Annotated in this window: 848 protein-coding genes, 19 tRNA genes, 2 other RNA genes and 38 pseudogenes (2 of these 907 running past the window's edge); 467 read left to right on the top strand and 440 right to left on the bottom strand. The window is 62.1% G+C overall.

Annotation, left to right across the window (positions count from 1 at the left end; genetic code table 11):
- The 9 genes from G6N82_RS04730 to G6N82_RS04690 form a co-directional block, all read left to right on the top strand.
- On the top strand, positions 1-476 hold the final stretch of the coding sequence (locus G6N82_RS04730) for a phenylacetate--CoA ligase family protein (RefSeq protein ID WP_165194222.1). The gene continues 892 nt to the left of window position 1, outside the view; 476 of the gene's 1,368 nt are visible here — the last part of the coding sequence; its start codon lies beyond the left edge, outside the window; it ends in the stop codon at positions 474-476.
- 7 nt (positions 477-483) lie between these two features.
- Complete coding sequence (locus G6N82_RS04725) at positions 484-1,635, top strand: amidase (RefSeq protein ID WP_165194220.1); 1,152 nt, start codon at positions 484-486, stop codon at positions 1,633-1,635.
- Positions 1,632-1,943 (top strand): REDY-like protein HapK, encoded by a 312-nt coding sequence (locus tag G6N82_RS04720; protein WP_241255195.1) that lies wholly within the window; start codon positions 1,632-1,634, stop codon positions 1,941-1,943. The genes G6N82_RS04725 and G6N82_RS04720 overlap by 4 nt, the downstream gene beginning before the upstream one ends.
- Positions 1,943-2,746: an SDR family NAD(P)-dependent oxidoreductase gene (locus G6N82_RS04715; protein ID WP_165194218.1), complete on the top strand. Its 804-nt coding sequence runs from the start codon at positions 1,943-1,945 to the stop codon at positions 2,744-2,746. The genes G6N82_RS04720 and G6N82_RS04715 overlap by 1 nt, the downstream gene beginning before the upstream one ends.
- A 131-nt stretch (positions 2,747-2,877) precedes the next feature.
- Positions 2,878-3,702 carry a polysaccharide deacetylase family protein gene (locus tag G6N82_RS04710; RefSeq protein ID WP_241255194.1) on the top strand — a complete coding sequence of 275 codons (825 nt, stop codon included), beginning with the start codon at positions 2,878-2,880 and terminating at the stop codon, positions 3,700-3,702.
- Entirely contained in the window at positions 3,699-4,469 is a 771-nt protein-coding gene (locus G6N82_RS04705) for an enoyl-CoA hydratase-related protein (protein ID WP_165194214.1), read from the top strand. Before G6N82_RS04710 ends, G6N82_RS04705 begins: the two co-directional genes overlap by 4 nt.
- Positions 4,466-5,365 (top strand): VOC family protein, encoded by a 900-nt coding sequence (locus G6N82_RS04700; protein ID WP_165194212.1) that lies wholly within the window; start codon positions 4,466-4,468, stop codon positions 5,363-5,365. The genes G6N82_RS04705 and G6N82_RS04700 overlap by 4 nt, the downstream gene beginning before the upstream one ends.
- Positions 5,362-5,673, top strand: a complete 312-nt coding sequence (locus tag G6N82_RS04695) for a YciI family protein (RefSeq protein WP_165194210.1) — start codon at positions 5,362-5,364, stop codon at positions 5,671-5,673. The genes G6N82_RS04700 and G6N82_RS04695 overlap by 4 nt, the downstream gene beginning before the upstream one ends.
- Positions 5,666-6,142, top strand: a complete 477-nt coding sequence (locus tag G6N82_RS04690) for a hypothetical protein (RefSeq protein WP_165194208.1) — start codon at positions 5,666-5,668, stop codon at positions 6,140-6,142. The genes G6N82_RS04695 and G6N82_RS04690 overlap by 8 nt, the downstream gene beginning before the upstream one ends.
- A gap of 13 nt (positions 6,143-6,155) precedes the next feature.
- On the opposite strand, the gene G6N82_RS04685 is transcribed toward G6N82_RS04690, so the two are convergent.
- Positions 6,156-6,566 (bottom strand): DUF4440 domain-containing protein, encoded by a 411-nt coding sequence (locus tag G6N82_RS04685; protein WP_165194206.1) that lies wholly within the window; start codon positions 6,564-6,566, stop codon positions 6,156-6,158.
- A complete protein-coding gene (locus tag G6N82_RS04680; protein WP_165194204.1) occupies positions 6,553-7,242 on the bottom strand; it encodes a hypothetical protein in 690 nt (229 codons plus the stop codon). The genes G6N82_RS04685 and G6N82_RS04680 overlap by 14 nt, the downstream gene beginning before the upstream one ends.
- Before the next feature lie 231 nt (positions 7,243-7,473).
- Here G6N82_RS04680 and G6N82_RS15160 point away from each other — a divergent pair, with 231 nt between their 5' ends.
- The 12 genes from G6N82_RS15160 to G6N82_RS04625 all read left to right on the top strand — a co-directional run bounded on the left by G6N82_RS15160 (position 7,474) and on the right by G6N82_RS04625 (position 24,054).
- The gene (locus tag G6N82_RS15160) at positions 7,474-7,599 is read left to right on the top strand and encodes a hypothetical protein (protein WP_277601979.1); all 126 of its coding nucleotides are present in this window, start codon (positions 7,474-7,476) and stop codon (positions 7,597-7,599) included.
- A gap of 13 nt (positions 7,600-7,612) precedes the next feature.
- On the top strand, positions 7,613-10,567 hold the full coding sequence (locus G6N82_RS04675; RefSeq protein WP_277601971.1) for a TonB-dependent receptor: 2,955 nt from the start codon (positions 7,613-7,615) through the stop codon (positions 10,565-10,567).
- Between the two features lie 52 nt (positions 10,568-10,619).
- Positions 10,620-11,507 carry a glycoside hydrolase family 16 protein gene (locus G6N82_RS04670; RefSeq protein WP_165194200.1) on the top strand — a complete coding sequence of 296 codons (888 nt, stop codon included), beginning with the start codon at positions 10,620-10,622 and terminating at the stop codon, positions 11,505-11,507.
- On the top strand, positions 11,507-14,122 hold the full coding sequence (locus G6N82_RS04665; RefSeq protein WP_165194198.1) for a glycoside hydrolase family 2 TIM barrel-domain containing protein: 2,616 nt from the start codon (positions 11,507-11,509) through the stop codon (positions 14,120-14,122). Before G6N82_RS04670 ends, G6N82_RS04665 begins: the two co-directional genes overlap by 1 nt.
- A complete protein-coding gene (locus tag G6N82_RS15155; RefSeq protein WP_165194196.1) occupies positions 14,073-14,678 on the top strand; it encodes a beta-galactosidase small subunit in 606 nt (201 codons plus the stop codon). Before G6N82_RS04665 ends, G6N82_RS15155 begins: the two co-directional genes overlap by 50 nt.
- A complete protein-coding gene (locus tag G6N82_RS04655) occupies positions 14,675-16,144 on the top strand; it encodes a sulfatase-like hydrolase/transferase (RefSeq protein ID WP_165194194.1) in 1,470 nt (489 codons plus the stop codon). Before G6N82_RS15155 ends, G6N82_RS04655 begins: the two co-directional genes overlap by 4 nt.
- Positions 16,141-17,706, top strand: coding sequence for an arylsulfatase (locus G6N82_RS04650; protein ID WP_165194192.1), 1,566 nt, complete (start codon positions 16,141-16,143; stop codon positions 17,704-17,706). The genes G6N82_RS04655 and G6N82_RS04650 overlap by 4 nt, the downstream gene beginning before the upstream one ends.
- Positions 17,703-19,121, top strand: coding sequence for a sulfatase-like hydrolase/transferase (locus tag G6N82_RS04645; RefSeq protein ID WP_165194190.1), 1,419 nt, complete (start codon positions 17,703-17,705; stop codon positions 19,119-19,121). The genes G6N82_RS04650 and G6N82_RS04645 overlap by 4 nt, the downstream gene beginning before the upstream one ends.
- A 131-nt stretch (positions 19,122-19,252) precedes the next feature.
- Positions 19,253-20,977 (top strand): IlvD/Edd family dehydratase, encoded by a 1,725-nt coding sequence (locus G6N82_RS04640; RefSeq protein WP_165194188.1) that lies wholly within the window; start codon positions 19,253-19,255, stop codon positions 20,975-20,977.
- Positions 20,977-21,747, top strand: a complete 771-nt coding sequence (locus G6N82_RS04635; RefSeq protein ID WP_165194186.1) for an SDR family NAD(P)-dependent oxidoreductase — start codon at positions 20,977-20,979, stop codon at positions 21,745-21,747. The genes G6N82_RS04640 and G6N82_RS04635 overlap by 1 nt, the downstream gene beginning before the upstream one ends.
- Complete coding sequence (locus tag G6N82_RS04630; protein WP_165194184.1) at positions 21,747-22,448, top strand: FadR/GntR family transcriptional regulator; 702 nt, start codon at positions 21,747-21,749, stop codon at positions 22,446-22,448. Before G6N82_RS04635 ends, G6N82_RS04630 begins: the two co-directional genes overlap by 1 nt.
- Positions 22,441-24,054 carry a right-handed parallel beta-helix repeat-containing protein gene (locus G6N82_RS04625; RefSeq protein ID WP_165194182.1) on the top strand — a complete coding sequence of 538 codons (1,614 nt, stop codon included), beginning with the start codon at positions 22,441-22,443 and terminating at the stop codon, positions 24,052-24,054. Before G6N82_RS04630 ends, G6N82_RS04625 begins: the two co-directional genes overlap by 8 nt.
- 72 nt (positions 24,055-24,126) lie before the next feature.
- Here G6N82_RS04625 and G6N82_RS04620 read toward each other — a convergent pair whose 3' ends face one another.
- Positions 24,127-24,750 (bottom strand): 2-dehydro-3-deoxy-6-phosphogalactonate aldolase, encoded by a 624-nt coding sequence (locus G6N82_RS04620; protein WP_165194179.1) that lies wholly within the window; start codon positions 24,748-24,750, stop codon positions 24,127-24,129.
- A gap of 116 nt (positions 24,751-24,866) precedes the next feature.
- Here G6N82_RS04620 and G6N82_RS04615 point away from each other — a divergent pair.
- From G6N82_RS04615 to G6N82_RS04595, 5 genes and pseudogenes are all read left to right on the top strand, one after another.
- Positions 24,867-26,487 (top strand): annotated as a pseudogene (locus tag G6N82_RS04615) (sodium/sugar symporter).
- Between the two features lie 4 nt (positions 26,488-26,491).
- Positions 26,492-27,388 carry an SMP-30/gluconolactonase/LRE family protein gene (locus G6N82_RS04610; protein WP_165194177.1) on the top strand — a complete coding sequence of 299 codons (897 nt, stop codon included), beginning with the start codon at positions 26,492-26,494 and terminating at the stop codon, positions 27,386-27,388.
- Positions 27,389-27,392: 4 nt separating this feature from the next.
- On the top strand, positions 27,393-28,928 hold the full coding sequence (locus G6N82_RS04605) for a sialate O-acetylesterase (protein ID WP_165194174.1): 1,536 nt from the start codon (positions 27,393-27,395) through the stop codon (positions 28,926-28,928).
- Positions 28,925-29,959, top strand: a complete 1,035-nt coding sequence (locus G6N82_RS04600) for a sugar kinase (protein ID WP_165194171.1) — start codon at positions 28,925-28,927, stop codon at positions 29,957-29,959. The genes G6N82_RS04605 and G6N82_RS04600 overlap by 4 nt, the downstream gene beginning before the upstream one ends.
- On the top strand, positions 29,956-30,969 hold the full coding sequence (locus G6N82_RS04595) for a formylglycine-generating enzyme family protein (protein WP_165194168.1): 1,014 nt from the start codon (positions 29,956-29,958) through the stop codon (positions 30,967-30,969). Before G6N82_RS04600 ends, G6N82_RS04595 begins: the two co-directional genes overlap by 4 nt.
- 27 nt (positions 30,970-30,996) lie before the next feature.
- Here the strand turns inward: G6N82_RS04595 and G6N82_RS04590 are convergent, their stop codons facing one another.
- Positions 30,997-31,473 carry an Lrp/AsnC family transcriptional regulator gene (locus G6N82_RS04590; RefSeq protein ID WP_165194166.1) on the bottom strand — a complete coding sequence of 159 codons (477 nt, stop codon included), beginning with the start codon at positions 31,471-31,473 and terminating at the stop codon, positions 30,997-30,999.
- A gap of 106 nt (positions 31,474-31,579) precedes the next feature.
- Here G6N82_RS04590 and G6N82_RS04585 point away from each other — a divergent pair, with 106 nt between their 5' ends.
- Positions 31,580-31,828 carry a DUF6356 family protein gene (locus G6N82_RS04585; protein WP_241255192.1) on the top strand — a complete coding sequence of 83 codons (249 nt, stop codon included), beginning with the start codon at positions 31,580-31,582 and terminating at the stop codon, positions 31,826-31,828.
- Between the two features lie 28 nt (positions 31,829-31,856).
- Here the strand turns inward: G6N82_RS04585 and G6N82_RS04580 are convergent, their stop codons facing one another.
- The 7 genes and pseudogenes from G6N82_RS04580 to G6N82_RS04550 form a co-directional block, all read right to left on the bottom strand.
- Positions 31,857-32,447, bottom strand: a complete 591-nt coding sequence (locus tag G6N82_RS04580; RefSeq protein ID WP_165194163.1) for a 3,4-dihydroxy-2-butanone-4-phosphate synthase — start codon at positions 32,445-32,447, stop codon at positions 31,857-31,859.
- A complete protein-coding gene (locus tag G6N82_RS04575; protein WP_165194161.1) occupies positions 32,447-33,022 on the bottom strand; it encodes an NAD(P)H-dependent oxidoreductase in 576 nt (191 codons plus the stop codon). Before G6N82_RS04575 ends, G6N82_RS04580 begins: the two co-directional genes overlap by 1 nt.
- Positions 33,019-34,515, bottom strand: coding sequence for a glycerol-3-phosphate dehydrogenase (locus G6N82_RS04570; protein WP_165194158.1), 1,497 nt, complete (start codon positions 34,513-34,515; stop codon positions 33,019-33,021). The genes G6N82_RS04575 and G6N82_RS04570 overlap by 4 nt, the downstream gene beginning before the upstream one ends.
- Before the next feature lie 10 nt (positions 34,516-34,525).
- Positions 34,526-35,617, bottom strand: a complete 1,092-nt coding sequence (locus tag G6N82_RS04565) for an LLM class flavin-dependent oxidoreductase (RefSeq protein ID WP_165194155.1) — start codon at positions 35,615-35,617, stop codon at positions 34,526-34,528.
- Entirely contained in the window at positions 35,617-36,531 is a 915-nt protein-coding gene (locus tag G6N82_RS04560; protein ID WP_165194152.1) for an aldo/keto reductase, read from the bottom strand. The genes G6N82_RS04565 and G6N82_RS04560 overlap by 1 nt, the downstream gene beginning before the upstream one ends.
- Positions 36,528-37,541, bottom strand: coding sequence for a LacI family DNA-binding transcriptional regulator (locus G6N82_RS04555; RefSeq protein WP_165194149.1), 1,014 nt, complete (start codon positions 37,539-37,541; stop codon positions 36,528-36,530). The genes G6N82_RS04560 and G6N82_RS04555 overlap by 4 nt, the downstream gene beginning before the upstream one ends.
- Positions 37,538-39,425: pseudogene (locus G6N82_RS04550) on the bottom strand (alpha-glucosidase). Before G6N82_RS04550 ends, G6N82_RS04555 begins: the two are co-directional and overlap by 4 nt.
- A 357-nt stretch (positions 39,426-39,782) precedes the next feature.
- On the opposite strand from G6N82_RS04550, the pseudogene G6N82_RS04545 reads away from it, so the two are divergent.
- The 3 genes and pseudogenes from G6N82_RS04545 (at position 39,783) to G6N82_RS04535 (ending at position 44,519) form a co-directional block, all read left to right on the top strand.
- Positions 39,783-42,063, top strand: a pseudogene (locus G6N82_RS04545) (TonB-dependent receptor).
- Positions 42,064-42,175: 112 nt separating this feature from the next.
- Positions 42,176-43,414 carry an MFS transporter gene (locus tag G6N82_RS04540; RefSeq protein ID WP_165194147.1) on the top strand — a complete coding sequence of 413 codons (1,239 nt, stop codon included), beginning with the start codon at positions 42,176-42,178 and terminating at the stop codon, positions 43,412-43,414.
- Between the two features lie 13 nt (positions 43,415-43,427).
- Positions 43,428-44,519, top strand: coding sequence for a putative sulfate exporter family transporter (locus G6N82_RS04535; RefSeq protein ID WP_165194145.1), 1,092 nt, complete (start codon positions 43,428-43,430; stop codon positions 44,517-44,519).
- A gap of 7 nt (positions 44,520-44,526) precedes the next feature.
- On the opposite strand, the gene G6N82_RS04530 is transcribed toward G6N82_RS04535, so the two are convergent.
- From G6N82_RS04530 to G6N82_RS04515, 4 genes are read right to left on the bottom strand one after another with little or no spacing between them, the layout of a single operon-like run.
- The gene (locus G6N82_RS04530) at positions 44,527-45,261 is read right to left on the bottom strand and encodes a proteasome-type protease (protein WP_165194143.1); all 735 of its coding nucleotides are present in this window, start codon (positions 45,259-45,261) and stop codon (positions 44,527-44,529) included.
- 27 nt (positions 45,262-45,288) lie between these two features.
- Complete coding sequence (locus G6N82_RS04525) at positions 45,289-46,104, bottom strand: transglutaminase family protein (protein WP_165194141.1); 816 nt, start codon at positions 46,102-46,104, stop codon at positions 45,289-45,291.
- The gene (locus G6N82_RS04520) at positions 46,104-47,048 is read right to left on the bottom strand and encodes an alpha-E domain-containing protein (protein ID WP_165194139.1); all 945 of its coding nucleotides are present in this window, start codon (positions 47,046-47,048) and stop codon (positions 46,104-46,106) included. The genes G6N82_RS04525 and G6N82_RS04520 overlap by 1 nt, the downstream gene beginning before the upstream one ends.
- 7 nt (positions 47,049-47,055) lie before the next feature.
- Positions 47,056-48,489, bottom strand: coding sequence for a circularly permuted type 2 ATP-grasp protein (locus G6N82_RS04515; protein ID WP_165194137.1), 1,434 nt, complete (start codon positions 48,487-48,489; stop codon positions 47,056-47,058).
- 149 nt (positions 48,490-48,638) lie between these two features.
- On the opposite strand from G6N82_RS04515, the gene G6N82_RS04510 reads away from it, so the two are divergent.
- Positions 48,639-48,956: a YciI family protein gene (locus G6N82_RS04510; RefSeq protein WP_165194135.1), complete on the top strand. Its 318-nt coding sequence runs from the start codon at positions 48,639-48,641 to the stop codon at positions 48,954-48,956.
- Here the strand turns inward: G6N82_RS04510 and G6N82_RS04505 are convergent.
- Together G6N82_RS04505 and G6N82_RS04500 are read right to left on the bottom strand one after the other, a co-directional pair.
- Positions 48,953-50,464, bottom strand: a complete 1,512-nt coding sequence (locus G6N82_RS04505; RefSeq protein ID WP_165194133.1) for a tryptophan halogenase family protein — start codon at positions 50,462-50,464, stop codon at positions 48,953-48,955. The two genes, G6N82_RS04510 and G6N82_RS04505, sit on opposite strands and share 4 nt — an antisense overlap.
- Positions 50,454-51,170 (bottom strand): DUF6445 family protein, encoded by a 717-nt coding sequence (locus G6N82_RS04500; RefSeq protein ID WP_277601959.1) that lies wholly within the window; start codon positions 51,168-51,170, stop codon positions 50,454-50,456. Before G6N82_RS04500 ends, G6N82_RS04505 begins: the two co-directional genes overlap by 11 nt.
- Positions 51,171-51,574: 404 nt before the next feature.
- Here G6N82_RS04500 and G6N82_RS04495 point away from each other — a divergent pair, with 404 nt between their 5' ends.
- Entirely contained in the window at positions 51,575-54,337 is a 2,763-nt protein-coding gene (locus G6N82_RS04495; RefSeq protein WP_165194131.1) for a TonB-dependent receptor, read from the top strand.
- Between the two features lie 92 nt (positions 54,338-54,429).
- Here G6N82_RS04495 and G6N82_RS04490 read toward each other — a convergent pair whose 3' ends face one another.
- The 5 genes and pseudogenes from G6N82_RS04490 to G6N82_RS04475 all read right to left on the bottom strand — a co-directional run bounded on the left by G6N82_RS04490 (position 54,430) and on the right by G6N82_RS04475 (position 60,501).
- A complete protein-coding gene (locus G6N82_RS04490) occupies positions 54,430-55,950 on the bottom strand; it encodes a tryptophan halogenase family protein (RefSeq protein WP_165194129.1) in 1,521 nt (506 codons plus the stop codon).
- Positions 55,951-55,958: 8 nt separating this feature from the next.
- Positions 55,959-56,534, bottom strand: coding sequence for a substrate-binding domain-containing protein (locus G6N82_RS14935; RefSeq protein ID WP_241255191.1), 576 nt, complete (start codon positions 56,532-56,534; stop codon positions 55,959-55,961).
- Between the two features lie 349 nt (positions 56,535-56,883).
- Positions 56,884-56,988 (bottom strand): annotated as a pseudogene (locus tag G6N82_RS14930) (LacI family DNA-binding transcriptional regulator); the annotation flags it as partial.
- A complete protein-coding gene (locus G6N82_RS04480; protein WP_241255190.1) occupies positions 56,988-58,652 on the bottom strand; it encodes an alpha-glucosidase in 1,665 nt (554 codons plus the stop codon). The pseudogene G6N82_RS14930 and the gene G6N82_RS04480, both read right to left, overlap by 1 nt.
- Before the next feature lie 4 nt (positions 58,653-58,656).
- Positions 58,657-60,501, bottom strand: a complete 1,845-nt coding sequence (locus tag G6N82_RS04475) for an alpha-amylase family glycosyl hydrolase (RefSeq protein WP_165194127.1) — start codon at positions 60,499-60,501, stop codon at positions 58,657-58,659.
- A gap of 299 nt (positions 60,502-60,800) precedes the next feature.
- Between G6N82_RS04475 and G6N82_RS04470 the strand changes: the two are divergent.
- Together G6N82_RS04470 and G6N82_RS15295 are read left to right on the top strand one after the other, a co-directional pair.
- Positions 60,801-62,684, top strand: a pseudogene (locus G6N82_RS04470) (glycoside hydrolase family 97 catalytic domain-containing protein); the annotation flags it as partial.
- 113 nt (positions 62,685-62,797) lie between these two features.
- Positions 62,798-62,905 (top strand): annotated as a pseudogene (locus G6N82_RS15295) (hypothetical protein); the annotation flags it as partial.
- Positions 62,906-62,920: 15 nt separating this feature from the next.
- Here G6N82_RS15295 and G6N82_RS04465 read toward each other — a convergent pair.
- Positions 62,921-63,157, bottom strand: a complete 237-nt coding sequence (locus tag G6N82_RS04465; RefSeq protein WP_165194125.1) for a hypothetical protein — start codon at positions 63,155-63,157, stop codon at positions 62,921-62,923.
- A gap of 194 nt (positions 63,158-63,351) precedes the next feature.
- Here G6N82_RS04465 and G6N82_RS04460 point away from each other — a divergent pair, with 194 nt between their 5' ends.
- The 6 genes and pseudogenes from G6N82_RS04460 to G6N82_RS04435 all read left to right on the top strand — a co-directional run bounded on the left by G6N82_RS04460 (position 63,352) and on the right by G6N82_RS04435 (position 70,135).
- Positions 63,352-64,494 (top strand): acyl-CoA dehydrogenase family protein, encoded by a 1,143-nt coding sequence (locus G6N82_RS04460; RefSeq protein ID WP_165194123.1) that lies wholly within the window; start codon positions 63,352-63,354, stop codon positions 64,492-64,494.
- Positions 64,495-64,753: 259 nt separating this feature from the next.
- Positions 64,754-66,238 carry a hypothetical protein gene (locus G6N82_RS04455; RefSeq protein ID WP_165194121.1) on the top strand — a complete coding sequence of 495 codons (1,485 nt, stop codon included), beginning with the start codon at positions 64,754-64,756 and terminating at the stop codon, positions 66,236-66,238.
- Positions 66,239-66,398: 160 nt separating this feature from the next.
- Positions 66,399-67,139 (top strand): SDR family oxidoreductase, encoded by a 741-nt coding sequence (locus G6N82_RS04450; RefSeq protein ID WP_165194119.1) that lies wholly within the window; start codon positions 66,399-66,401, stop codon positions 67,137-67,139.
- Positions 67,140-67,498: 359 nt separating this feature from the next.
- A complete protein-coding gene (locus G6N82_RS15150) occupies positions 67,499-67,963 on the top strand; it encodes an aldo/keto reductase (protein ID WP_277601958.1) in 465 nt (154 codons plus the stop codon).
- A 359-nt stretch (positions 67,964-68,322) separates the two neighbouring features.
- Positions 68,323-68,949, top strand: a pseudogene (locus G6N82_RS15290) (aldo/keto reductase); the annotation flags it as partial.
- Between the two features lie 546 nt (positions 68,950-69,495).
- Positions 69,496-70,135, top strand: a pseudogene (locus tag G6N82_RS04435) (response regulator transcription factor).
- An 81-nt stretch (positions 70,136-70,216) separates the two neighbouring features.
- Here G6N82_RS04435 and G6N82_RS04430 read toward each other — a convergent pair.
- Both G6N82_RS04430 and G6N82_RS04425 read right to left on the bottom strand, forming a co-directional pair.
- Complete coding sequence (locus G6N82_RS04430; protein WP_165194116.1) at positions 70,217-72,910, bottom strand: TonB-dependent receptor; 2,694 nt, start codon at positions 72,908-72,910, stop codon at positions 70,217-70,219.
- Positions 72,911-73,026: 116 nt separating this feature from the next.
- Positions 73,027-74,631 carry a hypothetical protein gene (locus G6N82_RS04425; RefSeq protein ID WP_165194114.1) on the bottom strand — a complete coding sequence of 535 codons (1,605 nt, stop codon included), beginning with the start codon at positions 74,629-74,631 and terminating at the stop codon, positions 73,027-73,029.
- A gap of 319 nt (positions 74,632-74,950) precedes the next feature.
- Between G6N82_RS04425 and G6N82_RS04420 the strand changes: the two genes are divergently transcribed.
- From G6N82_RS04420 to G6N82_RS04370, 11 genes are all read left to right on the top strand, one after another.
- Positions 74,951-75,349 carry a hypothetical protein gene (locus G6N82_RS04420; RefSeq protein ID WP_165194112.1) on the top strand — a complete coding sequence of 133 codons (399 nt, stop codon included), beginning with the start codon at positions 74,951-74,953 and terminating at the stop codon, positions 75,347-75,349.
- A 192-nt stretch (positions 75,350-75,541) separates the two neighbouring features.
- Complete coding sequence (locus G6N82_RS04415; protein WP_165194110.1) at positions 75,542-76,192, top strand: lytic transglycosylase domain-containing protein; 651 nt, start codon at positions 75,542-75,544, stop codon at positions 76,190-76,192.
- Positions 76,192-76,491 (top strand): TrbC/VirB2 family protein, encoded by a 300-nt coding sequence (locus G6N82_RS04410; protein ID WP_165194108.1) that lies wholly within the window; start codon positions 76,192-76,194, stop codon positions 76,489-76,491. Before G6N82_RS04415 ends, G6N82_RS04410 begins: the two co-directional genes overlap by 1 nt.
- A 6-nt stretch (positions 76,492-76,497) precedes the next feature.
- Positions 76,498-76,782: a VirB3 family type IV secretion system protein gene (locus tag G6N82_RS04405; protein ID WP_165194106.1), complete on the top strand. Its 285-nt coding sequence runs from the start codon at positions 76,498-76,500 to the stop codon at positions 76,780-76,782.
- Between the two features lie 18 nt (positions 76,783-76,800).
- Entirely contained in the window at positions 76,801-79,224 is a 2,424-nt protein-coding gene (locus G6N82_RS04400) for a VirB4 family type IV secretion/conjugal transfer ATPase (RefSeq protein ID WP_165194104.1), read from the top strand.
- Positions 79,221-80,387 carry a type IV secretion system protein gene (locus tag G6N82_RS04395; RefSeq protein ID WP_165194102.1) on the top strand — a complete coding sequence of 389 codons (1,167 nt, stop codon included), beginning with the start codon at positions 79,221-79,223 and terminating at the stop codon, positions 80,385-80,387. The genes G6N82_RS04400 and G6N82_RS04395 overlap by 4 nt, the downstream gene beginning before the upstream one ends.
- Positions 80,384-81,178, top strand: a complete 795-nt coding sequence (locus tag G6N82_RS04390) for a TrbG/VirB9 family P-type conjugative transfer protein (protein ID WP_165194100.1) — start codon at positions 80,384-80,386, stop codon at positions 81,176-81,178. Before G6N82_RS04395 ends, G6N82_RS04390 begins: the two co-directional genes overlap by 4 nt.
- The gene (locus G6N82_RS04385; protein ID WP_165194098.1) at positions 81,178-82,281 is read left to right on the top strand and encodes a TrbI/VirB10 family protein; all 1,104 of its coding nucleotides are present in this window, start codon (positions 81,178-81,180) and stop codon (positions 82,279-82,281) included. The genes G6N82_RS04390 and G6N82_RS04385 overlap by 1 nt, the downstream gene beginning before the upstream one ends.
- Positions 82,278-83,276: a P-type DNA transfer ATPase VirB11 gene (gene virB11, locus G6N82_RS04380; RefSeq protein WP_165194096.1), complete on the top strand. Its 999-nt coding sequence runs from the start codon at positions 82,278-82,280 to the stop codon at positions 83,274-83,276. Before G6N82_RS04385 ends, virB11 begins: the two co-directional genes overlap by 4 nt.
- A gap of 57 nt (positions 83,277-83,333) precedes the next feature.
- Entirely contained in the window at positions 83,334-85,487 is a 2,154-nt protein-coding gene (locus tag G6N82_RS04375; protein WP_165194094.1) for an RNA degradosome polyphosphate kinase, read from the top strand.
- Entirely contained in the window at positions 85,484-87,046 is a 1,563-nt protein-coding gene (locus G6N82_RS04370) for a Ppx/GppA family phosphatase (protein ID WP_165194092.1), read from the top strand. The genes G6N82_RS04375 and G6N82_RS04370 overlap by 4 nt, the downstream gene beginning before the upstream one ends.
- A gap of 9 nt (positions 87,047-87,055) precedes the next feature.
- On the opposite strand, the gene G6N82_RS04365 is transcribed toward G6N82_RS04370, so the two are convergent.
- Positions 87,056-87,799 (bottom strand): queuosine precursor transporter, encoded by a 744-nt coding sequence (locus G6N82_RS04365; RefSeq protein WP_165194090.1) that lies wholly within the window; start codon positions 87,797-87,799, stop codon positions 87,056-87,058.
- Positions 87,800-87,860: 61 nt separating this feature from the next.
- On the opposite strand from G6N82_RS04365, the gene G6N82_RS04360 reads away from it, so the two are divergent.
- A tRNA-Arg gene (locus tag G6N82_RS04360) sits at positions 87,861-87,937 on the top strand.
- Positions 87,938-88,017: 80 nt separating this feature from the next.
- On the opposite strand, the gene G6N82_RS04355 is transcribed toward G6N82_RS04360, so the two are convergent.
- The 8 genes from G6N82_RS04355 to leuC all read right to left on the bottom strand — a co-directional run bounded on the left by G6N82_RS04355 (position 88,018) and on the right by leuC (position 93,329).
- Entirely contained in the window at positions 88,018-88,800 is a 783-nt protein-coding gene (locus tag G6N82_RS04355; protein ID WP_165194087.1) for an NUDIX domain-containing protein, read from the bottom strand.
- Between the two features lie 311 nt (positions 88,801-89,111).
- Positions 89,112-89,441: a Grx4 family monothiol glutaredoxin gene (gene grxD, locus G6N82_RS04350; RefSeq protein ID WP_165194085.1), complete on the bottom strand. Its 330-nt coding sequence runs from the start codon at positions 89,439-89,441 to the stop codon at positions 89,112-89,114.
- Between the two features lie 29 nt (positions 89,442-89,470).
- Positions 89,471-89,710 carry a BolA family transcriptional regulator gene (locus G6N82_RS04345; RefSeq protein WP_165194081.1) on the bottom strand — a complete coding sequence of 80 codons (240 nt, stop codon included), beginning with the start codon at positions 89,708-89,710 and terminating at the stop codon, positions 89,471-89,473.
- A gap of 4 nt (positions 89,711-89,714) precedes the next feature.
- Positions 89,715-90,038, bottom strand: a complete 324-nt coding sequence (locus G6N82_RS04340) for a DUF1476 domain-containing protein (protein ID WP_165194078.1) — start codon at positions 90,036-90,038, stop codon at positions 89,715-89,717.
- Between the two features lie 68 nt (positions 90,039-90,106).
- On the bottom strand, positions 90,107-91,105 hold the full coding sequence (locus G6N82_RS04335; RefSeq protein ID WP_165194076.1) for an NADPH:quinone oxidoreductase family protein: 999 nt from the start codon (positions 91,103-91,105) through the stop codon (positions 90,107-90,109).
- On the bottom strand, positions 91,102-91,704 hold the full coding sequence (gene leuD / locus G6N82_RS04330) for a 3-isopropylmalate dehydratase small subunit (RefSeq protein WP_165194073.1): 603 nt from the start codon (positions 91,702-91,704) through the stop codon (positions 91,102-91,104). The genes G6N82_RS04335 and leuD overlap by 4 nt, the downstream gene beginning before the upstream one ends.
- Positions 91,704-91,856, bottom strand: a complete 153-nt coding sequence (locus tag G6N82_RS04325; RefSeq protein WP_165194071.1) for an isopropylmalate isomerase — start codon at positions 91,854-91,856, stop codon at positions 91,704-91,706. The genes leuD and G6N82_RS04325 overlap by 1 nt, the downstream gene beginning before the upstream one ends.
- Before the next feature lie 42 nt (positions 91,857-91,898).
- Positions 91,899-93,329 (bottom strand): 3-isopropylmalate dehydratase large subunit, encoded by a 1,431-nt coding sequence (gene leuC / locus G6N82_RS04320; RefSeq protein WP_165194068.1) that lies wholly within the window; start codon positions 93,327-93,329, stop codon positions 91,899-91,901.
- Between the two features lie 120 nt (positions 93,330-93,449).
- Between leuC and G6N82_RS04315 the strand changes: the two genes are divergently transcribed.
- Positions 93,450-93,848 (top strand): thioesterase family protein, encoded by a 399-nt coding sequence (locus G6N82_RS04315; protein WP_165194066.1) that lies wholly within the window; start codon positions 93,450-93,452, stop codon positions 93,846-93,848.
- 20 nt (positions 93,849-93,868) lie between these two features.
- The gene (locus G6N82_RS04310) at positions 93,869-94,387 is read left to right on the top strand and encodes a sterol desaturase family protein (protein ID WP_165194064.1); all 519 of its coding nucleotides are present in this window, start codon (positions 93,869-93,871) and stop codon (positions 94,385-94,387) included.
- 6 nt (positions 94,388-94,393) lie between these two features.
- Here G6N82_RS04310 and G6N82_RS04305 read toward each other — a convergent pair whose 3' ends face one another.
- The 12 genes from G6N82_RS04305 to G6N82_RS04250 form a co-directional block, all read right to left on the bottom strand.
- Positions 94,394-95,332 (bottom strand): NAD(P)H-binding protein, encoded by a 939-nt coding sequence (locus G6N82_RS04305; RefSeq protein ID WP_206520290.1) that lies wholly within the window; start codon positions 95,330-95,332, stop codon positions 94,394-94,396.
- Positions 95,325-95,672, bottom strand: coding sequence for a YbaN family protein (locus tag G6N82_RS04300; RefSeq protein WP_165194061.1), 348 nt, complete (start codon positions 95,670-95,672; stop codon positions 95,325-95,327). Before G6N82_RS04300 ends, G6N82_RS04305 begins: the two co-directional genes overlap by 8 nt.
- Before the next feature lie 14 nt (positions 95,673-95,686).
- Entirely contained in the window at positions 95,687-96,094 is a 408-nt protein-coding gene (locus tag G6N82_RS04295; protein WP_165194057.1) for a SufE family protein, read from the bottom strand.
- A gap of 25 nt (positions 96,095-96,119) precedes the next feature.
- Positions 96,120-96,353, bottom strand: a complete 234-nt coding sequence (locus G6N82_RS04290; RefSeq protein ID WP_165194055.1) for a hypothetical protein — start codon at positions 96,351-96,353, stop codon at positions 96,120-96,122.
- 29 nt (positions 96,354-96,382) lie between these two features.
- Positions 96,383-96,673, bottom strand: coding sequence for a hypothetical protein (locus tag G6N82_RS04285; RefSeq protein WP_165194053.1), 291 nt, complete (start codon positions 96,671-96,673; stop codon positions 96,383-96,385).
- A complete protein-coding gene (locus G6N82_RS04280; RefSeq protein ID WP_165194051.1) occupies positions 96,670-96,984 on the bottom strand; it encodes a hypothetical protein in 315 nt (104 codons plus the stop codon). Before G6N82_RS04280 ends, G6N82_RS04285 begins: the two co-directional genes overlap by 4 nt.
- A complete protein-coding gene (locus G6N82_RS04275; RefSeq protein WP_165194049.1) occupies positions 96,984-97,307 on the bottom strand; it encodes a hypothetical protein in 324 nt (107 codons plus the stop codon). The genes G6N82_RS04280 and G6N82_RS04275 overlap by 1 nt, the downstream gene beginning before the upstream one ends.
- Complete coding sequence (locus tag G6N82_RS04270; protein WP_165197955.1) at positions 97,307-97,588, bottom strand: hypothetical protein; 282 nt, start codon at positions 97,586-97,588, stop codon at positions 97,307-97,309. The genes G6N82_RS04275 and G6N82_RS04270 overlap by 1 nt, the downstream gene beginning before the upstream one ends.
- Positions 97,589-97,643: 55 nt before the next feature.
- A complete protein-coding gene (gene pspC / locus G6N82_RS04265; protein WP_165194047.1) occupies positions 97,644-98,021 on the bottom strand; it encodes an envelope stress response membrane protein PspC in 378 nt (125 codons plus the stop codon).
- The gene (gene pspB, locus G6N82_RS04260) at positions 98,018-98,317 is read right to left on the bottom strand and encodes an envelope stress response membrane protein PspB (protein WP_165194045.1); all 300 of its coding nucleotides are present in this window, start codon (positions 98,315-98,317) and stop codon (positions 98,018-98,020) included. The genes pspC and pspB overlap by 4 nt, the downstream gene beginning before the upstream one ends.
- A gap of 4 nt (positions 98,318-98,321) precedes the next feature.
- Positions 98,322-99,200 (bottom strand): phage shock protein PspA, encoded by an 879-nt coding sequence (pspA, locus tag G6N82_RS04255; protein WP_346773751.1) that lies wholly within the window; start codon positions 99,198-99,200, stop codon positions 98,322-98,324.
- 65 nt (positions 99,201-99,265) lie between these two features.
- On the bottom strand, positions 99,266-99,424 hold the full coding sequence (locus G6N82_RS04250) for a hypothetical protein (protein WP_165194043.1): 159 nt from the start codon (positions 99,422-99,424) through the stop codon (positions 99,266-99,268).
- A 149-nt stretch (positions 99,425-99,573) separates the two neighbouring features.
- On the opposite strand from G6N82_RS04250, the gene pspF reads away from it, so the two are divergent.
- The 7 genes from pspF (at position 99,574) to rbfA (ending at position 107,042) form a co-directional block, all read left to right on the top strand.
- Positions 99,574-100,629 carry a phage shock protein operon transcriptional activator gene (gene pspF / locus G6N82_RS04245; RefSeq protein ID WP_165194041.1) on the top strand — a complete coding sequence of 352 codons (1,056 nt, stop codon included), beginning with the start codon at positions 99,574-99,576 and terminating at the stop codon, positions 100,627-100,629.
- Between the two features lie 163 nt (positions 100,630-100,792).
- The gene (gene rimP, locus G6N82_RS04240) at positions 100,793-101,353 is read left to right on the top strand and encodes a ribosome maturation protein RimP (protein WP_165197951.1); all 561 of its coding nucleotides are present in this window, start codon (positions 100,793-100,795) and stop codon (positions 101,351-101,353) included.
- Positions 101,353-102,987, top strand: a complete 1,635-nt coding sequence (gene nusA / locus G6N82_RS04235) for a transcription termination factor NusA (protein WP_165194039.1) — start codon at positions 101,353-101,355, stop codon at positions 102,985-102,987. Before rimP ends, nusA begins: the two co-directional genes overlap by 1 nt.
- Positions 102,968-103,705 (top strand): DUF448 domain-containing protein, encoded by a 738-nt coding sequence (locus G6N82_RS04230; protein ID WP_165194037.1) that lies wholly within the window; start codon positions 102,968-102,970, stop codon positions 103,703-103,705. The genes nusA and G6N82_RS04230 overlap by 20 nt, the downstream gene beginning before the upstream one ends.
- 15 nt (positions 103,706-103,720) lie before the next feature.
- Positions 103,721-106,204, top strand: a complete 2,484-nt coding sequence (gene infB / locus G6N82_RS04225; RefSeq protein WP_165194035.1) for a translation initiation factor IF-2 — start codon at positions 103,721-103,723, stop codon at positions 106,202-106,204.
- Positions 106,204-106,641: a PaaI family thioesterase gene (locus tag G6N82_RS04220; protein WP_165197949.1), complete on the top strand. Its 438-nt coding sequence runs from the start codon at positions 106,204-106,206 to the stop codon at positions 106,639-106,641. Before infB ends, G6N82_RS04220 begins: the two co-directional genes overlap by 1 nt.
- On the top strand, positions 106,641-107,042 hold the full coding sequence (gene rbfA / locus G6N82_RS04215) for a 30S ribosome-binding factor RbfA (RefSeq protein ID WP_165194032.1): 402 nt from the start codon (positions 106,641-106,643) through the stop codon (positions 107,040-107,042). Before G6N82_RS04220 ends, rbfA begins: the two co-directional genes overlap by 1 nt.
- An 8-nt stretch (positions 107,043-107,050) precedes the next feature.
- Here rbfA and G6N82_RS04210 read toward each other — a convergent pair whose 3' ends face one another.
- Complete coding sequence (locus G6N82_RS04210; RefSeq protein WP_165194030.1) at positions 107,051-107,626, bottom strand: YceI family protein; 576 nt, start codon at positions 107,624-107,626, stop codon at positions 107,051-107,053.
- 36 nt (positions 107,627-107,662) lie between these two features.
- Entirely contained in the window at positions 107,663-109,264 is a 1,602-nt protein-coding gene (locus G6N82_RS04205) for an AbgT family transporter (RefSeq protein ID WP_165194028.1), read from the bottom strand.
- A gap of 122 nt (positions 109,265-109,386) precedes the next feature.
- On the opposite strand from G6N82_RS04205, the gene G6N82_RS04200 reads away from it, so the two are divergent.
- Genes G6N82_RS04200 through G6N82_RS04190 form a run of 3 tightly spaced genes read left to right on the top strand, consistent with a single transcriptional unit; the run spans position 109,387 to position 111,229 of the window.
- Positions 109,387-109,962: a thymidine kinase gene (locus G6N82_RS04200; RefSeq protein ID WP_165194026.1), complete on the top strand. Its 576-nt coding sequence runs from the start codon at positions 109,387-109,389 to the stop codon at positions 109,960-109,962.
- Complete coding sequence (locus tag G6N82_RS04195) at positions 109,959-110,516, top strand: GNAT family protein (protein WP_165194024.1); 558 nt, start codon at positions 109,959-109,961, stop codon at positions 110,514-110,516. Before G6N82_RS04200 ends, G6N82_RS04195 begins: the two co-directional genes overlap by 4 nt.
- Positions 110,513-111,229, top strand: a complete 717-nt coding sequence (locus G6N82_RS04190; RefSeq protein ID WP_165194022.1) for a site-2 protease family protein — start codon at positions 110,513-110,515, stop codon at positions 111,227-111,229. The genes G6N82_RS04195 and G6N82_RS04190 overlap by 4 nt, the downstream gene beginning before the upstream one ends.
- A 3-nt stretch (positions 111,230-111,232) precedes the next feature.
- Here G6N82_RS04190 and G6N82_RS04185 read toward each other — a convergent pair whose 3' ends face one another.
- The gene (locus G6N82_RS04185) at positions 111,233-113,335 is read right to left on the bottom strand and encodes an alpha-galactosidase (protein WP_165194020.1); all 2,103 of its coding nucleotides are present in this window, start codon (positions 113,333-113,335) and stop codon (positions 111,233-111,235) included.
- 86 nt (positions 113,336-113,421) lie between these two features.
- Between G6N82_RS04185 and G6N82_RS04180 the strand changes: the two genes are divergently transcribed.
- From G6N82_RS04180 to G6N82_RS04160, 5 genes are all read left to right on the top strand, one after another.
- Positions 113,422-114,924, top strand: coding sequence for an SLC5 family protein (locus G6N82_RS04180; protein WP_165194018.1), 1,503 nt, complete (start codon positions 113,422-113,424; stop codon positions 114,922-114,924).
- Positions 114,921-115,919 (top strand): tRNA pseudouridine(55) synthase TruB, encoded by a 999-nt coding sequence (gene truB, locus G6N82_RS04175; protein ID WP_165194016.1) that lies wholly within the window; start codon positions 114,921-114,923, stop codon positions 115,917-115,919. The genes G6N82_RS04180 and truB overlap by 4 nt, the downstream gene beginning before the upstream one ends.
- A gap of 12 nt (positions 115,920-115,931) precedes the next feature.
- Positions 115,932-116,201, top strand: coding sequence for a 30S ribosomal protein S15 (gene rpsO, locus G6N82_RS04170; protein ID WP_165194014.1), 270 nt, complete (start codon positions 115,932-115,934; stop codon positions 116,199-116,201).
- Positions 116,202-116,400: 199 nt separating this feature from the next.
- On the top strand, positions 116,401-118,707 hold the full coding sequence (pnp, locus tag G6N82_RS04165) for a polyribonucleotide nucleotidyltransferase (RefSeq protein ID WP_165194012.1): 2,307 nt from the start codon (positions 116,401-116,403) through the stop codon (positions 118,705-118,707).
- Between the two features lie 68 nt (positions 118,708-118,775).
- A complete protein-coding gene (locus tag G6N82_RS04160) occupies positions 118,776-119,456 on the top strand; it encodes a spermidine synthase (RefSeq protein ID WP_165194010.1) in 681 nt (226 codons plus the stop codon).
- A 4-nt stretch (positions 119,457-119,460) separates the two neighbouring features.
- Here the strand turns inward: G6N82_RS04160 and G6N82_RS04155 are convergent, their stop codons facing one another.
- Together G6N82_RS04155 and G6N82_RS04150 are read right to left on the bottom strand one after the other, a co-directional pair.
- A complete protein-coding gene (locus G6N82_RS04155) occupies positions 119,461-120,408 on the bottom strand; it encodes a DUF481 domain-containing protein (RefSeq protein ID WP_165194008.1) in 948 nt (315 codons plus the stop codon).
- Between the two features lie 64 nt (positions 120,409-120,472).
- Entirely contained in the window at positions 120,473-121,150 is a 678-nt protein-coding gene (locus G6N82_RS04150) for a GcrA family cell cycle regulator (RefSeq protein ID WP_165194006.1), read from the bottom strand.
- A gap of 101 nt (positions 121,151-121,251) precedes the next feature.
- On the opposite strand from G6N82_RS04150, the gene G6N82_RS04145 reads away from it, so the two are divergent.
- Entirely contained in the window at positions 121,252-122,145 is an 894-nt protein-coding gene (locus tag G6N82_RS04145) for an ABC transporter permease (RefSeq protein WP_165194003.1), read from the top strand.
- 18 nt (positions 122,146-122,163) lie between these two features.
- On the opposite strand, the gene hspQ is transcribed toward G6N82_RS04145, so the two are convergent.
- Positions 122,164-122,544, bottom strand: coding sequence for a heat shock protein HspQ (gene hspQ / locus G6N82_RS04140; RefSeq protein WP_165194000.1), 381 nt, complete (start codon positions 122,542-122,544; stop codon positions 122,164-122,166).
- Positions 122,545-122,705: 161 nt separating this feature from the next.
- Between hspQ and G6N82_RS04135 the strand changes: the two genes are divergently transcribed.
- A tRNA-Ser gene (locus tag G6N82_RS04135) sits at positions 122,706-122,795 on the top strand.
- Between the two features lie 541 nt (positions 122,796-123,336).
- Here G6N82_RS04135 and G6N82_RS04130 read toward each other — a convergent pair.
- From G6N82_RS04130 to gloA, 7 genes are all read right to left on the bottom strand, one after another.
- Entirely contained in the window at positions 123,337-125,244 is a 1,908-nt protein-coding gene (locus G6N82_RS04130; RefSeq protein WP_165193997.1) for a prolyl oligopeptidase family serine peptidase, read from the bottom strand.
- 261 nt (positions 125,245-125,505) lie between these two features.
- The gene (locus G6N82_RS04125; protein WP_165193994.1) at positions 125,506-126,459 is read right to left on the bottom strand and encodes a TonB-dependent receptor; all 954 of its coding nucleotides are present in this window, start codon (positions 126,457-126,459) and stop codon (positions 125,506-125,508) included.
- A complete protein-coding gene (locus G6N82_RS04120) occupies positions 126,365-127,750 on the bottom strand; it encodes a TonB-dependent receptor plug domain-containing protein (RefSeq protein ID WP_165193991.1) in 1,386 nt (461 codons plus the stop codon). The genes G6N82_RS04125 and G6N82_RS04120 overlap by 95 nt, the downstream gene beginning before the upstream one ends.
- 111 nt (positions 127,751-127,861) lie before the next feature.
- Positions 127,862-128,821 carry a helix-turn-helix domain-containing protein gene (locus tag G6N82_RS04115; RefSeq protein WP_165193988.1) on the bottom strand — a complete coding sequence of 320 codons (960 nt, stop codon included), beginning with the start codon at positions 128,819-128,821 and terminating at the stop codon, positions 127,862-127,864.
- A gap of 130 nt (positions 128,822-128,951) precedes the next feature.
- The gene (gene dld / locus G6N82_RS04110) at positions 128,952-130,652 is read right to left on the bottom strand and encodes a D-lactate dehydrogenase (protein WP_165193986.1); all 1,701 of its coding nucleotides are present in this window, start codon (positions 130,650-130,652) and stop codon (positions 128,952-128,954) included.
- Entirely contained in the window at positions 130,633-131,088 is a 456-nt protein-coding gene (locus G6N82_RS04105; RefSeq protein WP_165193984.1) for an acetylacetone-cleaving protein, read from the bottom strand. The genes dld and G6N82_RS04105 overlap by 20 nt, the downstream gene beginning before the upstream one ends.
- A 4-nt stretch (positions 131,089-131,092) precedes the next feature.
- Positions 131,093-131,665 carry a lactoylglutathione lyase gene (gene gloA, locus G6N82_RS04100; RefSeq protein ID WP_165193981.1) on the bottom strand — a complete coding sequence of 191 codons (573 nt, stop codon included), beginning with the start codon at positions 131,663-131,665 and terminating at the stop codon, positions 131,093-131,095.
- A 707-nt stretch (positions 131,666-132,372) separates the two neighbouring features.
- Between gloA and G6N82_RS04095 the strand changes: the two genes are divergently transcribed.
- Positions 132,373-133,215 (top strand): hypothetical protein, encoded by an 843-nt coding sequence (locus tag G6N82_RS04095; RefSeq protein WP_165193979.1) that lies wholly within the window; start codon positions 132,373-132,375, stop codon positions 133,213-133,215.
- A 291-nt stretch (positions 133,216-133,506) separates the two neighbouring features.
- Here the strand turns inward: G6N82_RS04095 and G6N82_RS04090 are convergent.
- Positions 133,507-133,582: transfer RNA gene (locus G6N82_RS04090), tRNA-Val, on the bottom strand.
- Positions 133,583-133,671: 89 nt separating this feature from the next.
- On the opposite strand from G6N82_RS04090, the gene G6N82_RS04085 reads away from it, so the two are divergent.
- Positions 133,672-134,649, top strand: a complete 978-nt coding sequence (locus tag G6N82_RS04085) for an asparaginase (RefSeq protein WP_165193977.1) — start codon at positions 133,672-133,674, stop codon at positions 134,647-134,649.
- A gap of 3 nt (positions 134,650-134,652) precedes the next feature.
- Here the strand turns inward: G6N82_RS04085 and G6N82_RS04080 are convergent, their stop codons facing one another.
- The 3 genes from G6N82_RS04080 to fmt form a co-directional block, all read right to left on the bottom strand.
- On the bottom strand, positions 134,653-135,762 hold the full coding sequence (locus tag G6N82_RS04080) for a zinc-binding dehydrogenase (protein ID WP_165193975.1): 1,110 nt from the start codon (positions 135,760-135,762) through the stop codon (positions 134,653-134,655).
- A gap of 129 nt (positions 135,763-135,891) precedes the next feature.
- Complete coding sequence (gene truA / locus G6N82_RS04075) at positions 135,892-136,641, bottom strand: tRNA pseudouridine(38-40) synthase TruA (RefSeq protein ID WP_165193972.1); 750 nt, start codon at positions 136,639-136,641, stop codon at positions 135,892-135,894.
- Positions 136,638-137,543, bottom strand: coding sequence for a methionyl-tRNA formyltransferase (fmt, locus tag G6N82_RS04070; protein ID WP_165193969.1), 906 nt, complete (start codon positions 137,541-137,543; stop codon positions 136,638-136,640). Before fmt ends, truA begins: the two co-directional genes overlap by 4 nt.
- Positions 137,544-137,596: 53 nt before the next feature.
- On the opposite strand from fmt, the gene recR reads away from it, so the two are divergent.
- The 5 genes from recR (at position 137,597) to G6N82_RS04045 (ending at position 143,065) form a co-directional block, all read left to right on the top strand.
- Positions 137,597-138,193, top strand: a complete 597-nt coding sequence (gene recR / locus G6N82_RS04065) for a recombination mediator RecR (RefSeq protein ID WP_165193967.1) — start codon at positions 137,597-137,599, stop codon at positions 138,191-138,193.
- Between the two features lie 35 nt (positions 138,194-138,228).
- Positions 138,229-138,801, top strand: a complete 573-nt coding sequence (gene def, locus G6N82_RS04060; protein WP_165197947.1) for a peptide deformylase — start codon at positions 138,229-138,231, stop codon at positions 138,799-138,801.
- A gap of 60 nt (positions 138,802-138,861) precedes the next feature.
- Positions 138,862-140,205: a DNA recombination protein RmuC gene (gene rmuC / locus G6N82_RS04055; protein WP_165193965.1), complete on the top strand. Its 1,344-nt coding sequence runs from the start codon at positions 138,862-138,864 to the stop codon at positions 140,203-140,205.
- Positions 140,202-140,825 (top strand): hypothetical protein, encoded by a 624-nt coding sequence (locus G6N82_RS04050; protein ID WP_165193962.1) that lies wholly within the window; start codon positions 140,202-140,204, stop codon positions 140,823-140,825. Before rmuC ends, G6N82_RS04050 begins: the two co-directional genes overlap by 4 nt.
- A gap of 134 nt (positions 140,826-140,959) precedes the next feature.
- Positions 140,960-143,065 carry a hypothetical protein gene (locus G6N82_RS04045; RefSeq protein ID WP_165193960.1) on the top strand — a complete coding sequence of 702 codons (2,106 nt, stop codon included), beginning with the start codon at positions 140,960-140,962 and terminating at the stop codon, positions 143,063-143,065.
- On the opposite strand, the gene G6N82_RS04040 is transcribed toward G6N82_RS04045, so the two are convergent.
- The 7 genes from G6N82_RS04040 to G6N82_RS04010 form a co-directional block, all read right to left on the bottom strand.
- Positions 143,062-143,931, bottom strand: coding sequence for an RNA methyltransferase (locus tag G6N82_RS04040; RefSeq protein WP_165193958.1), 870 nt, complete (start codon positions 143,929-143,931; stop codon positions 143,062-143,064). The genes G6N82_RS04045 and G6N82_RS04040 overlap by 4 nt on opposite strands.
- A complete protein-coding gene (locus tag G6N82_RS04035) occupies positions 143,895-144,173 on the bottom strand; it encodes an HPr family phosphocarrier protein (protein WP_165193956.1) in 279 nt (92 codons plus the stop codon). The genes G6N82_RS04040 and G6N82_RS04035 overlap by 37 nt, the downstream gene beginning before the upstream one ends.
- On the bottom strand, positions 144,170-144,595 hold the full coding sequence (locus G6N82_RS04030) for a PTS sugar transporter subunit IIA (RefSeq protein ID WP_165193954.1): 426 nt from the start codon (positions 144,593-144,595) through the stop codon (positions 144,170-144,172). Before G6N82_RS04030 ends, G6N82_RS04035 begins: the two co-directional genes overlap by 4 nt.
- A gap of 61 nt (positions 144,596-144,656) precedes the next feature.
- A complete protein-coding gene (gene rapZ / locus G6N82_RS04025) occupies positions 144,657-145,571 on the bottom strand; it encodes an RNase adapter RapZ (protein ID WP_165193952.1) in 915 nt (304 codons plus the stop codon).
- Positions 145,572-145,582: 11 nt separating this feature from the next.
- Positions 145,583-146,011, bottom strand: a complete 429-nt coding sequence (locus G6N82_RS04020; protein ID WP_165193950.1) for an HPr kinase/phosphatase C-terminal domain-containing protein — start codon at positions 146,009-146,011, stop codon at positions 145,583-145,585.
- Positions 146,008-147,576 carry an ATP-binding protein gene (locus G6N82_RS04015; RefSeq protein ID WP_241255189.1) on the bottom strand — a complete coding sequence of 523 codons (1,569 nt, stop codon included), beginning with the start codon at positions 147,574-147,576 and terminating at the stop codon, positions 146,008-146,010. Before G6N82_RS04015 ends, G6N82_RS04020 begins: the two co-directional genes overlap by 4 nt.
- Complete coding sequence (locus tag G6N82_RS04010) at positions 147,569-148,318, bottom strand: response regulator transcription factor (protein WP_277601970.1); 750 nt, start codon at positions 148,316-148,318, stop codon at positions 147,569-147,571. Before G6N82_RS04010 ends, G6N82_RS04015 begins: the two co-directional genes overlap by 8 nt.
- Positions 148,319-148,554: 236 nt before the next feature.
- On the opposite strand from G6N82_RS04010, the gene G6N82_RS04005 reads away from it, so the two are divergent.
- Together G6N82_RS04005 and G6N82_RS04000 are read left to right on the top strand one after the other, a co-directional pair.
- Positions 148,555-150,159 (top strand): phosphoenolpyruvate carboxykinase, encoded by a 1,605-nt coding sequence (locus tag G6N82_RS04005; RefSeq protein ID WP_165193946.1) that lies wholly within the window; start codon positions 148,555-148,557, stop codon positions 150,157-150,159.
- A gap of 110 nt (positions 150,160-150,269) precedes the next feature.
- Positions 150,270-150,632 carry a hypothetical protein gene (locus G6N82_RS04000; protein ID WP_165193944.1) on the top strand — a complete coding sequence of 121 codons (363 nt, stop codon included), beginning with the start codon at positions 150,270-150,272 and terminating at the stop codon, positions 150,630-150,632.
- A 30-nt stretch (positions 150,633-150,662) separates the two neighbouring features.
- Here G6N82_RS04000 and G6N82_RS03995 read toward each other — a convergent pair whose 3' ends face one another.
- Positions 150,663-152,486 carry a DUF885 domain-containing protein gene (locus G6N82_RS03995; protein WP_165193942.1) on the bottom strand — a complete coding sequence of 608 codons (1,824 nt, stop codon included), beginning with the start codon at positions 152,484-152,486 and terminating at the stop codon, positions 150,663-150,665.
- A 117-nt stretch (positions 152,487-152,603) separates the two neighbouring features.
- Between G6N82_RS03995 and G6N82_RS03990 the strand changes: the two genes are divergently transcribed.
- Entirely contained in the window at positions 152,604-152,804 is a 201-nt protein-coding gene (locus tag G6N82_RS03990; protein WP_165193940.1) for a hypothetical protein, read from the top strand.
- Here G6N82_RS03990 and G6N82_RS03985 read toward each other — a convergent pair.
- Together G6N82_RS03985 and G6N82_RS03980 are read right to left on the bottom strand one after the other, a co-directional pair.
- Positions 152,801-153,430 (bottom strand): energy transducer TonB, encoded by a 630-nt coding sequence (locus G6N82_RS03985; RefSeq protein WP_165193938.1) that lies wholly within the window; start codon positions 153,428-153,430, stop codon positions 152,801-152,803. The two genes, G6N82_RS03990 and G6N82_RS03985, sit on opposite strands and share 4 nt — an antisense overlap.
- A gap of 220 nt (positions 153,431-153,650) precedes the next feature.
- Positions 153,651-154,307, bottom strand: coding sequence for an alpha/beta hydrolase (locus G6N82_RS03980; RefSeq protein WP_165193936.1), 657 nt, complete (start codon positions 154,305-154,307; stop codon positions 153,651-153,653).
- 121 nt (positions 154,308-154,428) lie between these two features.
- Here G6N82_RS03980 and G6N82_RS03975 point away from each other — a divergent pair, with 121 nt between their 5' ends.
- Genes G6N82_RS03975 through parC form a run of 5 tightly spaced genes read left to right on the top strand, consistent with a single transcriptional unit; the run spans position 154,429 to position 160,028 of the window.
- A complete protein-coding gene (locus G6N82_RS03975) occupies positions 154,429-155,406 on the top strand; it encodes an aminotransferase class V-fold PLP-dependent enzyme (protein WP_277601969.1) in 978 nt (325 codons plus the stop codon).
- A complete protein-coding gene (locus tag G6N82_RS03970) occupies positions 155,403-156,479 on the top strand; it encodes a cysteine desulfurase family protein (RefSeq protein ID WP_165193934.1) in 1,077 nt (358 codons plus the stop codon). Before G6N82_RS03975 ends, G6N82_RS03970 begins: the two co-directional genes overlap by 4 nt.
- Positions 156,480-156,502: 23 nt before the next feature.
- Positions 156,503-156,811 (top strand): 2Fe-2S iron-sulfur cluster-binding protein, encoded by a 309-nt coding sequence (locus G6N82_RS03965; RefSeq protein WP_165197943.1) that lies wholly within the window; start codon positions 156,503-156,505, stop codon positions 156,809-156,811.
- 43 nt (positions 156,812-156,854) lie between these two features.
- On the top strand, positions 156,855-157,637 hold the full coding sequence (locus G6N82_RS03960; protein ID WP_206520289.1) for an ion transporter: 783 nt from the start codon (positions 156,855-156,857) through the stop codon (positions 157,635-157,637).
- 60 nt (positions 157,638-157,697) lie between these two features.
- Positions 157,698-160,028: a DNA topoisomerase IV subunit A gene (parC, locus tag G6N82_RS03955; protein ID WP_165193932.1), complete on the top strand. Its 2,331-nt coding sequence runs from the start codon at positions 157,698-157,700 to the stop codon at positions 160,026-160,028.
- A 57-nt stretch (positions 160,029-160,085) separates the two neighbouring features.
- Here parC and G6N82_RS03950 read toward each other — a convergent pair whose 3' ends face one another.
- The 6 genes from G6N82_RS03950 to G6N82_RS03925 form a co-directional block, all read right to left on the bottom strand.
- Positions 160,086-160,634: a hypothetical protein gene (locus G6N82_RS03950; protein WP_165193930.1), complete on the bottom strand. Its 549-nt coding sequence runs from the start codon at positions 160,632-160,634 to the stop codon at positions 160,086-160,088.
- Positions 160,635-160,847: 213 nt separating this feature from the next.
- Entirely contained in the window at positions 160,848-162,038 is a 1,191-nt protein-coding gene (locus G6N82_RS03945) for a CCA tRNA nucleotidyltransferase (RefSeq protein ID WP_165193928.1), read from the bottom strand.
- Positions 162,028-162,636: a CoA pyrophosphatase gene (locus tag G6N82_RS03940; protein ID WP_165193926.1), complete on the bottom strand. Its 609-nt coding sequence runs from the start codon at positions 162,634-162,636 to the stop codon at positions 162,028-162,030. The genes G6N82_RS03945 and G6N82_RS03940 overlap by 11 nt, the downstream gene beginning before the upstream one ends.
- Positions 162,633-163,181, bottom strand: a complete 549-nt coding sequence (locus G6N82_RS03935) for a DUF1285 domain-containing protein (RefSeq protein WP_165193924.1) — start codon at positions 163,179-163,181, stop codon at positions 162,633-162,635. The genes G6N82_RS03940 and G6N82_RS03935 overlap by 4 nt, the downstream gene beginning before the upstream one ends.
- A 162-nt stretch (positions 163,182-163,343) precedes the next feature.
- The gene (locus G6N82_RS03930; RefSeq protein WP_165193922.1) at positions 163,344-163,850 is read right to left on the bottom strand and encodes an N-acetyltransferase; all 507 of its coding nucleotides are present in this window, start codon (positions 163,848-163,850) and stop codon (positions 163,344-163,346) included.
- A 66-nt stretch (positions 163,851-163,916) separates the two neighbouring features.
- Positions 163,917-165,074 (bottom strand): PQQ-dependent sugar dehydrogenase, encoded by a 1,158-nt coding sequence (locus G6N82_RS03925; protein ID WP_165193920.1) that lies wholly within the window; start codon positions 165,072-165,074, stop codon positions 163,917-163,919.
- Here G6N82_RS03925 and G6N82_RS03920 point away from each other — a divergent pair.
- The 5 genes and pseudogenes from G6N82_RS03920 to folP all read left to right on the top strand — a co-directional run bounded on the left by G6N82_RS03920 (position 165,073) and on the right by folP (position 172,054).
- A pseudogene (locus G6N82_RS03920) lies at positions 165,073-165,698 on the top strand (ribonuclease HII). The gene G6N82_RS03925 and the pseudogene G6N82_RS03920 overlap by 2 nt on opposite strands.
- Before the next feature lie 27 nt (positions 165,699-165,725).
- On the top strand, positions 165,726-166,652 hold the full coding sequence (locus G6N82_RS03915; RefSeq protein WP_165193918.1) for a calcium/sodium antiporter: 927 nt from the start codon (positions 165,726-165,728) through the stop codon (positions 166,650-166,652).
- A 213-nt stretch (positions 166,653-166,865) separates the two neighbouring features.
- Complete coding sequence (locus tag G6N82_RS03910; RefSeq protein WP_277601957.1) at positions 166,866-168,005, top strand: site-specific DNA-methyltransferase; 1,140 nt, start codon at positions 166,866-166,868, stop codon at positions 168,003-168,005.
- 131 nt (positions 168,006-168,136) lie between these two features.
- Positions 168,137-170,719 (top strand): zinc-dependent metalloprotease, encoded by a 2,583-nt coding sequence (locus G6N82_RS03905; protein WP_165193914.1) that lies wholly within the window; start codon positions 168,137-168,139, stop codon positions 170,717-170,719.
- 222 nt (positions 170,720-170,941) lie between these two features.
- A complete protein-coding gene (gene folP / locus G6N82_RS03900) occupies positions 170,942-172,054 on the top strand; it encodes a dihydropteroate synthase (RefSeq protein ID WP_165193912.1) in 1,113 nt (370 codons plus the stop codon).
- A gap of 7 nt (positions 172,055-172,061) precedes the next feature.
- Here the strand turns inward: folP and G6N82_RS03895 are convergent, their stop codons facing one another.
- Both G6N82_RS03895 and G6N82_RS03890 read right to left on the bottom strand, forming a co-directional pair.
- Positions 172,062-172,844 (bottom strand): SDR family oxidoreductase, encoded by a 783-nt coding sequence (locus G6N82_RS03895; RefSeq protein ID WP_165193910.1) that lies wholly within the window; start codon positions 172,842-172,844, stop codon positions 172,062-172,064.
- Between the two features lie 19 nt (positions 172,845-172,863).
- The gene (locus tag G6N82_RS03890) at positions 172,864-174,285 is read right to left on the bottom strand and encodes a sigma-54 dependent transcriptional regulator (RefSeq protein WP_165193908.1); all 1,422 of its coding nucleotides are present in this window, start codon (positions 174,283-174,285) and stop codon (positions 172,864-172,866) included.
- 157 nt (positions 174,286-174,442) lie between these two features.
- On the opposite strand from G6N82_RS03890, the gene G6N82_RS03885 reads away from it, so the two are divergent.
- The 5 genes from G6N82_RS03885 (at position 174,443) to G6N82_RS03865 (ending at position 177,895) form a co-directional block, all read left to right on the top strand.
- Entirely contained in the window at positions 174,443-174,565 is a 123-nt protein-coding gene (locus G6N82_RS03885; RefSeq protein ID WP_165193905.1) for an aa3-type cytochrome c oxidase subunit IV, read from the top strand.
- Positions 174,566-174,569: 4 nt separating this feature from the next.
- Positions 174,570-175,697, top strand: a complete 1,128-nt coding sequence (locus G6N82_RS03880; RefSeq protein ID WP_165193903.1) for an NAD(P) transhydrogenase subunit alpha — start codon at positions 174,570-174,572, stop codon at positions 175,695-175,697.
- Positions 175,698-175,824: 127 nt separating this feature from the next.
- On the top strand, positions 175,825-176,109 hold the full coding sequence (locus G6N82_RS03875; protein ID WP_165193900.1) for an NAD(P) transhydrogenase subunit alpha: 285 nt from the start codon (positions 175,825-175,827) through the stop codon (positions 176,107-176,109).
- Positions 176,109-177,554 (top strand): NAD(P)(+) transhydrogenase (Re/Si-specific) subunit beta, encoded by a 1,446-nt coding sequence (locus G6N82_RS03870; protein ID WP_165193897.1) that lies wholly within the window; start codon positions 176,109-176,111, stop codon positions 177,552-177,554. The genes G6N82_RS03875 and G6N82_RS03870 overlap by 1 nt, the downstream gene beginning before the upstream one ends.
- Positions 177,554-177,895 carry a hypothetical protein gene (locus tag G6N82_RS03865; RefSeq protein ID WP_165193894.1) on the top strand — a complete coding sequence of 114 codons (342 nt, stop codon included), beginning with the start codon at positions 177,554-177,556 and terminating at the stop codon, positions 177,893-177,895. The genes G6N82_RS03870 and G6N82_RS03865 overlap by 1 nt, the downstream gene beginning before the upstream one ends.
- A gap of 89 nt (positions 177,896-177,984) precedes the next feature.
- Here G6N82_RS03865 and G6N82_RS15145 read toward each other — a convergent pair whose 3' ends face one another.
- Complete coding sequence (locus G6N82_RS15145; protein ID WP_277601956.1) at positions 177,985-178,377, bottom strand: hypothetical protein; 393 nt, start codon at positions 178,375-178,377, stop codon at positions 177,985-177,987.
- Between the two features lie 46 nt (positions 178,378-178,423).
- On the opposite strand from G6N82_RS15145, the gene G6N82_RS15140 reads away from it, so the two are divergent.
- From G6N82_RS15140 to G6N82_RS03820, 9 genes are all read left to right on the top strand, one after another.
- Complete coding sequence (locus tag G6N82_RS15140; protein ID WP_277601955.1) at positions 178,424-179,170, top strand: parallel beta-helix domain-containing protein; 747 nt, start codon at positions 178,424-178,426, stop codon at positions 179,168-179,170.
- Positions 179,167-180,198 (top strand): SO2930 family diheme c-type cytochrome, encoded by a 1,032-nt coding sequence (locus G6N82_RS03855; protein WP_346773750.1) that lies wholly within the window; start codon positions 179,167-179,169, stop codon positions 180,196-180,198. Before G6N82_RS15140 ends, G6N82_RS03855 begins: the two co-directional genes overlap by 4 nt.
- On the top strand, positions 180,195-181,154 hold the full coding sequence (locus tag G6N82_RS03850; RefSeq protein ID WP_165193892.1) for an alpha/beta hydrolase: 960 nt from the start codon (positions 180,195-180,197) through the stop codon (positions 181,152-181,154). Before G6N82_RS03855 ends, G6N82_RS03850 begins: the two co-directional genes overlap by 4 nt.
- A 75-nt stretch (positions 181,155-181,229) precedes the next feature.
- Positions 181,230-181,928: an amino acid racemase gene (locus tag G6N82_RS03845; RefSeq protein ID WP_165193889.1), complete on the top strand. Its 699-nt coding sequence runs from the start codon at positions 181,230-181,232 to the stop codon at positions 181,926-181,928.
- 100 nt (positions 181,929-182,028) lie between these two features.
- On the top strand, positions 182,029-183,189 hold the full coding sequence (locus tag G6N82_RS03840) for a deoxyguanosinetriphosphate triphosphohydrolase (RefSeq protein WP_165193887.1): 1,161 nt from the start codon (positions 182,029-182,031) through the stop codon (positions 183,187-183,189).
- Positions 183,182-183,874, top strand: a complete 693-nt coding sequence (locus G6N82_RS03835; RefSeq protein WP_165193884.1) for an NAD(P)H-binding protein — start codon at positions 183,182-183,184, stop codon at positions 183,872-183,874. Before G6N82_RS03840 ends, G6N82_RS03835 begins: the two co-directional genes overlap by 8 nt.
- Before the next feature lie 59 nt (positions 183,875-183,933).
- The gene (locus G6N82_RS03830) at positions 183,934-184,911 is read left to right on the top strand and encodes a bile acid:sodium symporter family protein (protein ID WP_165193882.1); all 978 of its coding nucleotides are present in this window, start codon (positions 183,934-183,936) and stop codon (positions 184,909-184,911) included.
- A complete protein-coding gene (locus G6N82_RS03825) occupies positions 184,908-185,360 on the top strand; it encodes an ABA4-like family protein (protein WP_165193879.1) in 453 nt (150 codons plus the stop codon). The genes G6N82_RS03830 and G6N82_RS03825 overlap by 4 nt, the downstream gene beginning before the upstream one ends.
- A 77-nt stretch (positions 185,361-185,437) precedes the next feature.
- Positions 185,438-186,991: a fatty acid--CoA ligase gene (locus tag G6N82_RS03820; RefSeq protein ID WP_165193876.1), complete on the top strand. Its 1,554-nt coding sequence runs from the start codon at positions 185,438-185,440 to the stop codon at positions 186,989-186,991.
- Between the two features lie 84 nt (positions 186,992-187,075).
- Here G6N82_RS03820 and G6N82_RS15135 read toward each other — a convergent pair whose 3' ends face one another.
- Positions 187,076-187,204 (bottom strand): hypothetical protein, encoded by a 129-nt coding sequence (locus G6N82_RS15135; RefSeq protein WP_277601954.1) that lies wholly within the window; start codon positions 187,202-187,204, stop codon positions 187,076-187,078.
- Positions 187,205-187,271: 67 nt separating this feature from the next.
- Positions 187,272-188,180, bottom strand: a complete 909-nt coding sequence (locus G6N82_RS03815) for a DMT family transporter (protein WP_241255187.1) — start codon at positions 188,178-188,180, stop codon at positions 187,272-187,274.
- Between the two features lie 81 nt (positions 188,181-188,261).
- Between G6N82_RS03815 and G6N82_RS03810 the strand changes: the two genes are divergently transcribed.
- Positions 188,262-188,501 carry a hypothetical protein gene (locus G6N82_RS03810; protein WP_165193874.1) on the top strand — a complete coding sequence of 80 codons (240 nt, stop codon included), beginning with the start codon at positions 188,262-188,264 and terminating at the stop codon, positions 188,499-188,501.
- Positions 188,502-188,514: 13 nt separating this feature from the next.
- Here the strand turns inward: G6N82_RS03810 and G6N82_RS03805 are convergent, their stop codons facing one another.
- The gene (locus G6N82_RS03805; RefSeq protein WP_165193871.1) at positions 188,515-190,056 is read right to left on the bottom strand and encodes a CpaF family protein; all 1,542 of its coding nucleotides are present in this window, start codon (positions 190,054-190,056) and stop codon (positions 188,515-188,517) included.
- A gap of 228 nt (positions 190,057-190,284) precedes the next feature.
- Between G6N82_RS03805 and G6N82_RS03800 the strand changes: the two genes are divergently transcribed.
- The 5 genes from G6N82_RS03800 to G6N82_RS03780 all read left to right on the top strand — a co-directional run bounded on the left by G6N82_RS03800 (position 190,285) and on the right by G6N82_RS03780 (position 196,743).
- Positions 190,285-191,169 (top strand): DMT family transporter, encoded by an 885-nt coding sequence (locus G6N82_RS03800; RefSeq protein ID WP_165193869.1) that lies wholly within the window; start codon positions 190,285-190,287, stop codon positions 191,167-191,169.
- A gap of 103 nt (positions 191,170-191,272) precedes the next feature.
- On the top strand, positions 191,273-193,108 hold the full coding sequence (gene glmS, locus G6N82_RS03795) for a glutamine--fructose-6-phosphate transaminase (isomerizing) (RefSeq protein WP_165193866.1): 1,836 nt from the start codon (positions 191,273-191,275) through the stop codon (positions 193,106-193,108).
- Between the two features lie 74 nt (positions 193,109-193,182).
- Complete coding sequence (locus G6N82_RS03790; protein WP_165193864.1) at positions 193,183-193,896, top strand: hypothetical protein; 714 nt, start codon at positions 193,183-193,185, stop codon at positions 193,894-193,896.
- Positions 193,897-193,937: 41 nt separating this feature from the next.
- Positions 193,938-194,312, top strand: coding sequence for a GFA family protein (locus tag G6N82_RS03785; RefSeq protein WP_165193862.1), 375 nt, complete (start codon positions 193,938-193,940; stop codon positions 194,310-194,312).
- A gap of 79 nt (positions 194,313-194,391) precedes the next feature.
- Positions 194,392-196,743, top strand: a complete 2,352-nt coding sequence (locus G6N82_RS03780) for an EAL domain-containing protein (protein ID WP_165193860.1) — start codon at positions 194,392-194,394, stop codon at positions 196,741-196,743.
- A gap of 18 nt (positions 196,744-196,761) precedes the next feature.
- Here the strand turns inward: G6N82_RS03780 and purQ are convergent, their stop codons facing one another.
- The 10 genes and pseudogenes from purQ to infA all read right to left on the bottom strand — a co-directional run bounded on the left by purQ (position 196,762) and on the right by infA (position 203,816).
- Complete coding sequence (purQ, locus tag G6N82_RS03775; protein WP_165193858.1) at positions 196,762-197,439, bottom strand: phosphoribosylformylglycinamidine synthase subunit PurQ; 678 nt, start codon at positions 197,437-197,439, stop codon at positions 196,762-196,764.
- Complete coding sequence (gene purS / locus G6N82_RS03770) at positions 197,439-197,687, bottom strand: phosphoribosylformylglycinamidine synthase subunit PurS (RefSeq protein ID WP_165193856.1); 249 nt, start codon at positions 197,685-197,687, stop codon at positions 197,439-197,441. Before purS ends, purQ begins: the two co-directional genes overlap by 1 nt.
- Before the next feature lie 116 nt (positions 197,688-197,803).
- Positions 197,804-200,485: a M16 family metallopeptidase gene (locus G6N82_RS03765; RefSeq protein WP_165193854.1), complete on the bottom strand. Its 2,682-nt coding sequence runs from the start codon at positions 200,483-200,485 to the stop codon at positions 197,804-197,806.
- Entirely contained in the window at positions 200,451-200,639 is a 189-nt protein-coding gene (locus G6N82_RS03760; RefSeq protein WP_165193852.1) for a hypothetical protein, read from the bottom strand. The genes G6N82_RS03765 and G6N82_RS03760 overlap by 35 nt, the downstream gene beginning before the upstream one ends.
- A gap of 53 nt (positions 200,640-200,692) precedes the next feature.
- Positions 200,693-201,501: pseudogene (gene purC / locus G6N82_RS03755) on the bottom strand (phosphoribosylaminoimidazolesuccinocarboxamide synthase).
- A gap of 153 nt (positions 201,502-201,654) precedes the next feature.
- Positions 201,655-201,730: transfer RNA gene (locus G6N82_RS03750), tRNA-Phe, on the bottom strand.
- Positions 201,731-201,830: 100 nt separating this feature from the next.
- Positions 201,831-202,016, bottom strand: coding sequence for a DNA gyrase inhibitor YacG (gene yacG / locus G6N82_RS03745; protein WP_165193850.1), 186 nt, complete (start codon positions 202,014-202,016; stop codon positions 201,831-201,833).
- A complete protein-coding gene (locus tag G6N82_RS03740) occupies positions 202,013-202,990 on the bottom strand; it encodes a ribonuclease E/G (RefSeq protein ID WP_165193848.1) in 978 nt (325 codons plus the stop codon). Before G6N82_RS03740 ends, yacG begins: the two co-directional genes overlap by 4 nt.
- The gene (locus tag G6N82_RS03735) at positions 202,983-203,555 is read right to left on the bottom strand and encodes a nucleoside triphosphate pyrophosphatase (RefSeq protein WP_165193846.1); all 573 of its coding nucleotides are present in this window, start codon (positions 203,553-203,555) and stop codon (positions 202,983-202,985) included. Before G6N82_RS03735 ends, G6N82_RS03740 begins: the two co-directional genes overlap by 8 nt.
- A gap of 15 nt (positions 203,556-203,570) precedes the next feature.
- Positions 203,571-203,816 (bottom strand): translation initiation factor IF-1, encoded by a 246-nt coding sequence (infA, locus tag G6N82_RS03730; RefSeq protein WP_047806247.1) that lies wholly within the window; start codon positions 203,814-203,816, stop codon positions 203,571-203,573.
- A gap of 196 nt (positions 203,817-204,012) precedes the next feature.
- On the opposite strand from infA, the gene G6N82_RS03725 reads away from it, so the two are divergent.
- On the top strand, positions 204,013-206,835 hold the full coding sequence (locus tag G6N82_RS03725; protein ID WP_165193844.1) for a hypothetical protein: 2,823 nt from the start codon (positions 204,013-204,015) through the stop codon (positions 206,833-206,835).
- 24 nt (positions 206,836-206,859) lie between these two features.
- On the opposite strand, the gene G6N82_RS03720 is transcribed toward G6N82_RS03725, so the two are convergent.
- The 4 genes from G6N82_RS03720 to G6N82_RS03705 form a co-directional block, all read right to left on the bottom strand.
- Positions 206,860-207,657, bottom strand: coding sequence for an alpha/beta fold hydrolase (locus G6N82_RS03720; protein WP_165193842.1), 798 nt, complete (start codon positions 207,655-207,657; stop codon positions 206,860-206,862).
- Between the two features lie 35 nt (positions 207,658-207,692).
- The gene (locus tag G6N82_RS03715) at positions 207,693-209,327 is read right to left on the bottom strand and encodes a wax ester/triacylglycerol synthase family O-acyltransferase (RefSeq protein WP_241255186.1); all 1,635 of its coding nucleotides are present in this window, start codon (positions 209,325-209,327) and stop codon (positions 207,693-207,695) included.
- Positions 209,328-209,446: 119 nt separating this feature from the next.
- Complete coding sequence (locus G6N82_RS03710) at positions 209,447-210,622, bottom strand: NAD(P)/FAD-dependent oxidoreductase (protein ID WP_165193840.1); 1,176 nt, start codon at positions 210,620-210,622, stop codon at positions 209,447-209,449.
- A gap of 3 nt (positions 210,623-210,625) precedes the next feature.
- The gene (locus tag G6N82_RS03705) at positions 210,626-211,903 is read right to left on the bottom strand and encodes an APC family permease (RefSeq protein ID WP_165193838.1); all 1,278 of its coding nucleotides are present in this window, start codon (positions 211,901-211,903) and stop codon (positions 210,626-210,628) included.
- Between the two features lie 88 nt (positions 211,904-211,991).
- On the opposite strand from G6N82_RS03705, the gene uvrC reads away from it, so the two are divergent.
- Positions 211,992-213,932: an excinuclease ABC subunit UvrC gene (gene uvrC / locus G6N82_RS03700; RefSeq protein WP_165193836.1), complete on the top strand. Its 1,941-nt coding sequence runs from the start codon at positions 211,992-211,994 to the stop codon at positions 213,930-213,932.
- A 6-nt stretch (positions 213,933-213,938) separates the two neighbouring features.
- Here uvrC and G6N82_RS03695 read toward each other — a convergent pair whose 3' ends face one another.
- Both G6N82_RS03695 and G6N82_RS03690 read right to left on the bottom strand, forming a co-directional pair.
- The gene (locus tag G6N82_RS03695; RefSeq protein ID WP_165193833.1) at positions 213,939-215,795 is read right to left on the bottom strand and encodes a DEAD/DEAH box helicase; all 1,857 of its coding nucleotides are present in this window, start codon (positions 215,793-215,795) and stop codon (positions 213,939-213,941) included.
- Between the two features lie 184 nt (positions 215,796-215,979).
- Complete coding sequence (locus tag G6N82_RS03690; RefSeq protein ID WP_165193831.1) at positions 215,980-217,440, bottom strand: carotenoid oxygenase family protein; 1,461 nt, start codon at positions 217,438-217,440, stop codon at positions 215,980-215,982.
- Positions 217,441-217,615: 175 nt separating this feature from the next.
- Between G6N82_RS03690 and G6N82_RS03685 the strand changes: the two genes are divergently transcribed.
- From G6N82_RS03685 to G6N82_RS03675, 3 genes are all read left to right on the top strand, one after another.
- Complete coding sequence (locus tag G6N82_RS03685; protein WP_241255185.1) at positions 217,616-218,461, top strand: universal stress protein; 846 nt, start codon at positions 217,616-217,618, stop codon at positions 218,459-218,461.
- 280 nt (positions 218,462-218,741) lie between these two features.
- Entirely contained in the window at positions 218,742-220,886 is a 2,145-nt protein-coding gene (locus G6N82_RS03680; protein WP_165193828.1) for a TonB-dependent receptor, read from the top strand.
- 91 nt (positions 220,887-220,977) lie between these two features.
- On the top strand, positions 220,978-222,135 hold the full coding sequence (locus G6N82_RS03675; protein WP_206520288.1) for a PepSY-associated TM helix domain-containing protein: 1,158 nt from the start codon (positions 220,978-220,980) through the stop codon (positions 222,133-222,135).
- A 170-nt stretch (positions 222,136-222,305) separates the two neighbouring features.
- Here G6N82_RS03675 and G6N82_RS03670 read toward each other — a convergent pair whose 3' ends face one another.
- The 8 genes from G6N82_RS03670 to G6N82_RS03635 all read right to left on the bottom strand — a co-directional run bounded on the left by G6N82_RS03670 (position 222,306) and on the right by G6N82_RS03635 (position 230,726).
- Positions 222,306-223,700 (bottom strand): arginine deiminase family protein, encoded by a 1,395-nt coding sequence (locus G6N82_RS03670; protein WP_165193824.1) that lies wholly within the window; start codon positions 223,698-223,700, stop codon positions 222,306-222,308.
- A gap of 196 nt (positions 223,701-223,896) precedes the next feature.
- Entirely contained in the window at positions 223,897-224,637 is a 741-nt protein-coding gene (locus G6N82_RS03665) for a hypothetical protein (protein ID WP_165193822.1), read from the bottom strand.
- Positions 224,638-225,253: 616 nt separating this feature from the next.
- On the bottom strand, positions 225,254-225,763 hold the full coding sequence (locus G6N82_RS03660; RefSeq protein ID WP_165193820.1) for a cell envelope integrity protein TolA: 510 nt from the start codon (positions 225,761-225,763) through the stop codon (positions 225,254-225,256).
- Positions 225,764-226,188: 425 nt separating this feature from the next.
- Positions 226,189-226,635 carry a PaaI family thioesterase gene (locus tag G6N82_RS03655; RefSeq protein WP_165193818.1) on the bottom strand — a complete coding sequence of 149 codons (447 nt, stop codon included), beginning with the start codon at positions 226,633-226,635 and terminating at the stop codon, positions 226,189-226,191.
- A gap of 47 nt (positions 226,636-226,682) precedes the next feature.
- Complete coding sequence (locus tag G6N82_RS03650) at positions 226,683-227,054, bottom strand: GFA family protein (RefSeq protein WP_241255242.1); 372 nt, start codon at positions 227,052-227,054, stop codon at positions 226,683-226,685.
- 324 nt (positions 227,055-227,378) lie between these two features.
- Positions 227,379-228,473: an oxidoreductase family protein gene (locus G6N82_RS03645; protein WP_165193814.1), complete on the bottom strand. Its 1,095-nt coding sequence runs from the start codon at positions 228,471-228,473 to the stop codon at positions 227,379-227,381.
- A gap of 240 nt (positions 228,474-228,713) precedes the next feature.
- A complete protein-coding gene (locus tag G6N82_RS03640; protein ID WP_165193812.1) occupies positions 228,714-229,058 on the bottom strand; it encodes a hypothetical protein in 345 nt (114 codons plus the stop codon).
- Between the two features lie 399 nt (positions 229,059-229,457).
- Entirely contained in the window at positions 229,458-230,726 is a 1,269-nt protein-coding gene (locus G6N82_RS03635) for a TetR family transcriptional regulator (RefSeq protein ID WP_165193810.1), read from the bottom strand.
- Positions 230,727-230,934: 208 nt separating this feature from the next.
- On the opposite strand from G6N82_RS03635, the gene G6N82_RS03630 reads away from it, so the two are divergent.
- From G6N82_RS03630 to G6N82_RS03615, 5 genes and pseudogenes are all read left to right on the top strand, one after another.
- On the top strand, positions 230,935-233,127 hold the full coding sequence (locus G6N82_RS03630) for a TonB-dependent receptor (protein ID WP_241255184.1): 2,193 nt from the start codon (positions 230,935-230,937) through the stop codon (positions 233,125-233,127).
- On the top strand, positions 233,127-233,471 hold the full coding sequence (locus G6N82_RS14925) for a beta-lactamase family protein (protein WP_241255183.1): 345 nt from the start codon (positions 233,127-233,129) through the stop codon (positions 233,469-233,471). Before G6N82_RS03630 ends, G6N82_RS14925 begins: the two co-directional genes overlap by 1 nt.
- Positions 233,458-234,249, top strand: a complete 792-nt coding sequence (locus G6N82_RS03625; RefSeq protein WP_241255182.1) for a beta-lactamase family protein — start codon at positions 233,458-233,460, stop codon at positions 234,247-234,249. The genes G6N82_RS14925 and G6N82_RS03625 overlap by 14 nt, the downstream gene beginning before the upstream one ends.
- Before the next feature lie 114 nt (positions 234,250-234,363).
- A pseudogene (locus G6N82_RS03620) lies at positions 234,364-235,157 on the top strand (IS5 family transposase).
- A gap of 372 nt (positions 235,158-235,529) precedes the next feature.
- Positions 235,530-236,876, top strand: a complete 1,347-nt coding sequence (locus tag G6N82_RS03615) for an amino acid permease (protein WP_165197933.1) — start codon at positions 235,530-235,532, stop codon at positions 236,874-236,876.
- A gap of 82 nt (positions 236,877-236,958) precedes the next feature.
- Here G6N82_RS03615 and G6N82_RS03610 read toward each other — a convergent pair whose 3' ends face one another.
- From G6N82_RS03610 to thiL, 4 genes are all read right to left on the bottom strand, one after another.
- Positions 236,959-237,267 carry a GIY-YIG nuclease family protein gene (locus tag G6N82_RS03610; RefSeq protein WP_165193805.1) on the bottom strand — a complete coding sequence of 103 codons (309 nt, stop codon included), beginning with the start codon at positions 237,265-237,267 and terminating at the stop codon, positions 236,959-236,961.
- A 424-nt stretch (positions 237,268-237,691) separates the two neighbouring features.
- Positions 237,692-238,621 (bottom strand): acyl-CoA thioesterase domain-containing protein, encoded by a 930-nt coding sequence (locus tag G6N82_RS03605; RefSeq protein ID WP_165193802.1) that lies wholly within the window; start codon positions 238,619-238,621, stop codon positions 237,692-237,694.
- A gap of 123 nt (positions 238,622-238,744) precedes the next feature.
- Positions 238,745-240,862 (bottom strand): sodium-translocating pyrophosphatase, encoded by a 2,118-nt coding sequence (locus tag G6N82_RS03600; RefSeq protein ID WP_165193800.1) that lies wholly within the window; start codon positions 240,860-240,862, stop codon positions 238,745-238,747.
- Positions 240,863-240,995: 133 nt separating this feature from the next.
- Entirely contained in the window at positions 240,996-241,850 is an 855-nt protein-coding gene (gene thiL, locus G6N82_RS03595) for a thiamine-phosphate kinase (protein WP_165193797.1), read from the bottom strand.
- Between the two features lie 59 nt (positions 241,851-241,909).
- On the opposite strand from thiL, the gene G6N82_RS03590 reads away from it, so the two are divergent.
- Positions 241,910-242,887 carry an alpha/beta hydrolase-fold protein gene (locus tag G6N82_RS03590; RefSeq protein WP_165193794.1) on the top strand — a complete coding sequence of 326 codons (978 nt, stop codon included), beginning with the start codon at positions 241,910-241,912 and terminating at the stop codon, positions 242,885-242,887.
- On the opposite strand, the gene nusB is transcribed toward G6N82_RS03590, so the two are convergent.
- Genes nusB through hisG form a run of 3 tightly spaced genes read right to left on the bottom strand, consistent with a single transcriptional unit; the run spans position 242,884 to position 245,287 of the window.
- A complete protein-coding gene (gene nusB / locus G6N82_RS03585; protein ID WP_165193792.1) occupies positions 242,884-243,333 on the bottom strand; it encodes a transcription antitermination factor NusB in 450 nt (149 codons plus the stop codon). The genes G6N82_RS03590 and nusB overlap by 4 nt on opposite strands.
- The gene (gene hisD / locus G6N82_RS03580; protein ID WP_165193789.1) at positions 243,330-244,619 is read right to left on the bottom strand and encodes a histidinol dehydrogenase; all 1,290 of its coding nucleotides are present in this window, start codon (positions 244,617-244,619) and stop codon (positions 243,330-243,332) included. Before hisD ends, nusB begins: the two co-directional genes overlap by 4 nt.
- Complete coding sequence (gene hisG, locus G6N82_RS03575) at positions 244,619-245,287, bottom strand: ATP phosphoribosyltransferase (protein WP_165193786.1); 669 nt, start codon at positions 245,285-245,287, stop codon at positions 244,619-244,621. The genes hisD and hisG overlap by 1 nt, the downstream gene beginning before the upstream one ends.
- Positions 245,288-245,331: 44 nt before the next feature.
- Here hisG and G6N82_RS03570 point away from each other — a divergent pair, with 44 nt between their 5' ends.
- Together G6N82_RS03570 and G6N82_RS14920 are read left to right on the top strand one after the other, a co-directional pair.
- Entirely contained in the window at positions 245,332-246,222 is an 891-nt protein-coding gene (locus tag G6N82_RS03570; protein WP_241255181.1) for a DUF2332 domain-containing protein, read from the top strand.
- 28 nt (positions 246,223-246,250) lie between these two features.
- Positions 246,251-246,430: a DUF2332 family protein gene (locus tag G6N82_RS14920; RefSeq protein ID WP_241255180.1), complete on the top strand. Its 180-nt coding sequence runs from the start codon at positions 246,251-246,253 to the stop codon at positions 246,428-246,430.
- Here G6N82_RS14920 and G6N82_RS03565 read toward each other — a convergent pair.
- The 4 genes from G6N82_RS03565 to G6N82_RS03550 are packed head-to-tail and all read right to left on the bottom strand — an operon-like array spanning position 246,427 to position 249,329.
- Complete coding sequence (locus G6N82_RS03565; protein WP_165193783.1) at positions 246,427-247,320, bottom strand: alpha/beta hydrolase; 894 nt, start codon at positions 247,318-247,320, stop codon at positions 246,427-246,429. The genes G6N82_RS14920 and G6N82_RS03565 overlap by 4 nt on opposite strands.
- 2 nt (positions 247,321-247,322) lie before the next feature.
- Positions 247,323-248,135 carry an SDR family NAD(P)-dependent oxidoreductase gene (locus tag G6N82_RS03560; protein ID WP_165193781.1) on the bottom strand — a complete coding sequence of 271 codons (813 nt, stop codon included), beginning with the start codon at positions 248,133-248,135 and terminating at the stop codon, positions 247,323-247,325.
- A 28-nt stretch (positions 248,136-248,163) separates the two neighbouring features.
- Positions 248,164-249,042: a pirin family protein gene (locus G6N82_RS03555; RefSeq protein ID WP_165193778.1), complete on the bottom strand. Its 879-nt coding sequence runs from the start codon at positions 249,040-249,042 to the stop codon at positions 248,164-248,166.
- Positions 249,039-249,329: a BolA family protein gene (locus G6N82_RS03550; protein WP_165193775.1), complete on the bottom strand. Its 291-nt coding sequence runs from the start codon at positions 249,327-249,329 to the stop codon at positions 249,039-249,041. Before G6N82_RS03550 ends, G6N82_RS03555 begins: the two co-directional genes overlap by 4 nt.
- A 52-nt stretch (positions 249,330-249,381) precedes the next feature.
- On the opposite strand from G6N82_RS03550, the gene G6N82_RS03545 reads away from it, so the two are divergent.
- Positions 249,382-249,975 (top strand): J domain-containing protein, encoded by a 594-nt coding sequence (locus tag G6N82_RS03545; RefSeq protein WP_165193773.1) that lies wholly within the window; start codon positions 249,382-249,384, stop codon positions 249,973-249,975.
- On the opposite strand, the gene G6N82_RS03540 is transcribed toward G6N82_RS03545, so the two are convergent.
- Both G6N82_RS03540 and G6N82_RS03535 read right to left on the bottom strand, forming a co-directional pair.
- Entirely contained in the window at positions 249,972-250,595 is a 624-nt protein-coding gene (locus G6N82_RS03540; RefSeq protein ID WP_165193771.1) for a glutathione S-transferase family protein, read from the bottom strand. The genes G6N82_RS03545 and G6N82_RS03540 overlap by 4 nt on opposite strands.
- 27 nt (positions 250,596-250,622) lie before the next feature.
- Positions 250,623-251,468 (bottom strand): oxygenase MpaB family protein, encoded by an 846-nt coding sequence (locus G6N82_RS03535; protein WP_165193769.1) that lies wholly within the window; start codon positions 251,466-251,468, stop codon positions 250,623-250,625.
- A gap of 104 nt (positions 251,469-251,572) precedes the next feature.
- Here G6N82_RS03535 and cobS point away from each other — a divergent pair, with 104 nt between their 5' ends.
- A complete protein-coding gene (gene cobS / locus G6N82_RS03530) occupies positions 251,573-252,553 on the top strand; it encodes a cobaltochelatase subunit CobS (protein ID WP_165197931.1) in 981 nt (326 codons plus the stop codon).
- Between the two features lie 66 nt (positions 252,554-252,619).
- Complete coding sequence (locus G6N82_RS03525) at positions 252,620-254,794, top strand: transglycosylase domain-containing protein (RefSeq protein ID WP_241255179.1); 2,175 nt, start codon at positions 252,620-252,622, stop codon at positions 254,792-254,794.
- On the opposite strand, the gene G6N82_RS03520 is transcribed toward G6N82_RS03525, so the two are convergent.
- Together G6N82_RS03520 and G6N82_RS03515 are read right to left on the bottom strand one after the other, a co-directional pair.
- Positions 254,791-255,207, bottom strand: a complete 417-nt coding sequence (locus tag G6N82_RS03520) for a PaaI family thioesterase (RefSeq protein WP_241255178.1) — start codon at positions 255,205-255,207, stop codon at positions 254,791-254,793. The two genes, G6N82_RS03525 and G6N82_RS03520, sit on opposite strands and share 4 nt — an antisense overlap.
- Positions 255,191-255,649: a PaaI family thioesterase gene (locus G6N82_RS03515; protein ID WP_165193767.1), complete on the bottom strand. Its 459-nt coding sequence runs from the start codon at positions 255,647-255,649 to the stop codon at positions 255,191-255,193. The genes G6N82_RS03520 and G6N82_RS03515 overlap by 17 nt, the downstream gene beginning before the upstream one ends.
- A 127-nt stretch (positions 255,650-255,776) precedes the next feature.
- On the opposite strand from G6N82_RS03515, the gene G6N82_RS03510 reads away from it, so the two are divergent.
- The 3 genes from G6N82_RS03510 to G6N82_RS03500 are packed head-to-tail and all read left to right on the top strand — an operon-like array spanning position 255,777 to position 257,808.
- Positions 255,777-255,923 carry a hypothetical protein gene (locus G6N82_RS03510; RefSeq protein ID WP_165193765.1) on the top strand — a complete coding sequence of 49 codons (147 nt, stop codon included), beginning with the start codon at positions 255,777-255,779 and terminating at the stop codon, positions 255,921-255,923.
- A gap of 23 nt (positions 255,924-255,946) precedes the next feature.
- Positions 255,947-256,918 carry a hypothetical protein gene (locus tag G6N82_RS03505; protein ID WP_165193763.1) on the top strand — a complete coding sequence of 324 codons (972 nt, stop codon included), beginning with the start codon at positions 255,947-255,949 and terminating at the stop codon, positions 256,916-256,918.
- Complete coding sequence (locus G6N82_RS03500) at positions 256,906-257,808, top strand: transposase (RefSeq protein ID WP_165193761.1); 903 nt, start codon at positions 256,906-256,908, stop codon at positions 257,806-257,808. The genes G6N82_RS03505 and G6N82_RS03500 overlap by 13 nt, the downstream gene beginning before the upstream one ends.
- Here the strand turns inward: G6N82_RS03500 and ruvX are convergent.
- From ruvX to pyrE, 7 genes are read right to left on the bottom strand one after another with little or no spacing between them, the layout of a single operon-like run.
- Positions 257,805-258,275 (bottom strand): Holliday junction resolvase RuvX, encoded by a 471-nt coding sequence (gene ruvX, locus G6N82_RS03495; RefSeq protein ID WP_206520287.1) that lies wholly within the window; start codon positions 258,273-258,275, stop codon positions 257,805-257,807. The two genes, G6N82_RS03500 and ruvX, sit on opposite strands and share 4 nt — an antisense overlap.
- Positions 258,272-259,414 carry a DUF3089 domain-containing protein gene (locus tag G6N82_RS03490; protein WP_165193757.1) on the bottom strand — a complete coding sequence of 381 codons (1,143 nt, stop codon included), beginning with the start codon at positions 259,412-259,414 and terminating at the stop codon, positions 258,272-258,274. Before G6N82_RS03490 ends, ruvX begins: the two co-directional genes overlap by 4 nt.
- 7 nt (positions 259,415-259,421) lie before the next feature.
- Positions 259,422-260,324 carry a signal peptidase I gene (gene lepB, locus G6N82_RS03485; protein WP_165193755.1) on the bottom strand — a complete coding sequence of 301 codons (903 nt, stop codon included), beginning with the start codon at positions 260,322-260,324 and terminating at the stop codon, positions 259,422-259,424.
- A gap of 2 nt (positions 260,325-260,326) precedes the next feature.
- Entirely contained in the window at positions 260,327-260,728 is a 402-nt protein-coding gene (gene acpS, locus G6N82_RS03480) for a holo-ACP synthase (protein ID WP_165193753.1), read from the bottom strand.
- Complete coding sequence (locus G6N82_RS03475) at positions 260,725-260,997, bottom strand: pyridoxal phosphate biosynthetic protein (protein WP_165193751.1); 273 nt, start codon at positions 260,995-260,997, stop codon at positions 260,725-260,727. The genes acpS and G6N82_RS03475 overlap by 4 nt, the downstream gene beginning before the upstream one ends.
- Entirely contained in the window at positions 260,994-261,749 is a 756-nt protein-coding gene (locus G6N82_RS03470) for a pyridoxine 5'-phosphate synthase (protein WP_165193749.1), read from the bottom strand. The genes G6N82_RS03475 and G6N82_RS03470 overlap by 4 nt, the downstream gene beginning before the upstream one ends.
- Before the next feature lies 1 nt (position 261,750).
- Positions 261,751-262,329, bottom strand: a complete 579-nt coding sequence (gene pyrE / locus G6N82_RS03465; protein ID WP_165193747.1) for an orotate phosphoribosyltransferase — start codon at positions 262,327-262,329, stop codon at positions 261,751-261,753.
- A gap of 212 nt (positions 262,330-262,541) precedes the next feature.
- Between pyrE and coxB the strand changes: the two genes are divergently transcribed.
- The 11 genes and pseudogenes from coxB (at position 262,542) to G6N82_RS03415 (ending at position 272,079) form a co-directional block, all read left to right on the top strand.
- Entirely contained in the window at positions 262,542-263,504 is a 963-nt protein-coding gene (gene coxB / locus G6N82_RS03460) for a cytochrome c oxidase subunit II (protein WP_165193745.1), read from the top strand.
- Between the two features lie 32 nt (positions 263,505-263,536).
- Positions 263,537-265,243 (top strand): cytochrome c oxidase subunit I, encoded by a 1,707-nt coding sequence (gene ctaD, locus G6N82_RS03455; protein WP_165193743.1) that lies wholly within the window; start codon positions 263,537-263,539, stop codon positions 265,241-265,243.
- A gap of 102 nt (positions 265,244-265,345) precedes the next feature.
- Positions 265,346-266,264: pseudogene (locus G6N82_RS03450) on the top strand (heme o synthase).
- Complete coding sequence (locus G6N82_RS15130) at positions 266,261-266,389, top strand: hypothetical protein (RefSeq protein WP_277601953.1); 129 nt, start codon at positions 266,261-266,263, stop codon at positions 266,387-266,389. The pseudogene G6N82_RS03450 and the gene G6N82_RS15130 overlap by 4 nt, the downstream one beginning before the upstream one ends.
- A complete protein-coding gene (locus tag G6N82_RS03445; protein ID WP_165193741.1) occupies positions 266,390-266,977 on the top strand; it encodes a cytochrome c oxidase assembly protein in 588 nt (195 codons plus the stop codon).
- A 74-nt stretch (positions 266,978-267,051) separates the two neighbouring features.
- Complete coding sequence (locus tag G6N82_RS03440; protein WP_165193739.1) at positions 267,052-267,924, top strand: cytochrome c oxidase subunit 3; 873 nt, start codon at positions 267,052-267,054, stop codon at positions 267,922-267,924.
- Positions 267,924-268,370: a DUF983 domain-containing protein gene (locus G6N82_RS03435; RefSeq protein ID WP_165193737.1), complete on the top strand. Its 447-nt coding sequence runs from the start codon at positions 267,924-267,926 to the stop codon at positions 268,368-268,370. Before G6N82_RS03440 ends, G6N82_RS03435 begins: the two co-directional genes overlap by 1 nt.
- A complete protein-coding gene (locus G6N82_RS03430) occupies positions 268,367-269,131 on the top strand; it encodes a class I SAM-dependent methyltransferase (protein ID WP_165193735.1) in 765 nt (254 codons plus the stop codon). The genes G6N82_RS03435 and G6N82_RS03430 overlap by 4 nt, the downstream gene beginning before the upstream one ends.
- A gap of 3 nt (positions 269,132-269,134) precedes the next feature.
- Positions 269,135-269,725: an SURF1 family protein gene (locus G6N82_RS03425; RefSeq protein WP_165193733.1), complete on the top strand. Its 591-nt coding sequence runs from the start codon at positions 269,135-269,137 to the stop codon at positions 269,723-269,725.
- 60 nt (positions 269,726-269,785) lie between these two features.
- Positions 269,786-271,186, top strand: coding sequence for a threonine synthase (gene thrC / locus G6N82_RS03420; protein WP_165193731.1), 1,401 nt, complete (start codon positions 269,786-269,788; stop codon positions 271,184-271,186).
- A complete protein-coding gene (locus G6N82_RS03415; protein ID WP_165193729.1) occupies positions 271,186-272,079 on the top strand; it encodes a class I SAM-dependent methyltransferase in 894 nt (297 codons plus the stop codon). Before thrC ends, G6N82_RS03415 begins: the two co-directional genes overlap by 1 nt.
- A 30-nt stretch (positions 272,080-272,109) precedes the next feature.
- Here G6N82_RS03415 and G6N82_RS03410 read toward each other — a convergent pair whose 3' ends face one another.
- Complete coding sequence (locus G6N82_RS03410; RefSeq protein ID WP_206520286.1) at positions 272,110-273,267, bottom strand: hypothetical protein; 1,158 nt, start codon at positions 273,265-273,267, stop codon at positions 272,110-272,112.
- Between the two features lie 155 nt (positions 273,268-273,422).
- Here G6N82_RS03410 and G6N82_RS03405 point away from each other — a divergent pair, with 155 nt between their 5' ends.
- From G6N82_RS03405 to G6N82_RS03380, 6 genes are all read left to right on the top strand, one after another.
- Entirely contained in the window at positions 273,423-273,794 is a 372-nt protein-coding gene (locus tag G6N82_RS03405; RefSeq protein ID WP_165193727.1) for a dihydroneopterin aldolase, read from the top strand.
- A 1-nt stretch (position 273,795) separates the two neighbouring features.
- Positions 273,796-274,113, top strand: a complete 318-nt coding sequence (locus tag G6N82_RS03400; protein ID WP_165193725.1) for a Rossmann fold domain-containing protein — start codon at positions 273,796-273,798, stop codon at positions 274,111-274,113.
- The gene (gene moaA / locus G6N82_RS03395; RefSeq protein WP_165193723.1) at positions 274,106-275,140 is read left to right on the top strand and encodes a GTP 3',8-cyclase MoaA; all 1,035 of its coding nucleotides are present in this window, start codon (positions 274,106-274,108) and stop codon (positions 275,138-275,140) included. The genes G6N82_RS03400 and moaA overlap by 8 nt, the downstream gene beginning before the upstream one ends.
- 111 nt (positions 275,141-275,251) lie before the next feature.
- Complete coding sequence (locus G6N82_RS03390; protein WP_165193720.1) at positions 275,252-275,515, top strand: MoaD/ThiS family protein; 264 nt, start codon at positions 275,252-275,254, stop codon at positions 275,513-275,515.
- A 10-nt stretch (positions 275,516-275,525) separates the two neighbouring features.
- Entirely contained in the window at positions 275,526-275,972 is a 447-nt protein-coding gene (locus G6N82_RS03385; RefSeq protein WP_165193717.1) for a molybdenum cofactor biosynthesis protein MoaE, read from the top strand.
- Positions 275,973-276,050: 78 nt separating this feature from the next.
- Positions 276,051-276,476: a hypothetical protein gene (locus G6N82_RS03380; RefSeq protein WP_165193715.1), complete on the top strand. Its 426-nt coding sequence runs from the start codon at positions 276,051-276,053 to the stop codon at positions 276,474-276,476.
- Between the two features lie 81 nt (positions 276,477-276,557).
- On the opposite strand, the gene G6N82_RS03375 is transcribed toward G6N82_RS03380, so the two are convergent.
- Positions 276,558-277,040, bottom strand: a complete 483-nt coding sequence (locus G6N82_RS03375; protein WP_165193712.1) for a hypothetical protein — start codon at positions 277,038-277,040, stop codon at positions 276,558-276,560.
- Positions 277,041-277,287: 247 nt separating this feature from the next.
- Between G6N82_RS03375 and rplU the strand changes: the two genes are divergently transcribed.
- The 3 genes from rplU (at position 277,288) to G6N82_RS03360 (ending at position 278,827) form a co-directional block, all read left to right on the top strand.
- On the top strand, positions 277,288-277,791 hold the full coding sequence (gene rplU / locus G6N82_RS03370) for a 50S ribosomal protein L21 (RefSeq protein ID WP_165193710.1): 504 nt from the start codon (positions 277,288-277,290) through the stop codon (positions 277,789-277,791).
- 12 nt (positions 277,792-277,803) lie between these two features.
- Positions 277,804-278,073 (top strand): 50S ribosomal protein L27, encoded by a 270-nt coding sequence (rpmA, locus tag G6N82_RS03365; protein ID WP_165193708.1) that lies wholly within the window; start codon positions 277,804-277,806, stop codon positions 278,071-278,073.
- A gap of 220 nt (positions 278,074-278,293) precedes the next feature.
- Positions 278,294-278,827, top strand: a complete 534-nt coding sequence (locus G6N82_RS03360; RefSeq protein ID WP_165193706.1) for a GNAT family N-acetyltransferase — start codon at positions 278,294-278,296, stop codon at positions 278,825-278,827.
- Between the two features lie 56 nt (positions 278,828-278,883).
- Here G6N82_RS03360 and G6N82_RS03355 read toward each other — a convergent pair whose 3' ends face one another.
- Positions 278,884-279,768 (bottom strand): metal-dependent hydrolase, encoded by an 885-nt coding sequence (locus tag G6N82_RS03355; RefSeq protein WP_241255177.1) that lies wholly within the window; start codon positions 279,766-279,768, stop codon positions 278,884-278,886.
- A gap of 201 nt (positions 279,769-279,969) precedes the next feature.
- On the opposite strand from G6N82_RS03355, the gene G6N82_RS03350 reads away from it, so the two are divergent.
- Positions 279,970-280,629, top strand: coding sequence for a helix-turn-helix domain-containing protein (locus tag G6N82_RS03350; RefSeq protein ID WP_165193701.1), 660 nt, complete (start codon positions 279,970-279,972; stop codon positions 280,627-280,629).
- Here G6N82_RS03350 and G6N82_RS03345 read toward each other — a convergent pair.
- Both G6N82_RS03345 and G6N82_RS03340 read right to left on the bottom strand, forming a co-directional pair.
- On the bottom strand, positions 280,554-281,291 hold the full coding sequence (locus G6N82_RS03345; protein ID WP_165193698.1) for a folate-binding protein YgfZ: 738 nt from the start codon (positions 281,289-281,291) through the stop codon (positions 280,554-280,556). The genes G6N82_RS03350 and G6N82_RS03345 overlap by 76 nt on opposite strands.
- Positions 281,288-282,175: a hypothetical protein gene (locus G6N82_RS03340; protein ID WP_165193696.1), complete on the bottom strand. Its 888-nt coding sequence runs from the start codon at positions 282,173-282,175 to the stop codon at positions 281,288-281,290. Before G6N82_RS03340 ends, G6N82_RS03345 begins: the two co-directional genes overlap by 4 nt.
- A gap of 67 nt (positions 282,176-282,242) precedes the next feature.
- Here G6N82_RS03340 and pyrC point away from each other — a divergent pair.
- Positions 282,243-283,281: pseudogene (gene pyrC / locus G6N82_RS03335) on the top strand (dihydroorotase).
- On the opposite strand, the gene rarD reads toward pyrC, so the two are convergent.
- Positions 283,278-284,180 carry an EamA family transporter RarD gene (gene rarD / locus G6N82_RS03330; protein ID WP_165193693.1) on the bottom strand — a complete coding sequence of 301 codons (903 nt, stop codon included), beginning with the start codon at positions 284,178-284,180 and terminating at the stop codon, positions 283,278-283,280. The pseudogene pyrC and the gene rarD overlap by 4 nt on opposite strands.
- Positions 284,181-284,371: 191 nt before the next feature.
- On the opposite strand from rarD, the gene G6N82_RS03325 reads away from it, so the two are divergent.
- The gene (locus G6N82_RS03325; protein WP_241255176.1) at positions 284,372-284,839 is read left to right on the top strand and encodes a glycine zipper 2TM domain-containing protein; all 468 of its coding nucleotides are present in this window, start codon (positions 284,372-284,374) and stop codon (positions 284,837-284,839) included.
- A 123-nt stretch (positions 284,840-284,962) separates the two neighbouring features.
- Here the strand turns inward: G6N82_RS03325 and astD are convergent, their stop codons facing one another.
- Both astD and G6N82_RS03315 read right to left on the bottom strand, forming a co-directional pair.
- A complete protein-coding gene (astD, locus tag G6N82_RS03320; RefSeq protein ID WP_165193690.1) occupies positions 284,963-286,378 on the bottom strand; it encodes a succinylglutamate-semialdehyde dehydrogenase in 1,416 nt (471 codons plus the stop codon).
- A 107-nt stretch (positions 286,379-286,485) separates the two neighbouring features.
- Positions 286,486-287,898, bottom strand: a complete 1,413-nt coding sequence (locus G6N82_RS03315) for a protein adenylyltransferase SelO (RefSeq protein WP_165193688.1) — start codon at positions 287,896-287,898, stop codon at positions 286,486-286,488.
- Positions 287,899-287,995: 97 nt separating this feature from the next.
- Between G6N82_RS03315 and G6N82_RS03310 the strand changes: the two genes are divergently transcribed.
- From G6N82_RS03310 to G6N82_RS03295, 4 genes are all read left to right on the top strand, one after another.
- Positions 287,996-288,856 (top strand): alpha/beta hydrolase, encoded by an 861-nt coding sequence (locus G6N82_RS03310; protein WP_165193686.1) that lies wholly within the window; start codon positions 287,996-287,998, stop codon positions 288,854-288,856.
- Entirely contained in the window at positions 288,853-289,983 is a 1,131-nt protein-coding gene (locus G6N82_RS03305; RefSeq protein WP_165193684.1) for a glycosyltransferase, read from the top strand. The genes G6N82_RS03310 and G6N82_RS03305 overlap by 4 nt, the downstream gene beginning before the upstream one ends.
- Positions 289,984-290,107: 124 nt before the next feature.
- Positions 290,108-290,878 (top strand): tetratricopeptide repeat protein, encoded by a 771-nt coding sequence (locus G6N82_RS03300; protein ID WP_165193682.1) that lies wholly within the window; start codon positions 290,108-290,110, stop codon positions 290,876-290,878.
- 31 nt (positions 290,879-290,909) lie between these two features.
- The gene (locus tag G6N82_RS03295) at positions 290,910-292,253 is read left to right on the top strand and encodes a PQQ-binding-like beta-propeller repeat protein (protein ID WP_165193680.1); all 1,344 of its coding nucleotides are present in this window, start codon (positions 290,910-290,912) and stop codon (positions 292,251-292,253) included.
- Positions 292,254-292,293: 40 nt separating this feature from the next.
- Here the strand turns inward: G6N82_RS03295 and G6N82_RS03290 are convergent, their stop codons facing one another.
- Together G6N82_RS03290 and G6N82_RS03285 are read right to left on the bottom strand one after the other, a co-directional pair.
- Positions 292,294-293,664 (bottom strand): glutamate--cysteine ligase, encoded by a 1,371-nt coding sequence (locus G6N82_RS03290; protein ID WP_165193678.1) that lies wholly within the window; start codon positions 293,662-293,664, stop codon positions 292,294-292,296.
- 39 nt (positions 293,665-293,703) lie between these two features.
- Positions 293,704-294,453, bottom strand: coding sequence for a 16S rRNA (uracil(1498)-N(3))-methyltransferase (locus G6N82_RS03285; protein WP_165193676.1), 750 nt, complete (start codon positions 294,451-294,453; stop codon positions 293,704-293,706).
- A 38-nt stretch (positions 294,454-294,491) separates the two neighbouring features.
- On the opposite strand from G6N82_RS03285, the pseudogene ubiA reads away from it, so the two are divergent.
- Both ubiA and G6N82_RS03275 read left to right on the top strand, forming a co-directional pair.
- Positions 294,492-295,401: pseudogene (gene ubiA / locus G6N82_RS03280) on the top strand (4-hydroxybenzoate octaprenyltransferase).
- Between the two features lie 15 nt (positions 295,402-295,416).
- Positions 295,417-296,043: an SOS response-associated peptidase family protein gene (locus G6N82_RS03275; protein ID WP_165193674.1), complete on the top strand. Its 627-nt coding sequence runs from the start codon at positions 295,417-295,419 to the stop codon at positions 296,041-296,043.
- Between the two features lie 12 nt (positions 296,044-296,055).
- Here the strand turns inward: G6N82_RS03275 and G6N82_RS03270 are convergent, their stop codons facing one another.
- Both G6N82_RS03270 and G6N82_RS03265 read right to left on the bottom strand, forming a co-directional pair.
- Complete coding sequence (locus G6N82_RS03270) at positions 296,056-297,333, bottom strand: amidohydrolase family protein (RefSeq protein ID WP_241255175.1); 1,278 nt, start codon at positions 297,331-297,333, stop codon at positions 296,056-296,058.
- A gap of 97 nt (positions 297,334-297,430) precedes the next feature.
- Complete coding sequence (locus tag G6N82_RS03265; protein WP_165193672.1) at positions 297,431-297,814, bottom strand: VOC family protein; 384 nt, start codon at positions 297,812-297,814, stop codon at positions 297,431-297,433.
- Positions 297,815-297,957: 143 nt separating this feature from the next.
- On the opposite strand from G6N82_RS03265, the gene soxR reads away from it, so the two are divergent.
- Complete coding sequence (gene soxR, locus G6N82_RS03260; RefSeq protein ID WP_241255174.1) at positions 297,958-298,416, top strand: redox-sensitive transcriptional activator SoxR; 459 nt, start codon at positions 297,958-297,960, stop codon at positions 298,414-298,416.
- Here the strand turns inward: soxR and G6N82_RS03255 are convergent.
- Both G6N82_RS03255 and G6N82_RS03250 read right to left on the bottom strand, forming a co-directional pair.
- Positions 298,413-298,940 carry a histidine phosphatase family protein gene (locus G6N82_RS03255; RefSeq protein WP_165193670.1) on the bottom strand — a complete coding sequence of 176 codons (528 nt, stop codon included), beginning with the start codon at positions 298,938-298,940 and terminating at the stop codon, positions 298,413-298,415. The genes soxR and G6N82_RS03255 overlap by 4 nt on opposite strands.
- 1 nt (position 298,941) lies before the next feature.
- A pseudogene (locus G6N82_RS03250) lies at positions 298,942-301,690 on the bottom strand (ATP-dependent DNA helicase).
- A 310-nt stretch (positions 301,691-302,000) separates the two neighbouring features.
- Here G6N82_RS03250 and G6N82_RS03245 point away from each other — a divergent pair.
- Both G6N82_RS03245 and G6N82_RS03240 read left to right on the top strand, forming a co-directional pair.
- Positions 302,001-303,632 carry a lysine--tRNA ligase gene (locus tag G6N82_RS03245; protein ID WP_165193668.1) on the top strand — a complete coding sequence of 544 codons (1,632 nt, stop codon included), beginning with the start codon at positions 302,001-302,003 and terminating at the stop codon, positions 303,630-303,632.
- Positions 303,633-303,641: 9 nt separating this feature from the next.
- Positions 303,642-304,178 carry a DUF1003 domain-containing protein gene (locus tag G6N82_RS03240; protein ID WP_165193666.1) on the top strand — a complete coding sequence of 179 codons (537 nt, stop codon included), beginning with the start codon at positions 303,642-303,644 and terminating at the stop codon, positions 304,176-304,178.
- Positions 304,179-304,194: 16 nt separating this feature from the next.
- On the opposite strand, the gene G6N82_RS03235 is transcribed toward G6N82_RS03240, so the two are convergent.
- Positions 304,195-304,863 carry a 2OG-Fe(II) oxygenase gene (locus G6N82_RS03235; protein ID WP_165193664.1) on the bottom strand — a complete coding sequence of 223 codons (669 nt, stop codon included), beginning with the start codon at positions 304,861-304,863 and terminating at the stop codon, positions 304,195-304,197.
- Positions 304,864-304,960: 97 nt separating this feature from the next.
- Here G6N82_RS03235 and G6N82_RS03230 point away from each other — a divergent pair, with 97 nt between their 5' ends.
- Positions 304,961-305,518 carry a cytochrome b gene (locus G6N82_RS03230; protein ID WP_165193661.1) on the top strand — a complete coding sequence of 186 codons (558 nt, stop codon included), beginning with the start codon at positions 304,961-304,963 and terminating at the stop codon, positions 305,516-305,518.
- 85 nt (positions 305,519-305,603) lie between these two features.
- On the opposite strand, the gene G6N82_RS03225 is transcribed toward G6N82_RS03230, so the two are convergent.
- Positions 305,604-306,614 carry an RcnB family protein gene (locus G6N82_RS03225; protein WP_241255173.1) on the bottom strand — a complete coding sequence of 337 codons (1,011 nt, stop codon included), beginning with the start codon at positions 306,612-306,614 and terminating at the stop codon, positions 305,604-305,606.
- Positions 306,615-306,794: 180 nt separating this feature from the next.
- Here G6N82_RS03225 and G6N82_RS03220 point away from each other — a divergent pair, with 180 nt between their 5' ends.
- Positions 306,795-307,376 (top strand): pyridoxamine 5'-phosphate oxidase family protein, encoded by a 582-nt coding sequence (locus G6N82_RS03220; protein ID WP_165193659.1) that lies wholly within the window; start codon positions 306,795-306,797, stop codon positions 307,374-307,376.
- Between the two features lie 12 nt (positions 307,377-307,388).
- A complete protein-coding gene (locus G6N82_RS03215; RefSeq protein ID WP_165193657.1) occupies positions 307,389-307,847 on the top strand; it encodes a hypothetical protein in 459 nt (152 codons plus the stop codon).
- A 549-nt stretch (positions 307,848-308,396) separates the two neighbouring features.
- On the opposite strand, the gene ettA is transcribed toward G6N82_RS03215, so the two are convergent.
- The gene (gene ettA, locus G6N82_RS03210) at positions 308,397-310,070 is read right to left on the bottom strand and encodes an energy-dependent translational throttle protein EttA (RefSeq protein WP_165193655.1); all 1,674 of its coding nucleotides are present in this window, start codon (positions 310,068-310,070) and stop codon (positions 308,397-308,399) included.
- Between the two features lie 115 nt (positions 310,071-310,185).
- On the opposite strand from ettA, the gene G6N82_RS03205 reads away from it, so the two are divergent.
- The gene (locus tag G6N82_RS03205) at positions 310,186-311,631 is read left to right on the top strand and encodes a M28 family peptidase (RefSeq protein ID WP_165193653.1); all 1,446 of its coding nucleotides are present in this window, start codon (positions 310,186-310,188) and stop codon (positions 311,629-311,631) included.
- A gap of 220 nt (positions 311,632-311,851) precedes the next feature.
- The gene (locus G6N82_RS03200) at positions 311,852-314,122 is read left to right on the top strand and encodes a TonB-dependent receptor (protein WP_165193651.1); all 2,271 of its coding nucleotides are present in this window, start codon (positions 311,852-311,854) and stop codon (positions 314,120-314,122) included.
- 71 nt (positions 314,123-314,193) lie between these two features.
- On the opposite strand, the gene G6N82_RS03195 is transcribed toward G6N82_RS03200, so the two are convergent.
- The 6 genes from G6N82_RS03195 to G6N82_RS03170 all read right to left on the bottom strand — a co-directional run bounded on the left by G6N82_RS03195 (position 314,194) and on the right by G6N82_RS03170 (position 320,290).
- Positions 314,194-315,351: a DUF1501 domain-containing protein gene (locus G6N82_RS03195; RefSeq protein ID WP_346773749.1), complete on the bottom strand. Its 1,158-nt coding sequence runs from the start codon at positions 315,349-315,351 to the stop codon at positions 314,194-314,196.
- On the bottom strand, positions 315,348-316,730 hold the full coding sequence (locus tag G6N82_RS03190) for a DUF1800 domain-containing protein (RefSeq protein WP_165193649.1): 1,383 nt from the start codon (positions 316,728-316,730) through the stop codon (positions 315,348-315,350). The genes G6N82_RS03195 and G6N82_RS03190 overlap by 4 nt, the downstream gene beginning before the upstream one ends.
- A 56-nt stretch (positions 316,731-316,786) precedes the next feature.
- Complete coding sequence (locus tag G6N82_RS03185) at positions 316,787-318,061, bottom strand: MATE family efflux transporter (protein WP_165193647.1); 1,275 nt, start codon at positions 318,059-318,061, stop codon at positions 316,787-316,789.
- A 149-nt stretch (positions 318,062-318,210) separates the two neighbouring features.
- Positions 318,211-318,287: transfer RNA gene (locus G6N82_RS03180), tRNA-Pro, on the bottom strand.
- Between the two features lie 42 nt (positions 318,288-318,329).
- Positions 318,330-318,406, bottom strand: a tRNA-Ile gene (locus tag G6N82_RS03175).
- A gap of 78 nt (positions 318,407-318,484) precedes the next feature.
- Complete coding sequence (locus tag G6N82_RS03170) at positions 318,485-320,290, bottom strand: histidine kinase dimerization/phospho-acceptor domain-containing protein (protein ID WP_165193645.1); 1,806 nt, start codon at positions 320,288-320,290, stop codon at positions 318,485-318,487.
- A gap of 227 nt (positions 320,291-320,517) precedes the next feature.
- Between G6N82_RS03170 and G6N82_RS03165 the strand changes: the two genes are divergently transcribed.
- Positions 320,518-320,985, top strand: coding sequence for an Lrp/AsnC family transcriptional regulator (locus tag G6N82_RS03165; RefSeq protein ID WP_165193643.1), 468 nt, complete (start codon positions 320,518-320,520; stop codon positions 320,983-320,985).
- Between the two features lie 577 nt (positions 320,986-321,562).
- Here the strand turns inward: G6N82_RS03165 and accC are convergent.
- The 3 genes from accC to G6N82_RS03150 all read right to left on the bottom strand — a co-directional run bounded on the left by accC (position 321,563) and on the right by G6N82_RS03150 (position 323,955).
- Positions 321,563-322,912, bottom strand: a complete 1,350-nt coding sequence (accC, locus tag G6N82_RS03160; protein WP_165193641.1) for an acetyl-CoA carboxylase biotin carboxylase subunit — start codon at positions 322,910-322,912, stop codon at positions 321,563-321,565.
- A gap of 3 nt (positions 322,913-322,915) precedes the next feature.
- Positions 322,916-323,413, bottom strand: a complete 498-nt coding sequence (accB, locus tag G6N82_RS03155) for an acetyl-CoA carboxylase biotin carboxyl carrier protein (RefSeq protein WP_241255172.1) — start codon at positions 323,411-323,413, stop codon at positions 322,916-322,918.
- A 92-nt stretch (positions 323,414-323,505) separates the two neighbouring features.
- The gene (locus G6N82_RS03150) at positions 323,506-323,955 is read right to left on the bottom strand and encodes a type II 3-dehydroquinate dehydratase (RefSeq protein WP_165193639.1); all 450 of its coding nucleotides are present in this window, start codon (positions 323,953-323,955) and stop codon (positions 323,506-323,508) included.
- A 129-nt stretch (positions 323,956-324,084) separates the two neighbouring features.
- Here G6N82_RS03150 and G6N82_RS03145 point away from each other — a divergent pair, with 129 nt between their 5' ends.
- The gene (locus G6N82_RS03145) at positions 324,085-324,300 is read left to right on the top strand and encodes a hypothetical protein (protein ID WP_165193637.1); all 216 of its coding nucleotides are present in this window, start codon (positions 324,085-324,087) and stop codon (positions 324,298-324,300) included.
- 55 nt (positions 324,301-324,355) lie between these two features.
- Here G6N82_RS03145 and G6N82_RS03140 read toward each other — a convergent pair whose 3' ends face one another.
- The 3 genes from G6N82_RS03140 to G6N82_RS03130 all read right to left on the bottom strand — a co-directional run bounded on the left by G6N82_RS03140 (position 324,356) and on the right by G6N82_RS03130 (position 325,892).
- Positions 324,356-324,772, bottom strand: a complete 417-nt coding sequence (locus G6N82_RS03140; protein ID WP_165193635.1) for a holin family protein — start codon at positions 324,770-324,772, stop codon at positions 324,356-324,358.
- 61 nt (positions 324,773-324,833) lie between these two features.
- A complete protein-coding gene (locus G6N82_RS03135; protein ID WP_165193633.1) occupies positions 324,834-325,739 on the bottom strand; it encodes a CoA ester lyase in 906 nt (301 codons plus the stop codon).
- A gap of 76 nt (positions 325,740-325,815) precedes the next feature.
- Positions 325,816-325,892: transfer RNA gene (locus G6N82_RS03130), tRNA-Pro, on the bottom strand.
- A gap of 223 nt (positions 325,893-326,115) precedes the next feature.
- Between G6N82_RS03130 and yajC the strand changes: the two genes are divergently transcribed.
- The 3 genes from yajC to secF are packed head-to-tail and all read left to right on the top strand — an operon-like array spanning position 326,116 to position 329,060.
- Positions 326,116-326,436: a preprotein translocase subunit YajC gene (yajC, locus tag G6N82_RS03125; protein WP_165193631.1), complete on the top strand. Its 321-nt coding sequence runs from the start codon at positions 326,116-326,118 to the stop codon at positions 326,434-326,436.
- Between the two features lie 29 nt (positions 326,437-326,465).
- The gene (gene secD, locus G6N82_RS03120; protein ID WP_165193629.1) at positions 326,466-328,070 is read left to right on the top strand and encodes a protein translocase subunit SecD; all 1,605 of its coding nucleotides are present in this window, start codon (positions 326,466-326,468) and stop codon (positions 328,068-328,070) included.
- Positions 328,071-328,082: 12 nt separating this feature from the next.
- On the top strand, positions 328,083-329,060 hold the full coding sequence (secF, locus tag G6N82_RS03115) for a protein translocase subunit SecF (RefSeq protein ID WP_165193627.1): 978 nt from the start codon (positions 328,083-328,085) through the stop codon (positions 329,058-329,060).
- Here secF and G6N82_RS03110 read toward each other — a convergent pair.
- Positions 329,057-329,629: a helix-turn-helix transcriptional regulator gene (locus G6N82_RS03110; protein WP_165193625.1), complete on the bottom strand. Its 573-nt coding sequence runs from the start codon at positions 329,627-329,629 to the stop codon at positions 329,057-329,059. The genes secF and G6N82_RS03110 overlap by 4 nt on opposite strands.
- 102 nt (positions 329,630-329,731) lie before the next feature.
- On the opposite strand from G6N82_RS03110, the gene G6N82_RS03105 reads away from it, so the two are divergent.
- A complete protein-coding gene (locus G6N82_RS03105; RefSeq protein WP_165193623.1) occupies positions 329,732-330,205 on the top strand; it encodes a DUF6456 domain-containing protein in 474 nt (157 codons plus the stop codon).
- A 10-nt stretch (positions 330,206-330,215) separates the two neighbouring features.
- On the opposite strand, the gene G6N82_RS03100 is transcribed toward G6N82_RS03105, so the two are convergent.
- Positions 330,216-332,042, bottom strand: coding sequence for an ATP-binding cassette domain-containing protein (locus G6N82_RS03100; RefSeq protein ID WP_165193621.1), 1,827 nt, complete (start codon positions 332,040-332,042; stop codon positions 330,216-330,218).
- Positions 332,043-332,139: 97 nt separating this feature from the next.
- On the opposite strand from G6N82_RS03100, the gene G6N82_RS03095 reads away from it, so the two are divergent.
- The 4 genes from G6N82_RS03095 (at position 332,140) to G6N82_RS03080 (ending at position 335,462) form a co-directional block, all read left to right on the top strand.
- Positions 332,140-332,874, top strand: coding sequence for an SIMPL domain-containing protein (locus G6N82_RS03095; protein ID WP_165193619.1), 735 nt, complete (start codon positions 332,140-332,142; stop codon positions 332,872-332,874).
- 70 nt (positions 332,875-332,944) lie between these two features.
- Positions 332,945-333,253, top strand: a complete 309-nt coding sequence (locus tag G6N82_RS03090; RefSeq protein ID WP_206520334.1) for a PepSY domain-containing protein — start codon at positions 332,945-332,947, stop codon at positions 333,251-333,253.
- 87 nt (positions 333,254-333,340) lie between these two features.
- Entirely contained in the window at positions 333,341-334,018 is a 678-nt protein-coding gene (locus G6N82_RS03085; RefSeq protein ID WP_165193615.1) for a response regulator transcription factor, read from the top strand.
- Positions 334,019-334,124: 106 nt separating this feature from the next.
- Positions 334,125-335,462: a HAMP domain-containing sensor histidine kinase gene (locus G6N82_RS03080; RefSeq protein ID WP_165197911.1), complete on the top strand. Its 1,338-nt coding sequence runs from the start codon at positions 334,125-334,127 to the stop codon at positions 335,460-335,462.
- 2 nt (positions 335,463-335,464) lie between these two features.
- Here the strand turns inward: G6N82_RS03080 and G6N82_RS03075 are convergent, their stop codons facing one another.
- Positions 335,465-335,848 carry a PilZ domain-containing protein gene (locus G6N82_RS03075; protein WP_165193613.1) on the bottom strand — a complete coding sequence of 128 codons (384 nt, stop codon included), beginning with the start codon at positions 335,846-335,848 and terminating at the stop codon, positions 335,465-335,467.
- A gap of 88 nt (positions 335,849-335,936) precedes the next feature.
- Positions 335,937-336,254, bottom strand: a complete 318-nt coding sequence (locus G6N82_RS03070; protein WP_165193611.1) for a chorismate mutase — start codon at positions 336,252-336,254, stop codon at positions 335,937-335,939.
- 66 nt (positions 336,255-336,320) lie between these two features.
- Here G6N82_RS03070 and G6N82_RS03065 point away from each other — a divergent pair, with 66 nt between their 5' ends.
- From G6N82_RS03065 to G6N82_RS03000, 14 genes are all read left to right on the top strand, one after another.
- Complete coding sequence (locus tag G6N82_RS03065; RefSeq protein WP_165193609.1) at positions 336,321-337,331, top strand: polyprenyl synthetase family protein; 1,011 nt, start codon at positions 336,321-336,323, stop codon at positions 337,329-337,331.
- 8 nt (positions 337,332-337,339) lie between these two features.
- Positions 337,340-337,846: a hypothetical protein gene (locus tag G6N82_RS03060; RefSeq protein WP_165193607.1), complete on the top strand. Its 507-nt coding sequence runs from the start codon at positions 337,340-337,342 to the stop codon at positions 337,844-337,846.
- Between the two features lie 49 nt (positions 337,847-337,895).
- Positions 337,896-340,328: an ATP-dependent helicase HrpB gene (gene hrpB / locus G6N82_RS03055; RefSeq protein WP_165193605.1), complete on the top strand. Its 2,433-nt coding sequence runs from the start codon at positions 337,896-337,898 to the stop codon at positions 340,326-340,328.
- Between the two features lie 15 nt (positions 340,329-340,343).
- Positions 340,344-340,622 carry an ETC complex I subunit gene (locus tag G6N82_RS03050; RefSeq protein ID WP_165193603.1) on the top strand — a complete coding sequence of 93 codons (279 nt, stop codon included), beginning with the start codon at positions 340,344-340,346 and terminating at the stop codon, positions 340,620-340,622.
- A 108-nt stretch (positions 340,623-340,730) separates the two neighbouring features.
- Positions 340,731-341,372, top strand: coding sequence for a hypothetical protein (locus tag G6N82_RS03045; RefSeq protein WP_206520285.1), 642 nt, complete (start codon positions 340,731-340,733; stop codon positions 341,370-341,372).
- A complete protein-coding gene (locus G6N82_RS03040; RefSeq protein WP_165193599.1) occupies positions 341,369-342,436 on the top strand; it encodes a hypothetical protein in 1,068 nt (355 codons plus the stop codon). Before G6N82_RS03045 ends, G6N82_RS03040 begins: the two co-directional genes overlap by 4 nt.
- A 55-nt stretch (positions 342,437-342,491) precedes the next feature.
- An RNA gene (gene ffs / locus G6N82_RS03035) (signal recognition particle sRNA small type) lies at positions 342,492-342,586 on the top strand.
- A 51-nt stretch (positions 342,587-342,637) separates the two neighbouring features.
- Positions 342,638-343,273, top strand: coding sequence for a hypothetical protein (locus tag G6N82_RS03030; RefSeq protein ID WP_165193597.1), 636 nt, complete (start codon positions 342,638-342,640; stop codon positions 343,271-343,273).
- A gap of 5 nt (positions 343,274-343,278) precedes the next feature.
- Positions 343,279-345,087: a DNA polymerase III subunit gamma/tau gene (locus G6N82_RS03025; RefSeq protein ID WP_165193595.1), complete on the top strand. Its 1,809-nt coding sequence runs from the start codon at positions 343,279-343,281 to the stop codon at positions 345,085-345,087.
- A 9-nt stretch (positions 345,088-345,096) separates the two neighbouring features.
- Positions 345,097-345,438, top strand: coding sequence for a YbaB/EbfC family nucleoid-associated protein (locus G6N82_RS03020; protein WP_165193593.1), 342 nt, complete (start codon positions 345,097-345,099; stop codon positions 345,436-345,438).
- 46 nt (positions 345,439-345,484) lie between these two features.
- Entirely contained in the window at positions 345,485-346,279 is a 795-nt protein-coding gene (locus tag G6N82_RS03015) for a class II aldolase/adducin family protein (protein WP_241255171.1), read from the top strand.
- Positions 346,280-346,281: 2 nt separating this feature from the next.
- Entirely contained in the window at positions 346,282-347,103 is an 822-nt protein-coding gene (locus G6N82_RS03010) for a hypothetical protein (RefSeq protein WP_241255170.1), read from the top strand.
- Between the two features lie 133 nt (positions 347,104-347,236).
- The gene (gene lon, locus G6N82_RS03005; RefSeq protein ID WP_165193589.1) at positions 347,237-349,633 is read left to right on the top strand and encodes an endopeptidase La; all 2,397 of its coding nucleotides are present in this window, start codon (positions 347,237-347,239) and stop codon (positions 349,631-349,633) included.
- A 146-nt stretch (positions 349,634-349,779) separates the two neighbouring features.
- Entirely contained in the window at positions 349,780-350,166 is a 387-nt protein-coding gene (locus tag G6N82_RS03000) for an HU family DNA-binding protein (protein WP_346773759.1), read from the top strand.
- Positions 350,167-350,264: 98 nt separating this feature from the next.
- Here the strand turns inward: G6N82_RS03000 and G6N82_RS02995 are convergent, their stop codons facing one another.
- The 3 genes from G6N82_RS02995 to G6N82_RS02985 form a co-directional block, all read right to left on the bottom strand.
- Positions 350,265-351,110: a hypothetical protein gene (locus G6N82_RS02995; protein ID WP_165193585.1), complete on the bottom strand. Its 846-nt coding sequence runs from the start codon at positions 351,108-351,110 to the stop codon at positions 350,265-350,267.
- A 13-nt stretch (positions 351,111-351,123) separates the two neighbouring features.
- Complete coding sequence (gene rlmB, locus G6N82_RS02990; protein WP_165193583.1) at positions 351,124-351,912, bottom strand: 23S rRNA (guanosine(2251)-2'-O)-methyltransferase RlmB; 789 nt, start codon at positions 351,910-351,912, stop codon at positions 351,124-351,126.
- 63 nt (positions 351,913-351,975) lie between these two features.
- Positions 351,976-352,061: transfer RNA gene (locus G6N82_RS02985), tRNA-Tyr, on the bottom strand.
- A 159-nt stretch (positions 352,062-352,220) separates the two neighbouring features.
- On the opposite strand from G6N82_RS02985, the gene G6N82_RS02980 reads away from it, so the two are divergent.
- The 3 genes from G6N82_RS02980 to pssA all read left to right on the top strand — a co-directional run bounded on the left by G6N82_RS02980 (position 352,221) and on the right by pssA (position 355,001).
- Positions 352,221-353,366: a beta-ketoacyl-ACP synthase III gene (locus G6N82_RS02980; protein ID WP_165193581.1), complete on the top strand. Its 1,146-nt coding sequence runs from the start codon at positions 352,221-352,223 to the stop codon at positions 353,364-353,366.
- 55 nt (positions 353,367-353,421) lie between these two features.
- Positions 353,422-354,174, top strand: a complete 753-nt coding sequence (locus G6N82_RS02975; protein ID WP_165193579.1) for a phosphatidylserine decarboxylase — start codon at positions 353,422-353,424, stop codon at positions 354,172-354,174.
- Between the two features lie 71 nt (positions 354,175-354,245).
- Positions 354,246-355,001, top strand: a complete 756-nt coding sequence (gene pssA, locus G6N82_RS02970) for a CDP-diacylglycerol--serine O-phosphatidyltransferase (protein WP_241255240.1) — start codon at positions 354,246-354,248, stop codon at positions 354,999-355,001.
- Here the strand turns inward: pssA and G6N82_RS02965 are convergent.
- Positions 354,976-355,200, bottom strand: a complete 225-nt coding sequence (locus G6N82_RS02965) for a hypothetical protein (RefSeq protein WP_165193575.1) — start codon at positions 355,198-355,200, stop codon at positions 354,976-354,978. The genes pssA and G6N82_RS02965 overlap by 26 nt on opposite strands.
- Positions 355,201-355,527: 327 nt before the next feature.
- Between G6N82_RS02965 and rpsB the strand changes: the two genes are divergently transcribed.
- The 16 genes and pseudogenes from rpsB (at position 355,528) to rpmE (ending at position 369,492) form a co-directional block, all read left to right on the top strand.
- Positions 355,528-356,277: a 30S ribosomal protein S2 gene (gene rpsB / locus G6N82_RS02960; protein ID WP_165193573.1), complete on the top strand. Its 750-nt coding sequence runs from the start codon at positions 355,528-355,530 to the stop codon at positions 356,275-356,277.
- Between the two features lie 97 nt (positions 356,278-356,374).
- Positions 356,375-357,301 carry a translation elongation factor Ts gene (gene tsf / locus G6N82_RS02955; RefSeq protein WP_165193571.1) on the top strand — a complete coding sequence of 309 codons (927 nt, stop codon included), beginning with the start codon at positions 356,375-356,377 and terminating at the stop codon, positions 357,299-357,301.
- Positions 357,267-357,851: a MarR family transcriptional regulator gene (locus G6N82_RS02950; RefSeq protein ID WP_165193569.1), complete on the top strand. Its 585-nt coding sequence runs from the start codon at positions 357,267-357,269 to the stop codon at positions 357,849-357,851. The genes tsf and G6N82_RS02950 overlap by 35 nt, the downstream gene beginning before the upstream one ends.
- A gap of 148 nt (positions 357,852-357,999) precedes the next feature.
- Complete coding sequence (locus tag G6N82_RS02945) at positions 358,000-358,428, top strand: hypothetical protein (protein WP_206520284.1); 429 nt, start codon at positions 358,000-358,002, stop codon at positions 358,426-358,428.
- A gap of 134 nt (positions 358,429-358,562) precedes the next feature.
- Entirely contained in the window at positions 358,563-359,480 is a 918-nt protein-coding gene (locus G6N82_RS02940) for an alpha/beta hydrolase-fold protein (RefSeq protein WP_165193567.1), read from the top strand.
- 94 nt (positions 359,481-359,574) lie between these two features.
- Entirely contained in the window at positions 359,575-360,294 is a 720-nt protein-coding gene (gene pyrH / locus G6N82_RS02935) for a UMP kinase (protein WP_165193565.1), read from the top strand.
- Between the two features lie 28 nt (positions 360,295-360,322).
- A complete protein-coding gene (gene frr, locus G6N82_RS02930) occupies positions 360,323-360,880 on the top strand; it encodes a ribosome recycling factor (protein ID WP_165193563.1) in 558 nt (185 codons plus the stop codon).
- Between the two features lie 25 nt (positions 360,881-360,905).
- Positions 360,906-361,601 (top strand): polyprenyl diphosphate synthase, encoded by a 696-nt coding sequence (gene uppS / locus G6N82_RS02925; RefSeq protein WP_165193561.1) that lies wholly within the window; start codon positions 360,906-360,908, stop codon positions 361,599-361,601.
- Positions 361,492-362,229, top strand: a pseudogene (locus tag G6N82_RS14840) (phosphatidate cytidylyltransferase); the annotation flags it as partial. The gene uppS and the pseudogene G6N82_RS14840, both read left to right, overlap by 110 nt.
- A 36-nt stretch (positions 362,230-362,265) precedes the next feature.
- Complete coding sequence (locus tag G6N82_RS14835) at positions 362,266-363,420, top strand: 1-deoxy-D-xylulose-5-phosphate reductoisomerase (RefSeq protein ID WP_206520333.1); 1,155 nt, start codon at positions 362,266-362,268, stop codon at positions 363,418-363,420.
- Between the two features lie 24 nt (positions 363,421-363,444).
- A complete protein-coding gene (rseP, locus tag G6N82_RS02915) occupies positions 363,445-364,521 on the top strand; it encodes an RIP metalloprotease RseP (protein WP_165197905.1) in 1,077 nt (358 codons plus the stop codon).
- Between the two features lie 173 nt (positions 364,522-364,694).
- Positions 364,695-367,374, top strand: a pseudogene (gene bamA, locus G6N82_RS02910) (outer membrane protein assembly factor BamA).
- Positions 367,374-368,063: an OmpH family outer membrane protein gene (locus G6N82_RS02905; RefSeq protein ID WP_165193557.1), complete on the top strand. Its 690-nt coding sequence runs from the start codon at positions 367,374-367,376 to the stop codon at positions 368,061-368,063. Before bamA ends, G6N82_RS02905 begins: the two are co-directional and overlap by 1 nt.
- A gap of 27 nt (positions 368,064-368,090) precedes the next feature.
- Entirely contained in the window at positions 368,091-368,555 is a 465-nt protein-coding gene (gene fabZ, locus G6N82_RS02900; RefSeq protein ID WP_165193555.1) for a 3-hydroxyacyl-ACP dehydratase FabZ, read from the top strand.
- Between the two features lie 26 nt (positions 368,556-368,581).
- A complete protein-coding gene (locus tag G6N82_RS02895) occupies positions 368,582-369,160 on the top strand; it encodes a hypothetical protein (RefSeq protein WP_165193553.1) in 579 nt (192 codons plus the stop codon).
- A 107-nt stretch (positions 369,161-369,267) separates the two neighbouring features.
- Positions 369,268-369,492: a 50S ribosomal protein L31 gene (rpmE, locus tag G6N82_RS02890; RefSeq protein ID WP_165193551.1), complete on the top strand. Its 225-nt coding sequence runs from the start codon at positions 369,268-369,270 to the stop codon at positions 369,490-369,492.
- Positions 369,493-369,579: 87 nt separating this feature from the next.
- Here rpmE and G6N82_RS02885 read toward each other — a convergent pair whose 3' ends face one another.
- Positions 369,580-369,894, bottom strand: coding sequence for a TraR/DksA family transcriptional regulator (locus G6N82_RS02885; RefSeq protein ID WP_165193549.1), 315 nt, complete (start codon positions 369,892-369,894; stop codon positions 369,580-369,582).
- Complete coding sequence (locus tag G6N82_RS02880; protein ID WP_165193547.1) at positions 369,891-370,529, bottom strand: 2OG-Fe(II) oxygenase; 639 nt, start codon at positions 370,527-370,529, stop codon at positions 369,891-369,893. Before G6N82_RS02880 ends, G6N82_RS02885 begins: the two co-directional genes overlap by 4 nt.
- A 205-nt stretch (positions 370,530-370,734) precedes the next feature.
- Between G6N82_RS02880 and G6N82_RS02875 the strand changes: the two genes are divergently transcribed.
- From G6N82_RS02875 to G6N82_RS02825, 11 genes and pseudogenes are all read left to right on the top strand, one after another.
- Positions 370,735-370,811 (top strand) — tRNA-His (locus tag G6N82_RS02875).
- Positions 370,812-370,861: 50 nt separating this feature from the next.
- Positions 370,862-371,894 (top strand): annotated as a pseudogene (locus G6N82_RS02870) (Glu/Leu/Phe/Val dehydrogenase dimerization domain-containing protein).
- Between the two features lie 83 nt (positions 371,895-371,977).
- Positions 371,978-372,700, top strand: a complete 723-nt coding sequence (gene ccmC / locus G6N82_RS02865) for a heme ABC transporter permease CcmC (RefSeq protein ID WP_165193545.1) — start codon at positions 371,978-371,980, stop codon at positions 372,698-372,700.
- Entirely contained in the window at positions 372,697-372,840 is a 144-nt protein-coding gene (locus G6N82_RS02860; RefSeq protein WP_165192546.1) for a hypothetical protein, read from the top strand. The genes ccmC and G6N82_RS02860 overlap by 4 nt, the downstream gene beginning before the upstream one ends.
- Positions 372,837-373,307: a cytochrome c maturation protein CcmE gene (gene ccmE, locus G6N82_RS02855; RefSeq protein WP_165193543.1), complete on the top strand. Its 471-nt coding sequence runs from the start codon at positions 372,837-372,839 to the stop codon at positions 373,305-373,307. The genes G6N82_RS02860 and ccmE overlap by 4 nt, the downstream gene beginning before the upstream one ends.
- On the top strand, positions 373,304-375,292 hold the full coding sequence (locus tag G6N82_RS02850; protein ID WP_165193541.1) for a heme lyase CcmF/NrfE family subunit: 1,989 nt from the start codon (positions 373,304-373,306) through the stop codon (positions 375,290-375,292). The genes ccmE and G6N82_RS02850 overlap by 4 nt, the downstream gene beginning before the upstream one ends.
- Positions 375,292-375,819: a DsbE family thiol:disulfide interchange protein gene (locus G6N82_RS02845; RefSeq protein WP_165193539.1), complete on the top strand. Its 528-nt coding sequence runs from the start codon at positions 375,292-375,294 to the stop codon at positions 375,817-375,819. The genes G6N82_RS02850 and G6N82_RS02845 overlap by 1 nt, the downstream gene beginning before the upstream one ends.
- Positions 375,816-376,259, top strand: a complete 444-nt coding sequence (locus G6N82_RS02840; protein ID WP_165193536.1) for a cytochrome c-type biogenesis protein — start codon at positions 375,816-375,818, stop codon at positions 376,257-376,259. Before G6N82_RS02845 ends, G6N82_RS02840 begins: the two co-directional genes overlap by 4 nt.
- The gene (locus G6N82_RS02835) at positions 376,259-376,951 is read left to right on the top strand and encodes a tetratricopeptide repeat protein (RefSeq protein ID WP_165197903.1); all 693 of its coding nucleotides are present in this window, start codon (positions 376,259-376,261) and stop codon (positions 376,949-376,951) included. The genes G6N82_RS02840 and G6N82_RS02835 overlap by 1 nt, the downstream gene beginning before the upstream one ends.
- 136 nt (positions 376,952-377,087) lie before the next feature.
- Positions 377,088-379,013, top strand: a complete 1,926-nt coding sequence (locus tag G6N82_RS02830) for a potassium transporter Kup (protein ID WP_165193533.1) — start codon at positions 377,088-377,090, stop codon at positions 379,011-379,013.
- A 52-nt stretch (positions 379,014-379,065) separates the two neighbouring features.
- Positions 379,066-379,503 (top strand): hypothetical protein, encoded by a 438-nt coding sequence (locus G6N82_RS02825; protein ID WP_165193531.1) that lies wholly within the window; start codon positions 379,066-379,068, stop codon positions 379,501-379,503.
- A gap of 92 nt (positions 379,504-379,595) precedes the next feature.
- Here G6N82_RS02825 and G6N82_RS02820 read toward each other — a convergent pair whose 3' ends face one another.
- The 6 genes from G6N82_RS02820 to G6N82_RS02795 form a co-directional block, all read right to left on the bottom strand.
- On the bottom strand, positions 379,596-380,168 hold the full coding sequence (locus G6N82_RS02820; protein ID WP_165193528.1) for a urate hydroxylase PuuD: 573 nt from the start codon (positions 380,166-380,168) through the stop codon (positions 379,596-379,598).
- Between the two features lie 102 nt (positions 380,169-380,270).
- Positions 380,271-380,918, bottom strand: a complete 648-nt coding sequence (locus G6N82_RS02815; RefSeq protein ID WP_165193525.1) for an inner membrane-spanning protein YciB — start codon at positions 380,916-380,918, stop codon at positions 380,271-380,273.
- Positions 380,918-381,856: a signal recognition particle-docking protein FtsY gene (gene ftsY, locus G6N82_RS02810; protein ID WP_165193523.1), complete on the bottom strand. Its 939-nt coding sequence runs from the start codon at positions 381,854-381,856 to the stop codon at positions 380,918-380,920. Before ftsY ends, G6N82_RS02815 begins: the two co-directional genes overlap by 1 nt.
- The gene (locus G6N82_RS02805; RefSeq protein ID WP_165193520.1) at positions 381,853-383,028 is read right to left on the bottom strand and encodes a MiaB/RimO family radical SAM methylthiotransferase; all 1,176 of its coding nucleotides are present in this window, start codon (positions 383,026-383,028) and stop codon (positions 381,853-381,855) included. The genes ftsY and G6N82_RS02805 overlap by 4 nt, the downstream gene beginning before the upstream one ends.
- The gene (gene dapF / locus G6N82_RS02800; RefSeq protein WP_165193517.1) at positions 383,028-383,852 is read right to left on the bottom strand and encodes a diaminopimelate epimerase; all 825 of its coding nucleotides are present in this window, start codon (positions 383,850-383,852) and stop codon (positions 383,028-383,030) included. Before dapF ends, G6N82_RS02805 begins: the two co-directional genes overlap by 1 nt.
- 69 nt (positions 383,853-383,921) lie before the next feature.
- Positions 383,922-385,457, bottom strand: a complete 1,536-nt coding sequence (locus tag G6N82_RS02795) for an EAL domain-containing protein (RefSeq protein ID WP_241255169.1) — start codon at positions 385,455-385,457, stop codon at positions 383,922-383,924.
- On the opposite strand from G6N82_RS02795, the gene G6N82_RS14915 reads away from it, so the two are divergent.
- Together G6N82_RS14915 and G6N82_RS02790 are read left to right on the top strand one after the other, a co-directional pair.
- Positions 385,440-385,631, top strand: a complete 192-nt coding sequence (locus G6N82_RS14915) for a hypothetical protein (protein ID WP_241255168.1) — start codon at positions 385,440-385,442, stop codon at positions 385,629-385,631. The genes G6N82_RS02795 and G6N82_RS14915 overlap by 18 nt on opposite strands.
- A gap of 92 nt (positions 385,632-385,723) precedes the next feature.
- Positions 385,724-386,149, top strand: a complete 426-nt coding sequence (locus G6N82_RS02790; RefSeq protein WP_241255167.1) for an EVE domain-containing protein — start codon at positions 385,724-385,726, stop codon at positions 386,147-386,149.
- A gap of 10 nt (positions 386,150-386,159) precedes the next feature.
- On the opposite strand, the gene G6N82_RS02785 is transcribed toward G6N82_RS02790, so the two are convergent.
- Positions 386,160-387,821: a thiamine pyrophosphate-dependent enzyme gene (locus tag G6N82_RS02785; protein ID WP_165193509.1), complete on the bottom strand. Its 1,662-nt coding sequence runs from the start codon at positions 387,819-387,821 to the stop codon at positions 386,160-386,162.
- A 138-nt stretch (positions 387,822-387,959) separates the two neighbouring features.
- On the opposite strand from G6N82_RS02785, the gene G6N82_RS02780 reads away from it, so the two are divergent.
- On the top strand, positions 387,960-388,151 hold the full coding sequence (locus G6N82_RS02780) for a hypothetical protein (protein ID WP_165193506.1): 192 nt from the start codon (positions 387,960-387,962) through the stop codon (positions 388,149-388,151).
- Here G6N82_RS02780 and G6N82_RS02775 read toward each other — a convergent pair.
- Positions 388,148-389,457, bottom strand: a pseudogene (locus G6N82_RS02775) (MFS transporter). The gene G6N82_RS02780 and the pseudogene G6N82_RS02775 overlap by 4 nt on opposite strands.
- A gap of 114 nt (positions 389,458-389,571) precedes the next feature.
- On the opposite strand from G6N82_RS02775, the gene pgsA reads away from it, so the two are divergent.
- Together pgsA and G6N82_RS02765 are read left to right on the top strand one after the other, a co-directional pair.
- Entirely contained in the window at positions 389,572-390,165 is a 594-nt protein-coding gene (pgsA, locus tag G6N82_RS02770) for a CDP-diacylglycerol--glycerol-3-phosphate 3-phosphatidyltransferase (RefSeq protein WP_165193504.1), read from the top strand.
- 206 nt (positions 390,166-390,371) lie between these two features.
- Positions 390,372-390,629, top strand: coding sequence for a hypothetical protein (locus G6N82_RS02765; protein ID WP_165193502.1), 258 nt, complete (start codon positions 390,372-390,374; stop codon positions 390,627-390,629).
- 15 nt (positions 390,630-390,644) lie between these two features.
- Here the strand turns inward: G6N82_RS02765 and G6N82_RS02760 are convergent, their stop codons facing one another.
- Both G6N82_RS02760 and rnd read right to left on the bottom strand, forming a co-directional pair.
- Positions 390,645-391,541: a LysR substrate-binding domain-containing protein gene (locus G6N82_RS02760; protein ID WP_165193500.1), complete on the bottom strand. Its 897-nt coding sequence runs from the start codon at positions 391,539-391,541 to the stop codon at positions 390,645-390,647.
- Between the two features lie 645 nt (positions 391,542-392,186).
- Positions 392,187-393,389 (bottom strand): ribonuclease D, encoded by a 1,203-nt coding sequence (gene rnd / locus G6N82_RS02755; RefSeq protein ID WP_165193498.1) that lies wholly within the window; start codon positions 393,387-393,389, stop codon positions 392,187-392,189.
- A gap of 181 nt (positions 393,390-393,570) precedes the next feature.
- On the opposite strand from rnd, the gene aspS reads away from it, so the two are divergent.
- From aspS to mltG, 5 genes are all read left to right on the top strand, one after another.
- A complete protein-coding gene (gene aspS / locus G6N82_RS02750) occupies positions 393,571-395,361 on the top strand; it encodes an aspartate--tRNA ligase (protein WP_165193496.1) in 1,791 nt (596 codons plus the stop codon).
- 114 nt (positions 395,362-395,475) lie between these two features.
- Positions 395,476-396,522 (top strand): hypothetical protein, encoded by a 1,047-nt coding sequence (locus tag G6N82_RS02745; protein WP_165193494.1) that lies wholly within the window; start codon positions 395,476-395,478, stop codon positions 396,520-396,522.
- Positions 396,523-396,595: 73 nt separating this feature from the next.
- Positions 396,596-396,832, top strand: coding sequence for an acyl carrier protein (locus G6N82_RS02740; protein WP_165193492.1), 237 nt, complete (start codon positions 396,596-396,598; stop codon positions 396,830-396,832).
- A gap of 97 nt (positions 396,833-396,929) precedes the next feature.
- Positions 396,930-398,189 (top strand): beta-ketoacyl-ACP synthase II, encoded by a 1,260-nt coding sequence (fabF, locus tag G6N82_RS02735; RefSeq protein WP_165193490.1) that lies wholly within the window; start codon positions 396,930-396,932, stop codon positions 398,187-398,189.
- A gap of 4 nt (positions 398,190-398,193) precedes the next feature.
- Positions 398,194-399,156, top strand: coding sequence for an endolytic transglycosylase MltG (gene mltG, locus G6N82_RS02730; RefSeq protein WP_165193488.1), 963 nt, complete (start codon positions 398,194-398,196; stop codon positions 399,154-399,156).
- An 8-nt stretch (positions 399,157-399,164) separates the two neighbouring features.
- On the opposite strand, the gene G6N82_RS02725 is transcribed toward mltG, so the two are convergent.
- Complete coding sequence (locus G6N82_RS02725; protein WP_165193486.1) at positions 399,165-401,114, bottom strand: alkyl sulfatase dimerization domain-containing protein; 1,950 nt, start codon at positions 401,112-401,114, stop codon at positions 399,165-399,167.
- Between G6N82_RS02725 and G6N82_RS15285 the strand changes: the two are divergent.
- The 3 genes and pseudogenes from G6N82_RS15285 to G6N82_RS02715 all read left to right on the top strand — a co-directional run.
- Positions 401,025-401,366, top strand: a pseudogene (locus G6N82_RS15285) (hypothetical protein); the annotation flags it as partial. The gene G6N82_RS02725 and the pseudogene G6N82_RS15285 sit on opposite strands and share 90 nt — an antisense overlap.
- Positions 401,367-401,430: 64 nt before the next feature.
- Positions 401,431-401,712: a 2'-5' RNA ligase family protein gene (locus G6N82_RS15280; RefSeq protein ID WP_346773748.1), complete on the top strand. Its 282-nt coding sequence runs from the start codon at positions 401,431-401,433 to the stop codon at positions 401,710-401,712.
- Positions 401,713-401,792: 80 nt separating this feature from the next.
- A tRNA-Met gene (locus tag G6N82_RS02715) sits at positions 401,793-401,869 on the top strand.
- Positions 401,870-401,991: 122 nt separating this feature from the next.
- Here G6N82_RS02715 and G6N82_RS02710 read toward each other — a convergent pair.
- Complete coding sequence (locus tag G6N82_RS02710; protein ID WP_165193484.1) at positions 401,992-402,813, bottom strand: hypothetical protein; 822 nt, start codon at positions 402,811-402,813, stop codon at positions 401,992-401,994.
- A 344-nt stretch (positions 402,814-403,157) separates the two neighbouring features.
- Between G6N82_RS02710 and G6N82_RS02705 the strand changes: the two genes are divergently transcribed.
- The 3 genes from G6N82_RS02705 to galE all read left to right on the top strand — a co-directional run bounded on the left by G6N82_RS02705 (position 403,158) and on the right by galE (position 406,003).
- Positions 403,158-403,922, top strand: coding sequence for a hypothetical protein (locus G6N82_RS02705; protein WP_165193482.1), 765 nt, complete (start codon positions 403,158-403,160; stop codon positions 403,920-403,922).
- 198 nt (positions 403,923-404,120) lie between these two features.
- A complete protein-coding gene (locus G6N82_RS02700) occupies positions 404,121-404,996 on the top strand; it encodes a glycoside hydrolase family 16 protein (protein WP_206520283.1) in 876 nt (291 codons plus the stop codon).
- Complete coding sequence (galE, locus tag G6N82_RS02695; RefSeq protein WP_165193480.1) at positions 404,993-406,003, top strand: UDP-glucose 4-epimerase GalE; 1,011 nt, start codon at positions 404,993-404,995, stop codon at positions 406,001-406,003. The genes G6N82_RS02700 and galE overlap by 4 nt, the downstream gene beginning before the upstream one ends.
- A gap of 65 nt (positions 406,004-406,068) precedes the next feature.
- Here galE and G6N82_RS02690 read toward each other — a convergent pair whose 3' ends face one another.
- Positions 406,069-406,782, bottom strand: a complete 714-nt coding sequence (locus G6N82_RS02690) for a GIY-YIG nuclease family protein (protein WP_165193478.1) — start codon at positions 406,780-406,782, stop codon at positions 406,069-406,071.
- Positions 406,783-407,219: 437 nt separating this feature from the next.
- On the opposite strand from G6N82_RS02690, the gene G6N82_RS02685 reads away from it, so the two are divergent.
- On the top strand, positions 407,220-407,558 hold the full coding sequence (locus G6N82_RS02685; protein ID WP_165193476.1) for a hypothetical protein: 339 nt from the start codon (positions 407,220-407,222) through the stop codon (positions 407,556-407,558).
- A gap of 71 nt (positions 407,559-407,629) precedes the next feature.
- Entirely contained in the window at positions 407,630-407,974 is a 345-nt protein-coding gene (locus G6N82_RS02680; RefSeq protein ID WP_165193474.1) for a hypothetical protein, read from the top strand.
- Between the two features lie 200 nt (positions 407,975-408,174).
- Here the strand turns inward: G6N82_RS02680 and G6N82_RS02675 are convergent, their stop codons facing one another.
- Positions 408,175-409,716 carry an oligosaccharide flippase family protein gene (locus G6N82_RS02675; RefSeq protein WP_165193472.1) on the bottom strand — a complete coding sequence of 514 codons (1,542 nt, stop codon included), beginning with the start codon at positions 409,714-409,716 and terminating at the stop codon, positions 408,175-408,177.
- Positions 409,713-410,054: a hypothetical protein gene (locus G6N82_RS02670; protein ID WP_165193470.1), complete on the bottom strand. Its 342-nt coding sequence runs from the start codon at positions 410,052-410,054 to the stop codon at positions 409,713-409,715. Before G6N82_RS02670 ends, G6N82_RS02675 begins: the two co-directional genes overlap by 4 nt.
- A gap of 190 nt (positions 410,055-410,244) precedes the next feature.
- Between G6N82_RS02670 and G6N82_RS02665 the strand changes: the two genes are divergently transcribed.
- From G6N82_RS02665 to G6N82_RS02635, 7 genes are all read left to right on the top strand, one after another.
- A complete protein-coding gene (locus tag G6N82_RS02665) occupies positions 410,245-411,342 on the top strand; it encodes an NAD(P)/FAD-dependent oxidoreductase (protein ID WP_165193468.1) in 1,098 nt (365 codons plus the stop codon).
- A 152-nt stretch (positions 411,343-411,494) separates the two neighbouring features.
- On the top strand, positions 411,495-412,766 hold the full coding sequence (locus G6N82_RS02660) for a class I SAM-dependent methyltransferase (protein WP_165193466.1): 1,272 nt from the start codon (positions 411,495-411,497) through the stop codon (positions 412,764-412,766).
- Positions 412,705-414,138, top strand: coding sequence for an NAD(P)-binding protein (locus tag G6N82_RS02655; RefSeq protein WP_206520282.1), 1,434 nt, complete (start codon positions 412,705-412,707; stop codon positions 414,136-414,138). Before G6N82_RS02660 ends, G6N82_RS02655 begins: the two co-directional genes overlap by 62 nt.
- Positions 414,135-415,031: a DUF707 domain-containing protein gene (locus G6N82_RS02650; protein WP_165193464.1), complete on the top strand. Its 897-nt coding sequence runs from the start codon at positions 414,135-414,137 to the stop codon at positions 415,029-415,031. Before G6N82_RS02655 ends, G6N82_RS02650 begins: the two co-directional genes overlap by 4 nt.
- A 3-nt stretch (positions 415,032-415,034) precedes the next feature.
- Positions 415,035-415,991, top strand: coding sequence for a hypothetical protein (locus G6N82_RS02645; RefSeq protein ID WP_165193462.1), 957 nt, complete (start codon positions 415,035-415,037; stop codon positions 415,989-415,991).
- 28 nt (positions 415,992-416,019) lie between these two features.
- Positions 416,020-417,474: a GMC family oxidoreductase gene (locus G6N82_RS02640; RefSeq protein ID WP_165193460.1), complete on the top strand. Its 1,455-nt coding sequence runs from the start codon at positions 416,020-416,022 to the stop codon at positions 417,472-417,474.
- 37 nt (positions 417,475-417,511) lie between these two features.
- Entirely contained in the window at positions 417,512-417,907 is a 396-nt protein-coding gene (locus G6N82_RS02635; RefSeq protein ID WP_165193458.1) for a hypothetical protein, read from the top strand.
- 92 nt (positions 417,908-417,999) lie between these two features.
- Here G6N82_RS02635 and rfbF read toward each other — a convergent pair whose 3' ends face one another.
- Positions 418,000-418,860, bottom strand: coding sequence for a glucose-1-phosphate cytidylyltransferase (rfbF, locus tag G6N82_RS02630; protein ID WP_165197897.1), 861 nt, complete (start codon positions 418,858-418,860; stop codon positions 418,000-418,002).
- A 115-nt stretch (positions 418,861-418,975) separates the two neighbouring features.
- Between rfbF and G6N82_RS02625 the strand changes: the two genes are divergently transcribed.
- The 3 genes from G6N82_RS02625 (at position 418,976) to G6N82_RS02615 (ending at position 422,088) form a co-directional block, all read left to right on the top strand.
- A complete protein-coding gene (locus tag G6N82_RS02625) occupies positions 418,976-419,896 on the top strand; it encodes an NAD(P)-dependent oxidoreductase (RefSeq protein ID WP_165193456.1) in 921 nt (306 codons plus the stop codon).
- 277 nt (positions 419,897-420,173) lie between these two features.
- Positions 420,174-421,625 (top strand): GMC family oxidoreductase, encoded by a 1,452-nt coding sequence (locus G6N82_RS02620; RefSeq protein ID WP_165193454.1) that lies wholly within the window; start codon positions 420,174-420,176, stop codon positions 421,623-421,625.
- A complete protein-coding gene (locus tag G6N82_RS02615) occupies positions 421,615-422,088 on the top strand; it encodes a hypothetical protein (RefSeq protein WP_206520281.1) in 474 nt (157 codons plus the stop codon). The genes G6N82_RS02620 and G6N82_RS02615 overlap by 11 nt, the downstream gene beginning before the upstream one ends.
- A 3-nt stretch (positions 422,089-422,091) precedes the next feature.
- Here the strand turns inward: G6N82_RS02615 and G6N82_RS02610 are convergent, their stop codons facing one another.
- The 9 genes from G6N82_RS02610 to G6N82_RS02570 form a co-directional block, all read right to left on the bottom strand.
- Positions 422,092-423,150: an NAD(P)-dependent oxidoreductase gene (locus tag G6N82_RS02610; RefSeq protein WP_165193449.1), complete on the bottom strand. Its 1,059-nt coding sequence runs from the start codon at positions 423,148-423,150 to the stop codon at positions 422,092-422,094.
- 266 nt (positions 423,151-423,416) lie between these two features.
- Entirely contained in the window at positions 423,417-424,637 is a 1,221-nt protein-coding gene (locus G6N82_RS02605) for a glycosyltransferase family 4 protein (protein ID WP_165193447.1), read from the bottom strand.
- Entirely contained in the window at positions 424,625-426,250 is a 1,626-nt protein-coding gene (locus tag G6N82_RS02600) for a hypothetical protein (protein WP_165193444.1), read from the bottom strand. The genes G6N82_RS02605 and G6N82_RS02600 overlap by 13 nt, the downstream gene beginning before the upstream one ends.
- 210 nt (positions 426,251-426,460) lie before the next feature.
- Positions 426,461-427,360: a glycosyltransferase gene (locus G6N82_RS02595; protein WP_241255166.1), complete on the bottom strand. Its 900-nt coding sequence runs from the start codon at positions 427,358-427,360 to the stop codon at positions 426,461-426,463.
- Between the two features lie 187 nt (positions 427,361-427,547).
- Positions 427,548-428,972, bottom strand: a complete 1,425-nt coding sequence (locus G6N82_RS02590; protein WP_165193441.1) for a glycoside hydrolase — start codon at positions 428,970-428,972, stop codon at positions 427,548-427,550.
- Between the two features lie 12 nt (positions 428,973-428,984).
- On the bottom strand, positions 428,985-430,028 hold the full coding sequence (locus tag G6N82_RS02585; protein ID WP_165197893.1) for a glycosyltransferase: 1,044 nt from the start codon (positions 430,026-430,028) through the stop codon (positions 428,985-428,987).
- A 74-nt stretch (positions 430,029-430,102) separates the two neighbouring features.
- Positions 430,103-432,262, bottom strand: a complete 2,160-nt coding sequence (locus G6N82_RS02580; RefSeq protein WP_165193438.1) for a GNVR domain-containing protein — start codon at positions 432,260-432,262, stop codon at positions 430,103-430,105.
- Between the two features lie 69 nt (positions 432,263-432,331).
- Positions 432,332-434,047 carry an outer membrane beta-barrel protein gene (locus G6N82_RS02575; RefSeq protein ID WP_165193435.1) on the bottom strand — a complete coding sequence of 572 codons (1,716 nt, stop codon included), beginning with the start codon at positions 434,045-434,047 and terminating at the stop codon, positions 432,332-432,334.
- Entirely contained in the window at positions 434,041-434,883 is an 843-nt protein-coding gene (locus G6N82_RS02570; protein WP_241255165.1) for a sugar transferase, read from the bottom strand. Before G6N82_RS02570 ends, G6N82_RS02575 begins: the two co-directional genes overlap by 7 nt.
- Before the next feature lie 193 nt (positions 434,884-435,076).
- Here G6N82_RS02570 and G6N82_RS02565 point away from each other — a divergent pair, with 193 nt between their 5' ends.
- A complete protein-coding gene (locus tag G6N82_RS02565) occupies positions 435,077-435,679 on the top strand; it encodes a polysaccharide biosynthesis/export family protein (RefSeq protein ID WP_165193432.1) in 603 nt (200 codons plus the stop codon).
- A gap of 269 nt (positions 435,680-435,948) precedes the next feature.
- A complete protein-coding gene (locus G6N82_RS02560; RefSeq protein WP_165193430.1) occupies positions 435,949-436,638 on the top strand; it encodes a response regulator transcription factor in 690 nt (229 codons plus the stop codon).
- A gap of 30 nt (positions 436,639-436,668) precedes the next feature.
- Here G6N82_RS02560 and G6N82_RS02555 read toward each other — a convergent pair whose 3' ends face one another.
- The 4 genes from G6N82_RS02555 to malQ all read right to left on the bottom strand — a co-directional run bounded on the left by G6N82_RS02555 (position 436,669) and on the right by malQ (position 441,442).
- The gene (locus tag G6N82_RS02555) at positions 436,669-437,871 is read right to left on the bottom strand and encodes a cell wall hydrolase (RefSeq protein WP_165193427.1); all 1,203 of its coding nucleotides are present in this window, start codon (positions 437,869-437,871) and stop codon (positions 436,669-436,671) included.
- A 157-nt stretch (positions 437,872-438,028) separates the two neighbouring features.
- Positions 438,029-438,454 (bottom strand): hypothetical protein, encoded by a 426-nt coding sequence (locus tag G6N82_RS02550; RefSeq protein WP_165193425.1) that lies wholly within the window; start codon positions 438,452-438,454, stop codon positions 438,029-438,031.
- A gap of 268 nt (positions 438,455-438,722) precedes the next feature.
- Complete coding sequence (locus G6N82_RS02545) at positions 438,723-439,232, bottom strand: PilZ domain-containing protein (RefSeq protein ID WP_165193422.1); 510 nt, start codon at positions 439,230-439,232, stop codon at positions 438,723-438,725.
- A gap of 236 nt (positions 439,233-439,468) precedes the next feature.
- Entirely contained in the window at positions 439,469-441,442 is a 1,974-nt protein-coding gene (gene malQ / locus G6N82_RS02540) for a 4-alpha-glucanotransferase (RefSeq protein ID WP_165193419.1), read from the bottom strand.
- A gap of 219 nt (positions 441,443-441,661) precedes the next feature.
- On the opposite strand from malQ, the gene G6N82_RS02535 reads away from it, so the two are divergent.
- The 8 genes and pseudogenes from G6N82_RS02535 to trxB all read left to right on the top strand — a co-directional run bounded on the left by G6N82_RS02535 (position 441,662) and on the right by trxB (position 454,248).
- The gene (locus G6N82_RS02535) at positions 441,662-444,049 is read left to right on the top strand and encodes a glycogen/starch/alpha-glucan phosphorylase (RefSeq protein ID WP_241255238.1); all 2,388 of its coding nucleotides are present in this window, start codon (positions 441,662-441,664) and stop codon (positions 444,047-444,049) included.
- Positions 444,046-446,212: pseudogene (glgB, locus tag G6N82_RS02530) on the top strand (1,4-alpha-glucan branching protein GlgB). The gene G6N82_RS02535 and the pseudogene glgB overlap by 4 nt, the downstream one beginning before the upstream one ends.
- A gap of 42 nt (positions 446,213-446,254) precedes the next feature.
- The gene (gene glgC / locus G6N82_RS02525) at positions 446,255-447,520 is read left to right on the top strand and encodes a glucose-1-phosphate adenylyltransferase (RefSeq protein WP_165193412.1); all 1,266 of its coding nucleotides are present in this window, start codon (positions 446,255-446,257) and stop codon (positions 447,518-447,520) included.
- Positions 447,520-448,977, top strand: coding sequence for a glycogen synthase GlgA (glgA, locus tag G6N82_RS02520; protein ID WP_165193410.1), 1,458 nt, complete (start codon positions 447,520-447,522; stop codon positions 448,975-448,977). The genes glgC and glgA overlap by 1 nt, the downstream gene beginning before the upstream one ends.
- Positions 448,974-450,602 (top strand): alpha-D-glucose phosphate-specific phosphoglucomutase, encoded by a 1,629-nt coding sequence (locus tag G6N82_RS02515; protein ID WP_165193408.1) that lies wholly within the window; start codon positions 448,974-448,976, stop codon positions 450,600-450,602. Before glgA ends, G6N82_RS02515 begins: the two co-directional genes overlap by 4 nt.
- Positions 450,599-452,419: a glycogen debranching protein GlgX gene (gene glgX, locus G6N82_RS02510; protein WP_241255164.1), complete on the top strand. Its 1,821-nt coding sequence runs from the start codon at positions 450,599-450,601 to the stop codon at positions 452,417-452,419. Before G6N82_RS02515 ends, glgX begins: the two co-directional genes overlap by 4 nt.
- Positions 452,416-453,195, top strand: coding sequence for a tyrosine-protein phosphatase (locus G6N82_RS02505; protein WP_165193406.1), 780 nt, complete (start codon positions 452,416-452,418; stop codon positions 453,193-453,195). The genes glgX and G6N82_RS02505 overlap by 4 nt, the downstream gene beginning before the upstream one ends.
- Before the next feature lie 78 nt (positions 453,196-453,273).
- The gene (gene trxB, locus G6N82_RS02500) at positions 453,274-454,248 is read left to right on the top strand and encodes a thioredoxin-disulfide reductase (RefSeq protein ID WP_165193404.1); all 975 of its coding nucleotides are present in this window, start codon (positions 453,274-453,276) and stop codon (positions 454,246-454,248) included.
- Positions 454,249-454,267: 19 nt separating this feature from the next.
- Here trxB and G6N82_RS02495 read toward each other — a convergent pair whose 3' ends face one another.
- Genes G6N82_RS02495 through G6N82_RS02485 form a run of 3 tightly spaced genes read right to left on the bottom strand, consistent with a single transcriptional unit; the run spans position 454,268 to position 456,165 of the window.
- Positions 454,268-454,702: an MAPEG family protein gene (locus tag G6N82_RS02495; RefSeq protein ID WP_165193402.1), complete on the bottom strand. Its 435-nt coding sequence runs from the start codon at positions 454,700-454,702 to the stop codon at positions 454,268-454,270.
- A complete protein-coding gene (locus tag G6N82_RS02490) occupies positions 454,699-455,148 on the bottom strand; it encodes an MAPEG family protein (protein WP_165193400.1) in 450 nt (149 codons plus the stop codon). Before G6N82_RS02490 ends, G6N82_RS02495 begins: the two co-directional genes overlap by 4 nt.
- 60 nt (positions 455,149-455,208) lie before the next feature.
- Positions 455,209-456,165 (bottom strand): pyridoxal-phosphate dependent enzyme, encoded by a 957-nt coding sequence (locus tag G6N82_RS02485; protein WP_165193397.1) that lies wholly within the window; start codon positions 456,163-456,165, stop codon positions 455,209-455,211.
- Positions 456,166-456,389: 224 nt separating this feature from the next.
- On the opposite strand from G6N82_RS02485, the gene G6N82_RS02480 reads away from it, so the two are divergent.
- The 3 genes from G6N82_RS02480 (at position 456,390) to G6N82_RS02470 (ending at position 459,283) form a co-directional block, all read left to right on the top strand.
- Positions 456,390-457,601, top strand: a complete 1,212-nt coding sequence (locus G6N82_RS02480; protein ID WP_165193395.1) for a saccharopine dehydrogenase family protein — start codon at positions 456,390-456,392, stop codon at positions 457,599-457,601.
- A 47-nt stretch (positions 457,602-457,648) separates the two neighbouring features.
- Entirely contained in the window at positions 457,649-458,041 is a 393-nt protein-coding gene (locus G6N82_RS02475; RefSeq protein ID WP_165193393.1) for a GxxExxY protein, read from the top strand.
- A 63-nt stretch (positions 458,042-458,104) separates the two neighbouring features.
- Positions 458,105-459,283 (top strand): carboxynorspermidine decarboxylase, encoded by a 1,179-nt coding sequence (locus G6N82_RS02470; protein ID WP_165193391.1) that lies wholly within the window; start codon positions 458,105-458,107, stop codon positions 459,281-459,283.
- On the opposite strand, the gene G6N82_RS02465 is transcribed toward G6N82_RS02470, so the two are convergent.
- Entirely contained in the window at positions 459,280-459,867 is a 588-nt protein-coding gene (locus G6N82_RS02465) for a hypothetical protein (protein ID WP_165193389.1), read from the bottom strand. The two genes, G6N82_RS02470 and G6N82_RS02465, sit on opposite strands and share 4 nt — an antisense overlap.
- Positions 459,868-460,050: 183 nt before the next feature.
- Between G6N82_RS02465 and G6N82_RS02460 the strand changes: the two genes are divergently transcribed.
- From G6N82_RS02460 to G6N82_RS02450, 3 genes are all read left to right on the top strand, one after another.
- A complete protein-coding gene (locus G6N82_RS02460; protein ID WP_165193387.1) occupies positions 460,051-460,788 on the top strand; it encodes a helix-turn-helix domain-containing protein in 738 nt (245 codons plus the stop codon).
- Complete coding sequence (locus tag G6N82_RS02455) at positions 460,781-460,942, top strand: hypothetical protein (RefSeq protein ID WP_165193385.1); 162 nt, start codon at positions 460,781-460,783, stop codon at positions 460,940-460,942. Before G6N82_RS02460 ends, G6N82_RS02455 begins: the two co-directional genes overlap by 8 nt.
- Before the next feature lie 236 nt (positions 460,943-461,178).
- Entirely contained in the window at positions 461,179-462,384 is a 1,206-nt protein-coding gene (locus G6N82_RS02450; protein WP_165193383.1) for a type III PLP-dependent enzyme, read from the top strand.
- A gap of 34 nt (positions 462,385-462,418) precedes the next feature.
- On the opposite strand, the gene G6N82_RS02445 is transcribed toward G6N82_RS02450, so the two are convergent.
- The 6 genes from G6N82_RS02445 to G6N82_RS02420 all read right to left on the bottom strand — a co-directional run bounded on the left by G6N82_RS02445 (position 462,419) and on the right by G6N82_RS02420 (position 467,571).
- Positions 462,419-463,234, bottom strand: coding sequence for a hypothetical protein (locus G6N82_RS02445; protein ID WP_165193381.1), 816 nt, complete (start codon positions 463,232-463,234; stop codon positions 462,419-462,421).
- Positions 463,235-463,331: 97 nt separating this feature from the next.
- Positions 463,332-463,823, bottom strand: coding sequence for a hypothetical protein (locus tag G6N82_RS02440; RefSeq protein ID WP_165192545.1), 492 nt, complete (start codon positions 463,821-463,823; stop codon positions 463,332-463,334).
- Positions 463,824-463,944: 121 nt separating this feature from the next.
- Positions 463,945-464,646, bottom strand: a complete 702-nt coding sequence (locus tag G6N82_RS02435; RefSeq protein ID WP_165193379.1) for a nitroreductase — start codon at positions 464,644-464,646, stop codon at positions 463,945-463,947.
- Positions 464,647-464,713: 67 nt separating this feature from the next.
- Positions 464,714-465,934 carry a 5-aminolevulinate synthase gene (hemA, locus tag G6N82_RS02430; protein ID WP_165193377.1) on the bottom strand — a complete coding sequence of 407 codons (1,221 nt, stop codon included), beginning with the start codon at positions 465,932-465,934 and terminating at the stop codon, positions 464,714-464,716.
- A 106-nt stretch (positions 465,935-466,040) separates the two neighbouring features.
- Positions 466,041-466,838, bottom strand: a complete 798-nt coding sequence (murI, locus tag G6N82_RS02425; protein WP_165193375.1) for a glutamate racemase — start codon at positions 466,836-466,838, stop codon at positions 466,041-466,043.
- 34 nt (positions 466,839-466,872) lie between these two features.
- On the bottom strand, positions 466,873-467,571 hold the full coding sequence (locus tag G6N82_RS02420) for a LuxR C-terminal-related transcriptional regulator (RefSeq protein WP_165197887.1): 699 nt from the start codon (positions 467,569-467,571) through the stop codon (positions 466,873-466,875).
- Positions 467,572-467,703: 132 nt separating this feature from the next.
- Between G6N82_RS02420 and plsY the strand changes: the two genes are divergently transcribed.
- The 5 genes from plsY (at position 467,704) to G6N82_RS02395 (ending at position 472,965) form a co-directional block, all read left to right on the top strand.
- On the top strand, positions 467,704-468,288 hold the full coding sequence (gene plsY / locus G6N82_RS02415; RefSeq protein WP_165193373.1) for a glycerol-3-phosphate 1-O-acyltransferase PlsY: 585 nt from the start codon (positions 467,704-467,706) through the stop codon (positions 468,286-468,288).
- Between the two features lie 16 nt (positions 468,289-468,304).
- On the top strand, positions 468,305-469,420 hold the full coding sequence (dprA, locus tag G6N82_RS02410) for a DNA-processing protein DprA (RefSeq protein WP_165193371.1): 1,116 nt from the start codon (positions 468,305-468,307) through the stop codon (positions 469,418-469,420).
- A gap of 83 nt (positions 469,421-469,503) precedes the next feature.
- Positions 469,504-472,041: a type I DNA topoisomerase gene (topA, locus tag G6N82_RS02405; protein WP_165193369.1), complete on the top strand. Its 2,538-nt coding sequence runs from the start codon at positions 469,504-469,506 to the stop codon at positions 472,039-472,041.
- A 91-nt stretch (positions 472,042-472,132) separates the two neighbouring features.
- Entirely contained in the window at positions 472,133-472,405 is a 273-nt protein-coding gene (locus G6N82_RS02400) for a hypothetical protein (RefSeq protein ID WP_241255163.1), read from the top strand.
- Positions 472,406-472,425: 20 nt separating this feature from the next.
- Positions 472,426-472,965 (top strand): response regulator, encoded by a 540-nt coding sequence (locus G6N82_RS02395; protein WP_241255162.1) that lies wholly within the window; start codon positions 472,426-472,428, stop codon positions 472,963-472,965.
- Between the two features lie 10 nt (positions 472,966-472,975).
- On the opposite strand, the gene G6N82_RS02390 is transcribed toward G6N82_RS02395, so the two are convergent.
- Genes G6N82_RS02390 through lepB (G6N82_RS02375) form a run of 4 tightly spaced genes read right to left on the bottom strand, consistent with a single transcriptional unit; the run spans position 472,976 to position 476,638 of the window.
- Positions 472,976-474,229: a DUF4010 domain-containing protein gene (locus tag G6N82_RS02390; RefSeq protein ID WP_165193367.1), complete on the bottom strand. Its 1,254-nt coding sequence runs from the start codon at positions 474,227-474,229 to the stop codon at positions 472,976-472,978.
- A gap of 11 nt (positions 474,230-474,240) precedes the next feature.
- On the bottom strand, positions 474,241-475,146 hold the full coding sequence (gene era / locus G6N82_RS02385; RefSeq protein WP_165193364.1) for a GTPase Era: 906 nt from the start codon (positions 475,144-475,146) through the stop codon (positions 474,241-474,243).
- On the bottom strand, positions 475,143-475,862 hold the full coding sequence (rnc, locus tag G6N82_RS02380; RefSeq protein WP_206520280.1) for a ribonuclease III: 720 nt from the start codon (positions 475,860-475,862) through the stop codon (positions 475,143-475,145). Before rnc ends, era begins: the two co-directional genes overlap by 4 nt.
- Entirely contained in the window at positions 475,811-476,638 is an 828-nt protein-coding gene (lepB, locus tag G6N82_RS02375) for a signal peptidase I (RefSeq protein ID WP_165193361.1), read from the bottom strand. Before lepB (G6N82_RS02375) ends, rnc begins: the two co-directional genes overlap by 52 nt.
- A gap of 49 nt (positions 476,639-476,687) precedes the next feature.
- On the opposite strand from lepB (G6N82_RS02375), the gene pgi reads away from it, so the two are divergent.
- Positions 476,688-478,229, top strand: coding sequence for a glucose-6-phosphate isomerase (pgi, locus tag G6N82_RS02370; RefSeq protein WP_165193358.1), 1,542 nt, complete (start codon positions 476,688-476,690; stop codon positions 478,227-478,229).
- On the opposite strand, the gene G6N82_RS02365 is transcribed toward pgi, so the two are convergent.
- On the bottom strand, positions 478,221-479,000 hold the full coding sequence (locus G6N82_RS02365) for a DUF2189 domain-containing protein (protein ID WP_165193355.1): 780 nt from the start codon (positions 478,998-479,000) through the stop codon (positions 478,221-478,223). The genes pgi and G6N82_RS02365 overlap by 9 nt on opposite strands.
- 159 nt (positions 479,001-479,159) lie before the next feature.
- On the opposite strand from G6N82_RS02365, the gene G6N82_RS02360 reads away from it, so the two are divergent.
- Positions 479,160-479,633 carry a TspO/MBR family protein gene (locus tag G6N82_RS02360; RefSeq protein WP_165193352.1) on the top strand — a complete coding sequence of 158 codons (474 nt, stop codon included), beginning with the start codon at positions 479,160-479,162 and terminating at the stop codon, positions 479,631-479,633.
- On the opposite strand, the gene G6N82_RS02355 is transcribed toward G6N82_RS02360, so the two are convergent.
- Positions 479,630-480,871 (bottom strand): hypothetical protein, encoded by a 1,242-nt coding sequence (locus G6N82_RS02355; protein ID WP_165193350.1) that lies wholly within the window; start codon positions 480,869-480,871, stop codon positions 479,630-479,632. The two genes, G6N82_RS02360 and G6N82_RS02355, sit on opposite strands and share 4 nt — an antisense overlap.
- 294 nt (positions 480,872-481,165) lie before the next feature.
- Between G6N82_RS02355 and G6N82_RS02350 the strand changes: the two genes are divergently transcribed.
- Both G6N82_RS02350 and gorA read left to right on the top strand, forming a co-directional pair.
- Positions 481,166-482,554 (top strand): DEAD/DEAH box helicase, encoded by a 1,389-nt coding sequence (locus G6N82_RS02350; protein ID WP_165193347.1) that lies wholly within the window; start codon positions 481,166-481,168, stop codon positions 482,552-482,554.
- 99 nt (positions 482,555-482,653) lie between these two features.
- Positions 482,654-484,000 carry a glutathione-disulfide reductase gene (gorA, locus tag G6N82_RS02345; RefSeq protein WP_165193344.1) on the top strand — a complete coding sequence of 449 codons (1,347 nt, stop codon included), beginning with the start codon at positions 482,654-482,656 and terminating at the stop codon, positions 483,998-484,000.
- Here gorA and G6N82_RS02340 read toward each other — a convergent pair.
- On the bottom strand, positions 483,997-485,100 hold the full coding sequence (locus G6N82_RS02340) for an FAD-binding oxidoreductase (RefSeq protein WP_165193342.1): 1,104 nt from the start codon (positions 485,098-485,100) through the stop codon (positions 483,997-483,999). The two genes, gorA and G6N82_RS02340, sit on opposite strands and share 4 nt — an antisense overlap.
- A gap of 68 nt (positions 485,101-485,168) precedes the next feature.
- Between G6N82_RS02340 and G6N82_RS02335 the strand changes: the two genes are divergently transcribed.
- The 7 genes from G6N82_RS02335 (at position 485,169) to G6N82_RS02305 (ending at position 494,167) form a co-directional block, all read left to right on the top strand.
- Positions 485,169-486,191, top strand: coding sequence for an NAD-dependent epimerase/dehydratase family protein (locus tag G6N82_RS02335; protein WP_165193340.1), 1,023 nt, complete (start codon positions 485,169-485,171; stop codon positions 486,189-486,191).
- Positions 486,191-486,913: an SDR family NAD(P)-dependent oxidoreductase gene (locus tag G6N82_RS02330; protein WP_165193337.1), complete on the top strand. Its 723-nt coding sequence runs from the start codon at positions 486,191-486,193 to the stop codon at positions 486,911-486,913. The genes G6N82_RS02335 and G6N82_RS02330 overlap by 1 nt, the downstream gene beginning before the upstream one ends.
- 68 nt (positions 486,914-486,981) lie before the next feature.
- Positions 486,982-488,514, top strand: a complete 1,533-nt coding sequence (locus G6N82_RS02325; RefSeq protein WP_165193334.1) for an acyl-CoA carboxylase subunit beta — start codon at positions 486,982-486,984, stop codon at positions 488,512-488,514.
- A 9-nt stretch (positions 488,515-488,523) separates the two neighbouring features.
- Positions 488,524-488,961, top strand: coding sequence for a methylmalonyl-CoA epimerase (gene mce / locus G6N82_RS02320; RefSeq protein WP_165193331.1), 438 nt, complete (start codon positions 488,524-488,526; stop codon positions 488,959-488,961).
- Between the two features lie 105 nt (positions 488,962-489,066).
- Positions 489,067-489,852, top strand: a complete 786-nt coding sequence (locus G6N82_RS02315) for an enoyl-CoA hydratase-related protein (RefSeq protein WP_165193329.1) — start codon at positions 489,067-489,069, stop codon at positions 489,850-489,852.
- A 1-nt stretch (position 489,853) separates the two neighbouring features.
- Positions 489,854-492,079 carry a methylmalonyl-CoA mutase gene (gene scpA / locus G6N82_RS02310; protein ID WP_165193327.1) on the top strand — a complete coding sequence of 742 codons (2,226 nt, stop codon included), beginning with the start codon at positions 489,854-489,856 and terminating at the stop codon, positions 492,077-492,079.
- A gap of 3 nt (positions 492,080-492,082) precedes the next feature.
- The gene (locus G6N82_RS02305; protein ID WP_165193325.1) at positions 492,083-494,167 is read left to right on the top strand and encodes an acetyl/propionyl/methylcrotonyl-CoA carboxylase subunit alpha; all 2,085 of its coding nucleotides are present in this window, start codon (positions 492,083-492,085) and stop codon (positions 494,165-494,167) included.
- 3 nt (positions 494,168-494,170) lie between these two features.
- Here the strand turns inward: G6N82_RS02305 and G6N82_RS02300 are convergent, their stop codons facing one another.
- The 5 genes from G6N82_RS02300 to G6N82_RS02280 are packed head-to-tail and all read right to left on the bottom strand — an operon-like array spanning position 494,171 to position 498,518.
- On the bottom strand, positions 494,171-494,632 hold the full coding sequence (locus tag G6N82_RS02300) for a GNAT family N-acetyltransferase (protein WP_206520279.1): 462 nt from the start codon (positions 494,630-494,632) through the stop codon (positions 494,171-494,173).
- A 2-nt stretch (positions 494,633-494,634) separates the two neighbouring features.
- Complete coding sequence (locus G6N82_RS02295; RefSeq protein ID WP_165193323.1) at positions 494,635-495,405, bottom strand: cyclase family protein; 771 nt, start codon at positions 495,403-495,405, stop codon at positions 494,635-494,637.
- On the bottom strand, positions 495,402-496,814 hold the full coding sequence (locus G6N82_RS02290) for a peptide MFS transporter (protein ID WP_165193321.1): 1,413 nt from the start codon (positions 496,812-496,814) through the stop codon (positions 495,402-495,404). Before G6N82_RS02290 ends, G6N82_RS02295 begins: the two co-directional genes overlap by 4 nt.
- A gap of 34 nt (positions 496,815-496,848) precedes the next feature.
- Positions 496,849-497,958: a 3-dehydroquinate synthase gene (gene aroB, locus G6N82_RS02285; protein WP_165193319.1), complete on the bottom strand. Its 1,110-nt coding sequence runs from the start codon at positions 497,956-497,958 to the stop codon at positions 496,849-496,851.
- Complete coding sequence (locus G6N82_RS02280; protein WP_165193317.1) at positions 497,949-498,518, bottom strand: shikimate kinase; 570 nt, start codon at positions 498,516-498,518, stop codon at positions 497,949-497,951. The genes aroB and G6N82_RS02280 overlap by 10 nt, the downstream gene beginning before the upstream one ends.
- A gap of 38 nt (positions 498,519-498,556) precedes the next feature.
- Between G6N82_RS02280 and G6N82_RS02275 the strand changes: the two genes are divergently transcribed.
- The 5 genes from G6N82_RS02275 (at position 498,557) to G6N82_RS02255 (ending at position 504,013) form a co-directional block, all read left to right on the top strand.
- Positions 498,557-498,754 carry a hypothetical protein gene (locus tag G6N82_RS02275; RefSeq protein ID WP_206520278.1) on the top strand — a complete coding sequence of 66 codons (198 nt, stop codon included), beginning with the start codon at positions 498,557-498,559 and terminating at the stop codon, positions 498,752-498,754.
- Positions 498,754-500,580: a hypothetical protein gene (locus tag G6N82_RS02270; RefSeq protein ID WP_165193313.1), complete on the top strand. Its 1,827-nt coding sequence runs from the start codon at positions 498,754-498,756 to the stop codon at positions 500,578-500,580. Before G6N82_RS02275 ends, G6N82_RS02270 begins: the two co-directional genes overlap by 1 nt.
- Positions 500,580-501,464, top strand: a complete 885-nt coding sequence (locus G6N82_RS02265; RefSeq protein ID WP_165193311.1) for a tyrosine recombinase — start codon at positions 500,580-500,582, stop codon at positions 501,462-501,464. Before G6N82_RS02270 ends, G6N82_RS02265 begins: the two co-directional genes overlap by 1 nt.
- A 15-nt stretch (positions 501,465-501,479) precedes the next feature.
- The gene (locus G6N82_RS02260; protein WP_165193309.1) at positions 501,480-502,427 is read left to right on the top strand and encodes an acetyl-CoA carboxylase carboxyltransferase subunit alpha; all 948 of its coding nucleotides are present in this window, start codon (positions 501,480-501,482) and stop codon (positions 502,425-502,427) included.
- 107 nt (positions 502,428-502,534) lie between these two features.
- Positions 502,535-504,013 (top strand): M48 family metalloprotease, encoded by a 1,479-nt coding sequence (locus G6N82_RS02255; RefSeq protein WP_165193306.1) that lies wholly within the window; start codon positions 502,535-502,537, stop codon positions 504,011-504,013.
- A 98-nt stretch (positions 504,014-504,111) separates the two neighbouring features.
- Here G6N82_RS02255 and G6N82_RS02250 read toward each other — a convergent pair whose 3' ends face one another.
- Both G6N82_RS02250 and G6N82_RS02245 read right to left on the bottom strand, forming a co-directional pair.
- Positions 504,112-504,327 carry a Flp family type IVb pilin gene (locus G6N82_RS02250; protein WP_165193304.1) on the bottom strand — a complete coding sequence of 72 codons (216 nt, stop codon included), beginning with the start codon at positions 504,325-504,327 and terminating at the stop codon, positions 504,112-504,114.
- Between the two features lie 120 nt (positions 504,328-504,447).
- Complete coding sequence (locus tag G6N82_RS02245; RefSeq protein ID WP_165193302.1) at positions 504,448-504,639, bottom strand: Flp family type IVb pilin; 192 nt, start codon at positions 504,637-504,639, stop codon at positions 504,448-504,450.
- Positions 504,640-504,720: 81 nt separating this feature from the next.
- Between G6N82_RS02245 and G6N82_RS02240 the strand changes: the two genes are divergently transcribed.
- Together G6N82_RS02240 and G6N82_RS02235 are read left to right on the top strand one after the other, a co-directional pair.
- Entirely contained in the window at positions 504,721-505,173 is a 453-nt protein-coding gene (locus G6N82_RS02240; RefSeq protein ID WP_346773747.1) for a (deoxy)nucleoside triphosphate pyrophosphohydrolase, read from the top strand.
- 17 nt (positions 505,174-505,190) lie between these two features.
- Positions 505,191-505,267: transfer RNA gene (locus tag G6N82_RS02235), tRNA-Arg, on the top strand.
- Between the two features lie 43 nt (positions 505,268-505,310).
- Here the strand turns inward: G6N82_RS02235 and G6N82_RS02230 are convergent.
- Positions 505,311-505,709, bottom strand: a complete 399-nt coding sequence (locus tag G6N82_RS02230; protein WP_165193300.1) for a metallopeptidase family protein — start codon at positions 505,707-505,709, stop codon at positions 505,311-505,313.
- Between the two features lie 191 nt (positions 505,710-505,900).
- Between G6N82_RS02230 and folE the strand changes: the two genes are divergently transcribed.
- A complete protein-coding gene (folE, locus tag G6N82_RS02225) occupies positions 505,901-506,515 on the top strand; it encodes a GTP cyclohydrolase I FolE (protein WP_165197877.1) in 615 nt (204 codons plus the stop codon).
- Here the strand turns inward: folE and G6N82_RS02220 are convergent.
- Positions 506,509-507,480 carry a phosphatase PAP2 family protein gene (locus tag G6N82_RS02220; protein WP_165193298.1) on the bottom strand — a complete coding sequence of 324 codons (972 nt, stop codon included), beginning with the start codon at positions 507,478-507,480 and terminating at the stop codon, positions 506,509-506,511. The two genes, folE and G6N82_RS02220, sit on opposite strands and share 7 nt — an antisense overlap.
- A 156-nt stretch (positions 507,481-507,636) precedes the next feature.
- On the opposite strand from G6N82_RS02220, the gene G6N82_RS02215 reads away from it, so the two are divergent.
- From G6N82_RS02215 to G6N82_RS02200, 4 genes are all read left to right on the top strand, one after another.
- Positions 507,637-507,942 carry an AraC family ligand binding domain-containing protein gene (locus G6N82_RS02215; RefSeq protein WP_165193296.1) on the top strand — a complete coding sequence of 102 codons (306 nt, stop codon included), beginning with the start codon at positions 507,637-507,639 and terminating at the stop codon, positions 507,940-507,942.
- Positions 507,875-508,462, top strand: a complete 588-nt coding sequence (locus G6N82_RS02210; RefSeq protein WP_165193294.1) for an AraC family transcriptional regulator — start codon at positions 507,875-507,877, stop codon at positions 508,460-508,462. The genes G6N82_RS02215 and G6N82_RS02210 overlap by 68 nt, the downstream gene beginning before the upstream one ends.
- 31 nt (positions 508,463-508,493) lie before the next feature.
- The gene (locus G6N82_RS02205; RefSeq protein WP_165193292.1) at positions 508,494-509,414 is read left to right on the top strand and encodes a CPBP family intramembrane glutamic endopeptidase; all 921 of its coding nucleotides are present in this window, start codon (positions 508,494-508,496) and stop codon (positions 509,412-509,414) included.
- Between the two features lie 70 nt (positions 509,415-509,484).
- Positions 509,485-509,952 (top strand): hypothetical protein, encoded by a 468-nt coding sequence (locus tag G6N82_RS02200; protein ID WP_165193290.1) that lies wholly within the window; start codon positions 509,485-509,487, stop codon positions 509,950-509,952.
- 65 nt (positions 509,953-510,017) lie between these two features.
- Here G6N82_RS02200 and G6N82_RS02195 read toward each other — a convergent pair whose 3' ends face one another.
- A complete protein-coding gene (locus G6N82_RS02195) occupies positions 510,018-510,497 on the bottom strand; it encodes a peroxiredoxin (RefSeq protein ID WP_165193288.1) in 480 nt (159 codons plus the stop codon).
- Positions 510,498-510,679: 182 nt separating this feature from the next.
- Here G6N82_RS02195 and ahcY point away from each other — a divergent pair, with 182 nt between their 5' ends.
- From ahcY to trxA, 9 genes are all read left to right on the top strand, one after another.
- Positions 510,680-512,098 carry an adenosylhomocysteinase gene (gene ahcY / locus G6N82_RS02190; RefSeq protein WP_165193286.1) on the top strand — a complete coding sequence of 473 codons (1,419 nt, stop codon included), beginning with the start codon at positions 510,680-510,682 and terminating at the stop codon, positions 512,096-512,098.
- Positions 512,099-512,198: 100 nt separating this feature from the next.
- Positions 512,199-514,538 carry a PAS domain-containing sensor histidine kinase gene (locus G6N82_RS02185; RefSeq protein WP_165193284.1) on the top strand — a complete coding sequence of 780 codons (2,340 nt, stop codon included), beginning with the start codon at positions 512,199-512,201 and terminating at the stop codon, positions 514,536-514,538.
- Complete coding sequence (tsaE, locus tag G6N82_RS02180; protein WP_165193282.1) at positions 514,535-514,978, top strand: tRNA (adenosine(37)-N6)-threonylcarbamoyltransferase complex ATPase subunit type 1 TsaE; 444 nt, start codon at positions 514,535-514,537, stop codon at positions 514,976-514,978. The genes G6N82_RS02185 and tsaE overlap by 4 nt, the downstream gene beginning before the upstream one ends.
- Positions 514,975-515,961 (top strand): phosphotransferase, encoded by a 987-nt coding sequence (locus G6N82_RS02175; RefSeq protein ID WP_165193279.1) that lies wholly within the window; start codon positions 514,975-514,977, stop codon positions 515,959-515,961. Before tsaE ends, G6N82_RS02175 begins: the two co-directional genes overlap by 4 nt.
- Positions 515,958-516,674 carry a nucleotidyltransferase family protein gene (locus G6N82_RS02170; RefSeq protein WP_165193276.1) on the top strand — a complete coding sequence of 239 codons (717 nt, stop codon included), beginning with the start codon at positions 515,958-515,960 and terminating at the stop codon, positions 516,672-516,674. The genes G6N82_RS02175 and G6N82_RS02170 overlap by 4 nt, the downstream gene beginning before the upstream one ends.
- Positions 516,667-518,604 (top strand): hypothetical protein, encoded by a 1,938-nt coding sequence (locus G6N82_RS15275; protein WP_346773746.1) that lies wholly within the window; start codon positions 516,667-516,669, stop codon positions 518,602-518,604. Before G6N82_RS02170 ends, G6N82_RS15275 begins: the two co-directional genes overlap by 8 nt.
- Positions 518,564-519,676 carry a PD-(D/E)XK nuclease family protein gene (locus tag G6N82_RS15270; protein WP_346773758.1) on the top strand — a complete coding sequence of 371 codons (1,113 nt, stop codon included), beginning with the start codon at positions 518,564-518,566 and terminating at the stop codon, positions 519,674-519,676. Before G6N82_RS15275 ends, G6N82_RS15270 begins: the two co-directional genes overlap by 41 nt.
- A complete protein-coding gene (gene addA / locus G6N82_RS02160) occupies positions 519,673-523,176 on the top strand; it encodes a double-strand break repair helicase AddA (RefSeq protein ID WP_165193273.1) in 3,504 nt (1,167 codons plus the stop codon). Before G6N82_RS15270 ends, addA begins: the two co-directional genes overlap by 4 nt.
- 49 nt (positions 523,177-523,225) lie before the next feature.
- A complete protein-coding gene (gene trxA, locus G6N82_RS02155) occupies positions 523,226-523,546 on the top strand; it encodes a thioredoxin (protein WP_165193271.1) in 321 nt (106 codons plus the stop codon).
- A 4-nt stretch (positions 523,547-523,550) separates the two neighbouring features.
- Here the strand turns inward: trxA and G6N82_RS02150 are convergent, their stop codons facing one another.
- A complete protein-coding gene (locus G6N82_RS02150) occupies positions 523,551-524,348 on the bottom strand; it encodes an inositol monophosphatase family protein (RefSeq protein WP_346773745.1) in 798 nt (265 codons plus the stop codon).
- Positions 524,345-525,574 carry a bifunctional glutamate N-acetyltransferase/amino-acid acetyltransferase ArgJ gene (gene argJ / locus G6N82_RS02145; RefSeq protein ID WP_165193267.1) on the bottom strand — a complete coding sequence of 410 codons (1,230 nt, stop codon included), beginning with the start codon at positions 525,572-525,574 and terminating at the stop codon, positions 524,345-524,347. Before argJ ends, G6N82_RS02150 begins: the two co-directional genes overlap by 4 nt.
- Positions 525,575-525,658: 84 nt before the next feature.
- Between argJ and G6N82_RS02140 the strand changes: the two genes are divergently transcribed.
- The 3 genes from G6N82_RS02140 (at position 525,659) to G6N82_RS02130 (ending at position 529,587) form a co-directional block, all read left to right on the top strand.
- Positions 525,659-525,931 (top strand): hypothetical protein, encoded by a 273-nt coding sequence (locus tag G6N82_RS02140; RefSeq protein WP_206520277.1) that lies wholly within the window; start codon positions 525,659-525,661, stop codon positions 525,929-525,931.
- Between the two features lie 95 nt (positions 525,932-526,026).
- Positions 526,027-528,795 (top strand): preprotein translocase subunit SecA, encoded by a 2,769-nt coding sequence (gene secA / locus G6N82_RS02135; RefSeq protein ID WP_165193261.1) that lies wholly within the window; start codon positions 526,027-526,029, stop codon positions 528,793-528,795.
- A 36-nt stretch (positions 528,796-528,831) separates the two neighbouring features.
- Positions 528,832-529,587: a sulfite exporter TauE/SafE family protein gene (locus G6N82_RS02130; protein ID WP_165193259.1), complete on the top strand. Its 756-nt coding sequence runs from the start codon at positions 528,832-528,834 to the stop codon at positions 529,585-529,587.
- A gap of 19 nt (positions 529,588-529,606) precedes the next feature.
- Here the strand turns inward: G6N82_RS02130 and G6N82_RS02125 are convergent.
- Positions 529,607-529,681, bottom strand: a tRNA-Asn gene (locus G6N82_RS02125).
- Between the two features lie 84 nt (positions 529,682-529,765).
- Positions 529,766-530,554: an NAD kinase gene (locus G6N82_RS02120; RefSeq protein ID WP_241255161.1), complete on the bottom strand. Its 789-nt coding sequence runs from the start codon at positions 530,552-530,554 to the stop codon at positions 529,766-529,768.
- A 116-nt stretch (positions 530,555-530,670) separates the two neighbouring features.
- On the opposite strand from G6N82_RS02120, the gene G6N82_RS02115 reads away from it, so the two are divergent.
- Positions 530,671-531,480, top strand: a complete 810-nt coding sequence (locus tag G6N82_RS02115) for an EAL domain-containing protein (protein ID WP_206520276.1) — start codon at positions 530,671-530,673, stop codon at positions 531,478-531,480.
- Here the strand turns inward: G6N82_RS02115 and mfd are convergent.
- On the bottom strand, positions 531,477-534,959 hold the full coding sequence (gene mfd / locus G6N82_RS02110) for a transcription-repair coupling factor (RefSeq protein ID WP_165193253.1): 3,483 nt from the start codon (positions 534,957-534,959) through the stop codon (positions 531,477-531,479). The genes G6N82_RS02115 and mfd overlap by 4 nt on opposite strands.
- Positions 534,960-534,973: 14 nt before the next feature.
- Positions 534,974-535,252, bottom strand: a complete 279-nt coding sequence (locus G6N82_RS02105; RefSeq protein WP_165193250.1) for a succinate dehydrogenase assembly factor 2 — start codon at positions 535,250-535,252, stop codon at positions 534,974-534,976.
- Between the two features lie 52 nt (positions 535,253-535,304).
- Here G6N82_RS02105 and recG point away from each other — a divergent pair, with 52 nt between their 5' ends.
- Complete coding sequence (gene recG, locus G6N82_RS02100) at positions 535,305-537,365, top strand: ATP-dependent DNA helicase RecG (protein WP_165193247.1); 2,061 nt, start codon at positions 535,305-535,307, stop codon at positions 537,363-537,365.
- Here recG and G6N82_RS02095 read toward each other — a convergent pair.
- The 3 genes from G6N82_RS02095 to G6N82_RS02085 form a co-directional block, all read right to left on the bottom strand.
- A complete protein-coding gene (locus tag G6N82_RS02095) occupies positions 537,362-537,829 on the bottom strand; it encodes a low molecular weight protein-tyrosine-phosphatase (protein WP_165193244.1) in 468 nt (155 codons plus the stop codon). The two genes, recG and G6N82_RS02095, sit on opposite strands and share 4 nt — an antisense overlap.
- Positions 537,826-539,163, bottom strand: coding sequence for an AarF/ABC1/UbiB kinase family protein (locus tag G6N82_RS02090; protein WP_165193242.1), 1,338 nt, complete (start codon positions 539,161-539,163; stop codon positions 537,826-537,828). Before G6N82_RS02090 ends, G6N82_RS02095 begins: the two co-directional genes overlap by 4 nt.
- A gap of 74 nt (positions 539,164-539,237) precedes the next feature.
- Positions 539,238-539,996, bottom strand: a complete 759-nt coding sequence (locus G6N82_RS02085; RefSeq protein WP_165193240.1) for an SDR family oxidoreductase — start codon at positions 539,994-539,996, stop codon at positions 539,238-539,240.
- 90 nt (positions 539,997-540,086) lie between these two features.
- On the opposite strand from G6N82_RS02085, the gene G6N82_RS02080 reads away from it, so the two are divergent.
- Positions 540,087-540,539, top strand: coding sequence for a DUF3429 domain-containing protein (locus G6N82_RS02080; protein WP_165193238.1), 453 nt, complete (start codon positions 540,087-540,089; stop codon positions 540,537-540,539).
- Positions 540,540-540,560: 21 nt separating this feature from the next.
- Here the strand turns inward: G6N82_RS02080 and G6N82_RS02075 are convergent.
- Positions 540,561-540,637: transfer RNA gene (locus G6N82_RS02075), tRNA-Pro, on the bottom strand.
- Positions 540,638-540,749: 112 nt separating this feature from the next.
- On the opposite strand from G6N82_RS02075, the gene thyA reads away from it, so the two are divergent.
- The 6 genes and pseudogenes from thyA to G6N82_RS02045 all read left to right on the top strand — a co-directional run bounded on the left by thyA (position 540,750) and on the right by G6N82_RS02045 (position 546,249).
- Positions 540,750-541,718 carry a thymidylate synthase gene (gene thyA, locus G6N82_RS02070; RefSeq protein ID WP_165193235.1) on the top strand — a complete coding sequence of 323 codons (969 nt, stop codon included), beginning with the start codon at positions 540,750-540,752 and terminating at the stop codon, positions 541,716-541,718.
- Positions 541,719-541,822: 104 nt separating this feature from the next.
- Positions 541,823-543,128, top strand: a pseudogene (locus G6N82_RS02065) (3-methyl-2-oxobutanoate dehydrogenase (2-methylpropanoyl-transferring) subunit alpha).
- A complete protein-coding gene (locus tag G6N82_RS02060) occupies positions 543,125-544,183 on the top strand; it encodes an alpha-ketoacid dehydrogenase subunit beta (RefSeq protein WP_165193233.1) in 1,059 nt (352 codons plus the stop codon). The pseudogene G6N82_RS02065 and the gene G6N82_RS02060 overlap by 4 nt, the downstream one beginning before the upstream one ends.
- Positions 544,184-544,188: 5 nt before the next feature.
- Entirely contained in the window at positions 544,189-545,472 is a 1,284-nt protein-coding gene (locus G6N82_RS02055; protein WP_165193231.1) for a dihydrolipoamide acetyltransferase family protein, read from the top strand.
- A gap of 35 nt (positions 545,473-545,507) precedes the next feature.
- Positions 545,508-546,074: a YdeI/OmpD-associated family protein gene (locus G6N82_RS02050; protein WP_165193229.1), complete on the top strand. Its 567-nt coding sequence runs from the start codon at positions 545,508-545,510 to the stop codon at positions 546,072-546,074.
- A gap of 98 nt (positions 546,075-546,172) precedes the next feature.
- A tRNA-Asp gene (locus G6N82_RS02045) sits at positions 546,173-546,249 on the top strand.
- Between the two features lie 12 nt (positions 546,250-546,261).
- Here G6N82_RS02045 and G6N82_RS02040 read toward each other — a convergent pair.
- The 6 genes from G6N82_RS02040 to G6N82_RS02015 form a co-directional block, all read right to left on the bottom strand.
- Complete coding sequence (locus G6N82_RS02040) at positions 546,262-547,341, bottom strand: MBL fold metallo-hydrolase (protein WP_165193227.1); 1,080 nt, start codon at positions 547,339-547,341, stop codon at positions 546,262-546,264.
- A gap of 34 nt (positions 547,342-547,375) precedes the next feature.
- A complete protein-coding gene (locus G6N82_RS02035) occupies positions 547,376-547,591 on the bottom strand; it encodes a DUF2842 domain-containing protein (protein ID WP_165193225.1) in 216 nt (71 codons plus the stop codon).
- Complete coding sequence (locus tag G6N82_RS02030; RefSeq protein WP_241255160.1) at positions 547,591-548,163, bottom strand: 5-formyltetrahydrofolate cyclo-ligase; 573 nt, start codon at positions 548,161-548,163, stop codon at positions 547,591-547,593. The genes G6N82_RS02035 and G6N82_RS02030 overlap by 1 nt, the downstream gene beginning before the upstream one ends.
- Positions 548,164-548,284: 121 nt before the next feature.
- Positions 548,285-548,455, bottom strand: a non-coding RNA gene (gene ssrS / locus G6N82_RS02025) — 6S RNA.
- Positions 548,456-548,465: 10 nt separating this feature from the next.
- The gene (locus tag G6N82_RS02020) at positions 548,466-548,945 is read right to left on the bottom strand and encodes a cell division protein ZapA (protein WP_165193223.1); all 480 of its coding nucleotides are present in this window, start codon (positions 548,943-548,945) and stop codon (positions 548,466-548,468) included.
- Positions 548,942-549,118 (bottom strand): hypothetical protein, encoded by a 177-nt coding sequence (locus tag G6N82_RS02015; protein ID WP_165193221.1) that lies wholly within the window; start codon positions 549,116-549,118, stop codon positions 548,942-548,944. The genes G6N82_RS02020 and G6N82_RS02015 overlap by 4 nt, the downstream gene beginning before the upstream one ends.
- A 244-nt stretch (positions 549,119-549,362) precedes the next feature.
- Here G6N82_RS02015 and tkt point away from each other — a divergent pair, with 244 nt between their 5' ends.
- The 4 genes from tkt (at position 549,363) to G6N82_RS01995 (ending at position 554,556) form a co-directional block, all read left to right on the top strand.
- Positions 549,363-551,342 (top strand): transketolase, encoded by a 1,980-nt coding sequence (tkt, locus tag G6N82_RS02010; RefSeq protein WP_165193219.1) that lies wholly within the window; start codon positions 549,363-549,365, stop codon positions 551,340-551,342.
- Positions 551,343-551,358: 16 nt separating this feature from the next.
- Positions 551,359-552,366, top strand: coding sequence for a type I glyceraldehyde-3-phosphate dehydrogenase (gene gap, locus G6N82_RS02005; RefSeq protein ID WP_165193217.1), 1,008 nt, complete (start codon positions 551,359-551,361; stop codon positions 552,364-552,366).
- A 12-nt stretch (positions 552,367-552,378) separates the two neighbouring features.
- Positions 552,379-553,581: a phosphoglycerate kinase gene (locus tag G6N82_RS02000; protein ID WP_165197871.1), complete on the top strand. Its 1,203-nt coding sequence runs from the start codon at positions 552,379-552,381 to the stop codon at positions 553,579-553,581.
- Between the two features lie 84 nt (positions 553,582-553,665).
- A complete protein-coding gene (locus G6N82_RS01995) occupies positions 553,666-554,556 on the top strand; it encodes a fructose bisphosphate aldolase (RefSeq protein WP_165193215.1) in 891 nt (296 codons plus the stop codon).
- 15 nt (positions 554,557-554,571) lie between these two features.
- On the opposite strand, the gene G6N82_RS01990 is transcribed toward G6N82_RS01995, so the two are convergent.
- A complete protein-coding gene (locus G6N82_RS01990) occupies positions 554,572-554,988 on the bottom strand; it encodes a hypothetical protein (protein WP_165193213.1) in 417 nt (138 codons plus the stop codon).
- A 34-nt stretch (positions 554,989-555,022) separates the two neighbouring features.
- On the opposite strand from G6N82_RS01990, the gene thiE reads away from it, so the two are divergent.
- A complete protein-coding gene (gene thiE / locus G6N82_RS01985; protein ID WP_165193211.1) occupies positions 555,023-555,667 on the top strand; it encodes a thiamine phosphate synthase in 645 nt (214 codons plus the stop codon).
- Here the strand turns inward: thiE and G6N82_RS01980 are convergent.
- A complete protein-coding gene (locus G6N82_RS01980) occupies positions 555,664-556,020 on the bottom strand; it encodes an elongation factor P (RefSeq protein WP_165193209.1) in 357 nt (118 codons plus the stop codon). The genes thiE and G6N82_RS01980 overlap by 4 nt on opposite strands.
- A gap of 128 nt (positions 556,021-556,148) precedes the next feature.
- Between G6N82_RS01980 and efp the strand changes: the two genes are divergently transcribed.
- The 4 genes from efp to G6N82_RS01960 all read left to right on the top strand — a co-directional run bounded on the left by efp (position 556,149) and on the right by G6N82_RS01960 (position 559,548).
- The gene (gene efp / locus G6N82_RS01975) at positions 556,149-556,712 is read left to right on the top strand and encodes an elongation factor P (RefSeq protein ID WP_165193206.1); all 564 of its coding nucleotides are present in this window, start codon (positions 556,149-556,151) and stop codon (positions 556,710-556,712) included.
- Between the two features lie 5 nt (positions 556,713-556,717).
- Positions 556,718-557,539, top strand: coding sequence for an inositol monophosphatase family protein (locus G6N82_RS01970; RefSeq protein WP_165193204.1), 822 nt, complete (start codon positions 556,718-556,720; stop codon positions 557,537-557,539).
- A gap of 41 nt (positions 557,540-557,580) precedes the next feature.
- A tRNA-Leu gene (locus tag G6N82_RS01965) sits at positions 557,581-557,665 on the top strand.
- A gap of 83 nt (positions 557,666-557,748) precedes the next feature.
- A complete protein-coding gene (locus tag G6N82_RS01960; protein ID WP_206520275.1) occupies positions 557,749-559,548 on the top strand; it encodes an SLC13 family permease in 1,800 nt (599 codons plus the stop codon).
- A 101-nt stretch (positions 559,549-559,649) separates the two neighbouring features.
- On the opposite strand, the gene G6N82_RS01955 is transcribed toward G6N82_RS01960, so the two are convergent.
- Both G6N82_RS01955 and G6N82_RS01950 read right to left on the bottom strand, forming a co-directional pair.
- Positions 559,650-559,817, bottom strand: coding sequence for a hypothetical protein (locus G6N82_RS01955; RefSeq protein ID WP_165193202.1), 168 nt, complete (start codon positions 559,815-559,817; stop codon positions 559,650-559,652).
- Between the two features lie 11 nt (positions 559,818-559,828).
- On the bottom strand, positions 559,829-561,427 hold the full coding sequence (locus G6N82_RS01950; RefSeq protein WP_165193200.1) for an isocitrate lyase: 1,599 nt from the start codon (positions 561,425-561,427) through the stop codon (positions 559,829-559,831).
- Positions 561,428-561,577: 150 nt separating this feature from the next.
- On the opposite strand from G6N82_RS01950, the gene G6N82_RS01945 reads away from it, so the two are divergent.
- From G6N82_RS01945 to G6N82_RS01930, 4 genes are all read left to right on the top strand, one after another.
- A complete protein-coding gene (locus G6N82_RS01945; RefSeq protein WP_165193198.1) occupies positions 561,578-562,963 on the top strand; it encodes a helix-turn-helix transcriptional regulator in 1,386 nt (461 codons plus the stop codon).
- Between the two features lie 233 nt (positions 562,964-563,196).
- Complete coding sequence (gene prsK / locus G6N82_RS01940) at positions 563,197-565,317, top strand: XrtA/PEP-CTERM system histidine kinase PrsK (protein WP_165193196.1); 2,121 nt, start codon at positions 563,197-563,199, stop codon at positions 565,315-565,317.
- Positions 565,317-566,681 (top strand): PEP-CTERM-box response regulator transcription factor, encoded by a 1,365-nt coding sequence (gene prsR / locus G6N82_RS01935; protein WP_165193194.1) that lies wholly within the window; start codon positions 565,317-565,319, stop codon positions 566,679-566,681. Before prsK ends, prsR begins: the two co-directional genes overlap by 1 nt.
- A gap of 92 nt (positions 566,682-566,773) precedes the next feature.
- On the top strand, positions 566,774-567,703 hold the full coding sequence (locus tag G6N82_RS01930) for a bile acid:sodium symporter family protein (RefSeq protein ID WP_241255159.1): 930 nt from the start codon (positions 566,774-566,776) through the stop codon (positions 567,701-567,703).
- Here the strand turns inward: G6N82_RS01930 and G6N82_RS01925 are convergent.
- Both G6N82_RS01925 and panB read right to left on the bottom strand, forming a co-directional pair.
- On the bottom strand, positions 567,678-568,760 hold the full coding sequence (locus G6N82_RS01925; RefSeq protein WP_165193190.1) for a DUF475 domain-containing protein: 1,083 nt from the start codon (positions 568,758-568,760) through the stop codon (positions 567,678-567,680). The two genes, G6N82_RS01930 and G6N82_RS01925, sit on opposite strands and share 26 nt — an antisense overlap.
- A gap of 6 nt (positions 568,761-568,766) precedes the next feature.
- Positions 568,767-569,639 (bottom strand): 3-methyl-2-oxobutanoate hydroxymethyltransferase, encoded by an 873-nt coding sequence (gene panB / locus G6N82_RS01920; protein ID WP_165193188.1) that lies wholly within the window; start codon positions 569,637-569,639, stop codon positions 568,767-568,769.
- Between the two features lie 119 nt (positions 569,640-569,758).
- On the opposite strand from panB, the gene G6N82_RS01915 reads away from it, so the two are divergent.
- From G6N82_RS01915 to G6N82_RS01890, 6 genes are all read left to right on the top strand, one after another.
- The gene (locus G6N82_RS01915) at positions 569,759-571,159 is read left to right on the top strand and encodes a sodium-dependent transporter (protein ID WP_165193186.1); all 1,401 of its coding nucleotides are present in this window, start codon (positions 569,759-569,761) and stop codon (positions 571,157-571,159) included.
- 101 nt (positions 571,160-571,260) lie between these two features.
- Positions 571,261-572,838: an amino acid permease gene (locus tag G6N82_RS01910; protein WP_165193184.1), complete on the top strand. Its 1,578-nt coding sequence runs from the start codon at positions 571,261-571,263 to the stop codon at positions 572,836-572,838.
- A gap of 100 nt (positions 572,839-572,938) precedes the next feature.
- Positions 572,939-573,742 (top strand): recA-like protein, encoded by an 804-nt coding sequence (locus tag G6N82_RS01905; protein ID WP_241255158.1) that lies wholly within the window; start codon positions 572,939-572,941, stop codon positions 573,740-573,742.
- On the top strand, positions 573,693-575,228 hold the full coding sequence (locus G6N82_RS01900; RefSeq protein ID WP_165197865.1) for a DUF6504 family protein: 1,536 nt from the start codon (positions 573,693-573,695) through the stop codon (positions 575,226-575,228). Before G6N82_RS01905 ends, G6N82_RS01900 begins: the two co-directional genes overlap by 50 nt.
- Before the next feature lie 87 nt (positions 575,229-575,315).
- A complete protein-coding gene (locus tag G6N82_RS01895) occupies positions 575,316-575,651 on the top strand; it encodes a PilZ domain-containing protein (protein WP_165193182.1) in 336 nt (111 codons plus the stop codon).
- 109 nt (positions 575,652-575,760) lie between these two features.
- The gene (locus G6N82_RS01890; RefSeq protein WP_165193180.1) at positions 575,761-579,234 is read left to right on the top strand and encodes an error-prone DNA polymerase; all 3,474 of its coding nucleotides are present in this window, start codon (positions 575,761-575,763) and stop codon (positions 579,232-579,234) included.
- Between the two features lie 9 nt (positions 579,235-579,243).
- On the opposite strand, the gene phoB is transcribed toward G6N82_RS01890, so the two are convergent.
- From phoB to recJ, 8 genes are all read right to left on the bottom strand, one after another.
- Complete coding sequence (gene phoB / locus G6N82_RS01885; RefSeq protein ID WP_165193178.1) at positions 579,244-579,933, bottom strand: phosphate regulon transcriptional regulator PhoB; 690 nt, start codon at positions 579,931-579,933, stop codon at positions 579,244-579,246.
- Positions 579,934-580,002: 69 nt separating this feature from the next.
- The gene (phoU, locus tag G6N82_RS01880) at positions 580,003-580,671 is read right to left on the bottom strand and encodes a phosphate signaling complex protein PhoU (RefSeq protein WP_206520274.1); all 669 of its coding nucleotides are present in this window, start codon (positions 580,669-580,671) and stop codon (positions 580,003-580,005) included.
- Positions 580,671-581,417, bottom strand: a complete 747-nt coding sequence (gene pstB, locus G6N82_RS01875) for a phosphate ABC transporter ATP-binding protein PstB (RefSeq protein WP_241255280.1) — start codon at positions 581,415-581,417, stop codon at positions 580,671-580,673. The genes phoU and pstB overlap by 1 nt, the downstream gene beginning before the upstream one ends.
- Positions 581,418-581,455: 38 nt before the next feature.
- On the bottom strand, positions 581,456-582,724 hold the full coding sequence (gene pstA, locus G6N82_RS01870) for a phosphate ABC transporter permease PstA (protein WP_241255157.1): 1,269 nt from the start codon (positions 582,722-582,724) through the stop codon (positions 581,456-581,458).
- Entirely contained in the window at positions 582,717-584,102 is a 1,386-nt protein-coding gene (gene pstC, locus G6N82_RS01865; protein WP_165193174.1) for a phosphate ABC transporter permease subunit PstC, read from the bottom strand. Before pstC ends, pstA begins: the two co-directional genes overlap by 8 nt.
- Positions 584,103-584,274: 172 nt before the next feature.
- A complete protein-coding gene (locus G6N82_RS01860; RefSeq protein ID WP_165193172.1) occupies positions 584,275-585,471 on the bottom strand; it encodes an ATP-binding protein in 1,197 nt (398 codons plus the stop codon).
- A 93-nt stretch (positions 585,472-585,564) separates the two neighbouring features.
- A tRNA-Glu gene (locus G6N82_RS01855) sits at positions 585,565-585,639 on the bottom strand.
- A 62-nt stretch (positions 585,640-585,701) separates the two neighbouring features.
- The gene (recJ, locus tag G6N82_RS01850) at positions 585,702-587,489 is read right to left on the bottom strand and encodes a single-stranded-DNA-specific exonuclease RecJ (RefSeq protein WP_165193170.1); all 1,788 of its coding nucleotides are present in this window, start codon (positions 587,487-587,489) and stop codon (positions 585,702-585,704) included.
- A gap of 211 nt (positions 587,490-587,700) precedes the next feature.
- Between recJ and G6N82_RS01845 the strand changes: the two genes are divergently transcribed.
- From G6N82_RS01845 to G6N82_RS01835, 3 genes are all read left to right on the top strand, one after another.
- Complete coding sequence (locus G6N82_RS01845; protein WP_346773744.1) at positions 587,701-588,054, top strand: NAD(P)H-dependent oxidoreductase; 354 nt, start codon at positions 587,701-587,703, stop codon at positions 588,052-588,054.
- A gap of 350 nt (positions 588,055-588,404) precedes the next feature.
- Positions 588,405-589,001 (top strand): hypothetical protein, encoded by a 597-nt coding sequence (locus G6N82_RS01840; RefSeq protein ID WP_206520273.1) that lies wholly within the window; start codon positions 588,405-588,407, stop codon positions 588,999-589,001.
- Positions 589,002-589,006: 5 nt separating this feature from the next.
- The gene (locus G6N82_RS01835; RefSeq protein ID WP_241255156.1) at positions 589,007-589,543 is read left to right on the top strand and encodes an AHH domain-containing protein; all 537 of its coding nucleotides are present in this window, start codon (positions 589,007-589,009) and stop codon (positions 589,541-589,543) included.
- On the opposite strand, the gene G6N82_RS01830 is transcribed toward G6N82_RS01835, so the two are convergent.
- Together G6N82_RS01830 and G6N82_RS01825 are read right to left on the bottom strand one after the other, a co-directional pair.
- Positions 589,540-590,526, bottom strand: coding sequence for a nitronate monooxygenase family protein (locus G6N82_RS01830; protein ID WP_165193164.1), 987 nt, complete (start codon positions 590,524-590,526; stop codon positions 589,540-589,542). The genes G6N82_RS01835 and G6N82_RS01830 overlap by 4 nt on opposite strands.
- 106 nt (positions 590,527-590,632) lie before the next feature.
- A complete protein-coding gene (locus G6N82_RS01825; protein ID WP_165193162.1) occupies positions 590,633-591,697 on the bottom strand; it encodes an amidohydrolase family protein in 1,065 nt (354 codons plus the stop codon).
- A gap of 396 nt (positions 591,698-592,093) precedes the next feature.
- On the opposite strand from G6N82_RS01825, the gene G6N82_RS01820 reads away from it, so the two are divergent.
- Complete coding sequence (locus tag G6N82_RS01820; protein ID WP_165193159.1) at positions 592,094-593,425, top strand: DUF418 domain-containing protein; 1,332 nt, start codon at positions 592,094-592,096, stop codon at positions 593,423-593,425.
- Between the two features lie 16 nt (positions 593,426-593,441).
- Here G6N82_RS01820 and leuA read toward each other — a convergent pair.
- From leuA to miaA, 8 genes and pseudogenes are all read right to left on the bottom strand, one after another.
- A pseudogene (leuA, locus tag G6N82_RS01815) lies at positions 593,442-595,128 on the bottom strand (2-isopropylmalate synthase).
- Positions 595,129-595,330: 202 nt separating this feature from the next.
- A complete protein-coding gene (locus G6N82_RS15265) occupies positions 595,331-595,969 on the bottom strand; it encodes an alpha-hydroxy acid oxidase (protein WP_346773765.1) in 639 nt (212 codons plus the stop codon).
- Positions 595,970-596,051: 82 nt separating this feature from the next.
- A pseudogene (locus G6N82_RS15260) lies at positions 596,052-596,480 on the bottom strand (alpha-hydroxy-acid oxidizing protein); the annotation flags it as partial.
- Positions 596,481-596,522: 42 nt separating this feature from the next.
- A complete protein-coding gene (locus tag G6N82_RS01805) occupies positions 596,523-597,167 on the bottom strand; it encodes a YceI family protein (protein ID WP_165193156.1) in 645 nt (214 codons plus the stop codon).
- A gap of 66 nt (positions 597,168-597,233) precedes the next feature.
- A complete protein-coding gene (ilvC, locus tag G6N82_RS01800; RefSeq protein WP_165193154.1) occupies positions 597,234-598,253 on the bottom strand; it encodes a ketol-acid reductoisomerase in 1,020 nt (339 codons plus the stop codon).
- A gap of 24 nt (positions 598,254-598,277) precedes the next feature.
- Positions 598,278-598,794: pseudogene (gene ilvN / locus G6N82_RS01795) on the bottom strand (acetolactate synthase small subunit).
- 11 nt (positions 598,795-598,805) lie between these two features.
- Positions 598,806-600,551: an acetolactate synthase 3 large subunit gene (locus G6N82_RS01790; protein WP_165193151.1), complete on the bottom strand. Its 1,746-nt coding sequence runs from the start codon at positions 600,549-600,551 to the stop codon at positions 598,806-598,808.
- Between the two features lie 143 nt (positions 600,552-600,694).
- Positions 600,695-601,642 carry a tRNA (adenosine(37)-N6)-dimethylallyltransferase MiaA gene (gene miaA, locus G6N82_RS01785; protein WP_165193149.1) on the bottom strand — a complete coding sequence of 316 codons (948 nt, stop codon included), beginning with the start codon at positions 601,640-601,642 and terminating at the stop codon, positions 600,695-600,697.
- On the opposite strand from miaA, the gene serB reads away from it, so the two are divergent.
- Complete coding sequence (gene serB / locus G6N82_RS01780; protein ID WP_165193147.1) at positions 601,635-602,519, top strand: phosphoserine phosphatase SerB; 885 nt, start codon at positions 601,635-601,637, stop codon at positions 602,517-602,519. The two genes, miaA and serB, sit on opposite strands and share 8 nt — an antisense overlap.
- Here the strand turns inward: serB and G6N82_RS01775 are convergent.
- Both G6N82_RS01775 and G6N82_RS01770 read right to left on the bottom strand, forming a co-directional pair.
- Positions 602,516-603,112, bottom strand: a complete 597-nt coding sequence (locus G6N82_RS01775; RefSeq protein ID WP_165193144.1) for a hypothetical protein — start codon at positions 603,110-603,112, stop codon at positions 602,516-602,518. The two genes, serB and G6N82_RS01775, sit on opposite strands and share 4 nt — an antisense overlap.
- Before the next feature lie 23 nt (positions 603,113-603,135).
- Positions 603,136-603,807 carry a nitroreductase family protein gene (locus tag G6N82_RS01770; RefSeq protein WP_165193142.1) on the bottom strand — a complete coding sequence of 224 codons (672 nt, stop codon included), beginning with the start codon at positions 603,805-603,807 and terminating at the stop codon, positions 603,136-603,138.
- Between the two features lie 117 nt (positions 603,808-603,924).
- Here G6N82_RS01770 and G6N82_RS01765 point away from each other — a divergent pair, with 117 nt between their 5' ends.
- A complete protein-coding gene (locus G6N82_RS01765) occupies positions 603,925-604,710 on the top strand; it encodes a ubiquinone biosynthesis protein COQ4 (RefSeq protein WP_241255155.1) in 786 nt (261 codons plus the stop codon).
- 12 nt (positions 604,711-604,722) lie between these two features.
- Here the strand turns inward: G6N82_RS01765 and G6N82_RS01760 are convergent, their stop codons facing one another.
- Complete coding sequence (locus tag G6N82_RS01760; RefSeq protein WP_165193137.1) at positions 604,723-605,247, bottom strand: TetR/AcrR family transcriptional regulator; 525 nt, start codon at positions 605,245-605,247, stop codon at positions 604,723-604,725.
- A gap of 60 nt (positions 605,248-605,307) precedes the next feature.
- Between G6N82_RS01760 and G6N82_RS01755 the strand changes: the two genes are divergently transcribed.
- The gene (locus G6N82_RS01755) at positions 605,308-605,907 is read left to right on the top strand and encodes a hypothetical protein (RefSeq protein WP_165193135.1); all 600 of its coding nucleotides are present in this window, start codon (positions 605,308-605,310) and stop codon (positions 605,905-605,907) included.
- Here G6N82_RS01755 and G6N82_RS01750 read toward each other — a convergent pair.
- From G6N82_RS01750 to G6N82_RS01725, 6 genes are all read right to left on the bottom strand, one after another.
- Positions 605,904-607,127 carry a TCR/Tet family MFS transporter gene (locus G6N82_RS01750; protein WP_165193133.1) on the bottom strand — a complete coding sequence of 408 codons (1,224 nt, stop codon included), beginning with the start codon at positions 607,125-607,127 and terminating at the stop codon, positions 605,904-605,906. The two genes, G6N82_RS01755 and G6N82_RS01750, sit on opposite strands and share 4 nt — an antisense overlap.
- Entirely contained in the window at positions 607,124-607,531 is a 408-nt protein-coding gene (locus tag G6N82_RS01745) for a DUF3052 family protein (RefSeq protein WP_165193130.1), read from the bottom strand. The genes G6N82_RS01750 and G6N82_RS01745 overlap by 4 nt, the downstream gene beginning before the upstream one ends.
- Position 607,532: 1 nt before the next feature.
- Positions 607,533-607,862: a DUF6122 family protein gene (locus tag G6N82_RS01740; protein WP_165193127.1), complete on the bottom strand. Its 330-nt coding sequence runs from the start codon at positions 607,860-607,862 to the stop codon at positions 607,533-607,535.
- 115 nt (positions 607,863-607,977) lie between these two features.
- Positions 607,978-610,224, bottom strand: a complete 2,247-nt coding sequence (gene purL, locus G6N82_RS01735; protein WP_165193125.1) for a phosphoribosylformylglycinamidine synthase subunit PurL — start codon at positions 610,222-610,224, stop codon at positions 607,978-607,980.
- 27 nt (positions 610,225-610,251) lie between these two features.
- Positions 610,252-610,914: a hypothetical protein gene (locus tag G6N82_RS01730; protein ID WP_165193123.1), complete on the bottom strand. Its 663-nt coding sequence runs from the start codon at positions 610,912-610,914 to the stop codon at positions 610,252-610,254.
- A gap of 3 nt (positions 610,915-610,917) precedes the next feature.
- Complete coding sequence (locus G6N82_RS01725) at positions 610,918-611,322, bottom strand: DUF2177 family protein (protein WP_165193121.1); 405 nt, start codon at positions 611,320-611,322, stop codon at positions 610,918-610,920.
- 60 nt (positions 611,323-611,382) lie between these two features.
- Between G6N82_RS01725 and G6N82_RS01720 the strand changes: the two genes are divergently transcribed.
- The 9 genes from G6N82_RS01720 (at position 611,383) to tgt (ending at position 618,651) form a co-directional block, all read left to right on the top strand.
- Positions 611,383-611,664: an exodeoxyribonuclease VII small subunit gene (locus G6N82_RS01720; RefSeq protein ID WP_165193119.1), complete on the top strand. Its 282-nt coding sequence runs from the start codon at positions 611,383-611,385 to the stop codon at positions 611,662-611,664.
- Positions 611,665-611,668: 4 nt separating this feature from the next.
- Positions 611,669-612,574, top strand: a complete 906-nt coding sequence (locus G6N82_RS01715) for a polyprenyl synthetase family protein (protein ID WP_165193117.1) — start codon at positions 611,669-611,671, stop codon at positions 612,572-612,574.
- Positions 612,571-613,062 (top strand): pantetheine-phosphate adenylyltransferase, encoded by a 492-nt coding sequence (gene coaD / locus G6N82_RS01710; protein ID WP_165193115.1) that lies wholly within the window; start codon positions 612,571-612,573, stop codon positions 613,060-613,062. The genes G6N82_RS01715 and coaD overlap by 4 nt, the downstream gene beginning before the upstream one ends.
- A gap of 97 nt (positions 613,063-613,159) precedes the next feature.
- Positions 613,160-613,852 carry a peptidylprolyl isomerase gene (locus G6N82_RS01705; protein WP_165197857.1) on the top strand — a complete coding sequence of 231 codons (693 nt, stop codon included), beginning with the start codon at positions 613,160-613,162 and terminating at the stop codon, positions 613,850-613,852.
- A 108-nt stretch (positions 613,853-613,960) separates the two neighbouring features.
- Complete coding sequence (queA, locus tag G6N82_RS01700; RefSeq protein ID WP_165197855.1) at positions 613,961-614,995, top strand: tRNA preQ1(34) S-adenosylmethionine ribosyltransferase-isomerase QueA; 1,035 nt, start codon at positions 613,961-613,963, stop codon at positions 614,993-614,995.
- A gap of 10 nt (positions 614,996-615,005) precedes the next feature.
- Positions 615,006-615,950: an ABC transporter ATP-binding protein gene (locus tag G6N82_RS01695; protein ID WP_165193113.1), complete on the top strand. Its 945-nt coding sequence runs from the start codon at positions 615,006-615,008 to the stop codon at positions 615,948-615,950.
- A complete protein-coding gene (locus G6N82_RS01690) occupies positions 615,947-616,711 on the top strand; it encodes an ABC transporter permease (RefSeq protein ID WP_165193111.1) in 765 nt (254 codons plus the stop codon). The genes G6N82_RS01695 and G6N82_RS01690 overlap by 4 nt, the downstream gene beginning before the upstream one ends.
- Before the next feature lie 155 nt (positions 616,712-616,866).
- Positions 616,867-617,406: an outer membrane beta-barrel protein gene (locus G6N82_RS01685; protein WP_165193109.1), complete on the top strand. Its 540-nt coding sequence runs from the start codon at positions 616,867-616,869 to the stop codon at positions 617,404-617,406.
- Between the two features lie 117 nt (positions 617,407-617,523).
- Complete coding sequence (tgt, locus tag G6N82_RS01680; RefSeq protein ID WP_165193107.1) at positions 617,524-618,651, top strand: tRNA guanosine(34) transglycosylase Tgt; 1,128 nt, start codon at positions 617,524-617,526, stop codon at positions 618,649-618,651.
- On the opposite strand, the gene G6N82_RS01675 is transcribed toward tgt, so the two are convergent.
- Positions 618,648-619,274, bottom strand: coding sequence for an NAD(P)H-dependent oxidoreductase (locus tag G6N82_RS01675; protein ID WP_165193105.1), 627 nt, complete (start codon positions 619,272-619,274; stop codon positions 618,648-618,650). The genes tgt and G6N82_RS01675 overlap by 4 nt on opposite strands.
- A 90-nt stretch (positions 619,275-619,364) precedes the next feature.
- Entirely contained in the window at positions 619,365-619,979 is a 615-nt protein-coding gene (rpsD, locus tag G6N82_RS01670) for a 30S ribosomal protein S4 (protein ID WP_165193103.1), read from the bottom strand.
- A gap of 219 nt (positions 619,980-620,198) precedes the next feature.
- Here rpsD and G6N82_RS01665 point away from each other — a divergent pair, with 219 nt between their 5' ends.
- Positions 620,199-620,510 (top strand): chorismate mutase, encoded by a 312-nt coding sequence (locus G6N82_RS01665; RefSeq protein WP_165193101.1) that lies wholly within the window; start codon positions 620,199-620,201, stop codon positions 620,508-620,510.
- On the opposite strand, the gene G6N82_RS01660 is transcribed toward G6N82_RS01665, so the two are convergent.
- From G6N82_RS01660 to G6N82_RS01615, 10 genes are all read right to left on the bottom strand, one after another.
- Entirely contained in the window at positions 620,500-621,228 is a 729-nt protein-coding gene (locus G6N82_RS01660) for an RNA methyltransferase (RefSeq protein ID WP_165193099.1), read from the bottom strand. The two genes, G6N82_RS01665 and G6N82_RS01660, sit on opposite strands and share 11 nt — an antisense overlap.
- Complete coding sequence (nrdR, locus tag G6N82_RS01655) at positions 621,212-621,682, bottom strand: transcriptional regulator NrdR (RefSeq protein ID WP_165193097.1); 471 nt, start codon at positions 621,680-621,682, stop codon at positions 621,212-621,214. The genes G6N82_RS01660 and nrdR overlap by 17 nt, the downstream gene beginning before the upstream one ends.
- A gap of 8 nt (positions 621,683-621,690) precedes the next feature.
- Positions 621,691-621,909 carry a hypothetical protein gene (locus G6N82_RS01650; protein ID WP_165193095.1) on the bottom strand — a complete coding sequence of 73 codons (219 nt, stop codon included), beginning with the start codon at positions 621,907-621,909 and terminating at the stop codon, positions 621,691-621,693.
- 3 nt (positions 621,910-621,912) lie between these two features.
- Positions 621,913-623,223, bottom strand: a complete 1,311-nt coding sequence (gene glyA / locus G6N82_RS01645) for a serine hydroxymethyltransferase (protein ID WP_277601952.1) — start codon at positions 623,221-623,223, stop codon at positions 621,913-621,915.
- Positions 623,220-623,684, bottom strand: coding sequence for a ribose 5-phosphate isomerase B (gene rpiB / locus G6N82_RS01640; protein ID WP_165197851.1), 465 nt, complete (start codon positions 623,682-623,684; stop codon positions 623,220-623,222). The genes glyA and rpiB overlap by 4 nt, the downstream gene beginning before the upstream one ends.
- Positions 623,685-624,496: 812 nt before the next feature.
- Entirely contained in the window at positions 624,497-625,120 is a 624-nt protein-coding gene (locus tag G6N82_RS01635; protein WP_165193093.1) for a ParA family protein, read from the bottom strand.
- Between the two features lie 76 nt (positions 625,121-625,196).
- Positions 625,197-625,700, bottom strand: coding sequence for a hypothetical protein (locus tag G6N82_RS01630; RefSeq protein ID WP_165193091.1), 504 nt, complete (start codon positions 625,698-625,700; stop codon positions 625,197-625,199).
- A 48-nt stretch (positions 625,701-625,748) separates the two neighbouring features.
- Complete coding sequence (gene rpoD, locus G6N82_RS01625; protein WP_165193089.1) at positions 625,749-627,824, bottom strand: RNA polymerase sigma factor RpoD; 2,076 nt, start codon at positions 627,822-627,824, stop codon at positions 625,749-625,751.
- A gap of 9 nt (positions 627,825-627,833) precedes the next feature.
- The gene (dnaG, locus tag G6N82_RS01620) at positions 627,834-629,717 is read right to left on the bottom strand and encodes a DNA primase (protein ID WP_165193087.1); all 1,884 of its coding nucleotides are present in this window, start codon (positions 629,715-629,717) and stop codon (positions 627,834-627,836) included.
- 12 nt (positions 629,718-629,729) lie between these two features.
- Positions 629,730-630,182 carry a GatB/YqeY domain-containing protein gene (locus tag G6N82_RS01615; RefSeq protein ID WP_165193085.1) on the bottom strand — a complete coding sequence of 151 codons (453 nt, stop codon included), beginning with the start codon at positions 630,180-630,182 and terminating at the stop codon, positions 629,730-629,732.
- 156 nt (positions 630,183-630,338) lie between these two features.
- Here G6N82_RS01615 and carA point away from each other — a divergent pair, with 156 nt between their 5' ends.
- From carA to greA, 4 genes are all read left to right on the top strand, one after another.
- Entirely contained in the window at positions 630,339-631,529 is a 1,191-nt protein-coding gene (gene carA, locus G6N82_RS01610) for a glutamine-hydrolyzing carbamoyl-phosphate synthase small subunit (RefSeq protein ID WP_165193083.1), read from the top strand.
- A gap of 53 nt (positions 631,530-631,582) precedes the next feature.
- Positions 631,583-632,062, top strand: a complete 480-nt coding sequence (locus tag G6N82_RS01605) for a hypothetical protein (protein ID WP_165193081.1) — start codon at positions 631,583-631,585, stop codon at positions 632,060-632,062.
- A gap of 16 nt (positions 632,063-632,078) precedes the next feature.
- A complete protein-coding gene (carB, locus tag G6N82_RS01600) occupies positions 632,079-635,402 on the top strand; it encodes a carbamoyl-phosphate synthase large subunit (protein ID WP_165193079.1) in 3,324 nt (1,107 codons plus the stop codon).
- A gap of 113 nt (positions 635,403-635,515) precedes the next feature.
- Complete coding sequence (gene greA, locus G6N82_RS01595; RefSeq protein WP_165193077.1) at positions 635,516-635,992, top strand: transcription elongation factor GreA; 477 nt, start codon at positions 635,516-635,518, stop codon at positions 635,990-635,992.
- A 21-nt stretch (positions 635,993-636,013) separates the two neighbouring features.
- On the opposite strand, the gene G6N82_RS01590 is transcribed toward greA, so the two are convergent.
- From G6N82_RS01590 to G6N82_RS01570, 5 genes are all read right to left on the bottom strand, one after another.
- Complete coding sequence (locus tag G6N82_RS01590; protein WP_165193075.1) at positions 636,014-636,244, bottom strand: DUF4170 domain-containing protein; 231 nt, start codon at positions 636,242-636,244, stop codon at positions 636,014-636,016.
- A gap of 77 nt (positions 636,245-636,321) precedes the next feature.
- On the bottom strand, positions 636,322-636,648 hold the full coding sequence (locus G6N82_RS01585; RefSeq protein WP_165193073.1) for a hypothetical protein: 327 nt from the start codon (positions 636,646-636,648) through the stop codon (positions 636,322-636,324).
- Position 636,649: 1 nt separating this feature from the next.
- Positions 636,650-636,988, bottom strand: a complete 339-nt coding sequence (locus G6N82_RS01580; RefSeq protein ID WP_165193071.1) for a hypothetical protein — start codon at positions 636,986-636,988, stop codon at positions 636,650-636,652.
- Positions 636,985-637,425: a phage holin family protein gene (locus tag G6N82_RS01575; RefSeq protein ID WP_165193069.1), complete on the bottom strand. Its 441-nt coding sequence runs from the start codon at positions 637,423-637,425 to the stop codon at positions 636,985-636,987. The genes G6N82_RS01580 and G6N82_RS01575 overlap by 4 nt, the downstream gene beginning before the upstream one ends.
- A 21-nt stretch (positions 637,426-637,446) precedes the next feature.
- The gene (locus tag G6N82_RS01570; RefSeq protein ID WP_206520271.1) at positions 637,447-638,001 is read right to left on the bottom strand and encodes a hypothetical protein; all 555 of its coding nucleotides are present in this window, start codon (positions 637,999-638,001) and stop codon (positions 637,447-637,449) included.
- A 172-nt stretch (positions 638,002-638,173) separates the two neighbouring features.
- On the opposite strand from G6N82_RS01570, the gene eno reads away from it, so the two are divergent.
- The gene (eno, locus tag G6N82_RS01565) at positions 638,174-639,460 is read left to right on the top strand and encodes a phosphopyruvate hydratase (RefSeq protein ID WP_165193067.1); all 1,287 of its coding nucleotides are present in this window, start codon (positions 638,174-638,176) and stop codon (positions 639,458-639,460) included.
- Here the strand turns inward: eno and ribH are convergent.
- The 8 genes and pseudogenes from ribH to G6N82_RS01525 all read right to left on the bottom strand — a co-directional run bounded on the left by ribH (position 639,457) and on the right by G6N82_RS01525 (position 647,131).
- Positions 639,457-639,879, bottom strand: coding sequence for a 6,7-dimethyl-8-ribityllumazine synthase (ribH, locus tag G6N82_RS01560; RefSeq protein ID WP_165193065.1), 423 nt, complete (start codon positions 639,877-639,879; stop codon positions 639,457-639,459). The genes eno and ribH overlap by 4 nt on opposite strands.
- Before the next feature lie 4 nt (positions 639,880-639,883).
- Positions 639,884-641,128 (bottom strand): 3,4-dihydroxy-2-butanone-4-phosphate synthase, encoded by a 1,245-nt coding sequence (ribB, locus tag G6N82_RS01555; protein WP_165193063.1) that lies wholly within the window; start codon positions 641,126-641,128, stop codon positions 639,884-639,886.
- 116 nt (positions 641,129-641,244) lie between these two features.
- A tRNA-Lys gene (locus tag G6N82_RS01550) sits at positions 641,245-641,320 on the bottom strand.
- A gap of 97 nt (positions 641,321-641,417) precedes the next feature.
- Positions 641,418-642,533 (bottom strand): rod shape-determining protein RodA, encoded by a 1,116-nt coding sequence (rodA, locus tag G6N82_RS01545; RefSeq protein ID WP_165193061.1) that lies wholly within the window; start codon positions 642,531-642,533, stop codon positions 641,418-641,420.
- Positions 642,530-644,610: pseudogene (mrdA, locus tag G6N82_RS01540) on the bottom strand (penicillin-binding protein 2). The gene rodA and the pseudogene mrdA overlap by 4 nt, the downstream one beginning before the upstream one ends.
- Positions 644,610-645,170, bottom strand: a complete 561-nt coding sequence (locus G6N82_RS01535) for a rod shape-determining protein MreD (RefSeq protein WP_241255154.1) — start codon at positions 645,168-645,170, stop codon at positions 644,610-644,612. The pseudogene mrdA and the gene G6N82_RS01535 overlap by 1 nt, the downstream one beginning before the upstream one ends.
- Entirely contained in the window at positions 645,167-646,072 is a 906-nt protein-coding gene (mreC, locus tag G6N82_RS01530) for a rod shape-determining protein MreC (protein ID WP_165193059.1), read from the bottom strand. The genes G6N82_RS01535 and mreC overlap by 4 nt, the downstream gene beginning before the upstream one ends.
- 15 nt (positions 646,073-646,087) lie before the next feature.
- Positions 646,088-647,131, bottom strand: a complete 1,044-nt coding sequence (locus G6N82_RS01525; protein WP_165193057.1) for a rod shape-determining protein — start codon at positions 647,129-647,131, stop codon at positions 646,088-646,090.
- A 190-nt stretch (positions 647,132-647,321) separates the two neighbouring features.
- On the opposite strand from G6N82_RS01525, the gene mutL reads away from it, so the two are divergent.
- Together mutL and G6N82_RS01515 are read left to right on the top strand one after the other, a co-directional pair.
- Positions 647,322-649,139, top strand: coding sequence for a DNA mismatch repair endonuclease MutL (gene mutL, locus G6N82_RS01520; protein WP_165193054.1), 1,818 nt, complete (start codon positions 647,322-647,324; stop codon positions 649,137-649,139).
- 96 nt (positions 649,140-649,235) lie between these two features.
- Positions 649,236-649,637 (top strand): RidA family protein, encoded by a 402-nt coding sequence (locus G6N82_RS01515; RefSeq protein ID WP_346773764.1) that lies wholly within the window; start codon positions 649,236-649,238, stop codon positions 649,635-649,637.
- A 28-nt stretch (positions 649,638-649,665) separates the two neighbouring features.
- Here the strand turns inward: G6N82_RS01515 and G6N82_RS01510 are convergent, their stop codons facing one another.
- Entirely contained in the window at positions 649,666-650,139 is a 474-nt protein-coding gene (locus G6N82_RS01510; RefSeq protein WP_165193052.1) for a MaoC family dehydratase, read from the bottom strand.
- Positions 650,140-650,392: 253 nt separating this feature from the next.
- Here G6N82_RS01510 and G6N82_RS01505 point away from each other — a divergent pair, with 253 nt between their 5' ends.
- Positions 650,393-651,355, top strand: a complete 963-nt coding sequence (locus tag G6N82_RS01505) for a hypothetical protein (RefSeq protein ID WP_206520269.1) — start codon at positions 650,393-650,395, stop codon at positions 651,353-651,355.
- Here G6N82_RS01505 and ychF read toward each other — a convergent pair.
- The 11 genes from ychF to G6N82_RS15125 form a co-directional block, all read right to left on the bottom strand.
- A complete protein-coding gene (gene ychF / locus G6N82_RS01500) occupies positions 651,352-652,452 on the bottom strand; it encodes a redox-regulated ATPase YchF (protein WP_165193048.1) in 1,101 nt (366 codons plus the stop codon). The two genes, G6N82_RS01505 and ychF, sit on opposite strands and share 4 nt — an antisense overlap.
- A gap of 64 nt (positions 652,453-652,516) precedes the next feature.
- Complete coding sequence (locus tag G6N82_RS01495) at positions 652,517-653,512, bottom strand: SDR family oxidoreductase (protein ID WP_165193046.1); 996 nt, start codon at positions 653,510-653,512, stop codon at positions 652,517-652,519.
- A gap of 32 nt (positions 653,513-653,544) precedes the next feature.
- Entirely contained in the window at positions 653,545-654,060 is a 516-nt protein-coding gene (locus G6N82_RS01490; protein ID WP_165193044.1) for a topology modulation protein, read from the bottom strand.
- Positions 654,061-654,117: 57 nt separating this feature from the next.
- Positions 654,118-654,771 carry a hypothetical protein gene (locus G6N82_RS01485; RefSeq protein ID WP_165193042.1) on the bottom strand — a complete coding sequence of 218 codons (654 nt, stop codon included), beginning with the start codon at positions 654,769-654,771 and terminating at the stop codon, positions 654,118-654,120.
- A 49-nt stretch (positions 654,772-654,820) separates the two neighbouring features.
- Positions 654,821-655,390 carry an aminoacyl-tRNA hydrolase gene (gene pth / locus G6N82_RS01480; protein WP_165193040.1) on the bottom strand — a complete coding sequence of 190 codons (570 nt, stop codon included), beginning with the start codon at positions 655,388-655,390 and terminating at the stop codon, positions 654,821-654,823.
- Positions 655,391-655,479: 89 nt separating this feature from the next.
- Positions 655,480-656,157 (bottom strand): 50S ribosomal protein L25/general stress protein Ctc, encoded by a 678-nt coding sequence (locus tag G6N82_RS01475; RefSeq protein ID WP_165193038.1) that lies wholly within the window; start codon positions 656,155-656,157, stop codon positions 655,480-655,482.
- Positions 656,158-656,274: 117 nt separating this feature from the next.
- Positions 656,275-657,156 carry a TraB/GumN family protein gene (locus G6N82_RS01470; protein WP_165193036.1) on the bottom strand — a complete coding sequence of 294 codons (882 nt, stop codon included), beginning with the start codon at positions 657,154-657,156 and terminating at the stop codon, positions 656,275-656,277.
- The gene (locus G6N82_RS01465; protein ID WP_165193034.1) at positions 657,153-658,082 is read right to left on the bottom strand and encodes a TraB/GumN family protein; all 930 of its coding nucleotides are present in this window, start codon (positions 658,080-658,082) and stop codon (positions 657,153-657,155) included. The genes G6N82_RS01470 and G6N82_RS01465 overlap by 4 nt, the downstream gene beginning before the upstream one ends.
- Positions 658,083-658,141: 59 nt before the next feature.
- A complete protein-coding gene (locus G6N82_RS01460; RefSeq protein WP_165193032.1) occupies positions 658,142-658,594 on the bottom strand; it encodes a hypothetical protein in 453 nt (150 codons plus the stop codon).
- Positions 658,578-658,775 carry a helix-turn-helix transcriptional regulator gene (locus G6N82_RS01455; RefSeq protein ID WP_165193030.1) on the bottom strand — a complete coding sequence of 66 codons (198 nt, stop codon included), beginning with the start codon at positions 658,773-658,775 and terminating at the stop codon, positions 658,578-658,580. The genes G6N82_RS01460 and G6N82_RS01455 overlap by 17 nt, the downstream gene beginning before the upstream one ends.
- A 6-nt stretch (positions 658,776-658,781) precedes the next feature.
- Entirely contained in the window at positions 658,782-658,913 is a 132-nt protein-coding gene (locus tag G6N82_RS15125; protein WP_277601951.1) for a hypothetical protein, read from the bottom strand.
- Between the two features lie 172 nt (positions 658,914-659,085).
- Between G6N82_RS15125 and G6N82_RS01450 the strand changes: the two genes are divergently transcribed.
- The 3 genes and pseudogenes from G6N82_RS01450 (at position 659,086) to ppdK (ending at position 664,969) form a co-directional block, all read left to right on the top strand.
- Positions 659,086-660,000 (top strand): glycine--tRNA ligase subunit alpha, encoded by a 915-nt coding sequence (locus tag G6N82_RS01450; RefSeq protein WP_165193028.1) that lies wholly within the window; start codon positions 659,086-659,088, stop codon positions 659,998-660,000.
- Positions 659,997-662,185, top strand: a pseudogene (gene glyS, locus G6N82_RS01445) (glycine--tRNA ligase subunit beta). Before G6N82_RS01450 ends, glyS begins: the two are co-directional and overlap by 4 nt.
- A 120-nt stretch (positions 662,186-662,305) precedes the next feature.
- On the top strand, positions 662,306-664,969 hold the full coding sequence (ppdK, locus tag G6N82_RS01440) for a pyruvate, phosphate dikinase (RefSeq protein ID WP_165193026.1): 2,664 nt from the start codon (positions 662,306-662,308) through the stop codon (positions 664,967-664,969).
- A gap of 3 nt (positions 664,970-664,972) precedes the next feature.
- Here the strand turns inward: ppdK and G6N82_RS01435 are convergent, their stop codons facing one another.
- Positions 664,973-665,707 carry a methyltransferase domain-containing protein gene (locus G6N82_RS01435; protein WP_241255153.1) on the bottom strand — a complete coding sequence of 245 codons (735 nt, stop codon included), beginning with the start codon at positions 665,705-665,707 and terminating at the stop codon, positions 664,973-664,975.
- Between the two features lie 54 nt (positions 665,708-665,761).
- Here G6N82_RS01435 and G6N82_RS01430 point away from each other — a divergent pair, with 54 nt between their 5' ends.
- The 5 genes and pseudogenes from G6N82_RS01430 to G6N82_RS01410 all read left to right on the top strand — a co-directional run bounded on the left by G6N82_RS01430 (position 665,762) and on the right by G6N82_RS01410 (position 671,228).
- Positions 665,762-666,580, top strand: coding sequence for a ComF family protein (locus tag G6N82_RS01430; RefSeq protein WP_165193024.1), 819 nt, complete (start codon positions 665,762-665,764; stop codon positions 666,578-666,580).
- Positions 666,581-666,927: 347 nt separating this feature from the next.
- The gene (gene hisI / locus G6N82_RS01425; protein WP_165197841.1) at positions 666,928-667,293 is read left to right on the top strand and encodes a phosphoribosyl-AMP cyclohydrolase; all 366 of its coding nucleotides are present in this window, start codon (positions 666,928-666,930) and stop codon (positions 667,291-667,293) included.
- A 31-nt stretch (positions 667,294-667,324) separates the two neighbouring features.
- A pseudogene (locus G6N82_RS01420) lies at positions 667,325-667,781 on the top strand (MerR family DNA-binding transcriptional regulator).
- Positions 667,782-667,826: 45 nt separating this feature from the next.
- Positions 667,827-669,632: an acyl-CoA dehydrogenase C-terminal domain-containing protein gene (locus G6N82_RS01415; protein WP_165193022.1), complete on the top strand. Its 1,806-nt coding sequence runs from the start codon at positions 667,827-667,829 to the stop codon at positions 669,630-669,632.
- A gap of 258 nt (positions 669,633-669,890) precedes the next feature.
- Positions 669,891-671,228: a hypothetical protein gene (locus G6N82_RS01410; RefSeq protein ID WP_206520268.1), complete on the top strand. Its 1,338-nt coding sequence runs from the start codon at positions 669,891-669,893 to the stop codon at positions 671,226-671,228.
- Here G6N82_RS01410 and G6N82_RS01405 read toward each other — a convergent pair whose 3' ends face one another.
- From G6N82_RS01405 to G6N82_RS01390, 4 genes are all read right to left on the bottom strand, one after another.
- Complete coding sequence (locus G6N82_RS01405; RefSeq protein WP_165193019.1) at positions 671,229-671,924, bottom strand: dienelactone hydrolase family protein; 696 nt, start codon at positions 671,922-671,924, stop codon at positions 671,229-671,231.
- Positions 671,921-672,841 carry a cysteine synthase A gene (gene cysK, locus G6N82_RS01400; RefSeq protein ID WP_165193017.1) on the bottom strand — a complete coding sequence of 307 codons (921 nt, stop codon included), beginning with the start codon at positions 672,839-672,841 and terminating at the stop codon, positions 671,921-671,923. The genes G6N82_RS01405 and cysK overlap by 4 nt, the downstream gene beginning before the upstream one ends.
- 1 nt (position 672,842) lies before the next feature.
- On the bottom strand, positions 672,843-674,063 hold the full coding sequence (locus tag G6N82_RS01395; RefSeq protein ID WP_346773763.1) for an MFS transporter: 1,221 nt from the start codon (positions 674,061-674,063) through the stop codon (positions 672,843-672,845).
- Between the two features lie 168 nt (positions 674,064-674,231).
- Complete coding sequence (locus G6N82_RS01390; protein ID WP_206520267.1) at positions 674,232-674,570, bottom strand: PilZ domain-containing protein; 339 nt, start codon at positions 674,568-674,570, stop codon at positions 674,232-674,234.
- Between G6N82_RS01390 and G6N82_RS01385 the strand changes: the two genes are divergently transcribed.
- Positions 674,460-674,696, top strand: coding sequence for a hypothetical protein (locus tag G6N82_RS01385; protein ID WP_165192543.1), 237 nt, complete (start codon positions 674,460-674,462; stop codon positions 674,694-674,696). The two genes, G6N82_RS01390 and G6N82_RS01385, sit on opposite strands and share 111 nt — an antisense overlap.
- Positions 674,697-674,721: 25 nt before the next feature.
- On the opposite strand, the gene tyrS is transcribed toward G6N82_RS01385, so the two are convergent.
- Entirely contained in the window at positions 674,722-675,951 is a 1,230-nt protein-coding gene (gene tyrS, locus G6N82_RS01380; RefSeq protein ID WP_165193013.1) for a tyrosine--tRNA ligase, read from the bottom strand.
- Between the two features lie 81 nt (positions 675,952-676,032).
- Here tyrS and G6N82_RS01375 point away from each other — a divergent pair, with 81 nt between their 5' ends.
- Positions 676,033-676,554: a hypothetical protein gene (locus G6N82_RS01375; protein WP_165193011.1), complete on the top strand. Its 522-nt coding sequence runs from the start codon at positions 676,033-676,035 to the stop codon at positions 676,552-676,554.
- 2 nt (positions 676,555-676,556) lie between these two features.
- The gene (locus G6N82_RS01370; protein ID WP_165197837.1) at positions 676,557-677,753 is read left to right on the top strand and encodes a DUF1343 domain-containing protein; all 1,197 of its coding nucleotides are present in this window, start codon (positions 676,557-676,559) and stop codon (positions 677,751-677,753) included.
- Between the two features lie 21 nt (positions 677,754-677,774).
- Here the strand turns inward: G6N82_RS01370 and G6N82_RS01365 are convergent, their stop codons facing one another.
- Both G6N82_RS01365 and G6N82_RS01360 read right to left on the bottom strand, forming a co-directional pair.
- Positions 677,775-678,242, bottom strand: coding sequence for a hypothetical protein (locus G6N82_RS01365; RefSeq protein WP_165193009.1), 468 nt, complete (start codon positions 678,240-678,242; stop codon positions 677,775-677,777).
- 23 nt (positions 678,243-678,265) lie between these two features.
- Entirely contained in the window at positions 678,266-678,754 is a 489-nt protein-coding gene (locus G6N82_RS01360) for a hypothetical protein (protein ID WP_165193007.1), read from the bottom strand.
- Positions 678,755-678,907: 153 nt separating this feature from the next.
- Here G6N82_RS01360 and G6N82_RS01355 point away from each other — a divergent pair, with 153 nt between their 5' ends.
- Positions 678,908-679,624 carry an SDR family oxidoreductase gene (locus tag G6N82_RS01355; RefSeq protein ID WP_165193005.1) on the top strand — a complete coding sequence of 239 codons (717 nt, stop codon included), beginning with the start codon at positions 678,908-678,910 and terminating at the stop codon, positions 679,622-679,624.
- A 10-nt stretch (positions 679,625-679,634) separates the two neighbouring features.
- Here G6N82_RS01355 and G6N82_RS01350 read toward each other — a convergent pair whose 3' ends face one another.
- Both G6N82_RS01350 and G6N82_RS01345 read right to left on the bottom strand, forming a co-directional pair.
- On the bottom strand, positions 679,635-681,131 hold the full coding sequence (locus tag G6N82_RS01350; RefSeq protein WP_165193003.1) for an amidohydrolase family protein: 1,497 nt from the start codon (positions 681,129-681,131) through the stop codon (positions 679,635-679,637).
- 10 nt (positions 681,132-681,141) lie between these two features.
- Entirely contained in the window at positions 681,142-682,326 is a 1,185-nt protein-coding gene (locus G6N82_RS01345) for a VWA domain-containing protein (protein WP_165193001.1), read from the bottom strand.
- A gap of 123 nt (positions 682,327-682,449) precedes the next feature.
- On the opposite strand from G6N82_RS01345, the gene G6N82_RS01340 reads away from it, so the two are divergent.
- Complete coding sequence (locus G6N82_RS01340) at positions 682,450-683,850, top strand: methyl-accepting chemotaxis protein (RefSeq protein WP_165192999.1); 1,401 nt, start codon at positions 682,450-682,452, stop codon at positions 683,848-683,850.
- Here G6N82_RS01340 and G6N82_RS01335 read toward each other — a convergent pair.
- Genes G6N82_RS01335 through G6N82_RS01325 form a run of 3 tightly spaced genes read right to left on the bottom strand, consistent with a single transcriptional unit; the run spans position 683,847 to position 685,420 of the window.
- On the bottom strand, positions 683,847-684,329 hold the full coding sequence (locus G6N82_RS01335) for a hypothetical protein (protein ID WP_165192997.1): 483 nt from the start codon (positions 684,327-684,329) through the stop codon (positions 683,847-683,849). The genes G6N82_RS01340 and G6N82_RS01335 overlap by 4 nt on opposite strands.
- Positions 684,330-684,333: 4 nt before the next feature.
- Positions 684,334-684,549 carry a hypothetical protein gene (locus G6N82_RS01330; protein WP_165192995.1) on the bottom strand — a complete coding sequence of 72 codons (216 nt, stop codon included), beginning with the start codon at positions 684,547-684,549 and terminating at the stop codon, positions 684,334-684,336.
- A 10-nt stretch (positions 684,550-684,559) separates the two neighbouring features.
- Positions 684,560-685,420 (bottom strand): MoxR family ATPase, encoded by an 861-nt coding sequence (locus G6N82_RS01325; protein WP_165192993.1) that lies wholly within the window; start codon positions 685,418-685,420, stop codon positions 684,560-684,562.
- A 340-nt stretch (positions 685,421-685,760) separates the two neighbouring features.
- Here G6N82_RS01325 and G6N82_RS01320 point away from each other — a divergent pair, with 340 nt between their 5' ends.
- Entirely contained in the window at positions 685,761-686,975 is a 1,215-nt protein-coding gene (locus G6N82_RS01320) for a bifunctional alpha/beta hydrolase/OsmC family protein (protein WP_165192991.1), read from the top strand.
- Positions 686,976-687,018: 43 nt separating this feature from the next.
- Here G6N82_RS01320 and parE read toward each other — a convergent pair whose 3' ends face one another.
- Entirely contained in the window at positions 687,019-688,995 is a 1,977-nt protein-coding gene (gene parE, locus G6N82_RS01315; protein ID WP_165192989.1) for a DNA topoisomerase IV subunit B, read from the bottom strand.
- 58 nt (positions 688,996-689,053) lie between these two features.
- Complete coding sequence (locus tag G6N82_RS01310) at positions 689,054-690,217, bottom strand: penicillin-binding protein activator (RefSeq protein WP_165192987.1); 1,164 nt, start codon at positions 690,215-690,217, stop codon at positions 689,054-689,056.
- A gap of 66 nt (positions 690,218-690,283) precedes the next feature.
- Between G6N82_RS01310 and rsmI the strand changes: the two are divergent.
- The 3 genes and pseudogenes from rsmI to gshB all read left to right on the top strand — a co-directional run.
- Positions 690,284-691,105, top strand: a pseudogene (rsmI, locus tag G6N82_RS01305) (16S rRNA (cytidine(1402)-2'-O)-methyltransferase); the annotation flags it as partial.
- Positions 691,106-691,111: 6 nt separating this feature from the next.
- Positions 691,112-691,462: a YraN family protein gene (locus G6N82_RS14910; protein WP_241255279.1), complete on the top strand. Its 351-nt coding sequence runs from the start codon at positions 691,112-691,114 to the stop codon at positions 691,460-691,462.
- A 106-nt stretch (positions 691,463-691,568) separates the two neighbouring features.
- Positions 691,569-692,520, top strand: a pseudogene (gene gshB, locus G6N82_RS01300) (glutathione synthase).
- Positions 692,521-692,594: 74 nt separating this feature from the next.
- Here gshB and arsB read toward each other — a convergent pair.
- From arsB to G6N82_RS01280, 4 genes are read right to left on the bottom strand one after another with little or no spacing between them, the layout of a single operon-like run.
- Positions 692,595-693,665, bottom strand: a complete 1,071-nt coding sequence (arsB, locus tag G6N82_RS01295; RefSeq protein ID WP_165192983.1) for an ACR3 family arsenite efflux transporter — start codon at positions 693,663-693,665, stop codon at positions 692,595-692,597.
- Positions 693,662-694,162, bottom strand: coding sequence for an arsenate reductase ArsC (locus tag G6N82_RS01290; RefSeq protein WP_165192981.1), 501 nt, complete (start codon positions 694,160-694,162; stop codon positions 693,662-693,664). The genes arsB and G6N82_RS01290 overlap by 4 nt, the downstream gene beginning before the upstream one ends.
- Before the next feature lie 8 nt (positions 694,163-694,170).
- Positions 694,171-694,641 carry an ArsI/CadI family heavy metal resistance metalloenzyme gene (locus tag G6N82_RS01285; protein WP_165192979.1) on the bottom strand — a complete coding sequence of 157 codons (471 nt, stop codon included), beginning with the start codon at positions 694,639-694,641 and terminating at the stop codon, positions 694,171-694,173.
- Entirely contained in the window at positions 694,641-694,979 is a 339-nt protein-coding gene (locus G6N82_RS01280) for a metalloregulator ArsR/SmtB family transcription factor (RefSeq protein ID WP_165197835.1), read from the bottom strand. The genes G6N82_RS01285 and G6N82_RS01280 overlap by 1 nt, the downstream gene beginning before the upstream one ends.
- Before the next feature lie 343 nt (positions 694,980-695,322).
- On the opposite strand from G6N82_RS01280, the gene G6N82_RS01270 reads away from it, so the two are divergent.
- The 4 genes from G6N82_RS01270 (at position 695,323) to G6N82_RS01255 (ending at position 702,860) form a co-directional block, all read left to right on the top strand.
- Positions 695,323-698,172, top strand: a complete 2,850-nt coding sequence (locus tag G6N82_RS01270) for a TonB-dependent receptor (RefSeq protein WP_165192975.1) — start codon at positions 695,323-695,325, stop codon at positions 698,170-698,172.
- Positions 698,172-699,203 carry a phytase gene (locus tag G6N82_RS01265; RefSeq protein ID WP_165192973.1) on the top strand — a complete coding sequence of 344 codons (1,032 nt, stop codon included), beginning with the start codon at positions 698,172-698,174 and terminating at the stop codon, positions 699,201-699,203. Before G6N82_RS01270 ends, G6N82_RS01265 begins: the two co-directional genes overlap by 1 nt.
- Positions 699,204-699,339: 136 nt before the next feature.
- Positions 699,340-701,796, top strand: a complete 2,457-nt coding sequence (locus tag G6N82_RS01260; RefSeq protein ID WP_165192971.1) for a PhoX family phosphatase — start codon at positions 699,340-699,342, stop codon at positions 701,794-701,796.
- 395 nt (positions 701,797-702,191) lie between these two features.
- Positions 702,192-702,860, top strand: a complete 669-nt coding sequence (locus G6N82_RS01255; protein ID WP_206520260.1) for a hypothetical protein — start codon at positions 702,192-702,194, stop codon at positions 702,858-702,860.
- Between the two features lie 205 nt (positions 702,861-703,065).
- Here G6N82_RS01255 and G6N82_RS01250 read toward each other — a convergent pair whose 3' ends face one another.
- Positions 703,066-704,418: a DUF1254 domain-containing protein gene (locus G6N82_RS01250; RefSeq protein ID WP_165192967.1), complete on the bottom strand. Its 1,353-nt coding sequence runs from the start codon at positions 704,416-704,418 to the stop codon at positions 703,066-703,068.
- A 136-nt stretch (positions 704,419-704,554) separates the two neighbouring features.
- Here G6N82_RS01250 and G6N82_RS01245 point away from each other — a divergent pair, with 136 nt between their 5' ends.
- The 7 genes from G6N82_RS01245 (at position 704,555) to G6N82_RS01215 (ending at position 710,552) form a co-directional block, all read left to right on the top strand.
- On the top strand, positions 704,555-705,235 hold the full coding sequence (locus G6N82_RS01245; protein WP_165192965.1) for a Crp/Fnr family transcriptional regulator: 681 nt from the start codon (positions 704,555-704,557) through the stop codon (positions 705,233-705,235).
- Entirely contained in the window at positions 705,216-707,996 is a 2,781-nt protein-coding gene (locus G6N82_RS01240) for a TonB-dependent receptor (protein ID WP_165192963.1), read from the top strand. Before G6N82_RS01245 ends, G6N82_RS01240 begins: the two co-directional genes overlap by 20 nt.
- Positions 707,997-708,124: 128 nt before the next feature.
- Positions 708,125-708,481, top strand: coding sequence for a hypothetical protein (locus tag G6N82_RS01235; RefSeq protein WP_206520258.1), 357 nt, complete (start codon positions 708,125-708,127; stop codon positions 708,479-708,481).
- Positions 708,482-708,740: 259 nt separating this feature from the next.
- Positions 708,741-709,157, top strand: coding sequence for a CBS domain-containing protein (locus G6N82_RS01230; protein ID WP_165192961.1), 417 nt, complete (start codon positions 708,741-708,743; stop codon positions 709,155-709,157).
- 9 nt (positions 709,158-709,166) lie between these two features.
- A complete protein-coding gene (locus tag G6N82_RS01225) occupies positions 709,167-709,589 on the top strand; it encodes a PRC-barrel domain-containing protein (protein WP_165192959.1) in 423 nt (140 codons plus the stop codon).
- Positions 709,590-709,649: 60 nt separating this feature from the next.
- Positions 709,650-709,985: an antibiotic biosynthesis monooxygenase gene (locus tag G6N82_RS01220; RefSeq protein WP_165192957.1), complete on the top strand. Its 336-nt coding sequence runs from the start codon at positions 709,650-709,652 to the stop codon at positions 709,983-709,985.
- 84 nt (positions 709,986-710,069) lie between these two features.
- The gene (locus G6N82_RS01215) at positions 710,070-710,552 is read left to right on the top strand and encodes a hypothetical protein (RefSeq protein WP_165192955.1); all 483 of its coding nucleotides are present in this window, start codon (positions 710,070-710,072) and stop codon (positions 710,550-710,552) included.
- A 110-nt stretch (positions 710,553-710,662) separates the two neighbouring features.
- Here the strand turns inward: G6N82_RS01215 and G6N82_RS01210 are convergent, their stop codons facing one another.
- Complete coding sequence (locus G6N82_RS01210) at positions 710,663-710,884, bottom strand: hypothetical protein (protein WP_206520256.1); 222 nt, start codon at positions 710,882-710,884, stop codon at positions 710,663-710,665.
- Positions 710,885-711,187: 303 nt separating this feature from the next.
- Here G6N82_RS01210 and G6N82_RS01205 point away from each other — a divergent pair, with 303 nt between their 5' ends.
- The gene (locus tag G6N82_RS01205; protein ID WP_165192951.1) at positions 711,188-711,370 is read left to right on the top strand and encodes a hypothetical protein; all 183 of its coding nucleotides are present in this window, start codon (positions 711,188-711,190) and stop codon (positions 711,368-711,370) included.
- Here G6N82_RS01205 and G6N82_RS01200 read toward each other — a convergent pair.
- A complete protein-coding gene (locus G6N82_RS01200; RefSeq protein WP_165192949.1) occupies positions 711,367-712,503 on the bottom strand; it encodes a DMT family transporter in 1,137 nt (378 codons plus the stop codon). The genes G6N82_RS01205 and G6N82_RS01200 overlap by 4 nt on opposite strands.
- A 39-nt stretch (positions 712,504-712,542) precedes the next feature.
- Here G6N82_RS01200 and G6N82_RS15255 point away from each other — a divergent pair.
- Positions 712,543-712,632, top strand: a pseudogene (locus G6N82_RS15255) (DUF1328 domain-containing protein); the annotation flags it as partial.
- Positions 712,633-712,910: 278 nt separating this feature from the next.
- Here G6N82_RS15255 and G6N82_RS01195 read toward each other — a convergent pair.
- Positions 712,911-714,212 (bottom strand): DUF2254 domain-containing protein, encoded by a 1,302-nt coding sequence (locus G6N82_RS01195; RefSeq protein WP_165192947.1) that lies wholly within the window; start codon positions 714,210-714,212, stop codon positions 712,911-712,913.
- Between the two features lie 497 nt (positions 714,213-714,709).
- Between G6N82_RS01195 and G6N82_RS01190 the strand changes: the two genes are divergently transcribed.
- The 3 genes from G6N82_RS01190 (at position 714,710) to G6N82_RS01180 (ending at position 716,639) form a co-directional block, all read left to right on the top strand.
- Positions 714,710-715,147, top strand: coding sequence for a PRC-barrel domain-containing protein (locus G6N82_RS01190; protein WP_165192945.1), 438 nt, complete (start codon positions 714,710-714,712; stop codon positions 715,145-715,147).
- 313 nt (positions 715,148-715,460) lie between these two features.
- Positions 715,461-716,129 (top strand): hypothetical protein, encoded by a 669-nt coding sequence (locus tag G6N82_RS14830; RefSeq protein ID WP_206520254.1) that lies wholly within the window; start codon positions 715,461-715,463, stop codon positions 716,127-716,129.
- Between the two features lie 198 nt (positions 716,130-716,327).
- Entirely contained in the window at positions 716,328-716,639 is a 312-nt protein-coding gene (locus tag G6N82_RS01180; protein WP_346773762.1) for a GIY-YIG nuclease family protein, read from the top strand.
- Positions 716,640-716,983: 344 nt separating this feature from the next.
- On the opposite strand, the gene G6N82_RS01175 is transcribed toward G6N82_RS01180, so the two are convergent.
- The 4 genes from G6N82_RS01175 to G6N82_RS01160 all read right to left on the bottom strand — a co-directional run bounded on the left by G6N82_RS01175 (position 716,984) and on the right by G6N82_RS01160 (position 719,949).
- A complete protein-coding gene (locus G6N82_RS01175; RefSeq protein WP_165192941.1) occupies positions 716,984-717,490 on the bottom strand; it encodes a GNAT family N-acetyltransferase in 507 nt (168 codons plus the stop codon).
- Positions 717,491-717,744: 254 nt separating this feature from the next.
- Positions 717,745-718,230 carry a PilZ domain-containing protein gene (locus G6N82_RS01170; RefSeq protein ID WP_165192939.1) on the bottom strand — a complete coding sequence of 162 codons (486 nt, stop codon included), beginning with the start codon at positions 718,228-718,230 and terminating at the stop codon, positions 717,745-717,747.
- A gap of 421 nt (positions 718,231-718,651) precedes the next feature.
- Entirely contained in the window at positions 718,652-719,299 is a 648-nt protein-coding gene (locus G6N82_RS01165; protein WP_165192937.1) for a LuxR C-terminal-related transcriptional regulator, read from the bottom strand.
- Complete coding sequence (locus G6N82_RS01160; RefSeq protein WP_165192935.1) at positions 719,296-719,949, bottom strand: PilZ domain-containing protein; 654 nt, start codon at positions 719,947-719,949, stop codon at positions 719,296-719,298. Before G6N82_RS01160 ends, G6N82_RS01165 begins: the two co-directional genes overlap by 4 nt.
- Positions 719,950-720,421: 472 nt before the next feature.
- Here G6N82_RS01160 and G6N82_RS01155 point away from each other — a divergent pair, with 472 nt between their 5' ends.
- Positions 720,422-722,110, top strand: coding sequence for a hypothetical protein (locus tag G6N82_RS01155; RefSeq protein ID WP_165192933.1), 1,689 nt, complete (start codon positions 720,422-720,424; stop codon positions 722,108-722,110).
- Positions 722,111-722,331: 221 nt separating this feature from the next.
- Here the strand turns inward: G6N82_RS01155 and G6N82_RS01150 are convergent, their stop codons facing one another.
- On the bottom strand, positions 722,332-723,231 hold the full coding sequence (locus G6N82_RS01150) for a tyrosine recombinase XerC (RefSeq protein WP_165192931.1): 900 nt from the start codon (positions 723,229-723,231) through the stop codon (positions 722,332-722,334).
- Complete coding sequence (hemW, locus tag G6N82_RS01145; RefSeq protein WP_165192929.1) at positions 723,228-724,379, bottom strand: radical SAM family heme chaperone HemW; 1,152 nt, start codon at positions 724,377-724,379, stop codon at positions 723,228-723,230. Before hemW ends, G6N82_RS01150 begins: the two co-directional genes overlap by 4 nt.
- A gap of 189 nt (positions 724,380-724,568) precedes the next feature.
- Between hemW and G6N82_RS01140 the strand changes: the two genes are divergently transcribed.
- On the top strand, positions 724,569-725,099 hold the full coding sequence (locus G6N82_RS01140) for a CAP domain-containing protein (RefSeq protein ID WP_241255149.1): 531 nt from the start codon (positions 724,569-724,571) through the stop codon (positions 725,097-725,099).
- Positions 725,099-725,746 carry a CAP domain-containing protein gene (locus G6N82_RS01135; protein ID WP_165192927.1) on the top strand — a complete coding sequence of 216 codons (648 nt, stop codon included), beginning with the start codon at positions 725,099-725,101 and terminating at the stop codon, positions 725,744-725,746. Before G6N82_RS01140 ends, G6N82_RS01135 begins: the two co-directional genes overlap by 1 nt.
- 9 nt (positions 725,747-725,755) lie before the next feature.
- On the opposite strand, the gene rdgB is transcribed toward G6N82_RS01135, so the two are convergent.
- Positions 725,756-726,385: an RdgB/HAM1 family non-canonical purine NTP pyrophosphatase gene (rdgB, locus tag G6N82_RS01130; RefSeq protein WP_165192925.1), complete on the bottom strand. Its 630-nt coding sequence runs from the start codon at positions 726,383-726,385 to the stop codon at positions 725,756-725,758.
- Positions 726,382-727,095, bottom strand: coding sequence for a ribonuclease PH (gene rph / locus G6N82_RS01125; protein ID WP_165192923.1), 714 nt, complete (start codon positions 727,093-727,095; stop codon positions 726,382-726,384). Before rph ends, rdgB begins: the two co-directional genes overlap by 4 nt.
- A 100-nt stretch (positions 727,096-727,195) precedes the next feature.
- Between rph and hrcA the strand changes: the two genes are divergently transcribed.
- The 3 genes from hrcA (at position 727,196) to G6N82_RS01110 (ending at position 729,642) form a co-directional block, all read left to right on the top strand.
- Positions 727,196-728,239, top strand: a complete 1,044-nt coding sequence (gene hrcA, locus G6N82_RS01120; RefSeq protein ID WP_165192921.1) for a heat-inducible transcriptional repressor HrcA — start codon at positions 727,196-727,198, stop codon at positions 728,237-728,239.
- A 17-nt stretch (positions 728,240-728,256) separates the two neighbouring features.
- Positions 728,257-728,844: a nucleotide exchange factor GrpE gene (gene grpE / locus G6N82_RS01115; RefSeq protein ID WP_165192919.1), complete on the top strand. Its 588-nt coding sequence runs from the start codon at positions 728,257-728,259 to the stop codon at positions 728,842-728,844.
- Positions 728,845-728,970: 126 nt separating this feature from the next.
- Positions 728,971-729,642 carry an OmpW family outer membrane protein gene (locus tag G6N82_RS01110; RefSeq protein WP_165192917.1) on the top strand — a complete coding sequence of 224 codons (672 nt, stop codon included), beginning with the start codon at positions 728,971-728,973 and terminating at the stop codon, positions 729,640-729,642.
- Between the two features lie 60 nt (positions 729,643-729,702).
- Here G6N82_RS01110 and G6N82_RS01105 read toward each other — a convergent pair whose 3' ends face one another.
- The 5 genes from G6N82_RS01105 to G6N82_RS01085 form a co-directional block, all read right to left on the bottom strand.
- A complete protein-coding gene (locus tag G6N82_RS01105) occupies positions 729,703-730,860 on the bottom strand; it encodes an indoleamine 2,3-dioxygenase (RefSeq protein WP_165192915.1) in 1,158 nt (385 codons plus the stop codon).
- A gap of 111 nt (positions 730,861-730,971) precedes the next feature.
- The gene (locus G6N82_RS01100) at positions 730,972-731,466 is read right to left on the bottom strand and encodes a GNAT family N-acetyltransferase (protein ID WP_165192914.1); all 495 of its coding nucleotides are present in this window, start codon (positions 731,464-731,466) and stop codon (positions 730,972-730,974) included.
- Positions 731,467-731,488: 22 nt separating this feature from the next.
- Positions 731,489-731,992, bottom strand: coding sequence for a PH domain-containing protein (locus G6N82_RS01095; protein WP_165192913.1), 504 nt, complete (start codon positions 731,990-731,992; stop codon positions 731,489-731,491).
- A gap of 19 nt (positions 731,993-732,011) precedes the next feature.
- A complete protein-coding gene (locus tag G6N82_RS01090; protein ID WP_165192912.1) occupies positions 732,012-732,509 on the bottom strand; it encodes a vgr related protein in 498 nt (165 codons plus the stop codon).
- A 23-nt stretch (positions 732,510-732,532) separates the two neighbouring features.
- Positions 732,533-733,015: a copper chaperone PCu(A)C gene (locus G6N82_RS01085; RefSeq protein WP_165192911.1), complete on the bottom strand. Its 483-nt coding sequence runs from the start codon at positions 733,013-733,015 to the stop codon at positions 732,533-732,535.
- Between the two features lie 177 nt (positions 733,016-733,192).
- Here G6N82_RS01085 and dnaK point away from each other — a divergent pair, with 177 nt between their 5' ends.
- Both dnaK and dnaJ read left to right on the top strand, forming a co-directional pair.
- Positions 733,193-735,115 (top strand): molecular chaperone DnaK, encoded by a 1,923-nt coding sequence (dnaK, locus tag G6N82_RS01080; protein ID WP_165192910.1) that lies wholly within the window; start codon positions 733,193-733,195, stop codon positions 735,113-735,115.
- Positions 735,116-735,191: 76 nt separating this feature from the next.
- Positions 735,192-736,323, top strand: a pseudogene (gene dnaJ / locus G6N82_RS01075) (molecular chaperone DnaJ).
- Here dnaJ and G6N82_RS01070 read toward each other — a convergent pair.
- A complete protein-coding gene (locus tag G6N82_RS01070) occupies positions 736,320-738,635 on the bottom strand; it encodes a patatin-like protein (protein ID WP_165192909.1) in 2,316 nt (771 codons plus the stop codon). The pseudogene dnaJ and the gene G6N82_RS01070 overlap by 4 nt on opposite strands.
- Positions 738,636-738,705: 70 nt before the next feature.
- On the opposite strand from G6N82_RS01070, the gene radA reads away from it, so the two are divergent.
- The 8 genes from radA (at position 738,706) to G6N82_RS01030 (ending at position 748,279) form a co-directional block, all read left to right on the top strand.
- Complete coding sequence (radA, locus tag G6N82_RS01065) at positions 738,706-740,073, top strand: DNA repair protein RadA (protein WP_165192908.1); 1,368 nt, start codon at positions 738,706-738,708, stop codon at positions 740,071-740,073.
- A 12-nt stretch (positions 740,074-740,085) separates the two neighbouring features.
- On the top strand, positions 740,086-740,607 hold the full coding sequence (locus G6N82_RS01060) for a CvpA family protein (protein ID WP_165192907.1): 522 nt from the start codon (positions 740,086-740,088) through the stop codon (positions 740,605-740,607).
- A complete protein-coding gene (locus G6N82_RS01055; protein WP_206520252.1) occupies positions 740,604-741,047 on the top strand; it encodes an iron-sulfur cluster assembly scaffold protein in 444 nt (147 codons plus the stop codon). Before G6N82_RS01060 ends, G6N82_RS01055 begins: the two co-directional genes overlap by 4 nt.
- Before the next feature lie 38 nt (positions 741,048-741,085).
- Positions 741,086-742,723 carry an MFS transporter gene (locus tag G6N82_RS01050; protein ID WP_165192906.1) on the top strand — a complete coding sequence of 546 codons (1,638 nt, stop codon included), beginning with the start codon at positions 741,086-741,088 and terminating at the stop codon, positions 742,721-742,723.
- Positions 742,716-743,759, top strand: a complete 1,044-nt coding sequence (alr, locus tag G6N82_RS01045) for an alanine racemase (protein WP_165192905.1) — start codon at positions 742,716-742,718, stop codon at positions 743,757-743,759. The genes G6N82_RS01050 and alr overlap by 8 nt, the downstream gene beginning before the upstream one ends.
- Before the next feature lie 67 nt (positions 743,760-743,826).
- Complete coding sequence (gene phaR, locus G6N82_RS01040) at positions 743,827-744,384, top strand: polyhydroxyalkanoate synthesis repressor PhaR (protein WP_165192904.1); 558 nt, start codon at positions 743,827-743,829, stop codon at positions 744,382-744,384.
- 54 nt (positions 744,385-744,438) lie between these two features.
- Positions 744,439-745,983: a proline--tRNA ligase gene (gene proS, locus G6N82_RS01035; RefSeq protein ID WP_165192903.1), complete on the top strand. Its 1,545-nt coding sequence runs from the start codon at positions 744,439-744,441 to the stop codon at positions 745,981-745,983.
- 1 nt (position 745,984) lies between these two features.
- On the top strand, positions 745,985-748,279 hold the full coding sequence (locus tag G6N82_RS01030) for a VacB/RNase II family 3'-5' exoribonuclease (protein WP_165192902.1): 2,295 nt from the start codon (positions 745,985-745,987) through the stop codon (positions 748,277-748,279).
- 4 nt (positions 748,280-748,283) lie between these two features.
- Here the strand turns inward: G6N82_RS01030 and G6N82_RS01025 are convergent, their stop codons facing one another.
- The gene (locus tag G6N82_RS01025) at positions 748,284-748,730 is read right to left on the bottom strand and encodes a universal stress protein (protein WP_165192901.1); all 447 of its coding nucleotides are present in this window, start codon (positions 748,728-748,730) and stop codon (positions 748,284-748,286) included.
- A gap of 121 nt (positions 748,731-748,851) precedes the next feature.
- Here G6N82_RS01025 and G6N82_RS01020 point away from each other — a divergent pair, with 121 nt between their 5' ends.
- The 3 genes from G6N82_RS01020 to G6N82_RS01010 all read left to right on the top strand — a co-directional run bounded on the left by G6N82_RS01020 (position 748,852) and on the right by G6N82_RS01010 (position 753,715).
- Positions 748,852-750,249 (top strand): 2-oxo acid dehydrogenase subunit E2, encoded by a 1,398-nt coding sequence (locus G6N82_RS01020; protein ID WP_165192900.1) that lies wholly within the window; start codon positions 748,852-748,854, stop codon positions 750,247-750,249.
- 170 nt (positions 750,250-750,419) lie between these two features.
- The gene (lpdA, locus tag G6N82_RS01015) at positions 750,420-751,832 is read left to right on the top strand and encodes a dihydrolipoyl dehydrogenase (protein ID WP_165192899.1); all 1,413 of its coding nucleotides are present in this window, start codon (positions 750,420-750,422) and stop codon (positions 751,830-751,832) included.
- A 23-nt stretch (positions 751,833-751,855) separates the two neighbouring features.
- A complete protein-coding gene (locus tag G6N82_RS01010; RefSeq protein ID WP_165192898.1) occupies positions 751,856-753,715 on the top strand; it encodes a cation:proton antiporter in 1,860 nt (619 codons plus the stop codon).
- A 9-nt stretch (positions 753,716-753,724) separates the two neighbouring features.
- Here G6N82_RS01010 and G6N82_RS01005 read toward each other — a convergent pair whose 3' ends face one another.
- The 3 genes from G6N82_RS01005 to G6N82_RS00995 form a co-directional block, all read right to left on the bottom strand.
- A complete protein-coding gene (locus G6N82_RS01005) occupies positions 753,725-756,310 on the bottom strand; it encodes an EAL domain-containing protein (protein ID WP_165192896.1) in 2,586 nt (861 codons plus the stop codon).
- A 64-nt stretch (positions 756,311-756,374) separates the two neighbouring features.
- Positions 756,375-759,416, bottom strand: coding sequence for a S8 family serine peptidase (locus G6N82_RS01000; protein WP_165192894.1), 3,042 nt, complete (start codon positions 759,414-759,416; stop codon positions 756,375-756,377).
- A gap of 350 nt (positions 759,417-759,766) precedes the next feature.
- Positions 759,767-759,856: transfer RNA gene (locus tag G6N82_RS00995), tRNA-Ser, on the bottom strand.
- Between the two features lie 103 nt (positions 759,857-759,959).
- Here G6N82_RS00995 and G6N82_RS00990 point away from each other — a divergent pair.
- The 9 genes from G6N82_RS00990 to mazG all read left to right on the top strand — a co-directional run bounded on the left by G6N82_RS00990 (position 759,960) and on the right by mazG (position 767,994).
- Positions 759,960-761,009, top strand: a complete 1,050-nt coding sequence (locus tag G6N82_RS00990; RefSeq protein WP_165192892.1) for a lytic murein transglycosylase — start codon at positions 759,960-759,962, stop codon at positions 761,007-761,009.
- Between the two features lie 69 nt (positions 761,010-761,078).
- On the top strand, positions 761,079-762,269 hold the full coding sequence (locus G6N82_RS00985) for a D-alanyl-D-alanine carboxypeptidase family protein (RefSeq protein WP_165192890.1): 1,191 nt from the start codon (positions 761,079-761,081) through the stop codon (positions 762,267-762,269).
- On the top strand, positions 762,266-762,901 hold the full coding sequence (gene tmk, locus G6N82_RS00980; RefSeq protein ID WP_165192888.1) for a dTMP kinase: 636 nt from the start codon (positions 762,266-762,268) through the stop codon (positions 762,899-762,901). Before G6N82_RS00985 ends, tmk begins: the two co-directional genes overlap by 4 nt.
- Positions 762,898-763,863 carry a DNA polymerase III subunit delta' gene (locus G6N82_RS00975; protein ID WP_165192886.1) on the top strand — a complete coding sequence of 322 codons (966 nt, stop codon included), beginning with the start codon at positions 762,898-762,900 and terminating at the stop codon, positions 763,861-763,863. The genes tmk and G6N82_RS00975 overlap by 4 nt, the downstream gene beginning before the upstream one ends.
- Entirely contained in the window at positions 763,856-765,424 is a 1,569-nt protein-coding gene (gene metG / locus G6N82_RS00970) for a methionine--tRNA ligase (RefSeq protein ID WP_165192884.1), read from the top strand. Before G6N82_RS00975 ends, metG begins: the two co-directional genes overlap by 8 nt.
- A complete protein-coding gene (locus tag G6N82_RS00965; protein ID WP_165192882.1) occupies positions 765,424-766,200 on the top strand; it encodes a TatD family hydrolase in 777 nt (258 codons plus the stop codon). Before metG ends, G6N82_RS00965 begins: the two co-directional genes overlap by 1 nt.
- A complete protein-coding gene (locus G6N82_RS00960; RefSeq protein WP_165192880.1) occupies positions 766,197-766,964 on the top strand; it encodes an MBL fold metallo-hydrolase in 768 nt (255 codons plus the stop codon). Before G6N82_RS00965 ends, G6N82_RS00960 begins: the two co-directional genes overlap by 4 nt.
- The gene (locus G6N82_RS00955) at positions 766,961-767,137 is read left to right on the top strand and encodes a hypothetical protein (protein ID WP_165192878.1); all 177 of its coding nucleotides are present in this window, start codon (positions 766,961-766,963) and stop codon (positions 767,135-767,137) included. Before G6N82_RS00960 ends, G6N82_RS00955 begins: the two co-directional genes overlap by 4 nt.
- 86 nt (positions 767,138-767,223) lie before the next feature.
- Positions 767,224-767,994 (top strand): nucleoside triphosphate pyrophosphohydrolase, encoded by a 771-nt coding sequence (gene mazG, locus G6N82_RS00950; RefSeq protein ID WP_165192876.1) that lies wholly within the window; start codon positions 767,224-767,226, stop codon positions 767,992-767,994.
- On the opposite strand, the gene hflX is transcribed toward mazG, so the two are convergent.
- The 7 genes from hflX to dusB all read right to left on the bottom strand — a co-directional run bounded on the left by hflX (position 767,989) and on the right by dusB (position 777,192).
- Positions 767,989-769,254, bottom strand: coding sequence for a GTPase HflX (hflX, locus tag G6N82_RS00945; RefSeq protein ID WP_241255148.1), 1,266 nt, complete (start codon positions 769,252-769,254; stop codon positions 767,989-767,991). The genes mazG and hflX overlap by 6 nt on opposite strands.
- A 50-nt stretch (positions 769,255-769,304) precedes the next feature.
- The gene (gene hfq / locus G6N82_RS00940; protein ID WP_165192872.1) at positions 769,305-769,856 is read right to left on the bottom strand and encodes an RNA chaperone Hfq; all 552 of its coding nucleotides are present in this window, start codon (positions 769,854-769,856) and stop codon (positions 769,305-769,307) included.
- A 127-nt stretch (positions 769,857-769,983) separates the two neighbouring features.
- Positions 769,984-771,357, bottom strand: a complete 1,374-nt coding sequence (locus G6N82_RS00935) for a sigma-54 dependent transcriptional regulator (protein ID WP_165192855.1) — start codon at positions 771,355-771,357, stop codon at positions 769,984-769,986.
- A 60-nt stretch (positions 771,358-771,417) separates the two neighbouring features.
- Complete coding sequence (locus G6N82_RS00930; RefSeq protein WP_346773743.1) at positions 771,418-773,583, bottom strand: ATP-binding protein; 2,166 nt, start codon at positions 773,581-773,583, stop codon at positions 771,418-771,420.
- Positions 773,584-773,660: 77 nt separating this feature from the next.
- Positions 773,661-775,073 (bottom strand): sigma-54 dependent transcriptional regulator, encoded by a 1,413-nt coding sequence (locus G6N82_RS00925; protein WP_165192854.1) that lies wholly within the window; start codon positions 775,071-775,073, stop codon positions 773,661-773,663.
- The gene (locus G6N82_RS00920; protein ID WP_165192853.1) at positions 775,070-776,143 is read right to left on the bottom strand and encodes an ATP-binding protein; all 1,074 of its coding nucleotides are present in this window, start codon (positions 776,141-776,143) and stop codon (positions 775,070-775,072) included. Before G6N82_RS00920 ends, G6N82_RS00925 begins: the two co-directional genes overlap by 4 nt.
- Before the next feature lie 32 nt (positions 776,144-776,175).
- On the bottom strand, positions 776,176-777,192 hold the full coding sequence (gene dusB, locus G6N82_RS00915) for a tRNA dihydrouridine synthase DusB (protein WP_165192852.1): 1,017 nt from the start codon (positions 777,190-777,192) through the stop codon (positions 776,176-776,178).
- A gap of 96 nt (positions 777,193-777,288) precedes the next feature.
- On the opposite strand from dusB, the pseudogene G6N82_RS15120 reads away from it, so the two are divergent.
- Both G6N82_RS15120 and G6N82_RS00900 read left to right on the top strand, forming a co-directional pair.
- A pseudogene (locus tag G6N82_RS15120) lies at positions 777,289-778,441 on the top strand (bifunctional 2-C-methyl-D-erythritol 4-phosphate cytidylyltransferase/2-C-methyl-D-erythritol 2,4-cyclodiphosphate synthase).
- A complete protein-coding gene (locus G6N82_RS00900; protein WP_165192849.1) occupies positions 778,438-778,959 on the top strand; it encodes a CinA family protein in 522 nt (173 codons plus the stop codon). The pseudogene G6N82_RS15120 and the gene G6N82_RS00900 overlap by 4 nt, the downstream one beginning before the upstream one ends.
- Here G6N82_RS00900 and G6N82_RS00895 read toward each other — a convergent pair.
- The gene (locus tag G6N82_RS00895; RefSeq protein WP_165192848.1) at positions 778,920-779,381 is read right to left on the bottom strand and encodes a type II toxin-antitoxin system RatA family toxin; all 462 of its coding nucleotides are present in this window, start codon (positions 779,379-779,381) and stop codon (positions 778,920-778,922) included. The genes G6N82_RS00900 and G6N82_RS00895 overlap by 40 nt on opposite strands.
- Positions 779,381-780,337, bottom strand: coding sequence for a lipoyl synthase (lipA, locus tag G6N82_RS00890; RefSeq protein ID WP_165192847.1), 957 nt, complete (start codon positions 780,335-780,337; stop codon positions 779,381-779,383). The genes G6N82_RS00895 and lipA overlap by 1 nt, the downstream gene beginning before the upstream one ends.
- Positions 780,338-780,416: 79 nt before the next feature.
- Between lipA and G6N82_RS00885 the strand changes: the two genes are divergently transcribed.
- Genes G6N82_RS00885 through G6N82_RS00870 form a run of 4 tightly spaced genes read left to right on the top strand, consistent with a single transcriptional unit; the run spans position 780,417 to position 783,129 of the window.
- Positions 780,417-781,403, top strand: coding sequence for a sodium-dependent bicarbonate transport family permease (locus tag G6N82_RS00885; RefSeq protein WP_165192845.1), 987 nt, complete (start codon positions 780,417-780,419; stop codon positions 781,401-781,403).
- Positions 781,400-781,708, top strand: coding sequence for a transcriptional regulator (locus G6N82_RS00880; RefSeq protein ID WP_165192843.1), 309 nt, complete (start codon positions 781,400-781,402; stop codon positions 781,706-781,708). The genes G6N82_RS00885 and G6N82_RS00880 overlap by 4 nt, the downstream gene beginning before the upstream one ends.
- A gap of 26 nt (positions 781,709-781,734) precedes the next feature.
- Entirely contained in the window at positions 781,735-782,376 is a 642-nt protein-coding gene (locus G6N82_RS00875) for a carbonic anhydrase (protein WP_165192841.1), read from the top strand.
- 39 nt (positions 782,377-782,415) lie between these two features.
- Positions 782,416-783,129 carry an NYN domain-containing protein gene (locus G6N82_RS00870; RefSeq protein ID WP_165192839.1) on the top strand — a complete coding sequence of 238 codons (714 nt, stop codon included), beginning with the start codon at positions 782,416-782,418 and terminating at the stop codon, positions 783,127-783,129.
- A gap of 74 nt (positions 783,130-783,203) precedes the next feature.
- Here G6N82_RS00870 and G6N82_RS00865 read toward each other — a convergent pair whose 3' ends face one another.
- On the bottom strand, positions 783,204-784,562 hold the full coding sequence (locus G6N82_RS00865; protein WP_165192837.1) for a hypothetical protein: 1,359 nt from the start codon (positions 784,560-784,562) through the stop codon (positions 783,204-783,206).
- A gap of 298 nt (positions 784,563-784,860) precedes the next feature.
- On the opposite strand from G6N82_RS00865, the gene gyrA reads away from it, so the two are divergent.
- Complete coding sequence (gyrA, locus tag G6N82_RS00860; protein ID WP_165192835.1) at positions 784,861-787,689, top strand: DNA gyrase subunit A; 2,829 nt, start codon at positions 784,861-784,863, stop codon at positions 787,687-787,689.
- Between the two features lie 13 nt (positions 787,690-787,702).
- Here the strand turns inward: gyrA and G6N82_RS00855 are convergent, their stop codons facing one another.
- Positions 787,703-788,368: a lysoplasmalogenase gene (locus G6N82_RS00855; RefSeq protein ID WP_165192833.1), complete on the bottom strand. Its 666-nt coding sequence runs from the start codon at positions 788,366-788,368 to the stop codon at positions 787,703-787,705.
- Positions 788,369-788,436: 68 nt separating this feature from the next.
- On the opposite strand from G6N82_RS00855, the gene trmFO reads away from it, so the two are divergent.
- Together trmFO and G6N82_RS00845 are read left to right on the top strand one after the other, a co-directional pair.
- On the top strand, positions 788,437-789,795 hold the full coding sequence (gene trmFO, locus G6N82_RS00850) for a methylenetetrahydrofolate--tRNA-(uracil(54)-C(5))-methyltransferase (FADH(2)-oxidizing) TrmFO (protein ID WP_165192831.1): 1,359 nt from the start codon (positions 788,437-788,439) through the stop codon (positions 789,793-789,795).
- A gap of 100 nt (positions 789,796-789,895) precedes the next feature.
- The gene (locus G6N82_RS00845) at positions 789,896-790,666 is read left to right on the top strand and encodes an outer membrane beta-barrel protein (protein ID WP_165192829.1); all 771 of its coding nucleotides are present in this window, start codon (positions 789,896-789,898) and stop codon (positions 790,664-790,666) included.
- A 58-nt stretch (positions 790,667-790,724) separates the two neighbouring features.
- Here the strand turns inward: G6N82_RS00845 and G6N82_RS00840 are convergent, their stop codons facing one another.
- Entirely contained in the window at positions 790,725-791,189 is a 465-nt protein-coding gene (locus G6N82_RS00840) for an EF-hand domain-containing protein (RefSeq protein ID WP_165192827.1), read from the bottom strand.
- 39 nt (positions 791,190-791,228) lie between these two features.
- A complete protein-coding gene (locus tag G6N82_RS00835; RefSeq protein ID WP_206520248.1) occupies positions 791,229-791,885 on the bottom strand; it encodes a hypothetical protein in 657 nt (218 codons plus the stop codon).
- Between the two features lie 174 nt (positions 791,886-792,059).
- On the opposite strand from G6N82_RS00835, the gene G6N82_RS00830 reads away from it, so the two are divergent.
- On the top strand, positions 792,060-793,640 hold the full coding sequence (locus G6N82_RS00830; RefSeq protein WP_165192823.1) for a pilus assembly protein TadG-related protein: 1,581 nt from the start codon (positions 792,060-792,062) through the stop codon (positions 793,638-793,640).
- Positions 793,640-794,527: a TadE/TadG family type IV pilus assembly protein gene (locus G6N82_RS00825; RefSeq protein ID WP_277601950.1), complete on the top strand. Its 888-nt coding sequence runs from the start codon at positions 793,640-793,642 to the stop codon at positions 794,525-794,527. Before G6N82_RS00830 ends, G6N82_RS00825 begins: the two co-directional genes overlap by 1 nt.
- Positions 794,528-794,579: 52 nt before the next feature.
- Here G6N82_RS00825 and G6N82_RS00820 read toward each other — a convergent pair whose 3' ends face one another.
- From G6N82_RS00820 to G6N82_RS00805, 4 genes are all read right to left on the bottom strand, one after another.
- Positions 794,580-795,950: a pyruvate dehydrogenase complex E1 component subunit beta gene (locus G6N82_RS00820; protein ID WP_165192819.1), complete on the bottom strand. Its 1,371-nt coding sequence runs from the start codon at positions 795,948-795,950 to the stop codon at positions 794,580-794,582.
- A gap of 3 nt (positions 795,951-795,953) precedes the next feature.
- Positions 795,954-797,033, bottom strand: coding sequence for a pyruvate dehydrogenase (acetyl-transferring) E1 component subunit alpha (gene pdhA / locus G6N82_RS00815; protein ID WP_165192817.1), 1,080 nt, complete (start codon positions 797,031-797,033; stop codon positions 795,954-795,956).
- Between the two features lie 131 nt (positions 797,034-797,164).
- Positions 797,165-797,464: a septum formation initiator family protein gene (locus G6N82_RS00810; protein WP_165192815.1), complete on the bottom strand. Its 300-nt coding sequence runs from the start codon at positions 797,462-797,464 to the stop codon at positions 797,165-797,167.
- A 71-nt stretch (positions 797,465-797,535) separates the two neighbouring features.
- Positions 797,536-798,693, bottom strand: a complete 1,158-nt coding sequence (locus tag G6N82_RS00805; RefSeq protein ID WP_165192813.1) for an acyl-CoA dehydrogenase family protein — start codon at positions 798,691-798,693, stop codon at positions 797,536-797,538.
- A gap of 152 nt (positions 798,694-798,845) precedes the next feature.
- Between G6N82_RS00805 and G6N82_RS00800 the strand changes: the two genes are divergently transcribed.
- Together G6N82_RS00800 and G6N82_RS00795 are read left to right on the top strand one after the other, a co-directional pair.
- Positions 798,846-799,691 (top strand): mechanosensitive ion channel family protein, encoded by an 846-nt coding sequence (locus G6N82_RS00800; protein WP_165192811.1) that lies wholly within the window; start codon positions 798,846-798,848, stop codon positions 799,689-799,691.
- A 63-nt stretch (positions 799,692-799,754) separates the two neighbouring features.
- A complete protein-coding gene (locus G6N82_RS00795; RefSeq protein ID WP_165192809.1) occupies positions 799,755-800,672 on the top strand; it encodes a haloalkane dehalogenase in 918 nt (305 codons plus the stop codon).
- Positions 800,673-800,681: 9 nt separating this feature from the next.
- On the opposite strand, the gene G6N82_RS00790 is transcribed toward G6N82_RS00795, so the two are convergent.
- The 4 genes from G6N82_RS00790 to grxC all read right to left on the bottom strand — a co-directional run bounded on the left by G6N82_RS00790 (position 800,682) and on the right by grxC (position 802,351).
- Positions 800,682-800,758: transfer RNA gene (locus G6N82_RS00790), tRNA-Arg, on the bottom strand.
- 37 nt (positions 800,759-800,795) lie between these two features.
- Positions 800,796-801,260 carry a DUF1178 family protein gene (locus G6N82_RS00785; RefSeq protein ID WP_165192807.1) on the bottom strand — a complete coding sequence of 155 codons (465 nt, stop codon included), beginning with the start codon at positions 801,258-801,260 and terminating at the stop codon, positions 800,796-800,798.
- A 9-nt stretch (positions 801,261-801,269) separates the two neighbouring features.
- The gene (locus G6N82_RS00780) at positions 801,270-802,088 is read right to left on the bottom strand and encodes a carbon-nitrogen hydrolase family protein (protein WP_165192805.1); all 819 of its coding nucleotides are present in this window, start codon (positions 802,086-802,088) and stop codon (positions 801,270-801,272) included.
- Positions 802,088-802,351, bottom strand: a complete 264-nt coding sequence (gene grxC / locus G6N82_RS00775; RefSeq protein WP_165192803.1) for a glutaredoxin 3 — start codon at positions 802,349-802,351, stop codon at positions 802,088-802,090. Before grxC ends, G6N82_RS00780 begins: the two co-directional genes overlap by 1 nt.
- 154 nt (positions 802,352-802,505) lie before the next feature.
- On the opposite strand from grxC, the gene G6N82_RS00770 reads away from it, so the two are divergent.
- Entirely contained in the window at positions 802,506-802,982 is a 477-nt protein-coding gene (locus G6N82_RS00770; RefSeq protein WP_206520247.1) for an Hsp20 family protein, read from the top strand.
- Positions 802,983-803,380: 398 nt separating this feature from the next.
- Here G6N82_RS00770 and G6N82_RS00765 read toward each other — a convergent pair whose 3' ends face one another.
- From G6N82_RS00765 to G6N82_RS00750, 4 genes are all read right to left on the bottom strand, one after another.
- Positions 803,381-805,015 (bottom strand): CTP synthase, encoded by a 1,635-nt coding sequence (locus tag G6N82_RS00765; RefSeq protein ID WP_165192801.1) that lies wholly within the window; start codon positions 805,013-805,015, stop codon positions 803,381-803,383.
- Positions 805,016-805,106: 91 nt separating this feature from the next.
- Positions 805,107-805,475, bottom strand: a complete 369-nt coding sequence (gene secG, locus G6N82_RS00760; RefSeq protein WP_165192799.1) for a preprotein translocase subunit SecG — start codon at positions 805,473-805,475, stop codon at positions 805,107-805,109.
- Positions 805,476-805,547: 72 nt separating this feature from the next.
- Complete coding sequence (gene tpiA, locus G6N82_RS00755; RefSeq protein WP_165192797.1) at positions 805,548-806,309, bottom strand: triose-phosphate isomerase; 762 nt, start codon at positions 806,307-806,309, stop codon at positions 805,548-805,550.
- A gap of 62 nt (positions 806,310-806,371) precedes the next feature.
- A complete protein-coding gene (locus G6N82_RS00750) occupies positions 806,372-806,530 on the bottom strand; it encodes a hypothetical protein (RefSeq protein WP_165192795.1) in 159 nt (52 codons plus the stop codon).
- Between G6N82_RS00750 and G6N82_RS00745 the strand changes: the two genes are divergently transcribed.
- The 9 genes and pseudogenes from G6N82_RS00745 (at position 806,529) to lexA (ending at position 815,785) form a co-directional block, all read left to right on the top strand.
- The gene (locus tag G6N82_RS00745; protein WP_165192793.1) at positions 806,529-808,463 is read left to right on the top strand and encodes a peptidylprolyl isomerase; all 1,935 of its coding nucleotides are present in this window, start codon (positions 806,529-806,531) and stop codon (positions 808,461-808,463) included. The two genes, G6N82_RS00750 and G6N82_RS00745, sit on opposite strands and share 2 nt — an antisense overlap.
- Before the next feature lie 68 nt (positions 808,464-808,531).
- Entirely contained in the window at positions 808,532-810,001 is a 1,470-nt protein-coding gene (trpE, locus tag G6N82_RS00740) for an anthranilate synthase component I (protein ID WP_165197823.1), read from the top strand.
- Positions 809,998-810,819, top strand: a complete 822-nt coding sequence (locus G6N82_RS00735) for a phosphodiester glycosidase family protein (RefSeq protein WP_165192791.1) — start codon at positions 809,998-810,000, stop codon at positions 810,817-810,819. Before trpE ends, G6N82_RS00735 begins: the two co-directional genes overlap by 4 nt.
- Positions 810,816-811,400, top strand: a complete 585-nt coding sequence (locus G6N82_RS00730; protein WP_165192789.1) for an aminodeoxychorismate/anthranilate synthase component II — start codon at positions 810,816-810,818, stop codon at positions 811,398-811,400. Before G6N82_RS00735 ends, G6N82_RS00730 begins: the two co-directional genes overlap by 4 nt.
- Positions 811,397-812,389: an anthranilate phosphoribosyltransferase gene (trpD, locus tag G6N82_RS00725; RefSeq protein WP_165192787.1), complete on the top strand. Its 993-nt coding sequence runs from the start codon at positions 811,397-811,399 to the stop codon at positions 812,387-812,389. The genes G6N82_RS00730 and trpD overlap by 4 nt, the downstream gene beginning before the upstream one ends.
- The gene (gene trpC / locus G6N82_RS00720; RefSeq protein WP_165197821.1) at positions 812,386-813,174 is read left to right on the top strand and encodes an indole-3-glycerol phosphate synthase TrpC; all 789 of its coding nucleotides are present in this window, start codon (positions 812,386-812,388) and stop codon (positions 813,172-813,174) included. The genes trpD and trpC overlap by 4 nt, the downstream gene beginning before the upstream one ends.
- Before the next feature lie 170 nt (positions 813,175-813,344).
- Positions 813,345-813,818: a cyclic pyranopterin monophosphate synthase MoaC gene (gene moaC, locus G6N82_RS00715; protein WP_165192785.1), complete on the top strand. Its 474-nt coding sequence runs from the start codon at positions 813,345-813,347 to the stop codon at positions 813,816-813,818.
- A 2-nt stretch (positions 813,819-813,820) separates the two neighbouring features.
- A complete protein-coding gene (glp, locus tag G6N82_RS00710) occupies positions 813,821-815,011 on the top strand; it encodes a gephyrin-like molybdotransferase Glp (RefSeq protein WP_206520245.1) in 1,191 nt (396 codons plus the stop codon).
- Between the two features lie 86 nt (positions 815,012-815,097).
- Positions 815,098-815,785 (top strand): annotated as a pseudogene (gene lexA, locus G6N82_RS00705) (transcriptional repressor LexA).
- Here the strand turns inward: lexA and G6N82_RS00700 are convergent.
- Positions 815,779-818,022 carry a ComEC/Rec2 family competence protein gene (locus G6N82_RS00700; protein ID WP_165192783.1) on the bottom strand — a complete coding sequence of 748 codons (2,244 nt, stop codon included), beginning with the start codon at positions 818,020-818,022 and terminating at the stop codon, positions 815,779-815,781. The pseudogene lexA and the gene G6N82_RS00700 sit on opposite strands and share 7 nt — an antisense overlap.
- A gap of 28 nt (positions 818,023-818,050) precedes the next feature.
- Between G6N82_RS00700 and gltX the strand changes: the two genes are divergently transcribed.
- The 3 genes from gltX to G6N82_RS00685 are packed head-to-tail and all read left to right on the top strand — an operon-like array spanning position 818,051 to position 821,024.
- Entirely contained in the window at positions 818,051-819,484 is a 1,434-nt protein-coding gene (gltX, locus tag G6N82_RS00695) for a glutamate--tRNA ligase (RefSeq protein ID WP_165192781.1), read from the top strand.
- A 28-nt stretch (positions 819,485-819,512) separates the two neighbouring features.
- Entirely contained in the window at positions 819,513-820,799 is a 1,287-nt protein-coding gene (locus G6N82_RS00690; protein WP_165197817.1) for a citrate synthase, read from the top strand.
- Positions 820,800-820,814: 15 nt separating this feature from the next.
- Positions 820,815-821,024 carry a hypothetical protein gene (locus tag G6N82_RS00685; protein WP_165192779.1) on the top strand — a complete coding sequence of 70 codons (210 nt, stop codon included), beginning with the start codon at positions 820,815-820,817 and terminating at the stop codon, positions 821,022-821,024.
- Here G6N82_RS00685 and G6N82_RS00680 read toward each other — a convergent pair.
- The 4 genes from G6N82_RS00680 to G6N82_RS00665 form a co-directional block, all read right to left on the bottom strand.
- Entirely contained in the window at positions 821,021-822,409 is a 1,389-nt protein-coding gene (locus G6N82_RS00680; protein WP_165192777.1) for a HAMP domain-containing sensor histidine kinase, read from the bottom strand. The genes G6N82_RS00685 and G6N82_RS00680 overlap by 4 nt on opposite strands.
- 4 nt (positions 822,410-822,413) lie before the next feature.
- Positions 822,414-823,370 carry a hypothetical protein gene (locus tag G6N82_RS00675; RefSeq protein ID WP_165192775.1) on the bottom strand — a complete coding sequence of 319 codons (957 nt, stop codon included), beginning with the start codon at positions 823,368-823,370 and terminating at the stop codon, positions 822,414-822,416.
- 23 nt (positions 823,371-823,393) lie between these two features.
- The gene (locus tag G6N82_RS00670) at positions 823,394-824,284 is read right to left on the bottom strand and encodes a hypothetical protein (protein ID WP_165192773.1); all 891 of its coding nucleotides are present in this window, start codon (positions 824,282-824,284) and stop codon (positions 823,394-823,396) included.
- Between the two features lie 381 nt (positions 824,285-824,665).
- Entirely contained in the window at positions 824,666-824,989 is a 324-nt protein-coding gene (locus G6N82_RS00665; RefSeq protein ID WP_165192771.1) for an Hpt domain-containing protein, read from the bottom strand.
- 70 nt (positions 824,990-825,059) lie between these two features.
- On the opposite strand from G6N82_RS00665, the gene G6N82_RS00660 reads away from it, so the two are divergent.
- Positions 825,060-827,678: an ATPase gene (locus G6N82_RS00660; protein ID WP_165192769.1), complete on the top strand. Its 2,619-nt coding sequence runs from the start codon at positions 825,060-825,062 to the stop codon at positions 827,676-827,678.
- Position 827,679: 1 nt separating this feature from the next.
- Here G6N82_RS00660 and G6N82_RS00655 read toward each other — a convergent pair whose 3' ends face one another.
- The 20 genes and pseudogenes from G6N82_RS00655 to G6N82_RS00560 form a co-directional block, all read right to left on the bottom strand.
- Positions 827,680-827,970, bottom strand: a complete 291-nt coding sequence (locus G6N82_RS00655) for a DUF1467 family protein (RefSeq protein WP_165197805.1) — start codon at positions 827,968-827,970, stop codon at positions 827,680-827,682.
- Positions 827,970-829,624, bottom strand: a pseudogene (locus G6N82_RS00650) (ribonuclease J). The gene G6N82_RS00655 and the pseudogene G6N82_RS00650 overlap by 1 nt, the downstream one beginning before the upstream one ends.
- A gap of 12 nt (positions 829,625-829,636) precedes the next feature.
- Positions 829,637-830,413: a type III pantothenate kinase gene (locus G6N82_RS00645; protein WP_165192767.1), complete on the bottom strand. Its 777-nt coding sequence runs from the start codon at positions 830,411-830,413 to the stop codon at positions 829,637-829,639.
- A 10-nt stretch (positions 830,414-830,423) separates the two neighbouring features.
- On the bottom strand, positions 830,424-831,134 hold the full coding sequence (locus tag G6N82_RS00640) for a biotin--[acetyl-CoA-carboxylase] ligase (protein WP_165192765.1): 711 nt from the start codon (positions 831,132-831,134) through the stop codon (positions 830,424-830,426).
- Entirely contained in the window at positions 831,131-832,594 is a 1,464-nt protein-coding gene (gene nuoN / locus G6N82_RS00635; protein WP_165192763.1) for an NADH-quinone oxidoreductase subunit NuoN, read from the bottom strand. Before nuoN ends, G6N82_RS00640 begins: the two co-directional genes overlap by 4 nt.
- Complete coding sequence (locus G6N82_RS00630; RefSeq protein WP_165192761.1) at positions 832,594-834,150, bottom strand: NADH-quinone oxidoreductase subunit M; 1,557 nt, start codon at positions 834,148-834,150, stop codon at positions 832,594-832,596. The genes nuoN and G6N82_RS00630 overlap by 1 nt, the downstream gene beginning before the upstream one ends.
- The gene (nuoL, locus tag G6N82_RS00625) at positions 834,150-836,156 is read right to left on the bottom strand and encodes an NADH-quinone oxidoreductase subunit L (RefSeq protein WP_165192759.1); all 2,007 of its coding nucleotides are present in this window, start codon (positions 836,154-836,156) and stop codon (positions 834,150-834,152) included. Before nuoL ends, G6N82_RS00630 begins: the two co-directional genes overlap by 1 nt.
- A 7-nt stretch (positions 836,157-836,163) precedes the next feature.
- Positions 836,164-836,469, bottom strand: a complete 306-nt coding sequence (gene nuoK / locus G6N82_RS00620) for an NADH-quinone oxidoreductase subunit NuoK (protein WP_165192757.1) — start codon at positions 836,467-836,469, stop codon at positions 836,164-836,166.
- A gap of 94 nt (positions 836,470-836,563) precedes the next feature.
- Entirely contained in the window at positions 836,564-837,187 is a 624-nt protein-coding gene (locus G6N82_RS00615; RefSeq protein WP_165192755.1) for an NADH-quinone oxidoreductase subunit J, read from the bottom strand.
- Between the two features lie 27 nt (positions 837,188-837,214).
- Positions 837,215-837,703 carry an NADH-quinone oxidoreductase subunit NuoI gene (nuoI, locus tag G6N82_RS00610; RefSeq protein WP_165192753.1) on the bottom strand — a complete coding sequence of 163 codons (489 nt, stop codon included), beginning with the start codon at positions 837,701-837,703 and terminating at the stop codon, positions 837,215-837,217.
- Positions 837,700-838,731, bottom strand: a complete 1,032-nt coding sequence (gene nuoH / locus G6N82_RS00605; protein ID WP_165197803.1) for an NADH-quinone oxidoreductase subunit NuoH — start codon at positions 838,729-838,731, stop codon at positions 837,700-837,702. Before nuoH ends, nuoI begins: the two co-directional genes overlap by 4 nt.
- Before the next feature lie 65 nt (positions 838,732-838,796).
- Positions 838,797-840,812 carry an NADH-quinone oxidoreductase subunit NuoG gene (nuoG, locus tag G6N82_RS00600; protein ID WP_165192751.1) on the bottom strand — a complete coding sequence of 672 codons (2,016 nt, stop codon included), beginning with the start codon at positions 840,810-840,812 and terminating at the stop codon, positions 838,797-838,799.
- Complete coding sequence (gene nuoF, locus G6N82_RS00595) at positions 840,812-842,104, bottom strand: NADH-quinone oxidoreductase subunit NuoF (protein WP_165192749.1); 1,293 nt, start codon at positions 842,102-842,104, stop codon at positions 840,812-840,814. The genes nuoG and nuoF overlap by 1 nt, the downstream gene beginning before the upstream one ends.
- The gene (locus G6N82_RS00590; RefSeq protein ID WP_165192747.1) at positions 842,094-842,276 is read right to left on the bottom strand and encodes a hypothetical protein; all 183 of its coding nucleotides are present in this window, start codon (positions 842,274-842,276) and stop codon (positions 842,094-842,096) included. The genes nuoF and G6N82_RS00590 overlap by 11 nt, the downstream gene beginning before the upstream one ends.
- Positions 842,277-842,388: 112 nt before the next feature.
- Positions 842,389-843,057 (bottom strand): NADH-quinone oxidoreductase subunit NuoE, encoded by a 669-nt coding sequence (gene nuoE, locus G6N82_RS00585; RefSeq protein ID WP_165192745.1) that lies wholly within the window; start codon positions 843,055-843,057, stop codon positions 842,389-842,391.
- Positions 843,057-844,268 (bottom strand): NADH-quinone oxidoreductase subunit D, encoded by a 1,212-nt coding sequence (locus tag G6N82_RS00580; RefSeq protein ID WP_165192743.1) that lies wholly within the window; start codon positions 844,266-844,268, stop codon positions 843,057-843,059. The genes nuoE and G6N82_RS00580 overlap by 1 nt, the downstream gene beginning before the upstream one ends.
- Before the next feature lie 17 nt (positions 844,269-844,285).
- Positions 844,286-844,897 (bottom strand): annotated as a pseudogene (locus G6N82_RS00575) (NADH-quinone oxidoreductase subunit C); the annotation flags it as partial.
- 1 nt (position 844,898) lies between these two features.
- Positions 844,899-845,432: an NADH-quinone oxidoreductase subunit B gene (locus G6N82_RS00570; RefSeq protein WP_165197801.1), complete on the bottom strand. Its 534-nt coding sequence runs from the start codon at positions 845,430-845,432 to the stop codon at positions 844,899-844,901.
- Between the two features lie 71 nt (positions 845,433-845,503).
- A complete protein-coding gene (locus G6N82_RS00565) occupies positions 845,504-845,878 on the bottom strand; it encodes an NADH-quinone oxidoreductase subunit A (RefSeq protein ID WP_165192739.1) in 375 nt (124 codons plus the stop codon).
- A 173-nt stretch (positions 845,879-846,051) separates the two neighbouring features.
- Positions 846,052-847,482 (bottom strand): coniferyl aldehyde dehydrogenase, encoded by a 1,431-nt coding sequence (locus G6N82_RS00560; protein ID WP_165192737.1) that lies wholly within the window; start codon positions 847,480-847,482, stop codon positions 846,052-846,054.
- Positions 847,483-847,656: 174 nt separating this feature from the next.
- On the opposite strand from G6N82_RS00560, the gene G6N82_RS00555 reads away from it, so the two are divergent.
- The 4 genes from G6N82_RS00555 to G6N82_RS00540 all read left to right on the top strand — a co-directional run bounded on the left by G6N82_RS00555 (position 847,657) and on the right by G6N82_RS00540 (position 850,172).
- Entirely contained in the window at positions 847,657-848,856 is a 1,200-nt protein-coding gene (locus tag G6N82_RS00555; RefSeq protein ID WP_165192735.1) for an acetyl-CoA C-acyltransferase, read from the top strand.
- 72 nt (positions 848,857-848,928) lie between these two features.
- Positions 848,929-849,318, top strand: a complete 390-nt coding sequence (locus G6N82_RS00550) for a hypothetical protein (protein WP_165192733.1) — start codon at positions 848,929-848,931, stop codon at positions 849,316-849,318.
- Positions 849,319-849,349: 31 nt separating this feature from the next.
- On the top strand, positions 849,350-849,748 hold the full coding sequence (locus G6N82_RS00545; RefSeq protein WP_165192731.1) for a hypothetical protein: 399 nt from the start codon (positions 849,350-849,352) through the stop codon (positions 849,746-849,748).
- Between the two features lie 37 nt (positions 849,749-849,785).
- On the top strand, positions 849,786-850,172 hold the full coding sequence (locus tag G6N82_RS00540) for a hypothetical protein (RefSeq protein ID WP_165192729.1): 387 nt from the start codon (positions 849,786-849,788) through the stop codon (positions 850,170-850,172).
- A gap of 63 nt (positions 850,173-850,235) precedes the next feature.
- Here the strand turns inward: G6N82_RS00540 and G6N82_RS00535 are convergent, their stop codons facing one another.
- Positions 850,236-850,706, bottom strand: a complete 471-nt coding sequence (locus G6N82_RS00535) for an SH3 domain-containing protein (RefSeq protein ID WP_165192727.1) — start codon at positions 850,704-850,706, stop codon at positions 850,236-850,238.
- A gap of 104 nt (positions 850,707-850,810) precedes the next feature.
- On the opposite strand from G6N82_RS00535, the gene G6N82_RS00530 reads away from it, so the two are divergent.
- Entirely contained in the window at positions 850,811-851,824 is a 1,014-nt protein-coding gene (locus G6N82_RS00530; protein ID WP_165192725.1) for a D-glycerate dehydrogenase, read from the top strand.
- A 58-nt stretch (positions 851,825-851,882) separates the two neighbouring features.
- Positions 851,883-852,311 (top strand): nuclear transport factor 2 family protein, encoded by a 429-nt coding sequence (locus G6N82_RS00525; protein ID WP_165192723.1) that lies wholly within the window; start codon positions 851,883-851,885, stop codon positions 852,309-852,311.
- A gap of 31 nt (positions 852,312-852,342) precedes the next feature.
- On the opposite strand, the gene G6N82_RS00520 is transcribed toward G6N82_RS00525, so the two are convergent.
- The 8 genes from G6N82_RS00520 to G6N82_RS00485 all read right to left on the bottom strand — a co-directional run bounded on the left by G6N82_RS00520 (position 852,343) and on the right by G6N82_RS00485 (position 861,048).
- A complete protein-coding gene (locus G6N82_RS00520; RefSeq protein ID WP_165192721.1) occupies positions 852,343-853,131 on the bottom strand; it encodes an enoyl-ACP reductase in 789 nt (262 codons plus the stop codon).
- 31 nt (positions 853,132-853,162) lie between these two features.
- Positions 853,163-854,392: a beta-ketoacyl-ACP synthase II gene (locus G6N82_RS00515; RefSeq protein ID WP_165192719.1), complete on the bottom strand. Its 1,230-nt coding sequence runs from the start codon at positions 854,390-854,392 to the stop codon at positions 853,163-853,165.
- Positions 854,393-854,401: 9 nt separating this feature from the next.
- A complete protein-coding gene (fabA, locus tag G6N82_RS00510; protein WP_165192717.1) occupies positions 854,402-854,911 on the bottom strand; it encodes a bifunctional 3-hydroxydecanoyl-ACP dehydratase/trans-2-decenoyl-ACP isomerase in 510 nt (169 codons plus the stop codon).
- Positions 854,912-855,045: 134 nt separating this feature from the next.
- Complete coding sequence (locus G6N82_RS00505; protein WP_165192715.1) at positions 855,046-855,774, bottom strand: class I SAM-dependent methyltransferase; 729 nt, start codon at positions 855,772-855,774, stop codon at positions 855,046-855,048.
- Complete coding sequence (gene prfB, locus G6N82_RS00500) at positions 855,771-856,898, bottom strand: peptide chain release factor 2 (protein ID WP_165192713.1); 1,128 nt, start codon at positions 856,896-856,898, stop codon at positions 855,771-855,773. Before prfB ends, G6N82_RS00505 begins: the two co-directional genes overlap by 4 nt.
- An 80-nt stretch (positions 856,899-856,978) precedes the next feature.
- On the bottom strand, positions 856,979-857,512 hold the full coding sequence (locus G6N82_RS00495) for a peroxiredoxin (RefSeq protein ID WP_165192711.1): 534 nt from the start codon (positions 857,510-857,512) through the stop codon (positions 856,979-856,981).
- A 76-nt stretch (positions 857,513-857,588) separates the two neighbouring features.
- Positions 857,589-860,108, bottom strand: coding sequence for a transglycosylase domain-containing protein (locus G6N82_RS00490; protein ID WP_241255147.1), 2,520 nt, complete (start codon positions 860,106-860,108; stop codon positions 857,589-857,591).
- A gap of 70 nt (positions 860,109-860,178) precedes the next feature.
- A complete protein-coding gene (locus tag G6N82_RS00485; protein ID WP_165192709.1) occupies positions 860,179-861,048 on the bottom strand; it encodes an N-acetylmuramoyl-L-alanine amidase in 870 nt (289 codons plus the stop codon).
- A 449-nt stretch (positions 861,049-861,497) separates the two neighbouring features.
- Between G6N82_RS00485 and G6N82_RS00480 the strand changes: the two genes are divergently transcribed.
- The gene (locus tag G6N82_RS00480; protein WP_165192707.1) at positions 861,498-864,176 is read left to right on the top strand and encodes a ribonuclease E/G; all 2,679 of its coding nucleotides are present in this window, start codon (positions 861,498-861,500) and stop codon (positions 864,174-864,176) included.
- A 59-nt stretch (positions 864,177-864,235) separates the two neighbouring features.
- Here G6N82_RS00480 and G6N82_RS00475 read toward each other — a convergent pair whose 3' ends face one another.
- Positions 864,236-864,871 (bottom strand): class I SAM-dependent methyltransferase, encoded by a 636-nt coding sequence (locus G6N82_RS00475; protein WP_241255146.1) that lies wholly within the window; start codon positions 864,869-864,871, stop codon positions 864,236-864,238.
- 69 nt (positions 864,872-864,940) lie between these two features.
- Entirely contained in the window at positions 864,941-866,377 is a 1,437-nt protein-coding gene (locus G6N82_RS00470; protein WP_165192705.1) for a hypothetical protein, read from the bottom strand.
- Between the two features lie 105 nt (positions 866,378-866,482).
- Between G6N82_RS00470 and G6N82_RS00465 the strand changes: the two genes are divergently transcribed.
- Together G6N82_RS00465 and G6N82_RS00460 are read left to right on the top strand one after the other, a co-directional pair.
- Entirely contained in the window at positions 866,483-867,535 is a 1,053-nt protein-coding gene (locus G6N82_RS00465; protein ID WP_346773742.1) for a phosphoribosylglycinamide synthetase, read from the top strand.
- A gap of 71 nt (positions 867,536-867,606) precedes the next feature.
- A complete protein-coding gene (locus G6N82_RS00460; RefSeq protein WP_165192703.1) occupies positions 867,607-868,605 on the top strand; it encodes an alpha/beta hydrolase fold domain-containing protein in 999 nt (332 codons plus the stop codon).
- Positions 868,606-868,773: 168 nt separating this feature from the next.
- Here the strand turns inward: G6N82_RS00460 and G6N82_RS00455 are convergent, their stop codons facing one another.
- A complete protein-coding gene (locus tag G6N82_RS00455; RefSeq protein ID WP_165192701.1) occupies positions 868,774-869,520 on the bottom strand; it encodes an SDR family NAD(P)-dependent oxidoreductase in 747 nt (248 codons plus the stop codon).
- 242 nt (positions 869,521-869,762) lie between these two features.
- Here G6N82_RS00455 and G6N82_RS00450 point away from each other — a divergent pair, with 242 nt between their 5' ends.
- The 3 genes from G6N82_RS00450 to zapE are packed head-to-tail and all read left to right on the top strand — an operon-like array spanning position 869,763 to position 872,169.
- Positions 869,763-870,569 carry a succinate dehydrogenase iron-sulfur subunit gene (locus G6N82_RS00450; RefSeq protein ID WP_165192700.1) on the top strand — a complete coding sequence of 269 codons (807 nt, stop codon included), beginning with the start codon at positions 869,763-869,765 and terminating at the stop codon, positions 870,567-870,569.
- 20 nt (positions 870,570-870,589) lie between these two features.
- Entirely contained in the window at positions 870,590-871,051 is a 462-nt protein-coding gene (locus G6N82_RS00445; protein WP_165192698.1) for a PaaI family thioesterase, read from the top strand.
- A gap of 2 nt (positions 871,052-871,053) precedes the next feature.
- Positions 871,054-872,169 (top strand): cell division protein ZapE, encoded by a 1,116-nt coding sequence (zapE, locus tag G6N82_RS00440; protein ID WP_165192696.1) that lies wholly within the window; start codon positions 871,054-871,056, stop codon positions 872,167-872,169.
- Here the strand turns inward: zapE and G6N82_RS00435 are convergent.
- The 3 genes from G6N82_RS00435 to G6N82_RS00425 all read right to left on the bottom strand — a co-directional run bounded on the left by G6N82_RS00435 (position 872,166) and on the right by G6N82_RS00425 (position 875,202).
- Positions 872,166-872,375 carry a hypothetical protein gene (locus G6N82_RS00435; RefSeq protein ID WP_165192694.1) on the bottom strand — a complete coding sequence of 70 codons (210 nt, stop codon included), beginning with the start codon at positions 872,373-872,375 and terminating at the stop codon, positions 872,166-872,168. The genes zapE and G6N82_RS00435 overlap by 4 nt on opposite strands.
- A gap of 80 nt (positions 872,376-872,455) precedes the next feature.
- The gene (locus G6N82_RS00430) at positions 872,456-873,682 is read right to left on the bottom strand and encodes a pyridoxal-dependent decarboxylase, exosortase A system-associated (protein WP_165192692.1); all 1,227 of its coding nucleotides are present in this window, start codon (positions 873,680-873,682) and stop codon (positions 872,456-872,458) included.
- Entirely contained in the window at positions 873,679-875,202 is a 1,524-nt protein-coding gene (locus tag G6N82_RS00425; RefSeq protein WP_165192690.1) for an acyl-CoA ligase (AMP-forming), exosortase A system-associated, read from the bottom strand. Before G6N82_RS00425 ends, G6N82_RS00430 begins: the two co-directional genes overlap by 4 nt.
- A 193-nt stretch (positions 875,203-875,395) precedes the next feature.
- On the opposite strand from G6N82_RS00425, the gene G6N82_RS00420 reads away from it, so the two are divergent.
- Complete coding sequence (locus G6N82_RS00420) at positions 875,396-875,647, top strand: acyl carrier protein (protein ID WP_241255278.1); 252 nt, start codon at positions 875,396-875,398, stop codon at positions 875,645-875,647.
- On the opposite strand, the gene G6N82_RS00415 is transcribed toward G6N82_RS00420, so the two are convergent.
- The 6 genes from G6N82_RS00415 to G6N82_RS00390 are packed head-to-tail and all read right to left on the bottom strand — an operon-like array spanning position 875,644 to position 883,234.
- Positions 875,644-876,840, bottom strand: a complete 1,197-nt coding sequence (locus tag G6N82_RS00415; protein ID WP_165192686.1) for a class I SAM-dependent RNA methyltransferase — start codon at positions 876,838-876,840, stop codon at positions 875,644-875,646. The genes G6N82_RS00420 and G6N82_RS00415 overlap by 4 nt on opposite strands.
- Complete coding sequence (locus tag G6N82_RS00410) at positions 876,833-878,239, bottom strand: NAD(P)H-hydrate dehydratase (RefSeq protein ID WP_165192684.1); 1,407 nt, start codon at positions 878,237-878,239, stop codon at positions 876,833-876,835. Before G6N82_RS00410 ends, G6N82_RS00415 begins: the two co-directional genes overlap by 8 nt.
- The gene (gene ilvD / locus G6N82_RS00405; protein ID WP_165192682.1) at positions 878,220-879,941 is read right to left on the bottom strand and encodes a dihydroxy-acid dehydratase; all 1,722 of its coding nucleotides are present in this window, start codon (positions 879,939-879,941) and stop codon (positions 878,220-878,222) included. The genes G6N82_RS00410 and ilvD overlap by 20 nt, the downstream gene beginning before the upstream one ends.
- 42 nt (positions 879,942-879,983) lie before the next feature.
- Positions 879,984-880,709: an N-formylglutamate amidohydrolase gene (locus G6N82_RS00400; protein ID WP_165192680.1), complete on the bottom strand. Its 726-nt coding sequence runs from the start codon at positions 880,707-880,709 to the stop codon at positions 879,984-879,986.
- Entirely contained in the window at positions 880,706-881,515 is an 810-nt protein-coding gene (locus tag G6N82_RS00395) for a 4-(cytidine 5'-diphospho)-2-C-methyl-D-erythritol kinase (RefSeq protein WP_165192678.1), read from the bottom strand. The genes G6N82_RS00400 and G6N82_RS00395 overlap by 4 nt, the downstream gene beginning before the upstream one ends.
- A 57-nt stretch (positions 881,516-881,572) precedes the next feature.
- Positions 881,573-883,234, bottom strand: a complete 1,662-nt coding sequence (locus tag G6N82_RS00390) for an electron transfer flavoprotein-ubiquinone oxidoreductase (protein WP_241255145.1) — start codon at positions 883,232-883,234, stop codon at positions 881,573-881,575.
- A gap of 84 nt (positions 883,235-883,318) precedes the next feature.
- On the opposite strand from G6N82_RS00390, the gene G6N82_RS00385 reads away from it, so the two are divergent.
- Genes G6N82_RS00385 through moaB form a run of 3 tightly spaced genes read left to right on the top strand, consistent with a single transcriptional unit; the run spans position 883,319 to position 886,395 of the window.
- Positions 883,319-884,086 (top strand): uracil-DNA glycosylase family protein, encoded by a 768-nt coding sequence (locus G6N82_RS00385; protein ID WP_241255144.1) that lies wholly within the window; start codon positions 883,319-883,321, stop codon positions 884,084-884,086.
- A complete protein-coding gene (locus G6N82_RS00380; RefSeq protein WP_165192676.1) occupies positions 884,083-885,852 on the top strand; it encodes a transglycosylase SLT domain-containing protein in 1,770 nt (589 codons plus the stop codon). Before G6N82_RS00385 ends, G6N82_RS00380 begins: the two co-directional genes overlap by 4 nt.
- 12 nt (positions 885,853-885,864) lie before the next feature.
- Complete coding sequence (gene moaB / locus G6N82_RS00375) at positions 885,865-886,395, top strand: molybdenum cofactor biosynthesis protein B (RefSeq protein ID WP_165192674.1); 531 nt, start codon at positions 885,865-885,867, stop codon at positions 886,393-886,395.
- On the opposite strand, the gene G6N82_RS00370 is transcribed toward moaB, so the two are convergent.
- Entirely contained in the window at positions 886,392-886,904 is a 513-nt protein-coding gene (locus G6N82_RS00370; RefSeq protein ID WP_165192672.1) for a YcxB family protein, read from the bottom strand. The genes moaB and G6N82_RS00370 overlap by 4 nt on opposite strands.
- Before the next feature lie 77 nt (positions 886,905-886,981).
- On the opposite strand from G6N82_RS00370, the gene G6N82_RS00365 reads away from it, so the two are divergent.
- Positions 886,982-888,094, top strand: coding sequence for a PA0069 family radical SAM protein (locus tag G6N82_RS00365; protein WP_165192670.1), 1,113 nt, complete (start codon positions 886,982-886,984; stop codon positions 888,092-888,094).
- Here the strand turns inward: G6N82_RS00365 and G6N82_RS00360 are convergent.
- The 10 genes from G6N82_RS00360 to G6N82_RS00315 all read right to left on the bottom strand — a co-directional run bounded on the left by G6N82_RS00360 (position 888,091) and on the right by G6N82_RS00315 (position 898,775).
- On the bottom strand, positions 888,091-888,399 hold the full coding sequence (locus G6N82_RS00360; RefSeq protein WP_165192668.1) for a hypothetical protein: 309 nt from the start codon (positions 888,397-888,399) through the stop codon (positions 888,091-888,093). The two genes, G6N82_RS00365 and G6N82_RS00360, sit on opposite strands and share 4 nt — an antisense overlap.
- 227 nt (positions 888,400-888,626) lie before the next feature.
- Positions 888,627-889,064, bottom strand: coding sequence for a DUF1330 domain-containing protein (locus G6N82_RS00355; protein WP_165192666.1), 438 nt, complete (start codon positions 889,062-889,064; stop codon positions 888,627-888,629).
- A complete protein-coding gene (locus tag G6N82_RS00350; RefSeq protein ID WP_206520243.1) occupies positions 889,061-889,576 on the bottom strand; it encodes a GNAT family N-acetyltransferase in 516 nt (171 codons plus the stop codon). The genes G6N82_RS00355 and G6N82_RS00350 overlap by 4 nt, the downstream gene beginning before the upstream one ends.
- Complete coding sequence (locus G6N82_RS00345) at positions 889,569-891,164, bottom strand: long-chain fatty acid--CoA ligase (RefSeq protein WP_165192664.1); 1,596 nt, start codon at positions 891,162-891,164, stop codon at positions 889,569-889,571. Before G6N82_RS00345 ends, G6N82_RS00350 begins: the two co-directional genes overlap by 8 nt.
- A 151-nt stretch (positions 891,165-891,315) precedes the next feature.
- Positions 891,316-892,116 carry a DUF4019 domain-containing protein gene (locus G6N82_RS00340; protein WP_165192662.1) on the bottom strand — a complete coding sequence of 267 codons (801 nt, stop codon included), beginning with the start codon at positions 892,114-892,116 and terminating at the stop codon, positions 891,316-891,318.
- The gene (gene dnaE, locus G6N82_RS00335; RefSeq protein ID WP_165192660.1) at positions 892,116-895,604 is read right to left on the bottom strand and encodes a DNA polymerase III subunit alpha; all 3,489 of its coding nucleotides are present in this window, start codon (positions 895,602-895,604) and stop codon (positions 892,116-892,118) included. The genes G6N82_RS00340 and dnaE overlap by 1 nt, the downstream gene beginning before the upstream one ends.
- A 156-nt stretch (positions 895,605-895,760) precedes the next feature.
- Positions 895,761-896,240: a glutathione peroxidase gene (locus G6N82_RS00330; RefSeq protein WP_165192658.1), complete on the bottom strand. Its 480-nt coding sequence runs from the start codon at positions 896,238-896,240 to the stop codon at positions 895,761-895,763.
- Positions 896,237-896,755: a hypothetical protein gene (locus G6N82_RS00325; RefSeq protein WP_165192656.1), complete on the bottom strand. Its 519-nt coding sequence runs from the start codon at positions 896,753-896,755 to the stop codon at positions 896,237-896,239. The genes G6N82_RS00330 and G6N82_RS00325 overlap by 4 nt, the downstream gene beginning before the upstream one ends.
- Positions 896,756-896,851: 96 nt before the next feature.
- Positions 896,852-897,541 (bottom strand): ABC transporter ATP-binding protein, encoded by a 690-nt coding sequence (locus G6N82_RS00320; protein WP_165192654.1) that lies wholly within the window; start codon positions 897,539-897,541, stop codon positions 896,852-896,854.
- A complete protein-coding gene (locus G6N82_RS00315) occupies positions 897,534-898,775 on the bottom strand; it encodes a lipoprotein-releasing ABC transporter permease subunit (RefSeq protein WP_165192652.1) in 1,242 nt (413 codons plus the stop codon). The genes G6N82_RS00320 and G6N82_RS00315 overlap by 8 nt, the downstream gene beginning before the upstream one ends.
- Before the next feature lie 203 nt (positions 898,776-898,978).
- Between G6N82_RS00315 and purF the strand changes: the two genes are divergently transcribed.
- From purF to G6N82_RS00300, 3 genes and pseudogenes are all read left to right on the top strand, one after another.
- Complete coding sequence (gene purF, locus G6N82_RS00310) at positions 898,979-900,451, top strand: amidophosphoribosyltransferase (protein ID WP_165197789.1); 1,473 nt, start codon at positions 898,979-898,981, stop codon at positions 900,449-900,451.
- Positions 900,452-900,455: 4 nt separating this feature from the next.
- The gene (locus tag G6N82_RS00305) at positions 900,456-901,172 is read left to right on the top strand and encodes an SDR family NAD(P)-dependent oxidoreductase (protein WP_165192650.1); all 717 of its coding nucleotides are present in this window, start codon (positions 900,456-900,458) and stop codon (positions 901,170-901,172) included.
- A gap of 168 nt (positions 901,173-901,340) precedes the next feature.
- A pseudogene (locus tag G6N82_RS00300) lies at positions 901,341-901,689 on the top strand (PilZ domain-containing protein).
- Between the two features lie 14 nt (positions 901,690-901,703).
- On the opposite strand, the gene G6N82_RS00295 reads toward G6N82_RS00300, so the two are convergent.
- The 5 genes and pseudogenes from G6N82_RS00295 to G6N82_RS00275 form a co-directional block, all read right to left on the bottom strand.
- Complete coding sequence (locus G6N82_RS00295; RefSeq protein WP_165192648.1) at positions 901,704-902,891, bottom strand: serine hydrolase domain-containing protein; 1,188 nt, start codon at positions 902,889-902,891, stop codon at positions 901,704-901,706.
- A 61-nt stretch (positions 902,892-902,952) separates the two neighbouring features.
- Complete coding sequence (locus G6N82_RS00290; RefSeq protein WP_165192646.1) at positions 902,953-904,341, bottom strand: deoxyribodipyrimidine photo-lyase; 1,389 nt, start codon at positions 904,339-904,341, stop codon at positions 902,953-902,955.
- A 105-nt stretch (positions 904,342-904,446) separates the two neighbouring features.
- A complete protein-coding gene (locus G6N82_RS00285) occupies positions 904,447-905,397 on the bottom strand; it encodes a metal-dependent hydrolase (RefSeq protein WP_165192644.1) in 951 nt (316 codons plus the stop codon).
- 46 nt (positions 905,398-905,443) lie between these two features.
- Positions 905,444-906,485, bottom strand: a pseudogene (locus tag G6N82_RS00280) (2-oxoacid:ferredoxin oxidoreductase subunit beta).
- Positions 906,482-908,350, bottom strand: coding sequence for a 2-oxoacid:acceptor oxidoreductase subunit alpha (locus G6N82_RS00275; protein WP_165192642.1), 1,869 nt, complete (start codon positions 908,348-908,350; stop codon positions 906,482-906,484). The pseudogene G6N82_RS00280 and the gene G6N82_RS00275 overlap by 4 nt, the downstream one beginning before the upstream one ends.
- Before the next feature lie 166 nt (positions 908,351-908,516).
- On the opposite strand from G6N82_RS00275, the gene G6N82_RS00270 reads away from it, so the two are divergent.
- Positions 908,517-908,589, top strand: partial view of an alpha/beta hydrolase gene (locus G6N82_RS00270; RefSeq protein WP_241255143.1) — the start only. Its footprint extends 887 nt past the window's final position; 73 of the gene's 960 nt are visible here — the first part of the coding sequence; it begins with the start codon at positions 908,517-908,519; the stop codon falls past the right edge of the window.

Raw genomic sequence — 908,589 nt, 5'->3', positions numbered from 1 at the left:
GCGGCGCGCCGGTGGCACATGGCGAAACCGGGGACATGGTCGTTACATGCCTTTACAAGGACGATATCGCGCCCTGCATCCGCTTCAACACGCATGACATTACGCACGAACTCGATGGCCTCGGCGAGATCGTGTTCAAGCGCATCGCCGGCTTCAAGGGCCGTAGCGACAACATGGTCAAACTGCGCGGGATCAACGTGTTCCCGCATGCGATCGGCGCGATTATCGAGAACCGTGCGGACCTCACCGGCGAATATGTCTGCCATCTGCGCCGCGACGCCAGCCAGAAGGATCACATGACGGTGACGCTGGAAAGCCGGGGTGGCAGCGACGCGGGTGAACTGGCCGACACGCTGCGGCGCGGGCTGGGCGTCGAAGTCGAAGTGCGGCTGGTCGGCCCGGGCGAAACCGCCAGCGATACCGAGATCGACACGCGGCAGAAGCCGCTCCGCCTGATCGACCAGCGGGGGGTATAGGCTGAGCATGCTCGACCGCTTCAACGCCTTTCTCTTCCGCGATGATGATGCGCGGGGCGGTGCAGGGCCGCTCGCCGGCATGACCGTGGGCGTAAAGGCGAACATCGCGGTCGCGGGAATGCGGTTCCACGCCGGGCTGGGCGCATGGGAAGGACGACGGGCTGAGCGCGACGCCGAAGTGGTGCGCCGCTTGCGCGATGCGGGCGCCGCAATCACCGGCATTCTCAACATGGAAGAGGCGGCGCTTGGCGCCAAGACCGACAATCCGCATTTCGGGCCGACGCACAACCCGCACCGTGCGGGCTATTCTCCGGGCGGTTCATCGGGCGGCAGTGGCGCAGCGGTGGCAGCGAGGCTGTGCGACGTGGCGCTGGGCACGGACACCATGGGCTCGATCCGCATTCCGGCGGCGCATTGCGGGATTTATGGCTTCAAGCCCGCGACTGATCGCGTCAGCCAGGACGGGCTCGAGCCAGCCGACTATGCGCTTGATGCGGTCGGCCCGTTGGCGCGCGATCTCGACACGCTGGAGCAGGTCGCGCGCGTAATGTCCGATTTCGGCGAAGGCGCGATCGAAGGCGCGGGGGCGACGCTGGCCGACCATGGCGTGGAACTGCATCCCGATGTGGCAAGCGCGTTTGCTGCGGCCTGCGGGGCATTGCCCCGGCCGGTCGCGACGGCGAGCCTTTCCAGCCCGCAAAGCCGCATCCGTTATGCCGGTTTCATCCAGGTCTCGAAGGCGATGGCGGATCATTTGCACGGTGTGCCCACGTCGGATCATCTGGCGAAGCTGCTGGCCTACGGCCCGCGCCGCAGCACCGCGGACTGGACCGAAGACCAGCAGGTGCTCGCCCGCACAGCCGAGGAAATCCACGCGCTGGTCGAACGCAACGGTTTCCTGATCCTGCCGACGGTGCCCAACGCGCCTTTCCCGCACAGCGAGAAAGAGCCTGCCGCGCAGGCCGATTTCACCTGCCTTGCCAATATAGCGGGGCTGCCCGCACTCAGCCTGCCGATGGGGTGGACCGGAGACGGCCTGCCGCTGGGCGTGCAGATTGTGGGCGCTGCCGGACACGAAGCGGGCCTGTTCGCGCTGGCACGCCATCTCGACGACAAATTGCGCGCCTACCGCGCACCACAATTGCAAGGAGAGCCATGATGCGCATCATCTGCCTGTTCAATCTCAAGCCCGGAGTAAGCGTCAGCGAATATGAGGAGTGGGCGAAGACCCGCGACATACCCACGGTCAACGCGCTTGGTTCGGTCACCGGCTTCACCGTGCACAAGGCAACCGGCGTGTTCGGCGACGAGAACGCCAAGCCCGCCTATGAATATTTCGAGATCATCGACATCACCGGGATGGATGCCTTTATCGCCGATATCTCGACCGAGAGCTTCCAGGCTGCCGCCGCGCCGTTCCAGGGCTTTGCCGACGCGCCGCACTTCGTGCTGACGGAGGATTTGTGATGGCCGGAAAATTTGCGGGTAAGATCGTCGTCGTCACCGGATCGGGCAAGCACAAGGGGCTGGGGCAGGGCATATTGCAGGCCTTTGCCGATGAGGGCGCGAATTGCGTCGTTTCCGACCTTTCGATCGATGCCGAGGCGGAGGAAGTGGCGGCCGAGCTGCGCGGGCGCGGGGCTGAAGTGCTGACGGTGGCTTGCGATGTGTCCGATGCCGGGCAGTGCCAGGCACTGGTCGCCGCCGCGGTCGAGCGGTTCGGCGGGATCGACGTACTCGTCAACAACGCCGGGATCGGTTTCAAGATGAAAGCCCTGCTCGAGGTCGAAATCGCCGACGAGTGGGACAAGGTTATTTCGGTGAACCTCTCGGGCGCGTTTTACTGCACGCAGGCCGCCGCGCGGGCGATGGTCGAGAAAGGCAAAGGCGGGCGGATCATCAATATCGCTTCGCAGGCCGCCAAGACCGGCTTTCCGCACCTGGTGGCCTATGTTTCGAGTAAGCACGGCATGGTCGGGCTGACCCGCGCCAGCGCGGTCGAGCTGGGCAAGCACGGCATCACGGTGAATGCGGTGTGCCCCAACCATGTGACCACCGGGCTGGGCGCGCAGCAGAACGAGTATTTTTCCAGGCTGCTCGGCTTCGACAGCGTTGAGGCCTATCTCGCCAATATGAGCGCGAAGAACCCGATGGGCCGCCCGGGACTGCCGAGCGACACCGCTGCGGCCTGCGTGTGGCTGGCCAGCGAAGCGGCGTTTTATGTGACCGGCGAGGCGCTGAACGTTTCGGGCGGAGAGGAGATGCACTAGCCGCCGATACAACGTTCCGTTCGTGTCGAGCGTAGTCGAGACACGCTGGCACGAACGGTTCTCGACTGCGCTCGAACCGAACGGAGATGTTTGTGCAAGAAGAGAGAATAGATTGGCCGAACGGCGCCAAGATGGCCCTATCGGTCGTCGTTAATGTCGAGGAAGGCAGCGAGATGACCATCGCGCGCGGCGATCGCGGGATGGAGCCGGTCGACGAGCTGGGCGTGTTCGTGAAGTCGCAGATGCGCAATTATTCGAATGAGAGCAATTACCTCTACGGGATCAAGGCGGGCGCGCCGCGGATCGTCAAACTGCTCAAGCAATATGACATCACGGCCAGCTGGACCGTCGCGGCCATGAGCCTCGAAAACCATCCCGAGATTGCCGGGGCGATCCGCGAACTTGGCCACGAGCCGGTGAGCCACGGCTATCGCTGGATCCACCAGTTCAAGATGAGCGAGGAGGACGAGCGCGCCTTCATCCGCAAAGCCGTGAGCAGTATCGAGCAGACCTGCGGCGTGCGGCCCTATGGCTGGCTGAGCCGCTATCTCCTGACCGACAATACCCGCCGGTTGCTGCAGGAGGAAGGCTTCACCTATCACATGGACGATTATTCGGGCGACGTGCCGTTCTGGGATGGCGAAACCACCGGCACGCCGATGTGCATCGTGCCCTACCAGCTCGACAATAACGACATGAAGATGTGGACCGATCCGGCGCTGACCCCGCACCAGTGGCTCGACTATGCCAAGGCCAATTTCGACCAGGTGTATCGCGAGGGCGAGGACGGCAATCCGAAGATGATGAGCCTGGGTCTGCATTTGCGCATCATCGGCCGGCCGGGGCGGATCTGGGCGCTGGAGGAATTTTTCCGCCACGTTCGTGCCCATGATGGGGTATGGGTGACGACCCGCAAGGCGATCGCCGATCACTTCATGAAGGAGAACCCGGCATGACTGTAAGGCTGGAAAAAGACGGCGCAGTCGCGCGGCTGCTGATCGACCGGCCCGAAGCGCGCAACGCGATCAACATGGCGATGTGGGAAGCCTTCCCGGCGCTGATCCGCGATGCCGAAAGCGATCCCTCGATCCGCTTGCTCGAACTGCGCGCCGCCGATGGTTCGGGCGCCTTCTGTGCGGGCGCGGATATCAAGGAACTGCTCGCCAATAAGGACAATGCAAGCTGGCGCGAAGCCAACCAGGCGGAAATCAACCGCGTCCAGCATGAACTTGCGCGGATCAACCTGCCCACGGTCGCATTTATCGATGGCGATTGCGTTGGCGGCGGCTGCGGGCTGGCGCTGGCGTGCGATATTCGGGTGGCGACACCGCGCGCGCGGTTCGGGATTACGCCGGGCAAGCTGGGGCTGGTCTACCCGCTGCATGACGTAAAGCTGCTGACTGATCTGGTCGGGCCAGGCCAGGCGAAACGCATCCTTTTCACTGGCGAACTGCTAGGCGCCGACGAAGCGCTAAGGATCGGGCTGGTCGAAATGGTACGCGACAGCAGCGAGGAACTCGTCGAGGCGATCCTGGCCGCGTCGACCTATTCCGCGATCGAGAACAAGCGATTCGTGCGCCGCATCCTTGACGGGCAGGTGGAGGATGACGCGGCCACCCTTGGCATCTTCGCGACTGCTTTCACGCGTGAGGACTTTGCCGAAGGCACACAGGCCTTCGTTGAGAAGCGAAAACCCGTTTTTGGCTCGGGGGTCGACCAATGAGCATCGCGCATGGAACCATCATGGGCGGGCTGTCGACCGTGCCCGATCTCGATCGCGCGATGCGCGCCTATCGCGATGTTCTGCAGCTTGAGCTGGTCGAGCAAGGCGAACTCGATGCCGAACTCGCCGTTAGCTGGGGTTGCCCGGCCAATAAGGGTTCGCGCTATGCCGTGATGCGGCCCGCCAGTGATGCGCCCTGCTGGTTCCGGCTGGTCGAGCAACCCGCGCATCCCGCTTACGTCCCCAACCGCAGCTATGGCTGGGCCGCGTTCGAATGCACGGTGGAGGACGTGTGGCATTGGCCCGAGGCCTTGCCGCAAGACCTGTTCACCATCGTTGGCCCGCCCAAGGTGCTGGAGAATATCGAGCCCGCCTTCATCCCAATGCAGGCTTTGGGCACCGGGCAGGAGATGATCTATCTCAACCAGGTGCTCGGCGATTTGCCTGATACCGACCTGCCCCGCGCGCATGCCCCGGTAGACCGGATCTTCATCGTCGTGCTGGCAACGCCCGATCGCGAGCGCAGCATCGCGTGGTACCAGCAGCGGCTGGGGCTTGGCCGGGGCAGCGACTACACCCTGCCATACAGCATGATCAACGACGCCTTCGGCCTGCCGCCCGAAACGCAGACGACCATCACCATGGTCAACCACGGCCGCCTGCCGATCGTGGAAGTGGATGATTATCCCGATGCCACCACCCAACGCGCACGCCACGCCGGAATGCTGCCTCCGGGCAATGCGCTGGTGACTTTGGCGGTCAAGGATCTGGACGCCTGCTCGGCTGACTGGATCACGCCGCCTGCCGCGCGCGAGGGTGCGCTATACGAAGGGCGCCGCGCTGCTACCGCGATTGGCGTGGGCGACGAGCTTGTCGAATGCGTGGAGGTGGGATGATGCCGCTGTTCGCCTTTCATTGTGTTGACGGCGCACAGGCACCTGCCTTGCGCGAAGAATTGCTGGCGGATCATCTCGCTCATGTCGAAGCGCATATCGACGATTATGCGATTGCTGGCCCGCTCAAGGAGGAGGGCGCAACAATCGGTTCGCTGCTGGTGATCAAGGCAGCTGACAAGGATGCCGCGCGCGCCAAATTCGAAACCGATCCTTATTTCGCTGCTGGCGTGTGGGACAGTGTGCGCATGAGCCAGTTCCTGGGTGTCGCCGGCGACTGGGTTGGCGGGGCGGCGTGGAAACATGGCTGAGGACCTCGCCGCCGAGCTCGACGCCTATGCCGCGGCCTGGGGCCGCATCGCGACCGATGTCATTGCCGATTTCTGGCGGCGCGACCATTTCCGCTTCTACAAAGCGGAGGAGGTAAGCGAGGTCTTTACCGAATTTCCGGCGGTGCTGGCCTATTTGCGCGGAAACGAGCGCTTGCATGAAAGCGTCAGTCTTGCCTTCTCCGGCGTGCTTGACTTGGGCATTCCCGGCCCGGCGCGGCTGGTCAGCGCGCAAATGGAATGGCGGATCGCCTTTCGCCAGGATGCCCGCGACAGCGAAGGCCGGGTGTTTCGCCATGCCGGCAAGGCGATGGGTGGCTGGAACCACGTGTTGAGCCTGTGGGAAGAGGTCGACCGCCGCTGGTACCTGACCGGCTGGTGCGAAGCGCCCGATGCCGCGCCAATATACCTTGCGGACCTGTATTATCGGATGGCGGCGGACAGCGAGTAGGCGGAAGGACGCATCAGTCCGCGAAATCTGCCGCAGTCACGTCAGGCGCAAAATTGTCGATATCGCGCCACAGCTTCCATCCGCCATCCTGCCATTTGTAGACGAGATAGGATCGCCCGGCGACTACCACCGGATCGCGGCCCGGAAAGGCGATATCCATCCGGTATTTGGCCGTGACGAAGCCGAACGGCGGCTTGGCCACGGCTTCCTCCGGCTCAAAACGGAACTCGACCTTCGCTCCGGCTCCCGACAGGCGCTGCAGAAACGCCAGGATATTGTCCGCGCCTTCGATCTTTTCCTGATTGGCGGTCATCAGCACGGCATCATCGGTGTAAAGCTGGCGTAGCGCTGCCCAATCGCCTGCTTCGTACAGCGTTTTCCAATCCTGCCCGGCTTTGACGAGCGCTGCGTCAGTGCCGCCCATCACCGCATAATCGACGCTGCAACTGCCCTGGATCCAGCGCAGATTGATTCCGATCCGTTCCAGAATCCGGCGCTGCCCAGGCATAGGACACCGCGCGATCGGGATCGTCCTGATGGATATAGAGCACCAGTGAAGGGGCGTTGCGGCTCCCTTTGGCCCAGGTCACATTGCGCAGGCGGATCGTCGCTTCGGGCGCGTCACCGCCGCCCACAGCGATGCGCCCGCCCTGATCGAAGGTGCGCAGGCCCGACTGGAAGCTCCAGTCGGCGCTGCCATCGGGCTTGTCCTGCGGCTTTCTGACTGACATCCAGCAGGTGAAGGGCCGTGCCCGGCGCAATTCGCTTGTCCCGATTTGCCAGCCGCCACTCTCCCGGCGCGATACGCCGGGGATCGACCCTTCGGCCCATTCGCCCAGGGGCATGCCGAAGGCGTCGATCTGTCGCCAGCGACCGTCTTCGCCGATCTCGAACCCGGCCCATTCTGGCTGTTGGCGACCTTCTTCCTCGGCGAAATAGGCGTCCTCGGTATTGGTCCAGACCCCAGCGGCGGGAGCATCGCTGGACGCGACTGTGGCGAGACTTGTCACGATAAGGCTGGCGATAAGGAAATTCGGCATCCCGCCTTGGTAGAAGCTCGAAGGTAGCGAGGCAATCCAGTCGTGCTGCGGCGCAGGCATGCCAGCGCGCCAGCGGCAAACTGGGGCGGGGATGTTTGGTGCGCCCGCAGAGCGGATCGACCGGGCGATGGATTTCGTCCCGTTCTTCTTCTGCGTAAAGCATTGATTTGGCTCGGCCAGCCAGTCCCTTTCCGCGTGGACAAGTGGCGCCGGACACGCGCACTTGACTCATGCCTATTAGCCTAATAATCATATTATTTATAACATTTGGCTTATCTGAGGGAGAGGGATATGAGCCGCTATTTCAAGGGATCGGGATCCGTGCTGGCACTGGCCGTGGCATGCGTTGCCGCGAGCGGGGTGCCGGCGATGGCGCAAGACCTCGCAAGAATCGGAAGCCGTACCTGCGGCGAATGAAGCGCCGGAAAACATCATCATCGTCTCGGGTGTGCGCCAGTCGATCGAAAGCTCGATCGATGACAAGCGTCGCGCGACCGAGATCAAGGACTCGATCACCGCTGAAGATATCGGCCAGCTCGCGAACGAAAACATCTCCGAAGCGCTGCAGCGCATCTCTGGTGTGCAGGTTACCAGGAGCGACGACGGTGAGGGCCAGGGCGTGCAGATTCGCGGCCTGTCCGAGAACAACGTGCAACTCAATGGCGAAACCATTTCGGGCACCGCCGCGGAGCGCGGGGTGAACTTCCAGGATCTTCCGGCAGAGCTGTTCGCCGGGGTGGAAATCCTGAAAACACCTACGGCGGATTCGATCGAAGGTTCGCTTGGCGGCACGATCAACCTGCAGACCCGCGCACCGCTGGCGGGCAAAAAGGATTTTGTCCTCAACATCAACGGCACGCACAAGGTCGCCGATGTCGGCAGCCTCAAGAACCAGGACGCTTCGGTATTCCTGCTCAAGCAGTTCCGCGACACCGGGATCGGCGACTTCGGGATCCTGCTCAACGTCGGCTACAAGGAAACCGCCAGCGTCGCGGAAGTCTATGGCGGTGGTGACTTCGACGCTGCGCCGGGTATCTGGATCCGCAAGACCGGAGCGGACATTCCGCAGAACAATCCAAATGCCTCGAACGGCCAATACAACTTCTTCTGCCAGGCCAACGTGACGGCGCAACCAAACCCTTATCGCTATGAATTCAACCCGACCTGTAACGCAGCGGGCGCTGGTGATCCGAATTTCGTTTTCTACATTCCCGGCCAGTTCGGCTTCTTCGAGCGCCAACGCGACGACACCAAGAAATCGCTCAACGGCACGCTCGAATGGCAGCCGTCCGATACGCTCGCAATCCGCTTCGACACGGTCCTGACCGATATCGAGGAAAACCTGACCGGGGCAAACTATTCGATCAATTTCAACGTCCCGCGTTCCGGCCCGCTGGCGAGCCCCAACAATGTTTACACGCTGCTGGCGAACACCCCGACTTTCGGTGACGTGTACATCATGGAAGCTGGGCGCCTTGCGTCCGCTACCAATCGCGTCGGCGCCGCCCCGTCGATCAACACCGTCGAGCGCGAATCCCAGCAATATTCGCTCGAAGCGGACTGGGATGTCACGCCCACGCTGAACTTCTACGCGAAGGGTTCGACTTCACGGGGCAAGGCCAACACCGTCATCCAGGCGCAGCTCAACACCGGGATCGAGCAGCAGGGCGGAAATGCTGCCGCGTTCAACGCGCAGGATTTCTACAACTTCGTCGATTTCAACCTTGGCGACAACAAGATTCCCGATGTCACGTTCTACGAAAATCCCTTCCCATCGGCCCGCTACGGCGTGACTTCGCTGGTTTCGGAAGCGAACCTGGTCGAGCTGAATCCCGGCGATATCAATTACATCCGGCAGCGCTATTTCCAGTATCAGCGCAACGCCAGCGACACGAAGAACAAGGACGACTCATTCCGGTTCGACCTGACCTGGGAGCCGGACGCCAACTTCTTCACAGCTCTCAAGGCTGGTTTCCGCTGGGCCGAGCGCAGCTTCTTCAGGGCCAGCTACCAGAATCCGAACCAGAGCCAGGGCAATGGTGTCTTCACCGAATGGGATGGCGTGCGGCCTCCGGCGCAATTCGTGAACATCCAGCGCGTGCCGGTTGACCCTAATTCGCCTTCGACGACAGACGCCGGGGCGCTGGCAACGTCCGCTTTCCTTGCCTCGTGTCTAACAACGGCTGGCCGCGAAGGCATGCTGGCAAGCTTTGGCGGCAATTTGCCGCGCACTTGGGGCTCTAACGCAGGCTGCGATCTGCAGGCAGTTGAAGACTATTTCAACCTGATCGACATTCGGGCGATCAATCCTGACACCGGCGCTGGCTATTACGAGCAGACCGCGCAACGTTTTGACGTGAGCGAGAAAACCACCGCTTTCTATCTCCGGGCGGATTTCCAGACCGCAGCCATTGGCGGGATCGACATGTACGGCAATGCCGGACTTCGATACGTGAAAACCAAGACCACCTCGGCCGGGTATATTCGCAATGAAGCGAATACCGGCTGGGACACGGTCACGATCCCCGGCAGCTATGAAGACTGGTTGCCGACGCTGAACCTCAACTTCGCGCTGACCAAGGAACTGATCCTGCGGGCGGCCTATTCGCGAACGCTGGGGCGGCCGGGCCTGAACCTGATTTCGCCAGCGCTCAACATCACGCGCAGCGATGTCGATCCGGATTATGCCGGTTTCGGGCAGGCGGGTAACCCCGACCTCAACCCGGTACGCTCGGACAATTTCGATGCTTCGCTTGAATGGTATTATGACAAGGGCAGCTTCCTGTCGGCGGCCGTATTCAAGAAGAACATCGATTCCACGATCTTCCTGAGCCCTGATCCGATCGACTACGAGATCGGTGGTGAAGTCTTTTCGATCAACACCTATGGCAATTTCGCGGGTACCAAGATCAAGGGGCTGGAATTGGGGATGGCGCATGCCTTCAACTACCTGCCCGGGTTCCTGCGCCATCTGGGCGTAACTGCGAACTACACCATCGTCGATGAAGCCAGCGATTTGTTGGATGCGGAAGGCGAAACAGTCGGCCGCCGGGGCTTGTCGGACAAGGCGATGAACCTGGGCGCCTATTATGACGACGGCCGTTTCAGCCTGCGCCTTGCCTATAACAAGCGCTCCGAATTCACCCGTCGCGAAAGCGTGCAGCTTGGTTTTGCGCGGCCAGAGACGCTACCGGAAATCGAATCCGGGCGCGAGCAGCTGGACCTGGCGGCCCGCTTCAAGGTCAACAAGTATCTGCGCCTGACGTTCAACGCGATCAACCTGACCAACGAAGGCACGTTCCGTTACCTGAAATACGAGCCACTGGTGAATTACCTCGCTTTCGCCGGGCGCAAGTACACCTTCGGGGCCTCGCTCAACTTCTGATCAACCTTGCGGGTTTCGGGGATCGCCCCGGAACCCGCCAAAGGGTTCGGCCATGAAACCACTGAATGTCATCGCCGCGAGTGTGCTCGTTTTGAGCACTACCGCTGCAGCCCATTCTGTCGGCGAGGCTGCAGCGCCGGTGCCCTCCGCGCCTGATGGGTTCGTGCTCGTCTGGTCTGACGAATTCGACCAGGACGGTGCGCCAGACCCGGCCAATTGGACCTTCGAGGAAGGCTTCCAGCGCAACCGCGAATTGCAGTGGTACCAGCCCGAAAACGCCTTCGTCGAGAATGGCGTACTGGTGATCGAGGCGCGCAAAGAGCGCAAACGCAACCCGCGCTGGAGGGATCCCAAGGAGAAAGACGAGTTCCGCTGGCGCAAGGACATCGAATTCACCTCGGCCAGCCTGACGACTGCGGGGCTGCGCCAATGGCAATATGGCCGGTTCGAAATCCGGGCTCGGATCACCGCTGAAGAAGGGCTGTGGCCGGCAATCTGGACTCTTGGGGTCGAAGGCAAATGGCCCGCCAAGGGCGAGATCGACATCATGGAATATTACGATGGCTCGATCCTCGCCAATTTCGCCTGGGCAGCGAAAGATGTGCGCAAGCCGGTTTGGAAAGGCGCCAAGGTGCCGCTTGCCCAGATCAGCGACGATCCCGATTGGGATAAGCGCTTTCACACCTGGGTGATGGATTGGGACGAGCAGGAAATCACCCTGTGGCTCGACGACCGACTGATGAACCGGGTTCTGCTCGACAATGTGAAGAACGGCGGCAAGGATTCCCCGCTGCCGCATCCGTTTCGCCAGCCGCACTACCTGCTTTTGAACCTGGCGCTCGGCGGGAATAGCGGTGGATCGGTGGAGAACACGAAATTTCCTTCGCGCTACGAGATCGACTACGTTCGCGTCTACCAACGCCGGAAGGATGGCCGCTAATGCCTGTTCGGACATTCACCGCAGCTTGCCTGATGCTTGCCCTGACCGGTTGTGCGGCCGGCCTGGCGACGAGGGCTGATGAGCCGCCGATCGCGATTGCCGGGGTGCCTTGGGAAGATCCGCAGGTCAACGAAATCAACCGTTTGCCGATGCGCACCAGCTTCTTCGCGTTCGAAGACGAAGCAACGGCCCTTGCCGGTGATCCGGCCATGTCGCAGCGCTATCTTTCGCTCAATGGCCAGTGGTCATTCCGCTGGTCGAAGAACCCGTCTGAACGGCCGGCCGGCTTCCAGGATCCGCAGTTCGATGTATCGGGTTGGGACAGGGTCGCAGTTCCCGGCAACTGGGAGTTGCAGGGATATGATGCGCCGCATTACGTAAATATCGAATATGTTTTCCCGGCTAACCAGCCCTTCGTGCCGGACGATTACAATCCGGTTGGCTCCTATCGCCGGAGCGTCTCCGTGCCGGAGGGTTGGTTAGGCAAGCAGGTGATCCTGCATTTCGGTGCAGTCAATTCGGCCTATTACGTCTGGGTCAATGGCAAACTGGCCGGGTACAGCGAAGACGCCAAACTGCCTGCCGAATTCGACGTGACGCAGCTGGTAAAGCCCGGTGCGGCAAATGACATCGCGGTCGAAATCTACCGCTTTTCCGACGGCAGTTATCTTGAAGACCAGGACATGTGGAGCCTGAGCGGGATCGAGCGCGACGTGTTCATGTTCGCCCGTCCACAGGCGCATATCGCCGACCTCGTGGTGGATGCCGGGCTGGCCCGCGACAATCGCACCGGCACGCTTTCGGTCACACCGACCGTGTCCGGCAAAGGTTCAGTTGACGTCCGCCTGCTGGATGGGGCGCGCGAGGTCTATTCCGCCAGTCGCAAGCTGGCGCAGGCAGGCGACGCCACCTTCGCCGCCACTGTCCCCAATGTCCGGGCGTGGAGTGCCGAAACGCCGAACCTCTACACACTCGAGGCGGTTCTGCGCGATGCAACCGGCAAGGTTTCCGAAGTGGTGCGGCGTGACATCGGCTTCCGCCGGGTCGAGATCGAGGGCGGCCAGCTCAAGGTCAACGGCACGGCGGTGACGATCCGCGGGGTCAATCGGCATGAGCACGATCCCGAGACGGGGCGCGTCGTCAGCCGTGAACGGATGGAACAGGACGTGCGGCTGATGAAGCAGCTCAACGTCAATGCGGTGCGCACCGCGCATTATCCGAACCACCACTATTTCTACGAACTGGCCGATCGGTATGGCCTCTACATTCTCGATGAGGCGAATATCGAGAGCCACGAATACATGCAGATGGGCGACCAGGCGAAGCCGCCCGCAAAGCGCGAGGATTTCCAGCTCGGCTTCAAGCCCGAATGGGAGCTGGCGCATCTGCAGCGGGTCGAACGCATGGTCAGGCGTGACCGCAACCATCCCTCGATCATCCTGTGGTCGCTGGGCAATGAGGCCGGCATTGGTCCCGCCTTTGAAAAGGCAGCTGCCCGCGTGCGCGAACTCGACCCGACACGTCCGGTGACATACGGCGGGCACGGCACGGTCGATGGGCATTCGGTGCTCGAATATTCCGACGTCTACACGCCGATGTACGACAGTGTCGCGGAAATGCTGGACTACGCGAAAAGCGATTATCCGCAGCCGATGATCCAGGCCGAATATGCCCATGCGATGGGCAACAGCCTCGGCGGATTCCGCGAGTATTGGGATGCGATCTACGCGCAAGACAAATTGCAGGGCGGCTTCGTGTGGGACTGGGTCGACCAGACGCTTTACAAAACCGATCCTAGCGGCAAACGATTCTTCGCCTATGGCGGCGACTTTGGTCCGAGCCCGCGCCCGGATTCCGACAACTTCCTCGCCAACGGCATCGTGCAGTCGGACCGCACATTGAACCCGCATGCGTGGGAGCTGAGGAAGGTCTACCAGCCGATCGATTTCGCGCTTGAAGGCGACACGCTCAGCGTGATCAACCGCCAGAACTTCATCGATACGTCCGGCTTCGATTTCCGCTGGCGGTTGGAGGCTGACGGTGTGGCTGTGGGCGAGGGGCCGCTGAACGTTCCTGCGATCGCAGCCGGAACGACCGGCAAGATCACGCTCCCCAAGGCGGCAACGGCGACCCCGAATGTCGCCAATTACTACCTTAAGGTCGAAGCTGTGGCGAAGCCGGGCACCATTCGGCTTGTTGATGCGGGCGCGCTCGTCGCCTGGGAACAGTTCGGTCTCGGCGAAGGGTCGGCAATTGCCTACGTACCCTTTGGCAAGGACCTCGCTTTCAACGATGTTGATGGCAAGCTCGAGATCGCGACAGCGGGCGGCACGCTCAGCTTCGACAAGGCGAGCGGGCAGCTTGCGCATTGGAGGATCGATGGGCGCGAATTGCTGGTTGCAGGCCTCGTCCCCAACCTCTGGCGTGCGCCGACTGACAATGATTCCGGCGGGCGCTGGATGCTGCGCCAGTCAGGCATCTGGAAGGCCGCCAGTGCAGAGCCGAGGCTGCTGACGTTTGCGCACCGGATCGACGAAACCGGCGCGGCTGTGGTGGAGACCCGCTTTGTGCTGGGAGACGGGCTCGCGGGAATTCGGCATCACCTACATTATTGACGAGGAAGGCAGCGTTACGGTCGAAGGATCGTTTACGCCGCGCAAGGACAAGCTGCCGATCCTTCCCCGCGTTGGCATGAACATCGTCTTCAACGGCGATTACGATCGGCTCGAATGGTTCGGTCGCGGACCGCACGAAAACTATTGGGATCGCAAGGACGGGGCCGCCATGGGTCTCTACCGTTCGACTGTGGCCAAGCAGTATCACGATTATTCCCGCCCACAGGAAACCGGCAACAAGACCGATACACGATGGCTGACATTGGGAGACGGCGAAGGGCATCGAGTGCGCATCTGGAGCAACGACGCATTCCAGTTCTCCGCGCTGCCGGTGCTGCAGAGCGATCTCGATCATGACCGGACGCACGAGAACCACAAGCATGGCGGGCTGGTGCCGTTCCGCAACATCGTCAGCGTCAATATCGATCACATGCAGATGGGCGTGGGCGGCGACAACAGCTGGGGCGCGCTGCCGCTGCCGCAATATCGCATCCCGGCCAAGCAATATCGCTGGAGCTTCGTGATGGAGCCAATCGGAGAGGGGAAGGCCAGATGATCGGCCAGTTCAAAATGCGGGCCATCGGGACGGCGATTGCCTTGATCACGGTCGTTTTCGCTTCGGCGTCTGTAAAGTCACCCGCGCTGGCCGGGCAGGAAGCTGTTGCCGACGAGCGTCCCAACATCATCGTGATCATCACCGATGACCAGGGCTATCGCGACGTTGGCTTCAATGGCAGCGAGGAAATTCCCACCCCGAACATCGATCGCATCGCCCACGAGGGTGTTCGCTTTACCAGAGGTTACGTGACCTTCCCGGTCTGCGGTCCCAGCCGTGCAGGACTTCTCACCGGACGCCACCAGTCGCGCTTCGGTTTCGATCGCAACCCCAATGCCGACCCGTCCGATCCGCGCGGCGGCCTGCCGCGTTCGGAAGAAATGATCTCCGAAATGCTCAAGCGTTCGGGCTATTATTCAATGGCCATCGGCAAATGGCACATGGGAACCCATGAGACGCTGCGCCCGCGGGTGAGGGGCTTTGACGAATTCTATGGCTTCCTTGAGGGCGGGCACGACTACTTTCCGGAAAACACGGTGTTCGAGGACATCTCGGATTCGAAGAAGCCCTATGACTGGTATCGCACGAAGCTGGTCGACAATGGCAAGCGCGTGCACTTCAAGCAGTACTTGACCGATGAGTTGAGCGACCGGGCGGTTGAATTCGTCCGCCGCCGCTCCGGGGCAGAACAGCCGTTCTTCCTCTACCTCGCCTACAACGCGCCGCATTCGCCGCTGCAGGCGACCGAGAAGTATCTGAACCGGTTCCCGGATATCGCCGATCCGAAGCGACGCACCTATGCCGCGATGATCAGCGCGGTTGACGATGGCGTGGGGAAATTGCTCGATGAACTCGATCGATCGGGCAAGGCGGAAAATACGCTGATCTTCTTCCTTTCCGACAATGGCGGCGTTGTCACGGCGGAAACCGGCGAACAGCCAATCGCCAACAACGCTCCGCTGCGGGGCGGCAAGAGCCAGCTGTTCGAAGGCGGCGTTCGCGTGCCGTTTGCGATGCGCTGGCCGGCGCGGATCATTGGCGGCAAGGACTACACCCGGCCGGTCAGCTCGATGGACATTGTCGGCACGATTACCAGCCAGCTTGCGATCGAAGTGCGCCCTGATCGCCCGCTCGATGGCGTGGACCTCATGCCCTACCTGCTTGGCGAAAAGACCGGCGATCCGCAGCCGGTGCTGTTCTGGCGCAAGTTCGACCAGGGCCAGCACGCCATGGTGATCGGAGACCTCAAATACATCTTCAATGGCCAGAACGGCGTAATGTTCAACCTGCGCGAGGACGTTGGGGAGAAGAAGAACATCGGCCCGGCCAACAAGGGCAATATGGCGCAGCTCGAAAAGGTCTACCAGGTCTGGAATGGCAAGATGGCGCCGAAGCCGGCCTTCCCGCCACTTGGGACGTGGCCGAAGCCCGGCGGTAAGGCTGGCAAGCAGGGAGGCAGCCAATGAGGCATGCATTCCGCCTTGCGGCAACGCTAATCACGCTGGCAGCTATTGCTGCCTGCGCTCCGGTAGATCAGTCCGCACCGCGTGTGACGGCGCAGGCGGATCGGCCGCCCAACATCATCATCTTCTATGCCGATGACCTCGGCTATGGCGATCTGGGTTCCTATGGGGCCGAAGGCTTGCCCACGCCCAATGTCGACCGGCTGGCGAGGGAGGGTGTACGGTTTACGGACGGGCATGCGGCAGCGGCCACCTGCACCCCTTCGCGCTATGCGCTGCTGACGGGGGAATACGGTTTTCGCAGCAAGGCCGAGATCCTGCCCGGTGATGCGCCGCTGCTGATCAGGCCGGACAAATACACCATCGCCGATATGCTGTCAGAGCGCGGCTATCGCACCGCTGTGATCGGCAAATGGCATCTGGGCCTTGGTGACGGCGCGGTTGACTGGAACGCCGAAGTCAAACCCGGACCGCTGGAGATCGGCTTCGATTATTCGTTTCTCTTGCCTGCGACCGGCGACCGCGTGCCGACCGCCTATCTCGAGAACCACCGCATCGTCGGGCTCGATCCGGCTGACCCGCTGAGCGTCAGCTACAAGGAAAAGATCGGCGACCGGCCAACCGGATACGAAAACCCCGAGCTGCTGCGCTACAAGGCTGACAGGCAGCACTCCGATACGATCATCAACGGGGTCTCGCGGATCGGTCACATGAAGGGCGGGAAATCGGCCGAATGGGTGGATGAGGAATTCCACCAGGTCTTCACCGAAAAGGCAAAGAGCTTCATTCGCGAGAGCAAGGACCAGCCCTTCTTCATCTATTTCGCGTTCCACGATCCGCATGTGCCGCGCCTACCGGCCAAGCGTTTCCAGGGTGCGACGACAATGGGCCCGCGCGGCGACGCCATTGTCCAGATGGACTGGATGACCGGACAGATCATCGCCGAACTCGAACGCCTGGGTCTCGACCAGAATACGCTGGTGATCTTCAGCAGCGACAATGGCCCGGTGCTGAATGACGGTTATGAGGACGGGGCGGTCGAATTGCTCGGCAACCACAAGCCCGCCGGGCCGCTGCGCGGCGGAAAATACTCTGCCTTCGAGGCGGGCGCGCGGGTACCGACGATTGCCTGGTGGCCAGGACGCATCGCACCGGGGACCAGCAATGCCGTGGTGAGCCAGGTTGACCTGTTCGCTTCGCTCGCATCGCTAACCGGCGCGAAACTCAGGCCCGATGTGGCGATCGACAGCCGCAACCAGCTCGGCGCCTGGCTTGGAAGCGATCCCATGGGGCGCGACCTGTTGTTCAAGGAATGGGTCGCGGGGCTCGTCCTGCGCGAGCGCGATCTGAAGTTCATTGCCCCGCTGCGCAATCCGGACCAGGCTGCATTCGTTGCGGGCAAAGGCATCGAAAGCGGCGCCAGCAATACAGCGCAGCTCTACGATCTCAGCCGCGATATCGGCGAAACCCGCAATCTTGCGCGCGATCGCCCTGAGGACGTGTCGCGGATGCGCGCCTTGCTCAACGCCATTGTCTCGCGCACGCGGTTCGAGGGTGAGCGGTGATACTCGCAACCCGCCTTGCGCTGCTTCTGGCACTGACCGGGGCAGTGCTTGGCTGCGCCACGAACCGCGCGCAGGCAGGCGATAAGGCGGCGAGACCCCCGAACATCGTCATCATCCTGGCCGACGATGCAGGATATGCCGACTTCGGGTTTCAGGGCAGCCGCGAATTTGCGACCCCCAACCTCGATGCGCTGGCAAGACAGGGCGTGGTCTATGAAGCGGCCTATGCCACCATGCCGTTTTGCAGCCCTTCAAGGGCCGGGTTGCTGACCGGCCGTTACACCCAGCGGTTCGGCTATGAATTCAACCTCACCCATGAACCGACGCCCGGAGTCGATCCGGCCTACATGGGGCTGGCGGTTGAAGAGCGGACGATCGGTGACCTGTTCCAGGCAGCGGGTTATGCCACGATCGCAATCGGCAAATGGCACGTCGGCAGCTTGCCGCAATTTCACCCGAACGCGCGCGGGTTTGGGCATTTTTACGGCTTTCTCGGCGGTTCCAGCAGCTATTTCCCGCAAGCGGTAAGGCCCGGTTCCTTCGAACGCGACGGCGCGGCGGTGCAGCCTGAAGCCTATCTGTCAGACGACCTCGCGCGCGAAGCAGCAGCGCAGATTGCGGCCAATCGCGACCGCCCCTTCGTGCTCTATCTCGCTTTCAATGCCGTCCACACACCGATGGAGGCGCTGGCGGAAGACGAGGCGCGCTTCAGCGCGATCGCCGATCCGCAAAGGCGGCGGCTCGCGGCGATGACCTGGGGCCTTGATCGGGCAACCGGCACTGTGCTCCAGGCGCTGCGGACGAACGGCCTCGTCGATAACACGCTGGTTGTCTTCACCAATGACAACGGCGGCGACCGGATCGGGCTGGATGCCAGCAATGCACCACTGCGCGGAACAAAGGGAACTTTGCTCGAAGGCGGCATCCGTGTGCCTTTCGTCGTCCGCTATCCCGATGGCCGGGGGGCGGGCGAGCGGCGCAGCGAGCCAGTTTCGCTGATGGATATCCTGCCGACGTCGCTCGATCTGGCCGGGCTGGGTGTGCCCAGCAATCTCGACGGGCGCTCGCTGGTGACAGCGCAGGCAAAGCAGGATCGAGCGCTGTTCTGGCGCTATGACAACATGGCCGCGATGCGCGATGGCGACTGGAAGATGCTCCGCTACCCCGATCGGCCCGCCGAACTTTACGATCTCAGCCGCGATATCGGCGAAACACGCAATCTCGCAGAAACCCAGCCAGAGCGGCTGCGCGCCATGCTGCGCCGCCTGTTCGCCTGGGAAGGCAAAATGTCGCACCCACGTTGGAATACGGGCTCCTTCTGGTCGCAGGAAGATGTCCGCCGCTATTCGGAAGAGCACATCGCCACCGGGATAGCGCGCAGCAAGGCGGAACTGGAGGACCCGCATCCGCAATAAGCGCGAGCTTCAACCCGCTGCTTTATTGCAGAAAAGACCTTGCGTTTAATAATAGTATTATTGAACAAATTTCAATAAGGTGTATGTGGCACATTCGGTCGTGGGACCGCATTGAATGAAAGTCATGTTGGATGGGTGATACGCCTAAAAAACTGCGCAGCGCGCACAGCTATGGCAAGCTGGACCGCGACGGGTTCATTCACCGCTCGTGGATGAAGGCGCAGGGCTATCCGGCCGATGCCTTCGACGGGCGACCGGTGATCGGCATCTGCAACACCTGGTCGGAAATCACGCCGTGCAATTCGCATATGCGCGAGCTGGCAGACTATGTGAAACGCGGCGTGTGGGAAGCGGGCGGGTTGCCGCTCGAATTCCCCGCCATGTCGCTGGGCGAAACACAAATGCGCCCCACAGCGATGCTGTTCCGCAATTTGCTGGCAATGGAGGTCGAAGAATCGATCCGCGGCAATCCCATTGACGGGGTGGTGCTGCTGGGCGGCTGCGACAAGACCACACCGGGGCAGATCATGGGCGCGGCGAGCGTCGACCTGCCGACCATCGTGGTTTCCTCCGGCCCGATGCTCAACGGCAAGTTCCGCGGGCGCGATATCGGCTCGGGCACCGATGTCTGGAAATTCTCCGAAGCGGTGCGCGCGGGCGAAATGACGCAGGACGAATTCATGGCCGCCGAAAGCGGCATGTCGCGTTCACGCGGGACATGTAACACCATGGGTTCGGCCTCCAGTTTCGCGGCGATTTCCGAGGCGCTGGGCGTATCGCTCAAATACAACGCCACGATCCCCGCGGTCGATGCCAATCGCCAGGCGATGTCGCACGCGACCGGGCGGCGGATCGTGGAGTTGGTGCGCCAGGACAAGCGCTTGTCGCACTTCCTCACCCGCGAGGCCTTCGAAAACGCGATCCGCGTGCATGCCGCGATCGGCGGATCGACCAATTCGGTGATCCACCTGCTGGCGCTGGCCGGGAGGGTCGGGGTCGAGCTCACGCTCGACGATTTCGACAGGTTGGCGGGGGACATGCCGCTGCTCGCCAACATCATGCCATCGGGGAAATACCTGATGGAAGATTTGCACTATGCCGGCGGCATGCCGGCGCTGATGTCAGCCATGGCGGAAAAGCTTCACCTGGGCGTTGAGACGGTTTCAGGCATGACGCTGGGCGAGCAGATCGCCGGTGCGGAAATCTACAATCCCGAAGTGATTGCGACTCCGGACCAGCCTTTCAAGGAGCGCTCGGGAATCTGGGTGCTGCGCGGCAATATCGCGCCCGATGGCGCAATCATCAAACCCAGCGCTGCCTCGCCGAACCTGCTCAAGCATCGCGGCAAGGCGGTGGTGTTCGAGACGATCGAGGACTTCAAGGAGCGGATCGACGATCCCGATCTCGAAGTGGACGCAAACTCGATCCTTGTGCTCAAGGGCTGCGGGCCGAAAGGGTACCCGGGCATGCCTGAAGTCGGCAACATGCCGCTGCCGCAAAAGCTGCTGGCGCAGGGCGTGACGGACATGGTGCGCATTTCCGACGCACGGATGAGCGGTACGGCGTTCGGCACGGTTGTGCTGCATACTTCGCCGGAGACATCGATCGGCGGGCCGCTCGGCCTGGTCGAGACAGGCGACGAAATCGAGCTCGATGCGGAGGCGCGCAGCGTCAACCTGCTGGTTTCGGACGAGGAACTGGCGCGCCGCGCCGCTTTGCGTCCACCCGAAGCATTCGACACCACGCGCGGCTATGTCGCGCTCCATCGCCGGCACGTCATGCAGGCACATCTCGGGGCTGACCTCGACTTCCTGGTCGGCAGCAGCGGCGCCGAAGTGAAGCGGGAGAGCCACTGATGAGCCGCTATGCGATCTATCCGAGCCTGAGCGGCGTTCCCGTCTTCATCACCGGCGGTGCGACCGGGATCGGCGCGGCGATGGTCGAGGCCTTTGCCGGGCAAGGCGCGATAGTGGGCCATATCGACCTTGCCGAAGATGCCGCCGCTGAGTTGGGCGAGGCAATTGCAGAGGCAGGCCACGCGCGTCCCTGGTTCCGCAAGGTGGACGTGACCGATGTCGCCGCGCTCAAGGGGGCGATTGCCGACTTTGCCGCGCAGGCTGGCGGGCTGGGCGTGCTGGTCAACAATGTCGCAAACGACACGCGTCATGACCCGCTCGAAACCAGCGAAGAGAGCTGGCGCAAGTGCATGGCGGTCAATCTCGATTGCGCCTTCTTTGCATCTCAGCAGGCGATCGAGCTGATGCGGGTCAGCGGCAAGGGCGGCTCGATCGTCAACTTCTCGTCGATCAATGCGGTGCTCGGCCCGGCCAACATGCCCGGCTATGTCACCGCCAAGGCCGGCCTCTTGGGCATGACCAAGGCGCTGGCGCGCGAATACGGCGTCGACAAAATCCGTGTGAACACCATCCTGCCCGGTTGGGTCGTAACCCAGCGCCAGCTCGATCTGTGGTTGACCCCGGAGGCGGAAGCCGAATGGATGGAGCAAGTCTGCCTGAAAGAACGGATCGAACCGCGCGATTCGGCCAATCTCGCGCTGTTCCTGGCCGCCGATGACAGCCGCATGATCACCAACCAGCATTTCGTAATCGATGGAGGCAGGGTCTGATGGCCAGCCAATATCTCACCCGCGAACTGGTTGAAATGCTCGGCAGCAAGATTGTGCGCGGCGATACGCCGTCTGACGGCAGTCTGCCGATCGAAGCGGACCTGGCCAAGGAATACGAAACCTCGCGCACCGTGATCCGCGAAGCGATCAAGATGCTCACGGCCAAGGGGCTGGTTGGTTCGCGCCCGCGCCGCGGCACCTATGTCGAGCCGGAATCGAAATGGAATATCCTCGACCCCGACGTCCTGCGCTGGATCCTGCAACGCCGCTTCTCGTTCGAGCTGATGCGTGACTTCCTGGTGGTGCGCGAAGGGATCGAGCCGAAGGCGGCGGCGGCGGCGGCGTTGCGTCAGGACAAGGCGGCGATTGCCGAAATCGCGCGCAGGCTCGACGATATGCGCGAGGCCGAAGCCGGACGGATGGATTCGCTGGAAGCCGATATCGCTTTCCACATCGCGATCCTCCATGCCAGCGGCAATCGCTTTTTCGTCCAGTTCAGCCATGTGATCGAGACCGCGCTGCGCTTCTCGATCCGGCTGACCAATTCGGCCAAGGGCGTGCGCACCGCCAGCGTGCCCGACCATGAGAAGATCTACGTCGCCATCGAAAAGGGTGACGCCAAGAGTGCGGACGAGGCCGCCCACGCGCTTCTGAAGGAGGCTATCCGCTTGCTCGACGAGCGTGCCCGGTCCGGTGAATAGCGGGAGTGCGCTCACCAGCGCTTTCTGGGCGGTGCTCTTCGCACTGCTTTCGCTGGCACAATCACCGGGCTTGCGTGGTGAGGAACCCGGCAAACCAGGGACAAGCTATTTCGTAAGCAGCGCCGGTGACGATCAAGCAACTGGCGAGAGCCCCTCCCAGGCGTGGCGAACCCTCGAACGTGTAAGCGAGGCGCGTTTCGATCCAGGCGACCGGGTCTTGTTCAGGGCCGGCGATACCTTCCCCGGCCAGTTGAGGATCCGATCTTCCGGTGCGCCGGGCATGCCATTGGTGTTTGCGCATTATGGCCAAGGGAGCAAGCCTGTCATCGACGGCGGAGCTACGTCTGATGGGCAGTTTGCCTCCGCCATCGCAATCTGGAACCAGCAGTACATCGAGATCAGCGATCTCGAGATTGCCAATGACGTTCGCCGCGCGCTTCCCGGCGAGCCGAAGGAGGCGAGTTTCGGCATAAGCCTGCTGAATTCGAATGGCGGAAAGCTTGAGCATTTTCGCTTCCGCAACCTGACCATCAGGGACATCTTTGCCGAACGGCTCTCGCACGAAGATGAGCAGGCTTTCAACCGGGTACGGATCGCCGGCATCCGCATTTCCACCATTAGTGCCGGAGGCAAGGAAGTGCCCTCCTATTTCCGCGATGTCGTTATCGAGGACAGCCATTTCGAACGCAGCGGACGCTTCGGTGTGATGATCACCCACGATGGGGCGGGGGAGGGATATCGGGATGCGCACACCCGCGATCCCGACACCGAATTCAACCGCGATATCGTGATCCGCAACAACCGCTTTTTCGATATGGGCGGAAGCGCCGTCCTGCTGTCCGGCGCGCGCATGGTACTGGTGGAAAACAATGATTTCACGCGCACCGGATCGTCACTGGTGCCAGCTCGAATGGTAGGCAGGGGCAGTGGAGCCTGGGTGTTCAATTCGGCTGAAGTCGTGGCCCAGCACAATCGATCGAACCATGTCCGCGGCTACAAGGACAGCTACGGTATGCATGTCGATTTTGGTAACCGCGACATCCTCTACCAGTACAATTTCTCGCATGACAGCGAGGGCGGGTTCGTCGAGATTCTCGGCAGGAACCGCAACATTATCTGGCGCTACAACATCAGCGTGAACGACGGCCTGCGCGAGAAGGTCGGAAATACGCTGTGGCTCAGCCCGTTTTCGCGCGGGACCGTCCCCTCCGATGAAATCTATATCTATAACAACACGGTGTTCGTGCGCCCGGGTCTCTATCCCGATCTCGATTTCCGCGCGCGGCGCATATGTTTGGAACAACATCTTCTATGCCTCACGCGAAGCGATGATCGGCGAGACGATGCGGCTCGAGCTGAGCGGCGGCGAGCTCGAGCTGCAGGGCAATCTCTTTTTCGGGCGGGTAAACGAGGCTTTTCGGGCACTCGATCAGCAGGCCGTAGCGATGGATCCGCGCTTCGCCGATCCCGGTTCGAGCGTGGCGGCGGGATATCAACTGCGCGCTGGCAGTCCCGCGCTGGGTGGTGGTGCGATGGTCCGACATCCGCGATTTCCAGCAGCGGGGCGGGGCGTACTAGCCACGGTCAGCGAAGTGCCGGTGGTTGATTTCTTCGGCACGCCGTTTGACCTAAAGACTTCCCCGGGGATCGGCGCCGTGATCACTTTGGCACAAGAATCTCAAACAGCCGCAGCGCGATAGGCTGCCACAATTGCTGCCGCGTCACGCGCGATCTCGCTGGTCGGCTTGCCCGGCTTGAACAATGCGCTGCCCATCCCGAATCCAGCCGCTCCGGCATTGAGGTATTCGCGCATATTGCCGGCATTGATGCCGCCAACGACATAGACCGGCGCTGCAGGTGGCAACACGGCTTTCACCGCCTTCACGGCGCCGGGCGAAAACAGTTCGGCCGGGAAAATCTTGAGCCCGCTTGCACCCGCGCCCAGCGCGGTAAACATCTCGGTCGGGGTCAGGACGCCGGGCAAGGATACCATTCCATGGCTCGCCGTGCGCTCGATCACCGCGGGGTTGCAATTGGGCGAAACCACCAGTCGCGCGCCCACGTCGTTCAACGCATCGACCTGTTGGGTCGTCAGCACGGTCCCTGCGCCAACCAGCGCCCGTTCGCCCAGTGCGTCGGCTATTGAGCCGATACTGCGCAGCGGCTCAGGTGAATTGAGCGGAACTTCGAGGATATCGAATCCGGCCTCGATCAGCGCCTCGGCAACCTCCACCGCGCGGTCCGGTTCCAGCCCGCGCAGAATGGCGACCAGTGGCAACCGCCCGGCAAGCTCATGATGCATAGCGCTTTTCTTCCCCTCCGATGCGTGCCGTTTCTGGCTCTGCGAAAACCCCTCGATTCCCTATTGCTTAATTATACTATTAATGCAATCAATGTCTGGGGAGAGGGAGAGAAAACATGGGTCTCGCGACAATCGATATCGTCGTGATCGTGGTCTACGCGGTCTTCATATTCGGTTTGGCGCAATTCGTCAGCCGGGAAAAGGACGGCAAGGCAAAGGACAGCTCGGATTACTTCCTGGCATCGAAGAGCCTGCCGTGGTGGGCGATCGGTGCTTCGCTGATCGCAGCCAATATCTCCGCCGAGCAAATCATCGGCATGTCGGGCTCGGGCTATGCCATTGGCCTAGCGATCGCCTCCTACGAATGGATGGCCGCGCTGACGCTGCTGATCGTCGGCAAGTACTTCCTGCCGATCTTCCTGAAGAACCGCATCTACACGATGCCGCAGTTCCTGGAGCAGCGGTACGGCACCAATATCCGCACATTGATGGCGCTGTTCTGGCTGGCGCTCTACGTCTTTGTAAACCTGACCTCGGTGCTCTGGCTGGGCTCGCTGGCAGTGACAACTGTCACTGGCATCGACCAGACCACCGCGATGTTTGCGATTGCCGCATTTTCGCTGCTCTACCAGCTCTACGGCGGGCTCAAGGCCGTCGCGCTCACCGATATCGTGCAGGTCACGCTGCTGGTGCTGGGCGGGATCATGATCAGCGTCATTACGCTCAATGAAGTGGGCGGGGACGCCGGTTTCGTTGGTGGCTTCGTGCGCCTGACCGAAGAGCTGCCGGGCAAATTCGACATGATCCTGTCTCCCGACAATCCGTTCTACAGTGACCTTCCGGGCATTTCCGTACTGATCGGCGGAATGTGGATCGCGAACCTCGCCTATTGGGGGTTCAACCAGTACATCATCCAGCGTGCGCTGGCCGCCAAGAGCGTGGCCGAGGCGCAGAAGGGGATTGTGTTTGCAGCCTTCCTGAAACTTCTCGTGCCCTTCATTGTCGTGGTGCCGGGCATCGCGGCGGTGATCCTGGCGCCGGATCTTGAGCGGCCGGACCAGGCCTATCCGATGATGATGAACCTGCTCCCGGCGGGCATTCTCGGCCTCGTTTTCGCGGCGCTGATCGCGGCGGTGGTCGGAACGCTCGCTTCGATGATCAACTTCGATCGGGACGATCTTCACGCTCGACCTTTATGCCAAGTTCACGGGGCGCCACAGCCTGGCGGAAGACAATGAGGCCGATGGCGAAGCAGGGCCGCGATCGACCTCCGAAGGCGAAAAGCATCTGGTACTGGTCGGCCGGATCACAGCGGTGGTGTCGATAACCATAGCGGCGCTGACCGCACGCCCCCTGCTGGGCGGATCGGATCAGGCGTTCCAGTTCATCCAGGAATTCTCCGGCTTCTTCACGCCGGGCATCACGGTCATTTTCCTGCTCGGCATGTTCTGGAAGAAGGCGAGCGAGGCGGGCGCGATCGGCGCGGCGGTGGCATCCGTTGGCCTGTCCTACCTGTTCAAGGCGCTGCTGCCCACGCTGCCCTTCATCGACCGGATGGGCATCGTGTTCCTGACGGCTCTGGCGCTCGCCATCGTGCTGTCGCTGGTTTTCCCGGCAGCGGCGGGCAAGGATCGGGTCTCGACCGAGGGGATTTCCTATCGGACCACGTCGGGCTTCAATATCGCCTCGCTGGCTGTCATCGCCATACTGATCGCGTTCTATACGACCTGGTGGTGACGAGATGGATGCAGAGCAGTACGAACTGGTCGGGACCATCCCAACGCAATGCGTGCTGGGCGAGGGGCCTGTCTGGGACGGGCGGCTCTGCGCGCTGTGGCTGACCGATATCCAGCAGGCGCAATTGCTGCGGATCGACTGGCCTTCGCAGGCGATAACGCGGTTCGACCTGCCTGAACGGCTTGGGTCGCTCGGGCTTACGGCGGATCCCGAGCAACTGGTCTGCGCCTTTGCCAGCGGGTTTGCACTCTGCCGGCCAGCGACCGGGCAGATCGACTGGCTGTTCCGTACCGAGCCCGAATATCGCGGCGTTCGGATGAACGACGGGCGGGTTGACCGGCAGGGCCGTTTCTGGGCGGGCAGCATGGTCGAGCGCGAAGCGGGTTCCCCGCCCGAGCGCGGCTCGCTGTGGCGGCTCGACCGCGCCGATCGCAGCACGCCGCATATCCTGCTGAGCGGGATCACCATCAGCAATTCGACCTGCTTTTCGCCGGCTGGCGACCGGCTCTATTTTACCGACACGCCGAGCCAGGAAATCGCCAGCTATGCGCTCGCGCCTGAAGGTTCGATATCAGACCGGCGCGTGTTTACGCGGCTGGCAGGCGAGGCCTATCCTGACGGGTCTGAAGTCGATGCAAAGGGGCGTTTGTGGAATGCCGAATGGGGTTCAGGCAGGGTTACCGCCTACAATCCTGATGGCAGCCTATTCACGCAAATCAATCTGCCGGTGTCGCAGGCGACCTGCATCGCGTTTGGCGGACCGGAGCTCGACCTCCTGTTCGTGACGACTGCGCGCGAGGGCCTGCCAGACGATCGGCTGGCGCTGGAGCCGCATGCGGGCGATGTGCTGGTCTACCGCCTCGGCGTGAAGGGCCTGCCCGCGCCGGTCTTTCGTGGTTAGCGCGATGACAAGCTGGCTAGGCAAGGCCCTGTTCGTCGCGGCGCTTGTCCTGCCGACGCCGGGCTTAGCGCAATCGCTGACATTTGGACCGGCGTTGTCCGATGGCGCGGTGCTCCAGCGCGGACAGCCGATCGAAGTGACCGGCAGCGCCGCCGCGGGCGCGAAGGTCAGCGTCGAATTCGCGGGGACACAGGCAGATACGACCGCCAGCAAGGATGGCGCCTGGCGTGTGACGCTCCCGGCAATGGCGTCGGGGGAGAACCTGGCGCTTGTCGCGACCAGCGGCGGCGAGCGGCTGGAGCTGGAGGGCATTCGCATCGGCGAGGTCTTCCTCTGTTCAGGCCAGTCGAACATGCAGTTCAGCATGGCCCAGACGGCGCTTGAAGCACGCGAGCGCAAGCTCCCGATCGATCGTAATATCGGCCTCCTCTCGGTTCCGACTGCGACCGCACGGGTCGAGCAGGCGCACTTTTCCGAACCTGCGAAATGGACCACTGCGTATGGCGGATCGGGCGATTTTTCCGCCGTGTGCCTGATTGCCGGGCGCGCGATCGCACAGGCGCAGGCTGTGCCGGTGGGCCTTATCGATGCTTCGATGGGCGGCACGCCGATCGAGGCTTGGCTCCCCTATGAGGGACTGCAGCAAGCGGGTGGAATGGAGGAGGCGCTCGCTATCCTGGATGAATTCCGCGCCGATCCGGCGGCGGCGGAAGCGCGCTTCGGATCGCAGCTCGATGCATTGTGGCAGATGCCACCACCGCCGGGGCAGGAACCGGGGCGGCCGCGCCTGGGCTATGCCAATCTGTTCAATGCCATGATTGCGCCGCTCGGGCGGATGCGGATGGCCGGAGTCATCTGGTACCAGGGCGAGAACAACACACGCCGTCCAAATGCCCGCGCTGCTTACCAGTCGCAGCTCGAGGCGCTGCTCGCAAGTTGGCGCGCGAGGTTCGGTGAGGACCTGCCGTTCGCCATCGTCCAGCTTGCCCCCTTCGGGCCTTTGTCGAGCGAGCCAGCGGAACACAATTGGGCGGAAGTGCGCGAAGCACAGCGCCGCGTCGCCGAAGCCGACCGGCGTGCCGGACTTGTGGTGACCAGCGACGTCGGCGAGCGGCTCGACATCCATCCGCCGCTAAAGAAGCCAGTGGGCTTGCGGGCCGCGGCTGTCCTTTCGCACCTTCTGTATGCCGCGCCGGCGGGGACGCTTGGTCCGCGTCCGATCGATGCCCGGCGCGAGGGTGGCGAGGTTCGCGTGCGGATTGCCGGCGGCAATGCCGGGCTGATGGCCGCCAGCTGGGGCAGGCCAGGGCCTTTCATGCTGTGCCATACCGCTGCAAACCGCGAATGTCGCTTCGCCGACGCTCGCTTGATTGGTGATAGCGTTGCTGTCGAGATTCCAGAGGGTTTCACATTTGATCTGGTGCGCTATTGCTGGGGCGCCGCACCGATCTGCAATGTCTTTGACGGGCAGCAGCGACCCTTGGGGCCGTTCGAACTCCTGGTTGAGCCGAACGATGCGAATGATGGAAAGGCTGGATGACGTCTGATCGATATAATCAAGCGCCGCGGATTGTTTGTTTTGGCGAAATTCTGCTGCGGCTCGCTGCTCCGTCCACGCAATTGCTGTTTCAGGAGCCGGTGCTTGAACCGACCTTTTGCGGGGCGGAGGCGAATGTTGCGGCAAACCTGGCGGGCCTGGGGCATCGTGCCCGCATGGTATCCGCCCTCCCGGACAATCCGGTCGGCGAGGCTGCGGCGCGCGCCATCGCGGGATTTGGTGTCGCGCTGGCGGCGCCACGCGTGGCATCCTCGCGCCTTGGCACCTATTACCTCCAGCCCGGGGCAATGACCCGTTCTCCGCGCGTTACCTATGATCGCGCGGGATCGGCTTTCGCGCAAATCGACCCTGGCAGCTATGACTGGCCAACGCTCCTCGCGGGGGCCGAATGGCTGTTTGTCGGCGGGATCACTGCAGCACTGGGAGACAAGGCGCTTGCCGCACTGCGCGAGGCGATCGCGCAGGCGCAGACGATGGGATTGAAGATCGCCTTTGACACCAATTACCGGCCGGCCTTGTGGCAGGGGCGCGAAGATCAGGCAGCGGGAATCCTGCGCGATCTCTCGCTTGAGGCGGACCTGATCTTTGCCGGACGCCGCGCGACCGCGATGATGGTGGGCGGCAGCTACGATCACGCCGATCCGGACGAAGGTTTCCACGAGGCGGCGCAAGCCATGTTTGCCGCCTCTGCGCGCTTGCAGCACATGGCCGCGACGCGGCGGGTGGTCCATTCGTCTGATCGCCAAGATCTGACCGGGCTGGTGGCCGATCGAAGCGGCAGCTCTGCAAGTGCGACGGTTGCGCTGGAAAATATCGTCGACCGGGTCGGCACGGGTGATGCCTTTGCCGCGGGCGTGATGCACGCCTTGCTGACCCGCATGTCGCGCGATGAGGCTGCGACATTCGCCACGGCCTGCGCCGAATGGGCGCATTCGGTGCGCGGGGATATCATGCTGGCGACGCTGGCGGATGTCGAAGCAATCGCCAGCGGCAGCAGGGATGTGCGGCGTTGAGGCAAGTTACGGCGATCGCATTGTTGCTGGCAATTGCCGCCTGCAGCGGGCCGGAAGAAAGTGCGGAACTTCCCACGTCGGCGCTCGATTTCGCGGCGGCGAAGACCTGCGCAACTCCGCCCGATGCGCCGGTGCGGATCGAAGGCGGAACTTTCACCATGGGCAGCAGCGCGGTCTACGCCGAGGAAGGCCCGGAACGTCAGACAACGGTTGGCGGATTCTGGATCGACCCGCACGAAGTGACCAATCGGCAATTTGCCCAATTCGTTCAGGCTACCGGCTATGTCACAGTCGCGGAGAAACCGGTCGATCCGGAGATGTTCGGCGTGCCGGTGGAACAGATCCCCGCCTTCATGCTTGAACCGGGTTCGGCGGTCTTTACCCCGCCCGACAAGCCTTCGCGCAATTACAATGATTGGTGGGAATACCTGCCCGGAGCGAACTGGAAGAAGCCCTACGGTCCGGAAGGTCCGGATGCGGTGCCCGACCAGCCGGTGGTCCACCTCGCCTGGGATGATATGCAGGCCTATGCGGCTTGGAAAGGCGGCCGGATCCCCACGGAGGCCGAATGGGAATATGCGGCCAGTGCCGGCGAGCAGAAATATACTGAGCAGCCCGCGCCCGAACTCGCCAACAGCTGGCAGGGTGTCTTCCCCGTCGCCAATGAGGCGAGCGACGGGTTCAAGGGCATCGCCCCGGTCGGCTGCTTCAAACCCAATGCATTCGGGCTGTACGACATGGTCGGCAATGTCTGGGAAGTGACCGCGGATTTCTTCCGCGCGGGCCATGACCCGGAAGATCGCGACAATCCGCGCGGGCCAAGCGAGAACGACGCATATGATCCGCTCAATCCGGGCTTCTCAAGCCGGGTGATGAAGGGCGGCAGCTATCTGTGCGCACCTAACTATTGCCAGCGCTATCGTCCTGAAAGCCGCCATGGCCGCGACCCGGGCCTGGGCGCGTCAAATGTCGGGTTCAGATTGGTATACGACGGTTTGCCCGCTTCCTGAACCGCCATTCCACATGACGGAGCGCGATTAACCTGGCCGTGGCAGCGCGGTTGTGCTTTTCATTTCCTCCATCGAAAAGCTGGCAGTCACATCAGCCAGGCCGGGCACGCGGCGGATCAACCGCTGGTAGATCCGGTCATAATCGGCGATGTCGCGGACCCGCAGCTTCAGCATGTAATCGATGTCGCCCGCCATGCGGTGGCATTCGCTGATCTCGTCGATCCCGGCGATTGCCTCGTGAAAGGCAGTGAGCCATTCGGCATCGTGGCGCGCGGTCCGGATTGCGACGAATACGGTGGTCTTGAAGCCGACCCGCGCCGCATCAACCAGTGCGACCCGGCGCGCGATCACGCCCGCATCCTCCATCCGTTTGATCCGCCGCCAGCACGGATTGCTGGACAGCCCGACGCGCTCGGCAATGGCCTGCACCGGCAGCGAGGCGTCCATTTGCAGGATTCCAAGGATTGCCCAGTCCTTGGAATCTAACTCGACTGAATCGCCCATAGACAGTGTGATTAACCCAATTAGACTGTTATTTCCACAAAACTTTGGGATTTTTTTGCGGTTCAGCGGTGCTATTCCTTCGTCTGCAACCATACAGGGAATTTCTGTGGACCGCAGCGCTATCAGCAAGGCATTTATCGAGCATCCGGCATCGGTCGGCGAAACCTATGGCGAGCATCTGGTCCATGCGACCGGCTTTGGGGTGCGGATGGTGCTGGGTGGGCTGGCGTGCATCCTCCACGGTCTGTTGCCGTTCCTGTTCGTCAAGACCGGCAGCAAACAGATCGAAACGCTGCACGGCAAGATGGTGGTCAATCGCAGCAAACTGCCGCAACCGCTCGATTTCGTGATCTAACGCCCGAAAGCCGGCGAACGATCACCGGTCAGCTGCGCATGATTTGCCCGATGTCAGCCACTGCAAGCTGATGTCGCTCGACCAGTTCCTGAAGGTCCTCGATCCGCGCCATCTCGCCATCGTCGCGTATGATCGAACAGATCACCGCAGCATCGCCCGCGCCGGCCATGCGGCACAAGTGGATCGAGGCTTCGGCTGCCGCGGGACGTTCCTTTACACCGCCTTCTGCCGTGATCAGCGGGAAGACATGGCCGGGCGAGACGAGGTCGCTGGCGCTGGCATCGGGCGCCATGGCGACCTTGACCGTATGCGCGCGGTCCGCCGCTGATATGCCGGTGGTGACGCCGGTCGCAGCTTCGATCGAGCGGCCATGCGGGCGGCCCGATTGCTGTTCGCGGCCCGGGTTGATCAGCTCGATCCCCAGCTTCACCGCGCGCGCCGGGGTCAGTGCCAGGCAGATCAGCCCGCGCCCGTGCATCGCCATGAAATTGATCGCTTCCGGCGTTACATGCTGGGCCGCGACGCAGAAATCGATATCGCCGCCGCGCAGCCGGTCACCGGTGATGACGATGATGCGCCCTTTGGCCAGCGCATCGAGTGCGGGTTGCAGGCCTTCCATCACGCACCTGTGTCAAGCGATGCGAGCGCGCGGGCGCCGCGAAATGTCTGGCGCCCGACCAGTTCGAGCTGGAGCCGGGCACGGTCTTCGAGGCATTCGCCATCGGGCGAGAAAAGGCCGTGATAGGTGCGGATCGTCGCGCCCATCGGAGTCGGCCAGCCGCGCAGGGCATGGACGATGCTGCGCATTGTGAGCAGCGTGCTCATGGTCGCCTGATCTCCATAGGCGGTAGCGATCAGGCCAACGGCGCGACCGTCAAGATAGGGGCGCTCGTCCTTGGCCAGGTCTTCGAGATAGTCGAGCGCGTTCTTGACCAGGCCGGAGAGCGTGCCGTGATAGCCGGGAGCAGCCACGATCACGCCATGCGCCTGGCGGACCGCCTCGACCAGTTCGGCGCCGCTGCCGGCCTCGTATCCCGCGCCGCGATAATGCGGGAGGGTTCCAAGATATTCGCCGCCGAAGATCGATACCTCCGCGCCTTCGCTACCCGCCTGTGCCGCGGCGAGCCGCAGCGCCTGTTCGGTGGTGCTGCCCGGATTGACGGTGCCGCCGATGCCGACGATCCTGATGGTCATGCTGGTACCTTTTCCGTTAGATATGCTGACAAGCGTGCCGCTTCTTCAGGCGAGAAGCGCAGGCCCAGCTTGGTCCGGCGCCACAAAATATCCTCTGCCGTCATGGCCCATTCCTGCGCAACGAGGAAGTCCACTTCGACTTGCGTCAGGCCATGGCCGAAATGTTCTCCGCAATCGGCCAGCGATTGTGCTTCGCCCAGAAACGTCCAGGCGCGGGTGCCATAGGCATGGACCAGCCGGTACGCCCAGTCGGCTTCAAGGAAGGGGTAGCGCGCGGCAAGCTCGGCGACCTTCGCATCTGCCGTGCCAACCGCAAAGTCCCCGCCGGGCAGCGGTGCCGCATCGGTCCAGCCCGGCTGGTCGAGTTGCGGCATGCGCGAGGCCAGCTTGTCCATCGCGTCCTGCGCCAAATGGCGATAGGTGGTCAGCTTCCCGCCAAACACAGAAAGCATCGGTGCGCCTTCGTTTTCGTCTGACAATTCGAGCGTGTAGCCGCGTGTTGCCGCTTCGGGCCGTCCGGAACCATCGTCGAGCAGCGGGCGCACGCCCGAATAGGTCCATACGACATCGTCGGGCGAAACATACTTCCTGAAAAACCTGCTTGCGCCTTCGCACAGATATTCGATTTCCTCGGCGCTCGCTTCGACCTTGTCGAGCCCGCCCTTGTGGTCGACATCGGTGGTGCCGATCAGGGTGAAGTCATGCTCATAGGGTATGGCGAAGAAAATCCGCCCGTCGGGCAGCTGGAAGAAATAGGCGAAGCTGTGATCAAACAGCTTCTTCACGACAATGTGCGACCCGCGCACCAGCCGCATCCCGTGCTCGGCGGGCTCATGCGCGAGGCCAAGCAGCTTGAGCACGGCAGGGCCGGCGGCATTGACCACGGCGCGGGCATGGAACGCCTCGCCGCCTGCCTCGATCCGCCACAGATCGCCCTCGCGCGCCAAAGAGGTGACGCGGCAACGGGTGCGGACTTCGGCCCCGCGATCGGCAGCATCGCGGGCGTTGAGCACCACCAGCCGGGCATCATCCACCCAGCAGTCCGAATAGACGAAGGCCTTGGTGAATTCGGGTTTGAGCGGAGCGCCCGCGGGATGCTTTGCCAGCGCAATATTCTCGGTCGCGGGCAACAGCTTGCGCCCGCCGATATGATCGTAAAGAAACAGCCCCAGCCGCACCAGCCAACGCGGTCGCAGGCCCGGCACATGCGGCAGCACGAAACGCAGCGGCCAGGCGATGTGCGGGGCGATCCGCCACAGCCGCTCACGTTCGGACAGGCTCTCGCGCACCAGGCCGAATTCGTAATGCTCGAGATAGCGCAGACCGCCGTGGATCAGCTTGGTCGAAGCCGAGGAGGTGCCCCCGGCCAGGTCGCCCGCCTCGAGCAGCAGCACTTTCGCCCCGCGTCCCGCCGCATCGCGCGCGATGCCGCAACCATTCACCCCGCCGCCAATCACGGCGAGGTCGAATGGTGGGGGAGAGGCGTCAGTCATCGGTTCAGAGTCAGAATTGCAGCGGGCCGTGCTCGATCTGCGGCAGCACATAGCGCGCGAACATGTCACACTCGTTCACATGCGGATAGCCCGAGAGGATGAAGGCCTCGATCCCTTCGGCCTGATAGGCGCGCAGCTTGGCGAGCACCTGGTCGGGCGTGCCGACTATCGCCGCGCCGCAGCCCGAGCGCGCGCGCCCGATGCCGGTCCACAGATTCTCCTCGACGAAGCCGTCGCCATCGGCGGCGCTGCGCAATTCGGCCTGCCGCTGGACGCCGTAATTCTTGGCATCGAGCGACTTTTCGCGGATCGCGCGGCCGGCCTCGTCGTCGAGCTTCGATAGCAAGCGGTCGGCATAGGCGCGCGCTTCGTCTTCGGTCTCGCGCACGATCACATGGACGCGGTAGCCGAACTTGAGCGTACGGCCGTATTTCGCGGCACGTTCCTTTAAGTCGGCGATATTCTCGCGCACCTTGTCCATCGTGTCGGGCCACATCAGGTAGACGTCGCAGCCTTCTGCCGCACATTCGCGTGCTTCATGGCTCAGGCCGCCGAAATAGAACGGCGGGCATTTGCCGGAAATCGTGCTGATCCGCGCCGGATCGAGCTCGAGCTGGTAGTGCTCGCCATGGTGGCTCAAATGCTCGCCATTGAGCAGCGTGCGCACGATCTTCATCACCTCGGTCGCGCGGCCATAGCGCGGGCCGCTGTCCATCTTCTGCCCCGGCATGTCGGAAGAAATGATGTTGACGTTGAGCCGCCCGGTCGTGCCGGTCGCGTCAGGGCCAAGGATGCGGTCAAGCGTCGCGATCCGGCGCGCGAGCTGCGGGGGCCAGTCCTCGCCGATGCGGGTCGCCCACAGCAGCTTCATCCGCTTGACCTGGGTGGCAACGGCAGCAGCGAACACGGTGGTGTCGAGCCCCAGCTCGTAGCCCGAAGGCAGCAGGATATTGTCGAACCCGCCTTCCTCCGCGCGCAGCACGATGTTGCGGCAATGCTCCCAGCTAGACTTGAGATACTGGTCAGTAACGCCGAGGAATTCGTAATCGTCATCACAAAGCGCCGAGAACCAGGCGATTTCGCATTGTTGCTTATCTGTCATTACGGAAGCCTCTCTCCTCGTGCGGCGACGAGCACCGCATACCAATCCTGTCGGGTCCAGCGCATGCCCATAGCAGCCACGCCCTCGGCGATCCGGGCCGGGTTTTGCGAACCGATGATCGGCACGATCCCCGCCGGGTGCGCCATCAGCCAGCCATAGGCCGCGACCGAGCGGCTGACGCCTTGCTCCTTGGCGATCCGGTCAAGCTCGGCCGCCACTGCCTTGTCGCGCGCTGTCTCGGGCGAAAGCAGTCGTCCGCCACCGAGCGGCGACCACGCCAATACCGAAAGGCCCAGCCGCATCGCCTGGTCCAGCTCGCCATTTTCAAAGCAGGTGATGCGCAGCGGGCTGATCTCGGGCTGGGTCGATACCAGCCTGTGACCGAGGAAGTGCTGGAGCGCTTCGACTTGCTGGATCGTGAAGTTCGACACGCCCAGCGTGCGGATCTTGCCGGCTGCCACTGCATCGTCGAGCGTGCGGGAGACTTCCTGCGGGTGCGTGAGGATGTCAGGCCTGTGGACCTGGTAGAGGTCGATCGTGTCGACCTTCATCCGCCGCAGCGAGGCATCGATCGCCGAAGCCAGATATCCAGCCGACTGGTCATAGGGCAGCGGCGGCATGATCCCGCCCTTGCTCGCCAGCACCATCCGGCCGCGCAAGCCGGGCTCGGCGGCGAAGACTTCACCCAGCAGCGCCTCGGCGTCGCCGAAGCCCCCGCTGCCGTCGAAGCCATAGATGTCCGCCGTGTCGAGCAGGGTGATCCCGGCATCGAGCGCTGCGTGCACGAGCCGCGCCGCCTCTGCGGCGTTGCGGTCGTCTTCGGCGAGGCGCCACATGCCCCAGGCGATCGGCGAAATCGCGATATCGCTGGCGCCAAGCGTGCGCGTGGCAGGAATCGGCGGCAACAGGCTCATAGATTGTCCCTTCTTGGCGGCGCGACGGAAGCGCGCTCGATCAACTGGTGCGGCAGGCGGCGATGGGTGATGTCGCCGCCGGTGATAAGGATTTCGGTGGCGGTACGGGCCAGCTCCGCCATCGGCTGGTGGATCGTGGTGAGCGGCGGCCAGACCGTGCGCGAGAGCGTGGTATCATCGAACCCGGTGACCGAAAGATCGCCCGGCACATCGATATCGCGGTCATGCGCAACGGCCAGCACGCCCGCAGCCATATCGTCGTTCGATGCGAATATCGCCGTCGGCGGCTCTGCCATGTCGAGCAACTGGCGTGCGGCGCGTACCCCGCTGTCGAAATCGAATTCGCCGTCGCAAACCAGGCCCGGCTCGAACGGGATCGCCACCCGGTCAAGCGCGCGGCGATAACCGAACAGGCGTTCTTCGCTTGCCATGTGGCTCTTGTGCCCCTTGATAAAGCCGATCCGGCGATGCCCGGCATTGATCAGATGCGTCGTCATGTCGTCAGCGGCCTGGGCATCGTCCATGAACACCGAACTGGTCAGCGCATGGTTGGTGCCGGGCGAAATGCGCACGAAGGGAATGTCGAGCTGGTCGAGCATTTTCAGTACCGGCTCGCAATCGGTGACCGGCGAGGACAGGATGATCCCGTCGACATGGGTTTCCGTCACCAGCCCGCGCACCTGCTCGCCGACATCGGGATCCTCGACATCGACCGGCTGCGCCAGCAGGCGGATCCCGCGCGTATGGCATTCGTCCCAGCAGCCCTTCTGGATCTGGAACATGTAATAGGGGCTGTGATTGTCATAGATCAGCGCGACCTGGTTGGACTTCGCGCCGGAGAGGATGCGCGCTGCCACGCTGGGGCGAAAATCAAGCGCCTTCATCGCCGCTTCCACCCGCTCGCGGGTGTCCGTGCTCACATAGGGGTGGCCGTTGAGGACGCGGCTGACCGTTTTCACCGCCACGCCGGCATGGGCCGCCACATCGCGAATGGTCGCGCGTTCGCTCATCGCGCCAGCTCCTCTTTCAGGCTCGCAAACAGCGCCGCATGCGGGCTGTCCGGGCGATAAAACACTGGCGGTTGGCCGATCGGTGCGGCAATCTCATGCGTACCGGGCGCGACATCCTCGCCGGTCCATAGGTGCCGCCATGGCTCGTCGCCGGGCAAAACGACCTGCCTTGCGGTGGCGCCTTCCGCTATCACCGGGGCCACCAGCAGGTCTGCGCCGTAAAGGAACTGGTCCTGTATCACAAACAGCGCCGGATCGAGCGGATAGTGCAGGAACAGCGGGCGCTGCGTGGGCAGGCCCGTTGCGGCAGCTTCGCGGCATAGCGCGCGGACATAGGGCGCCAGCGCCGCATGCACCCGGCTCCAGCGCGCGAAGCATTGGAGCAGCTCTGGCGTGCTGTCATATTGCAGATTGTCGTCGGGCCGGTTGCCTTCATGGCTGCGCATCACCGGCGCAAACGCCGCCAGCTCGCACCAGCGCTGCAGCAGTTCTTCGCTGCGGACATTGCCGAGGAGGGAGGTGTAGCCGCCGCAATCCGAATGGCTGTAGGCATTGCCGACCAGGCCAGCCGAAAGCGCTCCCGTGATGACTGTACCGATCCCGTCATGCCGGGTGAAGTCGACCGACTGGTCGCCCGCCCACAGCAGCGGGCAATGTGCCCCGACGCCGGAAAAGCCCGCCCGCATGAAGAACAGCGCGTCACCAGTCTTGCCGCGGCTCGCCAGCGCCCGCGCATTCACTTCGGCCCACAGCACCGGCCAGCGGTTGTGCGCTTCCATCGGGTCGCTGCCATCGGCCAGACGGACATCGGTGGGCAGGTACTCGCCGAAATCGGCCATCCACGCGGCAATCCCGTTGTCGAGCATTTCGCAGCCCAGCACGCGCTCGGCGAACCATGCGCGCGTTTCGGCGCGAGTGAAATCGATGACGCCGCAGTCAAACTCGCCGAAATCCACCAGATAGACCTCGTCGCTGTCCGGCTTGAGGCAGAAATGGCCGCCCGCCAGTGCTTCTGCGAAAAGCTCGCCGTCATCGGAGAGATAGGGGTTGGCGTAGGCGAGGAAGCGGATGCCTCTGTCGGCAAGTTCGGCAATCCGCTGTTTCAGGTTGGGGTAGCGGGCGGCGCTGCGCTCGCCCAGGTGCCAGTCCCAGAACAGGCGGCGGCCGAAGCTGGTTTCGCGGATGCCGGCCCAATCCTCGCACCACAGGCCGGAGACTGCAGCGCCTGCCGCGATAAAGCGCTCGAGCCGGTCGAAGCTGCTGGCGCCCGATTTCAGGCCAAGGATCGCGCCGCCAATCGCCCAGTCGGGCAGTTCGGGTTGGCGGCCGAAGCGCTCCGAAAGCTGCGAGACAAGGCCCATCGGCCCTTCGTCGGTGAATACCTCGAACCGTGCTTCGCCCGACCATATTTCGACTCTGTGGCGCGCCGGATCGGTGAAGTCGAGCACGCTGTAACAGCTGGCATTGAGATGCAGCGCCAGCCAGCGCGAGGTGAGGAAGGTCGGCTGCGGATAATTGGTGTTCCAGTAATCGCCGCCGGCCATGCCCTGTTCGTCCATCAGGCGGGTCAGCTCGGTCGACTTGTCGCGGCCGACGCCGGGCTCACTGGTCCAGATCGGGAAACTGCGGCCATTGAGCGCAAGATAGCTCATCTGTTCGCCGCCGCCCCACACGGTTTCACCCGGTTCTGCATGGAAATGAACCCATAGCCGGTCGATCGCGGGATCGAGCGCACGCAGTGTGAAGCTGTCAGCACCAAGCTCCAGCCGGGCCCCTGCAATACCTTCATGGAGGAACTTCGATCGCATCGCCTGACTGCCGCCATTCGCCCAGTGCGAGCGCTCCTTGCGGCGAATCCTCGATCCGGAAATTGCCGCGATACATTTCGATTTGCGGATTGCCACGGGCTATGACCACCGCAGGACAGGATTCGGTGTGACACAGGACGATTTGCTCCCCGAACAGGAGGTCAAATCCCCGATCACTGCCTTGAATCCGCCATTTCACGCGGAAAATCCCCTTCTCCCGGTGTCACTGTGGCGATTGCACCACAATCTCGATTATCAAATGTGACACCGCTTGACATATCGGCGGGACAAGCGCAGATCAAGGGCAATTCGCGGTCGGGCTGTGCGCATCCTCAAGGGGATGCGGCAGAACCGGCCCAATTGCACAGGGAGAGGTTTGATGAAGTTACTCCAATCATCGATGGCGCGTGCGCTGGCTGTTTCTGTCAGCCTGATGGCTTTGTCCGCGACCGCGCCGGCATGGGCGCAGGACGCTGAGGAAGACGAGGGCGGCATCCAGGAAATCCTGGTTACCGCACAGAAGGTCTCCGAAAATGTCCAGGACGTGCCGATTGCGGTTACCGCGCTGTCGGCGGACCGGCTCGAGCAGGCCGGCACCACCAGCCTTGAAGGCATTACCCGGCTCGTTCCGTCGGTCACCTTCCGCAAGGGCACGACCAGCGCCAATAGCGCGATCGTGGATGCGCGGTGTTGGCACCATCACCTTCTCGATCGCAGCCGAGCCGAGCGTTTCGACCGTGGTTGACGGCATCGTGCTGAGCCGTTCGGGCCAGGCCTTCATGGACCTGGTCGATGCCGAGCGGCTGGAAGTGCTGCGCGGCCCGCAAGGCACGCTGTTCGGCAAGAACGCGTCGGCCGGTCTCGTCAACATCGTGTCGAAGGGCGGCACCGATACGTTCGAAGCCGAAGGGCGCGCCGAATGGTTCGAAGGCGATGAATACCGCGTGCGCGGCTCGCTTTCGGGTCCGATCGCCGAAGACCTCAGCGCTCGTGTGACCGGTTTCTATGGCAGCTATGATGGCAACATCACCAATGTCTATGGCGGTGAGAATAACAAGATCAACGGTTATGAGCACTATGGTGCGCGCGGCATCGTTGATTACAATGGTTCGATGGCACGGGTCCGCCTGATCGCGGACCTCTTCAAGGCCGATGACGATTGCTGCGCCGACGTTACGACCGTCAGCCGCGGTGCTGTGCTCGATGCCGAGCTGGGCCTCCCGGGCGGTTCGGCGCAGGGTCTCGACCAGCGTTACGTCAATCACAACCTTGTCACTGAAACCAAGGACAAGCAGTGGAGCCTGACGCTCTCCGGCGATGTCGACCTTAGCGATACGCACACGCTGAGCGTGGTCACCGGCTATCGCAACTGGCGCAACCGCGAAATCCGCGAAGGCGATTTCCTGCCGCGTGCCATTGTCGGCACTGCACAGTTGCATGACGATGGTGTGGTGACGACCGAGCAGATGTCGTTCGAAGCGCGCATTGCGTCCGATCCGACCGCTCCGTTCTTCTACCAGGTTGGTGCTTTCGCATGGCATTCGGACAATACGCAGACCTTCACTCGTGAAGTGATCACCTGCGCCAGCTCGACCCTGCCGATCGATCCTGCCACCGGCGGGCGTCCGTGCAACCTGACCGACACGGTCAACACGATCTTCCCCACCGCAACCTCTGACAGTGACGTCAATTCGTCCAACTTCGCGATCTTCGGCCAGGCAACCTATCGCCTGAATGACATGTTTGCGATCACCGGCGGCTTGCGATACACCTGGGACGAGCTCAGCTACACCCATGTCCGCGCACCGGGCGTGAATGCGGCGACCGGCCTGCCGGCTACCGGCCCCGGCGTTTCGGGTAACCCGGCAGGCGGCACCATCGCAGGCGGCGGTAACGGCACGCCGGTATCGCGCGGGTCGAGCACCAACGGCAATCTGTCAGGCAAGGCGGTGCTGCAGTTCACGCCGGCAGAGGACATCATGTTCTACGGCAGCTATACCCGCGGGTATAAGGGCCCGGCTTTCAACGTCTTCTTCAACCACACTGCGCCCACCAACGCCGTGCCGATTGACGAAGAAACGTCGAACGCGTTTGAACTGGGCGCCAAGACCCAATTCCTCGACAACCGGGTGCAGCTGAACGTTGCGGCCTTCACCGTCGAATATGACGGGTTCCAGGCCAACAACTTCGTGCTGCTCAATGGCGCGACGGTAACGAACCTGACCAATGCCGGTACGGTAAAGAGCGAAGGCTTTGAAGCTGACCTGCTGGTAGTGCCGGTAGACGGTCTGACCTTGCGCGCCAGCGGTGCCTATGCCGATGCGGCGGTGAAGAAGTTCAACCCGAACCCGCTGACCAATGCACCTGACGCGCGCGACGGCACCCAGCTGCCGTTGGCCCCCAAGTTCACCTACACGCTTGGCGGCAGCTATGAAGGCGATCTGGGCGGTTTCCGGTTCTATCTCGACACCGACTATCGTCATGTCAGCAAGCAGTATTCGGACCTTGGCGAGCAGGGCGTGATCGATCCCTATGGTCTCTGGAATGCCTCGATCGGCTTCTCCGACCAGGACGATCGTTATCGCCTGACCTTCCATGCCCGCAACATCACCGACGAAAGCTATGCGCTGCTCAATGTCGGCAATGGCCAGCGCTTGCAGATCCCGCGCGATGCGGATCGCTATTTCGGGGTGAGCCTGCGGGTTCGCAACTGAGCCGCCTGACGCCTCAAAGGTCGCAACACGGTGCAGGCCAGCCAGGAATCCCCTGGTTGGCCTGTGTCCGTACCCGGGGTAGACAGTTGAATCGGGAAGGGGAATTCGCATCATGAAGGTGATCACGCCGCGCCTGCGTTGGGCATTGTTCACGACACTGTGCGTGGCGGGCGTATTCAATGCGATGGACCGCCCGATCATCGCCATCCTCAAACCCGACATGATGGCGGACTTCGGCTGGACTGACAGCGATTTCGGCGATCTGGCCGCGGTCACGCAGTTTTCCGCGGCCTTTGCGTTCCTGTTTACCGGCTGGCTGGTTGACCGGCTGGGTGTCCACCGCTCGATGCAATTGGGCGCATCGGCCTGGAGCTTTGCTGCGATGGCGCATGGCTGGGCCATCACCACCTGGCAGGTGGTCGCCGCGCGCGTCGGGCTGGGTGTCACAGAAGCGGTGCAGACCCCGCTGACGATCAAGACCGTCGCCACATTGTTCGAACCGAACAAGCGTTCCTTTGCTTTCGGCTTCGCGACCCTGCTGGCGGGGGCGGGGACAATCGCCATGCCTTTCGTGATCCCGGCGCTGGCGCTGGCGGTCGGCTGGCGCGGGGCACTGGTCGCAGGCGGTATCGGCGGCTTCATCTCGCTTATCGCCTGGATGTGGCTGGCGCGCGGCCTTTCGCAATTGCGCCAGGCAAGTGCCGAGCCGGAGGGCGTGACGCTGGTCGAAGACGGCGCGGCTTACGGCAATTTCCTGACCAACCGGCAGACCTGGGCGATCGTGATCGCCAAGGCGCTATCGGACATGACCTGGTGGTTCATCAATTTCTGGCTGGCGGATTATTACCGCAAGGAGTTCGGCCTTACGACGCTGGAGCTGGCGATCCCGCTGGCGATCGCCTTTGCCGGTTCGGGCCTGGGCGCGCTGCTTGCCGGTTGGGCCTCGACCCGGCTGCTTGAGCTGGGCTGGTCGGTCAACCGCGTTCGCAAGGGCGTGATGCTGGTTTCCGCGCTGATAGTGGCGCCGCTGCCGCTGGTGCTGGAACTCAATTCCTTCTGGCCGGTCGCGGTGATGATGGGTGTGGTCATGGCCGGGCACCAGGGCTTCTCGCTGTCGATCTTCGCGACGATCACGGACGTGGTTCCCAATGCCAAGGTCGGGCGGGTCACCGCCTTCGGCGCCTTCATGGGCAATATGGGCGGGGTGGCGATCAGCCTGATCACCGGCCGCGTGCTCGATGCAGGGTTCGGCTTCGTGCCGCTGTTCGTTTTCGCCGCCATGTCCTACCTGATCGCGCTGGCGTGGCTGCAGCTGATGATGCCGCAGATCCGCCGCGTGGAAGCGGGCTGAAGGGAGGCAGGGTTTGGCCGCGGGCAATTCTCCCGATGAACGCAATTTCTACGCCGGGGACTTGTACGGCGAGCTGACGCTGTCCGAACAGGAAGCAGCGGGGTCTGAGAAGCGCACCACGCGCCGTTTCCTGCCGGGGCTGATCCTGGTCGGGGTGACCAGTCTCGCCGCCGCCTGGCTCAGCGACCATTACGGCATGCCGATGATCCTGATGGGCTTGCTGCTGGGCCTCGCGCTGAGCTTTGCCGCGGGCGAGGAAGGCACGCATCCCGGACTTGACCTGGTCGCGAGGGAGGGCCTGCGGATCGGGATCGTGCTGCTCGGCTTTCAGATCACTTTCGCGCAGATCGCCGATGTCGGCGCTGTGTCCTTTGCCTTGCTGCTGGGGATCATGGCGACGACCTTTGCTGCCGGGCTGCTGGGCGCGCGGATCTGGGGCCAGTCACGATATGCCGGCATCCTGGCGGGCGGCGCGACCGCCATTTGCGGCGCGAGCGCCTCGCTGGCGCTCTATGCCGTGATCGGGCGCGAACGGCTGCCGCAGGCGCAATTCGCGATGAATTTGGTCGCGGTCGCCTTGGCCAGCGCCTTTGCCATGGCGGTCTATCCGGTGATCGCCGCGCAGATCGGGCTGGATGACCGCGCGGCGGGGTTCCTGATCGGCGCATCCGTGCATGACGTCGCGCAAGCGATCGGCGGCGGCTACTCCTTCTCCGATGCTGCCGGGGCCGAAGCGACCATCGTCAAGCTGGCAAGGGTGACCTTGCTGGCGCCCGCCGTGCTGCTCGTTTCGCTGTGGATCGGCAGCGCCGGGCAGGGCGGGGCGGGGGCAACACCGCTGCGCCGTCTCGCTTTGCCATGGTTCATCCTCGGCTTCCTGGCGCTGGTGACGGTGAATAGCTTCGTCGAATTTCCCGAAGCTTTTGCCGGAGGCGCGCTGACTGTATCAAAAGGGCTGCTGCTGCTGGCGGTAACCGCGACGGCGCTGCGTTCGCGGATGGACCTGATGCGCACGCTGGGCTGGCGCGCCTTCATGCCGGTTGTCTGCGCCACGCTGGCGAGCTTTACCGTTTCGATCCTGGTCGCCAGCATGATGGCCGGCTGAGCCCAGACTACATCTCGTAATCGGGCAGCCCCTCGAAGGCTTTCCGCAGCGCCTCACTCCAGCCTGAGGAAATAGTGCGGAAATAGGGATCGTCCTCGAGGATGCGGCGCTGGTGCAGCGGCTCGAAACTGTCCCGTTCCAGCACCAGCAGGTCCAATGGCATGCCGACCGAGAGATTGGCCTTGAGCGTGGAATCGAAGCTGACCATCAGCAGCTTGATCGCTTCCTCGAAGCTCATGCCCCGGTCGAAGGCGCGGATCAGGATCGGGCGGCCATATTTGGTCTCGCCGATCTGGAAGAAGGGCGTGTCGAGCGAGGCCTCGATGAAATTGCCTTCGGGATAGATCAGGAACAGCCGCGGCTCCATGCCCGAAATCTGTCCGGCGAGGATCAGCGAAGCGGTGAAGGTTCCGCTGGCTTCGGGGCTGTCGGACGGGGTACTCTCGCGGATCGTCTCGCGCAGCAGCTCGCCCACTGTGGTTGCGACCTGGAACATCGTAGGTGCGTCGAACAGCGAATTATGCCGTTCGCTCGGCGCCTTGTTGCGCTCTTCCAGCTTGCTGATCACCGATTGGGTGGTCGCGAGATTGCCGGACGAGAGCAAGGCGATGCTGCGATTGCCGGGCACCGACCAGTGGTGCAGCTTGCGGAAAGACGAGATGTAATCGACCCCGGAATTGGTGCGGGTGTCGCTCATCAGAACCAGGCCGCGATCGATCTGCAGGCCAACGCAATAGGTCACGGCGAAAACTCCTTCGAATGAAGCGCGCTACTGCGCCGCCGTGTGCTGTTCAACCGAAAGCCGCACTTCCAGCGCGCTATCCCCAGTTCCGTAGGATATGCCGGTGATCGGCGCGGCATCGCGATAGTCACAGCCGGTCGCCACGCGGACATAGCGTTCGTCCGGGCTGATCCCGTTGGAGATATCGAACCCGACCCAGCCCAGGTCCGGCACATGCGCCTCGGCCCAGGCATGGCCCGCTTCCTGCTCGATCCGGTCATTCATCATCAGATATCCGCTGACATAGCGCGCCGGGATGCCCAGCTCGCGCGCGGCAGCGATGAAGACATGAGCATGGTCCTGGCACACGCCGTGCCCGGCCTGAAGCGCCTGTTCGGCAGTGGTGCCGGAGTCCGTCCGCCCGATTTCGTAGGTTACCGCCTCAAGCACCCGGCGCGACAGCGCATGCAGCATCCCCAGCGCATCGGGATCGTTGCGATCGAAGGCGCTCGCCAGCTTGCGGATCTGCGCGCCGGGCCGCGTCAGCGCCGTGCGCTTGGCAAAGGCCCACAGTGGCATGTGCCCGGCGTGCTGGCCGATAATGCCCGAGGTATCCGCCGTCTCTACGATCCCGCGACAGGTAACCACCACCGTCTCGGTGCCAGGCTCCACCGATGCCAGCACCACTGCGTTGTTGTGCTGGTCTTCGTAGCGGGTTTCCACTTTCGCCCCGTCAAGCTCCATCGCCCAATCGACGATGTTCTGCCCGTGGGTCGATTTCGGCTTCAGCCGGATGCGCAGCAAGCCGTGCGAGGCGGGCTGCGAATAGTCGTAACGCGAGGTGTGTTCGATCGACAGGCGCATTATTCTGCAAACCTGTAATCTGTGGCGATGGCGTTCGAAATCTCTGCAGCGCTGCGGATCGACGTGGTGATGAATTCGTGCAGGCCCATGTCGATGATCCGGTCGACATCGGTGCTGCGCAGCTTCTGGGCGGCGTCACGCACCAGCGCATGCGAATGGCCATCCTCGCCATATTCCTCGGCGAGATAGCGCAGATTGCTGTCCAGCTTGTCGAGGCAGAAGCGCAGGCTGCGCGGGAAACGGCGGTCAAGGATCAGGAATTCGGTGATCCCGCGCGCGTCCATTCGCCCGGCATTGAGCCAGCGATAGGCGCGGATGCCCGAAAGCGAGCGCAGCACCGCCTCCCATTGCTTGTTGTCCAGTTCGGAACCGACCATGCTGATGCTGGGCAGCAGCACGTAATATTTGACGTCCAGCGTGCGCGCGGTGTTGTCGGCGCGCTCAAGGAAGGTGCCCATCCGTGCGAAATTATAGATCTCGTTGCGCAACATGGTGCCTTCCATCGCGCCGCGGACCAGGGCCGCCTGGCGCCGGGTAAAGGTCAGTACATCGCCGAGGTTCCGTTCGGAGACCGGGCGGGCGAGCATGTCCTTCAGCGACAGCCAGGTTTCATTGGTCGATTCCCATACTTCGCGCGTGATCGCGGTGCGCACCGCGCGGGCATTGGTGCGGGCATTTTCCAGCATGCACAGGATGCTGCCCGGATTGTCGCGCCCGCGCAGCATGAAATCGGGCACGGCCATGCCCGAATAGCTTTCGTGATTCTGGCGGAAGAGGTCATCCTGCCCAGTCGTCACCAGCACCGATCGCCATTCATCGTCGGCCGCCTCGGTGCCGCTGGTCAGCGCCAGCTGGAAGCCCGCATCGATCAGGCGTGCGGTATTCTCCGCCCGTTCAAGATAGCGGAACATCCAGAAGATCCCGTTGGCGTGGCGGCCCAGCATACTCGCGTCAGTCCTCCAGCACCCAGGTGTCCTTGGTCCCGCCGCCCTGCGACGAATTGACCACCAGCGAACCCTTGCGCATCGCCACGCGCGTCAACCCGCCCGGCGTTATGGTGACTTCGCGCGGGGAGACCAGCGCGAAGGGCCGCAGGTCGACATGGCGCGGCACGAGTCCGGACTTGGCGAAGATCGGCACCGTCGACAGCGACAAGGTTGGCTGGGCGATGTAATTGTCAGGCTTGGCGCGCAGTTTTTCGGCGAATTTCGCAGCCTCCGCCTTGGTCGATGTCGGGCCGATCAGCATGCCGTATCCGCCCGAGCCGTGCACTTCCTTGACCACCAGGTCGGCGAGGTTGTCGAGCACGTATTTGAGCGAGTCCGGCTCGCTGCAGCGCCAGGTCTCGACATTGTCGAGGATCGGTTTCTCGCCGGTGTAGAACCGCACGATATCCGGCATGTAGCTATAGATCGCCTTGTCGTCGGAAATGCCGGTGCCCGGCGCATTGGCGATGGTGATGCCGCCCGCGCGATAGACGTCCATGATGCCGGGCACGCCCAGCATGCTGTCCGGATTGAAGGTCAGCGGGTCGAGATAGTCGTCATCGACCCTGCGGTAGAGCACATCGATTGCCTTGTAGCCGCGCGTAGTGCGCATCGCGACGCGCCCGTCAACCACGCGCAGGTCGCTCGCTTCGACCAGTTCGGCGCCCATCTGGTCCGCCAGGAAGGAATGCTCGTAATAGGCCGAATTGAAGATGCCCGGCGTCAGCACGGCAAGCACCGGCTCGCCGCCCGATGCGGCGGGCGGCGCGCATTTGGCAAGGCTCGAAGCCAGCAGGCGCGGATAGTCCTGCACCGGGCGCACCGGAACCTGCGCGAACAGATCCGGGAACATCGCCATCATCGTCTCGCGGTTCTCCAGCATGTAGGAGACGCCTGAGGGGGTACGCGCATTGTCTTCCAGCACGTGGAATTCGTTGGGGCCGGTGCGCACCAGGTCTACCCCGACGATATGCGTGTAGATACCGCCCGGCGGGTTGAAGCCCACCATCTGCTGCAGGAAAGCCTCGTTCTGCGACAGCATCTTCAGCGGCAGCCGCCCGGCACGGATGATTTCCTGCTTGTGATAGATGTCATGCAGGAAGGCGTTGAGCGCCTTTACCCGCTGTTCGATCCCGCGCGAGATCCGCCGCCATTCCGCGCCGGTAATGATGCGCGGCACCATGTCGAAAGGGATCAGCCGCTCTTCGCCGTCAGCCTGGCCATAGACGTTGAAGGTGATCCCGGTGCGGCGAAAGAAGCTTTCCGCGCGAGCATTCTGGCTCCGCAGCCAACGCGGTTCCTGATCGTCATACCATTCGCGATAGGCAGCATAGGCCGGACGAACATTGCCCTGTTCGTCAATCATTTCGTCGAAATTGGTGCCCGGTCTTTCACTCATGCGATGGGTTGCAAGGTGCACGACTGACCGGCGTTTGCCAAGGGCCTATGTTGCGAGTGCGAAAGGAACGAGGCAGGCCTTGATCGATTGATGGGATGCGCGCAAGGTGTCGCCGCGTTCGCAAAGGATCGCAGGTACGGGTTGGATCGATGAAGCTGTTCGCATTCTATTGCCGCGATGGCGAGCATGGCGAGGTGTTCCGCGAACACAGCCATGATGCATTGCTCAAGCATTTTGCCGAACACGGCAAACACTTCGCGGTGGCCGGGCCTTTGGCGAAAGGCGACAAGATTGTTGGCTCGCTGCTGATCATCAAGGCCAGGGACGAGGCCGAGGCGCGCAGTCGGCTAGAGGCGATCCCCTATTTCGAGGTCGGCGTGTGGCATTCGATCCGCGCCGATGAGTTCCAGCCGCTGTTCGGCGATTGGGCGCCGCTGTTCGACGCCGAGGAATCGGTCGAGCCCTAAGCGTTTGTCGCGGCGCAATGCTGCGCGATGTAATCGGCGTGCGATGGCAGGCCGGCGACCGCTTTCTCGATGATCTTGCGCAGGTCGCCCAGGAATTGGCCGAGTTGGGCATTGCTCAACTGGTCGGCCATCGGGTTGTAATCAGCGGGGGTGACGCCCTGGCCCAGCATCACCTGCACCCAGCTCGCTTCGCGGAACAGGTCATCCACGTCGCGACCCAGCCGGCCGCCCGAACCGAACAGCTCGATCTTGTGCGTGAGGCTGTCGGGCACGGACATGTGCTTGCAATAGCGCCAGAACTCGGTGTCTTCGCGGTCGGTCCGGTGGTAATGCAGGATCAGGAAATCGCGGATCTGCTCGAACTCGCGGATCGTGCGGCGATTGTATTCCTCGCGATCGGCTGCATTGATGCGGTCGCGCGGGAACAGCTCGATCAACCGGCTGATGTTGGACTGGATCAGGTGGATGCTGGTCGATTCCAGCGGCTCAAGGAAGCCGCTCGACAGGCCGATCGCTACGCAATTGTGCGCCCAGAACTGCTCGCGCCGCCCGGTGGTGAAGCGGATCGGGCGCGGATCGTCCAGCGCTTCGGTATCAAGGTTCGCCAGCAGCACTTCGGCGGCTTCGTCATCGGAGATGAACTCGCTGCAATAGACATGGCCGTTGCCGGTGCGGTGCTGCAGCGGGATGCGCCATTGCCAGCCCGCCCGTCGGGCGGTGGCCCGGGTGAAGGGGGGCAGGGGATCGATCCTTCTGCTCGGCACCGCCTGCGCGCGGTTGCAGGGCAGCCAGTGCGACCAGTCCTGATAGCCGACCTCCAGTTCATGCCCCAGCAGCAGCGAACGAAACCCGGTGCAGTCGATGAAGAAGTCGCCCGCGATGCGGCGGTCATTGTCGAGCATGATCGCGGCGATGTCGCCGCTTTCGGCAGCGCGTTCGACCGTTTGCACTATCCCCTCGTGGCGCGTGACGCCGCGCGTTTCCGCGTAATTGCGCAGGTAACGGGCATAAAGCGTGGCATCGAAGTGATAGGCATAGGCAAGCCCGGTCATCGACGTGTTGCCGACCCGCTCAAGCTTGGCGAATTTCGCCTGGTCCGCCGCCAGCTGGTGCAGCGAGTAATGCCACAGGCTCTCGCTGCCGCCCTGCATCGCATGCCGCCGCCAGTAATGGTGGAACGCGACATTGCCGAGGTTGAGGCCGGTGTCGCCAAAGGTGTGCAGATAGCGGCTGCCCCGCGCCGACCAGTCGACGAATTCGATCCCCAGCTTGAACGTGCCAAAGGTCTGGCGCAGGAAATCGTGCTCGTCGAAGCCCAGGATGGTGTTGAGCCGGATGATCTGCGGGATCGTCGCTTCGCCAACGCCCACTGTGCCGATCGCATCGGATTCGACCAGCGCGATCTCCAGCCGCTCGCCCAGCAGACGCGCGAACGCGGCCGCCGCGATCCAGCCAGCGGTGCCCCCGCCAACGATTACCAGCCGTTTGATACCCGTTTCACTCGTCATTCGGTCCCTCGCCGCCGGGCGGCCTCAAGAATGCATTGATGGTATAGCGCCCTTCGCGTGGATCGCGCGAGAGCGGCGCGTGATTATCGATCACACCGCTGTGCAGGATATTGCCGCGATAGAAAATCGCATGGTTGAATTCACCCGCGCTGGCATAGGTCCGTTCGAACAGCGGGGCGCCGTCAGTGACATAGGCGGCCGGCGGCAGGCCCGTCTCGCGCACTTCGCGTTCCAGCGCGACGCGGTAGCGCGGGAAATTCTCCTCTGTCAGCGCCTCCAGCCCGGTCGATTTGTGGCGGAAAAAGGCGGTGCCGCCGTGCCCGGTGCGGTGCAGGTAGAGCATCATCGCTACCTGATCGGGGTCAGTCCCGTCGACATGCGGCAGGCGCTGGATCGGCAAGAGGTCCTGCGGACGATGCGACACAATCGAATGCCAGGCCACCATCGACCAGCGCCCTTCGGGAGCATCAAAGGCGCGCGAAAGCAGGGGCGAGAGCGTGTCGAGCCAGTGGTCCGCGATCTCCGAGTCGAGCGCGGCGCGCAGTCCCGGATATTGCGGCGTAATTGCTGCAAATTTTTGCAAAACAGCATTTTCAATCGCGCAATCTGGCTGCTGCAGGAACGATGAAATCGAGACAAGGCTATGATTGTATTCGGAAAAAGATAGAGTCTGCGCACTCGCCGTTGAAATCGACCATTCTTGCATGTCATTTCTTCCGCAGTGCAGCATGAAAAATTCCGATTGGGCAGCCTATCAAACTGGATTGGAGAATCCAAATGCCGGTGAAAATTGGCAATAAAAAACATATATTACAATAAGTTAGATGGAGGTGCGCGTGAGCTCCGTGCGCTCTGATATGCGCTCTGGCAGGGTGAATCCGGGGTTTGACCACCAGCGAGTGTGGCGCAAAGGCCACCAAATCCGTTTGCAAAGAGTTTCCGGACTTCCCGCGGTATCGTCGAGTAATCCACAAGATACGGTAATATAATCATAAAAAATGGAATCTGGCTGCGATTTCGCGGCCAAATTTTTGGACATTTACGTGGCTCAATTTTCCCGCTATGAAAAAACATGCAAACGCAGATTGCATCCTTCATGGGGGAATAAAAATGGGATTGGATCGTTTTTCGGTAAACTCACGTCTGCTGTGTGGCGCGGCGACCGGCCTGGTCATGATCGCAACCGCATCGCCCGCCTTCGCGCAGGACACTGCCGAGGCTGACACTGAAGACAACACGATCGTCGTCACCGGTATCCGGGCCGCGATCGAAACCGCACTTGAGGCCAAGCGCGAAGCGCCCGGCATCGTCGAGGTGATCTCGGCGGAAGACATCGGCAAGCTGCCCGACCTTTCGATCGCCGACTCGCTCGCCCGCCTGCCCGGCGTTACCGCACAGCGCGTGCGCGGCCGCTCGCAGCAGATCTCGATCCGCGGCCTTGGCCCGGACTTCTCGCTCGCGCTGCTCAACGGCCGTGAGGTCGTGTCGGCCGGTAACAACCGCGGCATCGAGTTCGACCAGTTCCCGTCCGAGCTGATCGGGCAGGGCGTGGTCTACAAATCGCCTGACGCGACGCTGGCAGCGACCGGCATCGCCGGCGCGGTTGACCTGCGCACGATCCGCCCGCTCGACTTCAAGGAGCGCAAGATCAACCTGTCGGCGCGTTATGTGATTGCCGATATCGGCAAGCTGAACCCCGATTTCAGCGATCAGGGCTATCGCCTGTTCGGTTCGTACATCGACCAGAATGCCGACGGCACTGTGGGCTGGTACCTGGGCGTGACGCAGCAGTCGAACCCGACGCACTTTATCTCGCGCGAGCTCAAGACCAACCGGAACCAGGTTGGCCGCACGGCAGGTGGCTTGATCTACCCGGCCGATAACCCCCGCCAGGGCGTGGTCAGCCGAGAGTTCGAACGCCTGTCGATTGCAGGGGCGCTGCAGTTCGAACCGAGCGACAGCTTCCAGCTGACGCTCGATGCTTTCTACGGCGATACCAAGGACAGCGGTATCTTCCGCGGCACGGAAACCCCGATCGCATCGTGGAGCGGTGCGACCTTCAGCGGCGCGACCGGCGACGGGCCATTTGCCGACACGGCGACTTTCACCAATGTCGGCCCGATCCTGCGCACCGATACTGAGGGCAATGAATCGCAGATCTTTGCGCTGGGTGCGAATACCTCGTTCAAGGTCACCGATCGCCTCACGCTTGAACTCGATTACGGCTATTCCAAGCTCGACCGTGATGACATCGACTACGAATCCTATGCCGGCACAGGCCGCGCACGGTCCGGTCCGCTCGACACGCTGACCTTCACCATGCCCAGCAATGGCCGCTACAGCATTTCGTCGCAGCTTGATTACACCGATCCCAACCTTGTCCTGCTGACCGATCCGGGCGGCTGGGGCCAGGTCGGCTTCATCAAGGAGCCGAAGATCAATGACGAACTGCACCAGTTGCGTGCCGAGGCCGATTACGAGCTAGACAACGGCTTCCTGAAGAGCGTGACGATTGGTTGGCTTTACACCGACCGCGACAAGGACTTCGATTCGAACGAAGCCTTCATTCGTCCGACAGCAGCGTTTGGGAACGGCCTTCCCATCCCGACAGGCAGCATTATCGGCTCAACCAAGACCGGCAGCCTGGGGATGGACATCATCGCCTATGATCCGTCCGGCTTCTTCGACGATGGCACTTACATCTATGACAAGGCCACCTTCGACACGCAGTGGCGCGTGGCGGAAAAGGTCCACAACATCTACGCCATGGCCAATATCGACGCCAATCTCGGCTCGCTCCCGGTCCGCGGCAATGTTGGCCTGCGCTATGTCAAGACCAAGCAGGAGTCGTTCGGTACGCTCGGTGGCGGGCTGACCAACAACGTCAGCGACTCCTACGAGAACTGGCTGCCGAGTGCGAACCTGGCGTTCGAGGTCGCAGATGGCTTCTTCGTCAAGGTGGCGGCTGCCAAGTCGATCACCCGGGCGCGGCTTGACCAGCTCGCGGCCAATCAGAACGTGACGGTGAACCCGCTCAGCTGTACCGACACCAATGGCGACCAGATCCCGGATACGGTGATCGCCTTCAATCCGCCGCAGCTGGTCTGCTTCAACCTGAGTGGCGGCAACCCGTCGCTCCGGCCATACAAGTCGACCTCGTTCGACATCTCGTTCGAGAAATATATCTCGCGTGGGTCGGCCATAGCGGTGGCGTTGTTCCACAAGGATCTCTCGGACTGGGTGATCCAGTTCAACGATACGATCGACGTTACGCAGCAGATCAACAATGCTGGCTTCGGATCGATCCTGACCACAGCGCCTGAACTGGCGACCGGTTCGTTCAGCGGTCCTGTCAACTTCTCGAGCGGCAAGATCACCGGGATCGAAGGCACCGTGCGCCTCGACTTCGCTGACCTGACTGACGCGCTTGACGGCTTTGGCGGCAGCTTCAGCTTCACCTATGCCGATGCCAAGGTTGACGATCAGAACGGCGACGCGCTGGATATCCCGGGGTATTCGGAAACCGTGTGGTCGAGCGACCTGTTCTACGAAAAGAACGGGTTCCAGGCCAAGCTGAGCGCGCGTCATCGCGCGGGCTTCCTGTCCGAAGTGCAGAACTTCGACGGTAGCCTCAGCGGTGCCCAGGCTCTCGGCGAAACGATCGTCGATGCCCAGATCGGGTACACTTTCGAGGATCGCGAAGGCTTCCTTGATGGCCTCGGCTTCCAGTTCGAAGTGTTCAACCTGACCAACGAGCCCTTCGTGACGCGGAACGACCTGTTCGATGCAGGCGGGAGCCAGATCGGCACCTTCCCGAGCCGCCACGAAACCTATGGCCGCACCTTCAACTTCACGATCAAGAAGGAATTCTGATCGTCTGAGCCCTATCAGGGTCGCAACATAGAGGGGCTCGGCGAGCGATCGCCGGGCCCCTTTTCTTGCGCGCTATGCTGTCATCGTTTGTCTCAGCCGTGCCTGCTGGGGCAGTGGCGGGCCAGGAAGTCGCCATGCGCGGGCATCTCCGCCACCGCGCCGCGCATCGCGTTCGCAATCGCGGCAAAACGATCCGCCACCGGCACATCGGGGCGCATCTGCGTGATTGCCGGCGCGCGCTTGGGCACGATGTTCTGCCCAAGATATACCGCGATCCAGCTGGGATTGTTGAACAGCTCGCGCTCGTCCGCCACCAGCAGGCCATAGTCGCGGAAGTGGTCGATCTTGTATTGCAGGCTATCAGGGATCGCCATCGCCGAACAATAGCGCCACAGCTCGGCATCGTCGCGCTCGGTCGCCTTGTAATGCAGGATCAGGAAGTCCCGGATCCGCTCGTATTCGACGGCGGTCTGGCGGTTGTATTCCTCGGCCAGCAGCGGTGACATCTCGCTGTCCGGGAACAGCGCGAGCAGCCGCAATATACCGTACTGGATCAGGTGCAGGCTAGTCGATTCCAGTGGCTCCATGAAGCCAGCCGAAAGGCCGATCGCGACGCAATTCTTGTCCCAGAACTTCTTGCGCCGCCCGGTGACAAAACGCAGCACGCGCGGATCGGACAGCGGCTGGCTGTTGAGCGAACCCACCAGCGTTGCGGTCGCCTCGTCCTCGCCGATGAATTCGCTGCAATGGACATAGCCATTGCCGATCCGGTGCTGCAGCGGGATGCGCCATTGCCAGCCGGCGCTCTTGGCGGTTGAGCGAGTATAGGGATCGATCGTGGTTTCGCCCGCGCTGGGCGCTGCGACCGCGCGATCGCACGGCAGCCAGTGCTGCCAGTTTTCGTATCCCGCCTGCAGGGCATCTTCGATCAGCAGCCCCCGAAAGCCGCTGCAATCGACAAAGAATTCTGCGGCCAGCTCGCGCCCGTCATCCAGCTTGATGCTCGCGATTGCGCCGCTTTCCGGATCAAGCGCGGTATCGACCACGCGCCCTTCCAGCCGCCTAACCCCGCGCGCTTCGGCATATCGGCGCAAATATTGCGCATAGAGCCCTGCATCGAAGTGATAGGCATAATCGAAGGTCGACTGGATCTGGCGGCGATCAGGCAACGGATGGGCAAACTTGCCCGCCTTCGCCATGGCCCAGCCCATCGAGAAATCGTCGATCGGCGCCTCGACCCGCCCCTCCAGGTGTTCGCGCATCCAGTAATGGTAGAACGGCACCTGGTCGAATTCGGCGCCGTGCTGGCCGAACGGGTGGAAATAGCTTTGCCCGATCCGCGCCCAGTCAACGAACTGGATGCCGAGCTTGTAGGAACCGCTGGTCTCGGCCACGAAAGTCGCTTCGTCGATCCCCAGCCGCTGGTTGAAATAGCGGATCGGCGGGATTGTCGCCTCGCCCACGCCGACCGTACCAATCGCTTCGGATTCGACCAGGGTGATCTCGCACGCGTTGCCCAGCGAATTGGCCAGAGCGGCCGCGGTCATCCATCCGGCACTGCCGCCGCCCACGATCAGGACGTTGCGGATCGGGGCAGGCTGTGGGGCGGACACGGTAATCCTCAGCCTCCGCAGCTTTCGCGGATCAGCAGGCTAGTTTCCGTGCGATCGGACGGCGGGATCTTGCCCTGTGTGTCGATCAGCTTCGAGACCAGCAGGCGCCCGGCCAGGTTGGCGTCCTGGTCGATCGTCGTCAGCCGCGGCGTGACAAGGCGCGATGCGGCGATATTGTCATAGCCTACCACCGAGACATCGCCCGGGATGGACCTGCCCGCGCGGGTAAGCGCGCGCATTGCGCCGATCGCAATCAGGTCGCTCGCGGCGAATACCCCGTCGAATTCCACCCCTTGCTGGATCAGCGAACCGGTTGCAGCCTCTGCGGAGTGAACGTCGAAGGACGCGGAAACGGTCAGTTCCTCGTCGAACTCGCGGCTGGCCAGCTCGAGCGCCTGCTTGTAGCCACGGTGCCGCTGGTCGGCTTCGGGCGCTTCGGTATCGCCCAGGAACAGGATCCGCTCGCGCCCAAGCCGGATTAGGTGCGAGGTGGCGCGCTGCCCGCCCAGCAGATTGTCCGATCCGACCGAGCAATATTCCGCGTCGCGCAGCGCCGCCCCCCCACACAACGAAGCGCGTGTCACGCTTGGCCAGTTCGTTGAAGGTGTGGTGCAGCGAGCTTTGCCCGATGAAGATCACGCCCGTGGCCCGGCTCGTGGTCAGGGCATATTCGAGGTCTTCGGCCGAATTCGGGCTCAAATGGCTGATCAGCAGGTCAGCGGTGCGTTCGCGCGCGGCTTCGGCAATGCCTGCCAGCAGCTCCAGGAAGAAGGGGTCGGCCACCCGCGTTTCGCGCGCTTGCGGGGCCGGGACCACGACCGCGATAGTCGCCTCGGCGCCGATCGGGCCTTTGGGCATCGACTGGCGGAAATCGTAATCATATTCGCGTGCGATCTTCCAGATCGCCTGCTTGGTGCGGCGCTTTACCGCCGGGCTGTCATTGAGCGCGCGCGAAACGGTCGAAATCGAAACCCCGGCCTCGCGCGCGATGTCTTCCAGCCGCGTCGCCTTGCCTTGTGCCGGATCCGATTCCGCCATTATCCGCGCTGCCCCCCGATTGTCGCCCAATATCCGCTCATCGGCGCCATGACGCTCGGGATTTGGCCCGAGGGCCTGACACCCTGTTCGCTTGCTACCAGCGCCGCGTTGGGGAATTTGTCGCTGGCTGTCCAGTCGATTTGCCCGTCGGACAGGTTGAAGGCGCACAGCACGCAGCCGGACGGATCGGTGCGTACGAAGGCCACCACTTCCTCGGGCGCATCGAGAAGCTCGATATCGCCCGCTGCCAGCGCCGGCAATTCGCGGCGCAGATGGAGCAGGCGGCGGGTGAAGTTGAGCATCGATTCCCGGTCGTCGGCCTGCCGGTCGATCGCCCGCTGCGCATGCGCCGGATCGAGCTTCAGCCAGGTGCGATTGGCATCAGAGAACCCTGCATTGGGCGCTTCGGCCCGCCATGGCAACGGGGTGCGCGCGCCGTCACGGCCCAGCGTGTGCGGCCAGTTGGCGATCGCTTCGGGATCGAGCAGGTCCTCGAAGGCGACCTCGCCCTGGGGCAAGCCCAATTCCTCGCCCTGGTAGATAAAGGGATTGCCGCGCAGCGAGGTCAGCAGCAACAGCATCAGGCGGCTGACATGGTCATGGCCAAAGCTGCCATGCCAGCGAGTCACCGCGCGCGGCGCGTCATGGTTCGAAAAGGCCCAGGACGGCCAGCCTTCACCGGCGGAGCCATCCCACTGGCCGAGCGACTTCTTGACCAGCGCTGCGGTGAGCTTCTCCGCATAGAGGAAATCGAAATTATAAGCGGAATCGAGCCGCTTTCCGTCAGCCGTAAAGGCCTTCATTTCTTCCAGCGGATCAGGGCCGCCAACCTCGGCAACGGTAAACCGGCCGGGATATTGATCCAGCGTCGCGCGAATCCGTTCAAGGAATAGCGGGATGTCTGCATGCGACTGGTTATAGCGCTTGATCTGCATGTCGAACGGGCGCGTCACCTGGTCGAGCGGCAAGCTCGAAGGCGGATTGTCGCGCAATTCCGGATCATGCATCGTGAAGTTCAGCGCATCGAGCCGGAAGCCGTCTACACCCCGGTCCAGCCAGAACTTCGTCACTTCCAGCACCGCATCCTGCACTTCGCGATTGTGCAGGTTCAAATCAGGCTGGCTGGTCAGGAAATTGTGCAGGTAATACTGCTTGCGCGGGCCGTCCCACTGCCAGGCCGAACCGCCGAACACCGATTGCCAGTTGGACGGCGGCGAACCGTCAGGCTTGGCATCGGCCCATACGTACCAGTCCGCCTTGGGATTGGTCCGGTCCTGGCGGCTTTCCTGGAACCAGGCATGCTGGTCGGACGTGTGCGAATAGACCTGGTCGATAATGACCTTCAGGCCCAGGCCGTGCGCCTTTTCGATGATCCGGTCAAAATCCTCGAAGGTGCCGAAGCTGGGGTCAATCCCGCAATAGTCCGACACGTCATAGCCGAAATCCTTCATCGGCGACGTGAAGAAGGGGGAAATCCAGATCCCGTCCACGCCCAGCGATGCGACATAGTCGAGTCCTTCGACGATCCCCTTCAGGTCACCGATGCCATCGCCATTGGTGTCGCGGAAACTGCGCGGATAGATCTGGTAAAGCACGGCACCGCGCCACCATTCGTCCTGTGTCGCCGGTACCGCCTGCAAGCTGTTCGGTATTTGCTGGTTCACGCGGTCAAAACTCCGACTTGCAGACGACGAACCCGGTGGCCGGGATAGAGAGGCGATAGGCCCCAGGTGCAGTTGCCTCGACCGGGCATGATCCGATCAGCGATTGCCAGCGGAGCGAACGGCCGTCGACCGCAAAAGCGATGTCTGAAGACGTATTCTTTGCATTAAAAGCGATCACGATTTCGCTGCCATCGGCAGGGTCTATCCGCGAGATGACCAGCATGCCGCCAGCGTTATCTGCGTGGCGGGTAAGCTGCGCGCCGCGCCGCAGCGCGGGCTCTGCCTGGCGGATCGCAGCCATATCGGCAATCGCGCGATAGATCGGGTGTGCGGGATCAAAATTGTTGTCGGCGGGGGTCGCGTCGGTCCCGGCAAGGTCGTTGTCATTGTATACTGCAGTACGCGATGGGAACATGGTCTCGCGCGCGTCCTGGTCATTGCCGTCGGATACGAAACCCTGCTCGTCGCCGTAATAGATCGTCGGCACCCCGCGCATGAACATCATCATCGCATGACCCAGGATGATCCGGCGGGTCAGCTCCTCGTCCGAAATCTCCGGGTTCGCTTGCCGCACAAACATGGCGAAGCGGCCCATGTCATGATTGCCGAGGAAGGTCGGCAATTGCCTGGCCGTCTCGAAACCGTTGGCATAGACCGCGTCGGCTTCGAACAGATAGCTGAGGGACGTTGCAGCCGCGCCATGGGCGATCACGCCGCGCACGCGGCCCTGAAAGGCGAAATCCAGCACGGAGGGCAGCTTGCCGGCCGTGGTGAATTTGGCGAGCTGCGCCGGTTCGAATTCATAGGCTTCGCCGAACATGTGGAAGTGCTCGATGCCCTCGGCCCGGGCATGGTCGAGGATCGCAGGGGCAAACTGCTGCCAGAACTCCATATCGACATGTTTGGCCGTGTCGATCCGGAAGCCATCCACACGGAAGTCGGTGATCCACTGCTTGTAGATGTCGATGAAGCCCTGGACCACGCGCGGGTTCGAGGTCATGACATCGTCGAGACCGGAAAAGTCGCCAGTAATGCGGCTTTCGCCTTCCCAGACACTGTCGCCGCGATTGTTGTAATAGATCGGATCGTTCAGCCAGGCGGGGTTCTTCGCGGACTTCTCCGCATCCGGGACATAGGTCTGATAGGCCCAGTTCGGGTCGGTCAGTTTGGCGAAATTTTCGGCCGTCATGTGCTCGGCATCGGTGCCGAGGAACCCCCCATTGATCGGCGCGCCTTCGGGGCCGCCGCGGGTCGTGTAAGGGTACTCGCCGAGCGAGCGGTAGGGGCAAACTCCCTTGTCGCGATATTCGGCCGGTGCCTCAGGTCCGTGGCATTCGCGATATTTGATCACGTCGGCCGTGTGATTGGTGATGATGTCCATATAGACCTTCATCCCGCGCGCATGGGCGGCTTCCACCAGCGCCTTGAATTCCTCGCGCGTGCCCAGATGCGGGTCGACATTGAGGAAATCGGTGATCCAGTATCCGTGATAGCCCGCGCTTTCGAGCCCGGGCGGCCCTTGCACCGGCTTGTTCTTGAAGATGGGAGTGAGCCAGATCGCGGTCGCGCCCAGACCCTGGATATAATCGAGCCGCTGCATCAGGCCCTTGAAGTCGCCGCCCTGGTAGAAGCCCTTGTGAGTGGGGTCGAACCCGTGATCGAGCCGGCCACCCTTGATGTGCCCGCGATCGTTCGATTGGTCGCCGTTTTCGAAGCGGTCAGGCAGGACGAAGTAGATCACCTCGTCTTCGGGCAGCCGCACCTGCGGCTCTTGCGCGGCGAGTTGCGCCGATAAGGGCAAGACAACAAGCGAAAGCAGGCGTGCGTTGCGATTCTTGACGCGATTCATAACCAAAACCCCCTCCGGGATTTCTATGGCATCAGCGCCGCCGGATTTCAAATCTTTGTTTCGCTCCACATGGGTGGGCTCGGCCTAAAAATCGTTCATTTATAATAGGATCGGATAGAGATTGGATTTCGCCTGCGAACGCATGACCTTGAGATTGTGGAAAAAATTGCAAAGATTTGCAGATTGATCACATCTTGGGCAGGAACTTATAATTTGCAAAAAATTGCATTGATAATGGACTGGATATCCCTCTCGAAAATGTTATTCTGCGGGAGCGCTGGGCACTTCAATGCAAAAAAATGCAAGCCGGCTCGACTTTTTGGGAGATGATCATGCTGGGGTTCTGGTCCAAACTCGTTCTATCGGTGGCGATGCTGGTCGCTGCGATCGCGCCGGCCCGCGCGGAAACACTGCGCGCCACCTCGCCCGACGGGGCAATCGAGCTGAGCATTTCGGATGACGGGGGGCAGGCCAGCTATGCGATTTCGCTGTCCGGCGCTCCGGTTATCGCCCCGTCCAAGCTGGGCCTGCTGTTCGCCGGGCATCACGGGTTCGAGCGTGACCTCAAGATCATCGGCGCCGTCCGCACCGCCAATGACACCACCTGGGAACAGCCCTGGGGCGAACGCCGCCTGGTGCGCGACCAGCATAACGAACTGGCGGTGACTTTTGCCGCACAAAGCGGCCCGGCGCGCCAGATGACCGTGCGCTTCCGCCTGTTCGATAGCGGCGTCGGCTTCCGCTATGAAGTGGGCGAGCAGGAAGCGCTGACAGGGGAGCTGGAGATCGTCGAGGAGCTGACTCAGTTCGGCGTCGGCGAAGACACCATGACCTGGTACACGCCCAGCGAGGAATTCAACCGCTATGAATATATCTATCGCACTGCCCCGGCGGGCAAGGTCAATGACGCGCATACGCCGGTGACCTTTCGCCGCTCCAACGGCATCCATATCGCCATCCACGAAGCGGCGCTGGTCGATTACTCCGCGATGTCGCTCGGCGCGCTGCGTCCCGGCAATTTCCAGGCGCGGCTGCGCGCATGGTCGGACGGGCCGAAGGTGCGGAGCAAGGCGCCGTTCAAGTCGCCGTGGCGCACGATCCAGGTAGCGAAGGACGCAGTCGGGCTGATCAATTCGGACATCATCCTCAACCTCAACGAGCCAAACAAGCTGGGTGACGTCTCCTGGGTCGAGCCCGGCAAATACATCGGCATCTGGTGGGCGATGCATATCCGCGAGCGGACCTGGGGCAATGACGGGATCCATGGCGCGACCACCGAGGAGACCAAGCGTTACATCGATTTCGCCGCCGAGCACGGCTTCAAGGGTGTGCTGGTCGAAGGCTGGAATATCGGCTGGGATGGCGACTGGTTCAACAATGGCGACCTGTTCCGCTTTACCGAGGCCTATCCCGATTTCGATCTGGCTGCGCTGGGCGATTACGGCCTGGCCAAGGGCGTGCGGATCATCGGCCACCATGAAACCTCCGCCAACATCACCAATTACGAAAACCAGATGGGCGCGGCGTTCGACCTCTATCGCGACAACCATGTGCGCCAGGTCAAGACCGGCTATGTCGCCGATGCCGGTGACGCCGTCCGCGTCGATGCGCAGGGTATCCGCCATTACGAATGGCATGACAGCCAGTTCATGGTCGATCACCACCTGCGCGTCGTGAAGGAAGCGGCCAAGCGCCAGATCTCGATCAATGCGCACGAGCCGGTCAAGGATACCGGGCTGCGCCGCACCTATCCCAACTGGATGACGCGCGAGGGCGCGCGCGGCATGGAATTCAACGCCTGGGGCTCACCGCCCAATCCGCCCGAACACGAATCCACACTGGCCTTCACCCGCATGCTGGCCGGGCCGATGGATTTCACCCCCGGCATCTTCAACCTGCATCCCAACGAGAAGCCGCCGGTGCGCGCAGACATGCAGCGCGGCGATCCCGCCAACCGCCCGCAGACCACGCTGGCGAAGCAGCTGGCGCTCTACGTCGTGCTCTATTCGCCGCTGCAGATGGCGGCTGACTTGCCCGAACATTACGAGGAGCGGATGGACGCGTTCCAGTTCATCAAGGATGTGCCGGCGGATTGGGAGGAAAGCATCGCGCTGCAAGGCGAAGTGGGCGAATATGTCGCGATCGCGCGCCAGCGGCGCGGCGGTGATGACTGGTTCCTGGGCGCGGTAACCGACGGGACGGAGCGCAATCTGTCAATCCCGCTGAGCTTCCTTAAAAGGGCAAGCGCTACACCGCGGAAGTCTACCGTGACGGCGAAGGCGCGCATTGGCAAAGCAATCCCTATGCGATTGCGATCGAGAAGGTCACCGTGCGCGGCGGTGACACGCTGCCGCTGTGGCTAGCCTCGTCGGGCGGTGCGGCGATCCGCTTCGTGCCGCAATAGGCCGCGCGGCCTGCGTCACTTGCCGAACAGGCTCTGAAGCAGGCTGCGCCGCTGCGGCTTGGACTGGCCGGTCACTTCGTAGAGGTAATTCGCCAGCAAGACCGCCTGGTTGCGATCGAGCAGCACGGCGCGCTCGCGCAGGTGCTTCTCCTCATCCTCTTCGCGGTGCATGGTTTGCAGGCGCAGCACCATGCGCTGTCCCAGATCGGTGATCTTCCAGCCGACCAATGCCCCGGTATCGAGCGGATCCATTATTCGTAACCCCCCAGGTTGCGCGACCCTGGTCTCACAGCCCATGATAGCCTGCTTGCCCCGTCGCGCCAAGTTTGGGCAAGGCTGTCACAATCGCCAAGCCCATTGTCGCGCCTGTGCTGTCATGGCACTGTTTAGCGAATCCGCAGATTGCGGTCGCCTCCATCAAAACCGGATCAGGGAAAGCCGATCACATGCTCGATACCAGCTATCGCACCGCCTATAACGAAGACCACGAAGCCTTCCGTGACACTGTGCGAAAAGTGCTCGCCGAGCACATGGTGCCTTATCTCGACCAGCATGAGGAAGAAGGCATCGTGCCGCGCAGCGCCTGGAAGGCGCTGGGCGAGGCGGGCATGCTGTGCCCCACGGTCAGCGAAGAGAACGGCGGGCTGGGGCTCGATTTCGGCTTCAACTGCGTGCTCAATGAAGAGCTGGCCTATATCGGCACCTCGGCCGGCTTCACGCTGCAGAACGATATCACCGTCAACTATTTCGAGCGGCTGGGCAGTGATGAACAGCGCGCTAAATACCTGCCGGGCATGATCTCGGGCGATATCATCACCGCCATCGCCATGACCGAGCCGGGCGCGGGCAGCGACCTTCAGGGCGTGCGCACCACCGCGACGCCGGATGGCAACCACCTGGTCGTCAACGGTTCGAAGACCTACATCACCAATGGCCAGAACGCCGATGTCGTGATCGTCGTCGCCAAGACCGATCCTTCGCAGGGCGCAAAGGGCACCAGCCTGGTGCTGGTAGAGGCGGGCACGCCGGGCTTCGAGAAGGGCCGCAACCTCGACAAGATCGGCCAGCATTCGGCGGATACCTCGGAGCTGTTCTTCCAGGACGTGCGCGTGCCCAAGACCAATATCCTGGGCGGGGAAGGGCGCGGCTTCATCCATCTGATGGAAGAGCTGCCGCAGGAACGGCTCAGCATTGCGGTGACCGCGCAGGCCGGGGCGCAGCGCGCGTTCGACGAGGCGGTGAAGTTCACCAAGGAGCGCAAGGCTTTCGGCCGCACCGTGTTCGAATTCCAGAACACCAAGTTCACGCTGGCGGACCTCAAGGCAAAGCTGCAGGTCGGCTGGGCGCATCTCGACTGGGCGATCGCGCGCCATCTGCGCGGCGAGCTGACCACGGATGAGGCCAGCGCGGCCAAGCTGTGGCACACCGACATGCAGTGGGAAATGGTCGATGCCTGCCTGCAGCTGCATGGCGGTGCGGGCTATATGAACGAATATCCGATCGCCCGCCTGTGGCGCGACGCGCGCGTGCAGCGCATCTATGGCGGCACGAACGAGATCATGAAGGAAGTGGTTAGCCGCGCGATTTGAGCGGTTTCGTAGCCACTCGTTGAACGCGACGGGTTTACGAGGGTGCCACCCCGATTGCTGACCAGCCGCTAGCGACCCCGAAGCGGCCGGAACTCAGCCCGTCGCGGCTATCCGATGCATTCTTCATGTGCACCTGCGTGGACGCCAGGCGCTGGTTTTGCACGAAGGGTTTTTCTGGCCCCAACGTTAATGTAGCGTACGCTACACGACTCTAGCGATCGCCATGCTTGAAGCACGGGCCCGACACTTGAGTCGCATCATGGGAGACCGGGATTTGAGGAACCTTTCGATCATCGGCCTGGCAGCCTTGCTTATGGCATGCGGCGGCGGCGGCACTTCCAGTCCTGCTCCCGTGCAGAGCCCCGGCACGCCACCTCCTGCCGCTGAACAGCCGATCGTTCCTGTCGTCGGTGAGGCACGTGTGTTGGCGAGGGACTTCAACAGTTACAACTTCAACGTTCTGCAAGTGGCCAACAACACTGGCGACCCGGCTCTGATCGCCGGGCTGCGCGCGCTCAATGTGGGCAGTCTGCGGGTGCCCGGTGGCACCCTGGGTGAATATTGGGACTGGCAGCGCGGCGGGATCCGAACCGGCCCCTATCCCGGTCTCCCCGATCCTGCCCCGTTCAGTGCCGAGATCCAGGCTCTTTCAGGCCTCACGCCGACCGTGGTCGACAGGCTGCTCGATGACGTCGGCACGCCCGCGCTGTTCACGGCGAATGTGCTGACCGCCTCGGTTGACGAGAACCTCGCCGATATCCGCGCCTTCAGGGCGCTCGGCCAGCCGCTTGCCCGTGTGGCGCTCGGGAATGAGGAGTATTTCCGGCTCCGCAACCCCGCCGCGCGCTTTCCGACAGCCCGCGACTATGGCCTGTATGCCGCCGATCTGGCCGGCCGCATCCGCTCCGAGGTGCCGAACACCCGATTGGCGGTGATCGCGCCCTCGCCCTTGCGCAATACCGGCATCAGCTATGATGACTGGATGGCCGGTCTCGAGGCGAGCGGGGTGTTGCCGGCCGTCGATGCCGTGACGATCCATCCCTATTTCGACACGCGCGCGCTCGCCCCGCTGGCGTCGCCCGCATCGGGCGAAGCGGCCGTGGCCGCGATGATCGCGCACGACAATGATTACCTTGCCCGGATCGAGGCGCGCCTGCCACCGGGCAAGGGGATCTGGATCACCGAATGGAACGTGTTCGAGGATCAGGCTGCGCCGGTGTCGGGCGGCAGCTGGCTAATTGCCGTCGCCAATCTCGCCCGGGCAGTGAACTTTATGGCCAATCCGCGGGTCGAATTGTCGTCGCTGCATGTCGCCGTGGGCAACCGGCAGTGGTCGGCACTGACAGGGGCGGATGGCCTCGCGATCGATTACAGCGGCGCGCAGCCGCGGGTGGTGACAGGCGCGCCCTTCACCCTGACCGCCAACGGCGAGACGCTGGCCCTGCTCGGTGCGGCAACGCGGGGCGGAGGAAGCACGCGCCGGCTGACGCTGGTCGCGGCAGGGTCGACTCGTCCCTTGCTGGGTGCACGCGTGACCGCGGCGGACGGGGTGACGCGCGATCTCTTCGTCAATGCCAGCGCCACGCCGGCCACCATTCGGGCCAGCGGCCGGGCGCTGCTGCTTGGCGGGACTTTCGACCGGGGCACGGTCGGGAACCAGACGTTGCAGCGAACGCAGCTCGACATCACGGACAACCAGTTGACCTTGCCGGCATTCTCGGTCGCTCTGGTCGAACAGCGGTGATCGGATTGGCCGGATGTGAAATAGACGCCCTTCCGCTCCCCACCCAAGAGCTGCCATCGGTCAGGCTCACTCGCCCCTCTGATAGCGGATGCAAGGCTGGAAGGGACAGCTTTACAAATCGGCCTGCGCGCTTCTTTAGTGCCGCAAAGGGAGAGCAGCCATGTCCGATCCACTCGACTTCACCGCGAAACGCGTGCTCGTCATCGGCGGGTCGTCCGGCATCGGCAACGGCATTGCGCACGGGTTCCGGCAGCGGGGCGCCGAGGTCCTTGTCACCGGCACGCGGCCCGATGAAGGCGACTATCTCGAGGCCGAGGACAGCGACTTTACCGGCCTCTCCTATCACCAGCTCGACGTAACCGATCGCGACGCGCCCGATGCGCTGGCGCTTCAGATCGACGCGGTCGATGTGCTGGTGCTGTGCCAGGGCGCGGTGCGCTATGGCAGGCAGGAGTTCGAGCGCGAGGGGTGGGATCTGGTGGTGGGTGTCAACCTCACCTCGGTGATGGATTGCGCGCGCGCCTTCCATCCCGGATTGGCCGAGCAGCACGGCTCGATCATTATCGTCAGCTCGACCGGCGCATTCCACGCGATGATCGGCAATCCGGCCTATGGCGCCAGCAAGGCCGGGGCGGCCAGCCTGGTCGGCAGCCTGGCGCAGGCCTGGGCGAGCGAGGGCATCCGGGTGAACGGGATCGCGCCGGGCTTCGTCCCGACCAAGATGACCAGGATCACAACGGAGAATGAAAAGCGCCGCGAAGGCGCGATCGCGCGCATTCCGCTGCGGCGGATGGGCTCGCCCGAAGACATGGCAGGGGCGGCACTGTTTCTCGCTTCACCGCTCGCCAGCTATGTCACCGGGCAGACCTTAATCGTCGATGGCGGGCTGTCGCTGGGTTGAGCATGAATCGAGAGATGAACCGCCTTTACCACCTCCGCTCATCCTGAGCTTGTCGAAGGATAGGCACGAATGGTTCCATGGCTTGTCAATCGCGGTGGCTGCCCTTCGAAAGGCTCAGGGCGAGCGGTAGGGAACGATTTCCTACGGATGCTCATCACGCTAGGATAGCGGGCATGACTGACGCACTCGCCAGACATTGCCAGATTGTGACGCGGAAGTGTGCGCCGCGCGAAAACCGGAAGTTTACACCAAACAGCCTCGTGATTGCGAATAAACGGTCTAAATTCAGCCTGTTGCATGCTCGCCAAACTTTTCCAAAACACCCGTTTCGCTGTTCCATCTGAAGGAAGGCTATCCCCATGAAATTCACCCGCCTTGGAAATTCCGGCCTGATGGTCTCGCGGCTGTGCCTCGGCTGCATGAGCTATGGCGACACCACCAAGGGCTGGCATGGCGACTGGCTGCTGGGCGAGGAGGACAGCCGCCCGTTCTTCCGCAAGGCGCTGGAGAGCGGGATCAATTTCTTCGACACGGCGAACATCTACGCGGGTGGGACGTCAGAAGAGATCACCGGCAAGCTGCTGAAGGAAATGGCGCTGCGCGACGAGATCGTGGTCGCGACCAAGGCCTATTTCCCGTGGCGCAGCGCGCCCAATGCGGGTGGCAATTCGCGCAAGGCCTTGATGCAGGCGGTGGACGACAGCCTGCTGCGGCTGGGCTCGCCAGCGGACATGGCGGGCGCCGCACTGTTCCTCGCTTCGCCGCTCGCCAGCTATGTCACCGGGCAGACCTTGATCGTCGATGGCGGGCTGTCGCTGGGTTGAGGAGGAATCGAGAGATGAACCGCCTTTACCACCTCCGCTCATCCTGAGCTTGTCGAAGGATAGGCACGAATGGTTCCATGGCTTGTCAATCGCGGTGGCTGCCCTTCGACAGGCTCAGGGCGAGCGGTAGGGAACGATTTCCTACGGATGCCCATCACGCTAGGATGCCACGCATGACTTGCGCACCCGCCAAACCCAGCCAGATTGTGACGCGGAAGTGTGCGCCGCGCGAAAATCGGAAGTTTACACCAAACAGCCCCGCGATTGCTAATAAACGGCGCGAATTCAGCCTCTTGGGCGCCAATCAAACTTTTCCAAAACACCCGTTTCGCTGTTCCATCTGAAGGAAGGCTACCTGCATGAAATTCACCCGCCTTGGAAATTCCGGCCTGATGGTCTCGCGGCTGTGCCTCGGCTGCATGAGCTATGGCGATACGACCAAGGGCTGGCATGGCGACTGGCTGCTGGGCGAGGAGGACAGCCGCCCGTTCTTCCGCAAGGCGCTGGAGAGCGGGATCAATTTCTTCGACACGGCGAACATCTACGCGGGTGGGACCTCGGAAGAGATCACCGGCAAGCTGCTGAAGGAAATGGCGCTGCGCGACGAGATCGTGGTCGCGACCAAGGCCTATTTCCCATGGCGCAGCGCGCCCAATGCGGGTGGCAATTCGCGCAAGGCCTTGATGCAGGCGGTGGACGACAGCCTGCGGCGGCTGGGCATGGACTATGTCGACCTGTTCCAGATCCATCGCTGGGATGCGGAAACCCCGATCGAGGAAACGATGGAGGCGCTGCATGACATCGTGAAGGCGGGCAAGGCGCGCCATATCGGCGCCTCCTCGATGTATGCCTGGCAGTTCGCCAAGGCGCAGGAGGTAGCCCGCGCCAATGGCTGGACCCGCTTCATTGCGATGCAGAACCAGCTTAACCTGCTGTACCGCGAGGAAGAGCGCGAGATGCTGCCGCTGTGCGCCGACCAGGGCGTGGGCGTGATCCCGTGGAGCCCGCTCGCACGCGGGCGGCTGGCGCGCGCGGCGGATGAGGAAACCGTGCGCAGCAAGACCGATGGCGTGGGCAAGGCGCTCTACCAGGTTGACGACGCGGCCGATCGTGGAAGTGATCGACACGGTCGGAAAAATTGCCGAAGCGCGCGAGGCGGCGCGGGCCAGCGTCGCGCTTGCCTGGCACTTCACCAACCCGCAGGTCGCCGCGCCCATTATCGGCGCGACCAAGCCGCACCATATCGATGCCGCGCTGGCCGCGCTCGAGATCGAGCTGACTGCGGAGGAAATCGCCGCGCTGGAGGCGCCCTATCGCCCCAAATGGCCCACGGGCATGGGCATGGCGCTGCCGCCGATGGAGAAAGTTTCGCTGAAGGGCGGCTGAGGCGAATTTTTGCACGCAAAAGCCGGGCAATACGTCACGAATGCGTCACACACCTGCGCCATCTCCGTTGCGGAAACAGGTGGTATCTCGTGGGCGTCATCAACATCCTGCTGACCGGGGAACTGGGCGAAACGCTGGGCGATTTCGTGCATGACAGCCTGCACCTCAAATTCGACCGGATTGGCCCCGATGGCCCGCGCACGCTGATCGAAGGGCCGGTCTGGGCCTTTGTCGACTGGGTGATGGACGATCTTGCCGGGCTGGAGATGTGCCGCCGCCTGCGTGCCGATCCGCGCACCGCCGAAGCGCATATCACCATGGTGCTGGAAGAGGACAATGCCGAGGACCGGCGCCGCGCGCTGCGCGCCGGTGCGGATGATTACATGGTCGGCCCGCTTCGATCGCAAGGCGATGCTCGACCGGATCCTGGCGCTCAAGGCCAGCGAGCTGTTCGGCGATAATGGAAATTTCGCTCGGCGCGCCTTGCCGGTGATCGAGCTTGGCCCGCTGACCATCGACACGCTGGGTCATCAAGCGCGGTGGGGCGGCAAGGTGGTCGATCTCAGCCCCAATGAATTCCGCCTGCTGCGCTATTTCGCCGAAAACCCCGACCGCGTGCTCTCGCGCGAGGAACTGATCCAGGGCCTCGGCAAGCGCGAACCGCCGATCGACGAGCGGACCGTTGATGTGTGGGTCGGGCGGTTGCGGCGCGGACTGAAGAGCGCAGGCGCGGGCAATCCGCTACGCACCGTGCGGGCGCTGGGCTACGTCTTCGACACCTACTAAACCGGCACTGGTGACCCGCAAGAAGAAGGGCCGCCCCGCGCCTGCGGAACGGCCCTTGCGATCTGACCCGGGGAGGGCAGGTCAGAATTCGGCGGAGATACCGAGCGAGAAGCTGGTGCCGACATCGTAGCTGTTGATTTCGATGCGGTTGGCGTCGTTCTCAAGGTATTCGAAATTGCCGCGCCCGAAGATGTTGCGGGCTTCGAACTTCAGCTCGAGTGGCTGGTTGAACAGCTTCAGTTCCTGCCGGGCGACGAAGTCCAGCGTCAGGCCCGGATCTTCGACGATGTCGGGCAGGCCGGCGGTGCCGCGGCGGGTCACGCGCTTGCTGGCGTAATTGATCAGGAAGGTGATCTGCTGGAGCTTGTCCTGGTCCTCGAGGCCGAACTGCAAATTGACCAAATGGTCGGACTGCCCGGTCAGCGGATCGCCATCGTTGAAGAACAGCGCAGCATCGGTTTCGATCGGGCCAACCCCGGCGGTGAAGATCCGTGTGGTGTCACCGGCTGCGACCTTCAGCTTCGACTGGGTGTAGGTGTAATTGGCGACGAAGATCAGCTGCTTGGATTCGAGCCAGCCGGTCGCGCCCCAATCGAACAGCGGCTTGGTCCACTGGAAGTCAGCCTCTGCGCCGAACAGTTCGGCCTTTGGCGCATTGGCAAAGCGGGTGGTGAAGCTGGTGTCGGCACCGATCGAGACATAGGGTTCGATCGGACTGTCGATTTCCTTGTAGAAGCCCGTCAGCGACACCCGGTTGCCGCGTCCGAAATAGTATTCCGCGCGCGCTTCGGCATTGACCAGTTCGGAATTCTGCAATGCGGGGTTACCGATATACTGCCGCTGGTTTTCAGGATCGGTATAGGGCTGGAAGATCAGCTCGCGAAACTGCGGACGGGCGATCGTCTTCGAAGCGTTCAACCGCAATTGCAGGGCATCGGTGATTTCCCAGGTCAGTGTGGCGCCGGGCAGGAAATAGTCGTTGTCGATCTGGGTCGAGGCAAGCGAGACAAACGGGTTCTGGAACCGAGCGACCGTCTCGACCGACTGGCTGGCATCTTCGTAACGCACGCCCAGGTCCAGGCTGACGCCGACGATTGGCGAGATGTTGGCCTTGGCGTATCCCGCCTGGATTTCCAGATCGGCCTGGAATGCAGGGTCGGTCTGGGTCGGTTCGCTCAGGCCGATATTGTAGAAATCGATGATCGCATCGCCCAGCAGCAAGTCCGGGCGCAGCGCGCCGACCGCCGGGACCAGCGATCCGCCGTCGATCAGGAACTGCCGCCGTTCGGACAGGCGGCTGGTGTCGGTGTAGGCGTAGCCCACCGTGGCGCTGAACCAGTCGGCAAGCGGATAGCTGAGGTCGATCCCGCCGTAATAGAGGTCTTCCGTCAGGTCCGAAAAGGCGACCGACGCGCTGCCGCGCTGGCGATCAAGCACATTGATATAGATGTTGCCGGTGTCTTCATTGTCCTGGTTGGTGCGGACATAGACGAACTCGTACTCGAACGGCGCCTCGCGCTGGGTCTGGGCATAGCCGCCGCGCAGGTCCACTTTCAGGTCGGCGAACTTCAACTCTGCCACCAGCTGCGTGTCGAGCAGCTGGCGCTCGTACCAGCCGGTGTTTTGCGTAATCGTGCTGTCGCCTTCGACCAGCAACTCGCTGAAGCCCAGACCCGATTGCTTGATGGTGTCGCGGATGAAGAGGTTGGTCCAGCGCAGCTTGTGCTCGCCCACTTCAAGCCCGAAGCCGAGCATGGCGTTGGCAAGCATGCGGTTGTCGGTCACGAAGTTCCGCGAGTCCCGGTCAAGATTGAGATCGGCATCGAGCGGGTTTTGCGAGGTCACAACCTTTGTACGCAGCTTGTTGCTGAGCGAGGCGGTGCCGATGATGCCAAGGCGTCCGTCGGAACCGACATCGAAAGCGGTCCCGGCGGTGATCCCGCCTGAGAAATTGGGGCGTGTGTTGCCGACTTCCTGCAGCAGGACCAGGTTGGGGTTGCCAAGCTGCTTGACGATTTCCTGCTGGTCGACTTCGGGATCGTTGATGCGCAGGCCGCTGTCGAAAAAGGCCTTGAGCGCCGGGGGCACGTCACGCGTGCCGTCGTCGAAACCGGACCAGTCGCTGTCCGAACCGTAATAGTCGAGCGAATTGCTGAAGGTGGTTTCCGTATCTCCGCTCACGCTGAAGCTGAGTTTGACGAAGGTTTCTTCAGGGACGGCGCGGGTGGTCAGGTTGATCACGCCGCCGCCGAATTCGCCCGGGAAGTTGGCCGAATAGGTCTTCTGCACCAGCGAGGAGGCAATGACATTGGTCGGGAAGATGTCGAGCGGGACCACGCGGCTAAGTGGTTCGGGCGAAGGCAGCGGCAGGCCGTTGAGCAGCGCGAGCGAGTAGCGATCGCCCAAGCCGCGCACGAACACGAAGCCGTTGCCGACCACGGATAGGCCGGTGACGCGGCCCAGCGCGCCGGCGATATCGCCTTCGCCGGTGCGTGCGATTTCCTCGCTGGAAAGGACGGAAATGACCTGCGACGAGCTGCGGGTTGGGTCACGGAACCGGCGGCCGGTCACAATGATCCCGCCGCCCGGGACAGAAATGTCCGGCTGCGCTTCATCGCTGCCCGGCTCGTCGATCGATTGATCGGTCGGCTCTGCTTCGCCCGCGTCCTGCTCGGCAGGTTCGGGCTGACCCTCGTCCTGCGCAATCGCCTGCACCGGGAACGTGAGTGCGGTCGTAAGCAGGAGCAGACCCGCCAACTGCTTGCCAGTTTTCATCCTAGGAGACCCCTTCGTTTAGGCCTTTAAAACATCAAAAAAACCGGGAATTTTTCCCGGATAAGTAAAGGGCAGGCGGCCTCGCGCGATGCGTGGCCGCCCGCCATTCTTGTCGATCAGGAAGTGTAGACCGGCAGCGAGGTACAGGCCCCGCTGTTGCTACCGAATGCGATGGTCGCAGAGTCGCAGGTCCAACCCTGGAAGCGCGTATCACCGGCGCGAGCCGCGCCGACGAAACCGGCATTCTCGAAGAAGCTTGCCTGGCCTGCCGGGTTGGTGAGGCCGCTGACGTTGAAAAACGGAATGCCGTTCTCGTTGGCGCCGTTGATGTAGGTCATCGTCAGCGTGCTGGCGAGATTGGCATTGTTGTTCGAGCCGGTGCCGAACTGCGTCTGCACCTGGTCAGCCGTGGTACCGCTGCCGCTGCGGAACGGCGTGGCGCAGGACAAGCCGACAGATTCGAAGCGAACCGGGCCGGCTTCGTCCAGACCGGCGTTCGCCGCCCGGGTCAGGGCATCAATACCGTCTACGCGCACGCAGGCGGTCCCGTTCGATGAGCCATCGACCACGATCGTGTTGAACAGCGAGTAGTCCGCCTTGCCGCGAATCCGGATCACCTGGTCGCCATTGCGGCGCTGGATGAAGGTGGCATTGGAAATCCACGTGTTCTGGCGCGGCGTGTTTTCTTCGAGAGTGTTCGAAGAGTCCGCTTCGATGATCGTATCGCCAGCACCTGCGCGCTGGACGGCAACGACATATTGCAAGGATGCTTTGACGCCGGTGTCGGTATCGATCGAGTCATCCTCTGCGCCCACGACAACCAGTCCCTTCACGTTTACCCGGCCGCCGAAGAATTCGACGCCATCGTCCGAGCTGTTGAAGGACATGATGTTGTTGAAGGTGGTGCCCGAACCGACGCCGCCGGTAGTCAGCGACTGCAATTCATCGCCATTGGCGAGCACCGAACCGGAATAGCGCAGCTGGACAAAGCTCACGCTGCCCGAGCTGTCAGCAGGATCGTTGCCGCCATAACGCGGCGGTGTGGTGGTGCCTTCGACCTCGCGTTCGCAATTGACCGAGCCGGGGGTGGCGGTGTTGGAAAGGCAGTCCGTCACCGGCGCGCGGCCGTTGAGGATCAGACCGCCCCACTGGCCGGATGATGTATCGTCATTCTCGCCGCGCACGTTCTGCGTGCTGGTGAAAATGATCGGGCGCGAAGCAGTGCCATTGGCCCGGATTTCATTGCCGCGATTGACGTTGAGGTAGGACGCGTCGAGGCCGGCCAGGATGACACCAGGCTGGATCGTGAGCACCACATTCGTGTCGCTCAGGCCGTCAGAAGCGTCTGCTGCCGGGCCGCCATCGGTGCCGACATCCACCTGCCCGTCGATCAGGTAAATAACTGCCGCCGAAGCGGGCGTGAATTGCAACTGCGAGGAGCGATTGAAGCGTGCGGGCAGCTGGCACAGGCGATAGCTGCCAGTCGGGCCCGAGATGGTGCCGCGGTTGGTCAGGCCCTGCGGGTCCGAAATGAAGGGACAGTCGGCCGCTGCCACGGCCTGCGTCGTCGCAGGCGGGGTGGGCGTCGGCGTGGGCGTGGGCGCCGGATTATTGATGATGACGTTGCCGCCCGTGCCGGGCGAAGCGATTTCGTCCGCGCCGCAACCCGCAAGGGCCAGCAGGCTACAGCCGAGGATGAGCGTTTGTTGAATCTTTTTCACAGCGAGCGGTCCCTTCAAGAAAACCGAGAATCGGAAAGGCATGCGCGTTTGAACGCGCTGGCTCGCTAGGCAGGCTGCATGACAGTTTGGGGGCGAAGATTGCGGTTTTGCAACAATCCACAAACTATGACGGAAGTGCGACGAATATGACGTCGCAGGAATGTCGCTGGGAGCGGAATGTTACAGTAGTGGGTAAATATATTACAATTGTAACTCAATGCGTTGACCTGTTTGCATTGCGAAAATATGACAATGTTACGTTTTTGTTGCGCGTGATCGCCGGCAGGTGCATTTTCCCTGCGTCAACGGGAGAAAATACATGATCGCAGCAGCAGTCGCTTGCACAATGATCTGGGTCCAGGTGGTCGCAACGCCAGCCAGCGAATCGTCTGAAATCGAAGTCGTCTCGACCGAAAGCCAGGTCGGCTATGAAGCTCTGATGGCGGGGGACAATGCGCGCGCCATCGCAGAGATTTCGAGCAACGCCAGCCTTGCGCAGGATGACCCGGCGCGGCTGCTCAACCTCGGCATTGCCTATGCGCGCAGCGGCGATGAGGGCCAGGCACGGCAGCTGTTCAAGGCGGCGCTCGCCAGCCGTAACCAGATGGAACTCGAAACATCGCAAGGCGACTGGATCTATTCGCGCGCCTTGGCCCGCGAGGCGCTTCAGATGCTTGATGACGGTTCGATCCGCACCGCTCGCATGGCGATCCGCTAGCTTACAGATATTCGCTATCGGCAGCCCTGACGACAGGGCAGACTATAGGCGCTCCGCTGCTTTGGCAGTGGGGCGCTTTCCTTATGGCGAACGCCATTGCGCTGGCTGTGGACAGGCTGTGCAATAATTCCCACCACACGGTTAACACAGTTTTGTCACCGCATTGTCACTTCCGCTAAGCATGGGGGCGTAATGCAGGTTCGCAAGCCGATTCTCTGTGCCTGGCGCGCTGCCCCTTGGGTGGCGGTGCTGGCGTTGGCGGCATCGCCGGCGTCTGCTGACGTGCTGGAGATCGGCCCGAACGGCGCACAATGGATTGCGGGCGATGCAGTCTCCGCAGGATCCGTGCCCGAGGCGCCGCCGGCAGATATTGTCATACCGGATCGGATCGCGACTCCCGCCTACACCGGTGCCGTCTCCAGTATGGAGGCAAGTGCACGCGGCGTCCCGATCCAGTATGCCGCCAAGGTGGCGGAGCTTTCTGCGCGCTACGATCTCAGCCCGGCACTGATCGAGGCACTGGTATGGCAGGAAAGCCGCTGGCGGCACCAGTCCGTGTCTCCTAAGGGAGCACGCGGCCTGGCCCAGCTGATGCCCGGTACGGCGCGTGACCTGGGTGTCAATCCAGACGATCCCTACGCCAATCTGGAAGGCGGCGCGCGCTACCTGCGTGAACAGCTCAACCGCTTCAACGGCAACCTCGAGAAAGCACTCGCCGCCTACAATGCGGGCCCGGGTCGGGTCGAGCGCGCTGGCGGCATACCGCGCATTCGCGAAACGCAGAACTACGTCGCAGCGATCATGGGTCGCCTCAATTACAACAGTCGCAAGGATAACCGGTAATGCACTTTATTTCCCGCCTGGCTGCGCTGGCCATGCTCGCCGCGCCCTCTGCCGCGATGGCGCAGCAGGCTGCCGACCCGCAGGGTTCGGGCCCCGTCGTCGCTGCGCTCGCGTGGCTGCAAGGGACGCTGCTTGGCACGGTTGCGACCACTGTTGCGGTGATGGCAGTCGCCGCGATCGGCTTCATGATGCTGACCGGCCGGATGAACTGGCGCTTTGGCGTGACCGTGATCATCGGGGTGTTCATCCTGTTCGGCGCAACCACGATCGTCGCCGGCATCCAGGCGGCGGCTGGCTGAGCCGGAATGGCCGATCTCGTCCGCCACCCGGTGCACCGCGCACTCACCCGGCCGCAAATGTTCGCCGGGGTGACGATGAACTTCTTCATCATCAATTTGATGGTGACGACAATCGCCTTCCTGATCCTGAAAAGCTTCTGGATCATCCCTGTGCCGATCGTAACGCATTTGATCGGCTATTTCGTTTCGCTGCGTGAGCCGCGCATTTTCGACCTGTGGATCACCAAGGTGTCGCAATGCCCGCGGGTCAGGAATTACGGCCGCTGGGGCTGCAACAGCTATGCGCCGTAGTGTGAAGGATCTGACGCGATGAGCAAATGGTTCGGAGCGGCTGCCTGGCGCGAAAAGGAAGCCCGCGCGGGCGATCGGCTGCCCTATCTGCGGCTGATCGACGAAAGCACGTTGCTGCTGCGCGACGGGTCGGTGATGACCGCGATCCAGGTGCCCGGCCTGCTGTTCGAAACCGAGGATTCGGATAGCCTGAACGCGCATGCCGCCACCCGCGAAGTGGTGCTGCGCTCCACGCTCGATTCGCGCTTCGTGCTCTATCATCACGTCATCCGCCGCCGGGTCGAAGTCGAGCTAGAAGCCGATTTCGACGATCCGCTGTGCCGCCACATCGATGCGCGATGGAAAGAGCGGCTGGCGGGCGGTTCGCTGTTCGTCAACGACCAGTTCATTACGCTGATCCGCCGTCCGGCACGGGGCAGGGCAGGCCTCGCCGAACGCGCGGCGCGGCTGCTGGGCCGCAGCAAGGGCGGCGAGATCGAAGCCGATCCGAAGGACGTGCGCACGCTCAAGGCGGCGGTGACCGGGCTGGTCGCCTCGCTCCAGGCCTATGGCGCGCAGGTGCTGGGCGAATACCAAGGTATCAGCGGGACCAATTCGGAGATCCTCGAGCTGCTGTCTGCGCTCTACAATGGCGAGATGCGCCCGGTGCGGCGCCCCGCCGATGATACCGATATCGGGCAGATGCTGCCCTATCGCCGCGCCAGCTTCGGCCTTGATGCGATGGAACTGCGCGGTTCGGGCGCGCCCGAATTCGCCGCGCTGCTTGGGCTCAAGGATTATCCGGAGGCGACCTCGCCTGGGCTGCTCGACGGCCTGCTGCGCCAGCCGTTCGAAATGATTGTGACGGAAAGTTATGCCCCGGCAGAGCGGACCACAGCGAAGGAGCGGATCGACCTGGCGCTGCGGCGCCTGCGCTCGGTCGACGAGGAAGCCGCGGCCGAGCGTGCGGACATGCTGGGCGCGCGCGATGCGCTGGGCAATGGTGCGGTCGGCTTCGGCGATCACCACCTGACGGTGCTGGTACGCGAAAGCAATCTTGCCCGGCTCGACGAGGCGACAGCCTCTTGCGCCGCCGCCCTGGCTGACACCGGCGCCATTGCAGTGCGCGAAGACATCAATCTAGAGCCCGGTTTCTGGGCGCAATTTCCCGGAAACGAGCGCTACGTCGTACGCCGCGCACTGATCTCCAGCGCCAATATGGCAAGCTTCGGATCGATGCATGGCTTTGCATTGGGACGCGCCAGCGGCAATCACTGGGGTGATGCCGTTACCTTGCTGCAGACGACCAGCGCAACGCCGTTCTTCTTCAACTTCCACCATGGCGATTTGGGCAATTTCTCCGTGATCGGCCCGTCGGGCTCGGGCAAGACCGTGGTCATGAACTTCCTCGCCGCGCAGGCGCAGAAATTCGCGCCGCGCACGATCCTGTTCGACAAGGATCGCGGGGCGGAACTGTTCATTCGCGGTATCGGCGGGCGTTATGACCGGATCAGCGCGGGCGAACCGACCGGGTTCAACCCGCTTGCCCTGCCAGACACCGCCGCCAATCGCGCTTTCCTGCGCGACTGGCTGGGTGTGCTGCTGTCAGCTGAGGGCCCGGAAGAACTCGCGGTGATTTCGACCGCAGTGGATGCGGCTTACGAAAACGATGCGGGCCTGCGCCGCCTGCGCCATTTCCGCGAGCTGCTGGCCGGTGCACGGCGGCCGGAGCCCGGCGACCTTGCGGATCGGCTCTCGGCCTGGATCAACACCGGTGAACACGCCTGGCTGTTCGATAACGAACGTGACGAGCTTGACCTTGAGCGGCGCGTGCTCGGCTTCGATATGACCGCGCTGCTGGAAAACCCGCGGCTGCGCACGCCCACCATGATGTACCTCTTTCACCGGATCGAGGAGCGGCTCGATGGCCAGCCGACTATGATCCTGATCGATGAGGGCTGGAAGGCGCTGGATGACGAGGTTTTTGCCGCACGCATCCGCGACTGGCTGAAGACGCTGCGCAAACGCAACGCGCTGGTCGGTTTCGCGACGCAAAGCGCGCGTGATGCGCTGGAAAGCCGCATCTCGGCGGCGCTGGTCGAACAGACTGCGACGATGATCTTCATGCCCAATTCGCGCGCGCGGCCAGAGGATTATTGCGATGGATTCGGACTGACCGAACATGAATTCGCGCTGATCAAGTCGCTCCCCGCACACAGCCGCTGCTTCCTGGTTCGCCAGCCCGACGCCAGCGTCGTGGTGCGGCTCGACCTATCAGGGGCGCCCGAGGTGCTCACCATCCTGTCTGGTCGCGAAGGCACTGTGCGGCGGCTGGATATGCTGCGCGCGGCGGTAGGCGATGATCCGGCCGACTGGTTCCCGCCGCTGACCGGGCGCGTCTGGCCCGGCCATTCGGACCGCGACGCCTATGGCGAGTTGCCGATCTGGCAGGCGGCGGAATGACGACGGTGTGCGACAGCGCCCTGTCCGAAATGGGCGGAGGCATCGCAGCGGCGCTGCAGGCGGTCGATTGCATCGCGCAGGATGGCGCGGCGAGCGCCTTCGGCAAGATTTTCGCGCCCGGTGGGGCGCTGGAGACTGCGCTTGTCATCATGCTGACGCTGTATGTTTCCTTCTTTGCGATCAGCCTGATGTTGGGGCGGTCAAGCCTCAGCGTCCGCGCGCTGTTGCCGCGTATGATCACTGTCGGGCTGGTGCTGGCCTTTTCGACCAGCTGGGTCGCCTTCCGCAGTTTCATCTGGCCGGTCTTCGTTGAGACACCCGACTATCTCGCGACCTTGCTGACTGATAGCGACGGTTCGGCCACCCGCGTTTTTGCCGAAAAGCTCGACGTGGTCTTCGCGGCGGTCCAGCAGGCCAGCCAGGGACAGCAGAATTTCGAGGCCTTTTCACCCGCCGGGCTGATGTGGCTGGGTGCGGTAATGCTGCTGCTTGGCACGGTGGGCGTATTGGTGACCTCGCGCATCGCCCTCGCCTTGCTGGTGGCGCTTGGCCCGATCTTCGTCGTCATGGCGCTGTTCAACGGGACACGCGGCCTCTTCACCGGCTGGCTGAAGGGTCTGGTCTTGCTTGGCCTGACCCCGCTCTTCGCAGTGCTGGGCGGCACCATCATGCTGGAACTGGCGGTGCCAGTGCTGGCTGCGCTGGTGGAATCCCCGGGGCAGATTGACCCGCGCGCGGCCATGGCGTTCTTCCTGGTCGGGGCAGTGCACGCCGCGCTGATGTTCATGGTGCTGAAGGTTGCCGGGACCATGGTCGCCGGCTGGCAGGTGTTCGGCATGGCGCCGGGTGCGGGCGATCGCGCGGTGGGTTCGAGCGAGACTGCGGCACCACCTGCAATGCGGCAACCCGATCCGCGCTACGCTGCTGCCGCGGCCGCGGGCGGGACGCGCCGCGTCGATGTCGCTGCCGCAACGCCAGCCAACGACGCCGGATCGACCGGATCGGACAGCCGCGTGCGGCAAACGCGTGTCTATGCGACCTCTGCCGCATCCGGCAACGCCGCTGTCGCTCAAGCCGGGCCTTCACGCACCCGCGGAATCGGCAATCGTTTCCGCCCGGTGCAATCGCGCGCATTGGCGCGCCCTTCGGAGATTACATCATGATCCGCGCCGCACTATTTGCGACTACACTCGCGCTATCTGCCGCTATCGCGCTACCTGCTTCCGCCGAAGACCCGCGCCTTGTCGAACGGCTTTACAATCCGGCGGAAGTCGTCCGCATCGACGGCCGCGCCAAGGTGCAGGCGACGATCATGTTCGGCGATGACGAAGTGATCGAAAACGTCGCGATCGGGGATTCGCAAAGCTGGCAAGTGACTCCAAACAAGCGCGCCAACCTGTTGTTCGTAAAGCCGCTTTCCCCCACGGCTGCCACCAATATGACGGTCGTCACCAGCCAGCGGACCTATCTGTTCGATCTGGTCGCGAGCCCGCGCAGCCGCCCGGTTTATGTGCTGAGCTTTACCTATCCCAAACCGCCGCCGAGCGAGGATGCCGAACGCGAAACGGCCAATGCGGCCGAAATGGCGGCGGCAACGGATCCCTATGCGGTGGTAGACCCTACCGCGCTCAATTTCGCCTGGGAGAAGACCGGTGATGCAGCTCTGTTCCCGGTCCGCGCCTTCGACGATGGACTGGCGACCTTCCTCAGCTGGCCATCAGACCGATCGGTGCCCGCCATCCTCGTCAAGGATACCGATGGCACTGAAGGGCCGGTGAACTTCACCGTGCGCGGCGACACCATCGTAGTGCAGGGCGTGCCGCGCGAGATCGTGCTGCGATCGGGTGACGAAGCCGCACTGCTGGTCAATACCGGCCCTGAGAGGGTGGCATCGCCGCTGCGTGACGACCGCGCGCTGGCGCAGGCTGAACGCGCGGCGAAGGAGGCGAACTGATGCGACTCTCGAACCGGATACCCGCAAAGGACGACAAGTCGCGAAACCAGGACCCGCGCGAGCAGGAATCGGCCGAGATTATCGATCTCGCCAGCCGCACCGCCTATCCGGTCGTGGCGCATCGCCAGAACAAGTCCGACACGCTCGGCCTGCTGGCCGGGGTCGCGATCGTTACAGGGCTGGGTGCCGTGGCCTTCTGGGCGATGAATTCCGCGCGGCTGGAAGAGCCGGCGCAGGTTGCCGCCGTGCCTGCACCGGTGCCAGTGCCGGCAGGGCCGGTTGTCTTGCCTGCGCCAGTAGCAGCTCAGGAAGCACTCGCTGAGCCTGTCGTTTCGCCGATGCCGATCAATGAAGGGCAAGTGGCTGCTCCCATGCCGGCCACCAATCCCTATGCCAGTCCGACTGTGGTGTTCGATGCCAGCGCGGCAGTGCAGTCTGCCGAGATTGCCGCGCCAACCGCGACCGCCGGTGCCCCCGCGGCTGCTAGTGCCGGGACCAATGCGGCCAGCGATTTTGCCAGCCGGATCGGCGGGGTCGGCGGCGCGCCGGCACAGGCGCGGGCGATGAGCAACCCTTCGACCACGGTAACGCAGGGAACGCTGATCCCCGCGATCCTTGAAACTGCGATCGATACCGACGTGCCTGGTTTCGTGCGCGCAGTGGTGAGCGAGGATGTGCGCAGCTTTGACGGCACCCGCGTGCTGGTGCCGCGCAGCTCGCGCCTGGTCGGGCAGTACCAGTCCGGCCTGCAAGGCGGACAGAAGCGGGCCTATGTCATCTGGACCCGGCTGATCCGGCCCGATGGCGCATCGGTCGACCTCGCGTCCCCTGCAGTCGCATTCGACGGAACAACGGGTTTGCAGGGGCAGGTGAAGTCCAACTTCTTCCAGCGTTTCGGTTCGGCCCTCGTGCTGTCGGTTGTTGACGGGCTGGCAGCGATTGCCTCTGGCGGCGCCTCGGTAGTGCTCGGTGGTGGCAGTTCGGCCGCTGCGGCGGCGGTGGAGCAGGACGGCAAGGTCGGCCCAACCATCCGCGTGCGCCAGGGCGAGCCGATCCGCGTGTTCACCGCGCGCGATCTCGATTTCTCACGGGTTGCGGGATGAGCGCGGAAATCCATCCGCTTCCGGCAGAGGGCCAGATCCACGGCGAACGCAGCGTCTATCTCGACGCCTATCTCGCGCCGTTCCGCCGCTGGCTTGATCGGGACAGCGTGACGGAAATCATGATCAATCGGCCCGGCGAAGTCTGGATCGAAGACGCCGCGAGCCCCTGCATGCAGCGGATCGAGACGCCCGAGATTGACGATGCGCTGGTCAAGCGCCTGGCCGAACAGGTCGCCCGCGTCAGCCACCAGGGGATCAACCGCGAACATCCCCTCCTTGGCGCGACCTTGCCCGATGGCGCGCGTATCCAGTTCTGCGGACCGCCCGCCGCGCGCAAGCATTGGGCGATGGCGATCCGGCGGCACCGGCGGCTCGACCTGCCGCTTGACGCCTATGACGCCGGTCCGCTGGCAAAGCCGGAAGCGCCCGACCTGCCCGATCCGCAGGCGGAACCGATCGCCTTCCTGCGCGATGCGATCCGCCAGCGCCGGACCATCCTGATTTCCGGCGGCACCAGTACGGGCAAGACGACGTTCCTCAACGCGATGCTACAGGAAATCCCCAAGAGCGAGCGCGTGGTGCTGGTCGAGGATACCCCCGAACTGAAGCTGCCCGGCGCCAACGGTGTCGGCCTGGTTGCGGTGAAGGGCGAGTTGGGCGAAGCCAAGGTGACGGCCAACGAACTGCTGCAGGCGGCATTGCGCCTAAGGCCCGATCGCATCGTGCTGGGCGAATTGCGCGGGGCGGAAAGCGTCAGCTTCCTGCGCGCGATCAACACCGGCCACCCGGGCAGCTTCTCGACTATCCATGCCAACAGCCTGCGCGGCGCGCTGGAGCAACTGGCGCTGATGGTGATGCAGACCGGCATCGGCCTGTCGCGCACGGATACGATCCAGTATGCCGCCTCGGTCATCGATGTGATCGTCCAGCTCGGCCGCGATGGGGAAGGGCGGCGCGGCATCACAGAAATCGCTGAAAGCCGTTCACTGGTTTGAGCCCGGATCATCCTTTTCGACATTATCGCAGGCACATAGTAGAGTGCCGATCGGATCATGAGCAGCCAACCCGCCACCGACCTGATAGCATCCGCACTGCGAGCGCCGGACGAGCTCTATTTCAACCGCGAGCTCAGCTGGCTGGCCTTCAACGAGCGCGTCCTCGCTGAGGCATCGAACGCGAACTATCCGCTGCTTGAACGGCTGCGTTTTCTCGCCATCTCCGGCAGCAACCTCGATGAATTCGTGATGATCCGTGTGGCCGGGCTGGCCGGGCAGGTGCAGCGCGGGATCGATCGCCTGTCGATCGATGGGCGTACGCCGTCACAGCAACTGCTCGCGGTCCGTGAGCGGGTCGCCGAGCTTTCGCAGCGCCAGCAAGACGTCTGGGAGGAACTGCACGACTTGCTGGGCGAAACCGGCATCCATGTCGGCGACGGGGACCTGGTCAGGCCGGAGGCACTGGCCTGGATGCAGCGCTATTTCCTCGAGGAAATCCTGCCTGTCATCACCCCTCAGGCGCTGGATCCCGCGCATCCGTTCCCGTTTGTAGCCAATGGCGGGATGGGCCTGCTGTTCACGCTGACCCGCGATGCCGACCGGGAGCAGGTTATCGAGATGATCCTGATCCCCTCCGCCCTGCCGCGGTTCGTGCGGGTGCCAGGCGATGAGGACATCTACATCAGCATTACCAATCTGATCTGCCGCTTTGCCGACCACATCTTCCCCGGCTTCACGATCGAAGGGGACGGGCTGTTCCGCGTGCTGCGCGACAGCGATATCGAGATCGAGGAAGAAGCCGAAGACCTGGTGCGCACCTTCCGCAGCGCAATCCAGCGCCGCCGCCGCGGCACCGTGATCCAGCTTGAGCTGGAACATGACTTCGATCCTGTGGCCGAGCAGATCCTGCTTGAACAGTTGGGGATCAGCGATGCGCTGGTCCTGAAAAGCAGTGGTGTGATCGGCTTCGAGAGCCTGGGCGAGATCGTTGCGATCGATCGTCCTGACCTGAAATTCCCAAGCTATACGCCGCGCTATCCTGAGCGGATTCGCGAGCATGATGGCGACTGTTTTGCCGCGATCCGCGAAAAGGACATCGTGATCCATCACCCCTATGAGAGTTTCGAGGTGGTGGTCGATTTCCTGCGCCAGGCCGCGAGCGATCCCGATGTCGTGGCAATCAAGCAGACGTTGTATCGCGCCGGAAACCAGTCAGCCATCATCAGTGCGCTGATTGCCGCGGCGGAGGCGGGCAAGTCGGTCACCGCCGTGGTCGAGATCAAGGCCCGCTTTGACGAAGAACAGAACCTGATGTGGGCTTCGCAGCTGGAGCGGGCCGGGGTGCAGGTGATCTATGGCTTCGTCGACTGGAAGACGCATGCCAAGGTGGCGATGGTGGTGCGCCGCGAGGAAGACGGCTTCCGCACTTACTGCCATTTCGGCACCGGCAATTATCACCCGGTTACCGCGCGCACCTACACCGATCTCAGCTTCTTTACCGCCGCTCCTGAATTCGGACGCGACGCGGCCAAGCTGTTCAATTTCGTCAGCGGCTATGTCGAACCGCGCAGCACGGAAGCGCTGGTGATCTCGCCGCTTAACCTGCGTGACGAATTCAACGCCGCAGTCGACCGCGAAATCGCCAATGCGCGGGCTGGCAGGCCGGCTGCGATCTGGGCGAAGTGCAACCAGATCACCGACCAGGCGGTGATCGACAAGCTCTATGAAGCAAGCCAAGCCGGGGTCGAGATCGAACTGGTCGTCCGCGGGATTTGCTGCCTCAAGCCCGGTGTCGAGGGCGTGAGCGACAATATCCGCGTCAAATCGATCATCGGGCGCTTCCTGGAACATGGCCGGATCTATGCCTTTGCCAATGGCGAGCCGATGCCCAGCAGCGCGGCCAAGGTCTACATCTCCTCGGCCGACTTGATGGAACGCAATCTCGATCGCCGGGTGGAGATATTCATCCCGATCCGCAATCGCACCGTGCATGACCAGGTGCTGCAGCAAGTGCTGCTCGCCAACATGCTCGATACAGAGCAGAGCTGGTTGCTCAGGGCCGATGGCGGCTATTCTCGCGTCGTTTCGGAAGACCGGTCGTTCAACTGCCACCATTATTTCATGACCAACCCGTCGCTTTCGGGGCGCGGGGAAGCGCTCGATCCAGACGCTGTGCCGAAATTGTCGCTGCGCAAGGGGCGCGCTGCATGATCGCACGTCGCAGGGGGGACAGGGCGGGCAGCTTCTCAGGCAATATCGCCGAACGCGCCATCATCGACATCGGTTCGAATTCGGTGCGCCTGGTGGTTTACGGCGGCACAATGCGCGCACCGGTGGTGGTGCTCAATGAAAAGGTCGTGGCACAACTCGGCAAGGAGATCGCGACCACCGGGCGGCTGGCGGAAGATTCGATCGATCTGGCCATGCGCGGACTGCGGCGCTTTGCCTTGCTGCTCGAAGACCTGGGCGTTGACGATGTCGAAACAGTCGCCACTGCCGCTGCGCGCGATGCCGAGAACGGGCCAGAATTCCTGGAGCAGGTGCGCGGCCTTGGTTTCGAACCCCGCCTGCTGTCGGGCGAGGAAGAGGCGACGGTCAGCGCCAGCGGCGTGATCGGGGCCTTTCCCGGTGCGGAGGGTGTGGTGGCGGACCTTGGCGGCGGAAGCCTGGAATTGGTCCACATCGTGGGCGGGCAGAGCGATACCGCGACTTCGCTGCCGCTGGGGACCTTGCGGCTGGGGGAATATCGCCATGACGGCGAAGACGATCCCGCCGCGATGCGCAAACGGCTTGGCCAGGCGATAAAGAGGGGCGGCTGGACCAGCCGCATCGATGCGCCGCTGTATCTGGTCGGGGGGACCTGGCGAGCTCTCGCCGTCTACGCGATGGAGGAGCGCAAATATCCGCTGTCCGATCCGCACGGTTTTGAACTGGATGCGAAGGAAGCGTCCCTTCTGGCGCGGCGCGTTGCCCGCGTTTCGGGCGACACGCTGGCCAAGATCCCCCGTTTGACTGCCACGCGCGCTACGGTCCTGCCTGAGGCCGCCGTGCTGCTCCAGGCATTGATCAAGACGCTGGCGCCCACAAGGATCGTGTTCTCGTCATGGGGCCTCAGGGAAGGGCTGCTTTACAGCCGCCTCGCGCCGCATCAGATGGCGCAGGACCCGCTGCTTGCCGGGATGTCGCATTTCGTGAGCCATCGCGGGGCGCCGCCGCAGCTTGCCGCCCGGATCGCGGGCTGGACGGTCGAAGCGGTGCCGACCGGTGCGGCCGGAAGCGAGCGGGTACGATTGGCCGCAACCATGCTGGCGCTGGCCTCGATCCAGATCGAGCCCAACCTCAGGATTCCACTGGCGATCGATTGGGCGCTGCACAAGCGCTGGATCGCACTCGATCCCGTGGGCCGCGCGCAATTGGCAGCGACCGTTGCCGCCAATGGCAACCAGCTGAGCCTGCCCAAGTCGGTCAGCAAGCTTGCTTCTCCGGAGGCGCTGGAAGAGGCGTTCTGCTGGGGCCTCGCTATCCGGCTGGCGCGGCGGGTAGGCGCGCGCTCGCGCAAGTCTTTCCAGGTCAGTCGCTTGCTGCGTGACGGCGATCGGCTAGTCCTGCGGCTGCAGGAAAGCCACCGTGACCTTTACGGAATACCGGTCGAGAAAGACCTGGCCCTGCTGGCGGAGCGACTGAAGCTGGAGCCCGCAGTCGAGATCGTGCCGGACGACACGGTCTGGTCTGACGGCGCAGGGGATGCGCCATTCGACTTCGCGAAATAGCCGCTGCTGCTAACCGTCCCGGCTGGTCGATGCAAAGGGCGAGAAGTCGGTCTCGGTATCGTAGAGATCGACCCCTTCTGCTTTCTTCAACTTGCCAACCACGAGATACGTGACCGGCGTCAGCAGCGCTTCCCACGCGGTCTTGATTAGCCATTGCGAAATCACAACCTGGACCAGGGTTTCAGGCGGCCAACCGGCCAGGCCCCAGAACGCGAGCGGATAAAAGATCAGGCTGTCGAGACCCTGTCCGACTACGGTTGAACCAATTGTGCGCATCCACAGGAACCGTCCGCTGGTCCACACCTTCATCTTCGCCAACACATAGGAATTGGCGAATTCGCCGACCCAGAACGCGGTCATCGATGCAAGGACGATGCGCCAGCTGTTGCCGAACACATTCTCGTAATCGCTCTGGAACGGCCAACCTTCGGCGGGTGGCAACGAAACGACGACCCACGCCATGAAGGCCATGAACAACAGGGCGGCAAAGCCCGTCCAGATCACCCGCCGCGCGCGCGCATAACCGTAAACTTCGGTCAGGACGTCACCGATGATGTAGCTGATCGGAAAGAACAAAACGCCCGCGCCGAAGATCCAGGTTTCCCCGTTCGGCAACGGGATATAGCTGGGCTTGCTGGCGCCGATCAGGTTGGACAGCAGCAGGATCGCGACGAATCCCGCCATCACCAGGTCGTAATAGCGGAAGCTTTGCGGCGCGTGGCTGGTCACCACTGGGGTTCTCGAATTATCCATCGCTGCACTGCCTAACGGCATTTGAACGAACGCGAAAGCGCGCTAATGCGTGCACCGGCGCGCGCCCGTAGCTCATCTGGATAGAGCGCGAGACTTCTAATCTTGAGGCAGCAGGTTCGAGTCCTGCCGGGCGCGCCAGCCATCAGCTACCCCGCAGGGGTGGCAGATGGCAGATGTGGCTCCTACGGGAGCGCGGTCGCCCGACATTCCAAAGGGGTTTAGCCCCGCAGTACCCGGTCGAGCGGTTCGCCCGTTACCGGATAGCCCAGGTCTTCGCCGATATTGAGCCAGGTCTTGCCGCCGATCTCCTCCATGACGGGTGTGATAGTGCGCACCGGAATAGCTTCCGCCTGTGCCTTGGCCGCCGCGAAGCTGCCGAACAGGGCTAACCGCTCAAGATTCCGGCGGGTCGGGAAGATCACCTTGATCTCGCCGCGCTCGGCAGCCTCGAGCGCTCCTTGTGCGGTGGTCCAGAACAGATGGGTGTTTTCAGACAGGTCGGCTTCGATTTCGACCGCACCGGTGCCCAGATTGGCGAGGTAGAAGCGTGTGTCATAAACCCGCGGGATGCGTTCGTTCTTGGGAAACCAGCGCGCGAAAGGCGTGAGCTGTTGAAGGTCGAGCTCCCACCCGAAGTGTTCAAGCACGGGCGCCAGTTCGCCCGTTTCCTGCAGAAACACGCGCGCCGCCTGCGCCTTGGCTGCGTCGATATCCCCGGCAAGGCCGATCGCAAGGCCGGTCTCTTCCAGCGTCTCGCGCACCACCGCGACCTGGTGCGCAGCCTCGTCGGGATCGAGCGGGCCGCCGAGGCGCGCGCCCAATTCGAAATCGGCAGGATCAACCCTTCCGCCGGGAAACACCGCCATTCCGCCTGCGAATACCATTTCACGCGAACGGATCGTCATCAGGATTTCCGGCGGACCTGCCTCCGCGCCGTTGCGGAAGATGATGACTGTCGCAGCAGGTATGCCGTCAGGAGATGTATCGGGAGAGCTTGCCATTGCCGAACTTATGGACGGGGCCAAACCGGATTGCCAATCACCAAATGTGTTGCGCTGTCGGAAAACTTGACACTGCCGGATGGGGTTTCTCGTGCATTAACCATCGAAAGCCGCGCAAAAGCGCAACTTTGCAGAACTGGCACGGGATGTGCAAAGCACGAGGCACCGAACAAGTCTTCGATAAAGAGGCAACGCCACTGGTCTCCCGGCACGCCTCCCCGATACGAGAAAGCCGCCCCACTGGTACCCCCGGGGCGGCTTTTTTGTTTGGAATTCTTGCCTGTCGCCACGCCGGTCATGGCGCGCGGAAATCAGGACGCTTTGGCCACTTGCTTTTCGTCGAGCAGCTGCTGCAATTCGCCAGCTTCGAACATCTCCATCATGATGTCGCTGCCGCCAATGAATTCGCCCTTCACATAGAGCTGCGGAATGGTCGGCCAGTCGGAAAAGGCCTTGATCCCCTGCCGGACTTCCATGTCCTGCAGCACATCGACGCCTTCATAGGCGATGCCGCAATGGTCGAGGATCGCCACGGCGCGGCTGGAAAAGCCGCATTGCGGGAAAAGCGGAGTGCCCTTCATGAACAGGACGACATCGTTGTCGTTCACGATGGCAGAAATACGGTCATTGACGTCGGACATGGTGTTTCAACCTGACTTGGTAAAATCGCTTAGTCGGAGGTGGGGACCGCGGTGGTCAGTTGCAAGGCATGGAGCACGCCGCCCATTCGCCCGCCAAGCGCTTCATAGACCAGCTTGTGCTGCTGGACCCGACTCTTGCCTGCGAATTGCGGAGCGGTAACTTTTGCGGCCCAATGGTCATTGTCGCCGGCCAGATCGGTCATTTCGACCACCGCGCCGGGTAGCGCGGCAGTGATCATTCCTTCGATTTCGGCGGCAGACATGGGCATAGGATCAGCTTCCGCTCATGAGTTGACGGCGCGCTTCGATCGATTTTTCTTCAAGCTTGGCACGGATGTCGGCCTCGCTGACGTCACAACCGGCTGCGGTCAGGTCACCCAGCAGCTTGCGGATAACGTCTTCATCGCCCGCTTCCTCGAAATCGGCCTGCACCACCGCCTTCTTGTAGGCGTCGGTTTCCTCTTCGGTCAGGCCCATCAGTCCTGCGGCCCATTCGCCCAGCAGCCGGTTACGCCGGGCGGCGATCTTGAACGCATTTTCCTCGTCGAATGCGAACTTGGCTTCTTCGCCGCGTTCGCGGTCCCTGAAATCGGTCATTGATACGGTCCCCTCGGGATGTGAGTCGTAGTGGAAATAGGATTGCCTTGCGCGTGCGGCAAGCCGCGTCAGTCCATCGTGACGACCAGCTTGCCCACGGCCTGCCGGCTTTCCAGCTTGGCGATCGCCTCGCCGCCCCGCTCGAGCGGGAACGTCTCCGAGACAAGCGGATCGATCTTGCCGTCCTTCATCAACTGGAACAGCTCTTCAACCTGCTGGCGGAACTTGACCGGCTCGCGCGCGGTAAAGGCGCCCCAGAACACGCCGGCAATGTCGCAGCTTTTGAGCAGGGTCAGGTTGAGCGGCATCTTGGCAATCCCGGCGGGGAAACCCACCACCAGGAACTTGCCTTCCCACGCGATCGCACGCAGCGCGGGTTCGGAATATTGCCCACCGACAATGTCATAGACGATGTTGGCGCCTTCGGGGCCGCAGGCTGCCTTGAAGGCATTGGCAAGCTCTTTGGACGCTTCCTTGTCCATCGCTTCCCTGGGATAAATCACGACCTCGTCGGCGCCCGCCTGTCGCGCGATCTCGCCTTTTTCCTCGCTAGAGACAGCGGCGACAACCCGCGCACCGAAAGCCTTGGCCAGTTCGACAGCCGACAGGCCAACCCCGCCTGCTGCGCCCAGCACGAGCACCGTGTCACCCGCCTTGATATGCCCGCGATCCTTCAGGCCATGGATCGTGGTGCCATAAGTCATCAGCAGGCTTGCGGCCTTCTCGAACGGCACCCCGTCAGGGATCGGGAACATCCGCCCTGCCGGGACGATCACCTTTTCAGCGAGGCCGCCATTGCCGATCCCGGCCATGATCTTGTCCCCGACCTTGAAGCCTTCGACGCCTTCACCGACCGCTTCGATCACACCCGCGATTTCGCCGCCGGGCGCAAAGGGGCGGGGCGGCTTGAACTGGTAAAGGTCACGGATGATCAGCGTATCGGGGAAGTTGATTGCGCAGGCTTTGACATCGACCAGCACTTCGCCCTTGCCTGGAACCGGTACGTCGATTTCGTCGAGCGTCAGCGTTTCAGGGCCGCCAACAGTGTGGCTACGCAGGGCTTTCATGCGGCAATCTCCGTCCCTCGCTCGATCCACGGCATGGCAGCGCTGCGGCGTTGCTCGAAGGCGCCAATCGCTTCGTCGCGTGCCAGCGTGAGGCCGATTTCGTCGAGCCCGTTCAGCAGGCAATGTTTACGAAAAGGATCGATTTCGAAAGTGAAGCGATCCTGGAACGGCGTGGTCACCGTCTGGCTTTCAAGGTCGATGGTGATCTCGTCACTCTCTGCCACTTGAAGCAGCCGGTTGACGGCTTCCTGCGGCAAAGCGACAGTGAGGATGCCGTTCTTGAAGGCGTTGCCGGAAAATATGTCGGAGAAGCTGGGGGCGATCACCGCTTTCACGCCCATGTCACCCAGCGCCCATGCCGCATGTTCGCGGCTCGATCCGCACCCGAAATTGTCGCCCGCGATGAGGATCGGCGAGCCGGAATAGCGTGGATCGTCAAAGACATTGCCTTCCTGCGCGCGGACACTTTCAAAAGCGCCGCGGCCCAGACCCTCGCGCGTGATCGTCTTGAGCCATTCGGCGGAGATGATCACATCGGTATCGACGTTCTTCGCGCCGAACGGATAGGCGCGGCCATGCACTTCACGAACAGGCTTCATCAATCAGTCTCCGGCTTCTCGCCCGAAGGGACGACCGGCTGCGGCTCGTCCTTCTTCTTGCGCTTGTTGGCATAAAGCAGAGCCGCAGCAATCGCGGCGGAACCGATTGCTGCAGCGCCGATGGCGGCCTTGGTCTTGTTCGATTTGGTCATGTTATCTCTATGGTGTTCGCGGGGGACAGGGGCAAGGCCGGATCAGGTGAGTCGACGCACGTCAGCGAGGTGTCCCGTGACAGCAGCGGCAGCAGCCATCGCAGGCGACACAAGGTGGGTGCGTGCGCCGGGGCCCTGCCGCCCCACGAAGTTGCGGTTGCTGGTCGATGCGCAGCGTTCGCCCGGCGGCACCTTGTCAGGGTTCATGCCGAGGCAGGCCGAGCAGCCCGGCTCGCGCCATTCGAACCCGGCCTCCAGGAAGATTTGGTCCAGCCCTTCTTCCTCGGCCTGCGCCTTCACAAGGCCGGAGCCGGGCACGACGATCGCCCACTTAACGTTACCCGCCTTCTTGCGGCCTTTCAGCACTGCTGCGGCGGCGCGCAGATCCTCGATCCGGCTGTTGGTGCAGCTGCCGATGAAGATATTCTCGACCGTGATGTCCTGGACCCGCTGGCCGGGAGTGAGCCCCATGTATTCAAGGCTTTTCTTGGCCGCGGCCTGTTTCGAGGGGTCGGCGAAACTCGCCGGATCGGGCACCACGCCACCGATCGCGACTGTGTCTTCCGGGCTGGTACCCCATGTCACCGTCGGTTCGACCGCGCTGGCATCGATAGTGACCGTTTTGTCGAACACCGCGCCTTCGTCGCTATGCAGGGTCTTCCAATAGGCCAGGGCTGCATCCCATTCCGCCCCCTTGGGTGCGAGCGGGCGCCCTTTCAGGTAGCGGAACACGGTTTCGTCAGATGCGATCAGGCCTGCGCGCGCGCCTGCCTCGATGCTCATGTTGCAGACCGTCAGCCGTTCTTCGACGCTCATTGCTTCAAACACGCGGCCACGGTATTCGATTACGTGGCCGGTGCCGCCAGCGGTGCCGATCGTGCCAATAATGTGCAGGATCAGGTCCTTCGCAGTGACGCCCGGGCCAAGCTCGCCTGTGACCCGCACTTCCATCGATTTCGATTGCTTCAACAGCAATGTTTGGGTCGCCAGGACGTGCTCGACCTCGCTCGTGCCAAGACCGAATGCGAGCGCGCCGATCCCGCCATGGCTGGCGGTGTGCAAATCGCCGCAGACGATAGTCGTGCCCGGCAGCGAGAATCCCTGTTCAGGGCCCACCACATGGACAATCCCCTGCGCCGCGGCGGTCGCGTCGATATAGCGGATGCCGAATGCGGGAGCGTTGGCCTCAAGTGCGGCCAGCTGCTGCGCGCTTTGCGGGTCCGCGATCGGAATGCGATTGCCACTGGCGTCGAGGCGAGCGGTGGTGGGCAGGTTGTGATCGGGCACGGCCAGCGTCAGGTCAGGGCGGCGGACCTTGCGCCCGGCAAGGCGCAGTGCCTCGAAGGCCTGCGGGCTGGTCACTTCATGGACGAGGTGGCGATCGATATAGATCAGCGAAGTCCCGTCATCGCGGGTCTCCACAACATGGGCGTCCCAGATCTTTTCGTAGAGTGTGCGCGGTTTGCTGGCCATGGCTTTCCTGTTCCCTTGTGCGGGTCGATTAGCGGCACAGAAGCAACACTGGCAAGGCGATTAGGGTCCAAGAAATCGATAGTCATGGAAAGGAAAGATTTTCATGTCTAACTGACACCCATGTCAGCAACGCCTTTTGCCTTTCCGATCAAAGTTCTGCCCGAAGATATCGATTTCATGGGGCATGTGAACAACGCGCGCTATCTTATTTGGGTGCAGGATGCAGTGCTGGCCCACTGGCGCAAGCTGGCACCGGCCGACGACGTCGCGAGCAAGGCCTGGGTCGCGCTGAAGCACGAAATCACCTATCGCAAGCCGGCGTTCCTTGAAGACGATGTGATTGCGCAAACCGTGCTCGAACATTTCCAGGGCGCACGTGCATTTTATCATACGGTGATCCGGCGCGGCGAGGAAGTTCTGGCCGAAGTCAAATCGAGCTGGTGCTGCATCGATGCGCAGACATTGCGCCCCGCCAAGATCGGCGAGCATTTGCGCGGGTTCTTTTTCCCCGAAGCATAATCGCCTATATCCACTGGAGTATGGAAATCGCTATTCCTCTCTTGATTGTTGTCGCCACCATCCTGGCGATGGAATTCGTCGCCTGGTCGAGCCACAAATACATCATGCACGGCTTTGGCTGGGCTTGGCATCGCGACCACCATGAGCCGCACGACAAGACTTTCGAGAAGAACGATCTTTACGGCGTGGTTGGCGCGGTAATGAGCATTTCGATGTTCATGTGGGGCAGTCCGCTGGTCGCTGGCGAGGCGGCATGGTTGCCGGCCACCTGGATTGGCGTGGGCATCCTTGGCTACGGGATCATCTACACGCTGATCCATGACGGGCTGGTACATCAGCGTTATTTCCGCTGGGTGCCCAAGCGCGGCTATGCCAAGCGGCTCGTGCAGGCGCACAAGCTCCACCATGCCACGATCGGCAAGGAGGGCGGGGTAAGCTTCGGCTTTCTGTTTGCGCGCGATCCGGCCAGGCTGAAGGCGGAATTGAAGCAGCAGCGCGAGGCGGGCATCGCCGTCGTGCGTTCGGCCGATCTCGGCTAGGGCACGTTAGCGCTCGGGCGACTCTTCGACCAATTGCGTATAGTGATCGAATAGCGTCTCGCTGCCGGCTTCGGGTGTGGCCGCTTCGTCATAACGCCCGGCAGTTTCGTCCCACACCAGCATGCTCTCGGTCGCATAGTAGCGCCCGATCCGTGCATATTCCGCCTTGTCGGCAACGGATTGCGAAAACCTGCCCACGACGCCTAGCGCGGCGATAATCACATCTAGCAGGGCCGGGGGAACGCGCCGGTAGCGCGGCGGCTGGCCAGTCAATTCGAACAGCTTTGCGCCCTGCTCCAGCGGCGTGATCGCTGGCCCGGGTCCGCCAATCGGCAGGATCCGGTTGTGGCACTGTGGATCGTCGATGCAGCTTACAATGTAGCGCGCCAGATCGGTATCGCTGATCGGCTTGCAGCGGGTTATCTCGCCATTGCCGAACAGCAGGAACGGTTTGCCTTGCCTTACCCGTTCCACCTGACCTGAGAGCGACTTGAAGAAGGCGGTCGGGCGCACGACCGACCAGGTCAGGCCGGGATCGATCAGTTCCCGCTCGAACGCCAGCTTGGCCCGCTGGAATGCAAGGCGCGGCTTCTGCACGCAGATGGCGGAAAGCAGGATCATCTGCGGCACGCCCGCCGATTTGGCTGCGGAAAGGATGTTGCTGTTCGCCTGATAATCGATTGCCCGGGCATCGCGCGGAGTGCCGCTGCGCGAGGCGAGGCAGGAGATGACCGCGTGAAACGGGTCACCCGAAAATGCGTTTTCCCGCACGGAATCAACCGATGAAACGTCCGCCGTCTGGCAAATGTAGCCCGCAAGCTCCGGGCAATTCTCGGCTCCGGAGCGCACCACGCAGACCGGTTCGAACCCCGCTTCGGCCAAAGCATGCGCCACGGCCCGGCCGATCGTGCCGGTCGCGCCGAACAGCAGGACGCGCCTACTCATTGCGGGTCCAGATCCATCCGCCGGCGATGACAAGGATTGCGATGGATATCCAGTACCAGGGATCGCCCAGCGTATACCATGTGAAGACAGTGCCTGCGCTCATCGCACCGAGCGCCATGGTTTTTGCTCGGCGGTTGATGGCGCGGCGCTCGCGCCAGTCGCGCACCTGCGGCCCCCAATGCGGGTGGTCCATGATCTTCTTCTCCCACGCCGGATTGCTGCGCGCGAAACAGAACACAGCCACCAGCAGGAACGGCACTGTGGGCATGATCGGCAAGAATGCGCCAATCGCCGCCAACCCAACGGAAATGATACCCCCCGCCGCGTATAGCGGGCGCATGTCAGCTGCTCCACTCAGGCATCGGCCAGCCGCGCGGCATGTTCGCGGACCAGCGCGATCATGTTGGGCACACCCTGGGTGCGGTTGGAGGAGAGTTGGCTTTTGAGATCGAAGGGTTCAAGCGCTGCGGTAACATCGAGCGCGGCAACTTCGCGCGCTGGCTTGTCTTGCACGGCTGCTATGACCAGCGCGACGATCCCCTTGGTGATCGCGGCGTTGCTGTCTGCCAGGAAGTGGAGCTTGCCGTCCGCTTCCGTGGGATAAACCCATACGCTGGCGGAGCAGCCGCGCACCAGCGTCGCATCGGTTTTCAGCGCATCGGGCATCGGGTCAAGCTCGCGCCCAAGCTCGATCAGCAGGCGATAGCGTTCATCGCCCTCAAGGAACTCATATTCTTCGTAGATATCTTCGAGCGATCGCATGCTGTGCGCATCTAGGCGCTTTGGCTCACAAATCCACCCCGCTGGCGATCGCTTCGAGCTTTTTGATACGTTCCTTGAGATCGGCGATCTCGATCCGGGCGGCGCCTACGCTGACGCCGCCTTCGATTTCGCGCGGGACCGCGTCAAGCTCACGCTGCTTCAGCGCCAGCCAGCCTTGCCACGCCTTGAGCAGCGCGAACGCGACCACGCAAAGGCCGACAAGCGAGGCGGCGGCGATAATCAATGTCGGTTCGAACATATCCCTCATGTCCTCCTTGAACCTGTGACCTAATTGCCGTGTTGGCCCTGCTGGTCACGCAGGCTTTCGATTTCTTCGGCGATCCGCCGGGTTTCGCGTGCTTCGATCGTATTGCCTTCGGTGGCGATCCGTTCCAGCACCTTGATGCGTTCGCGCAAATCATCGACTTCGCGCTCAAGCTGCTGTTCGCGTGCGCTTGGCAGGTGAGACTGGCCCTGCTCGCCATCGCGCAATCTGCGGCCACCGCGATGGCGCGAGCGCATCACGCCGGCAATTGCGGTGATCAATACGATGAGGACGACGGCCGAGGCCCAACTCATCGTGCAATCTCCCGCTTTTCCGAAATGGCATCCATTTCGTGCAGGTCGCGCAGTTGCTCGATCTGGCTGGCAAGCGCGTGGTTGCTGTCGGTAGCAATCCGTTCAAGCACGCGCACCCGCTCTTCCAGCTTGCGATGTGCCTCGACGTCGGCATTGGAACGACTGGCCTTGGCTTCCTCGATACGTGCCTTGAGTTCCAGCTTGCGTTCTTCATGCTCCACCGTACGGCGGTGAATGGTAAAGGCGAACGGGAAGACGATCAGGCAAACTGTAAGGACAAAAGCGAAAATGAGAAGCAGATCGACATTCATCAGTTGACCCCCTTCTCTTCACGCAGTCGCTCGATTTCGTGGGTCAGGTGATAGCCGCTGTCTGTGACGATCCGTTCCACATTGGCCAAACGGTCCTTCATCGACCCAAGTTCGGCGCGCAGTTGGGCGTTTTCCTGAGTCAGCAGTTTGACACGCTCGATCGCTTCGTCATTCTTCTTGGGGTAGACCGCCTGGCCCCAGGCGCCATCGAGCGGATAGCCGTTCTTGACCCTGATCCACGTGTTGGCGACCCATGCGATGGACATAGCCACCATCCCACCGCCGATCACCGGGGCAAGAACCGAGAGTGCTGCAGCATCCATCACGCGCGCTCCTTGCTGTTCATGGTCAGCGGCACACCACTGCCCTGGTCATCCACCCGGCGCTGGTCGCGCAACGCCTCGATTTGCGTCGCCACGTCATAGCCCTTGTCGGTGACGATCCGCTCGAGCACTTGCACCCGGTCCTCAAGCAGCTGGATCTTGCTGGCATATTGCGCAGCCTTTTCAGCGGTATTCTCTGCAGTAGCGGTGATCTGCAGTTTGGCGATCTTCTGCTGGTGGCTTGTCCAGATGGCCAGCATTGGAATGCCGAAAACCATCATGATCGCGAAGATCGGTATAAATTCTTCCACGGCGTGATCCTCCCTTTGCGTATCCTTAGCGCAGGCGCTCGATTTCAGCGGTCAGGCGCGGGTTGCTGCTGACATAATAGTGCTCGACCTCGGCCAGGCGGCGGTCGACGTCGCGAAAGCGGGCGCGGATTTCGCGTGCGGTGCGCTTGGGGCTCTGGCGGACACGCTGCCAATATTGCTGCTCGTCCTTGTCGACATAGAGATGCGGCGGCTTCTTGCTCAGCAGCATTCCAGCAATGAAATAGGCAGGCAGCAGGATTGGGGCGACCGTGAACAACAGGATCAGAAAGCCCAGGCGAACCCAAAGTGCATCGACACCGGTGTAGTCGGCGATCCCCGAACACACACCCATCAGCTTGGCATTGTGCTTGTCGCGGTAAAGCGTTGTGCGAGGGCTGTTCATCGTGCGCTTCCTTTCTTTTCGGCCATCAGTTGTTCGAGCTCGCGCAGCTGCTGATTATCGGTTTCGCGGTTTTCCTGCAGGCGCTTGGGCTGGAAGCCCGGGTCGTCGCTGGCGACCAGCCGCTCGACCGTGTCCATCCGCTCGTCGAGACGCTTGGCAAGGCTGTACAGCTCTTCCAGCAGCACTTCGTCGTCAGTCGTGATCGTCGCAGCGGTCTTCCAGCGGGTGATATAGTGGAGGATGATCCACGGCAGCCCGATAAATATGCAAATGACTGCAATCCAACCTTCGTCCATCTGATCAGCCCTCCTTCTCGGCGCTGCCCTTGCCCAGCGCCTTCTTCAGTTCTTCAAGTTCGTTATCGATCGCGTCGGCACCTTCGAGCGCAGCGATCTCGTCTGCCAGCGTCAGCTTGCCGCTGCCGTCGGCAATCTGCAGCGCTTCGGCGCGGCCTTCGGCATAGTCGACCCGGCGTTCCAGCTGATCGAAGCGGGCCAGCGCCTCATCGGTGCGCTCGGTGCTCATCAGCGTGCGCAGTTTGACCCGGTTCTCCGCGCTTTCGAGGCGGGCGGCGATTGCAGTCTGGCGGCTACGCGCCTCGCGCAGACGGTGCTGCAGCTTCTGGATGTCTTCCTCGTAAGCGCGCAGTGCGTCGTCGAGCACGGCGATTTCCTGCTTGAGCTGGTCGGCCATGTCGGCCGCCTTCTTCTTTTCGACCAGTGCCGCGCGGGCTAGGTCTTCACGATCCTTGCTCAGCGCCAGCTGCGCCTTGTCCGCCCAGTCGGCCTGCAGCCGGTCGAGCTTGACGATATGGCGATGCATTTCCTTCTGGTCCGCAATGGTGCGCGCCGCGCTGGCCCGCACTTCCACCAGCGTCTCCTCCATCTCGAGGATGATCATGCGGATCATCTTGGCCGGGTCATCGGCCTTGTCGAGCATGTCGTTGAAGTTGGCGGCAATGATATCGCGGGTACGGCTGAAAATGCCCATGAAGGCTACTCCGTTGAAGAAACTGTCATCATCATTCGAGCGAGCGCTCGACTGCGTCGGAGTCGGGCTCTGGCGCAGGCGTTCGATCTCTGCATCAAGCCGCGAACGCTTGACAAGGCGTTCGGGCGAGAAGGGTTGGGCCGGAGCGTCGGCGCCGCGACTGGATGTGGCGCCAGCTGGGTTGCTCATACCTGAGGATTTCAGGGGGGGGACTGAGCGCTCCGGCCCGAGGGGGGTATCTTTGGTTGGACCGGTCATGCCAGTTCAACCAGCTCGCCCTGCGCGCAGACCACAGCGGCCTGGGCGGGGGAAGCATACATCTGCGTGCTGAGGGCGACGAACGCGACCATTGCAGCAATGCTGACCATTGCGGCCTGTCCCAGCTTGCTCTGGAAGAACCGGCGATCGTACATTTCAAAGCCTCCTTGCTATACGTTCACATAACAGCAAGGGGCGTGCCAAACCAAAAAAACAATTTAAATACATATTGATAGAGGATTTCCTGAATTTTCAACATGGCGTATCTTGCCAAGGATTGGGAAATATCACTATAGATTGGCCTGTGGAGCGCGATAACCAGTTCATCGGCCAATCGGGGGCCTTCCTTGACGCGGTCGAGCGCGCCAGCCGCGCTGCGCCGATGAGCCGCCCGGTGCTGGTGATCGGAGAGCGCGGGACCGGCAAGGAGCTCATCGCCGAACGCCTTCATCGCCTTTCGACCCGGTGGGATGAACCGCTGGTGGTGATGAACTGCGCCGCCTTGCCGGAAACGCTGATCGAAGCGGAACTGTTCGGGCACGAAGCTGGGGCATTCACGGGTGCTACCAGAGCGCGCGCGGGAAGGTTCGAAGAAGCCGACAAAGGTACGCTGTTTCTCGACGAACTGGGCAATCTGTCGATGGCGGCGCAAGAGCGGCTGCTGCGCGCGGTGGAATATGGCGAAGTGACCCGGATCGGTTCGTCGCGCCCGATCCGCGTGGATGTGCGGATTGTCGCAGCGACCAATGACGACCTGCCGAAAATGGCCGAGCGAGGCGATTTCCGGGCCGACCTGCTTGACCGGCTGAGCTTTGAAGTGATCACTCTGCCGCCGCTCCGCGTGCGCGAAGGGGACGTGGGTGTTCTCACGGACTATTTCGGGCGGCGGATGGCAGCTGAGCTGGCCTGGCGCGAATGGCCCGGATTTGCACCACATGTGCAGCGCCAGCTGGAAGAATATCAGTGGCCCGGTAATGTCCGCGAATTGCGTAATGTGATCGAGCGCGCGGTGTACCGGTGGGAGGATACCGGCGAGCCGATCGGGCATGTCCAGTTCGATCCGTTCGATAGTCCTTGGAAGCCGTCAGCGCCTTCGCATCGCACAGACCTGCCATCGCAGTCGAACTCGGCCAGGTCTGGGCGGGACGTGGCCCATAGCGGTGCCGGTGCAGCAGACCTCGACGCGATCGATGATCTACGCGGCGCGGTCGATGCTCATGAGCGGGCGATCGTCGAGCACGCGCTCGGCAAGCATCGCTGGAACCAGCGGCAGACGGCAAAAGCGCTCGGTCTGACTTATGACCAGTTGCGCCACTGCATCAAGAAGCATGGTCTGATGCAGGAAGAGGCGGAGAACTGAAGCGTCATCCACTGCGCAGCCACAATTCTGTCATTGCATTTGGCTTTGCATGCGCCTATCTGCACGCCATCCCGACATTGTCGATACAAGGTTTGGATGCTGGCGCCGCAAGGGGCCGGCCCAAAACGCCTTTGTCATCAATGCCATGCAGAACGGAGACCGAATGGCGGACATCGCGCGCCTGACGCAGATCATCGAGCCCGAAGCGCAAGCTCTCGGCTTCGATCTCGTGCGCGTGAAGATGATGCCGTCCGAAGCCGGCGATGGCGGCATGGCGCTGCAGGTGATGGCGGAAGACCCCGCTACCGGGCAGTTGGTGATTGACCAGTGCGCGGCGCTCAGTCGCCGTGTGTCCGATGCGATCGACGCTGCCGAGGAAGCCGGTGAAGTGCTGGTTGAAGGGGCCTATCACCTGGAAGTGAGCAGCCCCGGGATTGATCGGCCGCTGACCCGGCCCAAGGATTTTGCCAACTGGGCAGGGCATGAGGCCAAGTTCAGCATGGACAAGAGCTGGGACGGCCAGCGCAATTTGCGCGGCATCCTGCAAGGTATTGAAGGTGACGCGGTCACCATCGAAGATCGCAAGGCAGGCGCGGTTTCCGTGCCGCTGGCGATGATCCATTCGGCAAAGCTGGTCTTGACCGACGAGCTGATTGCCGCCACCCGACCGCTCGATGTGAGCGGTGCTGAAGACATCGTTGAAGAAGAAGAGGCTGAAGACTGATGGCCACTGCAATTTCCGCCAACAAGGCTGAGCTGCTCGCGATTGCGAACGCGGTCGCTTCGGAAAAGATGATCGACAAGTCGATCGTTATCGAAGCCATGGAAGAAGCAATCCAGAAAGCTGCGCGCGCGCGCTATGGTGCGGAGAACGACATTCGCGCCAAGCTGGACCCGCAGACCGGCGACCTGCGCCTGTGGCGCGTGGTCGAAGTGGTCGAGGAAGTGGACGACTATTTCAAGCAGGTTGACCTCAAGCAGGCACAGAAGCTCGACAAGGATGCGAAGATCGGTGACTTCATCGTCGACCCGCTGCCGCCGGTCGACCTTGGCCGCATCGACGCGCAGAGCGCCAAGCAGGTGATCTTCCAGAAGGTCCGCGATGCCGAGCGCGAGCGCCAGTACGAGGAATTCAAGGATCGCGCGGGCGAGATCATCACCGGCGTGATCAAGTCAGTCGAATTCGGACACGTCATCGTCAATCTCGGTCGCGCCGAAGGCGTGATCCGCCGCGATCAGCAGATCCCGCGCGAAGCCGCTCGCACCGGCGAACGCGTGCGCGCGCTTATCACCAAGGTCGAGCGCAACAATCGCGGCCAGCAAATCTTCCTCAGCCGCGCCCATCCGGACTTCATGAAGAAGCTGTTTGCGCAGGAAGTGCCTGAGATTTATGACGGCATCATCGAGATCAAGGCCGCCGCTCGCGATCCGGGCAGCCGCGCGAAGATCGGCGTGATCAGCCATGACTCCAGCATCGACCCGGTCGGCGCCTGCGTCGGCATGAAGGGCAGCCGTGTGCAGGCTGTGGTGCAGGAACTTCAGGGCGAGAAGATCGACATCATCCCCTGGAGCGAAGACACCGCGACTTTCGTCGTGAATGCGCTGCAGCCGGCCACGGTCGCCCGCGTGGTGCTCGACGAGGAAGAGGGCCGCATCGAAGTGGTCGTGCCCGATGACCAGCTGTCGCTGGCGATCGGTCGCCGCGGCCAGAACGTGCGCCTCGCCAGCCAGCTTACCGGTCACCAGATCGACATCATGACCGAGGAAGAGGCGAGCGAGAAGCGCAGCAAGGAATTCGCCGAGCGTTCGAAGATGTTCGAGGAAGAACTCGACGTCGACGAAACGCTGTCGCAGCTGCTGGTGGCTGAAGGCTTCGCCGAGCTCGAAGAAGTTGCCTATGTCGAGCTTGAAGAGCTGGCGTCGATCGAAGGCTTCGACGAGGAACTGGCCGAAGAACTGCAGAACCGCGCCAAGGAAGCGCTTGAGCGTCACGAAGAGGCCGCACGTGCCGAACGTCGTGAACTGGGCGTGGAAGATGCGCTGGCTGAAATGCCGCACCTGACAGAGGGAATGCTGGTCACGCTGGGCAAGGCCGGCATCAAGACGCTCGACGACCTGGCTGATCTTGCGACCGATGAACTGATCGCCAAGAAGCGCGAAGCACCGCGTCGCCGCCAGAGCGCGGACGGCCCGCCGATGCGTCGCCCCTCGATCCGCGAGCAGGACAAGGGTGGTGTCCTAGGCGAATACGGCCTTACCGAAGAGCAGGGCAACGAGATCATCATGGCTGCCCGCGCGCACTGGTTCGATGACGAACCGGCAACCCAGGAGGCCGCCGATGCGGACTCCACCCAATGAGCGCGTAGCGTCAGACATCGTTGACGTGCCGAAGGGCCGGAAGGATTCCGGCCCTGAGCGGCGCTGTATCCTTTCCGGGGGGCATGGCGCGCGCGCTGCGCTGCTGCGCCTGGCGATTTCTCCGGACGGGTTGGTACTGCCCGATCCGCACGCCAAGGCCCCCGGGCGCGGCGCATGGATCGGCGTGGGCCGCAGCCAGCTTGAAACGGCCATTGCCAAGGGCCAGCTTAAGGGAGCTTTGGCGCGTGCCTTTAAAGGGGCAAAGCTGGAAATCCCGGCAGATTTGTCGGCACGGGTGGAAACAGCGCTGACCAAATCGCTGCTAGACCGGTTGGGCCTGGAACTGCGTGCCGGGCATGTTGTGCTGGGCACTGCAAGGATCGAAGAACAGGCGCGCACCGGACGGCTCGAACTGCTGCTGCACGCCGCCGACGCCAGCGAGGACGGGCGAAAGAAGCTCGACCAGGCATGGCGCGTAGGGCGGGATATAGAGGGCAGCGGCGAACGCGGCATCGTCTTGCCACTGGACCGGGCGGCTTTGTCTGTGGCATTGGGCCGCGACAATGTCGTCCACCTGGCGCTTAATGACAGCGCTGCGGCGGGGCGAGTCGAGGGGGCCTTGGCACGCCTGCTGCATTATCTGGAGGGCAATTTGCCTTCCGAAACCATTGGTGGCCAGGCCTCTCCCGGTCGCCAGGACGAACAATTGAACGCGTAAGGACGTACGAGCTAAATGAGCGACGAAGAGAAAAAACCTGCCCGCAAGCCGCTGACCCTGAAGGGCGCGCAACCTGGCGAGGTCAAGCAGACCTTCAGCCACGGCCGCACCAACAAGGTCGTGGTCGAGGTCAAGCGTCGCCGCATGATCGGCAAGCCGGGTGAGGCGCCTCCGCCGCCGCCACCTCCACCGCCGCCTCCGCCGCCCGCCGCTGCCGCGCCAAAGCCAGCGGTCAAGAAGCCGAGTCCTTCGGCGGAGACTCCGCAAGAGCGGGTCGCTCGCCTGCAGCGCGAGGCTGAGGAAGAACGTCTGCGGCTCGCCGAAGAGGCGCGCAAGCGTGATGAAGAGGAAGCCCGCCGCGCAGCCGAAGAAGAGAAAAAGCGCGCAGAGGTTAACCGCAAATCGGAAGCCGAGGCTGAAAAGCGCGCTGTCGAAGTTGCGCCCGAAGAAGTCGAGGTTGAGGAAACACCGGCAGCGGCGCCTGCCGGCGACGGCACGCCCACCCCGGCTCCGCGCAGGTTCACGCCGGTCGAACGGCCTGAGCCAAAGCGGCCCGAGAAGAAAAAGAAGGAAGAAAAGCCTGTGCGCGGGGCCGAACGGCCAGATAACCGCCGTTCGGGCAAGCTGACGGTTACCCGTGCGCTGAATGAGGACGAGGGCCGCCGCGCCCGCAGCCTTGCCGCGCTCAAGCGCGCTCGCGAGAAAGAGCGCCGGTTGCACGGCGGGCCCAGCGCGCCGCGCGAGAAGCAGGTGCGCGACGTGGTCGTGCCGGAAGCGATCACCGTTCAGGAGCTTGCCAACCGCATGGCCGAAAAGGGCGCGGACCTGGTGAAGGCGCTGTTCAACATGGGTATGATGGTCACCGTCAACCAGACGATCGATCAGGATACGGCCGAACTGCTGGTCGAGGAATTCGGCCACAACATCACCCGCGTGTCGGCAAGCGATGTCGATATCGACACGTCGGAAGACACCGATCCGGAAGAAACGCTGAAGCCGCGTCCCCCGGTCGTGACGATCATGGGCCATGTCGACCACGGCAAGACCTCGCTGCTCGATGCGCTGCGCGGTACCGATGTGGTCAAGGGTGAAGCCGGCGGCATCACCCAGCATATCGGTGCCTACCAGATCACTACGAAGAGCAAGGACAAGATCACCTTCCTCGACACACCTGGCCACGCAGCCTTTTCCGAAATGCGTGCGCGCGGCGCCAATGTGACCGATATCGTGGTGCTGGTGGTGGCAGGCGACGATGCGATCATGCCGCAGACGATCGAGGCTATCAATCACACCAAGGCGGCGGGTGTACCGATGATCGTGGCGATCACCAAGTCGGACAAGCCCGAATTCAACCCGCAGAAGGTGCGCGAACGCCTGCTCGAGCACGAAGTCATCGTCGAGGCGATGTCGGGCGATGTGCAGGACGTCGAAGTGTCGGCCAAGACCGGGGCGGGGCTGGACGAGCTGATCGAGAAGATCCTGCTGCAGGCGGAACTGCTCGAACTCAGAGCCAACCCGGATCGTGATGCAGAGGCAACCGTGATCGAAGCGCAGCTCGACAAGGGCCGCGGCCCGGTCGCGACAGTGCTTGTCACCCGCGGCACGCTGAAGCGCGGCGATACCTTCGTCGTGGGTACGGAAAGCGGGCGCGTGCGCGCGCTGGTTGACGACAAGGGCAAGCAGATCAAGGAAGCAGGGCCGTCAGTGCCGGTCGAAGTGCTGGGCCTGGGCGGCGTGCCTGACGCAGGCGATCAGCTGACCGTGGTCGAGAACGAACAGCGTGCCCGCGAAGTGGCGCAGTATCGCCAGGAAAAGGCGACTGCAAAGCGCACCGCGCTGGCCCCCACCAGCTTCGATACGATGTTCTCGAACCTCAAGAGCGACGTGATTGAATTTCCGGTGGTGGTTAAGGCCGATGTGAAGGGCTCGGTCGAAGCGATCAATTCAGCGCTGCACAATTTGTCGAATGACGAGATCAAGGTCCGCGTGCTGCATGCAGGCGTTGGCGCGATCACGGAAAGTGATGTGACGCTGGCGGCGGCTTCAGGCGCGCCGATCATCGGCTTCAACGTCCGGCCCAACCCCAAAGCGCGCCAGCAGCTGGAGAAAGACAAGGTGCGGATGATGTATCACGACGTGATCTATCACCTCACCGAGGAAATCGCGAAGGAGATGGCCGGCGAGCTTGGTCCGGAACGGATCGAAACTGTCGTTGGCCGCGCCGAAGTCAAGCAGGTGTTCCCGGCGGGCAAAAAGGACAAGGCTGCCGGTCTGCTGGTGCTCGAAGGAGTCATCCGCAAGGGCCTCCACGCGCGCCTTACCCGCGAAGATGTCATCGTGTCGAAAACGACGATCGCTTCGCTGCGGCGGTTCAAGGACGATGTGGACGAAGTCCGCGCAGGCATGGAATGCGGCGTGGTGCTGGAAGACACCAACGACATCAAGGCTGGCGATACGCTTGAAGTGTTCGAAGTCGAGGAGCGTGAGCGGACGTTGTGATGCAGTCGGGCGAATGGACCGGCGATAACGGTTCGCCGCACACTGCACTGCTTGGATCGGAATTCGTCGGGTTCGACGAAGCGACATCCACCGCCACCATGCGCTTCACGGTCATGCCGCAGATGACCACCTGGCGCGGCGGCGTGCAGGGTGGGCTGGTGGCAGGCTATCTCGATGATGTGATGGGCTATGCCTATGTCGCCATGACTGGCGGCGAGCAGGCCCCGCTCAACCTCGAGATATCGATGCAACTGCTCGGACTATTGCCCGAAGGCGCTACGATCATCGGCAAGGGCCGGGTAGTGCGCGCCGGGCGCCGCGTGGTGTTCCTTGAGGGCGAATTGCTGAGCGAAGAGGGGACGGTGCTGGCGCGTGCAACCTCGACCGCCATTCCCACCGCGCGTCCGGTGCCGCCGCCACATGGGGGGCAAAGCTGATGGCGCGGCAGCAATTCACGCCTGAACAGCATTCGGTCCGCGTGCTCAAGGTGGCCGAGCGGGTGCGGCATATCCTCAGCGAATTGCTCGCGCGGCAGGAAGTGCATGACGAGCGCGTTTCCGCCGCCAATATCGCCGTCACCGAAGTGCGCATGACACCGGACCTGAGGAATGCGATCGCCTATGTGAAGCCGCTGCTGGGCAAGGACGAAGGCGAGATCGTTACCGCGCTGCGCCAGAACACTGCCTTCCTGCAAAAGGAAGTGGCCAAGCGGCTAGGGCTGAAATTCGCGCCCAAACTGAAGTTTCGCGCCGATGAAAGCTTTGACGAGGCCGACCGGATCGAGCGTTTGCTGCGCGATCCCAAGGTTGCGCGCGATCTTGGCGAGGACAGCGAATAGCCAGCCGATCAGGCCTGCGGCACCATCCGCGCCTTGAGTTGGATATTGACCCACTTGCCCACGATCAGCCCATACGACTTCATCCCGAAGTCATAGCGGTTGATTTGCGTCTCACCGGTCAGTGTCACCGGATCGCCCGGCTTCAGTTCGCCCGGCGGCCGGTCGAATTTCACCGCCAGCGTGACCGGCCGGGTTACCCCGCGCGCCGTCAGGTCACCCTTCACGGTGCCAGACGTTGCAGTGGTGAGCGCCATTTCGCGGCCCACAAAGCGGACCGAGGGATATTTCTCGACCCAGAAGAACTTTTCGCCCTTAAGCCGGTTCAACGTCAATTTGTCAGGCGCGGTGAGGGTGCGAGCATCGATCGTCACATCCAGTGCGATATCCTGCGGGCGCTCGCGATCGAGCCGGACCGAGCCGGAAACGCTCGGGAAGCCGGCGCTCTTGCTGCCGATGCCGAAGAAACCGACCTTGGCTGATAGATTGCTGCCAGCACTATCGACGGAATACAGCTGCCCGGCAGGCGCGGCTGCGCCCAGCAGCAGCGCTGCAAGAAACGCGAAGAGGAGACCCGGCAACCTCATTGGTGCAGGATACTCCCGATCGCGTCCTTCCGGCAATCAGCTTGCGACAGTCTGAGCGGCATTCAGGGTACCCGGCGCATCGATGAACACGCTCGCGCCCGGCCCCAGCGGCAGATCGAGCACCACCCAGCCAATCGTGAGCGCCAGCCCGGCGATCAGCAGTGCGATCGAATAGGGCAGCATGGTTGCCGCCAGCGATCCCAGGCCGAAATCCTTCTGCCAGCGCTGGCAGAAGATCAGGATCAGCGGGAAATAGACCATCAGCGGGGTAATGATGTTGGTTGCGCTGTCGCCAACGCGATAGGCTGCGGTTGCCATTTCGGGTGAAATGCCCAGCAGCATCAGCATCGGCACCATCACCGGCGAAAGCAGTGCCCATTTGGCGCTGGCCGAACCGACGAACAGGTTCAGCAAGGCCGAGACAAGAATGATCGCGGCCAGCAGCGCCCACGCGGGCAGGCCTGTCGACCCGAGAAAATCCGCACCCTGCACAGCCAGGATCAGGCCCAGGTTCGACCACGCGAACATCGCCACGAAATGCGCAGCGGCGAAGGCCAGCACCAGGTAATAGGCCAGGTCCTCCATCGATCCGGACATCATCTTAACCAGGTCGCGATGGTCGGAAATCGTACCTGCGCCTTTGCCATAGGCCCATGCGGCCAGCAGGAAGAGAATGAAGAAGCCGGCGACGAGGCTCTGGTAGAACGGCGTCAACTGCGCTTCGGGGGTGGCGCTCTCGTCAATCAGCGGCGTACCCGGGCCAAAGGTGAAACCCAGCCACAGCGCCACCACGCCAAACACGGCCAGGCCGGCATTTCGCAGGCCCCTGCGCTCGGCATCGGTGAGCGGGCGATCGCTGTCCTCATCGTCGGCCGGGCGACCGGCGCCGGCCGGGTCCCATTTGCCCAGCCGCGGCTCGATCACCTTGTCGGTGATGTACCAGATCACCGGCAGGAACACGAAAGTCATCGCGGCGATGAAGTACCAGTTCCCCGCGATATTGGCGGTGAAATCCCCGAATACCGTCTCGACCGCCGCCTCGGTAATGCCGAACAGCAGCGCGTCGAGCTGGCCGGGCAGGAGATTGGCCGAAAAGCCGCCGGAAACCCCGGCAAAAGTCGCAGCGATGCCCGCCACCGGATGGCGCCCGGCGGCGTGGAAGATGATCCCGGCGAGCGGGATCAGCACAACATAGGCGGCATCGGCGGCAAGGTTGCCCATCATGCCCACCAACACAACGATTGGCGTTAGCAGCGCCTTGGGCGCATCGCGCACGCCCGCGCGCATCGCAGTGCCGAATAGGCCCGCCCGCTCAGCCACGCCCGCCCCCAGCATCACCACCAGAACATAGCCCAGCGGGTGGAAGTGCGTGAAAGTCTTGGGCATTTCGACCCAGAGCTTCTGGATGTTTTCAGCCGACAGCAGGCTTTTTGCCGCGATCACGGTGGCTGCGCCGGTTTCAGGATCAACTTCCGTCGGGTGCGAAGCCGACCAGCCCAGCATTCCTGCAATAACGGAAATTACGACCAGCCCGGCGATCAGCCAGAAGAACAGGAACACCGGATCGGGCAGGCGGTTACCAGTACGCTCGATCCAACCCAAAACTCCACCTTGCTGCGAAGCTGCCGCCTCTGTCATGAAATTCCCCTCATTCGATATGAACTTGACTTGGCCAAAGATGGAATGGCCGCAATGTCTCCCCTGTGAATGGAAAAGCGGGGCGACTGGTCTGGTTCCCATGCTTCGCTTATCAGCGGGCGATGGCCAAGCTCTATTTCTATTATGCCAGCATGAACGCGGGGAAGAGCTCGACCCTGCTGCAGGCCGCCTTCAACTATGGCGAGCGCGGGATGCGGGTCAGCCTGTGGACCGCCGCGATCGATGACAGGCCCGGTTTCGGTGCGATCAGCAGCCGGATCGGCCTCGCCAGTGATGCGCACCGCTTTACGCCTGAAACGGATATACTGGAGTTCGTGCTGCATGAGCATGCCGAAGGGCGGGTCGATTGCGTGTTGATCGACGAGGCGCAGTTCCTGACCGAAGAGCAGGTGTGGCAATGCGCGCGGCTGGCCGACGAGGCCGGCACGCCGGTGGTCTGCTATGGCCTGCGCACCGATTTCCAGGGCAAGCTGTTCCCCGGCTCGGCGGCATTGCTGGGCATTGCGGACTCGCTCGTGGAGTTGAAGGGAATCTGCCATTGCGGGCGCAAGGCGACGATGAACCTGCGGGTCGATGAAACCGGCAAAGCGGTGAAGCAAGGCGCGCAAACCGAAATCGGCGGGAATGACCGTTACGTCGCGCTGTGCCGCAAACATTTCATGGCAGCACTGCGATGACGAAAGATGATCCGCTGGGCCTGTTGGTGCCGCTTGGCGATGGCGAGGTGTCGCTTGTCCCGTTACGTGAAGGGCATCGCGAGGCCTTGCGCGAGGCTTGCGGCGAAGATCGGGCGATCTGGCAAATGTATGGCGTGAGCTATGACGCTGAGCATTTCGACGAAAGCTTTTCAAGGCTTCTTGCCAATCCGGCGCGATTGCCCTTCGCCGTGTTGGTTGGCCCCCAATTGGCAGGCATGACCAGCTGGATCAATGCCGATCCCAACTGGCTTACGGCAGAGATCGGAAACACTTACCTCAGGCCGCGTTTTCGGGGCGGCAAGGTCAACACGCCAATGAAGCGCCTGATGCTGGCACATGGCTTTGCTTGTGGGCTGAAGCGCATGTACTTTTCGGTGGATACGCGCAACCAGCGCTCGCAGGCAGCCTGCGCGAAGATCGGCGCGACACTTGAGGGTATCCTGCGCAATCACATAATAACCTGGACCGGTTACGAACGCGACAGCGCGATTTTTTCGATTGTTGAGCGTGACAGGGAGCGACTTGGCCTGTGACAGAAGCCCTGACCCTTGCTCTGCTGCTGATCCCGGCTCTCGTGATCGCGATCGTCTTCCACGAAGTCGCGCATGGCTATTCCGCGCTACTGCTGGGCGATACCACCGCGCGCGACCAGCGGCGCCTGACGCTCAACCCGATCCGCCATGTCGATCCGGTGGGAACCTTGCTGGTCCCCGGCATGCTGGCGATGGCGGGTGCGCCGGTGTTCGGTTGGGCCAAGCCCGTGCCGGTGCGGCAGGACCGGCTCGACAATCCCCGCTACGGCATGATGGCGGTGGCCGCTGCCGGGCCGGCGACCAATTTCATGCTGGCGGCCCTTGGCGCAATCGCATTGGGGCTGACCATTCCTGATGGGGCGCAATTGCTGGCTGGCGATGGCGGTATGCCGATGCTGGCAGGGCCGGACGGCGTGAACCACTACCTTTCGACGGGCCTGTTTTTCTTCATCCTGATCAACGTTTTCCTGGGCGTGTTCAACTTGCTTCCGATCCCGCCCTTCGATGGCTCGCATATCGTCGAGGGCCTGCTGCCACCTACACTGGCGCAAGGGTACCGCAAGCTGCGGCCTTATGGCATGCTGCTGTTCTTCGCGCTGGTCGCGGCGACATGGTTTGCCCCTCAATGGGGGCTGCTGGAAAACACCATCGGTCCGCCGGTCGAATGGGCGCTGGACAAATATCTAGGCCTGGCGAGCGCGGTGGCCGGCTAGCGCCTAGTCTTCGGCCTTGAGGTGATAGATCAGGCAGGTGTCGGGCAAGGTCAGGGGCAATTGCAGGCCATGCCTCGACAAGGCCGATCCTGAGTAAGTACCGAAGTTTCGAGCCATTGCCTCGGGCCAAACCAGTGCCAGCTCGTAGTCAAGCGAAGGGTCGAGCCCGGCAAAGTACAGGCGCGGCGGATGCGTGGCTGGATGCTGGTCAAGCACGGCACATTGGTACAAGGCCTCGCGGCGATCCACATCCACGACTCCGATGGCGGAGAGGTGCGGTGCGGTGTCCAGGCGGTGGTAATCGCCGCCATGGATTAGCGTGCGATGTCGCTTGTGCAGGGCGATAGCGGCGGCAAGCGTGGCCCGGTCAGCCTCGCTCTCCCGCGCCAGGTCGAGTTCCATGCCCATATGGCCGAACAGCGCCGTGCCCGCACGGAACGCCATGTCGAAGCGCCGCCCAGTGATGTGGCAGCGCCTTGGCCCCACATGGTTGCCGAGGACGGAGAGCGGCAGGAAATGCGCGGCCCCTCGCATGATCGCATGGCGCTGGCGCGCGTCATTGTTGTCGCTGGTCCAGACGCGGTCAGTACGTTGCAGCATGGCATAGTCGGCCCGCGCGCCGCCGCTGGAGCAGCTTTCGATTACCAGCGCGGGATGCGCTGCTCGCAACCGGTCGATCAGCGCATAAAGTGCCTGCGTCTGCCGATGCACCGTCGGACGCCCCTCCGCATCGCCGGGATGCTGCAAATCGCGGTTCATGTCCCACTTGATGTAGGCAATGCCAAGTTCGCGGACCAGTGCGTCGATCCTTTCGAACAGGTAATCGGCAACCTCTTCGCGCGTAAGGTCGAGCGGCAACTGGTGCCGCGACGCGATTGGCTCGACTCCCTCAACGCCTAACACCCAATCGGGATGGGCGCGGTAAAGGTCGCTGTCAGCGTTGACCATTTCCGGCTCGAACCACAAGCCGAATTCCATGCCCAGCGCGCGGACATGACCGGCCAGCGGCTTGAGCCCATCGGGGTAGATTTCCTCCGATACGAACCAGTCGCCCAGGCCGGCGCGGTCACTGCGCCGCGCGCCAAACCAGCCATCGTCGAGCACGAAGCGTTCGGCACCCACGGCAGCGGCCTGATCGGCCAGCATCATCAGCTTTTCGGGCGAATGGTCGAAATAGACCGCTTCCCAGGTGTTGAAATGCACCGGGCGGGGTTTGCCGTGTGCGGGAAGGCGCGATCGGACGAAGCCAAGCAGGCGGCGGGTGACATCGCCATAGCCTTCGTTCGACCAGCAGGCATGAAGCTGCGGTGTTGTGTAGGTTTCCCCGGGCGCCAAAGCGATCTCGCCCGGCAACAGCAGTTCGCCCGCCTGAAGCGAGAGATCGCCATCCGGCAGCCGGTCCACGCGCAGGCGGTGATTGCCGCTCCACGCCAAATGTACCGCGCAGGCCAGGCCATGTTCCTCGCTAGTTGTTCCGGTGCCCAGATAGAAGCCGGGATAGCTGTCATGGCTGGTGCGGCCCTTGCGGTTCTCGCGCAGGAAGCTGCCCCGCCACAGCTCATTCCGTTCGGCCTGGAATTCGCTCGCCCATCGGCCGGTGAAGCTGGTCAACAGCGTCAGGCGGGCATCAAGCGGCAGGCACAGCGCACTCAGCCATTCGAGCGCGATTGGATTGTCGCTGCCATTGGCGAGCGAGCTTGAGAATGTGGCAACGCCGGATGCTGGATCAAGGCTGATCGTGTGATGCAATTCGATGCTGCTGGCTTCGTCGCGAGTCACGATGGCGCAGGCGCCATCATCGTCGAAGTGGACCTCGACAACCCGTGGGTCGAGCGCCCAGTGCTGCCCCATGGCATGGGCCAGCAAACCGGGCGGTGAAGGGTGGCCGGTGCCAATCGTATTGAGGAAGGAGGCCGTAATCGGGCTTTCCGGCCCGCCCGGCGCGTGGCTGCGCTGGCCGAGCGCGCGCAGCTGTGGCGGCGTTGCCTCTGGCAAGTCCGGTCCGGCGTAGAGCAGGCGTGCGCGCTCCCCGCCCGCGGCGGCGAGCATAATCATGGCTCCACCGGCGCGCAGGATCACCGCTTCATCGGAAATTTCGTTGGCCATTCGATCCTTGCCCTGCGCGTTTCCCCAAGCCTCTATCGGATTTGATCAGCGCTCGCTATCGCATGCACAAGGGAGAGGGACATAATATGGCAAATCCGGTCCAGCTTGCGGTTTTTGTGGGACTTATGGTGCTGCTTGCCGCCATGACCTGGCGCAAGGTCGCTGCCGCGCGCGCCGCCAGCCACGCTGCGGCGGACAAGGAAATCTTCCTCGCCGGCGGGGGGCTGAGCTGGTTCTTTGTGGCCGGGGCGATAACGCTGACGAACCTGTCGACCGATCAGCTGGTGGGCATGAACGGCAACCAGATGCTGCTACTCGCATGGTGGGAGCTGGCAGGGTTTGTCGGCCTGCTGATGCTCGCCTTCGTTTTCGTGCCGATCTATTATCGCAACAACTGCACAACGATCACGCAATTGCTTGAACAGCGCTATGACGGGGCGAGCATTCGCACAGTGATCTCGGCGCTGTTCCTGCTGGGCAATTTCTTCATCTATCTCCCCGCCGTGATCTACTCGGGCGCGCTGTTCATGCAGACGCTGTTTGGTGTGGAGGCTCCGCTGATCACAGTCGCTGCGGTATTCGCAATCGTCGGCGCGGCCTATGCCATCCTCGGCGGCCTGCGGGCGGTGGCTGTGCTCGATACCTATGCCGGGGTAGGCATCCTGGCGCTGGCGCTGGTCGTGGTGTTCCTGGCGATGCAGGCGGTCGGCTGGGACATTAACACCGGCGTGCCGGAAGAACGGCTGACAATGATCGGTGCGCTCGACAGCCCGATCCCGTTCCACACGCTGTTCACCGGCATGCTGTTCATCCAGATCTTCTATTGGTCGACCAACCAGAACATCACCCAAAAGGCGCTGGCCGCGCCCAATGTGAAAGAGGCGCAGAAAGGCGTGATCGCCGCGGCAGTGATCCGCGTGCTGATCGTGCCGCCAATCGTGGTGCTCCCCGGCATCGTCGCCTTCAAGCTGTTCGGCGATGTAGATGACCGGGCCTATGCGATGGTAGTGGGCGAGGTGCTGCCCAGCTGGACCAGCGGCATGTTCGCGGCGATGATCGCGGCGGCGGTGCTGACCACCTATTCGGCGGTAATGAACGCCACCATCACGCTGTGGTCGGTCGATTTCCACCGGCGCTTCATCAACCCCGATGTCGATGTGAAGCGGCTTAACCGGATTGTCGGCATACTTGCGATGCTGGCGTCAATCGCGCTGGTGCCGCTCTATGCCGGGGCGGAGAGCATCATCAACCTGTTGCAGGAACTGAACGGGCTGCTTTCCATGCCGATCCTTTCGGCTTTCATCGCTGCGCTTTTGTTCCGCAATATGGACGCCCGCGCGGCGGTGGCAGGACTAGTGTGGGGCTTTTCGATCTATGCTTTCCACACATTCTATCTATACGTGCCGGCCAATTTCGGCGGGGTCAGTTGGTATGCCACCATCGGCCTCCCATGGGTGCATTACATCGATGTGATGGTGTTCGTGTTGTTCAGCTCGGTGGCGGTGGCGTTACTGACCAACCGGTTGGTGTTCGGCAATCGAGCCATCCTTGCATTCGGGCGGAGCGATCCCCAGCCTGACGGCGCATGAGCGAGCTTAAACCCGCCCCCCATGGATGGCTGATCCTGGACAAGCCGCGCGGGCTTGGCTCGACCCAGGCGGTCGGCATGGTCAAGCGCGTGCTGCGCCAGGGCGGCTTTGCCAAGACCAAGGTCGGTCATGGCGGCACACTGGACCCTCTGGCAGAAGGCGTGCTGCCGATCGCGCTGGGCGAAGCGACCAAGCTGGCCGGCCGGATGCTGGATGCTAGCAAGATCTATGAATTCACCGTCCAGTTCGGCGAGGAAACCGACACGCTCGACACCGAAGGCGAGGTGATTGCGCGCTCGGACCGTAGGCCCCCGATGGCAGCGGTGGCAGCGATCCTTGAGTACTTCACCGGCGAGATCGAACAGGTTCCACCCGCCTATTCAGCGATCAAGGTGGACGGGAAACGCGCCTATGACCGGGCGCGGGCAGGGGAGGAAGTTGAGATCAACACGCGCCGGGTGACCGTGCATTCGCTTCAATTTGCCAGCGAGCGTTTTGACCCGGAATTGCGCTCCGCATTCCAGACAACCACCGGCCGGCCCGATCCCTACGACCCCTCGGCTCCGCTTGAGCTGGCCGAAAGCGTGACGCTCATCGCCCATGTCTCAAAGGGCACCTATATCCGCAGCCTTGCCCGGGATATCGCCCATGCCCTTGGAACCTGCGGCCATGTCACCTATCTAAGGCGGATCAAGGCCGGCCCATTCACCGAAAAACAGGCGATTTCGCTGGACAAGTGCGAGGAAATCGCTAAGGGCGCGAGCCTTCAAGACCTCCTCCTGCCGCTCGAGGCGGGGCTGGACGACATCCCGGCCTTGCAACTCGATTCCGTTAGCGCGCAGGCGGTCCGCCAGGGCCGGGTGCTTACGGAGCTGCCCCAAAGCGACGGGCTCTATCTGGCAAGGCTGGGCAATGTTCCGGTGGCGCTGATGGAACTCACCGCTGGTACGGCCAAGGTCGTCCGGGGTTTCAACCTTCCCGATGTCGCTGAGTAAGAGAGAAACAACATGTCGGTAACCGCCGAAGCAAAGCAGAAGATCATCAAGGACAATGCCCGCGATTCAAACGACACGGGCAGCCCGGAAGTACAGGTCGCGATCCTTACCGAGCGTATCCGCAACCTGACCGAACACTTCAAGGGCCACCACAAGGACAACCATTCGCGTCGTGGTTTGCTGATGATGGTCAACAAGCGTCGCAGCCTGCTCGCCTATCTCAAGAAGAAGGACGTCGAGCGCTACAACGCCCTGATCCAGAAGCTGGGTCTGCGTAAGTAGGAATTTCACGAAGCGGCCCGCACTGGGCCGCTTCGCATATCGGCGCACCCCAACGGTGCGCAACAAGACAAGGCTATCCTTCGCAATTCGGTGAAGGGGCCCCGGGGCACACAGGCCCCACACCGGACCGGGACGGAAAACCCGGAAATTGTAGGCCCCGCGCGGCAATATGGCCCCGCGGGTTCAAGAAGGAAAATCAATGTTCGACACGAAAACCGTATCGCTGGAGTGGGGCGGAAAGACCCTCACTCTGGAAACCGGCCGTATTGCCCGTCAAGCCGACGGTGCTGTTCTGGCCACTTATGGCGAAACCGTGGTGCTGTGCGCAGTGACCGCCGCCAAGAGCGTCAAGGAAGGGCAGGACTTCTTCCCGCTGACCGTTCACTACCAGGAAAAATTCTCCTCTGCCGGCCGCATCCCGGGCGGCTTCTTCAAGCGCGAACGTGGCGCGACCGAAAAGGAAACGCTCACCAGCCGCCTGATCGACCGCCCCGTGCGTCCGCTGTTCCCCGAAGGTTTCTACAACGAAATCAACGTTATCGCGCAGGTCTTTAGCTATGATGGCGAATGCGAGCCCGATGTGCTGGCGATGATCGCCGCATCGGCTGCGCTGACCATTTCGGGCGTTCCGTTCATGGGTCCGATCGGCGCCTGCCGCGTCGGGTTCAAGGATGGCGAATATATCCTCAACCCGAAGCAGTCGGCTTCGCTGACCGACGGCGGTCGCCTCGACCTCGTGGTCGCTGCCACCCATGACGCAGTGATGATGGTCGAATCCGAAGCCAAGGAACTCAACGAGCAGGAAATGCTCGGTGCAGTGGCCTTCGCGCACGACGCGATCCGTCCGGTGGTCAAGGCGATCATCGATCTTGCCGAACAGGCTGCCAAGGAACCGTGGGAAGTCGCCTCGCAAGATGGCAATGACGACATGAAGTCGGCCATCAAAGCGATGATCGGCGACGATATCGCCGCTGCCTACAAGCTGACCGACAAGTCGGCCCGTTCGGACGCGCTCAACGCTGCGCGCGAGAAGGTCAAGGCACACTATGCTTCGGAGGAATTCGACGGCCAGCAGCGCATGACCGCGATCAAGCTGACCAAGAAGATCGAAGCAGACATCGTGCGCGGCGCGATCCTAATGGACGGCACCCGCATCGACGGCCGCAAGCTCGACCAGGTTCGCCCGATCGAAGCAATCGTCGGCGTCCTGCCGCGCGCCCACGGCTCGTCGCTGTTTACCCGTGGCGAGACGCAGGCACTGTGCTCGACCACCCTTGGCACCAAGGATGCCGAGCAGATGATCGACGGCCTCGAAGGCCTGAGCTACGAGCGCTTCATGCTGCACTACAACTTCCCGCCCTATTCGGTCGGTGAAGTGGGCCGCTTCGGCGCACCCTCGCGTCGTGACACGGGGCATGGCAAGCTGGCCTGGCGCGCGCTGCACAATGTGCTGCCGAGCCATGAGGACTTCCCCTACACGATCCGTGTCCTGAGCGACATCACCGAGTCCAACGGCTCGAGCTCGATGGCGACCGTATGCGGTGGCTGTCTGTCGATGATGGATGCCGGTGTTCCGATCGAACGCCCGGTCTCCGGTATCGCCATGGGTCTGATCCTCGAAGGCAAGGACTTCGCCGTTCTGTCGGACATCCTGGGTGACGAAGATCACCTCGGCGACATGGACTTCAAGGTGGCTGGCACCGAAGCTGGCATCACCACGATGCAGATGGACATCAAGGTCGCCGGCATCACGCAAGAGATCATGGCGAAGGCGCTCGAGCAGGCAAAAGCCGGCCGCACGCACATTCTCGGTGAAATGCAGAAGGCGCTGGGTTCGGCTCGCACCGAGGTCAGCAAGCATGCACCGCGCATCGAGACGATCCAGATCGACAAGTCGAAGATCCGTGACGTGATCGGCACCGGCGGCAAGGTGATCCGCGAGATCGTGGCTGAAACCGGCGCCAAGGTGGACATCGACGACGAAGGCGTGATCAAGATCTCGTCTTCCGACCTCGACCAAATCGAAGCCGCCAAGAAGTGGATCCTCGGCATTGTCGAAGAACCCGAAGTGGGCAAGATCTATTCCGGCAAGGTCGTCAACATCGTCGACTTCGGTGCCTTCGTGAACTTCATGGGTGGCAAGGACGGCCTCGTCCACGTCAGCGAAATGAAGAACGAGCGCGTCGAAAAGCCGACCGACGTCGTGTCGGAAGGTATGGAAGTGAAGGTCAAGGTGCTCGAGATCGACAATCGCGGCAAGGTCCGCCTGTCGATGCGCGTGGTTGACCAGGAAACCGGCGAAGAGCTGGAAGATACCCGCCCGCCCCGCGAACCGCGTGAACCGCGCGGCGATCGTGGTGATCGCGGCGATCGGCGGGGCCCGCGCGGCAACCGCGACCGCGACCGCGGCCGCGGCGGCGACCGTGGCGGTCGGCGTGACCGCGGTGACGACGGTGCCAATGACTCTGGGGGACCGGCGCATGTTCCGGACTTCCTGAAGGACTGATCCTGAGGGATTTGAAACAGGAAAGGGCCGCGAGCATTTCGCGGCCCTTTTCGTTTGGAGTGTAACCTATGCTTCCCCGCCAAACCCTTGCCACCGCTTCCATTCCCGGTGGCGACACGCTGACGCTGATCAGCCACGGGCGCGATTTCATCATCATGCTCGGACGCGACGAGTTGATGGGTACCCGTATGCAGTTCAGCGAGGAACAGCTGGCGGTGCTGACGCTGGAGCGGATCGCGGCAGCGGCGCCGCGCTTGCTGATCGGCGGCTATGGCATGGGCTTCACCTATCGCGCAGCATTGGCGCAGCTGCCGCCCGGCGGACGTGTAGTGGTGGCCGAGGTGGTCCCCGAAATCCTCGAATGGGCGCGCGAGCCGCTGGCGCATCTGACTGGCGAGACGCTGAGCGATCCGCGCGGCGAGATCGTGCTGTGCGATGTCGCGGCGCTGATCGACGATGCCAATGACGGCACTTGCGACAAGTTCGATGCGATCCTGCTGGATGTCGACAATGGCCCCGATGGCATTGTGCGGGAAGGGAACGAGCGGCTCTATTCACGCACGGGCCTCGGCAAGGCGCGCGACGCGCTGAGGCCGGGCGGGGTGCTGGCCGTGTGGTCAGCCGCGCCCGACCACAAGTTCACACAGCGGCTCAAGGCAGCAGGCTTCGAAGTCGAGGTGCGTGAAGTCCGCGCCCGCCCCAACAACAAGGGCCCGCGCCACACGATCTGGTTTGCACGCAAGAGCTAAGAGCTCAGAAATCGTAAATCAGCGTCGCCCGGCTGAGCGTGTCAGTCTTGACCGCGCCTTTTGGCGGGTTGCTGTCATACTCGATCGCGTAGGAGAACCGCGCGGTCACCTTGTCGCTGACCTTCGCGTTGAGGCCGGTCACCAGATTGACGCTGGTATTGCTCGAATCCACGATAACCGTCGCCGATCCCCCGGTTTCCGCCACCGCATTGGTGTCATGCGTCAGCTTTAGCCGGTCGGTAATGTCCCAGTCGAAATCCACGCCCAGCAAGCCCGCGATGCGGCTTTCGCTTTGCCCGTTGTTGAAATCGGTCACGCGATAGGCCGGGCCGATCTTGGCGGACAGCTGCAGGTCGGCTTGCTTGATGATCTGGTAGCCCACGCCCCCTGACACGGCATAGCGCCCGGAGAAACCCTGGAACCGGTCGCGTTCGTATTGCGCAAGTCCATAGAGGAACACGCGGTCGGAAATCTGGTAATTGGGCTCGTAGGCGAAGAAGTATTGTTCGCGCGTGGTCTTGCCATTCGAGCGCTGGTAATCGGCCCGCCCGCGCAGCTTGTGGCGCCAGTCGATACCTTGCCGGGTCAGCCCCAAACTGGCGGTGAGCCCGGTGTTCGAGCTGTTTCCGGTGGCGCGGAAGGCACCCAGTTCGCCCTTGCCATCCCAATTCTCGAACAGGCCTGCTGTTCGCACAGCCTCGATCTTGGCAGCCTCGGCTTCAGCCGCAATCTTCGCCTGCTCCTCGTTATAAGCAGCGAGCAGCACATCGATCTCGGCAGCATCGTCAGGGTTGGTCTGGCGCGCCAGGCCTATGACCGTGCGGACGGTATCCGGATTGCCGGACTCGATCGCGGCATCAATCATCGCCTTGACCGGTTCGGATAATTCCGCCGCGGCCGACACAGATAGTGATGCCGCAAAGAGCGACAGGACGGTTGGCAAAAGACGCATGGATCGCTCCCGGCTGAGTGAGCCCGGTGACACGCAAGGGCAACCGGGCTTGATCAGGAAAGTCTTAGCGTACGCGCGGGCCCCCGAACGGCAGCGGAGGAGGGGGTCTGCGCGCGCCGCGCGGCAACTGTGCCTGATAGGCGCGCCCGCAATGCTCCACGCAATAGGGATAGCCGGGGTTCACCGCCTCACCACAGAAGTGGAAATCGGGTTCGCCCGGGTGGCCCATCGGCCAGCGGCAAACCTTCTCGGTCAGATCGAGCAGGCTGGTCTTGTCCGCGATTTCCGGGCTCGGCTTGGCCGGAACCAACCGGCGCGGCGGCGCAGGCGGGATCGGTGCCTGCTGGTCGCCAGGGCCCTGGCGCAGGAAGCCACCGGGGCCAACCGAGACGATCTTGGGCAGATCCGGCGTGGGATTGGGGATCGGCTGCGAGGGTACGTCGGCCTTGGCGCTGACGGCCACGGCAGGGCGATCTTCCGGCGCAGCTGCAGGTTTTGGAGCGGCTGGCTTGGCCACGGGCTTCTTTGCCATCACTGGCTTTGCTGCGGGCTTCTTCGCCGGTGCTGCCTTACTGTCATTCGCCTTGACCGGCGAAGGGCGCGATTTCAGGCCCAGACGGTGGGCCTTGCCGATTACAGCGTTGCGGCTCACACCGCCCAATTCGTCGGCGATCTGGCTGGCAGTGGCGCCACCTTCCCACATCTTCTTCAGCGTTGCGATCCGCTCGTCAGTCCAACTCATCGAAATTCCAGTTCCTGTGTTCTTGCCCCGCAGGCGAGCTGGCAACGGGCAAATGCCCTTCGCGCTTGTCACGACCGCCGCATCGCACTAGGCGCGCCTGCATGGCCGATCAAGCACCTGCTGCCAACCCGGATCCGGGCGCTGCCCTCGAAAAGAAACTCGCGGGCGAGGGCACCCGGTTTGCCCCGCGCGGCGAACCCGTGATTACCGGGATCAACCGCATCGGTTTGTGGAGTCTCTATATTAAGGAGGTGCGCCGGTTTCTCAAGGTGCACACGCAGACAATCTGGGGCCCTGCGGTCACAACTCTGCTGTTTCTGATCATCTTCACCGTGGCGCTGGGGCGGGGCGGGCGCGAAGTGCTGGGCGCACCTTTTGCCAGTTTCGTGGCGCCGGGCCTGATCGTGATGGGCATGATGCAGAATGCCTTCGCCAATTCCTCCTTCTCGCTGCTGTCCGGCAAGATCCAGGGCACCATCATCGACTTGCTGATGCCGCCGCTGTCCTATGGCGAGCTGATGACCGGTATTGTTGCTGCCGCCGTGACACGGGCGGTCATGGTCGGCGGCACGGTGGCGCTGGCGATGGCGCTATGGCCAGGCGTCAGCGTGGCGGTTGAGCATTGGTGGGCGGTGATCTGGTTCGGCCTGATGGGTTCGACCATGCTGGCGCTGATGGGCCTGGCGACCTCGATCTGGTCGGAAAAATTCGATCACAATGCCGCGATCACCAATTTCGTGGTCGCGCCGCTCTCGCTGCTGTCCGGCACATTCTATGTCATCGACAATTTGCATGGCGTATTCCAGGCGATCAGCCGCGCCAATCCGTTTTTCTACGTTATCTCGGGCTTCCGCTATGGCTTCCTGGGCGAAAGCGACATTGGTGAGGGCACTGGCGCGGTTGTTCGCGCCGCGATCGGACTGGGCCTGCTCAACCTGGCGATGGCCGTGATTGTGTTCCTGGTCCTCAGGTCGGGGTGGAAGCTCAAGGACTGAGACCGGCTTCACGCGGTGTCAGTGCGTCAGCGCGCGCCGCATGCGGTAGCGCCCGCCGTCGAACTGTTCGAACAGCTGCGCAATATGCGGGTGATCGATCGGCCCGCCAGTAGCGTCTGCAAGAAGGTTCTGCTGGCTGACATAGGCGACATAGGAACTGTCGTCATTCTCTGCCAGCAAGTGATAGAATGGCTGGTCACGCCGTGGGCGGATATCTTCCGGGATCGACTGGTACCACTCTTCGCTGTTCGCAAAGACAGGGTCGATATCGAACACGACCCCACGGAAATCGAACATCCGGTGGCGCACGATATCGCCAATGCCAAAGCGTGCCTTGACGTGGCGCGGGGCCTCGATTGTGCGGCCCGCCTGGCTGGAAAAGAACACAGCGCGATCCATAGTCGAGAAGATATGGGATGTTGCAGATGCGAAACAAGGTTTGCCCGCTGCGCTGTCCCCGGATTTAGCGCGAATTTGCACTTGGCAAGGGGCGGGGCTTGGGCTAACCGGCGCGCTCGCTTCGACCAGGGCGCCTTTGCCCGCAAGCGCACCCGACATGCGGAGAGGTGGCAGAGTGGTCGAATGCGCCGCACTCGAAATGCGGTATAGGGGTAACTCTATCGAGGGTTCGAATCCCTCCCTCTCCGCCAAAAACTCCTTAAGTAATTGATATTAAACGATAAAATATCGAATGGATGTCTTGTCCTTCTCCGCTGATACACTGAACACTACAAAGATATCAGTGGGTTACCCTGAAATCGCGATTTTACTCTCCGCTTTGGAGTGAAATTTGTGCAACCCGTTGCATTAGATTTGGGCTTTGGCCGTGTCACTTGAAGGTCTGCAACTGGGCCGAATGCAGACAGTCAGCTTCTGTCGAGTGAGCACCGTAAAGCCGCTATTCCGCTAACGACCCAATTGCGGACGTTCCTTCTTCGTCACCCCGGACTTGATCCGGGGTCCCGCTCTCTTTCTGCAGGCCTAAAAAAAGCTGGATCCCGGCTCGGGGGCCGGGATGACGGGCTTCCTATGACGCAGCCGCTTTCCACCCAAAATAGGTCGTTGCGGCTGGGCGGTGAACGACCCAATTGCGGACGTTCAACCCGCATCGGAGGTGAGGATATCTACGGTAGTTGGGCGAGAGTGACCTGCCTCCCCAATTCTGGACTGTCTTGAGCCAGTCAATTCGAGCTATCGAGGCGGGATAACATCGTACTGATTTAAGCTGAATTGGGCAGTCCAAAATCCAATGACCCGGTCTAGGTGGCCTTGTTCTCTTTGAACAATGTGATGAGCATTTGGAAGCCGTACAATTTCGTGATTTGCTCCTACCGCTTTCAATGCGACTTCGAGCCTATCCGTTACCTCGGGTAGCACGTCGTCATCCGCCTGACCATGGATAACAAGCAATGGGCCACGGAGATTAGCCAGCCGATCAGTTAGGTCGCCTTGAGCATATGCGTCGGGACAGCTTTGGGGCAGACAGCCCTGATATGCCTCGACGGGGACGCGCATCTCCGAAAGGTTCGTACTTGGAGCCATCATGATTCCGGCTTTGAATATGTCGGAGGCTTCGATCATTCCGCGCAGGGTAAAATAGCCGCCCCAACTGTGTCCCATTATGCCTATGCGCTCTCGATCAAACCGATCGCTTTGCGCCAGCAAGGTGCGGATTGCGTTCGCATGGTCTGCTATGACATGTTCGCCAAACCTGCCATCCTGTGCATGGGCGAACTTTGCGTCGCGCCCAGGAGTACCTCTTGCATCAAGAAAAAGTGTCGCAATCCCATAGCGGGCAAAAACTATTGCTTCGGCATAGGTTGGCATGAGAGGATCAGCCTCTGCCATGCGGGTCTGAGGCCCGCCGTAGATATAATCGATGAGCGGCAATCTCTCGCCTTCACGGGGTGAGATAAGCAGTGCTTGAAGCGGAGTGCCATCTGCGCCAGGCAAAGACAGCTTCTCAATCAATACAGGTTCTTCGGCAAGAAAATCGAAATTAATTGACTGATCTGGCTTCAACTTCACTCCGTCTATAGTCAAATTATGAAAATTCATCGTAGCTGGTAAATCAGTTGTCACCACAGTAAGTCCGCCCGAGTTAAATTCAGAGACAGGTATATTTTCAGATTGAATTAGAAGTCTGCTCTCAAGAGACGTGAAATTGAGAGAATATATGCTTTGTTTCGCCCAGGGTTCGCTGCTCTCGACTGTCTTTATGAGTACTATATCGGCTTCCCTTTCCAGCCCAACTACACCGAGCAAAATTTGTTCATCTGGTATAGGGAGAATCGTCAAACGATCGCCTGTGTAAAGGTAGAGCCCACGTTTACCGCTACGGTCACTGACCCATAGAAAACGTTCATCGTCCACTAAGATCAAACGGCGGCTCTCTTCAAATCTGGACGAGTAGAAATCGCCGATTTCATAGCCCACTATCGCCCAGTCTTCCGAACGTTCTTCAACAAGAGTCTCAACCTCGCCAGTTTCGAGATCGAAATGGCGGATTGCCAATTGTCGCCCTGTACGGCTTGCTTCAACATAGCGAAGACCGTTCTCATCGGCATCGAATCCTGCGATGTAAAGGTAATCGAGCGATAAAGGGACTTCTCGATGGGCGCCTCCAGAGCGAGGCAGTATAACCAGACGCTTTCGAGGAATCGGCTGGCCGGCATAGCTGTAGCGAACTGTTCGCACACCCCCTGAGCGGGCACTAATCTCGGTTGCGTAAACATGGGAATCGTCGAGCATTTTTGCTGCAATCCAGCGCCCGGACGAACTCAGTCGGGCACCTTCGGAATGCCAGCGAAACGGCTGCGCGGCTCTAGCGAGTATCGCAGGTTCGTTACCTGCTGATCTTAAGCGCAGCGCGCCGTCATCGGTATGTGAAACGAACCACCGACCGTCTTCGCTCATCGCCTCCCTCAATGGTGGATGATGAGAGAATAGGCCGGGCGCGACTATCTGACGCGGGTCTTCTTCAGATTCGAATGGTAGCTCATCTAAGGCCTCGTAGATTCGCGGTGTCAAAGGCTCGATATTCTGAGCGAACACCGGAAGAGCTAGTGCTAGAATTGTTAAACTCAGGAAGAACCGCATGATCAATCTCCCCCAGAAGAGATCGATGCTACAATATCGGCAAGCACCCAGAAAGCTCTTTACGTGACCCCCTGATTTTCCTCCACGGCCCATCCGGAAGTCAAACTTTGGGCCGATTCCGGACCGTACGTTTTCAGGCTCCTGCGCATGAAAAGCAGTCTTCAGCTGCGATAAGAGACTTTCATTGAAACACGCTCGCTTCAGAGCGCTGAAAAGTGTGCGGAGCAAGCCGTATGGCCAATATCCCTGTCAGCCTGATCGCTAGAAATCGAAGCCGACCGAAGCGATGATCCGTCGGGCCTGCCCCAGCGTGCCGATGATGATCTGACCCGGTTCGCCAGGGTTCAGGCCGCCGGCGAAATTGGGGAACTCCTGTAAGTCGTTGAAATATCGTTCGTCGAACAGATTCTCTACCCTGGCACCCAGGCTGAGGCGACCGAAGTCCACACCCGCCGCCAGATCGACAACGAGATAGGACGGGTTTTCGAAAACCGGATACTCGTCACCGGGTGCATCGAAGAACTGGGAATTGGTAGAGCTCTTGCCCTTGTATCGGCCCTGAGCGCGAACGAAGAACTCGTTCGCGCCGATATCGCCTTCGTACTCCAGCGCGACACTGCCGCTCCAACGGGCAACATTCGGCGGCTGCACGCCGGACAGGTCGAGGCCCGTGACCGGGGAGATCGTACCGTCATCCCACTCGGCGTCGATATAGCCAGCACCGCCAGAAAGCGTGAGATTGTCCGTCAGCTGCCAGGTGAGATCGAACTCGACACCCATCTGCGTCGAGTTCCCGACGTTTACCACCCCTTCGACGAAGCCGCCGGTTTCGGGGTCCGCAGCCTGAAGTTCGAACTGACGGTCGTTATAGTCGATGTGGAAAGCCGCCACGGTCAGGAACAGTGAGTTGTCGAGCAGGCGACCCTTGTAGCCGACCTCAATCTGGTCGGCGGTTTCCTTGCCATATCCCAGCAGGGTGTCGGCACCGGTCAAGTTCGACAAAGAGAAGTCTGCCGGCTCGAAGCCTTGCGAGAATGTCGCGTAGAGCAGCGTCGTCTCGTCCGGGCTTTGCCAGGCAATCGAAGCCCGCCCCAGCACGACCGTTTCGTCGTTCTCGCCATCAAGGGCAGTGTCCAGGTTTGCACGGCTGGTTCGGGTCTTGTCGACGCGCAGGCCACCACTCAGCTCGATCTGGCCGATCGTGGTAGGAGGCATTGACGAAGGCCGCCAGCTGCTCGCGCTCGCGGCGGCTGATTTCGAAGGGAACTTCCGCCAGCAGCACGTCGTCATCCTGGCTAAGAGGATCGCATGTGCCCGGGTCGAGATAGCAGAACGCCTCGCGGATCAGCAGAGTCGAATCGAGATCGCGCTTCAGGTCGAGATAGTATGCGCCCAGCTGCCACACGAACGGCCCGGCATCGCTCGACGACAGGCGGATTTCCTGGGTGAAGGCATCGAACTCTTCGGGCCGCACCAGGTCGAGGACGAACTCGTTCTGAATGTCGAGGTCCGTTTCACGGCGCGAGGACGTGTCGGTGTAGGATGTGATCGACTGCAAGGTGAGGTCGCCGATTGGGATATCGATATGCCCCGTCAGGCCTAAAGTCTCCCGCTCGTTACGTGGATTGTAGCTGAGGTCGATCAGCCGCGAATAGCCGAAATCGGTATCGGTCTCCCTCACCCACACATTGTTGGGTCCGTCGAACTCGTTGTATCGCGCGGTGAGGTAGATTTCGGTTCCGCCCGCCAGTTCGCCGTAAAGCGCGCCGCGAATGCCGTACTGCTCGCGATGGCCGATATCAGCGTCGGCATCGGCGACACGTCCGTTCTCGCGCGGAGTTCTGGGGTTGACCAGGAAGCTGTCGTCGGTCTCACCGAAAGCGAAAACCTTGAAGGCCCAGTCCTCGCCCAACGGGATGTTCAACTCCAATTCGCCGTCGAAGTAATTGTCCGTGCCGGCCCTCGCTTCGATGCGTCCCTCGAATTTGCCTGGCTCCGGCCGGGCGCTGACGAACTTTACCGCGCCGCCGATGTTGGAACCGCCATAGAGAATGCCCTGTGGACCCTTGAGCACTTCGATTCGCTCAAGATCGCCAAAGCGCGACGAGGCATCGCCGAACAACTGAACATCGTCGAGATAGAAGCCGACGCCCTGTGTGTTGCCAAAGCCGCCGAGCCCACGAACGGTCACGTTGGGGAAGCCATCTGCGCGCGTGCTGAGCTGGAGGTTGGGAACAGCGAGGCCGACGTCGTCGATATCCTCAATGTTCGCCCTATCCAGCGTCTCCTGCCCGAACGCTGTGACGCTTTCAGGCACCTCCAACGTGGTTTCGGCGCGCTTGCGCGCTGTGACGATGATGACCCCGGGCGTCAGTTCCGCCGATGCCTGTTGTGCCGCGTCCTCCTGTGCGATGGCGACGCCTGGTGCAGCCAGCACCGCCAGCAGCCCGAAGAGCGACACCCCTCTTCGCAGCGATTCACGGCGATAGGTCGACAAATCCAACATGAAACTCTCCCAAAATCATGTCTGTTTCGGGATCATATCTCGCATATTGCATCCGCTGCCTCTCTGCGCGGAGTGCAAGGTCACTGTTCGATTTGTGTAATGGAACCGCTGCTAGTTCACACCAAGGGCCATCCTGCGCAACTCCGTTGGTGACAGGCCGTAGGCCGTTTTGATCTTGCGTGCGAAGTGCGCGGAATTGGAAAATCCCCACGAAAAGGCGATATCCGTGACGCTGCGATGAGCGTGTTCGGGGTTCTCGAGGTCGCGCTTGCAGCCTTCCAGGCGTTTTTGCACGACATAGCGCCAGGGCGTCGTGCCCCCGCCCTCGAACAGCCAGTGGAGATAGCGCAGAGAAATGCAGTTGCGCGCAGCAATCGTTTCCAGGTCGAGGCCGGGATCGCGCAACATCGGCTCGATCTTTGCCTTCACCGTTTCCAGCTGTGCCAGACGGTGGCTGCTCTCGCTTTCGCGCGGAGCAAGGGGCGCAACGAGAATGGCGATGGCCGCTTCGATCAGGGCGTTGGAGCGCATCGGGCTTTTGTCGAAGTCGATCTGCGAGAGCGACCGCACGTAACTGCCGAGCAGCCAGGCATTAGGCTCTCCGCTCTTCAGGTGCCTGGGCAGGTCACGCCAGCCGTTGGGCACCCAGTTCTTCAAGCGATCGAGTGGAACGACCAGCGACAACTTGTGCAGCGGCTCCAGCACCGAAAACTGCATCGGCTGGGTGTTGTCCCATACGAACACGTCGCCGCGCGAGATCGTCGTCTCGTGGCTGCCCAGTTTCATGTATTCCTTGCCAGCCAGCACCAGTTGAATGGTCAACTGCTCGCTTTCGATGGTAGAGGTGTCTGCGCGCGAGCGGCTGGCACCGCATGGATCGCAGTGGCATTCCACCAGCGAAAGGCCGGGCAGCTTGCTGGCTTTCACGCGGGCGTTGAAATCAGCGCCTATCGGAAATTCTGCGTTCCAGTGGCCGTAGGTCTCGTTGAGTGCCGCCACCCACGCATCATATCGTTCGCGCGAGGGAAATTCTGTGGTGGACCAGCGGACATGATCGATCGAGCCGTGCATTTCCATTCTCCCCTGCCGGAACCAGACGAGTGGTCCTCTGTGCATTTGGTCATCGGGATGCTGGCCCGGTGCCAATTTCCAAGCTTATTCCAGTTTTCGGCATTCTCAAAATCACCCCGGTGGACATCTGTCATCCAGCCCAGTTCAGGCTGCGCGACGTGCGACCGATCCCCGGATTGAGCGAGTTCGTCGGATCAAGCTCACGATAGAACCGAACGACGTGCTCCGGTGCCTCGTAAAGATGGCCGAAATTGTGTTCGGCCGGCATCTGCCCGCCCCGGGCTTCCACCAGTGCCTTTACGCCCTTCTCGAATGCGGAGGCGCGAAAGCCCGGTTTCAGCACGTAGTCGAGATGGAAGACGTGGCACATGAAATGGCCATAGATCGCCCGATCCTGCACCTGTCTCTCCAGCTCGTCGGGAAGTTCCACCAGCCAGTCGACGGTGTCGCGCGGCAGGGCGATATCCAGAGCCGCCAGTTCGCAGCACCCATCGGAAAGGTCGCGCATCCGCACGGTCGCGCCCGCGCTGGCGAACCGCAGACGGAAAGCGGCATCGGCCTCAGCCTTCGACATCGGCAGAAAGTTCGCGCCAGTTGACGCAAAGGAGGTTCGCAGCAGCTCCTCAAGTGGTGCGATGCCACCATCTTCCGCCGTGACGAGGAGCACATGTTCATATGCCTGCATGAACTTTTGCACCAATACAGGCAGCGGATGCCCACCGAGGTGGGACAGCTTTTGCGAAACCCGTCCGGCCAGGTGATTGCCCAGCCCAACCCGCCGACCAATACCATCGACCCGCTTTTGCAAGTTCAGCATGCGCGGCATCGCGGCCGGACCGAACAGGGCAAGCGTCTGGCAGATGTCGCGACCGTGGCTGGCGGCCAGTTGGCTGGCACTGCGATGCATGTATTCGCAGACCGTAGGGAGCGGGTCAAGGTGGTCGAGCATGGCCCTGCGCAACCGGGAAAAATGCCCCACCGAATTGGCGCCAACGATGAAGCTGCGTTCGCGCTTGGGCGCGGGGAATGTCGGGACACGTACAGCGAAGACGACGAGCTTGCCCGCACAGCCCGATGCAGCGTGCAATCGCCCCGCGTCCGCGTTAAATCGCGCGGGTGTCGGCGCTGCCTGCCTCAGGTGATCGGCATAGTCGAGGGGCTGAATACTCCGCCCCATCGAGTTGAAGGCAGTGAACTCTTCCTCAATTCCGGTGTCGCCACGATCAAGGGCGCCGAGAATTTCTTCCGGCGTTTTTCCGAGATCGCGACCAAGCTCGTTGTGCAGCCGAAGCCCACCGTCGGCAGCGATCCGCGCAAACAGGCTGTACCGGGTGAAGGCCGGACCGCGGCGCACGAGGGCACCACCCGAATTGTTGCATATGCCACCGACCACAGACGCGCCGATGCATGATGATCCAATAACCGAATGAGGCATGCGACCCATTGGCCTGATGGCCCGCTCGAGACCCGTCAGTGTGCTGCCCGCAAGGCAGATCGCCTCCTGCCCCTCCATCAGCAGCAGGACCGCGGTGATACGCGTGGTGGAAATCAGCACTACAGGCCGGTCATAGTCGCCATATGGCGTAGAGCCCCCTGTCAGCCCGGTGTTTGCCGCCTGCACGATCATGATGACGCCGTGGCTGGTGCAGGTTTCGGCCGCACGCCACAGCTCCAATAAAGTTCCTGGACGCACAACCGCGAGCACGGGACCACCACCAACCCTGTAGCCCTTGCTGTAACGGTCGGTCCGCTCCTGGTCGGTGAGAAGATATTTCCGGCCAACCGCAGCGCGGAGGTCGCGGATCAGGTCTTCAACCAGATTGGGCTCCATCCCAAGCCGCCTGCACCACGTCCCACGTCACCAACGCATGGGTGGTGCCTCCCGGCGCGTCTACGAACTGAAGCGGGCCAAGGAATGTCATGTAGAATTCGCTGTCGACAGGAAAGTAGGTCTTTCCGTGAAAGGCACTGGTCGCCTCGTACCCGTAAGCGGGCGCGGTCACTGTCTCGCCTCCATCGTCTGATCCACCGCGAACTTCCATGCGGCCCTTGGTCAGAAAATATTCCCCTGGACCTATGTGATGGTGGCTGTTGAACGATGATCCGGCTGGGCAATCGAATATCGCTGCCCACGATCCAAGCTCGGGTGCCACGTTGAGCAGCTTCCAGCGGATACCGCCGGCGCTCAGGGCGTCGGGGAACGGAACCCAGCCAATCTCATCCAGTTGCACGGCCCGACCTTCGACAGGCGAGAAACGCTTCTTCATTGCACTATCCTATCCGTTGCTTTTCTTTCTTGCTTTCATCTGTCCCGCAGATCAGCGCGCTGTTCGCGGGATTGAGAATTTCGATCCAGTAGCCATCCGGATCCTTGATGAAGCCCAGGCCCTTCATGTTGCCGTCGTCGGGCTTCTTCACGAACTCGACGCCCAGCTCTTCGAACCTTTTGCAAGCGGCATCGACATCGGGGACGGCCAATCCGATATGTCCGAAACCGCGCGGGTCGGAGTTGCCATTGTGGTAGGGTTCGTCGTGATCGTTCTCTGTGCCGTGGTTATGGGTCAGCTCCAACATGGCAGGCATGCCGAAAGCATACTTGAGGCGTCCGTCGGCATCGGATGGCAGGTCTTCTTGGGGCGAAACGTAGCCAAGAAAGTACAACGTGAAGGCCATCTCCGGAAAGGGTATAGCCTTCACCAGAGTCATGCCGAGGACATGCTGGTAGAATGGAATAGATCGCCCTGGATCCTTGATCCGCAGCATGGTCTGGTTGAAAACGAAACCACGCGTCTCTGGGGGCGCGCGAGTATCGCCTTCAGGGCGCTGTTCCGGCAATGGTTTCATGACCTCTCGCTTTCACCCGAACCGACAAAGGCAGTGCTGATCTTGCTAAGACGACCTTATGCAAAATCCGTTCAGGAGACTTGCCCATTCCTGCACATTCGCGCGACCACATGCGCAACATGGCGAGTTGAATCTCCGATCTCCGCCATCACTTCGTAGCTGAGGCTACCGACGAGACCGGGCCATGCCTGCTTCTTGGATGTCTGTGATGGCCTTCGAAAGACCGGTTTTGGGGCGCAAAGGCGACGTTCGGCAAATCAGCATCAATTGTGCATCGAAACAGCATCATTTCCGCATCAAATCCGCAATGCATCCTCCGACCTCGATTTCGGCCTACGGAGAAACTACCCACAAGAGCGACCTTGGTTCGAAGACCAAATCCGTCTCTAGCTCGGCCAACGAGCTTTCGAGATTGTAGGTAAATATAGGAAATATGCCGGCAAACTGGCAGTGTACTATCCTACTGTAATTGTGATCCAGTAGGAATAGTGACTGCGTGGTGGGCAGTAACGCGTTCGAACCGCAAACCCTCTCGCTTGATGCACCATCTTATGCACATCAAGACACCATCAGAGCCCCCGCTAATCACGACAATGTCGGACGAAGCGACCCTTTTAAGTGCGGCTCAGGCAAGAAATACAAGAAATGCGGTGGGTTGAACTGAACCGTACGTGTCGTAGGGTGCGCGCCTCATCGGAGTGACGTGGATGGCGAACGACCGGCAGATCATAGGGAACATCGGCGTCTATCATGTGGCGCGCGAGCTTTCCCGTCTGGGCTGGAACGTGATGTTGACGGTCAGAAACGCCCGCGGGGCTGACCTCTATGCAGTCTCTCAGTGTGAGACGATCGTGCATCCTATCCAGGTCAAGGCAAACGGCGCAGAACCAAACGACACTCAACTTGGCCTGAAACCGGAAGCGCTTGTCACGCCTTGGTGGGTCTTCGTCATCCGCGCCCTTTCAGAGGATCCGATCTGCTATGTCGTGTCGCTGGACGACATTCGCTCGCGGATGACACGCGACCCTGGAACACGTTCGGGGAAACCAGAGTCTGACCGCGCCTACTGGTTCGATCGCCGCTATTACAAACCCGGGTCGGACCGTGAGCTCGTAGATGCCCGGGAGGGGTGGGCTTGTCTTGGCAATCCGAAAACTCTCCTACCGGTCGCCGGTATCGAACAGGACTCCAACCCGTTCAGCACCTCTCCATCGGAACAAGGGGCAGCTACTCCGCTCGTCTTTTTGAACGATGATGAAGGGTTTATCACCTGGCGTGACGCGCACACCGATGGGTTCGTGCTCAACATGCCCAATCCGAGCGTAAGCAACAAAAGGTCGTTTCAGCTGCACCATGCAAAATTGCACAGTGCTGCCTGTCCCTTCATCCGAGGCGACCGAAATGGGGAGAAGCCCTGGACGTCAAATGGATACTTCAAGGTCTGCGCCGATGCCTCGGCAGATATCGAACAATGGCTCGCATCGAATGTGGACTCGCCCGAAGGCTGGCGGGCGCCTCGTTGCCAGTCGTGCGGAGGCGACTGGCACTAATTTATTCCATGAGTTTGGAGGGCTTTGCGACCCTAATTGGGCCGAGCACCGCCGGCACGGTACCGCTCAGCAAGCCAGCATCAAATCCGCATCATTCCTGCAATGCATCCTCCGACCGCAAAATTTCCGGTCAGAGAATCAGCGCCAGTTGCTGTGCTTGGTCTGACGACCAAAAGCGTCTCTATGCAGATTCGTAAGTTATTGAATTCACGCGTATCGTTCGGAAATACGGCGAGAATTTGATTTCTCAAATACCCACTAACATATTGGTTTTAAAGAGAAAAGACTGCGTGGTGGGCGATGACAGGCTCGAACTGCCGACCCTCTCGGTGTAAACGAGATGCTCTACCAACTGAGCTAATCGCCCGTTCCGATCAACGGAGAGGCGCTATCTAGCGCAGAATTTGCCAAAATCAATTGCCGATTGGCCTCGCGGGGCGCTAGGCGTGCGTCTCTATGGTCAAACACGTCAAGGTATTCGCCACCGGCGGCACGATTGCAGGCATCGCGGGCTCTGCGATCGCGGCCGACTACAAGGCCGGCCAGATCGGGATTGACGAATATCTTGAGCAGGTTGGGGGGCTGGGGCTCGATGCCGAATTGTCGGGTCGCCAGATCGCCAATATCGATTCAGCCAATATCGGCCCGGCCGTTTGGAACGAATTCCACCCGGCGATCGTCGCTGCACTTGGCGACGACCAATGCGACGGCGTGATCGTGACGCACGGCACCGATACGCTGGAAGAGACCGCGTTCCTGCTCGACCTCACGCTTCCGCCGAACAAGCCGGTGGTTGTGGTGGGTGCGATGCGGCCTGCCGATGCGGTGGGTTATGACGGCCTGAGGAATTTCGCCAACGCTGTACGGGTGGCGAGCGACCCGGATGCTGCGGGGCGCGGCGTTCTGGTGGTGATGGGCGACCGCGTGTTTGCCGCGCGCGATGTCCGCAAGGTTCGCACGCGCGGTACCGACGCCTTTCGCGGCTTCCCGCGCGAATCCGTGGCCCTCGTTACCCCGGCCTCGCTCGACTGGTTCGGTGCGCCCTGGCGAACGGACCCGTCCGCCCAATTTGGCTGGTGCGATGATCTGCCCGAAGTGCCGATCCTTTATGCCTATGCCGGAATGGAGCCGGACGCGCTGGCATGCATGGTTGGCGAAAAAACCCGCGGGATCGTGCTTGCCGGGATGGGGGAAGGCAATATGCCCGAAGCTGTGCGGCAAGAGTTGGTGCAATTGAGGCGCGGCGGCGTGATCGTGGTGCGCGCCAGCCGCGCCGATGAGGGGCTGGTCGATCGCGAGCCGGAAGACGACGCCAACGGCTTTGTCGCGGCAAGGGCGCTCAATCCGCAGAAGGCGCGGATATTGCTGCAATTGCTCGTCGCCAATGGCATCACGGATCCCGCTGCGGTGCAGTCGGCCTTTGATGGGCGTTAGAAATCAGCTCCACGGCGTGACGAGGTATTTCTCGCCGGTCTTCATCGCGCGATAATCGGTCACCGCGTCCTTGGTCAGCATCTCTTCGAGGTTTACCTTGCGCTTATAGCTGCTGGCGAAAGTGGTGGTGAGATTGTCGAGCACGCGCTGACGCATTCTTAACACCGTTTCCATGCCTGCCATCTGCAGGAACGGAGTGAGCAGCCAGCCCGACAGCGTCCAGCCAAAGCCATAACTCGGCGTCAGGATCGTCGGCCCCAGATCGAGCCGGCCATAGATGAACATGCGCTTCTGCTGGTTCGAGCCATAGCGGCTGTACTCGGTCATCTTGCTCACTGCGACCTGCTCCATGGCCTTGAACACATTGTCCACCGCCTGTCCGCCGCCGATCGGATCGAAGCCATAGAACGCGTCGGTCGCGGCGATTGCATCGCGCAGCTGCTTCATGAAATCATCGGCTGAGGAATTGACGACGTGCTTCGCTCCAAGTCCCTTCAGCATCTCGACATACTCTGCCTTGCGCACGATGTTGACCAGCTCGATCCCGTCTTCCTGGCAGATCTTGATCAGCATCTGGCCAAGGTTGGACGCGGCCGCGGTGTGGACGATCGCCTTCTGGCCATCCATCTTGGCGTTCTCGACAAAGCCCAGCGCGGTCATCGGGTTGACGAAGGCGCTGGCGCCGGCTTCCGCCGAATGGTCGCCCAGCGGCAGGCACATCGCAGCATCGGCAATGCAATACTGGCTATAGGCGTTGCCCGGCACGCAGGCGACGCGTTGACCGATCAGCGCCTTGGCATGCGGAGCATCGCCGGTCGCGACCACTGTACCCGCACCCTCATTGCCCGCAGGCAGCTTTTGCCCGTGGCGCGCCTTCGAACCGGTGTTGAACGGCTCGGGCAGCCTGGCGACATATTTTCCGGGTGAATATTCGGCATTCTCGAGGTCGGCAGCGCTGGTCAGGATCGCAAGGTCAGACGGGTTGATCGGGGCTGCTTCCATCTTCACCAGCACCTGGCCGCCAGTGGGTTCGGGGAACGTCACTTCCTCGATGGCAACGGTGAGCGTGCCATCGCTTTCGAGCGTGGTGAAAAGCTGCTTGCCGGTGGTCATTGTGGGTTTCCTCTCTTGTTCGTCATTGCGAGGAGCCGAAGGCGACGCGGCAATCCAGGTCGTCGCGCGATACCGCTCTGGATTGCTTCGCTACGCTCGCAATGACGAGAAGAAAAGGCTGACGTTACGTCAGCTTGCGCCGGGATAGATAGCCTCAACGAAGTAGAGGCCGTTGGGCGGGGCATTCAAGCCCAATTCCTGCCGGTCACGCGCGGCGAGCGCCTCGGCCACCTGTTCCTCGCGCCAGGCGCCCTGGCCGACGAGCTTGAGGCAGCCGACCATGCTGCGCACCTGGTGATGCAGGAAACTGCGCGCAGCGGCGTGGATGCGGATTTCCTCGCCAATCCGCTCGACATCGAGCCGGTCGAGCGTCTTGACCGGGCTTTCCGCCTGGCAATGGACCGAGCGGAAGGTGGTGAAATCATGGCTACCGACCAGCGCCTGGGCGGCGCGGTGCATGGCATTTTCATCAAGCGGTTGAGCGACTTGCCAGGCGCGGTTGAGATCGAGTGTGAGCGGCGCGCGGCGATTGACGATGCGGTAAACGTAGCTCCGCCCGATGCAGCTGAACCGCGCGTGCCAGTCATCTGGCACCACCTCGCAATGCGTTACTGCGATGGGATCGGGCCGCAGGTGCGCATTGAGCGCCTCCATCAGCCGGAAGGGCTCGATCGACTTTTCGATGTCGAGATGGCTGCGCATGGCGAGCGCGTGAACGCCGGTGTCGGTCCGCCCGGCGCTATGGAGCCGCACTTCCTCGCCGGTCACCGCCAGTGCGGCTTCCTCTACCGCCTGCTGCACGCTGGGGCCGTGCGACTGGCGCTGCAGCCCCATGAATGGCGTGCCGTCGAATTCCAGCGTGAGCGCGAACCGGGTCACGAGAGGATTGTGCCTTTGGCGACTGTCCGCCCGCGCAGGAAGTCCGCGCGGTCCATCGCCGGTTTGCCCGCGCGCTGGAGCCTGACGGGCCTTATCGCGCCCGAACCGCAGGCGATCGCGAAGTCCTCGTCCAGCACTTCGCCGGGCACGCCCGAGCCCTGGGCCAGTTCCGCTCGCAGCAGCTTCACCCGCTCTCCTTCAAGCTCGAACCAGGCACCGGGGAAGGGCGCAAGTCCGCGCGGCAGCCGCTCGATCTCCTCAGCGGATCTTGTCCAGTCGATCCGCGCCTCTGCCTTGTCGATCTTGGGCGCATAGGTCGCCGCGCTATCGTCCTGCGCCACCGGCTTGTGGATCGCGAGATCGCGCAAGGTGCCGACCATCAGCTGCGCGCCAATCTCGGCCAGTTCCTCGGTCAGTTCGCCGGTGGTCTTGGCATCGATCGGCGTGCGGACTGTCGCCAGCATCGGTCCGGTATCGAGCCCGGCCTCCATCTGCATGATCGTCACGCCGGTTACTTCGTCGCCCGCCAATATGGCGCGGTGGATCGGCGCAGCGCCGCGCCAGCGTGGCAGGATCGAGGCATGGATGTTGAGGCAGCCAAGCCTCGGCGCATCAAGCACCGGCTGCGGCAGGATCAGGCCATAGGCCGCGACCACTGCAACGTCGGCCCCAAGCGCGGCAAACTCCGCCTGCGCCTCGGCACTTTTCAGCGATGTGGGGTGGCGCACTTCGATACCCAGTTGCTCGGCCACCTTTTGGATCGGCGAGGGCTGCAGCTTCTTGCCCCGGCCTGCCGGGCGTGGCGGCTGGGTATAGACGCACACGATCTCATGCGCGGCAGCATGCAGTGCTTCGAGCGCCGGCACGGCAAAATCCGGTGTTCCCATAAAGATTATGCGCATGACGTGGGGTGCGGGCCTTTCTCGATCACAGTGAAGCCCCTATCTGTCGCGCCATGGCATCGCAAGAGATCGAGGCATTGGCCAGCGCATTGGCGCGGCTTCCGGGTCTTGGCCCGCGCAGCTCGCGGCGCGCGGTGCTGTGGCTGGTGAAGAACCGCGAGCAGGCACTGCCCGCGCTGCTCGGTGCGCTCACTGCGGTGCGCGAGACGCTGGTCGAATGCGACACCTGCGGCAATGTCGATACCAAGAACCCCTGCGGGATATGTGCCGATCCGCGCCGCGATGCGAAGTCGCTCTGCGTGGTGGAGGATGTGGCGGATTTGTGGGCGCTTGACCGGGCGCGGCTGTTCACCGGGCGCTATCACGTGCTGGGCGGGCGGCTCTCTGCGCTCGACGGGGTGCGGCCGGAGGATCTCAATATTGCGGCGCTGCTCGCTCGGGTGGAGCGGGGCGGGATCGACGAGGTTGTGCTGGCGATGAATGCCACGCTGGAAGGGCAAACCACTGCGCATTACCTCGCCGAGCGGCTGGAGCGCTTTCCGGTGCGGATTACCCAGCTGGCGCATGGCCTGCCGGTGGGAGGGGAGCTCGATTACCTCGACGAAGGCACGCTGGCGCAAGCGCTTCGCGCAAGGCGGCCCGTTGGGTGATTGAAATCGGCGCTGCGCCGGACTATTTCCCCAACATGGCTATTCGCGAAATTCTGGAAGTGCCGGACCCCCGGCTGAAAGTGGTGTCCGAACCCGTCAAGGACGACGAGTTCAATGACGAGCTGCGCATGCTGGTCGAGGACATGTTCGAAACCATGTATGACGCGCCTGGCATCGGCCTTGCCGCGATTCAGGTCGGCGTACCCAAGCGCCTGCTGGTGATCGACCTGCAGCCGGAAGACCCGGATGGCGAGCCGGTGGAATGCCATCACGATGGGCACAAGCACACCCATCCGGCGACCAAGAAGGAACCGCGCGTGTTCGTGAACCCGGTGATCGTCGATCCGGCGGAAGAGCTCGCCACCTATCAGGAAGGCTGCCTTTCGGTGCCAGAGATCTACGCCGATGTCGATCGCCCGGCGACCTGCACGGTGCGTTACCAGGACCTCGACGGCAACCATCACGAGGAAAAGATGGAGGGGCTGATGGCCACCTGCATCCAGCACGAGATGGACCACTTGGAAGGCATCCTGTTCATCGATCACCTGAGCCGCCTGAAGCGGCAGATGGCGCTGAAGAAGCTGCAGAAGCTGCGCGCGGCGGCGTAAGCTGCGAGAAACCCTAACTCGGCACTAGCGTTCCTGCTCCGTTCCGCATAGAACAGCAGGATGGATCCAGCAATTCTCGGCATAATCGCGCTTGTCCTTGGCCTCGCAATCGGGGGCGGGGTGGGCTGGTTTATCGGCTCGCGTCCGGTGCAAGATCTCGCGGCGCGGCTGAAAGATGCGGAGGCCGAAGCGGAGCAGCAGGAAGGCGAATTCAAGCGCGCCATCGCAGAACTGGGCGAAGCGCGGATCGAAGTCGCAACGCTCAAGGCCAATGCCTCCAACTTCGACAAGCAGATGGGGCAGATGCGCGAGGCCCGCGAGGAAATGCTCGCGCAGTTCAAAGCGCTTGGCAGCGAAGTCCTCTCGCGCAGCCAGGAGGAATTCCTGAAGCGCGCGGAAGAACGGCTCGGCCATTCCGAAAAGGCGAGCGAGGAAAAGCTGAAGGCATTGCTCGCCCCCGTTGGTGACCGGCTCAAGAGCTATGAGGAACAGGTCAAGGCGTTGGAGGAAAAGCGCGTCGATGCCTTCGGCCAGCTTGCCGGGGTGATCGAACAGATGCGGCAGGGGCAGGAACAAGTGCGGCGCGAGGCCCAGCGTCTGGGCAATTCATTGACCAACGCACCCAAGGCGCGGGGCCGCTGGGGCGAACGCGCGCTGCAGAACCTGCTCGAACAATGCGGGCTAGCCGAACACACCGATTTTCAGCTGGAACAATCGATCGAGACCGAAGATGGCCGGCTGCGCCCCGATGCGGTCGTGCGCATTCCCGGCGGCAAGATGCTGGTGATCGACTCCAAGGTTTCGCTCAACGCCTATCAGGAGGCATTCGAGGCGGACAATGACGAAGCGCGGGCGCGCGCCATGTCCGAGCATGTGCGTTCGATGCGCAACCATGTGCAGACGCTGGGTGCGAAAAGCTATCAAAGCCAGTTCGAAGACGCGCCCGATTACGTCGTGATGTTCGTGCCGGGCGAGCATTTCGTCGCCGCCGCGCTTGAGCACGATCCGGACCTGTGGAATTTCGCCTTCGACAAGCGGGTGCTGCTGGCAACCCCGACAAATCTTGTCGCCATCGCGCGCACCGTGGCGCAGGTCTGGCGGCAGGATGGGCTGGCGCGCGAGGCGCAGGAAATTGGGCGGATGGGGGCCGAGCTTTACGACCGGCTTGCGACTGCTGCCGAGCACTTGAAGCGCGTTGGCGGCGGGCTGGAGACTGCGGTCAACAATTACAACAAGTTTGTCGGCAGCTTTGAGCGCAACGTGCTCTCGTCAGGCAAGCGATTGGCCGACAAGGGCATCGAGATCGGCAAGCGCGAGATCGAGGAGGTCCCGCTGGTCGAGGCTGCCCCGCGCTACACCAGCGACGACCTGCTGGCCGACGGGAGCAAGGAAGCGGCGGAATGAGGCTCGCCATCGCATTGGCAGCGCTCACGATGGCGGCACCGGCGCAGGCCGAGCATCTCTATCCGCGCGACGAATGCGGTTCGGCCGAAGGCGCCGAAAGTTTCCGGTTGAAGCTCGCCACCGCTGTTGCCAACCGCGACGAGGCGATGTTGCAGCCGTTGGTCGCGCCCGACATCAAGCTCAGTTTCGGCGGGGATTATGGCTGGGAAACGATGCGCGAATGGCTGCGCGATCCCAATATTCGCCTGTGGGATGAACTCGACAAGGTGCTCGCGCTCGGTTGCTCATCCCAGGGTGGGGATAATCTTTCGATGCCGTGGCTGTGGGGACAGGATCTGGGGTTTGACGACCCATTTTCGACCTTCGTCGTGGTGGGCAAGGATGTGCCATTGCGCGCCGCGCCGGAGCCTGGTGCGCCGGTCCTGCGCCGCCTGAACTGGGAAGCGGTCCAGCTGCTGGAATATCCGGAAGATGGCGGCGATATCGTGCGCATCCTGACCCGGCAGGGCGAAGTCGGCTTTACCGATTTCGCTTCGCTTCGCTCTCAGATCGACTATCGTCTGCTGGCTGAACGGCAGAATGGCGAATGGATCATCCAGTATTTCCTGGCGGGCGACTGAACCGGGCAATGCCGGCCTTCCTTGCCGCTTTCGTCAACCTCTGATACGTCATCGCCTGACGACGGGTCGCCTATTCGTGTCAGGGAGATCGCCACGCGCCAGAGAGCGCCGGGCGAAAGGGACGGGAGGCGAATGTGCTGAAACAGGTTTCCATCGCGATGGCCGCTGGCTGTGGTTTGATTGCCATTGCTGCAGCGGCCCAGCAGGCCAACACTCAAACCATAGGCACGGCGCAAACCGAAGTTGTCCGCCCGGCGGACCTGACGGTGCAGGTGCCGCAGGATGCGATCCTGCTGAAGGAACGCAATACTACCGAACTGCTGCAACGCGTGACGGTCCAGCGGCGGCTCAATGTGCAGGCGGTGCGCGCCCAGCCGGTGATCCAGCTCAACCAGGGCACGGCCGACATGGCGCCAGTGCTGCAGAACCGCGACTCGCCCATCAATTTGGCCGAGCGCCTGCGGGCGCGGCCCCAACTCGCGACTGTGAGCGCCGACAGCTTCGAAGTGGCGGAGATACCGCAGGGGATCGTGGTGCGCCAGTTCCTGGCCTATTCGCTCAAGTCAAACGTGTGCAGCAATCCGTCGCAACGCAGCGCGCTGGCCCAGCAAGGCGTCGAATGCTTTACCCGCAGCACCCTTGCCGAGCGCACCCGCGCGGTAACAGCCGGTGCCGCCACCGCCCGCTTCGTGGGTGACCAGGGGCAACGCCGCCGGGCGCTGGCCGAAGCGACGCAGGCCGAAACGCAGCAGCGTGCGCAGATCGATGCCGATATCGCCCAGTTGCGCAGCTATCTCGCCAATCCGGCGCAGCGCGCACAGATCGTGGCACAGGTTGGCGAGCAGGAGGCGAACCGGCTAGCCGGGCTCAGTGACGAGGCTTTGCAGGAAGCGATCGTCAACACCGCCGATGTCGAGGTGGAAGAGGTGATGTTCGTGCCCAACCTCGAGGCGCAGGACCTGCAGATCAAGGCGCGACCCACATTCGGCAAGCTGGCGCAGGCGCAAACCGGCGAATTCCAGCTCGCGCGGATATCGCAGTTACGCGATGCCGAGGATGCGCAGATGCCGCCGGCCCCGAGCGGGCCGCAATCGCTCCGCCCGATCCCCGGCCCGATCACCGGTGCCACCGACCTCAGAGGCCCGCAACAACTCGATATCTCGCAGAATATCGCGATCGACCGGGAAACATTCCTGACCGGTTTCACCCTGGGCCGCACCTATGAATGGCGCCGGCGCGTGTCGGTAACGATCGCCTGGTGCCTGCTGGGGTGCAAACGCACCTATTACATCGAGCCCTACGCCGGGCTTAGCTATGGCTTCGGCCTGCGCTTCCCGGTGCGAATGCAGGGAACCTATCAGTATCGCCATCAGAATGGCGTTGAACGCGCCGCGTTCGTGCCGCAATTTGCGACCTTCAACGGCGGTGCCGCGGATTACCAGCAAGCCGGGCTTTCGAATTCCCAGCTATATGGGGGGCAGGAACTGGTCGCCGAGGCAGAAGTTTATGCCGGGCTGCTGTTCAAGCTACCAGCCGGCCATCAAGGCAGCCTTAGCATTCCGGACATCGGGCTCGACCTGACCGACCGCCTCCCAGCGCCATTCCAGAATGGTCAGTTCGCGCCGCCGGCGCCAGGGCAGACCACGCCGCCGGTCATCCGTACCTTCGATACGATCGATTTGCTGATGAATCGCGGCAATTTCGGCGTAGTTGGCGCGCGCGTGCATCCGGCGGTGAAGTTTGAACTTTTTTCCAACGGATTGAGCTTTGTGCTACGTGACCATGTGGCGGGCAGCCAGAAGGTGATGAATGCTTCGGGCCAGGCCTATCCGCTGGCCGTCAACGACAGCCATTACAGCCGCTTCACCGTCAGTGATCCGGTCTACAATCTGGGTTTCCAGATGACCCCCGGGCTGGTCGGGCGGTTGTTCGTCGATATCTCGGTCTGGTCGAACCATTGGGACTGGCCAGTGTGGTTCCCGCAATTGACGGTGAAACTGCCGCCCAGCGGTGCCAACTTCACCTGCCATGCCGGTACGCAGTGTGGCCATCAATACAAATTACGTGCCGATCACTGGCGGCCTGCACCCCGGGCGAGCACCAGCACGCGCCCTGGTTCCGGGGCGCCGCCGGCACGGACAAATCCGCCGCGAGCCGATATACCGCCGCCTCCGCGCGCCGATATTCCGCCGCCGCGGGCTACGACACCGCCGCCGCCGCGCGCCAATCCGGGCAGTTAGGAGTGTGACGCTGGGCTGGCGCCTTCCAGCCCGGCCAGCACTTCATAGGCGAGCACTGCTCCGGCCACCGCTGCGTTCAGACTATCGGCCCGCCCGCGCATCGGCATGGTGACGCGCAGGTCGCAGGTGGCCTCGTATTCCTCCGGCAGGCCCTGCGACTCATTGCCGACCAGGATGAAGCACGGCGCCGCATAGGGCGCACCGCGATAGGGCACGGCATCGCGTAGCGAGGCGGCAACCAGCTGTCCTGGCCCTGAACGCAGCCATGGCAGGAATTCCTCCCAACGCGCCTGCGCGATCTGCTGGGTGAACACCGCGCCCATGCTGGCGCGCACCGCCTCAACGCTGAAGGGATCGGCGCAATCGTCAATCAGGATCAGCCCGCCTGCACCCACCGCATCGCCGGTGCGCAGCATGGTGCCGAGGTTGCCCGGATCGCGCAGGGCTTGGGCCACCAGCCATATCGATGCGGCGCTCCGGTCAAGCGCGGCCAGCGATGTGTCGAACTCGGCAAAGACGCCCGCCACCGCTTGCGGGTTGGCCTTGCCGGTGATCTTTGAAAGGATTTCCGGCGTCGTCTCGATCACCTCTCCGCCCGCCGCCATCACGTCGCGCTCGAGCGCTTCAAGGAGCGGGTGCGGATCTCGCGCGTCGCTCAGCACCAGCAATTCGGGAAGATGGCCGCATTCGCGCGCGTCGGTCAGTAAGCGCAGCCCTTCGGCAAGGAATGTGCCGGCCGCTTTGCGGTGCTTTTTCTCGCGCAATGATCGCAGGTATTTGACCGTGGGATTGGAAAAGCCGGTGATCTGGCGGCGTTGCGGCGATTGACTCACTCTTCGCCGAATCCGTCTTCGATCATCGCGCATAGCTGCGCGAACACATTCTCTGCATCATGCCCTGACACGATAAGTTCGACCTGATCGCCCTTTGCCGCGCCCAGCATCATCAGGCCCAGGATCGAGCCTCCTGCTGCTTCATTGCCGTCCTTGGCGACGCGCACATCGGTGCCGTCGGGCAACGCGGCTACCGCGCCGACAAACTTGGCACTGGCGCGGGCGTGCAATCCGCGCTTGTTGACGATAGTGAGCGTCTGCCGTAGTTCGCTCACGCGCGCGCCTCTTGCGGGGCAGCCTCTTCGCCCAGGAATTCGCTAGCGACGGTGATGTAGTTGCGGCCGGCCGTTTTCGCAGCAGCCACCGCATCGACCACGTTCATCGACTTTCGCGCGCCGGCCAGCCGGATCAACATCGGCAAGTTGATCCCGGCAATTACCTCGACATGGCCGCGATCGAGGAGCGAGATCGCAAGGTTCGACGGAGTGCCGCCGAACAGATCGGTCAACACGATCACGCCTTGGCCCTGATCGACCTTGGTAATGGCATTGGCGATGTCTTTGCGGCGCCGCTCCATATCGTCATTGGGGCCGATGCAGATTGTCGCGACAGCCTGTTGCGGGCCGACGACGTGCTCCATGGCGTCGATGAAATGCTCGGCAAGGTGGCCGTGCGTGACCAGAATCAGTCCGATCATGAGATTATGCCGGGTCCGTTAAATACTGCGGCGCGACGCCGTGTTGTTCCATCCTGGCTCGTCACCGCTTCTTCCCTTCGATCTCGTCGGTCGTACGCGATGCCAAATTGCGGTGGCGGACAGTGGGCGAAAATCCTGCTTCGCGCAAGCCTTGCGCGATTTGTTCGGCGGTGAATACCGAGCGATGCTTGCCTCCGGTGCAACCGAACGCGACATGGACATAGCCTTTGCCCTGCGCCTGGTAGCGCGGAAGCAGGGTCACCAGCAGTTCAAGGATGCGTTCGTAACTCTCGGCAAATCCCGGATCCTTGCGGATATGTTCTGCCACCGGCTGGTCGAGCCCGGTCAGCTCGCGCAGCTCTTCCACCCAGTGCGGATTGTCGAGGAAGCGCATGTCGAACACCAGGTCAGCCAGCGGCGGCATTCCGCGGGCAAAGCCGAAGCTCGACACGGTGACCGTCATCGGCGCGCCTGCATCCTGGGCGAACAGCTCGCGGATGCGCTGCTGCAGATCATTGGCGGTGAAATTGCTGGTGTCGATCACGATTTCGGCCCAGCGCCGCAGCGGCTCCAGCAGGTCGCGCTCGGCGCGGATGCCTTCGGAAAGCGGCACGCCCTGCGCCATCTGGTGGCGGCGGCGGGTTTCGTTGTAACGCCGCTCCAGCTCTTCGGTGGAGCAATCCATGAAGATCGTCGAGACAGTGACATCGGGGCGTTTGGCCAGACGTTCTGCCAGGTCGATGATGTCCTGCGTCACGAAGCCGCGCGTGCGCGAGTCGAAGCCGATGGCGAGCCGTCCAGTACTCGTGCCCGGGGCCGCCACCATATGTTCGAGCAGCCCGACCGGTAAATTGTCGACGATTTCCCAGCCAAGGTCTTCGAGCACATGCAGCGCGGTCGATTTTCCCGCACCCAGCATGCCGGTGACCAGCAGGATGTTCTGGCGAAGAGTTGCGGAGTCGCGGGCTTCAGTCATCTGACCTGCCTCTAGAGGTTCAGCCCATGGCTGCGCAATGCCCACTCCGCCCGCAGTGCCTGGATCGCGTCGCCGCAGCGGAATGGCAGGACAGGGACGGCCACGCCCAATATGTCGCGGCGGGCCAGTTCGTCAGGGTAGCGCAGTGCCTCCTGGTCGAGCGAAAGGATCAAGGCCAAGGGTGCCTGCGTCACAGGAAGCTCGACAATCCCGACGCCACGAATTTCCAGCTTTCCTGCAATGTTGGGTGGCGGTGAGGCAAAAACTTGGTCGCCATCGCGCGACAGTGATACGCCGTCATCGCCGATCAGCATAGCGCCGCGATCGATCAGTGCCAGCGCAAGACTGGACTTGCCGCTGCCAGGCGGACCTTCGATCATCAGCGCGCGACCATCGATCGCAATTGTGCTGGCCTGCGCGATCAGGCTGGATCCGCTCATTGCGCGGCCGGCAGCTCAAGCCGCAGGCAGGCACCTTGTTTGCCATCGGGGCGTGCTTCTGCAGTCAGTGATCCGTCGTGCGCTTCGGCAATCGCGCGACCGATCGCAAGGCCCAGCCCAGAGTGGTTGCCGAAGTCCTCCGCATCCGGGCGCACCGAATGGAACCGTTCGAACACCTTTTCACGGGCATCCTCAGGAATGCCTGGACCGGCATCGCATACCGTCAGCACCACGTTGCTGCCGCGCTGCAGGATCGCGACTTCGATCGCTGCGTCGGGCGGTGAAAAGGATACGGCATTGTCGAGCAGGTTCTCGATCACGCGTTCAAGCCGCGGTGCAACTCCGCTGACCACGGCCGGCTGGCGCCCTGCCAGCAATTCGATCCGAACATCGGCATTTTCGGCGCGGTCTTCGCGGGAGCCGACGATGGCTTTGACCAACGCAGTCAGGTCAATCCGTTCGCGCTTGGCGCGCGACATCTCCGCGTCGATCCGGCTGGCATCCGAAATCTCTGTGACCAGGCGGTCAATCCGGCGCACGTCATGCGTGGCAATCTCGATCAGCTTGGCGCGCAATTGCGGATCTTCGACACGGGGGAGGGATTCGATTGCGCTGCGCAGCGAGGCCAGCGGGTTCTTGATCTCATGTGCCACGTCTGCGGCGAAGTTTTCGACTGCGTCGATCCGGTGCCGCAAGGCCCCGGTCATGTCCGACACGGTGCGCGCCAGCACGCCAATCTCGTCACGCCGCTCGGGCAGGCGTGGCACCTCGACATCGCGATCGCGCCCTTGCCGGACTTTCTGGGCGGCACTGGAAAGCAGCCGAAGCGGGGCGATGATGGTGCGGGCCAAGAACAGCGACAGAAGGATCGAGGCGATCAGGGCAACAAACACGGCCGTGACCAGGGTTGTGCGTGCCTCGCGCACCGCCATGGTGATGTCGACCGCGTTGCGCGTGGTGAGCAGTGTTGCCCCATTCAGCCCGACCGGTGCAGCGGCATTGATCACCGGTGAACCATCCGGCGCATCGCGCAACTGGATCTGCGAAATGCGCTGTTCGCGCGCGCGACGCAGTTCGGGCCATGCGTCAGCCGAGGATTCCTCCGGCTCGAAGTAATCCGGGATCGGATCGGCCCCCACGATGGTATCCACGCCGCGATCGAGCGCGCGCGCGAAGTTTTCGCCAAAGGTCTCATCCCCGGGCACGTCAAGCTGGAAGGATGGCTCGTCGAGCGCGAAACTGTCAGCCCACAGCCGTCCCTCGGCATCGAACATGCGCAGCCGCATGCGCTGCTCCTTGCCGATCTGAACCAGCAGTGCTTCTTGTCGCTGGCGGGTCGCCCCGGCCAGTGCCTCGGCGGTGATCTGCGCTTCGATCCGGGCGAGCTTGTAGCGTTCGTTGAGCAACTGCGTCCGATAGGAATCGAGATAGAAGATGCCGCCGCCAAGCAGTGCCAGCGGCAGGATATTGACCACCAATATGCGCGACGTGAGCGAAATTCGCGCGCTCCAGCCCAGCCGGTCGAGCGGCCTTGATTCCGGCAAAGTGCGAGAAGCTTCAGCCATCGGTAAAGCTGTATCCCGCGCCATAGAGCGTTTCGATGGCGGAGAATTCCGGGTCGACCGCGCGGAACTTGCGCCGCATCCGCTTGATGTGGCTGTCGACTGTGCGGTCATCGACGAAGATGTCGTCAGGATAGGCTGCATCCATCAGCTGGTTGCGGCTTTTGATCACGCCCGGGCGTGCGGCGAGCGCTTCCAGGATCAGGAATTCGGTGACAGTCAGCGAAACCGGCTGGTCGGCCCAGGTTACCTGGTGCCGGGCAGGGTCCATGAACAGCTTGCCGCGGGCGATCGACGGATTGACCGGATCAGCGCTGATGCGAACCTCGCCGCCTGGTGCAGCGGTTTCTGCGCGGCGCAGGATCGCGCGGATGCGCGCCGTCAGCAGGCGCAGGCTGAACGGCTTGGCGATATAGTCGTCGGCGCCCAGCTCCAGCCCGACCTCTTCGTCGGCTTCGTCATCCTTGCTGGTCAGGAAAATGACCGGCAGGTCGCTCTTTGCGCGCACGCGCCGCAGCAGCTCATGCCCGTCCATCTTGGGCATCTTGATGTCGAACACGGCAAGATCGGGCGGGTTTTCCAGCAGGGCCTTGAGTGCGGTTTCACCGTCCGAATATACCCGTGTGACGAAGCCTTCCGCCTGCAGCGCAATGGAGACCGTGGTCAGGATGTTGCGGTCATCGTCGACCAGGGCGATCACGGTTTCGCCGCGCTTGCCCATCGGCGCATCGGTCGGCTCAAGCATCGCGGATCCTTCGGCAGTCATGTTGCATACCCGACTAGCGGTTTGTTGCCCGCGAAACAACGAGTCGACGCTCTTCCCGTGCACCATAGGGGTAATAGCCGGAAGTTCGTTTGACGCCTGCAGGTGTCCTGACTAAACGGCGAATCAACGATCGTGCATTCGTATGCATAAAGCCTGCGAACGCGCGCAAACCGGCGCCTCGACTGCGCCAGAATATTGCAGCTCAGGAGTTTCGCGTGTCCATTTCGCTTGCCGTTCCCTTGTCTGCCCAAGGCATTGAAACCACCGCTGAAATCCTTCCCAACCTCGGCACACCGCAGTTGGTGGAGCGTGCTCTGGCAAATGGCGAGGGCGAGCTGTCCCGCCATGGCGCGCTGGTGGTCAAGACCGGTGCTCACACCGGCCGCAGCGCGAAGGACAAGTTCATCGTGCGTGACGCCGAAACGGAAAATTCGGTGTGGTGGGGCAAGGTGAATGTGGAAATGTCACCAGCGCATTTCGCCGCGCTCAAGGCGGATTTCATGGCTGCGCTGAAGGACAAGCCGCAGCTTTATGTCACGGACCTGTTCGGCGGCTCACAGCCGGAACACCGCGTCAACGTGCGCGTGATCAATGAACTGGCCTGGCACAACCTCTTCATCCGCACGCTGCTGGTGCGGCCCACCGCTGACCAGCTGAGCGATTTTTCTCCCGAGTACACCATTATCGACCTGCCGAGCTTCCGTGCCGACCCAGACCGGCATGGCACCCGCAGCGAGACGGTTATCGCGGTCAACCTGTCCGAAAAGCTGATCCTGATCGGCGGCACCAAATATGCCGGCGAGATGAAGAAGAGCGTGTTCGGCATCCTCAACTACCTGCTGCCCGCCAAGGGCGTGATGCCGATGCATTGCAGCGCCAATATCGGCGCGGACGGCAAGACGGCTGTGTTCTTCGGCCTGTCTGGCACCGGCAAGACCACGCTTTCAGCCGATGCCTCGCGTACGCTGATCGGCGATGACGAGCACGGCTGGTCTGACACCGCGGTGTTCAATTTCGAGGGCGGCTGTTACGCCAAGATGATCCGCCTTTCGGAAGAAGCAGAGCCTGAAATCTACGCCACAACCCGCCGGTTCGGCACCGTGCTGGAAAACGTGGTGATGGACCCGGAAACGCGCGAGCTGGACCTTGACGACAACTCGCTGGCGGAGAACACCCGCGGCGCTTACCCGATCGAATTCATCCCCAATACTTCCAAGGAAAACCTCGGCCCGGTGCCGAGCAACGTGATCATGCTGACGGCCGATGCCTTTGGCGTGCTGCCGCCGATCGCGCGGCTGACGCCGGACCAAGCGATGTATCACTTCCTGTCGGGCTATACCGCCAAGGTCGCAGGCACGGAAATCGGTGTGACCGAGCCGGAAGCGACCTTCAGCACCTGTTTTGGCGCACCTTTCATGCCGCGCCATCCCAGCGTTTACGGCAACCTCCTGAAGGAGCGGATCGCCAAGGGCAATGTCGCCTGCTGGCTGGTCAACACTGGCTGGACCGGCGGCAAGTACGGCGTCGGCAGCCGGATGCCGATCAAGGCCACCCGCGCACTGCTCAATGCTGCGCTCGATGGCAGCCTGAACAATGCCGAGTTCCGCAAGGATCCCAACTTCGGCTTCGAAGTGCCGGTAAGCGTGCCGGGTGTTGACAGCGGTATCCTCGATCCGCGTTCGACCTGGGCGGACAAGGCCGAATACGATCGCACCGCAGACAGGCTGGTGCGCCTTTTCATCGAGAATTTCGCGCAATTCGCAGACCACGTCGATCAGGGGGTACGTGAGGCCGCTCCGCATGGAGTGGTCGCCGCCTGACACCTATCGGCAAGTGGAGAGGAGGGGTCCCGTTCCCGCGAGGGGACGGGGCCTTTTTTCGGTCACAAGTGGCTGGTATCCTTCACGCTTTGCAGCTTGGAGGATGATCGATGAGCCTGTTTGACGGAATCCTGAAGAACATCGCCGGGGCGCCCGATGATGTGCGCAACCTTGCCAATGCCGTGGGGATCGATCCGGCGATGGCGGAAAAGGCGATCGCGGCGCTGGGCCAGTCGCACCAGATGCAGGGCGACACTGTGGAACTGGCGGCGGCCAAGACCGGGCTCGACACCGGCACGCTGTCGAAGATCGTGCAGCATGTCGGCGGTGAAGGCTCGCTGATGGAATTCAGCAATATGCTGAAGGATCACCCGCAGGCGAAAGGCTTGCTCGACATGCTTGACCGCGATGGCGACGGCAATCCGCTCAACGATATCGCGGGCATGGCCAAGGGGCTGTTCGCGAAGAAATAACTTCGCACCGGAAGCCGTGTCGGCGGATGGTCACCGTTTCGCCCCCGCAATATACCGGTCGACATTCTTCGCCAGAACATCGAGCGGCGAATTGCCGCCGAGGATCACCGCGTCGTTAAACGCCTTGAGGTCATAGCTGCTCCCCAAGTCGCGCTGCGCCCGGTCGCGCTGATGCACGATCTCGCTATGGCCGATCTTGTAGCTGCAGGCTTGCCCCGGCCAGCTGCAATAGCGATCCACCTCGCTGGCAACTTCCTGTTCCTTGGAGCCATTACGTTCAACGAAGAAGCGGCGCGCTTCCTCACGGGTCCAGCGCTTGTTGTGGAGGCCGGTGTCAACCACCAGGCGGCAGGCGCGGAAGGCCAGCGATTGCAGATAACCGAGCCGCCCGACCTTGAATTCGTCATAGGCGCCAAGCTCGTCCGCCAGCTGTTCGCCATAGAGCGCCCAGCCTTCGCTGAAGGCGCCAAAGGCCAGGATCGAGCGGATCAGCGGCAGCCGGTTCGAATATTCGCCTTCCCAGACATGGCCGGGGATCGCCTCATGATAGGTCAGGTCCGCCAGGTCATATTTGCGATGCAGATCGGTGGTCCGCAGATTGATCCAGAACCGGCCCGGGATCGAGCCGTCCTTGCTGCCTGAACCGCCATAGGCACCCGGCGCGCCCGGCTCCTCGGCCAACGGGATGCGCCGCACCTCCATATTGGGATCGACCAGCGTGTTGAAGGCGCGCGGCATCTGCGCCTTGATCCACTGCAGCCGCTCGTCGATGAAGGCGAAGATCTCTTCGCGCCCCGGATCGCCCTCGGCAAACTTGTACGCGGGATCTTCGCTCAGCGCCTGCATACGCTCGCCAACCGTGCCCTTGGTATAGCCGATATCCTTGAGGATCGTATCCATCCGGCCATGCAGATCGTCGAGCTCTGCCAGCCCCTGTTCGTGGATCGCATCGGGTGACATGTCGGTGGTAGTCGAAGCCTTAAGCGACCAGGCGTACCATTCATCGCCCTGCGGCTGGGCCCACATGCCGGCATCGCTCTTTGCGACTTCGCGCATGGATTTCAGCTCGGCCAGCTGGCGTTCCAGTGCGGGGATTACGCCCTCGCGAACAAGAGCGCCGACCTGTTCGGCGGTGGCGGCCGCGCCCTCGATTTCGGCACGTTCGAGCGGCGCGCGATAGGTTGCTTCGGCTCCGGCGATGCTTTGTTCCATCTGGGCGATCGCCTTGTCGAGCAGGAAATCGGGTGGCACCAGGCCCAGTGCGCGCGCTTCCTGCATCCGCACCAGCTCGCCATCGAGCTGGGCGGGGAAACCTTCCATGCGCGCGGCATAGGCATCAAGGTCACTGGCCTCGCGCAGCGGCTGCGTCGCATCCATGAAGCGCGGCATGTCGATATAGCCGCCAACGTTCTGGATCACGACATAGGGTGCGTTGCGCCAGCTGCCCACGGCCACATCGCCATATGGAAGCGCAAAGCCTTCGAGCGCGGTGGCATAGGCGCTTTCGACTACGTCGAAGCCGGTCAGCTGGTCCGGCGTCAGCCCGTCGCGCGGATAGTCACGGACCGCCTGAAGATCCGCTTCGAGCGAGGCGGCGTAGCGGGCCAGGCCGGCGGGCGTCTTGTCGGACAGCTGGGATCGCAGCGCCGCGTGTTCACCAATGTCCACGCCAAGGCCGGTGGCGCGTTCCGGCTCGTGTGCCAACAAATTGTAAGCCACCTTGTCGAGCATCGCATCCGGCGCGAGTTCGGGCGCGGCGGCCATGCGGCAGGCAGGCAGAAGGGCGATGAGCGATGCCCCGCCGATGCCTTTGAGGGCGTCACGGCGACTAAGGGCGAGTTCGATTTGCGACATGGGCGAGGGTGTTAGCTGCCGGATTCAGCGAGTCAATTCCGCACTTGAGGGTATCGTCCTGTCTCCGGTTTGCAGGGCGGAGTGCATGCGCTATCGGCGCTAAGGAAGGAGCCGACAATGAACCTGGTGCTATCGATCGTAATGTTGGCAGCCGGCACATTGCTGGTGGGCGCATTCGTGCTGTGGCGGCGCGGGGTTCCGCTCAAACAACCGCTGCTGATGGTGCTGCTGGCGGTGATCGCGATTGTCAACGTCCTGATCTGGACGCTGCCCGATGCGAGCGGCGATGCGCCGCTCGACCGGGTTCAGCAGGATTAGTCGGGCAGGACCCAGCGGATCGAGCTCGAATAGCTGCCAGCAACGGGTTTGCCCGCCGCATCGGTGGCCGGGGTAAAGCGCGCACGTTTGGCGATCAGGGCGCAGGTGGCTTCATCCAGCGCCGAGTGACCGGTCGACTGGGTGATCCGGCATCCGGTCACCCGGCCATTGGGCGCAATCGCCAGGTCGAACTTCGCACTGCCGGTCAGTTCGCGGTTGATCCAGCTTGAACGATAGTCGTCGGCCGTCACCCAGCTTCCCGGATCATTGCGCGGGCTCACGCCAACCGGCTTGTATGGCAAGCGGACCGGTGGCCCGATATCATCGAGCGGGGGCAGCACGATCGTGTCGATCCGGTCGCCCGGCGGTGGCAGGACTTCGGTGGTGTCGATTGTGAAGTCGGGCTTTGTCACATCGAGCCTGCGCGGCGGTGAGTAGACTTGCGAATTGCTGGTCGCCCGTTCGGACTTTGCCTGTTCCGGTTCGGGCGGCGGTGGCGGCGGGGACAGGGGTATGTTTACGCCTTGTGGACGCGGCATGGGCGGCAATTTGACGACGCCGGTAACGGCCAGGCTTGAGATGAACAACGCGCCAAGCGCGCCGGGGATGATCAGCGCCCCGGCCATGCCGGCGCCGCGCTGCTTGAGCGACAGGGGGGTCTGTAAATGCCATAAGCGGCTCCTCTCTTTCCACTGGGCCGCCAGTGCTGGCTTTATGCTCTGTTACGGAGGCGACTCCGTAAGCATAATGTTACAACATAACATTTATAGGGCAAGATATTTCGCGTTGCCAATCAAGACCTTTGGCAGCGAGGGTTTGCTTTGGCGGGGCGGCGACCCAGCCCGATCACTTGATCGGGCAGTCGGGGTGCAAGCGGAAATCGAGGTAGTTGTCGACCGAGGCCATCAGGTCTTCGAGCTCGTTTTCGAAGAAGTGATTGGCGCGCGGGATTTCCTCGTGATGGATGGTGATGTGCTTCTGTGTGCGCAGCTTGTCGACCAGCTTCTGCACTGCAATCGGCTGCACCACAGTATCCGCCGCACCCTGGATGAAGATGCCCGAAGCGGGGCAGGGGGCGAGGAAGCTGAAATCATACATGTTTGCGGGCGGAGCGACCGAGATGAAGCCGCGCACTTCGGGGCGGCGCATCAGCAGCTGCATTCCGATCAGCGCGCCGAAGCTGTATCCGGCTACCCAGGTGGTCTGCGCCTCCGGGTGGATCGACTGCACCCAGTCGAGCGCCGACGCAGCGTCGCTCAGCTCGCCAATGCCGTTGTCAAAGCTGCCCTGGCTGCGGCCGACACCGCGGAAGTTGAAGCGCAGTGTGGCAAAGCCGCGGTCGGCAAAGGTCTTGTACAGCCGCTGGACGATGCGGTCATTCATCGTGCCGCCGCCTTCGGGATGCGGGTGCAGGATCATGGCGACCGGCGCGCGGGGGCGCGGTGGCGGGGAGAAACGACCTTCGAGGCGGCCTTCGGGGCCGGGAAAGATGACTGATGGCATCGTGTAACCTGTTGATGGGCCGCGCCGGAACTGGCACGCCGCGTTTGCCGGCCTATATAGTGTCGGTTCGAAAATTCGCAATTGCGATAACCATAGCCGAGGCTGCCTCATTTCGCCGCGTATCTATCTCGATCATGCCGCCACCAGCCCGCTGCGTCCCGAAGCTAAAGCGGCGATGGACGAGGGATCCCGGATCTGGGCCAATCCGTCGAGCCCGCATGCTGAAGGACGACGCGCCAAGGCCGCGCTGGAGGATGCGCGCGAGCGGATCAAGGTGGCGCTCAAATGGGACGGCGAGCTGATCTTCGCCAGCGGCGCGAGCGAGGCGCTGTGGATCGCGCTGAACCGCGCGAAGGTGGAGCGGCGCATTGTCAGTGCGGTTGAGCACGACGCGGTGTTTCGCGCTTCGCCGGATGCTGAGTTGTTTTCAGACGACACTGCATTCGACGAAAGCTGCATCCTCGCTATCCAGCATGTGAATTCCGAAACCGGAGTCATCAATCCGGTGTCGGCAATGGCGGAAACGATCCGTTCTTCCGGCGCGCTGCTGCTTTCGGATTGCGCGCAAAGCGCTGGAAAGCTTGAAATTCCTGATGCCGACATGATCGTCGTGTCCGCCCACAAGTTCGGCGGGCCGATCGGGATTGGCGCGCTGCTGGTCAGGGATTTCGCGATGCTAGAACCCATTGGCGGGCATGAGCGTGGCTATCGCCAAGGCACGGAGAACATGCCTGCGGCGCTGGGAATGGCCGCGGCGCTGGAAGCGGGCAAATGGCAGACGACATTTGCCGACCGCGCGAAGTTTGCTGACGGCCTGTGCGAGAATGTGCTGCGCTTTGGTGATCAGAACGATTACATCTTTGCCCTGGCCCACCCGACCATGTCCGCCCAGGCGCTGCTTATCCGCTTGGACGCCATGGGTTTTGCGGTGTCAGCGGGAAGCGCGTGCTCCTCTGGAACGCTCAAGAAAAGCCGCGTGCTCGACGCTTTCGGCGTCCCGGATGAGGTGGCGGCTCGCACGATCCGCGTCAGCATCGGCTGGAACACCACGCCGGATGATCTCGGTAAATTCGCTGAGGCTTGGAGATCGATTACATGATCTACCTCGATTACCAGGCGACCACTCCGCTTGCGCCCGAAGCGCGCGATGCGATGCTGCGCTGGCTCGATGGGCCGGACGGCACCGGCTTTGGCAATCCGCACAGCCCCCACCGCATGGGGCGCATGGCCGCCGCAGCGATCGAGGTGGCGCGCGACAAGGTCGCCGCGCTGTTCCCGCCGGGCGGCGAAATCATCTTCACCAGCGGCGCGACCGAGGCGATCAATCTTGCGATCCGGGGCAGCGGAATCGGCGGCAGTGTGTCGGTCAGCGCGATCGAGCACGCTGCGGTGCTCGATACCGCACAGGCGCTGGGCGCGGCGCACATCCTCAACGTCTCGAAAGAGGGCCAGTGCAGCACCGCGCAGGACCTGCCCAATGATGTGCGGCTGGTGTGCGTGATGCAGGTCAATAACGAGATCGGGACGATCCAGCCGACGGTGGAATGGCACCGCCGCGCGAAAGAACTTGGCGCGCTTTACCTGGTCGATGCAGTGCAGGCTTACGGCAAGATCGAAATTACCGGCGCTGACATGATCGCGGTCAGCGCGCACAAGCTCCACGGGCCCAAGGGCGTAGGCGCGCTATGGGTCCGCGACGGGGTGAGCCTGACCGAACAGCAGACCGGCGGCGGGCAGGAAGCGGGCCTGCGTTCGGGCACGCTGTCTCCCGCGCTGATCGCCGGTTTCGGTGCAGCGGCAGCGCTGGCGCAGGAGCGTATGGGCGAGGATGCGGCGCATGTCGAAGCGCTGTGGAACCGCGCGCGCGAACTGTTCGCCGACTGGACACTCAACGGCACTGTAGAGGCGCGCTGGCATGGCAATCTCAACATCCGGCGCGACGGACTTGATGTTGCGCGGCTGATGTCCGACTGCCGTGATGTCATGTTCAGCGCTGGGTCGGCGTGCGCCAGCGGATCGGGCCGGCCAAGCCATGTGCTGAAAGCGATCGGGCTCAGCGACCGTGAGGCCAAAAGCTCTATCCGGCTCGGTTTCGGGCGGTACACCACGCTTGACGAGATCGAGTGCGCCGCGCAGGCGATCAACGCAGCCGCGAAGGAGCAATTGGCGTGAGCATCAAGGTCCGCTTTTCCGACATGCAGGGCAATGTCACCGAAGGCACGGGCGAGCCTGGCCAGTCATTGCTCGAATTGGGGCAGTCGCTCGGCTTGCCGCTGGAGGGGACTTGCGAAGGCCAGATGGCGTGCTCCACCTGCCATGTGATCGTCGACGGCGAATGGTTCGACCAGTTGCCGCCAGCGAGCGAGGAAGAAGAGGACATGCTCGATTTCGCCGCCGGGGTGCGCCGCACCAGCCGCCTCAGTTGCCAGATCGAGCTGACGCCGGAGCTTGACGGGTTGGCCGTATCGGTGCCCGCCGAAGCGCACGACATGCGGCGGATGTGACAGCTCGTCCAAAAGGGGCTTTCAAGAATTGGAGCGGCATAAGATGAGCCTGCGTGAGTGCATGCGGCAATTGGTCGAGTCCCGCTATTTCGAGCGGGCAATCATCACCATCATTGTTATCAATGCGATCGGGCTAGGGCTGGAAACCTGGCCTGCTGCGATGGCGCGCTTCGGCACGCTGATTGCGGCGCTCGACCGCGCGGCGATCGCCATTTTCGTCGTCGAGCTTGCAATCAAGTTGTTTGTCTATCGCCTGGCCTTTTTCCGCAATGGTTGGAACGTCTTCGATTTCGTGATCGTCGCGGTCGCGCTGGTGCCGGCAAGCCAGCAGTTCTCCGTGCTGCGTGCGCTGCGTATCCTGCGCGCCTTGCGACTGATCTCCGTCGTTCCGAGCATGCGCAAGGTGATTGTCGGCTTGTTCAGCGCTATCCCCAGCATCGGCACGGTGGTCGTGATGCTGCTGTTGCTCTTCTACATTAGCGCGGTGATGGCAACGAAACTGTTCGGCGCGGCCTTTCCCGAATGGTTCGGCACGCTCGGCGCTTCGCTCTATTCGCTGTTTCAGGTGATGACGTTGGAAAGCTGGTCGATGGGGATCGTGCGGCCGGTGATGGAGGTCTATCCCGCCGCATGGGTGTTCTTTGTTCCCTTTATCCTGGTCACCAGCTTCATCGTGCTCAACCTGTTCATCGGTGTGATCGTCAACGCAATGTCTGAAGCTGCGGATGAGGAAGCCCATGACGAACGCGAGGAAATCCTGCGCGAATTGCGCGCGCTGAGAGAGGAAATCGCGGCAATGCGGAACGATCGGGCAAAATACGGCTAATCGGCGTTTCCCTGTGGAAACGCCTCTCCTCGCGCGCGCGCGTTGCTAAGCGCGTGAGCGATGCCTGACGTTACCGAAATGACCGAGCCCGATCCCTTTGACGCGATTGTCGATGCGCCGTTCGATTCCGCGCTGGAAGAACGCTATCTCGTCTATGCGTTGTCGACCATTACCGCGCGTTCGCTGCCCGACCTGCGCGATGGGCTCAAGCCGGTCCACCGCCGCCTGCTTTGGGCGATGCGGCAGTTGAAGCTCGATCCCAATTCCGCTTTCAAGAAGTCCGCCCGCGTCGTCGGCGACGTGATCGGAAAATACCACCCGCATGGCGATGCCTCGGTCTATGACGCCATGGTCCGCTTGGCACAGGATTTCGCGCTCAGATACCCGCTGGTCGAAGGGCAGGGCAATTTCGGCAATATCGACGGCGATAACGCCGCCGCCTATCGCTACACCGAAGCGCGCCTGACCAAGACCGCGTTGCAGCTGATGGCGGGGCTCGACGAAGGCACGGTCGATTTCATCCCGACCTATAATGGCGAGGAGCAGGAGCCGGAGATTTTCCCCGGCCTGTTCCCCAACCTGCTGGCCAATGGCGCCAGCGGCATCGCGGTGGGCATGGCGACCAATATCCCGAGCCACAACGTCGCCGAAATCATCGACGCCACGCTGGAGCTGATCGACAACCCGCACGTCGAACACGCGCGGCTGATGGAGCTTTTCCAGGGTCCTGATTTCCCGACCGGCGGGCAGATCATCGACAGCCGGGACGTTATTTCGAACGCTTACGAGACCGGACGCGGCAGCTTCCGCGTGCGCGGTGTGTTCCATGCGGCAGAGGCGAAGGACGCGGCCGACCGCGACGCCGGGATTGAGCGGCTGGGCGGCGGGCAGTGGCAGCTGGTGATCTCCGAAATCCCCTACCAGGTGCAGAAGGGCAAGCTGATCGAGCAGATCGCGCAGGCGATCGCCGACAAGAAAGTGCCGATCCTGGAGGATGTGCGCGACGAGAGCGACGAGCAGATCCGCATCGTGCTGGTGCCGCGCAGCCGCAATGTCGATCCCGAACTGCTCAAGGAATCGGTCTTCAAGCTGACCGATCTCGAAACCCGCTTCGGGCTCAACCTCAACGTGCTTGACGCCAGCCGCACACCGATGGTGATGGGGCTGAAAGAGCTGCTGCAAAACTGGGTCGCCAGCCAGATCGACATCTTGCAGCGGCGCAGCCGCCACCGGCTTGACCAGATCGCGCGGCGGCTGGAGCTGGTCGAAGGCTATATCATCGCTTTCCTCAACCTTGACCGGGTGATCGAGATCATCCGTTACGAGGATGATCCCAAGGCGGTGATGATGGAGGAATTCAGCCTCACTGACCGGCAGGCCGAAGCCATCCTCAACATGCGGCTTCGCTCACTTCGCAAGCTTGAGGAAATGGAGCTGCGGCAGGAGAAGGAAGACCTGCTGAAAGAGCAGGACGAGCTCAACAAGCTGCTGGAAAGTCCGGCCCGCCAGCGCACGCGGCTCAAGCGCGACCTTGGCAATCTGCGCAAGGAGTATGCCGAAGATACCGCACTGGGCAAACGCCGCACGCGGATCGAGGAAGCTGCGCCCGCGGTTGAATTCAGCATGGACGCGATGATCGAAAAGGCGCCGGTCACGGTGATCCTGTCGCAAAAGGGCTGGATCCGTGCGGCGAGCGGGCATGTGCCGCTCGACCAGGAATTCAAATACAAGGAAGGCGATGGGCTGGCTTTCATCGCCCACGCGCAGACCACGGACAAGATCCTGATCGCCGCCGAAAACGGCCGTTTCTACACGCTTGGCGCGGACAAGCTGCCGGGCGCACGCGGCTTTGGCGAGCCGGTGCAGTCGATGGTCGACTTGGAGGCCGAAACCGGGATCGCCGGCATGGTGGTGCACCGGCCGGGCGCGCGGCTGCTGCTGGCATCGACCCCGGGCAAGGGTTTCGTGGCGGAAGAAAGCGAGTTGCTCGCCGAAACCCGCAAGGGTCGCCAGGTGGTGAACCTGAAGGACGGCGCGAAACTCAATGTCGTGCATTCGATCGGTCAAGGGCATGATCATGTCGCCTGCGTCGGCGACAATCGCAAGCTGGTGGTGTTCAACCTTGAGGAAGTGCCGGTGCTGGCGCGCGGGCAGGGCGTGACGCTGCAGCGCTATCGCGACGGCGGCCTGTCGGATGCGACGACCTTCGTCTTGAGCGAAGGGCTCAGCTGGCAGATGGGCGGCAAGGGTGATCGTACCCGCACCGAAAGCGAGATCTGGCAGTGGAAGGTGGCGCGCGGCGCGGCCGGGCGTTTGCCGCCACAGGGCTTCCCCAAGGACAACCGCTTCAGCCCACCGCCGACGAAGGAAGAACGGATCGACGGAAAATAGAAAGGGCCGCAGGTCGTCCCCGCGGCCCCTCCATAATGCCTTAGCGGTTGCGCGAGCTTAGCCGCCTACCGCTTCCAGCGCAGCCATGATGTCCGCATAATTGGCCAGCGCCATGATCCCACCTTCGGGATGGGCAGCCAGCAGGTTAACCGGCAGCGTCACCAGCGTTTCGTCCTCGCCCTTGACCACCACGTTCTGGCCGGCGATTTGCTCGACCATGCCGAGCGACTGCGCATCGGCAGTTACGACCGGTGCGCCGACAACCAGTGCAGCGGCCAATGCAGCGGCGGCTTCGGCTTCAGCCTTTGCCTTGGCTTCGGCCATCGCCTCTTCCTGCGCGGCCTGGGCGGCGGCAAGTTGTTCTTCAATGGCGGCCTTGGTGATGTTGAGCGTCGGCCCCTGCTCGCTCGTGCCGAACGCGTTCAACGGCAGCGTGGCGCTGTATTTGCCGGTGCTCAGCACGGCGTTGGTTCCGTCATTGCTCTCGATCGTGCCAATCGGCTGGCCATCATTGCCATAAACGGTGGCGCCCACATCCTGCGCCTGCGCAGCGATCGGGGTTGCGGCGAGCGCGGATGCCAGAAGGGCAAGCTTTGCAAATTTCATCACTAATCTCCGTTCAAATCGATTCCAACGGCGCCGCGATCCGGAAATTCGCGCCGCGCCGGACTTCAGTTTCAATTGTGGCGGAACACTGAAAAAGGCCAGAATCCCTCAACGCAGCCGCGCTTGGGGCCGCGATGGTTACGCCGTATAGCCAGACAAAGCGTGGCGGGGCAACCGTGGCACCCGTTTGGCCCGATGGACCTGAAGCTGCGATTAAGAAATGCCGCTGCGGGCAGAGAGTTCCCGGTCGAGCAATTCCATTACGCGCTCACGCGGCGGGAAGCCTTCTTCGATCCAGTGCTGCTCCACCCGGCGTAACATTCTTGCGACCTCTGGCCCGGCGGTTACCCCGCGCGCCACGATCTCCCCGCCCTTGAGCGGGAATTGCGGGATTTCCCAATGTTTCAAGCCGCCGGCATCGCCGCCTTGCAGCAGCACCCGGTCGATCGCGACAGGGGCTGTTTCGGCATAGGCCAGCGCATGCATGGCAGCGAGATCGCTCTGATTGCGACCCGCCACCGCGACAAGGTGGCCCCGCTGGGTTTTCGAAAGCCGCAACCGCGCAGCGACAGTTTCCGCGACCTCGGTAATCGGCGGCAAGAGCGCGGCCATCCGCCGCATGGGATCAGGCGCGAAGCCTTGCTCCTGTTCGGCAGCGATGACCCGGCCCAGAAGTTCGATATGCTGCGGGCAAGCCTCAGGCAGCACTACCTGCAGCACGCCCAGCTGGCGCATCCGCGCCACGGTGGCATGCGGATCGGGCAAGGCCAGCAGCGCGGTCAGCTCCATCGCGATGCGTTCGCGGCTGAGGCCCTTGAGCGTCGACGCGAGTTCAGCGCAGGCTTCTTCCGCCTCTGCATCCAGCTCTGCCCCGAACCGCGCCTGGAAGCGGAAATAGCGCAGGATGCGCAGATGGTCCTCGCGGATGCGCTGGCGGGCATCGCCGATGAAGCGCACGCGCCGTGCAGCCAGATCGTCCATCCCCCCGAAATAGTCGAAGATCTCCAGTGTTTCGGGATGAGCGTAGAGCGCGTTGATGGTGAAATCGCGCCGCGCCGCGTCCTCTTCCCACGCCTGCGCAAAGGCGACGGTGGCGCGCCGCCCATCCGTCGATACGTCGCGCCGCAGCGTGGTGATCTCGACCGGCCCGCCTTTGAGGATCGCAGTTACAGTGCCGTGCTCGATTCCGGTCGGCACCGTGCGAATGCCGGCAAGGCGGCAGCGCTCCATGACGTCATCGGGCAGCAGCCTGGTGGCGCAATCGACATCGCTGACGTCGCTGCCGAGCAGGCTGTCGCGGATCGCCCCGCCAACCCAGCGCATGTTGTCTGCGCCCAGCGCAGCGGTGAGCGCTTGCAGCCCCTCGCGCCGGGTCCAGGCAGCGTCAGCCAGTCTAGCGAACATCGGCCAGCTCCTCTGGCGCAATCCGGCGCGCGAGATTGGCGATGATCGCCGCAGTCACGCCCCAGATCCGGAAGCCATCGTAATGCAGCTCAAGATAGCGCCGCATTTCGCCGCGCCAGAACACTTCATGCGTCTGCCAGTGCTCGCGTTCGAGCAACATCTGCAGCGGAGCTTCGAACCACGCCTCGACCTCGGTCGGGTTAGGGCTTAGCTCCAGATCGGGCGGCACCACGCCCAGAACCGGGGTGACGTTGAAGCCGGTGCCGGTCTGGTAGCGGTCAGTCGGGCCGATCACGCGCACATGGTGGCTGGGCAGGGCGATTTCTTCCTCCGCCTCGCGCAGGGCCGCCGCAATCGCATCCTCGCCGGGATCGATCTTGCCACCGGGAAAGGCAACCTGCCCGGGATGATCGCGCATGTCGCGCGGCCGCTGGGTGAGGATTACACCTGGGTCGGGTTTGTCGGTGACGGCAATCAGCACAGCGGCGTCGGCGGTGCGCCCGGCCTGTGCAAAGCGGGCATCGCTCATCAGGTCAGGGATTTCGCGCGCGTGTCCGCGCTCGTACAGTTGCGAAAGGCGATCGTAGAGCTCGCTCATTGCGGCACCAGCGAAAATGATTCGCCCATGCTGGAAACGCGCCAGTCGTCGCTTTCAGCCAGCGCGATTTCGGCCAGCTGCTGGTACGTGCTGCGGTTGAGCCGCGCTTCGCAGCCGCGCCGCACGTGCAGGTAAAGCGCAGGCGTGTCGGCACAGCCGGCGGCGCGCAGGCGATTTTCCGGCCCGGCGATCACCAGCTCGTCGGTGTTGAGGCGAAAAGCCAGTCCCGCATCGCGCCGCGCGACGTCGACAGCGATGAAGGCGGCATCTTCGACCTCGATGGCGGATTTTTCGAACGGAGTGACCAGCCAGTGATGCCCGGCTTCGTCGCGGGTCAAGAGCCCGGCGAAAGCGCGCACCATCGCCTCACGCCGGATCGGATCGCCCTGATGGAACCATGTGCCGTCCGCCGCTATGCGCATATGGCTCTCGGTGATTTGCTGCGGGTTCCAGCTCTCCACCGGCGGCAGCTTGCGCGCGGCCACCAGCTCGGCGATCTGCGCCAGCGTCAGTTCGGCAAGGTGGGGCGGCGGTTCGTAAGGCATGCAAGCCGGCCGATGCCAGAATGAGTGTTTCTGTTCAATGGTCCACGCCTCCCGCGCCCTCCACCCTTCCACCCGGAGCCTACCGGGATATCATCCGGGTGGAAGGGTGGAGGGCGCGGGTGGCAAGGCCGCGGTCAGAACGGATGTTCTGACCGCTCGCGACTAAGCTTTCCAAGGCCCCAGAATGCCTTCGCGGGGCAGGATCGCGGGGTTGGCACAGCGGACCAGCAGCCGCTCGGGGTCCCACGGGCCGGGACAGCGCCAGCCGCCGGTGTACCGGGCCGAGAAATCCCACTGCCCGTAATAGGGCTCGTCGCCGATCAGCACTTGCGGCAATCCGGCATCCGGATCGATCGAGCCGAGCGATGCCGCCATCAGCGCCTTGCCATAGCCTTCGCCCTGGTGTTCGGGCAGCACCGCGACCGGGCCAACCATCACCAGCGGGTGGGCGCGCCCTTGCGGATCGGTCAGCGCCACCGGCCACAGCTGGATCGTGCCGACTAGCAGATCGTCATCGTCGAGCGCGGCGAAGCTTAGCGCTTCGAGCCATTCGGTGCCGGTGCGGATGCGATAGGCGGTGCGGGCGTGCCGGTTAGGCCCGAAGGCACGATCGAGCACCTGCTCGATCATGTCTGTGGGCACGTTCGCGAGGGGGATCAGAGTCGCCATTGCGCGGGCGCGCTTAGTTGGCGCGCACGGCGCTGTCGATCCAATTCGTGGTTGAGCCAGCGAAAGCTATTTTGCAGTGATCTTGAGCAGCCGTGCTTCCGGGCCGTCTTCCAGCACCCACAACGCACCGTCCGGCCCTTCATCGACCGAGCGCACGCGGTTGTCGATCGGATAGCGTGCCGCTTCGCTGGCACTTTCGCCATCGATGGTAACACGAACCAGGCCCTTCGAAGCGAGGCCTGCGATCAGCGCATCGCCCTTCCATGCGCCGAACATGTCACCGCGATAGAAAATCATGTCGCCCGGTGCGATCACCGGAGTCCATCCCAACGCGGCCTTGGCAAAGCCGTCGTCTGGGGTGTGATCGGGGATGTTGTCGCCATTGTAGTGATCGCCGTCAGAACGCACCGGCCAGCCATAATTCGCGCCCCGTTGCACCAGGTTCAGCTCGTCGCCGCCCGCCGGGCCGTGCTCCACTTCCCACAAGCGTCCGTCGGCATCCCAGTCCATTCCCAGGATGTTGCGGTGCCCGTAAGACCAGATTTCCGCAGTCACGCCGCCCTGTTCGGCCATCGGATTGCCCGCCGCCGGTGTGCCATCAAGGTTGAGCCTCACAATGGTGCCGAGCGTATTGCCGGTGTCCTGCGCAGGATCGAGCTTCTGCCGGTCACCGCTGGCAACGAACATATAGCTCTCGTCAGGCGAGAAACGGATGCGGTGCGAATAATGCCCGCGCCCGGTAACCTTGGGCGCCTGGCGCCAGATCACGTCGAGGCCCGAAATGGAGCAGTCGCCGCCGTCTTCGCAGTTCAGCGTGCCGCGCCCGACAACGGCGCCGCGCGTGTCGCCTTCACCGGCTTCGGCCCAGCTGAGATAGATCGTGCGGCTGCCGACCGTGTCGGCCCATTCGCTGGCAAGAAAGGCGACGTCGCCCAATCCGCCCTGGCCGCCATAATCGACATCCGGTGCGCCGGTGATGGCAAAGCTGCGTCCAGTGGCGGTGTCAATCCCGCGCAACTCGCCGGCCTTGAGCGTGATAACCAGCACTTCGGTGCCCGGGACAAAGGCTGCGGCCCAGGGGCGCTCGTAAGTGCCCATCTCCTCAATTGCGAGTTCAGGCTCGGCGCTGGTGGAGGGTGTGTCCACACCTGCGGTGGCGCCGCAGCTTGCGAGCAGCATGGCGGCAGGGAATAGGGCGGTAGGAAGCTTAGAGATCATGGTCATGCCCTCTGCAATGCACGAAATCGAAAACGGTGCCCAGCCAATCGTCATTGGCGTTGACGAAGCCGGGCGCGGCCCGCTGGCGGGCCCGGTGGTGGCCGCCGCTGTGGTGCTGGGGCAGGGTGTTCCCGACGGGCTGGACGATTCCAAGAAGCTTTCGGCCAACCGCCGCGCCGCACTCGACGAACGCATTCGCGCAAGCTGCACATGGGGGCTGGGCGTGGTCGAGCCGGAAGAGATCGACCGGCTCAATATCCTGGTCGCCACCATGCATGCGATGACCCGCGCCGTGGGGCAGCTGGTCAAGCGGCTGGGGCGCGAGCCCGACGCGATCCTGATCGACGGCAACCTGACACCGCGTGGGCGGTGCGAGCAATGGCGCTGGACGCAGGCGCGGGCGATCGTCGGCGGCGATGCGCTGGAGCCTTGCATCTCCGCCGCCAGCATAATCGCCAAGGAATGGCGCGACCGGCTGATGATTGCTGCAGCAGAGGCGCATCCGCACTACGGCTGGGAAAGAAACAAGGGTTATGGAACCGCCGAGCATATGGAAGCGTTGCGGCTGCATGGACCATCCCCCTCCATCGGCAGTCATTTGCCCCGGTGGCGCAATTGGCGCTTCTTTGAACCCGAGTTTCAGCTAAGCGCCGCAGCATGATCGAACCGATTCTGTACAGCCTGGCAGGCCTGGTGGGCCTGGCCATTGGCGGCGAGCTGCTGGTGCGCGGCGCGGTGGGCATTGCCCAGCGGCTGGGCGTGTCGAACCTCGTCACCGGGCTGGTGATCGTGGGCGCTGCCACTTCCATGCCGGAAATGGTCGCCAGCGTGGAAGCGGCGCTGGCCGGATCGCCGGGGATCGCCTGGGGCAATATCGTCGGCTCGAACCTTGCCAACACCCTGCTGATCCTTGGCGCAACCGCGCTCGTGATGCCGATCGCACTGAGCGGCACGGGCCGGCGTGACGCAGTGGTGGCACTGGGCGCCACTCTGGTACTGTGGGCGCTCACCGCCGCGCAGCTGGGTTCGGTGTGGGTCGGGCTGGCGCTACTCGCGGGGATCGTCGCCTATGTCTATTGGCGCTACAATCACCCGCACAGCGATGCCGGCGATGAGGAGGACGAGCCGGAGGCGCAGGTCCGCCTGCCGGCCGCGATCCTGCTGTTCTTGATCGGGCTTGCCCTGCTGGTAATCGGCGGCCAGGCGCTGGTGACCGGCGCAATCGACCTTGCCCGCGTGCTGGGTGTTTCCGAAACGGTGATCGGCCTGACCGTGGTGGCGGTAGGCACTTCGTTGCCAGAACTCGCCGCTTCGGTGGCGGCTGCGATCCGTGGCAAGCCGGGGCTTGCGATCGGCAATGTCGTTGGCTCGAACATCTACAACATCCTGCTGATCGGCGGCGCGACCATGACCATCGCGCCTTTCGCCGTGCCGGCCGACCTGCTCAGTTTCGAGCTGGTGCTGCTGGCGCTTAGTGCCGTCGCCTTCTTGCTGCTGGTGTCACGCGCCAAGGAAATCAGCCGCATGATTGGCGCCTTGCTGGTCATCGCCTTTGCCGCGAACACCGTTTTCATGTTCGCCTGAAATTTCGCGCCGCGGTTGAGTCCCCGGTGCAACACCCCACGATATCGAGTCCCCGGAAAGGGCCGAGACTCAATATCTTGTGCGGGACTCTTTTTGTTCCGTGACAGCTAACGCGCCGTTAACCATAACCGCCTATCGCTTTGTGCTTGACCCGGAGTCCGCGAGGACTCACCCTGTGGATAACTTATCAGAGGGGTAGAAAGCATGGCGGTCATGGAGACCACGAAAGCGCGCGTCGCGCGCGCTGAAACTGTTGCCGTTTCGAAAGCTGGCCTGCCGCTGGGGCAGATCCTTGACGGCGATTGCGTGGAGGCGATGCGCTCCATCCCGACTGCCAGCGTGGACCTGATCTTTGCCGATCCGCCTTACAATTTGCAGCTCGGCGGCGACCTCAACCGGCCCGATGGCAGCGCGGTGGATGCGGTAACCGACCATTGGGACCAGTTCGACAGCTTCAAGGCCTATGACGATTTCACGCGTGACTGGCTGACCGAGGCGCGCCGCGTGCTCAAGCCCGACGGGGCGCTCTGGGTAATCGGCAGCTATCACAATATCTACCGCGTCGGCGCTATCCTCCAGGATCTCGGCTTCTGGATCCTCAACGACATCGTCTGGCGCAAGACCAACCCGATGCCCAATTTCAAGGGCACGCGCTTCACAAATGCGCATGAGACGCTGCTGTGGGCCAGCATGGGCGAAAAGGCGAAGTACCACTTCAACTATCGCGCGATGAAGACGCTCAATGACGAGCTGCAGATGCGCAGCGACTGGGTGCTGCCGATCTGTTCGGGCGGCGAACGGCTGAAGGAAGGCGGGCACAAGGTCCACCCAACGCAAAAGCCCGAAGCGCTGCTTTATCGCGTGCTGCTGGCGACGACCGAGAAGGGCGACGTGGTGCTCGATCCCTTCTTCGGCACAGGCACCACCGGTGCGGTCGCCAAGCGATTGGGCCGCGAGTGGATCGGCTGCGAGCGCGAGAACGTCTATCGTGACGCTGCCTACAAGCGGATCGCCAAGGAATTGCCGCTCGATGAAAGCGCGCTCCAGACCATGCAGAGCGCGAAAGCTGCGCCCAAGGTGGCGTTCGGCGCGCTGGTCGAGGCGGGCTATCTCAAGCCGGGCACCGAAGTGTTCGACAAGAAGCGCCGCTGGATCGCGACTGTGCGCGCGGACGGTTCGCTGGCATATGGCAAGCAGACCGGAAGCATCCACAGCCTGGGCAAGGACCTGCAAGGCGCACCCAGCTGCAATGGCTGGACCTTCTGGCACTATGAAGTCGAAGGGCCGGACGGGCGCGATGTGAAGCCGATCGACGCCGCGCGGCAGCTGTATCTGCTTAGCGTGGAGGATTGAGGCGGATCTGATGAAGCAGGCCAAAACCGCCGCACCTTAGTCCATGTCCGTCCTCGCCTGCAGTAATTGCTTGCATCGAATTGCGAAATGCCAAGAGTGCGCCCGATACCAATTCCTCGGGGGGGACTCATATGCGCAGATATCTCGTTTTTCTTGGTGCAGCGCTGATTGCGATTTCGGGCGCACATGCGAAAGACGAAGGCAAGGGCAAGGACAAGGGTGCAGAGGAGAAGCCCAAGTCGCTGGCCGAATTCGTGAAAGATTTCGAACGGGCCGATGGCCTTTTTCCGCTCTATCGCAATACGAAGACCGGGGAAGTCTTCATTGAGATCCCCGCCAAGCGGCTTGGTGACGAGTTCATTTATTTTACATACAGCGAGAACGGCCCCGCCGAAGTCGGCCTTTTCCGCGGCAATTTCCGTGACAACCGGATCATTACCTTCAATCGCAAGTTTGACCGGGTCGAGGTCGAAGCGATCAACACCAGCTATTACTTTGATCCGCAAAGCCCGCTTGCGCGTGCGTCGAACGCCAATATTTCGCGTGCCCCGCTCGCCAATGTTGCCATCTCTGCTGAAAGCGAAGACAGCCAAAGATTATTGATATCGGCTGATGCGCTGCTGGAAGGCGAGGCGCTGAGTCGCGTTCAACCGTGGCAATCCCCAGAGGCCAAGCCGGGCGCCGAATTCACCCTGGGTGAACTGTCCGCTGAAAAGACGCAGATTGCCGGTATCGGCAACTTCCCAGAAAACACCGATATCCGGGTCGAGTATGTCTACGACAATCCCAAGCCGATCAACTACGGCAACCCCGCTATCACCGATCCACGCTCGGTTGCGATCATGGTGCAGCATTCGTTCCTGGAAATGCCCAAAGCCGGCTTCGAGCCGCGCGCCGATGATTATCGCGTCGGCTATTTTACCAACCAGATCACCGACCTTACATCGACATCGCACACGCCATATCGCGATGTGATCAACCGCTGGCGGCTGGAGAAGAAAAACCCGGACGCGGCGCTGTCCGATCCGGTCAAGCCGATTACGTTCTGGATCGAGAACACGACTCCGCTGGAATTGCGCGAAACCATTCGCGACGCGGCGCTTGCTTGGAACAAGGCGTTCGAGGCGGCAGGCTTCACCAATGCAGTGGCAGTGAAAATCCAACCCGATGATGCCGAGTGGGACGCGGGCGACATCCGTTATAACGTGTTGCGCTGGACATCATCGCCAAACCCACCGTTTGGCGGTTATGGCCCCAGTTTCACCAATCCGCGTACGGGCGAGATCATCGGCGCGGATATCATGCTGGAATATCGCTTCCTGACCAATCGCATGCGCTATGCCGAGATTTTCGACACGGCGGGCCTTGCCGCCGGTTGGCACGGCAGCGACGGCGCGAACTGGGCATCTGCACCGCATAGTCGCCATGGGGCCGGTTGCACCTTTGCGAGCGATTTGCAGGCCAAGATAATGACGGCTCGCGCTGTTTTGGCCGCAAAAGGTGCCAGTGCTGCCGAGATGGAGGAACTGGTCAAGCAGGAACTCTATTACCTCGTGCTGCATGAAATAGGCCATACATTGGGCCTCAACCATAACATGCGATCGACCAGCACGGTGCCGCTGGCGGCGCTTTCGTCTCCGGAAAACCTGCCCACCAATTCGGTCATGGATTATGCCGCGATCAACATCGCCGGCATGGGGAAACCGCAAGGCCAGTTTTCGATCAGCGAGCCGGGGCCCTATGATATCTGGGCGATCGAATTCGGCTACACGACCGACAGTGCCGCGCTGGAACGGATCCTGGCGCGTTCGACCGAACCGGCCCTCGCGTTCGGCAATGATGCGGATGACATGCGCGCACCTGGGCAGCACATTGACCCGCGGGTCATGATCGATGACCTGTCAGACGACCCGATCGGTTGGGCCGGGCAGTATGCGCTGCTGGTCGATGAGGCACTGGGCGCATTGCCTCAACGTACGCTGAAGACCGGCGACAGCTATCAATCGCTGTACAATAGCTACATGATCCTGACCGGACAGAAGGCTGTCGCGGCCAATGTCGCTTCGCGCTGGATCGGTGGTGTTTTCAACAATCGTGCAGCGGTTGGGCAAACCGGTGCGGCACAGCCGTTCCAACCTGTCCCAGTTGCGGATCAGCGGCGCGCGCTCGCCACCGTGAACCGGATAGCCTTCGCCCCGGATGCCTTTGCATCTGGCGAAGTGCTGCTCAACCGGCTGCAGATCGAACGCCGGGGTTTCGACGCATACGGCGTCAATATCGATCCCAAGCCGCATGCCCGGGCACTGCGGATCCAGCGCTCGCTGCTCGATCACTTGCTGCATCCGAATGTGCTTGCCCGGTTGACCGACACGCGGCGCTATGGCGGCGCTTACCCGGTCAGTACTTACCTTGCCGAACTGACGGGCTTTATGTTCGACGCTGACCGGCTGACTGCCGTCAACACTTATCGTCAGAACTTGCAGATTGAGTACGTCACGCGGCTGATCGCGGTCGCTGGCGGCAAGGGGGGCGGGATGGAGATTACGCCGTCAGGACCCCAGGCACAGCCGAATTTCGACTATGTCGCACGCTCTGCCGCACTCGCCAGCCTGGGCCGGATCAAGTCTATCGCGGCATCGCCGATTGCCGATCTCGAAACGAGGGCGCACCGCGGCCATATCCTGTCGCTGATCGAGGAATTTGAACGCCGCTGATCAAAGTTTGATGGATCGACGCAGGTCACCCCAGCCTGGCTTGCGGCCGGGGTGGCTTGGCGCTGTCCTACAGGCCATTCCCGCAATACACCCGTGGAATGATCGCATCGTACCCTTCCAATCGCGCCGCATAAGGGCGATTGAACGATGGCCTGTTTTCTTCCCATTGGACCGTGTTCCATGTGTTCCATCCACTCAGCTTCAGATCGGAAATCCTGACAAGTGACCGATAAAGTCTACATCCGCCCGGTCGGCTTTGCGCCGGGGCCGCAGCATGAAGAGGGCAATGCCATCCGCCTGGCGGGCGGCATGGTCTATGCGCATCGCTTTGCGGTGATCCTGCGGCGGGATGGCGCAGTGGCCGAGCGTTGGCTTACCGATCCGAAAGGGATGCCCGCGATCCTTGCCGCGCTGCCCGCCAGCGTTTCCGAGGAAGCGCAGGCGCAATGGACCAATCTGGCGCTGGTGCACCCGCCGCTCGAATGCGGTGCGCGCGCGATCCGGCTCGACCAGCCGCAGGTGATGGGCATCCTCAACGTCACGCCCGACAGTTTCACCGATGGTGGTGAATTCCTTGACAATCCGGAAGCGGGCCGCGCGCATGCCGCGGCCATGCTGGAAGCGGGCGCGGCGATCATCGACATCGGCGGGGAGAGCACGCGCCCCGGCGCCGCAGCGACCTGGGAAGGCGACGAAAAGGACCGAGTGCTGCCCGCGATCGAATATTGCAGTGCGATGGGTGCTGCGATCAGCATCGATACCCGCCGCGCGGGAGTGCTGGAAGCGGCGCTGGCAGCAGGCGCGCATATTGCCAATGACGTTTCGGCCATGCGGTTCGATCCGCGCAGTTTCGGTCTTGCCGCGACCAGCGGCTGCCCGGTGATCCTGATGCATGCGCCGGGCGACGGGCAGGACCTGCATTCGAACGCGCAATATGACAATGTCGTGTTCGATGTGTTCGACTGGCTGATGGAACGCCGCGATGCGGCGGTGGCGGCGGGCATTTCGCGGGCCAGGATCGTGCTCGATCCCGGCATCGGCTTCGGCAAGTCGCTGGCTGACAATCTCGCGCTGATCAACGCACTGCCGCTGTTCCATGCGCTGGGCCAGCCGCTGCTGCTGGGCGCCAGCCGCAAGCGGATGATCGGGGCGCTGTCGAACGAGGCGCCGGTCGAGCGGCGACTGGGCGGCAGCATCGCGCTCGCCATTGCCGGGATGAACGCGGGCGTGCAGTTGCTGCGTGTGCATGACGTCGCCGATACCGTGCAGGCGCGCAACGTGTGGCGCGGCCTGCGCGATGCGGCGCTGACCGATTTCGGCGAATTGCCCGCCTAATCTCGCGTCAATCTCCGGGCGAAGCGGCGCTGCCCGCCAGCAAGCCGCCGTCGAGCGTCAGCTCGCTGCCGGTCATGTATGCGCTCTCGTCGCTGGCAAGGTAGACGCACAGCGCCGCCACTTCCTCGACTGTGCCGAAGCGCTTTAGCGGCGTGTCCTTGACCATCGCCGCCTTGCGCTGTTCAAGGTCGGGGCCGTCGCCCAGCAGCGTCTCCCACATCGGGGTGAGGATCGCGGCGGGCTGGACCGAGTTGCAGCGGATCGCCCAGCCGTTCTGCGCGGCATAAAGCGCGACCGACTTTGAATGGTTGCGGATCGCGGCCTTGCTGGCTGCATAGGCCGCCGCACCCGGAATGCCGACCACGCCCGAGCGCGAGGACATGTTGATGATCGAGCCCTTGCCCTTCGCTTTCATCGCATTCAGGGCATAGCGGCAGCCAAGGAAGGTCCCCTCCATGTTGACTGCGTTGACCCGCCGCCATTCGGCCAGCGAAGCATGTTCGGGATCGTGGGGGCCGGGACCATCCTCGAAGCCGGTAATGCCGGCATTGTTGACCATCACGTCGATCGCGGGCGCGATGTGAGCCAGGGTTTCCCAGTCCACCTCTTCCGTCACGTCGAGCTTGTGGAAGCGGCAGCCGATGGCGCGCGCAGCGGCTTGTCCTTCTTCAACGTCGATGTCGGTCAGGATCACCTCTGCGCCCTCGCGGAAGAAGGCTTCGCAGATTCCACGTCCGATTCCGCGGGCGCCGCCGGTGACGACGGCGAGTTTGTCTTTGAGTCTGGCCATGCCCTCAGGGCTAGGCGCGTCAGGCGGCGCTTTCAATGCCCAGATCGGCGAGCTTTCGGTAAAGCGTCGAGCGCCCGATGCCGAGCCGCCGCGCAACTTCGGTCATGCGGCCGCGGTAATGCCCGATGGCAAGGCGGATCACATCGGCCTCGATTTCTTCGAGCGGGCGGAGATTGCCGTCTTCGGTGTAGAGCAGCACGCCCGCGCCTTCATGCATCGAAGCGTCGCTTTCCTGCGGCTGTTCGCCCAGCAACTCGCTCAGCTGTGGGAAGCTGTCCGCGCCCAGCGCTTCCTGGTCGCAGAACACGGCGGCGCGGAACAGCACCGCCTGCAGCTGGCGGACATTGCCGGGCCAGTCATAGGCCTTGAGGAGCGAAAGTGCCGAATCCGTGATCGACAGGTGCCTGAGGCCCGGCTGGTCGCCGATCCGGGCCAGGAAATGGCGGGTAAGGGCCGGGATATCGCCTGCACGCTCGCGCAGCGGCGGCAGCTTGATGGTCGTATGCCCCAGCCGATCAAGCAGTGCGGCGCTGAACTTGCCGACGCTGGCAAGCTGTTCCAGCGGCAGGTTGCTGGCGGAAAGCAGCCGCACATCGATGCGGAAGCCATGGCTGGCGCCGAGCGGGCGGACGATCCCGCAATCGAGCATTTCCAGCAGCTTGGCCTGGAGGGTGTCGTTCAGCCGGTCAACCTCGTCGAGCACCAGCGTGCCGCCGTCGCATTGTTGCAGGGCGCCGATCTGGCGATCGAACGCACCGGCGAAGGCGGCAGGTTCGTGCCCGAACAGCACCGACTCGATCGAATTGGCAGGCACGCCGGCCAGGTTGATGATGCGGAACGGTGCTTTGGCGCGCGGGCTGGCGGCATGCATCGCGCGCAGCAGCATTTCCTTGCCAGTGCCGCTTTCACCCTCGATCAGCACATGCCCGTGGCCGCGCGCAGCCTTAGCCGCCTGGGCAAGAGCGGTGCGGAAGCGCGGCTCATTGCCAACCATGGATTCGAAATCGAGCTTGGCCGGGATCTTCTCGGTCAGCGGCTGGAGTTCGTCCTGCGGTTTTTCGCCTTCGGTTGCGGCGCGCAAGGCCTCGAGCAGGCGATCGGGCGCGATCGGCTTGATCAGGTAGTCGGTCGCCCCGGCGCGCATCGCCTCCACCGCCAGCAAGGGAGATGCGCTGGTGGTAAGCATCAGGATCGGCAGCGCGGGGCGGCGGCGCTTCAGTTCCTCGATCAGCTGGCAGGCGTCATCGCCCGGCACCCACTGGTCAAGGATAATTGCGGACAGCTGCATGCCCGCGCGCGTGCCCAGCATCGCAATCGCGGTATCGGGATCACCGGCCACGATCGTGCGCCAGCCCTCGCGCGCGGCAAGCGCACTGATCAGCCGGCATTGCGCCGGTTCATCGTCAATCAGCATCAGCACACGCTGTTCGCTGCCCGCCATCGCCCAAACCGTCCCACTGTGAAACAGGACTGATCAATAGCGGGCACGGGTAAAGACCCTATTAAGGCTGATAGGCCGGTCGCGGGTCACTTGTGATGGCGTGAATTGCGCGATAGAGGGCTTGGCGTCTTCAACTTTCACGCAGGGAACGCGTTAAATGGCATCGCATGACATGAAATCGGCGGAAAAGACCTATGGCAGCTTCATCACGCTGCTCAAATGGTCGGTGCCGATCATCGCGTTGATCGCGCTTTTTGTCATTACATTGATCGCCGACTGATCCGGTGGCGCTACGCATCGCGGTTCTGAAGGAACGCGCCGCTGGCGAGCGGCGCGTTGCGATCACGCCTGAGACGGTCAAGAAATTCGCTGCGCTTGGCGCGGAGTTGGCAGTCGAAGCGGGTGCAGGCGCATACGCCTCGATCGCAGATGGCGACTATGCCGATGCCGGAGCCAGCGTCGGCTCCGCGGCGGACACGGTCAAAGGTGCGGACATCGTGCTGGGCGTGCAGGCGCCCGATGTCGAACTGCTGGCCGGCGCGAAGCCGGGCGCATGGGTCGCCGCGACTTTCGATCCGTTCGGGCAGAAGGATCGCGTCGAAGCCTATGCCAAGGCGGGGCTTGAAGCCCTGTCGATGGAATTCATGCCGCGCATTACCCGCGCGCAGAGCATGGATGTGCTTTCCAGCCAATCGAACCTGTCAGGCTACAAGGCAGTGATCGCTGCGGCGGACACCTATGGCCGTGCATTTCCGATGATGATGACCGCGGCAGGTACGGTGCAGGCCGCGCGCGTATTCATCATGGGGGTCGGCGTTGCCGGCTTGCAGGCGATTGCGACGGCCAAGCGGCTCGGTGCGCAGGTCTCGGCCACCGACGTGCGCAGCGCCACCAAAGAGCAAATCCAGTCACTGGGTGCCAAGCCGATCTTCGTTGAGAATGTCGCGGGGATCGAAGGCGAGGGCGCGGGCGGTTATGCAACTGAAATGTCCGAAGAATACCAGAAGGCGCAGGCTGAGCTGGTATCCGGCCATATCGCCAAGCAGGATATCGTCATCACGACTGCGTTGATTCCTGGGCGCGCTGCTCCCCGGCTGATCACCGACGCGCAGATCGCCACGATGAAGCCCGGCAGCGTGATCTTCGACCTTGCAGTGGCGCAAGGTGGCAATGTCGAAGGCTCGAAGCCAGACGAACTGGTGGTGCGCCATGGCGTGACCATTATGGGCTATTCGAACACGCCGGCGACGCTGGCGCCCGACGCGTCCGCGCTGTTCGCCCGCAACCTCTACAACTTCCTCAGCGCCTTCTGGGACAAGGAAGCGGGCAAGCCGGTGCTGGACGAGGAAATCGGCAATGCCGTGCGGCTGACGCAGGGCGGGGCCGTGGTCAATGAGAGGCTGAAGGGGTGAAAATCGTGAGCTGGCTTGTTCTGGCTGCGGTCTTGTTAGTTGGAGTCGCAGTAGCGGCGTTCCACTCAGGTTATGGCGTCGGCGCAGGCATTGCCGAACGCGAAAATGCGGCCTCGGAGGCGCGATAATGGACTTTATTTCAATCCTCTCGATCTTCGTGCTGGCGTGTTTCGTCGGCTATTACGTGGTGTGGTCGGTTACCCCGGCGCTGCACACGCCGCTGATGGCGGTGACCAATGCGATTTCCTCGGTGATCATCGTCGGCGCGCTGATTGCCAGCGCTGAAGCGGGCAGCATGATCGCCAAATGGCTCGGCCTGCTCGCCGTTGTCCTGGCCAGCGTCAACATCTTCGGCGGCTTCGCCGTGACCGAACGTATGCTGGCGATGTACAAGAAGAAGGAGAAGAAGTGATGAGCTTCTCGCTCCTCGCAGCCGCCGCGCATGGCGGCGGTACACCCGCCTGGGCCATGCTCGCCTATCTCGTTGCGGGCGTGTTCTTCATCCTCGCGCTGCGCGGGCTTTCAAGCCCGGCATCGAGCCGCGCCGGCAACCGGTTCGGCATGATCGGCATGCTGATTGCCGTGGTAACCACGCTGGTTACCCATAGCATCGCCAACCTGCCCGAAATCGGGATTGCCATCTTCCTCGGCGGCATAATCGGCTTCACCATCGCCCGGCGGATCGCCATGACGCAGATGCCCGAGCTGGTGGCGGCATTCCACTCGCTGGTTGGCCTCGCTGCAGTGCTTGTGGGTTGGGCGGCGTATCTCAACCCCGGCGCCTTCGGCCTGTTGCTGCCTGACGGCGGGATAGCTCCCGTCAGCAAGATCGAGATGGGACTCGGCATTGCCATCGGCGCGATCACTTTCTCAGGCTCGGTCATCGCTTTCGCGAAACTGGCGGGCAAGATGAGCGGCGCGCCAATCCTGCTGCCGGCCCGACATGTGATCAACCTCGGCACGCTCGTCGCGATTATTGTGCTGACCGCCATGTTCGCCATGGCCGGACCGGCCGACACCATGACGCTGATCGTGGCGCTGACCGTGCTCAGCTTCGCGATCGGTTTTCTGCTGATTATCCCGATCGGCGGGGCGGACATGCCGGTCGTGGTCTCGATGCTCAACTCCTATTCGGGCTGGGCCGCGGCGGCGATGGGCTTCACGCTCGGTAACACCGCGATGATTATTACCGGCGCTCTCGTGGGGTCTTCCGGCGCTATCCTGAGCTACATCATGTGCCGCGCGATGAATCGCAGCTTTATTTCTGTTATCGCGGGCGGGTTCGGCGCAGAAAGCGGCGCCAGCGCGGCGGGCGGTGGCGAGCAGCGCCCCTACAAGACCGGCAGCGCGGAAGACGCTGCCTTCATGCTGGAACAGGCCGAGAAGGTGATCGTGATCCCCGGCTACGGCATGGCAGTGGCGCAGGCGCAGCACGCGCTGCGCGAGATGACCGACATCCTTGAGGAAAAGGGTGTCGAGGTGAAATTCGCGATCCACCCGGTCGCGGGCCGCATGCCGGGCCACATGAACGTGCTGCTGGCTGAAGCGAGCGTGCCCTATGACAAGGTGTTCGAGCTGGAGGACATCAACAGCGAATTCGCGCAATGCGACGTTGCCTTCATCATCGGCGCGAACGACGTGGTCAACCCGGCGGCGAAGACCGACAAGAGCAGCCCGATCTATGGGATGCCGGTGTTCGACGTCGACAAGGCCAAGCAGGTGTTCTTCATCAAGCGCAGCATGGGCGGGGTCGGCTATGCCGGCGTCGATAACGATGTGTTCTACATGAACCAGACCGTGATGCTGCTGGCTGACGCGAAGAAGATGGTCGAGGAAATCGTGAAAGCGCTCGACTGATGCGCAAATTCCTGTTCGGCACTGTGGTGCTGGCCTTGCTGGTGGCGATTGCATTCCAGACCGGGCTGGCGCGTCCGCTGGTCAAATGGCGGGTCGAAACCGCGCTGCTCGATCCCGGCGTGGGACCGAAGCGGGCGGACTGCATGGCGGATCGGATGGTCGATCGCCTCAGTGTCTGGCAGCTTTACAAATTGCGGCAAGGTATGGCCACGCTTGAGGGCGAGGCCGAAAAGGCAACCGGCCTTGGCGATCTGATCAAGCGCTTGCGCCGGGTGGGCGATGGCGAGTCGGTGGCGGTCGTCACGACCAGCGCAGGGCTTTGCGCAATTGGCATAGGCTAGGCCCGGTGTCCTAGTCCCTCGCGCTTGCTTTTCCGGCTGTCCTTGCCCCACTATGCATGGCGACGGGAGAGAGCCTTATGATCCGAATTTCACTTGCCGCCATGCTTCTCGCAGGCGCTGCGCCTGTTTTTGCCGAAACCCATACGGTCGCGCCGGGCGATGGCGCGCAGGAGCGCTTGCAGGAAGCGCTGATCCTGGCTGCGCCGGGCGACGAGATCGTGCTGGAAGCGGGCCGGTTCCTGCTGACTGACGGGCTTAGCCTTGATGTCGATGGCGTGACGCTGCGCGGCGCGGGGATGGATCGGTCGATCCTGGACTTTTCCGGCCAGCAGGGCGCGGGCGAAGGATTGCTGGTCACCAGCGATAATGTGGTGCTGCGCGAGTTCGGCGTGGAAAACTCGCGTGGGGACGGGATCAAGTCCAAGGGCGCGGACAATATCGTGATCCACCGCGTGCGGGTGGAATGGACCCGCGGCCCACATCCTGAGAACGAGTGCCTACGGCGTCTATCCGGTCGAGAGCGAAAATGTGCTGGTCGACGGGGTGATCACTATCGGTGCGTCGGACGCAGGTATCTATGTCGGGCAGGCGCGCAACATCATCGTGCGCAACTCGATCGCCAAATACAATGTAGCCGGGATCGAGATCGAAAACAGCTATGGCGCGGATGTCTACAACAACATTGCGGTGAACAATACCGGCGGCATCCTGGTGTTCGACCTGCCCAATATCCCGCAACAGGGCGGCCGCGACGTGCGGGTGTTCAACAACCTTGTGGTTGACAACAACACGCCCAACTTCGCGCCCGAAGGCAATATCGTGGCAGGCGTACCCACCGGCATGGGGGTGATGGTAATGAGCCATTACAATGTCGAAGTGTTCAACAATGTCCTGGCTGAAAACGGCACCGGCAACGTGCTGATCGTCGCCTATCCCAACGAAACCAGTGACGCGAATTACAATCCCTATCCGGTGAATGTGCTGGTCACCAACAATCTGCAGGGCAGGGCGGGTTACAAGCCGGCCTTTGCAGGTGCGGAGATGCTGGCGGCGGCATTTGGCGGAACCATCCCGCCGGTCACGCTTGATGGCAATGGCAGGGACATCGTTATCGATGATGGCGTACCGGTGCTTTCGCTTGGTCTTACCCGCCATGCCCAGCCGCTGACCGAGGCCCAGCCGCAGTTGGTCGACCTTACAGGCGGCGGCGGTCGTCTGCCGAGCTTGCCGGCGATCGAGCTGCCAGAGGCTATGGAGGCAGCGGTCAGCCAGTGAAACCGGCAGGCGTATCGTGGTGCGCGGCTGCGGCGCTGATGCTGGCTGCGAGCATGGGCTCCAGCGGCCCGGTTGAAGCGCGACGTATGGCGCCGGACGTCAACGATGCTGCCGTCCTCAATGACGCTATGCCGCGCACGCTTGAAGAATTCGGGTTCTTCGTCGATGCGGCTGCGCAAATCCCCACGCTGGGTGTGGTGCCCTATCGGCTCAATACCCCGCTCTATACCGACGGGGCTGACAAGTTGCGCTTTGTCTATGTGCCCGCAGGCAAGCAGGCCAAGGCCAATGGCGATGGGCTGATCGACTTTCCGATCGGTAGCGCGCTGATCAAGACCTTTGCCTTTGGCGAGGGCCTGGATCAGCGCCTGATCGAGACCCGCGTCCTGCTGCACCGTGCCGATGGCTGGGTCGCATTGCCCTATCGCTGGAATGACGATCAGACTGAAGCGACGCTGGCCGTGGCCGGAGGGCGCGTGGACGTCACCACGCCAGACGGACGCCAGATCAATTACCGCATTCCCAACAAGAACCAGTGCAAGCAATGCCATAGCCTGGAGGATGTGGTGGTCCCGATCGGGCCCAAGGCGCGCAATTTGTCGGCCGAATGGCTGCGCGAATTCGTGCAAACAGGCCATCTCGATGCCGTTCCTGCGGGGCATGATCGCTTGCCGCTATGGCAAGCCCGCTATGAAGGGTCGCTCGACGCCGCCGCGCGCGCTTATCTCGATGTCAATTGCGCGCATTGCCACCAGCCGGGCGGCAAGGCTTCGAATTCGGGACTGGACCTGCGCTGGGAACAGCGCGAACCGGTCGCTTATGGCATTCGCAAGCGTCCAGTGGCGGCGGGGCGCGGATCGGGCGGGCTGGAGTTCGCCATCGCGCCCGGGGATCCGGCGGCTTCTATCATCACCTACCGGATGAACAGCACCGATCCCGGCATCGCCATGCCGGAAATCGGCACCACGACGGTGCATGATGACGGGTTGGCGCTGATCGGGAAATGGATCGCGGAGATGAAAGAATGAAGCGTTTTGCCAAGGTCATGGCGGTATTGATCGCGATCCTGGTGATTGCCTTCGTCGTGTTTCGCACGCCCGATACCGATCCGGTGGAAATGCGGGCCAAATATGGCGCGGCGCCGTCGCAATTCGTCGAGCTGCCGAGCGGCCTTACCGTGCATTTGCGCGACGAAGGGCTGCGGGATGGCCTCCCCATAGTCCTGCTGCATGGTTCGAATGCGGATCTGCACACCTGGCAGCCATGGGTCGATGCGCTCCAAAGTGACTATCGCGTGATTCGTATCGACCAACGCGGGCACGGGTTGACCGGGGCTGCGCCCGATGGCGACTATTCAAGCGATGCCTTCGTCGCCGATATCGATGCTGTGGCGGATAAGCTTGGCCTCGAACAATTCATCCTTATCGGCCATTCGATGGGCGGCGGGTTTAGTGTTCGCTATGCGTTGGAAAATCCCGATCGGCTGATGGGCATGGTGCTGATCGATGCCACGGGGGCACCGATCAAGGGTGAGGGAAGCAATCTCGGCTTCAAGCTCGCGCGCATGCCCGTGGCCAGCACGTTGATGGAACATATCACCCCCCGGTGGATGGTCGAAAAGTCCCTGCGCCAGAGCATCAGCAACCAGCAAATAGCCACGCCCGAGGCAATCGACCGCTATTGGGAAATGCTGCGCTATCCCGGCAACCGGGGTGCCACCATCGCGCGCTTCAGCCTGCCGCTGGTTCCGCTCAACGAACAGGACGTGGCCGGGATCGACATCCCGACGCTGGTGATCTGGGGCACGGAAGATGCAGTCATTTCGGTTGAGGCCGGGCGGTGGTACGACCGTGCCCTCGCTTCGCACACATATCTCGAATACGATGGTATCGGGCATCTGCCGCATGAAGAAGCGGCTGAACGCAGCATCAGCGACCTGCGCCAATGGCTGGAGCAGCTTACCCAGACCACGCCTGTGGGCTGATCTCACCGGCACGATGGACTGCCTGATCCATCTCGCCTAACTTCCTGAAATGGTTGCCCGGGAAGGAGCCTGACATTGCGCAAACTTGGCCTGATCGGCGGGATGAGCTGGATCTCGACGCGGACCTATTACGAACAGATATGCAAGCTCGTGCAGAAGCGCCACGGCGCGCATGCGAGCCCGCCACTGATCGTTGAAAGCCTCGACTATCGCGATTTCGCCAATCTTGCCGATGAGGCCGGATGGGCCAGGGCGACCGGCCAGCTGATCGACAGCGCGCGTCGGCTTGAAGCGGCCGGCGCGCAGGCAATCGCCATCACGGCCAATGTCATGCACCGGGTCTATGACGATGTCCGGGCGGAAGTCTCTATCCCGATCCTGCACATTGCCGATCGTACGGCGGACAAGATGCAGGCCGATGGCGTCACGCGCGCCACCTTGCTCGGCACGAAGCCGGTGATGACGGAGGCATTCTTTCGCGACCGGATCGAAGCGCGCGGGATCGAACTGCTGCCGCCCAAGGCCGGCGATGTCGCCGCGCTCGACCGGCTGATCACCGAAGAGCTCAAGCTGGGCAAGGCCAGCCGCGAGGCGGAGCGCACGCTCAAGACCATCATCACCATCAGCGAACAGGAAGGCGCGAAAGCGATCGTCCTGGCCTGCACCGAACTCGACCTGGTGGTCGATGTCGATGCCAATGTTCTGCCGATCTACGACACAGCGCGGATCCATTGCCGCGCCGCGGTAGACTGGATTTGCGACGGCGAATGCTGAGCTTCTGAGCGCTTTAGCGCGGATTGTGTGCGGATGGCGGGATGTTGCCCGATTGTTCCGGTTGTCGGCGCGTGGCGGTTAACCTAATCGGCGGCCACCGATGAACCGAGCTCCCTACGCCGCCGATCCGCTCCAGACCCGGGGCCGCGAATTCCCGCAGGAACGTGCGGGCGCGCGCGGGCCGCGCAGCGAGTTCCAGCGCGATCGCGACCGGATCATCCATTCGATGAGCTTTCGCCGGCTGCGCTCGAAGACGCAGGTGTTCATCGCCCCGGAAGGCGATCATTATCGCACGCGGATGACGCATAGCCTTGAGGTGGCGCAGATCGGGCGGGTCATTGCCCGCGCGCTGGGGCTGGACGAGGACCTGACCGAAGCGCTCTGCCTGGCGCACGATCTGGGACATCCGCCGTTCGGCCATGCAGGCGAAGATGCGCTGTGCGACGCGATGCAGCGGCACGGCGGGTTTGACCATAATGCCCAGGCGCTGCGCACGGTCATGCGCCTGGAGAGCCCTTATCCGGGGCACGAGGGGCTTAACCTGACCTGGGACCTGCTCGAAGGGCTGGCCAAGCACAATGGCCCTGTTGGCGGGCCGAACTGGGCGCTGGCCGAGCTGGACGAAGCATTTCCCCTGGAACTGACGAGCTGGCCCTCGCTCGAGGCGCAAGTCGCGGCGGTGGCGGACGATATCGCCTATGACAACCACGATATCGACGATGGCCTGCGCGCCGGTTTCCTTTCGCTCGATGATTTGCTGGAGCTCGATTTCCTCGCCGATCAGTGGCGTGAGGTCGAACGCCAGCACGCCGGCGAGCCGCGCGACCGGCAATTGCGCGAACTGGTCCGCAACCAGATAGGGCTGATGGTGAACGATGTGATCACCCACACCCGCGAACAATTGCGCGATGTCGGTTCGGTTGGCGAGGTGCGAGGCGCGGGGCGTCAGCTGGGCGGGTTTTCGCCCGGCTTCGCCGCGGAAGAACGCAAGCTCAAGCGCTTCATGTATGACCGGCTCTATTACCACCAGGAACAGGTGGCGACGGCGGAGCGCGCGCGCGATGTGGTGGCAAGGCTGTTTGCTGCCTACTCGCAGGATGCCAAGCTTATGCCGGAGGAATGGCAGGCGCGCCTGCCCGAACACAACCCGCAGCGCGCGCGGGTGATCGCCGATTTCATAGCGGGAATGAGCGACCGCTTCGCAATCGAACGCTGTGCAGCGATCTATGGCGAGCGGCCAAGGGGGCTGACCAATGTCTGAACCCTTGCGGATTGCGCTGGTGGGGGCGACCGGGCTGATCGGCAGCCAGGTGATCGAGGCCTGCATGGGGCGTAGCGATGTCCGGCTGGTCGCGGTAGCGCGGCGCGAGGTGAAGCTTCCCAAGGGCGCACGGATGGAACTGTTCGTGGCCGATCCCGACAAATGGGGCGAAGTGTTCGAAGCCTTGCACCCGACCGCGCTGATATCTGCCCTGGGCACGACCTGGAAGAAATCCGGCCAGAGCGAAGAGGCCTTTCGCGCGGTCGACCAGGAGCTTGTGCTCGCCACCGCGCGCGCGGCGAAGGCGGCAGGGATCGAACGGATGGTGTCGGTCAGCTCGGTCGGTGCCGATTCGCGCTCCAAGAACTTCTACCTGCGGGTGAAGGGCGAGGTTGAAAACGAACTCTCCAAGGTCGGCTTCAAGCGGCTCGACCTGTTGCGCCCGGGCCTGCTCAAGGGGCCGCGCGATAACGACCGGAGACTGGGCGAGCGGCTGGGGATCATCGCCAGCCCGCTGGTCGATCCCCTGCTCAACGGGAAATGGCGCCAATATCGCTCGATCGATGCCCGCACGGTTGCCGAGGGCGCGATCGGATTGGCCAGCCGCCGGGCCGGCGGGCGCTTTACCCACGACAATGACGGCATTCGGCGCGCGGCGCGCGAATGGCAGAAGCAGGGCGGCTAGCCACCTGTGACGCCCCGCGCTAGGCCCATTACCTTGGCTTTTGGGGAGAGCACAGGAGCATGATCCGCTGGGCAACCAATCTCTTTGCGGTCTGGACTGTGCTGGGCACGGCCTGGGCGTGGTTCGTGCCCGAGCATTTTCTGTGGGTGGTCGATGGCACCTTCCGCCCGTTCGGCCAGTCGCTGGTCAGCGTGCTGTTGGGCGTAATCATGCTGGGTATGGGGCTGACCCTGTCGCCGCAGGACTTCGCCCGCGTGCTGAAACTGCCGCAGGCAGTGGCCGTCGGGGTGGCGCTGCAGTTCACCGTCATGCCGCTGGCCGGGGTCGCTTTTGCCACATTGTTCGGGCTCGAGCAGGGACTGGCGGTGGGCCTGATCCTGGTCGCATGCTGCCCCGGCGGCACTGCTTCCAATGTCGTCACCTATCTGGCGCGGGCCAATCTGGCGCTGTCCGTCACGCTGACGCTGGCTTCGACGCTGCTGGCGGTTGTCCTGACGCCCGTGCTGACGGGCTGGCTTGCGGGTATCTACGTGGAAATTGACCGCTGGGCGCTGTTCCAGGGCATGATTACCGTGGTACTGCTGCCGGTCATCGCCGGGGTGGCGCTGAACCGGCTTTTGCCGGGCCTTACGGCAAGGATTGCCACAGTGTCCCCGCTGGTGTCGGTGCTCGGCGTGGTGCTGATCGTCGGCGGGATCATCGCCCAGTCCAAGCCGCTCATCGTGGAGCATGCCGGCGTGCTGCTGCTGGCGCTGCTGGCGCTGCATGCGACCGGCTTTGCCTTGGGCTATTTGCTGAGCGGCTTCCTGGGGTTAAGCGAAGCGGACTGCCGCACCTGCGCGATCGAGGTTGGCATGCAGAACAGCGGACTTGGTTCGACGCTCGCCTCCAGCCCCAGCTTCGCCTCGCAATTCGCGCTGCCGATGCAGGCCGCGCTGGCACCGGTACCCAGCGCGGTATCGGCGGTCTATCATGTCGTGATCGGCAGCCTGCTGGCGGCATATTGGCGGCGCAGCGCCAAGGGAGAAGAACAATGAACTGGGATGCGATTTTCGGCGCGGCGAATTTGCTGGCCTTGATTAGTTGGGCGGCTTTGATCCTGCTGCCGCGTTGGCCTGCCTTGCTCAGCGCGCTGCTCTACCTCGTGGTGGGCCTGCTGAGCATGCTTTACGCGGGTATCCTGATTGGATTGATGACCGGATGGGTCGATCCCGGCGGGAGCATGGAAGGCGGCAATTTCAGCTCGATCGAAGGGGTACAGGCGCTGTTCGCGGCTAAGGGCGGGTTGACGCTCGGCTGGGTGCATTACCTCGCTTTCGACCTGTTCGTGGGAATCTGGATCGCACGCGATGCGGATGCCAAGGGCTTCTCCCGCTTCATCCAGGCGCCGATCCTGCTGGCGACCTTCATGGCGGGGCCGCTGGGCCTGTTCGCCTGGCTGGTGCTGCGCGAAGGGCGGGCGCGGGCCAGCGGTCGCTGGAACTAGCCACGGGTAACAGTTGACGCGCTGGCGGCTTTCAGGTTTGAAAAAGGCAATTGGCGCCAAAGCCCAGCGGAGAGGACATGGACGGATACCACACGCTTAGCACCTTTGATGAAATCCTGGATTTCTGGACAAAGGAACGTCCCGATGGCCCGGCCTTCGAACAGGATGGACGTATCACCAGCTTTGGCGAGGCTGACCGGCTGACGCGGCAGATTATCGGCTTCTATCAGGCGAAAAATCTCAAGCCGGGTGACCGTGTGGCCTGGCTGGGCAAAAATTCGGACATGCACTGTTTGCTGTACCTCGCGGCGGCACGCTGCGGAGTGGTGATGGTGCCGATCGGGTGGCGGTTGGCGCCGCCCGAGGTCGCCTATATCCTCAAGGATACGGGCGCGAAGCTGGTCTTCGCGGGCGACGAGTTCGCCGAAGTGGCGCGCCAGATCGCAGCCGACCTTCCGGCAATGCCGCAGGTCTTCTCGGAAAGCGAGATGCGCGCCACCATCCCGGTGCAGGCCGCAGGCGATTACGCGCCAGCCGGCCCCAACGATCCGGTGCTGCAGCTTTACACCTCCGGCACCACGGGCAATCCGAAGGGGGCAGTGCTGTCCAACGCCAACCTGCTGGGCCTGCGCAATTCGGCGCTGGAAGCAGGGCAGGCATGGACCTTCTATGAGCCAGATGACTGCATGCTGGTGGCCATGCCCTGCGCGCATATCGGCGGCACGGGCCTTATCAACATCGGCGTTTCAAGCGGTGTGCGCTGCCTGATCCAGGCCGAATTCACCCCAGCGGGCGTTCTCGAAGCGATCGAGAACGGTGCGACGCATATGTTCATCGTGCCCGCCGCGCTGCAGATGGTGGTGCAGCATCCGCGCGCGAAGGACACCGACTTCAGTAATCTCAAGTATCTGATGTATGGCGCTGCGCCGATGCCGCTCGAACTGCTCAAGGAAGCGGTCGGCACCATGCCCAACGCCAGCTTCCTGCAGGCTTACGGCATGACTGAAACCTCAGGCACGATCTCGATCCTGCCGCCGGAAGATCACACGTTGGAGGGCAACCAGCGCATGCGTTCAGCGGGCAAGGCGGTGCCGGGTGTCGAAATCCGCATCGTCGACGCGGACGACAACGAAGTGCCGCGCGGCGAAGTGGGCGAAGTGGTAATCAAATCGCCGTCCAACCTGCTCGAATACTGGCACCGGCCCGAAGCGACCGCCGAAGCGCTGCGCGATGGCTGGATGCACACCGGCGATGCCGGGGTGATGGATGAGGATGGCTACGTCTACATCCAGGACCGGATCAAGGACATGATCATCTCGGGCGGCGAAAACGTCTATCCCGCTGAGGTCGAAAGCGCGATTTACGGCCATCCCGCGATCGCCGAAGTGGCGGTGATTGGCGTGCCGAGCGACAAATGGGGCGAGGAAGTTAAGGCCTGCGTCGTGTGCAAGCCCGGCATGGACATCGAAGAAGGCGACGTGATCGCCTGGGCGCGCGAGCGGCTGGCCGCGTTCAAGGCGCCCAAGAGCGTCGATGTGATCCCGCTGATGCCGCGCAATCCCAGCGGCAAGATCCTGCGTCGCGAATTGCGCAAACCCTATTGGGAAGGGCGCGACCGCCAGGTGAACTGAGCGTTCGGCAGCCCGGCTTTCATGCCCCAAATGCAAACGCCCGCCTCAACGGGCGGGCGCTGCACCTAGCCTTGGCGGCTTGGCTCAGGTTTCGTCGTCGACCGCGTCAGCGACGGACTTGAGGTCATCGCCTACGCCGCGAACTGTGTTGCAGGCCGTGGCGGTCAGGGTCATCGCTGCCAGCGCAGCGGCAACCAGGGTTTTGCGGATCATGCTCGATTCCTTTCGCTAAATTCGCTCGGTCATTAACTGCCAAACGCACCGCGAATGCAAGCGGTTCCTAAGCCTCAGGGGTCAGATTGCGTGTCGGGCGGGACAGCCGGTGCTCGCGCCATGCGATGAGCAGCCCCGCACCTACAATCAGCGGCGCGCCCAGCCATGTGGTTGCCGTTGGCAGGCGATCGAACAGCGACCAGCCCAGCAAGGTCGCCCAGATCAGCGCGGAATAGTCCATCACGATCACGCTGGCGACGCTGCCATACCGCAGCGCGCTGGTCAGCAGGTACTGGCCAATCAAGCCACTGATGCCGAGCGCGACCAGGTAAAACCACTGCTCGGCGGACTTCGCTTCCCAGGTGAACGGCAGCGTCATTGCCAGCAACGGCACCGTGAACAGCGAGAAGTAGAAAACGATTGTCAGCGAATCCTCGGTCTTGGTCAGGTCGCGGATGTAGATCGAGATGAGCGCGATCATGAAGGCGGCGCTCAGGGCCACCGCCGCGCCGAGCAGCGGGATATGGCCGTCGCCGGGTTGCGCGATCACGAGCACGCCGGTGAATCCCAGCGCCACCGCGCTCCAGCGCCAGATGCCCACTTTCTCGTGCAGAATCAGCGCAGACAGGATGACTGCCCAGATCGCCGAGGTGAAGTTGAAGCTGGTTGCCTCGGCCAGCGGCAAGAGGGTGACTGCGCCGAAATTAAGCATCATGCCGATCAGGCCCAGGATGGCGCGCATACCATGCTGTCCCATGCGGCTCGATCTGAGACTGCCGAGCCTACCCGTCGCCCAGAACAGCAGCAAGATCATGGGAATCGTGGGCAATTGGCGCCAGAACAGGATTTCCGGCAGGGCCAGCCCGCTTTCGCTCGCGAGTTTGACCAGCGCCAGCATCAGCGACAGGGTTGCCGCCGCCGCCAGCCGCAGCAGCAGCGCGTAGAGCGGGCGTTGGGCAGGTGCGTCGGCAGTCACATTCCCGGCTGTAGGGCGGTTTGTTGACGGCGCAAGCCTTGAGGGATTGCCGATCGACCATCACAACCCCATCTGGCGCAAATGTCAGGAGCGTTACTTACCTTTGCCAGCGAAGCAGACATGATGGCGCTGGCCGGTGCCAGTTTCTGGCTGCTCGCTGGGCTGGCGCTATTGGGTGACCGGTTGCGCGCTCGGCGCGAGCGGCTGGACCGGCTCGACCGGGTCGGTTTCATGCCGTGGACGGCGATCTTCCTCGCCTGCGCGATTATAGGTGGCGGTCTGCTGGCACTAAGCTTGCCGGCCGCGCTGTTTGCAAACTAGGTTTTCCCCTGCCTCAAAGACAAGCCTCGAGATACGCCTGGTCGAAGCCGAACTGGCGCGCCTTTTCCAGCGTGTAGGGGCGCAGACCGCTCGACCGGAATTCGCCGAGGATTTTCCCGTCGTCGGTTTCGTCAAGATATTCGAACTTGAACAGCTCCTGCGTCACGATCACGTCGCCTTCCATCCCGATCACCTCGGTGATGTTGGTGGTGCGCCGCGAACCGTCGCGCAGGCGCTTCACCTGCACGATCAGGTCGACCGATTCGGCGATCTGACGCGAAATGGCTTCCTTCGGGATCTTGATGTCGCCCATCAGGATCATGTTTTCCATACGGCCCAGGCATTCGCGCGGGCTGTTGGCGTGAAGCGTACACATCGAGCCGTCGTGGCCCGTGTTCATCGCGGCGAGCAGGTCGAAACACTCCGCGCCGCGAATTTCGCCCAGGATGATGCGGTCAGGACGCATACGCAGGGCGTTCTTCACAAGGTCGCCGATGGTGATCGCGCCCTGGCCTTCGAGGTTCGGCGGGCGGGTTTCGAGCGGCAGCCAGTGCGGCTGCTGCAGGCGAAGTTCCGCCGCGTCTTCGATGGTCAGCACGCGCTCGCCCGGGTCGATCATCTTCGACAGGGCGTTGAGCATGGTCGTCTTACCCGAACCGGTACCGCCCGAGATGACGATGTTCATCCGGCACGCGCCCGCGATCTTGAGCGCGGTCGCCATCTTTTCGCTCATGGAACCGAATTCCTTGAGCATGTCGATCGTGATGGGCTTCTCTGAGAACTTACGAATCGAGATCGCGGTGCCGCGCAGCGAGAGCGGCGGCACGATCACGTTCACACGCGAGCCGTCTTTCAGGCGGGCGTCAGCCAGCGGGGTGGTCTGGTCGACGCGGCGGCCGACCTGGTTCACGATGCGCTGGGCGATCTGGAACAGGTGTGATTCGTCACGGAACTGGATCGGGGCAAGCACCAGCTTGCCCTTCTTTTCGATGTAGGTCTGCTTCGGACCATTCACCATGATGTCGGACACATCGGGATCGTTGAGCAATTCTTCGAGTGGGCCGAAGCCAAGCAACTCGTCGATCAGCACTTTTTCCAGCGCGAACTGTTCGCGGCGGTTGAGCGTGACCTTGAGTTCCGCCAGCACTTCCAGGATGATCGGACGGAATTCCTCGCTCAGCTCTTCCTTGCTCAGCGTCGCGGCCGCTTCCGGGTCAACCCGTTCGAGCAGGCGCGGCAGCACCTGTTCCTTGATCTTGTGAATGCTCGCTTCGAACCCGCCACCCTGGTTCTCGTCATGAACCATGTTGGCGCGTTCGGCCAGGCGGCTCATCGCGTCATCGGTTGCACGGCCCGCGCCGGTGGGTGCCGATGGAGCCGGGCTTGGCGCAGGCTTTTCGGCCTCGCCGGGAAGCGGCGGGAACTGCTCGCCGCCTGTAGCTCCGTCTTGCGGTGTGCCCTTGTCGCCACCCTTCATCGGTCGCGCGACGCCAAAGGACGGACGCGCCCCGGGATTCATTCCCCCAGGTCCGGTCTTCCTTCCGAATGCACTCATTCCAAGGCCCCCAAACGGCTAAACTCGAATAACCGGGCCATCGCCGCGATGTGGCGAAGATGGCCTCTCGAAATTTGGTGAATAATTGGGAAACCTTATTATTTTCCTAAAGCTGCCGAGGGCACGGGCATAGGCGAAGCAAAAGGCGCTTGCCCTTGTGTCAGGTGCGGCTAGGGCCGGAGCGATGAGCGCCCCACGCACCCAAAAACATTCAGGGATTCCAGCCAAATGAACGATGCCCGCGCCGGTCTGCTGCTCGCGCTGGCTGGCTTCGCGACGCTTTCCGTTGGCGACGCCGTGATCAAGAGCATGGCTGGCGAGTGGCCGGTGGTGGCGGTGGCTGCGCTGCGCTTCAGCATCGGGGCGGTTGCATTGTCGGGGCTACTGCTGTGGCAGGAAGGGGCGGCAGGCCTTCGGCCGCGTCGCCCCTGGCTGCAACTGGCGCGCGGGGCGAGCCTGGCGATCTCGTCGCTCGCGTTCTTTTCAGCAATTTACATCATGCCGCTGGCCGAGACGATGGCGATCACCTTCCTTTCGCCGGTGTTGACCGCGCTGCTGAGCGGACCCTTGCTGGGCGAACGGGTGCGCCCGGCGGTATGGGGTGCCTGCTTTGCGGCATTGGTCGGCGTTGGCATGATCCTGCGGCCGAACCTGCTCGAGCTTGGCTGGCCCGCCCTTCTGCCGCTCGTGGCAGCCGTGTTTTTCTCGCTGATGATCATCGCCAACCGGGCGTCGGCCGGGCATGGCAGTGCATTGGCCATGCAAGCCTATATGGCCGTGGTGGCGGCGCCGCTCCTGATCGTCGCGGCATTCGGGGCGCGCGCGCTGGGAATTGAGGGGATGCAGTTCGGCTGGCCCCATTGGGACGTGGTGCTGCGCTGTGCCTTTGTCGCGCTGACCGCCAGCACGGCACACTGGCTGGTCTATCTCGGGACCTCGCGCGCTGGTGCCTCGCAAATCGCCCCAGCGTCCTATGTGCAAATGCTGGTTGCTTCGTTGCTGGGCTGGTGGTTTTTCGACGAAGTGCTGGACTGGCTGACGCTGGCTGGCGCAGCGGTGATCATCGGTTCTGGCCTGTTCCTGTGGCGCTACAGTTTGCACCGGCAAACGTAAGCCATTTCAAGCCGGGGGTAAGCACGCTAGAGGCAATGTCCAATTCATCTGCCGGGCTTTAGGGCCCGGTGCGAATTCATCAGATCAAGTTAGCGGAGCGCCTATGTGCGGGATTATTGGCATCGTCGGCAACAGTCCGGTGGCAGACCGGTTGGTCGATGGCCTCAGGCGGATGGAATATCGCGGGTATGACAGTTCCGGCCTGTGCACGATCGACGGCGGCCGCCTGATCCGCCGCCGCGCCGAGGGCAAGCTGGCGAACCTGGTCGAGGTGATGGCCGATGATCCCGCGCCCGGGAATATCGGCATCGCACATACCCGCTGGGCCACGCATGGCGCGCCAACTGCAACCAACGCGCATCCGCATGCGACCGGCGAGGTCGCGATCGTGCACAACGGGATTATCGAGAATTACAAGGAGTTGCGCGCCGAGCTCGTCGCTGCCGGGCGCAGCTTTGAAAGCGAGACGGACAGCGAAGTTGTTGCTCATATGGTGTCGCACCGGGTTGAGGCCGGCATGTCGCCGCAAGAGGCAGTGGCCGACATGCTTCCCCGCCTGCGCGGCGCCTTTGCCCTGGCGATCGCCTTTCGCCAACACCCCGGCCTGCTGATCGGTGCGCGGCTGGGGTCGCCGCTGGTCGTTGGCTATGGTCCCGAAGGTGACGAGGCGGAGATGTACCTCGGCTCTGACGCTTTGGCGCTGGCGAGCCTGACCCAGCGCATTTCCTACCTCGAAGAAGGCGACTGGGTGGTGATCACCCGCGACAGCGCGCGAGTCTACGATTCCGAGAACAACGCGGTCACGCGTGAAATCCAGGCCTCGGGTGCATCGGCGGCGGCGGTGGAAAAGGGCAATTACCGCCACTTCATGCAGAAGGAGATCTACGAGCAGCCGACCGTTGTTGCGCAGACGCTCGGTTCCTATCTGCGCCGCTCGGACAACTCGGTGGCCTTGCCGCAGCTCGATTTTGACATTTCCGCGATCCGCCGCCTCACGATCGTCGCTTGCGGCACCTCCTATTACGCCGGGATGGTGGCGAAATACTGGTTCGAACAGTTCGCCCGTGTGCCGGTCGACATCGATGTCGCGAGCGAATTCCGCTATCGCAATCCGGTGCTGGAAGATGGCGGGCTGGCGCTGTTCATCTCGCAGAGCGGGGAGACGGCAGACACGCTGGCGGCATTGCGCCATTGCAAGGAAAACGGGCAGGTCATCGGCGTGGTCGTCAACGTGCCGACCAGCACCATGGCGCGCGAGGCGGACCTGCTGCTGCCGACCCATGCCGGGCCGGAAATCGGCGTTGCCTCGACCAAGGCCTTCACCTGCCAACTGGCCGTGCTGGCCGCGCTGGCGGCGCATATGGCGGTGAAGAAAGGGCTGATGAGCCGCGAGGAAGAGGCGGAAGTGGTCAAGCACCTGCTCGAAGCGCCTGCTGCGCTCAACGCCGCGCTCGACCATGATGACGATATTGCGGCGATGGCGCATCTGATCGCCCCGGCGCGCGACGTGCTCTACCTGGGTCGCGGGCAGGATTATCCGCTGGCACTTGAGGGTGCGCTGAAGCTCAAGGAAATCAGCTATATACACGCCGAAGGTTATGCTTCGGGTGAAATGAAGCACGGCCCGATCGCGCTGATCGACGACAAGGTGCCGGTGGTGGTGATCGCGCCGTCGGGCCCGCTGTTCGAAAAGACCGTGTCCAACATGGAAGAGGTGCGCGCGCGCGGCGGGCAGGTTGTGCTGATTTCGGACGCGGAGGGCCTTGCCCATGCTGGCGAAGGCTGCATCGCCACGATCGAAATGCCTGTCGTCCACCCGCTGATCGCGCCGCTGGTCTATGCCGTACCGGTGCAATTGCTGGCCTATCACGTGGCTGTGGTGAAGGGCACGGATGTCGACCAGCCCCGCAATCTGGCGAAGTCGGTGACAGTCGAATAGCGGCCGATCTGCTGTGATGTAGCAGTGCGCCCTGGCTGATTGCCTGGGTTGCTGGCAGTGGTAACCAGACGCGGATGAAAACGGCTCCAACAGACTGGCGCGATCTTCTATTGGCGGGTCAGCCGCTAAGCGACGAAGATATCCAGCTGGAACTAGAGGATCTGGCGAAGGAGATTGTTCCGCCCAAGGTCGACTTCGCGAGGCTGCGCAAATCAATCCTCTATCCCGCCCTGCTCGATCTCGGTTTTCAGCGACAAGGCACGGGTTTCTGCCGCGAAATCGGTGCGTTCATGGCCTCGCTTGAAGTGATCCGGGATAAGTCCAACCGCGCGTTCCGGATCGACCTTGGTTTCCACCCGCTGGCGATATGGGACCCGGCAGCGAATGGCGAGTGGCCCGCCACAACCTCCCTTTTGCGCGGATCGATCACCTTTCCGGGCGGGCTCTGCTGGTGGAAGCATGGCCTGGATGAGGCAGCGACCCGCGCGGTCCTGCAGGCGGCGGCAAGCTACCTTCGTACCGAACTGCTACTTGGATTGGAGCAGGTGGTGGCTTTCTGCGAAAGCGCGAGTCCGTCGCAACTGGCCGATATACCGCCGTGGCTGGACCCACTCATCAGCGATGCCGTCTGCTTCGCACGTTACCGGCATGCCGCTGGGCGCAAGGTTGAAGCGGCTGAATTCGCGCAGGCCGCCTTGGCTGCAATGCCTCCTCCCGGCCCGTTGGCGCATCTCCAGCCGCCGCGGCCGATCGAGCTGGAAATGCGGCGGCTAGCTGGGGAGCGGTAACGGTGCTCGCTATGCGCGCCTTTGTGCCTTAAGCTGGCGGGATGAAAATTTCCGGCGGATGTCATTGCGGTGCAGTGCGGTTTGAGGCCGAGGTCGGGCAAACTCCCGAAGTGCTCGACTGCAATTGTTCGGTCTGCCGGAAGACCGGCTTCCTCCACCTGATTGTACCGCATGCGGATTTCCGGCTCATCAGCGGTCAAGACGATCTAACGTCATACCGCTTTGGTACGGGCGCGGCCGAGCACCTGTTCTGCCGGCACTGCGGGATCAAGAGCTTCTACCAGCCGCGCTCGCACCCGCAGGCCTGGAGCGTGAATTTGCGGTGCCTTGACGATGGCCACGGTCTTGCCCCGAGGATCAGCACCTTCGATGGCCGGAACTGGGAATCCGCAGCCGAAAATCTGAAGCACGGTTAAAGCGCGCGGGGATAGCGTTAACCACCAACTTTCGCTCAGCTTTACTGCCGCATAACCTTTGAGGGTTAATTGCGCGTGCATGAGCGAGCACGACGCCACCCTGCCGCAAACGGCGCCGCAGTTGACCGCTGCCGCTGTGCTGGGGCTGACCAGTCCCGAAGGGGAAGACTGGTCGCGGCTGCGCGGGCTGCAATACTCGGCGCTCGACAAGCTCACCCCGGTTCGCCTGCTGTCGCACACAGTGCTGGCCGCGCTGGCCGTCTGGTTGCTGCATGGCAGCGTCGACCCGCTGTGGCTGTGGCCGTGGCTGGCGGCGGTGCTGCTGGTGCAGATGCGCGGCCTCAAAACCGACCGCCAGCTGGCCGGGGCAGACCGCCGCCAAGTCAAGCTGGAAGACATGCTGGCGCATTGTTCCACCCCGCTACTCACCGGGACACTCTGGGCTGTCGCACTGGCCGCTTTTGCGCCGGTTGCGGGCGGCATGGGCGCAGCGGCGGTCTGGGCGGCAGTCGGCTGCCTCGTGCTCAGTTCGGTCGTGTTCTACAGCGTTGTGCCGCTGGGCGTGGTGGTCTTCACCGGCGTCCTCTCGCTTGGCGGACTGATCGGCCTGTGGCGCATGGATATGCTGGAACTTGCACCACTTGTGGCGGGCTTCGCAGCAATGGCCGCGATTGGCGCGGTCAAGGAGGGGCGCGCCATGCTGAAGGCGCGGATCAGCGAAGTCAGCATCGCGGAGAAGGATGCGGTCGTCTCGCTCTTGCTGCGCGAATTCGAAGAGAACGAGGCCGATTGGCTGTGGGAGATCGATCCCGCTCGGCGCACCCGCGGCGTTTCGCCTCGCTTTGCCTTTGCCTTGGGCATCGAAGCGCAACAGGCGGAAGGCAAGCCGATCCTTGAGCTGATCGCAGGCCGGGGATGGGAGGGCGGCGCACTGCCAGCCAGCCTGCACGAGCTCGCCAACAAGCTGCAGAACCGCCAGAGCTTCTCGAACCTGATGGTCGAAGTTTCGATCCGCGGGTCACGCCGCTGGTGGGAGCTGTCAGGCACCCCGATGCTTGACGAACGCGGCAAGTTCCTGGGCTTTCGCGGGGTTGGCTCAGACGTCACCGCCCAGCGCAGATCCTCTGAGAAGATCGCCTATCTGGCAAGGTATGACACGCTGACATCGCTGCCCAACCGGTTGCAGCTGACCGAGGCGATCGGCGATGCGATGAACTATGCCGGGAAGTGGCGCACGCGCTGCGCCTTCCTGATGATCGACCTCGACCGGTTCAAGTCCGTGAACGATTCGCTCGGCCACCAGATTGGTGACGCGCTGCTGGCGCAGGTCTCGGCGCGGCTCAAGGCGCTGATGGGTGAAAACCAGCTGTGCGGCCGCCTGGGGGGCGATGAATTCGCTGTGGTGATTCGCGATGCCACAGATCACCGTGTGATCGAGCGGGTCGCGCAGTTGATCATCGAGCGGCTTTCCGAGCCCTATGCGGTCGAAAACCATACACTGTTCGTGGGGGCCAGCGTCGGTTCTGCCATTGCCCCGCGGGACGGTCGCACGGTCGAGGAACTGATGCGCAATGCCGACCTTGCGCTTTACCGCGCGAAGGATGGCGGCGGCGGCCAGCACTGCCAGTTCGAACCGATCCTGCACGCTTCAGCAGAAGAGCGGCGCAAGCTCGAATTGTCACTGCGCGGCGCGCTCGACCGCGAGGAGCTGGCGCTGCAATACCAGCCGGTGGTGGACGCCAAGAGCGAGCAGGTTGTCAGCTTCGAAGCGCTGGTCCGCTGGCACAGCCCGGAACACGGCTTTGTCAGCCCGGCGAAATTCATTCCGGTAGCCGAGGATACCCGGATGATCCTGCCGATCGGGCGCTGGGTGCTGCGGCAGGCCTGCCGCGAGGCGCGCAAATGGCCCGAAAATGTGAAGGTCAATGTCAACGTATCGCCTGAACAGCTGCTCGACCCGGCGTTTACCGACGATGTGGTGAAGGCACTGAGCGACAGCGGCCTGAGGCCGCAGCGGCTGGAAGTGGAAGTAACGGAAAGCATCTTCCTGCGCGATGCCAGCCTGGCGCGCAGCGCGCTGGAACAGGTGATGGCGCTGGGATGCAGCGTGGCGCTTGACGATTTCGGCACCGGCTATTCCTCGCTCGGCTACATCCGCAAACTGCGCTTTTCGACGATCAAGATCGACCGCACCTTCGTGAAGGGCGCGGAACAGCAAAGTGCGGAAAGCCTCGCCATCATCCGCGCGGTGGTGGCGATGGCCCAGAGCCTCGACATGACCACCACGGCGGAAGGGGTCGAAACGATCGAGGAAGTCGAGATGATCCGCGCGCTCGGCTGCGACAAGATCCAGGGCTATTACTTCGGCAGGCCGATGGACTCCGAAGATGCGCTCAAGCTGTTCAACGAAGCAGACCGCCGCCGCGCTTGAACGCCGTGCGGCGAAAGATCAGGCGGCGACGAGGCTGGAAACCACGCTTTCGAACAGCCTGCGCCCGTCGCGGCTGCCCAGCACGTCCTCGATCGCGCGTTCAGGGTGCGGCATCATGCCCAATACATTGCCTTGTGCATTGAGAATCCCGGCGATGTCGCGGAGCGACCCGTTGCAGGGCTCGGCATAGCGGAAGGCCACGCGGCCTTCGCCTTCGATCCGGTCCAGCGTGGCTTCGTCGGCGAAAAAATTGCCGTCATGATGCGCCACCGGGATGCGGACTGTCTCGCCCGCTTCGTAGGCACCGGTGAACAGCGACTGGGTATTCTCGACCTTCAGCGGCACGGTGCGGCAGATGAAATTCTGGCTGGCATTGCGCATCAGCGCGCCGGGCAGCAGACCGGCCTCGGTCAGCACCTGGAAGCCGTTGCACACGCCCAGTACCGGCACGCCTGCCTCTGCGGCCTTGATCACGGCGCGCATGATCGGGCTGCGCGCGGCCATGGCGCCCGAACGCAGGTAATCGCCATAGGAAAAGCCGCCGGGTAGGGCGATGAAGTCCAGCCGTTCGGGCAGATCGGCATCGCCGTGCCACACACGCAGCGCCGGGGCGCCAGACACCGCTTCGATCGCCACCGCCATGTCGCGGTCACAGTTTGAACCGGGAAAGGTGATGACGGCGGCGCGGAAAGCCATCAGGCGTGCTCCGCCTGGCCGATCTTTTCGACCGTGTAGTCCTCGATCACCATATTGGCGAGCAGCTTGCGGCACATCTCGTCGAGCGCCGCGTCGCTGGTGCCATCGGCCACGTCCAGCTCGATTACACGGCCAATACGGACATCCTCGACACCGCTGAAACCGAGGCCTTCGAGCGCATGGTGCACCGCGCGCCCCTGGGGGTCGAGCACGCCGGGTTTGAGGCGGACCAGGACGCGGACTTTCATGGGCGGCTCCTCGCAAAGCTTGGCGCGGGGCGGCGGCCCCGCTCTTTGGCGGTGCCTATAGCGGGAAACGCGCGAAGCGCAATCGGCGGGCTTCGGTTGCCCACCGTGGCGGCGGTTCAGGCAGCAGGCTCCGGCGCTTTGGGTACGACCAGGATTTCGACCGCTTCACCGGCACCGAGATACTGCTGCGCTGTCACAACTAGATCCTCGACCGTGAAGCCCCTGAGCGTGTCCGGCGCGGCGAAATAGCGATCCAGACGGTCATTCTCGCTCTGTGCGCGGTCAGCCAGGGTCATCCAGCCGCCGAGCGACTTGAGCATGTTGTCATAGCCTTCCAGCATCGGCTGGCGGGCGCGATTGACTGTGTCTTCGTCCAGCTTGCCTTCGCGTAGCTCGGTGACCATCCCGGCAATCGCCGCGCGGGCGGCATCAAGCTGCGCGTAATCGACCGCCACGCTGAGGCTGAACGTGCCATAGCCGCGCCAGATCTTCGACATCGAGCTGTCGGCGCTGGGTGAATAGGCCTGGCCCAGCTCTTCGCGCAGCACCTCCTGCAAGCGGACCTGCACGATCCGGCCCAGCAGCTCCAACCGCAGGGTTTCGCGCAGATCGCTGTCATCGGTGGTCGGCCAGACCATGCGGATCAAGGCCTGGTCCCGTTCGCCGCTGTGGGTCAGCATGCGGGGGCCGCGTTGAACGGTGAAAGGCCGCTGCCGGGCATCGTCGCGCGGCTGGAATTCAGGCTCGCGCGGGGGCAGCGCACCAAGGGTCGCCGCTACGGCATCGATTGCCGCCTGCTCGTCGAAGTCGCCGACCAGTGCGAGTTCGATCGCGCCATTGGCAAGGCGATCCCCGATATCGGTGACGAGCTGTCCGAACGTCCGCGCTTCATAGGCCTCACGCGGTTGCAGCGTGAAACGCGGGTCGCCATCGGACAAGATCGCGCCAATCTGGTTGCCCAGCGCTTGCGCAGGCGTGGCATCGAGGCTGGCAAAGAATTGCGCGATGCTGCGGCGGTACCGCTCCTCGCCCTCGCTGCGATAGCCGGGATCGATCAGCCCTGCGGCAAGCAGTTGCAGCTGCAGCTCCAGGTCACGCGGCGTAGTCCCACCGCTCATCTTGAAACCGTCGCTATCGGAGCCGATCGAAAGGCCTACGCTGCGCCCGGCGAGGATCGTGGTCAATTGATCCTGGCTATGAGCGCCAAGTCCACCTGCGGGCAGCGACGTCACCAACGCGGTCTTCAGCGGATCCTCGGTGGTGTTGAGCAAGTCACCGCCGTCCAGCGTCAGGCGATAGCTGATGCGGTCCTTGCGGATATCGGTCTGCTTCAGGTTCAGCCGCACGCTATTGGCGAAGCGGATCATGCGAATGCCGAGCCGCTCGTCGCGCGTGTCGGACGCCACGGCGCCGGGCTTGCCGAAATCCTGATAGGCAAATTCGGCATTGTCGGTCCATTGCGGCGGGGTCAATTCCGCGCCCATCACCTCAGACCATGCCGCGCGCAGCGCTGCGGTGCCGCCGTCGGGCTCGCTGCGGCCCTGGTAGCGGATCAGCGGCGCTTCGAGCATGGTCGCGTCTTCGATCACGGCATACAGCGCAGCCGCGGCGGTGATCTGTCCGGCATAGGCTTCGAACCGTTCCAGCCCGCTTTGCGGCGTCGACGGAATACGCTCGTCATCGACCAGTGAAAGTGCCTGTCCAGCCAGCGCATTATGCGTGCGGGTGGCTGCCCCGCTGGCGGCGTCCTGCAGCGAGGTGCGGATCTGCGCCACCTGTTCGGCGACCTCGGCTGCACTGAAGCCAAAGGCGAGCGCCGTGCGCAAGGCGATACCCGCCGCCACGATGCCTTCGCGCCATTTGCCGTCCTCGCTGCTGACCGTCAGCGTGGTCTGCCGCGCGTCCTCGAACAGGTCGCCCGTGCCGAAGCTGGCTCCGCGAAAGGGGGCGTTGGCGCCGCGCGCCAGCGCCTGCAAGCGGCGATTGATCACGCCATAGCCGACTTGTCGCAGCAGGCCTTGCTGGCGGTTGGCAACGGTGTCCGGCTGGTCCCGCCACTCCGAATAGCGCGACACGCTGACGCTTTCCGGCAGCGCGGGATCGACATAGATGTCGGTTTCGCCCATGCGGTCGAGTGCTACCGGCCCGGTCACCGGCTTGGCCGGATCAGGTGCAGGTTGCCAGTCGGCGAACCAGTGCCGCACCCGCGCTTCCAGCAATTCGATCGGGAAGTCGCCGACGATCACCAGCGTGGTGTTGGCGGGCACGTAATTGCGGCGATAAAAGCCGCGCAGGTCTGCGGCAGAGGCGTTTTCCAGCACTTCCAGCGCGCCGATCGGCAAGCGGTCGGCAAAGCGCGCGCCGGGTGCCGCAAATTCCAGTTGGTCGACCAGCGCCTTGTAAGCGAAATTGGTCCGGTCGCGCCGCTCGGCCAAGATGATCCCGCGTTCCCGGTCGATTGCATCCTGTTCGATCAACAGTTCGCTGGCGGTTTCGCGCATCAGCATCAGCGCCGTTTCCAGCAGGCTTTCGTCATTTCGCGGCAGGTCGAGCCGGTAGACTGTCTGCTCCAACCCGGTGGAAGCATTGGTATCGGCGCCGAACGCCAGCCCCTCGCGCTCCAGCAGCTTGATCATCTCGCCTTCGGGGATGCGCTTCGAACCGTTGAACGCCATGTGCTCCAGGAAGTGGGCGAGCCCGCGTTCGTTCTCCTGCTCGTCGAGCGAGCCGGAGCCGATGTGCAGCCGCACCGCCGCGGTGCCGTCAGGCGTCGCGTTCTGGCGCAGTATATAGCGCATGCCATTGTCGAGCACGCCGAAGCGGGAATTCGGGATCGACCGGGATATCGCTTTGCTCGAACGCCCAGACCGGCTTTGCGCTGGACTGGGGCAGGGCAGGCGAGGATGTAAAGGCAAGCGCGGCCAGCGCCGCCAGACAGGCAGGAATACGCATATGGGCTGCTTACCTGCCCGGCGCCGCCTGACAAGTGGCTGAACTGCTCGAGCCTATTTCTTCGGCGGTTTGGGCACAGTATTGCGCAGCCGGCTGCGGTGGCTCGACAGATCGAACACTTCGCCCGGGCCACTGTCATCGCCTTGCAGCAGGCCCAGCCGCCGCGCAACTTCCTGATAGGCTTCGCTTTCGCCGCCAAGGTCGCGCCGGAAACGGTCCTTGTCGAGCTTTTCGCCGGTCTTCATGTCCCACAACCGGCAGCCATCAGGGCTGATTTCGTCAGCCAGGATCACGCGGCTGTAATCGCCATCATAGATACGGCCGAATTCGAGCTTGAAGTCGATCAGGCGGATGTCGATCGCAGCGAACATGCCGCACATGAAATCGTTGATGCGGATCGCCATGCTGGCGATGTCCTGCATTTCTTCAGGGCCGGCCCAGTTGAAGCAGGCGATATGTTCTTCCGCGATCAGCGGATCGCCCAGCGCATCGTCCTTGTAGTAATATTCGATCAGCGTGTGCGGCAGCGGTTCGCCCTCGGGAATGCCGAGCCGGGTCGAGATCGAACCCGCCGCGACATTGCGCACCACCACTTCGATCGGGATGATTTCGACCTGCCGGACGAGCTGCTCGCGCATGTTCAGGCGGCGGATGAAATGGGTCGGGATGCCGATATGCGCCAGGCGCGTGAAGACATACTCGCTGATGCGGTTGTTGATCACGCCCTTGCCGCTGATCGTGCCCTTTTTTGAGCGTTGAATGCGGTCGCATCGTCCTTGAAATACTGGATCAGCGTGCCCGGTTCGGGGCCTTCGTAAAGGATCTTGGCCTTGCCTTCATAGATCTGGCGGCGACGCGACATGGCGGGGACTTTCTGCTCTCAAAAATACGCCGCCCCGGCTGGCGATGCACTGAGGCAAGGCTGCGGCCGGGGCGAGGAGAATCCCATACCTGCAAGCGGTGAAATTGGCAAACGCGGGAATCGGTAAAGGGCATATGCGATGCGCAGGCGCAGTGGTGCCTCGGGGCGGGATCGAACCACCGACACTACGATTTTCAGTCGTATGCTCTACCAACTGAGCTACCGAGGCATCGCTGCGGCGACGGCGCAAAAAGCACCGGCGAGCGAATGAGAGCGCGCCTATGGCGAAGCTGTGCGCCCTTGGCAAGGGGCAATTGCCGGAAATGCCGCTAGTCGCGATCCTCGCGGATGATTTCGCCCGCAATCTCTTCCGGCGTAGCCAGGCGACCGGGCACGGCATAGCCATCGCCGAACCATTGAGCCAAGTCGCGGTCGCGGCAGCGGCTGGAGCAGAACGGGGCGTGGGCCTCGCTGCGCGGCTTCTTGCATATGGGGCAGGGGCGGGACTTGCTCATCGCGTCACGATCTGGGCGTGCGGGGCTTCGAGTGCAAGGCCGGGGTTGGGCTCTATCCGCACTTCGCGACCCGTGCGGCGCGCGAGTTCGGTGAGCCATTCGGGTTTGAGCTCCGCAGCAACTGCCGGGTGACACGTAAGCAGGATGGCGCCCGCTCCCTCGACCGCCTCTGCCCGGCGCAGCAGCAGGCGGGCCGAAGCGGCGGCGCGATGGCGGGCGATTCGGTGCAAGAGCGAGGGGCGCTCAAGCCGCGCGACGATCTGGACGAGGCCGAAGCCGTTCATCGCGGTGCGTTCATGCGGCCATTCTTGCAGGCATTCCTCAAGCCGCGCATCGATTACCTTGCGGTCTGATTTGTCCTGAACCGTCGGGAAGTCGATCCCGATATTGCCACCCAGGTCGAACCGCTTGAGCGCGCGGGCCATCACCGGGATCGCGTTCGACCATATCGCCCGATCGGGGCCGCCATCGACATCGATCAGCGTCATCGCGGGCGTTTCTGCAAACAGCAGTGCGCCGCCATGGAAGTCGACCTGCTGGCGCGCGGCATCGAGCCACAATTCGTCCCAATCGGCAGAAGCGGGAAAGCGGCGGGTGATTTCGACATCGTGCCCCTCTTCGCGCAGTGCCTCGGCCAGCGAGAGGGCGGGGCGGGCATCGGCCTCGCAATGGCGCGCCTGCGCCAGTTTCAGCCGCCCGCGCTCGGCAATCGCTTCGCGGGTTACCCGCATGCGGACCAGTGCGCCGATGCTGATGCGCCGGGGGATCAGCGTGCCAAAAGCTTGCTGGCCATTGGGGAATTCGACCAAGCCAGCCGAACCTTCGCCCAAGCGCTGCCGCAGGATAGCATCAGCGACTTCGCCCACCACCAGTTGTGCGCCGGGCCATTGGACGCGGGCTTCTTCAATACCATCTTTGGTCAGCCGGATCGCGCGGTGCTCGCCGATCCCTTCCTCGACCAGCCACTCAGCCAATGGAGAAACCTGCCGACTTGAGCAGCGCCCGAGTTTCGAACAGCGGCAGGCCGACCACGCCCGAATGGCTGCCTTCGATCCAGGCGATCAAGCCTTCGGCCGCGCCCTGGATAGCATAGCCGCCGGCCTTGCCGTGCCATTCCCCGCCCGCGAGATAGGCCGCGATCTCTTCCTCGCTCAACCGTTTGAAGCGAACCGAAGTTTCGCTCAGCCGCTCGCGCAGCCCGCCGTCAGGCACTCTGAGCGCGATCGCCGACAAGACCCGGTGGCGGCGGCCCGACAACAATTCCAGGCAGCGCCGCGCGGTCGCTTTGTCTTCAGCCTTGGGCAGGATGCGGCGACCTAAAGCCACCACCGTGTCGCCCGCCAGCACATGGCCGTCCGCCGGGACAGCCAAGGCCTTTTCGCGAGCCATGCGTATGGCATAGTCACGGGGCAACTCGCCTTTATGCGGCGTTTCGTCGATTTCGGCAGGCAGGACCGCGTCGGGCTCGATGCCGAGCCGCGCGATCAGTTCGCGCCGCCGCGGGCTGGCCGAAGCAAGGATGAGATGGGGCGCGCTCATGCGAGAGCGGCGCGCTTATTGCGGGCCGGGACCGCCCCGACCGGGCATGAAGCGATAGGTGATGCGCGCCTTGGTCAGGTCATAGGGCGTCAGCTCGCACAGCACTTCGTCACCCACCAGCACGCGGATGCGGTTCTTGCGCATCTTGCCTGCGGTATGGCCGAGAACTTCATGGCCGTTTTCGAGCTCCACCCGGAACATCGCGTTGGGCAGCAGTTCCACCACCTTGCCGCGCATTTCGAGGAGTTCTTCCTTGGCCATGTAAATCCTTAAGCTGTCATGTTTGTGTGCGAATTGGCGCGCGCTTTAGCCGTGCCGGGAGCAAAATGGAAGCCTCGTGCGTTAGGGCACGTAATCTCGTTGCATCCGAAACCAGACACGCTTCGTATGTTTTGATGCAAACCAATACATTTCAGCCGCTTGTGCGGGATCAAGATTTGAGGAAAGGGCGCTCTTGATGAGCCCGAAAAACCTGTTTTTGCTAGGCAGCAGCCTGGCGTGGACCCTTGTTGCAACCGCGCAGGCGGAAGATCAGTCCGTTTCGGCGAGCGCCGGGCAGGGACAGGATGTGATCATCGACGATCCCGGCGGCGCCGTGGATCCGGGCAATGATATCGTGGTGACGGCAGAGCGCCTGCGTGGCCAGTTGCGGGTCGAACAGGCGCCAGTGCTGGAACTCAATGAGCAGGATATCCTCGCCATCGGCGCCACATCCGTGGCGGATCTGATCGCAGCGATTGCCCCGCAGACCGGCTCCTCGCGCGGCCGCGGTGGCGGTCAGCCGGTGTTCCTCGTGAACGGCATCCGTATCGGCAGCTTCCGCGAATTGCGCAGCTATCCGCCGGAATCGATCGCCAAGGTCGAGGTGCTGCCCGAAGAGGTCGCGCAGAAGTTCGGCTTCCCGCCCGATCGCAGGGTCGTGAACATGATCCTCAAGGACAATTATTCCAGCCGCGAGATCGAACTGGAATTCGAAGGCCCGGATCGCGGCGGCTATTTCCGCAACGAACAGCAATTCACGCTGCTGCGGATCAAGGATGGCGGCAGGCTCAACGTCAACCTGGAGGCAAGCGATATCTCGTCGCTGACCGAGTCCGAACGCGACATCATCCAGACGCCCGGTTCCATGCCCGATATCAGCGGCGACCCCGATCCGGCGCTTTATCGCAGCCTGGTGGCAGACAGTCGCAACATTGAAGCGACCGCCAACTGGGCCAAGGCCTTTATCGACAGCGGTTCCTCGATCAGCCTCAACGCCACCTATGAACGGGATGACAGCCTGAACCTGTCAGGCCTGAACACGGTGATTTTGCGGGATGATCCGCTCTTGCCGGGAGTTTTGCGCACCTTCGGGGCGGACAACCCGCTTGAAGTGCGCACCGCCAGCGACACCTTCTCGTCGGCAGGAACCTATACGCGGCCATTGGGGGACTTCCAGTTCACCGCGACATCGGATTTCTCGCTTTCGGAGACGGAAACCGAGATCGACCGGCGGGCCGATACGCAGGCGCTGGTCGCTGCTGCCCTCAGCGGCACGCTGGCGATTGATGGACCATTGCCGGATGTGGCCGATGCCGGTTTCGACATTTCGCAGCGGCGCACGATCGTGTCCGAAAACAAGCTGACGCTGCGCGGCACCCCAGTCTACCTTCCCGCCGGCGAATTGAGCACGACCTTCGACCTTGGCTTCGACTGGCGCCGCATCGAATCCGCCGACACACGCTCTGCCCAAGATGCCAAGCTGACGCGTCGCCGTCTCGAAGGCGGGGTAAATGTGGCGATCCCGCTGACGAGCCGGCGCGAAGGCGTGCTCGACGCGCTCGGCAGTTTCACGCTCAATGGCAGTCTCGGCTTCGAGGACCTGTCCGATTTCGGATCACTGATCGACTGGACAGCAGGGCTCAATTGGTCGCCGTGGGACAATCTCGATTTGCAGGCGACCTATGTCTGGCGCGAGGCTGCACCGTCCCTGAGCGATCTCGGCAACCCACGCACCGAAACGCTCAATGTCCCGGTGTTCGACCTGGTCAATGGCGAAACCGTGCTGGCCACGGTGATCTCGGGCGGCAACCCGGACTTGCTCAAGGAAACGCAGCGTGACTGGCGCTTCAGCGCGACCTGGGAGCTGCCCTTCATCAAGGACACCCAGCTGTCGGCAGAATATATCCGCAACCGCTCGCGCGACGTTACGGGCCAGTTTCCGGCGCTGTCGGCAGCGATCGAAGCCGCATTCCCGGGACGGGTCACGCGCGATACCGACGGCACGCTGCTGACGCTCGACCGGCGCCCGGTCACCTATGCGCGGACCCGCAACGAGCGGCTGGTTTTCGGCATTACCACGCGCGGCTCGATCGGTTCTTCGGGCGGACGTGGAGGCGGCGAGGAACGCCGTGGGCCGCCCCCGGGTGCTGGTGCGCCACCGCCGCAACAGGGTGCTCCGACCGAGGAGCAGCGCGCGCGCTTCATGGCCTTCCGCGAGCGGCTTTGCGCTGATGACGGGATGACATTCCTTGAGCAGCTGGCCGGCGCGATCGAACGCGGAGAAGACCTGTCGAGCCAATTCCCCGGCCTGGACCTGAGCCGCGCGCAGGGCATGCTGGAGCGCTTCAAGGGTACAGACGGCACGATCGATCGCGCCCGGCTGGGCGAATTCCGAGAGCGGATCTGCAGCATGGACCCGGCGCAGATGCGTGGCGGGCCAGGTGGTCCTCAGGGTGGTCCCCCTCAAGGTGCCCCGGCTGCCGGTCGCGGCGGGCCAGGCGGTGGCGGCATGCCGGGCTTTGGCGGCGGACGCGGCGGTGGCGGGCGCTACTTCTTCAACCTCACCCACACGATCGAGCTCGACAACCAGATCCTGATTGCCGACGGCGGCCCGCTGCTCGACCTACTGGAGGGCGATGCGCAGGGTGATTTCGGCCAGTCCAAGCACTCGACGCGGCTTGAGGGCGGCCTGTTCCTTGACCGCAAGGGCGGCCTCCGCATCTCGGGGACCTACACCGGCAAGGCGCGGATCGACGGCAATCTGGCTACTGGCGCCAGCCCGCTGTTCTTCGACGATATCGTTCGTTTCGACATCCGACTGTTCGCAAATATCGGCGAATTGGCGAAAGCCGAGCGCGGCTTCCTGAAGGGTGCGAGCATTTCGCTGCGGGCCGACAACATATTCGATGCCCAGCGCCGGGTGCGCGATGCCGATGGCAACACGCCGCTGCGCTACCAGCCGCTGCTGCTTGACCCGACCGGGCGCTATCTGGGGATCGACCTCAGGAAGATGTTCTGACGCGCCAACACCGGCGGCCGCTGCCTAGCGGAAGCCGGTGTTCGGGAACATCCATTGCTGTGCCAGCGACGGTTCGAACGGCATCCAGTCCCCTTCGGCCTGGGCCAGCCGGTCAGCGATGGCGATCATCACGCTGGGATTGACGCCAAGGCCGCAGTGGCTGGCGTATACCTCAATGTTCTCGCTGGGCGTGCGGGTGGGCTTCTGCACCGAACCGCGCCAGTGAACGATCCCGTCGGTCTTGGTCAGGATCGAAGTGGTTGGCACCGGCGGTGCCTCGTCTAGGCCCTGGAACCGGCCCCCGCGCATCGGCTCAGGCTCCTTGCCGTTGAGCAATTCGAACAGCCTCCGCGCGTTGGTGTGGCCGCGATCGTCCGAGATCGGGCTGCCGAGCGAAATTACCAGTCGCACCCGCTCGGGATGAAGCTTGGCGAGTTCGCGCGCCAGTACGCCGCCCAGGCTCCAGCCGACCAGCGAGACCTTGCGGCCGCTTTCGTCGTTGAGCCGCTTGAGCTGGTTTTCGAGCCGCGCAATCAGCGCGTTGTCGACCCGGACATTGCGCCCGCTGTCCCAGCCATGCGCGTCATAGCCAAGGTCACTCAGCAGCCGCCGCATCGGTGCGGTGGAGTTGTTGGTCGCCATGAAGCCGGGCAGCACCTTCACCGCATGCCCGTCACCGCGCGGCAATTGCGCCAGAAACGGTCGTGTTAGGTAGAACGCGCCGAGTTCGAAGAAGGCGCGGCCTTCGGCAAAGGTCCAGAACCGGCTGGGCGGGCGCGCCGCCCGGTCAAACTCTTCCTCTACCATTGCCAGTGTGGCCATTTTTGCGTCCCTCCGGTTGTTCTGATGTCGGCCCATCAGGCCTTTTTGGCCTTGCTTGCTGCGGTCTTGCGCTTCGCGGTTGCAGGCCGTTTCGATGTAGTTGCCGCCGGTTTCTTGGTGGCGGCTATGTTTTTCGCTGCGCTTTTTGGTGCGGGCATCTTCGCCGCACGCTTCTTTCGTGTCGCAGGCTTCTTGGCAGGCGCTTTGGCCTTTGCAGGCGCTTTGGCCTTGGCAGCCGGTTTCGCTTCCAGAGCCCTGGCTGCGGCCAGCAGTTCGTTGAAGCTGTCCTCGATGCACTGGATGTAGAATTCCGGATCGGGCAGCGCTTCGCGGCAGGCGGTGAAACTGATCGTCGCTTCGTCGCAATAGCTTTGCACCACGTGGCCCAGGCCCAGCCCGTCATTGAGGCACAGCAGGCCCATCATGCTTTCCAGCTGCGCGCCGGTGGAAAAGATCGGGATCGGCGGACCGGGGACATTGGTCACCACGGTCGTGAACGGCGGGCCGACGCCGCGATTGGCAAGGCCAAGGCGGGTGTAGAGCTGCGCGCCAAGCGACATCCACAGCGCCGGGCTGACCTTGCTCACTTCGGTCATATTGCGCGCGCCCAGCGCATCGGTCATCGCCTTGCTGTTGGTGGTCTGCGAATGGACGTATCTCAGCCGTTCGACCGGGTCTGCGATGTGTGTGCCCAGCGGCGCGATCATTGCGGCAACCTGGTTGCCCATGTCGCCCTTTTCTTCGCCCGCGCGGACCGAAATCGGCGCCATGGCGGTAAGCGTCTTCTTGGGCAGATCATCCTTGGCGACGAGGTATTTGCGCATCGCCCCGCCAACGATGGTCAGGAACACGTCATTGACCTTGCAGCCGGGATCGAGCGCGCGGATCGCCTTGATGTCGGCCAGCTTGAAGCTGCGTCCTTCGACCACGCGATGCGGGGAAATAACCTTGTTGAAGCGCGTCTTGGGCGCCAGCATCTCACCCGAAAGATTGAATTCCTTCGAGATCAGGCCCTTGACCGCCTTGGCCAGGCCCGGCGCGGCGCGCGCGGCAACTTCAAGCTGCTTGAGCGGGTTGGTGACCGCATTGAAATAACTCTTGCCCAGCAGCTCGACCGGGTTGGGGACCCTTTCCGGCTTCCACTTGTCGGGCTTGTCCGGCGGAGGATCGTCGGGCCGCAGTGTGTGCATCGCCTCCATCAGGTCGATCCCGCTCATCCCGTCGATCGCGGCATGGTGGACCTTGGTGACCATGGCGAAACAGCCTTTGGGTACGCCCGGGACATTGTCGAGCCCCTCGACCACGGTGAATTCCCACGGCGGCCGATTCAGGTCGAGCGGGCGGGCGAAGATGCGCGCGGCCTGGATGCACAATTGCCGCCAGTCGCCCGGCTTGGGCAGCGCGACGTGCCGGACGTGGTATTCCAGGTCGAAATCCGGGTCCTCGATCCAATAGGGGTAGTCGAGGTCAAACGGCACCCGCACCAAACGCTGGCGGATCGTGCGCGACAGCTGCATGCGGCTTTCGAAGAAATTCAGGATGTCCTTGAAGCGGACGAAGCCGCCGGGTGCCGTGGCAGGGTTGTAAATCAGGATCGAGCCGATGTGCATCGGCGAATTGCGCGTTTCCAGCGCAACGAAACTGGCGTCCATGCCCTGCAATTGGCGCAATCGGGCTCTCCTGCTGGCGCCGCACTCTTCGCGGTCTGTGCTGCAGACGCTAACAGATGTTGCGTTGCGGTCAACTTGCCGCCCCCGTCAAAGCCTTACCCAAGGGCAGGGTGTGGCGGTTAGAGGGCGTCCCCCGCTGCGACCGCGCTGGCCCAGGCCCACTGGAAATTGTAACCGCCCAGCCAGCCGGTCACGTCAACCGCTTCGCCAATCGCATAAAGGCCAGGAATCTTATTCGATTCCATGGTCTTGGAGCTGAGCTCGGCAGTCGAAATGCCGCCCACCGTGACTTCGGCCTTGGCGAAACCCTCGCTGCCATTGGGGTGGAAAGTCCAGCGCCGCAGTTGCTCCTCGGCAGCTTGCAGCGCCTTGTCGGACGCGTTGCCGAGTTCGACAGCCAGCCCGATCTTTTCCGCCAGAATATCGGCGAGGCGGTCCGCAAGTGCCTCGCGCAACAGCGACTTGAGCGTGGCGCGCGGATTCTCGCGCTTGGCATCGAGCAGCCAGCCGGGCGCGCGAGCGGGCAGGAAATCCACCGTTACCGGATCCCCCGGACGCCAGTATGAGCTTGCCTGCAGGATCGCCGGGCCGCTGAGGCCGCGATGGGTGAACAGCGCCGCCTCTGCAAAGCTGGCCTTGTTGGCAGTAGCCACCACGGGTGCGGAAACGCCCGAAATCTCGCGGAACAGCACTTCCTCCCCGCCCAGCGTCAGCGGGACGAGGGCGGGGCGCGGTTCGACCACCTTCAGCCCGAACTGCCGGGCCAAGCCATAGGCGTATCCGGTTGCGCCCATCTTGGGGATCGACGGTCCGCCGGTCGCGATTACGAGCTTGTCGGCAGTTGCGATTTGTCCACTCGCCATCACCGCAAACCGCCCGGCATCGTGCTCTACGGCGGTCACTTCGGCGTTGCAGCGCACTTCGACAGCGCCTTTCGCACATTCGGCCAACAGCATGTCGACAATTTGCTGCGCGGGTCCGTCACAGAACAGCTGGCCCAGCGTCTTTTCGTGCCAGGCGATGCCGTAACTATCGACCAGCTCGATGAAATCCTGCGGCGTGTAGCGTGCCAGCGCGCTCTTGGCGAAATGCGGATTGGCGGACAGGTAGTTCGCTGGCCCCGCGCCGAGATTGGTGAAATTGCAGCGCCCTCCGCCTGAAATCAGGATCTTCTTGCCCGGTTTCTCAGCCTTTTCGAGCACCAGCACGCGCTTGCCGCGCTGCCCCGCGCGCGCGGCGCACATCAAGCCGGCGGCCCCAGCGCCAAGTATAATTGCGTCGTAGGCGTCAGTCACAGGTTACGGCGTTTCCGGCTTAAGCTCGATGCTGCGCCGCGCAATAAAGTAGAGCGCGGTTCCCACAAACAGCAATCCTGCAAATGTGGTCCACGCCTCGCTATCCGCATGGGTTCCAATCCAGACCGACGAAGCGAATGCCAACAGCGCCATGACCAGATGTAGCGGCTTGATCCGGCCTTCGCGATGCTCGATCATCGGCAACGCTGCGGCGCTGATGACATAGGTAAGCAGGCGCGTCAGCGTGCTGGCGGCCGCCAGAGCCGCAAAGCCGCCGGTCAGGCTCAGCAGGGCTGCGAACAGGCCATAGAACAGGATCGAATTGGCCGGGGTCAAAAACCGGGGATGGATCCTGGCAAACCAATCGGGAAGCATCTGCTGCTCCGCCATGCCAAATGCCATCCGGGGGACGATGATAACGCTCGCAAAATTGTTGGCCATGATCGAAAAACCGGCTGCCAGCACGATCATCACCGCGCCGAACTGGCCCAGGGCGATCTCCGCGGCCCCGGCCAGTGCATTGGTGTTCTCCGTCGGTTCGGTTGCAATCGTCATATAGGCCCAGATGACTGCGACGTAGATCAAGGTCACCCCGGCCAGTGTGGCGATGAGAACCCGCGGCAGGTCGCGCTTGGGGTCCTTCATTTCACCGGCGGGCACGGTCACGCCCTCAAAGCCGATGAAAGCGTAAAACATCAGCAGGATCACTGTCTCTGTTTCACTGAATTGCGGCAGGACTATCGCCGGTGCACTGAAACTGCCGAAGATCGCGGCGAACACGAGGACGCCCAGGGGCGCAAGCTTGAGCACTGTCAGCAGCCCAAGCGCATTTACCGATTTTCGCATGCCGAGCGTGTTGATGATCGTCAGAACCACGATCGTTACAAAGACAGTGGCGGCACCAATCATCCCGTCTTCGAGCACGGGGAAAAGCGCCCCAAAATAGCTGACCATGACATGGGTGTTGGCGGCCAGCGCAACCAGGCCTGAGGCATAGCGGCCCCATCCGGCCTGGAACCCGGCAAAACTGCCGAATGCCGTCTTGCCATAGAGCACGGGTCCGCCCGAACTGTCGAAGCGTGTCGCCAGCCATGCAAAGACGAAGCCCAGCGGCAATATCAGCGCAAAGCCGAACACCATCATCATCGGTGCGAAGCTGCCGACGGCGGCCACCAGCACCGCGGGCAGGGCGAAAATGCCCGAACCGATCATGCCGTTGATCTGGAACAGGGAAAGCCCGAGCACACCGACTGTGCGTGGCGGTGCCAGTTTTTCGCTCATGGATAACCCCCTTTTGCCCAAGCTGAAGGGAAATCGCGCGCCATGCAAGCAATTGAGATTGTTTGTGCCCCGGCCTATCTGTGACGAGATGTCACGCGCTAAAGCCGGATCGATGGATAACCCACGCGGTGCCGAACGCTTCCATGAGGAGCGGGCGACCTACACAGTCGCCAGTGCGCAGCCCGATCTCGAGGCCGGCGTTGCCGCGATCCGCGCGGTGGTGAAGACGCTCAAGCCCGTGCCCGGCGTCTATCGCATGCTCGATGCGCGCGGCGACGTGCTCTATGTCGGCAAGGCGCGCGCGCTGAAGAACCGGGTCGCCAACTACACCCAGGTCCAGGGCCTGCCCAACCGCACGCTGCGGATGATCAGCCAGACCCGCAACATGGAGATCGTCACCACCAATTCGGAAGCCGAGGCGCTGCTGCTGGAGGCGCAGCTGGTCAAGCGCTTCCGCCCGCCGTTCAACGTCCACCTGCGCGACGACAAGAGCTTTCCCTTCATCCTGCTGCGCGCCGAGCACGATTTCCCGCGGATCATGAAGCATCGCGGCGCGAGGAAGATCAAGGGCAATTACTACGGCCCCTTCGCCAGCGCGGGCAGCGTCAACACCACGATCAATGCGCTGCAGAAGCTGTTCCTGCTGAGGAGCTGCACCGACAGTTTCTTCAGCCGCCGGGACCGGCCCTGCCTGCTCTACCAGATCAAGCGCTGCAGCGCGCCCTGCGTGGGGCGGATCAGCGAGGCGGACTACGCCGCGCTGGTGGACCAGGCGAAGGATTTCCTCTCAGGCAAATCCTCCGCCGTGCAGGCCGATCTGGAACGGCAGATGGCGGAAGCCGCAGAAGCGCTCGACTTCGAGACCGCTGCGATCCTGCGCGATCGCTTGCGCGCCGCGACCTTCATCCAGGGAAGCCAGGCGATCAATGCGCAGGGGGTGGGGGACGCAGACGTGTTCGCGCTCGCGGCCAAGGGCGGGCAGGTCGGCATCCAGGCCTTCTTCATCCGCGGCGGGCAGAACTGGGGCCACCGCGCCTTCTTCCCGACGCACACGAAGGACGTCGATGAGGCCGAAGTGCTGTCCGACGTGTTGCTGCAATTCTACGAAGAAGTGCCTCCGCCGCCGACCATTCTGGTCGACCGCGACCTGCCCGAGGGCGAGCTGATCGAGCAGGCGCTGGGCGAAGTTGCCGGGCGCAAGGTTGCTCTGTCGGTCCCGCAGCGCGGCGAGCGGCGCCGGCTGATGCAGCAAGCGGCCCGCAACGCGGTCGAGGCGCTCGACCGGCGACTGGCCGAGAGCGGCACCAAGGCGAAGATCCTGCGGGAGCTGGCCGAATTCCTCGAACTCGACGGCGTGCCGCAGCGGATCGAGGTCTATGACAACAGCCATATCCAGGGCGCGAAAGCCGTCGGGGCGATGGTGGTCGCGGGGCCGGAGGGCTTCCTCAAGAACCAGTACCGCAAATTCAACATCCGCGAAGCGCAGACCAATGACGATTTCGGCATGATGCGCGAAGTGATGCGGCGGCGGTTCGGGCGCGCGATGGAGGAAGACCCGGAACGCGAAGGCGGCACCTGGCCCGATCTCGTCCTTATCGATGGCGGCAAGGGCCAGATGTCTTCCGTCCGCGATACGCTGGAGGAATTGGGGATCGAGGACGTACCGCTGATCGCCATCGCCAAGGGCCCGCATCACGGCAGGGAAGGCCGCGAGGTGTTCCACTTCCCCGACGGGCGCGAGAAGACGCTACCGACCAATTCGCCGCTGCTGTTCTACCTGCAGAACCTGCGCGACGAAGTGCACCGCTATGTCATCGGCGCGCACCGGGCGAAGCGCAGCCGCGCGATTTCCGCCTCACCGCTCGACGAGATTCCCGGCATCGGCCCGGCGCGCAAGCGCGCGCTGCTGCTGCATTTCGGCACCGCGAGCAAGGTCCGCGCGGCGGCGCTGGAAGACCTGCAGCGCGCCCCCGGCGTCAGCGAAGCCGTGGCGCGCAAGATCTACGATTTCTACCACGCGGGTGGCTAGCGGGCGCTAGCCCTTGGGCGGCCTTGCGGGCTTTCCCTTGCCCTTGAAGCCCGGCTTGGGCTTGCCCTTGAAGGGTTTGCCGCCCGGCTTGGGTTTTCCTTTGAAGGGCTTGCCGCCGCCCGGGCGCGGTCCATCGGCTTCGTCCCGCTTGAAAGGCGCGCGCGGCTTGCCGCCGCCCGGCCCCGCCTTGCGGAATGGCTTGGCGCGGGCATCGGGCCCGCCCGCCTTCCGGTTCTCGCGCGCTTCGATGCGCGGGCCATCAGGCGATTCCTCGATCCGGATGGCGTCCTGCTCGTCATCGTCGGACGCGGTACGCAAGAGCGCGTCGGCAACTTTGGCGGCCATGGCACGCGGCACCTGGAACCAGCTTTCGTGCTGGCCGATGCGGATCGCGCCGATCTCGTTGCGGGTGATGTGGCCGCGGCGGCAGATCAGCGGCAGGATCCAGCGCGGTTCGGCGTTCTGGCGGCGGCCGACGCCGATCTTGAACCACACCACGTCCTCGAAGCCCGGGCGGTGGCGCTCGGCCTTCGCCCTGTCGCGCGCTTCGGGGGTGTTGGCGAGCAGTTCCTCGGGCGCGGGTAGCTTGGCGCGATGCGTGCTGACCAGCGCGGCTGCGATGTCTTCAGGCGGCATCCGTGCCAACAGGTCAGCCGCGATCAGGCGGTCATCCTCGTCGAATTCGCGCGGCTCGGTCAGTGCTTCCATCAACCGGGTACGGTCTTTCTGCGCGATCGCTTCGGGCGTCGGTGGGTCGAGCCAATCGGCTGCAATCTTCGCCCCACGTAGCATGCTCTCCACCCGCTTGCGGCGGTTGTAGGGGACGATGATGGCGGCGGTGCCCTTCTTGCCCGCGCGCCCGGTGCGGCCCGAACGGTGCTGCAGCGTTTCGGCGTCGCGCGGAATCTCGACATGGATCACCAGACTCAGCGTCGGCAGGTCGATCCCGCGGGCGGCAACGTCAGTGGCGACGCAGACGCGCGCGCGCCGGTCGCGCAGCGCTTGCAGCGCTTGGTTGCGCTCGCTCTGTGAATGCTCGCCCGACAGCGCCACCACGCCGAACCCGCGGTTCTGCAACGTCGCGTGAAGCCGGCGCACGCTGTCACGCGTGGCGCAGAAGCAGATCGCAGTTTCCGCTTCATGGAAGCGCAGCAGGTTGACGACGGCGTTCTCGATCTCCGAAGGGGCGACTGAAATCGCCTGGTAGGCGATATCGCCATGGCCGCGATCCTGCCCCGCCAGCGAGAGCCGCAACGCGTTCGATTGATAGCGTTCCGCCAGCCGCACGATCGCGGGCGGCATGGTGGCGGAAAAAAGCAGCGTGCGGCGCGCATCGGGCGTGGCGTCGAGAATTTCCTCAAGGTCTTCGCGAAAGCCCATGTCGAGCATCTCGTCCGCTTCGTCGAGCACCACGCCGACAAGGCCCGACAGGTCGAGTGCGCCGCGTTCCAGATGGTCGCGCAGGCGGCCCGGCGTACCCACCACGATGGCGGGGCCGGTGCGCAGCGCGCGCCGTTCCTTGCTCGGATCCATCCCGCCGACACAGGTCGCGATCCGCAAGCCCGCCTTGGCATAGAGCCAGGCCAGTTCGCGGCTCACCTGCAGCGCCAGCTCGCGCGTGGGCGCGATCACCAGCGCCAACGGCTTTTCGACCAGCGGCGTGCCGCGGATTTCGCTGAGCAGCTCGTCAGCCAGCGCCAGCCCGAAGGCAACGGTCTTGCCGCTGCCGGTTTGCGCGGAAACGATGAGGTCGCGGCCCTTGGCATCAGGTGCAATCACGGCGGCCTGGACCGGCGTCGGCGCTTCATAGCCGCGTTCGGTCAGGGCTTCGCCGAGGATCGGCGGGAGGTTTTCAAAGTGCATACAATCTCATGGGGAATGGCGGCACCGGCGGCACCGCGAGGGAAAAGGGTTGCGAGAGATGCGCGGGGATCGCGCAGCAAACGTGGGCAGGCGGGCGGATGCGCCGCGTGCGCCGTTGCGCGGCCCTATAGCGGCAAAGCGGCCGCTTGGCTTGTGTTATTTTGCAGGTGCGAAGTGAGGGGCTTCAGGCGACCAGCATCCCCCGCTCTACCCAGGTGGAATGCACGCCGCTCGAAATCTTGTGCGGCAGGGCCAAACGGCAAATCGGCCCCTTGGTCACATCGCTCGCGTCGAGGATCGCGAATTCGGACGTCCCGCGGTTTTCGTCGATCAGGAAGGTGACTAGGTAAGCCTGATCCTCCGAAGTCGCACCTTTTCTCGGCACCACCGGGCTTTCGCTGGCATAGACCCCCTCAGGCAATTGGTAGACCTGCTCCTCTCCGGTTTCGGTGTCATGCTTGACAAAGCCATTGAACAGGAACCAGCCGGGCTTGCTTGTCGTGTGCCAGACATAGCGGCTTTTGCGCATCGCATAATCCGGATTGATCATGCCGAACTCGACGATCCGGTCGCCCAGGCGCTCCTCGCGCGTCTCGCCGGTGGTCAGGTTGAAGCGCCAGCGGTGCATGCGGCACTGGAAGCTGTGCTCGTCGACATAGGCCATCATATGCGCGTAGCGGCCATGCTCCTGCAGCGGCTGAGGCATGGGGCAGGACTGGTGATAGCCTTCGAGCACAACCTCGTCGCCATCTTCATAGGCATTGGTCCAGTGCAGCACATAGGTCGGCTCGGCCTCGAACCAGCGGATCTCCTCCGGCTGGCCGTGGCGAGGGATCAGCGCGAAGCGGGTCGGCAGCCCCTCGTGCAGCCGCGCGGCATGGATATCGCGCTTCAGCGCTTCCGCGTCCCAGAACAGCGGCATGTCATTGAGGATCGACCAGTTCTTCGTGATTGCCATGTCATGCGGCAGGCGCGGGCCGGGCAGCGGAATCGGCACATAATGCACCAGCTTCCCTGCGCGATCGACCACGCCGTAATGCATGTAAGGGGCGTGGACGCCATAGTTGAAGAACATCAACTCGCCGGTCTGCTCGTCCACCTTGGGATGCGCGGAGACGCCATCCAGCGGCCCCCACGGCGCTTTGCCAAGGTTCTCCAGCGTCACCGGATCGAGCATCCATGCCTCGCCGCATTGATAGAAGGTGGCATAGGCCACGCCCGCATGGACGATAATGTCCGTGCTGCCAGTGTCCTTCAGCCCGCCATGCGCGCCGAAGCCGGGGCGCAGCGAAGTGCCCGGCGGGTCCATCAGCCCGCCCCACAGGGCCTGGCCCGCGATCTGTTCTTCAATGAAGCAATGTGTGCGGATGAAGCGGTTGCGATAGCTGACCTTGCCGTTTCGGATGTCGACCTGGTGCACCATCGCATCACCATCGAACGGGTGGTGCCGCCCCAGCGGCTGGTGCACCGGATTTTCCGTGTTGCGCAGGTAAATGCCGTCAATTTCCCTGGGCACTTCGCCCTCGATCACTTCGAGTTCGTCGACCGTCACTTCCTCATGGAGCGGCGTCCACGCGCCCGAAAGATAAGGATGGTTCGATGGCTCGAGCGTGTATTTCAGCGTCGGCTCGCGGGTGATCTGCATGGCGTTCCTCTCTGGCTGAAGGATGCGCCCGGGCGCGCGACGATGCAAGAGTGCTTCGCGGCCCGAAAGTTGATCGAGATCAAGGAAGCTTGCCTGACCTGCTATAGCATTAATGCTGTGAGACACGGCGAGTCGGACACTCGCCTAACTGAGGCCACAACCGAGGAGAGCCGCCATGAAATCGATCTTGCTCCACATCAACGATGATGCCGCGCTTGAGGCCCGCACGCAGGCCGCGCTTGATCTGGCGCGGGCGTTCAACGGCCACGTCAATTGCCTGCAATCGGTGACTTATGAAATCTTCGCACCGGGCGATTTCTATGGCTCTGCCATGGCCGCTGCGATGCCGGTGATCCGCGAGAATGCCGAGGCGCTGCGCAAGCAGGTGGAGGATGATCTGGCCAATGAGGACGTCTCGTGGAGCTATCGCTTCCAGTTCGGCATGGCGGAAAGCCGGTTGCTGGAACAATCGGCGATCAACGATGTCGTGGTGGTCGGCCCCAACGATGTCGGCGAAGAAGGGCCGCACCCCTCGCGCATGGTGGGTGACCTGCTGCTCTATTCGCGCACACCCGTGCTGGTGGTGCCGAAGGACCACAAGCGGCTGGACTGCGCCGGCCCGGCACTGGTTGCATGGAACGGCTCGACCGAGGCCTGCGTGGCCCTGCGCGCGGCGCTGCCGCTATTGGCAAAGGCGAGCAAGGTCTACCTGGTTTCCGTGGCCGAGACCAAGCCGCGCCAACGCTATGACCTGCCCCCGGTCGAAGGCGGCGAATATCTCAGTCGGCACGGGATCGAGGCCGAACTGGTCGAGATCCCGCAGGGCGATGGCTCGATCGCGGGAAACGCTGGTCGATGCGGCCCGGATCCGGCACTGCGGCTATATGGTGATGGGTGCCTATGGCCAGTCGCGGCTGGCGGAGTTCCTGACTGGCGGGGTGACGCGCAAGGCGCTGACCGATCCGCAGATCCCGATCTTGCTCGCGCATTGAGCGGAGGGGGAGGTCGGGTGGCTTTCTAACGACCACAATTGGGTGGAGAGCGGACTTTTGAACAAGCCCCTATCCTAGCCATGATTTGGCCAAGTAGCTGCGATTTTGCATCCAGTGAAATGGCGCGCGAAGAAGCTGCAATTCAGCGAGCCAACTTTGCGAAGCGGAGGCTTGGCATTCACTCGAAGACTCTTGGCTGTCGGAAGGGAGTAGTCTTCATTGGAAAGGTCATCCTCAATATTACCTTTCCTTGCTAATGCGAATAAGTTGCAATAAGTGACCTTGTCCTGATTCGTAATTGAGAGTTCGATGAAACACTTTTTGGCGCTCGGCACCGCTTTCTCAGCCCTCGCAATACTCCTCCCGACGACAGCATTTGCCCAAGCAACGGACGAAACAGCAGTTGAAACCGTCCAACTTGATAGCGTGCAAGGTGAGACGATTCTCGTTACCGCGACACGGTCGGGCACGGAGCTTGAAAACCTGCCTGTGTCGGTCTCTGTAGTCACCGAGGAAGAATTGCAGGAGCAGCTGCGCCAGAACCGTAGCATTCTTTCTGCGCTCGAATTCACAGTGCCTGGGCTTAGCATCCAGCAGCCAGAAAGCCGAAGTAGTTGCGGCAGCCAGATCCGAGGACGCAACGCCTCATTCCAGATTAATGGCGTCCCGGTGAACGAAGACCTGCGTCAGGGGTCTTGCACCGCTCCTTTTGCAATCACGCCGTTTTCCATCGAGCGCGTTGAGGTCGTTCGCGGTGGGACGGCGCTGTATGGTGCTGGTGCGCCTGGCGGAATCATCAACCTAATCACCCGACGCGCTTCTAGCCGTGATCTCGAAATCGACATAACGGCGCAGACCAGCTTTAACACTGAAGTATCCAGCGGCACATTCACCACCGACCTGTTTGTCGGTGCGGGACAGGACCTGGGAGCGTTCGACTACTATATCGGCGGCGGATACACGGATGGCGGGCTATCGCGGAGTGCAAATGGCTTGCCCGTCCAAAGCAGCGCCTTCGAGGCGATCGACCTGGTCGGTTCCGCGGGCATCGAGATCGGCGTGGCAACACTGCGCTTTACAGGCACCTACCATGACGAAGACAAGGGCGCGGAGTTCTATCCTGACGGCACGTTCCTCCCAGGTAGCGAAGAGGTAGTGAAAGTCGTTGAAGTGGATGGTCACCCACAGCTTAATGAAGCCACAGATCGCAGCGCCACGGCGGCCTTGAGCTTCAATCACCCTGAACTTCTTGCCCACGATGTTACGCTCTCGCTATTCTATCAGCAGCAGGAAATCATCCAGCGCGACAACTTCTTCAGCGATGAATTCGGCAACGACTTATTCGCGTCCAACCGCGAGAATTCGCGCTTCGGCGTGCGTAGCACTCTGGTTCGTTCCTATGACATCGGCGCGAGCAAACTGAAGACAAGCTACGGCGCAGACTACACCAGCAACGACTTCTATCGGTTCATCGTCGATCCGGCGGGCGAAGATACCGTGACCGGCTACATCACGCCTGCCTTCTACCTCGTAACCCTTGCTCCTTTCGCACAGGCTGAATTTACCGCTGGCAGCTTTACGCTGACGGGCGGCGTAAGGCACGAATGGTATTCAGGTGCGATCGAGGAAGACGGCTTCGATCCCTCGCTTCCGCGGGCAGCCACGCCGGGCAACTTTGCCGATAGCGAGCTGACCTTGTGGAACCTCGGCGCCATCTTCCAGTTCAACGATGTAATGCAGGTCTACACCAGCTTTAGCCAGGGGGCAGAACTGTCGCAGCTTAGCCGCGCTGCACGCGGTGCATCCGATCCTGGAGCAATCTCGAACGAACCTGCAACATCGGATCAATACGAGCTTGGTCTGCGTGGCGATACCGGTCCGCTAACCTTTGGCCTTGCAGCCTACTATTCCGAATCGGATAGCTCCTCGCAGATCCAGCCCGATCCGACCTGTGCGGGGCAAACCTTCTGCCCGCTGATCCCGCTGCGAATCCCCGAACGCACTTGGGGACTTGAAGCGCAGGCACAGTGGACCGCACTCGATAATCTCCAGTTGACGGGCGTGTTTACCCTCCAACGCGGGGAAGTCTTCGATGATGCAGCTAGCGAATGGATCAACTTCTCAACCGACAGAGCCGTGCCGTTGCGCATCACGGTCCGGGCAGACTGGCAGCCGATCGAGGCTCTCGACCTCGGCTTTCAGGTCAATCACTACGGTGCGTCTAGCTACTTTACCCCCACCCAGGAATCGATCGGGTTAGCCGAGAGCGATGCGGTCACGCTTGCCAGCGCCAACATTTCTTACGAGCTAGGACCGATCACCGTATACGCAACCGCCGACAATTTGTTCGACGAAGTCTACGTCAACCCGGCGGCTCAGGCGGACGGCTTCGACTTTTTCAACTACGAAGCGCCGGGCCGGCGCGTGACACTGGGCGTGCGTGGACGCTTCTAGCCGCCTCGAACGGGCCCAACCCGAAACTTCCTTCGCCGCGGCCAGCGAAGGAAGCGCGGCCCTGCACCCCAAGAAGCAAAAGCCCCGGCCCGTGGCCTTCTGGCTGCATAATATCTTCGGGTTGAAGCTGAGCCTGTTTCTCGGTTTCGTATGTCTGACAGGCACCATCGCCACAGTCGCCCATGAGATCGAGTGGCTTTACAAGCCCGAAGTGCGGGCGACCGCCCACGAGGTCGGGACCGAGGACTGGGGCGCGATGTGGGAAGCGGCGCAGCGTGCCTATCCAGATGCCACGCTCTCAAGCATCGGCACCTTCGACCGCAGCGACAGCAGCTACTTCGCCAAGAGCGTGAGCGCGCAGGATGCAGCCGGTGAGGGTTTTACCATTTACGTCGATCCCGGCACGAACACCGTGACGGGCCATGAATACGGCCGCAGCTTGCAAGATTTCATGCGGGCGATCCACTATTACCTCTTCATCCCGCGCGACGTGGGTTTCTACCTGGTCAGCAGTCTCGCGTTCGTTTTGCTGGGCTCGCTGGTGACCGGCCTCATCATCTACAAGAAGTTCTGGCGTGGGTTCTTCAAGATGCCGCGTGTGGACAGAAACCTACGCACATTGTTGGGTGATCTGCACAGGCTTTTCGGCCTGTGGTCGGCCTGGTTCGCCGCCGTGATCGCGCTAACCTCAATCTATTACTTCTTCGAGTGGAGTGGGCTCGACTGGAATTCGCCAACGCCGCAGGTTGAGGTTTCTCACTCCATAACGACGGCAAGTGCGGCACAGGTAGATCGTTGGAGTGCGATCGCGCGCGAGGCAAAGCCAGGGATCGCAATTACTGCGATCTACCTCCCCTATACCGAGACGGACCCGGTAATCGTGCAGGGTCACTGGCAGGCAGCACTCGTTCGAGAACGCGCAGATGCCGTCTTTATCGATCCTGCCACCAGTGCGATCGTCGGCCAGCGCACCGCCCACGAAATGGGCATCGGCGAGCGTATCGTCCACACAGTCGATCCTCTGCATTTTGGCACCTTTGGCGGGCTGGTGACGAAAATCATATGGGCGGTGTTTGGTCTCCTGCTCACCATCCTCGCAGTGACAGGTGCCTGTATCTACGCGAAACGCACCCGCTTAGCCATTCGCGAGGGGGTCAACCTTTCGTTCCTGGATTATCTTGGCGCATGGAAGTGGCCCAGCGTTGCGCTGGTCACGGTCGTTCCAGCAATCGCATTTCTATTCTGGTAGCCGGCAGAACAGAATCTGCATGTCCGCTTTTGGGTCGTTAGCGGCTGGTCCGCTTTCAAGCATCACGCACGAATAGCCGACAGTCGGCTCTCAGGCCGCGCTGCGTGGCAGGAATTGGGCCGCTCATGGGTGGAAAGCGGACGTCCGCCAACGTGACGTTGCGCTCCCGCTCACGAGCGCGATAGCGGCTGCGTCAGGCAATGTGGTCCGCCGTGCCAGTTCCACAATTCGCGTCCCGGGAAAGTGTCAACAATAAGTCCGTCGGCTTCCAGTGCTGCGATAGTCGCTGGATTGCCTTCATAAGCGATGACGCGTCCTGGTAGGGCCTGAACCACGTTCGACGCTTGTCGGCGCTGCTCAGGATATGTGACGCTCATGAAGTGCCTAAAGGCGGCTTGATCACCAGCCGGTATCGCACCACCGGTATTCGTGATCCGATAGCCCTGAGCCCGGCAAAAATCGACCAGTTTCATACCTTCGATATCCTCTGCCTTTCCGCTCCCAGCTGCGAAACGTGTCAGAGTGCCAATACCGTTGAGTAGTTTGAGTGCCTTGTCGGCATCTTCCGTCTTGAGGAGCGATTGACGAACTGCTCCCCGGATATACCGAGCCAGTGGATTGTCCTCTGCATGCGCAGACTCAAACACATAGGGAAGGGCAAGCGCATGCTTTTGGCCGACCAAAGTGAAACTCGTGTCGAGGTGCAAAAACAAAAGACGCAAAGCGCTGAAATCAATTTCTTCGCCCGGGTAGTTTTCGCGGAGGAATGGCGGCGTTCCAATCTGAACTGTGTAAACATCCATTCCCAATCGACGGGCGAGGATCGCCCCAGCCTCGGGCGATGTGCGGTTTCCTACGCCGACGAATAGTGTTCGGTCATCCACGACCATTGCGTCACCACCTTCGACGATGAAGCCCTCTTCGACAGCATCTAATGCAATAGGAATATCGCGGAGCATCGGTGAATAGCGATAAATGAAGCGCAAGAGCATGTTTTCACGGCCACGGCGCGGTGAACTTGAATTACAGATCACCAAACCTTTTGGCGTCATGAAAGCGCTGTCGCGCGTCCACATCGTGGATGTAAACTGATCTACAAAGTGCGCATAGTTGCCGTTTGCATCAAGACGATAGAGCCAGTCCTTATCCCTGCCCAAGATCCGCTCGGCAGTAACTTCGTTCGGGCTTGTGCCAAGCCGAGGAAAAAATGCATCGATCCAAGCTTCCCAAATGCCATTGGCAAGCGTGGCGTCACGCGCGGCTTCCAAAGCGTCTGCTACCTCAATCAGTTCGGCGCCGCTTTGACGAAGCAGATCATTCAGGGCCTTGTGCTGTTGCTCAGCTGAGATCGGATCATAGTCAACATCGGGTATGAGATCGCGACTGATTTGGCTGGTGAGGCCATCGGTCCGAAGAATTGAATGAACTAGGACCTTTTCGAGTTTTCCAACATCTGAGATAACTGGCGGACCAACTTGTGCTCGCGCAGCATTCGGAATGCCCCCAAATGCGGCCAAAGCTGCTACGCCTCCAGCCGACAAAAACTCTCGCTTTGTGATTTGCATGCAAAAGCCCCACTTGACCATTTAGCGCGACCGGAGGCTACGTTGCATGCAGAATTCTCCCATTGCAAACGGATAAACGGATGAAATCCCCACAATTGAGCCGCTAGTTGAAGGTCCGCTCCTCGCTCCATTTTTCCTAGGTCAACGCGACGGCTCTTGGGTGGAAGACTGACACGCGCCGTCACGAGACTTGCGGTCAGAGCCGCTTCCTCTCCTCCGAAACCAATTCAATTATTCGATCGGTGAGACCCGAAAGAGTTTCGATGCTCGCCTTGTCCTGAAGAAAGCAAATTTGCCTAGCTACAAGTAGTCCGTCAAATTCCCTGCCTAGCGCACTAGGGTCGATCGAAAAATGGCTCGGAGCGATATAGTCCGCCGCTCCAGGTGCAGTCCGCAAAATCGAGCCAACTGGTAGGTTTTCGATAATATAAGGGTTGAGCAAATTATCTCTGGAATTCAGGCAATCATTTTGCGCCCGGTTGGCGTCCGACAAGACCTCTTCCCACCTTTCTATTTGATCAATTAACGCAGGTGTCGCCGTCCGTGTGAAAATTGCAGAGGACTGGAGTATCTCAAGTGCGCCTCTTCTCAGATTAAGTGAGTAAACAGGGACAGCGTTCCAGATAAGCGGATTGAGCTCGCTTTCCGAAACCTGGGCGCTGGGTTCAGCCAGCATTGCTCGCAAAGCCGCCAGTTGTTCGCCTTGGGTATTCAGAGTGGCGTTTACAGTCGCCAATCGATCAAGATTTTCCCGCATCTCAACTTGGGCCGCGACCAGTTGGCCGTCGAGCCTGTCGAACTCTAACCGCCTTTCATTCCATGCAGTTATCTGGAAAGCCAATAGCACGCCTACGACCACAATTATGAAGTCTATGCCGATGGCGAACCAGTTCTGTTGCTTGATGTGTTCCGTAACACGGCGCAGGCGCATACTCATGTGACCTACCTCCCCTTGCGCCAGTGATGCAGTAAAGCTTTTGGCTTGGCAAATCATAGCGTTCGTCCACAACCTAGCCACCTTCCATCTGATCTGCATGGGGGTAGTCTGCACTTGGTCCGTTAGCTGACCAGCCGCTATCGGCTAGGAGCGCAGCAAAGCTGCCAGTCGGCTATCAGGATGCCGCATGGAGCCAATTAGCGGCAGCTCATGGGGTGGAAAACGGACGTCGGCTATTGTCTATCTCGTGTCCTCAAGAAGGGCCATCACTTCATCGAAATCCTCATGGACATTGACTTGTGCTCCCCCCGGAAAGTTGAGGATTGCGCCCCTTTCGCCCCTCCCGACAAACAGGACTTGCGCAATTCGGCAAGCCACCCCCGAACCATCGGTTCGGTGAAGTAGTACAAACTTAGAATCTCGCTTCATCGCACTTCCTTGTGTTGGCATTGAGAAAAAAGCCCCCGCCGACTAACGGCGAGGGCTGAAGTCGGAGACATAGGGGCAAATCGCCCCTTAATCTCTCGGGTCGCACGTTTGCAGGCAAGCCCTGCGTCTTAGTTTGTTATCGCGCTAATCGGTTTGAGACGGTTCAAGTCGACTATAGGTGCGGCCACTAGGCACCAAACGAAATAACGTCGGAATCTGTACTGGCTTGAGCAAGCCGCTCGATTTCCGAAAGCCTGAGCTCTTCCGTGAATTGCTTGAGTTCAGGCTGGTCCGTGGCGAAAACAATATTCGCCTGGAAGGTCTGCTCATACACATTACGAACTGGAGCCTCATTAAGCCCGTTTAGGTAGCGCACCGCGTCCATCGCGGCCCTGTCGGTTCGGCGGTTGCCGGAACTGCGAAAGAGCAGAATATTTTCCGGATGCCCTTCTTCATCAAGCGTGAAACGCAGCTGTACAATCCCGCTGGTACTGCCAATCCCTGGTCGCGCGAGCCTTCGGTCAAGATTGCGTGTCACAGTTTTTGACCACACTTCCATTTCGGTGGGCGGTGTCACGGCGACCACCAACTCCTGGCCCACAGCAGGCGAGTTGAACACGCCGAAAGTGGTTGCTGTTAGGACCAATGCTAATGCGCGTGTTCCCAGACTTCTGGTGTAGTATGTGGAAGGATTCATGATCCGTTCCTCTCTATTGAGTGCAGCTCGCCAGAATAGGCCTAGCTGCGACTAAGAGGCGTAAGGGAGGGAGGTGGCGGCGCGTGAAGGAAAGCCCCGCCTAAGACCGTCGATTGCGACTGGTAGCTAGATCTTAAATGGATATGCCAAGCCACGGTTACAACCGCGTCATGTAACTTAATGTGCCAAGAGCGCCAGCGTCCGCAATTGGGTCGCGAGCGGACCAGCCGCTATCGGCTAGGAGCGCAGCAAAGCTGCCAGTCTGCTTCCAGGATGCCGCTTCGAGCTACTTACTGGCAGCTGATTGGGTGGAAAGCGCTCGCTTTCAGTTAGCTGATCAAGTTTGGACAAGAACTGCGTTCTAATGGCTTCCATGGACTTTTCTGCAGGATAGTCCGATGCTGCCATCTTCTGCGTCCGTCTCGTTATACAGCAAACTCCAGAACAGCGTGTGCAACGAGCGCGCCTGTTTCTTCCGTGACGATCGAGCAATCCAGATAGATGCTCGACTTGCCGAAGCGCTTCACCTGCGCTGTGACCAGGAAATCCCCTCCTATTGCCGGGCGCAGGAAATGCGTGTGCTGGTAGACTGTCCCCCGCGGCACTCTATCGGTCGTCCCTGCGGCCATCGACGCAGCCGTGTCGATGGCTGACATCATCGCTTGCCCGCAAACCGCGCCGCTGCTGAATTTCAGGTGACCGGAGAACGGCAGACGCAGCGAGCAAAATCCCTGCGAGACTTGCAGATCAGTAAGTCCCATCGCCTTTATCCACGGCGCAAAAATCGCATCAAAGCTTGCTTGCACATTCTCCTGTGTGATCGGGAAATGGTGCTCCAGGCTGCTGCCGCTTTCGGGTTTTGTGCTGCTCAAGTCTTTTCCTTTCAAAACCCAATTGGTCAGCCTGTCGGCCTGAAGCTTTACTTCATGAATTCGGCCATGACTTCTGGTGGCGGGACTTCCTGAAAACATTGGGTCTCTTCGGGCGGGTTGATCCAGGAGTGCCTGCGTTTGTCATAGAAAGCGTGCGTGGGAGGCGGGAAGTCCTTGTCTGCAAAACAGCCACCGGCGATGCCGATCTTGCCTGCCAGGAAGCCTGTGCTCCGACCACCCCACCACAGCGAAGTTCCGCAGACTGGGCAAAAGTGGAAAGTCGCCTCCATGCCCATATCGCCTGTCGTGCGGGTAAAGGCAGTGGTCACGCCTTCGATCTTTACGTTCTCGATAGGAAACCAGGCTCCGATATGGACTGGCGCGCCGGTGCGCCTCTGACATAATTCGCAAGAGCACATGAGAACGGGGTAGGGATCGCCCTCGCAGGTCAGTTGCACAGCTCCACAATGACATTTTGCAATACGGGGGTCATTGGTGCCTCTCCATCCTGCTCGCTGCAGGTCTCAGTCTGCATCCGAGTGCACAATACGCCAAGAACCCATTTCTTCTAATGGGTCGTTACTCGGCGGTCCGCTTTTTTCCGATGCAGCGGCTAAGCTGCCAGTCAGCTTTTAGACACGGCCTTGTGATGAGAAATAGTCAGCTCATGGGTGGCAAGCGGACTTTGCTGGTGGCTTCAAAAACAATGAAGCCGCAATAAGCTGTAACCCCTTGGCCGCCTGTCAGATGCTTCGGACTAGTGCTTCAGCATCGAGATCGACGATCATACGATTGTGACGCCTGAACCAAACGTCTTTCCAGTCTAGTCCGAGTGCCTCGCATTCCTTCGAAACGATGGTCGGGTCGGTAGACACAGTGGCGATGCAACTAAGCATCGAACTTACGACCAAGCCTATTCTGATTCCATCGAGTACATCCTCCTTGGAATAGCCAGTCACGCCATTCTCTCTGAGGCCCTGGTAGTAAGCATCTATGAGCCGCTCACCATGTTTCTCCCAATCCGAACTGGGAAGGCATGTGCCCAACAAGCGAGCCAAGTCCCATGGCCCCTCGGCGACATATGGGTACTGCCAATCGATAACGGAGAAATTGCCGCCTTCAGCTGAAGGCATAAACATTTGCTTCCCATGATAGTCCGAGTGGACGATCGTATAGTCTCTGGAGTCAACATAGGCTTGCCACTTTTCGATTTTCTTCGACACGGCGACAACGCAGGCTACCGCGTTTTCCGCATCGTCACCAACTGTTGCCATTACTTCGTCGGCGCCAACTGCGGCCGCAGCAAAGCTGTCGGCAAGTATTTTGTCCTTAGCGGGGATAAGACACGCTTGTTCCTTGAGGCCCGGCGCATTCCACCATTTGGCATGGAATGCGGGCAGGTAGCTCAGGGCAATTTCGATTTCAGCAAGAGAGGGGCGCCACGATGGACTGCGTGCAGGTGCCAAATGCTCAAGCAAAAGGACCATTTTCGAATGGTCGTTTGAGCAATAGCTGTAGAAGCACCTTGGCTTCGGAAGACCTATGTCGTGATAGGTTTGGTAAAATGCGACTTCACGGCGATAGAGGCCGAAAAACTGGGTCAAAGCGATGACTTCGGGATCGTTGCTTCCCAGTTTTGCTATATAGCGCGTCGGGAGAGCACATGACACATCATCATAGTTGACGACAATGTCGATTGCTTCAGACAGTTGTCCTGGTTCGGCCAAACGCTTGGCTTCAACGCGCTCTATCCTTGTGCCATTCAGATGATCGGCAAGCGCAGCTTCCATCCATGCGACATCAATATCGCGTGCTCGAACCGGAATGCCAATATGCATAAGTGCCTCAATTAAAGAGGCGACCCCCGCCAAATCCTATCATAAACTTTGCAGCAAACAATCGCGCATATTTGGGCGAGTTTGCGCTTCGAGTTTGAGAGTTCAATCTCCGCTATTAGATCGATTGCAGAAAGACTGCTTCCAACGATGACCTGGTGGCGCGCTACACCCAATTCGCCTTGTCACCAAAAATATGCCGTGCGGTTGGTGATGGAGGGGATCAGACAGGCTGGAGCCGCACTAGGCCGGTACAGGCAGTGGTCGCTCCAAAGGAAACTCCCGTGTTGCAGGATCGACGGAAAAGCCGAACACAGCCTTGAATCCATCATGCTCTTCTCGATGCGCAAAACCGCCCGGCGCGTTAACCCAGTCACCTTCGACCAACGCAAACGTTTGGCCGGTTTCCATATCGGTGACGTTCAGTCCGCGCTCGAGAATGTAGAAAACTGAGTCGAAATCGTGCCAGTGGAATTCATTGTTTGCGGGCGGGACTTCGACCACCACAGGATGCAAACCCAATGCTAACATCTTCTCGACTGCTTGTTCCTCTGTCAGAGTCAGTCCGCTTTCGATACCGCGTTCCATAGAAAACACTCCCTTGGCGCGACCTACAATTCATCATGCCTTGGGGCATCCAGAAAGACAATCCTGCTCAGATCAGCTCCAGCTTGCCGCTGGTCGCCTAGCCGTTGCGTTGCTGATGCCCCAAGATCGAGACGTCGATCCAATGTCTGCAATTGGGTCGTTACCAGCCGGTCCGCTTTTGACGGATCAAGTGGCAAAGCGGCCAGTCGGCTTTCAGGATGACGCGCTAGTTCCCGCAAGGGCTGCATTTGGGTGGAGAGCAGACATTCAAGAGAGCCAGTCCGCTGCCCCTCATTTGGGCCGTTAGCGGGCAGTCTGCATTTGACTAACGAGATCGCGAAAGCTGGCCTGCTTCAGGGCCTGATCCCATCGTTTGCTAACTTTAGCTGGCGCAGCATTTCAGTTTCGATCTATCAAGATACCATATCCGACAACATCGCAGATCGCGTCTGCCAACTCCCACGCCGACTTGCCTGAGTTGGCCAAGCCACCTCTTGCCAGCCATGCAAATGTTCCCGCCGCCGCTTCGGTCATTGAACGAATATCGCCTGCCCGACAGCTGCCATCATCCACGCCGGATGCGAAGAGCCGCTGCACCTCCAACCAGATCTTCTGCGAGCGGGTGATGAACTGCGAGCGAACGCTTTCCGGAAGGGCGTCTAGGCCGGTTTGAAGAGTGAGCGGCGGGGCGGAACCGAGCTGAGCCTGACAGTTAAGGTGATTAGTGATGAGTGCCCTCTCAAAGCCGTTGGTCCCGTATGAACGCGCGGCTTCCACGAAGGTGTCGTAAAGCTCAAACGCTCGATTGTAGCATTCGACCACCAGCTCGGTCTTGTCCCTGAAATAGTGGTAGAATACACCCTTCGTCGCACCCAATTCAGCGACGATATCGTTGAGCGAAGTTCCGTCGATGCCGCGGCGATTGAACAATTGCGAAGCCGTAGCAAGGAGTTGGTCGCGCTTTTGCTCTCGAGCTTCGCCCCGATCGAACGGATTGACCTTCGTCACCGTAAGCTGCTCGACAAATGGCCAATGCGAAGTCGGAAGTTTGTCTCTCGCCGCAAAACCACGCAAGAGCAACTCGCATATGGCATCGGCCAGGCGCCGGCCATTAGCGTCATCCAGGGGTTCGCCGAGCCAGCGTGGAGCCAACCTCACCCAATTAATCATGCCTATTGAGCAATTTGCCACGAGATGAGGATCAACCGCCCGGAACCGGCCCGAAGCTATGCCGCGAGCCACACAGCCAGCTAGACCGTCAAGTATCTTCCTCTCCTTGGCAAGCAACTCCGAGCACTGCTCACCTCCGAGCAAGTCATAGTCCCCAAGCACTGCCAGCCTGCCTGATCGTTCGATTAGGTTGAGCCGGACAAATTCGCTAATCTGCAGGGCGGGGTCATCAAACCCGGCCAAAGCTTCATCAAGGTCTTCCTGGATGGCGTCGCAGGTTGCGGAAAGGCAGAGATAGGCAAGTTCCGACTTGTCGCTGACGTAATAGTAGATCGCGTTGCGCGACAGACCCGCTGCCTTTGCAACCGCATCGAGGTTGATGCTGCCCGCTCCATTGCTGTTGATCTGGATGGCAGCTTGCGCGAGCAATTTCTGTCGTTTCTCCGCCTGCTTGCGCGTTGCGACTGGCTTCGTTGCTTGCTCCAAGGCGTCTTGCATATCCTGTTCCTAGCCCGGTTTCACTTTCACCGCCAGACTTTGCGCGTGGGTCGATGTATATACCCATATGTCGAAAAACATTTGTCATGATTGGCGTCCAGGTATATGCACATACCTATACGTCGAATAACGGCGTGGAGAGGATAATCGCATGAAGTGTTTTGGGACCGGCCGACGCGCCATGTTACTCTGCAATGCAGCCCTCATCGTGGGCATCTTCGCTAACCCGGCGCTTGCCCAGGAAGAGCCATCAGCGGAAGACGATAATGTCATCATCGTTACCGCGCAGAAGCGTGCGCAGAGCACACTCGATGTAGGCATCAATATTGCTGTAGCCGATGCAGAGGCGCTGGCGACGCAGCGCATCGACGATGCGACCGATATCGTGGCGATTGCGCCAAATATCTCAATCAAGGAGAATGTGCCGGGTCTCGTTCCGGTCATCACCATCCGCGGCGTCGGCCTTAACGACTTTAGCGCCACCAACAATCCAAGCGCTGGCGTTTATATCGACGAAGTATCCCTGAGCTCCCTGGCGCTAATGAACTTCGACTTCTTCGACCTTGAGCGGATGGAGGTGCTGAAAGGACCCCAAGGTACGCTCTATGGCCGCACAGCCACTGCCGGGGCGCTCAACATCGTCACTGCTCGCCCCAACTTCCGGGGTATCTCGGGCATGGTCAGCGGCTCGCTAGGCAATTACGAACTTAAGGAAGTCGAGGCCAACCTCAACCTACCCGCATCTGACACGCTCAGCTTCAGGATCGCTGGCAAAGGGATATTTCAGGACGAGGGTTTCTGGATCAACGAAGCGCTTGATCGAGACGTGGGGCGCCGCGAGGTGCTTCTTGGCAGGGCGCAGGCTCTTTGGACTCCAGCGGAGGGTTTCGAGTGGCTCATCAAGGCGGAGGTGCAGCGAGGTCGATCGGAGCTGGGAGGGGCAGAGTTCTTCGGTGCAATTCCAACCCCACTTACCCCTGCTGGCGTCACCTGTCCGGGGTCGCCCGAATGTTCGGACTTCCTCGGATATTTCGATCTGGATGGAAACCCGTTTCGCGGATCGTGGTCGGTTGATCCAACGTATGACGTTGACCAGTTGAACCTGACTAGCCGGCTCGAGGCGGATCTTGGTTTTGCAACGCTGGTTTCGGTTACTGGCTATGTCGATTTCGACCGGCAGTGGTCGGCCGATACGGATGCGGGCCCGTTTGCCCAACTCGACTTTCTTGCAGATGACAAGGTCGAGCAATTCTCGCAGGAGCTGAGGCTAGCGGGCGAAACGGACTATGCCATATGGTTGGTGGGAGCCTTCTATTCGAAGGACGACATCCAGACATCGTATGCCGGCGATCTGAGCGACCTTCTCAACACTACCACTTTCACGTTTTCCGACCAGGAATCCGAATCGGCAGCACTCTTTGCGAACGTCGAATGGACATTGAGCGAGACGCTCAGCCTTGTTACGGGAGTCCGCTATACTGACGAAGAGCGGTCCAATCTCGGCGGGACGACTGACCTCGTTTCGCTGGCACCCGCCAGTTTCCTGACGCTGGCGCCGTTTGGCTCTGCCCCCATTCCTCTTGCGGTAAGCGATGCCAAGATCACTGATACGAACTGGTCCTGGAAACTTGGCCTGAACTGGAAACCTTCTGATGACACCCTGATCTATCTGAGTGCAACACAGGGCTGGAAGAGTGGAGGTTTCTTCGCTGGCGTTGCAACAACCTCCGCGCAGTTGGAACCTTATCGTCCGGAAAAGATCGTCGCCTACGAAGCGGGTATCAAGGGTCGGTTGCGCGAAGCCGATCTCAATTACTCGGTGAGCGCATTCTATTACGATTACAGCGATGTTCAGACCTTCATCCGCGAGGACATCGGCGGAATCCCGATCCAGCGTCTTGGCAATGTCGAAAATGCCGAGATCTATGGGCTCGATGCAGACCTGGCTTGGAATCCAGCTGCCCTTCCGGGGTTCAGCCTGAACCTTGGCATCGGCCTTCTTGAAACCGAGCTGGGTTCCTTTCTGGCCGGCGCTGGCCCTGTTCCAAAGGGCAATGAATTGCCTGATGCACCATCTTTAAGCTTCAACGGCGGGGCTTCCTACGAGCTTGACTTCGGCGGCGACATCGCCGCCCGGCTCTCGCTCAATAGCCGCTATCAATCCAGTTCCTTTAAGGACGGCCTTAACGATCCCATCGTTGCGGCCGACGGGTTCTGGACCCTTGATGCGCGGGCTTCAGTATTCAGTGAAGGTGACTGGGACGTTTCGGTCTGGGGCAAGAATATCACCAATGAACGATACGTCACGCAGGGCGTGAACCAATTGCCCTTCGGAATGGGCTTCAGGGTATATGGCGCTCCGCGCACTTATGGCCTCACGCTGACCAAGCACTTCGACTGATGAAGGTGGAAAGCGCCATCTCAGGCCACTGTGCCGAAGAGTTCCGCGCGGTTGAAGAAAGCTTCCGCGCGAATTTCGAAGCGGGAAAGGAAATCGGTGCCGCCATCGCCCTTTACGTCGATGGTGAATTGGCGATCGACCTCTGGGCTGGCCTTCGTGACGTGGAGCGTAAGGTGCCATGGGAAAGGGATACGCTTGTCAACGTCTGGTCGACTACCAAGGGCGTCACCGCAGCTTGCTTTGCATTAACAGTGGATCGCGAACTGTGTCGCTATGACGACAAGGTAGCTGATTACTGGCCTGGAGTTTGCCGCCGGCGGAAAGGAACAGGTGACAATTGCTGAGCTGCTCTCTCATCAAGCAGGGCTCAGCGCCTTTGCCGATCCGACCTCAGTCGATGATTTCGTCAACGGAAAGGTTTTGGCTGGGAAGCTAGCCCAACAATCACCACTTTGGCCGCCAGGCTCGCGATCAGGTTACCACGCGATTACGATAGGATTCCTGGCGGCTGAACTTTTCCGCAGGATCGAGGGTCGCAGTCTGTCGAGCTTTGTCGAACAGGAACTGACGCCTTTCGACATCCATATCGGTATCAGCGACGCTGAACTGGGGCGTGTAGCAAATGTAATACCACCTGCCGGAATGACCGCGGAAAGCGTCGTTCCGGAGCTTGACGAACTTCAGGCTGCGACATTGGGCAACCCTCCGCTTGAACCTGAAGCGGCAAACACGAAGAACTGGCGCCGGGCGGAGATCCCCTCCGCCAACGGCTTTGCCAATGCCCGCGGATTGGCGGGTCTTTACTCCAGCCTTTTGCGCGGAGCTCCTGAGGCGAGATTTAAGCTCTCATCTGAGACACTAAAGCAGGCGACTGAAATTCGCTGGAGCGGAACTGACGCGATTTTAGATATCGAGGCAAACTGGGCAGCTGGATTCTTGCGTAACTCGCTGGGTATTTACGGACCGCACGCAGCTGCATTCGGTCATTCTGGATGGGGCGGCTCATTTGCATTTGCTGATCCCGAAAGCGGTCTGGCATTTGCGTATGTCATGAATGCGATGGGCACAGAACTGGTTGGAGATCCGCGCACACTTGAGTTGCTAAAAGCCGTCTATAGTTGACGTTGAATTGGGCAGATTAGTCCACTGATCGAGACTTTGCTCTAGGTCATAAACTCATAAATGGGATTCCCATAGCCGTCGTGATCTGATTCAGTTTCCGAGAGGAGATTGGGGATGAGTTCACGTCGATATGAGCTGAGCGATTTTGAGTGGTCGATCATCGAGCCACTGCTTCCGAACAAGCCGCGCGGGGTTCCGCGGGTCGATGACCGGCGGGTATTGAACGGGATTTACTGGCGGCTGCGCACGGGTTCGCCCTGGGCGGATATTCCCGAGCGTTATGGCCCGGCGATGACTTGCTACAACCGGTTCGTGCGCTGGCGCAAAGAGGGGGTGTGGGACCGGCTGTTTGCGGCGGTTGCGGCTGCTTATGAAGGCGACGTGCAGATGATCGACAGTTCGTCGATCCGGGTTCACCAGCACGCCGCGAACAGTAAAAAGGGGGTCCGCAAACCGAGACCGGGGACACAGCTGACCCCCGATGCATGGGGCGCTCAAGAGGCGGGCTGACGACCAAGATCCATGCGCTGGTCGATGCCAACGGTTTGCCGATCTTGCTCAAGATCACGCCGGGCCAAGCCAATGACGGGCGCAGCGCTGCCGACATGTTCGACAGCCTGGAGGCCGGCGATGTCCTGCTCGCCGACCGGGCTTACGACTCCGACGCCCTGCGCGCCGCAATGCAAGAGCGCGGCGTCATGGCAAACATCAAGCCTATGCCGGGCCGGGTCCGCCACCCCACCTTCAGCGCCCCGCTCTACAAACTACGCAACGCCGTCGAACGCTTCTTCAGCAAAATCAAACACTACCGCGCCATCGCCACGCGATACGAAAAGCATCCCGAAAACTACATCGCCCTCATCAAACTCGCCGCCGCAAGAATCTGGATGCGCTTTATGAGTCGGTGACCTAGAGGTCTATAGCAGGTTTAGAAAACGAGATGGAGTTGGACCGATATCGATCCGATGGGCTCCTGAAATCCGGTCCGTCTCGCTATGATCTACCGCCTCCAACATGTGCTGAGCCTTTCTTAGGCTTATCTAATGCTCAAAGCCATCAATCGACCCCTGCGCAATTTCTGTCGGTCTGCTAGTGGGTCGTTAGCGGCTGGTCCGCTTTTGGCTTCAGGCTTTCTCCGCCGAACGTCCGCTCCTGGGTGGAAAGCGGACATAAACGACACGACGGCTACAGCTTCTGGTACGGCGACCATTCATTCCACACCCTGTCTTGCTTTCTTTGGGGAAGTCCGCTCCAAGACGCTAATCTAAGGGGGAAAGCTTATCGATCATAATGGGCACTTACTGCGAATCCTAGGTTTAGGCTTCGGCCTGGCAGCAGTCGTCGGCAGCGTTATTGGTCAAGGGATCCTGCGCTCGCCTGGCGTCGTTGCCGAGTCGACCAATTCCCCCGTTCTTATACTTAGCCTCTGGCTAGCGGGCGGGCTGATCGCTCTCTTGACTGCTTTCGCTTACGCTGAGTTGGCGGCAGCAATTCCACGGGCTGGCGGACAGTTCGCTCATATTCACCGCGCCTTTGGCGACAAGATTGGTCTGGGCGCTGGACTGACCCTGCTATTTGCTGGTCTGACAACTGTTGCGATGCTGAGTTTTGTGACCGGCGAGTTTCTGGTGCGGCTGGAAGTGGGCGGAGGCGCCTATTCTGCGGTGGAATTGGGTATCGCTGTCGCAGTCTTGTTCACCGCCATCAACGCGACCGGAACGCGCATGAGTGGTGTCAGCAACATCCTATTCTCATCGATCAAAGGTGTTGTTCTGTTGGGCCTCGTCGTCGCCCTGTTCGGCACCTCCTCAGGGCAGTTCATTTCGTCCCCAGCGACAGAATCCGATATCCTGATCAATGGCTGGCTCCCTCTCGGGACAGCGATCCTTGTGATAATTAGTACTTACAACGGCTGGTGGGACGTCGCCTATTACGGTGAAGAAATTAGGAATCCCGGCAAGCAGATACCTAGGGCAATGCTCGGGGGAATAGTCGGGGTGACCGTTCTGTATCTGCTTATTAACTCCGCCATGCTCATGGTCATGACACCAGAGCAGATGGCAGGTTCCAATTTTGTCGCGGCTGATGCGGCAGGCATCGTGTTTGGTGAGAATGCTGATTATTTGCTAACCCTGTTCGGTGTCTTGTCAGTTGGGGCTATTACAAACCTTTCCCTCATGACAAACACTCGGTTTGTATTTGCGCTTTCCCGGGCACACGTCATGCCTGCGAGACTTAGCTCCGTCGCTCGTAACGGCACACCCCTATGGGCGCTCTCCTTCGTAACAATTACCGGATGTGCTTTCATCCTAACCGGAAGTTACACGGCGCTTTCGTCCATGACGGTATCCATAGGCCAGGCCGTGGTGGTGCTTACGCTACTTTCCGCCATAAGACTCCGCCACACCGAACCGGACCTTCACCGTCCGTTTCGAATGCCACTTTATCCGTGGACAGCGATCCTTGCGCTGGCGATTGCGACCGCTTTGCTAGCGGTCTTCATAGTCCAGGATCCGATATGGAGTTTGTCCGGCTTCGTACTCGTAGCCGCCACGTGGGCCTTTATCGAGTTTGTCTTGGATCTCAGTCCAGTCCTTGAGCCAATCGACGCAAACCTTGTCGAATAGAGACAGTCGCTTCGTCCGCTATTGGGTCGTTAGCTGACTCACCAAATTTCGTCATTCCCGCGAACGCGGGAATCCACTCACTTCACAACGGTTCGAACCCGAAGTCCTCTGCCAAGTCACGCCATCTTGGGTTCTCCGCTTCGATCAGTTCGACCTTCCACGCGCGGCGCCATTTCTTGATCCGCTTCTCACGCAGGATGGCTTGCTCCATTGTCGCGTGCTGTTCAAACCAGACGAGCCGGTGCACTCCGTATTTCTTAGAGAATCCTTCGGAGGTGCCATCGCGATGTTGCGCAATGCGTTGAAGTAGATGAGAGGTGACACCTAGATAAAGCGTGCCATTGTAGGCCGATGCGAGCAGGTAAACGGTAGGTTGGAAAGCTTCGCGCATTCAGGAAGTTCTATTGGATTCCCGCGTGCGCGGGAATGACGAAGTAAGTTTGCAATAGCCTCGCCAGTCGCTATCCGATTTTCCTACAATTTCACAGGATGTTATACCGGAGGGGCACTTTCTCATCGTCCGGCCTCGCTCCGATCCGCATCTCCCTGGCAGAATGCGGCCAAGGCGGTCACACGTCAGGTCGCAAGGGTCACACTTCGGCGCGCCGTAAAGTCACGCTTTGGCCAGAACGGGTCACACATTCGCGCGAAAAGGTCACACAAATGCGCGCAGAGTCACACTTTTGCTCGCCAGAGTCACAGAACGCCGCTTTTTGCCCTTGGACCGTGTTCCATGTGTTCCATCGCTCCGCTTTTCACGTGTCCTTGGTCGCGCTACCGCTGTGCTGCTTGAGCGCGCTTCCTTCTTGTTCGCGCTACCGCTGTGCTGCTTGAGCGCGCTTCCTGATCATCCCTTCCTGCGCCACGCTGGCGACCAGTTCGCCAGCGCGGTTGAAGATCCGCCCGCGGTTGAAGCCGCGCCCGCCGCCGCTCCACGGGGCATCGGTGGCATAGAGCAGCCATTCGTCCGCGCGTGCCGGCCTGTCTCCGGGCGAATGGAACCAGATCGCATGGTCCAGGCTGGCGCCGAGCAGTTCGCCGCGCATCCAGCTTAGCCCATGCGGCAACGCACTGGTGCCGAGCAGGGTGAAATCGCTGGCATAGGCGATGATCGCGCGGTGCAGCGCGGGATCGTCAGGCAGCGGCGCTGCAGCCTTGAACCAGCTGTGCGCGCGCGGCGGCTTGGGCTCGCTGTTCATCCAGTGCAGCTTGTCCGTGGTGCGCATCTCGATCGGCCGGGGGCGCAGCATGATCTCGCGCGCGGTGCCGGTGATACCCGCCTGGTCGGCATGCTCGCGGCGCAACTCCATGTCGCTGCGCAGTTCCTCCGGCAGCGGCACATCGGGCATAACATAATCGTCATGCTCCAGCCCGGCTTCGGGCAACTGGAAGCTGGCGGTGAGGTTCAGGATCGGGCGGCTGGTGCCGTCTTCCTCGACCTGGCTGGCGACCACGCGGCGGTTGGCAAAGCTGCGCCCGTCGAAATCGGCGGCGACCTCGTAATGGATCGGCGGGCCTTCCTTGCCGCCGCGCAGGAAATAGGCGTGGAGCGAATGCGCTTGCTTCCCGTCACCTACGGTCGCCTGCGCCGCTTGCAGCGCCTGCGCGATCACCTGCCCGCCGAACACGCGGCCGATGCCGCCCTTTTGCGGGCGACCGGTGAAGCGCATCGGCTCATCCTGTTCGACGGTGAGCAACTTCACGAGCCCGGCGACGAGCTGTTCGGGTGAGGGGGCGTCAGACATGGCGATTGCCATGCGATGCGCTTACGCAGGCGTCAACTTGCCAAGCTTCGGGCACGCAAGAAAAAGCCCCGTCCAACCGAAGTTGAACGGGGCTCTCCAGTCCCTCTTGGGGGAACCAATGTCTTAGTGAGCACCCGCCAGCGCGGCGAGCAACAGCAGCGCCACGATGTTGGTGATCTTGATCATCGGGTTCACGGCGGGACCTGCGGTGTCCTTGTACGGGTCACCCACGGTGTCGCCGGTCACGGCAGCCTTGTGGGCTTCGGAGCCCTTGCCACCGTGATTGCCGTCTTCGATGTACTTCTTCGCATTGTCCCATGCGCCGCCACCGGCGGTCATCGACAGCGCGACGAACAACCCGCCGACGATCACGCCGAGCAGCAGTGCACCGAGCGCAGCAAAGGCGTTTTCCTGCCCGGCAAGACCATAGATCACGAAGTAGGTCACGATCGGTGCCAGCACCGGCAGCAGCGACGGAATGATCATTTCCTTGATCGCGGCCTTGGTAACGAGGTCCACCGTGCGGGCATAGTTCGGACGGCTGGTGCCTTCCATGATGCCCGGGTCGTTGGCGAACTGGTCACGCACATCGACCACCACGTCACCCGCGGCGCGGCCCACGGCGGTCATGCCCATCGCACCGAACAGGTACGGCAGCAGCGCGCCGAGCAGCAGGCCGACGATCACATAGGGGTTCTCGAGGCTGAAATTGACGTCAGCGTTCGGGAAATACTCGCGAAGGTCGGCGGTGTAAGCGGCGAACAGCACCAGCGCGGCAAGACCGGCCGAACCGATGGCATAGCCCTTGGTCACTGCCTTGGTGGTGTTGCCCACGGCGTCGAGCAGGTCGGTCTTCTCGCGGACGCTTTCGTCCAGACCAGCCATTTCGGCGATGCCGCCGGCGTTGTCGGTGACAGGGCCATAGGCGTCGAGCGCCACGACCATGCCGGCCAGCGCCAGCATCGCGGTTGCGCCGAATGCCAGGCCGAGCAGGCCGGCCAGCTGGTAGGCACCGATGATCGCCGCGATGATGACGATGGTCGGCAGCGCGGTCGATTCAAGGCTGATCGCCAGGCCCTGGATCACGTTGGTGCCGTGGCCCGTTTCCGAAGCCTTGGCGATCGAGCGGACCGGGCGGTAGTTGGTGCCGGTGTAATACTCGGTGATCCAGATGATGATGCCGGTCAGCGCCAGGCCGATCAGCGAGCAGTAGAACAGGTCACGGCCGGTGAATTCGACCATGCCCAGGCCCGGGTTGAGCACCGTGTTCATGTCCACCCCAACACTGCCCAGCGCATATTGCGTTGCGAACCAGATCAGCGGGATCGCGAGAACAGCGGTTACGATGAACCCCTTGTACATCGCGCCCATGACATTGGTGCCATTGCCGAGACGGACAAAGTAAGTGCCGATGATCGAGGTGACGATACATGCGCCGCCAATCAGCAGCGGCAGCGCCATCAGCGGCAGCAGCAGGTCGCCAATGCCGGTGAGCAGCAGCGCCATGAGGACCATGGTTGCGCCAACGGTGACGACATAGGTTTCGAACAGGTCGGCAGCCATGCCGGCGCAGTCGCCCACATTGTCGCCCACATTGTCGGCGATGGTGGCCGGGTTGCGCGGATCGTCTTCCGGGATGCCAGCTTCAACCTTGCCGACGAGGTCAGCGCCGACGTCTGCGGCCTTGGTGAAAATGCCGCCGCCCAGACGCGCAAAGATCGAAATCAGCGATGCACCGAAGGCGAGGCCGACGAGGCCGTCAATCACGGTGCGACTGTTGGCTTCGAGCGCCATCTGGCCGACCAGCACATAGAAGAACACGGCGATCGCCAGCAGCGCCAGGCCTGCCACCAGCATGCCGGTGATGGCGCCAGCGCGGAACGCGATGGTCAGGCCCTGTTGCAGGCCCTTCGAAGCAGCAGCAGCCGTGCGCACGTTCGAGCGGACCGAGATGTTCATCCCGATATAGCCCGCAACGCCTGACAGCACTGCGCCGATCAGGAAGCCCACAGCCGGGACAACGCCCAGAAAATAGGCGACCAGCGCGGCAACAACCACACCGACAAGACCGATGGTGGTGTATTGGCGGTTGAGATAGGCTTGCGCACCTTCTTGGATCGCGCCAGCGATTTCCTGCATCTTGGCGTTCCCGGCATCAGCGCCGAGAACCTGGCGGCTGGTGAAGATGCCATAGACAATGGCAAGCAATCCCAGCCCGATTGAAATGAGAATTAGGTCCACGAACTCTTCCCCTTAACCCTACGTGGAAATACGCCCCCGCGGACGCGGAGGCGATTGGTGCGGGAGCTATAAGGGATGCTTCGCGAGAGACAAGGGCGGAATCGGCGGTTTGCCGCCCGTGTCACCAGTTTCGCTAGTGCTGGTAGCCCAGCCCTTCGGCATTAAGGATCGGATGGCCATTGAGAAATAACGGCGCGAAGCCGCGCGGCTCGACTGTGCCGATGCGCGTGGCGGCAACCGGCGGACTTGTGCCATCGGGTAGCGTAAACAGCAGCTCGTAGTCGTCGCCCCAGCGCAGGCAGTCGTCCAGCCGCTCAGGAGCGGCGACCGGCACAGCGGCACTATCCAGCGCGATGGTCGCCTCGCTGGCATCAGCGATCCGCCACGCGTCAAGTAGCAGCCCGTCGGAGATGTCCATCATCGCAGTCACATATGGCGCCAGCGCGCGCCCTTCGGCCAGCAAGGGGTGCGGCCGGGCGAAGGCTTCGACATGTTCCGCTTTACCTTCGAACCCCAGCATCGCGCGGCCCAGTGTTCCCGTGACATAGACCGCATCGCCGGGCTTCGCGCCGCGCCGGTCCGGTACGGGGACATGCGTCGCGCGGCCGATTGCAGTGAGGCCGAAGGTGCGGCCGCCAGCGGCCTTGATCGTATCCCCGCCAAGCAGCGGCACCCGATAGGCATCAAGCACTTCGCGCAAGCCTGCCAGAAATCGCTCATCGTCCGGCCCGAGACTGTGCCCGAGCAGGACCCCGACTGGCTCGGCACCTTTGGCGGCGAGGTCAGACAGGTTCACGGCGACCAGCTTCCACGCAACATCGGCCAGGTCGGCACCGGCCGGGAAATGCGTGCCTTCGGCCATGGTGTCATGCGTCAGGATCAGTGCTTCCCTGCCGATATCCAGCACTGCACAGTCATCCTGCAGTTGGCGCGCGCCAGGATGGAGCGGCAATGCACGCAGGGCAGCGATGAATTCGGTCTCGTTCATAGCTTCCAATGTCAAAATCGGCGGGTCATAAGGAACGCTCCTTGCACGGGGATTTTCCGATGTCATCTTTCTTTCGCGCTGCCGCTGCCGCCCTTGCGCTAATGCTGTCCGCGCCATTGGGGGCGCAGGCCCAGGAGCCAGCGAAGCCCGAAGTGCCGGTACCATCGGCGGGAGAAATCGTGTGGTGGAGCGATTTTGCCCCGGCGGAAGCGGTCGGCGTGCGCGATATCTGGGTGTGGCTCCCTCCAAGCTACGGCAGCGATCCTGCCCGGCGCTATCCGGTGCTCTACATGCACGATGCCGAGAACATCTTCGACCGGCGCCTGTCCAATTTCGACAAGGAATGGGCGGTGGATGAGGCAATCATGCGGCTTTCGGCACGCGGCGATCTGCGCGAATGGATTGTTGTCGGACTGCGCAGCCCGCTTGATCGGTACCAGACGCTGTTCCCGCAAAAACTGTTCGATCTGTTGCCCGAAAGCCAGCAGGCAAGGGTAACCGGCATGACATGGGACGGCATCGAGGCGGGCAAGCCTTTGCGCGGCGATGCCTATGCCGCGATGGTGGCGGGCGCGCTGAAGCGCAAAGTCGATAGCGAATTTCGCACGCTTGACGGGCCGAAAGATACCGCCGTGATGGGATCGTCGATGGGTGGGCTGATGAGCCTGTATCTGATCGCCGAATATCCCGAAGTGTTCGGCCAGGCGGCCGGGCTTTCAACCCACCTGCCGCTGGCTAACCCCGAAGGCGGTGACCCTGAAACGCGCGCCGCCGAAGTGGCCAACGCGTTTCGCGCCTATTTCGCCTCGACCCGCCTCGATCCAGGCAAGAACCGGATCTATGTCGATCACGGCACTGCCACGCTTGACGCTTACTATGCGCCCTATTTCGCGGCGTTTGACGCGATGATGGCCGAACAGGGCTGGGTGGGGCCGAATTACGAGAGCAGAGCGTTTTTCGGCACGGAGCATGAGGAAAACGCCTGGGCGCAGCGAGTGGATATTCCGCTGGCCTTCCTCGATGCGAATGACCCTTAAGCGCGGGCATCCTTGCCAACCGCATCAAGGATGCCGTTGACGAATTTCGCTTCGCGATCGTCGAAGAAAGCCTTGGCCACATCGACATATTCGTCGATCGCGGTGGCGGTGGGCACATCGGCCCGCGCAATCAGCTCAAAGGCTCCGGCTCGCAGGATCTGCAGCATGGTCTTGTCGAGCCGGGCCAGCGTCCAGCCCTCGGCCAGCTTGCCGGTCAGCAGTTCGTCAATCTCCGCCCGTCGGGCGTCGACCCCGGCCACAAGGTCATCGAAGAAATCGACTTCGGCCTCGGCGAATTGCTCGTCCTCGTCCTCCATGCCCAACCGGTGCTGGTGGAACTCGTTGAGCAGCCGCGCGAGCGGGGTGCCCTCCATATGCTGCTGGTACAGCGCCTGGACGGCGGCGAGCCGGGCGGCGGAGCGGGCCTGGGAACGGGGGGGATTCATTTAAGCCTCAATTCAACCGATCTGGCATGCGCGGGCAAGCCTTCGGCATGGGCCAGCGCGACAGCGGCTGGGCCGATTTTCTCAAGGGATTCAGCATCGAGCGCGATGAAGCTTGTGCGCTTCATGAAGTCGAGCACGGAGAGGCCGCTGGCAAAACGCGCGCGGCGCCCGGTGGGAAGGACATGGTTGGGGCCGGCGACATAGTCACCGATCGCCTCAGGTGTCATGCGGCCAAGGAACACGCTGCCGGCATGGCGGATCGCCTTCAGCAGCGGCTCGGGTTCGGCGACGGCGAGTTCGACATGCTCGGCCGCCAGCCGGTCAGCCAGAGGAGCCGCTTCAGACAGGTCTTGCACGACAATGATCGCGCCATTGGCCTGCCAGCTCGCAGTTGCTGTCTCGCTCGTGGCAAGTTGTGCCAGCTGCGCATCCACCTGTGCGGAAACCTCATCCGCGAAAGCCGCATCATCAGTAATCAGGATCGATTGCGAGGTCGGGTCATGCTCGGCCTGGCTCAGCAAGTCGGCGGCGATCCAGTCAGCCCGGTTGTGCCCGTCCGCGATCACCAGAATCTCGCTCGGCCCGGCGACCATGTCGATCCCGACCACGCCGAAAAGCTGGCGCTTGGCTTCGGCCACCCAGGCATTGCCCGGGCCGGTGATCACATCGACGCTGGCAATCCGCTCGGTGCCATAGGCGAGCGCGGCCACGGCTTGTGCCCCGCCGACGCGCCAGATCTCGTCCACCCCCGCGATATGCGCGGCAGCAAGCACTAGCGGATTGGTCTTGCCATGGGGGGTGGGGGTTACGACCACCAGCCGCTCGACCCCGGCGACCTTGGCAGGTATCGCGTTCATCAGCAGCGAGGAGGGATAGGCCGCCCGCCCGCCAGGGACATAGAGTCCGGCGGCATCGACCGGGCGCCAGATCGCGCCCTGCCGCACGCCTGCTGCATCGGTGAAGTCGCGGTTCGAGGGGAGCTGGTCGGCGTGATAGGCGCGGATTCTCTCCGCAGCGAGTTCGAGCGCATCGCGCAGGCCTGGGTCCAGCGCGTCATAGGCCGCCCGGCACGCTTCGGCGGTGATGATCCAGTCCGCGTCGCTCGCCAGTGCATAACCGTCGAAACGCTGCGAGTATTCCGCCAGAGCCGCATCGCCGCGCGCCTTCACATCGGCGAGGATGCGCGCGACATCAGCGCTGACATCGGCGTCGCTTTCGCGGCGTGCATTGACCAGCGCGTCAAACTGCGCGGCGAAAGCGGGGTCAGCGGAGCGGAGCAACTGCATCAGGCCGCGTCCCGCGCTTCGGTGATTGTGCGAAAGGCATTGACCAGTTCCGCGACACGCGGGTCGGTCTTGAGCGCTGCGCGGTTGACGATCAGCCGCGCCGAAATGTCGAGGATGCGGTCGGTTTCGACCAGCCCATTGTCTTTCAGCGTCTGCCCGGTCGAAACCAGGTCGACGATCTGGCGTGCCAGCCCCAGCGAAGGAGCGAGCTCCATCGCGCCGTTCAGCTTGACGCATTCTGCCTGGATCCCCTTCGCCTCGAAATGGCGGCGGGTGAGGTTGGGATATTTGGTCGCAACCCGCAGGTGGCTGACGGAGCCGGGCTGTGCGTCATCGCCTGCGACGCGCGCCACGCTGAGGCGGCAGTGCCCGATATCGAGATCGACCGGGGCATAGAGATCGGCGTAGTCGAATTCCTCAATCACGTCCGAACCGACAATCCCGACCTGCGCTGCGCCATGCGCCACAAAGGTCGCCACATCGAAGGCGCGCACGCGGATCAGCCGCATATCCGGGCGGGTCGTTGCAAAGCTGAGCGCGCGGTTGCTCTTGTCGTGGAACGCATCTTCCGGCACCACGCCGGCACGCGCCATCACCGGTAGCGCTTCGTCGAGAATGCGCCCCTTGGGAATGGCAAAAGTCAGCTGTGTTGCGGCGGTGTTGGTCATTGCGTGGCGCCACTTAAGGACTGGGCGCGGAAAGGGCAATGTAAATGGGCGATCATGGTGCAAAGCCAGACTATGAACTGGTCGATATGGGCGTGACCGGAGCGGATGCCGTGCGCACCGCATTTGCCAACCAGGTTGCCTATTGCGAAGCGAATGGCGCGCCGATCACCGCCAAGGTGTGCGCCGCGATCCTCGCTGCTGTTGACGGCGACCGGAGCAACGCCTTGCTGGAGCGGATCCGAAGTTGGCAGGGTGCGCCTTTGTCGGATGCCCTGCCGCTACGCATTGCGGGCGGGATCCATGCCTTGCATCTCGCCGCCGAAGCGCCCGAGCTCGCCCCGATCTATCGCGGTGTGCCGGTCGATGCCGCGCCGATCATTGAGCAGGTGATGCAGCTGCATGAGGCGCGCCTGCTGCCCTGGCTGGACGGGCCGCCGCAAACCAACGAGGCGGGTCGCTCGAGCAATTTTATCGCTGCAATGCTGTGGCTGGCGGGACGAGGACTTCCGGCGAGCTTTGAGTGCCTCGAGATCGGCTCCAGCGCAGGGATCAATCTGATGATTGACCGCTATGGCTATCACCTGGACGGCGTAGAGATTGGCCCCGAAGCGCCGGTCATGGCGTTCAAACCCGGCTGGAAAGGCGCGCCGCCGCCCGATGTGCCATTCACCTTCGCCTCGCTGAAGGGTTGCGACGTTGCCCCGGTCGACCTGACCGATCCGGCGCAAGCGCTGCGGCTCAAAGCCTATATCTGGCCCGAGCACACGATCCGCTTTGAGCGGATGGAGGCGGCGATTGCGGCAGCAAAGGAACGCAAGCCCGATCTGGTCAAGGCCAACGCAGCCGAATTCGTGGAGGCCGAACTCGCCAAGCCACAGGCGCCAGGGACCACGCGGGTACTGATGCATTCGATCGTGGTGGCAATATGTGCCTGAAGACCAGCAGCAGCGCGTCACCGCCGCGATGGAAGCAGCCGGAGCGAGGGCCACTGCCGAAGCGCCACTGGCGTGGATCGCACTGGAGGCCAACCGCACGGTGCATCGCCATGAACTGCGCGTCCGCTACTGGCCCGGCGGTGGGGATGAGACGCTGCTGGCCCGCGCCCATGCGCATGGCGCGGATATCGAGTGGCTGGCCGGCTAGTCGGTTGCAGCGAGGAATTCCTCCATCGCGGCGTTGACCTTGTCCGGCGCTTCCCACGGCACAAAATGCCCGCAATCGGGGACCTGCACGATGGTGAGCGGATCGATCAATTCATCCAGCCCTTCGAGGTTTTCCGGCGGCAGCGCGAGATCATCGAGCGCCCAGATCACCAGCGTCGGAATCGACAGCTTCGGCACGGGCGGCGGCGCGTAGCCTTCCGGCAGTTCGAACGGCTCGTCCATTGTCGGCACCACCATCCGGCTCGCGCGGTAGTAATTGAGCATGCCGAAGCACGCATCGCGATCTTCCCAATCCTTCAGCAATTGCGCGCGCTCTTCAGCGGGCATGTTGTCGGGCCGGTCCCAATTCACTTCCTGCTTGAGAATGCCGGTAATCCCTTTCGCTCGGATAAGGTCGTCATTGGCCGGGTCGCGAAAGGCGCGGATATACTGGCTCGCCGCACGCTGGACCGGGTTGGTGTAGAGCAGCCGCTGGAACACCGCCGGATGGGGCGCATTGGCAATTATTGCACGGGTCACACGCGCATGCTGGCCGCCAAGCGCCACGCCCCAGGCGATCGCGCCGCCCCAGTCATGGCCGACGATTGTGAACTTCTCGATGCCCAGCGCGTCGGCGAGCAGGAACACATCGCCAATCAGCTTGGCCGGTGCATATGCCTCGACCTCCTGCGGCTTGGACGATCCGCGATAGCCGCGCTGGTCTGGTGCAACACAGCGGTAGCGGTCACTGAAATGCGCGATCTGGTGGCGCCAGGTGCGGTGGCTTTCGGGAAAGCCATGTAGGAAGATCAGCGCGGGCCCATCGCGCGGGCCTTCGTCTACCACATCGAGCTCGATCCCGTTGGCGAGCGTGACGCGCTTCTGCTCCATTGTCAGCTTTCCGCTTCCATCTTCTCGATATAGCCCGCGGCAACCATTGCCGCGACCTGGTCGAACAGCTGGTCAGGTGTGCGGCGCAGTTCGCCCATCGCCTGTTCCATGCCTTCGGCGACGATGATCTCTCGCTCGCCATTGGCAACGGCATCGATCATGGTCCGCGCCGCATCTTCCGGACGGATGCCCTGGTCGATCGCCTTGTCGCTGCGGCCACGCTTGCTGCCGTCGGAGGTCAGGGCGTTGCGGCTGACATTGGTCGCGATCGAGCCGGGGTAGATGACATGGACATTCACGCCCTTGTTGCTCAGTTCCGCCCGCAGCGCATCGGCATAGCCCGCGAGGCCAAACTTCGCTGCGCAATAGGCGGTGCGCATCGGCACGCCGACTTTGCCCGCGATGGACGAGATAAACAGCAAATTGCCTGAGCCTCGCTCGGCCATATGGCCGATCAACCTTTGGGTGAAGGCGATCTGCGCTGTCAGGTCGATATCGATGATCTCGCGATAGACCTGCATGCCGGTGTTGAGCGCCTGGCTGCGCTGCGAGACACCGGCATTGGCCACAGCGATATCGACGCCGCCTTTCCATGCCAGCGCCTTGGTGGTCGCATCGGCCAGCGCGGCATCGTCGCGCACATCGAACGGCAGCACCAGCGCTTCGCCGCAATCCGCCGCCACTTCGCCAAGGCGCGCTTCATCGCGGCCCGAGAGGATGATATGCGCGCCGCGGCTCGCCCATTCACGCGCGAGTGACGCACCGATGCCGGAGGATGCGCCGGTGATCCACACCACCTTGCCGTTGAAATCCATTTTTGTGTCTCTCCCTTGGCGCTGTGTTTCAGTCGCTGCGTGTCAAAGGTTGTTCGGGGATCGGGATCCATTCCTCCTCGTCGCCCGGAACCTTGGGGAAGCGCCCTGCGCTCCAGTCCTCCCGCGCTTGCCGGATTCGTTCGCGGCTGGAGCTGACGAAGTTCCACCAAGCGTGGCGCGGGGTCGAGAAGGCTTCGCCGCCGAGCAGCATGATCCGCCCGCCGCGTTCGCTCGAAAGCGTCATCGTACGGCCGGGCGCAAGCACCGAGAGTTCGTAAAGGCCAAGCGCTTGCCCATCGACACTGGCCTCTCCGCCGACCAGCATCACAGCACGCTCGTCCGCTTCGGCTTCGATCGGTAAAGCGCCCGACGGCGCAAGGACGATTTCGGCATAGATCGTGTCGGCATAGGTGGTGGTGGCCGCGCGTTTGCCCCATAGCTCGCCCATGATGACGACGGCCTTGGCGCATTGGTCCTCCACCACGGGCAAGTCCGTGACCGCTTCGAAAGCCGGGTCGATCTCCTCGCGCCCGTCTGGCAGGGCAAGCCAGGTCTGCATACCGTAGAGTTTTGGCCCGGTGGCGCGTTCCTCGGCGGGCGAGCGTTCCGAATGGACGATGCCGCTGCCTGCGGTCATCAGGTTTACCTGCCCGGGGCGGATCGTGGAAAAGCTGCCCAGGCTGTCGCGATGATCGATCGCGCCTTCAAACAGCCATGTAACCGTTGCCAGGTTGATATGCGGATGCGGGCGCACGTCCATCCCGCTGCCGAGATCGAGTTGCGAAGGGCCGAACTGGTCAACGAAGATGAACGGGCCGACCATCGTCCGCTCGCGCTTGGGCAGCACGCGCCGCACCTCGAACTGGCCAAGGTCATGCGTGGTGGGGGTAATGGTCTGCTCGATCATGTCTGGTCCACCTTGTGCTCGCCCGGTGCGCGCGCCCTGATTGCCAGGGCATGCACCCGCTCGCCGGGAATGTCGCCCAGCGCGGCATTGACCATGCGTTGGCGCTGGAGCCGCGAGACGCCCTCGAATGCGGGGCTTTCGATCACTACGGTGAAATGCGATTCGCCGCTGCCATCATCGCCCGAATGGCCATGATGATGCGCGCTATCATTGATCACATCGAGGTGGGTGGGGCTAAGCGCTGCACGCAGCAGGCGCTCGATTTCCTGGGCAACAGTTCCGGTCATGCTTTTGAATTTGGGGGTTCCCTTCGCGCTTGTCCATGCCCATCCTATGCTAGTGAAGCAAACCAGGTTCCACGGACGTTACGAAGACACTGGCAGGGTGTGCGAGCACCCCGCTTGCGATGAGGCGGGCGAATTCCGTGCGCCCGGATATCGCAGCAGCGGTTTCGACGGGCCGGGCGAATATCGCTGGTTCTGCCTGCAGCATGTGCGCGAATTCAATTCGGAATATGACTGGTTCGAAGGGATGAGCGCGGAGGAAATCGTCGAGGCGCAATCGCCCGCGTCCGGCTGGAAGACCGAGAGCCCTAGCTTCCGCCCCACTGCGGGCGTCGATGGTATGCCGCGCTGGGCCGACTTCGAAGATCCGCTCGATGCGATCAGCGCCCGGGTAGGGGGGATCCGCAGCCGCGCCGAACGCGAGGCGAAACTGGCAATGGATGGCCGCTTCAGCCGCGAGGAAGCGCGCGCGCTCGACACCATGGGGCTGGGGCTCGACACGGATCGCAAGCGGCTGCGCCAGCGCTATTCGGAGCTGGTGCGGCGCTATCACCCGGACCGCAACGGCGGCGATCGCAAGTTCGAAAACCGGCTCAACAATGTCGTGGAAGCCTATCAGTTACTGCGGAAAAGTTCCGCCTTTTCTTAAGCGCCCGCCTCGATCAGCGTCTGGTCGATTGTCAGCCCTTCAAGGTATTTGGGGCGCTGTACCAGCCGATCGACATAGGCGCGGAAGCTCGGCCGTTCGGGGATCGAGCCGAAGCGCAGGCCCCAGATAAACTGGCTACCCAGATAAACGTCGGCCATGGTGAACCGGCTGCCTGCGGCGTGATCATTGGCGGAGAGCCAACCATCCACCGCGTCAAGCGTGAGGTCCAGCGATCCGAAACCGGCCATCCCACTGCGCCCCTCCGGCACTTCCCAGCCCATGGCCCGCGCCACCACCGCCTGTTCGAGAGGTCCGGCCGCAAAGAACAGCCAGCGGAAATAGGCCGCTTTCTCGTGCGTGTCGGGCAGCAGTCCGGTATCCGGATGTGTCTCGGCCAGGTAATGACAGATTGCCGCGCATTCGGTCACGACGTGGTCATGCCCGCCATGGTGATGCACCAATGCGGGCACCTTGTTCATCGGATTGATCGCCGTGAATGAGGGCGGGCGCGATTCCCAGGTGAACACCTGCTGCTCGTAGTCCGCGCCCGATTCGTGCAGGGCCCAGCGCGCAATCTGCCCGCGGCTCATCGCGACGGTATAGAATGTGAATTCGGCCATTTCGTCTGTCTCTCCCGGTTTGCCCGCTCAGTCCTGCCTGAATGCCCAGCGCAGCGTCTTGCCCATGCTCCAGGTCGCCGCCCGCGCGGGCAGGGCGGCAATTCCCGGGCGGGTCAGGCCCAGCATCGTGCGCGCAAACGGCGGCAACATTTCGACCGCATCGGCACCCAGCATCGCTTGCAGGCCGGGCGGGGTTCCCGGCGCGCGCTGCGTCAGCACAAGTTGTGCGACTTCGCGCGCGGCGGGAGACGTGCGCAAATCCTCCCTCAGCTCGCGGAAAAGCTCTTCCGCCTCATTGCGGCTGGTGGGTACGGGATCGGCACCCAGCGCCCGCGCTATCACCGCGAACTGCCTGTAATACTCATCCTGTTCATGTCCCGGCATATCTGGCCGGACATGGCGCTTGTACCCCGCCAGGAAACTGCTGGCTTCGGTCACGTGAACCCAGGCCAGCGTCCGCGGATCGGTGGCCGAATAGGGCGCGCCGTCGGGTAGTGTTCCCGCCACTTGCGAATGGATGCGGTTGACCCGCTCGATCGCCTTCATTGCTTCGTCGCGGTGGCCGAAGGTGGTGACGGCGATAAAGCGTGCGGTGCGGCGCAGCCGCCCATGCATGTCCTCGCGGAAATTGGAATGGTCGAGCACGCCCTGCAATGCCGCGGGATGAAGCATCTGCAGCAGCAGCGCGCGGATACCCCCCACCATCATCCCGACAATATCGGCATGGACCAGCCGGATCGGCGAATCGCGCTCGAACAGGGCATCGTCCGACACTGGCACCGGTTGCTGCCCGGCAGAGGTATCGTTGAACACGCCACGGACCCGCTCGACGAGGCTCAGGCGCAGTTTCTCGATCGGATCGGGCGGCGGCATCGCGCATCAATATACCGATTGTGAGCCTAATGAAAATGTTGGCGGCTGGGCGCTTGCAGCAGCCATCACTCCCGTCTAGGCGTTGCGGCACGATGCAAAACCTGATGCAATCCGATTACGACGGCACCGCCAACACGCTCTTCGCCGCGCCCGACACGACGATCGACGTCCGTGACGCGTTCGGGATCGATGTCGACTGGCAGGTGCCCGCCTTCAGCCTTGCGGACGAGCGCGTTCCGGAAGTCGACCCCAGCTATGTGTTCGATCCGGACACCACGCTGGCGATCCTGGCCGGCTTTGCGCACAACCGCCGGGTAATGGTGCAGGGCTATCACGGTACCGGCAAATCGACCCATATTGAACAGGTCGCAGCGCGCCTGAAATGGCCCAGCGTCCGCGTGAACCTTGATGCGCATATCAGCCGTATCGACCTGGTCGGTCGCGATGCGATCGTGCTGCGCGACGGTTTGCAGGTGACCGAATTCAAGGAAGGCATCCTGCCCTGGGCGCTGCAGCACCCGGTCGCATTGACCTTTGACGAATATGACGCGGGCCGGCCGGACGTGATGTTCGTGATCCAGCGCGTGCTGGAAGCGCAAGGCGCGCTGACCCTGCTTGACCAGAACAAGGTGATCACGCCGAACAAATATTTCCGCCTGTTTGCGACCACCAACACGGTCGGGCTGGGTGACACCAGTGGGCTCTATCACGGCACGCAGGCGATCAACCAGGCGCAGATGGACCGCTGGAATATCGTGGTCGCGCTCAATTATCTCGCGCCCGAGGTCGAGCAGGAAATCGTCAAGACCAAGAGCCCGGAAACCGATGACAAGACCATCGCCAACATGGTCAAGGTCGCCGATCTCACCCGGCAGGGCTTCATGAACGGCGATATCTCGACGGTGATGAGCCCGCGCACGGTGATGACCTGGGCGCAGAATGCCGAGATTTTCAAATCGATCGGCTTTGCGTTCCGGCTCAGCTTCCTCAACAAGTGCGACGAGGCGGAGCGCACGCTGGTGAGCGAATACTATCAGCGCGTCTTCAACGAAGACCTGCCTGAAAGCGCGGCTAAGAAGCTCTGATCTGGACGCTCGGCTTCAAGGCCCGAGAAATTGCTCGCCATCGCTGTATTAATTGGCTAACACAGTATGATGTTCGCCTGGCTTCGATCCCCCCGTCGAACCAAGTCTGCCCGTTCGCGCGATTGGGATGATCGCCCGGAAGCGGGCTTTTATGCGCTGCAAGACCCCTATGGCAGCGCGCTCGACGATTTCGACGAGAGGTTCGACTGGGACCCGGCCGCCCCGCGCAAGCGGCGCTGGCACTTCTGGAAACGCAAGGAGACGATCGCCCCCCCGCGCTTCGGCGAACGTTGGCAAGAGCCGGAGACCCGATTTTGGCAGCCCGCCCATTGGCGCGGCCGGCGCAAGCGCTGGTGGGCGGTGCGGATTGTCGCCGCGATCCTGGCGTTGTTCATCGCGTTGGTCGCGTGGCTGGCGATAACCGCGCCGCTCGGAAAGTCGCTTGAACCGATTGCGCCACCGCAAATCACCCTGCTGGCATCGGATGGTACACCGATTGCGCGCAGCGGTGCCTCGGTTGAAGCGCCGGTGGACGCCAGCAAGTTGCCCGATCACGTAGTGGGGGCATTCCTCGCGATCGAGGACCGCCGCTTCTACAGCCATTGGGGCGTCGATCCGCGCGGCATCGCCCGGGCCGCCTGGACCGGGGTGGGCGGAGGCAGCACCATCACCCAGCAGCTGGCCAAGTTCACCTTCCTGACGCCGGAACAGACACTGACCCGCAAGGCGCGTGAAGCGCTGATCGCATTCTGGCTGGAGGCATGGCTGACCAAGGACGAGATTCTCTCGCGCTACCTCTCCAACGCCTATTTCGGCGACAACCAGTATGGCCTGCGCGCGGCCAGCCTGCATTACTTCTACCGCCAGCCGGAAAAACTGCGCCCTGAGCAGGCGGCAATGCTGGCGGGCTTGCTCAAGGCTCCCTCGCGCCTGGCGCCGACCAGGAATTACGAACTCGCGCGCGAGCGGATGAGGCTGGTGCTCGCGGCGATGGTCGAGGAAGGCTACCTGACCGAGCAGCGCGCCGCTTCGCTGCGTGCGCCGCGGCTGGATGTGCGGACCCGCAACCGCCTACCCACCGGTACCTATTTCGCTGACTGGGCGCTGCCGATTGCGCGCAAGGATGCCGAAGCGAGCTATGCCAAGCTGAACCTCACCACCACGCTTGACGCGCGGTTGCAGGGGATCGCCGGGCGGGTCGTCTCGCGCGCGCCACTGGGCAAAGCGCAGGTGGCGCTGGTGGCAATGCGCCCGAACGGCGAAGTGGTGGCGATGATCGGGGGCAAGGACTACCGGAATTCACCGTTCAACCGCGCCACGCAGGCGCGCCGCCAGCCCGGCTCCACCTTCAAGCTGTTCGTCTACCTCGCTGCCTTGCGCGCCGGGATGAAGCCGACCGACAAGATCGACAATTCGCCGATCCTGACCGGCTCGTATCGTCCGAAGAATTCGCGCGATGCCTATTCCGATAGCATCACGCTTGAGGATGCCTTTGCCCGGTCGAGCAATGTCGCGGCAGTGCGCTTGCTCAACCAGGTCGGCAGTAAGCGGGTGATTGCCACCGCACGCGACCTCGGCGTGACATCCGATCTGCCGGAAGGCGATCCCAGCCTGGCGCTGGGCACGTCCACTATGACGCTGCTCGAACTGACCAGCGCCTATGCCGCAGTGGCTGCCAATGCCTATCCGGTTGAACCGCATGCCTTCCCGCGCGAGGAACCGGGCTGGATCGAATGGTTGTTCGATGGCCAGTCGCGCTTCTCCAGCCGTACTCACAATGACATGGAGCGCCTGCTGCGCAGCGCCATCAATCGCGGGACGGGAAGGGCGGCGATGCTGTCAGCCCCCAACTTCGGCAAGACCGGCACGACGCAGGACCATCGCGATGCGCTGTTCGTCGGCTATGCCGGGGACCTGGTGGTCGGGGTGTGGGTCGGCAATGATGACAATTCCCCGCTTAACGGCGTGTCCGGGGGCGGCCTGCCTGCGCGGATCTGGCGCGATTTCATGCGCAATGCCCTGGCCGACACCACAGCTGCCGAACCTGTCGAGGCCCCTGACCCGGAAGGCCCGATCCAGCCGCTCGATATCGACGGCCTACAGGATATCCCGATCGATGAGAACGGATCGACGCTTTCGATCGAGCAGGATGGCTTGCGAGTGACAACTGAAGTTGAAGGTGTGCCGGTCGAAGTCAGGCTGACCGAGGATGGTTTGAAGCTGGAACCGGTCGAACGTTAACCCTCGCGGTCGGCCATCAATATGTTCATGATAGCGGTCGCAATCGGCCGTTCGCGATCGTCCTGCCACGCCTCTACCGACACGTTCGCATTGCGCCGCCCCAGCCGCGTGATCCGGCCCTTGGCGTAAGTGACCTTCTGCTTCCCCGCGCTCAGGAACTGGACGGTAATGTTGATCGGCTTCAGCTGCGGGTTGCGCCCGTCGCGCTGCAACCGCGCTCTGAGCGCGGCATAGCCCGCCGTCTCCAGCAAGCCGCTGGTTGCGCCGCCGTGAAGTGCGCCCGGCCTGCCCTCGACAACACCGCTGAACGCGATCTTGAGCACAGGCATGCCGTCTTCGATGTCGTGCGGCTCAATCCCCAGTGACCGCGCATAGGCCGTCAGGTAGCGTTCGAGATCATGCTTGGCTGGCACTGCGCGGATCCCTTGCAATGGTCATGAATACGCCAGCCATGGTTGCCACCGGATCGGCCGGATCCTCGTCATAGGCGATTCCGCGGACGAAGGCGGCGGAGCGGGTGCGGCGATAACACTCGACACGACCCTTTACCGCGCTGCGCTCCCTTGCCGGGCGTTGATAGTCCACTCTCAGATCAAGCGTGGCGACCGGCGAGAAGACCTTGCTCGCAGTCCAGATGCTCATGCCCGATGCCATGTCGAGCAGGCTGATGATCGGGCCTGAAGCCAGCACATGGCGCTCCTCTTCCCCCAGCAAGTCTTCGCGCCACGGCAGTTCCAGCTCGACCCAGTCATCCCCGTGATCGCTGTAGCGCAGCCCGAGCCAGCCGGTGTGACCATGGCGGAAGAAAAATCCAGCCGCCTGCTTGGGATCAAAGGGAGGTAGGGGAGTAGGCATTGCGATCCTGGTTCCGAGTTAATCGTGTTATTACAATCTTTTAACTTCTTAGCGAGGGTGGGCTCGGCCATTCTGCGCAGGCCACCGCGGCAGTCATGCCGGGTGCGTTTAGCGTGGAGACTAACTTATGAATATTCCGCAAATCGATTTGAACTCGCTCCCCGGACTTGACCTTGCCACTGGTCTTTATGGCAGCGCAACGCAACTCGCGGCAAATTATGACGATACGATCGTGGCGATCATGGTCTACGTCTACGATGTCATCACCCGCTGACACGTTCGCTCAGGACTGTTGAGTTGCGGATCGATCCCCGAATTGCGGCGCTTCGTGGCGATCGTGCCGCGCAGCGCCGCTCGCGCCAGGCGATGGCAGAAACGCGGCAGCGCTGGCTGGCGCTCGATGGCACAAGCGCTATTCTTGCCGAATTTCGCCGCTTTGCGGGCGGTGAGGACGTGGACAGATTGCCTGTGCTTGGCGAGCTGTTTCGCTCAGTCGGGAAAGCGCAGGACTTCGTTGCCGACTGGAGTGCCGGCCTCGTGGCGACCTTGCGCGAGCATCCCCTGGCGCAAATCCCGGCGCGCCACCACCATGCCGGGGGATATTCCATGGTGCAGATCGCGGCTGAGCGAGGAGCGGCGCTGGCGGTATCGTCCTATGCCCGGATTGATGCGCCGGCCGAAGCCCGTTCTGCTGTGTTCTCCGACCGGGTCCAACATGAAATCGTCCTGGCCGGGGCGGGAGCGGGCCGGATCTTCCGGATTGCGGAAGACAGGACGACATCGGCTGCAATTGATGCTGAAGCTTGCGACTGGCAGGTTGGCGACCGCATTACCATCGAGGGCGAAGCGATGTGCCGCCAGGTTGAAAGCGTGCATGGCCGGCTTGTGACGCTGCAGCTGACCCGTGTGCCCGAGCAACCCGAGCCAACCCGCGAATTCGCCTATCCGGGTGGAGAGCTGCTGATGCAATCGAGCGGCGACAAGCGCGCCAGCCAGCACGAAATGGCGATCGCGGTACTGGGGGCGATGGGCCGCACCGACGCCGCCGCTGCCATCGGCCGACACGCCCGCAAAGGGCACGATCACACCCGCTGGGAGGCGCTGCGGCATACGCTCGCACTCGATCCGCAGCTTGGGTTCACATTATTGTCGGACATTGCCCGATCTGCGGGCGATCCGCTGTCCGCCGCGGCCGCACAACTCGCCGCGCAGTTGCGACAGGCCTATCCGCAACTCGGGAAACGAGGGGAAGTGGCGTGCCCCGTCTGATTGACAGTCCCTCCCGCGAGCAATGCAGCCTGGGCGAATGTGTAGAGGCGATTGCGGCGATGCACTTCGACCCCCGATGCGAAGAGCGGCTGGCAGAGGGCGCACATTGGTTGCGCAAGCTTTGTAACAATCGGACGTTCCTGGGTGACTTGCTGATCGAGCAACTCAAGGCCGCGGGCAAGAACGCCCAGGTCAATAGCGACTATGGCCCGCAAGCGATCATGCTTAGCCCGCTGTTCGGCAATGTATTCCTGCGCGCCAATATCTGGCCGTCAAAGCGCGACCATTGCTTCCAGACGAGCGGTGCCAGGACCTTTGTCTATGGCATTCCGCACGATCACAATTTCTCTTTCCTGACCTGCGGCTATTTCGGCCCCGGATACCGCAGCGACTATTACGAATACGACTATGAAATGGTGACGGGCTATGCGGGGGAACGGGCGCAGCTTCGCTTCAAGGAGCGCAGCGCGCTGAGCGAAGGCAAGCTGATGCTCTATCGCGCGCATGAAGACATCCACAGCCAGGTCCCGCCGGAAAGCCTGTCGGTCTCGCTCAACGTGATGCATGTCGATCCCGCGCAGCATTGGTATGACCAGTACGGCTTCGATCTGGAGGAAGGGAGCGTGACGCGGGTGCTCAGCCCCAATTCGACCGAAGTGTTCCTGCGCGTGGCTGTGGCAACCGGGCTGGACGAGGCGCTGGACCTTGCCGAATGTTTCGGGCGGAGCCATCCGAGCGATCGGCTGCGGCTGGCGAGTTATGAAGCGCGCGACCTGCTGTTTGGCGATGCGGGTAGCCGCGATGCTCTGTGGCGCGAGGCGGAATTGTCGGGCAACCGGATGCTGGAAGCTGTCGCGCGGCAGAAGCGGTCGGCGCTCGAAGTCAGTTAGAAGGCATTCCCCGCCAGCGCATCGATCGCGCCTTGAAGAATCACTGCGGCAGCGTGGCTGTCGATCTTCTCGGCGCGTTTGGCCCGGCTCATGTCCTGCCCGATCATCGCGGCTTCTGCGCTTTGAGTCGACCAACGCTCATCCCACAACAGCACCGGCAGGGCGAAGGCCTCTGCCAAATTGCGGGCATAGGCGCGGCTCGCCTGCGCGCGCGGGCCCTCGCTGCCGTCCATGTTACGCGGCAGGCCGATCACGATCCCGGCGATGCCGCGCTGCTTGATCAGCGCCGCCAGCGCCTCGCGATCGCGCCCGAACTTGCCGCGGGGCAGGGTCTTGCCCGCCGTGGCGAAACGCCAGCCGGCGTCGCAAGTGGCGATGCCAATCGTCTTGGTGCCAAGGTCGAGGCCGAGCAAAGTGCCGCCATCGGGCAAAGCCTCGCGCAGTTCGCCTGCGCGGTCGGTGATCAAGGGCGCTTCGCCCACGCTTCCACTCGCCGGGCGACATCGGCCTGCACATTGGCCCAGAACAGCGGGATATCGTAGACGTGGTAATTGTTGCCGGGCAGTACATAGCGGCCCATTTCCGGCGGATCGCCGATCAGCAGCAGGCCGCGGGTGTCGCAGCGCGCGGGGACTGCCGCGGTGACCAGTGAACCATTGCTCAAGTCGCCATCGGGCTTGAGCGTGCCGAGGTTCAGCGTGGCGGGAGCAGCGCTTTCAGCGCCGCCGGTCAGCGGGTTGGTACACAGGATCGGGCTGGTGCCGCGCTTCACGCCATCGAAGCCAGTGGACCCGGCGTAGGTTTCGAGCAGCGGCGAGGGGTCAGCCGGCTCGGCGAAGCTCGACCAGCTCATGATGCAGCCGGGCTGGTTTTGGCTGGAACAGCGGGGAAGGCCCAGCGCCGGAAGGTCATGCTGGATAGAAACAGGCCAGCCCACAGCGTATACCGCAGCGACACGCGCAGCGAGCGGCGTTCCCGCTATGTCCTCCTTCAACAGCCTCAACAAGTGGAGCGTCCCCTGGCTATGCCCGGCAAGGACGATCGGCGTGCCCGGTTCGGTTTCCGCCACGAAGGCGGCGAAGGCCTGTTTGACATCGCTATAGGCGGCATCGAGCGCTTGCTGGGCTTCGGTCTGGTCAGTCAGGAAAGCGCCAAAAGTGGCCTGGCGATAGCGCGGCGCCCAGATTGCCTGTGCGCCATTAAATGGGCTCGCCATGCCGCGCAAATAGATGCCTGTGACGCGGTTCGCTTCGGCATCATCCAGCGGCGCGTTCCAGTTTGAGCGATCCAGATAGCTGGTGGGATGGACGAAGAACACGGCAAAAGGCGGCGGCCCCGGCTCTGCCGGTGTCGGCAGCAGTCCGCGATCATTGGCATAGCCAGGTTGCCAGCGCGCAGGGTCCTTGTCCGTTGCCAGCCCCGGATGCGAATACCACATCGCCGGATCGGCATAGGCGTTCTGCGCAAGTGCCGAGGGCGCTTCGAATTCGGCTGAAGGGACCATCGCCAGCGCGGTCAGCTCTTGCGCCCAAACGCGCAGCACGATCGCGGCGGCAATCACCAGCACGATGATCGCGGCAATCACATAGAGGAACTTCTTTGCCATCGCTGGCTTACTCGCCGGACGGGCCTTGCTCGGCCTTTGCGGGGCGCAGCGTGGTCCAGGCCCGATCGCCGCGCAGGCTGGTGTACCAGCTCACCGGGTTCCAGGTGGTCGAACCGTCGAGCGAGAAGGTGATGAATTCGGCGCGTCCACCGATATTCTCCAGCGGCACCGGCCCCATTAACCCGCGCGGGCTGTAAAGCTCGCGGCTGTCGGCCGAATGGTCGCGGTTGTCGCCCATCACGAAGACATGGCCTTCAGGGATGGTCATCTCGTCAAAATTGTCGAGCGGCTGGTCTTCCAGATGGTCGATCACGAGATAGCTCGCGCCATTGGGCAGCGTTTCGCGATAGGCCGGCACTTCGAAATACTGTTTCCCGTCGGCTTCGCGAACCAGATAGTTGGTGAACGCGCTGAGGCAGGGGCCGCCTTCGCACAGCAGTTCCGGTTCGAACGGGATCTTCACCGGCGGCACCACTTCGCGCTTTACCGGCACGCCGTTGAGGATGATCCGGCCATCGCGCACGGCAATCCGGTCACCCGGCAGCGCGACCACGCGCTTGATGTAGTCTTCGTCGCGGATCGGATGGACTGGGATCACGATATCGCCATATTCCGGCGTATCGGCCCAGATGCGCCAATCGCTGCGCGGCAGCAGGTGAAAACTGGCCGAGGCCCAGCTCCAGCCATAGGGATATTTGCTCACCACCAGCCGGTCCCCAACGTAAAGCGTCGGCATCATCGAGGTGGAGGGGATGTAGAACGGCTTGGCTACCAGGCTGTGGAACGCCAGCACAGCCAGCAGCATCAGCGCCAGCCCGCGGATCTCGGCGATCCAGTTGACCTTGTCCTCGGCGGCTTTCCCGTCCGTCTTTTCGATATTCGTGTTCACAGTGTCAGTGCCGGTCTGCATATCTAAAGGGGCCGTGCTTCGATGATGACGTAAGCCTGGGCCCATGGATGATCGTCGGTGAGGGTGAGATGAATGAGCGCCTCATGGCCATGCGGCGTCAATTCCGCAAGCCGATTCGCCGCGCCACCTGTCAGAGCGAGCGTCGGAGCGCCTGATGGGGCGTTGATAACGCCGATGTCTTTCATGAATACCCCGCGCCGGAAGCCGGTGCCCACGGCCTTGCTGAAGGCCTCTTTGGCGGCGAAGCGCTTGGCATAGGTGCCGGCAATGGTGAAGGGGCGGCGGCGCGCCTTGGCGATCTCGATTTCGGTAAACACGCGCATCTCGAACCGCTCGCCAAAGCGATCCAGCGAATTCGCGATCCGCTCGATATTGCAGAGGTCGGAGCCGAGCCCGATGATCATCCGTTCGCCTTTAGCAGCAGCGCGCCGAGCAGCATCAGCGCGATCCAGTGGAGCAGCACTTGCCCTTTGACCAGATAATGCGCGGGATCGCCCTTTGCCAGCTTCAGCGTCATCGAATAACCGAAGATTTGCAGCACAAACCAGCCGATCGCAAAAACAACGATAACCCGATTGCTGAGCGCATAGCCCAGCAGCGCGATGCTCAGCAGGAAGGGGATAGCGCCGGCCAGGGCCCACAAGGCTTGTGCGGGGCTGGCAGCGTTGTTCACCGCGCGTCGTCCATCAACTGGCGCATCCGCCGCACCGCATTTTCCAGGCCGACGAACACTGCCTCGCCGATCAGGTAATGCCCGATGTTGAGTTCGGCGAGCTGGGGGATCGCCGCGATCGGCTGGACGTTTTCGTAGGTGAGGCCGTGGCCGGCGTGCGGCTCGATCCCGTTCTTGGCTGCGAGCGCGGCCATGTCGGCGATTCGCTTTAGCTCGGCAGACAGTTTCTCGGCGTCGCCATCAAGATGCGCGTGGGCGTATTCGCCGGTATGGAATTCGACCACCGGTGCGCCGAGGCGCAGCGCAGCATCGAGCTGGCGCTCGCTCGCCTCGATGAACAGGCTGACGCGGATGCCGGCGTCCGCCAGCCTCGTCACGATCGGGGCGAGCTGATTGTGCAGCCCTGCCGCATCAAGCCCGCCTTCGGTGGTGCGCTCCTCGCGCTTCTCGGGGACGATGCAGGCTGCGTGCGGCTTGTGGCGCAGCGCGATCGCCAGCATTTCTTCCGTCGCCGCCATTTCCAGGTTGAGCGGCAGGTCGGTCGCAGCCTGAATCCGCGCGAGGTCCTCGTCGCGAATGTGGCGCCGGTCTTCGCGCAGGTGCGCAGTGATCCCGTCACCGCCAACGCGGGCCACGATCTCTGCCGCGCGCACCGGATCCGGATGGTCGCCGCCGCGGGCGTTACGGATGGTCGCAACGTGGTCGATGTTCACGCCCAGCCGCAAGCGGCCCGGATTGTGGACGCCGGCCATGTCAGGCGCGGCTGCCCGGCTTGGTGACCGGAATGGCCGCGAGTTCTGCAGGGACCTCGTCTTCAGCGTAGGTCGGGAAATTGAGTGCTACCAGCGGGAAAAACGGCACGCCAAGGTCAGCCTCGCCGCCCGAACGATCGACCAGTGCGACTTCGGCGATGACTTCGCCGCCTTCGGTGCCGACCGCATCGATCGCCTCGCGGCTGGAGAGGCCCGTCGTGACGACATCCTCGACCATTAGCACCCGTGCGCCCGGCTCAAGCGCGAATCCACGGCGCAGGTGGAATACTCCATCGGGGCGCTCAAGGAACATCGCGTCCTTGCCCAGGGCGCGGCCCATCTCGTGCCCGATGATGAGGCCACCCATGGCAGGCGAAACCACGACATCGATCTTGCTGCGAATCTCCCGCGGCAGCTTTTGTGCCAATGCCAGCGCCAGCCGCCCGGCGCGCTCGGGATTCATCAACACCCGGGCGCATTGCAGGTAATGTGCGCTATGCCGCCCGGACGAGAGCTTGAAGTGCCCTTCCAACAGGGCGCCGCAGCTACGGAATTCGGACAGCACTTCGTCTTCGGTCATGCGTGAGTTATCCCCAATCTTGCGCTGGTTGCACCGGGATCATCCGGCCTTGCATAATTTTCTCCCTAGAAGCGCTTGAGGCAGGGGGCAAGCGCGCCTATAGGGCCGGTCAATCCTGGCAGTAATGCCGGGTGTTTGGGTTGGCTGTCGCGGTTTATCGCTTTAAACCGTGGGGGTTACAGAACACGAATGAAGCGGAAAGCGTCAGACAGATGATTTTGCGTCACATGGGCCGCCGTGCCTATCTTCTTATCTCCATGCTCGCCATTGCCGTGCTGCTTGCGATTGCGCCGCGCACCGCGCTGGCACAGGATGAAGCTGCCGCTGCCGCGGAAACCACCGCTGTGGAAGCTGCTCCTGCCTACACGCCGATGGCGCCGACCGCAGGCAAAGGTATGCCGGTCGATGGCCGTCTCGGCTTTCAGGAGCAATTCTCCCCTAATGGCGATTACGCCCTGTGGATGCATGACTCGATCCTGCTGCCGATCATCACGATCATCAGCCTGTTCGTGCTCGGCCTGCTGCTGTGGGTGATCGTGCGTTACAACCGCCGCGCCAATCCGACCCCTTCGAAGACGACGCACAACACGCTGATCGAAGTGATCTGGACCGTGGTGCCAGTCATCGTGCTGCTGGTGATCGCGGTTCCCTCGATCCAGCTCCTCGCCAAGCAATACCAGACCCCGCCCGAAGACGCCGTGACAATCAAGGTCACCGGATACCAGTGGTATTGGGGTTATACCTATCCCGACAATGGCGGGTTTGAAGTGATCTCGAACATGCTTTCGGCTGAAGATGCGGTAAAGGCGGGCGAGCCCTACCAGCTGGCCGTGGACAAGCGCATGGTTGTGCCGGCGAACACCCCGCTGCGCATCCAGACGACCGCGGCTGACGTGATCCATGCCTTCGCCGTGCCGAGCCTGTGGTTCAAGCTGGACGCTGTGCCGGGGCGCCTGAACGAGAAGATGCTGATCATCGATGAGCCAGGCGTCTATTACGGCCAGTGCTCCGAGCTGTGCGGCGCCCGCCACGGCTTCATGCCGATCACGGTCGAAGCGCTCCCGCGCGACCAGTGGGAAGCTTGGGTCCGCGAGCAGGGTGGCACCGTCGCCGGTGATGAAGTCGCTGCCGAGGCACCCGCCACAGACGCAGCCGCCGCAGCGCCCGCCGCCTGAACGAATTGAATAAGCCAGAGAGTATTTGAACGATGGCCACTACCGCAGAAGGTTTCGCTCCGCACGCCGATCATGCTCATGATCATGCGGACCACAAGCCGGGCTTCTTCGCCCGCTGGTTCATGTCGACCAATCACAAGGACATCGGCACGCTCTACCTGATTTTCGCGATCATCGCGGGGATCGTGGGCGGCGCCATTTCCGGCGTGATGCGGCTGGAACTGGCCGAGCCGGGCATCCAGTACCTGCAGTTCTGGGTAAACCTGCTGGGTGGTGACGGCACCGCGATGGACCAGAACTACCACATGTGGAACGTGTTCATCACCGCGCACGGCCTGATCATGGTGTTCTTCATGGTCATGCCGGCGATGATCGGCGGCTTCGGCAACTGGTTCGTACCGCTGATGATCGGTGCGCCGGACATGGCCTTCCCGCGGATGAACAACATTTCGTTCTGGCTGACCGTGGTCGGCTTCTTCAGCTTGCTGTTCTCGATGTTCGTGCCGGGCGGCACGGGCCTGGGTGCAGGCGTGGGCTGGACCGTTTATGCGCCGCTTTCGACCACCGGCTCGCAGGGCCCCGCGGTCGACTTCGCGATCTTCTCGCTGCACCTTGCCGGTGCCGGCTCGATCCTCGGCGCGACCAACTTCATCACCACCATCTTCAACATGCGCGCGCCGGGCATGACGCTGCACAAGATGCCGCTGTTCGTGTGGTCGGTGCTGGTTACCGCATTCCTGCTGCTGCTGGCGCTGCCGGTGCTCGCCGCGGCGATCACCATGCTGTTGACCGACCGTAACTTCGGCACGACCTTCTTCGATCCGGCTGGCGGTGGTGACCCGATCCTGTACCAGCACCTGTTCTGGTTCTTCGGCCACCCTGAAGTCTACATCATGATCCTGCCGGGCTTCGGCATGATCAGCCAGATCGTGGCGACCTTCAGCCGCAAGCCGGTGTTCGGCTATCTCGGCATGGCCTATGCCATGGTGGCGATCGGCGTGGTCGGCTTCATCGTGTGGGCGCACCACATGTACACCGTCGGCCTCGACGTGAACACGAAGATGTATTTCACTGCAGCGACCATGGTCATCGCGGTGCCGACCGGCGTGAAAATCTTCAGCTGGATCGCGACCATGTGGGGCGGCAGCGTTGAGTTCAAATCGCCGATGGTCTGGGCGATGGGCTTCATCTTCCTGTTCACCGTTGGTGGCGTAACCGGCGTGGTGCTGGCCAATGGCGGCATCGACGACAACCTGCATGACACCTACTACGTGGTGGCGCACTTCCACTACGTGCTGTCGATGGGCGCGGTATTCTCGCTGTTCGCCGGGTTCTACTACTGGTTCCCGAAGATGAGCGGCCGGATGCACAGCGAATTCCTTTCGCACCTGCACTTCTGGGGCTTCTTCATCGGCGTGAACGTGATCTTCTTCCCGCAGCACTTCCTGGGGATGCAGGGCATGCCGCGCCGCTATCCGGACTTCACGGAAGCCTACAGCTACTGGAACCAGATCAGTTCGATGGGCTATTACATCATGGCCGGTTCGATGCTGATCTTCTTCGCCAACCTGGCCTACGCATTCCTGGCCGGCAAGAAGGCTGCGGCAAACCCGTGGGGTGAAGGCGCGACCACGCTCGAGTGGACGCTGTCGAGCCCGCCGCCGTTCCACCAGTTCGAAACGCTGCCGGTGATCGAGGATCATCACGATTACCACGATCACCGTCCGGTGCAGGCCTGACGCGCTGCCGCTGGGCGCAGAAAACGATCCGGAGGGCGCGCTGCAAGGTGCGCCCTTCCACTCAAGAGCCGGACGGCTCGCTTTGATTGAGACACGCAAGCGATGACTGCCACAACTGCAACCACCATGCCGGCCGATTGGCGCGATTTCCTCGCGCTGACCAAGCCGGGCGTGATGCGGCTGGTGATCTTCACCGGCCTGTGCGGATTGCTGGCAGCGCCGGGCTCGATCCATCCCGTGATCGGCTTCACCGCAATCCTGTGCATTGCCATGGGCGCTGGCGGTTCCGCCGTCATCAACCAGTGGTGGGAAGCGGAGATTGATGCAGGCATGAAGCGGACTGCGAACCGGCCGCTTCCGGCAGGACGCATGAACCCGACCGACGCACGCGACTTCGGTATCGCGCTCTCGGTCGCATCGGTGATCATCATGGGGCTTGGCGTGGGTTGGCTCGCGGCAAGCATCCTGGCGGTGGCGATCGTCTATTACGCGGTGATCTACACCATGTGGCTGAAGCCGCGTACGCCGCAGAACATCGTGATTGGCGGCGGCGCGGGCGCATTCCCGCCGATGATCGGCTGGGTCGCAGTGACCGGCGACGTCACCTTGATGCCGGTGCTTTTGTTTGCGATCATATTCTTCTGGACCCCGCCGCATTTCTGGGCGCTGGCGCTGTTTGTGAAGTCCGATTACGCCAAGGTCAGGAATCCCGATGATGCCGGTTGTTGCGGGCGAGCGCGCCACCCGCCGCCAGATCCTGGCCTACTCCATTCTGCTTGTGCCGATTGCGGTTGCGCCATGGCTGATCGGCGGCACTGGCGCGATCTACGGGCTTACCGCGCTGGCGCTGACGCTGGCATTCCTTGCGCTGTCATTTCCGGTTGCGTTCCGCACTTCGGTTGAAGGCGACAAGATGAAGCCGGAAAAAACGCTGTTCGCTTACAGCATCCTCTATCTCTTCGCGCTGTTTGCAGCGCTGGTGGTTGACGCTCTTGCGCGCCAGCAGGGGTGGATCGCATGACACCTGAAGATGAAGCCGAATTCCGCCGCCGCCAGAAGAGCCGAAATCTGGTGCTTGGCGGCTTGCTGCTGTTCATGGTGGTGCTGTTCTACGCAATCACCATCGTCAGGATCGGAGACGGATAGATGAATTCCGCCGCCCAATCGCTCGAACAGAAGAACCTCAAGACCGGCATCTATGCCTTTATGGGCGCGCTGGCGATGCTGGGGCTCGGCTATGCCGCCGTGCCGCTGTATGACCTGTTCTGCCGCGTCACCGGATTTGGCGGGACCACCCAGGTTGCGAGCGAAGCCGAGGCGCAGCGTGCGGAGCAGCTTGGGATGGCTGCAGGCAAGACCATTTCGATCCGCTTTGACGGTTCGGTCGCGCGCGACGTGCCGTGGACGTTCCGCCCTGACCAGACCACCGACACCGTGCAGATCGGCGTGCGCGACATGGCGACCTATGTCGCGCGGAACAATTCCAGCGTTCCGATCACCGGTACCGCGACCTTCAATGTCGAGCCGGAGCAGGCGGGCCGCTATTTCAACAAGATCCAGTGCTTCTGCTTTACCGAGCAGACGCTGCAGCCAGGCGAGGAAGTGCACATGCCGGTGCTCTACTTCATCGATCCGGCTGCGCTGGAAGACGAGAACATGAAGGGGGTCGAACAGATCACCTTGAGCTACACTTTCCACAAGTCGCTCAATGCGGCTGCGGAACCGGAATTGTAACACTCTGGACCCGTCCGCAGAGCCAATCTAAGGACGGGACCAATCAGATAAGAGCCGACAGACGGGAAAATCTCATGGCTGGAACCAAGAACCACGATTACCACATCCTTGAACCGGATATCTGGCCGCTGATCGGCTCGATTTCGGCGCTGACCTTCACTACCGGCATGGTGCTGTTCATGCATCCCGAGACCTTTGGCGGTGCAGGCAAGATCGTGCTGGGTCTTGGCATTGCCGGCCTGATTGCGACCTTCTTCAGCTGGTTCAGCAACATCGTGAAGGAAGCCCAGGGCGGCGATCATACCCCGGTGGTGCAACTGCACATGCGCTACGGCATGATCCTGTTCATCGCTTCGGAAGTGATGTTCTTCGTCGGCTGGTTCTGGGCGTTCTTCGACTTCGCCCTGTTCCCGGCGCCGATCACGGTGGCTGAAGACGGGCTGGTTACGAGCCTGTTCGGCCAGGATGGCGAGGCGGCTGCACGCACATTCCCGGCTGCGGGTATTGAAGTGCTCAACGCCTTCCAGCTTCCGCTGCTGAACACGCTGATCCTGCTGTGTTCGGGCACCACGGTTACCTGGGCGCACCATGCGCTGATCCATGGTGACCGCGAAGGGCTGAAGCAAGGCCTGTGGGCCACCATCCTGCTGGGCGCACTGTTCACGGCGATCCAGGTTTATGAATATTCGATCGCGCCCTTCGCTTTCGGCACCAACACCTATAGCTCGGCCTTTTACATGGCGACCGGGTTCCACGGCTTCCACGTGCTGATCGGCACGATCTTCCTGATCGTCTGCCTGGTGCGGGCCTATGCCGGGCACTTCACCCCGCGCCAGCACTTCGGGTTTGAAGCGGCTGCATGGTACTGGCACTTTGTCGATGTGGTGTGGCTGTTCCTGTTCGTTGCCGTCTACATCTGGGGCGGCTGGGGCGCTCCGGTTCACTAATGCACCGGGACGCAAGTCCCGACCAACCAAAGGGGCAGCCCGGCGCAGCGATTTCATGGCGCCAGGCTGCCCTTTTCGGTTTGTGCCCGCAATGCGGCGCCAAGACGCTGTTCGCGGGAGTGATCCAGTTCGCCAGCCGGTGCCGTGTGTGCGGGCTCGATTACAACCGCTTCAATGTCGGCGATGGGCCTGCCGGTTTCCTGACGTTGATTATCGGCGCGGTGATGGTCGCGCTGGCGATCTGGCTGGATGTGGCTGCCAGCCCGCCGTTCTGGGTCCATGCGCTGATCTGGATCCCGCTGACCGTTGGGGCAGTCGTGGGCGGCTTGCGCGTTTCGAAGGCGGCCCTTCTGGCGGCGGAATATCGCAACAAGGCGGGTGAGGCGATTGCGGCCTCAGGCAGCGACGAGAAAGCAGGCCAAGATCAGGAAGGCCCAGACTTGTGAGCCTGCTGCGGCGGCCGATCGAGACCTATGGCCCGCATCCAGTTGCCGCCGCCCCGGGAACGCACGCAAGGATAGCCGAACTTGTTTCGCGCCATGTCGATATCGCCGGGCGCATTCTAGATCTGGGTGCCTATACCGGAGCCTTGATCGCCCGGCTTAGGGATGCAGGCTATTTGCGCCTGAGCGGTGCGGATTTGTCGCGCCACATCGCGGAGGAAGTCGACGCATTCTGGGAATGCGACTTCAACGGGGCCTTCGCCGACGAAATCGGGGGCCCGCCATTTGCTTGCATTACAGCCTCCGAAGTGATCGAGCACCTCGACAATCCGCGCGCGTTCCTGCGCCAGTGCCACCAGCTGCTTGCCCCGGGCGGGGCGCTGGTGATCTCTACTCCGAATATCCAGTTCTTCGAGGCGCGGATCAAGTTTGCCCTGACCGGCGAACTATGGGGCTTCGGTGAGCGCAGCTATCGGTCGCAGCGCCACATCAGCCCGATCCTTGCCAGCCACTTGCCGATGATGCTGGCCGAATGCGGCTTCGAATGCCGGGAAATTTTAACCGGAGCGTCCTTTGCCTCACCCTTGCGGCGCCTGCTGACTCTCCCGATATGGGGCGCCATGCGGCTGTTAATGGGGTCGATGGTCATGGGCGAAACGCTTTTCGTTGTCGCAACCGCGATGGAACAGGGGGAAGCCGCAACGCCAGCGGGGCAATCGGCATGGCAAGCAGGCGACAACGCAGCCCGTCAAGGAGAAGACTGAGCCATGGCGAAGACGCGCTCGATACCGATTATCCCGACGATCGTGGTGCTGGCAGCGGCCGCGACCATGGTTGCGCTCGGCATCTGGCAGCTTGGCCGTGCGGAGGAGAAGGCGGCGCTGATCGCGAAATACGAACAAGCGCTCTCCAGCAATGAACTCCGGCCTTTTCCCTCCGATAGCGGCGCCGCACTCGAAAGTAATCTGTTCCACCCGACTGCGTTCGACTGCACGAAAGTCCTGTCCCGCGAAGCCATCTCGGGACGCGCCGAAAATGGCCGTTCGGGCTTCGCCCAGATCGTGCGATGCGAAACGGGGAGGGGGCCGGCGGACGTGAAGCTGGGCTGGTCTGACCGGCCCGATTTCCCTGATTTCCAGGGCGGCCCCGTCGCAGGCTTGATCACGCCGGGCGGTGCCGATGGAGCGCGCGTACAGGCCGACCCGCCACTTGCGGGGCTCAAGCCGCTCGCCAAACCCGATCCGCGCGACCTGCCCAATAACCACCTCGCCTATGCCGGGCAGTGGTTCTTCTTCGCGCTGACCGCGCTGGTGATCTACTGGCTGGCGATCCGCAAGCGCATCAAAGGGCAAGATTGAAGCCCGCAAAGCCGCTCTTTCTTGCTCTCGCCCGCGCGCGCGTCTAACCGCCGTTCCGCAATGCAATATATCTCGACCAGGGGCAGCGCAGCGGCGCTCGATTTCGAAGGGGTCACGCTGGCAGGCCTGGCCAGCGATGGCGGGCTTTACCTGCCGACCGAATGGCCGCGGTTCAGCGAGGCGGAAATCGCCGCCATGGCAGGGCTGCCCTATGCCGAGCTGGCGACAAGGGTGATGCTGCCGTTTGTCGAAGGTTCCCTGACCGAGGACGAACTGCGCACGCTGTGCCGCCAGGCCTATGGCCGCTTCGCGCATGATGCGGTGACGCCGCTGGTCCAGCTGGATGAGCGGCAATGGCTGCTCGAGCTGTTTCACGGGCCTACGCTCGCGTTCAAGGATGTCGCGCTGCAACTGCTGGGCTTGCTGTTTGAAACCTTCCTCAGCCGCCGCAAGTCAAACCTCACCATCGTTGGGGCGACCAGCGGTGACACCGGCTCGGCTGCGATCGATGCGGTGGCTGGACGCGAAGGCGTCGACATCTTCATGCTCCATCCCAAGGGGCGGGTGAGCGACGTCCAGCGCCGGCAGATGACCACGGTGCGCGCGCCCAACGTCCACAATATCGCGATCGATGGCAGCTTCGACGATGCCCAGGCGATGGTGAAGCGCATGTTCGGCGATGCCCAAATGACCAGCCGGTTCAACATCGGCGCGGTCAATTCGATCAACTGGGCGCGGTTGATGGCGCAGGTGGTCTATTACTTCGCCTGTGCATTGCAGCTGGGCGCTCCGCACCGCCCGGTCGCTTTCAGCGTGCCGACCGGCAATTTTGGCGACGTCTTCGCAGGATATGTCGCGGCGCAGATGGGCCTGCCGGTGGCGCAGCTGATCGTCGCCACCAATGTCAACGACATCCTTCACCGCGCCCTGTCCGAAGGCGACTATTCCGCCGGTACGGTCACGCCCACCGCCACCCCTTCGATGGATATCCAGGTCTCTTCCAATTTCGAACGATTGCTGTTCGATGTTGGCGGGCGAGACGGCGCCGCGATGGCGGATCAGATGCGCGGCTTCGAAGCCAGCAAGGCGATGCGCCTCACCAATGCGCAGCGCGAAGGCGCAGCCGCGCTGTTCACCAGCGCCCGCGCCGATCAGGAGCAGGTGCTGCAGGCGCTGCGCTGGGCGTACGAGCATGCCGGCGAAGTGATCGACCCGCATACCGCCGTGGGCCTGCATGCCGCACGCGCGAGCCAGCTTGACGCCGCAATCCCGATCGTCACGCTCGCTACCGCCCATCCGGCGAAATTCCCGGAAGCAGTCGAACGTGCGACGGGCCTGCGCCCGGCATTACCCGCGCGGATCGGTGACCTGTTCGCCCGCGAGGAATCCTACACTGAGTTGACCGGTGAATATGACGCGGTGCGCGACTTCGTCAGCCAGCATGCGAGCCCTGCTGCCTGATGGCCAAGCTCGTCCGCGATCCGTTGCTGATGGTGGGCGAGGGCTGGGAAGGCGGCTATCGCCTGCTCGACAGCGGGCATGGGCGCAAATTCGAGAGCTTTGGCCCGCATGCGTTCATCCGGCCAGAACCGCAGGCGATGTGGACGCCGCGCCTGGCCGATTGGCCCGCGATGGGCGAATTCATTCCGGGCTCGGACGAGGATGGCGGCGGGCGCTGGCAGCTTGATCCCTCGCTGCCCCAAGCGGGCTGGCCGGTCAGCTGGAACGAAGTGAATTTTACCGCACAGCCGACGCCCTTCCGCCATCTGCAATTCTTCCCTGACATGGCGCCGGTGTGGGACTGGATGCGCGCGCAACTGTCCGGGTGTGACGACGCCGAGACATTGAACCTGTTCGGTTATACCGGTGTTGGCTCGCTCGCACTCAGCCGCCATGGCAAGGTAACCCATGTCGATGCCAGCAAGAAATCGGTGGCGCAGGCACGCGAGAATGCGGCGCTATCGGGAATGGAAGAAGCGCCGATCCGCTGGCTGGTTGACGACGCGGCCAAGTTTACCGCACGCGAAGTGCGGCGCGCCCGGCGCTATGACGGGGTCATCCTCGACCCGCCGAAATTCGGGCGCGGGCCGAACAATGAAACCTGGCGATTGGAAGAGGGGCTGCCGGGCCTGCTGGCAGATTGCCGCAAGCTGCTGGACAGCGAGAGCCGCTTCCTGTTCCTGACCGTCTATGCCGTGCGCATGAGCAGCCTTGCGCTCGCCGGCCTGGTCGAGGAACTGTTCCGCGATCTGCCCGGCACGATCGAGCACGGCGATTTGGCGGTGCAGGAGACGGGCGAGGGCGCGCGCCTGCTGCCAACAGCAATTTTCGCGCGTTGGAGCAATTCGGGTTAGCTGGGAACCGGTCTGAGGACCGGCAGCGCGTTAGCCGAAGAGATAGAGCTTGGTGTCGGGATTGTTACGGCGCCACATCACATTGTCCATGAAGTAGTGATGGACATTGATGAATACCCATGCCGAGAACAGGAAGACACCTGCGCCCAAGGCCTTTTGCGGTGCTTCAGCTGCGGCTGTCAGCAACAGCGGTGCGCCCCAGAAGCCGATGAAGCCGGCGACAGCGCCGATCATCACAAACACCAGGATGTGCAGGCGCACGCGGTTGCGCGAGCTGTTCCAGCCCTTTTCGTCGGCTGTGCCGGAAGCGGGGGCATTCAGCGCTGTCGCGTAATTCGTCTCGAACCGCCAGACGACCGCAAGATATTGCAGCGAATGCAAGGCCGGCGTGATCAGCAGCCACAGCGGGTTGACCGACACAAATGCCAGCCACAGGTAAATGCTGACGAAATAGGCCAGGATTCCGTTCCAGGGCAGCTGACCCCGCTCGCGGAAACCCTGGACAAGCACTGCAAGCGTCAAGGCCGAGGTAATGCTGGCAATCGCGATGCCAACGAAAACGATCCATTCGGGGATCGCGAAAGTGAAATACTCGATCCCCCACAGCGACGTTTTCGATATCTTGGCGTTGCCGTAAGCCCAGGCAGACAGCCAAACGGCATAGCTGTTGACTAGCAGGACTTTCTTGTCCCGATCACCGAAGAAACGTTTCTTCAGGGCGCAATCAACCATCAGCAGGCCATAGCCTTGCTTGACATAATGCCAGCCGACAAATAGCGCCATGGCATTGGCAGCATAGCCCAGCGTACGCACTTCACCTGCCGCGACGGCGGTGACGAGGAACAGGGCGAGCAGCGCCGGTGCCACGATACCGGCGAACAGATAGCGCAGCTGCATCTCCCGACCGATCGAGCCTGCGAAGGCTTTCTTCGCGAAGCCGCGGTAAAAGATCTGGTATGAATGGGCGAAATGCGGATGATTGATGACATGTGCCAGCAGCAGTGCGGCAAAGGCGAAGGTGGCTACAAATCGATCAGCTGGAAGCGCCAGAACCACTGGAAGCAACACCAGTGAGGATCCGCCGAAGGTCAGGAAATCGCGCACCGGCCCGAACAAATAGCGTCGCGGTGCGCTTGACTGCGTACGGGTGCCCGTCTGCATATCATCGGTCAGATACTGGGTGGCCATAGCGTGTCTTCCCTCGTTACCTGCTCTGGCTATTGCGATATGGTTAATAAACCATGTGCATTGACTGGCATATGCAGTTTTTCCTCCACCGGATGGACTTATGGCGCTGCAAATGTCATCGGCCAGTGGGAAAGATGCCATAGGGTTTGCGGTTAATGCATGACACTCTTCACCTCGAAGTTGCCGATTTCGAACATGATGTCCTGACCGGCATCTATTCGGAAGAGACCGGCAAACCGCAGCCGCTGAGGATCACCATCCAGGCGCGGCTGAAGGTGGCCGATCATTACGCGCCCGATACGCCGCTCGATGCGAGCAAGAATTACATGGATTTGAAGTTCGCCGCTTCCGATGCATTGCCGCCGGGGGTGCATTTCAAGCTGATCGAGGCGGTAGCGGACCATATCTGCGCCACGCTGTTCGCGCAGGATGCGCGGGTCGAGGCAGTGACGGTCAAGATCGTCAAGCTTGCGATTGCCGAAGCAAACGAGAAGATCGGCATCACCCTCCATCGCGAGCGGCGCTGAAATGGCGCAGGCGGAGCTGCGGATTGATGCGTTGCCCCCGGCACCGCTTGATGCCGCCGCCGAATTCCATCGTGCCCAGCTCGATCGGGCGCGCGAATTGATAGCGGGCGATAATGACGCGCTGGTGATCATCCTGCCTGCCGCTCCAAACGACCATGACGACTGGCGCCGCGCTCTCGCGCGCGACCTGGCTCGCGCCTATGCGCCGAAACGGGTGAACGTGGTCGGCGGTGGCGACACTGCGGCAATTTCTGCCATGCTGGCATATTTGAGGGATGCGCCGGGCATCACCGGGCAATATCTTCCACTGCATGACTAGAGTAAGGGATATCCTGCTTCCGCAAACGGACGCCAAGCCGCTGGTCGACGGCTTCCAGCGCCGGATCAGTTATCTGCGGCTGTCGGTGACCGATCGCTGCGACCTGCGCTGTTCCTATTGCATGCCTGAACGGATGACCTTCCTGCCGCGCAAGGAAGTGCTGAGCCTTGAGGAACTGTACCGACTGTCGCTTGGCTTCATTGCGCGCGGGGTGACCAAGATCCGCGTTACCGGGGGCGAGCCGCTGGTCCGGCGCGACATCGTGGACCTGTTCCGTGCGTTGGGGCGGGAATTGGGGAAGGGGCTGGAAGAGCTGACGCTCACCACCAACGCGACGCAATTGGCCGGGTACGCCGATGACCTGGCGGCGGCCGGCGTGAAGCGCGTCAATATCTCGCTCGATACCCGTGACCGCGCAAAATTCGCGCAGCTTTCGCGGCGGGATGTCTTGCCGCAGGTTCTCGAGGGGATTGCCGCGGCCAAGGCTGCAGGGCTCAAGGTCAAGCTCAACACCGTAGCGCTCAAGGGCATCAACGAGGACGAGATCCCCGATCTGGTCGGCTGGGCGCATGGCGAGGGTTTCGACCTGACGCTGATCGAAGTTATGCCGCTGGGCGAGGTTGAGGAGGACCGGGTTGATCACTACCTGCCGCTGACCGAAGTCCGTGCGCGCCTGGCGCAGCGCTGGACGCTGACACCGTTGAGCGATTCGACGGGCGGGCCGGCGCGCTATGACCGGGTCGAGGAGACCGGCGGTCGGCTGGGCATGATTACCCCGCTCACCAACAATTTCTGTGCCGGCTGCAACCGGCTACGGGTGACCGCGACCGGGCAGCTCTATCCGTGCCTCGGCGGCGGCGAGCGGGTCGATCTGCGCGCGGCGCTGCGCTCGGACGACCCCGATGCGAACCTTCAGGCAGCGCTCAATGAAGCGATGCGGATCAAGCCGGAAAAGCACCACTTCGATATTTCGCAGCGCGGCGCGGAACCTGCCCAGCCGCGGCACATGTCGATGACGGGGGGCTAGAAGATGCTGGAAACGCCCACCATCGTCATCCCCGCGAAAGCGGGGATCCAGAGCGGAGCCACTGATGTTGTAGACTGGATTCCCGCTTTCGCGGGAATGACGAGATAGGCCATGTCTGTGCGCGTTCTTTATCTTGGCAAGCTTGCGGATGTTGCAGGCACGGCGGAATCCGAATTCTTCTCAAGCTCGGGAGAACTTGATTGGCCTGATCTCCTCGCCCTTCTGCATGACCAAGTGAATCCGGATATTGCCAAGGCAGCCGAAGATCGGCGAACCCTTATTGCGATCAATGGTAAGGTATTGTCGGATCGGACATGCCTTGAGGCAAAGCATGGTGACGAAGTCGCGCTGCTGCCGCCCGTCAGCGGGGGATAGCTTCGTGCCGATGCGTGACATCCGCCTGCTCGATCAGATGTTTATTCCCGGCACGCTGATCGGTCCATTCACGCAGGCCAATCCGGGGCTGGGCGGGGTGTGCACCTTCGTTGGCGAAGTGCGCACCGACGAAGGCGTCGAGGCACTCGAACTGACGCATTACGAACCGTTGACGCTGCCGGGGATGCACGAACTGGCCGATCGCGCCTTTGCCCGGTTCGAATTGCTGGGCCTGCTGATGGTCCACCGGATCGGCCTGCTGCGCCCCGGCGAGCCGATTGTCTGCGTTTCGGCGGCCGCGCTCCACCGCCGCGCGGCGATCGACGCGGTCGATTTCTGCATGGATCACTTGAAAAGCGCGGCATGGTTCTGGAAGCGCGAGAAGCGCGCTGATGGCTGGCACTGGATCGAACCGCGTGCCGAAGATTATGCCGATCGTGCCCGCTGGGGTGAATAATCGGGCCTTTTTGATCCAGGTCAAGGCGCGCGATTCGGTGCGTAGCTAGAAGATGTCTCAACGGAAGGAGACATCGTCATGTCGAAGCTTATTGCCCCTGAATTGATTGCCGAAAAAGCCCGCATCGTGGATGCGCCTCGCGTTGCGACCAATGTTGATCGCTCGTTCGAACTGCCCAAAGCGCTCTATGGCGCCACGGTGGCCTGCTATCTCGGTTTCCTTGCGATTACGGCGATGGCTTTCGGCAATCCGGGGCTGATCATACCGATGGTCATTTTCGCCGGGATTATCATCGCCGGGTTCGGAGTTCCGACGATCTGGACGCGGCTCCGGCCGGACACGAAGAAGGCCCGTTCGCTCGACCTCGACGATTTCGCCAGCCGCGGCGTGATGACGCACACCGGGCGGCTGCGCGCCCGCGATGCCGCGACGCAAGTATTGGTTCTGCCGGTCCTCGTACTCCTGTGGGGACTTGCGGTGGTGACGATAGCCGCAACTATCTAGTCCCCCTACCTTCCCGGACGGGAGCCGGCAGTGCGCGGGGTCGAGCAATCGGCCCCGCGCTAGCTTTATAAAGGTAGCGTTTCAGGCCGGGCCAAGCAGACCGGCCAATTCGTCGATCGTCTGCTGTTCCGATGCGACCATCTGCGCAATCTCGGCTTGCGCCTGCGCGACTTCTTCGCGTTGCTGGAATTCGAGCGAAGCCTTGGCATAGAGCGCATCAAGGTCAGCCAGCAGGCCGGTTGTCACCCCATGGTGCGAATCCAGCTCGGCGATTTCAATCAGCGCCATCGCCCAGCGCTTGTCATCGGGATTGCTGCCACGGGCCGCACTGACGACGCCGCGTGCCTTTTCTGCCTGCGCCAGGAATTGGGAGTGGCGGGTGCGCGCCTCGCCGATCGCGTCACTTATCTGTTCCACGGCTGCGACGGGCAGCGGAGAGGGGCGGAGTTGCTCTGGTTGCGAATCGGCGGTCGGGAACTGGCCCTGCACCCGTTCGAAATCGCGCAGTGACAGCGATGGATATCGGTCGGCACTGCCTGCGCAGGCAGAAATCAGTGTGGCCATGGCAAGCAGCGGTAATGCTGGACGAATAAGGGCGCGCATCATAGGAGCCACCGCATAGCATGGACAAGCGCTGGCGCCACCATTTCGGTTCGGGGCGACAGAATGCAAAAAGCGCCGATCCGACGTTGACTTGGCGAGCCCTTTCCCCTAACGGCACGCTTCTTTCCGGCGCCACCAATCGGTGGGGCGTCGGGTGCGCCCTTTCGATAGCGGCAGGGCACAGCTTTAGATTGAGAGTATTACCACCATGTTCGCAGTAGTGCGCACGGGCGGCAAACAATACCGGGTTGCCGCCGGAGACAAGATTGCAGTTGAAAAGCTCGCTGGCGAAGCCGGCGACACCGTGACGCTGGGCGATGTCCTGCTTGCCGGTGAAGGCGACAAGCTGGCCGATGCCTCGAAGGTTTCGGTTTCCGCTGAGATCATCGCCCAAGCCAAGAGCGAGAAGGTCGTCGTTTTCAAGAAGCGCCGCCGGCACAACTATCGCCGCAAGAACGGCCACCGCCAGCAGATGACCCTCCTGCGCATCGTGGCAGTGGGCGAGGGCGCCGCCAAGAAGGCTGCCCCCAAGAAGGAAGCATCGGAACCCGCCAAGGGCGCCGAAGTGAGCAAGAGCACGAAGGCGAAAGCAGAAGCTCCGGCCAAGACCGGCGCAACCGCCGCCAAGAAGGCTGCGCCGAAGAAGGAAGCAGCCGAGAAGTCGGCTCCGGCCAAGAAAGCCCCCGCCAAGAAAGCGGCGGACAAGAAGTAAGGATTACGGACCATGGCACATAAAAAAGCAGGCGGTTCATCGCGTAACGGTCGCGACTCAGCTGGCCGTCGCCTTGGTGTGAAGAAGTTCGGCGGCCAGGAAGTGGTCGGCGGCAACATCATCGTGCGCCAGCGCGGCACGCGCGTCTATCCGGGCGCCAATGTCGGCATGGGCCGGGATCATACCCTGTTCGCGCTCGAAAACGGTGTGGTGCGATTCCATCAGGGCAAGCTTGGTCGCAAATACGTGTCGGTAGACATGATTGCGCAAGCAGCCGAATAACCGGACGGTTCGTTAAAGGGATCGTCCAAACGGGACGGTCCCAGCCGGGTCACACCGGCAGCCAAAGAGGGAGATGGGGCTTTCCTGTTAAATCAGGGGGCCCGTCTCCCTCTTGTCGTTTCTCCCTCTGAAAACCCGCGGCGACACTTAGTTTCGCCATCACGCAATTGTCACGCGTCCGGTCTAGGAGCCCGGAGCGGGGCCGAATGGGAGAAGTCCGATGTTCCATTGCACCGAACGGTTGCTGCTGCGCCCGGCATGGCCGGAAGACTGGCGAGCGGTCCACGCCGGGATCGCCGATGAAGGCGTGGTGCGGAACCTTGCCCGTGCCCCATGGCCATACCAACCTGCAGACGCCCGCAGTTTCGTCGAAGCGCCGGTCGATCCGCATTTCCCGCGTTTCCTGATCACGCGGTCGCGCGATGCGGCGCTGGTCGGCTGCATCGGGATCGATCCACACGGACGTGACGTCGAGATGGGTTACTGGATCGCGCGGCCGCACTGGGGCCAGGGTTATGCGACCGAGGCTGGGCGCGGCGTGATCGAGATCGCCGCGACGCTTGGCTATCGGCGGCTCGTTGCCAGTCATTTCCTCGACAATCCCGCGTCGGGCCGGGTCCTCTCGAAGCTGGGCTTCGCGCCCACCGGAAGGATCGTCAGTCGCCACAGCTGTGGCCGGGGGGCGGAAGCGCCGACCGCGGAATATGCGCTCGACCTGTGCGAGGGCGAGGCCTGCGTGATGCACGCCGCCTGACAACGAAAAAGGCCCCGCGATCGCTCGCGGGGCCTTTTGTTATCGGTTTGCTGTGATCACTCGGCCGGTTGCAGCAGCGCGTCGGTGAATTCGCCTTCATAAAGGCCGATCAGCTCGCGATCGTCGTGATCCCACGGGTGGAAGCCGGGCTTGAAGTATGCCAGCCAGGCCGGGAAAATCCGGCGCACGACGCCCGGCGACCATGCCAGATACTTGAACAGGCCCCAGCGCGCCTTCCAGCCGGTGATGCCATCTTGCGCGAGCAGGTTCATCGTGTCTTCCCAGCGGTTCTTGAAAAACCGGCCGGTCACGATCAGCATCATCAGGCTACGGACCTTCCAGCGCTTGAACGGCGTCCAGTCGCTGGTCGCGTGGTTCCAGGTGTCATAAGCGACGCCCTTGTGCTCGATTTCTTCGGCCGCATGCCAGCGCCACATATTGCGGACTTCCGGTTCGGCATTTTCGAAATGCTTGGGATTCTTGAGGAATTCGCTCGCCATCATCGCAGTGTAATGCTCGAGCGCCATGGTTGCGGCGAGATTGAGGATCTCCGGGCGACCCTTGGTCAGGTTGAGCATTTCCTCGACCCGCTTGTCGATTGCCTTGATGTCATAGCCATGATCCTCGGCCAGACGGTTGAAAGCGATGTGTTCGCGGGTGTGGTTGATTTCCTGTTTCACGAAAGCGCGGATTTCTGCCGCCAGCTTGGGCGGGGCGCCGTCGCGGTGTGCCTTAACGGCTTCGATAAAGAAGGCTTCGCCGCGCGGGAAAGTGGCTGACAGCGCATTGTGCCAGGCGGTGCCGAACGGTTCGCCCGCCCACCAGCGGCGCGGGGTGGTGTTGCGGTTGAAGCGCTCATCGCGCACGGTGATTTCGAGATCGGTCGGGGTCGGATCGCGACGGGTGACGGCGTCGAGATCGATCTTGGCTGGGGCGTTCACTTGGCAACTCCAGAGAAACTTACTGACAAGAGTGTCAATAGATGTTACTGACATTGATGTCAATAGTCTCTTCGCGGGTGCAGCACGCGCCATCGCGAGCGGTGATAGGGACATTGCAGGTCTTGCCGCTGGCGCGCGAGCACTTTAGGCCAAGCCAATCGGGGTCGCTTAACGGGTGGGAATCTTTCAGGTCAGAATGCAATGACAAGTCGCAAGCGTTTAACCCCCGAAGAATCGCGGAGTTCCGCCCTGGAAGCGGCGCGGGCCCTGCTGATCGAGACAGGGCCGCAATCGGTTACCCTGAAGGCAGTGGCCGCGCGGATTGGCCGCACGCACGCGAACCTGCTGCATCATTTCGGTTCGGCATCTGGCCTTCAGAAGGAACTGGCCCGGCATCTGGCCGAAACCGTGTGTGAGACGATTAGGGACGCAGTCCGCGCCAGCCGCGCCGGGCTGGGCAGCCCGCGTGAAGTGGTCGACCTCGCCTTTGATGCCTTCGACAAGGAAGGGGCGGGCGCGCTCGCCAGCTGGATGATCCTGACCGGCAACGAAGATGCGCTGAGCCCGATCGTTGAGACGATCCACCAGCTGGTCGACGATATCGCGCAGGAAGAAGCGACTCACACCGGCGAAGTTATGCGGGTGCATGAAGACACGCTGGCGTTGGTGTTGATGGCGATGGGCGATGCACTGATCGGTAAGGCGCTGGCGCGCTCGCTCGGCTTGCCGGATTCTGCCGCGCGCGACCGGGCGCAGCGCATGCTGGAAAACTTCGATCGCCGCTTTCAATCAGCTGGCGTAACCGCCTCGCGCATCCACTCGGGGACGATCGCGGCATCAATATCCTCGACCCGCAAGTGATCGACCGCCGAGCCGAGCTCCGGATAGGCAATCTTGCGGCGCTTCTCCTCGGACTGCGCCAGTGGCACCACCACCAGCCGCCGGTTGACCTTTTGCCGCCAGTTCATCCGTGCGGTATTTTCCTGCCCGACATAACAGCCCTTGGTGAAGCTGACCCCGTTCAGTTCGGCAGCATTGGTTTCCAGCCACAGGATATCGCCGAGTTCGGCGCGCCCCTCCGGCACGCCGAGCGCCAGGCGATGCGCCAGCCAGGCGGCATCGGCGGACTCGTCGGCCGGATCGGCAGGCGCGAGCCAGCGCCAGCCGAGCTGTGGTAGGCGCGGATCAGGTGAAGCGCCTTCTTGCGCGTCAGTGCTCCAGTGTACCGCCAGCGCCTCGTCGCGCCCAATCGCGATCTTGCGCCGCAAGCGATAGAGCGAGAGCCGCTTGACCAGCTCATCGGCAGCGTCCGCCTCGCAATCGAGCAGCAGGTCGTCGCCACCGGCCCAGACAAGAAAATCGAACATCGCCTTGCCCTGCGCTGAGAGCAGTGCGGCATAGGCGGGCAGGGCGCCCGTCACGTCATTGGTGACCAGCCCCTGCAGGAAGCTGCGGACATCTTCGCTCTCGTCCAGCGCGGACAAGCGAATGACGGCGCGGTTGTTCAGGCGGGTGGCAGTCATGGCTTGTCGATCCTCTTCGTAATGGCTTCGGCCAGTCGTGGCCCCAGTTCCGGGCCCTGCAAGGGATAGAGATAGGGTTCGATCAGCTCGGCTTCCATAAGCAGCAGCGTGCCATCTTCGCCGCGCACCATGTCGATCCGGGCGTAGAGCGGCGTGTCGAACGGGATTGCATCGACCACCGCTTGCGCGGCTGCCAGGTCTGCGGCCTCAGGTTGGATCGCTTCCTCGGTCCCGCCGTAAAGCGACTGGACGCGATAATCGCCCGCTGCGGGCCGCTTGACCAGCGCATGCGAGAAGGCGCCATCGATAAACAGGAACGAATATTCGCCCTCGCTGGCGATTTGCGGCAGGTAAGGCTGGATCATCGCTGGATAGGCCATAGCCCAGTCGCCCCGTACTCCGCCCTTGCGATGGATCGACTGGCCTTCTGCGCCGGCGCCGACCTGCCGCTTGGCAACGACGGTCTCGCAGTCGAACATATCGAAAGCGGCACCAATGTCTGCCGCGGCCGGTTGCTCGACCCACAGCGTGGGGATTGTCGCCGCGCCGCATTCCGCGAGGTCGCGCAGGTAGGTCTTGCGCGAGTTCCAGCGCACCAGTGCGTGCGGATTGCACACGATGATGCCCGCGCCTTCGAGCGCGTCGAGCTTGTCGAGAAACGCCTGCTCGAAATCCCAATAGTCCCACGGGGTGCCCACCAGCACCAGCTCGCATCCGGCGAAGGCATCGAGCGGCGCCCGCCATTCGATTTCGACCAGGCTTCCGCCGCATGCTTCCAGCGCGGGCCGGATCGCATCGACCTGATAGTCATGTTCGAAGGCGTCGTCGCGGCGGGTGGGTGATCCTGGCATGGTGCCGGGGCAGGTAAGGAATCCGATCTTCATCGCCGCGCCTCTAGGGCCTGCGATCGGTACTGGAAAGAGGGCGCGCGCGCGACTAGAGCCTCGCGTGATGACCGACACACTCACGATCCGCCGCCCTGATGATTGGCACCTGCATTTCCGCGATGGCGACATGATGCGCGACGTGGTGCCCTATACCGCGCGCCAGTTCGCCCGCGCGATCGTGGATGCCCAACCTTACCCCGCCGGTGACCGATACGGCGCGGGCTGCGGCCTATCGCGAGCGCATCCTTGGCGCCGTGCCCGCGGGCATCAACTTCATGCCGCTGATGACCTGCTATCTTACCGACAACACCGATCCGGACGACCTTGCGCGCGGCGCGGCTGAAGGCGTGTTCACCGCCGCCAAGCTCTATCCGGCTGGGGCGACGACCAATTCGGCGAGCGGCGTGACCGATGTTGCGAAGATCGATCCGGTGCTGGCGCGGATGGAGGCCGAGGGCATCGTGCTCTGCGTCCATGGCGAAGTGACCGACCATAATATCGACGTGTTCGATCGCGAGGCCGAATTCATCGAGCGGCACTTGCGCCGCATCACCCGCGATTTTCCCGGGCTGAAGGTCGTGTTCGAACACATCACCACCAGCGACGCGGTTGATTTCGTGCTTGAGGCGGGGCCGAATGTCGCAGCGACGATCACGCCGCAGCACCTCCACATCAATCGCAACGCGATGCTGGTGGGCGGGATCCAGCCGCACAACTACTGCCTGCCCGTGGCCAAGCGCGAGACCCACCGGCTGGCGCTGCGCAAGGCGGCGACCAGCGGCAGTGCGAAGTTCTTCCTTGGCACAGACAGCGCCCCGCACGAACGCCACACCAAGGAATCCGCCTGCGGTTGCGCAGGGATTTTCAACGCACCCTATGCGCTGGAAAGCTACCTGGCGGTGTTCGACGAGGAAGGCGCGCTGGACCGTTTCGAAGGCTTCGCTTCGCTCCATGGCCCCGCCTTCTATGGCTTGCCGGTCAATGAAGACAGCATCACGCTGGAACGCGCCGAAGTGAAAGTGCCCGATGCGGTGTCCGCCGGGGGCAGCGAAGTCGTGCCGTTCCACGCCGGGCAAGTGCTCGGCTGGCGCATCGCGAGCTAGATAGCGGCGGGCTTGCGGCGCCGCCGCAGCAGGTCCCACACGAAAATTGCGATCGCTGTCCAGATCAGCACGAAACTGCCGAGTTGGGCTGGGCGCAGTTCCTCGCGGAACACGGTAAGCCCCAGTAGGAAGACGATGGTCGGCGTCAGATATTGGATGAAGCCAAGCGTCGAGTAATCCATCCGCCGCGCGGCGATCGCGAACAGCAGCAGCGGCACCGCCGTCACCACGCCCCCGAGAACGATTGCGAGGCTGATCCACAGGTCATGCCCGAAGGACGAGCCCGCCGGGCTGGCCGCATACCACCAGGCGATCCCGCCCGCGACCGGCAGCAGCAGTGCGCTCTCGACCGTCAGTCCCGGCAGCGCTCCGACCGCGACCTGCTTGCGAACCAACCCGTAAAGGCCGAAGCTGCACGCAAGGGCGAGGCTAATCCACAGTGTCGTCAACGCGCCGCCCAGCAATAGCGCAACTGCCACGCTGGCGATGCCCACGGCGGTCCATTGAAGCCGCGACAGGCGCTCGCCCAGGAAGACTGTGCCGAGCAGCACGTTGAGCAGCGGGTTGAGGTAATAGCCGAGGCTAGCCGCATAGACATTGTCGCGCTGGATCGCCCAGACATAAACGAACCAGTTCAGCCCGATCAGCGCGGCGCTGAGACACAACAGCATCATGCTGCGCGCACTGGAAAATGCTTCGCGCAGCGCCGGAAACTGGCGCCGCACGGCCACGATCAGCAGGCAGATCGGCAGGGTCCAGATGATCCGCCAGCCGACGAACTCGAACGGCGGTACGCTCTTCACCAGCAGCAGGTAGAGCGGCAGCATGCTCCAGATCAGATAGGCACCCAGCGCTGCGGGAAGGCCCGATGGCTGGCCGTGCTGGTCGGGCGTCTGCATGTGGTTGCGCCCCTAATCCCACTTCCGGTTGGCAGCAAGCGACCATTCGTCGCGCGCTAATGCTCGCTTCGTCGCATGAACGGTTTCCTGAAAAACGCGTTGCAAACCGTTCATATTGAGGTGCGTAAACCTGAATGCATCGAGTCGTACAGCGCGGACAGACCGCGCCAGAAAAAGCGAAGGAGCACAAGATGACGAACGCATTCGCAAAACAGCTTGCCGGCCCCGCAGCCATCGTGGCGCTTGCCCTGGCAGCGCCCGCCTCTGCTGTGCAGATGCCAGTGCCTGCCAGCCCTAGCGCCAGCGAATATTCCTTCGCCAGCCCGCTGGGTGACCTGACCGCTGAGCACCGCAAGAAGAAGCGGCATGGCCACTGGGACGATTACGATTACGATGATCGCTATTATGGCCGCCACGATCGCCGCTATTACGGCGAGCCGGTCTATCGCGACACGCGCATCTGGCGCGGGCGCGACGGCCGCTATTACTGCCGCCGGGAAAACGGCACTACCGGCCTGCTGATCGGCGCCGGCGTGGGCGGCCTGGCCGGCAATGAACTGGCCGGGCGCGGGGACAAGGCGCTGGGTACTCTGCTCGGCGCGGTTGGCGGCGCAATCCTGGGCCGTGAGATCGACCGGAGCAATTCGCGCTGCCGCTGAGCCACTGAGTTGAATTAACGACTTGGATCGCTTCCACCAGCGGTCCCGGCACGGCCCCCACCAGGCCGTGGAAAGCGCCCCTGTGTGTCGCAGCGCAGGGGCGCTTTCAGCATTTCGGCCCGGTCACTTTTCGGTAAGGCCAACCCCGATGGTGGCGCGCGGTTGCTTCATCTCGGTGCTGGCCACCGGATAGGCGCAATAATCCGCGGCATAATAGGCGGCCGGGCGATGATTGCCCGACAGGCCCACCCCGCCAAATGGCGCGGCTGAGGATGCACCGTTGGTTGGCCGGTTCCAGTTGATGATCCCGGCCCTGACATTGGCCCAGAAGCGGTCATAATCCTGCGGGCTGCCCCCGATCAGCGAGGCTGACAGGCCAAAGCGGGTGTTGTTCGCTTCTGCAATCGCGGCTTCGAAATCCTTGACCCGGATGACCTGCAGCAGCGGGCCGAACAGTTCGACGTCAGGGCGCTCAGCCATCTCGGTCGTGTCGATGATGCCGGGGCTCAGGAAAGGCAGGTCCTCTTTGATCCGGCGCAAGTGCAGCAAGGGCTTGGCGCCATGCGCGATCAGATGGACAAAACTGCCCAGCAGGGCTTCGGCGGTGGGATTGTCGATCACCGGCCCCATGAACGGAGCAGGCTCGGCAAAAGGCTCGTCGATGATCAGCCGCCGCGTCAGCTTGATCACTTCTTCCATCAGCGGTTCGTAAAGATGGTCGAGCACGATCAAGCGCCGCGCGGCGGTGCAGCGCTGGCCCGCGCTGGTAAAGGCGGACTGTACGATCAGCACGGCGGCATCGGCCAGCAGCGGCGTATCGATTGCCACGATCGGATTGTTGCCGCCCATTTCCAGCGCGACGATCTTGGCCGGATTGGTCGCCAGCGTGCGATTGATGGCGATCCCGCCTTGCACAGATCCGGTGAACAATACGCCGTCAATGCCCTTGTGGCTGACCAGTGCCTTGCCCTCGTCGATCCCGCCGATCACCAGTTGCACGGCATCTTCGGGAATGCCCGCACGGTGGAAGCATTTGACCAGCAATTCGCCCACCGCCGGGGTCTTCTCGCTCGGCTTGAACACGATCGTGTTGCCCGCGATCAGAGCCGGCACGATATGCCCGTTGGGCAGGTGTGCGGGGAAGTTGTAGGGCCCCAGCACCACCATCACCCCATGCGGCTTGTGGCGGACGGCGGCCATACCCTGCAGTGCGCTGTCGAGCTTCTTCTTGCCGGTCCGTTCGGCATAGGCGTTGACCGAGATCTCGACCTTGTTGATGACCGATTCCACCTCGGTCCGCGCTTCCCACAGCGGCTTGCCGGTTTCGCGCGCGATAAGCCTTGCCAATTCGTCGCTGGCAGCGAGCACTTCATTGGCGAAGCGGCGCAACATCTCGATCCGGTTGGCCAAGGGACGCGCCGCCCATTCAGGCCACGCCCGGCGGGCCGCCTGGACGCAGGCATCGACGTCGCTGGCCTCGCCGCGCCAGAGTTCCGCGCCGGTGGCGGGTTCATAGGAGATATAGGTTTGGTCGCTCACTGCTGTGGCCGTGCCCTCTCTTTGGTCAAGGCGGTTAGTCGGGTAAGGCGCAAATGGGAAGCGATTTGGCGCACTTGGCCACAGGTGAGGGATTGTGGGCGGGGCATTCAGCTCGCCTTGCTCGCGATATGGCCGGCGGGTGCAGGGGCTTTGCCATGCGCTTCGCCCATGCGGCGAAGGGCGGCGATCTTGCCATGCAGCGGGCCCCAGTCGTCGCGCTCGTCGATCGCGGACCACAGTGCTTCGACCTCGTCGATCAGCATGCTCTGCGGGGCATCGTCGCGCCAATAATCATGCGCGTCATCGACCGGCGTGTAGCCTTCCAGGGCCTCGCCGAGTTCGCCAGTTGCGGCGCGCCCGCCGCGATGCGCATGGAAGAAGGCATCGGGCTGTGCCCCGGTTTCGCGCAGAGCCTTTTCGCAAGCGGCAACGAGCCGCGCGTCGGCTTCCTCGCCGCGCTGCTCTATGCCGAGCCGCCAGCACCAGCGCCGCGCGACCGCTTGCATATAGAGCGGCCCAAAGCGGTTCAGCGCGGCAATCAGCGGCTCGCTTTCCGCCAGCAGCCGCAAGGCCACCGCCAGCTGGCCGCAATTCCAATGCAATGCTTCCGGCTGGCGTCCGAAAGCATAGAGCCCGCCCTGGTCGAAATAGGCGGCGGTAAAGCCCGGGTCCCACGCCGGCAGCCAGCGCCACGGGCCATAGTCGAAGCTTTCGCCTGAAATGTTCATATTGTCAGTGTTGAGCACGCCGTGGACGAAACCCGCGACCATCCAGCCCGCGGCCAGATCGGCCAGACGCTCGACCACTTGATGCAGCAGGATCACCGCCGGTTCGCTCCGGCCCGGCGCGTCGTCGGGAGGCAGTGGTCCGGGAAATTGGGCAAGGCAATAATCGACCAGCTGCGCCATTTGGTCGCGTTCTTCCAGTGCCATCAGCCGCTGGAAGGTGCCGATGCGGATATGCCCGTGGCTAAGGCGCACCATCACGGCCGAGCGGGTGGGGGAAGGCTCGTCATTTCGCCACAGTTCCTCGCCCGTCTCGATCACGGAGAACGTCTTGGACGTGTCCACACCCAGCGCTTCGAGCATCTCTGTGGCGAGGATTTCACGCACCGCGCCCTTCAGCGTCAGCCGCCCGTCGCCCGCGCGGCTGTACGGCGTCTGCCCCGAACCCTTGGTGCCAAGATCGAGCAATCGCCCCGATCCGTCACGCATTTGCGCAAACAGGAATCCGCGGCCGTCGCCGATTTCCGGATTGTACACGCGGAACTGGTGGCCATGATATTTGAGCGCGAGCGGCTGCGGCAGATTGTCCGGCAGGGGCTCGAAACGCCCGAAATTGCGGGTCCACTGATCGTCGGCCAGATCGCCAAGCCCGACTGCCTCAGCCCAGCGCTGGTTGCGGAAGCGCAGCTCGCCGCGCGGGAAATCGGCTGCGTTGACGGGCGCACCAAGCCAGTCCGCGAGCGCCGTGATTGCCGGATCGGGGAGGTAGGGCGCGGCTGGGGGATCGCTTGGCATGGCTCCTTAGTGGGGGCTGGCGTGCAAGGCCGCAAGAGGACAGGTGCCGCATCGCGACTTGATTTCCCGCGCGAATTGGCCAAGGCCTGCAGCCACGATGAGCGCAACTTACACCGACGAGTACTGGACCAGCCCTGACGGGTTGAAACTGCACTACCGCGATTATCCGGGTCCTGACGACAGGCCGCCGGTGCTGTGCCTGCATGGGTTGACCCGCAATGCCCGCGATTTTGCGCCATTGGCAGCGCACCTTTCCGATCGCCACCGGGTGATCGTGCCCGAAATGCGCGGGCGCGGCATGAGCGAATACGCCAAGGACGCGGCAACCTATATGCCGATAACCTATGTCGCGGATCTGCTGGCGCTGCTTGAGCAATTGCAGATCAAGCGCTTCGTCTCGATCGGAACCTCGATGGGCGGCCTGATGACGATGATCATGGCTGCCGCCCATGCCGATCGGCTGGCGGCTGTCGTGCTCAACGATATCGGCCCGGAACTCAATCCGGCCGGGATCGAGCGGATTTCGGGCTATGTCGGGCATGGGCGCAGCTTCCCTACCTGGATGCACGCCGCGCGCGCCTTGCAGGAAGCGCACGGCGAATCCTTTCCCGATTTCACCATCGAGACCTGGCTGGATATGGCCAAGCGCACCATGGTGCTGGGGCAGAACGGGCGGATCGCGTTCGATTACGACATGGCGATTGCAGAGCCGTTCAACCAGCCGAGCGGCGCGGCGCCGCCCGATCTGTGGCCGGCCTTCGATGCGCTGGCAGGGGTGCCCTTGCTGGTGCTGCGGGGCGAGTTGTCGGACCTGCTTTCGGACGAGACTGTAGCAGAGATGAAGGCGCGCCACCCGGGAATGCGCGCCGTCACGGTGCCGCGTGTGGGCCACGCCCCCACCTTTGACGAGCCCGAATCGCTTGCCGCCGTCGATGCGTTGCTTGCCGGGCTGGAATGAGCGAAAAGACCGGCGGCAAAGTGCGCATACTTCACATTCTGGCGCGATTTCCCGATGGGGCTGTGGCGCAGCAATGTATCGAGGCGATCAGCGGGCTCGGCGCCGATTTCCAGCATGAATTTGCCGTTGCACAAGGCCAATCTTGCTCGCTCCCGCATATGGGCGAAGGCGTAAGTGCCCGCCTGCGGCGCGATTTTCCCACGCTGGCGGGGCGCCCTACGCCAGGCAAGCTGGTGCAATTGGCGCGCGCAATGGCGGGCTACGACCTTGTCCTGACCTATGGCTGGGGCGCGATGAATGCCGTCCTGGCACACCGCGTGTTCGGCACAAGCTTTGCGCTGCCGCCGCTGATCCATCACGAGATACTGCTGGACGACGATGAGGCGGCAGAGTTCTCCGCGCGCCGCAACTGGTCGCGCCGCCTGGCGCTGGCGACGGCGCATCGCGTGATCGTGGGCGGTCAGCCGCTTGCCGATGCAGCCGCCAGCCGCTGGCATGTGCCGCATGGAAGGATCGCGGTGATCCCGCGCGCGATCGATCCGGATGCCTACGGGGCGCCAGCGCCAAACGATGCGTTGCCCGGACTGATAAAGCGCAAGGGCGAATTGTGGGTCGGCACCCGGCTGGACGGGCAAGTGCCTGATCGTGCGGCCCATCTGATCGACGCAGTCGCGAAACTGCCTGACCAATGGCAGCTGGTCTTGATCGGCGAGCCGGCCAACCCTGAAGTCGTCCGCGCCATGGCGGCGGAGCGGGATATGAGCCATCGGGTGCATTTGGCGGGCATGCTGGGCGATGTCCCCGCCGCTTACGCGCTATTCGATCTTTATGCCGATATCGGCGGTCCGTTTTCCGATCCGCTTGGCGCTGTCCGCGCGATGGCTTCGGGCAAGGCGATCCTGGCCGAAAACGGCAGTGCAGCCGCTGCCTTGCCTTCCGCGCCGAACCGCGAGGTACTGAACCGCGCCGCGGGCGAAGCATCGCTGGAAGCCCTGTTCGATGATCCTGCGCTTTGCGCCGAAATCGGCGCGGCCAATCGTGCGCTTGCGGCCGAGCGGCTTGGACAGCGTGCCATGTTCGAGCGGTATCGCGAGATCTATCTCGGTGCTTCTCGCAGGGCAGAGTGAGGAGCCGTTCCTTCACCTCGCGTTCAACTGACGGGGGACACTGTCAACGCGGCATTGCGGTTAGCGCTCGTGCCCCCTAAAAGCCGCGCGGAAACGACCAATCAGCTTAGGAAAGAGCCAGCCAGTGGCGCTAATACCCGGTAGCGGAAAGAATTCCGAAGAAAAGAAGGCAGCGGAGGACGAAGTCATCCTGCGCGAGATCGACGATGCGGTGCGCGAGGACCAGTATCGCGAATTCGCGACCAGGTATGGCCGGCCACTGCTGGGCGTGGTCCTTGCCGGGATCCTCGCTTTCGGCGGATATCTGTTCTGGGATGCGCGCCAGGAAGCGGCGCTTGAAGCGCAGTCGGAACGGCTGGTGGCTGCGCTGGACCAGGCCGGGGCCGGAAATCTTGAAAGCGCGGATTCGAGTGCAGCGGCCCTGGCCGCTGAAAGCGAAGGCGGAACGAAAGCTGCCGCGCTGTTGATGCGCGCGGGGATTGCCATGGACCAGGGCCGCACCGCCGATGCGGTCAAGCTCTATGCGGAGGTCGCCTCCAGTTCGGATGCTCCCCCGGCACTGCGCGACCTCGCGTCGATCCGCGAAATGTCTGCCAGCTTCGATACGCGCAAGCCCGATGAAGTGATCGCGCGGCTGGAGCCGCTGGCGGTGCCCGGCAACGCCTGGTTCGGCAGCGCGGGTGAACTGGTAGCCATGGCCTATCTCGAAAAAGGGGAAACGGCACGTGCAGGAACGCTGTTTGGCGAGATTGCCCGGGCCGAAGACGTGCCTGAGACCTTGCGCACGCGCGCACGGCAAATGGCCGGGCTGCTGGGCGTGGACGCGATCGAGGACCCGGACTCCTTCATTGAAGACCAGCGCCTGCCCGGCGCCAATGCCGCAGAAGCGCGGTAACTGACCAGATTTTGAATTGGGATCGAATTGCATGATCAAGCTGAATAACATCCGTTCCATCGCCGCCGCGGCCATGCTCGGCGCGGCTCTTGCCGGATGCAGCGGGGGGCTGTTTGGCGGCGGTGACAAGAAGACGACGCCAACGCTGGGCGAGCGTGTTCCCGTCCTTTCGCGGATCGAAAGCGGCGCTACGGTCGATCCGGCACTGGCTGGTGTCAGCGTGGTTCTGCCCGCGGCGCAGGTCAATCAAGCTTGGGCACAGGCGGGCGGTTCGGCCAGCAAGTCTTATGGCCATCTGGCGCTGTCGGAATCCCCGACGCGGGTGTGGACGGCATCGGTTGCCGGGTCCACCGATCGGCGGCGCCTTGCCGCGGCACCGGTTGTCGGCGAAGGCAAGCTGGTGGCGGTGGGCACTGACGGCGTGGTCACTGCATTCGACGCCAAGACCGGCGCGCAGCTATGGCGCTACCGCATGCAGGTGGCCAGCGATCTTGCCAGCGCAGCCTTTGGCGGCGGCGCCAGCATCGATGGCGGCCGGGTCTATGCCACCAACGGCGTTGGCGAAGTGGTCGCGCTCGATGCCGATAACGGCACAGAAATCTGGAAGGTCCAGCCTGCCGGGCCGCTGCGCGGTTCGCCCACCATCGCCTTCGGGCAGATTTATGTAATGACGCAGGACAACCAGATATTCTCGCTCAACGCCAGCAATGGCGAGCTGGAATGGCAGGAAGGCGGCTCGGCCACGCAAGCGGGCGTGTTTGGCGTTGCCGCGCCTGCGGCTGGCCAGGGTTCGGTGATTGCCGGCTATTCCTCGGGTGAGCTGAGCGCCTATCGCTATGAAAATGGCCGTACGCTGTGGGCCGATGCGCTGGCCCGCACTTCGATCTCGACCGAGGTCGGCGCGCTGAGCGACATCGATGCCGATCCGATCATCGATTCCGGCCGCGTTTATGCTTTGGGGCAGGGCGGGCGCATGGCGGCTTATGAACTGCTGACCGGCCAGCGCATCTGGGAACTCAACCTCGCCGGCATCTCGACCCCGGCCATCGCGGGCGAGTGGATCTTCACGCTGACCGATGATGCGCGCCTGCTGGCGATTGCCCGCTCGACCGGGCGTGTACGCTGGATGACCCAGCTGCAGCAGTATCGCGACGAGAAGGATCGCAAGGGCCCGATCTTCTGGACCGGCCCCGTACTCGCAGGCAACCAGCTGTGGGTCGCAAGCTCGCGCGGGCTGCTCTACAAGGTCAGCACCGGCGAAGGTTCGGCGCAGCAATATCTGGATCTCAACCAGCCGATCAGCCTTCCGCCGATCGTGGCCGACAACATGATGTACATCCTCGACGATAGCGGTCGGATCAGCGCCTATCGCTGATCGGTGGGCGAAGTGCGCCAGACGCGCACTTCACTCCGTTTCAGAAGCTGTATTTGTAGACGCGGGTGATATCGCCGCCCCATTCGCCGTGATACATGTCAAGCAGGCGCTGTGCCGGCACCTTGCCGCTTTCGACGATCTCGTCGAGCGTTTCGAGGAAGCCCGTCTCGTTGTCGCCTGACGAATTGAGGCGCGCGCGGGCGTTCAGGCCCTGGCGTGAAATGGCGAGCACGTCACGCGCCAGGTCACGCAGCTTGCCGCCGCCGGGAATCTCGGCATCCAGCGCAAGCCGCGGCACATCATTGCGCAGCTTCTCGCGCTCTTCCATGGTCCAGTGGCTGACCAGGTTCCACGCTGCATCCAGCGCCGCCTCGTCATACAGCAGGCCCACCCAGAAGGCGGGCAGGGCGCAGATCCGGCTCCAAGGGCCGCCATCGGCACCGCGCATCTCAAGGAAGCTCTTGAGGCGGACTTCGGGGAAGGCGGTGCTGAGGTGATCCCACCAGTCGCTCTGGGTGGGTTTCTCGCCCGGCAGGACCGACAGCTTGCCATCGAGGAAATCGCGGAAGCTGAGGCCCGCCGCGTCGATATATTTGCCGTCGCGATAGACGAAATACATCGGCACATCGAGCATGTAGTCGACCCAGCGCTCATAGCCGAAGCCGTCTTCGAACACGAAGGGCAGCATGCCGGTGCGGTGTGGATCGGTGTCTGACCAGATATGGCTGCGATAGCTTAGGAAGCCGTTGGGCTTGCCTTCGAGGAAGGGCGAATTGGCGAACAGCGCAGTCGCCAGCGGCTGCAGCGCGAGCGAGGTGCGGAACTTCTTCACCATGTCGGCTTCGCTGGAATAGTCGAGATTGACCTGGATGGTGCAAGTCCGCAGCATCATGTCGAGGCCCATGCTGCCCACGCGCGGCATGTGCCGCAACATGATCTCGTAGCGGCCCTTGGGCATGATCGGCAGCTCTTCGCGGGTCTTGTCGGGCCACATGCCGAGGCCCAGGAAGCCGACTCCACAGGCCTCGCCGATTTCCTTGACCTGGGCCAAATGGCGGCCGGTTTCGGCGCAGGTCTGGTGCAGGTTCTCGAGCGGCGCGCCTGACAATTCGAGCTGGCCGGCAGGCTCGAGGCTGATCGCGCCGTCCGCGCCTTTCAGAGCGATGACATTCCCGCCCTCCTCCACCGGTGTCCATCCAAAACGCTGCAAATTCAGCAGCATGTCTCGGATACCGCAGGGCTCGTCATAAGACGGCGCGTGGAAATCCTGGCGCTTGTAGACCAGCTTTTCGTGCTCGGTGCCGATGCGCCAGGCCGATTTGGGCTTTTCGCCCTGTTGCATCGGCGCGACCAGCTGGTCGCGCGACTCGATGATCGGGTCGTCCGCCCCGGTTGCCTCACGCGTGCTCATATCGGTTGCCTTACGCAACCTAATGTCGTGTGGAAAGCGCTATTTATTCCAGTCACCTTGCACCCCCATCCACAGCGCGGTTGCCGCAATTGCAGCGGTTTCGCCACGCAGTATTCGCGGGCCGAGCGTGATCGGTTTCACTTGGCGATGCGCGCGCAGCAATTCGCGCTCGGTATCGTCGAAACCGCCTTCGGGTCCGATCAGCAATGCCGCTGGTCCAGTGCTGCCGGAAAAAGCCTGCGCCGCAGGCACCCCGCCCAACTCGTCAGCAAAGAACAGCGCGCGGTCCGCCGGCCAGTCACGCAGCAGCGCTTCAAGTTTCGCCGGTTCGCCCAGTTCGGGCAGGGCGGTACGGGCGCATTGCTCGGCCGCTTCGGTCACGATGGCGCGCACCCGTTCGGCATTGAGCTTGTCGGCAACGCAACGCCGCGTGATGACCGGCTGGATGCGGCGGACGCCCAGTTCGGTCGCCTTTTCCAGCACCAGGTCGAAGCGGTCCTTCTTGAGCAGCGCCGGGCACAGCCAGAAGTCCGGCATGTCTTCGCGCGGGCGCAGCCGCTCGACCGCTTCCAGTGTGACACTGCGCTTGCCCGCCTCGACCACGCGCGCGGCCCATTCGCCGGTGGCATCGTCGCACAGGATCACCGCATCGCCCGGTGCCACACGCATCACGCGCGACAGGTAATTCGCCGCGTTGCCGTCAAGCGCCACCATGGCGCCAACAGCAAGTTGCTGCGCGACGAACAGGCGCGGGGCGGAGCGTGGGGGCCAAGCGGGAGTTGCTGCCATGGCTTTGCACTAAGCGCGGGCACGGCTAGTGAGCAAGCATGAACGAACAGATCGTCCCGGATAGCGAGCATCGCGGATTGATAGCGCGCCTGCCGCAGGGCCCACGCGACTTGGCGCAGCTGGCGCGGTTCGACCGGCCGATCGGCTGGTGGCTGCTGTTCTGGCCGTGCCTGTGGGGCGTATGGCTGGCGGGGGGCCGGGCCGGAGTGGGCGCTCGCCGCCTGGTTGCTGCTGGGAAGCGTGGCGATGCGCGGCGCGGGCTGCGTCTACAATGATATCGTTGATGCCGATCTTGACCGGCAGGTGGCGCGCACCGCAGTCCGTCCGGTGGCCAGCGGGCGCGTGTCGCGCAAACTCGCGTGGGGCTGGCTTTTCGCACTATGCCTCATTGGCCTGATCGTCCTGCTGCAATTGCGCTGGCAAGCCCAGCTGGTCGCGCTCGCCAGCCTGGCGCTGGTCGCGGCCTACCCCTTCATGAAGCGGATCACCTGGTGGCCGCAGGCGTGGCTGGGCCTCGTCTTCACCTGGGGGCTGCCGGTCGGCTGGATCGCATTGCGGGCCGACAACTGGGATACGCTGGCGGCGGTCTATGCCGGCAGCGTGCTGTGGGTGGTGGGCTATGACACGATCTACGCGCTGCAGGACCGCGAGGATGATGCGCTGGTCGGCATCCGCTCGTCCGCGCTGCGGCTGGGCGGCGCCGTGCGAGGCGGGGTGGCGTCGTTCTACCTTGGTGCCGTGGTGCTGTGGGGGCTGGGCTTCTGGCTTTACCGGCCTGACTGGATTGCGTTGTTGACCCTGCTGCCGGTGGCGCTGCACCTGATGTGGCAGGTAGCGACGCTGGACCCTGATGATCCGGCCAATCCGCTCGACCGGTTCCGTTCGAACCGGTTGGCCGGCGCGCTGATGGCGGCGGCGTGCTTCATAGTGGGGAACGCTGGGGCGTAGGGCAGGAAACAGGAAATGTGCAATCTCTACCGCATGACCAAGGTGCCGAGCGAAGTTGCTCAATGGTTCGATGCGGTCGATGCGCTGGGCGGCGCGAATTTCGGCGAGGAAGTCTATCCCGGCTATCCCGGTCTGGTGGCGGCGGGCGGCGAGTTGAAGCGGATGAACTGGGGCTTCCCGCTGCAGATGAAGGGCAAGAGCGGGCAGCTGCTCAAACCCAAGCCGGTCAACAACACCCGCACCGACAAGCTCGACAGCTTCTTCTGGCGGCACAGTTTCGAGGAGCGTCGCTGCCTGATCCCGATCACTGCCTGGGCCGAAGCCGAGGGGCCCAAAGGTCGCATGACCCGCACATGGCTGTCGCTGCCGGAAACCGAGCTGTTCGCCTGCGCGGGGGTTTGGCGGCGGTCCGACGAATGGGGCGATTGCTATTCGATGGTGATGACCGATGCCGCCGGCGCTGCCGCCGACGTGCACACCCGGATGCCGGTTATCCTGGCGGCAGAGGATTACGCTGGCTGGACCGGTGGCTCACCGGTTGAGGCCCACGCATTATGCCGCCCGTGGCCAGGCGAGATCACTCTCGACCGCACCGATCAGCCGTGGGCAGGCGGCGCCGCCGCGCAGCGCAGCCTGCTTTAGCGCGCGCCTTTCCTAGTCCGCGCTGACCAACCTGCCGCCTTTCACAACCGCATCGACATCGGCGAGCTCGCCCACATCGGCCAGCGGATCGCCGTCAACCGCGATCAGGTCAGCCCAGGCGCCCGGCTTGATCACGCCGACCTTGCCCGATTGACCCAGCGCTGCGGCGGCGTTGACGGTGGCGGCACGGATCGCTTCGAGCGGGGTCATCCCGTATTCCACCATCACGCCGAACTGGCCGCCCACGTCCTCATGCGGCATCACCCCCGCATCGCTGGCGAAGACCATCTTCACGCCGGCCTTGTGCGCCTTGCGGAAATTGTCGCGCTGGATCTGCGCGATTTCGCGGTCCTTGCGCAGGTTTTCCTCCAGCACGCCGTTCGCCTTGCCGGTCGCCTGGGTGTAGTCGGTGTTGTAAATGTCCATGCTGAAATAGGTGCCGCGCTGCACGGCCAGCTTGATGCCTTCGTCATCGACCAGGCTGGCATGCTCGATCGTGTCGATCCCGGCGCGGATCGCATTCTTGATCCCTTCGGCGCCATGGGCGTGGGCCGCGGTCTTGAGTCCCCAGAAATGCGCCTCTTCAGCGATGGCGCGCAATTCCTCTTCGCGCAGCTGCGGTTGCCCGGGTTCGGTGTTGCGCGAGAACACCCCGCCGGTGGCGCAAACCTTGATCACTTCCGCGCCATATTTGCGCTGTTCGCGCACGCGCTTGCGCAGCTCTTCCGGGCTGTCGCCTACCGCAGGGCTTTTCGCATCGAAGCTGGGCGGCAGGTAGGTCTGGTCACAGTGGCCGCCGGTGGCGCCGAGTGCGTAATTGGCGTTGACGATGCGCGGGCCGGGCACCCATCCTTGTTCGATCGCCTGGTCGATCCCGGCAACGTTATAGTCGCCATCGCCCAGATTACGCACGGTGGTGAAACCGGCATTCAGCATCCGCCGCGCATTCTCGACGCCCAGCACGGTGGCAAAGCGATCGGTAAACTGCAGGTCGGAATAGCCGCCATATTCGGGCCGCCCGTCAAGATGCACATGCATGTCGATCAGTCCCGGCAGGATGGTGTGACCGGCAAGGTCGATCACCTCTGCGCCCTCTGGTGCCTTGGCCCCCGAAGTGACGCTGACGACCTTTCCGTCTTCGATCGCGATCAGCGGTGCGGCAATGTAACGTCCGGTTTCGACATCGAGCATCCGGTCACCGGTGACATAGGTGGTTTCCGCTGCGGCCGGGGCCGAGGCCAGGCTCAGGAGGGCGAGGGTAACGGCGGCGGAGATTCTGGATGCGCGCAAGTCTTTGTTCCTTCGATGGGTTTCGTCGGGTCATCTTTGACAGCACGTGCGCGATTTGCAACCGGGCCGAACATGGGTTCGCGCAGGATCGGCTCGTTCATGGCTTTTCCTCCGCATAGCTGACCACTTCGAACTCGATCCCGTCCCAGTCGAAGAAATAGAAGCGTCTTCCGGGTTCGTAGTCGTCATGGCCAAAGGGTTTCAGTCCATGAGTGATCACGGCCCGTTCGGCTGCGTCGAGATCGTCGACGGTGACGGCGACATGGTTGAGCGGAGCGCCCTTGCTGTAACCGCCCTTGACATGATCGCCGGTGTAGAAGGCGATATAATCGTGAGCGGCACCGACATGGAGCGACCAGCCGTACTTCTGGCTCGGCCCGCGCCATCGTTCTTTCCAGCCGCACAGGTCGTGCATCAGCCTGGCGCTGCGATCAGGGTCGGTAACGGAAAGATTGACGTGTTCAAGGTGGCCGGTGGGCATGAAAATTCTCCTTGTTCTCAGGCGACTAGCGGCTTGGCTGGAGGCCAACCGAATCACCCTGCTTGCCCAAGGTGCAATCTCAAGCTAACTTGAGGTCAAGGATTAAATGCGGAGTCATCCGGCTACGCATCAGGAGCGGTTACATGCACACACGCCTGCGCACTACGGACCTTCTGCCGATTGGCGAACTCGCCCGGCGGACCGGCCTCGCGGTCTCGGCGATCCGCTTTTACGAGGAAAAAGGGTTGGTCGAGCCGGTCCGCACCAGCGGCAACCAGCGGCGCTTCCTGCGCAGCGATATCCGGCGGATAAGCTTCATCCTGATCGCGCAGCAACTGGGCCTGGCCTTGTCCGAGATCGAGGCCGAGCTGGCCAAGCTGCCACATGGCCGCACGCCCACCGCGCAGGACTGGCAGGCGATCAGCCAGTCGATCCGGGACCAGCTGGACGCCAAGATCGCGCAACTTGAACGCACGCGGGATAAGCTGGACGGCTGCATCGGCTGCGGCTGCCTGAGCCTGCGCTATTGCGAACTGTTCAACAAGGATGACCATCTGGGCGCGCAAGGCCCCGGCCCGCGCCAGGTGATCGTCGAGCGCTAGTCTTCCGGGCCCAGTTCAGGATCAAGATCGCGCGGGCGGGCAAAGTGAACCAGCCTGCCTACGCTCGGCTTGAGATCGGACCATTTGTCGATGTCGAGCTCCAGCACCGCGAAAGACGCGGTCGGGAACTTGCGCGCCGCTTCGAAGAACAGTTCGTTTTCATTGGCGTGCGGCACCAGGTCGAACAGCACGTCCTGCATGCCGGGGTTGTGGCCTGAGACCAGCACACTGCGGCCTTCGCCGCCGTGATCGGCGATCGTTTCCAGGATCGTGTCCGAACTGGCGAGATAGAGCCGGTCGTCAAAGCTTACCTTGGCATCCGGCATGGCCGCTGCCATCGTCTCGCGGTTGCGCACCGCGGGGCTGGCGACGATCGCATCCCATTTGACGCCATGCTTGCGGATATAGTCACCCATCAGCGCGGCCCCCTTGCGCCCGCGCTCGTTCAGCCCGCGGTCGAAATCGCGCTTGGCCATGTCGTCCCAATCGGATTTGGCGTGACGAAAAAGACCGAGAAGTTTCACGTCAGGAGGCTTCCTCTGAGTAAGGGCCGTTGAATTCGGGCTGTGCTGCGCGATCACCCGAAACACCACTGGCGACGCGTTGTAAAGCTTCCTCAAGCGTCAAGCGGAGCACCGGCGTGCCGCGCGGGAAGGCGCTCAGCAGGCGGCTGGGGAATGCGGATGACAGCATGATGAAATGACCGGCGTCGTCCTTGCTGCGGATCAGCCGCCCGAATGCCTGTGCCAGCCGTGCGCGGATGATCCGGTCATCATAGGCGCTGCCGCCGCCTGCCAGCCGTCGCGCCTTGTGGAGGATGTCGGGGCGCGGCCAGGGCACCTGTTCCATCACCACGCAGCGCAGCGAATGGCCCGGCACGTCAACCCCGTCACGCAGCGCATCGGTGCCGAGCAGCGACGCGCGCGGATCGTCACGGAAGATGTCAACCAGCGTGCCTGTGTCGATCGGATCGACATGCTGGGCGTAAAGTGGCAACCCGGCGCGCGCGAGGCGGTCAGCGATGCGGCCATGGACCGCGCGTAGCCGCCTGATCGCGGTGAACAGGCCCAGCAGTCCGCCGCCCGAGGCCTCGATCAGCCGCGCATAGGCGCCCGCCAGCGCAGGCAGGTCTCCCTTCTTGATGTCCGTCACGATCAGCACTTCGGCCCGCGCCGCATAGTCGAACGGGCTTTCGGCGGTGGTCGTCAGCGCTGGCGCATCGAGGTGGTTCGCGCCTGAACGGGCCAGCGCGCTGTCCCATTCCGGCCCGGCCTCGCCGCGATCGGTCAGCGTGGCACTGGTCAGCATCACGCCATGCGCGGGTTCGAGCACGACCTTGGCAAAGGGCTTCATCGGGTCGAGCCAGCGGCGGTGAATGCCGATGTCGAACTCGCGCGCATCGCTGCGATCGACCGCCAGCCAATCGACGAATTCGGGGTCCGCCGGGCCGCCCAGCCGGTCTAGCAAGGCTTCCCATGCTGCCAGCGTATCGATCCGCCAGCTGAGCGAATAACGCGCCCCTTCGATCCGCGCGCGGCCTTGTGTATCGAGCCAGTCAGGCGCGTCTTCCAGCACCGCCTCGAGCCGCGTGGCGAGCTTCATCAAGGGGGCGCGGATCGCGGCGAGCGCTTCCTGCGCTTCGCCCGCCGCTTCGATCAATTCGCCGGGCAGCGAGGCGGCTTCGGTCTCGATGCCGTAGCCCGCCTCCTGTCCTCCGGATTCGTCGCGGGCATAGGTGGCGCTGCGCACCTGCGCCAGCAGCGCTTCGACCGGGCCGGACGGCGCGCCTTCGTTGAGCCGCTGGAGCCATCCGTCAGCGGGCAGGGCGTGGGCTGCCTCCACCGCCGCTTCCACGGCAATTCCGCCCGCCTCGTCATAGCTCGCAACATCGGCCAGCCGCGCCGCCAGCCCCCGGCGGCGACCGCGGTTCTTCTTTTCCGGGCCGACGATCCAGCGCCTCAGTTCGATCGCTTCCTGCCCGCTAAGCGTCGCCGCGAAGGTCGAATCCGCCGCTTCGAACACGTGATGCCCTTCGTCGAAGATGATGCGGGTGGGGCGCTGTGCGTGGTCCCGTCCGCGCGCGGCATTGACCATCACCAGCGCATGATTGGCGATGACTAGGTCGGCCTGGGCAGAGCTGCGTGCAGCGCGTTCGATAAAGCATTTCCGGTAATGCGGGCATCCGGCATAGACGCATTCGCCGCGCTGGTCGGTAAGCGCGGCAATCCCGCGCTTGCGGAACAGCGTGCCCAGCCAGCCGGGCAGATCGCCGCCGATCATGTCCCCGTCCTGGCTGAACGCCGCCCAGCGCGCCACCAGCTGCGCCAGGATCGCGGCATTGCCGGCAAAGCCGCCTTGCAGCGCATCTTCAAGGTTGAGCAGGCAAAGGTAATTTTCGCGCCCCTTGCGCACCACCACCGGCCGTGAGCCGTCCGACCGCCGGGCAGGCCAGGCGCGGCGGCTTTCCTGCCGCAGCTGGCGCTGCAGGTTCTTGGTATAGGTCGATACCCACACCGTGCCGCCCGATTGCTCGGCCCATAGCGATGCCGGGGCGAGATAGCCGAGCGTCTTGCCGATCCCGGTGCCGGCCTGCGCCAGCAGCAGGGTGCGGATTGTCGCGCCGGTCACGCGGGGCGAACACCTTGGCCGCATCGCGCGAATAGGCCCGCTGGCCCTCGCGCTTTTCGGCATCGGCGCCGGTCAGCGCATCAAGCCGCTCCAGCACCGCATCGGCTGGCAACTCCACTTGCCGCGGGGCGGGGCGCTCAGGCGCTTCTTCCCATTCGGGCAGCTTGGAAAACAGCCATTTCTCCGCGCGTTCGGGCTTCGCGATATGCGGGCTAAGCACCTGCGCCCAGGGCCAGCGCAGCCGGACAAGGTTCTGCAGCGCACTCCATGCCCCTTCGCGCTCGGCCCATTCGGCGCTTTCGCAGGTGGCGATCAGCACACCGGCGGCTGCCTGCAGCAGGGCGGGCACGTGTTCGTCACCCTGCGGCTCCTCCAGTCCCAGCGCTTCGGCCAGCCCGCGCGGCGTCGGCACGCAGAACCGCGCTGGATGGACGAAAGCGAACAGTTCCAACAGGTCGAGCCCCGACAGATCGGGATAACCCAGCCGGTTCGCCACCAGCGGCGCATTGAGCAGCAGCAGCGGGGTATCCGCCGCCGCCATGATTGCGTCACCCTTCGAAACCGTCTGCGTCGGACCGTTCGCGGTTTTGAGCCAGGTGCCCGAATGGCTGGCGTGCAGGGCGGGAAGGGGCAGGGGCGCGGTCACCGTGCTAGCGATAGAACGCAGCGCGAACAGCTGGCAAGCGCGGCAAGCCACTTATCGACCTGTCGCGCGGGACAATGCGCGCATTTTCCTACTCGGACTTCGCCCGGTAGATTCCGTGCCATGTCGCGAAGCAAACCCTTGGAACACGGACCTTGCCGAAAGTTACACCAAAAGGCAGGAAAATCGGCACAAACCATTCATAAGAAACAGGGAATCAGCACCGCTGTTTTTTTCAAAAAGGTAGCTTCGGTGTTCCATCCCCGGTGTTCGCGCTTGCAACATGCGCGCGCATGCGCAACAGGCTGCGCGCATGAGCATGAATGATCTGATCGCCGCTGCACGCGTCAACAAGGCCTGGCCCTTCCAGGAGGCGCAGCGGCTGCTCAAACGCTATCCCGACGGGGTGAAGCCCGATGGCAGCCCGGTGCTGTTCGAAACCGGCTATGGCCCGTCCGGCCTGCCGCATATCGGCACCTTCCAGGAAGTGCTGCGGACCACGCTGGTGCGCCGCGCATTCGAAGCGATGATCGGCGCGAAGCCCGAAGACGGCAAAACGCGGCTGGTGGCCTTCAGCGACGACATGGACGGGCTGCGCAAGGTGCCCGACAATGTGCCCAACCAGGCGCTGCTGGCGAAGCATCTGGGCAAGCCGCTCAGCCGCATTCCTGATCCCTTCGAAAAGGGGCATGAGAGCTTTGCGGCGCATAACAATGCCATGCTGCGCGCCTTCCTTGACCGGTTCGGCTTCGATTACGAGTTCATCGCCGCGAACGACATGTACAATTCGGGCCGGTTCGATGCGGCGCTGAAGCAGGTGTTGCGCAAGAACCAGGCGATCCTCGACATCATGCTGCCGACGCTGCGTGAGGAGCGGCGCCGCACCTATTCGCCGATCCTGCCGATCTCGCCCAGCACCGGGCGCGTGCTGCAGGTGCCGGTCGAAGTGGTCGATCCGGAGGCGGGGCTGGTCCGCTTTCAGGACGAGAATGGCGCGAGCGTGGAGCAAACCGTTCTGGGCGGCACGGCCAAGCTGCAATGGAAGGTCGACTGGGCGATGCGCTGGTATTCGCTGGGCGTCGATTACGAGATGTACGGCAAGGACCTGACCGATAGCGGCGTGCAGTCGGGCAAGATCGTCGAGGTGCTTGGCGGGCGGAAGCCCGAAGGCCTGATCTACGAACTGTTCCTCGACGAGAAGGGCGAGAAGATCTCGAAGTCCAAGGGCAATGGCCTGACGATCGAGGAATGGCTGAGCTATGGCAGCGAAGAGAGCCTGGGCTTCTACATCTTCCCCAATCCCAAGAGCGCGAAGAGCCTGCATGTCGGGGTGATCCCGCGCGCGGTGGACGATTACTGGCAGTTCCGCGCGGCTTTGCCCACGCAGGAACTCGACAAGCAGCTCGGCAATCCGGTGTGGCACCTGCTGCGCGCCAACGGCGGCTGGCAGGCGGAGGAGGCGCCGGGCGCGGGCGACACGCTGCCGGTGACCTATGGACTGTTGCTGAACCTGGTGGGCGTGCTGGGGGCCGAGGCGGATCGCGAAGCCGTATGGTCCTATCTCGCCAACTATGTCGAGGATGCCGATCCGGCGAAGCATCCGGAACTTGACGTGCTGGTGGGGACGGCGCTTGCCTATAACCGCGAATTCGTGGCGCCGACGCTGAAAAAGCGCGCACCCGTTGACGGGGAGCGCGATGCGCTGAAGGCGCTCGACTGCGCCTTGCAGGTGATCGCGCCGGATATGCCGGCCGAGGAAATCCAGACCATCGTCTACGAAATCGGCAAGCGTGAGGAATTTGGCTTCGAAAACCTGCGCGACTGGTTCAAGTGTCTCTATGAAACCTTGCTCGGCAGCGAACAGGGGCCGCGGATGGGCAGCTTCATCGCGCTTTACGGGGTCGAAAACAGCCGTAAGCTGATTGCCGGGGCACTTGACCGTTAGGAGGCCTGCATGACTCGCGATGCCGATCCGCACAAGCTGGCGCGCGATCTGCTCGGCCGCGAGTATGACGACCTTGAGGCTGACGAGCAGCGCGTGCTCAAGCGGGTCGCTTCAGGCACCTTTACCGGGCGCGACGCAGATGAGCTGGCGCATGCCCACGCCAGCTACGGCGACCGGCTGGCAGACCGGGTCGCCGCAGTCGGCGGCAGCTGGGGCTTCATTATTGCGTTCGCGGTGGTGCTGTTCGGCTGGATGCTGATCAACAGCCGCGTGCTGGAGCACATGGGGTTCAAGCCGTTCGACGAATACCCCTACATCTTCCTCAATTTGATGCTGTCCACGCTGGCGGCGGTGCAGGCGCCGATCATCCTCATGAGCCAGAACCGGCAGGCGAAGAAGGACCGCATTACCGCGCGGCACGATTACGAGGTCAACCTGCGCACCCAGCTCGAAATCCTACGGCTGTCGCGCAAGATCGACAAATTGGCGGGCAAGCTGAAACATACAGAGGTGCCTGCAGAATCGGGACCAGACGACCAGCTTTAACTATCCGCCAGCTCTGTCAGCGCCATTCGCGCGTCCGGTACCATTTGGTGATGACGTATTTGGCGCCTTTGACCACCGGCGTGCCGGCATGCATCGTCCCTTCATTGGGCGTGCCGTCGAGCGTCGCGTTGTTCCACACCAGCAGCACCCCCGGCTTGGGTGCGATGCTGAGCCCGGCCTGCGTGAAATGCGTGGCGCCGCCTTCCTCAACCTCGTTGAGGTAAGCCATCGCGGTCCAGCTGCGCTGCCCCCCGCGCTTGCGCTCAAGCTCCCAATATTTTTCTGTGGTGTAGAACCAGTCATTGTGCGGCTTGAATTGTTGCCCAGGCAGGTAGCGTTGCCCCTGGATTGCTTCTCCGCACACCGGGTTCATCCCCAGCAGGTCATCGATCCGGCGGGAAATGCCTTTCACGAAAGGATCGTAAGGATCGAGGTCGCCCGAATAGGAAGTGCGGAAACCGCTCGAATAATCCTGTTCGTGCAAGGTGGACGGCTTGGCAGTCAGGTCGATCATCAGACACAGCTGCTCGCATTCCGCAGCGGTAAGGAAATCCCCGAAGGCGAAGATTTCGGCTACGTCGGTTTCGACTTTGTAAGCGCGTGGATCCGCGGCGATCCGCCTTCGGACTTCTGCTCCCACACGCTTGAGCGCATCCTGGTCGGGTATGACTTCGGTCTTGGCCATCACGCGCTTGTTAGCAAAGGAGCGACTCGGTGCAAGCGCTTGCCCGCGGCGAGCGTTCGATTACTATGCGCATCTCGTTAGTGGGGAGAATTGGGTCATGACCGAGACAAATTCAAAGCGTTACAGCGGGGCTGCGATGGTGCTGCATTGGCTTATTGCCGCGGGAGTGATCGCCAACTGGCTGATCCGCGAGACGGCCGAAAAGGCCGAAACGGAAGAAGCTGGCCGGGCGATCATGGCCAATCATTTCTCGATCGGGATAACCTTGTGGGTGCTCGCGGTGGCCCTGCTGGTGGTTCACTTTACTGGCGGCAAGGCACCGCTGGCGAGCCATTTGGCGACATGGGAACGTTGGCTGGCGCGGATAGTCCACACCCTTTTCTTTGTCCTCCTGCTGGTGATGCCGTTGGGCGGATGGATGGCGATGTCGCAATATGGCGCGCCCATCAGCGTGTTCGGAATCTTCTCGCTTCCGCCGCTGCCGGTTGAGGTCAATCCTGAGCAGGCCAAGGCCACGTTCGAGCAGCATGGAGCGGCAGGCGCGCTGCTGCTGATCCTCGTGGCGGTTCATATCCTCGGCACGCTCAAGCACATGGTGATCGACAAGGACGGCAATCTATTCCGCATGCTGCCCTTCGGCGAACCGAAGGCCTGATACCGAAACAAGACCCCCGCCTGCCGGAGCGGGCGGGGGCAATTGCTGGCCGGAATGCGCAACCGGCCAGTATGCATCGATGGCTTTACCAGAAGAAATCGTAGATCACGTCCACCACTTCACCGGTGTAAATATCAACCAGCAGGACATCGTCGTAATAGCGCACCCAGCGATAGGGGCCGTAGACGTCCGGCAGGCGATATTGCCACGGATCGTTGATCCAGTAGCGTGAGCCGAAGAACAAGCCATCAAGATAGAATCCGATGCTGATCCGGCTGTAATAGTGGCTGCGATAGGGCGCGTAGTAACGTCCCAGGCGGAAGACATTTCGGTGCGAGTGGCGATAATTGTACCAGTCATACCGGTGGTGGTTGCGCCACCGCTTACGATCCCAACGATCGTACCGACCGGAATAATGGCCGCGATCATAGTAGCGCCGATCCCGATAGACATGGCGCTGCCCGTCGCGATAGCCATCGCGATAGATACGCCGGTCTTCGTAGCGGTCGCGGTTGCGCTCGTCGCGGCGCCCGTCGCGATAGGCATCGCGGCGAATGTCGCGCACCCGATCGTCACGATTGTCGCGCCAGTCTGCGCGCCGATCTTCGCGGCGCTCGACCCTGCGGTCATCGCGGCGATCATCGCGATAGCTGCGATTGCGTTCGCCATCGGCGTAGCTGCGGTTGCGGGTTTGCTCGACGGCACGCTGCTCGCGTCTGTCGCCGCGATTCCACTCGCGTGTGCTGCGTTCGGTGGCGACGTCGGCGCGGCGTTCGCTGCGCTGCTCGAAGCCGCGATTTTCGCCGCCCTGGCGGGATTCGGCACGAACTTCGCGGCGCTCCTGCCGTGCCTCGCCGCCGTTGCTGCGGCGCTCCTGCCGGGCCTCGCCGCCATTACTGCGGCGTTCCTGGCGGCTCTGCTGCCGGTTTTGCTGCATCTGCTGGCGCATCTCGCGCATATTGATCGGATCGCCACCGCGGGTTTCCGTGGTGCGCTCGCGCTCCTGCGCTTCGGCGGCACTGGGCATAGCGGTAAAGGCAAGCGCCGCAGCAATGGCGGTGAAGGCGCTTCCTTTCATCAGTCTGGCAGTCTTCATGGATCGGCTCCTGTTCATGCCGCTCCACCACATGCGGCCCCGTTGATACGCCTTGTTACGATTCGCCCGCTGTCTTCAAACTGAACCGGCTGCGTAGCCTCCCGTTAATGTTTGCGGGCAATAGCCTGAACGATTATCGCCGGATTGACTTACCGGCGCGGCGGGGCGATGGCGCTGAGCATGTTCGAGACCTTCGATGATATCCGCGCCGATATCGCCGCGCGGCTGGGTCAGGCGGCGGCGGACCGCAAGTCGCCGCTGCACACGCTGGTGGTGGCGACGGCCGATGCCGATGCGCGGGTGATGGTGCTGCGTGCCTTCGATGCCGACGCGTGGACGCTGCGCTTCCACACCGATGTCCGCTCGCCCAAGTGCCATGTGATCGGGGCCGGATCGCCGGTCGGCGTGCTGGGTTATGACCGTGATGCGAAGGTGCAGTTGCGGTTGCGTGGGCGGGGACGGATCGAGACGGACACGCCGCTGGTTCAGCAGGCATGGGAAGAAAGCAACAATTACGCGCGCCGCTGCTATCTCGGCGATGGTCCGGGCGCCCTGTCCGACGCGCCGACTTCCGGCCTGCCCGACTGGGCCGAAGGGATCCAGCCGACCGACGAGCAGGTAATGCCTGCGCGGGAAAATTTCGCGATATTGCTGGTCGAACTCGACAGCCTCGACTGGTTCCACCTCGCGCATGACGGCCATGTGCGGGCGCAGTTTGTGCGTGACGGGAGTAGCTGGGCCGCGCGCTGGGTCGCGCCCTAGGTGGAGAACATCATGGCCTTCACCCGTGATGAGATGGAAGCCGCGTTCCGCCGCCATATCGGAATTGATCCGGCCCGGTTGGGGCCGCGTGCTGGATTTGCGGCAATGGCCGACTGGTACCGTGCAGAGCGCCCGCTGGATGCCGAGCCAATGGAGGCTGACGGTGACATGCTGTTGTTCCAGTGGAGCAGTAGGCCGGACGGAATAGAGGTCGACATGACCCGGCAAGTCATTTGGGTTGATCTTGACGATCCTTCCGATGAGGACGGCGAACTGGTGTTCCTGCAATTGTCGCTTGCTTTCCGCTTTCCACCGGACGCAGGGGTTGGGCTTGAGAGAACCGGCAATCGCTGGTGTCACAGCCTTGCCCAGCTCGACGAATTCCTGGCATGGATGGCCGATACGCCGGTCTACCGGCATGCCGCATCGCACGATGCTGCCAATGTAGCATTGACGCTCACCGAAGTTTGAAGGGCAGAATTCGGGGCTCCACTTTTCCCCGGAGAGATCCTGTCGCCATACGATAGGGTGATTCCCTGGTGCATGTCGCGCACACGCACCAAGCGGGGTTGGTGCTGAATCTCGCCCCAGGTGGAACACCGAAGTGCGCCTTTTGAAAAATATCTGCGCTGCGGAAAAATAATGTAAATCAGTTTCTTGACGGTCGAATCCGGCCGCGGAGGTGTCACCTTTCCCGGTTGGCGCAAATCGCGTGCAAGCTGCGGCAGTTGGGCAGGGCTTCATGCCTCACACATATGCTCCTGCTGTGGAGTAGGAAAACCGCCGTGGCGCTACTTGGGTGGCGCGGCTCAGCGGCAAGCGCAGCGGTGTAGCAGTGCGTTGGGGGATTGAGGCTCGCGCTTGACCCGGTATCCCGCTTTTCTTGTCTGTTTCGAATTTCAATCAAGAAGCGGGACCCCGGATCAAGTCCGGGGTGACGGTGATGGCTTAGAGCATCGTCTCCTGTGCGTCATCCCGGCCTCCGAGCCGGGATCCCGCTTTACTTCAATTGGCCGCGAATCAGCGCGTCAGCTTCTTGTACGCCAATCGCGTCGGGCGATCCGCCGCGTCGCCAAGCCGGCGGCGCTTGTCTTCCTCGTAAGCTTCGAAGTTGCCTTCGAACCATTCGACATGGCTGTTGCCTTCGAACGCAAGGATGTGGGTCGCCAGGCGGTCGAGGAAGAAGCGGTCGTGGCTGATGACCACGGCGCAGCCGGCGAAATTCTCGATCGCGTCTTCGAGCGCGGCGAGCGTTTCGACGTCGAGGTCGTTGGTCGGCTCGTCCAGCAGCAGCACATTGCCGCCTTCCTTGAGCATCTTGGCCATGTGGACGCGGTTGCGCTCACCGCCTGACAGCTTGCCGACGTTTTTCTGCTGGTCCGCGCCCTTGAAGTTGAACGCGCCGACATAGGCACGCGTGCTCATGTCCTGCCCGTTGACCTTCATGTAATCGAGCCCATCGGAGATTTCCTCCCACACGTTCTTTTTCGGGTCGAGGTGGTCGCGGCTCTGGTCGACATAGCCCAGCCGCACCGTCGAGCCGATCTCGATCGTGCCGCTGTCGGGCGTTTCCTTTCCGGTCAGGATCTTGAACAGGGTCGATTTACCCGCGCCGTTCGGCCCGATCACGCCGACGATGCCGCCGGGAGGCAGGGTGAAGCTGAGGTCCTCGAACAGCAGCTTGTCGCCATAGGCCTTGGAGATGCCCTTGGCCTCGATCACCTTGCCGCCCAGGCGTTCGGGCACCTGGATCACGATCTGCGCCTTGCCGACCTGGCGGTTGTCCTGGCTGTTCTGCAGTTCTTCGAACTTGCGGATACGCGCCTTGGACTTGGTCTGGCGCGCGGCCGGTGTCTGCCGGATCCATTCGAGCTCGCGCTGCAGGGCCTTCTGCTTGCCCGATTCCTCGCGGCTTTCCTGATCCATGCGCTTGGCCTTCTTCTCGAGATAGGTCGAGTAGTTGCCTTCGTAGGGGTAGTAGGAACCGCGATCGAGCTCGAGGATCCATTCCACAACGTTATCGAGGAAGTAGCGGTCGTGGGTGATCATCAGCACCGCACCGGCATATTCCTTGAGGTGGTTTTCAAGCCACTGGACGCTTTCGGCATCGAGGTGGTTGGTCGGTTCGTCGAGCAGCAGGATCGAGGGCTTCTGGATCAGCAGGCGGGTGAGCGCGACGCGGCGCTTTTCACCGCCCGACAGGTCGGTGACCGGCCAGTCGCCCGGCGGACAGCGCAGGGCCTCCATCGCCACTTCGAGCTGGTTGTCGAGCGTCCACCCGTCAACCGCGTCGATCTTGTCCTGCAATTCGCCCATTTCCGCGCCGAGCGCGTCGAAATCGGCGTCGGGCTCGCACATCAGCGCGCTGACTTCGTTGAAGCGTGCAACCAGGTCAGCGGTTTCCTTGGCGCCTTCGCGCACGTTTTCGAGCACGGTCTTGGTCGGGTCGAGCTCGGGCTCCTGCTCGAGATAGCCGACGGTGATGTTCTCGCCCGGCCACGCCTCGCCGGTGAAATCCTTGTCGATCCCGGCCATGATCTTGATCAGCGTCGATTTACCCGCGCCGTTCGGTCCGACGATGCCGATCTTGGCACCCTGGTAGAACTGCAGGTTGATATTGTTCAGCACCGGCTTCTGGGCACCGGGGAAAGTCTTGGTCATGTTCTTCATGACAAAGGCGTATTGCGCGGCCATCGGGGTCGTCCTTCAAGGGAATTTCGCGTGAACGGGATTTGGCTGCGCAGATAGGGATTGCGCGGGGCAAGGGCAAGCTGGACTTGGCCGAGCGGCGCGGATAGCAGGCAAGGTCATGAAAACAGCCCTTTATGCGCAGATGGTCGCCATCGCCGCGCTTTCGCTTTCCGCCACAACCTTTGCCAATGACACGGCGATGTCGCTTGAGGGCATGGCCGATGCCACGCTGACACAGGACGGCATTGCCTGGGATTTCGTCGAGGGCATCACCACTGAAGTCGGCCCGCGCCAGGCGGGTACCGAAGCCGAGAAGCGCGGTCGCGACTGGGCGGTGGCATGGCTCAAGGCCAATGGGTTCCGCAATGTCGCGGACGAACCGTTCGAAATGCAGACCTGGGTGCCAGGCGATGTGCACAAGGCCGAGATTGTCAGCCCGTTCCCGCAGCCGCTGGTGGTGCAGCCGCTGGGCGGCAGCGCCTCTACGGGTGCGGACGGGATCACCGCCGAAGTTGTGTTCTTCCGCACCGTCGACGATCTGCGCGCGGCGCCCGAAGGCAGCCTGAAAGGCAAGATCGCCTATATCAGTCATTCGATGACGCGGACACAGGATGGCAGCCAGTACGGCTTTGCCGGCCCGGCGCGCTGGGTTGGGGCGGGAATTGCCGCGAGCAAGGGTGCGGTCGCAACCGTCATCAAGTCGATCGGGACGGACTGGCACCGCAACCCGCATACCGGCGGCACGACCTTCCGGACGGCCAGTGGCGGCGCGGATGTCGGCCGCGCGGTTCTGATCCCGGCGGGTGCGCTGAGCCTGCCCGATGCCGCGAACCTTGAGCGGATGTTTGCCCGGGCCAAAGGCAAGCCGATCACCATGAAGCTGACGCTCACCCCGCGTGACCTGGGCGTGACGACCAGCGGCAATGTGGTGGGAGAGATCGTCGGAAGCGATCCGTCGCTGCCGCCGGTGCTGCTGGCCTGCCATCTCGACAGCTGGTGGAATTCTCCCGGCGCTTTCGACGATGCGGCGGGCTGCGCGATCATCGCGGCAGCTGCGCTGCATGTGTCGCACACCGGCCAGCCGCTGCGCACGATCCGCGTGCTCTTCGCCGGGGCCGAAGAGGTCGGGCTGCATGGTTCAACCGCATACAGTAAGGCGCATATCGGCGAACCGATCGCCGTCGGTCTCGAAAGCGATTTCGGCGCAGACCGCATCTGGCGCTTCGACAGCAATTTCCGCGACAGCAACCCGGCGTTGCATGCAAAAATCGCTGCGGCGGTGGCGCGCTTCGGCGTATCCAGCGGCACCAAAGTCGCGACCGGCGGTGCGGACCTCAACATCGTACGCGACCAGGGGGGCGCGCTGATCGACCTGCAGCAGGATGGCACCCGCTATTTCGACCTGCACCACACCCCCGATGACACGCTGGACAAGATCGATCCGGTACAGCTGCGCCAGAATGTCGCGGTGTGGGCGCAAGTGGTCGGAATCCTCGCCAACGAAGCGGGCCCGATCAAGGAAACGATTGCGCCTTCTGATGCCCCGGCAATAATGAATCGTTGAACGCAAGGTATCGTGATAATTCTGCACAAGCACCCGTTGCCTAATCGCAACGCATTACAGAATAGCGCTATGACTCAGGCAACCCCAAATTGACGTGGCGGACTTTTAACGCAAGAGCGCGGGCGAAGTCGGGAAAACCCGGCCGGGTCCCACCAACTGGGGCCGGTGCTGCCTCTCTCCGTTTCGCGCAGGCCGGTTCCGCAAGACAGGGCAAGATATCATGCGCACCACCCGTTTTCTTGGCACCGCAGCCAGCGCTGCGATCGCCGCCACCCTTTTCTCCGCCGCGCCCGCCATGGCGCAAGATGCTGCAGCCGCTGAAGCCGATACCGGCGTCGGTGTGATCCTGGTGACCGCTCAGCGGCGCGAGGAAAACCTGCAGGAAATCCCCGTTTCCGTCGGCACGCTCGGCGGCGAGGCGCTGCAGGTAGCCACCAGCGCGGGGGCGGACATCCGCGCGCTGTCAGGCCGCGTGCCCAGCCTCAACATCGAAAGCTCGTTCGGCCGCACTTTCCCGCGCTTCTACATCCGCGGTCTCGGTAACACGGACTTTGACCTCAACGCGTCGCAGCCGGTCAGCCTGGTCTATGACGATGTGGTGCTGGAAAACCCGGTGCTGAAGGGCTTCCCGGTGTTCGACCTTGACCGCGTGGAAGTGCTGCGCGGTCCGCAAGGCACGCTGTTCGGCCGCAACACGCCCGCCGGGATCGTCAAGTTCGACACCGTCAAGCCGGGCAAGGGCGAGAATTACGTCCGGGGTAGCTATGGCAGCTTCGACACGATCAATGTCGAAGGCGCGGTTGGCGGCCAGCTGAGCGACACCGTCGCAGTGCGCGCTTCGGGCATCTATCAGAGCCGCGGCGACTGGGTCGACAATCTCGACGAGCCGGGCAAGAATAACCTTGAAGGGTTCGACGAATTCGCGCTGCGCCTGCAGGTGCAGTTCGATCCGATCGATGCGCTGTCGCTGCGCCTGATCGGCCAGTATCGCGATCTTGATGGCACCGCGCGCGTATTTCGCGCCAATGCCTTTGCGCCAGGCAGCAATGATCTGATCGGCCTGGGCGGTCCGACCACCGAATTCAAGCGCGACGAAGTGCGCGCCGACGGGATCAATTTCCAGAACCTCAAGAGCTACAACCTCGGCGGTGTGCTGGAGTATGATTTCGGCGCCGTCACGCTGACTTCGGTCACCAGCTACTGGAATGCCGAACTGTTCAGCCGCGGCGATATCGACGGCGGCTTTGGCAACCAGTTTGCTCCCACCATGGGCCCGGGTTTCATTCCCTTCTCGGCCCAGTCGCAGGACAATGTCCCCAGCCTCGACCAGTTCACGCAGGAAGTACGGATCGCCTCGAACGATGGCGGCCCGCTCGGCTATCAGGCGGGCGTGTTCTACTTCAACGAGAAGCTGGACATCGAAAGCTTCGACTTCGGCGCGCCCACCGATGCCACTCCGGCTGCTGTGGCCCTGCAGCGGCAGGACAGTGACGCGTGGGGTGTTTTCGGCTCGCTGTTCTACCAGTTCGACAACGGCCTGCGCCTGCAGGGCGGCCTGCGCTACAATGACGACAGCCGCGACTTCACCGCCTCGCGCCCGATCGACACGCGTCCGGGCTTCCTCGGCTTCGGCGGGCCGGTTGCACCGATTTCGACCTCGGTGAGCGACAGCGTGCTGACCTGGGACCTGGCGGCAACCATGCCTGCCTCGGAAGACGTGAACCTCTATGCCCGCGTGGCACGCGGCTATCGCGCGCCGTCGATCCAGGGTCGCCTGGCGTTCGGTCGCGATATCTCGGTGGCCGACAGCGAAACCACGATGAGCTACGAAGCGGGCGTCAAGACGATCCTGGCTGACGGCAAGGTGCGCTTCAACCTCGGCGGGTTCTACTACACCACCGAAGACCTGCAGCTGACCGCTGTGGGCGGCACCAACAACTTCACCACGCTGCTCAATGCGGATGAGGTGAAGGGTTTCGGCTTCGAGGCAGAGCTGCAAGCGCGCCCGATCGAAGGAGTCGAATTCGCGGCCGGCCTGTCCTACAACGACACCGAGATCAACGATCCGACTGCATTCGTGGCGGGTTGCGGTGCGCCGTGCACCGTGCTCGATCCTGAGCGCACGCCCGGCAGCAACATCTACTCGATCGACGGCAACCGCCTGCCCCAGGCACCCAAGTGGACCGCCAACTGGTCGCTCGGCCTGACCGAGGAGATCCCCGGCTGGGACGGCGAGATCTACCTGTTCACCGACTGGGCCTATCGCTCCAAGGTGCAGTTCTTCCTCTACCAGTCGGTCGAGTTCAGCGACGACTCCATGCTCGAGGGCGGGCTGCGCTTCGGTTATCGCACCGATCGCTATGACATTGCCTTCTTCGGTCGCAACATCACCAATGATGTCTCGGCCGTGTCGGGGATCGACTTCAACAACCTCACCGCGATGGTCAACGAACCGCGAATCTGGGGTGTCGAGGCCGGCATCAAGTTCTGATCTGCTTCGCTTGAAGCAAAAAGGGGCTGCGCGCTTTCGGGTGCGCAGCCCTTTTCTTTCCAGCGGCCCGATCAGGTGCGCAGCAGACCGGTTTTGGCAGTGGCGGAGCGGCCCGGGAACAGCGTGACCATGGCCCTTGCGGGATCGAGCGAGAAATGCTCGGCGATGGCACCCGCCAGCACCGCCTCCAGCGCCAGCGTGGGCATCAGGTCGCGCGCTTCGTAAAGGTCGTTCTGCTTCAAGCCGGGCCAGTCGGCGATCACCCGCCCGCCGGCTACCGTGCCGCCCATCAGCATGGCCGCGCCGGCTGTGCCATGGTCGGTGCCATTGGTGCCGTTGGGCTTCGCTGTGCGGCCGAATTCGGTCGCGACCACCACCAGCGTATCCTGCCAGCTTTCGCCCAGTGCGGTGCGGAAGGCGCCGAGGAAGGCGTCGAGTCGCTCCAGCGCGCCGCCGATCTGGTTGGGCTGCCCGGCGTGGCTATCCCACCCGTTGCTCTCGACCATCATGATCCGTGCGCCTTCCGCCCCGTTCATCAGCGATGCGGCGAGCTGCCCGGTCTGCTGGGCATTGCGCAGATTGCGCATCTGGGTGTCGCCCGCCATTTCGCGTGTGCGCAGCGCCTCTTCCCAGAGCGACGAAAGCAGCGGATCGGAGGAATAGAGCGCGCTCACCCGCTCGGATAGCTCTGCGCTCGCTTCGGGCAAATTGCTTGGTGCATAGCTGCTGGTGCGATTGGCGCCTTGCAGCGCCAGCGGGATCGCCGGGGCCAGCGCCAACGCGCGCGAGCCGTCGGGCGGTAACATGCCGACCAGCCGATTGAGCCAGCCGTCGCGCACCGCATAAGGCTTTGCCCCGCCAGACTCGATCAGGTTCTGCGCGTCGAAATGCGAGCGCTCGCGATAGGAGGAAGCGGTGGCATGGACAAAGGCCGCTTCGCCGGACGCATACAGCCCCGTTACAGCGCTCAGGTTCGGGTGGATCGTAAAGAAGCTGTCGGCCCTGGCACCGGTCAGTGCCTGTTCGGCCCACGGGCCGCGCAATCGCTCGAAATCAGGGTCGCCCACTGGAGCAAGCGTGGCCAGCCCGTCGGCCGCCCCGCGCTGGAGCACGAACAGCAGGCGCCGCTCGGTCGCGGCGCGGGCAAAGGCGATCGCGGGAGAGAGCGCGAACAGTGCGCCGGCCGCACCGCCAGTGATTAACAGGGATCGGCGATCGAGCATAGTCATCTCCGCATCATTTCAGGTGAGGCGAGCAGCAGCGCGAGGGCTTGCGTGCCGCTTTCGGCGCGGCGGATCGCGGCGGCGGTGCCATCGTTGAGGGCGTCGGGGAACAGCGCTTGCGCCAGCGCCATCGCATCGCGCGGGCCTGCCTGCCGCGCTAGCCGCTCGGCCACTTCGACCCGCCGGATCAGCGCATCGGGCGCGGCCCAGCTGGCGGCGATATCGTCATAGCCCTTGGGCGCCGCCGGGCCCCAGCAGACCTGCCCCAATTCGCGCAGCATACCCGCGAAATTACGCGACGGGATTTGCTCCATACCGACGGCACGAAGCGCTGCGATCGACCAGTCCCACGGCGTGCGGAACTTGGGCGCATCATTTGACCATGCCTCAGGCGAGGCGACCAGCGCGCGGTAGACCGTCGGCAGATCGCCATTGCTTTCCAGGAATGCCCGTTCCAGCCGCGCGACCATGGCGGGCGGCGGATCGTCGGACGCGAAATGGCGCGCAAGCTTGGTGGCGATATGGCGCGCGGTCGATGGGTGAGTGGCGAAATGATCGAGCATCGCCAGCGATTGCTTGGCGCCTTCTTCATTGTAGCGGCGCCCCATCACGGTCTTGGCGCCGGGCTCGTGCTGGTATCCGGCCCAGGCAGCGGAATTCGGCAGAAGGGTGGCTTGCCGGGCGCGGGGCAGACCCGCGACGGTCCAGCCGGTCATCGCCCGGGCGAATTCGGTGACGTCGGCCTGCGAATAGCCGCCGCCGACGCCCAAAGTATGCAATTCCATAATCTCGCGCGCGAGGTTCTCGTTGATCCCAGCTTCACGCGCCTGCCGCCGCGCCGCGCGCTGCGCCAGCGGGCTGTTTGGCCCGGTTGATTGCGCCTGGTCGAGATAGGTCAACATGGCCGGATGCAGCACCGCAGCCTGCAGCAGGTCGCGGAAAGAGCCCATGATATGCGGGCGGATCGCTTCGAATTCATGCGGCCCAACCAGGCCCGATGTCTGCCGCTTGGCGACCGACACCGCGAAGTGGTTGGCCCAGAAATGCACCAGCCGCTCGGCAAATGGCGTATCGCTCTGGATCGCCACGAGCCCGCGCGCGGCCATGTCGTCCATCAGCGATTGCTGGATGTCGCGCCGGGCGGTGGCGCTCGGCTTGTCCATCGGATCGACCGATTGCATCTGCCGCGCCTGCCGCCGCATGGTCAGGAATTCGGTGAGTTCGGCCACGCCCTCCGCGGTGGTGGGGCGGGCAGCTATCGCCGCGGGCCTGACGTCGAAGCGCTCGAGCTGGGACATCACCCATCGGGCGGGATCGGCAGGTGGCCGGTCGGTCGGGCGCGCCCCCAGGCCAAAACGGTTCCAGGCGATGGTTACGGCTGTCATGGCGCGATGATGCGCCGCTCGCGCGTCAATGTCAGGTCGCAAATTGTAACGCTGTGTCAGCCGCCTGTTGCAAAGCTCCGGCGCATCAGCCGCGGCACCAGCGCTGCCTGCAGTCCCGCGCGCACCAGCAGGAACAGCACGAAACTGCCCCACAGCGCATGGTTGCCCAGCGGCCAGCTGAGCCACAGTGCCAGCGCGAACACCACGGCGGCTCCAGCCATCGACAGCAGCATCGCGCGGGTCCAGCTGGCGCCTACGAACACGCCGTCGAACACGAAACTGGCGACGCCGGCGAAGGGAATGATTGCCAGCCAGATCGCCTGCGCCTGAGCAATGCGCGCGACCTCGGGTGTGGCGGCAAAGCTATGGAGGATCGGATCGGCCAGCATAGCGAAGCCTGCCGCAACCAATGCGGCTGCGGCCAGCCCGCGCCACAGGATCGCGCGAAAATAGGCAGCAAAGCCTGCTCGGTCTTGCGCCCCCAGCCGCTCGCCATTGAGCACTTGTGCGGCGTTCTCGAACCCGTCGAGCAGCAGTGCCGTGAACACGAACAGCTGGTAGATGATGCCATTGGCGGCGAGCACTTCGGGCCCGCGCGCGGCAGAAAGGCGGGTAATCGCGGCCAGCGCCAGCATCAGCACCACTGTGCGCAGGAACAGGTCGCGATTGACGCTGAGGAAGGGGCGCAGCGCCCCCCAGCTCAGCACCGCGCGGTCGAACAGGGCAGCGACCAGCGCGTGCCCGCTTGCGCCGCGCAGCACCAGCGCGGCGAGGATCGCGAGCTTGGCGTATTCGGCGATGAAGCTCGACCAGCCGATCCCGGCGATGCCCCAGTCGAGCCGCAGTGCCAGCAACAGGCCGAGCGCGACGTTGAGCGCATTGTAGATCACCTCAATGATCAGCACGGCGCGCATCTGCCGCCGGCCGACGAGGAATCCGACCAGCGCGAGATTGAGCATCACCCCCGGCGCGGTCCAGTAACGGATTTCGGCATAGATCCCGGCCGCGGCAAGCACTTCGCCCTTTGCCCCCAGAGCTTCGAGCAGGGCGGGCATCAGCAGCGGCTTCAGCAGCAGGAGAATGGCAGCAATCGCCAAGCCTACCGCGATCCCGCGCGCCAGCATGGCGGCCTGGGCTTCGGCGCCGCGGCGCGTCCCCTCTTGCGCCACCAATCCCGTGGTGCCGGTCTTGAGGAAGTTCATGACCGTAAACAGCACCGCGAACAGCCGCGCGCCGACATCCACCGCGCCTTGCGTCGGCGCATCGCCCAGCCGCCCGACGATCCACATGTCGCCGATCCCGATCAGCGCGGTGGCGACATTGGTCAGCATGGCAGGGATCGCGATCGCCCAGATCGCGCGGGTTTCAAGGGTGGGAGTAGCGCGGGAGGAGATGGGCGTTGCTCCTTGCTTCCTCCCGTCCTTGCGGTTGGGAGTATTCGCGCAAGTCTGTCCCCCGGACAGACTTGTCTAGCGAAAACTGGTCGGGGAGACTGGATTCGAACCAGCGACCCCCTGTACCCAAAACAGGTGCGCTACCAGGCTGCGCCACTCCCCGACCGATTTCGCGCATCGCTGCGAACCCAAGTTCCGCCGCCGCTGGTGGGCCCGGCAGGACTCGAACCCGCGACCTAGCCGTTATGAGCGGCCAGCTCTAACCAACTGAGCTACAGGCCCATGCAGCGGCGTGCGATGCGCGAAGGCCCCTACAATGCAACATCGCGCGAAACAAGCGCGCTGAATGCACTCGCGGCATTATTGCGCGGCCATGCCTCGGTCGGCCGCATCGCCAGGACTTTCGCCGGCTCCTTTCGGATCGCCCATGGCGACGGCGGCCAGCGGCAGGCTGAGGCAGATGCGATCCCCGTCCTGCACCAGATTGCCGCCCGCGCCGCGCGCTTCCGCCCGCCCCAATCTCAGGCTGAACCCGGCGCCGAACAGGCCCGCGCTGAGGCCGCTGGCATCGGGTTTGACCTGCGCAGCGAACAGTTCGTCTTCGGCGTTCAGTCGGGCCGGGACCTGGCACCACAGCCGCGCCGTATCGCTATCGGCCCCGATCTCTGCTGCGAGTTTCTCGCCTGAATCGACAGCGCCGGCGAGCGTCGCCAGCAGGCGCCAGGCGAGCGCCTCAGCCTCTTCGGGATCGATCTCGACCCACAGTGCGCGCGCATCGCCCGGATCAAGCTCGATCCCGGCCATGCGCGGCGCCAGCACCTGCGACAGTTGCCCCGTCATCCGCTGGATGAGCGCAACAAAGTCGGTCTTGCCGCCGGCAATGGCCGTTGCCCCGCTTTCGAGCTTTGCCAGCCGGTCAAGCTCGTCGAAACCGGCAAGGATGCTGGCGGCGTCACCCGCGATCGAGGCGGCCAGCGCGCGATAGGCATTGGGCACCGGGCCATAGAGCTGCTGGTGGATCAGTTCGGCAAAGCCTTGCACCGCGTTCACCGGCGTGCGCAATTCGTGCAGCAGCTGGCGCAGGCGTTCGGCTTCGGAAGGTGCGCCGCCGGCCATTTGGTCCGGGTCGAAGGGGCGGCGGAACCGGCCGGCATAGCCAAGAAACCGGCCGCCTGCGCGCGAGAAGCGCGGATGCGCGTCCACCACCCATTCGCCGCGGATCGCCGCGGCACCATCGAGCGTGCGAAGCTCCGATGCGATCGGTTGTTGCGTGGCAAAACTGGCTGCGATGGCGTCCGCCTGGCCGGGGGCGCTGATGGCCCCGCGCTCGAACAGGCGCGTGCCAACAACCATGGGGGCTACCTCTGGCTCAGCCCAATCGATCCGTCCATCGACGTCGCAGGTAAAGGCGAAGCCGGACACGGCATGCTCGCGCCGCGGTTCGCGCTCGCCCAGCGGCAACCGGGGCGACAAGTCGCTCGCCAGCGGCTCGCTGGTATGGTCGCGACGGAACTGTGCGATCCGCTCGACCAGTGCGGCAATCTCGCTCTTTTCGTCGGCGCTGCCGGGCGAGGGCGGAATTGGCCGGGCGCGGCGCATGGCGGGCTGCGGGCGAGCGGCGCCTGCTTCCGGCAGAGCGGGCTCCGGTTCGGGGATCGGCGGAGCTTCGAAATCGTCCTCGACCTGCTGCGCTTCGCCCAGTTCGAGCGTGTCGTTCTGCGCGGCGGGTTGCGGCAGGCCGCGATCATGGATGCCCAGCCGTTCAAGCAGCATTTCCGCACCGGGCGGCAAGTCGCGCCGCAGCCGCAGGAAGCCGCGCGCGCGGATCGGCAGGCGCGGGATGAGCGCCGTCCAGTCATCTTCGGTAAGGTCGGCGCGGGAGAGCGCGGCGGAAACCACTTCGGGCTCGTCTTCCGCCAGATGCGCGGCCAGCTGCGGATTGCGGAAGCGCCAGCCCGGCTCTCGGATCATCCGCGCCCGGTCAGCCGGCGGGATCATTTCGCCCAGCGCGCCCAGCCGCAGCCAGGCGGCGGCGATCAAGCTGTCATCGCGGCCATATTTGCGATTGCCCAGGAGGTCGAGCAGCTGCCGGAATTGCGTGCGCGCGCCCCGCTCGCTGGTGGCGCGGTGGCGCAACACAGTGGCAAGGCGGTCATCAAAGAACATCGCTTCTCCGGGCACGCGCAGATCGCGCTGGTAATGCGGCGCTTACTATGCGCCTCGATTATGCCCTATCAGCAAGATCACCTCCTTGCGGAGAGCGTTTGTCGATGCGTTGCAAAGCGGGACAATTGCTGGCAGGAACAATAATATTAGCTTTGACCCCGTAAAAAGGGCGCATCTGTTGCAAACCGGCCCGAATCGCGGCCGTTTTCAGTCGAAAGGCGCAATGTATGGCCAATCTGGACGAGATCGACCGCCGCTTGCTGGCCGAATTGCAGCGTGAAGGGCGCGTGACCAATGTCGAACTGGCCCAGCGTGTGGGGCTGACAGCGCCGCCGTGCCTGCGCCGGGTGCGCGGGCTTGAGGAAGACGGGGTGATCAAGGGCTATCACGCCGATCTTGATGCCTCGAAACTGGGCTTTGCGATCACGGTTTTCGCCATGGTGAGCCTGAAGAGCCAGGCGGAAAGCGCGCTGCGCGAGTTCGAGGAGCATATGAAGGAGCTGCCCGAAGTGCGCGAATGCCATATGCTCAATGGCGAAATCGATTTTATCCTGAAGGTCGTTAGCAAGGATTTGCAGAGCTTCCAGGAATTCCTCACCAGCAAGCTGACGCCTGCGCCCAATGTGGAAAGCGTCAAGACTTCGCTGACGATCCGCACCGCCAAGCACGAGCCGGGCGTACCGCTGGAAAGCTAGGGCTTTATGTCCGCTAGTCGGTGGAAAGCGGACGTTGCGCAATCACTTGCGCAATGGCAACATTTGGATATGCGAGCCACTATAGCAGCGATCTCGCTATTGATCCTCGCCAGTTGCGACTCAAATCCTGGTACGTACGAAACGAGCTGTTCGACACCGTTGAAACATTGGCGGACTGAGCAAGACGGGTTGCAGCATTTGCTTGTAGTCTTGGTTTTTGTCCTCGACGAGGAGGGCAAAGTTAGACTGCGGACTGACACTGAGGATAACGTGATCTCAGATTCAAAACTCGCTGAGATCTTGGAGGGAACCAGCCAGTTTCTTGTACCACCGCAGATTGTGCTTGAACCTGCACCTTTATCTCCATGCGATAGGGTTAGGAGTGTTCGCTCAATTATGGATCAAGCATCGGTCTGCAATAGCGCTCCATACATGTGCAGTGAAGGAAGTGATTCCGAAAGCTGGCCCATTGTTGGCGGGCCCTAACCATTCTCGCAAAGTTGCCGAGACAAACTGGCGGGCCAATTAATTCTTTGCCTGCAGAGTCGATGCCAGTTTTTGGGTCGTTAGCCGACATTCACCCCGCGCGCTTCGCCAGCCACTCCTCCAGCCACTTGATGGTGTAATCGCCGTTCAGGATATCGTCCTGCCGCAGCAATTCCTGGTGGAGCGGGATGTTGGTCTTCACCCCTTCGACCACCATTTCCTCCAGCGCGCGGCGCAGCCGCATGATGCAGCCTTCGCGGGTGCGGCCATAGACGATCAGCTTGGCGATCATGCTGTCGTAATAGGGCGGGATCCGGTAGCCGGCATAGAGTCCTGAATCGACCCGCACATGCATGCCGCCCGCGGCGTGGTAATAGTTCACGGGGCCGGGCGAGGGAGCGAAGGTAAAGGGATCCTCCGCATTGATGCGGCATTCGATCGCGTGGCCGTGGAATTCCAGGTCCGCTTGCGCCACGGACAGCGGCTTGCCCTCGGCAATGCGGATCTGCTCGCGCACCAGGTCAACCCCGGTGATGGCTTCCGTCACCGGGTGTTCCACCTGCAGGCGGGTGTTCATCTCGATGAAATAGAACTCGCCGTTCTCCCACAGGAACTCGATCGTGCCCGCCCCGCGATAGGCCATGTCGCGCATCGCCTGCGCGCAGATTTCGCCCATGCGGTGGCGTTCCTCGGCCGAAATGACGGGCGAGGGCGCTTCCTCCAGCACTTTCTGGTGGCGCCGCTGGAGCGAGCAGTCGCGCTCGCCCAAATGGATCGCGTTGCCGTTGCCGTCGCCGAATACCTGGAATTCGATGTGGCGCGGATTGCCGAGGTACTTCTCGATATAGACGGTGGCATCGCCGAAGGCGGCCTTGGCCTCGCTGCCCGCCTGCTTCATCAGGCTTTCGAGTTGGTCTTCGCTTTCGCAGACCTTCATGCCGCGACCGCCGCCGCCGCTCGCGGCCTTGATGATCACCGGATAGCCGATGTCCTTGGCGATCTTGCGCGCCTCGTCATAATCGGAGACCGCGCCGTCAGAGCCGGGGACCAGCGGCAGGCCCAATGCGCCTGCGGTGCGCTTCGCCTCGACCTTGTCGCCCATGGTGCGGATATGCTCGGGCTTGGGCCCGATCCAGGCGATGTCATGCGCTTCAACGATTTCGGCGAATTTGGCGTTTTCCGACAGGAAGCCATAGCCGGGGTGGATCGCATCGGCGTGGGTAACCTCGGCGGCAGAGATGATTGCCGCGACATTGAGATAGCTGTCCGTCGCGGGCGGCGGTCCGATGCACACCGCCTGATCCGCCAGCCGCACGTGCATGGCATCGGCATCGGCGGTGGAATGCACCGCGACCGTTTCGATCCCCATTTCATGCGCGGCGCGATGGATGCGCAGCGCGATTTCGCCGCGATTGGCGATCAGGATGCGTTTGATCGCCATCACTTACCCGATAGCGACGAGCGGCTGGCCGAATTCGACCGGCTGCGCGTTTTCGATCAGGATCGCCGTGACCGTGCCGGACTTGTCGGCGGCGATCGGGTTCATCACTTTCATCGCTTCGATGATCAGCAGCGTGTCACCTTCCTTCACCGCCTGGCCGACGCTGACGAAATTGGCGGCGCCCGGCTCGGGCGCGAGATAGGCGGTGCCGACCATGGGCGATTTCAGCGCATTGGCGTGATCGGGTGCTGCAGGCGCGCTTTCGGCTGCGGGAGCGGCAGCGGCAGGAGCGGGAGCTGCGGCGGGCGCCGGGGCGTGAGCCATAACCGGGGCAGCCGCAACCACGCCGCCGCCACGCGAGACGCGGATCTTGCGGTCATTGTCCTCGACTTCGATTTCGGTGAGCCCGGTTTCATTGAGCAGTTCGGCAAGCTCGCGAACCAGCTTGGTATCGACATTCATGCCGGAATTGCGCCCGGCATTGGTCTTTCGTTCGGCCATTATCGCCCCTCAGAACTTCGTTGCGGGCGTGACTATTCGCGGGAATTGTGGCTGGCAAGAGGCGCGTTGTGACTTTTTTGTGAAGCGCGCGCTCACACTTCGCCGGCGGCGACCGCTTCCAGCGCGATCAGGTAGCTGTTGGCCCCGTGCCCCTGCACGCATTTGGCCGCCGCCATACCGACATAGGAAGTGTGGCGAAACGGCTCGCGCGTGGTCGGGTCAGACAGGTGGACTTCGATCACCGGCGTGCGGATCGCCTTGATCGCATCGAGCAGCGCGATCGATGTGTGGGTATAGGCCGCCGCATTGAGCAACACCGCGCGCGCGCCTTCGGCCTGCGCTTCGTGCAGCCAGTCGATCAGCATGCCTTCGTGGTTGGTCTGGCGCATGTCGATTTCGAGGCCCAGCTCGCGGGCGCGATCTTCCAGCATCCCGGCGATCTCGTCGAGCGTAGTCGCGCCATAGATTTCGGGCTCGCGCGTGCCGAGCAGGTTGAGGTTTGGCCCGTTGAGGACATAGACGAGGTTGGATGCAGCGGTCATGCCCGCTGGTTAGCGGGAAGTGCAACGGGGGGGAAGCGGAAGCTATCCTTTTGAGTTTTTGGCGCTCTGCCCGAAATCGGCTATCGCGACAGCGATAACTGGTGGGGCATGTTCGTCATATTCTTGATCTTGGCCGGGCTCGTGCCGATCGTTCTGCTGATCGGCTTGTGCACGCTCGTGTATTGGGCAAGTGCCGATTTTGCCGACAACCAGGCCGAGCTGGAAGGGGCGAACGGCAACCAGTCGATCTTCAGGCGCCTGTTCCGATGGTTGAACAAGCCCACCGAGCGGCTCGATTACCGGCGTGACAAATTGGGGCGGTTCCGCAAGGTGCGACGCGGCTGATTTCCAGGCCAGACGCTTTGCTCGCCCATCCGTTTAATGCGGTTGAGGGGGCGACCTATGATCGCTCAACCCCCTTTACCTTACCCCATTGGCGGGCGGCGGTGTAGCCGAGATAGCCGGTGCCAAACAGCGCATAGAGCGGTTCGGGCAAGCCATTGAGATAGGCATTCATGCCGCTGGCGATGTCCCTTGCGGCGGCGGGATTGAACGCGGCGAGCACGCCCATCGGCAACGCCCACAGGATCATCGCATACATCACATAGAGGAAGCTGGGGCGGGCGCGGCTGGTCCATGGATCGGATGACTGCGCCTCGGCCACGATTGCTTGGAGGCGCGCCTGGATCAGCTCCATCTCTTGCGTGCCTTCAAGCCGCAGCAGTTCCAGCTTGGCGCGGGCGCGCGCTTCCTTGTCGGGGATGATCTTGTCGATGATCGAGGCGAGGGGGCCAATCAGCGAATCGATGAATGCCATGGGTCATGCTCCTGCAGGGTGAATTGCAGGAGAAATAACCAAATGGGTTCATGTAGGAAAATCAGCCGCTTTCGCCGGCCTCCGCCAGCAACCGCTGGGCCAGCGCGAGATGCGGCCGGTCCAGCATCTGCCCGTCCAGCCCCACGGTGCCGGTGCCGGGGTTGTCGGCGAAGGCCTGCACAACTGCGCGGGCGTGGGAGATCTCTTCCGCACTGGGCGTGAAGGCTTCGTTGATCACGTCGACCTGCGCCGGGTGGATCGCCAGCATCCCGCGATAGCCCTGGCCGCGCACCATCAGCGCACGTTCACGCAGTTTTTCGAGGTCGCGAAATTCGGGCATCACCGTCTCGATCGGGGTGCAGCCTGCCGCCACCGCGCCGAGCAGGCACAGGCTGCGGGCAAGCTCATAGGTCGGCATGTAGGAGCCATCGGGCCGGTGCTGCACCCGCGCGCCAAGCGCGGATGACAGGTCCTCCGCACCCCAGCTCATCGCCACCAGTCGCGGCGCGAAGGCATAGTCGCCGCAATGGAACATCGCCTTGGGCGTTTCGGTCACCAGCGCGGCAACGCGGGTGGATCCGGTCGGGATGACATGATCGGTTTCGCGCGCGGTCAGCATAGCGTCGAGCGCCGCAACGTCCTGGCGTCCTTCGGCCTTGGGCAGGAACAATCCTCCGGGCGCCGCTGCCATGATCGCATCGAGATCCGCCTCGGTTTCGCCGCTGGTAAGCGGGTTCACACGCACCCAGATACGGTGCTTGTCCTCGCGGCCGTTGAGAAAGTCGGCGACCAGTTGTCGCGCGGCGGGCTTGTTTTCGGGTGTGACCGAATCCTCAAGGTCGAGCAGCACGATGTCGGCGGCGCTTTCGCTCGCCTTTAGCATCTTGCGCTCGCTGTCACCGGGGGCAAACAGCCAGCTGCGCATTCTGGCGCGATCTTGGCGGGGAAGGGTGGCTTGCTCGCTCATGCCAAATGTCTCCTCGGCCACGCCGGTTAAGGCGCTGACCGGAACGGCGCAATAGCGGGTTGGGGAGACTTTCCACTGGTCGGGACGAGAGGATTCGAACCTCCGACCCCCACACCCCCAGTGTGATGCGCTACCAGGCTGCGCTACGTCCCGAGACCAGTGGAGGGCGGCCCTATAGGGCGGCGCTTTGTAGCTGGCAAGCCGCGATCGCCAGTGAGGATAGTCTGCCACAGTTTCGCGCGCGCAATTGCGGCTCGCTTGCAATGCTGCTAACCGCGCCCACTTAGCGAAGCGGGAAGGCTTCGGCGCACCGTGAACGCGGCATGCCGGGCAATCCCGCAATGGTCCATCTTTCAGTCTGACAGGCTTCAATCCCATGCTAGACATTCTTGCCGCCGCGGCCAGTGCCGAAGCACCGCCCGCCTGGATCCAGTGGCTGCCGATCATCGGCATGATCCTGATTTTCTGGTTCCTCATCATCCGCCCGCAAATGAAGCGGCAGAAGGAACACCAGCAGAAGATCGCGGGCCTCAAGAAGGGCGACCAGGTGATCACCGCGGGCGGCCTGGTGGGCAAGGTGGCCAAGGTGGATGACACCTATGCCGAAATCGACCTGGCGCAGGGCGTACGGGTCAAGGCGGTGAAAAGCACCATCGGCGATATCATCCCGCCGGGCGGCTCGCCGGCGAACGACTGACCTGAAGCCAAGGACGGGTTGCTACTCTGATGCTCGATTTTCCGACCTGGAAGAAGGTATGGCTATGGGGGCTGACGCTGCTGGCGTCGCTTGCCGCGCTGCCTTCCCTGCTTTCCAACACAGGCTTCGACTGGCCGGATTTCCTGCCTGACCCCGAGATCAATCTTGGCCTCGACCTCGCCGGTGGCAGCCACATCCTGCTTGAGGCGGACCGGGCGCAGGTCGCCTCGCAGCGGCTTGAAAACATGGAGGAATCGGTCCGCTCCCTGATGCGCGGATCGACCCCTGAAAGCCGCATCCGAATTGGCGATGTTTCGACCGCTGAAGGGCGATTGAGCTTCATGCTGGACGATCCGGCCGATCTCGATCGTGCGCGCGAGCTGCTGCTGCCGCTGATGAACGGTTCGGGGCTGGTGCGCGAATGGGACCTGACCGTGCAGGACGGGCAGCGCATGGTGCTGACCCCGACACAGGACGGGCTCGATACTGCGGTTTCGCAGGCGATGGACAGTGCCACGGAAGTGGTGCGCAAGCGTATCGACGCGCTGGGCACGCGCGAGCCGACGATTATTCGCCAGGGCGACACCCGCATCGTGGTGCAGGTCCCCGGCCTGCAGGACCCGGATCAGCTCAAGGAGCTGCTGGGCCAGACTGCCAAGCTCGAATTCAAGCTGGTCGACCAGACCGCGCTGCCGAGCGATGTCGAGCAGGGCATTGCCCCGCTCGGTTCGGAAATCTTTCCCTATGCGGAAGGTACGCCATTCGCAGGAACTTCGGTCGCCGTACGCCGCCTTGGCGGCATTCGCGGTGACAATCTGATCAATGCGCAGCAGAGCTTCGACCCGCAGACCAACGAAGCCGTGGTCAATATCACGTTTGACCAGCAAGGCGGCGCACGCTTTGCCAAACTGACGACGGAAAACGTCAACCGCCCATTCGCGATCATCCTTGACGGCAAGGTGCTCTCCGCGCCCAATATCAACGAGCCAATCCTTGGCGGCAGCGCCCAGATTTCGGGCAGCTTTACCGTCGATACCGCCAACAACCTGGCAATCTCGCTGCGCTCGGGTGCCTTGCCGGTCGACCTGACCGTGATCGAGGAACGCACCGTCGGGCCTGACCTGGGCGCGGATTCGATCAAGCGCGGCCTCTTGGCGATGATGATCGGTTCGGTCGCGGTGATCGCGCTGATGATCCTTAGCTATGGCCGGTTCGGTGTGTATGCGACGCTGGCGCTGGTCTTCAACGTCATGATCATTCTCGGCATCATGGCCGGGCTTAATACGACGCTGACCCTGCCCGGCATCGCCGGCTTCGTGCTGACGATCGGTGCGGCGGTGGACGCCAACGTGCTGATCAACGAGCGTATCCGCGAAGAGCGCAAGCGCGGGCGGCGCGTGGTGGCTGCGGTCGAAACCGGCTACAAGGAAGCCAGCCGCGCCATCTATGACGCGAACGTCACCAATTTCATCGCAGGCGTGCTGCTGTTCCTGTTCGGCTCCGGCCCGGTGCGCGGCTTCGCCGTCGTGCTGGTGATCGGGTTGTTCACCAGCGTTTTCACCGCTGTCACGCTCACCCGGATGTGGGTGGCGGGCTGGCTGCGCAAGGCGCGGCCCGGCGATATCAATCTGTAAGGGGCAGGAACGATGCGACTTCTCAAGCTCGTCCCCGACGACACCAACATCAAGTTCCTCAAATGGCGCGTGCCGTTCTTCGTGGTCAGCCTGCTGCTGATCGCGGCCAGCTGGGCCTTGGTGCTGACCAAGGGCATCAATTATGGCGTCGACTTTGCCGGCGGCCAGGAAGTGCGGCTGACCTTCGAACAGCGTGAGGAGGCCCCGATCCCGCAACTGCGCGTGCTGGTGGAGGGGCTGGGTTACGGAACCCCGGTGGTGCAGGAATTCGGCGAACCCAACCAGGTTTCGATCCGCGTCCGCTTGCCCGAAGATGTCGAAAACACGCCAGGCGCCGCGACCGAGATCGGCAACCGCGTGATCAGCGCAATCGAAGCGGAATATCCCGACGTACGGCGCGACGGGAATGACACCGTTTCGGGCAAGGTTGCAGGCGAGTTCCGTAACGATGCAGTGCTGGCGCTGATCGCCGCGATGTTGGCGGTGGCGCTATATATCTGGATCCGCTTCGAATGGCAGTTCGGCGTGGGTGGCCTGTTCGCGCTGTTCCACGACGTTTCGGTCACCCTGGGCATGTTCGCGCTGTTCCAGATGGAATTCAGCCTGCAGATCATCGCCGCAATCCTGGCGATCATCGGCTATTCGCTGAACGACACCATCGTCGTTTACGACCGCATCCGCGAGAACCTGAAGAAGTATCGCAAGATGGATGTGCCGGACTTGCTGGACCTCTCCGTCAACGAAACTCTGGCGCGTACGGTCATGACCAGCCTGACGCTGCTGGTGGCGCTCGTGCCGCTGCTCCTCTTTGGTCCCGCCAGCCTGTTTGGCCTGGTCGCCGCGATCACGCTGGGCATCTTCATCGGCACCTACAGCTCAATCTACATGGCGGCGCCGCTGCTGGTGTGGATGGGCGTGACGTCCGACAGCTTCGTGCCGCGCGAAAGCGAAGCGGACCGGCAGGAAAAGAAAGCGCGCGGGGAAGCCTAAAGCTTTCGCACGAGCATTTCGGCCACGGCAATCCATGGCGGGTTGTCGACCACTTGCTGCTTCTGCCCGCTGCCTGGCGGCAGGATGCCGACCAGGTCACCCTGCCGGTCGATCAGCCGCCCGAAGGCAAAGCGCCCGCCGGGGCGGGGGACCAGCACGTCGCGATTGATCGCATGCGCAGCTTCAGCAGGCGCAAGCTGGCGTAGCCAAAGCAGGTCGCCCGGGCGGGATTCGCCGACGCTCTCGGCCACGCTGAGTACCGTGAGCGATCCTTCGCCCGCAATATCGGCCGGGAGCAGCGCCTCGCGCGGCTTCGCCAGCGCTTCCGGCCCGGCGGCACGCAGGCTGGCTACGACCATCGGCGCCGGGGTTTCCTCCGATCGAACCAGCATTTCGGGATCGACTTCCAGCGCTGCCGCGATGCGCTCCATCCATTTGAGCGACAGGTTGCGCATCCCGGTTTCGAGCCGCCCGATGGTTTGCGGGGTGGTCGGCGGGCTGCAGGCATCGGCCAGATCGGCCAGCGTCATGCCCTTGCTCTTGCGGATGTCGCGGATGCGATTGATCACCGTTGCTCTCCCGTCGCAGCTAACCTGATTGGTGATTTTACTTTCCTACACGAACCTTTGCATTGCAAGCCGCCCGCCGGACTCATCAACAGGAGACAGGGAATGCGGCGGATGCTGGCAGAACGCGAACTGACGGTAGAGGGCCCGCTGCGCGGCAATGGTGCGCGTGGCAAGCGGCGCAGCGTAACGGTCAATCTGGCGGAGAGTCCGCTCGGCTGGCTGCACGCGCGGGGGCACCTTGACGATCGCCTGTTCGCCGCGGGCGAGCGACTCCGCGCCGACTATGAGCGGGCCCAGCTCGGCGCCAATGTGACGATGCGGTGGGATCCGGTGCGGGTGAAGTCGACCGGCGACCAGGGGCTGACCGCGACCGAACGCCAGATTGCCGCCAAGGCGCGGTTCGATGGCGCGCTGCGCGAGGCGGGCAGCGGCCTGCAGGACATCCTTTGGCGGGTGGTCTGTGCGTGCGAACCCGTGCCCGATGCAGAGAAAGCCCTGGGCTGGCCCGCGCGCAGCGGCAAGTTGGTGCTCAAGCTGGCGCTCGACCGGGTGGCCAATTTCTATCGGGTGGAGTGACCTAGGCTAGTCAGCCTTCGACCCGTTCCGCCAGTTCCAGCCAGCGCTCCTCGGCCGCATCTTTCTCGGCGCGGGCGTTTTCGATGCCCTTGCTGATGGTCGCGAATTTCTGCGGGTCTTTCGTGTAGAGATCGGGGTCCGAGAGGATGTTTTCCCCGCGCGCGATGGCGGCTTCGAGTTCCTCGATCCGCGCGGGCAAAAGTTCGTAGTCGCGCTGGTCCTTGTAGGAGAGCTTGGTCGATTTGGGCGGCGGCGGGCTAGCTTCGGCCTTAGTGGCCTGTGCCCCTCCACCATTGCTGCGCGATGGTCCCTCTCCCCGTGTCGGAGAGGATGGCTCGCGCCGCTTCTTCTCCCAGTCCTCGTACCCGCCGGCCACCACATCTACCTTGCCCGAACCGTCCAATCCCAGTGTGATGGTGACGGTGCGATCAAGGAAGTCGCGGTCATGGCTGACGATCAGCACGGTGCCGTCAAAATCGGCGATCACTTCCTGCAGCAGGTCGAGCGTTTCAAGGTCGAGGTCGTTAGTCGGCTCGTCCAGCACCAGCAGGTTCGCGGTGCGGGCGAATTCACGCGCCAGCAGCAAACGGCTGCGTTCACCACCCGAGAGCGTGCCGACCTTGGTGTCGACGATCTTGGGATCGAACAGGAATTCCTTGAGATAGCCCTGCACGTGCTTGCGTATGCCGCGCACGTCGATCCAGTCGCCACCTTCGGCCAGCACCTGGCGCACCGTGCGGTCAGGTTCCATCAGGCTGCGCTGCTGGTCAATCATCACGCCCGAAAGCGTCTTGGCGATGGTCACGCTGCCGCTGTCGGGTGCCATCTCGCCGGTCAGCAGCTTGAGCAGCGTGGTCTTGCCCGCGCCATTGGCGCCGACGATGCCGATGCGGTCGCCGCGCTGGATCCGCAGCGAGAAATCGCGGATCACGCGACGCTCGCCGTATGATTTCTCTACCTTCTCGGCCACGATCACGGACTTGGATTTGAATTCTTCGTCGCTTGCCAGCTTGAGCTTGGCAGTCCCGGCGGTCGAGATCATCGCTGCGCGTGCGGCGCGCATCTGCCACAGCTTTTCCAGCCGGCCCTGGTTGCGCTTGCGCCGCGCGGTCACTCCGCGTTCGAGCCAGTGCGCTTCAAGTTTGAGCTTGGCGTCGAGCTTTTCGGCAGCTCGCGCTTCCTCAGCGTAGACCTGCTCTTCCCACGCCTCATAGCCACCGAAGCCAACTTCCTTGCGGCGGATGATGCCGCGATCGAGCCACAGCGTGGCGCTGGTGAGGCGCTTCAGGAAGGTGCGGTCATGGCTGATGACTATGAAGGCGCCCCTGTAGCGGGTCAGCCAGTCCTCCAGCCAGTCAATCGCGCCCAAGTCCAGATGGTTGGTCGGCTCGTCCATCAGCAGCACGTCGGGGTCTTGCGCCAGCGCGCGGGCGATGGCCGCGCGGCGCTTCTCGCCGCCGCTGGCGGTGGCGGCGGGGCGCGACATATCGATGCCCAGCTGGCCGGCGATGGATTCCACTTGGTGCGGCGCGGGCGGATGGGTGCCTCCCAGCGCGAAGTCCATCAGCGTGGCGTATTCGCTGAAATCGGGTTCCTGCTCGAGATAGACGACGCGGGTGCCCGGCTTGATCTTGCGCTGGCCCTGGTCGGCTTCGATCCGGTTGTCGATCAGGCGAAACAGCGTGGTTTTGCCCGCGCCATTGCGGCCGATCAGCGCCAGCCGGTCGCGCGGGCCGATATGCAAGTCGATATTCTCGCGCTCAGGCCCGCCCAGCAGCCAGCGGCCGCCTTGCTGCAGGCCAAGGCCTTCCCAGGAGAGGATCGGTGGTTGCGCCATCGCGCGCCAGTTAGGGGCTGCGCGCGCGCCACAAGGCGGTTCATTCCCTCGCAAGCCGATTTGCGCCATTGAGCGAAAAAATTGCAGGAGATTGATAATGAAGCGCCTGACTTTCCCCGCCTTGGTCGCCATGGCCTCCGCCCCGCTGGCCGCCGCCGCGACAGCCGCTGAAGTGCAGATCGCCGTAACTGGCCCTGTGGTTGAGCTGAACGTCTATGAAACGGTCGAGCTGGCGCCTGACATGGCAACGATCAGCGCTGGCGTGACAACCGAAGCCAATACGGCGGTCGAGGCGGTGCGCGCCAATTCGGCCGAGATGCGGCGCGTGGTCGATCGCATCAAGGCGCTGGGCATTGCCGAAAGAGACATCCAGACTTCGGGGATCAACCTCAGCCCGCGCTATGACTATGACCGTGGCAACCAGCAGCCGGTGTTTCGCGGCTACCAGGTCTCGAACCGCGTCTCGGTAAAGCTGCGCGAGATCGAGGAAACCGGCAAGGTGCTCGACGCACTTGTTGCGGCAGGGGCGACCGATATCGGCGGACCCAGCTTCTCGGTGCAGGACGACACGGCAGCACGCGAGATCGCGCGCAAGCGGGCGATGGAGCGCGCGCAGCAACAAGCGCGCAGCTACGCCGCAATGTCGGGCTTCGGCGACATCCGCCTGCTTGAAATCAGCGAGGCGCTGATGGGTTACAACCCGGCGCCGATGCCGCAGATGCGCGAACTGGCAGCCGACAGCGTGGCTGCGGCACCGCCGGTGGAGCCGGGCATGGTCTCGACCGGTATCTCGATTTCCGTGAAGTATGAGATGGTCAGCCCAAGGCCATGATAGCTGAACGGCGGGGGCGAGCAGCATTCACACCTTGTTCAAAGCTTCGGGCTTAGGCATTGCACCCATGATGAAGCATCTTGCCATTGTCCTTGCACCCATTGCGCTGGCGCTGTCCGGTGCGGTTGCGGCTACCGCTGGCGAAAGCCAGGCGCAGAGCGACCAGGGTGAGGCGCGCAAGGAAATGCGCGCCGGCAATGTGCTGTCCTTGCGCGAGATCGAACGGCGCGTGCTGCCGCAGATGGAGGGGAGCGAATATCTCGGCCCTTCCTACGATTCGACGGCGCGCGCGTATCGCCTCAAGTTCATCAAGGATGGGCGGGTCACCTTTGTCGATGTCGATGCCCGCACCGGGCGGATCATCAACCGCTCTCGGTGATGCGGAATGCAAGCTGCTCCTGCAGCTTGACGCTTCCACCGCAAACGCCCAACAGACTTTGCATCAACCTTGGAGACAGCAGGGACTATGCGCATCCTCATTGTCGAAGACGAGCCAACGCTGGGAAAGCAGCTCAAGTCGACCCTTGAGCAGACCGGCTATGCGGTGGACCTTTCCACCGATGGCGAAGACGGACACTTCATGGGCAGCACCGAGGATTACGATGCCGTGATCCTTGACCTTGGCCTGCCGGAAATTGACGGCCTGACCGTGCTGGGCATGTGGCGGCGCGAAGGCCGCACCTTTCCCGTGCTGGTGCTGACCGCGCGCGACAGCTGGTCGGACAAGGTGGCTGGGCTTGACGCCGGCGCCGATGACTATCTCGCCAAGCCTTTCCAGACGGAGGAACTGATCGCCCGCCTGCGCGCGCTGATCCGCCGCGCCTCGGGCAACACTTCGGCAGAGCTGACCGCGGGCGATGTGCGGCTCGATACCCGTTCGGGCCGGGTCACGCTCAATGGCGAACCGGTCAAGCTGACGGCGCAGGAGTACAAGCTCTTGAGCTATCTGATGCACCACAAGGGCAAGGTGGTGAGCCGGACCGAGCTGATCGAACATATCTATGACCAGGATTTCGACCGCGATTCGAACACCATCGAAGTGTTTGTGACGCGCATCCGCAAGAAACTCGGTGCAGAGGTAATCACGACGATCCGTGGACTCGGTTACAGCCTCGACGACCCCGCTGACCAGCCCCGCGCCTGAGGCGGAGGAAGCCCCGGCGGGCACCGCGCCCGCTGCGCCTGCGCCCGCTGTGGCCAAGCCCGATGCGCCGCTGCAACCGGCGGGCCAGGGCAGCCTGGCGCGGCGCATGGCGCTTATCGCAGCCGGCTGGATCGCCGTGCTGCTGCTGCTCGGCGGAATTGCGCTCGACCGCACGCTGACAAACCTCGTCTCGCGCAATTTCGATGAGCAGCTCGAATATATGCTCACCGCGATGATCGCCTCGGCGGAGATCGGCCCCGATGGCGAAGTGTTTTTCTATCGTACGCTGGGTGACCAGCGCTTCCTTGAACCGAACAGCGGGCTTTACTGGCAGATTAGCGGGGACGGCTTTGAGCCATGGCCCTCGCGCAGCTTGTGGGACCGGACGCTGACCCTCCGCGGCGATCACTTCGATGACGAAGCGCATTTCTACGATCCCGACCAGTTCGGTGACGAAAGCCTGCGCATGGCCGAACGGACCGTGATCCTGCCGGGCAGCGAAACGCGCTGGACCTTCGCTGTGGCGAGCGCAACCAGGGATCTGGACGCCCAGATCGCCGAGATACGCTCAATCCTGGCATGGAGTTTTGCGGTGCTGGGGCTGGGGTTGTTCCTGATGGCGCTGTTCCAGATCCGCTATGGCCTCTCGCCATTGCGCAGGGTGCGCGCGGCGATCCAGAAACTGCGCAACACGGGCGCCAACCGGATTACCGAACCCTTGCCCGCCGAAGTCCAGCCGCTGGTCGAAGAGATCAATTCACTCCTCGCGCATTCGCAGAAGCAGGCCGAAGAAGCCCGAACGCATGCCGGCAATCTGGCGCACGCGCTGAAGACACCGCTGACTGTGCTTACCAATGCCGCAACGGCGCGTGCGCCCGATCTGGGCGATGCAGTGATCCGTGAAACGCGCACGATGCAACGCCATGTCGATCACCATCTCGCGCGGGCAAGGGCAGTCGGCCGGCGTGCAGTGGGTCATGCCCGAGCCGGCGTTTTCCAGAGCGCGGAAGCGGTGCGTCGTGCCGTTGAACGGCTCTATCCCGATACGCGCATAGACATTGCTGGTAATCGCGATGTGCAGGTGATGATCGAGCGCCAGGACCTTGATGAAATCCTCGGCAATCTGATCGAGAATGCGGCCAAGTACGGTGGCGGTAGCGTATTTGTCACCGTCGACGCCGAGGACGGATCGGAACAATGCGTGATCTGGGTCGAAGACGACGGCGCGGGAATTCCTGAAAGCGAGCGCGAGCGCATCTTCGATCGCGGCGCTCGGCTCGATACCGGCAAACCGGGTACTGGCCTTGGCCTTGCGATCGTGCGCGATGTGGCGGAGATCTACAGCGGATCGGTCGAACTTGATGAGAGCGAGGATTTGGGCGGACTGCTGGTGCGCCTTGCACTTCCGCGCGCGATCGGAAGCACAGATGGTGACGGCAGCTGAGGTTATTCTTGCTCGCCCGTTACCCAGGCTCGCGCCAATTGCTTGATTCCCCGCTTCTGCAATTCCGGAAAGTTGTCGTTGAATTCGCGCAGATATAGCAGTGTTTCAGGCCTGAGCGGCTCGTCGAAGGCGATGCCAATATGGCGCCCGGATGCCCACATCACTTCGAAGAACTCGCACAGGGCTTCGCCATGGACTTCGCCGAATTCACCGACCTTCGGGGGCTTTTCGATGACCAGCCGGGCCCCGGTCAGCGAGATATTCTCCAGGATGCAAGGCGCGCTCCGATTGAGCAGCACCAGGCGCGCGGGAAGATGCAGGCGTAGCCGCGCATCGGCGCGTCGCCCCTCTTGGATTGGGTCATAGGCGGATTGTGCCTGTGCCATGGGACAGGCTTAGGCTCGCATGGCAAATGGAGCTTGAAACGGTGCCTAGGTGAAAGTCACTAGTCGATACCGGTTGGCACGGTCTGGTTCAGCGCTGGTTCGATTGCGCCTTTTCGTGGTGGCGGATCACCTCGTCGATGATGAAGCGCAGGAATTTCTCGCTGAATTCCGGATCCAAGTCAGCCTCTTCGGACAGCTTGCGCAGCCGCGCGATCTGCCGCTCCTCGCGCGCAGGATCGGCCGGGGGCAGGGTAACCTTGGCCTTGTATTCGCCCACCGCCTGAGTGATGCGGAAACGTTCCGCCAGCATGTGGATCAGCGCGGCATCGATATTGTCGATGCTCTTGCGGAACCCGGCAAGCACCGGGTCGGTAGGGGTTTCGTTGGAGGATGCTTCGCTCGACATAGGCAGCCATAGCTAGCAGCAAATCCACGCTTGCCAAGCGCGCTTGCGCCCGCCATGTGCCTCTGCATGAGCGCCGAGGTCGTCCCTCTTCCCCGCAAGCAGCCTTCGCTGGAGCCGATGCTGTCGCTTACCGCTGGTGGCATGAATGCGGTAAACTCCGTGATCCTTGACCGGATGCAGAGCGAAATCCCGCTGATCCCGCGGCTGGCTGGCCACCTCATTTCAGGTGGTGGCAAGCGACTGCGCCCGATGCTGACACTTGCGGGTGCGGCGCTGGTCGGATACGAGGGCACGCGCCATCACAAACTCGCCGCGGCAGTGGAATTCATTCACACCGCCACCTTGCTGCATGACGATGTGGTCGATGGCAGCGAGTTGCGCCGCGGCAAGGCGGCAGCCAACATCATTTTCGGCAATCCCGCGACCGTTCTGGTGGGAGATTTCCTGTTCAGCCGGGCATTCGAACTGATGACCGAGGACGGCTCGCTCAGGGTACTCAAGATCCTGAGCCACGCCAGCGCGGTGATTGCCGAGGGCGAGGTTTCGCAGCTTTCTGCCCAGCGCCAGATCGAAACCAGCGAAGAGCGCTACCTTCACATCATCGGCGCGAAAACCGCGGCACTGTTCGCCGCTGCCAGCCAGATCAGCGCGGTCGTGGCCGAATGCGGCGAGGAGCAGGAGCGCGCGCTGGAGGATTATGGGCGCAATCTGGGCGTTGCCTTCCAGCTGGTCGACGACGCGATCGATTACGATTCCGATGCCGCACAGATGGGCAAGGACCAGGGCGACGATTTCCGCGAAGGCAAGATGACGCTGCCGGTGATCCTCGCCTATGCTCGCGGTGACGAGGCTGAGCGCAAGTTCTGGAAGGATGCCGTGATGGGGCACCGCTCCACTGATGCAGACCTCGGCTATGCGATCGAACTGATGGCGCGGCACAATGCGGTGGAGGACACGCGTGAGCGGGCCCGCCACTTCGCCCAGCGCGCAATCGATGCGATTTCGATCTTCCCGGATACCAAGGCGCGCCAGGCGATGGCCGAAGCCGCGCAATTCGCGGTGGCGCGCGGGTATTGACTCTACGGATGGGCAAGCCATCCGAGCTTGTCACGCTAGAGCGATTGCTGGCGTCCTTCGACGGGCTCGACAGCTTCGGATTGCTGTTCCTCGAAACGCCGGGTCCCTCGCACTATGAAGAGACCCCGAAAAATTGCTCGGTCTTCGCCAGCACAGGTGGCGACGGCGTACACTACAGCTTCCTTGATCTAGGCAATGGCATTTCAGGGGCATGCCCGATCGTAATGACAGTGCCGATGGCGGAAGCGCCTAACCGGGTTGTCGGGCGGGACTTGCTCCATTTCCTCGGGCTCGGCCTCCATTCGGGCTATTTCGTGCTCGAACAGCTCCAGCATGACTTTGCAGCGACTTGCGGCGCGTTGGATCGGAAGCAATTCTGGCAGTTTCTCTCGGATGAAGAGCGGGCTGCGTTATCGGCGATCGAGCGACAGATGGGTGCAAGGCCCTGGAATGACCATGCAGCAAGGCTCGCCGGCCTGGCCAGCGAGTATGGCGATCTACTCCGGTTCGACTGATTTGCGGCTTCCGCTTTGACCGTGCTCCATAGTTGGCTAGGGCGCAGACGTGCCTGAACAGCTGCCCATCCAAGAGGTTCTGCCAGAGCTGCTGCGCGCGCTCGATGTGCACGGCGCGGCGGTGCTGGTTGCCCCTCCGGGGGCAGGCAAGACGACTGCGGTGGCGCCCGCGCTGCTCGATCAGCCGTGGTGCACCGGGCAGATCATCCTGACGTCTCCGCGGCGGGTGGCGGCGCGTGCCGCCGCCGAACGGATGGCCGAAATGCTGGGCGAGCAGCCCGGCGAAACCGTTGGCTACCTCACCCGGCTCGACAGCAAGACCTCGGCCAAGACCCGCATCCTCGTCGTGACCGAGGCGATCTTCGTCAATCGCATCGTCGAGGATCCCGAACTGGCCGGGGTTTCCGCCGTGCTGTTCGATGAGGCGCATGAGCGGCACCTCGACAGCGATCTTGGCCTGGCGCTGGCGCTGGAAAGCCGCGCGGTGCTGCGCGAAGACCTGCGCGTGCTGGTGATGTCGGCGACGATCGATGGCGCGCGCTTTGCGCGGCTGATTGGAGAGGGCGCACCGGTTATCGAAAGCGAAGGGCGCGCCTATCCGCTTGAGATCCGCTGGCTTGGCGCCCGCCCCGATGCGCGGATCGAGGATGCGATGGCCGATGCGGTGATGCAGGCATGGCGCGACGAGCAAGGCGATATCCTCGCCTTTCTGCCGGGTGTCGGCGAGATCGAGCGGACCCGCGAGCGGCTGGAGGCGCGGCTGCCCGAGGTTCCGGTGCTGCCTCTCCACGGCCAGGTCGAACCAAGCGGCCAGCGCGCGGCGATCAGGCGTGACCTGCACGGGCGGCGGAGGATTGTGCTCGCAACTGCGATCGCCGAAACCTCGCTCACGCTCGATGGCGTGTCGGTGGTGGTCGACAGCGGGCTGGCGCGTCATGCCGAGTATGACAAGGCTGCGGGGACGACGCATCTCGTCACGCGCCGGGCGAGCCAGGCGGCAGCGGCGCAAAGGGCAGGGCGTGCGGCGCGGCAGGGGCCGGGCATCGCCTACCGCCTGTGGGAACAGCACGGCCATGCCGGGCGGCCCGAATTCGATCCGCCTGAAATCGTCACCGCCGACCTGGCGCCCCTGGTGCTGACGTTGGCGCAATGGGGCACGCCCGATCCGGCGTCGCTGCCATGGCTTGACCCGCCGCCTGCGCCTGCAGTGGCTGCTGCACGTTCGCAGCTTGAGCGGCTTGGGGCGCTGGATGGTGAGGGGCGGATCACGCCGCGTGGACAACAGATCGCGTCGCTGCCGCTTGATCCAGTTGGCGCCGCTGCCGTGCTGTTTGGCGCCGAAGCGGGCCAGGCCGAGGAGGCAGCGAAACTGGTGCTGCTGATGCAGGAGCGCGGACTGGGCGGGCGCGGAGAGGATTTGCTGCAGCGGCTTTCGCGTTGGGATAGCGAACGGGGCAGTAGGGCCGAAGCTTCGCGTAAGCTGGCACAGCGCTGGGCTCTTGCGGCTGAGCGGCTGATACCCGCCACGCGCAATGAAGCGCTCAATCCGGCGCTGTTCCTTGCGCTGGCCCGCCCCGATTTCATCGCCAGGCGGCGGGACCCGAGCGGCGAGCAATGGCTTTCGGCCGGGGGCAGGGGCTTCCAGCTTGATCCCGCATCGCCACTGGCACGGGCCGAGTGGCTGGTGATCGGCGACGCGCAGGGGCAGGCAAAGGGCGCGCGGATCACCGCGGCGGCCGAGTTGAGCCCGCAAGAGGTTGAGACCCGACTTGCGGAAATGATCGAAAAGCGCTCGGTAATTCGCTGGAATAGAGATGAAAAACGCGTCGAAGCACGGCTCGAAAGGCGGCTGGGGGCGATCACACTGGCCAGCGGTCCCGACCCGGATCCCGATCCCGAAGCGATTGTGGATAAACTCGTGGAAAAAGCGGTGGAGAAGCTGGGGGAACTGGTCCCGAAAGACCTCCTGGCTCGGGGAACGTTCTCAGGGGTCAAGGCGCTGGAAATCGGTCATTTGCAGGCGAGTGCCGCTGACTGGCTGCGGCCCTTGTTGGAGGGACGGCGCGACCTGGAAGTATCGCGCGGAAGACTGGTCGAGGCGATCCTGAACCAGCTCGACTGGGGCGACCGACAACTGCTCGACCGCGAGGCACCGCGCGAATTCGCCTCTCCTGCCGGTACGCACCACCCGATCGATTACGCCGGTGACGATGCCCCCAGCGTCGAGGTGCGGGTCCAGGCCTTGTTCGGGCTCGATCGCCATCCGCTGATCGGGCGCACGCCTTTGCTGCTCAAGCTCACCAGCCCGGCGGGCCGCCCGATCCAGTCGACCCGCGACCTGCCTGGCTTCTGGCGCGGCAGCTGGGCCGATGTGAAGAAAGACATGAAAGGCCGCTATCCCAAGCATCGCTGGCCGGATGAGCCATGGGCGGAAAAGCCGAGTTTGAAGACCAAGAACGCCTTTTCAAAGGACCAAGGCTGAATTAGAGGGCCTTGGATGAGCGCACGTATCTACCAGCGACCCAAGAACGCCATGCAATCGGGCAAGGCCCGCACCGATGAATGGGTGCTCGAATTCGAGCAGTCCGAAGCGCGCAGGCCCGATCCGCTGATGGGGTGGACCGGCAGCGGCGATACGCAGGCGCAGGTTTCGCTGAGCTTCCCGAGCAAGGATGCGGCGAAAGCCTATGCCGAGAAATACGGGATCGCCGCGCGTGTACACGCCACCCCGCCCAAGGCGCTCAAGCTGCAGGCTTACGCCGACAATTTCCGCTAGATCGGCGCAAGGCCAGCACCGCTGCGCCGATGTACCGCTACATCTAAGGTCTTGAGGCCTTGCCACTGATCGCGGATCGACAACCACTTCGCTGGTTTGGAGGGGATCATGTCGGGTAAATCCATGCTGCACTTGTTTCTGCTTGCGGTTTCGGCTGGGTCAAGCGGATCGGCGCTGGCCGTAAACCCTGCGCTTGAAGCAAAGGCGCGCGCTGCCGATCCCGCTTACCAGCAGGCAGAGGCTGACGACCCGAAACCGGTTCATCCAGGGGCTGGCTGGCTGCGGCAGGTCGATACCTTCCTATCCAATTTCAACTGTGCGAGTTCGGATTTTGGTGACGACCTGGTCGCGCTCGACAATCTCAACGGGCTTGAAGACGTCCTGCGCAAACATGTCGCCGAAATTCCGGATTTGCGGGCAGAAGCCAAATATCACGAGCTGCTGAAAGCATGGCTTCTCAAGCGGCTTCGCAACGAAGGCGGGCTTACCAAGGAACAGCTCGGCAACCTCCTCACAGCCGATCCTGGCATCTCCACAGCCGAGCAACTCGAGAATTTCAAACGGCAGGCGGAAATCGGCAACCGCTTGGGAGAGGCCGAAGATACGCATGACGGGATGGCCCTGTGCGAGGCCGTGCGCGATTCCTTTCTGTACGATTGGCAGACGAGCACGGACCGGGCAGATCGGCTGGCGGTGTTAAACGCTGCACTTGAGGCTGAAGCGAACCGGTTGGGGATTACGCTCAAATGACGTTCAAGTCTTATCACGTGTTGCGCGGCACCTTGGCTGCAATCGGATCGGTTGCTTTGGTCGTGGGCTCGGGAGCGCCCGCTCTTGCAGCGCGTCCCACACCCAATTCATTCGGGGAAATCGAGGCGCTGTGCCCCAGTGTTGGCACCACTGGTCTTACATTCGGCCTGACGCGCGAACAACAGAATCAGACCGCGCTGGCGAAGGTCACGGCTGAAGATCCCACGCGCCTGTTTCGCGAGGCCATGGCGGATTATAGCTCTTGGTCAGACCGGCTTTATCGACTGTCATGGTATTCAGCGATGGAGGAGAGCGATCAGGTTGACGGGGTGGAATGGCAGCTTGGCCTGGCACAAATGCTCGAAAAGGGCGGATGGCGCGATCTGGCCGACGACGTTCGATACGATCCGCGCTGGCAGGAGTGGCGGTATGCCAAGGAGTTCATGATCGATGGTGAGCCGCGCCAGCTGCTGATCGAAATCGAAATGTCGGGCAATTATGCGGTCACCTGCTCAGACATCGAGCTGAACACGATGGCCGATAATGAAGGGTTGGGCCTTCTCGAACCCGACTCTCCCCGACCGGCCATGGTTGAAGTTGCAAGAGCAGTTTTGCCCGATCCTTCGACCTGCGATCGCCCTGAAATCCATGACATGTTTTCGACCAATGAGAAGCTCGAAGCCGCCGGGCACAAGCTTGACGAAATCTTCCCAAAAGCGAATGCCGAGGGCGATGCCGCACGATTTGGCGAGCGTTTGCGCACATGGCTGGTCTGGAAGATGCTGGAATCAGGCAAGATCCCGCAAGAAGACATCTGGCAAGTCGAGGAAGGTCTTTATCCTGATGCGTCGGAGGAGCGCCAGGATGACCTGATCGGTTTCCTTGAAGATGCCGGCGCGATTATGGAGGCACAGAAGCAAGGTGACGGCCAAACGGTCTGCCAGAAATTCCTGAGTTTGTTTGCGAAACAGCGCGCGGCGGATGAAAGGCAGGCGGCGCGCTGGGCAAAACTTAATGCTGCATTGGAGGCCGAAGCGGTGCGGCGGGGCATCGCGCTCGACTGAGTTCGTTCTTTGGCAATGATCTTGCCAAACTGCATCTCCGCCGCCATATGCCCGCCTGGGAGTCGGTCGGACGTTCGCGTCCGCTCACCGGGTCAGGTCCGGAAGGAAGCAGCCCAGGTGGATGGCAGCGGGTCGGCCGGCTCCTTTTTAGCTTTTCCAGCACCGTAAATTGGGTCAGTCTCTGCTCCTGAGGGGGCGGGAATGAGCGATTTCGAATATTTCTTCAGTTTCTTCGGGCTTTTGCTCGGGCTGACCGTAGCTGAAGTTGCCGTAAGGTTTGCCGATGCAATCGACTCGCATCGGCGGCGGTCGATCGGTTTGCTGACGCCGCTTCTGGCCATATTTGTACTGCTCGACATCAGCAGTTTCTGGCTATTCACCTGGTCGGCGCGCGACATCATCCAGATCAACTGGCCCACGATGTTCATGGCGCTTGTCCTGGCGTTGCTCTATTTCTTGTCTGCGGCGCTGGTATTTCCCCGCACACAAGAGGATTGGGATGACCTCGACGGGCATTTCTGGGCTCGCAAACGTTATGTGCTTGGCGGCATCCTGTCGGCGAACATCATCCTTCACCTGCTACTGTTCACCCGCGCGCTCCCCGCGATCACCGAGTACTGGTTCTTCGTCCACAAGCTGATCTATTTCGGACCGGTCACTTGGGCATGGGCAACGAAGAAGCGAGGGGCTGCCATCCTCGCGCTGTGTTTGGCAATCGGCAGCTATGCGCTCGAATACGCCAATGTGTTGCCGACGTCCGAATGGGGTATAAAACTCGGTCTTGATGGAACAGTGACGACTACCGCTTCGACAAGTGCGCCAAGGGTGCCTAGATAGCGGCTATGGGTGATTCACCGGACAGCACTGATACTCCGCCCTGGGATCAGGAGCAGGAAGAGGATAAGGCGAGCGCGGCCGAGCTGGAAGCCGCCGGCCAATCAGCCATGTTCGGCGATCCTGAACCCGCTGCCATTCCGCAGCCGACCGCTGCGCCCGCGGCGGTAAAACCCGCCGCTCCAGCGTCCAACCAGCCCTATCGAGTGCTCGCGCGCAAATATCGCCCGCAAACTTTCAGCGAGCTGATCGGGCAGGACGCGATGGTCCGCACGCTGGCCAATGCGATCGAGCGTGACCGGCTGGCGCACGCCTTCCTGATGACCGGGGTCCGCGGGGTCGGCAAGACATCAACCGCACGGCTGATCGCCAAGGCACTGAACTGCATCGGGCCGGATGGGCAGGGCGGGCCGACGATCGATCCTTGCGGCCAGTGCGAACCCTGCGTGGCGATTGCCGAGGGCCGCCATATCGACGTGATCGAGATGGACGCCGCCAGCCACACCGGGGTCGATGACGTGCGCGAAATCATCGAGGCGGTGCGCTATGCCGCCGTCTCTGCGCGCTACAAGATCTACATCATCGACGAAGTGCACATGCTCAGTCGCAATGCGTTCAACGCGCTGCTCAAGACGCTGGAAGAGCCGCCACCGCATGTGAAGTTCCTGTTCGCGACGACCGAGGTCGAAAAGCTGCCGGTGACGGTGTTGAGCCGCACCCAGCGGTTTGACCTGCGCCGCATCCCGGCAGAGCTGCTGCAGGAGCATTTCGGCAATGTCTGCGTCAAAGAGGGCGTAGAGGCTGAGGCGGAGGCGCTGCACATCATTGCCAATGCCGCCGAAGGTTCGGTGCGTGACGGCCTGTCGATCCTCGATCAGGCGATTGCGCATGCGGACATGGGAGACGGCGGCACGGTAACGGCGGCGCGCGTGCGCGACATGCTGGGCTTGGCCGACAAGAGCGCGCAGCGCCGCTTGCTGGCGCATCTTCTGGAGGGCGAGGCTAAGGCATTGCTGGCAGCGGTGGACGAGCAATATGCGTTGGGGGTCGAACCGCTTGCGCTGATGCGGGGCCTGATGGACCTGATCCATCGGATCACGCTGGCACAAGTCTCCGGCGCTGAACCCAATGCTCCGACGGCTGACGAGCGGGCTGCACTAAGCGAGTTTGCGCAGCGGCTTTCAGCCGCGCAGCTGCACCGCCTGTGGCAATTGCTGCTGAAGGGGCATGAGGAAGTGCGGCAGGCGCCCGATCCGCTCGTTTCGGCGCAAATGGCGCTGCTCAGGGTCATGCACGCCGCTGACCTGCCCGATCCCGGCAAGCTGGCGAAGAAGATCGAGGAACTGGCTGAGCGCGGCGTGGCGCCCTCTGCGCCCGCAGCGAGTGCTGGCGGCGATGCGCCTGATGCCACCGGGGGTTCGCTTTCGGGCGGAACGGATTGGGCCGGGCTTGTGCAGCAGGTGGAGGATAGCGGCCAGTTGCGGCTGGCGCAGCTGATGCGTGACTGGGTGCGGGTTATTGAACTGGCGCCGGGCCGGCTCGTCTACCAGGTGGCCGATGGCCTGTCGGAAGATCCGGGCGCGGAGCTGCGCGATTGCCTGTTCCGCCTCACCGGCACCCGCTGGCAGGTCGAACGCGGGCAAGGCAACGCAGCTCCGACCTTGCGCGAACAGGACCAGGCCACCAAATTGGCTCGTGAACAGCAGGTCCGCGAACACCCGTTGGTCAAGGCTGCATTCGAAGCCTTTCCCGAAGCGGAACTGCTTGGCGATGGAGACATTGTCGCCCAGGCTGGCGGCAGCAAATGGAGTAGGTAACCCCCCGCGATGAAATCGATGGAAGAAATGATCCAGGCGGCGCAAAAGGCCGCTGAAACGATCCAGAGCCAGATGAATGACATGCAGGCCAAGCTCGACTCAATCGAGGTCGAGGGTCAGTCCGGCGGTGGCCTGGTCAAGGTCCGGGCCAGTGCCAAGGGCCGAATCCTGGCCGTCGAGATCGACGAGAGCCTGATGAAGCCGGAAGAAAAGCAGATGGTGGAAGATCTTGTGACTGCCGCCTTCAACGATGCGCGCGACAAGGCTGACCGGGTTTCGAACCAGGAAATGCAGAAGATGCAGGGCGGGCTGGGGCTGCCGCCGGGGTTCAATTTGCCAGGGATGGGCTGAACCGATTTATGCTAAAACGGTCGCAAGGAACGATGGAGAGACTGACATGGCGACTTTGATGAACGAGCGCGGGACGGGATCGGATGCCGACGTCCGCGCGCAGGTCAGCGACGCGGAATGGGCAGTGCGTGTGGATCTGGCGGCAGCATACCGGCTGGTCGCGTTCTATGGCTGGGATGATCTGATCTTTACGCATCTCTCGGCGCGCGTTCCCGGGCCTGAGCATCACTTCCTGATCAACCCCTATGACATGATGTTCGAGGAAATCACCGCATCCAGCCTGGTCAAGATCGATGTCGACGGCCAGCCGGTGATCCCCACCTCGCATCCGGTCAATCCAGCCGGCTTCACGATCCATTCGGCGCTGCACATGAATTGCGAAGACGCGCATGCGGTGATGCACCTGCACACGCCGGCAGGCCAGGCAGTCAGCGCCATGGCAGACGGGCTGATGGAACACACCCAGACGGGGATGATCGCGCGGCACGATATCGCCTATCACGAGTATGAAGGCATCGCGACCGACCTGGAAGAACGCGAACGTCTGGTTCAGGACATGGGCGACAAGCATGTCATGATCCTGCGCAACCACGGCACGCTGGCGATCGGCAAGACTGTGGGCGAATGCTTCCTGCGGCTCTATTTCCTTGAGCGTGCTTGTGATGCACAGGTAAAAATGCTCTCCGCCGGGCGGGACGGCTTGCACAACCCGCCGCAAGGTACGCCGGAAAAGGTCAAGGCGCAGACCCCTGCCGCGGGCATCGGGATGATCGCCAACGGCCTTGCCTGGCCGGCGCTGCTGCGCAAGCTCGACCGGATCGATCCCAGTTTCCGCGATTGACCTTGGCTAGCGAGACGAACGCCAGACCGGCCTTTGTCATCCGCGCAGGGGACCTGTTGGCGGTCAATTACCTGAGCGAGGGGCACCCACGCCCGCTGGCTGTGGAGTGGATCAATCGCGGCACGGACCAGGTCCTGCGGCAGACCACGCGCGACATGCTGCTGCGAACCCTGTTCCAGCCGGTCGATACCCCGAGTGTCCAGAAACTGCATGACAGTGCGGGGCTGCGGGTTGTTTTCCGGTCTGAAAGCGAGCGCGCGCGTTTTGCTGCCGAGTTCGAAGCGGCGCGCGAACGCGAACAGAATGCCAAGGCGCATCTGATCACAGCGATTTTCGACGCTCGTGAGCCTGCGGAAGCGGCAATCGCCGCGCTTAAACGAGCTGGATTTCCCGAGCGATCTCTCTCGTTGCTGTGCCGCGCCAGCCATTTCAGCGATCCCGATGCAAAGTGGCCGGAAGGGCATGGCCCGCTAGGTATCGCCGGTGCCGTGGCGGGCAGCGGTGTCGCGGGTGCGCTGCTGGGCCTCGCTTTCCTGCTTGTGCCCGGGGTCGGCCCGGTCGCTGCGGCGGGCGCGCTGGCAAGTTCGGCTATCGCCTCGGTCGCATCGGTGAGCGGCATTATCGGCGCTACCGGAGGCGCGATCGCCAAGATGCTGACCGACCATGACGTCGATGGCGTGTCCGCCGCCTTCTATGACCGGCAGATCCAGCGGGGAAAGGTTTTCGTCGCGGTGGATGATCGGCTGACGTCTATCGACGGCTCGATCGCGCGCGAAATACTCGATTCCCACGGCGGGCGGACCCCAGAGGTAACGCAAGGCTGATCGCGCGGAAGCGAGGCAGGTCAGCACTGGTATCGCGGCATCCACAGCTACGCTTGCACTGCCCATTGCGGGCAGCCACGCCGCTACCCATATTCCGGTCAAGGCTCAGCCCCAATGGCGGCCACGGACAGATATGAACCAGCAATTCCCCCTTCTTCCCTTGCGCGACATCGTGGTGTTTCCCGGCATGGTCGTGCCGCTTTTCGTCGGACGCGAAAAATCGGTCGCCGCGCTGGAGGCCGCGATGGAAGCGAGCAAGGACATTTTCCTGCTCGCCCAGCTTGAGCCGGGCTGCGACGATCCCGAGCGTGACGATCTTTATGACGTCGGCGTCGTTGCGCAGGTGCTGCAACTGCTGAAACTGCCTGACGGCACAGTGCGTGTGCTGGTCGAAGGCAAGGCGAGGGCGCGCTTGCATGACCTGCAGGTTGAAGGCGATTATGTGGTTGCCGATGTCGCCTCGCTCGATGGGCAGACCGTGTCGGGCAGTGAAGTAACCGCGCTGATGCGCCAGGTGACCGAGCAGTTTGCCGAATATGCCAAGCTCAACAAGAAGCTGGGCGATGATGCCGCCACCGATATCGGCGATGTCGACGACGCGGGCGAGCTGGCTGACACAATCGCCGCTGCGATCAGCGCCAAGGTTTCCGACAAGCAGGCGCTGCTGACTGAAACCAATCCGCTCAAGCGGCTGGAAATGGTCATGTCCTTCATGGAAGGCGAACTGTCGGTGCTGCAGGTGGAGCGCAAGATCCGCGGCCGCGTGAAGCGCCAGATGGAAAAGACCCAGCGCGAATATTACCTCAACGAACAGCTCAAGGCGATCCAGAGCGAGCTGGGCGGCGGCGATGGTGAAGAAGGCGACGAGATCGCCGAACTGACCGAAAAGATCGAGAAAACCAAGCTTTCCAAGGAAGCGCGCACCAAGGCCACGGCAGAGCTCAAGAAGCTCAAGAGCATGCAGCCGATGAGCGCGGAAGCGACGGTGATCCGCAACTATCTAGATGTGCTGCTGGGCCTCCCGTGGGGCAAGAAGAGCCGCCTGAAGAGGGACATCGGCAAGGCGCAGGAAGTGCTCGACGCCGATCACTACGGGCTGGAAAAGGTCAAGGACCGGATCATCGAATATCTTGCGGTGCAAGCCCGCACGAACAAGCTGAAAGGCCCGATCCTGTGCCTCGTCGGCCCGCCGGGCGTCGGCAAGACTTCGCTTGGCAAGTCGATCGCCAAGGCAACCGGGCGCAAGTTCGTGCGCCAGTCATTGGGCGGCGTGCGCGACGAGGCTGAAATCCGCGGCCACCGTCGCACCTATATCGGCTCGATGCCGGGCAAGATCGTCAGCAACCTCAAGAAGGTCGGTTCGGCGAATCCGCTGTTCCTGCTCGACGAGATCGACAAGCTGGGCCAGGATTTCCGCGGCGATCCGGCTTCGGCCCTGCTCGAAGTGCTCGATCCGGAGCAGAACAATTCGTTCCAGGACCATTATCTGGAACTCGACCTCGACCTTTCGGATGTGATGTTCGTCACCACGGCAAACAGCCTCAACTTGCCGCAGCCGCTGCTTGACCGGATGGAGATCATCCGCCTCGAAGGCTACACCGAGGATGAGAAGGTCGAGATCGCCAAGCGTCACCTGATCCCCAAGCAGATCGAAGCGCATGGCCTGAAGAAGGGCGAATTCGAGCTGACCGAAGCGGGCCTGCGCGACCTGATCCGGCATTACACGCGTGAGGCCGGGGTGCGCACACTGGAGCGGGAGATTGCGCGACTGGCCCGCAAGAGCCTGCGCAAGATCCTGGAGAAGGAAGTGACTTCGGTTACGATCACTCCGGAAAATCTTGGGGACTTCGCCGGCGTCCGCAAGTTCAAGCACGGCATGTCGGAAGACGAGCCACAAGTTGGCGCGGTGACCGGCCTCGCCTGGACTTCGGTGGGCGGTGAATTGCTGACGATCGAAAGCGTCACGACGCCGGGCAAGGGCGAGATCAAGTCGACCGGCAAGCTGGGCGATGTGATGAGCGAAAGCATCGCCGCGGCCTTCAGTTTCGTGAAGGCGCGCGCGCCGGCCTATGGGATCAAGCCTTCGCTGTTCCAGCGCCGCAACATCCATATCCACCTGCCCGAAGGTGCGGTGCCAAAGGACGGCCCCAGCGCAGGTATCGGCATGGTCACTTCGATCGTCTCAGCCCTTACCGGGATTCCCGTGCGTCCGGATGTCGCGATGACCGGTGAGGTGACCTTGCGCGGACGGGTGCTGGCGATCGGCGGGCTCAAGGAAAAGCTGCTGGCTGCGCTGCGTGGCGGTATCAAGACCGTTCTCATCCCGGAAGAGAATGTGAAGGATCTCGCGGAAATTCCGGCCAATGTGAAGGAAGGGCTGGAGATCATTCCGGTCAGCCATGTTGATCGAGTGCTGGAACTGGCGCTGACGGAACGGCTGGAAGCGATCGAATGGAGTGAGGCGGATGATCTCGCCAGCCAGCCAGCGCCGCTTGCGCCGGGTTCAGAGGGCGCTCAGACCGCGCACTGATCTGTCGACGAACAATGGTGCGGCGCAGCGAATCGATACTGCGCCGCGCCCCATATTTGCCCGCTGCGGATGGTTAATCTTGCGAGGCGCATAAGTCGCAACCATCGGTTCGCCGCAATTGGTCCCGATTTCTCCGAAAACGACGCATTTCTGCGCGATTTGCCTTTGACAGCCCCTGCAAAAACGTCTCAATTTGCCTCCCTTCTCAGAGGCGTCGAGCCGAACAGCACACCACATTCGAATTACAGGGGTTTTCGAAGATGAACAAAAACGATCTGATCAGCGCGGTTGCCAATGCCAGCGGCCTGTCAAAAAGCGATGCATCGAGCGCAGTGGAAGGTGTGTTCGATACCATCACTTCGGCATTGTCTGGCGGCGACGAAGTGCGTCTGGTCGGGTTTGGCACCTTCTCTGTGGCAAAGCGCAAGGCATCGACCGGGCGCAACCCCCGTACTGGCGAGCCGATGACGATCAAGGCTTCTAACCAGCCCAAGTTCAAGGCTGGCAAGGGCCTGAAGGACGCGGTGAACTAAGCCAACATTGTGCTGGAGCTGCGTCTCGCGCCCAGCTGAAACGAAGAACCCCGCCATACGGCGGGGTTTTTCTTTTCGGGCCATGGCCAAGCGCGTGTTCAGCCGCCCAGCTTGACCAGCGCGGTCGGTGAATCCGTGGTGCGCTGGTCGACTTTCCATTCCAGTTGCGATTTCCCTGCACTTTCGCGCGGACCCTCATCGGTATTGTTGGCCAGTATCTTGCCGTCGGTCACAATCGTGAAAGTGCCGTCGAGCTTCGGGAAACTCTCCGAAGCCTGCTCCATCTTGCTGCCTGAGCCGAGTGTCTTGAGTGCGGCCATCCCGCCCATCATCGCGCCCAGCGGATTGGCATTGTCCTGCATCGCAAATCCTGGTGCTTCGACCCTTACGACATTGTCATCCCGCAAGATCACCTGGACGAAGAAAGTGGTGTTCGGGAAGCCTTCGATCACGGGGAACATCATGTCGTGACTGAGCTGGCCCGAGGTCGAATAGCTGATGTCGAACACGCCATCGCCCTTGTTATCAACCCGGTTCCAGCCCTTGTGGCGCAGCAACAGCTGGCGCAATTCATCGGCGGCTTCCGGATCGGTCGGGTCGATCCCCGCCATCATGGCCGCCATTTCCTCAGCGTCCTTCTTCGCTTTCGCGGCACGTTCCGCAGCACCTTCGTCCCATTGAGCGCGTTGGTCAGCCAGTTCCTGCGCGGTGCATTCGCGCGGCTCAAATTCATCATCGTAGCATGTCTCGGGTTCGAATTCCTGGCTGGCTTGCTCCATCTGCGCTAGCTTGCTCAAGCCGAGGAAGAAGATCTCGCCCTCATATGTGAAGGCGAATGTGCCATCCTTTTCCAGCACCAGTTCCGACACAAACTTGCCCGGCGTTATCAGACACCCGGTCAACAGCAGCGGTGCGGCCAGAACGAAAAGCAGGCGGGCAAGCATGGCGGGGGTCCTCCTAGGTTCGGGTGGCGACGGCATAAAGCGCGATCGCCGCCGCATTGCTGACATTGAGGCTTTCGATCGCGCGCGTGATGGGCAGCTTGGCCAAGGCATCGCAATGCGCCTCGATATTGTGGCGCATACCGGCGCCTTCCGCGCCCAGCACCAGCGCCACGGGGCCAGCGGGCAGGGCTTCGGCCAGTGTCGCTTCGGCGTGGCCGGTCAGGCCGATCCGCCAGTAACCGGCCTCGGCCATTTCCTCCAGGGCGCGCGCCAGGTTCACCACGCGCACCCATGGCACCACTTCGAGCGCGCCCGACGCAGATTTGCCGACAACACCGGATTCGGGTGGGGCGTGCCGGTCCTGGGTAACGATTGCAGCCGCCCCGAATGCCGCAGCCGAACGCAGGATAGCGCCGACATTGTGCGGATCGGTTACCTGGTCGAGGATCACCAGCGGGTGTGATGCCTCACCGTCCATCACTTCGTCGAGGAACACGTCTTCCAGTGGCGCGCATTCAAGCACTAATCCTTGATGCGGTGCGTCTTTGGCGACCAGACGGGCGAGATCCTGCACATCGGCATATTCGACCGGGAAATCGGGCGGCAGCTCGCCATCGAGCGAATCAATCCCCTCACGCGTCGCCCACAGCTTGCGGTGCTGGCGCTCCGGATTCTTGAGTGCAGCCTCAACCGCATGGCGCCCCCACAGCCGTACGTGCCCGGCGCTGGCGCGGCCTGACCCGCGTCCGCCCTTCATCCGTCCTGCGCGCCCGCGCAACGCTTTGCTTTTATTCTTTGGCATCGGAACGCCATGCCAGCGACTTGCGGCGAGGGAAAGGGCAGTCTTGCGTTTGAGTGTTGGCGGTGGTGGACAGGGCTGGATTCGAACCAGCGTACGCTTGCGCGGGCAGATTTACAGTCTGCTGCCTTTAACCACTCGGCCACCTGTCCACTTACCGGGTCGATGCGGGCGGAAATCCGCCGCTCAAGATGCGCTGCCGCAAAGCACCGCGTCGCCGAGACGCGCCCCTTTGGCGAAGCGGCTTCGCGCTGTCAACAATCATGCAGTGATGCTTGCCCGGATGATCGGCAAAGACTAACCGGCGTCGCATGCACACGACACCCACAAGCCTGACCGGGCGCCCCGTCATCTCCTCGACCGGATTGTTCACTCCCGAGGATGTCATCACCAATGAAGAACTGGTCGCCAGCTTCAACGCCTATGTCGATCGCTTCAACGCCGAACACGCGGCGGCGATTGCAGCAGGCGAGACCGAGCCACTGCAACACAGCTCGGTCGAATTCATCGAGAAGGCGAGCGGCATCAAGGCGCGCCATGTGATGGCAAAGGCGCCCGTGCTCGATCCCGCAATCATGGCGCCGCGCTGGGAAGAACGCGGCAATGACGAGTTGTCGATCATGGCCGAGATCGGGGTCAAAGCGGCGCGTCAGGCGCTGGAGAGGGTGGGGCGCGACCCGCAAGACGTCGATGCCGTACTTTGCGCCGCGTCGAACATGCAGCGCCCCTATCCGGCGATGGCGATCGAGATCCAGCACGCGCTGGGCATCGATGGCTTTGGCTTCGATATGAATGTCGCGTGCTCTTCGGCCACCTTCGGGATCCAGACCGCGGCGGACTATATTCGCGCGGGCAATGCCAATAGCGTGCTGGTGGTGAGTCCCGAAATTACCTCGGGCCATCTCAACTGGCGCGACCGCGACAGCCATTTCATCTTCGGTGACGTGGCAACAGCCGTGCTGGTGGAAGACGCCGCCATCGCCCCAGCGGCGCATTGGGACATTCTGGGTACCAAGCTCAAGACGGTCTTCTCCAACAATATCCGCAACAATTTCGGTTTTCTCAATCGCGCGCATCCCGAAACCGAGGGCACTGCGGACAAGCTGTTCGTCCAGGAAGGGCGCAAGGTGTTCAAGGAAGTCGTGCCCATGGTTGCGCAGATGATCGTGGATGAAGCGGAACGGCTCGGCATCGATCCGCATAGCCTGCGCCGCTTGTGGCTGCACCAGGCCAATGCGGGCATGAACCGCCTGATTTCGCAGCGCGTGCTGGGCCATGAAGCGAGCGAAGACGAAAGCCCCACAGTGCTCGACACATACGCCAACACGTCCAGCGCGGGTTCGATCATCGCCTTCCACAAACATAATGAGGATCTGGCGGCCGGCGATACGGGGCTGATCTGCAGCTTTGGGGCGGGCTACTCCGCGGGGACAGTGTTCGTGCGCAAGACAGCCTGAGCAAAGCAGGCAGGCTTGGCTTGCGGCACCGCGCCGCAGGCCCTAGATGCGGTGCATGGCAGGTGAAATTCTCGATAATCAGGGGCGCGGCAATGTCAGCTGGAGCTGGCCGCCGATCCACCCGGAAGGGCGCAAGTTCGGACTGATCGCGGTGGGGCTCAGCCTCATCCCGTTACTCCTGTTCGACTGGGAGATCATCGGCTGGCCGATGCTGCTGCTGTCAGCCGGCGTGTTCGCGTTTTTCCGCGACCCTGAGCGGGTGGTGCCGCAAGGCGACAATCTGATCGTGGCCCCGGCTGACGGGCTCGTCTCACTGATCACGGTGTGCGAACCGCCCGCCGAATTGCGGCTGGATGACGGTTCGGGCGCGCCCGGCCTGCCTGATGGGCCGGTGACGCGCATCTCGATCTTCATGAGTGTATTTGACGTCCACATCAATCGCGCCCCGATCAGCGGCACGGTGGAACGGCTGGTCTATATCCCCGGCAAGTTCATGAATGCGGACCTCGACAAGGCGAGCGAGGAAAACGAGCGCCAGCATTTCCTGATCGAGCGTCAGGACGGCCTGAAAATCGGCTTCACCCAGATCGCCGGCCTGGTTGCGCGGCGGATCGTGCCCTTTGTGAAGCCGGGCGATATCGTTGCCAGCGGGCAGCGCGTCGGCCTGATCCGCTTCGGCAGCCGGGTTGATGTCTACCTGCCTGCGGGCACTTCGCCCAAGGTGCTGATGGGGCAGAAAATCGTCGCGGGTGAGACCATCCTGGCTGAGGTTGGTACGCAGAAACTGCTCGAAGGCATTTCGCAGTGAACGGCGAGCCGCGCGACGACGGCGCGGTTGAAGGAGCGCCGCGGGTCGGGCCACGCGCCGCGGAGGACGAGATTGCCGTTGGCAGGCCCGGGCGCAGCCTGACGCTACGCGCGCTTTTGCCCAATGCCATCACTGCCGCTGCATTGGCTGCGGGCCTGACCGGGATTCGCTTCGCGATCGCGGGTGAATGGCATCTGGCGGTCTATGCGATTATCCTCGCCGGTTTCCTTGACGGGATTGACGGGCGGATTGCGCGGCTTCTCAAGGCGCAATCGCGCTTTGGGGCCGAGCTCGACAGTCTGGCGGATTCGCTCAGCTTTGGCGTGGCGCCGGCGTTGATCCTGTATCTTTGGTCGATCCAGGACCTGCCGCGGCTGGGCTGGTTCGCATCGCTGGCTTTCGCAATCTGTGCAGCTTTGCGGCTGGCACGATTCAATGCCCAGATCGATACCGATGACCAGCCGCACAAATCGGCCGGGTTCCTGACCGGCGTTCCAGCCCCGGTAGGGGCCGGGCTGGCTTTCCTGCCGTTCTATCTGTGGATGGCGACCGACATGGCCGAGTTCCGCAATCCGGTGTTCGTGTCGATCTGGCTGGCGGCGGTCGGCGTGCTGATGATTTCCAATATCGCGACCTTCAGCTGGAAGTCGATCCGTCCGCGTCGCAGCATCAGGCTGGAAGTGATCGCCGTGTTCGCGCTCGCTTTCGGTGCGTTACTGCAAGAGCCCTGGTGGACGCTTGCGGCGATCTGCGCGATCTACCTGGCGCTGATGCCCTGGGCCCTGATCAAATACGGCCGCATCAAGCGGCAACGGCAAGCGGCGTAACCGGCACTGCCCGCTCCGGCTGACGGGTAGGGCGGAGCATTACCACCGCACCTTCGCTGACAGGGGCAGACCATTCACGGGCGAGTTCGTGCTTCACCGCACCCCAGGCATGCCGTAGCTTGAGCGCGCAATCCGCGAGCACGACCAGTGACACGATTGCCGCCGTGGCGAAAAGGGCGATCAGTGCAAGGCTCAGCATGTTCCGTTCTCCTTGGCGGTGTGCCCGCTTGACTGGGGGCGGGGCGGTTGATAGCACCCTTGTACCGCGTTTGTTCCCATGCATATGTTCTTAATTTGTTCTGTTCGTCAAGCGTGAAAATGACCGCGTCAGCAAATTTTGACGAATCAGGCTGGATTTTTTCCGTTTCGGCAGCTAGGGCGCGCGGCGTTCGCAATCAGGAAAGCCATGGCGGGTTTCCGATGGCGGGCAAATCCACATGGTGAGCGCACATACCGGTGCCTGACGCGGGCGATACCGCAGCAAGGTTCCAGCTCTCCAGAGGCATAACCGGAAAGGAATTGAATTATGGCGGCTTCTACCGTCACCATGCAGCAATTGATCGAGGCCGGCGCACACTTCGGCCACCAGACCCACCGCTGGAACCCGCGGATGAAGCCGTATATCTTCGGCGCCCGTAACGGTGTTCACATCATCGACCTGTCGCAGACCGTTCCGCTGTTCGCGCGCGCACTCGACTTCGTCGAATCGACCGTGCGTGCAGGCGGCAAGGTGCTGTTCGTCGGCACTAAGCGCCAGGCGCAGGAGCCGATCGCGCAGGCTGCCCGCCAGTCGGGCCAGCACTTCGTCAACCACCGCTGGCTGGGCGGCATGCTCACCAACTGGAAGACGATCTCGCAGTCGATCAAGCGCCTCAAGACGTTGGAAGAGCAGCTGTCGGGCGACACCAGCGGTTTGACCAAGAAGGAAGTGCTCAACCTCACCCGTGAGCGTGAGAAGCTTGAAATGTCGCTCGGCGGCATTCGCGACATGGGCGGCATTCCCGACGTGATGTTCGTGATCGACGCCAACAAGGAAGACCTGGCGATCAAGGAAGCCGCTGTGCTCGGCATTCCGGTGATTGCCGTGCTCGACACCAATGTCGATCCGTCAGGCATTGCATTCCCGATCCCGGGCAATGACGATGCCGCACGTGCAGTGCGCCTCTATTGCGACGCCATCGCGGCTGCCGCAATTGCCGGCCGCGGCGGTGCCGTGGCTGACAGCGGTGCCGATATCGGCGCGATGGAACAGCCGCCGGCCGAAGTCGACGCCTGAGGCGTCACGCACTCGTCACCATTACCCCCTAGTGCGCCGGGCGATCCTGAAATCAGGGTACCCGGCGCTCACAGATATATTTGAAAAGGAAACCACCATGGCTGCATTCACTGCTGCTGATGTGAAGGCCCTGCGCGAAAAGACCGGCGCGGGCATGATGGACGCCAAAAAGGCGCTTGAAGAAGCAAACGGCGATATCGAAGCTGCGGTTGACGCGTTACGCGCCAAAGGCCTCGCTACCGCGCAGAAGAAGTCGAGCCGCACGGCCGCTGAAGGCCTGGTCGGCGTTGCTGTCGCTGGGACCAAGGGCGTTGCGGTTGAAGTCAATTCGGAAACGGACTTCGTCGCCAAGAACGACAAGTTCCAGGATTTCGTGCGCAAGACCACTGCGGTTGCGCTTGGACTTGGCGCAGATGACGTCGACGCTCTCAAGGCTTCTGCCTATCCCGACGGCGGCACCGTGTCCGACAAGCTGACCGACAACGTCGCAACCATCGGCGAGAACCAGCAGGTTCGCCGCATGAAGAGCGTGGCTGTGTCGCAAGGCGTGATCGTGCCTTATGTACACAACGCTGCAGCAGAGGGCCTGGGCAAGATCGGCGTGCTGGTAGCGCTCGAAAGCGCCGCCGCTGCTGACGTGCTCGAGCCGCTCGGCAAGCAGCTGGCAATGCACATCGCTTCGATGTTCCCGCAGGCGCTTGATGCCGACGGTCTCGACCCCGAAGTGATCGAGCGTGAGCGCAAGATCGCTGCCGAAAAGGCTGCCGAGAGCGGCAAGCCGGCTGAAGTGCAGGAAAAGATGGTCGATGGCGCGGTGAAGAAATTCGCCAAGGAAAACGCGCTGCTGAGCCAGGCCTTCGTGATGGACAACAAGCTCACCGTCGCTGACGCCGTTGCCAAGGCTGGCAAGGATGCCGGCGCCGAAATCGTCCTGAAGGACTACGTCCGCTTCCAGCTCGGCGAAGGTATCGAAAAGGAAGTCAGCGACTTTGCTGCGGAAGTGGCTGCTGCTGTCGCCGGCTAAGCGGCCTTTAACCTGCAAAGAATGGGGCCACCGGGTGCAGATCCGGTGGCCTTTTCTTTTGCGGGCGGCCGAATCCGGTTTGATGATTAGCGACCTTGGGTTACGACTAACGGCACCGATGCTGCGGGTACTTCACGAACTTCATCTGAGCCATTCCAAGCTGTTCCAGTCGCTTGATCGAGTCCTGAGACGCACGGAAGGTATCACCACCGCCCATCAGGTGATCATGTTCGTCTTGTCGTTTGAGGACGATCTGCCGAGTTCGGAGGTGGCGCGCCGCACCGGTCACAGCAAGTCCCGGCTGACGGGACTGGTAAACACACTTGAAGAGCTCGGGATGGTGGTTCGTGGTGCAAGCTCTAGCGATGGCCGGGTTTCGATATTGAGCCTCACTGAAGAAGGGCGTCAGTTGGTGGCACGCACCAAGGAAGGCCCGCGTGAAATCAACCAGAGGATCCTGGCGCCATTTTCGGAGCAGGAGCAGCAAGTGATTGCCAGGTTCCTGCGCCAGGTTCGCGATATTGCTTCGAGTATCGAGACCAAGCGCTAGGCGGTCGCGGGTTGCCGTTGTGTCGGCCAACGCAGATGAAGGTACTCGACACGGAGAAATTTAGTTCAAGTATTGACTAAGTTGATTGGCCGCGATCTAGCTCGCGTTAAGCAGTGCCAATGCGGTGCTGACGGAAGGAGCCAGCGCCGTGCTTGAATTCGTGCTTGTGTTGAATGCCATCTGGTTCGGCATGGGTTTTCATGCCTTCTATCTGCGCAGGGAAATCTTTGCCAAAGTATTGGTCGCTAATCGGGACCACCGCGATAACGGCGCCTTTGACGCGCTGGTCGAAAGCGGTCGCTTCCTGGGCGGTTTCAACTTCGCCCTGTCCGTATTGAACATCCTGCTGGTCCTCAACTTCGGGAGTTTCGACCGCGATAGCCAATGGGCTGTGCTGCTTGCGTTTAATGCCTTGGCGCATGGTTCGCAATTTGTCGGCAACATCCCGATTGCTTTGCAAAATCGCCGGGGTGGAGGCGCCTGGAATGTCTTTGACGGAGTTATGCTGCGCATTTTCGTGATCGATTTTGCATTGGCAGCCGCCAATGCCACCGCGGCTACGTGGTTATTGGCCTGAAGCGGCCGCGGGTCGGCGTAACTGTTGGTCGGCATTTCGGCACGTTTCGCGCGTAGCAGTGTATCATCGCCATTGCGGTTCTCGGAGCTGGCAATAATGCCGCTCCATAAACAACTCGGATCGCCGGATTTTCAATGAGCAAGTGGCAAGCGGGCGCGGCGTTAATGTTGGGAATGGTTGCGTTGTGCGGCGCGCTGGCCTTTCAAGGATCGGCACAGGTCCCAGCGCAGCGCGGCGAAGGCGCGCCTTACGAACTCCTCGGAACGCAGGTGTTTGACCTATCCGATCCTGCCAGTGGCCTGACCTATCAGGTCTTTGTCAGCCTGCCGCCTAGCTATGGTGAAAGTGCGGCGCGGACCTACCCAGCCGTCTATGTCACAGATGCCGACTATGGCTTCCCCATGTTGCGCCTGATCGGGCGCCGAATGAATGGGGCAGGGCCGCGGGTCGAGGAGTTCATCCTCATTGGCCTGTCTTACGAAAAAGGTCAGGATTCGATGGCCAGCCGCCGCCGCGATTACACGCCAACCCCCAACGGCGCCTCGGACGCGCCGAAGGACGCTCGCCATGGCGAATCTTTGCGTTATCGCGATTATCTGCGCGATACGGTCATCCCGTTTGTCGAGGGCCGATTCCGGGCTGCACCAGACCGCAGGGTTTATGTCGGCCATTCCTATGGCGGCCTGCTGGGCGCGCAGATCCTAATGACCGCCCCCGAAATGTTCAGCGGTTATGTGCTGGGCAGCCCGTCTTTCTGGTACGACAAGAAATACCTCTTGAGACAAGCTCCAGGCCTGCTCGACCGGCTGCCTTCGATCGATGCGGATGTGTACATGTACGTGGGCGAATATGAGGCGCAGCGGATCGGCGACCGGCGTTACATGCAGGAAGTGGACATGGTGGCAGACAACCGCGTCTTTGCCGAAATGCTCCGCGAGAGGGGTTACCCGGCGCTGCAGCTGCAATCGGACGTGTTGCCGGATGAAGACCATATGTCGGTCGCGCCGCGCGGCTTTACCAAGGGCCTGCTGCACACGCTTCGGGCGCAATAGGCGTGCGGGAATAGCGGCCTTTCCCTTTGCGCGCAGCGGACTTGGTGGCTAAGGACTCAGCCCAGTTCGCAACCCGCAAGGATTCTGACCGCCAATGTCCGCTCACCCTTACAAACGCATCCTCCTCAAGCTTTCGGGCGAGGTGCTGATGGGGGACCAGCAGTTCGGGATCGACCCGGCGTTCGTTGCCGAGCTCGCCAAGGAAGTGAAAGCGGCCAAGGATACCGGCCTTGAAATCTGCCTGGTGATCGGTGGCGGCAATATCTTCCGCGGGATGGCGGGTGCTGCCCAGGGGATGGACCGCGCGCAGGCTGACTATATGGGCATGCTCGCGACCGTAATGAACGCGCTGGCGATGCAGAACGCGCTGGAGCAACTGGGGGTCCACACGCGCGTGCAGAGCGCCATCCAGATGGACCAGGTGTGCGAACCGGTGATCCGCCGGCGGGCCGAGCGGCACCTAGAAAAGGGCCGTGTGGTGATTTTCGCGGCAGGTGTCGGCAGCCCCTATTTCACCACCGATAGCGGCGCGGCGCTGCGTGCCGCGGAAATGAAATGTGACGCCTTGCTCAAGGGCACCAGCGTGGATGGGGTCTATGATAGCGATCCCAAGCGCAACCCGGATGCAAAACGTTTTGACACAGTAACTTATGACAAGGTTCTGGCAGATAATCTCAAGGTTATGGACGCCTCTGCCGTGGCGCTTTGCCGCGACAACGAGATTCCCATCGTGGTCTTCTCGATCCGCGAGAAAGGCAACCTTGCCCGGGTACTCGCGGGCGAGGGCGTCCAGACCATCGTGCAAGACAACTGAAAGCTAAAGACAAGAGGAAGCCTAAGCCATGCCACAATATGACAAGGCAGACGTCGAACGCCGAATGAAAGGTGCCGTGGAATCGCTTAAGAGCGATCTGGGGGGGCTGCGCACCGGCCGCGCCAATACCAGCCTGCTCGATCCGGTGGTGTGCGAGGTCTATGGTGCGATGATGCCGCTGAGCCAGGTGGCAACCGTCTCCGCGCCTGAGCCGCGCATGCTGAGCGTGCAGGTGTGGGACAAGGGCAACCTCATCGCGGTAGAAAAAGGCATCGCCAAGGCCAACCTCGGCCTGAATCCGATGATCGATGGCCAGACCATACGCCTGCCACTGCCCGATCTGACCGAAGAGCGGCGCAAGGAACTGGCGAAGCTTGCCGGCGAATATGGCGAGAAGGGCAAGATCGCGATCCGCAATGTCCGCCGCGATGCCAATGAGGCGCTCAAGACCGACGAGAAGAAGAAGGATATCTCCGAAGACGAGCGCAAGCGCAGCGAAGACGAAGTCCAGAAGCTGACCGACAAATATGTCGCGGAAACCGATGAAGCGGTAGCGAAGAAGGTCCAGGAAATCCTGTCGCAGTGACGGGCGGGATAGCCGGAGGGGATTGATGGGCGAGCAGCCCTCAGACACGGCAGGGCGCGCACACCACGTTGCCATCATCATGGATGGCAATGGCCGCTGGGCCAAGAAGCGCGGCTTGCCGCGCTCGGTCGGGCACCAGCGCGGGGTCGAGGCTGTGCGCAAGCTAGTGCGCAGCCTCAATGGCTCCGGGCTCGAATGCTTGACGCTTTACGCCTTCAGCAGCGAGAACTGGAAGCGCTCGGAAGACGAGGTCGATGACCTGATGAACCTGATGCGCAAGTTCATCAAATCGGACCTGCCGGAATTCATTGCAAACAATGTGAAGCTGAAGATTATCGGCGATTGGCAATCACTTGCACCCGATATCGTGGAAATGCTGGAAGATGCGCTGGCAAAGACACGCGAGGGCACACACACCGTGGCGGTGGCGCTCAATTACGGTTCGCAGCAGGAGATTGTGCGGGCCGCCCGAAAAGCGGCGAATGAAGGCGAGATAACCGTAGAAGCGCTGCAAAAGCATCTCGACACGGCAGACTTGCCGCCGCTTGACCTGCTGATCCGCACGAGCGGCGAAATCCGCCTGTCGAATTTCCTGCTGTGGCAATCGGCCTATGCCGAAATGCTGTTCGTCGATACGTTGTGGCCCGATTTCACGCCCGCGATGCTGCAGCAGGCGCTGGACGATTTCGCGCGAAGGGAGCGGCGCTTTGGCGGACGTTGAGAAGGTTACGAAGACATCCGACCTGCCGGTGCGTTTCGCATCGGCCGTGGTGATGCTGGCAGTCGCGGGAACGGCGCTGTGGCTGGGGGGCGTGGTGTTCGATGCTTTCGCGCTGCTGGTTGCCGTCTTGTGCGTTTCCGAGTTCGGGCGGCTGGCGACACAGGCCTTCGCAGGCAGGGCGGCCCGGCTGGTCGCGCTGCTGCTTGGCGGCATATACGTCGCTACTGCTGCCTATTCGCTTGTTACCTTGCCGGAGGCGGTTGTTCTGGGCGTAGTCGCCGTAGTCGTTGCCACCGATGTTGGAGCCTATTTTTCGGGGCGGGCAATCGGCGGTCCCAAGATTGCGCCGAAGATCAGCCCCTCGAAGACCTGGGCGGGTCTCGGGGGCGGTATGCTCGCTGCGGGCCTGGTATCCGCAGGGACATTTGCCTGGAATACGGGCGAACTGGTCTTCCGTCCGATGCTGTTCATCGCCTTTGCGATCGGTGCGGCACTGGCGGTGGTGGCGCAAGCGGGCGACTTTTTCGAAAGCTGGCTGAAGCGCAAGGCGGGTGTGAAGGACAGTTCGAAGCTGATCCCCGGCCATGGCGGCGTGTTTGACCGGGTTGACGGCCTGCTGCCGGTGGCGATCGTGGTCGTATTTCCTGTGGGGCCTGCATCCGGCATGACCCGTTTGATTTCGATCCTTGGTGCAACCGGATCGGTGGGCGAACAGACGCTCGACCTGATCCGCCGCAATCGTGACCGCTGGCAGGTCGAAGCGCTCACCGCCAATTGCTCGGCGCAGCAGCTGGCGGCATTCGCGCGCGAATTCGGCGCGAAAATGGCCGTGGTCAGCGACGAAGGCTGCCTGCCCGAGTTGCGCGAGGCGCTGGCAGGTAGCGGCGTCGAAGCGGCGGGTGGGCGCCAGGCGCTGTGCGAAGCCGCCGCCCGCCCGGTCGACATCACCGTGGCAGCGATCGTTGGCTGTGCGGGGCTGGCACCGGTGATGGCGGCGATCGAGCGCGGCGGCACGGTGGCGCTGGCCAACAAGGAAGCGCTGGTTTCCGCGGGCGATGTGATGACCGCCGCCGTGGCGCAACACGGTGCTACCTTGCTGCCGGTCGACAGCGAACATAACGCGATCTTCCAGTGCCTGCAGGGCAACCGGATCGAGGATGTCGCGCGGATCACGCTGACCGCCAGCGGCGGCCCGTTGCGCACCTGGACGCCTGAGCAGCTCGCTGCGGCGACACCTGCACAGGCAATGGCACATCCCAATTGGGACATGGGCGCCAAGATCAGCGTCGACAGCGCCACCATGATGAACAAGGGCCTCGAATATATTGAGGCGCACCACCTGTTCCCGGTCGGGCTGGATCGCCTCAAGATCGTGGTCCATCCGCAAAGCGTGATCCATTCGATGGTCGAGTATCGCGACCGGTCCACGCTGGCGCAGCTTGGCCCCTCGGACATGCGCGTACCAATCGCTTCGTGCCTCGCCTGGCCGCAGCGGATGGACACGCCGATGGCACCGCTTGATCTGGCGGCGATTGGCGAGCTGACCTTCTTTGCGCCTGACGAGCAGCGCTTTCCCGCCACACGGCTCGCGCGCGAGGCGATCGAAGCCGGGGGTGGGGCACCCGCCACGCTCAACGCGGCCAATGAAGTCGCCGTTGCGGCCTTCCTGGCTGGTCAGATCGGGTTCATGCGCATTGCCGCAGTGGTGGAAAGCACACTAACCCGCTATAGCGCCGCAGCGCCGGAAAGCCTCGATGACGTCTTGCGCGTCGATCAGGAAGCCCGCGCGCATGCCAAGGAATTGCTGGAGCACGCCTAATTGTTTGAATCGGCACCATTCTGGATGTGGATCGTCGGCTTCCTGCTCGTGCTGGGGCCGCTGGTTACCGTACACGAGCTGGGACATTACCTTGTCGGACGCTGGTTCGGGGTGAAGGCCGATGCCTTTTCGATCGGTTTCGGCAAGGAATTGGCTGGCTGGACCGACCGGCGCGGCACGCGCTGGAAACTCGCGGCGATCCCGCTGGGCGGCTATGTCCAGTTCAAGGGGGACATGAACCCGGCCAGCATTGCGGATCCCAATGCGCCGCACGATGACGACACTTTCCAGTGCAAACCCTTGTGGCAACGCGCGCTGATCGTATTCGCGGGCCCCGCCACCAATTTGCTGGTGGCTGTTGCGATCTTTGCCTCGTTCAACATGGCCTTTGGCAAGGTCGAGGCGCACAATGAAATCGGGCGTTTTGCCGAAGTTTCTGCGGCCCGCGATGCAGGCTTGCAGGAAGGCGACCTCATTACCCGGATCGATGGCAACCGGATCGAGCAATTCGACGATATTGGCCCGTTGGTCATGATGTTCCCCGGACGAACAGTCGACATCACCTACCTGCGCGACGGGGCGGAAAGCACCATTCCGGTGGAGATCGGCGAAACGGTCGAGCGTGACCGCTTCGGCAATGAATCACGCGTCGGGCGGCTGGGGATCTATTCGCAGGAGCCTGAACTGGTTCCCGTGGGGCCGGTTGAATCCGTCGGTCTGGCGTTCGAGCAAAGCTTTGGCCTGATGGACATGATGATCACCGGGATCAAGCAGATCGTTCTGGGTGACCGGTCGATCAAGGAATTGGGCGGACCGATCAAGATCGCCAAATACTCGGGCGAACAGATGAGCCTCGGCCTGTTGCCGCTGGTCAGCTTTGCTGCGCTGATCTCGCTTAATTTGGCATTCATTAACCTGCTGCCAATCCCTGCGCTCGACGGCGGGCACCTGGCTTTCTATGCGGCAGAAGCGATCCGCCGGAAGCCAGTCGGTCCGCGCGGTCAGGAACTGGCTTACCGCACCGGCATGGCTCTCGTGCTGATGTTGATGGTGGTGGTCACGGTGAACGACATCGTCTCGCTGCCGATATTCGGGAGTTAGTCGGGGAAAGGGCACCGTCGGGCGGCGATTGGCGGTATGCACCGCTTGATTGCAACCTGTGCATCGGGCACAGGCGGCGGGAACATGGCCAAGACCGGATACGCCGGTTTTTCTTGGTCGAGACTAGAAGTTTTGAGTTGGACGGGAAGCTTGCACATATGAGTGGACGTTTGATGGCGGGTTCTGGCGAACCGATCCCCGCTGCGCGGCTGGCGGCCTTGCTGCTTGGCACGACCATGCTGGCCGGGCTTCCGTTGCCGGCACTCGCGCAAGATGCCGGCCAGGCTGGTGCCGAACAGGCCGAGGAATCCGCCCAGCCAGCCGCCAACGACACGATCAAGACGATCACGGTGGTCGGGGCTGAGCGTCTCGAATCGCAGACGATCCTGAGTTATATCCGGCTGCGCCCGGGGCAGCCCTATACGTCGGTAGCGGCGGACGCAGCCCTGAAGGACCTTGGCGCGACCGAGCTGTTCTCGAATTTCTCGATCCGCAATGACGGCGGCAATGTGGTGATCAACGTCACCGAAAACCCGGTGATCAACCGCATCATCCTGGAAGGCAACAAGCGGATCAAGAACGACAAGATCCTGCCGGAAATCAAGCTGGCGGCGAGGCAGATCTTCACCCGTTCCAAGGTTCGCGCCGATGTGGCGCGCATCATCGAACTCTACAAGCGGCAAGGGCGCTTCGCAGCTACTGTCGAGCCCAAGATGGTTCAGCTGCCGCAGAACCGCGTCGATATCGTGTTCGAGATCACCGAGGGGCCAAAGTCCAAGGTTCGCCAGATCAACATCATCGGCAACGAGAAATTCTCGGACGGCGAGCTGCGCAGCGAAATGGTGACCAAGCAGTCGCGCTGGCACCGTTTCTTCAGCTCGAACACCAGCTATGACCCCGATCGCCTGGCTTTCGACCAGCAGAAACTGCGCCAATTCTACCTGACTGAAGGCTACGCCGATTTCCGCGTTGTTTCGGCCGTGGCCGAACTGACCCCGGACAAGGAAGACTTCATCATCACCTATGTGGTGGAAGAAGGCGATCGCTACAAATTCGGCGATGTGACGGTCGAGAGCCAGCTGCGCGACTTCGACAGCGAGCGGATGACTGAAAACCTGCCCATGAAGACCGGCGACTGGTATGATGCCAAGGCGGTCGAGGATACGGTCGAGCAGATCACCGAGCTGGCCGGAACCTTTGGCTATGCCTTTGCCGATGTCCAGCCGCGCTTCGACCGCAGCAAGGACGATCTGACCATGAGCGTCAATTTCGTCATCCGCGAGGCACCGCGCGTCTATGTCGAGCGGGTCGATGTCAACGGCAACACGCTGACGCAGGACAAGGTCGTCCGCCGCGAGTTCCGTATTTCGGAAGGCGACGCGTTCAACTCGCTCCAGGTCAAGCGCACCACCGCGCGCATCAACTCGCTGGGCTATTTCCAGGAGAATTTCGAGGTCAACCAGGTCGAAGGCAGCCAGCCTGACCGGATCGTCCTTGAGGCCAATGTCGAAGAACAGCCGACGGGTGAATTGCAGCTTTCGGCCGGTTTTTCGTCGCTGGAACGCTTCATCCTCGCTGCGTCGATCCGTCAGCGGAACTTCCGCGGGCGCGGACAGACAGTCGGCTTTAGCGTCAATTGGTCGCGCTACAGCAGATCGGCCTCGCTCAGCTTTACCGAGCCTTATCTGTTCGATCGCAATATCTCGACCGGCGTCGATATCTTCCGGCAGGACTTCAACAGCTTCAACTTCCGCAGTCAAAGCCGCAATCGTACCTTCGAGCAGTCGACCACCGGCTTTTCGATCCGCGCAGGCGTGCCGATCACCGAGTACGTATCTTTGATCGGAAGCTACACCCTCAAGTATGATGACATTTCGCTCGATCCGGGCATCTATTTCAGCGATCCGGACGGCACCGGCCCGCTTCCGCCTACGTGTGATCCGCTGCGTGCAGGCCGCTATCTGTGCGAAGCGGTTGGCAAGCGCACCAGTTCGATCCTCGGCGCTACTCTGGCGCACAACTCGCTCGACAGCCGGTTGCGGCCGACGCGCGGCAGCAATGTCAGCCTGACGGCGGAAGTGGCCGGGCTGGGCGGCTCGGTGAAATATGTCCGGGTGCGCGGCAAGGCCGCAGAATACTTCCCGGTTGGCGCCGGCTTTATCTTCTCGCTGTCGGCTGAGGGCGGTGCAATCAACGCGATCGGCGGCAGCAACGAGCCCGGGGTTGACGAGGTCTTGCTTACCGATCGCTTCCAACTGGGTGAGCCGCAGATCCGCGGTTTCGACATCCGTGGCGTCGGCCCGCGCGTTGTCCGACTGCCCTATGTCAACGACGACAATAACCTGTTCACACCGAATGTGCCGCTGACGCTGGCAGAAGCGCGTCAACGTAACCGCTTCTCGGACGATGCCATCGGTGGCCGCGCCTATTATCTTGGTCGCGCCGAGCTTGAGATCCCACTTGGCACCGGCGCGCGCGAACTGGGCCTCAGGCCGTCGATCTTCGCCGATGTCGGCGCGCTGTTTGCGGTCACTCAGCCAAATCTGATCGACTTCCTGGGTACCAGATCGACCGATGCCAATGGCAATGTGCAATATGTGACCAGTGCAGGTGTCACGACGACCAGCCCGACTGCGGCCGATGGTTCGCCCAACACGCCGCTTTACATCGAAGGTACCGGTTTCCGGGAATTCTTCCTTGGAGACAGCATTTCGCCGCGTGTTTCGGTTGGCATCGGCGTCAACTGGAATTCGCCCTTTGGTCCCTTCCGGATCGATTTCGCCCGGGTGCTGAAGAAGCAAGAGGGTGACGATTCCGAAATCATTCACGTTCAACGTAGGAACTCAATTCTGATGAAACTCTTCAACTCCGTGCTTGTCGGGGCGAGCCTCGCCATGGCAACCATCGCAGCGGCTCCGGCCTCGGCCCAGGTGCAAGGCAACATTGCCACGGTGAATGCGCCTGCCGCGATCATCAACACCAACGCTTTCACCACCGCGTATCAGCAGATCGGCACTACCTATAAGCCGCAGATCGACACGATCCAGGCGCGGCAGCAGGAAAGCCAGACGCTGCTGCAGCAGCTCGATACCAACAAGGATAACCAGCTCGACGAGGCCGAGCAGCAAGCCGCACAGAATACGCCGCAGGCAACCCGCCTGCAGGCTATCGAGCAGGAAGTTGGCCAGCTGACCAACCAGATCGAGGCAGCGCGCGTCTATGCGATCGAACAGATCCTGGCACAGTATCGCCCTTCGCTTGAGCAGGTGGTGCAGCAGCGCCAGATCCAGCTGGTGCTATCGCCCGAAGCGGTGATCTATGCGCCGCAGGCGGCGAACATCACGCAGCAGGTAACCACCGCGCTTAACGCCAAGGTTCCCTCAGTCCAGATCGTCCCGCCAGCGAACTGGCAGCCGACCCGCAATGCCGTGGCCCTTTACCAGCAGATCCAGCAAACGCTGGCGACCGCTCAGGCGATCCAGGCACAGCAGCAGGCCGCGCAGGCGCAGCAGCAGAACCCGCAGGCGCCAAGCGGGCGCTAAGTAACAGCAGCAGACGGGGGCAGGAGCATGAGCGAAGATAGCGGCGCATTCGCGTACGACATCCACAAGATTCTCAAGGCCCTGCCGCACCGTTACCCGATGTTGCTGGTGGACAAGGTGCGCTCGCTCGAACTGGGCGAGCGCATCCACGCCGTGAAGGCGGTTTCGTTTAACGAGGACTTCTTCCAGGGACATTTCCCCGGCGCCCCGATCATGCCCGGCGTGCTCCAGATCGAGGCGCTGGCGCAGGCAGCGGGCATCCTGGGGATTGAGACGATGGAGCTGGCCGGCACCGGCAAGCTGGTGATCTTCATGGGGATCGAGAACGCCAAGTTCCGCGCTCCGGTGACGCCCGGTTGCCTGCTCGACCTGCATGTCGAGTTCACTCAGAAGCGCAGCCGGGTCTACAAGTTCAAAGGCGTCGCCAGTGTCGAGGGCAAGACCACATGCGAGGTCGAATTCACCGCGATGATGACTGACCCTCCAGCCTGACCGGTAATTGCGGGAAAATCTTTGAAATGAATGGGTTGCGTTTCTTTGGGGCGATTGCCCTGTCGCTTGGCTTGGCCGTGCCGGTGAAGGCACAGGACGCTGTGCCGGACAATACTGAGATGGCCGCGATGTTCGAGGCCGATCAATCCCAGCGGTCGGAAGATATCGAGGATCACGAAGCTGCTGCCAGAGCAGACGCGGCCCGGCGGCAACGCACGCGCGAGCTGCTGGAGGCTGGCGAGTTGAAGACCGGCGCGGACTATTTCGGGGCGGCTTTCATCTTTCAGCACGGCGGTGAACCACGCGACTACCTGTTGGCGCACGCCATGGCGGTGCGTTCACTGGGCCTCGGTTACAAGGATGCCGAATGGATTGCGGCGGCCACGCTTGACCGCTACCTGCAAAGCGTCGGCCAGCCGCAGATCTACGGCACGCAATATCGTTTCCCCAACGAAGGCGGCGTGACGATGGAACCGTATGATCGGGCAATTCTGGTTGATAGCCTCCGAAAGGTTACCGGCGCGGGAGACCTGGCCTCGCAGGAACGCAAGCTTGAAGAATATGCGCGGCTGGTATCCGGGGGCGATGGTCAAGCCAGCGAATGACCGCGTGAGAGTTGTTGCAATGCCCCGCATTTGCCGCTAGGGGCCCGCCTTTCCGAGATGACAGCACCGCCGGTCGGAACCGGCGCAAGCTACAAAGGATATTTGACATGAAGGCCGAAGGGCACCCCGACTATCACATGATCACGGTCAAGATGACCGATGGCACCGAATTCCAGACCCGTTCGACCTGGGGCAGCGAAGGCGACACGCTCGCACTCGAAATCGACCCCACCAGCCACCCGGCATGGACCGGCGGCAAGCAGCAGATCCAGGAAGGTGGCCGCGTCGCAGCCTTCAACAAGCGTTTCGGCGGGCTCAGCCTCAAGAAGTAAGCGCTTTGACGAGCTAAGCAGCCTTCGGGCTGCGAAGGGAAGGAGCGGTCCGACGGGGCCGCCTTTTTCGTTTTCAGTGGGCCATTCTCATGCACATTTGATGCAACGCGTCGCGATCGGGCGCGCCTTGAGCCGTTCCACCGAAATCGGTTCGCCGCAAATCGCGCAGGTGCCATAGGTGCCGTTGTCGATCCGCAGCAGCGCCAAGCGGATTTGCTGGATTTCGGCGCGCAGCACGTCATCGACCCCCTCCAGCGCCTCGTCATCGGCAAGATCAACTGCCTGCTCTTCCCAATCTGCATCGAGCGGGTGGCGCAAATCGTCTTCGATCACTTCTGCCCGCTCGAGCAAATCCTTAAGGCGAGCATTCAACTGTTCGGCCATTTCGCTGTATTCGGTCATTCCCATCCCCATTCCTTTTCGCGATACCACTTGGTTATCACATATTTCAGACCCTTGCGCACTTTCATCCCGTGGTGGAGCGTATTCGGGTTGACACTCCCGTCCGGGCGGCGGTTGTTCCAGCACAGCAGCTTGCCGACTTCGGGCTGGAAGGTCTTGCCGATCACCTTGAACCTTGTGGCACCACCAACCTCGACATCATTGAGATAGATCATGAAAGTCCAGGTTCTCTGGCCAGATACCGCACAAAACTTGGCAAAATCGGCGCCGTCCGGCGCGAAATAGTCGGTATGCGGCTTGAATTCCTGCCCCACGGCATAGCGCTGGCCCTGGATTGGTTCACCGAATGCCGAATCGATTCCCGACAGTTCCGCCAGCATCGCTTCCAGCCGGGCAACGGCAGGGTTGGCGGCATCAAGATCGCAGGTTTCGCTGGTGCGGAAATACCGGTCGCCATTGGCGTCGGCGATAGTGCTGGGGCGGCGCCCCTTTTCAATCAGTGCGATCAATTGCTCGCACAGTTCGGTTGGCAAGAAATCACGGAACTGGAACAGTTCCAGCCTGGGGCTTGGCACGCGCTGCATCCCGCTGCGCGCCAGCAAATGTTCCGCCGAAGATTCGCGCGATCCCGCCATCGCGGCGAGGATAAGCGGCAAGGCACCCTTCGCAAAGCGCGAAATAATCTTGCGCGTTTGGCTTGCGGGTGAAGTTTTCGCTTCCAAATTGAGCCCGGCTATGCAACAGGCTCGCGCCCGTTACCGCTGGCCTTGACCGCGCGGAAACAGGGCCTATCAGCCCCGCTTGCGCGGCTCGACTTGCAAATGCGGGAAGGGGCATGTGGCGATCGTAGCTCAGTTGGTTAGAGCGCCGGTTTGTGGTACCGGAGGTCGGGGGTTCGAGACCCCTCGATCGCCCCATTTTCCCCTTTTGTGCAGCATTGGCTGGCCGCCCAAGCAAGGATGGGCACATGACCGCTTTCTGGAACGAACCCGATTTTGACGACCACGAACAGGTCGTGTTTTTCCGTGACGCGGCATCGGGGCTCTCCGCAGTCATTGCGATCCATTCGACCCATCTGGGGCCGGCGGCAGGCGGCACGCGCTTCTGGCATTATGCCGACCCCGCTGCGGGCATGCGTGACGCGCTCCGCCTGAGCCGCGGGATGAGCTACAAGAACGCGATGGCGGGCCTCCCGGCGGGTGGCGGCAAGGCGGTGATCCTGGCTGACGCCAATCGCACCAAGACGCCGGAACTGCTCGCCGCTTTTGCACGCGCGGTCGAGGGACTGGGCGGCAAATATATCACTGCGCAGGACGTGGGCATGAGTGAGGCCGACATGGTCAGCCTGTCGCACCACACCGCGCATGTCGCCGGGCTGCCGGGGCAGGGCGGCGATCCCGGCCCCTACACCGCGCGCGGCGTTTACCTGGGCGTGAAGGCGGCGGCCAAGCGTGCGCTTGGCACGGATGACATGAAGGGCGTGCGCGTTGCCATCCAGGGTGTCGGCAGCGTCGGCGGCGGGCTGGCGCGCTATCTCGCTGCCGATGGCGCGGAACTGGTACTCGCCGATATGGACCCACGATCGCGCGGTCGCATTGGCCGATGAACTGGGCGGTACTGCTGTCGCCAAGGAGGAAATCCTCAGCATGGAAGCTGACATCGTCAGCCCTTGCGCACTGGGGGCAATCCTGACCGAACAATCGATCGCAGCGCTCAAGACCAAGGTGATCGCAGGCGGCGCGAACAACCAGCTCGCCACCGGGACTGAAGGCAAGCTGTTGCAGGACCGCGGCATTCTTTACGCGCCCGACTATGTGATCAATTCAGGCGGGATCATCAATGTGCTGCGCCATATCGACGGCGCGGGCGATGACGAGATCAACGCGCGGATCGACCGCATTCCTGAACGCCTTGAAGCGGTGTGGCAGGAAAGCGAAAATACCGGCGCGACGCCCGACCTTGTGGCTGACCGGATGGCCCAGCGGCTGATCGGGCGTTAAGCGCAATCCACGCTTGAGATTTTTGCAGTCTTGCAGGGAGCGGGGGGCACTGTATTACCCCTAGCGAGAGGACCTGTTCGTTAATGCATGGCTTTGCCAATCCCACGCGTTTCCTGAAGCTTGCCAGCTGGCTGACCCCGCTGTTGCTGGTGTCCGGGCTGGTGCTGGTGGCGGGCAGCCTGTGGTGGGGCCTGTTCAAGGTGCCGCCGGACCGGCTGATGGGCGAGACCGTGCGGATCCTGTTCATCCACGTACCCAGTGCATGGCTGGGCATGGGCGGATGGAGCGCGATTGCGATTTCCAGCCTGGTCTACCTTGTCTGGAAGCATCCGCTGGCGGCAATCGCTGCGCGCGCAGCGGCAGTGCCGGGCATGGTGTTCACCGCAATCTGCCTGGCCACCGGGTCGATCTGGGGCAGGCCCACCTGGGGCACCTGGTGGGAATGGGACGGGCGGCTCACCAGCATGCTGGTGCTGCTGTTCCTCTATTTCGGCTATATCGCGCTTTCCCAGGCGGTTGCGCGTGAAGGCGTGTCGCCTCGTATCGCTGCGATCTTCGGCCTTGTCGGTGCGATCAATATCCCGATCATCAACCGTTCGGTGGTGTGGTGGAATTCGCTGCACCAGCCGGCCAGCATCACCATTGGCAAGAGCGCGATTGATCCGACCTTCCTCACCCCGCTGCTGGTGGCTGTTATCGGCTTTTCGCTGCTGTTCGGCGGCGTAGTGCTGGCGCGGATGCGCGCGCTGCTGGCAGAGGTGCAGGCGGAAGCGCGGCTGCGCCGCATGGCATTGGAGACGGCATGATGCGCGAGGCGCTCGACCAGTGGGACTTCGTGGTTGCTGCCTATGCAGTGGGCATTATCGGCACGCTGGGCATGATGGCCTGGGCGTGGTGGGACATGCGGCGGGCCGAAGCGCGCCGTGAAAAGGTGAAACGCAAATGAGTGCAATCAAGCCGAAGCATCAACGGCTGGTGCTGGTCAGCCTCGCCTTGGTGGCGATCGTTGCCGCAGGACTGCTCGCCGCGTGGGCGCTGCGCAACCAGGCCAATTACTTTTATCTACCTGACCAGATGATGGCGGATCCGCCTGCGGTGGGCCAGGCCGTGCGCCTGGGCGGCATGGTAGCTGAAGGGTCGATCGAGACGCTCCCGGATGGTGTGACGGTGGCCTTCGTCGTGACAGACCAGGCGGATGCCCGCGTGCCGGTGCGTTACAGCGGCATCTTGCCGGACCTGTTCGTCGAGAATTCGGGCGTGGTTGCGGAAGGCAGCCTTGGCCCTGACGGCGTGTTCGTGGCGGATAACCTGCTTGCCAAGCATGACGAGAATTACGTCCCGCGCGAATTGCAGGAGATGAATCAGCATGATGCTGCGAAAATGGCCGAACAGACCACGGTCGGGCTCGAATGAGCGCTGAACTTGGCCTTGCCGCGCTGTGGATGGCAGCAGCGCTGGCGATCCTTCAGCTGTTGGGCGGGGCGATTGCGCAACGTAATCCGGAGGCGCCGCTAGCGGCATTGGTCCGCCCGGCAGCGATGCTGCAAGGCTTCCTGGCGTTGTTCAGCTTCGCGATGCTGCTGTGGGTGTTTGCGATCACCGACCTTTCGGTGAAGCTGGTCGCGACCAATTCGCATTCGATGAAGCCGATGATCTTCAAGCTCGCTGGTGCCTGGGGCAACCATGAAGGCTCGATGCTGCTATGGGTTACAGTGATGGCCTTGGCCGGTGCACTGATCGCCTGGCTGGAACGGCGCATGCCCGAAAAGACGATGCAGGCAACGCTTGCCGCGCAAGGTTTTGTTGCGCTGGGATTTTATGCCTTCCTGCTGCTGAGCTCCAACCCGTTCGAGCGGCTCGACATGCCCGTGCCCGAAGGCAACGGGCTCAATCCGCTGTTGCAGGACATCGGCTTGGCGCTCCACCCGCCCACCCTATACATCGGCTACGTCGGCCTGTCGGTGGCCTTCAGTTTTGCAGTCGGCGCGCTGATCACCCGGCAGGTGAACCCCGAATTCGCCCGGGTTATGCGCCCATGGGTGCTGGGCGCCTGGGTGTTCCTGACTCTGGGCATCGTTGCCGGTAGCTATTGGGCCTATTACGAGCTGGGCTGGGGCGGCTGGTGGTTCTGGGACCCGGTCGAAAACGCGTCGCTCATGCCGTGGCTGGCGGCGACCGCGCTGCTCCATTCGGTCAGCGTGCTGGCCGCGCGCGACGCGCTGCGCGCATGGACCATAATGCTGGGCGTGGTTGCCTTTTCGATGAGCATGCTCGGCACCTTCCTGGTTCGCTCCGGCATTCTCACCAGCGTCCACGCCTTTGCAGTCGATCCGGAACGCGGCACTTTCATCCTCGCGCTGCTGGCGATCTATATCGGCGGGGCCTTGCTGCTATTCGCCTTGCGCGCCAGCTCGGTGTCAGAGGGGCAACGCTTTGCCGCGGTGAGCCGCGAAGGCGCGCTGGTGTTCAACAATGTGATGCTGTCAGCGATCCTCGGCATCGTGCTGCTCGGCACGCTGTACCCGCTGCTGACCGAAGCCTTCGATGTACGCGTGTCGGTTGGCCCGCCATACTTCAACCCCGTGGGCGCGATCTTCACGATCCCGATGCTGCTGGTGATGGCAGTGGGGCCGCTGCTGCGCTGGCGTGAAGACAATGTCGATCGTATCCGCGCGCCGATTGCGATCGTTGTCGCGCTGATCGTGACGACTGCGTTGTTCACGGTTCTCGCCACTACCGATATCGGCATCCTGCCTTTGCTGGGCCTCGCCATCGCTGTGGGGCTGGGCGTCGCCAGCCTGCTGCCGCTGCGTGGCCGCGATCTGCTGCGCACGCCGCTGGCGACCTGGGGCATGGTGCTCGCCCATTTCGGGATTGCCGTGTCGCTGTTGGGAATGGCGAGCGAAAGCGCTTTCACCCAGGAACGGCTGGTGGCGGTCGCACCAGGGGACACAACGGAAATCGGCGGCTTCCGGATCACGCTGGAGAGCGTGGATCCCGTCGCAGGGCCCAACTGGACGGCGATGGAAGCGCGTCTCACTGCGCAGCGCGGTGACGGCAAGTCGCAACTGGTCACGCCGCAAGCGCGCAGCTTCTGGGCGCCCGCGCAGGAAACCACCGAAAGCGCGCTGCTGACCCGCTGGGACGGCCAGCTCTATGCCGTTGTCGGAAACAAGGGGCAGGATGGCCGCTGGCAGCTGCGCCTGTGGTGGAAACCGCTGGTCACGCTGATCTGGTATGGCGGCCTGCTGATCGCGCTCGGTGGCGCGCTGGCGATCGTTGGGCGGCTGACGGTCGATTTGCGCCGCCGCAGTGCGGCCAAGCGTGAGGCTGACGAACGCGAAGAACTGGCGCAAGTGCGTGGCGGTTCAGCGGTTCCGGCGGGGGAAGCTGCGTAATGCGCTGGACTGTGTGGGTGCCGCTGCTGCTGTTCGCCTTTTTCCTGGGGCTGGCCGGCTATCAGCTGTTCCAGCCCAAGGACGAATTCATTCCGTCGACCATGATCGGTCGGCCACTGCCCGAATTCCAGCTGGAGCCGGCGAGCGAGACCCGCCCTGGCGTTTCACTCACCGATTTCAAGGATGGCAAGCCCAGGCTGCTTAATATCTGGGCGAGCTGGTGCCTGCCGTGCAAGGCTGAGGCACCCCATCTGGAGGCGCTCAACAAGGCTGGGGTCGAGATCGTCGGGGTCGCAATCCGCGACAAGCGCGAAGATGTCGACCGGTTCCTGGCGGAGCACGGCAATCCCTATACCCGCATCGGGGTGGACGATATCTCGGCGATCCAGCTCGAAATCGGCTCGTCCGGAGTGCCCGAAACTTTCGTGATCGATGGCAAGGGCATCATCCGCTACCAGCATATCGGCGATGTCCGGGCGGAAAACGTGCCCGAACTGCTCGCGAAGCTAGAGGAGGCCGCGCAATGAAGCACCTGCTCCTCGTGATAGCTGCGATGGTTGCTGTCCCGCTGGCTGCGCAGGACGATCTGCCGCCTGCGCCCTATGCCTACCAGCAGCTCGAAGATCCCGCGCTGGAAGCCAAGGCGGTTGAGCTGATGCACACGCTGCGCTGCCTCAAGTGCCAGAGCCAGTCGATCGCTGACAGCGATGCCGCGATGGCGGGCGACATGCGCCACCAGGTACGAGCGCGCATCGCCGCCGGCGAAGAGCCAGAGGCGATCCGGCAATGGCTGATCGACCGGTATGGCGATTATGTCAGCTATGAGCCGCGCATGACATCCTCGACCTGGCCGCTGTTTGCCATTCCGCTGCTGTTGCTGCTGGTGGCGGGCGGATTGCTGTGGCGGCGCGTGGGGCGCAAGTCCGAAGGCGGGCCGCAGGAAATCCTGACCGAGGACAATCTGTGATGGTGTGGGTGCCGATTCTTGCGCTGGGCCTGTTCGCCATGCTCACCGCCATCCTGGTGCTGCGCCTGCCGCGGCAGGGTTGGATGCTGTTCGGGGCCGTACTGATGTTCGGGCTGGCCGGTTACGGCCTGCATGGCGCGCCAGGACAACCTTCTGCGCCCAAGGCGGCCAAGGACAAGACGGTGCAGTCGGGCGAGGAGCTGGTGGCCGCGCGCCGCGCGCTGTTCGACGATGGCAAACAGCCGCCCGATTACATCGTCCTGTCGGACGGTTTCGCACGAAAGGGCCAGTATGACGATGCGGCTGCGCTGTTGCGTCAGGGTGTCAACCGCAATCCCGGCGATGCCGAAGGCTGGCTGGCGCTGGCCAACGCGCTGGTCGAGCACGCCGAAGGCCAGCTGACGCCGCCCGCGCTCTATGCCTATCAGCGCGCGCAGGATGCTTTCCCGGCGCACCCCGGCGCCGGTTATTTCCTGGGCATGTCCTACCTCCGCAGCGGCGAGCCGGAAGAAGCGCGCAAGGTGTGGGCCGAGCTGCTCGAGCGCTCGCCCGAAGATGCGCCCTGGCGCGAAGATCTGACGTTTCGGATAGCCAGCCTTGACGAACTGATTGCCCAGATGGAGGGGATGCGACAGCTGATGGAGGCGCAGCGCGACGCGCCGCCTGCGCCCATGCCGGAGCGCGGCCCATAAGCCGCCGCTTGCAGCGGCTATACGCCGGTGCTAAGCGCGCCCGCGTTTTGCGGCCCGCAGCAACCAAATGGCCGCAGCTATCGGCGCTGATCTGGCGCACGGGCAGTACCGGGGACAATCGGGAAATCCTTTGAATATGAGCGAAGCATCAACGCCAGCACACCAGCCGCACGGTACGCCGCATAACGCGCATAGCGCGTCGAAGGCGGCGCTGGCTGTCGGTGCGATCGGGATCGTCTTTGGCGATATCGGCACCAGCCCGCTCTACGCCTTCCGCGAAACGTTTCGCGGCGCGCACCATCTGCCGATCGACGATGTGCATGTGCTGGGCGTTGTCAGCCTGATCTTCTGGTCGATGACGCTGGTCGTGGCGATCCAGTATGTCACCATCCTGATGCGTGCGGACAACAACGGGCAGGGTGGCAGCCTTGCCCTGGTTGCGCTCATTTCGCGCAGCATCAGCAAATCGCGCTATGGCTGGGTGGCCGTGCTGCTTGGCGTATTTGCGACCTCGCTGTTCTATGGCGATAGCATGATCACGCCCGCGATCTCGGTGCTGTCTGCGGTCGAGGGCCTGACTGTGGTCGATCACAGGCTGGATCCGCTGGTCATCCCGATCGCGCTCGCCCTTCTGGTGATCCTGTTCATGCTGCAGAAACGCGGCACGGCCAAGGTTGGCGCGCTCTTTGCCCCGGTGATGATCGTCTATTTCACGGTGATTGCCGGCATGGGCATCTGGCAGATCGTCCAGACGCCGGAAATCCTCTGGGCGCTCAACCCCTGGTACGCGATCAATTTCTTCATTCTTGACGGCTGGTTCGCCTTCCTTGCGCTCGGCTCCGTCGTGCTGGCAGTGACCGGGGCAGAGGCGCTCTATTCGGACATGGGTCATTTCGGGCGCGGGCCGATGCGCCTATCATGGTTCGGCTTCGTCATGCCCTGTCTTCTGCTCAACTATTTCGGGCAAGGCGCGATGATCATCGGCTTGCCGGAAGAGATCGCGGAACAGGCCATAACCAGCCCGTTCTTCTTCCTTGCGGCGGAAGAATGGCGCTTGCCGCTGGTGTTCCTGGCCACTGCTGCAACATTCATCGCCAGCCAGGCGGTAATTTCGGGTGCGTTCTCGATCACCCACCAGGCGATCCAGATGGGCTTCATGCCGCGCTTGTCGATCCGCCACACCAGCGAGACCGAAGGCGGCCAGATCTACATCCCGGTGGTCAACTGGGCGCTGATGGTGGCGGTCATCATCCTGGTGCTGACCTTCCAGAACTCGTCGAACCTCGCCTCGGCCTATGGCATTGCCGTGACCGGCGCGGTCACTATCGACACGCTGCTGATGGCGGTTCTGCTGGTCGGCGTGTGGAAGTGGAAGTGGTGGTATGCCGCTCCGGTCGTACTGCTGTTCCTGATCGTCGATGGCGCCTATTTCGCGGCCAACCTGACCAAGGTGCCCGATGGCGGCTGGTTCCCGCTGGTGGTGGGCCTGTTCGCTTTCACCCTGCTGACAACCTGGGCGCGCGGGCGAAAGCTGATGCGCGACCGGATGAGCGAAGTTGCCCTGCCGATGGAGATTTTCGCGAAGTCGGCTAAGAATTCGGCCCTGCGGGTGCCGGGCACCGCGATCTTCATGGCTTCCAGCACGGCGGGCGTGCCGTCCGCGCTGCTGCACAATATCAAGCACAACAAGGTGCTGCACGAACGTGTGGTGATCCTGACGGTCAATATCGAGGGCGTGCCCTATGTCGATCCGGCGCAGCGCTGCGAATATCATGACCTTGGCGACGGGTTCTATCGCGCCGTCCTGCACTATGGCTTCATGGAGAAGACCGATGTGCCCGAAGGGCTGAAGCAAATGCAGCAATGCGGCGGCGAGTTCGACATGATGCAAACCAGCTTCTTCCTCAGCCGCCAGACGTTGCTGCCCAGCGAGAAGCCGGGCATGCCGATCTGGCGCGAGAAGATCTTTGCGTGGATGCTGCGCAATTCGGCGACCGCGATGGACTTCTTCAAGCTGCCTACGAACCGTGTGGTGGAACTGGGCAGCCAGGTGGAGATTTGAGTTCGGTCACTGAGCCGATTGCGGACGTTTAATCAATTTGCCAATATTGCGCATGTTTAAGCGGTTTGTGATTGCCATCGTTCTGCTAGCTGGGGCCTGTGATCAAACTAGGCCGGTCGAGGCTGAGCAGAGAGCAAATCAACCGAAGCTGTTCGTGGCAGCGAATAGCGTATCGCTAGAGTTCCCTCTTCAATTCGGTGCTCAAGAAGATCCATCTGGTTACATCAAGGTGTCGTCAAAAGGGGGGCGAGAGGAAAGTCCCGAAAAACTGATTTCGGCACTGGTCCTGTGCAGCCCGGAAGTCGCGTGGATCGAGAAAACCAGTCACTCGATCGCTTTCATAATGCCATCTGACGAGAACGTCATTCGGGCCAAGGATGATCGATCGCAACCGACAGACGACGATATCGTTGCCTGCATAAAAGACAGCGCCCAGCAAACTTTCTTCTATCGAAAACTGCCCAAAGGTACTGTTGTGTATCGTAGGTAGCAATTTCTCCTATCCACCCAGTTTCCCATCAAAAAGGGCGCCACGGTTGCCCGCAGCGCCCTTCCCATTTTCCGGCGGATGATCGCGCGGCGTTAGCCCAGATTGGCGCTCACCATCGCATACATCATCGGGATTGACAGCAGTACATTGGTACGGCTGGCGATCAGCGCGCGCGGTGCGGCAGCTGCCTTTTCCTCGGCGCTCGCTTCCACGATGCCGAGGATCTTCTTCTGCGCGGGCCAGATGATGAACCACACGTTGAACGCCATGATCAGCGCCATCCACATGCCGGCCCCGATCAGGTCAACATTGCCCACGCCAGCAAAGGTCAGCGCGTCGATCATGTAGCCGCTGACCATGGAGATCCACAGGCCGGTCACCACCGTCAGCAGCGCTGCCCAGCGGAAGAAGAACAGCACCTTGGGCGCGATATGCTTGGAAATCGCGCCCTTCTGCTCGTCCGGGATCGACGGCATTGTCGGCACCTGGACGAAGTTGAGGTAATAGAGCAGGCCGATCCACAGCACGCCGAAGAACAGGTGCAGCCAGCGCGCGACCGAATTGGAATCGACGGTCGCATAGCCGTTGAAACCGAACATCAGTGCCAGTGCCGCGACCAGGCCGATCGCCAGCACGAGGTGAAGATTTCCGAAGAGTTTTGCCATGATTCTCCCCCCTTTTGAGACCCGTTGCGGGACAGCCAGACCATAGCCGCCCCATTGCGCGCGGACAGTGCTCACAAATGCGAGGCTTGGCAAGCCCCGGCGCTATCCCGCCGGTGGAGGATTGTGCGTCTCTTCGTCCACACCTTCAAGGCTGAGGCCATGTTTCAACAGCATCGGGATCTGGCTGAAGGTGAACAGGAAGCTCAGCGGCAGGAACACCCACAGCTTGGCCCAAAGCCAGCCTTCGAAGCTCATTTGCGCGCGGAGCACTTCGTTAAGCAGTGCCAGCGCCAGGAAGAACAGCCCCCAGTTGCGCGACAGTTTGAGCCAGCCCTGCTGGCTGAGCCCCTCGAATGCGGCCTCGAGCAGGATCTGCAGCAGTGCCCGCCCGCGCCACACACCGATCAGCAGCGCCGCGCCCAGAACGGTGTAGATGATGGTAGGCTTGAGTTGCACGAATGTAGGGTCACCGAAGAAGATTGTAAGGGCGCCGAAGCCCACGATAAGCGCGGTGGAGAACCACAGCATCGGCGACACCTTGCCCAGCCGCCACTTCGACACCGCCAGCGCAATCACCGCCGCGACCATGAAGGCGACCGTGCCCTTTATGACAGCGGCCAGTTCGCCAATCGGCTCGGCCTGTTCCGGCGCAAACCAGCGATAGACGCCGAGGAACACCAGCAATGGCCCGTAATCGACCGCTACATTGAGCCAGCCGGAGCCCTTGGGCTTGGCTTCACCTTCGGACATCAGGCCACTCCTGCAATTACCCGCGCCACCAGATCGGGGTCGAACGGGCGCAAATCATCGATCTTCTCACCCACGCCGATGGCATGGATCGGCAGGCCGTATTGCTCGGCCGCCGCCACCAGCACCCCGCCGCGGGCGGTGCCGTCAAGCTTGGTCATGATCAGGCCGGTTACGCCGGCAACCTCCTTGAATACGTCGATCTGGCTCAGCGCGTTTTGGCCGTTGGTGGCGTCGAGCACCAGCACCACATCATGCGGGGCCTCGGGGTTCAGCCTGCCAAGCACGCGGCGTATCTTGGCGAGCTCGTCCATCAGTTCGCGCTTGTTCTGCAGGCGGCCCGCGGTGTCGACGATCAGCGCGTCGATGCCCTTGTCGGTCGCGGCCTTTACCGCATCGAACACGATGCTGGCGGGATCGCCGCCCTCGGGGCCGGTAACGATCGGCGCGCCGATCCGGTCAGCCCAGGTTTTGAGCTGGCCGATTGCTGCCGCGCGGAAGGTGTCGCCCGCCGCCAGCATCACGCCGTAATCGTCTTCCTGGAAAAGGTGTGCCAGCTTGGCGATCGTGGTGGTCTTGCCGCTGCCATTGACGCCGATCACCAGGATCACCTGCGGGCGGGGAAAGGCGGTGATTTCTAGCGGCTTCGCCACCGGGCGCAGGATTTCCGCGATTTCCGCGGCTACCGCCTCTTTCAGTTCGCGCTCGCTGATCTCCAGCCCGAAGCGCTTTTCCCGCAAACGCTCGCGGATACGCGCTGCAGCGGACGGGCCAAGGTCCGACATGATCAGCGCGTCTTCAACCTCGTCCAGCGTGGCATCGTCGAGCTTGGCCCGGCTTACGACATTGGTGAGGTTCTCGCTCAGCCGTTCGGACGTCTTCCGGAAGCCGCCGAACAGGCGATCGGTCCAGGATCGTTTCGGGCTGTCTGCGTCGCTCATACGAGCAGTCCTTCCTCGATTACTTGGGGCGTGACCGTGATGCACTTGCCCGCGCTTACCCCGGCAGGCACCAATACCCGCGCGAACTGCGGCGCATAGCCGGTGCCGTCGCGTTCGGCGAGGACCGATAGCGGCTTGCCCACCAGACTTTGCAGCCAGCGGGAGCGGGCGCGATTCACGGCCTCGCGTAATTCCGCGGCGCGGCGCTTTATCACCTCGCGCGCGACTTGCGGGATCCGTGCGGCAGGCGTGCCGGGGCGGGGCGAATAGGGGAAGATGTGGCCATGCACGATGTCGAGCTGTTCGATGATTGAGAGATTGGCCTGGTGGTGCTCCTCCGTCTCGGTCGGGAAGCCTGCGATCAAATCGGCGCCTACCGCGATTTCGGGGCGACGCAGCTTCAGGCGCGTCACCAGGTCGATCGCATCGGCCCGCAAGTGGCGCCGCTTCATCCGCTTCAGGATCAGATCATGCCCATGCTGCAGCGACAGGTGCAGATGCGGCATCAATCGCTCTTCACCAGCGAAGAGCTCGAACAGTTCCTCATCGATTTCAATGCCATCGAGCGAGGACATGCGAAGCCGTGCGAGCTGCGGAAAGGCGCCCAGGATTGCGCGGGCCAGGCTGCCCAGGCGCGGTTGATCGGGCAAGTCATGCCCCCAACTCGTCACATCGACGCCGGTGATGACCACTTCTGCGGCGCCTTCGCCCAGATGCTGTTCAACTTCGCCCAACACCTGCGCGATGGTGAGCGAGCGGCTCTTCCCGCGGCCTTGCGGGATCACGCAGAAGGTGCAGGCGTGATCGCAGCCGTTCTGCACCGCGATGAAGGCACGGGTTCGGGAGGGGGCCAACGGGGCAGCCTCGCCCGGCACGTTCCAGGCGCGCGGATCGAGCTTGGCGGCATTGGCTATGAGGCCATCGACCTCGGGCATGGCCGCGAGCTCCTCTCGCTCGATGTCGGCGGCGCAGCCGGTGACCAGCAGCCGCGCATCGGGCCGGGCGCGGCGCGCACGGCGGATTGCCTGGCGGGTCTGGCGGACTGCCTCAGCCGTTACTGCACAACTGTTGACGACGATGAGGTTATCCTCGCCGCTCAGCATGCGGCGCATCCGCTCGCTCTCGGCGATATTGAGCCGGCATCCCAGCGAGATCAGTTCGGCGCCGCTCATCAGGATTTACCGGCGAAATCCGTCCATTCGAAACTGCCGCGAAAGCTTTCCGACGCGGGGCCGGTCATCAGGATCCGGTCTTGCGGGATCCATTCGATCTGCAGCGGGCCGCCGGGCAGTTCGACGGTAACGATGCGCTCTGCCAACCCGCGGCGCATTGCCGCAACGGCAGTGGCGCAGGCCCCGGTGCCGCAGGCGCGCGTCAGCCCGGCACCGCGCTCCCACACTCGCAAGCGAATATGGGCGCGGGTCACCACCGTCGCCACATTCACGTTCACCCGTTCCGGGAACAGCGGATCGTGCTCGATCAGCGGGCCCAGCCGGTCCAGTTCGACTGCGTCGCAATCTTCCACGAAGAACATCACATGAGGATTGCCGACATTGACCGCGGCGGGCGTTTCCAGCTCTTCCCAGCCCACCGGCATGAGCAGCGTATCCATAGGGTAGGCGAGGGGGATGGCATCCCATTCGAAGCGCGGCATGCCCATGTCAACCGTGGCGCCGCCATCGGCGGGCTCCAGCGCGATCACGCCGCCGCCAGTCAGCACGCGCGCCGGCGCACCATGGAGCAGCGCAACCGCACGGCTGGCATTGCCGCAGGATTCCACTTCGCCGCCGTCCGAATTGAAAATGCGCATCCGGAAATCGGCATCGCTTTCGGGCGTGGTTTCCAGCACGATCAGCTGGTCGCATCCGATTCCCTCGCGGCGATCGGCGATGGCGGCGGCCACGCCGGACGTCAGCACAGGCAATGGAGCTTCGCGCCCGTCAAGGATCACGAAATCATTGCCCAGGCCGTGCATCTTGGTGAAGGGGACACGCATAGCGCAGCGCACTATGCGGGAGCGGGCGCGGCGTCCAGTGTTTCGAGAGCGGTTCGATTGCCCGGCGCGTCAGGCGCGACGGCGGTTATCATCCTCGGCGGGCTTGCTGTCGTCGCCGGGCTGAACCGGCCGGGACGCTGCCAACCGTCCTGCAGTCTGCAAGCGTTCGCGCACCTGTACGGCGGTTTCCGGGCGACCGTACAGGTAGCCCTGTCCCTTCAACTGGCCCATTCGGCGCAGGGTTGAGAGAATTTCCTCATCCTCGATTCCTTCGGCCGTAATCGGCATTTGCAGGCCGTTGCCGAGCGAAACGATCGCGTCCACGATCTTGCTGTTGTCGCTATCGCGCAATTCGCGCACGAAGCTGCGATCGATCTTGATCCGGTCGAACGGCAGGGTACGGAGTTGCGAGAGGCTGGCATAGCCGGTGCCGAAATCGTCGAGGCTCACCTTCACGCCCTGGTTGCGCAGGCTGGCGAGCATCGAACGGACCTGGCCCATGTTTTCATGCAGGCAGGTTTCAGTCACTTCGATTTCAAGCCGGTGGGCCGGGAAATTGCATTCCACCAGCAGCTTCAGCAAGCGCTGTGCGAACCACTGGTCGCGCAACTGTACCGGTGAAATGTTGGCCGACAGCGTCAGTTGCGGATCCCATTCCTTGGCATCGACGAAGGCCTGCCTCAGCAGCATTTCGGACAATTCGCCGATAACCCCGATTTCCTCGGCTATCGGGATGAATACCTCAGGCTTCACAACGCCAAGATCGGCCGAATGCCATCTGGCGAGCATTTCGAAACCAACCAGTTCGCCGGTATCGAGATCGACCTGTTGCTCGTAATAGGGCACGAATTCGCCGTTTGCGATGCCCCGGCGGATGCCGCTTTCCAACTGGTTGCGGAAACGCAGTTCGCTTTCCATCGTCGCCTCGAACCAGGAATAGCGGTTCTTGCCGTCCTTCTTGGCCCGGTACATTGCGATGTCGGCGCGATGCATCAGGATCTCCCCGTCGAGGCCATCGGCCGGGTGACCATTGGCATCGTGATCAGCGGCGATACCAACGGACATGGTGCTGTCGATCGTCGCATGGCCAAGCTCGATCCGTCCGCCAGAAGCCTGGAAAACCCGGCTCACAATCTCATCCACGCTGTCCGGATTCTTGGGATCATAGGCCAATGCAAAGGCGAATTCATCTCCGCCCAGGCGCGCCACCGGTGTTTCGGGCGGCAAGCAACGGCGTAGCCGACCGGCAAATTCGCTCAACACCTTGTCGCCGATGCCATGGCCATTCATGTCATTGACTTGCTTGAAATTATCGAGATCGACCATCACGAAGGCCACCGCCTTGCCGGCCGCCTTGCAGGATTTGTGAAGTTCGGTGGTCGTGTGTTCCATCGCGCGACGATTGAGGCAGCCAGTGAGCGGGTCCATTTCGGCGAGGCGACGAGCGCTTTCTTCGGCCTTGCGGCGCTCCGCAATCTCGGCTGTCAGGTCGCGATAACGCCGCCAGCCGAAGATGATGAGCGCGATATTGAGCAACATGGCATTCGTAAGAAGCGGATCGGGTGCAGCGCCGGTGCCCAGCAATGAGTGCAGGACCTTTGGCATTACCGCGCCGCCGGTGCCCACGAACATGATTATCGCAGCGACTGCTATGCCAAGCGCAACCACGTCACGCTCAGCATGCCCCAGCCGATTGTCATTCTCTCGCATGACCAAAAAATCCGCTTCGATGCGCCGGATGGCACTTCCCCTGCGCCGCGCTATGGCGGATCGGTTTAAACATCGCGTTAATTGGCATGAGCAGCGGGGTGGCGAAGCGGCGATGCGGCCGCTAGGAGGCACCTCCAAGTTCGACTTGAAGGAGCGCTACCTTGCCACGTTATTGGCTGATGAAATCCGAACCGTTCAAATACAGCTGGGACGATCTGGTCGCCGAGGGTGAGGGCACCTGGGATGGCGTCCGCAACTATCGCGCCCGGAACAACCTCGCCGCGATGAAGGTGGGCGAGGAAGCGTTCTTCTATCACTCGCGCGAGGGGCTGGAGATTGTGGGCGTGGTGACGATCTCGGTCGAAGGGATCACTGACCCGACCGATCCGGAAGGCAAATGGGCGGCGGTAAAGGTCAAGCCCAAGGCCAAGCTGAAACAGCCCGTCACGCTCCAGCAAATCAAGGGCGAACCCAAGCTTGCGGAGTGCGAGCTGATCCGGCTGGGGCGCCTGTCCGTGGCGGAAATCACCCCGGCGGAATGGAAGCAGATCCTTAAGATGGGCGGCGGGCTGGTCGACACCGTCTAGCGGCACCGCGTCATCGGTTTCTCAGGCCGCTTATCGTTGCGCCGCTGGCCGCCAGCTGCTCGACATCGATCTTGCAGTGGATCAGCTTGAGGCCCGAGCGGCTGCGGGCTTCCGAGAGCGCTAGCTTGAAGGCCTCGGTCGTGTCGGCATAGGCGGTCCAGGCGCCAAAGGCGGCGCCCAGCGCGGCGAAATCAGGATTGACCAGCTGAGTGCCGGAAACGCGCGAGGGAAATTCCCGCTCCTGGTGCATGCGGATCGTGCCATAGGCGCCGTTATCGATCACCAGCACCGTCATGTCGCAGCCATATTGTGCGGCGGTCGCCAGTTCCTGCCCGTTCATCAGGAAGTCCCCGTCGCCCGCGAGCGCGACCACGGCGCGCTCGGGGAAGCGGCGCGCGGCCGCTACCGCTGCCGGAACGCCATATCCCATCGCGCCCGACGTCGGCGCCAGCTGAGTGGGGAAGCCCTCGTAACGCCAGTAGCGGTGCCACCAGCCCGAGAAATTGCCCGCGCCATTGCCGATGATCGTGTCTGCCGGCCAGGTCTCGCGCATGAAGGCGACGCACTGGCCCAGGTCGAGCGCGAAGTCGCTTGGCTTGGGCGTTGCCCATGCCTCCCATTCGGCATGCGCCTCGGCCCCGGCATCGAAGGACAGGATCGAATTGTCTTCCCAAAGTGCGGCGGCTTCGGCGAACTCGTCCATCGCGCAGCAGATCGCGAGATCGGTGCGATAGACGCGGTTCAGTTCCTCCGGATCGGGATGGACATGCACCAGCAGCTGCTCGGCGCGATCAAGCGCGGGGAAGCTGTATCCATCCGTGGTCGCTTCGCCCAGGCGCGCGCCGATGGCCAGCACGAGGTCGGCCTGCCTGACCCGCTCGACCAGCTTGGGGTTGGGGCCATAGCCCAGATTTCCGGCATAGACCGGCGACGAGGGCGAAATCGCATCTTGTCGGCGGAAGGCTGTCGCCACCGGCAGGCCGATCCGCTCGGCAAATTGCTGGAAATAGTGCCGCGCCTTGGGGTTCCAGCCGGCACCGCCGATGATCGCGATGGGGCTGGCAGCGTCGGCGATCATCGCCGTCATGGTCTGCATCGCGTCGGGGCAGGCGGCCTGCGGCGGACGCACCACATAGGGGCGAGGGGTGGCCGCAGTCGCATCATTCAGCATGTCTTCGGGCAGGGCGAGCACCACCGGCCCGGGGCGGCCGGAAATCGCCGTGGCATAGGCGCGCGACACGAATTCGGGGATGCGGTCCGCACCGTCTATCCGCGCCGCCCATTTGCAGATCGGGCCGAAGAATGCCGGGAAATCGACCTCCTGGAAGCCTTCGCGCTCGCGCATCGAACGGTCGACATCGCCCACGAACAGGATCATCGGCTGCAGATCCTGATGCGCCACATGCACGCCGATGCTGGCATTGGTGGCGCCGGGGCCGCGCGTGACGAAAGCAATGCCGGGGCGCCCGGTCATCGTGCCGTCGGCGCAGGCCATGAAGGCAACGCCGCCTTCCTGGCGGCAGGTGACCAGGTCAATCTCGTCGCGCCCGTGCAGCGCATCGAGCACTTGCAGGAAGCTTTCGCCCGGGACAGTGAAAATCCGGTCCGCGCCCTGTTCGATCAGGCAATCGACCAGCAGTCTGGCGGCGTCGGGAGTGGTGCGTAAAGTCATGCCGCGCGGCTTAGCCGTGGTGTGCGCACGAGGCAATCTATCCACAGCCTAGCATGAACAATGATCCTTAATGTCCCGCCACGCGACAGCCCGGATTTCTGCCGCGCATGATGGTTAGGATCGGGTTAACAAGCACCCATGCGTAGAAACCTGGTCCTGACCGATGAGCAAGCGCGGCACCCCTTTCGGGCAATGCTGCCGCGCCATGTCCGCAGCAATGAATATGAGGCCAAGGCCGAAGTGCTCTGGAAGCTGACCCGCGACGATGTGCGCGGCTTTGCGACGGTCTATTTCGCCACCTTTGCCGCAGTGCTGGTTTTCTTCGCCTAAATCGGCACACCATCCTGTTCGGCCTGATACAGCCGCCATCCCAGCCACGCCGAAATTACACACATCGCCGCGCTGAGCAGAAGCTGCTCGACAATCGGAATACCGACGATGTTGAGCGCCATGGCGACCAGCGAGCCGCCCACCATCGCGCCGGGATTGACGATATTGTTGGCGGCGATCGTGCGCGCGGTCTGATCGGCCGCACTGCGGGTGGTCAGGAAGGCATAAAGCGGCACCACGAACATCCCCCCGCAACCGCGATCCCCAGCAGCGTCAGCATGATCATAGACGCGAGCGGCCAGGCGATGAATTCCGCGACATCCATCATGTCGGTCGGCTGGTATGACTGCCACAGCTTGCAGACGAAATAGAACGCCACCACAAACATGCCCATCCCGATCACGGAAACCGGGGCATAGCGCGCGGAAACGCGCCCTTTGAGCAGCGCGTTGACCGAGACCGACCCGATCGCAATCCCGATCGAAAACACGACCAGGAACAGGCTGGCGACTTCCTTCGAGGCCATCAGCGTGTTCTTTGCCAATGGCGGGAACTGGATGATCAGCACTGCGCCGATCGTCCAGAAGAAGCTGATCGCGATAATCGCGTAGAAAATCTGCCGATCATGCATGGTCTTGCGGATCAGATCGATCGAAGCGCGGATGATGTGCCAGTCGAGCTTTTCGACCGGGCCGACGGGCGGGGCGGGGGGCACCTGGCGGCTGGTGAGATAGCCAATGATGGATGTCATGATGATCCCTGCTGCGGCCCATTCCACCGGAATCCATCCGGCCAGGATCGTACCCGCAAGGATGGCGATATAGGTGCCTGCTTCGACCAGGCCGGTGCCCGCCAGCACCTCTTCCTTTTTCAGGTGCTGCGGCAGGATCGCGTATTTTATCGGGCCGAGAAAGGTCGATTGCACTCCCGTCAGGAACAGCGCGAGCAGCATCAGCGGGATAGCAATGGTGTCGACCGCGATCCCGCGCCACGCAAGGTAGAGGCCGGCGGCGCCGATCACCATCAGCCCGATCTCGCATGCTTTGACCTTGCGGATGATTGCAGCCTTGTCGCGCATGTCGGCCAGCTGCCCGGCCAGCGCCGAGAGGATAAAGAACGGCAGGATGAACAGGCCAGAGGCGACAGCGCTGAACATGCCCTCGGCGCTCTCGTCATTATAGAGCGAATAGACCACGAACAGCACCATCGCCGTCTTGTAGAGATTGTCGTTGAAGGCATTGAGCAGCTGGGTGCAGAACAGCGGCAGGAAACGCCGCTGGCGCAGCAAATGCGTCGTAGTGGTCATCCGATCAGCCTTGCTGCCGCTTCATGCGAGCATTGGTAGGGGCGCGTTGCACAGTGAACAAGCCTTACGCCGCATCTTTTGCCCGATGCCGCATCGCGCTAGGAAGCGGGCAAGATGCTGACCTTGCCCAACATCCTCACGCTGTCGCGGATCGCCGCGCTGCCGCTGCTGGCGTTCCTGATGTGGTGGCCGGACTGGCAACTGGGTTATCTGCTTGCTTTCGGGCTCTACAGCCTGATGGGGATCACCGATTATTTCGACGGGTACCTGGCGCGTTCGAGCGGGACAGTCTCGAAACTCGGCATTTTCCTCGATCCGATCGCGGACAAGATCATGGTCGCGACGGTGATCCTGGTCCTGACCGCGCAAGGCGTGCTGCGCGGCCCCTATGTCGGCGATATGCATGTGATCGCCGGGCTCATCATCCTGGTGCGCGAGCTGGCTGTGTCGGGCCTGCGCGAATTCCTGGGCGGTTTAGCAGTTTCGGTGCCGGTGACGAAGCTCGCGAAGTGGAAAACGACTTTCCAGATCATCGCGCTCGGCGCGTTGATCCTCGGCCGGGGATTGCCCGAATGGAACGTGGTGATTGCCGGGATCGACGCCAATGTCCCGCATACGGTGGGGCTGACCACCCTTTGGGCGGCAGCAATCCTGACTGTGATGACCGGGTGGGATTACCTGCGGGTCGGCCTCAAGCACATGGATTGACCGGGCTGCAAGCCGTGGCGCGGCACGAACGGCCTGCCGCAAGATCTTGAGGACAAATACCTAAGCCGGAAACCAAACGCCGGTTTCGCGCGTACTATGGTTAACGAGCCTAGAAGGTCGTGCCCATGTTGACGTTTGCATGGCCCGCGGTGAACGCCGCGGGCCTTATCAACCTGTTGGAAAGTTTTTGGGGGTATCCCACCCCCATGAGCGCCACGCTGTCCACCTTCCTTGCCGCCTTTCTCAAGATTGGCTGGGTCGCCCTGATCTTCAACGAGGTCCGCGGCGTCATCCTCGCTGTGCCGGTGATGTACGGAATGTACCAGGCTGGCGGTTCGTGGATGGCGATCTGGCTGGGCTTCTGCTCGCTCGCAGGTATTGCCCTGTCAGTGGTGGTGCCGCTGTTTGCCGCGCGCAAGCTCGAACGCTTTGCCAAGGCGCGGCTTGTTCCCGCCACAAATTGAGCCGTGTGCCGCGCGCTATCCGGCGCGCAGTTCTTCCGCCAGCAATTTGAATTCGTCCGAACGCGGGCTGTTCTTGCGCCAGATCAGCGCGATCTCGCGCTTGGCATTCTTTGCCTTGAGCGGCCGCGCGACCACCTCGGTACCGTTGAGGATGCCGGCCTCCAACGCCATTTCCGGGAGCATCGTTAGCCCAAGGTCATTGTTGACCATCTGCACCAGCGTGTGGAGCGAGGTGCCGATCATCGTTGCCGAAGCGCGCAGTTCGGGCCGGTTGCAGGCCGCCAGCGCGTGCTCCTTCAGGCAGTGACCGTCTTCGAGAAGCAATAGCCGCCCCTCGTCGATCATCGCGGGCGGGATGCTGTCGGGCGGATCGCGCGGATCGTCCTTGGGAAAGGCCACGAACAGCCGGTCATCCGAAATGTGCTCCATCTCGACCTCGCCGGTGGCGAAGGGCAGGGCCAGCAGCACGCAGTCTACGCGCCCATGCTGGAGCGATTCGACCGCATCGTGGCTGGTTTCCTCGCGTAGCAGCAGTTTCAGCTCGGGCCGCTCGCGCTTCAGCCGCGGCAGGATGCGCGGCAGCAGGAACGGCGCGATGGTGGGGATCACGCTCATCCTGACCGTGCCTGACAGGGGCTTCCCCGCGGCCTGCACCAGGTCGGACAGTTCCTCCGCCTCGCGCAACAGCCGGTGCGCTTTCTCGACCACCTGCTCGCCCAAAGCCGTGAAGCGCACCACCCGGCGGCTGCGCTCGACCAGTGTCACGCCAAGCAGCGATTCGAGCTCGCGAATGCCGGCCGACAGCGTCGATTGCGATACAAAGCAACTATCCGCCGCACGGCCGAAATGGCCATGCTCATGCAGCGCAACCAGGTATTGCAGCTGCTTGATGGTGGGGAGGTAGGTGGACATGATGGTTAGTGCCTTAGCCCGCCACGGCGCGACCGCAAAGTCTTACAGGATGGAACACATGGAACACGGTCCAAAGGCAAAAACCGCCATTGTGTGACTGTAGGTGCGAAAACCGTGACTCTACGCTGCAAAGTGTGACTCTGATACGTGAAAGTGTGACCGTTGAGCGCGGCGGTGTGACTGTGCGGCGCACACTGTGTCACCTTTTGGCCGGCGATGTGTGACCTTGATGGGGGTGTATTGCGTTTGGGGCTTGCTGACATGGCGCCAAGCCTAGCGCTTGGCGATGCGAGTAGGAAAGCGGGCGACCTAACTCGTCATTGCGAGAAGCCGCGAGCACGAAAAGTATCGATCAAAGTCTTAATGTGGGTGGAGAGCGGCTGCGTCATAGGAAGCCCGTCGTCCCGGCCCCCGAGCCGGGATCCAGCTTTTTTGAGGCCTGCAGAAAGAGATCGGGACCCCGGATCAAGTCTGGGGTGACGAAGAAGGAACGTCCGCAATTGGGTCGCTAGCGGACCTACCTTATTTCGTCATTCCCGCGAACGCGGGAATCCATCCTGCAACAGTCGTGGCTCCACTCTGGATTCCCGCCGACGCGGGAATGACGAAGTCCTTTTCGCAGAGCCTGAAAATAGGAAAGCCGAGCTACTCCGCTGCCTGCGGCTGTTCCATGATCGCCTGCATGTCGTCGATATGCGTCATCGCCAGCTTGCCGCGCTTGACCGCGAAGGCGAGCTTGCCTTCGACCAGTTCCAGCGCGTCACGCCCGAACACCTCGTAACGCCAGCCTTGCAGCACCGGCAGGTCGCGCACCCCGGCGGCGAGCGCTTCCATCTCCTCGGCGCGGGTCAGCAGGCGGGCGGCGACATCGATCTCGCGCGAGCGGATCTTCAGCAGCAGCTTGAGCAGGTCAGCCACGAGTGCGCCTTCCTTGCCCAGCGGGGCGCCGCGCTTCATCTTTTCGGGGATTTCATCCTTGTCGATCGGCTCGGCTTTCTCCAGCACCTTCATCAGGCGCTTGCCGATGTCATTGTCGCGCCATGCGCTGGACAGGCCCCGCACCTTGGCCAGATCGTCCTGCTTCCGGGGCGGGTGGCTGGCGATATCGGCCAACGTCTCGTCGCGCATGATGCGGCCGCGCGGGATATTCTTGTGCTGCGCTTCGGCTTCGCGCCAGGCGGCAAGCGCCTTGAGCCGGCCGAGCACCTGCGGATTGCGGCCCGGCTGGCGAATCCGGCGCCACGCCTGGTCGGGATCGATCAGGTAATTGGATGTATCGGCGAGCTTTTCCATCTCGGCATCGAGCCAGGCGCCGCGTCCGGTCTTGATCAGCTTGTTCAGGATCTTGGGAAAGATCTTCGACAGATGTGTCACATCGCCGATCGCATATTCGATCTGCCGGTCGGTCAGCGGGCGGCGGCTCCAGTCGGTAAAGCGCGCGCCCTTATCGACAGTAATGCCCAGCCAGCTTTCGACGAGGTTGGCATAGCCGATCTGCTCGCTCTGGCTGACTGCCATCATCGCGATCTGCGTGTCGAAGATCGGGTGCGGCGTCTTGCCGGTCAGGTTGACGATGATCTCGACGTCCTGCCCGCCGGCATGGAACACCTTGAGCACGTCTTCATTCTCGGTCAGCAGCTCAAGCAGCGGCGACAGGTCGATCCCGTCGGCCAGTGGATCGATTGCGGCAGCTTCCTTTTCATTGGCGATCTGCACCAGGCACAATTCCGGCCAATAGGTGTTCTCGCGCATGAATTCGGTGTCGACCGTAATGAATTCGGATTTTGACAAGCGTTCGCAGAGTTCTGCCAGCGCCTGAGTCGTGGTAATCAGATCATGTATTTTCATTTGTCTTTTCTTTGTGTCGGGCGGAGTGCCGCCCTCGGACCTTTCGGCCCAGTTCAGAAGGGGAACCTTGACAAAGTCACCCTCTTCCCCTGTTAGCGCGCGCTGTAACCGCACACGGGTTTGCGCGCTTTTGTTTGGGCGCGCCCTTAGCGCCATACACCCGAAATTGGAAAGATTTTAGATGCACGCCTATCGTACCCACAACTGCGCACAGCTTGGTGAAGCGAATGTCGGGGAAACCGTCCGTCTTTCGGGCTGGATCCACCGCAAGCGCGACCATGGCGGGGTGCTGTTTATCGACCTGCGCGACCATTACGGCATCACCCAAATCGTTGCGGATGAGGATTCGGCGGCCCTGCCGGTGCTGGAGAAGCTGCGGCTCGAATCGGTCGTGACGATCGATGGCAGCGTGAAGGCGCGCACGCCTGAAACCGTGAACAAGGACCTGCCGACCGGCGCGATCGAGGTTTTCGCGCGCGAGGTGACAGTGCAAAGCGCAGCGGAAGAGCTGCCCATGCCGGTAGCGGGCGAGCAGGAGTATCCGGAGGACATTCGCCTCAAGTACCGCTTCCTCGACCTGCGCCGCGAAACGCTGCACAAGAACATCATGACCCGCGTGGCGGTGGTGGCCGACATGCGCGAGCGGATGCGCGCGGCCGGTTTCAACGAATTTTCGACCCCGATCCTCACTGCTTCTTCACCTGAAGGCGCGCGCGACTTCCTGGTGCCGAGCCGGATCCATGCCGGCAAGTTCTACGCGCTGCCGCAGGCGCCGCAGCAGTACAAGCAGCTGCTGATGGTGGCGGGCTTCGATCGCTATTTCCAGATCGCGCCGTGTTTCCGCGACGAAGACCCGCGCGCGGACCGGCTGCCGGGCGAATTCTACCAGCTCGACCTGGAAATGAGCTTCGTCACCCAGGAAGAAGTGTGGGAGACGATGGAGCCGGTGATTCAGGGCACATTCGCAGCTTTTGCGGACGGCAAGCATGTGACGCCGTCGGGCAGTTTCCCGCGCATCCCCTATGCCGAAGCGATCCTGAAGTACGGAACGGACAAGCCCGACCTGCGCAATCCGCTGATCATCACCGATGTAACCAGCCACTTCGAAAAGTCGGGCTTCGGCCTGTTTGAGAAGATCGTTGGTGGCGGCGGCGTTGTCCGTGTGATCCCTGCGCCGAACACGCATGAGAAGAGCCGCAAGTTCTTCGATGACATGAATGACTGGGCCCGCAAGGAGGGCTTTGCCGGCCTCGGCTATGTCACGCGCAAGGGCGGCGAATTCGGCGGGCCGATCGCCAAGAACCACGGCGAAGAGGGCATGAAAGCACTCTACGCCGAGCTGGGGCTGGGCGAGAATGACGGCTGCTTCTTCGCGGCGGGCAAGGAAAGCGACGCGGCCAAGCTGGCCGGCGCGGCGCGCATTCGCGTGGGCGAACAGCTTGAGCTGATCGACAAGGATCGCTTCGAACTCGCCTGGATCGTCGACTTCCCGTTCTACGAATTTGACGAGACCGAGAAGAAGGTCGACTTCAGCCACAACCCCTTCTCGATGCCGCAAGGCGGGCTGGAGGCGCTGGAATCGCAGGATCCGCTGACGATCAATGCTTATCAGTATGACCTCGTTTGCAACGGCTATGAAATCGCGTCGGGCTCGATCCGCAACCACAAGCCCGAAACCATGGTGAAGGCGTTCGAGATCGTCGGCCTGAGCAAGGCCGATGTCGAAGAGCGGTTCGGCGGCATGTACCGTGCGTTCCAGTATGGCGCTCCGCCGCATGGCGGCATGGCTGCGGGGGTCGACCGGATCGTGATGTTGCTGTGCGGTGCGCAGAACCTGCGGGAAATCACGCTGTTCCCGATGAACCAGAAGGCGGAAGACCTGCTGATGGGCGCGCCGAGCGTGCCCGAGGCGAGGCAGCTGCGCGAGCTGCACCTGCGGGTGGTCGAACCGCCGAAGGCGCCGGGGGCCTGATTTCCGCCTGACGCAGCAAAATGTAGCAGTACATTCGCTGGTCTGCCTCGTTCATTGAGCGGCAAGCGCCGCGCTGCATATCCTGCGGTTCCTGAAAAGTTTTAGGGGGTAGGAATGCGTACCGGCTTGCTGGCTGCCTGTGTTGCGGTGTTGGCCATGCCTTCAGTGGCAGGCGCTGAAACGCTGCCGGTGAGCGGCATATTCGGCGCGCAAGCTGACTTGCCTGCGGCGATCGACACGATCGTGGTCGAACGTTTCGATGGTGAAGGGGGCACGGCGCTGGCGCTGGAGATCGGTGACCAGCTCGCTTCCGCCGAGGTCGATGGCGAAGCATGGTTTCGCGTGATTCCGCTGGTCGGTCGCCCGGGCGATGAGATCGTGCTGGTCGAGCCGGTTGCGACCGGCGAACCCGGCCAGTTGTTCTTCGCACCGCGCGAACAGGAACCTGACAGCGAAGCGGTGCTGTTTGGCGCGGCAGACATCCTGGTCGACGATGTCCATTCGAGCTTCAAAACCGTTTCCTCGTGCCGGCGCCGGGTCGACAACAAATGCGTCGAACAACGCGTGATCGAGTACGAATGCCGGCTGATGACGGTGCGGGTGGAGCCCGAAGTGAGGCTGGTGGCTGCGGACGGGCGCCAGATCTATGCCCGCCGCGACGCCAAATCGAACAACAGGCGCTATTGCACCGATGATGCGACCCTGCCGACCGTCGAGGAAGTGGTGCGGCCTGCGCTGTCCGCCTTCGCCCGCGATGTGCGGCTCGACCTTGCGCCGATCCAGCGGGGGGACGATGTGCGGCTGATGGAGCAACGCAAGGGACTGTCCCGGGCAGAGGTCGAACGATTCAAACAGGCCCTGCGGCTGACCAAGAACGATCCCGTGGGCGCCTGCCTGGAATTCGAGGAGCTTGACCGTGCGCGCCCCGATCACGGCTCTGTCCTGTTCAACCTGGGCCTGTGCCGCGAAAGCGAGGGCAATTACGATGACGCCCAGCAGCTGTACGATCGCGCGCTTTCAGCGGGGGCAAACAAGTCCTATCCCAGGTCCGGGCAGCAACGAATCTACTCGCGGATGCGCGGCTGGGACCAGATCGAGGCCCGTCGGGAACAGCAGGGCCGTAGCGGAATGGACGCAACAGTCCCCCCTTCCACGCAATAGCGGTCTTGCGCTGCGCCGCTGCGTTGACTAGGGCGATTGTCGAGTTTCAAACCCCAGGAACAGAGGGATCATTATGAGCGATACTGCCGACCGCGTGCAGAAGATTGTTGTTGAGCACCTTGGTGTGGAAGCCGACAAGGTCACCCAGGAAGCCAGCTTCATTGACGATCTGGGCGCAGACAGCCTCGACATCGTCGAACTGGTGATGGCGTTCGAAGAAGAATTCGGCGTCGAAATCCCCGACGATGCGGCTGAAAAGATCAGCACTGTTGGTGATGCCACCAAGTACATCGAAGAGCACAAGGGCTAAAATCCTTGTGGCCAGGAACCGTCGCCCCGTGCGGCGGTAACGGACAGGTCCGACCCGCCAGCGGGCCGGGCCTGTGTCATTTTGCGGAGAGCAGCGAATGCGTCGTGTTGTCGTAACCGGTCTTGGCCTCGTCACCCCGCTCGGCGGCGATGTGGAAACGACCTGGCAGAACCTGATTGCTGGCAAGAGCGGCGCGGGCCCGATCACGCGCTTCGACGCTTCGGACCAGAAATGCCAGATCGCCTGCGAAGTGAAGCCGGCCGATCACGAATACGGCTTCGATCCAAACAAGCGCGTTGATTTCAAGGTGCAGCGGCAGGTCGACCCCTTCATCGTTTACGGCATCGATGCGGCTGGCCAGGCGCTCGAAGACGCAGGCCTGGTTGACATGGACGAAGATCTGAGGCTGCGCACCGGCTGTTCGATCGGCTCAGGGATTGGCGGGCTGCCGGGGATCGAGCTCGAATCGGTCAACTTGCACGAACGCGGTCCGGGCCGGGTCAGCCCGCACTTCGTCCATGGCCGCCTGATCAACCTCATCAGCGGCCAGGTTTCGATCAAATACGGCCTGATGGGGCCCAACCATGCGGTGGTGACCGCGTGCTCGACCGGGGCGCACTCGATCGGCGATGCCGCGCGCATGATCAAGGACGGCGATGCCGACGTGATGTTGGCGGGCGGTTCGGAATCGACCATCAATCCACTGGGTGTGGCCGGTTTCGCGCAGGCAAAGGCGCTCAACATGAGCATGAACGACCGCCCGACGGAGGCCAGCCGTCCCTATAGCAAGGACCGTGACGGCTTCGTGATGGGTGAAGGCGCAGGCGTGGTGGTGCTCGAGGAATACGAGCATGCCAAGGCGCGCGGCGCGAAGATCTATGCCGAAGTAGTCGGCTACGGCCTGTCGGGCGATGCCTATCACGTCACTGCACCGCACCCGGAAGGCAAGGGGGCGCAGCTGGCGATGGAAATGGCGCTGCGCAAGGCCGGGCTCGGCCGCGGCGACATCGACTATGTCAATGCGCATGGCACCTCGACCATGGCCGACACGATCGAGCTGGCTGCGGTGAAGCGCGTGCTGGGCGACGATCTGTCGGGTGCGTCGATGAGCAGCACCAAGTCCGCGATCGGCCACCTGCTTGGCGGAGCGGGCGCGGTCGAAGCGATCTTCTGCATCCTGGCGATGCGCGACCAGATCGTGCCGCCCACGCTCAACCTGCATAATCCGGACGAAGGCACCGAAGGCGTCGACCTCGTCCCCCTGGTGGCGAAGAAGCGCCAGGTGCGCGCGGTGCTCAACAACAGCTTCGGCTTTGGTGGCACCAATGCCTCGCTGGTGATGAAGCAGGTCGACTAAGCACATGAAACGGCTCGGCCTTTTGCTGGCCAGCCTGCTGGCTTTGGCGCTTGTCGGGGCGATGCTGGCAAGCTCCTTCCTCGGCGAGGCAACTGTCGAGGAAGAGACGGCGTTTGTCATTCCGTCCGGTTCTTCGCTTACCGCTGTGGCGCAAAAGCTGGAGGATGAGGGGCTGATCCGCTCGGCGGACGGCTTCGTGCTGCGGGCCAAGCTGCTCGGCGGCAGTGCACCGATACAGGCCGGTGAATTCGAGCTGAAGCCGGGCATGAGCCAGGCGGACATCCTGCGCGCGTTCCAGCAAGGCGATGTGATCCGCCGCTTCGTGACCATCCCGGAAGGGATGCCCTCGATCATGGTCTTTGAGCGGCTGATGGCCGAGGATCTTCTGACTGGCGAGATCGCGGTGCCGCCAGAGGGATCGGTGCTGCCAGATACCTATGATTTCGAGCGGGGCGAGCCGCGCGCTGCAGTGCTGGCGCGGATGCAGGGCGCGATGACGGAATACCTTGATGAAGCGTGGGAGAAGCGCAGCCCCGATGCCGCGGTGAAGTCAAAGCGCGAAGCTGTGATCCTGGCCTCGATTATCGAGAAGGAAACGCAGGACAAGGAAGAGCTTCCACTCGTGTCAGGCGTGCTTTCAAACCGCATCCGCATCGGCATGATGCTGGGTGCGGATGCGACCACCATCTACCCGATCACCAAGGGCAAGCCGCTTGGCCGGATGATCCGCAAGTCCGAGCTGCGCGATCCCAACCCTTACAACACGCGCGCGATTGCCGGGCTACCCGTGGGGCCGATCTCCAACCCCAGCCGTGCGGCGATTGCGGCGGCGCTCAATCCGGCGAAGACCAGCGCGCTCTATTACGTCGCCGATGGCAGCGGCGGGCATGTGTTCGCCGAGACCCTGGAAGAGCATAACCGCAATGTCGCGGCCTGGCGCCGCTTCCGGGCGGAGAATGGCATCTAGGCGCCCGCTCAGGGCGTGACGATGTCGAAGCTGGCGGGCAGCGGATCGAGCGCATCAAGCATTGCCTGAAGCGCCGCCGGATCGCCATCCACCTGCAAACCCGCCGCCTGCATTTGCGCCAGCGGCAGCTTCAGGAACAGCAATCCCAGCATCAGCTGACGCGGGCCGGTGAGCGTGACGTCTGCAGTGCCAGCGCCATCGCCCATGCGCCCGATCATGACATTGCCATTGGCTTCGATCACGGCGGTTTCAGCGCGATCCGTCAGGTTCAGCCGAGCGTTCATGCGCTCGCGCCCGAGCTTGCCGGGAGAATAGCGTGTCGCGGCGGAATCAAGCAGGAGCTCGGTGGGGATCGCCGCGATCAGATCGGGGCTTTGCGTAGCGTTGGACGGCGCACGGCCGCTGCGCAGCTCATTTGCGGCGACCAGGAACTGGTTGCGCCAGATCGCGCTCTCGGCCTGGTAGCCTTGCTGTTCGTAGCTGTCCGCAAGCAGCAACTTGGCCTCGCTATTGTCGGGAGCAGCGAACACCAGCTGCTGCAAAAGGTCGGATGACCAGCGATAGTCGCCCGTTGCCATCGCATTGCGGGCCAGTGCGATCACGCGCTCAGCGCCGCCCAGCGCCTCGACCGTGCGCTGGGCGCGCGCCACTGGCGGGTGGGCGTGCAGGTTGGCCGGCACTGCGTCATACCAGCCAAGGTAATACTGGTAGATCGCCTTCGAATTGTGGCTGTAGGTTCCGTAATAGCCATGGGTGGACCATTCCTCGCCCAGTTCTGCTGGCTGCGACAGGTCTTCGGCAATTTCCGCCATGGTGGCGCCCTGGTTCATGCGCCGGACCGTCTGATCGTGCAGGAAGCGATAGTTGTCGCGCTGGGCGGTGAGCCATTCGGTTGCCTCGGCATTGCCGAATTGCGGCCAGCAATGGCTGGAAATCACCACGTCGCTCTTGGGCGCGAAATCCTGCACCGCTTCATCAAGGAAGCCCGCCCAGGCGCGCGCATCGCGCACCTTCGCGCCGCGCGGGGTGAGGATATTGTGCAGCGTGCAGGTGGCGATTTCGGCGGTCAGGAAAGTGCGCGCAGGGGCAATATAGACGTTGAGTTCAGAGGGCGCCTCGCTGCCCGAGACGATCTGGAATTCCAGGTCGACGCCGTCGATGGTGCGCGTCTCGCCGGTGTAGGTGATCGTATCGGTCGGGGCGAGCAGGGTAATCTGCCCGCGCGACACCGCCGCGCCGATCCCGCTGCCCATCTGGCCGGAATTGCCGGGCACAAGGCCGGCGCCGAACTGGAAGGCGGCACGGCGCTGCATCGCGCCGCCCGCCATGACGTTCTCCGACGCCGCCTCCTCCATGAAGTGCTCGGGCGCGATGATGCTTATGCGCCCTGCGGCGACGTCGTGCGCGCTCGCGACGCCGCGCACCCCGCCGAAATGGTCGACATGGCTGTGGCTATAGATCACGGCGCTCACTGGCCGCTCGCCCAATGTCTCGTTGACCAGCTCCAACGCTGCCGCGGCGACTTCCTGCGTGGTGAGCGGATCGATCAGGATCCAGCCGGTGTTCCCGCGAATGACCGTCATGTTCGACAGGTCGAACCCGCGCACCTGCCACACATTCTCGGCCACCCGGTATAGCCCGTGTTGCTTCAGGTATTTCATGTGCCGCCACAGGCTGGGGTGGACGGTGGCGGGCGCATCGCCAGTGACAAAGGCATAAGCATCGAGATTCCAAACCGGCTCGCCCCTGGCATTGCGGATGACGGGATCCACGCGGGTTGCGACAAACCCGCGGGTGGCGAAATCGGCATCGCGCGTGCCATCGGCGGGAAGGGTGCTCGCGGCAGCGCGCTGCGCTTCGATGGTGGCATGCGATGCCGGCTTGGCACCTTCCTGCGCGGCCAGCGTTGTCGTCAGCGAAACCCCGGCCAGCAGGCCGGCAAGCAATGCCCTGGTCATGTCCCTCTCCCTTGTTTGCGGGCGAGACTGTCCGATAAGGGGGCTCGACGCAAGCGGCTGGAAGGAGCGCTGCAGATGGACGATGCACCGCTGATCCTGACCGCGCTGCTACCCCCTGAATTGCAGCGCGAATTCACCGCGCTGCGAACGGCGCATTTTCCGCCCGAACGCAATTTCCTCAGCGCGCATGTCACACTGTTTCACGCGCTTCCCCCGCAGTGCGAGGCCGAGCTACAGGCTCTCTGCAAGCGTCTTGCAGCCGAATTTGCGCCAGTGGATGGCGAGGTCGCCGGCCTGATGTCGCTGGGGAGGGGGGGTGGCGATCCGGCTCGCCAGTCCTGCGATGCTGCGTCTGCGCGGCGAGATTGCCGACCGCTTCCATGGCATGCTCACGCGGCAGGACCAGCATGCCCCGCGTCTGCATGTGACGATCCAGAACAAGGTCAGCCCGCAGGAGGCAAAGGCACTGCTGGAAAGCCTTCAGGTCAGCATCGCGCCCGGCGCGTTTCGCTTTCGCGGGCTGGGCCTGTTTCGCTATCGCGGCGGCCCGTGGGAGCCGGTGCGCGAATTTCTGTTTCGCGGAAAGCAAAAGGCGTGACGCAAATGGTTGACCGGGGCACAAGTGCGCCCTAAATGCGCCGCCTGCCGAGCGGGCGTTTGCCCCGGCGGGCCTTTCGGGGCGGAGTAGCTCAGGTGGTTAGAGCAGCGGAATCATAATCCGCGTGTCGGGGGTTCGAGTCCCTCCTCCGCTACCAAAATCACATTGATTTATAACGGTTTTTCGACCGCAATCGTGCCAATTTTGTGCGATCCCTTCCGCATGGCCGACATTCTCGCATAGTTGTGCCTGAAACAACGTCACCAGTTCGCGAGGCATCTATTCGTAGGTAAAACCCGTTGGATAGCCTCGTGCGAGTGCCGAGAAGTTAGGTTCGCCCTTAGAATGAACCGCCAACACGTGTTCAGGACTGAGTGCTTGTTCGATATACAGGTCGAAGATCTTTGGCTCGGCGCTGCAATCAATATGCCGAGCGTAAGTGGCGACCACTGAGTCACCCGCCCGGCTGAAACCGAAGGATGTCACGTCCAACGGCACAAGCACTTCGATGACCCTTGATTGCCCCAGCCCCACAAGCAGGTCTTTCAAGTCAGGGCTGCTCTGCCGGAAGTAGGTTACTTCGCCACCCCAGCTTTCGAGCAGTGGTTGTACGCCGTGGTCTGAAGTTGGCAATGGGTGCGAGACCATCCAAAACTTGTTTAGTCGTCCATCACGTTGATCACCTTGGAATGGGCTCGAAGCATAAAGTTGATCAGCTACTTCGCTGTCGAATGATCCTGCCGCCACCTGCGCATCTAGCCGCGTTCGGAAGCTTTCAAGGTTGGAGAGGATAATTCCCTCTCTCCGCAACACATCGATCTCCTCGTCGGTTAATCGCGTATAGTGCCAAGCGCGAATGGATCGCTGCTTCATGAGGTTTCCAATTTCCTCTCTCGCCTCGATAAATCCTTCCGCATGTGGGTTTTCTGGTTCAGGCCAATCGCCTCCTCCTTGTTCACGCTCGGCCCAGAGTACTTCCTCACGATTGAAATAATCCCTGATGACGCTTGCTCTGCAGTCCAATTCAGCGAGGAGTTCGTCATCAAACGTTTCAATGCTCCAGACATCGATCCAGTCTGTTGCCTCATCCTTGTCCTGCATGACGCGACTTTCTTATTGTGAATACCCGAGATTACATGAGGTTAATCTCACCCTTTACAAGCCGATGCCCTTGCCGTTGGCACGATCTTCGGCCTGAGGGAACTAGTCGTGCCATATCGTGCCAAGGTGGATGTACTAGGATCGTGCCACGTGGCACGATCCAATTTTCGCCAATAAACCATTGAAAAATAAGGGAGTGGTAGTCCCTCCGCTACCATTCCCACGCAATTAAGATCGTCGATTGGCGCGATCCTTGGAAGTACCCCTTAAGGCAAATTGCATTTTTCGCCCGGTGCCAGCTATCCCGATGATCGTTGCTCTGCGGCCATGGTGGGGAGCCTTCGATGAATGCTACGTTACGAGCGGCAGAAGCCGCCACCTCGCCGGCTAGGTATATCGAGGCGCAGGACCTTTCTGGCCTGTTCAATCAACGTTCGTTCCAGTTCGAACACAATCTGGCCGGTAACCCGCTGTTCTCGCTGCCGCGTCTCGAGCGGCTTGCGCAGCGCCTGCTCGAAGACCGTAGCCAGCGCAGCGTGCGCTGGCAGTCCAGCGTTGCACCGGTCGACGCTGGCTGGAATGTGCCGATCAGGCAGGAACTCGACAGCCTGAATGAAGCGATCGCCGATCTCGGCAATTCCGGCTCATGGATCCTGCTTTACAGCGTCCAGCGCGATCCGGAATATCGCCAGCTGCTGGATGATCTGATGACCGAGATCATTGCGCTCACAGGCGTCAAGCCCGAAGACATCACCTGGCAGGATGCCTATGTGTTCATGGCTTCGCCGGGCTCGGTAACCCCCTATCACATCGATCACGAGGCCAGCATCTGGACTGCGAAGGATCCGGCAATCCTGCCGGATACAGAGATCGAACTGTATTACATGGGTGATCACAATCGCGCCAAGTGCAAGGAAGAGTATCGGCATCGGGCTGATGCCTATGACTTGTGGGCCGGCACCGGCGTCCTTCATCCCACCCGTGCGGCGCATGGCTTCAAGAATGGCAGCGACTTTCGATCACGCTTGGCATCCACTTCTGCATGCGTAACATCGACCGCGAAGCAGCGATCTACCAGGTCAATTCATTGCTTCGCATGGGAGGGTTGAGACCGATGCCGCCGGGCCACTCCACATGGCGCGACCGGATCAAAGCGTCGATCGTCAACGCTTTCGCCAGGCGAAATCCGAAATACAGGAACGAGTTGCTTCGGTCGGGTATCCGGCCGCTGGCATGGCCGGGCTATGCGGCCAGGAGCCTAATCGAGCTCGGTAGATAGGGGGCGACAAAAGGAAGGCGTCGAATTCATGATGCACAAGACCGCAAATTTGGCTGCAGCAGTGATCGGATTCCTGGTCGCTTCGCCCGCGCAACTCCAATACGACCAGGGTGAGGAACTGGATCTTTGCCAATATAGCCTGTTCTGGTCGGACGAGTTCGACGACCTCAGTATCGGCGACTGGTTGCTCAACGGAAAGCGCTGGATCGCACATACGCCCTGGGCCGGGGACTTCGGCGATGCCCAATTCACCGATCCGGGTCCGGATGGACCTTTCAGTATTGAAGACGGCAAGCTTGTTATAACCGCGAGGCGCAATCGCGATGGCAAATGGACATCCGGGTTGATCTCTGCGGCCGATCAGGCAGCCGCAGGCGTTGCCATGCAATACGGCTATTTCGAGGCGCGGATGCGGGTTACCCCCGGTCCTGGTACATGGGCCGCGTTCTGGCTGTACAATCGCGCGTCACGCAACGATCCCAGGACAGGCTTCGAAATCGACGCGATCGAATATTACGGTCACGATCCCGCATCCTACTTCGCAACTTGGCACATCAACCCGACCGAGCTTTCCGGCGACAAGAAATCGGGCGGGACCATGCAGATACCGATCGAAGAGGGCACAATGACCCGCAATTTCCACATGATCGGTGTGGACGTTACCCCCGAAATCGTAACCTATTTCTTCGATCGCAAGCCGGTCTGGCGGCATCCGACGCCCAAGGAACACGACGCCCCGCTTTTCCCGCTCGTTAATCTGGCGCTGGGCTCTGGTTATTCGATCGAGAACACGCCCAATCCCTCGCAGCTGGAGGTCGACTATGTTCGGCTTTACGAGCCGTTGCGGCGGGGTGAGGAAACCCAGTGCGGGGCGGGGGAATCGCAAGGGGCCGTTGGCCAATGAAGGTTCTTGTTACCGGCGGTGCCGGATATATCGGCAGCCACACAATCCTAGAGCTGCTGCGGGCGGGCCACGAGGTTTTCGCTTGCGACAATTACTGCAACAGTTCGCCCGAAGCGCTCAGGCGCGTTCGGAGGCTGGCCAACGCTGATTTTGGCGAAGCTGATGTGGATGTTCGTGACGCCAGCCGACTGGGTAAGGTCATGACGGAATTCAGCCCGGATGCCGTGATCCACTTTGCCGGTTTGAAGGCTGTGGCTGCGTCGGAGAAGGTGCCGCTCGAATATTATGACAACAACGTGCTGGGCACTTTGCGCCTGCTTGAAGCCATGGATTCCACACATTGCCAGAGGATCGTCTTCTCGTCCTCCGCCACTGTCTACGGTGAGCCCAAGTACTTGCCATACGACGAAGCGCACCCGCTCAATCCAGCCAACACTTACGGGCGCACAAAGCTGGTGGCCGAACAGGTCATCGCCGATTGGTGCGCTGCCACCGCAGGCGCTTCGGCGGCATTGCTGCGCTATTTCAATCCGGTGGGGGCCCATTCTTCAGGAGAAATCGGCGAGGATCCCAATGGCACCCCCGACAATCTGATGCCTTTCGTCGCGCAGGTCGCTGTGGGTCGACGCCCGCACCTCAACGTGTTCGGGAACGATTACGATACGCGCGATGGCACGGGCGAACGCGACTACATCCATGTCGTGGATCTGGCGCGGGCGCATGTCGCCGCGATCGAGTTGATAAGCGAAAGTACTGGGTGCGAAGCGGTGAACATCGGCACTGGCACGGCGTTCTCGGTCATGGACATGGTCAGGGGCTTCGAGGCAGCATCTTCCAGGCCGATCCCGGTCCAGTTCGTGGAACGCCGCGATGGGGATTTGGCAAGCTATTATGCTGATGCCAGCAAGGCCCGTGAACTGCTGGGGTGGCGAGCCGAGCTTGGCCTGAAGGAAATTTGTGGTTCGACCTGGAACTGGCAATCGCGCAATCCGAATGGGTATGCGTGAACCCCGCGATTTTGCGGCCGCTTCCGCTCAGGCTGACTGGCCGCGCCCAGGGATCTGATCATTGCCTAAATCTTCCGGTTCCGGATGAACATTACCGGGGAATCGTCTGGCTCAGTGGCAAGAACCGCAAACTCTTCAGCTACATGTGCAGCGGCCTGTGAGCTCTCAGCAGACCTGCCATGGCCCGCTGGACCGACCGACTGTGTCAGCCAGTAATCCGTTGCGAAGGCTTCATCCCAATCGAAACCGATAGCTTTCAAGGCATCTCGGGTTGCCTCGGCAGGAGTTGTCGCCTTGCCTTCAAACTCCACCATTCCGTTGCCCAGGGCAGTGCAAGTGATTGTGGTATCCTTGGTGAAATACAGAACAGTCCCAGGCGCTGCACTGAATGCGCCAAACCTTGAGGCATCGTGTGAAGCCTTGATCTGGTCCATGCGTGCCCGCATCTCGGGAGAAATTCCAATGTCATCGTCATCGATCGCGATGGGGGCGGTAGCGGCCAATTCGATCGCCACCCGCAGCCGGTCGGGGTTGATTCTGAAAAACCGGGCATCGCGCGTGTCGCAATGATCCGAGAACAGGTAGTGCAGATTGCGGTCAACCAGGTCGCAGTCGTTCACCTTGGCTGCGAAGTAGAGCCGGAAGGGTATCGGGAGATCGGACCTGTTTATCTTCTTGATCTTGTTCGCGAGGTCATCTTTTGTGGTGAACTCGACCCTTGCAAACCCGGGCATGGCATCGTTCGTCAGGATGAATGCCGTTCCTTCTTGTCCGCTCATTTCAAGATGCCCTCCCACACCGCTGTGCTGGCGCCTGTCAGCAGCTTGCGCTGCGCTCAGAGCAAGCGGTAAAATGCCCCCCGTTCGCCGATAGCAAGCCAAACGGCATTTGACGGTATGTTGCCCGGCCTAATTGGCGCAACAGCTATCTCGGACTAGCTCCATTTCGACCTGGCTGCTGCCCGTGCCGCTTGGTGCGGAACGGCAGCATGCGATGATCGCATATCCTTCGCTGGGGTGCGCAGAGCACAACTTCGAATCCTCCCAAAGGATTAGGTCAAAGTGGCCTTGCTTCGGGCACATTTGGGGCTGAACTGGAAATAGCGAACTACCGACAACTTTATTATTGTCGAAACCTTGCGGATTTGCGAAATTGCGTGTCCAGACGTTGGAAATTACAAGTCGAATAAATATTCATTAAGCATTGCTGAATATCAATGAATATCGAAAGTAAGCAGAAGAGATCGGGTGATTTCTACATGAAGAATATGCAAGGAAACACTGAGACTCGAGCTTTGCTTTTCGAAGAACTTGAGATGTTTGCCGACTTCGGGCCGGCAGGCCATTTCCGCGACTTCAATGACGTTTCCGAAGCCCTGATGGCGGGCTACGCCAAGCTTATGAGACAGGGAATGCCTTGCGAAATGGTCGGTTTCGCCATGCTCGGCGCGACGATAAATCTCTACGACATGTTTGGAATGCGGGCCAGCCTGCCCGAATTGTTGAGGGAAGCGGCCGATCGCATCGAGAGCAAGACTTCTTCCGGGCATCACTAAGGCGGGATCATTGCACTTGCATCTAGATTTTGTGGTTTGACGCTGGAGTTGTCCTGGGCCCAGCGTGGCTCATGACGGCGCTGAAGTTAGGGTTTGCCGGGCTATGCTGCGCCAACTATCGAGGCGCTATGGCGAAATACCGACGAATTTTCTCGCTGTCGTTTTGGGCGGTCGCCTTTGGCGCGGCCGGCATGATCACGCGGTACCTGACACAGTACCAGATCGAAACGCGCTACCTTGTCCTGCTATTTGTCGCCCTTGCGATTGCACTGGAATTCGTGCGGCGACCCTTGCCGGGATTGCGGGTGGACACAGCCCGGCTCGTTGTGAACTGCACTGCGTCCGCTGCAGCGATCATAGCTATGAAGTGGATGCTGGAGGGGCTTCCTGGCCGGATCGGTCGCTTGTTTGCGTGATGGTGAATCTCATGCAGGACAAACTATAGCCAGATATCCAAAACCCAGCGGTTCGCGCGCACAACTGGACTGCATTCTAAAGCAAGCTCAACTGGCGGCTCATGCGACCTGATTCCGAAGCATGGCTAGCCAGAGCAACGCCGACCTCACAGGCAGCAGGCAGGAACGGCATTCATTGCGCGGCTAGAAAGCCAAAACGATCATTTCAACTCTTGTGTTCGCGGTTTGTCAGCCAGGTTGTGACGATTAAGCCACCCAATGAACGGCTTGTCACGAGCGACACGACTGATTGTCTGCGTCACCAGCGCTTCCAGCCCATCGGGCCGACCCGAAAGCCTCCAGACCGCCCAGTGGGCCGTGCAATAGGTGATAGCAGCAAGCGGAATGATCTTGAGTAGATAGACGATGATTTCGAGTTCGCTGTCTCCGCGCTCGAAAATCTGGCGCAGCCAGAAGACGGTCGCAACCATTACCGTAACGCTTACCAAGCCCCTGCCAGCGCAAAGAAGCTGCTCAATGATGCCGATCCCGATAATCTTTCTGGTCAAGTGCAGACACAGCAGCGCAAGGAACAGGTCTGCCACTATAAGTGCCAGGACCGCTCCGAGCCAGCCGAAGTTTACAACACAAGCGATGGTCAGCGGAACCCGAAGCAGAAAATCCCAAAGATTGCGGTTGAAAATATATTTTGGCTTCCCGAGCGCATTGAGCAAGGTCAGCGTCATATGCGAATATAGTCCAGGTATAAGCAGCAGCGAGACCGCTTGAAAAACAATCGTTGCCTCGAGCCATTGAGGCCCCAGTACAAGCTCGATTAATTCCACGGCCAGCAATGCCTGCCCGCATGCAATTGGCAATCCGATCGAGAGCACGGAGGCGATGGCAACGCCATAGACCTGGCGCTGGCGCGTCGGCTGTTGATTGGAACGGGCCAATGCCGACATCATTGGCTTTTGGATTGTTTCCATCATGGTCTTGAACACGATCGTGGCCAGATCCCTGGTGGTGGCGTACAGGCCGACCGTTGCTTGCGCGGCTAGCTTTCCGAGCAGGACCCGATCCGCTTGCCAGTTTAGTGCGCTCATCGTTTGCGCAGCCATGTTCCAGCTCAGGAAACTCCAGAAGAAGGCGAAGTGGCGCAAGGTCAGGCGCGGTCGCATGGGGACCAGGGCATAGGTCGCCAGAACGTAGAATAAGGGGCTGGCGATGGTGGCCGAGGCGATTGCCCAATAGCTGCCTGTCTGAACTGCCAGCATGCCGGCGATTGCCAAGGCGCAGAATTTGCCGAAAACATCGGCCAGGGCATCGGGCCAGAAGCGCAACTGCTTAAACAAAAGGAAGTCCTTTGGGCTCCGCAACCCGCGCAACGCCGGGGCGAGCGAAATGGCGCAGATTAGCGCGAACAATCGTTCGTCCTCGAAGAAATATGCCAGCGGCATGGCCATAGCGCAGAGTATTGCAGCGATGGCGACACCGCGCAGAAGCGCGATCGTGAACGCGGAGTTGAGGTGGCTGCGGCTCACAGTGCGCAGCTGAAGCAGCGCAACGTTGGTTGGCACCTCCATGACTGCCTCGGCAATTTGCATCACTGACAAGGCGATTGCTACCAGGCCGAAATCGGTGGGCGTCAGATATCTTGCCAGGATGATCAGCGTGATGAAATCGAAGCCGCGCGAAAGTGCGCGCGCGCCGCCTAGCAAGGCCGTTCCTTTAGCGACCTGATGGCGCACAACTGACTTCATGCAGATGGTACTTCATTTTCTGTCAAAACGCGTGTTTCCATCCAAACCGGATCGGCATGAGAGTGCGCATTGAGCCCACCAGCCAAATAGCCAGGCCAAACCTTGGCGATGGCAAAGCCCGGCTTTTCGATGGGAAGAGATACGAGCCTGACGCTCGCGCCTCGTCGCTTCGCAACCTGCCCCTTTTCCGCATGCCCCCTGTTGAGCATCGTCAATATCGATCGATGAGCTTCGGAGGGCATCCTAACCGCAAATCCCGCAAAGCCCATCGTTGCACAACCGTTCATCAGACTAAGTGTTTCACTATCCTCTAGGGTTAGGTCCTTTGGTTCTTTCAAGTGGACAGACCCTCCCGAATGGTAATTTCATCAAGCGCTAGCAACGGAAGAATAGAGGCTGGACGATACGATGCCCGACTCAGCGAGAACGGAGGTTGATTGCATTCATGCCTGCCAATGACAGCCGCTCCGCATCTGGATTTCCACATAGGGATCGATCTGGCAACAGCGCTCGATCCAAAGGCGCCGCGTGGAAGAGGTAGAATGTATTGTCGTCGGTGGCGGCGTCATTGGTCTTGCTTGCGCAGCGGCGCTCGCCCGATCAGGGCGTGAAGTAGTTTTGCTAGAGGCAGAACAGGCAATCGGAACCCATTCGAGCAGTCGGAACTCCGAAGTCATCCATGCCGGAATCTACTATGAGCCAGAAAGCCTAAAGGCAAAATTTTGCCGACGTGGAAGGGACATGCTCTACGCCTTTGCCGCTGACCGGGGGATTGCCCATCGCCGGATCGGAAAGGCCATCGTCGCAACATCGAATGAGCAGCTGGAGCAACTTGAAGAAATTCGAACGCGCGCAGTCGCGAACGATGTGCATGATCTGCAGTTTCTGTCGCGTAACGAGATGAAATCGCTTGAACCAGAGGTTCAATGTGTTGGTGCTCTATATTCTCCATCGACGGGAATAATCGACAGTCATGGGCTAATGGTCGCGCTGGAAGGCGAGTTTGAGCATTACGGAGGCATGCTCGTGCTAAAAGCCGAAGTGACCGCTGTCATCCCAGATCCAAGGGGCTTTGTTGTCGAAATCAATAACTTGGAATCCGAGCGCCTACGCACCAGAAATCTTGTGAATTGCGCTGGCCTTCGTGCGGTTGAGATGGCCCAGCGGATATTGGGCGCCAGATCAAATTCCATCCCCGACGCATATTTCGCGATTGGGCATTACTACCGTCTTTCTGGCCGCCCACCTTGCAAACGGTTGGTCTATCCGATTCCAGTCACGGGAGGGTTGGGCGTTCACTTGACCATTGATCTTGGCGGCCAGGCGAGATTTGGGCCCGATGTTAGGTGGATCGAAAAGCCAGACTATCGTTTCGATGATTGTGCTAAGGACGATTTCGTTTCTGCAATCCAATGTTTCCTTCCAAACATTTCTGCGGATCAGCTTCAACCTGACTATACTGGGGTTAGATCGAAAATTTCCGGTCCCGATAGGCCTGCCGCAGACTTTCGCATCGATGGACCCGACGATCACGGCGTGACCGGATTGATCAATCTATTTGGCATTGAGTCGCCCGGCCTCACTTCGAGTTTGGCTATCGCCGATTATGTGGTCAGACGGCTTTAACAGAAGGCAACTCAAAATTATTGCATTAAAAGCAGTACTTTGCAGACGTAGTAATCCGGAAGGCGAATTGCGACAACACCTTCTCTTGCCTAGCATCGTCCTCGAAAAGCGGGGAAAATCCTCCCACTCCTGCGATTGCGAAAGGCTACCCGATGCAACAGACAGGAAAGCCGGAAATCAACTCAGCATCTGCTCTGAAGACCTGTCGCCACTGCCTGCAGCCGCTTGTTTTGCAGTTGGCCGATCTTGGGTTCAGTCCCGTCGCCAATGACTTTATCGGCCTGGCGCAATCCGGTGAGCCGGAAGTGCACTATCCCCTCGAAGTGCGAGTTTGCGACAGTTGTCTGCTTGCACAAGTTGTTCACCAGCTAGGTGCACGTGACCTGTTTCGCGCTGACTACACCTATTACTCCTCCCACTCTTCGACCTGGCTCGAACATGCCAGATCATATGTGGAAACGATGATCGAACGCCTACGGCTGGACAAGAACAGCCGGGTGGTGGAAATCGCGTCGAATGACGGATATCTCCTTCAGTACGTCAAGCAGGCCGGAATAGAATGCCTGGGTATAGAGCCAACGGAAGGCCCAGCTGCTGTGGCAAGGAAGGCTGGCCTGGAAGTACGGACGGAGTTCTTTTCAGAACAGCTGGGCCGCGACCTGGCTAATGAGGGATGGGGCGCGGATCTGCTTGTCGCAAATAACGTGCTGGCTCATGTTCCCGACATCAATGATTTTGTTCGCGGCGCCAAAGCGTTGCTGAATCCTGAGGGTGTTGCGACATACGAGGTCCAGCATTTGCTGCGCCTGATGCAGCAAAACCAGTTTGATACAATCTATCACGAGCACTTCTCGTATCTTTCGTTGCTGGCAGCGGAGCGTATCTTCCATGCCGCTGGGCTTCGCATCTTCGCGGTCGAAAGTTTGACCACGCATGGCGGATCAGTGCGTTTCCATGTCTGTCACGCGGATGCCGCTTGGGACACAGAACCCTCCGTCGATGCGATGCGCGACGAGGAAAGACGATACGGGCTAGAGAGGCGGGCGACCTATACTGAATGGAGCAGTCAAATCCGTAAAACGAAGCTTGCCCTGGTCCAATTGTGCATGGAGCTCAAGAAACAGGGTAAATCGATAGCGGCATATGGCGCGCCAGCCAAGGGCGTGACCCTTCTCAACTATTGCGGCATCGGCAGCGATGTTATTGATTTCGCTGTCGATCGGGCTCCATCGAAGCAGGGTAAGCTAATGCCGGGTGTGCGTGTTCCGATTTATGATCCCGCTCATTTGCAAAAGGCGAAGCCGGACTTCATCCTGATCTTACCTTGGAACCTGAAGGAAGAAATAAAAGAGCAAATTGGCAATGCCCGAGAATGGGGTGGGCAATTCATTGTTCCCGTACCCGAAGCGACTATTGAACAATAGGATCCAGCTCGGCGCCATGTCTCGACAGCCACATATTGCAATTATCGGAGCGGGCTTCGCCGGGTTCGGCGCTGCCCATCAGTTAAGAGAAGCGGGCAGCGAAGCCACGATATACGAGAAACGGCGGTTTCACGGTGGCCATACTTCCACCCATTCCTACGCTGATGGCTACTTGTTCGACGAGGGGCCGCACATTTCCTTCACTCAGAACACGCGGCTGCAGGAACTCTTCGCAGACAGCATTGGCGGCTCATATGAAAAACTACGCGCCAGCGTGAATAACTATTGGCAAGGCCACTGGATCAAACATCCGGCACAGGTCAATCTGCATGGTCTTCCCGCAGACTTGATCGTCGATTGCATCAGGGACTTTGCCAAGGCCACGGATCAGCCTGCCAGCACAGGTCGCATATCGAATTATGAAGACTGGCTGCTTGCAAGTTTCGGCGAGACATTCGCTCAGACGTTCCCCGCAGTGTACACGCGCAAATACCACACGACGGAAGCAAGCAATCTTACAACGGACTGGCTCGGGCCTCGACTTTACCGTCCCGAGCTGGAAGAAGTGCTGCGAGGTGCGCTGGTACCGAACACGTCAGACGTACACTACGTGGACCATTTCCGTTATCCCACGGAAGGCGGGTTTGTTTCTTACCTCAATGGCTTCCGCAAGCGCTCGCGGGTCGAGTGCAACAGCGAGATTGTGGCGATAGATCCCGTCGCCAGGACACTTTGTATTTCTGACGGAAGAATCGTTGGTTACGATGCGTTGATTTCTTCCGTGCCTCTTCCTCGCTTGATACCGATGATCAAGGATGCGCCGCCGGATGTGGTAGATGCGGCAGGAAAGCTCGCTTGCACCGAAGTCATTCTGGTCAACATCGGGGTAAGCAAACCGAAGGTCCGCGATGACCACTGGACCTATTTTTACGATGAGGACATTGTCTTTGCCCGGCTGAGCTATCCCTCGAATTTCTCACCCAACGTCGCCCCGAAAGGCTGCGTAGCGCTACAAGCTGAAGTCTATTTCAGCGACAAATGGAAGCCTCGCACCCAACCACCTGAAGCTTACATCGAACCTGTGATTGACGGGCTGCTTAAGGCAGGGCTCATTGATGGACGGGACCAGGTCAATCACACAAGCACCATCGTTGCGCCCTTTGCAAACATCATCTTCGACCATGACCGGCCCGCTGCTCTCAAGCTGATCCATGGCTACCTGGACGAAATCGGCGTGAATTATTGCGGGCGTTTCGGTGACTGGGGCTACATCTGGACCGATCAGGCCTTTGCCAGCGGCGAGAAGGCAGCGCGCCAGGCCCTTGAGAAACTGACGAAAGGCAAGTCAGCAATGCGCGCAGGAACGAAATGATCGCGCCGCGCCAAAACCTCGTCTTCGTTCGCGTCGGATCGAAATCGCTTCATCGTAGATGGTTGGCTGGAAAGGGCGAGCGAAATTGGGATCTGCAACTGAGTCAATACGATGACGATCCCGAGATCGGACAAGGTGGCGACCTGCCGCTGTCCGTCGATAAAGGCACGAAGTGGGACAGTGTCTATCGGTACCTAATCAACAATCCAGAAGTGCTGGACCGCTATCGCTACATAGCTTTCATGGATGATGATCTCCTTTTCACGAAAGAAGACCTCAACCGGTATTTCGACATTTGCGCCGAAAATGATCTCTTTATCGCGCAACCGGCACTGCATTCCGACAGCTTCTTTTGTTATTCTATTCTGCTCCATTGCCCATTGACGCGCCTGCGCTACACCAACTTTGTCGAATGCATGGCTGCGGCCATCAGGACCGACTATCTCAGAGCGTTCATGCCGCACATGTCCAATGTAATCTCGGGTTGGGGCATGGACCGGATCTGGACAGTCACAATGCCCAGTCCAGCTTTCAAATCCGCGATAATTGATGAAATTTCCATGGTTCATACTCGTCCGCATGCAACTGGTGCGGTTTATGATGCCTTTTCCGACAGGGAACTCTCGCCTGCACAGGAGATGAAGGGCCTGATCTCGAGATACTCCGGCGTTCCCGACAAGATGTTGGTTTATGGGGCGATCGGTCGCGACGGCAGGCGCCTCAGCGGCGCTACCACGCGTGCGCTAAATGGCCTGTCACTGCTGGCCAATTGTTGGCGTTACCGCAAACCGGTGTTGGCGCTCAAATCGGGTGCCGCCATGCTTTGGCGCGCCATTTTTCTGGCGCGCTATCGTCCAGAGCCTGCACGGCAGGTTCGAAAGGAAGGGGCTTGAACAATGAGACAAAGCGACAGGAACGCTATTGCCGTCACGGTGGGGTTGAACGCTCCGATCGAAGAGGAAGAGTTGGCGATCTACCGGGGCCAGATTGTATTGCTGCCTCCTACTCCCGCAAGTATCGAGCTTTGCGCACACGCGCGCACAATGGTGGAAGAGGCATTCCATCCGTATGACCCGCGTACCGCACAGCATGTTCTCGACATCGACGACTTCGTTGCGCGTGCAGCGAACGTGAAGCCGCGCTTCATCCATGATCCGCAAACAAGGATCCTGCAAAAGGCGTATCTGGCCGAGCTGGGATTCGATCCTTGGCGAACCTATCTTGATGTCCCGCGAATGCGTGTGGTCAGTAGCGACGGCTATCTGGTTTCGGGAGTAGGGCACAAGCAGCCGCCCCATCGCGATACCTGGTGGTCAGCGCCAATGCAGCAGATCCAGTTTTGGCTCCCGATTTTCCCGATGACACGCGAATGTTCGATGGAGTTCTACCCCCATTATGTAGAAAGTGCGGTGGCGAACTCGTCAAACGACTTCAACATATACAATTGGAATGCGACGGGCCGCAAGAACGCCGCGCAACATCGCATGGGTGAAGACAATCGCGGCATCCCTCAACCCAACGCGGCGCTTGAGCATCCGGGAGCGGTGCAGATGGTTCTGCCGGTTGGCGGCGCGGTGATTTTTTCGGCCAATCAATTGCACGCGACATCCGACAATGTCAGTGGCATGACCAGATTCAGCATAGATTTTCGCATCGTCGATATCGAACATGTCCGCCATGGGATCGGGGCCAGAAACGTCGATAATGCTTCGACTGGCACCGCGCTGCGAGATTTCCGGCGTATCTCGGACGAACAGGAAATCGCGCCAGATATCGTTTCCAGATACGATGAAGGGGAGAAACCTCAAGGCGGTGTTTTACGCTTTGCCCCGGATGAAGTGGTAAAGGTCTGACGCTTGAGGCCTACTGAAGGAACGAGCCATGCAGTTCGTTACACCCGACAAAGCTTCAGCGGCTGCCGCATGGGACGTCGTGATTATCGGATCTGGCTTCGGATCCTTGTTTTTCCTTTACAAATATCTGCAGAACAGACCCCACGACCGCGTTTTGATCCTGGAGAAAGGTGGCTACCACAACCATGAGTGGCAGCTCCAAAACCAGAAGAATTCAGAGATTGACCCGCTTGATACTTTCCGTCGTGGGGGCGAGGTAGAAAAGCCGTGGGACTTCACGATCGGTTTGGGCGGTAGCACGAACTGCTGGTGGGGACTGACGCCTCGTCTTCATCCCACCGACTTCGACCTAAAGACCCGGTTGGGTTTCGGAGCGGACTGGCCGATCCGATACGACGACCTTGTACCTTACTGGCAAGAGGCAGAGCGTATAATGCTAATTGCAGGGTCGCCCGAACTCGAAAGGAGTTATCCGGGCTCGTCGAACTACCCCCAGCCCCCGCACAGAATGACGACTGCGGACGAAATGCTGGTTGCCGCAGGTGACCAGCATCACTTCCCGATGCCAACCGCCAAACTCTCGCGCTCGGTATCATCTCGGGGACGATGCTGTTCCAGTTCAAGCTGCAATCTTTGCCCGGTAAGCGCCAAGTTCACAGGCCTGAACTCAATGTCAGATGTGCTTGACCATCCGTCGGTTTCGATCTGCATAAACAGCGAGGTACATTACATCGAAACAGCCAGTGGCGTCGCGAAATCCGTTCAATTTCAGAGCAGAGGTCGCGACTACACGGTTTCCTGTGACCTTTGTGTCCTGGGCGCAAACGCCATCCACTCCGCTTTCATTATGTTGCGATCCGGAATTTCCGGTCATGGGGTAGGGCGATATCTGGGTGAGAAAATGCTCGCCTCGGTGGAAGTGATGTTCGATGGTCTGAATCACTACGACGGCGGAACTGACAGCACAGCATTCAATATCGGCATCGTGGAGGACGGGCGTTCCAAGGATCATTCCTCTGCTGTTATGGTCGTGCAGAACGGGTTCAAGCAGGGGCTGCGTCTGGAACCTGGGCGTTGGCGCGAAAACATGGGTCTCATTTTCTATGTTGAGGACGTTTTCGATCATGACAACGGCGTCTTCGACGATGGTGGTGACAAGCCGTTAGTCAAGTTCAAGGGATATTCCGATTACGCGATGGCCGGGCTGCAGAATGCACTTGATTGCTTGCCGAAAATACTTGCGCCATTACCGGTCGAAAGCATCCGGTTCCACCGCATTGAGCCGACCATGGGACATGTCCAGGGATCGCTTAGGATGGGCCGATCCATTGAGGAATCGGTTGTTGACCACAATCTGGTAAGCCACGCCATTCGCAACCTGATCGTGGTCGGGACTTCGACATTCCCAACCTGCGGAAGCGCTAATCCTTCACTCACTGCTGCGGCGCTATCGCTTCGCGCAGCAAAGAACATCTTGGCATGAGGTAACCGTGGCCGGACTAACCCGCAGACACTTGCTAATGGCAGGCGGCGCAACGGCGGCGCTGGCCGGTGCGGGAGGAATCTATGCAATCAACGGCAGGCCCGAGGACTTTTTGGCCGGGTTCATCCGGCATGCGTTCTCAAGCGAACCGATTGCGCCAGGCGCCGCACAAAAATTTGCTGCGGATTATCTGTATTTCAACGCTGATGAGGTCTTGGAGGTCAAGGCGCTTATGTCTGTCCAGCGGCTGGTCGGGTTTGACGCCCTCGATGCAATGCTCTCGGATCAGGCACCATATTTTAACTTCAAGCGTCGAGTCACAACTTTATTCATGCTTGGCTCAACGCTTTTCCAGAGGTCATCGCCGGAAAAGAGCATCGAATACATCGGGCTGGCACAGGGCTGCGCCAACCCTTTCGCGCGGTTCTCCTAGCGCCATATTGGGACCTGCGAGGCGCTCAGAACCTTCTCTCAGTTCCAGCATCAAAGCTTGAAGATGCTTATGCTGGCATCGATAATTTCAATTTAGACAGCCTTGAGGATCCGGTCTGCCATCATGGGCTGCCCGGCGCTTGCAGGGGCCCTTTTGTCGGTGTGGTTCGACGAGTGCGAATAGACCAGCCGCCACGGGCAATCAGGACTTGCCCAGACTTCTTCTAGATAGCTCTTGTCTCTTAGAGTATCCATGCACTGCCAGAAGTCCTCATGACGGAAAGCAACTAACTGGCTGAGTTCAACCAGGCGCTCCATCGGCTCGCGTTCCCAAACTGTGGCATCATCTTCAATAAGATCGAAGACCTGGGGTTCACACACATAAAAACCGCCATTTATATATCCGCCATCTCCGATACCCTTTTCGCGGAAACCAGTTACGGAAATTCCTTCTTCGCTTATGCCTAAAGCACCGAAGCGGCCCGGTTGGCGAACTGCAGTAACCGTAGCCCATTTGCCATGCGATGCATGGTATTCGAGCAACTGGTCGATCGGGACGTTCGAGACTCCGTCACCATAGGTCAGGCAGAATGGGTTGTCGCCAATCGCCTGCCGTACTCTCGCAATACGGCCACCTGTCATTGAATCGGCCCCCGTATCGATCAAAGTAACCTTCCAATCTTCTTCGATGGGATTGTTGAAATGGATCTCCCCGTTTCCCAGATCAATCGTGAAATCGCTGGTTATATTACGGTAATTAAGGAAATAATCCTTTATGTACTCTCCCTTATAGCCGCAGCATACGACGAATTCTTTTATTCCAAAATGCGCGTAATGTCGCATCACATGCCAAAGGATTGGCTTGCCGCCAATCTCAACCATTGGCTTTGGCCGAATAGAGGTTTCCTCACTCAAGCGAGTCCCCAGCCCTCCGGCGAGAATGACAGCTTTCATCGGTGCCCCCTTGGCTGCAGCAATCGAATGAATGTAGTGGTAAGAGGCAGTCATATCATTTGCGCATTTGGATTAGCTTGAATGGGGCAAGAGCTTGAATATCGAGAGGGGATAAATGGCGCGTGATTTGGTCGCTGTTACGGGGGCCAGTGGCTTTGTTGGGCATGCCGTGCTGCGCGCGCTGCAATCGCGTGACGTCGACGTGTTGGCAATTGGGACCCAGGCTGGCATCAGCGATCCTTCTGCCGTGCCTTGGCACTCGGTAGACCTTCTCGAGAAAGGCAGTGCCCGTAAGCTGTTTGCCGAATACAGGCCTCGTGCGCTCATTCACGCGGCTTGGGCTCGATCAAAAGGAGCGGGGCTTTGGCATTTGCAGGAAAATCTGGCGTGGCGCGATGCCAGCCTGGCACTATTTCGCGAATATTGGGATGAAACCGGCGGGCACATCGTTGGATGTGGTACATGTGCAGAGTACGATGCGCCGAGCGAAAGCGATTGCATCGAGGACGAAACTCCCATTTCACCGGCCTCTATATACGGACGTGCGAAGGCGGAACTCGCCGAGCAGGCTCATATCCAGGCAGATCGAGCAGGCGGTTCGCTTTCATGGGCGCGACTGTTCTATATGTACGGCCCATACGAGAACCCGGAACGGCTCGTACCCCAACTGCTGGATCGAATGCTTAAGGGGGAGGTGGCCAAAACTGCGAGCGGCAGAGCAATCCGTGATTTCGGATATTCTGGTGACATGGGTGAAGCGTTGGTGGACCTTGCCGTGACTGGGAGCAGTGGTACGTTCAACGTGGCGACCGGCAAGGGTGTCTCAATTGCATCTCTTGCGAAGCGGGCCTCCGAGCTTTGCGGGCGTGAGGACCTGCTTGAAATCGGAGCGCTCGCCGATCGAATGGACGAGCCACCGCGGATTGTCGCTGACGTGACAAAGCTGAAATCAGCCACAGGCTGGTCGCCGGTTCACGATCTCGACTCGGGTCTCAAATCTACGATCGATTGGCGATCTGGCATCGCAAAAGGCTAGGCTGATTCCAGCTAGTGTTGCTGCTGTTTCGTTCGTTTAGCGTGTTGTAAACTCTGGGCCTGCGGGCGCGGTGCGAGTGCAACTGCCGGAAGGCGAATTTGACCGCTGCCCCCCCTAATGGGGTAGGGCAACAACGCTCCCTCGGTGAAAGCTACGATCTGGCTACAGCTTATGAGCAGGTTGAGGTGGCATTTTGCAGAAGATATGATTTCATGAAGATCCCGCATCATAAGCGCATGGCAACTGATTGATCGTCAGCAGGAAAGAAAGTTCGCATATGGAGATTAGCGTTGCTGCCGCAAGCGAGCTTGAGCGCGACAGCTGGGATGTGATCGTGATCGGCTCGGGTTTTGGATCACTCTTTTTCCTGCGGAACTATATAAGGCGCCATCCAACTCAGCGGATTTTGGTGCTTGAATGGGGCAGACATCATTCTCGACAGTGGCAACTCGACCACCAGAAGAACTCAGCGATTGATCATAACTCGACGATTCAGAACCAGGGCGAGAAAGACTGGAATTTTAATATCGGGCTCGGGGGAGGGACGAACTGCTGGCAGGGCATGGCTGCCCGTATGCATCCGAACGACTTCGAATTGAATTCCAGATATGGAATAGGTCTGGATTGGCCAATTTCTTATCAAGACATCGCCGACTATTATCATGCAGCTGAAGTAATCATGAAAGTTGCCGGCGCTGAAGACGTTAGCAAGGTTTTCCCAGGGGCAGGAAATTTCCCGCAAAAGCAACATCATTTCAGCAGCACGGAAAGGCTGATCAAGGCGGATCGCCCCAATACGTTTTTTGCCGCTCCACAAGCTAAACTTACAAGCGGTGAGCGCAATCGCGGAGCTTGCTGCAATAATGGCACCTGCTCGCTATGCCCGACTGGCGCCAGATTTTATGCCATCGATGATATGGTTGACGTCTGGGAGGCGCCCAACCTCACCATCTGCACGGGAGCGAGAGTGCGGCTGCTCGAGACATCAGGATCTACTGCCGAAGCGGTCCTATTTGAGAGCGAGGGTCGGTACTATAGAGTAAGGGGAGATCTGATTGTATTAGGTGCCAACGGGATTCATTCGCCATTTATCTTGCAGCAGTCAGGCATCCTTGGCGGCGGACCGGGTAAATTTCTTGGCGAAAAGATGCTCGCATTTGTAGAGATCATGCTGGATGGCATGGATCATTTTGATGGTGGCACTGCCACGACCGGATTCGAACTCAGTTACATAGATGGCGATTTCCGGTCGGAGCACGGCGCTGTCCAGTATTGGACCAACAACAGCTTCTTGTGGGGAGGCTTGCGGCTTGATCCTCCCAACCGATACCGTCAGGTTGTACCGATCGGCATTACTGTGGAGGACTTACTCTACGAAGAAAACGCCGTCATTGATGATGGCGGGGAAGTCCCCTTCATTAGACACAGCGGCTTCTCCGAATATGCCATCAAAGGCCTGAATTTCGCGATTGGCAAAATCCCGGAAATATTCTCTTCGCTGCCCATCGAAAGCATAGAGCTGCGCAGGATTCTCCCCACCACTGATCATATACAGGGCTCTTTGCGTATGGGGATGGATCCCGCGACTTCTGTAGTTGACGCTAGGCAAGTGCATCATCAGCTGAGGAACCTGGTGGTGGTCGGCACCTCGGTATTCCCGACGACGAGCTGGGCGGTGCCAAGCCTGACATGTGCCGCCATGTCCCTGAAATTGGGTAATGAAATCTGACGTTGGGCGATTTAAAATGGAAATCAAGACACCTTGGACGACGCGACGCAAGCTGATCATTGGATTTGGAGCAAGCGCACTCGCTGGAGCCGCAATCATTGGCGGCAGACTTGGCTATTCGCGAGAAGAAGACTTTGTCATCGCAATGACAAAGCGCGCTTTGCCGGATGCGACTATTCCCTCTGCTGCGCTAGAACATTTCGCTAGGGACTACGTTTCGGAACTTCACGGCAATCGGCTTGATAGCTTGAATAAGCTTGTACTTTTATCTGCTGCTCTGTCGGCACAAGGGGTTGATATGCTTCTTGGCTCGACTGAGAAGTATAAAAACTTTCGGCGTACAACCGTTACTCAATTTCTAATAAAGTCGAATTACTTTGCCACAGATGGTGGGAAGACCGGACCGCTTGAGTATTACGGCAATTTACCGTGTGGACAAAATCCATTTTCCCAATTTGGCTAGTTTTCAGACGTTTACAATTTCGCGCACCGGAAACAGGTCATCGTTAAACGACCCCCGCTCTATCTGCTCTTTCATATGAGCTATGCGCTTGAAACGCGGCCCGTTAAATTGGTCGAACGTCAGACCGTTTGACGTGAAGGCTTCGAAGAGTTGCTCAACCCCTCGCTTGCAGGTCCACTGCGGCTTGAAGTTGTGCAACTTGCGAGCAATGTAGTTGCAGTCCACCCGATAGTTGCGCACGTCGGGACTCGCCTCGTCCGAAAAGCCGATTTTCGAGCCGGGCACAACATCACGCACTATCTCTGCGATCTCGCGGATTTGATAATTCTCAGTTGTCTGGCCGACGTTGAAGACCTCGTTATGGATCTCTGAACGGTCGGCTTCGATTGTAGCGATATATGCTGCAGCGATATCTTCGACGTGTACGATCGGGCGCCACGGCGAACCGTCGCTCATCAAGTGAACCTCTCCCGTTGTGCATGCCCAAGCGGTCAGATTGTTCACCACGAGGTCCATACGAATTAGCGGGGACAGGCCATAAGCTGTCGAGGCCCGGAGAAAAGTTGGACTGAAGGTCTCGTCCGCCAACATTGAAATGCCGATCTCGGCCTCTACCTTCGATCGACCGTAAGCAGTGACAGGGTTTAGCGTACCTTGCTCGGTAATAAAGCCGTCGCCCGATGCGCCATAATTCGAACAGGATGACGCGAACACGAATCTAGTCACCCCGGCTCGTTTGGCGCATCGTGCAAGTTCTATCGATGCTTGCGCATTGATCTCCTGGGTGAGACCTGGCCGATAATCGCCCAGTGGATCGTTTGAAAGAGCGGCCAGGTGGATGACAACATCAATGTCGTGTAGTTGCTCGTTCGCCCTTGCCGGATCCTGCACAAACTCGCGAACATCACCCGCTACCGAAGCGATCTTGGCCCGTTCCGGCAAGAAGTTGCACCCCTCGAAAAGTGCGCTGTCGAGGCCAACAACTTGATGGCCCTGATCAAGTAACTTGGGTGCGAGAACAGACCCGATGTAACCCATATGCCCAGTCAGAAGAACCTTCATTGAGTCCGCCCTTTCCAAGAGATCCAAAGGCGCACCGGTGTCGCACAGGTGCCCGGCCAAACCGCCATGGTGAATCTCTAGTCCTTTGTCTGAGCCCCTTATAGTTTGTTCCACTCCAGCGCGGGAGACGCGCACTGTGCTTAGACCAAACGCGCTGGGTCTTGTTCCCAAAGGGAGTAGCTGTTTGATTGCGTGGTGAGGAACACCGTTGGTACGCCCGATCATGAGCCGGCGGCGGAGGTGCGGCGGCCAAGGGATATCTGACTTCAACCGAGTTTGTTCTCGAACAGCTCCACGAATGCTTCAAGCCACCTTGCGGAAGTCAGGCCGAGTGAACCGGCCTGAGCGTAGCCCGCTTTACTCATTCGTTCGATCGCATCATCATCTTCTGCAAGCGAGGCCATCATGCTGGCCAACTGCTGGGGCTCAGCGATATCGAAGGCCCTTCCGCATCCGATCCGCATGACGTCCTCAGCCAGGTATGCGTGCGATGCCACGATCACGGGCAGGCCGCTCATGGCAGCTTCAAGGATGACCAGCCCGAAAGGCTCAACCACCCTGCTGGGCACGATCAGTGCGCGAGCTTTGCGCGCCAGGCTGGCAATTTCCTGACTACCAAGCCAGCCTGCAAATTTGATGCCTTCGTGCGAGGTGGACTGTTCATCTGCAAGCTCGCCTGTACCCGCCAGAATTAGCTCCTGTCCCGAACGTTCAGCGGCCCCAATGGCCAGATCGGCGCCCTTGTCCCGGCCGATCCGTCCGACAAAAAGGAAGCCTTCGTTGTCTTCTGCTGCAATCCTTGTTTTGCTCCATGGCTCGACCGGGTTGGGTACAGTTGCCAGGTTCTTGGCCGGGAATCCGGCAGCCACGAACCTGCTTCGCATGCGCTCATGCAGGAATGTGAAGGTGGCTGCGCTACTCGCGAAATCTGCCGTGTGATTGAGTTTGACCTGTCGCGCAACGCGCCAGCCCTTTTGTAGGTAACTGCGTCGATCGCAATTGGTGACTAGGCATGGGAGTGACAGCGGGCGTAGATCGCAGGGCGCGGACTTCTGAAAATTCGTGAAGCCTCCATTCGGGCAGACATTGAAGAAATCGTGGCAGGTTACGATCAGTCGATCCTCGACCGGCCGCAGCGCGCGGAACACTGCCGACGACAGGATCTGGGCCCAGCTGTGAAGATGATAGACCGTGTTGGCGGTATCATGGCGGCGGATCCAGTTGGAAATGATCGCTTCGGCAGCAGAGTTGTTGATCCCTTTTCGCATGGCTTCCAGACGGGATAGCTCAAGCAAAGGACCGGAATTGAGGGCAACCGTTGACACCCCAATGCGCTCGAGTTCGGGATTGGCCGCATCGCCGCAGATGTAGGTAACGGGCAGGCCAAGCCGGCGATATTGCCGGGCTGCCTGTAATGCGATTGCCGCCGAGCCGCCGTTCGCGCTGGAGAAATCGTTGATGATAACAACCTGGCCTATCGCTGGCATTGGTCAGCTCCGGACCTGCGCTCTGGACGCCGTCTGCAAGCCATCCTTCCGGTACGCGCAACCATTGATAGGGGGTTGAATGATAATCGCGGGCGTCTTGCTGACCATCTTACGAGCCCGGCAAAGCCACCGAATTTCTTCCGTACGTCCATGACCACTCGTCCGCCGCGAATATCCAAGTGATGGCAACCGTCGATCCCTTCTGCGAAGTCAGGCAAGTGAGTTGCTACTCGCTCCTCTTCGTATTCGGTGAGTGAAAGGCGGGAAATCTTCATGATGTTGAGGCCATAGCCATATCGCCCATGGGAGTTGTCTTGAGAGATACGAAACAGATCGCCACCTATCTCGATTATCCTTCCCCCGTTCCGCGCTTGCCGGGCATTGAAGATTACCGGGTTGCAGGCATGCGGCCGGGGATCGGCCAGGTCAGGCCCATCGACCTGAAAGATGTAAAGCGCTGTGCTTGTATCGAGGAATGCGTCTGTCGCGATGTTACTGAACAGCCACCAGCTATCGCCAATCTTCGATAGTGTTGAGTCTGCTGCCCAGCATCCTTCAAATGCCGTCGCGTAAAGCTCCCACTGGTCAGGGAACGAAACACATTTCCAAACTTCCAGCCGGTTGGCGTTAAAGCTTTCCGGCATCATGAAAAGCGTGCCTTCGTCCTCGAACAGAAAGGGAAACGACAGATGATAATCGCGCTTCAGGACGGGCCGAATTTCGATGAGCTGGTTATTCTCGAACCTGCCCACGCTGATATGCCCGCGGTCTGCGCGATAGTCATATTCCTCGAAGAAGCAGAAGCATTCACCATCCCGTTCCCAGAGGAAAGGGTCGGCATAAAGCGAATTGTTCTCGGAAATGATGGAGTCGGCGGATTTCGGGTTGAATTCAAGCAAGCCTGAGGTTGCCGATATCAGATGGAACATGTTCGGACGGAGCCGAGCGCGTGCGCTCACCTCGTCCAGCAATTTCTTCGCCAACCTGCTGAAAAAGGTCGGAATATACCTCAGTGTTTGCACCAAATCTGGGGCATTCCTGACCTGGAACGCAAGCGATCCGGAATGCCTCGGCTGCCCGACGCGATAGGTCCAACGTAACTCGCGCAGCAATAGCGGGATTGCCATTTCGAGCATGAATTGGCCGGTGCGCGAAGCGGCAAATTTCAGGTTGAGCAGCCCCTCTTCAATGCCGAGCGGTACTTCTTCACCCGAAACCCGGCGGAACAACGCGATGCGGGCGGCTGGCTCTCGCGATACGAGCTCGGCCAAGCCCGCCATGGCCGGATCGTTTACCGGAAATCCCAAGAACCAGACGCCATGGCGGGCCAATTTTCTGTCGCAGGCGAGGCCATATTGATCCGAGAAGTCGAGGATTACGTCGAGGTCCAAAGCCGCCAGGGCATCACTGTCGGTAGCGCCGAACAAGGGCAGCTCTTGGTCGGCCAAAGCGGGAAAGCCGGGACTTGCTGCTTTTGGTCGCGACACTGTCGCTTGTTCGATCGAAAACCATGCCCTTGCCAGCACCCCTCCACCTTTGATCATCGCATTGGCGACTGGCCTGATCAGGGCGCACAATTCCAGTTGTTGTTCGGCAAGGATATTCTTGATCAATCGAATGCCCCAGGCCGGTGGATTGGGGGGGTCTTCGAATATGACTGCGATCCGCAGGGCCCGCCCGCCCGCAGGATGCGCCGAAACATCTGATAAAGCTTGGCTAGACACCGTCAGTATCTTGTCACGTCGGTAAGAACGGAGCCAAGCAGGCAATACCTAACGCGATGATTTGCAGAGGAAAAAATCGTCTCGCTCCCGAGTAAATGGCTACAAGGAAACGATCCGACCGGGATCAACTCGCCCCCTCGTGAGATCAGCGAGTGCGAGGAAATTCCCTGCAAGTCGGCCGCGGCGATCGATATTCGGTTCTGGCCATAGGCTGCGCCCGCAGTTCATCAGGATATTCCGCATCATCAGCGATAAGCCGCGCCATGGGTCGATCGTGCCCTTGCGCAGCAGGTATATGATGTTCGAAACCTGGGAATAACCCAGCCGCAAGCCGGATTGCCGGCCACCGCTGGTGCCGAGATGGATACCGGTCAGCGAAGGTGAACGGATCATCTGGCCTTTGCGCGCAACCTGGTTGCTGAAGTCTACGTCTTCCTGCCAGCCATAAAGCGGCAGCGCCTCGTCGAACTGCAGGCCCTCGGTTGCGCTGGTCCGGAATGCCATGTTGCAGCCATACAACCAGCTGATGGGCTCTTCACGCCCGTATGGCAAAGCCGCGCCGGAATCCAGCATGCGTGCCCCGTCCGCAAAGTCGATCGGGGTCGTATGCGCGCCATCGGCAATCAGAACGCCGGTCAGGCCCACAAGCTGCGAATTGGCCGCGAAATGCCGCTCAAGGTTTTCCAGGTAATGCTCTTCGAGCAGGAAATCGTCGTCGAAAAATACGATGACGTCACACTTTTCGCGCAGGCGGCGGAGCGCTGCATTGCGCTGCTTGCATAGGCCTTTTTCCGAAAGGACGATCTCGACGCCGGGGCAGGCTTCCGCCAGTCCCGCGACGTCCTGCGGATCGCTGCCGACAACCAGCACGCCGTCGGCCGGGCGCGATTGCAGCGGGTAGCGCGCAATGGTCTGGCAGAGCAGATCCGCCCTGCCGACCGACGCGACTACAGCCCAGATCCTCAGTTTCCTGCGTTCGATTGACTTCTCTGGTGTCATTCGCTGCGTTTGCCCGGCAATTTCATCTTGACGAGAGACTAGACCATTCATGCAGGACGCCGAAGGAAGCAAAGGAAGGAACCCGAAAGTGGTAAATCCTTGCCTGTCGCAGATTATGATATGCGTGGACTTTTCCCCTGTTTCTTGAGATTTGCTTCTCGGTTGCCAGGGTCTGCTCTGCTTCGGATCAGGGCTTCCATCGCACGCCGGCAACGTCCTGGTCCGCTGCATTGATCAGGTCAGGCAATCGGCTCCGCATGGCGATGGCAGCCCCGGCCATGATGGAGAACAATGCGCGAGGTACGACATTGGGCGAAGAGACTGCTGCAGGAACAAGGCTTAGAAAAGCCGCAACCGCAAGCGCGCCGCCGATCGACTGGAGTTCGCTTGGTCCGGTTGACCAAGTCGATCTCTTTGAAGCTTGCAACACGGCTTTCAGATAAAGGGCGAAGGACACCGTGCCAATCACTCCGGTCGATCCGAGGATTGCGGTGACTATGCTAGAGGACCGGAAACTTCCGGGGCCGATACCAAGGCCGTAAGATGCAATGAAGCTGTCCCACCCTTGCAGCGCCCAGAACAACCGCTGCTGGCCCGAAAAACTGTCTGACTTCCCGAATGTCATGTCCATGACCAGTTCGTAGACCCCGATGGGCAGTCCTGGAGCAAGCGCGATCAGAACGCTTAGCACAAACAGAATACCGAACATGGCAATGGCAGTGTGAGCGAGTTTGTCGCGCGGTGTGACATGGGGGAAAAGGGCTGCGCGGAACACAAAGAACAAGCCATAGGCAGCCATTGCGACATAGGCGGTTGATGCGGTGCTCAATACCAGCATGAGCGCCATGGCCAAAGCGGTGAGCCCCGTCGCTACAGGACGGATGGATCGATACCAGAATTCGGCGCAGGCAAGAAACAGAGTGAAACCCAGGCCGGCATAGGTGGAAGCTTCAGGGAGGACGCCCCTGATCCGGATGAAGCCGGAAGCGGAATGGTCGAGCATCGAGTAGCCACCATTGCGAAAGGCCGTCAAAATCGCTTCGAAGGCGCTTCCACGGGTGGCGAGGTCAACAAGACCGGATGCAACATGAAACCAGCTTGCGAGCAAAAGCGCCGAAACCAGGGCGCCGGGCCCGGACCGGATGCGGGCAAAGACATAGCCGGATATTGTCAGCAAGAGCGCGCCGAGAAGATAGAAGGCTGCTGTCAGGTTTTGTGCCGTTGGCCGTAAGGGAATTGTGTCGAACGGCCCCAGGGTCTCGCTCGGACGCATAGGGAAAACGTTGACCGCACCGTCAAAAATGCGAGGAGCCAGATAGGCGGAAGCGATACCGTAGACCGCAAATAGAACGAACCATTTGTTGTCGATCACAGAGTTTGGCAGCAACCCGAGATATCCGCCCTTGGGAGCGAGGATTCTCAGCGTTGTGAACATAAGCGCAAATTGGACTGGAGGGATCGAAGAGCCTCCCAATCCAGGAAGTAATATGGCTGCCGAACCTTCGAACAGCGCGCTCGCGACAAGGAAGATCACGGCACTGCGAACGCTGCCGACGAGCACGACATAGGCGCCGATCACGATCTGGATCATACCGATGAAGGTCAGTTCCATCGCCGCCTCCGCTCAGCCTGCGTCCAGCAACTTCATGATTTTCCGGTCGAATTCCTCTGGTGCGAAGCGACGCGCATGTGCAATGGCGGTCTGCGGATCGAATTGATCGAGAAACACCTCGGTTCGCTCCACAGCATCGATCAGCGCATCACTGTTCTGCCTGTCGAAAAAGACCCCGGTTTCCCCTGGCACAACGCTGTCCTTGGCACCCCCGCGCCCGAAAGCGATCACCGGGCGGCCCGAAGCCATCGCTTCGACCGGGGTTATCCCGAAATCCTCCTCCGCGGTCATGATCAGCGCCTTGCTGCGGGCATAGGCCGATTTGAGCGACGCGAAATCCAGCCTTTCGATGAAGGTGATGTTGGGCCTTGCCATGGCTCGCAAGTTCTTGAGCATCCCTCCCGTGCCGACCATGGTCAGCGGTAGGCCGAGCGCATTGAATGCCTCTACAGCCAAGTCGGGCCTTTTGTAGGGCACCATCTGCCCGACCCACAGATAGTTGTCGCTCAGATCGTTTGTGGGTCCGAAAAGACTGGTTTCGACCGGCGGATGGATCACTTCCGATTCACGGCGCCAGACCTTGCGGATCCGCTGCTGGATGAAGTGCGAATTGGCCACGAATTGATCGACGCGCGCGCTGGATGTCACATCCCATTGGCGCAAGCGGTGGTACATCAGCGGCATTGCAAGCTTGGCTGGCAATGAGGCCTCTGTGCGGTATTGGTGGTACTGGTCCCACAGATAGCGCATCGGCGAGTGGCAATAGCACAAATGAAATGCATCAGGCCGGGTGATTACACCTTTGGCGGGGCCGGCTTCGCTGCTGATTACCAAGTCGTATTCGCTCAGGTCCAGCCCTTCGAGCGCGATCGGCATCAGTGGCAGGTAATATTGGTACAGCCGCCGGGCGAAAGGGAGGCGATTGACAAACCCCGCCTTGATCGGTGCTTTCCTGAGGGACGGAGACATGCTGTCCGGGGCATAGACATTGGTAAACAGATCGGCGTTGGGGAACAGATGCAGCAAACGCTCGACTACCCGCTCGCCGCCCCGCATGGCGACGAACCAGTAGTGTACTATTGCGACGCGGCGTTCAGAAAATGGGATGTTGGACACGGAGTTTCCCAGCTCTAGCGCCGACTTAGTCCGGTCTCCTCATAATATTCCTTGTATTGGGCGTAATAGAAATAGGGGTCATGAGGATTGAGGAAGGAGCGGCGGTTCATGTCCACGCCGCTCAAGGCAACACCCAGCACATTGACCTTGTCTGGCGGAAGCCGCCGCAAGGCTGCGCGGATCGCAAACTTTGAGGTCGAGCGCCATTTGGTCGCCAGCACAACCACGTCGGCACGGCTTGCCAGGATTCGAGTGGCGGCAATCGGAAGAACGGGGGGCAAGTCCAGGATGATCCGGTCAAAGTGACCACGCAGCCGTTCCAGCAGGTCGACGAATTCCTGCCCCCGCAACAGGTGCTCCGGTTCCTCGCTGCTCGGCGACAGCGGCAGGACGCAGAAAACATTGTCGCCATCATATTGCTCAAGATCGATGGGTGCCGTGCCCTTCAGCACATCGATCAGGCCCTTCTGGCCAGCCTGCATGTTGAGCAAGCGGCTGATGCCCTGGCGGCGCAAGTCGCAATCGATCAGCATCGTGCGCATCCCGCCTGCGGCCAGAACGCTTGAGAGGCAGCAGGACATCACGGTCTTGCCTTCATTGGGCAGAGCGGAGGTGATGGCTATGACCTGTGCCTGTCCCTGCGTGGCGAGATCGATTGATGCACCAAGCGAACGGAACGATTCGGCAAAGACCGATCTCGGGGCGTCCTGGATAGCGGTTGCCGGATGATCCGCGCCATCGTTCATCGAAGACAGGAGCGGGATAGAGGCAAGGCAGGTCAGACCCAGATCGCGCTCCACTTCGTCGGGCGACGAGATGCCATGGAACATGGCTTCCCTGATGTAGGCCGCCACTATTCCCAGCCCTAACCCGATCACGAGCGCCAGCGCCAGGTTCAACGGGATATTGGGCGAGGCCGGAAGGAGCGGTGGCTCTGCCAGGGTCAGGATCTCTGCGTTCGGCTTTTCGCTTCCTTCCGCTGCGATCAGTTCCTTGAACCGGTTTAGATAGGTTTCGTAGATTTCCTGGGACGCCTGGGCCGTCCGTTCCATTTCACTCAGCCCGACCATCGCATCATTGTTTTGGGAAAGCCGGCCGCGCGCAGAAGCAAGGCTGGATGTCAGTGAAGCAAGCCGTTGCCCCGAGACTTCCTGCCTGGCTCGAAGGTTCGAGATGACCCGGCTGATCTCTGCTTCGATCCTGCGCCTGACTTCGTCGAGCTGGCTTTGCGCCCGAATAAGCTGCGGGTGGTTAGGGCCGTATTTCGCAGAGAGGTCGGCAACGGTCGTTGCTGCCAGTACTTCCTGCGAACGAAGTGACGAGATGACCGGTGAGTCCAACGCTTCCCCAACGTCGTCGCCGGTCGATCCCGACCTGAGCTGGGCGAGAGCGGTTCGCAGCCGTGCCTGGTCTTCTGCAGCTGCCGCACGTGCAGACGTTACTTCCTGATTGTAGGTGGCAATCTCCTGTTCCGTCAGGGAAGCGCCCGAAGTGCTGAGCAGGTTGTTGTTTATCCTGTATTGCTGCAGCGCCTGTGTGTCGGCCTGGGCCTGATCGCGCAGTTCGGAAAGGCGTTGTTCCACGATCTTCTTGGCTTCAAGGTTGCGTTGTTTCTCTGCGTCGACATCCCAGTCCACGAACTGGCGCGCAAACTCGTTAGCGATTTCGGCGGCCGCTCTTGCCTCGCTCGCTTCATAGCCAATGCCCATCGCGTAACTTTCTCCAGCGCGGCTTACGGACACATTCTCCTGGAGCTCATCGATCAAGTCACGCTCGTCCTCGCCCGACAGGCCTTCCGTCATGCCTAAGGATTGGGCCACACGTTTGGCCATCTGCTGGGAAGTTATGATCTCGATCTGGGTGTCGACAACCTCTGCATTGAGGATCGGCTGAGGGGAACTTGCCGCAGTCGACTGTGTCACGATCGCGGCATCATTGGTCAACATCACAGTGGAATCAGCCCGGTAGGTTCGTCCCATCAAAAGAGAGGCCAGCAGGCCCAACGCAAATGCAGCGCAAGTGGTCAAGGCGATAATTTTGAACTGACGTCGAAAGAAGCTAACGCTCTCCGTCAGATCCATGCGGTCCGCCGCCACCAGCGAATTTGCGCTGGCGTTGGCGATGGCGCGACCGACGGAACCGTCAGCCATTACAAGATCAGTCGACCCGTTCATTTCCGATCTCCAAAAGAGCGGACGGGGAGAACAAGCCTGGCCAATCGCCGCATTTCAACCACTCCACCCTCACCACGATGCCCGCAGGCCAATTGAACCAGCGGCACCTTTGTATGACCGGCCGAACTCCCCTCCGTCCTGATTGCGATAGCTCCCGGTCAGGATCAGCCCGATGTTGTCAGCCAGTCTGTAGTTTGTGGACACGGACGCGAAGAAGCGCTTGTCATTGCGCGGCGTAGCCCTGAATTCCTCGTCGAGGTATCCGGCCTCCGCGCCGACCAGCAGGCGATCGCCGATGGCGCGCTGTCCGCCCACCCTGAATTCGGTTGCCACGACGGCCGGGGCTTCGAAGCTCCGGCTCGGATCGATTACGCGGCTGGCACTGGCGGTTAGTCGCCATTGCGGCATCGGGGTCCAACTGGCGGTAAGCCTGTAGTTCAACTCGCCGACCGAACTAAGCGAGGGATTGTCAAAGTTTTGACGGATGTAGCCAACACCAATCTCTACATCGATCAGCGCGGTCACTTCGTGCCTTACCCCGACCAATGCGGCATAGCCGCTCGAATCCCGAGATGGGTTCACGGGCAGCTGATAATCGATCTGGTTTCCGCTAAGCTCGCCGAAAATCCTTGTCTTGGCATTCATGCCCAGATCCGCGCGCAGCCTTGCCGTGCGAATGTTCACGTCACGGGTTGAAAGATCGACAGGTGCCGCGCCGCTTGTCGTATTCGAATATTGCCGTTTCAGAACATTACCGGCGAACACCAGACCCAGCCGGTTGGCTGACCGCTCAATTTCAAATCCGGCCCGTTTCTCATGGAATACGACAGGCTCATCCGTGAAGAATACGTCGCCCGCAGTCCCGCGCTGCTCGATCCCGCGCTGATAGCCGGCAATCGCCCTGACATTGATGCCATAGCCCAATTCCATGAGTGCTCTTGCGTTCAATCGGTACTGCTCGCTGTTCTCGTCCGAGATATCGAAGTAGCGCCGAATATCGGCGTCGGCCTCCAGGCTGACTTCATGGCGGCTGAAGTCGGACCTCAGGGTCAGGGCTGGCCTGAACGAGGCCAGACCATCTTCGGTCTTCTGCTCGTCGTCATTGTAAATGTTGCTGTCATAAGTGAGATCGACTGTTGCCCTGGGATACAGCACGAACCCGGGCGACACCCGCACACCCTCTCCGGGATCCGCATCGAACAGCTCAACCGGCGTGACGACTTCGGGTGCTTCGGCAAGAGCGAGGCGAGGTGCGACCAAGCTCATGCAAACGAAACCTGCCAGTCGCAGGATAAGACCGCGATTCCGCCTTGGCCCTGATGCTGCCCTAAGCGAGATGGCTTTGTAGGCAGAGCCATTGCTACGGCGCCGAGGCAACAGGGCGAGGCAGAAAACAAACGCGAGGTCCTCGACTTCCTGCATCAAGCGGTCAATCGCGCGTAAAATGACGCCCGGCTTGGCGCGGCGCGCGTCCCGGCTTAGTCCTTGAACGTGGTACCCTGTACGGCGCAAAAGGGCCGCCCACGCAATTTGCAGCCTCGCTGCGATGCCAACAATTGCCCTCTGGAAAAAACTAGCCCAAAGGAGTAAGTCGATAACCATTATGGCTAGTGCAATGGGCGTGAAAGACTCTTCCAGAGCAGGCAAGTCACGGCGCGTGCGTGATGGGATCGCCAAGTGCGGCAGCTTTGGGCGCGGCTTCCTGTTCGCTGCGCCAGTCGCCATTGCGCTTTGGTCGCTCGTCTTTTTCTTGGCCTGGTGATCCGGCAAGCTGCGCATCAGCATGATCCCTTTCCCGAAATGACCGCCGGGATAGTCATGAACAGGATCTTCAAATCGAGCCAAAGGCTCCTCGATCTCGCATAAAGTACATCTGCCGCTACCCGGCGGCGGTAGGAAAGATTGTTGCGGCCGGATACTTGCCATATCCCGGTGATGCCCGGCCTGACGCTGATATAGGTTGTTATGTAGCGGCCATATCTGGGCACTTCGGCCCGGATGATCGGACGTGGCCCGACAAGGCTCATCTCGCCGCGGATCACGTTGATCAGCTGCGGCAATTCATCAATGCTGGACAGGCGCAGAAACTGGCCGATCGGGGTTATGCGTGGATCGTGCTTCAGCTTTTGGTTGCAGTCCCACTCGTGTCTTAGTTCGGCATTCCTGTCGAGCAGGGCAGCAAGATGCGTTTCAGCATCGGTGCGCATGGAACGGAACTTGAAGCATCCGAACTCGCGGCCGTAGAGCCCGATACGCTTGTGCTTGAAGAGGATCGGGCCATGGCTGGTCGCTGCGATTGCCGCGGCCACAAGCGCAAGTAAGGGCAGCAAAAAAACAAGCAGCGCGATGGCTAAGGTAACGTCGAGTATCCGGGTGGCAAATCGGTCTGTCACGTGAGCCGGCGCTACAAGATCGGATGCCATCGTGATCAGCTCTCGCTCCGAGAGCGACGAGCCCGCGCTGAAGAACGGGCTTCCTGCGCTTGCCTGAGCATCTGCCATGGCACTGTCATGTTTGGTGGTGTGCATGATTATCGGTTGTTCGATCGCTGATCTGTTAAGGGCCCCGTCGCAGCTCCGGAACTCGCTTGAATCACGGATTTGCAGAACCTTAAGGTCCATCAGAACTGCCCGGTGGACAATCGCGCATCGGTTGTACGTCCAATCCAGCCAAAGGGGCTAACGTGAGCGTCTTAAAAGCCGCAATTCTCCCTCCAAATGGTAATTCAAAGGCAAAGCGGCATGGCTTAACCCCACCGAGAGCCAGTGGTGCGAAGATCACCGCCTGTTTTGTGCAGGATGAGAGGGAAGCGGCATGCGCGAAAATATCTGCGGATCGATGCAACGAGCATTTAAGGTGGCAGCCTTTGCCGCATTGTGCGGACTTGCGACGGCGTGTGCATCTGACAACCTTGCTGTGACCACCGTCTCGCAGGCCAACAGCGAAATCGCCGCCGGCTATCAGATCGACGCCGGTGACAAGCTGAAAATCACCGTGTTCGATGAAGATACGCTCACCGGCGAGTACACCGTAGGGACCGGCGGCGCGATCTCGCTTCCGCTGCTTGAACCAATTCCGGTCAAGAACATGTCCGCCCGTGAGGTGGCCCAGTTGATCGAAGGAAAATTGGCCGCCGGCGGTTATGTCCTGTATCCGCGGGTATCGGTCGATATCCTTGAATATCGACCTTTCTTCATCCTCGGAGAAGTTGCCACGCCTGGCGAATACCCCCATGGCGGAGACCTGACCTTAGAGCAGGCGGTCGCCAAAGCTGGCGGTTATACCCCCCGTGCGCAGAAGAATGCCGTGGTGCTGAAGCGTCAGGACTGGCCGGAAAGCCGCCTGATCAAGCTGGGCGAGGCTCCCCTGAAGATCGCTCCCGGAGATACGATCATTATCCGCGAATCCTTCTTCTAGGTAAGTCAGGTTAGCTGCGGCAAGCGAACTGGCCGCTGATAGCGCACCGCAGCGCAATCGCAGGGCCGCTGCCAGGTTTCTCGCTGTCCCGTTTCGGGATACTTACAACCGTGTTAAAAAAGTTCATTGATTTGTTAGCCGCATTACAGCATCCTCCGACTCAGCCGTTCGGAGTCGCTGCCACGGCAATTATCGATAAAAAATCCTACCGTGGTTAATTGACGAGAGCGGTTTGGGGTCGAAATCGAAGTTGTCGGGGAAATCTTGTAATGTCTAGCGACCTTTGCCTATTGAGCCTGCATGATATCTCTCGCGAAGGGCTGCATCGCATTCTCTCTTCCGACGGTTTCAACATCCTTGTTTCCTGTCGAAACTTCAGCCGAATAGTTGAAGCCACTTTCGACAATGAGTTCTCCGTCGTGATCGATTTGCATGATCGCGAAGGCCAGATGGAAGCGATCAGGGCTATTAGCGCAGCGCACCCCACCGCGAAGATCGCAGTGCTGGTCGATCATTTCGAAATGAGCAGCATGATCGAATGCTTCGATGCGGGCGTTGATGGCTACATCGTCAAGTCAATGAGCTCGCAGCCTTTGACCACCGCTCTTCGCCTTGTAACCCTTGGGCAAAAGGTCCTGCCGTCGGAGCTGGCGGATGTGCTGAGCCGTCATGGTGGCGAGCACCCGGTCCCGACCGGCAATCTTGAGCATGAGATGGAAGGCGCGAACCTTTCGGCGCGGGAACGCGATGTGCTATGCTGCCTGATGGGCGGTTATTCGAACAAGGTGATCGCGCGCGAACTGGACGTTTGCGAGGCGACGGTGAAAGTGCATGTCAAAGCGATCTTGCGCAAGCTGGATGTCAGCAACAGGACGCAGGCGGCGATGTGGGCGAGCACCAGGGGGTTTTCGAACTACAATCTGGCAGGCCATGGCCGGATTCAGCTTGCCGACAACTGACGGCGCGCGACAACTTTAAACTTAGTCAATTCAGTGCCGCTCCCGCAGGAGATTGGCCAGCGCGGACTTGTCGGCAGGTAGGCATTCCTTTGCAGATGGACGGTCAACCTTCTCGCAATCCCATAGCGCAAGCGACATTGCAGAAGCCGCATCGCGGATGAACAGGAAGATCGGGCGACTTCGCTCAGCCGGAGCGCCAGCCTGATTGCGCAGCATCTGTTCCTTTCCTGCATAGCCAAGCACCTGGCAATCGGACTGCCCCTTGCACGCCTTCATCGCCGCCATTGCCCAACGGCCACTCGGTTCACCTTGCTCCACCGTGAGGAAAATTGCGCTAGACTGCGGCGACTTGGGCGGGTTTGCATGCGCTGACAGTTCATAGACCGGCCCTTTGTCGACGGGCATAATGCCAGGCACAACGGTAGCATTTTCCAGCGCAGCGGTCTCCGCAAGACTACGTTCGCGCAGTTCGTCATATATCCCCTCGGTGCCGAGGCGCCTTTGGCCGGACAAGGTCCCTTTTCCTCCCGGCCAGCGATAGAAGATGTGCGGGCCCACCATGCTCAACCGTTCCAGCTTTCCGCTCCACCAGGGGTTCACGTACGCGGCGTGATAATGCGTGGCGGTGCCTACGTTTTTTTCGACGAAGCCAGCCAAGGCTTGCTGCGAAAGTGCCAACGCGCTTTTCCATGCACTCGGGGAAGGTCGCCGACGTTCGAGCGAGCCGTCGCAGGTAAAGGTAAACTGGCACCCTGTCGGCAATTCCGAACCTTCGAATACGACGCCGCAGAATGTGTTGGGGAAGCTCGCATTGTTTACCCGGTTGACGACGGTCTGAATCACTGCGCGTTGCCCGACCGGGTCATTGCCCGCTTCATACCAGGCTGCCGCAGCCAGGCACTCTGCTGCCCTGTTACGATCAATCGCGCCTCTCTTGTCGTGAAAAGGTTGCGCGGCGACCAGGGTCAATCCGTTAAAGGGAGCCTTGGGAGACGACGAGGCGAACAGCGAACTTACGCTGATACTGGAACCCACCAATCCGTCGGATGCGACATGGCCGTTGAACGAGGAGTCCTTGGCGTATTGCGGCCCGGCAGCGAGCGTGAACGCGGCAATGCCGCCGACCACGGCAAGCGAAGCGTTCCTGGGCAGCAGACCTTGCGCGACTCTTCCCAATCGCGTTGCATTCGCAAGCAGCCGCTTTGCGCGGCCGGGGATCAAGGAAGTGCTCATCCGTCTGCCGATGCTGCATTGTTCTGCCGTTGATGAGTGGCGTAGCATCGCTCAGCGACAGGGCGGTATTGCGCATAGGTGTTAGGTCGGATTTGCAGATCCATTGCGCGCTGGGCAGACCGTCGCCCGGCAGAATGTTGGCTGTTCGGTCCGGTTGCTAGCCCTTGGAGGTCGAAACCACCTTCAGCACCGGATCCTCTCCGTTTGCGGATGCCGATGTCCTGAGAATGTCGAAGTCCTTCTTTGCGGCTTTTCTGGTCGCATCGGACACCAATTCCGCTCCGTCAAAGCCGCCGGCTGAGATTTCCGACACGATGTCTTCCGAATGGAGGTCAAGCGTCTCGTCGGCCTGGCCTAGCTCAAGGCACCACTTTGTTCCTGGTACGCTGCGTTGGCGCAATGCAAGCAGGCACTCGTCAAGCTCGTCCTGGTGCTTGTCGATGGTGCTAAGGGCCGCCCGGCGATCCTGTTGCGCTTTCCGGAAGCGTGAGTCTGCGTCGAGGAATGCCTTTTCCGCCTTGAGCAGATCGCTTTCGATCTCAGCCAGGCTACGCGCACCCGTTTGCGTATTTTCATCGTTCATCGCATTCATCCCCTAGGATTTCCCACAGCCTCTCATGCGGCATGGCTTGGCTGGGCCTGCCTTTTGCTTGCGCGTCATCAATGCCGAGTCTGCGACAGCATCGAAGACGTATCATGTTCGAGCTGCAGCTGGATATTACCCAAAAGGGTTGCCGGTACTCCGCACTTTTGCCCGGGCACCAACGCGTATTTGCCAATCGATGAGCCAATTATGGCTTACCGCAACTGGCAGTCCAAAAGTCAAGCGGGGCAATCCTCCGCGCAGTAGGTCAGTTCGTTTTCGATACCATGGCGATAGTCATGCCGTCGGCAGCCTGTCTGAAGCCCACCAGCCGATAACCGCTGGACCCCTTGGTTTGTTCGAACTCCAGTTTCCATTCGGTGAGCTCTTCAAGCGTCGGCTTGATGCCTATGGGCATTTCCTCGACGGTGGATTCGATTTCGCTGTCCCGAACATCGCCAGGGGCTTGCAGCAGGGCCGCGCTGATCGTGTGCTGGGAAACGGGGGTGAGGAATTCACAACCGTATAAATTGCCGTCGTTCCAGACGATCTTTGCGTCGCAACTTCCGATAAAGGGGAGATCGACCGACACGATTTCACCCATTGCGAGATCAACAAGGGTTTCAAACATCAGGCCAGTCTCGGACATATTGGCAATCATGGCCTGCGCCCATTCGCCCGAAGACGAGACCCGGCCTGACAATCTCAGCGTGCGCCGCTGATCGCTGCGGGTTTCCCGCAGTATTTCGCCTTGCAAAGGGCGGACAAACTTACCCATCAGGCAAAGAACCTCAACCTGCGAGATGCAACCCACTCTTGTGGCTTGTCACACATCATCGCTTTCTTTTGCAAATCCGGACGCTGACATTCATCTCTGCTAAGGCACGTGTTGTCAGTCTGCGGCTCAAGTATCAACAGCACATTGGGATTAGGGGACTACACCTAGCGAGTGTCAATCGGGCCCGGCAGAGACACCAAAAGGATGGTCGCTTGAGGCACAGCCTCAATGGGACGCTACGAACGCCGCGCATTTGACAGCGAGGCGCAGCGCGCTGCGATTTGAGGCCGTTCGGTGACATCGTGCAGTGGCGCTTCGTAGCGACGACGCCAGTTGGGGTGCTCGCTAACCGTGCCGGGAAGGTTGGGCTGTTCTTCCTCGCCCAGCAGGTCTTCCAGCGGTACGATCGCCAGGACAGTCGGCGTTCGGGCGATGTGCTCAATCGCGGCATCGACCACCGGGTCCGTGTCGGTGGGTGCCGGGCGGGGACCGCGTTCGCCAATCGTCGACCATAACAACCCGCGGTCCCAGTCGCGGATTTCGTCCGCCTTGGCGCGGCTGACATCAGTCGGCAGGCGGCCGAGCCGTTCGGCCCAGTCGAGGTCGCGACCGCTCCACCATCCGGCGACTGTCACTGTGTCATGTGTGCCGGTCATGCCGACGCTGAGCGGCTCGTAATCCTGCGCACCGATGAAACCGTGATCTTCAGCACGCTCGAACCACAGAACGCGCATGCCGAGCATCTGCCGCTCGGTCACCGCCTGCGTGAAGCCATGCGGCGCCGTTCCCAGATCCTCTGCAATGATCAGCGATTGCGCAAGATGCGCTTCAAGCGTGGCTAGGCGGATCAAATCCTCGAACGGGAAGGTAAGATAGGCGCCATCGCCTGCACCGCCACCCTCTGGAATGACCCAAAGGCGGGAAAGCCCGAAAGCGTGGTCGATACGCAGACCGCCGCCTGCCGCCATTGCATTGCGCAACATGGCAATCCACGGCGCATAGCCACTTTGTTGCAGGCCCTCGGGCGAGAAGCCGGTGATCGACCAGTTCTGTCCCAGGGGTCCAAGCGGATCCGGTGGCGCCCCAATGGTTAGGCCGGTCAGCATCGCATCGCGCATTGCCCAGGCATCGCTGCCCGATGGATCAACACCCACCGCCAGGTCATTGATAAGACCGATCGCCATCCCCGCATCACGCGCGGCTTTCTGAACCTGTGACAGGCTTTCGCGTGCCAGCCATTGAAGAAAGGTGTGGAACTCCACTTCTTCGGCATATTCGGCGGCAAAGTTTGCAGCCGCCTCGCCAGCAGGATCATGATAGGTCGCAGGCCACGCGCGCCAGCCATGCGCGCCTCGCGGGCGAAAGTGCGAGTCCAGCGCGTCAAACAGCGCATGGCGCCGCAATCCTTCTCCATCCCCGGCGCATGTGTGCAGGACTTCTGCGCAACGGGTGGGCTGAAGTTCATCGAAAATGGCGCGCAGAGCCTGCAGGCGGGCGGGCAGGGCGGCTTCCCAATCGATCAACTCCCCGCCATCGCGCTTAGCCAATGGCGGCAGCCCCACCAGCGCCGGATCGCCCATCGCACTGTTGAGGTAAATCCGGCTCGACGGCGAATAAGGGCTGAAACCTTCGCCATGTCCGGGAAACAGCGCGTGCACCGGGTTGATCGCAATGGCATCCGCACCTTTATGGGCGAGCGCGTTGACGGCATGCGACAGTTCGAGAAAATTGCCAAAGTCGCGCGGCTCGCTGCCCCTTAGCGACGGTATCTGGAGCGACACGCCCCATGGTCGCCGATCTTGCAGTTTTGGCAGGGGGCAATGCCGCGGCGCCACCGCCAGTTTAAGCGGCTGGCCGTCGATAACCATGTCGTAATATCCTGGCTCACCGACCGGCGAGAGGTTTTTGCCGGTAATGGTGAGTGGCCTGGTCATGCCGCTTTCATCGACAAGCTCCGCCGTTGTGCCTGTTACTGGCAGGGCGATCGCCTGTCCGGCATCAGCCACCAGCATTGCGGGCAATCGCTGTTCGCGCTGCTTGAGCGCGCCGAGGCTATGGGCAATCTGAGCTTCACTCTCGGATGGATGGCCGAGCGCGCCAAGAATTGCTGTGAGTACTTCGTCGCTGACCTTCTGTTCGCGCCCCTCGACATCGCGCCATTCGCGGGCAAGGCCGCAAGCCTTCGCCAAGGCGTGCAAAGGGTTCGTCATGCCGTCTCCAACCTTTCGAAGGCAGCGCGCGGCCCCGAAGTCTTCTCTGCATCGGTTCCGGCAATCCGCTTTGCAAGCGGGATCGGCCGATTTTGCGCAATGAATACGACTGTATTGCGGATTCGGCGATTGCTGCGTGCCCGACCAACCGCTTACAGTGAGGCTGATTTTGAAATGAGGAGTACCCGCCGCGTGACAATCAATCAGAACGGCAAGGCGATGGAACTGGAAGCCAGGATCATCGATGTGCTGCGTCACCGTGTGGGCAAGAACGAGCTCGCCGCCAAGAAGCACGACTGGTACAATGCCACAGTCCTGGCGCTACGCGACGACATCATCGACCGTTGGTTTGCGTCGACTTCCCGGACCTACGAAACCAAAGGCAAGCGGGTCTATTACCTCAGCCTGGAATTCCTGATCGGTCGGCTGCTTCGCGATGCGCTATCGAACCTGGGTTGCACGCGGGACATGGAACATGCGCTGCGCGAGCATGGGCTCGATCTTGCCGCACTGGAAGAGCTGGAGCCCGATGCAGCGCTCGGCAATGGCGGGCTTGGGCGGCTTGCGGCGTGCTTTATGGAGAGCCTCGCGAGCCTCGACATCCCTGCCTATGGCTATGGCATCCGCTACGTGAACGGCATGTTCCGCCAGCGCATCGATGACGGCTGGCAGGTCGAGCTGCCCGAAACATGGCTGGCGCATGGCAATCCATGGGAATTCGAGCGGCGCGAAAGCGCCTACCGGATCGGCTTCGGCGGCGAAGTGGCGAGCGAGGGCGGGAATATCCGCTGGAAGCCTGCCGAAACGATCGAAGCTACTGCAGTCGATACGCCGGTGGTCGGTTGGCGCGGCAAGCGGGTCAACACGCTGCGGCTGTGGACCGCCAACGCGCTTGACCCGATCCGGCTCGATGCCTTCAACGCGGGCGACCATGCCGGGGCATTGGCTGCCCAGGTTCGCGCGGACAGCCTGGTGCGCGTGCTTTATCCGGCGGACTCCACGCAGGCGGGGCAAGAGCTGCGCTTGCGGCAGGAATTCTTCTTTTCCTCGGCATCAATCCAGGACATCGTGCGGCGCCATGTCCAGTATCACGGTGACGTGCGGACGCTTCCCGACAAGGCAGCGATCCAGCTTAACGACACGCATCCTTCGGTGGCCGTTGCGGAACTCGTCAGGATATTGTGTGATGATCATGGCCTGACCTTTGACGAGGCCTGGGACATTACCCGCAAGACGATTGCTTACACCAATCACACGTTGCTGCCTGAAGCGCTGGAAAGCTGGCCGCTGCCGCTGTTCGAGCGCTTGCTGCCACGCCACATGCAGATCGTCTACGCGATCAATGCCCGTGTGCTGCGCGAAGCGCGCAAGGCCGGGCTTGATGATGCCGCGATCTCCGCCATCTCGCTGATCGACGAGCATGGCGAACGGCGCGTGCGGATGGCCAACCTTGCCTTCGCGGGGGCGCACAGCGTCAACGGCGTGGCCGCGCTGCATACCGAGCTGATGAAAGAGACGGTGTTCGCCGATCTCCACAAGCTCTATCCGGACAAGATCAACAACAAGACCAATGGCGTGACGCCGCGCCGCTGGCTGCAGCAATCGAACCCGCGCCTGACCGGCCTGATCCGGGAGGCGATCGGAGACGGTTTCCTTGACGATGCGGAAAAGCTTTCAGCCCTGGACAAGATGGCGGGCGACGCCGCATTTGGCGAGCGCGTGGACGAGGCCAAGCGGGCGAACAAGGTCGACCTGGCACACCATCTGGGCGAGCTGACCGGGATCAGGCTCGATCCCGACGCGCTGTTCGATGTGCAGATCAAGCGCATCCACGAATACAAGCGCCAGCTGCTGAACCTGATCGAGACGGTCGCGCTTTATGACCAGATCCGCAGCCATCCTGAGAAGGACTGGGTGCCGCGCGTGAAGATCTTTGGGGGTAAGGCGGCGTCGAGCTATCACAACGCCAAGCTGATCATCAAACTGGCCAATGATATCGCGCGGCGGGTCAATTCCGATCCGTCCGTTGGCGAAATGCTCAAGGTCGTGTTCGTGCCCAATTACAACGTGTCGCTGGCAGAACGGATTATCCCAGCGGCTGACCTTTCCGAACAAATCTCCACCGCCGGGATGGAAGCATCGGGCACCGGCAATATGAAGTTCGCGCTTAACGGCGCGCTGACCATCGGCACCCTCGACGGCGCCAATATCGAAATCATGGAGCGCGTGGGCCGCGACAATATCGTGATCTTCGGCCTCACCGCGGAAGAGGTCGCGGCCAAGCGCGCTGACGGCTACAATCCACGCGCCGTGATCGAGGGGTCGCGCGAATTGGCTCAGGCGGTCCACTCGATCGCCAGCGGGGTGTTCAGCCCCGATGATCCGACCCGCTATGCCGGGCTGATGGACGGGCTGCTCCATTCCGACTGGTTCATGGTCGCGGCCGATTTCGATGCCTATGCGGTCGCCCAGCGCGAGGTTGACCGACGCTGGCGTGACCGGGCTGGCTGGCGCAAGGCGGCGATCCACAACATCGCCAATGTCGGTTGGTTTTCGTCTGACCGGACGATCGCCGAATATGCCCGCGACATCTGGGGCGTGCTGTGAAACCATCGGCAGAGGCCATCGCTGCGCTGCTCGACGGGACGCATTCGGACCCGTTCGCGCTGCTCGGCCCGCACGAGGGGCCAGAGGGCACATTTGCCCGTTCAATATTGCCCGGCGCTGAGGATGCGGAGGCTTTCTCGCTCAAGGGCGGCAGGCTCGGCATGATGATGCGGGTCGATGATCGCGGGCTGTTCGAAGGCAAGCTGCGCGGCAAGCCCAAGCCGGTCAAATACCGTTGCCGGGCGCAGGGCAGCGAGTGGTGGGTGACCGATCCCTACAGCTTCGGGCCGGTGCTGGGCCCGCTCGACGATTTCCTCATCGCGGAAGGCACGCATTTCCGCTTGTTCGACAAGCTGGGCGCGCATGTGATCGAGCATCAGGGGTGCGGCGGCGTGCACTTTGCCGTCTGGGCGCCGAATGCCCGCCAGGTGAATCTGGTCGGCGATTTCAACGATTGGGACGGCACGCGCCACATGATGCGGCGGCGGCTCGATATCGGGGTGTGGGAAATCTTCATTCCGGACATCGGCGAAGGGCGCGCTTACAAATACCGGATCACCGGCCCTGATGGCACAGTCCAGCCTTTGAAGGCTGATCCCTTCGCCTTTGCCAGCGAGCTCAGGCCCAAGACCGCTTCCATCGTGGCACGGCCGGGAAAACGCGAATGGGGCGATGCCGCCCACCGCGAACATTGGGCCAGCGTCGATCCCAGGCGCGAGGCGATCTCGATCTACGAGGTCCATCCCGGCTCTTGGCAGAGGAACGAGCACGGCTGGTTCCTCACCTGGGACGAGATGGCCGAACGGCTGATACCCTATGTCACCGAGCTGGGCTTTACCCATATCGAATTCCTGCCGGTTTCCGAGCATCCCTATGATCCGAGCTGGGGTTACCAGACGACGGGCCTGTTCGCGCCATCCGCGCGCTTCGGCGATGTCGAAGGCTTTGCGCGTTTCGTCGATGGCGCGCATCGCGCAGGCGTTGGCGTGCTGGTCGACTGGGTGCCTGCTCATTTCCCGACCGACGAGCATGGACTTAACCGGTTCGACGGCACCGCGCTTTACGAGCACGAAGATCCCAAACTCGGGTTCCATCCCGACTGGAATACCGCGATCTACAATTTCGGGCGGCGCGAAGTGCGCTCCTTCCTCGTCAACAATGCGCTGTTCTGGGCCGAGCAATACCATGTCGATGGCTTGCGCGTGGATGCGGTCGCGTCGATGCTCTACCGCGATTACAGCCGCAAGGACGGCGAATGGATCCCGAACGAGCAAGGCGGGCGCGAGAACTGGGAAGCGGTCGACTTCATGCGCGCCACCAACAAGGCGCTCTATGGCACCCATGCCGGCGTGATCACTATCGCCGAAGAATCGACCGCCTGGCCGGGTGTGTCGCAACCCGCCTTCGACGAAGGGCCGCGCACCAATCTGGGATTCGGGTTCAAGTGGAACATGGGCTTCATGCACGACACGCTGCAATACATGGCCCGCGATCCGATCCATCGCCGCTATCACCATGACGAGATCACCTTCGGTCTCGTCTATGCCTTCAGCGAGAACTTCGTCCTGCCGCTGAGCCATGACGAGGTGGTGCACGGCAAGGGCAGCATCCTCGGCAAGATGAGCGGCGACGACTGGCAGCAATTTGCCAATTTGCGCGCCTATTACGCGATGATGTGGGGCTATCCCGGGAAGAAGCTGCTGTTCATGGGGCAGGAGTTCGCCCAGCGCCGCGAATGGAGCGAGGAACGTGCGCTCGATTGGGAGCTGACTCAGGCTCCTGCGCACGCCGGAGTGAGCGCGCTGATCAAGGATCTGAACACCTTCTATCGCAGTGAACCGGCGCTTCACGCGCGCGATTGCGAGGGCGAAGGGTTCGAATGGCTGATCGCCGACGATGCGCAGAACTCGGTCTTCGCCTGGCTGCGCAAGGCGCCCGGCGCAGCACCGGTTGCGGTCATCTGCAACATGACCCCGGCGATGCACGGCCATTACCGCGTGCCGCTGCCGCATGACGGCGAGTGGGTCGAAGTGCTCAACAGCGATGCGGAATGCTACGGCGGCACTGGCAAGGGCAATCTGGGCAGCGTGCGGGCCGAACACGGCGGCGCGCACATCGTCCTGCCCCCCGTTGGCGACGGTAATGCTGCGGTTTGCAGGATAACATAATGTAACGAGAACAAACGGGATATTGGGAGTGATATAGATGCGAGAATCGAGAAGTGTGCGGCCGCTGGCGCGCGATGCCATGGCCTATGTTCTGGCTGGCGGACGCGGCAGCAGGTTGATGGAACTGACCGACCGGCGCGCCAAGCCTGCGGTCTATTTCGGCGGCAAGACCCGGATCATCGATTTTGCCCTGTCCAACGCGCTCAATTCCGGCATCCGCCGCATCGGCGTGGCGACCCAGTACAAGGCACATTCGCTGATTCGCCACCTGCAGATGGGCTGGAACTTCTTCCGCCCGGAACGCAACGAAAGCTTCGACATCCTGCCGGCCTCGCAGCGCGTTTCCGAAACGCAGTGGTACGAAGGCACCGCCGACGCGGTTTACCAGAACATCGATATCATCGAGGCGCACCGCCCCGAATACATCGTCATCCTGGCCGGCGATCACATCTACAAGATGGATTACGAGTTGATGCTGCAACAGCACGTCAACCAGAATGCCGATGTCACGGTGGGCTGCATGGAAGTGCCGCGGCTGGAAGCCAAGGGCTTCGGTGTTATGGCGGTCGATGACACAGACCGGATCATCGATTTCGTCGAAAAGCCGGAGGATCCCCCGGCAATGCCCGGAAAGCCCGACATCTCGCTCGCCTCGATGGGGATCTACGTCTTCACGACGAAGTTCCTGTTCGAACAGCTGCGCCGCGATGCCGCCGACCCCGAAAGCTCGCGCGATTTCGGCAAGGACATCATCCCCTACCTGGTCAAGAACGGCAAAGCGGTGGCGCACCGCTTTTCGGATAGCTGCGTGCGCGGCAAGGACGAGAGCGTGGCCTATTGGCGTGATGTCGGCACGGTCGATGCCTATTGGGAGGCGAATATCGACCTCACCCAGATCATCCCGCAGCTTGACCTGTATGACCGTGATTGGCCGATCTGGTCGCACGCGGAAATGTACCCGCCGGCCAAATTCGTCCATGACGAAGACGGGCGCCGGGGCGAAGCGATCTCCAGCCTCGTATCCGGTAATTGCATCATCTCCGGCAGCCATGTGAACCGCAGCCTGCTGTTCACCAGCGTGCTGACCCGGTCGTTCTCGCAGGTCGAGGAATCGGTGCTGCTGCCTTGGTCCGACGTCGGACGCGGCGCGCGGTTGAAGAAAGTGGTGCTCGACCGCGGGGTCAAGATTCCCGCAGGCCTCGTGGTGGGCGAAGACCCGGAGCTCGATGCCAAGCGCTTCCGCCGGACCGACAAGGGCGTTTGCCTGATCACCCAGCCGATGATCGAGAAGCTGGAGCTGTAATGGCGCTCAAGGTCCTGTCGGTCGCGTCCGAAGCGGTGCCGCTGGTGAAAACCGGCGGTCTGGCCGATGTGGCGGGCGCGCTGCCCGCCGCGCTCAGCGAACATGGGGTTGCAGTCACCACGCTGGTGCCGGGTTACCCCAAGGTCCTGGCCGCGCTTGGCCGCACCAAGGAAGTCCATGCGTGGGACAAGCTGCTGGGTGAACCCGCGCGGCTGCTGGCTGGAAAGCTGGGTGATCACCCGCTGCTGGTGCTCGATGCGCCGGGCTTTTTCGCGCGTGAAGGGGGACCTTATTCCGATCCCTCAGGCAAGGACTGGCCCGACAACTGGCGGCGCTTTGCCAGTTTTGCGCGCGCAGCTGCCGACATTGCAGGCGGAGCGGTGAAGGGCCGGAAGTTCGACCTCGTCCATGCGCACGATTGGCAGGCGGCGATGGTCCCGGCCTACCTGCGCTTTGCACCGTTCAAGGGCGGGCGCGATGTGCCCAGCGTGATCACCATCCACAACATGGCGTTCCAGGGCTATTATGAGGCCGCGATTTTCCCGAAACTGGGCCTCCCCAAAGCAGCCTGGTCGGTGGACGGGGTGGAGAGCTATGGCGGCGTAGGCTTCCTCAAGGCGGGGATGCAATCGGCCGATGCCATCACCACCGTCAGCCCGACCTATGCCGGCGAGATCCGCTCGGCAGAATTCGGCATGGGGCTGGAAGGGGTCGTGCTGGCCCGTTCGAACCGCGTGCACGGCATCCTCAACGGGATTGACCCTGCCGAATGGAGCCCGGCCAGCGATCCGCATCTCGCTGCGACATATTCTGCGAGCAAGCTCGCGGCCCGCAAACGCAACAAGCGCGCGCTGGAACAGGAATTCGGACTCGACCGCGATGACGGCCCGCTGTTCGTGGTTGTCAGCCGCCTCACCTGGCAAAAGGGCATGGATGTGCTGCTCGAAGTGCTCGATCATCTGGTCGGGATTGGCGGGCGGCTCGCGTTGCTTGGATCGGGTGATGCGGAAATCGAGCAGGGGTTTCACGCTGCCGCCGCTCGCCATTCGGGACGCATCGGCGTGCGAATCGGCTATGACGAGGCGCTATCGCACCGAATGCAGGGCGGGGGCGATGCAATCCTGGTTCCCAGCCGGTTCGAGCCGTGCGGACTGACCCAACTTTATGGCCTTGCCTATGGCTGCGTACCGGTGGTCTCGCGCACCGGGGGCCTTGCCGACACGGTGATCGATGCCAACCCTGCCGCTCTTACAGCGGGCGTGGCTACCGGCATCCAGATGAACGCCGTCAGCTATCAGGCGCTGGCCATGGCGGTGAGCCGGACGGTCGACCTGTTCGGCAAGCCCGCCGAGTGGAAGCGGTTGCAGAAGAACGGAATGAAAGCGGACTTTTCCTGGGACGCCAGCGGGGCAGCCTATGCCGCGCTCTATCGCCAGCTGATCGAGGAACGGGGATGATCACAACAGTCGCGACCACGCCATTCGAAGGGCAAAAACCCGGTACGTCCGGGCTGCGCAAGAAAGTGCGCGTGTTCCAGCAGCCGAACTATGCCGAAAACTTCATCCAGTCGGTGTTCGATGTGGCCGAGCGCCCGGACGCCGCGACCCTGGTGATCGGCGGCGATGGGCGTTTCCATAATCGCACGGTGATCCAGCAGGCGATCCGCATGGCGGCGGCAAACGGCTATGCCCGCGTGCTGGTGGGGCAGGGCGGGATCCTGTCGACCCCGGCGGCGAGCCATGTGATCCGCCAATACGGCGCGAGCGGCGGCCTGATCCTTTCGGCCAGCCACAATCCCGGCGGCCCGGACGAGGATTTCGGGATCAAATACAATATCGCCAATGGTGGCCCCGCTCCCGAGGCTGTGACCGAGGCTATTTTCCAGCGCACGACCACAATTGACCGGTGGATGGCAGTCGAAGCGGCGGATATCGACCTCGACGCGATTGGCGCTGTCGAAGTCGGCGGGATGAAGGTCGAAGTGATCGACTCCGTTGCCGATTATGCCGAATTGATGGAGCAGCTGTTCGATTTCGACGGCATCCGCGCAGCGGTGCAGGGCGGCCTGACGATGGCGTTCGACGCGATGCATGCCGTGACGGGTCCCTATGCGACCGAAATTCTCGAGGGTCGCCTTGGGCTGCCCAAAGGCACTGTTCGCAACGGCACTCCGCTGGAGGATTTCGGGGGGCATCATCCTGATCCCAACCTCGTCCATGCCAAGGCGCTTTATGATACGATGATGGGAGCAGGTGCGCCCGATCTCGGCGCGGCTTCAGATGGCGACGGCGACCGCAACCTGATCATCGGCAAGGGGATTTTTATCACTCCTTCCGACTCGCTCGCGATGCTGGCGGCGCATGCGCATCTGGCACCGGGCTATGCAGGCGGGCTCAAGGGCATTGCCCGCTCGATGCCGACCAGCGCGGCGGCAGACCGCGTGGCCGAGGCGCTGGGAATCCCGGCATGGGAAACCCCGACCGGGTGGAAGTTCTTCGGCACGCTGCTGGATGCGGGAAAAGCGACTATTTGCGGCGAGGAAAGCGCGGGGACCGGCAGCGACCATGTCCGCGAGAAGGATGGCCTTTGGGCGGTCCTGCTGTGGCTCAATATCCTCGCCGCCAGCGGCAAGGGCGTGGCGCAGATCGCGACCGAGCACTGGGCACGGTTCGGGCGCAATTACTACGCGCGCCACGATTACGAGGCAATTGAGACTGCGCGGGCCAATGCGCTGATGGCAGAACTCGAGTCATCACTGGAGACACTACCCGGCATGGCATTTGGCCCGCTCAAGGTCGAAGCGGCGGACAATTTCGCCTACACGGACCCAGTCGACGGCTCGGTGAGCCGCAACCAGGGCATCCGTGTGATGTTCGAAGGCGGTTCGCGCATTGTGTTCCGACTGTCGGGTACAGGCACCGAAGGCGCGACCTTGCGGGTCTATCTCGAGCGCTACGAGCCGGTCAGCGGAAGGCTCAGTGAGGAAACACCGGACATGCTGGCGGAACTTGTTACGGCGGCCGAAGAAGTCGCCGGGATTGCGCGGCATACCGGCCGCACTTCGCCCGATGTGGTGACGTGATCGAACGCTTGGGAGCATGGGTCGAAGGGCGCGCGACGCGCTTCGCGGTCCGCGCTCCGCTCGCCCAAAGTGTCGAGCTGTGTCTGTTTGAAGGGGCCACCGAGACGCGCCATGCGATGGAGCGGCGCGGCGAGGATTGGGTGGCAGAACTGCCCGGCAAACTCGCCGGAGCACATTACGGCTACCGGGCGCATGGCGAATATGCGCCTGAGCGAGGCTTGTGGTTCGATCCGACCAAGCTGCTGGTCGATCCCTATGGGATCGAGCTGGATCGCCGGTTCGAGCAGGCCCCGGCGCTTGCCGAATACGGTGTTGATACGGCAGCAATCGTGCCGCGAGCGATAGTGCCGGGAGACTTGCCCGAAGTGCCGCTCGAGCCGTCCCGGTTCGAGCGCGGCGGGCTGATTTATGAACTGAACGTGCGCGGCTTCACGCTGCTCCACCCCGATGTGCCGGAGTCGGTGCGTGGCACCGTGGCCGGGCTCGCGCACCCGGCGGTGATCGCGCATCTCAGGAAGCTGCATGTGAGTGCAGTCGAACTCATGCCGATTGTGGCATGGATCGACGAGCGGCACTTGCCGCCGCTCGGCCTTGCCAATCATTGGGGCTACAATCCGGCCGCGATGATGGCGCTTGATCCCGGCCTGTGTCCCGGCGGAGTGGCCGAACTGCGCGAAACGGTCGCGGCGCTCCATGCCGCCGGGATCGGCGTGATCCTCGACCTGGTGTTCAACCACACGGGCGAAAGCGATGTGCATGGCGGGACGTATTGCCTGCGAGGGCTCGACCCAGCCGCCTATGCCACCGCGCCTGACGGTTCGCTGATCAACGACACCGGATGCGGCAACACGCTCGACTTCGCCAATCCGCATGTGCGGCAACTCACTGTGGCGAGCTTGCGCCATTTCGTGAAGCATTGCGGGGTTGATGGCTTCCGCTTCGATCTCGCCCCGGTGCTCGCACGTGGTCCCGGATTTGACCCGGACGCACCCATTTTTGCCAAGATCGCCGCCGATCCGTGGCTGGCCGACCGCGTTCTGATTGCGGAGCCGTGGGACATCGGTCCCGGCGGCTACCAGCTGGGCAATTTTCCGCCCAACTGGCTGGAATGGAACGACCGCTATCGCGACGATGTGCGCCGTTTCTGGCGCGGCGATGCGACAGTGGGCGCGCTGGCGACGCGCCTTGCGGGGTCTTCAGACATTTTCGGCAAGGACTGCCGCAGCGTCAATTTCCTCGCCGCGCATGACGGGTTCACGCTTGCCGATACCGTCGCCTACGAGCACCGCCACAATCACGCCAATGGCGAGCACAACCGCGATGGCCACGGCGAGAATTACTCATGGAATTGCGGCGAAGAGGGACCAAGCGACGATCCGGCTGTCCTCGCCCGTCGCGCGGCAGACCTGCGCGCGCTGCTCGGCACGCTGTTCGCCTCCACCGGCACCATCATGCTGACCGCCGGGGATGAATTCGGCCGCAGCCAGCACGGCAACAACAATGCCTATTGCCAGGATATGCCGGTCGACTGGGCTGCACGCGACGCGGCGCTTGAGGATCATGTGGCCGAGCTCTCGGCCCGCCGCGCGGCATCGCTTGAGGCGTTCCGGTCGTTTCCCGAAGGCGGGCAGTGGCGCACGTTGGCTGGTCGCGAAATGACGGTGGCGGACTGGGAAAGCCTCACCACTGATGGAGTCGAATTCTATTGCCCCGATCAGCCCGACACGCCCTTCCTGAGCGTCAGCCGGGGCGAGCGACGCGTTCTGGCCGCTGCCCCTTGCCGTTCCGTTCAGCGCCTGCCACTTGCCACGGAATGATTCCCGATCGCTTCCTTGCCACGACTGCCATTCACAATCTGCGCGACTATGGCGGCTATGCCGCTGCTGGCGGCGGAAAGGTCAGGGTGGGCGTCCTGTTCCGTTCGGGCCATCACGCCGACGCAGCCGACGAAGACCTGGCAACCGTCGCAGCGCTGGATCTGCAGCATGTCATCGACCTGCGGGGCGACAGCGAGCGCGCGCAGAAGACCTGCCGCCGGCCGGAAGGCTTTGCCGCGGAAGCGCTGTTCTTCACGGGCGAAACTGCCGGGCTCGCACCGCATCTGCAGGCAGCTCAGGGCAGCGTCGATGCGGTGAGCGCGCACCGGGCGATGGTCGATCTCTATGGTGCCTTGCCCGACCGGGCTGGCCTCAACGACATATTGCGGCGCTATTTCGCCGCGCTGGCACAGGGGAAGGGCGCCAGCCTCGTCCACTGTGCCGCAGGCAAGGATCGGACCGGCATGGCAGTCGACCTGCTGCACCATGCACTGGGCGTGCATCCGGATGATGCCATGGCGGATTATCTCCTTACCAATGATGCACCGAACAATGAAGAGCGGATCGCGCACGGCATGGACCTGCTGGGCGACAAATATGGCAAGATCGACGAGGCAACCGTGCGCGTGCTGATGGGCGTGCATCCCGAATATCTCGAGGCAGCGCGGCGCTCGCTCAAGGAACGGTTCGGGTCTGCCGATGCCTATCTGAAACAGGTGCTGGGCGTCGATGAGGCCAAGCGTGCGGCTTTGATAGCCCAACTTGTGGATGCCTGACGCATTCCATCGCGCGGCGAATTGAAGCGCGGGGAAGGACACCCTAAGTCGGACCCGCAAGACAAACAGGAATTCACCATGGCTACCCATCGCACCAAGATGCTCATCATCGGCTCCGGCCCGGCAGGCTACAGCGCCGCGATCTACGGCGCGCGCGCGATGCTGGAACCGATCGTGGTGCAGGGCATCCAGCCGGGCGGGCAGCTGACGATCACCACCGATGTCGAGAACTATCCCGGCTTCGCCGATGTCATCCAGGGCCCGTGGCTGATGGAGCAGATGCAACGCCAAGCCGAACATGTCGGCACGCGGATGATGTGGGACACGATCGTCGAGGTCGATCTGGCCAATGGCTCGCCTTTTCGTGCCATTGGCGACAGCGGTGACGAATACATCGCGGACAGCCTGGTGATCGCCACCGGCGCGCAGGCCAAATGGCTCGGCGTGCCGGGCGAGATGGAACTGGGCGGCAAGGGCGTGTCCGCCTGCGCCACCTGTGACGGGTTCTTCTTCCGCGGCAAGAAGGTGGCGGTGATCGGCGGCGGCAACACCGCGGTTGAGGAAGCGCTCTACCTTACCAACCATTCCGACGATGTGACCTTGATCCATCGCCGCGACGAGCTGCGTGCCGAGAAGATCCTGCAAGAGCGGCTGTTCAAGAGCCCCAAGATTTCCACGCTGTGGAACAAGGCGGTCAAGCGCTTTGTCGCAGGCGAGAACGGCGCGCTGCACCACCTCGAACTGGAAGACACGCAGACCGGCGAAATCTCGATTCTTGAAGTCGACGGAGCTTTCGTGGCGATCGGCCACGCGCCTGCGACCGAACTTTTCAAGGGCAAGCTGCCGCTAGATGATAGCGGCTATCTGTTGACCGAACCGGGTACCCCAAAAACCGAGATTCCGGGCGTATTCGCTGCGGGTGACGTTACCGACCACACCTATCGCCAGGCAGTGACCGCGGCTGGAATGGGCTGCATGGCGGCGCTCGATGCCGAGCGTTTCCTGGCGACGCTGGAATTTGCCGCGAAGGAAGCTGCCGAAGCCGCCGAGTAAGCGGCCCCGGCAATCCAGATCACATGTGAATGTCGAACACGCTGATTGCAGCGTGCAGGATCAACGCCATCAGCACCAGGCTCGACAAAGCGAACAGCACGAAGCGCACCAGCACAACATTGGCGGTCGCCTGAACCAGTGAATGCGCCACGCGCAGCCCGACATAGATCCATGCCAGCAGTGCGTTCATCCCGTCGCCCTGGCCGATAACGGCCAGCACGATCGCGATGGCATAGAATACTGTCGGCGCTTCGTGCAGGTGGTTGTAATTATGCGCTTTCCACTGCACGGAAGGCGGCAGCTTCTCATCGAGCAGACCAATCTTTTGCGCGTCGTCGGCTGCGATCGAGGCCTTGCTCATTGCCGGGATGCGGGTGGCGTACATCCACACCCACATCACCATGGTCCATGCCGCAAGCGCGACAACCGGTTGCAGGATATCCATTCCGATCATGCGAGAACTCCGGGGTCAGCAAAGAGGGTTGCGGCGAGTGCACGCACTGCCAGCGCGGTGAGGGCGAGGGTTGAAAGGATGAACAGCAGGAAGCGAACAGCCACCACGTTTACCAATGCCTGCCACAGGGAATGCACGATCCGTAAGGCCACATAGGCCCACGCTAGCAGCACGTCGGTGGCCCCGGCGCCCATGATGGCAAGAATGATGACAGTCGGATAGAAAATCGTCGGCTGTTCCATCAAGTGCGCGTAGTTGTGCGACTTCCAGTTGACCTTGTCCGGGATCACGCCTTCCAGATCTTGCCCGCGACCGCCCGGCTTGGCGTTTTTCAGATCCATTCCGGATTTTGCCATCGCAGGAAACCGCGTTCCTGCAGTCCACAGCAGCATAATGATCGACCATAACACCAGCGCTGCGGCGGGCGCTAACATTTGAGCTTGCATGGTTTTTCTCCCCTTGCTGGCGCGAGACTGCGCGGAGTGAATTCAATTGTCAATTGCAACTTAATTCGCGCCACCGATGGTCTGGGCAAAAGCATGCGGATCGACATTGCCGCCGGTGAGCATGATCACCGTATCGAGATCGAGCTTGACCTTGCCTGCCAATGCGGCCGCCAGGGCCGCTGCGCCGCCAGGCTCAACCACAAGGTGGAGGTGCGAGAAGGCATACCGTTGCGCGGCGCGCACTTCGTCATCGGTCACCGCAATACCGGGCGAGCTGCGTCCGATCAGCACATCGAGGTTGATCGGCTTGGTGGCGATAGGCTGCAGCGCGTCGCAGATGGTTTTGGGTGCATCCGATGCGGCACGGACGATCTCACCCGCCGCTAGCGACTGGCCGACCATGTCCCAGCCTTCAGGCTCGACCGGGTAGATTTCGGCATTGGGGCAGGCGAGCGCGAGCCCGGCGGCCAGCCCGCCGCCACCACAACAGGCCAGGATCCGGCTCGGTTCGTGCCCAAGCTGTGCGGCGATCTCGATCCCGGCGCTGCCTTGCCCCTCAATCACCCAGGGATCGCCAAAGGCATGGACCAGCGTGCCGCCACGTTCCGCGATGATGGCCGCCGCCACCGCGTCGCGATCTTCCCCTGGCCGCTGGTAGAGCACAACTTCGGCGCCCAACGCGCGGGTGGCGTCGAGCTTCACCTGCGGCGCATCGTGCGGCATCACGATAATCGCAGGAATACCGAGCCGCTTCGCTGCCCAGGCGACCCCTTGCGCATGGTTGCCGCTGGACACCGCGACGACGCCGGCCGCGCGTCCCGCATCGGACAGAGCGGTCAGCCGGTGCCAGGCCCCGCGGATCTTGAAAGCGCCGATCGGCTGCAGGTTTTCCGCCTTCACCCAGCACGGCGTGCCATTGATTTCCACCGGCAGAAGAGGGGTGGGCGGCAGGATCGCGGCGATCTTTTTGGCAGCTTCGATCACGCCGGCGCGGGTCGGCACTCGTTCATTTGGCATGAGTTGATCCTGAAGTGATGGAACACATGGAACACAGTCCTAGGTCAAAATATTGCCCTGCTTTTGCCAAGTGCCCGATGGCGCTGGCGGAGGGAAGGGCGATGGTACGATCATTGCCGCGATATGCACGCCTGCATGGAAGTAGGAAACTTGCGGGATCGTTTTGCCCTTGGCGCGCATTCGACTAGAGAGCCCCGCAAGATTCGTTTCCGGAGAAACCAAAAATGTCGACAGTCCTCGTAATCGGTGCCGGCGGTGTCAGCTCGGTCTGCGTCCACAAGATGGCGATGAACAAGGAGATTTTCTCCAACATCCACCTCGCCAGCCGCACCAAGCGCAAGTGCGACGCCATTGCCGACAGCGTGAAGGCACGCACCGGGGTGGAGGTGAAGACCTACGAGATCGATGCCGAGGAAGTGCCGGCGATGGTCAACCTCATCCGCCAGGTAAAGCCCAGCCTCGTGGTCAACCTGGCGCTGCCCTATCAGGACCTGCCGATCATGGACGCCTGCCTGGAAGCCGGCGTGAACTATCTCGACACGGCCAATTACGAGCCGAAGGACGAGGCCAAGTTCGAATATAAATGGCAGTGGGCCTATCATGACCGCTTCAAGGACGCCGGACTGATGGCCTTGCTGGGGTCGGGCTTTGACCCTGGCGTGACCAGCGTCTTCACCATGTGGCTCAAGAAGCACAAGCTGAAAACGATCCGCACGCTCGACATCCTCGACTGCAACGGCGGTGACCACGGCCAGCATTTCGCCACCAACTTCAATCCGGAAATCAACATCCGCGAAGTTACCGCCCCCGCGCGGCACTGGGAGAATGGCGAGTTCGTCGAAACGCCGGCGATGGCGAAGAAGGTCGAATTCGACTTCGAAGCCGTAGGCAAGAAGAACATGTACATGATGTATCACGAGGAGCTGGAAAGCCTCGCGAAGTTCGTGCCCGAGATGGAGCGTGCGCGCTTCTGGATGACCTTTGGCGATCAGTACATCACCCACCTCACCGTGTTGCAGAATGTCGGCATGACGTCGATCGAGCCGATCAAGTACAAGGGCGTGGAGATCATCCCGCTGCAATTCCTTGCCGCCGTGCTGCCCAAGCCCGAAACGCTGGGCGAGACGACCAAGGGCAACACCAATATCGGCTGCATCGCTACCGGCGAAGCGCTCGACGGTTCGGGCGAGAAGACGTTCTATATCAAGAACATCTGCAGTCACGAAGCAGCCTATGAGGAAACCGGCAACCAGGCGGTCAGCTATACCACCGGCGTGCCCGCGATGATCGGCAGCGCCATGGTGGTGCAGGGCATCTGGTCAGGCGAGGGCGTGTTCAACATGGAAGAGATGGACCCGGATCCGTTCATGGACATGCTCAACCAGCACGGGTTGCCGTGGACGGTCGAGGAACTGGACGGGCCGGTGGAGTTCTAGTCGTTTTGTTTCGCGCAGAGAACGCAGAGGAGCAAAGAGCGCCGAGTATGAGCCTCACTATCGATGAACTGACGTCCATCGTGATCGAAGAATCGATAGGGATACACAAGGAATTGGGGCCAGGTCTTTTCGAAAACGTTTATGAGACCGTGCTTGCCGGACGTTTGGAGAAGCGGGGAATACAAGTCGAGCGCCAAGTCCCAGTCCCAATCGAGTTCGATGGCCACGCCTTCGGCGGGGCATTCAAGATCGACATTCTCGTCGAGACTCGCCTGATCCTCGAGATCAAGTCGGTCGAGATGCTCAGCAAGGCCCACGCCAAACAACTGCTGACCTATTTGCGACTCTCGAACCAGCCCGTAGGGCTGCTCATGAATTTCTCGGCGGCGACGATGAAGGACGGCATTCGAAGGATGGTCAACAACTATCGGCCGGACTGAATCTCCCCGCGTTCACTGCTCCTTCGCGTTCTCTGCGCGAACCCAATAAGGACGAAACCAGTAATGGAAACCAAAGCCGGTGATCCGGGCGCCTTCGCCCAGTTTGACCTCAACCGCGTCGAAAGCCCCGCGTTTGTCGTTGACGCCGCGAAGTTGCGCGCCAATTGCCAGGTGCTGGCCGATATCCGCGATGCGGCGGACATCAAGGTGCTGGCGGCACTCAAGGCGTTCTCCATGTGGTCGACAGCGCATATCATCGGCGAATATCTCGACGGAGTGTGCACTTCCGGCCTGTGGGAGGCACGGCTCGCCAGCGAGTTCTACGACGGCGAAATCGCGACCTATTGCGCCGCCTACAAGCCGGACGAGCTGGAAGAGATCTGCCGCCTGTCGGACCATGTGATCTTCAATTCGCCCGGCCAGTTCGAACGCGCCGCGCTGATCCTGGAGAATGCGCGCGCGGCGGGGCAGGATTTCGACGTGGGCCTACGCATCAACCCGCAAGTGCCGACGGGTGAAGTCGCGAAATACGATCCCTCAAGCCCCGGTTCGCGGCTGGGCTTCCCGCTCGACCAGCTGACCGAAGAGCATTTGGAGGGGGTCGACGGCATCCACTTCCACAATCTGTGCGAGCAGGACCTCGAGCCTTTGAAACGCACCTGGGATGCGGTGTTCGATGTGATCGAGCCCTATTTCGGCCAGCTTAAGTGGATCAACATGGGCGGCGGGCACCACATCACCCGCGCCGATTACCAGCGCGAGGAACTGGTCGAATTCCTGCGCGAAGTGAAGGAAGACACCGGGGCTGAGCTCTATCTTGAGCCGGGCGAGGCGGTGGCGCTGGATGCGGGCATCCTCGTTGGCACGTTGCTCGATACCGGCTGGAACGGGATGCCTATCGGGATCACGGATATTTCCGCCACCTGTCACATGCCCGATGTGATCGAAGCGCCCTATCGCCCGGCGATGCTGGGCGAACTCACGGATGAGGAGCTGATCCCTATCCGGCTGGGCGGCCCCTCCTGCCTCGCCGGAGACGTGATCGGCGACTACCGGATGCCGGTCGCCGCCGAGCCCGGCGCGCGCTTCGCTTTCCTCGACCAGGCGCATTATTCGATGGTGAAGACCAACACTTTCAACGGTGTAGCATTGCCATCGATCTACCTGTGGGACAGCGAAAGCGACGCGCTCGAGCTGGTGAAGTCGTTCGGTTACGAGGAATTCCGTGACCGGCTGAGCTAGCCTTCGGGCGTGACCAGCGCGACGGCTTCAGGCGTGGTCTCAACCGGCTCCACCGTATCCTCAACAACGACGGCCTCGATCAGCACAGGGTCGGTTCGCACGGGCTCTGCAACCGTCACACCGCGAGAGGCAAAGGCCGCCGCGTCCTCGCGCTTCTTGAGCTTTTCCCAGTCGGCGACTTCATAGCCGTATTCGCTGAGGCAGGCGGACATGTTGCGCTTGAACTTGCGTTCCTTGCCGCCGCGGATCATGCGGGTAATGCCGAAGCCGGCAAATCCGCCAACTACCGTCGCCGCAGCCATCACCGCGCCAGCCGCAGCGCCAGCCGCGCCGAAGCCGCTGTAAGTGCCGCCAGCCCCCAGGGCCGCGACGCCAGCACCCGCGCCGACCGCGCCTGCGCTTATCGCTGTGGTCGTAGCAGCGGTCTTGAAACCACTGCTGTGCCCGGCCTTCACGAGCGAATCGCAGGTGCGATAATCCTGCTCGAACGCGACTCGATCTGGCACCGGCGTGCTCACCGAAGCGGCGAAATTGCGCGGTTTGGTGGAACAGCCGCCCAGCGCGGTTGCCATTGCAGCAGCCATCAAGGCCGCCCTGCCAGTCCTTCCCACTTTCAACATTTCCTGCCTCCCACAAAGGGTTGGTGCGACCCTGGGTCGATCAATGCAGCGCTTGGCAGGATGCGGTCAGATGCAGGGCGATGCGCAGCGCGTTGCGCCCCCGATGCAAACTGTTGCACGGTACAAAAGCTGTATTATGCACATCGCATGGAGCACGTCGCCGACCTGCCGCAGAAGCTCGACATGCTGATGAAGGCGACTTCGCTCAGCCGGGTTGCGCTGGCACAGCAGCTGGCGGTGGACAAATCGCTGGTGGGGCGCTGGCTTTCCGGCGCAGTCCATCCCACCGATCACAATCTGGCGCGACTGAGTTCGCTCATGGGCGATTATCTGCCGGGCTTTCGCCTCGCCGACTGGTTCGAGGAGACGCAAGCGCTCGCCGGGCGGTATGGGATTTCTCTCATTTCTTCCCCGGAGGAAATCACGCGCACCGGCGTGCTCGGTGAGTTCCTGGAGGCGGTCAGCGACGAGAACGCCATGCGCGGCGCCGCCTACGAGGGGTTCTGGCGCACATCGCGGCCCTCGCTCTTGATGCCGGGCGACCTGTTCCACGATTACGGCCTGATCCGGCGCGGCCCCGGCGGGTTGATCGAAGTGCGCATGGGTGGGTCCGGGCTCGAATTCGAAGGCTACCTGATCCCCTTTTCAGGCAATATCGCAGTGTACCTGTTTGACCGGGTGGGGCGATCACCGGTCACAGTCTTGTGCAAGGGTGTGACCCTGCCGCGTGCGATGGTGCTTGACGGGTTGCTGATGCTGGCAGCGCTGGATTCTGCGCGGACGCCGGCAGCATTCCCGATCATCGTCGAGCGGGTGGGGGACATCACCGGGGACCGCGAGGCAGACGACCGGCGCTATGCCGAAATCGTCGAGATCGATGCCTGAGCCGCTTGAGCCGTTGCCACCCGAAGTGCTCAAGGCGCGAATTTATCGTGAAAGCAGCCGGGCGAGTGCAGAGCAGGGCGGCGATGCCTTCCTGTGCGTTTCGCCTGCCAGCACGCTCTCGCGCGGCACGACCGGGCGTGGTCTGCAGGGCTGAAGCCCCTCTGAACGCTAATAAATTCGCTGAGCCGAGCCATCCGCGGGACGCATGACGGAACATCCCGGCCCCCCATCCGCTAAATCGTCATGACACAGGCAAAACACCCCTTTTTTCATTTGCGATTCATCCCGCAGGCCCTATATGCGCCGCTCCGCTGCCCCAAGGGGACTTCCTAACCGCAAGGCAGCTTGTCGTTTCATGGTTCCGAAGAGCCGTTTTGGGGGTCCCTTGAGTTGCACATCTATCCCGACGCCAAGGCTGTAGTCCGCGACCTCGCTCCGGACGAACCCGTCATCCTCAACCGCCCGCACGCAGCGGCGCGCGCCGCCCGCTTCTTCATCGAGAAGTTCCCGGGCAAGCCGCTCTATGCCGTGAAGGCGAACCCCACGCCCGAACTGATCGAGACGCTGTGGGGCGCAGGGATCACGCATTACGATGTCGCCTCGATCGCGGAAGTGCGGCTGGTGCGCGGATTGCTGCCGAAGGCTGTGCTGTGCTTCATGCATCCGGTGAAGACGCCCAGCGCGATCCGCGAAGCCTATTTCGAGCATGGCGTGCGCACTTTCAGCCTCGATTCGGTCGAGGAGCTGGAGAAGATCGTCGATGCCTGCCGCGATCCGCAGACTGGCGAACCGGCCAGGGACCTGCGGCTGGCGGTGCGGCTGCGTGTCTCGAGCGAATTTTCCGAGCTGTCGCTCGCCAGCAAGTTCGGCTGCGACCTGATCGAAGCGCCGCAGCTGTTGCAGCAGACCCGCCAGCATTGCGACTGGCTGGGCGTGTGTTTCCATGTTGGCAGCCAGGCAATGAGCCCGTTTGCCTTCGTCCAGGCGCTCGACCGCACCCGTGCGGCGATTGCCGAGGCATCGGTGGTGATCGACATGATCGACGTGGGCGGGGGCTTCCCCAGCTCCTACCCCGGCCTCGAGCCGCCGCCGCTGGAAGATTATTTCGCGATGATCGCGAAGCACTTCGAAGCGCTTCCGATCGCTTACAACGCAGAGCTGTGGTGCGAGCCGGGCCGCGCGCTGTGCGCCGAATACTCCAGCATGATCGTGAAGGTGGAGAAGCGCCGCGGCGAAGAGCTCTACATCAACGATGGTGCATATGGCGCGCTTTACGATGCCGCGCATGTCGACTGGCGCTTCCCCGTTGCAGCGCTGGAAGACGATTTGCGCGATCCGGAGATGGACTTCGCCTTCTACGGCCCGACCTGCGACGATGCCGACTACATGCAGGGTCCGTTTGCCTTGCCGAGCGACATCCAGGCGGGCGACTATATCGAGATCGGCATGCTCGGCGCCTATGGCGCGGCGATGAAGACCGGCTTCAACGGCTTCGGCAATGCGCAGCAGGTGCTGGTCGCAGATGAGCCGATGATGAGCCTCTATCGCGGCGACCGCGTGCGACCCGAAGTCGATAATGTGGTGAGCCTTCGCTGACGCGCAGGCTCACTTTCCAGTCTGCTGGCCCGCCTTACTGGCCCAACCGCAGCAGAACCTGCAATCCGCCGCCGATGTCGGGGCTGCCATCGGCAAGGCCGGTATAGCCGTAGCCCTGCAGCCGCAGGCTCTCATTGAGCTTGTAAGTGAGCGACCCGGTCAGCTCGCTCCGGTCCGGCGAGCCTTCGACCGCGCCCTCACGCCACTCATAGTCGAGGCCCAGAGTCACATCATCGGCGGCAACATAGACGCCGGCGCCTGCGAGCCAGACATCCTGCAGTTCGTAGAGATCGCTTGAGCCGTTGAAGCGGCGACCGCCGACCAGTGAAAAGCTCACATTGTCCATAACATGGAGCAGTTCGCCCTGCGCGGTGAAATCGGTGCTGCCGGTACCCAGGAACTTGGTTTCGGATGCGGTTGGTAGCTTAACCTTGCCCACTGCGTCAAAGAATGTGCTGCCACCCAGAAACAGGCTGTACCCGGCCTCCAGGTTCACATCAGCAAGGCCGCTACGCGATACGATCTCTGTTGGAGGAGGGGTGCCGCCCCCGCCATTGCCGCGACCCGGGTTGACGCCGCCATCGCCGGGAATGATCCCGGAAGGGCCTTTGACGTCGACCCACGCAGTCGATGCGCGGACATAAAAGTCCCCGGCCTGGTATTTCACGCTGACCGGGACGGCCAACATGTCCGTGTCTTCGGCATCGCCATAATCGCCCGACGAGTAATCCACCCCGGTGCTGAACTGGATATAGCTATCGCCATTGCTGTCCTGCGCTGTTGCGGGTGTTGTGAGCAATGCGGCGCCCGACGCGGCGGCGAACGCGACCAGTCTTGGCATGTATGTCATGTGACGTTCCTTCTTGGCGAGAATCCAAAGTGCCGCAACGGCGTGAAAGCCGAAGCGACACCTGAATTTTTTTGGCCATACAGGCCATTACAGCGATTTAGTTGCGGCCAGGCTTATCTGGGCGTTCCGGCTTTTCCGGTTTCTCGGGACGCTCGGGCTTTTCCGGCTTCTCCGGACGCTCAGGTTTTTCGGGCTTCTCCATGCGTTCTGCAAGCGCCAGCCGTTCGGGCTTGTTGGCGAATTCGTGCGTCACGATCGCCCGGCTGCCGTCTTCCTTGGTGATGGTGTGAACATTGCCCGAAGGCGTTTCAACAGTCTGGACCCATCCGACGGCAACCGTTTCGTAAACGGGCTCACCGTTTTCGTCGGTTACGGCATTGCCTTCGGGATCACGCACGGGCACCGGATCACCGTTCTCGTCAGTGACCGTTTCGAGGAGATCCTCACGTGTAACGATGGCGCCGTTGCCGGTGTCTTCGGCAGTTTCGGTTCCGGTATCGGCGGGGTCGCTGCTGTCCTGTGCTGCAACCGTTGTGGTGCTGCCGAACGCGATGGCGGCTGCCGATGCTGCAATGATCATCCTTCTCATGCGATCCTCCTAGAGTTCCCGATCGATTTTACGCTTTGCGCGCCTTGATCGTGGCAGGAGGCTTAACTTCGGCGGAATGTTCAAGGTTAATCCGATGGGGCGTGGCCAACCTGCGCCGGAATCAGTCGAACCCCACGAAGCGCGCCGCGTCCTCGATAGGGCGGCGGGTGATGTAGACCGAATTGGCCGGGAAGTCGGGATCGGGCCAGCCCAGCGCCACGGCCTTCATGATCACCTGATCATCAGGGATGCCGGCGTGTTCGCGCACCACCGGTGACTGCATGATGCCTTGCGAGTTGATCACACAGCCGAGCCCGCGGCTCCAGGCGGCATTGACCAGCGCGGTGGTGACGGCGCCGCAATCGAAGGCGGTATCGTCACTGTCGGACAATTCCTTGTCATAGGTCACGATCACGCAGACCGGCGCATCGAACTGGCGGAAGCCGCGCAGCACCCAGTCCTGCCGCTTCTCCTTGTCGTCGCGCGCGATCCCCATCGCTTCGAACAGCTGCACCGCGCAGCCGACCTGGCGATCGCGGTGGACGCCCTCGAAGGCGTGCCCGCGCCGGAATTCGCGGCTGTCAGGCACCCCTGCGAGGATGTTCTCGGTGTTGCCCTTGCGGATCCGGTCGAGCGGTTCGCCGGTGATGACGTGGAAGTGCCAGGGCTGGGTGTTCATCGAGGTCGGCGAGCGCATGGCCATCGAAATGACCTCTTCGATCAGCGCACGCGGCACCGGTTTGTCGAGATAGCCGCGGATGCTGCGCCGCCCGCGCACGACTTGTTCATAGGTCTGGTCTGGATGGCCGCTTTCAAAGCTCACGCTGCTCTCTCCCGTTTTGCAGGGCGAGTGCTAGCGCAGCACGGCTCAGGCGCAAAATCCCCTAGTGCTAGGCCGCTTTGCGGAGATCCAGCTCGAGCCGGTCCCAGATTTCGACCAAAGCTGCGGTCAGTTCGTCCATCATCGCTTCGGTGTGCGCCGGGCCGGGGGTAAACCGCAGCCGCTCCGTGCCGCGCGGCACGGTCGGGAAATTGATCGGCTGCACATAGGCGCCATATTCGGCGAGCAGGATGTCGCTGATCTTCTTGGCGCGCACCGGGTCGCCCACCATCAGCGGCACGATATGCGTCACGCTGTCCATCACCGGCAGGCCGGCATCGCGGAACTTGGCCTTGAGCGATGCAGCAGCTGCCTGCTGCGCATCACGCTCTTCGCTCGATTCCTTGAGGTGCTTCACAGCCGCCAGAACGCCCGCGACCAGCACCGGCGAAAGCGATGTGGTGAAGATGAAGCCTGGCGCATAGCTGCGGATGCAATCGATGATCTTGCGGTCGGCCGCGATATAGCCGCCCATCACGCCGAAGGCCTTGCCCAGCGTCCCTTCGATGATGTCGATCCGGTGCGCGGCTTCGTCGCGCTCCGAAATGCCGCCGCCGTGATCGCCATACATGCCGACCGCGTGGACCTCGTCGATATAGGTGAGCGCGTTGTATTTTTCGGCCAGGTCGCAGATCGCGTGGATCGGGGCGACATCGCCGTCCATCGAATAGACGCTTTCGAACGCGATCAGCTTGGGCGTGTCGGCATCTTTGGCCGCCAGCAACTGTTCCAGATGCTCCACGTCATTGTGGCGGAACACGCGCTTGTCGCAGCCCGAATTGCGGATGCCTGCGATCATGCTGGCGTGGTTCAGCTCGTCGGAAAAGATCACACAGCCGGGCAGAAGCTTGCCCAGCGTCGACAGCGTCGCGTCGTTGGAGACATAGCCGCTGGTGAACAGCAGCGCGGCTTCCTTGCCGTGCAAGTCTGCCAACTCGTTCTCGAGTTCGACATGCAAGTGGGTGTTGCCGCCGATATTGCGCGTGCCGCCAGAGCCTGCGCCGACATCATGCAGCGCCTCTTCCATCGCCCCGATGACCTTGGGGTGCTGGCCCATCGCGAGGTAGTCGTTCGAGCACCACACGGTGATCGGCTTCGGCCCGTTGTGGCCATGGAAGCAGCGCGCATTGGGGAAGGCGCCCTTGTTGCGCATGATATCGATGAAGACGCGATAGCGCCCTTCCTCGTGCAAGCGGTCAATCGCCTTGTCGAAGATCTGATCGTAATTCACTGGGCGTTTCCGCTGCGCAGCGCCGCAATCGCGGCCATTTCGGGATCGGGGATTTAGTGCCAATCCCGCCAATTTTCTACCGCGATCTTTGCGAACGACTCGCAGGTCAGAATTGCTCGATCGTTGAAAACCCAAGGGTTTCCAGCCAAGGCAACAGCGCTTGCGCAGATTGCACCTCTCCGGTCACGACGAAGCGGCTTGACTGGGCATCGGGGAAGGGCTGGCCTTGGGTCAAGTGCGCGATCCGCCGCGCGATGCCGGCGGCGCCATCGATGAAGCGTACGCCGGGCCCGAAGGCTTGCGCCAACTCGTCCTCGAGCAGCGGAAAATGGGTGCAGGCGAGCACGACGGTGTCGATCCGGTCGCCGCCTTCCATGCCGCGCAGCGCGCTCGCCGCCGCTTCGATCACCGCCATGTCGACCGACTTGCCGCGCAGCTTGGCCTCGGCCGCTTCGACCAGGCCCGGCGCGGCATGGCGCAGCAGACGCTTTCCATTGGCGAATTCTGCCTCCAGCCGGTCGACATAGGTCTGGCGCACTGTGGCTGCTGTGCCCAGCAGGCCGATCACGCCGGTCTGCGTCATCGCGGCGGCGGGCTTGATCGCGGGCACCGTGCCGACGATCGGGATTTCGAGTACTTCGCGCACCATGCCCAGCGCGATGGTCGAGGCGGTGTTGCAGGCGATGCAGGCAAGACGCGGCTGATAGCGTTCGGCCATCCGGCCCAGCAGACCGGCAACGCGCGCAGCAATCTGCGCCTCGGTCTTGTCGCCATAGGGCAGGCCAGCCAGATCGGCGGCATAGATCACCGGCGCATTGGGCAGCAGCTTACGCAGCTCTGCGAGCACGGTCAGCCCGCCAACACCGGAGTCGAACAGCAGGATGGGATCATGGGACTCAGCCATCGGCGCGAGGCGATGGCCGAGGTTCCGCCCTTGGTCAACTCTCTGGCGACAACCGATTCGCTTGAAGTTTGGCCCAGCCGCCGTATTCGCCAGGCGATATCTTGCCGTCCCCGTTCGCATCGGCCTGTCTGTAAAAGCTGTCGCGCATGGGTTTGGTGGTTATGATGAACTGCTCGCTGGAAAGTTTCGCGTTTCCATCTTCGTCAGGAATGTACGACGGGTTTCCGCTCGCATGGATAAGCGGGGGAGCCTCATCGCCTTCGAGATAGCCAGACTTGTTTTCGTCCAATTGTTCGAAAGTCACCGGCGCCACTAGCAGGAGGTCGCCGGGCTTCAGGTCCAGTTCGGCGGTGCCCGAATAGGAGAGGGCGACAAGGACGACAGATGCAAGCAGGCTCATGGCGATGGCTCCAATCAATACGGGTCTGAATGGCCATGGTTTGTTGATTGGTGGGCTCCGGTCTAGGTCCGGCGAACGGGAGGCGGTCCAATCGTACCCTTCCACCTGGGCAAGCATTTGTGCGGCATCAATGGAGCTTGCCACGTCCAGTTTCAGGCGCGCGGTCTTCAACCGCTTTTCGATGGCGTGATGTGATACGCCTAGATCGAGTGCGATCTGCTTGGCGGTCTGGTGATGCATCCAGCGCCGCAGACAATCCTTCTCCTTTTCGGTCAGGCGGTCGACACGTTCGTGCAGATCGGTGGCTTTTGAGGGGACTTCAGGCTTGTTCATGGCTGGAGAGGATAGGGCATCACCGGCAAATCGCCAGTACGGTTGGACCGTACCCCGGCATCCTGCAGCGTCAAACCCGGCGGAAAACGGTTTTTGCTACCCATTCGCATTCATTTGGGTAATCAAGGGGCTATGGAGAACCTCTACGCTGCATTGCTCGGATATCTGCTCGGCTCGATCCCGTTCGGGCTGCTCCTCACCAAAGCCGCGGGGATGGGCGATGTGCGCCAGATCGGCAGCGGCAATATCGGCGCGACCAATGTCTTGCGCACCGGCAACAAGGGGCTGGCGGCGGCAACTTTGCTGCTTGATGGGCTCAAGGGCTTTGCACCGGTTTGGATCGCAGGGCAGCTGTGGGGAGGGCCGGCGATGGCCTTTGCCGCGGGTGCGGCTGTGATCGGGCATTGCTTCCCGGTGTGGCTGGGCTTCAAGGGAGGCAAGGGCGTGGCCACCAATGCCGGGGTCAGCTTCGGCCTCGCCTGGCCTATCGGCCTTGCCTATGCGCTGGTGTGGCTCAGCATCCTGGCGATCTTCCGCATTTCCTCGCTCGCCGGGATGAGCGCGGTCGTCGCTGCCGCTGCCGCGGCGCCGCTGTTCGGATATCCTGAGTATTTCCCGATTCTGGCTGCTATTGCCGGGCTGATCATCTACCTCCACCGCGAGAATATCGCGCGGCTGATAAAGGGCGAAGAGCCGAAGGTGGGCGGCAAGAAATGATACGATCCGCCAGCTGATGGAGAGCACGGGGTCGCAGCCAGCTCTCCTCTCACAGGAAGAAGCATTCGCCCGCATCCGTCTGTTGCGGAGCCCCAACATCGGGCCGGTCAGCTATCGCCAGCTGCTGGCGCGGTTCGGCCATGCTGTTGCGGCGCTGGAGGCGCTGCCGGATCTCGGCAAGCGGGGTGGGCGGCAATATCGCGCAGCTCCGGTCGAGGCGATCGAGCGCGAAGTGGCCGCCGTGCGCAAGGCGGGCGCGAAGTACCTGTTCCATGACCAGCCGGACTATCCTGTGCTGCTGGCGCAGCTCGACAGCGCCCCGCCGATTGTTACCTATCGCGGCGATAGGGCGCTGGCAGCCAGGCCCTGTGTCGCCATGGTCGGCGCGCGCAATGCCAGTGCCGCGGCGATCAAGCTGGCGCGTGAATTTGCGGCCGCGCTGGCGGGCGAGGGGTTTACCGTTGTCTCTGGGCTGGCGCGCGGGATCGATGGCGCAGCGCATGAAGGTGCTTTCCCCGCTACCGTGGGCGTGATCGCCAGCGGGATCGATGTGGCCTACCCGCCGCAGCATCAGGACTTGCAGGAACGGATCGCGCAGCAAGGCTTGCTTATTGCCGAGCAACCGCCCGGCACAGAGCCGAAGGGCAGCCACTTCCCCAGCCGCAATCGTATCATCGCCGGGATGGCTGCGGGCACGCTGGTGGTGGAGGCCGCGCCCAAGTCCGGCTCGCTGATCACCGCGCGGCTGGCGGGAGAAGCGGGCAGGGAGGTGATGGCGATCCCCGGTTCGCCGCTCGATGCGCGTTCGCAGGGCTGCAACCAGCTGATCCGCGAAGGCGCGGTGCTGGTGCAGTCGCCCGACGAGGTGGTGGAACTGCTCAGCGGGTTCGACGGCACGCCCCGTTCCAGCTTCCGCGTCGCTTCACCAGTGTTCGATTTCGAGCCGGAGGAATGGGCAGAGGCCGAACCGGCCGATCTCGCCAGCCTGCTCACCACAGCGCCGGTGGCGGTCGATGAGCTGATCCGCCAGTCGGGCGCGGGCGCGGCGGCGGTGCAGATGGCGCTGCTGGAGCTGGAGATCGCGGGGCTGCTGGAACGGCATGCAGGTGGCCGCGTTTCATTGACCTCTTGACGAACCTCGAAATCCGCCGCCACCCTCGCGCGTACGTGTACGTGTATGGGCACGTATACGCGTAGGGGCACAGAAACACCGCAATGCAGCTTGTTATCGTCGAATCGCCGGCCAAGGCGAAAACCATCGAGAAATACCTCGGCAAGGACTTCAAGGTTCTCGCCAGCTTCGGGCATGTCCGCGACCTGCCGCCCAAGGATGGCAGCGTGCGCCCGGACGAGGATTTCGCGATGGACTGGGAACTCTATCGCGACAAGCAGAGCCGCTTCAAGGAAATCGCCGACGCTGCCAAGAACGCCTCGCGCCTGGTGCTCGCGACCGACCCTGACCGCGAAGGCGAGGCGATCAGCTGGCACGTGCAGGAGCTGCTGAAGAAGCGCAAGGTCCTCCCCGCCAAGGTCGATCGCGTCACCTTCAATGCGATCACCAAGAATGCGGTAACGGAAGCGATGAAGAGCCCGCGCGAGCTCGACCAGCCTCTGATCGACGCCTATCTGGCGCGGCGCGCGCTCGATTACCTGTTCGGCTTCACCCTCAGCCCCGTGCTGTGGCGCAAGCTGCCGGGCGCCAAAAGCGCGGGGCGCGTGCAATCGGTGGCCCTAAGGCTGATTGTCGACCGCGAGCGCGAGATCGAAGCCTTCCGGGCCGACGAATACTGGTCGGTTGTGGCCAAGCTGGCGCATGACGGCACGGATTTTGACGCGCGCCTGGTGAAATTCGAAGGCCGGAAGCTCGACAAGCTGAGCCTTGGCAATGAAGGCAGCGCGATGGCGGCCAAAGCCGCGGTCGAGGCAGGGCGCTTCACGGTCGAGGAGATCGAGACCAAGCCGCTCAAGCGCAATCCCGCGCCGCCGTTTACCACGTCCACCTTGCAGCAGGAGGCCGCGCGCAAGCTGGGCTTTTCCGCTAGCCACACGATGCGGCTCGCGCAGAACCTCTATGAAGCCGGCGCGATCACCTACATGCGGACCGACGGGGTACAGATGGATGCGGGGGCGATTATGGCTCTGCGCGATGCCATCGGCGAACGTTATGACAGCGCCTACCTGCCTGAAAAACCGCGCTTCTATTCGACCAAGGCGAAAAACGCGCAGGAAGCGCACGAAGCGATCCGGCCGACCGATTTTCGCCGCGAGCATGCCGGTTCGGGCGACGAGGCCAAGCTGTACCAGCTGATCTTCAAGCGCGCGATGGCGAGCCAGATGGCCGCCGCGCAGCTGGAGCGGACCACGGTAACCTTGCGCGATCCCACCGGCGCGCATGAACTGCGCGCGACAGGGCAGGTCGTGAAATTTCCTGGCTTCCTGGCGGTGTACCAGGAAGGCTTCGACGATCCCGAAGATGACGAGGATGGCCTGCTGCCGGTGATGCGCAAGGGCGACAGCCCGGCAAAGCGCGCGGTCGAGGCGAACCAGCACTTCACCCAGCCGCCGCCGCGCTTTTCCGAAGCCTCGCTGGTCAAGCGGCTGGAAGAGCTTGGGATCGGGCGACCGTCGACCTATGCCTCGACCATCCAGACGCTGCGCGATCGCGACTATGTGCGGATGGAGAAAAACCGTTTCTTTGCAGAGGAATCCGGGCGACTTCTCACAGCCTTTCTCGAACGCTTCTTCCCCACCTATGTCGCCTATGACTTCACCGCGGGGATGGAGGACGAGCTCGACACGGTTTCCGACGGGCGCGAGGAATACAAGGAGCTGCTCACCAAGTTCTGGGCCGACTTCAAGCCCAAAGCCGATGAGGTAATGGACAAGCTGCCTTCGGAAGTGACCGAGGCGCTGGACGATTACCTGTCGGACTATCTTTTCCCGCCACGCGAGGATGGTGCCGATCCGCGCGGATGCCCGCTGTGCCGGGATGAAGGGCGCGAGGGCGGTCGGCTGAGCCTGCGCGGTGGCCGCTTCGGCGCCTTTGTCGCCTGCAACAACTATCCCGAATGCAAATATACTCGCCGCTTTGCCCAGCCGGGCGGCAATGGCGAGGAGAATGGCGAGGATGGTGTGCTCGGCACCCATCCCGAAACCGGCCTGCCGATCCATCGCAAGACCGGGCGCTTCGGCCCATATGTCGAAATGGGCGAGGGCAAGGAAGCGAAGCGCGCGTCGATCCCCAAGGATCTCGACGATTTCGATCTCGACTGGGCGGTGAAGCTGCTTGACCTGCCCCGCATCATCGGCGCGCATCCGGATACGGGGCTGGAAATCGAAGCCAATATAGGGCGTTACGGCCCCTATCTTCGCCATGACGGGAAATATGGAAAGCTCTCGAACACCCGTGAAGTGTTCGAAGTGGGCATGAACCGCGCGGTCGATATCCTGGCGCAGGCGGCCAATCGCGGTGGCGGCGGGACGCGGGGCCCAAATGGTTCTCGGGCAGAGCCGATCAAGACGCTTGGCACGCATCCCACCAGCGGGGGCGAGATCAAGGTCATGCCGGGCCGCTACGGCCCCTATGTCACCGATGGCACCACCAATGCGACCATCCCCAAGGATGTGAAGCCCGAGGACGTGACCGAGGCGCAGGCGATCGAGCTGATCGATGCCCGCGCCGCGAAAGGCCCCGCGAAGAAAAAGGGTCGCAAGAAGGCCGCGCCGAAAAAGAAGGCGGCAAAGGCCAAGTAACCATCCCTCGCAACCCTGCGTTGAGGCGGAGTCATTCGTAAATCATCAAGAATTGCGCGTTAGGTGTTGATCCCAGCAACGGTTAGCACGCGTGATCGAAATCGAAGTCCAGAACGAGACCCACCAGACCCAGTCGCGGCTGCGCTTTGCCGCCGTGCCGCGGATCGGCGAGGGGCTGCGACTGCGCGAGCCGGACGGGATCTGGGCCAGCTATGACGTCCTCGACGTGTGGTACCAGAAGGCCGAGTATGGCGATGTCTGGATTCCTTTCCTGCATGTCCGCATGACTGAGGGCGAATTGACCTCCCCTCATCCCAAGCAGGGGCTGGACGTTTACGGGGAGTTCGCACCATTCAGAATCTGATCAAGCGTACCACCGGCCCGATGGCCGGCGCGCGTGGCGAGAGTGCGGAAACCCCGGTGCGGGCGGAGCAACTGCTCGACCATCTCGACAATGAAGCCGAGTTCGTCGCCGATGGCGAAGCTGCGTTCGATACCGATGCAATCGTCCGCGCGGCCAAGGCGATGCGCGATGTCAACGAAACCCGTGCCGCGCGCCAGCGCACCTGCCTGGTCGTCGATGACAGCCGCGTGATCCGCAAGGTCGCCAGCAAGATCGCTGCCAATCTGGGCTATCGCGTGATCGAAGCGGAAAACGGACACGAAGGTTTGGCCTGGTGCAAGCGTGCCATGCCCGACCTGGTGCTGACCGATTGGCAAATGCCCGAGATGGACGGCATCGCTTTCGTGACCGAGCTGCGCGCAATCCCAACCCCGCGTGCGCCGACCGTGGTGTTCTGCACGTCCAAAGGCGATATCAGCGACATCCATGAAGGGATTGCGGCCGGGGCAGACGATTACGTGATCAAGCCGTTTGACGAGGCGGCGCTGTCAGCCAAGCTGGAAAAGCTGGGCGTGCGCTGAGCGCGCGCAGCTATAGCCGCAAATACCCCGCCAGCAGGCTGGCAACGAGCGCAACCATGCTCGCCGCCAGGGCAAGGCTGGCCGGCCGGGCCGCGCCGCGCCCATAGGCCAGGGTCACGCCCAGTTTGACCGCCATATTGGCCAGGATCGTACCAGCGATGGCGAGGGCGGCAAGCGCCGGGCTGATCGTACCCGGTTCCAGCCCGCCCGCGGTCACGATCGAGGCATCGACATCCATCGTGCCCATCAGGAACAGCAATATTGCGATGCCTTGCTCGCCGAAACTGTCCTGCGCCCAGCGGGCGACCACCGCCGCAACCGCCACGAAAGCGACGAAGCCGAAGGCAGGCAGCAAGGCAATCGGGTTGCCGGGCGGGGCAGGGCCGGTCCCGTGCTCCGCCTTGCGATAGAGCCAGTAGCTGACGGCGAAGCCGGCCAGCAGCGCAGGCGCGAGGATAATTACGAATGGGACCAGCAGCGGTGTTGCGATCAGCGCGACGAGGACGATGACGCGCAGGTACATCACCGCGGTGGCGAGCGCGATCCCGGCGTTTTCCGCTGCGCCGCCATGGCCTGCGCCGAGCCGCTGCGAGAAGCTTTGTGTGACCGCGGTGGAGCTATAGGCACCGCCGATGATTGCGGTGGCGATGGTGCCGCGCTTCGCCCCGAACAGCCGGTTGGCGACATAGCCAAGGAACGAAAATCCGGTGACGATCACCACCACCAGCCACAGCGTCTGCGGCTCCCATGCGTCATAAGGGCCAAAGCGCCCCTCTGGCAGGAAGGGGAATACCGCCAGCGCAATGACCGCATAGCGCGCGAAGGCCTTCACATCGGCCTCGTCGAGCGCATCGACCAGTTGATGCAATTCGGCCCGCAAGGCCAGGATCAGGGTGACGACGGCACCGCCTGCCACTGCCAGCGCGGGTTCGCCGCTGCCGCCCAGGAAGCCGAGAGCGAGCGTGACGATAGCGGCCACGGCCGAGGTCGCATCGGGCTTGCCATCCGCCTTGGCGGCTTGCCCATAGCCGATCGCGATCACTGCAGCGGCGCCAACCACGATAGCGCTGGCAACGATCTGGTATCCGGTCGATCCGAGCAGTCCGGCCAGCCCGGCGACTAGGCCCAGCAGGCTGAAGGTGCGAACACCCGCGACGCGCATCCCTTGCTGGGCGCTGCGCAGGTTCCAGCCGCGCTCGACGCCTACCAGCAGCCCGACCGCGAGTGCGGCGCCGATCTGAAGGAGGAGGTCGGTGGAGGGCATGGCGATCGGCCTTACCGCACCCAGTCGAGCCCGATTTCCTCGAAAATCTCCCGATCTTCCGCCCAGTTCTCGCTGACTTTGACATGCAGGAACAGGTGCACCTTCACGCCCAGCATCTCGCTCAGTTCCTTGCGAGCGGCCTCACCGATCGCCTTGATCCGGCTGCCGCCTTTGCCCAGCACTATCGGGCGCTGGGTTTCCCGGCCGACCACGATCTGCTGGTGGATTTCCACGCTGCCATCGGGGCGGTGCTGATAGCTTTCCGGGCGCACCGCGCTGTCATAGGGCAATTCCTCGTGGAGCTGGCGATAGAGCTGCTCGCGGGTGACCTCGGCGGCGAGCAGGCGCTCGCTCGCATCGGACACCTGGTCTTCGGGATAATGCCATGGCCCCTCCGGCATCAGGCCGGCCAGTGCCGTCTTCATTTCCGCCACGCCATCGCCGGTAAGTGCGGAGATGAAAAAGACATCGCTAAATTCGACCTTGCCTGACAGTTCCTGCGCCAGCGCCAGCAGCGGCTCCTTCTTCGCGACATCGACCTTGTTGAGCACCAGGATCTTGCGCTCTGGCCGGTTGGAGAGGGCTTCCAGCAGCGGTTCCAGCTCGTGCCGCCGCTGCTTGACCGGATCGACCAGCAACAGCACGGCATCGGCTGCCTCGGCACCTTCCCAGGCCGCGCTGACCATGGCACGATCGAGCTTGCGCTTCGGCGCGAAGATACCCGGCGTATCGACCAGGATCATCTGCACCGGGCCTTCAAGCGCAATCCCCAGCATCCGCGCGCGCGTGGTTTGCGCCTTGGGGCTGGTGATCGCGACCTTCTGGCCGACGAGCTGGTTTACCAGCGTGCTCTTGCCGGCATTGGGAGCGCCGATCACCGCAACAACGCCGCAGCGGGTGGTCTTGTCCATAGTCATCCAAATTGCTCCATAAAGGCGGCGGCGGCGAGCCGCTCGGCCTCTTGCTTGCTGTTCGCGGTCGCTTCAGCTGCGCCGACATTCTTCACGCTGACCCGCACGGTGAAGCGCGCCGCGTGGTCAGGGCCCTCGCGCGCGATCAGTTCGTATTCGGGCGGTTTGCGCTGGTTGCCTGCGGCCCATTCCTGCAAAGCGCTTTTGGGATGCTTGCGCTGGCCGGCGCCGCCGGAAAATTCTTCGGCCCAGAAGCGCCGGATCAGGTCGCGGGTGGGCGCAAAACCGAAATCGAGGAAATGGGCGCCAAGCATGGCCTCCATCACATCGCCGAGGATGTTGACGCTTTCGCGCGCGCCATCGTCGCGCGCCTGCTTGCCCAGCCGGATATGCTCAGGCAGGCCGATCTGTGCAGCGACCTGTGCGCAGGTCTGGCGGCTGACCAGTGCATTGAGCCGTTGCGACAGCGTACCCTCGGCGGCCTTGCTCGCTTCGAACAGCCAATCCGCCATCGCCAGGCCCAGCACGCGGTCTCCCAGAAACTCCAGCCGCTCGTAGTTCACGTCGGCCGCCATGCTGCCGTGGGTGAGCGCGGCAAGCCAGCGATGCTCGTCACGCGGCACGATCCCGAGCGTGCCCAGCCAGGCCTGCGTTTCGGGCGCAAGCTCGCTCACAGCACGTCCCCGATCCGGCCCCAGCGCGCGGCGGTGAACCAGGTCCATGGCTTGATCCATTCGGCGCTGCCATCGGTGGACCACATGATCACCGTTGCCCGGCCCACCAGCATGTCTTGCGGGACGAGGCCCACCCCGCGGCCCGCACGCGCTTCAAAGCGGCTGTCTTGCGAATTGTCGCGATTGTCGCCCATTACGAAAATCCGGCCTTGGGGCACGATTACTGCGGGGCGATTGTCCGCCTGTGAAGGGCCAAGATCGATCACCGGATAGCTGCGGCCAGTGGGGAGCACTTCGAGCTCCACTCGATAGCTGCAGGCGAGGCCATCATGGCTTTCGACCAGTCGCGCCTGCGGATGGCACGGCGTGTTGGGGGAAGGGCGCACCAGCGCGGGCGGCGCCTCGCGATACTGCAGTTCCTGCCCGTTCAGCACCACATGCCCGTCGCGCAATTCCACGCTGTCGCCCGGTAGGCCGATGACCCGCTTGATGTAGTCTGTGCCGTCGACCGGATGCTTGAAGATCACAATGTCGCCGCGCTCGGGCTGGCTCGCCAATACGCGGCCGGGGATCAGCGGCAATTCGAACGGCAATGAATAGCGCGAAAAGCCATAGGGCCATTTCGCTGCGAGCAGGTAATCCCCGTTCCACAGCCGCGGCAGCATGCTTTCACTGGGAATCGAGAACGGCGCGAACACGAAACTGCGGAATACCAGCACTACCAATGCCAGCTTGAGCACGAAGCCGGCGAAGCTGCCCCAGCTTTCGCCGTCGTTTTCCGCCAAATCGGCGCGTGCATTCGTATCTGCGGGGTTCCCATCCATCGCTCACGCTCCTAATCGCGGAGATGCATGTTGTGAAAGGCTTTTCGATATGTCCGACAAGATCGCCGCCGCCTGGAATTGCCTGGAAGCGCTGCCGCAGCGCAGTTTGCAGGAACTGTTTGAGGCTGACGAGGGGCGCGTTTCGGCTCTCTCCGGTCGGATCGAATGGCCGGGCGAGGGCGGGCCAAATGGCATCCTGTTCGACTGGTCGAAGACGCATCTTGATGGCGATTTGCTTGGCGCTTTCGAAGAACTGGCTGAGGCATGCGATTTCGCCGGGCGGAGAGCCATGCTGCTGGGCGGTGAAGTGATCAATGTCACCGAAGGCCGCGCCGCCACACACAGCGCGATGCGCGGGGTAGGCGATGCGGCGGATGTCGAGGAAGGAGAGGCGCTGCTGGCGCGAATGGGCATGCTGGTCGAGGCGATCCACGGCGGCGCCTTCGGTGAGGTCAAGCACCTGATCCATATCGGCATTGGCGGCAGTGCACTTGGCCCGGCGCTGGCGATCGACGCACTGACCCGCGACCTGGCGCTGGTCGATGTGCACGTCGTCTCGAATATCGACGGCGTTGCACTGGAAGCGGCCTTTGCGGCCTGCGATCCGGCAACCACCATGATCGCGGTGGCATCGAAAACCTTCACCACGATCGAGACCATGACTAATGCGCAATCGGCGCTGAAGTGGCTCGGCGAGAATGGCGTGTCGGACCCCTCTGGCCGCGTGGTGGCGCTCACTGCCTCGCCTGAAAAGGCGGTGGAATGGGGTGTCGACGAGACCCGCGTGCTGCCCTTCCCGGAAAGTGTGGGCGGGCGCTATTCGCTGTGGTCATCGATCGGCTTTCCGGTCGCGCTGGCGGTGGGGATGGACGATTTCACCGCTTTCCTTGCCGGCGCGCGCGCGGTGGACGAGCATTTCCGCGACACTGACGGGCGCGAAAACCTGTGCCTGCGCGCCGCCTTTGCCGACCAGTATTACACCCGCCTGCGCGGCTGCCAGACCCGCGCCTGCTTCGCTTATGACGAGCGGCTGGGCCTGCTGCCCGACTATCTCCAGCAGCTGGAGATGGAATCGAACGGCAAGCGGGTGAAGGCGGACGGTTCGCAGGTCGATGGGCCAACCGCGCCGATCACCTGGGGCGGGGTGGGCACCGATGCCCAGCACGCGGTGTTCCAGCTGCTGCACCAGGGCACGCATCTGGTGCCGGTGGACTTCATCGCCAGCATTGCGCCGGGCGACGCGCTCGATCCGGCGCATCACGCGATCCTGCTGACCAATTGTTTTGCGCAAGGGGCCGCGCTGATGGCAGGCGGCAATATGGCCAAGGACGGGAAAGACCCGGCGCGCGCCTTCCCGGGCGATCGGCCAAGCGCAACCATGCTGTGCGACGATCTTGATGCGGCGACGCTGGGCGCGCTCATCGCGTTCCACGAACACCGCACCTTCGCCAATGCCGTGCTGATGCAGATCAACCCCTTCGACCAGTTCGGGGTCGAGCTGGGCAAGAAGATGGCCAAGGATATCGAGGCCGGCGGCGGTGATTTCGACCCGAGCACGCAGGCGCTGCTGAAGGCTGCGGGCCTAGGCTGAGGCTATCGTCGCCCGGCGATAAAGGTGCCACGTCGCATGCCCCAGCAGCGGCAGCACCACCAGCAGCCCCAGCAGCAGCGGTACCATTGCTGCGAACAGCGCGACGGCCACGAACGCCGCCCAGACCAGCATCGTGAACAGGTTTGCGCGCACCACGCGGAAGCTGACGATGATCGCCGAGACGAAGTCCACCTCGCGGTCGACCAGCATCGGCATGCTCACCACGGTCATCGCGAAGAAGGTGAAAGCGAGCACCGCTCCTACGGCGCTACCCACTGCCAGCATTATCAGGCCCTGCTGGCTGGCGAGCACTGACAGCGGGTCTCCGCCGAAGCCCGATGGCCCCATGAATACGCCGAAAATGGTGTGCGCAATGATCACCCAGAAGGCGAAAAACACGAAGGCGAGCACGCCCAGCACCGGCAACTGGTCATCCCCGCGCCCGCGCACTGCGCCCAGCACGGGCCGCCAGCTGAGCGGCTCACCGGTCTCGAGCCGGCGGCTGACCTCATAGAGGCCCGCTGCTGCAAAGGGCGCAAGGATCGGGAAGCCTGCGCTTGTGGGGATCAGCCAGGCGAGGCTCGCCCGGTCTTTCAGCACAAGGAACAGGAACCATCCCGCGCCCAAGAAAATGGCGGAGAAGAACAGGCCATAGGCTGGCTGTGCACGAAAATCGCGCCAGCCCGCCGCCAGCGCTTGCCCAAGATCGGCAATGCTCAGGTCGCGTGCGACCGGCATCGAGGCGACCTGGACATTTTCAGCAGTGGCCATGTTCTTCTCCGCCATCGCCTGCCTCTCACTCTCCATTCGGGACAGGCCTCTCCATAAACCCACATGCGCCGCCACTTCGCCAGAAACCTTGATCTTGCGCAAATCGCGCCCGCGGAGATGCCGTTTGCCAGAGCTCGCATCAGCGCCTAAGCCTGCGCCATGTCCTTCCCGCTCATCTTCGCCATCGCCTGGGCGGTCATCCTTGCAGCGGGAGGTGGGCTGCTGACCACAATCGGGGCGTGGTATTACGAGCTGAAAAAGCCCAGCTGGCAACCGCCAGACTGGCTGTTCGGCCCGGCCTGGACGGTGATCCTGGGGCTGGCGGGTTACGCGTTCTGGCTGAGCTGGGATGCCGCTGAGGCACAAGGGCAGACGGATTTCCTGATCGCGCTCTATGTGATCAACGGCGTGTTCCACTTCGCCTGGTCGCCGATTTTCTTTACCGCGCGTCGGCCTGACTGGGCGCTGGTCGAGGTGCCTTTCCTGTGGGCCTCCGTGCTAGCGCTTACCGTGTTCCTGCGCGACTGGTCCGTGCTCGCGAGCTGGCTGATCGTGCCCTATCTCGTGTGGGTCAGCTTTGCGTCCTGCCTCAACTGGAAGATCGTACAGCTGAACAAGCCGTTCGGCCGCTAGATCAGGACGAAATACGTCACGGCCAACGCCGTCATCACTGTGATGCCGAGGCCATTATGCCATCGGGCCAACTGTGAAGGCCGCGCGTCTTCCGGCATTTCGCACCTTGTCACCACGAGATGATTGAGCAGCGCGATCAGCGGCGCGATTACAAAACTGGCGGAGGTCACGACATCGAGGAATGTGGTGAGGTCGGACAACAGTGTGAAAACCACTGTCAGCGCGATAGCAAGGAACAGCAGAGTAAAACCGGCATATTCGGGGCGGGTGTAGGAAATATCGTCGCGACCGGCGAAGATCGCCCGCGATGCAGCAAATGTGCGGGCATAGGCGTCAATTCCGGCAATCACCGTCGTCAGCATCACGCTGAGCGCAGAAATCGCAGCGAGCGCGGCTGCGCCCGGGCCAAGCGCTTCGCGATAGAGATTGACGACCTGCGCAGCGAAACCGGGTGCATCAGCCAATGGCGTGATACCCTGCGGATGCATCACGCCCGCTCCCATGATGCAGAAACACACCGCCATGAAGGCGGTCAGGACATAGGGCCAGAAGAAGCTCTTGCGGGCCTCAGACAGGGTGGGCCGGACGCCACCGGGCAATTGGCGGTCGGCCTCGACCTTCCACAGCGAGAGCGGCACCGCCACGTCCATCGGGTTGGGCATGAAGCCTGCCAGCGCAACGATAAACAGCAGCGCGGCGGCTTCGCGCGTCCAGCTGAAATCAACCAGTGTTCCCCATTCCACGCGTGGCAGCACCATCGCCGTGGTTAGCAGCGTGGCAATGACGAGAAACGCCAGCAGCACCGCGTTGACCCTGTCGAGCAGGCGATAGCCGCCGATAAGCAGCAGGCAAACGGCTGCCACGAGGATCAGTGCCGCCAGTACCGGCACCGGCGCAACCGGCCCGATCAGCACGGTTACGATGCCGGCAGTTGCTGCGCTGATTGCGGCCCAGATGATCGGCACCAGTGGCGCGACCAGCAACAGGAACAGCACCAGCGCCCAGACACCCAGTTCGCGATAGCCAGTCAGGAGAGATCGCCCGCGCGCATGGGCAAAGTCGATCCCGAAGCGATAAGCCGGATACTTCAGCACATTGGCGAGGACGATCACAATCACGAGCGCCAGGCTAAAGAGCGCGCCGGCACGGGTCGACTGGACCAGATGCGACGTCCCGATCGCAGCCCCGGTAAAGATCAAACCCGGACCTGCCAGTTTGCGCAAAAGGCCTGATTTCATCTGCAGTTTCCCCCTTGCGCCCCCTGGGCAGAGATGCGCTGTGGCGGGCAGAGGAGCAAGTGAAATAATCGTACCCGCAGATGAAATGAATTGACTTTTTGCAATGCAGCATCCACATGCGGCCCATCGAAGCGCGCTAGCCAGCGTGAAGCGGCGGAAACGAGAAAACATCCGCCCCGGCCGCGCCTCGGTTTTTCCCCAAGGACTTCCCTTTTCACGCGGGTCGTTTGAGACACCCGCGCCGCGCCCGGACTCCGTTCCGCGTGCGCGCCGCATATATTGCGAGTATTGTACATGAAATTCGAAAATCTCGGGCTGTCGCAGCCCGTTCTCCAGGCCCTCGACTTGAAGGGCTATGACACGCCAACCCCGATCCAGGCGCAGGCGATCCCGCCTGTGCTCGAAGGGCGCGACCTGCTGGGTATCGCCCAGACCGGCACCGGCAAGACCGCAGCCTTCATGCTGCCTAGCATCGACCGGCTGCGCGAGGCTGACAATCGCATCCCGTTCAAGAGCTGCCGCATGCTGGTGCTCGCGCCGACCCGCGAACTCGCCGGGCAGATTGCCCAGAGCGCTAAGGATTACGGCGCAATGGCCGGCCTCAAGGTGCAATCGATCGTCGGCGGCACTTCGGTGGGCAAGGATCGCAACAAGCTGCACCGCGGCACCGATATCCTGGTTGCCACGCCCGGTCGCTTGCTCGACCTCATTGACCAGAAGGCGTTCAACCTTTCGGGCGTGGAAATCCTCGTACTCGACGAAGCCGACCAGATGCTCGACCTCGGCTTCATCCATGCGCTGCGCCGCATCCACCAGCTCGCCCCGGCCGAGCGGCAGACGCTGTTTTTCAGCGCCACCATGCCCAAGGCGATCAAGGAACTGGTTGGCCAGTATTGCAACAATCCGGTGCAGGTCAGCGTGACCCCGGCGGCGACCACTGCCGAACGGATCGACCAGTACCTGTTCATGGTGCAGCAGGACGAGAAGCAGACGCTGCTGGAGATGATCCTGCAGGAACGCCACCAGGTGCCCGGCAAGTTCGAGCGCGTGCTGATCTTTACCCGCACCAAGCACGGCGCGGATCGTGTGGTAAAGCGGCTGTCGCAGATCGGCATTCCCGCCAATGCGATCCATGGCAACAAGAGCCAGCCGCAGCGTGAGCGGGCACTGGCAGAATTCAAATCGGCCCGCACGCCGATCCTCGTCGCGACCGATGTGGCTGCGCGCGGCATCGACATTCCGGGCGTGAGCCATGTGATCAATTTCGAGCTGCCCAATGTGCCTGAGCAGTATGTCCACCGGATCGGGCGGACCGCACGCGCCGGGGCGGACGGGATCGCGATCGCTTTCTGTGCCGAGGACGAGCGCGACTATCTCAAGGACATTCGCAAGAATACCGATGCGGAGTTCGAGCGCCTGCCGCTGCCCGATAACTTCCGCGCCGTGGTGGAAGGCGTCGGCCCGACCAAGCGCGCCGCGCCGGGCCAGCGCACCCGCGTGAGTCCCAAGCCCAGGGGCGCGCCGCGTCCTCAGGGCGAAGCTGCCAGCCAGCCAAAACCGAAGCAGAAGCACCCGTCGCGCAAGGGCAAGCCCAATCGCCCGGGTGGCTTCCGCGGCAAGCCGGGCGGAGGTAGTCGCCGTGGTTCGGGCGGACGGCGCGGGCCGCGCGCTGCCAGCGCGTAACCTCACAGGCCAGATTTTCGAACAGGCTCTTGCACGGCAGGGCGGTTGGCAAGCACCCAGCTTGTCGCCATATGCCGCCCACGCAGCAGGAGCTTGTTCATGGCCGAATATGATTATGACCTCTTCACCATCGGCGCCGGTTCGGGCGGGGTACGCGCCAGCCGCGTAGCCGCCGCGCATGGCGCGCGGGTGGCGGTGGCCGAGGAATACCGCGTTGGCGGGACCTGCGTGATCCGCGGCTGCGTGCCCAAGAAGATGCTGGTTTACGGATCGATGTTCGCCGAGGAACTGGGCCACGCGGCCAACCTTGGCTGGACGATCGAAGGCAAGAGCTTCGACTGGGCCACCCTGCGCGATTTCGTGAACAAGGACGTCGACCGGCTCGAAGGCCTCTATGGCCAGACGCTGTCGAACCACAAGGTCGAGGTTTTTGTCGAGCGGGCGACGGTCACCGGCCCGCATTCGGTGCGGCTGGCAAGCGGTCGCGAAGTCACCGCGAAATATATCCTGATCGCCACCGGCGCGTGGCCGGCCATGCCCGATTTTCCCGGTGTCGAGCACTGCATCAGCTCCAACGAGGTGTTTCATCTGGAACAGCAGCCGCGCTGCCTGATGGTGGTGGGTGGCGGCTATATCGCGATGGAATTCGCCGGCATCTTCAACGCGCTCGGCAGCGAAGTGACGGTGGTCAACCGCACCGACCGGATCCTGCGCAGTTATGACGAGCAGATCGTGGACCGGATGCTGCACATCGCGATGGGGCGCGGGATCGATTTCCGCATGCACAGCCAGATCCAGCGGGTGGACAAAGACGCAGACGGGTGTCTGCTGGTCGATCTGGGCGGGGCCAATCCGGTCAAGGTTGACCAGGTGCTGATCGCCACGGGCCGCAACCCGAAAAGTGCGGGCCTGGGGCTCGAAAGCGCAGGCGTGGAACTGGCCGAAAACGGCGCGATTCGGGTCGACGAATACAACCGAACCAGCTGCGAGAGCATCTATGCGGTCGGCGATGTGACCGACCGGGTGCAGCTGACGCCGGTCGCGATCCGCGAAGGCCATGCATTTGCCGATACGGTGTTCGGCGGCAATCCGCGCACGATCGATTATTCGTCGATTCCAAGCGCTGTGTTCAGCCAGCCGCCGCTGGCCGGTGTCGGCCTGACCGAAAGCGAGGCGCGCAAGACCTATGGCGATGTGAAGGTCTACACCTCCGATTTCCGGCCGATGAAGAACATCTTCTCAACCCATGCCGAACGCGGGCTGTACAAGATGATCGTCGAAGCGACTTCCGAGAAGATCCTGGGCATTCACATGATCGGCCCGGAAGCGCCCGAAATCCTGCAAGTGGCAGCGGTGGCGGTGAAGGCCGGCCTTACCAAGCAGGCCTTCGACGACACCGTCGCGCTGCACCCTTCGATGGCAGAAGAGCTGGTGCTGCTGCGTTAAGGCAGCCGCGCAGGCGACAGCGCATCGGCTTCGACGCCGACGGCGCGCAATTCCTCCGGCCAGTCGAGCCCGCAGGCCAGCGCTTCGGCGGCCATGGCCATGCCGGGCGAGGTCTGCAGGCCGAAGCCGCCCTGACCCGCCAGCCACAAGAAACCGGGCGCATCCGTGTCGAACCCGGCGACCGGGCGCCGGTCGGGCGCAAAGCTCCTGAGGCCGGCCCATTTGCTGGCGATGCGGCGGATTTCCAGCGTGGTCGATTCCTCGACCCGCCATGCGGCGAGCGCGACATCCTCTTCCTCGGGCTGGGCATCGCAGGGATCGGTTGGATGCTCGTCCATCGCGCAGGCAAGCAGCCGCCCGCGCCCTTCCGGCTCGATGTAGAAACCGGGGCCAACAGTCTTGGTGAAGGGCCAATGGGCCACATCCATGCCATCAGGCAGGTCGAAAGTGATGACCGTGCGCCGCAAGGGGCGGATCCCGATCGGCGCGACGCCTGCCAGCGCGGCGATGTGGTCAACCCAGGCCCCGGCAGCGTTGACCACGACGCGGGCTGTAAAGGAACCTGCGGGCGTATCGATAAGCCAGCGCTCGCCATCGCGGCGGATTGCCTCGACCGGCGCATTCACAGCCAGTTCGCCGCCGTTTTCGCGCAGCGCCTTGCGGTGCCCTTCCAGCATCGCGTGCGCGTCAAGCTTGCGTCCCATGGTGTCGAGCAATGCACCTGCCACGCTGTCGCTCCGCAGGACCGGCACCATTTCGCAGGCTTCCCCGGCGCTCAGCCGTTGCACCTCGGGCGCCCATTGGCGGTAATTGGCTTCGGCCTGGTCGAGTTTGGCAAGTTGGCCGTCGAGCGCCAGGAACAGTGCGGGATGTGCGATCGCGGCCGGTTCGGTGAAATGCGGCATGCTGGCGGCGGTGAGCGCGCGCACCACGGGTTCATCCATGTCGAAATGAGCGAAAGCGGCGCTGCGTCCGGAAGCGTGCACGCCCGGTGCCGCCTCCGCCTCGCACACTACGACTGACCCATGCTGCGCCAGCCGTGGGGCTGCCGACAGGCCGGCAATTCCGGCTCCAATCACCACGAAATCAACTTGCTGCAATTGCCGCTCCACTTTCGTTGCCTATTGCAACCTTTTGCCATATCCCTTGTGGCAAAGGAGAGGCACGAATGCCAAGCACAATACTCGTAACCGGCGGCACCGGCTATATCGGTGGCGAGGTAATCGACCAGCTTCTGGCCAAAGGCTACACCGTCCATACCACCGTGCGTAAAAAGGTGAAGAGTGAGCCAGGCTTGCGAGCGCGCTGGCCCGAGGCGGGCGACCGGCTGAAAGTGTTCCAGGCCGATTTGATGAGCGACGATGGCTGGGCCGAGGCCTGCGCGGGTTGCGATGCAGTGGCGCATGTCGCGTCGCCCATTCCTGCTGCTCCGCCCCGCCACGAAGATGACCTGATCGTGCCAGCCCGCGAAGGTACCTTGCGGGCGCTGCGCTTCGCGCGCGATGCGGGGGCAAAGCGCTTCGTCCAGACGAGTTCGATGGCGGCAATCGCCTATGGCCGCAGCGAAAAGGTCTATACCGTCAGTGAAAGCGACTGGACCAACGCCGATCATCCCGATGTCTATGCCTATGTGAAATCGAAGACGATCGCGGAGCGCGCTGCCCGCGAGTGGATGGCATCCGAAGGCGGCGAGATGGAATTCGTCTCGGTCAATCCCAGCATGGTGCTCGGCCCGGTCTACAATGCGGATTTCTCGGCATCGGTCGAAGCGATCAAGCAATTGCTCGATGGTTCGGCCCCGCTGGCGCCCGACCTTGGCTTTGCGGTGGTCGACATCCGCGACATCGCCGACCTGCATGTGCGCTGCCTCGAAGAATCGGGGCTGGCGGGCGAACGGTTCCTCGCCGCCGGCAAATTCATGAAGTTCATCGAAATCGGCCAGGTCTTGCGCGACAATCTGCCTGCGGCGCACACGCGCAAAGTGCCGACCAGGCAGATGCCGAACTGGATGGTGCACCTGCTGGCGCTGTTCAATCCGGGCATCCGCACGATCAAGAGCGAACTGGGCAAGACGCGCCATGCCAATGCCAGCCATGCGCTGGAGCGGCTGGGCTGGAAAACGCGCGACGAGGAGACGACCATCGTCGAATGCGCGAAGAGCCTGATCGAGCACGGGGTGGTGAAAGTCTGATGGATATCAAAGACAAGTCCGTCCTGTTGACCGGGGGCAGTGCAGGGATCGGGCGCGAACTGGCGCGCCAGCTCAAGGCAAAGGGCGCAACCGTGGTGATTACCGGGCGCAACCGGGACCGGCTCGATTTCATGCGCGCCGAGGGGTTCGAGGCGATCGAAGCAGATCTGTCGAACGCGAAAGGCGTCGATGCGCTTGTTGCGGCATGGGGAAATCGCGCGATCGACATCCTGATCAACAATGCCGGGCAACTGGTCGATCACGATTTCCGCAAGGGTCCACCCGATAGCGATGCGGCCGACGCCTGCATCTATGCCAATCTCAACGCGCCGATCAGGCTGGCCAGCGCATTGATTCCCGCCTTGGCCAAAAGGCCGGAAGCAGCAATCGTCAATGTCACCAGCGGGCTGGCTATCGCGCCTTCCACGCGCACGCCGGTCTATTGCGCGACCAAGGCGGGGCTCCGCAGTTACTCGCTGACGCTGCGCGAGCAGTTGAAAGGCACCGCTATTCGTGTGATCGAGGTGCTTCCGCCGGTGGTCGACACGCAGATGAATGCCGATAATGCGATGTCGAAAATGCCAGCGCCCGAATGCGCCGCGCAGATCGTCGACGCGATCGAAAGCGGCTCGGACGAGGCCAATATCGGCCAGGTCAAGCTGCTGCGCGCGGTCTATTCGATCTCGCCTGCACTCGCACGGCGGATAATGCTGCGCTTTTGATACGTTGACGCTGGCCGTATCGACTGGCTAGGCGCTGTCATGCAATCGTAGTCATCAAAGGGGGCTTGATGTCCGCAAATATCGCCGAAATGGAACGCCGCCGGGCCGCCGCTGCGCTTGGTGGTGGGGAAAAGCGGATTGCCGCGCAGCATGCCAAGGGCAAGCTGACCGCGCGCGAGCGGCTCGAAGTGCTGCTTGATGAAGGCAGCTTCGAAGAGCTCGATCGCTATGTCGAGCATGATTGCGTCGATTTCGGCATGGCCGACCAGCGCATCCCGGGCGATGGCGTGGTCACCGGTTCGGGCACCATCAACGGCCGGCTGGTCTATGTCTTCAGCCAGGACTTCACTGTGTTCGGCGGCTCGCTCAGCAAGCGCCATGCGGAAAAGATCTGCAAGGTGATGGACACTGCGCTCAAGGTCGGCGCGCCGGTGATCGGTTTGAACGATTCGGGCGGCGCGCGGATTCAGGAGGGCGTCGCCAGCCTCGGTGGCTATGCCGAGGTGTTCCAGCGCAACGTGCTCGCGAGCGGCGTGGTGCCGCAAATCAGCCTCATCATGGGGCCGTGCGCGGGCGGGGCGGTTTATTCGCCCGCCATGACCGACTTCATCTTCATGGTGAAGGATTCGAGCTACATGTTCGTCACCGGCCCTGACGTGGTGAAAACCGTCACCAACGAGGTCGTGACACAGGAAGAACTGGGCGGGGCGATCACCCATACTTCCAAGACTTCGGTCGCCGATGTCGCGTTCGAAAACGATATCGAGGCGCTGCTGGCGACGCGCCAGTTCTTTGACTACCTGCCGCTGTCGAATCGCGAAGCCGTGCCCGAGCGGCCGACCAGCGACCCGTGGGACCGGCTGGAGGACAGCCTCGACACGCTGATCCCCGACAACGCCAACCAGCCCTATGACATGCACGAAGTCATCCGCAAGGTGCTGGACGAAGGCGATTTCTTCGAGATCCAGCCGGCCCATGCGGCGAACATCATCTGCGGCTTCGGCCGGGTAGAGGGGCGCACGGTGGGCGTGGTCGCCAACCAGCCGATGGTGCTAGCGGGCGTGCTCGACATCAACTCGTCCAAGAAGGCCGCGCGCTTCGTACGTTTCTGCGATGCGTTCGAAATCCCGATCCTGACCTTCGTCGATGTGCCCGGCTTCCTGCCCGGCACCGCGCAGGAGCTGGGCGGCATCATCAAGCACGGCGCAAAACTGCTGTTTGCCTATGCCGAGGCGACCGTGCCCAAGATCACCGTGATCACCCGCAAGGCCTATGGCGGGGCCTATGACGTGATGGCGTCAAAGCACCTGCGCGGAGACTTGAACTACGCCTGGCCGACCGCAGAGATTGCGGTAATGGGCGCGAAGGGCGCGGTGGAGATCATCTTCCGCAGCGAGAAGGACGATCCGGCCAAAATCGCCGAGCGCACCAACGAATATGAAGACCGTTTCGCCAACCCCTTCGTGGCGGCGCAACGCGGCTATATCGACGAGGTGATCTACCCGCATTCGACACGGCGGCGGATCGCGCTGGGGCTTCGCAAGCTGCGCGGCAAGAGCCTAGAGAACCCGTGGAAGAAGCATGACAATATTCCGCTTTAGGAGCGTGGCATGAAACTCGGACGGCTCAATCACATTGGCGTTGTCGTGCCGGACATGGACGCGGCGGTTGCTTATTGGCGCGACGTCATGGGCGCGACGAGCTTCCATGAGGCTGACGTGCCGCAGGATGGGCTGAAGATCATCTTCGTCGATACTCCGACACATTCAGGCATGGATGGGACTCAGATCGAGCTGATCCAGCCGCTCAATGACGAGACCGCCGTTAGCGGTTTCCTCGCGAAAAACCCCTCTGGCGGGCAGCACCATCTCTGCTTCGAAGTGCCCGATATCGAAGCGGCGCGCGCCGAGTTCGAGGCGATGGGCAAGCGCATCCTCGGCCCGACGCGGATCGGCGCTCACGGCACGCCTATCTTTTTCGTCCATCCCAAGGACATGCAGGGCGTGCTTACGGAAATTCTCGAAACGCCGAAAAGCAATGCCCACTGATTTTTTCTTCGTCATTCCCGCGAAAGCGGGAATCCAACCTGCCGCCTTTCTGGCTTTGGAATGGATCCCCGCTTTCGCGGGGATGACGAAAATAGGGAGTGAATGATGTCCTATGAAACCATCCAGGTCGAGCGCGACGGACCGCTGCTGACCATCACGCTCAACCGGCCTGACCGGCTCAACGCCATGCCGCCCGCGATGGCGGACGAGATCGGCGCGGCGCTGTATGATCTGGGCGATGCGCGGGCGGTGCTGATTACCGGTGCGGGCAAGGGCTTCTGCTCGGGTGCGGACCTTTCGGCGCGGGGTGAAGCGAGCGCACTGGCACTGAAGGGCGGCAGCCACCGCGCGCTGCAGAACCACTATAACCCGATGGTCAGTCATGTCCTTCGCTTGCCGGTGCCGGTGATCTGCGCGGTGAACGGCCCGGCGGCGGGCGTCGGGTGCAGCCTCGCGCTGGCGGGCGATTTCACCATCGCGGGCAAGAGCGCCTATTTCCTGCAAGCCTTCGTCAATATCGGCCTCGTGCCCGATGGCGGCTCGACCTGGCTGCTGGCCCGGGCGATCGGCCGCGCCAATGCCACGCGCATGATGATGCTGGGCGAGAAGATCGGCGCGGAACAGGCCGAGGCGTGGGGCCTGATCTACAAGGCCTGCGATGACGATGCGCTGATGGACGAGGCGCGCGCATTGTCGCTCAAGCTCGCCAATGGTCCGACACTGGCCTATGCGACGATGAAGAAGAATATCGCGCTGGCGCTCGACGGCGCGCTGCCGGAAGTGCTGGTGGCGGAAGCCGAAGGGCAACGGATCGCAGGCGCAAGCGAAGACGCGATGGAAGGCGGGATGGCTTTCCTCCAGAAGCGCAAGGCGGAATTCAAGGGCAAGTAAGATGGCCGATATCGAAGACTGGAAGGCGCTCGCCGACAAGGAAGTGCGCGGCAAGGATTTGACCTGGCCGACGCCTGAAGGCTTCGACATCAAGCCGCTCTACACGGCTGAAGACGTGGCGGCCGATCCCGGCCTGCCCGGTTTCGCGCCGTTCACCCGCGGGGTGAAGGCATCGATGTATGCCGGGCGCCCGTGGACGATCCGGCAATATGCGGGTTTTTCGACCGCCGAGGAATCGAACGCATTCTATCGCCGCAATCTGGCGATGGGGCAAAAGGGCCTTTCGGTCGCCTTCGACCTTGCGACGCACCGTGGCTACGATTCCGATCACCCGCGCGTGGTGGGCGATGTCGGCAAGGCGGGCGTCGCGATCGACACCGTGCGCGACATGGAAATCCTGTTCGACCAGATTCCGCTCGATCAGATGTCCGTCAGCATGACTATGAACGGCGCCGTGATCCCGGTGCTGGCGTTCTTCATCGTCGCGGCGGAGCGGCAGGGCGTGAGCCAGGACAAGCTCGACGGGACCATCCAGAACGATATCCTCAAGGAGTTCATGGTCCGCAACACCTATATCTATCCGCCTGAGCCGAGCATGCGGATCGTTTCGGACATCATCGCATATACCTCGCGCAACATGCCGAAATTCAACTCTATTTCGATCTCGGGCTATCACATGCACGAGGCCGGCGCGACGGCGGTGCAGGAGCTTGCCTTCACCATTGCTGACGGCAAGGAATACGCCCAGCGCGCGATGGCGGCGGGACTCGATATCGACGCCTTTGCGGGTCGCCTGAGCTTCTTCTTCGGCATCGGCATGAACTTCTTCATGGAGGTGGCGAAGCTGCGCGCCGCGCGCACGCTGTGGTACCGGGTGATGGACGGGCTGGGCGCGAAGCAGGAACGCAGCAAGATGCTGCGCACCCACTGCCAGACCAGCGGCGTCAGCTTGCAGGAGCAGGACCCTTACAACAACGTCATCCGCACCACGATCGAGGCGATGGCGGCGACTTTGGGCGGCACGCAGTCGCTCCACACCAATGCGCTCGACGAAGCGATCGCGCTGCCGACCGATTTCAGCGCCCGCATCGCACGCAACACCCAGCTGGTGCTGCAGGAGGAAAGCGGCATCTGCAACGTCGTCGATCCGCTTGGCGGCTCGTACTACATCGAGGCGCTGACGCAGACGCTGGTGGACGAGGCCGAGGCGCTGATGGCCGAGGTCGATGCAGCAGGCGGGATGACCGACTATGTCGGCACCGGCAAGCCCAAGGCGGCGATCGAGGAAGCTGCGGCGCAGAAGCAGACCGCGATCGACAAGGGCGATACGGTGATCGTCGGCGTCAACAAGTACCGCAAGGACAAGGAAGACCCGATCGAAACGCTCGATATCGACAACCATGCGGTACGCGAGGCGCAGATCGCGCGGATCAGGGCGGTGAAGGACGCGCGCGACGAAGCCGCCTGCCAGGCGGCGCTCAAGGCGCTGACCGAAGCGGCCGAGGCCGACCCGAGCATCAGCAACGAAGCGCTGCGTACCGGGCGCGACGAGCGCGGCATCCCGCTGCCTCCCTCGGTACTGGCAGAGATGGAAAAGAAAGGCGATGTGAACCTGCTCGCCCGCGCGGTCGAAGCGGCGCGCCACGATGCGACGCTGGGCGAAATCTCGGCCGCGATGGAAGCGGCCTTCGGACGCTACAACACCATGCCGCAACCGGTGAAGGGCGTGTATTCGCAAGCCTATGCCGAGGATGCGCGCTATCGCCAGGTGACCGAAGGCGTCGCCGCGGTCGAACAGCGGCTGGGCCGCAAGCCGCGGATCCTGGTCGCGAAAATGGGGCAGGATGGGCACGATCGCGGCGCCAATGTGATCGCCAGCGCCTTTGCCGACATGGGCTTTGACGTAATCTCTGGCCCGCTGTTCCAGACGCCCAAGGAAACCGCCGCGCTGGCGCTGCAGAAACAGGTCGATGTGGTGGGCGCCAGCTCGCTCGCGGCCGGGCACAAGACGCTGATCCCCGAACTGATCCAGCTGCTGCGCGAGGCCGGGCGGCCCGATATCAAGGTGACGGCGGGAGGTGTTATTCCGCCACAAGACTATGATTTCCTGCGTGAAAAGGGCGTGCAGGGGATTTACGGCCCCGGTTCCAACGTAGTCGAATGCGCGGCGGATATCCTGACGCTCCTCGGTCACAATATGCCGCCTTTGGATGAGGTTGCGGAGTAGCTAATGTTCAAAAAGATCCTCATTGCCAACCGTGGCGAGATTGCCTGCCGCGTCATCAAGACCGCGCGCCGCATGGGTATCCAGACCGTCGCGGTCTATTCCGATGCCGATGCGCGCGCGCCTTTCGTGAAGATGGCGGACGAGGCGGTGCACATCGGCCCTTCGCCTGCCGCCGAAAGCTATCTGATCGCGGACAAGATCATCGCGGCGTGCAAGCAGACCGGCGCCGAAGCGGTGCATCCGGGCTATGGCTTCCTGTCCGAACGCACCAGCTTTGCCGAGGCGCTTGCGGCCGAAGGGATCGAATTCATCGGCCCGCCGGTGAACGCGATCGCCGCGATGGGCGACAAGATCGAGTCCAAGAAGCTCGCCAAGGAAGCGGGGGTCAACGTCGTTCCGGGCTTCGTCGGCGAGATCGAGGATACCGAGCATGCGGTACGGATCTCGAACGAGATCGGCTATCCGGTGATGATGAAGGCCAGCGCCGGCGGCGGGGGCAAGGGCATGCGCCTCGCGTACAACGAAAAGGACGTGCGCGAAGGCTTCGAAAGCGTGAAGCGCGAGGGGCTGAACAGCTTCGGCGATGACCGCGTCTTCATCGAGAAATTCATCCTCAACCCGCGGCATATCGAAATCCAGATCCTGGGCGATAAGCATGGCAACATTCTCTACCTCAACGAGCGCGAATGCAGCATCCAGCGCCGCCACCAGAAGGTGGTGGAGGAAGCGCCATCGCCCTTCGTCACCCCCAAGATGCGCAAGGCGATGGGCGAACAGTGCGTCGCGCTGGCGCGCGCGGTGGGCTATTACAGCGCAGGCACGGTCGAGCTGATTGTCAGCGGGGCGGACCCGACGGGGGAAAGCTTCTACTTCCTCGAAATGAACACCCGCCTGCAGGTGGAGCACCCGGTCACCGAGGCGATCACCGGGATCGATCTGGTCGAGCAGATGATCCGCGTCGCGGCGGGCGAGAAGCTCAGCCTGACGCAGGACGATATCGGCATCGATGGCTGGGCGATCGAGAACCGCGTCTATGCCGAAGACCCCTATCGCGGCTTCCTGCCTTCGACCGGGCGTCTGGTTGAGTATTCTCCGCCTCCGGCCAAGTTTCACCAAGGTCCGTTCGTGTCGAGCGCAGTCGAGACACATGACGCCAGCATCTCGACTTCGCTCGATGCGAACGGAAACGGATATGTCAGGCTGGACGACGGTGTCTACGAAGGCGGCGAAGTCAGCATGTTTTATGACCCGATGATCGCCAAGCTGATCACCTGGGGCAAGACGCGCGACGAGGCGGCGGACCTTCAGATTCATGCGCTTGACGCGTTCCGCATCAAGGGGCTGGGGCACAATGTCGATTTCCTCAGCGCGATCATGCAGCATCCGCGCTTCCGCAGTGGCGCGCTGACCACGGGCTTCATCGCCGAGGAATATCCCGAGGGCTTCCACGGCGCGGCGACCAGCGAGGAGCTGCTTCGCCTTCTGGCTGCCGTGTGCGCGGGCAACGAATTCACGCTCCAGAGCCGCGCGCGGCGCATCTCTGGCCAGTTGGACGGCGACGATGGGCGCGAGGGCGTGGTGCGGGTCACCACCGAATGGCTGGTGAAGCTCGGTGACAGGCGCTTCGAGGTCATTCTTGGGGAGGGCCATGCCGTGGTCGACGGGATGCGCATCGCCGGTACCTGTGATTGGCGCCCGGGCATGGTGCAGGCCACTGCCACCGATGGAGAGGGCCTGAAGCTCGGCCTGATTGTCGAGCGGATCGGCAACCAGTGGAGAGTGACCACCCGCGGCGCTGCGCACACCGCGCTGGTGCTGCCGCTGCGGCTTGCGCGGCATGAGAGCCTGATGCTCGAAAAGGAGCCGCCCGATCTTTCCAAGCTGCTGATCTGCCCGATGCCCGGCCTGCTGGTGAAGCTGCATGTTGCCGAAGGCGATGAGGTCCAGCCGGGCCAGCCGCTCGCCACAGTCGAAGCGATGAAGATGGAAAACATCCTGCGCGCGGAGAAGCAGGCGGTCGTCGCCAAGGTCAATGCAGCCGAGGGCGAAAGCCTTGCGGTCGATGCGATCATCCTGGAGCTGGAATAGCGCTCAGCCGTTCAGCTCCAGGTGATAGCACTGGTTGTGCGGGCCGTTGGCGTAATCCGCGAAGGCTTCGCCCGGCCGGAAACCGTTTTTGAGGTAAAGCCTGATTGCTGGCGTGAAGTCGGCGCTCGTGCCGGTTTCGAGGCTTACGCGGCTGATCGCTTCGCTGCGTGCGGTTTCGAGGATCAAATTCAGCACCGCCTGCGCCGCACCCTTGCCAAGATGGTCAGCATGGGTGCGCATCGACTTGACCTCCGCAAGCTCGGGCGACAGCCGCTTGAGCGCACCCACCGCGATCAGCACATCTCCGTCCCACGCGCCAAACAGCGAAATCTGCGGCCCTGATAGCCCGGCCAGATCGAGCGCGAAGGACGTGCCCGGCGGCGAAATTTCATACATGTTCCGCTGATGCGCTTCGAGCAAATCGCAGACCTGTTGGTCCTCCAGCGATGCCCTGCCGACCCGCACGATCAGCCTTCCAGGATCGCCACAGCACGGATCCAGCCGGCGCTGGCACGTTCGATCTTCACCGGGAAGCAGCTGAACATGAAGCCGTGGCTGGGCAGCGCGGCGAGGTTGGTGAGCTTCTCGATCTGGTAATAGGGGCGGATGCGGCCCGCCTTGTGGCCTTCCCAGATGATCGACGGGTCCTTGGTTTCTGCCCAGCGCTTTGCGGTATGGCTGAAGGGCGCGTCCCAGCTCCAGGCATCGGTGCCGACCACTTCCACGCCGCGTTCGGTCAGCCACAGCGTCGCTTCTGCGCCGAGGCCCACGCCCTGGTCCGTGAAATTGTCGGTACCATAGACCGCGCCCGACTGGATCAGCACGATGTCGAGCGGCTGAAGGTCATAACCGATCCTGGCGAAGGCTTCTTCCAGCTCCGCCGCGCTCACCACATGGCCATGCGGCAAATGCGAGAAGTCCAATTTCACACCGGGGCGGAAGAAACGGTCCAGCGGGGCCTCGTCGATGCTGGGGGCAGGGGAGGCCCCGCTATCCGTGGTCGAGTGGTAATGCCACGGCGCATCCATATGCGTGCCATTGTGCGTGCTGAGCTCGAGGAATTCGACGGCCCAGCCTTCGCCATCGGGCAGGTCGTCTTTCGCGAGCCCCGGAAAGAACATGGCAATCTGCTGCCACGTGTTCTCGTGGGTCATGTAGGTGACCTTGGGCCGCATCACCTCAGGATCGGAAATCACGTCATTGGTGATCGGGATCGAGAGGTCGATGAAGCGGGTCATGCCAGCGCCACGTCCTCCGAATGCGCCGGATGCATCAGGCGCGGCGCGAGCAGCAGCTTGAACAGCAGGAAAACTACACCTGCTGTGGCGGCAAAGCCCATGTGGATCAGCCAGAACTGCGTTACCGGCATGGTCTCGAACCAGCCGCCAACATAGCCGACCAGCGAATTGCCCGCGAAGAAAGCGAGATAGTAAAGGCCGATCACCGTGGCGTTGATCTGTTTGGGCGCGAGCCGGGCGAACAGCGCCAGGCTGACCGGCAGCATGTGCGCAAAGCCGATCGAGTTCACGATGTGGAACATCACCGGCCAGAACAGGCCGATTTTCTCGCCCGGCGGCGTGGTGGCTGCCGCCATGTAGAGGCACGCCATCCCGCCGATCGAGAACAGCGAGCCGATGATGATCTTGGTCAGCTCGTCCGGCTCGGTCCATCTGGTTTTCCACCAGCGATAGAAGCCCGCGACACCGGCCAGGAAGCTGACCGAAACCACCGCGTCGAGTGAGACCAGCCAGCTGGTCGGCAGTTTTTCATCGCCCCAATAGAGCGCGAATTGCTGGTCGCCCCAGACGAGATAGGCGTTGAAGATCTGGTTGTTGGGCACGATCGCGATGGCCATGACCGGGATCAGGAGGAGCAGCGCTAGCGTGGCGAGCCAGTCTTGCCGCGTCATCGGCGGCTGCACGGGCTTGGCTGCCTTTTGCGCCGCTGCGCCCGGAACATCGAAATGCTCCTTGGGCAAATATTTCTGGCCCGCGATATAGATTGCGAGCCCGATCAGCATGCCCACGCCTGCCGCGCCGAAGCCATAGTGCCAGCCGACCTTTTCGCCGAGTGTGCCGACGATGAAGGGGCTGGCAATCACCCCTGCGTTGATGCCGAGGTAGAATATCTGGAAGGCATCGGCGCGGCGCAGGTCGTCGGGCTTGTAAAGGCTGCCCACCTGGCTCGCGATATTGCCCTTGAACATGCCCGATCCGATGATCAGGCACAGCAATGCGAGCAGGAAGGTGACGTTGAACGCCATCAGGAAATGGCCGAGCGCCATGGTCACCGCGCCTAGCAATACAGTGCGGCGCTTGCCCAGCACCTTGTCGGCCAGCCAGCCGCCCAGGATTGGCGTGAGGTAAACGCTGGCGGCATAGGTGCCGAAGATCGCGCTGGCAAAGGCCTGCCCGTCGATCCCGCCATAGATCGCGCGCAGCTGTTCGATCCCGGCCACGCTGCTGACCTCTTCGGGTTTGAGCAGGAAATTGACCATGTAGAGCACCAGCAGCGTCTGCATGCCGTAATAGCTGAACCGCTCCCACGCTTCAGTGAAGGCGAGGTAGCCCAGGCCCTTGGGATGGCCCAGGAAGCTCTTGTCTTCCCAGTGGAAATCGAGATCGGGTGTTGCTTCGGCAACGGTCATGCAGAACTTCCCTCCTGTCTGCGTTTGGCGTGATTTAGCTGCGCTGAAGCTCTTCGTCGAGGAAGCTCGCGACGTCATCCAGAGCTACGTCTTTCGCCAGAAATGCTGCACCGATGCTGCGCAGCAAAAGGAAGGGCAGGGTGCCTGCATCCATCTTCTTGTCATGCAGCATGTGATCGGCGAGTTTGCGCCCGTCGCAGTCCAGGCCAAGCTGCGCAATCTCGGACGGCAGGCCGACCGCTGCGATAGCTTGCGTAACGAGTTCCGCATCCTCCAAGCTGATCAGGCCGCGCCGCGCCGAATAGCGCGCGGCCAGCACCATGCCCAGCGCCACCCCTTCGCCGTGCAGCAGCCGGTCCGAAAAGCCGGTCTCCGCCTCCAGCGCGTGGCCAAAGGTGTGACCGAGGTTCAGCAGCGCGCGCGTGCCGCTGGTCTCGCGCTCGTCCTCGGCGACGATCCGCGCCTTGGCGGCAACGCTGGTGGCAACTGCGTATTCCAGCGCTTCAGGATCGCGCGCGAGCACCTTGGTGCCATTGTCCGCCAGCCAATCGAAAAACGCGCGGTCGCCCAGGATCCCGTATTTGATGACCTCGGCATATCCCGCGCGCATTTCGCGATCAGGCAAGGTGTCGAGCGCGGTCAGGTCTGCCAGCACCAGCGAGGGCTGGTGGAATGCCCCGATGAGGTTTTTGCCCGCGGCGGTGTTGATCGCGGTCTTGCCGCCCACGCTGGAATCGACCTGCGCCAGCAGTGTGGTGGGAATCTGCACGAAACCGCAGCCGCGCTTGACGATAGAGCAGGCAAATCCGGTCAGGTCGCCCACCACACCGCCGCCCAGCGCGAACACATGGTCGCCGCGTTCGACGCCCTGTTCCAGCAGCCAGTCGGTGAGCGCTTGCAGGCCCTGCCAGCTTTTCGAGCCTTCGCCAGATGGCACCTCGAACCATGCGACCTCGCGCCCGCCAGCCGCCAGCGCAGCCCCCAGCCGTGCGCCGTGATGCGCGCGGGCATTGGCATCGGCGACCACTGCAACCCTGGCCTTGCGCATGAACGCAGCAGCATGGCGCGCGGCATCGTCGAGCAGGTCGCGCCCGACCAGCACTTCATAGCTTCGGCCTGCCAGTTCGACCGGGATCACAGCCATGTATCGAGCGCCTCCAGTATCTTCGCCACCGTGGTTTCATGCGGGCCGGCGTCGCTCATGACATGGATCGGCGCCTCGGCATAGCAGGGCCTGCGCTCTTCATAGAGGCGGGTCAGGATTTCGCGCGGGTTGCCGGTTTTGAGGAGCGGGCGGTTGTTCTTGCGCGAGGTGCGTTCGACCAGCGTGTCGATCGCGCAATCGATCCACACCGCGATCGCCCGGTCGAGGATCAATGCGCGCGTTTCGGCATTGACGAAGGCCCCGCCGCCGGTCGCGATCACGCCGCTGTGCTCTTCGATCAGGCGGGCGATCACGCGGCGCTCGCCGTCGCGGAAATAAGGCTCGCCGAATTGCTCGAAAATTTCCGGAATGCTGCGCTGCGCCGCATTTTCGATTTCCTCGTCCGCATCGACGAAGTCGCGCCCGAGGATCGCCGCAAGCCGCCGCCCGACAGTCGATTTGCCGACACCCATCAGCCCCACCAGCACCAGCGGCCGATCAAGGCGCGATGCCAGCCGGGCAATCCGTTCCGGGCTGAGGGCAGGTCGATCTTCGGTCATTGCCCAGCGGCCTATAGATCGGCTAGTGGCCATGCAATATGGCAAGGAAGCGCAGCGCAATTCTTTCGATGGATGCCGGGCCGCCGTTGATGGGGCGGCGGGGGTCACGCAGGGCCAGCCGCATCTGGCTGTGGGGCGGGGCAATCGCCGTGCTTCTCGCGCTCGCCTGGTTTGACGGCGGGGAAGAACCGATCCGCGCCATTTCGCAGGAAATTCCCGTGCCGGAGGCGCGCTGATGGCACAATGGAAATGGCTGGCGGGCGCGGGCATCGCACTGACCGCGACGCTCACTTTTGCGCAGGATGCCCCCAGATCGCTGCTGCCACCGGGGTTTGACGACCCCGCACCCGCACCCGCGCAGCGCCCCGCACCTGCCCAGCCTGCGCCCGGAGCGGCTCCGGCGCCAGGTACGCCCGTGGTCCAGCCGCTGCCCGGGCAGTTGCCGGCGATGCCTGACCTGTCGGGTGTGGATCTCAGCTCGATTCCGTCGATAGAACAGCTTGAGGCAATGTCGCCCGAGGAACTCGACGAGTTGCTGGGGCTAAGGTCGAATTACGATATCCCGCCCGCCGCCCGCCGCGCGATGACCCGCGTCGGCGTGATTTCGGCCGAGGAAAACGGCCTGCCGTCAAGGTCGCTGGCGCGCCAACCGGCCGGGCTGGTCAAGGCCGTGCTGGAAGGGCTCGACGGGCCGGTGGTGTCGCGATGGGGGCACATCCTGCTCCGCCGCGCGCTGGCTAGTCGGTTGGCGACCCCGGAGGGGATGGACCCGGCGGAATTCGCCGGGCTGCGGGCGCGCGCGCTCAACCGCATGGGCGAATACGGCATTGCCCGGGCGCTAGTGCAGGATGTCGATGCGAACAACTGGAACGACGGGCTGCTCAATGCCGGGCTGGAAGCCTATCTCGCCACCACCGACGTGATCGGCACCTGTCCGGTCGTGCGACTGCGCGGACCTGACCGCGACGATGTGCAGTGGCAGATGCTGCGCGCGATCTGCAATTCCTATGCCGGGGAAGGCGTGCTCGGCGGCTCGCAGCTTGACCGGTTGTTGCGCACTGAAGCCGCTCCGGCGATCGATGTCCTGCTGGCCCAGCGCTTGGCCGGAGCCGCGGGGCGCGGGCGCCGTGCGGTCGATGTCGAATGGGACGAGGTTGAAGAACTCAGCCCCTGGCGATTTGCGCTGGCCAATGCGGTTGGCGAGGAAATTCCGGAAAACCTGCGCGAGCAAGTCACCCCTTATTATGAGCGGATCTGGGCCTTCACGCCTTCGGTGCCGCTTTCGTTGAGGGCGCAAGGCGCAGATCGCGCGGCCCGTGAAGGGATCTTCTCGTCTCGCGCGATGGTCGACCTCTACGGCCAGATTTTCGCTATGGAAGGCATGACTGGCGACCCGACCGACGTCGCGACCCAGCTGCGCGAAGCCTATGTCGGGTCCGATCCGCAGGCGCGGCTTGGGGCGATGCGTGCGATCTGGGGTGGCGACACCGCGGGTGATTACGGGCGCTATGTTCTCACCGCCTATGCGGCAGCCCGTATGCCGGCCTCGGCAGACTACGCCGACGCTGCCCCTGCGCTGCTGGCCTCCATGCTGACCGCTGGGCTCGACCGAGACGCCAACGCGTGGGCCAGCGTGGTCGAACCGGGCAGCGATGGCTGGGCGCTGGTCGCTCTAGCCCGGGCAGGGGGCGCACGGCCCGTGCCGCGCGATGCAGTGGATGCTTTCATCGATGACGACGGCAGCAGCGACTATCGCCGTTCGAAACTGCTGCTGGCCGGGCTGGCAGGTCTCGGGCGGATCGCACCCGACGATCTCGGCGATTTTGCCGGTCGGGTGGAGCTCGATCTCAACCGCGAAACGCGCTGGTCACGCACCATTTCACGCGCCGCTGCGGTGGAAAACCGCGCGCTCGTTGCGCTCCTCGCCGGTCTCGGCATGCAGGGTGAGGGCTGGCAGCGGATGACCCCGCGTCATCTCTACCACATCGTCTCGGCGCTGCGCCGGGTCGGGCTGGAGGCCGAAGCGCGCATGATCGCGGCGGAGGCGATCGCGCGCGGCTGATGGGCGCGGCGACACAGGCTTTTCTCGAAATGCTGGCGGCAGAGCGCGGCGCGGCGTCTAACACGCTGGCGGCTTATCGCCGTGACCTTGAGGGCGCAGAAGAGCTGATCGGCGACCTGGCAGAGGCGAGCCGCGAAGATGTCGCACGCCTTGCCGCCGCATGGGCAGATCTTGCGCCAGCTACGGTGGCGCGAAAGGGCTCTGCGCTGCGGCAGTTCTTCGGCTTTGCGGTCGACGAAGGCTGGCGGCGCGACGATCCATCGCGCGCCTTGCCGAGCCCGCGCACGCGGCGCCCTTTGCCCAAGATCCTGTCGCATGCGGATGTCGAGCGGTTGTTCGGTCGGGCGGAACTGGAGGCCCAAAGCGGGAAACCCGCTGCGATTCGCCAGCTGGCCCTGCTCGAACTGCTCTATGGTTCGGGCCTGCGCGCCAGCGAGCTCGTGTCGTTGCCTTTGTCTGCCGTGCCGCGTGACGCGCCGCTGCTGACCGTGATTGGCAAGGGCGGGCAGGCGCGGATGGTGCCGGTGAGCGAGCGGGCGCGCGAGGCGCTGGCGCGGTGGCTGGCCGTACGCAGCGACGCGGGCGATGCGAAGTCGCGCTACCTCTTTCCCTCGCGCAACAAGCACCTGACGCGGGTTCGGCTGTTCCAGCTGCTGAAAGAGCTCGCCTTGCGCGCCGGGCTCGATCCGGCCGGGATCAGCCCGCATGTGCTGCGCCATGCCTTTGCCACGCACCTGCTGGAGGGCGGGGCAGACCTGCGGGTGCTGCAAACCTTGCTGGGCCACGCCGACATTTCCACCACGCAGATCTACACCCACGTCGATGCCGCGCGGCTCGTCGCGCTGGTCAATGCACGGCATCCCCTTGCCCGCGGCGCCAGTTGAGACTAGCGGGGCTGGATGATTTCCTATCTCGATTTCGAGAAGCCTGTCGCCAAGCTGGAAGAGCGGATCGCGGAATTGCGTGCCGCGGCCGAGGGTGACGAGGTCGATATCGCCGCCGAGCTCAAGCGGCTCGAGCAGAAAAGCCGCGACTTGCTGGCCAGCACCTATGCCTCGCTGACGCCGTGGCAAAAGACCCAGGTGGCCCGCCACCCGCAGCGCCCGCATTTCCGGGACTATGTGGCGCACGCCTTTGACGAATTCGTGCCGCTGGGCGGAGATCGCTATTACGGTGAGGACGAAGCGATCCTGGGCGGCTTTGCGCGGCTCAAGGGCCGCCGGGTCGTTCTGATCGGGCATGAGAAGGGCCATGACACCGAAAGCCGCCTGCGGCACAATTTCGGCATGGGCAAGCCGGAGGGCTATCGCAAGGCGATCCGCCTGATGGAACTAGCCGGTCGCTTTGGCCTGCCGGTAGTCACGCTGGTCGATACATCGGGCGCGTTTCCCGGCGTCGAGGCCGAAGAGCGCGGGCAGGCAGAAGCCATCGCCCGTTCGACCGAGGCGTGCCTCGCGCTGCCGGTACCGATGGTCGCCACGATCGTGGGTGAAGGCGGATCGGGCGGCGCGGTGGCGCTGGCCAGCGCAGAGCGCGTGCTGATGCTGGAACATGCGGTCTATTCGGTGATCTCCCCCGAAGGCTGCGCCTCGATCCTGTGGCGCACAGCGGAAAAAGCACCCGACGCGGCAGAAGCGATGAAGGTTACCGCGCAGCATTTGAAGCGGCTCAAGGTGATCGACCGGATCGTGAAGGAGCCGGTCGGCGGGGCGCACCGCGCGCCAGAAGCCACGGCCCGCAGCCTGGGCAATGCCATCGCCGAAGAGCTTGAGAAGCTGGTCAAGCTACCCGTCGACGATCTGCGCAGGATGCGCGAAGACCGTTTCCTGCAGATCGGCGCATCCTGACCGCAATTTCCCGGTATTTGTGAACCCCTTGCAGCATCGCCGCTGATCGGCGATGCTATGGCTTACGGCGCGGGTGGGGCGTCTCGACACGAAACCGGAGAGACATCATGGCTTTTTCGAGCAGATCGCTGGCACTTGCAACCGCCGCACCCCTGGCGCTTGCGTTGACCGGGTGCATGGGAGGCGGTGCTATCCCCAGCGCATCAACCCCGATTACCCAGTCGGAAGCACAGCAGGGGGCAGAGCTGCACCCGCAATTACTGGCCGAATTCGGCGGCGCGATGAGCGGCGCTCAGGCCGCCTATGTCGAACAAGTCGGCAAGAATATTGCCGTGCAGTCGGGCCTTGGCAATGCGCGCGACAGTTTCACGGTTTCGCTGCTGAACAGCTCGGTCAACAATGCTTTCGCGATCCCCGGTGGCTATGTCTACACCACGCGCCAGCTGGTTGGCCTGATGAACAACGAGGCGGAACTGGCCGCAGTGATGGGCCATGAAGTGGCGCATGTGGCTGCACGCCATTCGCAGCGGCGGCAGCAGAAAGCGACGCAGAATTCGCTGCTCGGCGGACTCGGTGCGATCCTGTCCGGCGTGCTGCTTGGTAATAGCGAGATCGGCAATGTGCTGAGCCGCGGTTTCCTGCAAGGTTCGCAGCTGCTGACGCTGAAATTTTCGCGCAGCCAGGAATTGCAGGCGGACGATCTGGGCATCCAGTACCTGACCAAGGCGGGATACGATCCGCGCGCGATGGGCACGGTGCTGTCGAGCCTGGCTTCGCAAAATGCGCTGGACGCGCGATTGCTGGGGGCAGGCGATGCCCGCCCGCCGGTGTGGGCCTCAACGCACCCCGATCCGGCCAGCCGCGTGCAGACCGCGCTGACCAAGGCGCAGGGGTTGCCGGGCACCGTGCTCAACCGCGACACCTTCCTGACCCGGATCGACGGGCTGGTCTATGGAGACGACCCGTCACAGGGTATCGTTGAGGGGCGCGAGTTCATTCATCCCGAATTGCGCCTCAGTTTCACCGCGCCGCAGGGCTTTTACATGATGAACGGCTCGCGCGCGGTCAGCATCAACGGCCAGTCGGGCAAAGGGCAACTGACGCTGGCGCCCTATAATGGCGACTTGCAGGCCTATGTGCGCCAGCAATTCGCGGCGCTGGGCGGCCAGCAGCAACAGCTTGCGCCGCAAACGCTCGAGCGGACGACCGTGAACGGGATTCCGGCCGCCTACGGCACGGCGCGGGTCAACAATGGCAGCAGCCAGGTGGATGTGGTTGTGTTCGCGTATGAATTCGCGAAGGATCGGGCCTATCATTTCGTTACGGTCACACCGGCTGGAGGGGCCAGGACGTTCGATTCGATGTTCCGGTCGATGCGGCGAATCAGCGCGAGCGAGGCGGCGGCCGTCATTCCGCGGCGAATCGATGTGGTAACGGTCCAGCGCGGCGAAAGCGTTGCGTCGCTCGCACGGCGGATGGCGTTTACCGATGCGCAGGAAGAACGGTTCCGGGTGCTCAACGGGCTTGGCGCAAGCGAGCAAGTCCAGGCCGGGCAAAAGGTAAAGCTGGTGGTGCGGGCGCGCTAGAATGCCTTGAGGCATCAGCGCGGCGAAATTTTTGCGTTGGGCAAAAGAAAAGCGGCGGGGAAATCCCCGCCGCTCTCTTTGCCGTAATCGCTAGACGATTAAGGAGCCGGAGCCGGAGCCGGAGCCGGAGCCGGAGCGGCACCGCCGCCTGCGCCAGCCATTTCGTCCGACACGCGAGTGAACGTGCCCGAGAGGTTGCCGCCGAGGCTCTGCAGAGCGCCGATAGCAGCAACTGCAATCAGAGCAGCGATCAGGCCGTATTCGATGGCGGTGGCGCCCTGCTCGTCACGGAGCAGCTTGTTGATGAACTTCATGTGTAGTCTCCTGGTTTCAGTCTTCGGTACCCGTGCCCGCCAGCCAAAGACCGAACGGACGATTTGCAGTGATAAGGGCAAGCTGTTGAAAAATTCCTAATTCGGGACCTTTCAAAATGGTTACGGCGTTCCCCCCATCACACCCGTGATCTTGTTTGATACTTTCGCATAAAGACCGTCGTTTTCGTCCGCTACTGCGCCGAAAGCGCCGATCGATGCGATAACAATCAAGCTCGCGATCAGGCCGTATTCGATTGCGGTTGCCCCGGAATTGTCGGTTCCGATACGCTTAAGGATATCCGGCAATTTCATGGACAAATTCCGTCTGTTGCGTCCTGATACGATCAATTTGCGCGCGCACGGGTTAAGAAAAGGTTGAAGGGAGCGAATAGGTTGGAAAGAAATCCGACATGGATGCTGGTGGTGGCCGCTGCACTGACGGATGGCTTCGGCCGGTGGCTGATGCACCGGCGCCCCTTCGCCAAGCAGCATGGCGGGTTGTGGGAGTTTCCGGGCGGGAAGGTGGAAGTATCGGAAAAACCGACAGAATCACTGGTTCGCGAACTTCAGGAAGAACTCGGCATCATAGTGAATGGTAGCGAACTGGCGCCGCTGATCTTTGCGCAGAGCGAGGCGGAAACGAGCCAGAATTCGATTGTCATACTGCTTTACAGAATCGAGGCATGGCAGGGGGAGCCGCAGGCGCTGGAAGGCGAGGGGATTGGCTGGTTCACCCCGGACGAGGTTATGGAACTGGACAAGCCGCCGCTTGATGTCGAACTCGCTGCCCGCCTGTTTGCAAAAGAGGCCGGATTGGGGATTGCCAAGCCGGGCAAGGCCCCCTAAATGGCGCCCCCTAGCGCGCACCCGTAGCTCAGCTGGATAGAGCACCAGACTACGAATCTGGGGGTCGGACGTTCGAATCGTTCCGGGTGCGCCATCAAAAGGCCATCTCTCGTAAAGAGGGGTGGTCTTTTGTGTTGCTAGTCTTCCGCGCTGTCCTCGATCATGTGCATGTCGTCGTCGGAAAAACCGAAGTGATGGCCCGCCTCATGCACCACCACATGGTGCACCAGCTCGGCCAGGCCCACCCCGGTTTCATACATTTCGGCCAGCAGTGGCTGGCGAAACAGGCTGATCATCGGCGGCATCTCGCCCGATTGCCAGATCGACGAATCGGGCAAGGGGTGGCCCTCATACAGCCCGCTCAGCTCCCAGCGGCTGGCAATCCCGACCGAATCGAGCTGCTCGCGGCTGGCAAATTCCTCGATTCGCAGGACGACATTGGCCAGCGGCTCGCGGAACTGCTGCGGCATGGTCGCCAGCGCCTGGCGGGCAAGCCGTTCGAATTCCTGCGGCGAAGGTCCGATGTGCTCACGCATTCGGAAGATATGGGGGCAGGGCCGAACAGAGCAAGTGTTGCGCCGCGTGGAACGGATTGGCGCAATCGCAGTTATGAAAGCGGGATTAACCCAGATCGCAAGCCGCGCTTGCAACTCGAACCGGCGAATTGGCGCGGCATGGGGCGGCGCAGACGGCCGGTTCTCAAGCGAAAGCCATAGCCATGAACTATATGAACGTGCATGATCATGACGAGTTCGATCCGGAGAATCCCTTGAACAAACCCGATGTGCCCGAAGATGTGCAGGATGCGATCCGCACGCTGATCCGCTGGTCGGGCGATGACCCGGAACGCGAAGGCCTGCGCGACACGCCCAAGCGCGTGGGGCGCGCGTGGCTTGAATACTGCCAGGGCTATCAGGAGGATCCGGCGATCCACCTCAGCCGCGTGTTCGAGGAAGTGGGCGGCTATGACGAGATCGTCCTGCTCAAGGATATTCCGTTCCAGAGCCATTGCGAACACCACATGGCGCCGATCACCGGCAAGGCGGCGATCGCCTATCTGCCCGACAAGCACGTTGTCGGCATTTCCAAGCTCGCCCGCGTGCTGCACGGCTATGCCCGCCGGTTGCAGATCCAGGAGCGGCTGACCGCCGAGGTTGCGCAGTGCATCTGGGACAATCTCGAGCCCAAGGGCGTCGCGGTGGTGATCGAGGCGCAGCATGGCTGCATGACCGGCCGCGGCGTGCGCACGCCCGGCGTGGGCATGATCACGTCACGCCTGCACGGCTGCTTCCTTGACGATCATCGCAGCCGTGAGGAAGTGCTCAAGCTGATGGGTTACTGAGCGGCGGCTTTGCCGTGGGTCAGGCGGTTGGCCAGCATTGCGCAGCCCAGCCAGATCGCGGCCCCGCCAACCAGGTCGATCACGTAATGCCCGCCGATCGGGATGGTCGAGAAGATCGTCGCGCCCGTGAGGGCTACCGCCAGCCAGCGTAGCGGCGTCAGCCACAGCGCCTGGGCGATCAGCAGCGCCAGCACGGTGTGGAACGAGGGGAAGGTGACCACGCCGTTCATGCTGTCGAGGGTGAACAGCGGGTCGGTTCCCTCATAAAGCGCACGGAATGTCTCGCTGTGATAGATGCCTGCGCCCGCGGGCAGTCCGTTGCCTTGAAGCCCGTACAAGCCGAAATGCTTCATCGCGCCCCAGGCCGGCATCAGGATCGAAACGAAAGCGACGATCTGCATGGAGAAGGCGACCGTCGCCACCAGTTCCCAGACCTTGGCGAAATGGCTGCGGATGATGAACCACAGGATCAATGCAGCCAGGATCAGGTGCGAGGCATTGTAGATTACGCCCAGCGCATCGATCAGCCAGGGCATGCCGACGCTCCATTGGACGATGGCGTCAACGTGAATGCCGAAGCTGGCGTCGATCGCGGCCAGCATCGGATCGCTGAGCGGCATTCGCAAGCGCAGGCCGCCGTTTGACAGGACGCCGCAGGCCAGCAGCGCCAGCGTGGCGACGCCCACAACCGCAGCGGCGTGCGCCAGCCGCTTGTCGTCATAGCGCTTGTAGCAGAAGGCGGAGAGGCCCAGCATCGCCACGGCGAGCACGATGAACGGCTGGAAGTCGCCCCACGCGAGCTGAAGGCCGGTTTGCGCGAAGACCACAGCGCTGGCGAGGGCGGACAGGGCAAGGAAGGCCAGCAACGCTACTGCCAGCGCAACCGGGCGCGGGCGGACTTGCGGCGTTCCAGCTCCGCCGTCTTGCAGGATGAAGTCACGCAGGGAGAGCGGAGCGGTGTTCATTTTCAACGCTCTAGCTGCGATTGGTTAATAGGCCTTTTCCATCGATGCGAAGTATTGGGCGGCGGTTTGGGCCCGGAAAACATGCAAAAAGTCCCGAGCGAAAAATTCGAGTTTGCATGATTTGCCTTCCTGCTTTTTGCGCCCAATATGATGTTGATGAGATCTGCAGCGCATTCCTCGAACCCTTCGCTTTCAGCCGAGTCGTTCGAGCCAGTCGAGCGCGTCACCAACCGGCTCGTCGGGGCGGCGTTTTCGCCGCATCGCCACGATACCTACACCGTCGCTGTGACCATGGCCGGGGTGCAGACATTCAACTATCGCGGGGAGATGCGGTATTCATTGCCGGGCCAGGTGCTGATTCTTCACCCCGACGAATTGCATGATGGGCACTGCCATGACGAGATCCGGCTTCAGCTATTGGGCGGCCTATATTCCGCCAACACATGTCCAGGCAGTGCTTGAGGGCGTGGAACTGCCGTTTATCGCCAATGGAGTCTCGACGGATCCTTCCTTGATCGCGGCAGCCTGCACCATGGTTATCGACTGTGCGGGCGTCGAGGATCCCGGAGCTTATGAAGACGCGCTCTACGATCTGGCGCAAGCCATGAACGACGTGGCTGGCAGGGAGGCAAAGGTAAGGATCGCCAACCGAACAGCGGTGATGAGGGCGCAGGATTATCTCGAAACCGCTGTCGTTGTAGGCGCGCGACTGGAGGACCTTGAACAGGTTTCCGGTTGTGACCGGTGGCAGCTTTCGCGCGATTTCCGGACACTGTTAGGCACCAGTCCCTATCGCTATTTACAGCACCGCCGGGTCGATCTCGCCAAACGCCTCATGCGTGAGGGCGCAACGTTGGCCGATGCCGCTCATGGCGCCGGTTTTGCGGATCAGAGCCATTTCGGGCGCACATTCCGCAAGGCTGTTGGTCTCACGCCGAAGGAGTGGCTTCGTTCGGACTTGTTCCGCACGATCGTTCTATAGCTGTCTTCGGCGGGCGGTTAGCTCGCAACGCATGAAACAGATGATCTTTTCCGACGAGCCGGCCAGAGGCTGGATTGCGCCGAGTATCGCCGCCCCCTTTATCTGCATCTTGCTTGTTGCAATCAGCCTCCTGCCGACCGATTTCCTGCTCGAAGGTCTCGGCTTTACCGACGCGAATGGTTCGCCGAAGGGGACCATGGGGCTGTTCCTCATCCTGGCATCGTTCATCGCCATGGGGATGGCGATATTTGCCTGGGTGCGCTGGGTCGAAAAGCGAAGTCTCGAAAGCATCGGCCTTCGCGGGGAACAAGGGTTCAAGAAATTCCTGGTCGGGCTCGCAGTGGGCATTGGCTTCATGGGCGCGATCGTGGCTGCGATAGCCCTTTCCGGCGGGTATCGAGTCGGTGACCTGTTCCCTGCCTTCGCCAGCCCGGCTGCGCTCGGCTGGATCATCCTGTTGCTCGCCGGCTTCACCCTGCAAGCGAGCATCGAGGAAATCGCCTTTCGCGGCTGGTTGTTTTCGACCATCATGCGGCGCTGGAATGTGCCCGCCGCCTACATATTGACGGGGGCTGCTTTCACTTTTCTTCACTTCTCGCCCGGAAAGCCGCTGTTGCCGCTGGCGATGACATTCGTCTTTTCGATTTTCGCCTGCGCCTGGGTGCAGCGTTCGAATTCGGTCTGGGGGGTGATGGGCTGGCACACCGGCTGGAACTGGTTCGGCGCGACCGGCTTCGATGTGCCGATTACGGGTCTGGATAGCGGTCTGCCTGCGCTGTTGGTGAAAATGGTGCCTGTCGGGCCTGCCTGGCTTACGGGTGCGGGCGAGGGGCCGGAAGGGAGCGTGTTTACCGTTGCCTTGTTGACGGTTGCTGGCCTGGTCCTTCTTTGGCTTGCAAGGTCGCGCGAACAGGACGGGATCGACCCGTCTCCTTCCGGGCAACAACCGTAGTCGCGTCGCACCTTAGAAACAGACATCGCCGCGCTTTCCTACATCGCCGAAACCTGCTCCATCCTGCCAGATGGCGAAGCGTACGAAACGCACATCCCCGCATAAACTCCGCCGCCGTCCGCCGTTCTTCCATCCGGCGCCCTCGCGCGCGCGGCGTGACGGGTGGAGCGAGGCGCGGCAATGCCACTTCCTCACGCAGCTCTATCTCACCGGTTCGGTCGGCGCGGCGGCGCGCGCTGTGGGCATGTCGCGGGCGAGCGCCTATCGCCTGCGCGAGCGGGCGGGGGGAGAGGATTTCGCCTTCGCCTGGGATAGCGTGCTGACACCGCCCGGCACGGGCCGGATCGCGCGCCCAAGGCGCGATTGGCGGAAGGTGACAAATCTGGAGCTGGTGCGGCGGATCAAGAGCGGGCTGGTCCAGCCGGTGATCTATCGCGGGCGGATGACGGCAATCCGCCGAAAGCCTTGCAATTCCGTGCTTTTCCGGCTGTTGCGGCGCACCGGTGCTGTGCCAAAAAGCAACGGGGCGAGCCTGTGAGGCCCGCCCCGCCAATGTTTTGCAAAATACCCCTTTCGGCGTTCCACCGCGGGGCTTTTCCAGGCTTAAAGCTGGCCGAGCATGTGCTCCGCGCTCGAGACCGAGAAATCGCCCGGTGCCTCGACGTTGAGTTCCTTCACCACGCCGTCTTCGACCACCATCGAGAAGCGCTGGCCGCGCTTGCCCATGCCAAAGCCCGAACCGTCCATGGTCAGGCCCACGGCTTCGGCGAAGTCGCCATTGCCGTCAGCCAGCATGGTGATGTCATCGCTGCCGGCGGCCTTGTTCCAGGCGCCCATGACGAACGCGTCATTTACGGCGGTGGCGACGATTTCGTCCACGCCCTTGGCCTTCAGCTCTGCCGCCTTGTCGACATAACCGGGCAGGTGGCGGGCCGAACAGGTCGGGGTAAAGGCCCCCGGGACCGAAAAAAGCGCCACTTTCTTGCCAGCGAAATATTCCGCCGAGCTGACCGGCTGCGGGCCTTCGGCCGTTGCCTTGACCAGCTTGACGTCAGGAAGCTTGTCACCCACCGAAATTGCCATTTTGTAATATCCTTTCGTGATCCCGTCCGAGTGCGCCCGATATAGAGCTTGTGCGCCGCTCCGCAACAACTCAGCATATAAAGATTCTTTTATATTTGCTTCGCGCGGGTCGCTTCGCTAGAGGCTCGGCCACGCTTTTACCCCGCGCATCGCTGGCCGGTGCGCCTTGCATTCTCAGGAGTTTGTCCGTGGCTGAAGCTGCCCAGGATTACATCATCAAGGATATTGCGCTGGCCGAATTTGGCCGCGACGAGATCGAGATCGCCGAAACCGAAATGCCGGGCCTCATGGCTTTGCGCGAGGAATATGGCGCGGCGCAGCCGCTCAAGGGCGCGCGGATCACTGGCTCGCTCCACATGACGATCCAGACCGCGGTGCTGATCGAAACGCTGGTGGCGCTGGGTGCGGAAGTGCGCTGGGCGACCTGCAACATCTTCTCGACGCAGGATCACGCGGCGGCGGCGATCGCGGCGCAGGGCATTCCGGTGTTCGCGATCAAGGGCGAAAGCCTGGCGGATTACTGGGACTATGTCGGCCGCATCTTCGACTGGGCGACCGATTCCGACCCTGACCTGACCGCCAACATGATCCTCGACGATGGCGGCGATGCCACCATGTTCGCGCTGTGGGGCGCGCGCATCGAAGCGGGCGAGTCCATGCCCGATCCGGGCAATGCCGAGGAAATCGAATTCCAGCGCGCGCTGAAGGCCTTCGTGAAGGCGCGGCCGGGCTATCTCACCCGTACCGTGAAGAACATCAAGGGCGTGTCGGAGGAGACCACCACCGGCGTGATGCGGCTGTACCAGATCGCCAAGCAGGGCAAGCTGCCGTTCCCCGCGATCAATGTGAACGACAGCGTGACCAAGTCGAAGTTCGATAACCTCTACGGCTGCAAGGAATCGCTGGTCGACGCGATCCGCCGCGCAACCGACGTGATGCTGGCGGGCAAGGTCGCCTGTGTCGCGGGCTATGGCGACGTGGGCAAGGGCTCGGCCGCATCGCTGCGTGACGGCGGGGCGCGCGTGATGGTGACGGAGATCGACCCGATCTGCGCGCTTCAGGCGGCGATGGACGGCTTTGAAGTCGTCTCGATGGAGGAAGCGGCCAAGCGCGCCGATATCTTCGTGACCGCGACCGGCAATGAAGACGTGATCACCGGCGAGCACATGAAGGCGATGAAGAACATGGCCATAGTCTGCAACATCGGCCACTTCGACAGCGAGATCCAGATCAGCGCGCTCGACAATTACGAGTGGAAGCAGATCAAGGAAGGCACCGACAAGGTCACTTTCCCCGATGGCAAGTCGATCCTGGTGCTGGCCAAGGGCCGGCTGGTGAACCTGGGCTGTGCCACCGGCCACCCCAGCTTCGTGATGTCGAGCAGCTTTACCAACCAGACGCTGGCGCAGATCGAACTGTTCACCAAGTCGGACGAGTATGACAACCAGGTCTATGTCCTGCCCAAGCATCTCGACGAGAAGGTGGCCGCGCTGCACCTCGAAAAGCTGGGCGTGCAGCTGACCAGGCTGAGCCAGAAGCAGGCCGAATACATCGGCGTATCGGTGGAAGGGCCGTTCAAGCCGGACCATTACCGCTACTGAGCGGTCGGCTCATCCCGATTATCCGGAAAGCCCCCGCTTTCAGGGGGCTTTTCTTTTGTCGGGCGTTGCATCCGGCCCGTGCCGCGCATAGCTGGGGACGATGGATTTCTCGCCGACATCGCTGGCGCTGATTGGCCTGGTGCTTGCCGCCTGGACGGTAGCGGCTGCCTTGCTGATGGTGCGGTCGGCGCGCCGGTCGCAGCGGCATGAAGCGATGCGGCGTTCGCTGGCCCGTGTGAACGGCATGCTTGATGAAGCGCCGGCCATTCCCATGCTGGTGCGCGCCGACGGGCGGATTGAGGTGCATGACCGGCTGGCAGGCTGGCTGGGCTTGGCGAGCCCGCCGCAATTCCTGAGCGAGCTTGCCGGGGGTGACGGCTCCGGCATCACGCAGGGTCAGCTGGCGCAGCTTTCCGAAGCGGTGCGGCGCACGCAGAAAACCGCTGCGCCATTCCGCATTTCGATCAGCGTGCCTGAGAGCGGGCGCAGCTTCGCCTTTCGCGGCACGCTGGCCGATGCGCGGATCGCCCCGGGCGGGGCGGCGCTGGTGTGGATCTTCGATTTCAGCGAAAGCGAAGGCGAACTCGCGCGCCTGCGGGAGGAAGCTGCCCAGGCGAGGGGTGATTTCAGTGCGCTGGTCGGCCTGATCGAAGCTGCACCGATCCCGATGTGGTTCCGCGGGCGCGATGCGCGGCTGCGGCTTGTAAATCGTGCCTATGTTGCCGCCGTCGATGCCGATAGCGCCGACGACGTGGTGGCGAAGCAGATCGAGCTGCTCGAACCTGAAAAAGGGCAATCTGCGGGTGACATCGCCATGCTGGCTGCCGAACGCGGCGAAGTGATGGAACGCACCGTGCCGACGACGATCGACGGATCGCGCCGCCAGATGAAGGTCAGCGACCTGCCGATCGGCGACGAAGGAATCGCGGGCTACGCGATCGACATCGAGGAAATGGAGCAGCAGGCGCGCGAATTCCGTGCCTTTCGCCAGGCCCAGCGCGCGATGCTGGACCAGCTTTCCGTGGGTGTGGCGCAGTTCGAAGCCAATCAGAAGCTTGTCTTTGCCAATCGTCCGTTCCTGCGCCTGTTCGACTTGCCCTTCGGTATCGTCGGTGATGCAATCCCGTTCGAACGCTTCCTCAGCGATGCGCGGGAAAAGCGCCGCACGCCCGAAGTGCGCGATTTCCCGCTTTGGCGGCGCGAGCATATCGCCTGGTTCAGCGCCAGCGAAGCGCAGGAGGAGGCATGGCCACTGCCCGGCGGCACGCATCTGCGGATTGTGGCCCAGCCGATGCCCGATGGCGGGCTGGTGTTGTTTGCGGAAGACCAGACCGAGCAGCTGGCGCTTTCGGCAACGCGCGACACCTTGCTGCGCACCCGCACAGCCATGCTCGACAGCCTGTTCGAAGCGCTGGCGGTGTTCGCGCCCGATGGATCGCTGCAATTGTGGAACCGCAGCTTTGCCGGAACCTGGGGTCTCGAACCCGAACTGCTCGACAACCATCCACCCGCTGACGGTTTGCTGGCTGCGATCGCGCCCAATCTCGCAGAACCCAATCAGGCAGGTGCGATTGGCGAGATCATTCGCGCCGCCACGCTTGACCGGCGCGAAAAAGGCGGGCGGGTCGAACTGGCCGATGGGCGAACGCTGGAATTTGCCGGCATCCCGCTGCCCGATGGCAATGGCCTGCTGACGGTGCTGGACATCACGGACTCGCAAATGGCCGAGGCCGCGCTGCGCGAACGCAACATTGCACTGGAAGAGGCGGACGCGGTGAAGGCCCGCTTCCTGGCCAATATGTCCTATGAATTCCGCACGCCGCTGACCTCGATTGGCGGGTTTGCCGAGCTGATCCAAAGCGGTGCCGCAGGGCCGGTAAGCGACCAGATGAAGGAATATGTCGACGCGATCCTGGCCTCGGTCGGCCGGCTGACCGAGCAGGTGGAGAACGTGCTCGACCTGTCGCAAAGCGAGGCAGGGCTGCTGCCGATTTCCAAACAGCGGCTGGAGATGCTGTCCTTCGTCACGGAGATCGTGCGCGAGCGCGAAGAAGCGATCAAGCAAGCAGGCCTCACGCTGGACCTGCGCGGTAACCCCGGCGGGGCGATCGATGCCGACAAACGCCAGCTGGGGCGGGCGATCGGCCAACTGCTCGACAACGCGATTGCGGCCACCGGCAAGGGCGGCAAAATCCTGGTCGATATCGCGCGCACCCGCGAAGGCGCTCGCATCGTCGTGTCGGACAACGGCCCCGGCATGAGCAAGCAGGACTTGCTTCGCGTGCAGGAAGGGGTGCGGATCCAGCCCGGAGCCAAGGTCGAGCCGCGCCAGGGGCTCGGCATTCCGCTGGCGCGGCAGCTGGTCGAGGCGCACGGCGGCACGCTGACGCTGGAAAGCCGCAAGGGCGTGGGAACGACCGCGTTGATCCTGCTGCCGTGATCGTCGATCTGCCCGATCTTGCTGCCATGGGCGCATTTGGCGCGCGCATCGCTGCGCAGCTGCGGGCGGGCGATGTGGTCGCACTTTCAGGCGATCTGGGTGCGGGCAAGACCACCTTGTCACGTGCTATCCTCAAAGCGCTCGGCCATGTCGGCGAGGTGCCGTCACCCACCTTTACCATTATCGAGACCTACACCGCGCCGCCGCTGCGGATCCCGGTTGTCCATGCCGATTTTTATCGGCTCGATGATCCGGCCGAGCTGCGCGAATTGGGCCTGGACGATTATCGCGAAGGCGCAGCGTTGCTCGCCGAATGGCCCGACAAGGCCGGGGGCTTTAAGCATGAACCGGCCTGCCTTGCGGTAACGCTGGAATCTGTGGGGCAGGGCCGAAGGGCGATTGTCGAGGGCGGGGCCGATTGGCTAGGGCGCATGCCATGAGCGAACTTCCTGCTGGACTGGTTGAATTTCTCGAAAGCGCGGGCTGGGGCGGGGCGGCGATCGACCCGATCCCGGGCGATGCATCGTTCCGGCGCTATTTCCGTGTCCGTCACGGTGCGAGGCAAGCCATGCTGATGCATGCGCCGCCACCGCATGAGGACCCGGCGCCGTTCCTGCTCGTTGCCCAGTGGCTCACCAATAACGGCATGCGCGCGCCTGAAATCTACGCCCAGAACCCGCGCGAGGGCTGGGTCCTGACCGAGGATTTCGGCAATGACCGGATGCGCGACTGGCTCGATGACAATCCCGATGCCGAAGTGAGCGCCTATGCGGGCGCAATCGATGCTCTGGTCGCGCTGCATCGGCTCGATCCGGGGCCATTCTCGCCTTACGATCTGGCCGCGTACCAGCGCGAGGCGGCGCTGCTGACCGAATGGTATTGCCCCGCGGTGGGGCTGTCGGTGGACGAAGAGGGATATCGCGCCGCTTGGGACGAGGTGCTTTCGCCCATGCTTGCCCGCCAGCAGCCGGGCGTGACAGTGCTCCGCGACTACCACGCCGAAAACATCATGCTGTTGGGCGATCCACGCGAGGGTGCGCCTCAGGGATTGATCGATTTCCAGGATGCACTGGTGGGCCACGCCGCTTATGACCTCGTCTCCTTGCTGCAGGATGCGCGGCGCGACGTAGCGCCCGAACTGGAGCGGGCAATGCTTGACCGGTACATTGCCGCTTGCGCACCGGGCCCGGAATTCGAGGCGGATTACGCGCGGCTTGGCGCGCAGCGCAATGCCAAGATCGTCGGTATCTTCACCCGGCTTTACAAGCGCGACGGCAAACCACGCTATCTCGAGCTGATCCCGCGCGTATGGGCGCTGATGGAGCGCGACCTGGCGCATCCGGCGCTGGCACCGGTGGCGCGCTGGTTCGACGCGAACATTCCCGATGAATTGCGAGCGAGCGGCGGAGGCACGATCGCATGAGCGATCTCGCGAGCGATACCGCAATGGTGCTCGCGGCGGGCCTCGGCAAGCGGATGCGCCCGCTCACCGCTAGCCAGCCCAAGCCGATGGTGCGGGTGGGGGGGAAGCCGCTGATCGATCACGCGCTCGACCGGCTTGTCGCGGCGGGTGTGGCCCGCGCGGTGGTCAACGTGCATTACCTGGCGGGCGCGCTGGAAGCGCATCTGCGCGAGCGCAAGGCCCCTGCGATCACGATATCGGACGAACGCGCGCAGCTGCTCGAAACGGGTGGCGGGATGGTGAAGGCTCTGCCGCACCTGCCCGATCCGTTTTTCTCGCTCAATGCCGACAACATCTGGCTCGACGGGCCGCGCAACGCCTTCCATGACCTGTCGCTGATGTGGGATGCGGAGCGGATGGATGCGCTGCTATTGTTGGTGCCGCATGCGCGGGCGATGAACTTCAGCGGGCCCGGCGATTTCCATATGGATGCGCTGGGGCGGCTGAGCCGCCGCAAGCCGGGGCGGATTGCACCCTTTATCTACACCGGCATCCAGCTGGTCTCGCACCGCCTGATGCGCGATGCGCCGGAAGGCCCCTTCTCGACCAATGTCCTGTGGAACCGCGCGATCGAGGAAGGCCGGCTGTTCGGCACATCCTTTACCGGGCAATGGTTCGAAGTCGGCACTCCGGAAGCGATCGCGCCGACCGAAGAAGCGCTGCGGCGTGGGTGAACGGGGCAAGCCCGAGATCTATTCCATCGCCGCGCATCGCGGGTTTGCCGATGCGCTGGTGGCGGGCCTGGTGCCGCGCTACGCCGATGCGGAGTTCGGCCTTGCCAAGCTGACGCTGCTGCTCCCATCGAGCCGTGCGGCGCGCAGCGTGAGCGAGGCCTTTATCCGCCACGCGGGGGAAACGGGTACTCCCGGGCTGCTGATGCCGCGCATGGTGACGGTGGGCGATGTCGATCTCGACGAAAGCCTTGGCAGCGTGCTCGATCCGCTCGGTGCCAATGACATTCCGCCTGCGGCCGACCCGACCCGCCGCTGGCTGGAACTCGCGGCTATCGTGCAAGATGCGCTGACGGTAGAAGGGAAGCCGGCGCCGGCCAAACCGGCATTGCTGCGGATGGCCCGCGAGCTGGGCAGCACGATGGACCGGCTGCTGGCCGAACAGGTTGAATTCGCGGATCTGCTGAGCGACCGGGTCACCGGCGCCAATGCCGACCTCGCCAAGCATTGGCAGGACAGCACCCGGCTGTTCGCGATCGTATTGGCGCAGTGGCAAGCGCGCCTTGCCGAGCGGGGCGAAGTCGATCTTGCGACCCGCCGCAATCTGCTGTTCGAGCACGCGGTGAAACGCTGGCGGGAGGATTCACCTGTAACGCCGATTGTCGCGGCCGGGGTGACCAGTGCCGCGCCCGCGCTCGCGCGCTTGCTGCGCGTCATTTCCGAATTGCCGCAAGGGGCAGTGATCCTGCCCGATCTCGACCTGACGATGGACGATGCGACCTGGCAGGAACTGGGCCGCGCCGGCCAGCCGCCAGAGCCGGGCGCGCCGGCTTTCACCCGGAGCGAAGCCGCCACCCATCCACAATACCATCTCAAGCTGCTGCTTAACCGCATGGGCGTGGCGCGCGGCGAGGTTCGCCCGTGGCACCGCAAGGGGATGAGCGCGGCGCCGCCCGAGCGCAGCCATGCGATCTCCTCGCTGTTCCTGCCGCCAGAAGCGAGCAAGGTGTGGGCTTCGCTCGATGCATCAAAGCGACGGCTGTCCGATGTTTGCATGTTGACTGCGGCGACGAGCGAGGAAGAGGCACAAGCGATCGCCGTGCTGATTCGCCAGGCGATCGAAGTGCCTGAGCGGCGCGTCGCGCTGGTTACGCCCGATCGCGCGCTGGCGCGGCGCGTGGTGCAGCATCTCGGGCGCTGGCACATCGTGGCTGACGATACGGCGGGGCGCCCGCTGTCGCTGACGGCGGCGGGGCGGTTGCTGCTGGAGCTGGCGGAACTGGCGAGCGAAGGGCTGGCGCCGGTGCAACTTGTCGCCGCGCTTGGCCACCCGCTCGTGCGGCGCGGCGAGGAGCGGCGAGCATGGCTCGAAGCGCTGCGGGCATTCGAGCGCGAGCTGCGCGGCCCGCGCCCGGCGCCTGGGCAGGGGGCGCTCCGTACCATCGCCCGCAAGGCTGGGGTTGAGCCGTGGTGGCTGGGCGTTGAAGCACTACTTGCGCCGCTATTGGAGTTGCCGGACGCTGAGGTGCCGCTCGCCGACGCGATCTATGCGCTGGCAACGTTGGGTGAGGCGCTCGCGGGCGAAGGCCTATGGGCGCAGGAAGACGGGCGCGCGCTGGCGCGGCTGGTCGAGGATTTGCGCCTGCATGCGCGCGCCACCGAAACGCGCATCGAACTCGCGGACCTACATCCGATCCTGCGCGACGCGATGGAGCAGGTGGCGGTGCGGCCGCCTTATGGCGGGCATCCGCGCGTGGCGATCTACGGCCTGCTCGAGATCCCGCATGACCCGCGCGGACCTGGTGATCTGCGGCGGGCTGAACGAAGGGACCTGGCCACAGGTGCTGGCGGCAGAACCGCTGCTGGCTCCGGCGATCCTGCGCGCGCTGGGCATGCCGGGGCCGGAATTCCGCATCGGCCTTGCCGCGCATGACCTGGCGAGCGCGCTGGGCGCGCCCGAAGTAGTGCTGACCCGCGCGATCCGCGACATGGACGGGCCGACCATCCCCTCGCGCTTCCTGCTGCGAGTGCAAGCGCTGCTGGGCGAGAATGCGAAGGACCATGAGGAGCGCGAGGCACCGCAGCTCGCGGCGCAACTTGACCGGCAGGCTGAACAGGGCGAGGCCTATCCGCGCCCCGAACCCTGCCCCGATGCCAGCCTGCGCGATGTGCCGATCAAGGTGACCGGGCTCGACCGGTTGCTGGGTGATCCCTACCAGTTCTACGCGCAGGAAATCCTCAGGCTGCGCAAGCTTGACCCGCTCGCTGCCGATCCGGACAAGGATTTTGCCTGGAAGGGCACGCAGGTGCATGCAATCCTGCAGCGCTGGCACGAGGCGCAGCTGCAAGGTGAAGATCCGGACATTCGGGCCGTCGCCGAGGCGTTCCTGCGCGAAGCCAATATCCACCCGCTGATGTGGGGCCTGTGGCGCCCGCGCATCCTTGAGGGGCTGGCGTGGGTGGCAGAAGAGATTGCACAGAGGCCGGACCGACGGTTGATCGCGGTCGAGCGAAAGGGCGAGATGACGTTCGACGGGGTCAAGGTCTATGGCCGGGCAGACCGGATCGACCGGATGCCGGACGGAACGCTGGCGATTGTCGATTACAAGACGAATGATCCACCCTCCGCCAAAAAAGTGGAAAAGGGCTTTGCGCTGCAGATGGGAACGATGGGCCTGATCGCGCGCGACGGTAAGTTCGGTGACATATCCGGCGAGACTACAAAGTACGAATACTGGTCGCTCGCCAAAGCTGATGGAGATTTTGGTTACATCGCGACGCCGTGGAAGGACGGAGGCAAGAGAACTGGAATCGATCCCGAAGATTTCCTGCCGGAGCATGAGCGCTTCCTGCAAAAGGCAATCGGCAAGTTCATCAAGGGCACCGATCCCTTCACCGCCAAGCTCAACCCCGCCTATCCCGGCTACACCGATTATGACCAGCTGATGCGGCTCGACGAGTGGCAGATCCAGCTGGCCGATACCGACGGGGAGGGCGAAGCGTGAGCAGCGGCGAAGTCTATCCGCTGGTCGGCAACCAGCAGGGCGCAGCCGACCCTGAGGAAAGCGTGTGGCTGTCTGCATCGGCGGGCACGGGCAAGACGCAGGTGATCTCCGCGCGAGTGCTGCGCTTGCTGCTGCGCCCCGATGTCCAGCCCGAACAGATCCTGTGCCTGACCTTTACCAAGGCGGGCGCGGCGGAAATGGCGGTGCGCATCAATGCTGTGCTGGCGCGCTGGGTGCGGATCGATGAGGGGCGTCTCGGAAAGGAGCTGATCCACCTCGGCGCATCCAACGATCACGAAACCCGGGCTCGCGCGCGCACCCTGTTCGCCAGCGTGCTCGATTGCTCGGGCGGGGGCCTCAGGATCGATACGATCCACGCGTTTTCGCAGTGGCTGCTGGCCAATTTCCCCGAGGAAGCGGGCCTGATGCCGGGCATGCGGCCGATGGAGGATCGCGAACGGCATTTGCTTTCGCGGCAGGTGCTTGGTGACATGCTGGTCGAGGCCGAACAGGCGGGCGACCGGGCCACGCTCGAAGCGGTCGAGCGCTTCACCATCGCCAAGGGTGCGGACGCGCTGCAGGCATGGCTGATGCGCTGCGCCAAGGCGCGCGAGCTGTGGTTTGGAAGGCGGGGATGGCAGCCGCCGATGGCGCCGCAGGTGAAGCAGTTGCTGGGTATTCCAAGCGATGCCAGCGAAGCCCACCTCGCCGAGATGTGCGACAATTACACCTTCGATACGGCGAGCCTGCTGCGCTGCCAGCAAACCTTGTCGGCGTGGGACACAGCAACGGGTCGCGAAGGAAGTGCCGCAATCGAGGTATGGTTGGCGCGCGATCCGCTGGAACGTGCACGCACGATTGATGAGCTATATGACGGGCTATTCACCAAGACGACCGATGCGCCGAAGCAGCTTAAAAACATCCTCAAGCGCGATCCCGAATACGGGATCTATATTGACAAGGTTCAGGAAAACATTCGCCTCATCCGCGACTTCCGGACGCTCCTCGAACTCGCTGACTTCCTCACCCCGGCGCTGGAGCTGGGCCGCGCCTTCGCGCTGCGATGGGACGAAGCCAAGGCGCGCGAAGGCCTGCTCGACTTCGACGATCTGATCGAACGCGCCGCCAGCCTGCTCAAGGAACAGGTCGCGGGCGACTGGATCCGCTTCAAGCTCGATCGCCAGTTCGATCATATCCTGGTCGACGAGGCGCAGGACACGAACGAAGCGCAATGGCGCATTATCGACGCGCTGATCGACGATTTCTTCGCCGGCGAAGGGGCGGCCGGCGACAAGGTCCGCACGATCTTCACCGTTGGCGACACCAAGCAGGCGATCTTCGGCTTCCAAGGCACGAGCCCGGAAAACTTCCAAAGGGCGAAGGAGCGGGTGGCGGCGGCGATGGACGCAGCGAACGCCAATGCTGCTGCCGCTCGGATCAATCGCCGCCAGCGCGAGTTGCGAGACCTCGACCTCGGCCAGTCGTTCCGCACCGCCATTCCCGTGCTGGAATTCGTCGACCGCGCGATTGCAGCGATCGGTCCGGGGGACATGGGGCTGACCGACGGGCACCACCCGCATGTAGGGCAGGACCGGCCTGGCCTCGTCACGCTGTGGAACCCGGTGCATGACGAGCGCGGGCAGGAAGGCGATGACCCGGAAGAAGAGGGGCAGGAAAACTGGCTCGCCCGGCATGACCGCAAACTGGCGGAGAAAATCGCCACGCAGGTCGCGCGCTGGACCAAGGGGGCAGAACCATTCGCCTTGCAGAAAGGCACGCATCGCAACGCCCGTCCGGGTGACATCATGGTGCTGGTGCGCAGCCGCAAGGAGCTGGCCGGGCTGATCGTTGCACGGCTTCATGCCAAGGGCGTGCCCGTCGCGGGGGTCGACCGGCTGCGGCTGGGAGAGCCGCTGGCGGTGAAGGACCTGATGTCGGCACTGCGCTTTGCAGTGCAGCCGCTTGACGATCTGGAACTGGCGAACCTGCTGTCCTCGCCGCTGGTAGGGTGGTCGCAAGATGATCTGCTGGCACATGTCCCGCGCGCGAAGGGCAAGCGGCTGTGGCATCATCTGCGCGAGCACGCCGATCCCTTCGTGCAGGCGACGGTCGCCCGGCTGCGCGAGTTGTTGGCGCTGGCCGATTTCGAAACGCCGCAGGCTTTGCTGCAATGGCTGCTGGTGGGGCCATGGCAGGGTCGGGCGAAGCTGGTCGCGCGCCTGGGGCGCGAGGCCAACGATCCGATCGACGAATTGCTCAATGCTGCGTTCGGCTATGAAGCGAGCCATACCGCCAGCCTCGCCGGCTTCATACAGTGGTTCGACGCGGGCGAGGGCGAGCTTAAGCGCGACCCGGATGACGCGCCTGACCTGGTGCGGGTGATGACCGTGCACGGCTCCAAGGGCCTGCAGGCGCCGATCGTGATCCTGGCCGATGCCACCAGCGCACCGGGCAAGGTGCGCGATGTCGAGCTGGCGGAACAAGCCGCCGGGCAAGACTTGGACGATGCGCGCAAGGTGCCGATGCCGTCGCTGGGCAAGGAGATGCAGATCGGGCGCGTGGCCGATGCTTACGAAGCGGCCAAGGAAGCCGAATTGCAGGAGCATTGGCGGCTGCTCTATGTCGCGATGACCCGCGCGGAAGAGGCACTGTTCATCGGGGGTTCGCTCGGCCCCAAGGCCAGGAACGGCCCGCATGAAGACAGCTGGTACGCGCGGCTTGCCCCGCTGTTTGGCGAGAATGCGCTGGGAGACGATCTATGGCGCGCGCGGCGCGAATGGGGTGAACGGGCACCGCCGGTTGCGGCTCAAACGGAAGCCATAACGCCTGAAAAACTGGCAGAGCCCGCCTGGCTGCGCCGCCCGATCGGGCCGGAGCCTCGCCCACCGCGGCCGCTTGCGCCATCGTCTGCGGGTGAAGAGCAGGGCAGCGATCCGCCGTTGCCGCCGGAGGTGGCACGCGAAGCCGCGCGGCGCGGCGTACTGATCCATGCCCTGCTGGAACGCTTGCCCGATCTTGCGCCTTCAGATCGCCCAGCGGCCGCAGCGCGCTGGCTTGAGCGGCAGGCGCGCGAGCTTGACGAAGCAGCGCGGCAGGAAATTGCGGCACGGGCGCTCGAGGTGCTGGCGCAGCCCGATCTGGCCGAGGTGTTCAGCCATGCCTCGCTGGCCGAGGTCCCGCTCGCAGCGACGGTTGACGGCGTCGTCATCGCCGGAATCGCTGACCGGTTGCTTGTCACCCCTGAGCAGGTGACCGTGGTCGATTACAAGACTGCGCGGCGCCCGCCCGCCCGGCTGGAAGACATCCCCGAATCCACGCTGCGGCAGATGGCGGCCTATGTCGCCGCGCTGGAAGTGATATATCCCGGGCGCACGGTGCGCGCCGCAATCGTCTACACCCAGACGCCGCAGATTTTCGAATTGCCGCAGGAACTTGTCGGGTTACACAAAAACGCCTTCCAATCCGCGCAGCAAAGCTATGCGACATCACCCGTTGAGTGACGCGCAAAACACCCTAACTAGGACCCAACGAACAATCAGGAGATTGCCCATGGCAACCGTCAATGTCACCGATGCCAGCTTCCAGAGCGATGTGATCGAAGCCGACAAGCCCGTGCTGGTCGACTTCTGGGCCGACTGGTGCGGCCCCTGCAAGATGATCGCGCCCGCGCTGGAGGAAATCAGCGACGAGCTGGCCGGCCAGGTCACCATCGCCAAGATGGACATCATGGAAAACCCCGATGTGCCGGGCCAGCTGGGGGTACAGGGCATTCCCTTCCTCGTGCTCTACAAGGACGGCAAGCCGGCTGCGAGCCTGACCGGTGCGCGGCCCAAGAGCGCGCTCAAGGCCTGGCTCGAAGGCGAACTCTAAGCGATCAATCGCCGAGCGCGCGCTCGGCGAACTCATCCCACAAGGCCGGGCTTGATGCACCGATCAGGCCCGGCTTGTCGTGCTCATCGACGCGATAGGCGCTGCCGTCGAGCCGCGCGGCCTTTCCGCCGGATTCGTTGAGCCACAGCACCCCGGCGGCATGGTCCCACGCCAGCGTGCGTTTGAAGCTGGAGATATCGTTCTCGCCCAGCGCCAGCCGCGGATACTGCTCCGCCGCGCAGCGCGGAATATCGACCAGGCGATAGAACGGCGCGAGCCTGGCATCGACCAGTGCGCGCTGCTCTTCGGTGAGGAAAATCCGCGAGATCGCTGCAACCGGCGGATTTTCGCCGGTGGTGCGCGCGGCAATGCGCTCGCCGTTCACAAACGCGCCTTTTCCACGATGCGCGTGGCAGAAACGGCCTGACAGGCAATCGTAGATCCAGCCGGACTGGCACTCGCCCCCGCTCGCCTGCGCGATGATGATGCCGAAGGGCGGCTTGCCATGCGCGAAATTGTGCGTGCCATCGAGCGGATCGACGATCCAGCAATCATGCGAGAGCTGGTCGAGCACGCCATTGTTCGCATGCGCGGCCTCTTCGCCGACAATCGCCAGCGAGGGATCGATCGCCGCAAGTCCCGCTTCGAGCATTTCCTCCGCTTCGTGATCGGCCACGGTGACGAAGTCGTCTGCCGCCTTCTCGTCGATTTCGTGCTGCGCAAGGTTCTGGAAACGCGGCAGGATCACGCGTTCACCTACGTCGCGCATCAGGCGCAGCACTGCGGCATCAAGCTGGTTCAAGAGCGATAATCCGCGTTGATCGAGATATAGCCGTGGGTGAGATCGCAGGTCCATACGGTTGCGCGGCCTTCACCCAGGCCAAGGTCCACGGCGATATCGATTTCCTGTCCCTTCAGATGCGCCGCAACCGGCGCTTCGTCATAATTTTCGACCGGCAAGCCGTTCCTAGCCGTCCAGATGCCGCCGAATGCAATCGACAGTCTGTCACGATCGGCCGGTTCGCCGGCCTTGCCCACAGCCATGACGACGCGGCCCCAATTGGCGTCTTCGCCCGCGATGGCGGTCTTGACCAGCGGCGAATTGGCGATGGCCATGCCGATCCGGTGGGCGCTTTCGTCACTAGCGGCGCCTGATACTCGGATCGCGATGAACTTGCTCGCGCCTTCGCCATCGCGCACCACTAGCTGGGCGAGTTGGCGGCACAGATCGGTCAACGCGGCGGCAAAGGCATCTGCACCAGGATCGTCGAACGAAGCCAAGGGCGCATTGCCAGCCTTGCCGGTCGCGAAGGCCATCACTGTGTCGCTGGTCGAGGTATCGCCATCGACCGTGATGCAGGAGAAGGTCTGGCGATTGGCCTGCGTCAGCAGTTGCTGGAGAAACGCTGGCTCGACTGCGGCGTCGGTGAAGATATAGCCCAGCATGGTCGCCATGTCGGGCGCGATCATCCCGCTGCCCTTGATGATCCCCGCCAGTTCCACCCGCGTGCCACCGATCATCGCACTGGCGTTTGCCCCCTTGGCGAAGGTGTCCGTGGTGGAGATGGCGAGCGCGGCGTCTTCCCAGCTGCATGGCCCGGCCTCAAGCGCGGCGGCTACCCCGGCGAGCGCCTTGTCCTTGGGCAGCGGCACACCGATCACACCGGTTGAAGACACGAAAACCTCGCCCGGCGCGCAGCCGAGATGCGCAGCCACCTGGTCCACGATCTGTTTTACCGCCTCGCGCCCGCGATAGCCGGTGAAAGCGTTGGAATTGCCCGCGTTGACGATCAGCGCGCGGGCGATGCCTTGCTTCACCTGCTCGCGACCCATTTCGACTTCGCTCGACGCACAGGCGCTGGTAGTGAACACGCCGGCTACGTGCGTACCCTCGCACAGCTCGGCATAGGTCAGGTCAACACGGTCCCAATTCTTGTAGCGCGCGCGTGCAACACGCAGCGTAACCCCCGCGATATCGGGCATGTCATCGGGGAACGGGTGAGCAAGGGGCGAAACGGCGTTTTCCATCATTCCGCGCTAGCTTGCCGGGGCCGCACAGTAAATCCGCCTTGGGTAGTGGACGAATTGAAGAAGAGCGCGTATCTAGGCGCCATGTTGGGACGCTTTCTGACCTGCATTGCGCTGTTAACGGGGCTCGCCGCATTCGGCGCACCTGCGAACGCGTCGGTTCTGGAAGCGCTCAATTGCGAGATTGGCGTAGCGGCCGATACGGCTGAAGATCACGCCGATGACCGTCGCCCTTGCCGCGACGATGAAGCCAGCAGCCGCCCTGATGAGGCTGACAAGGCTGACAAGCCGGCCAAGCGCGTCAAGCGCGTGCTGCGGCCGCCGGTGCTGTTCGGCATCGACCGCGCTTACGAATAGCGCCCTAACCTCATTTTCCGTCGAAATTCCGGCAGCCTGCGCCTTATGCGCGCGGCTGCAATTCCTACACATCATGTCCCGACAGGACCCTTTCCATGTTTCAAACAATCGCCAAATCGCTGTTCGGTTCTTCCAATGACCGTTACGTCAAGTCACTCGGCAAGATCGTCAACCAGATCAATGCGTTGGAGCCGCAGATGCAGGCTCTTTCGGATGACGAGCTGAAGGCCCAGACTGCCAAGTTCCGTGGCCAGCTCGAAGCTGGCGCCACGCTTGACGATATCCTGCCTGAAGCCTTCGCCACCGTGCGCGAAGCATCGGTCCGCGTGCTCGGCATGCGCCATTTCGATGTCCAGATGATCGGCGGGATCGTGCTTCACCGCGGCGAAATTTCCGAGATGCGCACGGGTGAGGGCAAGACGTTGGTGGCGACGCTTGCCACCTATCTCAACGCGATCGAAGGCAAGGGCGTTCACGTCGTTACCGTCAACGATTACCTGGCCCGCCGCGACGCAGAATGGATGGGGCAACTGCACAACTGGCTGGGCCTGAGCGTGGGTGTGATCGTGCCCAACCTCAACGAATACCAGCGCCGCGAAGCCTACAATTCCGACATCACCTATGCCACGAACAACGAACTCGGCTTTGACTACCTGCGCGACAACATGAAGCACTCGCGCGACCAGATGGTGCAGCGCCCGTTCAATTACGCGATCGTTGACGAGGTCGATTCGATCCTGATCGACGAAGCACGTACCCCGCTGATCATTTCCGGCCCGACCGAGGACAAGAGCGAGCTCTACGTCGCGCTCGACGAGGTGGTGAAAGGCATTCCCGAAGACTGGTATGAAAAGGACGAGAAGACCCGCAACATCCAGCTGACCGAGGAAGGCACGGACGAGATCGAGAAGATCCTTATCGAGCGCGGCCTGCTCGCCACCGAAAATCTCTACGATGTCGAGAATACGCAGGTGGTCCACCACCTGGACCAGGCGCTGAAGGCGAACATCATGTTCAAGCGCGACACCGACTACATCGTGAAGGACAACAAGGTCGTCATCATCGACGAATTCACCGGCCGCATGATGGACGGGCGCCGCTGGTCGAACGGCCTGCACCAGGCGGTCGAAGCCAAGGAAGGCGTGAAGATCGAGCCCGAGAACCAGACCATGGCCTCGATCACCTTCCAGAACTATTTCCGCATGTATCCCAAGCTGTCGGGCATGACCGGCACGGCCGCCACCGAGGCCGCGGAATTCTGGGACATCTACAAGATGAATGTGGTCGAGATCCCGACCAATGTCCCGGTCCAGCGGATCGACGAGGAGGACGAGTTCTACAAGAACACGCTCGACAAGTTTGCTGCCATTGCCAAGGCGATCAAGGAGAAGAACGAGATCGGCCAGCCGGTGCTGGTCGGTACGGTCTCGATCGAGAAGTCCGAGCTTTTGAGCCAGTTCCTTGACAAGGAAGGCGTCAAGCACGCGGTGCTCAATGCCCGTTTCCACGAGCAGGAAGCGCATATTGTGGCGCAGGCGGGGCGGCTTGGCGCAGTGACCATCGCCACCAACATGGCCGGCCGCGGCACCGACATCCAGCTGGGCGGCAATGTCGAATTCCGCATCCAGGACGAATTGGGCGATATGGCCGAAGACGATCCCAAGCGGCAGCTTGAGATTGACCGGATCAAGGCCGAAGTCGCGGCGGAAAAGAAGAAAGTGCTGGAGGCGGGCGGTCTGTTCGTGCTCGGCACCGAGCGTCACGAAAGCCGCCGCATCGATAACCAGCTGCGCGGCCGCTCGGGCCGTCAGGGCGACCCCGGCCTCAGCCGCTTTTACCTTTGCCTTGAGGACGATCTGCTGCGCATCTTCGGGCCGGACACACTGTTCGCCAAGATGATGAATTCGAACCTTGCCGATGGCGAGGCGATCGGTTCGAAATGGCTCTCCAAGGCGATCGAGACCGCGCAGAAGAAGGTCGAAGCGCGCAACTACGAAGTGCGCAAGCAGGTCGTCCAGTACGACGACGTGATGAACGATCAGCGCAAGGTCATCTACGAGCAGCGCGGCGAGATCATGGAGGCCGACCGGGTCGACGATGTGGTCGAAGACATGCGCCACGACACCGTCAACGCCCTGGTCGGCACCGCTTGCCCGCCGGGATCATACCCTGAGCAGTGGGACGTTGCCGGGCTGAAGGAGAAGGTCGAGGAAATCTTCGGCCTCACTCCGCCGATCGATGACTGGCTGGAAGAAGACCAGGTCGAGCCGGAACTGCTCGAAGAGCGGATCCGTGCCGCGGCGGACGAAATCATGGAGGGCAAGATCGCCGAATCCGATCCTTCGATCTGGCGCCAGGTCGAAAAGTCGGTCCTGCTCGAGCGGCTCGATTATCACTGGAAAGAACACCTCGCCACGCTCGACGCGCTGCGCCAGGTGATCTGGATGCGCGGGATTGCGCAGAAGCAGCCGATCAACGAGTACAAGCAGGAAGCCTTCGGCCTGTTCGAGAACATGCTCGACACCCTGCGCGAAGATGTGACCAAGATCCTGGTCAAGTCCGAGCTGCGGATCCAGCGGCCCGAGCCGCAGGCCCTGCCGGACCTGCCGGAATTCCTCACCGGCCATATCGATCCCTTCAGCGGGCTGGACAATTCCGCTGACCTCGATGGTTCGGCGGAGCGGCCCGAACTGTTCGGTTCGCTGGCGGGCAGCCCGCGTGCGGCCTTCGGCCCCGGCGGATCGAACACGGACAACCCCTTCGAAGGCCTCGATATCAGCCGGAATGCGCCGTGCCCCTGTGGTTCGGGCAACAAGTACAAGCATTGCCACGGGGCTGCTGGCGGCAGTGCGGCCGCCGAATAATCCTGCAAGGCTGATGGGCCAGGCGGGATCGGCTGAATGAGCGGCCTGGTCCCGTTTGCGCTGATTGCGGCATTCTTCGTCACGGCGCTGTTGTACGCCGCCGTCGGTTTCGGCGGCGGCTCAACCTATGCGGCGCTATTGGCGCTGTCGGGCCTCGATTATCGCCTGCTGCCGGTACTGGCGCTGGCCTGCAACATCGTGGTGGTGGCGGGCAGCACGGTTCGGTTTGCGCGGGCGAAGGTCACGCCATGGCGCGGCGCAATCCTGCTGACCGCGCTGGCGGCGCCTGCGGCATTCCTCGGCGGTCTGACCCCGATCAAGCAGGAAACATTCATGCTGCTGCTCGGTGCGAGCCTGTTGCTGACAGGCGTCACGATGCTGCTGCCGATCGCAAACGAGCATGAAGGCCAGCCGCACCCAATGGCGCGCATGGTGCCGGTTGCGGCAGCACCGCTGGGCTATCTAGCTGGGTTGGTGGGTATCGGCGGCGGCATTTTCCTGGCGCCCCTGCTGCACCTCACGCGCTGGAACAATGCCCGCGCTATCGCCGCGACGGCCAGCCTGTTCATCCTGGTAAATTCGCTGTTTGGCCTTGCCGGGCAATTGCTCAAGAATGGCACCGGATTGCTGGGTGGTGCGGTTTATGGCGGTCTGGCGCTGCTGATCGCGGTGGCAGTCGGAGGGCAGATCGGCAGCCTGTTGGCTGTTAAATTCCTGCCGCAACGGATCATCCGCTGGCTGACAGCGGCGCTGGTGATCTGGGTGGGTGGAAGGCTGCTGCTTGGCGCTTAATGGGCCCGAAGCTGCTGAATGGCTCCCCGAGTTGGATTCGAACCAACGACCAAGTGATTAACAGTCACCTACTCTACCGCTGAGCTATCGGGGAGCAGCCCGAAGGCAGGGGTGCGCCTATATGGGCGGCGGATTCGTTTGGCAAGAGCCAGTTTGCGACTTTTGCCGCGCCGCAGCGCTAGACCACGAACTGCTCTGAAACGATCCGTTCGTCGAGCGCATGGCCCGGGTCGAACAGCAGGGTTAGCTCGCACTCGCGGGCGATGGCGAGCGAGACTTCGGCGATGTCGCGCACTTCCTTCTGGTCGGCGACGACCGAAACCGGGCGCTTGTGCGGTTCACGCACGGTGAGCTTGATCGTGCTGCGGTCTGGCAGGATCGCCCCGCGCCAGCGGCGCGGGCGGAAGGGGCTGATCGGTGTCAGCGCCAGCAGTTGCGAATCGAGCGGCAGGATCGGGCCATTGGCGGACAAATTGTAGGCGGTCGATCCGGCCGGGGTCGACACCAGCACGCCGTCACACACCAGCTCGGCGATACGAACCTTGTCATCCACGGTGACTTCGATCTTGGCGGTCTGGCGGGTTTCGCGCAGCAGCGAGACTTCGTTGATGGCGAAGAATCGGTGCCGGCCATTGTCCTGCGTCACCGCGTCCATGCACAGCGGCGCAATCGCGATCGAGCGGGCGCGGGCGATCCGCTTGCAGATGTCGCTGCCCGCGCGATGACGGTTCATCAGGAAGCCGACCGTCCCAAGGTTGACGCCGTAAGCGGGGATCACGCGTCCATTTTCAAGCATGGCGTGGAGCGTTTGCAGCATGAAGCCGTCGCCGCCCAGCACGACCACCGCCTCTGCATCATCCAGCGGCGCCCAATTGCGGGTTGGCAGCAATTCGGCAAAGGCAGCCTGCGCCCGCTCCGTATCCGAAGCGATCAGGGCAATGCGTTCGAATTCTTGCACTTTGGCCAATCCGAGGTCCCTTTCGCCCGCTTGCCGGATATCCTCCCTATGGCGGGTTGTGCCATTTTTCAACGGAAGGGATTCTTTGCGGGCAGGTAGCGCGCGATGCGTGTATGGCAATGGGCATGACCATCCTCGAGCGAACCGGCCAGAAAGGCGCGCAATCAGCGTTGTTTGCGCGCGATTCGGGCGAGCTTGCCGATGAGCTGGAGCTTGCCCTGCGGCTTGGCCAGGTCGAGATTAGGTTCCAGCCGATATATTCGTGTGTGACCGGGCGTATCGTCTCTGCCGAGGCGCTGGCGCGCTGGCAGCACGCGGTTTTCGGTGAAATCGGCGCGCAGGCGCTGTTCGATCTCGCGGCCAAGGCAGGTCTGAGGGAGAAATTGGCGGAACACCTGGTGTCATTGGCGATCCGCCAGGCCGCGAATTGGCCGGAGGGTTTGGGGCTGTCACTGAATATTCCGGCTCGGCAGCTTTTGGGCGGGGGCTTGATCAGCCAACTGAGCGCCGATCTGGCGGCCGCCGGGATCAATCCTCAGCTGGTGACGCTGGAGATCACCGAGGAGCTCCTGCTCGACGATCTCGACCTTGCGGCGCGCCGAATTGCCCCTTTGCGCGAACTGGGTGTGCGGATCGCGCTCGACGATTTCGGCGCGGGCTTCTGCAATTTCGACTATCTCAAGCGCCTGCCGCTCGACGCACTCAAGCTAGACCGTTCGATGGTGCAGGGCATTGCCGCGAGCGAGCGTGATCGTGCGGTGTTGCGGGCGATTGTAACCCTGGCGAAAGTGCTGGAACTGGAGGTGGTGGCCGAGGGTATCGAGCACGCAGACCAGCGTGATGTCGTCATCGGCGAGGGATGTGCCAGCTGGCAGGGGTTCCTGGGTTCGCCACCGGTGCGCCACGACGAACTGGTTGAGCAGCTCGCCGTTTAGGCCGCGGCCTTCGCCGCCTTTTTCACGATCGCCGAAAGCCCCTTGGTCAGCTGGAACAGCCCGTTGAGGCGACTTTGCGGATCGCCCCAGGCACGGTCGATCACCAGCTTCATGTCAGGCCGCAGCCGGGCGGTGCCTTTGAGCCGGTCGACATAAGCCAGCAGGCCCGCCGGATCGGGGAAATCGTCAAGGTGGAAACTCACCAGCGTGCCGCGCGCGCCGACATCGATCTTGGCGATGTTTGCGGCGATCGCCTGGTGCTTGATCTCGATAAGCTTGACCAGGTTCGCGGTGGCATCGGGTAGCGGGCCGAAGCGGTCGATCATCTCGGCCGCCATCGCCTCGATCTCGGCCTTGTCCTTGGCGTCATTGAGGCGGCGATAGAGTGCCATGCGCACTGCCAGGTCAGGCACATATTCCTCAGGGATCATGATCGGCGCATCGACGGTGATCTGCGGGCTCACTGTATCGCGCGATGCTGCAAGCCCCGCTTCGCCGGCCTTGGCGGCAAGGATCGCGTCCTCCAGCATCGACTGGTAAAGCTCGAAGCCGACCTCGCGGATATGGCCCGACTGTTCGTCACCGAGCAGGTTCCCGGCGCCGCGAAGGTCCAGATCATGGCTGGCGAGCTGGAACCCGGCGCCGAGCGAATCGAGATCGCCCAGCACCTTCAGCCGCTTCTCGGCGATTTCGGACAGCTGCACGTCCTTGTCATAGGTAAGGTAGGCATAGGCACGCAGCTTGGCGCGGCCGACACGCCCGCGCAGCTGGTAGAGCTGGGCCAGGCCGAAACGGTCGGCGCGGTGGATGATGATCGTATTCGCGCTGGGGATGTCGAGCCCGCTCTCGACGATCGTGGTCGAGAGCAGCACGTCATATTTGCGGTCATAGAAGGCGCTCATCCGCTCTTCGACCTCGCCGGCGCCCATTTGCCCGTGCGCGGAGATGCTTTTCACCTCCGGCACATTTTCGCGCAGCCATTCCTCGACCTCGGCCATATCGGAAATACGCGGTACGACGATGAAGCTCTGCCCGCCGCGGTGATGCTCGCGCAGCAGAGCCTCGCGCATCACCATGTCATCCCATTCCATCACGTATGTCCGCACCGCCAGCCGGTCGACCGGCGGGGTCTGGATGGTGGAAAGCTCGCGCAGCCCGCTCATCGCCATCTGCAGCGTGCGCGGGATCGGGGTGGCAGTGAGGGTGAGCACATGTACGTCGGCGCGCAGCTGCTTCAGTCGTTCCTTGTGGTTCACCCCGAAACGCTGTTCCTCATCGACGATCACCAGGCCCAGGTTGCGGAATTTCGTGCTCTTCGAAAGGATGGCATGGGTGCCGATCACGATGTCGATGTCTCCCTTTTCCAGCCCTTCGCGGGTCTCCGCCATTTCCTTGGCCGGAACGAGGCGGGAAAGCCGCCCGACCTTGAGCGGGAAACCGGAAAAACGCTCAGCGAAGTTGCTGTAGTGCTGGCGCGCGAGAAGGGTGGTGGGCGCCACCACCGCCACCTGCTGGCCGTTCATCGCCGCTACGAAAGCGGCCCGCAAGGCCACTTCCGTCTTGCCGAAGCCTACGTCGCCGCACACGAGCCTATCCATCGGTCTGCCGCCTTCCAGGTCGCGCAAAACGTCGGCGATGGCGGCATCCTGGTCGTCGGTTTCCTCCCACGGGAATTTCTCGACGAACTGGTTGTAGCTTGACGGTTCGGGTTCCAGCACCGGGGCTTTCTTGAGCGCGCGCTGCGCGGCGATCTGCATCAGCTCGCCCGCTATTTCGCGGATCCGCTCCTTCAGCCGTGCGCGGCGTTTCTGCCAGCCTTCGCCGCCGAGCCGGTCAAGCATGACCGCCTCTTCGCTGCTGCCATAGCGGCTGAGCACGTCGATATTCTCGACCGGAATGTAGAGTTTGTCGCCGCCGCGATACTCCAGCATTACGCAGTCGTGTTTGCTTTTCCCGACGGTGATCGGTTCAAGGCCGAGGTATTTGCCGATACCATGCTCGACATGGACAACCAGGTCGCCGCGGCTGAGCGACTGCAGTTCCGCGAGGAAGGCGTCTGAATCCTTGCGGCGCTTCTTGCGGCGGACCAGCCGATCGCCGAGTATATCCTGCTCGGTCAGCAGCTCCAACTCGGCATTGGCGAAGCCGGTCTCCAGCGGCAGGACAGTGGCGACCGGCTTGCCTTTGGCGCTGGCGCCTAGCACCTGCTGCCAGCTGTCGGCCAGTTCGACCGTGCATCCTGCTTCGCCCAGGATAGAAGTGATCCGCGCACGGCTGCCGGTAGAGTACGCGGCAATGATCGGGCGCTTGCCCGATTTTGCGAGCGCATTGAGGTGCTGCGCCGCGATCGAATAGATGTTGTCCCCGCGCGCACGATCAGGCGCGAAATCACGTGCAGACGAGAAGCCGAAATCGACCACGCGATCGCTTTCCGGTTCGGCGAAGATCACGCTGCGGTGCACAGTATGTTCGGCCAGCAGGGCGTGGAATTCACCGCTTTCGAGATAGAGCGCGGCTTCGCTCAAGGGGCGGTAGCTGCCGGCCGCCTGCCCGGCGGTCTTCTTGCGGGCCTGGTGATAATCGGCCACGTCCTTGAAGCGCTCTTCAGCGGCGCCGATCGCACCGCTGTCGATCACCACCACATCCTCCGGCGCGAGGTAGTTGAAGATGGTGGCGAGGCGCTCCTCGAACAAAGGCAGCCAGTGCTCCATCCCTGCAAGCCGGCGTCCGTCGCTGACAGCTTCGTAGAGCGGGTCCTGCGTCGCCGCCGCACCGAACAGTTCGCGATAGCGGCTGCGGAAGCGCTTGATGCTGTCCTCGTCGAGCAAGGCCTCGCTCGCGGGCAACAACAGGTGGCGATCAAGCGTGCCGACCGTCATCTGCGTGTTGGGATCGAACAGCCGCAAGCTCTCAAGCTCATCGCCGAAGAAATCGAGCCGCAGGCCCTGCTCCAGGCTAGACGGGAAGATGTCGATGATCGATCCGCGCAACGCATATTCCCCGTGATCGACTACGGTGTCAGTCCGGGAATAGCCTTGCCGCTGCAGCAGGGCGGAGAGCGATTGATGGCCGATGGTGGTGCCGGGTTTGAACTCGCGTACGCTTTCGCGAATGCGGAACGGGGTAAGCACGCGCTGGAGCAGCGCATTGGCGGTTGTCACCAGCAGCTGGTTACCGCTCTTGCCCGCCTGAAGCCGGTGCAGCGCGGCGAGGCGGCGCGCACTGACTGACAAGGCCGGGCTGGCGCGGTCATAGGGCAGACAATCCCACGCCGGGAATTCGATCACGTCCAATTCGGGGGCGAAGAAACGCGCCGCATCGGCGACCGATCGCATCGCGGCGTCATCGGCGGCGATGAAGACCGCGCGCCCCTTTGCCGCCCGCGCGAGGTCGCTCATCACCAGCGGCTGCGCTCCGCGCGCCACCGATGCGAGCGTGAGCGGAGTCTTGGCTGAAAGAAAACGCGAAAGGTCAGGCATGGAAAATCAGCGGGTTAGCGCGGAATATCGACATAGTCGAGTTGTTGCATCAGCTCCATCTGCGGGCCGGAAAAGGCGTGCGGCACCGGCTGGGTCTTGAGCGCCCAGGCCATCACGTCGACATCGTCTTCATCGAGCAGGGCTTCGAACCAGCGCAGTTCGGCTTCGTTCCATTGCGTATGGTAGCGATCAAAGAACCCGCCGATCATGAAATCAGCTTCGCGCGTGCCGCGATGCCAGGCACGGAATTTTGCACGGGCAAGACGGGCTTCGAATGTCAGGGCGTCGGGCATAAGCGGCGGGTAGGGGACTCACACGAGGCGCGCAAGCGGCTATAACAGCGGCATGCGCCCCGAAGCCCTCAACCCGCTGTTCGTCGAGACCGACGCGCTTGAAGGTGTCGGGCCGAAGCTGCGTAAGCCGCTGGAGAAGCTCGGGCTCACACGGGTGCGCGACATCGCCTATCACTTGCCGGAACGGTTCGTGTCGCGCCGCGCTGTGGAATCGCTCGACGATGCCGGCGAGGGTGAGCAGATCGTGATCGCGCTCACCCCGGTGGAGCACCGTGCGGCGCGCAACAATCGCGGTCCCTATCGCGTGCTGGCGCAGGACAGCGTTGGCAACTATTGCGCGCTGACCTATTTCGGGCGCGCGTCCTACAGCGCCAAGAAGCAGTTGCCGGTGGGCGAGAAGCGCTGGGTCGCGGGCCGGCTCGATCGCTACGGCGACATGCTGCAGATCGTCCATCCGGACCACATCGAAAGCGAAGGCGGGGCGACGCTCGCGCGGCTTAACGAGCCGGTCTATCGCCTGTCGGAAGGCTTGACGCAGCCTCGGATCGCGGGGCTGGCGCAGCAGGCGCTGGCGCGGCTGCCCGAGCTGCCCGAGTGGATCGAGCCGACCCAGTCCGAGCGCGCCGGATGGCCCGCTTGGCGCGATGCGCTGCAACTGGCGCACAAGGGCGAAAGTCCCTCGGCGCGCGACCGGCTCGCCTATGACGAGATGCTGGCGAACAGCCTGGCGCTGATGCTGGTGCGTGCGGATAATCGCCGCCGCAAGGGGCAGCCGCTGAAGGGCGATGGGCACTTGCGGGACAAGCTCCAGCTGCCGTTTCCGCTAACCGGCGCGCAACGGCGCTCGATAGGCGAGATCGAAGGCGATTTGGCGCAGGACGCGCCGATGCTGCGGCTGCTGCAGGGTGATGTCGGCGCGGGCAAGACGGTGGTCGCGCTCTATGCCATGCTGATTGCGAACGAGGCGGGGAAGCAGGCGGCGCTGCTGGCACCAACCGAGATCCTCGCGCGCCAGCATTTCGAGACGATCCGCAGCATGGCCGCCCCCACCGGGGTCGAAGTGGCTTTGCTGACCGGGCGCGACAAGGGCAGGGCGCGCGAAAGCATCCTGATGGGCCTGCTCGATGGGTCCATCGACATCGTGATCGGCACCCACGCGATCTTCCAGGACACGGTCAATTACAAGGATCTGGGGCTGGTCGTGATCGACGAGCAGCACCGCTTTGGTGTGGCACAGCGACTGCAACTGGCGAGCAAGGGCAGGATGTCCCCGCACACGCTGGCGATGACCGCGACGCCGATCCCGCGCACGCTCACCCTTGCGCAATATGGCGAGATGGACGTCAGCAAGCTCGACGAGATGCCGCCTGGGCGCAAACCGATCCTCACGCGGGTGATGTCGGTCGACCGGATGGGCGAGATCGTCGATGGCATCGCCCGGCATCTGGAGACCGGTCAGCAGGCCTTCTGGGTTTGCCCGATGGTCCATGAAAGCGAAGTCGCCGATCTGGCTGCTGCCGAAGCGCGCTATGCCGCGCTGAAGGAGCGGTTCGGAGACGATGTCGTGCTCGTCCATGGCCAGCAGCCGCCCGAAGTGAAGGACGCGGCGATGGAGCGCTTCGTGGCAGGCGAGGCCAAGCTGATGGTCGCAACCACGGTGATCGAGGTCGGGGTCGACGTGCCCAACGCCACGCTTGTGGTGGTCGAACAGGCCGAACAGTTCGGATTGGCCCAGTTGCATCAATTGCGCGGCCGCGTGGGGCGCGGCAGCGAGCAGGCGGTATGCCTGCTGTTGCGCGGCAATGCCCTGTCGGAAACCGCCAAGCGGCGCCTGGCGCTGATGCGCGAAACGCAGGACGGGTTCCGCATCGCCGAAGAGGATCTGGAGCTGCGCGGCGGCGGCGAGCTGCTGGGCACGCGGCAATCGGGCGATACGCCGTTCCGCGTGGCCGAGCTGGAGCAGATTACGCGGCTGCTGCCCGCCGCGCATGCGGATGCCCGGCTGCTGATCGAGCGTGACGGCGGCCTCGCCAGTGAACGCGGGCAGGCGGCGCGGCTGCTGCTGTACCTGTTCGAACGCGACTGGGGCGTGCAGCTACTGCGGGGCGGTTAGGCTGCGAGCAGCCGTGCCACGAGCGCCCGCGCGGCCATTTCGACATCCGCCCAGGTATCTTCGAACCGCTCTTCACCATCGTAATAGGGATCGGCGATGGCTGCGCCTTCGCGGCCCTCGACAATATCGAGCAGCAGTGAGACATGAGCGCTACCATCAGCCGGGCGGATTGCCTCAATATTGCGCAGGTTCTGGTGGTCCATCGCGAAGATATGGGTGAAGCGGTGGAAATCCTCGACCGCGATCTGCCGCCCGCGATAGTGGGTGATGTCGATCCCGCAAGCTTGGGCAGTCGCGATCGAACGCGGATCGGGCGGCTCGCCGACATGATAAGTGGCGGTGCCGGCGCTGTCCGCATGCGCATCGAGCCCATGCTCGTCTGCCACCATGCGGAACGCCGCTTCGGCGAGCGGCGAGCGGCAGATATTGCCGAGGCAGACGAACAGGATGGCAGGGCGGGTCATGCCGGGCATTCCTGCAGCATTTGTTCGACCAGTGCACGGATATTCACCACTGCCTTGAGCCGCGCGCCGAGCAGCGCGGTGCCGCTGACCTTGCGCTGCACGAACAGCGTTTCGGCGGGCGGGATATGCCAACTCTGCTTGTCCTCGGCGATGGCCATGCCTTCCTCCCGCAACAAAGGCACGAAAGCGCGGTTGCCGAAGTCGAACGGCGCATCGCGGTTCATTTCGCTCGTGACTATCCCGATCATCCGGTCGACCCGCTCGCGCTGGCGGGCAACCACTGCTTCGTTGATGAAGCCGATCGCCAGAGCCTCTGCGCGCACCTTGTCCGGATCGCCGGTCAGGCCTGCCGCCAGCAATCGCCGGTATCCGTCCGAGACGTGCGGTTCGATATCGCGCGCAGCACCGAAATCGAGCAGCACGATCGCACCTTCGCTGCGGCGATAGCGATAATTCGCGAAATTGGGATCGGTCTGCATCGCGCCGAATTCGAACAGCTCGCGCAGCACAAGGTGGACAACGCGTCCGAACACCTCGTTGCGCAACTCTTGCGGTTCGGCGGCGAGCGCTTCGATCGCGATCCCCTCTTCAAAGCTCATCGCCAGAATGCGTTTGCGCGTCAGCCTTTCGTGGAGTGTGGGGACGACAAAGGACGGATTGCCCGCCATGCGCTGCGCATAAAGGCGCATCTGCTCACCTTCACGCAGGTAATCGGCTTCTTCCTTCAGCTGCTCCTTGGCCGCGCGCAGGAGCGGTTCCATGTCGAGCTGTTCGGGCAACAGGCCCGACATGCGCAGCAGCGTCGCGACGTTGTCGACATCGGCATCGATGCTGGCGGCAACACCCGGGTATTGCACCTTGATCGCCAGTTCCTCGCCCTCGCGGGTGAGCGCCTTGTGCACTTGCCCGATCGAGGCGGCGGCGATCGGCCGCGGATTGAACCAGCGGAACTGCTTGCGCCAATCCTTGCCCCATTCCTCGCTCAGCACCTTGTCGAGCTGGCGGGCGGGCATGAAATTGGCCTGGTTACGCAGCGTGGCAAGGATTTCCGAAAGCTCTGGCGGCAGGAAGTCGCCCGCGTCCATGCTGATCATCTGGCCCAGCTTCATCGCCGCCCCGCGCAGATGCGAAAGCCGGTCGGCCAGCCGCCGCGCATTGCCGGGGGTAAACAGCAGGTCTTCCGCCGAAATCCGCTCTCCGCTGGCCAGGCGCCGCGCGCCTTCCGCCATCATCCCGCCGGCAATGCCGCCAGCAAGTCGCCCGAAGCCGGCTACACGCCCCAGGCGGGAACTGGGCACGGCGCGGTAGCGCGCATCGTCGCGATCGTCAGCCATTGGCGGCGGGCAGGTTGGAACAGCGCTTCACGCTGGCCCAATGATCGGGCGCGCTCCCTGTTCCGAAATCCTGGTCAACTGATGCAGAGCCCGCCATCGACCGGCAGGCATTGGCCGGTGATGTAATCGCTGTGGGGCGAGGCAAAGAACACCGCGAGGCCTTCCAGCCCCTCGTGGTCGCCGAAGCGGCGTAGGGGAATGCGCTTCGTCATCCATTCGGCAAAACGCGGATCGGATTGTGCGGTGAGATCGGTCTCGTAAAAGCCGAACAGCAGCGCATTGGCGGTGATCTTGTGGCGGGCCAGCTCGAACGCTGCCGCACGTGTGAGGCCGTTTACCGCTGCCTTGGAGGCGGCGTAGTTGGAGCTGCGATTGACCCCCATGATCGACTGGCCTGACGACGTAGCGATCAGTTTTCCCCCTTCGCCGCGCGCGATCATGTGCTCCGTGACATAGCGATAAGTCAGCGCCGGGCCCCGCGCGTTCACGGCCATTACCCGGTCCCACGCCTCTGCGGTCATCTCAGGCAGCGCCATGCCTTGACCGATCCCGGCATTGGCGAAGCAGATATCGACCTTGGCGAAGCGGTCGAGCGTGGCCGCCATAGCATCGGCGATCTGCTGTTCCTCAACCACATCGCAGGGAAAGGCTGCTGCAGTGCCGCCGCCCAAGGCGTTCAGTTCTTCAACCGCCGCCGCGTTCTTGCCCTCGTTGCGAGCCCAGATCGCCACGTCGGCGCCCGATTTCACGAGGCCACGCGCGAAGGCGAGGCCAATGCCGCTATTGCCGCCGGTGATGACTGCGGTCTTCCCGCTTAAATCGAACAGGTTCATTGCGGCAGATTGCGCCAAGTCGCGACTGTCGGCAAACTCGCAATTTGGCAGGGGCGGGGAACGGCCCGCGTCCGCAGCGATTGAGCAGGCATGGAACAGGAAACACTTCCGAGGAGTGCGCGCTCGCTTGGGTATGCCGGTCTTCTGCCGCAAATGCTGGCGCTGCTACTGTCATGGGATGGCGGCGAGAAGAGCTATGTCGCGATCGCGGGCGGGTTTGCCTACGCCGCGTTGATCTTCAGCTTCCTGGGCGGCGTGTGGTGGGGGCAGGCGCTGGCCAAGGGTCGATCGACGGCCGGCGTCTATGTTGTGTCTGTCCTGCCCAGCCTGATTTCGCTGGCGCTGTTCCTGCCGTGGACCTTCGGCTGGGAATGGCCGGGACCTGCCTTGCTCTATCTGGGCGTATTCATTGCCCTGAGCCCGCTGGTCGATCGCTGGCTTAGATTGGCGGATGCCGGCTTCATGCGGCTGCGCTGGCACTTGTCGCTTGGCTTGGGCGCGGCAACGATCTTGCTGGGCGTGATCGCGAACGACATTGTTTGAGAATTCTGGGTTTGAGAAATCTGGTCGGGGAGAGAGGATCTGAACCTCCGGCCCCTGCCTCCCGAAGACAGTGCTCTACCAGGCTGAGCTACTCCCCGACCGTGTCGTGCCCACCATGCTCGCAAAAAGCTGTGGGCCGAGGCAAGGCGCGCCCTATAGGCAGGTGCTCGCGGGGTGGCAAGCGGGCAAATGCAGGTTTAGGGTCAGTCCATGGCCAGTCTAGCGATTCCCCCTGCCGAAACCGCCGCGCGGTACCCTGAATGGCAATATCTCGACCTGATGCGCCAGATTTGGGAGCAGGGTAGCGAGCGCACCGATCGCACGGGCGTGGGGACGCGCTCGATCTGCGGCGCGATGCTGCGATTCGATCTGGCGGGCGGGGCGATGCCGCTGCTCACCACCAAGCGGGTCTATTGGAAAACCGCGACGCGCGAGATGCTGTGGTTTCTCACCGGAGAGACCAATATCCGCCCGCTGGTGCTGCAAGGCGTGAAGATCTGGAACGAATGGCCGCATGCGCGCTATGTGCGCGAAATGGGTGAGGACATTTCGCTCGAGGATTTCGTCCAGCGGATCGCCGATGACGAAGAATTCGCCGCGCGCTGGGGCGATCTCGGCCCGGTCTATGGCAAGCAATGGGTCGACTGGCCGACCTACCGCTATCGCGCCGACGGGCTCTACGAGAAAGGGCCGGGGATCAACCAGGTCGCCGAAGTGGTCGAAAGCCTGCGTAGCAACCCCGGCAGCCGGCGCCATATTATCGAAGGCTGGAACGTCGCCGAGCTTGACCGGATGGCGCTGCCGCCGTGCCACAAGACCTATCAGTTCCACGTTGCGGGGGCCAAAGGGAAGGAACGCCTGAACTGCCTGCTCTACCAGCGCAGTTGCGATGTTGCGCTTGGCCTGCCGTTCAACCTGTGGTCGGCGGCGCTGCTCCAGCGGATGATTGCGCAGCAGACCGACCTTGAACCGGGTGAGCTGGTGTGGATGGGTGGCGATGTGCACCTCTATCTCAACCACGAGCACCTGATCACCGAACAGCTGCGACGCGAGCCGCAGGGGCGCCCCACGCTCGAGATTACTCGGCGTCCGGAAACAATATTCGATTACACGATCGAGGATTTTGTGGTGCATGATTACACGCCGCACCCGCCGATCAGCGCCCCCGTTGCGGTGTGAGGGGAATCGCGGTCATTCGCTTGACCAGCCCCCGCGCTTGAAATAAAATAACGCGCGAATAAAAGATTGCTACAGACCTGCTAGTAGCAGGGGAGAGCCCGGACATGGCCGAGCGGCCTGACAATTCACCTTTGCCCAAGAGCAACAAGCCGGCGCTGCAGCTGCACGTTCCCGAGCCGAAATACCGGCCGGGTGACACGGTCGACTATAGCCATCTCGATATCCCTGCTGCGGGGACGCTGCCGCGTCCAGACGAAACCGCCGATCCCCACAGCATGCACGACCTCGCCTTCGGGCTGATCCGCGTGCTGGGCGAGGACAACCGAGCACACGGACCATGGGATCCCAAGCTCGATCCCGAAACGCTGCGCACCATGCTCTACAACATGGCGCTGGTGCGGGCATTCGATGATCGCATGTTCCGCGGCCAGCGGCAGGGCAAGACCAGCTTTTACATGAAATGCACCGGGGAAGAGGCGACCAGCGTTGCCATCTTCGATGGCGCTGGCGAGCGATGACATGGTGTTTCCCAGCTATCGCCAACAGGGCATCCTGATCGCCCGCGGTTATCCCATCGTCGACATGATCAACCAGATCTATTCGAACAAGGGGGACAAGCTGAAGGGCCGCCAGCTGCCGATCATGTATTCCAGCCGCGAGCACAGCTTCTTCTCGATTTCAGGCAATCTCGCGACGCAGTGCCCGCAAGCGGTGGGCTGGGCGATGGCCAGCGCGATCAAGGGTGACAGCCGGATCGCCGCGACCTGGGTGGGCGAGGGCAGCACGGCGGAAGGCGACTTCCATTCGGCATGCACCTTCGCCACGGTCTATAATGCACCGGTTATCCTCAACGTTATCAACAACCAGTGGGCGATCAGCAGTTTCAGCGGATTTGCGGGGGCGGAACGCACAACTTTTGCGGCGCGCGCGCTGGGCTATGGCCTTGCCGGCTTGCGGGTCGACGGCAACGACGCGCTCGCCTGCTATGCGGCGGAGCAATGGGCGGCGAACAGGGCGCGGGCCAACGGCGGGCCAACTCTGATTGAATATTTCACCTATCGTGCGGAAGGGCATTCCACCTCCGACGATCCCAGCGGCTATCGCAGCGCGCAGGAACGTGAGGAATGGCCGCTGGGCGATCCGATCAACCGGCTCAAGAACCACCTGATCGCGATCGGTGAATGGGACGAGGCACGGCAGGAGGCGATGGACCTCGAATGCGCAGAGCGGGTGAAGGCGTCAACCAAGGAAGCCGAAAAGAACGGCGTTCTGGGCCACGGCCTGCACCATCCGTTCCACACCATGTTCGAAGATGTCTACGAGACATTGCCGTGGCACCTTGAGGAGCAAGCGGAGCAGGCGATCCGCGAGCGAAAGATCAAATGGCCCGAGGGAGGGCCCCGGACATGAGCAGCGAAGCAACCAGCGCCCCTGTGACTGATGCCGGCACCGAGCGTCGGCTCAACATGATCGAGGCGATCAACGATGCGCTCGATATCATGCTAACCCGCGATCCTGACGTCATCATCATGGGCGAGGATGTCGGCTATTTCGGCGGGGTGTTCCGCTGCACGGCGGGCCTGCAGGAAAAGCACGGCAAGACCCGCGTGTTCGACACCCCGATTTCCGAATGCGGGATCATTGGTGTCGCTGTGGGGATGGGCGCCTATGGCCTGCGCCCTGTACCCGAAATCCAGTTCGCGGATTACATCTATCCCGGGCTCGACCAGCTCATCAGCGAAGCCGCGCGGCTGCGGTATCGCTCGGCCAATGATTACATCGCGCCGCTGACGGTGCGCTCGCCTTTCGGTGGCGGCATCTTCGGTGGCCAGACGCACAGTCAGAGCCCCGAAGCGATCTTCACCCATGTTGCGGGGCTCAAAACGGTCATCCCGTCCACTCCGCATGACGCCAAGGGGCTGCTGATTGCCGCGATCGAAGACAATGATCCGGTGATCTTCTTCGAGCCCAAGCGGATCTATAACGGGCCGTTTTCCGGCTATTACGACAAGCCGGTCGAGCCATGGAAGAGGCACAAGGACAGCGTCGTTCCCGAGGGGTACTATCGCATCCCGCTCGGCAAGGCCCGCAAGGTCACCGAAGGCGATGCGCTGACGATCCTCGCCTATGGCACGATGGTCCATGTGGTTGAGGCGGTCTGCGAAGCCAAGGGCGTCGATGCCGAAATCCTCGACCTGCGCACGCTGGTCCCGCTCGATATCGAAGCGATCGAGGCCTCGGTCGAAAAAACCGGCCGCTGCCTGATCGTGCACGAAGCGACCCGTACCAGCGGTTTCGGTGCGGAACTTTCCGCACTGGTGACCGAGCGCTGCTTCTATCACCTCGAAGCTCCGGTCGAACGCGTCACCGGCTTTGACACACCCTATCCGCACAGCCTCGAATGGGCCTATTTCCCCGGCCCGGTTCGTATCGGGGATGCAATCGACAAGATCCTGAAGGACTGACCGCAATGGCGAAGTTCACATTCAACATGCCCGATGTGGGCGAAGGCGTGGCCGAGGCGGAAATCGTCGAATGGCACGTCAAGGTTGGCGACACGGTGTCCGAAGACCAGCACCTGGTCGATGTGATGACCGACAAGGCGACGATCGACATCGAAAGCCCGGTCGACGGCAAGGTACTGGAAATTGCCGGGCAAGTGGGGGACACAATTGCAGTCGGCTCGATGTTGCTGGTGATCGAGGTCGAAGGCGAGGTCGAGGACGCTCCTGAGCCAGCCCCCGCACCCAAGGCCGAAGTGGTCGCAGAACGGATCGAAGTCGAAACGTCGGGTGCGTCGGACGCTAATGATGCGCTTGATGCCGATCCCGAGCCGGAGCCACTGCCTGCGCCGACCCCGGCGCCCGAACCGCGCCATGAAGCCAAAGTTCTGGCCAGCCCTGCTGTCCGCCAGCGCGCGCGCGATCTGGGGATCGACCTTGCACAGGTGAAACCGGCCGAGGACGGCCGCATCCGCCATGGCGATCTCGACCAGTTCCTGGCTTACAACGCCGGCGGCGGGTTTGCTGCGGCGGGGCGCGCTCGCGCTGACGAGACGATCAAGGTTATCGGCCTTCGCAAGCGTATCGCGCAGAACATGGCCGCATCGAAGCGGCAAATTCCGCACTTCTCCTATGTCGAGGAATGCGATGTGACCGAGCTTGAACGGATGCGTGCGCAACTCAACTCGGCCCGCGGCGACAAGCCAAAGCTGACCATGCTGCCGCTGTTGATCGCTGCGATCTGCAAGACGCTGCCCGATTTCCCGATGATCAATGCCCGTTATGACGATGAAGCGAATGTTGTCACCCGGCATGGCGCGGTGCACCTGGGCATGGCGACCCAGACCGACAACGGCCTGATGGTGCCGGTGATCCGTGACGCCCAGTCACGCAACATCTGGCAGCTGGCGCGTGAGATCGTCCGCCTGGCCGATGCTGCGCGCGACGGCTCCGCTAAATCGGAAGAATTGTCCGGCTCGACGCTTACCATCACTTCGCTCGGGCCGCTGGGCGGCGTCGCCACCACGCCGGTGATCAACCGGCCTGAAGTTGCGATCATCGGTCCCAACAGGATTATCGAGCGGCCGATGTTCGTACCCGATGGCATGGGCGGAGAGCGAATCGAGAAGCGCAAGCTGATGAATATCTCGATCAGCTGCGACCACCGCGTAGTCGATGGATACGATGCGGCGAGCTTCGTCCAGCAACTCAAGAAACTGATCGAAGCTCCGGCCCTGTTGCTGGCAAACTGAATGGGCTAGGCTGTCGGCTACCGGGAGGTGTCGACATGTCCAGAGACCCGCGCGTTGACGATTACATCGCCAAGGCAGCGCCTTTTGCGCAGCCCATCCTGCTGCATGTACGCAAGCTGGTACACCGCGCACTCCCTGAAGCGGAAGAGGGTATTAAATGGGGCATGCCGCACTTCATGGTCGGCGGGAAAAACACCGTCGGCATGGCGTCTTTCAAGGCGCACGCGGCGATTATCATACATGGCGAGGATCAATCAGGTGACGGCATGGGTTCGCTCGGCAAGCTTGCGAGCATCAATGACCTGCCGCCAGACGACGAACTGATCGCCCGGTTCAAGGCGGGCAAGGCGGCGTTGGCAAAGCCAAAGCCCAGAGCTGCGCCCAAGCCGGAATTGCCGGTGCCGCCAGAACTCGCTTCGGCGCTCGACCAGGCTCCGAAGGCTAAATTAGCGTTCGAGGCTTTCTCGCCGTCACATCGCCGCGAATACATCGAATGGATCACTTCTGCGAAGCGCGACGAGACGCGCACAAAGCGTGTTGCGCAGACGATCGAGTGGCTGACCGAGGGCAAGAAACGTAACTGGAAATATGAAAACTGCTGATAGGTCGTGGCGGCCAAATTCTTGCCGATTTGACCGTTGACAGCCTTGGCGACCGGCCCTATTGGCGCGTCTCCCAAGAGGCGCTGCCGCCGAAATGCGCGGGTGTAGCTCAGTTGGTTAGAGTGTCGGCCTGTCACGCCGAAGGTCGCGGGTTCAAGTCCCGTCACTCGCGCCACTTGGGACCTTCTTAAAGAAGCTGGTCGAAATCAACCTGCTCGCTGTTTGCGGGCAGGCTGACCATCATTCCATCCTCTGCCAGCTCAAGCTCGCCGTCGAATTGGTCCGCGGCATCACCCAGGAAGACCTGCTCGATCAGCCGTGCCGGTGGGGCCGGGACGAGATGATAAAGAACGAGCGCCTTGGCACCGGCGGTCTGTGCTATCCGGGCCGCATCTTCGGGTGATGTGTGGTAATCGGGAATGTCGGCCATGATCCTGGCCGCATCGGCATTGCCGCGCGCCGCCAGCGTCTCTCCAAGCTTGCCGACCATCTGCGGGTTAAGCGCTTCATGGAAGATCACGTCGGCGCCTTCCGCAAAGCGCGCAAGCGCAGGCAAGTATTTGGTGTCGCCGCTGATAACGACCGAGCGCCCCTTGTACTCGATGCGAAACGCATAGGAATTGTCGACCGGAGCATGGTTGACCGGCAAGGCGCGGATGACGATGTCGTCGTCACGAAAGACGATGTCGTCGGCTCTCTCTTCGTTTGGAAAATCTATCAGGCGCACTTCACCGCCGAAACCGCCGGGGCGGGCCACTTCCGGCCCGTGATGGGCGATGCGGTAACCACGATCGATCTCATAGGCCTGCATGAAGCCGTCGACGACCCGATCGGTGCCTGGCGGGCCATAGATGGGGAGGGGGGTGTCGCGGCCGCCAGCGATCCAAGCCTGCAACATCAGTTCGCCCAGCCCGTCGAGGTGGTCGGAATGCAAATGGGTGAGGAACGCGGCATCTAGGCGCTCGAAGGGAAAGCCCATCGCGCCGAGCTTGCGGACGGAGCCGGAGCCTGTGTCGAATACGAAGCCCTGCCGTCCCGCCAGTACCGCAAGGCATGGCCCGGCGCGCTTGGCGTCGGTCATGGGTGAACCACTGCCGCAGACATAAACGTGGAGGCCGTCTGGAAGTTGCGCTGTCTGATCGACGCCTGCGCGCCTGTCGACGGCGGTTTCAAACGCTCGCTCGCCGATCCAACGCTGGCCAAAGATGAACAGGATGCCACCAACGATGGCAATGAGAACAAGAACGAAGGTGAGGCGCTTGTTCAATACTATCCCTCGAAGAGTTCTGCAGGGTTTTACCCTAACCCCAGCGGCCTGTCTCCATCCAGATCAGGAAACGCTTCAGCGGCAGCAGCCAGATAACGCCCAGCACGATATAGACCAGTGTCTGCGCCAGTGTTGGCCAACTACCGATCAGATCCGGGGCATAACGGGCGATCACGATCCCGTAGACCGTTAGCGCGAGAAGCAGGCCAAGTATTCCGAAGGGTATCCGCCAGGTCGGTTGGTCGCGCATCAGAAAGGTCCGTACATTCGAGTGGGTGTGATCACGGCATCCAGCATCACGTCATGCGGCTCGCGTGGCAATTCGTCGCGCAGCTGGACATCCCATGCCAGACCAATCGCGATCCGCCCCGGATGTTCCGCCAGCCAGCGATCATAATGTCCGCCGCCCTGGCCCAAGCGTTCGCCGCGGGCGGTAAAGCCGATCAGGGGCACGAACAATATCTCGGGGATGACAGCATCGGCCTCAGGCAGCGGTTGAAGCATGCCAAAGGGCCCGAATTCAAGGTCGCTTTCTCCATAGGGATCGGTGTGGAGCGCAAATTCCATCTGCGCACCGCGTGATGCAAATCTCGGCAAGGCGATCCGGTGGCCTTTTTCGTGGAAATGGCCAAGGTAACTGGCGGTCGGGGCCTCGAATGGTGCGGCATGATAAAGACCGATGACGGCATCAGGCCCGATTTTTTCCAGGATCGTGCCTGGGGGGTGGCGGAACACGAGCCCGCGCATTGCTTCGGGCATACCGTTCACATGTTCGCGGCGTATTTCGCGCAATTGCTTTCGCAGGATGGCCTTGTCTTCCACCGTTCGCCCTAAGCTTGTCGAAGGGCCGTTCTTCCTTCGGGTGGTTCGGTGCACACGAAGTGTGCGGCTTCGGCAGGCTCAGCCCGAACGGCTTTAATCGGTTGTACTTCAGCAAGAAAGTGGCGGAACCACCATGGGTCGGTTGCTCGAGAAATCCTCTGACGCCTCGACGTCAGGTGGGCGCCGTATACCCCGGCCCCCAGGACGAACCCGTAAACCAGGGCAGGGACAGCTCCCAAGGATTGCTTATAGCCTCAGGGATATTCAAACGGCTCGTGCCGGGCAGTCCCGCCGCCTCTTATCTAGGAGTAGCCGAGCCGGCTCTCAAGCGAATCCGCGCATTTTTCTAGCTGGCTCGCGAGTTGATCGAGCTTCTGGGCGACCTCGCCGGTTTCGAACAGCGGCTGCTGGCCCGCTGTAGCAGACCGGATATTGGCTAGATCGTTGGCCAGCGTATCCCGCTCAGCGCGCAGCGCCTCGAGCTCGAGCGCGGCATCACGCTGCGCCTTGGCTGCCGCTTCTGCCTTGTCCTGAAGTTCGGCCAGACGGTCATCAGAGGAGGATCCTGCGCCGCCCATCGCTGCGCGCGCTTCGTGCAGCTCATCGGCCAGCAGCAGCGCAGCAAACAGCAGGTTTTGCGCCTCACTGGGCGCAAGGTTGCCTTCCATTTGCTTCAGTTTCTGCCCGATCATGCCTCCGAGGCGGGCCAGCTGTGCCTCCTCGCCATCCGCGCAGGCAACCTTGTAAGCCCTGCCGCCGATCTGAAGCGTTACCTCGCTCATGGCTCCAGTCCATCGATAAGGCGGTCGAGATCGCGCAGCGTTGCGCTGACTTCAGCACGCAAGTCGGCGTGTTTTCGTTCCAGTTCGCTGTCGGCTTTCACGGGGCCGAGCCGGGCTGCTGCCGCATCAATGCGGACCAGGGCGGCTTCGATACGCTGGAGTGACTGCTCCATCCTCTTCCCTTCCTTACCGCTTTTTACCCGATTTACCTCGAAACAGCAAAGCCTTGGGGGTGCCTGTTGATAAGTCATCTAGGCTTGCGAACTGGCAAGGAAAATCGGCCTCGCCGGTGAAACCGGCATAACGGCGGGTTGACCTCATTCACGCCCTCCGCAAAGGGTCCCCGCAACGCGTCGAATCGACGCATTGGGCGGATGCTCGCCGGCATCGCTCGCAGCAATCAGGAGCACGATCCGCATGAGCCTCGATCCCGCCCGTCTCCAGCCGATGGCCAATGCGATCCGCGCCCTGTCGATGGACGCTGTGCAGGCCGCCAACTCCGGCCATCCGGGGATGCCGATGGGGATGGCCGACGTCGCAACGGTGCTCTGGTCGAAATATCTCAAGTTCGATCCCGCCGCGCCAAAGTGGGCCGATCGCGACCGTTTCGTGCTCTCCGCCGGGCACGGCTCGATGCTAATTTACAGCCTTCTCTATCTTTCAGGTTATGAGCAACCGACGCTCGAAGACATTCGCAATTTCCGGCAGCTCGGGTCGCCATGCGCCGGCCACCCCGAGAACTTCCTGCTGCCCGGTGTCGAATGTACAACCGGCCCGCTTGGGCAGGGACTGGCGATGGCGGTGGGCATGGCCATGGCAGAGCGGCACCTCAATGCGGTGTTCGGCGACGATCTGGTTGATCACCGCACTTGGGTGATCGCCGGTGACGGATGCCTCATGGAAGGCATCAACCACGAAGCCATCGGCCTTGCCGGGCACCTCAAGCTCGGTCGGATGATCGTGCTGTGGGACGATAACGACATCACCATCGATGGCCGGACAGACCTTTCGACCAGCGAGGACATCAAGGCACGCTACGCAGCGACTGGCTGGCACGTCACGAGCTGTGACGGGCATGACTTTGCCGATATCGCCCGGGCGCTGGACGAGGCGGTCGCGGATGACCGCCCATCGCTGGTCGCCTGTAAGACGGTGATCGGCAAGGGGGCGCCCAACAAGCAGGGCACCAGCGCTACTCATGGCTCGCCGCTGGGGCCCGATGAAGTGGCTGCGGCACGCGATGCGCTTGGTTGGCACTATGACCCCTTCGTTGTTCCGGAAAACATCCTCGCCGATTGGCGCGCCACGGCGCAGGCCGGCAAGGAAGCGCATTGCGCATGGGCAGGGCGGCTCGACGCTTCAGGGCACATGGCGGAGTTTACGCGCCGCATGGCCGGCGAATTGCCGCACGGCGATGCCATGAAGAACTATGTCGCTTCGCTGATCGCCGATCCGAAGAAGGTCGCGACGCGCAAAGCCTCGGAAATGGCGCTGGCGGAGATCAACCCGCGCCTGCCTGACACGATCGGCGGCAGTGCCGACCTGACCGGCTCGAACAACACCAAGGCGGGCGGGATCGAAGCCTTCAGCGCTGACAATTACGGCGGCCGCTATGTCTATTACGGCATTCGCGAATTCGGCATGGCCGCCGCCATGAACGGCATGGCGCTGCACGGCGGTGTGATTCCCTATGGCGGGACATTCCTGGTCTTCACCGACTATGCCCGCGGTGCGATCCGGCTTTCCGCATTGCAACAATGCCGCGTGATCTACGTGATGACGCATGACAGCATCGGGCTGGGTGAAGACGGGCCGACCCACCAGCCTGTCGAGCACCTCGCCTCGCTCCGTGCGATGCCCAACCTGCTCGTCATGCGCCCGGCTGATGTAGTGGAAACAGCGGAATGCTGGGAAATCGCGTTAAAGCAGAGCAATCGCCCTTCGGTACTGGCGCTAAGTCGCCAGAACCTGCCGCAGGTACGGCTTGAGATGGTGCAGGAAAACCTGTCCGCGCGCGGCGGCTATCGCCTCAAGGCTGCGGAAGGCGCGCGCAAGGTCGTGATCGCTGCCACGGGCTCTGAAGTCGAGGTGGCGCTCGCCTGTGCAGCCGAGCTGGAAAAGCAGGGTATCGGCACCGATGTGGTTTCGATGGTTTCGACCGAATTGTTCGACGAACAATCGGCAGAATATCGTGCAGACGTATTCCCCGCCGATTGTCTCAAGGTTTCGGTAGAAGCAGGCACGACCTTCGGGTGGGAGCGCTACACCGGGACCGACGGGCTCAACATCGGGCTAGACCGGTTTGGCGCCTCGGCTCCGGCCGAACAATTGTTTGCCAAATTCGGTTTCACTGCGGACGCGATCGTCCCCAAGATCTTGAACAAACTCAACGGATAAGCAGGAGTTCCTTGCAATGACGACGAAGGTTGCAATCAACGGTTTCGGACGGATCGGGCGGCTCGTCGCACGGGCCATTCTTGAGCGCGACGATCACGATCTGGAGCTGGTGTCGATCAACGACCTGGCCGATACCAAGTCCAACGCGCTGTTGTTCGGGTTCGACAGCACGCATGGTCGCTTCCCCGGCAAGGTCGAAGTCGACGGCAACGATCTGGTCGTCAATGGCAAGCGGATCCATGTCACCGCCGAGCGTGATCCTGGCAATCTGTCGCATGCCGCCAACGGTATCGACATTGTCATGGAATGCACCGGCTTCTTCCAGAGCCACGAAGCCGCCGAGCCGCACCTGAAAGCTGGCGCCAAGCGCGTGATCATCTCCGCGCCGGCCACCGGCGTTTCGAAGACCATCGTCTTCGGCGTGAACCATGACACTTTGACCGCGGATGACGTGATCATTTCCAACGCCAGCTGCACCACCAACTGCTTGGCGCCGATGGCCAAAGTGCTGCATGACACGGTCGGGATCGAGCGCGGCTTCATGACCACGATCCACAGCTACACCAACGACCAGCGCATGCTCGACCAGATCCACAAGGACCTGCGCCGTGCGCGGGGCGGGGCGCAGAACATGATCCCGACCACCACCGGCGCTGCCCGCGCCGTTGGCCTGGTTCTGCCGGAGCTGAAGGGAAAGCTCGACGGTTCGTCAGTGCGTGTGCCGACCCCGAACGTCTCGATGGTCGACCTGGTGTTTACGCCGAAGCGCGACACCAGCGTGGACGAGATCAACGCCGCGCTCAAGGCGGCCGCGGAAGGCCCGATGAAGGGTGTGCTCGATTACACCGACCAGCCGCTGGTCAGCTCTGACTTCAACCACTATCCGGCCAGCTCGACGATCGACAGCCTCGAGACAACCGTGATGGAAGGCAAGCTCTGCCGCGTGGTCAGCTGGTATGACAACGAATGGGGTTTCTCCAACCGCATGATCGACACCACCGGAGTGATGGCGAAGTTCCTTTAAAGGATTGGCATGATGGCGGCCTTCAAGACCCTCGACGATCTGCCTGACGACCTGACCGGCAAGGTCGCGCTGGTGCGTGTCGATCTGAACCTGCCGATGAAGGACGGTTCGGCGACCGATGTGACCCGGGTCGAGGCTGCCAAACCGACCGTGCTCGAATTGTGCGAAAAGGGCGCCAAGGTGCTGTTGTTGGCGCATTTCGGGCGCCCGGGTGGCATGCGCAGCTCGGTGCTCTCCACCAGCATGGTGCAGGGCGATGTCGAGAAGGTGTTCGGCAAAGAAATCATGTTCATCCCGGAGGTGTCCGGTCCCGTTGCGGAACAGGCAATCGGTATCCTTCGCCCGGGCGATATCGGCCTGATGGACAATGTTCGTTTCTGGCCGGGTGAAGAAGCCAACGATCCTGCCTTTGCCGCAGCGATCGCTGAGCTCGGTGATATCTACGTCAACGATGCCTTTTCCGCTGCACACCGGGCGCATGCCACGACCGAGGGGCTGGCGCATCTGCTGCCCGCCTATGCCGGGCGCGCGATGGAAGCTGAGCTCAAGGCGCTCGATGCCGCGCTTGGCACCCCGCAAACACCGGTTGCGGCAGTGGTTGGCGGGGCTAAGGTCTCGACCAAGCTGGCGGTGCTGGAAAACCTTGTCGGCAAGGTGCAGCACCTGATCATCGGCGGGGGCATGGCGAATACGTTCCTGGCGGCGCGCGGCGTCAATGTCGGCAAGTCGCTTTGCGAACACGACCTGACCGCGACTGCCAACAAGATCATGGACGAGGCCGACCATGCGGGATGCACCGTCCATCTGCCCTATGACGTTGTGGTGGCCAAGGAATTCGCGCCCAATCCGGCCAGCTTGCGCACCTGCAATGTCCATGAAGTTGCGGCCGACGAGATGATCCTCGATATCGGCCCGCAGGCGGTCGAAGCGCTGGCTGACGTGCTCAAGACCTGCCGCACGCTGGTGTGGAACGGGCCGCTGGGCGCCTTCGAGACGCCGCCCTTCGATGAAGCCACCGTTGCACTGGCGCGCACCGCTGCCGCGCTGACTCAGGAAGGCTCCCTGATCTCGGTCGCGGGCGGAGGTGATACCGTGGCGGCGCTGGCGCATGCCGGGGTTGCTGACGAAGTGACCTATGTGTCGACTGCCGGGGGCGCATTCCTTGAGTGGATGGAAGGCAAGGTCCTGCCCGGCGTCGCAGCGCTGTCGAAATAGGATCGTACGAGCTTGCAGCACAGCCACCCGCTGGTTAAGGGCGCGCCAGATCGTGCATAGGTATGCATAGACAGGGATAGTTGCATGAAGACGCAGGAAATGACCGACCGCATCGCCAACGGGCAGGGCTTTATCGCCGCGCTTGACCAGTCGGGCGGATCGACCCCCAAAGCGCTGCGCGGTTATGGCGTCGAGGACAGCGAATGGTCGGGTGACGACGAGATGTTTGCCGCGATCCATGCCATGCGTGCGCGCGTGATTACTGCGCCCAGCTTCGCCAGCGGCAAGGTGATCGGAGCGATCCTGTTCGAAAAGACGATGGATGGACTGGTCGAAGGCGTGCCGACCGCTGAAGCGCTCAAGCAGCGCGGTATCGTGCCGTTTATCAAGGTGGACCAGGGCCTTGAGGACGAAGCCCAAGGCGTCCAGCTGATGAAGGACATGACCAAGCTCGACGCGCTGCTGGAAAAGTCGGCGGCGGCCGGAATGTTCGGCACGAAGATGCGTTCGGTGATCAAATCCGCCAATCCGGCCGGGATTGCCGCGATCGTGGCGCAGCAGTTCGAATATGGTGCGCGGATTGCCGACGCCGGGCTGATGCCGATCCTCGAGCCTGAGTATGACATCAACGCTGCTGACCGCGCCGATGGCGAAGCGATCCTGTTGGCCGAAATCATGAAAGGGCTCGACGCCTTGCCCGAGGGCCGCCAGGTCATGCTCAAGCTTTCGATCCCGGCGACAGCCAACCTTTATGCCCCTGCGATTGCCCATCCCAATGTCCTGCGCGTGGTGGCGCTTTCCGGTGGTTATTCGACCGATGACGCTTGTGCGCACCTAGCGCGGAATGCGGGCATGATCGCCAGCTTCAGCCGGGGATTGCTTCAGGACCTTCGCAAGGGACAGTCGGACGCGGAATTCGATGCGGCGCTGGGCGATGCGATCGAGGCGATTTACCGGGCGTCGGTCGCAGGCTGAGCAAGCGCAGGGATCCTAATTACCGGTCTTTGGGCTTTCCATTATGTCAGGCACGAAAGTGAAGGCGAAGCGATAGTTTTCGGGCTCGATCTGCCAGTTGATGGATTTATCGGGCGCTATTTCGGCGATCGACAGCATTCCTGCATTGATATGGAGGGGCGCGCTGGAATCTAGCGCAACCGTGACCAACTCATGCTCCAGCTCGACTTGGGCCTGGACGATCACCCGGCCAGCCCAGACGCAGTCGACCTCAATCGCACAGCGACTGTCCTCGACGACAGACAGGGGCGTCACTGCCACACCCGTCATGAGCACCTGCCGCTCGCCCAGTGCAATGCATTCGTGATTGCGGCAGCCTGGCAGCTCCTTGGGCGTGGCACAGGCAGCGAGCGCGATTGCACCCAGCGCAAACGGAAGCGATGCGAGTTCCATTGCGCAATAATCGCGATTCGTTATTGAGCGCAGCATGAACGATCACCTGCCTCACACTCAATTGTACCTCATTTCACCGCTCGATGTGACCGGTGATTTCCCGGCGCGTCTGGCACGCGCGATCGATGCGGGAGAGGGGATCGTGACTGCTTTCCAGTTCCGCGTGAAAGGCCTGGACCAGCATGAGGCAGCAAGGCTGGCCGAACCGCTCCAGAAAATCTGTGTCGAACGCGATGTAGCCTTTATCGTCAACGACAGTGTCGCGCTGGCCAAGCGCTTGAAGGCGGATGGCGTGCATCTGGGTCAAAAGGACGGCAACCCGAAGGTCGCGCGTGAAGAATTGGGCCGCGACGCACAGATCGGCGTCACCTGCCATGATAGCCGCCACCTGGCGATGGAAGCGGGCGAAGCAGGCGCCGATTATGTCGCGTTCGGAGCGTTCTTCCCCTCGACTACCAAGGAAACCGAGTTTCACCCTGAGCCGGAGCTGCTTACATGGTGGAACCAGCTGTTCGAGATACCCTGTGTTGCCATCGGCGGGATCACGCCTGCCAATTGCGGCGTGCTGGTAGAAGCCGGCGCAGATTTCGTGGCGGTGTCAGGCGCGGTCTGGAACGGCGACGAAGCGCAGGCCGTGCGTGATTTCGCCGCCGCGATCGAAAAGGCAAGCGCTCGCTAGCGATTGCTTCCCACTCGCACGCAAATCAACCGCCCGGTCGAGCCATCGGCGTCGATTGCGCGCAGTTCGTTGGTGCCGGTGCGGCGCAGCTGCAAGCCGTTCTTGGGACCTGCAGTGAAGGTCAACATGTCGCCCTTGAGCAGGTAAGTGCCGCGCCCTTCGGGGCTGCGATAGCGCGAGGCGCGCGTGATCGTGAAACTGTCAGCCGGCTGAGGGATCCATGCGGCCCCCGCGGCATCACCCGGCAAGGCGCATTCATAGGGCCCGTGCGGCATGGTCTTGAGCATCTCGGCCCGCGCTGGCACGGCAAGGGCAATCAGTACGACAGTGGCGAAGGCAAGGGTCTGTTTCATTCGCGCGGCGCTACCATGTTCTCCTATCGCTCGCCAGCCGCCTTGCCCCGCATGCATTGCTCGGCTAAGGGCGCGCGCAACAATAGGCAGGGCATCACCCTGCAGGTTCCTTGAAAAGGTTAGCACCCATGAAGATCAGCGGCGTCGATATTCGCCCCGGCAATATCCTTGAGTATGAAGGCGGCATCTGGAAGGTTTCCAAGATCCAGCACACCCAGCCTGGCAAGGGCGGTGCCTATATGCAGGTGGAAATGAAGAACCTGCAGGACGGCCGCAAGACCAATGTCCGCTTCCGCAGCGCCGACACGGTCGAGCGTGTCCGCCTCGACACCAAGGAATTCCAGTTCCTCTACGAAGACGGCGAGATGCTGGTGTTCATGGATAATGACACCTACGAGCAGATCAACCTGCCGAGCGACCTTCTGGGCGATGCGCGCCCGTTCCTGCAGGACGGGATGCAGGTGACCCTTGAATTGTGGGAAGAAAAGCCGATCAGCGTCGAGCTTCCCGCTCAGATCGAAGCGACCATCGTCGAAGCCGATGCTGTCGTAAAAGGGCAAACCGCATCCTCCAGCTACAAGCCGGCAATTCTCGACAATGGCGTACGCATCATGGTGCCCCCGCACATCGAAAGCGGCACGCGCATCATCGTCGACGTTTACGAACAGAGCTACGTCGGGAAGGCCAGCTAACGCCCATGTCGATGTATTCCGGCCTCATTCGCGTGATGGAAAAGGCGGCCCGCAAGGCGGGTGGCCGTCTGCGCCGCGACTTCGGCGAAGTTGAACACTTGCAGGTCAGCCGCAAGGGGCCGGCGGATTTCGTGTCGAAGGCAGACATGCGGGCCGAGCGGACGATCTATGACGAGCTGCTGCATGCACGGCCTGACTGGGGCTTCGTGCTGGAAGAAGCGGGGATCATCGAAGGCGATCCTTCAAAGCCGCGCTGGATCATCGATCCGCTCGACGGAACCAGCAATTTCCTCCACGGCATTCCGCATTTCGCGATTTCGATTGCCGTGCAGGAACCCAAGCCGGACGGTTCGGGCTGGGGCGAAGTGACAGCAGGGGTGATCTACCAACCGATCACCGACGAAACCTTCTGGGCGGAAAAGACGCGCGGTGCATGGTTGCAGGACGCCCGGCTGCGCGTGTCCTCGCGTTCGCGGCTATCAGACGCATTGATCGCCACCGGTATCCCCTTCCAGGGTGCAGGCGATCCGGGCGAGTGGATGAAGATCTACGCCGCGATCGGGACCGAAGTGGCCGGGATCCGGCGCTTTGGTGCAGCCTCGCTCGACCTTGCATGGGTTGCCGCCGGGCGCTTCGACGGTTTCTGGGAAACCGGCCTGAGCGACTGGGATACCGCCGCCGGCTGTTTGCTGGTGCGCGAAGCTGGCGGCTTCGTCAGCGACTACCGCGGCCGATCGCAGCCGATCGCAGCTGGGCAGGTACTCGCCGCCAATGATGCCCTGCATTCGAAACTGCACAAGCTGCTGGCGGGCGCGCTTAAGGCTTGAAGCCGGGCGAAGGCGCGGCTAACACGCGCCCCTGCCCGGGAGCCCCTGTGGTGGAATTGGTAGACGCGCTCGACTCAAAATCGAGTTCCTAACGGAGTGCCCGTTCGAGTCGGGCCAGGGGCACCACTTCGATCCATATCAAGCCGATCGGCGTGCTCAGCCCGAATTCTTGCGAATTCGCCGCTGATCTGGTGTAAGCCCTTCCAGGAATGATCGATTTACCTTCTTTCCATGCGCTGGCGGCGATGGCGGTTACCGTCGCGATGTTCATCGCCTTTGCGCGCGGACGGATGCCGATCGAAATCGTTTCGCTGCTGACCATCGCTGTCATCGCGGTGGGGTTGTATTTCTTCCCGCTTGAAGGAACCAAGCCGACAGACGGTCTGGCCTTGGCCTTTTCCGGCTTCGGGCACTATGCGCTGATCACCATTTGCGCGCTGATGATTATGGGGCGGGGGCTCGTTGTCACGGGCGCATTGGAACCTGCAGCACGTTTCCTGGAGAGGGTGTTCAAGTTCAACCTGCAGCTTGGCCTGCTGGTCTCGCTGCTCATCGCCATGACTTTATCGATGGCGGTGAACGATACGCCAGTCCTGGTGCTGTTGATGCCGATCTTCGTTGCCCTGGCCGCACGCGGCGCGATGCCCGCTTCGAAGACACTTATACCGCTCAATGCGGCGGTCCTGATTGGCGGCATGGCGACCACCATCGGCACATCTACCAACATCCTGGTGGTCTCGATCGCGGTGGACCTTGGGATGCCGCAAATGGGGGTGTTCCACTATACCCCGATCGTGCTGGTCGCTGCACTGGTGGCATTGCCCTATCTGTGGCTGGTGATGCCGCGGCTGCTGGGTGACAACAGCGTGATCGACAAATCGGTTAAGCGCCGGTTCCACACGCGCCTGCGAATCGGACCGGACAGTTCGCTGGCGGGCGAGGAGCTCTCCTCGATAACGCCGCGGCTGCCTGCAGACATCCGTTTCCACGACCAGCCGGAAGGCCCGCTTCAGCCGCAGCAGCGGTTGCATGTGTCGGGCACGCACGAAGCGCTTGAAGATGCCGTACGCGAACTCAAAGGATATCTCGCGCCGACCTGGGTGGTCGATCGCATCCGGCGCGAATCCTCGGCCAAGCGGCAGGATATTACGGTTGTCGAAATGACCGTCACCGCGGATTCGCGGCTGATCAATCGCACCTTGCCGACGTCGGGCATTGCTGACCTCTACGGAGTGGCTGTGCTGGGTATCCACCGGCCCGAGCGGTTGATGGGCGAGCGTGAGCAGTACAGCGAAGGCGGAGACTTGCGGATCTCGGAAGGCGACGTGCTGCTAGTGATGGGCCTGCCGGAAAGCCTGCAGGAATTCGCCGATGCTGACAGCCTGCTCATGCTGGAAGGCGCGCGTGAACTGCCGCGCAAGTCCAAGGCGCTACTTTCGGCTGCGATCATGTTATTCTCGGTCGCCACGGCATCGGTGGGTATTTTTCCGATCGCCATCTCGGCCCTTGCCGGGTCGATCCTGATGTTCGTGACCGGCTGCGTGAAGTTCGACCGGGTGGGGCGCGCGCTTTCGGCCAAGGTGATCGTGCTGGTGGCCGCCAGTATTGCGATTGGGCGTATCATCGATGACAGCGGTGCTGCTGCCTGGTTGGGCCAGGCCATGGCGCTGGGGCTTCAGCATTTACCCGCCGCTGCGGTGCTGGCGGCGATCATGTTGTTCGTCACGCTGCTGACGAACTTTGCTTCAAATGCCACGGCGGCAACCGTCGGCACTCCGATCGCATACAATATCGCGACACAACTGGGACTGCCGCCGGAGCCGCTGATCCTGGCTGTGCTGTTCGGGTGCAACCTGTGTTACGCGACGCCGATTGCATACCAGACCAACATGCTGATCATGTCGGAGGGCAGCTATGAGTTCAAAGACTATATTCGCACGGGTGTGCCGCTGGTCTTCATCATGGTGACCACGCTCTCGATCCTGCTGGTCACGACCTACGGAATGTAACATTCGATAAGTTACGGCCGCCGGAGCGGGGGGCGCTCCGACGGCCGTGTTCTCCTCCCCAGGAGAATTTGTGCGGGGCAGGGGATGCCCCGAAACCTGGCTCAGCCGTAATTGCCGAGGCGGTGATGCAGCGCGTTGATCTTGGCCAGCTCGTCACGGTCCTCCGTGGTGCGGGCGTGGCTTTCAAGCGCGCGGCGCAGCAGCTTGAAGTCGGCGGTGGAGAGCAGCGCCCGTGCGCGGCCCGGTTCTTTGGTGGGGGTATCGCTCATCGTCACTCTCCTTACGCAGCTTCGAACTGGTTCATGGTGTTGTGCGTGCCGCCCGCCTTGAGGGCCGCTTCGCCAGCGAAGTATTCCTTGTGGTCATCGCCGATGTCCGAACCGGCCATGTTCTGGTGCTTCACGCAAGCGATACCCTGGCGGATTTCCTCGCGCTGGACGTTCTTGACGTAGCCGAGCATGCCCTCGTCGCCGAAGTAGCGCTTGGCGAGATTGTCGGTGCTGAGCGCGGCCGTATGATAGGTCGGCAGTGTGATCAGGTGATGGAAGATGCCTGCCTGTGCCGCGGCATCGCGCTGGAAGGTGCGGATGCGCTCGTCTGCTTCTGCGGCAAGCTCGGTCCCGTCATAATCCACGCTCATCAGCCGCGCCCGGTCATAGCCGCTGACGTCTTTGCCCGCCGCTTCCCAGGCGTCGAACACCTGCTGGCGGAAGTTCAGCGTCCAGTTGAAGCTGGGCGAGTTGTTGTAGACCAGCTTGGCATTGGGGATCACTTCGCGGATGCGGTTCACCATCCCGCCGATCTGGCCAATATGCGGCTTTTCGGTTTCGATCCAAAGCAGGTCGGCACCGTGCTGGAGCGAGGTGATGCAATCGAGCACGCAGCGATCCTCGCCCGTGCCGGCGCGGAACTGGTAGAGGTTCGACGGCAGGCGCTTGGGGCGCAGCAGCTTGCCTTCGCGGCTCAGGAAGACGTCGCCGTTCTTGATCTCGGCCGGGTCGACCTCCTCGCAATCTAGGAAGCTGTTGTACTGATCGCCCAGATCGCCCTCTTCCTTGGTGTAAGCGATCGACTTCGTCAGGCCTGCGCCGAGCGAATCGGTGCGGGCGACGATGATCCCGTCTTCAACGCCCAATTCCAGGAATGCGTGGCGGATCGCGCGGATCTTCTGCAGGAATTCCTCGTGCGGCACGGTCACCTTGCCATCCTGGTGGCCGCACTGCTTCTCGTCCGAAACCTGGTTTTCGATCTGGAGTGCGCATGCGCCCGCCTCGATCATCTTCTTGGCCAGCAGGTAGGTCGCCTCGGCGTTGCCGAAGCCGGCGTCGATATCGGCAATGATCGGCACGACATGCGTTTCATGATTATCGATTGCGGTTTCGATGCGCTTGGCCTCGACTTCGTCGCCACGTTCGCGCGCTGCGTCGAGATCGCGGAACATCATGCCCAGTTCGCGCGCATCGGCCTGCTTGAGGAAGGTATAGAGCTCGCCGATCAGCGCCGGAACGCTGGTCTTTTCATGCATCGACTGGTCGGGCAGCGGCCCGAATTCGCTGCGCAATGCGGCCACCATCCAGCCCGAAAGGTAGAGGTAGCGGCGCTTGGTGCTACCGAAATGCTTCTTGATGCTGATCAGCTTTTGCTGGGCGATGAAACCGTGCCAGCAGCCCAGCGACTGGGTGTAGTTGGCCGGATCGGCATCGTAAGCCGCCATGTCTTCGCGCATGATTTTCGCGGTGTAGCGCGCGATATCCAGCCCGGTGCGAAAACGGTTCTGGATCTGCATGCGCGCGGCGCTTTCAGCATCGATCGCATTCCACGGCGCGCCATTTCCTTCGATCGTCTTGCGCAGATTGGCGATGGTCGACTGATAGGTCATTCTGGTAACTCCTGCATGGGGCGGTGAGGTGCCCTTGCGAAACCAGATGGCGCCCGAAACGGCCGATTGACAGGAAAAATTACAAAATATCTTGTCTCAATGAGCAGTTTTGGGGTTTTCATTGTGTGAATATGTAAATATATTTACATGATGTCCGATGTTTCCGTCCTTGCTGGGCCCGCCCTGCGCCGCTTGCGCAAGCGTGAAGGCCTGACCCAGGCGACCATGGCTGCGGCACTGGGTATCAGCCCCAGCTATCTCAACCTGATCGAACGAAACCAGCGCCCGCTTTCCGCGCGGGTACTGGTGCAGGTCATCGAACGGTTTGACTTCGATCCGCGCACCTTGCGCGAGGATGAAGCGATTGGCGGCGTCGATGGCCTGGCCCGGCGGCTCGCCGATGAGCGCTTTGCCGATCTCGGCATTGACCGCGAGGAAGTGAGCGAATTGCTGGCGGTCGCACCGCAGGTCGCAGCTGCCTTTGCGCGCCTTTACGATCGCGTCGGGCAGGAAGCTGGCGGAGTGAACGATACGCTTATCGCATCGCGGCGAGAAATCGAGCGCTGGCGCAATCACTTCGCGGATTTGGATCATGCGGCAGAGGGGCTCGCTGACGAGCTGCGCATGTCGCATGGGGACTTGGGTGCCGCGCTGACGGAGCGTTTGCGGGAAAAGCACCAGCTGACTGTGCGCATCCTGCCCCTGGAGGTCATGCCTGACGCATTGCGCCGCTTGGATTTACATGCCCGACAGCTGCAATTGTCCGAAATGCTCGACCGTTCCTCACGCAACTTCCAGATCGCAGCGCAATTGGTTACACTTGAGCAACGCGAAGCGATCTCGAAGCTAGTGGCCGGTGCACAGTTGGATGATCTTGCGGCGCGGCAATTGTTCGAGCGCCACCTGACCGCCTATTTCGCGGCCGCTCTGCTGATGCCGTATAGCCGCTTCCTGCGCGCATGCGAGCAAACCGGTTATGACTTCACCATCCTGCAACGCCGCTTTGGCGTGAGTTTCGAACAACTGGCACATCGGCTGACGACCCTGCAGCGGGTGGGGCAACGCGGCCTGCCTTTCTTCATGGCGCGGCTCGATCGGGCGGGGCAGTTCTCAAAGCGGTTTTCCGGTGCCAGCGGAGCGACATTGCTGGAAAGCGACGCCACTTGCCCGCTGTGGGTGGCGCACAAGGCGTTTGAACGGCGCGGAGAATTGTGCGTGCAGGCGGTGCTGGTGGAAGGAGCCGACGCCGGCCCATCGCACTGGCTCACGGTCGCGCGCACGGTCGATGCCATCGGAGCGAGCGACGACGCTCGGTTCGTGATTGTGTTGGGGGTTGAAGCGCGTTTTGGCGGGCAGTTGACTGTCGCCAAGGGATTATCACTCGATCCGGCATCAGCCGAACCGATCGGGCTGGGTTGCGCGCGCTGCTATCGAGAGGGGTGCCGCCAGCGGTCGCTGCCGCCGCGCGGCGCGCCGTTGAGGGTTGATCGGGTTGCGCGTGGGGTAACCCCGTTCGAATTCAATCCTTTGCGATAACGCCGCAATCCGCTCGGTTTAACTCGAAATCAACCGTCCAGAACCGCAGGACACTGCGGAATTTCTCCCGTGTGTAAAGTTTACCGACATTTCACTTCTCGCGCCTAAATCCTGCCGGAACTGGCATGAAATGGAGGCCGAGGCGCAGATATGCGGAAGCAGCTTGTCAAAGTTGAGGCGGGCGTTCGCTTGCCATCGACTATGCCTGCTTTCCGGTCAGGCTACGTGGTGTGATGTTTACCGGTGGTGATACGCTGCTGTCGGTGATCGGACAGTTGGCAAATTTTGCCGGTGCGGTGCTGTGCGCCGCTGCCGCGTTATGGATCCTTCGCAAGGGCGATCGGGCGCGGCAGGATCGAAATTCGGCGATTGTCGCGGTGGTGTTCACCGGGCTGTGGGCGGCCCTCGCGGCGGCGCTTTCCCCGACAGCGATCGAAACCCAGCTGGCTGAGACCGCGCGCAACATTGCGCTGGTCTTTCTACTGTTCCGCCTGTTTGCGAATGATGGGCGAGACGAGAGTTTGCGTCCGATCCGCCCGCTGGTGTTCACACTGGTTGCGGTAGAGTTGTTCCAGCCGATGTTGCTGGCGATCGAAGCGCAGCTTGTGCATGGTACTGGGCCGGCCGCGCTGACTTTCCAGATATCGATTATCCTGCACCTGCTGGTCACGATCGGGGCGCTGGTGCTGCTGCATAATCTCTATGGCGGTGCTGCCGCCGCTTCACGAAGATTGCTACGCTGGAGCGGCATCGCGCTGGCCGGTATCTGGCTATATGACCTAAATCTCCAGACCGTCGCCCTGCTAAGCGGCAAACCGCCAGAGTTGCTGCTGGCGCTACGCGGGTTGGTGGCGGGCGTGCTCGCGATCGCGCTGGCGTTAGGCAGCAACGCGGCCGGTGCCGGCCTGCAGTTCAGCCCGTCGCGCGCGGTTGCGTTTCGCAGTCTCTCGCTTTTGGCGATTGGCGGCTATCTGGCCGCGATGGTCGTCATCACCCGTTCGCTGGCCTTTCTCGGTGGGGACCTGGGGCGCATAACCCAGGTGGGTTTCCTGGTGTTTGCCAGCGTCGTGGCGATCCTGTGGCTTCCGTCCGCGCGGGCCAGGGGCTGGCTTCGCGTGATCCTCGCAAAGCACCTGTTCCAGCATCGCTACGATTACCGGGCGGAGTGGATGCGGTTCACGCACACTATGGGCAAGGCTGGTCCACAGGAAGGGAGCCTGCATGAGCGAGCGGTGAAGGCCATGGCGGACATCACTGACAGCCCAGCCGGGCTGCTGCTGGCCCCCAATGAAGAAGCAGAACTGGAACTGGTCGCTCGCTGGCAATGGCCGGATATAAACGTGCCTTCGCCTGCTGCCGATTATCGCCTTGCGGCCGAACTGGAGCGAAACGACTTTATCCATGACATCGTTGCACTCCGCCGCGAGGCTGTAAGTTCCAGTCCAGTATCCGCATTGCCGGAATGGATGTCTGACTCAAAGGATATCTGGGCAGTGATCCCCTTGATCCACTTTGAACGGCTGGTTGGCGTGGTGGTTCTTGCCCGCCCGGCGGTGGCGCGCGAACTTGACTGGGAAGATTTCGATCTGCTGCGCGCCGCCGGGCGCCAGCTTGCCAGCTATCTGGCCGAACAAGCAGGGCAGCAGGCGCTTATGGAAGCGGGCCGGTTCGACGAATTCAATCGCCGGATCGCTTTCGTGATGCATGACATCAAGAATCTGGTGAGCCAGCTGAGCCTGCTGGCACGCAACGCTGAAAAGCATGCTGAAAATCCGGGATTCCGACAGGATATGCTGATTACCTTGCGCAATTCGGCGGAAAAGCTGCAGGCGTTGCTCGCCCGGCTTGGGCGGTACGGGACAGGCAAGATTGAGCAAAACAGCGAAGTCGACCTGGCCGACATTGCGCGGGCGCTGGTCACCCGATTTAACCAGCTTCATCCCGTCCGGATCACGCGCGGCGAGTCCTGCATGGTGCGAGGCGATGCCGAAGCGATCGAGCAAGCCTTGCAGCACCTCGTGCAGAACGCAATCGACGCCAGCCCACAGGACGCACCGGTCTATGTGGATGTTGCCAGCGACGGCTTGAATGGCCGTGTAGAGGTGCTCGATAGCGGCGCGGGAATGACCCCCGAATTCATCCGCAACGGCCTGTTCAAACCCTTTGTTTCGTCCAAGGCTGGCGGATTTGGCATTGGCGCATTCGAAGCCCGCGAGTTGGTGCGGGCAATGGGAGGCAGGCTCAATGTCGAAAGCCGGGAGGGCCTGGGCACACGTTTCGTGCTGTCCCTGCCGCTGGTTGCCGCCGCGAGCCTGCTCACGCGCGATGATACGATTGAAAGCGAGGTGGCATGATGACCGACCGCAAACCGGTGCTGCTGGTCGTCGAAGACGATGCAGGGCTGCAAGCGCAGCTCAAATGGGCCTATGACGATTTCGAAGTCATCCCTGCCACCGATCGTGAAAGCGCCATTGCCGCTCTGCGCCAGGCAGAACCCGCCGTGGTCACTCTGGACCTTGGCCTGCCGCCCGATCCGGATGGCACCAGCGAAGGTTTTGCGGTGCTCGATGCGATCATGGAGTTGAAGCCCGATACAAAGGTGATTGTGGCTTCAGGGCATGGTGCCCGTGAAAGCGCGCTCGGCGCGATCGCGCGCGGCGCATATGACTTTTACCAGAAGCCGGTCGATATCGAAGCGTTGGGACTGATCGTCCGGCGGGCGTTCAACCTGCATCAGATCGAAGCGGAAAACCGCAAGCTCAAGTCGCAAAGTGGTGAAGACAACCGCGTGCTGGGCAGCATGATCACCGCCGCTCCGGAAATGGTCAAGGTCGCGCGGACTATCGAACGTGTCGCCAAAACCAACGTGTCCGTCATGCTGCTGGGCGCCAGCGGAACCGGCAAGGAGCTGTTGGCCAAGGGCTTGCATGATGCAAGCGACCGGCGCAGCGGGCCCTTTGTGGCCATCAATTGCGCGGCAATCCCGGAAAACCTGCTCGAAAGCGAGCTGTTCGGGCATGAGAAGGGCGCTTTTACCGGTGCGGTCAAGACCACTGAAGGCAAGATCGAGAATGCTGCGGGGGGCACGCTGTTCCTGGACGAGGTGGGCGATATCCCGCTGCCGCTCCAGGTCAAGTTGCTGCGCTTCCTGCAGGAACGCACGATCGAACGGATCGGCGGACGCACCCAGATTGCGGTCGATACGCGGATTGTCTGCGCCACGCACCAGGACCTTGAGGCAATGTGCGCCAATGGCACTTTCCGCGAAGACTTGTTCTATCGCCTGGCTGAAATCGTCATAAAGATTCCCACGCTGGCCGAGCGGCATGGCGATGCAACTCTGCTGGCGAAAGCATTCCTGAAGCGGTTCGCCAGCGAAATGAACCCGCACGTCACCGGTTTTGCGCCCGACGCGCTGGCGGCGATCGACGCGCATGATTGGCCGGGTAACGTTCGCGAACTTGAAAACCGGGTGAAGCGCGCGGTGATCATGACCGAGGGGAAATTGGTCGGCGCGGGTGACCTTGACTTGCAGGAAAGCGGTGAGGATCGCGATGACGTGCTCAACCTCAAGAGTGCGCGCGAAGCCGCCGATCGGCGCGTGATCCGCCATGCGCTGGCCCGCAGCGAAGGCAATATCTCCAGCACCGCCAAACTGCTGGGGATCAGCCGCCCGACATTGTACGACCTGCTGAAGCAATACGATTTGTCTGCCTGACGGTGCTCGGTTCATACCTTAGGGTCGACAAGGCTGGGGACTAAGGGCAGGGCGGCGCGATGCGCCGGTTTGCGTCATTTGTTGCTGACCCGATGATCGCTGTCCTCATGGCAGCGACAGCGCTTGCGCTCGTCTTCCCGTCAGAGGGCGCACTTCGCGAGACAGCGCGTACTGTCTCCAATATCGGCATCTTCGTACTGTTCCTGGTCAATGGCATGCGCATCGACCGGGGGGAGATTGCGCGCGGGCTGATGAATTGGCGTTACTTTGCACCGCTGATGATATGGGTGTTCGGCGTCATGGCATTGGGTGGAGTTGGCTTCGCCAGGCTAGCGGACGGGCTGTTGCCGCCGCAGGTGGCGCTCGGCTTCCTTTTCCTTGGGGCGTTACCATCGACGATCCAGTCGGCGACTTCCTACACCACGCTCGCTGGCGGAAATATCGCGTTGGCGGTGGTCGGGGCGGCCCTGATCAACATAGCCGGCGTATTTATTTCCGCGCCGCTTTTCGCCCTCTTGGCAGGCAGCGAAGCCGCGGATGTGGGCATTGAAGCGGTTGTGCGGATTGGGATGATCCTGATCTTGCCCTTCGTAATAGGGCAAGCCGTGCAGCGCTGGACCCGCGACTGGGTGATTGCACGCAAGGCCCGCATTGTCTGGCTTGACCGGATCGTTATCGGGATCGCGGTCTATGTCGCGATGTCAGGCGCGGTCGAACAGGGCCTGGTCCGCATGTTTGATCCCAGCAGCTGGTTGTGGCTATTGCTATTGACCGTCGCGTTCTTGGTCATCGCGCATCTGGCTGCATGGTTCGTCAGCGCGATGCTGGGGTATCCGGTTGCGGATCGCAAAGCCTTCCTCTTTGCTGGGGCGCAGAAGAGTGTCGCGATTGGCGCGCCGCTCGCAGCAATCCTTTTCGCGCCAGACGTGGCCGGGTTCGTGATTGCACCACTGCTGCTCTATCACCTGCTACAGCTGATCATGGCGGCGCCAATAGCTAAGCGTCTTTCGGCGCGGCATTGAGATCGATTTTCTCAGTTCCCTCGCGTCGGTTGTGCCGCACCGACCACCAAAAGCTTAAACCTATCAAGGTCGCGCCGATGAGCCCCGTGATGGTTTCCGGAATATGGAACTTAGCCGAAAACAGCATGATGGCACCGAGCACGATGATTGCCCAAAATGCGCCGTGTTCCAGATAGCGATACTGCGCGAGCGTGCCTGTCTGGACTAAATGGATGGTGATCGAGCGAACAAAGATAGCCCCCACTGACAGGCCGAGTGCAATGATCACCATATTGTTGGACAGCGCAAAAGCGCCGATAACGCCATCGAAACTGAAGCTGGCATCGAGCACTTCCAGGTAGAGAAATCCACCCAGGCCCGACTTTACGACCACCCCTGCAGCGCGCTTCTTGGCCTCGTGCTCTTCAAGAAGTGCAGCGACCGCCTGCACACCGATATAAGTTACAAGGCCAAGGATGCCGGCTGTCAGGAACGTTATCGCATCGTCCGGAGCGAGCATGGTCGAAACCCCGTAGATAACGCTCAAAACCAGGCCGATCTCGATAGCGGGCACGCTGGAAAAGCGATTGATATTGCGTTCCAATACGGAGATCCAATGGATCTCCTTGTCCTCTTCGAAGAAGAAGGTGAGGCCAACCATGGCAAGGAAAGCCCCGCCGAAACCGGCAATACCAATGTGCGCAGCGGATACGATCCGTTCGTATTCGTCGGGATTGTTGAGCGACAGGTTGATCGCGTCGATCGGGCCAAGCTGCGCCGCAATTGCGACAATGGCGATGGGAAAGATGATCCGCATGCCGAAGACTGCGATCAGGATGCCCCAAGTCAGGAAACGCCGTTGCCACACCGGGTCCATCCTGCGCAGCACCGTCGCATTGACCACTGCGTTATCGAAGCTGAGCGAAACCTCCAGGATCGAAAGGACAAAGACGATCCAGAGGATTCCTAGTGTCGCAGCTATATCGCCAGTGCTGGCCCAACCATACCAGACCGCCAGTCCAAGGCAGACCGCGGAAAAGGCCAGCGAAAAGCCGTAATAGCGGATCAGCGTTTGCATCGGGGGTCAGTCTTTCGGCTGGTAAGTCTGGTCTGGGGTCGGGAAGCTGCGATTGCGCACTTCCTCGGCATATTGCGCCACGGTCTTTTCGATGATGCCCGCTATATTTTCATATTGCTTCACAAATCGCGGCACGCGGTCGAACATGCCAAGCATGTCTTCGGTCACCAGCACTTGTCCGTCGCACTGGGCAGATGCTCCGATCCCGATGGTTGGGCATGAGATCGCCTTTGTCGCTTCGATCGCGATCGGCTCGACCACGCCTTCGATGACGATGGCAAAGGCTCCGGCATTGTCGAGAGCTCTCGCGTCGTTGACGATCTTTTCCGCCTCTGTATCGCTGCGCCCGCGCGCGGCATAGCCGCCCAGCACATTGACGGCTTGCGGGGTCAGCCCGACATGTCCCATCACCGGGATCCCGCGCTGATTGAGGAATGCGACGGTTTCCGCCATCGCTTCTCCCCCTTCAAGCTTCACCGCTGCGGCACCGCTGGCCTTGAGGAGGAAAGAGGCGCTTTCGAAGGCCTTTTCTTTCGAAGCCTCGTAGGCGCCGAACGGCATATCGACCACCACGACAGAATGATACGATCCGCGGACCACCGCCGCAGCGTGATTGGCCATCATCTCCAGCGTAACCGGCACAGTGGAATCCAGCCCGTAAATTACCTGAGCCAGCGAATCCCCCACCAGCAGGATGTCGCAATGCGCATCCAGTAATTGCGCTTGCCGCGCGGTGTAGGCCGTCAACATCACGATCGGCTCTTCTGTAACACCGTCCTTCTTGCGCCGCCGGATGGCCGGCACTGTCAAACGCCGCATTGGTTGCGGGGTCGGGTGGGCGCGACTGGTCGATGTATCGAGCTGGAACGTTGTGGACATGCCGCGCTTTTAGACGAGCGGGGGATTTGCGCAAATGTTCGCTCGACTGTCGGGGAATTTCTGGGCAGTAAGCGCTTTCGAAATGTCCCGGAAAAGCGGAACAGGATAAACATCTGATCATGGCAGTAGCAGGTTCAGGCCACGAAAACTGGTCATCGCGCAGTGCGTTCATTCTGGCCGCGGTGGGTTCCGCTGTCGGGCTCGGGAACATGTGGCGCTTTCCGGCAGAGGCGGGCGAGAATGGCGGCGGCGCCTTCGTCCTGTTCTACATTTTCTGCGTTTTGCTGATAGGCCTTCCGGTCCTTCTCTCGGAGATCCTTGTCGGGCGTCACGGCCAGGCCAATGCACCGGAAAGCGTGCGCCGCCTTGCCCGCGATTCCAACGCGCCTGAGGGCTGGAGCGTACTCGCTTCGCTGGGAGTGTTTGCCGCTTTCCTGATCCTGAGTTTTTACTGCGTGGTGGGCGGCTGGGTCCTTTATTATGTGGGTGTTTTCCTGGGTGACCTTTTCCAGACCGGGTTGACCGGCGGTGCGTTCGAAGGTCGCGCTGCCGAGGATATCGAAGGCCTGCTCCCCGGAATGTTCGGAGATGGCGCGCTAATGGTCGGGCTCAATCTCGGTTTCCTGGCAGTGACGATGTTCTTCGTTGCGCGCGGCATCGCCAGCGGGATTGAGTGGGTCGCGGTTTACCTTATGCCGGTGTTTTTCGTGCTGTTCCTGGGCATTACTATTTACGGCGCCTTCACCGGCAATTTTGGGCAGGCGGTTAGCTATCTCTTCACCTTCGATTTCTCGAAATTGACGGGCGAGGTGATGCTAGCAGCGGTTGGACAGGCGTTCTTCTCGCTGTCGCTCGGGGTTGCCGGCATGATGACCTATGGCGCCTATGCCAATCGCGACACCAACCTTGCCGAGACCTCGGGCATAATCGCGGGCGCAGATACGGCCGTGGCGATGCTGGCTGGTCTCGCGATTTTCCCGATCGTGTTCGCGGCCGGCCTTTCGGCGAGCGCTGGTCCGGGCCTGATGTTCCAGTCGCTGCCGATCGCGTTCCAGGCGATGCCATTCGGGTCGCTGATCGGGCTTGCGTTCTTCATCATGGTGTTCTTTGCGGCGCTGACCAGCTCGGTTTCGCTGCTGGAGGCGCCGACGGCCTATGTGTTCGAGAAATTCGGCATTTCCCGTGTTGCGGCGACACTGATCGTCGGTCTGGGGGCAGCGATCCTTGGCATCCTGTCCGCGCTTTCCTTCAACGAATTGGCGGAGTTCCGCCCCTTGGCTTTCATCCCGATCTTTGCCGAGGCGAATTTCTTCGACGCATTGGACGGAGTGACCGCCAAGCTGTTCATGCCGATCGGCGCGATCCTGACCTGCATTTTCGTTGGCTGGGTGGCCGATGCAAAGCTGATCGACGAGGAGAACGGCCTCGACGGCGTGCTTCACCAGACCTGGCGCGCGCTGGTGCGTTATGTCTGCCCCTTGGCGCTCGCTGCGATCATGCTGGTCGGGCTTTTCGGCTAGAAGCCGCGAAGAAATCCGTTTCTCGCTAGGGTAATAGCGCGTATTGATGCCGGGACCGGCTGGGCGGGGAGGGCTCGCTTCGGGTCACCGGAACTTGATGCATGCTGCTTGACCGGATCAAGCCGCTCGACGCGATCCTCGCGACGGCGGAGAAGAAATCGTTACATCGCTCGCTCGGCTGGCTGCAATTGACCCTGTTGGGCATCGGTTGCGTGATTGGCACGGGCATTTTCGTGCTGACGGCTGTCGGCGCGCAAAAGGCCGGGCCCGGCCTGATGATCGCCTTCGCTATTGCCGGACTGGTTTGTATCGTGGCGGCGCTATGTTACGCCGAGATCGCAGCAATGATCCCGGTCGCGGGCAGCGCCTATACCTACAGCTACGCCACCATTGGCGAGTTCTTCGCATGGACGGTCGGCTGGGCGCTGATCATGGAATATGCCATTGCAGCCAGCGCCGTTTCTGTCGGCTGGTCCGGCTATTTTACGGGGACGATTCTCAACGAATTCCTGGGAATACAGCTCCCTGCATGGCTTAGTGCCGGGCCGTTGGCACTCGGCGGCGCAGAAGGTGGTTTGATCAACTTGCCTGCGCTGGTTATCGCTTTGCTGGTTACTGGCTTGCTGGTGATCGGGACCAGCGAGAGCGCGAAGGTCAATGCGATCCTCGTGGCGATCAAGGTCACGGCTTTGACTGCCTTTATCGCCCTGACACTGAGCAGCTCCGAATTCAGCGCGGACAAGTTCAACCCGTTCTTGCCTGCCGGGCTGTTCGGCGGATGGGGCACGGGCGTGGGTGCCGTGGGCGCAGCGGCGACGATGTTCTTCGCCTATGTCGGGTTTGACGCGGTTTCAACGGCGGCTGAGGAGACCAAAGATCCGCAGCGCAACGTGCCGATCGGGCTGGTGGGATCGCTGCTGTTCTGCACGGTGTTCTACATCCTCGTCGCCGCCGGCGCGATCGGCACGCTGGGCGGCCAGCCGATCATGGATGCTGCAGGCTTCCCGCTTGAGGCTGGTTCGGCCGAGCTGGCCCGTCAATGCGCTATGCCTGAACATGCCGGGGCGCTGGTCTGTTCGAACGAAGCGCTGGCGCATGTGCTGCGTGCGATCGGCTTCTCAGGGATTGGCAATATGCTGGGCATCGCGGCGTTCCTGGCGCTGCCTTCGGTGATCCTTGTGCTGATCTTCGGCCAGACGCGCATTTTCTTCGTGATGAGCCGTGATGGCTTGCTGCCTGAGAAGCTCAGCGCAGTGCATCCGAAGTTCAAGACGCCGCATGTCGTCACGATCATGACCGGCGTGGCAGTGGCAATCGGTGCGGCTTTCTTCCCGGTCGGGCAGCTGGCTGACATTTCCAACGCGGGCACGCTTTACGCTTTCCTGATGGTGGCGGTTGCGGTGATGGTGCTGCGGGTGAAGGACCCGACGCGCCAGCGGCATTTCCGCGTTCCTGCGGTTTGGTTGGTCGCGCCGCTCACGATCCTCGGCTGCGTGCTCCTGTTCTTCAACCTTCCGACCGCGGCGATGCTGTTCCTTCCCGGATGGGGCCTGATCGGGATTGTGATCTATCTGCTGTATTCGCGCGGCAGCAGCCACCTGGGGCGCGGGATTGTTGAAGTCGTGGACGATATCGGGGGAGAGGAAACGATGGTTCCGATCCATCCGCCGCGCGATTGATCGCGCTTTGGCATGTTCTTGAGGGCCGTCCTTCGGGGCGGCCCTTTTCATTTGGGGCAGCGATTGCGAATCGCGACGATATGGAACATAATAGGAACATATGAGTCATTCGCTTATGTTCCAGACTGCGAGAACCGATGCTGAGGCGACTGTCCATGCGGGGCAGGGGAGTGCCGCGGCGTTGCTTCGTACACGCTTGCCGCGCTGGCGCCCGGGGCTGGCTGCACCGATGCATAACGAGATTTTCGCGCCCGGCGATGAGGCGAGCGGGGCGGGGCTTGCTTTGGCGCTGGCGCGCGATGCGCTGAAGGTGGCGGCACGCGCGCTCGAGCCCGCGCAAGAGGATCGCCGCCAGCTGCTGTGGGTGCAGGACCGGGCGGCGGTGAAGCTCACCGGGCGGCCCTACCTCCATGGCTTGCCCGCAGAGCTGCGTCACCGGCTGATCCATGTCGAGGCGCGCAACCCGGAAGATGCGCTGTTCGCGCTGGAAGAGGGGCTGCGCTGCCGCGACCTGGCCTTCGTGCTGGGGGAGATTGCGGGGAATCCTCGCGCACTAGGCTTCACCGCGTCGCGCCGGCTTAGCCTGGTTGCGGAGAAGCACGGGGTGCCCTTGTGGCTGGTGCGGCTTGATGCGCAGCCCGATCTTTCCTCTGCTCGCATGCGGTGGAGGGTCGCAGCCTCGCCTTCGCCGCCGCCGCGCTGGAACGCACAGGCTCCGGGTACCCCGGCCTGGCGGGCAGAGCTGTTCCGCGCCCGCGCGCATCCCCCCGGAGAATGGAGCCTCAGCGATGACGGCACAGCCCTCGTCGCCCGCCGACCTTACAGCATCCCCTCAGGGGCCGCCGCGCCGGATCATGTCGATCTGGTTGGCGCAGCTTTCGGTCGAGCGCTGGCGGCTCGCTAACGCTATCCCGCGCGGCGAAGGGGCGGATGCCGCGCCCACCGTGCTGATCGCGGAGACCGCGCATGGCCCGCGTATCGCCGCTGCCAATGCGGCAGGGCGGGCAGCCGGTGCGCGGGCGGGGATGATGCTGGCCGATGCGCGCACGCTCTGCCCTGATATCAAGACTGCACCATCCGATCCGGCGGGCGACCTCGCTTTCCTGGAGAAGCTGGCTCTGTGGGCGCGGCGCTGGGGGCCGTGGGGCGCGCTTGATCCGCCTGACGGACTGATCGTCGACGTTACCGCAGTGGCGCATCTGTTCGGCGGTGAACGGCGGTTGCTGGCCGATGCAGAGGCGGCATTCGCGGCGCGCGGCCTCTCCGCCAGGCTGGCGATCGCGCCCACGGCGGGGGCGGCCTGGGCGCTGGCGCATTACGGTCCGGATCGCGCGATCCTGGCTCCGGATGACGATGCGGCGATGCGGCTTGCCGAGCTGCAGGTGGCCGCGCTGCGGCTCGATCCCGATGTGCTGACCGTGCTGCGCCGCCTGGGCCTCAAGCGGCTCGGCGAACTTGGCGGGGTAGGGCGCGACGCGCTCCAGCGCCGTTTCCGCAATCGCAAATCGCCCGCCGCCAATCCGCTGGTGCGGATGGACCAACTGCTCGGCCGTGTGCCTGAACCGCTGCTGCCGGTGCTGCCGCAGCATGTCCCGCTGGTCGAGCGGCGCCTGATGGAGCCGATCCGCCATCGTGAGTTGCTCGACCATGTGCTGCGCGACCTTGCCGCCGACATGGCGCGCGAGCTGGAGGGCAAGGGGCAGGGTGCCCGGCGGCTTGAACTGGCCCTGTGGCGGGTCGACGGCGAAGTGCTGGTCCGCGCGCTCGAACTTTCCGCTGCTGCCCGCGATCCTGCGCATATTTGCCGGTTATTTGCCGCGAAGCTGGACGATATCGACGCGGGGTTCGGGATCGAGCTGTTGCGTTTGCGGGCCAGTTGGGCCGAGCCGCTGGCGCTTGACCAGCGCGATATCGAAAGCGCTGCGGAGGCGCATGGCACCTCGCTCAGCGCCTGTATTGACCGGCTGTCGGTGCGGCTTGGCCCGCAGGCGATCCGCCGCCCGGTGCCGCATGCCAGCCATTTGCCTGAGCGTGCGCAGCGTTGGCAGCCGCCACTCGAGCCGGAGCCTGCCACCCAGGGCGAACTGGCGTTTCACCAGCGCCCGCTCAAACTGCTCGACCGGCCAGAGGCGATCGCGGTGCTCTATGCCACGCCCGATGGGTATCCCAAGGCGTTCCGCTGGCGCGGTTCTGTGCGCGAGGTCAGACGGGTGGAAGGGCCGGAGCGGATCGCGCCCGAATGGTGGCGCGAGCGTTCGACCGCGCGGCTACGCGATTACTACCGGATCGAGGATGACGGGGGGCGGCGATACTGGATCTATCGCCATGGCCTGGCGGGTGACGGCAGGGGCGACCTGCCGCTCTGGTATCTACACGGAATTTGGGGTTAGCGGGACTGGTTAACAGCCAAGGCACTATAAAATAAGCGAAATGTTTCGATAGACTTTTCTTTACGCTTTTTCGTCATAATCGCTTCCATGGAAGGGATTGAATCGACCCGCTCTGCCGATCGGAAACGGCTCGACCTGCTGGTGCAGGGACGCATGCGTTCGCGCACGCTCTACGTCGAAGTGGTCGACGTGTCCGAAGGCGGCTGCAAGATCAAGGGGCGCCACGGTTTTGCCGAAGAAGGCGAGAACGTGATTCTCAAGATCGACGGCGTGCGTACGCCGCTGGGCAAGATTGTCTGGGTCGAAGGGGAGCATGCCGGTATCGCTTTCGAGGGCAAGATGCATCCCGCGATCGTCGACCATCTCTACAACCAGCGGATGGAACAGAAGAAGTCGCTGGGCAAAGGCGAAAAGGCCGCCTGATTATCACGCAGCGGGGCGATCTGCCGGCATGTTTCGGTTGAAAACCAGTATAAGAACATATAGTGAACATGAGTTCGGTTGAATTTGCGCGACCGGCCTTGTGTGAACCATGCCCGATGCACCGCTGATACCTGCCAAACGCCGGGTCGAGATTGACTCTGATGCGCTTGCTCCACCTGCGCACGCGCCGTTTGTCGAACTGGGGCTGGCGAGTTGCTTCAGCTTCCTGCGCGGCGCGTCGGACCCGGTCGACCTGGTCAGCCAGGCCCGCGCGCTCGGCTATGACGCAGTGGGCATCGCCGATGCCAATACTATGGCCGGCGTGGTGCGCATCCACACCGAGGCAAAGGCGCTCAAGTTGCGGCCTGTTATCGGCACGCGGATCGAAACGGTCGGAAGCGAAGCTGACCCGCAGGGTCAACGGTTAGCCTTCCTGGCCTATCCGCAGGACCGTGCCGCCTATGGGCGCCTGTGCCGGTTGATCAGTTCCGGGCGGATGCAGACGCTGGATGGCGAGTGGCAGGAAAAGGGCACCTGCGAGATTTCGCTGTCGATGCTCGCCGGACACAGTGAAGGCGTGCAATTAATCCTGGTGCCTCCCGATGATCTGGAAGCGGAATTCACGATGCCTGCATGGGCGAACAATGTGATCGCGCTTGATGGCCGCGAACTGCCGGAAACGGTTTCCGGGCAATTCGTCGAGCTGTTGCCGCATCTTGTGGCCGGTCTTCCCACCTTGCGCCACCTTGCCGCGAGCTATCTCTATCGCGGCGGCGATGTGGCGCGGATCGATCGGCTCGATGCGCTGGCCCGCGCGAACGGGCTCACCCTGCTTGCCACCAATGACGTGCATTACGCGACGCCCGACAAGCGCCCGCTGCAGGATGTGATGACCGCGATCCGCCACAAGACCACGGTCGCGCGGGCCGGGTATCTGCTCCACGCCAATGCCGAGCGACACCTGAAGTCGCCTGAAGAGATGCAGCGCCTTTTCCAGCGCTGGCCCCACGCGATCGCCGCCACGCGCGCGGTAGCCGATGCCTGCGAGTTCAGCCTGGACGAGCTGCGTTACGAATATCCCGAAGAGATTTATCCGGACGGCATGACGCCGCAGCAATTCCTTGAAAGCGAGACCTGGGCAGGGGCCAAGCGACGTTATCCGGAAGGTGTTCCGGAAACCGTATGCGACACGCTGAAGCGCGAGCTGGCGCTGATCGGCAAGCTCGATCTTGCGCGCTATTTCCTCACCATCAAAGACATCGTCGATTACGCGCGCAGCGTCGATCCGCCGATCCTGTGCCAGGGGCGGGGAAGCGCGGCGAACAGCGCGGTGTGCTATTGCCTCGAGATCACATCCGTCGACCCGGCCAAGCACCAGCTGCTGTTCGATCGCTTCATCTCCGAAGAGCGCAAGGAGCCGCCCGATATCGACGTCGATTTCGAGCACGAGCGGCGCGAGGAGGTGATCCAGTATATCTACCGCAAATATGGTCGCCACCGCGCCGGGCTGACCGCGACGGTGATCCACTATCGCCCGCGCATGGCGATCCGCGAAGTGGGCAAGGCGATGGGCCTTTCCGAAGACGTTACCAGCGCGCTCGCCCGCACCGTGTGGGGCAGTTACGGGCGCGAGATCGGCGAGAAGCATGTCGCCGAGACTGGCATGGACATCACCGATCCGCACCTCAGGCGCGTGATCACGCTGGCTGAGCAGATGATCGGCATGCCGCGCCACCTTTCCCAGCATGTTGGCGGCTTCATCCTCACCGAAGGCGCGCTGACGGAGACTGTGCCGATCGGCAATGGCGCGATGCCCGATCGCAGCTTCATCGAATGGGACAAGGACGATATCGAAGCGCTCGGCATCCTCAAGGTGGACGTACTGGCGCTGGGCATGCTGACCTGCATCAAGAAGTGCTTTGACCTGCTGGAGGCGCATCATGGCCGCGAACTGACGCTGGCGACGGTGCCGCGTGAGGATCCCGAAACCTACGCGATGCTGCGGTGTGGGGATTCGCTCGGCGTGTTCCAGGTCGAAAGCCGTGCGCAGATGAACATGCTGCCGCGGCTGCGCCCGCGCGAATTCTATGACCTCGTTATCCAGGTCGCGATTGTGCGGCCCGGCCCGATCCAGGGCGACATGGTGCATCCCTATCTCAAACGGCGGCGGGGGGCGGAGCCCGTACAGATCCCTGCGCCTGCGCCCGAGCACGGCCCGCCTGACGAGCTCTCCAGCATCCTTGCGCGCACGCTGGGCGTCCCGATCTTCCAGGAACAGGCGATGAAGATCGCGCTCGATGCGGCAAAATTCTCCTCGGTCGAAGCCAACCGTTTGCGCAAGGCGATGGCCACCTTCCGCAGCCGCGGCATGGTGCACGAGCTGGAGGACATGATGGTCGGGCGCATGGTCGCACGCGGCTATGACCCCGATTTCGCCGCACGCTGCTTCAACCAGATCAAGGGATTCGGCGAATACGGCTTTCCCGAGAGCCACGCCGCGAGCTTCGCGCACCTCGTCTATGTTTCCAGCTGGCTCAAATGCCATTTCCCCGCAGCCTTCGCCTGCGCGCTGCTGAATTCGCAGCCGATGGGATTCTATGCCCCGGCGCAGATCGTGCGCGACGCGCGCGAGCATGGGGTCGAAGTGCTGCCGGCGGATGTAAACCACTCCATGTGGGACAACACGCTGGAGGGGGCGGGGCAGAACATCGCCATGCGGATTGGCCTGCGCCAGGTCGATGGCCTGCCCGAGCATGTCGCGGCGCGGATCGTGGCAGCGCGGGCTGGGGGCGGCGCGTTCCGCGATGTGGCGGAACTGCGTGAGCGGGCCGGGCTCTCACCGGCGCATATCGAACGGCTCGCCAGTGCTGATTGCTTCACTTCGCTGGGATTGTCGCGGCGGCAGGCCTTGTGGGACGCGCGCAGCCTGATCGCGGCGCCCGACTTGCCGCTGTTCCAGGCAGCAGCCGAGCGGGACGAAGGGGCGGAGAAGGGGCGCACGCAATTACCGCAAATGCCGCTGAGCGAGGAAGTTGTGAACGATTACCAGACCACGCGGCTCAGCCTGAAGGCGCACCCTATGGCCTTCCTGCGCGCCTCACTGGCCGAGCGCGGCTTTGTGCGCGCCTGCGATCTCAGGGAACGCAAATTCCGCAGCATGGTGCAGATTGGCGGGCTGGTGCTGATCCGCCAACGCCCCGGCAGCGCCAAGGGGGTGTGCTTCATCACGCTGGAAGACGAGACCGGGGTGGCGAACCTGGTGATCTGGCCCGATCTGATGGAGAAACAGCGCCGCGTGATCATGGGCGCGCGGCTGATGGAAGTGCGGGGGCGGGTCGAATATGACGACGAGGTGATCCATGTGATCGCCCAGCACCTGACCGATGCCACCGACGCGCTCTATGGCCTGGCTGATGACCTGCTCTCGTCCCCGGTCGCCCGGGCCGATCATGTCAGCAGCCCGCTCAGCACGCGCAAGCCGCTAACCGTGAAACCGCGCGACCTCCATGGCGAGCGACCGCCGCCAAGCCGCGGCCATCCCCGCAACCTGCGGATATTGCCCAAATCGCGCGATTTTCACTGAGTTGAGGGGTTACACCGCCTCAAGCGCGTAACCGGCCGAACGCACCGTCCGGATCGGATCCTTCACCCCGTCAATCTCGATCGCCTTGCGCAACCGGCGGATATGCACGTCAACCGTGCGCAATTCGATATCGCTGCCGGTACCCCACACAGCATCGAGCAATTGCCCGCGGCTGAATACCCGGCCCGGGCTTTCCATGAAAAACTTGAGCAGGCGATATTCGGTCGGGCCCAATTTCAGGTCCTTGCCGCGCCGCTGCACCTTGTGCGCAACCGGATCGAGCTTGAGATCACCCACAGTCACGGTTTCGCCGGCCAGCGCCGGACGGATCCGCCGCATCACGGCGGCCACGCGCGCCAGCAACTCGCGCGGGCTAAACGGCTTGGTGAGATAGTCGTCGGCGCCGGTTTCCAACCCGCGTACCCGGTCATCCTCGGATTCGCGTGCGGTCAGCATGATGATCGGCACATGCGATGTCTGCTTGTCGCGCCGCAAGCGGCGGCAAACCTCGATCCCGCTGGTGCCTTCGATCATCCAGTCGAGGATAATCAGGTCAGGCGTGTCTTCGGCAGCCAGAATCAGCGCCTCATCGCCATCGGCGGTGCAGCGCACGTCATAACCTTCGTTCTGGAAGCGATATTCCAGCAGTTCGGACAGGGAAGGATCGTCTTCGACAAGCAACAGTTTGGCGGCGGACATTGTGGCGCTTCGCTCCTTTTGCTGCGCGACTTCGACCCTGCCTTATGTCACTTTCAAGACAGATTGATGTCAGTCGTCATGATCGGGCGGATATGTGCCCGTGGCGGCAAAATGCACCATTTCGGCGACATTGGTGGCATGGTCGCCGATCCGTTCGATATTGCGGGCGACGAACAGCAGCTGCGCGGCGCTCGAAATGGTCGAAGGATTCTCAACCATGTGGCTCACAAGATTGCGGAAAATGCTGTCATAGAAGGCATCGACCTTGGCGTCGGCCGCGATCACCTCGCGCGCCAGCTCGGGGTCGCGCGCGGCATAGGCGGTCAGCACGTCATGGACCATCTCGGCCGCCAGTTCGCCCATCGCCGGCAGCAGGGTCAGCGGTTCGAAACGCTTGCGATCCTCGATATCGCCGACGCGCTTGGCGATATTCTTCGAATAGTCGCCGATCCGTTCGACCACGCCGGCGATCTTCAGCGCGGCGATCACCTCGCGCAGGTCGTCCGCCATTGGCGCGCGCAAGGCAATCACCCGAACCGCCAGCTTGTCGACTTCCATTTCGAGCGCATCGATCTTCTTGTCGCGCGCAACGATCTTGTTGCCGAGTTCCTCGTCGCCGCGCACCAGCGCGTCGAGCGCCTCCTGCAGCGCGACCTCGGCCAGGCCGCCCATTTCCGCGATCAACCCGCGCAGACGGGTAATGTCTTCGTCGAATGCCTTGACTGTGTGTTCGGCCATTATCCGTACCGCCCTGTGATGTAATCCTTGGTCCGTTCTTCGATAGGATTGGTGAATATGTCGGAAGTCTGGCCGTATTCCACCATCTTGCCAAGGTGGAAGAATGCCGTGCGCTGCGATACGCGCGCTGCCTGCTGCATCGAGTGCGTGACGATCACGATGGCATAGCGATCGGTCAGTTCGGCGATCAGTTCCTCGATCTTGGCCGTTGCGATCGGGTCAAGCGCCGAGCACGGCTCGTCCATCAGGATGACTTCCGGATCGACCGCGATCGCGCGCGCAATGCATAGGCGTTGCTGCTGGCCACCTGAAAGCGCGGTGCCGCTATCCTGAAGTCGGTCCTTGACCTCTTCCCACAGGCCGGCGCGGGTGAGCGAGCGCTCAACCACCTCGTCGAGCTGATCCTTGGTTTCTGCGAGGCCATGAATCCGCGGGCCGTAGGCTATGTTTTCGTAGATCGTCTTGGGGAACGGGTTGGGCTTCTGGAACACCATGCCCACGCGCGCGCGCAGCTGCACCACGTCCATGCCGGAACGATAGATATCTTCGCCGTCGAGTTCGATCGTGCCTTCGACGCGCGCACTAGGGATCGTGTCATTCATGCGGTTGAGGGCGCGCAGGAAAGTCGACTTTCCGCAGCCCGACGGGCCGATAAAGGCGGTGACGAACCGTCCAGGGATATCGATCGAGACATTGTCGATCGCCCGCTTGTCGCCATAGTAGACGGACACGTCCACGGCGCGCATTTTCGGGTCAGCGACCTCGAGGTTGGGATGGATTGCTGTCACCACTTCTTCTCGAATTTGTTGCGGAGGTAGATTGCGAGGCCGTTCATCAGCAAGAGGAACAGCAACAGGATAATGATCGCCGCGCTGGTGCGCTCGACGAAACCGCGGTCGATTTCATCGGACCACAGGAAGATCTGCACCGGCAGCACGGTTGCGGGCGATGTGAAGCCGTCGGGCGGGCTGGCAACAAAGGCGCGCATGCCGATCATCAGCAGCGGCGCGGTTTCGCCAAGCGCGCGGGCCATGCCGATGATGGTACCGGTAAGAATGCCGGGCAGGGCGAGCGGCAGCACATGATGGAACACCACCTGGACCGGCGATGCGCCGATTGCCAGCGCGCCGTCGCGGATCGAGGGGGGAACTGCCTTGATCGCGTTACGTCCGGAAATCACGATCACGGGCATGGTCATCAAGGCGAGTGTCATCCCGCCGATCAGCGGCGCGGAACGGAAATTCGGGAACATCCAGAGGAACACTGCCAGGCCAAGCAAGCCGAAGATGATCGATGGCACCGCAGCAAGATTGTTGATCGAAACCTCGATCAGATCGGTCCAGCGGTTCTTGGGGGCGTATTCCTCGAGGTAGAGCGCCGCCAGCACGCCGATCGGGAAGGCCAGCAGCAGCGTCACGATCATGGTCAGGATCGAACCCTTCAGAGCACCCCAGATGCCGACCTTTTGCGGGCTGGTGGCGTCTGCCCGAGCGAGGAATCCGGGATCGAAATTGCTGGAGAGCTTGCCTTCGGCTTCGAGCCGGTCAGCAAGGGCCTGCATTTCAGCCGAGCCTTCGTTCTTCAATCCCGATGCCAGATTATCGGTGGCAGGCAGGCTGAAGGTATGGCTGCCCTGGAGCAATTGCGGATTATCGATCAGCTGTGCGGCAACATCTCGCCAGGCTTCGTCGCTCACTCCGGCGGCAGCTTCCGCACCAAGCGACTGTTCGGCGTAAAATGCCACGACATCGGGCAGCCCCTGGATTTGCAGGGCCTGGAGACCGCCTTCTTCGGTCAGCGTGCTGGCATCGCCCGAAATGCCCGATGCGGGAAAATCGATCGTGACTTCGAGTTCGGCACGCTGGAACCCGCCGAGCCCGTTGTACGTCATGTTGCCGAGCAGGAAGATCAGCACTGCCACTGAAATCAGGACAGCGCTTAGGCCGGCAAGCTTGAAACGCCGCTCGGACGCATAGCGCCTTTCCAGCCGCTTGCGGAACGCTTCGGTGCGGGTTGGCGCCATGCCGGTTTCGTTGATCACAGCGTCACTCATAAGCTTCGCGGAACCGCTTGACGACGCGCAGCGCGACAAAGTTGAGCGCCAGCGTCACGAGGAAAAGGACCAGGCCCAGCGCAAAGGCGCTGAGCGTGGCCGGATGGTCGAAACTGCCTTCGCCGGTGAGCATGGCAACGATCTGGAAGGTGACAGTAGTCATCGCCTCCAGCGGATTGGCCGTGAGATTGGCGGCTGCACCCGCAGCCATCACCACGATCATGGTTTCACCGATTGCCCGGCTGATTGCCAGCATGACGCCGCCAACGATACCCGGCAGGGCAGCGGGCACGATCACACGGCGGATGGTTTCAGACGTGGTTGCGCCAAGTGCCAGGCTGCCATCGCGCATGGCGCTTGGCACGGCGGCAATGCTGTCATCCGCCATGGAGGAAACGAAAGGAATAATCATCACACCCATGACTACGCCTGCAGCGAGCGCGCTTTCGCTGGAGGCGCTACTGATCCCGACCGCGACCGCTGCATCGCGGATGGCCGGGGCAACGGTGAGCGCTGCGAAATAGCCGTACACCACGGTGGGCACGCCCGCGAGGATCTCTAGCGCCGGCTTTAGCCATGCGCGCACCCGCGGATCGGCATATTGCGTCAAGTAGATCGCGCTCATCAGCCCGAGCGGGATCGCCACGATCATGGCGATGATTGCCCCGATGTAGATCGTGCCCCAGAACAGCGGAATTGCGCCGTAGCGAGTCGGATCGGGATTGTCCGGATTACTCATCGGGTCAGGACCCCAGAAAGTCCCGAACAGGAAATCGATCGGCGACACCATGCCGAAGAAGCGCACCGTCTCGAAAACCAGGCTGGCGAAAATCCCGAAGGTGGTGAGGATCGCTACCAGTGATGCCAGCAGCAGAACGATCATGACCGTCCGTTCAACCCGGGTCCGTGCGGTGAAATCCGGTTTCACCCGCAGGAAAGAAAAGGTCCCGGCCACCAGTGCGATGGCGGCGGCGACGCCAATGCCGATCAGGCGATATTTCTGAATCGCTTGGACATAGGGCGCGACCAGGCTTTCAGCGGCCGGATTGAACAGGGACAAATTTCCACTGATCGCTGCGGCCTTGGCTTCGGCCAGGATCGCGTCCCGCTCGAAACCGAAGGCGGGCAGGCTTTGCGCTGCGGGGGACGCCAGCACGCTTTGCAGGATAAGCGCCGGCTCAATCAGCGACCACAGAACGGTGAATGCCAGCAAGGGCACCGCAATCCACAGCGCCACATACCAGCCATGATAGTTGGGGCGTGCAGCCAGGCGCCTTGCATCGGTCTCGCGCTGGAAACTCCAGGCGCGGGCACGCGCCGCAAGCCATCCGGCCAATGCCAGGCCAAAGGCAATCAAGAGCAGGGTAATCGACGTCATTGGCTGGCTGAAATGCCCTGTATTTACGTTCAAAACGCCCGGCTATGAGACTGCGCCGGAGATTGCCCTTAGGCAGCGAGTGTTTCAATCCCGAGTAGGCTGGATCCTGACAGAATGGAAACGCGAATCCCCATGCGGTTGCAGAGGCCATTGTTAAAGAAATAAGACAGTTTCATGACAAATCGTCCGCGTCAGTAGATACAGCCGGAATCCGCACCACAACCGAGGTTCCTTCGCCCAGCCTGCTTTCGATGTCGAGCCGCCCACGGTGACGTTCGACAATGTGCTTGACGATAGCAAGACCGAGCCCGGTTCCACCCGAAGAGCGGCTTCGGCCCGGATCGGTCCGATAGAAGCGGCGGGTAAGATGCGGCAGGTGTTCGGGGGCGATGCCTTCGCCCTGGTCGGTCACCGCCATTCTGACATGGCCATCCTGAGTTTCGCCAACCTCGACCGAGACCGGCGTTCCGGGGCTGCCATATTTCAGCGCATTGTCGACCAGATTGCGCACGAGCTGTTCGATCTGCTGCCGATCGCCGCGGATACGAAGCTGTGGTTCGCTACTGATTTGAAGCCGCTCGGCCCGATCGCCGCCAGCGGCGTCGCGCGCGGCACGTTCGACGACCGACGCAAGCTCGATCACCTCGGTTGGCTGGTCATGCTTTTCGGCTTCGACCCGCGACAGCGACATCAAATCGCTGACCAGCGATTGCAGTCGTTTAGCTTCACGCAGGATGGTGTCGAGGAATCTCTGGGACGTTGCCGTATCGAGTGAAGTGCCCTGTTCCTGCAGGGTTTCGACGTAACCGATGATGGAGGCCAGAGGTGTGCGTAGCTCGTGGCTGGCATTGGCCACAAAATCAGTATGCGCGCGGCTGATATCGGCTTCCGCGGTCAGGTTGATCAGTTCAAGCGCGGAAAGATGGGGGCCGATAACCTGCTGGTTGACGCGCCAGATATCGCGCCGACGCACCAGTCCGCGCACGATTGCGGTACCGCTGCGATTCTTGCCGAGCAATTTGACTGCTTCGGGCTGGCGGAACGCCATCCGGGCATCCTGCCCGATGACATGCTTGCCCAGCACGCGCTGCGCGGCGCGATTGGCAACGGCAACCTTGCCGCTTTCCAGCAAGAGCAAGGGGGTTGCAGAATGTTCGATCAGTTCGCCTACGTTCTCGCGGGATATGACACCCGAACGATCCGGCGGCGCGGGTGCGGGCGGCCTCGCGCTCGCAAGGTACAGCGTACCCACCCACAGCAGGACTGCGCCGCTGACGAGCAAGACGTCGATTCCCAGTGCAATCAAGGCTATGCCCGCTGCGATAGCGATCAGAATGCCGGCAACCGGATGAGATTGTCGTTCGCTCATTGCGCCCGGGCCATATCAGAACCGGGCGGCAAGAAAAGCGCCAAGCGGGCGCTGTCCCCCGGCGGGGGCAGATGTCACCAAATTGTTGGGAAGTGGTGACCCCTACGGGAATCGAACCCGTGTTTCAGCCGTGAAAGGGCCGCGTCCTGACCGCTAGACGAAGGGGCCACGCTCGTTGCGAGAGCGCGCCAATAGGGGGGTGGGCCCACATGGTCAAGCCCACAATTGCGTCAATCTGCAAAGGCTGCGTCTTCAAGGTGCAATTCGGCCTGTGGACGGGCGCCCCAGTCGTCGATCTTCACTCTGCCGGCCAGGTGGAAGCGCCGACCATGCGACCGATGCAGCAAGGTTTGCGCCATCTCGGTTCCGGCCGCCCGGAAAGCGATAGCCTTGAGCGAGCGCCCGTCATCGCCGGCCGCGATCACCCGAAGATGGTCGGTCCCGACAATGTCCGCCTTGACGATTCGCACTGGGCCAACCGCCACGCGCGGCCCAGGCCAGCCGACTCCGAAAGGGCCAGCGCGGTCGAGTGTTTCGACGAGGTCCGGCGTCAAACCGCCAGGCGCCACGGCCAAGTCCAGCTGCATTGCCTGATTTTCCATCGCGCGGACGACATCTCGCGCCAGACGGTCATCGAGATATTCTGCCAGCGCATGGATCCGGTCGCGCTCGACCGTCAGCCCTGCTGCCATGGCATGCCCGCCGCCGGCCACCAGCAAGCCCGATTCGCGCGCTCCAATGATCGCTGCACCCAAATCGACGCCAGCGATCGATCGACCGGATCCCTTGCCGGTGTCTTCGCTATCATCAATCGCGACGACAATGCTGGGTTTCCCCGTCTTCTCCTTGATCCGCCCAGCGACGATCCCGATTACCCCGGGATGCCAGCCAGTCCCGGATAGCAGCAGGACCGAACGGTTATGCTGCGTGTCGATCTGCTCCTCGGCAGCTTGCTGGACTTCGGCTTCGATTGCCCGGCGTTCTTCGTTGAGCTGGGACAACTGCTCAGCGATCGCGCGTGCTTCGTCCGGGTCAGTGGTGGTGAGCAAGCGCACGCCCAGGGTTGATTCTCCCACGCGCCCGCCAGCATTGATGCGCGGGCCCAGTGCAAAGCCGAGATCGCTGCACTGCGGCGCGCGTTTCAGTCGACTGGCATCAATCAAGGCAGCCATCCCGATCCGCTCGCGCCGGGCCATCACTTTTAGTCCCTGTGACACAAACGCTCTGTTCAGCCCGTGCAGCGCGGCAACATCAGCCACCGTGCCAAGTGCCACCAGATCAAGCAGTGCCATGAGGTTGGGCTCTGCGCGACTTTCGAAAAAGCCTTGCGAGCGCAGCGTACGAACCAGCGCAATCGCGAGCAGGAAAGCGACGCCCACCGCCGCCAGATGGCCGTGCGCGGCCGCCTCGTCGGATTCGTCGAGCCGGTTGGGATTGACCAGCGCGGCAGCCAGGGGAAGCTCAGCTGCGCATTTGTGGTGATCGACCACGATCACGTCTACGCCCGCTGCATGTGCCTGCTTCAGCGCGTCGAACGCCATCGCTCCGCAATCGACCGTGACAATCAGGCTTGAGCCTTGCTCGCCCAGCTTGACCAGTGCTTCGCCGCTCGGGCCGTATCCTTCCAGCAGCCGGTCCGGGATGTAATAATCGGCATTGGCGCCCAGATCGCGCAACACATTGACCAGCAGTGCGGCGCTGGTCGCGCCATCGACGTCGTAATCGCCGTAAATTGTCATCGCTTCGCCGGCGAGCACCGCCTGTGCGATCCGTTCCGCGGCAGCATCCATGTCGCGAAACAGGCTTGGATCCGGAAGGAATTCCCGCAGTGTCGGTGATAAATGGCGTGCGACATCATCCCGCTCGACGCCCCGGGTCAGCAGCAATTGGGTCAGTATGTCGGTCTCCAGCCCGGTGACGCCATCGCCAAGCTCCATGTTCCCGCCACGCCAACGCCAAGCCCGCCCCGACAGGGAAGAGCTGACTCCAAGCACATGCGATACCGAACGGGAAGCCATCGTCGCTTGATATCCGATCGGCATGGGCACGAGAAGGCTGCGCGATTGACTTTCTACAGGTGGCTGTTTTTCTGTGTCGATGGGAAAGGCCCAGCTATTGATTGTCTGGCATAGCCGCACGGGCGCAAGCGAAGCCCTGACGCAGGCTGCTGCTAATGGGGCCGGGACGACCGGGCTCCTGTTACGCGCTAATAGGGTTGGCCCAGAGCATTTGCTCGACGCATCAGCCTATCTCTTCGTCTGCCCGGAAAATCTCGCCAGCATGAGCGGGCTGATGAAGGAGATGTTCGATCGCTGCTACTATCCGGTGTTGGGCCGGATTGAAGGTCACGCCTATGGCACGATTATCGCCGCCGGATCGGATGGAAAAGGGGCGCAGCGTCAGATTGATCGGATTGCCAAGGGGTGGCGCTTGCGGCGCGTAGTCGAACCGATAATCGTCAACCTGGGCGCGCAAACGCCGGAAGAAATCCTTGCGCCGAAAACTCCAAGTAAAACTTCGCTTGATTTGGCGGAGCAGGTCGGGGCAGCGCTCGCCGAAGGTATTCGGATGGGAATCTATTGATATTTCAGTGTGCAACCGCGCAATAGAGGCGTACAAGACTCGACGGCAATATAAATTGGCGGCAAGGTCGCGATCTAGGACATGCAAACGGGAGCGGGGGGCTGGTCGTAAGCGTGAGTGAAGACCCGGATAATCATGCGCGACATGGCGTGCGGGGAATTCTTTTACTCTTCGCAGAGGGGCAGCGCCCTGATCGTGAAGCGATCCGCAATTTCGTTAACGCACAGCCCGGTGTTGCCCTGACGCTTGACCCTTTGTCGCGTCCGTCCCTGTTCATTGTGAACGAGGGAGACACGCAGCAGACTGTCGCGAACAGCCAAGCCGAACTACGGTCCAAGGAGCGCGTGTGGGTGGAGCTCCTGCGTGAGGGCCTCACTTTCGATCTTGTCGGACTGGCGCCGGGCAAACCGGTCGACATGCCCGAGATCGAATACCGGTTCGATTGCGGCAAACAGCTTTCATCAGGTCGGGCCGAGGCCGTGCAGTTGATGCCCGGTAGCCATCTGTCCGGGGGTGAAGCGAGCTTGCCAGTTTTACGGGCCTTGCTTGCGCTGGCGCGGGACCTGGTCCAGCATTTCGAGCAGGTCGAGGTGGTGGCATGGCCTCCGTCATCAAGCATGATCGGGCGACGGTTCTTCGAATCGACCACCACTGCTTGGCTTGAGGGAGGGGTATTTCCTGCCCTGGGCCTCACAGCCTTTCGTCAGACGATCGATGGCGGGCTGCAAAGCGTCGGGTTAAGCTTCCTGATCGGCCAGGAATTGCGGATCGAGCCAAAGCTCGCGATAGACAAGGCCGCAGCTACCCGGCTTGGCGTTCGCCTCATCAACCAGCTGGTCCTGGCTGGCCCGGTCGAACGCGCGGAGCAGATCATCGGTCCGGACGGTCAACGCCTGCAGCTGGATCCATCGGCCAACCGCAAGTTCGTGCGCGTTTGGGGCGGTTGAGATCGTTGCGCCGCCGCGCATTTGAAGCGATCGACAGGAGCCTTGCACGACGGCCACCACTGCCGTTTCGCTCTGTCAATCGTCGCAGCGACCCGACCTACGACCCGGGACTTCAACGCCATCACCTGCTGCCACGGCAGTTGCTTTCCCGCCGCTGTTTCGGCCGCTTTTTCGACGCGGTCGGCGTGAAGCAGGTCGGCTTCGACGATTTCCGCTCCAACGGCCTGATGCTCCCCGCTACCGAAGACCGCGCATGGCAGTTCGGTATGCCGCTGCACCGCGGCCCGCATCGCTACTACAATGCGATGGTGATCGAGCGGGTCGGCTGCATCGAAGCGCGCTGGGCTGAGGCAACTGCCCAAGACCCTGGCGAAGCACTAGAAGAGGCATTGATGCGCCTTGCATTGCTTCAGTCCGCCTTACGCCGGCGCCTGCTCGATGAGCGCCGCCGAATGGTCCTCAATCGCAACGACCCGCTTGGCACCGGTTTCGACTTCACCGAGCTAGACGCCATGGCCGAGATGCTCTGGAACGCAACCTAGCTGTTCCAGGGTGTGTAGCCGGTCTTTCCCGCCAGCTCCGCCTTGCCGGCATGATACTCACGCTCCAGCCGGGCGACGAGGTCTTCCACGGTCCCGACCTGCTTGATCGCGCCCACGCCCTGGCCCGAGCCCCAGATATCCTTCCACGCCTTGGCTTTGGTGTTGCCGCCGCTACCGAAGTTCATCTTTGACGGATCGCTTTCCGGCAGGTTCTCGGGATCGAGCCCCGCCGCCACGATCGAGCTGCGCAGGTAGTTGCCGTGCACCCCGGTGAACAGGTTGGTGTAGACGATCCCTTCGGCGCTGCCTTCGACGATCGCATCCTTGTAGCGCTGGTCGGCATTGGCTTCCTTGGTGGCGATGAAAGCGCTGCCCATATAGCCGAAGTCTGCCCTCATCGCCTGCGCGGCAAGGATGGAATAGCCATTGGCGATCGAGCCGGACAGCGCCACCAGCCCATCGAACCATTCGCGGATTTCCTGCATCAGCGCGAAGGGTGACAGCGCGCCGGCATGGCCGCCTGCACCGGCGGCGACCGGGATCAGCCCGTCGGCACCCTTTTCGATCGCCTTTTGCGCAAAGCGGTTGTTGATCACGTCATGCATGGTGATGCCGCCCCAGTTGCGCACCGCCTGGAACACTTCCTCGCGTGCGCCGAGCGAGGTGATGATCATCGGCACCTGCCACTTCTCGCAAGTCGCCATGTCGGCTTCGACGCGGTCGTTCGACTTGTGGATGATCTGGTTCACGGCGAAGGGCGCCGCCGGACGGTCCGGATTCTCGCGATTATGCTTGGCCAGTTCCTCGGTGATCTGGTGCAGCCATTCGTCGAGCAGCGATTGCGGCCGTGCATTGAGAGCAGGGAAGCTGCCGATGATCCCGGCCTTGCATTGCGCGATGACCAGTTCGGGCCCGGAGACGATGAACAGCGGCGAGCCGATCAGCGGCAGGCGCAGGCGATCAAAGGGGGCGGGAAGGGCCATCGGATACTCCGTCAGACTGTTTGCTTTGCGCGCCGATTAAGCAGCGCTGGCGGGCCTGTCGAGGCCCCGATTTTGCTAGGGCGAATTAGGCCCCGATGCCGTAACGTCACACGGCGGGCAACACATGCTCGATCCGATAGAATCGCGCCGCCGTGCCCGCGTAGAGCGCGCGCTTCTCCTCTGGACTGGCACCGCGCGTGATGCGTTTGAAGGCATTCCACAGCACCGGATAGGTCGCCCCCCAGCGGTCGACCGGGTAATTGCTTTCGAACATTGCGCGATCCGGCCCGAAGGTTTCGATGCAGGTTTCGATATAGGGGCGCCACATCGCAGCCAGGTCTTCCGAATTGGTCCCTGCCGCAGGGCCTTTCTCAGGCATGGCGCAATTGTGCATCGCGAGCCCGCCAAGCTTTACGGAGACGTTTTCGCATTGTGCTAGCTCGCGGATATTGCGGCGCCAGATATCGAACCGCTCGTGCAGCTTGCCGGTGTAGGACGCCATGCCCAGCGGCGTGCCGCAATGGTCAAGGCAGATCGGCTGATCGGGGAAGGCGCGAGCCAGGTCGATCACATCGGGAATTTGCGGCTCGAGAATCCAGGCATCGAAACTAAGACCGCGCTTCCCAAGTTCGGCAAAGCCTTCGCTGAAGGTGGAGTCGCGGTACAGTTCGGGCGGGGCGTGAAAAGGCGGCCCGAGCACTTCGGGATCGGCGTCCCACGCGCCCTGGTGGCGGAGGCCCCGGAAACGCGGTGAAGCTGCCTGCAAGGCATCCAGCACTTCGCCCGCCGCACTTCCTAGCGTCAGGTCGGCATGGCCAACGATCCCGGCGCACAGCCGCAAATCGCCATAAAGGCCACTGGCCGATTGGGCGGCAACCCCGTTGACATATTCGACCTCGCCAACCGGCTTCTTAGCATTGCCATAGGCCGCGTTGTAGAACGCGCTGCATTCCATGAAGACCGTGGCGATAATGTTATGGCCGGTCTGCACGTCGGCCAGGAGTTGGTCGAAGGTATAATGCGCTGCTGGAATCAGCGTTTCGATGAAGCGATGGCGCGGTTCGGGAAACATTGGCAGCATTGGCCGCAGATCCCACAAATGGTGATGTGGATCGATGATCGCCAAATCCGGTTCCAGAATCGGCTCCGGCTCAAGGGTTTCTTCGGTCATGGCGCTGCTCTCCCTCGCTCCCTTTTACGTGTCAGGACCCTATCGATGGAACACATGGAACACGGTCCAGATGCAAAAAAGCCCTTCTGTGACTGTAACTGGCAAAAAGCGTGACTTTACGTGCGAATGTGTGACTCTTAGCATGCAAAGTGTCACCATTGCAGGGCGGAGTGTGACCCTGCGGCGCACGCGAATGTGACTTTGGGTGCGCGCTCGTGTCAGGCGGGGCGAGGCCGGTTGCGGGTTCGATTGCATCATGTTCACACCCCACAACTACCCCGCGTCGCGCGAGTAGGAAAACGGCGGGGATAGCCGATATTCCCGCTTGCCAAGCGCGCGCCGGGCGCGCACTTTGCGCGCGACGGGTCGCTCCTGCCTTTGGGGGAGGCAAGCTCTATGGCGACGACCTATTCCGAAAATCTCGAACATGCCTTGGCTGAACCGGCGGTAGCGCCGACCAAAAATAGCGACCGCATTGGCGCACTCGATTTCGTGCGCGGTTGGGCGCTATTCGGCATCTTGTTGATGAACATCACTGGGTTCGGACTATCCCATGCCTATTACAACCCGCTCAACAATGGTGGCTATACCGGGGCGGACCTGACTGCCTGGCATATCATCCAGGTCGGATTCGACGGTACACAGCGGGGCCTGTTTTCGCTGCTGTTCGGGGCGGGCATCATCCTGCTGACAACCAAGCTGGAAGAGCGCGACCCACATCACGCAAGCGATATCTACATGCGCCGCAATCTGTGGCTGATCGGCTTCGGCATGGTCAATGTGTGGATCCTGTTGTGGCCGGGTGACATTCTCTACACCTACGGCATTACCGCGTTGTTTGCTTATGGCTTTCGCAAGCTTGCACCCAGATGGTTGACCGCCATCGCGCTTGCCTCGCTCGCTGTGATCGTGGTGCACAATTATGATGGGACGCAGGACCAGCTTGCTTCCTATGAAGCGGCGCAATCGGCCCAGGCAATTGCAGACGCCGGCGGCGAACTGAGCCAAGAGCAAAGCGCAGCAATCGCCAGCTGGGCCGCGGCAGAGGCTGAGCATACATTGTCACCCGATGTGATCGAGGCTGATATTGCGGCGCACAGGGCGGGCTGGCGCTCGACACAGGAAGCTATCGCGCCGCTCGCGGTTTGGCTCCAGACGACGCATCTGTATTACGAATTCGGCGACGTTTTCGGCATGATGCTGATCGGCATGGCTTTGTTCAAGCTGGGTGTGTTGACCCTGCAGCGCCCGCTTTGGCTTTATCTGGCCATGGTCGCCGTCGGGTACGGCATCGGTTTGCCGGTGAACCTGATGGAAACGCGCTGGATTATCGATCACAATTTCAGCCTGCTGGCTTTCAGCCAGGCGGACGTGACCATGCATGTCGGCCGCCTCGCGATGACCATGGGGCATCTGGGCGTGTTGTTGCTGCTCTACCGCTCAGGCCTGTTCGGATGGATGCGCCGTGCCTTTGCGGCGGTGGGGCAAATGGCGCTGACCAATTACCTGACGCATAGCGTAGTTTGCGCGATCATCTTCACAGGTTTCGGCCTGTTTGGCGCGCTCCAGCGGCACGAACTCTACTATATCTGGGCGATTATCTGCGCCGTGCAGCTGGTGATCAGCCCGATCTGGCTCAAATATTACCGCTTCGGGCCGATGGAATGGGTCTGGCGCGCGCTGACGTACTGGAAGAAGCCGGGATTTCGGCGGGCAGCCACGGCCTGAAAAAGCGGGCGGGCCTTCACGCTGATAGGCCCGCCGCTCCATTTGCCGCACTAAGCACGGCGCGGACGCTGGCGGTCGCGACGTCTTCGTCGATCCCGCAGCCCCAAACGGTGCGCCCGTCTGGTGTGCGGCATTCGAGATAGGCCGCCGCCCGCGCATCGGTGCCGGTGCCCAGCGCATGCTCGGTGTAGTCGACCACTTCAAGCTCGACCCCGAAAGTCTCGCGGATCGTGCTCATCACGGATGAGATCAGCCCGTTGCCGCGCCCGGAAACGCTCTGTTCCTGCCCATCGACCGCAATCTTCCCGGAGAAGATGCGCGTGCCGTCCGCCGCACGAGTTTCGTCGTAATCGACCAGGCGGAAGTGGCGCGGTTCGATCTTGACGTAATAGGCCTTGCGGAAGGCGTTCCAGATATCGGCGGCGTTGAGCTCGCGGCCCAGCTCATCGGCCAAGTGCTGGACATGTTTCGAGAAGTCCGCCTGCATCTTCTTGGGCAGTTTCAGGCCCTGGTCCTGCTCGAGCACCCAGGCGAGATCCGCCCTTGCCGGATTGCGAATTGACGCGGATCACCGCCTCGTAATTGCGGCCAAGGTCAGCCGGATCGATCGGCAGATAGGGTACGCGCCACAGCTCGTCATTCTGGGTCGAATGCGCTTCGAAGCCCTTCTTGATCGCGTCCTGGTGGCTGCCGGAAAAGGCCGTGAACACCAGTTCGCCGCCATAGGGGTGGCGCTGGTGGACCGGCAGCTCGTTGCAATATTCGACCGTTTCGATGATCCGGTCGATGTCCGAGAAATCGAGGCCGGGATCTACGCCTTGCGTGTACATGTTGAGCGCAACAGTCACGAGGCAGCAATTGCCGGTGCGCTCGCCATTGCCGAACAGGCAGCCTTCGACCCGGTCTGCGCCTGCCATCAGGCCCAGTTCCGCCGCGGCGACGCCAGTGCCGCGGTCGTTGTGGGTGTGCAGGGAGATCACCGCGCTCTCGCGATTGGGCAGATTGCGGCAGAAATACTCGATCTGGTCGGCGTAGATATTGGGCGTTGCGGCCTCGACCGTGGCCGGCAGGTTGAGGATGATCGGATGTTCGGGCGTGGGCTGGAGTACTTCCATCACCGCCTCACACACCTCAATGCTGAAATCGAGCTCGGCGGTGGAGAAGGTCTCGGGGCTGTATTGGAAATGCCAATCAGTATCGGGGCGCTTCGCCGCCTCGTCACGCATAACCCTGGCGCCGTTGCGAGCGATCTCGACCACTTCCGGCTTGCTCATGCGGAACACGATGTCGCGCCACGCGGGGGATACCGCGTTGTAGAGATGGACGATCGCGGCGGGCGCTCCGCTGAGGCTTTCGAAGCTGGTGCGGATCAGGTCCTCGCGGCTCTGCGTCAACACCTGGACGGTCACGTCGTCCGGGATGCGGCCCGATTTCACCAGGCCAGAGATGAAGTCGAACTCGGTGGCGCCCGCGCTGGGGAAGCCGACTTCGATTTCCTTGATGCCGATACGGACCAGCTCGTCGAAGAAACGGTTCTTCTTCACCGCATCCATCGGGTCGATGATCGACTGGTTGCCATCGCGCAGATCGGTCGAAAGCCAGCGCGGCGGCGCGGTGATGGTGCGGCTTGGCCACTGCCGGTCAGGCAGGTTGACTTGCGGGAAGGGCCGGTATTTTCGGCTCGGGTCGGAAAGCATGGTCATTGTGATGAAACTCGTAACGATGATCTGGAAGGCGGTGCGGCAATGCTCCCTTGGGCGATCCGCGCGCCGTCAGGGCACGCGATCTGTCACGCCCAAGGGCGTGTAAGTCGTAGAAGCAGCAGCGATCCGTTACGCGTCATGCCCGCTCAATTGCCGATAATTGCGCGCAGTGCAAGGCGCATGGAAAGAAAAAATGCGCGAGCTAGCGCCAGCGCAGCCGCTCGGGCGTGAGCTGGTCGACCGAAGTCACCCCCATCAACCGCATCCCGCGCTCGATCTCGTCCTTGAGGATGCCGATCGCCCGCTCGACTCCCGGCTGCCCTGCTGCTGCGAGCGCATAGAGATAGAGCCGCCCGCCCGATGCGGCGGTTGCTCCGGCGCACAGGCTCTTGAGCGCATGCGTCCCGCGCCGCACCCCGCCATCGCAGATGATCTCGATCTCGCCGCCAACGGTATCGACGATCTCGCGCAGCTGGTCGAACGGCGCGCGGCTGCCATCGAGCTGCCGGCCGCCGTGGTTCGAGATCATGATCGCATCGGCGCCGATCTGCACCGCGCGGCGCGCGTCATTCGCGCTCATCACGCCCTTGAGGCAGAATTTGCCGCCCCAGTCCTGCCGGATCCGCGCCGCAGTTTCCCAGTCCATCGAGGTATCGAGCATGGTGTTGAAGTATTCGGCGATGCTGACCGCCTTGCCGCTGCCTTCGCTGACATGCGTGTCGAGATTGGGCAGGCGGAATTTCTCGCGCAAGAGGTAGTCGAGCGTCCAGCGCGGGCGCGTGGCATAGCTCCACACCGCGCTCGCCGAGAAACGGGGCGGGGTGGTGAAGCCGCTGCGCAGGCACCGCTCGCGCTTGCCCGAAAGCGATCGTGTCGACCGTCAGCGCCATGGCGTCGAAATTCGCCGCCTGGCAGCGCTCGATCATCGAGGCGTTCAGCCCCTTGTCCTTGTGCACATAAAGCTGGAACAGCTTGGGGCCGCTGGTGAGCGATGCAATTTCCTCGATGCTGCGTGTCGCGAGGCTGGATATGCCGAACCACAGGCCGAATTTCTCCGCCGCCTTCGCCACCGCGGTTTCACCTTGCCAGTGGAATGCACGTTGCACCGCCGTGGGGCTGAGCATCAGTGGCAGGGCGGACTTGCGGCCCATGATCGTGCAGCTGGTGTCGATTTCGGCGACGCCTGCCAGCACGTCGGGCACGAGGTCGCACGTCTCGAAAGCGGCGGTGTTGCGCGCCTTGGTCAGTTCGTCATCCGCTGCGCCATCGATATAGTCGAACACCGGCCAGGGCAGGCGCGCCCTGGCCAGTTTCCGGAAGTCATCGATATTATGGCAATCGAATAGCTGCATCGCCGCCGGTTTGGCCGCGCGCTGCGCATTTGTCGAGCGCGATCACTGCAGTTCGAACGCCGCCGTGATTTCCAGTTCCACCTGTTCGCCAACCAGCGGCACGCCATAATTGATGCCCCACTGGCGCCGGTCGATCACTGCGCGCGCTTCGAAGCCCACGGTCTGCTTCTTGTTGAAGGGGTTGGCGCCCGCGCCAGTGAAGTTGGCCAGCATGGTAACCGGGGCGGTCTTGCCGTTCATGGTCAGCATGCCGCTGATGACGGCAGTGGTGTCACCCGTCTTGCGCACGCTGGTGGAGACGAATTTGGCCTCCTCTGGCGCTGGCCCGAAAAAGTCGGGTGCACCGCCATCCTTGCCCGGGCGGAACAAATGTTCGCGCAGGCCTTCGCTGGCAACGGTCGCCTTTGCAATCGGGATCGAAATGTCGAAATTCGCTGCCTCGACATTGGCAGGGTCCAGCTTCATCGTGCCGCTGATGTCGCCGAACAGGCCGATGTAGTCGTTGAAGCCGAAGTGGTGGACACGCCACGAGACCAGCGTGTGCGAGGGATCGAGCGCATAGCTGCCTGCCTGCACGCGCGACACGTCGACAGCGCCGGGCACTTGCGGCGCATCCTGCGCGGAAATAGCGGTAACTGCGAAAGCGCTCGAGCCGAGCAGGGCGAGCGCGAATAGTGACTTCTTCATGCAAACCTCCGGACTGTCCCGTCACCGGCATAACCGGGCGGGACAGCGGAAGGTTCCGAAAAGAGCTTAGTTCTTTTCCTTGTCGACCAGCTTGTTGGCGCTGATCCACGGCATCATGGCACGAAGGCGCGCACCGGTCTGCTCGATCGGATGGGCTTCGGCGCGCTTGCGGGCGGCCTTCAGCTCAGGCTGGCCGGCGCGGTTGTCGAGCACGAAGTTCTTCACGAAGCGGCCCGACTGGATATCGTCGAGCACGCGCTTCATCTCCGCCTTGGTCTCTGCCGTGATGATGCGCGGGCCGGTGGTGATGTCGCCGTATTCGGCGGTGTTCGAGATCGAATAGCGCATGTTGGCGATGCCGCCTTCATAGAGCAGGTCGACGATCAGCTTGGTTTCGTGGAGGCATTCGAAATAGGCCATTTCGGGGGCGTAGCCGGCTTCGACCAGCGTTTCGAAGCCGGCCTGGATCAGATGGGTGATGCCGCCGCACAGCACGGCCTGCTCGCCGAACAGGTCGGTCTCGCATTCCTCGCGGAAATTGGTCTCGATGATGCCCGAACGGCCACCACCAACACCGCTGGCATAGGCGAGCGCAATGTCATGCGCCGCACCGCTCGCGTCCTGGTGGATTGCGATCAGGCAGGGAACGCCGCCGCCCTTCTGGTATTCGCTGCGCACGGTGTGGCCGGGGCCCTTGGGCGCGATCATGATGACGTCGATATCAGCGGGCGCTTCGATCAGGCCGAAATGGATGTTGAGGCCGTGCGCGAAAGCGAGCGCGCTGCCGGGCTTCATATTGCCCTTAAGATCGTTTTCCCAGATTGCCGCCTGGTGTTCGTCAGGCGCGAGCACCATCAGGATATCGGCCCATGCCGCAGCATCCTTGTTGCTCAGCACCTTGAAGCCGGCGCCTTCAGCCTTCTTCGCCGTGGCAGAGCCTTCGCGAAGCGCAATGGCGACGTCTTTCACCCCGCTGTCGCGCAGGTTCTGGGCATGGGCGTGACCCTGGCTGCCATAGCCGAGCACGGCGATCTTCTTGTCCTTGATAAGGCCGAGATCGGCATCGGCGTCGTAATAAACTTTCATTGGTGTCCCTTTTCGTTGAACCTATCAGGCGCCTTCCGCGCCGCGCATCATGCCAACCACGCCGCTGCGACCGAACCTCGACCAGGCCAAGGCCGCGCATCAGCGCGATGAAACTGTCGATCTTGTCCGGCGCGCCGGTGAGCTCGAACACGAAGCTTTCCGTGGTGGTGTCGACCACGCTGGCGCGGAACACATCCGCGATGCGCAACGCCTCGACCCGCTTTTCGCCGGTACCGGCAACCTTGATCAGCGCCAGCTCGCGCTCGACATGCGGGCCGGCCTCGGTCAGGTCGGTGACCTTGTGGACCGGCACCAGCCGTTCAAGCTGGGCCTCGATCTGGTCGATCACCTGCGGCGGGCCGTTGGTGACGATGGTGATCCGGCTGACCGAATGGTTTTCGGTGATGTCGGCCACGGTCAGGCTGTCGATATTATAGCCGCGCGCGGTGAACAGCCCGGCAATCTTCGCAAGGATGCCGGATTCATTGTCGACCGTGATGTTGAGCACGTGCCGTTCGCTGGCAGCGGTTCGGATTTTCATGGATCGGTTCCTTAGACCAGCGCTTTCGCTTCGTCGTCCATCGTGCCTTCGACCTGGTCGCCATAAAGCAGCATGTCGGTGTGCGCGGCGCCGCTGGGGATCATCGGGAAGCAGTTCGCTTCCTTCGCCACCAGGCAATCAACCATCACCGGGCCATCATGCGCCAGCATGGCTTCGATCCCGGCGTCGAGCCCGGCTTCGTCCTCGATGCGGATGCCTTTCCAGCCATAGGCTTCGGCCAGCCGCACGAAATCGGGCAGGCTGTCCGAATAGGAATTCGAATAGCGGCTTTCATAGGTCAGCTGCTGCCACTGGCGCACCATGCCCATATATTCGTTGTTGAGAATGAACACCTTCACCGGCAGGCGATACTGGCTGGCAGTGCCCAGTTCCTGGATGTTCATCTGGATCGAAGCTTCACCGGCGATGTCGATCACCAGATCATCGGGATTGCCCAATTGCGCGCCGATCGCGGCGGGCAGGCCATAGCCCATGGTGCCGAGCCCGCCTGAAGTGAGCCACTTGTTGGGATCGTTGAAGCCGAAGTACTGCGCCGCCCACATCTGGTGCTGGCCAACCTCGGTTGTGATGATCGGATTGCGCGCCTTGGTCAGCGCGAACAGCCGCTCGACCGCCTTTTGCGGCATGATCATGTCTGACTTTTCAGGGTAGGCGAGGCATTCGCGCGCGCGCCACCCGGCGATCCGTGCTTTCCATTCGCCGAGGTCGCGCGGCTTGCGGCTGCCCCATGCAGCGATCAGCTGGCCGAGGACCGTGGCACAATCGCCCACGATCGGCAGATCGACATGCACTGTCTTGTTGATCGAGCTGCGGTCGATATCGATGTGGATCTTGGTGGAATTGGGGCTGAAGGCATCGAGCCGCCCGGTCACCCGGTCATCAAAGCGCGCGCCGATGCAGACCATCAGGTCGCACTGGTTCATCGCCATATTGGCTTCGTAGGTGCCATGCATGCCCAGCATGCCCAGCCAGTCAGGGTGGTCGGACGGGAAAGCGCCGAGGCCCATCAGCGTGGACGTGGTGGGCGCGCCGGTCAGGTCTTGTAGCTGGCGCAGCAAGCGGCTTGCCTCCGGGCCGGAATTGATCACTCCGCCGCCGGTGTAGAACACCGGGCGTTCGGCCTTGGCCAGCAGTTCGACAGCTTCGGCTATTTCCTCCGCGCTGCCGACCATGCGGGGCTGGTAGCGGTGCGAGGCCGAGCCATTGCTCTCGCGCGTGGAAGAAGGGACGGCGATCTGCACATCCTTGGGAATGTCGACCACGACCGGGCCTGGGCGGCCGGTGGTGGCGATGCGAAAGGCTTCCTCAATCGTCGCCTTGAGGTCGGCGGGTTCCTTCACGAGGTAATTGTGCTTGGTGCAATGGCGCGTGATGCCGATGGTGTCGGCTTCCTGGAAGGCGTCAGTGCCGATGAGTGCTGTCGGCACCTGCCCGGTGATGACCACCATCGGGATCGAGTCCATGAACGCGTCGGCAATACCAGTCACGGCATTGGTCGCGCCCGGGCCAGAGGTGACCAGCACCACGCCCGGTTTGCCGGTCGAGCGGGCATATCCTTCGGCGGCATGGGCCGCGCCGGCTTCGTGGCGGACGAGGATATGGCGAATGCGCTCATCGCCGAACAGCTCGTCGTAAATCGGCAGCACTGCACCGCCGGGATAGCCGAACACGAATTCGACCCCTTGCTCGACCAGGCTTTCAACCAGGATTGCTGCGCCGCTGCGCTCCTGTGACACGTCGATATTCCTTCCATACGTGCGGTTTGGTGCCCGCCTCTAGGGACATTTTCTGGCCCATACAATAAATTCGGCCCGGTGCAGGGACTGCAACACCGGGCCTTCGTTAGCCTGCTATGCGTTCGAATCTATCGTGTCAACCGTTAATCGCGCAATAAAGATGCAAAATGCACGTGAAGTGAGATATTTTCAGGCGTTGCGCGAGGCCAGTCCGCGGGAGGCTGCCTCCTGAACCAGGTATATTGGCGCTTGGCATAGTTGCGCGTGGCCTGTTGCCCGGCAGCGATCATCGCGTCACGCGAGATCTCACCGCGCAGGAAAGCGGCAATTTCCGGCACGCCGATAGCGCGCATCACCGGCAGTTCCGGCGAGAGCCCGCGCGCCAACAGCGCTTCGACTTCCGCGATTGCCCCGCGCTCCAGCATGATCTCGAAACGCCGGTCACAGCGCGCATAGAGCCAGCCGCGATCGGGCAGCAGGATCAGCGGATGCAGCTCAATTACCTCGCCGATCCCGCCGGTCTTTTCGGCCTGCCATTCGCGCAAGGTCTTGCCGGTCGAGCGGACTACTTCCAATGCCCGCGCGATCCGCTGGCTGTCGCCGGGATTGAGCGCCGCGGCCCGTTCGGAGTCTTCGGCTTGCAGGGCGAGATAGGCATCGGGGGTGGGAAGGGCGCGCACCACCTCGCGCACCGCCGGGTCGATCGCAGGGATGGGCGCGATCCCTTCAAGCAGGGTCCGCAGATAGAGGCCCGTTCCGCCGACCAGGATCGGTACGACGCCCTCAGCATGGAGTGCTGCGATCTCGCGCTTTGCCGCTGCCGCCCAATCCGCCGCCGAACAAGGTGTTGCCCCATCCCATGCCCCGAACAGCCGGTGTTCCACCCCGCGCATATCCTCTTCTGAGGGTCGCGCGCTCAGCACCCGCAAATCGGCATAGACCTGCGCGCTGTCGGCATTGAGCACCACGCCGCGCCGACCCCTGCTTTCCAGCGCCAGCGCCAGCTCCACGGCAAGATCGCTCTTGCCGCTGGCGGTCGGCCCTGCAATGAGCGCCACCGCGCCTTTCACTGGAGAATCTCCTTTGCCCATTGCCCGGCTGATAGCAGACCCGCAGCAGCTTGAAACACGGCTCGACGCGGCCACCCGTGCGCTGGAAGCACAGGGCATGCGCGTGGCGATGGCGCGGATGCTCGATACATCGGGCGATGTCCTGCAGCTGGCGCTGCCGGAAGCCGACACCGCCAAGCTGATGCAGGTGCTGGGCGATCACTTCGGCCCGGCTGACATGTTGGTAGCGGCGAGCGACATAGACCTGCCGCGCCTGTTCGTATCGGATATGGATTCGACCATGATCGGGCAGGAATGCATTGACGAACTGGCCGATTTCGCCGGGATCAAGCACCATGTCGCCGCGATTACCGAGCGCGCGATGCAAGGCGAGCTCGACTTCGAAAGCGCCCTGCGCGAGCGGGTGATGCTGCTGCGCGATCTTTCCGAAGAGGCGATCTTCGAATGCCTGGCAACCCGGATCAAGCCGATGCCCGGCGCCCGCGTGCTGGTCGAAACGCTCAAGTCGAAGGGCTGCCGTACCGTGCTGGTAACCGGCGGGTTCCATCACTTCGCCGATCCGATTGGCGAGCAGCTTGGATTTGAGCGCGTGGTCGGCAACCGCCTGGCGATCGACGGTGGCAAGCTGACCGGCGAGTTGGTCGGAGCGATCACCGACAGCTCGGTCAAGCGGGCAACGCTGGAAGCCGAGCTGGCCGAAATGGGCGAGGGGGCGGTTTCGCTGGCCACCGGTGACGGCGCCAATGATATACCGATGCTGGTCGCGGCCGATTACGGTGTGGCCTATCGCGCCAAGCCCGCGGCTAAACTCGCGGCGAATGGCTGGATCGATCGCGGTGACCTGACTTCGGTGCTGAAGCTGTTGGGGATCCCCGAGAGCGAGTGGGTTGCAGGTTAGGCGGTTACCGCTTTCGCCCGCCGGTTGCGCTGCTTGATCCAGGCGGCAAAGCGGATCCCGCCGGCTGCAATCGCCACGGACGCGAGCAGCACACCCTCGCTCATCGTTTCCTCGCGGAAAATCCGCCCGACATAGCTCTGCAGGAAAATGAACCACAGGTAATGGATGCCGGTGCGGTGCAACCGCTTCCACCACTTGCCCATCGCCTTCATCGCGGCGGTTTTCGAGGTGAAGGCCATCGCATAGAGGATGGCATAGGCCAGCCCGCCGAACACGTAGGTGACGAGACCCTTGCCTTCGCCGGACACTTCGATCGCAGTCACCAGTGCGGCCAGGTGCACCGTGTGGCTCATGGCAAATCCCAGGCCGATGTATTTGCGCTTGGCGAGGATCGCCTTCGACCAGTCGGAACGGGTCAGATCGACCAGTGGCCGCGCAACATAGGCCAGGATCAGCAAGGGAAATCCCACCCGCGCCGTGTATTTGGCGGCGTTGTTCCATTGTTCGATCGTGCCCGTTTGCGTGGCGAAGGCAAAAGCAATGGCGCCTAATCCCAGCACCAGTCCAAGCCACATCGGCCAGTTCTTCGGCATCGGCTGTACTCCCTCACTCAATCCTACAGCCAACTTGCAATCTGGCTGAGCGGTTTTTTCTTCAGCGCATGCGCGGGTACGGTTGCGCCTTCCGCTGGGCGGCCCACCACCACGATCATCAGCGGCTTCTCGTGCTCGGGCCGGCCGCAGATCTCGCGCAGGAAGCCCATCGGCGAAGGTGTGTGGGTGAGGGTGGCGCAACCCGCTTCGTGCAGCGTCGCGATCAGCATGCCGCAAGCGATCCCCACACTCTCATTCACGTAATAGTTCTGGGTTTTCCCGTCTTCGTCGATCCCGCCCTTGCGCTGGGCGAAAACGACGATCAGCCACGGCGCGGTCTCGAGGAAAGGCTTGTCGTCATCTGTGCCCAGCGGCGCGAGCGCGTCGAGCCATTCGTCCGATGCCTTGCCCGCATAGAAGGCGCGTTCTTCCGCTTCGGCAGCTTCGCGGATCGCTCGCTTGGTTGCGGGCGAAGAGACCACCGCAAAGTGCCAGGGCTGGTGGTTCGCCCCGTTGGGCGCGCTACCGGCAGCCTCGATCGCGGCTTCGATGACCTCGCGCGGCACCGGCGCGTCGGAGAAATAGCGGCAGCTGCGGCGCTCTTTCAAACGGTCGCGCAGCGCACGCGCACGGGCGATGGCTTCATCATCCGAAACCGGCGGCAACGAATAGGGGACAGTTTCGTGGCTCTGCATGCGCATACCTGAGGGCTATTCGCGTTCAAAGGCAAGCTAGTTACTTGCCGAGGATCGTGGACAGGCAATTTACATTCTTGTAAGTTGCGCGGTGATATTGAGAGTCGAATTATGCCGATGTCCGATCGCCCTTTGCTAGCCCCTGATCGCAAGCTTTCAGGCTTCCGCCCGTTCAAGGTGTGGAAGCATTTCCGCAAGCTGGTGGCGGACAAGGAAGATACCGAACAGGTGTTTCACATCATCGAGGCCCTGAAAGGCCGTGCCAGTCATGATCAGGCTTGGGATTTCATTGTCTCGTACCGTGGCGTGGTCGATATTGAAAACGGCGTCAATATCCCCGCGATGCTGGACGACCATGAACGCTGGGCCGATTGCGCGCCCAACAGCGTGGCCCAGCATTACATCCGCTTCATGAAGAGCGAAGGGCTGACCGCCGCCGGACTTGTCGCTGATAGCCACAAGTGGGCGCCGCCGGAAACTCTGCCACAAGACTGGACGCAATGGTATTTCGACCGGCTGCGGGACACGCATGATCTGTTCCATGTGCTGAGCGGCTATGGTCGTGATGCGCTGGGCGAGGCGTGTCTGCTGGGCTTCAGCTATGAGCAGAATCGCAATCTGGGCGTGAAATTCATCGCCTATGCGGGAACGCGCCAGATCCAAAAGACTACACGCACCAATGCACCGCTGTTTGCCGCAGTGCGCGAAGGTCGCGATCTGGGCCGTGCGGCTGCCAAGATCGCACACGAGGACATCGAAGCGCTGATGCGCGAAGATATCGATGCGGCGCGCGCGCGGCTCAATATCGGCAAGCCGGTGATCTACCGGCAATGCCTGGCGCAGCTCGAAGCTGAAGGGCATTTGCAGCAAGACTTGATGGCATCGCAGGCACAGGCTGCCTGAACGCCCTCAATCTCAGGCTTCGGCAAGGATCGCCGACGTTGCGCGTCTTAGCGTCCGAGCCATCTCTTCCGGTGGAGTGCTGATTCGACCGGATACCCACCCGGCTATCGCGGAAAAGACCGTCCCGGCGATCAGGATCGCCTTTAGCCGACGGTCTTTCAGAACCTGCGATCGCTGTTCGATGACATGCGCCAGCAAGGCTTCGGTTCTGTGCCCGCGTGGCTCCAATATCAGGTCGCGTCCGGACCCGCGGTTCTGCCAGACATGCTCGAGCAGGGGCACAAGCATGGCGTCGTTATGGTCCGCGATAAGGCTGTCGGCCAGCGCGCCAAACAGGTTGGCGAGGCTTTCGTTCGAGAGCGCTTCGATCCCGTCGAAATGATCGTAGAATGTAGAGCGCGCGATACCTGCCTCGGCGATCACCTGTGCCACTGCGGGTCTTGGCGATGCGCCCTCCAGCAGCAGGCGGTTGAACACTCCAAGGATCCGCTGGCGTGTCTCGGCCCGGCTGCCCGACTTTTCGATGAGATTGTCCATTGTCGTTCGCACCCCCGGTGATCCACTGGGAAAGCACAGTTTTTCAGGAAGGTAAAGGTAATGAGCGACGGCAGGATGGTTGGTGGAGTGGTGGCGGGATGGCTGGTGGCCGGGGCTTCGGTACTGGCATTCGTGCTGATGGCAAACCATCCCAGCGGAGGCGATTATGGCACGATCTGGACGCCTATCGTCCACGGGGGATTGCTGTTCTTCATGCTTCTCCAAACTGCCGGGATGCTTGCGATCTGGCGTGAGCTTGACGAGCGCCTGCCCGCGACAATCGGACTGGTCGCCTTTGTCGCCGGACAGGCGGGCGGCATGATCGCCGGGACAATCAACGGCTTCGTGGTACCAGGCCTGTGGCGCTATCCCGAAGCGGAGATCGGGAGAGATATCGGCCGACTTGCCTGGGAAATGAACCAGTCCTTCGCCATGCTCGGCGCAGTCTCGACAGGTATATCGTTTGCCCTTTTTGGCGTGGCGCTATGGCGCATGGGCTGGCACTGGGTGGCCGGGTTGGGTGTGCTGGTGGGCACGGCCACGGCATTTCACCTCGCCAGCGGCATGATCGGGATGGACTTGCACGGTGCCCTGCTTACCTATCTGCCGCAGATCGCATGGCTTGTGCTGTTCGGCGCAGCTGCAGCGAGGCCGCGCTAGTTCGTAGCCAGAGCGATCCGCGCGAGGTTCCAGCGCAGGGCGGCAAGGGCCACCAGCAGGATCACGACTGACAGCAGGAACGGCGCGCCGGGGAAAAACAGCCCCTGTTCGTCGGCATAGGCGCCGAACAGACCCGTCATCACGATCGGCCCGACAATACTGGTCAGGCTGACCATCGAAGCGATCGCACCCTGCAATTCTCCTTGCGCATCATCCGAAATGCGCTCCGTCATCAATTGCTGCATGGCGGGGAAGGTCAGCCCGGCAAAGCTACCGAATACGATCCCCACGATCATGGCCCAGCTGCCCGGCGCAAAGGCGAACAGGACATAGGCGGGGATCGCGAACAGGAACCCGAAGACCGTGGTGGCCTTGGCACCGAAGCGGGTGATGCACGGGCCGGTCAGGCCGCCTTGAACGATCGCAAGCAACAAGCCGTAAAGCGCCACGCTCAGGCCGATCGCCAGTTCTCCCCAACCAAAGGCGAGGACGTTGTAATAGGCCCAGACCGAGAAGGTCGATTGCGACGCCAGCTGCATCAGGAAGATGATGCCAAGGAAGGCGAGCACGACTGGCGTCTTGGCCATCTGGATGATCGTTCCGAAGGGGTTGGCGCGGGCCATCGTGAAGTGCCTGCGCTTCTCTACCGGCAGCGTTTCACGCAGCAGGAAATAGCCCACGGCGGCGCCGATGAAGCACAAAATGGCCGCAGCGATGAAGGGCAAGCGTTCGCCATAGCTGCCCAGGACGCCGCCGATCGCGGGCCCGATCACGAACCCGCTGGCACCCGCTCCGCCTAGGATGCCGAAATACTTGCCGCGCTCCTCGCGCTTCGCCACATCGGCGACGCAGCTGTTCGCGGCAGCCCAGCTTGCCCCCATCACGCCCGCCATCAGCCGCCCGACGAACAGCCACCACAGTTCCGGCGCCCAGGCCATGATCACATAGTCGATCCCCAGCAGGAACAGCGTCAGCAGCAGCACCGGTCGCCTGCCGTAACGGTCCGACAGCCCGCCCACCAGCGGCGCGAACAGGAACTGCATCAGCGCATAGGCGAACAGCAGCCAGCCGCCGATTTCGGCGGTGCGGTCGATGCTTTCGCCCGTGAGCGTCTCAAGCAGCGTCGGCATTACCGGGATGATCAGCCCGATCCCGACCATGTCGATAAAGACGATGAAGGCGACGAGGCTTAGCGTCGTCTTCGTGCCTGGCGCGGTCATCGCAACTCCTTGCGGATCACGAGCTTGAGGCCGGACCAGGTCTCGTCCACCGCGCAGACCTTGGTGTCGACCAGCCCCAGCGGCAGGCAGACCTCGCGGATGGTGTCCTCTTTGATATCGGTTTCGACTTTCGAGACTTTCTTGGGCCAGCTGACCCAGATATGGCCGTCCCTGGCGATCTGGTGGCGAAGCGAGGCGAGCAGGCGTTCGAGCTCGGCGCGCTCGCTCACGAAGATGTGCGCCGCATCGATCCCTTCCGCCGGATAGCCAACGAAGGTCAGCTCGAGCGCATATTCGTCGATCTCGTCCTGCACATGGTCGGGCATGGCATGAAACCAGCAGCGCTGCCCGTCGCGCAGTGATAGCTTCTTGGCGAGCGGCGCCCCTGAATAACCTTCTGTCATCTCACATGTTTTGCATCAGGCAATCGCCATAGTCGACCGCCAAATGCCACAATGCCCCAATTCCCAGCGCGCGCACCCACCATTTCGGCACGCCCAGCATCAGCAGATAGGCGATCGCAGCCTCCCAGCCGTGGAGCAGGTGGAAGCCGATGCTGCAGCGATCGGGATCGAAGATCGGGTCCGCCAGCAAGTGATCGAGGTCGATCAGGTTTGCAGCGGCGATGACGAGACCCGCGCGCTTCCAGTCGGAACGCCACAGCAACCATGCGAAGACGAAGGGCACCAGCCAGTGCCCGCCGTAATGCAGGATGGGCTGGAGGAGGTCTGACACCCTAACTCGTCATCGCGAGGAGGGCGTCAGCCCGACGCGGCGATCCATGTTGCGAGGCATCATGATGGATTGCCGCGCCTTGCTGGCGCAAGGCTCGCAATGACGGGTGGAAGGCTCACCCCTCCATCCAGTCGCGGAAGAAGCTCTGATGCGCTTCGCGCAAGTCAGCGAGCTTCACGCCCAGCAGGCTGTCACCACCAACTGTGCCGATGCGGCGGAAGCCGATCTGCGCGGTCTCGGCATTCTCCGTGCCCTTGGCAAGCGCCGCATTGAGCGCTTCGGTATCGGGAACCGAGACGACATAGCGGCCCTGGTCTTCGCCGAACCACCACTGCGCTGCGGTGTAATCCGCGTTGGCTTCGACCTCTGCGCCGAGCCCGCCCGCCAACGCCATTTCCGCGAGCGCGACCGCAAGGCCGCCATCCGAAAGGTCATGCACGGCGTTGACCAGCCCGTCGGCAATCAGTTCGTGGATGATCATGCCGGCATTGCGCTCGATGACGAGGTCGGTGGGCGGGGTGCGGCCTTCGTCGCGGCCATGGACCACGCTGAGCCACAGCGACTTGCCGAGGTGCGAGCGGGTCGGGTCAGGGCGCGCCCAGAATTCGGGGCCGACGAGGTAGAGTGTGTCACCGGCGTTCTTGAAGCCCAGCGTCATCATCTGCCCATAATCGTCGATGATGCCCACGCCGCCGATGGCCGGGGTAGGGAGGATGGCGGAGCCACCGCCGGTCGCCTTGCTTTCGTTATAGAGGCTGACGTTGCCGCTCACGATCGGGAAGTCGAGCATGCGGCAGGCATCGCCCATGCCTTCGAGCGCGTGGACCAGCTGCGCCATGATCTCGGGGCGCTGCGGGTTGGCGAAATTGAGGCAGTTGGTCACCGCCAGCGGGCGCGCGCCAACCGCGCAAAGGTTGCGATAGGCCTCGGCAATCGCCTGCTTACCGCCCTCGTAGGGATCGGCATAGACGTACCGCGGAGTGCAATCAGTGGTGATCGCCAGCGCTTTTTTCGTGCCGTGGATGCGCACCACGCCGGCATCGCCGCCGGTTTGCAGCGTGTCGCCCATCACCTGGCTGTCATACTGCTCGTAAATCCAGCGCTTGCTGGCGAGGTTGGGGCTGGCCATCAGCTTGAGCAGGTCCGCGCCGACATCCGCACTGTCGGGCCGGTCGGTCATCGGCTTTACCCCGGCCCAGACGGCATATTCCTCTTTCGAGAGATAGGGGCGGTCATACAGCGGGGCATCGGCAGCGAGCGGGCCGAGCGGGATGTCGCACACCACCTCGCCATTGAACTCGAGCACCATGTGCTGCGTGTCGGTGACTTCGCCGATGACTGCGAAATCGAGCTCCCACTTCTTGAAGATCGCCTCCGCCATGGCTTCCTTGCCGGGCTTCAAGACCATGAGCATCCGCTCCTGGCTCTCGCTCAGCATCATCTCATACGGCGTCATGCCCTCTTCGCGGCATGGCACCTTGTTCATGTCGAGGCGGATACCTGCCTTGCCATTGGTCGCCATTTCCACGCTGGAAGAGGTGAGGCCCGCTGCGCCCATGTCCTGGATCGCGACGATGGCATCGGTCGCCATCAGTTCCAGGCAGGCCTCGATCAGCAGCTTCTCGGTGAAGGGATCGCCCACCTGCACGGTAGGGCGCTTGGCTTCGGCATCTTCGCCGAAATCGGCGCTGGCCATGGTCGCACCGTGGATCCCGTCACGCCCGGTCTTCGAACCGACATAAACGATCGGATTGCCGACGCCGGTCGCGGCGCTGTAAAAGATCTTGTCGGCATCGGCGAGGCCGACGGTCATCGCATTGACGAGGATGTTGCCATCGTAGGCGGCATGGAAATTGGTCTCGCCGCACACGGTCGGCACGCCCACGCAATTGCCATAGCCGCCGATCCCCGCGACCACGCCTTTGACGAGGTGCTGCATCTTGGGATGGTCAGGCCGGCCAAAGCGCAGTGCATTGGCATTGGCGATGGGCCGCGCGCCCATGGTGAAGACGTCGCGCAATATGCCGCCCACGCCAGTCGCCGCGCCTTGATAAGGTTCGATATAGCTGGGGTGGTTGTGGCTCTCCATTTTGAAGATCGCCGCCTGTCCGTCACCGATGTCGATAACGCCGGCGTTCTCCCCCGGGCCGCAGATAACCCAGGGCGCCTCGGTCGGCAGTTTCTTGAGGTGCAGGCGCGAGCTCTTGTAGCTGCAATGCTCGCTCCACATCACCGAAAAGATGCCCAGTTCGACCAGGTTCGGCTCGCGCCCCAGCGCATGCAGGACGCGCTCATATTCCTCCGGCGAAAGGCCGTGCTGTTCTACGATTTCGGGCGTGATGTGCGAGGTCAAGGTAGCCATGCCCGCGCCCTTAGCGCCAGAGCGTCGCTATCGCCAGTCCCGTGCGTGCTTGTGCCAGCGATTGTCCCCGACCCACCAGGCCAGCGCAGTGATCACGCCAAAGGCAATGAGTGCGGTCAGCGGCAGCCAGATCGAATATTCGGTTGGTTGCGGGCCAAACCAGCTTATCGCCTGGAACAGCAGCATCACGGCAATCAGGACAAGCGGCGGGCCGATCGGGCCCTTGGTGGCGCGTATGTATCCATAGAAAGCGAGCACAGTGATGCCGAGTTCGAGCGGGATTTCGATCCAGGGATAGTTCCACAAGCCCCAGCCCATCTTTGTGTCGCCGCCGGCGAGGGTTAGGTCGGGGCGGTGAACCACCAGGTCAAGCAGCCAATGGCTAACGACGACGAAGCCGGTCCAGAATGCTGCCGCAGTGCTGCGTAGTGTAAAGCCGATGATCAGCGCAAAAAAGCCTGCGAAAATCAGCGTGCCCAGCAGACTGTGCGTATAGGGCATGTGGTAGAGGTCGAGCGGGTTCATCACCGTGATGCCCGGCGTGATCCGGGCCTGCTCCACACCCACCATGAAAAACAGCATGAAGGCCCAGTCGACCAGCTGCGCGGCGACGAAAAGCGTGCCCAGCCTTGGCGCGCGCGGGCTGACAGCGGCGGCGACGAAGGCAGGGGCGAAATGTCCGACGAACACGGGCTAACTCGCGAATTTCAGCGTCACCCAGGTCGCCACGGCGCTGGCGGTTGCCGTCGCAAACGCGCCCCAGGCAATGTCGATCACGCTGACATGGGTGGACCAAACCTTGAACACGGCCTGGCTGGTAAGATCGAAAGTTGCATAACACAGCGCGCCGAGCAGAGCGCCGTTGAGCACCGCAGCGCTTACCTGGCCGCTTTCGATTCCGGGGCGAATCGCAAACCACACCATGCCCGCCAGGTAGATCAGGTAGAACGCGGCGGCGGGCACCACCCGGAATTCCTCTGCCATGATCTCGCCGATCACCGGGCGATACAGGTTGGGTCCCGCCCATCTCAGCCAGATCGAATCGAGGATGCCAAAGGCGATTGCGGCGGCGATGTAGGCGATTATCCACTTGCTCATCGGCTATTCCCCCGTTTGTGTTGCTGACTGACAACTTGACCGCCCGCGCCGCGGCGGTCAATGCTCGCGCGTCATTCGAAAAGGACCATCACCATTTCCGACACGAGCGATATTTCCCAACTCTCCTTCGAGCAGGCGCTGATTGCGCTGGAAGAGATCGTGCAGCAGCTGGAAAGCGGCAATGTGCCGCTTGACCAGTCGATTGCGCTCTACGAACGCGGCGAGGCCTTGCGCAAGCACTGCCAGAAACGCCTCGACGATGCGCAGGCGCGGATCGAACGGATCGTGACCGATGCTTCGGGTGCAGCGGTTGGCACCGCACCGTTCGATTCCGAAAGCTAGACACATGGCCGGGGGGAGCGATCACAGCCTTTTGAAGGACGGGTTGGCGCAGGTGCAGCGCGAGGTCGACAGCGTGTTCGACGCGCTGTTGCCGGTGCCGCAAGACACGCGCGCGCGACTGGTGGAGGCGATGCGCTATGCCGCCATCGGTGGCGGCAAGCGGGTGCGCCCGTTGCTGCTGGTCAGCACTGCCGAACTGTTCGGGGTCGATCGCGACCGGGCGCTGCGGGCGGCCTGCGCGGTCGAGGCGATCCATGTCTATTCGCTGATCCATGACGACCTGCCGTGCATGGACGATGACGATTTGCGCCATGGCAAACCCACGCTGCACAAGGCCTTCGACGAGGCCACCGCCGTGCTGGCGGGCGATTCGCTGCATGCGCTGGCTTTCGAGATCCTCGCCGATACGGAAACCAGCACCGATCCTTTCACCCGCTCCGAACTGATCATGACGTTGGGCAAGGCCAGCGGTTGGGACGGCATGGCCGGCGGCCAGATGATGGACATGATGGCGGAAGGATCGGATTACGATCTCCACACCATCACCCGGCTGCAGCAATTGAAGACCGGCGCGCTGCTCGCTGCCTCGGTGGAAATGGGCGCGATCATGGGTCATGTGCCGCCCGAGGGGCGCCATCACCTGCGCGCCTATGCCCGTGACATTGGCCTCGCTTTCCAGATTGCGGATGACTTGCTCGATGTCGAGGGGGACGCAGAGAAGGCAGGAAAGGCGCTGCGCAAGGATGAGAGCCAGGGCAAGCAGACTTTCGTGACGCTGATGGGCGTCGACAAGGCGCGAGAGCAGGCGCGGGCGCTTGTCGACCAGGCCATCGCGCGGCTTGCCCCGCATGGCGATGACGCCCGTATGTTGGCCGCGGTCGCGCGCTATATCGTGGAGAGGGACAGATGACACATCGCATCGGGATCTACCCCGGCACGTTCGACCCGATTACGCTCGGCCATATGGACATCATCGAGCGCGGCGCGAAACTGGTCGACGAGCTGATCATCGGCGTCACCACCAATGCCGCCAAGTCGCCGATGTTTTCGGACGACGAACGGATCGCCATGGTCGAGCGCGAAGTGGCGAGCATCGGTGGCGCGAATATCCGTGTCGTGGGCTTCAGCTCGCTGCTGATGGATTTTGCCGAAAAGATGGGCGCTCAGGTGGTGATCCGCGGCATTCGCGGGGTGACCGACTTCGAATATGAATACCAGCTCACCGGCATGAACCGCCAGCTCAACCACGATATCGAAACGGTGTTCCTGATGGCCGATGTTGCGCTGCAGCCGATTGCCAGCCGCCTGGTCAAGGAAATCGCGATTTACGGCGGAGACATCTCCAAGTTCGTCACACCGCAGGTACGCGCAGATGTGATGGCCCGCGTTGCCAGATAGCTGTGCACCCGCGGCCGATCATTCATTGCGGCGACAGAGATGTGCGGCTAGACCGCAGCCCGAAATTCAAGGAACACAGGCCTTCGTGACGTCACCCATGCTGAAGAAATTTCTCCTTGCCGCTGCTTCGCTTGGCATGCTTGCTGCACCTCTTGCCGTTTCCGCGCAGGACGAGGCCGCGTCGGAAGAAGCGATGCCTGCACCGGCTGCGGCCGACCAGCGCAATTATGGCACGATCAGCTATGACGTGAGCGAAGACCCGGAGAATGTCTGGCTGCTGGACCTGTCCAATGGCGAGCGGGTGGCGATCCGCCTGATGCCCAGTTGGGCGCCGAACCATGTCGAGCGGATCAAGACGCTTACGCGGCAGGGTTTTTACGACGGGATCATTTTCCACCGCGTGATCGAAGGCTTTATGGCGCAGGGTGGTGACCCAACCGGCACTGGCCAGGGCGGTTCCGCGCTGCCGGACCTCAAGGCAGAGTTCAATCCGATGCCGCATATCCGCGGCACGGTGTCGATGGCGCGTGCGGCAAGCGAAGACAGCGCGAACAGCCAGTTCTTCATCGTGTTCTATCCGCGCTTCAGCCTGGACAAGCGCTACACCAACTTCGGCCGCGTGATCTCCAACATGGCCGCGGTCGATGCGATCAACCGGGGGGAGCCGCCCGCTAACCCGACCCGAATCGTGCAGGCCTCGATTGCGGCGGATGGCAAGCCGCGCCCGGCGGCACCCATGCCGCAGGCGGATGAGGAAATCACCGCTGACATGCTGAGCGCGCCGCTCTAATTCGCCCAAGGCCAGGTGATCTCCTGCGAAAGCAGGAGCGCAGAATTTTCGGTTTTTCACATTTGCTATGGGTTCCTGCGTGCGCAGGAACTCACTATGGCGCTGCCCATGCGCGTTGACCTGTTCGATTTCGAGCTTCCGCCAGAGCGGATTGCCTTGCGCCCGGTGCGCCCGCGCGATGCCGCGCGTATGCTGGTTGTGCGCGGGGAGGGGCCATTTGAAGACAGGGGCGTTCGCGACCTGCCGCAGCTGCTCAATCCTGGCGATGTGCTGGTGTTCAACGATACGCGGGTCATCCCGGCCCAGCTCGAAGGGCGCAGGGCGGGGGGCGAGGCCAAGATCGGCGCCACGCTGCACAAGCGCGAGGACTTGCGCCGCTGGATTGCCTTTATCCGCAATGCCAAGCGGCTGAAAGAAGGCGACCAGCTGGTGTTCGGCGGCGGGGTCACCGCCATTGCCGAAGCGCGCCATGCCGATGGCAGTTTCACACTGTTCTTCGAAGGCGAGGAGCCGGTCGAAGTGCTGCTCGACCGCGCCGGCACCATGCCGCTGCCACCTTACATTGCGGGCAAGCGCGGCGTCGATGCGCAGGATCGCGAGGATTACCAGACGATGTTCGCGGAGAAGGACGGGGCAGTTGCCGCGCCCACCGCCTCGCTCCATTTCACCCAGCGCCTGGTCGATGCCATCGATGCCGCCGGGATCCAGCGCGAGATGCTGACGCTGCACGTCGGCGCGGGCACCTTCCTGCCGGTGAAGGCCGACGATACCGACGATCACCAGATGCACGCCGAATGGGGCCGGATCACGCCCGAGGTGGCAGACCGGCTAAATGCCGCGCGCGCTGCTGGCGGACGGATCATCGCGGTGGGCACCACCTCGCTACGCTTGCTGGAGAGTGCGGCGCGCGAGGATCGCACCATAGCGCCGTTCGAAGGCGATACCGCGATCTTCATTACCCCCGGCTATCGCTTCAAGGGCGTGGATGGCCTGATGACGAATTTCCACCTGCCCAAATCGACCCTGATGATGCTGGTCAGCGCGCTAATGGGGCGTGAGCGGATGATGGCGGCCTATGCCCATGCAATCGCACACGAATATCGCTTCTATTCCTATGGTGACTCCTCGCTGCTCTTGCCCTAGATAAGTTGCAATGAGCGAACCTATCCTAGAGCTGCGCGGCCTCAGCAAGACCTATCCGGGCGGGCTGAAGGCGCTCGACAATGTCGACCTGGAAATCCGCAAGGGCGAGATTTTCGCGCTGCTCGGCCCCAATGGTGCGGGCAAGACCACGCTGATCGGCGCAGTGTGCGGGCTGGTGCGGCCGACCGGCGGCACGATGCGCGCCTTCGGGCACGATATGGCAACGGATTGGCGGCAGGCGCGGCGCCGGATCGGCCTGGTGCCGCAGGAACTCAGCACCGACATGTTCGAGCCGGTGATCCGCGCGGTCAGCTATTCGCGCGGGCTGTTCGGCCTGCCGCCGGACAAGAAACGGATCGAGGAAATCCTCAAGAGCCTGAGCCTGTGGGACAAGCGCAACGAGCGGATCATGGCGCTTTCGGGCGGGATGAAGCGGCGCGTCCTGATCGCCAAGGCGCTGGCGCACGAACCGGACCTGCTGTTCCTGGACGAGCCGACCGCCGGGGTCGATGTCGAACTGCGCAAGGGCATGTGGGCGATCATTGGCGAGATGCGCGCACGCGGCGTCACCATCATCCTTACCACCCACTATATTGAAGAGGCCGAGGAAATGGCCGATCGGGTAGGGATCATCAACAAGGGACGGATCATCACCGTCGATGACAAGGCGGCGATGATGGCGAAACTGGGCCGGACGGAGGCGCATATCGCGCTGGCCGCGCCGATGAGCGAGATACCGCCAGCCATCGCCGGCTTCCCGGTCGAGCTGGAGCATGGCGGCACTTCGCTGCGCTATCGCGGTGGCGACGGCACCGGCAAGGGCAAGGCCGAAGTCGCCGATCTGACCAAGGCGCTGACCCGCGCGGGGGTCGATTACATCGGGATCGACACGCGCGAGAGCAGCCTTGAGGAGATCTTCGTCTCGCTGCTCGATCACGGGGAAGTCGCAGCATGATTGCGTGGCGTTCAACCTGGTCGATCTACAAGCGCGAACTGGTGCGCTTCCTGCGCACGGCCTTCCAGTCGGTGCTGGCGCCCGTGCTCACGACATCGCTCTATTTCATCGTGTTCGGCGCGGCGATCGGTGGCCGCATGCCTGATCTTGGCGGGGTGGACTACGGCGCCTTCATCATTCCCGGCCTGCTGATGCTTACCCTGTTGGGGGAAACCACCAGCAATTCGAGCTTCGGCATCTACATGCCGCGCTTCACCGGCACGATCTACGAACTACTGAGCGCGCCGGTGGGCGTGGCGGAAACGCTGATCGGCTTCGTCGGCGCGGCGGCAACCAAGAGCCTGATCCTCGCTGCGATCATCCTCCTTACCGCGCGGCTGTTCGTCGACTATTCGATCGCGCATCCGCTGCTTTCGCTGGTCTATATCGTGCTGGTCGCGTCCGCCTTCAGCCTGTTCGGCTTTATCCTGGGCGTGTGGGCGGACAATTTCGAGAAGCTGGGCATTATCCCGATGCTGTTTCTCACTCCGCTAACCTTCCTTGGCGGGACATTCTACTCGATCGATATGCTGCCCAAGCCGTGGGACACGATCGCGCTTGCCAACCCGATCGTCTATCTGGTCAGCGGGCTGCGCTGGACCTTCTACGGCAGCGCAGACGTGAGCATCGGGATCAGCTTCGCGATCACTCTGGGCTTTCTGGCGGTTTGCGTCGCGATCATCGCTTACATCTTCAAGACGGGCTGGCGCCTAAGGGCATAGTTCCGGATCGGCTTGCCTGGCTTGCCATTCGTCGGCTTTGCCCGGCACTTCGTCGACGCTGTAAGTTTCTGAATTTGCGATTCATCTGCCAGCAATCCTGCGGGCATCACCTCCATGTCACGCCCGTTTTGGGCCAAAACAATGGAGGAAATTACATGCGTACCCCCCTTATCGCAGCTTCAAGCGCATTCGCTGCTGCGCTGGTCATTCCCACAGCTGCGAGCGCGCAAGATGGCGGCACGGCAGAACCCTTTGTCGGGCTGTCGGCCGGTTATCATGACCTTGGCGTGGACGATGACACATTCGATGTCGACGACAGCGGTGCTATTTTCGGCGTGGTTGCCGGGGTCGATTTCCCTGTAACAGAGAAGCTGTTTGTTGGCGCAGAGGCCAATTACCATTTCGGCACTGACGCGATCGACAATGAGTACGGCATTGCCGCAAGACTGGGCATCCGCACCAGCGAGAATTCCAAGATCTACCTGCGCGGCGGATATCAGGAGGTCGATCTGGACCTTGAGGCAATCCTTGATGCCGAGCTTCCCGAAGGCCTGCCGGATAGCGAGGGCGACTACATCGTAGGCGTTGGCGGCGAATTCGGCCTCGGCGGTCGCAATGCCGCCGTTCGTGTCGGCGTCGACACAATCTCTTTCGACTCGCTGCGGGCAACCGCAGGCGTCGTGTTCAACTTCTGAACCGGTTCGGTTCGAGTTGTATAAGGGTCGGAGGCTCAGCGCGCTTCCGGCCCTTTGCCATATCCCATGCGATTGGACGGGTGACATCGCGCGCCGCTGTCGCTAGCGGCTCTGGCGATGGCACAGCGCTTCGACTTCACTATCCATGCGACCGATGGCAAGGCGCGCACCGGCAGCATTTCGATGCTGCGCGGTGAAATCCGCACGCCCGCCTTCATGCCGGTGGGTACCGCCGCAACAGTCAAGGCGATGAAGCCGGAGAGCGTGCGTGCGACTGGCGCCGACATTATCCTCGGCAACACCTATCATTTGATGCTGCGACCGGGAGCGGAGCGGGTGGCGAGGCTTGGCGGCTTGCACCGCTTCATGAACTGGGATCGCCCGATCCTGACCGATAGCGGCGGCTACCAGGTGATGAGCCTCAGCGAATTGCGCAAGCTGACCGAGCACGGGGTGGAGTTTCGCAGTCATATCGATGGTTCGAAACACATGCTCACGCCCGAGCGCTCGATGGAGATCCAGCGCCTGCTTGGCAGCGACATCGTGATGGCGTTCGACGAATGCCCGCGCGCCGACCAGCCGCGCGATGTGATCGCCAAAAGCATGGAACTGTCGATGCGCTGGGCGAAGCGCAGCCGCGACGGGTTTGACAGTGGCGGCGAGCACGCCAGCCGCGCAGCCTTGTTCGGCATCCAGCAGGGCGCGCTGGACGAGGGCCTTCGCCGGATCAGCGCCGAAAAGCTGATCGAGATCGGCTTTGATGGCTATGCCGTGGGCGGGCTGGCCGTGGGTGAAGGGCAGGAGGCGATGTTCGCCACACTCGATTTCGCGCCGGACATGCTGCCGCGGGACAAGCCGCGTTACCTGATGGGCGTAGGCAAGCCCGATGATCTTGTCGGCGCGGTCGAGCGCGGGATTGACATGTTCGATTGTGTGCTGCCGACGCGTTCAGGCCGCAACGGGCAGGCGTTCACCTGGAGCGGGCCGCTTAACCTGCGCAATGCGCGCCATGCGGAGGATACCGGCCCGCTGTGCGAGCGCTGCACGTGCCCCACCTGCGCCACCTATTCGCGCGCCTATCTCCACCACTTGCAGAAATCGGGCGAGATATTGGGTGCGATGCTGGTGACCGAGCATAACCTGAGTTTTTATCAACAGCTGATGCAGGCGATGCGCGAGGCAATCGGGGAAGGGCGCTTTGCCGCTTTCGCAACCACCTTCCGGCGGGATTATTTTTCCGGTTAGCGCGTCAGGAAACGGTCGAGCCGCAACTGTTTCTTCGCCGGTTCGGCAACCCAGATCGAGCGCGCCAGCTTCTCGACACGTGATCGCCATTGCGGCATGCGCTTGTCGGCCGCGCCGCCCTTGACCGGCCCAAGCGAGAGAAACCGTACGGGCTTGAAGCCGCAAAAGCCCAGTACCTGGCGCTTCCAGCGCTTGACGATTGCATCGCCGTACATGAGCCGCAGGAAGAACGGCGGCGTGTCCATGGTCGCAATCACATCGGCGGAGCGGCCTTCCATCAGCCGGTCCCACCATTGGTCATTGTCGTGATATGCAAAGGTGAAGCCGGGCAGGAACACACGGTCGATCAGCCCCTTGAGCGGGGCAGGCTCGCTGCCCCACCACATCGGAAATGCAATGACCAGATGGTCGCAGGCGTCGAGCAACCCTGCAAAGGAATGGAGATCGTCTTCCCATTCAGTCCGCTTGGCATAGGCGTGATGCAAGACCGGGTCGAAGGCCAGATCGCGCACCGCAATTCGGGTAACCTTGGCATCGGATGGCAAGGCCGCCTGATACATATCGAGCACGTGGCTGGACAGCCGGGCGGCAGCCGGATGTCCGTCGATCAACAAAATTTCCATGGTGCTTTGACTAGCGAACCGCAGCGTGGGCCACAAACGAAAAGGGCGGCCCCGCAAGGCCGCCCTTCTGATAACTGGTTTTGAGACCGATTAGCGCGAGTAGAACTCGACAACCAGGTTCGGTTCCATGGTGACCGGATAGGGCACTTCGTCAAGCTTCGGCACGCGGGTGAAGGTCACCTTGTCGTTGCCGTCGGGCGAGACGTAGTCAGGAATGTCGCGCTCGGGCAGGCTCTGCGCTTCGATCACGAGCGCCATTTCCTTGGCCTTGCTGCCCAGACTGACGACATCGCCCACCACCACGCGGCGGCTCGCGATGTTGCACTTCACGCCGTTCACAGAGACGTGACCGTGCGAAACCAGCTGGCGGGCGGCGAAGATGGTCGGTGCGAATTTGGCGCGATAGACCACCATGTCCAGACGCTGCTCGAGAAGGCCGATCAGGTTCTGACCGGTGTCGCCCTTCATGCGCGACGCTTCCTGATAGGTGCGCTTGAACTGCTTTTCGGTGACGTCGCCGTAATAGCCCTTGAGCTTCTGCTTGGCGCGCAGCTGCAGGCCGAAGTCGGACATCTTGCCCTTGCGGCGCTGGCCGTGCTGGCCCGGGCCATAGGAACGCTTGTTGACCGGAGAATTCGGACGACCCCAGATGTTTTCGCCCATCCGGCGGTCGAGTTTGTACTTGGCGCTCTTGCGCTTCGACATAAGTCGTATCCTTCAATTTGCTGGGTCACCCCAATGGTGACCATTCAACCCGGCATCGCACCGCCTGACCTGTTGCCAGACGCGGCCACCGCTTCACCGGGATACGGGGCCAATTCGCGAAGGCGGGCGCATAGCAGGATTGGGCCCGAGGTCAAGCATCGTGTCTTGGTTGTACAGCCCCTCTCGACAAATGCGCCGCCACGCTTCACAGGGCGCGGCATGACCGAGACAATTACCTTGCCCGATCAATGCACCACCATGGCAGAGGTGCGCGCCGGCGTGGATGCGACCGATCGCGAACTGATGGCACTGCTCGATCGCCGCTTCGGCTATATGCGCGCGGCGGCGCGGATCAAGCCGACCCGTGAAAGCGTGCGTGACGAAGAACGCAAGGCTGCGGTGATCGCGGCGGCGGGGGCGGATGCCGAGGCTCGCGGGCTGCCGCGCGCCGCGATCGAAGCCATGTGGGGCCAGCTGGTGGAAGCGTCGATCGCCTATGAATTCGACGAATGGGATCGCGTCAGGGTCTAGCTTTCCGCTCCAGGCTCGAAAGCACGCCGCGCATTGTGCGCACCTGCAGATGATCCCAGCCCGGCTTCGTCAGGACAGTGCGAAGCGTCCGGCGGGTCGCTTCGGCGCGCGCTTCAGGCAGGAAATAGCCCTTGGGTTCCAGCATTCGTTCAAGGTGTGCGATCAACCCGTCGAGGTCGGCTTGCGGGGCGGGGGGGAGGACCTCATCCTCGGCGGTCGGCTGAACGACATCGGCCTGTTTCGACCACTCATAGGCGCAAAGGATTACTGCCTGGGCCAGGTTGAGCGATCCGAATTCCGGGTTGATGGGCACCGTCAGGATCGTGCGCGCCAGCGCTACATCCTCGGTTTCCAGCCCGGATCGCTCCGGCCCGAACAGGATCGCGCTTTTGCCCGGCTCGGCATGGATAGCGCGGCCGGCCTCGTCCGGGCCGACGACCGGCTTGGTCACGCCGCGCTTGCGTACGGTGGTGGCATAGACATGCGCGCAATCCGCCACCGCCTCAGCCGTTGTCTCGTAAACGCGCGCGCGTTCGAGCACGATATCGGCGCCGGCGGCGGAAGGGCCGGCGTCAGGATTGGGCCAGCCATCGCGCGGCGCAACCAGTCGCAACTCCGTGAGCCCGAAATTCAGCATGGCACGCGCGGCCTTGCCGATATTCTCGCCCAATTGCGGGCGCACCAGCACGATCGCTGGCTGGTTACTTTGTGCCGTCATGCGCCGCTTCCTGCACGGTGCTGGCGAATTCCTCGAAATCCTTGGCTTCGCTGAAATCGCGATAGACGCTGGCGAAGCGGATATAGGCGACGCTGTCGATCTGGCGGAGGCCGTTCATCACCATTTCGCCGATCCGCGACGAAGGAACTTCGGCGTCACCCGCAGTTTCAACCTGGCGCTGGATACCCGAGACGAGCTGGTCGATCCGCTCCTGGTCCACGCCGCGCTTGCGGCAGGCCAGCGCCACCGACTGCTCAAGCTTGCCGCGATCGAACGCCTCGCGCCGGTCACCGGATTTGACCACGGTGACTTCGCGCAATTGCACGCGTTCGAAAGTGGTGAAGCGCGCACCACAGCTGGAACACTGGCGACGGCGCCGGATCGAGGCATTATCCTCGGTCGGGCGGCTGTCTTTTACCTGCGTGTCGTCATGGGCGCAAAAAGGGCAGCGCATTCAGAGCCTTATTTCTTGATTCTCTGATACAGCGCAAAACCCGCACCAGCCGCCAGGCCGACGGGCCAGGTCACGACCGGCAGCAATGCCGCAGCAACTGCGCCGATCGCAGCGCCGGTGAGAACAGGCTTGGTCGAGGGGTGCTTGACCCCCTGTTTGGCCATGCCGACCACTTCGTCCTTCGCATCGTCAAAGATACTGCGCTCTTCAGGTGAATTCTCGCTCATGGTTCAACCCTCCGGATAGACGGGGAAGGCAGCGCACAGTTCGGAAACGCGGCTGCGCACGCTTTCCTCTACCTGAGCATCGCCCTCGGGGCCGTTTTTGGCAAGCCCGTCGACGACTTCGGCGATGAGTTTGCCGACCTTGCGGAATTCAGCCGGGCCAAAGCCGCGCGTGGTCCCCGCCGGAGTGCCCAGGCGGATGCCGCTGGTCACAAACGGGCTGCGCGTGTCGTAGGGAATGCCGTTCTTGTTGCAGGTGAGCCAGGCGCGATCGAGGCCCTTTTCCGCGTCCTTGCCCGTTACATTCTTGGCCGTGAGGTCAACCAGCATCGAGTGATTATCCGTGCCGCCGGACACGATCCGCAGGCCGTTTTCCTCAAGGCTGGCGGCCAGCGCGCGCGCATTCTCAACCACCGCGTGAGCATAGGTCTTGAAATCGGGGCGCAGCGCTTCGAGGAACGCCACCGCCTTGGCCGCGACGACATGCATCAGGGGGCCACCCTGCAGGCCGGGGAACACCGCCATGTTGATCGGCTTGGTCAGTTCCTCGTCATTCCACAGGATGATGCCTGACCGCGGGCCGCGCAGGCTCTTGTGCGTGGTGCTGGTCACGATATGCGCATGCGGGAAGGGCGAAGGGTGCGCGCCGCCGGCGACCAGGCCCGAGATGTGGCTCATGTCGCACAGCAGGTAAGCGCCCACTTCGTCCGCAATCTCGCGGAAGCGCTTGAAATCCCAGGTGCGCGAATAGGCGGTGCCGCCGCAGATGATCAGCTTGGGCTTGTGCTCGCGCGCGGTGGCGGCAACTTCGTCCATGTCGATCCGCTCGTCATCCTTGCGCACGCCATAGCTGACCGGATTGAACCACTTGCCGCTCATGTTGACCGGCGAGCCATGCGTCAGGTGCCCGCCCGAATTGAGGTCAAGGCCCATGAAGGTGTCGCCGGGTTGCAGTAGCGCCAGAAACACGGCCTGGTTCATTTGCGAGCCGGAGTTGGGCTGGACGTTGGCGAAATTGCAGCCGAACAATTGCTTGGCGCGCTCGATCGCCAGCGTTTCGACCACATCGGCATAGTCGCAGCCGCCGTAATAGCGCTTGCCCGGATAGCCTTCGGCATATTTGTTGGTGAACACGCTGCCGGTCGCTTCAAGCACTGCCTTGGAGGCGATGTTCTCGCTCGCGATCAGTTCGATCTTGTCCTGCTGGCGCTTCAATTCCTTGGAGACGGCGGCCGCCACCTCCGGATCGGCATCAGCCAGGCTGTCATGCCAGAAGCGGTGCATGATGCTGTTGTTCTGGGAAGGCGCAGTGCTCATTGCAGGGGCTCGATCGTGTCAGTGTCAGACGGAGGGTTGGATAGCTTGTCGACGCGGCGCTGGTGGCGGCCACCGGCAAACTCCGTGTCGAGGAAGGTTTCGACGCAGGCCTTCGCCATTTCGATACCGGTCAGCCGGGCGCCGAGCGCAATGACATTCGCGTCATTGTGCTCCCGCGCCAGGGCGGCAGAAAGCGGCTCGGATACCAGCGCGCAGCGCACCAGCGGGTGGCGGTTGACGCTGATCGAAATGCCGATGCCCGATCCGCACAGAGCGATGCCGCGTTCGGCGGTGCCTTCAGCAACCACTGCGGCCAGCTTGTAACCATAGTCGGGATAATCGACGCTCTCCGTCGAGTGCGGGCCAAGGTCGGCCACTTCATGGCCAAGCTCGATCAGCCATTCGGCAAGCTCGGCCTTGAGGTCGGTGGCGGCGTGGTCAGAGGCGATGGCGATGCGCATGCGGGCGACATAGGGAAGGCGAGCGATTCCCGCCACCCCTGTGACGCGGTTTTTCCCTGCCCGCGCGCTGGGCCTCAGCGCGGTGGTGCTGGGGGTGCCGGAGGCGCAGGGGGGCAGGATGGGGGCCATAATCGGTGGCTCGTAGCTGTCAGTTGCCGCACCATCATAACTTGATCGCTGCTCGGCCTGGTATTGCCTGATCCGCCGGTCCCATTCGGTCATGATCGGATCGAATTCGGTCTGGAGCGAGGCGAGGAAGCGCTGGTTTGCAGCGGCGACTGCCGGATCCTCCAGCAGCTTCATGCTGGCGCCAAGGTAATGCTTGCCCGCCGGCGTTTCGGCAAATTTGCGGATCTGCACGAGTTCGCTGGCCGAGAATTCGCGGACATAGGCCTGCGCCATGGCATGCGCCATGTCGTCTCCGAACGTATCGATGACGGGCTGCAGTCGCTCAGGAAGATAGGCCATGAAGTCATCGAACAGCCGGGACATTTCCGGGTCATTGGTATCGAGCAGGCCCGATTGGACCATTTGTTGGCCGATGACTTTCATCACGCGCTGCATGCTGGCTGTCCGGTCAGACGCCGGCACTACTGCCTGCACGATGACCTTGGCGTCTTCCAGTTCGGCGAGTTCTGCCTTACTGGCCTGTGCCTGCGCAGCCGATGGAATAAAGGCAAGGGCGCTCGCCAGGGCGGCCGCACGGATTTTGAAAGGCATGATCGATCCCCGTCGATGAAGGCAAACCCTGATTATCGGGGACCAGGCGATAAGCGCCAGCGTGGCGGTGTAGTAGTGCAGCTTGGGTGCGGCTACTTCAGCTGGCGCGCGGCCCATTTCCAGAGTGCTGCCGCTTCGGCCGCGGCCTTGCCTTCGGCGTCGATTTCGGAGGCGACTTCGCCCTTGGCGGAAGAGCGGTGGAAATCCGCGCGCTCGCCGAAGGTTACTGGGCAGGTTTTCAGACCAAGGCTCTTGGCGGTTTCGGTCGCTTCGGCGACTTGCCTGGTCGCACCCGACGGCACAGCATTGAGCACGACGAAAGCCGGTTTTCCGGCGAATTCGACCATTTCGGCTACAGCTTCGAGGGCGTGAAGGTCAAAGGCGCGCGGGCGTGAAGGGATCAGCACCAGGTCCGCCGCCTTGATTGCTTCGCGCATCGCCGCCTCGGCATGGGGCGGGGTGTCGATCACGACGACCTGCACGTCGTCTTGTTTGTGCGCGCGCTCGATCGTCTTGGCGAGCCGGGCCGGCGGGCTGGTCACCACCAGCGGGAAGAAATCGCCACGCCAGTCACCCCATGCGGCTGCGGTGGCCTGCGGATCGGTGTCGATCACGCAGGCCGGCTTTTTGGCCTGCGTCGCGCTGGCGGCGAGGTGCAGGGCGATGGTGGTCTTGCCGGATCCGCCCTTTTGGCTGATAATGGCAATGGTTGGCATGGCTGTACTTCCCTTCGGCTACGCATTTTGTTGCACTGCACAATGAACTTGCCAAGAGGGAATGGCGGCGGCGGGGCTATTTTCCCACAAGCCAAGGCACTTCGGCAAAGGCCTTGGCATCGTATCGGCGCCGGAAATGGCGGTGGAGCGCGCCGATCCCGCCTCGCGTCAGCTGGGGGTGGATCGTGAATGTGCCAGCCTTGCTGAGCACGATTGTATCGCCAAACAATCCGCGTCCGCGAATTTCCATGATCTGGGATTTGGGAACACGTTCACCGCCGATCTCAATTTCCCCCTTCGAAAGGGTGAACATCTGGGGTCGGCGGTAATATTTGAGCATGCGGGCAAAGACGAAGAGAAACCAAAGGAACGCGAGCCAGCATAACGTCAGGATGAGCCATACAGGCGTGCCTTTCCAGCCGGATGAACCGGCGGAGATTTCGAACGAGCCGGTGCCGAACGCCAAGTATAGCGAACCGAGCGGAATGATCCCGAATACCGAGACCGCTAACGGTAAAAGTATCCGGGTCCGCATTGAGACCCGGAACACCTCGGCCGGATCTTCGGCGCTTGCGTTCATCACAATCCTCGCACGGTCCAGATTGTAACGCTTGAATCTTGCGCCAGCTTACTGATCCAGGAAGCTACGCATCTTCCGCGAGCGGCTCGGGTGCTTGAGCTTCCTAAGCGCCTTGGCTTCGATCTGGCGGATACGTTCGCGGGTCACACTGAACTGCTGGCCGACTTCCTCCAGCGTGTGATCGGTGTTCATGCCGATGCCGAAACGCATGCGCAGCACGCGCTCTTCACGCGGGGTGAGCGAGGCCAGAACCCGTGTCACGGTTTCCTTGAGGTTCGCCTGGATCGCGGCATCGACCGGGATCACGGCATTCTTGTCCTCGATGAAATCGCCCAGGTGCGGATCTTCCTCGTCGCCGATGGGCGTTTCGAGGCTGATCGGCTCCTTGGCGATCTTCATCACCTTGCGCACCTTTTCGAGCGGCATGGAAAGCCGCGCGGCCATTTCTTCCGGCGTCGGTTCGCGGCCTTCCTCGTGCAGGAACTGCCGCGACGTGCGCACCAGCTTGTTGATCGTTTCGATCATATGGACCGGGATGCGGATGGTGCGGGCCTGGTCGGCGATCGAGCGGGTGATCGCCTGCCTGATCCACCAGGTGGCATAGGTGCTGAACTTGTAGCCGCGGCGGTATTCGAACTTGTCGACCGCCTTCATCAGGCCGATGTTGCCTTCCTGGATCAGGTCGAGGAACTGCAGGCCGCGGTTGGTGTATTTCTTGGCGATCGAGATCACCAGGCGCAGGTTTGCCTCGACCATTTCCTTCTTGGCGATACGCGCCTCGCGCTCACCCTTCTGCACCATGTTCACGATGCGGCGGAGTTCGGGCAGCGACATGCCGGTCTGGCTGGCGATATCGGCGATTTCGGCGCGGATGCGTTCGATTGCGTCAGCTTCCTTCTCGGCGAAGGCAGCCCATTTCTTGTCCTTCTTGGCGAATTCCTTGATCCACGCATCGTCAAGCTCGTTGCCGACATAGGCGCTCAGGAAGTCGATCCGCTTCACCTTGTGGCGTTCCGCCAGGCGCAGCATCTGCCCGCCCAGCGCGGTAAGGCGGCGGTTGAAGGCATAGAGATTGTCGACCAGGAATTCGATCTTGGTCGCGTGGAATTGCACGCTCTCGACCTCGGCGGTGAGGTCTTCGCGCAGCTTTTCGTACTTGTTTTCCTTGGCCTTCGGGAATTCATCGCCGGCGGCCAGCGTTTCGACCCGCTCTGCCTGCAGCTTCTCGAACGTCTTGAACAGCGAGGTAATGCGCGCGAAGCGCTCCAGCGCTTCGGGCTTCAGCGCAGCTTCCATCTGCGCCAGCGACATGGTGTTGTCTTCCTCGTCGTCATCGTCGCGACGTTTGCTGGCGCGCTCCTCGCCGTCTTCGTCCTCGTCGTCGCTGTCCTCTTCCTCGTCTTCGACCTCATCGTCGTCGCGGATGGTCGGGCCGGCGGTCGCTTCCGAGATCTCGCCGTCGTCGTCGTCATCCTCGGCGTCATCGGCCAGCTTGTCGGCGGGCGGCTCTTTCGAGAGCATGGCATCGAGATCGAGGATCTCGCGCAGCTGCATTTCCTCATTGTTGAGCGCTTCGGACCACTGGATGATGGCGTGGAAGGTGATCGGGCTTTCGCACAGCCCCATGATCATCATGTCACGGCCAGCCTCGATCCGCTTGGCGATGGCGATTTCACCTTCGCGGCTGAGGAGTTCCACCGCGCCCATTTCGCGCAGGTACATGCGCACCGGATCATCGGTGCGGTCGCCGGTCGCGGTTTTCTTGGCGGCAGCAGAGGCGGCGGGCTTCTTCGCGCTGGGCTTGGAGCCGTCGTCATCGTCCTCGTCATCGTCGCTATCGTCGTCGTCGACGCCCATTTCCTCGACATCGGGATCCTGGTCGGCTTCGGCCTCTTCGTCATTCTCGACGATCTGTACGCCCATTTCGCTCAGCGCGGTCTGGATATCCTCGATCTGGTCGGGGCTCATCTCGCCCGAAGGCAGCGCTTCGTTAAGCTCGTCATAGGTGACATAGCCGCGCTTCTTGGCCTTGCTCAGCAGCTTCTTGATCGATGCTTCGTTGAGGTCGATCAGCGGGGCATCATCGTCTTTGGTGCCTGCGCTGCTCTTTGAATTTGACGCCATAGGTCCGTGTCAGTCCGTTTCCAGGTCGGAGACCGGCTCGTCAGCCGGCTCGCGAGAAATTTCATTGCCAGCCACCGTAGCGGCCTTCTTGCGCCCGAAATGCATCAGGCGGGTATCCAAAGCGGAAAGCCGTTCCCGCAGTCGGTTTTGCTCGGCGATCGACCCTTCCGGATCATCGTCGAAACGCGCAGTGGCCGCTGCAATAGCGGCCTTGAGCGCTGGTTTTTCAACCAACAGCGACACAGCTTCAGCCAGTTCCTCGCACGCATCTACCGGGTTGGTGCCTTCTCTCAGGAAAGCGTAGCGGTTTTGATCCGGTGGGGCGGGAAGGCCTTGCGCCACTGATATGGCCATGTCGGCGCGCGAATCAAGCGTTTCCGACAGTTCCAGCAGAGTTTCGACAGTTTCGGCCATGCGCGGCTCGAACCGGGCCAACCGCCCGAGGGATTCGGTGTGGCGGCGGATTTCGCCTGGATGGCGGACAAGGCCATGAATCACCGCGCTGGCAAGGTCGCTGCGCGCGCCGCCGGAAATGGCCTTGCGCAGCCTGGCCGCGACATCACCGGCAAGCCGCTGCGGCGCCTGCTGCCAGCCCGGGCGGGCCGGGCCGTTCCATTGCCGCTGCGGGCGCGGCGGGAAGGCAAAATCGGAATAGAGTTGCAGCAGCTCGCGGCGATAGAGCGCGCGGATGTCTGGGTGCTGGATCGCTTCGGTATGCGCGATCAGTCGCGCCTTGAGCCCGGCCTTGTCCTCTGGTGTGCGCAGTTCCTGTGCGTCGCGTTCGAAGGTCCACAGCGTGTCGAGCAGGTTTGCTGGCTGTTCGAGCAGTCGCTCCATCGCCGCCTTGCCCTGCTGCCTGATCAGATCATCGGGATCGAGCCCGGTGGGCAGGCGCACAATCCCCAGGCTCTTGCCCGGTTGCAGCATGGGCAGGGCGCGGCCGATTGCCCGCATCGCCGCGCGCTGGCCCGCCGCATCGCCATCGAAGCACAGCACCGGTGCATCGACCATGCGCCACAGCATGGTCAGCTGGTTCTCGGTCAGCGCGGTACCCAGTGGCGCGACTGCGTCGGTAATCCCGGCATTGGCCAGCGCGATCACGTCCATATAGCCTTCGACCACGACCATGCGGCCCGTCTGGCGACTGGCGGGGCCGGCGCGGTGCAAATTGTAGAGCGTGCGCCCCTTGTCGAACAAAGGCGTGTCGGGTGAATTGAGATATTTCGCCACGCCATCGCGGGCTTCCAGGATCCGCCCGCCGAACGCGATCACGCGGCCGCGCGCATCATGGATCGGCAGCATCAGCCGGTCACGAAAGCGGTCATAGGGTGGCTTATCATCGACCGAGATCAGCAGTCCGGCCTCGACCAGCATGCCCTCGTCGAACTGCGCCAGCGCACCCTTCAGCGCCACCTTGCTATCTGGTGCATAGCCGAAGCCGAATTCGCGCATGACGGCAGACGAAAAACCGCGTGACTTGAGGTAATCGCGCGCCGCCGCGCCCTCGCTGGCGAACAAATTCTCCACGAACCAGCCTTGCGCCGCCTCGGTCACATCGACCAGGCCGGCGCGCTGCTCCGCCCGCTGAGCGGCCACAGGATCGGGGCGGGGGACTTCCATCCCGGCCTGCTGCGCCAGCTCCTTCACCGCATCCATGAACTGCAAGCCGCGCTGGTCGGTCATCCAGCGGATCACATCGCCATGCGCGCCGCAGCCGAAGCAGTGGTAGAAGCCCTTCTCGTCATTGACGGTGAAGCTGGGCGACTTCTCGTTGTGGAACGGGCAGCACGCCTTCCACTCGCGGCCCGCGCGCTGCAGCTTGGTCGTGCGCATGATGACGCTGGAAAGCGTCACCCGTGCACGCAATTCGTCAAGCCACTGCGGGGAAAGCATCGGCGGACAGTATTAGGAAAGCGCCGCTTTCACCAGCCCGCTGGCCTTGCCCATGTCGAGCTGTGCACCGTGGCGTGCCTTCAGCTCGGCCATCACGCGGCCCATGTCCTTGATAGAGCTGGCGCCAAGCTCGCCCTTGATCGCTTCGATCGCGGCGGCGGTGTCGGCCTCGCTCATCATTGCCGGCAGGAATTCCTCGATCACCGCCAGTTCGGCGCGTTCCTGCGCGGCCAGTTCCTCGCGCCCGCCCTGTTCATACAGCTCGATCGATTCGCGGCGCTGCTTCGCCATCTTCTGCAGCACTTCCACCACCAGGTCGTCATCGGCGATTTCCTTGGTCGAGGTGCGCATCTCGATGTCGCGGTCCTTGATCTTCGCCCCGATCAGGCGAAGCGCGGCGGTACGATCCTTTTCGCCTGCCTTCATGGCGGTGATGGTGGCGGCCTTGATGTCGTCGCGAAGCATGGAATCGGTCCTTTATTCTCGTGTTGGCGGGGCAGATAGGGTTTATGCCCCGAATAGTCGATATTTCTCCCCATGCGGTTGACGCGCCCGCCCCGCATGGCTAGCGGCTGGGACTTAGCGACATTGCCGGAAAACCCCTGACTCGGAGAGCCCAATATGGCTTCTGCTGCCTCTCGTCCTGCGCAACCAAAGGGTGCGACGGGAGTCCTCGTTCTGGCCGATGGCACGGTGATCTGGGGCAAGGGCTTCGGCGTTAGCGGAGCGGCGGTGGGCGAGGTGTGCTTCAACACCGCGATGACCGGCTATCAGGAGGTGATGACCGATCCCAGCTATGCCGCGCAGATCGTCACCTTCACCTTCCCGCATATCGGCAATGTCGGCGCGAACCCGGAAGATATCGAAAGCAAGGTGGAGGGCGTGGTCGGCTGCGTGGTGCGCGAGGATGTGACCCAGCCGAGCAATTTCCGCAGCCTGCAGGGTTTCACCGAATGGATGGCGGCGAATGGCAAGATCGGGCTTAGCGGGGTCGATACCCGCGCGCTGACGCGGCGGATCAGGTTGGCGGGCGCCCCCAATGCGGTGATCGCGCATGATCCGAACGGCAAGTTCGATATTCCCGCGCTGCTCAAGCGGGCACAGGAATGGGCGGGCCTCGAAGGGATGGACCTGGCCCAGGTTGTGACGCGAGCGGGCCAAGAGGATTGGGCCGGGGCCGACTGGGCGCTTGGCGAAGGCTATCGCACGATGGGAACGGGGGGGGCGGAAGACCGCCCGCATGTCGTCGCCATCGATTACGGCGCGAAGGACAATATCTTCCGCAATCTGGTGAAGGCAGGGGCGAAGGTCACCGTGGTTCCGGCCAAGACTTCGCTTGATGAAATCCTCGCGCTCAAGCCCGATGGCGTGTTCCTTTCCAACGGGCCGGGCGATCCGGCGGCAACCGGCGAATATGCCGTGCCGGTGATCAAGGGCCTGCTCGATCGCGATATCCCGCTTTTCGGCATCTGCCTCGGCCACCAAATGCTGGCGCTGGCGGCGGGCGCGAAGACCACCAAGATGCACCAGGGCCACCGCGGCGCGAACCATCCGGTCCAGCGCGTGGGCGAGGGCTGGGGCGAGACGACTGGGCTGGTCGAAATCACCAGCATGAACCACGGCTTCGCGGTCGATGCGGATACGCTGCCGCCCGAGGTGGAGCAGACTCATGTTTCGCTGTTCGATGGATCGAACTGCGGCATTTCGATCAAGGGCAAGCAGGCGTTCGGCGTGCAATACCACCCCGAGGCGAGCCCCGGCCCGCAGGACAGCTTTTACCTGTTCGAGAAGTTCGTGGGGATGTTGGGGTGATGAGAGGGACTGCGGGTCTTATTGTCGGAACGTCATTATTGCTGGGATGCTCTATGAGCAGCCCACAACCGCCCCTTGCTGACTTTTCTGAAGCAGATTCTCGTTTGGTTGCGACGAAGGTTTCTCAACATTTGGTGGAAGGAGAGGCCCCAATTTTCTTTTGTGGGGAGCCCATTGGTCTCGCAATCCACTCCTTCGCTTGGGACGAAGGACTGCAAGAAGACAGAATTGGCGATGGATACACGGTCTTCACTGAAAAGCCCGATGGGACGGCGGACATTATTTGGTACGGCACGAGCAGCGGAACGATAAGAACCACCGAAGATGGGGGGAACATCCGTCGACTCAAATCCATTGACGGTCGGGATCTTGACTCGTGGCTTGTTGACTACCCGAGATATGGAATCTCAGAGAATTTTGCCGTTCTAGAATCCCCCGACGGCGAATTATTCGCTTTTCAATCGACCTTCAAACTCAACGCTCCAACTGGGCAAAGCGCGCGATTGTTTCGCGCCAAGTGCAAGCGTGCATGAAGTGAAAGTATTTTAGATGCCCAAACGCACTGACATCTCCTCGATCCTCGTCATCGGCGCCGGCCCGATCATCATCGGCCAGGCCTGCGAGTTCGATTACTCCGGAACGCAGGCCATCAAGGCCCTGAAAGAAGAGGGCTATCGTGTCGTGCTGGTCAATTCGAACCCGGCCACGATCATGACCGATCCCGAGTTTGCCGACGCGACCTATATCGAGCCGATCACGCCCGAAATCGTCGAGAAGATCATCGCCAAGGAACGGCCCGATGCGGTGCTGCCGACCATGGGCGGGCAGACCGCGCTCAACTGCGCGCTGGCACTGTTCAACAACGGCACGCTGGAGAAGTACGGCGTGCAGATGATCGGCGCCGATGCCGATGCGATCGACAAGGCGGAGAACCGCCATCGTTTCCGCGCGGCGATGGACAAGATCGGCCTTGAAAGCGCGCGGAGCGGCGTAGCGCACACGGTGGAAGAGGCCTTTGCGGTGCTCGAACATACTGGGCTGCCCTCGATCATCCGACCCAGCTTCACCCTGGGCGGCACCGGCGGCGGCATCGCCTACAACAAGGCTGAATTCGAACGGATTGTGCGCGAAGGGCTCGACGCCTCGCCCACCACCGAAGTGCTGATCGAGGAATCGCTGCTGGGGTGGAAGGAATACGAGATGGAGGTCGTCCGGGACCGGAACGACAATGCCATCATCATCTGCAGCATCGAGAATGTCGATCCGATGGGAGTGCATACCGGTGACAGCATCACCGTCGCCCCTGCGCTGACGCTGACCGACAAGGAATACCAGATCATGCGCACCGCCAGCATCGCGGTGCTGCGAGAGATCGGGGTCGAGACCGGCGGGTCGAACGTGCAGTTCGCGGTCAACCCAGCCGACGGACGCCTGATCGTGATCGAGATGAACCCGCGCGTGTCGCGCAGCTCGGCATTGGCTTCCAAGGCGACCGGTTTCCCGATCGCGCGCGTCGCCGCCAAGCTTGCGGTAGGCTATACGCTGGACGAGATTACCAACGAGATCACCGGCGCTACGCCGGCATCGTTCGAGCCTACCATCGACTACGTGGTTACGAAGATCCCGCGCTTCGCCTTCGAGAAGTTCAAGGGCGCCAAGCCGGAGCTTGCGACTGCGATGAAATCGGTCGGCGAAGTGATGGCGATCGGCCGTAACTTCCAGGAATCGGTGCAGAAAGCGCTGCGCGGGCTGGAGACGGGCCTCGACGGGTTCAACCGCGTGCCGTCGCTCGAAGGCGTCTCACGCGAAGTGCTCACCGCCGCGCTCTCGCGCCGCACGCCTGACCGGCTGCTGTATGTGGGGCAGGCCTTTCGCGCGGGTATGAGCGTCGAGGAAATCCACGCGGTTACATCCTATGATCCGTGGTTCCTGCGCCAGATCGAGGAGATCATCGCTGCCGAGAAGCAGATTTCCGCAGATGGCTTGCCGCGCGATGCGGCCGAGCTAAGGCGCCTGAAATCGATGGGCTTTTCCGACAAGCGGCTCGCCACTCTGGCGGTGCGTTCGGTCGGCGTAGCGGGCGGGCTGGGCGAGACCCAGGCCAAGCGTTCCGGCCTGCTGCACGACGCACTGCAGGCGATGGCCGGTGCGACCAGCGAAGACGAGGTGCGGGCGCTGCGCAACAAGCTGGGCGTGCATCCGGTATTCAAGCGGATCGACAGCTGCGCCGCCGAGTTCGAGGCGATCACGCCCTATATGTACTCGACCTATGAAGCGCCCAGCTTTGGCGAGCCGGAGTGTGAGGCGGACCCGAGCGACCGCAAGAAGATCGTCATCCTCGGTGGCGGGCCAAACCGGATCGGGCAGGGGATCGAATTCGACTATTGCTGCGTCCACGCCTGCTTTGCGCTGGCTGAAGCCGGGTTCGAGACGATCATGGTCAACTGCAACCCGGAAACCGTCTCGACCGATTATGACACGTCCGACCGGCTCTATTTCGAGCCGCTGACGGCGGAAGACGTGCTGGAAATCCTGCGCGTCGAACAGTCGAAGGGCGAGCTGGTCGGCGTGATCGTGCAATTCGGCGGGCAGACCCCGCTGAAGCTGGCGCAAGCACTCGAGGATGCAGGCATCCCGATCCTGGGCACCTCGCCCGATGCGATCGACCTCGCAGAAGACCGTGAGCGTTTCGCGCGGCTCGTCAACAAGCTCAAGCTCAAGCAGCCTGACAATGGCATCGCTTACAGCCGCGATGAGGCGGCCGCCGTTGCCGCGCGGATCGGCTATCCGGTGCTGCTGCGCCCGTCCTATGTGCTGGGTGGCCGCGCGATGGAGATCGTCGACAGCGAGGCGCAACTAGATGACTACATCCGCACCGCTGTGAACGTGTCGGGTGACAGCCCGGTGCTGGTCGACCAATATTTGCGCGACGCGGTCGAATGCGATGTCGATGCGCTGTGCGATGGCAAGGAAGTGCGCATCGCTGGCGTGATGCAGCATATCGAGGAGGCCGGCGTCCATTCCGGCGATAGCGCCTGCACCCTTCCGCCCTATTCGCTGCCGAAGTCCATCATTGAGGAGATGGAACGCCAGGCAGAGGCGCTGGCGCATGCGCTCAAGGTCGTCGGCCTGATGAACGTGCAGTTCGCGGTGAAAGACGGTGAGGTCTATCTGATCGAGGTGAACCCCCGCGCCAGTCGCACCGTCCCGTTTGTTGCGAAGGCTATCGGACAGCCTGTGGCGAAGATCGCCGCGCGGGTGATGGCGGGCGAATCGCTGAGCAATTTCGAGCCGTTCAAGCGCGATCTACCCTATATGGCGGTCAAGGAAGCGGTGTTCCCGTTCAGCCGTTTCCCGGGCAGCGATCCGGTGCTCTCTCCCGAGATGAAATCGACCGGCGAAGTGATGGGCATCGACCGCAGCTTCGAGGCGGCGTTCCTGAAGTCGCAGCTGGCGGCGGGGATGGTGCTGCCGACCGAAGGCACGCTGTTCGTTTCGGTCAAGGACACCGACAAGGCGCCGATCCTGGGTGCGGTACGGACGCTGATCGAGCAAGGCTTCCGCGTGATCGCGACCGGCGGCACGCAAAGCTATCTGGCGGAGCAAGGCCTGCCGGTTGAACGGGTGAACAAGGTGGCCGAGGGTCAGCCGCATATCGTCGACAAGATTATCGATGGCGAAGTCGATCTGATCTTCAATACGACCGAGGGGTGGCAGAGCCTGCTGGACTCGAAATCGATCCGTGCATCGGCGCTGGAAAAGAAGCTGCCGTATTACACCACGGCGGCCGCATCGATCGCTGCAGCAAACGCAATTCATGCGGTAAATGCAAGCCAGCTTGAAGTCCGCTCGTTGCAGGACTATTATAGTTAGCGACAAACAGCCCTTTTCCCGACATCCCGACGTTGACAAGGCCGCCTCGGCAGAAGCGGCCACGTTGGAAATGACTGTCTTTTCAGGGGGGAGGGCGCTGAAGGAAAGACTGGATGGCTACGATGGAAAAGGTTCCGATGCTGGCAGAAGGCTATGAGCGGCTTACCGCCGATCTCAAGACCTTGCGTGCGGAACGGCCGAAAATTGTCGAGGCGATCGAAGAAGCGCGGGCGCATGGCGATCTTTCGGAGAACGCCGAATATCACGCCGCCAAGGAGCGCCAGGGCCAGGTCGAGGCGCAGATTGCCGAGCTGGAAGACAAGGTCAGCCGCGCCCAGATCATCGATCCCACCACACTTTCGGGAGACAAGATCATCTTCGGCGCGACGGTGACCCTGCTCGACGAGAACGACAAGCCGGTCAAATACCAGATCGTCGGCCAGACCGAAGCTGAAGCCAGCCGCGGCCGTATCTCCTACAATTCGCCGATTGCGCGTGCGCTGATCGGCAAGCAGGTGGGCGACGAGATCGAGGTGACCGTGCCTTCGGGCGACAAGTTCTACCTTGTCGACAAGATCGAATTCATCTGATCCGGCTTGCGCCGGCGCGCCTTAGGCGTCCGGCGTCAGCAACCGGTGGATGTGCACCACCACATATTTCATTTCGGCATCGTCGACGGTGCGCTGGGCATTGGCGCGCCATGCCTCGACCGCGGCGTCATAGCTGCTGAACACGCCGACGACGTGCAAGCTTTCGGGATCCTGGAACTCCAGCGTACGGGGGTCTTTCACGCGCCCACCCATGACCAGGTGCAGGCGCTGTTTTGTCTCGGTTTCAGCCATGATGTCCTGTTTCCTTGGAGAGAATGGCGCGCCCCATAGCGGAGCCAGCGCGTCTGGCAAGGGGCAGGGGCGCTGACCTAGCCGGATGGTTGGTCTTTTTCTTCTTCGCTGCGGTGTGAGGCGCGCTCATACAAGGCTACCGCGAAAGCGATGGCGGCATCGGTTGCGAACCGCCTGAAAACACCTGTTGCGGCGGCAGCTTTCTTACCCCGCTGCGACAGCGAACCCAGTGTGAGGCCGACGGCGACAGCGCCCGCAAGCACAACCAATGGGTTGGCCTTGGCAAAGCCGATCACCTGATCAGCTGCCTCGCGTGCATAGTTGCTCGCCGGGTTCTCCGAAAGGCGGTTCTGCGCCGTTTCGATGCGCTGGCGCAGGGCATTGCGTTTGTCTTCGCTGGCCATATCAACCTTCCGTTTCGTCGACGATCTGATCATTCGGGGTGTCTTCCGCATCGCCCGATCCAAGCAGCTCCGTGACGAAATTCATGATTGGCTCACGCGCGAACCAGAGTGCGGCGGCCACCGCCCCGATAACGGCTGCGGCTATGCCATGACTACGCGCTGATCCAGCGGCGCGGTCTGCGGCGAGAAGTGTCTCGCCGCTGATGCGGTTGGCCAGTTGCTCGCCGATGCGTTTCCCTGATGCTGCTTCCCGCACGCGCAGGAACTGGTCGAGCACGATGGATCGTGCGGTGTTGCGCAGGCTGCGATCCTCCTCGAGGCGGCGCTTCAGGTCGTTCATTCGCCGTTGCCCTTGGTGTCGCCTTCGAAGGCTTCGCCGATCTCGCGGGTCGAAGCCTGCATCCGCATCGCCAGAATGAACGCCCCAAGCAGCAGCAGGCCAACCACAATCGCCGTGGCACCCCAGGCTGTGACGTGCGGGGTCAGCGCGATCACCAGCCCGACCACCAGCGCGATTAGCGCGAGGTGGATGAAGGCCAGCGCGAACAGGCCGGAAACCACCGCGGACTTGCTGCGATTGGCGGCAAAGGCGAGCCGGGTCTTCTGGAATTCGACTTCGGCCTGGACGAAATTGCGACCGTCCGAAACCAGCGCGGCCACGTCATCGATCAAGTTGGGGCCGGTGCGCGCCTCACCGCCCTCGTCGCCGCGCAATGCGGCGTCGAGTTCGTCATCGACAGCCAGCGGACGGGGATCGGCTTGATCCTCCTCACGCATCTCCAGCCCCCTAACCCGCGGTTAGCCGCGCCCGCCGCGGAACAGCCGTGCGACAAGGAAGCCGAGCACAGCGGCGATCCCGAGCGCAGTGCCGGGGCTCTTGCGAACGAATTCGCGGGCGTCATCGCCGATTTCCTCGACGCTCTTGGAGTCCAGCTTGGCGCTCGCTTCCTGCAGGCTGCGCGATGCCTTGCGGGCATAATCGCCGTATTGCTCGCCAACCTTCTCGTCGATCTGCGGCGCGGTGTCAGCCACGATCTTGCCGAGCGACGCCAGAGCGTCACTGGCGCGCGTCTTGCCTTCAACTGCCAGGTCGCTGGCCTTTGCTTTCACTTCGCCGCCATAGTTCTTTGCTTCTGCCACCAGATCGGTTCCTTTCTCTCGGGCCTGTTCGCGATAGGCACCGGCGCGCACGCCAGCCTCTGCCTTCAGCGCTGCCGCACCGGCGCGAGCCTCGTCAAGCGCGGCATTGAAGCGGGACTTCGCTTCTGCCTTGTTGTCCACCGGAGCAGCGGCCTTGGGCGCCTTCTTGGCGGTGGTCTTCTTCCTGGTCTTGGTTTTGGTCGTCGCTGCCATGATCCGTCCTTTGCCTTGTAATTTCATCATTTCCGGCACGAATACGATTGCCGGGGCCGTTAATAAAGCAACGCGGCTTGCGCGGCGATGTTCCGGCGCATAGAGCGCTGCCTACCTCCCCGATATGGGGGTGTCTTAGCCAATTACAACACATCGAGCCAGGAGCCTGTCCATGACCGCGATTATCGACCTGCACGGCCGCGAAATCCTTGATAGCCGAGGCAACCCGACTGTGGAAGTCGATGTGCTGCTGGAGGACGGAAGTTTCGGACGAGCCGCTGTTCCTTCGGGGGCGTCGACCGGCGCGCATGAGGCTGTTGAACTGCGCGATGGAGACAAGGCGCGTTACAAGGGCAAGGGCGTGCTCAAGGCGGTGGACGCGGTCAACACCGAGATCGCCGATGCGATCCTGGGTCTCGATGCCGAAGACCAGCGCGACATCGACCTGACCATGATCGAACTCGATGGCACCCCCAACAAGGGCCGGATCGGCGCCAATGCCATCCTCGGCACCAGCCTGGCAGTGGCAAAGGCGGCGGCCAATGCGCGGGGCCTGCCGCTCTATTCCTATCTCGGCGGTGTTGCCGCGCATGTGCTGCCCGTGCCGATGATGAACATCATCAATGGCGGCGAGCATGCCGACAATCCGATCGACATCCAGGAATTCATGATCATGCCGGTGGGCGCGAACTCACTCGCTGACGCAGTGCGCTGGGGTTCGGAGATCTTCCATACGCTCAAGTCCGCCCTTTCGCAGAAGGGGTTGTCGACCGCTGTTGGTGATGAAGGCGGTTTCGCGCCGGATCTCGCCAGCACCCGCGCCGCGCTCGATTTCATCATGGCCTCGATCGAGCAGGCCGGGTTCAAGCCGGGCAGCGAAGTCGCGCTAGCGCTCGATTGTGCCTCGACCGAATTCTTCGCCGATGGCCGCTATGACATGGCGGGCGAGGGCACCTCGCTCTCGAGCGAGGAAATGGCGGACTATCTTGCCGCGCTATGCGCCGATTACCCGATCCGCTCGATCGAAGACGGGATGGGCGAAGACGACCTCGAAGGCTGGAAGATCCTGACCGACAAGATCGGCGGGAAGGTCCAGCTGGTTGGTGACGACCTGTTCGTGACCAATCCGGCACGCCTGTCGATGGGCATTGGCAAGGGCCTGGCCAACTCGCTGCTGGTCAAGGTCAACCAGATCGGATCGCTGACCGAGACGCTCGCAGCCGTCGAAATGGCGCACCGTGCGGGCTACACTTCGGTGATGAGCCACCGCTCCGGCGAGACCGAGGATTCGACCATCGCCGACCTCGCGGTCGCGACGAACTGCGGGCAGATCAAGACCGGCTCGCTGGCACGGTCGGATCGCTTGGCGAAGTACAACCAGCTCATCCGGATCGAGGAAGAACTGGGCGCCAGCGCAGTCTATGCCGGCGCGCAGTGCTTCGGCCGGTTGGCGATTTAAGCCCCGAACCGCTCCTGCAATGCGAGTAGTGCGATGGCGGCCTTGGCCGCCTCGCCGCCCTTGTCCTTCTGCGCCGGATCAGCGCGGACGATCGCCTGCTGCTCGTTCTCGGCCGTCAGGATGCCGTTGCCGATCGCAATCCCGTCCATCGTCAGCGCCATGATCGCACGTGCGCTCTCGCCCGCGACGATTTCGAAGTGATAGGTCTCGCCCCGGATGACAACGCCAATCGCAACGAAGCCGTCGTAGCTGCCGCTTTCGGCAGCGAGCGCGATCGCGCCCGGGATTTCGAGCGCGCCGGGGACGGTGATCACCTCCACCTCATGCCCGGCCGCTTCAAGCGCGCCCTTGGCACCTGCGATAAGCATGTCATTGAGGTGCGCGTAAAAGCGGGCTTCGACGATCAGGAAACGGGCCATTTGTTCACTCCGGAATGGGCATGTGGCCAACGATGTTGAGGCCATAGCCTTCGATCGCGACAACATTGGGTTGCGAATTGCTGAGCAGGATCATGTCATGGATCTTCATGTCGGCCAGGATCTGCGATCCGATCCCGACATTGCGCAGTTCGTCATCTTCACAGTAGCTGCCGGTGGCGGATCGGTCGCGCAGAACCACGATCACGCCTGATCCGTGGTCGCCAACCGCCTGCATTGCGCGCTGGAGGGTGCGCTTGCGCGGGCCGGGTTGCCCCAGCACATCGTCCAGCACGGAGACCGGGTGCACGCGGGCCAGGGTCGGCTCGCCCGGCACGACATGCCCCTTTTGGAGGACGAGCGCCTCACTGCCATCGACCTTGTTGCGATAGGTGAGCAGGCGCCACTGGCCACCATAGTCGGAATCGAAGCTGCGCTCGCTGACGCGCTCAACCAGATGGTCATTGCGGCGCCGGTATTCGATCAGGTCGCGGATGGTTCCGATCTTCAGGTCGTGTTTGCGCGCGAAGACGATCAGGTCGTCGAGCCGCGCCATCGTGCCGTCCTCATTCATGATCTCGCAGATCACGCCCGAGGGATTGAGGCCCGCCAGTCGGGAAATGTCGACCGCCGCTTCGGTATGCCCCGCGCGCACCAGCACTCCGCCGTCGCGTGCTGTGAGCGGGAAGACATGCCCGGGGGTGACGATATCGTCCGGACCCTTTGAGGCGTCGATTGCGACGGAAACGGTCCGCGCCCGGTCAGCTGCGGAAATCCCGGTGGTGACGCCTTCCTTTGCCTCGATCGAGATCGTGAAGGCGGTTTGCATGCTTTCCTTGTTGTTGCGGCTCATTGGCTGCAGGCCGAGCTGCTTCACCCGCTTGCTGTCCAGCGCCAGGCAGATCAGCCCGCGACCGTACATCGCCATGAAATTGATCGCATTGGGAGTGGCCATCTGCGCCGGAATGATCAGGTCGCCTTCGTTCTCGCGATCCTCGTCATCGACAAGAATATACATGCGCCCGTTGCGCGCTTCGTCGATGATTTCCTCGATGCCGACAAGGGCGGGGCGATCACCGCTGTGGAGCAGGAAGTTTTCCAGCTTGGCCAGCGTTTCTGCAGTTGGGTTCCAGCTATTGTCCGTGCAATCCCGCAGCGTATTGGCGTGCAGGCCTGCGGCGCGTGCCAAACCGGCCTTTGTCATTTCGCCCGAGGATACGATTGCGCGAACGCGCTCGATTGTAGATGTCATGCTGACGTGATATCACATTATGATGTGATGACAAGTCGGTCATTGTGACAGTGGAATGTGAAATACTGCAAGAGGCCGGGATGGCGATCCTGCGTACTCTTTGATCTGGAAGGGGATGGTGGACGCACTAGGGCTCGAACCTAGGACCCGCTGATTAAGAGTCAGCTGCTCTACCAACTGAGCTATGCGTCCACACTGGCGAATTTCCGCTGGCCCGGCGAATCGCCGGGAGGCGCTCATATAGCGCTGATTGCGATAAAGGGAAGGGGCTGCGAATGGCTGCTTTCAATCAGCTCAATCCGCGGCGGGGCGTGATCCGGTTCCAGCGGTTCACCATCATCAATACGCCGATGCAGATCATGTTGGTCATCATCGAAGAACCGCCATGGCTCATGAAGGGCAAAGGGATACCAACGACTGGCGCGAGGCCCATCACCATCATCAAATTAATCGCGATATAGAAAAAGACCGTCGCCACCATGCCGCCAGCGAGCAGTCGCGCAAACCGGTCTTGCGACTTCAGCGCCACGCCCCAACCCCATCGCAAGATTACCGCGAATATGATCAGGACAAACAGTCCCCCCAGCAGGCCCCATTCCTCAGCCATGGTCGCAAACACGAAATCGGTGTGCGGCTCCGGCAAATATTGCAGATGGCTTTGCGAACCTTCGTTGAAGCCCTTGCCGCTGAATCCGCCGGAGCCGATCGCGATCTTGGATTGAGTGATGTGATAGCCTGAGCCAAGCGGGTCGCTTTCGGGATCAAGGAAGGTTGTGACCCGGCGGCGCTGGTAATCCTTGAGACCGAAGAAATAGGCAAGCGGCGCGGCCACCGCTGCCAATACGCCGCCAAGAACGAACCAGCGCATCGGCAACCCAGCCAGCAGCATCACCACTGCTCCGCCAAATCCGATCGCAAGTGCGGTGCCGAGGTCGGGCTGCATCAGCACCAGCGCCATCGGCGCGCCGACAAAGCCGGCCGGCACAGCTAGTGCCTGCCAGCTGCCGATCATTCCGGCGGGCAGCGTCGAATAGAATCGTGCAAGCACCAGCACGACCATTGGCTTCATGAGTTCGGAGGGTTGCAACTGCATGAAGCCGAGGTTGAGCCAGCGCTGGCTGCCGCCTCCGACAAAGCCGATCGCCTCGACCGCGACCAGCAAAAGCAAGACGACGCCATAGGCGGGATAGATCATCAGCTTGACGAAATCCGCCGGGAGTACGGTGATGATCGATGCCATCACCAGGAACACCGCGAAGCGGAGGAGGTGCGATGATGCGAAGGGATCCATCGACCCGCCGGCTGCGGAATACAACACAGCAGCGCCGAAGCTTACCAGCATAAACAGTGGGATCAACATCGCCCAGGGCTGCCGGGCGATCGGTTCGGGGATCAGCGAGTTCATTCCGAAACCTGCCCAAGGATCTGATCGACTGGATTGGGTCTGGGCGCACCGGCCGGGTTGGCCTCCGGGCGCGGAGTGACTGCGTCGTCGGCAATTTCTTCGGCTTGTGTCGCTGCAACACGGGCCTCAGCCTCGACCTGGTCGAAAATCTCTTCACTGCGCCGCGGGGCAGGGGGGGACGAACTCGCCTCGCTCCGACGCGTACGCCGCATACTTGGCCGCAAGCCGCTGCTGCGCGTTCCCGCCCCACTGTGCCTCGAGCGCTTTCAATGCCTCCAGGCCCTTTGCCGGGTCGAACATGAAGGTCATCACGTCGCGCGCGATCGGATAGGCCGCGCCCGAGCCGCCGCCATGCTCGATCACAACCGCGCCGGCATAACGCGGGTTGTCAAACGGAGCGAAAAAGGTGAACAGCCCGTGGTCGCGATATTTCCAGGGCCCGCTTTTGCCGTCTGATTTGTTGAGCGAGACGACCTGCGCGGTCCCAGTCTTGCCGGCCATCAATATGTCATCCAAAGGCAAGCGGCCCCTTCCGGCAGTGCCAGGGCCGTTGACCACATCGCTCATGGCCTGGCGCACATAAGCAACATGGTCTGCCGGAAAGTCGACCTGGTCAAAACCCTTCGGCGGGGTATCCAGTGTTAATCGGGGCATCACATGATGGCCGGTTGCAAGCCGCGCCGCGCTGACGGCCAGCTGCAAAGGGCTTGCGAGCATGTAACCCTGGCCGATGGTGGCATTGACCGTGTCGAAAGCCTGCCATTCGCGCCCGAATTTGGCGAGTTTCCAGGCTGGATCGGGCACAGTGCCGTAGAACTGGCTGGTGACGGGAAGGGGGGAATTCCTCGCCCAGACCGCAGCGCTTGTTCATTTCCGCGATTGGATCCATGCCCACGCGTTGCGCCATGTGGTAATAATAAACATCACAGCTTTGGTAGATGGCCTTGGCCATATTGACGTGGCCATGACCGCGCCGGTTCCAGCACCGGAACACGCGGTTACCGACACGCAGGCCTCCGCCGCAGAAAACGGTTTCTTCAGGGTCGACCTGTTCTTTCAATAGCGCCATGGATACCATGGGCTTGACCGTCGACCCCGGTGGATACAGCCCCTTCAACACCTTGTTGCGCAGCGGCACCCGCTCATCATCACGCAGCATCGCGTATTCGATGCTACCAATCCCGTCGGAAAAGCTGTTGGGATCGAAGCTGGGCATCGAAGCCATGCATAGGAGGTCGCCCGTGCGGCAATCCATTACCACGACCGAACCGGATTCGAGGCCGATCCGGCGTGCGGCATAATCCTGCAGCGGGCCATCGATCGTCAGTCGTACCGCATCGCCCTGGATATCCTCGCGCGTTTCAAGGTCGCGCACGATCCGGCCCGAGGCGGTTACCTCGACCCGCCGTGCACCCGGCACCCCGCGCAGGGTCTGCTCGAACTGCTTCTCCATCCCGTCCTTGCCGATCTTGTAACCGGGCGTGATCAGGAGCGGATTTCGGTCCTTCTCGTACTCCTCGGCAGAGGCTGGTCCGACATAGCCGATCAGGTGGCCCACGCTGGGGCCGGTGGGATAGAAGCGCGAGAAGCCGCGTTGTGGCACCACGCCCTGCAGATCGGGCAGGCGCACGCTGAGCGCAGCGAACTGTTCGTAATCGAGCCGACTGGCGACCTCGATGGGCTGGAAGCCGCGCGCGCTGGCGATTTCCGTCTTGATGTCGGCGATCCGGTCGGGCTCAAGCGACAGCAAGGCGCCGAGCCGGTCAATGGTGGCGTCGGGGTTTTGCAGTCGCTCCGGGATCACATCGACGCGGAAATCGGCGCGATTTGAAGCCAGCGGTGCTCCGTTCCGGTCTAGGATCCAGCCCCGGCGAGGGGGGATCAGCGTCAGATTGACCCGGTTGCTTTCGGCTTCCGTGCGGTATTTCTCGTTCTCGGCGATCGCGAGATAGGACATGCGGACAGCCAGCAGTACGCCGACCCCTCCCATCATTGTGCCAACCACGAAGCTGCGCCGGTCGAAGCTGTTCTTGAGCTGGGCGGCGGTAAAGGAAGAGCGCAAGCCAAGCCGGTCCATCACTTGACCTCCCGGATCCGCAGCAGCCGGAGCCGGTCAAACCATGCAACCAGCCCTGCAACCATCGGGTATAGCAAGACCGCACTCAAGAGCACTGGCAAGGTCGAAACGAGCACCGGCCCGCGCAAGGGAGCGCCGGAAAACATCACGGCCAGCACAATGTAGGCTGCCGTCGCCACCGCAGCTGCAGCCCAGTCCTGCCAGAAACCGCGCCATGGCCAGCGTGCTTCGATCCATTCGAAAATCAGCATCGTCATGGACCATAGCAGGATCGCGCAGCCAAAGGGTTGCCCGCTGAACAGGTCGTCGAATGCCCCAAGTGGCAGCCCGATCCAGCTGGGCATCAGGCCTGGGCGCATCAATCGCCATCCGACCAGCATCATGAAGCCGAGCGGCGGTACAGCTGCACCCACCGGTGCCACGAACAGCAGCGGCAGCATCGATGCCAGCGCAATCGTGGCATAGGGAACCGTGTTGGCCAGCAATGGGGATGGCTCGCGGTTGATCCGCTTGCGATAAGGGTTGGGCCGCGTGCGAGGGGTGGTGTCAGGCCGGATCACGTGCCCGCGCCCGGTTCGCTGATCGCTCTGTCGGGCGTCTGGCCTGCGGCCTCGACCTGGCGCGGCTGCCAAACGGGTTCAACCCTGACAAAATCGGTGCCGGAGGGTTCGGCGATCATGCGCGCCAGCCCGCCATCGGGCCGCACTTCGGTCAGCACGCCGACGGCTGTTCCCGGACGGTAGTAGCCGCCGGCACCGCTGGTGACGAAGATATCGCCAGGCTTCAGAGGATTGATGCCAAGATTGATGAGGCGGATACGCAGGAAGCCGTCGCCCCGGCCTTCGGCAAAGGCGATCAGACCGTCGCTGGCGCGGCGGATCGGCAGCACGCTTTCGCTGTCGGTCAAAAGGAGCACGCGCGAAGTCGTGTTGGCAGTCTCAAGCACCCGGCCAACGACCCCGCGCGCCGAACGCACCGGCATACCCGGTTTCACGCCGTCGCGCGCGCCCGCCCCGATATAGGCAAAACGCCGCGCGCTGCTGGCGGTGGAGCCGACTATGGTTGTGACCGCAATTGCAGGTTGTTCCGCATCATCGAGCTTGAGCAAACCCTTCAGCCGCGCATTTTCCTGGGCTGTGGCACCGGCCTCTGCCAGGCGGATGCGGGCCAGCTCCAGTTCCTTGCGGAGCGCGGCATTCTGGCTGCCGGCACGAAAATAACCGGTGATCGTGTCCAGGATTCCGCCCGCACCGCCGCGTGCGGCAGCGGCAGCTTGCCCCGCAGGCTCGACCGCGTCAGCAGCGGCGCCGCGAAGGCCGCTGGTTGCGCTTGGCTGCCATAACGAAATGCCCAGCAGGATTGCGCCGATCAACGCACCGATCGCCGCGACCACATAGCTTGTGAAAAGCGAATACTGCGCCCTGCGCGAATGGCCCGAGCGCCGGGATGAATTTGGCGCCATGGCGATCTGCTTCCCTTATTCCTGCATCAAGACGCCGCGATAGATCGGATCTTCCATGGCGCGCCCCGTGCCAATGGCAACGCAGGACAGCGGGTCTTCGGCAATGCTTACCGGCAGGCCGGTTTCTTCGCGCAGGTGTTCATCGAGGCGCTTGATCAGCGCGCCGCCGCCGGTCAGCACGATGCCCTGGTCAACGATGTCCGCAGCCAGTTCGGGCGCAGTGTTTTCCAGCGCGATCCGCACGCCTTCCACGATTGCCCCGATCGGCTCGGAGAGCGCTTCGGCGATATGCGACTGGTTGATGGTGATTTCCTTGGGCACGCCGTTCACCAGGTCGCGTCCCTTGATCGCGAAGGTCTCGCCGATCCCGTCTTCGGGCATCACGGCGATCCCGTAATCCTTCTTGATCCGCTCTGCCGTGGCATCGCCGATCAGCAGGTTATGGTGGCGACGGACGTAGGAAATGATCGATTCGTCCATCTTGTCGCCGCCGGTGCGCACCGAGGTGGTATAGGCGAGGCCGCGCAAGGAAAGCACCGCAACTTCGGTTGTGCCGCCGCCGATGTCGACTACCATGCTGCCGACCGGTTCGGTCACGGGCATGTCAGCGCCGATTGCTGCCGCCATGGGTTCGAGGATCAGGTAGACTTCCGATGCGCCCGCGTTCGAGGCAGCGTCACGGATTGCGCGCTTTTCGACCGAGGTGGCGCCCGAAGGCACGCAGATCACGATTTCGGGATAGCGGAACAGGCTGCGCTTGCCGTGCACCTTGCGGATGAAGTGCTTGATCATCTCTTCCGCGATCTGGATATCCGCGATCACCCCATCGCGCAGCGGGCGGATGGCCTGGATTGTGTCCGGCGTCTTGCCCATCATCATCTTCGCATCGTCACCCACGGCCTTGACGCGCTTGTCGCCATTGATCGTCTCGATCGCGACCACCGAAGGCTCGTTCAGGATGATGCCTTGGTCCTGCACATAAACGAGGGTGTTGGCCGTACCCAGGTCGATGGCCATGTTGTGCGAACCGAATTTCAGGAGATTGGAAAAGAAGCTCATTTCAAGGTGCAATTTCGAAATAGGAGACCGCTTTGGCTGCCATTCTGCCGCGCGCTGCGATCCGCGATGGACGGGATGCTTGCGGCTCTAGTCGATACGCCTGCAAAAGGCCAAAATATTTGTTCACAGGAACCCAGATTTTTCACCGTTGGCCTCGAATTTCCAGCGGCTGACCGCTACCCTGCTGGCAATGCCGCAAATTCGCCTCCTTCCCGAAAGCCTAGTCAACCGCATCGCCGCCGGCGAAGTGGTGGAGCGGCCCGCTGCGGCGCTCAAGGAACTGGTCGAAAACGCGATCGATGCGGGCGCGACTCGCATTGCGGTGAAACTGGTCGATGGCGGCCTGGGCAAGATCGAAGTGGTGGACGATGGCTGCGGTATGAGCGCGGCCGAGATGACGCTGGCGCTCGAACGCCATGCCACCTCCAAGTTGCCCGATGACGCGATCGAGCAAGTCACGACACTGGGCTTTCGTGGTGAGGCCTTGCCCTCGATCGCCAGCGTGGCGCAGCTGACAATCGAAAGCCGGGTGAGGGGCGCGGACGATGGCTGGAAGGTAGTGGTCGACCATGGCCAGGTCATCGAGGAAGCGCCGGCTGCATTGCCGCCGGGCACCCGGGTCAAAGTCGAAAAACTGTTCGCCAAGGTGCCCGCGCGGCGCAAGTTCCTGCGCACGGCCCGCAGCGAATATGCCACTTGTCTTGATGTGGTGCGTCGTTTGGCGATGGCGCGGCCCGATGTGGCGATCTCGCTCGAGCATGGCGACCGGCGCATTCTTGGCCTGCAGGCGAGCGAACCTCTGGCAGACCGGGTGGCCGGCATCGTCGCGCGTGACCTCAAGGACAACAGCGTCGCCATCTCCGCAGAGCGTGAAGGACCGGGCGGCAGCATGCGGCTGTCAGGGATCGCGGGCCTGCCGACCTACAACCGCGGGGTGGCCGATCACCAGTACCTGTTCGTCAACGGTCGCCCTGTGAAAGACCGGTTGCTGGTGGGCGCGGTGCGCGGCGCCTATGCCGATATGCTGGCACGCGATCGTCACGCGGTGCTGGCGCTGTTCCTCGACTTGCCGCCCGAGGATGTCGATGTGAACGTCCATCCGGCGAAGACCGAGGTGCGCTTCCGCGACGCGGCGGGCGTGCGCGGGTTCATCGTTTCCGGATTGCGGCAAGCTCTCGCAACGGGCGACCGGCGATCCGCGCAAGGTCCGGATCGCGGGGCGATGGAGCGGTGGCAAAGCGAACCCGTCCAAGAGGCAGCGCCAGCGCTCGCCAGCATCTTTTCTCGCGATTGGTCGGCGCAAAAGCCGCGCGTCAGCGAAGCCGGGCGTGCCTGGCGCGCCTATGAAGGCGAAGTCATGGCGCGCGACGATTTCGCACCGCAGGGTCGCGCGACGCAGGTCGAAGAAGCGGAAACGGCGCAGGACTTCCCGCTCGGAATTGCGCGCGGGCAAGTGGCGAACACCTATATCGTGGCAGAGGCGGCCGACGGGTTGGTTCTGGTCGATCAGCACGCAGCGCACGAACGACTCGTGCTGGAGCGGCTGCGCGCAGCGGGGGCGGGGGATGCTGTTGCCCGCTCTCAAGCGCTGCTGGTGCCCGATGTGGTCGAGCTGGACGAGGTTGATTGCGACCGACTTGAAGAGGCTGCCGAAGGTTTCGCGCAATTCGGGCTGGCGATCGAACGCTTCGGCCCGGGCGCGATGCTGGTGCGCGCGCTGCCCACGGCGCTGGCGAAGGCCGATCCGCAGGCGCTGCTGACCGACCTTGCGGACGATATCGCCAAGCATGGGCAGGCGCTGCTGCTCGAAGAAAAGCTCGAGCACGTACTCGCCACCATGGCGTGTCACGGTTCGGTCAGGGCAGGGCGGGTGCTGCGTGTCGAAGAGATGAACGCGCTGCTGCGCGAGATGGAGCGAACCCCGCGCTCAGGCCAGTGCAATCACGGCCGCCCGACCTGGGTCAAGCTGAGCATGGAAGACGTCGAGAAGCTGTTCGGGCGGCATTGATGCGAGCGGCATCGCAATTCCGATAACCAGACTAGGCCGGACTACTAGTTCTCCGGGACAGTTGATGACGCGCCATCACTGAAATAACGGCGTTGTATTCCGGATTGGGAGGCTGAACTGGCAAAGCGATACATTAGCGAAGTTGAGGGTGTCCCAAAGTCACCCTCTCCAATTTCGAACGCGGTTGTGTGCGGGAATATCTGCCACATCTCAGGGCAGCTATCGGTCTATGACGAGGGCTATCGACCGGGTACCGCACGGGAAGAGGCTCAAAGGGCGTTCGATCTTGTGTTCCTGATTGCGCAAGCTGCCGGATTCAAGCGCAGCGATATAGTCTATGTCGATATCGCTTTCACCAATCTGCAGCGCGACCTTCCTGAAGTAAATGCGCTCTGCAGCGAGCTTTTCGATCCATATCCGGCACGTACGATTTACGAGGCCGCCGCCCTTCCGTTTGGAGCCAAGATCAAGGTGCAGGCAATCGCACAGCTGGATTAGGTCACTGAACCTTTCGTTTCTCGCGCTATCAAGACAGCCCCACACCCGGCTCACGCACGGCGATCAGCCCGTTCGAGGTCATTTCCAGCACCACCTCGCCGTTCTGGTTGAACACCTGTGCGCGGCTCTTGAAGATGCCCATTTCGGGCCGCGACTTGCTGCGGCGCTTTTCGATCACTTCGCTTTCGACGCGCAGTGTATCGCCGGGATAGACCGGCTTCTTCCACTGAAGGTTGTCGACTCCGGGTGAGCCGAGCCCTGCCTGCTTGGTGCCCTTCATGTTCTCGACCATCATCGCCATGGTCATGGCGCAGGTGTGCCATCCGCTGGCAGAAAGCCGCCCGAAATGCGTCTTCGCAGCCGCCTCGTCATCGAGGTGGAACGCCTGCGGATCGTATTTGCGGGCGAATTCCAGCACTTCCTCGCGCGTAACTTCGTAGCGCCCGAAAGAGGATTTCTTCCCGACTTCGATGTCTTCGTAATAGAGTCGTCCATCAGCCATGCGCGGTCCTTTCTTGAGCACGCTCGGGTCTGTCAAGATTGGTGTACTAGTGCACCAGGCGGGGCTTCCATCAACTGACTACAATTGTAAATGAACTTACGACTGTAATCGACGGAGACTTTGCATGCGCTATAATGCTCTCGCGGCCCTTGCCCTTGCGACCCTGGCTGCGCCTGCAACCGCTGAAAACTGCCCACAAATTGCCGACCTTGAAATTCTCGACAAGCATTGCGCCAGCACGGATCGCGGGCTTGTGATCGCCGACAGCGCCGAGCGGGCAGGTATACTGATCTCGCTTGCCGAATCCGGTGCGTCAAACTTTGAAGCCATGTTCGGCAGGCCCCCGGCGCATTACGTAATCGTGGAACGGACTGAAGGCGGACTCAGCGATTCAGAGCGGGAGGCGCTTAAGGATGCGGGCTATGCCGCGATTCTGCCCTGGTTGTCGCCGCAAGGCTTCCGCAACCAGATGACGGAATCGGTAAGGCGAGCATTCGATGCCAGCGCATCGATGTTGGACGATTCCCAGCGCGAACTAGCCTGGCAATCGGCCCTGGCTCAGCTCGAGTCGCGCGTTTCGGACAAGGCAGCCGAAGACCGCGATAGAACAGCGATACCCCACGAACTTGGACACATGTGGCTAATCCATGCTTTTTGGCCGAATTCGCTAGCTATGCCCGGAGGCCACTACGGCGGCCCAGGCCCGGACTGGCTGGACGAACTTGCCGCCGTGCTGCACGAACCGGACGAAGCTTCCGCGCAGCGCAGACGGCATTTCGGCGAGCGCTATCTCGCGATTCGGTTGGCCATGGCACGCAATGAAACGGTGACTGACGAATTGCTTGATCTGAAGGCCTACCTCACCAAGGCGCACCCGGTAGGCGGCAACCCGCAGGAGCTCCTGGCCCAGACACCTGGTGGACCCAACATCGGAGGGGCGACCATCCGCGTGCTGACCGGGCCGGAGGCCCAGCGAGTAGCAGGGGATGGGATACGCTTTTACCTGCAGTCACGCCTCTTTGCCGATTATATCCTTCATCGGAGCGGTAAACCTGTGATCTTCGGCACTATTGCGGGCGCCATGGCTGAAAACCCCGATTTCGGGCTGTGGCTGGCTGCACATGGCGATAAGAATGGTTTGCCCGCCGCAATTGACGAACTTGAAGATGACTGGCTGGAATGGCTGGCCGAAATCTACCCAGTCGAAGCAATCTAGACGTTGAACTTGAACAGCATCACATCACCGTCCTGAACGACATATTCCTTGCCTTCCTGGCGCAGCTTGCCCGCTTCCTTGGCACCGCTTTCGCCGCCCAGCGATACATAATCTTCATAGGCGATGGTTTCAGCGCGGATGAAGCCGCGTTCGAAATCGGTATGGATTTCGCCAGCAGCCTGCGGGGCCTTGGCACCTGCGGGGAAAGTCCAGGCGCGCGCTTCCTTCGGCCCGGCGGTGAAGAAGGTCTTGAGGCCGAGCAGCTTGTAGCCAGCACGGATCACGCGGCTGAGCCCGCTCTCCGTCAGCCCCAGCGCTTCGAGATATTCGGCGCGCTCTTCCAGCGGCATCGCCACCAGCTCGCTTTCGATCGCGGCGGAAACAACCACCGCCTCGGCACCTTCAGAGGCCGCCTTTTCGAACACCTTGGCGGACAATTCATTGCCCTCCGCCGCGTCTTCCTCGGCCACGTTGCATACATAGAGCACGGGCTTTGCGGTCAGCAGCTGCGCCTGCTTGAAAATCCGTGCTTCTTCATCGTCCTTGGGTTCGGTCAGCCGCGCGGGCTTGCCTTCGCGCAGCAGGTCGAGCGCCTGGCCCAGCACGCTCGCCATCAGCTTGGCTTCCTTGTCGCCGCCGGTCGCGCGCTTCTGCGCGGCGGGCACGCGCTTTTCCAGGCTTTCCAGGTCTGACAGCATCAGCTCGGTTTCGACCACTTCGGCGTCCGCGATCGGATCGACCTTGTTGGCGACATGCTGGATGTCGTCATCTTCGAAGCAGCGCAACACGTGCACAATTGCGTCAACCTCGCGGATATTGCCGAGGAACTGGTTGCCCAGGCCTTCGCCCTTGCTGGCACCTTTGACCAGTCCTGCGATGTCAACGAAGGCGAGCTGGGTCGGCACCACCTTCGCACTCTTGGCGATCGCCGCGATCTGGTCGAGCCGCTCGTCCGGCACCGCGACCTGGCCGACATTGGGCTCGATCGTGCAGAACGGATAATTCGCAGCCTGCGCGGCCTGCGTCTCGGTCAATGCATTGAACAGGGTGGACTTGCCGACATTCGGCAGGCCGACGATCCCGCAGCGGAAACCCATCGAAAACTCCGGATAAGATGATTGGCGCGGCCCTTAGCCGTGCTGCGCGCCAATGGCCAGAGTTTCAGACGTTATGCACTGCCTTGACCCATGGGCCGAACGGCGAGTTGCCCAACATGGCGACCTGCGTTTCCGCGCTGACCCGGTTGATTGCTTCCTGCGGCTTGGCGCCGGGATGCACCGCGCGGCGCAGCGGGCGCGTGCCGGGGGGCATGGCGATGATCTCTGCGATCGCGCGCGGCACGTCCATCGGATCGGCGGTGCGGCGGGTGCCGTCTTCCTTGCCCATCCGGTCAACCAGTTCGGGATAAGCTGCCGCCTGCTCTTCGCTGAGCCGGTCCTTCAGTTCGCTGGCAAGCTGGTTGCGGTTGACCCATACCTTGGTGGGATAGCCGCCGGGCTGGATCACGCAGACTTCCACGCCGTGCGGAGCGAGTTCGTATGCCATCGCCTCGCTCATCGCCTCCAGCGCAAATTTGGTGGGCGAATAATGCCCGGAGGAAGGGACGATGACCCGCCCGAGCTGAGAGGAGATGTTGAAGATCATGCCGCTCTTGGCCTTGCGCATGCCCGGCAAGGCAGCGCGCGCCATGCGGTGGGGGCCATAGACATTGGTGTCGAAAATCAGCTGCGTCGCGATCATGTCTTGCAGTTCGATCGGCCCGGCGTAGCCTACGCCCGCATTGTTGATCAGCACGTCGAGCGGCCCGCCGTTGATCCGCTCTGCCTCGGCGACACCGGCAGCGACCTGCTCATCCGACGTTACGTCGATTTCGATCAGATGCAGGTCGAGCTTTTCGCTCTCCGCGAGCTGGCGCAGTTCGTCGGCTTCAGGACGGGGCAGGTTGCGCATCGTGGCGAACACTTTCGCGCCTTTGCGGGCATAGTCTTCGGCCATCAGTCGCCCGAAGCCGGATGAGCACCCGGTGATCAGGATCGCCTTGCCCGACAGGTCCGGTTCGGCCTGCACCTGGTCGGGCTGGGCGAAGGAAGCGGTGGCGGCAAAGGCGCTGGTAGCGGCGGCGCCTGCAAGCAGGCTGCGGCGGTCAATGGCGGGCATGGCAACTCTCCTCTGGTTCAGCATAGCGCCTGTCACTGAGCAAGCGAGTCCAGCCAGTGCTGCGCTGCGCGCGAGTTCTTCAGCCGGACCACCTTGTCGCGATGGGCGCTTATCCGCCCTTCCAACCTTTGCCGCGAGCCATAGTTCCAGCGCGCAACGTAAAGGAGGAAGGCAAGGTCGAGCCGCTCCGGGCAGCCTTCGGTCATGTCAGGACGGGCGCGGCCGCGCCATGTGACGATACGTTTGAGCACTCTCCAGAAACACAGCGGGATCGGATAGTCGAGATATACAACCGTGTCCGCGCGGGGCAGGCGCTCGTCCAACGTACCGCCATAAGTCCCTTCGATGATCCAACGTTCGCCCTTGACCACTTCGCGCAATCTGGTGCGCAGTTCTTCATCGGTGGAATCAACCCAGCCCGGCTTCCAGTTGAGCTTGTCCATGTGAAACAGCGGCAGGCCGGTCACTGCCGCCAAGGCAAAGCCAAAGGTCGATTTACCGGCCCCGCAAGGGCCGACGATCAGGAAACGCTGGGATGATTGGGTCATGGCGCTGCGCGTAGTCAGGCGCGAGCACGCAGCCAATAGACAAGTCGCCGGCGATGTCTAATCGCGGGGGCCGATACTGCGCAGGACCTCGCCTTTTTCGTCGATGAAGTCGATGGAACTGGTGCCATCGGGATCGACCCTCAGCATAAGCCGCGGTATGCCATTGGCATCCTGCAGCATGACAACCGAAGCGCGGTCTCTCGATTTTCCGACAAACAGGCGCGGGGGGCCCTCTGCGGCGCCCGGTTTGACTGCCAGCTTTCCGTCCTTGCTTTCGAACATCGATCCGTTGGGGCGATCGGATATGATCAATGCAGCCAGATCGCGGTCACCACTGTCGGTTTGCAGCAATTGAATGGTCTGATCGTTTTCGTAACGGTCGAAGGTCAGGCTTGCGCCGGCATTGATGGTTCCGTCCTTGCTGTTGCCGGCCCAGATCAAGCCGCCGTTTTCGGTGCCTTCGTCGTTGAGGAACAGCAGGCCGGCCGCATGCCGCCGATCGGGGCGGGCCATCTCTTCGCCCTTGACGAACGAGCCGGGAAAGCGGTCCTTGCCCGATATGACTAGGCGCAGCGTGCCGTCCGGCTCACGTATATTGATCCGCTCCACGTCCAACGTGGTGACTTGTTTGGAACGGGTGGCAGCGGTCAGGGCAACTGCCATACCGACCAGTGCCGCACCGGTGATTATCCCTTGCCAATAGCCCATCATCGCCTCCTCGTGTTACTGATCTATAACAGTAATACGATGACAATGAGCGTCAATCCTGCATGCGTATTGCTACATCGTTCATGAAGCGGGCGTCGTCGCCCTTGGCGAGCCATTCGGCTTCGGCCGCTATGGCGCCCAGCATATGGACGAGATCGTCCTGCTCGCTCTTCGCGTAATTGCCCAGCACATAGCCATGCACACGGTCCTTGTGCCCGGGATGGCCGATTCCGATCCGCACCCGGCGGAAATCGGGGCCGAGATGCTTATCGATACTGCGCAGCCCATTATGCCCGGCGGTGCCGCCGCCTTGCTTCACCTTGACCTTGAATGGCGCGAGGTCGAGTTCGTCATGGAACACGGTCAGCGCATCGGTACCGAGTTTGTAGAAGCGCAATGCCTCGCCCACGCTGCGGCCGCTTTCGTTCATGAAAGTGGCGGGCTTGAGCAGCAGGACCTTCACGGTGCCGATCCGGCCTTCCTGGATCCATCCCTGGAATTTCTTCTGGACCGGGCCGAAGCCATACATTTCGGCGATCACGTCGCAGGCCATGAAGCCGACATTGTGCCGGTTCATCGCATATCCCGGACCGGGATTTCCAAGGCCTACCCAGATTTGCATCAGCGCCCTCTAGCTTGCACTTCCCCAAATGCAAAACGCCGGCCCATATCTGGACCGGCGCCTTGGTGATAGCATTGGAAACGGGAAGATTATTCTTCGCCGGCTTCTTCTTCGCCTTCGCCTTCGTCGGCATCCTGCTCGGAAGCAGGCACTTCGCTTGCGGCAGCTGCGGTGCTGGTATCGCCTTCAGCCTTCTTCAGCGCAGAAGGAGCAACCAGCGTAGCGATGGTGAAGTCACGATCGGTGATCGCGCTTTCGCTGCCCGCAGGCAGGGTCACTTCGCTGATGTGGATCGAATCGCCAACGTCCTTGCCGGTTACGTCGATCACGATTTCGCTGGGGATCTGGTCTGCGTCGCAGATCAGGTCGAGCTCGTGGCGAACCACGTTCAGCACGCCGCCCTTCTTGAGGCCGGGGCTCTTTTCTTCATTGGCGAACACGACGGGCACGTTCACTTCAACCTTGGCACCCTTGGCCAGGCGCAGGAAGTCGACGTGCTCGGGGCGGTCCGTGACCGGATGCAGCGACACATCCTTGGGAAGGGTCTTGATGGTCTTGCCACCGAGGGTGATCTCGACGATCGAGTTCATGAAGTGGCCGGTGCCCAGCTGGCGGACCAGTTCCTTCGCCTCGACGTGGATCATCGTGGGTTCTTCCTTGCCGCCATAGATAACGGCGGGGACGCGGCCTTCGCGACGCAGTGCACGGGAGGCTCCCTTGCCAGCCCGTTCGCGCGCCTCGGCCGGCAGGGTCAGAGCGTCGCTCATGTCACATACCTTTCGAATTGCATTGGTTTGTCATTCGGTCCGCCACGCCTCCAGGGATGACCATGACGCCGAAGGGCGGCCCCTTACGTGGCAAGGGGCCAAATGGCAAGCGCGTTCTTACTGGATGCGGGTGACGGTATAGCCGCGCTGGCGCAACAGTTCGGCCAGGCCATCGGGGCCGACGATATGCGCTGCGCCCACAGCGACCAAAGGCTTCTTGCCCTGTTCCAGCATGGGGACAAGCTGGTCCATCCATGCGTTATTGCGATCGACCAGCAAGGCCTGGCGCAGCTCACGGTCAGCCAGGATGCCGCTGTTGGTGGCTTCGATCAGGGCCGTCTCATCGCCTTCCAGCCAGGCCTTGCGCAATTTTCCCGGCTCAAGCTTCAGCCGTTCGATGTCGTCAATCACCCCAACCAGCAGGTCGCGCTGTTCGCTTTCCGGCAAGCGATCGAAGATGCCGAGCTGTTTGGCGGCGCCTTCGAATTCCTTGATTTCGCGTCCGGCAAAGTCCCGGATCAGCGCGCGATCGGCGCCATGAGCTGCATCGCCCGTATCCTCCAGCTGCGCCAGCAGCAGAGCGACGGCCCAGGTTTCGGTTGCGCTGAAATCGCCCGGGCTGAAACCTGTTTGCTGGATCATGTCGAACAGCTTCGGGCGATAGTCAGCAGGAACCTTGAGCCCCACGTCGGGCTGGCCCGGAGTGGAAGCAAGGCGGGAAAATACGTCTCGCAATGCTTGCTGGTCATCAAGCGCGGCAATCTCCACCATCAACAAATCGGCGTCGGCGATGGCGGCGTCCAGCGTCTCGCTGCGCCATTGCACATCGCGCGGAAGGGAGTGGATAGTGCCAAAGAGCCAGCCTTTCGGCTGGCCCTGGTTATCGGCAAGTTCGATCAGTATGGGCGATGCGCGCTCGCCATCCTGCTGTGGGGGGTCGGCATTGCAGGCGGACAATGCCAGGACCCCCATCGCAAGCAGGATCAGCTGGCGGATCACTGGACCCGCACCGCCTCGATGTCGATCGCTTCGAGTGCGTCCTGCACGCTGTTTTCGCCGGCCAGGTGGCCTGCGCCAACAGCTACGAACACGGTGCCCGGCGCATCGAGCCGCTGGTCGATCCAGGTCGCCCAATTGCGGTTGCGGGCATAGAGCAGCGCTTCGGCAACCTTGGGATCGGTCAGGCCTTCATTCATGAGCGCAGCCAGGGCATCGGCATCGCCTTCAACCCATTCTGCCACCATCTTGTCGAGCATCGGCTTGATCTCGTCGATGCCTTCAGCGGCCTGGATCAGGAAATCCACCTGCGATTCCTGTGGCAACCCGTCGAAAATGCCGATCTGGAATTCGATCGTTTCCAGCGCCTGCTGATCCTTATCGCCGGCCTTGGTCAGGATCACCTTTTCCACCCCGGCATCGGGCGAATAACCCTGCTGGAGCAGCGGCAGCATGGTCATCATCATCCCTGCATACCAGGGCTCGAACTGGTCGAACGCTCCGGCCGGAATGCCGAGCTTGCCCATTGCCGTTTCATAGGCCGCGGTCTGTTCGGGGGTGAACAGGCTGCGCAGAGTCGTGCCCTGGGGCAGGATGCCCTTGGTCATGACGAGCTGCTGCATTTCGCCGGCCATCTCAGGCGTCATCTTGATTTCAGTCACGACGCTGTCGGACGCGGAGAGGGCATTCTCGATTGCACTGGAGTACCAGTCGACATTCTCTGGCAGGGCATGCACCGTGCCGAACAGGTAGATCGTCGTGTCTTCGTCCGCGACTTTCCACAAGGCCGGTCCGGTTGGCGCAGCAGTGGCCGCTTCGGTGCTGGCCGCTGCCGAGGCCAACTCGGTTTCCTGCGCGGCCCAGGCCGGGCCTGCAAGAACGATCGTCGAAGCGAGCAGGGCAGAAGTGAGTTTCTTGAAATTACGCATGATAGGCTCCTTGGTCACAATTATGTGGTGGGTCAAAGTGAATGGTTGGTGAAAACTGGTCATCCCCGCAGTTTGAGGACGCCAAACGTCAGCGCCATTGTTGCGAAAGCCAGCAGGAAGACTCCGATCGCGCTGGGTAAGGGGAGGAAACCGCCCATCGCCAATACGGCCCAGATAGGATAACCGGCGATAACCGCCATGCATCCACCGGCCATGCCGATCAGGTTCTGCTTGAGCTGATGCTCGTCAATCTGGGTATATCCCCAAAGCGGGATCGCGAAGAGGCCGATAGCAAAGCCGATCGCGACTATTACGGCAGCCAAAGGATCAAGCGACAGCGAGGCAAGGTCGCCGCGGATGAAGTTGCCTTCGCCCTGTTCGACCATAGCGAGTCCAAACCCCAGCGAAGCACCGACAATACCGCTGACACCATAATAGGCGAACATTCTGCGGCGGCGCTGGCGGGTCCGCGCCTCACCCGGGCCGATATCTTTTTCAGAAGTGGCCATCATCGAAAATCTCCTCGATCGGCAGATTGAACAGGCGGGCGATCTTGAATGCGAGGGGCAGTGACGGGTCGTGCTTGCCGGTCTCGATCGCGTTGACTGCCTGTCGCGAGACGTCGAGCCGGCCAGCCAGTTCGGCCTGGCTCCAGTCGCGTTCCGCGCGCAGGACTTTGAGGCGGTTGTTCATGGCTAGTCACAAGCCGATGGCATCGACCGTCCGGGCCAACAGAGTTCCGACTGCGAAACCGGAACTGCCCAGCAGCAAGTATGCCTGCCAGCGCGTCATGCAGATTCGCTCATTGAAATGTGCGAGTGCGTTTGTCATCACTTTCTCCGTCATGTTATACTGACGTTATGTCAGGTATGCCTGACTATATGTCGCGATCTCGCTGACTATGTCAAGACTACCTTACTTTTTGTCGTGACTTTACGACATTGGGGGTAGCTCGGTACTGCGGCATTGACGGTGGGCAGGGGCTGCGCCATGGGCGCTGCCCATGAGTTTCGAACCGCCAGCACGCGATCCCAAACGGTCGTTTCAGGACATGATCCTTGCCCTCCATGACTTCTGGAGCGCGAAGGGCTGCGTCATCCTGCAGCCCTATGACATGCGCATGGGAGCGGGTACCTTCCACACCGCCACCACGCTGCGCGCGCTCGGACCGGAGCCGTGGAACGCCGCCTTTGTGCAGCCGTGCCGCCGACCGACCGATGGTCGCTATGGCGAAAACCCGAACCGGTTGCAGCATTATTACCAGTACCAGGTGATCCTGAAGCCGAGCCCGCCGGACATCCAGCAATGGTATCTCGATAGCCTCAAGGTGATCGGGATCGATCCGCTGCGGCACGATATCCGCTTTGTCGAGGATGACTGGGAAAGCCCGACGCTGGGCGCCTGGGGCCTGGGCTGGGAAGTCTGGTGCGACGGAATGGAGGTGACTCAGTTCACCTATTTCCAGCAGATGGGCGGGTTTGACTGCAAGCCGGTCGCGGGCGAGCTGACTTACGGGCTTGAGCGCCTGGCGATGTATATCCAGGGCGTCGACAATGTGTATGATCTCGCGTTCAACACGCAGGGTGTGACCTATGGCGAAGTGTTCCTTGAGAACGAGCGCCAGATGTCGAAGTGGAACTTCGAAGTCGCTGACACCGATGCGCTGTTCGACCTGTTCAACAAGGCCGAGGCCGAGTGCCGCAATGCGCTGGCTAACGGCGTGCCGATCGCTGCCTATGAACAGGCGGTGGAAGCGAGCCATATCTTCAACCTGCTGCAGGCGCGCGGCGTGATCAGCGTGCAGGAGCGTGCCAGCTACATGGGCCGGGTGCGCGATCTGGCGCGGTCCTCCTGCGAGGCCTATGCGGAGAAGATGAGCCCCGAATGGCAGGCCAAATATCCGGAGTGGTCGCTATGAGCGATTTCCTCCTCGAGCTGCTCTCCGAAGAGATCCCGGCGCGGATGCAGGCCGGTGCGCGCGCCGAGCTGGAGAAGCTGTTCCGCCGCGAGATGGAGGCGGCAGGCGTCGCCGTGGGCGAGATTACCGTCTGGTCGACCCCACGTCGCTTGGCGCTGATTGCACGCGGGCTTCCCGAGGCGACGGAAGCGGTGAGCGAGGAAGCCAAAGGTCCGCCCGAAGGCGCACCCGATGCCGCGATCGACGGCTTCTGTCGCAAGAATGGCGTCACGCGCGACCAGCTGGAGCTGCGCGATGTGAAGGGGCGCAACACCTGGTTCGCTGTTATCGAGAAGCCGGGCAGGGCGACGAAGAACGTACTGGCTGAAGCGATTCCCGCGATTATCCGCGATTTCGCCTGGCCCAAGTCGATGCGCTGGGGCGCGGCCTCGCTTAGCACTGAGTCCTTGCGCTGGGTGCGCCCTTTGCAGGGGATCGTTGCGCTGCTGGGCGAGGAACTGGTCGAATGCGAAGTGGACGGTATCCGCTCCAGCTATGCCACGATGGGGCATCGCTTTCATCATTCGGGCGAGATCACGATCGGTAGCGCGGCAGACTATGCCGAAAAGCTGCGCGCCTGCCATGTCGTCGTCGATCACGAGGAACGGCAGGACGCTGTCCGAAAAGGCGCGAAAGCCGCTGCCGAAGCTGCCGGTCTGACTCTTGTCGAGGACGAAGGCCTCGTAATCGAAAACGCCGGCCTTACCGAGTGGCCCGTGCCGTTGCTCGGCCGTTTCGACGAGAGCTATCTCGACGTTCCCCCGGAGGTGATCCAGCTCACCGCGCGGGTGAACCAGAAGTATTTCGTCTGCGAGGACAGCGCAGGCAAGCTGGCCAATGCGTTTGTCTGCACCGCCAATATCGACCCGGAAGACCCGGCGGTGGTGGTCGACGGCAACCGCAAGGTGCTCGCCGCGCGGCTGTCCGATGCGCGGTTCTTCTGGGAACTCGACCAGAAGACGCCGCTTGCCGAGCATGCGAAGAAGCTGGAGCGGATCACCTTCCACGAGAAGCTGGGCACCGTCGCCGACAAGGTCGCTCGCGTGGCCAAGCTGGCGCGGTGGCTGGTAGAACAAAACATCGTCACTCCCGCGAAAGCGGGAGTCCATGGCGATGTTAGTACAGATAGTAAGATGGATTCCCGCGTTCGCGGGAATGACGAAGAGGTGGCCAGGCTCGCCGACCTTGCCGAACAGGCCGCACGCCTGTGCAAGGCCGATCTCGTCACCGAGATGGTCGGCGAATTCCCCGAATTGCAGGGCCTGATGGGCGGCTATTATGCCCGCGCCGAGGGCCTTCTTGACGAAGTCGCCGACGCGATCCGCGATCACTACAAACCTGTCGGGCAGGGCGACGAAGTGCCGACCGCGCCGGTGACGGTGGCGGTGTCGCTGGCGGACAAGCTGGATACGTTACGCAGCTTCTTCTCAATTGATGAAAAACCGACAGGGTCAAAGACCCCTTCGCGCTTCGCCGTGCTGCGCTTGGTGTTCTTCGCCTTCTCACCGAGAACAATCTGCGAATGAGCGCAGGCGAAGGCGACCTCCTCGAATTCTTCGCTGACCGTCTCAAGGTCCAGCAGCGAGAGGCAGGCGTTCGCCATGACCTGATCGATGCGGTGTTTGCGCTTGGCCAAGAAACGGGCAACGTTGAGGATGACCTCGTCCGTCTGCTCGCCCGCGTTCACGCCCTCCAATCCTTCATGGACACCGAAGACGGCGCGAACCTGCTCGCGGGTTACAAGCGCGCGGCCAATATCCTCAAGAAGGAAGACTGGCACGGCACGCGCGGCGAGATCAGATCTACCGGCGACGAGGACCCGCTCGAAAACGTCGATGATCCGCAGATGCGCGACATCTACGCGGAGCAGCTATCCCCGCTTTCCTACACGCCCGAAGCAGCCGAAAAGGCGCTGGTGGACGCACTCGATAAAGCCGAACCGAAAGCCGCCGCCGCAATCGAGGCTGAGGACTTCGAAGGCGCGATGGCCGCGCTTGCCACCCTGCGCGCGCCGATCGACCGGTTCTTCGATGAAGTCACGGTAAATGCGCCAGAAGAAAACAAACGCGCCGCAAGGCTCGACATGCTGCTTCGCTTCCGCGATGCGGTGCACCGCGTGGCGGATTTCTCGAAGATCGAAGGGTAAACTGAAAAGTGACACGAATTGATCCATATGGTGCAGGAAAGCGCAACATAATGAATGGCTTGGATCGACTTCGGAGTTTTTCAAAAACCCCCTTCGCCGTTCCATCGCGGGGGCAGGGGCATGAACAAGACGGTCTACACTTTCGGCGGTTCGGCGGATCACAGCGACCCGCGGCAGAAGGACAAGACCGTTTCCGGCGGGAAGGGCGCGAACCTGGCCGAAATGGCCAGCATCGGCCTGCCGGTGCCGCCGGGCTTCACAATCACCACCGAAGAATGCGTGAAGTACCTTCAGGAAGGCGCTGAATTCACTTCCGAACTGCGCGCGCAGGTGGCCGATGCACTGGTGCATATCGAAGCGACCGTAGGCAAGTCATTCGGCGATGCCGCCGATCCGCTGCTGGTTTCAGTGCGGTCTGGCGCACGGGTCTCCATGCCCGGCATGATGGACACGGTGCTGAACCTTGGCCTCAACGATGCGACCGTCCAGGGCCTGGCCGCGACCTCGGGCGATGAGCGCTTTGCGTGGGACAGCTATCGCCGCTTCATCCAGATGTATTCCGACGTGGTGCTGGGGCTCGATCATGGCCTGTTCGAGGAAGCGCTGGAAATCGCCAAGGAAGACAAGGGCTATTACGCCGACACCGAGCTTGAGGCCGAAGACTGGCAGGCGCTGGTGAGTGAGTACAAGGCGCTGGTTGAGCAGGAGCTGGGCGCGCCGTTCCCGCAGGATGTGACCGAACAGCTGTGGGGTGCGATCCGCGCGGTGTTCGATAGCTGGGAAAGCGATCGCGCCAAGGTCTATCGCCGCTTGAACGACATTCCGGCCGACTGGGGCACCGCTGTCAACGTGCAGGCCATGGTGTTCGGCAATATGGGTGACACCAGTGCCACAGGCGTTGCGTTCACCCGCGATCCGGCGACGGGCGAGCGCGCCTATTACGGCGAATACCTCATCAACGCGCAGGGTGAGGACGTGGTGGCGGGCATCCGCACGCCGCAATACCTCACCAAGGCGGCGCGCGAACGCGCCAATGCCAAGCCGCTTTCGATGGAAGAGGCGATGCCCGAGGCCTATGCCGAGCTCGCCCGCGTGTTCGACCTGCTCGAGCGGCACTACAAGGACATGCAGGACATCGAATTTACCGTCGAGCGCGGCAAGCTGTGGATGCTGCAGACGCGCAGCGGCAAGCGCACCGCCAAGGCGGCGCTGAAGATGGCGGTCGATATGGTCGGCGAAGGGCTGATCGACGAGAAGACCGCGATCCTGCGGGTCGATCCGATGGCGCTGGACCAGTTGCTCCATCCTACGCTCGACCCCAAGGCGCACCGCGACATCCTGACCAGCGGCCTGCCGGCTTCGCCCGGCGCGGCTTCGGGCAAGATCGTGCTCGACGCCGACACCGCCGAACAATTTGCCGCGCGCAGCGAGAAAGTGATCCTGGTGCGGGTCGAAACCAGCCCAGAGGACATCCACGGCATGCACGCCGCACAGGGTATCCTGACCGCGCGCGGCGGGATGACCAGCCACGCCGCCGTGGTGGCGCGCGGGATGGGGCGGCCCTGCGTCTCTGGGGCCTCTGCGGTCTCGATCGACCGTGCGTCCAAGACGCTGCGGATCGGCAATCGCGAGCTGAAAGAGGGCGATGTCATCACCATCGATGGCAGCAACGGGCAGGTGATGGCAGGCGAAGTGCGCACTGTCGAGCCCGAGCTGGCGGGCGATTTCGGCACGCTGATGGAATGGGCCGACCAGCACCGCCGGATGAAGGTGCGCACCAATGCCGAGACCCCGGCCGACTGCCGCATGGCGCGCCAGTTCGGCGCCGAGGGCATCGGGCTGTGCCGTACCGAGCATATGTTCTTCGACGCGCGCCGGATCCGCGCGGTGCGCCAGATGATCCTTGCTGAAAACGAGGCGACGCGCCGCGCTGCGCTGGCCGAGCTGCTGCCCGAACAGCGCGCGGACTTCCGCGAGATCTTCGAGGTGATGGCGGGCCTGCCATGCACGATCCGCCTGCTCGACCCGCCGCTGCATGAATTCCTGCCGCATGAAGACGCCGATTTTGCTGAGCTTGCCGATGCCACCGGCCTGGGCGTCGATCATTTGAAGCGGCGCGCGGGTGAACTGCACGAATTCAACCCGATGCTGGGCCATCGCGGCTGCCGCCTGGGGATCACTTTCCCCGAAATCTACGAGATGCAGGCGCGCGCAATCTTCGAGGCGGCGTGCGAAGTGGCCAAAGGTTCCGGCGAAACTCCGGTGCCGGAGATCATGATCCCGCTGGTCGCGACCAAGCGCGAGCTCGAACTGCTCAAGGCGCTGGTGGACCGGGTGGCGAAACAGGTGTTCGAGGAAACCGGCTGCCCGGTAGACTATCTCGTGGGCACGATGATCGAACTGCCACGAGCGGCGCTGATGGCGGGAGAGATCGCAGAGGAAGGCGCCTTCTTCAGCTTCGGCACCAACGACCTGACGCAGACGACGCTGGGCGTGAGCCGCGACGATTCGGCGCGCTTCCTTGCGCCCTATGTCGACAAGGGGATTTTCCCGCGCGATCCGTTCGTCAGCTTGGATATCGAAGGTGTCGGTCAGCTGGTCGAGCTGGCGGCGGAGCGGGGCAGGGCAACCCGGCCCGACATCAAGCTGGGCATTTGCGGCGAGCATGGCGGCGACCCGGCGAGCATCGCCTTCTGCGAAAAGGTCGGCCTCGATTACGTGTCAGCCTCGCCCTATCGCGTTCCGATCGCGCGGTTGGCAGCGGCTCAGGCGGCCCTCAAGTAAGGCCTATCGCCAGCCGGTCAGGGTCAGGATCTGGAAGGTCTCGGCGACCTTTCCTTCCGCGTCGCGCAGTTCCTCGAACGCGGCGCGCGCGCGGGCCAGCCCGGCCTTTCCTACATAGGGCGCGGGCGATAACAGCACCGATGTCAGTGCCTGTTCGCGCAGGTCGGCCACAAGCCGCTCGAACGAGCGATAGCGCACCGTGAGCTTATGCGTGTCGACCACCTGTTTGGCGAATCCGGCGCGCTGCATCAATGCGGATGCGGCGCGGTCATCGATCTGCGGGTGGATGCGCGCGGCCGACCGATCACCGTCGGCGGCATGCATGACCTGCCGCAAGCTTGGCAAACTGCCTGCACCTATGATCTGCGCGATCATCAGCCCGCCGGGGGAGATGGCATGGCGGAGGTGGATCAGCGCACCGGGCAGGTCGTTGACCGTGTCGAGCCGGGCATGGCTGACGATCAGGTCATAAGGCCCGCCGGGCAGCGGCTGCTCTTCGTCGGGTGAGGTGAGGGCAACGGCTTCGCCGGCTATGTCACCCGCGAATCGGCGCGCATGCTGGCCGATAATGAGCGAGCGGTTTGGTTCGAACCGCATGAAGTCTAGCCGTTCGAGGACATCTCGCTGCAATTCGTCGTGCAGCCAGCTGGTAGTGCCCTCTTGCCGGGATAACGTCGCTGCACGCGCCGTGCGCATATCGCGCCTTTGGCTGGAGAAGATTTGCGGAACGCGGTTCATGCCAGGCGCAGTGCCCCGCTTGCCAGCGCCGCGCAAGAGGTGCAGCAAGTAAAGATGGGTCGCGCAGACAGGATTTCTGCTTCGCTTGCGCATGCGTTTGCGCCGCTGGTGGACTTGGTCTTTCCGCCACGCTGCCCCCTGTGCGGGGAAGCGACCGCAGCGCAGGGCGGCCTTTGTACCGGTTGCTGGGGGCAGCTGGTAATCCCGGGCGAGCCAGCCTGCGCCAGCTGCTCCCGGCCGATGCCTCCGGGTAGCGATGGAGCGACATGCGCGCCTTGCCTCGCCGATCCCCCGCGCCATGCCGGGATCGCCGCGGCGACGATCTACAATGATGCCTCGCGCAAGCTGCTATTGTCTTTCAAGCACGGCCATCGGATTGCGTTGGCCCCGCAATTGGCGCGACTTATGGCGGCCAAACTGCCGCAAGCAGAGGGACGACTGCCGCTGCTGGTGCCGGTGCCGCTTCATCGCTGGCGGCTTTGGCGGCGCGGGTTCAACCAGTCGGCACTGCTGGCACGTGAGCTGGCTCGCCAGGGCAAGGGTGAACTGATGGTTGACGCTCTGTTGCGCACGAAATCGACCCCGATGCTTGGCGGCATGACCCGCCGCGCCCGGCAACGCACGCTGAGCGGTGCGATTGCGCTTAATCCTTCGCGCAAGCACCTGATCAAAGGCCGCGAAATCATTTTGGTCGATGATGTCCTGACCAGTGGGGCAACAAGCGGCACGTGCGTTGCGCTGTTGCTTAAGGCGGGTGCATCGTCGGTTCGGATCAGCTGTTTTGCACGCGTCATGGACGAAGCACTGCACGGTGATACCGCAGCGTTCGACTCAGGTGCTGGCCCGGAAAACATAACGCCCGGGGTCGGTTAGACCCCGGGCGCCACGTGACGAATTTTCGCGAACCCGCTTCACAAGAAGCTAAGATGGCCACCCCCCTTTTGGCCATCCGGGTCCTATCCCTCATCGTTTGATCGAAAGCGCTCAACCCTTTTGTGGAGAGCTGCATTCCGATCGCCCCCTGAACCTGGCGCGTTAGCACCGGCTTTCGGTGTGCAGGTCAAAACCCGCAGGCGCTTGGTCTCACTTTGATGGCAAAGATCAAAGCCTGAATCGGCCAGCCTGTGGATTTTGGCTGTTATCTGTGGTTATCCTGCAACAAGCTGTCGCAACTAAATACCCGTTCACCGAAGGAATTCCGATTGTCAGTCGCAAGCGAGATGGGCGAGCCTGCAGATCGCACGCTCAAGTTCCAACCCAAGTTTGATGCCAACGGCTTGCTTACGGCAGTTGTATGCGATGCCGATTCTCACAAAGTCTTGATGGTCGCCTTCATGAATCGCGATGCGCTTGAGGCAACGATTGAGACCGGCTTTACCCATTTCTGGTCTCGGTCGCGCCAAGCGCTCTGGAAGAAGGGCGAGAGCTCCGGGAACGTGCTGCGCGTTATCGATATCCTGGTCGATTGCGACCAGGACGCTTTGCTGGTGCGGGCCGAGCCAGCCGGTCCAGCCTGCCACACAGGGGCGGTCTCGTGTTTCTATCGCCGCCTGGAAGACGGTGCTCTCGTAAGGGTCAATGCTTGACGCTAACGTAAAGGTAAGCTATGCGCGGTTTATGGCTACTGCACATGCTCATCCGACACCTGCCAATGGCGATACCAAGCACGCCGGCGCGCATATCGATCGCCCCGACAAGCTGGCGCGCGAGCAATATACGATTTCTGACCTGACATCGGAGTTTGATTGCACCGCCCGTGCGCTTCGTTTCTACGAAGACGAGGGTTTGATCTCTCCCGCTAGGGTCGGGCTAACCCGCGTCTATTCCAAGCGGGATCGTGCGCGGCTCGCCTGGATAATGCGGGCCAAGAACGTCGGCTTCAGCCTCAACGAAATTCGCGAGATGATCGACCTGTACGACCTTGGCGATGGCCGGGTCGAGCAGCGCCGCGTCACTGTCGAGAAGTGCAAGGCGCATGTCGCAAAGCTGCGTCAGCAACGTGCCGACATCGATCTCGTCAATCAAGGAACTCAGCGAATTCATCAAACAGATCGAAACGCTGGATCTGGGCTAATCGGCCCGGCCCGAACTTAAACGACCAAGAACCAAGGACACGCAGATGCCCGTCTACACCGCACCCACCCGCGACACCCGCTTCATCGTCAACGAAGTCATCGACCTCGGCAGCTACGGCAATTTGCCCGGCTTCGAGATGGCAACGCCCGACATCACCGATGCAGTGATCAACGAAGGCGGGAAATTCTGTTCCGAGGTTCTCGCGCCGATCAACCTGTCCGGCGACCAGGAAGGCTGCACTCGCCATCCGGATGGTTCGGTCACCACACCCAAGGGGTTCAAGGAAGCATTCGACCAGTTCCGCGCAGCGGGCTGGGGCACGCTTTCAGCGCCCGAGGAATTCGGCGGGCAGGGCATGCCGCATGTCCTCGGCATGGTGATGGAAGAATTCATCTCCGGCGCGAACCAGGCGTTCGGCATGTATCCGGGCCTCACCAATGGTGCGGTGTCCGCGCTGATCGCCAAGGGCTCGCCGGAACAGAAGGCGATGTATCTCCCCAAGATGATCTCCGGCGAGTGGACCGGCACCATGAACCTGACCGAGCCGCATTGCGGCACCGATCTGGGCATGATCCGCACGAAGGCCGAGCCGCAGGCCGATGGCAGCTATGCCATCACCGGCACCAAGATTTTCATTTCGGCCGGCGAACATGACATGTCGGACAATATCATCCACCTCGTGCTGGCCAAGACGCCGGGCGCGCCTGACAGCACCAAGGGCATTTCGCTGTTCGTGGTGCCCAAGTTCCTCGTCAATGAAGACGGTTCGGTGGGCGAGCGCAACGGTGTGATGTGCGGCTCGATCGAACACAAGATGGGTATCCACGCGAACTCCACCTGCGTCCTCAACTATGATGGCGCCAAGGGCTGGCTCGTGGGCGAGGAAAACAAGGGCCTTGCCGCCATGTTCATCATGATGAACGCTGCCCGCCTGGGCGTTGGTATCCAGGGCCTGTCGCAGGCTGAGGCCGCCTACCAGAACGCGGTCGCCTATGCGCTTGATCGCCGCCAGGGCAGGGCACTGACCGGTCCGGCCGATCCTCAGGCTAAGGCTGATCCGATCTTCGTCCATCCCGACGTGCGCCGCATGCTAATGGACGCCAAGGCCTTTACCGAAGGCATGCGTGCCCTGTGCCTGTGGGGCGCGCTGATGGTTGATCTCAGCCACAAGGCGCCGACCGAGGAGGAGCGTGAGCAAGCTGACGCGATGATCGGCCTGCTGACCCCGGTCATCAAGGGCTATGGCACCGACAAGGGCTATGAAGTTGTCACCAACATGCAGCAGGTCTTCGGCGGCCACGGCTATATCGAGGAATGGGGCATGAGCCAGTTCGTGCGCGATGCCCGCATCGCCATGATCTATGAAGGGACCAACGGCGTGCAGGCGATGGACCTGTGCGGCCGCAAGCTGGCGCAGGGCGGCGGCGCGGCGATCCAGGCCTATTTCAAGGCCGTCGGTGACGATATCGCCGCCGCCAAGGGTGACGCGCAGCTTGGCCCGCTTGCTGAAGCGCTCGAAAAGGCGCTCGGCCAGCAGCAGGCGGCAACAATGTGGTTCATGCAAAATGCGATGACCAACCCCAACAATCTTGGCGCGGGCGCGCATCACTATATGCATATCATGGGCATCGTGTCGCTCGGCTGGATGTGGCTGCGCATGGCCAAGGTCGCGCAGGCTGCTCTGGCTGCCGGCACGGAAGACAAGGCTTTCTACGAAGCCAAAATCACCACCGCCCGCTATTACATGGATCGCTTCCTGCCCGATGCAGGCGCGCTGCGCCGCAAGCTCGAGGCAGGTGCGGACAGCATGATGGCGCTCGGCGCGGAGGCATTCGCGACCGCTGCGTGATCCCGTTGGAAGAGCGGCCGAATTAAGGTCGATCTTCAAAGCGACGACCGGGCGCCGATCGAAAGGCGCCCGGTTTGCTCGTTGTGGAGGGGTGAGGCCAAGCCAAGGCCAGCCAAGCGTTCGCGCTTCGCGATGTACTAGTACGACGCTTGGGCGCGATAATAGTCACGGTCCGCGGTACCGACCGCAATGTTGCATAATACGATACTACTCACCGGTCACAGCACTTTCCCGGAGAAAAAGAGGATGTTTGGTCGCTTGATGCGCGGCGTTGCGTTTGTCGCGCCTTTGGCGCTGCTTGCCGCATGCGGCGGAGGCGGCGGCTCAGGCAGCCCGCCGGGTGGCGGCGGGGCGCCTGCTCCCACTCCCACTCCCACGCCAACCCCGACACCCGCGGTTGCGTTCAGCGCCGCCGGGGCAGGGGGGCTGATTTCCGTCATTGATCTGGATACGAGTGGTGACGGGCAATTCGGGCCGGGTGACGCATCAACCCGCACGACGTTGCAAGGCTCCTTTGGTGTGGGTTTAACAACGGCTATCAGCGGCACATTGCCTTCCACCGCTTCGACAAGGTTGCGCGCCTCGCTTGGGGTCGATGCCATAACAGGGCTGGTTTATACCGGCTTGAGCGCGCCCGCGGGGGCAACCATTGTGTCACCACTTACTACACTCATTGATTCTGGAGTCAGTGAACAGGCGGCGAGATCGGCGCTGGGTTTGGATCGTGGAGTCGAGATCTTGCGTCCCGAAACGGGGCTACTAACGTTTGATCCGGTAGCTAACCTTTCAAACAGCAATAGCGAAATCAGGAACGACGCGGCACGCCTTATCACGGTCAATCTCGAACTGCTGGCATTAGCGGCAATCGCCAAGGACACCAATGGCGATCCGGTCGACTACAGTGTTCCGTTGGAAGAGTCGTCGCGTTATCTCGCTCAGGTGATCGCCGCGGGTGGAAGCGCGAACCTGAGAGATGCTTCGGTAGTCCGCGCGGTGCTCGAAAAAAGCCGTGAGGCTCAGGGGAAGCCACCTGAACAACTGACTGCGATGAGCACGCTGCTTGCGCGATATTTCGCTACCATGCCATACCGGATCAACAATGCAGATAGCGCTCGTGGCTGGGCCTATGCTTTTCGTTTTTATATCCTTCCTGAACTCAAAATCCTGGGAAGTCAGTGGCCCAACCCGGAGGCAGCGCGGATCTCGGCTATCACTGACACCGATATCCGCAATGAGGCAGGCCGTTTTACGATTTTCGCTGCCCCGAACGTGGGCGGTTTCATCGCCGTGCCAGATTATCGCGAACTTAGCGCGAATATGACTACGCCGTACACACTTTCAATGAGCGGTTGCAGCAACCCCCTAACGCGCTCACCAGCTTGCAACGATTGGCGGCTCTATCAGGGGCAAGAGACTGCACGGGTGGTATCGGTTGGAAATTTCAATTCCGCGCAAATTTCGGTCTCGGTTTCAGCTGATGGTACCGTGCTGCTGGCACGCGCAAATAACTACGTTGGGCCATCGTCGTTCACCTATGTAAGCCGCGCGCAAAATGGCGAAGAATCGACTGGCTTCGTATTTGTAACCGTTCGCTGATCAGCCCAGCACTTCGTCGAGCAGTTCCAGCAGTGCGGCCCAGCTCTGCCGGTCGGCGCTGGCGTTGTATGCCGGATTGGGCGCGCCAGCAGGTGTCAGCGGGTTGGTGAAGCCGTGATCCACGCTGGCATAGCTGTGAAAGTGCCAATCCGCCCCCACGGCGTCCATTTCTTCCCAGAAGCCCATCACATGGCTGCGAGGGACAAGGAAATCGACATCGCCATGGCAGACCAGGATCCGCGGCTTGATGGGCTGCCTGGCGGGCAAGGGTGTCTGCAACAGGCCGTGGAAGCTGGCGACCAGGGCCAGGTCCTGGCCCTCGCGTGCCAGTTCCAGCACTGCCATGCCGCCGAGGCAGAAACCGATCGCGGCCATTGGCAGTCCGGGTTCCAGATCGCGCAGGATGTCGAGCGTGGCAGCAAGGCGTTGGCGCATGGCGACCGGATCGGCGCGGAGGCGCATCATCGCTGCGTTGGCGGAATCGAAATCATGGGGCGTTTCGGGCCCATAGAAATCGGCAATCAGCGCGGTGTAACCTGCGGCCGCGAGCGCACGTGCCTTTGCTTCAACGCCTGGCGTTGTGTTCATGAAGGTAGGGAACACCGCAACCGCCGCGCGAGGAATCCCCGCCGGGCGCACCAGCAACCCGGTCAGCGGCGTGTCCCCGTCGCGATATTCGATCCGTTCGAAACTCATTCGACTGGCAGGAAGTCCGGCACCGAAAGGTAACGCTCGCCGGTATCGTAATTGAAGCCGAGCACACGGCTCTCAGGGGCAAGATCAGGCAGCTTCTTGGCGATGGCGGCCAAGGTCGCACCGCTTGAAATGCCGACCAGCATGCCCTCCTCGCGGGCGCAACGGCGGGCCATTTCCTTGGCATCTTCGGGGTCGACCTGGATCGCGCCGTCGATCGACTGGGTGTGCAGATTGCCGGGAATGAAGCCGGCACCAATCCCCTGGATCGGATGCGGGCCGGGCTGGCCGCCGCTGATGACCGGCGAGAGCGAGGGCTCGACCGCATAGGCTTTCATGCCTGACCAGTGGCGCTTGAGCTCTTCGGCACAGCCGGTCAGGTGCCCGCCGGTGCCGACGCCGGTGATCAGCACGTCGATCGGGTCGTCTGCAAAATCCGCCAGGATTTCCTTCGCCGTCGTACGCACATGGACCTTCCAGTTGGCATCATTGTCAAACTGGCTGGGCATCCATGAGTGCGGGGTCTGCTCCACGAGTTCCGTGGCGCGCTCGATCGCGCCTTTCATACCTTTTTCCTTGGGCGTAAGGTCGAAGCTGGCGCCATAGGCGAGCATCAGGCGGCGCCGCTCCAGCGACATCGATTCGGGCATGACCAGGATCAGCTTGTAGCCCTTGACCGCGGCCACCATCGCCAGGCCGATTCCGGTGTTGCCACTGGTCGGTTCGATAATGGTGCCTCCCGGCTTGAGCGCGCCGGATGCCTCGGCATCCTCGATCATGGCCAGGCCGATCCGATCCTTGATCGAACCGCCGGGATTGGCCCGTTCTGATTTCACCCACACTTCATGATCGGGAAACATGCGCGCAAGGCGGATATGGGGCGTGCCACCGATGGTGGCGAGGATGTTTGCGGCTTTCATGTCAGGCCTCCTGAGAATTGTGCCGGTGATGCTGTAGCGCGACCTCATCCGGTGGGTCGAAAGTCTTCGTAGTCCTTAGCACAGGGAAAAGCTTGCTCCACAGCGCAACTGTAACGATCGCGCCCGCACCGCCGGTGACTACGGCGGCAACCGGCCCGATCAGGAAGGCAAGGCTGCCCGAAAAGAAGTCGCCGAATTCGTTCGATGCGCTGATCGTCAACAGGCTGACCGAGGACACGCGCCCGCGTTTGTCATCGGGCGTGTGCAGCTGGATCAGCGACTGGCGGATATAGACGCTGAACATGTCAGCCGCGCCGACGATGAACAGCATAGCCAGGCTCAGCGGCATCGATGTGGACAGGCCAAATACGACGGTGGCGAGGCCGAATATGAACACCGCCCACAGCATCTTGGGGCCGACATTGTTCTTGAGCGGGCGGAAGCTGAACCACAGCGCGGTGAGAGCTGCACCCGCCGCCGGCGCCATTGCCAGCTGGGCAAGCCCGGTTTCCCCTACTTGCAGGATGTCGCGCGCATAGACCGGGAACAGCGCTGTTGCGCCCGCCAGGAACACGGCGAACAGGTCCAGCGTGATCGCGCCGAGCACCATCCGGTTCTGGCGGACATAGCGAATACCGTCGAGCATCTGGCCGATCGGGCGCTGGTCCTTGCGAAGCGGCGGCTGCGGTACCTTGCCAATCAGGCTGAGCGCGATCGCGGACACCCCGAACAGCGTGGTCGCCACCAGGTAAGGCAGGAACGGCAGAAGCGAATAGGTGTAGCCGCCGATAAACGGCCCAACGATCATCCCTACCTGCCAAGATATGCTGGACAGGGCGATGGCATTGGGCAGGATCGCCTTGGGCACAAGGTTGGGGGCGAGGGCGGAAAGGGCGGGTCCAGCAAATGCGCGGGCGATGCCCAGCAATACCGCCACCGTAAACAGGATCGGGATACTGACCACGCCTTGCCAGGTCACCCAGGCAAGGGTCGCCGCGCAAGCCAACTGAAGCAGCACTGTCAGCCGCCCCAGACCGCGTCGATCGAAAATGTCCGCTGCCAGCCCGACGAAGGGCGTTAATACGAACAGCGGAACAAACTGCAGTAGGCCGATCAGCGCCAGTTGCCCCGATGCGCCAGCCACGCTCATCCCGTCATCACGGGCGAGATTGTAAGTTTGCCAGCCAATGATCAGCAGCATGGCATATTGTGCCAGCGTCATGCTGAGCCGACTGGCCCAATAGGCACGGAAATTCGCGATGCGGAAGGGGTGGATCGTGTCGCTCGGTCCCGACGCGGATTGTGCTGTGTTGCTCACAGACACGCAATGGCAGGGCGCAGTGCCGCTGCCAAGGCGTCAAAAACTATAGTTGTTCGAAGTTGGGGTTGCTCAGCGAAGGCGACGCAGGCGCGGATTGGGCTGCAGCTCGTCGATGATCGCCATGAAGTCATCCAGGCGGATGATTCGCTCGAACTGGAAGCCGGCGCGTTCTTCGCGGCACCAGATCACATAGGCTTCGATCCGGCCAACCACGGGCAGGCGGATGATCACGCGATCGCCGCGCTGCAGGCCCTCGCCATTGTCGACCATGAAGCCGTGTGCTGAAAGATTCGCGACATGGAGCTTGAGGTCGCCCAGGCGGCGGTGCTCGGCGATGACCGGAAAATCAACCGGATGGCGCGCCGCACGGCGCAGATCGGTGACGCTCAGATTTGCTCCAGCACTCACGGTCATAAACCTCCACAAAACGCTCTTGTGACCGGTAATGACGGCGAAAGGCTGATATTTGGTAAAGATGAACTGGCCAAAAATGGCGCAATTCAGCCGATTACAGGTAAACTTGCCGCACCTTGATCGGAATTTCAGGAGCTTGGAGCGGTTAACGCGTAACGATCGCGTGCTTCTTTTTGCCCAGGCTCAGCTTGCGCTGTTCGCCTTCGCCGGCTTCGATGAGGAATCCTGCATCGTCGATCACCTCGTCATCGAGCTTGACCGCACCCTCGGCGATCTTCCGCTTGGCTTCGCCATTGGATGCGGTGAAGCCCAGTTCGGTCAGGACAGCTCCGATGCGCATGCCTTCGGCGCCGACCGAGAGCGAGGGCAGGTCTTCGCCTGCACCACCACCGGCGAAGGTTGCTTGTGCAGTCGCCTCGGCTGCAACGGCAGCTTCCTCGCCGCGGACCAGCTTCGTGACTTCGTTGGCGAGCACGATCTTGGCCTGGTTGATTTCAGCGCCTTCAAGCGCTTCGAGCCGGGAAATCTCGTCCAGCGGAAGATCGGTGAACAGGCGCAGGAACTTTCCCACATCGCGGTCATCGGTGTTGCGCCAGTATTGCCAGAAGTCATAGCTCGGCAGCTGGGCCTCGTTGAGCCATACAGCACCTGCAGCCGTCTTGCCCATCTTGGCGCCATCGGCGGTCGTCAACAGCGGCGTGGTGAGCCCGAACAGCTCGCGCCCTTCCATACGGCGCGAAAGCTCCATGCCGTTGACGATATTGCCCCATTGATCGCTGCCGCCCATCTGCAACCGGCAGTCATATCTGCGTGCCAGCTCAAGAAAATCGTATGCCTGCAGGATCATGTAATTGAATTCGAGGAAGGTAAGCGGCTGTTCACGCTCAAGCCGCAGCTTCACCGAATCGAAGGTCAGCATGCGGTTGATCGAGAAGTGCGGGCCCACGTCGCGCAGCAAATCGATGTAACCGAGCGTGCTAAGCCATTCGTCATTGTCGACCATGATCGCGTCGGTCGGCCCGTCCCCGAACGCGAGAAGGCGCTCGAACACGGTACGGATCGAAGCAATATTCGCCTGGATGGTTTCCTGGGTCAGGAGCTTGCGGCTTTCGTCCTTGCCCGACGGATCCCCTACCTTGGTGGTGCCGCCGCCCATAACGACGATCGGCTTGTGCCCGGCCTGCTGCAGGCGGCGCAGCATCATGATTTGCACGAGGCTGCCGACATGCAGCGAAGGCGCGGTGGCGTCAAAACCGATGTATCCGGGGACAACCTGGCTCATCGCGAGCTTGTCCAGCCCCGCAGCATCGGTGACCTGGTGAATATAGCCGCGCTCTTCGAGCAGGCGCAGGAGATCGGATTCGTAAGTGCTCATTTCGCGCTCGCCACTAGCAGCGCTTTTGCGCGAGCGTAAGCCTCTTGCAGCGCGGACCGCACAGCCATAGGGCTGGCTGCGATGCATTCGCTTATTCTCCATCCCGATTGCCGACCCGGCCCGATCACTTCGGTCACCGCCAGCCTGCGCGCCACGCCCAATGGATGCCAGGCCGAGTTCCGCCTGCATGGCGATATTTCAGCCATAAAGGTGCCGGATACTGCCATTCCGGAGCGGCGCGATTTCCTGTGGCAGACGACCTGTTTCGAGATCTTCTGGCAGCCTGATGGCGGGACCTGGTACCGGGAATTCAACCTCTCACCCTCGTCGAAATGGGCGTGTTACGATTTCGACCACTTCCGCCTTAACTCGCGCGATGCACCGGTCGAAGCCATTGCCGTAGCCTCGGTGCACTCAGCAGACGAGCTGGTCCTGCGGGCCGACATCATGGCTGTGCTGCGCGATCCGGCGCAGGTGGCGCTCAACGGCATTGTCGAGGATCTTGAGGGCAACATTCAGTTCTGGGCGCTCGCATTCCCCCACGGGAAGCCGGAGTTTCATAGCGAGGTTTGCCGCAAGTTGCGGGTGGAGCGGGGCGCATGAGCGTGCAATTCGGGATCGACCGCCTTCTTGGCGACCCTCTACTGCTGCGCGCGCTTGACGGAAGGCGTGTGGCGCTGGTCGCGCATCCTGCCTCTGTCACCGCCAACCTTACGCATAGCCTTGATGCGCTGATCGCGGCGGGTGTGAATGTTACCAGCGCATTCGGCCCGCAGCACGGGCTCAAGGGCGACAAGCAGGACAATATGGTCGAGACCGCGGACGAAACCGATCCGCATTATGGCATCCCGATCTTCTCGCTTTATGGCGAGGTACGCCGCCCGACTGGGCAGATGATGTCCAGCGCGGATGTGTTCCTGTTCGACCTGCAAGACCTCGGCTGCCGCATCTACACCTTTGTCACCACGCTGCTCTACCTGCTGGAAGAGGCGGCGAAATCGGGAAAAAGCGTGTGGGTGCTCGATCGGCCCAACCCCGCGGGGCGACCGGTTGAGGGAACCTTGCTGGTGCCCGGGCAGGAGAGTTTCGTGGGAGCTGCGCCGATGCCGATGCGCCACGGCCTGACCATGGGCGAAATGGGCCACTGGTTCATTCGCCACTTCGGGATCGACGTCGACTATCGTGTGATCGAGATGCAGGGGTGGGAACCGGATGGGGAAGGGAGCGGCTGGCCCACGTCGCGGATCTGGATCAATCCGTCGCCCAATGCGGCCAATGTGAATATGGCGCGGGCCTATGCCGGCACCGTCATGCTCGAAGGCACGACGCTCAGCGAGGGCCGGGGCACTACTCGCCCGCTCGAGGTGCTGTTCGGCGCGCCCGATGTGGATGCGAAAGCGGTACTTGCTGAAATGCATCGGTTAGCGCCCGATTGGCTGGCAGGCTGCGCCATCCGCGAATGCTGGTTCGAACCGACCTTTCACAAGCATGCAGGAAAGCTATGCAACGCACTGATGATCCACGCAGAAGGCGCGTTCTATACGCATGAGGCATTCCGCCCCTGGCGGCTGCAGGCGCTGGCGTTCAAGGCGATCCGGCGGCTCTATCCGGATTACGATCTGTGGCGGGATTTTCCCTATGAGTACGAGCTGGAGCGGCTCGCGATCGATGTGATCAACGGCGGCCCTGCACTGCGCGAGTGGGTCGATGATCCGGCTACCCGGCCTGACGACCTCGACGCGCTCACGTCAGCCGACGAAGCGGCCTGGATCGCCGAGGTTCGGGACTTGCTGCTCTACTAGGGCTGCGCAGCAGCCGACGGCTTATTCCGTCGGCGCCGTCTTGCCTTCTTCGCCAAGCGGCTCGATGCTCGCTTCGCTGCCTTTACCGCGTACGAGCACGCGGGTGCCGACCTCTACACCTTCGAGATTGACCCGGTAGCGCGCCAAGTTGAGCGTTTTTCCGTCGTCAAGCTTCACGGTGACCATGTACTGGGTCGATTCCGGATCATCGCCAACCAGTGCGACCTCGCGCCCGATACGCCCGCCGGCAGCCATGGCTGCCATGCCAACTTTGCCACCGACCTTCACCCCGCCCACGATCCCGGCGATGTTACCCGCGGCAAGGCCCATGCTGCGCTTCTTCTTGGTGCCTTCAGTCTCGTCCGCGCCGCGGTTCTCGATCGGTTCCATAGCGGTCACTACACCGGTGCGTTCTTTGGCGACGGCTGGGGCGGCAGCAAGCAAATGCGCTGCTGCAAGCGCGACGAGCAGGGGCTTGAATTTGAACATTATATCGGGCTCCGGAGAGGGGGTTACTTCGATTTACGGGCCTTGGGGCGGCCCCAACTCTTTACATGCGGGCGGCAAGCGACGCCGTTGTAAGCGTAACGATGGATGATTCCGTCCTCGTTCGCGGCGAAGGTGATCGTGCAGTGGTGCTGGTAGGGGACGTCGATCTTTTCGTAACCGACCACCGTATTCTGGTAGATTGGCGTATCGACATTGCCTTGCCGATGAATGCCCACCATCTGCTGGGACGTGATCGGATTGTCATAGGAATAGGCGTTTCGACCGAAGTGATAGGTGTAAAAGGTTTCGCCCGTGGCTTCGTTCTCAGCCTGGGTAAAGCCGGTATCGACCGGCCATTGCACCAGCAGGTGCGCCGCCGATTGGCCCAGCCAGGACTCCGCGACTGCACTGGTCGCCTTGTCGGCCTTGGCCTCCTTCGTCTCCTGCGCCGATGCGGGCAAAGCGACAAGCGTGAGCCCGATCGCAAAACCGCTCAATGCATTCCGAAGCATTCCTTCAATCCCGATCCAGTTGATAAATCTCTGCAGTATGCATTTTACAAGCCGGCTGAGCCCCGGTCCAACCCGGAGATGTAGCAGTACATTTTCTCGCTAATGCACGTGCGGACACTATCGCTTGATCGATCGGCATCGTAGGGAAGGCTTATGCAAACCACGCTGATCACGGGCGCCAATCGGGGTATCGGGCTGGAGCACGCGCGACAGGCATTGGCAGCGGGGGACCAGGTCATCGCCTGCTGCCGCCAGCCCGAACGCGCGACAGAGCTGAAGGCGCTTTCCGGGACTTTTGGCGACCGGCTAACGGTAAGCTCGCTTGACGTGACCTCCGATCATTCGGTGGACCAATTGCAAGCCGCGCTAGCAGGCGTTCCGATCGATATCCTGATCAACAACGCGGGCTATATGGGGCAGCGCAGCTGGCAGGCAGACGATGCCTCGCAGCAATTCGGCTCGATCGATTTCGATCAATGGCGCCAGGCGATGGAGGTGAACCTCTACGCCCCCATGCGCATGGTCGCCGCGCTTCAGCCGAACCTGGCGCTGGGGCATCGCAAGCTCGTAGTCATGATGAGTTCCGATCTGGCTTCGATCGCCGGCAACACCATGGGCGGCACACACGGCTACCGCACCAGCAAGACAGCGCTCAACATGCTCACGCGTGGGCTGGCGATCGACCTTGGCAAAGAGGGCATTAGCGTTGTCGCCCTGTCACCTGGCTGGACCAAGACCGATATGGGCGGAGAGAACGCGATCTGGGATGTTGCGGAAAGCGTCCGGAGGCAGCGCGAAGTGATCGCAGGCATGGGGCCGGACCACAGTGGCTGCTTCTTCAATCTGCTTGGTGAAGAATTGCCCTGGTAGGACCTGAAAGTTACAGACTTGAGCCGACCGGACTGGTCAGGAAACCCCACACCATGCGCGCCCAGTTGGCCGGATGGTTGGCTTGCCGGATGACGAACTGCTTCAATTCTGTCAGCTTGGTCGCGCCAAAGTAATGCCCGTTCAACATTACGCCGGCGATTTTTTGGGCATTGCGGATATCGGCCAGCGGGTGGGCTGATAGCAGTATCAGATCGGCCCGCTTGCCCACTTCGATTGAGCCCAAACTTTCCTCGCGGCCCATAAAGCGCGCCGGATCAAGCGTAGCAGCGCGAAGGACCTCGGCGTTGCTCAGACCGGCATCGGCCAGAAGAGCTAATTCGTCATGCAGGCGAGGACCGGCAATGATTGTGTCGCTCCCTGCGAAAACCGGGACGCCCGCGCGATAGGCCGCCAGCGTGTCGGCCTTGGCTTGCTGCAAGGCGCGATCCAGCAATGTGCGATCCTGTGCGCTGGCATATGTTTCAAGGGTGCTTCCGGCATCGTCTCCATAGGCCCAGCGCGATAGGGGGTCAGCAAACTCCAGGCGCGGATCCTGCATGAATGCCGGTTCGTCAGCACGCGCATCCTCCTCACGCGTGACCAGTGTCGGAACGAATGCCAGCTCCTGCTGCGCCATTCGTGCCATTTGCGTTTCGCAATAGGCGGCATCGCGGCGCTCCAGCATGCGATGCAGCACGACGGGCCTAGCTAGGTCGTCGAACGCCCCGGCGCGCCATAGGGCCGCATCTGCGAAGCAGCCTTCGATGAATATCCGCCCATGCTCGAAACTGCGCTGTTTGCTGGAAACGGCATGGTCGAGCGCAACAGACTTTGGCAAATGTCCAACGATCGCCAAATCATGCTCTGCTCCGGACTCAACCAGCGCGTCATAGGCGGATGCCGATAGCCGGTTGTAGACCTTAAGCAGGGTTATGCCGCGCGACTTATCGCTCCGAACGCGCTCGCGCACTGCACCAGGGCCAAGCGAGGCATCCTCGTAAAAAAAGCTAGCATCGGCAACAAAGCGCGGACTGGCCATGGTTCCATTCTCGGCAAGATCGGACCAACGGCGCTTGTCTTCATGGCAAGCGACCAGCGGATCTTCGTCCTCAGGACATCCCATCATGTCACGGACACTGGTTACGCCATGCGCGAGCTGAAGCGGCAAATGCAATTGCGGCGAAACTTGCCAGCTGTGGCTATGCATGTCCCAAAGACCTGGCATCACCCATTGTCCAGAGGCATCAATCCTGTGTGCATTGGCTGGCGCGGTCAAATTCGGATCGATTGCGATGATCTCGCCCTCTCGCACCAATATGCGCGTGGGTGAGCCCGCGGTGCCGCTTTCGACGTCGACAATGCTTGCGCCGTCGATCAGCACGATATCGTGCTTGGCCGGAAGCGGCGCGGCGGCTTGCGGCCAAAGGACCAAGGCGGCGAATATGACACTCGCACCGCAGACCAGCACGCCGAAGGCCTGCAAAGAACGGATTGCGATGCGCTTCATCGTGCGGAGATCAATGCCCCTGCTTCCGGCTCAGTTCGCGCATGGCGTCGTCCAGACCGTCAAGCGTCAGCGGATACATCCGGTCATTCACCAGCTGCTTGAGCATCTTGGTGCTCTGTGAATAGCCCCATTGCTTCTCGGGCACCGGGTTGAGCCAGACGGTCGCCGGATAAGTGTTGACCACACGCTGCATCCAGATCGCACCGGCTTCCTCGTTCATATGCTCCACACTGCCGCCAGGATGGGTGATTTCGTATGGGCTCATCGCCGCATCGCCAACGAAGATTACCTTGTAGTCATGCCCGTATTTGTGGAGCACGTCCCAGGTCTTGGTGCGTTCCTGCCATCGACGCTTGTTGTCTTTCCACACGCCTTCGTAAAGGCAGTTGTGGAAATAGAAGAACTCAAGGTTCTTGAATTCGGCATTGGCCGCGCTGAACAGCTCTTCGCACAGCTTGATGAAGGGATCCATCGACCCGCCGACATCGAGGAACAGCAGCAGTTTCACCGCATTGTGCCGCTCCGGCCGCATGTGGATGTCGAGCCAGCCTTGCTTGGCGGTGCCCTCGATGGTTGCATCAAGGTCCAGCTCGTCCGCTGCACCTTCGCGCGCGAAGCGACGCAGGCGGCGCAGCGCCATCTTGATGTTGCGGGTTCCCAGTTCCTTGGTGTTGTCGAGGTTCTTGAATTCGCGCTTTTCCCACACCTTGATCGCACGCTTGTGCTTGGATTCCCCGCCGATCCGCACGCCTTCCGGATTGTAACCGGAGTTACCGAAGGGCGATGTGCCGCCCGTGCCGATCCACTTGTTGCCGCCCTGGTGGCGCTTTTCCTGCTCTTCGAGCCGCTTCTTGAGCGTCTCCATGATCTCATCCCAGTCACCCAGGGACTTGATCTTCTCCATCTCCTCTTCGGAAAGGAATTTCTCAGCCACAGCCTTCAGCCAGTCTTCCGGGATGTCGACCGGGTTCTGGCCGTAATCGCTGAGGATGCCTTTGAAGACCTTGTTGAACACCTGGTCGAAGCGGTCGATCAGTCCCTCGTCTTTCACGAAAGTCGCCCGCGACAGGTAATAGAACGCTTCGGGCGTTTGCTCGATCACGTCCTTGTCGAGCGCCTCAAGCAGAGTGAGGTGCTCCTTGAAGCTGGCGGGAATGCCCGCGGCGCGCAATTCATCGACGAAATTGAAGAACATGACACACTATTAGCGTTGCGATTTGCAACGCGCCAGCCTTTGTCAATTCCCCTAGCGAATTTAACCGGTTGCTAACCACGTCGGGTTACCTCGGTTTCACGTGCATTTCAGGAACCGCGCCGAATGAAGCCGATCACCATCGATACTGCCAATGCCACCGCGCTCGACAAGATTCCCGAGAGTTGCGGCGATGTTACTGTCGGTTGCACCGATGTCGCCGGGATTGTCGAGGCGGTGATCAAATCGTCCGAAGCCTTGCGGGCAGAGCACACCGCGCTGCGCGGCACGGTCTCTGCGTTGGAGGCAGATCAGGCCAAGGTCGCCGAAGCTAGCGACGAGGCGCGACTCCTGTCGGAACGCGCGATCGAGCGCCTGGGCGAGGGGACAGCGCTGATCCATTCCTCGCTTGGCCAGATCAACTCCCTGCTCGAACTGGTCGAGGCGCTGGGCCAGCACGTCACCAGTTTCGCCGCAGCGATGGAGCAGGTACGGCGCAGTTCGAAGGACATCGAGCAGATCGCGGAAACCACCAATATCCTCGCGCTCAACGCGACGATCGAAGCCATGCGTGCCGGGGATGCGGGACGGACTTTTGCGGTTGTCGCCGGCGAAGTGAAGAGCCTTGCCAACGATACGCGCAAGGCGACCGAAGAGATCACCGCAACGATCGATGCCCTTGGCGGAGAGGCCGCACAGGTCATCGAGCGGATCGAAGCCGGTTCGAAGGCGAGCGGGCAAGCGAAAGCCTCCGTTGCACAGATCGAGCGGACCATTGTCGGGGTCGGTGAACTGGTCGAGGAAGTCGACAAGCAGAACGACCAGATTGCTCGTTCGACCACCACGATCAGCGATCATGTTGCACGGGTGCAAGACGTGCTGGACAGCTTCGACAAGGCAGCGCTCGATAACGAAGGCAAGCTCCACAGGGCGCATGAACGCATGGAAGAGCTGGAGCTTACCGCAAGCGAGATGTTCGATCGGATCGTGAAGGCAGGGCTCTCGCCCGAAGACAGCGCACAGGTGGAGCGAGCGCAAGAGGTCGCCCGCCGTGTCGCCAAGGTGGCGGAAGATGCGATTTCTTCGGGCAAACTCCGCGAAGCGGACCTGTTTGACCCGGACTATCGCGAAGTTCCCGGCACCAAGCCGCAATTGTACCGCACCAGGCTTAGCGACTGGGCGGATGCGAACTGGCGCCCCATTTTCGACGCCATGGTGGCTGAGGGCGGTTTCATTCGCATGTGTTCGTGCAACGACATGAACGGTTTCCTGCCCACGCACACCACCGATCGTTCGCGCAAGCCGACCGGCGATCTGGCGCATGACACCAAGCATTGCCGCAACGGGCGGATCATCCTCGACGGGTGCGATCTGGCCGCCAAGAAGAGTACCGATCCCTACATGATGGCGGTCTACCGGCAAGAGGGTGACGGCCAGCGCTATGAAGTCGTCCGCAATGTCTATGTTCCGCTGATAATCAACGGGCGCCGCTGGGGCGACTTCGAACTCGCCTACAGCTTCGACTAGGCCGCTGCAGCCATGCCCCGCGCGCCATACCAGCGCGTGCCGGCATGGAGTGCCATCGCCAGCCAACCCAGCCCGATGGTCGTGGTCGTGCTCGGCGCCAGGCCGAACGGATCGAGCAGGCCGGGCACGAACAGCAGCGGCGCGGGCAGGCACAGCAAGGCGAGCAAATACCGCCGCATGATGATGAACGCCCATGCCGCGCCGCCGCAGCTGGCAGCGAGCAGGCCGAACTTCAGCCAGACGGGATAGGGCAGTACGGCCATTTCGCCGAGCATGTCGGCACCCGACACGAAATCGCTCACCATCTGGAACATGATCGCGTTTTCGACTGCGTCAGACAGCGCCGCGACCACGCCCATCCACCCGAAAAGTCGCCACACCGGCGCGTCCAGTTCGCGCGCGACACCGAAAAAGAAGCTCAGCGTCAGCAGGCCATAGGCTGGCATCAGCAGGTAATCGAGCGCATTGCCGGTGTTCATGCCCTCAATCCGCGCCGCGCGCAGGGGGATCGTTTGCCTCGCCGAAAATATTGACGAGGTGCGATGGCTGACTGGCGAATTCCAGCAGCAGCACGGGACGGATGGCGCTTCCTTCCAGCGGGACCGCAAGCTCCTTCGGGAAATAGCTGCCCATGACGAGGAACACGCCAATCGTCAGCGCGAAGAACAGCAGCGTTAGCCGGTGATCGCCCAGCTTCATGAGGGTGTGCTCAGCTCGGGTTCCGGCGCGCCATGAAGGCAAGCCGTTCGAACATCATCACGTCCTGCTCGTTCTTCAGCAGCGCGCCGTGCAGCGGCGGGATCGCGCTCGTCGGGTTCTTGTCCTGCAGCACGTCGAGCGGCATATCTTCGTTGAGCAGCAGCTTCAGCCAGTCGAGCAATTCGCTGGTCGAAGGCTTTTTCTTCAGGCCCGGCACCTCTCGCAGCTCGTAGAAGATATCCATCGCCTTGCTGACGAGGTTCTTCTGGATCCCCGGATAGTGCACCTCGATGATGTCGCGCATGGTCTCGCGATCGGGGAACTTGATGTAATGGAAGAAACAGCGGCGCAGGAATGCGTCGGGCAGTTCCTTCTCGTTGTTCGACGTGATCACCACGATCGGGCGCTCCTTCGCCTCGATCCGCTCCTGCGTCTCGTAAACATCGAAGCTCATCCGGTCGAGCTCTTGCAGCAGGTCGTTGGGAAACTCGATATCGGCCTTGTCGATCTCGTCGATCAGTAGCACCGGCAGCTCTGGCGAGGTGAACGCCTCCCACAGCTTGCCCCGCTTGATGTAGTTGCGAATGTCGTGGACGCGCTCATCACCCAACTGGCCATCGCGCAGGCGAGCAACCGCGTCATACTCATAAAGACCCTGCTGCGCCTTGGTGGTCGACTTGACGTTCCATTCGATCAGCGGCGCATTGATCGCCTGAGCGATTTCATGCGCCAGCACAGTCTTGCCGGTGCCGGGCTCGCCCTTGACCAGCAGCGGACGGCGCAGCGTGACTGCGGCGTTCACGGCGACCTTGAGGTCCTCGGTCGCGATATAGGAGCTGGTGCCTTCAAAACGCTGCGGTTGCTCGGTCATAGGTCTTTCCTTGAAACTTTCCGCGGGCGTTAAGTTACGCTGGCTTCGCGCGCAAGGGTGACGCTGCGTAAGCTAGCGTTTTGGAGGGGCGATGGAACACCGAACGTACCCTTTTGAAAAACTCCGTTTAGCCAGAATTGCAATGTAGTTCAGAGCATTACGCGGATTTTGCCGTCTTTCTGTGTCACTTTCCACTTATGACCTGCTCCGATCCTGGCGGGTAACCTGCAACATAGCGGTCCATGGCCGGGTAGGAAAATCCAGATGCACGTGTGCCGCATGTTCGCCTTCGGGTAACGGATCAGCTAGGCAGGACGAAATCCGCAACGGGAGACCCGCCATGCCGACCGAAAGCCTGAAGATCACAACCAGCGAAGGACATGAACTCTCCGGTGCGCTCGAACTGCCAAGCGGGCTGGTGCGCGGCGCTGCACTGTTCGCGCATTGCTTCACCTGCACCAAGCAATCGAAGGCGGCGACCGCGGTCACGCGTGCGCTGGCGCGCGAAGGGATCGCCTCGCTGCGGTTCGACTTTACCGGGTTGGGCGCAAGCCAGGGCGAATTCGGCCGCGCCGGTTTTGCCAGCGATGTCGAAGACCTGATCGCCTCGGCCGAGTACCTGATCGGCCGGTTTGACTGCCAGATCCTGCTGGTGGGGCATAGCCTGGGCGGGGCTGCGGTACTGGCGGCGGCAAGCGAGCTGGGCCGGGACAAGGTGGCGGCAGTCGCGACCATCGGTGCGCCGAGCGACGTCCCGCATGTGCTGCACAACATCAAGGGTGATCTTGAGGCAATCGAGCGCGACGGGCAGGGCGAGGTTACCATCGGCGGGCGATCGTTCCTGCTTGGCCGCGAGTTTCTGGAAGCGACCCGTGCCATCAACCTGGTTGAGCAGATGGGCAAGCTGCGCGTGCCGCTGATGATCATGCACGCCCCGACCGACGAGATCGTCGGTATCGCGCATGCCGGAAAGCTGTTCGATGCGGCGAAGCATCCCAAGAGTTTCGTCAGCCTGGCGGGCGCGGATCACCTGCTGCTCGACGAGGATGATGCGAAATTCGCTGCGCGCATGATTGCGGCCTGGGCGGGGCGTTACCTGCCGAATAAGGAGGCGCTGCCGATGCCCGAAGAAGGCGTGGTGGTGCAGACCGGCAACGGCAAATTCGGCACCGAGGTGCATACGGTGAGCCATCGCTTTGTAGCTGACGAACCCCTGTCATATGGCGGGGACGATACCGGGCCGACGCCTTACGACCTGCTGCTGGCGGCGCTGGGCACCTGCACCGCGATGACGATGAAGATGTATGCCGATCGCAAGCAATGGCCCTTCGCCGGTGCGCGCGTGCACCTGACGCATGAGCGCGACCATGCCGAGGATTCAGGCCACGCGCTCGACGATGGCGAAGCGGTGCAGGCGCTCTATCGCAAGATCGAACTATTGGGCGATGCGCTGGACGAGGAACGGCGCGCCAAGCTGATGGAAATCGCCGACAAATGCCCGGTGCACCGGACACTATCGGGGCACTTGCATATTCATACGGAGGCGGTGGGTTAGCGGCTATTCCGCTCGTTCTTCTCCCTTGGGGGAAGGAAAAGGATCAAGCATCGATCATTTCGCGATCCACGTCGCCAGCGTGGTTCTGGATGAAGTTGAAGCGGTGTTCCGGATTGCGCCCCATCAGCTCGTCGACCAGCCTGGCGACAGTGGCGCGCTGTTCGAATTCCAGCGGCAGGGTGATGCGGATCAGCGAGCGCGTTTCGGGGTTCATGGTCGTTTCGCGCAGCTGCTGCGGGTTCATTTCCCCCAGGCCCTTGAACCGGCTGACCTCTACCTTCTTGCCCTTGAACACGCTTTCTTCCAGCTCGGCGCGGTGCGCGTCGTCCCGGGCGTAGCGCGTCTCCTTGCCACTGGTCAGCTTGTAGAGCGGCGGCTGCGCCAGATAGAGATATCCGCCTCGCACCACCTCGGCCATTTCCTGGAAGAAGAACGTCATCAGCAGTGTGGCGATATGCGCCCCGTCGACATCGGCGTCGGTCATGATGATGATGCGGTCATAGCGCAGGTTCTGCGGATCGCAGTCCTTGCGGGTGCCGCATCCCAAGGCCAGCGACAGGTCGGCGATTTCCTGGTTGGCGCGGATCTTGTCGGCGGTGGCGCTGGCGACGTTGAGGATCTTGCCGCGGATCGGCAGGATCGCCTGGCTCTTGCGGTCGCGCGCCTGCTTGGCGCTGCCGCCGGCTGAATCCCCTTCGACGATGAACAGTTCGGTCTCGCGCTCGCCTTCGCCGCTGCAATCGGTCAGCTTGCCGGGCAGGCGCAGCTTCTTGGCGTTGGTGGCGGTCTTGCGCTTGATCTCGCGTTCCTGCTTGCGCTTGAGCCGCTCGTCCATGCGCTCCATCACGCTGCCCAGCAGCGCGCGGCCGCGCTCCATATTGGCGGTGAGGAAGTGGTCGAAATGATCGCGCACCGCGTTTTCGACGAGCCGCGCGGCTTCGGGCGAGGTGAGCCGGTCCTTGGTCTGGCTCTGGAACTGCGGATCGCGGATGAAGACGCTCAGCATCACCTCGCAGCCGGTCATCACGTCATCGGCGGTGATGTCCTTCGCCTTCTTCTGCCCGGTCAGCTCGCCGAATGCGCGCAATGCCTTGGTCAGGGCCGAACGCAGGCCTTGCTCATGCGTGCCGCCATCGGGAGTGGGCACGGTGTTGCAGTACCAGCTGGTCGAACCATCGGACCACAGCGGCCAGGCGATCGCCCATTCAACCCGGCCCTTTTCCTCGGGGAAATCCTGGCTGCCGGTGAAGGGCTGCGCGGTCACGCATTCGCGCGTGCCGATCTGTTCGGCCAGGTGATCGGCCAGGCCGCCCGGGAATTTGAACACCGCCTCTTCCGGCACATCCTCGCTGGCGAGCGATGCCGCGCATTTCCAGCGGATTTCGACGCCCGCGAACAGATAGGCCTTGGAGCGCGCCAGTTTGAACAGCCGTGCGGGCTTGAACTGCCTGTCACCGAAAATTTCCGGATCGGGGGTGAAGCTGACTGTGGTGCCGCGCCGGTTAGGAGTCGGGCCGAGCTGTTCCAGCGGGCCGAGCGTCTGCCCCTTGCCGAATTCCTGCGCATAGAGCTGCCGGTCGCGCGCGACTTCTACCCTGGTGTGGCTGGACAGCGCGTTGACCACGCTCACGCCCACGCCGTGCAGGCCGCCGCTGGTGGCATAGGCCTTGCCGGAGAACTTGCCGCCCGAGTGGAGTGTGGAAAGGATCACTTCCAGCGTCGATTTGCCGGGAAACTTGGGATGTTCGTCAACCGGGATGCCGCGGCCATTGTCGCTGATCGACAGGCGGTTGCCCTCGTCGAGCCGCACCTCGATGCGGCTGGCGTGGCCCGCGACCGCCTCGTCCATCGAATTGTCTAGCACTTCGGCGGCCAAGTGGTGCAGCGCGCGATCGTCCGTCCCGCCGATATACATGCCGGGGCGGCGGCGGACGGGCTCAAGCCCCTCCAGCACCTCGATGGAGGAGGAATCGTAATCGCCGCTCGATGCAGGCGTGTTTTCGAACAGATCGTCGGACATGGCTTGAGCCTATATGCCGCGCGTCATCGCGCCGACAAGCAGGGCGGAAAGGTTTTGCTCAGTCGCCGAAGCGGGCGGGCGCCGGATCGACCACCACGACATCGCTCGCCTGCACTTCACGCACTTCCATCGCCCGTTCGATCACGCCGTTGGTGCCGAAACGGAACGCGCCGTCAAGGCCAAGGAAACCGTCGCTGGCGGTAAGGCTTCCGACTGGAAATGGCCGCCCGACGCGCCATTCGCGCGCGACCCGCAGGGTCAGCAGCACGGCGTCATACCCCAGCGTGGAAATGCGATAGGGGGCAGAGCCGAAACGGTTCTGATAGCTGTCGCGGAAGCGCTGGAAGCGCTGGTTAGAGACGGCGGAGAACAGCGCCCCGCGCAGCGCGCTGGTGCGGGTGACGGCGCTTTCGCCGCTCCACAGCTCGGTTCCCACGATGCGCGGGTTCGCGCCGCCTTCCTTCAACGCGCTGGCACCCTGAGCCGCCAGCTGGACGCCATCGGCGATCAGCACGGTGTCATAGCCGCCGCCCTCGCGCAGGCGATTGGCCGCACCGATCACCGCGCTGCTGCCGCGATCATAACGTTCGGTCCGCCGCAGCAGGCCGCCGTAATTGCGCAGCGCATTGTTGAGCGCGCTGGAGGCACGGTCGCCGTAGTCGCCGGTCGGCAGGAGCGCCGCAAAACTGTTCGCCCCTCGCGAACGGGCATAGGCGACCGAACGTTCGATCGATTGTTCGGGGATATGCCCCATCACGAACACATCTTGCGCAGCGACGGTGGTGTTGTTGCTGAAGGAGATCAGCGGCACGCCAGCACGGCGCGTGACGGCCAGTACGGCGGGTACGTTGTCCGACAGCATCGGCCCCAGGATCAACCGGTTGCCATCGGCGATCGCCTTGGCGGCAGCCTCGCGCGCGCCCGCTGCCGTATCATAGGTCGTGATCCGCAGGTTTTCCGCGCTGGTGTCGAGGATCGCCATGTTGGCGGCGTTGGCGATCGACTGGCCCACCGCACCGTTCTGCCCGCTCAGAGGAACAAGGATTGCGATGCGGTGGCGCGTTTCGTCGGTCGGCAGCGTGGTCGCGCTCGGTTCCGGCGTGGGGGTAGGCGTCGGCGCAGGCACGGCCGGGCCGGTCTTGGGGATGACCTGGCAGCCCGCCAGGAACAGTGCCGTCGCGCCGACCACAAGGTTGCGCCGATTGAACAAATTCCGCTTCATGCTTGCCGACCCCATATCCGCTGCTCCAAAGAGCATGCCGTGAACAGCATCGCCCCTGAATCAGCCCTGTCTGAACCACTCTCTCCCGGCCTCTATATCGTTGCCACGCCGATTGGCAATTTAGGCGACATAACGCTCCGTGCCGTCGATGTGCTGAGGCGCTGCGATGCGGTGGCCTGCGAAGATACGCGGGTGACCGGCAAATTGCTGAAGCATCTGGGCTTTTCGAAGCCGCTGTTGCGCTATGACGATCATGCGAGCGAGGCGACCACGCACAGGCTGGTTGAGCGTGCGGCAAGCGAGGCGATTGTGCTGGTCAGCGATGCGGGCACGCCGCTGATTTCCGATCCGGGCTTCAGGCTGGTGAGGGAGGCGCGTACGGCCGATGTGCCGGTCACGACCCTGCCCGGGGCCTGCGCGGCGATCGCCGGGCTGACACTGTCGGGCCTGCCAAGCGACGCCTTCCTGTTTGCCGGCTTCCTGCCGGTGAAGGACAAGGCGCGCGGCGAAGCGCTGGAGGCGCTGGCGCGGGTCGAAGCTACGCTGGTGTTCTACGAAAGCGGCCCGCGCCTGGTGAAATCGCTCGAAGCGATTGCGGGGCTGTGGCCCACGCGCGAAGTCGCGGTCGCGCGCGAATTGACCAAGCTTTACGAGGAATGCCGCACCGGTTCTGCCTCCGAACTAGCGGCTCATTATCAGGACAATCCGCCCAAGGGGGAGATCGTGCTGATGGTCAGCCCGCCAGCGGAAGGTAGCGCCGAAGCTGATCCCGACGAGCTGCTGCGCGAGGCGCTGTCTGATCTGAAGCCCTCCCAAGCGGCCGCGCAAGTGGCCAAGGCCACCGGGCTGGACCGCAAGGCGCTCTATGCGCGCGCGCTGGAGCTCAAAGGGGGAATGAGCCGCCAGCAGGCGGAGCGCGAGGGGCGCAAGGGTGAATGGCGCGCTGCTGCCTGGCTGAAACTGAAAGGGTGGCGCGTGCTGGGCGAACGGGTCAAGACCCCTCGCGGCGAGATTGACCTGATCGTCAAGCGGGGCGGGGTGGTCGCCTTCGTCGAAGTGAAGTGGCGCCAGCGCGCGGCCGATCTCGATCATGCGATCGATGCCTACCGGCTGCGCCGGGTGGCCGATGCGGTGGAATGCGTCGCGCACAATTACGCGCAGGACGGCGAGGATATCAGGATCGACGTGATCCTGCTTGCACCCGGCGCCTTGCCACGCCACATCGTCAACGCCTGGATGCCTTGAGTTTTCCGTTCATCTCTCGACTGGGCTCGAGACGAACGGTTAGGGGCCGCCGTGGAAATCCGTTCGTGTCGAGCGAAGTCGAGACACTGGCCGATAAGGAATAACGATGACCCTTAGAGTAGCCGTCCAGATGGACCCGATCGAAACCGTCAAGATCGCGGGCGATCCGTCCTTTGCCTTGATCGAAGCGGCACAGAAGCGCGGGCACATTTGCTATGAATACCATGTCGAAAGCCTGACGCTCGATGCCGAGGACCGGCTGCATGCGACCTGCTTCCCGGTGAAAGTGCAGCGGATCGAAGGCGATCATGTAACCAAGGGCACCCCCGTCCGGCTTGACCTCGGCAAGGATATCGACGTGGTGCTGATGCGGCAGGATCCGCCGTTCCACATGGGCTATATCACCGCAACACACATGCTCGAGCGGATCAGGCACGAAACGCTGGTGGTCAACGATCCGGTCAGCGTGCGCAACGCGCCCGAAAAGGTGATGGTGCTCAACTATCGCCGCTTCATGCCGCCCACGCTGGTGACGCGCAGCGCGGAGGAAGCGCGCGCTTTCATGGAACAGCATGGCGCGATCGTGGATGAAGCCGATCCACGGCAATGGCGGCAAGGCGATCTTCCGCATTCCGGAAAACGGCGAGAACCTTTCCGCGCTGTTCGAAGTGTTCAACCAGACCTGGCCCGAGCCGCATATGCTCCAGCCTTTCCTTCCCGAAGTGGCCGAAGGCGACAAGCGGATCGTGCTGGTTGATGGCGTGGTGGCAGGCGCAATCAACCGCAAGCCGGGCAAGGGCGAGTTCCGCAGTAACCTGGCCATGGGCGGCAGCGCCGAGGCGACCGACCTCTCCGCCACCGAGCGCGAAATTTGCGAGGCGATGGGGCCGGAACTGAAGCGGCTTGGCCTGGTGTTCGTTGGCATCGATGTGATCGGGGGCAAGTACCTTACCGAGATCAACGTGACCTCACCCACCGGGATCATGGCGATCGACCGCTTCAACGGCACCGATACGCCGGGGATGATCTGGGATGCGATCGAGGCGCGGTTGGGGTAAATCCGCTCTTAGGAAGCTACGCTCGTTACATTAGTGCCCGCTTTTGGGTGGAAAGCAGACGTTCGGCTCCTAGACTAATTTGGCTGGAAGCTGCCTCGCGTCCGATTTGCGATCGCCACAAGCGACAGCATCACCGGCACCTCGACCAGCACGCCGACGACCGTTGCCAAGGCGGCTCCGCTACCCAGCCCAAACAATCCGATGGCTACTGCAACAGCCAACTCGAAAAAGTTTGATGTGCCGATCAGTGCGCAAGGGGCTGCTACCGCATGTGGCACCTTCCACGCCTTGGCCCAACCATAGGCGATCAGGAAGATGCCATAACTCTGGACGATGATCGGCGCGGCGATCAGCGCGATCAGCAACGGGCGCGCCACGATGTTTTCGGCCTGGAAGCCGAACAGCAGTAGCACCGTCAGCAGTAGGCCGGCGATCGAGAGCGGCTTAACCCGTCCTGTGAACTCGGACACAGCCGTTTCATCGCCGCCATGCGTTTCGAGCAGTCGATGCCGCACGAAAGCTCCAGCCGCGAGCGGCACGACCACATAGAGTGCGACCGAGAGCAGCAGCGTCTCCCAAGGAACCGCAATGTCGGTCACGCCGAGCAGAAGCGCGACGATTGGCGCGAAGGCGACAATCATGATGAGATCGTTCGCCGCGACCTGCACCAGCGTATACGCCGGATCGCCCTTGGTGAGTTGCGACCACACGAACACCATCGCCGTGCAGGGTGCCGCGCCAAGTAGTATCAAACCTGCGATATACTGCTGCGCATCGGCAGGCTCGATCAGACCGGCAAAGACGATCTCGAAAAATAGCACGCCAAGCGCCGCCATTGTGAACGGCTTGATGAACCAGTTTACGACCAGCGTGATGATAAGCCCCTTGGGCTTGTCTCCGACGCGGCGAACCGCTCCGAAATCGACCGCTACCATCATCGGGAAGATCATCGCCCAGATGAGCACTGCCACGACGAGGTTGACCGAGGCATATTCGACCGCTGCCAATGCAGCGAAGATACCCGGTGCAACATTGCCAAGCGCAATTCCGGTGAGGATGGCTGTGCCCACCCAAACGGAGAGCCATTTCTCGAACAGGCCGAGACCCGCCGCGCGGGCATCGATTTCAGCAGCGGCAACGCTCATTGCTGATCCGCCTGTTTACCGATGGCCTGCAGCCTTTCGCGCAAGACGATCTGCTCCAGGCTGGCAATCGGTAGCGCGAGCATCAGATCGATGCGCCGCTTGAGCATGCGGAAGGCATCAAGGAAGGCTGCTGCCTTCTCGGCATCACTGCCCTCGACCGATGCCGGGTCTGGGATGCCCCAATGTGCGGATGTCGGGCGTCCGGGCCAGACCGGGCAGGTTTCCGCCGCCGCGCTGTCGCAGACCGTGAAGATCAGGTCGAACTCTTGGCCATCGGCAAACTCGCTCCAGCTCTTCGAGCGATAGCCTTCTGCCGGATAGCCCAAGGTCTTGAGCGTATGGATAGCCCACGGATTGACCGTGCCGGTCGGATTGCTTCCAGCGCTGAAAGCCTTGAAGCGGCCCTCGCCGTCATGGTTGAGGATTGCTTCGCCCAGGATCGAGCGAGCGGAATTGCCCGTGCACAGGAACAGCACGTTTAGCGGTTGGTCGGACATGGATTTCCTCAGCAGCCGGAAGTCTTCTCAGGAACCACCTGTGGCGCGCAGCAAGCGCTCGACGCGGCATTCGCGGACGCGAGCTGATTGAAGTCAGGACTGCCCCCGTAGGTCGTGCTCTCACCTTCGGTCAGGAAGGCTTCCCACACAACGCCATCGGGATCGGCTATCCAGCTCTTCTCCGATTGCGCGTAGCAGCAGGTCGTTGCGCCTTCTTCCAGCACCGGACGGTCGGCGGCCTTGAGACGGCCATAGACCTCCTCGAGTTCGGCTTTGTCCTCGACCTGCAAGCCGACATGCTCGATGCCCTTGGTCGCATTCTCGCGCATCGAGATCGCGAAGTTGATGCGAGGGTCATCGAGCATCCATTTGGCATAGTCGGCCTTCACCACGGCAGGCTCGGCACCGAACAGGCTCGAATAGAAGGCAATGGACCTGTCGATGTCGGTCACGCCGACATGCACATGGAAGCGTTTCATCAGGCGCTCTTTCTTTCAGGAGAGGGAAGACAGGCGGCATCTTCGGAACAGGACATGCCGCCGCAGCAGTTTTCGGTGAGGTAGCCCATCAGGCCGTTCATCGCGGCGTAGTCCGCCGAATAGATGATCGAGCGGCTTTCGCGCCGTTGCGAGACCAGACCCGCATTGGCGAGCTGGGCAAGGTGAAAGCTCATCGAAGACGGAGGCACGGCGAGCTTTTCAGCCAGCATCCCGGCGGCAACACCTTGCTCGCCTGCCTGCACTAGCAGGCGGAATGCGGCGAGGCGATGTTCCTGTGCCAAGGCGGACAGGGCGCGGATCACTTGGTCGGCTTGCATGACGTGCTCCAATACTTCGATAAATATCAAAATATGGAAACATAAAATGGCAGTCAAGCCACTTCGGCCGTCTTCAGATTATTTGCTGGGTACGCTCAAAGCCCGGATTTCGGAGTCACCACTCTGACTGCGCGGCTGCTGATGAAGCTGATCAGTCGGTCGCGGCTGGGTGCACTGATCGCGAGCCGTTTGTCAGCAGTGCTGAAAAAACGTCGCGAAGCCTACGAAACTACGACTGGATTGGGACGATTGTCGCAAACTCTTAATCAAGCCGTCACGGCAAAGCAGCCATGCTGACATGTATGGCTTTTAATGCCCTCGCAAACAGTGAGGGCAACATTCCATGACCATCAAATTCAAACTGCTCGCTGGGGCTGCGATCGCAATGGCCTCTATCCCTTCTGCCACCCATGCTGGCGAAATTGCAGGTAAGGTAACCGATGCTGCGAACACGGTTTCGATCCGCGCCGCCGAGATCAGGATTGTCGAACTCGGTCGAGTGTCAACAACCGAACGTGATGGCTCCTTCAGTTTTGCCGATATTCCCGCTGGCACTTACACGCTTGAAGTATCTTATATCGGGGCTGAAACGCAGACCCAGACGGTGACTGTATCCGAAGCTGGCGTCGAGACCGTAAACTTTGCGCTTGGTTCTGCCGCGAACGGCAACATCTTGGTGATAGGGCAGATTGCCAACCAGGCTTCGGCCTTGGCCCGCAAGCGTGCTGCAGACGGGGTGAGCGACGTGCTTACGCGCGACGCAATCGGCCAGTTCCCCGATCAGAACGTAGCAGAGTCGCTGCGTCGCCTGCCCGGCGTAAATATCCTGAATGACCAGGGTGAGGGTCGCTTCGTTTCTGTTCGTGGGCTTGATCCTGAACTCGTCTCTACCTCGCTCAACGGCGTGCGCTTACCTGCGCCCGAAAGCGATGTTCGATCGGTCGCGCTGGACGTAATTTCCAGCGACATCATCGAATCGATCGAAGTGAAGAAGTCGCTCACACCCGATATGGATGGCGACACGATCGGCGCATCGGTCGAAATTGAAACGACCAGCGCCTTCGATCGTCAGAACGATCTCCTGACCGTAAAGCTGGAAGGCAGCTATAACGACTATTCGGGCGAGGTGACGCCCAAGGGAAGCATCGATTTTGCCGCACGGCTAGGTGAGAACGTCGGCATCTCCGGCGGGATATCCTACTACAAGCGTGAATTCGAGACCGACAACATCGAGGCCGATGACTGGATCGACGATGGCGCGATTGTCCCACTCGAACTTCAGTATCGCGATTATGATGTCGAACGCGAGCGCATCAGCGCGACGCTTGGACTCGATTTCCGAGCGGGCGATTCAACCGAGCTTTATGTGAAAGGAATCTGGAGCCAGTTCGACGATCAGGAATACCGCCGTCGTCTTACCTTCGACCTCGGCGATTTCGAGGATTTCGGGCCGACCAGCTTTTCCGGATCTGCCGCGACGTTTGACGATACGACTATCGTCGTTAGCGGGGACGATGTGCGTCAGCGTATTCAGGTCGAGCGGGATGTTAAGGATCGCTTCGAACGTCAGAGAATTCGCTCACTGGTCGCAGGGGGTAAGAGCGACTGGGGCGATTGGTTCGCAGAGTATTCTGCCAGCTGGGCCAAATCGACCGAACGGGAAAGCGGATCTGTCGATCCAGCGGAGTTCCGCCAGCGCTTCTCGGATGACGGGCTGATTGTTGGCTTCGACTTCGCTGATCCGCGCGTCCCTGCCTATTCGGTCATTTCCGATCCGGGCAGCTTCTTCGATCCCGCAGAATACGGGCTCAACGATATCGAATTCACAGCGCTGTCGGACTCCCAGGATGAGGAATATACGGCGAAGCTGGATCTCGGACGCCGCTTTGCGACGGACACTGGTGAGTTTACCGTCCAGGGCGGGGTCAAAGCGCGCTTCCGCGAGAAGTCTTATAACAAGACTGTCGAGTTCTACGAAATCGACGACTACATATTGGCTGACGCCTTGGGCATCGGCCAAACTTACCGTCTGGCCGACATCTCACCTTTGCCGGGCTATACCGAAGCGACCGACTTCTTCCTAAGCAATGCCAGCCAGTTCGAACTGGTGGAGGCCGACAGCCAGTTCGATTCTGCGGTCGAGGATTATTCAGTCCAGGAAGATGTAACGGCCGGATACCTGCTCGGCCGGTGGGATAGCGCCGATCTGCGGGTGATCGCAGGCTTGCGCTATGAGCACACAGCCAACGATATTGTAGGCAATGTCGTGACCCTGGTCGAGGAAGACGGAACGCTTCCCGACGGAACAACGGCAACCGAAGACACCGTCTTGGTCAGCCAGGGCTTCTTCACGAAGAACTATGACAACTGGCTGCCGAGCCTCAACATCCGCTATGAGGCGCAACCGGACCTGATCCTTCGCGTCGCCGGTTATCGCAGTCTTGTTCGTCCAAAGTTGTCGGCATTGGCGCCTCGATTTGCCGTGGAGCAGAATGACGACGACGAGCGCGAAGGCGAGTTCGGCAATCCCGCGCTTGATCCCTACAGGGCCTGGAACTTCGATGCCTCGGCAGAATATTACCTCAGCTCTAATGGAGCGATCTCGGCGGCGTTCTTCTACAAGGAAATATCGGACTATATCGTAGACACCGTCCAGGAAAGCGGGACCTTCAACGGGATCGATTTCGACGAAGCGCTGATCCCGATCAATGGCGACAAGGCCGAAGTATTCGGTATCGAACTTGGCTATTCACAGGCATTTACCGGCCCCCTCGATGGCTTTGTCGTCCAGGCGAATTACACCTATACAGATGCTGAGGGCACGGTGTTTACCGACGGCGATGTCAGCGATCCGCGCACAATCCCGCTACCTGCGACATCGAAACATACGGCCAATATCTCGCTAGGCTATGACAAGGGCCCATTCGACATCCGTCTGTCCGGCACCTATCGCGATCGTTATCTCGATGAACTGGCCGACGAGGCAGATTTCGATCGCTATGTCGACGATCATTTCCAGTTGGATCTGAGTGCCAAATTCCGGGCCACCGAAAGAGTCCAACTGTTCTACGAGTGGGTCAACATCAACAACGCGAAATATTTCGCCTACAACCGTCTCGGCGGGCGCCAGAACATCTACCAGTATGAGGAATACAACTGGACGATGAAGTTCGGCGCGAGAGTGACCTTCTGATGCAGAGAGTTCTGGCTTCGCTCCTCTGCTTCTCAACGGGTATCGTCGCGGGTTGCGCGACGATGCCTTTGACTGGCGACCCTGCGGTGGCCGTCTTTGCCCTTGCGGAAACCGAACCAGTCGGAACATCAGATCAGGATGCGGCAGACGATCCGGCGATATGGCGAAATACTTCCGATCCTGCGCAAAGCCTGGTCGTCGCGACCGACAAGAAGGCTGGACTATACGTTTACGGCCTTGACGGTCGAACGCGCAGCTTCTTGCCCGCTGGACTGCTCAACAATGTCGATCTGACAACCTTGAAAGATGGCCGGGTGCTGGTTGCAGCGAGCGACCGCACAGATCTTGCAACCGCACATATCCTGCTCGCATGGCTCGATACCGACACAGCTGCACTGTCCGAAATAGGCCGCTTCAAAGTTGCTCCAGGTGAAGCCTATGGCTTGTGCATGTCCATGCCTGACGCCGGAGGCTCGATCAGCATCTTCAGCCCAATCAAGGATGGCGGAGTTTATAGGTCGAACTTCTTGCAAAGCGGCGGATCATGGGTCGCAAAATCGACCAAGCTACATCAACTCGCCAGCCAGCCTGAAGGGTGCGTATATGACGATCGCACCGATCAACTTTTTGTCGGCGAGGAAATGGCCGGGATTTGGCGTTTTGATCTGGCGACGGACAATGCGCCGAGATTGGTTGCAGCAGTAGACAACCGCATGCTGGTCGCGGACGTGGAGGGGCTGGCAATCATGCCGAATGACAAAGATGGCGGGTATCTGGTCGCCTCAAGCCAGGGTGACAACGCCTATGCGGTCTTCAGCCTTCCCGATGTCAAGCCAGTCGGACGATTTCGCATTGCTGCAGGTGCCATTGGCGCTACGCAAGAAACCGACGGGATCGAGCTGAAGGGTGGCAATTTCGGACCGCAGTTCCCCGACGGACTGTTCGTCGCGCAGGATGGCGACAACCGGCCCTATGCGCAAAATTTCAAGCTCGTATCGTGGCGCGATATCATGGCAGCCTTGGAGAATTGATCGATATTAGCTTGCCACAATCGGCAATTGGTCAAGATTCGGTCGGATCACTGCCATCGACATCGCGCCAAAGAGTCACCGACTCACATTAGCTTCACACCCTGAGATTCGCTCAAATCAAAAGGGGTATTCAGCGATGGATCTAAGCCTGCATTCCGGTCTCTATTCCGATGGCGATGTCGATACCAACACCAGCAACAACCCATCATTGGGCGACATGATCGAGCAGCGCATTTCGCGCCGCAGCGCGATCCTGGGAGGCGCCAAGGCTACCGGAGTTGCAGTGTTCAGTTCTTCCTTGGTGGCTGCCTGCGGCACCGGCGATAGCGGCGCTGCTACGTTAGCCGTAAGCCCCAATGGCCAGACTGCCTTGTCGGTATCTTCCGGCCAGATGGTCTCGCTTGAATCGATCGCCAGTTCTGGCAGTGCGTCCTATACCCAAGCGATGGGTCCACAGGTCGAATTGCTTGAGGTTGAAGGGCGTCCAGGCAGCTTCATTGCCCCCGCCGTGTCCGAGCCGACAACGATCCAGGTCAATGTCCGCAGCGCCCAGGGAAGCGCAACCAAGACTGTTCCGGTCGAAGTGGTGGTCAACCCAGCCAAGCTGACATTCGCGACAGTCGACAAGAACTTCGACGATGTCGTGACTGTTCCCGCAGGTTACTCGGTCAAGGTAATTACGGCGCTCGGCGATCCAATTGCCGCCGGCGTGCCGGCCTTCAAGAACGACGGGAGTGATACCAATTTCGCGCAGCGGATCGGCGATCATGGCGACGCGCTCTACTATTTCGGCCTCGGCCCTAACGACAAACCCAATCCCAATTCTTCCAGTCGCGGCCTGCTGGCGCAGAATCATGAGAACCTCAATGTGCAGTATCTGCATCCGAACGGCCCGTCGGGTTTGCCCCGGCCAGAAGGAGAAGCCATCAAGGAAATCGAGGCCCACGGCGTATCGGTCATCGAACTGATAGATCGGGGCAAGCGCGATTGGCAGACGGTGCAGAACAGCCCCTTCAACCGTCGGATAACGCCCAACACTCCAATGCAGATCAACGGCCCGGTGCGGGGCACCAGCTTCGTGAAGACCAAATATTCGCCCGCAGGCACTGACGGTCGCGGCACGATCAACAATTGTGCCAACGGCGTTACCAAGTGGAACTCGCTGCTCACCTGCGAGGAAAACTGGGCGGGCTACTTCAAGCGAACGGGTGACGCAGCCAACCGTTCTGCAGAAGAGCTGGTCGCTCTTGGCCGTTACGGCGTCAGCAGTTCGACCGGAAACTACGGCTGGGCGTCAGTCCAGGCGGTCAACTTGCCACAAGACATCTTCTCGCGGTGGGATGCTGGTGCCACCACTGCCAATCCAGACGATGCCGTGCTCGATCACCGCAATGAGCCAAACCAGTTTGGCTGGGTGGTTGAAATAGATCCTTATGACCCATCTTCCACGCCGCGGAAGCGCACTGCGCTGGGCCGAATGGGGCACGAAGGCGCGTGGATGGGCAAGGTCGCTAACAACCAGCGTCTGGCCGTCTATATGGGCGACGATGCTCGAAACGAATATTTCTACAAGTTCGTCTCGGCTACACCGTGGGAGCAAAAAGACGAGAAGTCCGATGATCGGCTCGGCGTAGGTGACAAATACCTCGACAACGGGACGCTCTGTGTTGCCGTTTTCAATGCCGACGGCACCGGCCAATGGAAGCCGCTGGTATTCGGGCAGATCCCCAATGCGACTGGTTATGTCTTCAAGAGCCAGGCCGATGTGCTCGTCCACACTCGCCTGGCCGCAGACGCAGTGGGTGCCACGACGATGGACCGCCCCGAATGGACTGCCTGTAATCCGCAGACCGGCGAAATTTACCTGACGCTGACCAACAATCGCCAGCGCAATCGCCCGATTTCGCAGGTCAATGCGGCTAACCCCCGCTTCTACAATGATCCGCCGAACACGAGTTCGGGCAATTACGGCAATCCAAATGGTCACATCATTCGCATCCGCGAGGAAGGAGACGATCCTGCCTCGCTGACCTTCCGCTGGGACATCTACCTGTTCGGTGCGGATTCACAGGATCCGGTCATCGCCGGGGTCGATCGCAACATTTCGGGGCTGACCACCGATAATGATTTTGCCAGCCCTGATGGCCTGTGGTTCTCGCGTGATCAGAACCCCGCCGGTCGCGTTCGGCCGCTGCTTTGGATCCAGACTGACGATGGATCGATGGACGATCGCACCAACGACCAAATGCTTGCTGCATTGCCGGGGTATGTCGGTGATGGCGGCGCGATGGTCGTTTCGGGGATGGATGCCACCGGCGCGACGTCTTCTCAATTGACGCAAGTTGGCGCTGCACCAGATGTCGCCGTATTGCGTCGGTTCCTGGTCGGTCCAAAGGAATGCGAGATCACTGGTGTCGATACAACTCCGGATGGCCGCACCCTGTTCGTCGGCATCCAACACCCAGGTGAGGATGGCGAACCGGCATCGCCGAGCAGCAACTGGCCGCAAAGCCAGACGGGTAACTTTACCGGGCGCCCACGTTCTGGCGTGGTAGCCATCACCAAAGACGACGGTGGTATCGTCGGCCTTTGACCGCATTAGGCGCTGGAGTGGGAAGTTACGCCTTACCGCTCCAGAGGCCAAAACGATCCGGTAATGGCTGCAGACAAGGTCGGATGCCGACGGCTCGCTTAGGAATGACGCCAAGGTATGACCGTTCGTGGGTCGTTAGCAGCCTGACCTCTACTGGCTGAAAGCTAAGCACAGCAGTCTGTCTGCTATCAGGACGCCTCTAAAAGCTGAGATGCGGCTGCTGTTGGGTGGAAAGCGGTCGTCGAGCTATTCATCTTTCCAAGCCAATCGACCTTCATTTTCGCATCAAACATTTGCGATTGCAAAGCGAAAAAAAGAAGCGCAATCATCCACCCAATTAGTGGGTCGATGTTCCGAATTGATGCTGTCGGTATCTTGGTGTTTGGGAGGTCGGTATGCTCTTATCTCGCTTGGCTATTGCAACACTGTTCACGGTCTTTGCGCTATCTATTTCTGTAGCCGCACAAACAGTGGTCCCTCCGGAATTTAAGGTTTTGAAGCCTGGTCCTGTAATACCAATGGGACCGGACAATTTCCAACTCACTGGCTCCTTCAGCGTGAGTAGAGGCACGAATGCTCAACCGCTGGAGGAAAGATCATTTGGGTCCGGTGGAGCATGCATTTACGCTGACTTGGCTGCGGTAGGTGCGCCTGAGCTTTCCTGCACAAACAACTCTCAATGCACCCAGGCGTTTACTTCGTTTCATGAAGCGAACTTGGGAAATCCAAATTACGACGTCGCCTCATTCAGCGGCTCATCTGGTCAATGTATTGCTAATAAATGCTGGTATCGCCCTGGCGCTCGTCTCTGCACCAGAATGATTCCGCCAGGTTCTTTTGCGCTGGGTCATCACAAATTTGGTCCATTTAACCTTGACCACGTGGCAAAATTCTTTGGCGATGATGCAAAGATTGATTGGCAGGTCGTAACTTGCTCCAATCGCGCGCAAGAAAACGGAAGAGACGATACGTCATGTGCAACGGGCCAGGGGATCTATAATCCACCTTCGAATGCGAAGGCCACAGATTGGGAAGAAGTCGTGCGATACCCCAACGAAGCCTAACTGAAACACGGAGCTCAACCAAAACGTCCGCGACTGGGTCGGAAGCGGCTGGTCCGGTTTCGGCTGATAGCGGTGCGAAGCGGATTGTCGGCTTTCAGGATGCTTCCTGGAGCTAGTTACCGGCAGCTAATGGGTGGAAAGCGGACAACGCTATCTTGGAACCAGGAACACGGCGTTAGCAGACGGCCAGCCTGGCTGGCTTCACCTAGTCGTTCGCTCGCTCGACCGGATCGAGCAGAAATGCGCCGTCGGTAAAGGACAGTTTTGGCCGATAGGCACGAAAGACAAGCAGGAACGGCCCATCCGGAGCTGGCAGCCAGTTGTCGGCCCCTGTTGGCTTGGTGTGCGCGATATCGATCGATATTCCTCTGTCTTCCGATCTTACGAGATCAGTACCGGTGCTGCTAATTGCATAGCGATCGATCGCATTTTCGTATAGGAACCAGCGTCCAGATTCAGCAGGCTGATAAAGCGACAATGACCAGAATGCCTGGACAGGGACGTCAGGTGCAATGCGCAATCGATAGTGCTTCGCACCATCCAGCGCATCACCTGCGGAATCGCGCGTTGTTATCGAATTGAACGCTTCGTGCTTCGGAAGCGCTGCGAGACCACCCAGCGCGATGGCCGAACGATACACATCGTCGGTCTCGAACTGGGCTATATTGGACGCAGGGTAGCGCCATCCGTTGCGAAATGTTCCGGCGTTTTCGAATACCTGCCTCGCTTCGCGGTAAAAGGTAGGGAGATTGCTTTCCCATATGCGCTGCATGGTGGGATTAAGTTGAGTAAAGGAGTTGCGATCACCCGGCACAAGTCCGGTTGGCGCGAAACAGGCCAGCCGTTCAGCCTGACTTGGCGGCAACGGATCGCGCGCCAAAGCCTCGTTCACAGCGGCAAGGAACTGGCTTGCTCCAGGACTCTCGGGTAGCGCTTCTCCAAGCTCGGCCTCGATCGGCACATCGCTCTCAATCGTGTAGGACGCCTGCAAGCGCCGCGCTTCAGCCAGGTCACCGCTTCCCTCGACAAATGTTCGCGCGACAAGCCATGCGTCACGTGTCGGCGAGCGGATCAGCGTTTCCCCGGCAGAGGCCGACCCTTCCCATTCAGGTCCCGCAATGAGGAACTGGCGCCGGACTGTGCCTTCATTGCGCAGGATCGCAAAAGTGTCTGAGAATCCATGCATCAGCTGAACGCTATGATAGCGATCTCCCATCGCGGGTATCGAAAATCGCACGGGGCCTTCAGAAAGATCGAGCCAGGCAGTGGAATAGAGGGTATCGCTGTTGGGCGTAGTTATCGTGCGGTCATCCGGCCTTGACAGCGCCGGGCGATGGATCAGGGCATTGAAATCGGCCCCCGACAGAGAGAGCATCCGCTGCCGCGTGCGCGCCATCTCGTAAAGCGGCAGAGCAAACTGAAACGCACGGCGAGCGGCTTCCTTCTTCGTTGCCGACGAAGTGCAGCGTGCCGCCTTTTCCTCGCCGCCGCTATGCAGCGGCGCCGCGCAGGATGATGCGAGAAGCGCGAGCGGGAGGATTACAAGGTCTGTTCTCATAAGATGCGGTCTTCCGTGTGTGGCGCGGAAGGAGATCAAACCTCCAGGGCGGCGTAATCAGGAAGTTGATGCCCGTCGAGAACGGCGGCCTAACAAGAATGCTTGGCTCGGAATGTCGAAAATGCAACATTCCCCAATGATGGACCTTACACGCTTCCAACCGAAACCTTTCCTGAGCTTCCTCGATGAAGGTCAGGTTGCTCGCCTGAAGGCGGCTGGCAATCTGCGGAGACTGACCGACGGACAGTATATTCACAGCCGTGGAGATACAGATCCTGGCATTTCAATCATTGAGAGCGGCGCTGCGAAAGCGGGTATCTACGGAACCGATGGCGAGTTCATCCTCACATCGTTCCTGGGGCCGGGACATTCCTTCGGCGAGTTTACCGTGTTTACGGATATTCCGCTCAGTCACGATATCTCTGCGGTCGGTCCGACGAGCGTCATCCGTATTCCGTCACAAAGATTTCTCGAGCTCGGCACCGAGGAGCCCGCCTATCTCAGTGCCTTGATGCGTGCGACGCTCATGCGATCACATATCCTGCTGGAAATGCTCCATGCGATCCGCATCCTGCCGCTCGTGCCGCGCGTCGCCAAGTTCCTGCTTATCCTCACGCCCCCTCCACCCGCCAAGCCGAAGGTCCGCTTCAAGCAAACCGACCTTGCTGCAACGATTGGGCTGTCACGCGCATCCATGAACCGCGCTCTGACGGAGCTGGAGAAGGTTGGGCTGATCGAGCGGAGCTACGGAGGAATCAAGATTATCAGCAGCAGCGACCTGCTGGACTGGCTTAGCAATGAAAGCGGCGATTACTGAGGCGGAAGAAATCGCCCGCTTGCCCAAGCATGTTCGTTTCAAGATTGCCTCATTTTCGACATTCAGGCTGAGACGCTGCGGTTACTTCGTCACTCACAAAAAGAAGAGCAATCTCGGATTGCGATTGGGAGAAACGACAGAGGGAAGTCACTCTCTTGCGCCTTCACACCAATCCGGGGTGCTGCTGAGAGAGGATTGGCGGATGTCTAAGGTTCAACGCGTAAACGGATTCTTGCGAGCTGGAATTTCGGCTGTTGCATTAGCTGCAGTGCCATCGATTGCTGCAGCACAGGAGCAGTCAAGCGAGCCTGCGGCAAGTGACGATTCGGGCCAGCTACCCACCATCATCGTCAGCGCGACTCGACGTGCCAACGACGTTCAGGACATTCCTATCGCGGTGACAGCCATTTCTGCTCAGCAGCTCGAGCGAGCAGGTGTAGCGGACATCACGGCGATTGATTCGGTTGCCCCCAGTTTCAATCTCAATTCCTTCGGAACATCGACCGGCGGGACCACGCTGCGCATTCGAGGAGTCGGCACGACCGGTAACAACACTGGTCTTGAAAGCGCAGTCGGCGTGTTCCTGGATGGTGTGTATCTTTCACGTCCCGGCATCGCGCTTAGCGATCTGCTCGATGTCGAGCGGGTCGAAGTCTTACGCGGGCCGCAGGGCACGTTGTTCGGACGCAACACATCAGCTGGCGCGCTCGACATTCGGACACGCAAGCCTCAGCTTAATATCGTGGAAGGTTTTGCCAATGCTACGTATGGCAACTTCGACCTGATCAATGTGCAAGCCGGTATCAATGTGCCGGTCGTCACGGACAAGATTGCACTTCGCTTCGCCGGCGCAGCGCGCGACCGCGATGGTTATGTCGAGGGTCCGACGGGGATTGAAAGCAACTCCATCGAACGGCTTTTGTTACGCGGCCAGGTGCTGTTCGATCTTGGCTCTGCGGGCCAACTGCGCATTATCGGCGATTACACCGAAGGCGACGACAGCTGTTGTCATGCGATCTGGATCCGTGACGGCTCAACGGTCGACTTTGACGCCTTCGGGCTGCCCGCAAATGGCGGTGCGTCCAACGTCGGCGAAGACGCGCTGGATGACCTCAAATCCAATGACGGCCAGTTCGACACGCCATTTGAAACCTGGGGCGTCTCTGCGGAATATAATGTCGATATGCCCTTCGGAGAACTGACTTACGTCGCTTCGTACCGCGACTTCGAAGTCCGCACTGCGCTGGAAACCGATTACACTCAGCTCCGCATGTTCACGGCCGGCGCCTCAAATCAGGCAAGAGCGCTTGGCGGTCAGAATTTCGAACCGTTGAACAATCCGACCAGAATCAAGTCAACCACGCATGAACTCCGCCTTCAAGGAGAGGCGTTTGACGGAGGTCTGGATTGGCTGATTGGCGCCTATTACTCGTGGGAGAAGATCGAAGAACAGAAATCCCTCACTTTGCTGGATCAGTTTCAATCGGGCGTGAGCGGCGGGCTCTTCGGGGCTCTGCCGCTTCAGCCCAACCCGTTGTTCCTGACCGCAGGCGGGGTCGACGCAACCGGGGATTTCGCATCCAATCGCTATGAGCAGACCGGCAAGTCGTTCTCGATCTTCACTCACAACGTCTTTTCCGTCACCGACCAGTTGGACCTCACGGTTGGGCTTCGCTACGTCGATGAAAGCAAGGATGGCTCGTTTACGCAGGTGGATGGCGAGTATGATGCTTGCCTTGGCACACTGAACGCAGGTGCGGGCAATTTCCTCGGGGTGGGCGGAGTCGCACTCAACTGCTTCGTGTTTGCCGCACCAAGCCTGGAAGTGCTGGAGGGAATAAACCCGGCGTTCGCGGCCAATCCGCTGGCGCTAGCGCTGCTCCCGCGTGAATTCGATGATACGTTTGAAGACGACGAGCTGATCTACACGCTCAACGCGACTTTCCGGCCGAGCGAGGACATCATTTTCTACGGCAGCTTTACTCATGGCTTCAAGTCCGGTGGCTTCAATCTCGATGCGTCCGCAGGTGTCGGCGGCGCTGACCCGCGCTTCGCGTCAGAAGAGGTCGATGCGTACGAAATCGGAATGAAGGCTGAAGTGCTCGACCGCCGCGCGCGGATAAACATCGCATTGTTCGACACCATACTCAGCGATTTTCAGGTCCTCGATTTCACAGGCGTACAGTTCCAAACATTCAACGTAGACAAGGCGCGCAGCACTGGGTTTGAGGTCGAAGGCCAGGCCCAGCTGTCGGACGGTCTGTCGGCTAACGTAGCGGTCACTTACACTGACGCTCGCTATCCAAGCGACTGCGCGGAACAAGACCCGACGGCGGCGGGTTTCAATCCGAATGCTGCCACGCTATGCGGAGCATCGCTCACCAACGCCCCTGATTGGACGGTGGTGTTTGGAAGCACTTACGAAGCACCGATTTCTGATCGTCTGGAATTCTTTCTATCCGGCACTGCGCGCTATGAAAGCAGCCGCCGGACATCCACTCTCCCTTCAGAGGTCTTGCGCCCGGACCTGCCTTTGCCGGGTGACATTCAGGATGGGAATGTTCGGGTAAACCTGCGTGCAGGCATCGGCGCAGATGATGGCAGCTGGGCACTCGAAATATGGGGAAATAATGTGTTCGACGAGCGGGTGCGGACAGGAACGTTCACTGTCCCGCTTCGCGGTGCACTGGGTAACCGCGCAAGGGCCTCTTTCGTGCAGGACCCGGCGACTTATGGGGTGACGGTCAGAACCCGCTTTTGATCGGTCCATCCGCTTCCTCTGGATTGATGTATGTGGCGTCAACAATTGGGTCGGAAGCTGACCAGCCGCTATCGGCTAGGAGCGCAGCAAAGCTGACCGTCGGCTTCCAGGATGCGGCCTGGAGCTAATTGCTGGCAGCTCATGGGTGGAAAGCGGAAAAAGGCCGCGAGTTGGAAACCAGACTAGGCTTGCTCTTCGGACCCTTCCTGCTGCTTGTTCGTTTCTTCGGTGAGGAGGAGGAAATGTCATTGATATTAAAGGGACTGATTCTTGCGGGAGCGGGCGCAGCGGCAGTTTGGGTCCTAAGGAAGGACAGACCAACCAGGAATGCTGCTTTTGCCGATGATCAGCCGAACCAAGGCCACATGGACGTGCGCGATGCCGGACCAGAGGCAATGCGCGATCCGTTACAGCGTGAGTGGACTGAAGTTGACGAGGATATTGACGAGAGCTTTCCGGCCAGCGATCCACCCGGCGGTTACTGACCACCACGGCAATCGCGTCGGCTCGTTCAAGTGCGCCCCGGCTCTGTAATGGCGCTAGCCTCGATGCTGTCAACAACCCCACAACATTGGGATAGTCTGGCGCATTAACCCGCAAGCCAACTGTGGCTTCATGCTCATCGCCAGCACACATCTGGCGAATATCACCCCATAACCCCAAAATTCGGAACGCGGCCGCTGCTCCACCCGTTTGTTAGGTGTGAACTAGCAAGAGGAGGAGACAATGCAGGTTCAACAATGCATGAGCACTGACGTTTGTACGATCAGTCCAGATACGCCCCTCAGGCAGGCCGCAGAGAAGATGGCCGAAAAGGATCTTGGTTCCATTCCCGTCGCAAAGAATGACAAGCTGGTTGGAATGGTCACGGACCGAGACATTGCCATACGCGGTATTGGCTGCGGCTTCGGTCCGGAAGCGAAGGCGTCCGAAGTAATGACGCAGGAATTGCTCTATTGTAATTCAAGCGACGCTATCGACGACGTCCTTGAAAACATGGCTTCCCTTCAAATCAGGCGGCTCCCTGTGATCGACAATGACAAGCAACTCGTAGGAATTGTTTCGATCGGCGACTTGGTAAAGGTCCAGCCGATCGATGCAGGCAAGTGCTTTGCACAGGTCGCAAAACCTTCGCAGTTGCACTCGCAGTCCTTGGCATAGGAGGAGACAATGGTTTCTGCTCAACGCAAGCAGGACATCGTGAGCCCTTCCGTGCGTGATCTGAGGGATCAAAGTACCGGACATCTTAGTGACCCAGCCCATCACCTGATTGCATCTGATCGGGTTGAAGGCACAAAGGTGTTTCGACCCAACGGAGATCGCATCGGTAAGATTGAGCATTTCATGTTCGATAAGCGATCCGGCCAGGTCGAGTACGCTGTCATGAGTTTTGGCGGCTTTCTTGGCCTCGGTGAGGAGTTCCGCCCGCTTCCTTGGGGCGCTCTGGAATACGACGACAAGCTTGAAGGTTATGTGGTCGCGGCGGAGGACGACACGCTCCGCAATAGTCCGTTTATTGAGGGCACTACAGCTCCCGAGTGGGACAGCGCCTATGCCAAAATGCTCTATCGATATTGGGGTATGCCGTACTGATTTGCGTCATCGGCATATCGCGATGCTTCCCGTGATCCGGTTGAATGTGAATGAAGCGCTATGACTTTCGTCGCAGCTTATTGGTGGACGGCCAAACCTGGCTTCGAGGCTCAATTCCGAGAAGCATGGAAGCAGGGCACCAAGCTGATCCGCAAGCGCTATGGCTCGCTGGGCTCCAGATTGCACCGCGATCAGCGAGGGCGCTTTATCGGCATTGCCGAGTGGCCCGACAGGGCAACCTGGCAGCGAGCTTACGATGCCAGGATGGCTTACGATGACGAGAAGGTGCGATCTGCATTCCTCGATGCTCTTGACGATTGGGCAGAAGAACCCTTCCTGCTGATGGAGGTCACCGACGACGTGCTGGTACGGTCCGAAAAGAGTTTCACGCCATAACTCTGGCTTTTGGACAGCTCGCGACGGATTGCCATTCCGAGAAAGGTTCAGAATTCACCGATACTCAACGCGATGGGCAGGCATATGCAGATCAAATCGATCTATCATCTAGCAGCGACGATCTATTTCGTACTGGCGACGATCGGGCTCATGGTAATCGCCTTCGTAATTCTGGCATCGGCGATCCTTGACATCGTTGCGGCTTTCTCGGCGTCGGAGCACATTTCGACCGTTGCTTTACGTAGCGTAGGCCTGCTCATCATCGGCTTTGCTATCATCGAGACGGCCTCGTTCATCGCCGACGAAGAAATCTTCAACAAGCGAGGTCCGCGCTCTCCTTCTGAATCGCGCCGATCCCTTACTGAGTTCGTTACGATCATCGTGATTGCCTCGAGCCTGGAAGCTCTGGTGATGATATTCGTCGCCAGCAGAAGCGATGTTTCTAACTCGCTCTACGCTGCCGTAATCTTCTTCGTGGCCATGTTCGGGCTCGTCGCGCTGGGCATTTACCAGTGGCTTTCGAGCCGCATTCGCTCAAACAACGAGGAAGAGAAGCTCGACCCGTGAGGTTACGACCTTGATCAGAATTGACGGCGCTCGCGTATTCGATGCAGTCAAATATGAATGACCTTCGACCCTTTGGGCATCACCCGACTGGTTCAGCAATAGAGGCCTTATTACGCTTGGGACGGCTGCGTCTTCCCGGCAACGATCCAAGAGCCGCACTTCTGACGCATGATCTGACCAAGCATTCGAGTCCCATCCCACAGAGTTGCCCAGCGGTCGGGGCGCACATTCTCCAGGATATCGAAGACACGCGACGGGTTTTCGGCGTCGAACGCAAATTCAATGGGTTTTGACGACGGCTCGCCCGCTACTTTCAAGATGTAATGATGCATGTTCATGTCGTTGGCAAAAAGCCAACCCTCCAACAGAGCTCGCCGGCGCCGGGATCAGTCTGTTATGTTTCGAAGTGAAAACCGAACTCGGCGAGCATTAGATTCCAGCGATCTGTGCGCTGAATAATCGACATCTTACCACAAATGCGGTCATCTGGCTAACTGGCGGGCTAGGCCGCCTGCAATGTTGTCGCCCGCCGATAATGGTAAGGGAATGACCTGCTGAGATTCTACGCTGAAGCGTTCTTCATTCCGGACCGAGCAAATGACGCCAAACGGAGGTTATGCTATCCTAAGTGGATTATGGCTTTAATTGAACTCTACTCACGTCACCAACAAACCCTGATTCAAGCAGCACACTCGCATGACAAGCGAGATCAAGAGGCGCTTGAGCAAAAAGCTGACCGGTTGGCGGAAGAAATTTCAAATATCTTGGCCACAAATGATTCGCATTTGGTTGAATTGCTCCCCGCCGCCAAGATTTAGCCTTGGTTTTTCACGTTCTCGAATATCATTAGAACCATGCCCAAAAAGACCATCCCGAAGCCGATGAGGTGGGAGGGCTGGAAAGCTTCGCCCAACAGGAAGTAAGACGTAACCAGTGCCGTGATCGGCATCACCGACATTGCGCCAGCGCTCAACATAGCAGGCGCTTGACGCACTCCATTATACCAGATGACGGGTGCTACCCCTCCCGCAACTGCCCCCCAAAATGCGAGTGCGGCCCAAGCCGCTTTATCTGGCACAGCCAAATCAAACGGCTCCGGGTCAAAAACCAGAGCCAGAATGATGAAGATCGGGGCGGCAATCAGCGACGCCGCTAATGTCGCTTCAATCGACGAAATGCCTTCAGAGAGCTTGCGCGACAACAACGTGTAGGCTGCCTCGAAGCAGATTGCGGTTATCACCAGTGCTGTGCCGAGAAAAAGTGCTTCGGCAGGCCCATCATCCGCCGTTCCATGGGTCAGGTTGATCGCGGCGATGCCGGCAACGGCCAACACCAGTGCTCCGCCTTTGCGCCAATTTATCGATGCTCCGAGGAAAATGACTGCACCAATCGCGGTCACAACTGGTGTCGCACTCATGATTGTGGAGCCGATCACTCCTGTTGTCAGCCGCATCCCGAAGAGCATGGCCGCTGTGAACCCTACCATGCCGAAGGTAGCGATCCCTGAAATCACAAATAAGTCAGAGCGTTCCGCCTTGGCAATGCGCTCAGTCATGAACCAAACGAAGGGGGCAAGTACGGCACTGGCAATTGCCATACGCAGGAAGGATGCGGTGAATATCGAAAAGTTCTCACCGATGATCTTGCTCAGCGGCGTGGCGGTGCCAAAAAGTGCCATGCCGAGAATGAGCTGCGTGACAACCTTCGGCGAAGTTTTTCTTTTATCTGCAGACATGCCGGTCAGCATAGCACATTGAGCAGCGATGCTGCCGAGATCGGCAGTCCAGTCCTGAACCATCGCCCGCTCGCGGATGGCCAGCCAACCCGTCCCTTCGCCGGCGATAAGCAGACCATGCCGCCAATCCATGGAACAGAATAAATTAAGATAACCGTATGTATCGAATAACCCAAGATAATCAGAGTTATATCCTCTCTTCGGAACGAATCCCATTGATGCCCGTTGATTTGTTATGAAGTTTGGAGAATGATTATGTTACGCTGGGCATTTATTTTCTTGATAGCTGCAGTTTTCGCAGCCCTTCTTGGGCTAGGCGGGATAGCAGATTTTGCGATGTTTCTCGCTTATGGAGCCGGGATACTTGGTTTGATCCTGCTAGCTCTACATTTTATTGGCGGCCGAAAGAGCGTCTGACAAAGACGAATTTCGAACCACGATTGCTCCCAAGCCTTTAGAGAGGAATCTTATAATGCTTAAACAGGTAACACTCGCTGTTTTCACACTGGCTTTCGCCCTGACTTTGACTGCATGCAATACCGTACGTGGCGTGGGGGAAGATCTCGAGTCGGCTGCAGACGCCGTTGACGAAGAGACCTGATGCCTAGCTTTGCAATCACCCCCTAAGGTGCAAAGCTCTTTTGAAAAGCGGCATGGCGCATCCTGACTTCTTGCAGGTCCGGGCCGCCGAGCGTCACTTCGGCCTGGTTCATAAGCAGACCTCCCTCGCGCGCGAGTAATGCGATCCGACCTGGATCATTTATCTGATTTGCCGCATCCCGGATGCTGTCCAAGGCGACGAGTGCCGCAATCTTGCTACTGGCTAGCGCCATCCGTACTGCCCCAAAACCGCGATTTACAAAATGGCCGAAGTCATCGAGCACGGGTATGACCCGCCCCGACGTGCCATCATCATCGCAGATCTCTTGCCGAAGTTCGCGTTGGCCGAGCTCGGCCGTTGCAGCGCCAAGCCAATGGATTGCGTTAATGGCGGTGAAGGGATCGTTGATACCAGGTGACAGAGCTCGCAGGGCTATTTCCACTAGCTCGTCAATCGAGAACTCCAGGTCTTGTTCGGGTGTCCGCGAACCGCCCAACGAAAAGCAGCCGCGGATTGAATCGACGATGTCGTCCGATAACACGTCGCTATCGCTTTGGGCCAGAATGCGACCCGCATAAACAAAATCCCCGGTGCGGACCGCAAGCGCTATCCGGAGATTTGAATCCCGAACGACACGCGCCAGCTCTTCAAACTCGATATAGCGGATATAGCCTGTCGCATCAGCTGTAACCGACGAGCCGCTTGGTGTGCTTCGCATTTCGGTTGAAACAGAATTGCTGTCGGGAAAACGTTCAGCGATCTTGCTCAACAAACCCCGACCGATCCCCTCGAGAACCGTATTGATGCGGATGCTGGCTGGTATGTGGTGCAGGAAGAAGATGATTACCCCGACAGCAACGATCATCAGCCCGAAACTTGCCAGCAGGGCGAATTGTGGGACAAAGGCCTGCGACGCGGTTGCAGTTTCACCTTCGGCGCGTACCGCGCGCAAGACTGTGATGGCATAGACAAAGGTTCCGATGAAGGTCGCAAGGCTTAGCTGATTGCCCTTGTCCTCCATGAAATTAGTCAAAAGACGCGGGCCATAGTTGCCACTGGCATAGGCCACGGCAGCAATGGTAATTGAGAAAATCGTTGAGGCGACGCCGATCATCGATCCGGCCAGAACAGTAAGCATGTTGCTTGCGCCCTGTGGATGGGCGGGGAAATACCAGGAGATGCGATTGAGCCACTCGGTTGATCCAGCCCGGTCAAGCCCCATCAGAGAAAGAGCCAGGGCGAACGCCAAGGCTGCGAAGAGTGCCGGATAGAACCAATAGCTTGCCTTTAGGGCGAACCAGAAAGAGTGAAGGCGGGCTAACATGGGCATCGTTTCCAGATAATTTTTGGACCGCCAATCGTTGCGCTTACTATGCGCGCGTGTCCACCGTGCACTGCAATGCGAGGTTACTGGATTCCAGTAAAAATGCTGCTTTTTGCGGAGCCAAGGACTTTAAACAGCGTGTGCCTCTCGGTTGTTAGCCGAAGGGACGCCTCCAATTCGCGCTAATGCTAATTGGGGTATGAAGCGTCCGGGTGCGATTATTTATCGCAACCTATTTTTGAATTCAGAAGGCGTTCCTCGTCGCATCACCTTTTTCACTTCGAAACTAGTCCTGAACTGCATATTCTGTGGCGATGGATATGGTTAAGATATTATTTTGGAACGAAATTAGATCGCAGCCGTTGATTAATTGAACATGCCGATAGCGATGTTCGACGCCGGTGGCACCTCCCCTTGAAGGGTTGAGTACGAGCCACCTTAAAACAAGCGCCCGGTAGGGGCTGCGTCCGCTTTCGGCCAACCAGGAGATTTGCATCATGCAGACCACCAAACAAAATCTATCCGAAAAGAAGTTCGATACGAACCTTCTCGACAAACGCAGAGAATTTGATCGCAGTCGCCCATTGGAGCGCGATGAGACAAAATTCTTGATTTCTTCGAACAAGGTTGAAGGAACTGATGTCTTTTCGGCCGACGGTGAGAAGATTGGCTCAATCGACCATTTGATGATTGGGAAACGTAGTGGCCGAGTTGAATATGCAGTGATGAGTTTCGGTGGCTTCTTGGGGATCGGTGAGAGTTTCACCCCACTTCCATGGGAAACGTTGGATTACGATGCCGACCGTTCTGGCTATGTCGTGAATATCGACAAGAACATTTTGAAGGATGCCCCCCGTTTCGAACGTAATAGCCAACCTGCTTGGGATCGCGATTACGGTCAGCACGTATATTCATATTATGGCGTAATGTACTAACACAGAGCTCAACAGGTTCGAGCCATAAGGCTCTTTACCAACATGAGAGGGCTCCGACGTCATAGTCGGGGCCCTTTCTGATATGCGCTACAGGTGGCAAAATTCAAAAAGATCAGGCTTTGGGTTGTCGCAAGCTGGACCGCTTTTGTTGGGTTACGTAGCAAAGCTGCTAGTCAGCTATAAGGCACATCAATCTGTTGATGAGGCGTCAGCTTCTGGGTCGATAGCGGAGAGGCTGCTTCTATGCGTTCCGCTTGGGTTCATCCCATTTGAGATCTATCAGAGCTCTGAGTGATACTTTGGGAGAGGTAAAATGAGCAGGATGATCTGGACGGGACTGGCGGTGTCGTTCTTTGCAGCAGGCGCGGCTCATGCAGCCAGTGCAGACTATTTCCTGAAAATCCCGCCGATTAGAGGCGAGAGTGAAGCAATGACGCCAGGCATCGAGCCCGACGAGATCGATAGCAAAGTAGCGGCCCCCGCAACACCACGACAGGGTGACGTAACGCTAAAGCGTGGAGTGACTGCTCCAGCCCAGCGCGGCAATGTCGAAACCACATTCAAGGTCGAAAAGGGAGAAAAGGCAGCAGACAAGGATCATAAGGGCTGGATCGAACTGCTGTCGCTGACTGAAGCATCCGCCGGGCAGGCCACCGGGCGGAGAACCTATGAGCCGATCACCATTCGCAAGCGCATCGACAAGTCTAGCCCTGACCGGCAGAAGCCTGAAGGGCCCGATGATCTTGCCGCCCCGGGCGGTGGGCCAGTCGCCATCGGATTGCTGCTTCCCGCTGTTCAGAAAGTGCGCGAGGCTGCCGCTCGCACCGAAGCATGGCCAGGTTGTACACCGGGCCAGAGATTACCCGGGGTTGAGATCATGGAGGCTTCCACCGGGCGCAAGGGACGCATTCTCGATGCCACGGTAAGCAAATGCGCATCGGAACAGGTGAGCTTCAACTTTACCAAGATCGAGTGGGATTAGGCCCGTCGCGGCGGAAAGCTCCACGGCAGAAATTGGGTCGTTAGCGGCTGATCCGCTTTCGGGTATCGCGCGGGATTAGCCGACAGTCTGCTCTTGGCGTGCCCTGGGCGGTCCAAATTAGTCTGCTCATGGGTGGGAGGCGGACGTCCTCTCTTCTAGCGAAATCAACCCCCGCTCAGCCTGAGCTTGTCGAAGGCCATGCGATGTCGGTATCCACCGGGAATGCCCTTTTACGCGTACATCTTGCTGTGCAATGACGGCAGTTATTATGTCGGTCACACTGACGATCTCGACTTTCGTTTAGGCCAGCATCAGGCGGGTGCGCTCGGTGGCTATACAGCCAAGCGACTGCCAGTGAAACTCGTCTGGTCGGAAAGCTTTCCGACGCGCGACGAAGCCTTCGCTGCCGAACGCAGGATAAAGGGCTGGAGCCGCGCGAAGAAAGAAGCCCTGATCGCTGGCGACTGGGAACTGGTCTCCAGGCTGGCGCGTAATCGCCAAGGTGCCTGAAGCGAGGTCTGCGCGTGACCTTCGACAAGCTCAGGCTGAGCGGATGTGGGCGCCTGGTCGATGTCCGTAACTCGGTCGAAATCAGACAGTCTGAAAAAAAGCCCCGCCTGATAGCGGGGCTCCAAAGTTGAGGAACTTAGACATAAGTCTGAGCCCTTCGGGTCACGTCTGCTTTGATGAGGGAAATAAATTGCAGATTTGTTACAGGGCAACTGCACCATCATCTGAAGAGCATTATTCCGACACTCCGCCAAGTGTCTGATCATGCATGGTGAACTGACGGAATGGGTACCAAAAAGCTGGCAGGTTGTCCCAGCTTCGCCACCTCGCCGTTCGAGTCTCCTTCAAAGTCCTTTAAGTGGCAGGCGCATCAAAAGTTCATGGTAATAATGAGACCCGAGCTTGATCGCGCCCGGCTCTCGGCCATACTCTTGAAAGCCAGCGCCAGTGTACATTGCCTGAGCAGCTGTGTTCCCTTCGACAACCGTCAACAAGACCTCCTCACAACAAGTTCGAGCATGACCGAGAACCTCTTCGAGCAAGCGTTTGCCAACGCCATTCCGTCGCATTTCGTGCTTGACGAACATTCCCCACAAGATGGCCTTATGACGCAGCTTGGTCTTCTCTCGCTGCGCCAATCCCGCACAACCCACCAATTGCTCTGCTGACCATGCGCCGAAGACCAATCCGTCGGCTAGGCGCTCTGCGAAGGCATTTTCGGAGAGCGATGATTCCTCCTCGAAGGAGGCACCGAATGCTTCAGGATGCAATTGGAGGGCGAGGAGCCGAAGCTCTCGGTACGGACCGGCGTCGTTGCGGCAAAGACGCCTCAGGAAGATAGCTTGGTTCACCGCTTCGGGTCCTTAATAATGTTCAAAGCATCGAACATCGCACGAAGAAACGAATGACTGCAATTGGGTCGTTTGCGGACGTTCCCGATTTTCAACACCTTAATGTCCGATTGTGGGTCGTTAGCAGATCGTCTGCTTTTCTCGGATCGCGAGGCAAAGCTGCCAGACCGCTTTCAGGATAGCGCCTGCGAACGATTAGAGGCCGCTTTTGGGTGGGAAGCGGACGATTTCTGGTCCGCTCAATAATCGATGCCTCAGCCGACGATTGGCAAGAATGACAGTGCGTAAACAAAAAGCACAGTCACGAGAGCGGTGAAGGCTAAGACACTCCAGATCAGCCATTCTGGGACTGGGTCGTAGCTTGGATAGCTGCGCCGAGCTGACTCAATCTGCTCTTGGTCTAAGCTGGGCGGGCCCGCAGGGGACGCCAGGAGCACCGCACTCAATGCTGCCTGAGTGATTGGACTATCGAACATGGCGCCGAACTGATCGCCGTTGCGCCTCATGATCTTGGCTTCAACCAGCCCTGCTTCCGGAATTTCGATCTGAAATTTCTCGCCGACTTGGAGATCTGCCGACGTTTGCAAGAGCATGCCTGTTCGAGACAAGTTCAGTATGACAATGCGCGAGTTGCTTTGGGCGTCATAGGCGTCAAAGCCAAACGTGATAACGCGCCGTTCGGCGCTGCGTCTGTCGACAGAAACGGCAGGTGACGAAATTTGAGCAACTTTAGGCAGCATGAGAAATCTCCATGCTCCCTTGGACCATTGTCAGGTTAAGTTGCTCTAAACACTCGCTTCTGCTCGACCATATTTTGCCTCCTTTGGTCGGAAGTTGGGTGCCAGTCGCCGGGTCGCTTGCGGCTGGTCTGCTTTCAGGCTTCGCGCGAGATTAGCCGACATTCGGCTCTCTGGGTGCGATGGGAGGTGTGAATTTAGCCGCGAGTGGGGTGGAAAGCGGACGCTCCAAAGTTTCCGCGTGCGCTCTAGGCATAATTACAAAGCGTGCGGAGCTGTTCGATTGCGGCAGTATTGAACCACAGATTCGTCCAATCTTCCTGCTTCATGCGATATGACTGGGGCATACTTAGACCCCTGACCATAGAAGCCTCCGCCTGCAGTAAATTAACAATCTGATCTTAGGTTTTTCAGGTATAGGTAGTCACGCAGCTCCGGCCGAACAGTCTTCGGAGGAGCTCTGCAATCTAGGCGTGTCATTGAAGCCTGCATCAAGAGCAATCTTTACTGCCGAAGCAGAGTTTCTAGCGCCAAGCTTTTTGATCACGTTCGCGCGATGAATCTCGACTGTTCGAGCGCTAATTCCGAGAGCTGCGCCGATTTGTTGGTTTGACCATCCATGAATAACGCCGCTCAAGATCTCCCTCTCACGTTTCGTGAGCTGCTTGATCAGTTGTTTCGCCATGGCCTCCAAGCGCTTATTGCCTAATGACCTAGCCACTTGGCACTCGATCTTTTTGAAAACTGTTAGAATCTGTTCAATTGCGAATGGCCAGGCCAAATAACTATCCGCACCGACCTTTATTGTCTGCACAACTCGATCAATCTCAGGATCTTCCGAATAGGCAATGATGGGAATGCTTACCAAATTTTCCACCACCAGCTGCACAATCGAGGCGACCGCTTCTCCCTGATCCGAAACGAACAATGTTGCATTTTCGAGGCTTTCGGGTTCGACTTCCTTAATCCACTTGAACTGCTCAACATCGACAGCAACTTCCCAAAGTTGTTTGCAAACCAGCGCGCGCCGGTTCGGCTCAGGATCAACGACCAGGCAACGTTGAACCATCATATCCGGTTCGCCCGTTGCTTGGTTTGCTGCGGCGATGGTGCAGTATCGTTATCTTTGCGTATCTGCTGCTCGATCACCCATTCAGCCAGCTGATTGAAGTCGAGCGGAACTTGGAATTTCAATCCAGCAAAGCCAGTGTGCGTCCAACGCACTGTGGCCCTCTTCATGGACATCCCGCTAAGTTCGATTGTCACCTCGTCTTCAGGCTGAAGATATGGCGCATTCACTTTCACACCATTTTGAGAGATATCAATAAGTTCGACAGGCATACGACGACCTGTCAGCGACAGATAAGCAAATGTCCGGATCTGAAGGCGCGGCGATCTTCTCTTTAGGCCAGAAGGTAATCCAATCGACAATTGTTGAAGCAGGAGTGGAACATCGATTGACTTGTCGAACTCGATACCGACGCGAGCATCCCGCGACCAAACGACCTTGCCCTCGACAGAAAGATCACATCCAAATGTAACTTTGATCGCGGAGCCTTCTGCATACTCCACATATGTCCTTGCCATCATTCCGGAGGGTGAAATATCTCTTAGCAGACAGAAAGCTGCAACTTCAGCGGTCTCGACAAGAACCGGTTTGTATACAGTTACCGTTCTCGGCCGAAGACGCTGCTCGTCTTCTCTTTCGAACCTAGCGCTCATAGGCCAGGACTATGAAATGTGTATCTTTCGCTTCCGAAAAAAAGCCAGGATTCGAGGAACCGACGAAGTTCAACGACGATTTCGGTTCGTTATTCTCTTTCATCACGGAGCGACACCCAGTTGCCTTTGATAGGCGCATTCATCAGTCCGTCGGAATTTAAAAGGTTGTCACAGTGTCGTTTTAGTATCGAGCAGCCGTGCAACCAGCGTGATACGGTGTCATGTTAACAGTCGCTAAAGCACGTAAGCATCTGAGCCTTAGGCCTTAAGTAAAGATACGTTTATGTGCGCTGCAGATAAACGCCCGCTTTCGCTTGGACAGGTCCAAGATGCCGTGTATCGTTGATTTATATCAAATTTCCCGCAACTCCGGATCGGCCATGTTTGTTCGGAAGTTACCGCACAAACTTAGGATTTGAGCCCTGGTTGCATGCTCAGGTCGCAATTCCCGAGGAATTTGAGGAGCTAATGCTTGGACGCTTCATCCCACAAATCAGAGATGAATGAGATTGAGCGGGAAATTAATGCACTCCTCAAGGACGACGTATTCCAACGGTCGCCGGTAATGGCTCGACTATTGAAATACCTTTTCGAAATGACCGAGAAGAAAGTGCACGTCAAATCGTTTACTATCGCGACAGATGCGCTCGGGAAAACAGGCGAAGAATCGAGCGATGCAGATACCTATGCCAGGGTTGCAGTTGCACGCTTAAGGAGGGTGCTTGCAACCTATTATGCTGCGCGGCCCGAGCGAGACGCGATCCACGTTGATTCTGGCACATATCGAGTTCAGCTTCTGAAGCATCCGATTGACGAACTTTCAGAGCCTAGCGAGGATCGCGATGCGCCAGCCACCGGCAATCCCGACCCACGGGGCAAGATCGCACGCGGTGTATGGACATGGGCTATTGCTTTGGTGATGTTAGTGTCAGGGGTCGCCACTTCATATTTCTATTTCGGTTCCGACGACGATGAGACGGAAAACTGGACGACTTCAGACTTCCCTCGGCTTACCATCAACATCGAGAATCTGGATGGTTCGTCTCCGCAACCCGATGAAAGCCAACGGCTCTATCGATCGTTTTTGACGAGCGCGCTCAGCGACTACACAGGTATCCGGTTACTGGTGAACGAGGGCGGTCCAGCCGATTTCAGTCTGCGTTTGCTGTTCAGCGATGAAGAGTCAAATCGTGCGGTTCAGGCCCGATTGGTCGAAGAAGCGACCGGCGAAGTCGTTTGGCTTCAAAGCTTTTCGGCTTCAAACTCGCAAGAAGCGAAACGCAGCATAAAATTCATCTCCACCGCTATAGCTTCACCTGGCGGCGTCATTACGAGTTTGAACAGAGGAAGGGACTTGGGCGCAAGCTCGCCTTATGGCTGCTGGCTGCGCTTTACCGAGGGACTTCAGACATTCAACACGATTGGCGATGACGATTTGGTCCGGTGCGCGAGCGATTGGTATGAACAATCTCCCGGCGACTCCATCGCTTCATTTCTATATGGCTGGACGCTGCTCGACAGGGCAGTGGTGACGGCATTTCCGGGTGACCGAGACGAGCTTCTGAGCAGCGCGCTTAGCATTGCCAACCGTGCGGTTGCACTTCATCCGCAAGATGCAAGCCTGTACTTTCTTCAGTTGCGGGCTCACGTCTTGCTCGGAAACCGCATTCTTGCGAACCAGTCCGCAGAAAGTGCTTTGGCTGCCGCTCCGGATAACCGAGTCATCGTTGGCATCGTTGCAACTTTCCTGATCATGTCTGACAATCCCGAAGGTGAGAAAATTCTTCGCGTACTCGATGACGAGGAAGGCGTTGCGTTGCCATGGGAGCATGCTGGTCACTTCGTGGCGGCAATGATGCGAGATGATGTCGCTGAAGCGGGCCAGCATATGGTCCATCTTGAACAATTCGCCCAGAGACAACCGCTGCTTTTGCTCCTAAGGGCTGCCCTTGCGAGTAGGTCGGGTGAAGTTGAGATCGCGCGATCCGCGCTTAAGCAGCTGCGCGACAATCCTCGTATGGCAAAGGATGACATCGGTGGATTGGTAGGAAGCTTGCCCATGGCACCGAAGGTGAAGACGCGCCTCAACGAGTGGCTGGCCTTTTCAACGCTCGGAACTTCATCTGATGTAACAAGCAAAAGTAAGGCCCCTTCGAAATGAGGGCATGCCGGAACTTACTTCCATAATTTTCGCGATAGTACCCTCAAGCGCATTGAGGACCTCACCACTCTCGCGACTGTGCTATTTTATTCATGCGCTTCCATTCTTGCCAGTCGTCGGTTGACGCATCGGAAATCGTCTAATTAGAGAATAGCCGCTTTCCACATAGCGACAGAATGTCTGTAGTTGGGTCGTTAGCGGAACGACCGCTTTTGTTTGAATCACCGCTTCTTCGCCCGTGGATGCGCATCACGGTAGTTTTCCAGCATCGCCGCCGCATCGACCTTGGTGTAGATCTGCGTCGACCCCAGCGAAGCGTGGCCGAGCAATTCCTGCAGGCTCCTGAGATCGGCTCCCGCTCCCAGCAGATGCGTGGCAAAGCTGTGCCGCAGCGCGTGCGGCGTGGCGGTTTCGGGCAGGCCCAGCGCGCGGCGCGCCTGCGCGGTCGCCTTCTGGATAAGGCCGGGGCTCAGGGGCCCGCCCTTGGCGCCGCGAAACAGCGGCTCGTTCGGGCCGAGCGGCCAGGGGCATTGCGCGCAATATTCGGCCACAGCATCACGCGTGATCGGGAGGATCGGTACGAGCCGCTGCTTGCCGCCCTTGCCGGTAACCTGCAGCACTTCGCCCAAAGGCACATCGCGCCCCTTGAGCGAGAGCGCTTCGGCAATGCGTAGCCCCGAGCCGTACAGCAGCAGCAGCACCGCCCGGTCGCGGGTGCCGATCCAGCCTTCCGCGGCGCTTTCGCCGACCAGATCGGCAAGATTACTCGCTTCATCGGGAGTGACGGGGCGGGGCAGGCCTTTCTTGACCCTTGGTCCCCGCAAACGCGGCGCGGCGGGATCGGGATCACCCGCTTGCGCCCGTGCAAAGGCGATGAAGGCCTTGAGCGCGGAGAGCTCGCGCGCGGCGCTGGCATTGGCGATGCCCTCGGCGCGGCGTTCGGCCAGGTGACGGCGCAAATCATGCGCTTCGAGCCTTGCCACCGCGTCCCAATCGCTGAGATCGCACGCTTTCAACAAGCGGTCGGCACAGCCCAGATAGGCGCGCACCGTATGCGGGCTGCGGCGGCGCGCATTGGTTAGCTCGTTGCGCCAGCTTTCGAGGAGGTCGCCTGCGCTCATGCGCTGACCAGTCCATCGCCGACGATCTCTCCCAGCAGCGCATCGAGCAGCGGCATTCCGGCCGCGGTCACGCCGATCAGCCCGCGATCTTCCCAGACCAGCCCCTTGCGCTTGTAGAGGTTGACCTTGGGTCCATTGACCAGTTCGGATGCGCGGAAGCCGAAGCGACGGGCGAGCGACGCAAGGTCGACACCCTCGGTCAGGCGCAAGCCCACCAGCAGCGCTTCGGAGGCCTGTTCGGCGGCGCCAAGCGGTCGTTCTGTCTTGATGCCATGACCTCCCGCTTCGACCGCTGCGAGGTAGTTCTCAGGCTTCTTGTGGCGTTCAGTGGCCGCGCCAATGCGCCGCCCGTGCGCGCCAGGGCCGATCCCGCAATAGTCCTGATAGCGCCAATAGGTGAGGTTGTGGCGGCTTTCCTGCCCCGGCCTTGCATGGTTGCTGATCTCGTAGGCGGGGAGGCCAGCGGCGGCGGTCATCTCCTGCGTCAGCGCGTAAAGGTCCGCCGCCGGATCGTCATCGAGCGGGGTGAAGGCGCCACGCCGGACATCGGTGGCAAAGCGCGTGTTGGGCTCGATCGTCAGCTGGTAGAGCGACTGGTGATCGGTGCCGAGCGCAAGCGCTCGCGCCAACTCTTCCTGCCACATCTCAGGCGTTTGTCCGGGCCGGGCGTAGATCAGGTCGATGCTGACCCTCGCGAAATGGCGCTGTGCAGTGGCGATCGCCTGCAGGGCTTCGTCCACCCCGTGCAAGCGCCCGAGGAATTGCAAGGTATCGTCTTCAAGCGACTGGATACCCAGCGAAACACGGTTCACGCCCGCCTTGGCCAGCTCCGCGAAATTCGCCGCTTCGACCGAGGATGGGTTTGCCTCCAGCGTGATCTCGATATCGGGATCGAAGCCCCACAGCCGCTCCGCCTCCTGCAGCAGTGCCGCCACAAGTGCCGGCGGCATCAGCGAGGGCGTGCCGCCGCCGAAGAAGATCGAATGCAGGTGCTCGCCACCCGCAACCGCCGCCTCATGCTGCATGTCGGCCAGCAATGCCGCCTGCCACGCATCCGCATCCACGCGATCGCGGACATGGCTGTTGAAGTCGCAATAGGGGCATTTCTTCAGGCAGAAGGGCCAATGGATGTAGAGTGCGCGTGCCACGCTGCGGCACTTAATCGGCGGCGCGCGAAAAGCCAACGATGGCGAGCTTTCCACAGCGCATGCGATCCGTCCGGCCAATCCCACGCCCCGGCTTTACCCGTGCCCAGGCCGCGCCGAGCCGGTTTGACTAACGCGCGTTTACCGGTCTGTTTCAGCCAATATTGAGGACTAAAGGCAAAGGTTCCGTTCATGACATTGGGTCGCACCCTGGTGATGGCAGCAATGGCTGTCGCGGCATCAACGGTTGCCAACGGCGGCGAAGCGGAGGAGGGCGCACCTTCGAACCGCTTCGCTGCCGAACTTCTTCAGGCGCATAATATTGAGCGGAGCGAATTCGGCGCGGAGCCGCTGCGCTGGAGCCCGAGACTCGCCAGCGAAGCACAGCAATGGGCACGTACCCTGGCGAGCGAAGGGCGCATGCGCCACGCCTCGAACGACGAGCGCGGCGGCGCGGGTGAGAACCTGTGGATGGGCAGCGCCGGGGCCTATTCCGCCAGCTTCATGGTCGCTGCCTTTGCCGGGGAAAAGCGCCACTTCCGCGCCGGAACCTTCCCGCATGTCTCGCACACCGGCAACTGGCGCGATGTTGGGCATTACACCCAGGTCGTGTGGCCGGGCACGCGCGAAGTCGGCTGCGCGGTCGCACGCAACGACAGCGACGATTTCCTCGTCTGCCGCTATTGGCCGGCGGGCAATACCTATGGGCAGGAAATCCGCTGATGGCGCGGCGCTCATTGGGCGCGTCCCTCATTGCGCTGACTTTGGTGCTGGCCGGTTGCGGTGGAGGCGATAGCCCGGCGAGCTCTTCCGGCAACCTCACGGCAGGCCTGCCGTCACCAACGCCATCGCCAAGCCCCACGCCGGTACCGACGCCAAGTCCCACGCCCACGCCGACGCCGCCCCCTACTGGCGGGACAACCACTGGGCAGGACCAGATGCTGCAAGTCATGCTGGCAGAGCATAACCGGGAGCGGCGCACGCTGGGAATTCCCGACCTGGTGCTCGATCCCGATCTCAACCGGCAGGCGTTAGCCTATGCGCAGGAAATGGCCGTAAGCGCGGTGTTCGCGCACAGCCCGTCCACGTCACGACCGGGGCAGGGCGAAAACCTGTGGGCCGGGACCGCGAGCCGGTTTTCCCACCAGTCCATGGTCGGCGCATGGATTGGCGAGAAGCAATATTACCTCCATGACCGGTTTCCATATGTCAGCAGCACCGGCAACTGGCAGGATGTGGGCCATTACACCCAGATCATCTGGCGCAGTACGACGCGGCTCGGCTGCGGGCTGGCGACTGGCGGAAACTGGGATTACCTGGTGTGCCGCTATGCCCCGCCGGGCAATGTCTCTGGCCAATACGCCTATTAGCGCGGTCGATCAGGCCCCGAACTGGTCCGCCACCAGCTTGGCAAAGGCATCGGCGCGGTGGCTAATGCGGTGCTTTTCGTCCGGATCGATTTCAGCAAAAGTCTGGCTGCCGCCGGTCGGCACGAACACCGGGTCATAGCCGAAACCCAGCGTGCCGCGTGGTGGCCAGGTCAGCGTCCCGGCGCATTGCCCCTCGTAAACGGCGTGCTCTCCATCGGGCCAGGCAATAGCGAGGACGCAATGGAACGCGGCGCGGCGATCAACGTCAGGGCCAAGCTGCTGCAGCATCCCCTCGACCTTGCCCATCGCCATGTACCAGTCACGGCCCGGATCGCCCTCGAACCACTGCCGCTCTGCCCAGTCGGCGGTGTAGACCCCCGGCCTGCCGCCCAAAGCATCAACCGAGAGCCCGCTGTCATCGGCCAGCGCGGTGAGGCCCGAAGCCTCCGCCGCCGCGCGCGCCTTGATCAGCGCGTTCTGGACTAAAGTTGTGCCGGTCTCGGGCGGTTCGGGCAGGCCGAGCGAGCCGGCACTGATGCATTTCACGCCATAAGGCTCGAGCAGCGCGGAAATTTCCTTGAGCTTGCCCGAATTATGCGTGGCGATCACCAGCGATCCGCCGCCCAGCTTGCGGGTCACTTCACCGCGCCCAGCTGTTCGGTGAAGATCCGGTCGCAACCGATCCGTGCCAGGCGCAGCAAGCGCAACAGGCCTTCCTCGTCATAGGTCGCGCCTTCGGCCGTGGCCTGCACTTCGGCAATCTGCCCGCCAGTGATGAGCACGAAGTTGGCATCGGCATCGGCGGCTGAATCCTCGTCATAATCGAGGTCCAGCACAGGAGTGCCCTTGTAGATCCCGCAGCTGATCGCTGCGACCTGGCCGATGATCGGGTCTTCCTTGATGTCGCCTGCCGCGATCAGGCCATTGACGGCGAGACGGAGTGCAATCCACGCGCCGGAAATCGAGGCGGTGCGGGTGCCGCCATCGGCCTGGATTACATCGCAATCGAGCGTGATCTGGCGTTCGCCGAGCTTCCTAAGGTCCACCACTGCGCGCAGGGAGCGCCCGATAAGCCGCTGGATTTCCTGCGTGCGGCCGGATTGCTTGCCCTTGGCAGCTTCGCGGCTGCCGCGAGTGTGGGTAGCGCGCGGCAACATCGAATATTCGCCTGTGACCCAGCCTTCGCCCTTGCCGCGCATCCACGGCGGGACGTTGCGTTCGACGCTGGCGGTGCACAGCACCTTGGTATCACCAAAGCCGATCAGGCAGCTGCCCTCGGCATGCTTGGTGAAGCCGGTTTCGATGCTGATGGCGCGCATCTGGTCGGGCGCGCGGCCGGAAGGTCGCATGGGATGTCCTTGTCGATATGAGTCGTTGCCGCTGCCCTAGGCGCACATGCCTAAGTGCCGCAAGGCTTGAGGCTGCAACACAAGGCGCTAGATAGGCTTCATGACTTCGCCGCCCATTTCCGAGCTGACTGACCGCGCGCGCGAAATCTTTCGCCTGGTGGTGGAGGGCTATCTGGAAAGCGGGCAGCCGGTTGGCTCCAAGACCCTGGCGGCAGATAGCGGGGTAAATCTGTCACCCGCTTCGATCCGTTCGGTGCTGGCCGATCTGGAGACGGCGGGGCTGCTGGCGGCGCCGCATACCAGCGCCGGACGGATGCCGACCGAAAGCGGGCTTCGCCTGTTTGTCGACGGGATGATGCGCGTGGCCGAGCCGACGCCGGAAGAACGCGCAGCGATAGAGGGCCGATTGAAGGGCAATGGCCCGATCGAGCAGGCTCTGGAACAGACCAGTGCCATCCTGTCCGACCTGTCCGGCGCAGCGGGCATGGTGATGGTGCCGACGCGGGAGGCGCGGCTCGCCCAGTTCAGCCTGGTCAACCTGGGGCATGGCCGCGCGCTGGCTGTGCTGGTGAGCGAAGACGGCGCAGTCGAAAACCGCGTGGTCGAGCTGGGGGCCGGGGTGTCGCCTTCTGCGCTCGAACAGGCCAGTAATTACATCACCGCACGGCTTGCCGGACGCACGCTGGCCGAAGCATCGCGAGCGATCTCACGCGAGATTGCAGCGGGCCAATCGCAGCTCGATGTTGCAAGCCGCGAACTGGTCGAACGGGGCCTGGCTGTCTGGAGCCGCGACGCTGCTCAGCGCCCGGTCCTGATCGTGCGCGGGCAGGCGAACCTGCTCGACGATGCCGCGCTCAGCGATATAGAGCGGGTGCGCAGCCTGATCGAAGACCTGGAAAGCAAGCAGTCCGTGGCCGAGCTGCTGGAGACCGCGCGCGAGGCCGAAGCGACACGGATATTCATCGGCAGCGAGAACCGGTTGTTCGCGCTTTCGGGCTCTTCCGTGATCGCTTCGCCCTATCGCGATCGCGAGGGCAGGGTCGTTGGTGTTCTCGGCGTTATCGGTCCAACGCGGTTGAATTACGCGCGCGTGATCCCCATGGTGGACCTGACCGCCCGTTCACTGGGCAAGCTTATCGGATAGCTTTGGAACATAACGACATGATCGATAACGACAAAACGCAGGATGATGCGGTAAAGAAAGAGCTGGATGGCGTGCCGGAGGAGTTCCTCGACAAGTCGGATGCAGAAACGGTTGAAGAGGAAACCAGCAGCCTGGATCAGGCGCTCGATCGGCTGCGCGAAGACCTCGAGGTTGCCAAGCAGGAAGTGCTCTACGCCAAGGCCGAAACGCAGAATGTGCGCCGCCGCATGGAAAAGGACATCCAGGATGCTCGCGCCTATGCCGCGACTGGCTTCGCCCGCGATATCCTGAGTGTTTCGGACAATCTCGAACGCGCGATTGCGGCGATCCCGGATTCGCTGCGCGAGGACGAGAAGATGAAGGGCCTGGTGGTCGGGATCGAAGCAACCCAGCGTGAAATCGCCAAGGTCTTCAGCCAGCACGGCATCACCCGCATCGCCTCGGTCGGTATCCCGCTTGACCCGAACCAGCACCAGGCGATGATGGAAGTGCCGACCGATGAGCATGAGCCCGGCACGATCGTGCAGGAAATGCAGTCAGGCTACATGATCAAGGATCGCCTGCTGCGCCCGGCGATGGTGGCTGTGGCACGCAAGCCGGACTAAGCACCTGGCTTGCGGCGTCATTCTAGGCGCGAAATTCGGGAACACGATATAACATTACCAGTTTACTGCTCCGGAAAGGGAGTTGCCGGCGTTGTTCGCAGCGCCGCTTCCAGGAGTAGATGAACAATGAAGAAGGTTTCTTTGACGCTGATCGCCATTGCTGCCGCAGGGGTGTCAGCACCGGCCATGGCGCAGGATCGCGCGGGCGACATCCAGGTCAAGGTGCTTGGTACCGCAGTCCTGCCAGACGGCGGGATCGATGCGGTCAACCTCGACACTTTCGGCCTGCCGGCTGGGGCTGACACCAAGGCGACTGACGAAGTGATCCCGAGCTTCGCGATCGAATATTTCCTCTCCAACAACATCTCGATCGAAACGATTGCCGGGATGGCGAAGCACAATGTGGTCGGCACCGGCAGCCTTGCCGGGGTGGAACTGGTCGATGACCTGCGACTGATCCCGGGCACGGTCACCGCCAAGGCGCATTTCGACCTTGGCGGCGTGAAGCCCTATGTCGGCGCCGGTGTCGCCTATTTCATGTTCTTCGGCGAAGACGAGGGGAGCGACCTTGTAAACCTCGGCGTGACCGATGCCGATCTCTCGAACGAGTTCGGCTTCGCGCTGCAGGCCGGTGTCGATATCCCGGTCAGCGAAGCCGGCTTCGGCGTGTCGCTGGACGTGAAGCGCTATTTCATCGGTACCGACGCGACCTTCCGCGTGGGTAACACGGACATCATCCGGACCGAACACACGCTCGATCCATGGACGATCAGCGCGGGTGTGACTTACACCTTCTAAGCCTGTCTTGATCTATCGGCAGGTTGGGGCCGTCCGTGTGACCGGGCGGCCCCTTTGCCTTCAAGCTACCACTTGCGCCGCGTTTTCGTCGCGGTGCTTCTTCAGATATTTCATGAAGGGCGTGCCGCCGGTGCCGACATCGGGATCGTTGCCCGCGATGCTACCCGCCTGCTTGTTGATATAGCTTGCGGCATATTCCAGGTGCCGCGTGCGGAAGCGAGCCGATTGCTGGAGGCAGGCATTGAACGCGTCCTTGAGCGGTTTCGAGCCAGAAGCGCTCACGAAGTCCCGTAGCGTCGAGTGCGCGGCAAGGTCTTCGATGAAGCGCCGATGCGGCACCGGGCGATAGTGGTGTAGCTCGTCAAGGAAGCTCTTGAGCGGGTCATTGCTGTGGCCCACCTGGAACAGCGCATCCATTGCCGGGACAATGCTCGACTGACTGCCCGTCTGCCCGCGCAAAGCCTGCGGCTTGCCGCCGTATTTTTCGACGCCTTCGTAGACCAGGCCTCCGCCGGGCAAGGCGGGGTTATTAGCCCAGCCATGGATATAGGGGCGCACGCGGTGGAAGTAGATGTACGGATCGCAGCGTTCGGGCATGCGCGCGAAGTGGGCATATATGCGCTCCCACGCGGCGTCCATTTCGATAAGCAGTCGCTCCGCTTCGGCCTCATCTGCAATCCCGACCAGCTTGGCCGCATTGTCGAGCAGCACGCCAGCCTCGGCCTCGATCGCGACGTGGATCATCACGAACCAGTTCTCGTCGTCACCGCCCGCGAAATTCTGGAACATGTAGATATTGTCGAGCGTGATCGGGCCCGACTTGTCGAGCCGCGCCCAGTTGTCGAGCACATAGCCGGAGTATGGCAGCAGGGGCGCCTGGCCGAGCCGGTCGGCAATCGCCACCATCGGGCGGGCAAGATTGGCAGGAAGATGTGTGGGCGGGGAGGGTTCGCCCCAGACATAGGCCTGCACCAGGAAGGAATAATGCACCATCGCGGTGCGGACCTGCTCTTCCGGCGCCTCGACGGCCCAATCTTCGAGTACCGGGTCAGCCAGCTGGTCGAGCCAGTGACGCACGCGACCGCTTGAAAGGAGGCCGGAGAGGTTGCCGGCTGCCTGCGTAACACCGGCAAAGCGCGAAGGCAGCGCGATCTCGTCGATTTCGTAATGCGAAAGGTAGCCGCGCTCGCGGCTCAAACCGTAGTCCTTGATCTCCATGTGAGTGACTCGTGGGCCAAGCGCGGGTTGGGCCGCTTGGACGGGCAAGATGGTATCAATTGATACCGGATCGCTCAAGCTGGACCGGTGGAAAACCGGCCGTACGGGGACTTACAGTTCGCGCACCATTTGCAAATTGCAGCGATCGTAGGGCGAGGGCCACAGCTCTTCCTCGGCAAGTTTGCGGAAGCCCTGCCTTTCATAAAGCGCTGTCGCCGCCTCAAGCCGTACATTGGTCTCCAGCCACACCGCGTCGGCTGCTTGCTGGCGGGCATGATCGATCAGGCAATCGAGGATGGCCGCGCCGACGCCTTGTCTTTGGGCGGAGATATCGGTCACCATCTTGACCACTTCCATCCATTTGCGCCCGTCATCAGGCGCCAGTGCCGCCGGCAGGATCGCGCCTGCCCCAACGATCCATCCGCTTGCGTCGGCCACCGCAATGAAGCCACCCTTGTCGAGGATCGCCGACTTGGGATCCTGCAATTGCTGGACGTCCTTTTCCTCAAGCTCGAAAAGCTCTTCGATCCAGCGCCGGTTGAGCGCGGCGAAGGCCGGGGCGTCGCCAGGACGGAAGGGGCGGATGGTCCAGTTAACGATCGGCATTCATCCGCTCCTTGCTTTGGTTCTATGAACTCTCATTCACGAGGTCGATTTCGCGTACGCCCCGTTCCCGCCGTGCCGCATCGACGAGGTTGCGCAACTGCTCGCGCCGTTCCAGCGCATGAGGCACATGGCGCAAGACCAGTCTTTGGTTGCGCGTGGTTTCGTCGCTAGACGTTATGTGGATCGTGCCGATCCCGGCCAACTGGTTGAGGAGGCTGAAATCCATGCGAATATCTTTAACGCGGTACAGTTCGACCTCATCGATGCTTTTCGTGATAATCCCACGCCGCACAACGAGCCGCTGGCTGTTGAGCTCGAACTTTTCGCTCATCACCTGCAGCCATTTCCAGATGACGATTGCCGCAGCCAGAGCTGTCAGTAGCAGCGGCCATGGGCCGAGATCTCCGGCAGCTCCGATCAGGACGGCAAACCCCGCGATGGCAAGCGCCAGCGTGCCTAGACCGGCGGATGTTCCCACTAACCAGCGGCCAAGCGATGAACGAAATGAATCATTTGTCTTTTCCATCGTCGGTTCCCGCCTGTGACTATCCCGCCCCGGGAAAGTTCACCAATGCATCATATGCCGCACTATCGGCCACTCCTGCAAGTCGCACCCCGCGGCGCAGCAGGAAGGCATGGCGCACAATCTCTGCCTGCTGTTCGATCCCGTACCGTGTGAGCGGCCAGCCTGGCTTGAGGCTGTAGTCATAGCGGGCCCATGGCCTGCGATTGAGCACCAGGTACCAGCCTCCGCGCGTCTGCACCTGCCAGACATGCACCAATTCGTGGATGAACAGCCCTTGCCGATCGAGGTTGGCGTGAGCGAAATCGTCGCAATAATTATCGCTCAGCGGGTGGAAATGCAGGTGGCCGCGCGGCGCCATTGTGATGCGGCGCGGCTGGAACGGGAACCATTTGCGGCGCCTGATCCGCACGGGCAGATAGTCGATCGCCGTCCCGAAAATCGAGCGCGCCAATGCCACTTCGCCGGGGGTGAGGGGCCGCTCGCCACCAACGGGGCAGCTGTAATCGGCCGCGCTCACCGCATTCCCGGCATTAAATTGGCTCAGCGCTCATCCCCCGCTGCGCGCACTTCCGCGTCGAAGGAGTATTTGTCGCCACCCGATACAGTCAGTGTGACTTCAACCGTGGTTCCGGCCTGGACCGTGTCAGCCAGCCCGAATGCCATGATATGATAACCGCCCGGCTCGAACGCGATCTTGGTGCCCTTGGTGATGGCGATCGGCATGGTTTCGCCCATTTCCATCTTGCCGTTGTTCATCGCATAGGCGTGCATCTGGGTTTCCTCTGCGCCCGTTACATCGGCCCGGCGGATCGAGAGCGCCCGGTCGCCTTCATAGTCGAGATCGAAATAGACCGCGGCCGGATTGCCAGCGACGGGCGGCAGCACCAGGCGCGCGTTCTCGACCGTCATTCCGGGAATGCCTTCGGGTGCGGCTTCGGTAGCTTGCTCGGCTTCCCCGCCGCATGCAGTCAGGACAAGGCTGGACGCAAGCAGGCCAGCGGCGGCAATCCGGGTAAATTTCATATAGGGTTTCTCCTCTTGAGACAGGGGCAAAAACTAGTGTCCCCATTCCCTTGTGCCAAGCGAAACCGCACCTATATCACCCGCATAACACACCGGACGGACTGAGCCGCCGAGCTGCCTTGCCACTTTTGGAAGGCACATTGCGCGGTGTCCAAGAACTGAATGGATGGGAATAGAATGGCCAAAGTAATCGGTATCGACCTCGGCACCACCAACTCCTGCGTGTCGGTGATGGACGGGGGCAAACCCAAGGTTATCGAGAATTCGGAAGGTGCGCGCACCACGCCGTCGATCGTCGCTTTCACCAAGGATGGTGAGCGCCTGATCGGGCAGCCGGCCAAGCGCCAGGCGGTGACCAACCCCGACAATACGATTTTCGCGGTGAAGCGCCTGATCGGCCGCCGCTTTGACGATCCCATGACCAAGAAGGACATGGAACTGGTCCCCTACAACATCGTCAAGGGCAAGAACGGCGATGCCTGGGTGAACGCGGGCGGCGAGGACTATTCGCCCAGCCAGATTTCCGCTTTCATCCTGCAGAAGATGAAGGAAACGGCTGAGAGCTATCTTGGCGAAACCGTGACGCAGGCGGTCATTACCGTCCCGGCTTACTTCAATGACGCGCAGCGCCAGGCGACCAAGGACGCCGGCCAGATCGCCGGCCTTGAAGTGCTGCGCATCATCAACGAACCGACCGCAGCGGCGTTAGCCTATGGTCTCGAAAAGGACGATGGTAAGACCATCGCCGTCTATGACCTTGGCGGCGGCACTTTCGACGTCTCGATCCTCGAGATCGGTGACGGCGTGTTCGAAGTGAAGTCGACCAATGGCGACACCTTCCTGGGCGGCGAAGACTTCGACAGCGCGATCGTCGAATATCTGGCCGAACAGTTCAAATCGAAAGAAAACATGGACCTGCGCAAGGACAAGCTTGCGCTGCAGCGCCTGAAGGAAGCGGCGGAAAAGGCCAAGATCGAGCTGTCGAGCTCGGCCCAGACCGAAATCAACCTGCCCTTCATCACCGCGCGCATGGAAGACGGTTCGTCGACCCCGCTGCACCTGGTGGAAACGCTGACCCGTTCGAAGCTGGAACAGCTGGTGGGTGACCTGGTCAAGCGCACGCTCGAGCCCTGCAAGAAGGCGCTGGCCGATGCCGGTATCGACAAGGGCAGCGTTGACGAAGTGATCCTGGTCGGCGGGATGACCCGCATGCCCAAGGTCCGCGAAGTGGTCGAGGAATTCTTCGGCAAGAAGCCGCACACCGGCGTGAACCCCGACGAAGTGGTGGCAATGGGCGCCGCGATCCAGGCGGGCGTGCTGCAGGGTGACGTCAAGGACGTGCTGCTGCTCGACGTGACGCCGCTCTCGCTCGGCATCGAAACGCTGGGCGGCGTATTCACCCGCATGATCGACCGCAACACTACGATCCCGACCAAGAAGACGCAGGTCTATTCGACCGCCGAGGACAACCAGAATGCGGTGACCATCCGCGTGTTCCAGGGCGAGCGCGAAATGGCTGCGGACAACAAGCTGCTCGGCCAGTTCGACCTTGTCGGCCTGCCCCCGGCGCCGCGCGGCGTACCGCAGATCGAAGTCACTTTCGACATCGATGCCAACGGCATCGTCAACGTGTCGGCCAAGGACAAGGGCACCGGCAAGGAACAGCAGATCCGCATCCAGGCCTCGGGCGGCCTATCGGACGCCGACATCGACCAGATGGTGCGCGATGCCGAGAAATTCGCCGAGGAAGACAAGAAGCGGCGCGAATCCGCCGAGGCCCGCAACCAGGCCGACAGCCTGGTCCATGCTACCGAAAAGCAGCTTGAAGAGCATGGCGACAAGATCGATGCGGACACCAAGGCAGCCGTCGAGGCCGCCCTGGCGGACGCCAAGAGCGCGCTGGAAGGTGACGATGTCGCGGCGATCACCGCCAAGGCGCAGGCATTGACCGAAGCGGCCATGAAGATGGGCCAGCAGATCTACGAGAAGGAGCAGGCAGCTGCCGCTTCGCCGGATGCAGGCGCAACTGAAAAGCCCGCTGACGAGGAAGTGGTCGACGCCGAATTCTCCGAAGTCGACGAAGACAACAACAAGGGCTGATGTCCTGATGAAGGCCTTCCCGCCACTGGTGCATGCAGCGCCGGTGGCGGATAGGCTTTGAAGGGGCGGGGACCTTATGGCTTCAACCGATATCGATTATTACGAGCTGCTCGAAGTAACCCGCGACGCCGATGGTGCCGCGATCAAGAGCGCTTATCGCAAGCTGGCGATGAAGTATCACCCCGACCGCAATCCGGGGTGCCACGATAGCGAAGCGCGCTTCAAGGCCATCAACGAGGCTTACGACTGCCTAAAGGATCCGCAGAAGCGTGCAGCGTACGACCGCTTCGGCCATGCCGCGTTCCAGAACGGCGGGATGGGTGGCGGTGGCCGCGGCCCGCAGGGCGACTTTGGCGACATCGGCGATATTTTCGAGACGATCTTCGGCAGCGCCTTTGGCGGCGGCGGTGCACGCCGGGCCCAGCCACGCCGCGGTGCCGACCTGCGTTACGATCTTGAAGTGACGCTCGACGATGCCTTCCACGGCAAGTCGGTCGAGCTCGAAATCGAGGTATCTCAAGGCTGCGAGACCTGTTCCGGCTCGGGCGCAAAGCCCGGCACTGGCGAGCGCGAATGCCGCATGTGCGACGGTCACGGCAAGGTCCGCGCCAAGCAGGGCTTCTTCGTGGTCGAGCGGCCATGCCCGACCTGCCACGGGCGCGGCGCGGTGATCGAGGATCCGTGCAAGGAATGCCGCGGCGAAGGCGTGGTGGACAAGGCGCGCGCACTGGAAGTGGAAATTCCTCCCGGTGTCGATACCGGCACCCGCATCCGCCTGGCCGGAAAAGGCGAGGCAGGCCCGCGCGGCGCACCTCCGGGCGATCTCTACATTTTCGTCCATGTGAAGCCGCATCCGGTGTTCCAGCGCGAAGGCACCACGCTGGCCACGCGGGTGCCGATCAGTTTCACCACGGCGGCGCTGGGCGGTACGGTCGACATCCCCGACCTGGGCGGCGACGCGAACACCGTCGAGATTCCGGCCGGCATCCAGTCTGGCAAGCAGCTGCGCGGTACGTGGCGCGGGCATGCCGGTGCTGCAGGGCCGCGGACGGGGTGACCTGGTGGTCGAAATCGCAGTCGAAACGCCCACCAGGCTGTCGAAGAAGCAAAAAGAATTGCTCGAGCAGTTTCGCGACACCGAAACCGGTGAGGAATGCCCGGAAAGCAAGGGTTTCTTCGATCGCCTGAAGGATGCTTTCGGCAGCTAGGTAAAGCGCGCGGCGATTTCCGCGCGCAATCCTTCTAGAAGGTCCCGCGCGCAGCGCCCGGCCTGCAGTTCCTCATCGATAATGGCGTCAAACGCGGCGCGCTTGAAACTGCGGCAGTCATCCTCATCCAATGGTCGCTCGAGCGTCGAGCAGACCAGGTCGATCATGCGTTCGGCCCCGTGCAGCCGCCCCCAGATATAATCGTTCTCGCGATAGGCACGGCTGAAGAAGGCCCCGAAATTATAGAACTCGATACCGCGTAGCGTCGCCCGCGCACCGCCATCGCGGATCGAACGGGCGTCATCGGGAGAGATTCGGTCAACCTTGATCGGATCGAATTCGGTCAAACCCTCCTGCTGCAGCAAGGGCAGGGTAGCGACATCGAAATAAGGGAAGCCGAGATAGGCGAGCAGCATCCGGCGGCGAAGCTGCTTGGGCATCTTGCCGAGAGCTTCGCACAATCTGTCTTCGGCCTGGTCATCGACTTCGGGGAGCAGGCGCTTCTGCTCCAGGAAATCGAGCACCGCACCTGGGTCCCTGAAAACATTGGCCGCGATCGCTGGAAAATCAGGACCTAGCGCGGCGAGGGTATCGCGGTGGTAATAGTCGCTCAGGATGGCGTAGATCTCGCTTCGCGCCACATCCAATGCATCGTCAGGGATCTCCGGGTCGCGTTCCCAATCGCGTGCCAAACGCCTTGCCAGCATGCGCAACCGGCGGATGCGGAAGCCGACGTCATGGGCGCGGAAAAAGCCGATGGCGGCTTCGCTGGCACCACCCTTCGGGCCGGACAATTCGCTGAGGCCCCGACGCTCTAGCTCAGCCCGCAAGGCAGCCGCAATCGGGTCGCAATCGGGCAGGTCGAGCTGCGGTGCGGCATCGCTCACCAGCTTTGCCAGCTGATCGACAATCCCGGCGAACTTGACCTGCGCATACGACTGGAAGGCATACCCCGCGTTCTCGGCTGCAGCCTGCTGCGCCTTGGCGCGCCAACCATGCAGCCTTTTGGGCGTGGGGCGGTCGAGGAAGAAGGTTAGCCCGAACAGTTTCTCTACCGCACGTTCGACCTCGGGACGCAAACCGGCCAGGATTTGCTGCAGGCGGGCGGCGTCGCGCGATTGCTGTTCAAGCAGTTGCAGATTGTCGCGGATCGGTTGTTCGCGCGGCAGGGTGGAGATCGAACCAAAGATTGCCGCAAAGAATCCCACCGGCTTGGGGGTTTCATCCTTCATCGTGGCGATCCGGTCTGGCCGTGGATCGATATAGACGAAGCGGCGGTCAACCTCGCGGTGGCCGGGCCGACCATGCAGCGCGTTGATCGCTTCGGCAAAGGGCGCGTTGACCAGAACCGATCCGTCGATCAGCGCCACTTTCTCAAGCGTATCAAGCCGCGCATGTGTGGGCATTATCCGGTGCAGGAATTCGCTGCGGCTGGCCCAGTCGACCCCTCTGCGCTGGGCCAGACGGTCGATCTCCTTCAATTCCAATGCCGGGAATGCCCCGGGAAAACTGGCCGTGGCACGCGCGGCGAAGGTCAGTTCCAGCAGATTGGCAATGCCGTCACCCGGCAGATGGTCAATCTGTCCGCGAAAGTGAATTGGCAGGCGATGTTCGCTCTCTTCCACGACCGGCGGGCTGTTGAGGCGCAGGAGTTCCACATGGCCGCGAAAATCCGTGCTGGTCACGAACAGGTCGATCGGATGATCCGGCGGCAGCAGCGGCGGCCCCGATGGGGCATCACGCATCGCGGCCAATGCATCGAACAGCAGTTGCGAAAAATTGTCGCCGGAAAACGGCGGCTCGAACCAGCGCCCGCGAATGAAGCGCGACACTTTCCTGCGAACTTCATCACGCGTTTCGGGTGCGACGCTTTCGGATACGACATTGCCAGGGCGTGAGATTAGCCACCATGCAATCGGCTGCGCCCAGAACTTGGCGAATTTCCATAGGGGCCGCGCGTCGGGATCGAGCAAGCGGTCGACATCGGCATTTTCCAGCCACAGGTCGGTCAGGGGCTCCAGCGAGTGGCCCGCATAGATCGCTTGCGAAAGGAACACCGCGTTGATCCCGCCGGCGCTGGCCCCGGTCAGGATATCCGGCAACACCCGCAACCTGAGCGAATGTGCTTGTTCGATGTGCTCCAGCAGATCCCGATATATTTTTGCAGTGCCGGTTTCGGCCGTCTCGCCGGCATGGAACGCACGGCTTGCCCGCGCCAGGTGCCACAATTCCTTGGTGACGCCATGCATGTATACCGCCAGGCTGACGCCGCCGTAGCAGACCAGGGCAATGCGAAGTTCCTTCTGGTGCATCGGGGGATAGTGACGTGCCAACCGCAAGTTGGCAATTGCGTTCCTGTAATGTTCTGTTTATCGCGCGACTATGGCCAAGACCAAGAAACGCTTTGTGTGTCAGGCTTGCGGCAGTGTTTCGCACCGCTGGCAAGGGCAATGCCCCGACTGTGCCGAGTGGAACACGCTGGTGGAGGATGCACCGGCGACCGTTTTCTCGCAAAAGCACGATCTGTCGCGCGGGGGCAGAGCGGTGGAGTTTGTCGAACTCAACCGACCCGGTGAGTTGCCGGTCCGGCAAACAACGGGGCTCAAGGAATTTGACCGGGCGCTTGGCGGGGGGCTGGTACCCGGTTCCGCAGTGCTGATGGGCGGCGATCCGGGCATCGGTAAATCTACATTACTACTCCAAGCGGCGGCAACGATTGCGCGCAGCGGGCGCGAAGTGGTCTATGTCAGCGGCGAAGAGGCGGCCGGGCAGGTGCGCATGCGCGCGTCACGGCTGGGCCTGGCCGATGCACCGATCAGGCTGGCTTCGGAAACCTCGGTCCGCGATATCCTGACGACGCTGGGCCAGATGGCACCACCGGCGCTGCTGGTGATCGATTCGATCCAGACGATGTATTCCGACACGATCGAAGGCGCGCCGGGCACAGTCAGCCAGGTTCGCGGCTGTGCCTTCGAACTGATCCGCTATGCCAAGGAAAATGGGGTCGCGATGGTCTTGGTCGGCCATGTTACCAAGGACGGCAGCATCGCCGGTCCGCGCGTGCTTGAACACATGGTCGATGTGGTGATGAGCTTCGAAGGGGAGCGCAGCCATCAATACCGTATCCTGCGTGCGCTGAAGAACCGCTTCGGGGCGGTCGACGAGATCGGCGTTTTCTCGATGGTGAGCGAAGGTCTGGAAGAAGTGGGCAATCCATCCATGCTGTTCCTTTCGGGACGCGATCAGCCGCTGGCGGGGAGCGCCGTTTTCCCGGCACTGGAAGGCACGCGACCTGTGCTGGTGGAAATCCAGGCGCTGATCGTGCGCCTGCAATCGGGCGCTACGCCGCGCCGCGCGGTGGTGGGCTGGGACAGCAGCCGGCTCGCGATGTTGCTTGCAGTCTTGGAATCGCGCTGCGGGCTTAACTTCAGCTCGGCCGAAGTTTACCTCAATATCGCCGGGGGATACCGCCTGTCGGATCCGGCGGCTGACCTTGCGGTGGCCGCAGCACTCGTTTCCGCACTCGCCGATAAGCCCTTGCCGCAACAATCGGTCTGGTTCGGGGAAGTATCGCTGGCGGGCGAAATCCGGCCCGTCGCACACACCAGTTTGCGTTTGCGCGAGGCGGACAAGCTGGGCTTCACCGCAGCATTCGGCCCGGCGGCTGCCGAAAACGGCTCGTCGGCGATTAACTATCGCGGTTTGGGACAAGTTGCGAACCTCGTTGACCGCGTGATGGCAAATCCATAATCGGTACAACCCATGAACGGGTTCGATATCATTGTGCTGGTCATTGTCGGCATTGCCGCCATCGGTGGCTTCATGCGGGGGTTGGTTCAGGAAGTGCTCTCTCTGGCGGCCTGGGTGCTGGCGGCTTTTGCAATACATCAGCTCCATACGCCTCTGGCCGAGTTCCTTGATGGTTATATCGACTCCCCGATCACTACCGCGATCCTGGCCTTCGTTTTGCTGCTGCTCATCCCCTATGCGGCCATGAAGGTGATCGCGAACAATGTGGGCGAGGCCTCGCGCAATTCGATCATGGGCCCGATTGACCGGGTGCTTGGCTTTGGTTTCGGCCTGCTCAAGGGCGGCCTGATCGTGGTCTTCGCCTTCTCGCTGCTTGCGCTCGGTTATGACACCGTGTGGGGATACAAGGGGCGGCCAGACTGGATTGTGACCGGTCGAACCTATCCGATTATCGATACCAGCTCGCGCGCAATGGTCGAGATCATCGCCGAGCGCCGCGAAGCATTGCGCGAGGCTGCGGAAGCGGCAGAATGAGCGCTGGCACGGCGGGACAGCTCTACTCGCCAACCCTGTTGTCGCTAGCGACTGAGCTTGCGAGTTATCCTTTCGTCGGCGCATGGGAGCATTCCGGCAGCGCGCGCTCCAAGACCTGCGGCAGCAGCATCGAGATCGGGCTTGAGCTTGACGATCGGAGCAGGATCGCCCGCCTTGGTCTGCGCGTTTCGGCCTGCGCGGTGGGTCAGGCCTCGGCAGCGATATTCGCGAAAGGCGGCCAGGGCTTCGACCGGGCCGATCTTGCGGGACACCTGGCTGAAATCGGAAGCTGGCTGAACGAGCCAACCGGTGCCGAACCGACGTGGCCCGGTTTCGGACCGTTGCTGGTCGCGCGCGATTATCCGGGAAGGCACGGTGCACTGCTGCTGCCGTGGAAGGCTGCGCTGCAAGCGCTTTCCAAGGGCGATGCCAGCGGTTAGAGCTTGGCCGGCCTAGCCAAGGGGAGAGCGCAAGCGCCATGTCAGAGACAGCAAGCACTGCCATTCGTGAACCAAGCGAAAAGGAAATCCGCCTGGTGATCGGCGCCAGCAGCGCCGGCACGATTTTCGAATGGTACGATTTCTTCATATACGGCACGCTTGCCTACATCCTGAAAGATGCGTTTTACGACACCGATAACGAGACGCTGGGCCTGTTGCTGGTATGGTCGACCTTTGCGGTCGGCTTCGCCTTTCGCCCGATCGGTGCGGTGCTGTTCGGCTATCTGGGCGACAAGCTGGGGCGCAAATACACCTTCCTTGTCACGGTTACGCTGATGGGGATTGCGACGGCGGGCGTCGGCCTGATTCCCACAGTCGATACGATCGGCATCGTGGCCCCGATCATCATCATCTTCCTGCGCATCCTGCAAGGGCTTGCGCTGGGCGGTGAATATGGCGGCGCGGCAATTTATGTCGCCGAACACGCGCCGCCCGAAAAGCGCGGGTATTACACCAGCTTCATCCAGGCCAGTGTGGCAGGCGGTTTCGTATTGTCGATCGCCGTGGTTCTGATCTGCCGCGCGTTGATCCCCGAGGACGACTTTGCCGCCTGGGGCTGGCGCGTGCCGTTCCTGTTGTCGATCATCCTGCTGGGCATTTCGCTGTGGATGCGGCTGATGCTGTCGGAAAGCCCTGTGTTCCAGGCCATGAAGCAGGAAGGAAAAATCGCCGGAAATCCCTTCATCGAAAGCTTCACCTATCCCGGCAACAAGAAGCGCATTTTCGTGGCGCTGTTTGGCGTATCCGGCATCCTGACGACGATCTGGTACACCGGCTTCTTCTCAAGCATGAGCTTCCTGCGCGGTCCGATGAACGTGGCCGACCAGACGGTTGAACTGATCTTGTTCGTGACCGGCCTGATCATCATGAGCTTCTACCTGATTGTCGGCAAATGGTCGGATCGGGTCGGTCGCAAGAAGCCCATAGTCATTGGCGCCGTTCTGACCTTGTTGCTGCTGTTCCCGGCGTTCTGGGCGCTCGGCAGCCTGGCCAACCCGGGGTTGCAGGAATCGGCCAAGATCACCCCGGTGCGGGTCGAAGGGCCGCAGTGTACCACCGATCCTTTTGCCGAACTGTTCGATCGCGATCAGACCCAATGCGGCAAGATCCTCGAAACACTCACCGCCTCGGGCGTGGCTTACACCATGGTGCCGGGTGAGGCCCTTCGCGTCACTGTGGGCAGCGAAGAGATCGGGCTTGAGCCGGAGTGGTTCGATGATGGTGCCGCGCGCAAGGCTGGCCTTCAGGCCGCCCTGAGCGAATATGGCTTCGACTTCACCAAGCAACAGCCGGAGCTCGCAAACCTGCTGGGAATTTGCGCGATCCTGCTGGGTCTAGGTATCCTGTCCGCGCTGACTTATGGTTCGGTGGCGGCGCTGCTTTCAGAGATGTTCCCGCCCTCGATCCGCTACAGTTCGATGTCGATCCCCTATCACATCGGGGCCGGTTATCTCGGCGGCTTCCTGCCGTTGATAGCGGGTGTGATCGTGGCCAGCACCGGCAATATCTATTCCGGACTCTGGTACACATGGGGGATTGTCGCCTTCGGCCTGGTGGTGCTGTGGTGGGGCATACCCGATGGCCCGCCGCGCGATTTCGAAGACACACATGGCTGACGCACCGCCGCCATCGTTGCGGCTGAAGATCGATCGAGACGCGCTGGCGGCAAACTGGCGCGCGCTGAACCGACTGTCCGGCCAGGCGTCTGCCGGTGCTGCCGTCAAGGCAGACTGTTATGGGCTGGGCGTCGCGCAGTGCCTGCCGGTTTTGCGCGATGCCGGTGCGCAGCAATTCTTCGTCGCCCACTGGTGCGAAGTAGCAGCGGTCGCCCGTCATGTGCCCGCAAGCAGCATTTCCGTGCTACACGGGCCGCTGACTGACGCGGATGCAGCCTATGCCCGGGCGACCGGCGCGATCCCCACGATCAATTCGCTGGCGCAGGCAAAGCGCTGGGTCGAGAGCGGCGGCGGGCCGTGTGACCTGATGATCGACAGCGGGATCAACCGGCTCGGCTTGTCGCCGCATGAAGTCGGCGACCCGCTGGTCGCGCAGCTCGATGTGCGCACGCTGATGTCGCACCTTGCCAGCGCTGACGAGGATGGCCCGAAGAATGTGCAGCAGCTCGCCGCATTTCAAGCAGTCATTCCACTGATCAAACATGGGCAGGTCAGCTTCGCCAACAGCGCCGGTATTGCGCTTGGCCCCGATTACCATTTCGACCTCACCCGGCCTGGTCTGTCGCTCTACGGGGGATGGCAGCGGCCGGAACTGGCGAGCGAAATCCGCCAGGTGGCCTATCCCGAAGCGGCGATCATCCAGACCCGCCAGATCGTCGCGGGCGAAAGCGTTGGCTACAACGCCACGTTCATTGCCCCGCGAGACATGCGGGTCGGCGTCGCCTCGCTTGGTTATGCCGATGGCTACCTGCATCACTGGCGTGAAGTTGGCGCCCTGGAGCACAACGGACATCGCCTTCCGGTGCTTGGCAAAGTGTCGATGGACATGATCGTCATCGATCTATCGGACGCACCCGATCTCAGCGAAGGCGACTGGTTGAGTGTGCCCTATTCGCTGCCCGATGCAGCGCAGCAAAGCGGCATCCCGCAGTACGAATTGCTGACCGTTCTGGGGCAACGCTTGAAAAGCCGATAGCGCCATGTTGCGCTGCACATTGTGCAAGTGCTAATGCTGCAGCATTCTACCTTTGGGATTGCAGCACATGGCCAAGAAAAGCGCGGGCGAGGGCGACACCGTCATCGTCAAGAAATACGCCAACCGGCGGCTCTACAACACCAGCACCTCAAGCTATATCACCCTGGAAGATCTCGCGGCGATGGTGCGCGACAATGTCGATTTCCAGGTGCTTGATGCCAAGACCGGCGAAGACATCACCCATTCTATCCTGACCCAGATCATCATGGATGAAGAGGCGAGCGGTGGCGAACAGATGCTGCCGGTCAGCTTCCTGCGCCAGCTCATTGGCATGTACGGCAATTCGATGCAGGCGATGATGCCTAGCTATCTCGAAGCGGCGATGACCAATTTCCGCGAGAACCAGGGCAAGATCCGCGAGGCCTTCGAAAAGGGGATCAGCAGCACGCCATTCGCCAAGATCCACGAAACCAATATGGCGATGATGCGTGCGGCCACCGATGTCCTGATGCCGGGCATGAACAAGCGCGCCGACAAACCTTCTGGCGGGCAAAATGACGAGATCGCCGCGCTGCGCAAGCAGATGGCCGAAATGCAGAAGAAGCTGGACGAACTCAGCAAATAACGCGAAGGGCGGCGCCGCAAGACCCTCCACGCACCAGCAGGAAAACCAACACAAGTGTCCCAGATCCGCCACGCCCTCAACACCAAGCGCGAGGACGATTTCGCTGCATGGTATCAGGAAGTCATTTCCGCAGCCGACATGGCCGAGGAATCCGGGGTGCGCGGCTGCATGGTGATCAAGCCGTGGGGCTATGGCATCTGGGAACGCATCCAGCGCCTGATGGATAACCGGATCAAGGCGGCCGGCGTCCAGAACTGCTACTTCCCGATCTTCATCCCGCTGAAGAATTTCGAGCGGGAGGCCGAGCATGTCGAAGGCTTTGCGAAGGAAATGGCGGTCGTCACCCATCACCGGCTGATCGCTGACGGCAAGGGCGGGTTGATCCCCGATCCCGAAGCGAAGCTGGAAGAGCCGCTGGTTGTCCGCCCGACGTCTGAAACCATCATCGGCGATGCCATGGCGCGCTGGGTCCAGAGCTGGCGCGACCTGCCGCTTCTGACCAACCAGTGGGCCAATGTGGTACGCTGGGAAATGCGCACCCGCATGTTCCTGCGCACCAGCGAATTCCTGTGGCAGGAAGGGCATACCGCACACGAAAACCGTGAAGATGCGCTGGAAGAAACCCACCGCGCGCTGGAGATGTACCGCGCCTGCGCCGAAGAAGATCTGGCGCTGCCGGTGATTGCCGGTGAAAAGCCCGAGAACGAACGTTTCCCCGGCGCGGTTGAGACCTGGTCGATCGAGGCCATGATGCAGGATGGCAAGGCGCTGCAGGCCGGCACCAGCCATTACCTCGGCACCAATTTCGCGCATGCGGCGGGGATCAAATACCAGGACCGCGAAGGCGGCGAACAGTTCTGCCACACCACCAGCTGGGGCGTATCGACCCGCATGATCGGCGGCGTCATCATGACCCATGGCGATGATGACGGGTTGCGCGTGCCGCCACGCATTGCGCCGTACCAGGTCGTGATCCTGCCGATGCTGCGCGACAAGCCCGAAGACGCCGATGTGCTGGCCTATTGCAAGGACTTGCACAGCCAGCTCGCCGCAGAGACTTCGATGGGCGAGCCGGTGCGGGTGCTGCTCGACACCAAGCCCGGCCAGGCGGCGGCCAAGCGGTGGGACTGGGTGCGCAAGGGCGCGCCGGTCATCATCGAAGTCGGCCCGCGCGACATGACAGAAGGCAAGGTGGCGATGATCCGCCGCGACCGGCTGTGGGACATGGAGAATGGCAAGGCCGCATTCCAGTTCATTGCCCGCGACGAATGCGTTTCCGGCATGGGTGCGCTGCTCGAAGATATCCAGCAATCGCTGTTCAATGAAGCGGCGGAGCGGCGCGATGCCAACATCACCCGCGGCGTGACATCGCTGGATGAGGTGGCCACCTTCTATGATGGTTCGACCAAATATCCGGGCTGGCTGGAAGTGCAGTGGTCGAAACCGAGCGGCGCTGCGCTCGACAAGGTGGTGGAAACGCTGAAGGCGCATAAGCTGACGATCCGCAATGTGCCGCGCGATGCTGCCCCGGCGGACGGCACCTGCATCTTCACCGGCGCACCGGCGGTCGAGCGGATCCTGATCGCCAAGGCATATTGATTTGGCGAAGCGACCCGTCCGGCACCCGCAAGGCCTTCCCAGCAAGAAGCAGGTTCTGGAGTTCGTCCAGACGTCCGATACACCCGCCGGCAAGCGCGAAATCGCCAAGGCGTTCGGGCTGAAGGGGCAGGAAAAGATCGCGCTCAAGCGCCTGCTCAAGGACATGGCCGAGGAAGGCCTGATCGACGGCAAGAAGACCGCCTATCACCGCATGGGGGGCGTGCCCAAGGTCACCGTGCTGCGCGTGGTCGATATCGAAGACGGCGAGCCGATCGCCATTCCGGATAATTGGTCGCCCGATGCACCGGACAAGCCGCCGCGCCTCACGATGCGCGAAATGAAGGGCAAGGGCGGAAAACGCATGCCCGCTCTCAAGCGCGGCGACCGTGTGCTTTCGCGCACGGAGGAAACCGAGCGCGGGTGGATCGCGCATCCGATGAAGAAACTGCCGGCCCGCACCGAAGGATTGATGGGCGTGGTGGAGATCGACCGGACCGGCAAAGCCTGGCTCGCCCCGGTCGATAAACGCATCCGCAACGCCTCGCTGATTTCCGACCTGGGCGAGGCGGAGGAAGGCCAGCTGGTCATCGCCGAACGCACGGGCCGGTCCGAACGCTCCGGCGTCAAGGTGATCGAAGTGGTGGGCGATCCGCTCGCGCCCAAGAGCTTCAGCCTGATCGCGATTGCCAAGCATGGCATCCCGCACGTATTCGCTGAAGATACGCTGCGTGAAGGCGAACTGGCTGCACAATTGCCGCTCAGCGCGGACCATCGCGAAGACCTGCGCCACCTGCCGATCGTGGCGATTGATCCGGCCGATGCGCGCGACCATGACGATGCGATCTGGGCCGAGCCGGACGGAGCGGGCGGTTACAACGCCATCGTCGCGATCGCCGATGTGTCGTTCTACGTCCGCTCTGGCGGCGCGCTCGACCGTGAGGCGAGGAAGCGCGGCAATTCGGTCTATTTCCCTGACCGGGTCGTGCCGATGCTGCCCGAAGTGCTGAGTGCGGACGTCTGCTCGCTGAAGGAAGGCGAGGACCGCGCAGCGATGGCCTGCCACCTGCGTGTGGACGAGCACGGCAATGTCACCAAGTTCCGCTTTACCCGGGCACTGGTGCGGATCGCAGGCAATATTGCCTATGAAGATGCGCAAGCCGCGATCGACACCGGTGATGCACCCGAGCACCTGCAGAACCTATGGGCTTGCTGGCGCTTGCTGGAACGGGCGCGGCATGCGCGCGATCCGCTGGAACTGGAACTGCCCGAGCGCCGAGTGCTCCTCGATGAAAAAGGCCAGATCGCCCAAATCGCGGTGCGTGAACGCCTCGATGCACACCGCGTGGTCGAGGATTTCATGATCGCCGCCAATGTTGCCGCGGCGAAGGCACTTGAAGCCAAGACCGCGCCGGTGGTCTACCGCCTGCACGAAGCGCCGGGACGCGAGAAGCTGCTCGCCCTGCGCGACTATCTCGCCACCTTCGGGCGCAAGCTTTCGCTCGGCCAGGTCATCACCCCTTCGCTGTTCAACCGCATGCTGAAGGACGTGAGCGACGAGGGCGAGAAGGCGCAGGTGATGGAGGCTGTGCTGCGCAGCCAGATGCAGGCCTATTACGGGCCAGCCAATGTCGGGCACTTCGGGCTGGCGCTGGGCAGCTATGCGCATTTTACATCGCCGATCCGCCGCTATGCTGACCTTTTGGTCCACCGCGCGCTGGTTGACGCTTATAAGCTCGAGCAACCGAAACCGAAGGCGAACCTGCCGGAAACGACCGGCCTGTCAGACCGCGACCGCGCGAGCCTGCAACAGGTGTCGGACGCGATCAGCCAGGCCGAACGCCGCGCGATGGAGGCCGAACGTGAAACGATCGACCGCTACGTCGCGGCGTGGTTATCAGGCCGGGTGGGCGAAGTGTTCGACACGCGCATCACCGGCGTACAAGGGTTCGGCTTCTTTGCCACCATCGTCGGCTTGGGCGGCGACGGGCTGGTGCCGGTTTCCACGCTGGGGCGCGAGCATTTCCGTTACGAGGAAGCGGCGCAGGTGCTGGTCAGCGAAGACAGCGGCACACGCTATGCCATGGGGGACAAACTGCGGCTCAAGCTGGCCGAAGCCAATCCGCTGACCGGTGCGCTCAAGTTCGTACCGGTCGATAGCGATGGCATGGAAATCGAACCGCGGGGCAATCGCCCGCCGCCGCGCCGCAAATCCGGCCCGCCGAAACAGGGCAAATATGTGGCCGGAAAACGCGGGCGCCCCGGCAATATCCGCCATCAGGGCAAGCGCAAGCGCTGAGCGGTCAACCGCCTGCAGCGGCTTCGTCGAATTCTTCGGGGATGATGTAGAGCGGGCAGGGCAGTGACCCGGCAATGGCGGAGAAATGCGTCACCAGCGGGCCGGGATTGCTGCCCTTCGCCGCGCCCAGCACCAGCGCGGCAACCTCGCCATGCTCGTCGAGATACTCGCGAATCACGCGCTGCCCGCCGCCCATCGCGACCGAGATGGTGGGCATCACGCCCATCTCCGCCAGCAGGCTGCCTGCTGCGCCGTGCGCCAGCATTTCCGCCCGGTCGCGCGCTTCCTGCTCGATCGTCGCCTGCACGCCGCCGAAGGCGCTGATGTTTTGTTGCGGCACCAGCGCCAGGATATGCACCCCGCCATCGACCGCGCCCGCGCGCCGCGCGGCGAAGCGCAAGGCCGAACGCGCTTCGTCGGTTTCGTCGATGACGACTACAAAGACCCGCATGCACCCCAACTCCTTTGCGGCGGGGTATCATCTGAAAACGTATTCTTCGCAAGGTCCTTGCCCAGTGCGCCCGAATTCGGCACAGGCTTCCCTAGCGTAATTGAAGGGAATGCGTCCGACGATGCCGATCGAAATCAAGATGCCTGCGCTCTCGCCCACGATGGAGGAAGGCACGCTTGCCAAATGGCTGGTGAAGCCGGGTGACAGCGTTGCCGCCGGCGACATCATGGCCGAGATCGAGACCGACAAGGCGACGATGGAATTCGAAGCGGTGGACGAAGGCACGATCGTCTCGATTGCGGTTCAGGAAGGCACCGAAGGGGTGAAGGTCGGCACGGTTATCGCGATCCTCGCCGAAGAGGGCGAAGATGCCAGCGCTCCTGCCGCGGCGCCTGCACCTGCTCCCGCTGCTGCGCCGGAAGGCCCCGCTGCCACGCCCAGCGCGCGCAAGCTGGCCGAGGAAAAGGGCGTCGATCTGGCGTCGATCACCGGCACCGGCCCCCAGGGCAAGATCACCAAGGAAGACGTCGAAGGCGCTGCTGGCGGTGCGCCGGCTCCGGCTCCGGCACCGGCACCGGCTCCAGCTTCAGCTCCAGCGGCACCTGCATCGAGCGGGGATCGCATCATCGCCTCGCCATTGGCAAAGCGGATCGCAGAGCAAAAGGGCATCGACCTTGCGAGCGTTTCGGGCAGCGGCCCCAATGGCCGCATCGTCAAGGCCGATGTCGAAGCGGCCAAGCCCGGAGCGCCGGCTGCTGCGACGCCTGCCGCGGCTCCTGCACCTGCAGTGACACCCGTCGCGGTACCGCAGTTGGGCGGCGATCTGGACGCTCCCTATGAAGAGCAGAAGCTCAACAATGTCCGCAAGGTTATCGCCCGGCGCCTGACCGAGGCGAAGCAGACCGTGCCGCATATCTACCTCACCGTGGACGTGCGCCTCGACGCGCTGCTCAAGCTGCGTAGCCAGCTTAATGCTTCGCTTGAGCCCGATGGCGTGAAGCTGTCGGTCAACGATCTGCTGATCAAGGCGCTCGCCCGCGCGCTCCAGCGCGTGCCCAAGTGCAATGTCAGCTTCCAGGGCGACACGCTGCACCAGTACACGCGCGAGGATATCTCGGTTGCAGTGGCGGCGCCTTCTGGCCTGATCACCCCGATCATCCGCGACGCCGGCCGCAAGGGGCTGGCGCAGATCAGCACCGAGATGAAGGAGCTGGCGAACAAGGCGCGCGACGGCAAGCTGCAACCGCACGAATACCAGGGCGGTACCGCTTCGCTGTCGAACCTCGGCATGTTCGGCACCAAGCAGTTCGACGCGGTGATCAACCCGCCGCAGGGCATGATCCTGGCGGTGGGCGCAGGCGAGCAACGGCCCTATGTGGTCGACGGCGCGCTGGCGGTGGCGACGGTGATGAGCGCCACCGGCAGCTTTGACCACCGCGCGATCGATGGCGCGGACGGCGCACAGCTGATGCAGGCGTTCCAGCAGCTGGTCGAGAACCCGATGGGGCTGGTGGTGTAACTAGGGCGCTGTCCTACAGAGTGTCGATGATGCGATAGGTGAGCGATGATAGAACACCTCCTCACTTTAATGGCCACACGCAGTTCAATGCCATTTCGCCCGGCAAAATTCTTACCCATGGACTGTGTTCCATGTGTTCCATCGGTTCAGGATTGAAAGGTTCAAACTGAATGTCTGACCAATATGACGTTATCGTGCTCGGCTCCGGCCCCGGCGGCTATGTCGCCGCGATCCGCTGTGCGCAGCTGGGGCTCAAGACCGCGATCGTCGAGCGCGAGAATCTTGGCGGAATCTGCCTCAACTGGGGCTGCATCCCCACCAAGGCGCTGCTGCGCAGCGCCGAGATCAAGCACTATATGGACCATGCGGCGTCCTATGGCCTGAAGGTCGCGGGCAAGATCGAAGCCGATCTGGAAGCGGTGGTAAAGCGCAGCCGCGGCGTGGCGAAGCAGCTCAATCAGGGCGTCACGCATTTGATGAAGAAGAACAAGATCGCGGTGCATATGGGCGAGGGGACGCTGACCGGCCCGACCTCGCTGACGGTTAAAGGCGAGAAGGGTGAGGAGAAGCTCACCGCCAAGCACATCATCGTCGCGACCGGCGCCCGCGCGCGCGACCTGCCCTTCGCCCCGGCGGATGGAAAGCGCATCTGGACCTATCGCACCGCTATGACCCCGCCGGAAATGCCGGGCAAGCTGCTGGTGATCGGCAGCGGCGCGATCGGGATCGAATTCGCCAGCTTCTACAATGACATGGGTGCCGAAGTTACCGTGGTGGAAATGCTCGAACGGATTGTGCCGGTCGAGGATGCGGACGTGTCGACCTTCCTCGAAAAGAGCCTGACCAAGCAGGGCATGACCATCATGACCGGCGCGGGTGTCGAGGACCTGAAAGCCACTGCCAGCGGCGTGAAGGCCAAGATCAAGGCCAAGGACGGCAAGGTTTCCGAGCAGGATTTCAGCCACTGCATCGTCGCCATCGGCATCGTACCCAACACCGAGAATATCGGGATCGAGAAACTCGCGGACATGGATCGCGGCTTCATCCAGATCGATCCCTATGGCCGCACCAGGTCAAAGGGCCTGTGGGCGATCGGCGACTGCACCCCCGGCCCATGGCTGGCGCATAAGGCTTCGCACGAGGGCGTGACTGCAGCTGAAGCCATCGCGCAGGAATTGGGCAACAAGGATGTCCACCCGCACCCGCTCGACCGCAACAACATCCCGGGCTGCACCTATTGCCACCCGCAGGTCGCCAGCGTCGGCATGACCGAGGCGAAGGCGAAGGAAGCGGGCTACCAGGTCAAGGTCGGCAATTTCCCCTTTATCGGCAACGGAAAGGCCATCGCCCTGGGCGAGGCCGAGGGCTTCATCAAGACTGTGTTCGATGCGAAAACCGGAGAGCTGCTGGGTGCGCACATGATCGGCGCCGAAGTAACCGAACTGATCCAGGGCTATGTCGTGGGCAAGCAGCTTGAGACGACCGAGGCCGAATTGATGCAGACGGTGTTCCCGCACCCCACGCTGAGCGAGATGATGCACGAAAGCGTGCTCAGCGCTTACAGCAAGGCCTTGCACATCTGATGGCTAGCGGCGAGGGGGGATTGATGGCCGAATTTCTCCTCCTCGCTTTCCTGATCCTGATTGCGGGGGTCGCGGCGGTCCCGCTGGCAAGCCGCTTCGGGCTCGGCTCGGTGCTGGGCTATTTGCTGGCCGGCATGGCGATCAGCCCGCTGCTGGGCGCGCTCGATGTCGATGTCGAGGCGATGCAGGTATTCGCCGAATTCGGCGTGGTGATGATGCTGTTCATCGTCGGGCTGGAGCTTGAACCGAAACGGCTGTGGGACATGCGCGGCAAGCTGATCGGGCTTGGCGGCGGGCAAGTGTTGCTGACGACGCTGGCGATCGCCGCAATCGGCCTGATTTATGGCAATCCGTGGCAGACTGCGCTGGCGATCGGCATGGTGCTGGCGCTGTCTTCCACTGCGATCATCGTCCAGACGCTCAACGAGAAGGGCCTGCTGCGCAGCGAAGGCGGCGAAGCCAGCTTTTCCGTGCTGCTGGTGCAGGACATTGCGGTGATCCCGATCCTGGCGCTGATCCCGCTGCTCGCGCTGCCTGAATTGGCGGGCGTAGCCGGCGGGCACGGGGGCGGGGGCGGCCATGGCGGGCTGGACCTGACGGCGCATATGTCGGGCTGGCTCGCGGCGCTGGTGCGGATCGGCGCGGTGGGCGCAGTAGTCGCCATCGGCATCTATGCGATCCGTCCGTTGTTCCGCTATATCGCGGCGGCGAACTTGCGCGAGCTCTTCACCGCAGCCGCCCTGGTGGTGGTGATCGGGATTGCGCTGCTGATGTCGCTCGTCGGCCTGTCACCGGCTCTTGGCGCGTTTGTCGCCGGGGTGGTGCTGGCGACGAGCGAATACCGCCACGAGCTGGAAAGCGACGTCGATCCGTTCAAGGGCCTGCTGTTGGGCCTGTTCTTCATCACCGTGGGAGCGGGGATCGATTTCGCGCTGGCTAGCGAGCGCTTTGGCGAAGTGGTGTTCTGGGCGCTGGTGACCATTGCGACCAAATCGGCTGTGCTTTTGGCGATCGGTTGGAGCTATGGCTTGCGTCGCCAGGCGTTATGGCTGTTCTGCCTCAGCCTGCCGCAAGCGGGCGAATTCGCGTTCGTGCTGATCTCCTTTGCGCTTGCCAATGCGGTGTTCTCGCGTGACCTGGCTGACCTGCTGCTGCTGATCGTGGCCTTGACGATGCTGCTCACGCCGCTGCTGTTCATCCTTTATGACAAGGTGATTGCACGCGCCTATGCCACCCTGGGCGACGAGCGGGAGCCCGACGCGATCGACGAGGAGAACGAGATCATCCTGGCCGGGCGAGGCAGGGTGGGCGGCATCGTCGACCGCATCCTTGACCTGTCAGGCTACCGTGCAACGGTGATCGATTACGATTCACGCCATATCGAACAGCTCAAGAAGTTCGGTGTGCGCAGCTATTTCGGCGATGCGACGCGGCCCGATCTACTGGCGAGCGCCGGCATAGCGCGCGCGAAATTGCTGGTGGTCGCGCTCGACGAGAAAGATCAGATCGACAAGCTGGTCGGCTATGTTGCGGCCAATTACCCCCACGTGCATATCACCGCGCGCGCGATCGACCGCGACCATGTCTACAAGCTGTGGGCACTCGGTTGCCGCGACATCATCCGCGAGACCTATGACGGATCGCTCAGGATCGGGCGTTCGGCGCTCGAAGCATTGGGTCATGATCGCCAGTCCGCACAGGCGATGGTCGACGTGTTCGAGGAGATGGACCGCAGTTCGATGCGCGAGCTGGCCGATCTCTACAAGATCGACGTTCCCTCGTGGGAGAACGAGCCGCTGCTGGCCAAGATCCGTGAAATGCGGGCCGAGTGGGATCCCAAACTGCGCGAACAGATCGACGAAATCGTCAAGCGCGGGCGCTAGGCCGCCCGATCAGGCGACCTTGCGCGGATTGTCCGCAACAAGGAGTGCGCCCTGCTCGATATAGGGCATCGGATGGCCGATGTGGAAACCCTGGAAGCAGGCACAGCCGAGCGCTTCGAGCGCCGACATCTGCTCTTCTTCTTCGATCCCTTCAGCGGTGACATCGATATCGAGCGACCGCGCCAGCGACACGATTGCGGCGACGATGGCTTCGCTGCGGCGCGAACCGGTGGCTGCGGACTGCACGAAGCTGCGGTCGATCTTGATCATCGAGAAGCGGATCTTCTCGATATAGCTGAGCGAGGAATAACCGCGCCCGAAATCGTCGAGTGCAAAGCACACGCCCAGCTGGCTCAGGCTCGTGAGCAGGGCATCCAGGTCCTCGTCCATTTCCAGCAGCATGGTTTCGGTCACTTCAAGCACCAGGCGGTCGGCGGCAATACCGCTTGCAGCCATGGCTTCAACCACGGTGCCAAGAAACGCCCTCGTCGAAAGCTGGAGCGCAGAGATATTGACCGTCAGCTTGATATTCTCCGGCCAGCTTGCCGCTTCCTTGCAGGCGCTGCGCAACATCCAGGAACCGAGGTGCTCGATCATCAGCGTGTCTTCGGCAATCGGGATGAACACGCTGGGCGGGATCATGCCGCGCACCGGATGGTTCCAGCGCATCAGCGCTTCGTAATACATGACCTCGCGCTTGGCGCCGCGAACGATCGGCTGGTAGTGGATCGACAGCTCGTCATTCTTCAGCGCATCGGCCAGATCGGCTTCAAGCTCGGCCTTGTCTTCCAGTTGCATGCGCATATGGGCCGAATAGACCACGGCAGTGCCACGCCCCCGACGCTTGGCGTCATACAGCGCCAGGTCTGCATTGGTCATCATGTCGCTGTTGGTCTGCCCGTCTGCGCCGATCACGGCGATGCCGATCGATGCACCAACGTTCATTTCGAAACCGTCGATCAGATAGGCTTCGCTGACTTCCTCGATCAGCTTGTGCGCGATCGGAAGCGCTTGCGCGGCGGTTTGCACCCCGGTCAGGACAATGGCGAATTCGTCGCCGCCGAGGCGTCCGATGTAATTTTCTGCACCTACGACCTTGCGGAAGCGCTCGCCCAGGATCGACAGAAGCTTGTCGCCGGCAGCGTGGCCATACACGTCATTGACCTGCTTGAACCGGTCGAGATCGACCAGCATCAGCACGCTGGGGATTTCGCTGCGCGCGTGCAGTTCCAGCTGCTGATCGAGCAGGCTGCGAAAATAGTCGCGCGAGTAGAGACCGGTCAGGCTGTCATGCTGCGTGACATAGGTGAGCTTTTCATTGGCCGCAGCAATGGCGGCGCGGCTGCGGGCAATGTTGCGCAACACAAACAGGCCGCCGAGAATGAGGAGAAGCGCCAGCGCGATCCCGCCGCTAAGCGCGATCAGCTGGTTGTTCTGGGCTGCGAGCTGTGCCTCCTTGGCCTGCTTGTCGGCCGAGAGGCGAGCGATGCGCACTTCGCGTTCGGCAGCTTCGAAACGGGCGCCAAGGATGGCATTGTTGGCCTTGGCCGAGAGATCGCGCGCCTGGCTATCCAGCCGATTGAAAGCCGCCATGTGTTCGGCGGCAAGGCGGTAATTCCCGAGCCGACGGAAGGTCTCGTATGCCGTTTGGTGGAAATCGCGGAAATAGGGAATGGTCTGCGTCAGGTTCTGGCCCGCGAATGTCTGTGACAGATAGGCTTCAGCACGCTTCAGGTCGCCGCGTGCGAGGGCAATCTGGCTGCGAACACCGTTGATGAATGGGACCCATTCGGGTGCATCGCGGCGAGCGATTGCCATCACTGTGTTGGCCGTTTCTTCGGCGGCCGCAAGCCGTCCGCGTGCCATCTGAACCGAAGCGATATTGTTGAGGATACGCGCCTCGAGTAGCGGGCTTTCCATCTTCTCGGCGATCTTTAGCGCCGAGCGGAACTCTTCCTCCGCCTCTTCAAATCTGCCCAGCTCTTTCAGTGCGTTGCCCTTGTTGTTGTGGGCAGAAAGCGAAAGGGCATCATCCTCGGGAAAGGTGGCGGTCGCCTGGCGATAGTAGCGCAGCACACGCTCATAATCGCGGGCATCGGAATAGAGCGAACCGATATGCTGGAGCACGATCGCTTCGCTGCGCTTTTCGCCCAGCAGATTGTAGCGCTGGTGCGCCTTGAGGAAGGCAGACAGAGCCCCGGCATAGTCGCTTGAGATCGCGGCGATCGATCCCTGCGAGCGCAGCAAATCTGCGTAAAGCTTGCTATCAGGGATGGACTTTTCCGCTTCCGAAAGCGCGCTGGAAATGATTTCGGCCGCTTCGGATGCCCGATTGAGCCGCATCAAGGCCTCGCCTTCGAGCCATTTTGCAGTCAGCCGCGCCTCGTCGGCCTCACTTCCCGTCCCGGTGGCAAGCTTGCCAGCTTCACGGGCCAGGCGGAGAGCCTGGGAAGAATCGGCCATCATCGAGGATTTTGCCTCGGCGATTTTCGCCTCGAAAGCGTCGCCTTGCGCATGTGCCGCGACAGGCTGCATCGATGCCACCATTACGGCGGCGGCGATGCATAGTGCCCTGCAGGGCGTGCGTCCCAACATTCCCAGTCCCCCTTGAATTGGGTTCGGCGGGCATCCAGGGCCCGCCTGCCCATTCTTCCTTTGCTTAGAAGCGCCAGCCCAGGTTTGCGCCAACCATGTAGCCGCCGCCTTCACCGCCGGCGTCTTGCTGGACATAGCGACCGAAGAGGCCGAATTCGGCTGCATCGCTGAGCGGCGTCGCATAGACAGCCTCGGCCGCGATCCGGCGCTTGGTGGCGATGCCGATCCGCTGGGTCACAACGCCGGTTTCCCCGGTCAACCGGTCAACCACCTGCTCGCTGCGCAGTTCGAGTTCGCCACTTTCGACGTTCAGCGGCTGCGCCAGCGAAACCCGCAGAGTGTCCGCCTGGCCAACAACGCCGCGCTTGGTCACGCTTGCCTGGCCGGCAGTGCTCAGGGCCGCACCAGCGCTGGTGAAGGCCTGGCCCCGGGCGGTCGTGGTACGGCCGCCAGTGGCGGACAGGTCGAAAGTGATGCCGTTACCCACATCGAACGAAGTCGTCACCGTGACAGCATCAGTCTTCGAACCATTGCCGAGGAACGCTTCGACTGTGGTCTGAGCCCCCAGCAGCGCATTGTCTTCCCGCAGGCGGGTGTACTGAACATCCAGCGTCACAACCTTGCTGATCTGCTGTTCAAGGCCGAAGATGTAGGCATGTGCCTGGTGCGAGCCGAGTTCGCGCTGTTGCTGGCGCTGCTCTGCATTGATCGCCGAAACTTCGTACCAGTCGAGGCGATTGTCGCTATAGCCGACACGAACCTGCGTGGACGGAGCGATGCGGTAACCGGCGCCGGCAAAGAATTCGCCCGAGGCGAAGCCGAGCACGGGGTTTACCCCGCCAGTGTCGCGGTCATGATCGCCGATCAGGCCGAAACGTTCGCCCGACAGCGCCATGGCGCCCTGACCATAGCCAAGGGTGAAGTCCAGCTTGCCGCTTGGATCGGCCAGCCTTGCCGCACTATGCACCGGATCGAGCGCACCGTCCTCGCTATAGCGAGGCATGGCCGCGTCATAACGCAGGTTCCAGCCGTTCGAGAGATCTGACACGTCAGAGCGCAATTGGGTAAGTCCTGCCTTGCCATCGCCATTGCGGTCGGTTCCGCCGCTGCGGATCCATGTAGCAAAGCGCTCGTTGACAAAGTCTTGCAGTCGCTCGAACCCGCGACCGAGCGCGTTCGTTCTTTTCCCGGTCGCGAAAGTCGATACCGGAACCGAGAAGTCACGCTGCGTATCGCCAATCTTTTCGAACATGGTGAAGAACGCGTTGTTCGTTTCCCACCAGCTCGGGATGCCCATGGCCAGAAGCTGCGAGCCGCTATAGTTGCTGCCGGTCCATGAAGAGCCACGCTGCTGGTAAAGCACAAAGCTCATCGTGTTGAAATCGAGCGGCGACTGCGATGCGGTGACGTCCAGCATACCCCAGCCATAGATCGGGTCGGGGCCGGGCGCGCCCAGATCGCGCGCCGAGCGGAAGATGATTTCCGCGGATTCGTCCGGGTGCTGCGCCAGCCATGGCCAGCGGTCATGCAACAGCGTGATTGCACCCGACACAAGCGGGGCAGCAAAGGACGTGCCCGAGCGGCGCACCACGCCACCCTGGCCGTCGCTTACCAGCAGCAGTTCGCCCGGCGCGACGATGAAGTTGCGATACAGCTCGTTACCGGCTTTGCAGACCCCGTTGGATAGCAGGCAGGCCGTGCCCGGGCGGTTCGAGAAGCTCGAGATCTCGCCAGCCGGATTGACCGAGCCGACGAAAATCGCGACGGCACCCTTGGAGAACAAGCTGCCCAAGTTCCAATCGACATTCGCGGTCTGTGTAATACCGTCATTGCCGGCGGCGACCACATAGACGGTCGAACCGTTGTAAGCGGAGACGTCGGCCCGCTTGAAGGTATCTGCCAGCCCCTTCGAAACGACCGCACCGCTTTCGCCCAGCGAAAGATTGATCACACTCGCGCGCAGGCCTCCGCCAAGCGTGCTGGTTACGGCGCCATTGGTAACGCCTTTCAGCGCAACGATGCCCTTGGCGATATCGTCCCACGTGGCGGTGCCATCGGCAGCAAACGGGTTGTAGGTCGTGATCGTGCTGTTCGGGGCGATGCCCATCACCCCCTTGCCATCATGGGCGCCGGCAATGAGGCTTGCCACGGCAGCGCCATGACCGTTCAGCTGCGTGCCGCCGGTGACTGCCTGGATGACGCTGGTCGACAGACCGGCCGAGGCGCCGAACTGCGCATCGATGATGCCGACCACCGAATCCGTGCCGGTGCCCTGGATCTGGGTAACAGCCGGATTCCAGTTCACCGCGCTCATCCAGTGATCGACGTGGTCGATCCCGGCGTGGCTCATCACGGTATCGTGCCAATCGATGAAGAAGGCCGAACGCTGCGCCGACGTCTTGTTCTGCAGCGTGGAAAGATCGTTGAGGTTGATCCCGTGGCGCGCCAGGACCTGATTGGCTTCGGCCTGTGTAAACCCGCGAGCGCCGAACTTGGCGGTTGCCTGCGCGACCAGCTGGGTCAGATTGTCCCGAACCGAGGCATAGCCATTAAGCGAAGCGCCCGAACTGACGGACTGGCCCCAGACGGTATCGGTGCTGGTAATCAGCGTGCCATTGGTTTTCCAGAAATCGCCGATCGACTGCAGATAGGCTGCGTCAAACGCCGAAATGTCCTTCCAGAAGGCGTTGATGTCACCCCAGAAGGCGTTGATGTCACCATAGAAGGGATTGATGTTGCCCCAGAACGCGTTGATGTCGCGATAGAACGGGTTGATGTTGCCCCAGAACGCGTTGATGTCGCGGTAGAACGGGTTGATGTTGCCGTAATAGGGATCAACGCCATCGGCGCTGAAGGCAATGATGTCGCCATAGCGCAGCAGCCCGGCCTTAGGGTCGTTGGTGTTCACGATGCTTTCGGTCGAGGAAGGCGCAGGGGTTGGATCCTGTGTCGTCTGCGTCCCTTCGTCCTTCTTGGGCGCTTTCTTGCCCTTGGGAGCGGCCGTCACAGTCGAGCTGGTCGTAGCGGCATCTTGCGCATGCACGACACCTGCGAGCGACATGGCGATCGCCAGGCTTGCGGCGCGGATTGCAAAAGTCGTTTTCATTGCACTGTTCCCAATTACGCTTCGAAGGCTTCAAACCCTCGATCTCGAACCCGCAATAGGGGAGTGCCCGCTCATTTGAGGTTGAGCGATGTGGTTAAAATAGTAAGAAATTCAAATCTGTGCTTGCAACGACTGGAGCGTGGGCGGAATGAAGGAAAGTGGCCTTTCGAGCGCTTGTCGATCGTAAATTATTCGTAAAACTGTTCAGGCCTGCCGGCATCCGCCAAAAATTAATTCGCCCAAGCTATTACCTGCCTTGCGGCGATTTCGGCCTCGCAGGGCCCGCGAACCAATGGACGCGAATCGCGCGCTGCAGCTGAGCGGAAAAAAATGGCCAATTGAGTGGAATTTGGCGGACAGGGTGGGATTCGAACCCACGAAGGGCTTGCACCCTTGCCGGTTTTCAAGACCGGTGCATTCAACCGCTCTGCCACCTGTCCGCTGGTGAAGCGCGCTAGCGTGATCGCTGCGCCTTGTCACCCGCAATTGCGTGGCTGCAAGGAAATCATGGCGCATTCATCCGCGCCATGGCAAGAAATGGGCATGCATTTGAAACTTGGACCCATTGCCGCATTGTGTCTTGCTCTTGCGCTGCCCGCGGTGCCGCTTGGCGCGCAGGAAACCTCCCCAACCGCCGGGCAATCCACTGACCTGTCATTCGACGCCTATCTCCAGCTGCTTATCGCACGGGCCCGCGCTGAAGGCGTGAGCGAGGCCACCTTGCAGCGGATGACGGTTGGGCTGACGCCCAATGATCGCGTGATCCGGCTCGATCGTGCGCAGCCTGGCACGCCGACCCGTAGCGGTTTTCCAGCGCTCGCCCCCTATATCTCGACCCACGTCAACTCGGTCCGGATCGCGGGCGGCCGCGATGTCTTCGCAGCGAACCGTTCGGCACTGCTGGCGGTGGAGGCGGAGTATGGCGTTCCGGCCGAAATCATCGTCGCCATCTTCGGGCACGAGACCAGCTATGGCCGGATCCGGGGCGATTTCGATCTCGCGCGCTCGCTTGCCACGCTTGCGTGGGAAGGGCGCAGGCGTGAGCTATTTGCAAATGAATTCATCGCCTTGATGAAGGTGGCTGACAAAGGATATCAAAGATATGAATTGGTCGGCAGTTGGGCGGGGGCGATGGGCAACCCGCAATTCCTCCCCAGCATTTACCTGAAACTGGCGAAGGATGGTGACGGTGACGGGCGGGCCAATATCTTCTCCAACCGGGCCGATACCTTCGCGTCGATCGGCAACTATTTGCGTTACGCCGGCTGGCGCCCCGGCCAGCCGTGGGGTGTAGAGGCCACGGTTCCTGCCGGTTTCGACTGGAATGCAGTCGAAACTGAACTCGTCGCGCCGGTCTGCCCGCGCGTGCATGTGCGCCACAGCCAATGGAAAACCATCGCCGAATGGCGCGCCCTTGGCGTCCGCCCGCAGCGGCTGATCGGGGACGAGGTGCTCGCTTCGCTGTTCCAGCCTGACGGGCCGGGCACTCCTGCCTGGCTGCTGACGTCCAACTATCGCGCGATCCTCGAGTACAATTGCTCGAACTACTACGCGATGAGCGTGGGCCTGCTGGCGGATGAAATCGCGCGCTGACGAAACACCGCAGTCACGCAAATCTGAAGGGGGATAGCGTCACCTGCACGCTCGCAAAGCAAGGCCCGAATGGCTAAGGCCATTGGCACTGCAGAGGAGTGTGATTTGCGGCTGACAACTAAGGTGGCAGGGCTTTTTCTGACGATGGTCGCTCAGGCCGCGCTGGCGCGCGCACCTGCGCCCGAACTGCCGCATCCTGACGAAATCCCGATCGCCATCCTGGTTGACCTGTCGAGCGGACAGGTGCTCCACCAGCGCAATGCCGATCGGCGGTTCATGCCGGCGTCGATCACGAAAGTGATGACGACGTTCCTGGCCTTCGAACTGATCGAACAGGGAAAACTGAAGCCCGATCAGCGCTTCCGCTTTTCCCCTGCTGCCTTCGCGGTTTGGGGTAATAATGGTTCGACCATGTTCCTGGCGGCCAATGATGAATTGGCAGCTTCTGACCTGTTGCTGGGCGTTACCACCGTGTCCGGCAACGACGCGGCCGTAGCTCTGGCGGAAGGGGCGGTAGGCTCGCTGCCCGCATGGACCGCCCTGATGAATGCCAAAGCCGCCGAACTCGGCATGACGCAAAGCCATTTCGGCACCCCCAATGGCCTGCCCGACGAGGGCAGTACTTTCGTTACCGCGCGAGACCTTGCGAAGCTTGGCAGCGCGCTTGTTCGCCGCCATCCGGAGCTTTACGCCCGTTATTACGGCCATCGCCGGCTGACTTATCGCGGAATCACCCAGCCCAACCATGATCCGTTTACGGGACAGGTAAGGGGCGGCGACGGGATCAAGACAGGCTTTACGAACGAAGCCGGATACGGCTTTCTAGGCTCTGCGAAACGCGGGGACCGTCGCCTGGTTCTGGTCGTGGCCGGTGCTGAACGCGGCCGGATTCGCGACAATGCCGCGCGCGACTATCTCGAATGGGGCTTCCAGAGGTTCGACACCCGCCCGCTGTTCGCCGCAGGGGAAGAGGTGGGCAAGGCGCGGGTGCAAGGCGGAGCGAGCCGACGTGTACCGCTGGTGGCAAAGGACTATATCGGCGCGGCGATGCCAGAGGGGCAACAGCGCCAGCTTACCCTGACAGTCCATTACGATGGTCCGTTGCGCGCGCCGATCCGCGAGGGGCAGCAGGTGGCCGAGCTTGAAATTGCGGTCGAGGGAATGGAGCCTTCGCGCGTACCGCTTTACGCGGGCACCGACGTTCCCGTTGCCGGGACATTTGCGCGGCTAGTCAATGGCGTTCTGGGGTGGTTCGGGTGACGCGCGGCCGCTTCGTTGCTTTCGAGGGCGGGGAGGGCGCGGGCAAGTCAACGCAGGCGCGGCTCCTGGTCGATGCACTGCGCGCCCGTGGGCTCTCGGTAGACCTGACCCGCGAGCCGGGCGGCACGCCGGGAGCGGAAGCAATCCGTGCGTTGCTGCTCGATCCGCCAGGCGAAGGCTGGGGTGCCGAGGCCGAGGCGCTCCTGTTCGCAGCCGCGCGCGCTGATCACGTTGCGCGGCGCATTCGCCCGGCGCTTGAGCGCGGGGAGTGGGTCATTACTGACCGGTTCGTCGATTCCAGCCGGGCATACCAGGGCGGGGCCGGGGCCTTGGGCGACGAGGCGATCACCGCGCTTCATGCAATCGGCAGCGGCGGATTGCGACCCGATCTGACCATCCTTCTGGAAGCCGCCGACGAGCAGGTCTCTGAGCGCCTGCGTGCTCGCGATGGCGATACCAGCGACGCCATCGGCGGGCGCGACGCGGCCTATCACCGCGCCGTGGCTGAGGCATTCAGGCGCTATGCCGCCGAAGATCCACAGGGTTTCGCAGTGATCGACGCCTCTGGCACACCCGACGAGGTCCATGCCCGGGTGCTGGCCGCGCTGGCACCCTTGCTGGAGCGGGCATGACCGACTGGCCCAACCACACAGCGGCCTGGCACGAATGGCGCGATGCGATCGGCGGGGCGCGCATGCACCATGGCTGGATCCTTGCAGGCAAGGCTGGCCTGGGAAAGCATGACTTTGCGCTCGCCGCGGCGCGAGAATTGGTGGCGGAAGAGGGTATTCCGCAACCCACCGGCGATCATCCCGATATCATCGTGCTCACGCACCTGCCCAAGGACGACAAGGAAGAGCGCAAGCGCGAGGAGGGGAAGCCCTTCGAGGTCAAGCGCAACATCACAGTCGCTCAGATCCGCGCGATGCAGCAACGGCTGACCACTCGCCCGACGCTCGGCTCCCGGCGCGCGGTGATCATCGATCCGGCGGACGATATGGAGCGCGGTGCATCCAACGCCTTGCTCAAGAGCCTGGAAGAGCCGCCGCAGGGCACATTCTTCCTGCTGGTAACGCATCGCCCCGCCGGGCTGCTACCCACGATCCGGTCGCGCTGCCGGATGCTGCGCTTTCCGCAGCTCAGCGATGCTGCGATTGCGAGCCACCTGGGCGGCGAATTTCCCGCGGTAAGCGCAACCGAACGGGAGCTGGCCGTTGCGATGGCCGGCGGATCGCTGGGCGCAGCGCGCGGTTTCCTGCAGCAGGAACTCGGCGGCGTGGCGCAGGCGATCCGCAGCCTGGTCGCGCAAGGCGATCCCGGGTTCGAGCTGCGCGGAAGGCTGGCCGCCGCAGTCGGCGCGCGGCCCGATCGCGAACGTATGCGCGCGGTGATCGAACTGGCGCGCACCACTCTCGCCCGCGCGTTGCCCGATGCGCGGCCCGAACAGCACAGCGGACTGATCGAAGCGCACGCCGAGCTGGTAACGCTTGCGGCACAAGCGCCGACCTATAATTTCGATCCCGGCCTGCTGGTGGGCGAAATCGCCAGCTTGCTTGCGCGCGCGGCTGGCGCTAGCGAGCCGGCCCATGGCTGAACCCTTCTACATCACCACCGCAATCAACTATCCCAACGGGCGCCCGCATATCGGCCACGCCTATGAAGGGATTGCAACCGATGTCGTCGCGCGGTTCCAGCGGATGATGGGCCGCGACGTGCGTTTCATCACCGGCACTGACGAACACGGGCTGAAGATGGACCAAACGGCGCGCAAGATGGGCCGCGCCACGATCGATCTTGCCGATGAAATGTCTGCCTATTTCAGGGAGATGGCGGACACTCTCAATCTCTCTTATGATGATTTCGTGCGCACCACAGAGCCGCGCCATCATGCCGCGAGCCTCGAGCTGTGGCGCCGGATGGAGGCAGCGGGCGATCTCTATCTCGATCGCTACGAAGGCTGGTACTCAGTCCGTGACGAGGCTTTCTACGATGAAAGCGAGCTGACCGAAGGGGAAGGGGGCGAAAAGCTCTCTCCGCAAGGGACCCCGGTGGAATGGACGGCAGAGGAGACCTGGTTCTTCCGGCTGTCGAACTATCAGGACAAACTGCTCGCGCTTTATCGCGACAATCCCGGCTTCATCCGGCCCGAAAGCCGCCGCAACGAAGTGCTCCGCTTTGTCGAGGCAGGGCTGAAAGACCTCAGCGTGTCGCGCACCAGTTTCGACTGGGGCGTACCGGTGCCGAATTCTCCTGGGCACGTGATGTATGTCTGGGTTGACGCACTAACAACCTACATGACCGGGGTCGGTTTTCCCGATGCCGACGGCGAGATGTTCCAGCGCTATTGGCCGGCGAACATCCACATGATTGGCAAGGATATTGTCCGCTTCCATACGGTCTACTGGCCTGCCTTCCTGATGAGCGCGGGCCTTCCGCTGCCCAAACAGGTGTTCGGACACGGCTTCCTGTTGGCGCGCGGCGGCGAGAAGATGAGCAAGAGTGCGGGCAATGTGGTCGATCCGATGGACCTGGCCGCACGCTTCGGGGTCGATCCGCTGCGCTATTTCTTCATGCGCGAAATCGCTTTCGGGCAGGACGGAAGTTATTCGGCCGAAGCGATCGTACAGCGGGCCAATGGCGAACTGGGCAACGCGTTCGGCAATCTGGCGCAGCGTACGCTGGGTTTCATCGCCAAGAACCTCGACGGCTATTTGCCTGTGATACGCGGCCACACCGAAGCGGACACCGCGCTGTTCGAAGCGGTCGACAAAGCGATCAGCAAGGACATTCCCGAAGCATTCGAAAGCCTGGCCTTGCAGCAGGGGGTTGAAGCATGGCTGCAAGCGGTGTTCGCCTGCAACGCCTATATCGACAGCGAAGCCCCCTGGGCGCTGCGCAAGACCGATCCCGAGCGCATGGAGACCGTGCTGGCCACGCTTTACATCTGCATCGCGCAGTTGGCCGTTGCGATTGCGCCGGTGATCCCGGCAAGCAGTGCGAAATTGCTCGATACGATGGGTATCGCACCGGATCTGCGCAGCTACGAGGGTATTCGCAGCCACTGGTATTCGCCGCTGGCTGAAAGCGACTTCCGGATCGTCGCACCCACGCCGCTTTTCCCGCGGCTCGAACTGCCCGCAGAGGAAAGCGCCTGATGCTGGTCGATAGCCACTGCCACCTCGAGTACAAGGGCTTGGTCGATGACCAGGCCGGCGTACTTGAACGAGCGCGGACGGCGGGCGTCGGCCAGTTCCTCAATATCTCTACCCGGCGCAGCGAATGGGGCCAGGTGGTCGGCACAGCGGAGCGCGAGAGCGATGTCTGGGCCAGCGTCGGCATCCACCCGCACGAGGCTGACCAGCACGCCGATCTGGGCCGCGAAGCGCTGCTTGAAGCAGCCGCTCATCCGAAGGTGATCGGGATCGGCGAAACCGGGCTCGATTACTATTACGACCGTTCCGACCGCGCGACCCAGCGCGATCTGTTTCGCATGCATATCGGCGTAGCACGAGAGACCGGCCTGCCGCTGATCATCCACACGCGCGACGCTGACGATGACACGCTGGAGATTCTTGAAGAAGAGACGGGGAAGGGCGCCTTCCCCGCGCTGATCCATTGTTTCACCGCCTCGGCAGACTTCGGCAAACGGGTGCTCGAGCTCGGCCTGAGTATCTCGCTGTCTGGCATTGTGACTTTCAAGAACGCCACAGAACTGCAGGAAATCGCAAAGGAAATCCCGCAAGATCGGTTGCTGGTGGAAACCGACAGTCCGTTCCTTGCGCCAGTCCCGCATCGCGGCAAGCCGTGCGAGCCGGCTTTCGTGGCCAACACCGCGCAGTTCCTGGCCGATTTGCGGGGCGAGGAATTCGCCGAACTCGCGGACTATACAACCGCCAATTTCCGCAAGCTGTTCAGCAAGGCCGCGTTTTGAAGCTGATCGTCCTCGGTTCGGGCACTTCGACCGGCGTTCCGCGGGTCGGCAATGACTGGGGCGATTGCGATCCAAACGAGCCGCGCAACCGCCGCACGCGGGTTTCGATCGTCGTCGAAAGCAATGCCGGCAACCGCTTGCTGGTCGATACCTCGACCGATTTGCGGCAGCAGCTGCTCGACAATAACATCGACCGCCTCGACGGCGTGTTCTGGACGCACGATCACGCCGACCATTGCCACGGGATCGATGACCTGCGGGTGCTGCGGTATGGTCGCGGAGGCCCAATCCCCGGATTTGCGTCCGAAGATACGGCATATCGGCTGCGCCAGAGGTTTGGCTATATCTTCGCGGGCCAGCACGGCTATCCCACAATAGCCACACTGGAGGTGCTCGACAGGCTAAGGATGCATGCCGGTTTCGGCGTCGATTGGTGCCAGATGCCGCATGGGCCAACCGAAACGACCGGCTTTCGCTTTGATGCGGATGGCAAAAGCATCGCTTATGCTACTGATTACAGTGAAATTACTGATGATATGATCGATCTTTACCGGGACGTTGACATCCTGGTCAGCGATTGCCTGAGGCGGGATCCGCATCCCACGCATGCCAATCTGGCTATGGCGATGGAACTGGCTGAACGTTCGCGGGCGAGAATCCTGGTGCTCAGCCATCTCGACAAGAGCATGGATTATGCGACGATATCCGCAGAGACGCCTGATAACGTCGTAGTCGGGTATGATGGGCTGGAGATCGTCGCATGAACGAATATTCGATTGTCCAGATTGTTTCGCTGGTCGGGTTTCTTATCCTAGCATTGAGCGCGCTTGCGTCGCATCGGCTCAATTGGAGCAAGGCGCTGAGGATGGGCTTGCTGTGGGTTGCCATTTTCCTTGGCGTTGCCTTGCTGTTCAGCATTGTTGGACCGGGGGCCTAGGGAAGTGGACGCCGCACGCGAGCGCATCTTTTATTTAACATAATATATATTATCATTCCAAAATCCAGGCATCAGAACACGCGCTTATGAGCTCCCCTCTCGATCAAATGGACCGGCTGTTGCAGATCATGGCGCGCCTGCGCGATCCACAACGTGGGTGCGAATGGGATCTGGCGCAGAATTTTGCCACGATTGCGCCGTACACGATCGAAGAAGCCTATGAAGTCGCCGACGCGATCGAGCGCGGTGACATGGCTGAATTGCGCGAGGAACTCGGCGACTTACTACTTCAGGTCGTGTTTCACGCCCGCATGGCTGAAGAAGCCGGCCATTTCGCATTCACCGACGTTGCCGCCGCCATTTCAGACAAGATGGAGGCCCGCCACCCGCACATCTTCGGCGATGAAACCGGCACCATGGGCGAAACCCGCTGGGAAGCCATCAAGGCCGCCGAACGGGACCAAAAGGGCGCCGCAAGCGCGCTCGACGGAGTTGCGAAGGCGCTGCCGGCTCTGATGCGTGCCCAGAAGCTGCAGAAGCGAGCGGCGCGAACAGGCTTCGATTGGCCTGATACCGAAGGGCCCAAAGCAAAAATCCTTGAGGAAATCGAGGAACTTGATGCAGCAATCTCAAAACAGGATCGGTTCGAAGAGGCCGGGGACTTCCTGTTTGCCGCGGTAAACCTCGTCCGCGCGTTCGGGATCGATGCCGAAGAAGCGCTACGTGCCGCAAACCTCAAGTTCGAGCGGCGTTTCAGGGGAATGGAAGCGATCGCGGGTGATACATTTGCCGGACTTTCGCTCGATGAGCAGGAAGCGCTGTGGCAGCAGGTCAAACAATCCGAAAAGCGTTCATAGCCGCTCGAACTGGCCCAACTGCTTGGGATTGAGCCGAACCGTCACCCGGCGGATCGGGCTGCCCTCACCTTCACCAGCGTCCTCCTCTGCCAGCACCTCGCCATTGGCGTGGAGCCAGGCGATGCGCTTGCCATCGCTGACCGGCAGTTCCAGTTCGATCACGCGTGCTTCCTTGGTCAGCAGCGCACCAATCCGCTCAAGCAGCGCGTCAACGCCCTCCCCAGTCAGCGCCGAAATCACCAGCGCATCGTCTTGCTGAGCAGCCATTTCGCGCAATTCTGCGGCGCGTTCGAGCCCGACGAGATCCACCTTATTCCAGGCTTCGACAATCGGGATTTTGCTCTGCCCTTCCCCGTCGGTCACCCCGAGATCGGCAAGGACCGATAACACCTGCTTTTTCTGCGCCTCGTGTGAAGGATTGGACATATCGCGCACATGCAGGATCACGTCCGCGCCGGTCACTTCTTCAAGCGTCGCGCGAAAGGCCGCGACCAGCTGGGTCGGCAGATCGGAGATGAAGCCGACCGTATCGGACAAGATCGCCTTTTCGACCGCCGGCAGCTCGATCGCCCGCATCGTCGGATCAAGCGTGGCGAACAGCAGGTCTTCCGCCATGACTTCTGCACCGGTCAGCCGGTTGAACAGCGTCGATTTGCCGGCATTGGTGTAACCGACCAGCGCGATGACCGGCCACGGCGCCCTTCCCCGCCGTTCCCGATGCAACCCGCGCGTCTTGCGCACCTGCTCCAGCTCCTTGCGCAACCGCGCCATCCGCTGGCGGATCATCCGCCGGTCAGCCTCGATCTGGGTTTCGCCCGGACCACCGAGGAAACCGAAGCCGCCGCGCTGGCGCTCAAGGTGGGTCCAGCTGCGCACAAGGCGGCTCTGTTGGTAGTCGAGATGCGCCAGCTCTACCTGCAACCGCCCTTCGGCCGTCGCCGCGCGTTCGCCGAAGATCTCCAGGATCAGACCGGTCCGGTCGATCACCTTGCGCTTGAGCTTTTCCTCGAGGTTGCGCTGCTGGATTGGTGATAGCGCGCCATCGACAATCACCAGTTCCGCCTGGTGCAATTCGCAATCACTGGCGATCTGTTCCACCTGGCCGGAACCAAACAGCGTTCCCGGCCGCATGCTCCGTACCGGGATTACCCGCGCGTCTGCGATGATAACGCCTATCGCCAGCGCAAGCCCGCAGGCTTCCTCAAGCCGTTCGGCGGTATCGATGGCATAGGCCTGACCCCGGATATCCGGACACAGCACTAGGGCGCGCGCGCCGCGCGTAACTTCGCCCAGCAGGTCGTCGTCGAAGCTCAGTCTTCTTCGCCTTCCCAGTCGCCGGCCAGATCAACTGGCGAAGCAGGCTGGATTGTGGAGACCGCATGCTTGTAGGCAAGCTGCACAAAGCCGTCGCGTTCCAGCAGCACGCAGAACAGGTCATAAGCGGCAATCCGGCCTTGCAGCATCACGCCGTTGACCAGGAACATGGTGACCTGCACCTCGACTTCGCTGACGCGCTGCAGGAACACATCCTGTAGCAGGCGCTGCTTGCCGCTGCCGCCCTGGCTGGCGAATTGTTCGGCGTCGATCGGCTGACCCGGCATGATCGTCGAGATCGCATGCTTGTAAACCAGCTGCGATTGCCCGTCGCGGCGCAGCAACAGCGAGAAATTGTCAAACCAGGTGACGATTCCCTGAAGTTTCACGCCCTTGACAAGGAATACTGTGACCGGTGTCTTGTTTCGGCGCAGCAGGTTCAGGAACGCATCCTGAAGCTTGGCTTGCTTGCCCCCGCCCCCGCCACCATCGGAGGAGGCTGGCTTTTCCGGCTGGGGGCGCGCGGAGAGGGTTCGCCCGCTGGACATGTGTATTCTCCTGTTATTGGCGGCCGCCCTTGCGGTCCGCAATCTGGTGCCTGGCACCGTCTTCTCTCAGGATAATGGCGAGTTTCAGTGCGTTCGGCAATCCCGATTATGCTGCAATGCAACCTGATCAGTCATTCCGGTCCGTCATTCCCAGCAACTTGAGCTTTCTATGCAGTGCCGATCGCTCCATGCCGATGAACGCGGCGGTCTTCGAGATATTGCCCGAAAATCGCCGGATCTGGACACTCAGATACTCCCGCTCGAAGCTCTCGCGCGCTTCGCGCAGCGGCACGCCCATGACCTCGGAAAAGCTTGTGCCGCTCGGCTCGCCAGTCGAACCGGTTATCTCTCCCGGCAGCATATGCGGTTCGACCACAGTCAATTCCTCGCGCGGGGTCATGATGATGGTTCGCTCGATCACATTGCGCAGCTCGCGCACGTTACCCGGCCAGTCATGTGCCTGTAGCGCAGCCATGGCCTGCTCCGAGACTTCCGGCGGCTGCAGGCCTTGATCTGCGGCCAGGCGGGTGAAGAAATGCTGCGCCAAGGCTGGAATGTCATCACGCCGCTCGGCCAGCGAGGGGATAGCCACTGGCACGACGTTGAGCCGGTAGAATAAATCCTCGCGAAAGCGCCGCTCGGCCATTTCCTGCGCAAGATCTCGCGAGGTAGAAGAAACCACCCTTACATCGACCCCGATCTGGCGACTGCCCCCGACGCGGACAAAGCTCTGTTCGGTGAGGACCCGCAGGATGCGCGCCTGGGTGGACAGCGGCATGTCAGCCACCTCGTCGAGATAGAGCGTGCCGCCATCGGCCATTTCCAGCAGGCCCGGCCGCACCAGCTTGCCATCCGCCTCTTCCCCGAACAATTCCTGCTCGAACCGCTCGGGCGTTATGCGGGCGGAATTGACGATCACGAACGAATGTTCTGCTCGCGGGCTCCAGCTGTGGAGCAAACGTGCGGCCACTTCCTTGCCGGCACCGGCGGGGCCTGAAATCAGGACCCGGCTACCGGTATTTGCCACGCGCTTGAGTGTCGCGCGCACGCCGTTGATTGCGGTCGAATTGCCGGTGAACTCCTCCCCGCCGATCACCTTGCCGCGCAGCTGGATGTTCTCGCGCCGCAGCCGATCCGTTTCCGTCGCGCGTTCGACCAGAAGGAGCAGTCGCTCGGCCTCGAACGGTTTCTCGATGAAGTCCATTGCGCCGCGGCTGACGGCGGAAACCGCGGTATCGATATTGCCATGGCCGGAAAAGATGATCACGGGGAGCTCCGGCTCGCGCGCCTTGATCGCATCGAGCACTTCCAGCCCGTCCATCTCGCTGCCGTGCAGCCAGACATCGAGCAGCACCAGACTGGGCCGACGTTCGTCGATCGCGGCCAGCGCGCCAGTGCTATCGGCCGCGGTGCGGCAAACATAGCCCTCGTCACTCAAGACCCCCGCAACCAGGTCGCGGATATCGCGTTCGTCATCAACGATCAGGATTTCGAGCGCCACTACGGCACCTCCCTTTGCTCTGTAATGCCATTGCCTTTCGCTGCGCCGCTTTCCATCGGGTCACGGGCAAAGCGCAGCATGACGCGGGTCCCCCCCGTCTTCCCCGCTTGAAAAACTCATGTCGCCGCCATGTTCGTCAACGATCTTGTTGACGATCGCGAGCCCGAGCCCGGTACCCTTCTCGCGCGTCGTGACATAGGGCTCGACAATCCGCTCGCGCTCTTGTGGTAGACCTACGCCATTGTCTTCGACGCTGATGGTCAGATGAGACGGGCTATCGCGCATCACGATGGCGACCTTGCCGCGAAAATCGATTTCGGAACCTCGGGCGCGGGCTTCGACCGCCTCGACCGCATTCTTGATCACATTGGTCATGGCCTGGCCGAACTGGTGGCGGTCACAATTGATCACGCCGGATTCAAGCTCGTCGATCGACAGCGCGAAATTCACCTCGGGATGCGCCACTTCCTGCAGGAACAGCGCCTGGCGGACCAGGTCGAGCGAGTCTTCGTGGCGGAAGGTCGGCTTGGGCAGGCGTGCGAAAGAGCTGAACTCGTCCACCATGGTCCTGAGGCTGCCGACCTGGCGCACGATCGTGTCGGTCAGCTCGTCAAACAGATCGGCATCGCTGTCGATCTGGCGGCGATAGCGGCGCTTCAGCCGTTCGGTCGCCAGCTGGATTGGCGTGAGCGGGTTCTTAATTTCGTGCGCAATGCGGCGCGCCACATCCGACCAGGCGGCCTGCCGCTGGTCGAGCAATTGCCGGGTGATATCCTCGAAGGTGATAACGTGGCCGCCTTTTTCCGGGGCGATCTTGACCGCCAGCGTCAGCAGGTCGCTTCCCTTGGAATGCGTGGCAATCCCGCTTTTGAGCCCGGCTTCGATCATCGCGGCGATCTGCGGTGACAGTTCGGACAAAGGAGCGCCAATCGCCTCCCTCGCCTGCCCTTGCTCGAACAGCAGCGCTTGCGCCGATCCGTTCATGAGCAGCACTCGCTGCGCGCTATCGACCGAAATGATCCCGGCAGTGACTGAATCCAGCACCGCTTCCATGAAGGCGCGGCGGTCATCGATCTGGCGGTTCGCGTTGACCAGTGCCTGGGTCTGCTTTTCAAGCTGCGCGGTCATGCGGTTGAAGGCTCGGTTAAGCAGTCCGATTTCGTCAGCCCCCTTGCGCCCTTCCACCCGCATCGCGAAGTTCCCTGCCCCCACCTTGTTGGCAGCGGAGACAAGCTCTGTCAGCGGTTCCACCTGCCGATCGGCGAATCGCAGCGCGAACCACACCGCCAGCCCCACCAGTGAAAGGCTGACAACGAACAGCGCCAGGTTGAAACGCAGCTGCAGCGCCCGCGCGCGCTTGGTCAGGGTTTCGTAGGTCGAGGCGACCGATTGCGCCTTTTCCCAATAGTTGAACGAATCCTCTTCCGGGCTGCGCGCATTGTAGAGATAGATCCCGGCATCGCGATCGATTGGCGCGAGCGCGGCGATGCGTTCAGGGCTGCCTTCAACCACTACCAGCTCGCCATTGTCGAGCCGCGGCAGGGCACTCTCGCTGAATTCGAGCGGGCGATTGCCTTCCACCAGATCGAGGATCGCAGCGGTTCTAAGCGAGCCGTCTGGCATCTGCTGCAGGATCGCGCTTTCGGAGATCTCGCGGGCCTGCGCCTGGTACGCGTAGACATCGGCGAACCCTTCATCGGCCAGCGATCCGCGCTGGAGGTAGAAGCGCATGTCCCCCGCCATGGTCACCGTTTCCTCGGCGACGTCGCGCTGGTTCTGGTCGTAATAGCCCTGCGCCAGCTCGTTGGCGTTGTTCATCAACCCGCGTGAATCGTCCGAGAACCAGAAGTCGACGCCTGACTGGAACAGGAAGGCCGCAAAGCCGGCGACCAGCAAGGTCGGAATGGCGGCGATCAGCGAGAAAAAGAACACCAGCCTGACATGCAATCGCGCCGTAGTGCCGGCCGCGCGGCGCAAGGCGAGGCGCCGCCCGAATAGGACCATTAGCGCCATCGCAGGGATCAGAGTTGCGACGAGGAGGAAGGAAACCTGCGCCGAAGGCAGCAATGTGCCATCGGCTGGCGCGCTGGTGAAGGCGAACCATGTGCTCCAGACGGCCAGCAGTAAACCGGCAGCAGATAGGGCCTCAAGCCAGGCAAACACGTTGGAGCGCCGCGCGCCCAGATAGGCGCGACGGAGCCAGCGCGGCGTGCGTTTAAACTCCATTCCCGCCAGGACCTGCATAGTTGCAAGGATACAACGGCAATGTTGCAATTATGCAAGCAGTTTTTTGCTGCCTTGCGTCAGAGCGGTTTGGCGAAGCGGTCAGCGTTGATGGCCAGCTCACCCAGGCGTTTGCGCAGGGTGTTTCGATTGATGCCCAACAGCTTCGCCGCGCGAACCTGGTTACCGCCCGTTTGCGCCAACGCATATTCCATCAGCGGCTTTTCGAACGCGGCCAGCGCATTGTGGTACAGCGCGCCCGGAGGCGGATGATTGGCTGCGAGCCAAAGCTGCAGCGCGCCGTTGAAATCAAGCTGCTGCTCGGTCGCGCTGGTCTCGCGTTCCTGCCCGATAATGTCCGCTAGCACGCTGGCGTCGATCACATCCTCGCGCGCCAGCAAAGCCAGGCGATAGATCACATTGCGCAGCTCGCGCACATTGCCCCGCCAACGACGCTGCTCCAGCGCAGTGATGGCGTCACGTGCAATCTGGCGGCGCGGCAACCCATCCTCGGCTGCAAGGTTCAGGAAATGCTGGGACAGCACTTCGATGTCCTCGCGCCGGTCGCGCAGCGGCGGCAGCTCGATCGGCACCACATTCAGGCGATAGAACAGGTCCTCACGGAAGCTTCCGGCGGCAATCATCGGCGCCAGGTCGCGATTGGTAGCAGCGATGATCCGGACATCAACTGAAATTTCCTGCCGACCGCCGACCCGGCGGATCCGGCCTGACTGGAGCGCACGCAGCAAACGTGTCTGCGCCTCAGCCGGCATGTCGCCGATTTCGTCGAGGAACAGCGTGCCGCCATTGGCCTGCTCGAACTTGCCGATGGTCTGCGCCACCGCTCCCGTAAAGGCGCCCTTTTCATGCCCGAACAGTTCGCTCTCGATCAGTTCGGAGGGGATCGCAGCGGCATTGACCGCCACAAATGGGCCGGACTTGCGTGAACCCAGTTGGTGGATGGCTTCGGCCACCAGTTCCTTGCCCGTGCCGGACTCGCCTGTAATCAGGACCGTAAGGTCATTGCGCAGCACGCGCGTGATCATGCGGTAGACGCCCTGCATCGCCTGGCTGCGCCCGACCAGCGGCATGCCGTCGCCCTCTGCCGCAGGGGCGGCTTCTGCCCCGCTGCGTTGACCAGCAGCCTGCCGGACAGCCCGCACCAGTTCGTCGAGATCGAACGGCTTGGGAAAATATTCGAAGGCGTTGGTCTCGCTTGCGCGAACTGCGGTATCCAGCGTGTTCTGGGCAGAAAGCACGATCACCGGCATGTCGGGATCGGCAGACCGAACCGCACCCAATGTCTCTATCCCGTCACCATCGCCCAGCACCACGTCGGTCAGCATTGCATCGAAACGGCGTTCGGCCAGCAAGCGGTCACGCGCGGCAATGCTCTCGCAGTGATGGAGTGAGAAGCCTTCGTCTTCCAGCGCCGCGGTGATCACCGTCGCGATGGAACGATCATCTTCGACCAGCAGGATTGCGCCGCTCATGCCGCCTCATCTCCCTTGGCCACCGCCATGTGAATACGAAAATGGGTCAGGCCATCGCGCGTGTCGCGCTCATGACCGATCCGGCCCTGCATATCCCGCACCAGCTTGCGGACAAGCGCCAGCCCAAGGCCTTGCCCCGATTTCTTCGACGTAACAAAGGGCTCGAAAATATGATCGCGTAGCGCCGGATCGATACCCGGCCCGTTATCGGTGACAGTAATCTCGATCGGCAACTTCACGCTGCGTCCGAAGTGGAGCGCGCTATAGGCGAAGCCGCTGACGAAACGCGTCCGGATCACGATTTGCGATGCCTCGACTTCCGCAGAATTGAGCGCGTCGCGGGCATTCGAAACCAGGTTGATCAGGACCTGTTCCAGCGCATCGCGGTTGGCCAGCACTGGCGGCAGCGAAGGATCGAACTCTTCAAGGATTTCGATCCCCTCGGTGCCCGCCGCCCTGACCGTTGCAACCGCCGAGCGGATCGCCTCGTGCAAATTGGTCGGCCCTAGCTCCTCTGGGGTCGAGCGTCCGAGCTGCTGCATCCGGTCGATCAAGCGCGCAATCCGGTCCACCTCGTCGGTGATTACCCGGGCAAGGCCGCGATCCTTCGGTTCCAGCTTGCGCGCGGCGAGCTGGGCTGCGCCGCGGATAGCCGCAAGCGGATTGCGGATTTCGTGCGCAAGAATGGCCGGAGCGCCAAGGCTGGCCGCCTCCCCTTCCTGCTCGCGCGATGTGTCGTTGCGCCCCGAGTCCGACAATGTGACCACGCGCCAGCCCGGATGCGCGGCGAGCGGCGACAGGGTCAGGTTGATGCGGTGTTCCTGCCCATCGACAAAGGCACTGATCGAGCGCGCGACGAGCGAAGCGTCAGAACGGGCCAGATGATCCAGCACGCGGTCGTCATGGAATTCGACCGCCTCCACCAATGGCCTGCCGGCCAATCGCTTCTCGCTCTTTCCGAGCAACATTTCGGCCGCGTAATTGAGCTCGGCGATCCGGCCACGATCATCGATCAGTACGGCTGCAAAGATCAATCCGCCCAGCTGCGACGCCGGATCGGGACGTCGCATGGATTTTGCCGGAGCTTTGTCGGCCACCCCGGTCACGCGGCACGGCGACGCAGGAAGGGTTCGTAGAAGCGTTCAAGCTCGCCCAGCACCTGTTGCGGATCGTCGATGAAATTCACCTTGTTACGGAACTCGGCCGAGCCATGCAGGCCCTTGGTGTACCAGCCCAGGTGCTTTCGCGCGATTTTCACGCCCGTGTCGCGCCCGTAATGATCGAGCATATCGGTATAATGCTCGACCAGCACCCGGTATTGCTCGTCGAAACTGGGGCTCTCCAGCTTCTCGCCGGTCCGCCACCAGTGCATCACCTGCCCCAGCAGCCATGGCTTGCCATAGGCGCCGCGCCCGATCATCACCCCATCGGCACAGGATTGCTCAAGCGCCTTGGCCGCATCCTCGATCCCGCAGATATCGCCATTGACGATCACCGGGATCGAGACAGCTTCCTTGACCTTGCGGACGAAGGCCCAGTCGGCGTGCCCCTTGTACATCTGGTTGCGCGTGCGGCCATGGACGGTGATCATCTTAACACCCAGGTCCTCGGCAATGCGGGCCATCTCGGGCGCGTTCAAGCTGGCATGATCCCAGCCCATCCGCATCTTGACCGTGACCGGCACGCTCACAGCTTTCACCGTCGCTTCCATCAGCTTCGTAGCCAGCGGAACCTCGCGCATCAGCGCGCTGCCAGCGAACTGGCCCACCACCTTGCGCACCGGGCAGCCGAAATTGATGTCGATGATCGCCGCGCCATTGCCTTCCTGCAGCTTGGCCGCTTCCGCCATGCTGGACGGGTCGCACCCGACTAGCTGCATCGAGACAGGCTCCTCGATCGGATCCCATTCGGCCTTCTGGATGCTGATCCGCGTTTCGCGAATGGCTGCTTCGCTGGCGATCATCTCGGTCACGTTGAGGCCTGATCCGTAGCGGCGCACCAGGCGGCGGAACGGCAGGTCTGTCACCCCCGTCATCGGCGCGAGCACGACCGGGTTGTCGATCCGTACCGGACCGACATCAATCGGCTTCAAGGCCGGGGGAGGTGGAAGCGAAGTCATGAAATTGTGCTGCTGCCCAAAAATTGGGCAGCGCATAGTGGATTGCACTTGGCGCGTCCAGCCCTTAAGCGCCAGCGCCCTTGGAGCATTACCTGCGTGAGCGAAAGCACCACCCTTCTCCCCTTTGCCGCCATAGTGGTCGCCGCCGGCAAGGGGCTGCGCGCGGGCGGTGACGTGCCCAAGCAGTTCGCTATGTGGCGCGGCAAGCCGCTGGTCCGGCATTCGGTCGAGGCGCTGCTTGCCCATGGTGCAAGCGACGTGGTGGTAGCCATCCCGGAAAATGGCGATGACGCGGCACATGCTGCGCTGGCAGGACTCGATGGCTATCGTCTCGTGACCGGTGGTGAAACCCGCCAGCGATCGGTCCGCAATGCGCTTGAAGCCTTGGCCGGGACTTCGCCTTTGCGCGTCCTGATCCATGACGCTGCCCGGCCGGATATCCCTTCACGCGTTATTGCCGGGCTACTCGAAGCACTCGACGCCGCGCCCGGCGCGATACCGGTTTTGCCCGTCGTCGACAGCCTGGCCGTCGCCGAAGGATCGGTCATGAGCGGCAAGGCGGACCGCGAGGCAATGCGCCGCGTCCAGACACCGCAGGCTTTTCGTTTCGATGATATACTGGCCGCCCACCGCGCCTGGCATGGCGCACCCGACGCTGGCGATGATGCGCAAGTGCTGAAGGCCCATGGCGGCGAAGTGCGTCTGGTCGAAGGCGACGAACGCTTGAAAAAGATCACATTCGCGGAGGATTTCGTGAACAGCATTCCCGCAAGTTCGGGTCGGATCAGGCTTTGATGTCCATCGCTTGGCTGAAGGCGAGGAGTTGTGGCTGTGCGGCGTGCAAATCCCCCACAACAAGGGACTCGCCGGTCATTCGGATGCGGACGTTGCCATCCACGCGCTCGTCGACGCAATGTTGGGCGCGATCGGCGATGGCGACATCGGCACCCATTTCCCGCCCAGCGACCCGCAGTGGAAAGGCGCCCCCTCCCCACTGTTCCTCGAACATGCCGCAAAGCTGGTGGCGCAGGCGGGCTATGCCATCGGCAATGTCGATCTGACGCTGATTTGCGAGGAGCCCAAGATCGGCCCGCATCGGGACGCTATGCGATTGAAACTGGCAGAGCTCCTGTGCGTTGATGTATCGCAAGTGAGCGTGAAGGCAACCACTACCGAGCGGCTCGGCTTCACCGGCCGCGGCGAAGGCATTGCTGCGCAGGCCATGGTCAGCCTGCAGAGGAACCAATGAGCGAAGACACACCAATCGAACCTGGCAGCCTGCTTCCCGCCGATATCGACGCGCTGGCGCGCAAGGTGGTCGAGGCCAACGCGGCAATTGGCCGGAAGATTGCTCTCGCAGAAAGCTGCACTGGCGGGCTGGTGGCGGCGGCGATCACCGAAATCCCTGGCTCCTCCGCAGTGCTCGATCGCGGCTTCGTGACCTATTCGAACGAAGCCAAGATGGAGAGCCTGGGTGTCCCGCTCGACATCATCGAAACCTTTGGCGCCGTTTCGATCGCGTGCGTCTGGGCGATGGCGGAAGGGGCGCTGAAGCACAGCCATGCCGATGTGGCAGTGGCAATTAGCGGCGTTGCCGGGCCCGATGGGGGATCCAAACTCAAGCCGGTCGGCACGGTCGTGTTCGCGCGGGCGACCCGCGGAGACGGTGCCAAGCCCGAAGGCGAGCTGAAGCTGTTCGCGGATATGAACCGCGCCGAAGTGCGCCGTCAGGCCGCGCTGTGCGCGCTGGAACTGTTGCTGCCGTAAACTTCCGCCGCGCGCGCTTCGAACGCGGCCACCATCTTGTGGAAGGCGCGGTCGAAATACTGGCCCGCAAGCCGCTCGAACATTCGGCTCTTGAACGCGAATTCGACCGTGAAATCGATTTCGCATCCGCCATCCGGGTGCGGGCGAAAGATCCAGGTGTTGTCGAGATCGCGCAGCGGCCCGTCGACGTAGTGCACATCGATCATGCGCGGGCGTTCCTTCTCAACCCTTGAGGTGAATTTCTCGCGCAAAGATTTGAAGCCGACCACCATGTCCGCGATCATTTCGGTCTCGCTGTCGGAACGTACGCGGGTGGCGATGACCCACGGCAGGAATTCGGCATAGCGGGCGACATCGGCCACCAGGTCGAACATCTGTTCGGCGCTATAGGGCAGCCGCCGCGTTTCTCGGATACCGGGCATCAGGCCTTTTCGCGGGCTGCCGCCTTGGCCAGCTTTTCAGCGCGGGCGGCCTTCATCTGTGCGAAATCCTCGCCCGCGTGATAGCTTGAGCGGGTCAGCGGGCTTGCCGCAACCTGAAGGAAGCCTTTCGCGCGGGCAATCGAGCCATAAGCCTTGAATGCATCGGGCGTGACAAATTCCTCGACCGTGGCATGCTTCGGCGTCGGCTGCAGGTACTGCCCGATGGTGATGAAATCGACTTCCGCGCTGCGCATGTCGTCCATCACCTGATGCACTTCAAGCCGCTGTTCCCCCAGCCCCAGCATGATGCCGGATTTGGTGAAGATCATCGGATCTTGGCGCTTCACTTCCTCGAGCAAACGCAGCGACGCGTAATAACGCGCGCCGGGGCGAATGGTCGGGTAAAGCCGCGGCACGGTCTCGAGGTTATGGTTGTAAACATCTGGCCCGGCTTCACAAATCGCCTCGACCGCGGCGCGCATCTTGCCGCGGAAATCGGGCGTCAAGATCTCGATCGTCGTGCCCGGCGTCTCGCGGCGCAGCGCCTTGATCACCTTCACGAACTGCCCTGCCCCGCCATCGGGCAAATCGTCGCGATCGACGCTGGTCACGACGATATGCTCAAGGCCCATCTTGCCGGCCGCGATCGCAACGTTTTCCGGCTCCATCGGATCGACCATGCGCGGCATGCCGGTCTTGACGTTACAGAAGGCGCAAGCGCGCGTGCACACATCACCCAGGATCATGACCGTGGCGTGCTTCTTGGTCCAGCATTCGCCGATATTCGGGCATGCCGCTTCTTCGCACACGGTGTTGAGGTTGAGCTCGCGCATCAGCCTGCGCGTCTCGTTGTACCCCTCGCTGACCGGCGCCTTTACGCGAATCCAGTCAGGCTTGCGCTGGCGCGGTGGCCGCGGCCCGTCCGATGCGGGCGGCGTGGAAGAAAGGTCGTTCATGGCGCCCATCTAGGGAAAGGCTGTGCAAGGCGCAATGGTGCCGCTTGTCGAGATAGGTATGCATGGCTAACGCGGGGCAATGGACGCTACGACACTGCAGACTTTCACCTCGCCCGTAGTGCTGTTTTTCGTGCTGGGCATGGTGGCTGCTTTCGCCCGCTCGGACCTTGCCATCCCCGAGGCGATTGCGAAGGGCATGTCGCTTTACCTGATGGCGGCGATCGGCCTTAAAGGCGGGGTCGCGGTTTCGAAATCCGGGATCGACAGCACGGTGCTGGCGGCGCTTGGTGCCGGCATTGCCGCAAGTTTCCTGATCCCCTTTGCCGCCTATGCCCTGATCAAGGGCTTTGGCAGGCTTGACCGGATCAATGCCGGTGCAGTCGCGGCGCATTACGGCTCGGTCAGCGTGGTAACCTTCGTCACCGCGGTCGAGATCCTTGAGGCACAGAGCAAACCGCCCGGCGGCTATATGGTGGCGGTGATGGCGGCGATGGAAACGCCCGCTATCCTCTCGGGCCTTTTGCTGGCCCGCGGTATGGGCAGCAAGGGCGACCAGTCCAAGGGCGAATTGCTGCACGAGGTATTCTTCAATGCTTCGGTGGTCCTGCTTTTGGGCGCGTTTGCGATCGGCATGATCGGGGGGGGCGACGGCTTTTCCGAGGTCAGCCCCTTCTTCGAGGCTGGTTTCAAGGGCGTACTTTGCCTGTTTCTGCTGGACATGGGGCTGATCGCGGCGCGCCGGATCATGGATGCCCGCGCGCTGACCTGGCGGCTGGTCGTGATCGCAATCGGTCTGCCGCTGGTGAACGGAGCATTGGGCGCAGCGCTGGGCACGATCATCGGCCTGGACGTCGGTTCCGCTGCCGCGCTGGGCGTGCTGTGCGCCAGCGCCAGCTATATCGCCGTCCCGGCGGCGATGCGGCTCGCCCTGCCCGAAGCTGACCCGGGCATCTACCTGACGATGTCGCTCAGCCTGACCTTCCCCTTCAACATCCTCGTCAATATCGGCTTGATCAGCGCGACCGCGAGCGCGCTGGCAGGCATGATGGGAGCCAGCGCGCCATGATCGAGACCGTGATCCGCAAACGCATCGAAATCCTGACCGACAAGGCGCTGGTCAAACGTGTGACCACTGCCATCGACAAGGTGGGAATCACCGGCTGGACGGTGACTCCGGTTGAATCCGGCAAGGGCCGCGAGGGGCGCTGGCGCGAAGAACGCGTGATGGGCACCGACAAGGTCCTGGTGCTGACAATCGCGCCGGAGGACAAGGCGATGCAACTGGCAGAGGATATTGCCCCGATCCTGACATCGCACGGGCTGCTCTTCAGCATGTGGGATGTGCAGGTGATCAGGGGCGAACGTTTCTAGCATGATGCTCTGGGGGGACGCAGAAAGTGCCTGAATTTGCCGAACTGCTGAAAGGATACCGGCGCTTTCGCCACGAAGGCTACCCGCGCCAGAAGGCCCGCTATGACGAGCTGGTGCGCGAGGGCCAGCGCCCCGAACTGATGATCATCGGCTGCAGCGACAGCCGGGTCGATCCGGCGCAGATATTCGATGTCGATCCCGGCCGCATCTTTGTAGTGCGCAACGTTGCTGCACTGGTCCCCCCATTCGAAAACGCGCCGGGCCACCACGGGGTGTCCGCTGCGGTCGAGTTTGCCGTCCAGATGCTGCAAGTGAAGCAGATCGTGGTGATGGGGCATGGCATGTGCGGCGGGTGCAAGGCAGCCCTGACACAGGACTTGCACGGCAACGAGCCCGGCGAAGGGGGTTTCATCGCCGATTGGATCCACTTGCTCGATCACGCGCGCGAACCGGTTGCCGCACGTTACGGGACCGAAGGCCGCGAAGCAGAGCGCGCGATGGAAATGGAAGCGGTCAAGGTCAGCCTCGCCAACCTGCGTACCTTTCCGTGGGTTGCCGAAAAGGAGCGGAGCGGCGCGGTGAAGCTGCGCGGTGCCTTCTTTGCGATATCGGAAGGCGTGCTTTACGTACTGGATGAAACGAAGGGCGCATTCGAGCCGGTCGAATAATCGCTTGCCCGCACCCTGCCCCGGCCCCAATTAGGCGCCATGTCAGAAACAAATGCAAAAAACATCGCGCTGCTGATCGACGCAGACAATGTCGATCCTGGCGGCATCAATGCCGTCCTAACCGTGTTGGCCGAACTGGGGCAGGTGAACATTCGCCGCGCTTACGGCAATTGGGCCAAGGACGCGTTGAAGCGCTGGGCCGATATCACCAACCGTTATGGCATCCGCCCGCACCAGCAATTCGACCTGACCCGCGGCAAGAATGCGACCGACATGGCCATGACGATCGATGCAGTTGACCTGCTTTATCAGGGCAAGGTCGACGGTTTCGGGATCATGAGCAGCGACAGCGACTTTACCCCGCTCGTCACTCGGCTGCGCCAGGATGGATTGCCCGTTTATTGCTTTGGCGACACCAAGACGCCTGAAGCGCTGCGCACCGCCTGCACCCGCTTTATCGATATCGGCAAGCTGATGAAGGAAGATGGCGGCAGCGGCAATGCCCCCGGCAAGGGGGAGAACGCCGTTGACGAAGAGCTCATCGAATTGCTGGGCGGTGCTTGGAAAGCCGCAAGCCGTGATGATGACGGTTTTGCCAAATTGCAGGAAGTCGGCCAGATCGCGGGCAACCGTTCGAGTTTCGATGTCCGCAACTACGGGTTCCGCAGGCTGTCAGAATTGCTCCGGTCGCTCGACCGGTTCGAACTGAAGCGCGGTACGGACGGGCAGGTTTATGTCAGGCGCCTGCGCTGAATTCAGATAGCCGCAATGCAAAAGGCGCGACCCTATGCAGGGCCGCGCCTTTCCTTTTTCAACTTTTTGCTGGCTTAGCTACCAGTTGCGACCGCCGGTGCAGCGGCCGGAGCAACCGCGCCAGCCTTTTGCTTGGAATAGGTGCTCCACAACCGCGCAATCGGCGCGCGGATCCCTTCGACCTTGCCGAAGGTGGCCTGCGCCTCGCCATATTTGCCCAGCTCTGTCTGTGCGATGCCAAGGCGGGTCAGGACGAGCGCAGTGTTGGAACCCGGCATGCCCAATGCCTTGATGTAGAACTCTTCTGCCTTGTCGTATTGGCCATAGCTCAGGAAGGTATCCCCGGCCGCAACCACGGTGCGCAATGGCGCACTTGCAGCGCGGGCATCGCGCTCGAGCGCCGGCAGGTCCGCTTCGTCGCTTGAGATACGTGCGTTTGCCTGGGTCAGCGCGTCCGACAGATAGATGTCGTCCTTGCTGGCATGCCCCTTTGCATAGGCCCGCTCGATGACTCGCTTAACCTCGCGGGGAAGGCGCCGGGCATCTGCCGCTTCGACATAGTCGCTGTATTCGTACTTCTCCAGCAGCCCATCGACGCGATACGACAAGCGCATCAGATCGAGCATTTCGGGCGCTTCGAAGGAATTCAGATTGCGCGCGATGTTCACCGCGTCGCGCCAGTTGGTCGGGCTCGGGTAATCGCCCACCCAGCTGGCCACGACTTCATAGACCTGAGGCACGATCTTGTTGGTATAGCCCACGCTCAAACCGCGGCGGTACCAGCTTTCGTCAACCTTCTGGCCGGATGCCTGGACGTTGGCAATCGCCCGCGAAAGATAGTCGAGGCCCTGCGCGAAGTTGTTTTCCGCGAAATAGCTTTCCGCCATCGCGATGCGCAGGTCGGCTGCCGAAACGTTTTCCAGCGTGAAGTTCTGATCGATCGCGGTCTGCAAATATGCGCGCGATTGCGCATGCTGGCCCAGGGCGCTGGCAAGCTGGTAAGCGATGAAATTGAAGCGCCCCACCTGGTCTGCTTCCACTTTGCCGCTTTCAAGCATCGTGGTCATGCCCTGCAATTGCAGCTGGCGATCGTTGCCGCGCACGCCCGCGTTGTAGATCAGGTTGCCTGCTACCATCTTCTCATCAGGATTCAGCGAAGCCGCCAGCAAACCGGGGAATTGCGCCTTGAGGCTTGCAACATCGGCCCCTTCCGCATTCACGGCTGCGCTCAGCGGCTGATAGACGGCCACGAATTCCTTGGAATATTGTGGCTTGCCTTCGTCCTTCTTACGCTCCTTTTTCTCGCGCTGGGCGAACGCAGGCTCGGCCACCATACCGCTCAGCATCGCCGTGCCGGTCGCCAGTGCAATGGCGAGCGCGAGATGCCGTGCCCCCTTGCCGCGGGCAAGCGGATTAGAAACGAAAAGACGCATCAAACTGTCTCCTGGAACCAATGAATTGACGCTCTGTCGGAGCGGGTACGATCACATTCTGGCGCAGCCATGGCCTGCCTTGGGGAAATTTGCAATTCTCCCTATGCAAGCCGTGCTGAACGGGCTTTGAATGGAGCCTGCAGCATTCAGGCAGAATGCCCTGAAGATGAACGACGCTATGTGTGGAAAAAGACCGCATGTTCCACCTTTGACCCGGGCACGAGGTGGCGAAAACGGCGTGCTCGCACTACATGCAAAGTAACGACTTTGCTGCAATTGATCCCAGATCGGACCCGTTTTGAACGACGACACCGAAATCCTTCCTTCCGCCCGCCCCACGGGTGAATACGAACGCATCGACATCGTCGATGAGATGAAGACGAGCTACCTCGATTACGCGATGAGCGTGATCGTCAGCCGCGCGCTGCCCGATGTACGCGACGGCTTGAAGCCGGTCCACCGCCGCATCCTGTTCGCCAGCCAGGAAGGCGGTTTTGTGGCCGGGCGCCCTTATCGCAAGAGCGCAAAAATCGTTGGCGACGTAATGGGTAACTATCACCCGCACGGCGACGCGGCGATCTATGACGCGCTGGCACGTATGACCCAGCCGTGGTCGCTGCGGGTGCCGCTGGTGGATGGCCAGGGCAACTTCGGCTCGATGGACCCCGATCCGCCAGCCAGCATGCGTTACACCGAAGCGCGCCTGGCGCGTGTGGCAAATTCACTGCTCGAGGATCTCGACAAGGACACGGTCGATTTCGTCGACAATTACGATGGCTCGCGCCGTGAGCCGACCGTCCTCCCTGCCCGCTTCCCCAATCTGCTGGTCAACGGGGCAGGCGGGATCGCGGTTGGCATGGCGACCAACATTCCGCCGCACAATCTGGGCGAAGTCATCTCGGGCTGCCTCGCGTTTATCGAGAACCCGGCGATCACCACGGAAGAGCTGATCGAATACATTCCCGGCCCCGATTTCCCCACTGCGCCGCTGATCCTGGGCCAGTCTGGAGCCAAAACCGCTTACACCACCGGGCGCGGTTCGGTGCTGATGCGCGCGCGGCACGAGATCGAAACCGGGCGCGGCGATCGCCAATCGATCGTGCTGACCTCCATTCCCTATCAGGTCGGCAAGTCCGGCCTGGTCGAAAAGATCGCCGAAGCCGCCAAGGAAAAGCGGATCGAGGGTATTTCCGACATCCGCGACGAATCCAGCCGCGAAGGCGTGCGCGTGGTGATCGACCTGAAGCGCGATGCCACGCCCGAAGTCGTGTTGAACCAGTTGTGGCGTCACACACCTGCTCAGGCGAGCTTCCCTGCCAACATGCTGGCAATTCGCGGCGGCCGCCCTGAAACGCTGACGCTGCGCGAGTTCATCCAGGCCTTCATCAGCTTCCGTGAGGAGGTTATCACCCGCCGGACCAAGTTCGAACTCAACAAGGCGCGTGAGCGAGCGCATATCTTGCTGGGCCTGGTTGTCGCGGTTTCGAATCTTGACGAAGTCGTGGCGATGATCCGTGGTTCTTCGAACCCGGCGGATGCGCGGGCCAAGCTGCTTGGCAAGGAATGGCCCATTGGCGACATTGCGCAATATATTGCGCTGGTCGAGGCAATCGAACCATCAGCGGATGAGCACGGCGGGACCTATCGCCTGTCCGAGCGGCAGGTGAAGGCCATCCTTGACTTGCGCCTGCATCGCCTGACCGCGCTTGGCCGCGACGAGATTGGCGGCGAATTAAAGGAGCTATCGATCGCGATCGAGGAATATCTCTCGATCCTGGCCGATCGGCGCAAGCTCTACGCCGTCATGCGCCAGGAGCTGGAAGAAATCCGCGCCACCTATGCCACACCGCGCATGTCGGAAATCGCCCCTGCATGGGACGGGCTGGATGACGAGGACCTGATCGAGCAGGAGGATATGGTCGTCACGGTCACTCATGGCGGCTACATCAAGCGCACCCCGCTGGCCACTTTCCGGGCGCAGGCGCGCGGCGGCAAGGGACGCAGCGGGATGGCGACCAAGGACGAGGATGCCGTGGTCGAGATGTTTGTCACCTCGACCCACAACCCCGTGCTGTTCTTCACTAATACCGGCCGCGTCTACCGCCTTAAGGTGTGGAAGCTGCCCGAGGGCGGCCCGCAGACCAAGGGGCGCCCGATGGTCAATTTGCTGCCGCTTGGCGAAGAGGAGCGCGTCACCAATGTGCTTCCGCTTCCCGAAGACGAGAACGAATGGGCCACGCTCAATATCGTATTCGCCACCGAACAGGGCATGGTTCGGCGCAATTCGATGGACGCCTTCACCAATGTGCCGACCAATGGCAAATACGCAATGGGCTTCGTCGAAGGCAGCGGCGACCGGTTGATCGGGGTCGAATTGCTGACCGAAACACAGGATGTTTTCCTGGCCAGCAATTCCGGCAAGGCAATCCGTTTCTCCGCGACCGATGCGCGCGAAACCAAGAGCCGCACCGGGATCGGCGTGCGCGGCATGAAGCTCAAGGACGGGCAAAAGGTCGTTTCGATGGCCGTGCTCGACGCTGGCGAGTGGTCAACCGAGCAGCGCGACGCCTATCTCCGCGCCGCGCCGTGGAAAGATAACGATGCCGAGCCGGCGCTCGATGCGGAGACCATGGCCCGCATGGCCGAAGCGGAGGAGTTTGTCCTTACGATTACCGCCAACGGCTATGGCAAGATTTCGTCTTCCTACGAGTACCGGACAATCGGACGCGGCGGCCAGGGCATCACCAATATCGGCACGCCTGAGAGCAACCCCGATCGCAACGGTCCGGTGGTGGCGAGCTTCCCGGTCCGCCACGGTTCGCAGCTGATGCTGGTGACCGACCAGGCCAAGCTGATCCGGCTGCCGATCGACCTTCGCCATATGCTTGAAGGCGAGGACCCGGGCGGGTTCCGCATCATCGGACGCGGTTCTGCGGGCGTGCGCATCTTCAATGTCGCAGATGACGAGCATGTGGTCGGAGCGGCGCTGATCGACGAGACAGAATCGCCCGAAAACGAGGCCGAGGAGGCAGTGGTCGAAGCAATGGCCGGGCGTGGCAGCGCGGAAACGACGCCCTACACACCTCCGCAATCGGACGATGATATCGAGAGCGAACCGGGCAACTGACCCGGTTCGCTGCTCAACCGATCTCGTCGTCTTCCTCGCTCAGCTCGTGGCGCAACGTCTGCACCACGCCGGTCGCGATCAGGAACTGGCCGGCATAATAGAGCGGCCAGATCAGGTAGTGCGGCAGATCACCAAGTTCGATGGCGCCCATGCGGCTGAAGATCAGCCAGTCCGAAAATACGAACAGGACCGCGCCCAGCCCTACCCGATAGCGCGGATAGCGGCTGATCCACGCCGTCGCCGCCATGGCGCCGAGCCCGGCAGAATAGAGCGTAACCAGCGGATCGCCGCTCAGCATCCAGCTGACCAGCGGCGTCAGGATCAGCAGCACTCCTGCGAGCGCCATCTGGCTGGGCGAGTGATGCTCGCGCGGGTGCCGCAGATACAGCCAGATCGCGATGAGGTGGCCGACAAGGAACAGGGCTCCGCCCAGCCCGAAATCGAACTCGATCGCCATATCGCCCAGTGCGCCGAACATCATCACCAGCGCTATCAGCGTGGCGTTGGCACCCGCACCGCGCTTGATCGCGTAGAACGCCAGGCAGCCAACCGCGAGCCCCTTGATAGCGGCCTTCCAGATGTCGGCCAGGGTACCATCGCGCAGGAAATAGAACGCCACGGCGGCGATGATGCTCGCTAACAGCCATGGGCGATGTTCGATCAGCGCGCGTTTGGGCATAGACATTTCCTTCCCGCGTTCTCTTGGACTTGAACATTGGGGCAGGCAAGCACTAGGGGCTGGTCGCTATGGTCAAATCCACCACTCATGACGTGCATATCATTGGCGGCGGGCTCGCCGGCAGCGAGGCAGCCTGGCAACTCGCCAAGCGGGGCTTTCGGGTGCGCCTGTCCGAAATGCGCGGTAGCGGTGAGATGACCCCTGCGCACCAGACCGACGGTCTGGCGGAATTGGTGTGTTCGAACAGCTTTCGCTCGGACGATGACGAGAAGAATGCCGTCGGCCTGCTTCATTATGAAATGCGGCAGCTTGATTCGCTCATCATGCGCGCCGGTGAAATGGCGCGCGTTCCCGCGGGTAGCGCGATGGCGGTCGACCGCGATGTCTTTTCGGCCGAAGTCACCCGCACACTGGCGGAGCATCCCAACGTCACTGTTGTGCGCGAGCGGATCGACCGGCTGCCCGATGCCGGCCTGACGATCGTCGCAACCGGGCCGCTGACCGCACAGGCACTGGCCGAGAACATCGTCGCGGCCACCGGGCAGGAACGGCTCGCCTTTTTCGATGCGATCGCTCCAATCGTCCACCGCGACAGCATCGACATGTCGAAATGCTGGATCCAGAGCCGCTGGAACAAGCGAACAGAAGCCTCGAACGAAGGCGGCGACTATATCAACTGCCCCATGACCAAGGAGCAATACCTTGCCTTCCACCAGGGGCTGCTCGATGGCGATAAGACAGAATTCCGCGAGTGGGAGAAGGACACGCCGTATTTCGACGGCTGCATGCCGATCGAAGTGATGGCCGCACGCGGGGTCGAGACGCTCCGTTATGGCCCGATGAAGGGCGTAGGGCTCGACAATCCCTATGACACCACGCCCGAGCATCCGCAGGGCAGATGGCCCTATGCCGTGGTGCAACTGCGGCAGGATAACAAGCTGGGCACGCTGTGGAACATGGTCGGCTTCCAGACCAAGCTGAAATACGGTGCGCAGATTGAACTGTTCCGGACCATTCCGGGGCTGGAGAATGCCGAATTCGCGCGGCTTGGCGGTCTGCACCGCAACACCTTCCTCAATTCGCCGCTGGTGCTTGACCGGCAATTGCGGCTCCGCCAGGCGCCGCATATCCGTTTCGCCGGACAGGTTACGGGCTGTGAAGGCTATGTCGAATCCAGTGCCGTCGGCTTGATTGCAGGAATGATGACCGCATGCGAACTGGCAGGCGGTGAGTGGAAGCCCCTGCCCCGCACCACCGCCATGGGCGCGCTGCTAAGCCATATCACCGGCGATGCCGAGGCCGACACGTTCCAGCCCATGAACGTCAATTTCGGACTGTTCCCGCCACTGCACGAGGTACGGAAGAAAGCGCGCAAGGAAGCCTACACAAACCGTGCAAAGCAGGATCTAAGCATCTGGCTTTCGTGAATAACTAGTACATTCGAATAATGCTCCGGTAAATCTCCCGGCAATGTTGCGAGCACCATTTGCGGGTCCGGGCGTGCGACCCGCACATGGAGCAACATCAATGAAACGTTACAATTCCTTTGTCTGTCTGGCCGCGGCGGCCACGGCTGTATCGGCATCGCCGGCCATGGCGCAGGATGACGAGAGCTGGACCGGCCTTTATGCCGGCGTTCACGTCGGCCTGAGCGAGGTGCAATCTGAAAGCGATGTCACGCTTGGCGGAGCCTGGTCGACTGAAACGCAGGGCTTGCGGGACTTTATCGTCGCCAACGCAGGTGCCGACCAAAAGGAAGACAATGTAAACCTGGGTCTGCAGCTGGGCTATAACTACCAGACCGGCCCGGTCGTGTTCGGTGCTGAAATCGAATTCAGCTCGTTCGAGAAGAACCATATCGAAACGCGTGGTCCGCTGAAGCAGACCGCAAACGCTGCCACCAGCTATACCTTCTCGAACACGGTCAAGCCGGAGTCCCTGGCGTCCGCCAAGGCAAAGCTTGGGCTAACGACCGGCTCGACGCTGTTCTACCTCACTGGTGGCTGGGCCATGGCCGAGATGAAGTTCGGCGCAGGTATCACCAGCAGCGCCAATTATCTGAAGCAGGGCTCGCTCAAGAAGGACACCGATGGCTTCACCGTTGGTGGCGGGATCGAGCAGCGCCTGACGCGGAACATTTCAGCGCGGCTGAGCTATGATTACACCGACCAGGGATCGGTCAATTACACCACTGCTTACCGCCCCGGCAGCGCCTTCACCACTCCCGCTTACAGCGAGACTGTGAACCAGGATCTGAAATTGCACTTCATCCGCCTGGGCGTGAATTACACGTTCTGACGCGATAGAATTCAGAGGTCTTGATCCCCCGCCTCGCCTTAATTGGCGGGGCGGGTTTTCAACATTTGCAGGCCGCTCTGCCCGCAGGTCGCTTGGGCGCGGTCGTTGCAAATTCCTTGGCGGTCAGCCTGCCGTCACGATTGGCATCTGCGCCATCGAAGCGCTCTGCCGTGGTTACCGCCCACTCCTCGAAAGTCAGCAGATTGTTGCCGTCCTTGTCGAGCGCGCGGAACGCATCGCTGCGGGTAGACAACATCTCGTTCCGGCTGATGGTGAGGTCGCGATTACGGTCATAGCGGAAGAAGCGGCGCTGCTCGCGCGTCAGTTCGCTGGCTTCAGGCGGCAATGGCCCGCGCATGTCGCCCGGATCGGTGACGGGCAAATCTTCGGGCATAGGGCCGGCAGCTTCAGCCATCGGCGGAGGCGGCGCATTTTCCTCAACCTGCGCGCGGCCCTGCCACCAATACAGCCCGACACTCGCGACCACGAGACCAAGGAACAAACCCAGCAAAATGCGCGACATACGACCCTCCTGCCTCACAGGCGGGCAGGATAGCCGAATTCATCTTCCTAGCAATCCTGCGCGCAGGGCAACCAGCGCCGCCCCCCTTCCTTCCATCAGTGGCCGCCCTCCCCTCAGGAGTGCGCGCCTTGAGAGAGCGTCTAGCACGCCTATGCCACGCAAATGGCGCGGCCACCTGCCTCCTGCCAAACTGCGAGACAGCCCTGCCTCAACCAGTAGTGCCCGCTCCTGCGGTGCGGAAACGCCGCATGCGGCATCAGCCAGCGCCCAGCACCAGGCTGCGGCGCAAACTTGCCCTCCGTCCGATCCGGATGGGTGACCGGACAAGCATATCAATGGCGTACTGCGACCGTTGCCGAAAGCTTCGATCTGATCGCTGCCGAGCGTCTCTTGGGTGACCATCACCTCCCACGCATCGACAAGGTGCAGCAGATCCTGCTCTAGCCCGCACCAATACTGCCCGATCTGATCGAGCACAGGATCTCCCTTTGGCCGCTCATCGACTGGTCTGCCAAGCATGTCCCGCCACCATGCGAGGCGCATCTGCCCCAGCAACGGCTCGGTGGTCTTGGCAACGATCGTGCCGAGGCGCCGGTCCAGTGCGAAGAAGCCCGCCAGTTTCGGTCGCAGGTGCTGCGGCGAATAGGACAGCGCCAGCTGTTGTTCAGGCGGCAGGGGCTCTTCCGGATCATGCATTGCAGCAACAGCTAGGCGGTTTAGATAACGAGCTGTCAATACTTTGCAGTCGCTGCAAGGATACCGCCCGGAAGCGCATGCCAGTTTTAAACGGCCGTTAACCACGCTGCTTGAAGGGTTGATTAGGACGGTCGCGCTAAACCCCTCTGTCATAGCTATGCAGAGGCGTTAAAAATGGGTGTCATCAAGGATTTCCGGCAGAAGCTTTGCCAGTGCACCAGCGGCAACGCTGCGATCATCCTCGGGCTCAGCCTGCCTGCCCTGATGGGCGGCGCAGGGCTCAGCGTGGACGCTGCGCAATGGTATCTGTGGCAGCGTGAGCTGCAATTCGCCGCCGACCAGGCAGCGCTTGCCGGCGCATGGGCGCGCGGCAATGGCGACACCGGCACAGTGTATGTGACGCGGGCAGATCAGGAATTTGACGACAACTTGTCGATTACGACGGATTTGCCTCCGATCCACAATGCAACGCTGGAGGATTGGGGAACCGGCACCGACAACAGCGTGCTGGTCACCGCCGAGGCGACCGCCAACCTGCCCTTCAGCAGCTTTGTGCTGGGCAGCAGCACCACCATCCGCGTGCGCGCCCAGGCGATCTTTGAAGAAGTTGACGAATACACGGCCTGCCTCGTTTCGTTGCACAAGACAGCAGACAAGGCGCTGTGGTTCAACGGCGGTCCGACTGTCGACGCAGCATGCGGCGTGGCATCGTTCTCTACCTCGAGTGAATCAATCCGCACCAACGGCAGCGGCGGCGCGCAGAACATCAATACTGTTGCCGCCGCTGGCGGTGTCTCGGACGGCATGGGTGCTTTTGCCAACGCCAGCGTGATCGAGAATTTTGACGGACTTGAAGATCCGTATGAAGGCCTTACCCCGCCAGATAACCCTACGCCGCGTTCCGTAACATGCGGATCCGGCAGCGTCAGCTACACTGCCGACCAGACTATCCAGACAACACTGTCATATCGCTATTATCGCGGTCGGAACGAAAATCAGGCCGTCAATGCCGGTACGATCACCTATTCGGGGGCGCAGCTCAGCACGACATCTACGGTAACCAACGTGGGACAGACGTTCACGTCCCTGCCGGTCGATGGAACGTCGCAGAACATCAGCGACCCCTACCAGGTTTCGGGTAGCGGGCCGGACAAGATTTACGAACAGATGATCGAGACTCTGGTCACGTCCTACACCAATGTGACGCTAACAAGCGCTTCGTCCGGCGCCTTGCTGCCTGGCACCTACACCGATTTCGAACTGAGCTGCGACACCACGCTGGCCGGCGGGATCTATGTCATCAACGGCGGCAGGCTGAAGCTCAACGGCGGCAATGAGCTCCGCGGGACCGGGGTGATGTTTGTCCTCAAGGGCGGCGCCCAAGTGGACATCAATGGCGGCGCGGAAGTGTATCTCACCCCGATGACAGCGCTCGAACTGATTGCGGCCGGGGTCAGCGCAGACGACGCAGCCCTGATGGAGGGCATGCTGATCTTCGAGGACCCAACCTCGCCAGGCAACGCCGGCAGCAAGCTGACCGGCGGCGCGGACTTCAACCTCAACGGTGTGATCTACATGCCCAAGAGCGATATGCAGCTGGCAGGCAACATGGAAGCAACCGCGAAGTGCCTGATGATCATGACTTCGACCCTGAAACTCAGCGGCACCGCAGACCTGACCACGCTGTGCCCGGCAGGCGAAACGCATGATGTCGTCATCGGCAACGGCGGAACCCGCGTAAGGCTGGTCAGCTGATGTCGCGCCGTAGCCCTCTTGCACGCCTGCTCCGCGACAAGCGCGGCAGCGCTGCCATCGAAACGGCCTTCGTGCTGCCGATCCTCGCAACCATGACTTTGGGTGGTCTCGAAGTCAGCAAGATCGTCTCGCGCCAGTCGGAACTCCAGACGGCGGCGTCCGAGGCCACCGCAGTCGTGCTCGCCCGCCCGCCGAAAGAAGCGAGCGATCGCGCAACGCTGGAATCGATCATCGAGATCCTCGACCGGGCTCGACGCGGCAAACGTGACGATGCGCCTGCGGTATCGTTGCGACACCGAAACGACCTTGCGCTTGACCCCGTTGGGCTGCGGGACGACCGCGGTCGTATCGGAATTCATCATTATCCAGATGAACGATACCTACACCCCCACCTGGACTTCGTTTGGTGTCGGCGGCCCGATCAACTTCCGAGTGACGCGAAGGGTACAGATCTCATGAACCGGCCGCTGCACCATCTCGCCCGCGATGAAAGCGGGTCCACGATTATCGAGTTTGCGGTGCTAGCACCGGCCGTAATCGCCATGCTGTTCGGCGTTTTCCAGGTTGGCCTGGGTATGCAGGCCCAGAATGCCTTGCGCTCGATCGCATCGGAAACGGCCCGCTATGCTGTGGTGGAATATCAGAAGGGCAATGAAATCTCGGACGAAGCGATCGAGGATTGGGCGGAAGCCAGGGGCGAAGGGGCACCTTACCTTTTGCAGGCCAGTTTCGAAGCAACGATCACCGAAGTGGCGAGCCCGCGCGTGTTCGGGACATTCGAAAAGACGCTAACCCTGACCTATACACCGCCTGCGGTTGTGCCGCTGGTTAACTGGGCATCGCCCACGCTGACCTTCTCGCGCCCGATCTTCCTGATCGACGAGTGAGTCCAGAGAGTCCGGGAGTAAGGGGGCGGTTATCGCCCCCTTCGTTTATCGCCTACTTGTAGCAGACCTTCTTCGCTGCCGCGACGATCCGCGGCGTATCGATTAGCGCCAGCTTTTCGAGGTTCGCGGCATAGGGCAGTGGCACGTCCTCATTGCAGACACGCAGCACCGGCGCATCGAGGTGGTCGAAACCTTCCTCCATGCAGATCGCGATCACTTCGGAAGCGATCGAGCATACCGGCCAGCCTTCTTCGGCGATGACCAGGCGATTGGTCTTGGCCAGCGAAGTCAGGATCGCTTCCTTGTCGAGCGGGCGCAGCGTGCGCAGGTCGATCACTTCGGCGTCGATGCCTTCCTCGGCCAGTTGGGCAGCGGCGTCGAGCGCAAGGCCTACGCCGATCGAATAGCTGACGATGGTGACGTCCTTGCCTTCGCGCATGATCCGCGCCTTGCCGATCGGCAGCACGTAATCGTCAAGATCCGGCACATCGAAGCTGCGGCCATAAACCAGCTCGTTTTCGAGGAACACGACCGGGTCCTCGCTTCGGATCGCAGCCTTCATCAGCCCCTTCGCATCGGCGCTGTCATAGGGCGCGATCACGATCAGGCCCGGTACCGAGGCATACCACGGGCCATAGTTCTGGCTGTGCTGCGCGCCAACGCGGCTGGCCGCGCCATTGGGTCCGCGGAACACCACCGGGCAGCGCATCTGCCCGCCTGACATGTAATTGGTCTTCGCAGCCGAATTGATGATGTGGTCGATCGCCTGCATCGCGAAGTTGAAGGTCATGAATTCGACGATCGGCCTGAGACCACCCATGGCGGCGCCGGTGCCGATCCCGGCGAAACCATATTCGGTAATCGGCGTGTCGATCACGCGCTTCGGCCCGAATTCGTCGAGCAGGCCCTGGGTGACCTTGTAGGCGCCCTGGTACTCGGCGACTTCCTCACCCATCACGAAGACGCGCGGATCGCGGCGCATTTCCTCTGCCATGCCATCGCGCAGCGCTTCGCGCACCGAGGTGCTGGTGAAGCTGGTGCCTTCGGGGATTGCGGGATCGGACTTTGCCAAGGCCGGAGCGGGCTTCGCGGGAGCTGCAGCAGGCGCAGGAGCCGGTGCTGGAGCAGGCGCAGGCGCAGGAGCCGGTGCGGGCGTTTCAGCCGCAGGCGCTTCTGCCCCACCCTCGCCTTCGATCAGTGCGATCACCGCGCCAACCTTTACGTTCTCAGTGCCTTCGGGGACCAGGATCTTGCCCAGCACGCCATCGTCAATGGCTTCGAATTCCATCGTCGCCTTGTCGGTCTCGATCTCGGCGATGATGTCACCCGGAGCGATGGCATCGCCTTCCTGCTTGAGCCAACGGGCGAGCGTCCCTTCTTCCATAGTCGGAGAAAGCGCGGGCATCTTGAGTTCGATAGCCATGGCTCAATACTCCTCCACCAGCACATCGGTGTAGAGTTCGCCTGCTTCCGGCTCTGGCGAGGTTTCAGCGAAATCGGCGCTTTCAGCGACACGCGCGCGGATCGCTTTGTCGATCGCCTTCAGATCGTCTTCGCTCTTGCCCTGTTCCAGCAGAACTTTCTTCAAGCCTTCGATCGGGTCCTTGTGCTCGCGCACGTCCTGCACCTCCTCGCGGCTGCGGTATTTCGCAGGGTCGGACATCGAGTGGCCGCGATAGCGATAGGTTTCGCACTCCATTAGCACGGGACCCTTGCCTTCGCGCACATGGGCAAAGGCAATCTCTGCGGCCCCTCGTACTTCCAGCACGTTCATGCCGTTGACCTTCATGCCGGGAATGCGGAATGCCGTGCCACGGCGGTAGAATTCGGTCTCGGCCGAGCTGCGGCGCACCGCGGTGCCCATGGCATACTGGTTGTTCTCGACCACGAACACGATCGGTAGGTTCCACAGCGCAGCCATATTGAAGGTCTCGTAGACCTGGCCCTGGTTCGCCGCGCCATCGCCGAAATAGGCCAGGCAGAGCCCGCCGTCTTCGTTGTACTTGTGGGCCAGCGCCAGACCGCCACCGAGCGCCACCTGGGCGCCGACGATGCCGTGCCCCCCATAGAATTTGTGCTCGGTCGAGAACATGTGCATCGACCCGCCCTTGCCCTTCGAGATCCCAGCCTGGCGCCCGGTCAGTTCGGCCATGATCACATTGGGATCGATGCCATAGGCGAGCATGTGGCCATGATCGCGATAGCCGGTGATGACGCTGTCGAGCCCTTCAGTCAGTGCCGACTGGAGCCCCACTGCCACCGCTTCCTGGCCGATATAGAGATGGCAGAAACCGCCGATCAGGCCGAGACCATAGAGCTGGCCGGCCTTTTCCTCAAACCGGCGGATCAGCAACATCTGCTCATAGAAATGCAGCATTTCTTCGGCGCTCGCATCGTAATGCGGCTTCTTCTCATGCGCTGCCTGGAGCGAATGAAGAGCGAAGTCTGGATTGTCCGATGCAGCTTTGCTGGGCGATTTCTGTTGCGTCTTCGCGGCTTTGGCCAAAGCTCAAATCCTTGCAGTTTCTGTTCATCCCGGGGAGGCGGGGTTCGGGCATCGCTATAGGCGCAAGCCACGCGCTGACGCAACGTCAAGCGCGTATCCTGCATACGAAATCTTCATGCAAATGGACGCCGCTATTCGTCCTCGAGCGTGATCACCACTTCATCCGGGTGAACGACATTGAGATTGCTGCGCAGCAATTCGCCAACCAGGTCAGGATCGGCGCCATCGGGATTGAGCCGGTCAACCTTGTTCTTGAGCGCATCGCGCTCTGCCTGAAGCTGGGCGATTTGCGCCTGTCGCAATTTGAGGACTTCCTCGCTCTCGTTCCAGGCGAGCAATCCGGTCGGCCCGGCAACGGCAAACCCCGCGATCAGCAGCAGCGCAGCGAGCGCCAATGCCTGCCGAATCTGTTCCTTGGGTGGTTTGCGCATTTTGTCCCCGACTGTCCCGAACCGCACAGAATCACAGTTAACGCGCGCGATCAAGCGGTTTGTGCGGGATATCAGTAGGAACGCGGCAGACCGAGGACATGCTCCGACAGATAAGACAGGATCAGGTTCGTCGAAATCGGCGCCACGGTATAGAGCCGCGCCTCGCGGAACTTGCGCTCAACATCATATTCCTCGGCAAAACCGAAGCCGCCGAAGGTCTGCACGCACATGTCGGCGGCGGCCCAGCTGGCTTCCGACGCAAGCAGCTTCGCCATGTTCGCTTCCTCGCCCGGGTTTCCGCCCTGATCGTAGACATGGGCTGCATGATGCACCATCAGCTCGGCGGCGCGCATCTGTGCATAACACCGCGCGATCGGGAACTGCACACCCTGGTTCTGGCCGATCGGGCGGCCGAACACCTCGCGCTCGCTAGCGTAGGCCTTGGCCTTTTCGATGAACCACTTGGCATCGCCAATGCATTCTGCCGCGATCAGGATCCGCTCGGCGTTCATGCCGGACAGGATATAGCGGAAGCCCTTCCCTTCCTCGCCAATCAGGGCACTTGCCGGGATCCGCATGTCATCGAAGAACACTTCGCAAGAGGAGTGGTTCATCATCGTGCGGATCGGCTTGATGGTCATGCCCTTCCCCACCACCTCGCGCATGTCGACGAGGAAGATTGAGAGGCCCTCGGTCCGCTTCTCGACCTGGTCGCGCGGCGTCGTCCGGGCAAGCAACAGCATCAGGTCCGAATGTTCGGCGCGGCTGGTCCAGATCTTCTGCCCATTGACGACATAGTGATCGCCGTCACGGACCGCCCGCGTCTTGAGCGAAAGCGTGTCGGTGCCACTGGTCGGCTCGGACACGCCGAATGCCTGCAAGCGCAATTCACCGCTGGCAATTCGCGGCAGGTACTCGGCCTTCTGTGCCTGGCTGCCGTACCGCAGCAGCGTGTTCATGATGTACATTTGCGCATGGGCTGCGCCGCCATTGCAGCCCGATGCCTGGATTTCCTCCATGATCACGGCGGCCGCATCGAGCTTCAGCCCGCTGCCGCCGAATTCTTCGGGAATCAGCGCAGCGAGGAAGCCAGAGCGCGTCAGCGCGTCAACGAACTCCGCCGGGTAATCGCGCGTACGATCCCTCTCCCGCCAGTATTCGCCCGGAAACTCGTCGCACAGTGCGCGCACCGCGCGGCGGATTTCGGCCAGTTCATTGCTTTCCTGCATCGGCGGGACTTGTCCTCTCAAAAACTGGCCCGCTGCTTGCCCAAGTGCAGCGCGCAAGTCCACCTGCTCAAGTTGCTAGATACCGCTGCAACAAGCCTTTTCGGAACCCCCGCCCTGCTTTATCGATTGAGGATAGCAAAGGGGACAAGCGCATGTTCAGCCAGATAGATTACCAGGTCACGTCCATGTGGCAGAGTTTCGTAAGCTCCATCCCGGTGATCGTGATCGCCATCATCGTGCTGCTGGTGACCGGGCTGATTGCTGGTTCGGCGGCGAAGATCGCCGACAAATTGACTGGCAAGACCGAGTTGCGCCCTTCGCTCAAGACGCTGATCGAGACGCTGGTGAAGCTTGCGATCTGGCTGTTCGGGGTAATGCTGGCCGCGATCATCGTTTTCCCCGACCTGACCCCTGGCAGCCTGTTTGCCGGGCTTGGTATCGGCGCTGTCGCGATTGGCTTTGCATTCCAGGATATCTTCGAGAATTTCCTGGCCGGCGTGCTGATCATGCTGCGCGAAAAGATGCGGATCGGCGATTTTATCGCCTGCGAAGGCATCAGCGGCAAGGTGGAGCACATTACCCTGCGCGAAACGCATATCCGGGCCGGCTCAGGCGAACTTACCGTGGTGCCCAATTCGATCCTGTTCAAGAACCCAGTCGAAATCCTCACCGATGTCGAACAGCGCTGCCATTCGGTGGTGGTCGGCGTTTCTTATGACGCCGATCTCGACAAGGCCGCCGAAGTGATCCGCAAGGCCGTCGAACGGGTCGACGCGGTCGATGTCGGCAAGGGAATCGACGTCTTCGCGAACGAGTTCAACTCGAGCTCGGTCGACTTCCTGGTGCGCTGGTGGGCAGGCTCGTCGCCGGCCGATGAACTTGCGAGCCGTGACAAGGTCGTCCGTGCGATCAAGCAGGCACTGGACAGCGCCGGGATCGAGATCCCGTTCCCCTATGTCACGCACACCTTCAAGCATAGCGTGCCGATCGAAAGCTGATTATCTTCGTGTTTCCCCGTTACAGGAAACAGAAGCGATCACGCGAAAGGAAGAAGCCCAGCGATGAAGATCATTTCCTACGATCCAGCCCGATTTGCGGATTTGCCCGACTATCCTTTTGCTGAGAACTGGCTCGAGATCGAATTGGGCGATGGCCACCACGGCCGCATGCATTACCTCGATGAGGGGCCGCGAAATGCGCCGCCAGTATTGCTGTTCCATGGCGAACCAAGCTGGAGCTTTCTTTATCGCAAGATGATCCCGATCCTGGTCGAAGCAGGCTTTCGCTGTCTTGCGCCCGATCTCATCGGCTTCGGTAAGAGCGACAAGCCGGACGATCCCTCGTTCTACACCTATGTTCGCCACGTTGACTGGCTGCAGCAATGGCGGAACGCAGTGTGCCCGCAAGATGCCGCGTTGTTCTGCCAGGACTGGGGTGGATTGCTGGGTTTGCGCATGGTCGGCGAAGAGCCTGATCGTTTCGCCTGCGTCGTTGCCAGCAATACCTTCCTGCCCACGGGAGGTGGGCAGGCTAGCGCCGGTTTCATCGCATGGCGCGAATTTGCCAAGACCTCTCCCGAGTTCGAAATTGGCGCAATCCTGCAGCGTGCCACGCAAACCGAACGCAGTCCGGCTGAAATTGCTGCTTACGATGCGCCCTTCCCGAATGAAGCAAGCAAAGCCGGTGCGCGGGCATTTCCGCAGCTGGTCCCAGTCGAGGACGACAAGCCAGGTGTCGCCGAGAATAAGGCCGCATGGGCGGGCCTAGCCGCCTTCGATAGGCCATTTCTGACGTTATTCGGTGAAAACGATCCCGTACTCGGATCGGCTGGGCCGCTGTTGGCAAGCAGGGTCAAGGGCGCAGCAGGATTGCCTCATGCAATGCTGAGCCATTGCGGGCATTTCAGTCAGGAGGACCGCCCGGAAGAGTTGGCACAGGGTGTAATCGAAATGGCCCGGAAAGCAGGATTCCTGCCCTGACTGCAAAGTTGGTGCGCCCGACGGGATTCGAACCCATGGCCCCCAGATTAGGAATCTGATGCTCTATCCTGCTGAGCTACGGGCGCCCGCGCGCGGTTTAGGCAGCGCGGGCTGCTAAATCAATCAATTCAGTTTATCGGGCGGCGCAACCGGGAACGGCAGCGGCGCCACCGGAATGCCCTCCTCGATCAGCCCTTTGGCTTCTTCCAAGCTGGCCTGCCCGTGGATCGGCTTCTCGTCCGCCTCGCCGTAATGCATCTTGCGCGACACCTCGGCGAACTTGTCACCCACCCAGGTGCTTTGCTTGAGCGCCTTGGCCTGCGCTTCGGCCAGTTTGGCCAGTGCCTGCTGGACTTCGGGCGGCATCGGCTGGCTGGAGACCTGCTGCCGATCCGCAGGCGGGGTTTCCAGACGTGTATTGCTTTTCGCTGGCACTGCGGGAGCCATCGGTGCCTTGCCCACGTCCCCGCTGCCGCAATGCGGGCAGGACACAAGGCCGCGCTCGCGCTGCCCGGCATAGTCAGCCGACGAACCGAACCAGCCTTCGAACCGGTGCCCGGCGTCACAGATGAGGTCATAGACGATCATTACGCGCGCCTATTTGGCGATCGCGCGGCGATTGGCAAGACTTGGCAGTTGGCGGCGCACCTCATCAATGCGGGCAAGATCCACGTCGGCAAAGCCAAGCCCCGGCTTTTCGCCGCCCATATCGAGCAGGACTTCCCCCCACGGATCGACGACCAGCGAATGGCCATAAGTCTCGCGCCCGTCTTCGTGCTTCCCCACCTGCGCCGCCGCAATCACGAAGGCGCTGGCCTCTATGGCACGGGCGCGCTGGAGCAGGTGCCAGTGGTCGCGCCCGGTCGGCACCGTGAAAGCGGCGGGAATCGCGATGACGTCACACTGACGCCGGCCCAGTTCCTCAAACAGCGCCGGGAAACGGATATCATAGCAAACGGCCAGCCCCAGTCGCCCAATCGGCGTGTGCTCCACCGCAACAACCTCTTCGCCGGGCGCATAAGCCGCGCTTTCGCGCCAGCTTTCGCCACTGGCCAGTTCGACATCGAACATGTGGATCTTGTCATAACGAGCGATCACTTCGCCCGTGCCGTCGATCACGAAGCTGCGGTTGGCCCAGCGCCCGTCTTCACGGGCGACTGCCAGCGATCCGAGTGCAACCATGATTTTGGCCGTGGCGGCAGCTTGCCGGACTTCGGCGAGCAGAGTGGATACGCTTTCGGGCAGGATGGATGCGGCGGCGCGCTTGCGGTCGCGATCCAGCAACCCGCTCATTTCGGGCGTGAACAGCATCTCTGCGCCGCCCGCCTTTGCATCGTGCACGGCACTGGCAATCGACGCGGCATTCGCAGCCGGATCGATCCCCGAGGTCATTTGCAGGACAGCGATCTTCGGCATCAGCCCGCCAGCAAGGCGTCGAGCTTGCCCTCGCGCTCCAGCGCGGCGAGATCGTCCGACCCGCCGACGTGATAGTCGCCGATGAAGATCTGCGGCACCGTCATCGCATTGGGTGCCCGCTGAAGCATCTCATCGCGCTTGGTGCCGCCCAAGGTGACATCAATTTCGTTGAACTCCACGCCCTTGCTGGTGAGCAAGTGCTTGGCCCGGACGCAGTATCCGCAAGCGAATTTGGTATAAATATCGATTTTCGGCCTTGCCATTTTCATCCCTTGCCAGTGCATCTTGAACCAGCTTTTTCGCACCTTATTTGGGTGAAGTCGAAGCCCGCCGCAATGGGGGTGGAGACTTAACTTGCGGAAGCGCTGCTCAGGCAGGCCTCCATTTGTTCAAATTGCTCAAGAGAGGATTTGTGCCATGTCACGTTTTGATTTGACCCCCTATCGCCGCAGCACGGTTGGCTTTGACCGGCTTTTCGACCTGCTCGAAAACCAGGCCCGGCTGAATTCCGGCGACAATTACCCCCCCTTCAACATCGAACGCCGCGGCGATGACGAATACCGCATCACGCTGGCTGTGGCGGGTTTCCGCCCGGACGATATCGATATCACCGCGCAACAGAACCTGCTCGTGGTCAATGGCAAGAAGCGCGACGAAGCTCCCGCAGGCGAGATGCTGCATGTCGGCATCGCCAACCGCGGTTTCGAGCGCCGCTTTGAACTGGCCGACTATGTCCGTGTCGAAAGCGCCGATCTTGCGGATGGGCTGTTGACCATCGACCTGCTGCGCGAATTGCCTGAAGTGATGAAGCCGAAGAAGATCGCCGTGAACGGCCAGCCCCGCCTCAAAGCGGTTGATACGCCAGGCAAGGATGACGCGGCAGACGCTGCCTGACGGCGCACCGCATTTTTCGGAAATCCAAACTAAAAGGGGGCGGAATCTCTTCCGCCCCCTGCGACACTTGGTCGCCTCTTCCAGCCTGTGACGTCCGGGTCGCAGAAGACGGCACCGGCCGGTTCGAGCCTGTAAGCCGGGAAAGCTAAAATCCCGGATCGCTATCACATAGGGAACGTCCCGTGTTCCATTAAGGCTGAAACCCCTGATCGCACCCCCACGCGATGAATGTACTCGTTATCTTGCGCAAGAATCGTTGTGTTGACTTGTAGGAACGCGACACGCTGCACAGTGAATTGTATGCGCCTGCAAAGCGTGCTGGAAATTCAGCAACTTGGCTGTTTAGATAATTTTCAACTCGCCTTTATTTTCAGGCACTTGTGTCCCTCAATTGGGGGTCAAACAAGGCGCGATTGCTCCAGCGCGGCAGCGACAAAGCCGGCGAAGAGCGGGTGCGGGTCAAACGGCTTGGACTTCAGTTCGGGGTGGAACTGCACCCCGATGAAGAAAGGATGGTCGGGACGCTCGACAATTTCCGGCAGCAGCCCGTCCGGTGACATCCCCGAAAAGATCAGACCATCCGCCTCGAGCGGCTGGATATAAGCCGAGTTAACTTCGTAGCGGTGGCGATGGCGCTCGGAAATCATCTCCGCACCGCCATAGATGCGCGAGATATGGCTGTTGCCAGCCAGGCGCGCGTCATAGGCGCCAAGCCGCATCGTGCCCCCCAGATCGCCGCCCGCCTCGCGGGTTTGCAGGCCCTCTTCCGTCATCCACTCGGTGATGATGCCCACCACCGGTTCGCTGGTTTCCCCAAATTCGGTCGAGGATGCCTTGTCGAAACCGGCCGCCCGTGCCGCTTCGATGCAGGCCATCTGCATGCCAAGGCAAATGCCGAAGAAGGGAACCTTGCGCTCGCGTGCAAAGCGCACGCTCGCGATCTTGCCTTCGCTGCCGCGTTCGCCAAAACCGCCCGGCACCAGGATGCCATGGAGCGGCTCAAGCTTGGATGTGATCTCCGAATCATCACCCTCGAAGATCTCGGCATCGATCCACTTGATGTTGACCTTGACCCGGTTGGCCAGCCCGCCATGGACCAGCGCTTCGTTGAGGCTTTTATAGGCATCGGGCAAGCCGACATATTTGCCCACTACGCCGATCGTAACCTCGCCTTCCGGGTTGAAATAGCGATCGGTCACATCGTCCCAGGCCGAAAGGTCAGGCTCCGGCGCATCGGTGATACCGAAGGCGCGCAGCACTTCTGCGTCCAGCCCTTCCTGATGATATTGCAATGGCACCGAATAGATCGACGGCGCATCGAGCGCAGGAATCACCGCTTCAGCGCGCACGTTGCAGAACTGCGCGATCTTGCGGCGCTCGCCGGCCGGGATTGGATGCTCGGCGCGGCACAGCAGGATATCGGGCTTGATGCCGAGGCTGGCCAGTTCGCGCACCGAGTGCTGGGTCGGCTTGGTCTTCAACTCGCCCGCTGCCGCGATATAGGGCACCAGCGTAACGTGGACCGAGACCGTCTGGAACGGTTCCAGCTCGTTCCGCAGCTGCCGGATTGCTTCCATGAACGGCAGCGATTCGATATCCCCCACGGTCCCGCCGATCTCGCACAGGATGAAATCGTGATCCTCCTGCCCGGCGAGCGCGAATTCCTTGATCGCGTCGGTCACATGCGGGATCACCTGTACCGTCGCGCCAAGGTAATCGCCACGCCGTTCCTTGGCGATAATGTCGCGATAGACCCGGCCGGAGGTGATGTTGTCGCTCTGGCGCGCGGAAACGCCGGTAAAGCGCTCGTAATGGCCCAGGTCGAGATCGGTCTCCGCCCCGTCGTCGGTCACGTAGACCTCACCGTGCTGATACGGACTCATCGTGCCCGGATCGACATTGAGATAGGGGTCAAACTTGCGAATGCGGACTTTGTAGCCGCGTGCCTGCAGCAAAGCACCGAGGCTTGCTGCCATGAGACCTTTTCCGAGCGAGGAGACCACGCCGCCGGTGATAAATATGTACCGCGCCATGGGAGTCGGGCCTTAAGCGGTGAAACGGATTCGTGGCAAGCGCTTTGGATCGCGGCAAAGGCTGCAATCCACAACCGCGCGGCGAAAAAGGTTACTCGGCGGTGCCGCCGAGCGGGTCGGCCGGTGCCGGTTCAGCCGGTGCAGGTGCAGGTGCCGGAACCGCGAGCGGGTCAATCGGAGCGGCAGGCGCTACCGTGCGATCGAGCGTGGTGCTGATTTCATCGCCACCGGTCGTTTCAACCGCGACAGCGGCAAGCGCGATCGACAGTGTGACAAAAGCAATCGCCAGCCAGCGGGTGGAACGGGTCAGGAAGTCAGCCGCGCCGCGCGCACCCATCAGGCCGCCCGGGCTGCCACCAATCCCGAGCCCGCCCCCTTCGGAACGCTGCATCAGGATCACGCCGACAAGCGCGGCTGCGACCAGGGCCTGGACGACGGTGAGGAACAGAAATAGCGACATGAATACCAACTCTCGATTTCAGCCAGCGCATTTAGGGGCGCGGAGCGAATAGAACAAGGGTGGAGCGACGGCTCAATTGTCCAAGGGATCGCCCGCAGCGAGCGCGATGCCCATGAAGCTGTCGGCGGTCAGGCTTGCCCCGCCCACCAATGCGCCGCCAACCTCGTCGGCGGAAAGGATTTCGCGGGCGTTTTCCGGCTTCACCGATCCGCCATAGAGGATCCGCACTGCCTTGCCCTGCTCTTCGCCATAGAGCTTGACCAGCAATGCGCGGATTTCGCGGTGCATTTCGGTGATATCGGCAGGCGTGGCATTGTTGCCGGTCCCGATCGCCCAGATCGGCTCATAGGCCACTGTCAGCTTTTCTGCAGCATCTGCCATTTCGGGAAGCGATGCCGTCAACTGTTCAGTCACGAATTGAATGGCCCGGCCGGCCTTGCGGGTCTCGGCGTCTTCGCCGCAGCACATGATCACCCGCATGCTGGCGCTGAGCGCCGCCTGCGCCTTTTGCCGCACCAGTTCGTTGCTTTCGCCGTGCCCCATGCGGCGCTCGCTATGCCCGACGATGACGAACTTCGCCCCGGCATCGGCCAGCATGCTGGCGGAGATGTCACCGGTGAAGGCGCCATCGGTACCCGGATGGCAATCCTGCGCGCCGACGCCGATCTGCTCGACTTCGCGGTGAACGGCGTGAATCAACGTATAGGGGGGCGCCAGTGCCACTTCGACTTTCATATGGCGCTGCGCCGCACGGTCGATCGCGCGCGCTTCCGAAAGCATCGCGCGCGTCCCGTTCATTTTCCAGTTTCCGACAATATAGGGCCGTTCGGCCATGGAGAGGTTCCTGTTTTCTACGAATCCGGTCGATTGTTATATGGTTGGCCGGGCGGGCCCCGCTAGCGGACCTTGCCGATCCAGTCAAAATCGTTTCTCAACTGTTGCAACAAGAACCCGTCTCGGCTGTTGCGGGCGGGCATCTGGCCCGATAAAGCGCCGTCAAACATTCCTGCGCCCGTATCATTGCGACGCGCCCAGTTCTGGATTCCGGACCACATGATCAATTCCTTTCGCAGATTTTTCAGCTCAAAGCTTGGCCTCGGCATTACGCTGGGCTTCCTTGGATTGATTGCGCTGGCCTTCGCCAGCAGCGACGTGGCGAACCAGGCGACATTCGGCGGCGTCTCCGGCGGTGACCGGGTAGCGGTGGTAGGCGATGAAAAGATCGGCAATGCCGAATTCGCCCGCGCAGTGAGCAGCGCAGTCGACCAGGTCCGCCGCGAGCAGCCGACGATCACCATGCCCTCATTCATCGCTCAGGGCGGGCTTGACGAGGTGCTGAGGCAGTTGATCGACCGTTATGCGGTGGGCACCTATGCCCGCGAATATGGACTGCGCGCTGGGGAAAACCTGATCAACAGCGAGATCCTGCAAATTCCGGCATTTCGCGGACCAGACGGAAACTTCAGCAATGACGCTTTCCAGGCTGCACTGCGCCAACAGGGTTTGACCGAGAAAATGGTGCGCGATGACTTTGCCGACAGCCTCCTGGCGAGCCAGATCATCACGCCAGGCGTCAGCGGGGCGCAGATGCCGCAGAAGATGGCGCAGCGCTATGCCTCGCTGCTGCGCGAGCGGCGCGTGGGGGCGATCGGCTTTGTCCCGGCAGCGGCCTTCGCACCGCAAGGCGAGCCGAGCGAAAAGCAGCTTGCCGATTTCTACAAAGCGAATCGCGACAATTACATCCGCCCCGAACGTCGTGTGATCCGCTATGCAACGTTCGGCACTGACAGCGTTGGCGATGAAGCGAACTCGACCGATGCGGAAATCGCTGCACGTTACCAGCGCGACCGCGCGCAATATGCGGCGCGCGAGGATCGCAGCTTCACCCAGCTGATCGTCCCGACGCAGGAAGCCGCCAATGCCATTCGCCAGCGCGTTGCCGGCGGTGCGGCGCTGGCCACGGTTGCCCGCGAAGCGGGCTTCAGCACCACGTCGATTGGCCCGGTTGACCGTGCCGCATTGGCAGGCACAGCGGGTGAAGCGGTGGCCAAGGCTGCCTTTGCGGCGACTCAGGGCAGCATTGCAGAACCGGCCCGCAGCTCGCTGGGCTGGCACGTGATGCGGGTCGATCGCATCAACCGCGTCGCCGAACGGACGCTGGCACAGGTAACGCCGGAAATCCGCGCAACGCTCACCACGGAAAAGCGGGCCGCCGCTTCGGCTGACCTCGGCGCCCGGATCGAGGAAGAAATCGATCAGGGGGCGGCATTGTCTCAGGTTGCCGATGAGCTTGGCATTACCGTGCTGACCTCCCCGGCGATCACCGCTGACGGGCGCATCTATGGCCAGGGGAATGCCCTGGTTCCGCCCTTGCTGGCGGGCGCGGTCAACACCGCGTTCCAGATGGACGAAGGCGAACCGCAGGTTGCGGAAGTCGTGCGAGGCTCGACTTTCATGATCTTCGAAGTGTCCGATATCGAACCTTCGGCTGCTGCCCCGCTCAGCGAAATCCGTCAGCAGGTCGTGCTCGACTGGCGTCTGACGGAAGGCGCAAAGCTGGCACGCGCCGCGGCGGATCGCGTCATGGATCGCGTGCGCAAGGGCGCCGCGCTGGGTGCCGCGATGCAGCAGGAAGGCAAGTCGCTCCCTGCGCCAGACCGGCTCGATATGAGCCGCGAAGACCTGCTTTCGCGCGGCCAGCAGATCGCCCCGCCGCTGGCGTTGATGTTCAGCATGGCGGAGGGCACGACCAAGCGGCTGGAAGCGCCGGACAACATCGGCTGGTTCGTGGTGGACCTCGATGACATCGTGACGCCGCAGGTGGCAGCAAACGATCCGCTGATCATTGCCGCACGCCAGCAGCTTCGCGGTCCGATCGCCGACGAACTGGCGGACCAGCTGACCAAAGCCATGCGCAACGAGCTGGGGGTCGAGACCAACCAGGCCGCAGTGGATGCCGTGCGGCGCCAGCTGACCGGCGAAAACTAAGGGAGCCGGGCTTCTTGCCGCAGGTTGCAGCAACCCATGCGCCAGCCAATGCCGCCACCGCCCGCAGCATGCTTGCCGCGGGCAAACCGGCGCTTGTGTGGCGCAAGGTCATTGCCGATGCCGAAACTCCGGTTGGGGCGGCGGCCAAGCTGATCGAGCCAGAGCGCGGCGATTTCCTGCTGGAATCGGTCGAAGGCGGGGAAGTTCGCGGGCGCTACAGCCTGCTCGGCCTCGATCCGGACCTGGTCTTTCGCGCCAGCGGCGATGCTGCGGAAATCAACTCCGCGTGGCAGCACGATCGCGGCGCTTTCGCGCCATGCCAGCAAGGCAGCCTGGCCGCTTTGCGGGCGCTGGCGGATTCGTGCCGGATTGACGTGCCTGACGAATTGCCCCCTGCGCTTGCCTGCCTGGTTGGCTATTTCGGGTTCGAGACCGTGGGGCTGGTGGAGCACCTCCCCCGTGCCCCGGAAAGTGCGCTTGGTTTGCCTGACATGCTGTTTGTGCGGCCGACCCTGATCCTGGTGTTCGACCGGCTAACGGATGCTCTGTTCGTTGTGGCTCCGATCTGGCAGGCTGGCGACGCAGATACAGCGATCGAGCGCGCGGGCGAACGGATCGACGAGGCATTGCGGCGGCTTGGCAGCTCCACTGGGGCCAGGGTTCGCGCGGCGGACCTGCCCGAAATGGCGCTTGAGCCGGTTATGCCGGCCGACGACTACAAGGCCATGGTCCTGCGCGCCAAGGACTACATCACCGCCGGAGATATCTTCCAGGTGGTGCTGGCGCAGCGGTTCACCTGCCCCTTCCCGCTGCCGCCGATCGAGCTTTACCGTGCGCTGCGCCGCGTCAACCCCTCGCCGTTCCTCTATTTCCTCGACCTGCCCGGGTTCGCCGTGGTCGGCTCCAGCCCGGAAATCCTCGTGCGGGTGCGCGACGGCGAAGTGACCATTCGCCCGATCGCCGGGACCCGCCCGCGTGGCGGCTCTCCAACAGAGGATGTCGCCAACGAGGCGAGCCTGCTCGCCGACCCCAAGGAACGGGCCGAGCACCTGATGCTGCTTGATCTCGGGCGCAACGATGTCGGGCGGGTGGCCGCGCGCGGCACGGTTACCGTAACGGATAGCTTCACCATCGAACGCTACAGCCACGTCATGCACATCGTCAGCAATGTGGTGGGGCGACTTGATCCCGCGCATGATGCGATCGATGCCTTGTTCGCCGGTTTTCCGGCCGGAACTGTCAGCGGCGCGCCCAAGATCCGCGCGTGCCAGATCATTGCCGAGCTCGAGCCGGAGGCGCGCGGCGCCTATGCCGGAGGTGTAGGGTATTTTGCGCCCGATGGCTCCGTCGATAGCTGCATCGTCCTGCGCACCGCAGTCGTCAAGGATGGCACCATGCATGTGCAAGCTGGCGCGGGCATCGTGGCTGACAGCGATCCGGATTACGAGCTCGCCGAATGCAAGGCCAAGGCCGGCGCGCTGATTGCGGCTGCGCGCGAAGCGGCGCGGGTCGCTGGCGAAGCCGAGTTCGGGCAATGAAGCACGCACTCGCCATAACCGCCGCGCTTCTGGTGCTGGCCGGGTGCGAAATCCAGGGCGGCGAGCCCGTGACGCGTACGGAAATCGGCTCGAAGTCCGAAGAGCGGGTGCAATTGCGGCGGCAGGCATCGGCCTGCGAAGTCGCCACCTTCGAAGGCGTGCCACTTACCCATTGCGTCGCCGATCCGGCCAAGCATGCGATCGCCACAGTGCTGGCTGACCCGGAGGGCACGCTCTATCGCTCGCTCAAGACCTATGGCGCGGCACTGGGTGAGCAGGCCCGGGTCGTCGCATTCGCCACCAATGCCGGCATGTTCGACGGGGAAGGCAAGCCGATCGGCTATTACGTCGAGCAGGGCGAGCGCCTGAAAGAGCTGGATCGCAGCGACGGACAAGGCAATTTCTACCTCAAGCCCAACGGCGTGTTCTTCGGCACCGGCGGCAAATGGGAAATCCGCACCGCAGACAGCTTCTTCGCCAATGTCGGCGCTCGGCCGCAGTTCGGCACGCAATCCGGACCGATGCTGGTGATTGACGGTAAGCTGCATCCGGAATTCCAGGATGACGGGCCTTCTCGCGCTATCCGCAACGGCGTAGGGGTAGATGCAGAGGGCAAGGCGCACTTCGTCATTTCCGAAGCGCCGATCAGTTTCGGCCAGCTGGCGCGCTATTTCCGCGATGAGCTCAAGACGCCCAATGCGCTCTATCTTGATGGCGGCGTGTCGGCGCTGTGGGACCCGGTGATCGAGCGGCTCGACAATGGCGCGTCAATCGGACCCTTGATTGTCGTGACGAAACGGGCGACGGCATCCCCATGATCCTGGTCATCGATAATTACGACAGCTTCACCTTCAACCTGGTCCATTATCTGATGGAACTGGGCGCGGAGGTGCGGGTCGAGCGCAATGACGCGCTTTCGGCCAGCGAAGCGATCCAGACCAATGCCGCCGGTTTCCTGATCTCGCCCGGCCCCTGCACACCGAACGAGGCGGGGATCAGCCTGGACCTGGTCGCCGCCTGTGCGGACGCGGGCAAGCCGTTGCTGGGCGTATGCCTGGGGCACCAGTCAATTGGCCAGCATTTCGGCGGCACCGTTCGGCGCGGCGGGCTTATGCATGGCAAGACCTCGCCGGTCAGTCATGACGGATCGGGCGTATTCGCGGGCTTGCCCTCGCCCTTCACCGCCACCCGCTATCACAGCCTGGTGGTGGAGGATGCGCCGGCAGAGCTGGTGGTCAACGCCACATCGGACGATGGCTTCACCATGGGCTTCCGCCACCGCGAGCTGCCGATCCACGGCGTTCAGTTCCACCCGGAAAGCATCGCAACCGAGCACGGCCATGCGCTGCTGGCCAATTTCCTGAAACTGTGCGGGATCGAAGCGAAGGAAACGGCATGAAGCACTTGCCACTCGCCGTGCCGCACATGAGCGAAACCGAAGCCGAAGAAGTGTTCGGCTGGATTCTTGATGGTGACGCGAGCGACGAGGAAATCGCGCGCTTCCTGCTGGCGATGACAGAGCGCAGCGAGACTGCCGAGGAAATCGCCGGCGCTGCGCGAGCCCTGCGTGCCCGCCTGATCCCGATCGATGCGCCCGAAGGCACGGTCGACTGCTGCGGCACCGGGGGAGACGGGCACCACACGCTCAACGTATCGACTGCGGTCAGCCTGGTCGTGGCGGCCTGCGGCGTACCCGTGGCGAAGCATGGCAACCGGGCTGCTTCGTCCAAGTCAGGAGCAGCAGACACTCTCGAAGCCCTCGGCCTCGACATGGATGCCGCCGGGCGCACGGCAGAAAAGACGCTGGCCGAAATCGGTATCTGCTTCCTGTTCGCCAAGAACCACCATCCGGCGATGGGCCGTATCCAGCCCATCCGCCAACGCCTGGGCAAACGCACGATCTTCAACCTGATGGGCCCGCTCTCCAACCCCGCCGGGGTCAGGCGCCAGCTGATCGGGATCGCCCGCCCGGCCTATGTGCCGATCTATGCCGATGCCAAGGCGCGGCTTGGCACGGAGCGGACCTACATCGTTTCGGGCGACGAAGGGCTCGACGAGCTGAGCCTGGCAGGCGGCAACGAACTGGCCGATGTAACTGGCAGTGAATTCGAAATGCGGCGCATCTCGGCCGAGCAGGCGGGGCTGCCACACGCCCCGGTCGAAGCAATCCGTGGCGGCGACCCGGCGCATAACGCCCGCGCTCTGACAGCACTGCTGGAAGGCTTTCCCGGCCCCTATCGCGATGCGGTACTGTTCAACGCGGCAGCGACCCTGATAGTAGCGGGCAAGACCGATGACTGGGGCACGGGCACCGAAATGGCCGCCGAAGCGCTTGACAGCGGCAAGGCGGCACGATTGCTCGCGCGCTGGATCGAACTCGCACGCTGATGAACAAGCTTGAAGAAATCTGCGCGAACAAGCGCGTGGAAGTGGCTCAGCGTCGGGCGGAGCGTTCCGTCACCGCGCTCGACCATGATGCCGCGGGGCAATCCGCCCCGCGCGAGTTCGAGGCAGCGCTGCGAAAGCGCGCCGCAAGCGGCTTTGCCCTGATCGCCGAAATCAAGAAGGCCTCGCCTTCCAAGGGCCTGATCCGTGAGGATTTCCACCCGGCTGACCACGCCCGCGCCTATCAGGCGGGCGGCGCGGCGTGCCTTTCCGTGCTGACCGACGCGCCCTATTTCCAGGGGCATGAGGATTTCCTGGTCGACGCACGCGCGGCCTGCGAGTTGCCTGTCCTGCGCAAGGATTTCATGGTCGATCCCTGGCAGGTCGCTGAAGCGCGCGCGATCGGGGCTGACGCGATCCTGATCATCGTTGCCGCGCTCGACGATCCGCAGATGGCGGAGATCGAGGCTGCCGCGATCGAACGCGGGATGGACGTGCTGGTCGAGGTGCATGACGAAGCCGAGATCGAACGCGCTCATGCGTTGAAATCGCGGCTGATCGGGGTCAACAATCGCAACTTGAAGACCTTTGTTACCGACCTTGCCACCACCGAGCGGCTCGCTCCGCTGGCTCCCGTCGGCACGCTGCTGGTCGGCGAGAGTGGCATCAACCACCATGCCGACTGCCTTCGCCTATCCGAAGCCGGGGTGCGCACTTTTCTCGTCGGGGAAAGCCTGATGCGGCAGGACGATGTCGAGGCGGCAACCCGCACCCTGCTGCAAGGCTAGGCTGTCCTACGCGCCGGTCTTGCGGCATAATCGCGGGCATGTCGGTCGTTCCACCCTCCCCAAACCGCTACTTGCCTGCGCCATCGCAAGCGGCCAGTTTTTTGAGCATTGGGCCGTGTTCCATGTGTTCCATCGCCCTCGCCTGATCGAAGCAAGGTATTGAAAAATATATGAGCAAGCGCCTGACCCATCTCGATGAAAGCGGCACCGCGCGGATGGTGGATATCGGCGCCAAGCCGGCGACAGCGCGCATGGCGCGCGCAGGCGGGATTATCCGCATGAGCGGAGCAGCGCTTGAGGCGATCAAGGCGGGTAACGCGCCCAAGGGCGACGTGCTTGGTGCGGCACGGATTGCGGCGATCATGGCGGCAAAGAAAACCGGCGACCTCATTCCGCTATGCCACCCGCTTAGCCTGGATGCCGTTGATGTCGATTTCGCGTTTGAGCCGGATGGGGTCCGGGTCAGTGCCACGGCTTCGCTGACGGGCAAGACAGGGGTGGAAATGGAAGCAATGACAGCAGCTTCCATTGCACTTCTCACAATCTATGACATGGCCAAGGCACTCGACAAGGGCATGGTGATCGGTGAAGTCCGCCTGCTCGAAAAGCTGGGCGGCAAATCGGGTCACTGGATCGCCGACTGAAGATGGGGGCGATGCTTACCCTCGAAGAGGCACAGGCGCGTATGTTGGCGCTGGCACCGCAAATGCCGATCGAACAGGTTGCCGCCGCAGAAGCGGTGGGGCGCTATCTGGCGGAGGACCTCGTTGCCCTGCGCACCCAGCCCCCGGCCGATCTTTCCGCGATGGACGGCTATGCGCTGTGCGGCGTCGGCAGCTGGCGGATCGTCGGCGAAAGCCGCGCGGGCGCGCCGTTCGACGGAAATCTGATGTGGGGCCAGTGCGTGCGCATCTCGACCGGCGCGCACATGCCCAAATGGGCCGATCGGGTGCTGATTCAGGAGGATGCCGAACTGGTCCTGCCCGACCTTGTCCACACCCAAGAGAATCCAGCAAGAGGTCGCCATGTGCGCAAGCGCGGATTCGACTTTTGCGAGGGCGATGTGGTCCTGCCCGCCGGTACGCGGATAGGGCCGGCGCAGATCGCGCTGGCAATCAGCGCGGGCCATTCACAGCTTCCGGTCCGCAAGGCTCCCACGGTGGCGGTGCTTGATAGCGGAGACGAGCTTTCCGCGGATCCCCGCGCGTGCGGCGATCACCAGATCCCGGCAAGCAACGGGGCGATGATCGCAGCCATGCTCGGCGGGCTCGGTTGCGTGGTCCAGCGAATCGGACCGGTGCCTGATGATCGCGACGCGCTGGCCGCGGCGCTGGCGAAAGCAGAGGCTGCAGACATCCTTGTCACTACCGGCGGGGCGTCGGTCGGGGACCATGATTTGATTCGCCCCGCGCTGGACGCGTGGGGGGCACAGCTCGATTTCTGGAAGGTGGCGATGAAGCCGGGCAAGCCGATCATGGTGGCAAGGCGCGGATCGCAAGTGATCTTCGGCCTGCCGGGCAATCCGGTCTCGAGCTTCGTCACGGCCTTCCTCTTCGTGTTGCCGCTGGTTCGCGCAGCGATGGGAAGCGGTATCCCCCTGCCCCGTAAGGCGACCTTGGCGGCGGGATGCGACCTGCCGCCGGTTGGGACCCGGCGGGAGTTCCTGCGTGCCGTGTGGGAAGGAGAGGGCGTCAAACTCGCCGATTCGCAGGACTCATCGGCGCTGGCTGCCTTGGCCGCAGCCAATTGCCTGATTGACCGCCCGGCCGGTGCAGACGGGATCGAAGCGGGAACATCTGTTCCGGTCTACCTTCTCGAAAATGGCGGAATTGCTTGACTTGGCGAATCGGGTTGCCTAATTGTTCCGCATTCGTTCACCATATCGGTTGAGCGTGGAACAGGCGGCCAAGGGAGGTTTTCGCCATGCTGACTGCCAAGCAGCACGAACTTATCCGTTTCATCCAGCAACGGCTTGAGGAAACGGGCATTTCGCCTTCGTTCGAGGAAATGAAGGAAGCGCTCGACCTCAAGAGCAAGTCGGGCGTGCACCGGCTGATCTCGGCACTGGAAGAACGTGGCTTTATCCGCCGCCTCGCCAATCGGGCTCGCGCGCTCGAAGTGATCAAGATGCCCGAGGATGCGGTGCCTGCCTCGCGGCATGCTGCGCCAGCCAATGACGCGGTGGTAGCGGCGCGTTCTGCCCCGCCGGTGCGCGAACCTGCCAATGACGTGATCGAGATTCCGCTGCATGGCCGGATCGCTGCCGGTGCGCCGATCGAGGCGCTGGAAGGCCAGTCGAGCATGCCGGTGCCTGCTGCGCTGCTCGGCCCGGGCGAGCACTACGCGCTTGAGGTTTCCGGCGATCTCGATGGTCGAGGCCGGGATTTTCGACGGCGATTATGCGCTTGTGCGCCGGACCGACACCGCTCGCGACGGTGAAATCGTCGTGGCGCTGGTCCGCAATGAGGAAGCGACGCTTAAGTATTTGCGCCGTGAGAACGGCATGATCCGCCTCGATCCGGCCAATGGCGCCTATGAACCGCAGATCTACGCCCCGCACGAGGTAGTTGTGCAGGGTAAACTGGCAGGGCTTCTGCGCCGCTATCACTGAGTCCGATTTGCGCGCCGGGCCCTGTCCCCAAACTCCTCGGCACCGGCGCGCCACCAGCCATGGTCACCCTGGTGATCGGCGACCTTGTCGATCTGCTGACGCGAAAGGCTAATGGCCAGGCCACCCGATTGTTCGAGGAAGCGCCGGTCGGCCTTGAGCCAGCGCGGTTTGCATGATCGGGGCAGCCAGCGATCGGCCACCACGATATCGGCACGCTCGCAGGCTGCGGCCAATGCCCGTTCCTCGATTTGCAGGCGGTTGCGGGCCAGCAGCAAGTGCCATTCGCGTCCGCCGCGCTCCAGCGTGATCGCACAGAAATCCGCGCTGCATTGTGCACCCGGCCATTCATCCAGCGGCACAGGATCGGCCTTGATCCCGGCAAGCTCCAGCAGATTGTCCCGGGCATAGTCGGAACGTGTGTCGCGCAGGCTCAGCAGCCGCTCAGGCTGGGTATCGCTGGCCGGCAAAGCAATGCCGACATGGCGGCCATCGCTGGAAACAAGAAGGTCCGGAATCGGCGTTGCCAGCAGCATCGCCGTGGCAATGCTGGCAGGCACGAGCCCGAACAGGCGGCGCCTGCCCTGCCACAACGCCAGCCACAGACCGCCTGCGACGAACAGCGCAAAGGTGAGCCCGGTCATCTGGGGCATCAGCTTGACTGCGCCGGGCTGCCCCGCGGTCCAGTGCGCAATGCCAAGCAACAGGTCGAGCGACTGCCCCACCAGCCACCACGCGGGCGCTCCAAGCCCGGCCAGATCCAGCACCAGCGCAAGCGCAATGAGCGGCATCGAAACGAAGGTCACCAGCGGTATGGCAACGACATTGGCAAAGGCGCCGTAAACCCCGGCGCGATGGAAATGGAACAGCACGATCGGCATCAGCGCTATCTCGATCACAAGGCCGGTAATCAGCAGCATCGCCCCGCGGCGGAAGGTTCGGGCCAGCCAGCTCTCTTCGCGCGGTGCAAGGAATGCCTTGACCCATTCCGCATTGTGGAGCGCAACAATCGCCAGAACCGCCGCAAAACTCATCTGGAAGCTCGGGCCGATGAGCGACTCTGGCCACATCAGCAAAACCGCAAACGCGGCTGTTGCCACCATCCGCAAGGAAAGGGCATCGCGCCCCAGCGCAAGCGCCGTCAAAACTAGCAGCGCAGCAATGCAACTGCGCACTGTGGGCACTTCCGCACCCGTCAGCAAGGTATAGCCGATCCCGGCCAGCGCTCCCGCCCCCGCCGCGACGATTGGCAGTCGCACCCGCAATGCGAGCCATGGCCACAACGCCAGCAACTTCAGCGCCAAGAGGTACGCCGCGGCAATCACCGCGCTGACATGCAGCCCGCTAATCGAAAGCAAGTGGGTCAACCCGGCATCGCGCATCGCATCTTCGTCTGCCGCAGAAATCGCGCCGCGATCGCCGCTGGCAAAAGCTGCCGCGATCGTCCCCGGCGCACCTTCAAGCTGCCCCCTGACATGCGCGGCCAACATGCGCTGCACGCCGGCTAGTCCGGACTCTTCTGCAGCCGGCCTGACTACCTCTACCTGTCCGATCGTGCTGCCGGTTGCCGCCAAGCCCTTGAACCAGGCCGCGCGTGAGAAGTCATAACTGCCCGGCAGCATCGGCGGCGCAGGCGGCATCAGCCGTGCCCGCAGGCGCAGCACGGCCCCCTCGGTCATGGCGGAGGATGCCTGATCAACCGGGACATTTACCCGCACCTTGCGGGCTTGCGCGGTTTCGGCGTCGCGGATCGCCAGTGTCAGCCGGATCCGCTGTTCGGCCGGGCGATCCTCACGTTCCAGCACATAGGCTTCAAGCAGTTCCACTCGCGGATAGTCGTATGGCGTGGCCCCAACCACTTCCGAACGGGCCCAGATCACTGCAACTCCGGCCGCAAATACCAACCCGAGCGAAACCAGCGCCGTCTTTACCGCGACCCTGCCTGGCCCATCCGGCCGATCACGCCAGAGTGCAAGTCCTGAAAGGGCCATGAGCAGGCTCGCGCCCATAACCGCCGTCCATTGCCACGGGTTATCGAGCACGAACCAGCAAGCGATCCCCAGCGCAAAGGCGACCGTCAGCCATGGCGCCCGGTCAAAGCGGGAATTATCGAGGAATTGTTCGGCCGCATCCACCACGCTGGACAAGCGCGGTGCCATGCGCCAATGGCGCTGCACTGCAGCATTGGCGCTGTTGGCACCATCCCCAAAGGGCACCGCTGGCGTGAGAGGTGTCGCCATCGGCGCATTGGAAAGGAAACAAGGACTTATGGCAAGCGAAAGCGGCGCAAGCACCGGCACGGTTGTCACCCGCTTTGCACCTTCCCCCACCGGATTCCTGCATATCGGCGGGGCGCGCACGGCATTGTTCAACTGGCTCTTTTCGCGCCACCATGGCGGCAAGGCGCTGTTGCGGATCGAAGATACGGACCGCAAGCGTTCCACGCAGGAAGCGATCGATGCCATCCTGGACGGTCTCGATTGGCTAGGCCTCGACTATGATGAAACACCTGTCTTCCAGTCGGAACGGGGTTCACGGCACGTGGAAGTGGCGGAAAAACTGCTCGAGCATGGCTTTGCCTACAAGTGCTACGCCACACAGGAGGAACTGGAAGAAATGCGCGCCGCGCAGCGCGCCGCCAAGGAGCCAATCCGCTATGACGGGCGCTGGCGCCATCGCGACCCGTCAGAGGCCCCGGCGGGCACACCCTTCGTGGTGCGCCTGAAGACGCCCGAAGAAGGCGAAACGACTATCCATGATCGCGTCCAGGGAGAGGTAACGGTTCGGAATGCCGAACTGGACGATTACATCATCCTGCGCGCCGACGGCACGCCTACCTATATGCTCGCAGCCGTGGTCGATGACCATGACATGGGCGTGACCCACGTGATCCGCGGTGACGACCACCTGAACAACGCGTTCCGGCAATTGCCGATCTACCGCGCCATGGACCAGATCGAAGGCGGCTGGAGCGACCCGATCTATGCCCATATCCCGCTGATCCACGGACAGGACGGTGCCAAGCTTTCGAAGCGCCATGGCGCCCTGGGCGTCGAAAACTATCGTGACGAGATGGGCATCCTGCCCGAGGCACTGTTCAATTATCTTCTGCGGCTTGGCTGGGGCCATGGAGACCGCGAAGAATTCACACGCGAAGAAGCAATCGAAGCATTTGACCTCGACGGCGTGGGCAAGAGCGCATCGCGCTTCGACATCAAGAAGCTCGAAAACCTCAACGGTCACTACATCCGCGAAGCCGACGACGCGCGCCTGGCGCAGCTGTGCGCACCGATGATCGCGGGCGAGGTCGATCATGAGTTGCTGACCCGAGCCATGCCGGTGTTGAAAGTACGGGCGAAAAACCTGCTGGAACTGGCCGAAGGGGCTGCCTTCCTGTTCCAGCAGCGGCCACTGGCAATGACCGAAAAGGCGGAGGCCTTGCTCGACACCGAATCGCGCCAGCTGCTTGGCCTGTTGTCACAGCGTTTGCGCGCGGAAAATGACTGGACAATCGAAGCGCTCGAAGCCAGTACGAAAGCACTCGCCGAGGAACTCGAACTGGGCCTTGGCAAGCTCGCGCAGCCGATGCGCGCAGCGCTTACCGGGACGACAACCTCGCCCGGTATTTTCGATGTTCTGGTCCTGTTGGGACGGGAAGAAGCGTTGGCACGGATCGACGCGCAGGCTGTTGCGGCAGGCTGATCGCGAGCGGAATAGAAGGAGACGAATGTTGGCGGACAAACACGCGAAGCTCGAACTGGGTGGCCAGACCTACGAATTCCCCGTCCTTGAAGGAAGCGTGGGGCCGGATGTGGTCGATATACGCAAGCTATACGGCCAGACCGGGGCTTTCACCTTCGATCCGGGCTACAAGTCGACCGCCAGCTGCGAAAGCGCGCTGACCTATATCGATGGCGATGAAGGTGTGCTGCTGCATCGCGGCTATCCGATCGGCCAGCTGGCCGAACACTCCAGCTTCATGGAAGTCGCCTACCTGCTCCTCAACGGTGAGCTCCCCACTGCCGACGAGTTCGACGACTTCACCTACACCATCAGCCGCCACACCATGCTGCATGAGCAGCTGCTGCAGTTCTACCGGGGCTTCCGCCGCGACGCGCACCCGATGGCGGTGATGTGCGGCGTGGTCGGGGCACTGTCAGCATTCTATCATGACAGCACCGACATTGCCGATCCGCTGCAGCGCAAGATCGCCAGCCACCGCCTGATCGCCAAGATGCCGACGATCGCTGCGATGGCCTTCAAATATTCAATCGGCCAGCCCTTCATGTATCCGGATAACTCGCTGAGCTATACCGGCAATTTCCTGAAGATGACCTTTGGCGTTCCCGCCGAACCCTATGAGGTCATTCCGGAAGTCGAACGCGCGATGGACCGGATCTTCATCCTCCATGCCGACCACGAACAGAACGCCTCGACGTCGACTGTCCGCCTGGCCGGTTCGTCGGGTGCCAATCCTTTTGCCTGCATTGCCGCTGGCATCGCCTGCCTGTGGGGACCAGCACATGGCGGCGCTAACGAGGCCGCGCTCAACATGCTGCGCGAGATCGGCACGCCTGATCGCATCCCGCATTACATCGAGCGGGCGAAAGACAAGAACGATCCGTTCCGCCTGATGGGCTTCGGCCACCGCGTCTACAAGAACTATGACCCGCGTGCGACGGTGATGCAGAAGACCGTGCGCGAAGTGTTCGATGCGCTGAAGGTCAAGGACCCGCTGTTCGAAACTGCGTTGCGGCTTGAAGAACTGGCGCTAAGCGACGAATATTTCATCGAAAAGAAGCTGTTCCCAAATGTCGACTTCTATTCGGGTATCATCCTCTCGGCGATCGGTTTCCCGACCACCATGTTCACCGCGCTTTTCGCTCTGGCCCGTACTGTCGGCTGGGTGGCACAGTGGAACGAGATGATTTCCGATCCTGGCCAGGTGATCGGCCGCCCGCGCCAGCTTTACACCGGCCCGACCGAGCGCGACTACATCCCGCTCGGCCAGCGCTAAAGATAGAGAATAGACATGGGAAAGCGCATCCTCAAAATTGCCCTTCAGGTGTTCGGGGTCGCGCTGGTCCTGTCCGGCGGGCTGTGGACCTTGCAGGGCCTCGGCATCGTCATGTGGCCTGCCAGCAGCTTCATGCTGGCCGATCGCAGCTGGGCCCTTTACGGCGGTATCACCGTGCTGGTCGGCGCGATCCTGCTGTGGAGTTCGGGCCGGATCGCGCGTTAGGCTTCCGGCTTTTGCTTGGGCAGGACGAGCGTGAAGCAGGCGCCCTTGCCTTGCTCGCTTTCTACCACCAGTTCGCCGCCCATCGCTTCGGCCAGGCGGCGCGAAATGTAGAGACCAAGCCCCGATCCACCGTCGCCAGAGCGGCCGAGCCGTTCGAACTTCACAAAGGCGCGCTGCTGTTGCTCACGGCTTAGGCCAGGCCCCTGATCGCGCACGCTGATGCTCGGTCGTCCGCCGCGCCAGGCGCCAACCGAAAGCTCTACCCGGCTTTCGACCGGCGAATAATTGATGGCATTGCCGCCCAGATTGAGCAGCACCTGCAGCACTCGCCGCGCTTCGCCGCTGGCTGCGCAGGCCACATCGTCGGCCGGAACGACCAGTTCGATCCGCTTTTCAAGCGCCTTTGCCGAGAGAATCCCCCCTGCATCTCGCGCCAGTTGTGCCAGATCGATGGCCTCCGCTGCGGCGTTAAATCCGGGCGCTTCGACAGCCTCGAGATCACCCAGATCGTCGAGCAGAGCTGAAAGGTGCTTCCCGGCTGCGACAATGTCCCCGGCGTAAGCTGTATATTCCTCGCGCAGGGGCCCAGCGAGGCGCGAGCGGATCGTTTCGGCGTTGGCCATGATCCTGCCCACCGGTTCACGCAAGGCCGGCATCAGCGCAGCACCGATCAGGTTTGATCCGCCCGGCGCCTTCGTTTCACCCGCTCTGGCTGGCAAGGGCGACGCCTGCGCCGCGATGAGGAGAAGTTCAAAGCCGCGCGGCATCGCGGCCTCAATTCCCAGCGGGATCAAGCGCGCATGCCAGTCGCGCGGCGAACCCGGCACGCGACACTTCGCTCCGTCAAGCAGCCGCCAATGGAGCGGCTGGCGATGCGATATTCCTACCAGCTCGACATATTCGACCCATGGTTTCCCGGCATGCTGCCTCGTCTCGGCGATCAACTGAGCCAGATCGGCGGCAATCCCCTCGGCCGCCAGCAGGCGTTGCTTGCTGTCGAGCCGGGCGGTGAATTCCGCAGTTGCCCGATCGATTGCATCCTGCCGCTCCGCCGCATCGCGATCGTCTTCGCTGCCAAGGCCCTCGCGGCGCCAATTCTCGATCAGGATTTCGCAGCCTTCCCCGCGTTCCGGCTGCACCGGGTTGATCCTGACGAAACCCGAAATCTGCCCTTCCCCGTCGCGGGCCGCGAACTCCCGCGCGAGGCGCAGCCCCAAGTGGCGGGCATGCCGCACCAGGACGAGCAATTCGGGTACGGCAAGCCGCCCCGGCACCTGCCCGCCGCAGCGCTGCTGCAGTTCGGCAAGCGGCTGATCGGCGGTGACGAGGCGATCGTCGCCATCGGTCATGCCGCGCGCGGCCAACAAGGCATTGGGTGCGACCATGTTCCTAACGTCCGCGCCCCGCAGCAGTCCCTTTGAGCAGGGCCGCCGCCTGCTCCGGAGAAATTTCGTCGATGCCGCCCGGCAGGCTGAAATCGCGATGGATCAGCGCAAACTGGCGCGCGATGTCGGTCGTCTTCAACCCGGCAGCTTTCAGTGCCAGGGCAAGGCGCACTTGCTGGCGTTCGTGGCAAGAAAGGATCGCCAGCTCGCGCGGTTGCTGCGAAAGGCGCGCCAATGCAGTCGCGAAAAGTGCCAGCCCGGCATGCTCGAGATCAAGTGCAGCGCGCACCCCGCCCGCCATGGTCCCGACCAGGCGAATGAGCAACCCCAGCCTCGCCTGGCTCTCGTCAAAGCCTTCGCGTAGCTGTTGGGCGGCCCGTGCTGCAGGCTCTGCGCTCTCGCCGGTCGCGGCGGCTTGCGCAATCGAGAGCGTTTCCAGGAACAGTTCTGCCGGAAGCTCCGTCAGCGGCAGCGCCATGCGCCGCTGGGCCTGCACGAACCTTGCCTGCGCGCTCATCGTCGTCATCGCGAGCTCTGCCACATGCTCGTCAGCCGACGCGATCAGCTCCTGCAGCAAGGGGGTAAGCACCTGGTCGATTGCTGCGCTTCGTTCGAGCCGTTCACCCAACTGGCATTCCATCGCCGTTGCGTAACAATGGCTTACCAGGATGCTGCTGGCCGCAAACCGTCCGGCGAGGTCCGCCACGGCATCGGCTGACGGCGGCGTCGCAGAACCGGCCGCAGCGGCCTGCGCACCAAGCACCTGCCGGGCAAGATCAGCCAGCATCCCGCGCATCCGCGCCAGCACGTCTTCGCTGACAAATGCCTGTCCGGTGGATGCGAGCAAATGGCTCAACACCGGCGCGACGCCGGCAAGCGCATGGTCGCCCCGCGCCAGTTCCTGGCGCAAGGCGTCGCTTGCCCGCGTGTCTTCCTGTGGTGTCATCACAGCCTCGCTCATCGCCTGCTCATAGCGCGGCTTGGTTAAGCGCGCGTTATCTCAATTTTTCCGCGAAAAAACAGGCATGAGCCGACAGTCAATAAGCAGAATACCGCAAGTGCCTGATCCAGCACGCCAAACCACGCTGCCGGAAGCAAAAGAGCACCAAGCAGGATGCGATCCTGCCAACTGGCGCGCCACCGCTCAGGCGCAAGCGTTTCGGCGAGCCGCAGCAGTGCGAGCAGCATCACGGGAAGGAAGAAACGCTCCGGCAAATTCCCCTGCTCCAGCGGCATGGCCAGCAGGGCGGCAAGGACGCCATCGAGAGCCAATCGCCGCCAATCGGTTCGCCCGGCGCTCTTGCCGACGCCACGCAAGCGGGCCTTTAGGCGATCCAGTACCCCACCAATACCAAGGGCAAATGCGGCGAGCGCGAACACCAATAAGCCCGCTACCGGCATGGAGAATTGGGCCAGGGCGAGCGCGCCGACCAGCCCGAGGCCACCTGTAGCGAAAGCGTATGCCGGCCCGCGCTCCAGCGCATCAGGGGCAAGGCGCCGGGCCACCCGGCTGCTCGCCGCAATCCCGGGCGCGAGCCACAGCTCACTTTCGACACTCCGATCGAGTAACGCTTGTTCCCGCTGCGCCAGGGCCGCGCGCTCGGTCACCAGCAGCCACTCGCCGTTGTGCACTACCTCGGCTTGAAGCGGAATGAGCGGGGTCCCGGCCTGCAATGCCAGGCGCAACAAGACCGATATGGTGTCGCTATCAGGCGGCATCTCGGCCAGTTGTTCGACGATCCGAGCACGCGCCACGAGCACCCCGGCCCAGGCATGGTCTGCGTCGATTCGCTCGAAACCGACTGCCAGCCCCTCCTCTGCCGGCAGCGCCAGCACCCCGCGCGTGCTGTTGAACGCACTTGCCAGGCGTTCCACGATCGGCCACCAGGCCGTCAGCGAAGACGGCCAGTTCCTGGTCGGCCGATAGCAGGCTCACCAAAGGCAAAGGTCCGCGGACAAGCTGGAAATCCAGACCCTCGGCCTCGACCTGCTCGCGCAAATCACCTAGCGCCTCGGTTTCACGCTCCGCCAGGCAGATTATCCGCTGGCAGCCGAGATCCCGCGCCAGATCGACCTGCCATGCGATCAGCGGCCGCCCGCCAAGGCGCTCAAAAGCGCGCGGCCTGCCTGCCTGCGTTGTCTCCAGTGTCGATAGCAATGCGCTGCGCATCGCGGCGGTTCCCCCGTCTGATAGAGGAACCATAAGCGGAGCAAGCCACGCCTGCCAAGCGGGCGATTGCGGCTTTGCTCAGGCGATCAGGCGAAATTCGGGCGGGTGCCCGGGCCACCAAGATGCTGGATGGCCTGCTCGATACGGCGCAGCGCTCCCGGTTCGCCGGGAACGGCCGCAAGCGCCTCTTCAGAAGCGGTGAGCAATTCTTCCGCGTGAAACGTGGCTGCCAGCCCTTTGAGCCGCATTGCCGCGACCTGCCAATTGCCGTCGCAACGGGCCCGGCGCAGCAGGTCAAGCTGGCGCTCGGCGCTTTCGACCAGCGCGCCGCGCAATTCGGCCAGCAGGGCAATATCTTCGCCCGCCGCCGCTGCCAGTGTCGCATCCAGGGATCCGCTTTCATAAGCCATGCCCACGGCGATATGCGAACAAGGGTTAAAGCGGGGTTTATCCTTTTTCAAATTCAGCTAGATTCCCCGAATGACCAATGGATCGCATATCCGGGCCGTGGGCCGTGAGGGAACGCAGGACGCGCCGGAAGCAACTGCCGCGGCGCAAGGCGAAGAGCCAGTTACGCTGGAGGAAGAGTGGAGCGATCTGGTAGAAGATCCCGCCCCGCGCCGCCGGTGGATTGACTGGCTGGTTCCGACAGCCGCCATCCTTGCGATTGCGGGCTGGACGGCATTCTTCGCCTGGACGTTCCAGTCTGAATTGCGTGCCGGAACAGAACCGCAAGGCGCGGTGGTGTTGCTGGTCAATTGGGCGATCCCCACCCTGCTCGTCTGCTCGATCTGGCTGCTGGCCATGCGGCTGAGCCGCCGCGAAGCCGTCAGGTTCGGGGATACGGCACTGCTCCTGCGGCAAGAGGCGACCGCGCTGGAAAATCGCATGACCATCGTGAACCGAGAGCTTTCACTGGCGCGTGAGTTCCTCGCCGCGCAGTCGCGCGAGTTGGAATCCTTCGGACGGATCGCCAGCGACCGGTTATCGACCCATGCGAGTGAACTGCAATCGCTAGTGCAAACCAATGGTGCTCAGGTCGAAGCAATCGCAACTGTCAGCGATACGGCGTTGGCGAATATGGCGAAATTGCGCGATGACTTACCGGTCATTGCGGCCTCTACGCGCGACGTCTCCAACCAGATTGGCCAGGCAGGCCGCATCGCGCATGACCAGCTCGACAAGCTGGTCGCCGGCTTCGAACGGCTCAATGAATTCGGGCAAGCAAGCGGGGCGCAAGTAGCCACTCTGTCGCAACAGGTCGAAACCACGCTGGCAAAATTCGAGCAGGAACTCGCCGCGGTCGATCAGGCGACCACTGCCCGATTCGCGGCGCTGGCCGAAAAGAGCGACGAATTCCGGGTCGAGCTTGACGGGCGCGAAGTCAGCGCGCTGGCTGCAATGCGCGGCCGGGCGGACGAACTCAAGTATCTGGTCAGCCAGTTGGCGAGCGAGTTCGAACGCGAGGAAGTGGCGCGGATTGCCGGCTTTGAAGCGCAGATTGCGCGCTTGCGCGAGGAAATGCAGGGCGTCAGCGCTGCGCTCGACCAGGCGCAGCACAACGCTGCATCGCTGATGGATAGCCATCGCGATCGGCTGCATACCGACCTTACCAAGGTTATCGGCAAGATCGACCAGCTTGACCAGCACGCCGTTGCCGCCGGGCGCCGCCGGGTCGAGGCGCTGGAGCAGGAAAGCGAAGCCGTTGTCGCCAAGCTGGCTGCGCACGACGCGAAGTTTGCGGAGAATATCGCTCGCCGTCAGGACGAGTTCGACCTGCGCGAGGCTCAGGCAAGCGAAGTGTTGGCGCAGCGCCTGACCGAGCTCGACGAGATGCTATCGGAACGCACCGAGGCGCAAATGACCAGGCTTCAGCAATTGGTCACCCATGGCTCGGAAGTTTCGGCCCAGCTCGACCAGCTTGGCGCGCTCCTGGACAGCGTGACCGTGCAGGCCGAGCAGACCCGCAGCAGCCTGGCAGGCGGGCTTGGCGATATCTCGTCCCGGCTTGAGTCGAGCCGGCAAGAACTGGCAACCACCGGCGCAACCCTGTCAGAATTGACCGAATCCGGCATCCGACTGCTCGAAATCATCCAGTCGGGCGCGCGTGAAACCCGCGAAGCGCTGCCGGCAGCGATCGGAAAAGCAGCTAGCCAACTAAGCGACGTGGAGCAACGGGCCGTCATGCTCAAAGGCACAGTCGAGGCGGCACGCGACGGTGGCAGCAGCTTGTCGGACTACGTCATCACCACCCAGCAATCGCTCGATGAAACCGAGCAGAAGATCTCGTCGCTGACCGCGCGCCTTGCCGAGGGCGCCGATCAGAGCTTGACGCGCCTTGCCGCCGTGCGCGAAGCGCTGGGCGAGATCGAGGGCGAAAGCGAGCGGGTTTCCGAGCGCGCCAGCGATGAACTGCGCGCCGCGATTGTCCAGCTTGAGGAAGCCACCCGGCACGCCTTTGCCGCGCTTGAAAGCGGCGCGAACGAGCGGCTTGTGGGGCTTGCTCGTGCCATCGGGGCCAAGGCCAGCGCAGCGATCGAACAGTCACTGCGCGAGGAAAGCGTGCACGCGGTCGAGCGGATCGAACAGGCGAATCTTCGCGTCTCTGAAACCGGGCGTGAAATCACAACCAGCCTGCGCGACCAGCTGGCCAAGGTGAACGAACTGGCCGGCAATCTGGAGCAGCGCGTTGCCCGCGCACGCGAACAGGCGCAGGAACAGGTCGACAATGATTTCTCGCGGCGGATCGCATTGATCACCGAAAGCCTCAATTCCAACGCGATCGATATCTCGAAGGGGCTGTCGCAGGATGTCACCGACACCGCATGGGCAGCCTACCTGAAGGGCGATCGCGGGATTTTCACGCGCCGTGCCGTTCGCCTCGTCGACAATGCGGAAGCACGCGAGATCCTGGAACTATACGAAGCAGATGACGATTTCCGCGAGCATGTCAGCCGTTACATCCATGATTTCGAGAGCATGCTGCGTTCGGTGCTGTCGACCAGGGACGGCAATGCGCTGGGCGTTACGCTGCTGAGTTCGGACATGGGCAAACTCTACGTCGCCCTAGCACAGTCGATCGAACGCCTGCGCAGCTGATCTAGCTTGACGTTTCTGCGGACCCCGGTGGCTCTGGAAAGAAATTCAGATCCTGCGCCGTTATCCAGCCATATTGGTAATTGAGCACGTAAAGCCCGGTCAGGATCGCCGCAATGAAAGTCGCGCGCAGCGCGTGGCGGCCCGGCTGGAAATTTGCCGGCGCGCTGTCCGCCTGCCCCGGAATTTTCTCAATTCCCGCCTCATCATGCGTCTTCACGCCGAACGGCAGCATGACAAAAGCCGTCATCACCCAGAACAAGGCATAGATCGCAAGGATGGAGGTCCACTGCATCATTGTGCTTCACCCAACATCATGACCCGCACCTGCGGCTTACGCCCGACCAGCGCTGCGCACAGCGGCGGGCAGCAAGCCGTGCGGCTTCCTTCACCGTCTCACGGTCGCGTGCTGCCGACCCGCGCAAGCTGCCGATGGCGCTGCGCACATCCTCGACCGCTTCGAGGATGAAGGCAGGCATGTCTTCATCGAGCGGCAGGCCCAGCGCTTCGATCACCGGCTCAAGCCTCTGGTCAAGCACGACGAAAACGAGGCCGTCACGCGCGATCCGCCGCCGCATGGTGACTGCCTCGCCATCCGCGGGCGCAATGATGTCGCCATCAAGCACAAGCCGCCCTGCCCGTACTTCCGCCAGTTTTCCCGGAGCGCCGGGCGCAAGGCGAACGATATCGCCATTGCTCTGAACGATGTTGACCGGAATGCCATTGGCCTTCCCGAGCCGGGCTTGCTCATGCATGTGGCGGATTTCGCCATGGACCGGGACGAGGATTTCCGGGCGTAGCCAGCCATAAAGTGCTTCGAGTTCGGGGCGCCCCGGGTGCCCGGAAACATGGATTGCGCTTTGGCGATCGGTCACCATCACGATACCCCGTGCGGCGAGCTGGTTCATCACCCGCCCGATCGACAGCTCATTGCCCGGGATCTGCCGGCTTGAGAACAGGATCACATCGCCCGGCACCAGCTCGATCGGATGATTGCCCTCGGCAATGCGCGCGAGTGCAGCGCGCGGCTCGCCCTGACCACCGGTCGCGATGATCAGCACTTCACCGCGAGGCAGGCCCATCGCCGTGTCGAAATCGACGGTTTCGGGGAAGTCCTGCAGATAGCCGTTTTCCTGCGCCACCGAGATGATCCGGTCGAGCGAGCGACCCGCCACGCACAGCTGGCGCCCGGTTTCGCGCGCGACATCACCCAGTGTCTGAAGACGGGCAACGTTGGAGGCAAAAGTGGTGACCACCACTCGCCTGCCGCCATGCCTCGCCACCTCTTCCATCAGCGAGCGGTACACCGCCCCTTCGGATCCGCTGGGTTTGGGGTTGAACACATTGGTCAGATCGCACACGAGTGCCAGCACGCCTTCATCGCCGATCGCGGCGAGTTCCTCCTCGGTGGTGGGCTCACCGATGATCGGCTCTTCGTCGAGCTTCCAGTCGCCAGTGTGAAAGATGCGGCCGTAGGGCGTATCGATCAGCAACGCATTGCCTTCGGCAATCGAGTGCGCCAGCGGGATATAGGTAATGTTGAACGGGCCGAGGCTGAATTCGCCGTGGTCATCCTCGATGACGTAGAGATCGATCGAATCCTCCAGCCCTGCCTCTTCCAGCTTGCGGCGGACCAGTTCTGCAGTGAACGGCGTGGCATACAGCGGCACGCCCAGGTCAGCCGCGAAATAGGGCACTGCGCCGATATGATCCTCATGCCCATGCGTCAGCACGATACCGAGCAGGTCCTTGGCGCGTTCTTCAATGAATTCGAGATCGGCAAAGACCAGGTCGATTCCCGGATATTCCTCGCCTGAGAAGGTCATTCCCAGATCGACCATCAGCCATTTGCCGTTGCAGCCATAGAGATTGACGTTCATGCCAATCTCGCCCGATCCACCTAGCGCAAGGAACAGCAACTCCTGTTCCGGGGTAAAATCCTTTTTCATGAGTGGCCTGTGTCAGCCCTTGGCGCGCCCTGCAAGGATGGCGAGCCCTTCCAGCGTCAGATCGGCGTCAACCGCGTCAAAAATGTCGGTATGTTCGTCAAACAGGATGGCCAGCCCTCCGGTGGCGACAACCTTGGCCGGCCGGCCAATCTGATCGCGCATGCGGGCGATCAGCCCTTCCATCATGGCGACATAACCCCAGAACACGCCGATCAGCATCTGGTCTTCGGTGTTGCGCCCGATCACGCTGTCACTGCCGGGATTGCGGATCGCGATGCGCGGCAGTTTCGCGGTATTGTTGACCAGCGCATCAAGCGACAGGTTGATGCCCGGCGCAATAATCCCGCCCTTGTAGGCGCCGGTGAAATCGATCGCGTCAAAGGTCGTCGCGGTGCCGAAATCGATGACGATCAAATCGCCTTCATATTTCGCGTGCGCAGCGATGGCATTGAGCGCACGGTCCGCCCCCAGCGAGCGCGGCTCGTCCACATCCACCGCGATGCCCCAGTCGGCATCGCCCTGCCCGGCGATCAGCGGCGTAACCCCGAAATATTTCTCTGCCAGCACAGTCAGATTGTGGACCGCACGCGGCACCACCGAGCCGACGATGATCTGCTTGATCGCGCTCTTGTCGACACCTTCGATGCTGAGCAATTGCAGCAGCCACACGGCATATTCGTCACCGGTGCGGCGCGGATCGGTGGCGATGCGCCAACGCGCTTTGATTTCGCTCCCATCGAATAGCGCGAAGACCACATTGGTATTTCCGACATCGGCTGCCAGCAACATCGCCCGTTCCTTAATCGATCACCACGTCACCCGCGTGGACGGTGTGCGTCTTGCCATCCGCAAGCCGCAACAGCAAGGCGCCGCTGGCATCGAGCCCGGCAAACGCGCCGCTGACGACCCCGCCCGCGGGATCGTGGACCTTGAGCTGTGTCCCCTGCCCATGCGCGGCTGCCTGCCAACGCCGCAGCAGCAGCTCTGTGCCATGGCTGCGCCAGCGTTCGAGTTCGGCATCGAACGACTTTGCGAGGGCTTGCGCGAAATCCTCCAGCAAAGGCGGTGTCGTTACCTGCGACAGGGCAATTGTCTTGCGATCGGGCAGATCGGGAGCAGAGCGCAGGTTGACGCCAATCCCCACCACAACCGCGCCATTGGCGGATTCGAGCAGGATACCCGCCAGCTTGGCGCCAGCCAGCAGCACGTCATTGGGCCATTTGAGCATCAAGGATGAAGGATCGGGACACAGCGGCAGCAATGCTTCGTAAACTGCAAGGCCCGTCACCAGTGCCAGCGTATGCGCGGGCGGATCGCTCGCTGCCGGACGCACCACGGTCGAGCCCATGAAATTGCCAGCGCCGTCGAACCATGTGCGGCCCTGACGCCCGCGCCCGGCCAGCTGGCGTTTGGTGACCAGCCAGTCACCTTCACGCATAACCTCGCCCGCGCCAAGTCGCGCCAGCAGGTCTGCATTGGTGGAGCCGGTTTGCTCGACGTAGGTGATCACACCGCCAGGAACAGCGCGCTTGCCGCCTTGCCTGCGAGGTCACCCAGCGAGGGCGTGAGCAAATAACCCAGCGGCGAAATGATCAGCGAGGTGATCCCCAGCACCGCCCAATGGCTCGCATTGCTTGTGCCGGTTACTACACCCGCAGACTCGTCGAACATGATGATCTTGCAGACCTTGAGGTAGTAGAAAGCGCCGATCACGCTCGCAGCAATACCGAGAGCGGCAAGCCAGATCATGTCTGCCTGCACCGCCGCCTGGAACACTACGAACTTGCCCCAGAAGCCGAACAGCGGGGGAATACCCGCCAGGCTCAGCATCAGGAAGAACAGGCACCAGCTCAGCAGCGGCTGCTCGCGCACCATGCCCGCCATGCTGGAGATTTCCTCGACCGGGGCGCCGTCGGCATCCTTCAGCATCAGCACGGCCACGAAGCTGCCCAGCGACATCGCCATGTAGATCCACAGATAGACCATCATCGCACTGGCGCCCTGCGGCGTCGCAGCGGCAAGGCCGATCAGGATAAAGCCGACATTGTTGATCGAAGAGAAGGCAAGCAGACGCTTGATATTCTGCTGTCCGATCGCGCCCAATGCGCCGACTACGATCGAAGCGAGTGCGAGGAAGATCACGATCTGGCGCCAAGCATCGGCCTGGCTACCGAACACTTCCAGTGCCACGCGAGCAAGGAGCGCGACGGCCGCGACCTTGGGTGCCGTGGCGAAAAAGGTCGTCACCGGCGTAGGCGCGCCTTCATAGACATCGGGCGTCCACATGTGGAACGGCACGGCAGAGATCTTGAACGCAAGGCCCACCAGCACGAACACCACGCCGAACAGCGCGCCTGTCGACAATTCGCCGCTGATCGCGGCGGAAACGCCGGCAAAGCTGGTGCTGCCGGTGAACCCGTAAAGCAGGCTCATGCCGTAAAGCAGGATGCCCGAAGCGAGCGCGCCGAGCACGAAGTACTTCAGGCCTGCTTCAGCCGATTTGTCATCATTGCGCAGGATCGAGGCAAGCACATAGGCCGCAAGACTGTTGAGCTCCAGCCCGACATACAGCGTCAGGAAATCGCCCGCCGAAACCATGATGCTCATGCCCAGCGCGGCAAAGACGATCAGCACCGGATATTCGGCGCGCATGGCATTGAGGCGGTTGAAGTGCGGCGGGGCGACAAGCAAACACCCGATCGCGCCAAGGAAGATCAGCGCCTTGGCAAAGGCCGAGAAGGCATCGGCGCGCATAAGGTCGCCAAATGCCGAAGTTGCCGGACCGACCAGGCCGTCATGGAGGATCGGCACCAGCAGGATGCCCGCCACAAACAGGCCGATACATGCCAGCCAGGTGTTGAGCTGTGCGCGCTTGTCCCCGCCCCACGCCGCAACCAGCAGCAGGAACAGGCCCGTTCCGGTGAGAACGAGTTCGGGGGCGATCAGGGCGAAGGAGGTTGCAAAGTCCATCAGTGGGCTCCCTCCGCTTCATGCTCTTCGCTGGCGTGGGGCATTTCGTTGGCGATCACGCCGGTCGGCTCACCGATCACAAGCTGGCTGTCTCCTTCAGGCGCGGCGCGCGCGAGGCGCGCTTCGAGCGCGGCGATGTCTTGGCGCATCGGGGCGAGGAAGCTTTCCGGATAGACACCCATCCACAGCACTGCGGCAGCAATCGGGGCGAGCATCGCCCATTCGCGCTTGTCAAGGTCGAGCATGGCGGCGGCATCGGCGTTCCTCTGGTCCCCGAAAGCGACGCGGCGATAGAGGTACAGCATATAGGCCGCCCCCAGGATGATACCGGTGGTGCAGATCAACGCCACCCAGGTCGAAACCTTGTAGATGCCGGCGAGAGCCAAAAATTCGCCGATGAAATTGCTCGTGCCGGGCAGGCCGATGCTGGCCATGGTGAACAGCAGGAAGAACAAGGCGTAATAGGGCATGTTGATCGAGAGCCCGCCATAACGTGCAATCTCGCGCGTATGCAGGCGGTCGTAGATAACTCCCACGCACAGGAACAGCGCGCCCGATACCAGCCCATGGCCCAGCATGATCATCATCGCGCCTTCCAGACCCTGCACATTGAAGGCGAACAGGCCTGCGGTCACAATCGCCATATGCGCGACCGAGGAATAGGCGATCAGCTTCTTCATGTCGTGCTGCACCAGCGCGATCAGGCTGGTGACCACGACCGCGATCATCGACAGCGCGAAGACCAGCCAGGCCAGCTGCGCGCTTGCTTCGGGGAACATGGGCAGGCTGAAGCGGATGAAACCGTATCCGCCCAGCTTCAACAGCACGCCCGCCAGGATCACCGAGCCAGCTGTGGGTGCCTGCACGTGCGCATCGGGCAACCAGGTGTGCACCGGCCACATCGGCATCTTCACCGCGAAACTGGCGAAGAAGGCCAGCCACAGCCAGAATTGCGCCTCTGGCGGGAAATCATACTGCATCAGCGTGGGGATGTCTGACGTGCCGGCGGTGTTCACCATCCAGAACATCGCAATCAGCATCAGGACCGAGCCGAGCAGCGTGTAGAGGAAGAACTTGTAGCTGGCGTAAATCCGGTTGTCCCCGCCCCATACGCCGATGATCAGGTACATCGGGATCAGGCCCGCCTCGAAGAAGATGTAGAACAGGAACATGTCCTGCGCGGCGAACACGCCGATCATCAGCACTTCCATGATCAGGAAGGCGGCCATGTATTCACCGACGCGCTTGGTGATCGCCTCCCAGCTCGCAAGGATGCAGATCGGCATCAGGAACACGCTGAGCATGATCAGCATCAGGGCGATGCCATCGATCCCCAGCGCATATTCGAAGCCTGCGAACAGCGGCGCCGTCTCGGTAAATTGCCATTGCGGCCCACCGATATCGAAGTTGAGCCACAGCACCACGCCCAGAGCCAAATTGGCCAGCGTCGCCACCAGCGCGGTCATCCGCGCAGCCTGCGCCTCAAGGAAGAAGCAGGCGATACCCGCCACCAGCGGGACCAGCAGCATCGCGGAAAGGATCGGAAACCCGCCCATCAGAAGAGCACCCAGGTAATTGCCGCGACCAGGCCGAGCAGCATGATCAGCGCGTAGCTATTGAGATATCCGGACTGCACCTTCTTGGCGACAACCGCGCCCTGCTGCACCAGCCAGGCGGCGCCATTGGGGCCAAAGCGGTCGATCGTGCCAACATCGCCCTTTTGCCAGAAGATGCGGCCCAGCCAGAACGCCGGCTTGACGAAGACGACGTTGTAGAGCTCGTCGAAATACCACTTGTTGTAGACGAAGCGGTGGACGACGCGGAACTGCTCGACGAACTTGGCCGGGATCGAGGTGTCCTTGATATAGGCGAACCACGCGGTCACGAAGCCGAGGATCATTACCACCGTCGCGGTCAGTTTTACCCACAGCGGCACACCGTGCAGCGCGTGGATCAGGTTCTCGTTGAAATAGATCGAGCCGCCCCAGAACGCGCCGTTCACAACCTCTGCCGAGCCGTCGATGAACGGATATTTGAACACGAAACCGGCAAACACCGCGCCCACAGTCAGGACGCCGAGCGGGATCAGCATCGACAGCGGGCTTTCATGCGGGTGATAGCCGCCGGTGGTGTCCTCACCCGCCTGCTCCGGCGTCTTGTGGACCGAATGCTGGATATGCTCGCTCTCGATCCAGCGCGGCTTGCCGTAGAAGGTCAGGAAGACGAGCCGCCAGCTGTAGAAGCTGGTCAGCAGCGCCGCGACCGCGCCCGCCCAGAAGGCGAAGGTTGCCATCGTGGTGCCGCGCGCAAAGGCGGCCTCCAGGATGGCGTCCTTCGAATAGAAGCCGGCAAAGCCGAACACGCCCAGCACGCCCACACCGGTAATCGCCAGCGTGCCCGCCATCATCGCCCAATAGGTGAGCGGGATGTGCTTACGCAGGCCGCCGTAATAGCGCATGTCCTGCTCGTGATGCATCGCATGGATCACCGAGCCCGCGCCAAGGAACAGCAGCGCCTTGAAGAAGGCGTGGGTGAAGAGGTGGAACATGGCTGCGCCATAGGCTCCGACGCCGGCGGCGAAGAACATGTAGCCCAGCTGCGAGCAGGTGGAATAGGCGATGACCCGCTTGATGTCCCACTGGGTGGTGCCGATCGTGGCGGCGAAGAAACAAGTCGCAGCCCCGACGAAGATGACCATGCTCAGCGCCACCGGCGCGGCTTCGAACATGGGTGAGAGGCGGCAGACCATGAACACGCCCGCGGTCACCATGGTCGCCGCGTGGATCAGCGCAGAAACCGGCGTCGGGCCTTCCATCGCGTCCGGCAACCAGGTGTGAAGGCCAAGCTGCGCCGATTTGCCCATCGCGCCGATGAACAGCAGGATGCAAAGAATATCCATCGTGTGCAGACGGTAGCCGAGGAAGCCGATGGTCGATCCGGTCATGCCCGGCGCGGCCGCAAGAATCTCGGGAATCGAAGTCGTCTGGAACACCAGCCAAGTGCCGAAAATGCCCAGCATGAAGCCAAGGTCACCCACGCGGTTGACCACGAAGGCCTTGATCGCGGCGGCATTGGCCGTTGGCTTCTTGAACCAGAAACCGATCAGGAGATAGGAAGCAAGCCCCACCCCTTCCCAGCCGAAGAACATCTGGACGAGGTTGTCTGCCGTCACCAGCATCAGCATGGCGAAGGTGAACAGCGACAGATAAGCGAAGAAGCGCGGCTGATCCGGATCTTCCGCCATGTACCCCCACGAATAGAGGTGCACGAGCGCGGATACGGTGGTGATCACCACCAGCATCACCGCGGTCAGCGCGTCGACGCGCAGCGCCCAGTCGAATGACAGCGTGCCGCTTTCGACCCATTTGAGGACGGGAACGACGCTCGCTTCCATGCTGCCGGTCAGGAAGCCGACAAAGATCGGCCAGCTCAGCGCGCAGCTGATGAACAGCGCACCGGTCGTGATCGACTTGCTGATGGTATTGCCCAGCATGCGATTGCCCAGCCCCGCGACGATGGCCGCGAGCAAGGGCAGGAATACGATGAAGAGGATCGGATGCATGGCGCGATTAACCCTTCATCTGCGTCGCATCGTCGACCGCGATGGTGCCGCGGTTACGGAAATAGATCACCAGGATCGCGAGCCCGATCGCCGCTTCGGCCGCAGCCACAGTCAGCACGAACATCGCGAACACCTGGCCCACCAGATCGTTCATGAAAGCGCTGAACGCGACGAGGTTGATATTCACCGCGAGCAGGATCAACTCAATCGCCATCAGGATGACAATCACGTTCTTGCGGTTGAGGAAGATGCCCAGCACGCCGAGCACGAAGAGGATCGCGCTGACGGTGATGTAATGCTCGATACCGATCATGAATGACCCCCGAAATCGCTCGTGCTGAGCTTGTCGAAGTGCGAGCGCCTGTCACCCTTCGACAGGCTCAGGATGAGCGGGCTTTGGGAAGCAATCACAGCTCGACCCCCTTGCCCACTTCGGGGTTCTTCATGACGGTAGCCTCTTCCGGGCGGCGGCGGATCTGCTTGCCGATGTCCTGCCGCGCGCGCGTACCATCGGGGCGCTGGCGGTGGGTCAGCACGATCGCGCCGATCATCGCCACCAGCAGGATGATGCCCGCCACTTCGAACAGGAAGATGTAGCGGCCATACAAGAGCGCGCCGATCGCTTCGATATTGCTCTGCCCCAGCCCCTGTGCAGCCGTGCCATCGGGCGTGCCCAGCGCAATCCCGCCGGCGTTATAGGCAACCAGGCCGACAAACAGCTCAAGGAACAGGATCAGCGCGATCAGCAGTCCCAGCGGGAAATTCTTGATGAACCCGGCGCGCATTGCGGCGAAATCGATGTTCAGCATCATCACCACGAACAGGAACAGCACCGCGACCGCACCGACATAGACGATCACCAGCAGCATCGCGATGAACTCGGCACCGACAAGGACCATCAGCCCCGCGCCGTTGAAGAAGGCGAGGATCAGCCACAGTACGGAATGCACCGGGTTGCGCGCGGTGATCACCAGCAGCGCGCTGGCGATCATCAGCCCTGCGAACAGGTAGAAGGCTAAGGTTTGGATCATGACCCCTGTTTCTCTTCGCGGCGGCGGTTAGCGATAGGGCGCATCGGCTTCAAGGTTCGCGGCAATCGCCCGCTCCCACTTGTCCCCGTTGGCCAGCAGTTTCGCCTTGTCGTAGAGCAATTCCTCGCGTGTTTCGGTGGCGTATTCGAAGTTCGGACCCTCGACGATCGCATCCACCGGGCAGGCTTCCTGGCAGAACCCGCAATAGATGCATTTGGTCATGTCGATGTCATAACGCGTGGTGCGGCGGCTGCCGTCTTCGCGCGGCTCGCTTTCGATGGTGATCGCCTGCGCCGGACACACCGCCTCGCAAAGCTTGCAGGCGATGCAGCGTTCCTCGCCATTGGGATAACGGCGCAGCGCATGTTCGCCGCGAAAGCGCGGGGAGAGCGGGTTCTTCTCGAAGGGATAGTTGATCGTCACCTTCGGCTTCCAAAGGTATTTGAAAGTCAAAGCGTGAGCCTTGAGGAATTCCCACAAGGTGAACGATTTGATGAGATGGGTGACGGTACTCATGCGGAATGCCCCCCAAAGTGACCGGTAGCCATTAGGTAGCCCGAAATGACCGCGACGAAGATCAGGCTCATCGGCAGGAAGACTTTCCACCCGAGCCGCATCAACTGGTCATAGCGGAAGCGCGGCACGGTCGCCCAGATCCAGCTGAACAGGAAGAAAAAGAACAGCGTCTTGCCCAGCAGCCAGACGATGCCCGGAACGGCGTAGAGCGGCGCCCAGTCCACCGGCGGCAACCAGCCCCCGAAGAACAGGATCGCGTTGAGCATGCACATCAGCAGGATGTTGGCGTATTCGCCCAGCCAGAACAGCGCGAAGCTCATCGAGGAATACTCGGTCTGGAAACCGGCGACGAGCTCGGATTCGGCCTCGGTCAGGTCGAACGGCGCGCGTGCGGTCTCTGCCAGGCAGCTGATGAAGAACACCACCCACATTGGGAACAGCAGCGGGTTGAAGAAGAACCCGTTGACTACGCCCAGCCCGTGGCCGCGCTGCGCCTCGATAATGCCGTTCAAGTTGAACGTGCCCGCCCACAGCACCACGCAGACCAGGATAAAGCCGATCGAAACTTCGTAGCTGATCATCTGCGCGGCGGCGCGCATGGCCGAGAAGAACGGGTATTTCGAGTTCGAGGCCCAGCCCGCCATCACCACGCCGTAAACGCCGAGCGAACTGATCGCGAGGATGTAGAGCAGGCCGACATTGATGTCCGCCAGCACCATCTTCGCGTCGAACGGGATCACCGCCCACGCGGCGAGCGCGACGGTAAAGGTCACGATCGGCGCGAGCAGGAAGATGCCCTTGTTTGCGGCAGAGGGGATGATGGTTTCCTGCAGAAACACCTTCAGGCCATCGGCAAAGCTTTGCAGCAGGCCGAACGGGCCGACCACATTGGGCCCGCGGCGCAGCATCACCGCGCCCAGTACCTTGCGGTCCATATAGATGATCATCGCGACCGCCAGCATAACGGGCAGCGCGATTATGAGGATTAGCAGGATGGTAGCCGAGAACCAGGCCGCTTCGTAAGACATCCCCGCTGTCTGAAACGCAGCAGTAGGCGATGTGAACAGTTCGCCCAGCCAATTGAAGAAGCCGCTCACTCCGCCGCCTCCTTCAGCTCATCGCCGCGGAGCAATTCTGCTGAGCACTGCTGCATCACCGCGCTGGCGCGGGCGATCGGGTTGGTGAGGTAGAAGTCCTTAATCGGATAGGCTTCGATCACGCCTTCGGCCTTCGCCCCCTTGGGCGCAGCGGGCAGTGCGCCGTAATCGGCCAAGCCTTCTTCGCCGAGCGCCGGAACCTCAGCGATCATCGCCGCCTGCAATTCGCCAAAGCTGTCGAAGCCGACATTGACACCCAGCGCATCGGCCAGCGCGCGCAGGATCGTCCAATCTTCGCGCGCGTCGCCCGGCGCGAACACGGCCTTCTCGGCGAATTGCACCCGGCCTTCGGTATTGACGTAGGTGCCATCCTTTTCGGCAAACGACGCTGCGGGCAGCACGATATCCGCCGCATGCGCGCCCTTGTCGCCGTGGTGGCCGATATAGACCTTGAGGGCGTCCGCGAAGGGTTCGAAATTCATCTCGTCCGCACCGAGGCTCAGGATCACCTTGGGCTTGGCGGCTGCGATATCCTTCATCCCGCCCTTTTGCGCGAAGCCGAGCATCAGCCCGCCCATGCGCGCGGCGGAGAAATGCAGCACGTTGAAGCCGTTCCAGCCATCACGGACCACTTTGAGCTTTTCCGCCGCGGCCAGGCCCGCATGCAGCGCACCCTTGGCCAACGCCGCGCCGCCCATGATGATCGCGGGACGCTCGGCCTCCTTGAAGTGCTTGACCAGGTCCTTGGGCAGGTTCGACAGCACCGACAGGTCGCTGCCCAGGAACGTCGCATGAAAGGTCGGTTCCCATGCCGGGCCAATGATATAGACCTTTGCACCGCGTTTCGCGGCCTTGCGCAGGCGGGTGTTCACCAGCGGCGCTTCCCAGCGGACATGGCTGCCCACGATCAGGATCGCATCCGCGGTCTCGATCCCGGCCAGCGTCGAATTGAAGTTCACCGCTGCGAGGTTCGACACGTCGTAATCCATGCCGGTCTGGCGGCCTTCGATCAGGGTCGATCCGCAGGCCTTGAGCAGCGACTTGGCCGCAAACATCGTCTCGCAATCGACCATGTCGCCCGCGACCGCCGCGATGCTCGACTTCGCGCCCTTCAGCTGCTTGGCAATCGCCTTGAAGGCTTCGTCCCAGCTGGCGGGCTGCAATTTCCCACGCTTGCGCATGAACACCTTGTCCAGGCGGCGCTTGGTCAGCCCGTCGACCATGTAGCGGCCCTTGTCGGACAGCCACTCTTCGTTGACGTCGTCATTGATGCGCGGCAGCGCGCGCATCACTTCGCGCCCACGGCTGTCGAGCCGGATATTGGCGCCAACCGCGTCGGAAACGTCGATGCTGAGCGTCTTCTTGAGCTCCCACGGGCGTGCCTCGAAGGCATAGGGCCGCGAGGTGAGCGCGCCGACCGGGCACAGGTCGATCACATTGGCGGAAAGCTCATGCGCCGCCGCCTGCTCGAGATAGGTGGTGATCTGCATGTCCTCGCCGCGATAGAGCGCGCCGATTTCGTCCACGCCCGCGATTTCCTCGCTGAAACGCACGCAGCGGGTGCAGTGGATGCAGCGGGTCATCACTGTCTTGATCAGCGGACCCATGTATTTCTCGGTGACGGCGCGCTTGTTTTCCTCATAGCGCGAACCGCCACGGCCATAGGCCACCGCCTGGTCCTGCAGATCGCATTCGCCGCCCTGGTCGCAAATCGGGCAATCGAGCGGGTGGTTGATCAGGAGGAACTCCATCACGCCTTCGCGCGCCTTCTTGACCATCTCGGTGTCGGTGCGGATTTCCTGCCCCTCGGCAGTCGGCAGCGCGCAGGATGCCTGCGGCTTGGGCGGCCCCGGCTTAACTTCGACGAGGCACATCCGGCAGTTACCGGCGATACTTAAGCGCTCGTGGTAACAAAAGCGCGGGATTTCCTTGCCCGCAAGCTCGCACGCCTGCAGGACGGTCGCGCCGTCCGGAACCTCGATTTCCTGTCCGTCTACGGTGACCTTAGGCATTACTCCGCCGCCTCCGCAAACTTGGCGTTGTGCTCATGTATCCGTCGTTCCAGTTCTGGCCGGAAGTGGCGGATCAAGCCCTGGATCGGCCATGCCGCGGCATCGCCCAGCGCGCAGATGGTGTGGCCTTCAACCTGCTTGGTGACCTGTTGCAGCATGTCGATTTCCTCGATCGCCGCATCGCCGGTGCGCAGGCGCTCCATCATCCGCCACATCCAGCCTGTACCCTCGCGGCACGGGGTGCACTGGCCGCAGCTCTCGTGCTTGTAGAAGTAGGAAAGACGCGAAATGGCGCGGACGATGTCGGTCGACTTGTCCATCACGATCACGGCGGCGGTGCCGAGGCCGGAGCCAAGCTCGCGCAGCCCGTCAAAATCCATCGGCGCGTCCATGATTTCCTTGGCAGGAACCAGTGGGACCGAAGAACCGCCGGGGATCACGGCAAGAAGGTTATCCCACCCACCGGTGATGCCACCGCAATGCTTCTCGATCAGCTCGCGGAACGGAATGCTCATCGCTTCCTCGACCACGCAGGGCTTTTCTACATGCCCGCTGATCTGGAACAGCTTGGTGCCCTTGTTGTTCTCGCGTCCGAAGCTGGCGAACCAGCTGGCGCCGCGCCGCAGGATCGTGGGCGCGACCGCGATCGATTCGACGTTGTTGACCGTGGTCGGGCAGCCATAGAGGCCTGCGCCCGCCGGGAATGGCGGCTTCAGGCGCGGCTGGCCCTTCTTGCCTTCGAGGCTCTCGATCATCGCGGTTTCTTCACCGCAGATGTAGGCGCCTGCACCGCGGTGCATGAACACATCGAAGTCATAGCCCGAACCGCAGGCGTTCTTGCCAATCAGTCCGGCCGCATTGGCCTCGTCAATCGCCGCCTGCAGCACCTCGGCCTCGCGGATGTATTCGCCGCGAATGTAGATATAGGCCGCACGCGCGCGCATCGCGAAACCGGCGACCAGCGCGCCTTCGATCAGCTTGTGCGGATCGTGGCGGATGATCTCGCGGTCCTTGCATGAACCCGGCTCGGACTCGTCGGCATTGATGACGAGGAAGCTGGGCCGCCCGTCACGCGATTCCTTCGGCATGAACGACCATTTGAGGCCGGTGGGGAAGCCTGCCCCGCCCCGCCCGCGCAGGCCGGAATCCTTGATTTCCTGGATGATCGCGTCCTGCCCGCGCTCGAGCAGTTTCTTGGTGTTGTCCCAATCCCCGCGCGCCTGCGCCGCCTTCAGGTTCCAGGGCTGGAACCCGTAGAGATTGGTGAAGATGCGGTCCTTGTCAGCCAGCATCGCTTTGATCCTTTTTGGCCGCGCGCAATTGGCGCAGCGTCAGCACCTGGAAGATCAGGCCACCGCCCATCAGCACGATGCCCACTTCGCGCGATCCCGTCGCAGCGAGATATGCGCCTGCGCCAAAACCAACGAGACCCGCGATCATCAATGCGAGAGTGCCGCCGTTCATGACTGGCCTCCAGCACTCGTCATCCCCGCGAAAGCGGGGATCCAGAGCGGAGCCACTACTGCCTGAAGCTGGATTCCCGCCTTCGCGGGAATGACGAAGAGATTGAGTTTCATCACCAATCCCCCCGGTAATCGTGGTTTTCGGTGACCATCTCTTTCAAAGTGCTGAGCGCACCGGCGGGCTCGCTGGTGTGACGGCCCGGCTCCTGCGTACCGGCCTTGGGCGTTTCGCCCCTGGCCAGCGCATCGAGCACGGCGTCCAGACGCTCGGGCGTCAGATCCTCGTAATTGTCGTCATTGATCTGGACCATCGGCGCGGTGGCACAATTGCCCATGCACTCGACTTCGGTCAGGGTCCAAAGCCCGTCTTCGGAGACATGGCCCTTGCTCATGCCGCGCTTCTTGCAGGTTTCGAACAGCGCGTCCGATCCGCGCAGCATGCACGGCGTCGTGCCGCAGACCTGCACATGGTACTTACCCACCGGCTGCATGTTGTACATGAAATAGAAGGTTGCGACTTCGAGCACGCGGATGACCGGCATGTCGAGATATTTTGCGACATATTCGATCACCGGCAGCGGCAACCAGCCCTGCGTATCGGTTTCCGCGCCAACCTGGCGCTGAGCGAGATCGAGCAGCGGCATTACCGCCGATTTCTGGCGCCCTTCCGGGTACTTGGCGATGTGCCAGTCGGCCTTCTTGCGGTTCTCGTCCGTCCATTCGAACGAGCCCCAGCGCGCGCGCAGCTCGGGCGTATCGGGTGCGGGAGTACGGTCAGCCATTAGCGGTCACACTCCCCGAACACCACGTCGATCGCGCCGAGGATGGCGGTCGCGTCAGGCAGCATATGTCCCTTGCTCATGAATTCCATCGCTTGCAGGTGGCTGAATGCGGTCGGGCGGATCTTGCAGCGATAGGGCTTGTTGCTGCCGTCGCTGACCAGATAGACGCCGAATTCGCCCTTCGGGCTTTCAGTCGCCACGTAAACTTCGCCCGCCGGCACATGGAAGCCTTCGGTGTAGAGCTTGAAGTGGTGGATCAGCGCTTCCATCGACTGCTTCATTTCGCCGCGCTTGGGCGGTGAAACCTTGCCATCGGTGCTGGCGATCGGCCCTTCCGGCATCTGCGCCAGGCACTGCCGCATGATCTTGGCGCTTTCGTAGACTTCCTTCACGCGCACCATGAAGCGGTCATAGCAGTCCGAATTGGTGCCGACCGGGATGTCGAACTCCATCCGGTCATAGACATCGTAAGGCTGGCTCTTGCGCAGGTCCCACGGAATGCCCGCCGCGCGGATCATCGGCCCGCTGAAGCCCCACGCCACCGCGTCATCGCGGCTGACCACGGCGATATCGACATTGCGCTGCTTGAAGATGCGGTTGTCCATCACCAGGCTCATCGCGTCTTCGAACAGCGGGAAGAAGCGCCCGTCGAGCCATTCGCCGATATCGACCAGCAGCTTTTCCGGCACATCCTGATGCACGCCGCCGGGGCGGAACCAGGCGCTGTGCATGCGCGCGCCCGAAGCCCGCTCGAAGAAATTCAGGCAGTCCTCGCGCAGGTCCATGATCCACAGGTTCGGGGTGAACGCGCCCACGTCCAGGATATGCGCGCCCATGTTGAGCATGTGGTTGCAGATGCGGGTCAGCTCGGCGAACAGCACGCGCAAATATTGCGCCCGCTCCGGCACCTCCAGGTTCAGCAGCTTTTCGATCGCGAGCACATAGGAATGCTCCATCGCCAGCGGCGAGCAGTAATCGAGCCGGTCGAAATAGGGCAGCGCCTGAAGGTAGGTCTTGTACTCGATCAGCTTCTCGGTCCCGCGGTGGAGCAGGCCGACATGCGGATCGATCCGCTCGATCACTTCGCCGTCCAGCTCCATCACCATGCGCAGCACGCCATGCGCGGCCGGATGCTGGGGCCCGAAATTGATCGTGTAATTGGTGATGACCTCATCACCGGTGGTGGGGGACTGTTCGAGCTGCACGCTCATTTCTTGTCCTCCTCTTGCGACTTCTCATCGCCGGGCAGGACGTAATCGGAGCCTTCCCAGGGCGAGAGGAAATCGAACTGGCGCAGGTCTTGCGCGAGCTCGACGGGTTCGTAGACGACGCGCTTTTCCTCTTCGGAATAGCGCAGCTCGGTATAGCCGGTGAGCGGGAAGTCCTTGCGGAACGGGTGCCCCTCGAAGCCGTAATCGGTCAGGATGCGGCGCAGGTCAGGATTGCCCGCGAAAGTCACCCCATAAAGGTCGAACACTTCACGCTCGAGCCAGCCGGCATTGGGCCATAGCGTGGTAACAGTCGGCACCGGCGTAGCTTCATCGGTGTTGACCTTCACCATCACGCGGTGATTCCTGGTCAGCGACTGGAGCATGTAGACGACTTCGAAGCGCTCAGGCCGTTGCGGATAGTCGACCCCGGCGATTTCCATCAGCTGTTGATATTCGTGGCCATCGCGCAGCAGCTTGAGCGCGGTTTCGATTGCATCGCGCTTCACCGTGATCACGATTTCGCCGTGCTCTTCCTTCGAAGACACGACCATGTCACCCAATGCGGCGACCAGCGCATCGCGCACGCCTTCATTGCTGGCGAATTTCGGGGCGGAGTGAACAACTGCCATATCAGCGCTCAATCGTCCCTTCGCGGCGGATTTTCCGCTGCAACTGCATCACGCCATAAAGCAGCGCTTCCGCAGTTGGCGGGCAACCGGGCACATAGATATCGACCGGCACGATCCGGTCGCAGCCGCGAACCACACTGTAGGAATAATGGTAATAGCCGCCGCCATTGGCGCAGCTGCCCATGCTGATCACATATTTCGGGTCCGACATCTGGTCATAGACCTTGCGCAGCGCGGGGGCCATCTTGTTGCACAGCGTGCCGGCGACGATCATCAGGTCGCTCTGGCGCGGGCTGGCGCGCGGCGCGGCACCGAACCGCTCCATGTCATAGCGCGGCATGTTGACGTGGATCATCTCCACTGCGCAGCAGGCGAGGCCGAAGGTCATCCACCACAGGCTGCCGGTGCGTGCCCACTGGAACACGTCTTCGGTCGAAGTGAGCAGGAAGCCCTTGTCATTCACCTCGGTCTGGAGCGCATGGAAATAGTCCGCATCGGGCTGGCGCACCTCGCCGCCCTTTGCAGTGGGCATCATGGCCGCCGCCTCGGTCGCGTTGATCGGCGCGGTCGGCGGAGTGATGATCGTGCTGTTGTTGCTGGAAGTGCTCATTCCCAGTCCAGAGCCCCCTTCTTCCATTCATAGGCAAGGCCGATGGCAAGGATGCCCAGGAACACCATCATGCCGATCCAGCCGGTCCAGCCGGTTTCACCCAGGCTCACCGCCCAGGGAAACAGGAACGCAGCCTCAAGGTCGAAGATGATGAAGCTGATCGCGACGAGGTAGAAACGCACGTCGAACTGGCTGCGCGCATCCTCGAAAGCCGGGAAGCCGCATTCATATTCGCTGAGCTTTTCGGCATCGGGGTTGTGTGTGCCGGTAAGGCGCGACACGCCCATCGGCAGGAACACGAATGCCACGGAAAGCCCGAGCGCAATAAAGATGAAGATCAGTATCGGCAGATACTGGCTAAGGTCGACCACGATTTGATCCCGTCGCTGCAATAACGCGCCCGCCTCTAAGCGCCTCCAAACGAAGGTGCAAGGGCACGAATCGTGTAATTCATAACACTTTGGTTGCGCGAAGCGGAATCCGGTGCAGGCCCTGCCCTGTCAGCTTGCGCGCAGTCCTGTGGTCTTGAAGCCCGGAAGCAACCTCACTTCATCAGCGTGGCAATGGTCTTTTGTGTGGCCTTGCCAAACGGTGGCTTGAACCCGCCCAGCTTGGCGATGTCGACCTTCGGCTGGTGATAGACCGCGCGGGCATGGCTGAATTCGCGGAAGCCCTCGATCGAGTGATAGCTGCCCATGCCCGACGGCCCCACCCCACCGAACGGCAGGTCTTCCATCGACACGTGGAAAATCACGTCATTGGTGGTGACCCCGCCCGAGATCGTCCTCGTCAGCACGCGTTCCTGCTCGGCCTTGTCCTGGCCGAAGTAATAGAGCCCCAGCGGACGGTCATGCTCGTTCACATAATCCACCGCTTCTTCGATCTGGCTGTAGGTTTTCACCGGCAAAACGGGGCCGAAGATCTCTTCCTGCATCACCTTCATGTCATCATTGACGTTGCGCAGGATATTGAGCGGCATCTTGCGGATGTTGGCGTTGGAGAAATCCTCATTGCCGGGATTGACCTCGATAACTTCCGCGCCTTTTTCGCGCGCGTCCTCGACGAGCCCCTGCAGCCGCTCGAAATGGCGATCGGACACGATCGAGGCGTAGTCGTCGTTCTCGAGCAGCGTGGGGTACATGTTCTTCACGCCTTGCGCGACGCCGGCAATCGCCTCGTCCTCGTTTTCGGCGGGGACGTAGATGTAATCGGGCGCAAGGCAGATCTGCCCTGCGTTCATCATCTTGCCCAGTGCGATGCGTTCGCCCGCCTTGGCGAAATCGGCGCTGCGCCCCATGAACACAGGCGATTTACCTCCCAGCTCAAGCGTTACGGGTACGAGGTTAGCCGCCGCTGCTTCCATCACCCGGCGCCCGGTCGCGGTCGAGCCGGTGAACACCAGATGGTCGAACGGCAGTGACGAGAAGGCCGCCGCCACTTCCGGCCCGCCGGTGATCACCGCCAGCTCGTCCGGCGTGAAGTATTCGGGCACCAGGTCCGCCATCAGGCGCGAAGTACGCTCGGTAAATTCGCTCGGCTTGATCATCGCGCGGTTGCCCGCGGCAAACACCTGCATCAGCGGGCCGAACGCCAGCTGGACCGGGAAATTCCACGGGCTAAGGATGCCGATCACGCCTTTGGGCTCATAGCGGACCTCGGCCTTGGCGCCGAGAAGGCCCAGCGGAAATTGGACCTTACGCCTGCTGGTCTGCGCCCACTTGTCCATGTGCTTGAGCGCGTCCTTGCCTGCGCTGACGGTCGCGGCAACGTCGGTCAACATCGACTGGTGCATGCTGCGGTTGCCGAAGTCCGCGCTCATCGCCTTGGCCAGGTTTTCGCCATGGTCCTTGATCAGCGCCATCGCGCGCTTGATCCGGTCCTTGCGCATGCTCATCGGCTCAGGGCGCGATGTGTTGAAGGCGGATCGTTGGAGCTTGAGGATGCGTTCCAGCTCTTCGCGGCGGTCGTCGGCCATGGGTCTCTCCTAAATATCTGTCGCATCTCGGTTGCGATTTGCCATTGGTTCTTGCGCAAGCCGCCGCGCATGACAAGCTAATACGTATGCCGGGCGGCCAAGCATTTGCCTTTGCCGCAATGCAGCATTAGATCGCATCACGAATTGCCACCTCAGTCATCCGGGAATTTGATCATGACCCAGTTTTCCGCCGCCGATCCCGTCGTCATCCTGTCCTATGCCCGCACACCGATGGGCGGCATGCAGGGCGCGCTGGCCGATGTTTCGGCGACCGATCTGGGTGCAACCGCGGTCAAGGCCGCAGTCGAACGCTCCGGAGTCGCTCCGGAAAAGTTCGATCGCGCCTATATGGGCTGCGTGCTCCCGGCGGGCCTGGGCCAGGCCCCTGCCCGTCAGGCAACGCTGAAGGCAGGCCTGCCAAAGTCGGTCCAGGCGACTACCGTCAACAAGGTCTGCGGCAGCGGCATGCAGACCGTGATCATGGGCGCCGAAGCGCTGGCTTCGGGCACGGTAGACTACGTCGTCGCGGGCGGGATGGAGAGCATGACCAATGCCCCCTACCTGCTGAAGAAGCACCGTTCGGGCGCGCGCATCGGCCATGACACCGCTTATGACCACATGTTCCTCGACGGGCTGGAAGATGCCTATGACGCGGGCCGCGCAATGGGCACTTTCGCGCAGGATACCGCGAATGCCTACCAGCTGACGCGCGAAGACATGGACGGCTATTCGATCGAATCGCTGCGCCGCGCCAATGAAGCGATCGCCAGCGGCGCTTTTGCCGATGAGGTTGTGCCGGTGACCGTTGCCACCCGCGCCGGCGAAGTCACTGTCGATACCGACGAACAGCCTGGCAAGGGCAAGCCTGACAAAATCCCGACCCTGCGTCCGGCCTTTGCCAAGGACGGCACGATCACTGCGGCGACCTCGAGTTCGATCTCGGATGGAGCTGCCGCCGTCGTCCTGACCCGCGAAAGTGTGGCGTCCGCCAATGGCCAGCAGCCGGTAGCGAAGATCGTTGCCATGGCCGCGCATGCGCAGGAGCCCAAGGATTTCACCATTGCCCCCGTCGGCGCGATTCAGAAGGTGCTCGAACGCGCCGGCTGGACCACCGATGATGTCGACCTGTGGGAAGTGAACGAAGCCTTTGCCTGTGTCGCCATGTTCGCCATGCGTGACATCGGCATCCCGCACGAGAAGATCAACGTCAACGGCGGCGCGACCGCTCTCGGCCACCCTATCGGCGCGAGCGGCACCCGCATCATCGTGACCTTGCTCAATGCCCTGAAAAAGCAGTGCAAGACGCGCGGCGTCGCCTCGCTGTGCATTGGCGGAGGCGAAGCGACCGCGATTGCGGTTGAACTCGTCAGCTAACGCCGGATTTCGCAGTCTCGGAATTGTGTGTTATCTCCCCGCGCGGGTCGCGTGACGAGGGAGATTCACGCAATGAAGAGACTCATCGCTGTTGCAGGTTTGGCAGCAATTGCCGCCTGCTCGGAACCGGCTACCGAAGAAGCTGCGCCGGTCGCGGAAGAAGCGGCAGCACCTGCCGCCAACGAAGGCCCGGGTACGTTTGAAGTTACCTATGCTGACGGATCCGTCGGCACTGTAACAACGACCGAAGAGGGCACCTTCACCGTGACGCTGGGTGACGCTACCATGAGCGGGGCGGTGGCCCAGGAAGACGGCAAGATCTGCTTCGATCCTGAAGGCGATGACCCCGAACAGCCAACCCGCTGCTGGACCAACAGCGCAGTGGGCGAAGACGGAAGCTGGACCTCGACCGCAGAAGATGGCGAGACCGTAACGGTCAGGGTTGCAGCAGCAGCAGAATAGATTGCCGCACCTTTTCATGAGGGGAACACAAATGAAGAGACTGATCGCCGCCGCCGCCGTGCTGGCATTAGCGGCTTGTGCAAAACCCGCAGAGCAAGATGAAGCAGCGGCACCGGCAGCAACCGAAGCGCCTGCAGTTGCCGTAGCCAATGGTTCGCCTCCGGGAACCTACGAAGCCACAGGTCCTGACGGGACGGTCGGCACAACCGTCATCAACGCCGACGGTACATACACGGATACCGCAGCCGATGGCACAGTGGTTGCCGAAGGCACATGGGCCGTAGTTGATGGCAAGACATGCTTCACACCGACTACGGAAGGCTTGGAGCCGATGTGCTTTACCGAAAGTGCACCTGCCGAAGACGGTTCGTTCACCGCTACACCAGACAGCGGCGATCCCGTGACGGTAAGGCCGGTGCCCGCCGCCTGAGCAACGCTTCGTTTCATTGATAGATAAGGATTTTTGCATGCGTAAGCTTGTTTTGATTGCCGGGATCGCCGTGCTCGCCGCCTGTTCAGAGCCGGAAGCCCCGGCGCCGGAACCAACCGAAGAGGCGGCAGCTGCACCCACTGCAGTCGATGGCGGACCCGTAGCCGGGACCTATAACGTCGAAGGACCGGACGGCACCGCCTCGGTCTGGACGCTGGCTGAAGACGGCACCTTCACACTCACTGCCGAAGGGGTTGATCCGGTAACCGGCACCTACACTTCCGAAGGCGACCAGTTCTGTGCCGATCCTGAGGGCGAAGATGCACCCGCTGTGTGCTACACCCAGACGATTGGAGAAGACGGCAGCTGGACTTCCACCGATCCTGACGGAGCAGTTTCCAAGGTCGTTCGAGCAGCCGAATGACCTTTGCCTAGCGGCGATGGAAAGGGGCGGTTCGGGTTGGACCGCCCCTTTTTATATTGATCCTCAGGGTTCGCCCGCGCCCCACAGCCGGTTTTCCCGAATCCAGCCTTCGCGGCCCTGGACATCGATCTCGCACCAGCCCGCATCGCATTTGCCCAGCTTGCCGACAACGCCGGGCTGCGCGTTCCATTTCAGCCTGGCGGGATCCTGCGGCGCCTCGCGGATCGCCGCCAGCCCCTCGCCCACCACCAGCGCGGTTCGCTCAGGATCGAGCAAGCGCGCAACGACCCAGCCCTGCGCCCCGTCGGGATCGCTGATCAGCCGCCAGCCTTCCTGGACGCGGATCACCTTCACTGGCAGCCCCTGCCGCTTGTAGACCCACTCGATCGGGAAATCCTGGCTCGGCCCGACCCGCATGTTGACCTCGGGCGCGCGGATCGACGCCCAATAGGGCACGTCGCGCGTCTGGGCCTGAGTAGTCGCAGCAATCATGGCAAAGCAAAGCAGGAACAGGGGAGTAAGGAACCAGCGCATGGCCGATTGCATACAGCGCCATCGGGGCTCGCTTCAAGCAGGGTGTACATGCTTTACGCACAACTGCTTGACCGCCCCGCCCTTGCCGCTCTAGCGCGCAAGGCATGCCTCACCAGTCTGCACCAGCCCGCAAACCGATCGACCACACCCCGCGGGTGATTGTAACCCGGCACCTGATGCCTTCAGTGGAACAGCGCATGCGCGAACTGTTCGATGTCGAGCTGAACGAGCAGGATATTCCCTTCACCCGCGAACAGCTGATCAAAGCGATGCAGCGCGCCGATGTATTGGTGCCTACGGTGACCGACCGGATCGATGCTGAGATGATTGCCGCTGCCGGCGACCAGCTGAAACTGATCGCGAGTTTTGGGGCAGGCATCGAACATATCGACATCGCTGCGGCTGCCGCGCGCAAGATCATGGTCACCAATACGCCCGGCGTGTTCACCGACGACACCGCCGATATCGCCATGGCCGGGATTATCGGCGTGCCGCGCCGTATTCGTGAAGGCGTGGGGCTGGTGCGCAGCGGCACATGGACCGGCTGGGCGCCATCCGGCATGCTCGGGCGCAAGCTCGCGGGCAAGGTGCTGGGGATCGTCGGCATGGGACGGATCGGGCAGGCTGTGGCGCATCGCGCCCGCGCCTTCGGGCTGGAGATTGCCTACACCAACCGCAAGCGACTGCCCGAAGCGCTGGAACGGATGCTTGGCGCGCGCTTCGTGCCTGATGTCGATACGCTGGTGGCCGAGGCGGACATCCTCTCGCTGCATTGCCCGCTGACCGACGATACCCGCGGCCTGATCGATGCGCGGCGGATCGCGCTGATGAAGCCGGGATCCTCGATCATCAACACCGCGCGCGGCGAACTGATCGATCAGGAAGCGCTGATTGCGGCGCTTGAGAGCGGGCATCTCGCGGGCGCAGGTCTCGACGTGTATCCGGACGAGCCCAATGTCGACCGGAGGTTGCTCAAGATACCGAACGTCATGACCCTGCCGCATATCGGCAGCGCCACCGCTGAAGGGCGCGAAGCCTCTGGCGAGAAAGTGATCGCCAATATCCGCTTCTGGATGGACGGCCACCGCCCGCCCGACCAGGTGTTGGTCGGCCTCTGAAAGGGTTTCGCCGGATCGCGGTTGCGGCCCCGCATCGACATCCCAAGGCATTCGGATCATGGATGAATTTACCGCACAGATCGAAGAACTTGAGCACGACTGGATGCGTTGCTGGATGGCGCGCGACCGCAAGGGCATGAAAGCGCTGGCGTCTGCAGATTTCGTGTTCCTGCTGGGCGGTCAAACCTCCGCCATGCTCGACCGGCCGAGCTGGCTGGAAGCGGCGACAGGCCGTTTCCTGTGCACCGGCTATCGCTTCCGGGACATCTACGTGCGCCGTCACAAGCAGCTGGCAGTTTTCGCTGCGCGCATGTCGATCGAAGGGCGGCTAGGCCCGAAGAAGATCGACGGGGATGTCTGGATCACCGATTTGTGGCAGCGCGGTGGGATGCGGCGCAAATGGCGCCTGGTAGAGCGGACCATGTCGCGCCCTGACACCAACCCCGAATTGCCGGAAATCGTCCGCGAAATGCAGCTGTGGCGCTAGCTACTTCCCTCACCTGACAGTCAGGACACGCTCAAAGATTGTCGTGCTGCGGCATGCCCAAAACGTGGAAGCCGCCATCGACGCGGATGATCTCGCCCGTCGTGCAGGCACCCGCACCACTGCACAGATACACCGCCGTGCCGCCCACTGCCTCAAGCGTGGCATTGCCACGCAGGGGCGCGTTGGTCTCGGTATGCTTCCAGGTCTTGCGCGCGCCGCCAATGGCGGAACCGGCCAGCGTCTTCATCGGGCCCGGGCTGATGGCGTTGACGCGGATGCCTTCGGGTCCCAGGTCATTGGCGAGATACCGCACCCCCGCTTCCAGTGCCGCCTTCGCCAGGCCCATGACATTGTAATTGGGGGTGACCCGGTTGGAGCCCATGTAGGTCAGCGTCAGCAAGGTGCCGCCATGTTCCACCATCATCGGATGCGCGCGGCGGGCGATTTCGATAAAACTGTAGGCGGAGATATCCATCGAGTTCTTGAAGTTCTCACGCGAGGTATCGAGGATCCGCCCCGTCAGCTCCGATTTGTCCGAATAGGCGATGGCATGGACCACGAAATCCAGCCTGCCCCACCTCTGCTGGAGCGCACCGAAAGCCGCATCAAGCGACGCATCGTCGGTTACATCGACATCCAGCAAGAAATCCGAGCCAACGCTTTGCGCCAACGGCTCGACCCGCTTCCCGAATGCCTCGCCCTGATAGGTAAAGGCCAGCTCCGCCCCGGCATCGGCGCAGGCCTTGGCAATACCCCAGGCGATCGAGCGATCATTGGCGACGCCCATCACAAGGCCGCGTTTTCCTGCAAGCAAGCCCATGTCCAAACCTCTCACTTATCGGCGCGACCCGTTACCCGTGGAACTTCGACAACACCATCGATCCATTTGTGCCGCCGAATCCGAAGGAATTGGTCATGACGGGATCGAGCCCGGCATTCTCGACCAGTTCGGTCGCGATCTCTTCCGGCTTCAGCGCCGGATCGAGCGTTTCCACATTGATCGACGGGATGATGAAATCATGCTCCAGCGCCAACAGGCAATAGACTGCCTCCTGCGCGCCGGTGGCTCCCTGGCTGTGTCCTGTCATCGACTTGGTCGAGCTGACCGGCGGGGTTGATCCCTCGCCGAACACCCGGCGCACCGCCTCGATCTCGCCCACGTCACCCACCGGCGTCGAAGTGCCGTGCGCGTTGATGTAGCTGACCTTGCGCTCCGGGCTCAGCGTCCGCAGCGCCCCGCGCATCGCACGCTCCCCGCCTTCGCCCGAGGGCGCAACCATGTCGGCCCCATCGGAAGTGGCGGCAAAGCCAGTGACCTCGGCATAGATCTTCGCACCGCGCGCCTGCGCATGTTCAAGCGCTTCCAGCACCAGCATCGCACCGCCGCCACCGATCACGAAACCGTCGCGATTGGCATCAAAGGCGCGCGAGGCACGCTCCGGCGTGTCATTGTACTTGCTCGACATGGCGCCCATCGCGTCAAACAGGCAGGACAGCGTCCAGTCCAGCTCTTCGCCGCCACCGCCAAACATCACATCCTGCTGCCCCAGCGCGATCTGCTGTGCCGCCATGCCGATGCAGTGGAGCGAAGTGGAACAGGCCGAGGTGATGGAGAAGTTCATGCCCTTGATCTGATAGGCCGTGGCCAGATTGGCGCTGACCGTGGAGGACATGCACTTGGGCACGGCGAAAGGCCCGATGCGTTTGGTCGCACCCGTTTCCAGCACGGTCTGGTGCGCCGCCAGCATGGCCGAGGTGGAGGGGCCGCCGGAACCCGCGATCACCCCGGTCATGGGATTGATGACGTCCTTCTCCTCAAGCCCGGCATCGGCAATCGCCTGGCCCATGGCGATATAGGCATAGGCTGCGCCCGGCCCCATGAAGCGCAGCGTGCGCTTGTCCACATGCTCCGCAACGTCAAGATCGACCGCGCCCGCGACCTGCGAGCGGAAGCCATGTTCGGCCATGGCTTCGTTAAAGGTGATGCCGGACTTGCCCGCCTTGAGCGAGGCCAGCACTTCTTCTGCATTGTTGCCTATCGAGGAAACGATCCCCAGGCCTGTGACTACGACGCGACGCATGATTACCCCTTACGCCTCAGAGAGCGCGACTTTCATATCCTTGACTTGATAGATGACCTCGCCATCGGCCTCGACCCGGCCATCGGCGACCCCCATAGTCAGTCGCCGGGTTTGCACCGCCTTGGTGAAATCGACGTAATAGGTGAGCATCTTGCGATCGGGCCGCACCATGCCGGTTAGCTTGACCTCGCCGACGCCCAGGGCATAGCCCCGCCCCTTCCAGCCGCGCCAACCGAGGTTGAAGCCGGTCAGCTGCCACAAGCCGTCAAGGCCGAGACAGCCCGGCATGATCGGGTTGCCGGGGAAATGGCATTCGAAGAACCACAGATCCGGCGTGATATCGAATTCCGCCACGACATGGCCCTTGCCGTGCAGGCCGCCCTCATCCGAAATCTCGGTGATCCGGTCCATCATCAACATGGGCGGTGCGGGCAATTGCGCATTGCCGGGGCCGAACAGCTCGCCCCGCGCGCATTTCAACAGATTGTCACGGTCAAAACTGGTTGGAAAATCTGTCATTCCCGGCAATTCCCCCATCGTGTTGTATTCTGCTCGACGCAGCATGAACCCTGCCGCCCCTGATGTCTATCCGGCCCTTAGCCTACAATTCGCCCGCTTGTTTAGGCCTTTCTCGCAATAGATGTGGATCGCGTTCAGCCCTTCGCTCGTGTCAGGGCGCATGGCGTAATCGCGCCGGGCTCCGGCCGCGTTTCAGCCCGCTCGAACCGCGCGAAATATCCGCGGATGTCCGGCTTTTCGAGGAATTCAACGAGCCGGAAGCCCACCGCCTTGAACTCGCAGGATAACAGCAGCGGCGGTATCCCGTGCTGGTCGGTCGGGCGGTCGGTATCGACTACAATTACTTGCCCGCCCTCGGCGAGCGCCGGCCACAAGCGCCAGAGAAACGCGTAAGGCTCCCCCACTTCATGGTACATATGGACCAGGAAGATGCGGTCGAAACTGTCGGCCGGCAGTTGCGGGTCGTCTTCGCGGCCAAGCTTGATCGATACATTGTCGAGCCGCTGGCGCTCGACCCGCTGCCCAAGGCGGCCGAGCGCTTCGCGGTCGATATCCTGCGCCAGCACGCGGCCATCCTCGCCCACACGTTCGGCAAGGCGGACCGTGTAATAGCCTTCGCCCGCACCGATATCGGCCACGGTCATCCCGGTGGTAATGCCGGCAAGATCCATCACCTTTTGCGCTTCCCCGCGTTCGTCGCGCACGTCTTCGGTCGAAAACTGAGTCGCGGTGATGACTGACACAGGCCGATCAGCCTGGGGGAATTCGAGCGATGTTTCCGGGCGCTGGCTGGTCTGTCCGATGGGTTCGCAACCCGCCAGCAGCGCTAGCACTGTTAGCGAAAGCAGGCCAATGCGCATCATTCGACGTCGTCCACCTCGACTGCCTCGCCCGTCACGCGTTGCGCCAGCGAAGCGGCGATGAAGTCATCGATGGCGCCATCGAGCACGGCGTCGGGGTTGGTCGAGGTAACCCCTGTGCGCAGGTCTTTCACCATCTGGTATGGCTGAAGGACATAGGACCGGATCTGGTGCCCCCAGCCGATCTCGCTCTTTTCCTGATATTCGCCCGATGCCGCCGCTTCACGTTCGGCCATTTCGCGTTCGAACAGGCGTGCCTTCAGCATGTTCATCGCGGTCGCGCGGTTCTTGTGCTGGCTGCGGTCGTTCTGGCTGGCGACCACGATGCCGGTCGGCATGTGCGTGATGCGGACAGCGGGATCGGTGGTGTTGACGTGCTGCCCGCCCGCGCCCGACGCGCGATAGGTATCGATCTTGAGGTCGGATTCCTTGATCTCGATATCGATATCGTCGTCGATCACCGGATATACCCAGACCGAGCTGAACGACGTGTGGCGCCGCGCCGAACTGTCATAAGGGCTGATGCGGACCAGCCGGTGGACGCCGCTTTCGGTCTTGGCATAGCCATAGGCGTTTTCGCCTTTGATCAGCAGCGTGGCGGACTTGATCCCCGCCTGGTCGCCCGCCTGGTATTCGACCGTTTCCACCTTGAAGCCGCGCCGTTCGGCCCAGCGCGCATACATGCGCAGCAGCATTTCGGCCCAGTCCTGGCTTTCCGTGCCGCCGGCACCTGCGTGGATTTCAAGATAGGTATCGTTGCCATCGGCCTCGCCCGAAAGCAGCGCCTGCACCTTGTCGGCGTCCGCCCGCTCAGCCAGCCTGGCGAGGGTTTGCAGACCATCCGCGACAATCTCGTCCTCACCTTCGGCTTCGCCCATTTCGACGAATTCGATCGCGTCGGCCATCTCGGCCGAAATCTGCCTTACGGTATTGATCGCGGTCTCAAGCTGCTTCTGCTCGCGGGTGATCGCCTGCGCCTGCTTGGGATCGTCCCACAGCTTCGGATCCTGCACCCGCGCGTCTAGCTCGTCGAGCCGGCGCAGGGCGCGCTCCCAGTCGAGCGACTGGCGCACCAGCGCCAGCGCAGCTTCGATACGATCGATATGGGCCTGCCCTTCGGCACGCATAGTCATTCCTTCGCAAATCCGAGGGGATGCGCTTAGCGGACCATTGGCGATTGTAAAGCGGGGACCAGCCGCCCTTGCACTCAGTTGGCGAGCTTGCGCACTGCCGCCAGCGTTTTCGCCACATGGTCGCGATAATCCATGTCCGAATGGACCATCACGATCCGCCCGTCCTGCGCGATGACATAGCTGGTGCGGCTGGTGATGCCGGTGTCTTTTCCGTCACGCACCAGGGCGACATCATACCCGTCGATGATCTTGCGCGAAGCGACACCGACCGCAAATGCGTCACGGCATTCCTCGCGGCTGAAGCGCTTGAGTGTTTCGATATCGTCGTTCGACATGCCAACCACACTGGCGCCGAGCGCCTTGAACTGCGGCATGGCCTCGGCAAAGGCATTGGCTTCAAGCGTGCAACCTTGCGTGAACGCCTTGGGATAGAAATAGAGCACCACCGGCCCCTTCGCTAGCGCCGCCCGCAGGTTGAAGCCGAATTCCTTGCCTGCCAGCGCCGCCTTGGTGGTGAATACGGGTGCTTTCGCACCGACCGGCAGATCGGCGGCTGCCGGGGCGCTCAGACCAAGGGCCAGTGCCGCAGCCAGAACCAGTTTACGCATGGTCATATCCTTCCAGATGGGGTTTGCCCTATCAGCGCGTGAACCGTGAATTTGATCCCGCAGAATTGGCGGACGGCTAATATATGCCGCCCTGTTCCTCGACAAAGTCCTCCATCTGGCCTTCGCGCGCGCCCTGCTGTTCGCTGCGCGCCCGCCGCAAGAGGGCCAGCAGCTCGTCGCGCAGTGACGCGATGCGATCCTGGCGGGTGGCCGGTGGCGGCTCCGTATCAGGCTTGAACGCTTCCCAGATTACCGCAGCCTGGGGTTCATCCGAGGGCACTTCGCCGAACACCCGCTTGCCGCTTCGCCGGTCGATCTTGACCATGCGGATGCCGGGCGGCGCAATGGCGGGCAGGTCGCTCCACTTGTCGCGTGTCTTGAGGACGAAATCCTTGAAGATCGGCGCGGCGGTGTTGCCACCCTGGACATAGCCGCCGAGGTTGCGCGGCTGGTCGAACCCGACATAGACCCCGCCGACGATTTCCGGCGTGCCGCCCACGAACCAGGCATTGGTCGGCCCGTTGGTGGTGCCCGTCTTGCCGAACAGCGGCAGGTCAAGGTCGCGCAGGCGTGTCGCGGTACCCCGCGTGACAACGCCTTCGAGCATATGCACCACCTGGAACGAGGTGCGCGGATCGAGCACCTGTTCGCCCTTCAAGCCGAAGCGCGGCATCGGCTGTCCGTCCCACTTGGGCATATTGCAGCCTTCGCAGCGGCGCTTGTCCGCCCGCCAGATAACCTTGCCGCGGCGATCCTGCACGTAATCGATCACCGTCGGCTTGTTCAGCCTGCCGTGATTGGCGAGCGCAGCGTAGGCTCCGACCATCCGCTCAACCGTGGTATCGCCGGCCCCCAAGGCAAAAGAGGGATAGGCGCCATAGGATCCGATCCCGACCTTTTTGAAGGTCTCCACGACCTCGGGCATGCCGGTTTCCATGGCGATATGGATGGTCATCAGATTGCGCGACTGCTCAAGGCCCCAGCGCATCGTGTGCACCCCGCCGGATTCGCCGCCAAAGTTGCGAAAGCATTTCTCGCCGAGGTTCGCGCCCTGGTAATAACAGAACGTCTGATCGGGCACTTCGGTCGCTGGCGTCATCCCGTGGTCAAGGCCTGCGGCATAGACGAACGGCTTGATCGTCGATCCCGGCTGCCGCTCTGCCTGGGTGGCGCGGTTGAAATCGCTCAGGCGGAAATCGAACCCGCCCTGCATCGCCAGGATCCGCCCGGTTTGCACCGATTGCGCCAGGAAGCCGCCCGACACCTCTGGAATGACCGCAACCCTGAAACCGCTGCCGCTCGGTTGCACCGCGATCACGTCTCCCGGCCTGATCGAGCTCGGCGGGCTGATCAGGGGGGCCTCATTGCCATTGGCGAAACCGACCTTCGCGCTGTCACCCGACTTGCTGGTGACTACGCCAATGCGCCAGTTCTTGTAGCGCACGCCGATGAAAGAGCTTTGCAGCTGACCTGCCCAATTGCCCTTGTCCATGTCGAGCGTGGCGATCGGCCCGGTCCAGCCGCGGTTGCCGTGATACCGCAGCAGCCCGGCGCGCAGCGAATCGCGCGCTGCTTCTTGCAGGGCCGGATCGAGCGAGGTGCGCACCCACAAGCCGCCGGCGTAGACGCTGTTGGGTCCGTCTTCGGCAGTTTCGCCGAAGTCGGCGAGCAACTGGCGACGCACTTCCTCGAGGAAATATCCGGCATCGACCGAACGTTCGCTCCGTTCGGTCACCAGCCCCAGCGGCTTGGCCTGTGCTGCGCGCATTTCCGCTGCCGTAATGAAGCCGTTGTCTTCCATCTGGCTCAGCACAAAATTGCGCCGTTCGATCGCCAGCTCCGCGTTGCGCGCGCGGCCATAGCGCTCGGGCGCCTTGGGCAGGATCGCCAGGAACGCCATCTCATGCAGGTCGAGCTGGTCTACATCCTTGTCGAAATAGGCCTGGGCCGCAGCCTGCACGCCGAAGCTGCGGCGGCCGAGCGGGATCTCGTTGAGGTAAAGCTCGAGGATTTCCTGCTTCGACAGGACTCCTTCGATGCGGCGCGCCAGGATCATTTCCTTGAGCTTGCGGGTTACCGAGTACTCGTCACCCAGGAGCAGGTTCTTGGCCACCTGCTGGGTAATGGTCGAGCCGCCCACCGCGCGTTCGCCCGAACCGAATTTCATCGCATAGTCGAGCACGGCATTGAGTGTGCCGGTTATGTCTACCCCGCCGTGGCTGAAGAAGGTCTTGTCCTCTGCCGCCAGATAGGCGTCAATCAGCTTTTCCGGGAAATCGGCATAGAGCAGCTGGACGCGCCGCTCTCGGGCATAGGAATGGACAATCTCGCCATCGATCCCGCGCACCACGGTGGGCAGCGGCGTTTCATAGCCGACCAGGCTTTCCGCATCGGGCAGATCGCGCGCAAGCAGCGCCCAGATCGCCACCAGCAGCACGATCCCGCCCGCCAGGGCGGCGGCGCCCCAGCGAAACAGCTTGTGCGCGCGCCAGTTGCTGCGGAACCATTCCAGCGCCGCCGCGCTGTCATTGCGCAGCCGACTACGGACATAGTCCAGGTCAATGCGGGCGGATTCGGTCATCGTCGGATCGCTCATTCGGCGGCGGCATTAGCATGGGAATTTCACGCTAGGCTAGCCGCTTGTCGATGAATGTCACCGCAACGGGTCAGCTTGCCGTGCGACGCACGAAATAGACCCGGATCGCACGGGCCATGCTTTCGGCGAACCCACGGCGCCACTCGGGCGAGGTAAGCCGCGCGGCATCCGCCTCGTTGGTGACGAACCCCGCCTCGAACAGGACCGACGGCATGTCGGGTGCGCGCAGCACCACCAGGTCGGCCGATCGCAATGACTGCTCGTGGAAAGTGAGCCGCCCTTCACCCTCGCGCGTCACCAGCGTGGCAAATTCGATCAGATCGGCCTGCGAGCGGCGCTGCGACAATTCGACCAGAATCGCACTCACCTGTTCGCTTTGCCCTTCGATCGACAGGCCGTTGACCCGGTCCGCATCGTTTTCCTTGCGGGCGAAACGCGCCGCCGCCGCGCTCGAAGCCTTGGCGGAAAGCGTGTAAAGGCTCGCTCCGCTTATCCCGCTTTTCTCGCCCGCCGAATCCGCATGGATCGACAGAAACAGGTCCGCCTCCAGACGTCGCGCAAAATCGGGCCGCTGCGCCAGCGCCACCGCCCGGTCATCCTCGCGGGTCAGCGCGACACGCACCCCACCCTGCCGCACCAGCTCGTCACGCAAAGCAAGCGCCAGCCCGAGCGTCACGTCCTTTTCGCGTATGCCCGCGCCAACCGCGCCGGGATCGCGCCCGCCATGGCCGGGATCGATCACCACCAGCGGCCGCGACGGATCGTCCGGACCGTAGATCGTCGGCAAGTTCGCATCGTCCGCGCTGTCGGGCAAAAGGAAACGCAGCACATAGTCCCGGCCCCACTGCGGAACGGGAATATTGACCCCCGCCGCGATCAACCCGCCGACAAGCGCCAGCGGGAGCAGCACGATCAGGGCAAGATGCCAACGCAAGCTCATTGCGCATGACTGTTACGGTGTTGCCGCAGGTCAGCGCAATATGGTTGCGGGTTGAAACCCACGGTGCTAGCACACGGCCACGCGGCGCGGATGGCTCGTTGTTCCCGTTTTGGGAGAAGCGCACAAGTCCTCATTGCCGCCGCCTGGCGAAAACCTTTCCCAGGCATCACAACAGGTTGATGCAGTGAAGAGACAGCCCGCCCCGCAATTCCCGACGCCGCGTATTCCGCGCGCGACGGATCTTGCCGGCCGCGCCGCAGCATTCTTCTGCAATCTCGCACTCGCAGACACGCAAACGGAATTTCAGCCCCTGACGCCGCTTGGCCGGGGCAGAACCCATCACGTCGCCCGGGTTTCAGTCCCAGGCGGCGATTACACAACTTCACCTACATATCGGCGTTGCAGGCATGGTGGCTCAGCCCCTCCGTCTGGCGCCTGGAGAATTTATAATGGCAACGCGCATGCTCATCGACGCGCGCCACCCGGAAGAAACGCGGGTGGCGGTGGTCAAAGGCAACCGGATCGAAGAATTTGATTTTGAATCTGCCGAACACAAGCAGATCAAGGGCAATATCTACCTCGCCAAGGTAACCCGGGTAGAACCATCGCTGCAGGCGGCTTTCGTCGACTTCGGCGGCAACCGCCACGGCTTCCTCGCCTTTAGCGAAATCCATCCCGATTATTACCAGATCCCGCAGGCGGATCGCGAAGCGCTGCTGGCCGAAGAGGCTGAAGCCGCCGAGGAAGAAGCGCGCCTGCGTGACGAAGAGGAAGATCGCGGCGAACTTCCCGGCGACGAATATGATGCCGAAGACGAGGAGTCCGCCGAGGCTCTCGTCGAGGAGATCGCCGAAGACGGGGTCGAGGAAATCGACACCTCCGAGAAAGACAAGGTCTCAACGATCGAAGACGGCCATGTTGATGGCAATGGCGACGATGACGAAGACGACGATGAGGACTCGGATGACGAAGAAGCATCCGAGGACGATGGCGAATCCGGCCGCAAGTCGGGTCGCGACCGTGGCCGGCGCGGCCGTCGCCGCCAGGGTGGCGGCAAGAATCGCGCCAAGGAAGTCGACGAAGTGCGTGCCCGCCGCCAGGCGCTGCGCCGCCGCTACAAGATCCAGGACGTTATCCAGCGCCGCCAGGTGCTGCTGGTGCAGGTCGTAAAGGAAGAGCGCGGCAACAAGGGCGCGGCGCTGACCACCTATCTCAGCCTTGCCGGCCGCTACACCGTGTTGATGCCCAATTCGTCGCATGGTGGGGGCATCAGCCGCAAGATCAGTTCTGCCAGCGATCGCAAGCGGCTCAAGGAAATCGTCTCTGACCTCAAGCTGCCCAAGACCATGGGGCTTATCGTTCGCACGGCCGGGCTCAGCCGGACCAAGCCGGAAATCAAGCGTGACTTCGATTACCTTGCCCGGCTGTGGGACGAAATCCGCGAAAAGACGCTGAAATCGACCGCGCCCACCCTGATCCATTCGGATTCGGACCTGATCAAACGCGCCATCCGCGACATCTACAACAAGGAAATCGAGGAAGTCGTCGTAGAGGGCGAGGATGGCTACAAGTCTGCCAGGGAGTTCATGAAGCTCCTGATGCCGAGCCACGCGCGGCGGGTAAAAGCCTATTCCGACCCGGTCCCGTTGTTCCAGCGCTTTGGCGCCGAAGACCAGCTGCGGGCGATGTATGACCCTGTCGTTCAGCTCAAATCGGGCGGATATCTTGTAATCAACCCGACCGAAGCGCTGGTTTCGATCGACATCAACTCCGGCCGCTCCACCAAGGAGCACGGGATCGAGCAAACCGCGCTCGCCACCAACCTGGAAGCTGCGCGGGAAATCGCCCGCCAGCTGCGCCTGCGCGACATGGCCGGACTGGTCGTAATCGACTTCATCGACATGGAGTACAGCTCCAACATCCGCAAAGTCGAAAAGGCGATGAAGGATGCGCTCAGGAATGACCGGGCGCGCATCCAGGTCGGGCGGATTTCGGGCTTCGGCCTGATGGAGATGAGCCGCCAGCGGCTGCGCACCGGCGTGCTCGAGGCAACCACGCGCGCATGCCCCCATTGCGACGGAACGGGCCTGGTACGCACGGCTTCGAGCGCGGGCCTGTCCGCACTACGCTTGATCGAGGACGAAGCGGCCAAGGGCAAGGGTACGATCATCCGCCTTGGCGCCAGCACCGAAGCGGCGATCTACCTGCTCAACGCCAAGCGCGACGACCTGGTCGAGATCGAACAGCGCTATGGCGTGCGCGTCGAAGTGGTGCCGGAAGGCGAGGAAGAAGGCGCCAAGATGAGCGTTGCCAGCGCCGGCCCGCGCCCCTCGCATGCGCCAAAGTTCGAACCGATCGTCGATGACGACGACGAAGACGACATCCCCGAGGATATCGACGACGAGGATGAGGACGAAGGCCCCCGCCAGTCACGCCGCGACCGCAATGACGACGATGACGAAGATGAGCGCAAGAAGAAGCGCCGCCGGCGCCGCCGTGGCGGCCGCGGCCGCAACAAGAATCGCCGTGACGACGAGGACGAGGATGAGCGCGACGAGGAAGAAGGCGAAGAATCGTCCGGCTCCGACGATCGCGCATCCGGCGAAGACGAGAACGGCGAGCGACCCAAGAAGCGCCGTCGGCGCGGTGGACGCGGCCGCAACAAGAAGCGCCGCGAACAGGCGGGTGATGGTGAACAGGGCGAAATGCTCGATGATATCGCCGAGCAGGTCTCCGAAGACATTTCGGTAATCGGTACACCCGAGGACGCTCCGCAAGCGGACGAAAAGCCCAAGCGCAAGCGCGCGCCGCGCAAGAAGAAGGCTGAAGGCGAAACGGAAGCAGAGGCTGAAGCTGTGACCGCGCCGGAAGCCGAAGCGGCTGCGCCCAAGCCGAAGCGCGCTCCCCGCAAGAAGAAAGTCGAGGTTGAAGCTGAAGCTGAAGCAGCTCCGGCTGAACCCGAAGCGGAAGCTCCGAAAAAGCCTGCACGCAAGCGCGCAACCCGCAAGGCCAAGGCGGATTCCGAGGCAACCGAAACCGTTACGACCGAGGCTGAGCCGGCAAAGGCTGAGGAAACCAGTGGTTCGCCCAAGCGCGGTTGGTGGCAGCGGACCTTCGGCGAAGAGTGATCGGGCAAGGCGGCGCGGCACCTGCCGCGTCGCCGCCCCTTCTTACCTGCGATAGAGCCTCAAACTCCCGCCTTGCGGGCAATCCCCCATTCGTTCCATCCGGCAAAACGCGGTGCCTTGGGCAGATAACCCTGCCCCAGCGGCTCGACTTCGAACCCGGCACCACGCAGTGCTGCTCCGATCGGACGGGTCAAATGGCAATTACCGGCAAGGCGTTTCCAGACCGGCTCGATCCGGTCCTGCCATCGGGCGACATCCACGTCGGGCGCACGGCCATGTTCCAGGAACAACAGCCTTCCGCCAGGGCGCAAGATGCGGCGCATCTCCGCCATGACCTGCGCGGGATTGTCCACCGAACACAGCGTAAAGGTGCACACCACCGTGTCGAAGCTGCGTTCCGCAAACGGGATCGCTTCGCCCCGCCCTTCGCGAATGTCATGTTGCCAGCAGCGGGCGCGCGCCCGGCTTCGCGCATCCTCGAGCAACCCGCCATGCGGGTCGATCCCGCTGAAACTGGAGACCAGGCTCGACTGGTAGAATTCCTGGTTCAGGCCGCCGCCGCAGCCAAGCTCGAACACGTCGCCGCTGGCGAGGGGGACGAGTTGCGAGCGGCGTTTCATCACCTGCCCCTGCGAACAGGCAAAGGTGACGAAGCGCGGCATTACATGCGCGTCATACCACTGCCTTAATCCCACGCGCGCCTCTCCAACCCATAGCTGCGATGCAAAGGCTATGCCGCAGCGGGCTGATTGGCAAGAAAACTGTCAGCTGGCGCGCAGTGCCGCAGCAATCTTGCGCATATCGGCACGCAGACTCGCTTCGGCCTCGTCCGGCGCCAGAGCGCACAGCCGCACCACCTGCGGCATCGACAGGCCTACCCGCAGCGTTCCGCCCCAGCCACCGTTGAGGCGGACGCATTTGACCGGCTGCCCCAGGCGCAGGCCATTGAGCGCCAGTTGGCGATGCAGCTGCTGCGCGTCATCGAAACCCGGCGTCGCTTCCAGCATGCTCACGTCAAGCGTCGCCAGCGTGCGCATTTCGATCGGGTTCTCGCGCGGCTCGTTTTCGTGACCCTCTGCAAAGGGGCGGACAAGCCGCACACCCAGCGGCGCTACCACCTCTTCCTGCAGCGCAGTCTCGAACAGCTTCAGCAATGCCGCCACTTCGTCGATCGGCAGCCGCTGGAACCGCTCGAGCTCGAAAATGCTCGCTTCATAGCGCAGCGCGAGGCCGGGATTATCACCCTGCCCCAGGCAGTCCGCACCCGGCCAGCTCGCGGGAAACTCGGCCTGGCGGAACACCTGACCCAACCCTGTCGGCAGCGGCGCAGCCGCCTGCATCATCGCGCGCGGGACCAGCGCGAAGCCGTTGAACGGCGGGCCGCCCATGAATTTCGATCCGGTCAGGAACACCATCGCGCCGGTATCAAGATACGCATGCAGCGCTGCAATCGTGATCCGCGCCTGGCAGGCGTCGACCACGAAATCGACTCCTGCTCCGAAACGATTGCCCAATGCCTCAAGTTCGGCCGGTTCGGGCAGGATCAGTCCGGTTTTCGAGCCATGCACCACATGCACCAGCGGATGCAGACCTTGCGCATGGGCGCGTTCGATCTCCTGCGCGATCGATGCGCTGATCGCTGCGCTGTCCAGCGCCTGCCCCTCGCCGCAGCGGACGGGGATATCGGCGAGGTCGACATAGCCGAAACCTTCGATCGGAGCGCCGGGCGTCGTGGCCACACCCAGTGCCGTCTCGCCCGCAAAAAAGCGCCCATGGGCCGAATGGATGCAGCCGCTGCCTACCTCGTCCGCGCCCAGCAGGATGTTGTGGATGCCGCCCGGCGCCTTGCCCAGAACTGCGGCCAGCGCGACATATTCCAGGTCAGTACCTGAGGGCGCGAACACGATCTCTGTATCGTCAGCCAGCGCATAGGCGGCGCGAATTCGCCCGCGCAGCCGCTCCAGGTGATCGGTATAGGCCGGCAAGCCTTGCCCCAGGACGACGCGCAAATAGGCGAAGGCATCTTCCGAAACATCATTCGCGGTGGACGAGGCATAAGCCAGCGTCCGGCGCGGATAAGGCGCGGAGAAATATTTGTTCAGCCCGCTTTCGGGATCGAGCGCAATGCGTGCATCGCCCCCGTCAGAAAGCAGTTCGATTAGCCTGTGCGTACAGTCGTCGCGAACGACCGACGCCAGCATGTCCGGCGTGTTTATGATACCGCGGCCCCTTTTGTCCCGATTCAGCTTGGCGGTAAGCTTCGACCGCTTTATTGGGCGCGGCGCAGAAATGAAAGGTTCCACTGCATGTCCTTCGCCCACGCGCCCCTGACAATCGACGAAAAGACCAAGCGTGATTGCCGCATCATGTTCATCGCCAAAAATGCGCTGTGGGACGGCTCGGGCAGCGCCGAAGACGGCAACCACGCGACCTATCACGTCGAAATGCGCGAAGTGCTGAAGGGAATCGGCCTCAACCTGCGGGTCGAAAACCGCTTCGAGGTCCTGTTCGACAAGCCGGAGGTCGATTTTGTCTTCCCGCTGCTCAACCGCGCGGGCTTCTTCAATTCGGAAATGCTGTGCCCGCTGCTGTGCGAGCGTGCGGGTATCCCTTACCTCGGTGCCAGCCCGATCTTGCGCGGCCTGTCGGATGACAAGCACCTCGCCAAGCGCGCGGTGCGCGATGCGGGCGTGCCCACTGCGCCCTGGGCGATCTATCGCCGCGGTGCGCCGATCGACCCGGCACTGTGCCCCAAGGGCAACCGCTATGTCGTGAAGCCGAACAATTCCTCGGCCAGCTGGGGCGTGAATGACGCAACCGACTGGCCCAGCGTGCTCGCCGCAATCGAAAGCGTACACGGACTTGGCCATGATGCCCTCGTCGAACCCTTCATCGACGGCAGCGACGTGGAAGTGCCGGTGGTGACGATCAATGGCGAGCCGGTGATCCTGCCGATGATGATCTTCCGCCAGGCCGATCCGTCGCACCTGCGCACCTACCAGGAAAAGCGCGACCTGGTCGACCGCAGCCAGAAGTATTCGCTCGACCCGTTCGAGAACACCGACATGATCGCGCAGATCACCGATCTGACGCAGAAGGCAATGCAGGAATACCGCCCGTTCGACTACGGCCGCTGGGAATTCCCGCGTGAACGAGGAGACGGGCGAAGTGACCTTCCTCGAACTCAACCTCAACTGCAACCTCTGGTCACAGAAGGTGTTCGGCCGCGCCGCGAACCTCGCGGGTTGGACGCAGGAACAGCTGATCGAGACGATCCTGGCGGAAAGCCTGCGCCGGCATGGGCTGATGGGATAGGCGCTAGGTCTGCTGATGGGGTGGAAAGCGGTCATCAAGTCTAGCACTCAAGACCTCTCTGTCCGTGCGATTGGGCGGCGTGCTATGATGTGGCTAGGCTATGTCGGAGGATTCAATGAACCAAGCGAAAAGACTGCTTTCGGCGTTGACGTTGTGCGCACTCGCACTTGTAGGCCATCACACTACTGGACTTGCTCAGTCAGCCGAATATGAAGTCCGAAGCGATGTGGTTTATGGTCGCGGATTGGTGAGTTTGTCGAGCGAACCGACAACACGCGATCTTCTCCTTGATGCCTATGTTCCGGTTCAAGATGCCAACGACGCCAACCCAGCACCGGCTATCATTTTTGCTTTTGGCGGCGCATTCCATCGCGGTGAGAAAGGCGATTTCCAGTTCAACGAGGACGGCGCGAGCGACTCTTCGATGGCTGATTATTGCTTGGCGCTTGTCCGTCGTGGTTTCGCCTGCTTTTCGATCGAATACAGGCTGATGCCGGAGGACCCGGCACCGCCGGCAGCAATGGATGAGAGCATCCTAATGTCCAAGCGCCTGCTTGAGAGCCCAATAGTCACGGGCCGGGTCGAATTTGTCCGCCAAAAAATGAGCTTGCCACCCTTGGATGATCAGTCTCGTGAACAACTGTGGAACGCGACGTTTGCTGCCGTCGAAGATATGGAGTCCGCGCTCAACTTCGTTCGGGAAAACTCGTTGCGTTTTAATGTTGACCCCGACCGCATAGCACTTGGCGGCTTCTCGGCAGGCGCAATTACTGCGATCAATCTAGCCTATGGCAGGCAAGCCGACGTGCGGGCTGTGGTTGCTTTGTCGGGCACAAGCTGGGGCTACGATCTCAACAAGACGCTCGCAGAGGATGCGCCTCCGCTATTGTTGTTCGCCGGACAATGGGACCTACCTGGGATCAGGCAAGGCAGCGCTGGAATTGCAAGCCTGTTCAAGTCTCGTGGCGCACCTCTATCGCAATCATGGGTTCCGGGTTTCGGACATTTCTATCCAATGGAAGCCCCGAGCCTTTCTGATCAATTCGACCAGGCTTCCGTCATTGATCGACTCACACGCTTTTTGAATGAAGAGTTTCAAACTCGTCCGGACTGAATTGTAGTCCCGATGGCCATTACAGAATAGGACTGGCAATCGTCCGCAAATGGGTCGTTAGCGGACATTGCAGTTTCGTCATTCCCGCGAAAGCGGGAATCCAGAATTGCAAAGAGTGGAGCTTGTATCCCTGGATTCCCGCTTTCGCGGGAATGACGAGGTTATGTTTCAGGCCGGAACTTCCTCGCCCTGCCAATCAAAGACCTTGCCTGATTGCTCAGGCAGCAACCCATCAAGCACGCCCAGCAAGTTCGCCGCTGCATCCTCCGGCGCGGTTAGCTGCCCTTCCGGCAAGCCTGAATGGAACGGCGCCGATAAAGCGCTGTCCACCGTGCCCGGATGGAGGCCCATCACCACCGCCTCACCATGTGTGCGGCCCAGCTCGATTGCGAAATTGCGGACCAGCATATTGAGCGCAGCCTTGCTGGCGCGGTAGCTGTGCCATCCGCCCAGGCGATTGTCCGAGATCGAGCCGACCCGCGCGGAAAGCGCCGCGAAGACACTGCGCCCTCCACGCGGCAGCAGCGAAAGCATATGCTTTGCCACCAGTGCCGGGCCGATCGTGTTGAGCGCGAAGACGCGCGCCATCGCCTCACCATCGATCTGCTTCAGGCTTTTCTCCGGCCCGGTGCCGTCAGGCAGGGTCAAGACACCGCTGGCGACGATGACCAGATCGGGCGGCGTATCGCGCATCGCCTGCGCCGCAGCCGCAATGCTCGCCTCATCGATCAGGTCGAAACGAAAGGGCCGCACGCCGGGGCCACCCGGCACTGCCCCTGAGCGCGAACCGGCGTAGATTGTCCCGACACCGCGTTCGGCCAGCGCCCGCACCAGCGCCGCGCCAATCCCTCCTGACGCGCCGAACACCGCCGCGCAGCGCGGCCAGTTTCCATCACTCTGTCCTACATCGCTCATGCGCTCTAGACGATTGGCATGCGCCTGCAGTTCCCCCACCTTCCCGCTTTAGCGCCAGCATGAGGCCGGGCATTTTCTTCTGCCTGGACTGTGTTCCATGTGTTCCATCCTCCCGGCGATGCCCGTTCGATTTCCTTCAATCGCCCCCTCAAAAGTCTCAACACCCCGCCGCTTGCCCTCAGCGTCGAAGCCGCTAGATAGGTGGCGCAAAGCAACAGGATTCACGTTAGGACCTTCGTTTCATGGCAACCTTCACCCTCCCCAAGAATTCAAAAATCAGCGGCCAGGGCAAGACCCACAAGCTTGTCCCGAGCAAGGTCGAGGGGGCCGAGGGTGGCAAGCGCGTGAAGAGCTTCAAGATCTATCGCTACGATCCCGACAGCGGCCAGAACCCGCGTTACGACAAGTTCGAACTCGATCTCGACCAGTGCGGGCCGATGGTGCTGGACGCGCTGTTCAAGATCAAGAACGAGGTTGACCCGACCCTGACCTTCCGCCGCAGCTGCCGCGAGGGGATTTGCGGTTCCTGCGCGATGAACATGAACGGCAAGAACGGGCTCGCCTGCACCACCGCGATCGAAGACCTGCCGGGCGAAATCCGCATCACGCCGCTGCCGCATATGGAAGTGATCAAGGACCTCGTCCCTGATTTCACGCATTTCTACGCACAATATGCCTCGATCCGCCCGTGGTTGCAGACAGTCAGCCCGACGCCGAGCGGCAAGGAGCGCCTGCAATCGCCCGAACAGCGCGAGAAGCTGGATGGGCTCTACGAATGCATCCTGTGCGCCTGTTGCTCGACTTCCTGCCCCAGCTATTGGTGGAATTCGGACAAGTTCCTTGGCCCGGCGATCCTGCTGCAAGCCTATCGCTGGCTGGCCGACAGCCGCGACGAGATGACCGGCGAGCGGCTCGACCAGCTGGAAGACCCGTTCCGGCTCTATCGCTGCCACACCATCATGAACTGCGCCAATGTCTGCCCCAAAGGCCTCAGCCCGGCCAAGGCGATCGCCGAAACCAAGAAGATGATGGCAGAGCGTGCCATCTAAGTATTTGGCGATCTGATCCGGTGGCTTTGAAAGACGACGTTTTCGAGCACGGGCCGGACCCCGAAAATCCGGGCTGGCATCACTGGAACCTGAAGGACGAGACGCTGTTCAACGGCGCAGTGATGGGCAAGCTCATCACCCGCAAGGAAGGCGACAAGTGCCGGTTGCGCATGTTCCCTGAGCGCAAGCACCAGAATTTGCAGGGCGTGATCCATGGTGCCGTGACCCTGGGCCTGATCGACATTTCGCTGTTCACCACCATGCATGTGGTCGGCAGCGGCAATGCCGGCCCCTCGGTAACGCTGGAGCTATCGACCCAGTTCATCGGTGGTGGTGACCCCGCAAGACCGCTCGATGCGGTGACGGAGATCATGCGCGAGACCGGCAAGCTGGTGTTCGTGCGCGGCGAAGTCGTCCAGGACGATGACCGCGTCGCCGCTTACAGCGGGATCATTCGCAAGTTCCTGCCCCGGGCGGGCTAGCAATGGCGGGCCTGCTTGCGCGCTATGAACGGCTGGTCGCAGCCGGAGAGCTGCGCCCCGATCTTGGCCAGCGGCATGCCGCAGAGCGGCTTGACCGGTTGCAGAAAGAGCTCGAGGCGAAACGCCCCGGCGGGCTGCTCGGCCAGTTCTTCGGCCCCCGGCAGATGAGCCCGCGCGGGTTTTACCTGTGGGGCGGCGTGGGTCGTGGCAAATCCATGCTGATGGATTTGTTCGTCCAGACCCTGGGGATCGAGGCCAAGCGCCGGGTCCATTTCCACGAATTCATGCTGGAGGTTGACCAGCGTCTGCGCGAAAGCCGCAAGAGCGATCCGGGCGATCCGTTGCCCAAGGTGGCCAAGGCGCTGGCGAAGGATGTGCGCGTTCTCGCCTTTGACGAGATGATCGTGACCAACACCGCCGATGCGGCGATCATGGCACGGCTGTTCACCGCGCTGATCCGCGACGAAGGGGTGACCGTGGTCACCACCAGCAATCGCCCGCCGCAAGACCTCTACAAGGACGGGCTCAACCGCTCGCTGTTCCTGCCCTTCATCGCGCTGATCGAGCAGGAACTGGACGTGATCGCACTCGATGGCCCGGTCGATTACCGGCTTGAACGGCTTGGCGGGATCGGCAACTGGAACGCGCCTTTTGGCGACGAAGCCACGCGCCTTGCCCGCGAGGCATTCTTCCGCCTGACCGACTACGATCCGCAGGACGCCGCGAACGTGCCCAGCGCCGAGCTCGACATCGGCGGCGGGCGAACTCTGCATGTGCCCAAGAGCCTTAAAGGCGTGGGCGTGTTCAGCTTCAAGAAGCTGTGCGGGGAAAACCGCGGCGCCGCAGACTATCTCGCCATCGCGCGCGCTTACCACACGGTGATACTGGTCGGCATCCCGAAAATGGGGCCGGAAAACCGCAACGAAGCGATCCGCTTCACCAAGCTGATCGACGCGCTGTACGAAATGAAGGTGAAGCTGTTCGTTACAGCAGCCGCTCAGCCGGAAGAACTATACACGCAAGGTGACGGGGCCTTCGAATTCGAACGCACCGTCAGCCGGCTGATGGAAATGCAAAGCGCCGACTACATGGCGCAAGGCCACGGCACCGGCGGCTAGACTTCCTGATCAGGCTGTTCTTCGAGCCATTCGATCAGCATCTCAAGCACGCGGCGGACCGAATATTCCTGATCCTCAAGGCGCTGTTCAAGCGACGCAATGCGCTCGTCGCGTTCGCTCATCTGGCGCGCAACTTCAGCCAGTGCCTGCGCGATATCGGTCGCGGGCGTCGCCGTTGCAGGATCGATGAAGAAATGTTCGGACATTCTGGTGCGCTCCCTGTTGCGGAAACGCTAGGGTAATTTGGTAAACAATCGGTTAGGACTTGGCACGGGCGCGCACAGAGTCAGACCAGCAGTTCAGCCGCCGGTCCATGCCCAAGGAAGCTGGCGGGCGAAGCGGTCGCGCCATAGGCACCCGCGCAAAACACCGCCACCAGGTCGCCCACGTCAGCGCGCGGTAAATGCGCAGCATCAGCCAGGCGATCGAGCGGCGTGCACAGGCAGCCGACCACATTCGCTTCCTCGGTCGGCTCGGCGTCAAAACGCGTGGCAATCGCAACCGGATAATTGCGCCTTACCACAGTGCCGAAATTGCCCGACGCGGCCAGCTGGTGGTGCAACCCGCCATCGGTGACCAGATAGGTGACGCCGTGGCTTTCCTTCCGGTCGACAATTCGCGCCAGATAGACTCCCGCCTCGCCGACCAGATAGCGGCCCAGCTCGATGCACAGCTCCGTTTCGGCGAGCGCGTCGGGCAAATGATCGAAACGTTCGGCCAGCGCCCGGCCCACGGCAACGATATCGAGCGGTGCGTCGCCGTGGAAATAGGGAATGCCGAAACCGCCACCCATATTGAGCTTGGGCAAGGTCACGCCGATTTCCTGCGAAAGCCGCTCGGCGCAGCTCAGCACATTGGCCTGCGCCTCGATGATCGCTTCCGCGCTAAGCGCCTGGCTGCCGGTGAAGATATGCAGGCCGCGCCATTCTGCCCCCGCCGCGATCACCTCGCGCGCCAGGGCTGCCACGCGCTCCGCATCGACACCGAAGGGCTTGGCCCCTCCCCCCATCTTCATGCCGGAGCCCTTGATTTCGAAATCGGGGTTCACGCGGATCGCCATACGTGGCCGGACGCCCAGCTTTTCGCCGATGGCGAGCGCCCGCCGCGCCTCGCCCTCGCTTTCGCAATTGAGCGTCACCCCGGCGCGGATCGCGGCATCGAGCTCCACGTCGCGCTTGCCCGGCCCCGCGAAGCTCACCCGTGCCGGATCGATCCCGGCGGCCTGCACCATCGCCAGCTCGCCCGCCGAGGCGATGTCGAAGCCATCGACCAGTCCGGCCATATGCGCAATCACCGGCGCAAAGGGGTTGGCCTTGACCGCGTAATTGATGCCGAGCCGCCGTGGCATCGCCGAACGCAGATCCGCGACGCGCCGATCGAGATGCGCCTTCGAATAGATGAAGCACGGGGTGCCACCCGCGCGCTCGACCAGTTCGCTGGCGGTCATGCCGCCGATGGCGAGTTCGCCATCCTTGGCGCAATAACCTGCCGGGATCGGGCCAAGCGGTTTCACGGCGCAAGCTCCTGTGCCAGCGCGGTCCGGTCAATCTTGCCGTTGGGATTGAGCGGCATCGCGTCGCGCCAATGGATCGCCTGCGGCTGCATGAAATTGGGCAACTCCTTTGCGAGCAATTTGGGCAGCGTGGCTTGCACATCCTCTGCGCCGGGTTCTGCGCGCACGACCAGATGCACGGCCTGCCCCTGCCGCTCGTCGGCAATACCAAGCGCCACCGCTTCTGCAACCAGTCCGGTGGCAAGTGCCGCCTCTTCGATCTCCTGCGGGCTGATCCGGTTGCCCAGGCTCTTGATCATCGCGTCGCGCCGCCCGACGAAATAGAGCAGGCCGTCCGCCTCTCGCCTGACACGGTCGCCCGACCAGACCGCCGTGCCGCCATATTGCGACATGGCGGGTGCAGGCTTGAACCGCTCCGCAGTACGCCCGGCATCCTGCCAATAACCCTGCGCCACCAAGGGTCCGCAATGGACAAGTTCGCCCTCTTCACCCGGCGAGGCGAGCGCTCCCGCATCGTTGATAACCAGGATCTCGGCGAAGGGAATCGCCTGCCCCATCGAAGTCGGATGGGTATCGACGAGCGCGGGATCGAGATAGGTCGAGCGGAATGCCTCGGTCAGTCCGTACATCGGGAACAGCCGTGCATCGGGGAACAGGCCGCGCAGCGCCTGCACAAGGTCCTTGCTCAAGGCGCCGCCGCTGTTGGTGAGGCGCCGCATGGCCGACACCGCCTCTGCGCTCCATTCCACTTCGGTCAGTTGGACCCATAGCGGAGGAACCGCTGCCAGCGTTGTCACGCCGTGGGCTGCGCAGGCCTTTGCTACGTCGCGCGCAAACAAATAATCGAACGGAACCACTGTCCCGCCCGCATGCCAGGTGCTGAACAGCTGGTTCTGGCCATAATCGAATGACAGCGGCAGCAGCCCCAGCGTCACATCGTCCGCTGCCATGCCGAGGTAATGCGCCACGCTGATCGCTCCAAGCGACAGATTGGCATGGCTCAACATCACGCCCTTGGGCCGGCCGGTCGAGCCACTGGTGTACAGGATCGCCGCAAGTGCATCGGGATCGGCGTTTGAGGGTGGCAGCGGGTCGAGCGCCGTCGCCTCTTCAAGCGCGTCCTGTTCCGCGATGGCACGGCAATCATCGGGCAGATCGCCAGCTTCGAGCGATTTCAGGCGCGCGGGCGTGCCGACGAGCAGCCGGGCCCCGCTATCGGCCAGGATATGCGCCACCTGCATATGCTTGAGCAACGGATTGATCGGCACATGCACCAGCCCTGCCCGCGCGGCAGCCAGCGGCATCAGGCAGGTCAGCTCGCTCTTCGCCGCCCAACTCGCAACCCGTTCGCCCGGTTGGGGCACGTGCTGCGCAAGCCAGGCCGCCATTTGGCCGATGCGCAGGCGCAATTCGCCAAAGTCGAGCGTCTGCCCTTTCAGCACCAGCGCCGGATCGCGATCCGCGCCGCGCTCGGCAACATGGTCGATCGGGAAAGGGCTTGGATCGGGTGGCGCACTCATCGCGCTGCACCAAACCTGCAGAATGCAGCAGGGTCAATCGGATAATCGCGCTACCACTGCATAGCTTGCACGCGCTGCAACACGAGTTCTAAGGCGAGCGGCCTTTTGTATCGGGGGATGAGCGCGAGTGAGCACGGACAGCGCATCTGAAAAGCGAGGCCAACAATCCGGCCTCGGCCCAAGCCGGGTCGAGATCGACCGGCGGCTGAAAGCCATACTGGTCGATGTGCTGGGCCTTGATGCCGATGATGTCGCCGCGTTTGATGGTGACACCGGGCTGTTCGGCCATTTGCCAGAGCTGGATTCGATGGCCGTCGCCGGCCTGTTCACGGAGATCGAGGACCGGTTCGAAATCCTGATCGATGACGATGACGTCGATGCGGAAATGCTGGAAACCTACGGCGCCTTGCTGGCCTTCGCCGAGATGAAGGTGATCGAAGGCTAGCGGGTGAAATAGCTCGCCAGTTCGACATGGGTCGACCAGCGGAACTGCCCCACCGGCCTCAGCTTTTCCAGTTTGAAACCCGCCTCGATCAGCCCGGCGCAGTCGCGCGACCAGCTGACGGGGTTGCAGCTGACATAGACCACGCGATTGACGCCGCTGGCGGCGATCTGGGTCACTTGCTCCTTCGCGCCGGCGCGCGGAGGATCGAGCAGGACCGCCTCGAAACGGTTCAATTCATCCGGCTGGAGCGGATTGCGGAACAGGTCACGGTGCATCGCCGCCATCGGCAATCCCGCGCGTGCGGCAGCAGCCTTGCAGGCAAGGTGCGCATCGCGTGACGCCTCCGCAGCAAGCACCTTGGCCGGTTGCGCAAGGGCAAAGGCGAAGGTGCCGAGGCCCGAAAACAGGTCAGCGATAGTCGCCGCATCGCGAATCCAGTCGCGCGCATCGCCCACCAGCATGTCTTCGCCGTCCTGCGTCGCCTGCAGGAAGCTGCCGGGCGGCATGCCGACAGCGCGACCAGAAAGCGTGATCGTCACCGGCGCCGGCTCCCACAGTGTCTCCGGCCCATAACCCTGGTCCAGCGTCAGCCGCGCAAGCCCGGCCGATTGCGCCAGCGCCAGCGCCGCTTCGGTCGCCTCCAGCCCTTCGAGCGGAAGATGCTTCAGGCTGCAATCCACGCCCTGGTCGGCCAATGTCAGCTCGATATCGACCGGGCGCTTGCTGCCATGCTGCGCGATGAAATTCCTTAGCGCAGGGAGCAAAACCGCGAGTTCCGGGTGCAGGATATGGCATTCCTTGAGGTCCACGATCTTGTGCGAAGCGCCCTCGCGAAATCCCAGTGCAGCCCCTTGCGCGGTGCGCAGCGCATGCAATGTGGCGCGGCGGCGGGTGCGCGGCGGCGAAAGGTGTGTCGGCAGCAGTTCGCCGATCGCAATGCCCTGCTTTTCCGCCTGGAAGGTAACGCGCTCGGTGACAAACTGCCTTAGCGCATCTTCGTCCGCATGTTGCAGCTGGCAGCCGCCACATTTACCGAAGTGTTTGCATGGCGGCGTGACATGATGCGGCCCAGGCTCGAGCGAGCCATCGGCGCGCAGCATGTCACCCGGCACGCCATAGGCCACGTGCCGCCCGCTGGCAGTTACTCCATCGCCCTTGGCGGCGATGCGGATGATCGGTTCTGGATTACTCACAAGCGGCGGCGATAGCGCCGGAAACGGCCAGCGCAAGCTCATCGGCCGTAAAGGCCGGCCCCAATTGCCGCGCCGCCTCGCCATGCAGCCACACGGCTTCGCAGGCTGCGGCGAAAGCGTCGCTGCCGTTAGCCATGCGGCTCGCCGCGATTCCGGCCAATACGTCGCCCGTTCCCGCCACTGAAAGCCAGCTGGGTGCAGGCGGTGCGATGGCGAGCCGTCCATCGGGCGCAGCGACGAAAGTGTCCGGTCCCTTGGCGAGAACCACCGTCCCGCTCGCTTTGGCCAGCGCCAGCGCGCGCGATTGCCGGTCCGGCGCAACCACGGCGAAAGCGCGGCACAGCGCATCCAGCTCGCCATCATGCGGCGTGACGAGGTATGGGACGCATTCCTGCAGGCACTCGGGTTTGAGCAGAACCAGCGCATCGGCATCAAGCACGCTCGGCTTGGCACAGGTGAGCGCCGCTTGCAGCCGGTCCTCCGCCTCGCGATCGCGCGCCAGCCCCGGCCCGATCAACAGCGCAGCGATCCGGCGATCTTCGAGCGCATCGTGCAGCGGGGCCTGATCGATCACCAGACCCGCTGGCATGCTTGAGGGCAAATTATGCGCCAGCAGTTTTACATAGCCCGCGCCGGCCCGCATCGCCGCCTGGCTCGCCAGTAGCGCGGCGCCGGGCATCGCGCCGCCGACAATGGCGCACAATCCGCGCTTGTATTTGTGCGCATCGAGTGCAGGCACCGCGATTTTCGGCGGTTGAATCAATTGTGCAGCGCTCGTGACCGACTTTACGCCAATCTGGACGAGCTTGAGATCCCCCATTTTCGCCCGCGCGGGCAGCCGGTAATGCGCAAACTTCCATGCGCCCAGCGCGATCGTGAGCCGGTAATCGGGCAGGCCTCCGTTGAGCAGCGCGCCGCTGTCGGTCTCGACGCCCGACGGCAAGTCCACCGCAATGCGGAGCGGATGGCGCTTGGCCAAATCGCGTAAAAGCAATTCGTGTTCGGCACTCAGCGGCCGGGTGAGGCCCGAACCAAACAGGCAATCGACCAGGACCTGGCCCCTGGCGTCCTTGCCCGCGCTCAGGCAAACGCCCTTGTACGCACGCCGCGCATTCTTCGCCGCATCCGTCTTGGGGGCAATCGGCGCGACCACCTGCACCGGCAGGCCGCGCGCGCGCAGCACCTCTGCAATCACATAGCCGTCGCCGCCATTGTTGCCCGGCCCGCACAGCACCGTGACTTCACGTCCTGCCGCCACCCGCCAGACCCATTCGGCGGCACCGCGCCCGGCAAACTGCATCAGCGCGTCGACGCTGGTGCCAGCATCGATCAGGGCCTGTTCGGCGGCGCGCATCTGCGCCACCGTCAGGACCTGCAGGTCAGATATCGGCGAAAACATGCCTCTCGGCCTTTGCGCCCGGATGCGTCAGCGCGCCCTTCACCGCCGGGCCGACATTCTGCGAATAGCGCCACAGCGCGCCCGACTGATAGTCATTGGTGCGCGGCTGCCACGCCTTGCGCCGCTCGGCCAGCACAGCCTCGTCAACTTCCAGCTCAATCGTGCCCGCTTCGGCGTCAATGCTGATGATGTCACCATCCTCGACCAAGGCAATCGGGCCGCATTCGGCCGCCTCGGGCCCGACATGGCCGATGCAGAAGCCGCGGGTCGCGCCGGAAAAGCGCCCGTCGGTGATCAGCGCCACGCTCTCGCCCATGCCCTGCCCATAGAGAGCGGCGGTGGTCGAGAGCATTTCGCGCATGCCGGGGCCGCCCTTGGGGCCTTCGTAGCGGATCACGATCACGCTGCCTTCGCGGATCTGGCGCTCCTCGACCGCCTTGAACGCATCCTCCTCGCAGTCAAAGCACTGCGCCGGGCCGGAAAACTGCAGCGTGTGCATGCCGGCAACCTTCACGATCGCGCCATCGGGGGCGAGCGAACCCTTGAGGCCGACAACCCCGCCGGTCGGCGTGATCGGATTGGAAACCGGGTAAATCACCTTTTGATCGGGGTTCCAGGTGATCTCTTCGAGGTTTTCACCGATGCTCTTGCCGGTAACCGTCAGCGGCTCGGGATCGAGGAATCCGCCATCGAGCAGAGTCTTCATCACCATGTAGACCCCGCCCGCCTCGTGCATGTCCTTGGCGACATAGCGCCCACCGGGCTGCAAATCGGCAATGTAGGGCGTGGACTTGAAGATCTCGGCCACGTCGAACAGGTCGAATTCGATCCCGCACTCGCTGGCCATGGCGGGCAAATGCAGCGCCGCATTGGTCGAGCCGCCGGTCGCGGCTACGACACGCGCAGCATTCTCGAAAGCGGCGCGGGTGCAGATGTCGCGCGGGCGCAGGTTCCGTGCGAGCAGTTCCATCACCTGCTTGCCCGCGGCAATCGCAACTTCCTCGCGCGATTTGTAAGGTGCGGGCGCCATATTACTGTTCGGCAATGACAACCCGATCGCTTCGCCGACACAGGCCATGGTGTTGGCGGTAAACTGGCCGCCGCAGGCACCGTGGCCGGGACAGGCGACCTTTTCCAGCGCGATCAGTTCCTGCAGCGGGCAATTGCCGGCCGCGTGCTGACCCACCGCCTCAAACACGTCCTTCACCGTCACATCCTTGCCGTGGAAACTGCCGGGCAGGATCGAACCGCCATAGACGAAGATCGAGGGCACATTGAGCCGCAACATCGCCATCATCATGCCCGGCAGGCTCTTGTCGCAGCCGGCGAAGCCGACCAGCGCATCGTAGCAATGCCCGCGCACTGAAACCTCTACCGAGTCCGCGATGATCTCGCGGCTGATGAGCGAGCTTTTCATGCCCTGGTGCCCCATCGCGATCCCGTCCGTCACGGTAATGGTGTTAAAGCGGCGCGGCATACCCCCGCCCTGCTCCACACCTTCGCGGCAGATATTTGCCTGCGCGTCGAGCGCGGTGTTGCACGGCGCGCTGTCATTCCCTGCCGAAACCACGCCCACGAAAGGCCGCGCGATCTCTTCCTCGGTCAGGCCCATGGCATAGTAATAGGAACGGTGCGGGGCGCGCTCGGGGCCGACCGAGACATAGCGGCTGGGCAGTTTCGACTTGTCGAAGCGGGTGGACATATTCTTTCCTGAATCACCTAGTTTGTGAAACAGGCCCTGCCCCTACTGCAGCGCCAGCGCAACCCTGTTTGCCACATCGGCCAGCATGTCGGCCCAGCGCGACTGGGCGGCGCGGGTCGCGATCAGGTCTTGCCGGATCTCGATCGCCAGATAGGGGCGCCCATGCGCCTCGGCATGGCGGTTCATCGTCGCATTGAGCTGCTTGCCCGAATAGGGCTCGTTATCGCCCACCGTCAGGCCCTGTTCGCTGAACAGGCGGATCGCATGGCGCGCCGCGCGGTCATCCTCATTGTAGAGCAGCGCGACTTCCCAGGGGCGCGGTTTGTCGCAAGTCCGCAGGCCAGGGGTAAAGCTGTGGATCGAAAGGATCAGTTCGGGCCGGATCGCGTTGAGCCAGGCAGCCAGCGCGGCATGGTAGGGGCGGTGGAAACGGTTCAGCCGCGCCTCCACATCGGCGCCGATATTGCCCGGGATCAGGTGACCGTCGCTTTCCGTGGGTACGAGCTTGGGATGGTGTTCCTCGCGGTGTAGGTCGATCACAAGGCGGCTGACAGTGGCGAGATGCGCGGCGATGCCGTGGCGGCGCGCCATGCGCCCGGCCACCCCTGCCACGCCGATGTCCAAGGCGATGTGGTCTTCTAGCAGTTCGCCGTCGATGCCGAGTTCGATATCGAGCGGAACGAAATTGGAGGCATGGTCGACGACGGATACGATCCCGCCAGGTTTAGGTTCGCCCACCTGGCGATAGGGCAAGTCACTGATTGTCATCTCAATAAACCTACCATCTGCCACCAGTTCGGTTCCACCTCGGCCAGTACGCGCGCGGCGCGGTCTCGGTGCTCGGCGCTCTCATAAAGCGCAAAACAGGTCGCGCCGGAGCCGGACATTTCCGCCATCCATGGCTCGGTCTGGCCAAGACGCTCCAGCACATCGGCGATCTGCGGGCAGATTTCGATGGCGGGCTGGCGCAAATCGTTGCGGCCATTGCGGGCGATGTCGCTGGCTTTGCCAGTGGGTAGCGGGCCACGGTCCGCGCCATCCCATGCCTTGAAGACGGGTCCGGTCGGCAGCGGGATGCGCGGATTCACCAGCAGCACCGCCATACCAGCCATGTCGTTCTGGGCCGGCTCAAGCTCGGTCCCGGTGCCGCGCCCGATTGCCATTTCGCTGCGGACGCAGGCGGGCACATCGGCGCCGAGCCGCGCGGCGCGTTCCTCCCAGTTGTCGGGCAGGCCGTGCACCTGCTCAACGATGCGGAACAACGCGCCGGCATCGGCCGAACCTCCACCCAGCCCGGCCGCGACCGGCAGGTTCTTTTCCAGCGTGACATGGAGCCCTTGCGGGCGCGGCAATGCGGAGAGCGCCCGCGCAACCAGATTGCCGAAGGGATTGTCGAGCACTTCGGCGAATTCGCCCACGACTTCGAACCGGTCTGCCTCGGCAGGCTGCGCGGTCAGCACATCGCCATTGTCGACAAAGGCGAACAGCGTTTCGAGCTCATGATAGCCGTCATCGCGCCGCCTGCGGACATGCAGCGCGAGGTTGATCTTGGCGTAGGCGGTTTCGGTGATCAAGACTGTGCCCCTCCACCACACTCCGTGCGGTCCCCCTCCCCGGGCCGGGGAGGATCCTCACATATTCGGATAGTTCGGGCCGCCGCCGCCTTCCGGCGTCACCCAGTTGATGTTCTGGTTGGGGTCCTTGATGTCGCAGGTCTTGCAGTGGACGCAGTTCTGGCTGTTGATCTGGAACTTCATCTCGCCTGAGGCTTCGTCCTCCAGCCATTCATAGACCCCGGCCGGGCAATAGCGCGCCGAAGGTCCGCCGAAGATCTTCAGCTCGCTTTCCTTCTGCAGCTCCGGATCCTTCAGCTGCAGGTGACACGGCTGGTCTTCGGCATGGTTGGTGTAGCTGTAGGCAACATTGGTCAGCCGGTCGAAGCTGATCGTGCCATCGGGCTTGGGATAGTCGATCTTGGGATAAAGGTCCGCGCGCCCGGTGTGCGTGTAATCGGGCGTGTGCTTCATCGAAATCGGCAGGCCGATCTTGAGCGTGCGCATCCACATGTCCGCACCCGCCAGCACCGTGCCGATATCGCCGCCGAACTTGGCGACCGCCGGCTGGGCGTTCTGCACCAGCTTGAGCTCGTCCGCGATCCAGCTTGAACGCACCGCCGCGTCGTAATCACACAGCTCGGAATGCTCGCTGCCCGCGGCGATTGCCGCGGCGATGCTTTCCGCGGCCAGCATCCCGCTCTTCATCGCGGTGTGGCTGCCCTTGATGCGCGGGACGTTGACGAAGCCCGCCGCGCAGCCGACCAGCGCGCCGCCGGGGAAGGCCAGCTTGGGCACGCTCTGCCACCCGCCTTCGTTGATCGCGCGCGCGCCATAGGCCACACGCTTGCCGCCTTCGAGATATTCGCGGATCGCCGGATGCTGCTTCCAGCGCTGGAATTCCTGATAGGGCGAGACCCACGGATTGGCGTAATCGAGCGCGGTCACGAAGCCCAAAGCGACCTGGCCATTGGCCTGGTGGTAGAGGAAACCCCCGCCCCAGCTGCCGCTTTCGCTAAGCGGCCAGCCCTGCGTGTGGATCACGCGGCCCGGCACGTGCTTTTCCGGGTCGATATCCCACAGCTCCTTGATGCCCAGGCCATAAACCTGCGGCTGGCAATCCTTCTCAAGGTCGAACTTCGCTTTCAGCTGCTTGGTCAGGCTGCCGCGCGCCCCCTCGGCAAAGAGGGTGTACTTGGCGTGGATCTCCATGCCCGGCTGGAAATCGGGCTTGTGCGAACCGTCGGCAGCAACGCCCATGTCCTGCGTGATCACGCCGGTCACCGCGCCGCTCTCATCGAACATCACTTCAGCTGCGGGGAAGCCCGGGAACACCATCACGCCCAGCGCCTCGGCCTGTTCGGCCAGCCAGCGGCAGAGATTGCCGAGCGAGCCGGTATAGCAGCCCGCATTGCTCATCAACGGCGGCATCAGCAGGTGCGGCAGCGAGGTCTTGCCGCCCTTTGACAGCACCCAGTGCCAGTTGTCGGTCACCGGCGTCTGCGCCATCGGGCAGTTCATCTCGCGCCAGTCCGGGAACAGCTCGCTCAGCGCCTTGGGATCGACCACCGCGCCCGAGAGGATGTGCGCACCGATTTCGGAGCCCTTTTCCAGCACCACGACCTCAAGGCTGTCGTTGAGCTGTTTCAGCCGGATCGCGGCGGAGAGCCCGGCCGGCCCGCCCCCCACGATAACCACATCACAGGGCATCGATTCACGTTCAATAGCTTCGGCGCTCATGAAGTCCTGATCCTTCGAAAATTCGGTGTCCAAACGTGCCCAGAGCCTTGATTGCTGGGCCGCGCAAGGTCAAGACCCGCAATTGTGAGTAACGCCGATCCCCTCACCCTGACTGCGCGCGATTTTGCTGCAGCCATCGAGTGGTGGCGCGATGCGGGCGTCGATTGCGATTTTGCGGATGACGCTACGGACTGGCTGGCCGAGCCGGTGCAGGCCGAGACCGCGCCGCAGACGACAACTGGGGCGAAAACGGTCCATTCGCCGGCTGAAGCCCCGCCTCCACAAAAAATCGACCTGCTGGGGCCAAACCCGCCTGCCGATCTGAGTGCTTTCCACGAATGGTGGCTGAGCGAGCCGGCGCTCGACGCGATCGGCCCGCGCGGGCGGGTGCCGCCGCGGGGCCCGGCGGGTGCGCGGCTGATGGTGCTGGTGATGGATCCGGAGCAAGGCGACACCGAGCGGCTGCTGTCACAAGCTCAGGGCCAGCTGCTTTCGCGCATCCTCAGCGCCATGGGGATCGCGGAAGATCAGGTCTACCTCGCTTCCGCCTTGCCGCGGCACACGCCCATGGCCGACGGGGCAGCACTCGCGGCGCAGGGATTCAGCAAGCTATTACAGCACCATATCCGGCTAGCCGCGCCGCAGCGCCTGCTGGCGTTCGGCACCAACATCCTGCCGCTTTTGGGGCACGATGCGGCGCAAGAGCCTGCCTCTTTACAAAATTTTAACCATGAAGGCTTCAGCGTGCCGCTGATGGCATCAGAAGGGCTCGACGCGATGATGGCGATGCCCCTGCTGAAGGCCCGCTTCTGGCACCGATGGCTCGAATGGACAGGCTCAAACGCGCAATGAAAGCCAAACAGCTTAAATTCCTGGGTATGGCATTGCTCGCCGGGGTGGCGGGTATCCCGGCTACCGCCGCCTATGCCAACGCCAGCAGTGCCGCCGAATATTTCCGCGCCCGCGCCGGCACGGTCAATGTCCCGCAGGTGCTGAGCGAACGCGACCAGCAGTATTACCGCGACATCTTCACGGCGATCGCGCGCGAGGACTGGGCCAAGGTCGACGGTCTGCTCGGCGATCGCGAGCCCGGCCTGCTGCATCAGGTCGCCATCGCCGAATATTACACCCACGCCAACAGCCCGCGCGTGACGGCCGAACAGATCGCCGCGTGGTTCGCGATGGGCACTGACTTGCCGCAGGCCGAACAGCTGGGCCGGCTTGGCCAGAAGCGCGGGCTGGAGTTCCTGCCCGACCTGCCGCAGGCGCAACCTTTCGCCCGCCAGCCCTATGCTTCGAAGCGCTTGCGCCCGCGCAGCGTGCAGGATGGCACCATGCCAGCGGATATCAGTGCAGGCATCCTTGAGCACATCAAGAACGACGATCCGGACAGTGCGCGGCTGCTGCTCGACGGGATCGATGCCTTGCTCAGCCCGGAAGCGCGCGCCGAATGGCGCCAGCGCGTGGCCTGGAGCTATTACATCGAAAACCGCGACACCGCGGCGCTTGGCATGGCCCAGACCGTGGCCGACGGCAGCGGACCATGGGTGGCAGAGGGCGAATGGGTGGTGGGCCTTGCCGCCTGGCGCTTGGGCGATTTTGCCACTGCGGCTCAAGGCTTTGCCCGCACGGCCCAGCTTGCCAACAATGTCGAATTGCGCACGGCGGCGCATTTCTGGGCCGCCCGCGCGCTGACCCGCAGCCGCCAGCCCGCCGAAGCGACGAAGCATCTGCAGGCCGCCGCGCGCGAGGATGAGACGCTCTATGGCATGCTCTCGCTCGAACAGCTCGGCCAGACCATTCCCGATGCGCATGAAGGGGCGGATTTTGCCCCATCCGATTGGACCAAACTGCGCGACAGGAACAATGTGCGCGTTGCCGTCGGCCTACTGGAGATCGGGCGCGGCGATTTGGCGGACGAAGTGTTGCGCCACCAGGCAAAGATCGGCAGCCCGTCCGAATATGCCGCCCTCTCCCGCCTCGCGCGCGAACTGGGCCTGCCGCAGACCCAGCTGTGGATGGCGCATAACGCCCCGCGCGGAACGCAGCCACTCGCTGCGCTGCGCTATCCCACGGCGCGCTGGATGCCCACCAGCGGCTGGCAGGTCGACCCGGCGCTGGCCTTTGCCCATGCGCTGCAGGAATCGAACTTCCGCACCAACGCCGTCAGCCCTGCCGATGCGCGCGGGCTGATGCAGATCACCCCGATCACCGTGCGCCAGCATGCCCCGCGGCTGGAAATGAACGCCAGCTACGTCAATCTGAACGATCCGGAGGTCAATCTGGCGTTCGGCCAGCGCAACCTTGAGATGCTGCGGGATTCGGGCGCCACGCAAGGCCTGCTGCCCAAGATCATGGCGGCCTATAACGCCGGGCTTTCGCCGGTGACGCGCTGGAACAGCGAAGTCCGCGACCTGGGCGATCCGCTGCTCTATATGGAGAGTATCCCCTATTGGGAAACGCGCGAATATGTAAACATCGTGATGCGCAATTACTGGATGTATGAACGGCAATCGGGAGCCCCTTCGGCCAGCCGCGAGGCGCTGGCGCAGGGCATGTGGCCCGCCTTTCCCGAAAGCCGCGGCCCCAGTGCGGTGCGGCTGACCGGCCGGAACTGACCGGGGCTGGCGATGGCGATCGATCCGGAACGCACATTCAAGCCGATCAATATCGCCGTCCTGACCGTGTCCGACACACGCACGGCGGAAAACGATACCTCGGGCGATATCCTGGCGCAGCGCGTCACCGATGCCGGGCATCGCCTGGCGGCCCGCGCGATCGTCAAGGATGACGCGAACGTGCTGGCGAGCAAGCTCAACGACTGGATCGACGATCCGCAAATCGATGCGGTGGTCTCGACCGGCGGCACCGGCCTGACCGGGCGCGACGTGACGCCCGAAGCGCTGGCGATGATACACGATGCGCGCGATATCCCCGGCTTCGGCGAGCTGTTCCGCTGGCTCAGCTACAAGAGCATCGGCACCAGCACCGTGCAAAGCCGCGCCTGCGCGGTGGTGGCGCGGGGCACCTATATCTTTGCCCTGCCCGGCTCGAACGGCGCGGTCAAAGATGGCTGGGACGGGATTCTGGCCGAACAGCTCGACAGCCGCAACCGGCCGTGCAATTTCGTGGAACTGATGCCGCGGTTGAAAGAGGTCTAGAGCTGCTTCAACCCCGAGTGCGCAAGGCAGCTGCGCAAGCTCCCCAATTGGTCGGCGCTGAGGGCTGCCTTCGGCACAAGGTTGTAGAGCATTTCGCTTTGCATCAGCAGAACAATGTCGTCCTGCTCAGCCCAGGCGTAAAGCTCGTCCCAGTTTAAGCGTGCATTGCCGCTCGCGCTGGAAAGCGCATAGCCCGCTTCATCCCACTCGATTGTCATCGGCTCCTGCAACATCGCAGTCTGGCGGAAGCTCCGCCGCACCTGGCGCGGCAACGCCCAGTAATAGGCGATCGCGACCAAGCCCGAGAGCACGATAACCAGCCAGCCAAGGATCGGCAGTATCTCGCTGAACGGGCCATCGCTCTTGTACAGCAGGAACACCACAGCGATCAGCGGCCCGAACACCACGACGGGCCAGACCGGGATCTTCGTTCGCCGGTTCATGACGAGTTTCATGGCGCCAAGCGCATGCCCTTCGTTGAGCGTGAAAGTCGCGGTGCGATTCGTCATGGCTTGTTCCTAATGCGGACTTGGTTAAAAGAAAATTTGTTCTATCTTTGTTCCTACTCGTGCGTTAGGCTGCGAAGATGTCAAAACCATTCGTCCATGGCCGCGGCGCGCAGTCCGCGCAGGTTTCGACGCGTTTCGGGCTGGCCGAACGCGAGGCCGATGGCGACTGGCGCGACTGGGTCGGGCGGCTCGATGGCGAGCCGCCCAAGCTGCGGACGCACGTGACCGAAGAGCATCCGAAAACGATCCTCAGCTTCAACAGTTCGCCCGATATCCCGTTCGATCGGTCGATCAACGCCTATCGCGGGTGCGAGCACGGCTGTGTCTACTGCTTCGCCCGCCCGACCCACGCCTATCATGACCTGTCGCCGGGCCTCGATTTCGAAACGCAGCTGTTTGCGAAGCCGAACGCGGCGGATTTGCTGCGCGAAACGCTGGCGAAGGCCAAATACCGCCCACGCCTGATCGCGATGGGCACCAACACCGACCCCTACCAGCCGATCGAGCGGCAATATCGCATTACCCGGCAGGTGCTGGAGGTGTGCCTTGAGGCGCGCCATCCAGTTACGATCACGACCAAGTCGGACAGGATACTCGACGATCTGGACCTGCTCGCAGAGATGGCGCGCAACAAACTGGTGGCGGTGGCGATCTCGGTGACGAGCCTCGATCCGAAGCTCTCCGGAAAGCTCGAACCACGCGCAGCTTCGCCCGCCAAGCGACTCGCGGCATTGGGAAAACTGGCCGAAGCGGGCGTGCCGGTGCATTGTTCGGTGAGCCCGGTCATTCCCGCAATCACCGACGAGTTCATGGAAGACATCGTGGCGCGGGCGGGCGAACTGGGCGTAGGTTCGGCGGGCTGGATCCCGCTGCGCCTGCCGCATGAGGTTGCCCCGCTGTTCCGCGAATGGCTGGATGTGCACTACCCCGATCGCGCGGGAAAGGTGATGAGCATCGTCCGGTCGATCAGGGCCAAGAACGGGGTAGCCCGCGACAACGATCCGGAGTTCTTCAGCCGGATGAAACCGCAAGGCGTGTGGGCGGATCTGTTCCGCGCGCGCTTCAACCTCGCCTGCAAGCGCGCGGGGATCGCCGGCAACAACTCTGCATCGGAAATGGGCGAGAAGTTCGAACTCGATTGTTCGCGCTTCAGGAGGCCCGAGGTGGGTGGGCAATTGCGATTGATTTAAGAGGCTACAGCCTTCCTAGTGCGGAATTCGGGATAGCCCTCGCGGAAACAACGCTGGTCGGATTTCAGCGGCCGATCCATGATTTCAGTCACCCTGATAAGCCCATTCGCTTCAAGCTCTCGCGCTTCTTCGGCAAGACATTGCTCGAACAGCGATCGCATCAATTCGCCTTGGCGGTACACCCAGAAACCCTCGCTGTTGCCAAGCCTTTCAACCTCGGTGCTCTTGCCACGTGTGAACAAACTCTCAGAAATTGCATTCTGAAAGCCAAGCGCAAGATCTGTGTGCACCAGATTCCAAGCCATGCACTCGCGACTAATGTTTTGCGCGCAATCCTCTCGGTAGCTTTTGGACAACCCCTCGGCGGCCAATACACAATGCTCCGAGCGCTCCGGATATGTCTTCTGAGCATCCTGCCTGCATCGGGAGACGGCTTCCTTTAAGCCGGCCAACTCGGGCGGTACTCCTGCAGGTTCTGTCCCGGCTGCGCACCCAGTCAGAAGGAGCATTGAAATGAAAAGTGCTGCCCCCTTCACCCAAACCCTCCTCCAGCCTCGCCCGGCTTGAAGCGCATCAGGCGGCTATCGACCAGCGCAGCAGTGCGGTTGACCACGGCAAGCTGGTAATCCGGGTCCTTGATCATCTCGAAGAAGGCCGCGCTGTTGGGATACTGTGCCACGAAGCCGTCATGCCACAGCTTGTCGTCAGGTTCCGGCCCGGTCACCATGGTCTGGAACGCACCGCGCCACACGATCGTGCCGCCGACCCGGCGGAAGATGGGCCCGCTGGTCTTGCCATACTCCTCATAGGCGCGCCGCCCGCTCCACCCCTTGCCCGCATGCTCGTGGCCCTCGGGATATTCCGCCTGATCGCGATAGCGCAGCAGGTTGAGCATATGGATCGGCTCGTCGCGCGGCAGCGCCTTGAACGCCGCGAAATTCGCGGGCGAAGGATCGATATACACGGTCATTGCTGGTCCTCTCCTATCAGGTCGCGCTGCATATAGACCGTATCGAGCTTGCGCCCGAACTTGAAGCCGACATTGCGCAGCCGCCCGACATGTTCGAAGCCAAGCCGGGCATGCAGCGCGACCGAGGCTGGCTCGCCCCCGCCGATCACCGCGATCATCTGTTCGAAACCCGCGTCGCGCGCAGCTTCGACCAGTGCAGCGAGCAAGGCCTTGCCCAGGCCCGTTCCCCGTGCGCCATCAGCCACGTAAATGCTGTTCTCGCAGGTTCGGGCGTAGGCGGCGCGCGGCCTGAACTGCCCGGCATAGGCATAGGCCAACACCTCGCCGTCCCGTTCGGCCACGAGGAAGGGCCAGGTTTTCGCAGCAAAATCGCCAATCTTCACCGCCCACTCGGCTTGGGTCGGTCCGGCACTGTCGAACGAAGCCGTGCCGTGGGCCACGTGGTAATCGTAAATAGCGCAAACGGCCTGCGCATCGCCGGGCGCGGCAGGCCGGATGAGCGGATCAGCCAAGCTTGTAGTCCGCAAAGCGGTCACGCAGGTCCTTCTTGCTGATCTTGCCGGTGGCGGTGTGCGGGATCTCGTCGATGAATTCGACGGCGTCGGGCAGCCACCATTTGGCGACCTTGTCAGCCAGGAAGTCGGTGATGTCCTGCGCGGTCACATCCTCGCCGTCCTTCTTGACGACGAACAGTACCGGGCGCTCGTCCCATTTCGGGTGCGGCATCCCCACCGCAGCAGCCTCGGCCACCGCCGGATGGCCGACCGCGGCGTTTTCCAGCTCGACCGAGCTGATCCACTCGCCGCCGGACTTGATCACGTCCTTGGTCCGGTCGGTCAGCTGCAGCGTGCCGTCGGGATGGATGATCCCCACGTCGCCGGTGTCGAACCAGCCTTCGTTGTTGGTCGCGTCCTGCTCGGCCTTGAAATAGCGCTTGATCACCCACGGACCGCGGATCTGCAACGCGCCAGACGTTTTTCCGTCGCGCGGCAGCTCGGTCATCATGTCATCGAGGTCGACTGTGCGCAGCTGCACGCCAAAGATCGGCCGGCCCTGCATCGCGGTCTTGTCGACCTTTTCCTCGAAGCTGAGCTGGTCCCAGTCCCAGGTCGGGCCGCCGACAGTGCCGATCGGGCTGGTTTCCGTCATGCCCCAGGCGTGCTGGACGCGGGTGCCGTTCTTCATCAGCCGCTCGATCATGAAGCGCGGGCAGGCTGACCCGCCGATCGTGGCGGCCTTGAGTGGCGGCAGGTCGATCCCTTCCTTGTCGCAATACTGGAAATGTGCGAGCCAGACGGTGGGCACTCCGGCGCTGTCGGTCACCTTCTCGCGCATCATCAATTCGTGCAGCACAGCCGGATCATTGACCGCGCTGAACACAAATTTGATCCCCGCCATTGCGCCAGCATAAGGCAAGCCCCAGCTTGCGGCGTGAAACATCGGCACGACCGGCAGCATGACCGAGGACGAGCTGAAGTTGAAAGTCGATGGCTGCAGGCCCGCCAGCGCGTGGAGCACGGTGGAGCGGTGTTCATACTGCACGCCCTTGGGATTGCCCGTGGTGCCGCTGGTATAGCAGATCATGCAGGGATCGGTTTCCGCGCCCATGACCCACTCGAAATCGCCATCCTGCGCGCCGATCCAGTCCTCGAAATGCGGCGAATGCTCGCCCGAATCGTAGCAGATGTAGTGCTCCACCGTGGTCCAGCGCTCGCGCATCCGGTCGACAATTGACTGGAACGCCGCATCATACAGCAGCACGCGGTCTTCAGCATGATTGACGATGTATTCCAGCTGGTCGTCGAACAGCCGCGGATTGACCGTATGCAGCACGCCGCCCATCCCGGCCACGCCATACCAGCTGACCAGGTGGCGCGAATGGTTCATCGCCAGGCTCGCCACGCGATCGCCCTTCTTGATGCCCAGCGCCTGCAGCGCCTGCGCCATCTTCAGCGCATCGGTGCGAATCCCCGCCCAGTTGGTGCGCGTTTCGCTGCCATCGGCCCAGCGCGACACGATCTCGCGGTGTCCCGCCTCGCGCGCCGCATGGTCGATCACATGGGTGATCCGCATGGTCCAGTCTTGCATCGCACCGAGCATCGGGGTCTCTCTCCTCAAGTTATTTTGCACCGTCATGCCGAGGACCGGCGCGCTTGGCAATTGTCCTTAACGCCCAGATGCAACGAAGGGGCAGACCTGCCCGCCCCTCCGAAATCATCGGTATTGGAAACCGGTGAATGCCGATTGCGCGCTAGGCGATGAAGAAACCCACGATTTCCCAGCCATTCTGTCCGCGAAGCATGACCACCGTTTCTGTGGCAATCATTTCACGCCCGGCAAAATCGGTCTGGAATTGAATGATCTGGTAATCGCCTTCCGGCGCGCCGGGCACGGTGCTGGTGCGCTGGACCGACACAAGTCGGCGGCTCTCGACCTTACCCAGCGGGGTGCGAACCGGCTCAATAAGTTTGGTCCATTCGGCCAGACTGGCCTGGGAACGGAAATAGGGGCCAGTAGCCTTCCAGCTCCCTTCCCAATCGCGCGCATCGACGCGAGCCATGAATTTTTCCGCTCGCGCGATCGAAACGGGGTCGTCAGCCGCAGCCGGACTGCCCGTTTCGGTTGTTACCGTGTTTTGAGCGGCGGTTCTTCCAGCTTCCGTACTTCCGATATTGGCAAAACTGACAATGACGGCTGCGGCAATAATGATCGACATGATTAGCATTCCTCCTGCAAACCACGTCAGGCCAAAAGCCTTGTGTGGCGCGGTGTTGATGAGGTCTGCAGTATCTGACTGGCCTGTCGAGCGAGGTATCCCCAAAGATGTGTGCGCAGGAATTTGTGGGCCTGCCCCCTCGGCATCCCCCAAGATTCTTGCGGCCTCGCGGCTGCTCGACACACCCAGTTTGCGGCGCGCATTGCGCAATCGATCATTGACCGTGTGGACCGAAATATCGAGCGCGCCCGCGCTGGACTTGGCATCATGGCCGGCCAGCAGCAGGCGCAGCGCTTCCTTCTCCTTGTCGGTCAGATCGTCGAGAGACGGTAGCATCAGGCGACCAGGCGCAGGTTTCCACGCCCACGCACGGGCCGCAGCTGCACGTTGCCAATCCCTTCGATCGCGGCGAGCCGCTCGGCCAGTTCGCCGTCGAGCGCGAAGTCGCGGCCAAGGCGGATCGCGGCATATTCGCCCGGCCCCACCAGCACCCGCGCAACCACTTCGCCCTGCCCTTCCTCGCTCGCCAGCAGCTCAAGCCGCAGATCGGCCAGCGCTTCGCGGCTGAGCACGTCGAGCGACATCCACATTTGCGTCGATCCGCGAACTTCGTCGAGCGGGCGCGCCCCGCGCACGGTAATGCGCGGGGGTTCGCTGGGATTGGGCGAATCGAGATCGACATTGAGCAGCAGGCAGGTCCCCTCCGCCGCCCAGCGTTCGAATTGCGGGACCAGGCCCTCTTCGAAGCAGGCGGCACTGAACTGCCCGGAGGCATCCGAAAAATCACCTCGGATGAATTCCGCGCCGCGCTTGGTCCGTCCCTTGCTGAAGCCTTCGACCATGGCCGCCATCACCGCCGGGCCGCGCCCGCCAACAGGTGCGCCCGCCTGCATGATCGACTGGTAACTGCGCGCGCCATTGGCAGAGGCGATGTGCCAATGTTGCTGCACCGGATGCGCGGAGAAATAGAAGCCGAAATTCTCGCGCTCCTTCGCCATCTGCTCGATCCGGCTCCAGCGCGCGGTTTCGGCCAGGTGCAGGCTGTCATCAGCCGCTTCCTCGCCGCCGAACAGTGCGGCCTGCCCGCTCGCGCGCTCGCGCTCCGCCGCATCGGCCACGGCCAGCAACATGTCGGCATTGGCAAACAGCATGGCGCGATTGTCATCGAGGCAATCGAGCGCGCCCGCGCAGATCAGCCCTTCCAGCTGACGCGAATTCATCGCCCCTTTGGGCATGCGCTCGAACAGGTCCTTGAGGCTGGTAAACGGCCCTGACCCCTCGCGCTCCGCCACGATCGCTTCCATCGCCTTGTCGCCGACATTGCGGATGCCTGCCAGCGCATAGCGCACGGCATAGCCATGATCGGTCTGTTCGACCGTGAAGCGCGCTTCGGAATGGTTGATGCAGGGCGGCAATATCGTAATGCCGCCTTCGACACCCGGATAGCGCCGCGCATCGTCGACGAATACCGCCAGCTTTTCCGACTGGTGCATGTCGAAACACATTGACGCAGCGTAGAATTCTTCCGGGTAATGCGCCTTGAGCCACGCGGTTTGATAGGCGAGCAAGGCATAGGCGGCCGCGTGCGACTTGTTGAAGCCGTAACCGGCGAATTTGTCGATCAAGTCGAACAACTCGTTCGCCTGCGCCTTTTCGATGCCGGAAACCTGTTTGCACCCGTCAATAAAGCGCGCCCGCTGCGCATCCATCTCCGCCTGGTTTTTCTTGCCCATGGCGCGGCGCAGCAGGTCGGCATCGCCGAGCGAGTAACCGGCGAGGATCTGCGCCGCCTGCATCACCTGTTCCTGGTAGACGAAGATGCCGTAGGTTTCGGACAGGATCCCCTCGAGCTTGGGATGCGGATATTCGATCGACGCCTCGCCGTTCTTGCGCTTGCCGAACAGCGGGATGTTGTCCATCGGGCCGGGGCGATAGAGCGAGACGAGCGCGATGATATCGCCGAAATTTGTCGGCTTTACCGCCGCCAGCGTGCGCCGCATCCCTTCGGATTCGAGCTGGAACACGCCCACTGTGTTGCCCGACTGGAGCAGGTCGTAAACCGCCGGATCGTCCCATTCGAGCGCGCCCAGATCGATCTCGATCCCGCGCCCGGCCAGCAGGTCCACCGCCTTGCGCAACACCGACAGCGTCTTGAGCCCGAGGAAGTCGAACTTCACGAGGCCGGAACTTTCGACATATTTCATGTCGAACTGGGTAACCGGCATGTCCGAACGCGGATCGCGATAGAGCGGCACCAGCTGCGCCAGCGGCCGGTCGCCGATCACCACGCCTGCGGCATGGGTGGAGCTGTTGCGCGGCAACCCTTCGAGCTGCAGCGCCAGATCGACCAGCTGCTTCACCTCATTGTCATTGTCATATTCGCGGCGGAAATCGGCCGCGCCGTTCAATGCCCGCGGCAGCGTCCACGGATCGGTCGGGTGGTTGGGCACCATCTTGCAGAGGCGATCGACATGGCCATAGCTCATCTGCAGGATGCGGCCGCAATCGCGCAGCACCGCGCGCGCCTTCATCTTGCCGAAAGTGATGATCTGCGCGACGTGATCGTGCCCATATTTCTGCTGGACATAGCGGATCACTTCGCCGCGCCGCGTTTCGCAGAAGTCGATATCGAAGTCCGGCATCGAAACGCGCTCAGGGTTGAGGAAGCGTTCGAACAGCAGGCCCAGCCGGATCGGATCGAGATCGGTGATGGTCAGCGCCCAGGCGACCAGCGAGCCCGCGCCCGATCCGCGCCCCGGCCCCACCGGAATGCCGTTGTCCTTGGCCCATTTGATGAAGTCGGCAACGATCAGGAAGTAGCCGGGGAAACCCATCTTCACGATCACGTCTACTTCGTAATCGAGCCGGTCGAAATAGGTCTTGCGTTCTGCATCGGGCAGCTCGCCATAGGGCTCTAGCCGCGCCTCCAGCCCCTTGCGTGCATCCTCAGCCAGCATCCTTGCCTCGCCCTCCAGGTCACCGGCAAGGCTGGGCAGGATCGGTTTGCGATAGGGCGGGATAAAGGCGCAGCGCTGCGCGACCACCAGTGTATTGGCCGTCGCTTCGGGCAGGTCGGCGAACAGCTCTTCCATCATCCTGGCGGACTTGACCCAGGCATCGCGGTTGGTGTGGAGCCGGTCTTCCGCATCGATATGGGTCGAATGGGCGATGCACAGCATCGCATCATGCGCCTTGTGGAAATGCGGCTCAGCGTATTGCGCAGGGTTGCTCGCCACCAGCGGCAGGTCGCGGGCATAGGCAAGGTCGATCAGCGCCGCTTCCGCCGCCGTGCAGGCCGGATCGCCGTGGCGGGCGAGCTCGATATAGAGCCGTCCTGGAAACAGTGCCTGCAGCCGGTCGCACAGCGCCTCGGCATGGCTCTGCTGCCCTTCGGCCAGCAGGCGCGTGAGCGCCCCTTCGCCCGCTCCGCTCAGCGCGATCAACCCGTCGGTGTGCCCTTCAAGATCGTTGAGCTGGACATGCGGTTCAAACTCGAGTGGCCGGTCGAGATGCGCACGCGACACCAGGTGGCAAAGATTGTCATAGCCGGCCTCATCCTGCGCGTAGAGCGGCAGGTAGTCGACCTGGCGCCCTTCCTCGTCCCGCGCCACGCCCAGCAGCGTGCCAATGATCGGCTGCACGCCTTCGTCCATGCACGCACTACCGAACGCAACCGAGCCATAGAGCCCGTTGCGGTCGCAAATCGCGATCGCGGGAAAGCCGCGCTCCTTCGCCAGCTTGGCAATCGCCTTGGGATCGATCGCCCCTTCGAGCATCGAATAGGACGACTGGACGCGCAGCGGGACGAAGGGAGCGAAGGGCATCGCGGTACTATGCTGCGCAGCCTCGCATTGGCCAAGCGCCAATCCACAAGATTCTCTCGTCTCGTCATCCCCGCGAAAGCGGGGATCCAGAAGGAAACCAGATCGGTAGCAACTGGATTCCCGTCTTCGCGGGAATGACGATGGTTTGTTAGCGGCTCAAAGCAGCTTCTCGATATCCTTCGCGATCCGTTCGGGCTTGTCGGTCGGCGCATAGCGGCGCACCACATTGCCCTCGCGGTCGATCAGGAACTTGGTGAAGTTCCATTTGATCGAGGTCGATCCCATCAGGCCCTTGGCCTCGCCTTTCATCCAGTCATAAAGCGGCGAGGCATCGGGGCCATTGACGTCGATCTTCTGCATCAGCGGAAAAGTGACGCCGAAATTGATCTTGCAGAACTGCTCGATCTCGTCGGCATTGCCCGGTTCCTGCGCGCCGAACTGGTTGCAGGGAAAGCCGAGCACCTCGAAGCCCTTGTCCTTGTATTGCTGGAAGAGCTTTTCCAGCCCGTCATACTGCGGGGTGAAGCCGCATTTGCTGGCGGTGTTCACCACCAGCAGCACCTTGCCCTTCTTGTCGGCAAGATCGAGCTCTTCGCCGCGGTTGGTGGTGACGGTGAAATCGGCAATCGTCGTCATTCGGGAGCGTCCTTTTTGGGGCGATAAATGAAATCGAATGACGTTTGCCATGAAAGACCATGGTCCGTCGAGGCCTCTCCGAACTGGCGGACCGATCCGTCCTCATCATGGGTATAGCTCATCCGGATCAACGTATGCGGCGCGCCAGGTTGCGGCCAGTTGCCGGCCAGCACCATCTTGCCATCGGTTACGCCGCCGACAAATTCCACCGCGCCGGGCGCGGAGCCGACCCATTTCTGGTGCCATAGCCCGGTGGCGGCATCGTAGTGATTGAGGCTGGAGCCGCCCTGCCCGCGCAGCGGCATCCAGCTTTCCAGCACGGCGCAGCCATTATGCTTGCGCTCGATCCGGCTGTCGGCGATCTTTGTGTCGCGCCCAGCCGGATAGACGTCCCACTCGCCAATCCAGAAATCGAACCCTGCGTAACCTTCCGTGTCGCAGGTCGGCGGCGGAGCAGCAGGTGGCGGTGTCGTGGTGGCTTGAAGCAGCGCGACGAGCAAAATCGATGAAAGCATGGTGTCCCCTTCCAGTCTGAAGGGACAATTTCGTGACCAATGCGCAATCGCTCAAACCCATATCCACCGGCGCGCCATGGCGCTCGGCGAGCGTCGCTATTCTAGCACACCTTCATGCAAGCGAACCACGCGGTCCATCTTGGCCGCCAGCCGTTCGTTATGGGTCGCGACGAGCGCGGCACTGCCCTCGCCGCGCACGAGCTCAAGGAACTGGCCCAGCACCCGCTCGGACGTATGCTCGTCGAGATTGCCGGTCGGCTCGTCCGCCAGCACCAGCATCGGCCGGTTGGCGAGCGCCCGGGCAACCGCCACGCGCTGCTGCTCGCCGCCCGAAAGCTGGCTCGGGCGGTGGTCCATCCGGTGGCCAAGCCCCAGCGCAACCAGCAGCTCTTCGGCGCGCTTTTCAGCCGCATCATGCGGCACGCCCGCAATCATCTGCGGCATCACCACATTCTCGCACGCGTTGAAATCGGGCAGCAGGTGATGGAACTGGTAGACGAAGCCCAGATGCTCGCGCCGCAGCCTGGTGCGCTCGTCGGTCGGCAGCGTGCCTGCCTCTTCCCCCGCAATGCGGATCGAGCCTTCGAAACCGCCTTCCAGCAGGCCGACCGCCTGCAGCATGGTCGATTTGCCGGTGCCGGATGGGCCGAGCAGCGCCACGATTTCGCCGGGCATGATATCCAGATCGACGCCGCGCAGCACTTCGATCCGGGTTTCGCCCTGCTGGAAGCTGCGCTTCAACCCGCGCAGCCGCACAACCGGTTCAAGTTCAAGCACATCACTCATAGCGCAGCACCTCCACCGGATCGGTGCTGGCGGCCTTGAGCGCCGGATAGAGCGTGGCAAGGAAGCTGAGCACCAGCGCCAGCAACACGATACCGGTCACCTCCAGGGGATCGGTGCGTGATGGCAGGGTGGACAGGAAGCGGATCGAGGGATCCCACAGGTTCTGCCCGGTGACGATCTCGATAAAGCGCACGATTTGCTGGCGGAAGGTCAAGATCAGCGCGCCCAGCACCAGCCCGGCCACCGTGCCGATCGCGCCGACGGTGAACCCGGTGGTGACGAAGATCTTCATCAGGCTGCGCCGCGTCGCCCCCATGGTGCGCATGATCGCGATATCGCGGGTCTTGGCGCGGACCAGCATCACCAGGCTCGAAAGGATGTTAAAAGCCGCCACCAGCACCATGAAACTTAGGGCAAAGAACATCGCCACACGCTCAACCTGGAGCGCTTCGAACAGGGTCGCGTTCATGGTTTTCCAGTCGGACACGATCGCCCGGCCGGCGACCTTTTCCTCCACCGGAGCAAGGATTTCACCCACCTTGTCGGGATCGGTCACGGAAACTTCGATCATGCCCACTGCATCGCCCAGCAGCAGCAGCGTTTGCGCATCGGGGATCGGCATCATCACGAATTTCTCGTCGTAATCGTAGATCCCGACTTCGAAGATCGCTGCAACGCGATAGCCGACCTGCCGCATCGAGGTGCCGAACGGTGTCGCCCGGCCCTGCGGATTGATGATGGTGATGGTGTCGCCCACCCGCGCGCCGATATTCTGGGCCAGGCGCGATCCGATCGCGACATTGCCCGAATCCTGCTGCAGTTCGGAAATATTGCCCAGCAGCACCCGATCGGAAAGGCCCGCAAGGTCATCCTGCGTCTGGCCGCGCACGAAGATCCCTTCCACGCGTCCGTTGAAAGTGACCAGCAGCGGCTGTTCGATCAACGGCGAGGCATCGACCACGCCGGGCGTGTCCCGCACCTCTTCCAGCACTTCGCGCCAGCTGTCGAGCCGCCCGCCATAGGCCTGGACGATGGCATGCCCGTTCAGCCCCACGATCTTGTCGAGCAATTCCGCGCGAAAGCCGTTCATCACGCTCATCACCACCACCAGCATGGCGACGCTCAGCATCACCACACCCACGCTGATGCCGGCGACCAGCGCGATGAATGCCTCCCCCTTGCCCGGCAAGAGGTAGCGTTTGGCAATCATGCGTTCGAAGGGGGACAGGATCACGATGCTTGGGTCTCTGCGGCAGAGGCGATGAACCGCGCATTTAGGGCGCCGGGCCGCAGGGCGCAATGCAAGCGGGCGAGCTTTCCCTAGCAAAAGCTGTGACAGCGCACGCTCTACCCTTGTAATCGAGGCGTAACATCTCCATTGACCCGCGCAACGGCACGGCGGGCTCAAGCAGGCAGGCGCACACGATGACCACGGCGATCAACTGGACGCATCCCTACCTCGATATGGATGGCGACAAGCTGCGCGAGGAGTGCGGGATTTTCGGCGCGATCAACGCCACCGATGCCGCCGCCGCCACTGCCCTGGGTCTTCACGCCTTGCAGCACCGCGGCCAGGAAGCCGCCGGGATCACCAGTTTCGACGGCAAGGAATTCTATTCGCGACGCGGGCTTGGCCATGTCGCGGAAAACTTCTCCTCGTCCGAAGCGATCGCCGAGCTGCCCGGACCGATGGCAGCTGGTCACGTGCGCTATTCCACCACCGGCGGCGCTGGCCTGCGCAATGTCCAGCCGCTCTATGCCGATCTTGCCAGCGGCGGCTTTGCCGTGGCGCATAACGGCAATATCTCCAACGCGCAGAAGCTGCGCAGCGAACTGGTGCAGAACGGGGCGATCTTCCAGTCGACCTCGGATACCGAAGTGATCATCCACCTCGTCGCAACCAGCCGCTACCCCACCATGATCGACCGGTTCGTCGATGCCTTGCGGCTGGTCGAAGGCGCCTATTCGCTGATCGTGATGACGCCCGAAGGCATGATCGCGTGCCGCGATCCGCTGGGCATCCGCCCGCTGGTGATGGGCCGGATGGGTGACGCGGTAGTGTTCGCCAGTGAGACCGTCGCGTTCGACGTGGTCGGCGCGGAATTCGTGCGCGAAGTCGAGCCGGGCGAGTTGGTCAAGGTCGGCTTTGATGGAGCGACCGAATCGCTCCACCCCTTTGGCCGCCACAATCCACGCCCCTGCATTTTCGAGCACGTCTATTTCAGCCGCCCGGATTCGATGTTCGCCGGACACACCGTCTACGAAGCGCGCAAGGCGATCGGCCAGCAACTGGCGATCGAAAGCCCGGTCGATGCCGATTACGTCGTGCCTGTGCCTGACAGCGGCGTGCCCGCGGCCATCGGCTATGCCCAGCAATCGGGCGTGCCGTTCGAACTCGGCATCATCCGTTCGCACTATGTTGGGCGGACCTTCATCCAGCCATCCGATGGCGCGCGCCATTCCGGCGTCAAGCGCAAGCACAACGCCAATCGCGGGCTAGTGGAAGGCAAGCGGATCGTGCTGATCGACGATCTGATCGTGCGCGGCACCACCTCGATGAAGATCGTCGAGATGATGCGCGAAGCGGGCGCGAGCGAAGTGCATTTCCGCGTCGCCAGCCCACCCACGGCGCACAGCTGTTTTTACGGAGTCGACACGCCGGAGCGCAGCAAGCTGCTCGCCGCGCGGATGGATATCGAGCCGATGCGCGAATTCATCAAGGCGGACAGCCTGGCCTTCGTTTCGATTGACGGGCTCTATCGTGCGGTTGGCGCCAAGCGGCGTGACAACGGCTGCCCGCAATTCTGCGACGCCTGTTTCACCGGCGATTACCCCACGTCGCTGACCGACCTCGCCTCGACCGAGGATGCGGCAGCGCAACTTTCCTTCCCCGATCACAAGGCAGCTTGATCAAATGACTGACGGCAAACCGCTTGACGGCAAGCTGGCGCTTGTCACCGGCGCGAGCAAAGGTATCGGCGCAGCCACGGCCAAGGCACTGGCAGCGGCGGGCGCGCATGTCGTGCTGGTCGCGCGCGATGTGAAGGCGCTGGAAGAGGTCGAAGACGCGATCCATGCAATCGGCGGCAGCTCGACGATCGCCCCGCTCGACCTGACCGAGCCCGAATCGATCGGGCGGCTCGCCACGGCGGTGTCGGGACGCTGGGATGCGCTTGACATACTGGTGCTGTCGGCTGCCTATCTGCCCTCGCTGACGCCAGTGACGCAGATTGACGCCAAGCAGCTCAACCGCGCCTTCAACCTCAATGTGCTGGCGACGCAGGCGCTGCTGGCGGCATTCGATCCAATGCTGAAGCGCGCGAAATCCGCGCGAATTGTCGGCTTGACCAGCAGCGTCGGGGCCGCGCCGCGCGCCTATTGGAGTGCTTACGGATCGAGCAAGGCTGCGTTCGACAATATTCTGAGCTGTTATGCGCAGGAAGTTGAAAAACTTGCCGATATTCGCGTCGCCATTGTCGATCCGGGTGCCACCCGCACAACCATGCGTGCGCGCGCCTATCCCGGCGAAGATCCCGCGACCGTGAAGCCGCCGGAGGCGGTTGCTGACCGGCTGGTGTCATTGCTGCAAAGCGATTTCCCGACCGGGCACCGCGAACGTATCGACAGCTGAAATCGCTCAATTCCTTGGCGTTAATGCCGCGCTAACCACCCCTGGTGACAGGCTGGTAACCGCGCTCGGCCAACGTGCGTAAAGCCTGATCCCGATTGGCCTGCCGCAAGGTTACGGCGCGCATGCTGGCTGGGGCCTGGCAAGATACGCTGATTGAGGAATTTCGTGATGCAGACGATGCAGGATCGCTACCATATCGCTGCGCAGGAAGATCGCTGCGCTCCCCGCACCAAGCTGACCATTCCCGCGATGCTGCGCGCATCGGGCGGGCGTGCGTTCCAGAGCGTGGTGCATGATCTGTCCATTTCGGGCTTTTCGGCCGCTTCGATCAACCGGATGCACGAAGGCCAGGTGTGCTGGCTGACCCTGCCCGGGCTCGAGATCGCTTCAGGCCCAGGTTGTGTGGTGGGACAATTGCATCGTCGGATGCGCCTTCAGCGAGCTCTTGAGCCCGATCGTGCATGACAACATCCTGCAGCGCTACGCCAATCTCGGATCTTACCGCAGCGCTTGCTGACGCCCGATTGGCGGCTAATCGGCGGCGGCGATCTTGGCCGCCAGTTCCCGCGACAGGGCTCGATTGTCGGGGCTGGTCGCGGTGGGCCAATTGCTGACCACGGCCAGAACGATCTGCTTTTCCGGCAATAGCGTGATCGCCTGCCCGAAAATGCCTTGCGCCCCGTAATTGCCGCCGGGATAGGTCCACCACTGATAGCCATAGCCGAAGCCGCTATCGCCGAAATCGACCAGCGAATCGCCGGCGCGGGCAAACCAGCCATCTGGCACTGTGCCGTTGCCGCCTTCGAGCGCAAACTGGCCCATGCGGGCATAGTCCGCCAGCCGGATCGACAGGCAACAGCCGCCGATATTGCCGCCCCGCGGATCGGTCATCCAGAACAGCTCGCCTTCAAAGCCCGCCGGATCGACAATCTTGGCCTTGGCATATTCGGCGAGCGGCAGGCCTACCGCATTTTCCACCACCAACCCGATCAGATTTGTCTCGCCGGTCTTGTAGACCCACTTCTGGCCTGCCGGCGCCTCACGCTTCAATCCGCGCAGCTGCGTCACCATCGCATCCGGCCCGTATTCGACCACGAACCGGTTCATCTGCGCCACGTCGCTCTTGGGATCGGTATAGTCCTCGTTCCAGGCCACGCCCGAAGTCATCGTTGCGATCTGCTCGACGGTAACCCCGTCATAGGCGGATCCCGCCAGCGCCGGGACATAGCGGGTGACCGGATCGTCCAGGCTCTTGATGAAGCCATCCTTCACCGCCGCACCCAGCAGGGTGGCGGTAAAGCTCTTGGCGACCGAGAAGCTGGTCCAGCGCTGGTCCGGCCCGAAGCCGAGCCGATAGGACTCGTAGCGCTTCCTGCCATCCTGCAGCACCATCACGCCCACGGCGTTGGTCGCTTCCATGAAGGCGTGCACATCCGCCGCGAGTTCGGGACTGAGCGGCGCACCATCCGGCAGGGCCCGCGGTTCTGGCGCAGCAGCAACTTCGTGCCCGGCGAACCACTGTTCCATCTTGCGGAACCGGTCTGCACGCTGGGCATCGGTCCAGAACAGCACCTCCAGTTCGGAAGGGTCGCGCTCTGGCGGAGTGACCATGGTGACCGCCGCCACTTGTGTGGCGCCAGTCTCGACCGGCCCGGCATAGCTCGCCGCGCACCCGCTCAGCGCCAGCGCCATTGCCGCGCTGCTCAACCCAAGCCGCATTATTCTCTCTCCCTGCGTCTGTTTGCGCGCACCCTATGGAGCGTGCTTCGCAGGGGCAAGCCTATCCGTAGCCCTTCATCGCCTTATATGCGGCCAGCGCGCGCTCGCGCCCTTCCCTGTGGCCGATGATCCTGGCCGGATAGCGCCCGCGCATATGATCGGGCGGGTCGTGGACGAAGGGTTCGTCGAGATCGGCGAGTTCGGGCACATATTGGCGGATGTAGCCCGCAGCGTCGAACTTCTCCGACTGGCTGAGCGGCGCCATGATCCGCACGAACATGTTCGAATCGACCCCCGTGCCCGCGGTCCATTGCCAATTGGTCGCGTTGCTGGCGTAATCAGCATCGACCAGCGTGTCCCAGAACCACTGCTCCCCCTCACGCCAGTCGATCAGCAGATGCTTGATCAGGAAACTCGCCGCGATCATCCGCACGCGGTTGTGCATCCAGCCGGTCTGCCACAGCTGGCGCATCCCGGCATCGACGATCGGGTAGCCGGTGCGGCCCTGCTGCCAGGCCTTGAGGTCGCGCGCGGCGCTCTCGTCGGTTTCCGGGTCGCGCCATTCGATTTTATCGAACTCGTCGCGATAGTTATCGAGCGCGTACCGGGGGAACTGGCAGATCGCGTTCTGCGCGTAGTCGCGCCAGATCAGCTCCTTTTCGAACGTCTTCCAGCCGTATGAGCGTTTATCCTTGAGTGAATGCCATATTTGTATCGGGCTGACCTGCCCGAAATGCAGGTAGGGCGAAAGTTGGCTGGTCTTGTCGACCGAGGGGAGATTGCGATCTTCCTGATAGTCATCGACATGGTCTTCCCACCAGCCGAGCCGCTCGTGCGCGGCGGCTTCGCTGACCTGCCAGAAGTCGCGCATCCCGCCCGCCCAGTCGGGATGTGTCGGGAGGAGGTTCCAGTCCTCCAGCGCGTCGCTGGAGGGCCAAGTATCGGGTGATGAGACCGTCTCCGGCTCCGGCAGCACATCGCGCGGCGGGAGCTGTTCCAGCGTCGCTTTCGAGAACGGCGTGTAGATCTTGTACGGCGTGCCAGATCCGGTCACCACCGCGCCGGGCGGCAGCAGGTAGTTGGCATCGTAGAGCTTGAGCTCCAGGCGTTCCTTGAGCTCTCCCTGCGCCTTGCGCCACCATGGCTCGTAATGGCGGTTGGCATGGACCGCCTCGGCGCCAGTTTCCTCAGCGATCTTGGCGAGTTCCTCCACCGTATCGCCGCGCAGCAGGATCAGCCTCGCATGTCGCTTCGCAAGGCTCGCGGCGAGATCCTCCAGCGCATGGTGCAGCCACCAGCGCGATGCGCCGCCATACTTGTGCGAACCGGCACGCGCGTCATCGAGCACATAGACCGCGATCACAGGCCCGGCCTGCGCGGCATGATAGAGCGCGGGATTGTCGGCCATGCGCAGATCGCGTCGCAGCCAGACGATTTGGGGTTGGGTCATTCGCTACTCTTTTTCTTCGTCATTGCGAGGAGCCGAAGGCGACGCGGCAATCCAGAGCGTATCGCGCGCCGCTCTGGATTGCTTCGCTTCGCTCGCAATGACGAATCAAGGAGACGGAAGTTCCTTGCATTCCACTTGCGGAAGCGCGACCGAGAACCGGTCCCGCGCGCGCGGATCGTAGAACCGCGCATCGCGCAGGATCACCGAGCCGTCATCCGCCCGCTCGGCGAACGGCGCACGGGCCCAGAGCATAAATGCGCCTGCCTCATCGGACTCTTGGGCAGCATCAGCTGGCAACCTACAGAGCGCGGCATCCTGTGCGTGGTATCCATATCCGATGTTCTCACCAGTCCATGCGTTGGAATACCAGCGGCCATCCTCGGTCTGGATAATCCGCTCGCGCACCCAAAATGCGAGTGGTGGCGGGCTGGCGATAGCAATTGTCGGATAGGGTTCAAGCAAAGTGCCCTTCACCGATTCATAGTAATGCGTGATAGCCCCATTCAGCCCGATATACGCCAGCGCCAACGCTATCGCCACGCGCGCGGGCTTCATCCAATCCCCGCCCCGCTTCTCTCGCCGCAGCGAGAACCAGGTCGCAAAGCCCATCAGCGCCCACAGCCATACGTCGATGATGAACAGCGTGTCGCCATAGAACCACTGCGACGAAAACGGCTCAAGCAGGCGGATGCCATAGACATTGAGCCAGTCGAGCGCCGGGTGGGTCAGGCAGCCGATGAAGCTCAGCAGAAACAGCCATTTGAAGCTGACCGGCAAGCGCCCCTCAGGGCGTTTCCCGCGCTTCGTTTGCCAGCGGTCATAGCCCCACAGCAATCCTGCGAGGATCAGCGGCAACAGCACCAGCGCAGGCGGTCCATGCGTGATCCCGCGGCGGAAACCCAGATGCTCCTGCCCTTCAAGCCAGAAGAAGCACGCCGCATCGACATCGGGCAGGTTGGCGCCGATGATCAGCGCGGGCATGGCAAGGCCCGTCTTGCGCTTGAGCCCCGCCTGCCCCAGCAGCGCACCAACGAGTGAATGGGTCAGATTGTCCATTAGTGCCGGCCCGGCCTGTCGCTACGCTAATTGAATGAAGGTTGGATCAAATGGGATCCTGTGCCGTCCCGCTCACCGTCCAGGTCTGCCCCGTGCCGAGCAGCTTGGCGAGGTTCGCCTGCTTGCCTGCGGTTGCCCGTTCGCGTTCGCCCGCCACCGCGCTTTCGAAGGTCGGGCGCGGATCGTCATAGAGCACGCCCAGCGCCATCGGGAACGGGCCGAACGGCATTTCGATCAGCATATGGGCGACGCTACGGTTGGTGGCATCGTGCACCAGCACGCCTGCCGCTTCCCAATCGCCGTCCGCTACATCGACCACCTTGAGGCACAGGTTCTCGCGATCGAAGCGCGATCCCCTGCGTGCCGCCCGCAAACAGCATCGGCTGGCCATGCTCCAGCCACAGCTGGCGATCCTCCGCCCCCTTGGGCGCGGCGAAATCGTTGAACACGTCCTTGTTGTAGACGATGCAGTTCTGGAAGATCTCGATGAAGGCCGCCCCCTGGTGGGCGTGCGCAGCCTTAAGCACATCGGGCAGGTTCTTCGACACGTCGAAACCGCGCCCGATAAAGCGCGCGCCTGCACCCAGCGCGAAGGCGCAAGGGTTGGCCGGGCGATCGACCGAACCGATCGGGGTGGACGGGCTGCGCGTCCCCTCGCGGCTGGTGGGCGATGCCTGCCCCTTGGTGAGGCCGTAAATCTCGTTGTTGAACAGCATGATCTGCATGTTCACATTGCGGCGCAGCACATGCAGCATGTGATTACCGCCGATCGACAGACCGTCACCGTCGCCGGTTACCAGCCACACATCGAGATCGGGATTGGCCAGCTTCACCCCCGTCGCCACCGCCGGCGCGCGGCCGTGGATGGTGTGGAAGCCGTAAGTCTCCATGTAATAGGGGAAGCGGCTGGAGCAGCCGATTCCGCTGATGAAGCAGGTGTTCGAAGGGTTCGCGCCAAGCTGCGGCAGGGTGCGCTGCACCGCCTTCAGGATCGCGTAGTCCCCGCAACCCGGGCACCAGCGCACTTCCTGGTCGGTTTCCCAATCCTTGAGCGTGGTTTCCACCGTGACTTTGGTCATCTCGTTCATGCCAAGGCCTCCTCGATCGCGGCTTCAAGCTCGTGGATGTAAAACGGCTGCCCGCTGGTCTTGTTGAGCGGCTGGGCATCGACCAGGTACTGGTCGCGCAGCACAGTCTTGAACTGGCCGGTGTTCATTTCAGGCACCAGCACCTTGTCATAGCTCTTGAGCAATTCGCCCAGATTGCCCGGCAGCGGCCAGATGTGGCGCACATGGATATGGCTGACGTCCATCCCCTTGCTGCGCGCCACGCGCACCGCCCGGTGGATCGGGCCATAGGTGCTGCCCCAGCCCACCACGGCCAGCTTGCCGCCCGGTTCGCCCAGGCAAACCTCCTGGTCGGGCACGGTAACGCCCAGCACCTTGTTCTGCCTCGCATCGGTCATCGCCTGGTGGTTCTCGGGCGAATAGTCGATGTGGCCGGTGTTCTGCGCCTTCTCGATCCCGCCGATCCGGTGCATCAGGCCCGGCGTACCCGGCTTGATCCACGGCCGCGCGCCCTTGGCATCGCGCTTGTAGGGCAGCAACCGATCGCCGTCGTTCTTTTCTGTGAGGAATTTCGCAGGGAACGGGGTGTAGCTGGCCGGATCGGGCACTTTCCACGGCTCTGCGGCATTGGCGATGTAGCCATCGGTCAGCAGCATCACCGGGGTCATGTATTCCACTGCGATGCGGCACGCCTCGATCGCGCATTCGAAAGCGTCTTCGGGGCTGCGTGCGGCGATTACCGGCAGCGGCGCATCGCCATTGCGGCCATAGATCGCCTGGTAAAGGTCGCTCTGCTCGGTTTTGGTCGGCAGGCCGGTTGACGGCCCGCCGCGCTGCGAATTGACGATCACCAGCGGCAGTTCGGTCATGATGGCAAGGCCCATCGCCTCGGTCTTCAGTGCAATACCGGGGCCTGACGAGCTGGTTACGCCCAGCGACCCGGCATAGCTGGCGCCGATCGCAGCGCAGATCGCGGCGATCTCGTCTTCCGCCTGGAAGGTGGTGACGTTGTATTCCTTCAGCCGGGCGAGGTGATGCAGGATCGCCGACGCGGGCGTGATCGGATAGCCGCCGAAGAACATCGGCAGGCCCGCCAGCTGTGCGCCAGCGACAAGGCCGAGCGACACCGCTTCAGCCCCGGTGATGGTGCGGTAAAGCCCCGGCTCGGTCGGCGTGGGCGGCATATGCAGCTGCTTGAGCGGGCCGGACAGTTCCGCCGTCTCGCCATAGGCATGGCCGGCATCGAGCGCGGCGATATTGGCCCCGGCCAGTTCCGGCTTCTTGGCAAATTTTGCGTTCAGCCAGGCATGGATCGGCTCACGCGGGCGGTCAAACATCCACAGCGCCAGCCCCAGCGTCCACATGTTCTTGCAACGCAGCGCATCCTTGTTGCCAAGGCCGAATTCCTTGACCGCTTCGATCGTCAGCGCGCTGATATCGAAAGCGAGGACATCGTATTTCGCCAGGCTGCCGTCTTCGAGCGGGTTCTGCTCGTACTTGGCTTTCTCTAGGTTGCGCTTGGTGAACTCACCCGTGTCAGCGATGATCAGTCCGCCGGGCTTGAGCGAGGACAGGTTCACCTTCAGCGCCGCCGGGTTCATCGCCACCAGCACATCGGGCGCATCGCCCGCGGTGTTGATCTCGCGGCTGCCGAAATTGATCTGGAACGCAGACACCCCGAACAGCGTGCCTTGCGGCGCGCGGATTTCCGCCGGGAAATCGGGGAAAGTGGCCAGGTCATTGCCGGCGAGCGCGGTGGACAGGGTGAACTGCCCCCCGGTCAGCTGCATCCCGTCGCCGCTGTCGCCCGCAAAGCGGACCACCACGGCATCGGGTTGTTCCTGGAGTACCGCCGCGGGCGGCGTATCAGCGGCCTGGGTCGCCATGTGCATTCCTTGTCGCGCGCGCCGATTCATCGGCACAATTCCGTTGCTGGAGGCCACCTATTGCGCGCCCCCCTCTCCCGCAATGAAGTTTTTCTCCTATGCCTGCAAATGTCGAGTGGAAAAGCGGTTGGGGCCTGTCTAACCTGTCGAAAAGAACAGCAGGAGAATGCCCCGGATGGTCGCCGAAACACCCTATATCCGCGCCGATGTAAAAGCCTTCCTCGATGCGCTTGCAGCCA

It is taken from the genome of Altererythrobacter sp. BO-6, from assembly GCF_011047315.1.
Taxonomy (GTDB): domain Bacteria; phylum Pseudomonadota; class Alphaproteobacteria; order Sphingomonadales; family Sphingomonadaceae; genus Erythrobacter.
This window is presented reverse-complemented; position numbering and strand designations above follow the sequence as displayed.

Coding starts and splice junctions, on each gene's coding strand:
- G6N82_RS04725 (WP_165194220.1), top strand. CDS start 484: ATGCTCGACCGCTTCAACGCCTTTCTCTTCCGCGATGATGATGCGCGG.
- G6N82_RS04720 (WP_241255195.1), top strand. CDS start 1,632: ATGATGCGCATCATCTGCCTGTTCAATCTCAAGCCCGGAGTAAGCGTC.
- G6N82_RS04715 (WP_165194218.1), top strand. CDS start 1,943: ATGGCCGGAAAATTTGCGGGTAAGATCGTCGTCGTCACCGGATCGGGC.
- G6N82_RS04710 (WP_241255194.1), top strand. CDS start 2,878: ATGGCCCTATCGGTCGTCGTTAATGTCGAGGAAGGCAGCGAGATGACC.
- G6N82_RS04705 (WP_165194214.1), top strand. CDS start 3,699: ATGACTGTAAGGCTGGAAAAAGACGGCGCAGTCGCGCGGCTGCTGATC.
- G6N82_RS04700 (WP_165194212.1), top strand. CDS start 4,466: ATGAGCATCGCGCATGGAACCATCATGGGCGGGCTGTCGACCGTGCCC.
- G6N82_RS04695 (WP_165194210.1), top strand. CDS start 5,362: ATGATGCCGCTGTTCGCCTTTCATTGTGTTGACGGCGCACAGGCACCT.
- G6N82_RS04690 (WP_165194208.1), top strand. CDS start 5,666: ATGGCTGAGGACCTCGCCGCCGAGCTCGACGCCTATGCCGCGGCCTGG.
- G6N82_RS04685 (WP_165194206.1), bottom strand. CDS start 6,566: ATGGGCGGCACTGACGCAGCGCTCGTCAAAGCCGGGCAGGATTGGAAA.
- G6N82_RS04680 (WP_165194204.1), bottom strand. CDS start 7,242: ATGCCTGCGCCGCAGCACGACTGGATTGCCTCGCTACCTTCGAGCTTC.
- G6N82_RS15160 (WP_277601979.1), top strand. CDS start 7,474: ATGAGCCGCTATTTCAAGGGATCGGGATCCGTGCTGGCACTGGCCGTG.
- G6N82_RS04670 (WP_165194200.1), top strand. CDS start 10,620: ATGAAACCACTGAATGTCATCGCCGCGAGTGTGCTCGTTTTGAGCACT.
- G6N82_RS04665 (WP_165194198.1), top strand. CDS start 11,507: ATGCCTGTTCGGACATTCACCGCAGCTTGCCTGATGCTTGCCCTGACC.
- G6N82_RS04655 (WP_165194194.1), top strand. CDS start 14,675: ATGATCGGCCAGTTCAAAATGCGGGCCATCGGGACGGCGATTGCCTTG.
- G6N82_RS04650 (WP_165194192.1), top strand. CDS start 16,141: ATGAGGCATGCATTCCGCCTTGCGGCAACGCTAATCACGCTGGCAGCT.
- G6N82_RS04640 (WP_165194188.1), top strand. CDS start 19,253: ATGGGTGATACGCCTAAAAAACTGCGCAGCGCGCACAGCTATGGCAAG.
- G6N82_RS04635 (WP_165194186.1), top strand. CDS start 20,977: ATGAGCCGCTATGCGATCTATCCGAGCCTGAGCGGCGTTCCCGTCTTC.
- G6N82_RS04630 (WP_165194184.1), top strand. CDS start 21,747: ATGGCCAGCCAATATCTCACCCGCGAACTGGTTGAAATGCTCGGCAGC.
- G6N82_RS04620 (WP_165194179.1), bottom strand. CDS start 24,750: ATGCATCATGAGCTTGCCGGGCGGTTGCCACTGGTCGCCATTCTGCGC.
- G6N82_RS04610 (WP_165194177.1), top strand. CDS start 26,492: ATGGATGCAGAGCAGTACGAACTGGTCGGGACCATCCCAACGCAATGC.
- G6N82_RS04605 (WP_165194174.1), top strand. CDS start 27,393: ATGACAAGCTGGCTAGGCAAGGCCCTGTTCGTCGCGGCGCTTGTCCTG.
- G6N82_RS04600 (WP_165194171.1), top strand. CDS start 28,925: ATGACGTCTGATCGATATAATCAAGCGCCGCGGATTGTTTGTTTTGGC.
- G6N82_RS04590 (WP_165194166.1), bottom strand. CDS start 31,473: ATGGGCGATTCAGTCGAGTTAGATTCCAAGGACTGGGCAATCCTTGGA.
- G6N82_RS04580 (WP_165194163.1), bottom strand. CDS start 32,447: ATGGAAGGCCTGCAACCCGCACTCGATGCGCTGGCCAAAGGGCGCATC.
- G6N82_RS04575 (WP_165194161.1), bottom strand. CDS start 33,022: ATGACCATCAGGATCGTCGGCATCGGCGGCACCGTCAATCCGGGCAGC.
- G6N82_RS04570 (WP_165194158.1), bottom strand. CDS start 34,515: ATGACTGACGCCTCTCCCCCACCATTCGACCTCGCCGTGATTGGCGGC.
- G6N82_RS04565 (WP_165194155.1), bottom strand. CDS start 35,617: ATGACAGATAAGCAACAATGCGAAATCGCCTGGTTCTCGGCGCTTTGT.
- G6N82_RS04560 (WP_165194152.1), bottom strand. CDS start 36,531: ATGAGCCTGTTGCCGCCGATTCCTGCCACGCGCACGCTTGGCGCCAGC.
- G6N82_RS04555 (WP_165194149.1), bottom strand. CDS start 37,541: ATGAGCGAACGCGCGACCATTCGCGATGTGGCGGCCCATGCCGGCGTG.
- G6N82_RS04540 (WP_165194147.1), top strand. CDS start 42,176: ATGAAGGTGATCACGCCGCGCCTGCGTTGGGCATTGTTCACGACACTG.
- G6N82_RS04525 (WP_165194141.1), bottom strand. CDS start 46,104: ATGCGCCTGTCGATCGAACACACCTCGCGTTACGACTATTCGCAGCCC.
- G6N82_RS04520 (WP_165194139.1), bottom strand. CDS start 47,048: ATGCTGGGCCGCCACGCCAACGGGATCTTCTGGATGTTCCGCTATCTT.
- G6N82_RS04515 (WP_165194137.1), bottom strand. CDS start 48,489: ATGAGTGAAAGACCGGGCACCAATTTCGACGAAATGATTGACGAACAG.
- G6N82_RS04510 (WP_165194135.1), top strand. CDS start 48,639: ATGAAGCTGTTCGCATTCTATTGCCGCGATGGCGAGCATGGCGAGGTG.
- G6N82_RS04505 (WP_165194133.1), bottom strand. CDS start 50,464: ATGACGAGTGAAACGGGTATCAAACGGCTGGTAATCGTTGGCGGGGGC.
- G6N82_RS04500 (WP_277601959.1), bottom strand. CDS start 51,170: ATGCAAGAATGGTCGATTTCAACGGCGAGTGCGCAGACTCTATCTTTT.
- G6N82_RS04495 (WP_165194131.1), top strand. CDS start 51,575: ATGGGATTGGATCGTTTTTCGGTAAACTCACGTCTGCTGTGTGGCGCG.
- G6N82_RS04475 (WP_165194127.1), bottom strand. CDS start 60,501: ATGAATCGCGTCAAGAATCGCAACGCACGCCTGCTTTCGCTTGTTGTC.
- G6N82_RS04465 (WP_165194125.1), bottom strand. CDS start 63,157: ATGGATCCGCTCGATACCGGGGCATTGGTCGGCTGGAAGATCACCGAT.
- G6N82_RS04460 (WP_165194123.1), top strand. CDS start 63,352: ATGCTCGATACCAGCTATCGCACCGCCTATAACGAAGACCACGAAGCC.
- G6N82_RS04455 (WP_165194121.1), top strand. CDS start 64,754: ATGGGAGACCGGGATTTGAGGAACCTTTCGATCATCGGCCTGGCAGCC.
- G6N82_RS04450 (WP_165194119.1), top strand. CDS start 66,399: ATGTCCGATCCACTCGACTTCACCGCGAAACGCGTGCTCGTCATCGGC.
- G6N82_RS15150 (WP_277601958.1), top strand. CDS start 67,499: ATGAAATTCACCCGCCTTGGAAATTCCGGCCTGATGGTCTCGCGGCTG.
- G6N82_RS04430 (WP_165194116.1), bottom strand. CDS start 72,910: ATGAAAACTGGCAAGCAGTTGGCGGGTCTGCTCCTGCTTACGACCGCA.
- G6N82_RS04420 (WP_165194112.1), top strand. CDS start 74,951: ATGATCGCAGCAGCAGTCGCTTGCACAATGATCTGGGTCCAGGTGGTC.
- G6N82_RS04415 (WP_165194110.1), top strand. CDS start 75,542: ATGCAGGTTCGCAAGCCGATTCTCTGTGCCTGGCGCGCTGCCCCTTGG.
- G6N82_RS04410 (WP_165194108.1), top strand. CDS start 76,192: ATGCACTTTATTTCCCGCCTGGCTGCGCTGGCCATGCTCGCCGCGCCC.
- G6N82_RS04405 (WP_165194106.1), top strand. CDS start 76,498: ATGGCCGATCTCGTCCGCCACCCGGTGCACCGCGCACTCACCCGGCCG.
- G6N82_RS04400 (WP_165194104.1), top strand. CDS start 76,801: ATGAGCAAATGGTTCGGAGCGGCTGCCTGGCGCGAAAAGGAAGCCCGC.
- G6N82_RS04395 (WP_165194102.1), top strand. CDS start 79,221: ATGACGACGGTGTGCGACAGCGCCCTGTCCGAAATGGGCGGAGGCATC.
- G6N82_RS04390 (WP_165194100.1), top strand. CDS start 80,384: ATGATCCGCGCCGCACTATTTGCGACTACACTCGCGCTATCTGCCGCT.
- G6N82_RS04385 (WP_165194098.1), top strand. CDS start 81,178: ATGCGACTCTCGAACCGGATACCCGCAAAGGACGACAAGTCGCGAAAC.
- virB11 (WP_165194096.1), top strand. CDS start 82,278: ATGAGCGCGGAAATCCATCCGCTTCCGGCAGAGGGCCAGATCCACGGC.
- G6N82_RS04375 (WP_165194094.1), top strand. CDS start 83,334: ATGAGCAGCCAACCCGCCACCGACCTGATAGCATCCGCACTGCGAGCG.
- G6N82_RS04370 (WP_165194092.1), top strand. CDS start 85,484: ATGATCGCACGTCGCAGGGGGGACAGGGCGGGCAGCTTCTCAGGCAAT.
- G6N82_RS04365 (WP_165194090.1), bottom strand. CDS start 87,799: ATGGATAATTCGAGAACCCCAGTGGTGACCAGCCACGCGCCGCAAAGC.
- G6N82_RS04355 (WP_165194087.1), bottom strand. CDS start 88,800: ATGGCAAGCTCTCCCGATACATCTCCTGACGGCATACCTGCTGCGACA.
- grxD (WP_165194085.1), bottom strand. CDS start 89,441: ATGTCCGACGTCAATGACCGTATTTCTGCCATCGTGAACGACAACGAT.
- G6N82_RS04345 (WP_165194081.1), bottom strand. CDS start 89,710: ATGCCCATGTCTGCCGCCGAAATCGAAGGAATGATCACTGCCGCGCTA.
- G6N82_RS04340 (WP_165194078.1), bottom strand. CDS start 90,038: ATGACCGATTTCAGGGACCGCGAACGCGGCGAAGAAGCCAAGTTCGCA.
- G6N82_RS04335 (WP_165194076.1), bottom strand. CDS start 91,105: ATGAAAGCCCTGCGTAGCCACACTGTTGGCGGCCCTGAAACGCTGACG.
- leuD (WP_165194073.1), bottom strand. CDS start 91,704: ATGAAGCCTGTTCGTGAAGTGCATGGCCGCGCCTATCCGTTCGGCGCG.
- G6N82_RS04325 (WP_165194071.1), bottom strand. CDS start 91,856: ATGACCAAATCGAACAAGACCAAGGCCGCCATCGGCGCTGCAGCAATC.
- leuC (WP_165194068.1), bottom strand. CDS start 93,329: ATGGCCAGCAAACCGCGCACACTCTACGAAAAGATCTGGGACGCCCAT.
- G6N82_RS04315 (WP_165194066.1), top strand. CDS start 93,450: ATGTCAGCAACGCCTTTTGCCTTTCCGATCAAAGTTCTGCCCGAAGAT.
- G6N82_RS04310 (WP_165194064.1), top strand. CDS start 93,869: ATGGAAATCGCTATTCCTCTCTTGATTGTTGTCGCCACCATCCTGGCG.
- G6N82_RS04305 (WP_206520290.1), bottom strand. CDS start 95,332: ATGAGTAGGCGCGTCCTGCTGTTCGGCGCGACCGGCACGATCGGCCGG.
- G6N82_RS04300 (WP_165194061.1), bottom strand. CDS start 95,672: ATGCGCCCGCTATACGCGGCGGGGGGTATCATTTCCGTTGGGTTGGCG.
- G6N82_RS04295 (WP_165194057.1), bottom strand. CDS start 96,094: ATGCGATCGCTCGAAGATATCTACGAAGAATATGAGTTCCTTGAGGGC.
- G6N82_RS04290 (WP_165194055.1), bottom strand. CDS start 96,353: ATGTTCGAACCGACATTGATTATCGCCGCCGCCTCGCTTGTCGGCCTT.
- G6N82_RS04285 (WP_165194053.1), bottom strand. CDS start 96,673: ATGAGTTGGGCCTCGGCCGTCGTCCTCATCGTATTGATCACCGCAATT.
- G6N82_RS04280 (WP_165194051.1), bottom strand. CDS start 96,984: ATGAATGTCGATCTGCTTCTCATTTTCGCTTTTGTCCTTACAGTTTGC.
- G6N82_RS04275 (WP_165194049.1), bottom strand. CDS start 97,307: ATGGATGCTGCAGCACTCTCGGTTCTTGCCCCGGTGATCGGCGGTGGG.
- G6N82_RS04270 (WP_165197955.1), bottom strand. CDS start 97,588: ATGATGGTTTTCGGCATTCCAATGCTGGCCATCTGGACAAGCCACCAG.
- pspC (WP_165194047.1), bottom strand. CDS start 98,021: ATGAACAGCCCTCGCACAACGCTTTACCGCGACAAGCACAATGCCAAG.
- pspB (WP_165194045.1), bottom strand. CDS start 98,317: ATGGACGAAGGTTGGATTGCAGTCATTTGCATATTTATCGGGCTGCCG.
- pspA (WP_346773751.1), bottom strand. CDS start 99,200: ATGAGCAACCCAGCTGGCGCCACATCCAGTCGCGGCGCCGACGCTCCG.
- G6N82_RS04250 (WP_165194043.1), bottom strand. CDS start 99,424: ATGTACGATCGCCGGTTCTTCCAGAGCAAGCTGGGACAGGCCGCAATG.
- rimP (WP_165197951.1), top strand. CDS start 100,793: ATGGCGGACATCGCGCGCCTGACGCAGATCATCGAGCCCGAAGCGCAA.
- nusA (WP_165194039.1), top strand. CDS start 101,353: ATGGCCACTGCAATTTCCGCCAACAAGGCTGAGCTGCTCGCGATTGCG.
- G6N82_RS04230 (WP_165194037.1), top strand. CDS start 102,968: ATGCGGACTCCACCCAATGAGCGCGTAGCGTCAGACATCGTTGACGTG.
- infB (WP_165194035.1), top strand. CDS start 103,721: ATGAGCGACGAAGAGAAAAAACCTGCCCGCAAGCCGCTGACCCTGAAG.
- G6N82_RS04220 (WP_165197949.1), top strand. CDS start 106,204: ATGCAGTCGGGCGAATGGACCGGCGATAACGGTTCGCCGCACACTGCA.
- rbfA (WP_165194032.1), top strand. CDS start 106,641: ATGGCGCGGCAGCAATTCACGCCTGAACAGCATTCGGTCCGCGTGCTC.
- G6N82_RS04210 (WP_165194030.1), bottom strand. CDS start 107,626: ATGAGGTTGCCGGGTCTCCTCTTCGCGTTTCTTGCAGCGCTGCTGCTG.
- G6N82_RS04205 (WP_165194028.1), bottom strand. CDS start 109,264: ATGACAGAGGCGGCAGCTTCGCAGCAAGGTGGAGTTTTGGGTTGGATC.
- G6N82_RS04200 (WP_165194026.1), top strand. CDS start 109,387: ATGGCCAAGCTCTATTTCTATTATGCCAGCATGAACGCGGGGAAGAGC.
- G6N82_RS04195 (WP_165194024.1), top strand. CDS start 109,959: ATGACGAAAGATGATCCGCTGGGCCTGTTGGTGCCGCTTGGCGATGGC.
- G6N82_RS04185 (WP_165194020.1), bottom strand. CDS start 113,335: ATGGCCAACGAAATTTCCGATGAAGCGGTGATCCTGCGCGCCGGTGGA.
- G6N82_RS04180 (WP_165194018.1), top strand. CDS start 113,422: ATGGCAAATCCGGTCCAGCTTGCGGTTTTTGTGGGACTTATGGTGCTG.
- truB (WP_165194016.1), top strand. CDS start 114,921: ATGAGCGAGCTTAAACCCGCCCCCCATGGATGGCTGATCCTGGACAAG.
- rpsO (WP_165194014.1), top strand. CDS start 115,932: ATGTCGGTAACCGCCGAAGCAAAGCAGAAGATCATCAAGGACAATGCC.
- pnp (WP_165194012.1), top strand. CDS start 116,401: ATGTTCGACACGAAAACCGTATCGCTGGAGTGGGGCGGAAAGACCCTC.
- G6N82_RS04160 (WP_165194010.1), top strand. CDS start 118,776: ATGCTTCCCCGCCAAACCCTTGCCACCGCTTCCATTCCCGGTGGCGAC.
- G6N82_RS04155 (WP_165194008.1), bottom strand. CDS start 120,408: ATGCGTCTTTTGCCAACCGTCCTGTCGCTCTTTGCGGCATCACTATCT.
- G6N82_RS04150 (WP_165194006.1), bottom strand. CDS start 121,150: ATGAGTTGGACTGACGAGCGGATCGCAACGCTGAAGAAGATGTGGGAA.
- G6N82_RS04145 (WP_165194003.1), top strand. CDS start 121,252: ATGGCCGATCAAGCACCTGCTGCCAACCCGGATCCGGGCGCTGCCCTC.
- hspQ (WP_165194000.1), bottom strand. CDS start 122,544: ATGGATCGCGCTGTGTTCTTTTCCAGCCAGGCGGGCCGCACAATCGAG.
- G6N82_RS04130 (WP_165193997.1), bottom strand. CDS start 125,244: ATGCGGTTCTTCCTGAGTTTAACAATTCTAGCACTAGCTCTTCCGGTG.
- G6N82_RS04125 (WP_165193994.1), bottom strand. CDS start 126,459: ATGCCTCCTACCACGATCGGCCAGATCGAGCTGAGTGGTGGCCTGCGC.
- G6N82_RS04120 (WP_165193991.1), bottom strand. CDS start 127,750: ATGTTGGATTTGTCGACCTATCGCCGTGAATCGCTGCGAAGAGGGGTG.
- G6N82_RS04115 (WP_165193988.1), bottom strand. CDS start 128,821: ATGCACGGCTCGATCGATCATGTCCGCTGGTCCACCACAGAATTTCCC.
- dld (WP_165193986.1), bottom strand. CDS start 130,652: ATGGAGCCCAATCTGGTTGAAGACCTGATCCGCGACCTCCGCGCTGCG.
- G6N82_RS04105 (WP_165193984.1), bottom strand. CDS start 131,088: ATGAAGAAGCGTTTCTCGCCTGTCGAAGGTCGGGCCGTGCAACTGGAT.
- gloA (WP_165193981.1), bottom strand. CDS start 131,665: ATGAAACCATTGCCGGAACAGCGCCCTGAAGGCGATACTCGCGCGCCC.
- G6N82_RS04095 (WP_165193979.1), top strand. CDS start 132,373: ATGGCGAACGACCGGCAGATCATAGGGAACATCGGCGTCTATCATGTG.
- G6N82_RS04085 (WP_165193977.1), top strand. CDS start 133,672: ATGGTCAAACACGTCAAGGTATTCGCCACCGGCGGCACGATTGCAGGC.
- G6N82_RS04080 (WP_165193975.1), bottom strand. CDS start 135,762: ATGACCACCGGCAAGCAGCTTTTCACCACGCTCGAAAGCGATGGCACG.
- fmt (WP_165193969.1), bottom strand. CDS start 137,543: ATGCGCATAATCTTTATGGGAACACCGGATTTTGCCGTGCCGGCGCTC.
- recR (WP_165193967.1), top strand. CDS start 137,597: ATGGCATCGCAAGAGATCGAGGCATTGGCCAGCGCATTGGCGCGGCTT.
- def (WP_165197947.1), top strand. CDS start 138,229: ATGGCTATTCGCGAAATTCTGGAAGTGCCGGACCCCCGGCTGAAAGTG.
- rmuC (WP_165193965.1), top strand. CDS start 138,862: ATGGATCCAGCAATTCTCGGCATAATCGCGCTTGTCCTTGGCCTCGCA.
- G6N82_RS04050 (WP_165193962.1), top strand. CDS start 140,202: ATGAGGCTCGCCATCGCATTGGCAGCGCTCACGATGGCGGCACCGGCG.
- G6N82_RS04040 (WP_165193958.1), bottom strand. CDS start 143,931: ATGCGCGATGATCGAAGACGGATTCGGCGAAGAGTGAGTCAATCGCCG.
- G6N82_RS04030 (WP_165193954.1), bottom strand. CDS start 144,595: ATGATCGGACTGATTCTGGTCACGCACGGCCACCTTGCCGAGCATTTC.
- rapZ (WP_165193952.1), bottom strand. CDS start 145,571: ATGACTGAAGCCCGCGACTCCGCAACTCTTCGCCAGAACATCCTGCTG.
- G6N82_RS04020 (WP_165193950.1), bottom strand. CDS start 146,011: ATGAGCGGATCCAGCCTGATCGCGCAGGCCAGCACAATTGCGATCGAT.
- G6N82_RS04015 (WP_241255189.1), bottom strand. CDS start 147,576: ATGGCTGAAGCTTCTCGCACTTTGCCGGAATCAAGGCCGCTCGACCGG.
- G6N82_RS04010 (WP_277601970.1), bottom strand. CDS start 148,318: ATGCTTGAGCCGACCGATGCGCCGATGGGCAAGCGCGGCGAAACCGTG.
- G6N82_RS04000 (WP_165193944.1), top strand. CDS start 150,270: ATGAGCCTGTTTGACGGAATCCTGAAGAACATCGCCGGGGCGCCCGAT.
- G6N82_RS03995 (WP_165193942.1), bottom strand. CDS start 152,486: ATGTCGCAAATCGAACTCGCCCTTAGTCGCCGTGACGCCCTCAAAGGC.
- G6N82_RS03990 (WP_165193940.1), top strand. CDS start 152,604: ATGAACCTGGTGCTATCGATCGTAATGTTGGCAGCCGGCACATTGCTG.
- G6N82_RS03985 (WP_165193938.1), bottom strand. CDS start 153,430: ATGGCCGGGGCGCTGATCATCCCCGGCGCGCTTGGCGCGTTGTTCATC.
- G6N82_RS03980 (WP_165193936.1), bottom strand. CDS start 154,307: ATGCCATCAGTCATCTTTCCCGGCCCCGAAGGCCGCCTCGAAGGTCGT.
- G6N82_RS03970 (WP_165193934.1), top strand. CDS start 155,403: ATGATCTACCTCGATTACCAGGCGACCACTCCGCTTGCGCCCGAAGCG.
- G6N82_RS03965 (WP_165197943.1), top strand. CDS start 156,503: ATGCAGGGCAATGTCACCGAAGGCACGGGCGAGCCTGGCCAGTCATTG.
- G6N82_RS03960 (WP_206520289.1), top strand. CDS start 156,855: ATGAGCCTGCGTGAGTGCATGCGGCAATTGGTCGAGTCCCGCTATTTC.
- parC (WP_165193932.1), top strand. CDS start 157,698: ATGCCTGACGTTACCGAAATGACCGAGCCCGATCCCTTTGACGCGATT.
- G6N82_RS03950 (WP_165193930.1), bottom strand. CDS start 160,634: ATGAAATTTGCAAAGCTTGCCCTTCTGGCATCCGCGCTCGCCGCAACC.
- G6N82_RS03945 (WP_165193928.1), bottom strand. CDS start 162,038: ATGTTCGCTAGACTGGCTGACGCTGCCTGGACCCGGCGCGAGGGGCTG.
- G6N82_RS03940 (WP_165193926.1), bottom strand. CDS start 162,636: ATGAGCGAGCTCTACGATCGCCTTTCGCAACTGTACGAGCGCGGACAC.
- G6N82_RS03935 (WP_165193924.1), bottom strand. CDS start 163,181: ATGCCTTACGAACCGCCGCCCCACCTTGCCGAACTGACGCTGGCGCAG.
- G6N82_RS03930 (WP_165193922.1), bottom strand. CDS start 163,850: ATGGCGACTCTGATCCCCCTCGCGAACGTGCCCACAGACATGATCGAG.
- G6N82_RS03925 (WP_165193920.1), bottom strand. CDS start 165,074: ATGACCATGATCTCTAAGCTTCCTACCGCCCTATTCCCTGCCGCCATG.
- G6N82_RS03915 (WP_165193918.1), top strand. CDS start 165,726: ATGATCGAACCGATTCTGTACAGCCTGGCAGGCCTGGTGGGCCTGGCC.
- G6N82_RS03910 (WP_277601957.1), top strand. CDS start 166,866: ATGGAGACCACGAAAGCGCGCGTCGCGCGCGCTGAAACTGTTGCCGTT.
- G6N82_RS03905 (WP_165193914.1), top strand. CDS start 168,137: ATGCGCAGATATCTCGTTTTTCTTGGTGCAGCGCTGATTGCGATTTCG.
- G6N82_RS03895 (WP_165193910.1), bottom strand. CDS start 172,844: ATGGCCAGACTCAAAGACAAACTCGCCGTCGTCACCGGCGGCGCCCGC.
- G6N82_RS03890 (WP_165193908.1), bottom strand. CDS start 174,285: ATGGCGGGCAGCGAACAGCGTGTGCTGATGCTGATTGACGATGAACCG.
- G6N82_RS03885 (WP_165193905.1), top strand. CDS start 174,443: ATGGCATCGCATGACATGAAATCGGCGGAAAAGACCTATGGCAGCTTC.
- G6N82_RS03875 (WP_165193900.1), top strand. CDS start 175,825: ATGGACTTTATTTCAATCCTCTCGATCTTCGTGCTGGCGTGTTTCGTC.
- G6N82_RS03870 (WP_165193897.1), top strand. CDS start 176,109: ATGAGCTTCTCGCTCCTCGCAGCCGCCGCGCATGGCGGCGGTACACCC.
- G6N82_RS03865 (WP_165193894.1), top strand. CDS start 177,554: ATGCGCAAATTCCTGTTCGGCACTGTGGTGCTGGCCTTGCTGGTGGCG.
- G6N82_RS15145 (WP_277601956.1), bottom strand. CDS start 178,377: ATGTGGGCCGCGGGTCCATTCCACCCGCACGCGGTGGATCACGATATT.
- G6N82_RS03850 (WP_165193892.1), top strand. CDS start 180,195: ATGAAGCGTTTTGCCAAGGTCATGGCGGTATTGATCGCGATCCTGGTG.
- G6N82_RS03840 (WP_165193887.1), top strand. CDS start 182,029: ATGAACCGAGCTCCCTACGCCGCCGATCCGCTCCAGACCCGGGGCCGC.
- G6N82_RS03835 (WP_165193884.1), top strand. CDS start 183,182: ATGTCTGAACCCTTGCGGATTGCGCTGGTGGGGGCGACCGGGCTGATC.
- G6N82_RS03830 (WP_165193882.1), top strand. CDS start 183,934: ATGATCCGCTGGGCAACCAATCTCTTTGCGGTCTGGACTGTGCTGGGC.
- G6N82_RS03825 (WP_165193879.1), top strand. CDS start 184,908: ATGAACTGGGATGCGATTTTCGGCGCGGCGAATTTGCTGGCCTTGATT.
- G6N82_RS03820 (WP_165193876.1), top strand. CDS start 185,438: ATGGACGGATACCACACGCTTAGCACCTTTGATGAAATCCTGGATTTC.
- G6N82_RS15135 (WP_277601954.1), bottom strand. CDS start 187,204: ATGATCCGCAAAACCCTGGTTGCCGCTGCGCTGGCAGCGATGACCCTG.
- G6N82_RS03810 (WP_165193874.1), top strand. CDS start 188,262: ATGTCAGGAGCGTTACTTACCTTTGCCAGCGAAGCAGACATGATGGCG.
- G6N82_RS03805 (WP_165193871.1), bottom strand. CDS start 190,056: ATGAGTGCATTCGGAAGGAAGACCGGACCTGGGGGAATGAATCCCGGG.
- G6N82_RS03800 (WP_165193869.1), top strand. CDS start 190,285: ATGAACGATGCCCGCGCCGGTCTGCTGCTCGCGCTGGCTGGCTTCGCG.
- glmS (WP_165193866.1), top strand. CDS start 191,273: ATGTGCGGGATTATTGGCATCGTCGGCAACAGTCCGGTGGCAGACCGG.
- G6N82_RS03790 (WP_165193864.1), top strand. CDS start 193,183: ATGAAAACGGCTCCAACAGACTGGCGCGATCTTCTATTGGCGGGTCAG.
- G6N82_RS03785 (WP_165193862.1), top strand. CDS start 193,938: ATGAAAATTTCCGGCGGATGTCATTGCGGTGCAGTGCGGTTTGAGGCC.
- G6N82_RS03780 (WP_165193860.1), top strand. CDS start 194,392: ATGAGCGAGCACGACGCCACCCTGCCGCAAACGGCGCCGCAGTTGACC.
- purQ (WP_165193858.1), bottom strand. CDS start 197,439: ATGGCTTTCCGCGCCGCCGTCATCACCTTTCCCGGTTCAAACTGTGAC.
- purS (WP_165193856.1), bottom strand. CDS start 197,687: ATGAAAGTCCGCGTCCTGGTCCGCCTCAAACCCGGCGTGCTCGACCCC.
- G6N82_RS03765 (WP_165193854.1), bottom strand. CDS start 200,485: ATGCGCTATATACTGCGCCAGAACGCGACGCCTGACGGCACCGCGGCG.
- G6N82_RS03760 (WP_165193852.1), bottom strand. CDS start 200,639: ATGCGTATTCCTGCCTGTCTGGCGGCGCTGGCCGCGCTTGCCTTTACA.
- yacG (WP_165193850.1), bottom strand. CDS start 202,016: ATGAGCAAGTCCCGCCCCTGCCCCATATGCAAGAAGCCGCGCAGCGAG.
- G6N82_RS03735 (WP_165193846.1), bottom strand. CDS start 203,555: ATGAGCGCGCCCCATCTCATCCTTGCTTCGGCCAGCCCGCGGCGGCGC.
- infA (WP_047806247.1), bottom strand. CDS start 203,816: ATGGCCAAGGAAGAACTCCTCGAAATGCGCGGCAAGGTGGTGGAACTG.
- G6N82_RS03725 (WP_165193844.1), top strand. CDS start 204,013: ATGAGCCCGAAAAACCTGTTTTTGCTAGGCAGCAGCCTGGCGTGGACC.
- G6N82_RS03720 (WP_165193842.1), bottom strand. CDS start 207,657: ATGGCCACACTGGCAATGGTAGAGGAAGAGTTTGACCGGGCGGCGCGC.
- G6N82_RS03705 (WP_165193838.1), bottom strand. CDS start 211,903: ATGAGCGAAAAACTGGCACCGCCACGCACAGTCGGTGTGCTCGGGCTT.
- uvrC (WP_165193836.1), top strand. CDS start 211,992: ATGTCACGCGCTAAAGCCGGATCGATGGATAACCCACGCGGTGCCGAA.
- G6N82_RS03695 (WP_165193833.1), bottom strand. CDS start 215,795: ATGCACTTTGAAAACCTCCCGCCGATCCTCGGCGAAGCCCTGACCGAA.
- G6N82_RS03690 (WP_165193831.1), bottom strand. CDS start 217,440: ATGCAGATCACCCGCGAGCCGACGCTGAAATACACGCTCGAGCCATCG.
- G6N82_RS03685 (WP_241255185.1), top strand. CDS start 217,616: ATGAAATCGATCTTGCTCCACATCAACGATGATGCCGCGCTTGAGGCC.
- G6N82_RS03680 (WP_165193828.1), top strand. CDS start 218,742: ATGAAACACTTTTTGGCGCTCGGCACCGCTTTCTCAGCCCTCGCAATA.
- G6N82_RS03670 (WP_165193824.1), bottom strand. CDS start 223,700: ATGCAAATCACAAAGCGAGAGTTTTTGTCGGCTGGAGGCGTAGCAGCT.
- G6N82_RS03665 (WP_165193822.1), bottom strand. CDS start 224,637: ATGAGTATGCGCCTGCGCCGTGTTACGGAACACATCAAGCAACAGAAC.
- G6N82_RS03660 (WP_165193820.1), bottom strand. CDS start 225,763: ATGAATCCTTCCACATACTACACCAGAAGTCTGGGAACACGCGCATTA.
- G6N82_RS03650 (WP_241255242.1), bottom strand. CDS start 227,054: ATGTGCTCTTGCGAATTATGTCAGAGGCGCACCGGCGCGCCAGTCCAT.
- G6N82_RS03645 (WP_165193814.1), bottom strand. CDS start 228,473: ATGCATATTGGCATTCCGGTTCGAGCACGCGATATTGATGTCGCATGG.
- G6N82_RS03640 (WP_165193812.1), bottom strand. CDS start 229,058: ATGGAACGCGGTATCGAAAGCGGACTGACTCTGACAGAGGAACAAGCA.
- G6N82_RS03635 (WP_165193810.1), bottom strand. CDS start 230,726: ATGCAAGACGCCTTGGAGCAAGCAACGAAGCCAGTCGCAACGCGCAAG.
- G6N82_RS14925 (WP_241255183.1), top strand. CDS start 233,127: ATGAAGGTGGAAAGCGCCATCTCAGGCCACTGTGCCGAAGAGTTCCGC.
- G6N82_RS03610 (WP_165193805.1), bottom strand. CDS start 237,267: ATGCGCGAAGCTTTCCAACCTACCGTTTACCTGCTCGCATCGGCCTAC.
- G6N82_RS03605 (WP_165193802.1), bottom strand. CDS start 238,621: ATGTCTGACGCCCCCTCACCCGAACAGCTCGTCGCCGGGCTCGTGAAG.
- thiL (WP_165193797.1), bottom strand. CDS start 241,850: ATGAACGAGACCGAATTCATCGCTGCCCTGCGTGCATTGCCGCTCCAT.
- G6N82_RS03590 (WP_165193794.1), top strand. CDS start 241,910: ATGTCATCTTTCTTTCGCGCTGCCGCTGCCGCCCTTGCGCTAATGCTG.
- nusB (WP_165193792.1), bottom strand. CDS start 243,333: ATGAATCCCCCCCGTTCCCAGGCCCGCTCCGCCGCCCGGCTCGCCGCC.
- hisD (WP_165193789.1), bottom strand. CDS start 244,619: ATGCAGTTGCTCCGCTCCGCTGACCCCGCTTTCGCCGCGCAGTTTGAC.
- hisG (WP_165193786.1), bottom strand. CDS start 245,287: ATGACCAACACCGCCGCAACACAGCTGACTTTTGCCATTCCCAAGGGG.
- G6N82_RS03570 (WP_241255181.1), top strand. CDS start 245,332: ATGGGCGATCATGGTGCAAAGCCAGACTATGAACTGGTCGATATGGGC.
- G6N82_RS14920 (WP_241255180.1), top strand. CDS start 246,251: ATGGAAGCAGCCGGAGCGAGGGCCACTGCCGAAGCGCCACTGGCGTGG.
- G6N82_RS03565 (WP_165193783.1), bottom strand. CDS start 247,320: ATGGAGCAGAAGCGCGTCACGCTCGCCAACGGGATCGAGCTCGATGTG.
- G6N82_RS03560 (WP_165193781.1), bottom strand. CDS start 248,135: ATGGATTTCAACGGCAAGGTGGTGTGGATCACCGGCGCATCCTCCGGC.
- G6N82_RS03555 (WP_165193778.1), bottom strand. CDS start 249,042: ATGATCGAGCAGACCATTACCCCCACCACGCATGACCTTGGCCAGTTC.
- G6N82_RS03550 (WP_165193775.1), bottom strand. CDS start 249,329: ATGACCGGAACTGTTGCCCAGGAAATCGAGCGCCTGCTGCGTGCAGCG.
- G6N82_RS03540 (WP_165193771.1), bottom strand. CDS start 250,595: ATGGCCGAATTCACATTCTATACCGTCGCGATGAGCCGCGGGCAGATT.
- G6N82_RS03535 (WP_165193769.1), bottom strand. CDS start 251,468: ATGCCGCCGCCCGATCCGATCGAGAAACTGCGCCTGAGCCTCGTCGAG.
- cobS (WP_165197931.1), top strand. CDS start 251,573: ATGCAATCCGATTACGACGGCACCGCCAACACGCTCTTCGCCGCGCCC.
- G6N82_RS03525 (WP_241255179.1), top strand. CDS start 252,620: ATGATGTTCGCCTGGCTTCGATCCCCCCGTCGAACCAAGTCTGCCCGT.
- G6N82_RS03515 (WP_165193767.1), bottom strand. CDS start 255,649: ATGCCTACTCCCCTACCTCCCTTTGATCCCAAGCAGGCGGCTGGATTT.
- G6N82_RS03510 (WP_165193765.1), top strand. CDS start 255,777: ATGAATATTCCGCAAATCGATTTGAACTCGCTCCCCGGACTTGACCTT.
- G6N82_RS03490 (WP_165193757.1), bottom strand. CDS start 259,414: ATGGCAAAGAAGTTCCTCTATGTGATTGCCGCGATCATCGTGCTGGTG.
- lepB (WP_165193755.1), bottom strand. CDS start 260,324: ATGCAGACCGGCACTGACACTGTGAACACGAATATCGAAAAGACGGAC.
- acpS (WP_165193753.1), bottom strand. CDS start 260,728: ATGATCATCGGGCTCGGCTCCGACCTCTGCAATATCGAGCGGATCGCG.
- G6N82_RS03470 (WP_165193749.1), bottom strand. CDS start 261,749: ATGGCCGGCGTCCACAATCCGGGCCGCTTGCGGCTGGGCGTGAACATC.
- pyrE (WP_165193747.1), bottom strand. CDS start 262,329: ATGACCGAAGACGAAGTGCTGTCCGAATTCCGTAGCTGCGGCGCCCTG.
- coxB (WP_165193745.1), top strand. CDS start 262,542: ATGATTTTGCGTCACATGGGCCGCCGTGCCTATCTTCTTATCTCCATG.
- ctaD (WP_165193743.1), top strand. CDS start 263,537: ATGGCCACTACCGCAGAAGGTTTCGCTCCGCACGCCGATCATGCTCAT.
- G6N82_RS15130 (WP_277601953.1), top strand. CDS start 266,261: ATGACACCTGAAGATGAAGCCGAATTCCGCCGCCGCCAGAAGAGCCGA.
- G6N82_RS03445 (WP_165193741.1), top strand. CDS start 266,390: ATGAATTCCGCCGCCCAATCGCTCGAACAGAAGAACCTCAAGACCGGC.
- G6N82_RS03440 (WP_165193739.1), top strand. CDS start 267,052: ATGGCTGGAACCAAGAACCACGATTACCACATCCTTGAACCGGATATC.
- G6N82_RS03435 (WP_165193737.1), top strand. CDS start 267,924: ATGCACCGGGACGCAAGTCCCGACCAACCAAAGGGGCAGCCCGGCGCA.
- G6N82_RS03425 (WP_165193733.1), top strand. CDS start 269,135: ATGGCGAAGACGCGCTCGATACCGATTATCCCGACGATCGTGGTGCTG.
- thrC (WP_165193731.1), top strand. CDS start 269,786: ATGCAATATATCTCGACCAGGGGCAGCGCAGCGGCGCTCGATTTCGAA.
- G6N82_RS03415 (WP_165193729.1), top strand. CDS start 271,186: ATGGCCAAGCTCGTCCGCGATCCGTTGCTGATGGTGGGCGAGGGCTGG.
- G6N82_RS03410 (WP_206520286.1), bottom strand. CDS start 273,267: ATGGCCACCCAGTATCTGACCGATGATATGCAGACGGGCACCCGTACG.
- G6N82_RS03405 (WP_165193727.1), top strand. CDS start 273,423: ATGCATGACACTCTTCACCTCGAAGTTGCCGATTTCGAACATGATGTC.
- G6N82_RS03400 (WP_165193725.1), top strand. CDS start 273,796: ATGGCGCAGGCGGAGCTGCGGATTGATGCGTTGCCCCCGGCACCGCTT.
- moaA (WP_165193723.1), top strand. CDS start 274,106: ATGACTAGAGTAAGGGATATCCTGCTTCCGCAAACGGACGCCAAGCCG.
- G6N82_RS03390 (WP_165193720.1), top strand. CDS start 275,252: ATGTCTGTGCGCGTTCTTTATCTTGGCAAGCTTGCGGATGTTGCAGGC.
- G6N82_RS03385 (WP_165193717.1), top strand. CDS start 275,526: ATGCGTGACATCCGCCTGCTCGATCAGATGTTTATTCCCGGCACGCTG.
- G6N82_RS03380 (WP_165193715.1), top strand. CDS start 276,051: ATGTCGAAGCTTATTGCCCCTGAATTGATTGCCGAAAAAGCCCGCATC.
- G6N82_RS03375 (WP_165193712.1), bottom strand. CDS start 277,040: ATGGCCACACTGATTTCTGCCTGCGCAGGCAGTGCCGACCGATATCCA.
- rplU (WP_165193710.1), top strand. CDS start 277,288: ATGTTCGCAGTAGTGCGCACGGGCGGCAAACAATACCGGGTTGCCGCC.
- rpmA (WP_165193708.1), top strand. CDS start 277,804: ATGGCACATAAAAAAGCAGGCGGTTCATCGCGTAACGGTCGCGACTCA.
- G6N82_RS03360 (WP_165193706.1), top strand. CDS start 278,294: ATGTTCCATTGCACCGAACGGTTGCTGCTGCGCCCGGCATGGCCGGAA.
- G6N82_RS03350 (WP_165193701.1), top strand. CDS start 279,970: ATGACAAGTCGCAAGCGTTTAACCCCCGAAGAATCGCGGAGTTCCGCC.
- G6N82_RS03345 (WP_165193698.1), bottom strand. CDS start 281,291: ATGACTGCCACCCGCCTGAACAACCGCGCCGTCATTCGCTTGTCCGCG.
- G6N82_RS03340 (WP_165193696.1), bottom strand. CDS start 282,175: ATGAAGATCGGATTCCTTACCTGCCCCGGCACCATGCCAGGATCACCC.
- rarD (WP_165193693.1), bottom strand. CDS start 284,180: ATGCAGACGCCCGACCAGCACGGCCAGCCATCGGGCCTTCCCGCAGCG.
- G6N82_RS03325 (WP_241255176.1), top strand. CDS start 284,372: ATGACGAACGCATTCGCAAAACAGCTTGCCGGCCCCGCAGCCATCGTG.
- G6N82_RS03315 (WP_165193688.1), bottom strand. CDS start 287,898: ATGCCAAGCGATCCCCCAGCCGCGCCCTACCTCCCCGATCCGGCAATC.
- G6N82_RS03310 (WP_165193686.1), top strand. CDS start 287,996: ATGAGCGCAACTTACACCGACGAGTACTGGACCAGCCCTGACGGGTTG.
- G6N82_RS03305 (WP_165193684.1), top strand. CDS start 288,853: ATGAGCGAAAAGACCGGCGGCAAAGTGCGCATACTTCACATTCTGGCG.
- G6N82_RS03295 (WP_165193680.1), top strand. CDS start 290,910: ATGATCAAGCTGAATAACATCCGTTCCATCGCCGCCGCGGCCATGCTC.
- G6N82_RS03290 (WP_165193678.1), bottom strand. CDS start 293,664: ATGAGCACGCGTGAGGCAACCGGGGCGGACGACCCGATCATCGAGTCG.
- G6N82_RS03285 (WP_165193676.1), bottom strand. CDS start 294,453: ATGGCAGCAACTCCCGCTTGGCCCCCACGCTCCGCCCCGCGCCTGTTC.
- G6N82_RS03275 (WP_165193674.1), top strand. CDS start 295,417: ATGTGCAATCTCTACCGCATGACCAAGGTGCCGAGCGAAGTTGCTCAA.
- G6N82_RS03265 (WP_165193672.1), bottom strand. CDS start 297,814: ATGCCCACCGGCCACCTTGAACACGTCAATCTTTCCGTTACCGACCCT.
- soxR (WP_241255174.1), top strand. CDS start 297,958: ATGCACACACGCCTGCGCACTACGGACCTTCTGCCGATTGGCGAACTC.
- G6N82_RS03245 (WP_165193668.1), top strand. CDS start 302,001: ATGAGCATGAATGATCTGATCGCCGCTGCACGCGTCAACAAGGCCTGG.
- G6N82_RS03240 (WP_165193666.1), top strand. CDS start 303,642: ATGACTCGCGATGCCGATCCGCACAAGCTGGCGCGCGATCTGCTCGGC.
- G6N82_RS03235 (WP_165193664.1), bottom strand. CDS start 304,863: ATGGCCAAGACCGAAGTCATACCCGACCAGGATGCGCTCAAGCGTGTG.
- G6N82_RS03230 (WP_165193661.1), top strand. CDS start 304,961: ATGACCGAGACAAATTCAAAGCGTTACAGCGGGGCTGCGATGGTGCTG.
- G6N82_RS03225 (WP_241255173.1), bottom strand. CDS start 306,614: ATGAAGACTGCCAGACTGATGAAAGGAAGCGCCTTCACCGCCATTGCT.
- G6N82_RS03220 (WP_165193659.1), top strand. CDS start 306,795: ATGTTCGAGACCTTCGATGATATCCGCGCCGATATCGCCGCGCGGCTG.
- G6N82_RS03215 (WP_165193657.1), top strand. CDS start 307,389: ATGGCCTTCACCCGTGATGAGATGGAAGCCGCGTTCCGCCGCCATATC.
- ettA (WP_165193655.1), bottom strand. CDS start 310,070: ATGGCCGCGCAATACGCCTTTGTCATGAAGAACATGACCAAGACTTTC.
- G6N82_RS03205 (WP_165193653.1), top strand. CDS start 310,186: ATGAAAACAGCCCTTTATGCGCAGATGGTCGCCATCGCCGCGCTTTCG.
- G6N82_RS03200 (WP_165193651.1), top strand. CDS start 311,852: ATGCGCACCACCCGTTTTCTTGGCACCGCAGCCAGCGCTGCGATCGCC.
- G6N82_RS03195 (WP_346773749.1), bottom strand. CDS start 315,351: ATGACTATGCTCGATCGCCGATCCCTGTTAATCACTGGCGGTGCGGCC.
- G6N82_RS03190 (WP_165193649.1), bottom strand. CDS start 316,730: ATGACAGCCGTAACCATCGCCTGGAACCGTTTTGGCCTGGGGGCGCGC.
- G6N82_RS03185 (WP_165193647.1), bottom strand. CDS start 318,061: ATGCTGACCAATGTCGCCACCGCGCTGATCGGGATCGGCGACATGTGG.
- G6N82_RS03170 (WP_165193645.1), bottom strand. CDS start 320,290: ATGTTCTTTGATGACCGCCTTGCCACTGTGTTGCGCCACCGCGCCACC.
- G6N82_RS03165 (WP_165193643.1), top strand. CDS start 320,518: ATGGCCAATCTGGACGAGATCGACCGCCGCTTGCTGGCCGAATTGCAG.
- accC (WP_165193641.1), bottom strand. CDS start 322,912: ATGGCGATCAAACGCATCCTGATCGCCAATCGCGGCGAAATCGCGCTG.
- accB (WP_241255172.1), bottom strand. CDS start 323,413: ATGGCCGAACGAAAGACCAATGCCGGGCGCAATTCCGGCATGAATGTC.
- G6N82_RS03150 (WP_165193639.1), bottom strand. CDS start 323,955: ATGACCGCTGCATCCAACCTCGTCTATGTCCTCAACGGGCCAAACCTC.
- G6N82_RS03140 (WP_165193635.1), bottom strand. CDS start 324,772: ATGGCATTCATCGATTCGCTGATTGGCCCCCTCGCCTCGATCATCGAC.
- G6N82_RS03135 (WP_165193633.1), bottom strand. CDS start 325,739: ATGAGCGAGCAAGCCACCCTTCCCCGCCAAGATCGCGCCAGAATGCGC.
- yajC (WP_165193631.1), top strand. CDS start 326,116: ATGCTAGACATTCTTGCCGCCGCGGCCAGTGCCGAAGCACCGCCCGCC.
- secD (WP_165193629.1), top strand. CDS start 326,466: ATGCTCGATTTTCCGACCTGGAAGAAGGTATGGCTATGGGGGCTGACG.
- secF (WP_165193627.1), top strand. CDS start 328,083: ATGCGACTTCTCAAGCTCGTCCCCGACGACACCAACATCAAGTTCCTC.
- G6N82_RS03105 (WP_165193623.1), top strand. CDS start 329,732: ATGCGGCGGATGCTGGCAGAACGCGAACTGACGGTAGAGGGCCCGCTG.
- G6N82_RS03100 (WP_165193621.1), bottom strand. CDS start 332,042: ATGGCGCAACCACCGATCCTCTCCTGGGAAGGCCTTGGCCTGCAGCAA.
- G6N82_RS03095 (WP_165193619.1), top strand. CDS start 332,140: ATGAAGCGCCTGACTTTCCCCGCCTTGGTCGCCATGGCCTCCGCCCCG.
- G6N82_RS03090 (WP_206520334.1), top strand. CDS start 332,945: ATGAAGCATCTTGCCATTGTCCTTGCACCCATTGCGCTGGCGCTGTCC.
- G6N82_RS03085 (WP_165193615.1), top strand. CDS start 333,341: ATGCGCATCCTCATTGTCGAAGACGAGCCAACGCTGGGAAAGCAGCTC.
- G6N82_RS03080 (WP_165197911.1), top strand. CDS start 334,125: ATGGCGCTTATCGCAGCCGGCTGGATCGCCGTGCTGCTGCTGCTCGGC.
- G6N82_RS03075 (WP_165193613.1), bottom strand. CDS start 335,848: ATGGCACAGGCACAATCCGCCTATGACCCAATCCAAGAGGGGCGACGC.
- G6N82_RS03070 (WP_165193611.1), bottom strand. CDS start 336,254: ATGTCGAGCGAAGCATCCTCCAACGAAACCCCTACCGACCCGGTGCTT.
- G6N82_RS03065 (WP_165193609.1), top strand. CDS start 336,321: ATGAGCGCCGAGGTCGTCCCTCTTCCCCGCAAGCAGCCTTCGCTGGAG.
- G6N82_RS03060 (WP_165193607.1), top strand. CDS start 337,340: ATGGGCAAGCCATCCGAGCTTGTCACGCTAGAGCGATTGCTGGCGTCC.
- G6N82_RS03050 (WP_165193603.1), top strand. CDS start 340,344: ATGAGCGCACGTATCTACCAGCGACCCAAGAACGCCATGCAATCGGGC.
- G6N82_RS03045 (WP_206520285.1), top strand. CDS start 340,731: ATGTCGGGTAAATCCATGCTGCACTTGTTTCTGCTTGCGGTTTCGGCT.
- G6N82_RS03040 (WP_165193599.1), top strand. CDS start 341,369: ATGACGTTCAAGTCTTATCACGTGTTGCGCGGCACCTTGGCTGCAATC.
- G6N82_RS03030 (WP_165193597.1), top strand. CDS start 342,638: ATGAGCGATTTCGAATATTTCTTCAGTTTCTTCGGGCTTTTGCTCGGG.
- G6N82_RS03025 (WP_165193595.1), top strand. CDS start 343,279: ATGGGTGATTCACCGGACAGCACTGATACTCCGCCCTGGGATCAGGAG.
- G6N82_RS03020 (WP_165193593.1), top strand. CDS start 345,097: ATGAAATCGATGGAAGAAATGATCCAGGCGGCGCAAAAGGCCGCTGAA.
- G6N82_RS03015 (WP_241255171.1), top strand. CDS start 345,485: ATGGCGACTTTGATGAACGAGCGCGGGACGGGATCGGATGCCGACGTC.
- lon (WP_165193589.1), top strand. CDS start 347,237: ATGAACCAGCAATTCCCCCTTCTTCCCTTGCGCGACATCGTGGTGTTT.
- G6N82_RS02995 (WP_165193585.1), bottom strand. CDS start 351,110: ATGCTTGCCCGCCTGCTTTTCGTTCTGGCCGCACCGCTGCTGTTGACC.
- rlmB (WP_165193583.1), bottom strand. CDS start 351,912: ATGCCAAAGAATAAAAGCAAAGCGTTGCGCGGGCGCGCAGGACGGATG.
- G6N82_RS02980 (WP_165193581.1), top strand. CDS start 352,221: ATGCACACGACACCCACAAGCCTGACCGGGCGCCCCGTCATCTCCTCG.
- G6N82_RS02975 (WP_165193579.1), top strand. CDS start 353,422: ATGGCAGGTGAAATTCTCGATAATCAGGGGCGCGGCAATGTCAGCTGG.
- G6N82_RS02965 (WP_165193575.1), bottom strand. CDS start 355,200: ATGCTGAGCCTTGCACTGATCGCCCTTTTCGCCACGGCGGCAATCGTG.
- rpsB (WP_165193573.1), top strand. CDS start 355,528: ATGGCGGCTTCTACCGTCACCATGCAGCAATTGATCGAGGCCGGCGCA.
- tsf (WP_165193571.1), top strand. CDS start 356,375: ATGGCTGCATTCACTGCTGCTGATGTGAAGGCCCTGCGCGAAAAGACC.
- G6N82_RS02940 (WP_165193567.1), top strand. CDS start 358,563: ATGAGCAAGTGGCAAGCGGGCGCGGCGTTAATGTTGGGAATGGTTGCG.
- pyrH (WP_165193565.1), top strand. CDS start 359,575: ATGTCCGCTCACCCTTACAAACGCATCCTCCTCAAGCTTTCGGGCGAG.
- frr (WP_165193563.1), top strand. CDS start 360,323: ATGCCACAATATGACAAGGCAGACGTCGAACGCCGAATGAAAGGTGCC.
- uppS (WP_165193561.1), top strand. CDS start 360,906: ATGGGCGAGCAGCCCTCAGACACGGCAGGGCGCGCACACCACGTTGCC.
- G6N82_RS14835 (WP_206520333.1), top strand. CDS start 362,266: ATGACCCGTTTGATTTCGATCCTTGGTGCAACCGGATCGGTGGGCGAA.
- rseP (WP_165197905.1), top strand. CDS start 363,445: ATGTGGATCGTCGGCTTCCTGCTCGTGCTGGGGCCGCTGGTTACCGTA.
- G6N82_RS02905 (WP_165193557.1), top strand. CDS start 367,374: ATGAAACTCTTCAACTCCGTGCTTGTCGGGGCGAGCCTCGCCATGGCA.
- fabZ (WP_165193555.1), top strand. CDS start 368,091: ATGAGCGAAGATAGCGGCGCATTCGCGTACGACATCCACAAGATTCTC.
- G6N82_RS02895 (WP_165193553.1), top strand. CDS start 368,582: ATGAATGGGTTGCGTTTCTTTGGGGCGATTGCCCTGTCGCTTGGCTTG.
- rpmE (WP_165193551.1), top strand. CDS start 369,268: ATGAAGGCCGAAGGGCACCCCGACTATCACATGATCACGGTCAAGATG.
- G6N82_RS02885 (WP_165193549.1), bottom strand. CDS start 369,894: ATGACCGAATACAGCGAAATGGCCGAACAGTTGAATGCTCGCCTTAAG.
- G6N82_RS02880 (WP_165193547.1), bottom strand. CDS start 370,529: ATGGCGGGATCGCGCGAATCTTCGGCGGAACATTTGCTGGCGCGCAGC.
- ccmC (WP_165193545.1), top strand. CDS start 371,978: ATGCATGGCTTTGCCAATCCCACGCGTTTCCTGAAGCTTGCCAGCTGG.
- G6N82_RS02860 (WP_165192546.1), top strand. CDS start 372,697: ATGATGCGCGAGGCGCTCGACCAGTGGGACTTCGTGGTTGCTGCCTAT.
- ccmE (WP_165193543.1), top strand. CDS start 372,837: ATGAGTGCAATCAAGCCGAAGCATCAACGGCTGGTGCTGGTCAGCCTC.
- G6N82_RS02850 (WP_165193541.1), top strand. CDS start 373,304: ATGAGCGCTGAACTTGGCCTTGCCGCGCTGTGGATGGCAGCAGCGCTG.
- G6N82_RS02845 (WP_165193539.1), top strand. CDS start 375,292: ATGCGCTGGACTGTGTGGGTGCCGCTGCTGCTGTTCGCCTTTTTCCTG.
- G6N82_RS02840 (WP_165193536.1), top strand. CDS start 375,816: ATGAAGCACCTGCTCCTCGTGATAGCTGCGATGGTTGCTGTCCCGCTG.
- G6N82_RS02835 (WP_165197903.1), top strand. CDS start 376,259: ATGGTGTGGGTGCCGATTCTTGCGCTGGGCCTGTTCGCCATGCTCACC.
- G6N82_RS02830 (WP_165193533.1), top strand. CDS start 377,088: ATGAGCGAAGCATCAACGCCAGCACACCAGCCGCACGGTACGCCGCAT.
- G6N82_RS02825 (WP_165193531.1), top strand. CDS start 379,066: ATGTTTAAGCGGTTTGTGATTGCCATCGTTCTGCTAGCTGGGGCCTGT.
- G6N82_RS02820 (WP_165193528.1), bottom strand. CDS start 380,168: ATGGCAAAACTCTTCGGAAATCTTCACCTCGTGCTGGCGATCGGCCTG.
- G6N82_RS02815 (WP_165193525.1), bottom strand. CDS start 380,918: ATGTCCGAAGGTGAAGCCAAGCCCAAGGGCTCCGGCTGGCTCAATGTA.
- ftsY (WP_165193523.1), bottom strand. CDS start 381,856: ATGAGCGACGCAGACAGCCCGAAACGATCCTGGACCGATCGCCTGTTC.
- G6N82_RS02805 (WP_165193520.1), bottom strand. CDS start 383,028: ATGAGCGGCGCCGAACTGATCTCGCTGGGATGCCGGCTCAATATCGCC.
- dapF (WP_165193517.1), bottom strand. CDS start 383,852: ATGCGTGTCCCCTTCACCAAGATGCACGGCCTGGGCAATGATTTCGTG.
- G6N82_RS02795 (WP_241255169.1), bottom strand. CDS start 385,457: ATGCCAAAGGTCCTGCACTCATTGCTGGGCACCGGCGCTGCACCCGAT.
- G6N82_RS02785 (WP_165193509.1), bottom strand. CDS start 387,821: ATGACTTTACGCACCACTCCCGACGCCGCCAGACTGCTGGTCGATTGC.
- G6N82_RS02780 (WP_165193506.1), top strand. CDS start 387,960: ATGCGTAGAAACCTGGTCCTGACCGATGAGCAAGCGCGGCACCCCTTT.
- pgsA (WP_165193504.1), top strand. CDS start 389,572: ATGCTGACCTTGCCCAACATCCTCACGCTGTCGCGGATCGCCGCGCTG.
- G6N82_RS02765 (WP_165193502.1), top strand. CDS start 390,372: ATGAGCGCCACGCTGTCCACCTTCCTTGCCGCCTTTCTCAAGATTGGC.
- G6N82_RS02760 (WP_165193500.1), bottom strand. CDS start 391,541: ATGTCCACCTACCTCCCCACCATCAAGCAGCTGCAATACCTGGTTGCG.
- rnd (WP_165193498.1), bottom strand. CDS start 393,389: ATGAAAATACATGATCTGATTACCACGACTCAGGCGCTGGCAGAACTC.
- aspS (WP_165193496.1), top strand. CDS start 393,571: ATGCACGCCTATCGTACCCACAACTGCGCACAGCTTGGTGAAGCGAAT.
- G6N82_RS02745 (WP_165193494.1), top strand. CDS start 395,476: ATGCGTACCGGCTTGCTGGCTGCCTGTGTTGCGGTGTTGGCCATGCCT.
- G6N82_RS02740 (WP_165193492.1), top strand. CDS start 396,596: ATGAGCGATACTGCCGACCGCGTGCAGAAGATTGTTGTTGAGCACCTT.
- fabF (WP_165193490.1), top strand. CDS start 396,930: ATGCGTCGTGTTGTCGTAACCGGTCTTGGCCTCGTCACCCCGCTCGGC.
- mltG (WP_165193488.1), top strand. CDS start 398,194: ATGAAACGGCTCGGCCTTTTGCTGGCCAGCCTGCTGGCTTTGGCGCTT.
- G6N82_RS02725 (WP_165193486.1), bottom strand. CDS start 401,114: ATGACCAGGGCATTGCTTGCCGGCCTGCTGGCCGGGGTTTCGCTGACG.
- G6N82_RS02710 (WP_165193484.1), bottom strand. CDS start 402,813: ATGCAGGACAAGGATGAGGCAACAGACTGGATCGATGTCTGGAGCATT.
- G6N82_RS02705 (WP_165193482.1), top strand. CDS start 403,158: ATGAATGCTACGTTACGAGCGGCAGAAGCCGCCACCTCGCCGGCTAGG.
- G6N82_RS02700 (WP_206520283.1), top strand. CDS start 404,121: ATGATGCACAAGACCGCAAATTTGGCTGCAGCAGTGATCGGATTCCTG.
- galE (WP_165193480.1), top strand. CDS start 404,993: ATGAAGGTTCTTGTTACCGGCGGTGCCGGATATATCGGCAGCCACACA.
- G6N82_RS02690 (WP_165193478.1), bottom strand. CDS start 406,782: ATGAGCGGACAAGAAGGAACGGCATTCATCCTGACGAACGATGCCATG.
- G6N82_RS02685 (WP_165193476.1), top strand. CDS start 407,220: ATGAATATCGAAAGTAAGCAGAAGAGATCGGGTGATTTCTACATGAAG.
- G6N82_RS02680 (WP_165193474.1), top strand. CDS start 407,630: ATGACGGCGCTGAAGTTAGGGTTTGCCGGGCTATGCTGCGCCAACTAT.
- G6N82_RS02675 (WP_165193472.1), bottom strand. CDS start 409,716: ATGAAGTCAGTTGTGCGCCATCAGGTCGCTAAAGGAACGGCCTTGCTA.
- G6N82_RS02660 (WP_165193466.1), top strand. CDS start 411,495: ATGCAACAGACAGGAAAGCCGGAAATCAACTCAGCATCTGCTCTGAAG.
- G6N82_RS02655 (WP_206520282.1), top strand. CDS start 412,705: ATGCCCGAGAATGGGGTGGGCAATTCATTGTTCCCGTACCCGAAGCGA.
- G6N82_RS02650 (WP_165193464.1), top strand. CDS start 414,135: ATGATCGCGCCGCGCCAAAACCTCGTCTTCGTTCGCGTCGGATCGAAA.
- G6N82_RS02645 (WP_165193462.1), top strand. CDS start 415,035: ATGAGACAAAGCGACAGGAACGCTATTGCCGTCACGGTGGGGTTGAAC.
- G6N82_RS02640 (WP_165193460.1), top strand. CDS start 416,020: ATGCAGTTCGTTACACCCGACAAAGCTTCAGCGGCTGCCGCATGGGAC.
- G6N82_RS02635 (WP_165193458.1), top strand. CDS start 417,512: ATGGCAGGCGGCGCAACGGCGGCGCTGGCCGGTGCGGGAGGAATCTAT.
- rfbF (WP_165197897.1), bottom strand. CDS start 418,860: ATGAAAGCTGTCATTCTCGCCGGAGGGCTGGGGACTCGCTTGAGTGAG.
- G6N82_RS02625 (WP_165193456.1), top strand. CDS start 418,976: ATGGCGCGTGATTTGGTCGCTGTTACGGGGGCCAGTGGCTTTGTTGGG.
- G6N82_RS02620 (WP_165193454.1), top strand. CDS start 420,174: ATGGAGATTAGCGTTGCTGCCGCAAGCGAGCTTGAGCGCGACAGCTGG.
- G6N82_RS02615 (WP_206520281.1), top strand. CDS start 421,615: ATGAAATCTGACGTTGGGCGATTTAAAATGGAAATCAAGACACCTTGG.
- G6N82_RS02610 (WP_165193449.1), bottom strand. CDS start 423,150: ATGAAGGTTCTTCTGACTGGGCATATGGGTTACATCGGGTCTGTTCTC.
- G6N82_RS02605 (WP_165193447.1), bottom strand. CDS start 424,637: ATGCCAGCGATAGGCCAGGTTGTTATCATCAACGATTTCTCCAGCGCG.
- G6N82_RS02595 (WP_241255166.1), bottom strand. CDS start 427,360: ATGACACCAGAGAAGTCAATCGAACGCAGGAAACTGAGGATCTGGGCT.
- G6N82_RS02590 (WP_165193441.1), bottom strand. CDS start 428,972: ATGGAACTGACCTTCATCGGTATGATCCAGATCGTGATCGGCGCCTAT.
- G6N82_RS02585 (WP_165197893.1), bottom strand. CDS start 430,028: ATGCGGGGCGGCGAGCGGGTAGTCGAGCGTTTGCTGCATCTGTTCCCC.
- G6N82_RS02580 (WP_165193438.1), bottom strand. CDS start 432,262: ATGAACGGGTCGACTGATCTTGTAATGGCTGACGGTTCCGTCGGTCGC.
- G6N82_RS02575 (WP_165193435.1), bottom strand. CDS start 434,047: ATGCTGATGCGCAGCTTGCCGGATCACCAGGCCAAGAAAAAGACGAGC.
- G6N82_RS02570 (WP_241255165.1), bottom strand. CDS start 434,883: ATGGACCTTAAGGTTCTGCAAATCCGTGATTCAAGCGAGTTCCGGAGC.
- G6N82_RS02565 (WP_165193432.1), top strand. CDS start 435,077: ATGCGCGAAAATATCTGCGGATCGATGCAACGAGCATTTAAGGTGGCA.
- G6N82_RS02560 (WP_165193430.1), top strand. CDS start 435,949: ATGTCTAGCGACCTTTGCCTATTGAGCCTGCATGATATCTCTCGCGAA.
- G6N82_RS02555 (WP_165193427.1), bottom strand. CDS start 437,871: ATGAGCACTTCCTTGATCCCCGGCCGCGCAAAGCGGCTGCTTGCGAAT.
- G6N82_RS02550 (WP_165193425.1), bottom strand. CDS start 438,454: ATGAACGATGAAAATACGCAAACGGGTGCGCGTAGCCTGGCTGAGATC.
- G6N82_RS02545 (WP_165193422.1), bottom strand. CDS start 439,232: ATGGGTAAGTTTGTCCGCCCTTTGCAAGGCGAAATACTGCGGGAAACC.
- malQ (WP_165193419.1), bottom strand. CDS start 441,442: ATGACGAACCCTTTGCACGCCTTGGCGAAGGCTTGCGGCCTTGCCCGC.
- G6N82_RS02535 (WP_241255238.1), top strand. CDS start 441,662: ATGGAACTGGAAGCCAGGATCATCGATGTGCTGCGTCACCGTGTGGGC.
- glgC (WP_165193412.1), top strand. CDS start 446,255: ATGCGAGAATCGAGAAGTGTGCGGCCGCTGGCGCGCGATGCCATGGCC.
- glgA (WP_165193410.1), top strand. CDS start 447,520: ATGGCGCTCAAGGTCCTGTCGGTCGCGTCCGAAGCGGTGCCGCTGGTG.
- G6N82_RS02515 (WP_165193408.1), top strand. CDS start 448,974: ATGATCACAACAGTCGCGACCACGCCATTCGAAGGGCAAAAACCCGGT.
- G6N82_RS02505 (WP_165193406.1), top strand. CDS start 452,416: ATGATTCCCGATCGCTTCCTTGCCACGACTGCCATTCACAATCTGCGC.
- trxB (WP_165193404.1), top strand. CDS start 453,274: ATGGCTACCCATCGCACCAAGATGCTCATCATCGGCTCCGGCCCGGCA.
- G6N82_RS02495 (WP_165193402.1), bottom strand. CDS start 454,702: ATGATCGGAATGGATATCCTGCAACCGGTTGTCGCGCTTGCGGCATGG.
- G6N82_RS02490 (WP_165193400.1), bottom strand. CDS start 455,148: ATGCAAGCTCAAATGTTAGCGCCCGCCGCAGCGCTGGTGTTATGGTCG.
- G6N82_RS02485 (WP_165193397.1), bottom strand. CDS start 456,165: ATGCCAAATGAACGAGTGCCGACCCGCGCCGGCGTGATCGAAGCTGCC.
- G6N82_RS02480 (WP_165193395.1), top strand. CDS start 456,390: ATGTCGACAGTCCTCGTAATCGGTGCCGGCGGTGTCAGCTCGGTCTGC.
- G6N82_RS02475 (WP_165193393.1), top strand. CDS start 457,649: ATGAGCCTCACTATCGATGAACTGACGTCCATCGTGATCGAAGAATCG.
- G6N82_RS02470 (WP_165193391.1), top strand. CDS start 458,105: ATGGAAACCAAAGCCGGTGATCCGGGCGCCTTCGCCCAGTTTGACCTC.
- G6N82_RS02465 (WP_165193389.1), bottom strand. CDS start 459,867: ATGGCTGCTGCAATGGCAACCGCGCTGGGCGGCTGTTCCACCAAACCG.
- G6N82_RS02460 (WP_165193387.1), top strand. CDS start 460,051: ATGGAGCACGTCGCCGACCTGCCGCAGAAGCTCGACATGCTGATGAAG.
- G6N82_RS02455 (WP_165193385.1), top strand. CDS start 460,781: ATGCCTGAGCCGCTTGAGCCGTTGCCACCCGAAGTGCTCAAGGCGCGA.
- G6N82_RS02445 (WP_165193381.1), bottom strand. CDS start 463,234: ATGACATACATGCCAAGACTGGTCGCGTTCGCCGCCGCGTCGGGCGCC.
- G6N82_RS02440 (WP_165192545.1), bottom strand. CDS start 463,823: ATGAGAAGGATGATCATTGCAGCATCGGCAGCCGCCATCGCGTTCGGC.
- murI (WP_165193375.1), bottom strand. CDS start 466,838: ATGGCTGAGTCCCATGATCCCATCCTGCTGTTCGACTCCGGTGTTGGC.
- G6N82_RS02420 (WP_165197887.1), bottom strand. CDS start 467,571: ATGAACAAGCCTGAAGTCCCCTCAAAAGCCACCGATCTGCACGAACGT.
- plsY (WP_165193373.1), top strand. CDS start 467,704: ATGGAGAACCTCTACGCTGCATTGCTCGGATATCTGCTCGGCTCGATC.
- dprA (WP_165193371.1), top strand. CDS start 468,305: ATGGAGAGCACGGGGTCGCAGCCAGCTCTCCTCTCACAGGAAGAAGCA.
- topA (WP_165193369.1), top strand. CDS start 469,504: ATGCAGCTTGTTATCGTCGAATCGCCGGCCAAGGCGAAAACCATCGAG.
- G6N82_RS02395 (WP_241255162.1), top strand. CDS start 472,426: ATGGCCGGCGCGCGTGGCGAGAGTGCGGAAACCCCGGTGCGGGCGGAG.
- G6N82_RS02390 (WP_165193367.1), bottom strand. CDS start 474,229: ATGCCCTCCACCGACCTCCTCCTTCAGATCGGCGCCGCACTCGCGGTC.
- era (WP_165193364.1), bottom strand. CDS start 475,146: ATGACTATGGACAAGACCACCCGCTGCGGCGTTGTTGCGGTGATCGGC.
- rnc (WP_206520280.1), bottom strand. CDS start 475,862: ATGGACCTGGTTCACCGCCGCGCGCTGGGGCCGGATCGGGGACGTGCT.
- lepB (WP_165193361.1), bottom strand. CDS start 476,638: ATGGATGGGAACCCCGCAGATACGAATGCACGCGCCGATTTGGCGGAA.
- pgi (WP_165193358.1), top strand. CDS start 476,688: ATGTCCGACAAGATCGCCGCCGCCTGGAATTGCCTGGAAGCGCTGCCG.
- G6N82_RS02365 (WP_165193355.1), bottom strand. CDS start 479,000: ATGGCCACTGCTGAAAATGTCCAGGTCGCCTCGATGCCGGTCGCACGC.
- G6N82_RS02360 (WP_165193352.1), top strand. CDS start 479,160: ATGTCCTTCCCGCTCATCTTCGCCATCGCCTGGGCGGTCATCCTTGCA.
- G6N82_RS02355 (WP_165193350.1), bottom strand. CDS start 480,871: ATGAAATCAGGCCTTTTGCGCAAACTGGCAGGTCCGGGTTTGATCTTT.
- G6N82_RS02350 (WP_165193347.1), top strand. CDS start 481,166: ATGAAATTCGAAAATCTCGGGCTGTCGCAGCCCGTTCTCCAGGCCCTC.
- gorA (WP_165193344.1), top strand. CDS start 482,654: ATGGCCGAATATGATTATGACCTCTTCACCATCGGCGCCGGTTCGGGC.
- G6N82_RS02335 (WP_165193340.1), top strand. CDS start 485,169: ATGCCAAGCACAATACTCGTAACCGGCGGCACCGGCTATATCGGTGGC.
- G6N82_RS02330 (WP_165193337.1), top strand. CDS start 486,191: ATGGATATCAAAGACAAGTCCGTCCTGTTGACCGGGGGCAGTGCAGGG.
- G6N82_RS02325 (WP_165193334.1), top strand. CDS start 486,982: ATGTCCGCAAATATCGCCGAAATGGAACGCCGCCGGGCCGCCGCTGCG.
- mce (WP_165193331.1), top strand. CDS start 488,524: ATGAAACTCGGACGGCTCAATCACATTGGCGTTGTCGTGCCGGACATG.
- G6N82_RS02315 (WP_165193329.1), top strand. CDS start 489,067: ATGTCCTATGAAACCATCCAGGTCGAGCGCGACGGACCGCTGCTGACC.
- scpA (WP_165193327.1), top strand. CDS start 489,854: ATGGCCGATATCGAAGACTGGAAGGCGCTCGCCGACAAGGAAGTGCGC.
- G6N82_RS02305 (WP_165193325.1), top strand. CDS start 492,083: ATGTTCAAAAAGATCCTCATTGCCAACCGTGGCGAGATTGCCTGCCGC.
- G6N82_RS02295 (WP_165193323.1), bottom strand. CDS start 495,405: ATGACCCGCTTCATCGACCTCTCGATCCCGATCACCAATGACGTGATT.
- G6N82_RS02290 (WP_165193321.1), bottom strand. CDS start 496,814: ATGACCGTTGCCGAAGCAACACCCGATCTCGATTTCCACTGGGAAGAC.
- aroB (WP_165193319.1), bottom strand. CDS start 497,958: ATGGCTGTGATCCCGGTCGAACTGGCAGGCCGAAGCTATGAAGTGCTG.
- G6N82_RS02280 (WP_165193317.1), bottom strand. CDS start 498,518: ATGACCGAAGATCGACCTGCCCTCAGCCCGGAACGGATTGCCCGGCTG.
- G6N82_RS02275 (WP_206520278.1), top strand. CDS start 498,557: ATGGCAAGGAAGCGCAGCGCAATTCTTTCGATGGATGCCGGGCCGCCG.
- G6N82_RS02270 (WP_165193313.1), top strand. CDS start 498,754: ATGGCACAATGGAAATGGCTGGCGGGCGCGGGCATCGCACTGACCGCG.
- G6N82_RS02265 (WP_165193311.1), top strand. CDS start 500,580: ATGGGCGCGGCGACACAGGCTTTTCTCGAAATGCTGGCGGCAGAGCGC.
- G6N82_RS02260 (WP_165193309.1), top strand. CDS start 501,480: ATGATTTCCTATCTCGATTTCGAGAAGCCTGTCGCCAAGCTGGAAGAG.
- G6N82_RS02255 (WP_165193306.1), top strand. CDS start 502,535: ATGGCTTTTTCGAGCAGATCGCTGGCACTTGCAACCGCCGCACCCCTG.
- G6N82_RS02250 (WP_165193304.1), bottom strand. CDS start 504,327: ATGAAGTTCATCAACAAGCTGCTCCGTGACGAGCAGGGCGCCACCGCC.
- G6N82_RS02245 (WP_165193302.1), bottom strand. CDS start 504,639: ATGAAATTGCCGGATATCCTTAAGCGTATCGGAACCGACAATTCCGGG.
- G6N82_RS02230 (WP_165193300.1), bottom strand. CDS start 505,709: ATGCGTGAGCACATCGGACCTTCGCCGCAGGAATTCGAACGGCTTGCC.
- folE (WP_165197877.1), top strand. CDS start 505,901: ATGAACGTGCATGATCATGACGAGTTCGATCCGGAGAATCCCTTGAAC.
- G6N82_RS02220 (WP_165193298.1), bottom strand. CDS start 507,480: ATGAACACCGCTCCGCTCTCCCTGCGTGACTTCATCCTGCAAGACGGC.
- G6N82_RS02215 (WP_165193296.1), top strand. CDS start 507,637: ATGAGATCTGCAGCGCATTCCTCGAACCCTTCGCTTTCAGCCGAGTCG.
- G6N82_RS02210 (WP_165193294.1), top strand. CDS start 507,875: ATGACGAGATCCGGCTTCAGCTATTGGGCGGCCTATATTCCGCCAACA.
- G6N82_RS02205 (WP_165193292.1), top strand. CDS start 508,494: ATGAAACAGATGATCTTTTCCGACGAGCCGGCCAGAGGCTGGATTGCG.
- G6N82_RS02200 (WP_165193290.1), top strand. CDS start 509,485: ATGGCGAAGCGTACGAAACGCACATCCCCGCATAAACTCCGCCGCCGT.
- G6N82_RS02195 (WP_165193288.1), bottom strand. CDS start 510,497: ATGGCAATTTCGGTGGGTGACAAGCTTCCTGACGTCAAGCTGGTCAAG.
- G6N82_RS02185 (WP_165193284.1), top strand. CDS start 512,199: ATGGATTTCTCGCCGACATCGCTGGCGCTGATTGGCCTGGTGCTTGCC.
- G6N82_RS02175 (WP_165193279.1), top strand. CDS start 514,975: ATGAGCGAACTTCCTGCTGGACTGGTTGAATTTCTCGAAAGCGCGGGC.
- G6N82_RS02170 (WP_165193276.1), top strand. CDS start 515,958: ATGAGCGATCTCGCGAGCGATACCGCAATGGTGCTCGCGGCGGGCCTC.
- G6N82_RS15270 (WP_346773758.1), top strand. CDS start 518,564: ATGCCGGGGCCGGAATTCCGCATCGGCCTTGCCGCGCATGACCTGGCG.
- trxA (WP_165193271.1), top strand. CDS start 523,226: ATGGCAACCGTCAATGTCACCGATGCCAGCTTCCAGAGCGATGTGATC.
- argJ (WP_165193267.1), bottom strand. CDS start 525,574: ATGGAAAACGCCGTTTCGCCCCTTGCTCACCCGTTCCCCGATGACATG.
- G6N82_RS02140 (WP_206520277.1), top strand. CDS start 525,659: ATGTTGGGACGCTTTCTGACCTGCATTGCGCTGTTAACGGGGCTCGCC.
- secA (WP_165193261.1), top strand. CDS start 526,027: ATGTTTCAAACAATCGCCAAATCGCTGTTCGGTTCTTCCAATGACCGT.
- G6N82_RS02130 (WP_165193259.1), top strand. CDS start 528,832: ATGAGCGGCCTGGTCCCGTTTGCGCTGATTGCGGCATTCTTCGTCACG.
- G6N82_RS02115 (WP_206520276.1), top strand. CDS start 530,671: ATGACCATCCTCGAGCGAACCGGCCAGAAAGGCGCGCAATCAGCGTTG.
- mfd (WP_165193253.1), bottom strand. CDS start 534,959: ATGCCTGACCTTTCGCGTTTTCTTTCAGCCAAGACTCCGCTCACGCTC.
- G6N82_RS02105 (WP_165193250.1), bottom strand. CDS start 535,252: ATGCCCGACGCCCTGACATTCGAAGCCCGTCTTGCCCGTGCAAAATTC.
- recG (WP_165193247.1), top strand. CDS start 535,305: ATGCGCCCCGAAGCCCTCAACCCGCTGTTCGTCGAGACCGACGCGCTT.
- G6N82_RS02095 (WP_165193244.1), bottom strand. CDS start 537,829: ATGACCCGCCCTGCCATCCTGTTCGTCTGCCTCGGCAATATCTGCCGC.
- G6N82_RS02090 (WP_165193242.1), bottom strand. CDS start 539,163: ATGGCTGACGATCGCGACGATGCGCGCTACCGCGCCGTGCCCAGTTCC.
- G6N82_RS02085 (WP_165193240.1), bottom strand. CDS start 539,996: ATGAACCTGTTCGATTTAAGCGGGAAGACCGCAGTCATCACCGGCGGC.
- G6N82_RS02080 (WP_165193238.1), top strand. CDS start 540,087: ATGGAACAGGAAACACTTCCGAGGAGTGCGCGCTCGCTTGGGTATGCC.
- thyA (WP_165193235.1), top strand. CDS start 540,750: ATGGCCAGTCTAGCGATTCCCCCTGCCGAAACCGCCGCGCGGTACCCT.
- G6N82_RS02060 (WP_165193233.1), top strand. CDS start 543,125: ATGAGCAGCGAAGCAACCAGCGCCCCTGTGACTGATGCCGGCACCGAG.
- G6N82_RS02055 (WP_165193231.1), top strand. CDS start 544,189: ATGGCGAAGTTCACATTCAACATGCCCGATGTGGGCGAAGGCGTGGCC.
- G6N82_RS02050 (WP_165193229.1), top strand. CDS start 545,508: ATGTCCAGAGACCCGCGCGTTGACGATTACATCGCCAAGGCAGCGCCT.
- G6N82_RS02035 (WP_165193225.1), bottom strand. CDS start 547,591: ATGCGCGACCAACCGACCTGGCGGATACCCTTCGGAATACTTGGCCTG.
- G6N82_RS02020 (WP_165193223.1), bottom strand. CDS start 548,945: ATGAGCGAGGTAACGCTTCAGATCGGCGGCAGGGCTTACAAGGTTGCC.
- G6N82_RS02015 (WP_165193221.1), bottom strand. CDS start 549,118: ATGGAGCAGTCACTCCAGCGTATCGAAGCCGCCCTGGTCCGCATTGAT.
- tkt (WP_165193219.1), top strand. CDS start 549,363: ATGAGCCTCGATCCCGCCCGTCTCCAGCCGATGGCCAATGCGATCCGC.
- gap (WP_165193217.1), top strand. CDS start 551,359: ATGACGACGAAGGTTGCAATCAACGGTTTCGGACGGATCGGGCGGCTC.
- G6N82_RS02000 (WP_165197871.1), top strand. CDS start 552,379: ATGGCGGCCTTCAAGACCCTCGACGATCTGCCTGACGACCTGACCGGC.
- G6N82_RS01995 (WP_165193215.1), top strand. CDS start 553,666: ATGAAGACGCAGGAAATGACCGACCGCATCGCCAACGGGCAGGGCTTT.
- G6N82_RS01990 (WP_165193213.1), bottom strand. CDS start 554,988: ATGGAACTCGCATCGCTTCCGTTTGCGCTGGGTGCAATCGCGCTCGCT.
- thiE (WP_165193211.1), top strand. CDS start 555,023: ATGAACGATCACCTGCCTCACACTCAATTGTACCTCATTTCACCGCTC.
- G6N82_RS01980 (WP_165193209.1), bottom strand. CDS start 556,020: ATGAAACAGACCCTTGCCTTCGCCACTGTCGTACTGATTGCCCTTGCC.
- efp (WP_165193206.1), top strand. CDS start 556,149: ATGAAGATCAGCGGCGTCGATATTCGCCCCGGCAATATCCTTGAGTAT.
- G6N82_RS01970 (WP_165193204.1), top strand. CDS start 556,718: ATGTCGATGTATTCCGGCCTCATTCGCGTGATGGAAAAGGCGGCCCGC.
- G6N82_RS01960 (WP_206520275.1), top strand. CDS start 557,749: ATGATCGATTTACCTTCTTTCCATGCGCTGGCGGCGATGGCGGTTACC.
- G6N82_RS01955 (WP_165193202.1), bottom strand. CDS start 559,817: ATGAGCGATACCCCCACCAAAGAACCGGGCCGCGCACGGGCGCTGCTC.
- G6N82_RS01950 (WP_165193200.1), bottom strand. CDS start 561,427: ATGACCTATCAGTCGACCATCGCCAATCTGCGCAAGACGATCGAAGGA.
- G6N82_RS01945 (WP_165193198.1), top strand. CDS start 561,578: ATGTCCGATGTTTCCGTCCTTGCTGGGCCCGCCCTGCGCCGCTTGCGC.
- prsK (WP_165193196.1), top strand. CDS start 563,197: ATGTTTACCGGTGGTGATACGCTGCTGTCGGTGATCGGACAGTTGGCA.
- prsR (WP_165193194.1), top strand. CDS start 565,317: ATGACCGACCGCAAACCGGTGCTGCTGGTCGTCGAAGACGATGCAGGG.
- G6N82_RS01930 (WP_241255159.1), top strand. CDS start 566,774: ATGATCGCTGTCCTCATGGCAGCGACAGCGCTTGCGCTCGTCTTCCCG.
- G6N82_RS01925 (WP_165193190.1), bottom strand. CDS start 568,760: ATGCAAACGCTGATCCGCTATTACGGCTTTTCGCTGGCCTTTTCCGCG.
- panB (WP_165193188.1), bottom strand. CDS start 569,639: ATGTCCACAACGTTCCAGCTCGATACATCGACCAGTCGCGCCCACCCG.
- G6N82_RS01915 (WP_165193186.1), top strand. CDS start 569,759: ATGGCAGTAGCAGGTTCAGGCCACGAAAACTGGTCATCGCGCAGTGCG.
- G6N82_RS01910 (WP_165193184.1), top strand. CDS start 571,261: ATGCTGCTTGACCGGATCAAGCCGCTCGACGCGATCCTCGCGACGGCG.
- G6N82_RS01905 (WP_241255158.1), top strand. CDS start 572,939: ATGAGTCATTCGCTTATGTTCCAGACTGCGAGAACCGATGCTGAGGCG.
- G6N82_RS01900 (WP_165197865.1), top strand. CDS start 573,693: ATGTCGATCTGGTTGGCGCAGCTTTCGGTCGAGCGCTGGCGGCTCGCT.
- G6N82_RS01895 (WP_165193182.1), top strand. CDS start 575,316: ATGGAAGGGATTGAATCGACCCGCTCTGCCGATCGGAAACGGCTCGAC.
- G6N82_RS01890 (WP_165193180.1), top strand. CDS start 575,761: ATGCCCGATGCACCGCTGATACCTGCCAAACGCCGGGTCGAGATTGAC.
- phoB (WP_165193178.1), bottom strand. CDS start 579,933: ATGTCCGCCGCCAAACTGTTGCTTGTCGAAGACGATCCTTCCCTGTCC.
- phoU (WP_206520274.1), bottom strand. CDS start 580,671: ATGGCCGAACACACAGTCAAGGCATTCGACGAAGACATTACCCGTCTG.
- pstB (WP_241255280.1), bottom strand. CDS start 581,417: ATGCGCGCCGTGGACGTGTCCGTCTACTATGGCGACAAGCGGGCGATC.
- pstA (WP_241255157.1), bottom strand. CDS start 582,724: ATGAGTGACGCTGTGATCAACGAAACCGGCATGGCGCCAACCCGCACC.
- pstC (WP_165193174.1), bottom strand. CDS start 584,102: ATGACGTCGATTACCCTGCTCTTGATTGCCTTTGGCCTGGCATTGGCC.
- G6N82_RS01860 (WP_165193172.1), bottom strand. CDS start 585,471: ATGAGCGAACGACAATCTCATCCGGTTGCCGGCATTCTGATCGCTATC.
- recJ (WP_165193170.1), bottom strand. CDS start 587,489: ATGGCTTCCCGTTCGGTATCGCATGTGCTTGGAGTCAGCTCTTCCCTG.
- G6N82_RS01830 (WP_165193164.1), bottom strand. CDS start 590,526: ATGGCCCTTCCCGCCCCCTTTGATCGCCTGCGCCTGCCGCTGATCGGC.
- G6N82_RS01825 (WP_165193162.1), bottom strand. CDS start 591,697: ATGACCGAAGAAACCCTTGAGCCGGAGCCGATTCTGGAACCGGATTTG.
- G6N82_RS01820 (WP_165193159.1), top strand. CDS start 592,094: ATGGCGACGACCTATTCCGAAAATCTCGAACATGCCTTGGCTGAACCG.
- G6N82_RS01805 (WP_165193156.1), bottom strand. CDS start 597,167: ATGAAGAAGTCACTATTCGCGCTCGCCCTGCTCGGCTCGAGCGCTTTC.
- ilvC (WP_165193154.1), bottom strand. CDS start 598,253: ATGAAAGTTTATTACGACGCCGATGCCGATCTCGGCCTTATCAAGGAC.
- miaA (WP_165193149.1), bottom strand. CDS start 601,642: ATGGGCAAAGGAGATTCTCCAGTGAAAGGCGCGGTGGCGCTCATTGCA.
- G6N82_RS01775 (WP_165193144.1), bottom strand. CDS start 603,112: ATGCCGAAGAACTGGCCGATGTGGCTTGGACTGGTGCTGGGATTAGGC.
- G6N82_RS01770 (WP_165193142.1), bottom strand. CDS start 603,807: ATGCAGAGCCACGAAACTGTCCCCTATTCGTTGCCGCCGGTTTCGGAT.
- G6N82_RS01765 (WP_241255155.1), top strand. CDS start 603,925: ATGTCCGATCGCCCTTTGCTAGCCCCTGATCGCAAGCTTTCAGGCTTC.
- G6N82_RS01760 (WP_165193137.1), bottom strand. CDS start 605,247: ATGGACAATCTCATCGAAAAGTCGGGCAGCCGGGCCGAGACACGCCAG.
- G6N82_RS01755 (WP_165193135.1), top strand. CDS start 605,308: ATGAGCGACGGCAGGATGGTTGGTGGAGTGGTGGCGGGATGGCTGGTG.
- G6N82_RS01750 (WP_165193133.1), bottom strand. CDS start 607,127: ATGACCGCGCCAGGCACGAAGACGACGCTAAGCCTCGTCGCCTTCATC.
- G6N82_RS01745 (WP_165193130.1), bottom strand. CDS start 607,531: ATGACAGAAGGTTATTCAGGGGCGCCGCTCGCCAAGAAGCTATCACTG.
- purL (WP_165193125.1), bottom strand. CDS start 610,224: ATGGCTACCTTGACCTCGCACATCACGCCCGAAATCGTAGAACAGCAC.
- G6N82_RS01725 (WP_165193121.1), bottom strand. CDS start 611,322: ATGAGCAAGTGGATAATCGCCTACATCGCCGCCGCAATCGCCTTTGGC.
- G6N82_RS01720 (WP_165193119.1), top strand. CDS start 611,383: ATGCTCGCGCGTCATTCGAAAAGGACCATCACCATTTCCGACACGAGC.
- G6N82_RS01715 (WP_165193117.1), top strand. CDS start 611,669: ATGGCCGGGGGGAGCGATCACAGCCTTTTGAAGGACGGGTTGGCGCAG.
- coaD (WP_165193115.1), top strand. CDS start 612,571: ATGACACATCGCATCGGGATCTACCCCGGCACGTTCGACCCGATTACG.
- G6N82_RS01705 (WP_165197857.1), top strand. CDS start 613,160: ATGCTGAAGAAATTTCTCCTTGCCGCTGCTTCGCTTGGCATGCTTGCT.
- queA (WP_165197855.1), top strand. CDS start 613,961: ATGCGCGTTGACCTGTTCGATTTCGAGCTTCCGCCAGAGCGGATTGCC.
- G6N82_RS01695 (WP_165193113.1), top strand. CDS start 615,006: ATGAGCGAACCTATCCTAGAGCTGCGCGGCCTCAGCAAGACCTATCCG.
- G6N82_RS01690 (WP_165193111.1), top strand. CDS start 615,947: ATGATTGCGTGGCGTTCAACCTGGTCGATCTACAAGCGCGAACTGGTG.
- G6N82_RS01685 (WP_165193109.1), top strand. CDS start 616,867: ATGCGTACCCCCCTTATCGCAGCTTCAAGCGCATTCGCTGCTGCGCTG.
- tgt (WP_165193107.1), top strand. CDS start 617,524: ATGGCACAGCGCTTCGACTTCACTATCCATGCGACCGATGGCAAGGCG.
- G6N82_RS01675 (WP_165193105.1), bottom strand. CDS start 619,274: ATGGAAATTTTGTTGATCGACGGACATCCGGCTGCCGCCCGGCTGTCC.
- rpsD (WP_165193103.1), bottom strand. CDS start 619,979: ATGTCGAAGCGCAAGAGCGCCAAGTACAAACTCGACCGCCGGATGGGC.
- G6N82_RS01665 (WP_165193101.1), top strand. CDS start 620,199: ATGACCGAGACAATTACCTTGCCCGATCAATGCACCACCATGGCAGAG.
- G6N82_RS01660 (WP_165193099.1), bottom strand. CDS start 621,228: ATGACGGCACAAAGTAACCAGCCAGCGATCGTGCTGGTGCGCCCGCAA.
- nrdR (WP_165193097.1), bottom strand. CDS start 621,682: ATGCGCTGCCCTTTTTGCGCCCATGACGACACGCAGGTAAAAGACAGC.
- G6N82_RS01650 (WP_165193095.1), bottom strand. CDS start 621,909: ATGAGCGAGAATTCACCTGAAGAGCGCAGTATCTTTGACGATGCGAAG.
- glyA (WP_277601952.1), bottom strand. CDS start 623,223: ATGAGCACTGCGCCTTCCCAGAACAACAGCATCATGCACCGCTTCTGG.
- rpiB (WP_165197851.1), bottom strand. CDS start 623,684: ATGCGCATCGCCATCGCCTCTGACCACGCCGCCACCGACCTCAAGGCC.
- G6N82_RS01635 (WP_165193093.1), bottom strand. CDS start 625,120: ATGCCAACCATTGCCATTATCAGCCAAAAGGGCGGATCCGGCAAGACC.
- G6N82_RS01630 (WP_165193091.1), bottom strand. CDS start 625,700: ATGAACGCAAGCGCCGAAGATCCGGCCGAGGTGTTCCGGGTCTCAATG.
- rpoD (WP_165193089.1), bottom strand. CDS start 627,824: ATGGCGTCAAATTCAAAGAGCAGCGCAGGCACCAAAGACGATGATGCC.
- dnaG (WP_165193087.1), bottom strand. CDS start 629,717: ATGCTTTCCCCGCAGTGGCTTGACGAATTGCGTGCACGGGTGACGCTT.
- G6N82_RS01615 (WP_165193085.1), bottom strand. CDS start 630,182: ATGCTTCGCGACGACATCAAGGCCGCCACCATCACCGCCATGAAGGCA.
- carA (WP_165193083.1), top strand. CDS start 630,339: ATGGCTTCTGCTGCCTCTCGTCCTGCGCAACCAAAGGGTGCGACGGGA.
- G6N82_RS01605 (WP_165193081.1), top strand. CDS start 631,583: ATGAGCAGCCCACAACCGCCCCTTGCTGACTTTTCTGAAGCAGATTCT.
- carB (WP_165193079.1), top strand. CDS start 632,079: ATGCCCAAACGCACTGACATCTCCTCGATCCTCGTCATCGGCGCCGGC.
- greA (WP_165193077.1), top strand. CDS start 635,516: ATGGCTACGATGGAAAAGGTTCCGATGCTGGCAGAAGGCTATGAGCGG.
- G6N82_RS01590 (WP_165193075.1), bottom strand. CDS start 636,244: ATGGCTGAAACCGAGACAAAACAGCGCCTGCACCTGGTCATGGGTGGG.
- G6N82_RS01585 (WP_165193073.1), bottom strand. CDS start 636,648: ATGGCCAGCGAAGACAAACGCAATGCCCTGCGCCAGCGCATCGAAACG.
- G6N82_RS01580 (WP_165193071.1), bottom strand. CDS start 636,988: ATGAACGACCTGAAGCGCCGCCTCGAGGAGGATCGCAGCCTGCGCAAC.
- G6N82_RS01575 (WP_165193069.1), bottom strand. CDS start 637,425: ATGCGTGAGGAGGATCAAGCCGATCCCCGTCCGCTGGCTGTCGATGAC.
- G6N82_RS01570 (WP_206520271.1), bottom strand. CDS start 638,001: ATGGCAGCGACGACCAAAACCAAGACCAGGAAGAAGACCACCGCCAAG.
- eno (WP_165193067.1), top strand. CDS start 638,174: ATGACCGCGATTATCGACCTGCACGGCCGCGAAATCCTTGATAGCCGA.
- ribH (WP_165193065.1), bottom strand. CDS start 639,879: ATGGCCCGTTTCCTGATCGTCGAAGCCCGCTTTTACGCGCACCTCAAT.
- ribB (WP_165193063.1), bottom strand. CDS start 641,128: ATGACATCTACAATCGAGCGCGTTCGCGCAATCGTATCCTCGGGCGAA.
- rodA (WP_165193061.1), bottom strand. CDS start 642,533: ATGAACTCGCTGATCCCCGAACCGATCGCCCGGCAGCCCTGGGCGATG.
- mreC (WP_165193059.1), bottom strand. CDS start 646,072: ATGGCGCCAAATTCATCCCGGCGCTCGGGCCATTCGCGCAGGGCGCAG.
- G6N82_RS01525 (WP_165193057.1), bottom strand. CDS start 647,131: ATGAGCTTCTTTTCCAATCTCCTGAAATTCGGTTCGCACAACATGGCC.
- mutL (WP_165193054.1), top strand. CDS start 647,322: ATGCCGCAAATTCGCCTCCTTCCCGAAAGCCTAGTCAACCGCATCGCC.
- G6N82_RS01510 (WP_165193052.1), bottom strand. CDS start 650,139: ATGGCTGATGGACGACTCTATTACGAAGACATCGAAGTCGGGAAGAAA.
- ychF (WP_165193048.1), bottom strand. CDS start 652,452: ATGGGTTTCCGCTGCGGGATCGTCGGCCTGCCGAATGTCGGCAAGTCC.
- G6N82_RS01495 (WP_165193046.1), bottom strand. CDS start 653,512: ATGCCCGCCATTGACCGCCGCAGCCTGCTTGCAGGCGCCGCCGCTACC.
- G6N82_RS01490 (WP_165193044.1), bottom strand. CDS start 654,060: ATGACCCAATCATCCCAGCGTTTCCTGATCGTCGGCCCTTGCGGGGCC.
- G6N82_RS01485 (WP_165193042.1), bottom strand. CDS start 654,771: ATGATGGGCTATTGGCAAGGGATAATCACCGGTGCGGCACTGGTCGGT.
- pth (WP_165193040.1), bottom strand. CDS start 655,390: ATGCAAATCTGGGTAGGCCTTGGAAATCCCGGTCCGGGATATGCGATG.
- G6N82_RS01475 (WP_165193038.1), bottom strand. CDS start 656,157: ATGAGCGACGCTCTGACCCTGCCGGCCGAGGCGCGCGAACGGGCTGGC.
- G6N82_RS01465 (WP_165193034.1), bottom strand. CDS start 658,082: ATGCGTAATTTCAAGAAACTCACTTCTGCCCTGCTCGCTTCGACGATC.
- G6N82_RS01460 (WP_165193032.1), bottom strand. CDS start 658,594: ATGATGGCCACTTCTGAAAAAGATATCGGCCCGGGTGAGGCGCGGACC.
- G6N82_RS01455 (WP_165193030.1), bottom strand. CDS start 658,775: ATGAACAACCGCCTCAAAGTCCTGCGCGCGGAACGCGACTGGAGCCAG.
- G6N82_RS15125 (WP_277601951.1), bottom strand. CDS start 658,913: ATGACAAACGCACTCGCACATTTCAATGAGCGAATCTGCATGACGCGC.
- G6N82_RS01450 (WP_165193028.1), top strand. CDS start 659,086: ATGAGTTTCGAACCGCCAGCACGCGATCCCAAACGGTCGTTTCAGGAC.
- ppdK (WP_165193026.1), top strand. CDS start 662,306: ATGAACAAGACGGTCTACACTTTCGGCGGTTCGGCGGATCACAGCGAC.
- G6N82_RS01435 (WP_241255153.1), bottom strand. CDS start 665,707: ATGAACCGCGTTCCGCAAATCTTCTCCAGCCAAAGGCGCGATATGCGC.
- G6N82_RS01430 (WP_165193024.1), top strand. CDS start 665,762: ATGGGTCGCGCAGACAGGATTTCTGCTTCGCTTGCGCATGCGTTTGCG.
- hisI (WP_165197841.1), top strand. CDS start 666,928: ATGGGCGAGCCTGCAGATCGCACGCTCAAGTTCCAACCCAAGTTTGAT.
- G6N82_RS01415 (WP_165193022.1), top strand. CDS start 667,827: ATGCCCGTCTACACCGCACCCACCCGCGACACCCGCTTCATCGTCAAC.
- G6N82_RS01405 (WP_165193019.1), bottom strand. CDS start 671,924: ATGAGTTTCGAACGGATCGAATATCGCGACGGGGACACGCCGCTGACC.
- cysK (WP_165193017.1), bottom strand. CDS start 672,841: ATGAAAGCCGCAAACATCCTCGCCACCATCGGTGGCACGCCCCATATC.
- G6N82_RS01395 (WP_346773763.1), bottom strand. CDS start 674,063: ATGACGCTGGCACAATATGCCATGCTGCTGATCATTGGCTGGCAAACT.
- G6N82_RS01385 (WP_165192543.1), top strand. CDS start 674,460: ATGGAGCTTGAGGTCGCCCAGGCGGCGGTGCTCGGCGATGACCGGAAA.
- tyrS (WP_165193013.1), bottom strand. CDS start 675,951: ATGAGCACTTACGAATCCGATCTCCTGCGCCTGCTCGAAGAGCGCGGC.
- G6N82_RS01375 (WP_165193011.1), top strand. CDS start 676,033: ATGCATTCGCTTATTCTCCATCCCGATTGCCGACCCGGCCCGATCACT.
- G6N82_RS01365 (WP_165193009.1), bottom strand. CDS start 678,242: ATGTTCAAATTCAAGCCCCTGCTCGTCGCGCTTGCAGCAGCGCATTTG.
- G6N82_RS01360 (WP_165193007.1), bottom strand. CDS start 678,754: ATGCTTCGGAATGCATTGAGCGGTTTTGCGATCGGGCTCACGCTTGTC.
- G6N82_RS01355 (WP_165193005.1), top strand. CDS start 678,908: ATGCAAACCACGCTGATCACGGGCGCCAATCGGGGTATCGGGCTGGAG.
- G6N82_RS01350 (WP_165193003.1), bottom strand. CDS start 681,131: ATGAAGCGCATCGCAATCCGTTCTTTGCAGGCCTTCGGCGTGCTGGTC.
- G6N82_RS01345 (WP_165193001.1), bottom strand. CDS start 682,326: ATGTTCTTCAATTTCGTCGATGAATTGCGCGCCGCGGGCATTCCCGCC.
- G6N82_RS01340 (WP_165192999.1), top strand. CDS start 682,450: ATGAAGCCGATCACCATCGATACTGCCAATGCCACCGCGCTCGACAAG.
- G6N82_RS01335 (WP_165192997.1), bottom strand. CDS start 684,329: ATGAACACCGGCAATGCGCTCGATTACCTGCTGATGCCAGCCTATGGC.
- G6N82_RS01330 (WP_165192995.1), bottom strand. CDS start 684,549: ATGAAGCTGGGCGATCACCGGCTAACGCTGCTGTTCTTCGCGCTGACG.
- G6N82_RS01325 (WP_165192993.1), bottom strand. CDS start 685,420: ATGACCGAGCAACCGCAGCGTTTTGAAGGCACCAGCTCCTATATCGCG.
- G6N82_RS01320 (WP_165192991.1), top strand. CDS start 685,761: ATGCCGACCGAAAGCCTGAAGATCACAACCAGCGAAGGACATGAACTC.
- parE (WP_165192989.1), bottom strand. CDS start 688,995: ATGTCCGACGATCTGTTCGAAAACACGCCTGCATCGAGCGGCGATTAC.
- G6N82_RS01310 (WP_165192987.1), bottom strand. CDS start 690,217: ATGAAGCGGAATTTGTTCAATCGGCGCAACCTTGTGGTCGGCGCGACG.
- G6N82_RS14910 (WP_241255279.1), top strand. CDS start 691,112: ATGAGCCGCCAGCAGGCGGAGCGCGAGGGGCGCAAGGGTGAATGGCGC.
- arsB (WP_165192983.1), bottom strand. CDS start 693,665: ATGAGCGTTGCCGCTGCTGAAATCGATGCCCGCGCGGCGGGTCTCGGC.
- G6N82_RS01290 (WP_165192981.1), bottom strand. CDS start 694,162: ATGTCCGACCAACCGCTAAACGTGCTGTTCCTGTGCACGGGCAATTCC.
- G6N82_RS01285 (WP_165192979.1), bottom strand. CDS start 694,641: ATGAAACGCTTCCATGTGCATGTCGGCGTGACCGACATCGACAGGTCC.
- G6N82_RS01280 (WP_165197835.1), bottom strand. CDS start 694,979: ATGCAAGCCGACCAAGTGATCCGCGCCCTGTCCGCCTTGGCACAGGAA.
- G6N82_RS01270 (WP_165192975.1), top strand. CDS start 695,323: ATGACCATCAAATTCAAACTGCTCGCTGGGGCTGCGATCGCAATGGCC.
- G6N82_RS01265 (WP_165192973.1), top strand. CDS start 698,172: ATGCAGAGAGTTCTGGCTTCGCTCCTCTGCTTCTCAACGGGTATCGTC.
- G6N82_RS01260 (WP_165192971.1), top strand. CDS start 699,340: ATGGATCTAAGCCTGCATTCCGGTCTCTATTCCGATGGCGATGTCGAT.
- G6N82_RS01255 (WP_206520260.1), top strand. CDS start 702,192: ATGCTCTTATCTCGCTTGGCTATTGCAACACTGTTCACGGTCTTTGCG.
- G6N82_RS01250 (WP_165192967.1), bottom strand. CDS start 704,418: ATGAGAACAGACCTTGTAATCCTCCCGCTCGCGCTTCTCGCATCATCC.
- G6N82_RS01245 (WP_165192965.1), top strand. CDS start 704,555: ATGATGGACCTTACACGCTTCCAACCGAAACCTTTCCTGAGCTTCCTC.
- G6N82_RS01240 (WP_165192963.1), top strand. CDS start 705,216: ATGAAAGCGGCGATTACTGAGGCGGAAGAAATCGCCCGCTTGCCCAAG.
- G6N82_RS01230 (WP_165192961.1), top strand. CDS start 708,741: ATGAGCACTGACGTTTGTACGATCAGTCCAGATACGCCCCTCAGGCAG.
- G6N82_RS01225 (WP_165192959.1), top strand. CDS start 709,167: ATGGTTTCTGCTCAACGCAAGCAGGACATCGTGAGCCCTTCCGTGCGT.
- G6N82_RS01220 (WP_165192957.1), top strand. CDS start 709,650: ATGACTTTCGTCGCAGCTTATTGGTGGACGGCCAAACCTGGCTTCGAG.
- G6N82_RS01215 (WP_165192955.1), top strand. CDS start 710,070: ATGCAGATCAAATCGATCTATCATCTAGCAGCGACGATCTATTTCGTA.
- G6N82_RS01210 (WP_206520256.1), bottom strand. CDS start 710,884: ATGCATCATTACATCTTGAAAGTAGCGGGCGAGCCGTCGTCAAAACCC.
- G6N82_RS01205 (WP_165192951.1), top strand. CDS start 711,188: ATGGCTTTAATTGAACTCTACTCACGTCACCAACAAACCCTGATTCAA.
- G6N82_RS01200 (WP_165192949.1), bottom strand. CDS start 712,503: ATGGGATTCGTTCCGAAGAGAGGATATAACTCTGATTATCTTGGGTTA.
- G6N82_RS01195 (WP_165192947.1), bottom strand. CDS start 714,212: ATGTTAGCCCGCCTTCACTCTTTCTGGTTCGCCCTAAAGGCAAGCTAT.
- G6N82_RS01190 (WP_165192945.1), top strand. CDS start 714,710: ATGCAGACCACCAAACAAAATCTATCCGAAAAGAAGTTCGATACGAAC.
- G6N82_RS14830 (WP_206520254.1), top strand. CDS start 715,461: ATGAGCAGGATGATCTGGACGGGACTGGCGGTGTCGTTCTTTGCAGCA.
- G6N82_RS01180 (WP_346773762.1), top strand. CDS start 716,328: ATGCGATGTCGGTATCCACCGGGAATGCCCTTTTACGCGTACATCTTG.
- G6N82_RS01170 (WP_165192939.1), bottom strand. CDS start 718,230: ATGCTGCCTAAAGTTGCTCAAATTTCGTCACCTGCCGTTTCTGTCGAC.
- G6N82_RS01165 (WP_165192937.1), bottom strand. CDS start 719,299: ATGATGGTTCAACGTTGCCTGGTCGTTGATCCTGAGCCGAACCGGCGC.
- G6N82_RS01160 (WP_165192935.1), bottom strand. CDS start 719,949: ATGAGCGCTAGGTTCGAAAGAGAAGACGAGCAGCGTCTTCGGCCGAGA.
- G6N82_RS01150 (WP_165192931.1), bottom strand. CDS start 723,231: ATGAGCGCAGGCGACCTCCTCGAAAGCTGGCGCAACGAGCTAACCAAT.
- G6N82_RS01140 (WP_241255149.1), top strand. CDS start 724,569: ATGACATTGGGTCGCACCCTGGTGATGGCAGCAATGGCTGTCGCGGCA.
- G6N82_RS01135 (WP_165192927.1), top strand. CDS start 725,099: ATGGCGCGGCGCTCATTGGGCGCGTCCCTCATTGCGCTGACTTTGGTG.
- rph (WP_165192923.1), bottom strand. CDS start 727,095: ATGCGACCTTCCGGCCGCGCGCCCGACCAGATGCGCGCCATCAGCATC.
- hrcA (WP_165192921.1), top strand. CDS start 727,196: ATGACTTCGCCGCCCATTTCCGAGCTGACTGACCGCGCGCGCGAAATC.
- grpE (WP_165192919.1), top strand. CDS start 728,257: ATGATCGATAACGACAAAACGCAGGATGATGCGGTAAAGAAAGAGCTG.
- G6N82_RS01110 (WP_165192917.1), top strand. CDS start 728,971: ATGAAGAAGGTTTCTTTGACGCTGATCGCCATTGCTGCCGCAGGGGTG.
- G6N82_RS01105 (WP_165192915.1), bottom strand. CDS start 730,860: ATGGAGATCAAGGACTACGGTTTGAGCCGCGAGCGCGGCTACCTTTCG.
- G6N82_RS01100 (WP_165192914.1), bottom strand. CDS start 731,466: ATGCCGATCGTTAACTGGACCATCCGCCCCTTCCGTCCTGGCGACGCC.
- G6N82_RS01095 (WP_165192913.1), bottom strand. CDS start 731,992: ATGGAAAAGACAAATGATTCATTTCGTTCATCGCTTGGCCGCTGGTTA.
- G6N82_RS01085 (WP_165192911.1), bottom strand. CDS start 733,015: ATGAAATTTACCCGGATTGCCGCCGCTGGCCTGCTTGCGTCCAGCCTT.
- dnaK (WP_165192910.1), top strand. CDS start 733,193: ATGGCCAAAGTAATCGGTATCGACCTCGGCACCACCAACTCCTGCGTG.
- G6N82_RS01070 (WP_165192909.1), bottom strand. CDS start 738,635: ATGCACCAGAAGGAACTTCGCATTGCCCTGGTCTGCTACGGCGGCGTC.
- radA (WP_165192908.1), top strand. CDS start 738,706: ATGGCCAAGACCAAGAAACGCTTTGTGTGTCAGGCTTGCGGCAGTGTT.
- G6N82_RS01060 (WP_165192907.1), top strand. CDS start 740,086: ATGAACGGGTTCGATATCATTGTGCTGGTCATTGTCGGCATTGCCGCC.
- G6N82_RS01055 (WP_206520252.1), top strand. CDS start 740,604: ATGAGCGCTGGCACGGCGGGACAGCTCTACTCGCCAACCCTGTTGTCG.
- G6N82_RS01050 (WP_165192906.1), top strand. CDS start 741,086: ATGTCAGAGACAGCAAGCACTGCCATTCGTGAACCAAGCGAAAAGGAA.
- alr (WP_165192905.1), top strand. CDS start 742,716: ATGGCTGACGCACCGCCGCCATCGTTGCGGCTGAAGATCGATCGAGAC.
- phaR (WP_165192904.1), top strand. CDS start 743,827: ATGGCCAAGAAAAGCGCGGGCGAGGGCGACACCGTCATCGTCAAGAAA.
- G6N82_RS01025 (WP_165192901.1), bottom strand. CDS start 748,730: ATGCGGGTCTTTGTAGTCGTCATCGACGAAACCGACGAAGCGCGTTCG.
- G6N82_RS01020 (WP_165192900.1), top strand. CDS start 748,852: ATGCCGATCGAAATCAAGATGCCTGCGCTCTCGCCCACGATGGAGGAA.
- lpdA (WP_165192899.1), top strand. CDS start 750,420: ATGTCTGACCAATATGACGTTATCGTGCTCGGCTCCGGCCCCGGCGGC.
- G6N82_RS01010 (WP_165192898.1), top strand. CDS start 751,856: ATGGCCGAATTTCTCCTCCTCGCTTTCCTGATCCTGATTGCGGGGGTC.
- G6N82_RS01005 (WP_165192896.1), bottom strand. CDS start 756,310: ATGTTGGGACGCACGCCCTGCAGGGCACTATGCATCGCCGCCGCCGTA.
- G6N82_RS01000 (WP_165192894.1), bottom strand. CDS start 759,416: ATGAAAACGACTTTTGCAATCCGCGCCGCAAGCCTGGCGATCGCCATG.
- G6N82_RS00990 (WP_165192892.1), top strand. CDS start 759,960: ATGCATTTGAAACTTGGACCCATTGCCGCATTGTGTCTTGCTCTTGCG.
- G6N82_RS00985 (WP_165192890.1), top strand. CDS start 761,079: ATGGCTAAGGCCATTGGCACTGCAGAGGAGTGTGATTTGCGGCTGACA.
- G6N82_RS00975 (WP_165192886.1), top strand. CDS start 762,898: ATGACCGACTGGCCCAACCACACAGCGGCCTGGCACGAATGGCGCGAT.
- metG (WP_165192884.1), top strand. CDS start 763,856: ATGGCTGAACCCTTCTACATCACCACCGCAATCAACTATCCCAACGGG.
- G6N82_RS00965 (WP_165192882.1), top strand. CDS start 765,424: ATGCTGGTCGATAGCCACTGCCACCTCGAGTACAAGGGCTTGGTCGAT.
- G6N82_RS00955 (WP_165192878.1), top strand. CDS start 766,961: ATGAACGAATATTCGATTGTCCAGATTGTTTCGCTGGTCGGGTTTCTT.
- mazG (WP_165192876.1), top strand. CDS start 767,224: ATGAGCTCCCCTCTCGATCAAATGGACCGGCTGTTGCAGATCATGGCG.
- hfq (WP_165192872.1), bottom strand. CDS start 769,856: ATGTCCAGCGGGCGAACCCTCTCCGCGCGCCCCCAGCCGGAAAAGCCA.
- G6N82_RS00930 (WP_346773743.1), bottom strand. CDS start 773,583: ATGGAGTTTAAACGCACGCCGCGCTGGCTCCGTCGCGCCTATCTGGGC.
- G6N82_RS00925 (WP_165192854.1), bottom strand. CDS start 775,073: ATGAGCGGCGCAATCCTGCTGGTCGAAGATGATCGTTCCATCGCGACG.
- G6N82_RS00920 (WP_165192853.1), bottom strand. CDS start 776,143: ATGCGACGTCCCGATCCGGCGTCGCAGCTGGGCGGATTGATCTTTGCA.
- dusB (WP_165192852.1), bottom strand. CDS start 777,192: ATGACTTCGCTTCCACCTCCCCCGGCCTTGAAGCCGATTGATGTCGGT.
- G6N82_RS00900 (WP_165192849.1), top strand. CDS start 778,438: ATGAGCGAAGACACACCAATCGAACCTGGCAGCCTGCTTCCCGCCGAT.
- G6N82_RS00895 (WP_165192848.1), bottom strand. CDS start 779,381: ATGCCCGGTATCCGAGAAACGCGGCGGCTGCCCTATAGCGCCGAACAG.
- lipA (WP_165192847.1), bottom strand. CDS start 780,337: ATGAACGACCTTTCTTCCACGCCGCCCGCATCGGACGGGCCGCGGCCA.
- G6N82_RS00885 (WP_165192845.1), top strand. CDS start 780,417: ATGGACGCTACGACACTGCAGACTTTCACCTCGCCCGTAGTGCTGTTT.
- G6N82_RS00880 (WP_165192843.1), top strand. CDS start 781,400: ATGATCGAGACCGTGATCCGCAAACGCATCGAAATCCTGACCGACAAG.
- G6N82_RS00870 (WP_165192839.1), top strand. CDS start 782,416: ATGTCAGAAACAAATGCAAAAAACATCGCGCTGCTGATCGACGCAGAC.
- G6N82_RS00865 (WP_165192837.1), bottom strand. CDS start 784,562: ATGCGTCTTTTCGTTTCTAATCCGCTTGCCCGCGGCAAGGGGGCACGG.
- G6N82_RS00855 (WP_165192833.1), bottom strand. CDS start 788,368: ATGCCCAAACGCGCGCTGATCGAACATCGCCCATGGCTGTTAGCGAGC.
- trmFO (WP_165192831.1), top strand. CDS start 788,437: ATGGTCAAATCCACCACTCATGACGTGCATATCATTGGCGGCGGGCTC.
- G6N82_RS00845 (WP_165192829.1), top strand. CDS start 789,896: ATGAAACGTTACAATTCCTTTGTCTGTCTGGCCGCGGCGGCCACGGCT.
- G6N82_RS00840 (WP_165192827.1), bottom strand. CDS start 791,189: ATGTCGCGCATTTTGCTGGGTTTGTTCCTTGGTCTCGTGGTCGCGAGT.
- G6N82_RS00835 (WP_206520248.1), bottom strand. CDS start 791,885: ATGCATGATCCGGAAGAGCCCCTGCCGCCTGAACAACAGCTGGCGCTG.
- G6N82_RS00830 (WP_165192823.1), top strand. CDS start 792,060: ATGGGTGTCATCAAGGATTTCCGGCAGAAGCTTTGCCAGTGCACCAGC.
- G6N82_RS00825 (WP_277601950.1), top strand. CDS start 793,640: ATGTCGCGCCGTAGCCCTCTTGCACGCCTGCTCCGCGACAAGCGCGGC.
- G6N82_RS00820 (WP_165192819.1), bottom strand. CDS start 795,950: ATGGCTATCGAACTCAAGATGCCCGCGCTTTCTCCGACTATGGAAGAA.
- G6N82_RS00810 (WP_165192815.1), bottom strand. CDS start 797,464: ATGCGCAAACCACCCAAGGAACAGATTCGGCAGGCATTGGCGCTCGCT.
- G6N82_RS00805 (WP_165192813.1), bottom strand. CDS start 798,693: ATGCAGGAAAGCAATGAACTGGCCGAAATCCGCCGCGCGGTGCGCGCA.
- G6N82_RS00800 (WP_165192811.1), top strand. CDS start 798,846: ATGTTCAGCCAGATAGATTACCAGGTCACGTCCATGTGGCAGAGTTTC.
- G6N82_RS00795 (WP_165192809.1), top strand. CDS start 799,755: ATGAAGATCATTTCCTACGATCCAGCCCGATTTGCGGATTTGCCCGAC.
- G6N82_RS00785 (WP_165192807.1), bottom strand. CDS start 801,260: ATGATCGTCTATGACCTCATCTGTGACGCCGGGCACCGGTTCGAAGGC.
- G6N82_RS00780 (WP_165192805.1), bottom strand. CDS start 802,088: ATGCCGAAGATCGCTGTCCTGCAAATGACCTCGGGGATCGATCCGGCT.
- grxC (WP_165192803.1), bottom strand. CDS start 802,351: ATGGCAAGGCCGAAAATCGATATTTATACCAAATTCGCTTGCGGATAC.
- G6N82_RS00770 (WP_206520247.1), top strand. CDS start 802,506: ATGTCACGTTTTGATTTGACCCCCTATCGCCGCAGCACGGTTGGCTTT.
- G6N82_RS00765 (WP_165192801.1), bottom strand. CDS start 805,015: ATGGCGCGGTACATATTTATCACCGGCGGCGTGGTCTCCTCGCTCGGA.
- secG (WP_165192799.1), bottom strand. CDS start 805,475: ATGTCGCTATTTCTGTTCCTCACCGTCGTCCAGGCCCTGGTCGCAGCC.
- tpiA (WP_165192797.1), bottom strand. CDS start 806,309: ATGGCCGAACGGCCCTATATTGTCGGAAACTGGAAAATGAACGGGACG.
- G6N82_RS00745 (WP_165192793.1), top strand. CDS start 806,529: ATGATCAATTCCTTTCGCAGATTTTTCAGCTCAAAGCTTGGCCTCGGC.
- G6N82_RS00750 (WP_165192795.1), bottom strand. CDS start 806,530: ATGTGGTCCGGAATCCAGAACTGGGCGCGTCGCAATGATACGGGCGCA.
- trpE (WP_165197823.1), top strand. CDS start 808,532: ATGCTTGCCGCGGGCAAACCGGCGCTTGTGTGGCGCAAGGTCATTGCC.
- G6N82_RS00735 (WP_165192791.1), top strand. CDS start 809,998: ATGAAGCACGCACTCGCCATAACCGCCGCGCTTCTGGTGCTGGCCGGG.
- G6N82_RS00730 (WP_165192789.1), top strand. CDS start 810,816: ATGATCCTGGTCATCGATAATTACGACAGCTTCACCTTCAACCTGGTC.
- trpD (WP_165192787.1), top strand. CDS start 811,397: ATGAAGCACTTGCCACTCGCCGTGCCGCACATGAGCGAAACCGAAGCC.
- moaC (WP_165192785.1), top strand. CDS start 813,345: ATGAGCAAGCGCCTGACCCATCTCGATGAAAGCGGCACCGCGCGGATG.
- glp (WP_206520245.1), top strand. CDS start 813,821: ATGGGGGCGATGCTTACCCTCGAAGAGGCACAGGCGCGTATGTTGGCG.
- G6N82_RS00700 (WP_165192783.1), bottom strand. CDS start 818,022: ATGGCGACACCTCTCACGCCAGCGGTGCCCTTTGGGGATGGTGCCAAC.
- gltX (WP_165192781.1), top strand. CDS start 818,051: ATGGCAAGCGAAAGCGGCGCAAGCACCGGCACGGTTGTCACCCGCTTT.
- G6N82_RS00685 (WP_165192779.1), top strand. CDS start 820,815: ATGGGAAAGCGCATCCTCAAAATTGCCCTTCAGGTGTTCGGGGTCGCG.
- G6N82_RS00680 (WP_165192777.1), bottom strand. CDS start 822,409: ATGGTCGCACCCAATGCCTTGTTGGCCGCGCGCGGCATGACCGATGGC.
- G6N82_RS00675 (WP_165192775.1), bottom strand. CDS start 823,370: ATGAGCGAGGCTGTGATGACACCACAGGAAGACACGCGGGCAAGCGAC.
- G6N82_RS00665 (WP_165192771.1), bottom strand. CDS start 824,989: ATGGCTTATGAAAGCGGATCCCTGGATGCGACACTGGCAGCGGCGGCG.
- G6N82_RS00660 (WP_165192769.1), top strand. CDS start 825,060: ATGACCAATGGATCGCATATCCGGGCCGTGGGCCGTGAGGGAACGCAG.
- G6N82_RS00655 (WP_165197805.1), bottom strand. CDS start 827,970: ATGCAGTGGACCTCCATCCTTGCGATCTATGCCTTGTTCTGGGTGATG.
- G6N82_RS00645 (WP_165192767.1), bottom strand. CDS start 830,413: ATGTTGCTGGCAGCCGATGTCGGAAATACCAATGTGGTCTTCGCGCTA.
- nuoN (WP_165192763.1), bottom strand. CDS start 832,594: ATGGACTTTGCAACCTCCTTCGCCCTGATCGCCCCCGAACTCGTTCTC.
- G6N82_RS00630 (WP_165192761.1), bottom strand. CDS start 834,150: ATGGGCGGGTTTCCGATCCTTTCCGCGATGCTGCTGGTCCCGCTGGTG.
- nuoL (WP_165192759.1), bottom strand. CDS start 836,156: ATGCATCCGATCCTCTTCATCGTATTCCTGCCCTTGCTCGCGGCCATC.
- nuoK (WP_165192757.1), bottom strand. CDS start 836,469: ATGATCGGTATCGAGCATTACATCACCGTCAGCGCGATCCTCTTCGTG.
- G6N82_RS00615 (WP_165192755.1), bottom strand. CDS start 837,187: ATGATCCAAACCTTAGCCTTCTACCTGTTCGCAGGGCTGATGATCGCC.
- nuoI (WP_165192753.1), bottom strand. CDS start 837,703: ATGAGTACCGTCACCCATCTCATCAAATCGTTCACCTTGTGGGAATTC.
- nuoH (WP_165197803.1), bottom strand. CDS start 838,731: ATGTCTTACGAAGCGGCCTGGTTCTCGGCTACCATCCTGCTAATCCTC.
- nuoG (WP_165192751.1), bottom strand. CDS start 840,812: ATGCCTAAGGTCACCGTAGACGGACAGGAAATCGAGGTTCCGGACGGC.
- nuoF (WP_165192749.1), bottom strand. CDS start 842,104: ATGCTGGCTGACAAGGACCGCATCTTCACCAATCTCTACGGGTTCCAG.
- G6N82_RS00590 (WP_165192747.1), bottom strand. CDS start 842,276: ATGAACGGCGGCACTCTCGCATTGATGATCGCGGGTCTCGTTGGTTTT.
- nuoE (WP_165192745.1), bottom strand. CDS start 843,057: ATGGCTGACCGTACTCCCGCACCCGATACGCCCGAGCTGCGCGCGCGC.
- G6N82_RS00580 (WP_165192743.1), bottom strand. CDS start 844,268: ATGAGCGTGCAGCTCGAACAGTCCCCCACCACCGGTGATGAGGTCATC.
- G6N82_RS00570 (WP_165197801.1), bottom strand. CDS start 845,432: ATGATGCCCACTGCAAAGGGCGGCGAGGTGCGCCAGCCCGATGCGGAC.
- G6N82_RS00560 (WP_165192737.1), bottom strand. CDS start 847,482: ATGGCCGACGACCGCCGCGAAGAGCTGGAACGCATCCTCAAGCTCCAA.
- G6N82_RS00555 (WP_165192735.1), top strand. CDS start 847,657: ATGACCCAGTTTTCCGCCGCCGATCCCGTCGTCATCCTGTCCTATGCC.
- G6N82_RS00550 (WP_165192733.1), top strand. CDS start 848,929: ATGAAGAGACTCATCGCTGTTGCAGGTTTGGCAGCAATTGCCGCCTGC.
- G6N82_RS00545 (WP_165192731.1), top strand. CDS start 849,350: ATGAAGAGACTGATCGCCGCCGCCGCCGTGCTGGCATTAGCGGCTTGT.
- G6N82_RS00540 (WP_165192729.1), top strand. CDS start 849,786: ATGCGTAAGCTTGTTTTGATTGCCGGGATCGCCGTGCTCGCCGCCTGT.
- G6N82_RS00535 (WP_165192727.1), bottom strand. CDS start 850,706: ATGCGCTGGTTCCTTACTCCCCTGTTCCTGCTTTGCTTTGCCATGATT.
- G6N82_RS00530 (WP_165192725.1), top strand. CDS start 850,811: ATGCCTCACCAGTCTGCACCAGCCCGCAAACCGATCGACCACACCCCG.
- G6N82_RS00525 (WP_165192723.1), top strand. CDS start 851,883: ATGGATGAATTTACCGCACAGATCGAAGAACTTGAGCACGACTGGATG.
- G6N82_RS00520 (WP_165192721.1), bottom strand. CDS start 853,131: ATGGGCTTGCTTGCAGGAAAACGCGGCCTTGTGATGGGCGTCGCCAAT.
- G6N82_RS00515 (WP_165192719.1), bottom strand. CDS start 854,392: ATGCGTCGCGTCGTAGTCACAGGCCTGGGGATCGTTTCCTCGATAGGC.
- fabA (WP_165192717.1), bottom strand. CDS start 854,911: ATGACAGATTTTCCAACCAGTTTTGACCGTGACAATCTGTTGAAATGC.
- G6N82_RS00505 (WP_165192715.1), bottom strand. CDS start 855,774: ATGATGCGCATTGGCCTGCTTTCGCTAACAGTGCTAGCGCTGCTGGCG.
- prfB (WP_165192713.1), bottom strand. CDS start 856,898: ATGCGTGCCGAAGGGCAGGCCCATATCGATCGTATCGAAGCTGCGCTG.
- G6N82_RS00495 (WP_165192711.1), bottom strand. CDS start 857,512: ATGCGTAAACTGGTTCTGGCTGCGGCACTGGCCCTTGGTCTGAGCGCC.
- G6N82_RS00490 (WP_241255147.1), bottom strand. CDS start 860,108: ATGAGCGATCCGACGATGACCGAATCCGCCCGCATTGACCTGGACTAT.
- G6N82_RS00485 (WP_165192709.1), bottom strand. CDS start 861,048: ATGAGCTTGCGTTGGCATCTTGCCCTGATCGTGCTGCTCCCGCTGGCG.
- G6N82_RS00480 (WP_165192707.1), top strand. CDS start 861,498: ATGGCAACGCGCATGCTCATCGACGCGCGCCACCCGGAAGAAACGCGG.
- G6N82_RS00470 (WP_165192705.1), bottom strand. CDS start 866,377: ATGCTGGCGTCGGTCGTTCGCGACGACTGTACGCACAGGCTAATCGAA.
- G6N82_RS00465 (WP_346773742.1), top strand. CDS start 866,483: ATGTCCTTCGCCCACGCGCCCCTGACAATCGACGAAAAGACCAAGCGT.
- G6N82_RS00460 (WP_165192703.1), top strand. CDS start 867,607: ATGAACCAAGCGAAAAGACTGCTTTCGGCGTTGACGTTGTGCGCACTC.
- G6N82_RS00455 (WP_165192701.1), bottom strand. CDS start 869,520: ATGAGCGATGTAGGACAGAGTGATGGAAACTGGCCGCGCTGCGCGGCG.
- G6N82_RS00450 (WP_165192700.1), top strand. CDS start 869,763: ATGGCAACCTTCACCCTCCCCAAGAATTCAAAAATCAGCGGCCAGGGC.
- zapE (WP_165192696.1), top strand. CDS start 871,054: ATGGCGGGCCTGCTTGCGCGCTATGAACGGCTGGTCGCAGCCGGAGAG.
- G6N82_RS00435 (WP_165192694.1), bottom strand. CDS start 872,375: ATGTCCGAACATTTCTTCATCGATCCTGCAACGGCGACGCCCGCGACC.
- G6N82_RS00425 (WP_165192690.1), bottom strand. CDS start 875,202: ATGAGTGCGCCACCCGATCCAAGCCCTTTCCCGATCGACCATGTTGCC.
- G6N82_RS00410 (WP_165192684.1), bottom strand. CDS start 878,239: ATGTTTTCGCCGATATCTGACCTGCAGGTCCTGACGGTGGCGCAGATG.
- ilvD (WP_165192682.1), bottom strand. CDS start 879,941: ATGTCCACCCGCTTCGACAAGTCGAAACTGCCCAGCCGCTATGTCTCG.
- G6N82_RS00400 (WP_165192680.1), bottom strand. CDS start 880,709: ATGACAATCAGTGACTTGCCCTATCGCCAGGTGGGCGAACCTAAACCT.
- G6N82_RS00390 (WP_241255145.1), bottom strand. CDS start 883,234: ATGAGCGCCGAAGCTATTGAACGTGAATCGATGCCCTGTGATGTGGTT.
- G6N82_RS00380 (WP_165192676.1), top strand. CDS start 884,083: ATGAAAGCCAAACAGCTTAAATTCCTGGGTATGGCATTGCTCGCCGGG.
- moaB (WP_165192674.1), top strand. CDS start 885,865: ATGGCGATCGATCCGGAACGCACATTCAAGCCGATCAATATCGCCGTC.
- G6N82_RS00370 (WP_165192672.1), bottom strand. CDS start 886,904: ATGACGAATCGCACCGCGACTTTCACGCTCAACGAAGGGCATGCGCTT.
- G6N82_RS00365 (WP_165192670.1), top strand. CDS start 886,982: ATGTCAAAACCATTCGTCCATGGCCGCGGCGCGCAGTCCGCGCAGGTT.
- G6N82_RS00360 (WP_165192668.1), bottom strand. CDS start 888,399: ATGGCTTGGAATCTGGTGCACACAGATCTTGCGCTTGGCTTTCAGAAT.
- G6N82_RS00355 (WP_165192666.1), bottom strand. CDS start 889,064: ATGACCGTGTATATCGATCCTTCGCCCGCGAATTTCGCGGCGTTCAAG.
- G6N82_RS00345 (WP_165192664.1), bottom strand. CDS start 891,164: ATGCTCGGTGCGATGCAAGACTGGACCATGCGGATCACCCATGTGATC.
- G6N82_RS00340 (WP_165192662.1), bottom strand. CDS start 892,116: ATGCTACCGTCTCTCGACGATCTGACCGACAAGGAGAAGGAAGCGCTG.
- dnaE (WP_165192660.1), bottom strand. CDS start 895,604: ATGCCCTTCGCTCCCTTCGTCCCGCTGCGCGTCCAGTCGTCCTATTCG.
- G6N82_RS00330 (WP_165192658.1), bottom strand. CDS start 896,240: ATGACGACGATTGCCGATTTCACCGTCACCACCAACCGCGGCGAAGAG.
- G6N82_RS00325 (WP_165192656.1), bottom strand. CDS start 896,755: ATGCTTTCATCGATTTTGCTCGTCGCGCTGCTTCAAGCCACCACGACA.
- G6N82_RS00320 (WP_165192654.1), bottom strand. CDS start 897,541: ATGAGTGATGTGCTTGAACTTGAACCGGTTGTGCGGCTGCGCGGGTTG.
- G6N82_RS00305 (WP_165192650.1), top strand. CDS start 900,456: ATGACTGACGGCAAACCGCTTGACGGCAAGCTGGCGCTTGTCACCGGC.
- G6N82_RS00295 (WP_165192648.1), bottom strand. CDS start 902,891: ATGCGGCTTGGGTTGAGCAGCGCGGCAATGGCGCTGGCGCTGAGCGGG.
- G6N82_RS00290 (WP_165192646.1), bottom strand. CDS start 904,341: ATGACCCAACCCCAAATCGTCTGGCTGCGACGCGATCTGCGCATGGCC.
- G6N82_RS00285 (WP_165192644.1), bottom strand. CDS start 905,397: ATGGACAATCTGACCCATTCACTCGTTGGTGCGCTGCTGGGGCAGGCG.
- G6N82_RS00275 (WP_165192642.1), bottom strand. CDS start 908,350: ATGGCGACCCAGGCCGCTGATACGCCGCCCGCGGCGGTACTCCAGGAA.